Origin of the sequence: Mesomycoplasma ovipneumoniae (assembly GCF_035918255.1) — a bacterium.
In the GTDB taxonomy this organism is placed as follows: Bacteria; Bacillota_I; Bacilli_A; order Mycoplasmatales; family Metamycoplasmataceae; genus Mesomycoplasma; species Mesomycoplasma ovipneumoniae_A.
In genome coordinates, this window is record NZ_CP142136.1 from 288,357 (window position 1) to 1,040,000 (window position 751,644).

At 28.7% G+C, this 751,644-nt stretch carries 496 protein-coding genes, 14 tRNA genes, 7 pseudogenes, 1 CRISPR repeat array and 1 riboswitch (1 of these 519 cut by a window edge); of the genes and pseudogenes, 215 read left to right on the forward strand and 302 right to left on the reverse strand.

The features are described from left to right. From U3G01_RS01145 to U3G01_RS01170, 6 genes are all read left to right on the forward strand, one after another. Nucleotides 1-269 carry the 3' portion of a DUF31 family putative serine protease gene (locus U3G01_RS01145; protein WP_326564854.1) on the forward strand. Its footprint begins 2,569 nt before the window's first position, so 269 of the gene's 2,838 nt are visible here — the last part of the coding sequence; the start codon falls outside the window, past its left edge; its stop codon occupies nucleotides 267-269. Nucleotides 270-335: 66 nt separating this feature from the next. Beyond that, on the forward strand, nucleotides 336-1,421 hold the full coding sequence (prfA, locus tag U3G01_RS01150; RefSeq protein ID WP_255030565.1) for a peptide chain release factor 1: 1,086 nt from the start codon (nucleotides 336-338) through the stop codon (nucleotides 1,419-1,421). Continuing rightward, nucleotides 1,408-2,136 carry a peptide chain release factor N(5)-glutamine methyltransferase gene (locus U3G01_RS01155; protein WP_255030563.1) on the forward strand — a complete coding sequence of 243 codons (729 nt, stop codon included), beginning with the start codon at nucleotides 1,408-1,410 and terminating at the stop codon, nucleotides 2,134-2,136. Before prfA ends, U3G01_RS01155 begins: the two co-directional genes overlap by 14 nt. Before the next feature lie 40 nt (nucleotides 2,137-2,176). Beyond that, nucleotides 2,177-3,580, forward strand: a complete 1,404-nt coding sequence (gene gltX, locus U3G01_RS01160) for a glutamate--tRNA ligase (RefSeq protein ID WP_255030561.1) — start codon at nucleotides 2,177-2,179, stop codon at nucleotides 3,578-3,580. Next, nucleotides 3,571-3,975 carry a hypothetical protein gene (locus tag U3G01_RS01165; protein WP_255030560.1) on the forward strand — a complete coding sequence of 135 codons (405 nt, stop codon included), beginning with the start codon at nucleotides 3,571-3,573 and terminating at the stop codon, nucleotides 3,973-3,975. The genes gltX and U3G01_RS01165 overlap by 10 nt, the downstream gene beginning before the upstream one ends. Next, nucleotides 3,968-4,486, forward strand: a complete 519-nt coding sequence (locus U3G01_RS01170) for a tRNA (cytidine(34)-2'-O)-methyltransferase (RefSeq protein WP_010321095.1) — start codon at nucleotides 3,968-3,970, stop codon at nucleotides 4,484-4,486. The genes U3G01_RS01165 and U3G01_RS01170 overlap by 8 nt, the downstream gene beginning before the upstream one ends. Nucleotides 4,487-5,124: 638 nt before the next feature. Here the strand turns inward: U3G01_RS01170 and U3G01_RS01175 are convergent. Next, a tRNA-Trp gene (locus tag U3G01_RS01175) sits at nucleotides 5,125-5,199 on the reverse strand. Nucleotides 5,200-5,358: 159 nt separating this feature from the next. Between U3G01_RS01175 and U3G01_RS01180 the strand changes: the two genes are divergently transcribed. From U3G01_RS01180 to U3G01_RS01205, 6 genes are all read left to right on the forward strand, one after another. Further along, on the forward strand, nucleotides 5,359-5,859 hold the full coding sequence (locus U3G01_RS01180) for a chromate transporter (protein ID WP_326564855.1): 501 nt from the start codon (nucleotides 5,359-5,361) through the stop codon (nucleotides 5,857-5,859). Continuing rightward, a complete protein-coding gene (locus U3G01_RS01185; protein WP_255030558.1) occupies nucleotides 5,843-6,493 on the forward strand; it encodes a chromate transporter in 651 nt (216 codons plus the stop codon). Before U3G01_RS01180 ends, U3G01_RS01185 begins: the two co-directional genes overlap by 17 nt. Nucleotides 6,494-6,500: 7 nt before the next feature. Beyond that, nucleotides 6,501-7,334, forward strand: coding sequence for an MAGa7180 family putative nuclease (locus U3G01_RS01190; RefSeq protein WP_069098139.1), 834 nt, complete (start codon nucleotides 6,501-6,503; stop codon nucleotides 7,332-7,334). Between the two features lie 2 nt (nucleotides 7,335-7,336). After that, nucleotides 7,337-8,575 (forward strand): Hsp33 family molecular chaperone HslO, encoded by a 1,239-nt coding sequence (locus U3G01_RS01195; protein WP_255030557.1) that lies wholly within the window; start codon nucleotides 7,337-7,339, stop codon nucleotides 8,573-8,575. 215 nt (nucleotides 8,576-8,790) lie between these two features. After that, nucleotides 8,791-10,188, forward strand: a complete 1,398-nt coding sequence (gene tig, locus U3G01_RS01200) for a trigger factor (protein ID WP_255030556.1) — start codon at nucleotides 8,791-8,793, stop codon at nucleotides 10,186-10,188. A 48-nt stretch (nucleotides 10,189-10,236) separates the two neighbouring features. Then, a complete protein-coding gene (locus U3G01_RS01205) occupies nucleotides 10,237-10,689 on the forward strand; it encodes a hypothetical protein (RefSeq protein WP_255030555.1) in 453 nt (150 codons plus the stop codon). An 893-nt stretch (nucleotides 10,690-11,582) separates the two neighbouring features. Here the strand turns inward: U3G01_RS01205 and fusA are convergent. The 8 genes from fusA to U3G01_RS01245 form a co-directional block, all read right to left on the reverse strand. Then, nucleotides 11,583-13,667: an elongation factor G gene (gene fusA, locus U3G01_RS01210; RefSeq protein ID WP_255030553.1), complete on the reverse strand. Its 2,085-nt coding sequence runs from the start codon at nucleotides 13,665-13,667 to the stop codon at nucleotides 11,583-11,585. 12 nt (nucleotides 13,668-13,679) lie between these two features. Next, the gene (gene rpsG / locus U3G01_RS01215; protein ID WP_010321103.1) at nucleotides 13,680-14,150 is read right to left on the reverse strand and encodes a 30S ribosomal protein S7; all 471 of its coding nucleotides are present in this window, start codon (nucleotides 14,148-14,150) and stop codon (nucleotides 13,680-13,682) included. 48 nt (nucleotides 14,151-14,198) lie between these two features. Then, nucleotides 14,199-14,618, reverse strand: coding sequence for a 30S ribosomal protein S12 (rpsL, locus tag U3G01_RS01220; RefSeq protein WP_010321104.1), 420 nt, complete (start codon nucleotides 14,616-14,618; stop codon nucleotides 14,199-14,201). Between the two features lie 127 nt (nucleotides 14,619-14,745). Further along, nucleotides 14,746-15,126: a DUF4231 domain-containing protein gene (locus U3G01_RS01225; RefSeq protein ID WP_069097286.1), complete on the reverse strand. Its 381-nt coding sequence runs from the start codon at nucleotides 15,124-15,126 to the stop codon at nucleotides 14,746-14,748. Then, nucleotides 15,119-15,655, reverse strand: a complete 537-nt coding sequence (locus tag U3G01_RS01230) for a DUF4231 domain-containing protein (RefSeq protein WP_069097287.1) — start codon at nucleotides 15,653-15,655, stop codon at nucleotides 15,119-15,121. Before U3G01_RS01230 ends, U3G01_RS01225 begins: the two co-directional genes overlap by 8 nt. Then, entirely contained in the window at nucleotides 15,646-16,146 is a 501-nt protein-coding gene (locus tag U3G01_RS01235; protein WP_255030549.1) for a hypothetical protein, read from the reverse strand. Before U3G01_RS01235 ends, U3G01_RS01230 begins: the two co-directional genes overlap by 10 nt. Nucleotides 16,147-16,382: 236 nt before the next feature. After that, nucleotides 16,383-18,050 (reverse strand): amino acid transporter, encoded by a 1,668-nt coding sequence (locus U3G01_RS01240; protein ID WP_255030548.1) that lies wholly within the window; start codon nucleotides 18,048-18,050, stop codon nucleotides 16,383-16,385. A gap of 25 nt (nucleotides 18,051-18,075) precedes the next feature. Beyond that, nucleotides 18,076-19,428 carry a C10 family peptidase gene (locus U3G01_RS01245; RefSeq protein ID WP_255030547.1) on the reverse strand — a complete coding sequence of 451 codons (1,353 nt, stop codon included), beginning with the start codon at nucleotides 19,426-19,428 and terminating at the stop codon, nucleotides 18,076-18,078. A gap of 361 nt (nucleotides 19,429-19,789) precedes the next feature. Between U3G01_RS01245 and U3G01_RS01250 the strand changes: the two genes are divergently transcribed. Both U3G01_RS01250 and U3G01_RS01255 read left to right on the forward strand, forming a co-directional pair. Further along, nucleotides 19,790-19,865: transfer RNA gene (locus tag U3G01_RS01250), tRNA-Thr, on the forward strand. Between the two features lie 86 nt (nucleotides 19,866-19,951). Then, a complete protein-coding gene (locus tag U3G01_RS01255) occupies nucleotides 19,952-20,749 on the forward strand; it encodes a TIGR00282 family metallophosphoesterase (protein WP_255030546.1) in 798 nt (265 codons plus the stop codon). Between the two features lie 46 nt (nucleotides 20,750-20,795). Here U3G01_RS01255 and ychF read toward each other — a convergent pair whose 3' ends face one another. The 17 genes from ychF to secA form a co-directional block, all read right to left on the reverse strand. Continuing rightward, a complete protein-coding gene (ychF, locus tag U3G01_RS01260; protein ID WP_255030544.1) occupies nucleotides 20,796-21,899 on the reverse strand; it encodes a redox-regulated ATPase YchF in 1,104 nt (367 codons plus the stop codon). Nucleotides 21,900-21,914: 15 nt separating this feature from the next. Continuing rightward, entirely contained in the window at nucleotides 21,915-22,178 is a 264-nt protein-coding gene (rpsR, locus tag U3G01_RS01265; protein WP_010321115.1) for a 30S ribosomal protein S18, read from the reverse strand. Nucleotides 22,179-22,191: 13 nt separating this feature from the next. Then, nucleotides 22,192-22,746 (reverse strand): single-stranded DNA-binding protein, encoded by a 555-nt coding sequence (locus tag U3G01_RS01270; RefSeq protein ID WP_255030542.1) that lies wholly within the window; start codon nucleotides 22,744-22,746, stop codon nucleotides 22,192-22,194. A 53-nt stretch (nucleotides 22,747-22,799) separates the two neighbouring features. After that, nucleotides 22,800-23,399 (reverse strand): 30S ribosomal protein S6, encoded by a 600-nt coding sequence (gene rpsF, locus U3G01_RS01275; protein ID WP_255030540.1) that lies wholly within the window; start codon nucleotides 23,397-23,399, stop codon nucleotides 22,800-22,802. 156 nt (nucleotides 23,400-23,555) lie between these two features. Then, nucleotides 23,556-23,632, reverse strand: a tRNA-Arg gene (locus U3G01_RS01280). Nucleotides 23,633-23,641: 9 nt separating this feature from the next. Next, nucleotides 23,642-23,716 (reverse strand) — tRNA-Cys (locus U3G01_RS01285). 102 nt (nucleotides 23,717-23,818) lie between these two features. Then, nucleotides 23,819-24,640 carry a Rho termination factor N-terminal domain-containing protein gene (locus U3G01_RS01290; protein ID WP_255030539.1) on the reverse strand — a complete coding sequence of 274 codons (822 nt, stop codon included), beginning with the start codon at nucleotides 24,638-24,640 and terminating at the stop codon, nucleotides 23,819-23,821. Between the two features lie 79 nt (nucleotides 24,641-24,719). Beyond that, complete coding sequence (locus U3G01_RS01295) at nucleotides 24,720-25,346, reverse strand: hypothetical protein (RefSeq protein WP_255030537.1); 627 nt, start codon at nucleotides 25,344-25,346, stop codon at nucleotides 24,720-24,722. A 111-nt stretch (nucleotides 25,347-25,457) separates the two neighbouring features. Next, on the reverse strand, nucleotides 25,458-27,623 hold the full coding sequence (locus U3G01_RS01300; protein WP_255030535.1) for a putative immunoglobulin-blocking virulence protein: 2,166 nt from the start codon (nucleotides 27,621-27,623) through the stop codon (nucleotides 25,458-25,460). A 1,129-nt stretch (nucleotides 27,624-28,752) separates the two neighbouring features. Continuing rightward, a complete protein-coding gene (gene tuf, locus U3G01_RS01305; protein ID WP_010321121.1) occupies nucleotides 28,753-29,961 on the reverse strand; it encodes an elongation factor Tu in 1,209 nt (402 codons plus the stop codon). Nucleotides 29,962-30,210: 249 nt separating this feature from the next. Beyond that, a complete protein-coding gene (gene lon / locus U3G01_RS01310; RefSeq protein WP_255030533.1) occupies nucleotides 30,211-32,838 on the reverse strand; it encodes an endopeptidase La in 2,628 nt (875 codons plus the stop codon). Nucleotides 32,839-32,991: 153 nt separating this feature from the next. Then, nucleotides 32,992-33,690 carry an MPN527 family putative ECF transporter permease subunit gene (locus tag U3G01_RS01315; RefSeq protein WP_069097298.1) on the reverse strand — a complete coding sequence of 233 codons (699 nt, stop codon included), beginning with the start codon at nucleotides 33,688-33,690 and terminating at the stop codon, nucleotides 32,992-32,994. Between the two features lie 2 nt (nucleotides 33,691-33,692). Continuing rightward, entirely contained in the window at nucleotides 33,693-34,307 is a 615-nt protein-coding gene (gene upp / locus U3G01_RS01320; RefSeq protein WP_255030531.1) for a uracil phosphoribosyltransferase, read from the reverse strand. Nucleotides 34,308-34,383: 76 nt separating this feature from the next. Beyond that, a complete protein-coding gene (gene deoC, locus U3G01_RS01325; protein WP_010321125.1) occupies nucleotides 34,384-35,049 on the reverse strand; it encodes a deoxyribose-phosphate aldolase in 666 nt (221 codons plus the stop codon). A 40-nt stretch (nucleotides 35,050-35,089) separates the two neighbouring features. Further along, entirely contained in the window at nucleotides 35,090-36,373 is a 1,284-nt protein-coding gene (locus tag U3G01_RS01330; protein ID WP_010321126.1) for a thymidine phosphorylase, read from the reverse strand. A gap of 2 nt (nucleotides 36,374-36,375) precedes the next feature. After that, on the reverse strand, nucleotides 36,376-37,074 hold the full coding sequence (gene deoD / locus U3G01_RS01335; protein WP_255030529.1) for a purine-nucleoside phosphorylase: 699 nt from the start codon (nucleotides 37,072-37,074) through the stop codon (nucleotides 36,376-36,378). A gap of 1,284 nt (nucleotides 37,075-38,358) precedes the next feature. Further along, entirely contained in the window at nucleotides 38,359-41,313 is a 2,955-nt protein-coding gene (secA, locus tag U3G01_RS01340) for a preprotein translocase subunit SecA (protein WP_255030527.1), read from the reverse strand. A gap of 406 nt (nucleotides 41,314-41,719) precedes the next feature. On the opposite strand from secA, the gene U3G01_RS01345 reads away from it, so the two are divergent. From U3G01_RS01345 to U3G01_RS01355, 3 genes are all read left to right on the forward strand, one after another. After that, the gene (locus U3G01_RS01345; RefSeq protein WP_255030525.1) at nucleotides 41,720-45,964 is read left to right on the forward strand and encodes a P110/LppT family adhesin N-terminal domain; all 4,245 of its coding nucleotides are present in this window, start codon (nucleotides 41,720-41,722) and stop codon (nucleotides 45,962-45,964) included. Between the two features lie 137 nt (nucleotides 45,965-46,101). Beyond that, nucleotides 46,102-51,579 (forward strand): P97 family adhesin, encoded by a 5,478-nt coding sequence (locus U3G01_RS01350; protein ID WP_326564856.1) that lies wholly within the window; start codon nucleotides 46,102-46,104, stop codon nucleotides 51,577-51,579. A 252-nt stretch (nucleotides 51,580-51,831) separates the two neighbouring features. Next, nucleotides 51,832-57,390 carry a P97 family adhesin gene (locus U3G01_RS01355; protein WP_255030521.1) on the forward strand — a complete coding sequence of 1,853 codons (5,559 nt, stop codon included), beginning with the start codon at nucleotides 51,832-51,834 and terminating at the stop codon, nucleotides 57,388-57,390. A gap of 1,214 nt (nucleotides 57,391-58,604) precedes the next feature. Here U3G01_RS01355 and U3G01_RS01360 read toward each other — a convergent pair. The 4 genes from U3G01_RS01360 to U3G01_RS01375 all read right to left on the reverse strand — a co-directional run bounded on the left by U3G01_RS01360 (nucleotide 58,605) and on the right by U3G01_RS01375 (nucleotide 71,916). Then, nucleotides 58,605-59,855: a restriction endonuclease gene (locus tag U3G01_RS01360; protein ID WP_326564857.1), complete on the reverse strand. Its 1,251-nt coding sequence runs from the start codon at nucleotides 59,853-59,855 to the stop codon at nucleotides 58,605-58,607. A gap of 2 nt (nucleotides 59,856-59,857) precedes the next feature. Further along, nucleotides 59,858-62,365, reverse strand: coding sequence for a DNA cytosine methyltransferase (locus U3G01_RS01365; protein ID WP_255030517.1), 2,508 nt, complete (start codon nucleotides 62,363-62,365; stop codon nucleotides 59,858-59,860). A gap of 239 nt (nucleotides 62,366-62,604) precedes the next feature. Further along, nucleotides 62,605-62,871, reverse strand: coding sequence for an Mbov_0400 family ICE element protein (locus tag U3G01_RS01370; protein ID WP_255030515.1), 267 nt, complete (start codon nucleotides 62,869-62,871; stop codon nucleotides 62,605-62,607). A 1,116-nt stretch (nucleotides 62,872-63,987) separates the two neighbouring features. Further along, nucleotides 63,988-71,916, reverse strand: a complete 7,929-nt coding sequence (locus U3G01_RS01375; RefSeq protein ID WP_255030513.1) for an ABC transporter permease — start codon at nucleotides 71,914-71,916, stop codon at nucleotides 63,988-63,990. 348 nt (nucleotides 71,917-72,264) lie between these two features. Between U3G01_RS01375 and U3G01_RS01380 the strand changes: the two genes are divergently transcribed. The 6 genes from U3G01_RS01380 (at nucleotide 72,265) to U3G01_RS01405 (ending at nucleotide 84,946) form a co-directional block, all read left to right on the forward strand. Next, nucleotides 72,265-78,249, forward strand: coding sequence for an SGNH/GDSL hydrolase family protein (locus tag U3G01_RS01380; protein WP_255030512.1), 5,985 nt, complete (start codon nucleotides 72,265-72,267; stop codon nucleotides 78,247-78,249). Nucleotides 78,250-78,693: 444 nt separating this feature from the next. Next, on the forward strand, nucleotides 78,694-80,412 hold the full coding sequence (locus U3G01_RS01385) for a hypothetical protein (protein WP_255030510.1): 1,719 nt from the start codon (nucleotides 78,694-78,696) through the stop codon (nucleotides 80,410-80,412). Nucleotides 80,413-80,596: 184 nt separating this feature from the next. Beyond that, on the forward strand, nucleotides 80,597-81,796 hold the full coding sequence (locus U3G01_RS01390) for an Mbov_0400 family ICE element protein (RefSeq protein ID WP_255030508.1): 1,200 nt from the start codon (nucleotides 80,597-80,599) through the stop codon (nucleotides 81,794-81,796). 128 nt (nucleotides 81,797-81,924) lie between these two features. Next, the gene (locus U3G01_RS01395; RefSeq protein ID WP_255030506.1) at nucleotides 81,925-82,080 is read left to right on the forward strand and encodes a hypothetical protein; all 156 of its coding nucleotides are present in this window, start codon (nucleotides 81,925-81,927) and stop codon (nucleotides 82,078-82,080) included. A 184-nt stretch (nucleotides 82,081-82,264) separates the two neighbouring features. After that, entirely contained in the window at nucleotides 82,265-83,506 is a 1,242-nt protein-coding gene (locus U3G01_RS01400; RefSeq protein ID WP_255030504.1) for an Mbov_0400 family ICE element protein, read from the forward strand. A 249-nt stretch (nucleotides 83,507-83,755) separates the two neighbouring features. Further along, on the forward strand, nucleotides 83,756-84,946 hold the full coding sequence (locus U3G01_RS01405) for an Mbov_0400 family ICE element protein (RefSeq protein ID WP_255030502.1): 1,191 nt from the start codon (nucleotides 83,756-83,758) through the stop codon (nucleotides 84,944-84,946). Nucleotides 84,947-85,922: 976 nt separating this feature from the next. Here U3G01_RS01405 and U3G01_RS01410 read toward each other — a convergent pair. Next, the gene (locus tag U3G01_RS01410) at nucleotides 85,923-89,912 is read right to left on the reverse strand and encodes a ZmpA/ZmpB/ZmpC family metallo-endopeptidase (RefSeq protein WP_255030500.1); all 3,990 of its coding nucleotides are present in this window, start codon (nucleotides 89,910-89,912) and stop codon (nucleotides 85,923-85,925) included. Between the two features lie 340 nt (nucleotides 89,913-90,252). Between U3G01_RS01410 and U3G01_RS01415 the strand changes: the two genes are divergently transcribed. From U3G01_RS01415 to U3G01_RS01450, 8 genes are read left to right on the forward strand one after another with little or no spacing between them, the layout of a single operon-like run. Further along, nucleotides 90,253-90,909 (forward strand): ribulose phosphate epimerase, encoded by a 657-nt coding sequence (locus U3G01_RS01415; protein WP_255030499.1) that lies wholly within the window; start codon nucleotides 90,253-90,255, stop codon nucleotides 90,907-90,909. After that, nucleotides 90,896-91,519, forward strand: coding sequence for a hypothetical protein (locus U3G01_RS01420; protein WP_255030497.1), 624 nt, complete (start codon nucleotides 90,896-90,898; stop codon nucleotides 91,517-91,519). The genes U3G01_RS01415 and U3G01_RS01420 overlap by 14 nt, the downstream gene beginning before the upstream one ends. Next, nucleotides 91,512-92,180, forward strand: a complete 669-nt coding sequence (locus tag U3G01_RS01425; RefSeq protein WP_255030494.1) for a hypothetical protein — start codon at nucleotides 91,512-91,514, stop codon at nucleotides 92,178-92,180. Before U3G01_RS01420 ends, U3G01_RS01425 begins: the two co-directional genes overlap by 8 nt. Then, on the forward strand, nucleotides 92,181-92,495 hold the full coding sequence (locus tag U3G01_RS01430) for a hypothetical protein (protein WP_255030492.1): 315 nt from the start codon (nucleotides 92,181-92,183) through the stop codon (nucleotides 92,493-92,495). Then, the gene (locus U3G01_RS01435; protein ID WP_255030491.1) at nucleotides 92,482-92,937 is read left to right on the forward strand and encodes a PTS sugar transporter subunit IIA; all 456 of its coding nucleotides are present in this window, start codon (nucleotides 92,482-92,484) and stop codon (nucleotides 92,935-92,937) included. Before U3G01_RS01430 ends, U3G01_RS01435 begins: the two co-directional genes overlap by 14 nt. Beyond that, on the forward strand, nucleotides 92,927-93,202 hold the full coding sequence (locus U3G01_RS01440; RefSeq protein WP_069098614.1) for a PTS galactitol transporter subunit IIB: 276 nt from the start codon (nucleotides 92,927-92,929) through the stop codon (nucleotides 93,200-93,202). The genes U3G01_RS01435 and U3G01_RS01440 overlap by 11 nt, the downstream gene beginning before the upstream one ends. A 16-nt stretch (nucleotides 93,203-93,218) precedes the next feature. After that, nucleotides 93,219-94,739, forward strand: a complete 1,521-nt coding sequence (locus U3G01_RS01445) for a PTS ascorbate transporter subunit IIC (protein ID WP_255030489.1) — start codon at nucleotides 93,219-93,221, stop codon at nucleotides 94,737-94,739. After that, the gene (locus U3G01_RS01450) at nucleotides 94,714-96,657 is read left to right on the forward strand and encodes a transketolase family protein (protein ID WP_255030487.1); all 1,944 of its coding nucleotides are present in this window, start codon (nucleotides 94,714-94,716) and stop codon (nucleotides 96,655-96,657) included. Before U3G01_RS01445 ends, U3G01_RS01450 begins: the two co-directional genes overlap by 26 nt. A gap of 799 nt (nucleotides 96,658-97,456) precedes the next feature. Here U3G01_RS01450 and U3G01_RS01455 read toward each other — a convergent pair. After that, entirely contained in the window at nucleotides 97,457-97,576 is a 120-nt protein-coding gene (locus U3G01_RS01455) for a hypothetical protein (protein ID WP_255030485.1), read from the reverse strand. Between the two features lie 139 nt (nucleotides 97,577-97,715). On the opposite strand from U3G01_RS01455, the gene U3G01_RS01460 reads away from it, so the two are divergent. Beyond that, the gene (locus U3G01_RS01460) at nucleotides 97,716-98,183 is read left to right on the forward strand and encodes a hypothetical protein (protein WP_069097475.1); all 468 of its coding nucleotides are present in this window, start codon (nucleotides 97,716-97,718) and stop codon (nucleotides 98,181-98,183) included. Nucleotides 98,184-98,371: 188 nt separating this feature from the next. Here U3G01_RS01460 and U3G01_RS01465 read toward each other — a convergent pair whose 3' ends face one another. Continuing rightward, nucleotides 98,372-98,899 (reverse strand): hypothetical protein, encoded by a 528-nt coding sequence (locus U3G01_RS01465; protein ID WP_326564858.1) that lies wholly within the window; start codon nucleotides 98,897-98,899, stop codon nucleotides 98,372-98,374. A 109-nt stretch (nucleotides 98,900-99,008) separates the two neighbouring features. Between U3G01_RS01465 and U3G01_RS01470 the strand changes: the two genes are divergently transcribed. Further along, nucleotides 99,009-99,413, forward strand: a complete 405-nt coding sequence (locus U3G01_RS01470; protein WP_326564859.1) for a hypothetical protein — start codon at nucleotides 99,009-99,011, stop codon at nucleotides 99,411-99,413. Nucleotides 99,414-99,748: 335 nt separating this feature from the next. Here U3G01_RS01470 and U3G01_RS01475 read toward each other — a convergent pair. Beyond that, nucleotides 99,749-99,928 (reverse strand): annotated as a pseudogene (locus U3G01_RS01475) (IS3 family transposase); the annotation flags it as partial. A gap of 105 nt (nucleotides 99,929-100,033) precedes the next feature. After that, entirely contained in the window at nucleotides 100,034-100,861 is an 828-nt protein-coding gene (locus tag U3G01_RS01480; RefSeq protein ID WP_255030482.1) for a hypothetical protein, read from the reverse strand. Nucleotides 100,862-101,317: 456 nt separating this feature from the next. On the opposite strand from U3G01_RS01480, the gene U3G01_RS01485 reads away from it, so the two are divergent. Next, nucleotides 101,318-101,683 carry a hypothetical protein gene (locus U3G01_RS01485; protein ID WP_255030481.1) on the forward strand — a complete coding sequence of 122 codons (366 nt, stop codon included), beginning with the start codon at nucleotides 101,318-101,320 and terminating at the stop codon, nucleotides 101,681-101,683. A gap of 246 nt (nucleotides 101,684-101,929) precedes the next feature. Here the strand turns inward: U3G01_RS01485 and U3G01_RS01490 are convergent, their stop codons facing one another. Then, the gene (locus tag U3G01_RS01490; protein WP_255030480.1) at nucleotides 101,930-103,048 is read right to left on the reverse strand and encodes a hypothetical protein; all 1,119 of its coding nucleotides are present in this window, start codon (nucleotides 103,046-103,048) and stop codon (nucleotides 101,930-101,932) included. A gap of 201 nt (nucleotides 103,049-103,249) precedes the next feature. Between U3G01_RS01490 and U3G01_RS01495 the strand changes: the two genes are divergently transcribed. From U3G01_RS01495 to U3G01_RS01505, 3 genes are all read left to right on the forward strand, one after another. Beyond that, nucleotides 103,250-103,516 carry a hypothetical protein gene (locus U3G01_RS01495; RefSeq protein ID WP_255030478.1) on the forward strand — a complete coding sequence of 89 codons (267 nt, stop codon included), beginning with the start codon at nucleotides 103,250-103,252 and terminating at the stop codon, nucleotides 103,514-103,516. Between the two features lie 173 nt (nucleotides 103,517-103,689). Beyond that, nucleotides 103,690-104,883 (forward strand): DNA cytosine methyltransferase, encoded by a 1,194-nt coding sequence (locus tag U3G01_RS01500; protein ID WP_255030477.1) that lies wholly within the window; start codon nucleotides 103,690-103,692, stop codon nucleotides 104,881-104,883. A gap of 17 nt (nucleotides 104,884-104,900) precedes the next feature. Continuing rightward, nucleotides 104,901-107,948 carry a DUF262 domain-containing protein gene (locus U3G01_RS01505; RefSeq protein ID WP_255030475.1) on the forward strand — a complete coding sequence of 1,016 codons (3,048 nt, stop codon included), beginning with the start codon at nucleotides 104,901-104,903 and terminating at the stop codon, nucleotides 107,946-107,948. Nucleotides 107,949-108,094: 146 nt separating this feature from the next. Here U3G01_RS01505 and U3G01_RS01510 read toward each other — a convergent pair whose 3' ends face one another. From U3G01_RS01510 to U3G01_RS01540, 7 genes are all read right to left on the reverse strand, one after another. Further along, nucleotides 108,095-109,468 (reverse strand): M17 family metallopeptidase, encoded by a 1,374-nt coding sequence (locus U3G01_RS01510; protein ID WP_010321190.1) that lies wholly within the window; start codon nucleotides 109,466-109,468, stop codon nucleotides 108,095-108,097. Between the two features lie 174 nt (nucleotides 109,469-109,642). Beyond that, complete coding sequence (trmB, locus tag U3G01_RS01515; RefSeq protein ID WP_010321189.1) at nucleotides 109,643-110,248, reverse strand: tRNA (guanosine(46)-N7)-methyltransferase TrmB; 606 nt, start codon at nucleotides 110,246-110,248, stop codon at nucleotides 109,643-109,645. A gap of 32 nt (nucleotides 110,249-110,280) precedes the next feature. Continuing rightward, complete coding sequence (locus U3G01_RS01520) at nucleotides 110,281-111,153, reverse strand: hypothetical protein (RefSeq protein WP_255030474.1); 873 nt, start codon at nucleotides 111,151-111,153, stop codon at nucleotides 110,281-110,283. Nucleotides 111,154-111,293: 140 nt separating this feature from the next. After that, a complete protein-coding gene (locus U3G01_RS01525) occupies nucleotides 111,294-112,235 on the reverse strand; it encodes an aromatic motif membrane protein (protein ID WP_255030473.1) in 942 nt (313 codons plus the stop codon). Further along, nucleotides 112,222-114,276: an aromatic motif membrane protein gene (locus tag U3G01_RS01530; protein WP_255030472.1), complete on the reverse strand. Its 2,055-nt coding sequence runs from the start codon at nucleotides 114,274-114,276 to the stop codon at nucleotides 112,222-112,224. The genes U3G01_RS01525 and U3G01_RS01530 overlap by 14 nt, the downstream gene beginning before the upstream one ends. Then, nucleotides 114,276-114,992, reverse strand: a complete 717-nt coding sequence (locus U3G01_RS01535) for an ABC transporter ATP-binding protein (protein ID WP_010321185.1) — start codon at nucleotides 114,990-114,992, stop codon at nucleotides 114,276-114,278. Before U3G01_RS01535 ends, U3G01_RS01530 begins: the two co-directional genes overlap by 1 nt. Continuing rightward, nucleotides 114,992-116,539: an ABC transporter permease gene (locus U3G01_RS01540; protein WP_255030471.1), complete on the reverse strand. Its 1,548-nt coding sequence runs from the start codon at nucleotides 116,537-116,539 to the stop codon at nucleotides 114,992-114,994. Before U3G01_RS01540 ends, U3G01_RS01535 begins: the two co-directional genes overlap by 1 nt. 370 nt (nucleotides 116,540-116,909) lie before the next feature. On the opposite strand from U3G01_RS01540, the gene U3G01_RS01545 reads away from it, so the two are divergent. Both U3G01_RS01545 and ptsP read left to right on the forward strand, forming a co-directional pair. Beyond that, nucleotides 116,910-117,824, forward strand: a complete 915-nt coding sequence (locus U3G01_RS01545; RefSeq protein ID WP_255030469.1) for a lactate dehydrogenase — start codon at nucleotides 116,910-116,912, stop codon at nucleotides 117,822-117,824. Nucleotides 117,825-117,895: 71 nt separating this feature from the next. Beyond that, entirely contained in the window at nucleotides 117,896-119,632 is a 1,737-nt protein-coding gene (ptsP, locus tag U3G01_RS01550) for a phosphoenolpyruvate--protein phosphotransferase (protein ID WP_255030467.1), read from the forward strand. Nucleotides 119,633-120,493: 861 nt separating this feature from the next. Here the strand turns inward: ptsP and U3G01_RS01555 are convergent. After that, nucleotides 120,494-120,964 carry a hypothetical protein gene (locus U3G01_RS01555; RefSeq protein ID WP_255030465.1) on the reverse strand — a complete coding sequence of 157 codons (471 nt, stop codon included), beginning with the start codon at nucleotides 120,962-120,964 and terminating at the stop codon, nucleotides 120,494-120,496. A gap of 93 nt (nucleotides 120,965-121,057) precedes the next feature. Here U3G01_RS01555 and nadE point away from each other — a divergent pair, with 93 nt between their 5' ends. From nadE to U3G01_RS01570, 3 genes are all read left to right on the forward strand, one after another. Beyond that, entirely contained in the window at nucleotides 121,058-121,798 is a 741-nt protein-coding gene (nadE, locus tag U3G01_RS01560; RefSeq protein WP_255030463.1) for an NAD(+) synthase, read from the forward strand. Beyond that, a complete protein-coding gene (locus U3G01_RS01565; protein ID WP_069097499.1) occupies nucleotides 121,799-122,527 on the forward strand; it encodes a YebC/PmpR family DNA-binding transcriptional regulator in 729 nt (242 codons plus the stop codon). It abuts the gene before it with no gap. A 119-nt stretch (nucleotides 122,528-122,646) separates the two neighbouring features. Beyond that, nucleotides 122,647-123,642 carry an IS30 family transposase gene (locus U3G01_RS01570; RefSeq protein ID WP_255030461.1) on the forward strand — a complete coding sequence of 332 codons (996 nt, stop codon included), beginning with the start codon at nucleotides 122,647-122,649 and terminating at the stop codon, nucleotides 123,640-123,642. 92 nt (nucleotides 123,643-123,734) lie between these two features. On the opposite strand, the gene U3G01_RS01575 is transcribed toward U3G01_RS01570, so the two are convergent. Together U3G01_RS01575 and U3G01_RS01580 are read right to left on the reverse strand one after the other, a co-directional pair. Beyond that, nucleotides 123,735-125,612: an Mhp366/Mhp367 family surface (lipo)protein gene (locus U3G01_RS01575; RefSeq protein ID WP_255030459.1), complete on the reverse strand. Its 1,878-nt coding sequence runs from the start codon at nucleotides 125,610-125,612 to the stop codon at nucleotides 123,735-123,737. Nucleotides 125,613-125,766: 154 nt separating this feature from the next. Next, the gene (locus U3G01_RS01580; protein ID WP_258841389.1) at nucleotides 125,767-126,084 is read right to left on the reverse strand and encodes a DUF3899 domain-containing protein; all 318 of its coding nucleotides are present in this window, start codon (nucleotides 126,082-126,084) and stop codon (nucleotides 125,767-125,769) included. Between the two features lie 410 nt (nucleotides 126,085-126,494). On the opposite strand from U3G01_RS01580, the gene U3G01_RS01585 reads away from it, so the two are divergent. The 3 genes from U3G01_RS01585 to U3G01_RS01595 all read left to right on the forward strand — a co-directional run bounded on the left by U3G01_RS01585 (nucleotide 126,495) and on the right by U3G01_RS01595 (nucleotide 130,311). Next, nucleotides 126,495-127,367: an MAGa3780 family membrane protein gene (locus tag U3G01_RS01585; protein WP_255030453.1), complete on the forward strand. Its 873-nt coding sequence runs from the start codon at nucleotides 126,495-126,497 to the stop codon at nucleotides 127,365-127,367. A 17-nt stretch (nucleotides 127,368-127,384) separates the two neighbouring features. Continuing rightward, nucleotides 127,385-128,500 (forward strand): tRNA 2-thiouridine(34) synthase MnmA, encoded by a 1,116-nt coding sequence (mnmA, locus tag U3G01_RS01590; RefSeq protein ID WP_255030452.1) that lies wholly within the window; start codon nucleotides 127,385-127,387, stop codon nucleotides 128,498-128,500. Nucleotides 128,501-129,129: 629 nt separating this feature from the next. Then, nucleotides 129,130-130,311, forward strand: coding sequence for an IS3 family transposase (locus tag U3G01_RS01595; RefSeq protein ID WP_326564828.1), 1,182 nt, complete (start codon nucleotides 129,130-129,132; stop codon nucleotides 130,309-130,311). A 134-nt stretch (nucleotides 130,312-130,445) separates the two neighbouring features. On the opposite strand, the gene U3G01_RS01600 is transcribed toward U3G01_RS01595, so the two are convergent. The 7 genes from U3G01_RS01600 to U3G01_RS01630 form a co-directional block, all read right to left on the reverse strand. Beyond that, the gene (locus U3G01_RS01600; RefSeq protein ID WP_255030968.1) at nucleotides 130,446-131,672 is read right to left on the reverse strand and encodes a YbhB/YbcL family Raf kinase inhibitor-like protein; all 1,227 of its coding nucleotides are present in this window, start codon (nucleotides 131,670-131,672) and stop codon (nucleotides 130,446-130,448) included. A 5-nt stretch (nucleotides 131,673-131,677) separates the two neighbouring features. After that, nucleotides 131,678-133,228: a hypothetical protein gene (locus tag U3G01_RS01605; RefSeq protein ID WP_255030970.1), complete on the reverse strand. Its 1,551-nt coding sequence runs from the start codon at nucleotides 133,226-133,228 to the stop codon at nucleotides 131,678-131,680. Nucleotides 133,229-133,327: 99 nt separating this feature from the next. After that, nucleotides 133,328-133,852, reverse strand: coding sequence for an MPN499 family protein (locus U3G01_RS01610; protein ID WP_069097448.1), 525 nt, complete (start codon nucleotides 133,850-133,852; stop codon nucleotides 133,328-133,330). Then, complete coding sequence (locus tag U3G01_RS01615; RefSeq protein WP_255030972.1) at nucleotides 133,845-134,723, reverse strand: HAD family hydrolase; 879 nt, start codon at nucleotides 134,721-134,723, stop codon at nucleotides 133,845-133,847. The genes U3G01_RS01610 and U3G01_RS01615 overlap by 8 nt, the downstream gene beginning before the upstream one ends. Further along, a complete protein-coding gene (locus U3G01_RS01620; RefSeq protein ID WP_255030975.1) occupies nucleotides 134,707-135,429 on the reverse strand; it encodes an L-ribulose-5-phosphate 4-epimerase in 723 nt (240 codons plus the stop codon). Before U3G01_RS01620 ends, U3G01_RS01615 begins: the two co-directional genes overlap by 17 nt. Next, complete coding sequence (locus U3G01_RS01625; RefSeq protein WP_255030977.1) at nucleotides 135,413-136,309, reverse strand: L-ribulose-5-phosphate 3-epimerase; 897 nt, start codon at nucleotides 136,307-136,309, stop codon at nucleotides 135,413-135,415. The genes U3G01_RS01620 and U3G01_RS01625 overlap by 17 nt, the downstream gene beginning before the upstream one ends. Further along, entirely contained in the window at nucleotides 136,284-136,952 is a 669-nt protein-coding gene (locus tag U3G01_RS01630) for a 3-keto-L-gulonate-6-phosphate decarboxylase UlaD (protein WP_069097442.1), read from the reverse strand. The genes U3G01_RS01625 and U3G01_RS01630 overlap by 26 nt, the downstream gene beginning before the upstream one ends. A 1,357-nt stretch (nucleotides 136,953-138,309) precedes the next feature. Here U3G01_RS01630 and U3G01_RS01635 point away from each other — a divergent pair. The 14 genes from U3G01_RS01635 (at nucleotide 138,310) to U3G01_RS01700 (ending at nucleotide 163,945) form a co-directional block, all read left to right on the forward strand. After that, the gene (locus tag U3G01_RS01635; protein ID WP_255030978.1) at nucleotides 138,310-141,123 is read left to right on the forward strand and encodes an OppA family ABC transporter substrate-binding lipoprotein; all 2,814 of its coding nucleotides are present in this window, start codon (nucleotides 138,310-138,312) and stop codon (nucleotides 141,121-141,123) included. A 2-nt stretch (nucleotides 141,124-141,125) separates the two neighbouring features. Then, a complete protein-coding gene (locus tag U3G01_RS01640; protein WP_255030980.1) occupies nucleotides 141,126-142,172 on the forward strand; it encodes an ABC transporter permease in 1,047 nt (348 codons plus the stop codon). Beyond that, on the forward strand, nucleotides 142,159-143,316 hold the full coding sequence (locus U3G01_RS01645) for an ABC transporter permease (RefSeq protein ID WP_255030982.1): 1,158 nt from the start codon (nucleotides 142,159-142,161) through the stop codon (nucleotides 143,314-143,316). Before U3G01_RS01640 ends, U3G01_RS01645 begins: the two co-directional genes overlap by 14 nt. Beyond that, a complete protein-coding gene (locus tag U3G01_RS01650) occupies nucleotides 143,316-144,356 on the forward strand; it encodes an ABC transporter ATP-binding protein (protein WP_069097827.1) in 1,041 nt (346 codons plus the stop codon). Before U3G01_RS01645 ends, U3G01_RS01650 begins: the two co-directional genes overlap by 1 nt. Next, nucleotides 144,356-146,686 carry an ATP-binding cassette domain-containing protein gene (locus tag U3G01_RS01655; protein ID WP_308700461.1) on the forward strand — a complete coding sequence of 777 codons (2,331 nt, stop codon included), beginning with the start codon at nucleotides 144,356-144,358 and terminating at the stop codon, nucleotides 146,684-146,686. Before U3G01_RS01650 ends, U3G01_RS01655 begins: the two co-directional genes overlap by 1 nt. Nucleotides 146,687-148,038: 1,352 nt before the next feature. Continuing rightward, nucleotides 148,039-148,968: a 2-oxo acid dehydrogenase subunit E2 gene (locus tag U3G01_RS01660; protein WP_255030984.1), complete on the forward strand. Its 930-nt coding sequence runs from the start codon at nucleotides 148,039-148,041 to the stop codon at nucleotides 148,966-148,968. Continuing rightward, nucleotides 148,968-150,803 (forward strand): dihydrolipoyl dehydrogenase, encoded by a 1,836-nt coding sequence (gene lpdA, locus U3G01_RS01665; protein WP_255030985.1) that lies wholly within the window; start codon nucleotides 148,968-148,970, stop codon nucleotides 150,801-150,803. Before U3G01_RS01660 ends, lpdA begins: the two co-directional genes overlap by 1 nt. A 504-nt stretch (nucleotides 150,804-151,307) precedes the next feature. Further along, nucleotides 151,308-157,277: an SGNH/GDSL hydrolase family protein gene (locus tag U3G01_RS01670; protein WP_255030987.1), complete on the forward strand. Its 5,970-nt coding sequence runs from the start codon at nucleotides 151,308-151,310 to the stop codon at nucleotides 157,275-157,277. A gap of 544 nt (nucleotides 157,278-157,821) precedes the next feature. Next, nucleotides 157,822-158,742, forward strand: coding sequence for a Cof-type HAD-IIB family hydrolase (locus U3G01_RS01675; protein ID WP_255030988.1), 921 nt, complete (start codon nucleotides 157,822-157,824; stop codon nucleotides 158,740-158,742). Between the two features lie 3 nt (nucleotides 158,743-158,745). After that, entirely contained in the window at nucleotides 158,746-159,831 is a 1,086-nt protein-coding gene (locus U3G01_RS01680) for a nicotinate-nucleotide adenylyltransferase (protein ID WP_255030989.1), read from the forward strand. Next, complete coding sequence (locus tag U3G01_RS01685; RefSeq protein WP_255030990.1) at nucleotides 159,812-160,471, forward strand: 5'-methylthioadenosine nucleosidase; 660 nt, start codon at nucleotides 159,812-159,814, stop codon at nucleotides 160,469-160,471. Before U3G01_RS01680 ends, U3G01_RS01685 begins: the two co-directional genes overlap by 20 nt. A 576-nt stretch (nucleotides 160,472-161,047) precedes the next feature. After that, a complete protein-coding gene (locus tag U3G01_RS01690) occupies nucleotides 161,048-161,431 on the forward strand; it encodes a hypothetical protein (RefSeq protein ID WP_255030991.1) in 384 nt (127 codons plus the stop codon). A 121-nt stretch (nucleotides 161,432-161,552) separates the two neighbouring features. Beyond that, nucleotides 161,553-162,482 (forward strand): hypothetical protein, encoded by a 930-nt coding sequence (locus U3G01_RS01695; protein WP_255030992.1) that lies wholly within the window; start codon nucleotides 161,553-161,555, stop codon nucleotides 162,480-162,482. A 2-nt stretch (nucleotides 162,483-162,484) separates the two neighbouring features. After that, entirely contained in the window at nucleotides 162,485-163,945 is a 1,461-nt protein-coding gene (locus U3G01_RS01700) for a hypothetical protein (RefSeq protein ID WP_255030993.1), read from the forward strand. A 937-nt stretch (nucleotides 163,946-164,882) separates the two neighbouring features. Here the strand turns inward: U3G01_RS01700 and U3G01_RS01705 are convergent. The 16 genes from U3G01_RS01705 to U3G01_RS01780 form a co-directional block, all read right to left on the reverse strand. Beyond that, nucleotides 164,883-165,050: a hypothetical protein gene (locus U3G01_RS01705; RefSeq protein WP_010321151.1), complete on the reverse strand. Its 168-nt coding sequence runs from the start codon at nucleotides 165,048-165,050 to the stop codon at nucleotides 164,883-164,885. Nucleotides 165,051-165,053: 3 nt separating this feature from the next. Continuing rightward, complete coding sequence (locus U3G01_RS01710; RefSeq protein ID WP_069096659.1) at nucleotides 165,054-166,019, reverse strand: carbohydrate ABC transporter permease; 966 nt, start codon at nucleotides 166,017-166,019, stop codon at nucleotides 165,054-165,056. Further along, nucleotides 165,982-166,992 carry a carbohydrate ABC transporter permease gene (locus U3G01_RS01715; protein WP_010321149.1) on the reverse strand — a complete coding sequence of 337 codons (1,011 nt, stop codon included), beginning with the start codon at nucleotides 166,990-166,992 and terminating at the stop codon, nucleotides 165,982-165,984. Before U3G01_RS01715 ends, U3G01_RS01710 begins: the two co-directional genes overlap by 38 nt. Next, complete coding sequence (locus U3G01_RS01720) at nucleotides 166,983-169,169, reverse strand: ATP-binding cassette domain-containing protein (protein WP_255030994.1); 2,187 nt, start codon at nucleotides 169,167-169,169, stop codon at nucleotides 166,983-166,985. The genes U3G01_RS01715 and U3G01_RS01720 overlap by 10 nt, the downstream gene beginning before the upstream one ends. Before the next feature lies 1 nt (nucleotide 169,170). After that, entirely contained in the window at nucleotides 169,171-170,118 is a 948-nt protein-coding gene (locus U3G01_RS01725) for a thermonuclease family protein (RefSeq protein WP_255030995.1), read from the reverse strand. Between the two features lie 17 nt (nucleotides 170,119-170,135). Then, the gene (locus U3G01_RS01730) at nucleotides 170,136-172,256 is read right to left on the reverse strand and encodes a P68 family surface lipoprotein (RefSeq protein WP_255030996.1); all 2,121 of its coding nucleotides are present in this window, start codon (nucleotides 172,254-172,256) and stop codon (nucleotides 170,136-170,138) included. Nucleotides 172,257-172,274: 18 nt separating this feature from the next. Continuing rightward, the gene (locus U3G01_RS01735) at nucleotides 172,275-174,467 is read right to left on the reverse strand and encodes a P68 family surface lipoprotein (RefSeq protein WP_255030998.1); all 2,193 of its coding nucleotides are present in this window, start codon (nucleotides 174,465-174,467) and stop codon (nucleotides 172,275-172,277) included. Nucleotides 174,468-174,815: 348 nt separating this feature from the next. Further along, nucleotides 174,816-176,966, reverse strand: coding sequence for a P68 family surface lipoprotein (locus U3G01_RS01740; protein ID WP_255030999.1), 2,151 nt, complete (start codon nucleotides 176,964-176,966; stop codon nucleotides 174,816-174,818). 245 nt (nucleotides 176,967-177,211) lie between these two features. Beyond that, complete coding sequence (gene holA, locus U3G01_RS01745; protein ID WP_255031000.1) at nucleotides 177,212-178,144, reverse strand: DNA polymerase III subunit delta; 933 nt, start codon at nucleotides 178,142-178,144, stop codon at nucleotides 177,212-177,214. After that, complete coding sequence (locus tag U3G01_RS01750; protein WP_255031002.1) at nucleotides 178,063-179,199, reverse strand: ComEC/Rec2 family competence protein; 1,137 nt, start codon at nucleotides 179,197-179,199, stop codon at nucleotides 178,063-178,065. Before U3G01_RS01750 ends, holA begins: the two co-directional genes overlap by 82 nt. Before the next feature lie 167 nt (nucleotides 179,200-179,366). Continuing rightward, a complete protein-coding gene (locus tag U3G01_RS01755; RefSeq protein WP_255031004.1) occupies nucleotides 179,367-179,843 on the reverse strand; it encodes an MAG0490 family ComEA-like DNA-binding protein in 477 nt (158 codons plus the stop codon). A gap of 742 nt (nucleotides 179,844-180,585) precedes the next feature. Beyond that, a complete protein-coding gene (locus tag U3G01_RS01760; RefSeq protein WP_326564860.1) occupies nucleotides 180,586-182,289 on the reverse strand; it encodes an ABC transporter permease subunit in 1,704 nt (567 codons plus the stop codon). Then, nucleotides 182,276-183,061 carry an ATP-binding cassette domain-containing protein gene (locus tag U3G01_RS01765; RefSeq protein WP_069099800.1) on the reverse strand — a complete coding sequence of 262 codons (786 nt, stop codon included), beginning with the start codon at nucleotides 183,059-183,061 and terminating at the stop codon, nucleotides 182,276-182,278. The genes U3G01_RS01760 and U3G01_RS01765 overlap by 14 nt, the downstream gene beginning before the upstream one ends. After that, complete coding sequence (cypl, locus tag U3G01_RS01770; protein WP_069098379.1) at nucleotides 183,039-184,304, reverse strand: ABC transporter thiamine pyrophosphate-binding lipoprotein p37/Cypl; 1,266 nt, start codon at nucleotides 184,302-184,304, stop codon at nucleotides 183,039-183,041. The genes U3G01_RS01765 and cypl overlap by 23 nt, the downstream gene beginning before the upstream one ends. Nucleotides 184,305-184,371: 67 nt before the next feature. Continuing rightward, nucleotides 184,372-184,463: riboswitch (TPP riboswitch) on the reverse strand. 126 nt (nucleotides 184,464-184,589) lie between these two features. Next, nucleotides 184,590-185,015, reverse strand: coding sequence for a restriction endonuclease subunit S (locus U3G01_RS01775; RefSeq protein ID WP_308700463.1), 426 nt, complete (start codon nucleotides 185,013-185,015; stop codon nucleotides 184,590-184,592). Then, on the reverse strand, nucleotides 184,988-185,764 hold the full coding sequence (locus tag U3G01_RS01780) for a restriction endonuclease subunit S (RefSeq protein WP_326564861.1): 777 nt from the start codon (nucleotides 185,762-185,764) through the stop codon (nucleotides 184,988-184,990). Before U3G01_RS01780 ends, U3G01_RS01775 begins: the two co-directional genes overlap by 28 nt. A 314-nt stretch (nucleotides 185,765-186,078) precedes the next feature. Here U3G01_RS01780 and glpK point away from each other — a divergent pair, with 314 nt between their 5' ends. From glpK to U3G01_RS01795, 3 genes are all read left to right on the forward strand, one after another. Further along, on the forward strand, nucleotides 186,079-187,611 hold the full coding sequence (glpK, locus tag U3G01_RS01785) for a glycerol kinase GlpK (RefSeq protein ID WP_255031013.1): 1,533 nt from the start codon (nucleotides 186,079-186,081) through the stop codon (nucleotides 187,609-187,611). Between the two features lie 13 nt (nucleotides 187,612-187,624). Beyond that, on the forward strand, nucleotides 187,625-188,362 hold the full coding sequence (locus U3G01_RS01790; RefSeq protein WP_255031014.1) for an MIP/aquaporin family protein: 738 nt from the start codon (nucleotides 187,625-187,627) through the stop codon (nucleotides 188,360-188,362). 94 nt (nucleotides 188,363-188,456) lie between these two features. Beyond that, entirely contained in the window at nucleotides 188,457-190,481 is a 2,025-nt protein-coding gene (locus U3G01_RS01795) for a leucine-rich repeat protein (RefSeq protein WP_255031015.1), read from the forward strand. Between the two features lie 59 nt (nucleotides 190,482-190,540). Here the strand turns inward: U3G01_RS01795 and glpO are convergent, their stop codons facing one another. The 4 genes from glpO to trpS are packed head-to-tail and all read right to left on the reverse strand — an operon-like array spanning nucleotide 190,541 to nucleotide 194,863. Further along, complete coding sequence (gene glpO / locus U3G01_RS01800; protein ID WP_255031016.1) at nucleotides 190,541-191,674, reverse strand: type 2 glycerol-3-phosphate oxidase; 1,134 nt, start codon at nucleotides 191,672-191,674, stop codon at nucleotides 190,541-190,543. A 56-nt stretch (nucleotides 191,675-191,730) separates the two neighbouring features. Beyond that, nucleotides 191,731-192,144 (reverse strand): MAG3450 family membrane protein, encoded by a 414-nt coding sequence (locus U3G01_RS01805; RefSeq protein WP_255031018.1) that lies wholly within the window; start codon nucleotides 192,142-192,144, stop codon nucleotides 191,731-191,733. Beyond that, on the reverse strand, nucleotides 192,137-193,876 hold the full coding sequence (thrS, locus tag U3G01_RS01810) for a threonine--tRNA ligase (RefSeq protein WP_255031019.1): 1,740 nt from the start codon (nucleotides 193,874-193,876) through the stop codon (nucleotides 192,137-192,139). Before thrS ends, U3G01_RS01805 begins: the two co-directional genes overlap by 8 nt. Nucleotides 193,877-193,879: 3 nt before the next feature. Continuing rightward, nucleotides 193,880-194,863 carry a tryptophan--tRNA ligase gene (trpS, locus tag U3G01_RS01815; RefSeq protein ID WP_255031020.1) on the reverse strand — a complete coding sequence of 328 codons (984 nt, stop codon included), beginning with the start codon at nucleotides 194,861-194,863 and terminating at the stop codon, nucleotides 193,880-193,882. A 65-nt stretch (nucleotides 194,864-194,928) separates the two neighbouring features. Here trpS and U3G01_RS01820 point away from each other — a divergent pair, with 65 nt between their 5' ends. From U3G01_RS01820 to U3G01_RS01850, 7 genes are all read left to right on the forward strand, one after another. Continuing rightward, entirely contained in the window at nucleotides 194,929-195,285 is a 357-nt protein-coding gene (locus U3G01_RS01820; protein WP_010321416.1) for a PTS transporter subunit EIIB, read from the forward strand. A 44-nt stretch (nucleotides 195,286-195,329) separates the two neighbouring features. Further along, nucleotides 195,330-198,524 carry a DEAD/DEAH box helicase gene (locus U3G01_RS01825; RefSeq protein WP_069098370.1) on the forward strand — a complete coding sequence of 1,065 codons (3,195 nt, stop codon included), beginning with the start codon at nucleotides 195,330-195,332 and terminating at the stop codon, nucleotides 198,522-198,524. Then, nucleotides 198,511-199,251 (forward strand): ribonuclease HIII, encoded by a 741-nt coding sequence (locus U3G01_RS01830; RefSeq protein ID WP_255031021.1) that lies wholly within the window; start codon nucleotides 198,511-198,513, stop codon nucleotides 199,249-199,251. Before U3G01_RS01825 ends, U3G01_RS01830 begins: the two co-directional genes overlap by 14 nt. Then, nucleotides 199,235-199,537 (forward strand): YneF family protein, encoded by a 303-nt coding sequence (locus U3G01_RS01835; RefSeq protein ID WP_255031022.1) that lies wholly within the window; start codon nucleotides 199,235-199,237, stop codon nucleotides 199,535-199,537. Before U3G01_RS01830 ends, U3G01_RS01835 begins: the two co-directional genes overlap by 17 nt. Before the next feature lie 6 nt (nucleotides 199,538-199,543). Continuing rightward, entirely contained in the window at nucleotides 199,544-201,061 is a 1,518-nt protein-coding gene (gpmI, locus tag U3G01_RS01840; RefSeq protein WP_255031023.1) for a 2,3-bisphosphoglycerate-independent phosphoglycerate mutase, read from the forward strand. A 269-nt stretch (nucleotides 201,062-201,330) separates the two neighbouring features. Further along, on the forward strand, nucleotides 201,331-202,989 hold the full coding sequence (locus U3G01_RS01845) for an IS1634 family transposase (protein WP_326564830.1): 1,659 nt from the start codon (nucleotides 201,331-201,333) through the stop codon (nucleotides 202,987-202,989). Between the two features lie 690 nt (nucleotides 202,990-203,679). Then, entirely contained in the window at nucleotides 203,680-205,041 is a 1,362-nt protein-coding gene (locus U3G01_RS01850; RefSeq protein ID WP_255031237.1) for a hypothetical protein, read from the forward strand. 75 nt (nucleotides 205,042-205,116) lie between these two features. On the opposite strand, the gene U3G01_RS01855 is transcribed toward U3G01_RS01850, so the two are convergent. The 5 genes from U3G01_RS01855 to U3G01_RS01875 all read right to left on the reverse strand — a co-directional run bounded on the left by U3G01_RS01855 (nucleotide 205,117) and on the right by U3G01_RS01875 (nucleotide 208,612). Next, complete coding sequence (locus U3G01_RS01855) at nucleotides 205,117-205,446, reverse strand: thioredoxin family protein (protein ID WP_255031239.1); 330 nt, start codon at nucleotides 205,444-205,446, stop codon at nucleotides 205,117-205,119. 67 nt (nucleotides 205,447-205,513) lie between these two features. After that, entirely contained in the window at nucleotides 205,514-206,953 is a 1,440-nt protein-coding gene (gene proS / locus U3G01_RS01860; RefSeq protein ID WP_255031244.1) for a proline--tRNA ligase, read from the reverse strand. A gap of 35 nt (nucleotides 206,954-206,988) precedes the next feature. Beyond that, a tRNA-Gln gene (locus tag U3G01_RS01865) sits at nucleotides 206,989-207,063 on the reverse strand. A 3-nt stretch (nucleotides 207,064-207,066) separates the two neighbouring features. Continuing rightward, nucleotides 207,067-207,150, reverse strand: a tRNA-Tyr gene (locus U3G01_RS01870). Nucleotides 207,151-207,229: 79 nt separating this feature from the next. Then, nucleotides 207,230-208,612 carry a hypothetical protein gene (locus U3G01_RS01875; protein WP_255031246.1) on the reverse strand — a complete coding sequence of 461 codons (1,383 nt, stop codon included), beginning with the start codon at nucleotides 208,610-208,612 and terminating at the stop codon, nucleotides 207,230-207,232. A gap of 707 nt (nucleotides 208,613-209,319) precedes the next feature. On the opposite strand from U3G01_RS01875, the gene mraZ reads away from it, so the two are divergent. From mraZ to metG, 6 genes are all read left to right on the forward strand, one after another. Continuing rightward, nucleotides 209,320-209,760 (forward strand): division/cell wall cluster transcriptional repressor MraZ, encoded by a 441-nt coding sequence (gene mraZ / locus U3G01_RS01880; protein WP_255031248.1) that lies wholly within the window; start codon nucleotides 209,320-209,322, stop codon nucleotides 209,758-209,760. Nucleotide 209,761: 1 nt separating this feature from the next. Beyond that, nucleotides 209,762-210,652 (forward strand): 16S rRNA (cytosine(1402)-N(4))-methyltransferase RsmH, encoded by an 891-nt coding sequence (gene rsmH, locus U3G01_RS01885; RefSeq protein ID WP_069098414.1) that lies wholly within the window; start codon nucleotides 209,762-209,764, stop codon nucleotides 210,650-210,652. 33 nt (nucleotides 210,653-210,685) lie between these two features. Further along, nucleotides 210,686-211,666 (forward strand): cell division protein FtsZ, encoded by a 981-nt coding sequence (locus U3G01_RS01890; protein ID WP_255031250.1) that lies wholly within the window; start codon nucleotides 210,686-210,688, stop codon nucleotides 211,664-211,666. 202 nt (nucleotides 211,667-211,868) lie between these two features. After that, nucleotides 211,869-212,876 (forward strand): nicotinate phosphoribosyltransferase, encoded by a 1,008-nt coding sequence (locus tag U3G01_RS01895; RefSeq protein WP_326564862.1) that lies wholly within the window; start codon nucleotides 211,869-211,871, stop codon nucleotides 212,874-212,876. Continuing rightward, nucleotides 212,866-213,636, forward strand: a complete 771-nt coding sequence (locus U3G01_RS01900; RefSeq protein ID WP_255031254.1) for a tRNA1(Val) (adenine(37)-N6)-methyltransferase — start codon at nucleotides 212,866-212,868, stop codon at nucleotides 213,634-213,636. The genes U3G01_RS01895 and U3G01_RS01900 overlap by 11 nt, the downstream gene beginning before the upstream one ends. Beyond that, a complete protein-coding gene (gene metG, locus U3G01_RS01905; RefSeq protein ID WP_255031255.1) occupies nucleotides 213,629-215,170 on the forward strand; it encodes a methionine--tRNA ligase in 1,542 nt (513 codons plus the stop codon). The genes U3G01_RS01900 and metG overlap by 8 nt, the downstream gene beginning before the upstream one ends. Here metG and U3G01_RS01910 read toward each other — a convergent pair. Further along, nucleotides 215,167-215,922: an ECF transporter S component gene (locus U3G01_RS01910; protein WP_326564863.1), complete on the reverse strand. Its 756-nt coding sequence runs from the start codon at nucleotides 215,920-215,922 to the stop codon at nucleotides 215,167-215,169. The genes metG and U3G01_RS01910 overlap by 4 nt on opposite strands. Before the next feature lie 185 nt (nucleotides 215,923-216,107). On the opposite strand from U3G01_RS01910, the gene U3G01_RS01915 reads away from it, so the two are divergent. Beyond that, nucleotides 216,108-216,674: a DUF402 domain-containing protein gene (locus tag U3G01_RS01915; RefSeq protein WP_010321400.1), complete on the forward strand. Its 567-nt coding sequence runs from the start codon at nucleotides 216,108-216,110 to the stop codon at nucleotides 216,672-216,674. Here the strand turns inward: U3G01_RS01915 and U3G01_RS01920 are convergent. Together U3G01_RS01920 and U3G01_RS01925 are read right to left on the reverse strand one after the other, a co-directional pair. Further along, nucleotides 216,634-217,317, reverse strand: coding sequence for a ribonuclease III family protein (locus U3G01_RS01920; RefSeq protein ID WP_255031261.1), 684 nt, complete (start codon nucleotides 217,315-217,317; stop codon nucleotides 216,634-216,636). The two genes, U3G01_RS01915 and U3G01_RS01920, sit on opposite strands and share 41 nt — an antisense overlap. Nucleotides 217,318-217,351: 34 nt before the next feature. Further along, the gene (locus U3G01_RS01925) at nucleotides 217,352-217,870 is read right to left on the reverse strand and encodes a hypothetical protein (RefSeq protein WP_255031263.1); all 519 of its coding nucleotides are present in this window, start codon (nucleotides 217,868-217,870) and stop codon (nucleotides 217,352-217,354) included. 142 nt (nucleotides 217,871-218,012) lie between these two features. On the opposite strand from U3G01_RS01925, the gene U3G01_RS01930 reads away from it, so the two are divergent. From U3G01_RS01930 to U3G01_RS01945, 4 genes are all read left to right on the forward strand, one after another. Continuing rightward, a complete protein-coding gene (locus U3G01_RS01930) occupies nucleotides 218,013-219,677 on the forward strand; it encodes an Mhp366/Mhp367 family surface (lipo)protein (RefSeq protein ID WP_255031264.1) in 1,665 nt (554 codons plus the stop codon). Nucleotides 219,678-220,326: 649 nt separating this feature from the next. Continuing rightward, on the forward strand, nucleotides 220,327-223,008 hold the full coding sequence (locus U3G01_RS01935; protein ID WP_255031266.1) for a type I restriction-modification system subunit M: 2,682 nt from the start codon (nucleotides 220,327-220,329) through the stop codon (nucleotides 223,006-223,008). Next, nucleotides 223,008-224,195 carry a restriction endonuclease subunit S gene (locus U3G01_RS01940; protein ID WP_255031268.1) on the forward strand — a complete coding sequence of 396 codons (1,188 nt, stop codon included), beginning with the start codon at nucleotides 223,008-223,010 and terminating at the stop codon, nucleotides 224,193-224,195. Before U3G01_RS01935 ends, U3G01_RS01940 begins: the two co-directional genes overlap by 1 nt. Before the next feature lie 6 nt (nucleotides 224,196-224,201). Next, nucleotides 224,202-227,342: an HsdR family type I site-specific deoxyribonuclease gene (locus U3G01_RS01945; RefSeq protein ID WP_255031269.1), complete on the forward strand. Its 3,141-nt coding sequence runs from the start codon at nucleotides 224,202-224,204 to the stop codon at nucleotides 227,340-227,342. A gap of 291 nt (nucleotides 227,343-227,633) precedes the next feature. Here the strand turns inward: U3G01_RS01945 and U3G01_RS01950 are convergent, their stop codons facing one another. Continuing rightward, the gene (locus U3G01_RS01950; protein ID WP_326564864.1) at nucleotides 227,634-228,047 is read right to left on the reverse strand and encodes an IS3 family transposase; all 414 of its coding nucleotides are present in this window, start codon (nucleotides 228,045-228,047) and stop codon (nucleotides 227,634-227,636) included. Between the two features lie 71 nt (nucleotides 228,048-228,118). After that, nucleotides 228,119-228,811: an IS3 family transposase gene (locus U3G01_RS01955; protein ID WP_326564865.1), complete on the reverse strand. Its 693-nt coding sequence runs from the start codon at nucleotides 228,809-228,811 to the stop codon at nucleotides 228,119-228,121. Nucleotides 228,812-229,027: 216 nt separating this feature from the next. Between U3G01_RS01955 and U3G01_RS01960 the strand changes: the two genes are divergently transcribed. Continuing rightward, nucleotides 229,028-229,162, forward strand: a complete 135-nt coding sequence (locus U3G01_RS01960; RefSeq protein ID WP_282861175.1) for a hypothetical protein — start codon at nucleotides 229,028-229,030, stop codon at nucleotides 229,160-229,162. Nucleotides 229,163-229,723: 561 nt separating this feature from the next. On the opposite strand, the gene U3G01_RS01965 is transcribed toward U3G01_RS01960, so the two are convergent. The 7 genes and pseudogenes from U3G01_RS01965 to U3G01_RS01995 all read right to left on the reverse strand — a co-directional run bounded on the left by U3G01_RS01965 (nucleotide 229,724) and on the right by U3G01_RS01995 (nucleotide 242,723). Further along, nucleotides 229,724-232,666 carry a P110/LppT family adhesin N-terminal domain gene (locus U3G01_RS01965; RefSeq protein ID WP_255031301.1) on the reverse strand — a complete coding sequence of 981 codons (2,943 nt, stop codon included), beginning with the start codon at nucleotides 232,664-232,666 and terminating at the stop codon, nucleotides 229,724-229,726. A 14-nt stretch (nucleotides 232,667-232,680) separates the two neighbouring features. Beyond that, entirely contained in the window at nucleotides 232,681-236,460 is a 3,780-nt protein-coding gene (locus U3G01_RS01970; protein WP_255031302.1) for a P97 family adhesin, read from the reverse strand. A gap of 490 nt (nucleotides 236,461-236,950) precedes the next feature. Continuing rightward, nucleotides 236,951-238,758: pseudogene (locus U3G01_RS01975) on the reverse strand (hypothetical protein). 200 nt (nucleotides 238,759-238,958) lie between these two features. Next, entirely contained in the window at nucleotides 238,959-239,294 is a 336-nt protein-coding gene (locus tag U3G01_RS01980; RefSeq protein ID WP_255031304.1) for a hypothetical protein, read from the reverse strand. Between the two features lie 239 nt (nucleotides 239,295-239,533). After that, nucleotides 239,534-241,339 (reverse strand): hypothetical protein, encoded by a 1,806-nt coding sequence (locus U3G01_RS01985; RefSeq protein ID WP_326564866.1) that lies wholly within the window; start codon nucleotides 241,337-241,339, stop codon nucleotides 239,534-239,536. Then, complete coding sequence (locus tag U3G01_RS01990; protein ID WP_326564867.1) at nucleotides 241,311-241,709, reverse strand: hypothetical protein; 399 nt, start codon at nucleotides 241,707-241,709, stop codon at nucleotides 241,311-241,313. The genes U3G01_RS01985 and U3G01_RS01990 overlap by 29 nt, the downstream gene beginning before the upstream one ends. A 72-nt stretch (nucleotides 241,710-241,781) precedes the next feature. Then, nucleotides 241,782-242,723, reverse strand: coding sequence for a hypothetical protein (locus U3G01_RS01995; RefSeq protein WP_255031335.1), 942 nt, complete (start codon nucleotides 242,721-242,723; stop codon nucleotides 241,782-241,784). 459 nt (nucleotides 242,724-243,182) lie between these two features. On the opposite strand from U3G01_RS01995, the gene U3G01_RS02000 reads away from it, so the two are divergent. Continuing rightward, nucleotides 243,183-244,430: an IS3 family transposase gene (locus tag U3G01_RS02000; protein WP_255031337.1), complete on the forward strand. Its 1,248-nt coding sequence runs from the start codon at nucleotides 243,183-243,185 to the stop codon at nucleotides 244,428-244,430. A 251-nt stretch (nucleotides 244,431-244,681) separates the two neighbouring features. Here U3G01_RS02000 and pgmB read toward each other — a convergent pair whose 3' ends face one another. The 4 genes from pgmB to U3G01_RS02020 are packed head-to-tail and all read right to left on the reverse strand — an operon-like array spanning nucleotide 244,682 to nucleotide 251,353. After that, nucleotides 244,682-245,344: a beta-phosphoglucomutase gene (gene pgmB / locus U3G01_RS02005; RefSeq protein WP_255031217.1), complete on the reverse strand. Its 663-nt coding sequence runs from the start codon at nucleotides 245,342-245,344 to the stop codon at nucleotides 244,682-244,684. Then, a complete protein-coding gene (locus U3G01_RS02010) occupies nucleotides 245,334-247,706 on the reverse strand; it encodes a glycosyl hydrolase family 65 protein (protein WP_255031215.1) in 2,373 nt (790 codons plus the stop codon). Before U3G01_RS02010 ends, pgmB begins: the two co-directional genes overlap by 11 nt. 1 nt (nucleotide 247,707) lies before the next feature. Beyond that, nucleotides 247,708-249,342, reverse strand: a complete 1,635-nt coding sequence (locus U3G01_RS02015) for an alpha-amylase family glycosyl hydrolase (RefSeq protein ID WP_255031213.1) — start codon at nucleotides 249,340-249,342, stop codon at nucleotides 247,708-247,710. A 1-nt stretch (nucleotide 249,343) separates the two neighbouring features. After that, nucleotides 249,344-251,353, reverse strand: coding sequence for an alpha-amylase family glycosyl hydrolase (locus U3G01_RS02020; protein ID WP_255031211.1), 2,010 nt, complete (start codon nucleotides 251,351-251,353; stop codon nucleotides 249,344-249,346). Nucleotides 251,354-252,253: 900 nt separating this feature from the next. Here U3G01_RS02020 and U3G01_RS02025 point away from each other — a divergent pair. From U3G01_RS02025 to U3G01_RS02050, 6 genes are all read left to right on the forward strand, one after another. Then, entirely contained in the window at nucleotides 252,254-254,719 is a 2,466-nt protein-coding gene (locus U3G01_RS02025; protein ID WP_255031209.1) for a hypothetical protein, read from the forward strand. 77 nt (nucleotides 254,720-254,796) lie between these two features. Then, nucleotides 254,797-255,228 (forward strand): hypothetical protein, encoded by a 432-nt coding sequence (locus U3G01_RS02030; RefSeq protein WP_143825417.1) that lies wholly within the window; start codon nucleotides 254,797-254,799, stop codon nucleotides 255,226-255,228. After that, nucleotides 255,221-258,271, forward strand: coding sequence for an ABC transporter permease subunit (locus U3G01_RS02035; RefSeq protein ID WP_255031207.1), 3,051 nt, complete (start codon nucleotides 255,221-255,223; stop codon nucleotides 258,269-258,271). Before U3G01_RS02030 ends, U3G01_RS02035 begins: the two co-directional genes overlap by 8 nt. Nucleotides 258,272-258,275: 4 nt before the next feature. Continuing rightward, entirely contained in the window at nucleotides 258,276-259,211 is a 936-nt protein-coding gene (locus U3G01_RS02040) for a sugar ABC transporter permease (protein ID WP_255031205.1), read from the forward strand. A 2-nt stretch (nucleotides 259,212-259,213) separates the two neighbouring features. After that, nucleotides 259,214-260,413 (forward strand): ABC transporter ATP-binding protein, encoded by a 1,200-nt coding sequence (locus tag U3G01_RS02045; protein WP_255031203.1) that lies wholly within the window; start codon nucleotides 259,214-259,216, stop codon nucleotides 260,411-260,413. Beyond that, nucleotides 260,403-261,095, forward strand: coding sequence for a hypothetical protein (locus tag U3G01_RS02050; RefSeq protein WP_255031201.1), 693 nt, complete (start codon nucleotides 260,403-260,405; stop codon nucleotides 261,093-261,095). Before U3G01_RS02045 ends, U3G01_RS02050 begins: the two co-directional genes overlap by 11 nt. 588 nt (nucleotides 261,096-261,683) lie before the next feature. Here the strand turns inward: U3G01_RS02050 and U3G01_RS02055 are convergent. The 6 genes from U3G01_RS02055 to U3G01_RS02080 all read right to left on the reverse strand — a co-directional run bounded on the left by U3G01_RS02055 (nucleotide 261,684) and on the right by U3G01_RS02080 (nucleotide 270,556). After that, entirely contained in the window at nucleotides 261,684-262,715 is a 1,032-nt protein-coding gene (locus U3G01_RS02055) for a restriction endonuclease subunit S (protein WP_326564868.1), read from the reverse strand. Beyond that, nucleotides 262,670-262,903 (reverse strand): hypothetical protein, encoded by a 234-nt coding sequence (locus U3G01_RS02060; RefSeq protein ID WP_255031199.1) that lies wholly within the window; start codon nucleotides 262,901-262,903, stop codon nucleotides 262,670-262,672. The genes U3G01_RS02055 and U3G01_RS02060 overlap by 46 nt, the downstream gene beginning before the upstream one ends. 98 nt (nucleotides 262,904-263,001) lie before the next feature. After that, on the reverse strand, nucleotides 263,002-265,260 hold the full coding sequence (locus U3G01_RS02065; RefSeq protein WP_255031197.1) for a putative immunoglobulin-blocking virulence protein: 2,259 nt from the start codon (nucleotides 265,258-265,260) through the stop codon (nucleotides 263,002-263,004). Nucleotides 265,261-266,163: 903 nt separating this feature from the next. Continuing rightward, entirely contained in the window at nucleotides 266,164-268,371 is a 2,208-nt protein-coding gene (locus U3G01_RS02070; RefSeq protein ID WP_255031195.1) for a putative immunoglobulin-blocking virulence protein, read from the reverse strand. A gap of 110 nt (nucleotides 268,372-268,481) precedes the next feature. Next, entirely contained in the window at nucleotides 268,482-269,633 is a 1,152-nt protein-coding gene (metK, locus tag U3G01_RS02075) for a methionine adenosyltransferase (RefSeq protein WP_255031193.1), read from the reverse strand. A gap of 26 nt (nucleotides 269,634-269,659) precedes the next feature. Next, nucleotides 269,660-270,556, reverse strand: a complete 897-nt coding sequence (locus U3G01_RS02080) for an ABC transporter ATP-binding protein (RefSeq protein WP_255031191.1) — start codon at nucleotides 270,554-270,556, stop codon at nucleotides 269,660-269,662. A gap of 373 nt (nucleotides 270,557-270,929) precedes the next feature. Between U3G01_RS02080 and U3G01_RS02085 the strand changes: the two genes are divergently transcribed. From U3G01_RS02085 to U3G01_RS02115, 7 genes are all read left to right on the forward strand, one after another. Next, nucleotides 270,930-271,514: an FMN-dependent NADH-azoreductase gene (locus tag U3G01_RS02085; RefSeq protein WP_255031190.1), complete on the forward strand. Its 585-nt coding sequence runs from the start codon at nucleotides 270,930-270,932 to the stop codon at nucleotides 271,512-271,514. 22 nt (nucleotides 271,515-271,536) lie between these two features. Next, the gene (locus U3G01_RS02090) at nucleotides 271,537-272,142 is read left to right on the forward strand and encodes an FMN-dependent NADH-azoreductase (protein WP_255031189.1); all 606 of its coding nucleotides are present in this window, start codon (nucleotides 271,537-271,539) and stop codon (nucleotides 272,140-272,142) included. 58 nt (nucleotides 272,143-272,200) lie between these two features. Continuing rightward, a complete protein-coding gene (gene rpmE, locus U3G01_RS02095) occupies nucleotides 272,201-272,425 on the forward strand; it encodes a 50S ribosomal protein L31 (RefSeq protein ID WP_010321473.1) in 225 nt (74 codons plus the stop codon). A 15-nt stretch (nucleotides 272,426-272,440) separates the two neighbouring features. Then, a complete protein-coding gene (locus U3G01_RS02100) occupies nucleotides 272,441-272,878 on the forward strand; it encodes a Dps family protein (RefSeq protein ID WP_010321472.1) in 438 nt (145 codons plus the stop codon). Continuing rightward, the gene (locus U3G01_RS02105; RefSeq protein ID WP_010321471.1) at nucleotides 272,856-273,770 is read left to right on the forward strand and encodes an RluA family pseudouridine synthase; all 915 of its coding nucleotides are present in this window, start codon (nucleotides 272,856-272,858) and stop codon (nucleotides 273,768-273,770) included. Before U3G01_RS02100 ends, U3G01_RS02105 begins: the two co-directional genes overlap by 23 nt. Before the next feature lie 488 nt (nucleotides 273,771-274,258). After that, nucleotides 274,259-275,506, forward strand: a complete 1,248-nt coding sequence (locus tag U3G01_RS02110) for an IS3 family transposase (protein ID WP_255031337.1) — start codon at nucleotides 274,259-274,261, stop codon at nucleotides 275,504-275,506. 357 nt (nucleotides 275,507-275,863) lie between these two features. After that, the gene (locus U3G01_RS02115; RefSeq protein WP_255031329.1) at nucleotides 275,864-276,880 is read left to right on the forward strand and encodes a hypothetical protein; all 1,017 of its coding nucleotides are present in this window, start codon (nucleotides 275,864-275,866) and stop codon (nucleotides 276,878-276,880) included. Nucleotides 276,881-276,970: 90 nt separating this feature from the next. Here U3G01_RS02115 and U3G01_RS02120 read toward each other — a convergent pair. The 3 genes from U3G01_RS02120 to U3G01_RS02130 form a co-directional block, all read right to left on the reverse strand. After that, nucleotides 276,971-277,055, reverse strand: a tRNA-Leu gene (locus tag U3G01_RS02120). 5 nt (nucleotides 277,056-277,060) lie between these two features. Next, a tRNA-Ser gene (locus U3G01_RS02125) sits at nucleotides 277,061-277,153 on the reverse strand. A 362-nt stretch (nucleotides 277,154-277,515) separates the two neighbouring features. After that, nucleotides 277,516-278,280, reverse strand: a complete 765-nt coding sequence (locus tag U3G01_RS02130) for a MurR/RpiR family transcriptional regulator (protein ID WP_240533411.1) — start codon at nucleotides 278,278-278,280, stop codon at nucleotides 277,516-277,518. Nucleotides 278,281-279,257: 977 nt separating this feature from the next. On the opposite strand from U3G01_RS02130, the gene U3G01_RS02135 reads away from it, so the two are divergent. From U3G01_RS02135 to U3G01_RS02145, 3 genes are read left to right on the forward strand one after another with little or no spacing between them, the layout of a single operon-like run. Next, nucleotides 279,258-280,727, forward strand: a complete 1,470-nt coding sequence (locus U3G01_RS02135; RefSeq protein WP_255031327.1) for a PTS mannitol transporter subunit IICB — start codon at nucleotides 279,258-279,260, stop codon at nucleotides 280,725-280,727. Then, the gene (locus U3G01_RS02140) at nucleotides 280,727-281,827 is read left to right on the forward strand and encodes a mannitol-1-phosphate 5-dehydrogenase (RefSeq protein WP_255031325.1); all 1,101 of its coding nucleotides are present in this window, start codon (nucleotides 280,727-280,729) and stop codon (nucleotides 281,825-281,827) included. Before U3G01_RS02135 ends, U3G01_RS02140 begins: the two co-directional genes overlap by 1 nt. Continuing rightward, nucleotides 281,818-282,246: a PTS sugar transporter subunit IIA gene (locus tag U3G01_RS02145; protein WP_255031323.1), complete on the forward strand. Its 429-nt coding sequence runs from the start codon at nucleotides 281,818-281,820 to the stop codon at nucleotides 282,244-282,246. The genes U3G01_RS02140 and U3G01_RS02145 overlap by 10 nt, the downstream gene beginning before the upstream one ends. A gap of 79 nt (nucleotides 282,247-282,325) precedes the next feature. Here the strand turns inward: U3G01_RS02145 and U3G01_RS02150 are convergent, their stop codons facing one another. Beyond that, on the reverse strand, nucleotides 282,326-283,507 hold the full coding sequence (locus U3G01_RS02150) for an IS3 family transposase (protein ID WP_326564819.1): 1,182 nt from the start codon (nucleotides 283,505-283,507) through the stop codon (nucleotides 282,326-282,328). Between the two features lie 574 nt (nucleotides 283,508-284,081). Between U3G01_RS02150 and U3G01_RS02155 the strand changes: the two genes are divergently transcribed. The 13 genes from U3G01_RS02155 (at nucleotide 284,082) to U3G01_RS02210 (ending at nucleotide 323,402) form a co-directional block, all read left to right on the forward strand. Beyond that, nucleotides 284,082-285,317 carry an IS256 family transposase gene (locus U3G01_RS02155; protein ID WP_326564820.1) on the forward strand — a complete coding sequence of 412 codons (1,236 nt, stop codon included), beginning with the start codon at nucleotides 284,082-284,084 and terminating at the stop codon, nucleotides 285,315-285,317. 753 nt (nucleotides 285,318-286,070) lie between these two features. Beyond that, nucleotides 286,071-289,298, forward strand: a complete 3,228-nt coding sequence (locus tag U3G01_RS02160; RefSeq protein ID WP_255031095.1) for a P97 family adhesin — start codon at nucleotides 286,071-286,073, stop codon at nucleotides 289,296-289,298. Between the two features lie 27 nt (nucleotides 289,299-289,325). Continuing rightward, nucleotides 289,326-292,724 (forward strand): P110/LppT family adhesin N-terminal domain, encoded by a 3,399-nt coding sequence (locus tag U3G01_RS02165; RefSeq protein WP_255031096.1) that lies wholly within the window; start codon nucleotides 289,326-289,328, stop codon nucleotides 292,722-292,724. Between the two features lie 998 nt (nucleotides 292,725-293,722). Continuing rightward, a complete protein-coding gene (locus tag U3G01_RS02170; RefSeq protein ID WP_255031097.1) occupies nucleotides 293,723-295,849 on the forward strand; it encodes a DUF1410 domain-containing protein in 2,127 nt (708 codons plus the stop codon). After that, on the forward strand, nucleotides 295,782-305,795 hold the full coding sequence (locus tag U3G01_RS02175; RefSeq protein ID WP_255031099.1) for a hypothetical protein: 10,014 nt from the start codon (nucleotides 295,782-295,784) through the stop codon (nucleotides 305,793-305,795). Before U3G01_RS02170 ends, U3G01_RS02175 begins: the two co-directional genes overlap by 68 nt. 36 nt (nucleotides 305,796-305,831) lie before the next feature. Further along, nucleotides 305,832-317,591, forward strand: coding sequence for a DUF1410 domain-containing protein (locus U3G01_RS02180; RefSeq protein WP_255031101.1), 11,760 nt, complete (start codon nucleotides 305,832-305,834; stop codon nucleotides 317,589-317,591). Nucleotides 317,592-317,996: 405 nt separating this feature from the next. Then, nucleotides 317,997-318,206 carry a hypothetical protein gene (locus U3G01_RS02185; protein WP_255031103.1) on the forward strand — a complete coding sequence of 70 codons (210 nt, stop codon included), beginning with the start codon at nucleotides 317,997-317,999 and terminating at the stop codon, nucleotides 318,204-318,206. Continuing rightward, nucleotides 318,145-318,339, forward strand: a complete 195-nt coding sequence (locus U3G01_RS03785; RefSeq protein ID WP_419776287.1) for a transposase — start codon at nucleotides 318,145-318,147, stop codon at nucleotides 318,337-318,339. The genes U3G01_RS02185 and U3G01_RS03785 overlap by 62 nt, the downstream gene beginning before the upstream one ends. Nucleotides 318,340-318,524: 185 nt before the next feature. After that, nucleotides 318,525-319,253, forward strand: coding sequence for an IS256 family transposase (locus tag U3G01_RS02190; RefSeq protein WP_326564821.1), 729 nt, complete (start codon nucleotides 318,525-318,527; stop codon nucleotides 319,251-319,253). Between the two features lie 75 nt (nucleotides 319,254-319,328). Continuing rightward, the gene (locus tag U3G01_RS02195) at nucleotides 319,329-319,772 is read left to right on the forward strand and encodes a ribonuclease HII (protein ID WP_308700464.1); all 444 of its coding nucleotides are present in this window, start codon (nucleotides 319,329-319,331) and stop codon (nucleotides 319,770-319,772) included. 454 nt (nucleotides 319,773-320,226) lie between these two features. After that, the gene (locus tag U3G01_RS02200) at nucleotides 320,227-320,940 is read left to right on the forward strand and encodes a DNA-methyltransferase (protein WP_255031104.1); all 714 of its coding nucleotides are present in this window, start codon (nucleotides 320,227-320,229) and stop codon (nucleotides 320,938-320,940) included. Beyond that, entirely contained in the window at nucleotides 320,933-321,808 is an 876-nt protein-coding gene (locus tag U3G01_RS02205; RefSeq protein ID WP_010321450.1) for a Dam family site-specific DNA-(adenine-N6)-methyltransferase, read from the forward strand. The genes U3G01_RS02200 and U3G01_RS02205 overlap by 8 nt, the downstream gene beginning before the upstream one ends. Next, nucleotides 321,801-323,402 (forward strand): hypothetical protein, encoded by a 1,602-nt coding sequence (locus U3G01_RS02210; RefSeq protein ID WP_255031105.1) that lies wholly within the window; start codon nucleotides 321,801-321,803, stop codon nucleotides 323,400-323,402. The genes U3G01_RS02205 and U3G01_RS02210 overlap by 8 nt, the downstream gene beginning before the upstream one ends. Before the next feature lie 22 nt (nucleotides 323,403-323,424). On the opposite strand, the gene U3G01_RS02215 is transcribed toward U3G01_RS02210, so the two are convergent. After that, nucleotides 323,425-323,559 carry a hypothetical protein gene (locus U3G01_RS02215; RefSeq protein ID WP_282861175.1) on the reverse strand — a complete coding sequence of 45 codons (135 nt, stop codon included), beginning with the start codon at nucleotides 323,557-323,559 and terminating at the stop codon, nucleotides 323,425-323,427. A gap of 683 nt (nucleotides 323,560-324,242) precedes the next feature. Here U3G01_RS02215 and U3G01_RS02220 point away from each other — a divergent pair. After that, a pseudogene (locus U3G01_RS02220) lies at nucleotides 324,243-324,416 on the forward strand (transposase); the annotation flags it as partial. A 250-nt stretch (nucleotides 324,417-324,666) separates the two neighbouring features. Here U3G01_RS02220 and U3G01_RS02225 read toward each other — a convergent pair. The 5 genes from U3G01_RS02225 to U3G01_RS02245 all read right to left on the reverse strand — a co-directional run bounded on the left by U3G01_RS02225 (nucleotide 324,667) and on the right by U3G01_RS02245 (nucleotide 353,419). Next, entirely contained in the window at nucleotides 324,667-336,477 is an 11,811-nt protein-coding gene (locus U3G01_RS02225; protein WP_255031106.1) for a DUF1410 domain-containing protein, read from the reverse strand. Between the two features lie 54 nt (nucleotides 336,478-336,531). Further along, complete coding sequence (locus U3G01_RS02230; RefSeq protein WP_255031107.1) at nucleotides 336,532-348,642, reverse strand: DUF1410 domain-containing protein; 12,111 nt, start codon at nucleotides 348,640-348,642, stop codon at nucleotides 336,532-336,534. Between the two features lie 957 nt (nucleotides 348,643-349,599). Continuing rightward, the gene (locus tag U3G01_RS02235) at nucleotides 349,600-350,805 is read right to left on the reverse strand and encodes an acetate/propionate family kinase (protein WP_255031108.1); all 1,206 of its coding nucleotides are present in this window, start codon (nucleotides 350,803-350,805) and stop codon (nucleotides 349,600-349,602) included. After that, on the reverse strand, nucleotides 350,805-351,758 hold the full coding sequence (locus U3G01_RS02240; protein ID WP_069097694.1) for a phosphate acetyltransferase: 954 nt from the start codon (nucleotides 351,756-351,758) through the stop codon (nucleotides 350,805-350,807). Before U3G01_RS02240 ends, U3G01_RS02235 begins: the two co-directional genes overlap by 1 nt. 227 nt (nucleotides 351,759-351,985) lie before the next feature. Then, nucleotides 351,986-353,419 carry a hypothetical protein gene (locus U3G01_RS02245; protein WP_303622462.1) on the reverse strand — a complete coding sequence of 478 codons (1,434 nt, stop codon included), beginning with the start codon at nucleotides 353,417-353,419 and terminating at the stop codon, nucleotides 351,986-351,988. Nucleotides 353,420-353,530: 111 nt separating this feature from the next. On the opposite strand from U3G01_RS02245, the gene U3G01_RS02250 reads away from it, so the two are divergent. Further along, a complete protein-coding gene (locus U3G01_RS02250; RefSeq protein WP_326564822.1) occupies nucleotides 353,531-354,712 on the forward strand; it encodes an IS3 family transposase in 1,182 nt (393 codons plus the stop codon). A 25-nt stretch (nucleotides 354,713-354,737) separates the two neighbouring features. Here U3G01_RS02250 and U3G01_RS02255 read toward each other — a convergent pair whose 3' ends face one another. From U3G01_RS02255 to U3G01_RS02265, 3 genes are all read right to left on the reverse strand, one after another. Continuing rightward, nucleotides 354,738-355,097, reverse strand: a complete 360-nt coding sequence (locus tag U3G01_RS02255) for a hypothetical protein (protein WP_318034408.1) — start codon at nucleotides 355,095-355,097, stop codon at nucleotides 354,738-354,740. A 369-nt stretch (nucleotides 355,098-355,466) separates the two neighbouring features. Continuing rightward, a complete protein-coding gene (locus U3G01_RS02260; RefSeq protein ID WP_255031290.1) occupies nucleotides 355,467-355,634 on the reverse strand; it encodes a hypothetical protein in 168 nt (55 codons plus the stop codon). 986 nt (nucleotides 355,635-356,620) lie between these two features. Then, entirely contained in the window at nucleotides 356,621-358,162 is a 1,542-nt protein-coding gene (locus tag U3G01_RS02265; RefSeq protein ID WP_255031291.1) for an APC family permease, read from the reverse strand. A gap of 142 nt (nucleotides 358,163-358,304) precedes the next feature. On the opposite strand from U3G01_RS02265, the gene U3G01_RS02270 reads away from it, so the two are divergent. Next, on the forward strand, nucleotides 358,305-360,095 hold the full coding sequence (locus U3G01_RS02270) for an Mhp366/Mhp367 family surface (lipo)protein (protein WP_255031293.1): 1,791 nt from the start codon (nucleotides 358,305-358,307) through the stop codon (nucleotides 360,093-360,095). A gap of 825 nt (nucleotides 360,096-360,920) precedes the next feature. Here U3G01_RS02270 and hinT read toward each other — a convergent pair. From hinT to U3G01_RS02285, 3 genes are read right to left on the reverse strand one after another with little or no spacing between them, the layout of a single operon-like run. After that, nucleotides 360,921-361,256, reverse strand: a complete 336-nt coding sequence (hinT, locus tag U3G01_RS02275; RefSeq protein ID WP_010321431.1) for a histidine triad protein HinT — start codon at nucleotides 361,254-361,256, stop codon at nucleotides 360,921-360,923. 24 nt (nucleotides 361,257-361,280) lie between these two features. Then, nucleotides 361,281-362,882, reverse strand: a complete 1,602-nt coding sequence (locus U3G01_RS02280) for a HinT-interacting membrane complex lipoprotein P60 (protein ID WP_255031294.1) — start codon at nucleotides 362,880-362,882, stop codon at nucleotides 361,281-361,283. Between the two features lie 15 nt (nucleotides 362,883-362,897). Further along, nucleotides 362,898-365,006 (reverse strand): HinT-interacting membrane complex protein P80, encoded by a 2,109-nt coding sequence (locus U3G01_RS02285; protein WP_255031295.1) that lies wholly within the window; start codon nucleotides 365,004-365,006, stop codon nucleotides 362,898-362,900. A gap of 158 nt (nucleotides 365,007-365,164) precedes the next feature. Between U3G01_RS02285 and U3G01_RS02290 the strand changes: the two genes are divergently transcribed. From U3G01_RS02290 to U3G01_RS02310, 5 genes are all read left to right on the forward strand, one after another. Further along, nucleotides 365,165-366,508: an HAD-IIB family hydrolase gene (locus U3G01_RS02290; RefSeq protein WP_255031296.1), complete on the forward strand. Its 1,344-nt coding sequence runs from the start codon at nucleotides 365,165-365,167 to the stop codon at nucleotides 366,506-366,508. Nucleotides 366,509-366,528: 20 nt separating this feature from the next. Further along, nucleotides 366,529-367,494, forward strand: a complete 966-nt coding sequence (locus U3G01_RS02295) for a DnaD domain protein (RefSeq protein WP_255031299.1) — start codon at nucleotides 366,529-366,531, stop codon at nucleotides 367,492-367,494. Nucleotides 367,495-367,508: 14 nt separating this feature from the next. Then, nucleotides 367,509-368,471, forward strand: a complete 963-nt coding sequence (locus tag U3G01_RS02300) for a hypothetical protein (RefSeq protein WP_255031300.1) — start codon at nucleotides 367,509-367,511, stop codon at nucleotides 368,469-368,471. 305 nt (nucleotides 368,472-368,776) lie between these two features. Next, complete coding sequence (locus tag U3G01_RS02305; RefSeq protein ID WP_326564823.1) at nucleotides 368,777-370,435, forward strand: IS1634 family transposase; 1,659 nt, start codon at nucleotides 368,777-368,779, stop codon at nucleotides 370,433-370,435. Between the two features lie 174 nt (nucleotides 370,436-370,609). Continuing rightward, a complete protein-coding gene (locus U3G01_RS02310; protein WP_326564822.1) occupies nucleotides 370,610-371,791 on the forward strand; it encodes an IS3 family transposase in 1,182 nt (393 codons plus the stop codon). 764 nt (nucleotides 371,792-372,555) lie between these two features. Here U3G01_RS02310 and pepF read toward each other — a convergent pair. Then, nucleotides 372,556-374,379 (reverse strand): oligoendopeptidase F, encoded by a 1,824-nt coding sequence (gene pepF, locus U3G01_RS02315; protein WP_255031164.1) that lies wholly within the window; start codon nucleotides 374,377-374,379, stop codon nucleotides 372,556-372,558. Nucleotides 374,380-374,558: 179 nt separating this feature from the next. Between pepF and U3G01_RS02320 the strand changes: the two genes are divergently transcribed. From U3G01_RS02320 to U3G01_RS02345, 6 genes are all read left to right on the forward strand, one after another. Beyond that, nucleotides 374,559-376,673: a putative immunoglobulin-blocking virulence protein gene (locus U3G01_RS02320; protein WP_255031165.1), complete on the forward strand. Its 2,115-nt coding sequence runs from the start codon at nucleotides 374,559-374,561 to the stop codon at nucleotides 376,671-376,673. Then, nucleotides 376,657-379,134: an Ig-specific serine endopeptidase MIP gene (gene mip / locus U3G01_RS02325; RefSeq protein WP_308700466.1), complete on the forward strand. Its 2,478-nt coding sequence runs from the start codon at nucleotides 376,657-376,659 to the stop codon at nucleotides 379,132-379,134. Before U3G01_RS02320 ends, mip (U3G01_RS02325) begins: the two co-directional genes overlap by 17 nt. A 73-nt stretch (nucleotides 379,135-379,207) precedes the next feature. Further along, a complete protein-coding gene (locus tag U3G01_RS02330; RefSeq protein ID WP_255031167.1) occupies nucleotides 379,208-380,521 on the forward strand; it encodes a hypothetical protein in 1,314 nt (437 codons plus the stop codon). Then, nucleotides 380,511-380,864, forward strand: coding sequence for a hypothetical protein (locus tag U3G01_RS02335; protein WP_255031168.1), 354 nt, complete (start codon nucleotides 380,511-380,513; stop codon nucleotides 380,862-380,864). Before U3G01_RS02330 ends, U3G01_RS02335 begins: the two co-directional genes overlap by 11 nt. Before the next feature lie 166 nt (nucleotides 380,865-381,030). Next, complete coding sequence (locus tag U3G01_RS02340) at nucleotides 381,031-381,501, forward strand: helix-turn-helix domain-containing protein (RefSeq protein ID WP_255031170.1); 471 nt, start codon at nucleotides 381,031-381,033, stop codon at nucleotides 381,499-381,501. Nucleotides 381,502-382,186: 685 nt separating this feature from the next. Then, nucleotides 382,187-383,233 carry a zinc-dependent alcohol dehydrogenase family protein gene (locus U3G01_RS02345; RefSeq protein WP_255031172.1) on the forward strand — a complete coding sequence of 349 codons (1,047 nt, stop codon included), beginning with the start codon at nucleotides 382,187-382,189 and terminating at the stop codon, nucleotides 383,231-383,233. 1,156 nt (nucleotides 383,234-384,389) lie between these two features. Here the strand turns inward: U3G01_RS02345 and U3G01_RS02350 are convergent. From U3G01_RS02350 to U3G01_RS02380, 7 genes are read right to left on the reverse strand one after another with little or no spacing between them, the layout of a single operon-like run. Beyond that, nucleotides 384,390-385,763 (reverse strand): MSC_0618 family F1-like ATPase beta subunit, encoded by a 1,374-nt coding sequence (locus U3G01_RS02350; RefSeq protein ID WP_326564824.1) that lies wholly within the window; start codon nucleotides 385,761-385,763, stop codon nucleotides 384,390-384,392. Between the two features lie 2 nt (nucleotides 385,764-385,765). Further along, entirely contained in the window at nucleotides 385,766-387,292 is a 1,527-nt protein-coding gene (locus U3G01_RS02355; protein ID WP_069096811.1) for an MSC_0619 family F1-like ATPase alpha subunit, read from the reverse strand. Next, nucleotides 387,292-389,550 carry an MSC_0620 family F1-like ATPase-associated subunit gene (locus U3G01_RS02360; RefSeq protein ID WP_255031174.1) on the reverse strand — a complete coding sequence of 753 codons (2,259 nt, stop codon included), beginning with the start codon at nucleotides 389,548-389,550 and terminating at the stop codon, nucleotides 387,292-387,294. The genes U3G01_RS02355 and U3G01_RS02360 overlap by 1 nt, the downstream gene beginning before the upstream one ends. Beyond that, the gene (locus tag U3G01_RS02365) at nucleotides 389,543-390,013 is read right to left on the reverse strand and encodes an MSC_0621 family F1-like ATPase epsilon subunit (protein WP_255031175.1); all 471 of its coding nucleotides are present in this window, start codon (nucleotides 390,011-390,013) and stop codon (nucleotides 389,543-389,545) included. The genes U3G01_RS02360 and U3G01_RS02365 overlap by 8 nt, the downstream gene beginning before the upstream one ends. Then, nucleotides 390,014-390,880, reverse strand: coding sequence for an MSC_0622 family F1-like ATPase gamma subunit (locus U3G01_RS02370; RefSeq protein ID WP_010320787.1), 867 nt, complete (start codon nucleotides 390,878-390,880; stop codon nucleotides 390,014-390,016). A 27-nt stretch (nucleotides 390,881-390,907) separates the two neighbouring features. Beyond that, the gene (locus tag U3G01_RS02375) at nucleotides 390,908-391,453 is read right to left on the reverse strand and encodes a DUF2714 domain-containing protein (RefSeq protein WP_010320788.1); all 546 of its coding nucleotides are present in this window, start codon (nucleotides 391,451-391,453) and stop codon (nucleotides 390,908-390,910) included. Nucleotides 391,454-391,499: 46 nt separating this feature from the next. Then, nucleotides 391,500-393,041, reverse strand: coding sequence for an MSC_0624 family F1-like ATPase-associated membrane protein (locus U3G01_RS02380; RefSeq protein WP_255031176.1), 1,542 nt, complete (start codon nucleotides 393,039-393,041; stop codon nucleotides 391,500-391,502). 145 nt (nucleotides 393,042-393,186) lie between these two features. On the opposite strand from U3G01_RS02380, the gene U3G01_RS02385 reads away from it, so the two are divergent. Then, on the forward strand, nucleotides 393,187-393,990 hold the full coding sequence (locus tag U3G01_RS02385; protein WP_010320790.1) for a Cof-type HAD-IIB family hydrolase: 804 nt from the start codon (nucleotides 393,187-393,189) through the stop codon (nucleotides 393,988-393,990). Between the two features lie 49 nt (nucleotides 393,991-394,039). Here U3G01_RS02385 and U3G01_RS02390 read toward each other — a convergent pair whose 3' ends face one another. The 4 genes from U3G01_RS02390 to U3G01_RS02405 form a co-directional block, all read right to left on the reverse strand. Then, nucleotides 394,040-394,723 carry a hypothetical protein gene (locus tag U3G01_RS02390; RefSeq protein ID WP_255031177.1) on the reverse strand — a complete coding sequence of 228 codons (684 nt, stop codon included), beginning with the start codon at nucleotides 394,721-394,723 and terminating at the stop codon, nucleotides 394,040-394,042. Between the two features lie 28 nt (nucleotides 394,724-394,751). Next, on the reverse strand, nucleotides 394,752-396,215 hold the full coding sequence (mgtE, locus tag U3G01_RS02395) for a magnesium transporter (protein WP_069097266.1): 1,464 nt from the start codon (nucleotides 396,213-396,215) through the stop codon (nucleotides 394,752-394,754). A gap of 6 nt (nucleotides 396,216-396,221) precedes the next feature. Next, nucleotides 396,222-396,833 carry a diadenylate cyclase gene (locus tag U3G01_RS02400; RefSeq protein ID WP_069096803.1) on the reverse strand — a complete coding sequence of 204 codons (612 nt, stop codon included), beginning with the start codon at nucleotides 396,831-396,833 and terminating at the stop codon, nucleotides 396,222-396,224. A 192-nt stretch (nucleotides 396,834-397,025) separates the two neighbouring features. Then, nucleotides 397,026-400,043 carry a hypothetical protein gene (locus U3G01_RS02405; RefSeq protein WP_255031178.1) on the reverse strand — a complete coding sequence of 1,006 codons (3,018 nt, stop codon included), beginning with the start codon at nucleotides 400,041-400,043 and terminating at the stop codon, nucleotides 397,026-397,028. Nucleotides 400,044-401,201: 1,158 nt separating this feature from the next. On the opposite strand from U3G01_RS02405, the gene U3G01_RS02410 reads away from it, so the two are divergent. From U3G01_RS02410 to U3G01_RS02435, 6 genes are all read left to right on the forward strand, one after another. Then, a complete protein-coding gene (locus U3G01_RS02410) occupies nucleotides 401,202-402,416 on the forward strand; it encodes a phosphoglycerate kinase (RefSeq protein ID WP_255031180.1) in 1,215 nt (404 codons plus the stop codon). Between the two features lie 109 nt (nucleotides 402,417-402,525). After that, entirely contained in the window at nucleotides 402,526-403,359 is an 834-nt protein-coding gene (locus U3G01_RS02415) for a MurR/RpiR family transcriptional regulator (protein ID WP_255031182.1), read from the forward strand. A 114-nt stretch (nucleotides 403,360-403,473) separates the two neighbouring features. Beyond that, a complete protein-coding gene (locus U3G01_RS02420; protein ID WP_255031184.1) occupies nucleotides 403,474-405,462 on the forward strand; it encodes a PTS fructose transporter subunit IIABC in 1,989 nt (662 codons plus the stop codon). Next, nucleotides 405,462-405,731, forward strand: a complete 270-nt coding sequence (locus U3G01_RS02425) for a hypothetical protein (protein ID WP_010320798.1) — start codon at nucleotides 405,462-405,464, stop codon at nucleotides 405,729-405,731. Before U3G01_RS02420 ends, U3G01_RS02425 begins: the two co-directional genes overlap by 1 nt. Then, on the forward strand, nucleotides 405,732-406,637 hold the full coding sequence (locus U3G01_RS02430) for a type I phosphomannose isomerase catalytic subunit (RefSeq protein ID WP_255031186.1): 906 nt from the start codon (nucleotides 405,732-405,734) through the stop codon (nucleotides 406,635-406,637). A 184-nt stretch (nucleotides 406,638-406,821) separates the two neighbouring features. Next, nucleotides 406,822-408,003, forward strand: a complete 1,182-nt coding sequence (locus tag U3G01_RS02435) for an IS3 family transposase (protein ID WP_326564822.1) — start codon at nucleotides 406,822-406,824, stop codon at nucleotides 408,001-408,003. Between the two features lie 637 nt (nucleotides 408,004-408,640). Here the strand turns inward: U3G01_RS02435 and U3G01_RS02440 are convergent. Next, nucleotides 408,641-409,270, reverse strand: coding sequence for a hypothetical protein (locus U3G01_RS02440; protein WP_069099059.1), 630 nt, complete (start codon nucleotides 409,268-409,270; stop codon nucleotides 408,641-408,643). Nucleotides 409,271-409,684: 414 nt separating this feature from the next. On the opposite strand from U3G01_RS02440, the gene U3G01_RS02445 reads away from it, so the two are divergent. The 8 genes from U3G01_RS02445 to U3G01_RS02480 all read left to right on the forward strand — a co-directional run bounded on the left by U3G01_RS02445 (nucleotide 409,685) and on the right by U3G01_RS02480 (nucleotide 421,319). Beyond that, nucleotides 409,685-410,749, forward strand: coding sequence for a DUF3137 domain-containing protein (locus U3G01_RS02445; RefSeq protein WP_255030731.1), 1,065 nt, complete (start codon nucleotides 409,685-409,687; stop codon nucleotides 410,747-410,749). Between the two features lie 68 nt (nucleotides 410,750-410,817). Beyond that, nucleotides 410,818-411,465, forward strand: a complete 648-nt coding sequence (locus U3G01_RS02450; RefSeq protein WP_069096855.1) for a LemA family protein — start codon at nucleotides 410,818-410,820, stop codon at nucleotides 411,463-411,465. Nucleotides 411,466-411,873: 408 nt separating this feature from the next. Then, the gene (locus tag U3G01_RS02455) at nucleotides 411,874-412,938 is read left to right on the forward strand and encodes a DUF3137 domain-containing protein (protein ID WP_255030730.1); all 1,065 of its coding nucleotides are present in this window, start codon (nucleotides 411,874-411,876) and stop codon (nucleotides 412,936-412,938) included. A gap of 1,013 nt (nucleotides 412,939-413,951) precedes the next feature. Next, a complete protein-coding gene (gene efp, locus U3G01_RS02460; RefSeq protein ID WP_010320807.1) occupies nucleotides 413,952-414,515 on the forward strand; it encodes an elongation factor P in 564 nt (187 codons plus the stop codon). A gap of 1 nt (nucleotide 414,516) precedes the next feature. Beyond that, the gene (locus tag U3G01_RS02465) at nucleotides 414,517-416,436 is read left to right on the forward strand and encodes a transketolase (protein WP_255030728.1); all 1,920 of its coding nucleotides are present in this window, start codon (nucleotides 414,517-414,519) and stop codon (nucleotides 416,434-416,436) included. A gap of 592 nt (nucleotides 416,437-417,028) precedes the next feature. Beyond that, nucleotides 417,029-417,568: a hypothetical protein gene (locus tag U3G01_RS02470; RefSeq protein WP_255030726.1), complete on the forward strand. Its 540-nt coding sequence runs from the start codon at nucleotides 417,029-417,031 to the stop codon at nucleotides 417,566-417,568. A 112-nt stretch (nucleotides 417,569-417,680) separates the two neighbouring features. Further along, nucleotides 417,681-418,595 (forward strand): hypothetical protein, encoded by a 915-nt coding sequence (locus U3G01_RS02475; protein ID WP_255030725.1) that lies wholly within the window; start codon nucleotides 417,681-417,683, stop codon nucleotides 418,593-418,595. 591 nt (nucleotides 418,596-419,186) lie between these two features. Next, nucleotides 419,187-421,319, forward strand: a complete 2,133-nt coding sequence (locus U3G01_RS02480) for a hypothetical protein (protein ID WP_255030724.1) — start codon at nucleotides 419,187-419,189, stop codon at nucleotides 421,317-421,319. Nucleotides 421,320-421,441: 122 nt separating this feature from the next. Here U3G01_RS02480 and U3G01_RS02485 read toward each other — a convergent pair whose 3' ends face one another. From U3G01_RS02485 to U3G01_RS02500, 4 genes are all read right to left on the reverse strand, one after another. Then, on the reverse strand, nucleotides 421,442-424,321 hold the full coding sequence (locus U3G01_RS02485; RefSeq protein WP_255030723.1) for a P110/LppT family adhesin N-terminal domain: 2,880 nt from the start codon (nucleotides 424,319-424,321) through the stop codon (nucleotides 421,442-421,444). Nucleotides 424,322-424,343: 22 nt separating this feature from the next. After that, entirely contained in the window at nucleotides 424,344-427,235 is a 2,892-nt protein-coding gene (locus U3G01_RS02490; protein ID WP_255030722.1) for a P97 family adhesin, read from the reverse strand. Between the two features lie 407 nt (nucleotides 427,236-427,642). Further along, the gene (locus tag U3G01_RS02495; protein ID WP_255030721.1) at nucleotides 427,643-433,660 is read right to left on the reverse strand and encodes an SGNH/GDSL hydrolase family protein; all 6,018 of its coding nucleotides are present in this window, start codon (nucleotides 433,658-433,660) and stop codon (nucleotides 427,643-427,645) included. A 1,212-nt stretch (nucleotides 433,661-434,872) separates the two neighbouring features. After that, the gene (locus U3G01_RS02500) at nucleotides 434,873-436,255 is read right to left on the reverse strand and encodes a DUF2130 domain-containing protein (protein ID WP_255030720.1); all 1,383 of its coding nucleotides are present in this window, start codon (nucleotides 436,253-436,255) and stop codon (nucleotides 434,873-434,875) included. Nucleotides 436,256-436,395: 140 nt separating this feature from the next. On the opposite strand from U3G01_RS02500, the gene U3G01_RS02505 reads away from it, so the two are divergent. The 6 genes from U3G01_RS02505 (at nucleotide 436,396) to U3G01_RS02530 (ending at nucleotide 446,810) form a co-directional block, all read left to right on the forward strand. Next, entirely contained in the window at nucleotides 436,396-436,731 is a 336-nt protein-coding gene (locus U3G01_RS02505) for a hypothetical protein (protein ID WP_010320822.1), read from the forward strand. Nucleotides 436,732-436,933: 202 nt separating this feature from the next. Beyond that, nucleotides 436,934-439,450: a ribonuclease J gene (locus U3G01_RS02510; protein WP_255030719.1), complete on the forward strand. Its 2,517-nt coding sequence runs from the start codon at nucleotides 436,934-436,936 to the stop codon at nucleotides 439,448-439,450. A gap of 3 nt (nucleotides 439,451-439,453) precedes the next feature. Further along, nucleotides 439,454-442,297 carry an excinuclease ABC subunit UvrA gene (gene uvrA, locus U3G01_RS02515; protein WP_255030718.1) on the forward strand — a complete coding sequence of 948 codons (2,844 nt, stop codon included), beginning with the start codon at nucleotides 439,454-439,456 and terminating at the stop codon, nucleotides 442,295-442,297. Nucleotides 442,298-442,980: 683 nt separating this feature from the next. Next, a complete protein-coding gene (locus U3G01_RS02520) occupies nucleotides 442,981-443,556 on the forward strand; it encodes a hypothetical protein (RefSeq protein WP_255030717.1) in 576 nt (191 codons plus the stop codon). A 75-nt stretch (nucleotides 443,557-443,631) separates the two neighbouring features. Next, nucleotides 443,632-444,444, forward strand: a complete 813-nt coding sequence (locus U3G01_RS02525; protein ID WP_255030715.1) for an MAG4940 family membrane protein — start codon at nucleotides 443,632-443,634, stop codon at nucleotides 444,442-444,444. A gap of 20 nt (nucleotides 444,445-444,464) precedes the next feature. Continuing rightward, entirely contained in the window at nucleotides 444,465-446,810 is a 2,346-nt protein-coding gene (locus U3G01_RS02530) for an MSC_0775 family lipoprotein (protein WP_255030714.1), read from the forward strand. Between the two features lie 703 nt (nucleotides 446,811-447,513). Here U3G01_RS02530 and U3G01_RS02535 read toward each other — a convergent pair. From U3G01_RS02535 to U3G01_RS02555, 5 genes are all read right to left on the reverse strand, one after another. Then, nucleotides 447,514-447,993 (reverse strand): PTS sugar transporter subunit IIA, encoded by a 480-nt coding sequence (locus tag U3G01_RS02535; RefSeq protein ID WP_010320831.1) that lies wholly within the window; start codon nucleotides 447,991-447,993, stop codon nucleotides 447,514-447,516. Between the two features lie 34 nt (nucleotides 447,994-448,027). Further along, nucleotides 448,028-448,318 (reverse strand): PTS sugar transporter subunit IIB, encoded by a 291-nt coding sequence (locus U3G01_RS02540; RefSeq protein WP_010320832.1) that lies wholly within the window; start codon nucleotides 448,316-448,318, stop codon nucleotides 448,028-448,030. 156 nt (nucleotides 448,319-448,474) lie between these two features. Further along, the gene (locus U3G01_RS02545; protein WP_255030713.1) at nucleotides 448,475-450,214 is read right to left on the reverse strand and encodes a PTS ascorbate transporter subunit IIC; all 1,740 of its coding nucleotides are present in this window, start codon (nucleotides 450,212-450,214) and stop codon (nucleotides 448,475-448,477) included. Between the two features lie 65 nt (nucleotides 450,215-450,279). Beyond that, nucleotides 450,280-451,341, reverse strand: a complete 1,062-nt coding sequence (locus U3G01_RS02550; protein ID WP_069097356.1) for a phospho-furanose lactonase — start codon at nucleotides 451,339-451,341, stop codon at nucleotides 450,280-450,282. A gap of 953 nt (nucleotides 451,342-452,294) precedes the next feature. Beyond that, nucleotides 452,295-454,127, reverse strand: coding sequence for a P68 family surface lipoprotein (locus U3G01_RS02555; RefSeq protein WP_255030712.1), 1,833 nt, complete (start codon nucleotides 454,125-454,127; stop codon nucleotides 452,295-452,297). A 138-nt stretch (nucleotides 454,128-454,265) separates the two neighbouring features. Here U3G01_RS02555 and U3G01_RS02560 point away from each other — a divergent pair, with 138 nt between their 5' ends. From U3G01_RS02560 to U3G01_RS02580, 5 genes are all read left to right on the forward strand, one after another. Next, complete coding sequence (locus U3G01_RS02560; protein WP_255030711.1) at nucleotides 454,266-455,426, forward strand: ABC transporter ATP-binding protein; 1,161 nt, start codon at nucleotides 454,266-454,268, stop codon at nucleotides 455,424-455,426. Further along, nucleotides 455,413-456,342 (forward strand): carbohydrate ABC transporter permease, encoded by a 930-nt coding sequence (locus U3G01_RS02565; protein WP_255030710.1) that lies wholly within the window; start codon nucleotides 455,413-455,415, stop codon nucleotides 456,340-456,342. The genes U3G01_RS02560 and U3G01_RS02565 overlap by 14 nt, the downstream gene beginning before the upstream one ends. Further along, entirely contained in the window at nucleotides 456,326-457,165 is an 840-nt protein-coding gene (locus U3G01_RS02570; protein ID WP_255030708.1) for an ABC transporter permease subunit, read from the forward strand. Before U3G01_RS02565 ends, U3G01_RS02570 begins: the two co-directional genes overlap by 17 nt. A 9-nt stretch (nucleotides 457,166-457,174) precedes the next feature. After that, nucleotides 457,175-457,741 carry a YigZ family protein gene (locus U3G01_RS02575; RefSeq protein WP_255030706.1) on the forward strand — a complete coding sequence of 189 codons (567 nt, stop codon included), beginning with the start codon at nucleotides 457,175-457,177 and terminating at the stop codon, nucleotides 457,739-457,741. Between the two features lie 901 nt (nucleotides 457,742-458,642). Beyond that, nucleotides 458,643-460,949: an ABC transporter ATP-binding protein gene (locus U3G01_RS02580; protein ID WP_255030704.1), complete on the forward strand. Its 2,307-nt coding sequence runs from the start codon at nucleotides 458,643-458,645 to the stop codon at nucleotides 460,947-460,949. Nucleotides 460,950-460,976: 27 nt separating this feature from the next. Here the strand turns inward: U3G01_RS02580 and U3G01_RS02585 are convergent, their stop codons facing one another. Together U3G01_RS02585 and smpB are read right to left on the reverse strand one after the other, a co-directional pair. Next, a complete protein-coding gene (locus U3G01_RS02585) occupies nucleotides 460,977-461,594 on the reverse strand; it encodes a thermonuclease family protein (RefSeq protein WP_179850780.1) in 618 nt (205 codons plus the stop codon). Between the two features lie 11 nt (nucleotides 461,595-461,605). Then, nucleotides 461,606-462,043 carry an SsrA-binding protein SmpB gene (smpB, locus tag U3G01_RS02590; RefSeq protein ID WP_069096629.1) on the reverse strand — a complete coding sequence of 146 codons (438 nt, stop codon included), beginning with the start codon at nucleotides 462,041-462,043 and terminating at the stop codon, nucleotides 461,606-461,608. A gap of 62 nt (nucleotides 462,044-462,105) precedes the next feature. Here smpB and U3G01_RS02595 point away from each other — a divergent pair, with 62 nt between their 5' ends. Then, nucleotides 462,106-464,721: a cation-translocating P-type ATPase gene (locus U3G01_RS02595; RefSeq protein ID WP_255030702.1), complete on the forward strand. Its 2,616-nt coding sequence runs from the start codon at nucleotides 462,106-462,108 to the stop codon at nucleotides 464,719-464,721. Here the strand turns inward: U3G01_RS02595 and U3G01_RS02600 are convergent, their stop codons facing one another. The 4 genes from U3G01_RS02600 to U3G01_RS02615 form a co-directional block, all read right to left on the reverse strand. After that, nucleotides 464,722-465,672 (reverse strand): nucleotidyltransferase, encoded by a 951-nt coding sequence (locus U3G01_RS02600; protein ID WP_255030699.1) that lies wholly within the window; start codon nucleotides 465,670-465,672, stop codon nucleotides 464,722-464,724. A gap of 61 nt (nucleotides 465,673-465,733) precedes the next feature. Then, complete coding sequence (yihA, locus tag U3G01_RS02605) at nucleotides 465,734-466,276, reverse strand: ribosome biogenesis GTP-binding protein YihA/YsxC (protein WP_255030697.1); 543 nt, start codon at nucleotides 466,274-466,276, stop codon at nucleotides 465,734-465,736. A 36-nt stretch (nucleotides 466,277-466,312) separates the two neighbouring features. Continuing rightward, nucleotides 466,313-467,668 carry a hypothetical protein gene (locus tag U3G01_RS02610; protein ID WP_255030691.1) on the reverse strand — a complete coding sequence of 452 codons (1,356 nt, stop codon included), beginning with the start codon at nucleotides 467,666-467,668 and terminating at the stop codon, nucleotides 466,313-466,315. An 18-nt stretch (nucleotides 467,669-467,686) separates the two neighbouring features. Further along, nucleotides 467,687-468,940 carry a hypothetical protein gene (locus tag U3G01_RS02615; protein ID WP_255030686.1) on the reverse strand — a complete coding sequence of 418 codons (1,254 nt, stop codon included), beginning with the start codon at nucleotides 468,938-468,940 and terminating at the stop codon, nucleotides 467,687-467,689. A 411-nt stretch (nucleotides 468,941-469,351) separates the two neighbouring features. On the opposite strand from U3G01_RS02615, the gene U3G01_RS02620 reads away from it, so the two are divergent. Next, a complete protein-coding gene (locus U3G01_RS02620; protein WP_419776288.1) occupies nucleotides 469,352-471,133 on the forward strand; it encodes a surface lipoprotein in 1,782 nt (593 codons plus the stop codon). Nucleotides 471,134-471,576: 443 nt separating this feature from the next. On the opposite strand, the gene U3G01_RS02625 is transcribed toward U3G01_RS02620, so the two are convergent. Both U3G01_RS02625 and U3G01_RS02630 read right to left on the reverse strand, forming a co-directional pair. Continuing rightward, complete coding sequence (locus U3G01_RS02625; protein WP_326564825.1) at nucleotides 471,577-474,606, reverse strand: P110/LppT family adhesin N-terminal domain; 3,030 nt, start codon at nucleotides 474,604-474,606, stop codon at nucleotides 471,577-471,579. 10 nt (nucleotides 474,607-474,616) lie between these two features. Then, complete coding sequence (locus tag U3G01_RS02630; protein WP_255030681.1) at nucleotides 474,617-477,718, reverse strand: P97 family adhesin; 3,102 nt, start codon at nucleotides 477,716-477,718, stop codon at nucleotides 474,617-474,619. 263 nt (nucleotides 477,719-477,981) lie between these two features. On the opposite strand from U3G01_RS02630, the gene U3G01_RS02635 reads away from it, so the two are divergent. From U3G01_RS02635 to U3G01_RS02685, 11 genes are all read left to right on the forward strand, one after another. Then, nucleotides 477,982-478,662, forward strand: coding sequence for a hypothetical protein (locus tag U3G01_RS02635; protein WP_255030680.1), 681 nt, complete (start codon nucleotides 477,982-477,984; stop codon nucleotides 478,660-478,662). Nucleotides 478,663-478,670: 8 nt separating this feature from the next. Beyond that, nucleotides 478,671-480,827, forward strand: a complete 2,157-nt coding sequence (locus U3G01_RS02640) for a phenylalanine--tRNA ligase subunit beta (RefSeq protein WP_255030679.1) — start codon at nucleotides 478,671-478,673, stop codon at nucleotides 480,825-480,827. Nucleotides 480,828-480,852: 25 nt separating this feature from the next. Beyond that, a complete protein-coding gene (gene rpmF, locus U3G01_RS02645) occupies nucleotides 480,853-481,050 on the forward strand; it encodes a 50S ribosomal protein L32 (protein ID WP_010320856.1) in 198 nt (65 codons plus the stop codon). A gap of 70 nt (nucleotides 481,051-481,120) precedes the next feature. Then, nucleotides 481,121-481,195, forward strand: a tRNA-Asn gene (locus U3G01_RS02650). 2 nt (nucleotides 481,196-481,197) lie between these two features. Next, nucleotides 481,198-481,273: transfer RNA gene (locus tag U3G01_RS02655), tRNA-Glu, on the forward strand. 6 nt (nucleotides 481,274-481,279) lie between these two features. After that, a tRNA-Val gene (locus U3G01_RS02660) sits at nucleotides 481,280-481,355 on the forward strand. A gap of 3 nt (nucleotides 481,356-481,358) precedes the next feature. After that, nucleotides 481,359-481,434, forward strand: a tRNA-Thr gene (locus tag U3G01_RS02665). A gap of 29 nt (nucleotides 481,435-481,463) precedes the next feature. Then, nucleotides 481,464-481,547: transfer RNA gene (locus U3G01_RS02670), tRNA-Leu, on the forward strand. Between the two features lie 42 nt (nucleotides 481,548-481,589). Then, nucleotides 481,590-482,432 carry a tRNA pseudouridine(55) synthase TruB gene (gene truB, locus U3G01_RS02675; RefSeq protein ID WP_255030678.1) on the forward strand — a complete coding sequence of 281 codons (843 nt, stop codon included), beginning with the start codon at nucleotides 481,590-481,592 and terminating at the stop codon, nucleotides 482,430-482,432. Nucleotides 482,433-482,439: 7 nt separating this feature from the next. Continuing rightward, nucleotides 482,440-483,252, forward strand: a complete 813-nt coding sequence (locus U3G01_RS02680; RefSeq protein ID WP_255030677.1) for a YcsE-related riboflavin metabolism phosphatase — start codon at nucleotides 482,440-482,442, stop codon at nucleotides 483,250-483,252. 1 nt (nucleotide 483,253) lies between these two features. Further along, nucleotides 483,254-484,099, forward strand: coding sequence for an FAD synthase (locus U3G01_RS02685; RefSeq protein ID WP_255030676.1), 846 nt, complete (start codon nucleotides 483,254-483,256; stop codon nucleotides 484,097-484,099). On the opposite strand, the gene U3G01_RS02690 is transcribed toward U3G01_RS02685, so the two are convergent. From U3G01_RS02690 to U3G01_RS02710, 5 genes and pseudogenes are all read right to left on the reverse strand, one after another. Further along, on the reverse strand, nucleotides 484,086-484,901 hold the full coding sequence (locus U3G01_RS02690; RefSeq protein WP_255030675.1) for a MurR/RpiR family transcriptional regulator: 816 nt from the start codon (nucleotides 484,899-484,901) through the stop codon (nucleotides 484,086-484,088). The two genes, U3G01_RS02685 and U3G01_RS02690, sit on opposite strands and share 14 nt — an antisense overlap. Nucleotides 484,902-485,192: 291 nt before the next feature. Next, on the reverse strand, nucleotides 485,193-485,693 hold the full coding sequence (locus U3G01_RS02695) for a hypothetical protein (RefSeq protein WP_255030674.1): 501 nt from the start codon (nucleotides 485,691-485,693) through the stop codon (nucleotides 485,193-485,195). 810 nt (nucleotides 485,694-486,503) lie between these two features. Then, a pseudogene (locus tag U3G01_RS02700) lies at nucleotides 486,504-487,688 on the reverse strand (IS256 family transposase). A 144-nt stretch (nucleotides 487,689-487,832) separates the two neighbouring features. After that, on the reverse strand, nucleotides 487,833-489,410 hold the full coding sequence (locus U3G01_RS02705) for an ABC transporter ATP-binding protein (protein ID WP_255030673.1): 1,578 nt from the start codon (nucleotides 489,408-489,410) through the stop codon (nucleotides 487,833-487,835). Beyond that, nucleotides 489,394-491,001, reverse strand: a complete 1,608-nt coding sequence (locus U3G01_RS02710; RefSeq protein ID WP_255030671.1) for an ABC transporter ATP-binding protein — start codon at nucleotides 490,999-491,001, stop codon at nucleotides 489,394-489,396. Before U3G01_RS02710 ends, U3G01_RS02705 begins: the two co-directional genes overlap by 17 nt. A 758-nt stretch (nucleotides 491,002-491,759) precedes the next feature. Between U3G01_RS02710 and U3G01_RS02715 the strand changes: the two genes are divergently transcribed. Next, nucleotides 491,760-493,364 (forward strand): CTP synthase, encoded by a 1,605-nt coding sequence (locus U3G01_RS02715; RefSeq protein WP_255030670.1) that lies wholly within the window; start codon nucleotides 491,760-491,762, stop codon nucleotides 493,362-493,364. Nucleotides 493,365-493,528: 164 nt separating this feature from the next. Beyond that, complete coding sequence (locus tag U3G01_RS02720; RefSeq protein ID WP_255030669.1) at nucleotides 493,529-495,187, forward strand: IS1634 family transposase; 1,659 nt, start codon at nucleotides 493,529-493,531, stop codon at nucleotides 495,185-495,187. A gap of 170 nt (nucleotides 495,188-495,357) precedes the next feature. Here U3G01_RS02720 and pgsA read toward each other — a convergent pair whose 3' ends face one another. From pgsA to rpsP, 6 genes are read right to left on the reverse strand one after another with little or no spacing between them, the layout of a single operon-like run. Beyond that, the gene (pgsA, locus tag U3G01_RS02725; RefSeq protein WP_255030668.1) at nucleotides 495,358-495,942 is read right to left on the reverse strand and encodes a CDP-diacylglycerol--glycerol-3-phosphate 3-phosphatidyltransferase; all 585 of its coding nucleotides are present in this window, start codon (nucleotides 495,940-495,942) and stop codon (nucleotides 495,358-495,360) included. Next, nucleotides 495,927-496,571, reverse strand: coding sequence for an MHJ_0274 family protein (locus U3G01_RS02730; RefSeq protein WP_255030667.1), 645 nt, complete (start codon nucleotides 496,569-496,571; stop codon nucleotides 495,927-495,929). Before U3G01_RS02730 ends, pgsA begins: the two co-directional genes overlap by 16 nt. Nucleotides 496,572-496,597: 26 nt before the next feature. Beyond that, a complete protein-coding gene (topA, locus tag U3G01_RS02735; RefSeq protein WP_255030666.1) occupies nucleotides 496,598-498,502 on the reverse strand; it encodes a type I DNA topoisomerase in 1,905 nt (634 codons plus the stop codon). A gap of 15 nt (nucleotides 498,503-498,517) precedes the next feature. After that, nucleotides 498,518-498,880, reverse strand: coding sequence for a 50S ribosomal protein L19 (gene rplS, locus U3G01_RS02740; protein ID WP_010320873.1), 363 nt, complete (start codon nucleotides 498,878-498,880; stop codon nucleotides 498,518-498,520). Nucleotides 498,881-498,936: 56 nt separating this feature from the next. Then, nucleotides 498,937-499,623: a tRNA (guanosine(37)-N1)-methyltransferase TrmD gene (trmD, locus tag U3G01_RS02745; RefSeq protein WP_010320874.1), complete on the reverse strand. Its 687-nt coding sequence runs from the start codon at nucleotides 499,621-499,623 to the stop codon at nucleotides 498,937-498,939. A gap of 21 nt (nucleotides 499,624-499,644) precedes the next feature. Continuing rightward, the gene (gene rpsP / locus U3G01_RS02750) at nucleotides 499,645-499,908 is read right to left on the reverse strand and encodes a 30S ribosomal protein S16 (RefSeq protein ID WP_010320875.1); all 264 of its coding nucleotides are present in this window, start codon (nucleotides 499,906-499,908) and stop codon (nucleotides 499,645-499,647) included. Between the two features lie 1,277 nt (nucleotides 499,909-501,185). Between rpsP and rpsD the strand changes: the two genes are divergently transcribed. The 3 genes from rpsD (at nucleotide 501,186) to mutM (ending at nucleotide 503,152) form a co-directional block, all read left to right on the forward strand. Further along, complete coding sequence (gene rpsD / locus U3G01_RS02755) at nucleotides 501,186-501,803, forward strand: 30S ribosomal protein S4 (RefSeq protein ID WP_010320876.1); 618 nt, start codon at nucleotides 501,186-501,188, stop codon at nucleotides 501,801-501,803. A 94-nt stretch (nucleotides 501,804-501,897) separates the two neighbouring features. Continuing rightward, nucleotides 501,898-502,332: a ribose 5-phosphate isomerase B gene (gene rpiB, locus U3G01_RS02760; protein ID WP_044283990.1), complete on the forward strand. Its 435-nt coding sequence runs from the start codon at nucleotides 501,898-501,900 to the stop codon at nucleotides 502,330-502,332. Nucleotide 502,333: 1 nt separating this feature from the next. After that, complete coding sequence (mutM, locus tag U3G01_RS02765; RefSeq protein ID WP_255030665.1) at nucleotides 502,334-503,152, forward strand: DNA-formamidopyrimidine glycosylase; 819 nt, start codon at nucleotides 502,334-502,336, stop codon at nucleotides 503,150-503,152. Between the two features lie 644 nt (nucleotides 503,153-503,796). Here the strand turns inward: mutM and ligA are convergent. From ligA to dnaX, 11 genes are read right to left on the reverse strand one after another with little or no spacing between them, the layout of a single operon-like run. Continuing rightward, nucleotides 503,797-505,842 carry an NAD-dependent DNA ligase LigA gene (ligA, locus tag U3G01_RS02770; protein ID WP_255030664.1) on the reverse strand — a complete coding sequence of 682 codons (2,046 nt, stop codon included), beginning with the start codon at nucleotides 505,840-505,842 and terminating at the stop codon, nucleotides 503,797-503,799. Between the two features lie 2 nt (nucleotides 505,843-505,844). Beyond that, the gene (locus U3G01_RS02775; RefSeq protein ID WP_010320880.1) at nucleotides 505,845-506,807 is read right to left on the reverse strand and encodes an energy-coupling factor transporter transmembrane component T family protein; all 963 of its coding nucleotides are present in this window, start codon (nucleotides 506,805-506,807) and stop codon (nucleotides 505,845-505,847) included. Further along, complete coding sequence (locus U3G01_RS02780; protein WP_069096512.1) at nucleotides 506,797-507,702, reverse strand: ATP-binding cassette domain-containing protein; 906 nt, start codon at nucleotides 507,700-507,702, stop codon at nucleotides 506,797-506,799. Before U3G01_RS02780 ends, U3G01_RS02775 begins: the two co-directional genes overlap by 11 nt. Next, entirely contained in the window at nucleotides 507,675-508,493 is an 819-nt protein-coding gene (locus U3G01_RS02785) for an energy-coupling factor transporter ATPase (RefSeq protein WP_069097218.1), read from the reverse strand. The genes U3G01_RS02780 and U3G01_RS02785 overlap by 28 nt, the downstream gene beginning before the upstream one ends. A gap of 9 nt (nucleotides 508,494-508,502) precedes the next feature. After that, nucleotides 508,503-509,045 carry a hypoxanthine phosphoribosyltransferase gene (gene hpt / locus U3G01_RS02790; RefSeq protein WP_069097219.1) on the reverse strand — a complete coding sequence of 181 codons (543 nt, stop codon included), beginning with the start codon at nucleotides 509,043-509,045 and terminating at the stop codon, nucleotides 508,503-508,505. 29 nt (nucleotides 509,046-509,074) lie between these two features. After that, nucleotides 509,075-509,806 (reverse strand): 16S rRNA (cytidine(1402)-2'-O)-methyltransferase, encoded by a 732-nt coding sequence (gene rsmI / locus U3G01_RS02795; protein ID WP_255030663.1) that lies wholly within the window; start codon nucleotides 509,804-509,806, stop codon nucleotides 509,075-509,077. Between the two features lie 4 nt (nucleotides 509,807-509,810). After that, complete coding sequence (locus U3G01_RS02800; protein ID WP_255030662.1) at nucleotides 509,811-510,686, reverse strand: DNA polymerase III subunit delta'; 876 nt, start codon at nucleotides 510,684-510,686, stop codon at nucleotides 509,811-509,813. After that, on the reverse strand, nucleotides 510,646-511,305 hold the full coding sequence (tmk, locus tag U3G01_RS02805) for a dTMP kinase (protein ID WP_255030661.1): 660 nt from the start codon (nucleotides 511,303-511,305) through the stop codon (nucleotides 510,646-510,648). The genes U3G01_RS02800 and tmk overlap by 41 nt, the downstream gene beginning before the upstream one ends. Nucleotide 511,306: 1 nt before the next feature. Then, nucleotides 511,307-511,891 (reverse strand): toprim domain-containing protein, encoded by a 585-nt coding sequence (locus tag U3G01_RS02810; RefSeq protein ID WP_255030660.1) that lies wholly within the window; start codon nucleotides 511,889-511,891, stop codon nucleotides 511,307-511,309. 9 nt (nucleotides 511,892-511,900) lie between these two features. Beyond that, on the reverse strand, nucleotides 511,901-512,179 hold the full coding sequence (locus tag U3G01_RS02815; RefSeq protein ID WP_255030659.1) for a YbaB/EbfC family nucleoid-associated protein: 279 nt from the start codon (nucleotides 512,177-512,179) through the stop codon (nucleotides 511,901-511,903). Nucleotides 512,180-512,239: 60 nt separating this feature from the next. Continuing rightward, nucleotides 512,240-514,474 carry a DNA polymerase III subunit gamma/tau gene (gene dnaX / locus U3G01_RS02820; RefSeq protein ID WP_255030658.1) on the reverse strand — a complete coding sequence of 745 codons (2,235 nt, stop codon included), beginning with the start codon at nucleotides 514,472-514,474 and terminating at the stop codon, nucleotides 512,240-512,242. 143 nt (nucleotides 514,475-514,617) lie between these two features. Between dnaX and U3G01_RS02825 the strand changes: the two genes are divergently transcribed. The 3 genes from U3G01_RS02825 to U3G01_RS02835 are packed head-to-tail and all read left to right on the forward strand — an operon-like array spanning nucleotide 514,618 to nucleotide 516,779. Next, a complete protein-coding gene (locus tag U3G01_RS02825) occupies nucleotides 514,618-514,953 on the forward strand; it encodes a hypothetical protein (RefSeq protein WP_255030656.1) in 336 nt (111 codons plus the stop codon). A 14-nt stretch (nucleotides 514,954-514,967) separates the two neighbouring features. Beyond that, complete coding sequence (locus U3G01_RS02830; RefSeq protein WP_255030655.1) at nucleotides 514,968-515,966, forward strand: lipoate--protein ligase; 999 nt, start codon at nucleotides 514,968-514,970, stop codon at nucleotides 515,964-515,966. A gap of 6 nt (nucleotides 515,967-515,972) precedes the next feature. Next, the gene (locus tag U3G01_RS02835) at nucleotides 515,973-516,779 is read left to right on the forward strand and encodes an alpha/beta fold hydrolase (RefSeq protein ID WP_255030654.1); all 807 of its coding nucleotides are present in this window, start codon (nucleotides 515,973-515,975) and stop codon (nucleotides 516,777-516,779) included. A gap of 627 nt (nucleotides 516,780-517,406) precedes the next feature. On the opposite strand, the gene U3G01_RS02840 is transcribed toward U3G01_RS02835, so the two are convergent. From U3G01_RS02840 to recO, 8 genes are all read right to left on the reverse strand, one after another. Beyond that, nucleotides 517,407-517,943, reverse strand: a complete 537-nt coding sequence (locus U3G01_RS02840) for a DJ-1/PfpI family protein (protein WP_010320893.1) — start codon at nucleotides 517,941-517,943, stop codon at nucleotides 517,407-517,409. A 93-nt stretch (nucleotides 517,944-518,036) separates the two neighbouring features. Beyond that, entirely contained in the window at nucleotides 518,037-519,278 is a 1,242-nt protein-coding gene (gene serS, locus U3G01_RS02845) for a serine--tRNA ligase (RefSeq protein ID WP_255030653.1), read from the reverse strand. Between the two features lie 13 nt (nucleotides 519,279-519,291). Next, on the reverse strand, nucleotides 519,292-520,641 hold the full coding sequence (gene eno, locus U3G01_RS02850) for a phosphopyruvate hydratase (protein ID WP_255030651.1): 1,350 nt from the start codon (nucleotides 520,639-520,641) through the stop codon (nucleotides 519,292-519,294). A gap of 151 nt (nucleotides 520,642-520,792) precedes the next feature. Continuing rightward, nucleotides 520,793-521,443 carry a ribulose-phosphate 3-epimerase gene (locus U3G01_RS02855; RefSeq protein WP_255030649.1) on the reverse strand — a complete coding sequence of 217 codons (651 nt, stop codon included), beginning with the start codon at nucleotides 521,441-521,443 and terminating at the stop codon, nucleotides 520,793-520,795. Then, nucleotides 521,424-522,281 carry a ribosome small subunit-dependent GTPase A gene (gene rsgA / locus U3G01_RS02860; RefSeq protein ID WP_255030648.1) on the reverse strand — a complete coding sequence of 286 codons (858 nt, stop codon included), beginning with the start codon at nucleotides 522,279-522,281 and terminating at the stop codon, nucleotides 521,424-521,426. The genes U3G01_RS02855 and rsgA overlap by 20 nt, the downstream gene beginning before the upstream one ends. Continuing rightward, complete coding sequence (gene gmk, locus U3G01_RS02865; RefSeq protein ID WP_029513061.1) at nucleotides 522,282-522,875, reverse strand: guanylate kinase; 594 nt, start codon at nucleotides 522,873-522,875, stop codon at nucleotides 522,282-522,284. Continuing rightward, the gene (gene rsmD, locus U3G01_RS02870; RefSeq protein ID WP_069098349.1) at nucleotides 522,856-523,416 is read right to left on the reverse strand and encodes a 16S rRNA (guanine(966)-N(2))-methyltransferase RsmD; all 561 of its coding nucleotides are present in this window, start codon (nucleotides 523,414-523,416) and stop codon (nucleotides 522,856-522,858) included. The genes gmk and rsmD overlap by 20 nt, the downstream gene beginning before the upstream one ends. A gap of 28 nt (nucleotides 523,417-523,444) precedes the next feature. Then, nucleotides 523,445-524,125, reverse strand: a complete 681-nt coding sequence (gene recO / locus U3G01_RS02875) for a DNA repair protein RecO (RefSeq protein ID WP_255030646.1) — start codon at nucleotides 524,123-524,125, stop codon at nucleotides 523,445-523,447. A gap of 324 nt (nucleotides 524,126-524,449) precedes the next feature. Between recO and U3G01_RS02880 the strand changes: the two genes are divergently transcribed. The 11 genes from U3G01_RS02880 (at nucleotide 524,450) to U3G01_RS02930 (ending at nucleotide 542,937) form a co-directional block, all read left to right on the forward strand. Next, nucleotides 524,450-527,047 carry an MAG2960 family serine endopeptidase lipoprotein gene (locus U3G01_RS02880; RefSeq protein ID WP_255030644.1) on the forward strand — a complete coding sequence of 866 codons (2,598 nt, stop codon included), beginning with the start codon at nucleotides 524,450-524,452 and terminating at the stop codon, nucleotides 527,045-527,047. A 958-nt stretch (nucleotides 527,048-528,005) separates the two neighbouring features. Further along, nucleotides 528,006-528,437: a peptide-methionine (R)-S-oxide reductase MsrB gene (msrB, locus tag U3G01_RS02885; protein WP_255030643.1), complete on the forward strand. Its 432-nt coding sequence runs from the start codon at nucleotides 528,006-528,008 to the stop codon at nucleotides 528,435-528,437. 67 nt (nucleotides 528,438-528,504) lie between these two features. After that, complete coding sequence (locus tag U3G01_RS02890; protein WP_255030642.1) at nucleotides 528,505-530,151, forward strand: LppA-related lipoprotein; 1,647 nt, start codon at nucleotides 528,505-528,507, stop codon at nucleotides 530,149-530,151. Between the two features lie 81 nt (nucleotides 530,152-530,232). Further along, complete coding sequence (locus U3G01_RS02895; RefSeq protein WP_308700460.1) at nucleotides 530,233-531,591, forward strand: APC family permease; 1,359 nt, start codon at nucleotides 530,233-530,235, stop codon at nucleotides 531,589-531,591. A 227-nt stretch (nucleotides 531,592-531,818) separates the two neighbouring features. Continuing rightward, entirely contained in the window at nucleotides 531,819-532,598 is a 780-nt protein-coding gene (locus tag U3G01_RS02900) for a DNA-processing protein DprA (protein ID WP_255030640.1), read from the forward strand. Beyond that, a complete protein-coding gene (locus U3G01_RS02905) occupies nucleotides 532,598-532,909 on the forward strand; it encodes an Mbov_0395 family pilin-like conjugal transfer protein (protein WP_069098429.1) in 312 nt (103 codons plus the stop codon). Before U3G01_RS02900 ends, U3G01_RS02905 begins: the two co-directional genes overlap by 1 nt. Further along, nucleotides 532,909-534,045, forward strand: coding sequence for an Mbov_0396 family ICE element transmembrane protein (locus tag U3G01_RS02910; RefSeq protein ID WP_326564826.1), 1,137 nt, complete (start codon nucleotides 532,909-532,911; stop codon nucleotides 534,043-534,045). The genes U3G01_RS02905 and U3G01_RS02910 overlap by 1 nt, the downstream gene beginning before the upstream one ends. Continuing rightward, the gene (locus U3G01_RS02915) at nucleotides 533,999-535,225 is read left to right on the forward strand and encodes a hypothetical protein (protein WP_326564827.1); all 1,227 of its coding nucleotides are present in this window, start codon (nucleotides 533,999-534,001) and stop codon (nucleotides 535,223-535,225) included. The genes U3G01_RS02910 and U3G01_RS02915 overlap by 47 nt, the downstream gene beginning before the upstream one ends. A gap of 41 nt (nucleotides 535,226-535,266) precedes the next feature. Next, on the forward strand, nucleotides 535,267-537,909 hold the full coding sequence (locus U3G01_RS02920; RefSeq protein ID WP_255030631.1) for an Mbov_0397 family ICE element conjugal transfer ATPase: 2,643 nt from the start codon (nucleotides 535,267-535,269) through the stop codon (nucleotides 537,907-537,909). Next, on the forward strand, nucleotides 537,909-541,541 hold the full coding sequence (locus tag U3G01_RS02925) for an Mbov_0399 family ICE element protein (protein ID WP_255030626.1): 3,633 nt from the start codon (nucleotides 537,909-537,911) through the stop codon (nucleotides 541,539-541,541). The genes U3G01_RS02920 and U3G01_RS02925 overlap by 1 nt, the downstream gene beginning before the upstream one ends. 214 nt (nucleotides 541,542-541,755) lie before the next feature. Continuing rightward, entirely contained in the window at nucleotides 541,756-542,937 is a 1,182-nt protein-coding gene (locus tag U3G01_RS02930; RefSeq protein ID WP_326564828.1) for an IS3 family transposase, read from the forward strand. Between the two features lie 845 nt (nucleotides 542,938-543,782). Here the strand turns inward: U3G01_RS02930 and nusG are convergent. From nusG to cas9, 13 genes are all read right to left on the reverse strand, one after another. After that, nucleotides 543,783-544,358, reverse strand: a complete 576-nt coding sequence (nusG, locus tag U3G01_RS02935; RefSeq protein ID WP_255031112.1) for a transcription termination/antitermination protein NusG — start codon at nucleotides 544,356-544,358, stop codon at nucleotides 543,783-543,785. 18 nt (nucleotides 544,359-544,376) lie between these two features. Continuing rightward, nucleotides 544,377-544,613 (reverse strand): preprotein translocase subunit SecE, encoded by a 237-nt coding sequence (gene secE / locus U3G01_RS02940; protein WP_010320911.1) that lies wholly within the window; start codon nucleotides 544,611-544,613, stop codon nucleotides 544,377-544,379. Continuing rightward, nucleotides 544,613-544,753 (reverse strand): 50S ribosomal protein L33, encoded by a 141-nt coding sequence (gene rpmG / locus U3G01_RS02945; RefSeq protein ID WP_010320912.1) that lies wholly within the window; start codon nucleotides 544,751-544,753, stop codon nucleotides 544,613-544,615. The genes secE and rpmG overlap by 1 nt, the downstream gene beginning before the upstream one ends. A gap of 41 nt (nucleotides 544,754-544,794) precedes the next feature. Continuing rightward, on the reverse strand, nucleotides 544,795-545,346 hold the full coding sequence (locus U3G01_RS02950) for a sigma-70 family RNA polymerase sigma factor (RefSeq protein ID WP_010320913.1): 552 nt from the start codon (nucleotides 545,344-545,346) through the stop codon (nucleotides 544,795-544,797). Nucleotides 545,347-545,372: 26 nt separating this feature from the next. Further along, nucleotides 545,373-546,062 carry a 23S rRNA (guanosine(2251)-2'-O)-methyltransferase RlmB gene (gene rlmB / locus U3G01_RS02955; protein WP_255031116.1) on the reverse strand — a complete coding sequence of 230 codons (690 nt, stop codon included), beginning with the start codon at nucleotides 546,060-546,062 and terminating at the stop codon, nucleotides 545,373-545,375. Between the two features lie 33 nt (nucleotides 546,063-546,095). Next, complete coding sequence (cysS, locus tag U3G01_RS02960) at nucleotides 546,096-547,304, reverse strand: cysteine--tRNA ligase (protein ID WP_255031117.1); 1,209 nt, start codon at nucleotides 547,302-547,304, stop codon at nucleotides 546,096-546,098. Further along, entirely contained in the window at nucleotides 547,291-547,986 is a 696-nt protein-coding gene (locus tag U3G01_RS02965; RefSeq protein WP_069098734.1) for a YgjP-like metallopeptidase domain-containing protein, read from the reverse strand. The genes cysS and U3G01_RS02965 overlap by 14 nt, the downstream gene beginning before the upstream one ends. Then, complete coding sequence (locus U3G01_RS02970; protein WP_255031119.1) at nucleotides 547,964-549,202, reverse strand: CNNM domain-containing protein; 1,239 nt, start codon at nucleotides 549,200-549,202, stop codon at nucleotides 547,964-547,966. The genes U3G01_RS02965 and U3G01_RS02970 overlap by 23 nt, the downstream gene beginning before the upstream one ends. Further along, complete coding sequence (dnaB, locus tag U3G01_RS02975) at nucleotides 549,202-550,599, reverse strand: replicative DNA helicase (protein WP_069098632.1); 1,398 nt, start codon at nucleotides 550,597-550,599, stop codon at nucleotides 549,202-549,204. Before dnaB ends, U3G01_RS02970 begins: the two co-directional genes overlap by 1 nt. Continuing rightward, on the reverse strand, nucleotides 550,592-551,029 hold the full coding sequence (gene rplI, locus U3G01_RS02980; protein ID WP_069096481.1) for a 50S ribosomal protein L9: 438 nt from the start codon (nucleotides 551,027-551,029) through the stop codon (nucleotides 550,592-550,594). Before rplI ends, dnaB begins: the two co-directional genes overlap by 8 nt. Continuing rightward, nucleotides 551,010-553,004 carry a DHH family phosphoesterase gene (locus tag U3G01_RS02985; protein ID WP_255031120.1) on the reverse strand — a complete coding sequence of 665 codons (1,995 nt, stop codon included), beginning with the start codon at nucleotides 553,002-553,004 and terminating at the stop codon, nucleotides 551,010-551,012. Before U3G01_RS02985 ends, rplI begins: the two co-directional genes overlap by 20 nt. 6 nt (nucleotides 553,005-553,010) lie before the next feature. Then, nucleotides 553,011-555,383 carry a leucine--tRNA ligase gene (leuS, locus tag U3G01_RS02990; protein ID WP_255031121.1) on the reverse strand — a complete coding sequence of 791 codons (2,373 nt, stop codon included), beginning with the start codon at nucleotides 555,381-555,383 and terminating at the stop codon, nucleotides 553,011-553,013. 371 nt (nucleotides 555,384-555,754) lie between these two features. Next, on the reverse strand, nucleotides 555,755-559,558 hold the full coding sequence (gene cas9, locus U3G01_RS02995) for a type II CRISPR RNA-guided endonuclease Cas9 (RefSeq protein ID WP_255031122.1): 3,804 nt from the start codon (nucleotides 559,556-559,558) through the stop codon (nucleotides 555,755-555,757). 296 nt (nucleotides 559,559-559,854) lie between these two features. On the opposite strand from cas9, the gene cas1 reads away from it, so the two are divergent. From cas1 to U3G01_RS03010, 3 genes are read left to right on the forward strand one after another with little or no spacing between them, the layout of a single operon-like run. Then, a complete protein-coding gene (cas1, locus tag U3G01_RS03000; protein ID WP_255031123.1) occupies nucleotides 559,855-560,736 on the forward strand; it encodes a type II CRISPR-associated endonuclease Cas1 in 882 nt (293 codons plus the stop codon). 25 nt (nucleotides 560,737-560,761) lie between these two features. Continuing rightward, on the forward strand, nucleotides 560,762-561,055 hold the full coding sequence (gene cas2 / locus U3G01_RS03005) for a CRISPR-associated endonuclease Cas2 (RefSeq protein WP_179850655.1): 294 nt from the start codon (nucleotides 560,762-560,764) through the stop codon (nucleotides 561,053-561,055). After that, nucleotides 561,055-561,828, forward strand: coding sequence for a hypothetical protein (locus U3G01_RS03010; protein WP_255031125.1), 774 nt, complete (start codon nucleotides 561,055-561,057; stop codon nucleotides 561,826-561,828). The genes cas2 and U3G01_RS03010 overlap by 1 nt, the downstream gene beginning before the upstream one ends. Nucleotides 561,829-561,896: 68 nt before the next feature. Further along, nucleotides 561,897-567,815: a CRISPR direct-repeat array (repeat unit 36 nt; unit sequence GTTTTTGTGCTGTACAATTTCTTACTAGAGTAAAAC). Between the two features lie 355 nt (nucleotides 567,816-568,170). On the opposite strand, the gene U3G01_RS03015 is transcribed toward U3G01_RS03010, so the two are convergent. From U3G01_RS03015 to U3G01_RS03170, 32 genes and pseudogenes are all read right to left on the reverse strand, one after another. Beyond that, nucleotides 568,171-568,833, reverse strand: coding sequence for a S1C family serine protease (locus tag U3G01_RS03015; protein WP_255031127.1), 663 nt, complete (start codon nucleotides 568,831-568,833; stop codon nucleotides 568,171-568,173). Between the two features lie 294 nt (nucleotides 568,834-569,127). Then, nucleotides 569,128-569,490, reverse strand: coding sequence for a 50S ribosomal protein L17 (gene rplQ / locus U3G01_RS03020; protein WP_010321375.1), 363 nt, complete (start codon nucleotides 569,488-569,490; stop codon nucleotides 569,128-569,130). Nucleotides 569,491-569,492: 2 nt separating this feature from the next. After that, on the reverse strand, nucleotides 569,493-570,491 hold the full coding sequence (locus tag U3G01_RS03025; protein WP_255031129.1) for a DNA-directed RNA polymerase subunit alpha: 999 nt from the start codon (nucleotides 570,489-570,491) through the stop codon (nucleotides 569,493-569,495). A gap of 6 nt (nucleotides 570,492-570,497) precedes the next feature. Continuing rightward, entirely contained in the window at nucleotides 570,498-570,902 is a 405-nt protein-coding gene (gene rpsK / locus U3G01_RS03030; RefSeq protein ID WP_010321373.1) for a 30S ribosomal protein S11, read from the reverse strand. Between the two features lie 6 nt (nucleotides 570,903-570,908). Next, nucleotides 570,909-571,325 (reverse strand): 30S ribosomal protein S13, encoded by a 417-nt coding sequence (gene rpsM / locus U3G01_RS03035; protein ID WP_010321372.1) that lies wholly within the window; start codon nucleotides 571,323-571,325, stop codon nucleotides 570,909-570,911. Between the two features lie 109 nt (nucleotides 571,326-571,434). Next, on the reverse strand, nucleotides 571,435-571,548 hold the full coding sequence (gene rpmJ / locus U3G01_RS03040; RefSeq protein ID WP_010321371.1) for a 50S ribosomal protein L36: 114 nt from the start codon (nucleotides 571,546-571,548) through the stop codon (nucleotides 571,435-571,437). 37 nt (nucleotides 571,549-571,585) lie between these two features. After that, the gene (infA, locus tag U3G01_RS03045; RefSeq protein ID WP_010321370.1) at nucleotides 571,586-571,813 is read right to left on the reverse strand and encodes a translation initiation factor IF-1; all 228 of its coding nucleotides are present in this window, start codon (nucleotides 571,811-571,813) and stop codon (nucleotides 571,586-571,588) included. Next, complete coding sequence (gene map, locus U3G01_RS03050; RefSeq protein WP_255031130.1) at nucleotides 571,814-572,566, reverse strand: type I methionyl aminopeptidase; 753 nt, start codon at nucleotides 572,564-572,566, stop codon at nucleotides 571,814-571,816. Next, entirely contained in the window at nucleotides 572,557-573,198 is a 642-nt protein-coding gene (locus U3G01_RS03055) for an adenylate kinase family protein (RefSeq protein ID WP_255031132.1), read from the reverse strand. The genes map and U3G01_RS03055 overlap by 10 nt, the downstream gene beginning before the upstream one ends. Before the next feature lie 29 nt (nucleotides 573,199-573,227). Then, nucleotides 573,228-574,649: a preprotein translocase subunit SecY gene (gene secY, locus U3G01_RS03060; RefSeq protein ID WP_255031133.1), complete on the reverse strand. Its 1,422-nt coding sequence runs from the start codon at nucleotides 574,647-574,649 to the stop codon at nucleotides 573,228-573,230. Further along, nucleotides 574,649-575,095, reverse strand: coding sequence for a 50S ribosomal protein L15 (gene rplO, locus U3G01_RS03065; RefSeq protein ID WP_255031134.1), 447 nt, complete (start codon nucleotides 575,093-575,095; stop codon nucleotides 574,649-574,651). Before rplO ends, secY begins: the two co-directional genes overlap by 1 nt. A 183-nt stretch (nucleotides 575,096-575,278) precedes the next feature. Continuing rightward, entirely contained in the window at nucleotides 575,279-575,908 is a 630-nt protein-coding gene (gene rpsE / locus U3G01_RS03070; protein ID WP_255031136.1) for a 30S ribosomal protein S5, read from the reverse strand. A gap of 1 nt (nucleotide 575,909) precedes the next feature. After that, entirely contained in the window at nucleotides 575,910-576,275 is a 366-nt protein-coding gene (gene rplR / locus U3G01_RS03075; RefSeq protein ID WP_069096606.1) for a 50S ribosomal protein L18, read from the reverse strand. Between the two features lie 2 nt (nucleotides 576,276-576,277). Then, nucleotides 576,278-576,817 (reverse strand): 50S ribosomal protein L6, encoded by a 540-nt coding sequence (gene rplF, locus U3G01_RS03080; RefSeq protein ID WP_255031140.1) that lies wholly within the window; start codon nucleotides 576,815-576,817, stop codon nucleotides 576,278-576,280. Between the two features lie 5 nt (nucleotides 576,818-576,822). After that, on the reverse strand, nucleotides 576,823-577,218 hold the full coding sequence (rpsH, locus tag U3G01_RS03085; RefSeq protein WP_069096608.1) for a 30S ribosomal protein S8: 396 nt from the start codon (nucleotides 577,216-577,218) through the stop codon (nucleotides 576,823-576,825). Nucleotides 577,219-577,222: 4 nt separating this feature from the next. Then, nucleotides 577,223-577,408: a type Z 30S ribosomal protein S14 gene (locus tag U3G01_RS03090; protein ID WP_010321361.1), complete on the reverse strand. Its 186-nt coding sequence runs from the start codon at nucleotides 577,406-577,408 to the stop codon at nucleotides 577,223-577,225. Nucleotides 577,409-577,456: 48 nt separating this feature from the next. Then, a complete protein-coding gene (rplE, locus tag U3G01_RS03095) occupies nucleotides 577,457-578,002 on the reverse strand; it encodes a 50S ribosomal protein L5 (RefSeq protein WP_010321360.1) in 546 nt (181 codons plus the stop codon). Between the two features lies 1 nt (nucleotide 578,003). Continuing rightward, nucleotides 578,004-578,327 (reverse strand): 50S ribosomal protein L24, encoded by a 324-nt coding sequence (rplX, locus tag U3G01_RS03100; protein ID WP_255031141.1) that lies wholly within the window; start codon nucleotides 578,325-578,327, stop codon nucleotides 578,004-578,006. Nucleotides 578,328-578,330: 3 nt separating this feature from the next. Further along, entirely contained in the window at nucleotides 578,331-578,699 is a 369-nt protein-coding gene (gene rplN, locus U3G01_RS03105) for a 50S ribosomal protein L14 (protein WP_010321358.1), read from the reverse strand. Nucleotide 578,700: 1 nt separating this feature from the next. Further along, a complete protein-coding gene (gene rpsQ, locus U3G01_RS03110) occupies nucleotides 578,701-578,985 on the reverse strand; it encodes a 30S ribosomal protein S17 (RefSeq protein WP_010321357.1) in 285 nt (94 codons plus the stop codon). Further along, the gene (rpmC, locus tag U3G01_RS03115; protein WP_255031142.1) at nucleotides 578,975-579,334 is read right to left on the reverse strand and encodes a 50S ribosomal protein L29; all 360 of its coding nucleotides are present in this window, start codon (nucleotides 579,332-579,334) and stop codon (nucleotides 578,975-578,977) included. Before rpmC ends, rpsQ begins: the two co-directional genes overlap by 11 nt. Nucleotides 579,335-579,341: 7 nt before the next feature. Beyond that, a complete protein-coding gene (gene rplP, locus U3G01_RS03120; protein WP_010321355.1) occupies nucleotides 579,342-579,752 on the reverse strand; it encodes a 50S ribosomal protein L16 in 411 nt (136 codons plus the stop codon). Between the two features lie 2 nt (nucleotides 579,753-579,754). Then, nucleotides 579,755-580,438, reverse strand: a complete 684-nt coding sequence (gene rpsC / locus U3G01_RS03125; RefSeq protein ID WP_069096611.1) for a 30S ribosomal protein S3 — start codon at nucleotides 580,436-580,438, stop codon at nucleotides 579,755-579,757. A gap of 92 nt (nucleotides 580,439-580,530) precedes the next feature. Continuing rightward, nucleotides 580,531-580,899 (reverse strand): annotated as a pseudogene (rplV, locus tag U3G01_RS03130) (50S ribosomal protein L22); the annotation flags it as partial. A gap of 13 nt (nucleotides 580,900-580,912) precedes the next feature. Next, entirely contained in the window at nucleotides 580,913-581,188 is a 276-nt protein-coding gene (gene rpsS / locus U3G01_RS03135; RefSeq protein ID WP_010321352.1) for a 30S ribosomal protein S19, read from the reverse strand. Beyond that, nucleotides 581,188-582,036, reverse strand: a complete 849-nt coding sequence (gene rplB, locus U3G01_RS03140; RefSeq protein WP_255031144.1) for a 50S ribosomal protein L2 — start codon at nucleotides 582,034-582,036, stop codon at nucleotides 581,188-581,190. The genes rpsS and rplB overlap by 1 nt, the downstream gene beginning before the upstream one ends. Continuing rightward, entirely contained in the window at nucleotides 582,036-582,530 is a 495-nt protein-coding gene (gene rplW / locus U3G01_RS03145; RefSeq protein WP_255031145.1) for a 50S ribosomal protein L23, read from the reverse strand. The genes rplB and rplW overlap by 1 nt, the downstream gene beginning before the upstream one ends. Continuing rightward, complete coding sequence (gene rplD / locus U3G01_RS03150) at nucleotides 582,517-583,176, reverse strand: 50S ribosomal protein L4 (protein WP_010321349.1); 660 nt, start codon at nucleotides 583,174-583,176, stop codon at nucleotides 582,517-582,519. Before rplD ends, rplW begins: the two co-directional genes overlap by 14 nt. Next, on the reverse strand, nucleotides 583,169-583,864 hold the full coding sequence (rplC, locus tag U3G01_RS03155) for a 50S ribosomal protein L3 (protein WP_010321348.1): 696 nt from the start codon (nucleotides 583,862-583,864) through the stop codon (nucleotides 583,169-583,171). Before rplC ends, rplD begins: the two co-directional genes overlap by 8 nt. A 1-nt stretch (nucleotide 583,865) precedes the next feature. Next, nucleotides 583,866-584,186 carry a 30S ribosomal protein S10 gene (rpsJ, locus tag U3G01_RS03160; protein WP_029513109.1) on the reverse strand — a complete coding sequence of 107 codons (321 nt, stop codon included), beginning with the start codon at nucleotides 584,184-584,186 and terminating at the stop codon, nucleotides 583,866-583,868. A 309-nt stretch (nucleotides 584,187-584,495) separates the two neighbouring features. Next, the gene (locus tag U3G01_RS03165; protein WP_255031146.1) at nucleotides 584,496-585,779 is read right to left on the reverse strand and encodes an MFS transporter; all 1,284 of its coding nucleotides are present in this window, start codon (nucleotides 585,777-585,779) and stop codon (nucleotides 584,496-584,498) included. Beyond that, a complete protein-coding gene (locus U3G01_RS03170) occupies nucleotides 585,763-587,388 on the reverse strand; it encodes a M28 family peptidase (RefSeq protein WP_255031148.1) in 1,626 nt (541 codons plus the stop codon). The genes U3G01_RS03165 and U3G01_RS03170 overlap by 17 nt, the downstream gene beginning before the upstream one ends. Nucleotides 587,389-588,267: 879 nt before the next feature. Here U3G01_RS03170 and U3G01_RS03175 point away from each other — a divergent pair. From U3G01_RS03175 to U3G01_RS03205, 8 genes and pseudogenes are all read left to right on the forward strand, one after another. Continuing rightward, nucleotides 588,268-590,160, forward strand: a complete 1,893-nt coding sequence (locus U3G01_RS03175) for a hypothetical protein (protein ID WP_255031150.1) — start codon at nucleotides 588,268-588,270, stop codon at nucleotides 590,158-590,160. Next, a complete protein-coding gene (locus tag U3G01_RS03180; protein ID WP_255031152.1) occupies nucleotides 590,147-592,528 on the forward strand; it encodes an ATP-binding cassette domain-containing protein in 2,382 nt (793 codons plus the stop codon). The genes U3G01_RS03175 and U3G01_RS03180 overlap by 14 nt, the downstream gene beginning before the upstream one ends. Nucleotides 592,529-592,607: 79 nt before the next feature. Continuing rightward, complete coding sequence (locus tag U3G01_RS03185) at nucleotides 592,608-593,345, forward strand: hypothetical protein (protein ID WP_255031153.1); 738 nt, start codon at nucleotides 592,608-592,610, stop codon at nucleotides 593,343-593,345. 287 nt (nucleotides 593,346-593,632) lie between these two features. After that, entirely contained in the window at nucleotides 593,633-594,364 is a 732-nt protein-coding gene (locus U3G01_RS03190) for a hypothetical protein (RefSeq protein WP_255031155.1), read from the forward strand. Nucleotides 594,365-594,777: 413 nt separating this feature from the next. Beyond that, nucleotides 594,778-594,876, forward strand: a pseudogene (locus tag U3G01_RS03790) (transposase); the annotation flags it as partial. 286 nt (nucleotides 594,877-595,162) lie between these two features. Beyond that, nucleotides 595,163-595,894, forward strand: a complete 732-nt coding sequence (locus U3G01_RS03195) for a hypothetical protein (protein ID WP_255031157.1) — start codon at nucleotides 595,163-595,165, stop codon at nucleotides 595,892-595,894. A gap of 515 nt (nucleotides 595,895-596,409) precedes the next feature. Further along, nucleotides 596,410-597,141 carry a hypothetical protein gene (locus U3G01_RS03200; RefSeq protein ID WP_255031159.1) on the forward strand — a complete coding sequence of 244 codons (732 nt, stop codon included), beginning with the start codon at nucleotides 596,410-596,412 and terminating at the stop codon, nucleotides 597,139-597,141. Nucleotides 597,142-597,656: 515 nt separating this feature from the next. Next, nucleotides 597,657-598,412, forward strand: coding sequence for a hypothetical protein (locus U3G01_RS03205; protein WP_255031161.1), 756 nt, complete (start codon nucleotides 597,657-597,659; stop codon nucleotides 598,410-598,412). A gap of 65 nt (nucleotides 598,413-598,477) precedes the next feature. Here the strand turns inward: U3G01_RS03205 and U3G01_RS03210 are convergent, their stop codons facing one another. Continuing rightward, entirely contained in the window at nucleotides 598,478-599,713 is a 1,236-nt protein-coding gene (locus tag U3G01_RS03210) for an IS256 family transposase (RefSeq protein WP_326564820.1), read from the reverse strand. A 2,460-nt stretch (nucleotides 599,714-602,173) separates the two neighbouring features. On the opposite strand from U3G01_RS03210, the gene U3G01_RS03215 reads away from it, so the two are divergent. From U3G01_RS03215 to U3G01_RS03230, 4 genes are all read left to right on the forward strand, one after another. Further along, nucleotides 602,174-603,595, forward strand: a complete 1,422-nt coding sequence (locus U3G01_RS03215; protein ID WP_255031221.1) for an Eco57I restriction-modification methylase domain-containing protein — start codon at nucleotides 602,174-602,176, stop codon at nucleotides 603,593-603,595. Then, entirely contained in the window at nucleotides 603,596-604,384 is a 789-nt protein-coding gene (locus tag U3G01_RS03220; protein WP_255031222.1) for a hypothetical protein, read from the forward strand. Between the two features lie 276 nt (nucleotides 604,385-604,660). Continuing rightward, on the forward strand, nucleotides 604,661-607,888 hold the full coding sequence (locus tag U3G01_RS03225; RefSeq protein WP_255031223.1) for a P97 family adhesin: 3,228 nt from the start codon (nucleotides 604,661-604,663) through the stop codon (nucleotides 607,886-607,888). 29 nt (nucleotides 607,889-607,917) lie between these two features. Beyond that, entirely contained in the window at nucleotides 607,918-611,253 is a 3,336-nt protein-coding gene (locus U3G01_RS03230; RefSeq protein WP_255031224.1) for a P110/LppT family adhesin N-terminal domain, read from the forward strand. Between the two features lie 839 nt (nucleotides 611,254-612,092). On the opposite strand, the gene U3G01_RS03235 is transcribed toward U3G01_RS03230, so the two are convergent. From U3G01_RS03235 to U3G01_RS03275, 9 genes are all read right to left on the reverse strand, one after another. Then, entirely contained in the window at nucleotides 612,093-613,049 is a 957-nt protein-coding gene (locus U3G01_RS03235; RefSeq protein WP_255031225.1) for an MSC_0882 family membrane protein, read from the reverse strand. A 68-nt stretch (nucleotides 613,050-613,117) separates the two neighbouring features. Continuing rightward, nucleotides 613,118-614,914 carry a translation elongation factor 4 gene (gene lepA / locus U3G01_RS03240; protein ID WP_255031226.1) on the reverse strand — a complete coding sequence of 599 codons (1,797 nt, stop codon included), beginning with the start codon at nucleotides 614,912-614,914 and terminating at the stop codon, nucleotides 613,118-613,120. Beyond that, nucleotides 614,915-615,145: a hypothetical protein gene (locus tag U3G01_RS03245; protein ID WP_010321325.1), complete on the reverse strand. Its 231-nt coding sequence runs from the start codon at nucleotides 615,143-615,145 to the stop codon at nucleotides 614,915-614,917. Between the two features lie 11 nt (nucleotides 615,146-615,156). Continuing rightward, nucleotides 615,157-615,429, reverse strand: a complete 273-nt coding sequence (locus U3G01_RS03250; RefSeq protein WP_010321324.1) for an HU family DNA-binding protein — start codon at nucleotides 615,427-615,429, stop codon at nucleotides 615,157-615,159. A 35-nt stretch (nucleotides 615,430-615,464) separates the two neighbouring features. Next, nucleotides 615,465-616,778, reverse strand: coding sequence for a ribosome biogenesis GTPase Der (der, locus tag U3G01_RS03255; protein WP_255031228.1), 1,314 nt, complete (start codon nucleotides 616,776-616,778; stop codon nucleotides 615,465-615,467). A 19-nt stretch (nucleotides 616,779-616,797) separates the two neighbouring features. After that, nucleotides 616,798-617,481: a (d)CMP kinase gene (gene cmk, locus U3G01_RS03260; protein ID WP_255031230.1), complete on the reverse strand. Its 684-nt coding sequence runs from the start codon at nucleotides 617,479-617,481 to the stop codon at nucleotides 616,798-616,800. Between the two features lie 52 nt (nucleotides 617,482-617,533). Then, the gene (locus tag U3G01_RS03265; protein WP_255031231.1) at nucleotides 617,534-618,670 is read right to left on the reverse strand and encodes a DnaJ C-terminal domain-containing protein; all 1,137 of its coding nucleotides are present in this window, start codon (nucleotides 618,668-618,670) and stop codon (nucleotides 617,534-617,536) included. Between the two features lie 156 nt (nucleotides 618,671-618,826). Next, complete coding sequence (dnaK, locus tag U3G01_RS03270; RefSeq protein ID WP_069097463.1) at nucleotides 618,827-620,626, reverse strand: molecular chaperone DnaK; 1,800 nt, start codon at nucleotides 620,624-620,626, stop codon at nucleotides 618,827-618,829. A 173-nt stretch (nucleotides 620,627-620,799) separates the two neighbouring features. Continuing rightward, entirely contained in the window at nucleotides 620,800-621,111 is a 312-nt protein-coding gene (locus tag U3G01_RS03275; RefSeq protein WP_255031232.1) for a hypothetical protein, read from the reverse strand. A 110-nt stretch (nucleotides 621,112-621,221) separates the two neighbouring features. Here U3G01_RS03275 and U3G01_RS03280 point away from each other — a divergent pair, with 110 nt between their 5' ends. Further along, a complete protein-coding gene (locus U3G01_RS03280; RefSeq protein ID WP_255031233.1) occupies nucleotides 621,222-622,802 on the forward strand; it encodes a GIY-YIG nuclease family protein in 1,581 nt (526 codons plus the stop codon). Nucleotides 622,803-623,307: 505 nt separating this feature from the next. Here U3G01_RS03280 and U3G01_RS03285 read toward each other — a convergent pair. The 27 genes from U3G01_RS03285 to U3G01_RS03415 form a co-directional block, all read right to left on the reverse strand. Continuing rightward, entirely contained in the window at nucleotides 623,308-626,163 is a 2,856-nt protein-coding gene (locus U3G01_RS03285; RefSeq protein ID WP_255031235.1) for an SGNH/GDSL hydrolase family protein, read from the reverse strand. A gap of 655 nt (nucleotides 626,164-626,818) precedes the next feature. Then, on the reverse strand, nucleotides 626,819-628,477 hold the full coding sequence (locus U3G01_RS03290; protein WP_326564830.1) for an IS1634 family transposase: 1,659 nt from the start codon (nucleotides 628,475-628,477) through the stop codon (nucleotides 626,819-626,821). Nucleotides 628,478-629,171: 694 nt separating this feature from the next. Next, nucleotides 629,172-633,923 carry a DUF4011 domain-containing protein gene (locus U3G01_RS03295; protein WP_255030910.1) on the reverse strand — a complete coding sequence of 1,584 codons (4,752 nt, stop codon included), beginning with the start codon at nucleotides 633,921-633,923 and terminating at the stop codon, nucleotides 629,172-629,174. Between the two features lie 59 nt (nucleotides 633,924-633,982). Further along, on the reverse strand, nucleotides 633,983-635,227 hold the full coding sequence (gene tyrS, locus U3G01_RS03300) for a tyrosine--tRNA ligase (protein ID WP_255030911.1): 1,245 nt from the start codon (nucleotides 635,225-635,227) through the stop codon (nucleotides 633,983-633,985). 23 nt (nucleotides 635,228-635,250) lie between these two features. Beyond that, nucleotides 635,251-636,078: a deoxyribonuclease IV gene (locus tag U3G01_RS03305; protein WP_255030912.1), complete on the reverse strand. Its 828-nt coding sequence runs from the start codon at nucleotides 636,076-636,078 to the stop codon at nucleotides 635,251-635,253. Further along, nucleotides 636,072-636,845, reverse strand: a complete 774-nt coding sequence (locus U3G01_RS03310) for a Nif3-like dinuclear metal center hexameric protein (RefSeq protein WP_255030913.1) — start codon at nucleotides 636,843-636,845, stop codon at nucleotides 636,072-636,074. Before U3G01_RS03310 ends, U3G01_RS03305 begins: the two co-directional genes overlap by 7 nt. 7 nt (nucleotides 636,846-636,852) lie before the next feature. Beyond that, a complete protein-coding gene (locus U3G01_RS03315; RefSeq protein WP_419776294.1) occupies nucleotides 636,853-638,226 on the reverse strand; it encodes an RNA polymerase sigma factor in 1,374 nt (457 codons plus the stop codon). A 637-nt stretch (nucleotides 638,227-638,863) separates the two neighbouring features. Beyond that, nucleotides 638,864-640,669 (reverse strand): DNA primase, encoded by a 1,806-nt coding sequence (gene dnaG, locus U3G01_RS03320; protein ID WP_255030915.1) that lies wholly within the window; start codon nucleotides 640,667-640,669, stop codon nucleotides 638,864-638,866. Beyond that, the gene (locus U3G01_RS03325) at nucleotides 640,662-642,029 is read right to left on the reverse strand and encodes a glycine--tRNA ligase (RefSeq protein ID WP_255030916.1); all 1,368 of its coding nucleotides are present in this window, start codon (nucleotides 642,027-642,029) and stop codon (nucleotides 640,662-640,664) included. The genes dnaG and U3G01_RS03325 overlap by 8 nt, the downstream gene beginning before the upstream one ends. Before the next feature lie 24 nt (nucleotides 642,030-642,053). After that, complete coding sequence (gene ffh, locus U3G01_RS03330; RefSeq protein WP_255030917.1) at nucleotides 642,054-643,379, reverse strand: signal recognition particle protein; 1,326 nt, start codon at nucleotides 643,377-643,379, stop codon at nucleotides 642,054-642,056. An 80-nt stretch (nucleotides 643,380-643,459) separates the two neighbouring features. Beyond that, nucleotides 643,460-644,362 carry a translation elongation factor Ts gene (gene tsf, locus U3G01_RS03335; protein ID WP_069097796.1) on the reverse strand — a complete coding sequence of 301 codons (903 nt, stop codon included), beginning with the start codon at nucleotides 644,360-644,362 and terminating at the stop codon, nucleotides 643,460-643,462. 21 nt (nucleotides 644,363-644,383) lie between these two features. Beyond that, nucleotides 644,384-645,304: a 30S ribosomal protein S2 gene (gene rpsB, locus U3G01_RS03340; RefSeq protein WP_255030965.1), complete on the reverse strand. Its 921-nt coding sequence runs from the start codon at nucleotides 645,302-645,304 to the stop codon at nucleotides 644,384-644,386. 207 nt (nucleotides 645,305-645,511) lie between these two features. Beyond that, nucleotides 645,512-645,997 carry a Holliday junction resolvase RecU gene (gene recU, locus U3G01_RS03345; protein WP_069096695.1) on the reverse strand — a complete coding sequence of 162 codons (486 nt, stop codon included), beginning with the start codon at nucleotides 645,995-645,997 and terminating at the stop codon, nucleotides 645,512-645,514. A gap of 105 nt (nucleotides 645,998-646,102) precedes the next feature. Beyond that, a complete protein-coding gene (locus U3G01_RS03350) occupies nucleotides 646,103-646,363 on the reverse strand; it encodes a hypothetical protein (RefSeq protein ID WP_069097203.1) in 261 nt (86 codons plus the stop codon). Beyond that, nucleotides 646,350-647,765, reverse strand: a complete 1,416-nt coding sequence (atpD, locus tag U3G01_RS03355) for a F0F1 ATP synthase subunit beta (RefSeq protein WP_069097798.1) — start codon at nucleotides 647,763-647,765, stop codon at nucleotides 646,350-646,352. Before atpD ends, U3G01_RS03350 begins: the two co-directional genes overlap by 14 nt. 17 nt (nucleotides 647,766-647,782) lie before the next feature. Next, nucleotides 647,783-648,613: an ATP synthase F1 subunit gamma gene (gene atpG, locus U3G01_RS03360; RefSeq protein WP_069097799.1), complete on the reverse strand. Its 831-nt coding sequence runs from the start codon at nucleotides 648,611-648,613 to the stop codon at nucleotides 647,783-647,785. Nucleotides 648,614-648,639: 26 nt separating this feature from the next. Then, nucleotides 648,640-650,163 (reverse strand): F0F1 ATP synthase subunit alpha, encoded by a 1,524-nt coding sequence (atpA, locus tag U3G01_RS03365; protein ID WP_255030918.1) that lies wholly within the window; start codon nucleotides 650,161-650,163, stop codon nucleotides 648,640-648,642. Between the two features lie 18 nt (nucleotides 650,164-650,181). Further along, a complete protein-coding gene (locus U3G01_RS03370) occupies nucleotides 650,182-650,727 on the reverse strand; it encodes a F0F1 ATP synthase subunit delta (RefSeq protein ID WP_069096700.1) in 546 nt (181 codons plus the stop codon). 2 nt (nucleotides 650,728-650,729) lie between these two features. Further along, nucleotides 650,730-651,275 (reverse strand): ATP synthase F0 subunit B, encoded by a 546-nt coding sequence (locus tag U3G01_RS03375; protein ID WP_255030919.1) that lies wholly within the window; start codon nucleotides 651,273-651,275, stop codon nucleotides 650,730-650,732. A 17-nt stretch (nucleotides 651,276-651,292) separates the two neighbouring features. After that, entirely contained in the window at nucleotides 651,293-651,601 is a 309-nt protein-coding gene (locus U3G01_RS03380) for a F0F1 ATP synthase subunit C (RefSeq protein WP_010320944.1), read from the reverse strand. Nucleotides 651,602-651,660: 59 nt separating this feature from the next. Continuing rightward, complete coding sequence (locus U3G01_RS03385; RefSeq protein ID WP_010320945.1) at nucleotides 651,661-652,389, reverse strand: F0F1 ATP synthase subunit A; 729 nt, start codon at nucleotides 652,387-652,389, stop codon at nucleotides 651,661-651,663. A 434-nt stretch (nucleotides 652,390-652,823) separates the two neighbouring features. Continuing rightward, entirely contained in the window at nucleotides 652,824-653,978 is a 1,155-nt protein-coding gene (locus U3G01_RS03390; protein ID WP_255030920.1) for a Y-family DNA polymerase, read from the reverse strand. Between the two features lie 47 nt (nucleotides 653,979-654,025). After that, complete coding sequence (locus U3G01_RS03395; protein WP_010320948.1) at nucleotides 654,026-654,451, reverse strand: MHO_1590 family protein; 426 nt, start codon at nucleotides 654,449-654,451, stop codon at nucleotides 654,026-654,028. Then, entirely contained in the window at nucleotides 654,452-655,657 is a 1,206-nt protein-coding gene (locus U3G01_RS03400) for an MHO_1580 family protein (RefSeq protein ID WP_255030921.1), read from the reverse strand. 3 nt (nucleotides 655,658-655,660) lie between these two features. Then, a complete protein-coding gene (locus tag U3G01_RS03405) occupies nucleotides 655,661-656,023 on the reverse strand; it encodes an MG284/MPN403 family protein (RefSeq protein WP_010320950.1) in 363 nt (120 codons plus the stop codon). A 64-nt stretch (nucleotides 656,024-656,087) separates the two neighbouring features. Continuing rightward, entirely contained in the window at nucleotides 656,088-657,353 is a 1,266-nt protein-coding gene (gene obgE / locus U3G01_RS03410) for a GTPase ObgE (protein WP_255030922.1), read from the reverse strand. Between the two features lies 1 nt (nucleotide 657,354). Next, nucleotides 657,355-658,077 (reverse strand): phosphotransferase, encoded by a 723-nt coding sequence (locus U3G01_RS03415; RefSeq protein ID WP_255030924.1) that lies wholly within the window; start codon nucleotides 658,075-658,077, stop codon nucleotides 657,355-657,357. A gap of 234 nt (nucleotides 658,078-658,311) precedes the next feature. Here U3G01_RS03415 and recA point away from each other — a divergent pair, with 234 nt between their 5' ends. From recA to rnr, 4 genes are read left to right on the forward strand one after another with little or no spacing between them, the layout of a single operon-like run. Then, the gene (recA, locus tag U3G01_RS03420; RefSeq protein WP_069096710.1) at nucleotides 658,312-659,325 is read left to right on the forward strand and encodes a recombinase RecA; all 1,014 of its coding nucleotides are present in this window, start codon (nucleotides 658,312-658,314) and stop codon (nucleotides 659,323-659,325) included. 15 nt (nucleotides 659,326-659,340) lie between these two features. Next, nucleotides 659,341-660,873, forward strand: a complete 1,533-nt coding sequence (locus U3G01_RS03425; RefSeq protein ID WP_069097213.1) for a phospholipase D-like domain-containing protein — start codon at nucleotides 659,341-659,343, stop codon at nucleotides 660,871-660,873. A gap of 48 nt (nucleotides 660,874-660,921) precedes the next feature. Beyond that, nucleotides 660,922-661,155 carry a preprotein translocase subunit SecG gene (gene secG, locus U3G01_RS03430; RefSeq protein WP_010320955.1) on the forward strand — a complete coding sequence of 78 codons (234 nt, stop codon included), beginning with the start codon at nucleotides 660,922-660,924 and terminating at the stop codon, nucleotides 661,153-661,155. 5 nt (nucleotides 661,156-661,160) lie between these two features. Continuing rightward, nucleotides 661,161-663,251, forward strand: a complete 2,091-nt coding sequence (rnr, locus tag U3G01_RS03435; protein WP_255030925.1) for a ribonuclease R — start codon at nucleotides 661,161-661,163, stop codon at nucleotides 663,249-663,251. A gap of 824 nt (nucleotides 663,252-664,075) precedes the next feature. Here the strand turns inward: rnr and U3G01_RS03440 are convergent. Genes U3G01_RS03440 through U3G01_RS03455 form a run of 4 tightly spaced genes read right to left on the reverse strand, consistent with a single transcriptional unit; the run spans nucleotide 664,076 to nucleotide 671,739 of the window. Next, nucleotides 664,076-664,678, reverse strand: a complete 603-nt coding sequence (locus tag U3G01_RS03440; protein WP_010320957.1) for a signal peptidase II — start codon at nucleotides 664,676-664,678, stop codon at nucleotides 664,076-664,078. Then, nucleotides 664,662-667,310: an isoleucine--tRNA ligase gene (gene ileS, locus U3G01_RS03445; RefSeq protein WP_255030926.1), complete on the reverse strand. Its 2,649-nt coding sequence runs from the start codon at nucleotides 667,308-667,310 to the stop codon at nucleotides 664,662-664,664. Before ileS ends, U3G01_RS03440 begins: the two co-directional genes overlap by 17 nt. 3 nt (nucleotides 667,311-667,313) lie before the next feature. Continuing rightward, entirely contained in the window at nucleotides 667,314-669,818 is a 2,505-nt protein-coding gene (locus tag U3G01_RS03450) for a DNA topoisomerase (ATP-hydrolyzing) (protein WP_255030927.1), read from the reverse strand. Next, nucleotides 669,811-671,739: a DNA gyrase/topoisomerase IV subunit B gene (locus U3G01_RS03455; RefSeq protein WP_255030928.1), complete on the reverse strand. Its 1,929-nt coding sequence runs from the start codon at nucleotides 671,737-671,739 to the stop codon at nucleotides 669,811-669,813. Before U3G01_RS03455 ends, U3G01_RS03450 begins: the two co-directional genes overlap by 8 nt. A gap of 165 nt (nucleotides 671,740-671,904) precedes the next feature. Between U3G01_RS03455 and gap the strand changes: the two genes are divergently transcribed. Then, nucleotides 671,905-672,915 (forward strand): type I glyceraldehyde-3-phosphate dehydrogenase, encoded by a 1,011-nt coding sequence (gene gap, locus U3G01_RS03460; RefSeq protein ID WP_069098444.1) that lies wholly within the window; start codon nucleotides 671,905-671,907, stop codon nucleotides 672,913-672,915. 1,142 nt (nucleotides 672,916-674,057) lie between these two features. Here the strand turns inward: gap and U3G01_RS03465 are convergent. Next, nucleotides 674,058-674,148, reverse strand: a tRNA-Ser gene (locus U3G01_RS03465). 63 nt (nucleotides 674,149-674,211) lie between these two features. Here U3G01_RS03465 and tsaD point away from each other — a divergent pair. Continuing rightward, nucleotides 674,212-675,198 (forward strand): tRNA (adenosine(37)-N6)-threonylcarbamoyltransferase complex transferase subunit TsaD, encoded by a 987-nt coding sequence (gene tsaD / locus U3G01_RS03470; RefSeq protein ID WP_255030929.1) that lies wholly within the window; start codon nucleotides 674,212-674,214, stop codon nucleotides 675,196-675,198. On the opposite strand, the gene U3G01_RS03475 is transcribed toward tsaD, so the two are convergent. The 4 genes from U3G01_RS03475 to U3G01_RS03490 are packed head-to-tail and all read right to left on the reverse strand — an operon-like array spanning nucleotide 675,164 to nucleotide 680,056. Further along, the gene (locus U3G01_RS03475) at nucleotides 675,164-678,001 is read right to left on the reverse strand and encodes a lysylphosphatidylglycerol synthase transmembrane domain-containing protein (RefSeq protein ID WP_255030930.1); all 2,838 of its coding nucleotides are present in this window, start codon (nucleotides 677,999-678,001) and stop codon (nucleotides 675,164-675,166) included. The two genes, tsaD and U3G01_RS03475, sit on opposite strands and share 35 nt — an antisense overlap. 6 nt (nucleotides 678,002-678,007) lie before the next feature. Further along, nucleotides 678,008-678,592: an SMC-Scp complex subunit ScpB gene (gene scpB / locus U3G01_RS03480; protein ID WP_010320964.1), complete on the reverse strand. Its 585-nt coding sequence runs from the start codon at nucleotides 678,590-678,592 to the stop codon at nucleotides 678,008-678,010. Then, nucleotides 678,582-679,319: a segregation/condensation protein A gene (locus tag U3G01_RS03485; RefSeq protein WP_255030936.1), complete on the reverse strand. Its 738-nt coding sequence runs from the start codon at nucleotides 679,317-679,319 to the stop codon at nucleotides 678,582-678,584. Before U3G01_RS03485 ends, scpB begins: the two co-directional genes overlap by 11 nt. Further along, nucleotides 679,319-680,056: a 1-acyl-sn-glycerol-3-phosphate acyltransferase gene (locus tag U3G01_RS03490; RefSeq protein WP_255030937.1), complete on the reverse strand. Its 738-nt coding sequence runs from the start codon at nucleotides 680,054-680,056 to the stop codon at nucleotides 679,319-679,321. The genes U3G01_RS03485 and U3G01_RS03490 overlap by 1 nt, the downstream gene beginning before the upstream one ends. 140 nt (nucleotides 680,057-680,196) lie before the next feature. Between U3G01_RS03490 and U3G01_RS03495 the strand changes: the two genes are divergently transcribed. Continuing rightward, nucleotides 680,197-681,234: a YwaF family protein gene (locus tag U3G01_RS03495; RefSeq protein ID WP_255030938.1), complete on the forward strand. Its 1,038-nt coding sequence runs from the start codon at nucleotides 680,197-680,199 to the stop codon at nucleotides 681,232-681,234. 607 nt (nucleotides 681,235-681,841) lie between these two features. Here the strand turns inward: U3G01_RS03495 and tsaE are convergent. The 6 genes from tsaE to U3G01_RS03525 form a co-directional block, all read right to left on the reverse strand. Further along, on the reverse strand, nucleotides 681,842-682,261 hold the full coding sequence (gene tsaE / locus U3G01_RS03500; protein WP_010320968.1) for a tRNA (adenosine(37)-N6)-threonylcarbamoyltransferase complex ATPase subunit type 1 TsaE: 420 nt from the start codon (nucleotides 682,259-682,261) through the stop codon (nucleotides 681,842-681,844). 6 nt (nucleotides 682,262-682,267) lie between these two features. Beyond that, nucleotides 682,268-686,503 carry a DNA-directed RNA polymerase subunit beta' gene (locus tag U3G01_RS03505; protein ID WP_255030943.1) on the reverse strand — a complete coding sequence of 1,412 codons (4,236 nt, stop codon included), beginning with the start codon at nucleotides 686,501-686,503 and terminating at the stop codon, nucleotides 682,268-682,270. A gap of 66 nt (nucleotides 686,504-686,569) precedes the next feature. Next, the gene (locus U3G01_RS03510) at nucleotides 686,570-690,232 is read right to left on the reverse strand and encodes a DNA-directed RNA polymerase subunit beta (protein ID WP_255030946.1); all 3,663 of its coding nucleotides are present in this window, start codon (nucleotides 690,230-690,232) and stop codon (nucleotides 686,570-686,572) included. A 195-nt stretch (nucleotides 690,233-690,427) separates the two neighbouring features. Beyond that, nucleotides 690,428-690,793 carry a 50S ribosomal protein L7/L12 gene (gene rplL / locus U3G01_RS03515; RefSeq protein ID WP_010320971.1) on the reverse strand — a complete coding sequence of 122 codons (366 nt, stop codon included), beginning with the start codon at nucleotides 690,791-690,793 and terminating at the stop codon, nucleotides 690,428-690,430. Between the two features lie 12 nt (nucleotides 690,794-690,805). Continuing rightward, nucleotides 690,806-691,303, reverse strand: a complete 498-nt coding sequence (gene rplJ / locus U3G01_RS03520; RefSeq protein WP_255030966.1) for a 50S ribosomal protein L10 — start codon at nucleotides 691,301-691,303, stop codon at nucleotides 690,806-690,808. Nucleotides 691,304-691,590: 287 nt separating this feature from the next. After that, the gene (locus U3G01_RS03525; protein WP_326564831.1) at nucleotides 691,591-692,010 is read right to left on the reverse strand and encodes a hypothetical protein; all 420 of its coding nucleotides are present in this window, start codon (nucleotides 692,008-692,010) and stop codon (nucleotides 691,591-691,593) included. Between the two features lie 314 nt (nucleotides 692,011-692,324). Between U3G01_RS03525 and U3G01_RS03530 the strand changes: the two genes are divergently transcribed. Beyond that, nucleotides 692,325-693,158, forward strand: coding sequence for a hypothetical protein (locus U3G01_RS03530; RefSeq protein ID WP_255030949.1), 834 nt, complete (start codon nucleotides 692,325-692,327; stop codon nucleotides 693,156-693,158). A 449-nt stretch (nucleotides 693,159-693,607) separates the two neighbouring features. Here U3G01_RS03530 and U3G01_RS03535 read toward each other — a convergent pair whose 3' ends face one another. The 7 genes and pseudogenes from U3G01_RS03535 to U3G01_RS03565 all read right to left on the reverse strand — a co-directional run bounded on the left by U3G01_RS03535 (nucleotide 693,608) and on the right by U3G01_RS03565 (nucleotide 702,109). Next, complete coding sequence (locus U3G01_RS03535) at nucleotides 693,608-693,820, reverse strand: hypothetical protein (RefSeq protein WP_255030950.1); 213 nt, start codon at nucleotides 693,818-693,820, stop codon at nucleotides 693,608-693,610. Between the two features lie 101 nt (nucleotides 693,821-693,921). After that, nucleotides 693,922-694,299, reverse strand: a complete 378-nt coding sequence (locus tag U3G01_RS03540; RefSeq protein ID WP_255030952.1) for a hypothetical protein — start codon at nucleotides 694,297-694,299, stop codon at nucleotides 693,922-693,924. Nucleotides 694,300-694,312: 13 nt separating this feature from the next. After that, nucleotides 694,313-696,166, reverse strand: a complete 1,854-nt coding sequence (locus U3G01_RS03545) for an AAA family ATPase (protein ID WP_255030953.1) — start codon at nucleotides 696,164-696,166, stop codon at nucleotides 694,313-694,315. 820 nt (nucleotides 696,167-696,986) lie between these two features. Beyond that, a complete protein-coding gene (locus tag U3G01_RS03550) occupies nucleotides 696,987-697,121 on the reverse strand; it encodes a hypothetical protein (protein WP_282861175.1) in 135 nt (44 codons plus the stop codon). 331 nt (nucleotides 697,122-697,452) lie between these two features. Further along, on the reverse strand, nucleotides 697,453-699,924 hold the full coding sequence (mip, locus tag U3G01_RS03555) for an Ig-specific serine endopeptidase MIP (RefSeq protein WP_255030957.1): 2,472 nt from the start codon (nucleotides 699,922-699,924) through the stop codon (nucleotides 697,453-697,455). Nucleotides 699,925-699,947: 23 nt separating this feature from the next. Then, a pseudogene (locus tag U3G01_RS03560) lies at nucleotides 699,948-701,723 on the reverse strand (putative immunoglobulin-blocking virulence protein); the annotation flags it as partial. Further along, nucleotides 701,660-702,109, reverse strand: coding sequence for a hypothetical protein (locus U3G01_RS03565; protein ID WP_255030958.1), 450 nt, complete (start codon nucleotides 702,107-702,109; stop codon nucleotides 701,660-701,662). The gene U3G01_RS03565 and the pseudogene U3G01_RS03560, both read right to left, overlap by 64 nt. 788 nt (nucleotides 702,110-702,897) lie before the next feature. Here U3G01_RS03565 and dcm_N point away from each other — a divergent pair. The 3 genes from dcm_N (at nucleotide 702,898) to U3G01_RS03580 (ending at nucleotide 705,361) form a co-directional block, all read left to right on the forward strand. Continuing rightward, entirely contained in the window at nucleotides 702,898-703,272 is a 375-nt protein-coding gene (gene dcm_N / locus U3G01_RS03570) for a DNA (cytosine-5-)-methyltransferase N-terminal subunit (protein WP_326564832.1), read from the forward strand. Between the two features lie 67 nt (nucleotides 703,273-703,339). Beyond that, the gene (gene dcm, locus U3G01_RS03575; protein ID WP_255030967.1) at nucleotides 703,340-704,119 is read left to right on the forward strand and encodes a DNA (cytosine-5-)-methyltransferase; all 780 of its coding nucleotides are present in this window, start codon (nucleotides 703,340-703,342) and stop codon (nucleotides 704,117-704,119) included. Between the two features lie 3 nt (nucleotides 704,120-704,122). Beyond that, nucleotides 704,123-705,361: an MAG4270 family putative restriction endonuclease gene (locus U3G01_RS03580; protein WP_419776289.1), complete on the forward strand. Its 1,239-nt coding sequence runs from the start codon at nucleotides 704,123-704,125 to the stop codon at nucleotides 705,359-705,361. 198 nt (nucleotides 705,362-705,559) lie between these two features. Here U3G01_RS03580 and U3G01_RS03585 read toward each other — a convergent pair whose 3' ends face one another. From U3G01_RS03585 to U3G01_RS03605, 5 genes are all read right to left on the reverse strand, one after another. After that, complete coding sequence (locus U3G01_RS03585; protein WP_255030961.1) at nucleotides 705,560-707,038, reverse strand: hypothetical protein; 1,479 nt, start codon at nucleotides 707,036-707,038, stop codon at nucleotides 705,560-705,562. After that, entirely contained in the window at nucleotides 707,023-708,447 is a 1,425-nt protein-coding gene (locus U3G01_RS03590; protein WP_255030962.1) for a hypothetical protein, read from the reverse strand. Before U3G01_RS03590 ends, U3G01_RS03585 begins: the two co-directional genes overlap by 16 nt. Next, nucleotides 708,437-710,416, reverse strand: a complete 1,980-nt coding sequence (locus tag U3G01_RS03595) for a S8 family serine peptidase (RefSeq protein WP_255030963.1) — start codon at nucleotides 710,414-710,416, stop codon at nucleotides 708,437-708,439. The genes U3G01_RS03590 and U3G01_RS03595 overlap by 11 nt, the downstream gene beginning before the upstream one ends. A gap of 386 nt (nucleotides 710,417-710,802) precedes the next feature. Beyond that, complete coding sequence (locus tag U3G01_RS03600) at nucleotides 710,803-711,216, reverse strand: IS3 family transposase (protein WP_326564833.1); 414 nt, start codon at nucleotides 711,214-711,216, stop codon at nucleotides 710,803-710,805. Nucleotides 711,217-711,287: 71 nt separating this feature from the next. Next, a complete protein-coding gene (locus U3G01_RS03605) occupies nucleotides 711,288-711,980 on the reverse strand; it encodes an IS3 family transposase (protein ID WP_326564834.1) in 693 nt (230 codons plus the stop codon). Between the two features lie 430 nt (nucleotides 711,981-712,410). Here U3G01_RS03605 and U3G01_RS03610 point away from each other — a divergent pair, with 430 nt between their 5' ends. Next, on the forward strand, nucleotides 712,411-713,706 hold the full coding sequence (locus U3G01_RS03610) for an ATP-binding protein (protein ID WP_255031287.1): 1,296 nt from the start codon (nucleotides 712,411-712,413) through the stop codon (nucleotides 713,704-713,706). 1,065 nt (nucleotides 713,707-714,771) lie between these two features. On the opposite strand, the gene U3G01_RS03615 is transcribed toward U3G01_RS03610, so the two are convergent. From U3G01_RS03615 to U3G01_RS03630, 4 genes are all read right to left on the reverse strand, one after another. Beyond that, on the reverse strand, nucleotides 714,772-715,593 hold the full coding sequence (locus U3G01_RS03615; RefSeq protein ID WP_255031285.1) for a TdeIII family type II restriction endonuclease: 822 nt from the start codon (nucleotides 715,591-715,593) through the stop codon (nucleotides 714,772-714,774). Nucleotides 715,594-715,606: 13 nt separating this feature from the next. Next, the gene (locus tag U3G01_RS03620) at nucleotides 715,607-716,737 is read right to left on the reverse strand and encodes a DNA adenine methylase (protein WP_255031283.1); all 1,131 of its coding nucleotides are present in this window, start codon (nucleotides 716,735-716,737) and stop codon (nucleotides 715,607-715,609) included. A gap of 1,400 nt (nucleotides 716,738-718,137) precedes the next feature. Continuing rightward, nucleotides 718,138-719,907 (reverse strand): hypothetical protein, encoded by a 1,770-nt coding sequence (locus U3G01_RS03625; RefSeq protein WP_255031279.1) that lies wholly within the window; start codon nucleotides 719,905-719,907, stop codon nucleotides 718,138-718,140. After that, nucleotides 719,858-721,312 (reverse strand): hypothetical protein, encoded by a 1,455-nt coding sequence (locus U3G01_RS03630; RefSeq protein WP_255031277.1) that lies wholly within the window; start codon nucleotides 721,310-721,312, stop codon nucleotides 719,858-719,860. The genes U3G01_RS03625 and U3G01_RS03630 overlap by 50 nt, the downstream gene beginning before the upstream one ends. Nucleotides 721,313-722,732: 1,420 nt before the next feature. Between U3G01_RS03630 and U3G01_RS03635 the strand changes: the two genes are divergently transcribed. Together U3G01_RS03635 and U3G01_RS03640 are read left to right on the forward strand one after the other, a co-directional pair. Then, a complete protein-coding gene (locus U3G01_RS03635) occupies nucleotides 722,733-725,909 on the forward strand; it encodes a hypothetical protein (protein WP_326564835.1) in 3,177 nt (1,058 codons plus the stop codon). Nucleotides 725,910-725,914: 5 nt separating this feature from the next. Then, complete coding sequence (locus tag U3G01_RS03640) at nucleotides 725,915-727,255, forward strand: MGA_1079 family surface serine endopeptidase (RefSeq protein WP_326564836.1); 1,341 nt, start codon at nucleotides 725,915-725,917, stop codon at nucleotides 727,253-727,255. Nucleotides 727,256-727,558: 303 nt separating this feature from the next. Here U3G01_RS03640 and U3G01_RS03645 read toward each other — a convergent pair whose 3' ends face one another. Then, on the reverse strand, nucleotides 727,559-728,149 hold the full coding sequence (locus U3G01_RS03645; protein ID WP_326564837.1) for a hypothetical protein: 591 nt from the start codon (nucleotides 728,147-728,149) through the stop codon (nucleotides 727,559-727,561). Nucleotides 728,150-728,313: 164 nt separating this feature from the next. Between U3G01_RS03645 and xerA the strand changes: the two genes are divergently transcribed. Both xerA and U3G01_RS03655 read left to right on the forward strand, forming a co-directional pair. Next, the gene (gene xerA, locus U3G01_RS03650; protein ID WP_255031333.1) at nucleotides 728,314-729,294 is read left to right on the forward strand and encodes a site-specific tyrosine recombinase/integron integrase; all 981 of its coding nucleotides are present in this window, start codon (nucleotides 728,314-728,316) and stop codon (nucleotides 729,292-729,294) included. Between the two features lie 90 nt (nucleotides 729,295-729,384). After that, on the forward strand, nucleotides 729,385-729,843 hold the full coding sequence (locus tag U3G01_RS03655) for a restriction endonuclease subunit S (RefSeq protein ID WP_255031331.1): 459 nt from the start codon (nucleotides 729,385-729,387) through the stop codon (nucleotides 729,841-729,843). On the opposite strand, the gene U3G01_RS03660 is transcribed toward U3G01_RS03655, so the two are convergent. From U3G01_RS03660 to U3G01_RS03715, 12 genes are all read right to left on the reverse strand, one after another. Next, nucleotides 729,840-730,892, reverse strand: coding sequence for a restriction endonuclease subunit S (locus tag U3G01_RS03660; protein ID WP_326564838.1), 1,053 nt, complete (start codon nucleotides 730,890-730,892; stop codon nucleotides 729,840-729,842). The two genes, U3G01_RS03655 and U3G01_RS03660, sit on opposite strands and share 4 nt — an antisense overlap. A gap of 286 nt (nucleotides 730,893-731,178) precedes the next feature. Continuing rightward, nucleotides 731,179-732,819, reverse strand: coding sequence for an N-6 DNA methylase (locus tag U3G01_RS03665; RefSeq protein WP_255031310.1), 1,641 nt, complete (start codon nucleotides 732,817-732,819; stop codon nucleotides 731,179-731,181). 23 nt (nucleotides 732,820-732,842) lie between these two features. Continuing rightward, nucleotides 732,843-735,968, reverse strand: a complete 3,126-nt coding sequence (locus U3G01_RS03670) for a type I restriction endonuclease (RefSeq protein ID WP_255031313.1) — start codon at nucleotides 735,966-735,968, stop codon at nucleotides 732,843-732,845. A 1,159-nt stretch (nucleotides 735,969-737,127) separates the two neighbouring features. Beyond that, complete coding sequence (locus tag U3G01_RS03675) at nucleotides 737,128-738,897, reverse strand: hypothetical protein (protein ID WP_255031314.1); 1,770 nt, start codon at nucleotides 738,895-738,897, stop codon at nucleotides 737,128-737,130. 723 nt (nucleotides 738,898-739,620) lie between these two features. Beyond that, on the reverse strand, nucleotides 739,621-741,426 hold the full coding sequence (locus U3G01_RS03680; RefSeq protein ID WP_081310789.1) for a hypothetical protein: 1,806 nt from the start codon (nucleotides 741,424-741,426) through the stop codon (nucleotides 739,621-739,623). Continuing rightward, nucleotides 741,398-741,922 (reverse strand): hypothetical protein, encoded by a 525-nt coding sequence (locus tag U3G01_RS03685; protein WP_326564839.1) that lies wholly within the window; start codon nucleotides 741,920-741,922, stop codon nucleotides 741,398-741,400. Before U3G01_RS03685 ends, U3G01_RS03680 begins: the two co-directional genes overlap by 29 nt. Nucleotides 741,923-742,053: 131 nt before the next feature. Then, on the reverse strand, nucleotides 742,054-743,829 hold the full coding sequence (locus tag U3G01_RS03690; RefSeq protein WP_255031093.1) for a hypothetical protein: 1,776 nt from the start codon (nucleotides 743,827-743,829) through the stop codon (nucleotides 742,054-742,056). Then, complete coding sequence (locus tag U3G01_RS03695; protein ID WP_255031091.1) at nucleotides 743,801-745,282, reverse strand: hypothetical protein; 1,482 nt, start codon at nucleotides 745,280-745,282, stop codon at nucleotides 743,801-743,803. The genes U3G01_RS03690 and U3G01_RS03695 overlap by 29 nt, the downstream gene beginning before the upstream one ends. A 214-nt stretch (nucleotides 745,283-745,496) precedes the next feature. Beyond that, nucleotides 745,497-747,302 (reverse strand): hypothetical protein, encoded by a 1,806-nt coding sequence (locus tag U3G01_RS03700; protein ID WP_255031089.1) that lies wholly within the window; start codon nucleotides 747,300-747,302, stop codon nucleotides 745,497-745,499. A 57-nt stretch (nucleotides 747,303-747,359) separates the two neighbouring features. Further along, nucleotides 747,360-747,836 (reverse strand): hypothetical protein, encoded by a 477-nt coding sequence (locus tag U3G01_RS03705; protein WP_255031088.1) that lies wholly within the window; start codon nucleotides 747,834-747,836, stop codon nucleotides 747,360-747,362. A gap of 101 nt (nucleotides 747,837-747,937) precedes the next feature. Beyond that, entirely contained in the window at nucleotides 747,938-749,710 is a 1,773-nt protein-coding gene (locus tag U3G01_RS03710) for a hypothetical protein (protein WP_255031086.1), read from the reverse strand. Continuing rightward, entirely contained in the window at nucleotides 749,676-751,118 is a 1,443-nt protein-coding gene (locus tag U3G01_RS03715) for a hypothetical protein (RefSeq protein WP_255031084.1), read from the reverse strand. The genes U3G01_RS03710 and U3G01_RS03715 overlap by 35 nt, the downstream gene beginning before the upstream one ends. Between the last annotated feature and the right edge of the window lie 526 nt (nucleotides 751,119-751,644).

Consider the following 751,644-nt stretch of genomic DNA (forward strand, 5'->3'; position numbering starts at 1 on the left):
GTGGATATTTCCCGCAAACCGTGCCAGGAAGAAATCCACTTGTTAAAGGAATTGGCCAATTTGACCCAATTGGTGTAAAAATTGACAACAATCCAACAGTTTTAGCCAAATGACTTGCCCAAACAAAAGATGTTCAAACTGATTTGGATAAAACTTCAGAAAAAGTTTTTTCCCTTGAAGATCCAACTCAAATTGAAAGACTTGCTCATTCAGCGCGTTGGCTTAAATTTTCTAACGGGCAAAATTCCCAAACAACCGCCGATGTTTAACTTTTATTTTTAAAATTTATAAAAAAATTTAAAATTTTAAAAATAAAAACGTAGGTTGAAGTAACAATGAAAAAAAAATTTTTAGACTCTTTAGAAAAAATTCATAAAAAATATCAAGATTTAAGTCAACTTTTGTTAACTGATGAGATAATTAATAATCAAAAAAAATATTTAGAAATAGCAAAAGAAATTTCTTCAATTGAAGAAATTTCTTTGACATTTGATTTACTTTTAAAAAATCAGCAAACACTTGAAGAAGCAAAAACACTTCTTAGTCAAGAAAAAGACCCAGAATTACAACATTTAGCAAAATCAGAAATTGCAAGTGCTAATAAAAATATTGAAGCACTCGAAGAAAAACTCTTAATTTTAATGCTTCCAAAAGATGAAAATGATGATAAAGACGTAATTGTTGAAATCCGCGGCGCTGCTGGGGGTGACGAGGCTAACATTTTTGTTGGCGATCTTTTTCGAATGTACCAAAAATGAGCTGATTCCCAAAGGGCAAAAGTTAAAATTCTTAGCTCATCACTTGCACTTGCTGGCGGTTTTTCACAGATTTTTTTCCAAATTTCTGGTCAAAATATATACTCAAAACTTAAATTTGAATCAGGTGTCCACCGTGTTCAACGGGTTCCTGAAACCGAAACAATGGGCAGAATTCACACCTCAACTGCCACAGTTACCGTGATGCCAAAAATTGACAACAAAATTGAAGTCGAAATTAATCCTTCAGATCTTAAAATTGATACTTATCGATCCTCAGGAGCTGGGGGTCAGTCTGTAAATACGACCGATTCGGCAGTTAGAATTACCCATATTCCCACCGGAATTGTTGTAACTTCTCAAGATGAAAGATCCCAAATTGGTAACAAAGAAATAGCCATGGGAATTCTGAGGTCAAAAATTTATAACTTGGAAGTTCAAAAAAGACTTGAAACACAAGCTAATTTTCGTAAACTTGCCGGATCAGGGGCACGTTCTGAAAAAATTAGAACTTATAACTACCCTCAAGACAGGCTCACCGACCATCGAATAGGATTTTCTTGTTCTTTAAAACCGGTAATCCAAGGAAGTCTAAATCCAATAATTGAAGCCTTATTATCTCAAGAAAGAGCTGAGTTAATCTTGCAAAGTTATGGAGATAAATAGGAGAAAATTGGAACTTTTAAAGGAAAAACAACGCTATAATTTACCCTTAGAAGTTTCCAAACTTGAACTTTTAAAGTTAGAAATGAACTATCCAGTCCAAAAAATCATTGGATTTATTGAAATGGAAAATGTTCGAATTTTTTTGGATCAAAAAGTTTTTATTCCCCGTTATGAAACGCAAGAATTACTGCAAAAAGTCAAAAAAGTAATCAAAAAAGATAGTTTTGTTCTTGATTTATGTTGTGGTTCAGGGTTTATTGGTCTTGCTCTTGCCAAATTTAGTGGCGCAAAAATTACTCTGGCCGATATTAGTGATGAGGCGATTTTGCAAACAAAATTAAATGCAAAATACAACAATTTAGATGTAAAAGTTGTAAAATCTGACCTTTTTAGCAATATTATTGGCCAAAAATTTGATATTATTGTCTCAAATCCTCCTTACCTCAAAAGGCAAAAACTTGATGAGTCAGTTATGAATTTTGAACCTGAAGCTGCATTATTTTCTGAACCTGAGTCTTTTTCATTTTATCAAAAAATAATGGAACAAATCGATAATTTTCTTAATGACAAAGGTTGAATTTTTTTTGAAATTGACAAAGATAGTGTCAATTTTTTCAAAAAAAATTTTCCTGAATTCAAAATTGAAAATGATATAAACCAAAAACCAAGATTTGCTTATTGGCAAAAAAACTCAAATTATCCTATAAATTTATAGGATAATTTGAGTTTTGTACTCTAAAAATTGAAAGGAAAAAATGAAAATTAGAACACGCTATGCCCCTTCGCCGACTGGATTTTTGCATATTGGTGGAGCTCGGACTGCGCTTATTAATTATCTTTTTGCAAAACATCACGGCGGTGATTTTATTTTACGAATCGAAGACACTGATACCCAAAGAAATATCCAAGATGGTGAGCGTTCCCAAATTGAAAATTTAGAATGACTTGGAATTTTTCCAGACGAAAAACCTGGCACAATTTCAGAATATGGTCCATACCGTCAGTCAGAAAAAATCGCGCGCTATCAAAAATTAGCCCAAGAATTGGTTCAAAAAGGTTTTGCATATTATGCTTTTGACAACGGGCACGAACTTGAACTGCAAAAAAAAGAGCAAGAAAAACAAGGTATTTTTAGTTTTCGCTATGACAGAAACTGACTAAAAATTTCTGAGCAAGAAAAGCAAAAACGTCTAGAAAATAACGAGTTTGTTATTAGGTTTGCTGTTGACAAAAACAAAAATTATTGCTGAAATGATTTAGTTCGCGGGAAAATTTGCTTTGAAGGTTCGGCCATTAGTGATTGAGTTATTATAAAATCTGACGGATTTCCGACATACAATTTTGCTGTTGTTGTTGATGATTATGATATGAAAATCACTCATATTTTCCGTGGAGAAGAGCATATTTCAAATACTCCAAAACAAATTGCGCTTTATGAAGCCTTTTCATTTGAACAACCAGAATTTGGTCACCTTACAATAATTACTGATAAAAATGGTAAAAAACTGTCAAAAAGAGACTCATCACTTTTCCAATTTATTGAGGACTATAAAAATCAAGGTTATCATAGCCATGCTGTTTTTAATTTTTTAGCACTTTTAGGTTGAACTAGCGCTGATTCTCGCGAATTTTTTGAGCACGATGAATTAATTAAAGCATTTGATTTTAAAAGACTTTCAAAAGCACCTTCATATTTTGATACTGAAAAATTAAACTGGTTTTCAAAATCTTACATTTCAAAAATGGAGATAGACCAAATTTTACCGCATTTAAATCTTGGAACAGACTCTGAATGAAACCGGTTTTTTGTTCAAACATTTCAAAAAAGCGCTGTAAAATACAGCGACTTTTTTGAAAATCTCGATTTTTTCACAAAACCCCAAAACTCAATTAGCCAAAAAATAATCGATTTACTAGAGCAATCAAATCAGCAACCAATTCAACTTTTTTCACAAAAAATTGACTATGATGATTGGCAATTTTCAAAAATTGAAAATTTAATCAAGGAAATTGGCCAAACCTTAAAAATAAAAGGTAAAAATTTATTGTTACCTTTACGACTGGCAACAACATGAGCTGAATCAGGTCCTGAATTAGCAAGAGCAATTTGACTTTTAGGTCCGCAAATAATTCAAAAAAGGCTTAAAAAATGAAAGTAAGATTTTCTCTTAGAACTATTATTGACGCCCAAAACAAAAAAATGGTGGAATTTATCAACACAATTTACATTTCAAAGCAAATAATTAATAACACTGAAACTGATGTTTATGAAACGCAAAATCCTGAAAATAACACGATGATAAGATTGGAAATTTTTGACAAAAATTTAACAGTATTTTCTGGCGAAAACACTTTATTTTTTGAATTAGATAATTATGTTGAAAATCTATTTATTAATAATGAAGTAGAATTTATTGTCAATACTCTTTTAACAAAATTAGAAATAACTCCAGAATTTATTAAGATTGAATATGACCTTTTTCTCAAAAATAACGGACCGGAAAACTCAAAAATTTCAACATATCTTACCACTTTGGAGTTTATAAATGATTAACATTGTGCTATTTCAGCCCGAAATAGGTCCAAATACAGGCAATATTATCCGTTCTTGTTTTGTTTTAAATATGAAACTGCATATAATAAAGCCTATCGCATTTGACCTAGATCCAAAACACTTAAAAAGGCCGGCAGCTGGAATTCTTTTGTCAGAAATTCAACATGAAATTCACAGTGATTGACAAAATTTTGCAAAAAAATATAGCGCAAAAAATCTTTATTTTATAACCCGTTATGGCCAAAAAGTTTATTCGCAAATCGATTTTAAAAGCGAATTAAATAATAATAACGAGATTTTCCTCATTTTTGGCAGGGAATCAACCGGAATTCCAATTGAAATTCTAAAATCAAATAAGGAAAAATGCTTGCGAATTCCAATGTCGCCTCATGCTAGATCACTTAATTTAGCAAATTCTGTTGTTATTATGGCATACGAAATTTATCGCCAACTTGATTTTAGTGGACTGTCTTGCTTTGAGGTTCAAAAAGGTAAAAATTATCTTGATTAATTGCTTTTCTTATTTCTTTTAAAAAATTCTAAATCTTTTAGCAAAAGTTTAGAATTTCTTGTCATTTTTTTCCGAGTTTCCTAGTTTGATGGCAAAATTCACTTTTTAGTGAATGTACACATGCAAAAATACCGGGAAATCCGTGTTTTTTGAGGCTAAAATCTTAATTTTTATTATTTTGAAATTACCCTTTTGCAAAAAAAAAAAAAAAAATGCTTGGTCTAAGAAAAAAATATGTTATAATAAACCTCACTTAAGAATAAATTAATAAATTTGGATATTAGAATTAAGGGGGATTGATTATGTTTTTTGTCTAATGCGCTCTGATAGTGCGAATTTTCCATTATATTTTTAAATATGATGGAGTGCCTTAAATTTAACCGTTTAGAAATCTACAAATTTATGGCTTTTAATTATTATTGTTCTTTCAAAACTTCACATGTTTTTTTAGGCTCAATGTAAATAAAAACGAGTTTTCTTTTTACATTGAGTTTAAATAGTAGTTGTTTTTTATGATTTTTGTTGTTTTATCCATAAATTGATTTTTGCCAGCGTTTTAAAATAGGTAATTAACTTTTGCCAAAAATTTAGAATTTATTGCCATTTTTTTTATTTCTTAAATTAAAAAATAAAAAAAATGGCAGAGGTGACAGGAGTCGAACCCGCAACATACGGGGTTGAAGCCCGTTGTTCTACCATTGAACTACACCTCTAGGCCGATTTAATTATACCACATTTTTAAAAAATAATATATTATTTTATTAAGTATGAATACAAAAAATATTAAAAATATGAAAATGAGAGATTTTTTAACACTTTTATGGTTTGTGGTAAAAATTTCTTTAATTTCTTTTGGCGGAGGAAATTCTTTAATGCCTATTATTTTTAGTCAGGCAGTTGTCAAAAAAGGATGAATTTCAAAAAGTGATTTTGATCAAGGTTTAATTTTGACCAATTTACTCCCTGGACCTTCATCACTTCAAATGATGGCATTAGTTTGTATTAAAAAATTAGGCGCTTTTTGGGGTGTTATAGCAACAGTTTTGGGAATTTTCCCGCATATTTTATTATTTTTTACTTTATTTATTTTAGTAAAAAATTTACCTTCAAGATATTTAGTCACTTTTAATTTAGCAATTTTTTCAACAATTATCGGAATTTTACTTGGATTTTGTTATATTTATTGAAAAAAAGACAAGAATTCAATGAATAAATTAGTTTATTACATCGTTTTATTATTAAGTTTTGCATATTCTTTGTTTGTTCCAAGCCCGTATAATTTAGCGATTGTCCCGATTTTAGTAATTATATTTATATATTCAATTTTATTTTTGTTTAAAAAATGAAAGAAAAACCGTGATTTTACTAATTAGTTTAACAATTTTGGGGATAGCGGTTATTAGTTTAATTGTCTTTGGTGGCGGGCAAGTTTTTATGCCTGTTTTTAATTGGTTTTGATTGCAACTTGGAGAGCTGGGGCTTGAAATTGATCAAGAGAAAATTAATCAAATTTTCACTGTCGCAAATTCAACACCAGGTGTTTTCTCAATTAAATTGGCCGCAGTTACTGGATTTTTAATTGCAGATTTTGGAGTTTTAGGTTGATTTCTTTCATTTATTTTTTTAATGGCATTTATACTACCGGCAATTTTTTTAGTTGTAATTTGATTAAAGGCTTTAAATAGAGTTTCGCAAAAAAATGGTTCAAATTTTATAAAAAAAGCACAAATTTTTCGACCAGCAATTATTGGAATTATTTTAGCGCTTGCTTTTCAACTTTTTATCAATTTAGTGCTTGTAAATTATGCTTTTAATTCTAATAATGGATATTTTGTCACAAAAGAAGTAAGTGATTTTATAAGTGGTTGAAGACTTTGAGTTTTTATTTTATTTGCAATTTTTTGATCTATAACAGTTTTTATTTTGTATTTGCGGAAGGTAAATGTTTTTCTGTTAATTATTATCGGAATTTCACTTTCACTTATTAGTTTACAACCTTGACTTTAGGACAAATATGTATACAAATCGTAAATTTTATAATAAAAAAGAATATTTTATTGACCATGAAAAACGGGTTTTAATTCTTGATCCTGCTTTTCATGAAAAATTACTTAACAAAAAGTTTGGTTTTAACACCGGTTTTAAAAAAATTGGTGGAACTTTAATTGGAGAAGTACTTGGACTTGATAGTTTTAGTTCGCCTTTTCGAGCTTTTGTCAAAATTTCAAAATTGGATATGCCAATTTTAGACACTAAATATATTGATGCCGGAGTTGCAATTGAACCTCTTGTCATTAAAGCCATTTCTGAAAAATTAGATCTAGAAATTGAAACTTTTCCTCCCGAAAAATATAATTATGATTATTTTAGTAATGATCCAATTATTGGCGGAATTCCTGATGGTTTTATCAAAAAAACTAATATAATAATCGAAATTAAAACAACCGGCCTGAAAAATTTTGAAAGATGGGGTAAAAAAGGGGAAAATTTACCGCAAAAATACATAAAACAAGCCCAATTATATGCATTTTTAAAAAATGCCGAAAAATATTCAATTGTAGCAACATTTTTAGAGCAAGATGACTATGAAAATCCCAAAGAATTTCCTATAAAAAAAAGACATATAAAATCTTATACTTTTGATGTTAATAAATCTCAGGTTATGGATGATATAGAAAAAATTAAAAAATGGTATAATTTTTATACAAAGTTAGGCGTTTCACCAATTTTTGATCCTATAGTTGATGCTCAAATTCTTGAGTATTTAAGTTGTGAAAATGAGCAAGAGTGAAAACAACTTTGAGAAAAATGAACAAATTCAATATCTAAACAAAATAAAAAAATATAGTCATGTCATCATATTCTAAAATTTATTTGCACAAAAATATTCTAATAGTTGTCTCAGAAATGACTGAAATTGTTAATAAAGCGATTAATATTCACAAGTTAAAGAATATTAGTTCGCTTATTTTAGCAAGTTTTATTAATGTTTTTGGTCCACTTCCAACTTTGATTAAGGAAAAAACAGCTGGATTTTCTGTTAAAATTAATTCTGAAACTGTTGAATCTTTAGTTCTTGAAACAAATAAGCAAGGCCAAATTCGTGCTAGTTTTTCAGCAAATAATTTTGAAATTCCGGCTAATGTTTTCAAAAATTACAACACAAACCAACTTGTAAGTTCATATATTGGAACTTCTGGTTTTTTAAAAATTAACCAATTTACAAAAAAAACTAATTATTCAGGTCAGATCAAACTTCAAAAAGGTGATTTTATAACAGATTTAGCGTTTTATTTTCACCAATCTCAACAAATTAATTCAGTAGTAAAAAATTTAATCGAACTTGATGAAAAAACAAAAATAACAAAAGCCCAATCCTTAATTATTCAGCTTTTGCCTAATCATTCTCAAGAAGAACTACAAGAGGTAGAAGTTTGACTAGAAAATGAAAAAATGACGGATTTCATGACCTTTTTTTCAAATTTTAATCAGGTTGATTTCCAAAAATGAGATTATATTTGTAATTGTAAAAAGGCAAATTTTGAGGCAAATTTGAAACTTTTAAGTCAAGAAGATGTTGATTTTTTAATTGAAAAATATAAAAAAATTGAATTTAAATGTAATTTTTGTTCAAATAGTAAAAAATTTGATAAAAAGGACTGATTAATGGCCAATAAACCATTTAGCATTGCTACGGTTGAATCTTTAACGGGAGGCGCCCTTGCTGCTGAAATTGTAAAAAAGCCGGGTGCAAGTAAATTTTTTGCCGGCGGACTTGTTTGTTACCAAAACGAAATTAAGGAAAAAATTGGTATTGATACAAAAAATGGTGTAACTAATGCCAAAACCGCCCTAAAAATGGCCAAATACGGTCTTGATTTTTTTCAAACAAAATATGCAATTGCCTTAACCGGAAATGCCGGCCCTACAGTTCAAGATGGCAAGCTTGGTCAAGTATTTATTGCGATTAATGATGAAGTCTGAGAGCTGAATTTTACCGGAAGTAGATCTGAAATTATACAAGCAAGTTTAGATTTTGCCATTGAAAAAATAAAAGAAATTTCAAAAAACAGCATAAAAATTTTCTAAATTTTACAATAATAAATTATAATTTAAGTAAAAATAAAAACCTAGATAATAATAAGTTATTAGCCTTAGTTTTTAAATAAATACATCTACTTAAAAAACTAAGAGAAAAAGCTAAATTTTTTATTATTTTTTTTAAATTTTAAACAAATTTATCATAATTTAAATTATAATTAGTTTTATTTTACTTTTATATAACAATTTAAGGATTATTATTAATGATAACACGTGAATTTTTACCTAATAGTGCCGAACTTAAAATTAAGTTAGTAGCTGATCCGCAAAAATGAGTTGAATTTTACGAAAAAGCTGAAAAAAGACAAGCTGCAAAAGTTTCATTACGCGGTTTTAGAAAAGGGAAAGTGCCATTAGAAAAAGCGCGCCCATATTTAAATCCACAGTCAGTTTTTGAATTAGCGCTTAGAATGTACTTACCTGAACTTGAAAAACAAGCTTTTTCTAATGTAATTGATAGTGACAATGTTATTGAATCACCAGTCTTTAATATTGTTCAAATGGACAAAAATACCTTAGAAATCGAGTTTCTTTATCCTGTTTATCCTGAAATTAAGCTTCCTGATTATCAAAATCTTAAGACAAAATATGTTGTAAAACAAGTGACAAAAGAAGATATTGAAATTCAAAAGCAAAAACTTTTAGAATCAAAAGGAAAATTTGTTAATGTAAACCGTCCTGTAAAAATGGGAGATATTATTAATTTTGATTTTAAAGGCTTTATTGATGATGAACCTTTTGAAGGTGGAGAAGCGCAAGACTTTGAACTTCGAATTGGTTCAAATAGCTTTATTTCTGGTTTTGAAGAACAATTAGTTGGGTTAGAAATTGAAAAAGAAGCCGATATTCATGTGGTTTTCCCTGAAGATTACCATGTACCAGCTTATGCAAGTAAAAAGGCAAGATTTCATGTAAAAATCAACAGAATCAAAGAAAGTCAACCTGCTAAATTGACTAATGATTTTGTTGCTTCATTAAAAATTCCAAATGTTGAAACAATTAGCCAACTTGAGGTTTATCTAGAAGACCTTACAAAACGTGAAAATATTGAAAAAGCACGAATTGAGTTTCAAAAAAATGCACTTGTAGAAATTGTTGAGCAAGTTGAAATTCCACTTGCAACTAAATTAGTTAATGCTGAAGTTAATCGTTTAAATGAAACTTTTAATTCAACTTTAAAACAACAAGGCTTTACTCTTGAGGAATATTGCCGAATTACAAAATTCACTGAACAAGATATTTATAATCAACTTGAGGCTGAAGCAAGAAAATTGCTTAAAAATTCCTTTATTTTTGCTGAAATTGCAAAACTAGAAGGATTAGTTCCAACCCAGCAAGATTATGACGAACAAATTGCCATGTTGTCAAGATTTACCGGTAAATCTGTCGAAGAATTAAACGAAACAATTCCTCACAGCGAAATTCAAATTAACATAACAAACAAAAAAGTTGTTGACAAGTTAATTGAATATAATAGCGAAAAAACTGAAGAAAAAGTCGAAGAAAAAACTGAAGAAAAAGCTGAAACAACAGAGAAACAAAATGAAACTAATGAAGAACCAAATAAAGAAGTAAATGAAAATAAGGGTGGTGAATCATAAAAAAAGAACAAAAATTAAAATTTAATTTACAAATTTATGGAGGCGTAAGTGAGTAAAATCGGAAGATTTATATCGACAGTCTTGGCTGTTATTATCGGGAATATTCTCTTATTTGCAATAATAATTGCTACTTTATATTTTTTATTTAAAAAGCAAATTGAAAGTTTCGAAATTGATAAAATCAAGGCGTCATTTGAAGAATTTCAAAAAACTTTTTCCAAATTGGACTCTGCGCAAATTAAAAAATTTCAAGAAGGTTTTGATAAGCTTGCGAATTTAGATCTAGATTCGCTTAAAACACAAGTTGATGCATTAAAAGATATGCCAGAAAAATTACAAAAAGCGCTACAATCTGTTGAAGAACTTTCAAAAGCATTAAAAAATATAAGAGCTACACAAGGAACTGGTACTACCGCTGCTGTTTCCCAAGCGGTAATGGATCTAGGATCAAGTACAAGTTTATTTAATTTTTTAAATGTTGCTCCTTTTATTAAAGTTTAATTTAAAAATTTTTTATTCAATTAAATTTTAAAATCAATAAGAAAACTACCGATTGGTAGTTTTTTATTACAAGTTTTTTAATAATTTTTCCTGAACTTCCCAGTTTGATCCCAAAAATTCACTTTTTAGTGAATATAAATACGTAAAAATACCCGTAAATCTGTGTTTTTTGACGTCAAAATCTTAATCTTTATTATTTTAAAATTAACCTTTTGCAAAAAAAAAAAAAAAAATGTTTGGTCTAGAAAAAAAATTATGTTATAATAACCCTCACTAAGAATGAATTAATAAATTTTGATATTGAATTAAGGGGGAATTAGTTATGTTTTTGCTATAAAAAAATAAGAAAATGCGAATTTTCCATTGTGTTTTTAGTCATGATGGTGTGCCTTAAATTTGACCGTTTAGAAATCTACAAATTTATGGCTTTTGATTATTGTTCTTTCAAAACTTCATATATTTTTTTAGGCTCAATGTAAGTAAAAACGAGTTTTCTATTTGCATTGAGTTTAAATAGTAGTTGCATTTTTTTATGATTTTTGCCAGTGTTTTAAACTAAAAAAGTAGTTTAAAAATTTCATAATTTTGCTTTTCAAGTTAAAATTTTAGCTTTTTTAGTTTGCCTTATTTGATTAATAAGTAGATTTTTCTTTCATGAGTGTTAGGTTTAAAATTCAGTGTTTTGTGTGTTGATAGTTATTTTTCCTGAGTTTGCCAGTTTGATAGCATTCCTGGTGATCCAAATATTTGAAATAGTTATGATTTTTACTTTGATTTCTTAATAAATCAGTAAAAAAATAGGTAATTAACTTTTGTCAAAAAAGTTAAAAAGTGCCCAAAACTGGACACTTTTTAAGATTATTTCATCAAACTGGGAAACTCGGAAATAACTTTTAGTCGTCAGATTTGATTGCCCGTTGTTTAACAATTACATCAGAAATATTTTTTGGAACAACTTCATAATGATCAAATTGCATTTGGTAAGTTCCTCGTCCTGATGTCATTGAACGTAATTGGGTTGAATATCCAAACATTTCTGCTAAAGGAACATGTCCACGAATAACATTTGCTCCATCAGATCTAGTTTCTTGTTCACGAACAAGTCCACGACGACGTGATAAATCACCCATAACGTCTCCGGCATATTCAGCAGGGGCAAAAACAGAAACATCCATAATTGGCTCAAGTAAAACAGTTCCAACGGCATCACGAGCACGTGAAAGGGCTTTTGAAGCTGCAATTTTAAAGGCCATTTCTGAAGAGTCGACCTCGTGGAAAGAACCGTCAAATAAGGTTGCTCTTACATTAATTAAAGGATATCCGGCCAAAATTCCGACTTGCATTTTTTCTTCAAGACCTTTTTGAATTGATTTTATATACTCTTTTGGAATTTTTCCACCGACAATTTTGTCAATAAAATCAAAGCCTTCTTCTGGATTAGGTTCAAATTTAATTCAAACATGACCATATTGTCCACGTCCACCGGATTGTTTGATGTATTTTCCTTCGACTTCAGCGGATTTTGTAATTGTTTCACGGTAAGAAACTTGTGGTTTTCCAACACGCGCTTGTACGTTAAATTCACGTTTTAGTCGATCAACAATAATATCAAGGTGCAATTCTCCCATTCCGGCAATAATTGTCTGTCCAGTTTCGGTGTCGGTTCAAGTTTTAAAAGTTGGATCTTCGTTTGCGAGTTTTTGGAGGGCATTAGCTAGTTTTTCAACTTCAGCTTTTGAAAAAGGTTCAAGTGACTGGGAAATAACAGGTTCAGGAAAACTCATTTTTTCAAGTACAAAACTTTTGGACTTTTCAGAAATTAGTGTATCACCTGTTGTTGTGTCTTTGAGTCCAACAAAAGCACCAATATCACCAGTACGAACTTCGTTAATTTCTTCACGAGAATTAGCATGCATTGCTAAAATACGGCCAACACGTTCTTTTTTTCCTTTAGTTGAGTTAATTATGTAAGTTCCTTTTGTCAGGCTTCCCGAATAAACACGGAAGAAAGTTAGTGATCCAACAAAAGGGTCGTTCATAATTTTGAAAGCTAAGGCAGAAAATTCCTCATTATCATCAGCTTGAATTGTAATTTCTTGATCATCACGAAAAGCTTTAACTGGCGGAACATCAAGTGGTGAAGGTAAATAATCAATGACAGCATCGATCATTTTCTTTACACCTTTGTTTTTAAAAGATGAACCACAAACAACCGGGAAAAAATCACCACTAATTGTTGCTTTACGAATTGCTGCTTTTAGTTGTTCAACTGAAATTTCTTTTTCTTCAAGAAGATCATTAAATAAATTTTCATCATAGTCAGCAACAGCTTCAGCAAGAGCAAGTCGCATTATTGCTGCTTTGTCTTGTAATTCACTAGGAATTGGAATTTCGTATTCAACTTCTTCTTTTTGACCATCGTAGTTATAAGCTTTCATTTCAACAAGGTCAATAATTCCGCTAAAATCAGACTCAGCACCAATATTAAGTTGAATTGCCACGGCATTACCGTTTAATTTAGTGCGCACAGATTCAATTGAAGCCTCAAAATTAGCTCCAGCTTTATCCATTTTATTAACATAAACAACGCGGGGAACACCATAATTTGTTGCTTGTCTTCAAACAGTTTCAGTTTGGGGCTCAACACCTGATTGGGCATCAAGAACAGCAACTGCTCCATCAAGAACCCGAAGTGAACGTTCAACCTCAACGGTAAAATCAACGTGTCCTGGGGTGTCAATTATGTTAATTCTTTTACCTTTTCAAAAAGCGGTTGTTGCCGCAGAAGTTATTGTAATTCCGCGCTCTTTTTCTTGTTCCATTCAGTCCATTTGGCTAACTCCATCATGAGTTTCACCAATTTTGTGAATTTTACCAGTGTGGAATAAAATTCTTTCGGTTGTTGTTGTTTTTCCGGCATCAATATGGGCCATAATTCCGATATTACGGTAATCTTTTAGTTCAAATTTTCGTGACATATTTCTAAATTCCTACCATTTAAAGTGTGCAAAAGCGCGGTTTGCTTCGGCCATTTTGTGAGTATCTTCTTTTTTCTTGAAGGCCCCGCCTGTTTTATTATAAGCATCAATTATTTCATTTGCAAGACGAACAACCATTGTTTTTTCGTTACGTTTTCTGGCAAAAAGAATTAATCAACGCAAGGCAAGAGTTTGTTGACGTTTTAGACGAACTTCCATTGGAACTTGATAGTTTGTTCCCCCGATTCGACGTGAACGAACTTCGGTTAGTGGAGTTACATTTTTTACAGCTTGTTGAAAAACTTCAAGAGCATCTTTTTGAGTTTTTTCTTCAACTAATTTAAATGATGAATAAAGAATGTTTTGGGCAGTAGTTTTTTTTCCCTCTAACATAACGCAATTTATTGCTTTTGTAATCAGTTTTGAGTTAAAAACTGGATCAGCAAGCACGTCGCGCACTGGGGCTTGTTTTTTTCGTGACATGTGTGTCTCCTTTTAAAAAATATCGTATTTTATAGCTTTTTTAGATTTTTACTTTGAAGTCTTAGGTTTTTTTGCTCCGTATTTGGAACGACCTTGGGCTCTTTTTGCAACACCAGTTGTATCTTGAGTTCCACGTACAATGTGATAACGAATACCAGGTAAGTCTTTAACTTTTCCACCACGAATTAAAACAATTGAGTGTTCTTGTAAATTGTGGCCTTCACCGGGAATATAGGCATTAACTTCAATTCCATTTGAAAGTTTTACCCTTGCAAATTTACGTAATGCTGAGTTAGGTTTTTTAGGAGTCATAGTTGCAACTCTTGTGCAAACTCCACGTTTAAAGGGCGAGCTAATTTTTAGTTCTTTTTTGTGCAATGAATTATATAACATATTCAATGCAGGAACTTTTGACTTTCAAGTTTTCTTAACTCGGCAACCTTTTGCTAATTGAGAAATTGTTGGCATTTTTTCCTTTAAATGAATGTTTTTTTTAGGGTTATAACAACGGTATCAGTGTTATAAAAAAAATTGTTAAAATAAAATTTAAGTTAAATTATAGATACATTTTAACATTTTTTAAAAATATTACAAACTAATTTTCAATTTTTATATTCCCTAATTGTTTTGCAATCTCATCAATGTTTGCATCTTGAGATAAAAGCTCATTTTTCTTTTCTTCATAAAAATTAATTTTTTCTGTTGACTTTTTATAAACATTTTCAAAAACAAAAAAAGAAGAAAGTGAGCTAACAAAACTAATAATCGCATTAATAAAAGCAATTGCAACAAATAACTTAACCGCGGTTGGATTAGGATTTTTAGTAATTGCGTACGCAGATAAAATACCATTAAAAGCTGACATTAAAATTAAGGCAATGCTGCAAAACAAAAAAATACCCTTAGAAACACGTGCTTTTGCCGTTAATTTTATAACATCAAGTTCAATTTTTGAAAGTAATTTTTCTTTATTCATTAGTTTGTTCCTTTTTATTAATGTTAGTTTTTTGCTCTTTTTGTTTATTTTCAAGGGCTTTAAGAATTCCTAAAAATTTGCAAATTGAATTAAAAAGTTCAATTTGTGCATTTTCAGATTTTGCATATTTTCCTGTTTTGGTTTCAAATAAAATTATTTCAATTTTTAAAAAGTCATTAATTTCTTGGTTACGAATTCAACGTGGTTTTACTAGAAAAAGTGCAAAAAGACCGTTAATAATTGAAATTGACAGGTTAATTCATAAGACAAAAATTGGTCATTGGTCAACTTTTGCACCATTTTCGTCAGTTGAAATAAAAAAATTTGCAAAAGGTTCAAATTCATTTAATTTTGGCGAAGCTAATTTAAAAATACCCATTAAGGTCGAAAAAAATCCAAAAAAAATACTAAAAATGGAAACTGTTCAAAATAAAAATTGAAAAAACCTTGCTTTTACAAGCGTTTTTCTGTATAAAAATTTGGCAAATTCATAAGAATCTGAATCAAGTCGAACATTTTTTATAACCATTTTTTACCTCCAAAAACTATTTTTTTAAGAATTTTTATTTTTGAAACATCTTTTTTTTGAAAATAAAAATCAGAGATCGATTGATAGTCCTGTTCAAATTTTTCAAGAGTATAATTAGGATCATTTTGAATTTGAAAATACAAATAACTTAGTTCTCTTTGCGCTTTTTTATATTCCTTATACTTCATAACTTCACGAAAAACAGCAAGAAATAAATTAATAAAAAAAGTAAGACAAATAAAACTAGCCAAAACAATAGTTAGTCCAAGGTCATTAATAACTGATTTATTTTTAGATTCAATTAACTGATAACGATTAATTTCAGTTATAATTACCCAAATTGCCAAGGAAATTACTATAATATTTGCGAAAAAAGTTATTCATTTAACAGCATTAGCACCATAATAAGCAATTTTTTGGTTTCTTTTTAGTCCAGCTTGTTTTATTTGAATAAATTTTATAAGTTGTTCAACTGCTTCATTTTTATTCATTTTATTCTCACTAAGTTAATGTTTTTATTAATTACAAAATATAAAAATTATATCACTTAATCCATTTATATTTTGAAAAAGGTGCCAAAAAGTTAAAAAATGACTGGAAATTAAACAAAGTTAGCATAAAAACGCTAACTTTGTTTAATATGTCCGATGTTAATTATTGAGACAAAATCACAAATTTTATTTAGCTACTAGCTAGTTAAATAAAAAGCTGAAATTTTTCAAGTAAATTAATTTACTAATTTATTTTCAATTGGTTTATATTTTTTTTCTTTTCTTATTTTTAAAAAATGAGTAGCGACTTTAAAAATAATAGTAGAAAATACAATATATAATAATGAGATTCAAATAAGATCTAAACTAATGCGACCAACTATGTAATTTGCTGATCTACCGGCAAGAAAATCGCTAAAAAATGGCAATTTAATTGAAATAAAAAACAATGAAAAGCTAACAATAAGAATAAATAATGATATAAAAATTCAATATAAATTTTCTTTTTTAAGGAATATTTTTTTGCTTGTATCAACATGAGAACTTTGAATAGTTCCATTGTTTATTTTGAAATTTCTTAAAGCAAAAACAAAAACAATAACAGTAGTTAAAAGTAAGATTACAATTACTGTAATTGATGCAATTATTAGTCAAATATCAGCAACGCCTCTATTAATTGGATAACCAATTCTTGGTGCTAATTCAAATCCTTTTTCTTTGAGATTTGACAATAAATTTTGCTCGCTTTGATCATAAAAAACACTTAGTCTTAAAGGTTTGTTTTCATTTATTGAATCAGCAAAAAGTTGGACTACATTTTGGTTAAATTCTATTTTATTTGCTTGATCAGATTCAAAGATTCCACTAATTTTAAAAGTAAAACGATGATCTTTGAAAAATAAAAAATTAATATCTTTTATTTTAAAAGTTATTTCATCACCTACATTTAAATTTAAATTGGAATTTTTACTTAAATGATTAATTAGACCTTGACTAACAAGAATTTCGTTTTTATTTTCAGTAAAACGACCTGTTTTAAGCTTTTTATCTTTTTTATCAAGATTAAAATTTTCATTAAAATATAAATCAGAAAATAAATCAGAAAATGTAGAAAAAACTTTAGAACCAACAGCATTTTCTGTATTTGAAGTTTTTACATTATAATATACTAAATTTTTAAATAAAGATTTAAAAAACCCATTTTGACCTTGGATTTGATTGAGAAATATTTTTGACTTATCAAAAATATTTTCAGCTAAATTTTTATAGCCTTTATCGGATATTAAAATAAAATCATCTCGATAACTATTAGCAAATCCTACTGTTCCTACAATTTTAAATTTTTTAGTATAAATTAATACATTTTCATTAGTTGAAGGATATTTTATTCAATATTTATAATCAATATAATCGCCAATTTTAACTTCTTTTAAATTAGCATAATCTTGTGAAACTATTATTTCATCATTATTTTCTAAAAATTTACCTTGAAAATTAGTATAGTTTTTCATATCATTTTTAAAAAAATCATTGATTTCAACTGGCAAAATTTTAGTTGATAAGTCAGAACTAAATGAGTCTTTATTACTAAAATCGCCAAATTCTAATTCTGATTCACCATTTGAAATATATTTAACAGATTTTAAGTTTTTTATTTCTGAAATTTCGTTATTTCCAAACTCTTCGCCATTTTTTTTGACAATAGTTATTCGTTGATTTTGCGAATTATAAATGGGTAAATCAAAATTTTTATCAGCTTCTCATAAAAATAAAAAAAGTAAAATTGAAAAAATTGAAAAAATTATAAAGAAAAATAATAAAAATCAATTCTTTCGAAGATTAGTTTTTAAATATTTTGAAAAAATTAATGGACTTGTGAATTTTTTTTCTTTTGTTTCTTTCATTTAAAAACACCTTAATTTAGCTGCATTAATAAAAGTCGTAATTTCTAATTAGATTACCATTTTTATCAATTGCTTGTCCTTCTTCAAAAATTTCTGGATATGAATAAATCTCACCATTTGCACTTAATAATTTTTGTTTAGGTGGATGGTTTTTTATATAATCATCATCTATTTTAAATCCTCATCAATAACCCATTGATCAAAAACTTCAAATATCTCATTTAGAAATAAGTAAATTAGAATAACCTGACCATCCAAAATTTACAAGATATTTTTCTGTATCTGGATCATACCCATATAAAACAATGTTGTGGCCACCACCAATATTAGCAAAAGATACCATAACTGGCATTCTATTTTTAAGTAAAAAAGTTTCAGGGTTGCTCGAATGCATTCAATTGGCAGAATAATCAGTTGTTATGTGGTTTTTTATTTCTTTTCCTTTTAGAAATTTTTCTAATGTGCTAGTGAAATAAGAAGCATATTTAACATCTTGGTATCACCCATTGAGTTCAAACAATTGATATGGAAGTGAATTATATGTAGTAGTTTTATCTTTAGATTTTTTATATTTATAATATTTATGTTCTGCAACACCATCACTTAAGTTATGAGAATAATTATTTTTTATATCAAAATATCTATCAATTTCTGCATCAGTAAATATTCCAGATGCAATGAATGTTTCGGCATATTCTAACATTAAAGACATAGCAATATATTCACAAAGCCCGCCTTTCCCAGGACCCCTTTGATGTTCAATATAGCCAAGTTTTGAATATGAATCTTTTGCCTTAAATCATCAGGAATTGTCAAGACCGATATTAAAAGAATAAAGATTTTTAACCTGTACAGCATTATCTGCTATATCGCCAGGATCTGCAGATCCACGTTTTGCACGAAATTTATAATTAAAATATTCTTCTTTTTTAGCCTTGTTTTTTTCTGTATTTAGTCTAGTTACACTTAAATATATATGTTTTTGATTCTTAATAAGTTCAACTATTTTTTCATCTAATTTCTGTTTAGAAACTAACCCAAAATAGTCGCCATCAACTTGATAATGTAATGAAAATCCGGGTATATAAACGACATTATTTTTATCAAATAATTCCTTATCAAAACTAGCATTTGCAATTTCATTAGTTTCATAATTTTCAAGAGTTATTATTAGATAATGATTAGTAAATTGTAAAAATAACAATGGTTGATCGAAAATGTTTTTTAGAACTCTATGATATAAAAAATCCTGAGTTGTATTAGTTTTTTTAAATAATTCTGCTTTTGATGCTTTAATAAAAAAATCTAATTGTTGTTGATTTAAAATAGTTTTATTTTGATCTGCTTTTATGACAATGTTTTCAAATAAGCCTATCATTTTTAATTTTCCTATTTTGTAGTATTAATTTTTAAAAGAACAATTAACAATTTAAAACAGATAGTGTATAAAAATATTTTTTTGGGAGTGCTCACAATTTGTGAGTCAATTTTTTTTTCGTTATTTTACAAAATAAATTATACATCAAGTTTTTTATAAATACAAAAAAAACTTGGTTTTTAAAATTTTTGTGGTATAATACTAAGACAAATAAGAATTAATAATTTTGCTCTTTCAAAACTTAATATTTGCTTGCATTCGAAAGTATTTTTTTGTTTTTGTCTTTAAATTTGCTTGACTTTTTAATAATTTTTTTGATTAAAAATATTAAAAAAAGTGCTATAATTTTAAAGCAATAAGCGCCATCATAGCTCAGTCGGTAGAGCACATCCATGGTAAGGATGGGGTCGCAGGTTCGATTCCTGTTGTTGGCACCATATCTTTTTGACCAATGATGCTAAAATAAAAGCATCTTTTTTAATTTTTTTTCAAATAAAATATTTGAAAAATTTAAAGGAATTGAATGAAATCTGCTACTGTCTTATTTGTTGGTGATATTTTTGGCGCGCCTGGTATAGAAATGTTTAAAAATCAACTTAATATTTTGAGAAAAAACTATAATTTTGACTTAATAATAGTTCAGGCTGAAAATATTACTGGCAGAAAAGGACTAAATAAAAGGGATTATTTATATTTAAAAGAGCTTGGTGTTGATATTTTTACTATTGGCAATCATGTTTGATCTAATCCTGAAATTGCTCTAATTATTGATAATCCAGATATTGTTAGACCACTGAACATTGACAAAGAATATAGTGGCAAAGGTACTACTAAAATTTTAAAAAATGGTAAAACATTCAGAATAACTTCACTTTTAGGTGTAGCATTTAATAAGTTAGTCAAACCTTGAAATCACCAATTTGCTGATAATTTTTTTGATGCAATTGACAAAGTTATTGCCGAAGACGATGCTGATTTTCATATAGTTGATTTTCATGCTGAGACAACAAGTGAAAAAAATGTACTTGGAATTTATCTCAATGGTAAAATTAATGCGCTTTTAGGAACTCACACCCACGTTCAGACTTCTGATGCTAGAGAATTATCGCTTGGGACACTTTTTATAACTGATGTTGGAATGACAGGTCCTGCAAATGATGCAATTGGTGTAAAATTCCTTGATGTTTATAATAGAATTCGCTATAATAAAAGTACAAAATTTCAAACTTCTGACAATGATTGCCAATTTAATGCTGTTATTTTAGAAATAAGTGATAATTTAAAAAACCAAAAAATTATACCAATCAATATTTATAAATAAATTTTTTGATGTATAATTTTTTGGTTTTTTAAAAATTTTATTTGAACTAATTACTTATTCGGAAATGGCATATTTCTGCGTCTTTTATCAAGTATTCTTTTCCCTCAAGACGAATTTTACCTTTTTCTTTAAGTGCTTTTTCGCTTTTGAACTCAATAAAATCCTCATATGCGATAATTTCAACTCTTATGAATTTTTTGACAAAATCAGAGTGAATAATCCCACTGCAATCAACTGCACTTGTGTTTTTCCTAAATATTCATGAGCGAACTTCTTTTTTTCCAACAGTAAAAAAAGTTGCTAGCCCAAGAAGTTTAAAACTATTAAGAACAAGAAAATCAAGAGATGACTTCTCTAGTCCAAATTCTTGTAAAAAGAGTTGTTTTTCATCTTGATCAAGTTGGGAAATTTCGTGTTCTAAGGCAACACAAATTGGGATTAAAATTGCATTTTCCTTTTCAAGATATGTTTTAAGCTCAGAAAAATATGAATTTTTCAAGGGATCACTAACAGATTTTTGGTCAATGTTAGCAACATATAAAATTGGCTTTATACTTAAAAGTTGTCAATTTTTGATTATTTGGCGCTCATCATTGTCTAAAGCCAAATCGCGTAAAGATTTATCTTTTTGTAAATGATCTTTTGCTTTTTTAGCAAGTTCAAATTCAACTTTTGCTTGTTTGTCGTTTGTATTGTTGATTTTTTTACTAAGTCGCAAAATAATGGACTCAATTGAACTTAAATCGGCAAGAATGAGCTCTAAATTTATTGTTTGGATGTCAAAAATAGGATTTACTTGGTTATTAACGTGAATTATTTTTGAATCATCAAAACAACGCACAACATGAACTAGACAATCAACATTGCGAATATTTTCGAGAAATTTATTACCTAATCCCTCGCCTAATGAAGCTCCTTTTATTAAACCAGCAATATCGACAAAAGAGTAAGTCGAAAATACAATTTTATTTGGTTTAACAATATCGGCTAAATTCATTAGTCTTGGATCACGTATTTCAACAGTTGCAATGTTTGAGTCTATTGTTGCAAAGGGATAATTAGCAATTTCAACATTCATTTTTGTTAATGCTGAAAAAAGCGATGATTTTCCGACATTAGGAAGTCCAATAAGACCTGCTTTTAGATTCATATTATATTTTTATGACTAAACTCGAGTTTTATCGTAACTTCCCCGGATTCTATCACCAACAAACGGAAGTAAAGCGACAAAACGTGCTCTTTTAATTGCTAGTGATAATTTACGTTGGTGTTTTGCACAATTTCCTGTAATTCTTGAAGGTTGAATTTTTCCAAAAGAGTTAATATAACGTTGAAGCACTTCAATTGATTTATAGTCAATGTAAGAAAGTTTAGCTTCACAAAATTGGCACACTTTTTTTTTGAATTTTTTAGCGTATTTTTTGTTCATTTTTCATTCCTTTTTAATTTAATTTGTTAGGATCAAGATCATCAATTTCTCATTCAGCAAATGGATCTCTATCATCATCGCTAATTTCAATATTAGTTTCATCAAAATTCATTGGCGGTTCTGTCTGAAAAATATTATCCTCGTGAAACGATCTTTTATTATTTTGGGGAAGTTGAAAATCATCAAATATTGGTTCAAAAGTTGGTTCACTAACTTTTTGAGCTAATTTTTGACGACGCATTTCTAATTGTTCTTTAGTTTCTAATAAACGAAAGTAGTCAACATTTACTTCATAATTAGTAAGATAATTTGTTGTATTTGACATAACACGATTAGCTTGTAAAGAACCTTCGATTGCTATCAAACTTCCTACGGTAATTAGTTTGTCTAGCAATGTTGCATTTTGTCGTCAAGCAACTACGGGAATAAAATCAGTAATTGTAGGCGAATTTTGATTATATTTTCGTCTATCAATTGCTAAATTAAATCGAATAAAATTAACATTTGACTTTGTTGTCATAAATACAGGTTTAGAAGAAACGCGTCCAATTAAAATAATTCGATTCATAATTTTTTTATAGTTTTTATCTATTTTTATTTATTGACTAAAATAGATAAAGACTATTGGGATTCCTGTATTTTTTTAGCACTATCAGCACTAGTTTCTGGCTGGTTTGCTGAAGAAGATGAATTTGAAGTTTTTCCGCGTTGGGATAAGTTAGTCTTATCTGATGACTGTTGGGCTAAACCTTGTTTTCCTGCACCTTGGGCATTAGGTCTAAAATTTCGACGTTGAAAAGGTTTATCAGTTTTTTCTGTTTGGTTAGGTGAGTTTTGGTCTTGACGAGTTCGTGGCGCTGATTTGAAATTAGGTCTATCTGAATGATCACGTCTTGCATTTGTTCTTTTATGGCGATCGGCATTTTTTGGTTTTTGGTTAAAACCTTTTTCAGAGTCAAGATTAATTATCAAGTATCGTCAAATTGATTTGGTAATATTCGCACGGCGAACAAATTCTTCAATTAAATTAGCTGGCGAATCAAGATTAATTAAAAAATATTGTGCTGTTTTTGATTTTTTAATAGGGTAAGCAAGACTTGAATTTTCAAGCTTAACAAGTTTGTATGACGAATTTTGACTAAAAGTAGTAGAGAGCAAATTTTCTAATATTGTTGCTTCTGCTTTTGGGTCTAAAATTGTCATTATTTCATATTTTGGCATATTAATTCTCCTTATGGGCTTGTGGGTTATAAAAATAACCAAGGATGTTTTACTAAATTTAAAACTAGTTTGAAATTATAACATGAAAAACTAAAAAAATAAAAAAATTAACTAAATTATTTTAGTTAATTTTCATTGGTCTAATTATATTATATATGGCGCGCCCGGAAGGAGTCGAACCCTCAACCTCTTGGGCCGTAACCAAACACTCTGTCCAATTGAGCTACGGGCGCATTACATTTTGGAGGCACCAACCGGACTCGAACCGGTACATCAAGGTGTTGCAGACCTATGCCTTACCATTTGGCTATGGTGCCATTGCCTAAAAACCATCAAATATAATTATAGCAGATTTTAATTTAAAACAAAGAAATTTTTCATTTGTTTTTCTAGAAAGTAGTTCACCTTAAAATATCAAACTATTTTCCGGAATCTTGTTGTGCAAGTATTTGAGTTAAAAGCTTAATTAATTCTTGTTTTTTTAACTGTTCAAAACCAGAAATTTCTAATTTTTGGGCAATTTCGTGTAATTGTGCTAAATCTAATTTTTCAAGTGCAATTTTTATTTTTTCTTCTTTTGTTTGAGGTTTGTTTTGAGCTTCTTGAGTTTGTGTGTTTTCAGGGTTATTTGCTTGTTGTGAATTCATTGGATTTTGGTGACCTAAGTCAAAAATATTCATAAATTCAGAAAATGCTTTTGGATCTTTTTTCATTTCATCAATACGTTTTTCAATAATGACTAATGTTCGAGAAAGTTTGAATATTGACTTAATTCTAAGCACTTTTGTGTAGAAAAATGGGATTAAAACAAAAATTAACGCAATAAGAATTATTTGAATAGCCAAAATTACGGCAAAATTTTGATTATTAAGACTTAAATTTCCAATTATTACTACTGTTGAATTTATAATTGAAAGAGCTGCACTTGAAAATGAAACGAACGAGAAAAAAAAGGAACGATCGCCAATAGGTGCAAAATCTTTTGCTTTATATGATGTAAAGATAGAATATACATAAAAAAATAAATTTGCAGCAGTAAATAAAATTGATAAAATCGAAAAAGCTCGACCAATATTTTTAATATCTAAGTCTAAAAAGAGTTGTACACTTAAAAAAACACTTAGTAAAAGGAGTAACACCGGATAAGAAAAAATTCAAATTCGGTATTGCTTTTTTTCATTTTTTCACAACTCAGCCACTGATGGAACTTTATTTTTTCCAAATGGATTTTCTCAAACCATACACCCTCCAATATAAATTAGTATAATATAATTATAAAATAATTTAGAATAATGTTATAAAAAAAGATGAATATTTAACCTAAAGTTTGGAAAATTGATTTATTTCCTTGTTTTGATAATTGTACCAAATTCGGTCAATTTTGGAAATTTTATCAATTTTTTTTGCAATATCACTAAATTCTTTTGATGTTAAAAGCGCGGTAAAAAACGAGCAAAAGTCAGTGGCATATTTTTTATTTCCCTGAAATTTATTAAGACCAACTATCATTGTGTAATTTTCGTTTTTTCAAAGTAGCCCGCGAAAAAAATATAAATTTTTAGTGTATGAAACTTCTTCAATAATTCAAGTTTCACAATAATTTCCTTCAAGAAATGATAAATAATAGTCCCAAACTAATAATTTAGCTTTGATTTGATTAAATAAGCTCCGATTTGTATGAATATTTCATTTTTGAAAATTAGTGAATTTTTCTATTAATTTTCCGTTGTTAATAAGACTTATTATTTTTCTTGTTGGTCAGTCTTTTAAAAATGGTATTTTTTTAAGGCCAATTCCGTGTGGAAAATCAAGTAAATTTGGCTTAATTGCAAAAACTTTTTCAATTTTATTGCACCAAATTGCTATTGTTCGATATTGTTCAACAACCTTTTGGTATCTTAGCAGATTTTCTTGAATTTTATCAACTCAATGATTAATTGAATCCATTTTACCCTTTTATTAAAATTTTTAATTGTGCTTTTTTCAATAAAATTAAGTAAAAAAGATATTTTTGGCATAAAAAGTAAAAAATAATTATTTTTTTTACTTTTTATTAGCTTAGTCTACTGTTGTAATTGTTTTTGTTTCAACAGGCAATCCTAAACCTGAAAGTTGACTTTGAAGTGATGCGTCTTCGACATAAATTTTGTTAAAAGTGGCACTTTTCCTTGCAACATCAACAAATTTGGACAATTGACTAAAAGCATCACCAGAAAATGAATTACCTGTTATATAAAGCGGAATATTTGAAAGGGTTTTTCCATTTTCATCTTTTATATAAATTCCCGGTTGTTGGATAGGACCATTAACAAGTCTTGTAGTAAATTGGGAATTTTCAAAGTCGCTTGCTTGAACTTTATATACATAATTTGAGCTTGTTGAGCTAGAATCATTTACTTTTGAGCCGCCAAAATATAAATATTGGAAAAGTAAATTAACATGCCCAGGATTTTTTTGTGATTCAGCTTCAACTTCTCAACTTTGGAGTTTTTCGTTAAAAAGTTTCTCTGTTTTAGCAAAGTCAATGTCTTTTAGTGTCTTAATTTTTTTAGATGAAGAAAAATCAAGATGTAATGGATATCCTCCTCGACCACCAAAAGTTCCTTGGAAAACACGCTGATTAATTTTTGAACTAAAAGCAATTTCAAGTCCCTCATTAACTTTGGCAACATCATCCCCTTGGTCTCAACGGAGAGTATCAAAAATAATTGATCCAGGAATTTTTTCTCCAGGTTGGACTAACTTAATATCACCTTTATTTATATAATCGAAAGAAATAAAGTCCACATTTTTTAAGGCATTAGGATTAATTGCCCAATTGCTTTCGTTGGTGCGTGAATTTGTATAGAGTTCTAGTTCGCTTAGTTTGGTGAATTTTTCAAGTCCACGAAGACCATTAACTGCTTGGTGGTCATCTAAAAAGAGGGAAACTTTTTGCATTTGTGGTGGCAATAGCTCTAAAATTTCTTTTATATTTTGGGTTTTATGTTTTGCCCCGACATTTTTAAGAACAATTGCCTTGATTGAATTATCTTTATTAGCCGCATTTTTCATAATCTCGGCAAAAGCTTTAAAAGCAACATCATCATCGGCATTTAGAACTAAAGTTTTAAATTCTGAAAGACTACCAGCGGTATTTCCAGGAGCACGAGTGTATTTTATAAGTGAAATGCTACCGTTAGAAATTCCCTTACCATTGGTAAGATCACTAATTTCTGAACTTACATTAGTGTCATTTCATCCTTCATATTTTAGCGAACCAATTTGAGTTGCATCATATCTTGTTCATTTTGAATCAACAGCATTTAATCTTCTTTTATTATCTGCTCTAATTCCATTTACGACAACATTGACTTTTGGTTCTCATCCATCGGTTGTAGGATCAGGAGTATAACCATCTTTTATCAATTGTAATTCTTGTTCTGTAAAAGGTTGCTCAAGTTGTCTGCGTTGTTCAATTACTTTTAAGTAATTTTGTTCGCGCTCAAGATAATTATTTGCAACTCAGCGAGAGTATTTATACCCCTCAAGATAGGATTCAAGAGTAACTTTTGGCTTACCATCTTCTCCAACTGGCGCATATTTTTTATAGTGCTCGTCAATAATTGAAATAACACGGTCTGCTTCAGCGACTTCGGCTTGGTATTTATCTCTTTCGCGTCTAACTTCAGCAATTTTTCGGTCTTGCTGTTGTCTTCACAAACCAAGCGCGCGTTGATAAGCTGAATCACCAAAATTAACAGCAGGTGAGTTATTTCTATTTTGAACTTGTGGTTGACTTACTGTTCTTGAAGTTGAAATTGTTGGCCGAGAAGATATAGTTCTAGTCGGACTTTGACGCGCAGGTGTTGTTCGAATAGGGATAGTCGATTCAATAGCTTGAATTCTTTTTACAGGTTTAGGTGTTATTTTTTCAGGTAAGGGCTCTATTTTTTCTATTTTTGGTGTTACTATTTGTGGTTTAATCGGATTTTCAATTTTTTCTTTAGGTGTTTCTATTTTTGGTGGGACAAAAACAGTATTTGCTACTGGCGAATTAAATGCAGTATCATTTGGCTGATTTTTTGAAATTATTGAAGGCGCTTGAGTTGAATAACTAACTTCATTGGACAAAAAATCAAAATTAACTAATGATTGATTAATTGAAAACAAACTTAAAGATAACAATGCTGTTGACATTGCAATAATTACAACTTTTCGACGACGGGAAAAATATAGTTTCATACTTGCCTCCAAATTTTCTTATTTATTAAAAATGTTTGATTTTAATAATGCTTATAATAAATTTTACCAACTAAGTCTGACTTTAGCTGTAAATTTATATTTTTAGCAACAAAAAATCATATTAGCCACCTTTGAAAACTTTTTAAAATTAAAAATTATACACTAAAAAAACTAAAGTCCAAATTATTTAGATAAATTAGTTTAAAAAATTCGCCCAGCTCGTTTTTATTCCCGAGTTTTCCAGTTTGATGAGATAATCTTAAAAAGTGTCCTGGTTTAGGTTTTGGGCAATTTTTTAACTTTTTTGCCAAACTCAGAAAAAACACTATCAAAGCAAAAACACTAAATTTTAAATATAAAACTCATGAATGCAAAATCTACTTATTAATCAAATAAACCAAACTAAAAAAGCTAAAATTTTGACTTAAAAAGCAATATATGAAATATTTAAACTACTTTTTTAGCTTAAAAACACTGGCAAAAATCAATTCAAGGATAAAACAACAAAAATCATAAAAAATACAACTACTATTTAAACTCAATGCAAAAAGAAAACTCATTTTTATTTACATTGAGCCTAAAAAAATATATGAAGTTTTGAAAGAACAATAAAAAAAAGACATAAATTTGTAGATTTCTAAACGGTTAAATTTAAGGCATTCCATTATATTTAAAGCCATAATGGAAAAAATGCATTATCTGAGTTTATTGTGCCAAAAACATAACTAATTCCTCCTTAATTCAATATCAAAATTTATTAATTTATTCTTAGTGAAGTTAATTATAACACAATTTTATTTTAGACCAAACATTTTTTTTTTTTTTTTATTTTTGCAACAGGTTAATTTCAAAATAATAAAGATTAAGATTTTAGGTCAAAAAACCCGGATTTACGGGTATTTTTTCATATTATATTCAATAAAAAGTGAATTTTTACCATTAAGCTAGAAAACTCAGGAAAATTTAAATAAATAATTTAGTCCGCCTAAAAAACTTAATCTTTATTTGACACTTAACACTCATTTTTGTAAACTTTAGTCTCAATGCTGATTAATTTTGTCTGCAAAATAAAAAAAAAAAAACAAACTTTAGGGCCGCGCCCTAAAGTTTGTATTAAGATAAAAGATTTTTATTTAATAATTTCAGTTACTGTTCCGGCTCCAACAGTTCTTCCACCTTCGCGAATTGAGAATTTTGTTCCTTGCTCAACAGCGATAGGGGCGATAAGTTCAACAGTAAGGTCAACATTATCACCAGGAATTACCATTTCACGGCCAGCTTCAAATTCAATTCCACCAGTAACATCGGTTGTACGGAAATAAAATTGAGGTTTATAATTTTTGAAAAATGGAGTATGTCTTCCACCTTCTTCTTTTTTGAGCGCATAAATTGCTGCTTTAAATTTAGTGTGGGGAATAATTGTTTTTGGTTTTGCAATAACTTGCCCACGCTCGATATCTTTACGGTCAACACCACGAAGAAGAACACCAGCATTATCTCCGGCCATTGCAGATTGAAGGTTTTTGTTAAACATTTCAATTCCGGTTACAACTGTTTTTTTCGGTTCTGGACGGTAACCGACAATTTCAACCTCTTCATTTAGTTTAACTTGTCCTCTTTCAACTTTACCAGTAGCAACAGTTCCACGACCTGTAATGGTAAAGACGTCCTCAACCGCCATTAAGAATGGTTTATCCATTTCACGAACTGGGGAGTCAATATATGAATCAACTGCATCCATTAGTTCAAGAACTTTAGCTTCTCATTCAGGTTTTCCTTCAAGAGCACCACGAGCTGAACCACGGATTATTGGGGTGTTGTCTCCGTCAAAGTCGTATGAAGAAAGAAGTTCACGAATTTCAACCTCAACAAGGTCAACCATTTCTTCTTCACCTTCAAGTAAGTCGATTTTGTTTAGGAAAACAACCATTTTTGGCACACCAACTTGTTTTGAAAGAAGAATGTGCTCACGAGTTTGGGGCATTGGACCATCTGTTGCGGCAACAACAAGAATGGCACCATCCATTTGCGCTGCTCCTGTGATCATATTTTTAATATAATCGGCGTGACCAGGGCAATCAACATGGGCATAGTGACGCTTATCTGTGCTATATTCGATGTGGGCTGTATTTATTGTAATTCCACGCGCTTTTTCTTCAGGGGCTGCGTCAATAGAAGCATAATCCTTTGCTTCAGCTAGACCTTTTTTTGATAATACAGTTGAAATTGCCGCTGTTAGAGTGGTTTTTCCGTGGTCAACATGACCAATTGTCCCAATATTGATATGCTCTTTTGAACGGTCAAAATCTTTTTTTGCACCAGTTTTAACAACTGCCATATTTTTCCTTTCTTTTACTTGTTTTAAAACAAACTAAAAACCACCATTGAATAGCCTTGCAACTATTTCCTATCCTATTTAGTTAGTTTTAAGTGCTAGAAATTTTCAAAAATTCTCAATTTAATTTTCAAGGTTAATTATACCAAAAAAATCGAAAATTATTTTGAGAATTTTTTATGTTTTTCATTTTATACCTTTTTTAACAAATAATAAGCTCAGCTACAAGATAATTATATAACAAAAGTCCAATTATTTGAAAATAAAGTCATAAATTTGTTGGTAAGTCTCAACCGGAATAAATTTGATTGAGTTTTTAACCTCATCAGGTAAGTCAACAAGATTTTTTTCGTTTGACTGGGGAATAAAAATTGTTTTAATTCCGCTTTTGTAGGCGCCAAGTGATTTTTCCTTTAGGCCGCCAATTCCAAGCACTTTTCCACGCAGAGTGATTTCACCAGTCATTGCAATATCGTGTGAAACGGGTTTTTGGCTAAGGGCTGAAATTATTGCGGTTGTAAAGGTTATTCCTGCTGAAGGCCCATCTTTTGGAACAGCACCTTCAGGGACGTGAATGTGAATCAAAGTGTTTTCAAAATCAAAGTCAATTCCAAAATCTTTTGCTTTAGACTGAACATACGAAAGGGCGATTCGGGCTGATTCTTGCATTACATCTTTGAGTGAACCAGTTAGTTTAATATCACCTCGCCCAGGAATTGTGCTAACTTCAATTTGGAGAGTTGAACCGCCAAGTGGCGAGTATCCTAGTCCATTTACAGTTCCAATTTGCGGACTTGCATCAACAGGATCGGGGTCAAATTTTTCAATTCCTAAAAGTTCGCGGGCAAATTCAACATCAATTTTAAAGTTCTCAGGAAGTGTGTTTTCAAGCAGTCTGACAATAATTTTTCTTGCAATTTTGTCAAAAACCCGTTTTAGTCCCCGGACACCAGCTTCACGAGTATAGTAGCGAATTAGGTAGTCGATAGTCTGATCATCAATTGGGAAATATTTTGGGTCAAGTGCATTTTCTTTTAGAACTGCAGGAATTAAATGTGATTTTGCAATTTGCAGTTTTTCAAGAAAAGTGTAAGATGACAGCTCAATTATTTCCACCCGGTCAAGTAAAGGCTCAGGAATATCGTGAATTTCATTAGCTGTGGCAACAAAGAGAATTTGAGATAAGTCATATTCAAGTTCTAAATAATGATCTTGGAAAAAACGGTTTTGTTCTGGATCTAGAACCTCAAGCATTGCAGCAGCTGGATCACCTTTGAAATCTGAACCCATTTTGTCAATTTCATCAAGTAAAATCAACGGGTTTGAAACGCCAGCTTTTTTTAGAGCTTGAATAATTTTTCCAGGAAGCGCACCAACATATGTCCGACGGTGTCCTCTTATTTCAGCCTCGTCCCGAACACCTCCAAGTGAAATTTTAACAAATTCTTTGCCAATTGATTCAGCAATTGCCATTGCAATTGAAGTTTTTCCGGTTCCTGGAGGACCAACAAGAGTTAAAATTGGAATTGAGTTAGTTCTTCCTTTATGCACTTTAGAGCTAAGAAATAGATTTGAATCACAATAATCACCATCGATTTTCTCAAGAGTTGGCTCTTGATTTGACTGTGAACGCCGGTGAATTAGAGCAGCAAGATATTCAATTATTCGCTTTTTAATTTCTTCAAGTCCATAATGGGCTTCTTCAAGTTTTTGGCGAACATTTTGAATATCTAAAATGTCTTTTCTTACACGTCTTCAAGGTAGCGCAACTAGTAAATCAAGGTAATTTTTGGTAATATTAGATTCAGGTGAAGTGGCCATCATTGATTTTAAACGGTTAGCTTCACGTTTTATTGTTTTTGCAACTTCTTTCGGGAAAATTAATTTTCCAATTTCTGAGTGTAAAAGCTCTTCAATTTCATCTTCATAGCGCGAATCTTCGCCTAATTTTTTACGGATTGCCTTAATTTTTTCTTTTAGGATAAATTCTGTTTGTTGTTTGTCAAGGTTAGATTTAAGAATAACATTAATTTCATCTTCTAGACGAATTTGTTCATTAAAGGCATGAACATGCTCGTATAGTTTTTTAATTTTAGAAGCATAAGAATTTAGCGCAAATAAATGGTATTTTTGTTGATAACTAAGACTAACTGATGAAGATAATGTATTTGTTACACCTTTGATGAATTCATTTTTTTCAACTTCGGTGTTACTATTTTGAAATTTATCAACAACCAAAAGAAGTTCACCTGGCATCTTAAAGTTCTTTGTTTTTCGCCCGAATTCAAGTAAATCATTAATTAAACTTACATGAATTTCCCGATTTTTTATAATTTCGCGAGTTGATTTAATACTTATTTGGTCAGCTTTTACATTATTTGGGTCAGTTATTAAATCTACAACTTGGACTTTTTCAAGAACAGTAAAATCCAAAATTACGGTTTGCCAATCGCTTTTATCAGGTCTAGTTTTTGCGCGATAACTTTGAACTCTAATCAGAGAAGCATATTTAGAAAGTTCATCAATGTCAACAATTCTTGGTAAAAAGTCGTTTTCAATTTTGGGATCTACAGTTAGCTTTTCGTTTTCTGAAGCTTTAGCTTTAGAAGCATCAGTAGTTCCTGATTTGTTTTGCTCAGCGCCTTTTTTGTTAAGTTGTTCATCAATAATTTCTTCTTCAAATAAATCTACTTCTTCATTTTCTTTACGGTAAACAATCAACAATTCCTTGTTTGTTAAAGTTGTCCGTGAAGTTGAATGGTAAATTTCCCTGAGAATCTTAATTGATTCAGGGTCACTAAAACTAATAGTTTGTTGAGCAGTGTTTGGAAAATAAATATCATCTGATGCAACTAAAAATCGGTATGAATGAACTGGCATAATAATAAAAACTCCTCAAATGTCCTTTGATTGTTTATTTGAATTTTTCTAGATAATTATATCACAAAAACTAAAAAAATTTTAACAACTCAAAAAAATTAGCAAAATTACAAATAAATATTTATTATAAACAAGTTGTGGTTTATAAATTGCTTAGTTTAGCGTCTTATTTTTGTGAAAATGTTCAATAATCATGTAAATAGGAAAGGCTAAAATTGACTGGAAAGCAAAATTTGCAAGATTAAAAGGAATAAAAACACTAAAAATAAAAGACCAATACGAAAAATTTTCGGTTCCTAAAAACTTTTTTTGAATATCATCCCACCCCTTATAAACTAAGTCAAGAGATACTGAACTTATTGCTTTAAAAAGTTTTAAATAAACTGGAAGAATTAAAACTCCGTTTAAAAAAGTCATCATTAAACTGGTTGTAAGCGTTGAGACAATTAGTGATAAAATAATAAACCTTTTTATTTTGGCGAAATTTTTAAAAATTTTGATAAAAAGATAACGAAAACCTAAAAATGAAAAAATGTATATTACTGAAGCTAAAAATAGTACAAAATGACCAAAATAGATAATGTCAATCCCGCCAAAATGGTTAAAAATAAGTCAAGGACCTATTGCAAACCTAACCAAAAGGCATCAAAAACCTAAATAAAAATTGCCCAATAAGAATATTGGTACTAAAAAAAGGGTAGATAAGTCAAATTTTAGCCCAAGACTTTGAAAAAACGGCCAGGAAAAATAATTGTGTGAAAAAATAAAAAAAAGTAACGAAAGACTAAATAAAATTCCAGTAATTGCTATTTTGAAATTATAGTTAGAATTTCACGAAATTGAAGTTTTCAACTTTAATCCCCAAAGAAACGATCACCGGCATCACCAATTCCAGGAATAATGTAACCTTTTTCATTAAGTTTTTCATCTTTTTGGCTAAAAAAAATACTAACTTGCGGATATTTTTTGGCAATTTTATCAAGACCTTCTTGAACAGTTAAAATTGTGGCAATAATTATTTTGTCAAACCCTTTTTCAATAAGGTAGTCAATCGTGCTAATTATCGAATTGCCCGTTGCTAAAATAGGATCTAAAATAATTGCAACTGAATTTGGACTAGCCTTAGGTAAGTTCAGATAGTAAGTTGTATTTGAAAGATCTAAATTCCGTTTCATTCCCACGGGTGCAACTTTTGCATCAGGAACTAAATTCAAAAAAGGATCTAACATTGCAAATCCAGCACGTAAAATTGGTACAAAAACAACAGAGTCACTAATTTTTGTTCCTGAAAAAGGCTCTTGAAGAACAGATGTGCCATTAAAATATGTTGAATTAAGTTTGGCTAAAACGGGAAAGGCAAGTAAATAGGAAATTTTCTCAATTGCAGCCCGGAAATCGACTAAAGAAACATTTTGTCTTATTTTAGCAATTTCACTAGCAATTATAGGATGACTAACATTTACTTGCATAATTCTTCCTTTAAATTAAAATTAACTTTGAAATTAGAATTTTTAAAATTATAACATAATTTTAAAAATTCTAAGACTAATATTCAGATTTTTTATCGTCCAAATTTTCAATAATACTTACAGATTTAGAAGTCCCAAAACGAGTAGCACCTAATTTATAATATGTTTTAATATCTTCAATTGTGGAAATCCCGCCTGCTGCTTTTATTTGTAAGTTTTTACTTTTATTAGCACTCATTATTTCAATGTCTTGAATAGTTGCCCCGCGGTAAGAAAATCCTGTTGATGTTTTAATAAAATCTGCATTTGATTTGCTTACAATTTTGGTAGCTTCGGCAATTTCATTTGCTGATAAAAGTGCAGTTTCAACTATAACTTTAAGAATTTTTGTTCCAATTTCTTTTTTTATTTGGTTAATTTCATTGATAACAAAGTCAAATTCTTTTTCCTTAAATTTGCCGATATTCATTACCATATCAATTTCATCTGCCCCGTGCATTATGGCAAGATTGGCTTCTTTTTGTTTCACAGCGCTAACTTGATTTCCAAGCGGGAATCCAATTACAGTGACAATTTTAATATCAGTGTCTTTTAGTTCTTGTTTTGCTAATTTAACTCAAGTAGGTGCGATGCAAATAGCGCCAAAATTATATTTTTTTGCTTCAGCAATTAGGTTTTTGATATCTTGAGAAGTTGTTTGGGCTTTTAAAATTGTGTGATCGATTAATTTATTGAAATTCATAAATCTCCTTTTAAAATAAAAAATATGTTTTTAAATTAGCCTAATTTAAAAACATATTTTCAACTTCTGGCTCAGGTTTTATTGAGAAAGTTTTTGCAATTAAATCCTGAATTTTGCTCAAATCAATCGGATTAGAGGAATAAAGGCTAAAAATTAACTGATCGTCTTGAACATATGTTCCAGATTCAACTTCTAGACAAATTCCGGCTTCATAGTCGATTTTTTGGTTTAATTTAGTACGACCTCCGCCTAAAAATGCAACAATTTTTCCAAAATTTATTGCATTTTCCCATTTTATATATCCACTTTGAGGGGCAAAAATTTGTTCCTTATATGCTGGAATTCAAAAGTTTGAAGACTGAATTGTCGCTGGATTTCCACCTTGGGCTGCAACCATTTTTAAGAAAATTTCATTTGGAAGTTCAGATTCAATAATTTTAGTAACTTTTTCACGGGCTTTTTCTATTTTTAGCTTTTCAATTTCAGAAAGTGTTTGGGCTACTAATTCTTTTGCAAAGTCAGCAAGTTGGGACTGTTGGCCTTGAAGAATCGCTAATGATTCAATAATTTCGTTTTTATTTCCAATCATTCTTCCAAGCGGGGCGTCCATATTGGTAATTTTAACAATTGTTTTTTTCCCAAATCTTTTCCCGAGCATTTTGATTTTACTTGCTAATTTTTTTGCCTGACCAAGATCAGTCATAAAAGCGCCACTACCACATTTTACATCAATTAAAATAACATCTGTGTCAGTAGCAATTTTTTTTGACATTATCGAACTTGCAATTAACGGAATTGACGAAACTGTTCCACTAACATCACGAAGTGCGTAAATTTTTTTATCAGCAGGAACAATTGCATTTGACTGTGCAGTAATTGCTATTCCGATTTTTTGAACTTGATCCAAAAAACTAGCTTCTGTCAGTTGAGTTTGAAATCCTGGAATTGACTCAAGTTTGTCGATTGTGCCACCAGTAAATCCAAGACCTCTTCCAGACATTTTGGCCACTTTGTAGCCAAGGGCAGCAAAAATTGGTCCTATTATTAGTGATATTTTATCACCAACACCGCCTGTTGAGTGCTTGTCAATTTTAACTCCGTTAATTTTTCTGAGATTTATTGTTTTACCTGATGCAATAATTTCACGAGTAAAGAAATAAAGCTCATCATCATCAAGGCCATTAATTAAAATTGCCATTAAAAAAGAAGAAAATTGGTAGTCGGCAATTAGGCCAGTTAGAAATCCATTAATCATGAAATGAATTTCTTCTTCGCTTAAATGTTCTTTTTTGACTTTTTTTTCAATAATTTCAAATAAATTCATATTTAAATAGCTCCAAGGGCAATTTCAATCATTTCTTCAAATTTTTCTTGTCTTGCTAAAGGATCAAGTGAAGTTTTGGTAATCAAGCTATCAGAAATTGTAAGAATCGAAGCTGCTTTTTTTTGCAAATGATTTGCTACTGTAAAAAGTGCAAAAGACTCCATTTCTACTGCTTGTGCTCTTGAAAGTTGGATTGTTTTCGATAAATCACGGTTAGAGTAAAAAACATCAGTTGAGTGAATATTTGTATAAGTCGGACTCAAACCTAATTTTTCAGCACTATGAAATAAATTAGCTACAAGTTCCAAATCTGGATAACTTAAATGAGATTGACCCTGACCTAAAAGTGCCGGAAATGAACAAGAATCTGACCAAGCTGATTTTGCAATAACAAGGTCAAAAATTTCAAGATCTTTATCATAAGAACCAGCTGAGCCAATCCGAATTATTTTCTCAACATCATAAAATTTAAACAGTTCATAGGCATAAATACCAATAGAACCAGAACCCATTCCTGAGGCAGCGATAGTTACTTCTTTGTCTTTATATTTGCCGGTAAAAATTAAGTTATTACGGACTTTTGAAACAAGTTTGGCGTCTGTTAAGAAATTTTTAGCAATAAATTCTGCGCGAAGTGGATCTCCGGGCATTAATACAACTGGCGCAATCTGGTGTTTTTTAGCTTCAATATGTGGTGTCATGTTTCTCCTTTTAGGCATATTATAATATAAAAAAATTTTTTAGCCATTAAATTTTTGCAAATGTTAAAAATGATTTCTAAACAGCATAACATTTTGCGCAAATTCGAAATTTAATCCGAAAGAGAGAAAAGCAGGAACCAAAAATAAGCGAAAAACTATAAAAACAATCCCGCACAACAATCCCGAGTTTCCCAGTTTGATAAGATAATCTTAAAAAAGTGTCTGGTTTTAGGGACTTTTTTAACTTTTTTGGCAAACTAAGGAAAAAATAACTATCAAGAAAAAACACTAAATTTTAAATCTAACACTCATGAAAGAAAAATTCAACTACTATTTAAACTCAATGTAAATAGAAAACTCGTTTTTATTTAAATTGAGCCTAAAAAAATATATGAAGTTTTGAAAGAGCCATAATTAAAAGCCATAAATTTGTAGATTTCTAAACGGTCAAATTTAAGGCATTCCATCATATTTAAAAATATAATGGAAAATTCGCAATATCTGATTTTTAGCCAACAAACATAACTAATTCCTCCCTAATTCAATATCAAAATTTATTAATTTATTCTTAAGTGAGACTAATTATAACCTAAAATTTTTTTAAACCAAGCATTTTTTTTTTTTTTTTTGCAAAAAGTTAAATTTAAAATAATAAAAATTAAAGATTTTACCATCAAACTGGCAAACTCAGGAAAATCATTTCTAAACGGCATAACATTTTGCACAAATTCGGAATTTAATCCAAAAGAGACAAAAGCAAGAACCAAAAACAAGAGAAAAACTATAATAAATAATTCCGTACAACAATAAATTAACCAAATTGAAAATAATTAAAAAAGAAAAACATAAAGAAACTGCAATTAAAAAGAATTTACTATTTTTCTGTCAAAAATTGCACAAATCTTTTTGAAATCTTTTATCATTAAATAAACTATTTTTTCAATAAAGTGGAGCAATTTTTGGCAAAAACAGCAAAAAAATCAACAAAACAGCAAAAAAACTAGCAAGACCAATAAGACCAATAAAAATTGCAAAGGTGAAGTTTTCAAAGAACCAGTAGTAGAAAAAATTTTCTACAATAGAAAAGATAAAACCTAACACTGACACAAAATAGCTAATTTTCGCCAATAAAAGCAAAATATTAGTGTTTTTTAGCATCCTTTGATTTTAACCTTTCTGCCAATTTTAGCGCTTTTTAATGAAAAACAAGGAAAAAAGTAAAAACAAGCAAGTTTTCTTATTTTCTTTGCATTCTAAAGTTTTTCCTTAATTTTAGGGGGGTCCTTAGTCGCCTGAATTTTGAGAATTAGAAATCTGATCTTCGTCGGGTTTTTCTGGATTTTCCAAGTTTTGTTGCTTGCTTTGCTCAGCTCTGGCCATTTCTTTTTGTCTGTCCAGTTCTAACATTTTCATGAGCGCATCAGGGTCGTCTTTTACATCAAAAAAGAAGTTTGAAGGTAAAAAGTCATCTTGGTTGGCTTGTTTGTTTTGGTTTTGCTCATTTGTCTCAAAAGGGTTTTGAGTATTTTGTCCTTGGTCAGAAATTTCAGAGTCAATTTGGAGTTCTTTTTGGGCCAAAAGTTCAAGTTGTTCTTGATTCATTCTTAGTAAAATATTGCGTTTTTCCTCAAGGGGCATATCTTCTTTGAGATTAACAAGTTTATTATTTGCAATTTGTCAGAGTTCAAATCCACCGCTAGCATCCAGTCTTTGAATGTTATTATTTTTGAGTTGTTCATAAATAAATTCAGGCTGAGACTCTTTTTCAATTTGTTTTGCATAAGCAATTCGGTCTTCATTAGTTGCAATCAGTTGGGCAACAATATGCTCGGGAGTATTAGCTGGATAAGAAATTGCACTTCCATCAGAAAGAATTGCCTGGACATATTCAATTTTTTCAGCATTAGAGTTATTAAATAAGGCAACAATTGCCTGGTAGGCAGATTCAGAAATTAAAATATTAAATTTTGAAGTGGCTTGTTCGGTAAAAATTTGGTAAGGATTTTTTTGTGAGTATTGGACTAAATTTGCTGAAGAGCGAAGTTTGTCAATTGTGTCAATATGGTTTTGCCAGTGATTATCAAGCACAGATAAAATTATGTGCCGCTCGGATTGGAAATAGTTTTGGCCAATATTTTCTTTTAAGGTTGGCTGCAGAGTTTCAAAATAAATTTTATTTAGTTCTTGGACTAAAAAGTTGCTGAGCTCTTCAAAAGGGTATTTTTCAATTCCGCTTTGGCCAAAATCATAGCGAGTTATTCTTGAAAGGTTGTCATTAAGAAAATTGATTAAATTTTTATAGTGAATTTCTTGGTTTGGTAGCAAAATAAAGTCATATCCTAAAATAACTTCAACAGCTCTAATGATCATCTTTTTAATATAATGGTCAAAATTTTCAATCTGGAGCAAAATATCACGTTGAGTATAAATTAAATCACGTTGCTGGCGTATAACATCATCATAGCTCAAGACGGTTTTTCGCATATCAAAGTTAAAGCCTTCAATTTTTTTCTGGGCTGCCAGTAAAACCGAGTGAATATATTTTCCTTTGATTGCCCCTGCTGTTTGGCCGTAGCTATCAAAAATTTGTTCAAAATTGGAAAAACGGCGCAATAATTGGTCTTGAAGGGAAATAAAAAACCTTGAGACACCAATATCACCTTGGCGACCTGACCGCCCACGAAGTTGGTTGTCAATTCTTCTTGATTCAGCCTTATCTGTCCCTAAAATATAAAGTCCGCCAAGATCAATAACTCCAGGTTCAAGAATAATATCTGTTCCCCGGCCGGCCATATTAGTTGCGATTGTTATTGCATTTTTACGGCCTGCTTTTGCGATAATTTCAGCCTCAAGTTGGTTTTGTTTTGCATTTAAAACTGTGTGAAACAGACCTTTTTGGTTAAGCATTTCTGATAGAGTCTCTGAGTCAACAACTTGGGAGGTTCCAATTAAGATTGGCTGGCCAGTTTTATGAACTCGTTGGACTTCGGCAATAATTGCTTTATTTTTTTGTTCAATTGTGGCAAAAATTTCATCTTTTTCATCGCGGCGCGCCAGTGGTTTGTTTGTTGGAATGACATTTACACGCATATTATAAACATCGATGAACTCTTGTTCTTCGGTTTTTGCAGTTCCGGTCATTCCTGAGAGTTTTTTAAAAAGACGAAAAAAGTTTTGGTAAGTAATTGTTGCTAAGGTTTTAGTTTCAGGTTCAATTTCGATTCCTTCTTTTGCCTGAAGGGCTTGTTGTAGACCTTCAGAATAAGATCTTCCGGCCATAATTCGCCCGGTAAATTGGTCAACAAGCTCGATTTTACCGTCTTGGACAATATATTCAACGTCTTTTTTCATCACCTTATTGGCACGAAGGGCATTTTGAATTCGGTGAACAAGTTCAGAGTTTTCAATTTCATAAAGGTTGCGCAAACCAAAAAAAGCATTAGCTTTGTCAATACCTTTGTCGTTTAATTTAATACCTTTTGTTTCTTGGTCAATATAAAAATCTTCATTTACAAGTGTATTTACAAATTGGTTGGCAGATAAATATTGAGCCGGAAGGTTGGATTTTCCACCACTAATAATCAAAGGGGTTTTAGCCTCGTCAATTAAAATTGAATCAATTTCATCAATAAGACAAAAATTTAGCCCTCTTTGAACTTTTTCAGCAGCACTATAGACCATGTTGTCCCGCAAATAGTCAAATCCTAATTCTGAATGAACTGAGTAGGTAATATCAGCGCCATACATCATTCTTTTAGTTTCAGGATCCATTTCAGCTTTGTTAATTCCAACAGAAAGACCTAAAAAATTATAAACCTTACCATTATCTTCAGCGTCCCGTTCAGATAGATATTCATTTACAGTGGAGACAATAACTCCTTGACCTGAAAGTGCATTAAGATAAACTGGCGCAATTGAGGCAATTGTTTTACCTTCTCCAGTTTTCATCTCAGCAACCGAACCCATGTCAAGAATTAGTCCACCAAGAATTTGGACATCATATGGCGTTTTTCCAAGGATTCTTTTTGTTGCCTCACGAGCCACGGCAAAGGCATCAACCCTAATATCTTTAAGTTTTTCACCATTAGCCAGGCGCTTTTTTAGAACATTTGTTTGATTTGAAAGATCCTGATCGGTCATTGAACCATAATAACCGCGTTTTTGGTTAATCTGCTTTAAAAGACGGTATGCAAGCCGTAGTTCTGAAGAAGTCTTAAAAAAATTGATAACATTTTTCATTAGATCGCTTTGCCCCCTTAATTTATTAACTCATTCTTTTCTTGCATTAATTAACCGCTTAGAATTATACCATTTTTTTAAAATAATATATAATTTATTTTTATTTTATTTATTAGGATAGTTTTTGGCTTATTTGTTTTGGCTTTGGTCTTACTATGAGCACAGAAAATGCCTTAATTTTAGCATATTTTTAATAAAAAGGAAAAAATAATTTTCTTTTTGGTATAATTTTACTATTTATGAAAATTATAATTTAAAAAAATAGGAGAAAATCATTCATTAAGTCAAAAAAATAATTTATAATATGTTTCGAAATTCAAACAACCTGCAAAAAAAAAAAAAAAAGGATAATTAAGTATTTCAAAAATAAAAAAAATTAATTTTTTTTGGTATAATTTTTTACATTATGAAAAAAGAAATTCGCAACAAAGTATTAATAGTTTTAGCGGGACTTAGTTTCATCGGAATTACAGCCGGAGTTGGTATTGGTCTTCAACGATCAGCACTTAACTCGTCTTATCAACAATTATTTGATAATGACAAGTCCGAAACGAAATTAAACCCGCCAATAAACGATGCTGATTTGGTCGCTGCCATCAGCAATTTTAGTCTAAAACCTGAATGAAGCAAAATTTCAGCTTCTCAGGCATTTAAATTACACACAGATCCATTATATGCTTTTAAATTAAGTCAAGCAGTTGATTTTTCAAAAGTTGATAATAAATTTTCTGATTTATTTTTTGACATTCAAGTAACTGAAGAAACAAAGGTTGAGTCAAATTCAATTAAGAACTTAACCGTTTTTGTTTTTGATAAAAAAACAAAAAAAGAAGTAGCAAGTCGTGCTTTTAGTGCTAGTCTTTCTGGATTTAGTGCTATTGCTAATCAAGATTTTCTTGAAAATTTCATTGCCGAGTCTTCAAAATACAATCTTGATAAGTCTCAATTAACTAAAAAGTTTGCTTCAGATTCAATTTTTCCTTCAGCTTTTGCCCTTAAATTTCAAGATCAATTACTAACTAACCTTCGTAAAATTTCTCCTGAAATTTTTAGTGGAGCTAATGTAGCAACTGCGACCCAAGTTAGTGCTCTTTCTGGAATAGCAAGTCAGTTTCAACAGCAAGGTAGCGGTGGCGGAGGAACAGGTGGTTCAGCTGGTTCAGGAACATCAACTGAAGGATCAAGTGGAGCATCAACTGGAGGAACAGGCCAAGCATCAGGCGGTGGTTCAACAGATGGAGCAACTGGATCAAATGGTGATACTGGTTCAACCGGGGCAGCAGCTGGAACTCAAAATGGCTCAAATCAACCAAGCGTAAGCACTCCTGCTCCTGAGGCACCTAAAGCTCCTGAAGTTCCTTTAGTTTCTAAACTAAAACCAACAAATTCTAATCTTGAACTTGCATTTAAACAAACTTTAGAATCATTTGGTGGACTTGAATTAATTGCTGCTTCTGGACTTCAGAGTTTAATTCCAAATGAGTATACTTTATTACCAGTTACTTCTGAAAAATCACTAGTTAAAATTGATATTGATGATACAAAAGGTACTGCAAAAATTTGACTAAAATTATTGGATCAATCCAACAAAGAAAAATTAATTGGGCTAGACATTACTGGTCTTAGTTCAGTTGAATCAGTTCAAAATAAAATATTTGCAAAAATAAATAAAAATCAAAATAAATATATTAGTCTAAAACCACAAGTTGCGGAATATTTTAGAAAAAATCCAGGACAAAGTCTTGCTAAATTAATTTCTGATTATCAAAAACAAAGTTCAGCTGCAGGCTCAAAGGTGGCTGAGGTTTTTGATGCATATCAAAAAGATAATGATAAAATCAAAAAAGCAATCATGGGTGAGCCGTCAGGTACAGCTACACCAGCACAACCTGAGTCTGCAGGACAAGGCAGTGGAGAAACTCAAAGCGAATTTGAAAAACAATTAACAGAACTTAGCAAAAAAGATTCAAAAACAACCGACGCAATTAAAAAATATCTAAAAGACGAATATAATATCGATCTTCCGACAGAAACCCAACAACCTACCGCTGTTCAGGCAAGTGTTGCTGCACTTTCGTCTACCGAAGTTCAAGGACAAGAACAGCAACAACAGCCTCAGCAACAGCAACCGCAGCAACAACAGCCTCAACAACAACAGCCGCAGCAACAACAACCTCAACAAGAAACTCAGACTCAGACTCCAGAACAACCTAAACAAGACACTCCTGAAGACATAGCTAAAAAAGATAAAGCCTTTTACGCCCCTTATTTTGAAATTTATAATTACCAATTACCAACTATGCAGTCTGAAGGTAAATCTGTTGTAGTTACCCCAGATAAATTAGATTTTTGATTTGAAACTAATAGTAATCTTAAAGTTGGTGATTATAATTTTGATTTTTCAATAGATCAAAAACAGGACGAGTCAAGCACAGCTAAAACTTTAAAACTTAATGTTAATTTTCAAGCTGATTCTAATTTCAAATTAGAAGTAAGTCCTGAAAATGTTCCATATTTAGAAATTTATGAGGGTATTGAAAAACCTAAAGTTCAAAGTACCGAGTCTCAAACAGTAAATGTTGCTGTTGCAACAACTACAGCACCAGAATCATTTAAATTTACAGGTTGAACATTCCCAATCACAATTGATTTTAAAGGTTCTAAAACTCAACAAGAACTCGAAAAATTAGTTGGTAATAATCACAAAGTAGATTTCAATAATTCACTTCCTTATTTATTATTCCAATCAGATTTAGATAATATTTTCAAAACTGCAAAACTTGATTCATGATTTAGTCTTTCAGATAGTGAAAAAAATCAAGCCAAAGCTTATTTAAAATCAACACTAAATCCAATTAGTGTTCCAATAAGTTTGCAAAAACCTAAAGTTGAAGCTACCCCAGCTCCAGCAACACCGGCTAATCCGCCGGCTCCAGCAAATCCACCGGCAACTCCAGCTACTCCAGCTCCAAATTCAGGCGCTTCAGGTGCATCTTCTGGCTCAAGTTCATCTTCTAGTTCAAGTACAGATTCATCTTCATCTTCAACCTCAAGCTCAAGTTCTTCTTCTAGCTCAAGTTCTTCTAGTTCAAGCTCAAGTTCAGGTGCTGCAGCAACTTCTACTTCTTCGGTAGCAAATAATGCAACACCTTTCCAAGATACAGCAACTCCTCCAGCTCAAGAAGAAACATTTGCTTTTGGTGATTATTTAATTAATTATCTTGATAAGTTTGGAACATTTACATTAGCTCAAGGTCAAAAATTAGCAATATCAAGTCAATATGACGAGAAAAATCGTTCATATAATTTTGTTTTTGAAGTTCGTGATAGTGATAATGATGCAATTGCCTCATCAGTCTTTGGTTTTGTTGGTATTAATAAAAATAATGGTGCTCTTAGAAAATCACTTGCTTATGGACCAGATGTTTTCATTGACGGAAGTTCAGGACTTGAATATCATGCTCATGAAGGTACTCCATCTAAGCCAATTTTAACTAATATTAGCTCAGCAAATAGTACAGCATTCCAATTTAAAGTAAATAATTTTACTGACAATAGTGCACTTGATAATTTACTTCAAGACAATGGCTTTTATAACCAAAGAGCTACTAACGGAAAAGGTTTAGCTATTAAACAACCGCTTCTTTATGAATTTGACGGTGAAGGTAAACGAATTATTAAAACATTCGGACGCCAAGTTGAAAAATCAACAATGGATAAAGGGGTTTTATATTTCACCTTTAAACTTAGCGATGTTTTAGCAAAACCAGAAACACTCCTAAATCAATCATATAAATTATTATCAACCGCTCCAGATGCAAGAGAAGGTTCATTTGGTGCGACTCATCTTGAATTATTCCGTACTTTTGATATAAAAGGCGAAACTGGAATTTTTACAACACTAAATTTAGGTTGAAGAACTGAAAAAGCCCGTTCATTAGCAATTGATAAAAGTCAAGTACCAACAACTGAACATGATTGGCAAACAAAAGGATTAATTGTTTTCCGTGATGCTGATCCAACAGGCACAGAAGATTCATCTAAACTTTACGATTATAAAGATGGAATGGATGATTTTGAAGTTGGACAAGGTCAAAAAATTACTCCTACAGATCCATCAAAAACCATTACAGCTACTGACGTAAATGATGTAAATGAAATTTTTAGAAAATATTTCCCTGAACCTCACAATACTGACCTCTTCGCCCAAGGACAAGGACAAATTTACAAAGAAGATGGTATTTGGTTTAATCACACAAGACCAAACGGAAATGTTGCACTTGAGTCATTTTTAGATAAAACCTTAATTTTAGAAGTTCGTATTGATGATTCTTCAGTTACATTTAGTTTGATTGCCCAAAGAGAACCAAACCAAGATCCATATGTTTGAACAAGTCAACTAAAATCAATTTATAAAGATGCTAAACGCAATATTAATCCAGATACCCCAATTGGTGTATTGTTTGGACGTGGAATTGATTATTCCCAAATTGGTGATCGAATAATTAATAGTCTTGATGATTCTTCAGCTAAAGAACGTGATGGAATCACATTCAAATCTCTTGCTGTCTTTAAAGGTGAGAGACTACTTAAAGATGACAAAGCTCGTCTTGAGGTACGTAAAGCATTTATTGATCAATATTTTAAATAACAAAGACTTAACAAAATATTAAAAAAACAATATTATGTTAAATAATAATTAATATTAATAAATTTAAATTAAGTATTTAGTTATTTAAAAAATAACTAAATTAAAAGAATAATATAGTAAAAAACCCGGAGGTTTTTATGCAAAAGAATAAGGCAAAAATATTGATCGGTAGTGCCGCTGCAATTGTACTAATGTCGACGGTCTTTGGAACTGTTGCTGGCCTTGCTGCTAAAACTAAATATCGCGGAGTTAATCCTACCCAAGGTGTTGTTAGTCAACTTGGACTAATTGATTCAGTAAGCTTTAAACCAAGTGTTGCTCACTTTACTAGTGATTATAAAACTGTTAAACAAGCACTTTTGGGGGGTAAAGTATTTAATGCCCAAAGTAGCGAGTTTAGCGATTTTGCAAGCAAATTCAATTTTTTAACTAATAATGGTCGTAGTGTTTTAGCAATTCCAAATAAATATAAAGTAATTATTGAAAAATTTGAAGCCCAAGACGAACAACAACGTTTTTTCCTTTCCTTTCATTTAGAAGAAACTCTTGAAGACAAAAATGTTGCCCGCTCGGCAACAAAATCAATTTACCTTTCGGTAGTTGATGCTCCGCGAGCAGCTTTGGCTCAATTTAGTGATATTGTTGACTCTAATTTTGCTAATTTAGTTCCTAGTCCTCTTTCTCATTTTTCATCAAGCTCAGTTAGACCTTTAGGACTAACTCGTGCTGATGATTTTGCAAAAACATTAAATCAACTTGAGTCATTAGAGGATTTTGAGTCTCATTTAAGCAAATTTTTTGATATCCAGGCAATTAAAGCAAAAATTCGTCTTGAGTCCCAAGGTTTTGGTTTTGCCAAAGGTGACTTAGAAGAGCCTTTTGAGTTTAGTTTTGTTAAAAATCCACAAAACCCAAATGAGTGAGCAACAAGTCTCAACCAAGAAGTTCCAGCGGTTCGTTTATATTTAAAAACTGAATTTACTAGTCAGGCAAAAGCAACTCTGGCTAATTATAAAAATAAAGACGAGTCATTTTTAACTTCAATTGACTTAATTGCCAAAGATAAGTCTACTTGATTTGCTAATACCAAAGATCTAAGCGATCAACTCGATGTTAATTTACTTGATGCTTCTGATTATTATCTTGATCCTGATAAGCCTCAGACTGATGCGCTGCAAGAACCTGAGACTTTACTTCCTTCATCACTTAGTCTTTTTCAACGTGATTCATTAAGACAGTCTGGCTCAATTGGTAAATTTTCATTGTTTCGTTATGATGCAATTAATTTTTATAAACAACTTCAAGAACTTGTAAGTAAGCCAGCAGCAATTAAAGATATAGTTGATGCTAGTCTAAGTCGCGGTCTAACATTTTCTTTTGGTAAATACGATTTACTTTTTGATAATTTACGCCAACATCTTGATTATGACTTTTTAGTTTCAAATGCTAAAATTCGTCAAAACTCAGTTTCAAAAAAATTATTTATTGAACTGCCAATTAAAATCAAACTAAAATCTTCAATTTTTGGCGACAGCGGTCAAGACATCAAAACTGTTTTAGAAAAAACTGTAAGTTTTAAACTTGATAATTTCCGTGATCAAGATATCGAAGATGCCTTAGCAAGCCTTTATCCTGAACTTAGTCAGCAACTAAAAGCATTAAAAAGCGCTCAAAGCCAAAACGCTCAACAACTAGCTGATACTTCGCCAATTCAGTCTCAGTGAGAAGGCAAAACCCTTGGGGCAACCAAAGCAAATCCTTATGACATCAGTCAAGGTGCACCTGAGTCTTATTTACTTTCAAAATTCGAAATTCAACAATTAATTAACCAAAAAGACTATAAAAAACTAATTGAACTTTTAAGTGATACAAATAGTTATAATATTGACTTTAAATTAGGTTCAACTTTAGCAAACCAAAGTATTCAAGTTCCTAGTGAGACAGAAATTGCTAATTTAAATGTAACAATTGACTCAGCTCAGGCATTAAAAAATGCTGATATTTATTCAGTTTCAACTTCGGCATTTAAAAATCGTGCTTCTTTATTTGCTTACTTTCGTCATCTTTTATCATTAGATCCCAAAGAGGCAGTTAAAAAACTTGTTGATATAGGTACCCAAATCGGCCTTGAATTTGAAGGCTACCAAGACTTACCGCTAAATCCAACTCTGGCTGATTTAGCAAAAGTAAAAATTCATACTCAATTTGATAACTACCAACACACCCAAGCTTTTGTTAACCAACAAGAAACAGACTTTAACGTAACAACATTTGGTCTCAAACTTCTTGATTTTAACGGTTATTTTGCTAATGATATTACAAGCCCAAATCAAGGAATGGCTTTATTTTTACCTGCAAGTCTAAGCCGTGATTCAGTTCAGTCAACTGCAGGTACTAATTCAACCCAAACTCCTGATTGAAAAGCTGAAATTGCTAATAAACTTGGTGATAAAAACCAGTTAGCCCAATTACCTTTTGCAATTTGAGATAAAATTATCGGTCAAGAAAAAGCAGCAAACGATAGCCAAAAACTAACATCTAAAATTCTTAATAATTATCAAGAAGCAATTAAAATCGCTAAACAACCAGCTTTTTGAAATACTCTTGATGGTAATTCATCTCAAGTTCCTTTTAAAGATAATAAATTTAGTAAAATTGCTACCCTAAGTGATTTAGTTTTTGCCTTTTATACCCAAGCTGCTTTAACTAATAATTGAAATGAATATCAAGACTCAGGAGCACGTCCTTCAATTAAATTTGAAATTCAAGAAGATAGCCAAACTTCTAACACTCAAGATTCAAACATAATTGGTCTAAGTATCAAATATGTTGTTGGCTTTGATGACAATGCTGGTAATTTTGTTGATGATGTTATTTCATCAACACCACAAACAATTTTTATTCGGACATCAGGACAATCTGAGGCACAAGTAAAACAAAGAAATAATTTAAACCAAATGGTTGAAGATGCTCCACTTTCAAGTCAGTCATTAATTCTTGATGCTGAAAAATTTGGTCATTTACAAATTCTTGCTAATTCAATTTATGACAAGAAAAAACCAGCACCAGAAGTAGTTCCTCCACGAGATTCAAAATTCCGTTGAATTGATGACAAAGTTCCTGTTGAGCCTCGTCCAGAAGTTCAAAGTACCGCCCCAAATCAAGATGAATTTTTTAAAGATAAATTAAAACCAGTTGCTGTTGAGGTCTCAACTTTTGCTAGCCTTGAAGAGAGTCCTTATTTTGCTAGTCCATTCCAAGACGATAGCCAAAATAATCAAAATTCAGATTCAACAAGTCAAGAACAAAACGAAGATTTACAAACACTAAAACAAAAATTGGAAATTCTTTTAGGTCAAGAATTTAGTTCTTATTTTAGTCAACTTGATCCAAGTCTTACTTTTGAAATCGATTCAGTCAAAGAAGTCTCACCACAAGTCTATAGTGTTAGTCTTTCATTAGTAAAAACTATTAATGATGGCAATAAAACAACCAAAGTTAAATCAGATAAAAGTCTAACACTACTAGTACACAAACAACAAACTAATATTCCTGAATTAGCTAAATCTCCGCAAGTTTCAAATACTTCTTGGGCTAAACAATACAATCCTGACCAGCCTTTGGCAAATTCAACAACAATAACTCTTGAATTTAAAAACCCAATACCAGTTGATGCCAATGGTCGGCCAACAAGTCAGTGATTATCTTCAGTGCCGGTGACAATTCACCCAGTATTATTAACTCAAGTAGAACGAGCACTTGATATTCCCTGAGAGCGTACTAATGCAGAGTTAGCAAAAAAAACAAACCAAGATACATGAGCGGGTAGGTTTAATAGCACTAAAAGAGAAGAAGTACTAAAACAAAGAGATGAAAAGGAAAAACAACTCCAAGAAGCTGCAAAAAAACTAACCGACACACCAAAACCCACTAACGAACCCGATCTCCCGCCATCTGCGTTTCAACCAAAAATACATTTATCTTTAAATCAACAAATTAATACTTCAACTCAAGTTAAGGTCGAAAATCTTCGACGTGTTAGTGAAAAGGTTTTAAGTTTTGATTTAGATAGTACCAACATAAAAAGGCTAATCAATGCTCCGATTGAAATAGCTTCTAGTCTTACCGCCGATGAAGTCTATAATCAATTAATTCTAAACGATAAACAACATTCAAACTTTGCCTTTATAAAACCTAAGTTTATAGTAGAAAAAACTGTTGGAATACCATGGCAAACAATTAAGAAGCCAGAATTAAAATCTAAAGATTTAAATAGAGACCCCGAATGGTATAAAAAAGCAATAAATAGTAAAATCTCAGAGGTCCAGAAACTCGCCGAGTCCACCAAGGACAAAGATCAGATTACGTTCCGCGGCAATTCCACCTCCGCCCCCAATGGTGCAACATACGCGATATTGAAACACAATCATGACCCTCTAACTAGTTTATTCGACGGTGACCCAGCTGACAACCTCCAAGCTTTATCATTCCAAGTATATGATCCAAGTAATTTCATTTCTAAATATGCAAGCTCCAAAAATACCCAACAAGTTAGTGTCTCTACTACTAATTCTAGTTCAACCAGCCCTAAATCACAATTAGATTTGTATTCTTATCGTCTAAATAAAACACTTGAGACTAATGAAAGAAAAGGATGAACTAACGTTCATCCAAGCCAAAGTCTTAATGTACGTAGTAATTTAAGACTTCCTAATAATTATTTAAATATTATTTTAAATCAACCAACTAAAGTTACTTTTTATAATTCAAGTGATTTTATAAGAGATCTTTTTAGTGATCCTAATTCAAAAGATGAAGACATTAAAAAATATTCTTGAGCCGTTAAAGAAAAAGTTGGATCAAATGCCGTTGATTGAGGAACATCTTATTTTAATCTTTGGTATCCAAAAGAAATAATTGAAAAACAACCAAATATAATAACAGCTAATTTAACTGATTTATTATTTGTTGATCCTGATGAACTTGAAAAAAACCAAAAAATGATTGCACCAAATTTAGTTCAATGATGACCAAATTTCCGTAATTCTGAAACTGCGGTTATTCAGACAACTGAAAATGCAGAAGCAAAAGGCAAAGTTCTTCAAAACCCAATTGGATGGACAAAAATTCAAGATGGTGGATATAATCTCCGGGTAAGAAAAACTTCATTTAATCGTGAGACCCGTACTTTTACCTTGACAACAAATATACCAGTACCAACTCAAGACTATTCACAAGTAGTTAAAGACACTGACGACTGACGTTTTGTTTTCCAAAATGATGATGGTCAAATTGCAATGCTTAAGGCAACACTAGTAAATAAAAACTCTAATAACCCTGATTTTAGAGAAAATGGTGCACTTCAATTTGAAACAGTTATTCCTGATCATTTCTTTTCTTCAAATGTAAGATTTGCAGGTATATTCAAACAAGAAGATAAAAAACTAAAATGACTGCCAATTATTGATACTGAATTTATCATTGATGATCGTTATTTTAATAACATCACCACTGATACGTTAGACTTGAAAAATGCAAATGCACGAGGTCTTACTAACAATGCTTTTGGTAATGTCTTTAAAGAATTTAACATTCATAAGCCAAAAAACAATTAACTAAAATAATTTAGAATTATCTTAATTTAAAATCTAAACATAAAAAATAATTCAACACTACATTAAATCTTCTAAGAGTAATTATTAACAACAATAAATTAATACTTAAAACTATCATAAACATTTATTGATTGACTTTTAACTAATTAAAAAAAATTTAAAATTAAGTAAAAATAAATTTTAAATTTAGTATAATTCTTTTTGTTCAAAATAACAAAAATAATGAAAAAAGGAAAAAACCTGGAGGGTTTTATGCAAAAGAATAAGGCAAAAATATTAATTGGTAGTGCCGCTGCAGTTGTACTAATGTCGAGCGTCTTTGGAACTGTTGCTGGCCTTGCTGCTAAAACTAAATATCGCGGAGTTAATCCTACCCAAGGTGTTGTTAGTCAGCTTGGACTAATTGATTCAGTAAGCTTTAAGCCAAGTGTTGCTCACTTTACAAGCGATTATAAAACTGTTAAACAAGCACTTTTAGGTGGTAAAGTATTTAGTCCTCAAAGCACTGAATTTAGCGATTTTGCAAGTAAATTCAATTTTTTAACTAACAATGGCCGTAGTGTTTTAGCAATTCCAAACAAATATAAAGTTGTCATTGAAAAATTTGAAGCCCAAGACGAACAACAACGTTTTTTCCTTTCATTTCACCTTGAAGAAACTCTTGAAGACAAAAATGTTGCCCGCTCGGCAACAAAATCAATTTACCTTTCGGTAGTTGATGCTCCGCGAGCAGCTTTGGCTCAATTTAGTGATATTGTTGACTCAAACTTTGCTAATTTAGTTCCTAGTCCTCTTTCTCATTTTTCATCAAGCTCAGTTAGACCTCTTGGCTTAACTCGCGCTGATGATTTTGCTGCGACATTAAATCAACTTGAGTCACTAGAGGATTTTGAGTCTCATTTAAGCAAATTTTTTGATATTCAGGCAATTAAAGCAAAAATTCGTCTTGAGTCCCAAGGTTTTGGTTTTGCCAAAGGTGACTTAGAAGAGCCTTTTGAATTTAGTTTTGTTAAAAATCCACAAAACCCAAATGAGTGAGCAACAAGTCTCAACCAAGAAGTCCCAAGTGTTCGTTTATATTTAAAAACTGAATTTACTAGTCAAGCAAAAGCAAGTTTAGCTAATTATAAAAATAAAGACGAGTCATTTTTAACTTCAATTGACTTAGTTGGCAAAGATAAGTCTACTTGATTTGCTAATACCAAAGATCTAAGCGATCAACTCGATGTTAATTTACTTGATGCTTCTGATTATTATCTTGATCCTGATAAACCTCAGACTGATGCATTACAAGAACCTGAGACTTTACTTCCTTCATCACTTAGTCTTTTCCAACGTGATTCATTAAGACAGTCTGGCTTAGTTGGTAAATTTTCTTTGTTTCGTTATGATGCAATTAATTTTTATAAACAACTTCAAGAGCTTGTAAGTAAGCCAGCAGCAATTAAAGATATAGTTGATGCTAGTCTAAATCGCGGTCTAACTTTTTCTTTTGGTAAATACGATTTACTTTTTGATAATTTACGCCAACATCTTGATTATGACTTTTTAGTTTCAAATGCTAAAATTCGTCAAAACTCAGTTTCAAAAAAATTATTTATTGAACTGCCAATCAAAATTAAACTTAAATCTTCAATTTTTGGCGACACAGGTCAAAACATCAAAACTGTTTTAGAAAAAACTGTAAGTTTTAAACTTGATAATTTCCGTGATCAAGACATCGAAGATGCCCTTGCTAGCCTTTATCCTGAACTTAGTCAGCAACTCAAAGAATTAAAAAATGCTCAAAATACTCAACAAGCCCAACAACTTGCTGATACTTCACCAATTCAGTCTCAGTGAGCAGGCCAAACCCTTGGTGCAACCAAAGAAAATCCTTACGACATCAGTCAAGGTGCACCTGAGTCTTATTTACTTTCAAAATTCGAAATTCAACAATTAATTAACCAAAAAGACTATAAAAAACTAATTGAGCTCTTAAGTGATACAAATAGTTATAATATTGACTTTAAATTAGGTTCAACTTTAGCAAACCAAAGCATTCAAGTTCCTAGTGAGACAGAAATTGCTAATTTAAATGTAACAATTGACTCAGCTCAGGCATTAAAAAATGCTGATATTTATTCAGTTTCAACTTCAGCATTTAAAAATCGTGCTTCTTTATTTGCTTATTTTCGTCATCTTTTATCATTAGATCCCAAAGATGCAGTCAAAAAACTTGTTGATATAGGTACCCAAATGGGTCTTGAGTTTGAAGGCTACCAAGACTTACCGCTAAATCCAACTCTGGCAGATTTAGCTAACGTAAAAATTCGTACTCAATTTGATAATTACCAACACACCCAAGCTTTTGTTAACCAACAAGAAGCTGACGGCGTTAATGTAACAAAATTTGGTCTCAAACTTCTTGATTTCAATGGTTATTTTGCTAATGATATTACAAGCCCAAATCAAGGAATGGCTTTATTTTTACCTGCAAGTTTAAATCCTGATTCAACTCAGTCAACTTCAACTCAACCAGCTTCAGACCAGTCAACAACCACTCCAGACTGAAAAGACGAAATTACTAATAAACTTGTTGGTGACCAGTTATCCCAATTACCTTTTGCAATTTGGGATAAAATTATTGGCCAAGAAAAAGCCCAAGACAATAATCAAAAACTAACATACAAAATTCTTAATAATTATCAAGAAGCAATTAAAATCGCTAAACAACCAGCTTTTTGAAATACTCTTGATGGTAATTCATCTCAAGTTCCATTTAAAGACACTCAGTTTAGTAAAATTGCTACCCTAAGAGATTTAGTTTTTGCCTTTTATACCCAAGCTGCTTTAACTAATAATTGAAATGAATATCAAGACTCAGGAGCACGTCCTTCAATTAAATTTGAAATTCAAGAAGATAGCCAAACTTCTAATAATCAAGATTCAAACATAATTGGTCTAAGTATCAAATATGTTGTTGGCTTTGATGACAATGCTGGTAATTTTGTTGATGATGTTATTTCATCAACACCACAAACAATTTTTATTCGGACATCAGGACAATCTGAGGCACAAGTAAAACAAAGAAATAATTTAAACCAAATGGTTGAAGATGCTCCACTTTCAAGTCAGTCATTAATTCTTGATGCTGAAAAATTTGGTCATTTACAAATTCTTGCTAATTCAATTTATGACAAGAAAAAACCACAACCAGAAGTAGTTCCTCCAAGAGATTCAAAATTCCGTTGAATTGACGATAAAGTTCCTGTTGAGCCTCGTCCAGAAGTTCAAAGTACCGCCCCAAATCAAGACGAATTTTTCAAAGATAAATTAAAACCAGTTGCAGTTGAAGTATCAACTTTCGCCAGCCTCCAAGAGAGTCCTTATTTTGCTAGTCCATTCCAAGACGATAGCCAAAATAATCAAACTTCAGACTCAACAAGTCAGACCCAAAACGAAGATTTACAAACACTAAAACAAAAGCTTGAAATTCTTTTAGGTCAAGAATTTAGTTCTTATTTTAGTCAACTTGATCCAAGTCTTACTTTTGAAATTGATTCAGTCAAAGAAGTCTCACCACAAGTCTATAGTGTAAGTCTTTCATTAGTAAAAACTATTACTGAAGGAAATAAAACAACCAAAGTTAAATCAGATAACAGCTTAAGTCTAATAGTACACAAACAACAAACTAATATCCCTGAATTAGCTAAATCTCCTGAAGTTTCAAATACTTCCTGAGCAAAACAATATAATCCTGACCAACCACTAGCAAATACAACAACAATAACTCTTGAATTTAAAAACCCAATACCAGTTGATGCCAGTGGTCGACCAACAAGCCAGTGGTTGTCTTCAGTGCCTTTAATAGTTCACCCGGCGTTGATTAATGTTACTCCCCGAATTGATGACCTAACTCCAGCTTTATTTAACCAAATTCTTTCAGGATTAGATATTACTGCCCTCATCCAGAATCCCAAACCTGAAGTTTTAAATAAAGCTTTAGAGGGACTCTTCCAACAACAACAACAACAACAACAACAACAACAACCGCCAGAAGCCAGTGCAACGATCGAAAAATTTAAAGATAAAGTCCGAGAATGAGTCTCAGAGTTAATAGACCCAAATGCTAAAGCATTTCATCGAGGCACAACTGAAAAGTCTCACATTTTTTCCCTTGGTCATATCCAAAATCAAAACCATTCGGCAATTAAATTATCACTAAATGCTTTAACAAATTCAAGTCAAGAAGTTAAGGTTGAAAATATCCAACTTGTTAACGGAAACACTATTAGCTTTGATTTACAAAGTTCAAATATTAAAAGACTAATTAACGCTCCAATTGAAATAGCCTCAGAACTTTCTGACGAGGATTTTGATCGTGAATCAAGTAAAGTTCATAATACCCAAAGTGAAGAAGACCCAAAATTAGAAGAAAAAACAACTTCAACAATTACTTTTATTAAACCAAAATTCATTGTTGAGCGAACTGTTGGAACTCCATGAAGTACATCAGAGGTGGTTTTTGATTCTAAAACTAAAAAAAATTTACAAGATCCAACAAATTTTGATACTTCTAGTAGTGGCGATTCGTCAGCTTTTGTCTATAAATGACGTTCTATTACCCTAGATGCATCAGGTAAAAAGTGAGAAATCCCCTACCTCCAAGTCCAACCGCGTTTTGACCCACTTGTTGACATGTTTCCCATACCTCAGGTTCAGAGTCTAACTAGTTTGTCTTTTAAAGTTTTTGATCCTGATGGTTATTTATACCAAAAATTATATTCTAAATCAGGAACTGATGTTGATCTTTATTCTTATCGTCTTAATAAGACAAAAGAAGAATCAACTCGTAAAGGTTGAACTAACCAACATCCAAACCAGTCAACCATTATTGGTGATAATTTTGCCTTACCTGATGACTATTTAAATATTATTTCCAATCAACCAACAAAAGTTACTTTTTATAATGCTTCTGATTTTATCACCGATTTATTTAATGATCCTGATCAAAAAGAAGAAGATATTAAAGATAAATACACTGATAATATTAAAGAAAAAGTAGGTGCTAATGCCGCAGATTGGGGAAGTGCTTATTTTAACCTTTGGTATCCAAGAGAAGTCATTCAAGAACAATCAAATATAATCACTGCTAATTTAACTGATTTATTATTTGTTGATCCTGATGAGTTAGAGAAAAACCGTAAAATGATTGCCCCGAATTTTGTAAATTGGTGGCCTAATTTCCAAAATTCAGAAGTTGCCGAAATTCGCACAAAACATAATGAAGAAGCCTACAAAAAAGTCAACCTTCTACCCCAAGGTTGAACCCAAATTCATGATGGTGGCTATCCACTCAAAGTACAAAAAACCGCATTTAACCGTGATACACGTACTTTTACATTAACAACCAATTTACCAATTCCTACTCAGGACTACTATCAAGATGTTAAGCCCACCGATGACTGACGTTTTGTTTTCCAAAACGACAATAATCAAATAGCAATGCTTAAAGCTAATATGCTAAAAGTTGGGTCAAATAATCCCCACTACAAGGACAAGGGTTGAATTCAATTTGAAACAGTAATTCCTGATCATTTTTTCTCAACAAATGTTAGATTTACTGGAATATTCAAACAAGAAGATAAAAAACTAAAATGACTACCAATTATTGACACTGAATATGTAGTTGATGACCGTTATTTTGGTAATATTATCTCTGATCCTTTAGATCTTAAAAAAGCTCGCGGCCGTGGATTTACTAATAATGCTTTTGCTAACATTTTTAAAGAATTTAATATTCACCGTCCGGATAAACGAAAAAACTAATTAATTTTTAAATAAATCAAACAAAACCCCTATTGGTCTCAATAGGGGTTTTTCTTTAATTTTAAAAATATTTTAGATTTTTGCTTTAGCTCCCAAAAAATTAAGTTATAATAAAACTCCCGTTAAGAATACAAAAATAAATTTTAACCTTAGAACTAAGAAATCTGTGGCGAGCAAATTAAATTTTAACCGTTTGCAAAAAAAAAAAAAAAATGCTTGGTTTAAAAAAATTTTAAGTTATAATAAAACTCACGCTAAGAATAAAAGAATAAATTTATTAGAATTAAGGAGGATTAGTTATGTTTTTTTGGCACAATAAACTCAGGTAGCACCAATTTTTGCACTGTGTTTTTAAGTACGCTAGAAAGCCTTAAATTTACCCGTTTGCAAAAAAAAAAAAAAAATGCTTGGTTTAAAAAAATTTTGAGTTATAATAAAACTCACGCTAAGAATACAAGAATAAATTTTGATGTTGAATTAAGGAGGAATTAGTTATGTTTTTGGCACAATAAACTCAGATAATGCCATTTTTCCATTATGGCTTTAAATTTAATGGAATGCCTTAAATTTGACCGTTTAGAAATCTCCAAATTTAAGGATTTTAATTATGGCTCTTTCAAAACTTCATATATTTTTTTAGGCTCAATGTAAGTAAAAAACGAGTTTTCTATTTACATTGAGTTTAAATAGTAGTTGTATTTTTTTATGATTTTTGTTAGTGTTTTAAACTAAAAAAGCTAGTTTAGATATTTTATAATTTTGCTTTTTAAGTTAAAATTATGGCTTTTTTAGTTTGTTTTATTTGATTAATAAGTAGATTTTTTCTTTCGCGGGCGTTAGATTTAAAATTCAGTCTTTTTGCCTTGATAAATAATAAAAGGCGCTTTGACTTGCTTGTTTTAGGTGATGTACAATTATTTTTGGTTATAAATAATAAAAATCTGATTCAAACCTTTACCTGTTTTTAAAACTTTAAATATCAAGTTTAGCCAAATTTTGATAGAAATTAAAAAATATTGAGTTGTTTCTTGTCTAGAATTTGTAAAATATTAGTTTAAAAATTCAGGTAACTAGTTTTTATGTATGATTTTCCCGAGTTTCCCAGTTTTAAACCAAAAATTCACTTTTTAGTGAATATAAATTTGAAAAAACACCCGTAAATTAAACCAGGACAAAAAAAATTAACACTAAGGTGTTGGCCTTTTTGTCCGAGTTTATTTGTTATCATTAATTATTGAAATATATTTATTATTATCAATGTAGTCGCTATAAAAATAGTCTATTTTGTTAATTATTGTAGGAAAATCCAAATATTCAACTTCACTAAACTCTTCAGTATCAAGACCTGTATTCAAAACATACATATAATCATAAAAATCATAAAGTTTAGGTAATGAATCTGAAACCAAATTATCCATTATCTTATTAGATTTTTTTAATAAACAAATATACTGAAAATCCTTATCGATATATTGAGTATTATTATTTGGATGAGCCATAATAAAATGCTGATCAGGGGTAAGCATTATTAAATTTTCTATATAGCCAGCAATTTGCGGATAATCTGATTGTGGGAAAATATGATGAGCTTGTGTTGCAATAACTGTTTCTGTTTCTTGCTCAATTTCAGATTTAGAACTGTAATATGTAGCATTATATTCTCTTAAAACTTTTTTAGCTTTATTTACAGTATATTTAGCATAAGCTTTAGACTTAGTTTGATCCAATGTGTCTTCGTATTCTTCTCTTGTTACCGATTTATCCTTGCCACTTAACTCATCTCTCCAATTAGCTTTATTATACAGCATGTCATTCATAGTAATAATTTTTGATGACATTCTACCTTTTTCAGTGCCTAGTTTCTTAAGTTTAAATGCTAATGGATTTATTATTTTTGCGAATATCCTCCCACATTCTGTTTCTTTATTAATTGCAGTATTTTCAATAGTAAAATCAATAAAGTCTTGCCTTACATCTTTATATGAATCATTAGTTTGAATTTCAAAGAATTTTTCAAAGCTTTTATATAAATCACTATCCTTTAAAACTTTTACTATATACTCATAAAGAAAATTTAATGCATTTGTTTGCCTTAAAGCTATATTTTCCAATAGCTCTTGGTTATTAATCTTATAAAAATATCTATTATTTTCCTTTCTTGTTGACAATATTTTGCTATAAGACAATAATTTTATTGGTTGACCAAAATATTTATCATACTCATTACTTGCTTTTAATTCGGGATCAGGTTTTGAAAAAATTTCAATAACATTGTTTCTAGAATATTCACTATGCCATATATCTGACACTGTAAATTCTTCATTTTCATTTTTCACATATTCTATAATACAATCCGCTATAATTCACACAACATCAAAAGTACATTTTTGATCTATCCATCTAGCATTGTTACTTTTTCTTAGATCATAATCAAATTGATTTAAAAAATCAGAGTAAATGCTCATTATTAGACCTCCTTGTTTATTCCAAACCAATACACACTTGTATTGTCAATATTCAATGAGCGAGTTTGATAGTTTCTTGCCAATGAATAAAATTCTCTAAATTCCAGACTAGAAATATATAATCTTTGCTTTTCTGATATTTCAAAGTCATATTTTTTTTGAAGTATTGCAACAGAACCGTTAGTAATATAGCCTTTTTCTTTTCTTAATAGTCTTGGTTTGTAAGTCAGGTTGGGCGCTAAATAAACAACATCGCTGTTAATGAATTTATATACACTTAATTTTTTGGCTTTACATAAATCCATATATGAATCATAATCCTCAATATTAACTATTTGACTTCCATCATCAGAAATATTTCTAGATTTTATAACACGTATAGAATCACCATTATAAGAGTTATTAAGCATTTTAGATGTGATTTGTCTATCTCTAAATACAGAAAACACGTCAAATATCAATTTATTCGAAACTTTATCAAAAAAATCATTTCTATAAATCACCCAATAAGGTAAATCATCAGAAAATATATATTTTTTAGGTTGCATAATTTTAACATTTTTGGTTAGTGATTTAACCAATATTTTTGAATTTTTTTTATTATTTATTGTTAAGTTTATAGTTTCGATTAAAACACCTTTAAATCCTAGTTCTCCAAAATCTAATATAGATTCAACATTGTATTCTTTGAGTATATTTCTAGTTCCTATATACTCAACGTTGCTTAATAAATTTTTTGGCAATATTAATGATACATTGTCAGAATCTAACAATGATTTTTCCAAGAATAATCCTGCCAAATTAGTTAAATTCTTACTAAAGTCACTATTTTTAATGTATTTCAAAATATCTTTTGAACTTAATTTAGTAAATGGTGGATTCCCAATAATAAGGTCAAATTTAAAATTAAACTTTGTGTCCATATAGTCTGCGTTAATAAAATTAATATTAAAATTCTCAGGAATTGATTTACTATCGAATAGGATTTTTAATATATCTAACATTTCTGGGTCAATATCTATTACTGTGAGTGATACTTTTTTTATATAATCATATTTTTTAAATATAAGGGGAATAAAGCTCCCGATTCCAACAGAAGGTTCTAAAATATGAACCTCATCCTTTTCAAAGTCAGGTAATACTGAAACTATTTCATTTAATATTTTTTTTGGAGTATAAAATGCAGAATGAGAATATCTTTTAGCATTCGACAGTTCTATAATTCGAGCTAAGCTTTCAAAACAGACACTATCCTTGTTATTCAAAACGTATTTTTTCAAATTACTAATATCAGCAAGTTTTTCCTCATCAATTATTTTATTAATATCAACCCCTCTAATTTTTTTTTGACTAAGATGCTTTTTTATATTATTAGCAATTTGTCTAAATACTTCAGTGGGAACAGCTTCTCCAATACTCTGCCTAATGTTCATTTCTTCCTTTTTTGAGAGGGCTTTCTTTTCTTTATAGGATTTAGAATTTAAATCATCTAAAGATAACTCGGATCACTTAAAACTATCTGGTATAGACATCATCTTCATTAATTCTCGTATTGAAAATACTCTGTCTTGATTAGGGTGAATGGTATTTTGACTTGCCATTTGATCATTTCTTGTATGAAAACATGGAGCAACTTTATCAAAAACTTGTCTTTTATATTTATCCCCATTCTTAAATTTATTGATTACTATTTCTCCGTTAATAATCTTGTGAGGCTTTTTAACATCATCTATATTATCAAATGCACTTTCACCCTCTTTGAGATTAGAAATCCAATCCCTCATATGAATAGGATATTCCCTAAAACTATGATAAAAATCTGTATTGTCATATTCACCCCATGATAATTCAGGCATACTTCCAATAACTTCTCTTAATGTTTTCTCTTCTCTATAGTTAGGGAATAATTCTAGTGGCAATATAAAATCACTTTCTGACTTATGAACGCCTATTACCAATGTCCTAGTTCTAGAGGAATTTGAGCCATAATTTTTAAAATTTAATATTCTGTTTTCTATAACATATTCTGAAGACAATTCTGAAGTAATCATATTTCCAATTGAAACTACCTCAGAATTATATGTGCATCCAGTTTTCCAAAATGCTGCCACATTTTCAAAGACAAAAAATCTTGGCAAAACCTTTTTTACTATCTTTACGCTTTCGACAATTAAACTATTTCTTTCAATTTCATCATCTTTCTTTTTATGGTTGGCAACACTCATTCCTTGACATGGCGGGGTAGCTACAACAACATCAACTCTATCATTACCCATTTTGTTTCATAATTTTATTTCATCATAAATTTTATTTTGTATATTTTTATCTCTGATATCTCCGCTAATATACCCACTATTAAAACTACATTTATTATTAATTTTTTGGATGTTAAGTCTTCTTTCAATTAGTTCATTAGTAGCAATACATTCAAAATTTTCAACTTTAAATCCATAACAACCTACCCCAGCAGATGAAAACAAAGAAATATATGTCAATTTATTATTAATCATTTTATCCTCCACACTTTCCATAATTTTTGAAGTATCCAATTCAATGCATTGCACATTTTGAACAAGATATCTATGTTTATATTCTTCTTAGTTTTTAATTTCTGAAATGTACTTTTACTTATGCTAGTAATACCTATCAAATCTTCATAAATTCTTAAAGTAAAATGCTCAATTTTGTAAATACTGTTAAAATGATAACAAATTTAAGAATCAAGTTTAAATAATAGTCAGAAATCAATTTAAAGGGAGCAGTCAAGATATGAGTCTTTTCTAAATAATGTTTTTGGTTTGTTTGATTTGGGTATCTCAATCTCACTTTTTAATTTTTTTCTAATTTCACCGTTTTTTTTATGCTTCGAACTAGCTTTAACATAGTAATATAAATCAGTGTTTGAGTCATAAAAAATAACAACAGGATGCGCTTCTATCGTTTCTTCAAGACTAGTAAAAATAAGAGAGTCGTTAAAACTAGTAGGTCTAATTTTTTTTACTAGTTTTTCAGTCATCTCAATTCCCCCTTTGGATAAAAATTTATTCTTATAAAATTAAATTATAAAGGAAAAGAAGTTAAATTTTCCTAAAATCTTTCTCTTTTTAAAAGAAATTTCTAATATAAAATAAAAAATTATGTTTTATACATCTGAAGAAAAAACAACTTTAATTAATAATTTAATCGAGAAAATTAAAGCTGATGGTGCGAGGTTTTTTAGAAAAAGTTAGGCAAATCAACGGGCAATGTTTTCATTCAAAAATTAAAAGACTGAATAATCAAAATCGCTAGTTTTTAAGGATTTTAAGTTTGTAAATCTAAACTAAAAATAATAAAAAAAGCTAATTTATCGCCTTGTTTTTAGAATCACGTGAGTTTGACAGTTTGATGGCAAAAACTCAATTTTTATTGAATAGAAATATGCAAAAACAGCCGTAAATCCGTGTTTTTTGGCGATAAAATCTTAATTTTTATTATTTAAAAATCAACCTTTTGAAAAAAAAAAAAAAAAAATGTTTGGTCAAAAATAAAATTATGTTATAATAACCTACACTAAGAATGAATTAATAAATTTTGATATTGAATTAAGGGGGATTAGTTATGTTTTTGTCATAAAAAAATCAGAAAATGCGACTTTTCCATTATGTTTTTAAATATAATGGTATGCCTTAAATTTAACCGTTTAGAAACCTACAAATTTAAGGCTTTTAATTATGGCTCTTTCAAAACTTCACATATTTTTTTAGGCTCAATGTAAGTAAAAACGAGTTTTCTATTTACATTGAGTTTAAATAGTAGTAGTAGTAGTAGTAGTAGTAGTAGTAGTAGTAGTATTTTTTTATGATTTTTGTCAGTGTTTTAAACTAAAAAAGCAGTTTAGAAATTTTATAATTTTGCTTTTAAGGTAAAATTATACCTTTTTTAGTTTGATTTATTTGATTAATAAGTAGGTTTTTCTTTCGTGAGTGTTAGATTTAAAATTCAGTGCTTTTTCCTTGATAGTTATTTTAAGCGGAAAAATTACAAATTAACTATCAAAAAAGAGTAAATAAAAAACTTGGGTAGACCCCCAAGTTTTTAGATTGTTTTTGAATTAAGTTTTAATTAAAACAAATCAGTAAATAAATGAGAATTAAGTTTTTTCTTTAATTACATAAACAGATTTACGGTTTGTTAAGAAACGTCAAAGAATTGCAAGCACACTAAAGAAAATTACACTAATTATTAACAGCGCGCCAAAGAAGACAGGAACTGATATTGCCAAAGCAAGGAAAATTGAATTTGAAGCAAGAATATACGAACTAAATATTCCCATTCCGAGCATTGCAAAAGGAACGCTTATTAGAGTTGCTAAAATTAAAATTGGGAGATAAATGCTATAGAAAAGTCGTAATTTTGTTCGATTTGAATATCCGAGAACGTCTAGAATCGCAATGTTTTCTTGGTTTTCATTAATGATTGAAGAAGCGATAATAATTAAAATAATTAATGAAACGGCTAGGAAAACAATGACAACAATATTAATTCCAGCTCCAAAGAGATTAGCGAAATTAGAAATAAAGTTTGTTTCAATATTTTTAGCCTCAACACCTTGGGTGGCAATTTGGTAAATTGTATTACCATAAATTTCGTTGAAATTTTTTAGCGACTGTTTAATTGAAGAAAGGTTTTGGTTGACAAAAGTCGGATCAGTGAGTGAACTAAAATCTAAGTTTGAATTTTGGTTGACTCAGGTTGCATTTTGTTGCTGATTTTTGAGGTTAATAATTTTTAAAATTTCGTCTTTTGAGTAACCAGCAAGTTGTAAGGCACCTTTTTGGCCTTGTTCGTCTTGACTAAAAGCAAAAATGTTAGCAAAATAACCAATTGTATCATCATTATTTAGCGAGTCAACATTAATCTCTGAACTACCTGCCCAGTATCCAGAAGGTGAGTACAAAGTAAAGGAATTAGTAATTTGCTCAATATCAGGTGAAGCCAAAATTAATCCGTTAAATGGTTTTAAATTATAAAATTCTAGGACTGAATCATAAATATCTAGACCAAGAAGTTTATTTGCCACGTCTTGTGAGGTAATTAATTCTGAATTTATATAAGTATCAGAAATACCAATTATTTTAAATTTAGCTGTTTTTTGTGGAATATCACGAATTTTTGCTAAATAACGATCAATAGTGTTAATAATTGGCATTTCAATTAGTGAATCTATCCCTAAATTGTGCTTTTTGGCAAAAACGTGGTTGACAACCAAAGGATAGATATCATTTTCAATTTTGAAATCATTAATAACTTTGAGTAAATCTTGGTTTGATTCATCTTTGATTTCAATTATTGGGTTATTTTGGCTTTGGGTATTATAACCGTAAATTTTAAGACCATTTTCAATTGATGATCCGTTATTATAGGAAGTGTCAATGTAAGTATAGACTTGATTTTGCGGAGCGTTTTTATCAGCATTAGGGCTTAGCGAAATTCCCGCAAAGGAAACAGTAAAGTCTTTTTCAACATTTGCATTCAAATATGACTCGACTAAAAATTTCCGGTATTCATCACGATTTTTGACTTGGCCAAAAATTGATACCTCATGAGCTAAGTAATCATTCTTGACAGGGTCAAACTTGAAGTACCAAAATCTACCTAAATTAATATTCCCCGGGTCGGCTAAATATTTAAAATATGGTTGTTTGTTAGCGATTCTTTCTTCAATATTTTGTGATTGTTCCATTTGGAGAACAACTTTGTTGGAAATTGAAAAAATATTATTTCGCAATGATTCAGGAAGGTTTGAAAGAACAATATCAAAAATTGAAAGGTTATTTGATTCACTAATTTTAATATTTAGTCCTGATCGTGAAAGAACAACCGGATTTTTTGAGTTAGTATTTATTTCGCCATTTTGGTTAGTATCACCAAAAACTGAAGGATTTCCTGGGCGGAAGTAATTTGGTGAATTAGTGTTAATCTCAGAACCTGATCCAATTGGAACATATAAGTTTTTCTCAAGATTTTTTGGATTATAAACAACTAACGGTCCACCTTCACGCGATGGACTAAAAAGATTTAATTTGTATGTATAATGACGATTTAGGTAAGTTTTTGTAATTGTGTTTTGGAAAATATTATGTGAAGACAGTGAGAAAATTAGTGCAAATTGGACAATAATAATTGCAATTATTAGTGAGATAATTTTTCAAGTTGAATTAATAACAAGTGAAATTGAAAATTTGTTGACAATTTTGGTTTTTCGAAATAGCCTTGCCACGCCTTGGGCGAATTTTGAAGTGTTAATTTCACTAATTCCTGATAATAATTGGTTTGGTTTTTGTTTTAAATTTCAAAGAATTACTAAATAAATTAAGGCACTAATTGCAATAAATGGAACTACAAAGGAAAATACAAATGAAATTGGCTCAAAACTATAAAGATTTACATCAAATTCTCAAAACTGTGAAATTAAGCCAACAAGCGGAATTTTGACAAAAAATCCAACTAAATAACCAAGTAGTCCACCAATAAATGAAATCATTAAACCAATTGAGAGAAATGAAGAAGCAATTTCAAAGAGTGTATATCCTTGAGCCCGAAGAATTCCAAGAACTTTATTGTTTGTTGAAATGTAACGTTTGATAATAAAGGCAACAGCAAAAAGTACTAGAAGTGATAAAAATAAGGTTATATAAATATTTATTGATGAAAAAGTAGAAATTATATTTGTCCCAACTGAAATTCTCAGTGACCTTTCGGGATTTAAAAAGTCAATTTCATCAGCGCTAAATGTTCGCTGGAGGCGATTTAGGGAAAAATTCTTGGCAATTAAGTCGTCAGTATCTTGCTTGAATTGTTCTAAATTACCTTGGGGTTTTAATTTAATCAATAAGTAATTTTTTACTGGATTTGAACGATATGAAAAGCGAGCCTTATCAAAACCGAATTTATTTACATAGGCCAAAGCTTGATTTGAAGGATCGAGTTGAATATTTTTTTCGTCAATAACCGGATATAAATAATCAACACTAAAATCAGAGCCAACAATTATATATTTAAGACCTGCGGCATTTAAAATGTATTTATCATCTAATTGATCAATTAATTTTTCAATATCACTGGCATTGTCAGGAATTTGTCCTTGGTAGATTTCTTTTTGATTTTTTTCTAAATAGGAATTATTAACTTTGATAACATATGCGCGATTATCATCAATATTAATTGAGTTGCTTGCAATACGGGTAACAATAATTTTTTCGAAGAATTTTTCATAAAATTTGTAAATATTAATACCAAAAAATTCGGGATTATCTTTTGATTTTTCAAAAATTAAAGCAGATATGTCTTTTAGTTTGTAATAATCAAGCGAAACAGAGCTTGCCAAATTGCTATGAATAAAAGGAGGAATTTCTTCGTTATTTTTTATTTGTGATGATAAAAGATCAATTAGTTGTGATTGCTGTGTTGAAGGGTCGCCTTGAACTTGTCTTATAGATGGTATTCGTGATTGTAAAATAAAGGCAAGATTAAAATTGTTTGCTTCAGTTTCGATTTGTGCATCAGGATTTGTTGAAAATCATAACGGAATTTGTGGCAATTGTGCTGAAAAAAATTGTCCAAGTCCAAGAGATTCTAAATTTAGTCCAACAAGTAAAGGATTTAAAGTGGCATATTGGCTAACAAGTGTTGATAGAAAGCGTTTTTTGAAAGGTGAGTCAGAAAATTTATTTTCTAGCAAAAAATTATCCATTATATATTTAACAGATTTATTAAAGTTGGCTTCAAAAGGATAATTTTGTGAATAATAAGCTAAATATCCTAAATTTTCAACTAATTCAGTTTGATTTTCAATTAGTCAAGTTTTAATAGTTTTTGTATTACCATGTTGGTCGGTATATTGTTTGTCAAAAACTGGGTCATTCAAAAGGTTTCTAAATTCAGTGTTGTTGTTTAAATGTAGACTTGTAAGATAAGGTTGTAAAATTGATCTTGATGCAGCAGGCAGACCGGCAAAAAGTCCTTCTTGGTTTTGGAGATTTTTAATTCCACCAAAAAGTTGTGTATCATTTAAAATTGCATTTGTTGATGAAGAATTGGCAAAAGAATATAATTTATTAAATGCCTGTTGGAGTTCTAAATTTGGAAGGTTGTTTTCAGCAACAAAACGAATTCAAAAACGATAATTACGAACTGCAAGACCGATAATTGAACTAGGATCACTAGTAATTGAGTCTTGTAATTTATCAATTAGATCTGCTGAGGCTGAAATATAAATTGGTCTTAGTTTTAGTGGAGTTGCAGCCGAAGCATTGCCATCTTCAACTTGAGAAGCGGGAATTTTGATTGAATTTGTTAAAAAGTAAAGAATGTCACCAATAGATTCATAATTTGCAAAAATATTTGTATCATCAAGACTTGGCGGTTTAATATTTGTGATAATATTACCGGTTTTTGTATAATTTTTAAAATTAAAGATTTCAAAAATGTCTTTGATTTCTTGAAGTCTATTTTTAATATCTTCAACATTATCAAGATTCACGATTCTTAAATATCTATTTAGAAAAATTCGCTCATTTAATGTTAAATTTGTAATTTTTATTTCAGGATTTTCGCTGAGTTTTGTCAAAACAGAACTTGCTAAGACATCAATTTGCTTACTTTTTTGTAAATTATCAGTATTTGCAACTGAATTTCAGTTAGAGCTAATAAATTGTAAGTCATAAATATCAATTTTTTGATCATCAACTCCAGGAAGGAAATAACGAAGACCAATTTGTCCACTTCCTGAATCTTGTCCTTTTGAAGATGCATTAATTATTTTAATTAATGAATTTATTGTGCTTTGTCTTGTTTTTTCATCTTTAAGAAAAGTTCCAACAAGCGCAATTAAATAATCATTAACTTGTAGTTCGGTTCGTTTAAAAAATTCTTTGTCTGCTTGTGCTTTTTTCAAATTTTCTGGTAAATTTAAATATTTATCATAACCATCGGAAAAAACATTTTTTGTTAAGTAATCAAGATTTTTTACAAAAGTTGGGATGTCAAAATTAGTAATTAATTCAATTAGACCTTCGTTAATGTTTGAATAAGGGTTGTTTTCACCTTTGCCGTTTAATTTTGTAAGAATTTTAATAATTTCAGCTTGTTTATTTTTTGCAAATCTTTCAACAATTGGTCTTGTTAAAAATCCAAAAAAGCCTTTAGTTTTTTCATCAACAACAGTTGAAAACATTGCATTAAAATCAATTTCATTAACAATATCAATTAAACCTGCTTTTATTCTTTGTTGGTCAATTGAGGCTAAAAATTCTTTAATAAAATCTACACCTGAAAAAAGACTAATTAAGTTTGATTTATTTTTGTTATTTTCTTCAAATCAAGCGTTTAATTTATCAAGGAGTTTTTCAAAGTCAATTGAATAAATGACTTTTTGAAATCCATTTAATAGATTTATTGGATTTTTAATTGCCTTAGCGAGTGCCTCAATACCACCAAGTCGTTGAATTTGATCAAAAATATCAACACCAAAAGCAGATAAAATTGAGTTTAATGAAAAAATTTGTCTAACAAGATAAAGACTTCGCTCTGAATTAGTAGTAGCTGATTGCTCAGTTTTATGAATTATTTGGTCAACAAAATTAGCAAGAACATCATTAATAATTGTTGGGCGGTTATTTTTAGTTAAAATATGACCGGCTTTTACAAGTAATTCAGAAAGTAAATTATAGTTTTTAATTCGAAAAGCAAGAATATCAACTAATTTAATTTCATCAGCAGCAAGAGCAAGTGCATTAAAAATCGCATCTACATCAGGTTTTAAGAAAAAGCCATTATCGACTAAAACAGAATTATTCAGTGCATCTGCGGCTTGTAAAAATAATGAGCGGGCTGATTTTTGTGTGTCAATTTCATTTTGAACATTAGTTGAAAAGTAATAGTAAATTAACGGAATTGTTGCTGTATTTGAATAATTATCTACCCGTTTAAATCAACCACTGTCAGAAATTTTTGCATCAATTTCAAAGTTTTTATTTTCCAAGAAATTTGCCAGTAAAGCTTGTGTTCTCTGCTCACGACTTCCAGGATTTGTATTGTCAGTTTTTATAATATTTTCAGGTAGCAGAGTTCATTTAATCTCACCAAGATTTTTAAAAACATAACCAAATTGGTAATTTGGCAACAAAATTATTCCGTGAAAATCAAGGTTTGCCGAAGTGTTTGTAGTAGCAATTGGATTTTCGTCTTGAACTTTTTTAAGTAAAACAATTTTTGTATTTAAAATGTTTTGGTAAAGCAATTTTTGATCATCTTGAAATTCAACATTACCAAAAGTTACTTTTAAATCAATTAGGTTTGGATCAATTCCGTAACTTTCATGAGCAGCAGCAATTACTTTAGCTTGAAAAATTGCCGGAATTTTTGTATTTGAATTATCTAAAATTTTCCCAACTTGAGGAAATAGTTTAGTTTCTCTATTTGATTTATAATCTTGAATTTCGTTAAATAGCCGTCCAAGTTGTTGCTGTTGGTCTAAATTTTGATTTTGAAAACTGATTTTATTAAAAATCTCGGGGCTAATTCCGGAATTAATAAAATGAATTACTTGGTTTGTTGTTGAATCTTGACCTTTTTGTTGAACGTCAATTGTAAAGGTTTGTCTTGTTCCAATTGAATCAACTACTTTTACATCTCTTCCGTTAACTTTTTGTGAGTAATTTTGCAAATAATTATAAAAGTAAATATTTGCATATTCTTGAACATTTTGGGAAAGTTTTAAAAAGGTTGCGTTTTTAATATTTGAATTTGATAAGTTATTTAATTCTTCATTTGTAACAAGCGCTAAATTGTTATTATTTAATTTTTCAATTTGGGCAATTGTACTTACAAAAGAAGGCTCACCTTTTTTTTGAAATTCAACGGTTAAATCTGAAATTGAAAGATCAGCAGAAACGATAGTTTCATGATCACCTTCAGTAGTTATTATCCGTTTTTCTCAGTAGTTAATATTTTGTAATTCTTGAAATTGTTTTGGTTCATTATTTTTTAAATAAAGTAAATATTCTTTAATAAACCCAGTGAAATTTTGACTATTTTCATCAATTTCTTTAAGTTTGTATTTGTGATTAATATACTCAATTCTAGATCTTAGATCACGAACTCAGTTTGGCAATAATTGGTAGTTTTGACCTGGATCTAAAATTTTAAACTCATTAGAGCTTCAATTTATATCTTTTGTTAAATTAAAAGTTTTAGTATTAAATCGCGCATTGATAGAATTAGCGTTCTGAGTAAAAGTAACAAACGACGAGCTAGTATTTTCAATCTCAAAATCACCTTCAACTTTTTGCTTAATTTTTAAAAGTGAATATAAATCCGGCCCTTTTAATTCAAAGCCAATTCCTTGTCTTTGTCAACTTGAGCCTAAAATAGGATCAAAAGTAGCTTGTTTTGTAATACCGTTAATGACAAGTGGATTAGCAAAATTGATAATAATTTTATCACCTTGTTTGTAATAAACAAGAATGTCATTAGCTTTGTAATTTGTTCTGTCTAAGGTTATTGTATCTGCAGTTGTAACAGAATATGATTTTACCTTTTTTTGAAAATTTTTACCATCATTTGTTATATAAACCGGCAAAAATGCTTGTTTTGATAACGAAAATGTGTTGTCATCATTTAATGTTGCATTAAAGTAAAATTCGCGACTAAATTCGGTCGAAAGAACATATTCATCATTACTTAAATGAGGCGAAATTGAACCTAAACTAATAAAATTATCTTTTATTATTAGTTGTTTTTTACTTTTTTCGTTCTCAAGTGGTTGATAGACTTCTGGTTTGAGTTCATCATATCCTTCGTTTTGGGCGTTTCCAAAATAATTAAACTCAGTATTGATCGTTGCATCATGAAGGCCAGAAAAATTTTTATACTCATCTAACCGGTCCCCATAGGCCCGGTTTGTCGTAAATAAAGTAGTAAAAATTACGGCGGTAAAGAAAACTAAAGTTATTAGCCCAACAAAAATAACTTTAGTTTTTAAAAACATTGCAAATATGTGTTTAAAAATTTTCTTCATAGGCTACCTACCTTAAAACTTAAAATTATAGTTTAAAAAATAAAAATAGCAACAAAAAAATAAATTAAAATTAAAAATCAACTCTGACAAATCTGCCATATATATAAATAATAAACTATAATATATAGTTAAAAAGCTCAATTTAAATTTTTTTAAAGTGACAGTTGCAATTAACCTTAAAAAGGGATTTTAAATTATCAAATTTTTAAAAAAAGTTTTTTTGTTTAAAAATGTTGTATAATTTAATTTTTATTTTATTTTTCTAGTTTGCTCCTTATCTAATTGGACCAATCTAATCGATTTGTATTAAAAAAAATCTGGAATAACAAAAAGAAGCGGGGTAAAATAATGAAAAAAAATATCTCCAAACCTGATTTTTCTAAAGCATTCAAAATCTTTTTAAGTTTCGGTACTTTATCTCTGGCCGTCTCTGGAATTACTTTGATTGGTATAAAAAATCGCGATAAAACCGAGCACTTTGATATACCAGTAACCCATTCAGCTCAGGAAACTGAAAAACTTTTAGACCAAATTAACTATTTATCAATTGGCGATTCAATTTCTGCAGGTTTTAATTGGGATTATTCACTCGATCTCCGTGGAAAAATTGACACAAATAACAAAATTAATGGACTCTCATATCCAGCCTTTTTTGCTAGTTTTATTCAAAAAATAAAACCAAATGCACTTAAATCCTTTGATAATTTGGCTCTTTCTTGAACAACAGTTAGTGATTGACTTTACTTGCTTAATCCCGAAAATGAAGTCTATAAAAATTCTGACAAGACCCATTTTCATTTTAATTATTATTTAGACCAAAAATTAGACTCACCATATGGCGAGCAAATTCGCGATGTTTTTGGCGATTTTAATTCAAATAGCTACCCAAAACTTCATCAAAAAATTAAAGATTCTAACTTGCTAACTCTTTCATTAGGCGCAAATGATTTAATCGAAGCTATTGATTTTCGCACAATCGCAAAGCCAATGCAAAAACTTGCAACAAAAGCTGAGGCAAATTTTGAATTTACCCAAAATATTGAAATTGCAAGCCAAAAAATCTACAGAAATTTACAACTGCTAATTCAAAGTTTGCGAAAAATCAACCCTGATTTACAAATAGTTTTAGTTGGCTATAATTCTTTGTCTTCAAAAATTATTAAATTTTTTGAAAAAATGCTCACAAACGAAATTGGCGTTCCAGAAAATTATGCTGATTTAATAATACGGCATTTGAATTCAACAATCCAAAAAGCCGCAAAAAGTCAAAAAGTAAACTATGTTGATTTATACAATGAATCAATTTGACAAAATAAAACGTCTGAATTTGCTACAAACGACTTAGATATTCACCCATCAACTAAGGGCTATAAAAAAATGGCTCAAGATTTGCTGTTTAAATTAGCCTTTGAACAAGACCTAGAATTCAAACAAGAAGCAAATACTAAATTACAATGGGACGAAAATTATGTCCAAAAAGACATTAACTCTTACCGCCGAATTCTAAATTTAGGTACAAATACAGAAATTTTTGACGCCTTAACAGTCGAGAATTCACCGGAAAAGTTTATTTCAGAAAATTCTGAAATTGAAGAGTTAACCATTCAAAATGTTAAAAAAGCTGAAAACTCGCCGATAGAAAATTTTATAAATGTGATACTAAATAATAATTTTGGCGCGTTTTTAAACCGTTTTATCCAATTAGCCGTTCAAAATAATCCAAGTGTGGAAAAAATTTTAACTGATTTTTGACAAGAAAACCAACAAGCTGGCGCTTCTTTTACCGAAATTTTGCAAAAAATTTTCTCAAGTGGCTTTTTTAGTAAAATTATTGACCGCTTTCAGTCTTATGTCCAAGATGTAACTAATAACAAAACTTGAGAAAAAGCAACAATTTCTGGCCTTGTTAGCTATATTTTTGCTGATTTTGACGAAAAACAAATAATTGATGTTTTAAATACCGTTGTAACTTCCGAATTTGCAGATAAAAATCCTGAAAAAATTAAAGATTTAATTTTTGCATCCATTTTTGGCCAGACAATAGTCCAAGATTTGCTAATAAATAACATTATCAAAATCGACCTTAAAAATAAAGAAGATTTAAAAATTGTTTTTACTTTTGATTCGATAAGAAAATTATTTTCTAAAATAATTACTGACTACCATCTTCGGTCAAAAGACTATAAAAATTCACAGAATTTTCACGAAATAATTCGTACTTATTTAGAAAATCCTGACAATGACAATGATAATGTTGTTTTTATTCGAAATTTTATCTCTGAAACACTAAAACATCATGAATCTGTTCAGTTATTAGTAACAATTATTAACGATAATTTTGAGTTTAATTTGAATGAGGAAGATCAGACTTCGATTGTTAGTCTTTTAGTTTCACTTGCCGATGCTGTTGTTCGCACTAATGTTTGGGCTAAATTAAATGATCAAGCAGCAAAAAATTTCCTAAGCGCAATCAAACAAATCAAAACTACTGATATCGCTGAAAATATTGCTTCAATTTTTTCAGAGCAAATTTATACAAATTACTCAACTTTTTTTAAAGATTCAAAAAATTTACTTGATTTATTTCACGAACTTCTAAGTTTTGACCTGAGCCAAAACCAAATTGATTCACTAAAAAAATTACTTAATAAATTCTACCCAATTTTAACAAAATTTGACCTAAGTAATTTTATTGATACTTCAACCCCAAATTTTGCTAGTTTTTCATTCTTTTTTGACTCACTTAAAGATTTTTTGTCTTCAAATTCATTTAAGCCACTTGCTGACATTGTAAATCAAGCGATTAACGATTTTTTAGTAAATAAAAACAAATACCAACAAATTGACAACTTAAATCGTTTTGGTTTTCAGTTTTTAGCCAACAATTTGCCAAAACTTGAGGAAAATATTTACGAATTTATCGCTATAAATGTAGAAAAAGAGCAATTTTTAACTAATCTTACTAGTTTAATTTCAAGTTCATTAAGCTCACAAGGATTAAATGAACAATCAATTAAGACTTTTACATCAATAATAGAACTAATTTTTCAAGATTTTCGAGTTAAATATCATTTTTGAAAACAAGATAGATCAGCTCCAACTGATAATTTAATTTTTGCCTTTGTAAAGGCTGCCTTAGAAAATTTTGAAGCTTTTTATAAAGAAAATTCTGACCGGCATAACTCAGAAAAATTACTTTTAGAAGAGGCTAAAAAACAACAAAATGCACTAGAAATTGAGCAACATTCGCAAAAAATTGCTTTAACTGATCAACAATTAACCTTTCAAAATTTTTCTTCATACTTTTTAAATAATTTCTTTACTGAAGATACAATTTATAAATTCTTAAAAAATCTTGCAAGTCTTGATTTTCAAAGTAAAATTTCAAATCAAGACTTAGTTTTATTTTTCAAAAACCTTTTTGGCCAGTCTTTTTTACAAAATCAACTTCTTGGCAAATTAGACCAAAATAGTTTTTTTGGTAAGCCTAAAATTCAAAATTCACTTTTAAATATTTTAACAACCTTTTTTGAATCACAGCAAGTTGAACAATTACTTTCAGAACTTATTGACTATTTTTTTGACAAAAAACAATTTGAAGCACATCCAAATTTTGATTCACTAGTTAAAAATTTTATCAAGCAAAATACTTCCCTAATTGAGCAAGTTTTTACTCTTTTCTTAGGAGATTCTTCAACTTGAGATTCAATTTCTGAATTTTTAAAAATAATTTTGGAAGAATATAAACTAAATTTAACTGAAGCTTCAGTTCAGACAACTTTGGATTTAGTTCGTGATATTTTTTCAAAATTAAAAGACTCAACTTTAGATTTTGATCAGCAGCCAAAAACTCATTCGCCACTAATAATAAAAGCCTTAATTTCAATTATATTTGATGCAATTTCAGGTAATTCTACTCCTAAAAAACCGGTTCTTGAGACTTTATTTGACAGTTTTAGCGTTGATATTGCTAATAATTATTATTCAGCAGAAGCAACAAATACCCAAGGCCAAGCTAAAATTTCCCAAGATAGTATTGCAACTTTGATTTCCGAAGTTGTTAGAAGCGAACCTATTTCTGAACAGATTCGGGCAGGTTTAGCAAATATTCCAAAAGAATATCTCGACAGTGTTATGCCAATTTTTGATTGATTTTTAAAATCACCGGCATTAAAAAATCTGTTTAATTCATATTTTAAAATAGTTGCAAAAACTCAAATTAAACAACCACTGAATAACCTTTCATTAATTAAATCACTATTTGAAAAGCAATATTTTAACAAAATTATTGGTGAATTTATTGTTGAATTAGACGAAAAAAGCAACACTTTGAGCGATAATTTTTCAACACTAGTTGGAAAAATGCTTGATACTCAATTTGAAAACGCTGAATTTCAGCCGTTTTTTAAACTAATAAAAGAAATAATAAAAAATAATCTTGAAAATTTTTACAAAGAAGAAATTGATCCAAAAGGACTTTTTCCAGACGAACCTTTCACTGTTAATGTAAGTCAGGATTTATCCCAAGTATTAGTCAATGCTCAACCTTTTAGTGATGCTGAGCAAGGTCAAAACCAAAACCAAAACCAAAACTCTTCATCGCAAGAAACCCCTCAAGAAACAAAATCACCTCAAATTCCGGCAAATTATTCTAAAGAAAATGCCTTATTAACAAAATTTATATTAGTTTTAAGCAAATTCACAAGCGGTGAGGTTTCTTTTTCAAATGTTCAAACACTTTTAGAATCCGAAATTGCAAACGAAGGGTTTATCATTGACCTTATCAAACAAATTGCAACAGTTTATAATCTAATTTCTGCAACTGAAAGGGATGAACTTTGAAATATCATCGTTAAAATTTTTAATTCATCATTTTTCAAAGACAAAATTAATTTGTTAAGCATTGGCGATGTGTCCACTTTTTCACTATTTAGTGGTTTACCAGCAGACAAAAAGCAAAAAGTCGAACCATTACTTAAAAGGGTGCTCATAAATTTTTTACCTGATTCAATTAATAAAATTTTAATTTTTCGTCTTTTAGATTATATGAATAAAAATTCTGCTTTATTCAAAGAAGTAAAAACATTTTCCGGGCTTTTAACTAAATTTTTAAGTGATCAACCCAACAAAAACGCCAATAATACCCATACAAATTCCCAAAATGAATCAAATTCTGCATTTTTAAAATCATATCTATGATCTGTGGTTAATTTTTTAATAAAAGATGCTGAATTTGCTGATTTAGCAGCCGACATAATTGCTGTATATTTAAAATTAAATTTAGATAATAACCAAAATCTTACTAAGGTTAAAATAGAAAAACCAAGAGAAATAATAACTAAATTTCTCAATGATTTTGTAAATCTAGGACTAGAAAATCCGTTACTTTCAGGAATTTTAGATCAAATTGTACAATCGATCAAAACTTTAAATCCAAACCAAGAAGCCACAAGCTTTTTTGGTGCTATTTTTAGCAAATTAGATTTAGCAAAATTAATTAATCTTGATTTAGTTGTCAAAATTGAACCAAAAATTGGCGGAAATGACTCAACTAGCCAAAGTCCAGTCGATCAAAAAAATCTAATTGATGAAAAAAATTTAACAATAAAAACCCCAACTAATCAAAAAATTTCAACTAAATCAATTGCTGACTTTTTTGATTTAATATTTTTAGCCTCACCAAACTGAGATAAGACAAAGGAAAATGAAGCTTCGCCAATTTTAAAAGAATTAAATCATATAAAATACACCGGAATTTCATTTGAATCAATTTTTAAATCAAATCAAAAAGACCCTCAACTTGAGGCAATTTCAAAATTATTCCATAGAATTTGGTTCTCTGAGAACAATGGAACTAATAAAATTACCATCAAAAATTTTAAAAACTCATCAAAAGGTAGAATCCTTTATAGATTAGTTTTAATCCTTCTTTTTTATACATACGAATCGAGAATTTCGCAATACTGACTAAGAAGTTCAATATTTTATGGCGGTCTAATTTCCTCTTGAAATGCATCTGAAATAATCCGTGCTTCATTACAAAGCGGACAACAGTCTAACAAAAATAATACAAGCAATAAGGATTACAATTCTTTTATTAATGATGTAATAGGCAACCCAGCAAAACCTAAAACTAGTTGATGGCAAATTTTTACGTCTTATTATTCAGCTTCCGATGTTAAATTAAACGATATGCTAACAATGATTTATTATAATCAAGATAACAATCGTTTTTCTAAAGACACTGGTCAACCTAAATTAAGAGACCAAGTTTTGCAGCAAATTCATGATGGAACCTATCCTGATAAATATGATAATCCAGCTAAAAGATAGTAAATGATTACAAATTTAAATTAATGGTAATATTTTTACCGCTAATTAATTTTATATCCTTTTTATAACAGAGTTTTGCTTATATATTTAATCACAAAAAACTTCTAAAGGCGTTTAGAAGTTTTTTGTGTTCTAATAACAAATATTAGGCAGTGATCACAAACTTCGCTAGTTTACAATTTTAGGAAAATTTAGCCATTTTTTGCTATAATTTAACTTTAATAAAAATAAATTAAATCAAAGGAATGAATCATAGCAATTAAAGATTGATTAAAACTAAAATGATTTAGCCCAATTAAAAGTCTAAATTAGTGTACTAACTTAGAAATTTATATTAAAAAAGTTAAGCAAACAAACAAAATAAAAGCATTTATTTTTTAAAACAACAACGGCAAAGCAAATTTAACTTTTTAATAATAGCCCGTTTAATTTGTGGAGTATTTTATGTTACATTTAATCTATAAAAAATTAAAAAAACAAAAAATTTTATTATTAACTACTAGTTTTTTAGCACTACCTACTTTGTTAGTTTCTTGCTCCGATCCTCTTCAAGAACATCTTCAAGAACTTGAAAAAATCTCAAAATCAATTGCTTCTGATATCTCAAAATCAATTGCTGATGCTGAAAAAACAATTCCAATTTCAGAACAAAATCCTGAAATAATTTCTAATTCGGTTCTAGGATTTAATGGTCAAAAGAAAAACCCCAAAGTAGCAAAAAACCGTTTTGATGTTGCCAAACATTATACCGAAGAAATTCCGAACGCAAGTTTTGTTTCTGGCAAATTCGGTACTGGAAAATACGGATTATTACCCTATTGATATTTTTTACAATCAATTCCTAAATATTTAGAAAATAAAGGCTTTGGTACTCGCCAATATAATAAAGAAGAATATTTAAAACGACTTGATTATTTTGATAAAAGACTTAGTGGTTATTTTATCCGTAATTTTAATTACTCTCATACCACTGGGGAGGGGGGCGAAGTTGAATTTTGGAAGCAAGGGCTGCGCAGTCAATTTAAAAAAGTCGCTGAGCAAATGAAGGCAAATCTAGATTATGATAAATTCGAAGATTTGATTGATAAGGATAAAGCGGTTAAACCTGATGAAATAAAAGCAAAAAAAATTTTGCCAATAATTAAGCCTGAACTTGATCGTTATAATGCCCAAATTCCTAAGGACAAGTCAATACAATACGTAATTGTTTTTGATTTTTTACTAGCTAATGAAAGAATTTTGCCTTCAGATGTTGACGTAACCCCATTATCTAATAAAGAATTAAAACATGATATAGCCCGTTATTTCCGTGATGATTATTACATTGAAAAAGGCTATAAACCTAGCAGTCCTGAAAAATTGTGATATGAACTTGGCTGATCTATGCTTCGCGTTCAGCGAATTATAAATTCTGTTAATAATGCAAGATGGATTTTACGAGATATGCACAATATTGAAAAACTACTTTTTGAATTAACAGATAAGGATAAAGAAATTGATGATCAATTAGATTCAATATTATATCAAGTTCATGGCGCTGTAGGTTCACATGAAGTTGAAGGTTTTGTAGGTGCGCTTGAACAATTTTTAGACCCTAAAGGTCATTTAAACTTGCGGAAAGATTTGGTATTTAATATCGACATTTCAAATAACCAAGATGATCAGTCACTAATTAGTGATTTTATTGACTATTACAACCAAAAAATTGCGCCATTAATTTGAAGAATTAATTTAAAACGAGAAGCTAATAAGAAAATAAAAACTCTAACAAAACTTCTCAAAATTCGCAAAGATGACTATTATTTCAACACCTATCTAGCTCCGCTTTTGCCAGAAATTAAAGATCTACCTGACGAAGAAGATGTCAAAATTTATAAGTCACATTCGGAAGATCTTCAAGAAAAAGGGGTTGAAGGAGCTAGAAAGGTTGGCGTAAAAGAATGAGGTATTTGACTAAAAAACTATCAAGATAAATATGGAATTAAGTTCAAACCCGTGGATGGAATTGACAATGATTTTGTTGATCATTCAAGTTTATCTTCTGTTCCAACACCAGAATCAATTGAAAAAACCAGTCCAAGTAGTACCCTAAATAATACCCAACAAATACCCGAACAAACCGAAGTAATCCACGGGGAAAGCGAACCTCAGGGGCTAAACTAATTTTATTTTTAAAATATAAAAACCACCTAAAAGTGTAAATTAACAAAAGTGTACAATCAGAATTCCTGATAACAAACTAGTTATCAGGAATTTTTTTTATTAAATTAAAATTTTAAAAAAATTTATCCATTTTTTGCTATAATATATCTTTAATAAGAATAAATTTGAATTAAAGGAATAAATCATGGCAATTAAAGATTGAATAAAAAATAGTAAATGAGCAAAATTCACACCTTATATGCCAAAACATAACATACTTTTCAATGTTTATGGCCAGCCAATTAAAGGACATCCCGTTGTTATTTGATATAGCGATAACACGGATATGTATTATTTTGCCAAAGCACGAAGTGCTTCTAAAAATGGAATACTAATGGATAAATTACCAACAGAAATTCTTATTCCTGCAAGTGCGACAAAATCTAATTCTTTATTTTTTAATGATAGTCTACTTGATTGCTGGCAAATTTTTAGAATGCGGGAAAAAGATTTTAAAGTTGCTTATGGAAGAAGCAACTTTCCAGAAATCGACCAACTCCCTTTTAATTATGCAATGCAAATTATTAATCAAGTAGAGAAAAACTTTAAAAATGACCACATTTCATTAATGAATGTAAGTATTTCAGGATATAATGATAGACAAGAACCTATTATTAAACCAGAATTGCTATATGCAAGCAATGCTAGTTTTAACCAAGAAAAAGTATGATGAAGAGAATTATCAAAAAATAGAGATTCTGAAACAATGAGAAAAGCCAATGCTTTTGTTGTAAATTATCATCGCAAAGAACACACATCAGTAGAATTAAATCCAGTTAAAGATGGAATAGACATAACAAAAGAAGAATTAATGGTTGATAGAGTTTATACTCCAATTTATCATTATATATATGATAATGAACTATTAGATAAAGGCACTAATGTTGCTCAAATTATCGATTTAGTTAAAAAAGATATTTTTAACACCGAAGAATTTAAAGACTATAAAGTATCAGATGCTGATGTCTGAGGTAGTCTCACTCTTCCTTGGGAGCAAAGAAGAGTGAGTTTAAATAGTGTTGATGAATATCGCATAAATTCAGACAAATTAACTAAAATTCAACAAAACTATTTTTTCTATAATACAGAAGATAACAAACTTTTAGAATTCAAATCAGCTTATGAAAACCAAAAATTAGCTGAATGAATTGATAATAGTTGTTTTTATGATGAGTTTAGAGATTATATTGAACAAGGATTTGAAGGTTATGATTGGTCAAAGGAAGTGATAGCTACTTGATTTATTAAAGAAAGATTTTGTATTGAAAATACATCAATCATTGATGAAGAATTAAAAAATAGAAATCTTTTAGTCCAACAAGAACATCAAAAAGATAAAGAATAACAAACTCAAAAACCTACTAAAGGAAGGAAAATGTAATTCTTAAATGTAAGTACCATTTATGGTACTTTTTTGCTGCTTTAGTCTATATTATAAATAATTAAGCATTAATTTTAAGGCTGGGCCTGAAATTGACAGTCAATTTTTGATGAATCAAGTTTATCTTCTGTTTCAAAGCTAGAGTCATTCAAAACATTAGTTCAAATAATACTGAAGATAATACTCACCAAAAAACCGAAGAAATTGAAGAAGCCCAAGAACCGCTTAAACCTCAGAGTCAAAACTAATTCTATTTTTAAAATAAAAAACCACCTAAAAGTGTAAATTAACAAAAGTGGCACAATCAGAATTACTGACAAATAACTAGTTGTCAGAATTTTTTCTATTAATTTAAAATTTTTAGAAAAAATTTAGCATTTTTTGGTATAATATTTCTTTAATAAGAATAAATTTGAATTAAAGGAATAAACCATGGCAATTAAGGATTGATTAAAACTAAAAAAATTTAACCCATTTAAAGGTTTTGTTTTTAATAGTTTTGCCCAAGAAATAAAAGCAAGACCAGTAATTATTTTTTACGATAGCGAAGATGATACTTACTATTATGCTAAGTGGCGTGATGCACGTTTAGACGATGGTAAGTTAAAAGACCCTTTTAAGGGTGAAATTTTGATTCCAAAATCAAACAAGCCTAACACTTTATTTACAAAAGACTTTTATTTAGATTGTTCGCAAGTTTTTTATATTTGCGACAGACAGCTAGAAGAATTAATCAAAAACCGCCTAAAGATAGAAATGCCTGACGCAAGAGAATTAGAATTTGATCAGGTGGAAAAAATTTTTAGCAAGATTTATGAAACTGTGACATCTAAATCACCTTATATTGTAATTTCCGAAGTTTCTTATGATTCAAAAAGAAAAAAAACTAAGCCAAAAGTTTGATATGCTAGTGACGAGCATTTAAATAATGATTATAAAACCATTTGATTTAAGACTAGAAAAATTAAAAAATTAAAAGATAAATTGCACGAGCATGAAGATGATGTTGAATTGGAAAATCTTAAACTCAGCTTAAATGAAGTTTGAGGAGAATATTGACAAGAAAAAGTGTATGACCCTTTATTTAAATGAATAAAAGAAAACCAATTTATTCAAAAAGGATTAAATTCAATTGAAATTATTCATGAATATAATAAGTTATCAAGTCCATTAGTTCCAGTAACAATTAATGGCGAAAGAATTCATACTTGTTTAGTTAATAACAGATGACACGATAGATGAGATTTTAGTTTGTCTAAAAAATTAGAGGCAACTGATTTTAAATTTATGATTGACTGATTTGAAAAAAATGAATTAAAGATTAATATGGAATCTTTTGGGCAATTTTGCAAAGTTATGAAAAAAGAATGGCCACAAACTCATGTTTTTGATTTCCTAGAACTCGAATTTGAACTTAAACGACAATTATCCAAACTAGAAGAAAAACAACAGAAAATACAAAATCAAGAGACACTTACAGTTAAACTTACTTATCAAAATGCAAGATTACTAGCTGAAAAATGAGTCCAAGATGAGCAAGAAGTAAGATTAAAAAATGAAGAAAAATGAAGAAAAAAAGGTGTTTCAAAATTCGAAACGGATGAATTTATTTATCATGATGCAAGATTACTAGCTGAAAAATTAATCTACGAACAAGAAGAAAAATTTAAATAAGACGCTAAAATTCAAAATGAGAATGTAGAAAGCAACACAAATACAAAACCATACACTTAATTGTTGTAATTTTTTTGCTAGTTTTTGACCATGCGGGCTTAAATCATTAACTAATGTTTTTTCCTTAGAAGATAAAAATTTATTTTATATTAAAGAATTTTATAAAAAAAGAAAAATTTTAGAAAATTTAGCATTTTTTTGGTATAATATATCTTTAATAAGAATAAATTTGAATTAAAGGAATAAATCATGAGAATTAAAGATTGAATAAAAAATAGTAAATTAGCAAAATTCATTCCTTTTAAATTAAAAAGGACACTAGTGTTTGATAGTTTTGGTCAAAGAATCGATTCAAAACCAGTAATTATTTTTCATGACACTGAACAAAATTATTACTATTATATTAAAACTCGTGATGCTCGTTTAGACAACGGTTGACTAACAAAATATATAAATGCCGAAATTTTGTTTCCAAAATTAAACAAACCTAACACATTATTTACAAAAGATTTTTATTTAGACTGTTCGCAAATTTTTTATATCCACGACAGTCAACTTAATGAATTAATTAAAAATTACCCAGAGACAAAAATACTTGACTTAAAGGAATTAGAATTTGAGCAAATAGAAGAATTGTTTAACAGGATTTATCAATGCCTAAAATTATACACACAACCTTTTATTGTAATTTCCAAAGTTTCTTATGATTCAAAAACAAAAATAACTAAGTCTGAAGTTCAGTATGCTAGTGATTGGAATTTAGAACATGACTATTCTAACGCGATAAAAAAAACCAATAACACCAAGAAAATTAAAAAACTCGAAGAACTAAAAGATAAATTAAAAAAAGATAAAGATATTGTTTATGTAGAAAATTTTGAAATCGCCTTTAGAAAAGCTTGAAGAGAATATAACGAAGAAAAAATATATAATCTTTTATTTGATTGAATTAGTGAAAAAAGATTTATACAAAGAGGATTAAATTCATTAGAAATTATTCAGAAATATAAAGCACGTTTAAATCCAATAGTGCCTATTAATGTAGATGCTGTAATTATTTTTGCTTCAATGTTTAAAAAACGTGATTTAGCTTATGAATTACTAGCCACTGATTATAAATTTATGCTTGATTGATTTAAAAAAAATGATTTGGATATAAGTATAGAATCATTTAAGCAATTTCGTAAATCAATACAACACGCACAAGACTTAACTGAAGTTTTTTATTATGATAAATTGGAGAACCAACTTAAACAAGATTTATCTAAACCAAAAGAAAAACAACAGCAAACCCAAAATCAAAAGATAATTAGAGTTGAATTAACTTATCAAAATGCAAGACTACTAGCTGAAAAATTAATCCAAGATGAAGATGATGAAGAAGAATGACTAAAAAGTGAAGTAGAAGAATTTAAAAAATTTGTTGCAGAATTAAAATAAGAATGTAAAACGAGAAAAATATGGAACTTGGACACTTAATCGGAGCGATTTTTTCACTAGTTTTTTGATCTAGTTTTGGAATTTTTATTAAAAAGTTAAGCAAACAACAAAATAAAAGCTTTTATTCACTAATCCTGGGTTTGTCAGTTTGATGGCAAAAATTCACTTTTTAGGGAATATAAATACGCAAAAATACCCGTAAATTCGGGTTTTTTGCCGCTAAAACCTTAATTTTTATAATTTTGAAATTAACCTTTTGCAAAAAAAAAAAAAAAATGCTTGGTTTAAAAAAAATTTGAGTTATAATAAAACCCACGCTAAAAATAAAAGAATAAATTTTTGATATTGAATTAAGGAGGACTTGATTATGTTTTTGGCACAATAAACTTAGATAATGCCATTTTTCCATTATGGCTTTAAATTTAATGGAATGCCTTAAATTTAACCGTTTAGAAATCTACAAATTTAAGGCTTTTAATTATGGCTCTTTCAAAACTTCATATGTTTTTTTTAGGCTCAATGTAAATAAAATGAGTTTTCTATTTACATTGAGTTTAAATAGTAGTTGTATTTTTTTGTGATTTTTGTTAGTGTTTTAAACTAAAAAAGTAGTTTAAAAATTTCATAATTTTGCTTTTTAAGTCAAAATTTTAGCTTTTTTAGTTTGTTTTATTTGATTAATAAATAGATTTTGCATTCATGAGTGTTAGATTTAAAATTCAGTGTTTTTGCTTTAATAGTTATTTTTCTGAGTTTGGCAGTTTGATGGCGTTCCTAGTGATCTAAATATTTGAAATAGGTATGATTTTTACTTTGATATCTTAATAAATCAGTAAAAAAATAGGTAATTAACTTTTGCCAAAAAAGTCGAAAAAGTGCCTAAAAACCGTAACTTTTTTAAGATTATCTCGTCAAACTCGAGAACTCGGGAAAAGCTTTTATTCACTAATTTATTAAAAATATTTTAATTTTCTAATTAGTCATTAAATATTGAGTTGCGATACTCGTCGGTTTGCTTATTTATGGCAACATGAATTCTAACTCTTATTGTGGTTATTAGATCAAAATTTTCTATAAAAACTTTTTTTAAGTCTTCAAAAGATTTTATTTCGTAATCTTTACTATTATAGCTGAAACTAAATGGCTTTAGTTTATTGAGTTTATCTTTTCTTTGTTTATACATATCTTTTTTAAAATCACTAAAAGATTTGTATTTATCACCGAAAATCATTTTTAAAACATGAGTATCACTACCTTTAACAATGCCTTCTGGCACATTAGTTTGTTTATTTGATTTGGCAGAAATATAAGGAATCATTCCACCATAATAACCTTTTTCGGCAAGAAGTTCAAATGCAACCCTTCTAAAATTGAGTCCACCAGAGACCCCTTCTGTATTTTCAAGTATTCCAAAATATGGGTTAAAGAAATTTACTGTATAGTAATTATTATGCCCAAATGATGTAACCGAGTCTCCTGAAACATTTGAACCAACAATATTTTTGTCAACTAAATCATCAATTGAATTTATCGAGTTAAATTCAGAACTTTGAACTCTAGATAAAATATCATTTTTTGTAAAACCGCCACTTCCGAGTTGGATTTTTCTGTAATCATTAGTGTTTGATGACTTTTTGGCAATTATTGCCTCAGCTTGCGCTAAATCTAAAAGATAAATTATGTCAAACAAATTTTTATAGTATTTTTCCAAATCAGCTAAATTACTAAATCTTTCTGGACTTGAATTACGGACTAGTTGCTGACCACCTCCGTATTTTTCAATAAAATTAAAGGCTAAATCTCCACCTTCGTCACTGTAAGGTGCCTGAAACATTCCTCGCGCAAAAGATTCAGCTCGATGACCAAATCGTTTTCCATATCCGTCAAGCAAAATATCATTATCAAAAGCATGAGTACTTTCATGTGAAAATATCGATTTTGCGTATTTTGTTAATATTTTTGTGCCATCAAAATATATAAGTTTTTTATTTCCACTCGGAACAAAAGCAGCATAATTCTTATTTCCTAATGATAATCAATGACCAACAGGCAAAGAATAAGCTTTAACGCCAGGTTCATTTTTTGGACCAAAAGTATCATAAACATCAACTATATGATTTTGCATAGTTTTTTTTGATTTTTCATTTAAAATTCGGTATAAAACATCATAGTAACCTTGAGCCGCCTCAGCAAATTCTCTGATTTGTGGTTTTAATGATTCGCTTGAAGAAAAATATTTGGAAAATAATCCCGAAATATTGCTATTTGTTGTAAAAATAAATCAAAGAGTATTTGGGTCTTTTACAGTCAAAAGTGGCAAAAGTTTATTAGCTTGTTCTTCTTGTTTGAATCTTTCGATCATTGGCTTATTTACTGATGTATCGGATTTACTTTCGACTTTTATAATATAAGCTTTTGTCAGTGAATCAAAATATTTGTCGATAGTTTGGCCTTCTTGCTTAAATAAATTATAATTATATTCAATAAAATCACCAACTGAATTTGGTTTTAAATATTTTGTAAAAACATCGCGATAACCATTTGCAGTTTTGTCAGCTTTTAGATTAATAAAGTCCAATTTTCCAATGTCTTTTAACAATGATAGGCTATCATTTGATTTTCCATAAATTCCTAGAGAGTACAATAATTTATCTTTAAAATCCCAAATTGAGTATCAACGATACAAATAATTTAAACCAATATAGATAGAATTTTTTTCTTTTTCTAATTCTTTTTTATAAAATTCAGTAAATTTAGAGTCATTTAAATCAAAAATATCAATATTATTTGAAACTGAATTAATTATATTTTCCAAGTCATTTTTAACTTCAGTCTCATGTTGGTCAATAAAAAGTTGTTCTTTTATCGGACTGCTATCAACAAAATTATTTTGTGTATCAAAAATTGAATTATCAGATAAATTAATATTTTTTAAAAGACTTATCAATCCAGAAACTAATTCAGTTTTTTTATCAGATATTAAAATATTTGGGTGAACAATAAATTTAACGCCGTTATTTTCAAAAGAAAAGTCAATGATTCCGCTAGGGCTTTGGTTAAAACTGTCTATTTTGAATTCTTCTTTTTGGCCATCGCCAAAGTAAATTATTAGTTTGTTGACATTTGATTTTTCACGGGCAAGATTTTTTACTAAATTTTGATTTTCATAAAATTCAAATCCAAGTAAATTTTTTCTGTAAAGGTTAGAATTTTTACCAACCTTATGAGCATAATTCATAATTGTATAACGATCATAAAACGGCAAAAGCTTTGCAAAATTTGAATAAGCAATGCTAAAATCAGACTGATATCCTTTTAAATAGGAAAAATTTAAAGTTTTTAGCTTAATATTTTGATTACTTAAATGTTCCCATTTTTTTGCAGCTTCATTAAAAGTATTTTCATCAATTATATTGAGTCAAGGAAAATTTTCAACACCAGAATTATTAACAAAGTTTATATTTTTAAACATTTTTTCATAGTCAAAAAAACTTGATTTATAAAAGTTACCAAAAATTGGTTTTGCGTTGAAAAAATTTATATTTGCATAAATATTTTCGACTATTCCAGTATCAGGGCTATCCTTAGTTCCGTTTGTGGAAACTAAACCGATTAGACCGCCAGACTCAGGAAATTCATCACGGCCATTATTTAAAACATTTCCTTCAATTACAATGTTTTTTAATGAGGAATTTTGACCTAGATCACCAACAATCCCGCCAAGTTTATCAGAATTTATTAATTTAGATGTGACATTTATATTTGCATAAGAATTCTCAATCGAACTTCCTCTTGTTACTACTCCGCCAAGTCCGCCGGCAGATTGGGAAGAATAAACATTTCCATGAAAACTTGAGTTTTTAATAACAGAATTATTGTCCATTGCACCGATAATTCCGCCTACCATTTTTAGACCTATAACATCGCCAAAAAGATGAACGTTATTAACTGTTGAACTCGATGAAATGTTCGCTATGGCGCCAATTTCGCTTTGCGAATTATTTAATGACTTAATTTTGAGATTTTTAAAATTAATATTTTGTATTATGGCGTTATTTAAATTGTCAAAAAGTGGCTTTTTTAAATCGTAAATAGTAAAATTTTTGCCTTCTAGACTTTCTAAACTTCCAGAAAAATAAACATTTTCTAAATAGGATTTGGAATTGAAGCCTATTTCTGTATTTTCTGCTGAAATATCATTTGCTAATTTAAATTTTCCAGAGGGTTTTGCACGAATTTCGCTAATTAATTGTTCAAAAGTCGTGATTAAACCTGCTTCATTTCTAGTTTTAGGTAAATAAATGTCAAAAGTAGAACTAACTGTTCCATTATTTAAAATATTTATGAAATTTTCATTAAATTCACCAGCAAATTTATAATAATTGCCTTCATCTTCAACAGATTTTACATTCAATCACACATTTTTTAGCAAATCTTCTGAATCTAATTTGATTTTATAGTTTTTTAAATCAGAATCTAAATTACCAACTGAAAGAAGCTTTTCATACTTGCCTTGATTGTTCAAATGATATAAATTTGCAGAATTTATATTTTTAAATTCAATTTTTGATCCATTTATTTTTGAAGAAACATTATCAATTTTAGCTTGTTTGTTTACTAAAAAGGTTTTATCCTCAAAAACAGAAGAGACATTAATAATTTGTCCTGTGCCTTCTTGATTTGAATTATTTTCTTGGTTTGGAAAAACTTGTTCTTGATTATCTACATCATTTTTAGTATCATGATTCTTAGGGGCTTCATTTTTAGGATCATTCTTAGCTTCATCATTTTTAGAAGCATCATTTTTAAAACCTTCATTTTTAGCTTCATCATTTTTAGTATCATTCTTAGAAGTAGTAGGTTTTTTATCCACTTCGCTTTTACAAGCTGTGATAATAAATATTGGTGATAATGATAGGAAAACTAAACTAGCACTAATTTTCTTTAGTAAAAGAAATTGTTTCATAATTTTCCCCCAAAAAAATTAAATAATTATACATAATTGTAACATAGAAATATAAGAATTACACAAATATGAAAAGTCAAAAAAATCCTTATTTTTACAGCTATTTTGCATTATAAGCCTTTAGTTTTTGGCTGTAAATTTGTTTTCTTTCATTTTGTCACGCCTTTTTTGAAAGTGCCAAAAATTAATATACTAATTTAAACATTATTTCCTGTTTTTTGTAGAAAACAAATGATTTTTTAATTTTTTTTGGTTAGAATGAAAAAAATTTTAAAAATGCTAACAAAAAAAAAAAAAAAAGTAAAATTTAATTAACTACAAAAATCGTGAATGGGGTTTAATGTTGGAATACTCACAAAGCATTAGCGCACTTAACATTTTTAAAGTGATTAAAATTTTAACAAAACTGCAAAATAACGGCCTAAAATACAGCCATATTGATTTTGTTGATCAAATTTATGCTCCAAATTTTGGTCTAAACTACCAAATTGCAAGTTATTTAATAAAATTATTCCCTAATATTGAATTTGATGCGCATTTAATGTGTAAAAATTCACTTGAAAAAGTTGAAAAATTAGTTCAAATAGGCTTTAAAACAATTTTTTTACCAGCTGAACAAATTTCAAAAACTGATTTTGAAAGGCTAAATCAGCTTTACTCGAATATAAATTTTGGCTTAATGATTCAAGCCAATCAAAAAATTCAAGACTTTAGTGAAATAATTTCTTGTTCAAATGTTATTTTATTAATGACAATAGATAAAATTGGTGGAGTTGGCGAGCCCTTAAATCAGCAACTTTTTTCAAAAATTGCCGAAATTCGCTCGATAAATAAAAAAAATAAAATTTACACTGATGGAGGATTGCGCAAGGAAAATTGAATTGAGTTTGAAAAATGAAAAGTTGATGTCGCAATTGGCGGTAGCATAATTTTTTCATATCCAAATTTTTCTGAATTCTCTAGACTTTGAGGAAATCAAAAAAATGCCCTTAATTAATATTGTTTTATATTCAACGGTTGGGTTGCTATTTCTTATTTTGATTTTTTTCATTTTCAAAAGATTATTTGAAAAAACACCAGAAAAAATATCACAACAAAAACTAATTTCGGTAGAAAAATTCACAATTGATGCTCTTGAAATTATAAATGCCTCTGCAGATGTTAAAGTTATGACAAATTTACTCTTAAAAAATCGTTTTTCAAAACTAAATTATTCAGTTTTGCCTGGTCTTATTGTCAATGAGTCAAACCTTTTTTTCGTTTCAAATATCATCAATTATCAAGTGGGGATTGATAAAATAATAATAGATGAAAACATTAGTTTTTTGAAAAAAGGTAAGATTTTAAAGCAAAATTACTTTTCCAAAAGCCAATTTGAGTCACTTTTTAAATTATTAGATAAGAAATTTTCTAATTCAAAAATTGTTATTTTAGTTGATGATCGGATTGATTTTAGTCAAATTGACAACAAAACTAGATTTGAAATTTGAAGTCAAGGCGAGATTATAAAAAAACTAAGACAAAATAGTCAAAAAATTTATGTTCCCAAAAAAATAATTGATTATTTTAGCTCAATTAACAAGTTTAACAAGGAGAAAAATGCTTAAAAATTTGTTTTGATACATTTTAGCTGCTTGAATTATTTTTTTCCTTGTTCAACTTTTTATCTTTTTTATCTACAGAGTCAATCTAAAAATTAAATATTCTAAGCTAAAAATTCCAATTAAACTTGATCTTGAGTCGATAAAACAAAGTTTTATTAATAAATATAAACAAAAATTCACAATTTTATTAATTAAAGATTTTTTCTTAAAACCTATTTGAATCAGCCAAAAAATAATAAAAATTCCTAATTTTTATTTAGAAAATAACATTTATGGCGTAGTTAATTTGCTTTATTTCTATAATTTTTATCTCTTAAAGAGCAAAAAATCATTGCAAATTGATATGTTTCTTTTTTCCAGTTTTCTTATAAGTTTTCATTTGAGTTTTTTATTTGCATTTTTAAGCTATTTAATTGTTAGTTTGTGCTTTTTGATTTTAACTGTTTTTGTGGTATTTTTGGATTTTTTTCTAAACCAAAAAGTTTATTCACAATCTTATAAAGAATCAAAGCAAATTTTATTGACAAAATTGGAAAAGGACGAATTTAAAATGGCTAATTCATATTTTAAATATAAAAAACTGGCGTTTTTGAAGAAGTATTTTTTGTTTTATCCGTTTTTATTACAGAATTTTATTAATAAATTTAATGCTTTGGGGAAATAAATGAGAAAAAAAGAATTAAAAAAACAACTTGTTGAATTATATGACTTTGAAATGAGCGAGCTTGAAAATAAAAGTGAAATTGAACTAGAAAAATTACTTCAAAAGTCCAAAAATGAAGCCATTATTTTAAAGAACAATCCAAATAAATTTTTCTATATAAAGTCAATGCCAAAACCAAAAGAAATTCAAACAAAAACATCAACAAAAGCAGGCTGAATCGTCTTTTTTGCCTTTATTGGCGTTCTTTTACTTGCATTTATATTGTTTATGACACTTGCTTTTATTAATACAGGAGGAAATAATGGAACTTTTTAATGAAAAAATGACTAAATTTTGCAAAATTCAAAACTGAAAGCAGGCAGTTCATGAGGGCGTAAGGATCTTAGTTGAAAATAAAAAAGCAACTTTTGATCTTGAAAAAGCAATCATGGAACAAACAGCAAAATACGGTGCCTATTATGTACTTGAAGAAGGTGTGGCACTTTTGCATGCGCCTGTTGGCGATTATTGTCTAGAAGTTGGAACTTCAATTTTAGTTTTAGATCAAATGATTACCTTTAATAACCAAAAAGATAAAAAAGCAAAAATTATTATCACTTTGTCTGCACCAAATTCTGATGATCATATTGAATTAATTCAAGAATTTGGGCTCTTTTTTGGTAATTCAGATTTCAAAAAAGAAATTTATGCTTCTAGAACAATTAAAGAATTTTATCAAATTATTAATAAATACCGAGGTATAAAAAATGAACATTAAATGCGTTTGTGGTTCAGGTCTAGGTTCATCTTTATTATTAGAGATGAATGTAAAATTTGTGCTTGATAAATTAAATGTCAATTATGATTCAGTTGAACATACTAATATTTCCAGTTTTAATTCCCGCGGGGTTGATTTAGTAGTTATTGGCGCTGATGTTGCCCCAAGTCTTGATTTTGACAGAGAAAAAATGGTAATTTTAACGAACATTTTATCAAAAGAAGAACTTGAATCTAAATTAAAAATAGCTTTAAAACTAAACTAATATGAAAGGATAACTGATGAATTTCGGTCTTTGACTTTTAGGTTTTTTAAAGGATTTTGTCGGCACACCAGCTCTGCTAGTTGGACTTTTTACGCTAATTGGTGCTGTTGCAATGCGCAAAAAAGTCTCACAAATTATTGTTAGTTCTTTTAAAGTAAGTGTTGGTTTTATTATTTTAGGTGGCGGTGCTGGTGTTTTAGTTAGCTCGCTAAATTCATTCCAACCACTTTTTCAAAGAGTTTATAATCTAAGCGGAGTTATTCCAAATAATGATGCTTTTGCAGGCGCGCTAGCCCAGAGTTTGCCAAGTATTGCAACTTTAGGATCGCTAATTATGGTTATTGCGATGATTTTAAATATTATTCTTGCAACTTTTTCAAGACTAAAATATGTCTATCTTTCCGGCCATGTTCTTTATTATTCTTCTTTAATGCTGGCCGCTGTTATGTACACTTCTGGCTTTGATTTTCAAAATAGTTCAGCAGATTTTGCAATGGCACTAATTGCCGGAGCAAGTATTTTAGCACTTTATATGGTAATTTCGCCTGCAGCTCAACAAAGATATATGCGCCAAATTACCGGAACAAACGAAATTGCCCTAGGCCACACCGGCGGATTTGGTTATGCCCTTTCTGGTCTAATTGGCGAGTCAATTGCTAAAATTTCCAAAAAAACACTGCTCTCAACAGAAGAAATTAAATTTCCCCAATCACTTTATTTTTTTCGAAACACCTTAGTTTCAATTTCGCTAACTGTTTTTCTTTTTTACATTTTTGCCTTTTTACCAGCTGGAATTCTTTATGAATTAGGCCGGTTTGACACAGTTGCTGATGCTAATGTAATTGAAATTTTATCCTCAAAAAACTGAGTTGTAAGTATGATAATTTCGGCCTTTACTTTTACTGCCGGAGTTGAAATTATTCTTGCCGGAGTTAGACTATTTGTTGGCGAATTAGTACCAATGTTTAAAGGTTTTTCGGACAAATTGATTAAAAATGCAAAAGTCGCTGTTGACTGTCCGGTAGTTTTTCCCTATGCACCAAATGCAATTATTATTGGCTTTATTTCCTCTTTTTTAGCAGGAATAATTGGACTTTTTATTACACTTGGACTTGGCTATGCAGCACTAATTCCGGCAATAATTCTTCCAGGACTAGTTCCACATTTCTTTTTAGGGGCAACTTCTGGAGTTTTTGGCAACGTAAAAGGTGGAATTTGGGGCGCTATTATCGGGCCTTTTGTTGGCGGGCTGATTATTACATTTATTCCGGTATTTTTTGCGCTTGGAAATTGAACACCGCTTGAGACAAACTCACTTGGTGATTTAATTACCGCTGGCGGAGCCACAAAACAATCGCTAATTAGTCTTAACTGAGGCGATACAGACTATTTTATTGGCTATATTCCCGGAATTCTTGGCTTTATTCCCAAAGTTGGAAAATATGTAATTTTAGCTTTTAGCATTTTAGTTTATTTGATTTTTATTATCGACGGAGTTATCAAAAAATACCATGGAAAACGAGCAAAAACTGCCTAATTTAAAGCTTTTTTTAGCAACAATGCGCGCAATTGCCCTTGACGGAATTAATAATGCTGGCGGCGGTCATATTGGTATGGCCCTTGGGGCGAGCGAGATTTTTTATAGCCTAATTGGTCAAAATTTAAATTTTAGTCCGCTAAATCCAAAGTGAATTAATCGCGATCGCTTTGTTTTATCAGCCGGCCATGGTTCAATGGGGCTCTATTCTCTGTATCATTTAATGGGTTTAATTTCGCTTGAAGATATTAAAAATCATAAACAACTTGACTCAAAAACACCCTCTCACCCCGAGATTGACAAATTAGAATACATTGATGCCTCAACTGGACCGCTAGGCCAAGGAGTCGCAATGGCTGTCGGAATGGCCTTAGCCGAAAAAAGACTGGGACAAAAATTTAACCAACCTGACTTAAAAATTATTGACCATTTTACTTATGTCTTATGTGGCGATGGTGATTTTCAAGAAGGTGTTGCCTTAGAAGCCCTAGCTTTTGCTGGCACAAATAAACTGTCAAAATTAATACTTATCCACGATTTTAATAACATTCAAATTGATACAAGTGCTAGTTTTGTCAATAATCTTGATTTTGCTAATTTTTTTAAATCAATCGGCTTTGATGCAATTATTTTAAAAGATAATCAAGTTGAAAATATCAATTTAGCCCTTGAAAAAGCAAGAAAATCTGACAGACCTGTTTATATTCAAGTTCCAACTATTATTGCCTTTGGAACAGAATTTGCCAATTCAACCAAAGGACATCATGGCTCAGTCAGTGCTAAAAAAAGCTATGAATTTAAGGCTAATTTGGGACTACAAAAGCTTGAACCTTTTGATTACGAGCAAAAAGCCTATGAAATAGGCGCTGATTTATTAGAGCCAAAAAATCAAAAATACTTAGACTGAGAAAAAAATTTTACCATTTATAAGCAAAAGTACCCACTTCTTGGGCAAGGATTTGAAAACTTCCTTAAAAACAAAGAACTTTTTAGTCTAGAAGGGCTGACTTTTGCTAAAACCAACCAGGCAATTCGCGATTATGTTGAACAAATTATCCAAAAAATTGACAACACTGACTTACTTGTTTTAGGTGGATCTGCTGATCTTGGGGTTGCAACTAAAACTAAATTTAGCGGCCAAAAACTAATTGACTACGGAATTCGTGAGTTTGCAATGGTGGCAATTAACAACGGAATTTCCCTTTATGCTAATTTTTATACAATTTGTTCGACTTTTTTAGTTTTTAGTGACTATGCAAAAGCGGCATTGCGTCTTGCTGGTTTAATGAATCTTTGCCCAATTTACATTTTTTCCCATGATTCATATCAAGTTGGCGGCGATGGACCAACCCACCAGCCGGTTGAGCAACTGGCAATGCTAAGATCAATTCCAAATTTTTTAGTAATTCGGCCTTGTGATGAATTTGAAACAATTTTTGCCTTTAATTATGCGCTAAATTCAAAAAAACAACCAACTGCAATTATCTCAACACGACAACCCTTAGAATCTTGCAACAAAAATCTTGAAAAAATTGACTCAGCCTACTATATTCAAAAAACTGAATCAGCTAAAATAAATATACTCGCATCTGGCTCTGAGGTTCAGCTAGCCAAAAAACTAATTGATAAATTAGGGCAAAATCAAATTTTTGCTAATTTGATTTCAGTTCCAATTTTACAAAATTTAGTTGAAAATCCACTACTGATTAAAAAATTAGAATTAGAAAAGTTGCCTATTTTTGCCCTTGAGGCTTCAAATGATCCTTTGTGATTTAAATTAGCTACTGTCCAAAAATTTTCCGGACATTTTGCTAGTGGCTTTGGCGAGTCAGCACCAGGAGACATTGTTTATGAATTAAAAGGTTTTAATGTTGATTATTTATTTGAAAAAGTTTTAAAATTTTTAGAAAATAAGTAAATTTAAAATCAACATAAAAAACTTGTTTCTTAAAACTCTGAAGTTAAATTAATATTAGAAATTCAGACAGGCCTTAGTTAGCCTGTCTGAATTTTATTCAACGAATTAAAACAAAAAAATACTAAAATTTAAACTAAAATAGTCTTGTTTTGTCTATATTTTATTAGGTTACAAATTGAAACTGTAGCACAAAAATGTCTCCTGGGTTTGCCGGCTTGATGGAGAAATTCACTTTTTAGTGAGTAAAAATATTCAAAAATACCCGTAAATCCGGGTTTTTTGACGTTAAAATCTTAATTTTTATTATTTTAAAATAAACTTTTGCAAAAAAAAAAAAAAAATGCTTGGTCTAAAAAAAATTTTCTGTTATAATAACTTTCACTAAGAATAAATTAATAAATTTTGATATTGAATTAAGGGGGAATTAATTATGTTTTTTGCATGATAAAATCAGAAAATGCAAATTATCCATTATATTATTAAATATGATGGAATGCCTTAAATTTACCCGTTTAGAAATCTATATAAATTTAGGGCTTTTGGTTATTGTTCTTTCAAAACTTCATATGTTTTTTTAGGCTCAATGCAAATTAAAACGAGTTTTCTTTTTGCGTTGAGTTTAAATAGCAGTTGTATTTTTTTTATGATTTTTCCCAGTTGGTTTTTAAGACTAAACAAGTCTTTTAAGTTTTGTAAAGTTGAACTTAAGTTAATTTCCTTAGTGTAAATTTCAAATTTTTTGACTAATTGGTCAATATTAGTTTTTCGCCGCTCATATCACGAATAGGCATAATAAGACCTAAATGCGAATTAGGGAAAGCTTTTTTCCTAAAAATGAAACAAGTGCAGAGTCAACTCCACCAGAAATACCAAAAATCACTCCTTTTTTATTTGTTTTTATTAGTGTTGCCGAATTCATTTTATAATATAATATATATAATTATTTATTTGTACATTATTTTTCATAATTAGAATAATTTCTTGTATGATTATAGTGCAAAAATAATTTTTTAGTATAAATTTCATATATAATATACAATTTTTCCAGGAGGATATAGATGGCTTATCAAAATAATACCGCTCAATTATTAAAATCAACTAAATCATGAGCAAATATATTATTAATTATTCGTATAGTTAAATTTGCTTTAGGTGTTATAACACTTATTGCACTTTTTGCTGGAGGTGCTATTGGTGCAGGTCAGAGCACCACCGGTCCAGAAGATGCTAAAAAAGTTTTCTCAGCAATTTTAGAAGCAGCTACGTTTGTACTTGTAATGTTTGGTTTTTGGTGTATATTAGCATTTGTTTATTGAATTTTATTAATTATTTCCCCTTTTAAATTAAATGATCTACCAATGCGAATGAACCTAAAAAATCCTCACTTTATTTCAAAGTTTAAGCTAATTTTCGGACTTTCTATTGTTGCAATTTTTATTCCTTTAATTAGTATAATTTATCTTATTATGCTTAGATCATTTATTTCAAAGTCAGAAAAAGAAATTATTGAAGATTCTCTTGATTAATTTTTGTAATACATAGGACAAAAAATTTTTTTAAAATTAAAATAAAAAGGGTGAATAAACTAAACCAGGACGCTTTTTAAGATTGCATCATCAAACTAGGAAACTCAGAATATTAGAAATTCAGACAGGCTAACTAAAGCCTGTCTGAATTTTATTCTAATGAATTAAAACAAAAAAAATACTAAAATTTAAACTAAAATACTCTTGTTTTGCTTATATTTTATTAGGTTATAAATTGAAACTATAGGCACAAAAATGTCTAAGATATACAAAATTATATAAAAACCATTTTTTGTTAGACTTGAAAAATTTGCAATATAACGCGGAACTATGTAAAAAAAATAAACCGAAAATGCAATACTAAATAAACCAAACAAAACGCCAATACTCACTTTTTGGCCAATAAGTTGATCAGTAGGTACAACTAGTAAAACTATTGCTGCTATCATAAAAAGGATAATAAAAATAAAATGAAATATATTTTTGATAATTGAGAATTTGTAAAATTCTAAACTATTTTTGGTTTTGGATTCTTCTGTGATTATTTCTTCTTTTGTTTTTAATTCTTTCTCTATAAGCGATATGTTCCAATCAAACCTTAAATTTTTGTAAAACAACCGACCGTAGCGTCCCAAAAAACTCGCAAAAAAAGCTAAAATAGTAGATGTTTGATTCGCCTCTTCAGTTTTATCAATTGATTTATATATTTTGAACAAATAAGAAGCTAATGAAAAAAATAAAATTCAGGCAAACCAAAATGTAAAAACAAATATTGGCCGTAGAACATCTGCAAAATCTCTAATAAAATTATTATCGATTGTCCTAATGCCACTAGAAGATAACCCATATGTAAAAATTAAAGCCAACAATACAACAAAAAATAGAGTCAATAAAATAAAACGATTAATAATTTTCCATTTAGTTATTAGTTGTCTGGTGGTTCAATGATTGGCAATTGTATTTTTTGAACTAAACGAGTTATTAATTAATAAAATCGACACAGTTAAAGGGAAAAGTAAAAAAGCGTTTGAAAATTGTTTAAGATTTATACCAGATTGTTTAAGAATTTCATCATCCCTTAAATTTCAAGCTAAAGAAATCCGAAAAAATAATGAAATGAAAAATAAAAAAATAACTATTAAAAGTATTGTCATCAATACTTTTCCAATTAAAGAGTCTAGGTCAATATTACTTTCTCTATGTGAACTCAGTCTAGGACTAAGTCTATAACTAAACCTAGGAGTATGCTCATATGAACTACTATGTAAAACAACTAGCGAAAGAAAAAACATTGTTTTAATTATTGACAAAACAAACAAAATTCAAAATTTTCTAGAATTTTTATCATTTAATTTTTTTTCTTTTATTAGATTAATTAAATTGGTCATATTTGAATTATTTTTTAATTTACCGCTAGGTAATTTGATATTTTTTAGTTAGTTAGTATAATTTTTCTAAATTCTAAGTTTATAAAACCAGAATATGTAAAAAAGTATTTTAAAATAAACTAGCACAAAAAAAATTAACACTAAATAAAACAGGACAAAAAAATTAACAGTTTAATATTATTTTAACATCATAGCATATTGCTGTGGTGTTTTTCAATTTAAAATCGATTGAATTCTATAGTTGTTGTATCAAAATATATAATTTGCAATTATGTTTTTCAGATCTTCTAAAGTTATTTTACTGTAGTTTAACTCGTTTAAGCATTAACTTTTTATAATTGAAAATCAGTATTCAGCTTAAACTCAAACAAAAGAGTCAACACCTTAGTGTTAGTTTTTTTCTCCTGGTTTAATTTACCCTTTTTTAATATACACTTATGAATATTACTTAATTTACCCTATTTACCCTCAATATAATTTGTAATAATAAATGTATTTTGCTCAAATTTTAACTTTTTGAAAGTTAATTCCTTCCCTAAGTTGTCTAATACCTTTTTGTATTGATGGGTTAATATAATTATCAACTATAATAATAGCCATATTTTTAAGATAATTTTCAAACATTGCCGCTGGGTCCTTCTTTATTATAAAATCACCAATAGAATCAATAACTGTATCAGTAATTAATTTACTAATAATATCTTTTTCGTTCATATACATCGAGGATAGTAATTTAGTTATTAGAAGAAAAGTTTTTATAGCTGCTGCGTCATACTTACCGGAAAATGTATTTCAAGCAATTTCAGCCATATCTATAATGGTAGGCAGTTTATTGAATAATTCGCCTAGCAAAGATAATCCAGCGTTAGAACCAATAGTAAGTGTATAAGCGGTATATCAAAACACCATTGGAAATCAATGATATCAGGCTTCTTCGAGAACTTCTTTATCATTAAAATGATCTTTAGTAAAAGAAATTAAATTTTCAGCAAATTTATTTAGATCATTTTCTGAAAGATCATCGAGTTCATTTGATTTTACGAGTTTATTTAGTTCAAATTTGATAGAATCAATGTTTTTTTTATCATTTTCAAAAACATATTCAATAACATTATTTTTTAAAATCTCGGTGTTTGAAAATTCATTGCTTTGAATTTTGATTTCTGGAGCAATTTGTTTTTGTTGTATTGGCGCGATTGAAGTAAATAACAATGGACTGGTCAACGTTGTTAACATTAATCCTGATGAAAAAATTTTAAATTTACTTGATTTTATAAATGAGTATTTCATAATTTCCCTCCAATATTTTGTATAATTTATTATACCATAAATATGTAGGATTATACAATATGAAATACTTTAAAAAAATCCTTATTTTTACTAGATATTTTAGTATTATAAGTCCTTTGTTTTTGGCTGTTTCTTGCACGACATTATAATCAGCAAATCTGAATTATCAAAAATAGAAAGTAATGTTTTTAATTTTATAATAAATGAAAATGAAAAAAATTTAACTAGATTTACTGCAACTTTAGTTAAAAAAACTAATAATAACTTGACTTTTGTCAGTACTTTTCATTCGTTAAATTCAATAAAAAATAGTATACAAGAACAATTTTTGATATTTTTTTACAGCAATTTAGTGTAAAAAATTTAGAAACTAAATTAAAATCAAAAATTAGAGTTGAATATGAAAATAAAGAAAAAGATATCGTAGTTTTTTCACTAGATGCAAAAGAACCCTTATTGTTAAAAATTTCGGATTCTATTGATTTTCAGGTTCTCGAGGATTTTACAAACACAAAAAATAGCCTATTCAGCTTGGGTTTTCTCACGCTCTTAAATGAAGATTTTAAACCTAAAACATTAAAAACATTATTTTATGCAAATGACAAAGTAGCTGAATTGGATAAAGAAAATGTTTTTGTCCAAGATATCAGCTACACGCAAGGCTCGTCAGGTTCTCCTCTATTTTACAAAAACAAAATTGTGGGCTTGTATAGAGGTAAAAAATTAAAAAACGGCAAATTAACCCCGTTTTTTAGACTTATTGATTTAGATACTTATCAAGAAATTGAATCTCTAGTTTCAAAAATTAAAAGATTAGAATAAAAATGTTAATTATTTACTAAATCAGTATATTAATTTGTTAATTTCTTAGTTTTATTGAATAGATTTGATCCAAATAATTTTAGTTCATAAAAAAATATTTGATATTAGGCTATTTTTCCAAAAAAGTTAAATATACTATGTATAATTTGCTAATATTATAAATATTTTTAATTTGGGATTCAGACAGGATTTAGCTAGCCTGTCTGAATTTTGTTATAATTAATTAAAACAAAAAAATATTAAAATTTAAACTAAAATAGTCTTGTTTTGCTTATATTTTATTAGGTTATAAATTGAAACTGTAGGCACAAAAACGTCTAAAATATATAAAATTAGTGAAGCTCGTTTGGAATGCATGTTAACAGAATCTGCTAAATAACGAGGCCCAATGTATATAAGGTAGGTCATAGTCGAAATATTAAATAAATTATAGAAAATTAAACTAACACCAGTGTTACGAAGAATTTCATTTTTAGTTATAACTAGCCACATTGTCGTTGTAAAAACTATAAGAAAAATTAAATAGAATATATTTTTTAGCATTGTAAATTGTCAAAATTGTCGACTAATTTTGTTATTAATTACTTGCATTTCTACTTCGTTTTGGCTTGTTAGTTTATTTTCTGCAATTTTTAATTTTTTAGAAAGTCTCAAAACATTTTTTCATGAATTGAAGTAAAAAAATGGCATGAAAAAAATGTAACTAGCTGATTCCCAATAAGTTTTTTCTCTTTTGTTGATTAATCTGTATATTTTAAGAGAATAGGAAGCCAAAAAATAAAATGGAATTAAAAAATAGAAAATCCCAACAAAGATTGTTATAATTACAACATCATTAAATTCTTCAAACATTGTATTATTTGTGCCAGAGCGAAGAATTAACGAAACAACAGCAAGTACAATTGAGGAAAACCAAAGAAGAACAACCAAATCCTTAATAAAGTTAATAATTTTTCATTTAAGTATTAATTGCCTTGTAGTTCAATCATTGCCAATTGAAATTTTGTCTCTAAGTGACTTAGTAATTAATAAAATTGAAGTAATTAAAGGAATAAGCGCAAAACCAATCGAATATTGCTTGACATCTAGCCCAGTTTGTTTAAATACTTCATCATTCCTTAAATTTCAGGCAAAAAAGATACGCAAACCCAATGAGGCAAGAAACAATAATCCAAATATACCACTTATTGTAGTTTTTAATTTTCCAATTGGTGTTGTCGAATCTGATCCAATTGTTTGCTCGCCATCAACACCGCTAATACTATTTAAAATAACAGCTACAACCAAAATTATTGTTTTAAAAATTGACAATAAAAAAACTAATATAAATTTTATGGAATTATCATAATTAAATTTTCTGTTCATTTTTAAATTAATCAAATAATGAATATTTAGCGTTTTTTAATATACGCTTATGAATATTAATTAAATAACCCTATTTACCTCCATTATATAAAATTGTATAATTTATTATACCATAAATATAAAAGAATTATACAAGCATCAAATGCTTAAAAAAATCCTTATTTTACTGATATTTTAGTATAATAAGCCCTAGGTTTTCTCGTGGTCTTAAACGAAGATTTTAAACCTAAAACATTAAAAACATTATTTTATGTAAATGACAAAGTTGCTGAATTGAATAAAGAAAATGTTTTTGTTCAAGATATCAGCTACACACAAGGTTCGTCAGGTTCTCCTCTATTTTACAAAAACAAAATTGTTGGCTTGTATAGGGGTAAAAAATTAAAAAACGGCAAATTAACCCCGTTTTTTAGACTTATTGATTTAGATACTTATCAAGAAATTAAATCTGTAGTTTCAAAATTATAAACACTCCCAGTTTTAGTTCATAATAAAAAAATATTTGATATTAGGCTATTTTTCCAAAAAAGTTCAATATACTGTGTATAATTTACTAATATGATAAAAATTGTTAATTTTGGAACTATATATATATATATATATAGTTAGTATTAATAAAACCCAAACAAAAAGGATTTCTAATGTCTAGGATTAAGGTGTTAGAAACCTTTTCTGGAATTGGGGCGCAAGCAAAAGCTATTGCTAATTTTCAAAAAGATAAGCAAAAATTTTTTGAAATTGTTGCCACCATTGATTGAGATGCCCGGTCAATTATTACATATGCTCAAATCCATCATAATGTTTTATTTGAAGTTGAAAAAATTTTAGAAAAAAATCAACTTAGTTCGCCAGAAAAAATAAATTTTTTTTTAAAAAATTTTGAACTGTCTCTAGATTCAAAAAGACCTTCACAAATAACAAGAAAAGATTTAACTTTTAAAAAAATTCTTGTGGCTTCAATTATAAAAAGTAATAATTTAGGTTCAATTACAAATTTAAATGTTGAAGAAATTAATCGCTTAGCGCCTGATTTTGTCACTTATTCTTTCCCTTGCCAAGGTCTTTCGATTGCTAATATGGGCCGGGCTAACGGTATTTTTGATAAAAATTCAACAAGTTCTCTTATTTGAAATGTTTATTCACTAATTAAGGGATTGAGTGTTAAGCCAAAGTATCTTTTAATGGAAAATGTGCCTAATTTAATATCAAAAAAATTTATTAATCAATATAAAAGGTGAAAAGAGGCTTTGGAAAACGAAGGTTATAAAACCTTTACTGCAACATTAAATGGCCTCAATTTTGGATCTATTCAAAAAAGAAATCGGGTTTTTGCTGTTAGTTTTCTAAAAGAAATAAAAACACCTTTTGCCAGCGACTTAGAATTTAAAAAATATATCTTAAATTTAGGCCAAGATATTTCGCCCGATTTGGATAAAAGGAAACAAATTTTTCAATCAATTTTTAACTTTGATGAAAAAAATAGTGAAAATGCTGGCTTTTTAATTAACGCTACTCCGTCACGAATTAGGATGGTTGAAAAGGTTGAAAAAATTAATGAGTCAAAAAATTTTATTATTAGAACCTTGACAACCAAGCAAGATAGAAATCCAAATACCGGGATTATTAAATTTGAAAATAATTTAGAAAAAAAACTTAACTATCGATTTATTTCAAATCGTGAAGCTTTTAGATTAATGGGTTTTGAAAATAGTGACTTTGAAAAGTTAGAGCCTTTAATTTCAAAAAATATATTAACAAAAGAATCATTATATCGCCAAGCCAGGAAATTCTATTATAGTAACAATTTTAGAAGCGCTAATAAATTTAATTTATAAGATTGACAAGGAGAATTATGGCGAAGAAAAAAGCTAATCAAAATGGAAATATTGCAAAAAATAATAACTTAATTCCATGAAGCATTGGTACTGCTATATTCGCATATATCAAACCTTTTATAGAAGATTTAGGTCCAATAATCAACAAAAGGTATTTAGATTATAAAGTAGAAGATAATAATAAAATAGTTGCTTGTTCAAAATTTGCACACGAAAAAATTACTACTAAAGATATCCAAGTAAAAAAACAAATATCCTGGACAACACTTCGTCAACGTGTTGTCATACTTGAAAGTCTTCAAATTATATCTATGAATGAAAAAGATAATTCTCTTATTAGGCTTAAGATTACCAAGGATTTAGCCAATTTTTATAAACAGAATCGTGATGAATGAGATGGAAATTCAACTTTTAGGCATGATCATATTAAAAATATTGCTTTAGATTTATTTGAAAAATTTATATCTTCATTCAAAAAAGCGAGCAAAGCGATTGATAAAAAATTAAATTCAATTTGTTTTAATTTACTTTTATCTTTTGATGTTTTGTATCTTAATAGCAAATATAAAGAAATTTTAGTAAAAAATAGTGGTAAAAATGATGCTGTTATAAAAGGTGCTATTGAAAGTTTCGGTAGCTTTTGAAAACCAATAATGGAAGATATAAAAAATGATCAAGAAAGAAACAACCTCATAAGTAAAATAGAAAATTATCTACAAAAAACAATAGAAATTTTAGAAAATGGTGAAATTCAAAATTCCCAAAATTTAGTAGTTAACAGTAAAATAAAAAATAATGAGTCTAAATTCATTAACACAGAAGATTTAGTAATAAAAGATGAAAAACTAAATAAAAATAATAGCGAAGTTCTTGATATGAAAGATGAATTTGAAGCTATTGATGTGAAAGATGAAGACGAACATGAAGACGAAGATGAAGATGTAGGCGAAGATGATGAACCAACAAAAAGTAAAACTTCTATAAATAAAAGCTGGATTAATGAAATAATGAAGGCTGAAATAAAAGAAGATTACAAAAAAAATGATAATAATATTAATTTAGTCAGAGAAAAAAGCAAAAATGTGTCTTCAGAAACAATAACAGTACAAGAATATTTACAAAAATTTCATGAATACAAAATCTATTTACCTTTTTTTCAAAGAAATTATACTTGAGATCCTGGTCTAATAGCGAATTTTTTTGACCTAATTTTCAAAGAGTTTGATACTAAAGAAGATTTTTTGTTTTTAAACACGATTATTTTTGCAGAAAAAAAAGCAAGCGAAGGGTTTTGAATTGTTGATGGGCAGCAAAGAACTGTTTCTATTATCTTAATTTTGATCAGTATACTAAAGATGGCAAGCCATCCTGACGAAAATATATTTTTAGAACAGCCTAGCATTTATCAAACAATAAGCAAAATATTAGAAAACTTTTCTAAAAACAATAGCCAATATACCCCTTTGCTAAATTTTTTTAAAAATAATGAAAAAATGGACAACACTATTTTTTCCAAAAATATACAAAAAATTTTAGAAAAATTATGAGAAATTAAAACTAATAAAAACTCAGTAGACTGAATAAATGATTTTACAAATTTTATTCTGAAAAAGATTTTATTAACATTAATTAGAATTTCGGAAATTAAAGATGAGCAATTTGCAAAACTTTTTATTAGTATAAATGTTCAATCAAAACCAATTGATGTGGTTGATTTAATTGCCTCAAGGGTAAATGAAGAATCCCAACAAGAACAAATTCCATATGTCAAACTGATACAAAAATATTTTGGTGGAGAAAAAGAAAATAAAAACAAACTAGGGGCATTTTTACAAAATCAACAATATTTAATTAAAGATGAATTCAATACCCAAAATACAGAGAATAATTTATTTTCCTTATACCAACAACTTGATAATTTATTAAATAAATGAACAAATAACAAGGCATTAACTAAAGAAACGCTAGAAGAATTTGTTAAAAAGATATTAGTTTTTGAATATGCATATGTTGGAAATATAAATGTTTTATCAAGTAAAAAAGATATAACTGACAACGACGGTATAAAAGTTTTAATCCAAAAATTTAAAGACACAATTCATACAAATGAACTAGCTTTTATAAATTTACAAATCAATATGATTTCAAAAAAAGGTGCCAACAACCCATATTCATTAATAATTGAAAGGGCGATAGAAGAATTTGAGATTTTTGACGGTAACCTAAACTTGACCGAGAAAAAAGAAAATTTAGAGTTATTTAGTTCTGTTTTATTTCAAATTGAAAAGTCTAAAATTATTTATTACAGCAATTTTCGCAGCAAATCATTAAGAAAACCAATCTATACGATGTTGTCGCAGCAAAAAAATAATCCAAGTTTTTTAAAAAATGACAAAGAACTTTATCACAAATTAGTAGAATCGCCGATAAATGCAAGTGATGATGTTAATTCTGAAAAATTTATAGCCTTCATAGAAAATGAAGACAAAAATGATAAAAATTTGAAAAAAAATGTTATTTTGAGAGTGCGAATTAGCCTTAGAAAAAATGGAGAAATTCATGCAAAATATAAAAAGAATAAGCATTTTGAGACTGAATTTACAAGTCAATTAATGAATTTATACAATAATACAAACGATCCTATTTCAGTTGATCACTTTTTTCCGCAAAATCCTAGAAAAGATTATAATATAGGTTTTTTGATAAATAAAGACAAAAGTTACGAAGAAAAGTACAATAAAATAGTACAAAAAGTCGGAAACTTAATACTTCTTCATAAAGATACTAATTCAAGAAAGCAAAATAAAAATCCTGAACCAATCTGCCAAAATGTACAGGATGTTTTGATTCAAGGAGCAGTTGATAAAGACGAAAATTCTAAATTAGAAAGTCTTTGCAATAAAGGTTTTTATTATAAAATCGACCCCTCTGATAGGGATCCTAATAAACTTGAAAAATATAAAGAGGATTTTAAAAAAATTGAACAACTAATTGATAAAAGAACTGACCAAATATTCGATATTTATTTTGAAATTTTCTTTGGCAAAAAGAAAAAAACTAAATAAATTAAAGCGTTTTTTTATGTTTTGAAATTCTATTTTGGAGTGGAGCTGTTAGCTTGTAAGTAGGAACAATTCTAACTAAAAACAGTTAAAAAATAATAAAAAAAATAGCAATCGCTATTTTTTTTAATGAGACTAATTTAGACTTTTTATTTTGTTAAAATGTATTCAACAAGAGTTTTAACCATTACGCCAGTTGGAAGGTTGTGAACAAAGGCGGTTGCGGCAATATCTAAATGAAGAAATGGTTTGTCTTCGACAAATTCAGCAATAAACATTGCAGCAGATGATGAACCAGCTTTACCTGAAAAATCAGTGTTTTTTAGATCTGCCACTTTTGAGTCACGAATATTTTGGGCAAAATCTAGATGTAGTGGCATTCTTCAAATTAATTCACCAGCTTCTTTTGATGCTTCGTTAAAACTTTTTCAAAGTTTGTCATCATTAGCAAAGGCGCCAGTAAAAGTTTCGCCAAGAGCAACGCGAATTGCTCCTGTTAGAGTTGCCACTGAAATAATTTCGGTTGCATTTTCTTCACGAATTGCATATGTAATTGCATCTGCTAAAATCAAACGACCTTCGGCATCAGTATTGTTAATTTCAACAGTTTTACCGTTTTTTGATTTTCAAACAGAATCAGGGGTATTTGCATCACCATTTAGGCGGTTGTCTGTTAGTGGTAAAACGGCAACAACATTAGCTAGCGGATTAAATTTTGAAAGCGCATCAATAGCAGCAGCACAAATTATTGCCCCAGACATGTCGTATTTCATGTCATTCATATACATACCAGTTTTTATATTATATCCACCAGAGTCAAAAGTTATCCCTTTTCCAACAAAGGCGGTTTTATATTGACTTCCTGGCAGTCCTTCATAAGAAATAACAACAAGTTTTGCATCATAAGTTGAGCCACGATTTACAGCCAAAAGTAAATTCATCCCTAATTTACGAATTTCTGACTCACCAAGAACCTTTACAGTTAATTTAGGGTTCTGTGAAATTTTTTTCTGTATTTCAGCTGCTAAAAACTCAGAAGAGGCAATGTTTGGCGGGATATTTTGGTAATATCGAGCATAATTTACGGCATTATTTATTATTTGGTATTTATTAATTATTGGTTTTAATTCTTCTAAATAGCTTGAGACAACTAAAATATCACGATATTTTGCTCGCTGTTTATCATATTCTGCTCTTAGCGAAAAAATATCAGAACGAACAAAAGCAACAACTTCAATTAAATAACGAAGGAAGCTATTTGGAAATTTATCAAAATCAATTTGGATATCTCGTGGGTAATTAGCTAGTTTTTGTGCGATTTTTCGAAATCTTGAAGGTGTAAATTCTTTTGTGCGCGAACCTAAATTAATATATGCTTTATTTTGGCCAAGATATTCAGTGATTGCAAGATCTTCTTTTAATAGCATTGGGATTTGTGAGTCAAAAAAGACAGGTTCAATTGTTATCCTATTTGATTCGAATTTATTGGAATATTTGACAAAAATTTCTGAAAATTTTTTCATTATAAATATGTGAACCTTACTAAATTAATTATATATAGCTTAAAAGATTTAATATAGGAAATTATAGCCTAAAAACTATATTTTTTTGAAAAAAATAAATATAAAAAAGTTATCTTAAAATAATGCACTAATTTAATAAAAAGTAATCTAAAAAATATTACTAAAAATATTGATTTAATTAAAAGTGGCTTCTAAATACTGTATTTTATAACCTAATCTAACTCATTTTTCTTCATAAGAAGTCAAAACATTTTCGCTATGGCGGGAAGAATTTAACAAATCATTAGTTTGGTAAATTATTTTTCAACCATTTTGTTCTAAAGATTCTAAAGAGTATTGGAAAAATTTTTGATTATCTGTTTTTAACTTTAAAAGACCGTTTTTTGTTAGTATTTCCTTATAAATATCAAGAAAAAGTTTGTAAGTAAGTCTACGCTTATAGTGTTTTTTCTTTGGTCAAGGATCAGGAAAGGTAAGCCATAGCTGGCTTACCTTTCCGTTTAACATTGACAATAAATTTTTTGCATCACATATAATGATAAAAAAATTTTTTAAATTATAAGTATCAACATATTTTAAAGATTTAACAGCAGCTGAGGGAAATTTTTCAACACCTAAAAACTTTTTAGAAGGATTATCAAAGGCAAGCTTTGTGATCATTTGTCCCTTGCCCATTCCGACTTCTATTATTCAAGAATCATCAACAAATATTGGATTTTCAACTAGTAAATTATGTTTTTGAATTCTTTCAAGTGCATCTGGAATATTTCTTAGTCGCATATTAAAATAGAAAACTATTTTTAATTATTTTTCTATGAATGGCAATTGATATCATGTTGTCCACGAAGTTCAAAATGCTCATCAACAATTCCACTCTCAATTTCTTCAATTGTAAATGTAGTATGGTGAATGTGTTTTAAATTGTGTAAATCAACAGGAATTTCCATTTCATGAACAATGTTTAATTGACTTGCATGAACTTGTTCGGCATTAATCATTTCAATTTGTCTTGCAATATCAAGATTTTGCTCTAAATTAACAACAGGTTCTGGTTGCATTTCTATTTGTGGCTCAACATAAACTGGTTCAGCAGGTGCTTCGTAGTAAGTTGGCTCAAAAGCAGGTTCTTCAAAAACAGGCTCTGGCTCAACATAAATTTCAGGCTCTTCAAAAACAGGTTCTGGTTCTACATATTCCTCAGTTGTTTGAACTTGTAAGTCTAATGGTTCTTCAAAAACAGGCTCTGCTTCAATTGGTGCAACGGCCACTGGTTGGGGTTGTTCAACAGGGGGATTGTCAAATTCGTTTTCTAATTCAGGGTTATCTTCAACTTCTGTTCCTCAATGGAAAATTTTAACACCTTTTCCATCTCTAAGATCAGCGGTGAAAATCATAATTAAAGTAATTATGTTTCAAAGTGCAGAAACACCAAGAATTACACCACCTGTGATTGTTAAAATTTGGACATCTCTTGCGATTTCGTCTTGGGCTGTTGATCCTAAATACATCATTTGGGAAATGAAAATCATTAAAAGACCAACAAGGGTAAATGTAAATCTAATAATTGCTAGACTTATTCTACCCAAATACCAAAAACCAAATCCAAACAAACCAAGAAAGAGCTCATTGTAAAATGCGTCGCTTTGCAATAAGCCATCTTTCCTTTTTTTGTCTAAATATGCCATTTTTACTCCTTTTTTTTAAAAAATTAGGTATTTTTATATTTCTTGAAAGAATCTAAAAATTAATTTTATCTATCGATTTAAAATTATACACAAAAATAAAAAAAAGCAATAAAAAAATAAAATTTTTTTAATAAACTATCTTATTTTTTTTGAAAATCGACCAAAGTATAATATAAAACATTTCCACCAAGATTTTCTTCAAAAATTAGTTTTTCAACAAGTGGCACGCTAACACCTTCAACACCGCTTCGGTAGTTTGAAATAATTCTAGCGTATTCTTGTAGTGGGAATTTTTCAGTTTTTTGGCCTATAAATTTAGGGTAAATTTGAATTCACGGACTTAAAGTGGTTTCTAAATTAAGTATTTTTTGGTTTTTAAACTCTTTTTTAATACTTAAGTTAAAAATAAAATTATCCTGATTTAGAAGAAAAACTTGATAATTTTTAGTTTCAATATTTGTCTCTGGATCAATTTCAGTAGGCGATTTTACAATTGCAATGTCAATAAATTTATTTGAACTAGGTTGATAAAAACTATTTTTTAAAGCTTCATTTCTTAGACCGATATTTAGTTCATCATTTTGTTGTTGAAATTGGTCAATGTTTGCTAGACCGCGAACAAAAACAGCAGAATTCAAATTTTTTAAAAGCCAAAGTCAATTGTTTTCAAACAATTCATTAACACTAAATTTAGCTTTTTCAAACAAAACAGGGTTGGAAGAACCCCTTCCAAAACCGCCAATTATTGTATCACTTGGTGAGTTGTTTATTGAATTATAAAAGCTTAAATTAAAGATTAAATCATTCAAATAGTTCTCAGAATTAATTGTTAAAATTCGGTTTATTAGTTGGTCTTTTGAATCACTATCTTCATAAATTTTATCTAAAAGCTGATTAATGATACTGTTTTCTAGAAAAGGTTGGGCTTTTTCTGGGCTAGGGATATCATTTGTTGCAAATTTTTCGTATTTAGTTTGATAATTAGTTACCTGTTGAGATGCTTGAGTGCAACTAGCTAAAAAACCAGCTGATAAAAATGTTAATAAATTAACAGAAAATACTAATTTTTTATTTTTTTTCATCTTTTTCCTTAAAAAACATTTGCGCAGGCAAATTATAACGGAATTTTTTTACAAAATCATTTTCAAAATCACGATAAGCTTCTTCGGAGGCATGATAAAGTGCTTGGTGGAAAATTTCGGTAAGAACTTTGACAGAAATTTTATTTTTTGTTTTAGGAAAATGATATACAAAAGGATTTAGACTTACCTTTGGTTCTGAAGTTGAATAATCAACTCTTAAATTTATTAATGTGTTTTGTTTTAATATATAAAGATCTTTATAATTGCTTACAAATCTTGATGTGTCTCCTTCAGAAATTGACTCAAGAAATTTATTTGCATAATAAAAAGGTTCTGTAAGATCTTCTTGGTCTTTAACAAGTTGTTTAAATTCGTCACTATGAGCAACTTTTATATTACCGTTTTCATCAAATTGATCAGGAAATGAGTATCATTTATAAAAATCAAGTCTAAGTTTGTCAAGTCTTTCGAGAATAAAAAGTCAATTTGTTTCAACAAAACTGTTATATTCTTGAATTGCGCTCTCAAAATCTGGATTAGTATTAGTTAATTTTTCTTGAATATTTTTTCATTGAGCTTCTAATTTTTCAATGTTTTCTTTTGCATAGTAAGAATTGAAAAATTGAACTTTTTTGCTTTCGTTGTTTTGCCAAATAGTTTGAAAAATATATTCAAAAACACGGCGATTATTGAATTCCTCAGGCGTTTCATTTTTTATCTTAATATCAAGTTTTTCGTCAATGAATTTAGAATAATCACCTAAAAAAGGCGAATCTTTTTCGGGCAATTGTTCAGATTTAGTGATAATATCACTACCTTTTTCCAAATCTATTGAATATAAACTATATTTATGAAATTTATAAGGAGAGTTAAAAGTAGAAATATCAGTGGTGATGTTTGAGAAAAAATTAGCCGCAGTTAGATCATTTTTTTCATTAAATATTTGATTTTTTACAGTGTTTTCGAGATTTGAAAGATCTTGGTTATATTTTTTTTCAAGTTTAGCAAGTTCTAAATTAGGATCTTGATTTTGATCCGTTACGTCTTGGAAATTTGTGACTCTAATGTCTTGAAAATTTGTGGCACTAACGTTTCGTCGGGTTCTTCTAAATGCTTGACGATTTCGATTTTCTAGGAAAGCTCTCGCCTCAGGTGAACATGCATCTAAATTTTCGGGACTACAAAAACTTCCTTCGTCCTCTTCGTCTTCAGAACCAAGATCTGATTGTTGGCTTTGACTTTTAAATCTAGCAATTTGTTCTTCTAATTCGGCCTTTTTTTCTTCAAAAGCATCGGTTAGATTTTCGCGTGCGCTTTCGAGTTTATCTTTAAAATACTTTTGTTCTTCAGTTTTTACTCAATTTTCGATGGCATTAGCAAAAGAAAAATTGTCAGCAATTTGATCTTCAAGCACAAACATATTAAAGTCAAGTTTTGTTTTTAATTCATTATTAGTTTCAAAAGCAGTAAATCTGATAAATTTATTTTTGTCAAAAATCAAATAATAAACACTATTTTTATCAAATTGATCAGCTTCTCTATCAATTTTAACAAAATCAAAATTTTTATTTGAAATTCTGATTTTGTTGTCTTTTAGCAAATTTATTTTTTCTTCATCGGCATTTTTAACAAAGCGACCTGTATAAGGATTGAAAATAAAAGATAATTTGTCTATATTTTCAAGTAAAAATAGTCAATTTTTTGATAAATATGAATGAATTGTAAATCGGGAATTTTGGCGTGTTTCTCTGTATTCATCTCTTGACATATTAAAATAAGGTCTTGAAAAAATAAGAGAATATTTTAATTCGCTAGTTAATGTTGGTAAATTTAGATTAACTTGGTTTGAAATATAGTCTTGTTTTTGAAGTTCGTTAGTAGAAAAAACTGAGTTGACAAATTCTTGAAATTTGGCATTTGTAAGCAAGGATTTGTTCTCGGGTTTTGGCTGAGATTCATAAAAATTATAAATTCCGCTGCAAGAAATAAAGAAAAAAGACGTTGGTAATGTAGCTAAAATTAGTAATTTTTTCTTTAACATTATGTAGTAGTCCCCGTTTTTAATATATATTTTTGGTACATTTTTTGCAAATTTTCCGTTTTTTGACCACAATAGTAAATTTGTCCCTTATTTATTAGTGTTAAACTATCAATCAAAGAATCAATTTCTTGCAAATTATGACTTGAAAGGAAAATTGTTTTTCCTTGTTTGTGTAAAATTTTAATAATTGCTAAAAATTCAGCCCGTGCTGAGGGATCTAAGTTTGAAAAAGGTTCGTCAAATATTATTAGTTCTGGATCATGAATTAAAGATTGAACAAGCATAATTTTTCGCTTTTGACCTGAAGAAAAGTTAAAAGGTTTTAATTTTGCTAAATCTTCAATTTTTAACAGCTTTAAATAATAATCAATTTTTTCCTTTACTAACTTAGAGTTCATTTTTGACATTAGTCCAAATTCATACAAAAATTCGTATGAATTTAGCTCAGGCGGAAAAATTGAATTTTCCGGAACATAACCAATAAATTTTTTTGCTTCTGGCAATTTATTTGAAAAGTTATTAATAAGAATTGTTCCTGAAAAATTTTGGTAGGCATCGACAATACACTTAATAACAGTTGTTTTTCCCGCTCCATTTTCGCCAATAAAGGCATGAATTGTGTTTTTTTTGACCTTAAAAGTGACATTTTTTGCACCTTTTTCGGATTTAGGATAAATTTTTGTTAAATTTCTAACATCCAAAGCTCAATTTGACATTATTTATAATCCTTTCTAGTATAAATTCGAAAGATAAAATAAACTAAAATTATTGAAATAAATGCTCAAATTAGCGGGTAAAAATTTTTGATTACAACGTGATGATTAGATTTTATTTCCATAATTTGTAAAACTGGTTGGAATAAAAAGTTGTTGCTTTTTGCTAAATTAAATCTTTTTATCACTTTGTTATCAACTAGTCTTTGTTCGGCGCTAAATGAAGAAAATCCACCGATTTGATAATTTTGTTGGTCAATTTTGACAAAAAATGGAGCTGGATCAAAATTATTTTTGTCATTTTTTAATAAATTATCAAGAACAAAGCTATTTTGTTTATTAAAATAAAGCCAATAAATCAATGAGGCAGCCAAATATATTTTTCTTTGAACTTGGTTTTCAATTTGTGTTATGTCAGGATTTTTTGCAAGAACAACAGTTTGTTCATCAACTAAATCTAAAAGTTCTTTATCAGTTGAAATTGCCGCAGAAATTTTTTCAAGAATATCTTTTTGGGTATTTTCTTCTGTAAAGCTTTCAAAAAATGCACGCGCGTATTTGTCAAAAACCTTAGATGAAACAACTTCTTTTATTAAATTTCACTTTAATTTACCAACAAGATCAGATGTAAGCCCAAAAGTTTGTGAGTCTTGTGGAAGTATTTTTTCAAAATTGGAAGCATCTTCATTAGCATAAATTATTTCTCTATTTTCAAGATCTTCAAAATGCGAATCATTTTTAAGAGCCCCAGGAACTAAAATTACCTCTTGGTTATTTGAAAGTTTATATCTTTGAAGACTTGGGACTGTTGAGAGAAGATAATTTTTTTCTTTTGATTCTAAATTGTTTGAATAAATGTAATTTTTAAGAAAACTATCCTGATTTCCGGCAGCATTTTCGATTGCATCACGGTCTTTTGGTTCAAAGATATTAATTAATTGATAAGGAATTAATAAATAAGAAGCTACTTGCCAGATTTGTGCTGCAGCTGAAGAATCATTTCATGCTTGTTGAATATAATTTATTTGTCGATCGGTAAAATTAGGGTTGTCAACTTGTTTTGGAATTATAAAAAAACGATCTTGTTTATCATTTAGGTAAAATTTTTCGACATCAGCAATTGTATTTGAATCATAACCTTTATGTTCTAAATTAAGAATTTCAGCAAATCTGTTAATGCTTGAAGTTGAATTAAAAGCTGTTGTTGAACCAATTAAAATAAAAGGTGAAAACGAAAAAATAGCGATAGCAAGCGATGATTTTGAACTAAATTTGTGACTAACAATTACTGTAATTCCACCAAAAATAATAAATGAAAAAAATGGCGATAAAAAACCAAATAATAAAGGAGAGTTAACTTGGTCAAAAAATGAATAATTAATTAAATAAAATCCTATTAATAAAAAATCAATAAAAACTGACCAAATAAGTCCAAAAAATATTAAAAACAAGATTTTTGTCGCAATAAAATATTGACGAGAATATGGTTTTGTGAAAGTTATTATATCAAGACTTTGAGTTGCTAAATCTTTAAAAATAGATAAAAACATATAGGATGATATAATTATTGTTAAAGAAAGATTTATGAAAAGGGTTATAAATGAAAAAAGACTAAAATTTGTTTCAGTTGCGTAAAATTTTGTAATTAAGGACAACATTACTGTTGTTAAAAAAGAAAGAATTATAAAAACATATACTGCTTTCTTTTTAAAACTTAATTTAAATAAAAATTTAAAATATTGATTTGATCTAAAAATGTTTGTTCTGACTTGTAGCAAAACCAACCTCTTCTACTTTTCTACTAATTTAGTATAATAAATATAGTGAAAATTTAAAATTAGAGCCTAAGCTCAACTGTGTTAAATACTAAGTAATTATACCACAAACTAATAAAAAATATTTTTTACAAAAGGATAAAATATGATTATAGCACTTATCGGAGTGACAAACACTAGCATAAATTTAATTTATAACTTGATTTTGGCAAAAACAAATGTTGATTTTTTACTCATTGACGAAAATTTTATAAAGACAAACCAAATTATTAAGGAATTAAATCTAATAATAAAACAAGGCGGATACAAAAATAAAATATTTTTGGAAGATTATGCGTCCTTGGAAAAAGCCAATATTTTGATAATTGATCCAAATCAAAATTTAGTTCCTGGAATGAGTCTGGTTGATCTTGCACTTGAAAATTCAGAAAAAATTTATAAAATTGGTTATTTAGTTCGACACTCTAATTTTAACGGAATTGCTTTTGTCTTAGGTTATAACAATTCAATTTTATGTAAAATTTTTAGTTTTGCTAGCGGACTTATTGGCAAAAAAGTATTTGGAATTGGTCCTAATTTAGAAAACATGCATTTAAATTTATTTCTTAATGATTTAAATTTAAACATTGCAAAAGATAATGATTTTTTAGTATTAGGCGATCATGGCCATTCATTTTTGATTGACTCAAATATTGAAAAAAACGACACTACCATTGATAAAATCGTCAAAATTGATGATTATGTCAGCCAAATAAATGCTGAAATAATTGAAAATTTAATAAGAAAGACGCCACATAGCCGACTTCTAGGACTAATTATGTCCAAAATTTTACTTGATATTTTAAATCAGAGCCAAAATTTTCACCTTTTAAATTGCTGAGTTGAATCTTTTTATAATATTAGAGATGATTTTTTTTCTCTGCCTGTAAAAATCGATATTTTTGGACAAGTTAAAACAAAAGATATCAAATTAACTCAAGCTGACCGTGAAAAATTAGTTAAATTTATTTGGGAAAAAAATAAACTTTTAGACTTAACTAATAAGTTTTTGAGTCAATAACATTTATTTATTTGCATTTTAGTCAAAATATTTTATAATTTAATTAACTTTTTTAAAACTGGGGGTCTATAATGTCAAAATTTCACTCATATAAATTTAAAGGAATTGGCGCTTCTAGCGGAATATCAATAGCAAAAGTTTTTAAACTTACTGAACAAAAAATTGAAATTAGCGATGCAAAAATAACAGATATTGATGCTGAAATCAAAATTTTTCAAGACGGAGTGCAAAAATCTGTCGAACAAATCGAAAAAATTAAAAAATTAGCAACTAAACTTGCTCAAGATGAACTTGAAATTCTTGATGCTCATATTTTAATTGCAACTGATCCGGTTTTGGAAGATGATACAATAAATATGATAAAAAGCGGATATTCAGCCGCATATTCCTTAAAAGAAACAGCAAAAAATCATACTAATTTTTTACTTGAAACTGGTGATGAATATTTAATGGGTAGAGCCATTGATATTAAAGATGCTTCACAAAGAATAATAAAAAACATCCTAAATTTGGAAATAATTGATCTTAGCGCAATTGATGAAGATGTAATTATTGTTGCTGATGATTTAAAACCTTCTGACACCGCACAATTAAATGAGTATGTTAAAGGTTTTGCGACAAATATTGGTTCAAAAACATCACACTCTGCAATAATGGCGCGAAGCTTGGAAATTCCGGCAATTTTAGGAATTGGTGATATTCTTGAAAAAGTTGAGTCTGGTGATATTTTAGCAATTAACGGTGATCTTGGCCAAGGAATTCTTAATCCAAGTGAAACTGAAATTAAAGAATTTGAAATTTTAAAACAAGAATACGAAAATGAAAAAGCAAAACTTCAAGACTATTTAAATAAAGAATCAAAAAGTGCTGACGGAAAAAAGGTTGTAATTGCTGCAAATATTGGTTCAGTTGATGATTCATATGCTGCAAAAAAAGTAAATGCTGATGAAATTGGTCTTTTCCGCTCTGAATTTTTATATATGGACAACCAAAATTGGCCAACTGAGGATGAGCAGTTTTTTAGCTATAAAGCAGTACTTGAAACGCAAAATCCTAAAAAAGTTGTTGTTAGAACGCTTGATATTGGTGGTGATAAAACCTTAAAATACTTTGATTTTGCAAAAGAAATGAATCCTTTTTTAGGATACCGTGCAATTCGTTTGTCACTTGATAAAACCGATATTTTTAAAACTCAACTTCGGGCATTAGTTCGGGCATCTGAATTTGGAAATTTAGCAATTATGTTTCCAATGGTAGCAACTCTTGATGAATTTTTTGCCGCAAAAGCTATTTTTGAGCAAGTTTATCAAGAAGTGAGCCAAGAAAATCCGAAAGTTGCAAAACGTGAAGATATAAAAATTGGTATTATGATTGAAATTCCAATTTCAGCAATTCATGCTGATCAATTTGCAAAATATGTTGACTTTTTCTCAATTGGAACTAACGATTTAATCCAATATTCCTTTGCAGCTGATCGAATGAATGAAAAAGTTGCCTATTTATACCAAACTTTAAATCCTGGACTTTTAAAATTAATCAAAATGGCAATTGATGCAGCTCATAAACACGGAAAATGAATTGGAATGTGCGGTGAAATGGCTGGTGATATCAATGCTGTTCCACTTTTATTAGGTCTTGGTCTTGATGAATTTTCAGTTTCAACAAGTAGTGTTTTAAAAGTAAAGAAACTAATTTCTGAACTAAATTACGAACAAATGGTTAAAATTGCAAATGAAGCATTGCAATTTGATACTGAAAGTGAAGTAGTAAAATATCTTGAATCTCTGAATTTAATAAGACATAAATAATTTCTAATATTATTCAATTAAAATAAAAAGGTGAAATTTCACCTTTTTATTTTACCAAGTTTACCAGTTTGATGAGATAATCTTAAAAAGTGTCGGGTTTTCCGCCCTTTTTAACTTTTTGGCAAACCCAGGAAAAATAACTACCAAAGAAAAAACACTAAATTTTAAATCTAAACACCACGAAAGAAAATCTACTTATTAATCAAATAAAGCAAACTAAAAAAGCTAAATTTTGACTTAAAAAGCAAAATTATGAAATATTTAAACACTTTTTTAGTTTAAAACACTGATAAAAACAATAAAAAAATACAACTACTATTTAAACTCAATGTAAATAGAAAACTCGTTTTTACTTACATTGAGCCTAAAAAAATATATGAAGTTTTGAAAGAGCCATAATTAAAAGCCATAAATTTGTAGATTTCTAAACGGTTAAATTTAAGGCATTCCATTAAATTTAAAGCCATAATGGAAAAATGGCATTATCTGAATTTATTGTGCAAAAAACATAATCAAGTCCTCCCTAATTCAATATCAAAATTTATTAATTCATTCTTAGTGAGTCTAATTATAACAGAATTTTTTCTTAGACCAAACATTTTTTTTTTTTTTTTTGCAAAAGGTTAATTTTAAAATAATAAAAAATAAAATTTTAGCCTCAAAAACACGGATTTACCGGTATTTTCGCCATCAAACTGCCAAACTCAGGATACCAAAACTGAAGTAGTAAAATATCTTGAATATTTAGATTTAATAAGACATAAATAATTTTCAATATTATTTAATTAAAATAAAAAGGTGAAATTTCACCTTTTTATTTTAATTTTAAAAAAAATTTTTTGTCTTATGTATTACAAAAAATTAGTCAAGAGAATCTTCAATAATTTCTTTTTCTGACTTTGAAATAAATGATCTAAGCATAATAAGATAAATTATATTAATTCAACCAAGAAAAATTGCGATAATAGAAAGTACGAAAATTCCCTGAAACTTTGAAACAAGGTGAGGATTTTTTAGGTTCATTCGTCTTGGTAGATCATGTAATTTAAAAGGGGAAATAATTAATAAAATTCAGTAAGCAAGTGATAATAAAAGATAAAAAACACTCGTTACAGTTCCAATCGTGGTTGGTACAAAAAGTGCTGAAAAGATAGCTTTTCTAGTATCTCCTGGGTTGAGGGCAATATCACTTACAGCACCAGTAAATCCAGCAATAAATACAATAATTACTATAGTACCTAAAATAAATTTAACTAAACGAGCAATCAATAATTTATTTGCTCATGATTTAGTTGATTTTAATAATTGAGCGGCATCGTATTGATACGGCATCTATATCCTCCTGGAAAAATTGTATATTTTATATGAAATTTTATATTAAAAAATTATTTTTGTGCTATAATTATACAAGAAATTATTCTAATTATGAAAAATAAAGAACAAATAAATAATTATATAAATTATATTATAGAATGAATTCGCCAAGAAGTAAAAAAAGCAAATAAAAAAGGCGTGATTTTTGGCATTTCTGGTGGAGTTGACTCTGCACTTGTTGCGTTTTTAGGGAAAAAAGCTTTCCCTAATTCGCACTTAGGTCTTATTATGCCAATTCGTGATATGAGCAGTGATAAAACTGATATTGAGCAATTAGTCAAAAAATTTGAAATTTCCACTAAGGAAATTAACTTAAGTTCAACTTTTGAGAACTTAAAAGACTTATTTAGTCTTAAAAACCAATTGGCAAATTACAATATTCAACCTCGCCTTCGCATGATTAGTTTATATGCTTTTGCCCAAGAATTGGACTATTTAGTTCTTGGAACTGATAATTTTTCCGAAATGTATCTTGGCTATTTTACAAAATATGGTGATGGTGGCGTGGATTTATTGCCAATTGTTAATTTAACAAAAATGCAAGTTTATCAAATTAGTGCACAAATTGGAATTCCAGAATCAATAATTCAAAAATCCCCAAGCGCAAATCTTTGAGATAACCAAAAAGATGAAGATGAATTAGGTTTTACTTATAAAGATTTAGATCTATTTTTTACAGATCCAAATTTAGTTAGTGTTCAAGTAAGAGCAAAAATTGAAAAATTACACAATTTAAGCGCCCACAAACGCAATCCAGTGCCAAGACCTGCAAAAAAATTAGGAGATTTTTAAATGGCTGGTCATTCAAAATGAGCTAATATAAAGCACCGAAAAGGTGCCCAAGACGCCCTAAAAGCAAAAATTTTTAACAAATTTTCGAAAGAAATTATGGTCTCAGTAGCAAAAGGTGGACCTGATCCTAATTCTAATCCAGCTTTAAGACTTATTATTTCTAAAGCACGCGCAAAATCAATGCCAAAAGCAAACATTGAAAAAGCAATCGCCAAAGGCCAAGGGGCAACAGGCGAAGGTCAAACTTTTAAAGAAATAATTTATTCTGGAACTTTATCAAATGGAATTAGTGTAATTGTCACAATTTTGACTGATAATGTTAATCGATCAGTTTCATCACTTCAAGCACTTTTCCGCCGTGCAAATGGACAAATTGGAAAACAAAATTCAATTCCTTATTTATTTGAACAAAAAGGTTATCTTGAAATTGACAAAACTGATCAATTAAATGGCGATGACCTTATGATGTTTGTTCTTGAAAATGGTGGCGATGATTTTCAAGAAGATGAAGAAAGTTACTTGATTTATTGCGAACCGCGCGCAATTCAGGACTTAAAATCAGCAATTGAAAACAATTTTAGTGTAAATTTTAGTGCTGTTGAAATTAGTTATTTCCCTAATTCTTGAGTTGAACTTAATCAAGAAAGTACTGAAAAAATACTAAATCAAATTGATAATTTTCTTGAAGATGATGATATTCAAAATATTTATCACAATTTAAAAGTTTAGAAAAAATTTTTTAAGCACAAAAATAGGAAGCACATACATGCTTCCTCCTAAATCGAAGATAAAAATGCAACGTATAGTATAATAATATTATAGTTGCATTTTTTTATTTTTGGAGTATCATGGAAAAAAGAAAATTTAAACATTTTAGTTTTGAAGATTTAGTAAAAATTGAGTTTTTATTGCAACAGAACAAAAGTATTAGATTTATTGCTAGGCAACTTAATGTTGCACCCTCAACTGTCTCAAGAGAAATTAAAAGAAATCTAAATGAATATGGAATTTATGAAGCTAATTTGGCAATAACAAAAAGACGAAAAAGATACTATCATAGGTATTATTTTAGATTTGTGGAACTAGGAAAATATGAGGAATTTAGCAAAATTTTTGCAATAAAATATGACAAAAAAGTCCATGGAGTTAAGGCGACATATTTTTATATAGCAGAAAATTTTCCCGATATTGAAAGACCATCTTTAAAGACTGTTTTTAACTGAATTAAAACTAATAAATGGGTAATAGTTAGGAGTGACAGACTCAGAAAGTATTACAAAAAAGGCGGAAAAAGAACAAGAAATGCCGTGCAAAGATTAGTTCCAGAAGGTTATGTAAAACCCATATGAGCACGTGATAAATCCATAGATTCTAGGCAAGATTTTGGACATTGAGAGCTAGATTTAGTAGTTGGCAAAAAGGCTAGCGGGCATGATAATATCCTAACTTTAGTAGAAAGAAAAACTAGAAAATTATTTGCTAAAAAAGTGAGAAATAAAAATCCCAAAACCATCAATAAAGCCATCAAAGATCTTGCAAATGAAAATAATTTACATATCAAAACTATCACTTGCGACAATGGAATTGAATTTGAGGAAATTGCAATATTAGCATATTGATTAAAAGTAATAATTTATAAAGCAGAACCATATGCTTCATTTCAAAGAGGTTCTAATGAGCATGCCAACGGATTAATTAGAAGGTTTTATCCAAAAGGTTTTGATTTCAACCTAATCAGCGATGATGATTTGCAAAATACAATCAGTAAAATTAACTCAATGCCTAGGGAAATTTTTAATTGAAAATCCGCTTTAGAGGTCTTTAATGATAACTTGGTGATTTAAGATTTAAAAAAATCGCCGTTTGGCGATTTTAAAAATATCTATGTGTTGCATTTATATTTTTAATTTGGGAATAGGAAGCACATACATGCTTCCTATTTTTTTAAATTTTTATTTTTATTATAATAAAATTTTTTAATTTCTGATACTAAATCGATTTTATCATTGCGGAATAAAATTCCTGTAGTCATATGCGATGTTAAATTGTTTTGATCATAGTAAAGACTTTTTTGATTTTTTGTTACGGTAATCAATTGATTCATGAAAATTAATTCGCCGTTTGTGTTATAAACACCAGAACCAGAAGCCCCAGGTCCGTTTGTTACAAAAAAATTAGGGGCACCGTTTTTAATATAAACGCCTTTAAACATATTTTTTGAAAATGCAAACTGAGGTCAAAAGCCACCAATTTTAGTTGTATAGTCAATTTCGCCGTCTTTTCATGATTTTTCACTAATTTTTAGCGGTGGAAACTGTTGAACATGATCTCAGAAATTAGAAAATATTTTAAATTGACTATCAAATCTAGTGATATCGTTTTCAATAGTTTCGCCATTTGAATAACGAAATGATGATAAAAGTCATTCTTTATGTTTTTGGTAAAAATTGAATAGATCTTGAATATCATCTCTAAATTTAGCATGGTTAAAGTAAAATATTGCTACATCTTTGCCAAAATTGTTAAAATTTTTTTCTTCTCTAAAATATCTTTTGTGCAAATCAATGTTAAATTTGGTTAATTTTTCTTGCGTAATTGGGTCAATATAAATTAACTGGCTTCTTGGAATTGGATCATGTCTTGCCCTTAACTCTTGAACTTGTCTATCATATTCAGCTTTTATTCAAAATAAACTTAATATTCCAGAACTAGCTAAAGAACCAAGACTGTTAACCTTATCATTATAATAAAAACGCATCAAAGGAAAGGCCATTGTTTCTCAAAATGGCTTTTGTCTAATATATAGAACATGATGATTTGTTAAAAAAGCACTTTCACCTTCGTGAGAATCAAGCAATATAGCTGTTCCGGTTGAAAATCTTACATTTCTCTGGAAAATATCTTTGTATCTTTGATCTGAGTAGTCAAGTGATCTAAAACCAAAATAATCTGGTTTAAAATAGTTTCATCGGAAACGAGGATTTAAGTAACCGAAATTAGTTTGCTTTACATTTTCGTTTTCAGAAACACTACCTGTATTTATTTTATCAAGTAGATAAATATTCAAGTTTTCATTTTTTTCGCCAAGAAAATGATTGTCATTTTCTTGTTTTATCACATTTGATTTTATGACAAAAGGTTGATATGAAAAAGTATTAGCTGGAACTCTATAATTTAAATCAAATCCGATTTGTTGTGCGGACTTGTTGTCATAATCACTTAGTTTCGAAATATCTAACTTATCATTTATTATCGGTATTTTTTTAATAGGTAAATCTTCAACAACTTGGTTTATTTCTGATCTTACCACCGGATTTTGTTCAAGTATAGGCTCAAGTTTAGGTTCAATTTTGGGCTCAGGTTTTGGTTTAGGCTTTGGCTTTGGTTGATTTGATTTGACTAAAGATTTTAAAGAAAAAAGATTCAAATTTTCAATTTGAGCTTTATCTAAAAACGGGTTTTGAATTGTTGATATTGATGAATTTGCTAAATTATGATTATTTTTAGGAGCAGAATTTTCAACGACATCATTATTATTTTCATTGGTTAATGACAAATCATTATTTAAATCATTTATAGTTTTGATATTTCCAATTAGGCTCAAATTTTCATCAATTTGCACCAAATCATTGTTTGGAGTTCCTAATTTTGGTAAAATTTGATTTTTTGAGTCATTTTTTTCAGTAATGACTTGATTTTTAGCACTTTCATCATTATTTTTTCTATGCTGCAAAGGTATAACATTAGCGCATGAAACTATAAAAAAATTAACAAAAAGCAAAGGAGCTAAAGATTTGAAAAATTTAGATTTCATAACTAAACCACCCTTCTCCTTTTCTGATAATTAATTTTATAATATATAAATTATACCAAAAAAAATATTCAAAAAATAAATATTACTATATTTGATGCTAAAGGCAAGATTATTCAATATTTAGTTAAAAATGATTAAAAAATATTTTAAGTTTTTAAGAGTTAATAATTAGAAACGGTAAACTGATAATTAAAAGCACAAAACCAACAACAAATCCCAGAAAAATTGGCAGAATAGATAGTTCTTTTTGTTTTTGCTTAACAAAATTATAATCAATTTTTGGACTAACAGGTTTAAATCCTCGTTTTTCCAACATCCTATTTTGGGATTGAATTCGCCATTTATGGTAGGAAACTGAAAAACTACTAAATAAACCAAGCCTTAACACCGTTGCAAGAACTGAAATTGAAATTGATAAAAGTCCCAAAATTGAAACTATGTCATATCAAACTTTTTTTTGAACAAAGGCCATGACAAAACCAATGGCAGCTAAAAATAAGGCTCAAAGAATCAAAGCCAAAATTGAACGTTTCTGGATTTGCCGTCTGAAAATAGCGCTGAAAAAAAACGAGAAAATAAACTTCATAATAAACCGTTGAATTAATGTAAAATAATTTTAAATATATTATATACTAAAAATTGATTTTTTTATTTTTAAACGGTTAATAGATAAATTATTTTTTTGCCATGGTTTATTAGAACGACTCAATCATTTTGGTTTTAGCAGTCAGTCTTTTAGAAAATGCTAGATAAAATTTTATATTTTATACATTTTTAATTTAAACAATAACAAATTTTATAATTTCATAATATACTAAAAAATTATAAAAACTTTTAACTATTTTTTATTAATTATAATATAATTTTATATATTATTCACCCATGATAGAAAATAACGATACTTACTTAGCGTCAAAATTCGACCATTTTTCCAATTGAAAAAAAGAACGAAAGATTTCGTTGATTTTTTCTTTACTTATTCTTTCAATTACAATTTCGCTAATTGCATATTCAATGATTGAAAACCGTAGAGAATTTGTTCTTGACAAATATTATTTTATAAGTTTTACTAATTATTTTCAAAATTTTAGCGCCTTTTTTTACTTAACTTACCAGTCAAACTTAATTTATGGAATTACCTTATTTACTTTTGTCCTTAATGCAACTCAACGCAAATTTCAAATTTTATTTGTTTTTACAGTAATTTTAACGATTGTTTTAATCGTTTTTTGGACTGTATTGGCTTGAAATTTAAATATGACTTGATCAGTTTTGGCAACAACATCAACTGTCCATTTTTTTCATCCAGTGTTTGCAATATTTGTACTTTTTTGGTATCGAAAACAGTTTTCGGTTAGCAAATTAGGTTTAGGTTTTGGAGTTATTTATTCAGTTTGTTATTATATTTTTTGTGTGCTTTTGTATTTTTTCACACTTAGACAATGAGTTGCGCCCGAAATTAAAAAAGTCGGAGCTCAAGAGATAAAAAATATGGTATTTTTTTACACAGGTTTAACTATTTATCCATTTATAAATTTTTTACACCCATTTTTTTATTCAGGAAATAACCAATCAATCGTAATTTTGTTAAACTTGTTAATGGCTTCTTCGGTTGTTTTTCTTCCATATATGATTTCGCTTTTTTATATTAATATTTTTGGAATTAAAGCAACAAATTGGCGTTTAACTCGAGAAATAAAATCGATTTCTAATCGTTTAAAAGCATTTTTTTGAGTATCCAAACCAAAAAATTAGGAGTAATTTGTTAAAAAGTGGCTAAAATTGTTGTTGGTCTTTCAGGCGGCGTTGATTCTGCAGTTAGTGCATACCTTCTAAAAAAACAAGGACATGAAGTTATTTGTGTCTTTATGAGAAATTGAGATTCTGACCTTAACAATGATTTTTTAGGTCAGAAAAATTTAGGTGACAATCATATTTGCCCTCAAGAACAAGATTGGCACGATGCAAAAAAAGTGGCAGAGCAACTAAATTTGCCAATTTTCCGTGTCGATTTTGTAAAACAATATTGAGACGAAGTTTTTAGCGATCTAATTCAAAAATACAAATCCGGTTTAACTCCAAATCCTGACATTTTGTGTAACAAAAACATAAAATTCAAACATTTTCTTGATTATGCAATTAATGTTCATCAAGCCGATTTTATTGCAATGGGTCACTATGCAAAAACAAAAAACGGAAAATTATTTACTCCTAAAGACAAAAATAAGGATCAAACCTATTTTTTAGGACAACTTTCAAAAGATCAGCTAAAAAAAACAATTTTCCCGCTTGGTGATTATTTAAAAACTGAGGTTAGAGAAATTGCCAAAAATTTAGAGCTAATGAATGCAACAAAAAAAGACTCAACCGGAATTTGCTTCATTGGTGAGCGAAAATTTACTGATTTTCTCCAAAATTATATTCCTGCTCAACCTGGCCCAATTGTCGATATTTACACAAATGAAATTATCGGAAAACATATTGGAATTATGTATTTTACAATTGGTCAGCGAAAAGGTTTTGGCCTAAGCGGAATGAATGAACCTTATTTTGTTGTTGGTCACAATCTTCAAGAAAAAATTTTGTATGTGGCTCCATCAAGTCAAAAAATTTGACTTGAATCAAACCAGCTTTTAGCAATTAATGCTAATTTTTTGACAGAAAATTTTCCACTCGAAAATTTAAAAGCCAAATTTCGCTACCGTCAAGAATTTGTCGAGGTTAATATTAAAATAATTGACCAAAATTCTTTTTATGTTTATTATCAAAATTATACTGCAGTAACGCCTGGCCAACAAGTTGTGATTTATTCTCAAGATCAAGTTGTTTTAGCTGGTGAAATATCACTTATTTTCCGTGATGACAAAAAACTTGATTATTTAAGTTAAGAAATCCCGAGTTTTCCAGTTTGATGAGATAATCTTAAAAAAGTGTCTGGTTTTTCACACTCTTTTAACTAAAAAAGCAAAATTATAAAATATTTAAACTACTTTTTTAGTTAAAAAACTGACAAAAATCATAAAAAAATACAACTACTATTTAAACTCAATGCAAATAGAAAACTCGTTTTTATTTACAGCGAGCCTAAAAAAATATATGAAGTTTTGAAAGAACAATAATTAAAAGCCATAAATTTATAGATTTCTAAACGGTTAAATTTAAGGCATTCCATTATTTAAAAATATAATGGATAATTCGTATTTTCAGATTTTTTTATGACAAAAACATAACTAATTCCCCCTTAATTCAATATCAAAATTTATTAATTTATTCTTAGTGAAGCTAATTATAACACAATTTTATTTTAGACCAAACATTTTTTTTTTTTTTTTTGCAATAGGTTAATTTCAAAAAAATAAAAATTAAGATTTTAGCGTAAAAAAACCCGGATTTTAAACTAGGACAAAAAAAATTAACACTAAGGTGTTGGCTTTTTTGTTCGAGTTTAAGGAGAAAGCTAACACCCAAAGTGTTAGCTTTTTTTAAATTTTCAAATGCGATAAAAAGGAGAATACTAATGTCAAGACACTTTAAAAAAGACGAGTTTGATATGATTTATAAAATTTACAATGAATTTGGATTAAAAAAAACAATAAATTATATAAATGATATTTCGCCAGAAACAAATTTTATAACCAGAACACAACTACTTCGAAGAATCAAAAAAATTATTCGGTATTATAATAATGGTATGCAAGATCAATTATTAGATAAAAAAGGTGCGAACAGAAAGCCAGGGAGTGGCAAAAAACCTAAAAAACCAATTGAACCTGATTGAAACGAATTTACAAAAGAAGAATTAATAGTAATAGCTAAGAGATATTACGAAATCAATAAAAATAAATTAAAATCAGGAAAAATTAGTGAAGCCAAAACGCTAAGTATTCCCTATAGCAAATCTGCAAAAATTTTTAATGTATGCAGACAATCAGTGGCAAAATCTAAAACTAAAGTTATAAAAGTAAGGGAACACAAAAATGATGCAATAATTAAAAAATCCTTTCTTGATAACAAAGGTAGATATGGTCGCATAAGGTTGAGTGCTTATATTTCTATGAAATATAATATTGACATTAACGCTCGAAGTCTTGGAAGACATTTAAAAAGATTGAATTTAGTATGCAAAATTAGGAAAAAAAGAAGAAAGAGCGAAATTAAGAACACCAAATTCGCACTGCCGGATATTGTTAAACGCGATTACAATGATAAATTAAATAGAAATATTTTTGCTACTGATATTACATATATAAAAGCTCCCAGAGATGTTAAGGAAAACCATGTATTTTTGTCTGTAATAATTGAGCATAAAACTAAAAAAATCAGAGATTTTAAATTATCTGTAAGCAATGATCTTAATTTAGTTATGGATAATATAAAGACATTTAGGTCTATTGATAAAAATTTTGTTATTCATTCAGACCATGGATTTCAATACACTTCAAAAACCTATATTGACAAAATAAATAAAATGGGAGGAACTGTTTCATTGTCTCGCATAGGAAATTCTTTGGATAATAGGGAGGCTGAATACTGATTTTCGATTATAAAAAGTGAATGCTTAAACGAGTTAAACTACAGTAAAATAACTTTTGAAGATCTGAAAAAAATAATTGCAGATTATATATTTTGATACAACAACGATAGAATTCAATCGATTTTAAATTGAAAAACACCACAGCAATATGCTATGATGTTATAATAATATTAAACTGTTAATTTTTTTTGTCCTAGTTTATTTACGGGTATTTTTTAATATTTATATTCGCTAAAAAGTTAATTTTTGCCATCAAACTAGGAAACTCAGGAAAAAATTGATTATTTAGTCTAAAAAAATTAAATTAATTTAAAAAAAGTACGATTATAACCAATAACTTTTCCTTTTATTGCGCTAAGAACCTCAAATGATGTCAAAGGTTTAGTTAAATTTCGCGCAATTTGACTTCAGTCAATTACTTGATCAAGACCAAAAATTTCAAGTTGATATTTTCCTTGGCCATTTGTAAGACCAGGAAGATAAATAACGCCGTATTTTGCCTTAATAAATTCAAATTTTTCTGAAGAATCTAAATTAATTTTTTTAGCAATTGAATCAGCGCAAAAGGAACCAAAACTATTATAAACAGGAATTTCACTATCAAAAAGATCAAAACTATTTTTTCCAGCATTTAAAATAGTTTTATATTCATTAGTTTGTTTGATAATTCCAACCCGATTTCAGACATTTAGCCCAACGCCAAGCGAGAAATTTTCGGCAAAACTAGTTACCATTATTACATATTCTTTAATTTTATCAGAATCAGAATAAATTTCAATGTCAAAATTACGAGCACTAAAAAATGGACTAGCTCCTTGTTTGCCTAAAAATTCAATATCTAAAAGATGATAATCATTTTCTCTGGCAATTAGTGCTGATGAGCTAAAATTTATCGGTAAAAAATCAAGAAAAAAATTTTCTTGCTCTTTGGGCAACGGTGCATTTAATTCACTTTTGGAAATCTGTTTTTTTACAAGTAAATTATTTTCAACTTTTCCATGTGAACGGTATAAAAACGAAGTAATTCCAAAGTCAATAACGTGATTTTTAATTAAATCAAGAAAATCATCGTAAAATAAAGGTTTATTTTTCAAATCTTCTGGAATTATATTGTCAATATCAAGGGCAAAAACTTCAAGTCGATAGTTATGATCTTGAGCTGGCGGCAGTGGTCCAAAATAAACTCCATCTGGATGAGGTCGATAAAATGAATCAAGCAAATAATTATTTGCATGGCGGGTCATTGAATTTTCAAATTGATACATTTTATCTTGTCGCGAAAAAGAATCATCTCATTTTAGCTTGTTTTTTTTAATATTGGCCGCAACTCAATGAATAAAAACAAAACCTAATTCAGCAGTTGCTTCATAGTCAATTAAAGTAAGGGCATATGATTTTGCGCCTTTAACTTTGTCTCATTTTATAGGAAAACTTACCGAATTAGGGTATTTTTTACCTAAATTACCATTACCAAATTGGGTGTCTAAAACGCCGTTTTTAACGTCAGGAATATAAATTTTTATCATATTTTTTAGTCTTTATCAATATTTTTTGGATTAACTATTATAAAATTTTTATTTCTTTGATTATAATATTGGGCATATTTGTCTGGTAGGGACAGTTTTTTTAAATTTTGCTCAAGATCAATAGGTTGGAAAGGCAAAAGGTTACCACTTTTAAGAAAACCACTAATATTTATTCGTCTCTCAACGTAAAATATTTTTGGATTTTTAGGGTCTTGTTTTTTAATTTCATCTTCAAGCTGCGGTAAACTTGCACTATAAAGTCCGCCTCGATGGAAATTATTAGAATTTGTAAAAGGATATTTTTGGATTTTGTCAGTTAATTTATATTTATCAAAATCATGAATCATACCAATTTGTTGCGCTTCTGCTTCTTCTCTAGTTGGAGGACCTTGAACTGGCAAAGGCGAATTTTGTTGGAAAGTTGCGACTTTTTGGGATGAATTTTGTGAAAAAAGGCTTGGTTTTTGATCTATCAGGTTTTTTTGGCTTGTAGATTTAGGTTCATTTTGACTTTGACTTTGATTTTCAGATTGACTTTCAGCCTCAGGAGTATCAGGATTTTGGTCAATTATTCAATAAATACGATAAATTGCATCTTTTATTGTATTAGTTGACTCATCTACATGAGTTTTTTGGTCATTAAGAAAAAAAGCACGCGGTTGAACTTTATATTTTCGGCCATCTTTTGCTGTTATTGAATATTTTTCTAATTTCTCAGTTAGTTCTACTTTTTTTTGGTAATCTTTATCATTAAGAATCGGAAGATCCAAATTAGTTTTTAAATTATTTTCGATAATTTTACTAAGTGTATCCAAGATTTTATAATTATAATTTCATCAAAACAAATTTGAAACAGGTTGTCTGGTTGCTGCTTCTATCCCGTTAAGGATGAATTCAATCGTTGCAGGCCCGATTACAATTTGCTCATCTTCTTGTGTTTTGTTTTGATCTTTTTGGCCTGAATTTTCTTGAGCTTGCTGGTTTTGGGATTTAGCTTTTTCCTCTTTGTTCATTTTGACAATTAGTTTAGCAAGCTCTTTGACTATTTTATAGTATAAATATTCTTCTCTTAATTCCAAATTATTTACAGCAATACCTGATCCAAAATTTTCGGGTAAAAATTCAGGATATACCTTAAAATCTGTGGATTTTAAGTATTTTTCTTGCGATTGTTTTCATCGTTGTAAAAATTCAGAAGCTGTTAAATAAGAGGTGCCTTGATAATATTTTTTAACAATTTCAGGAAAATTAGGAGTTTTAGCAAGTTTTTCCAGTTTCTTTTTAATTACATCATCAGGTTCATTTTGAATAAAATTTTGAAAATCTAACCTTGAGCTAAATGCGTGAATTACATCCGCAAGGGCAGTATTTGCAATTTCTTGAGTTTCAATTGACAGGGGCACATTCAAAATTTCGGTTAATAAATTATATTTTTCTGGGCTAACGCTATTTGAAAAATTTTTAACATCTGAGCCTTGATTTTCGATGCATGAAACAACAATAAGCGGGAAAGACAAAGGAACTAAAGCCAAAGATTTTTTAAATTTTCATTTCATTTTTACACCTACTTCTAAGCCTTAAATAAAAAACTAAAAGAACCAAAGATTATTCTTTTAGTTTTTTCACATTTGTAAAATGATACCATATTTTTCAATTTATGAGTCACTTTTTACATAAATTTCTTCAAAACCATTGCGCCTTCAAAAAAATCCCCTAAACACATCATTATTTTGTAGTTTTGCGGAATTTTCGCGCTGATAAAAAGCTAAATTTGAATAGTATTCTTTTGAAAAAAATGGGATAATTCCGTCGTAAATTAGCTTCAGTGATTGTTTGTCTAAAACTATTTTGCAATTTTGGACAGGAAAAAAGATAAAAATAGCATCATCTGGTTTTTTTAAAACAGCTTTTATATCAAGACGAAAATCAATTTGGCGTAATTTCATTAGGATATTGAAATTATAAAAATTATGATCACCGTTAAAATTAAAAATTATTTCTTTTTTTTGAAAATCATTAAAATTAACAAGTTCTTCAAGAGTTTTTGCTTTTTTTATAACATATCCAGTTAATTTTGGCGAAAAAATCTTGAAAAAACTAGGAACAAGTCAATATCCATCTGATAGATGGTTGACTTTAACTTTATTAAAATTAGAAATTTTTTGACGCAAATTATTCATAATATTTTTCAAAAAAGTTTGCTATTCCATCATTGTCATTTGAGTCGGTAACCAAATTAGCTTTATCTTGGACTTCTTGACTAGCTTGACCCATTGCAATTGCTAATTTAACTTGTTCAAACATAGAAATATCGTTTCGAGCATCACCAAAAGCTAAACTTCTTTTGAGATCTAAATGATAATTTTCTTTTAGAAATTTAAGTCCTTGACCTTTATTTGAGCCAGAAATCATAATATCAATTACCGATGATTGGGATTGAACTAGATAAATTTGTTCAACATTTTGAAGTTGACTAATGGCTTTCTCAAAAAGGACAGGATCGCTATCACGTTTTATAAGTAAAAATTTTACTACATCAAGATTGAAAATTTGATCATCATTCAAACTTTGATAGTCATAAAATTTTAGCGGTAACTGTTCGGCTTCTGAAAAAATTTCATTTTGATTTTTAAGATAATCAAATCAAGGGCAAGTTGTATCTTTTTGGCTAAAAGCAAGCATATTTTTAGTTGTGTAAATTAAGAAAAATACTTGGTTTTGGGCTAAAATTTGAAAAATTTGTGAGACTTGATCTCCAGAGAAAACCTTGCTAAAAACAACATTTTCCTTTTTGTAATCATAAATTAATGAACCATTGCAACTTATTATCGGAAAATCAGGCTTTAGTGCAAAATAATATTTTTTTATAAAATATCAAGGGCGACCTGAACAAAAAATTATTTTTTTATTTTTTTCACGTAACTTTTTTATTGCTTCAACAGATTTTGGGCTAATTTCGTGATCAGATTTTAGCAATGTTCCGTCAAGATCAAAAATAAAATTATCAATATCTTTTAAAATAACTTTAATTTCATTAGTCTTTTTGTCCATAATATGCGTTTTTACCATGCTTTCGGTTATAGTGTTTTTTTTGTAGTGTTAAATTAGCTTGACTTTGATCAGGGTTTATTATTTTTGTATAAAGAGCCATTTTGGCAACTTCTTCAAAAGTCATTGCTAATTTAACAGCGTCGTCAGCAGATTTATTAGATCAGCAAAAAGGCCCGTGTTCTTTGACTAAAACAGCAGGAGTGGCTATAAAATCGAGATTATTTTTTTTGAAATGATCAACTATAACAACGCCAGTGTTATGTTCGTATTGACCATTAATTTGCTCATCACTTAAGGAATTAGTGCAGGGAATTGAACCATAAAAATTATCAGCATGCGTTGTTCCAAGGGCAGGGATTTCTTTGCCTGCTTGGGCTCAAGCAACCGCAAAAGGAGAATGGGTATGCACAATAGCCTTAATTCTTGGGTCGGCTTTATAAAGAAGTGAATGAGTTGGCGTGTCGCTTGATGGGTTTAAATTTGTCTCAAGAACATTGTTTTCAAGATCAACTGGAACCATATCTGAATATTTCATTTTTTCATAGGAAATTCCACTAGGTTTAATGACATAATAAGATCGATCTGAACTTATTGCTGAGACATTTCCTCAAGTATGAAGTGCTAATTTTGAATTATATAATAAAAGATTTGCTTCTAAAACTTGCTTTTGTAGTAAAATTAGTTCGTCTCTATCTTTGATTTTCATAAGCAATCCTTAAATTTTCTATAAAAAAATCACGTGCTTTTGCGATAATTTGGCTTTGTTTTGCCAAATTATCAGAAAGTGGCAAACTTTGGTCAAAATTTTCTTCTTTGTGCCACATTTCAATTACAAAAGGCACACTAATTTGTGCTTTTAAAATGTAGCTAAAAGCAGAAACAAAATCCACATCGCCTTGTCCGAATTCAAGATTTTTAAAAATTCCAGGGAGAGTATCTTTGAAATGAAAGGCGATAATTTCTGATTTTCCTAGTTTGATTTCTGCTTCTAAATCATTAGAAAAACGGGATAAATTACCTAAATCCGGGTATAAAAGCACACCTGAGCCAATTTGTTTTTGAAGATAAAGCAGTCTTGAGATTGTTCCGGCAAATTTTGTATCCATTGATTCAAAAGCGATTGTGATGCTGTATTTTTTTGCTAATTTAACAATTTTTTTCATTGTCTCAATGAAAAAAATCTCAGAATCAGGATGAGGTTGCTCATAATAAATATCATATGCAGCAAGTTGAATAATTCTAATTCCGAGATTTTTAGATAAAATTAGCGCTTTTTCCATAATTTCAAGCGCTTTCTGGCGGACATTTTCATCTTTTGCGCCAAAAGGAAATTTTCGGTGTAAAGACAAACACATTGAATTTATATAAAAATCATTTTCATATAAAGCATCACGAATTTCTTTAATTTGATTTTTAGAAAAATCAAGACGAGCAGCAAATTCATCGCTTTCATCAACAGACATTTCGATAAAATTAAATCCGGCTTTTTTTGCCACTTTAATTTTATCGACAAAAGTCAAACGTTTATCAATTGCTTTTTCGTAAATTCCTAAAGGAAAATTAATGTCAGTATTTTTTAAATTCATCCTTAAATTCCTTTGCTTTTTCTTCAGGATTTTCAGCATCACGAATTGAACGGCCGGCAATAAAAATGTAAATTGGGATATCTTTAAATAATTTAATATCCTCAACTTCAACTCCGCCAGTGATTGTAACTTTAAAGCCTAAATCAGCGAGTTTTTTTACAATATCAATATCTTTTTGGGCTCATTTAACCCCTGCTGCTTGTGAATCCCTAGCTCGATGCCAAACTACTTGTGGCACTCCAACTTTTTTTCAGTCTTGAACTTGATCTCAAGTAAAATTATTTGTCATTTCAACTTGAATTTCAGTACTTTTTCCATTTTTTTCAGAATAAACGTGCGAAAGATCAACTAAATCTTTAATTGTCGGAGTTTCAGCTGCGCAAATTGCAGTTGTAAAATCAGCCCCTGATTCAAAGAACATTTTTCCAAAAACTTTCCCGGCATCAGCTATTTTACCGTCAGCTACAATTATTTTATCGGGAAAACTTTTCCGAAGTTCAGAAATAGCTTTTTTACCTTCAGCAGCTAGTAAAATTGTTCCAACTTCGATAACATCAATATATTTTTCTGCTTTTTTAGCAGCTAATATTGCTTCTTCGATAGTTTGATTATCGAGTGCAATTTGTAAAAGTGGGAGTGCCATGTTTGTTCCTTTCCTTATAAATTTATATATAAATTATACAATTTTTTAGGATTTTTAGATCATTTTTGGCAAAATTATCGGTCATGATTTAAATTTTTGAATATTAGATCATTTTTTTATTAATCATTAAAAATGCTAATTAGTTTTTTGGCTAAAGTATTTTTTTAAACTAATTTCACGAGTTCCCCAGTTTGATGAGATACCTTAAAAAAGTGTCCTAGTTTATTAGTTTTGGGCGCTTTTTTAACTTTTTTGGCAAACTCAGAAAAAATAACTATCAACTCAAAAACACTGAATTTTAAATCTAACCATCACGAATGAAAAATCTACTTATTAATCAAATAAGGCAAACTAAAAAAGCTAAAATTTTGACTTAAAAAGCAAAATTATGAAATTTTTAAACTACTTTTTTAGCTTAAAAACACTGGCAAAAATCAATTGATGAATAAACAACAAAAATCATAAAAAAATACAACTACTATTTAAACTCAATGCAAATAGAAAACTCATTTTATTTACATTGAGCCTAAAAAAACATATGAAGTTTTGAAAGAACAATAATTAAAAGCCTTAAATTTGTAGATTTCTAAACGGTTAAATTTAAGGCATTCCATTATATTTAAAGCCATAATGGAAAAAATGGCATTATCTGAGTTTATTGCGCAAAAAACATAATCAAGCCCCCCTAATTCAATATCAAAATTTATTAATTTATTCTTAAGTGAGTTTTATTATAACATAATTTTATTTTACACCAAGCATTTTTTTTTTTTTTTTGCAAAAGGTTAATTTCAAAATTATAAAAATTAGGATTTTAGCGTCAAAAAACACGGATTTAGCGGTATTTTTGCCTATTTATATTCGCTAAAAAGTGAATTTTTGCCATCAAACTGTCAAACTCAGGAAAATAATCGATCATGATTGAAATTTTTGAAATATTAGATCATTTTTTATCAATTATTAAAAATGCTAATTAGTTTTTTGGCTAAAGTGTTTTTTTAAACTAATTTTTTACAGGAAGATTTACTAAACAATAAAGTAAAAATATCATATATATAATTTATATTTATTATATATGTACCTAAATTTTATGCTTGACAAAAATAAATTTTTTTTGTTTCTTTATTTTTAAAAAAAGTGTATAATTTCATACAGGTAAAAAATGATGCAATCAAAAAACTCTATTAAAAAAGCAAAACAAATTAACATTATGAACTCCAATGTTAATTTTAAGTTTGCCATTTTTTAAAATAGTAGTTTTTGACTCAATTTGTTCATAACATTAAGTTATATAGGATAAAAAACAAAAGCTACTATCAAAAAAAGATAGTAGCTTTTGTTTTAAAAAAGGAGGGAAATGAAAAAACTTTTTATCGGTTCAGTACTTAGCGTTTTTTCAGCAGGTGTTTTTGTTTCGTGTTCAATTCAGCCTGCTTGAGAAAGACAGGAATGAATTACGACTGTTAATTCTGCCACTTCGGCTCCTGGTGCATTTAAAACTTGAACTAACACTTTTACCTCGCCTTCAATCGCTAGTTCGTATTATACGGCTTCTTATTTAGTCCAAACTGTTTATGAAAATAGCGTTGAAATCAAACAAGATGGAATTAGCGAAGAATCCAAAGAAAAACTTGATAAAAGTTTTAATTATTCGATTGCAAAGCCAACATATAGTTATGAGTCTTTTGTTAATGCCGCTGCAATTGTAGTACGAAAAAAAGACGGTACTGAGCTAGTTTTTGACAGTGATGCTCATGAAAAAGGCTATCTTGAACCTGGTCAGACAACCAATTCGCTTGTTATTAAATTAACATCAGACCAAAAAAATTCAATTAATTCTGACTTTTTTGTCCAAGCGCTTGATGAGGCTGAATCAATTCATTTTTTCTTAAAAAATGACGTAAAATGGGTAGATTATCAAGGCAATCCAAGCCAATATACTCTAAAACCTGAGGATTATTACTACGGATTTAAAGCCCAAAGACTTTCAGATCCACAATATCGGGCAAATGTTGGCGGCAGCAAGCAAATTGACGAAGAAGCCCAGAAAAAAATCCCTAATTTTGATCCAAAGTCAACATATTTTACAAATACGATTATTAACTGGTATTTATTAGATCTTTTTGGACTAGATTTGGCTGATTTGGATGATGAAAATAAATATATTGAACAATACAAAGGTACAAACGCTAATTTTCAAGGGCAAAAATCGGTAAGTTTTTATAAAGGTGCTTCAAAAGACAAAGTATTTTTTAACGGATTTTACCAAAAGTCAATACTTGGTGGGATGCTTTTCCCGGCGCCTTCTGGATTTATCGACAAACGAAATAGTGATACTCAAACTATAAAAGATGGAAAACCAACAGGTCGTTTTGGCGAAACTGGCGAGGCCTTGAAATACGGAGCCTATTGGTATGGCGAAGATTTTAAAAAAGATCAACTTTTTGTCTCACCATATACCCAACTTAGTCAGGAAACTAATCGTGAAACTTGAAAAATCAATAAATATTACCCACGAACTGGCTGAAAAGATCAATTACCTTATGTTTTTAACAAAATTACTACTCTTTATTCTCAATACGCTAGTGCTTCTGCTTTTGAAAATGCCAAATTCAATTCTTATCGTGAACAGACAGTATTGGCTATCGGTTTTGATTCGCTAAATGATTCAATTAAAAATTTAGTCTCAAGTGATCAAGAAAGATACGGTTGAAGACTCAAAAAAGCCGAAGATAAAGACCAATTACACAAATGGTATTATTCTGCACTTGTCCCAGGTTCGCTAAAGCAAAATTTTAGGGCCGAAGTTGGGGTGACTTTCGATGAAAAATACTATGGATTTAACGATAATTTTGCAAAATTAAATTTTGGCGCTTCGCTTGCTGATATTGCAAAAGGAAATGCCAAAGTTGTTGAAAATCTTGTCTCAGGACCAAGTCTTGAATTTCGGCTAATAATTGCAAATGCCTGAAATTTATACACAACAGCCCAATCAATTTCTAACTCAAGTTTACCTTGATACAATTTTGTTGCCCCTGATAACAAAATCACTTCAAAACCTGATTCAAAAACGCCGCGAGATTTTTACCAAGAAGCAAACACAATTAAACTTGTTGACCAAACAGGGGAGATATATTATACCAAAAACCCTGAAGATGAAAAGAAAAAAAATTTTGAAAATGTCAGTGATGCAACTAAACAATTCCAGGCACCCCAATTTGAGATGTTAAAAGCGCGAATGAAAGCTTTGCTTGATGATTTTTATGCCAAAAATAACATTCCTGCTGACCAAAAAGTTGAATGAACAAACCACAGTTTTTTTGTAAACTCTGGAAACAAAGAAATTGCCGCAATTACTAACGGCGCAAAAGCGATAATGGATCTTGATCGACGACTAAAAATTAACGTAATTTGGCCAATAACAGACAGAACTCGCCGGGCAAATTATTTACTAACTCGAACTGGCGGGGTTGATTTTGGTGGTTGAGGCTATGATTATGACGGAATTGGATCGGTTTTAGATGGTAAAATTCAGCGAAATGGGGTGGGTTATGCAATGCTTTCAGCTATTTATGCCCTAGGTCCTGAGTCAAAAATAGCAAAATCCTATCCGCACGTGTATCGTTATGCTCTTGGAGTTAAAGATTTTTTTGATAAATTTGCCCAAAAAGGTTATATAAGAGAGTTTAAAGATTGAAAAGATGGCACAAATTCACCTGATTTTGGCGCCCATGACCAACACTTAGCCCCAGATCTTACTCATTTTTTTACTGGTGAAGTCAAAGAAGTCCCTGATCCAAATGATGCAACTAAAAAAATTATGGCATACAAAACTTTTGTCGATACAATTAATGAAAACCAAAAAAGTGACCAAGAAAAAGTGTCTTTTGACTTTCATGCCCAATCAGCAATTTTCAATTTAACTTATCAAGAAGAACATACCGATGAAGAACTAATTAAATTAACTGCTGAACTAAGCTCACTTTTAGGTTTTGGACTTAATGATCTTTTGAATGTGCCATCTTCAACTCCTTATGCATTTTTAGAAAATACAAATATTTCAATTCCCTATGCAAACAACACTTATTCAGGTTATGTTCCGCCTGACATGATTTCGATTATTCCACTAAAAGAAAAACACCAAAACTTAACTAAAAAAGGAACAAATTAGCAATGATTTTAAAATATACTCTTAAACGATTAGGACTTGCGCTTTTAACTTTTGTGGCAATTTATATTTTAGTTTTTGTTTTACTTGCTAATTTTTCACCTGATCCTTTTGGCGATGTTATCGACAGAGGGGGACAAGGATCAGACCAGGCCAAAAAAATCGCTGATTTACACGCAAAATATTATTTTGACCAGCCAACCTTGACAAGACTGGCTTATTATACAGCCGATATTTTTCAAGGAAATTTTGGCGCACGGTTTAAAACCGGTGAAGATGGCAAAATTCCTGAATTATTTTTCATGCCTTTGCGCTATACAATTTTAGTTTCCTTGCCTTCATTTTTAATAAGTAGCACTCTTGGATTAATTCTTGGAACAATTGCTGCTTATCGGCGTGATCGACTTGAAGATGCAGCAATTTCGGGAATTTCAACTTTTTTTGTTGCAATTCCTTCGTTTGTGCTAGCGCCTTTTGTTGTTTTAATTGCAATTCAAATTGGACTTCCTTTTGAGTTTAAAGATGCCGAAACTTACGGTAGTCTAACTTCTTTTGCCTCACTTTTGCCGCCAATTTTTGTCTTTAGTATTACTTCGGTTGCTGGTTATGTTTTTTTAGTTCGAAACCAAGTTATTAGTGTTTTGTCGTCTGAATACATTTTGATCGCAAAAGCAAAAGGGCTTTCAAAATTAGACATTTTTGTCAAATATGTCTTAAAAAACGCCGCAATTCCGCTTGTAAGATCACTGATTTTTTCTTATATTATTCTCCTTTCGGGTTCAATTGTTCTTGAGCAATTCTTCAGAATTCCCGGTTCTTCAACCGTTTTAGTTAATGCTGCTTTTGATGGCGAAATTAATATTTCAATGTTTTCAATTATTTTCTTTACTTCACTGTCATTAGTTGTTGATATTATTGGTGATTTAAGTTATGTTTTTATGGATCCGCGAATTTCTTTTGGTCAAGACTCGCCAATAAGTTACTGAGCACGAATTAAAAATTGAAAAGCACGTAATTATCGCGCCGGGGAGGAAAAAAATGCTCGATCCTAAAGAATTTAACCAAAAATATAATCTCAAAGAAAACCAGACAAAACTGTTAAAATTAGCTAGTTTTTCCGAAAAAAACTACCAAGTAACGGGAAAAATTGTTGAACTCTGAAAAGATACAGTCCAAAAATTTTTCAAGTCAAAAATCTCACTTATTTCCACCCTTTTATTTCTTAGTGTTTTAATTATTGCGATTTTTACAATAATTTTTAGCCCATATAGTGTCGATAAACCAATTTCAAATGCTGATCCTTCGCTTGTCTATGAACAGCTTCCCAGCACTTTAGGGACAATAAAAACAACAATTTCAACCGATATTCTTGAAAAAATTCGGGCAATCGAGGTTGAAAAAAATATTAGTCTAATTCAAGGTTCAACAAAAGAATTATTTCCAAATCGTTGAGAAATTAACGTCAATCCTTATCAAGTTATGAGCGCACTTGAAAATGGTAAGAATTTTATTTCGCTAGTTGGAACTGACCAATTTGGCCGTGATATTTGACTTAGAACTTGACAAGGGACTCTAAATGCACTTGGAATTTCAGTGCTTATTGCTTTAATTCAATTTTTAATCGGAATTACGCTCGGAACTTATCTTGGTTATCATATCGGAAGCTGAATTGACAATATTGTTCTTAGAATTATTGACATTTTTGGCTCAATTCCTTGAATTATAATCTTTATTATTTTTATTGCAATTTGAGGACCTCATACAATCACAATTATTATTCTTTTATCACTTACAGGCTGAACAGTTCCAACTTATCAAGCGCGATCTTATACTGTTATTGTCAAAGATGAAGAATATATTTATGCAGCAAAAGTAATTGGGGCTTCAAAATTCAGACAAATTTATTCACACATTTTACCAAATATTCTCGGAAAATTACTCTCAACTTTTATTGCAAGTATTTTTTCATCAATTTCAACAATAGCCTCACTTGCTTTTCTTGGATTTTTAAAAGAAGGTCCTGATTCAGCAGCAAATTTAGGACTAATTATTAATTCATCAGTTCCTCTGGCCGACAAAAATCCAATTGCTCTACTTTTACCTTCAATGGTTTTAGTTGCCTTAGCTGTTACAAGTCGATTTATTGCCAACGGAATTCATGATGCGCTTGATCCTCGTGTTGGAGGCAGAAAATAATGGAAAAAAAACGAATTTTAGACGTAAAAAATCTTCGTGTTAGTTTCAAAACCGGTAAAAAAGAATATCTTGAAGTTATAAGAGGTATTGATCTTAGTGTTTATTCGGGCCAAATTGTTGCTTTTGTTGGCGAGTCAGGTTCGGGAAAATCTGTCTGTTCAAGATCGCTTTTAGGAATCAATAATTTTGCAAAAACAAGTTCAACAAAAATGGAAATTGACGGCATTGATGTCTCAAATTTCAAAAAAGACTATCAGTGACGGCAAATTCGTGGTCAAAAAATTGGCTATATTCCTCAGGACCCTTTGGTTGCCCTAAATCCAACCCGGACAATTGGCAAACAATTGCTCGATGGCCTCAAAAACGACAAACGCTTTAAGTCAAAGCAAGAAAAAATTGACTTTTTAGTTAAGCTGCTTGAATCTTTTGGACTTGAAAATGCCAAAAATCGCTTTTATTCTTATCCACATACCTTATCTGGGGGAATGAAACAACGGGTAGTAATTGCAATGGTAGTAGCCGCTCAACCTTCAATTATTATTGCCGATGAGCCCACCACCGCCCTTGATCCGACAGTTCAGTCTTCTGTTTTGGCACTTTTAGATAAAATTCGCCATCAATATAAAGTTTCAATTATTTTTATTTCCCATAATATTTCAATAGTTGCTAAATTTTGTGACTATATTTATGTAATGTATGCTGGCCGGGTTGTTGAAAAAGGAACTCGCCAAGATATTTTTACAAACCCAAAACACCCTTATACTTGAGCACTAATTTCGGCAATTCCGGAGGGTTCAAAAAAAGAAGAACTCTATACAATTAGTGGTTCACCGCCTGATTTAAGAAATCTAACAGCTGGCGATCCTTTTGCGCCAAGAAATGAATATGCTCTTGAACTTGATTTTGAAAAAGAACCGCCACTTATTAAAATTTCAGAGAGCCATTATGCTGCAACTTGACTTTTACATCCTTCTGCGCCAAAAGTTGAACTAAATCCTGAATTAAAAATGAGAATAAAATTATTTAAAGAAGTATTATAATGGAAATTGCATTACAGACAAAAAAATTAGAAAAATATTTTATAAACAAATTTGCAACCGTCAAAGCTGTTGATGGAATTAATTTATTGCTAAAAAAAGGACAAATTTTAGGCATTATTGGTGAGTCAGGTTCAGGAAAAACCACAATTGGTCGCTGCCTTGTTCGTCTTTATGAAAATTTTGGTGGTCAAGTTCAACTTTTAGGTCAAATTATTTCGGGTAAAAAACTCTCACGCAAACAAAACCTATTTTTACGAAAAAACATGCAAATGATTTTTCAAGATCCTTTTTCTTCACTTAATCAGCAAAAAAATATTTACTCAATTTTAAAAGAAACACTCGTAATTAACGGCGTAATTAAAGCCAAAATCAAAGATATTTTTCTTGACTGAAATGATCTAATTTTTCATTTTAAACGCACTCTTGAAAAAAAATATCTTGAAATTGAACTTTTAATGCTTCAAGGTCAAAATCACGAACTTGAGCAATTTTTTGACTACTGACAAGAGCAAATTAAAATAATTGAAGATGAACTTGAAAAATTTAGTCCACAAACTGATAATCAAAATTTAAATAATGAATTTTTTAGTCAATATTTACTTTATTTTGAACGCAAACAAAAACTTTTTGGCAGTATTTATAATTTAGCTTATGAAAATGTGGCAAAATTACACGATTATTTTTACGAAATTCAAAAAATTTACCGTAAAAAAGAGCAAGCAAAAGTTGAGGCCGAATATCGTCAAGCACTCAAAGATGTCGAAGATCTAAGATCGCTAATTAAAGCCCAAAAATCATTTTTCAAAAAAACACTCAATGAATCAGGGATTAATTTAAAAAAACAAGCAAGTCAAGAACTATCTAAATTCACAGATCAAAACAATTTAGTTTCATCTTATATTGCTGAATTTTTTTACGAGTACAAAATTGCAAATAATAATGCTCTAACTTCAACTGATCTTAAAAAATATTCCTTTTTTAAAAAACAGGCAATAATAAATTGCCAAATTAGTAAATTTTTGCGCCATCACAGTCGAAAAATCTGGGAGAAAAATCTATTTTCCTTTTTGGAAATTAACCAAATCGAGCAAATCATTGAAACTTTGAATACTTTCAAAAAAACAATGTCAGAAAATTATAAAGACGTAATTTTTGACAAAACTAACGTAAAAAATTACATCAGCACAAAAGACTTTCGTGCTAAAATTTCTAGTCATCTTTTAAAAATTGAATTAAATACTTATCTTGAGACTGCAAAGAAAAATAAGCAAATTTTTGCTCAAAAAGTCAACTTTAAGACAAAATATCTCCAATTTAAAAATATTTATACTATTAATAAAGAAAGAGGAAATTCTAACGCTGACAATATTAAAAAACTTGCTGAGTTAGAAGAAATTTTGGCAAAAAAACAAGCTGAATATGATATAATTAAAAACGAATTTATTCAAAATTACAACAATTGACACAGCGAGCAAATGAAAGAAATTAGTTTTCAAAGACAAGCCCAAACTGATTTTTTTAGCAAAATTTCGCTCTTAGAGAAAAAAGTTCATGCAATTCACCAAAAATTTATTGCAAAAATTAAATCTGTCGGCCAATTTAGCGACCAAATTGGCAATATAAGTACCCGTTTTAACGAAAAAATCGCAATAATTAAGACGCTTAATGTTGAAAAAGTCAACATTAAAAATGTTTATAAAAACATTCAACTTTTTTATGGAATCAAAAAAGCGCCTTCATTTTTCTTGCTAAAGCGTTCAATTAAGAAATTTATTCTCAGCGAACTAATTTATGAAGCACTTGAAAATGTTGGACTTTTACGCTCATTTGCCTACCGTTATCCTCATGAGTTTTCTGGTGGTCAGCGTCAACGGATTGCTATTGCCCGAGCTTTAATTGTTGAGCCAAAAGTTATAATTGCTGATGAGCCAATTGCTTCACTTGATATTTCAATTCAGGCACAAATTATTAACTTGTTAAAAAAATTAGTTAAAGAAAAAAATCTTTCCTTAATTTTTATAGCCCACGATCTTTCTGTTGTTGAATATCTTGCTGATGAAGTTTTAATTATGCATGCTGGCAAAATTGTCGAAAAAGGTAAAACTGACGAAATTTTCCAAAATCCAACTCATCCTTATACAATTAATTTATTAAATTCAATCCCGAAAATTTCAAATGCTCACATTCCTTTTAGTCCAATTTTATTTAATAATGTTTATCTTGAAGAACAAAAATTTCCTAATGTTATTGAAGAATTAAAATTAACCCAAAACCATTTTGTCTATGGTACTAAAAAACAACTTGATTCTTGAACTTTAAAAAAAAGTTAAAACTGGCCAAAAATAAGTAATTTTTAGTCTAAAAACTTAAAATACTAAAGTTTACTAATATTATTTTTGATCATTTAGATCTTAAAAAAGCCCGCGACCGTGGATTTACTAGCAGTGCTTTTGGTCAAATCTTCAAAGAATTCAACATTCACAAAAAAGAACCTTAAATAAACTTCAATAAACAAATAAATTACCCCTTGAGTTTTAGCCAAGGGGATTTTATTATTTTAAAATTAACTCATTGCAAAAAAAAAAAAAAAATGTTTGGACTAAGAAAAAAATATGTTATAATAAGCAACACTAAGAATGAATTAATAAATTGATATTGAATTAGGGAGGATTTGATTATGTTTTTAGTTTGAAAAAATTAGATATTGCGAATCCCGAGTTTCCCAGTTTTAAGGCAAAAATTCACTTTTTAGTGAGTATAAAAATGAAAAAACACCCGTAAATCAATGTTTTTTTGAACGTAAAACCTTAATTTATATTAATGCATTTAATTGCATTTTAAGTAATTTTATGGTATAATTATAAATTATGAAAAAACAAAATAAAGATGGTTTTATTGAAGTAAACAAATTGTTTGGCAAAAAACCTAAATATTTTAAGGAAATTTCAAACATGAAATTTTAAACAAGTTATTTGGAAACAATCAATACTTTGATATCTTAATAAATTACTAATAAAATTGTAATTAACTTTTACCAAAAAACTTAAAAAATTGCCTAAAACCGGATGCTTTTTTGAAATTACCTTGTCAAACTGGGAAACTCAGGAATAAGCAACACTAAGAATGAATTAATAAATTGATATTGAATTAGGGAGGATTTGATTATGTTTTTAGTTTGAAAAAATTAGATATTGCGAATTATCCATTATATTTTTAAATATGATGGAATGCCTTAAATTTACCCGTTTAGAAATCTATAAATTTATGGCTTTTGATTATTGTTCTTTCAAAACTTCATATGTTTTTTTAGGCTCAATGCAAATAAAAATGAGTTTTCTATTTGCATTGAGTTTAAATAGTAGTTGTATTTTTTCGTGATTTTGTTATTTTGTCCTTAAATTAATTTTTGCCGGGGCGGTTTAACTAAAAAAGTAGTTTAAATATTTCATAATTTTGCTTTTTAAGTTAAGACTGGCCAAAATAACTAATTTTTAGTCTAAAAATTTAAAATACTAAACTTTTTTGTTGATAAAAACTTTTATGCTGGAAAATTTGAAAAAATTCTTTTTTTTGCCAATTTTTAATGTATAATTAATTGTTGTATTTTTAATTAAGTATCTTTATTTTTTTATCTAAACAACCCGAAAATCTTTATATTTTAAATTATTAGTTTGGAAATTATATGTCAAAAATTTTAGCAACCCCAAAAGCAAGAGCGATGGCTAAGCAAGCAAATATCGATCTTGCTGATCTTAAAATTGAAGGACGAAAAATTGAGTCATCCGATGTTGAGAAATATCTAAATTCTCTAAAATCTTCGCCCGCTCCTGCAGTCGAAGCTCCAAAAGTTGAGGTTCCTACTCCAAAAACCCAACCAGCCTCAACAACCATAGTAAGTCCAACATCAAAACTAGATGGAAGACGTGAAAAAATTGCACCAATCCGTAAAGCGATTGCAAGAGCAATGACAAATTCATGAAATTCTGTGGCTTACGTTAATTTAGTAAATCAAATTGACGTAACAGATCTTTGAAAACTTCGTAAATCTGTTTTAGAATCAGTGCAAAAAACAACTGGGATAAAACTAACATTTTTAGCTTTTATTGCAAAAGCAATTTTAATTGCACTTAGTGAATTCCCAATTATTGCTGCAAAATACGACGAAGCTGCAAATGAAATTGTCTATCCTGATACTATAAACCTAGGTTTGGCCGTTGATACTGAAGCTGGTCTTATGGTTCCAGTAATAAAAAATGCCCAAACTCTTTCAATCGTTGAAATTGCCAGTGAAATTGTTCGACTAGCCAAAGCAGCTCGTGAGCGTAAAATCAAACCAAGCGAAATGCAAGGTGGATCATTCACTATTACTAATTATGGATCTGTTGGTTCTCTTTATGGTGTTCCGGTAATTAATTATCCAGAATTAGCAATTGCTGGAGTTGGTGCAATTATTGATTCAGCCGAAGTTAAAGACGGACAAATTGTTGCAGCCAAAATTATGCATCTAACAGTTGCAGCCGATCACCGTTGAATTGACGGAGCAACAATTGGTCGTTTTGCCGCAAGAGTTAAAGAATTATTAGAAAAACCAGAAATTTTAGGAATTTTATAATGTATAAATTTAAATTTGCTGACATTGGTGAAGGGCTCCACGAAGGAGTTGTCGCCCAAATTTACAAAAAAGAAGGTGACCAAGTAAATGAAGGTGATTCGTTATTTTCAGTTGAAACTGACAAAATTACCGCCGACATACCTTCCCCAAAATCCGGAAAAATTGTTAAAGTTTTAATGTCTGAAGGTGATACAATTCACGTTGGCCAAGAAATTTATTATATTGATGATGGATCAGGTGATAGTGATGTTGCCGAAGTTAAAACTGAAGAGAAAAAGGAAGAAGAAGCAAGCGGAGCAAGTGTTGTTGGTGAAGTAAAAGTAAGCAATGATCTTTTAAGTTTTGATTTTGGTCCAAAAAAATCAACACCAAAACCAGCTAAAACTCCTGCCCCAAAAGCTGAAAAAGCACCTGAAAAACCTACCTCTTCTGTAAATACTGGCAAAGTTTACCAAGGTAAAATTGACCAAGAATTTGATGTAATTGTTATTGGTTCAGGCCCTGGTGGTTATCTTGCAGCTGCCGAGGCTGGTAAAAGCGGTTTATCAACTTTAATTGTTGAAAAAGAATACTGAGGTGGTGTTTGTTTAAATGTTGGTTGCATTCCAACAAAAGCAATGTTAAAAACTGCCGAAGTTCTTGATTATGTAACTCACTTTAGTGACTATGGTCTTGAAGGAAAAACTGATGTAAAAATTTCCTGAGAAAAAATGCACCAACGAAAAACTGAAGTTGTTAACAAATTAGTTGGTGGAGTTAAGGCAATTGTAAAATCAGCAAGAGCTACAAGCATTTTTGGTGAGGCCAAATTCCTTGGTGCACACGAAATTTCAGTTGAAGATAAAGTTTATCGTGGAAAACATATTATTCTTGCAACTGGATCACGTGACCGTAAATTGAATTTACCTGGTTTTGAACAAGGTTACCAATCTGGAAAAATTTTAACTTCAAAAGAAGCAATTAATCTTGAAGAAAAAGTTAGTTCAATTGTAATAATTGGTGGCGGTGTTATTGGTGTTGAATTTGCCCAAATTTTTGTCGCTGCTGGTGTTAAGGTAACAATTTTACAAAATCTTCCAAGACTTTTGGCAAATCTTGATAGCGAAATTTCACAAATTATTACAAAAAATTTAACTGACCGTGGTGTTAATGTTGTCCTAAATTCTAATATTATTAGCTATGAAAATGATAATATTATTTACGAGCTTGACGGAAAAAGACAACAAATTAGCGCTGATAAAATTTTAGTAAGCATCGGTCGTGAGCCAAATTCTGAAGGTCTTAGCGAAGTTGGAATTGAACTTGATTCTCGCAAAAGTGTTATTGTTGATGATCAATGCAGAACAAACGTAAACGGAGTTTATGCAATTGGTGATCTTACTGCAAAAGCAATGCTAGCCCATGTTGCTTACCGTCATGCCGTTGTTGCAGTAAGCACAATAACCGGAAAAGGTGAAAAATATAACGATAAAACCGTTCCAGCTTGCGTTTATACTCATCCTGAAATTGCTTCAGTTGGTCTAACTGAAGAACAAGCAAAAGAACAAGGTTATGATTTTGTTGTTGGAAAAGCTAGTTTTGCTCACATTGGTAAAGCAATTGCTGCCGGAGATGCCCACGGATTTGCTAAATTAATTGTTGATAAAAAATATGGCGAAATTCTTGGTGCTCACTTTATCGGCCCAGTAGCTACTGATATGATTTCAGAAATTGTCGTTTCAATGGACGCAGAAGTAACAATTCATGAACTTGCAGCAGCAATTCACCCACACCCTACTTATAGCGAAGTAATTTGAGAAGCGGCTCGTGCTGCACAAGCAAAACTAAAAAGATAAAATCAAAAAATTAACTAAGTCAATTGATTTTTTCAATGCATCAAAAAAAGGAAATTATTTATTTAATTTCCTTTTTTCATTTTAATACAAAAAATAACCACAGATAAATTTACTTATCAAAATTCAAATTTATCACCAGAAAAATTAGTTCCAAATCAAACCAAAAAACTAAAAAAGTAACCAAAAAAAAGACGCAAAAATTCAAAATTAGGATGTAAAAAGCAAAAAATAAGAACCTGAAGACTTAATTGACACAATTTCTCACTAGTTTTTTGATTAGGTTTTGGAATTTATACTGCCAAAGTTAGCCAAATAACCAACACAAAAGCTTTTGTTTTTAAGCATCAAAAAAAATAATCAGAAAAAAATAATTATCTGAGTTTTTTATAGTTATTTAGTGTATAATTTAAATTTTATTTTCTAGTTTGCTCCTTAACTAATTGGACCAATCTAATCGATTTTTATCAAAAAATCTGGAATAACAAAAAGAAGCGGGGTAAAATAATGAAAAAAAATATCTCAAAACCTGATTTTTCTAAAGCATTCAAAATATTTTTAAGTTTTAGCACCTTATCTTTAACAATTTCTGGAATTACTTTGATTGGTATAAAAAATCGCGATAAAACAGATCAAATTAACATACCAATTACCCACTCGGTCCAAGAAACAGAAGAGCTTTTGGATAAAATTAATTATTTATCATTAGGCGATTCGATTTCTGCTGGTTTTAACTGAGATTATTCTTTTGATGTTAGAGGTATGCTTGATGAAAATAATCAAGTAAAAGGACTTTCGTATCCTGCCTTTTTTGCTAATTTTATTCAGAAAGTTAACCCAAATGCCCTTAAATCATTCGATAATTTGGCCCTTTCTTGAACAACAATCACAGATTGACTATATTTACTTAATCCAGAAAATGAAAAATACAAAAATTCAGACAAAACACATTTTCGTTTCAATTATCATCTAGACAAAAAATTAAATTCGCCATATGGGCAGCAAATTCGTGAAGTTTTTGATGACTTTTCGGCAACAAGTTTTCCAAAACTCCACAAAAAAATTCAAGAATCAAATTTAATAACACTTTCATTAGGGGCAAATGATTTAATTGAATCTATTGATTTTCGTGTAATTGCAAAACCACTCCAAAAACTTGCTACAAAAGCTGAAGCAAGTTTTGAATTTATGCAAAATATTGAACTAACCTACCAAAAAATTTATCGAAATTTGCTAACTTTAGTTGAAAATTTGCGTAAAATTAATCCTAATGTTCGAATTGTTCTAGTCGGATATAATTCTTTGACATCCAATATTGTTAAATTTTTTGAAAAATTACTAACAAATGAAATAGGTTTACCGGAAAATTACGCTAATTTAGCAATAAAACGTTTAAATTCAACAATTAGACAAGTTGCCAGAGTTCAAAAAGTTCAGTATGTTGACTTGTATAATGAAAAAATTTGACAAGAAAATCCAAGCGAATTTGCAACAAAAGAATTGGATATTCACCCTTCAACAAAAGGTTATAAAAAAATGGCTCAAGACCTCTTGTTCAAACTTGCTTTTGATCAAGATATTCCATTTAGAAATGAAGCAGACCAAAAATTAGGTTGAGATAAAGATTATGTCGAAAAAGATTTAAATAATTACCGTCGTATTTTAAATATAGCGCCAAATTCACAAATTCTTGAGGCCTTAAGTCTTGAAGGCTCAACTGATAAGTTTATTTCTAAGACCTCTCAAATTGAAACAAGAACGACTGCAGATATTCAAAAAACTGAAAAATCACCACTTGAAAATTTTGTAAATGTGATATTAAATAATAATTTTGGTGATTTTTTAAGCCGTTTTGTCCAGTTAGGACTCCAAAATAATCCAGGCGTGCAAAAAACTTTAACTGATTTTTGAAAGGAAAACCAAAAAGCTGGCGCTTCATTTGCCCAAATTTTGCAAAAAATTTTCTCAAGTGGCTTTTTTAGTCAAATAATTGCGCGTTTTCAGACTTATGTTCAAAATATTATTAACACTCAAAACTGAGAAAAAGCAACAATTTCTGATTTAGTTAATCAAATTTTTGCCGACTTTGATGAAAAACAGATAATTGATGTTTTAAATACTGTTGTAACTTCTGAATTTGCCAGTGAAAATCCTGAAAAAACTAAAGAACTAATTTTTGCTTCTATTTTTGGTCAAAGTTTAGTTCAGGATCTTATAATTAACAATATTATCCAAGTTGATGTTGCATATAAAGATAATTTGAAGGTAGTTTTTACTTTTGATTCTATTAGAAAACTATTTACAAAAATAATTACTGATTTTCAGCTTCGCGCTGATGAATATAAAAATTCTGGCAGTTTTCAGCAAATAATCCAAACTTACCTTGAAAATCCAGAAAATGACGCTGATAATGTTAGTTTTATCCGCAATTTTATCTCAGAAACACTAAAGCATCATGACTCTGTTCAGGTTCTAGTTGGAATTATTAACGACAATTTTAACTTTAATTTGCCAAAAGATGATCAAGATTCGCTCACTGATCTTTTAGTTTCGCTCGCTGATGTTATTGTGCGAACAAATGTTTGGACCAAATTGAATGATCTTGCTGCTAAAAACTTTTTAGATGTTATTAAGCAAAGTGATTATAAAAATGTTACTGAGAACATTTCATCAATTTTTTCTGACCAAATTTATACAAATTACACAACTTTTTTTAAAGATTCCAAAAATTTAATTGATTTATTTCATGAACTTTTAAGTTTTGAATTAAGCAATAATCAAATTGAATCACTTAAAAAATTACTTAATAAATTTTACCCAATTTTAACAAAATTTGACCTAAGCAACTTTATCGATAGTTCTTCACCAAATTTTGCTAGTTTTTCCTTCCTTTTTGATTCAGCCAAAGATTTTTTAGTTTCAAATTCATTCAAACCTTTATCAGATATCGTAAATTCTGCAATTAATGATTTTTTAGTAAATAAAAGCCAATATCAGCGAATTGATGATTTAAACCGTTTTGGTTTTCAATTTTTAGCTAATAATTTACCAAAACTTGAAGAAAATATTTACGCTTTTATTGCAAAAAATGTCCAAGACGAAAAGTTCTTAACTAACCTAATTAACTTAATTAGCAATTCACTGACTGATCAAGGTCTAACACCTAAGTCAATTGAAACTTTTTCGCAAATTATTAGACTAATTTTTGAAGACTTTTATACTAAATATCAAATTTGAAAAAATGATAAAACAAGTCCGACTAACAATTTAATTTTTGATTTTGTTAAAGGCGCAATAAATACTTTCGAAGCCTTTACAAAATCAAATTTTGACGAGTATGATTTTCTCAAAAATAACCTTGAATCGGCAAGAAAAGCAAATAATGAACCACAAATTCAAGAATATTCAGCAAAAATCGCACTTTTGGACCAACAACTTTCATTTCAAAATTTTTCTAGTTATTTTTTAAACAATTTTTTTAGTCAAGAACAAATTTATTCACTTTTAAAAAGTCTTGCCGGCCTTAATTTTCAAAGCAAAATTTCCAATCAAGATTTGGTTTTATTTTTCAAAAACCTTTTTGATCAAACATTTTTACATAAGCAATTAATCGGAAAATTAGACCAAAATAGTTTTTTTAGCAATAAAACAATTCAAGAACCCCTTTTAAATATTTTATCTAACTTCTTTGAATCTTCAGAAGTTGACAAATTACTTTCAAGCCTTATTGATTATTTTTTTGACAATAAAAAGTTTGAAGAACACTCTAATTTTAATTCGTTAATTGAGAATTTTCTTAAAGAAAATGCTCAATTAATTGAAGAAGTTTTTACACTTTTTTTAGGCAACACAGCAACTTGAGAGTCAATTTCCCAATTTTTACAGGCAGTTTTGGATGCATATCAACTAAATTTATCACAAGAATCTGTTAATACAATCTTAGGACTAGTTCATGATATTTTGACAAAACTAAGGGATTCAATTCTAAGTATTCAAAGCGAAACAACAATTCAACCGCCGTTAATAATAAAATCATTAATTACCATTATTTTTGATGCAATTTCTAATAATCCAACCCCTAAAAAGTCTGTTATTGAGACTTTATTTGACAGTTTTAGCGTTGATATTGCAAATAATTACTATTCTTCTCCAGAGCCAACAAGTACCCAAGATCCAACCAAAATTACTCCAGATAAAATTTCTTCATTAATTGCTGAAGTAATAAAAACTCAGCCTATTTCAGAGCAAATTCGATCAAGTTTTTCAAGCATTCCAGATGAATATCGTGAAGATATTGTTCCAATTTTTGATTCATTTTTAAAATCTGATGGACTTAAAGATTTATTTAATTCCTATTTTAAAATAGTTGCAAAAGCAAATATTAATAAGCCATTGGATAATTTTTCATTAATTAAGTCTTTATTTGAAAGGCAACATTTTAATAAAATTATTGGTGAATTTATTGTTAAATTAGACGAAAAAAAGAATAATCTAACAACTAATTTTGCAAAACTATCACAAAAAATTTTTAATACTCAATTTGAAGAAACAGAATTTGAATCTTTTTTCAAGCTAATTAAGAAAATAATTCAAAATAATATTGAAAGTCATTACACCGATGAGCCAGAATTAATAGATATTTTTTCAGACCAAGCTCAAGCAATAAATGTGAGTCAAGATGTTGGTGATTTTCAAATTCAAGCTCAACCATTTAGCGATTCTGGTACTGAACAAGAATCGCCAAATTCATCTCCAACAGAAACACAAAATCAAATCCCAGTCAAAAAGACTGCGAATTATTCAAAACAAAATGCTTTTTTAACAAAAATTATTACTGTTTTGACTAAATTAACCAGCGGTCAGTTTTCTACTTCAAATTTGAACTCATTACTAGAAACTGAGATTGCAAATGAAGAGTTTATCGTTGAACTAATCAAGCAAATTGGAACAGTTTATAACCAAATTGATCAATCAGAAAAAGATAATATTTGAAAAATACTGACAAAAATTTTTAAATCTGATTTTTTCAAAGAAAAAATTGAACTATTAAGTGTTGGAAATATTGCTAGTTTTTCAATCTTTAGCGGCCTATCAGAACAAACCAAAGAAAAAATTGAGCCAACATTTAAAAGTTTGTTGCTAGAATTTTTACCAAATTCTGCAAATAAACTTTTTATTTTTCGAATTTTAGATCATATAAATAAAAATCAAGAATCATTTAAAGAAGTAAAAACTTTTTCAGCAATCTTAACTAATTTTTTAACTAATGATAATACTAATAAAACTACCGACCAAAGCCAGAGTTCGCAAACTCAAACTAATAACCAATTTCTGAAGGCATATTTGTGACATGTGCTTAATTTTTTAGTAAAACATGATGGATTTTTAGATATAGCCGTTGATATAATTGCCTCATATTTAAACTTAAATTTAGACAGCAGCAACCCAAATTTAACCACTAAAGTTCAAAATCCAAGAGAGATTCCTAAAACTTTCTTAAAAGAATTTATTGGTCTTGGCTTTGATAATCCATTAATTTCTGATATTTTAGATCAAATGTTAGGAGCGGTTAAAACTTTAGATTCAAGTAAAGAAGCATCTACTTTTTTCAGTGCCATTTTTAGTAAATTAGATTTTGCAAAATTAATTAATCTTGATTTAGTTGTTAAAATTGAACCAAAAATTAGTGTAGATGACTCAACAGGTCAAACTCCAAGCGATCAAAAACAACTAATTGATGAACAAAATTTATCATTAAACACACCAATTGGACAAAAAATATCAACTAAAACACTCGCTGATTTCTTTGATTTAATATTTTTAGCCTCACCAAACTGAGATAATAAAAAACAAAATGAAGCTTCGCCAATTTTAAAAGAATTAAATCATATAAAATACACCGGAATTCAATTAGAATCAATTTTTAAATCAGGTCAAAAAGACCCTCAACTTGAAGCAATTTCAAAATTATTTTATAGAATTTGGCACTCTGAGGGCACAGGTTCTAACAGAATATCAATCAGTAATTTCAAAAATTCATCAAAAGGAAGACTACTTTATAGATTGGTGTTAATTCTTCTTTTTTATACATATGAATCAAGAATTTCTAATGCTACTTATTTAATTCGAACTTGAGGGTTCTATGGAGGTGCTTTGTCTTCCTATACTGCATCTGAAATAATCCGTACTTCATTGCAAAGCGGTGAGCAATCAAATAAAAGTAAAACTACTGATAATAATTATAAAACCTTTATTAACAATGTAATTGGCGACCCTGTAAAAAGTAAAGGTTGGTTTTCAAACACCTATTATAAATCTCATGACGTAAAATTAAACGATATGCTAACAATGATTTATTACAATAAAGAAAAAAATCGTTTTTCTAGAGACACAAACCAATCTAACTTAAAAGACCAAATTTTACAACAAATCCATGATGGAACTTATCCTGTTGATTATACAAACCCTAAAAAATAATAACTAGTTGAATAAAACTTTTATTAACAAATTTTTTTCTATCAAAAAGCTTAGAAATATTTTTGTATCATCAAGTCGTTTCTACTATAATCACCATGAAAGTCTACTACTTGAATTTTTTCATCAAAATCTTGTCAAAATTAGAAGAATCCTTTCAAAATTGATTGTTTTTCCCGCTATGTTTATAATTTTCTGGAAAAAATTTATTTTGAAATCGAAAAATTCAGTAAGCAATCGGCTTGCTTTAAGGTTAGGCACAGATAAAAATCAATTAATTTAGTACATTATTTTACTTTTTAGGAAATCTTAAAAATTTCCTAAAAAGTAAAATAATTCTAGTAAACCTAAAAATTTAAGTAAAAAAGTGCCTAAATTATAGCTAAAATCACAAATATTTTAAGAATTTATGACAAAATTTTATATTAAAACTTAAGGCCAATAATAAAAGCTAATTTGCTAATAAGAAAAAATTATTTTGATATTTTAAAAAATGAATCGGTATAAAATAATAATATCGACTAAATTTATGGTATAATTTCACAAAATGAAAACCTCAAAAAATCGCTATCTTTTTGTTCTTGATCTTGATGGCACAGTGCTTTCTGATAGTGCAAATTCTGAAATTCATCCCGATACTGAATCAGAAATTAAACGCGCTGTTGAATTAGGGCATGTTGTTTGCATTCTGACAGGAAGACCCTGAAGATCAACAAAACCAATATACGAAAAATTAGGTCTAAAAACAATTGTTGCTAATTTTAACGGCGCTTATATTCATAACCCAACTGACTCTGAATTTATTCCAACAATTAATTACATAAATTTGAACGACATTTTATATATAATGGGTGACAAACGAGTAAAAGCTGAAACCTCAAATGTTGCAATTGAAGGGCCTGGATGAGCTAAAATCAAAAAACGCGATAAACAATTAGAGCAAGTTTTTGGATTTGACCATATTAAAAATCTAAAGCCTGGTCTAAATTACAATAAAATACCCTTAAAACCGACTTGTTTAATTCTTGATACAAAACCAACTACAAACATAAACGATTTTAAATCATATTTAGAGCGACGCTATGGTGATCTAGGCGAATTTTCGGCTTGATCAAAAGGAGAAAATCACACATACGTTTTTGATATGACAGCAATTGGGGTTAATAAATCTAAAGCAGTTTCAATGCTTTCGCGCTATTATAAAATTGACTTAGAAAATATAATTTCAATTGGTGATAGTTACAATGATATTGGTATGTTTGAAATTGCAACAATTTCTGTTGCAATGGCAAATTCGCCTCAGCAAGTAAAAAGGAATGCAACCGTTATTCTTAAAAAAACAAATAAAGAAGGTGGCGTTGGCGATTATATTCGCCGTTTTTTAAAAAATCCTACAAAAGAAATTGAAAAATCAAAAAAACGTAAAGAAACGCGTTCATCAGTTACATTTGAAGCAACCGAGTATTAAAAAATGAAATTAGAAAAAATTGCAATTTATGGCGGTTCATTTAATCCCGTTCATAAAGCTCATATACAAATTGCAAAAAAAGCAATCGATTTTTTAAATTTAGATATGCTTTTTTTTGTCCCAAATTACATAAATCCGTTAAAAAATACTAAAGAAAACAACATTGATCCGTCATTTCGTTTTGAAATGCTAAAATTAGTGCAAATTGAAAAAACACAAGTTTGTGATTATGAAATTAAAGCCAAAAAAATTAGCTATACAATTGAAACAGTAAATTATTTTAGACAAAAATATCCTGATGCAAAACTTTTTTTAATAATAGGTTCTGATAATCTTGCCAGTTTTAAAAAGTGGAAAAATTACAAGGAAATTCTTCAAAAAGTCCAACTTGTTGTTTTTAATCGTAAAAATTATCCTGATTTAGGAAATATTAAACGTTATAATGCCTTAATTTTGCCAACCCAGCTGCCCAATTTTAGCTCGTCACAAATAAGAAGTGGAAACTTTTTTGGCCTTGATCCAAAAGTAAATGCTTTTATTGGCGCTAATTTTTTATATGCTAATTCAATTCTTAAAGCTTTTCTTGGTAATTCAGACCGATTTATCCATTCAAAAAATACTGCCGAACTTTCAAACGAGTATGCTAAAATTTACGGTTTGGATTCAAAACAAGCTTATTATGCTGGCTTATTTCATGATTTAACCAAAAAATGAACCAGACAAGAACATATTGATTTTCTTAAATCCCAAAAAATTGATGCCAGCGATCTTCAAGACTACGAACTTCACCAACTTACAGCTTCAATTTGACTAAAAAATGTTTATTTATTACCTTTTGAGCAAATAATCCGTGCTATTTCTTGTCATACAACCCTTTGTTTTGAAATGTCATTATTTGACAAGGCAATTTATGTCGCCGATAAATTAGCTCGTGGGCGTCGATTTTCAGGTATTCAAAAATTACGCGCCTTGGCAAAACAAGATTTAAATAAAGTCTTTAGCCAACTTGTAAGAATGTCCAAAATTAAGCATGAAAATATGATAAACTCAAGCAATCAAATGAAACTATATGAAAAACATCAAAATTAAAACCGCTATTTTTTATGCTGATAAGCAAGAACAAGTAAATTTAGAGTTACTTGGTGCAAAATTTATAGAAAATGTTAGTGTTTTAGACCTAAATTTTCCAGTTTATGAATATAAAAATATTTATTTTTTTTATATTCATTCACAAATTGGCTTAATTAATTCGGCAATTTTTGCCCAAACAGTTGCAGTAAAATTTTTAATTACTAATATAATAAATTATGGCGCTTGTGGTGGAAGTTCATCAATTGATTTTTCAAAAATGAAAAATCAATTGATATTTCCCAAACGTTTTTATCTACTTGATGCAAAAACACCTTGATATCAGCCAGGTCAACTACCATTTGAACCTAAATTTTACGAGAATAATTTAATAGCTGATCAAAATTTTAATTTAGGTTCATCAAATAGTTTTATTTTTGAAGAAAATCAAGTAAAAGATTTTCAATTTGTTGATTTTTTTGATATGGAAGCATTTTCTTTTGCTCAAATAAGCGCCAAAAATAAGTTGAATTTTTATTGCATTAAATATCTGAGCGATAAAATTGGCCAAAATCTTGATATTTCCCAAGTTAATTTGAACATAAAACAAGGCGCTCAAAATGCCGCTAGATATGCCTTAGCTCTTCTTGAGAAAATATAAAAAATATTTGTTCACTATTATAAATTTGTAAAAACAGTTTGAAAATTAAATTATTAGTTTTCAAACTGTTTTTATTTTAAAGTGTGGTTTAAAAACTGACAATTATTCAGTTTTTTACGCAAACTTTTTTAAAAAAGTTAGTAAAAATTGCTAAAAATTTTTCAAGCAAATCGTAAATAAAAAATTTATTATCTGAATTTTTTATACTAATTTATGTTATAATAAAAATATAAAATAAGGTTTATCATATTTAGTTGATAAAGTCGGAGAATTAGGACATAATAAAAATTTATAGTTAAAATTTGAAGAACAATATCAGTCTAAAATATCATATGGAGATTAAATAGAAAAACTCTCTTTAATAAGTAAAACAAAATATTATTTAGTGATTAGACCTCATATTGCAAAATAAGGAGGAAATTATTGAAAAACATCAATTTAAATTTTGGTTCCTTAGCATCTTCAAACTTGAGTTAATAAGATATTCACAGAAGAATCGGGAATATACCGAATCCTAGTAAAGAAATATAAGTATTTGCTTTTTGAAATTGGTAGATGATAATTTGGCGGTTTTATATGTTTTTAAACAAAAATAAATTATTTTTTACAGCAGCTATGCTAGCAACTCCTTGGTTACTTCCTATAATTATTCTTGCAGTTCAAAATTTTTCTTTTGGACATAAAGCAAATTTTTCTAGTCAACATCCACAAAAACCTATTATTTGAGTCGATGATAGTGATGATCTAATTAAATCAAATATTTTTTCATATAATCATTTACTAAATATTGACAGCAAAAAAGCACCTTGAATTCAAAACTCTAAATGAAAAATGACTTTTCTACAAAATCCTGAAGAAATTCAAGAAATAGTAAAAAAATATTTATATTTTCAAGAACAAAATTTTGTCAATAATTGAAATGATAAAACAACTAAAAATTTAGCAACTTTTTTTTGGTAATCAATATAATAATAAAAAGAATGAATTTAGTTTTAAAGAATTAAAATTAGGAGAGTTTTCTGATAGATTTGACAATTTATTTTCTAATAATTTTTTAATCATTGAAAATTTTGACGATTATTTGGATTTTTTTAAAGAATTTGAAGACAAGCAAGAATTTGAAAGAAAGAATTTAAATAAAGATTTCTTTGATAATAACCTATTTCTAGTTTATGTAAAAGACGAGTCAAATGTTGTTCCTATTTTTAACAAAACAAGCCTAGAAACCAATTTATCACCAATAGATCTAATTACCTATAAAAATCAGAATTTAATTATTTCAATTGATCAAAAATTTTCAAATTATTTAAAAGAAAATTCTTCTTCTACTAGTAGAACACGCGAAAGGTTCCAAATTTTCTATAAATCAATTCCTAAAAATTCTTATAATAAATCATATCCGCTATCCTCAATAAAAATTACCGATATAGAAGATTTAGTTTTGTATAATTCACTAGACAAAACATCAGCAGAGTTTAGTAATTTTTTGGATTTTATTAATAAAAAAAACACAATTTTGTCAAGAAAAAACTTGAAAAAGAATAGATTTTATGCATCACAAATTGATAAAAACATATCTAATTTAAGTGAAAATAAAATATTTTCAAAGTTTAGCGAAGTAAAAGACTTGATAAATAACAAAAATTTATTGAAAAATGAGCACTGAAAAAGCGAATTTCACCTATCAAATTTATTTATACCCATAAAAACACAGGACAAAACACATAAATTTAATAGCTTCATCTTGCAAAAACAACAATTAAAAGAGATTTTCCAAGATGAAATTATTTATTGAGAATTTGATAAAAATTCCAAAAAAGTTTTAATTTATACTTTAAATTACAAAGACATTTTCCATCAAGTTGCAAAACAACCTGAAAACCTTAATTTTGATAACTTGTTACAATTTGAAAAAATTGATATTGGTGATATTGATGTTCAAGAAATTGAAATAAAAAAATTAAATTCCATCGAAGATTTCAATAATTTATACAATAAAACAGTGGTGTAAGTATGAAACAAAAGGTAAAGCAAATTTTTTATAGTTCTTTGTTATTAGCAAACTTTGTAGCCGCTGGGGTTGTTTCTACAATTTTGATCATTAATTATATAAGTCCTAAAAAATCAGAAACACTTAGTTTTCAGGATGTGTCTGATGCTGAAAATAAATTTTTTACTAGTAACACTAAGTCTGTGGGTTTTTCTAATCCGGCAGACAATCATTGATTTACTTCGCAATTTTGATCAGATTTGCTTCAAAAAAATCCACAAAGAGCTAACCAATTACGGCAAAAATATCCATCTTTTGAAAATAACTTGTTCAAAAACTCCGATAAGAATTCGCCCCTTATTAAATTAAGTAGCTTTTTTCGCTCTGAATTTAAGAAAAATAATGACACATTAGAATTTGACCAAATAACTGATCAAGGTGTATGAAAAGATAAAAAAATTATTAATAATTTTGTAATTTTAAAAAACTATAATGACTTTTTCTCATTTTTTTCAAAGATAAAAAACGATAATTTTTACAAAAGAGTACTACAAACACCTGATTTTTTTGAAAAAAAGTCAATTATTGCTTATGTTCGACCGATCTGAAATTATCAAGATTTAGCCTTTACATCAAAAGCTAAAAAACCATTTTTCAATCCAAATCATACTTTTTTTGATCCAAATAATCCCGATAATGTTGGGATTATGTCATTTGACTCAAAATTGGAAAAATTTTTTACTACCGGTCTTAAATATAACGAAATTATTGATCCTTTAATAGTTAATAATCCGGTTGTTTCGATTATTGTTTCAGATTTTTATACTAAAAAATTTAATATTTATTACAAAATTATAGACAAATCTATTGAAAATAGTTTTAGTCCTAAATTTGATATTCATATTAGCAAAATCGAAGATCTTGTTCTTTATAATAATATTGTTCGTGATAATGATTCTTCAAAATTCAAAGAATTTCTTTTAAAAAAACAGGAAATTTTAGATAAAAATAACCTAAAAAGCACAAGATTATATGCAAGAACAAATAAAAATCAACTAGAAGACCTAAAATTTTTTTCAACCTTAGAAGAAACAAAAAACCTAATTGTATCAATGAAAGATTCAATAAATTCAGAATGAGGTGGTGCATTTGTTCCTTCAAAACTTTTTATTCCAACAGAAGATAATTCCGAAGTTTTTAATAAATTTATTTTAAAAAAACAAGATGCAAAAAAAATTTTTGATGACGAAATTTTGTATTGAAAAGTTGATGAACAAGCTAAAAAAATAAAAATTTACACGTTTAATTATAAGGATTTATTCCCTAATTTTGCAATAGAGCCTCAAAATTTTAAAATTGAAAATTTAGAAAAACTTGAAAAAATTGATATCGGAAATACAACAATAACACAAATTGAATTTTCTAAAATTAAAACACTAGATCAATTCAATAATTTATATAATCAAATAATAACTAAGAAATAATATTAAAACCTTAACTAGTAGAAAAAATTCAAACAACTATTTTCTATTTATGATTTTGATTTTTGTTAATTTTTTCTAACATTTTATTTTGAAAAATCTGAAAAGATAATTGATCTCAAATAAAAATCTGGACTTTTATTTGCCAAGCAATAGTTGCATTTTCAAAATTTTGACCTTCTGAGTTTACCAGTTGATGGTAAAAATTCACTTTTTAGTGAATAAAAATATGCAAAAACACCGGTAAATCGGTGTTTTTTAACCGCAAACCTTAATTTTTATTATTTTAGAATTAACCTTTTGCAAAAAAAAAAAAAAAAATGCTTGGCCCAAGAAAAAATTATGTTATAATAAGTATCACTAAGAATAAGTTAATAAATTTTGATATTGAATTAAGGGGGAATTAGTTATGTTTTTTGCACAATAAACTCAGATAATGCCATTTTTCCATTATGGCTTTAAATTTAATGGAATGCCTTAAATTTAACCGTTTAGAAATCTATAAATTTAAGGCTTTTAATTATGGCTCTTTCAAAACTTCATATATTTTTTTAGGCTCAATGTAAGTAAAAACGAGTTTTATATTTGCATTGAGTTTAAATAGTAGTTGTTTTTTTATGATTTTTGTTAGTGTTTAGAACTAAAAAAGTAGTTTAAAAATTCCATAATTTTGCTTTTTAAGTTAAAATTTTAGCTTTTTTAGTTTGATTAATAAGCAGATTTTTCTTTCATGAGTGTTAGATTTAAAATTCGGCGTTTTTGCCTTGATAGTTATTTTCCCTGAGTTTTTAGGCATTTTTTTAGATCTTATAAAATTAAATGTTTATAGTTTTTATAAAATCCTGAATAATAAGGCTAATTTTTACTATTTAATAAAAGTAAAAATAAAAAAAATTCCAAACAATAAATGTTTGGAATTGTTGTTTAAAATTGTACTTTTTTACAAAAAGCCGTCTAAAAATGCTTGCTGGAAAAAATAGATAATTGCTCAAAAAGTTAAAGCAGTAAAACCCAAACCAACAATAACTGATACCCAAATAAATGATGATTGTAATTTAAGTCCGATTTTTTCTTTATTTTTTTTAAAAAAACTTGTCAATTTAGTCATATTTTATCCTTTTACCGTTGATCCTTGGCGTGAGACTGCGTTCATTATTCGTTTACGAAAGACAAAATAAGCAATGAACATTGGTAAAATTGTTAAAATCGCACCGGCCATTCTGATGTTTTTAAAATAGCCTCCGGGAATTTGGGCTGTTTCATCAGCAACCCCAACTTTTTGTAATAATCAAGTATTTAAAGTTGTTAAATCAGCCGAATTAGACTGTAATATTAAAAGTGGTCAAAGGGTTGAATTTCAAGCTGAAAAAGCAGTTAAAATTCCTACAGTTCAAATTGTTGGAGATATCATTGGTGTTGCAACGCGGAAGAAATATCTAATACCAGAACAACCATCAACCATTGAGGCTTCTTTAATTCGATCAGGAATTTCCTCAAAAGCATTTCGAAACATAAATCCGGAAAAAACTGAGGCAACAAATGGACTTGTTAGGGCAAAAATTGACTGAAAACCGTCATTTCAACCAAGCATTACCATAATTCGGTATTGTCCAATCAAAAGCGCAGTTTCGGGAAGAACTAAAATTGAAAGGAAAACAACTCAAGAAGCTTGTTTAAATTTTCACTTTCTTAGTGAAAAAGCATAGCCAAAAGTCATTGAGAAAAAAACTTTTGCAACCACAGAAATTAAAGTAACTAAAACCGTGATTCCTAAAGCGGCAAAATAACCAGACTGGGCAGCTTTGACAAAATTATCCCAAGCAAAATGATTAGGTCAATAAACCGGAATACGCGTGTCAAGAATTTGCTCTTCAGGTGAAAGTGAATAAACTAACATAAAATAAAAAGGAAAAACTATTAAAATTCCAAAAAAGAAAAGCACGATGAACTTGAGCAAAAAGCTTGAAATTGCACTTGTAATATTTCTGTTGCGAACTTGAGAATTAATTGACTCAGTTACTCTAGCGGTTTTTTTATCGCTAATATATTTTAGAATTTTTAATTTTATAATGAACATTTTTCTCCGTAATTTTGTCAGCTACTAAAAATATTGTGCTTAAAAACTTTTTGACAACAACTGAAAGGGCAATTCCAAAAACAAAAAGATAAATAGTCAGTGCACCTGCTTGGGCAAAGTTAGGTGTTCCGCGCACATTTTTGTAAATATATATCAATAAAGTTGCGCCCCCGTTACTAATTGCTTCAGTTTCGTTTGCAAAAATACCGATTGGAAAAACTTTAATTCCGCCGATAATTCCGATTGTAATTAAAAAGTTAATCGTTCTTGAAACTGAAGGTAAAGTAATTTTGAAAAATTGACGAACCGGACTAGCTCCATCAATTGCCGCTGCTTTATAAAGTGTCGGATTAACTGAAAGCATTGCGGTTGTTAAAATTAAAACTTCAAAAGCAAGACTTCTTCAAACTCCAGACATTAAAACAACTAAAAGTGCATTAAAAGATGAGGGATTTCCGGAATTTAGTCATCTTGTTGAAATACCAAAAAGACGGTTAATAAAACCAGTTTCACTATCAAAAATATAGGCAAAAGCAACTGAAACGGCAATACCTGAGGTTACATAAGGTAAAAAAAAGACAGTCTGTCAAAATCCACGGGCATATTTTCGATGTAGCGAGGCAATTGTCGAGGCAATAATTAAACTAATTATTAAGCCAAGTGGTAGCGCTGCTATTGAATAAATGACAGAATTTCGAATTGCAATATGAAAATTAGTATCAAGGGTAATTAAATCAACAAAATTATCAAAACCAAGTCGAGTATTACCGGCAATATTAGGATTAATTTCGATACTTAAAGACTTAGAAATTGAGTATAAAAATGGTAAAAAAGTAAAAATAAAAATAACTAAAATTGAAGGCAAAAGTATTAAAAAAGGCTTTCAAAAAGGTTGTTTTTGGTCCAAAATTCCTAGTTCAAGATTAGTTTTTTTAATTCGCTGTTTTAGGAAATATCTATTAATTAAATTCATTGGATTCGCTCCCTTGTTTGATAATCAAATAGATGTAATTTTCCTGATTTAATATTAAATTTGACAATTTCATCGATTTCATAGGTCGGTTTTTTACGCAAGATTATTGAAATTTGACCGATATTTTCAACATCAATTTTGGCAAGAATATCTTTTCCCAAATATTCAATCACGCTAATTTTGCCTTGAAAATTACCAGCTTCATTTTCAACTAAATCTTCAGCTCTAATTCCGACTCTTATTTTTTCATGATCATAATCTTTTAATAATTCAAAAATTATTTGATTATCAACAATGACACTTTTAGTTTCTTTGTCATAAAAAGCATCAAAAATATTCATCTCTGGAACACCTAAAAATGAGGCAACAAATTCATTTTTAGGGTTATGATACAACTCAGTTGGAGTTCCAATTTGCTGAACATATCCAGTTGACATACAAATAATTCGATCCGAAATTGACATTGCCTCTTCTTGGTCGTGAGTAACAAAAACAGTTGTTATTCCGATTTCAGTTTGAATTTTTCGAATTCACTGACGAGTTTGGACTCTTAGTTTGGCATCTAAATTTGAAAGCGGCTCGTCCATTAGTAAAATATCAGGATGTCGAACAATTCCACGGGCAATTGCAACTCTTTGTTGTTGCCCACCAGAAAGTTTTGTTGGTTTTTTAGCTAAATTTTTAGTTATTTCAACTTTTTCAGCTGTTCGTAAAACAGCACGATTTATTGCTTCTTTTATTGAAATATTATCATTTTGATACTCTTGATATTGCTTTAATTCTTGCTCGTTTAGTTTTGAAGTATTAAGCGAAAACTTATTAATCAAGTTTCTTTCATATTCTAAAAACAGTTTTAAAGTTTCCTTTTTGTAAGTTTTTGATTTAGTTTTAAGCGATTTTAAAAGCAACAAATTCGGTGAATGACGAGTATTTGTTTCAAGAAATTTCTTTTTTGTCTCAAGGTAAGTCTGCTCAAGATTTGCAAGTTTTCCTGAATTTTTAATTTGATTTTTTTCGTTTTCAATTTCAGTTTTAAATCAAAGCTCTTTTTCTTTTTTCTTTTGATTGAAAGCTTCAATTTGTTCTTGATAATCTAATTTGAGTGATTCAGCATCTTTTAGACTTGTTTTATTGCTAAAATTTTTATAACCTTGTTGAATTTTAGCAAATTCTATTTTTGAATTAGTAAGAAATTGTGCTTGCAATTTCTCAAGTTTTTCTAATTTTTCATATAAAAGTGCTTTTTGTTCTAAAAAGTTTTGTCTGGCGCGAACTAGTTCAGGAGCATTTTTTATTGCGTATTTTTCTTCCTGAATTTTGTTTTTATGAGCTTTTTTGTCAATTTTGGCTTGTTTTTTAATTTTTTCAACTTTTAATTTATAAGCTTTTCGAAAGGTAATTGCTTGTTGGATTGGGCAAATTTCCCCTTCTTTTTTACCAAAAATTTTTTTCCAAAAAGCTCAAAAAATTGACGCAGACTTGCCTAATTTTAAGAAATCAATAGTTAAATTTTTTATTTCAGCTTGCTTGTGTGCCTCAATTAAGAAATAATCGGTCTGAAGTTGATTTAAATTATGATAAATTTGTGTTTTAAGTTCGTTATAATCATGTTCTAATTGACGGTAAATATCAAAATAATCAAATAGTTTATTTTTGTAAATTTCCAAATCTTCAAGTGAAGCGCCATTTTTAGCCAAAACAATTGAATTAGCATTTACGCGCGCAAGCATCGATTTTTCAATTGCTTTTTGCTTTCATCTTGGGTCATTATGTAAAGCAAAAGCAATGTTCCCAAAAACATTTAAATGCGGATATAGGGCATAATTTTGAAAAACAAGACCAATTTTACGTTGCTGAGGTGACTTTCGAGTTACATCATCGCCATTGAAAATAATTTGACCTGAAGTTGGATTCAAAAGACCAGCAATTGCATTTAAAATTGTAGTTTTTCCCGAACCTGAAGGTCCTAAAAGTGTAACAAGTTCACCTTTGTAAATTTTAATATTTGCACTGTCAACAGCAAGTGTTTCACCAAAGTCAATTGTTAGGTCCTTAATTTCAATTGCAGGTATTGAAAATTTCGACTTATAACGACTATTTGAAGCCTGCCGAATTTTTTTAATCTCGGCTTCAAAATTATTTTTTTCGATTTTTTTATTATCATCTGTTTTTTTCATGTTAGTTATTATTTCCACTTTTTGTATCTTTTGAACTTTCTAACCTAAATTTATACCAGTCAACAACATTTCTATCTTTATTTCCTTCACCCAGAACTAAAAAATCAGAAATTTTTGCAAGACCTCGTGTTTTATAGATAGATTCAAGATTTTCATTAAGCGAAGATATATTTGAATCTTTTATTTTTTCGTAAATTCCGAACTTTTTATTAATGGAATTCTCAACTGCTGCTGCTTGTTTGATTGAATTATAATAATAAATTGTAGTCTGGTTAGTTATTCCCGAAAATCCTGATTGCAAAGTTGGAACCGCAAGTCCTGCTTTTGTTATTTCAACTCCATAAGATTTATGAAATCCATTATGACCAAAAAATAAACTTCCAACATAACGATTAAAAGAGCGCGCTGGACCTGTTTTTGGATAAACAAAATAAACTTCAGTGCCTACGGGCAACATTTTTTCGGCAAACTGAGTTGCTCGTGCGGCATATTCGGCCTCAAGTCCTTCGGTTTTTTTATAAGTTCCAGATATGGACGTACCTACCTCTGGAGTGTCAATACCTTCAATTCTGACATTAAAAACAGGTTCAATTAGGACTTCGCCAACAGATTTTAAGGTTGCAGTATCGCCATCAGTCCATTTTTGAATTTGAACTTTTTGGAGGTTAAAAAATTTTGAATCAGGCAAAATATCATCTTTAAATTTGAGTTTATCTTCTTCAGTTCAAGAATAATTTGGATTAAGAAATTTTGCAATGTCTTTGGCATATTGACTATCTTGGTTTTGCAAATCAAGCTCAGGATTTTGCGAAAAATCCTCTATTTTATAGTATTTTTGGGCCTGAAAGTAACCTTGGGGGCCTTGATTTGTTGTACAAGAAGCAATAAAAAAAGGGATAAAAGTAAAATTTATACTAGCAAAAAACAGCTTTAAAAAGTTTCTTTTCATAAGACAAATTTATCAGTTTATTTTTTTTCTCTAGCAAATTCAGGTCCTAAATTTTGACTCAAAGTATTTAAAAAACTGTTAAAATCAGGAACAGTGCCATTGGCTGCCTTAAGTGATTGCATTTGTGCAACGGTTGAGTCTAAATTTGAACGAAATACAGAGGATCTAGCATCAGCATTATCATAAACAAGTGAATATTTAGCTTTAGCTTGTTCATTATTAAAGCGACTAAATTGTTCAAGTGCTAACTTTTGACCTTTGTTTTCTGGCTTAGAAACATCGGTACTTAGTGTTGATTTTAGTGGTAATAAATATGAAGTTGCTTTTGAAAAATACTCAACAGGAGTTATTTTTCCGTATTGTCCGCCAAAGTCAACTTTTTCAGTTAGGATTCAATTTACAAAAGCCTTAACAGCACGGTCTTCTTTTTCATTTGCGTGAATAAAAATCAAATCAGGACCTTGGGCAGTAACAGCAGTAATTTTTGAATTATTGTCAAATTTGTGTGGTGCTGCTAAAATATCCATTTCCTCTTCGTTAAGTGAGCTAGAAGCCGATGTCTCTTCAATTCCATTATATCCGGTAATTACAATTGGCTTAAATTTTTCTGTTGCATCAAGAACTTTGTATGATCCTTCGATGATTCCAGAAGGAGTTTCATCTCGTGAAGTAAAATAAAACAACTCTTTTTGAGGGTTTTGTTCTAAAAGACTTTTAATTTCAGCTAAAATTGGTTGCTTAATTTTAACGTTGCTTTTTTTATCAATTGCTTTAACTGTAATTTCTTTTGAGATGTCTGCTAAATCTGATGCTTTAATTACTGCAGCAAATCTTGGTGAAGTTGGGGAGTAAATATGTCCAGCATCTTTGAAAGTAAAACTTACTTTGTAATTTTTAGAGTTTGCTCTTATATAATTGTGGTGAAATCCAGCTGTTGATCCAATTGAAAAAAGTTGTTGATGATTACGGAAATAAGTTGAATTATATTCACCAGGAGCTGTAAAATAAATTGACTTATCAGCCATTCCTTTGGAAAGTAGATCATAAATTTGCTTTAAATTTTTGTATCTGTCTGTCTCAGGTTTGTTGAAAAATGATGTATAACTAATAAGATTTTCTTTTCGATTTAAAACGGTAACTTCTTTAGATTTATCATTTTCTGACAAAGAACGTGAAAGCCCATAAATTAAAGTAGCTGCATTGTCAATCCCTAAAACTGATTTTGCCGCAGTTAGACTTGAACCTTCAAGTGCTTTTGGAAATGCTTTAACAATTCTTGAAGATAATTTCTGCAAATCACTAAAGTTTTCAATATCAGATTTTTTAAATTCATAACCAGAAAGACCATCTGTGCTTGGCACGTATTCTTTTCAAAGTTTTTTAATTTCGCTAACATCGTCAGTCTTTTGACCCGCTAATTTGGTAAATTCTTCAAAAAAAGCTTTGTCTTCAGCTTTAATTTTTGCTGGATTTTGGTCTTTCATTGCCTGCTGAATAATTCAGCCAAATAAAACTTTATTTACATATAAACCTTCAGAGGATTTTCCAAATGGAAGAGTATAGACTCCTTTTTCATCAAGAAACGGAATTTCTGAGTTAATTTGTAAAAAGTCTTCAATTCCTTGCTCTTTTAGGAAATTTTTGGTATTTTTTTCACTTTCATCAGTTGGATCTTGATCTGATTTTAAATCAGAAACAATCGGAATTGCCATTCTATATTTATTTACAATTGCTAATAAAGATGAATAATTTGTAACAATATTAGGTAATTTAAGCCGATCTTTTGTTTCTAAAAAAGTGTTAATTGAATTAGATGCTCCTGAATATCCCCCTTGAAAGGATTGTTCTTTCATTTTTATAAAATCAGACTTATCTTTTGCAGTTGTATTTCAAAGTTCGATAATTTTATTTAATGCTTTAATTTCATTTCCACTTGAAGAAAAATTGTGACCAAAAACTAACTCACCATCATCTTCAGTGTCAAATCTAGCTCCATCTGAACCGGAAAAAACACCACAAGAAGCAATAAGTCCAACTGGTGCTAAAACTGATAAAGAAGATAAGAAAATTCGACTAATTTTCTTTGCTATGTTATTTTTATGCCTTAATTTTGTACCTTTTTTAGTATGTGTGTTCATTTTTTTCTCCTTAGAATTTTATTTTTGTGTATTTTTTTCTGTTTTTTCTTTGTTTAACTTAACTGATGCGCCGATATTCTGCTTTAAAATTTTAAGAAAAGTATCAAACTCAAGATTTAAATTCGGGTTGGCTAAAAACTGATTGTAAAGTTGAGAAATACTTCCTAAAGTTGCTTTTCGGAAAACATTTGAGTCAATTCCTGCAGGTTCGGTAAAAACTCGATATTTTTCAGGGTTTTTTAACTGATTTTGGAATTGTTCATAAGCAACTTTGAAAGCATTATTCGCTGCAAACGCTGGATTTTCATCAAAATTTGATTCCAAATTTGCCTTAGTTGGATTTATGTTTGAAGCTGAAAATGCTAAAAAATCGCTCGGAGTTACAACCATTTTTTTGTTATTTGCTCCGTTAAATTCAATTTTTTCCGAAATAAATCATTTAACAAAGTTAAGTGTGGCTTCATTTTCGGTTGGATTATTGTAAAATCCAATCAAAGATGGTCCTTGGGATGTAACGATATTAAATTTATTTGATTCTTGTGTTTTTGAAGGTTCGTTGAGAAACTCTAACTCGTCTTCATTAAGTTTTTTAGGTGAACCTGAAAAAATAAAAGCATTTTCAGGTTGGTTAATGAGTTTAACTTTGTTTTTTTCTGATTCAACATAAAGTGAAGAGGTATTTGATTCCTCTTTGAGTCTATCATTAATTCACTTGTCAAAATCAGAATCAATTGCTAAAAAATTAAAACGGTTTAAATTAGGCTTTGATTTTATAGCTTCTTTTATTTTCTGAATTAAATCTGCATCATCAGTTTTGCTTAAAAAAATCTCATTCCCTGTTACAGAAAATGAATTTCCTTCATAAACATAACCGGTTGAATTATCTAAAATTTGGTGAACTTTTGCAATTGCATTTGCAGGCATATTTTCTTCACTTACTATTTTTCAAATTTTAGATTTTGAGCCAACCGGGTAGTCAAAAGTTTTTGTATTAACTTTTAGACGTAAAAAATTTTGTCCTTGTTTTTCAAAGTTACGTGAATAATCACTTGTTGAAGTAATTGCAAAAACTAATTGGTGATTTTTTAAAAATTCACTAGCCTTAGTTGTGCCGCTTGTTGGACCAAGTAATTTATTTTTTACTAAATCTACTAATATTTCATAGGCTTTTTTTGCATTTTGGTGATTTGTGCTTGTCTCATCAAAAAGATTTGTGTAGTTTAGTGAGCTACCATCAAGATTTTTAAAATAACTTGAATTTTCATATTCACCATCTGCTTGGGCAAATGCTACAAAAAAGAACAATGCGGCTGTGTCATTTAGTCCGAGTAAAAAGTTAACTTTTTCGGTTTGACTGCCTTTTTCGGCATCTGGGAATGATTTTCTAACTCGACTTAAAAAATCAATAAGGTCTTTATAATTATTGAATTTTTCAAAACTAAAAGTATAACCGTCAAAACCGCCTTGATCTGAAGGAAAACTTTTGTATTGACCTCAGACTTTTTTGATGTATTCAAGATCAGTTTTTTTTGGATCTAAATTTTCAACTCGTGTTTTATCAGATTCGCTAATTTTAAAATTAGTACTTGTTTTTGCTGATTCTAGTATGTATGATAAAACCGGTTTGTCAAGCAAAAGTGCCTTTGAAGTTTTTAGTATTGGTAAAAAAGGTAGTGTATTTTGGTCAATTTCCGGTAAATTTTTTGTTTCAGCCAGAAATCTTTCATCATAACTATTTTTAATTGTTTGGGCTAAATCACTTTGGGAATTTAGATCCAAAATCATACCGTGTTTATTCAAATTAGCCGCCAGAGCTGGGTAATTTAGTGTTAAATTTGGTAGTTTTTTTGTATCTTTAACTTCTAAGAGTGTTATTAAATTAGTTTGATCATTGATGTAATTTGCCGCGATATTTTCTAATTTTACCGGTAAAAATCCTGCCTGTTTGTCTTTAACTTCGGATTTTTCATTTCATTTTTCAAAAATTGCTTTTAGAGCTTTAGTTCGATTATCTGTAGGCCCAAAAATTACGCGAAAATCGATTGTATTATCATTTTCGGTTTCAAAATGAAGTGGATTGTCTTTTTGTGATTTTAATTCAGTGTGATTTGAATTTGAAAAACAGGACGTTAAAATAGCCAAAGAAGAAACCGGTCCTAAGCTAATTGCTGTTTTTAAAAATATTGACTTAAATTTGTTAATTTTTTTCATTGTTAAATTTCTTTTTTAATAAGAAGATTTGCAGTATCTGTAATTTATGTGCTTATGTGTTTTTTAAAAGTGACTTGAATTTTCTAATTTTGTTTTTCCAAATAGCTCTCCTGTTAGTTTTTAAAATAAAAAAGCACAACGATAAATTATCTTAATTTACTTAGTCAAAAATTTAACAATTTAGACCAACTAACAATAAATAATTTCCAGTTGTGCTTAACATTTACGATTATTATATAACTTTTTAATAAAAAATTAACAAAAATTACATTTTTTTCATAAAGTTGTTGAATTTCTTCTAAATTAATTAAACTTTAATTTAAAAAGTTAAGCTTTTTTACCCAAAAATTAACTCACATTTGCTGAATTTAATTTTGTTTGCAATGCTGTTAAAAATTTTTCAAAACTAGCTTGATTTTGGGATCCATTAACAACAAGACGACCCATTTGGTTTAGTGTTGTTTTTACTTCTTGACGGATTAGCGCACTTCTTGAATCAACTGGATCCATATAAAATGAATTGTGCTGAGGGTCATCATTAACGGTTTTAAAATTTTTAAATGCGGTTCTAAAAGAATTATTTTGTTGAAATTTTTCAGTATTAGCCAAACTTTCACCAAAAACTTGTCTTGTTGGTGCTAGATAATTACCACGAAATGCAACATATTCGCTCGGACTACCATGATATTTTGCCTCACCAGATTGATCTTGGTATGTAAAGTCTTGTTTGTGAGTTAGCATTCATTTTAGGAAATTTTTTGTCGCAATATCTTCTTCCTCATTTGAGTGAAAAGCGATTAAATCTGGACCTTGGTAAGTAAAAATACTTTTTGGATCAGTGCTTGAATTTTTAATTGGCTCTTGGAGGAAAACAACTTCATTTTGATTTAAATGTTTATCACCCCCTGGATTTTCAATGCTGGCATTTTTTAGTAAAAAAATGTCGTTTTTGTCATTTTTATTTGTAAGATTAATTATTTCTGAGTCAGTGTTTTTAATTTTTTCTTGATAAAACTTATAAAAATCATCGCCAAAAACTAAATAAGATTGACCTGAATCTTTATTAGAATCAACAAATTCTTTTACTTTTTTAGCTTGACTGGCGTCATTAGGATCTAAATAAACATTTGAATCAGCATAAGTTGAACTTTTAGTCTCATTTATTAAATGACTGATTTGATTTGTTAAGACATTTTTTAACTCATAAATTGCTTTTTGGGAATCTGTTTGGCTTGGATCGAGTTCGCGAATTTGGTATGCTTGGACATTTGAAGAAAATGGAATTTTTTCACTTTTTCCGTTTACTTGGAAAACAAAATTAGATTTTGACCTTGAAAAACGGCGTTGATAATTACTTGTTGAGGAAATTGCCATGGCAAGTTGGTGATTATTCATCAAATTGTTTGCAAAACTTTCTTGTGAAAATCTTCCTGGATAAAAAATAGCGTCTGTTTTAAAAAGATCTAAAATTTGTTCATAGTTTTTCTTTGTGTTTTGATAACTTTGAGAATTTTTATTAAATAATTTATCAAAACTAACTCGTTCTAATTCTTTTGATTTTTCCCTTGTTACCTCGAACATAAAATTAGAATAATCCCCGCTAGCTGATGCAAAAATTTTGGAAAAAGCTAAATTTTCAATGTCATCAGTTCCAAAAGGAAAATCTCCTGTACCAATGTCAGCAGGTTTTAATACAAATCCTTGTTTAATTCTTTTAGAAAAATCAAAAACTTTATCATAATATTCGAATGTCTCATGCGAAAGTTCAAAATTCTGTCAAGGATTAGGGTTTTTATCATCAAAACTTCGCGGTGTTCATAGCTTTTTAATATGTTCCATGTCTGATTCTGGCAAAGAAAACTGCTCAAAAAAACGCTTATCTGCAGGAGAATCTGCAATTTTAGCGCCATTTTTCTTTGCATTTTCAATAATTCAAGCCATAATAGGTCCGTTTACAACTAAAGTTTGTGAAGATTTAACAAATGGAATTGTATAAATTCCTTTTTCATCAAGAGTTGCTATTTGAGTATTAGACTCGAGAAATTTTGGATGATAAGTATCTTTTATAGCTTGGGCTAAATCTGGGAACTTGTTTAGATCTAAAAGCATTTTATATTTAGCCGCATTTGCTGCAACAGATGGATAATTTATTACGAGATTTAGGGCTTGATTTCTGTCTTTTGCCGAGAAAATTTGAGTGAATTTACCTGTCATTTCGGTATAATCTTTGTCATAATTTGGAGTTAATTTAATTGGTAAATATTCACGATTATTTTGATCTTTAACTTCAGGTTTGCTATTTCAAAGTTTAACAACTTGATCTAAAGCCTGAAATCTTGGTTGATTTTCATTTCAACTTGTTACAAATTGAAGCTCTCCATCTTTATTTCCGTCAAATCCAAATTCCTTACCATTCGTAGTGCCTACTGTACAAGAAACTAAGGCTAATCCTGAGATAAAAAGTGGTGAGAATAAAATTGGTTTTGCTAGTTTTTTCATAGTATTTTGATCCTCTTTGTTTAGTTTTTTTTTTAAAATAAAAAATCATCTCAAAAAATAAATTGTTTAAATTAAAACATGTTAATAAAAACAAACGGTAATTTTTTGAGATGATTTTAAATTTGTAATAATTATAGCACAAATTTTAAAAAAACAAAAAAATTTAAAAATTTATTTTTAACGGCTTTTTAACTAATAATTTACTTAAAAAGCGCATCTTTTTTGCAATTTTGCTGTTAAATCAACTATCTTAAGACTTGGAGCAAGTATAATTCAAAAGCTATTTTGTTATTAATTTGCGAAGTTTTGATTTCTGTATCTAATTTTGCAAGATTAATTATTAATTTTTCAATTTTTTTAATTCCATTTTTATTATATAGTTCGACTGCTTTTCTAAGTTGGAAATCAGAAATATTAAGATTCTTAGTGATATATGAATCTTTTTTACCTGCTTTTTTATGCAAAAAAACAACAAAACTAAGCAATAATTTTGAGTTTATTTGACCTAATAACAAGCCAATTGTATGCCCTTCTAATAATTTTTGTCGGTAAAATTTTAGAACTTTTTTTAAATCAAAATCAACAAATGATTCAATAAAACCTCAAGTAGAATATGATGAATAGTCGCTTATATATTGGCGAATTATTGCTGAATTTATAGGTTTATTTAGAGTTTTTAGCTTTGCAACTTCATTATAAATAATTGAACCATTTAGTGGTAAGCGTGATTCAAGCTCAAAAATTTTGGTTGATTCTAATTCAACTTTAAATTTTTTGAGCATTTGAGCAATAAATTGGCCAACATTTTGTTTTGTAATTTGTGGTACTTCAATAATTTTAGCGGCTTGGGGAGTAAAATGCTTATAAATTCATGAATTTTTAAGAGCAAAATTGGTTAAATTTTCATCAAAAACATATTTAAATATGATTGTGTGTTTTGTTTTTATAATTTTAGAAGCTAATAGATTATTTAATTTTTCATTTTTTGAAAAAAGCAAAAAATTATTAAAAATTAATACTTTTTTTTCGTCAAAAAGCGATGAACCTTCAAGGTTTTCCTGTATAAAATCTAGTGAATCATTTGTAAAAAAATTTATTAACAATGAGTTTTTAATTTCTGGGAGTCTAGAAATTTTTTCTTGGACAAGGAAATTGTCGCTTCCAATGATGAAAAACATACTAATGAAATTATACATGAAATAATTAAAAAAACTAAACTGGATTGAATATTTAAAGTTAAAATTTGAAATTCTTGGATATAGCCAACACTCTGGATGAAAAACTTGCTAATTCATTCAACAATTTGCGGGTTAAAAATGAATATGAGCAAACTTGTGTATAAAAAAGTAAAAAAACCGGTAAAAACAATCGTATTTATTGGCGCCATAAAGTTGTAATAGGAATTTAAAAAAGTTGAAAAAATACTGCTAAAAAAATTTACAAATAAGAAATTAACAACAACTTTGTGCCAATTTTTTGGAAATTTTATCTCATTTATTATTGTTATTATAAAACTAATTGTAAAAGTTAAAACAAATCCTAATGAGTAAAAAATTAAAGGATTTATAGATAAAATTAAAATTCCACTCATTGATAGAAGTTCTATTTTATTAAATTTTTTATTTAAAAATAACTTATTAATTTCAATGAGACCTCAGAATAAAAGACCTCTTAGGAATGAAATTGAAAAATTGAACAAAAATAGTTGAAAAATCAAAAAACAAAAAAACAAAGGCTTGTATATAAATTGCCGTATTTTCAACATTTTCGAAAATCAAAAAAATAATTGTTTAAAAAGATTAATATGAAATCCTGAAATGACAAAAATTTGATAGACTCCAAGATTTACTAATATTTTTCGAAATTCACTAGCATCCACGGGAGTTTCACCAAGAAAAATCATTGGAATTAGTTTTTTTGAATAATTTTCTTGAATTGAGAAAAATTTTCTAACTTTTGAAAAAATAGTATTGCTTTCTTCTAAAAAAGTAATTTTTGCATCTTCTAAAACTAAAAATGAACCTTTTGATTTTAAATACGAAATAAAGTCAAAATTTGATGTGTTTTTAGGTCTAACAAGTTTGCCGCTAAGTTTTAATAGTGTTCCAATTTCGTATTGATTGCCGCGGATAAAAATTTTATCATCGCCAAATTTTACAAAATTCCCAAAACTAACTTTATCAACAACTTTACTTTCAAAACTAATACTTGAATTTGGAATTTTTGGAAACATTAGTCAATAAGATACTAAAAAAAATAACACTAACAACAGCAAAAAAATAATTTTTTTAAATTCACCAACAAAAATTAAAAATGAAACTGATAAAAATAACAATACAACTCAGGTAATTCTAAAATTATCCACTAATAAAATTGTAAAAATACAACTTAAAAAAATTGCTAATCAAGAATAAAATTTTCTTGAAGAATTTTTAAAGTTGCCGAATCAAGATGCAAAGCTCATTCGATTTCTTTTCAAGTTATTTGTTTGTTTTTTGCTTCTTTTAAAAAAGTATGTAATTTTGTTGCTATTTTTTTGTTAGTGATAATTTTTTCTAATGCTTTTAGAGTTATTTTATTTAATTTGGATTTTTTCTCTACAGGTTTTAGTGAAATTTTTTGGTCACTTGTAACTTCTAGTTCGGACTCATATTGGCTAGTGTCATATCCGCGAATTACATCAAAATGAGCAAAAATTTGCCGTCATTTTGTTCCATAGTCAAAAATTTTTGTGCCAGGATTGTGAACTCCGTGTAAAATTGTTATAGAAATCTGTTTCTTTGACCTGACATGAGATTGAAGTTTGTATGCCAAAAACGAGAATCCAGCAAGAGATCCAACCAAAACAATTAAACTGATAACTTGTATTTTTTTCATGTACTTAGTTTAATTTTTTAGCTAGTTTTTCCCTAAAAAAGAAAAAAAACATGAAAAAAGGTTTGTTTTTCATGTTTGCATTTATATTGATAAAAGAAATTTAATTTTAAGGATAAACATTATAATAAATATCCCGAGTTTCCCAGTTTGATGGCAGAAATTCACTTTTTAGTGAATATAAATATGCAAAAATACCGGTAAATCTGTGTTTTTTGACCTAAAATCTTAATTTTTATTATTTTAAAATTAACCTTTTGCAAAAAAAAAAAAAAAATGCTTGGTCAAAAATAAAGTTATGTTATAATTAGCATCACTTAAGAATGAATTAATAAATTTGATATTGAATTAGGGAGGAATAGTTATGTTTTTTGTCTAAAAAATCAGAAAATGCGAATTTTCCATTATGTTTTTAAATATGATGGAATGCCTTAAATTTGACCGTTTAGAAATCTTTAAATTTAAGGCTTTTGGTTATTGTTCTTTCAAAACTTCATATATTTTTTTAGGCTCAATGTAAGTAAAAACGAGTTTTCTATTTACATTGAGTTTAAATAGTAGTTGTATTTTTTTATGATTTTTGTTGTTTTGTTCATAAATTGATTTTTGCCAGTGTTTTAAAATAGGTAATTAACTTTTGCAAAAAAGTTAAAAAAGTGCCCAAAACTAATAAACCAGGACACTTTTTTAAGATGGTTTCATCAAACTGGTAAACTCGGGAGAAATTTAATTTTAAGGATAAAAGTTATAATAAATATTTTTTTGACCCAATATTAAAAATCATATTTTTGAATTTGGCCATGATCACGAGCATTTTTTTAAAATAATTGTTTTGAATAGATATAATAACAACTTCGATAGATAAAATTAAAAACCATGTTACTCACGAAAAAGTAAAAAACGCAGTTCTATCACCGGCAATACCTGTCTGGGAAAGAGTTGAGAGCTTTTGCCCTAATAAAGATCCTCCGAAAATTCCAAAAAGAAGCAAATCATGAATTGAATCTGAAATTTGAACCGATAAATATTTAAAATATTCCTTAAAAATTAACGGGAAAATATAATGAGTTATTGTCTTAAATTTGCTTCATTGGCGAAGTCTTAACAATTTGTATTTTTGCCAGTCGATCGAATTAAGAGTTTCATTTAGTTTTTTTGCCATTCCAAGGCCGTTTTTAATTCCAACAAGAAATGTTACTCATAAAATTGGTTGAACAGCAAAGCTCAAGAAAAGATAAAAAATAACAAGTGACGGGATTATCCTAAAAAAGTTAAGTAAAAATTTAAAGAATGATCATTTAATTCAATGGTTTAATTTTTCATTTGCAGCCAGTAGTCATAAAATTGAAACTACACCAATAATTCCGAGACAGACAATAACTTGAGCTAAAAGTGTTCAAACCATGTAAATTGGATTGTCTAATTTTCCTTGTGAAAAAACACTTCAGTCAAAAACAAAAAGTGATCCAAAAAAACGATTAATTTGATGTTGATTAACTCTTCATGATTCGATATCTAAAATACTAATAATTAATAAGGTCAATATAATAAGTCCAAAAAAAATCCGTAAAATTCAATTGTAATTTACTTTTAGTCATAAAATATATTTATTTTTTTGGTTTATATTAATAGATCTTTTGTGTAATATAAATTTATTAAAGAAAATTATTAAAAATTCCAAAAAAGTAGCAAAAACTAATAAAACTGTAAGTGGAATTCCGACAATTTTTCAACCTAATGCAGGATTTTGAACTCCATCATTAATTAAAATTCCAATACCAATAACACCAGTTGCTGAAATAATCGTTGTTCAGCGAATATTTGCTTCAAAACTGAATAAAAATAATCCAAGAAATTTATTAATTACAAAAGGTCAAATTTCATTTTTAAATGCAAAAAAGCGATTTTTTCCTTTAATTATCGCTTTTTGATACCCACTTAAATCAAGCGAGTTTAAAAAGGAATAAAAATACCGATGTAACCAAATTCAAGAAAATCAAGTCACAATTAAAATTGCCGCTAATTTTGGAGCAAAAATAAGTTTTAAGGGATCAATTATAAACGGAATTGGGAAAGATTTAAGAATTATAATAATTCATCAAATTACACTTTTTAAATATTTATTTTTAATAAATTGTGAGCTAAAAAGTGCAGAAAAAAAAGCAAGAGTTGCACCGATAAAAGTGCCAAGGAATGTGTATTTAATTGTGATTCATAAAAATCTCATACTTAAAGAAAAAACTGAATCACTATAATAAGGATGTTTGTTGGAAAAAGCAAACAAGTCAGTTAAATTTTTTTTAAAAAGTGTCCAACCATTATAATTAATTTCTGAAAAAATTGAATAAAAAGATACAATAAACAAGACTAAAAAAATAAATGCAAAAAAAACTTTTGTTTTTTTAAATCTTTGGTAAGGCTTATTTTTAAATGCACTAATGATCGTCATCTTCATTGTCATCCTTGCCAAATATTGAATCTATTTGTTCTTGGTCAATATCTGAAAATGAATTAAAAAAGTTAGCAGTTCCATTGTTTATTAGTAAAATTCTGCCATCATATTTTTTCACTAAATTAATATTATGAGAAATAATAATTGTGATTGAATTATTTAATTTCCCAAAATTAATAATTAAATCAATAATTTTTGCAGCTGTTTTTGGATCAAGGGCTGAAGTTGGCTCGTCAGCAAGAATTATTTTTGGGTGGTGTAACATGAGCTTTGCAATTTCAACTCGTTGTTGCTGACCTCCTGATAAGTCCTGAAAAATAGAATAAATTTTTTCTTCCAAACCAAGTTGGCTCATAATTTTAATTATTTGTTCTCGTTGATTTTTGGTTGGAATCGCAAATAAACTATAAAAAATATTTTTATACTTAGGTAAATTTTTTGCTAAATTTAAATAAACACTTTGAAAATTTATTGAAGTTGGCGTTTGAGTAAGATAACCAACTGTTTTTAAAAATTTTTTTTTATTTTTTTTGTTTTGATCTAATAAATTTTGTTCTTGCCAAATTAGCTTGCCTGAAACAAAAATATTTTGTAAAATTGACAAAAAAAACGAAGATTTACCTTGACCACTTGGACCAATTACAAATAAAAGTTCTGCATTGCATAACTTAAAATTAAGAGGATTTATTAAATTTTTTCCGTTTTTATCATGTCTAAATGAAAAATCTTCAAAAATTAGACAGTTTTTAGTTTGATTTTGATTGGGCATAAATCTTACGGAATTCAGGGTCTTGTTGATTTACTTTTCTATAACCATTGTACCCAACATTTGGACCATATTCATCTTTTCCGTTTTTTGCCAGGTTAATAAATGCTTGAGAAATTAAATCAGCTTGAATTTTATTAAAACGAGGACGGAATGAACCAATATCATATGAAGCTGGGTTTGTTAGCATAAAAATTTCAACTTTAGAGTCTGGTTTAGAGTCTGTTTCGCTTGAAGTATATTGTTTTGAATCTTTTTTATTTTCAGTTCAAGCAAAAGAAGCCTCATCATCAAAAGCGATTCTAAAATTTGGATCTTGACCAATTGTATAGCCATCTCCTTGAATATATTTATCTGAATGCTCTAGTCGATCTTCATTTAAACTAGCTGATCTAAAACTTGAACCAAAATGTTTTTTTAGAATAAAATTCTGCATTTTAAATTTTCCAGCAGAAGTTAGTTTTCCATGAATTATTCCATAATTTCTAAATTTACGTCAGTCTTTATCATGTCAACTTTTTTTAATTTCAGCTCTTGTTTTTTCATCACCATAAATCATAATCATACCACGGTAATATGAAATTATTTTTCGTGGGTTTGAATCATCATATAAAAATCGATAGGCAATTGTGTCTCATTTTTGCGCATCGTTTTCGTTACTTGACCATTCATTATAAGGAGTTTTATTAAATAGTTCATCTAATTGTTTTGCGCCTTTATATAATGGGTCATTTTCTGTTCCATCGGTGTAAAAAACCGCCGATTCAGGGCTATTTTTAAAAGCTCATGTTAAAGTTTGAAGACCATTATAAAGTTGTTTGTCTTGGTCATCCTCGATAGTTGTAGTTGCATCGGCAATTGCAAAATCAAGCGCACCATCTGAGTTATTTGATGATTTTAATTGCAAAATTTTTGCTTTTGCATCATCAATTCCAACAAAATCAAAACTCACATCAGGCAAGTCTTTAGTTTCTGGATTTGCCTCTTTTAGTTTTTTAAATTCTTCTGTTAAATTGGTAAGAAATTTATTAACACGATCAGGTTCTTTAGATTTAAGTTGAAATCAACTTTGACCTAAACCAAGGTTAACTTTTGTATCTCATGTTTGAGCTAGTTGCTCTGGATTTTGATCAGCAGTATTGATACATGCAGAAAGTACTAATGGTACTGTTAAAAAAGAAGAAAGAAAAGACAATTTTTTTAAAAAAGTTCTTTTTTTAGATTGAAATTTATTTTTTTTCGTCATTACAAACAATTTTCCTTTTGTGTTTTAGTAAACAAGGTGTTTTATGACGATTTTAGCATTCGCTTTAAAAGAAAAAGGACAAACTCGTTACGCTAGTATTACCTAGATCAACTTTTAAGAGTTTTTCTCAGCCCAAAATGGACACCTCTGTTTACCTAGTTAAAATTATAGCATAATCATTTAAAAAATTTGACAAAAAATAGTATGAAAAATCTAACTTTTTTTTCAAAAAAAATTCATTTTTTAATTAAATTTAAGGATTTTTTAACAAAAAGCAAAAATTTTTTATATAAACATTTTAGTGATAAAACTTGTTTTTAAATTTTTTAAATATTCAACTTTTTGCTCATAAGCGAGAATTAGTGAGTCAAAAGTCTCAAAAAGTTGAGAAATTTTTTGTTGTTCAATAATATCTGGGGTGAATTTTAGCTCAATTTTGAGTACATTTGAGCTAATTAAATGTGGGATCGTCCCTTGAGAAATGAATTTTTTGGAGTTTTTTTCGAACTGAATTGCAAAAAGTGTACTTTCAGGATATTTTTTTGAAGTCAAAATTCCACAATTAGAGGTAGCAAAAAATTTTTCTTGAATAAATTTAGCCGATCCAGGATTTCCATGAGTTGAAAAAATTATCTTTTTTTGCGCCAAATATTCGTTATAATAACCAAATATTCCGTGATTTTTTATTTGTGATGAATAAACCGGGTAGATGTATCCGCGGTCTCTCTCTCTCTCTCTCTCTCTCTCTCTCTCTCTACAGGTCTAGTTTTTATTTGGTTTTTGGTTAACGTTTGACCTCGGGAAATCTCAAATAAATTTTTAACTTGGTCAGTAATTCAGGCTGATTTGAAACCTTTAAATCTAATTGAAGGAAAATTTGAACTTAAATTAGCAAACATTTTATTACTGAAATGATTTTTAAGATTTTTCAGGAGGCTTATTTTTTCTTCAAATTTATAAGCTAAGTTTTCAAGTGTCTCAAAAAGTTGGGAAATTTTCCCTTGTTCACTGATATTAGGAGTAAATTTTAACTCAACTTGAGCCATATCCTCGTTTTTTAGAGAAGGAACAATACTTCTTGAGACTCATTTTTTGGTTTGCAATCCTATTCCAATAGCAAAAAATTCGTTTTCAGGATATTTTTTTGAAGTCAATATGCCACAATGACCAGTTGCAAAAAATTTTCCTTTTCGAAAATTAACAATTCCGGCATTCCCGTCGGCTGTGTATGTTATTACATTTTCAACCAAAAATTCTTTATAATAGCCCAAAATACCGTGATTTTCTATTTGCGAAGAATAAACTGGGTAAATATATTTTCCTGAAACAAATGTCCGAAAATCTTTTTTGGTTAAATTTTCACCGCGAGTTATTAAAAATAAGTCCCCTACTTTTTTTGTTAGTCATGCTGAGTCAAATTGTTTAAATCTAATTTGTGGGTAACATATTTTTTTTAACATTAGATATCCTTAAATTAAAACAAAAAAATAATTTGAATATTTTACTACAAATTCACCAAATCTAGTTTAAACAATGTAAATTTGACTATTTTTAAATAAAAGTTAATGTCTTAATTAAAAAAATCGCCTTGAATTTAAAAGCCTGTCAAGACAAAAAATATTGCAAAAAATGTAATTTTGTGACCTAAATTTTAATTTTGACAAAATCTAGACAAAATTAAAATTTATTATTAGATTTTACACTTTTATAAATAAAAAAATCTTATCTAAATGGTATAATTAAATTAAAAAAACAGAAAAAAGGGGGGCTAAAAATGGACAACACCATTAAACAAAAATATATAATGACACTTGATTCAGGAACAACATCATGCCGTAGTTTGGTTTTTGACAAAAATGGCGATGTAATTTCCCTTTCTCAAAAAGAATTTCAACAATATTACCCACAATCAGGTTGGGTTGAACATGATGCAAATGAAATTTGAAACACTCAACTTTATACAATGCAAAGCGCAAAAACTCGCGCTAATTTAAAATCAGATGACTTTATCGCACTTGGTGTTACAAACCAACGTGAAACTGTGGTTTTGTGAGACAAAACAACCGGTGAGCCGGTTTATAATGCGATCGTTTGGCAAGATCGCCGCACAAGTGACTTTTGTGGTGAACTAATTTCACAAGGTCACCAAGATTATATAAGACAAAAAACTGGACTTTTAATTAATCCGTATTTTAGTGCAACAAAAATACGTTGAATTTTAAAAAATGTCCAAAAAGCTAAAGATGTTTTAGCCCAAGGTAACCTTTTGGCCGGAACAATTGACACTTGACTTATTTGAAAATTAACTCAAGGAAAAACTCACGCAACCGATGTCTCAAATGCTTCAAGAACAATGATGTTTGACATCAAAGAGAGAAAATGAGACCAAAAAATACTTGATTTATTAGAAATACCGGTCGAAATTTTGCCAAAAGTTTTACCTTCTGCGGCCGATTATGGAATCGTTGAACCTAGTTTGTGATCAATTAATGCAAAAGGAAAAGTACCAATTTATGGAGTTATTGGTGACCAACAATCTGCTTTGTTTGGACAACTTTGTACTGAAGTTGGAATGGTAAAAAATACCTATGGAACTGGATGTTTTACTTTAGCAAATACAGGCCAAAAAATTGTTGAATCAAAAAATAACCTTTTAACAACAATTGCCTGACAAATTGGTGATAGTCCGGTTGAGTATGCCCTTGAAGGTTCAGTTTTTATTGCTGGTGCAACAATTCAGTGACTTCGTGATGGACTTGGTATAATCGAAAATGCTGCTGATACTGATTATTTTATTTCCAAAACTGATAAAGATGACCACCGGACAATTTTAGTTCCATCTTTTACCGGACTTGGAGCTCCTTATTGAGATTCTTATTCTCGGGGGGCGATTTTTGGACTTGAAAGAGGAACAAGAAAAGAACATATTATTAAAGCTGCCCTTGAGTCAATTGCTTTTCAGTCAAACGATTTAATTAAAGCGATGAAATCTGACTTAGGCCAAGAAATTACTCTAATGAAAGTTGATGGTGGTGTTTCTAAAAGTGACTTTTTAATGCAATTCCAATCATCAATTTCTCAACTTGAGATTTCAAGACCAAAAAACACCGAAACAACAGCAATGGGTGCGGCTTTTCTTGCAGGATTGCATTCTAAATTCTGAAAATCAATTGACGAATTAAAACAAATTTCGCAAATTGACAAAACATTTAAACCACAACTTGAGCAAAATCAGGTTGAAAAATTAGTTGCAAATTGAGATCTTGCTGTTAAAAAAACTCTAAATTGAGTAAAAGACATTAAATAAAAGGAAATTTTACATGGAAAATATCATTTTTTTATCTGAATTTCTTGGAACGGCAACACTAATTTTACTTGGAAATGGTGTTAATTATTCTGTAAGTGCAACAAAAATGTTTGCAAATCAATCAGGAAAATGGATTGTTATTGCTCTTGGTTGGGCTCTTGGTGTGCTTTTAGGAATTATTGTTGCAAACGGGGTAGCTCCTAGCACTTCTGTTGCCCATTTAAATCCGGCAGTTTCAATTTTTTTTGCTATTAGCCAAAAAAATGCCGAGCTTTTAGTACTTATTCCTTTCCAATTTTTAGGAGCAATTTTTGGCCAGATAATTCTAAATACAATTAACTGAAGTCATATTAAAGAAACAAAAGCGGAAGTTATTGCTTCATGTCACCACACCGGGCCAGCATTTAAAAAATCTTATGTAGGTAACTTTTTATACGAATTTATCGGAACTATTGTCTTAATTAGTACAATTGCATTTTTAGGTAACTCCTTTAAAACAATGGGGCCAGTAATTGTTGCATTGATTGTGCTTTCAATTGGATTATCACTTGGTTCTTCAACTGGTTATGCTATAAATCCAGCGCGTGATTTTGGTCCAAGATTTATGTTTTTTCTTACTTCATTTGTCTTAAAAAAACATAATAATTTCTTAAATGTTGATAACTGAAAAGAAATTTACGGATTTGATTATTCATGAAATCCAATTATTGCCCCTAGTTTAGCTGCGGTTTTACTTGGTTTTGCGATTTAGTTTGCCCGTTTTACTAGGTTTTTTGAATTTATTTCTTGGAAATTTTTATGTAATTTGCTATAATTTAAATTTAATATTTTGCTTAGAGGTGTTTATGATAAGGCGTAAAAAATCGTTATTTTTCTTGTTAATAAGTTCAGGAAGTTTGCTCTTGACTTCTTGTGGGATTGCTACATCTCGAATTGAATTACAAAATAATAGTGATAAAAATTCCCAAGTTCTGTTTGAAAAAAATGATTCAGTTCAAAAAGAGACTCTTGCACCTCAAACAACTAGCGATTTGTTAGATAATTCAAAAATCCAGCCTACCGAAAAAAACACTTTTAAACAAGAAACCAATCAAAAATTGAATCAAATCACAACCACAACTACAAATAATAACAAACCAAAAACAGTCAAAAAACAAATTTTAAAAAATTTTAACCAACAACCACAACAGCAACCTTCAAGCTCTACAAGTAACAAAAAAACTGAAATCATCCCTAAAAAACAGGCAAAACCGGTTGTTTCTACAAATTTTTCACAAAAATATTGGCAACTAGAAGCCGATGTCAAGAATTTTATTAATACTGAATTAAAAGAGCTCAAGCACGAATTTTTTAGGGATAAATTAAATCAAGCAATTGATGAGGTTGAATACAAAACAATTTATGACCAAAAAAATCAAAATGAAGCCTTTTTCAAAAATAGCATTGAAAAACTAACAAAAGTTTTTGACGAAGTTAAGGTTAATTACAAAAATTCAACTAATTTTTTGCAAATAATTCAGCCAAAAATTCAAGGCGAAAAACCAAAAGAAAAAGACGAAAATTCTTATCCTTTGGGGATTGAAAAATACCAAGATTATCAAGGTAATTTAAATTCCAATAATTCTGCCAAAAGTTTTATGAATTTAATTGATCCAAAAGATGTAAGAGATTTTGAATATCAAGGTTATGACGAAAAAAATCGCAAAAAAGTTGCTGATTTTACTAAAAAATTAATCGAAGATGCTAAGCCAAAAACTGACGAAGAAAAAATAAAAATTATTTTTGACTGAATAGTTAAAAATGTAAAATATGCTTGAAATCTAAGTCGGACTCCCGCAGTTGAACCTTCGGCTGTTTTAGAAGAATTATACGCTGTTTGTGGTGGTTATTCTAATTTATATAAGGCGATGCTTGATTCGATTGGTGTTAAAAATTCAATTGTCATTGGTTGATCAAAATTTGGTCCACACCAGTGAAATTTAGTTTTTGATTCAAAAACTAAAGATTTTTTTCACTCAGATCCAACTTGAGGGCAATTTAGAAGAAATGATGCTGAATTTGCAAAAGATCATAAAGCCTTCAAAATTCTTGACTCATATTATTTAGAAAACGACCAAACTTATGAATATAATTTAGGTGTTTCGCTTGTTTCTGCTAACACTAGCGATGTTAGACCTGCCACTGAAATTAAAAATAAGTCTAAAGTAGTCGGTATTTCTAACGATTTTCTAAAAAAAGCAAGCAAATTATATATTGGTCCAAATGTTAGGCGAATTGATTATCAAAGTGGAACTTTTAACGTTAAAAGTATTGAAGTTGATCCCCAAAATCCTTATTTTGCCTCAAAAGAGGGCGTTTTATATAATAAAAACTTGACAAAATTAATTATAATGCCTGAAAAATACGATTTTTCTTCGTTTGTTTTGCCAAAAACAGTACAAGAAATCGAGGATTACAAATTTTCTCTGAATGCAAAAAATTTAGAAAAAATCACTGTTGAGCCGGGAAATTACTATTTTAGAGATTATGGCGGAATTTTATACAACAACGATTTAAGCAAAATTATTGTTATACCTAAAAATTATAAAGGCAAAATTATTACTGCTAAAAATGTTAAATTAGATGCTCATACTTTTGCAAATAATCCAAAAATAACTGAAATTGAAATTAGCCAAGGCGTAAAAGAAATTCCTGATTTTACTTTTAATTCGCTAAGTTCGCTTTTAATTATTAAAATACCACAAAGCCTTGAAAAATTTTCTGAAAATGCTTTTGTAGGAATGGATCCAAAAAAACTAAAAATAATTCACCCGCCAAACATTGATAAAAATGTTGCCAATGTTCTAAACAAATTAAAAAAGATGCAATAAATCATTGCATCTTTTTTAATTTGGAAAAATGTATGAATATTAGCTAGATTGATCTAAAATTACTTTTTTATTAAGTTTATTTGATTTTCAACCAATTTTACAATTTCTAAAGCAATTGCAGGAGCTGCTGATAAACCTGGCGACTGCATTCCGGCAGCAAAAATAAAATTAGGATCTTTATAAGAAGCCCGAATAACAAAATCGCTATCCTGAATTTCGATCGGCCTTGAGCCTGCAAGTGCAAAAATTGTTTCCTGATAATCTAAAGTAGGAATAATTTTATGACCAATTTTTTGAATTTGCTCAACAAGATTAAAATCAAGACAATTTACCTTTGATTTATCGATATTTTCTTCTGCTGTTGGTCCAACTAAAATATTACCATCAGGACGAGGCGCAACAATCACACCTTTTCCATATTTTTGCGGCACTAGAAAATAAACATCTTTTATATCAGGGTGATTTTTAAGAATTAAATATTGACCTCTTCTTTGTTTTTGGCTAAATTCGGAAAATCCAGCTAATTTTCCAATTTCATCAGCATAATGACCGGCGCCGTTAATAATAATTTTAGTTTGAAAAAATTTATTTTCATCATTATTTGTTTCAATTTCAAATAAATTTTGATCATTTTTTGAAATTGAAACAACTTTTGTATTAGTATAAGAATCAACACCATTTTTAAGGGCAATTTCTAAAAAAGCAAGACTAGATTTGACCGGATCAATAACTCAAGAATTATCACACTCAAGTGCTAAAGATGCTTGTTTTGAAACTAAAGGATGTTGAGTTTCTAGCTCTTTTTTCGATAAAACTCTTAAATGTGACTGACTAAGTCCGTTGATAATTCCGCGCTCATAAAGATCATGAATAATTTTTTCTTCTTCAGAATCAAAGGCAAGAACAACGCTTTTTGCTTGTTGACGAGGAAAATCTACTTTTGGAAATATGTTTTCAATTCACAATTTATGTCCTAAAACATTAAATTTTGCTTTTAATTTATGCGGTTTTGCGTCAAAACCACAGTGAATTATTCCTGAATTTCCTGTTGTAGTTTCTGATGCAGCATATTTTTTTGCTTCAAGAATTGCAATTTTTAGTTTAAATTTACTCAATTCATAAGCAATATTTGTGCCGATTATCCCTGCACCAATAATAACTACATCATATTGTTGCAATTTTTTAGTTTCCATATGCGACTAATTCCTTTTAATAATTTTATAATTTAATAATTATATCAAAATAATCGCTATTTATTGGTTGATTTTAGTTTGTTTTTATATAAACGGTTGGCAATTTTCTTTTTGATAATCAAAGATGGAATAATTAAAAAAATTGAAATTAAAACTAAAACAACACGTAAAATTAGCAAAATTCTTGTTGAATTAAGCGGATAAGTAAGCAGTAAAAAAGTTAATGAAAATAAAATAACAGAATAATAAAAAATAAAAGAAAAATCGACAACTTTTAGTCTAGTTAAAATTAATGAAGCAAAAAAACAAACAAAAAAATTTAAAATTCCAATAATGGCTAAAATTCAATATGAAATTATCTCTTTTTGTCAAAAATCAGGCGAAAAAAATATATAAATTAAGCTAATAGGAATGAAAATTAGAAGTAAGGCAAAAACAAAATCCGGAATTTTTGTTATTTTTTTATACATTTTTTTCGCGGTTTTTTAGCAATTCAATAAAGTCAACTAAAGAAATTTTAAAAGATTCTTGGGAACCAAATTCGCGATAAGTAATTTCGTTTTTTGCTATTTCTTCATCACCCACAATTATCTGAAAAGCAGTTTTTTGTAAATTTGCTTCACGAATTTTACGTGTAATTCGTTCAGATCTTAAATCAATTTCGGAATTATAACCTAAATTAAAAAGTATTTCGTGGATTTTTTTACTATATTCATAATGTTTTTCACCAACAGGTATCACGATAATTTGCTTTGGTGAGAGTCAAAACGGTAATTTTCCTTTAGTTTGTTCTAATAAAATTGCAATAAATCGCTCATAAGTTCCAATCAGACCACGGTGAATCAATATTGGAGTTTCTTTTTGATTAAATTCGTTAGTAAAACTAATTCCAAATTTTTGTGGCAAAAGAAAATCTAGCTGCAAAGTCGAAATTGTAACTTCTTTATTTAATGCTGTCTTAATTTGAAAGTCGATTTTTGGACCATAAAAAGCAGCTTCACCGATTTTTTCAACATATTTTACGTTATTTTGATCAAGAAATTGCTTTAAATCATTCTCGGCCTGACTTCACATTAAATCATCTTGGAAAAATTTTTCTTTATTTTCTGGGTCTCTTTTTGAAAAAGAAATATAAAAAACTTTTATTTTAAAAAAATCAAGCACTTCTTGAATCATCTTAAAAAGGTGGCTAATTTCGCTAAAAATTTGCTTTTTTGTGACAAAAATATGCCCTTCGGTTAAATCCATAGCTCGAACTCGTTCTAAACCTGAAAGTGCACCCGATTTTTCATAACGATATAACCTAGATTGCTCTGAAATTCTAAAAGGCAAATTCCGATAACTAAAATGTTGCTCAGAAAATAAAATTATATGGTGTGGGCAAGTCATTGGGCGCGGAATAAGTGATTCATTTTCAACTTTAATTGGTGAAAACATGTCATCTTTATAATGTTGTAAGTGTCCTGAAATTTCATAAAGGCTTTGGTGACCAAAATGAGGGGTTAAAACTTCCCTAAAACCATAATTTCTGTCAAATTCTAGTATTTTTTGCCTAATTTTGTTATGAATTTTCATCCCATTTTCAAGTCAAACTGGGAAACCAAGTCCAAAATAATGGCTAAAACTAAAAAGTTTTAGTTTTGAACCAATCCGGCGATGATCTCTTTCTTGTCTTTCTTGTAAAATTTGAAGAAATTTTTCAAGATTTTCCTTTGAATCTCAACTTGTACCATAAATTCTTGTGAGCTGCTTATTTTTTGAATTTCCACGTCAATAGGCGCCTGCAATTTTTAGGAGTTTAAAATTTTTTATTTGATTCAAACTCTCAAGATGTCTTCCAGCACAAAGATCCTCAAAAAGTATATTGTTTTGCTGGTCAACAATTGAAAAATAGGTCACTTTTTCAGATTTGTTTTCAAGATCAGATTTTAGCTCTTGTTTGTAAATTTGACTTTGAAAATCAAGATTTTTACCTTCTGTTTGAACAATTCTTAAATTTTTTGAAACTAATTTTTTCATTAGTTTTTCAATTTTTGCAAAATCTGATTCAGAAAGTGGACTTTCTAGATCAAAATCATAATAAAAACCATCTTCAAAAACAGGACCAATTCCTAATTTTACATTTGGGAAAAGTGTTTTTATTGCAAGCGCTAAAAGATGAGAGGTAGAATGATTGAGTTCATAATCAATTTTTAATTCCATGAGTTAAAGCCCCATTTTTTGTTTTATTATTTTTAAATTTGAATTTGCTATTTGATTTGCTTTTGATGCCCCTTTTTTTGCAAAATCGTCAACAAATTGTAGCATTTTTTGTTGCTTTTTCTGTAAATCTTCTAGAAAATTAGCAACAATTGTTCCAACCGTTTCCTTTAAAAACTTATAGGATTGATCTTGAAAAAAATTAAGCGTTTCTTCTTGAGTTTTATCAGTAAAACCCATAAAAATATTCAAAAGATTATTGATCCCGGGCTTTTCTTGACTAAAATAAATTTTATTTTCAGAATCAGTTTTTGCTCTTTGAATTTTATTATAGGCCTCTTGGGGCGAATCGCTTAAAAAAATTGCCGAGTTTTTTTGGCTTGTTGATTTAGACATTTTTTTGGTTGGATCAGTAAGTGACATTATTTTTTGCGTATTTTGGGAAATTATAGCTTTTGGAATAACAAAATCTGTTTTATAAATTTTGTTAAAACGGTGAGCAATTTTTCGTGTAAGTTCTAAATGCTGTAATTGATCAGCGCCAACCGTTACAAAATCAGGATTATATAAAAGAATATCAGCAGCCATTAAAATTGGATAAGTTAGCAAGCCTGTTGGAACTTTTTCGGTATTATTTTCCTGTTTTTGACGAGATTTATCTTTAAATTGTGTCATTCTTGAGAGCTCGCCAATTGTTGTTTGGGATTGTAAAAGTCAAAAAAGTTCACTGTGAGCACTAATATCAGATTGAAAAAATAACACGGTTTTTTCAGGATCAAAACCACATGCAAGATAAAATGCAAAAATACTAGCCCGGTTTTGGGTTAATTTTTCTGGTTGGATCGGCAAAGTAAGGGCATGAAGATCAGCGACAAAAATAAAATTTTCGTATTGATCTTGAAACGAAAGGCTCGGTTTTATTGAACCAAGAAAATTTCCTATCGTTAAGTTTCCAGTTGCAGTTATTCCACTTACTAATCTTTTTTTCATAGCAAAAAAATTTTAGCATAATTATACAATTTTTTTAGAAAATGAGTATAATTTAAAAAGATATTATGAAGCTAATTTCCAAAATCATTTATTTTCTTTTGCAAATTTTTAGCTTTGGTTTGTTTGCTAAACATATTAAAAAAAAACATAATAAAACAAAGTCTGAACTCACTTTTGATGATAAAATCGGTTTCAAAGTCGATGATCTAGTTAAATTTTTAGGCGGGATTAAAAATATTGACTCATGTGATTTTACAGTTTCGAGATTAAAAATTAAATTAAAATCAACTGAAGGTATCAATGTTGATGAAATTGGAAAATTAAAAGGGATTTCAGGAGTTGTTGTCGGTTTAAACGAAATTAATTTAATAGTTGGCAATAAATCTAAGGCTATTTGAAAAGCTATAAATAATTTTGAATAAGTTTAAAAACAGTTTAAAAAATCCTAAGGAAATTACATAAAAAAATGCAAAAATTTGGAACCCATACCCGTGAAACCCAAAATTCAACTGGTACAAATCAAAATTTAAGCTACGAGCGTTTACTAGCAAATTTAATCACAATTGAACGTGCAGATTCAGCACTTTTTACAAGAATTGACAACGAAAATTATATTGATTTATTTTCTGCTTTAAAAACTAGCGATCTTAGAAAATTAATCTCTTCACCAATTTCTTCTGTGTCATTAACAACAAGTGAATTTGATGATTTTATTGAAAAAATAGAATCAATTCAAGACAAAGATGAATTAATTGAATACTTAAAAAATTCAGACTACAAACTAAACCCGCTTACACAAAGAGCGCTTAATTCTGATTTTCAGTCAGCAAAAAAAGACATATTAAATAAAATATCATATAAAAAACAAACAAGTCTAGCAAAATGAAAACGTTTGATCAAAAAAGCTTATGATATTCTTAGAGATCGAAATGTTTGACCTTTGCACATTGGATTTTGCTATATTTCTTTGTCAATTGAAGATCGAAGTTTTTTTGGACCTTTATTTGTTAAAGAATGTGAAGTTACAATTGTAAATTCAGTGCCAAGACTTAATGCTGATGGGCATATAAAACTAAATAATAAACTGCTTGCATTTTTAAAGAAACTTGACATTGATTTTAATTTTGATTTTGATTTTTCAGAATTTTCAATTGAAGAAGTAATTGAAAATGTTAAAAAATTTTATAATGATAAGTTTGAAATTCCTAACATTGAAGGAAAAATTGCAAAAGATGTCTCAACTCCAGAAGATACAATACATTTTCACCCCGGAGTTGTTCTAGGATTTTTCAACATTGGTGGATCACATCAACGTCAAATCATGGAAAAAATGATTAAAACTGGTGAAATTCACAACTTAATTGATGTTGATATTAACAAAACCACATACAGAAACAATGTTGAAAAATCAATTTTTTCACCTAAATTTACAGGATTTTTTAAAATTCAGCCCACTAATTTTACCCAAGATTGTGCTCATATTTCGGCAATTTTACAAAACACAATTATCTGAGGGCCTCCAGGAACAGGGAAATCTCAAACAATTGCAAACATTATTTCAAATGTTATTGCCCTAAATCGAACCGCACTTGTTAGCTCACAGAAAAAAATTGCCCTTGTTGTTTTAAGAAAAAGACTAAAAATGATGTCATTTTTTTGTCTTTTTGTTATTAATGAAAAACTGGAAAATTATAAAGATTTTTACAAGCCAATTGAAGAATATATTGAAAATATCGAAAATTTCAATATGGAATCAAAGCTTAAAGAAATTAAAGTTTTTTCCGATGATGATCGCCAATATTTAGAACTCTTAGAAAAAATTTTCCCTAAAATTGAAACTTTAACAAATACACTTGATGCCTATAAAACAATTGAAAAAGCAAACAATTTTTTTAAACTAAGTATTGCCGAAACTCTTTTTAAACTAAATAAATCAATTAATATCAATCCAAAAAGATCACCACATTCAAGAACTAGTCTAAAATTGCACATTATTGAGTCCAAACTCAAACGTAAATTAAAAATTTATGAAAAAGCAGTGCATGCAGCTTCTAATGAACTTCGCCAAGACGTTGACTTAATTCTTGAAAATCTAGTTAATTATGATGACAATTTGGAAAACATTTATAACAAAATTTCAAAATTAGAAATTTCTAATTTTGAAAATCTCGAAAAGTTTCTCAATTTTGTAAGAAAACCAAAAGTTGAAGTTCTTGATGATAAGGCTTTATTTATTCACCATGCAAAAAAAGTCTTTGAAATCTTGGCAAAATTAAATAATGACCCTGAATTTCAACAGCTCTATACTCGCTTCAGACTTAGCGTTAAACAAAAAAAGAAAATGTCTCCTTACAAGTTTTTACTAAAACATGCTGAAGTTATTAAGATTTTGTTCCCAGTTATTATTACAACTCCTGACATTGAACTTGTAATGTTCGAAAAACGTTATTTTGATTATATTATTATCGATGAAGCTTCACAAATGTTTTTAGAAGAAGCGCTCCCACTTTTATTTTACGGAAAAATTAAAGTTCTTGTTGGTGATCACCAACAAATGCAACCAATTCGTTGGTTTGCTTCAAAAATGAATGATGAATCAGAAGATGATGCCTTTGCAAATATTGAGTCAATTTTGGAATATGCCCATTCCAAAGGTGTTTTTAACATTATGTTAGATAAAAATTACCGTTCACATCATGCCTCACTAATGTCTTTTAATTCACGTCATTTTTATGATTCAGAGCTTAAAATTGCTAATAATCATAATTTTGAAGGCAATGATGTAATTGAAGTTCATAATGTTAATGGTCAGTGAGACGGTCAGCAAAATATTGTTGAGGCAAAAGCAGTTGTTGATATTGCCCAAAAAAATATTAACAAGTTTGCGACAATGATAATTTTGGCTTTTAACAAAAATCAGCAAAATGCAATAGAAAAAATAATTTTTGAATCCTATCCAGAAATTGAAAAATTAATCTATACTGATAAAATTATTGTAAATAGTCTTGAAAATATTCAAGGAGATGAGGCTGATTTAGTAATTGTCTCAGTTGCCTATGATCAAAGTGCAAAATTTGGTTCAACTTATATAGCGCGAAAAGGTGGAAAAAACGCCCTAAATGTTGCAACATCGCGTGCACGTCAAAAAATGATAATTTGCAAGTCAATAAATGCTGATGAAATTCAAAATACTTCTAACTCTGATGATCTAGAAATTTTTAAATCATGAATTAATTTCCTTGACCTTGATGTTCAATCACAAATAAATTATTCACGTAAAAATAAAACCCAACTTTCACTTTCAGAGTTAAAAAATGTTGCAAAATCAAGCTTTTTTGCTGACTTTCAGCAAGAATTTGCCGAAGAATTTTTTGCACTTTTTCCAAGTTTAGAACTAAAAACTAACTATATTGTCGGAACCGAGCAAATTGATGTTGCTATTTTTGATCAAGGCAAATTTTTACTTGGAATTTATTTAGATTCACTTGAATATCGCAAACCTAAAGAGTATATTGAATATTTTGATGCAATCAAATTCATTCAACAAAAAAAATATCCAATTATTATAATTAATTTTGTTGAATGAAAACTCAATAGAAATAAGGTAACCGAAAAACTCAAAAAAGAAATTATCAATTTGAAGGAAGATGATCTTGTTTAAACCGGAATTATATCAGGTTGATGATTTAGTAATTGGCTGTGATGAGGTTGGTGTTGGTGAGTATTTTACAAATTTAACTGTTTGTTGCGCTGTTTTTCGCCAGTCAGAAATTGAAGGGCAACTTATTGAAAAAATTGTTGATTCAAAACTTTTAAATGAAAAAAAGATTAGTGAACTTTTTGAAATTTTGGACCAAAAAATTACTTATAAATTTATCTCTTTAGAGATGAAAGACTATAATGATCTAATCCAAAAAGGATTAAACTCACATGAAATCAAAGCTTTTCTATATTTTAAAGTGCTCAGCGAGCTAATTTTAATTTTTAAAAATGTCCAAATTGATAAAATTTTCATTGATGGTTTTGTCTCGGCGCAAAAATTTAGTCAATATTTTGCTAAAATAAGTAAATTTTTCAACATTGAGCAATGAAATTTTGAAAAATATCCCTTAATTTTAGAAAAAAAAGCCGACACAAAAATTAAACAAGTAGGAGCCGCTTCAATAATTGCAAAACATGCCTTAAGTCAAAAATTCAATAAACGGCAAGAAAAATGAAAAGCAATTTTTCCGGCCGGTTCAAATCAAATTGAAAAAATTGTTAATTTTTGCCTCGAGCAAATTCAGAAACACGGGACAATTTTCCTTGAAGAAAATGTAAAATTACATTTTAGCATTACTGATAAAGTCTATACAAAACTAAAGGAAAAAAATGGAAAAAATAGCTAAATTGTTTCAACAAAATTCAGAACAAATTATCGCAAATGTCGGTACAGCTGGCGGAGTTGGTCTTGGTGGCTGAATTGGCATAACTATTGGTGTTGGAATTATTTTATTTATTATTGGCGGTGTGATTGCCTTAATAGTCTCAAAAAAAATGTTTGAAAAACAAATCCGTGAAAATCCACCAATAACTGAAGGCATGATTCGCGCAATGTACATGCAAATGGGTCGAAAACCATCTGAGGCACAAATTAGAGCGGTTATGCGATCAGTAAAAAACGCTAAAAAGTAGGAAATAATGAAAAAGAAAGTTATTTTAATTATTATTGACGGCCTTGGATTGCGTCCTGAAACTCAAGGGAATGGTTTTGCACTTGCAAAAACACCAGTTTTTGATCACCTTTTTGAGAATTATCCAAATAGTTTGATTGCCGCTTCAGGTCAAGAAGTTGGACTCCCTGAAGGACAAATGGGAAATTCAGAAGTTGGCCATTTAAATATTGGGGCTGGATTTATTGTCTATACAGGAATTTCAATTATAAATAATGCTTTAAAAACCGGCGAGTTTTTCAAAAATGAAAAATTTATTAAGGTTTTTGAGCATAGTGTCAAAACTGATACACCTGTGCAAGTTATGGGGCTTTTTTCACCCGGAGGCGTTCACTCACATCAAGATCACCTTTTTGCTCTAATTGATTTCGCCGCCGAATTTGGGGTTAAAAAACTTAATTTACACCTTTTTGGTGACGGGCGAGATGTTGCGCCTGAATCAATTAAGCCAAATCTTAATTTATTAATAAAGAAATTGAAAAATTTTGAAAATTACAAAATTGCTTCAATTTCTGGTCGTTTTTACTCAATGGATCGTGATAAAATGTTTGACCGCGTTGAATTAGGATATAATTCTATTCGTGGAAAAGCCGAAAATACCTTCACAAATCCAATTGATTATGTCGATTCTCAATATGAAAAAGGAATTAGTGACGAATTTTTACAACCGGCAATAAATTTGCAAGTTAATAAAAATGATTTTCTTAATGACAATCATGGCGTTATTTTTTTCAATTTTCGCCCTGATCGTGCAAGACAACTTTCGCATTTAATTTTGCAAACAGATTTATATACTTTTAAACCAAAATATCCTGTAAAAATCGACACTTTTGTGTCAATGATGAAATATGAAGGAATAAATTGCGATATTGCTTTTGAGGAAATGAAAGTCAAAAATCCACTTGGAAAAGTAGCAGATGAGGCAGGATTAAAACAACTTCGACTCGCTGAAACGCAAAAATATGCTCATGTAACTTTCTTTGTTGACGGTGGTGTAGAACTTGAATTAAAAAATTCTGACCGAATTCTTGTTGATTCATTAAAAGTTGAGTCATATGCTGATTATCCGCAAATGTCAGCTGCCGAAATTACTGATAAATTAATCCAAGTTGGCCAAAATTATGACCTTATTATTGTCAATTTTGCAAATCCAGATATGGTTGGACATACTGGAAACTTAAAAGCAACTATAAAAGCAGTTGAAATTCTAGATTCACAAATTGGTCGAATTCACAGCTGAGCAAAAGAAAATAATTTTCATTTTTTCATTACCGCCGACCATGGTAATGCCGAACTTACCGAGGATGAAAATAATAAGCCCTCAACAAAACATACCGTATTTCCCGTTATGTTAATTTCAAGTGATAAAAGTTTGAAATTAAAAAACGGAAGATTGGCAAATATTGCCCCAACAGTGCTTGATTACTTAAATATCAAAAAACATCCTGACATGGATCATGAATCTTTAATAATTAAGCAAAACTAAACTTTTACAGACTAATTTTTCTTCTTTAAAACCAAAATCATTTTCCTTTTGATTTTGGTTTTTTTTAAAAAAGTCAATTAGTTAGTTCAAAACACTGACAAAAATCAATTTCCTGAGTTTCCCAGTTTGAAGGCAAAAATTCACTTTTTAGTGAATACAAATATGAAAAAATAACGGTAAATCAGTATTTTTTTATCGTAAAACCTTATTTTTTATTAATTCCGTTTAATTACATTTTTAAATTAATTTTTATGGTATAATTATAAATTATGAAAAAACAAAATTTGGTTTTATTTAATGTTTGAGGAAACTCGAAAGATAAACTATATAAATATGTTGGCTGAACACAAGGTTACGGTAAAGCTCCAAAACGGTGATTTAGTTTAGGAAATGTGCAAAATTTGGAAAAAATTAATCCAAATGCTATTCAAATTATCAAAGAAAAGTTGAAATTGTTTTCAAATTTAGATGACATGAATAAAGTCAAGATTGCTTTGCTTGATTCTATTAAAAATTCCAACATAATCGAAGGTTCGGTTTTTGTTGGCGGGGAATTAATTGAAAAACTTATTGAAAAGCACAATATTTTTGAATCACTTCCTAAAAGTAGACATAAAAATATGAAAGAAATTTTTAACTACTTAATTTCAAAACGGATCACTGATCCTGGTAGCATTATTAATGCTTTTGATAAAAAAGATGACTACTCAAATCAAATAAATACTTCCAAAAATAGTTTTTATAGACTCCTAGATCTTGTCTTTGAGTCACAAAATCAACTTTTAAATAGTGTCAACAAAATGGTAACAAGTGAACTTGGAAAAAGGGACAGTGAATTTTATTTTGACTCATCAACAGTCTATTTTGAGACATTTGAAAGAAATGGATTAAGAATTCCTGGTTATTCTAAAGATGCTAAATTCAAAGAAGACCAAATTGTCATTGGCTTAGCGTGTGATAAAAATGGTATTCCTTTTCATATTAAAGTTTTTAAAGGAAATACCGGCGATTCTAGTACATTAATCCCTTTTATTTTAGATGTTGAATCCAAATATAATATCAAAAATATGACAATAATCGCTGATCGCGGCATGTCAACAGCCGCAAATATTCGATTTCTTGAATCAAGAAACTATAATTTCATTATTTCTTATCGTGCAAAGGTAGGGACTCAAAAATTTAAAAATTATTTACTAGATCCAAGCGATTATGTTAATGTAAGTGCGGATTTTAAGTATAAAAAAGAAGAATTTTATTCATCATATAAAAATAAAAGATACACTGAAAATATTAGAAGAAGAATTATTACTTACAGTACAAAAAGAGCGATAAAAGACAGAAAAGCTCGTGAAGAGCAAATCGAAAGTTTTATTAAAAAACAAAATAAAGACGGTTTTATCGAGGTAAACAAATTGTTTGGTAAAAAACCTAAATATTTTAAGGAAATTTCAAACATGAAATTTGAATTAGATCAAAGTAAAATTGACAAAGACAAACAATTTGATGGCTACTATGTTTATGAAACAAATATACTGAATTCGAATGTCTTAGATATAGTTGAAAAATACCAAAAACAGTGGAATATTGAAGCTAATTTTAGAAGTCTAAAAGGTTTGTTGAATATTCGGCCCGTATTTTTAAGAATTGACGAGCACATTCTAGCTCATACACTTTTGTGTTTTATCTCACTAGTTATTTTAAAAACTATAATATTTAAAATCAACAAACATATTAGTGATAACAAGTTATTTGAAAACAATCAATTAACTGAAGTTGGTTTAGTAACGATGTTGCAAAAATTAAGGCAAAGGGTTGAATTTAACACTTTAGATCAGCAAATAACATTTAAAAATCGAGATGGTGTCCCTAGTGATCCGAATATTTGAAATAGGTACGATTTTTACTTTAATATCTTAATAAATAGGTAAAAAAAATTGTAATTAACTTTTAACAAAAAATTTAAAAAAGCCCCTAAAACCGGATACTTTTTTAAAATTACCTTATGAAACTGGGAAACTCAGGAAAACACTGACAAAAATCAATTTATGATAAAACAACTACTATTTAAACTCAATGCAAATACAAAACTCGTTTTTATTTGCAGCGAGCCTAAAAAAATATATGAAGTTTTGAAAGAACAATAACCAAAAGCCCTGAATTTATAGATTTCTAAACGGTTAAATTTAAGGCATTCCATTAATATTTAAAGCCATAATGGAAAAAATGGCATTATCTGAGTTTATTGTGCCAAAAACATAACTTATTCCCCCTAATTCAATATCAAATTTATTAATTTATTCTTAAGTGATGTTCATTATAACATAATTTTATTTTAGACCAAGCATTTTTTTTTTTTTTTTTTCAAAAGGTTAATTTTAAAATAATAAAAATTAATATTTTAGGTCAAAAAACACGGATTTAACGGTATTTTTGCATATTTGTATTCACTAAAAAGTGAATTTTTTGCCATCAAACTGGGAAACTCAGGTGGTTTTTTTAGAAAATTAAAAATTTATAATTTTTTGTAAATTTTTAATATTTTTGTCAAATTCCTAGAAAATATTAAGAAAAATGGTATAATTTGCATTATTAAAATATGAACAAATTAAGAGGTGTAAATGGCAAGCAAGCTAACAAAATTTAGAAATTTATTTATCCTTTCGACCCCTATTGTTTTTTTAGTAGCAACAAGTTGTGGCGTTAGTCAACAGACGAGCAGCGCAAAAATCGCCGACACATTAGGGTCAAGTGTAAGCTTTGATGTAAATGGTAATTATGTTTTTACTATTAAAAATGATAAATTCAAAGATGCAACAGAAGTAGTGGCACATTTTGAAGGCAAAAGTGATAATCCAGCTATTACTAAACTAATGACTCCTGAAGTTAATGGAAACATAAATAATTCAACCGTAACCTTTAACACAGCCGGAAAATTATTAAACGACTATAAGTGATCGCTCAAAAAAATTAAAGTTGTTAAGGCTGGCAGTTCTGAAGAAATTTCACAAGATCAATTCCCTGATGATTTAAAAGGTGACCTTTGGTTTGAGAAAAAAATTGCGATAGTTAAACAAGATTCTGCGCTTTGAATTGATCCTCAAATCCAACTTTTAAAAAATTGAATAAACACTGATACAAATGTCGAGTTAAAAGCTGAATTTATTAAAACTGATGACGCAACAAAGAAAAAAGTTGTAGATACCACTTTCAATAGTTCGTTAAATAAGTTTCGAGCTGACTTACAAGATGGTTATAAATTCAATAGAATTCTAATTCAATCTAAAAATAACTCCTTTGCAACAATTAGTTTACCTTATAAACCTTTTGAGCAAAAAGAAAACACACCGCAACAGATGAGCGCAAAAATCGCTGACAAATTAGGGTCAAGTCTAAGTTTCGACGTAAATGGTAATCATGTTTTTACTATTAAAAATGACAAATTCAAAGGTGCAACAGAAGTAGTGGCACATTTTGAAGGCAAAAGTGATGATCCAGCTATTACTAAACTAATGACTCCTGAAGTTAGTGGAAACATAAATAATTCAACCGTAACTTTTAACACAGCCGGAAAATGACAATACGACTATAAGTGATCGCTCAAAAAAATTAAAGTTGTTAAAAATGGTAGCTCTGAGGAAATTTTGCAAGATCAATTCCCTGATGATTTAAAAGGTGACCTTTGGTTTGAGAAAAAAATTGCGATAGTTAAGCAAGATGCTGCGCTTTGAATTGATCCTCAAACCCAACTTTTAAAAAATTGAATAAACACTAATGCAAATGTCGAGTTAAAAGCTGAATTTATTAAAAATGACAGCACAAAAGCGAGAAAAGTTGTAGATACCACTTTCAATAGTTCGTTAAATAAGTTTCGAGCTGACTTACAAGATGGTTATAAATTCAATAGAATTCTAATTCAATCTAAAAATAACTCCTTTGCAACAATAAGTTTACCTTATAAACCTTTTCAACAAAATATCTAAAATAATAAAAAAAGCAATTTCATTCACGAAATTGCTTTTTTTTATATTTAAAATAACGAAAATTAAATTAAGATATTAGATTAATCCAAGGTGTTTTAATTGTGATTCTAATACATCAGCAGGAACATAACCTTCAAGACGATGCACAAGTTTGTGATCTTTATAAAATAATGTTGTTGGAGTTCCTTGGATTTGGTTATCACGCGCAAATAAAATGTTTTCACGTACGTTAGTTCTAATGATAACTAGACCATTTACTCCGTATTTATCGTTCATTTGATCTATTGAAGGTTCATAAAGAACACAAGCTCCGCATCCAGGTTGGTGAAATACGAGAATTGCAGATTTGCTTGTTAAAATTTTTTGATTAATGTCATCAGTTGAGTGAATATCAAAGATTGGCATAATATCTCCTTTTTTATATAAATGATACCACATTCTTGCTTTTTTCCAATATATAAATAGAAAAAAATTAATAAGATTTTGCAAATAAGACAAATCTAGTAGTTTTTTTACCGCTAAAAATTGAATTAGCACTTTGTGGTATATTAAATATTGAATTTTTTGGCAAAATACAACGAGCTGTTGCGGTAGTTTCGTCTTGAATTTGCTGCTCTTTTGCTGAAGACTCACTAAAAGGAGCGATAACAAATTTCCCTTTTTGTATTTCAGTTTGAAGATCCTGATATGAAGTTACAAAAACTGTATTTTCAATTATGCGTGCTTTAGCTTTTTCAAACAAGTTTTTTTGAATTTTATCAAGAATTTTAGGACATTTGTCTTTTAATTCATCAAGATTAAAATAAATTTTTTGACGATTATCACGCCGAACAAGACAAATTTGATTTTTCTTTACATCATTTGGCCCAATTTCAATTCGAACTGGCGAACCAGAAACTTCAGACCTATTTATTTTAAAGCCAATTTGGTCATCTGATTCATCTACTTGATAGCTAATTTTTCTTTGTTTAAGAATTCTAGCTACTTTTTTTGAAAAATCTTTAACTTCGGGATGTTTTTTTGCAAAAAATTCAAGAATATCTACCTTATATGGGGCAATTTTTGGAGGCAAAACTAAACCACTATCATCGCTGTGAACCATTACAAGAGCGCCTATTAGACGGGTTGAAATCCCTCAAGATGTTTGATATGGCGTATCAAATTCGTTTTTGTTATTTTTAAACTGAATTCCAAAATTTTTAGCAAAATTTTGGCCTAAAAAATGCGATGTGGCCGATTGAAGCGCGCGGAAATTTTGCATCATTGACTCGATAGTGTAAGTTGTAACAGCGCCGGCAAACTTCTCACGATTAGTTTTTTTACCAAATATTGTTGGTATAGCAAGATAATTTTCTAAAAAGTATTTATAATATTTAGCTATTTTTTTAGTAAAATTTTGAGCCTCTAATTTATCTGAATGAATTGTGTGCCCTTCTTGCCAAAGAAATTCAGTATTACGCAAAAATGGATTAGTAGTTTTTTCTCATCTCAAAACTTGAGTTCACTGATTTAATTTTAACGGTAAAATGTTATTTGCAGCAATTTCATTTCGAAAATAATCAGCAAAAAGGAGCTCGCTAGTTGGTCTTATATAAATATTTTCAGATAATTTTTTTTGGCCAACATGAGTTATTGTTAATAATTCTGGCGCAAAACCTTTAATATGTTGTTTCTCTTTTTCTATAAAACTTTCAGGTATAAGAAGCGGAAAATAAACATTTTTTACGCCTTGGGAAGCAAAAAATGCATCAACTATTTTAGTTATATTAGTTCATATTGAATAACCAAAAGGTTTAAAGTAAAGCGTTCCTTTGATTGGACCGTAACTCATTAAATTCGCCTGAGTTATAACGTCAACATATCATTTTGCAAAATCTTCGCTACTTGGCGTTATCTTTTCGGGACGTTTCATAAAATTAATAATTAAAAAAATGGTGAATTAACATTTGGCTGCCCCAGTTAGATTCGAACTAACGAATGACGGTACCAAAAACCGTTGCCTTACCGCTTGGCTATGGGGCAAAATGGTGGGGGGTGAGGGATTCGAACCCCCGAATCCGAAGAAAGTGGGTTACAGCCACCCGCATTTGGCCGCTCTGCAAACCCCCCGGTGCGTTGCAGCTTTTTAATTATAACATATTTTTTTTGATTTGATAATTTTTTTTAATTTTTTTTTTTTTTTTTTAGACTAGCGATATTTTGCAACATCCTCAGTTACTATATTGAGAACATCATTTACTAGTTTTTCTTGCTCTTCAATCGGAAGATTTGGGTCTATTTTAATTTGTTTATAAGCAAAAATAAAAGAAGGATGTAAAAAATTACCTAAAGGACGTCCAATTTTGTACAATTCAATCCATTTATCTTTTAATTTTTTAGCAAGTCTTTCATCATCATGTCTTATTTTATATTCATTTGCTAATTTTTGATAAGATAAAATTTTAAAAATAGCAAAGGTAAATCAAAAATTCTTAACAAATTCAGATCACTTAATAACAATAAAAAACCCTAGACCAAAAAAGTAACTTAGTGCTGGAAACCAAAAAATATAATATAAAATTTGACTATAAGGATTTAATTGCGCTAAATTTTGACCAATTAATTCAGAATTAACATTTAAAACTATCAATTTATGACTAAAAATCGGGCTAAGTAAAAATACTAATCTTACAATATAATTTAATAGCAAAAAAATCGAATCGGCAATATAATAAAAAATTAATTTTCTTGGTCTTTTTCGGTTTTTTAAATTATTAAAATAAACCAAAGTTTGAATAATTACTAAAAATAGAACAAATGATCCAACAAATGCTAAATACTGTCAGAATTGAAAATTACTAATTCCGGCAAAAAATAATCAAAAAATAAGCATCAACATCGAAACTAGTAAGGTTGAAATTGAATAATAAATTGACTTTGCAGTAAAAGAGATATTATTTCAAAGTTTTTCGACGGGATTTATTTTAGTTTTGGTTCTTTTTTCATGCTTTTGAAAAATATCTGAATTAAGTTGGTAAAAACTTGAGGTTCAAGTCGAATGCTTTTCGCGATATTGCATTTTTTTATTTAAATCGCTAATTTCAGCTACAGCTCTAGAATCAGAAAGGAAGTAAAAAAACTGATTTTCATCATCATGCAAAAGTCATGAAAAATTAATTTGGCTAGATTTTTTTGATTTTGTAACTTTTTGAAGTAAATTTTTTGACTCCTTTTTTTGCTCTTGAGTTGTTTCTAAATTTTGTTGTGATTTTAGATAATTAGGCTGATAAGTAACGTATTGTTCCGATTGTTGATCATATTGAGGGCTATTTTGGGCTTGAATTTCAATATCTTTTTGATCTACAAGTTTCTGACTATCATCTCCTTGAAATGGATTAGTAGTGTTAGTTTTTAAATCTTGACTATAACTTGGTTTTTGAAAATTACCATAATGTTGATATTTGCGATCACGGGAAGCAAAATTCGAATTATGAGATTTGTTAGCACTATAATTTTTTGAATTATAAAAATTAGACTGATTTTGGTCGTTTATTTTTTGATTATTTTTTTCTTGGTCATGATTTTGATTCATTAAATTCTCCTGTGTAACTATTTAACCTATTTATTTTACAAATTTAATTTAAATCTAAAAAGTTAATTTAATATTAGCACCTTTTTCAATTTCTTCATTAAATTTTACCAATTTATAACTAATATTAATTATTTTTTTCTATTTAATTAAATAAGATAAAAAAACGCATGTTTTTAATGATTCGGCATTTTCATGTTTATAAAAACTTATATTAATAAATTTTAAAATTTTACAATACAAAACTCTGACATCAAAAACAACACTAATTATATAATATATAATAAGCAAAACAGTTAAGCTTAATTTTCTTCATTTAAATTCGGTAAAATTGCAATTTTTTGAAGAAACTGTAATTTAATTTAAATTTTTAAAAATAAATCATTATTTTAAAATTTTTTTCAAAATATCAATTTTTTTAAGAATTTACCTTAATAACTGAAATAATTTCTAAAATCACCATAAAAATACCCTTTTTAACCCAAAAAAATAAACTTTTGATCATAAAATTTTGATATTTTTAAATTTTTTGCTGATTTTAATAAAAATCACTCCCACTTCACTCCACTAATAAAATCCAAAAAATTTAAAAAATACCCCCTAAAATCCGTCATTTTTCTCAAATAAAAAATGAGAAATAAAAAAAATTAATTTTTTTTGCTTTGAAATGGGTTTTAGTGTATAATTGTGGTTGACAGTGGAGATAAAAAATGTTTGGAACTGTTTTCAGAATATTAGATGAAAAAAATAGAATTGTGCTACCTCCTGCTTTTCGTGATGAACTTGAAGGTGACTTCTATATTTCAGCTAATTTGGAAAAAATTCTCGAGATCAGAAGCCAAACCGAATTTGATATTATTGCCCAAAAAATTGGAAAAGCAAACTCATTAGATCCACGACTTCGTGATTTTGCAAGATATTTTTTTGGAAATACCGTCAAAGTTTCTGTCGATAAGCAAGGTAGGTTTTTAATTCCCAAAAATTTACTTGACTTGGCCGCTGTCAAAAAAAGAATCTATTTACTAGGGGTTAATAACAAAATTGAAATTTGGCCTGAAGAAAGATACGAACAATTTTTTGCAAAGTTTTCTGACAGTGATGTTACCGCTGATTTAGAAAAAGAATTGCTAAAATCGGGAGTTGAATTATAAAATGCACATTCCAGTTTTGTTAGAAGAAGTTATCTTAGCTCTTGAAATTAATCCCGAAGGATTTTATGTTGATTTAACTTTAGGGCGTGGCGGACATTCCAAGGCGATTCTTGAAAAATTAACAACGGGAAAACTGATTGTTTTTGATAAAGATATCCAAGCCATAGACGAAACTAAATCTAAATTAACTGCAATTAGTCAAAATGTTGATTTTATTTGTTCAGATTTTGTAAATTTTGATTATCACTTAGAAAAATTGGGAATTGATTATATAGATGGATTTATCGTTGATTTAGGTGTTTCTTCACCTCAAATTGATAATCCTGAGCGTGGCTTTTCTTACTCTAAAGATGGCAATTTAGATATGAGAATGGACACAAGTCAATCTCTTGATGCTTCTTGAGTTTTAAATCAATATTCTGAAGAAAAACTAACTCAGATTTTTTTCAAATATGGACAAGTAAAATTTGCGCGGCAAATTGCAAAAGCAATCATTGAAAATAGACCTTTGAAAACTACTTTTGATCTTAGTAAAATTGTCAAAAAAGTTATTCCAGCACTGGCGTTATCTAAAAAAAACTTTGTAAAAAATGTTTTCCAGGCTGTTCGAATTGAAGTAAATAACGAACTTGAATCCTTGCAAATGTTGTTAAAAAAGTTACCAAAATTCTTAAAGCACGGTTCAAAAGTTTTAATTATTAGCTTCCATTCGCTAGAGGATCGAATTGTCAAAGATGCATTTTTAAATTTAGTTAGTAAATCTAAGCAAGATTTTTTTAAAAAAGGCGATCCAGAATTCTCAACGAAAGTTTTTCGACCATCACCAGAAGAAGTTTTGCTAAATCCAAGAGCAAAATCAGCTAAATTACGAGTTTTAATTAAAAATTCATAAAAAAAGAAAAATTGAAAAATAGGTAAAAATACTATGGAAAGATGTAGTAAAATTATGCTAATGGGATTAGGTGATTTTGGATCTAAAATTGTTCAAAGTCTCAATTTAGATCAAGCTAACTTTCCAAAATTTTTTATAAATTCACGAGATGAATATTCTAATTTCAATTTTAGCGATCAAAATTCACTAATTCTTAGTCAATCAAATTTTGGATATGACTGAAAAAAAGCAAACCAAGCAGTAAAAGATAAAAGTTTAGAAATTCAATCAATTCTTGCTGGGGTCAAAATTCTCTTTTTGATTGTCGGATTAGGCGGATCAACTGGATCAGGAGCGGTTTTAGAAGTAGCTGAAATTGCTCAAAAAATGAATATAATTATAATAGTTTTAGCAACAAATCCTTCTGAAAATGAGTCGAAATTTAGACGCGAAACAAGTTTTGACGTGCTTCAAAATTTGAAAAAAATTGTTGATTCATTAATTTTAATTTCACCAGAAGAAATAAGTTCAACATTTCCGAGTCTTATAGTTGAAAATGTTCTTCAATTAATAGCAGTGACTATTCAAAAGAAAATTTCAATTCTAACAAAAGCTATTTGTCAACAAAATGCATTAATTCATGTTAACAGTTCAATCATCGAGTCAATTTTATCCAACAATAATTTTGTTTTTGTCGGATATGCAAGTGCAGCTGGTTCAAATAGGGCAATAGTTGCAACTGAAAATGCCTTTAAAAACCATTTTGTCGAATTTGATCTCTCATCTTCCGAGGAAATGTTAATAACAATTAGCGCTAACAATTCAATTTTACAAACCGAAATTAACGATGTTCTTAACACAATTAGAAAAAATTTCAAACCAGACTTAAAATTTTCTTATGGCGTGTATACAAACACAAAATTAGATAAACAAATTGAAATTGGTATAATTGCAAGTCAGAAAAAGCATAGTTATGAAAGCAAAAAAGCAGCAAAATTAAATCTTGCCTTCGATAACAAATTTAGTATTTTCTAAGCAAATTGATTTTGATTTAACTTTTATTAAAAGCTTATAAAACACCTTTAAAAATTATAAAATTTTAGTACGCAAACAAAATTTTATAACAAAAAGGTGTTTTTGTATTATTTTTTTTAAAAAATTTTTTTTGTGGGCAAATCGACGGAAATATAGTATAATAATATTGTAGTTTTACTATTATTTTATCAACTCAATTATTATGTCAAAATTCAATAAATATATATCTGACTATTTTCTTGATAGTCAAAAAATACTTGCAAAATTTAATCCGAAAAATATTGTTATTTTACAGTTTTTCCAACGTAGAGATTTTGCCGTTATTGGCGGAATGGATGAAGTTTTAAAATTTTTAGTAGATAATACTGATTATAAAAAATATAAAATTCGTTATTTACAAGATGGAACTCGTGTAAAAAAACGTGAAATAGTTCTTGAATTAGAGGGCCCTTTACATCTTTTTGGTCATGTTGAAGGAATTATTGACGGAATTTTAAGCCGCTCAACTTCAATAGCAACAAATGCTTATTTATGCAAAAAAGCAGCAAATAATAAAGAAATAATCTTTATGGCCGATCGTTCTGATCACTATTTGATGCACCATATTGACGGAAAAGCAGCAAAAATAGGTGGTATTTCAATATTTAGCAATTTAGCTCAATCTGGAAAAACCGAAACTAAAAATTTTGGTTCAATGCCTCACTCCTTAATTCAAAATTTCAACGGCGATCTTATTAAAGCTTCTCAAGCTTACCGTAAAATTTTCCCAGACCAACCATTAGTAGCCTTAGTGGATTTTAACAACAATGTAATTGAAGAATCCTTAGCTGTTTTGGCTGAATTTGGTCAAAATTTAGCTGGAGTTAGAATTGATACTTCTTCAAATATTCCCGATCAAATGTTCGAAGATCCTAAAAAAGACGAATTTGGAATTAATTCAAAATTAATAAAAAAACTACGAGAAGAGCTAGACAAAAATAACGGTCAACACGTAAAAATTGTAGTCTCATCAGGATTAAACCCTATGAAAATTAGAGAATTAGAAGAACAAAACGCCCCTGTAGACTTCTACGGTGTTGGCGAGTATATGCTTCAAATTCGAAATCATTTTAGCGCCGATGCAACAGTGTTAAATGGCAAAAAATTAGCTAAATTTGGTCGTTTTTATCGTAAAAATCCAAAATTAATAACTTTTGAATATGAAAAATAATCTTGAATTGAATAATTTGGGTTATAATGATGACCTCAAAATTTGACAAGACAAGACAAGTTTTAATTATTCAGTTGATACTATTTTGCTAGGAAATTTCATCACCTTAACTAAAAAAGTAAAACTAGCACTTGAAATAGGAACAAATAACGCAGCACTAGCAATTTTTGTTGCTCACAGAAAAAAAGATCTAACTATCGATGCAATTGAAATTAATGAAAAAGCCATTAATTTAGCTAGAAAAAACGTTGAAATTAACAAAAAAGAAAGTCAAATTAATCTAATTTGTGCTGATTTTAATCAGTTTTGAGTTGAACATAATAAAAAACAGTCACGAAAATACGACTTAATTTTTGCTAATCCTCCTTATTTTAAAGTCGGAACAAAAAAAATCCGAAATGTTAGCCCTGAGTTTAAAAATGCAATTTATGAATTTAGCCTTAATTTATCACAATTAATTCTTGGGGCAAGCAAAATTATTCAACACAAAGGAAGATTATCGCTGGTTTTACCAATCGAGAGATTTATTGATGTGATAGAATTTTTGCGTCAGGGTCGATTTGAGCCAAAGCGTGTTCAATTTGTAATGGCAAGAGTGGGATCTAGTCCCAAATTTGTTTTGGTTGAATCAGATTTTAATGCTCAGTGGGGAACCCAATTCCTACATAATCTATATTTACACCCTAATAATAAAAATAAACATGTTTATCGCAAAGAAATCCAGAAACTTTATGTAGCCCGAAAGGTTAAAAATGGCTAAAAAATTTTACATCACAACTCCTATTTATTATGCTAGTGGTAATCTCCATATTGGTCATCTTTATAGTTCAACTTTGGCATGAGTGCTCAGAAATTTTAAAAAAATGCAAGGTTTTGACGCACTAATGCTAACAGGATCTGATGAACACGGCCACAAAATAAGTCGTCTAGCCCATCAGTCAGGTTTAGATCCCCAAACTTTTGTTGATAAAAACGTGGAAAAATTTAAAATTTTATGGCAAAAATTTGGCATTGATTATGATTATTTTTTAAGAACAACTAGTCAAAATCATAAAAATTTTGTTAAAAAAATTTTTTACAAAATGTACGAAAATAACGATATTTTTCAAGGTCAATATCAAGGACTTTATTCTGTAAGTGACGAAGAATTTTTATCACAAGTTCAATGTATCGAAAAAAACAACGAATTTTTTCACCCAGTTAGCGGTGCAAAAATGGAATTAGTCGAAGAAAATTCCTATTTTTTTGTAATTAGTAAATTCCAAAAATGACTAGAAAATTATTTAGACGCTAATCCTAATTTCATTTCTGACAAAAAAATCGCAAATGAGTTAAGACAAAATTTTTTCCAAAAAGGTTTAGAGGATTTATCCGTTAGCCGAAAAAATTTAAAATGAGGAATAAATCTTGAAAAATTTCAAGATCAAACTATCTATGTTTGACTTGATGCTCTTTTTAGCTATTTATCAATTTTTGACGACCAAATTAATATTGACTCACCACAGAGTCAAAATTTTTGAAACCAGGCCGAAGAAATTGTTCATGTTGTTGGAAAAGAAATAGCTCGTTTTCACTGTATTTATTGGCCAATTTTTTTAAAATCATTAAACTTCAGATTGCCATCAACAATTTTGACTCACGGATGGCTCATAACTCCTGAAGGAAAAATGTCAAAATCAAAAGGAAATGTAATTAATCCTCTTGAATTACTTGATGAATTTGATGCTGAAATTATAAAATTTTATTTTGTAAGTCAAATAAGTACCGAAAATGATAGTATTTTTGACAAAAAATTATTAGAAAGTCTATATAATTCATTTTTTGTTAACACATATGGAAATTTAATTAGTCGAACAATTGCACTTGTTTTGAAATATTTTAATAACGGTTTGAAATTTAAAATTGAAGATTTAGATTGAACAGATATTAGTTATTATGAAAAAATTTTGTTAACTTTTGACTTATTTTCTAAAAATTTGTCAAATTTTCAGCTTGAAAAAGGCTTTAAACTAATAATTGATCTAGCAAAAAATTTAAACGGTTATTTTGATATCAAACAATTATGAAATGAAAAAAACTTAGATAAATTAAGCGCAAGTTTACTTTTAGTTTTAAATGGAATTTACACGATTTCAGCATGCCTAAACTCTGTTATGCCTAAAACCATTGAAAAAATTATTGATTTTTTAGGAATAAAAACCACAAGTTTTGAATTAATTACAAAATTAGATAAATTTGACAAAATTATTTTTGAAAAACTGGAAAAACCTTTTTTTCCAAGAAAAAAATCTTAATAACCAAATTTTCAGCGAAAATTATGTTTATCGTTTAAAAATTGAATTAATGGCACTATGTTTATCAAAAAAAGCGAATAAATTGGAAATGAAATTGTTGATTTTAAAATTATTGGTGTTAAATAAAAGAAAAAATATTCTTCAATAAGTCTATCCCTTCCGGTTCGATTCAAGAAACGATTATAATATTGCACAAATGCAAACGGATGTCATAATCAACGAAAAACGAGAAAGCAAAAACTAAGGACAAAAAGTGTTATTAAAGCATTTTTAAATTTCTGAGTCGGTTTTTTTCAATATAAAATTACTAAAAATGTTGTAAATGCTAATAAAATAACTCCAAAAATCCCTATTAATAAAAGAACTAGATTTTTACTAAAAAACCTTCTTCAACCTTTTGCAACTCTTTGAATTTCAGACTCACTCGTAAAAAAATAAAAAATAAACACTGAAAAAGTTATTAGATAAGTTAAAATTAACATAAAAATTAATACTTTTTTATTTTTACTTGCAAAATTAAAAGCCAGCGAGGAAAAAATTGCAACTAAAATCGGGATAATTCCATATTCTGGGGTTCAGAAAACAATGCGACTTGTAAGCAAAAGTTTTCCAAAATCAAATGTAAAAGCAACTATTGCACCTTTGAATCAACTTAAAATTATTCCTATCAAAACGTAAAATGGAAGTTCAAATGCTAAGTTAAATCTGCTTGGAAGACTAGTTTTAAGTATAAAAGCAATAATTAAAAACATTCCCATTAAATATCCTGAAATTACCAGTTCAAAACTTGTAAATCGAAATATTTTATGGTTCGCTCTAAAAAAATGTTTAATGTTTGCTCTAAATGTTGTTAAATTCATTGTTTTAATGGTAAATTATAATAAAAATTTAGTATAAAATATTATAATTTAAAAATAAAAAAAAGGATTAAAAAAAAATGATAGAAAAAAACTCGTTTCAAGAACTTTATCCAGAAAGAATAATTAACATTCAAGCCTATAAATATAATGGTTTTTTGTATCGCCAGTGATCAAATGCAAGAGTAATTTCAAATTCACTTACTCATGTTGTCGTTAGTTTAAATGGCAGCATTGTAAAAAAATATGGCACAAAATCATGACGTTTTTCTGAACCGACTATTTTTGTTTTTCCAAAAAAAACAATGCATAATGCAATTATTACTTTTAAACCGGGACAACATTTTAGTTATCATTACTATATAAATTTAGCTTCAGATTTTATTTTTGAAGAAAATACAATCAAATTTGTTGATTATGATATAGATATTAAAATTTATAACAAAAAAAGTTTTGATATTGTTGATCGCGAAGAATTCCTTGAAAATAAGGAAATTATGAACTATCCCGCAAAATTAGAAGGCATACTTTCAAATGAAATTAGCAAAATATTTCTGCTATTTTTGCAAAAAAAATCATTCTTTAGTAACGAGTATCTTCAAGTTTTTATTGATCTGTGTCAACGGCAAAAATGTTGAGTGCGTTAGTTGCGGCATTAAATTCTGCTTCTTTAATAGATTTTCCATAGCCAATACCGTATTTTTTTTCTTCCCAAATTAAGTCAACACGAAAAGTTCCATCAGCAAGTCTAGTTGGTAAATAATTGATTTTGCTAAGCGAAGAAAAAGACTGAATTTTTTCTTGAAAAATTGATTTTGGGTCTTTGTACTCTTTTTCGCATGCAAAATTTACACCATTATACAAATATTTTGCCAAAAATTCATTAAGCTTATCAAAACCTTGATCAAGTAAAATTGCTGCTGAAAATGCTTCAAAAACATCAGCTTTCAATTTGTTATTTTCACGAATTTCTGATGCACCTTTACCTAAAAATACAAGCTCAATTAGTCCTAAATCTTGGCAGACTTTGGCTAAATAATTTGTGGAGGTAAGAACCGCACGAAGTTGAGTTGAATTACCTTCTTTTTTATAAAAATTATCATAAATTGCCCGAGTTACAGCATAATGAATTGCTGAATCTCCCAAAAATTCTAACATTTCATAATGCGGTGTTGACGGATTTGTAAAGTTGTAACTTTTATGTGTTAATGATTGAACATAAATGTCTATTGAATTTGGTTTAATATCTAATTTTTGCAAAAATTCGTGAATTTTTTTATTGGATTGCATTATTCTCCTTTTAAAATTAGGGATAATTTAATATTTATTTTTTAAAGGTTAATGTAAAATTTTGATCTTGAATTATGTGTGGTTGACTTGAATGATAGTGGCCAAATTCTAGGTGCAAAGTAAGTTTTTTATCCTGATCAAAAAATTTTGACAGCATTGAAATAAAACTAACCTGTATTTCAGGGATGTTTTCAGGCAAAGGCAAATCAGCAATAGGGCTAAAATTAAGAATTTTTTCTTTTACTAATTGTTTTACAACAAGATAATTAATTTCTTGGTCTTTTAAACAATTTTTTGCACCATTATCACAAGCAAAAGGGAATTCATCAACATTTTTGCTTTTAATTTGATTAAAAATTTGCTGATATTTTGCTTTAAAGTTTGAATAAGAATAATTTTCATCAACAAGTTCAAGAAGATACGGGTTTTTTTTGGGATTAACTTCATCTTGAAAACCTGGATTAGAATTAATAGGACTAAATTCTATTTTAGTATCCCCGCAAGAAACTAAAAAACCTAAAGCCATAAAAGTCAAAAAAATGCTTTTTTTCATTAAAATACTTTCTTTTAATAATATATTAATAAAATAAAAATTAACTAAATTTTACCATATTTTGGATTTTGCTGTTTTATTTTTGTATTTTAGCATTTTTATATATAATTTATTAAATTATCCATTAATATAAAAGGGACCTATGACAAGGAAAAAAAAGATTTTATTTTCAATTTTTACGTTATTTTTTCTAAGCGCAGCTTCAGTTACTGCTTTTTTTACCTACAATTATTTAAATCATTCGGCCCCTGCAAAAAAAATTAGTGGTATTGATTTACTACTTGAATCAGATAAAGGCGAAAAAGTTGACAGTGAAAACAAATTTAGCAAAGATTACTTAGCTGAAATTGACCAATTTAATGATTTTTTTAGTGACCAAAATCAAGATCTAGCCGAAGAATATGGACAAAGAGAAAGTTTTTTTGAGCAACTTTCGCTTTTAGATCTTGAAAAAATAACAAAAAATGACGTTAGTTTTCCTGAAGGTTATGAGCGGTTTAATTTTAATACCGAAAATAACTTTGTCACAAAAGAAAGTGATGAAAATTTTCTTGGCCCAACAAATAATAATTTATTAATTTATGACTTAAATTATCCTTTAATTGATAATTTAATTGAAGAAAATAATACCTTTAAATCTAATATTTTGAATCAAAAATTTACAATTTTTGATTCAAAAGCGCGCAATCAAATATTTAAACTTGATAAAATTGGCGCGTATGCCCAACCTTTAAATTCCGATGAATATGATTGAATTTACCAAAAAAACGTAAAATTTAAGACCGGAACTGCCGCAATATTAGATTCTAATAATGAAAAAACATTATTAATTACAAATAATCACGTTTTACGACCTTTGGAAAGCTATAAATACAACGATGAAAACTTCGAAATCAAAACCCAAAAAATAAGATTCTGAAATACTTTAGGTGGAAATTTTCTTGAATGATATCAAGATGGAAAAATTTATAGCCTCGACAGGGATAATATAGCATTACTTTTTTATGTAAAAGAAATTTACGAAAAAAAAATTACCACCTTTGATCAAGTTAAAATTTTAGAATTTCTTATTAATTTTTACAATGATTATTTTGAAATTCCTTCTGATTTTGATAATCAAAAATTTGATGTCGGAGTTTTTTATTTTAAATACAAAAAGTTTATTGATGATTTAAGAGAATTAGCTAAATTTTATACAGAAAATAAAACCGATATCTTAGCAAAAATTCAACAAAATCAAACAATAACTGACGCTAATAATGCTAGAAGTAATTCAATTGAATCAAAATTTGAAAATTTTCTAGCAACTTATCAAAATTTTATTGATTTCTGAGAAAAAATGGTCAAAGAAAAACCTGTTCAAATTTCAGAAAAAGTTTGAAAAAAAGGTGATTCAACCTATGATTTTAATGTAGGCCTTTTTTGACCAAAGTCAAAACCTATGAAAAATAATTTCAAAGGCGTTTATGCCTCAGATCCCCAGCAAAATTTTTCACGCTTATCATTGTATTTTTATACAAACAACGGACCAGGCGCTTCTGGTTCAGGAGTTTTTAACGAAAAAGGTGAACTCCAATTTATTAACGGATTTGGCTTAATTAACAATTTTTACGATAATAATTCACGAATAGAAAAAAATTATTACGACAAATTAAACACAAATATTTCATTATCAGGTGGAATTCCTCTTGTTACTGAGGATTTTAATTTAACAAAATTAATAAAAGATTTTTACCCTTCTAATCAAAAGAAGGGATTTACTTCAATTCAAAATGAGCAAATTGTTGTAACAAATAAAAAAGCGTAAGTTTTTAAATTAAACTTACGCTTGGTTTCATACCGGCGCACCGGTTGCTAGAATTATTATGAGATGGGAATTAAACCAATATTTTTAAAATATTTTTACTTATCTTAAAAATCTCATAATATATATGAAATCGATATTAATTATACCACAACTTTTTTAAAAAGAATAAAAAAAAAAAAAAAATGACTTGCACAGGAAAAGCAAGTTAGTTTATTTTTACTATGTTTCTTTTTTAAAAATGAGCAAATCATTCTAATAAATAAAAAAGCGTAAGTTTTTAAATTAAACTTACGCTTGGTTTCATACCGGCGCACCGGTTGCTAGAATTATTATGAGATGGGAATTAAACCAATATTTTTAAAATATTTTTACTTATCTTAAAAATCTCATAATATATATGAAATCAATATTAATTATACCACAACTTTTTTAAAAAGAATAAAAAAAAAAAAAAAAATAAAAAAAAATAAAAATCACTTGCACAGGTAACAGTAAATTAGTATTTTTTTACTATGTTTCTTTTTTTATTTTTGGGCTAAATTAAAGGAAAAAATGAGAATTTGCAAAATGACATTTATAAACTTTATGCGAAAAAAGTAACGAAAATTCCTTAATATGATATAATTTTTTTAATTTACAGGTGGTTTCTATGAGCAAAATAACTAAACAGCAACTTGGCGCAAAAATTTGACATGGTGTCAATAGGTTGCGAAAAAATCTTGAGGCCTATGAATATAAGGACTATATTTTAGGGTTACTTTTATACAAATTTTTATGTCAAAAACAGACAGAATATTTAATTAGTCAGGAATTTGATAAGGATGATCTCTATCTTTTGGATGATCAATTGGACCGTAGTGGTATTGACCTTGGAAATACTGGGGTACTAAGTTGGGGAGTGGTTGATAGAAAGATAGAGTCATTGAAAGACAAAAATGGATTTTTTATCCAGCATCGGAATTTATTTGATTCTTGAGTCAAAAATAAACAAAAATTTGACATTAAAGCTTTTCAAGGTGCATTTAAGGATTTTAGTGATGGAGTTAATGAAATAGTTAATAAATCTAAAAAGTCTTCGCATGCTTCATTGTTTAAAGGTTTATTTTCTAAATTTGAAACTGATTTGGGGAAACTTGCACCAAATGCCAAAGAACAAACTGAAGTCATTTCTCAACTTATTGATACTATCAATGAAATTCCAACTACTAGACAACAATATGATGTTCTAGGCTTTATTTATGAGTATTTAATTGCTCAATTTGCCTCAACCGCTGGAAAAAAAGCTGGCGAATTTTATACACCTCATGAGGTAAGTGACTTAATCTCGCGAATAGTTGCATTTTATTTAAAAGATCGCAAAGATATTAGCATTTATGATCCAACAAGTGGTTCAGGTGGTTTGCTGTTAAACATAGGTCAAGAATTTAAAAAATATAGCGAAAGTTCAATCACTTATTATGCTCAAGAGATTAAAAACGAAACTTATAATTTAACAAGAATGAACTTAATTATGTCAAACATAAATTCCGATCAAATCCATGTTCGTAGAGGAGATACTTTGGAAGATGATTGGCCTTTATTTGAAAATGAAGACACTAGCACATATCGATTGTTAACTGTCGATGCTGTTGTGTCAAATCCACCATATTCTCAAAGATGAGAACCAAAAAATGCAGGTCATACAGAAAGATTTGAAGAATATGGAGAGCCGCCTGAAAACAAAGCAGACTATGCTTTTTTATTACACGACTTATATCACATAAAAAATGATGGAATTGGTGCGGTTATTTTGCCCCACGGAGTTTTATTTCGCGGAGGTCGTGAAGGCCAAATTAGAAAAAAACTAGTTGAAAAAGGGCAAATCGACGCTATAATTGGACTTCCAGCCAATATGTTTTATGGAACTGGAATTGAAACAGTTATTATCATTTTAAGAAAAGATCGTTTTAAGAATGATATTCTTTTTGTTGATGCCTCAAATTTATTTGTTAAAGATGGTAAAAATAACCGCTTCGCTAAATCACATATCAAAAAAATTGCTGATATTGTTAACTACCGCCTTGAAACTGAAATTTCAAAAATAATCAGTTTTGAAGAAATAGAAAAAAATAATTTTAATTTAAATATTTCACGATATGTTGAACTAACTGGGAAAAAAGAAGAACAACACGACCTATTTTCATTAGTTTTTGGCTCAATTAGTAAAAAAGAACTAAAGCGTTTTGATAACTTTTTCCTCAATTTTCCTAAAATCAAGGAAAAAATGTTTAAAGAAAACCAACAAAACAGCGATTATTACGATTTGCTTTCGCAAGACTATATAAATATTATTTATAATGATAGTGATTTTCAAAATTATTTGGAATCATTCGAATCTAAAGTGGTTAACTTTATTGATTTTTTCAAAAGTAAGGTATCTGATATCAATTCAATTAAGAACATTAAGTTAATTGAGCTAGAAAAAGATATAACTGAGTATATTTTTTCATCTTTAAAGTTTCCATTAATTGATACTTATGATGTTTACCAAATTATAATTGATAATTTTGAAAATGTTAAGGAAGATTTAGAACTTTTACGGGAAAATTTTTCTGATTCTGGCAGTCTAGATATCAAAGAATTTTTAAATGATCAAATTGAATCAGTTGATAGCATTAATCAGAAAGAGAAAGATTTTCGTAGAATTAAGTCGTGAAAATCTAAATTTTTTAGCAATGATTTAATTGAGCAAAAATTTTTTCCAAATGAATTTGCTCAATTAAATAAGGTTCAAGATCAAATTGACCAATTTGAATCTGAAATAAAAGAACTATGCCAGATAATTAGTGATGAAGATAAAACTAATGAAATTTATAACGATGAAAAAAACTCTTGAATTCAAAGTGGTATTAAAAAATTAGCTAAAACATTTAAAGATTCAAAAGAATCATGAGAAAAAGATTCTTTTGAATCTTTAATAATTCAAATTAATGAAAAATATTTAGATATCGATAAAGTAAAAAAAGATTTAACTAATCTAAAAAATGATTTAACTAATAATTCCTACAATCAATATTTGAATTTGAATGAAAAAGATTTTTATGATTTGTTAATTTCAAAATGATGAGAAAAGTTTATTCAAAACTTTAAGGAAAAAAGTGAAGAATTCGTTGATGAGCAAATCTCAGGAATATCCGAAATATTAAACAAATATAAACACACTTTTGTTGATATTCAAAAAAAAGTTTCTGATTTGGAAACAAAAATGTCTACTTTTTTGGATGAACTTGAGGGAAATCCCGCGGACATGGAAGCCATTAAAAAATTATCTAATATTTTGAAGGCAAATTAATGTCCAAAAATAAAAACATTCCTGAAATTAGAATAGAAGGATTTAATCCTGCCTGAGTTAAAAAAAGATTGGCCGATGCTTTAAAACACGAACAATCATGAAAATATATTGAGTCATCAACTAAATATTTTAATCATGGAATTCCCGTTTTAACTCCGGGAAAAACTTTTGTGCTTGGTTATGCAAAAGACACAAAAAATATTAAAAAAGCATCAGAAAATTCACCAATAATTTTATTTGATGATTTTACAACTCAATCTCGCTTTATCAATTTTGATTTCAAAGTTAGAAGTTCTGCGCTTAAATTGTTAATCAATAAAAATCCGAAAGATAATCTTTACTTTCATTATTTAATTTTACAAAAAATTAAATACACTGTAAGACATCATGGCCGCCATTGACTTCCTCTTTTTGTTAATTTTACATTTTTTCAACCAGGCTGACCTGAACAGCAAAAAATTTCGCGACTTTTTGAGACACTTGAAAACTTAGTTAATAAACTTGAAGAAAAAATGAGCCTTCTGAAAAATATTAAAAATGGTTTTACTAATAAAATGTTTGCTAATTTTAGTTCAAATCTTCCTTCAATTAGATTCAAAGGTTTCAAATCAGCCTGAATTACTGATCAAGTCAAAAATTTATTCGAGATTTCCCGAGGCCAATCATTAACCAAAAACCAAATAAAAACTAGACCTGTAGAGAGAGAGAGAGAGAGAGAGAGAGAGAGAGAGAGAGAGAGAGAGAGAAACCGCGGCTACATCTATCCGGTTTATTCATCACAAACAGAAAATCAGGGGATTTTAGGCTATTATAACGAGTTTTTAGCTGAAAATGTAATAACTTGGACTACCGCTGGTGTAAATGCTGGCGCTGTTAATTTTCGAAAAGGAAAATTTTTTGCAACAGGTTCTTGTGGAATATTAACTTCAAAAAAATATCCTGAAAACGAATTTTTTGCCATTGCAATTGGATTTAAAACGAGAAAAAATGTCACAAATGGTATTATTCCTTCTCTAAAAATTATTGATATGGCTCAAATTGAACTAAAATTCACTCCTGATATTAGTGAACAGCAAAAAATTTCGGAACTTTTTGAGACTTTTGACTCACTAATTCTTGCATATGAGCAAAAAGTTGCCTATTTTCAAAAAATTAAAAAAACTTTATTAAATGAAATGTTTATTTAGGTGAATATGAAAAATTTTAAAAGTGAACAAGAATTTGAACAAGCAATAGTTGATAGATTAACAAGCCCAAAAAATGGATGGCAAGGTTTTAGAGATGAATCTGGCCATAAAAATGGGTATAGTATCATTTTGGAAAATGTCACAGAAGAAGTTTTAATAAAAAATTGGAAAGATATTTTGCTTCATAACAACAAAGACGTACTTAATAATGTTAGTCTTAGTGATGAAGAAATGGAACAAGTTATTGAAAAAATTCATAGTTGCCCAAACTTTGTTGAAACAAATATATTACTAACTAACGAGTATATTTTCATTAAAAGATCAAATCCAGCGCTAGAGCCGGAAAAAATTGGCAAAGAAGTACAACTAAAAATATTTTCAAAAAAAGATATTGGCATAGGAAATAACATTTACCAAATTGCACGTCAAGTAACATTTAAGACAACAAAAAATGATGAAATGCGTGCTGATTTAATGCTTTTATTTAACGGGATGCCTTTAATTCATATCGAATTAAAAAACCAATCTGAAAAAATTCAAAGCGCTATAACCCAAATTAAAAATTATGCCAAAAGTGGACTTTATAATAGAATCTTCAAATTAGTGCAAATTGTTGTCGCAATGAAACCTAATGAAATGTTGTACTTGCCAAATACAAATTATATTGAAAATATTAATGAAAAAAATTTTTTAAAATGAACTGACAAAAATAATCGTCCTATAAATGATTATTTAGAATTAATTGACAAATTTTTCAGTATTCCAATGGCTCATAAAATGATTGGCGACTATATAATCGCGGATAACAAGGAAAAAAATCTTAAGGTTTTAAGAAGTTATCAAGTTCATGCGGTTGAAGAAATAATTGGCAGGCGATTGAAAAAGGACCTAAATTTTTCTAATAATTTGCATGAGTGCCAAAAAGGCGGGTATGTTTGGCACTCGACAGGATCAGGAAAAACGCTAACTAGTTTTAAATTGGCTACTCTCATTTTGGAAAAAGAGCTTAGTGATATTGTAATTTTTGTTGCTGATCGAATTGAACTCGTCACACAGACATTAAAATCGTTTAATAACTTTAATTCTTCTGGAAAAATCGATGTTATTGAAGCAGAATCAACAGAAAATTTAATTGATCATCTTTCTACTGATTCTATAAGACAAAAATTAATTATAACTTCAATTCATAAGCAATCACGGATAACAAATGAAAATTTCAGTAAAAAGTTAAACAAAATTACAAAAAAGAAAAAAATATTCATTTTTGACGAAGCACACCGAACAACATTTGGCGATATGTTTACTAATATTCTCAAAAACATGACAAATTCAGTTATTTTTGGCTTCACAGGTACACCAATAATTGAAATAAACGCTAAAAATAGGGTAGGTTCTGATGATCTGGGGGTAACTACCGAAGATAATTTTGGTCCAAGATTGCACAAATACACAATGGAAAATGCTATGGAAGACAAAAAAGTCCTAGCATTTAGTTCAGAATACAGTTTTATGGAGCACTTGACTTCTACAACGCTAGATTTAGTTCAAGAAAACGTTAAAAATAAAATCGGAATTACTGAGTATCATTCTAAATTTGGGAAAAATGATAAACAAATTATTGATCTCGAAGAGAAAATTTTCGAGAGATACGGTACAACTCATGAAAAACAATATAAAGAAGAGGTTGTCAAAGATATTTTGAGATTATGACCTAATCGAAGTAATAAATATTTTTACTCAGCAATCCTAACTGTTGAATCAATCGAAAGTGCTATTAAATATTTTGAAATTTTTAGGAAACAAATTGATGAACAAAAGCTAAATTTAAAAGTCACAGCGCTTTTTGATCCTTCAATTGATTCATCTGTTGATTCGTCAAATAAATCGAGAGGATTGGACAAAAAAGAGGATATTGAAAAAATTTTACAACAATACAACAAAGATTTTCGTCAGTCTTTTGATTATAATACCCATAAAAAGTTTAAAAAAGATATTCAAGACAGATTAAAGAGGGATAATTTAACTAAGTTAGAAAATGGCAGTTTCGAAGGTCAATTAGATTTGTTAATTGTTGTTGACCAACTTTTAACAGGTTATGACTCAAAATACATAAACACGGTTTATTTTGATCGACTTCTTAAATACGAACATTTAATTCAGGCAATTTCAAGAACAAACCGCATTGAAAACAATGAAAATAAACCTTTTGGAAATATTGTTTTTTATCACAGGCCAATTTTTTTATATGAAAAGCTTACTGAAGCTTTAAAAGCTTATGCTTATGCCGATCCAAAAATGGCAGATCCAAAGAAAATTGAAATATTTTACGACGAAATTAACAAGAATTTTAGAAATTTACAAGAACTTTTTAGCGGATGAGGCTATCCGGATTTTGAGAATGTACGCGAATCTATCGACCCAAATGAAGCTAAAAAGTTTATAGAATGTTTTATAAAAATCAAAAAAAGTTTAATTTGTGCCGAAATTCTCGGATTTAGTTGGGAAAAAAATAAAGAAAATGAGAAAATCTGATTAAATGAAGAGCAGTGAAAAAAGTTAAACGTGAGAATTGAGGATGTTCGAATTGAATATAGCAACACTAATCCAAACAAAGAATATGATGAAGTTTTTAATGAATTAGACAATCTTCAACCAAGTGTTTTAAGAGAAAAAATCGATTCTTCATATATTCAAAGTTTGTTTTATGACTCCAATAAAAAAGTAACTTTAGAGGAATTTTTAGTGCAAGTTCAAAGCGAAATTACAAAATTTCTTAAAGTTGACCAGCCATTTGCTAGAGATTGTTTTATTGAAATGTATAAAGATAATCGAGGCATTGATATTAATATTTGCGTTGATGAAAAACGGAGTGAAAATTCTGATAATGAAATAAATAAATTCGCTGAACAAATGAATATTGATAGTAAAAAACTTAAAAATTATATTAATGATAATAACGCTGTTGATTTCAACGACCGAATCGAGAGGTTAGTCGAAGGCAGGCTAAATGAAAATGTTAAAGAAAATATTATCAAAATAAAAAAATGAGCTAATACTGATGAAAACAAAAATAAAATCAAAAAATTCTATCATTATGACCTAGTTTTGGAATTTATCGAAGCCCAAAGAGATAAACTTAAACAATAAAAAACACTTAAATTTATTGTCCTATTAGCTTAACAAAAACTATTTTGGCCACTTTTTTAACTAAAAAAGCAAAATTATAAAATATTTAAACTACTTTTTTAACTTAAAAACACTGGCAAAAATCAATTCAAGGATAAAATAACAAAAATCATAAAAAATACAACTACTATTTAAACTCAATGCAAACCTGAGTTTCCCAGTTTGAAGGCAAAAATTCACTTTTTAGTGAATACAAATATGAAAAAATAACGGTAATAAACTAGGACAAAAAAAATTAACAGTTTAATATTATTATAACATCATAACATATTGCTGTGGTGTTTTTCAATTTAAAATCGATTGAATTCTATAGTTGTTGTATCAATATATATAATCTGCAATTATTTTTTTGAGATCTTCAAAAGTTATTTTACTGTAGTTTAACTCGTTTAAGCATTCACTTTTTATAATTGAAAATCAGTATTCAGCCTCCCTATTATCCAAAGAATTTCCTATGCGAGACAATGAAACAGTTCCTCCCATTTTATTTATTTTGTCAATATAGGTTTTTGAAGTGTATTGAAATCCATGGTCTGAATGAATAACAAAATTTTTATCAATAGACCTAAATGTCTTTATATTATCCATAACTAAATTAAGATCATTGCTTACAGATAATTTAAAATCTCTGATTTTTTTAGTTTTATGCTCAATTATTACAGACAAAAATACATGGCTTTCCTTAACATCTCTGGGAGCTTTTATATATGTAATATCAGTAGCAAAAATATTTCTATTTAATTTATCATTGTAGTCGCGTTTAACAATATCCGGCAGTGCGAATTTGGTGTTCTTAATTTCGTCTTTCTTCTTTTTTTTCTAATTTTGCATACTAAATTCAATCTTTTTAAATGTCTTCCAAGACTTCGAGCGTTAATGTCAATATTATATTTCATAGAAATATAAGCACTCAACCTTATGCGACCATATCTACCTTTGTTATCAAGAAAGGATTGTTTAATTATTGCATCATTTTTGTGCTCCCTTACTTTTATAACTCTAGTTTTAGATTTTGCCACTGATTGTCTGCATACATTAAAAATTTTTGCTGATTTGCTGTAGGGAATATTTAGCGTTTTGGCTTCACTAATTTTTCCTGATTTTAATTTATCTTTATTGATTTCGTAATATCTCTTAGCTATTTCTATTAATTCTTCTTTTGTAAATTCGTTTCAATCAGGTTCAATTGGTTTTTTACGTTTGCCACTTCCTGGCTTTCTGTTCGCACCTTTTTTATCTAATAATTGATCTTGCATACCATTATTATAATACCGAATAATTTTTTTGATTCTTCGAAGTAGTTGTGTTCTGGTTATAAAATTTGTATCTGGCGAAATATCATTTATATAATTTATTGTTTGTTTCAATCCAAATTCATTGTAAATTTTATAAATCATATCAAACTCATCTTTTTTAAAGTGTCTTGACATTAGTATTCTCCTTTTTGTCGCATTTGAAAATTTAAAAAAGCTAACACTTTGGGTGTTAGCTTTCTCCTTAAACTCGAACAAAAAAGCCAACACCTTTAGTGTTAATTTTTTTTGTCCTGGTTTATAAATCAGTATTTTTTTATCGTAAAACCTTATTTTTTATTAATTCCGTTTAATTACATTTTTAAATTAATTTTTATGGTATAATTATAAATTATGAAAAAACAAAATAAAGATGGTTTTATTGAAGTAAACAAATTGTTTGGCAAAAAACCTAAATATTTTAAGGAAATTTCAAACATGAAATTTGAAACAAGTTATTTGGAAACAATCAATACTTTGATATCTTAATAAATTACTAATAAAATTGTAATTAACTTTTACCAAAAAACTTAAAAAATTGCCTAAAACCGGATGCTTTTTTGAAATTACCTTATCAAACTGGGAAACTCAGGAAAATCAATTCAAGGATAAAATAACAAAAATCATAAAAAATACAACTACTATTTAAACTCAATGCAAATAGAAAACTCGTTTTTATTTAAATTGAGCCTAAAAAAAATATGAAGTTTTGAAAGAACAATAATTAAAAGCCATAAATTTATAGATTTCTAAACGGTTAAATTTAAGGCAGTCCATCATATTTAAAAATATAATGGAAAATTCGCATTTTCGATTTTTTTATGACAAAAACATAACTAATTCCCCCCCTTAATTCAATATCAAAATTTATTAATTTATTCTTAGTAACTCTATTATAACAGAATTTTTTCCTAGACCAAGCATTTTTTTTTTTTTTTTTCAAAGGGTTAAATTTACAATAATAAAATCCCCCTTTGGTTAAAATTCAAAGGGGTTATTTATTTATTTAATTAATTATAATTAGGATTTTTTCAAAATTATTTAAATTTACTAGTTTAAATAAGCATCTACAAAAGATTCTAATGTTTTTTCACGAGCAATTTTGGCAGCATTTTCATCATCGCCAAAATCAGAATTTTTTACAACTGCAAAAGCCTTAATTAAAACTTTTGCTTTTGAATCTGGGAAAACTGGTTTTGGAAGATCTGAATCGCTAGGTTGAGTTTCAATCACTTCAGGATTAGGCCCAATTTGGAAATAATCAAGATTGTAGGTATTAAATTTGTGTTGTGAAGGTTGTCCTTGTTCATCTTTGTTAAATATAGTTTTTGAATAAACCTTATCAAATTTAGGTCTTTGGCTTGAAGATGAAAATCCATTTACCTCTAAAGTTCCAGATCCATCGGCTTCTTTGTTTATGGAAATTTCAACAACAATTGTTGATCCATCTTGAATAAACTGGGTGTCTGATTCAAAGTTGTTTTTTTGGTTAAATTTTTTATAAACAAGTGTTCGATTTTGCAAAGTAATTGTTGTCTCGTCATTGCCTTGTCTTGTTAGTTCGGCAAACTGATCAGGTTTAATTTCTTTTAAAACTTCAGGTGGCAAAATTAGAGCTTGTTGATTTGTAACGGGTTTGCCTTGTTGATTTTCAGTGTCAAAATTAAATTTAAAGTCAAAATCAGTTCCTAAAATATATGCAAATTGTGGGTTGGCATTTTTAATTTCTTGAGCTTCAGAAACAGTTGGAGGGGTTGTTGCGCTATCAGATCCAGTAGTGCTTGGTCTTAAAAAAGATCCTCTTGCCTGAGTGTTTTTTACTCTTTGGACAAAAATTCCTTTGCCTTCTTTTGAAGAAACTAGGTAATGTTTGTTAAAATCGTTAATTCCACTAATTTTAAAAGCCAAAAAGAATGAACCTTTGTCAATATTAGTTGGATTTTGTGGTGTTGTTTGTGAACCTGTTGAACCTGAAGGTCCTTGAGCACCTGAAGATCCTGCTGATCCCGAATCCGGAGTCGCACTAGATTGAGTTGGTTGGAATTTTATTGTTCTAGTAATTGAATATCCGTCATTTTCTTTAGTTATTTTCCCTTTAAATTTAAGTTCGGGACGACCAAAATCACTAAGAATTGACTCACCATCTTCTTGAAGAACAACATCATTTTTACCATCAATAAAAACTAAAGGATTAAATTCGCGCGCAATATCATAGGCAGTTTTTTCACTAAAAATATTAGAAATAACTATTTTTGAATCAGCAAGGTTTTGACCGGTTGTTTTATCAACAAGGCTAAAATTTAACTCTAATGCTTTTGATAAGGGAGTTGAATTTAGTTTTAATTCAACATTTTGGGCATTGCTTTTTGCTAAAAGTAAAGTTTTTAGAATTGAAACCCCTAGTCCAAAAGTTTTTTGTGTGCTTTGGGTATCAGGTTGTTGACTGTTTTGAGATTCAGAATTTTGGGGCTTGACTTCGGTGTCTTTTTTGATGTGCTCCTGCAAATCTTTGGTAAATTGCTGGATTTCTTCAGGAGTTCCTGTTTTTCCATTTTCTAGAAAAAAAGTATTAGCAGCAACTTTTTCAATAATTTGATTGTCTTCAGCTTCAGAATTATTTTTAATTATATCAAAAATTTCACTAACATATAAATTAATTTGACTGGCTGTTATTGTTGGACTATTTTCAGGTTTTTGAAATGAAAAATTAGTTGACTTTGCAATACTTCCTTGGGCTTTTGCAATTTGTCGCTCCAGAGGTCTTAAATCAGGTTGAAAGTCTATTTCTAAGTCAAAATTTGGGACTTTTAGTGCTAAATTTTGATTTTTTGTTGGGCTAACATTAACTAAAAAGCGAACTTGTTGGCTCTTTAAAAGTTCATCTTTTTCGGAGTCTTGAACTTTTTTCAAAGAAGGTATGATTTCTAGATCCCAAATATCATTATCATTTGCGCGGAATTTAAAGGATTTTAGGAAATTAGATTCAAAAAATGAACTAAAATTAAAGTCTGTATTTGATTTTTGGTATAAAACTTCTGCTAAGGATTGATCTTTATTAATTAAATCAGCTTGAACTTGAGCTTTTAGTTTGAAAATATCTTGACCACTTTGGCTAATAAAACCAGATAAATCGCTAAAAATTTGGGACAAATTGGTGAGTCCTTGAATTGGAAGTTCAAAATTTGTTTTTGTTTTAGTGTCTAAATTTTGAATTTCTAAATTTAGACTTAAAGTTGCTTTTTGATCATCAAGTGAAGAAAAACTAAGATTTTTGTCTTTTAAAACAGGACTGATAATTTGTTTTGAATTTAAAAAAGTAGGCAAATTTTGGGCATTAATTAGGTTAAGACCGATATTATTTTCAATAAAAGCACGCTCAAGTGCGCGAGCAGGACTTAAATTTTTCAAGAATTTTGAATAGGAGTCTTGAATTTTTGCTTTTAGTTCACTTGGATTAACTAATTTTCTGGATTTTAATATTAGCGAAGATCTTTTTGTGTCAATATCAAAATTTTCGAGCTGATTTGAGTCAGATTTTGTGCTAAATCCGGTTAAATTAATTTTTTTACTAATTGTTGCATTAGTTTTAGGATCGCTGACAAAAACTAAAACATCATTAATTGCGCTGTTTTCAACTTTTACATCTTTTAAGTCAAAACTAATTTCAAAACCGTTATTTTTTAGCTCACCAAAGTTAAAAACTGTCGCTAAATCCAATCTATATAAAGGATTTGTCGCTAATTCAAGTGCTGATTTTGCTGATAAATCACTAAAATTAGTTTGAATTTTGACCTTATCTAATAGTCCAAAAACTTGTTGTTTATCAATTCCGGCATTGGAATCAAGTTTGAAATCATTAGGTTTTTCAACAACCTTTTGAAAATATGATTTATTATAACTATTAAATCCAAGGGCAATTCCGACAACTGCTGAGGCAAAAATTGTCGTTCCTAAGCCAATTGTAATTATTTTCATATGCTTTTTTGCATTCATTTTAATTCCTTATTTTAACTTTGCTCTGTATTTTCTGGTGTTGATTCAGTTGTAGTTTGACTTTGACTAACTTGTTTAATTACAGTAATATTGAATCTTTTTGAATAACGATATTTTTCTTGTTTTTGTTGTTCAGGGATCTCGGCGGGCGCTGGGGCTGCTGGCGTAGGGGAAGCTGGAGTTGCTGGAGGCGCCGCAGGAGCCGGTGCGGCGGCTGGGGCAGGGGTTGGAGTTTCTGAAGCTAAAACTTGTTTTGCTTCAACAGCTTCACCTTCGGTTGATTCACTATTTGGTTGTTGTCCAGTTTCGCCTTGATCTGAAGTGCTTTCATTATTTTCTTGTCCTTGATCGGTTTGGGTTTGATCTGAACTTGTTTCATCATTTTTTTCTTTTTGATCTGTTTTTTGTTCAGCGGTAAGTTTTTCTAGATAAGATTCTGGAATTCCAACTTGAATTGTGATAAGTTTTTTATTTGGATTCTTTAAAATATCATCCTTAATTTCGATGTTAATTTTTAATTTAGGAGTATCTTTTTCTGTTGAAGTAAATAAACTAGTAAAACTTTTGTTAAGAATTTGGCTAATTTCTGCACCAAATTTTGGTAATTTTTTTGTAAGTTCGTCTTGTTCTTGTTCAGTCTCAACAGGGGTTTGAGTTTCGCCACCATTTTCTGTTGTCACGGCTTCTTCAGTTTGTTGTTCTTCAACAGCTTCTTGAGTTTCTTGCTCAGTTTCCGCTTCTTGAACTTGTTGTTCAACCTCAGCTTGTTCACCTTGAGCTTGTTGAACTTCTTCTTCAGCTTGAACTTCTTGCTCAGTTTGCTGAGTTTCTTGAGTTCCCTCAGCATCACTAAACGGTTTTACAAGTACTTTTGGTTCTAAAATTTGTGAGGAAAGACTAGAAACCAAAGCTGTTTGAACCGTTGTACCACCACCTGTCCCGGTTGTTGTCGCACTATTTGCGCCAGTTAATTTATTAAAATCTTCCTCACTTAGGTGAATTGTTTGGTAAGAAACAGGAATTGCATCAATTATTTGGTCGAGTTTTTTAGTAATTTCGTTAATTTTTGCAGTTTTTTCGTCAATTGTTTTGAGTATTAGTGTGGTTTTTGGACTTTCAAAAAGTGGAGCACTAATTTTTCCAGATTCATCTTTTATTCCTAATTTGTAATAATAGTTAATTGCTTTATAATTTTTTGAAGCATCTTGACTTTGGCCAGAAGAAGGGTTTTGTTTTTTAATTTCCTCGAGTTCGCTTAGTGAAATTTCATCGTTTGGTTCAAAAATAATTTCTGAATCTAGAAGGGCAATTTCTGACCAATTTTGATAATTATTTAGAAGACCTGCTTTGAAATAAAAGGCACTAATTACATCTGCTAAAGTTTCAAAATTAGCGATATTTTCGTCAATTTTTTCAAATTTTGCAATTTCGTCACTATTTAGGGCAAAAAGGTTTAGACTTGTTAATGATTCAAGAATTTTTCCATCATCTTTTAAAGTTAAAATTTTGCTTTTAACATCTTTAGGTAAAAATAATGTTGATAAAAATCCTGAACTTTCAAGGTTGGTATATTGATTGTTAAAACTAAATTTGTTAAAATTGCTTGAATTAAGTCTAACTTGTCTTGCGCTTTCAAAAATTTTATTTCAATCAAAATTATAATCTTTATCAAGGTCAACAAAATTAAAAATTAAACCTGATGTTTTTAAAAAATCAACAAATGCTTGAACTACAATTCTAGGATTTTGTTTTGCTAAAAATGAATAAAAAGCACCAGTTTCATTAGCATTTTGTAAAAACTGAGTGGAATTTAATGAAATTGTGCCGGTTTTTTGCGCCTGTAGTGAAGTATCCCTTACAAAACTATTTGCATAGTCAAATGGGAAAATTAATGTTCCAGTTCAAGCTTTAATTAGACTTTCGTGATCTGAAAAATTATAATTATAACCGCTTAGACTTTGAAGATGACGACTTAATTTTTCAAAGTCATTATCTTGAATTAGTTGATCAATTTCTTTTTTACTATAAGGATTATTAGAATCTAGTAAAAAGTATTTGTATTTTGGTTGTTTTTTGGTCTGAGTATTACCTTCAGCTTGGGTAGTAGATTCGGTTTGGGCTGTTGTGTCTGTTGGTGTGGTTGTTTCAGTTGTGTCACTTGCTGTAGGTGTTGTAGCAGTTGTAGATTCAGTGGAAACACCTTCTTGTACAGCAACTTGTTCTGGCTTTGATTCTTCGGTTTTTTCGCTATCCTTAACTTCAGGGAGCTCTTGTTTATCCTTAGCAGCATCATCTTTTTTGAACATTTTTAAATCAAAATTTGGATTTAAAAAAAGAAAATAGCGCCCATCGTCAATTTTTTGGTCACTATTTTCATCAATAATGCTAAAGTTTTCTAGGTTAAGAACGCCTAATTTTTCTTCAACTATTTCCGATGATTCATTACCATAAAATTTCTCAGAAATTTGAATTTTATAAGGTAATTTTAAGTCAAATTTACTGTCATTTTTAGAAATTTCAACATTAAAAGGATCAAAAACTAAATTAACACCCTCATTAGGTAATTTATTTGATGAATTTTTTAATCCAATATTCAAAGGTTTTTCTAAAACTTGATTGATTATTTGAACGATTTCTTTATTTATTTTTTCGTTTTTTATGTCAAAGTTCGATAAGGTGAATTTTGTCTGTAATAAATTTAGAAAATCTAGAACACTAATATTGACTAATTTTTTCGATGAAATATTTGATAACTCAATGCTTTCTATTAAAGATTTTGAAGTTGTAAATAATGATTTTCCTTCATTGTCAACAATTCTAACTGGTTCAATTCAACTTTTAACTTCAGGAAAATCAAGTAGTTTTTGAGCTTCTAAACTAAATTCAGCTTTTAAAAATAAATTTAAAAAACCACTACCATCAACAAAGGCATATTCATTTGTTAACTGATTTTTTTCAAACGAAAAATTAAAGATTTTATTATTAGAATCAGGAATTAAATTTTCCTCACTATTATATAGATCAAACAAAATATGCTTGATTTGCGGTAATAATTTACTTATTTTATTTTCAAGCTCCTTTGAAGTACGAGCTAAATTGAAAAAACTTGATATATCCTCAGCTCGACTTAGAAAAATGTTGTCCTTTAAATTCGCTTGGGTATTTTCCAAATCAGTTGAGAATTGTTTGGTTGAGTTTTTATCTTTTAGACTAGAAAATTTAGTCTGAAAAAGTTTAATAATTTTTTGTAATTTAGAGCTAAAATTTGAACGTAAAAACTGTGATTTTTGCAAAAAACTAATTTCCTGAGAATAAATATCTGAGTATACAAAACTTTGGTCAGGCAACTTTTGTTTAACTTGATATTTAATTTCAAAACTTCGACTATTATCATTTGCTGTAATATCAACAAATTTTAAGTGTGGTTTATGAAGATCAACTTCATCAGTAAGATCAATTTTCTGGTTTAGATCATTTATTTTTTGAAAAACATCAACAAGACGACTAAGATTAAGGTCATTTTGTTTGTTTCCATTTTCATCAAAAATTATGTTTTTTATACTATAATAATCATCATTAGCAGATAAATCACCTAATTTAAATGAGACTAAGTTAATTTTTTTGGCAAAATTTTGAACATTTTCACGCGGATTACCCGAATAAGAAATCCGAGTAGTTAAAACGGCGGTAGCCGTGAAAACCCCAATTCCAAAAAGACTAACTACTATTCCCGTTTTTGACAAAATATTTTTTCTCAAAACATTAAATAGTGATTTTTGTTTAGGTTTACTCATAATTATATAATTATACTCTAAAGTAAAATTAAATTGCCTATTAATTTAAAAAATTAAGCCCAATTTTTGGATTCAAATCATGATACAAAATTTGCTGGCCGTAAATTTTCTAATTTTTTAAAATAAAAAAGCATCCAATAATCAATGTAGCCAAATAAAGTCTTAAAAACCACTCAATTCAATTTTTTTATGCGATTTTGCAAGTGGAATTGATTAATATTTAAAGCAAAAATTTTGAAAATAAAATATTACTTATCAAAAAAATAAGTTCATTTATTCATCGCTATGACAAATTAAAACTTCAGAGTTGCCTATCATATAAATGACCAAGTTTTTATATCAGCTAAATTATTTCTCAGCTCTTAAAAAAATAAATAGGCAGAAAAAATTCAGGCAACTTTTGCAAATAAACAAAATTTTTCTAGCAAAATATTTATTTTTGAATAACCAAAAATAAAAAAGCTAAAAATTTAAGAAAGAGTTTAAAATTTTAGCTTCGAAGTTTTTCGCCATCGAAAAGATCAGCAAACATTTTCTCATCATCACGAGCTTTCTCGCTATATTCACCGCGAAAATCTGTTTTTGCAATCTCATCAAAAAAGTTATTTTTGTCTCTAGAAATTAAAGAAAAATCAAAATGCTCTTCTAAAATCAATTTCTTTTGTTGTTGGGTATATAAATCTGAATTCTCTATAAAATCATCAAAATAGTTAAATTCATGAGTTGTGTCTTCTTGATATTTTTTAATTGCATCACGATATAAAATTAGTTCTTCCATAGATGAATCAATTACATTTTTATTTAAATAATTTGATTTTGGTGGAGAAGCAAAAACAAACTGCGGATCTTGGTTATTTCGTAGAAAAATTTCTTGTTCAAGTTTGACTAATTTTTCCTTAAAATAATATTTTAAAATTTTATATTTGCCTTGATAAATATCATCATATAAATTTGAATGGCCAAGTCAGTAGTAAATTTTTTGCCCGTCAACATACAATAAAATGAAATTTTTTAAGGAAATTGGCGAAATTCAGCCAGTGTTGGTGCTATAAGCGGAACGATAATACGGTTTAAATCAAAAAACTGGCTTTTTTGAGTCAAATTGTTCAATTATTTCATCAAAAAGTCCATATTCTTGCCCACCAAAGTAAAAAATTTGGAAATTTTCTGGTTTTAGTTTAGCTCAACTTGGTAAAATAAAATAATCAGGTTCATCAACGTCAACATTCTCAGTGGGAAAATAATATCTGGGACCAAATAAAATTTGCAACAAATAGATAAATTCAATTTTATTTGTTCATTTATTCAAATTATCATAGTAAAATTGACCTTTTTTACCGAAAAGGTCGATGCAAAATTTTCGATATTCAGGACCGAATTTATCAAATCAACTAAGAATAAATTTATCCCGGTTTTCAATGTTTAAATCGAGTTTTTTAATCCCGTATTTTTCAAATTTTTTAAGCAAATTTTCATAAGTTTCAAAAGTAAATACATTTTGAATTGGTTGAATTTGGGTTTTTTTGCCAAAATTATAATTCTCTTTTAACAACGAATTATAGATATTTTCTACATTTTGTCCTAAATATGGTTTGTTTGTATCTACAAATTTTGAATTATATTCGTATCTTTTTGATAAAAAATCAAAGATTTTTTCCCGATAATTTCATAAATTTTTTGGTTTTGCATAAGGAACACCTTCTTTGATTTCCTTAATTATCAGATTTTCAATTTTTTTTAGTTCATCTTTTGATTTGAACATTTTTTGAAAAACCGCAGGAAAGGAAATTGAAAATTCACATTTTTCTTTGTCACCAAAATTTTCAAAAGCGACGATTAGTACTCTAAAATCTTTAGTCTCATAGGGAGTGTCCGAAAAATAGGGTTCTCATTTACATTCATCACTTAGATTTTCTTTTTTTCGACAATAATCTTTATCAGTTCATCTACGCGACAAACACCTAATTTCATCGTAAAAATCAAAGTCTTTTAATTTTTTTAAAAAAAGACTGTTTTTGGAATATCTTCTAGTCTTAAATTATAAACATAATCATCACGTTTGTAATCTAAACCAATAATAGTTTCAATTGGATTGTCTACAACAGCGCAAAAATCCATGACATAGACTCATCGAAAGTGTGGAATTCGTCGATATTTTTCATAGGGATCACAGGGTAAATCATTATCATCGGAAAATATTTGTTCAACTGAGCAATAAGTTTGAAAATCAATTTGTAAATATTTTAGTTTTTTTAATTGTTTTCTTGTTTTAGACATCAAATCTAATTGGTTTTTCATATAAAAATCCACCTTTTCAACATTTAACATTTTTATTATTAGTATACTGATTTATAAAAAAGAAGGTTTTTCAACCCAAGTTTGATTTTGAAATTCTCTAAAGTCAACAACATGAACTTTAAATTTTAGTTTTGGTACACCCTTTTCAAAATAGAGCTCAGCTTTCTTGTTAATAAATTCAAGTGAATAACTATTTAAAATTAGCTGACAATATTGATTAATTTGAATTTCAATATCATCTGATTAGGAGGGGATGAATTAGCGCTTGTTTTGTTTAGATATGTTTGGGATTTTTTAATATTCGCATTAATAACAAGCGAATTTTCTTGGTTTTTGGTTGAAAAAATTTTGGCTAAATCATCAAAATTTAGCGGTTTTTTTGGATTTAATAAATCTAAATAACGGGCTGTGAGTTTAAAATCTAAATAACTTTTTGTACTTTGAAAATGTAAAAGTATGCTAAAAACACTTAGACTTAATAATGAAAAAGTAATAATATTAACAATGAACTTAAAAAGTTTCAGTTTTTTATTCATGTTTTCTCCCTTTTTATATACTATATTCAAATTCTTTACTCATTAAAATTATAGCATACACCAAAACTTTTTAGGGAAAATTTCATTAAAAATTCAGCGTCTTAAAAAAATTGATAAAAATTCAAGCAATTTTTGCAAATAAACAAAATTTTTCTAACAAAATTTTTCTAACAAAATTTTTATTTTTGAATAAACAAAAATAAAAAACCTAAAAATTTTAAAAAAAGAATTTAAAATTTTTAGTCTCGAAGTTTTTCGCCGTCGAAAAGATCAGCGAACATTTTCTCATCATCAAGAGCTTTCTCGCTATAATCACCGCGAAAATCTGTTTTTGAAATTTCTTCAAAATAGTAATTTTCGTCTCTAGAATTTCAAGAAAAATCAAAGTGTCTTTCTAAAATCAATTTCTTTTCTTGTTGGCTATATAAATCCGAATTTTCTATAAAATCATCAAAATACTTAAATTGATGAGTTGTTTCTTCATGAAATTTTTTAATTGCATCACGATATAAAATTAGTTCTTTCATAGAAGATTCAATTACATTTTTATTTAAATAATTTGATTTTGGTAGAGAAGCAAAAACAAACTGCGGATCTTGGTTATTTCGCAGAAAAATATCTTGCTCAAGTTTGACTAATTTTTGTTTGAAATAATATTTTAAAATTTCATATTTACCTTGATAAATATCATCATATAAATTTGAATGGCCAATTCAGTAATAAATTTTTTGACCGTCGACGTACAATAGAATAAAATTTTTTAAGGAAATGGGCGAAATTCAACCAGTGTTGGTACTATAAGCAGAACGATAATACGGTTTAAATCAAAAAACTGGCTTTTTTGAGTCAAATTGGGAAATTATTTCATCAAAAAGTCCGTATTCTTGGTCGCCAAAGTAAAAAATTTGGAAATTTTCTAGTTTAAGTTTGGCTCAACTTGGTAAAATAAAATAATCAGGTTCAGCAAGGTCAACATTCTCAGTGTTAAAATGATATCTAGGACCAAATAAAATTTGCAACAAATAGATAAATTCGATTTTATTTGTTCATTTATTCAAATTATCATAATAAAATTGACCATTTTTACCAAAAAGGTTGATGCAATATTTTCGATATTCAGTACCGAATTTATCAAATCAACTAAGAATAAATTTATCCCGGTTTTCAATGTTTAAATCAAGCTTTTTAATCCCGTATTTTTCAAATTTTTTAAGCAAATTTTCATAAGTTTCAAAAGTAAATACATTTTGAATGGGGTTAATTTTGGTTTTTTTACTAAAATTATAATTCTCTTTTAATAACAAATTGTATATATTTTCTACTTTTTTGCCTAAATATGCTTTATTTATATCTAGAAACTTTGAATTATATTCATATCTATTCGATAAAAAATCAAAGATTTTTTCGCGATAATTTCATAAATTTTTTGGTTTTGCATAAGGAACGCTTTCTTTGATTTCCTTAATTATCAAATTTTCAATTTTTTTTAGTTCATCTTTTGATTTGAACATTTTTTGAAAAACTGCAGGAAAGGAAATTGAAAATTCACATTTTTCTGTGTCACCAAAATTTTCAAAAGCGACGATTAGTACTCTAAAATCTTTAGTCTCATAGGGACTGTCCGAAAAATAGGGTTCTCATTTGCATTTATCACTTAGATTTTCTTTTTTTTGACAATAATCTTTATCAGTTCATCTACGTGACAAACACCTAATTTCATCATAAAAATCAAAGTCTTTCAGTTTTTTCAAAAAGAAGACTGTTTTTGGGATATCTTCTAGTCTTAAATTATAAACATAATCATCACGTTTGTAATCTAAGCCAATAATAGTTTCAATTGGATTGTCTACAACCGCGCAAGAATCCATGACATAAACTCATAAAAAGTCTGGAATTGTTCGATATTCATTATTACAATCATTGTGAAAATCTTCATCAGAAAATATCCGTTCAATTAAGCAATGACTTTTAATATCAATTTCTAAATATTTTAGTTCTTTTAATTGTTTTTTTGCTTTAGACTTCAAATCTAATTGGACTTCCATATAAAAAATGTACCTTTTCTACATTTAACATTTTATCCCTATCTACACGTTTCTTTTTAAGTCTTACTCTTCTTACATGATAACTTGGGAAAAAAACTTTTGTATATGATTTTGGATTAGATTGTTTATCAGGAATCTCAAAAGCGTTTTTAGGATCGGTTCAATCAATAGAATCATGAGCAAGTCCGCTCCCGGTAACAAAAGGGCCTTTAGTAAAACTGGGATCTTTATTTAAATTATTATTTGGATCAATTGACCATCTATTTCCCACTATCAAATTTGCTGTATCTCTTGTTTTTTCAGCCAAATTTCACATAACTCATCGATTATTCGAATAAAAATCAATAGGGGACTTTAATTTTTCCTCCATATTTTTACGGTCTCATTCATTTTTATTGATTTCAGCTTTTACTGAACTAGGCGGGAAAGTATCAATAACAATTTAAGTTAATTTTGACTGCATTGTCAAATTTGAAACGGCTCAAAGTCAAGCTGCAGTTTCTGGAATTGCTTGTTCACTAATAACAAAATATGATTTTAAGCCTTCAGTGTGAAAATTAAAAAATCAAGCTGGATGAATTCCAGTGTATTGTCTTAATTTTGTCTCATCTTTTACAACAGAAAGTCTTAAAATCTTTATATTTGCCATTGCTTTAATTCTAGACTTACTTTTTCCTTTTGTCAATTTATCTAAATCAACTTCAATTGAGTCAGTATCTCTTCAAACAATAGGGCTATCATCAGCTGGCGCACTGTAACTTCCACTGCGTTCAAATCATCTACCTACACCATCAACAACACTTGGAAAAGTTTCCACAGCTACCGCAGCAGCAGTGGAAACTGCTACTGCGGTAATGGCAGCTGCGACAGCATTTGAAATAAATGGAATAAAAGGTAAAAGGAAAAAGAAGGTTTTTTCAACCCGAGTTTGATTCTGAAGCTCTCTAAAGTCAAAAACATAGCCTTCTAATTTTAGTTTTGGAACACCTTCTTCAAAATAGAGTTCAGCTTTTTTGTTAACAAATTCAAGTGAAGCACTATTTAAAATTACCTCACCTTCTTGATTAATTTGAATTTCGATATCATCTAGATTAGGAGAGTCTGAATTAGTACTTGTTTTGTTTAGTCGTGTTTGGGCTTTTTTAATATTTGCATTGATGACAAGCGAATTTTGTTGGTTTTTGGTTGAAACAATTTGCACTAAATCATCAAAATTTACCGGTTTTTTTGAATTTGATAAATCTATATCACGAGTTTCAAGTTTAAAGTCTGAATAGCTTTTTGTATTTTGAAAGTGTCAAAGCGGCCCAAAAACACTTAGTGTCAGTGAAGTGAAAGCGAGAATATTAGTGAGAAACTTAAAAAGTTTCAATTTTTTCTTCATTTTTTCTCCTAATTAATAAAATTCTTAATTTAAAATTATAACATGTCTTTAAGAATTTTTCTGAAAATTTCATTTAAAAATATTGCGTTTAAAAAGAATAAATTAATACAAATTAGCGCGCTAATTTTAGGAGCCTCTAAGAAGATGTGTTAAAATGAAACAATACAGATTCGCAGTTGAAGACAAATTTAAGAACATTAAAATTGGCAAATCTAAAGGTTAAAAATCGCAATTTTGTATTTTTAGGAAGGATTTAGACAAATTTATAAAAAAGAAAAATGCAAAATTGACACAAAGAGTCAATTTTGCATGTACACGAAACAATTTAATAAGAAATTGCCAAAAAAGTTTGATAAATCTATGAAAAATAAATCTCTGCTAACTCAAAAAAGAAATAGAAAATTAAGGGTCTAAGTTAGTATATTAATTTCAGGCACATTCAAAAAAAGATGTGTCAAAATGAAACAATACAAATTCACAATTGAAGACAAATTTAAATACATCAAAATTGCCGAATCTAAAGGATTGAAAAACGCAATTTTGCAATTTGCAGAAGAATTTAGAGAAATTTATAAAAGCAAATCAAAAAGTAAAAAAGCACATAAAGAATGAATGTTGCATATATATGCTAATAATTTGATAAGAAATTGACAAAAAAAGTTTTATAATAATGATATGAAAAGTTTGATAAGTGTTCGTGGGAAAATCAAATCACCGCGTAAACCAAAAAGGAAATATACAATTAACGATCTTTCTGAAAACGATCGTGAAATTTATCAAGAAATAATGGAGAATGTTCTTAGAAGATACGGGGTTGACCCCGCAATTGTTCTTGAGGAGCTCAAAAAGCGAAAGCAAGAACAAGAAAAAGATAAAAACAAAATCGAAAATTCCACTAGAATTTGTAGTGTTTTCAATATTAATCGCAGTTCGATTTATGAGAAAATAAGGGTAAAAAAACCACCAAAGAAAATGATTTATGATGAAAAATTACTTGAGTGAATTCGTGAAAATTTCATTTTAAATTGAAAAGTTAAAGGGCGCGACGTCCTATATAATATTTACAAAAATCAGGGAAATTATGTATCCACGTACGTGTTTCAAAAACACTACGAATTTTTAGGATTAAAATCACTAGCTTATAAAAGGCAAGGAAAAACAGCGCCAAAAGAGAAAAAGTTTACGCGAATTTGGACTGAAGATCATATCAAAGGTGAATTTAGCTCAGAAAATTTTGGTGAAAAATGGTTTGCTGATATTAAATTTATCAAAATTAACAACGAATGATTTTACCTACACTCAATTATTGAAACAAAATCCAATTACCTGCTAAATTTTTCAATTTCTAAAACTAGATTTTCAGAAGAAACTATAAACTTAGTAAAAGAAACGATCAAAAAGTATAATATTAAACCAAAATTTTTCCATTCAGATCATGGTGTGGAATATGCGAACTACAAATTTGCTAATTTTTTAAAGCAAAATGGTATCCAACAATCAATGTCACCAAAAGGAAATGCCCTTGCAAACCGCCCTATTGAATATTTTTACGCAGTTTTTCAACGCGAATTGCTTAATATTGAGGGCCAAAATTTTGAAAATGTGGCTACCGCTTATCAAAAAATAAGTTCATTTATTGATTGGTATAACAATGAAAGGCCTCAAAGTTGCTTATCATATAAAAGTCCAAGCTCTTATATAAGGTAAATTATTTGTCCAAAATTTTTAAAATGAACATGCTAGAAAAAATTAACAAAAGTGGTGCAATCAAAATCATAGGTAAAAAACTAATTGTCTGAGATTTTTCTACTAATTTAGAAAATTAAGGGTCTTTCTGAAAAATGATAGTGGAATTTATCAAGAAAAATGGAAAATGTTCTTAGAAGGACGAGGTTGATGCTCAATTATTTGTGTCTGAATTTGTTTAGTAATTTGTTATTTAAAAAAGATTTTTTTGATTAGTTGTTTAAAACTGTTAAAATATGGTCAATTTTAAGCTGATCTGTTGATGAAAATCAAAAATCAGCTTGATTAAATTCACTAAATTGATCCAAAGAAACAACAACTGATCTCATTTTTGCGCTTTTTATTGATAAAAACCCTGAAAGAGAATCCTCAAAGCCAATGCAATTTTCGGGATTTAGAGACAATCCTTCTGAAGCCAATAGAAAAATATCCGGCGCTGGCTTAGGTTTTTTGATTTTCTTAGGATCAGCAATATAGTCAAAAAAAGCAATAATTCCAAGTTTTTCTAAAATTAAAGGGGCATTAAGACTACTTGAGGCTAGTGCAATTTTCAATTTTTTACTTTTTGCCTTTGTTAATAAATCTAATATTCCTGGCAAGAGATGGTCTTTATTTAGATTTTCAAGTAATTCTAAGTAAATTTCATTTTTTTTAAAACAGACATCATCAATTTTTTGTTCATCTCAGGTCAGTTTTTTTAGTTCTAAAATTGCTTTTAGCGTTTCTTTTCTTGAGAGTCCTTTTAATTGGGCATTTTCAGACTCACAAAAGTCAATATTTTCTGCTAAAAGTGATTGTTTTCAGGCTAAAAAATGTAATTGGGCAGTGTCTGTTATTATTCCATCCAGATCAAATATCAGTCCTTTAATTTTCATGGTTTATTGCAAAAAAATGCACGCTTTCTATAAGTTCTTCTTGATTATTTATTCAAATTTTTACAGGTTTTTTATTAAAATTTTCAACCCTAAAAGTTGAGTGATCAATTCTTACTTGTAAATTTGCACCTTGAAAACTAAAGTTATAAATTAATGAATTTCACTGTTTTGGTAAATTAGGTTTTAAATGAATTTTATGGTCAAAATAAGTTAGACCACCAAAGCCAAAAACAACCATTTGCCAAATTGCAGCAAGCGATCCGGCATGAATTCCAGCATCAGAACTTTTCATGTTTTGGCCTAAATCAATGTTAATTCCGTATTTAAAAAGTTGATAAGCTTTGTCAATTTTGTTAAGTCTTATTGCTTCAATTGCATAAGTTGCCGCCGAAAGTGAAGAGTCATGTGTTGTAATTTCCTCATAAAAATCAAAGTTTTTTGCTCTAACTTCTTCAGAATAGCACTCAGGAAAAAGGTATAAAAGTAAAACAACATCAGCTTGTTTAACTAGTTGGGATGCAAGAATTTTTTGTCCTTTTACAAGTGAAAAAAGTTTTTTTCCTGCATCACCAAGCATTTTAAATTCGCTAATATCGTTTCGTTCTAGCTCTAAAAAGCTGTCATTTTCGGCGATAATTAGCTCTGAATTTTGCTTTTGTTGGACTAAATTTTGAGCAACATTTTTGATTTTTTCAAAATCAATTTTATAAGGAATTTTTCTAAGAACCTCAGCAAATACTGGAGTATTTTTTATTTTTTCAAAATAAAAAAGTGCTAAATCAAGGTTATATTTTGCCATTGCGTTAATATAGGCTGAATTGTTAATATTTCCTTTGTATTCATTTGGACCCATTACATCATTAATTTCAAATTTTCCGTTAATGTTTTTCTCAGCCCGATTAGTGTAAAATCAAGCAGTATCAAAAATTATTTCATAGCCGTATTTTTCCATGAAATCTTGATCCAAAGTAACAACAAAATATTGTTGAATTGCATATGCAATATCAGCTGAGACATGTATTTCTTGACGGGCAGAGGCAATTGGGACTTGTTTTCCAGAAATTATATCAACTTGACCTCAAATTGGACAAACCTCACCATCTTTAGGCAGGGCCATCTCTCAGGGAAATTGGGCTCCTTCAAGGTTAGATTCTTGAGGTCTAAGTTTAACAGAAGCAGCTTTTTTTCGGGCAGCCTCTAAGCCTTTATAACGATAAATTAATAAATTTCTGACAACATTAGGTTCAACAAAAAGATAATTAGGATTAATAAAAAATTCTGAATCTCAATAAGTATGACCTTGATATCCTTCGCCAGTTAAACCTTTGGCTCCTGCGTTAATTTCGGTCGAATTTTTGCGAAAAAGTCCATTTAGATGATAAAGTCCAAAATCAAGTCCAAGCTGGTCAAATTGGGAATTTGAGTCAATTTTGACAAGAAATTTTTGTCATAAATTTTTGTCTAAGGCTTGGCTTGATTCTAAAAAAGACTCATGAAAATCGGCGTTTAGTAAAGTTTTTAGTGTTAAATTTGCTTGTTTTTCAAGCTCTAAATCTTCAATTAAATTTTCTGAATCATCAATGGAAGTATGAACTGACATTAATTTTATCAGACTTATTTTTGTTCCTTTTTTGAATTTTCCTTTGATTCGAAACAGTATTAGTCGTCTTGAGGCATCAACTTGAAAATTGTCATCTCCAGGTTTTATTCTTTGACCATTGACTTCAAAGTGGCAAACTAAATTGTGAATAACTAACAAATTTGAGCTAGTTGAACGTTGTTTTAACTGCAGAGCGTTTTCAAAAGGGCGAAATTTTTCACCTTCGGCAAAATGTTGAGTTCCTGTGTTTGTGTTTTGGGCATTAATTTGCGGGCGAAATTCAATTTGAACATATTCATTTTCAGGACTAACTTCAAGAATTTCAACATCAATTTTTTGGGCATAAAAATTGAGGTTCTGATGTGAGACAAAACGAAAAGTGTCGATTTTTATAGTGTTTTTTTGGCGAGTAAGTCTAACAAAGCGCGATAGTGATCCATTTTTTATATCAAAAACTTTTTGATATTGGTCCTCAGAATCAAGAATTAAGGGTTGTTCATTTATAAAAATTGGGGTTGTAATTGAGTCAGCTAAATTACAAATTTCCGGAACTTCATGTTCAACATCTTTGTTAAAAACTCCACTTACAAAAAATCCTGGTTTATTATAATAATCAGGTTCTTCATCACTGCTTCTCAGACCTAAATATCCATTTGTTAAGGCAAAAATTGATTCAGTTTTTCCTGTAAATCTTCGGTCAAAGCCATTTTGAATAACTAGTTTTTTTAAATTATCATACGCTAAAAATTGATTAGTTTTCATTTTATTCCTTAATTAAAATTGACTCAAATGGGCGTAAAAAATCCTCAGGTTTTTTGAGATCTTGATATGAAGAAAGCAGCGGTTTTTGCTGAATTTTTTCGGCAAAAGGTAATTCTTTTTTTGTTAAATTTAAGTAAAAAATTAATTTTTCACCTTTAAATTCACGGCTAATTTTACAAATTCCGTCTTTAGTTATTTCTAATTTTGCTTTTGCATCAACAAGCAAATCTTTTAAGTCATTTTTATAAAGAAAAATTAATTTTTTATAAAAATTTAAAATTGAATTTTTGTCTAAAGTTTGACTCTCAACATTCATTCGCGGGTCATCAAGGCTTGTGTTAATTCAGGCTTTTTGGCTTGAAAATCCGTTGTTTTTATCTAAATTTCAGCGCAAAGGACCTCTTCCTGAATCGCGACTGTTAATATTTGCATAAATTAACATTTCTGATTCAGAATAAATTTTTTCTCTGTCAACAAGTGAAGCAAAAGCATTTTTCATATCAATGTCAACAAAATCTTGTCTATTTTCAAAGTAAGAATTTGTCATTCCAATTTCTTCACCGTAGTAAATTATCGGAATTCCACGCATTGAAAAAAGTAAAAGAGCTAGTGATTTTGCTGATTCTTTTCAAAAAAATGGATAGTCTCCTCAACGAGAAATTGCCCTGGAAGTATCATGATTTGAAAGAAAATTGCTCATTAAACTCGGACTAATTTCATCATTGTGTTGAAAAGGGATTTGGGCGTTAATAAAATCTTGATAGTCTCAATTTGCATTAAATCCGTTTCTTCCAGTTTTGTTTGACCAGCCGATTCATCATCATGAAAAGTTAAAAAAATTGTTAGCCAAAGGTGATTTTCCAGCCCCGTATTTTATTAATTCTTCAACAGTTATTCCGCTAGCTTCGCCAAAAGTGTAGGCATCGGGCTTATTTTTAAAGGCAAGTTCGTTAAATTTTTCAAGATATTCTTGGGCACCTTTGCATCAGGAAAAATACGGATTTTGTTCAACATTTTCAAAATTTTTAGCAACATGTTTGATCGCATCAAGACGAAAACCGCGAACTCCAAGGTCATACCAAAAATTAATAATGTCAACAAAAGCGGCTTGTGTATCTGGGTGGGCTCAATTTAAATCAACTTGGTCAGTGCTAAAAAGGTGAAAATAATATTTTTGAACGTCTGGCTGTCATTCTCAGGCTGAACCGCCAAAAATTGAAATTGCTTTTTGTTCTTCAGGGCTTAATTTTTCTCTTCAAATAAAATAATTATGCTCTTTGTTTTCAGGCCATTCAATTGCCTTTTGAAACCAGGAATGCTGACTTGAGACATGATTTAAAACCACATCAATTATTATATCTATATTTAACTCACGGGCTTTTTTTGTCAGTTTAGCAAAGTCATTAAGACTACCAAATTTAGACCAAATTGACTTATAATCAAGAACATCATAACCGGCATCAACAAAATTAGTCTCATAAAATGGGGTTAATCAAATTGCGTCAATTCCTAAATCACTAAGATATTCAAGTTTATTGTAAATTCCAAGAATATCGCCATTTCCGTCATTATTTGCATCATAAAATGATCTGACAAAAATTTGGTATACTACTTTATCTTTTAAATTTGTTTTCATTTTAGTAAAAATTAATCCTTTTTGTTAGCAAAATAGACTGATGAGGTTGAATTAAATTGTTAATATTATTCAATTTTGAATTAAAAAGTATCTCAAAGTCATCAAAATTATACTCATACTGATTATTTGAAAAATTGTGAATAATTTTAACACTCTGACCTTCTAAGTCAATTTGATAAATAATTAATCCTTTGTTTTTGTCAACAGTTTCAAAATTTAGACAATCTTTAATTTGCTGATTAGATTTTAGTCTAAAAAACTTGGTTTTTTGCCGAAATTCATTAATTTTGGCAAAAAAATTAAAAATTTGTTCTTCAATTTGCTTAATTTTTAAAATATCAAATTTTAAACCGTTAGTAAAATCTGTTGTCTTATAAGAATTAAAATCAAAAAAATCAGCATTTAAAAACTCAAAAGGTGGATTTTTTTGATTTAAATTTGGATGGCAAGCTTGATAAGTTGCTCCAGAAAAATCACAAACTTTTGAAAAGCAAAACTCACTTCCGGAACTAAAAAGCACTTTTCCTTGGACAAAAGAAACTAACATCAAGGCTTGTCGGTAAGTTTCAATAAATTGTTTTTTTGTGATTTTTGGAGATGATGACAAAATTTTATCTGCCAAAGTCGGCCCATCATGACAAGTTAAATATGACAAATTTAGACTAATTTCATTAGCAAAAAGATCATAGCGTTTTTTAGAATGGTAAAAATCTTTAAAATCATAATCAGCAATATTTCCTGGAATTGAAGACACATAAGCGCCGAATTTTACAGCATTTTTTGATAAAATAAGACCTTTATCTGTTGGTTCATCACTGCCACGAACTGCGTTTCGAATTGTGTCATTAAAATATCCAAAATTAAAATTATTGCCTTCTTTTCCTTTTGTTAGTCTTTTAGAAAAAGGTAAATCACTAAAATCCCAAGCTTCTCCGTATAATAAAATGTTAGGATTAATTTTTCTTAGCTCTGTATCGATAATTTGAAGTGATTTTTTATCTAAAAATGAAGCTAAGTCAAAGCGAAATCCATCAACTTTATAATATTTAACAAAAAAAATGAGTGAGTCTAAAATTAGCCTAAAAGCCATCGGTTTTTGGGAGTCTAAGGGCGCAAAACCAACTGGAAAAATTTCAGCATTTTCACGATAAAAATGACCTGGGGCAACATTGTCAAAAACTGAATTTTCAAAAGTGTGATTATAAACAACATCAAGAATTATTCCAATGTTGTTTTTGTGAGCTTGATCAACAAAATTACGGAATTCAACAATTTTTGCATAAGGGTCTTGTGGATTTGTTGAATAACTGGAATTAAGTGAAAAAAAACCAATTGGGTCATAACCCCAATTATAAACACTATAATGACCTTTTCCGTCGCCTTGGTGGAGAATAGGAACATTTTTTTGGGCAAAAGTATAGCAAGAATGGAGTGGAAGTAATTGTAAAAAGTTTAAATTCAGCTTATTTAAATAAGAAAAAATACCATTATCAATTGCTCCAATAAAAGTTCCAGGATATTGGACTTTTTTTGAAAGCGAACTAAAATCACGAACATGGAGCTCGTAAATCTGGGCATCAATTTTGGGATCAGCTTCAAATAAGTTAATATCTGAAGGCATTTGGCCAGCTTTTTCTGAAAAAATATCAATTAAAAAGGCTTTAGGAGTTTCATTTTTAGTTCAATCAAAAGGAGCAAGGCTGAATGCATATGGATCAAGGGCGAAAGTTGCTGTCGAATTAGGGTGTTCAACCTTCAAATTATATGAATATGATTCAAAATTTTTGCTAATTTTGCAAAACCAGGCTCCTTTTGTTTTTTTCATTTTTATTGTTTTAAAAGGGGTTGAATCTTCAAAGTGTTTATAAATTAAAAATTGAACTGAAATTGCATCAGGAGATCAAAAATAAAAATGAAACTTTTCATCTTTCAAAAACAAGCCAAGCGGTCCTAGGTATATTTTTCCGCGCGAATGTTTGCGAATTAGACTTTTTTCATAGTCAAAAAGCATGTTTACACCTAAATAATAAAAAAATTTGGCAAATTATTGGCAAAATTTAATAATTTAGTATAACTTGCCGAAAAATAAATGCAAAATTTAAATTTCTATATTTAAATAATAAAAAAATTGCATTCTTGTATTTTAACATAAAAAAATTTTTTTTATTTTTTTTTATTATTTTTTCAAGCTTTGGCTAACCAATAATTGCTTGAGATATTTTTTTACTCAGTTTCGAAGTTGGGCTAGAAAATACCATTTTTTAGTTAATCAAAAACTGGTTTTAATAGTTGGAATAATTATACATTAATTTTGCAAAAAATAAAGAAAAATATTGATTTTTCACAAAAAAATAATTTTATGAGACTTTTTTTACATTTTTTGAATTTTTCAATAAAAAATTATTTTTTTTGATAAAATTAGAAAAGAGTACGTATAGACATATGACAAATTCAAAACCAACGTTAAAAACAAGGTTTCGGTATATTTTTTTAGGAAAACTGCCTCTTGAACGAAAGTACCGTCCTAAAATCATCGAATACTTTTATTTATTTATTGGAAATTTTGTAATTTCTACTTTTTGAGTATTAGTTTTATTAGCTTTTGGAAAATATGAATGGAAAATTAGCGAAAATTGAAGTCTAATTTTATCTAACGAATTTAACAGTTATTTTTGAAAATTCATAATATCTATTAGCATAACAGCTTGAGTTGTCAATATTTTCTTATGTATTCACTTGATTTACATTCTTTCAAAAACTGAAAATTATAAATGGGTAACTTTTTTGTCAATTTTTACTAATTTTTTTCCATTTTTTAGCTTTTTTAACTTAATTATTTCAGTTTTTGGCTTTTTTAAACACAAAATTGTTTTTAAATAGATGTAAAAGTGTTTTTTTGAAAGGAATTATCATGAAGAAAATAACAAAATCAATTTTTGGAGTGGTTTCTTTTAGCCCGCTTGCCTTAATAGCTTGTGGTGGTCCTGTAAACGAATTTGCACATAATAAAGAAATTATTGTCGCCGTTGACCCGGCCCAGACAAATTATTGAAAACAAAATATTGAAGAATTTAATAAAACTGATTCAGCAACAAAAAACGGCTTTAAAATTAGAACTATTTCCAAAAATGTCTTTGCAGCACTAGATTTTTCAACAGTCGGACACACAGACACAAATAATACGCCTGATATTTTTTATGCACCTCAAGACAGAATTACCGACCTAGTTCAAGGTGGTGCAGTTTCTTATCTGAATGATTTTTTGCCTAATTTATTTGATGAAATTACATCTCAAATTGGTGCTACATCAACAGAAAAAGAAAATATGAAAAATTTTGGGACTGTTTTTGGCCTAAAAAACAACAGAGTCCATTCAGAATTTGTTGGAATTCAACATAACAAAGAAGGAATTGTTCTAGCTTCAACAGAAAATGAAGACCAAACTCGGAAAATTTTGCAAAATGCAGACACAGACTCACTTGCCGAACTTGTTGAAAAAGGCGAAGGTTTATTTAGAATCCAAGACTTTTGGTACGGAAATGGTGTTCTTGCTGGTGCACTTGAAAAAATTGCTCAGCGCGAAAACTTAAAAGACGAAGACGGTAAACCATTAAATTTAATGTCAAAATTATTATATACTAAAAATAATCAATTTACTTCTGGTCTTCTTCATAGTGATATTGATCCAGTTGTTGATGCAAATTTGAAACCTGAAAACAATGAATACCAACAGTATTTCCGTGAAGCTTTTAAATCAGTGGCAAAAATTTACTACCCAGTTTTTAAGGCCGCTTATGGAAGTGAAGCTGATTACAAAAATTCAATTTGGTCTAAAAAGGGAATTTCACAAGCAGATTTAGCACAAATTATTAAATCTGATATGAATGTTACCCAAAATACAATTTTTCGCCTAATGAAAGAAAAGAAACTAAAATTTGCAATTATTGGAACTTGAGATGTGCAAAACTCAGAAAAATCTGCAGATGCCAAGTCTTTTTTTAACATTACCAAAGCAACTAATGAAACTGATTTTAAACAAGCCTTAGGTTCATGATCTTTTTTGATCAATTCACGAAATAATTCATCTTCTCCTGAACGAAAACAAGCGCTTAATGATCTTTTTAAAATAATGTTTTCTGCTAAAACAAACACTGCTTATTTCCAAGATGATTCAAAAATTCCGTTTGTAAAATCGCTAACAAATCAAATTAAACAGGAAGTCGAAAGAATTAATCAACCACTTAATGTCAAATTTGAAACACTTAAAAAAGACTTACAATATACAGATGATAACGAAATTGAAAATGCAATAAATGCACAAATTCAAAAAACCGCAAATCCAAAATATATTAATCAAACAGTTGAATCAAATTGAGACAAAACAACAAACCAAGATGCTAGTTCAGAAGAAAATTATCTCACTTTTGGGCCAAGAATTGAGACAGAAAATCTTGACTCAAGTCTAGTTGAAAGTGCTAATAAAATTAACAGTTTAATTGAAAAATACCAAAAATTTGCCGCAATTCGTAATACTTTAGCAACAATTTTTGGGCAAACAGATTTATCTAAATTCACCGGAAATGGTGAGAGTTGACAAATTGACCAGAGTTTTTTCAAAGTTGGAATTAAAGATGCAAAAGCAGGAAAATACGATCTTGATATTTCCCAAAGTGATACTACCGCACACGTTCGTAAAGTTGAGGCTTTCCTTTTTGGCGCAAATGGTGATGAGCAATCTGAAAAAGACCAAAAAATTGAAAAATACAGTAAGCTAATTCTTGACAATAATCACGATCTTGCAAAACTTGAGACAAGTATTGCAGCTGAAATTAAAGAAATTCAAGAAAAAGCAAAATTAATTGCCAAAAATCCAGCCGATGATGCAACAATTGAAAAAATTTCGCGTGCTTATTTAAATAATTATGTTAGCGCTGCCCTAATTCGCTCATTTGTTAGTCCTGAGACAATTAAGCAAACAAAAGCACAAAAAACTACCACAAAATCAGGGCAAACTGTTGACAAATACACACTAGGTGATGCTGAAGAAATTATTAACGAATACTTAAAATCAAAAAGTTTTGACAAAATTCTTAACGTAATTGACTCAGATAAGACAATTGAAAATCAAGGTGTTGGAATTCTTAATACTGATAATTCCCGTTTTGATCGATCAAATCCGCAATTTAGTTCAACAGTTTGAAGCGCTTGAAATGATCAAACTTTTGGCTCAGAAGTTTTCCACAAAAGTGTTTTGAGCAAAATTAAAAGCGATGAAGATTTTGCCAAAATATTTTTTGACAAAGTTGCAATTGAATACTACAAAAAAATTCTTCTTGCAAACCAAGGAACTAGCAGGGTTATTGTAAATTTTAGTTAAAAATGGGACCTTTTTTTAAATTTAAGATCAACATACCAAAGTCACATTTTTATCTGCTAATTTGTTTAAGTGCTTTTTTGTCTGTTGCGCTTATTAGTTGAATTTTAATCCCTTTTGTTTTTGGGACACATTTAGACCAAATAAGTAAAACAAATCAGGAAAATCAACGTGAAATTTTAGCCTCAAATTTAGCAGCCGGAAAATTAAGTGCTTATATTGGGACAAATTTATTTGTGATTTTCTTTGGAATTTACCTTTTTTTAGCTTATTCAAAAGTAAAAATCGGCTATTTCTTCTACTTTTTTTGGATTTTTGTCTTTTGTTCAATGGCTGCTTATCCTTATTTTCAAGGAGCAGAAAAATTAAATAATGCAGAACTAATAAGCGGAATTTTTATCTCTATTTTTTCTGGGTTGATTGTTGTTTTGCTCATTTATTCAACTTACATTTACCGACTTAAACGAATTATTACAAAATACAAATTAGCTAATGGCGGTTTTAATGCATAAATTACAACTCTATAATTATTATGGCAAGAAATTTGACACGATTATTGATATTGAGGCTAAAACACTAAAATCTTATTATCATAGTGCAAAAATTACTCACTCAAGATTTTTAGATAAGATCAAAATTCAAGAAAACATTGAAAAAGAGCTATTTTTACGGGCCCGACAAACAATTCGCGATAATCTAAAGCGCGAATTACATAGTCAAAAAATTGCTTTTAAAAATGAACTTAAAGTTCTCAAAGACGCTTATATTAAACTTAATTTTGCCGTTTCAGTTGAAAAATTGCTCAGTTTTGAAATTAAAAAAATTGAAAAAGAACTTAAAAATCTTCGCAATTGATTTAAAGATTTTTCAAAATCACTCAACCAAACAGAAGATAGTCCTCAGGTTAAAGTTGAATTATTTGAAAAAACAAAAAAATCAACCTTAGAATCTGAAGTTGACTTAATAAAAAAGCACTTCATTTTTCAAGTCTGTCTAAATTATGTTAGAAAATACCAAGATTTTGACTTTGATCTAAACAAAATTAGCCAATTTCTTGATGAAGACGGAAAAAAATTCCTAGCCCAATCAAAACTAAAAAGCGATTTTTTTGTCAATTTTTATCAAAAAATCAAACAAAAACAAGACGAACTGTTAAAAAAATCAGCTTTGGCTAAAAAAAATTACACTGAAACCAAACAATTACAAACTGACTTATATAAAAAAAGAAAGTCAAATTTAGAACTCAAAGCAAAACAAAAAATAATTTCTTTGGAATATAGTTATAAAAATGCAATTGATTTCCTAAAACAACAAGCAAATCAACAAAATGCGGCCCAAAAAGAATTAATTAACGAAAAAAAGCAGGAAATTATCACTTTTGAGTCACAAAATATTAACAAGCTAAATCAATTTAAGCACGAAATTAATTCACAAATTAACAAAATTAGTGCTCAAAAACAAAAATATCTTGCCTTTAGTTTGTCGCAGACAAAAATAAATTTCCTTGATCAGGCGATTAAATTATTTTACAACATTCAAAAAAATCAAAATTTTGAAATTCCAGATTTAGATATTTCCCTAGAAAATCACAGTCAAATTTTAAAAGATAAACTAGATTTTTTCCATAAGTTAAAAGATAAAAATCAACAACTTTTTGATTTAATTAAAAGTCACTATTTTGGTTTTTATGGTAGCTTTTTAATAAAAAAATTGGCAAAATCAAGTCTAAAATGGCAAATTTTGCTCCAAAAAGCTAAATATTTAAAACAATATTCATACAAAGGCCATTATCTTCAGGATCTCGGTTGGGCAACTAGAGAAAAAACAATCGAAGACTTTAAGACACGGATAAAATTTATAAATGAAAAAATTCTTGCAAAATACGAGCTAAAAGTTTTAAAATCAAGTCCAGATTTTAAAACCCAACAAGAAGAAATTAAAACAAAAATTAGCCAAATCAAGCAAAATTATCTTGAGAGTGTTGCAAAAAACAAAAAGCGACTTCAGCAAAACGAAATTGCCAAAACAGCGTTTAAAAATTTGCAAAAACAAGCCAAAATTGCAAAAACTGACCAAAAAAGAACGCTGTTTTTGAGCTCAAAAATAACAAAATTCAAACAAATTCTCAAAACAAATAATTACCGTTATTTTAATGAGTTAAAAGTTAACAAAAAAATTTATGAATCAAAAGCAAACGAAGCACTAAAGTCTTATCCTGTTGAGACAATAAAAAACGTCCGTTTTATTAGCTTTTTTTTGAATTTAATCTTCCCGGGACTTGCTGAATTATTTGTATTTCGTCAGTTTATCAAAGGATCTTTACTTTCAATTGTTAGCCTAATTTGTTATACTTTAATAATTCCCTTTTCATTTGGAGCTTACTGGTCAAAAATGGGCGGAATTCCGGGCTTTGCTGACTTAGGAGCAAATTTACACTCGCCTCGGGATGGTATTTTTACTGATGCTCGTTTTTACCTTTTTGGTGGCGTCTTATCGGTAATTTTAATGGCTTTTGTGCTAATTTACTTTATAATTGGGGCAATTTCAGCCTGAAGAATTGCAAAAGCAATGGAAGCTGGAGTTGTTCCGGGAAAATGACTCTATTCCAAACAGTGAATCCAAACTACCGGATTTCCGTGAATGATTTCACTAATTGGCCATGCTTTAATGATTTTTATCGTTGCTGCGCCAATAATTACTTCAGTTTTAATTTCTTTTACTGATTATGGTTACAATCATGCTGCGCCAGGTCAGACTGTTAACTGAGTTGGACTAAAACAATGAGGAAAATGGTGAGATTATCGCCAACTTGGACTGTTTCAATCACTAGCTTCAGTTCTTGGTTGAACAGCAATTTGGACAGTTTTATCAACACTATTTCCGATTGGTTTAGGAATTTTAATTGCAATTTTAACAAATTCGTCCCGAATTAAAGGTAAAAAGATTTTTCGGCTAATATTTATTTTACCTTGAGCAGTGCCTGCGTTTGTTTCTTTGTCTTTTATTCGTTCAATGTTTGCTGCTGATTCAAAAGGTTATATTAATTTAATTTTAATTAATTTAGGACTTATTAAAGACGGAATTTCTTGACTAAACCAAATTGGTACGGCCCGAGTTTTATTAATTGTTGTCCAGACTTGAATTAGTTATGCCTTTATTTTTATGCTTGTTACTGGAAATCTGCAGGCAATTTCGGGCGAAATTTACGAAGCTGGCGCCGTTGATGGGGCCTCAAAATCCCAAATTTTCTGAAAACTAACGCTTCCCCAATTGCTTCTGGGAATTGCGCCGATGTTAATTGGGCAATTTGTCGGCGCCTTTAATAACTTTACAACAATTTCAATTTTTACTGGCGGTGGTCCTGCTTATGCAAATGCCTCCCCATTTGGTGAGGCCTCAACTGACATTATTATTTCTTGGGTATTCAAGCTAACAACTCAAGGAATAAAAATTGATGGACACCAAGCTTTTGCCGCCGCACTTTCAACACTGGCAGCGCTAATTAGTATTAGTTTTGCCCTTCGTGGTTTTATAAAATCAATGCAAAGGAGATAAAATTATGAACTTATTAGTGTCAAAAATTGCTAGTTTTGAGTTTGTTGCCAAAAATTCTAGTCCAAAAAAACGTCTAAATTTAAGTGATGAACGGGATATTAAACCAATTGAATTACTTTGAATTTTTCTTAATTATTTAATTTTAATTTCTTGGTCGGTTGTTGTTTTATTTCCAATAGTTTCGCTAGTTATTGCTACTTTTAATGTTGCTAATACTCGACTTATTACAATTACGCCGTTTGTTTTTGGTTTTGATAATTTCACTTATTTATTTACTTCTGAACGGTCTTATTTTTTCTCTTGATACGGAAATACGCTAACAATTGCACTTTTAACAATGATTATTTCAACTACCGCAGTTGCTTTAAATAGTTATGCTTATTCGCGTTTTCGCTTTAAAGGTTCAAAACATTCTTTGACAATAATTATGCTATTGCAAATGATTCCGGCAACTTCTTCGTTAATTTTTCTCTATATTTTAGTCCAAATTGGCCAAATTGGCGGAATTTCACCAATATTTATGTTAGTAATTATTTACTCAGGTGGGGCCGTTTCTGGAAATACTTTCATGCTTAAGGCTTATTTAGATAGTATTTCGCGCGAACTTGATGATTCAGCAAAAATTGATGGCTGTTCAAATTTTGGTGTTTTTTTCAAAATTTTATTACCGGTTTTACGACCTGCAATAATTATGGTTGCACTTTGATCTTTTTTAACACCATTTACCGATGTTATTTTACCAAGATTTGTGCTTTTCAATATTCAAGACTTAACTCTTGCTGTCGGGCTTGAAACTTTTATTAATGTCGAGCCAAAACATGTTAATGCTGGTGCTTATGCAGCTGGGGCTCTACTTGCGGCTCTTCCTGCGCTTGGTTTATTTATGTATTTACAAAAATACATAATTGGTGGACTTTCTGAAGGAGCGGTTAAAGGTTAATTATGGAAAAAAATAAAAAACTTTTTGAACTTGAAGATCTTAATTTAGATTTAAATCAAATTGATTTAAATAAAATGGTTGCAAAAATTGGCCAGCAACAAGAAGAAACAAAAGGTGCCAAAATTGTTCTTAATAATGTCTCAAAAAAATATGAAGGTAATGACAAATATACACTCGAGGCAATCGATCTTATAATTGAAAGTGGTAATTTTTGCATCTTTTTAGGACCTTCAGGTTCAGGAAAAACAACGCTTTTAAGAATGATTGCCGGACTAAATTCAATTACTCAAGGCGATTTAATTTTTAATGGCAAACGGTATAATAACCTACCACCCCATCAGCGAAATATTGCAATGGTTTTCCAGTCTTATGCCCTTTATCCGCATTTGAATGTTTATGATAATATTTCTTTTGGACTCAAAATTGCAAAAGAAAGACGCGACATTATTGACTCAAAAGTAAAAAATGTGGCTCAAATTTTAAAAATCAGTGACTATTTATACTCAAAACCGCGTGATCTTTCTGGTGGTCAACGTCAAAGGGTTGCAATTGGACGGGCAATCGCTCGTGCACCGCAAGTTTTTTTAATGGACGAACCACTTTCAAATTTAGATGCAAAATTGCGTGAATCAATGCGCCGTGAAATTGTAAATATTCACCGAATGCTCAAAACTACAAGTATTTATGTAACTCATGATCAACTCGAGGCAATGACGATGGGAAACCAAATTGTAGTTTTTAATGACGGTAAAATTCAGCAAAATGGAACCGGAAAAGAATTATATTTTAAGCCTAAAAACACTTTTGTTGCCACATTTATCGGTTCGCCAACAATGAATTTATTTGATTGTGTTGTTGAGAATAACCAAATAAAGGCAAAAAAAGCACCAATTTGATTTGAAGTTGACCAAAAATTGGCAAATTTATTAAGTCAAAATCAAGAATTACAAGTCGGCTTTCGTTCTGAAGATATTTATCTAAACCAAAATCAAGCCCTATTTGACGGTATTATTACTAATGTTGAGCTAATTGGTAAAGATCAACTTGTTGCAATTAAAGTTGGCGATCAACTTGAATTAATTTCCAACCAGAACAATATTTTTGAATACTTTTTAGATCAAAAAGTTAAAGTTAGCTTTAATTTAGAACGAATTCACATTTTTGATGCAATAACAAAGGAGCGAATTGATCTTGATAACTAATTTAGAATCACGAAGTGCCAAAATTTACTTTTTTATTGCACCCTATTTTACTCGTAAAGTTTTACAATTAATAAGTAAAATTTTACTTTTAATAATTATAATTTTCTCTTTTGTCCAAATTTGACAGTTTCTTGAACGAATTGATTGGGAAATTGATTTTGTTTCAAAAGGTAGTTTTTCTAATTTAACTACTCAAGAAATTACTGAAATTGCTAGAAGCAAATCAACTTCATTGCCACTTTGACCAATTTTTATTAGTCTAATTTCACTTGTTATTGTTTTTGGTTTTATTCTGTTCTTTTTAATTTTAGCTCAACATATTTATTTATGAAAACAATTTGGCGATCTCAAAAGATTTTATAAATTTATTTTTACTTTATCTATAATTATTTTTATTTTAAGTTTCTTTATTGTCGCCCTTCAACCGGCTCGAGTTGAGCAAAATGTTAGTGTAAAAATTGGGGAAAACACCGTCACAGATTCAATTTTTTCTGATTTTCCTAATTATACAAAAATGTGAATAAGCCTAATTTTTAGCTTTTTAATTTTGATTTTACAAATAAGTGCAAAATCAAAATTTGGAGCTCTTGAAAAAGACAAAACTTTAGCAAAAAAACCTTTTGAAACAAAAAGTCTTGAAGCAAAAATAAATAAAATTATCCAAAAAAATTCCAACAGCTAATTGTATTTAGACGTTTTTCTGAGTTTGCCAGTTTGATAAGATAATCTTAAAAAGTGTCCTAGTTTATTAGTTTTGGGCACTTTTTTAACTTTTTTGGCAAACTCAGGAATAATAACTATCAAAGCAAAAACACTGAATTTTGAATCTAACACTCACGAATGAAAAATCAACTTATTAATCAAATAAAGCAAACTAAAAAAGCTATAATTTTAACTTAAAAAGCAAAATTATGAATTTTTAAACTACTTTTTTAGTTAAAAACCTAACAAAAATCATAAAAAAATACAACTACTATTTAAACTCAATGTAAATAGAAAACTCGTTTTTATTTACATTGAGCCTAAAAAAATATATGAAGTTTTGAAAGAACAATAATTAAAAGCCATAAATTTGTAGATTTCTAAACGGTTAAATTTAAGGCATACCATCATATTTAAAAATATAACGGAAAATTCGCACTACCAGAACACATTAGACAAAAAACATAACTAATTCCCCCTTAATTCAATACAAAATTTATTAATTATTCCTAATTGAATGTAATTATAACAGAAATTTTTTTTAGACCAAGCATTTTTTTTTTTTTTTTTAGATAAACATTTTTGTAATAAGACTTGTTTTTAAATTTTTAAAATATTCAGCTTTTTGTTCATAAGCAACAATTAGTGAGTCAAAAGTTTCAAAAAGTTGCCAAATTTTTTCTTGTTCAATAGTATCAGCAACTTTTATAAAATATTTTTCAATTTCATTAAGCCGAAAAATATGTCTAACAGATTTATTTGTACTTTTTAGCATCAATTTTTTAAAAATTTCGGTCTTAAATCAAATTAAAAAATAATCAGAATTATAGTCTTTTTTGAGCCTAAAAACTTCATACATCGGACTGATTAATCCAGGCATAGAATTTTTATATAAAGCAAGAGAGCCGACTTGAATTCTTGAAGGATTAAAAGCAAAAGAATTTTTTGTAATTATTTGTGAATTGTCTTTATTTGCAAAAATTGCTTTTCCACCTTTTTTAAAAAGTTGTTTTTGACTGACAAATCCAAGTTTATTTGAAACTGAATAGCTTATAAGCTTTAAATTATTTGAATTTTTGTTTTTATAAGTTTGAAAAAGATCGCTAATTTGCTCAGTTTTTCAGGGCTGACTAAAGCCTTTAAATCTAATTAAAGGAAAATCTGAACTTAGATCAGTAAACATTTTTTTAGTTAAATTATTTTTAAGATCTTTTAAAAGGTGGATTTTTTCTTCAAGTTGGTTAAGCAAGTTTTCAAAAGTCTCAAAAAGTTGGGAAATTTTTTGCTGCTCAGTGATATCAGGAGTGAATTTTAGTTCAATTTGCGCCATATCGATAATTTTTAGCGAAGGAATAATGCCATTTGTGACATTTTTTTTGGTTTTAAGTCCAATTGCAATAGCAAAAAATTCATTTTCAGGATACTTTTTTGAAGTTAATATTCCACAAGAACCTGTTGCAAAAAATTTTCCTTTTCGGAAATTAACAGCGCCAGCATTTACACCGGCGGTAGTCCAAGTTATTACATTTTCAGCCAAAAACTCGTTATAATAGCCTAAAATCCCTTGATTTTCTGTTTGTGATGAATAAACCGGATAGATGTAGCCGCGGTCTCTCTCTCTCTCTCTCTCTCTCTCTCTCTCTCTCTCTCTACAGGTCTAGATTTTATTTGGTTTTTGGTTAGTGATTGGCCTCGGGAAATCTCGAATAAATTTTTAACTTGATCACTAATTCAAACTGAATTGAAGTTTTTGAATTTAACTAGCGGTATATTTGGCTTTCTATTCATTAATTAATCCTTTAAATATTCTAAATTATAATAAAAAATCCACCTTTAAATAGCAAAAGTTGGATTTTTTTATATTTAAAAATTTTTAGTAGTCTAAATTAAGATGAAGAGGCTGAAGAGGATTTAACACTTATTTCACGCAAGGCAAATTTGCCTATTGATGCTTGTTTTTGTTTTGGATCTTTAGTTTTTTCTTGATAGAACTTAATTAGATCTTGTTTAATTTCTTCAGAATCAACAACAATTTTACTAAAAGGATAAGCATTATTTACTGCTTCAACAAAGGCTTTGAGTTGTTCTTTGGAATCTTCGGTTGGAGTTCCACTTATATTAAATGTAACATTTTGTTGATTTTGGCCAGTTTGATCACGAAAATAAATTCGCCCAGAAGGATTATCATAACGCTGAGAAATTCCACTTAATCTATCAGTATATTTTGAGCCATCAAAATCTGAAACATTAGCTGAAAAACTTGGGACTGAATTAGTATTAGATCCAGAATTACTATCAGCGGCAAAATAAATATCAGTAAATCTTAGTTTTTTAAAGCCTTCATAATCTTGAGATGCATATTTATCTTCTTTTCAATTTTTAATGTTATCATTAAAAATTTTATCAATTTCGTCAAATTTAAGGTTTTTAATTGTTTTAATATTTGTTTCAGAAAAATCTAGTTTTGGAGGATAGCCACCTTTACCACCGTGGCGACCTTGGAATGGTCGTTGGTAAATTTTGGAGCCAAAAGCTAATTTTAAACCTTCGGTGATTTTAGTTTCATTATCCCCTTTATCCCAACGGAGCGTGTCAAATAAAATTGATCCTGGAATTTGCTCATCAGGTGTGTTTTTGTGAAAATCAGCGGCATTATTATAATCAAAACTAATGAAATCAACATCAGCAACGGCATTTGGATTAATTGCTCAGTTATCATCAATTGCTTTTTGATTAGAATAGAGCTCTAATTCTTTAAGTTTTTTGCCTCGAAGTGCGTGTAGGCCATTTATTGCTTTTTGTTCATCTAAAAATAAAGTTAGTTTTTGGACATTATTTGGCAAAGCTTTCAAAATTTTATCAATATTTTGGCCTTTATTTTTTGTTCCGACATTTTTAAGAACAACAGCATCAATTTTATTACCAACATTAGATTTTAGAAATTCTTGGAATTTTTCAAAGGCATCTTTATCATTTGCATCAATTGAAACGGCGATAATTTTGTCCTTGAAAGCCTTATGTTTGTTTTGGGCATTTTGAGTGTATTGGTAAACTTTTATTGATCCAGAACCTGAGCCAGCAACTTTGTCAATTTCGTTTTTTCACTCACTATTAGAAGAAATATCGGCTTTATCTCAACCTTCATAGTTTTGATTAGCAATTCCCTGTGGATTACGTTGAACTCAACCTTCATTACTTAAAAGACGATTTTGGTTTCGTTGACGGTAAAGTCCATTTTTACCTGTAACTGGATTGTCATCAGGATTTACAAAAACTCAACCGTGATGGTCGTTAGTATCAACAGTCATTCCGCGGGCAATTCATTTGTATTCAATATCAGAGAATTGTGGACCTTCTATTTCTTGTTGTTTTAAAAATTTTAAGTAATTGTCTTCTCTTGTTTTGTAATTATTTGCTACCCAAATTTGGTATCTTAGACTTTCTTCAAATAGTTTTTTTTCATGTTCTCCACCATTAGGGTAATAGCGCTTAAATTCATGTTTTAACTGGCGCTCTAGTTCGGCAATTTCAGCTGCTCGTGAGGCAATATTTGCTTCAGTTCTTCGTTTTGAAGCAGCAAGACCTAAACGCCAATTGGCTTTTGCTTTCTCAATTGCTCCGGCTGGAACATTAACTGATTCAGATTGTCTTGGCGAAGTTTGGACTCTTTGGGTGGTAGTTGCTGTGCTTTGAACTGGTGAACTAGCGGTTCTTGAAACACTTGGAGCTGGAATTGGGATGGTTGATTCGATTCGAGTAATTGGTCTACGTGTTATTGTTGGGGTAGGCTCGGGTTTAGGGGTGGCAATAGCAATTTTTTTTACTTGTTTTGGAATTTCAACTTTTGGCGGGATTTTTTCAACTTTTTGGGGTTGGGTTTCTGGAGCGGGCGATTCAATTTTTTTAGGTTCTGGTTTTTTGACTGGTATATATTCAGAATTTGTAACTGGTGAATTAAAAGCGGTGTCATTTGGTATATTTTTAAGAATTATTGATGGTGCTTGCGGTGAATAGGCAACCAAAGAAGATTCTCAACTAAAATTATTTATTACATCATTTAATGCAAAAGAAACACCAACAGCAATAGCGCTTGCTGCTGCTCCTATTAAATATTTTTTGCGCTTTGAGACATAAAAAACTTGCATTTCAACCTCCCTAAAAACAAAAAAACAAAATTAGGTAAATTTTTGAATTTAAATTTTAGCTAATTTTGTTTTTAAGATACTTTTAGAAATTATTATAAATGATTTTTTTAAAAAAACAAACTTTTTGCAATAAAAAATTTTTAAGGATTTTTAGGATGTTTTAGTTTCAGCAGGTAATCCTTCAAGTGACATGCTAAGTTGCCAAACTCAGGAAAAAATAACTATCAAAGCAAAAACACTAAATTTTAAATCTAAGCATCACGAAAGAAAAATCTACTTATTAATCAAATAAAGCAAACTAAAAAAGCTAAAATTTTAATTTAAAAAGCAAAATATGAAGTTTTTGAACTACTTTTTTAGTTTAAAACACTGACAAAAACCATAAAAAATACAACTACTATTTAAACTCAATGTAAATAGAAAACTCGTTTTTATTTAAATTGAGCCTAAAAAAATATATGAAGTTTTGAAAGAACAGTAATTAAAAGCCTTAAATTTATAGATTTCTAAACGGTTAAATTTAAGGCATTCCATCATATTTAAAAATATAATGGAAAAGTCGCATTTTCTGATTTTTTTATGACAAAAACATAATAAGTCCCCCTTAATTCAATATCAAAATTTATTAATTCTTCTTAGTGACTGTAATTATAACAGATTTTTTTCTTAGACCAAACATTTTTTTTTTTTTTTTGCAAAAGGTTAATTTTAAAATAATAAAAATTAAGATTTTAGCGACTAAAAAACCCGAATTTACGGGTATTTTTTCATATTTGTATTTAATAAAAAGTGAATTTTTGCCATCAAACTGGGAAACTCAGAAATATTCTAAATTATAATAAAAAATCCACCTTTAAATAGCAAAAGTTGGATTTTTTTATATTTGAAAATTTTTAAGAATTTTTAGGATGTTTTGGTTTCAATAGGCAATCCTTCAAGTGATCCGCTAAGTTGGGAAGCCAAAGAAGCATCAACTTGAATTTTACTAAAAGCATTTGTTCGTTTTGCGGCCTTTAGGAAGTATTCTAAATCAGTTTTGGCGTTTGCAGAAAAAGTTCCATTAAGAACTAAAGTTGCGCCCTGAACTTGTTTTCCATCTTTATCTTTAATATAAATGTTTGAAAATTCATAAGGACCAAAATTGAGTCTTTTTTGGAATTGGCCATCAAATTCTTCAAGCTTAACGGTATATGTTTTTTGTCCAGAAGAATTACTATTAGAGTCAATTCCAAAGGAAATGTCGCTAAATCTTAGGAAAAAGTTAGCAGTTTCTTTAATACCGGTGTCGGTTTCTCATGTTGAAATTTGGCGATTAAATTCGTTGTTAGCCTCGTCAAATTTAATGCCACTAAAAGTTTTTATTTCAGTTTTAGAAAAATCAAGATTTGGTGGATAACCGCCACGGCCACCAAAAACTCCCTGGAATACCCGCTGATTAATTTTAGAACCAAAAGCAATTTTTAGTCCTTCATTAATTTTTTCAGTACTTCCTAGATCTTTTGTTCAACTTAAAGTATCAAAACGAATTGAACCAGGTAATTTTGCCCCTGGATTATAAAGATTTATGTTTGCTTTATCAACAAAGTCTCATTTAATAAAGTCAACATTTTTAAGACCATTAGGATTAATAGCCCAAGTTCCAGTTTCTTTTTGGGCATTTGAATAAAGTGATAATTCAGTAAGTTTATGATTTTCTAATTTTGAAAGAGCCTCAAGCCCTTTGTTGTCTTCAACAAAAAGACGTAAAGAAGTAATTGAAGAAGGAAGTTTAGAAATAATTTGTTCAATTGTTGAGGTGTATTCACCTTTAACATTTTGAAGCACAACTTCTTTTAAATCAGTTTGAGATTTAGCTAAAGATTGAAGAATGGTATCAAATTTTGATAAAGCAGTTGGATCAGATGAGTCTAAATAAAGCGATTTAAATTGTCTTATATCGTTTTTTCCAGCGTTGTTCCCGTCATTTTTCTTGTATTGAATAAGTCTAATTGACCTAGAACCTTCAGGAATTCCGGCTTCTTTTAGACTTGAAGTAAAGCTTGGATCGCTTACATGTGAACTAGGAACATTTAGTCCACCAGATCAACCTGGGCGAGATAAACTACTTAAAACTGTTGAATCTTGATTTGGTCATGGACTATCATAAGGCGCAATTCCTTTTGCATTATCAGCTTTAATTGCTTTTTTAACAATATTATTTCTAGGTTCCCATCCGTCAGTGTCTTTGTCTGGAGTATAACCTTTTTCAAGTAGGGAAATTTCTTCTTGGTTTAAACGGCCAGCACTAAAACGGGCTACACGTTCAGAATGGTATTTTAAATCGTATTTTTGGCGCTCAAGTTCATATTTTTTGTTGTTAATTTGTCAAGTGTAACTTTCGTTTCAAGATTTCAAATATTCATCGTGTGATCTACCGCGAGGGCGTCAATAAACTGATTTGTCGGCTTCATTCATTTGTCTTTCTAATTCTTTAATTTCAGCAGTTATTCTTTCAATATTTGAATTAGCTGTACTAACATTAGTTGAAGCACGAAACTTAAGGTTTTGAAGCGCTTGACCTCATTTACCGTTTGTATCAACTTGTTGATATGAAGGCGAAGGAGCAGGAGCTGGCGGGGCAAAAGTAGGAGTTGCCGGTCGGGCTTGAACTGTTGGAGTGGTTACTGTTTGAATTGTTGTAACTCTTTGGACTGGTCTGGGAGTTGGAGCGGCGATAGTGCGAATTGGGCTAACAATTGGCGAGGTTGGTTTTGGTTTTGCTTTTGGTGTTGTCTGCGGGATTGGATTTTCAATTTTTTTAACAGTTGGCGGTTGGACGGTTTGAATTGGTTTTTCAACAACTATTTTTGGACCTGGACTTGGAACAGGCGCTTCAGGTAAGTTTTGTTTTTTAGGCGGATCAATAAATTCAGTATTTGCTACAGGAGAAAAATTATCATCATTTGGTTTGTTTTTTAAAACTGTTGAAGGAGTTGCTGTTGAGTAAGAAATTTCTAAAGGACTAAAAATATTAGCCGAAAAAACACTTGGAATATAAGTTGCAGCAGCAACCGAAAGTCCAAGTAATGCAACGCTAATTATTTTTTTTCTTTTTGATAAATAAAGTACCATGATATCTCCTTTTGCAAATTACTTTGTTTTACTTATTCAAGTTAAATTATAGCATAAATTATAATATAAATTGTAAAAATAGGTACTAAAAAAATCTTAAAAAAAATAGACTAATTTTTTCAGTTTTGTTTTGATAAATATTGGTGAATTTTTTCAACATAATCAGTCTTTTCAAAACTAAGATTAAGATCATCGCGGCCAAAATGTCCATAAACAGCAAGATTTTGGTAAATCGGCTTTGATAATCCAAGTTGACTAACTAAATTAGCAAGGCGAAGATCAAAAACATCTCTAATAATTTGACTAATTTGATCTATGCTAAATTTAGGGTTTTTAACATAAGTAATATTAACTAAATCAGGAAATTCAGAGCCAATTTGGTATGAGAGTTGAATTTCAATTTCATCTGCTAAATTAGAGGCAACTAGATTTTTTGCAATATAACGAGCAATATAAGCCCCACTTCGATCAACTTTTGTATAGTCTTTTCCACTAAAGGCTCCACCGCCATGGTGAGCTGCATCTCCGTAGGAATCAATAATTATTTTTCGCCCAGTAAGACCACTATCACCAATTGGGCCTCCGATTGTAAATTCACCCGCTTGATTAATGTAAGTTTTAAAATCAGAGTTTAGTCCATAGTCATTGGCAGTTGGTATCATAATTTTATTTAATACAAAATCACGAAAGCGGTTTTGGTCATAGTTTTTTAAATGCTGAATTGACATTAACATTTTAGTTATTTTTGGCTGGTTGTTTTGATCATAAACAACTTCAACTTGAGATTTCATGTCGGCAAGAGCTTCTAAAAACTGGCCGTTTTTACGGTAAAATTCAGCTTTTTGAACCAAAGAGTGCGCAAGACTTTGACCAAGAGGCATAAAATTTTTAGTCTCATTAGTGGCAAAACCATAAACAATCGACTGATCGCCAGCGCCAAGGCTATTTTGAGAACGGTTTACAAGACTAGAAATTTCTTTTGACTGGTTATTTACATTAGAAATTATTGTAAAATCATTTTCGGTATAGCCAATTTCAAACAAAATTTCCCAAGCAGTTTTGATAAAATCAACATAGCCAGTTGTCGAAATTTCACCGCCGATAATAATAAGTCGATTTGAAGCCATCACTTCAATTGCCACCCGCGAGTTTTCATCTTGATCTAAAAGTTTGTCAAGAATTGAGTCAGCAATTTGGTCACAAATTTTATCAGGATGGCCTTTTCCAACAGATTCGGCGACTGAAATTTTTGATATTTTCATTTTTTCCCTTTGTTAATAGCTAAAAATTAGGCAGCTTTTTGTTTTGCTTGGAGAAATTCTTCAAATGAGAGTGATTTTTGGCGTTTTGTTGTCAGTTTTCCGTTATTTATTTTGATAATTAAATCGGCCAAAGGTTCCATTTGGGGATCGTGAGAAACCATGACAATTGTTGTTTTATATTTTTTATTGATATATTTAAGAATTCTTAAAACAATATTTGTGTTATTTTCATCAAGAGCACCAGTTGGCTCGTCGGCAAAAATTATTTTTGCGTTTTTCACAAGCGCTCTTAATATTGAAATTCGCTGTTGTTGACCACCGGACATTTGTGATGGAAATTTAAATTTTATATCATCTAGTTCAAATTCAGAAAATAAATCCTGGATGTCTAAAAGTTTTGTTTTATCACCTTGAAGATAAGCGCCAACTTGAACATTATCATATCCATTTATATTTCCTAGAAGATTATATGATTGAAAAATAAATGAAACTTTTTGACGACGGAATTTTGTAAGCTCTGAATTTTTAAGATAGGCTAAATTAACAGAATCAACAATTATATCACCTTCAGTTGCCCTATCAAGACCTGACATTAAATTCAATATTGTTGACTTTCCTGATCCGGATTTACCATTTAAAATAGCAAAATCACCCTCGGCGATACTAAAACTAATATCTGCAAAAACTTTTGTAACAACAGAGCCAAAAAGATAATATTTTGATACGTTTTTAAAATCTATTATCGAACCAGGTAAGTTAGCATCTTGAATTTTACCAACTTTAACTCGTGGAGTATCATTTGCTCAGCGAATTAATTTTAATTGCTTTGCTGATAAATTTTCTGACTCAGTTTCTTTAATTATTTTTAAGGCTTTTGTTTGTCTTTCGACTTTTTTTGCCTTTGAAAAAAAACTTAATGACATATTTACTCCTGTATTGCTAGTTCAACTAGTTTTTATAATATAATTTAATGTAATTTAACTTTTACATTAAAGGCTAAATTATAATACAAAAGTTAAATTTTAAAATATTTTTTAAAATTTAATGCAAAAAAATAACTGCTATTGAACTAAAATAAAAAAAGAATTTTACAAAAGTAAAAAACAAGGCATGCCAGGAATAAAACTAATTTCAATTCTTAATCTGTTTAATTCTTAATCTGGCAGGATAATTAAATGTAGTTGTTATATCAGAACATTTAAAATTTACTAATAATTTTTTTTTCTTTTTTTAATTGTTTTTTAAGGTAAAATTTACTTAATTAAAATAAGAAATAAAAACAAAATGGAGGCAAAAATGGCAGAGGTCTTATATATAAAGTCACATTTAAATCAAAATTCAACTTCTAATAATGTTGCAAAACTTTTTATTGAACATTATAAAGAGCAAAATCCTAATGCAACTATTAATGAATTTGATCTTAACGATTATAAAGTCGGACAAGTTTCCCTAAATTCAGAAAATTTTTCAAGCTTTTGAAAAGAAGTTGATGCTGATTTTTGAATTGAAAAACTAAAACAAGCCAAAAAAGTAATTATTTCATCACCGATAATAAATTGAGGCTATTCAGCCCAAATTAAAAATTTTTTCGATGCAGTTTGTCTTGCTGATCGTACATTTTCTTATAAATATTCAAAAAAAGGTGGAGCAATTGGTCTTCTTGATAATATTGAAAATGTCCAAATTATATTAAGTTCACATTCAAAACAAGAAGAACTACCAAGTCCAAATCCAGCTGAGACAATCATTGGTACTTTTAATTTTCTTGGTGCTAAAAAAATTAATAATCCGCTTATTATTGAACAGTCTTATAAATATAAAGAAAATGGTTTTGATGAGAGTCTCGTAAAACAAATCAAAGAAACAGCTAAAAGTTTTTAAAAAAAATAAAAATAGGAAAATTATGAATATTCTAGTTTTAAAGTCATCAGTTAATGAAAAAAAAGGATCATATTCTTCAACTCTTTCAGATCTTTTTGTTAAATTTTACCGTGAATTTAATCCTCAGGATCAAATTGAAGTTCTTGATCTAAATAAATTCGATATCGCTAACATTAATTTAACAGAAAAAAATTTTGAAGATGGTAGTTTTTACCAAAATGCACAAACAGAGTTTTGAATTGATAAATTAAAAAAAGTAGATAAAGTTGTTTTTTCAACTTCAATGACAAATTTTAACTATTCAGCCACAACCAAAAACTTTTTTGATGCAATTACAATCCCAAATCAAACCTTTAGTCTTAACAAAGAAACTGGCGAATATCACGGATTATTAGATAATATCAAAAATGTACAAATTCTTACAGCCCAAGGAGCCCCAATTGGTTGATATCCATTTGGAAATCATACTGCCTTAATTAAACAAATTTTTGAATTTTTAGGCGCTAAAATTGTCTCAAGCCCTTTTGTTCTTGCGGGAACAAAAGTAGCGCCGGCAAATCAACTATCAATTAGCGATTTTGTTGAACAGCATCGCGATGAAATTAAAAAATTAGCGCAAAATTTTTAAAATATAGAAAAACAAGTATAATTTTATAATTGATTTAAAAAAAATTATAAGGACTAACATGAAAAAAAATATCCATCCTGTTCAACACGATTTAGCTCTAACTTGTTCAACTTGTAATTCAGAATTTACTATCAAAACAGTAGTTGATAAATTTACAATTGATATTTGTTCTGGTTGTCATCCTCAGTTTACTGGTGATAGATCACTTAGTCGAACCACCGGAAGAATTGAAAGATTTCGTCGAATGGCGGCAAAAGCGCAAAAAAATCCTACAAAAAAATAGTTAATAATTTTAAATATGATTACAAAATTAAATAAATTACAAGCAAATCTGACTGTTTTGTATACTAATTTGAAAAATTTTCATTGAAACCTACAAGATGTAGATTTTTTAGTTATTCATAAATATACAGACAAATTAGCACAAAAAACAATTGAATTTATTGACCAAGTAGCTGAAAAAATCCGTTCATTAGGTCAAGTTGCAATTTCAAGTTTTGATGAAATTAGTCAAAATTCAGATTTAGAAATATTTAATTCAAAAATTTGAACTTCTGATATAGTTCTTGAAAAAATTGGCAAACAAATCAAGCTAATTCTTGAAGTTTGCAAAAATATCCAACAAGACGAGTCAAATTTTGAAATTCAACATTTAATTTTCCCATTAATTGATGAACTTGTTCTTTACTATCATAAAGAACTTTGAATAATTCATGCACAAAAATCAAATAATTAATCTTATTTATGATTCAGAACCGATAAGAATTGATGTTTTAGTTGCTAAATTAACTAATTCTTCACGGGCTATTGCTCAAAATTTAATTTTAAATAAAAAAGTATTAATTGATAATATTGCAACTTCTAAAAAAAATTTACTTGTAAAATCAGGACAATCTATTATGATCATAAATGATTATATAAGTCCACAACCATCATTAAAAGCTGCTAAAATTGATTTTGAAATTATTTTTGAAGATGAAGATATTCTTTTAATCAATAAACCAAAAAATTTGGTGGTTCATCCTGGCGTTGGCAATTGAGACGGAACACTTGTAAATGGAGTTATTAATTTTTTAAAAAATAATCTCAGTGATCTTGATAAAGTTCGACCAGGAATTATACATCGACTTGATAAAGATACAAGCGGTCTTATTTTAGTAGCTAAAAATGCAAAATCACATTCATATTTTGCCGATCAATTGGCAAAAAGAGAAATTCAAAGATTTTATAAAGCAATAGTAGTAGGAAAAATACCTCATAAATTTATTAAAATAAATTTGCCAATTGCTCGTGATTCTAAAAACCCCTTAAAAAAGGCAGTTAGTTATTTTAATTCCAAACAAGCAATAACTAATGTTGAATTAATTAAGCATTTTGTTTACAAAAACCAAAATTTTAGCCTAATAAAATGCCAACTTGAGACTGGTAGAACTCACCAAATTCGCTTACATCTTGCTCATATAGGTTTTCCAGTTTATGGTGATCCAATTTATGGAACTAAAGTTGATAATTTAGGCCAAAGATTACATGCATACAAATTAATTTTTAGACATATTGACGGAAAAGAACTTGAATTTAGCACTGATCTACCAAAGGAATTTATGATCGCCTTTAATCAAAAAATCTAAAATTTTATTGTTTTAGATTTTTTGATTAAAAAAGAAACAAAGAAAAAATTTTTCCCGAGTTTCCCAGTTTGATGAGATAATCTTAAAAAAGTGTCCTGGTTTATTTAGGCACTTTTTTTACTTAAAAAGCAAAATTATAAAAAAATACAACTACTATTTAAACTCAATGCAAATAGAAAACTCATTTTTATTTACATTGAGCCTAAAAAAACATATGAAGTTTTGAAAGAACAATAATTAAAAGCCATAAATTTGTAGATTTCTAAACGGTCAAATTTAAGGCATTCCATTATATTTAAAAACATAATGGAAAATTCGCATTTTCTGATTTTTTTATGGTAAAAACATAACTAATTCCTCCCTAATTCAATATCAAAATTTATTAATTCATTCTTAGTGAAGATTATTATAACATAGTTTTTTCTTAGACCAAATATTTTTAAGTTAGTATATTAATTTCAGGCACATTCAAAAAAAGATGTGTCAAAATGAAACAATACAAATTCACAATTGAAGACAAATTTAAATACATCAAAATTGCCGAATCTAAAGGATTGAAAAACGCAATTTTGCAATTTGCAGAAGAATTTAGAGAAATTTATAAAAGCAAATCAAAAAGTAAAAAAGCACATAAAGAATGAATGTTGCATATATATGCTAATAATTTGATAAGAAATTGACAAAAAAAGTTTTATAATAATGATATGAAAAGTTTGATAAGTGTTCGTGGGAAAATCAAATCACCGCGTAAACCAAAAAGGAAATATACAATTAACGATCTTTCTGAAAACGATCGTGAAATTTATCAAGAAATAATGGAGAATGTTCTTAGAAGATACGGGGTTGACCCCGCAATTGTTCTTGAGGAGCTCAAAAAGCGAAAGCAAGAACAAGAAAAAGATAAAAACAAAATCGAAAATTCCACTAGAATTTGTAGTGTTTTCAATATTAATCGCAGTTCGATTTATGAGAAAATAAGGGTAAAAAAACCACCAAAGAAAATGATTTATGATGAAAAATTACTTGAGTGAATTCGTGAAAATTTCATTTTAAATTGAAAAGTTAAAGGGCGCGACGTCCTATATAATATTTACAAAAATCAGGGAAATTATGTATCCACGTACGTGTTTCAAAAACACTACGAATTTTTAGGATTAAAATCACTAGCTTATAAAAGGCAAGGAAAAACAGCGCCAAAAGAGAAAAAGTTTACGCGAATTTGGACTGAAGATCATATCAAAGGTGAATTTAGCTCAGAAAATTTTGGTGAAAAATGGTTTGCTGATATTAAATTTATCAAAATTAACAACGAATGATTTTACCTACACTCAATTATTGAAACAAAATCCAATTACCTGCTAAATTTTTCAATTTCTAAAACTAGATTTTCAGAAGAAACTATAAACTTAGTAAAAGAAACGATCAAAAAGTATAATATTAAACCAAAATTTTTCCATTCAGATCATGGTGTGGAATATGCGAACTACAAATTTGCTAATTTTTTAAAGCAAAATGGTATCCAACAATCAATGTCACCAAAAGGAAATGCCCTTGCAAACCGCCCTATTGAATATTTTTACGCAGTTTTTCAACGCGAATTGCTTAATATTGAGGGCCAAAATTTTGAAAATGTGGCTACCGCTTATCAAAAAATAAGTTCATTTATTGATTGGTATAACAATGAAAGGCCTCAAAGTTGCTTATCATATAAAAGTCCAAGCTCTTATATAAGGTAAATTATTTGTCCAAAATTTTTAAAATGAACATGCTAGAAAAAATTAACAAAAGTGGTGCAATCAAAATCATAGGTAAAAAACTAATTGTCTGAGATTTTTCTACTAATTTAAGACCAAATATTTTTTTTTTTTTTTTTACAAAAGGTTAATTTTAAAATAATAAAAATTAAGAGTTTAGGTCAAAAAACATGGATTTACCGGTATTTTTTCATATTTATATTCATTAAAAAGTGAATTTTTGGCATCAAACTGGGAAACTCAGAAAAAAAGAAACAAAGAAAAAAATTTATAGCAAAAATTTACTATATAATAAGAGTATATAGTAAATTTTTTTACTTCAAACAAACGAGGTGATTTATGAAAATAAATAACAAAAAAATTAAAAAAATTTTTGGACTAAGGCCATGAACCAATTTAATTTTTGCTAGTTTATTAATTAGTGTTCCGGTAATTTCAGTTATTTCCCAGAAAAATTGGTTTCAAAAAGATTCAACAAGTTTGAGTTATAATGAAGAATTTAACAATTTTTTAGATTCAGAAGCTAATAACGTTATCAGCCAATTAGAACAAAATTCTACCGTGAATTTTTTAAATGTTCAAGATGTTGAACAAGAAGCTCGAAAAATTCGTAATCTAGGTAGATTTAAAAAAGATTTCAATAATTTTATTAATAAAGTAAAAGCAAATCCAAGAGCAGATCTTGAAAGACTTGCAAAAGACACTTTAGCTAAAAAAGGTATTAATTTTGACAAATTAAAAAAACAATATCAACATAAAGTGAAAATGCCATCAGTATCATTTGAATACAAATACAAACCACAATTTCGAAGAGCAATGGGCAATGTTCCATTCCCTTGAGATCCTAGACAAATAAGTTTTCGTAGAGTTCCAACATCAGGAATTCCACAAAACGATGAATCATATAATAGATATTCAGCTGGAGTTTGGAGATCACATGTTAAAACTGCTTCATTTGCAGCAATAAATTTCGGACTTGCTGTGGCTTACGGTTTTGCACTTAATTTTGTAGCAGCTGTTTCTGCAGGTGCAGCAGGGTCAATGCTTAGCTATCTTTCAGCAAAATACAAAGAACTTTATGATCAACTACAAAAAGCTCCTTTTGATATTAGAGATAAAATCAAAGGGCAAATGGCAAGTCAGGCAAATGCAATCGGTATTGCAGGAAGCGTTAACAAATGACTTCGAGGAGTTTTGACGCTAGCAAATAGTGTTAGAAAAGCACAAACAACTGTTAGACCAGCGCTTTTAGCTTCAAGCGTACTTTCAAATGCTGGCGCTATTATTTCATTAATCGATCTAACTCAAGGACTCATTAGCGAACTTATAGACCGTCTAGTGATTATTGATAGTTAATTTGAAATTTTTAGAAAATAGTAAGTAAAAAATCTATTTAAATTTAAAAAACCACTTTTTTAAGTGGTTTTTTAAATTTAAATTAATATATGGTGCTCTCGACAAGACTTGAACTTGCACCCGTTTCCGGATTAGAACCTCAATCTAACGTGTATACCAATTTCACCACGAGAGCTTATATGGCGGATCAGACAGGATTTGAACCTGCGCGGGTTTTTTTGAACCCCTAATACGTTTCCAACATATCCTCTTAAGCCTCTTGAGTACTGATCCAAAGTAAAATAAGATTTAACACTATAATTATACAACAAAAAAGGATTATTATTAATTTAGATTTAAATTTTTAAACTTCTAAATTAACGCAAAAAAGTTCTAAAGAATGGCTCCCAAGAATAAATGATTAGCAAAGGGTTAAGTTTTGAAAGAACTAAAATTAAAAATTCATTAATGATTTTTTCTTATTAATGATAATTATAGCACAAAAAACTTTTTTAGTGAAAAATTTTGAAGTCTAATAAAATTTGTGAACTATGTTGATTTTCATTATCATAAAACTAAAGAATAAATAAAAACTAATTGTCTGAGTTTTTTTTGCTATTTAAGTTTTATAGAAGTTTGGTATAGTAAAACATTGACTAATTTTTAAGTAAATTAATAATTTGCATTATTAAATAAATAAAAGCAATCCGGGCTGATGTATGCTTTTCAAGAACGTCCTCATTTTTGAAAGTTAAGAAACTAATTGAGGATTGCTTGAATAAATTACTTTCATAATTTGAAGTAAAGGAAATAATATTACAGTTTTTAGATTTCATTTTTTGGACCAATCGATCTATCTCTAAATGCATACCAGAAAAACTAAAAAAAATGCAAACACTAGAATCAGCAGATTTTTCTACTCATTTCTCCTGAACTTCAAAGTCATAATGATAATCAACATAATATTGTAATTTTGATAAATAATTAGCAAAAATCTGAATTATTTCTAAATTTGATCCTTTACCAAAAAACATAATATGCCGCACCTTCTTTAGTAAAGCAACAAAATTTATAATAGAATCATGGTTTATCTTATAAAGATTATCGAGATTTTTGCTAATAAGAGAATGATATAGGCTAACTGTTGTATTTTTGTTGGCAATTTTGTTGTTTGAAAAACGGTTTTTTTGAATTTGCATATAAGAATAATTACGATCAAGCGCTGGTAATAAATCTTTTAGACCTTTAAAACCCAACTTTTTACAAAACTTTATCACAGAAGCTGTTGAGCAATTAGCATTTTCAGCAATTATACTTAATTTTAAAGTCATAATTTTGGTGATATTTGAAATCAAAAATTTAGCAATTTCCTTATCAATAAAATTATGATTTTGCTTAGAAAACCACAATAAATCATTCATCAAATTACTATCCATTTTATAAAATTATACAATATAACAATTTATTATAGTAACATAAAATAGTATTAACGCGTAAAGCGATAACCTATAAAATTTGTGTTCAAAGACTTTTTAAAAAAGTAATTTTGATTACAAATTTTGCTAGTATACGTTTTTTGATAGTTTTTGTAGAATTTTTCATACCATTAATATAGATTTTTAGTGTAGAGCAAAATGTTAGATATTTTTACACTACTATCGAATTTAGCAAAAAATATGAAATATTTAAACGACCTTTTTTAGTTAAAACACAGGCAAAAATCAATTTATGGATAAAATAATAGAAATCATAAAAAAATACAACTACTATTTAAACTCAATGTAAATAGAAAACTCGTTTTTATTTACATTGAGCCTAAAAAAATATGTGAAGTTTTGAAAGAGCCATAACTAAAAGCCATAAATTTATAGATTTCTAAACGGTTAAATTTATGGCATTCCATCATATTGAAAAATATAATGGATAATTCGCATTTTCTGATTTTTTTAGACAAAAAACATAACTAATTCCCCCTTAATTCAATATCAAAATTTATTAATTATTCTTAATTGATATTAATTATAACACAACTTTATTTTAAACCAAACATTTTTTTTTTTTTTTTGTAAAAGGTTAATTTCAAAACTATAAAAATTAAGGTTTTAGCGTCAAAAAACACGGATTTACCGGTATTTTTGCGTATTTATATTCGCTAAAAAGTGAATTTTTGCCATAAGCGGGGAAAGTCAGGAGTTTTTTATATTTAAAAGCAACAGTAATTTTTGTTTTAATTTGTAAACTTAATTTTAAAGTACTGAAAAATTGGCAGGCTAATTTTAAAATTAGGTTTGGTATAGAAAATACCAACTAATTTTGGAGAATATTAAATATTCCCTTTTTGAAGGTTAATCAAATTATTAATCAAATTGACATATACTCTAAATATTAAGGAGATTTTATGGCTAATTTAGTCAAAATTATTAAAACTAAAATTCAGTCATTTGGCGGACTTTTAGGACAAATGATAATGCCAATTATCGGCATTTTTATTGCCTGAGGTCTACTTACATCTTTTTTTATTCCCACAGGCTGAACACCCAATAAAGATCTTGCAGCCATGGTAGGTGTTGGAATTACTTATATAATTCCAATTTTAATTTGTTTTCTTGGCGGTTATAAAATTTATAAAATTCGCGGTGGTGCAATTGCTGGGGTTGTAGCAATTGGCGCGGTAGCTGCTGGTCAGTCAGCAATTTTTATAAAAATTACTGGCGGTACAGCGCCAATGCTAGTTGCAGTTATGTTATTTGGCCCAATTTCAGCGCTTATTTTGAAACACACAGAAAAATTTTGAATTAATAAAATTCCAAGTGGGTATCAAATGTTAGCAAATAATTTCTATCTTGGAATTCTCGGATTTGTGCTTTTATTCCCCACTTATTATTTATCAATTTATTTTATTGGTTATTTTATTAAATCGCTCGGATTTTTGACCCAAAAAATGGGAGAGTGAAAGTTATATCCTTTAATTGCACTAATTGTTGAACCTGCAAAAATACTTTTTCTAAATAATGCAATAAATCATGGTGTTTTTACAACTTTAGGAACAATCCAAGTAACTGAAACTGGCAAGTCAATTTTATTTTTATTAGAATCAAATCCTGGACCAGGATTAGGACTTTTATTATTCTATCTAATTTTTTCAAAAGAAAAAAATATCAAAGGTCAAACTGCTTCCTCAATTCCAATCCATTTTTTAGGCGGGATTCACGAGGTTTATTTTCCTTTTGCTATTTTAAGACCAGTCTTAATTTTATCACTAATTGCTGGAGGTATTTTTGGAAATTCAATCTTACAAATTTTTAATGTTGGTGCAGTTGCTCCTGTCTCACCAGGTTCGATTATTGCCCAATATATCCAAGTAGAAAAATCGACAAATTCATTAGTTGGTATTACAATTGCCATTTTTGGATCTGCTATAGTGACTTTGATAAGTGCCTGGACTATCAATTTTTTAGCAAAGTTACTAAATAAGAAAAAGCAAAAAAACGAAAATTTAGACATTAGTAGTGCAAAAAAATTGATTGAAAGTGAAAAATCAAAAATAAAGAATACTCAAGAATTAAATTCAAAAAAGATTGTTTTTGCTTGTGATGCTGGTATGGGTTCTTCTGTAATGGCTGCTTCAATTTTAAGGAAGGTTTTAAAAGATAATAATATTGTTGACATTGAAGTTTATAATTTAGCCATTGCCGATTTAACAGGCCAAGAAGAGCTTATTATCACAATTGAAAGTTTAGAAGATCGTGTTAGATCCAAAAATTCAAGAGCTACAATTATTTCTTTAAGTCAATTTTTAGATAAAAAAGACTACGAAAATATAGCCGAACAACTTAAAAATAACCAAGAAAATAAGGAAGATCTCTAATGAAAGTTGTTCATTTTGGAGCCGGAAATATTGGTCGCGGATTAATTGCAAAATTATACCAAGAAAATCAATTTGAAATTATTTTCGTTGATGTTAATGATAAATTAATTAACGAGTTAAATCAAAGAGGATTTTATTATGTTATTAACTTTGAAAATGGGCAAAAATATAAAGTCAGAAATTATTTTGCAATTAATCTAAGTGATGAAAAAAAATTATTAAATCATTTAAAAGACGCCGATCTGATTTCAACTTCTGTTGGATCCGAAAATTTAATTCATTTGAGGTCAATTTTTGCAAAATTAGCAAAAATTGAGAAAAAAAGCAAACAAATTATCTGTTTTGAAAATGGATTTCGAGTTAGCAATAACTTTAAAAAAGGCCTTGAAAACTGTAAATTTTGGCAATTTGTTGACACAACAATTGATCAAATCGCCCCGACTTCGACAGATTTAAATGTTTATACCGAAACCTACTCAGAAATTATTCTAAAGGAAGAAAACCAAAAAATTAAACTAAAAGGAGTAAAATATCTGGAAAATTTAGACTATTTTATTTTGCGAAAATTATTTTTTGTAAACACTTTGCACTCGGGAATTGCGTATTTGGCATATATTTTAAAATATAATTACATTCATGAAGCTTTAAATTCGCCAGTAATTCAAAAATACATTAGTCAACTAAAAATTGTTTTAATTAAAGTGCTTTCATTCCAAAATACCTTAATTAAGCAGAACGAACTTGAGGTATATTTTGAAAAAACGATTAAAAGATTTGAAAATCCAATTTTGCAAGACTCAATTATACGCGTTGCTCGGAATCCAATCACTAAAATAGGAAAAAATGAAAGATTTAATTTGCTATTGAAATATGCCAAAAATGCAAAATTAGAACCAGAAGAATTAGAGATAATTTATAAAACTTTTGCAAATATTTTAAATTATGACTCAAAACAGGATACCCAAGCAATAAAAATGCAAGAAAATCTTGCAAAAAATGCCGAAAATTTTTTAAAAACACAAACAAATTTAGAAGATTTTGAAATCAAAACAGTTCTTAAATTTTATGATAATATAAAAGGATCAAAGAAATGGATTTAAAAATAGAAAATATCCAATTAAATCAAACTATTGAGTCAAAAAAAGAAGCATTTACAAAATTAATTGAAATTTTCCAAGCAAAAAATTGCTGTAAATATCAATATTTACAATCAATGGAAAAACGTGATTTAGAATCATCAGTTGCTCTTGGGAACTATCTTGTCCTAGCGCACGGAAATTATGAAAGTAATGATTTAATTTTTAAAAATTGTATCGAAATTATTCACTTAAAAAATACGCTATATTGAGATAATCAACCAGTTAGATTTATTATTGGGTTAGCTGTAAAAAATACTGACCAGATTAATTATATACAAAAAATAGGGCTTGCATTTATTGAAATTGAGAAAGTTGAAGAAATTTTAAATAGTCAAAATTTAACTAAGGAAAAAATCCTTAACTGAATAAATCAAGGTTAGACCCGAGTTTCCAATTTGATAGATAATCTTTAAAAAGTGTCCGGTTTAAACTAGGACAAAAAAAATTAACAGTTTAATATTATTGTAACATCATAGCATATTGCTGTGGTGTTTTTCAATTTAAAATCGATTGAATTCTATAGTTGTTGTATCAATATATATAATCTGCAATTATTTTTTTCAGATCTTCTAAAGTTATTTTACTGTAGTTTAACTCGTTTAAGCATTCACTTTTTATAATTGAAAATCAGTATTCAGCCTCCCTATTATCTAATGAATTTCCTATACGAGACAACGAAACAGTTCCTCCCATTTTATTTATTTTGTCAATATAGGTTTTTGAAGTGTATTGAAATCCATGGTCTGAATGAATAACAAAATTTTTATCAATAGACCTAAATGTCTTTATATTATCCATAACTAAATTAAGATCATTGCTTACAGATAATTTAAAATCTCTGATTTTTTTAGTTTTATGCTCAATTATTACAGACAAAAATACATGGCTTTCCTTAACATCTCTGGGAGCTTTTATATATGTAATATCAGTAGCAAAAATATTTCTATTTAATTTATCATTGTAGTCGCGTTTAACAATATCCGGCAGTGCGAATTTGGTGTTCTTAATTTCGCTCTTTCTTCTTTTTTTTCTAATTTTGCATACTAAATTCAATCTTTTTAAATGTCTTCCAAGACTTCGAGCGTTAATGTCAATATTATATTTCATAGAAATATAAGCACTCAACCTTATGCGACCATATCTACCTTTGTTATCAAGAAAGGATTGTTTAATTATTGCGTCATTTTTGTGCTCCCTTACTTTTATAACTCTAGTTTTAGATTTTGCCACTGATTGCCTGCATACATTAAAAATTTTTGCAGATTTGCTATAAGGAATATTTAGTGTTTTGGCTTCACTAAGTTTTCCTGATTTTAATTTATCTTTATTTATTTCGTAATATCTCTTAGCTATTTCTATTAATTCTTCTTTTGTAAATTCGTTTCAATCGGGTTCAATTGGTTTTTTACGTTTGCCACTTCCTGGCTTTCTGTTCACGCCTTTTTTATCTAATAATTGATCTTGCATACCATTATTATAATACCGAATAATTTTTTTGATTCTTCGAAGTAGTTGTCTTCTGGTTATAAAATTTGTTTCTGGCGAAATATCATTTATATAATTTATTGTTTGTTTTAATCCAAATTCATTGTAAATTTTATAAATCATATCAAACTCGTCTTTTATAAAGTGCCTTGACATTAGTATTCTCCGTTTTGTTGCATTTGAAAATTTAAAAAAGCTAACACTTTGGGTGTTAGCTTTCTCCTAAACTCGAACAAAAAAGCCAACACCTTTAGTGTTAATTTTTTTTGTCCTGGTTTAGTTTTGGCCACTTTTTTAACTTTTTTGGCAAAAGTTAATTACCTATTTTTTTACTGATTTATTAAGATATCAAAGTAAAAATCATACCTATTCGAATATTCAGGTCACTAGCAATGCCATTAAACTGACAAACCCAGAAAAATAACTATCAAAGCAAAAACACTAAATTTTAAATCTAACACTCATGAATGCAAAATCTACTTATTAATAAAATAAGACAAACTAAAAAAGCTAAAATTTTTAACTTAAGAAGCAAAATTATGAAATATTTAAACTGCCTTTTTTAGTAAAAACACTGACAAAAACCATGAAAAATACAACTACTATTTAAACTCAATGTAAATAGAAAACTCATTTTTACTTACATTGAGCCTAAAAAAATGGTAATGTTAAATATTTTGTGTTTTATAGTAAGTCTATTTTGATAAAATTTATTATGAAGGACAAAAATATGAAAAAACAGAAAAAAACATTATCCCCATTTGAGTTAGAAGCTGAAAAACTTGTTGACAAATACGCTGATTATAAAAAATTAAAAAAAGAAGATTTTCACAACGAAATTTCGCATATGTTTAAAACTTTTACTGAGGCGCTCTTAAGGGCGGAATTAAGCCAACATTTAGGCTATGAAAAAAGTAACCGAAGCAAAAAAGGAGTGCATAGACCGAATAAGCGAAACGGATTTTCGGGCAAAACTGTGAATTATGATAGTAATAATTTTCATCTAAAAATACCAAGAGATCGAAATGGCACTTTTGAGAACAAATTACTTGGTAAATACGAAACAAATTTAGGCGATATTGAAGAGCAAGTGTTTTCACTTTTTGCATCAGGAATGTCATATGAAAATATTACTAATACAATAAAAAGTATCTATAAAAAAGAAATAAGTAATGCCTGAATTTCTTCAGTTACTGACAAATTATTGCCTGAAATTGAAAAGTGAAAATCGCGAAAAATTCAGAATTCCTATCCAATTTTGTACATTGATGGCATGTTTTTTAATGTTAAAGAAAACGGTATTTTTGTCAAAAAATCACTTCATCTTATTCTTGCAATTGATTGGGACGGAAATAAAAAAGCACTGGGGTTTTGGATTAAAAATACCGAATCAGCAAGTAATTGACTTGATGTTTTTAACGAACTAAAAACTCGCGGGCTGGAAGATGTTCTAATAATTTCTTGCGATAATCTAAGTGGAATTACTCAAGCAATTGAAGCGGTTTTCCCGCAAGCAGATGTTCAAAAATGTGTTGTTCACCAAATTAGAAACTCGCTTTTAAAAGTTACTAACAAAGACAAAAAAGAGTTTGTCCTTGATATGAAAAAGATTTATCAAGCGGCTAATCAAGAATTTGCAATGCAAAATCTTGATAAATTTGCAGAAAAATGAGGCCAAAAATATCCTTCAATTATCAAGTCTTGATATACAAATTTCGTTGAACTAACGACATTTTTTAAATATCCATTTGAATTGAGGCAAGCAATTTATACGACAAATTTAATTGAATCAATGAATAGATTAATTAGGAAAAATACAAAAACAAAAGGCGGAATTCAAAGTGTAAATTACCTTTCAAAAATAACTTATTTAACTCTCCAAAACGCATCTATAAAATGACAAAAGGTAAGAAATTGATTCATGATTAAAAAACAATTAGAAATTATTTTCCCTAATCGGTTATAAATAATGTAAAATTAAATTAGATTGCATTTCTATTTGAAAAATCGATAAAAATTTAAAACACAAAATTATGAACACTCCCAAAAAAATATATGAAGTTTTGAAAGAACAATAATTAAAAGCCATAAATTTATAGATTTCTAAACGGTTAAATTTAAGGCATTCCATCATATTTAAAAATATAATGGAAAATTCGCACTATCAGTGCACATTAGACAAAAAACATAACTAATTCCTCCTTAATTCAATATCAAAATTTATTAATTATTCTTAAGTGAATATAATTATAACATAATTTTATTTTAGACCAAACATTTTTTTTTTTTTTTTCGCAAAGGGTTAATTTTAAAATAATAAAAATTAAGATTTTAGCGTCAAAAAACACGGATTTACCGGTATTTTTGCATATTTGTATTCAATAAAAAGTGAAGTTTTTCCATCAAACTGGCAAACTCAGGAGAAAGTCGAAGAAATTTTAAATGTCAAAATTTAACTAAGGAAAAAATCCTTAATTGAATAAATCAAGGTTAGAGTTTTAGTTTTACTAAAATTAATTGGTTTTTTGATTCATTAGCACTTTTGCCAAAAAACAATCTGATTAATATACTAACTTATTTAATTCGGTTTTTTACTTTTTTTTTTTTTTTGTTTTGGTAAAATTAAAAATATATATTAGCAAAAACATTATTCTAGAACTAACCATGCAAAGATAGCATGCTCTAATTTATATTTTATAAATTCCAAATGGAGGTGAAAATGAATCAAGAACATGGGAAGGCAAATGCCGCATTACGGAAAAAAAGATTGATTTTAACAATCGGCTTAAGTCTTATTGCTTCAGGTCTAATTATTGGAATTCCAGTTGGACTTGTTTCAAATCTTTCTGTAACCAAGGATCCTTTATTTGATGTTCAAAAACAAGCTAATTCGATTAGTTCTATAAGTCTAAAAAGTGATATTGTTGAAAATAATGCAGATTATTTTAGTCTAAAAAGTAAATTATTTGAATCTGATGGCACAAAAAAATCGGGGATTAATTTCACCGATTTTTTTGATTTTTATGCAGAAAACTCTAATTCCAATTTTGAAATTGTTGATTTTCAAAATGATTTTCAATGACAAAAATTCAAATTAAATATTACAGATATCGAAGCGCTTGATCAAGAACAGTCATTTAAAATTTATTGGCGGGTTTTACAAAACTTAGACGATGGCAAAGTTGCAAATTCCGATCTTCACTCGGCAACAGTTGCTTATAATCGTCTCTCAAGTTTGTCTAATTCTTCGCTAAGCAATTTTACAAGTTTAGCAAAAGCCGAACTTTCAAAATTAAGACCTTATCTTATCGCTGAATTTGATAAGTCACCAACAAGACAAATTGCAAAACTAACCACAGTTAGCGAATTTTTAACTAAGGTAAACTCGGCAAAATCAGCTCTTGAAGCCTCTAAAATTATTAGCCAATATTTTAATCTTGAGTCAACAATCACAAATTTATTAAGAAATAAAATTAATAAATTTGTCGATGATGATAATTTTCCCAAAAACAAATATTCAATCGAACTTATCCAAGAACCAGTTCTCAAAAATGCTTATCTTAGCAAAACCCCTTTAAAAAACATTTATCGCGCTTATTTTTTAGCAAAATTTTCAGACGATTTTGCTAAACATAACAATCAAGATATAAAATCAAGCCCTAACTTCAATTTTGCAGTAGATCTTGATTTTTCAGATACATTTTTAGATGGCAGTCTTGGAAATGATATTGAATTATCACCTTTTTCTGACAGTGATTTCACTAATTTTAGTGATATTCATGAGCAAAGCAGTCAAAAAATTACAAGTTGAGAATTACTAAACTATCTAAAAAATCAAGTTTTTCCTTCATATGAAGAAAAACAAACATTTTACAAAAACTTATTGAACCAAATTTCTAATGTTCCTTTACTGTCAAAAATAAAATTAAAAAATTACATTTCTCGTCTAAGAAATTCTGATCTTTTTTCTAAAATAAAAATTGATTTTAATGTTAATCCTGAAATGACCCAATTTGCCTATCAAAACAATAAGGTTGTAACTCAATTTCATGGTAATATTGAAATTTATAATGAAAAAGACGAAATAATTGCTCAAAAACCGTTTGTTCAAAATGTTGGTGACTATTCAGTTTTAGTTAAAAATATTCCTGATTTAAGTTCAAAAGTTAAAGCTGTGAATTTTGAATTCAACCAAAAAGATGCCCAAATTTCTGAGCGAAATCCGGTTCCAAAAGAAGAAATTCAAAAACTTGTAACTTCAGGCGACTTTGGAAAACTAAAAAGTATTTTAGAAAATCCGCATTATTATGGGGTTAAATTTGACGAAGAAAAATTAAAACTTTTAGTGCAAAAATATGATCTTATTCCAGTTGATGAATTAATTAGTCGTTCAAGATGAACCTTTACATACCCAGAAGAAGTTGCCGGAATTGTTAATATTTTATCGCCAGTTTTCCCATCTCAAGAAGAAATGTTAAGGTTTTATGCAACTTTAGCTAAAAACGATACTGCTTTTGTTGCAAAATATTTTTTTGGCTGACTAAAAGGACTAAAATTAATTGACCCAGCCCAGTCTTGACCTGAAAATCTTGACAGTCTAAATTTATTTAAAGAGTTGGCAAACATTAAAATTGAAAACAAAACAGGGTTTAATAATTTCTTACAAGAAAAAGATCAAAAAGAAAAAAAAGACATTTGGTTAATTTCAATTAATAACAATTATTGAGCTGAAAAAGGTAGAATGCCTTATAGTTTTTATCTTCACCCAAGACTTAAAAATATTATTGATTTAATGGTTCAAAATCAACAAAACACCATTAATATTGATTATTATGTTGACCAGATAAAATCTGAATCAAGTCAAATTCAAGAAATTGACCCAACTATTGGGGACAAATATCGTTCACCAATTAAAACACTAACAGATTTTATTGTTGCTTTTTACCAAAATGTTTATTCTAATAAAACCGGTCTTTTATCTGAACCTTTAGGTGATAATTTTGACTACAAAATTAATTTTGAAATTACTAGTCCAATAGCAACAGCAACTCAATTTGATGATGAAGATGTTGTTTCTCCGCGAAGCGGTTCTTTTTCAATTTTTAATCACGCAGCAGCTCAAAATCAACCAGTAAGCACTTCTCAAGCTAGGGGTTCTGAGTCTGAAGTTGCAGAAAAAGTTGAGCAAGATCCAAAAGTAAATCTTAAATATTGATATGAAGTTGGCCCAGTTGATCGAAACGGAAAAATTATTTCAGTAATTTATAAAACCCAACCAAAAGAAATTAACATTTCAACTGATAAAAACGGAATAATTATTCCTGAAGAAATTGAAAAACTAAATAACTTTGTTGATAATTTCCGCACTACAACTCTTCCAACTTATTTAGATAAGGATTATTTTAATGATCTTTGGTCAAATATTAATCGACTTGTTGGTGATAAAGAAGATTATGTTGATATAACAGATCTAATTAAAAAATTCCCGATGTATTCTTATTTTAGTTTACACTATCCAGAATTTGGGTTGGCTGTTAAAAAAGATGCTGTTAAAAAACCGGCAGAATCAATGCCAACAGAACAGGCAGAACCAGCAGAATCACCAGCAGCGTCGTCAGAACCATCATCAACAGAATCAGAAACGCCAGTAATAACACCGACAACAGAACCGGTTGCAGAATCACCCGCACCAGCACCAGCGGAAGCGGCGGCAGAAACAGGAGCGCCCGCACCAGGGTCAGAACCAACGCCAAAAGCAACAGAAACAGCAAAGCAAACCCCAAATTCTACTGGTGAACTTGCGGGTGTTTATGAAAATTATCCAGGCACAGATACAATTAAAGTTCTTCATTTTTATGTATATAACAAGAAAAACCCGAATGAATTTTCAACTAAGAAATTGAAGTTTTTTGTATACAAAACTGATAAATCATTGCTAAATTCATAAAATTATTCTTAAAATGGAAGGTTTATTTTGAAAAATATTAAACAAAAAAATTTACTTATTGCATCTTCGGTTATTTTTCTAAGCGCAGTTATTAGTGTTGGAATTGCCGTTCCAATTGGAAAAAATGCCTATTACAAAAATCAATCTGAACAACTTTTAAAATATTCTGATCAAAAATCAGAAGCAAAATCTTTTGTTTTTAATAGCCAAAATCAGCAAGAAATTTTGCAATCCGTTAGTCAATTAAATTTAAAAGCACAATTTGCTGATACTCTAACAGCAAAAAACGCAGTTGATCTATATTTTGATAAAACTTATAGTTTTGATCTAAACTCTTTAGTTGATTTTAAACCTTTAGAAGATAAATTCCCTGGATTTAGTTTTAAATTGCTTGTTCCTAAAGATAAAAAAGATTTAAAAATTGAAAACAATACACTATCTAATTTAGCAATTAATGTCCAAAATCAGCAACAAAATATTAATTATAACGTTAAATTTGACTTAAAATTTAGCGCTGATGTTAAAAATTCCGAAGTTGACCCTGATAATGTAAATGTTGTTCTTGAACTTGTTAATGATGAATTAATTAAAGACAAAACTGCAAGTGAAATTGCAATTTTGTTTAATTCTAAATTTATTCAAAATAAAAAATCTAGCTCAGATCAACAAGCATTATTAAAAACTATCGCTGAATTTGGGAGTGTATCCTTTTTTAATAAGCAAACAAATGATTTGATTTTGCCTTTAGCCTTTGATTTAGAACCTAATTTAAAAGATAGCAAACTATTTTTTTCAAAAGTTGATGATGCAACCGGACAAACAAATTTAGATCTTTCTTTAGTTGAAAAATATTCTAAAAAGAAATCAAAAGTTGCTTTGGAATTCAAAAATTTATCAACTATTAACGAAAGTTATGCTTCTAAATTTGCCCAAATTTTTAAAGATAACTACATTTTTAACAATGAAATTGCTAAATTTTTAGCTTCTTCCAATTTAACTCCACTAGATTTAATTTCAAAACCTTTGCCTGATTTAGCAAAAAACCAATTAATTTTCAAAGACCACCAACCATCTAGTCTTGATTTTTGATTTAAACAACCTGAATCCCTAAGTCAAGTTGCTCCTGAAACTCCGGCTCCTGATTCTGCGACTTCTGAAAGTTCAAGTGCTGATTCTATAGCTTCAACTCCTGACTCATCAAGTTCTGATTCTGGAGCTTCTGATGCTTCTGCTTCATCGTCAGCTGCCCCAGCTGCAGCTCAACCTGTAAGTGTTTCAACTTTAGCTGACAGCCCAAAAACCCCTCAGCAACAAGATGACGCATCATCTGAAAGTGGCGAAGGTACTGCTAATAATTCTGAAAATTCAACAACAACTCAACCTACAAACACAGAATCAACTAACGAAGAAGCTTCAAAAACAGAAAGTCAAGAATCTAAAACCGAAGAAACTCCAAGTCAAGAACCTCCAAAAGTTGAAACTCGCGAAGAAAAATTAAAAAAATCTTTTTCAGAAATTTTACATAATTTCCAAATTTCTGAATTTAAAATTCAACCAGTAAAAATTGAATTATCCAAAGAAGATCAAGCAGATCCGATTAAAAAGCAAGCAATTCCACTTAGATTAACTCTTAATGGAAATTTTATATCAAGCAAGTCTTTCCCTGGCGGTCTAAATTTTAATTCTAATAATGAATTAGAATATAGTTTTAATTTTAATTATGATATTAGCGATGAAGTCTATAGGGCTTATTTCCAAAATGCGCTTGATTCGGCTACAAAAACAGAGCAGGGTGGCTCAAGTAGTCTAAAAATTGAAAATTTAGAGTTTGAAATCAAAAGTGATCAAAAAATATCAGTTTTTGCACAAACCATTGATCAAACAATTGAACATATTAAAAATAAAAAAATTCAACTAACAAATCTAAAGGTAGAAACTAAACAACTTTTTGACCTTCTTGACTTTGTAGCTCAGACAAAACCTCAACCAATAACAAATACAAATCAATCTACGACTGAAGAGATTCAACCCGTTGAAGTAAAAGTAGCTTCTGTTGATTCTGTAGATCCTTCTGAACAACAAAAGAGAAAAAGAAGGAAAAAGAAAAAATCCAAAAAACAAACCCCAGTTAAAAAAGTGGCTAACGAAGTAAAAGCTAATGAAGATGCTCAGAACATTGAACAAGTTCAACAAATTCAGGTTAGAGAAATTTTAAGTCCTGGAAAATTACTCACGCAAGTTTTTGACAATCTTCTTGAATCTAATCTTCCAAAAACCACAGCTGTAATTCTTGATTCTAAATTTGAAAAAAATACTTATCAATTATTAATTGGAATTTGGCTTGGAGATGAAAAATTAAAAGAAATAAAAATTCCAATTGCCAATGTATTAAAAGATAATAAACCTTTTGAATTTTTACAGGATGAAACAAATTTACACTTTTTTATTGATGGTCAATCCTTACTACAACAAGTAAACGAAGAACTTAATAGTGATAAAGAAGATCCAAATAAAATTAAAATTTCTTCACTCAAATCAATAGACCATCGAAATATTGAGTTTAAAGATTACGATGATAAAAACAATCCTGTTCAAAGTGGTTTTAGAAGTAAAATTAAGCCATACTTTGACAAAACTCAAGACGGAATCTTTTTAACTCATGACGGTCTTTTGCTTGATTTTACTTCCGAACAAAGTAAAAATCCGCTAAATAACCCGACATTTGTTATGACTTTTAAGTCAGCTACTAATTTTTCAACTGAACTAAATCCTTTTTTCTTGATTCAAGGTTTAAAAGAAAACAAAAGTGATAAAGAACTATCATACGGCGAGAATCAAGATATTGATTTTAGTATTAAAATCAGAAGATATGATTATGAACATGAAAAAATTAATAATTTAGAAGTACAAATTGGTGATAAAACCGCTGAAGGTCCGGACAAACCAAGAATTAATCACCATACAGCTGATATTGAAAAGGTAAACGAACGTGAGAATCCATCTAGAATCGCGCTAGCAAGAAAAATTGTTGATAGTATTGTTCCTTCCGAAGAGAATAAATATCTTAAAGTCTCTGACTTTCTAGATAATAAACAGGCAACTAGTTATGTTGTATTTCGTGTTTTAGATTCACCTGAAAACAATAAAAAACAACTAGAATTTGGTTTTTACTCATCAATGGCAAGGAATCCTTATGAGCCAGTTTTTTATGAGAAAAAAACTGTAACCTTAGAAAATAATTTCAAATTTTCAGATTTAAAACACTTTATTTTAGGTAAGTTATCTACAATTAGTTTTGGTAGCGGTTCAACAGGTGCTATTCTTCTCAAATCTGCGGCAATTTTTGAATCAGTTGAAAATGAGGACAAATCTAAATTAATTGATAAATTATTTATTGACAGATATTTTGATCTTGATGAATCTTAATTAATTTTCCCGAGTTTCCCAGTTTGATGAGATAATCTTAAAAAGTGTCCGGTTTTGGGCACTTTTTAACTTTTTTGGGAAAAGTTAATTACCTATTTTTTTACTGATTTATTAAGATATAAAAGTAGAAATCATACCTATTCAAATTTTTCGAACACTAGGAACACCATCCGATTTTTAAATATCATTCGCTGATTTGAAGTGTTAAATTCAACCCTTTGTCTTAATTTTGGTCATCAAACTGCCAAACTTAGGAAAAATAACTATCAAGGCAAAAAAAACTGAATTTTAAATCTAATCACACGAAAGAAAAATCTACTTATTAATCAAATAAAGTAAACTAAAAAAGCTAAAATTTTAACTTAAAAAGCAAAATTATGAAATATTTAAACTACCTTTTTAGTTAAAACACTGACAAAAATCATAAAAAAATACAACTACTATTTAAACTCAATGTAAATAGAAAACTCGTTTTTACTTACATTGAGCCTAAAAAAATATATGAAGTTTTGAAAGAACAATAATTAAAAGCCATAAATTTGTAGATATCTAAACGGTCAAATTTATGGCATTCCATCATATCTAAAAACATAATGGAAAATTCGCATTTTCCAATTTTATTAGACAAAAAACATAATTAATTCCCCCTTAATTCAATAGCAAAATTTATTAATTATTCTTAGTGAACTTAATTATAACTTAAAATTTTTTTAGACCAAGCATTTTTTTAAAAATTTTTGTGCGTAGTAATTTTTTGGCTAAAATGTTTAATTACTAAAAATATTTTTTTATTTCTTTTGATTTTAAAGTATTTTAGTATAATTAAGACATACTATTGAAATATCTAGTAAAGTCTAAATTTTATTTTGGCTATTTATTTTATTTAATTTAAAAAAACAAAGTTGGAGCGATTTCAGACTTTGTTTTTTGTTTTAATTAAAACAAAAAAACTGGTAAAATTAGAACAAGATCTATATTATATATAAAGAGGAGTAATTATGGCTGAAAATCTAACAAAAAAAGAGAAAAAATTAATGAAAGCAACCAAAAAACGTGCAATCATACTTTCATTACTTGCCTTTGGTGGTCTTAGTATTGGTTCACTCAGTTTTCTTCCTTTCCTTTTAAAGTCTTGAAATACACTTCAATATAATATTGTTGATTTTAAACATATTAATCGTGATAATATTGGTTATGAACTTGAATTTGCCCTTAGCGATTTAGATTCATATAAACTAAATTATCAAGATTTAAACGTTGACTTTACAGCTGATGAGCAAGGCAATGATGTAATTGCTTCACACAAAGCCGTTTATGATGAATTTAGTCGAACTTGAAGGCTATCTTCAAATTATAATGGTCTTAGTTTTGGTAAAAGATACTATCTAAAAGTTTATCTTGATGATAAAAAGCAAAAAAGATTTTCAGCCAAAAAGGTAATTGCCTTTGGTCAGAATGTTAGCAATTTTGTTGACACTCCGCCAGCAGTTTCAACAATTAATTTTCAAACAAAAACTCCTTCTAGTGCTTCAGTTTCGCTAAAATTTGCTGATGAGGCTGCCAACCTTGAGGGCAAAAAAGTTGCCTTAGAGTATTATTTTATTCTAAAAAATCAAGCAGGCAACACTGATCCACTTAGCAGTTCTCAGGAAATTCACACTTCTTATGTAGATTCAGCTACCGTTAAAAACGGAGTGGCTGAATTTAGTCTTGAAAATCTCCATCCGGGAATGGATTATAAAATTAGTGCAATTCGTTATGTTGATAGTTCTGATTCAAGCAGTGAAATTCCGCTTGTGCCAATGCAAAAAATTGCCCTTGATCCTTCAATTGACTATGAAAAAGATGCTAATAAAACAGCTTTATTTGAAGCAACAACAGCAAAATATAAACTTATTGCTAGTTCGTTAATTGACCAAAATTTAACTTATGACTCAAAAAGACTAACCCTAAATTTTGCAAACTCAGACAAGTTCGCAATTTTGAACAATATTCCAATTAAGTTAAATTATCTTAATCTCTTAAATGGTCAAAAATTAAGTGCTAGTTCAATTTTTAATGCTAATTTAGCATCTTTTGATCTTTTTGATCTTGAGCCAGGTTCATCTTATCAAATTGAAAGTATTGAACTTGATTCTGCCCAAATTGAATTTAGTCCCACTTTTGTTAAAAACTTTTATTCTCCAAGCGCAATTGTTGAGTCCAAAATTACTCGCGGAGCAACTTTTGCAAAAGTAGATCTTAGTGTTGCTTCGGTTGAAAATCTTCAAGGTCAAAAAGCACGTTTGTATCTTGATGATACTTCAATTATCCCTGTTGTTGGTACTTTTTTAGCTACTTCAGTTCCAAATCAATACAAAATTAGTTTTGAGCCAAAAGGGCTTACTAACGATACAAAATATACTCTTGACAAAGTTGTTTTTGACTCATTAAGTCCAAATTCAGTTTTTGCTAAAAATAAAGATGCCTATGATTATTTTAGTTTGCCTTGAGTTGCAAGCTTACCTAGTGCATCAGAAAGTCGTAATTTTATAACTACAATTTCAGACTTAAAAACTTTTATTAAAATTGAGCCAAAAATTCTTGCTTCAAAAGTTGAATATACTTTTGGTTTTGGACTTGAGTCAACTTATTTAAATGATAAAAGTCTTTATTTATATTATTATAAAAAGAATGATCGTTCAAAAATTTACAAGTCAAAAGTTGCTTTTGCCCAAGGTTCTGAAATTAAATTTGAACTAAATGAATTTGAAACATCAACAACATATAAACTTGACCGAATCGAAATTGAAGAAAATCCTAATGTTGCCGTTGCAATTAATTTTGATCAAAACAAAAAAACACCGCAAGATTTACCTCTTGATGAATTTTTCATTAGATATCATGTTTCAAACATCAGTTTTGAAAATGTTGGCGAAACTCAAGCAAGCGCAAAAGTAGAAATTGCTGGTGATTTTAGCGCTTATACAGCTGGAGCTTCAAATTCAAATTTTAAGTCAAAAATAACATTTGGTCAACCAGGTTTTGCTAATTTAACAAAAACAGTTGACTTAAATCTTGCAAATTTATCAGCACTTAGCGGCGCAACACACACACACACACACACACACACTAACCGATGATAAACTTACCATCCATTTTGATCTTGAAAATTTAGATCCTAAAACTGAATACCAAGTTGCAGATGTTGAAATGATCGGAAAAACCGATTTTTTCAGCTCAGAAGGAATTCTTGATTTAAATGCAAGATTTACAACAAGTTTCCAAAAAGTTAAAATAATTGGTGCAAATTTTGAAAAAATAAGCCAAACAGAAGCTCAGGCTAGTCTTTATTTTGATCCAAATTTTAATAGATATTTAAATGATAAAAAATTTAATGCTATTTTTACTTCTGAAGATGACCCTAGTGAACAAATAAAATCTGTCCCAATTAGTCCAACCTCAGATCAACAAGAATATTCAACCGTTTTGAATAATTCAATTCAGTTCAAACTAGAAAATCTTAAATCTGGTAAAAAATACATTTTTTCTAAACTTGAACCTGCCCCAGAACAAGACTCAATTCTTGAACAACTAGTTTATAAAAATATTGAACTAAATCAAGAAAGTGATAATCTTCCGTATTTTTACACTACTACTGATATTGCCTCAATTTTAGCCCAGCCAACCCAAGACTCAGCAAAAGTGGTTGTTAATTTTACCACAAAAGACCCAAATTTTAAATCAAGAACTAATTTATCTAATAAAAGTGCAACTATTTTCCTAAAAAATAATGCAACCGGCGCTTTTGCAAGTGCACAAGCAAATGAAATAAAATTCGAAAACGGCACAAACAAAGTCGAATTTGATATTAAAAATCTTGATAAATTAAGCCACTATACAATCACAGAAATTCTTGTTGACTCTGAAAAAATAAATTTTTCTGAGTCTCTAAAAGAAGAACAAGCCCAAGGGCGAAATTTCTGAACAGTAGCCCAAACTGCCAGCGTAATTAAGGCAATTCAAACCGAGAAAAAACATAATAAAATCGGTCTTGAATTATCTTTTGATCCAATTAAAGACACCTTTTTAAAAGGCGATACAATTAAAGTTGTCCTTTTAAATACAGCAAATCAAAAAACTATTGAAGCAAGCGCAACTGTTGATCAAAATTTAGTCCTAAAACTAAATTTTGATTCAAACCTTGAAGCAGGTTCGGAGTATTCAATTCAGTCAATTACTAACACAACAAAAGACAAAGACATCCAAACTTTAGTTGGCTTTTTACTCGAGAAAAAAGTTGATAATTACAGTCCAAATCTCGAAAAAACAAGTATTGACTCTGAAAAATTTTACTCATCTCCTGAGCTAAAATCTTTTGAAGTTACTTCAAACAAAGACGAAACTGTCAAAATTAAACTAACTTTTGCCGATGCCCAAAAATTACTTTTAGGCCAAGTCTCAGGCCAGCAAAAACAATTAACACTTTTATTAAAAAACACAGCTAGCCAAGCAATTGTAGCTGCCCAGGCAAAAGCTTCTGAAAAAAATAGTCAAATTGAGGCTGAATTTACTTTTTCTAATCTTGATCGGGCAACAAAATATGAGCTAGTTTCAGTAAATGACTATTCTCGTCCTAATTATCAAATTTACAAAGATAACAATAATTTTAAAGACGACAATTCTAAGTCTTTTGTTGTCAATGTTGACAGTATTGAGGTTAAAAATCTTGTTTATTCAGATATTAAACAAGATTCAGTTAAGGCCGAAATTTATTTTGACCCAATTAGAGATCCTTATTTAGCTAATAAAGAAATTGAAATCCAAATCCAAAAAGATAATGACCCTGTTGCTCAACTCGTTAGCGTTCAAGCTCTTGATTCAGTTCAGAGTGATAATTCTACCAAACAAAAAGTTAGCATCCAAAAACTTGACGACGGGCGACTCAAAGCTGAAGTTATTTTTAACAATCTAAGCGAGGGTAGTGATTTTAAAATTTCTCTTTTAAGTTTGGCGAATAAGGAAGATGTAAAAACTAATGATGTAAATGCTCAAACCGGACCTAAATTTAAAATAGTTAATGACTTTTTAAACCAAGCCCAAGGTCAATCTCGTGCAGCAGAAATTAGTGCTAATTCAAACCAAAAAACTTTAAAATTTGCTACCGATGTTGTTGTTTCAAAAATTGAATTTAATCCTGATGGTTCAAATGTTGTTGACAAACAACAATCAGCAAAAATTAAAATTGAATTTTCTAACTCAAATAATGAAATACTAAAACTAAAAAATGACCAACTTGCAACATTAACTCTAATTAACAAACAAACAGGAAAATTAGTATTAGCATCGGCAAGAATTAAAGCTACCGAGTCTAGGGCAGGCCAAGCTCCTCAGACTTCGGCTTCAGTTGAATTTGACTTTAACAACAATTTAGAAAAACTATCAAAATACGAAGTTAGTTCAATTTCTGTTGTTCGGCCAAATGGTATTTACTCTATTCCTTTTTCAACAAATATTCAAGAAGAACAAAAATCATTCATTACCCAATTAAATACAATTAGTGTTAAAAATATTTCTTATGTTGATGTCTCAAATACATCTGTGGAAATTACAACTTTTTTTGACTCAATTAATGACAATATTTTAAATGATCAATTTGAAGCTGAGCTTGAATATGTTCTAAAAACTAAAGACACTGAGCTAAAAAAATCAAGTAAAGTTACTGTTTCTAACAACCAAGCAATTTTTTCAATTGATGGTCTTGATGAGGCGAGCACATACGAAATTAAAGATTTAAAATTAACAAAAAAGACACAAACTCGTACAACTCGTTCACTTCGGGCTCGGCGTTCAGTCCCTCAGGTAAGTCAAGTTGCAAACAATATTAGTGTCCAATTTGACAAAGCCGAAGTTGAAGACAAACAAAAAAAACTATTTTCAACAAAGTCTTTAATTTCTGAAATTACAATTGACAAAACTTTGCTTGAAGAAAAACTAACAGCGACACAACCCGCTTTAACTCTAGACCAGACTAATTTAACCGATACACAAGCTGGAATTGAACTTAAAGTTAAAGATCCAAAACAATTTTTCAAAGACTATAATATTAACGGAACTAAAGCCGCTGATGCAGCTTCAGATATAAAATTAGTTGTAAAATCAAATCGTACTGGCGCGGTTGCCCAAGCAGGAGCCCAAATTACTTTTGATGAGACAAAAAATGAGGCTACTGTTAAATTTTTATTAGAAGATTTGGAAAAATATACAGTTTATTCAATTGTTGATATTTTTGTAAACGGCGTTCGTCTTGGATTTTTAAATAGTCTAACCGAAGAACAAAAGAAATTTGCAACAACTGCCCGCGATGTTACTCCTGATTATATTGCACAAACCGAATTTAAACGTCACGGCGCGGTTTTAAGAATGGTTTTTGATATTAACAAAAACTGGTTTTTAGTTAATAATAAAGTTAGACTAACATTTAAAAAATTCCAAGATGCAGCTCCGGATGATCCTGATCTTAGTGCTGAGGCAATTGTTGACAAAGATGGTCTTGCTGTTTTTCAAATTAAAAAAGATGAAATTGCTGACAAAGTTCCAGTTGGAACACGATTTGAAATTTCTAAATTGGAATTTGATCCTGAAGTAAATTCAAACCAAAAAATAGTTCAATATTTCCCGCTAAAAACAATAACTCCAACAGATACAACTAGAACACATTCAGCTATTCAAGGTTCAAGTCTTGTCCCTTTGGCTCGTTCTCGTCGAAGTGTTAGCGTTTTTGATGATTCTCAAGCTTCAGATTCAGCCTCTCCAGGTTCTCCTGACTCTGCAACCTCTCCAGCCCCTGCTGCTTCCCCTGCTGATTCTCAAGTTGCAACTTTAGCTAATACTAACTTTTTGGATGTAAGAATTTCAACAACTCCACTACAAGATTTAACAACAGCTTCTCTGCCAAGCCAAGGAGTTAAATCCACTTTTGATACAGCCTCATTTATTAGCGCAGTTGAAAAAGTTAATCTTTCAGGAACTAATGCAGAACTAAAAATTACCCTAAATTCAACTTTATTATTGGACGTTCAATCACCGACAATTAAATTAAAATATATTGACATCACCGATGGTCAAGAACATATAGCGGATTTAATCGGAAATCCAACTCAAAACCAAACAACTTCAGAATATACTTTTAGTGCATCAAATTTAAAAACACTAAATTATTACCAAATTGTTTCAGTTATTTACCAAGATGCTCAAGGAGCCCAACAAAGTCTTGCTTTTGATGATCAATTAGTCAAATACGAAGACAAACTATTTCGAACAACTCCAACAAGTTTTAGTGTCAAAAAAATTGACTCAACTTATAATTCCAAAAACAAAACAGCGAATGTTAAAATTACACTTGATGAACAAGTTGCCCAATATTTAGAAAATTACACCGTTAAAGTTTCTTACCAACGAATTGACAAAACAAATGCAAATGTAACAACCTCCTCTGTTAACGGAATTATTAATTCTGATTCAACTGTTAGCGTTGTTTTTGATGATAACTATACTGACTTAAATCAAAAAATCTTAAGTTTTCCAAATGCAAATACAACTTCTAATTCAATTGATCAAGAAACTAATACAATTAGTTCTGAAATCCAAAATCCAGAAACTACTATTACAAATGAATCAAAAACAATTGATAATTCTAAACTTTTTGAAACTTACAACTACAAAATTACTAAGGTTGAGCTAATCCAAAAACCAACCCAGACAGGCCAAAGACGTACTCGGCGTGCTTTAACAACCACTGATTTAGTTGACTTTAACAAATCTTTTGCCCAAAGTGCAACTTTTGAAACAACCCAGTCTGGGGGCGCTCAAGCCAGCCCAATTAATGAAACACAAATTATTAAAACTATCCCAATTAGTTTGTATGATCAATTAATTTATGTTGAAGAAAAAGATAAGTCTTCAGGAATTGATACTAAAATTTATGCTTATTTTGTCTCTTCTGAAGAGCTAAGTGATCAAAATACAGACAAACAAAACTTTAAGGTTCAATTATATAATAAATCTCTAAAAAAATACGAGTTTATAACAAGAGCTGAATCAATTAAAAAAATATCAGCCCAACAAGATAAGTCACATTTTTATGTTGTTACTTTTTCAACTAACTTAAATAAAGCTTCGCTTTATAATATTGAGTTTTTTGCTTATAAAGACCAAAAAATAGAACTTTCTGAGTACAAAAATGCCCGGGTAGAAAAAACTGAATTTACAACTCCAGGTCAAAAAGCTTGACTTACTAATTTCTCTCAAGTTGGCGCTTATCAAGATGAGGCAGCTAATGTTATTATCCAATTTGACGAAAAAGACGAGTATCTCTGGAGAAACAAACACAAAATTGAACTTGAAATTACCGAAAAAGTAGATACAACACTAAACCAAATAGCAGCCGCTGGCGCGGCCGCTGTAGGAGCTCAAGCCCAAACTCCACAAACAAGTAAATTTACATTTATTCCTAGCGGGCCAATTTCGCGGGTAAGAATTGACAATTCTAGTTCAAAAGGTCAAACAAACGAAGCTAATTTAGCCCCAAATAAGACTTATGAAATTACTAAATTTACAATTAAAGAAGGTGAAAATTCACCTCAAGGAATTCAAACTTTAGTTTCAAGTCTTTCTACTTTACAACCTAGTTTAAAAATTAAAACTGTTGATGCGCAAAATACTGTAAATCCAACAACTTTAGGAACAGGACACATGGAAGTTCCAAAAGTTGATTTAGCTGAGGTAGAAAATTCACCTAAAGATCAAAAAATTCCATTTTTTGAAACAAAAGCACAATTTAGTTATACAGAAAAAGCTAATTTTATTCAAGACGATGATAAAGATGCAAACGGAAAATCTGCAAATCTCAAATTTAAATTTAACAAACATTTTTTACAAATTCCTAATAGTTTTGCAACAATAACAATTGCTCCAACTGCTTCTACTCTTGCTGCTACTAGCACTCCTGCGCCTGCACCTGGTACTGGCGCTTCAAGTTCTTCTAATACCAATAAAGAAATTAGTTTTACTTCTGATAGTAAATATGATCCAACTACCGGAGAAGTCGAATTTAGACTAACTAATTTAGATAGATTCCATACTTACCAAATTAAAAATTTTGAAATTGGTGGAGTTAAAATTAGCAATCTTGCAACTTTAACTAATTTAGAATTCACTCCTGTTGTCCAAAAAATCTTCTTATCTGATATTGAAGTCGAAGATCTTCGAACCGGAACAAATGAGGCTCCTGCTAGCCCTCCTACTCCTGCAACCGCCGCTGCCCCAGCAGGAGGGGCGGCTCCAGCAACAGCGCCAACCCTGCCACAAAAAGAAGATGGTTCAAAAGTTTTTGGAAAAGTAAAACTTTATTTTGATAAAGACGATTCATGACTAAAAGATTCTAAATTTGAAGTTACAGTTAAAGACAAAAATAAAGGCACTGAATTAGTTAAAATTAGTAACTTACAAGTAACTGAAGAAACTTCAAAGCTTTCAACACCTTATCAAATTGAAATTGACTTAAATAAAAAAGGTCAAAATAGAATTGAACCAGGGCAAAAAATTGCTTTTGAATTTAAAATTCAAGAAGTTAATAAAGATATTAATTTAAAATCACAACTTCCAGGAAATATTGTAATTGAAGTTCCTGAAAGACAATATAATTTAGAATATGCTCCTAAATTAGAAAGTGATATTATTATCCCGCCTGTTATTGAATCTTTTGTTGTTTCTGAACTCACAGATACTTCCGCTCGACTAAAAATTAAATTAAAAGGTGATCCAGCAAACTTTGAGCGTGTTGTTAATAATCCAATTGTTTTGTCTATCCAACCAGATCCAAAAAAAGAAACAACCGGCAAAATTCCAATTAGTTTAATTAACCAATCACAAGTTACAAATTTTAAAGATAAAAATATTTTTGAAATTGAATATGAGCTTGAGAATTTAATTCCTAATGTTGAATACAAAATTCTTAAACTTCAAGGTCAAGACCTTGAAATCCCTTTTGGTGAACAAAATTACAAACTTAGATTAGAGCAAAGCCCACCAACTGGAACGGCTCAAACTGAAGCTAGTACAACCGAAAAAACATTTAAAACTCCTTTCACTGAACTTTCACCTGAAAGAATTATTTTAACTCAAGCTGACCGAGTTTCAAGAACTTCTAGTCTTGGACAAGAATATTCTCCTGAAAATTTAACCTTGAATTTAGACCCAGTTTCAATGTGGTCACTAAATGATAAAAATATTAAAGTTAAATTTAAACCAGTTGGTCCTGATGGCAAAGATCTAACTGATGGCGAAAACAGTCGCGAAAAAGAATACGACTTTAGAGTAACATTTGATGCATCCAAAAAAGCTTTGGTTGCCCAACTAAACAACAAACTAGTAACTGATAATGCTGATGGCAATCTTTTTCCTTCAACAACTTATAAAATTACTCAGATTAAAACCCAAGATAATCAAGTTCCAAATATTACTCTAAATTTAGATCAAAATACTACTGACGCTAATAATCTTCAATTTACAACTCAACTTGCTCAACCTCCTTTAGAAAAAGTATGAATTACTAATTTTTATAATCACTCAGGAAAAGAAGATACTTTTGAACAAACTATTTATTTTGCCTTTGATGATCCTTATCGGGCAATTGATGAATCATCAATTAAAGATTGAAAATTGATTCTTGAAGGAACGACTTCTGATACTACTAGTCCTACAAATTGAGAACAAGTAGTAAAATATGAACCTGAAAGTGCATCTTCAAATGGAATTGTACTTTTTGATCCTCGTGAACTTGCAGCTCCTGATATTGAATATACCGAAAAACCTGAACTTCAACGACTTTTAATTGAACAAAATAATCTTGAAAAACAAATTGCTCTAATAGATGACAGAATTAAAAATTTTGATGAACATGATCAACGTCGAATAGATTTAATTAAAAAACTTGCAGACGATCAATTTAAAACAGAGTATGTAGAAATTCTCCGAAGAGAAGGAGAAGAAATCAAAAAAGAAATCGAGTCTCAAAAAACTGAGCTTGAGAAACTCAAAGATCGATTGAAGCAAATTAAGGTTTATTCAGCTTACGAAAAAGAGGTTGAAAAACTAAATGAACAAAACCAAAATTTAACTACCGACCATCCTTATCGTCGTTATTTTGCTTTCAATCTTAAAGGTGATGCATCTTGGCTAAAATATTACAAAATGAGAGTTGCTATTCAGTATAAATATTTTAAAGACAACGATAATCGTAAGCAATCTGATTTTTCAAAACTGATAACTGCAACTAATGTAAAACAGTCAGCTAATAGAAATAGTTCAGCCGAGGCATATTCTTCACAAGGCAATCAAAATAGCAGCAGAGTTTCAAGTATTCAAAAAATAGAACTTACTGATTTTGCTAAATATACAAACCGAGTAATTTTAAAAAAATCAGAAATTAAACCGCTAAACCAAATTGGTGCATACATCGAAATGGAATTTGATGATCCAAAAGGATTGCTAGCGCCTTTAAAAGGTCAATTTACGAATGCAAATTTCAAGTCTGATGATGATATTAACAATTGAATTGAATTATCATCTAATATTAGATTTGATATTCAAACAGAGGCAATAAAAAATCCTGGTTCGTCAAATATTAAATCAATATACAAAGTAGATGCGACAAATGATGATGGATCAAGTACTTGAAGTAAACCATCAAATCAGTGAAAAGCAAATAATTCAACTTTTTATAATCTTGATTTTGGCGTAAAAGTCTATGATTATAATCTTAATAATCCTTTTTCATCACTTTTAAATAACGCTAGCCAAGAATATATTGATTTAGTCAAAACAGTCCCTAAAATTTTGTATCCAGGAACCACATTAAGGGAAAATGAAATGGGTAAAAAGCTTTATGCACTTAGACTTGCAAAATTTGAGGTGAATGATTCTCCTGGTTCTAATAATAAGACTGTAAAAGTTGGTTTAATACTTACATATCACCATTCTGCTCCCGAAGATTTTACTAAGAAAATTATTTCAATTTATCCAAAAATTTTAGCAAATCTTCTTACTAACGCTGAGGATGTTAAAAATTTCGAACCTTTAGTTCCTTCCTTATCAAAAAATATAAATTTAACATTTATGACTTCACCAATTATAAAAAAAGAAGATCCATATTGAGGTAATTTTTGGGCAAATCCTAATTCTGATGTTTGGTATAGTTCTGAAATTCGTCAATTCGATACAACAAAACAGTCACGCGAAATTATTAATGCTTTTAATAACTCTCTCGCTCAAAAAATAAGAAATAATTTTAGAAATGATAGAGACTTCAAAGAAGAAGAAACTTTATTTATTGGCCCAACAGGCCCAATCAAAGAACTTGGTCCTAGTCCTAAAAAAGCTGACAACAACGACCCGATACAACAAAATGTTCGAATGGGTGGCCAAACAATCAAGCAGATTGTTGAAGGACCTTTCTTTAACGGCAGAAAACAGAGAAGTCCATTTGGAGTTAAATCAACAAAATACGAAAAATCTACAAAAACTTTTACAGTAACCTTTGAAAATCCTTATAATAACTCAATTAATCGAATTCAAGAAATTATGCCAACAGTTTCTTATGCAGTTTTTATCGATCAAGGCGGAAAAATTTATTTATTTGGTAATAAAAATGGTAATCCAATTAGACTTCAAGATGATATAAATATAGATTCTGCAAATTCTACGAAGAATTTAACCTTAGATATAAATCTTTCCCCCTCAACTTGAGATGAAAATGATCTTCCTGCTGAAAATACAAATCTAAACTTTATGGGTATACTCGTTTTCCCTTATTTGCCAACAAATTTTCTTCAAAATAAATTTTTAAGCAAAAACATTGGCGAAAGTCATTATGTAAAAGGACAGCAATATACTGATATTGAATGAAATGGCACAACCCGCCAATATCTTTTACCAGTAAAAGGATATCAAGGGCTTCGAGTTGATGCTCAAAACCCTTATTTTATACCATGAACCAAACATGATAATGCTTGGGAAAGACTTGTTTATTAAAATTTAATTCTAAACTAACCAATTAAGGAGATAATTATGAAAAAAGCAAATCTAGAAAACCAAAACAATAAAACAATTAATAGTCATCTTACTAAAAAATTACTCGCCAGCAGCGGTTTTTTAACTGGTGCAATTGTTTCGCTCTCACCTTATCTTGCCAAAGTAATTACTCCAAAAACAATATATGTCCAAAATTTTGTTGCTGACAATGTAAGTCCTAATTCAGGTGATTTTAGTTTTAAACTTCAAGGAAAAACAAAACAAGACACAGACTGGGCTAAAAAAGCTGATTTAGAACTTGTTTATATTAGTCAAAAATCACGTTATAGTGTTAAAACTAAAGTTGAGTATGATCCAAAAACTGACACTTTTCATACTTATGCCGATAATTTACTTGGTGGTTCAATTTATGAATTACAACTTGTAGCTCCAAATAATCCGCGTTATTATTTTAGTTTTTCTAAAACTTCACAGTTTTTTTCTACAAAAAACCAAGTTGAAAAATTTAGTCATTATGATATTGAAAATGATACAATTTTGGATCTTGATCTATTTGATTCACAAAACTTACTCGATTCGGCTAATTTAATTTTGTACTATAAAGAAATTGGTTCAAATAAAATTCTTGAAGCAAAAGGTCAATTTGTTGCCAAAAATGACCAAAAACAAGCTAGTTTTGTGCTAAGAAATTTAGATCGCAACCAAAAATACGAAATTCTTGCCACCAAATATTATTTTGATGATCCTGATCAACTTTTTGATTTGGCAATTTCGCCTTTGGCTAATCGTTATTTTGCCCCAAGTCCAATTGCCGGTAAAATTTTAAATCTTAACCAAAAAGCCTACGGTCTAAATTCGGCTTTACTTGAGATTTCCCTAGCTTTTGAAAACAAAAATATTAAAATTAATCCAAATGAAAAAATTAATTTAGAATATTATTACAAAGACGAATTAGATAATTTCCAATTTGGAGTTGCAAATGATGTTGGCTTAATAGTCCAAAACAATAAAGTTTTTGCTAATTTAGATTTAAAACAAATTCCTGGAGGAACCAAATTCTGAATTTCACGAATTTGGAATAATTCTGGCTCTTTAGCAATTTCAACAAATAATAATCTTTCATTTATTTCAGCACCCGAAATTGCCCGAATTAGAACTTTTGTTGATGCAAATAACACCTCAAGTTTTGATATTAAATTTAATGACCAATCATTAATGCTAAACGGCAAAGAAGTAAAAATTAATTTCTTTGCTGATGATCAACCAACAAAAATGCTCTCAAGTTCAGCCCAAGTTGTTGGAAACAAACTATTTTCATTAGCAAAAAATTTACCAAAAGAAAAACACTTTACAATTTCATCACTTGAAATTGTCGAAAACGCCACAAATTTTGATGAAAGTGCTCAAGCACAAACTAGTCAAATTTTCTTTGCCCAAAATTTTGACCAAAAACAGAAAAAGTTCTTTACTAATGCAACAAGCGCAATGGTTGAATCAGTTGTTGTTGACCGAATCACCGAAGATCTTAGTCGTGTTAGTATGATTCTTGATTCAGTTGATGATTTTATCAAAGATAAAATTGCAACTTTATACTTTAAAGTCGCTGGATCAAGTAATTTAATTAAATCTGAAGCCCAAGCTTTTAAAATTAATGGCGACAAATTAGTTCTTAGTTGGGATTTAATTAACCTTGAACCTGGGACTAACTACTTAATTGACTCAGTTGGAATTGCTGATTCAACAAATGAATTTGTTAATAAATTATATTTAAATTTTGGGCCTAATATTAGTGCTAATAAGCTCAATTGAACTACCCGTCCGGCTGTTAGTTCAATTACTTATATTTCAAAATCTGACTCTGCAGTTGAGCTTAATATTGCTTTTAAAAATATTCTTGAATCTTTAAAAACAGTCAAAATTACTTATTCAGAATTAAAACCTGGTGGAGTTGCAAAAACTATTGGCGCAATTATTGAAAATAACTCAATAATTGCAAATTTAGAAGTAAATTCACTTGCAAAAGGGCAAGACTATTTAATTGAAAAAATTGAAATTGATGGCTATCAATCTTCAAAAGGTGATTCAGATATTCTAAAAGTTTCCAAAACAATTAGTCAAGCCCAAAAAATATTTGGAGTTCATGCGCCTTTAGTTTTAACTAAAATTGAAAATATTCAAGAACAACAAACAAGCGCTAAATTAAAAGTAACTTTTAGTCCTGAGACAATTAAGGCAATTGGTAAAGACAAAGTAAAAATTTACTATTCACTTGCTGGTTCTTCAAAACTTTTATCTGCTGTTGCTGAGGCAAATCAGCAAAATGCTGATAATTCCTTAACTTTTGACCTCAGCGATCTCGAAATTGGTTCAAAATACAACATTAATTCTGTTGTTTTAGTAAAAGAAATCGAAACCTTCCAACAAGGTCAAAACACACTAGTTTCTGAAAGAAACATTTTATTTGGCGATACAAATAGTGCTGTTGACTCAAATCAGACATCATTTTTTACCCAGAGCGCAATTGTTGAAGTTGGTTATGATAATTCTTATGAGCAACGTGTAATTGCTACTTTCATTTTAGCTGATGCAAAAGGTGTCTTTAATGGTAAAACTGCAACACTTAAATATAAATTAAAAGCAAAAAATGGGTCTGAAGAAGAAGCGAAACAAGCTAAATTCAAAGAAGGAAAAATTTCTACAAAAGTAAATTCTAACCGAATTTCATTTGACATTACCAACCTGTACAAACAAGGTCTTTACCAAATTGATAAAAATTCAATCGAAATTGGCGATTCCAGCCCTCAGACCGTAACAGCTCAAACTTTTGCCCGTACAAGAAGATCGGTTTCACTATTTGATGCAAGTCAAACTACAAACACAATTCCATTTAAAGATAATTTACTTGATTTACCAGAAAAATCAGAATTTTCTACTATTCCAAAAACAGCAAATGTAACAAAACTTGAACTAACAGATCGAACAAAAAACACTGCTAAATTTGAAATTGAATTTGGTAAAGAATTTAGCCAAATTCAAAACAACCCTGGCCAGTCTGAAAAACTTGATGATTTTCTTAATAAAAATAAATTAAAAGTTCGCTATAAAAAATATGGTGGCCAAGAAGAAGAACAAATCGTTGAAGCAAAAACTGATGTAGATAGCCAAAAAACTTCTTTTGAACTAACAGGTCTTGAAAACGGTCAACAATATGTAATTCTTGGCTTTGAACAAGTTCAAATTGAAGGTGAAGACAACAAAACACCAAAAGTTGATATTTATTTAGATGATCTTGATTTTTATAAGGATCAAATAATTGCAACTTCTGCTGTAATTTCAAAAATCGAAATTGACACAGAAGTTGAAACCCAAGCTCGACTCAGACTTGAACTCAAAGATGGCGGAAGATACACGGCAGGTAAAAAATTAATTGTTGAACTCGAAAAAATAGAATCAAGCCCTGGTCAATCTACAGGACTAACAGGAGTAAGCCAATCAAATTTAGTTCTTAGCGGCTCAAGTCTTAATGGAATTTACGATTTTACCTTTTTAAACTTAGAAAAAGCAACAAAATATAAAATCAAATCAGTTAAATTTGAAAACCCAGTTACTCCAACTAGCGATCCTGGTGTTGCGACTTTTGCTTCAAGACGTTCAAAACGAAGTTTAGATCCAGTTTTAGTTAATGTTGACTCTCAAAATATAGTCGAAGAAGAAATTGGGCTTCTTGAGACTGATACAAGTCTTGAGGATAAAAAATCATTTATAACAAGTGCTAAAAGCGCAATGATTGTCAAAATTGAAACTGAGTCAGTCACAACAACATCACTAAAAATTAAACTTACTCTTGATAATATTGATGATTATTTAGGCAAAAAACAAATTGAGCTTAGCTATAAAAATTTATCAACCCAAACTAGCCAAACTAAACAAGTTGAAGCAACTGTTGATCAGGCGGCCAAAACAATTAGTTTTGATCTAACCGGTTTGACTCCTGGAGACAAATACGAAATTGAAAACATTAAATTAAAAGAAGAAACTACCCAAGTACGAAATGAACTTGATCTAAAAAAACAAGAATTTAAATTTGAATTTGACAGATCACCTGATACTCAGGCCGGTTTTGAAAAACAATTTTTCTCACCAACACCAAATCTAGCCCAAATTAAGCCGGTTTCAACTTCAGAGACTTCTGTTCAAATTAATATTAAACTTAATGACAATGGCGCTAATTGAAATAATAAATTTTTACAAATTAAAATTAAATCAAAAGGAAACACGCCTGCTCAGAGCCAAACTCCAACTGTTTATAGCGCTGAAATAATTAACGGAAATGCGATTTTTGACATTAGTGGTTTAGAAAAAGCGGGTCAATACGAAATTGAGGAACTAAAAGTTCTTGATAGTTTGCCAAGTCAACCCTCAACAACTTCAATTCAAGGCGGAGCTGCCGTTGATGGTTTTGATAGTACTACTGCCCAACCAAATCCAAAAATAACTAAAGAATTTATCCTTGATGCTGAATCAGCAACAATTACTGATATTAGATATAAATCTGATAATACAAGTGCTGATATTAGTGTTAGTTTTGCCCAAGATGAGCAATTTTTATACCAAAGTGGCGCTAATACAAAAAGAAAACTTCAATTTACTTTCCAAGATAGTCAAACTGGCCACCAAGTTAGTGCCCAAAAAGAATTTGACTCTCCAGTTCAAAATACAAATCCAAAACTTGATTTTAGCCTTGATTCAGTTAGTCCAGGAAGTTTGTATGTACTGACAAAAGTTGAAGATATTACCCCAGAAGTTGATGGTGCCCCAAAAAGACTAAAAACTTTCAAATTCAATGACAATCAAGCCCAACCAGCCCAACAAACCACAACTCCAGAGGTTTTATCAAAACTTTATTTTGCCACCAAGCCAGAAGTAATTTCTTATTCAATTGATAAAATTTCTGAAACAAAATATTTGGCTAATTTTACAATTAGAGACCCACTTGCCGGAAGAAATATTACCCAAGGTGGTTTTGAAGGCCGTGATGTTAAAGTAAATTTACAAAAACTAGTTAATCCAGAAGGAACAGACCTAAGTACCCAGACAGGCCAAAATGTTGAAAAACAAGCAAAAATTCAAAATTCCAAAGTTAGTTTTGAACTTGAAAATCTAGAAAAAAATGCAATTTACAAACTCCTTAGTCTAACTTGAGCTGATATAGAAGAAACACAGCAAAGAATTTCTGGTACTGTTGCAACTCAGTACCAAGTTGATCCAACTACAAAAACTAATCCAAGAACAAATCAAAAATTTTCAGATTTTGCAATTAAAGTTAGTGATCCAGGGACAAATTCTAAAATTGAAGGAAGTGTTTCAGGAAATGGTCAAGTTGAATTTGGAAATCAATTTATTATCCAACCTGAATCAGCAAAAATTGTCAAAATTGAAATTGATGACAAAAAGGTTGATAGTGCAACAATCACTCTAACTTTTGATAATTCAGATCAGTATTTAAAACACGCAGACTATCAAGACAAATTAGAACTAGTTTATTACCAAACAGGTTCAATTGATGAAAAAACAGCCCCATTAAGTCTCGATAATGGAACTGCAGACGAAGTTAAATTTAAAGCTGAGCTTAGCAGTCTTGAAAAAGGAACCGGATTTCGTGTTTTAGGTATTAGACAAAAAGGTTCTAGTGGTGGTGGCTCAAGGCGTCGCCGAAGTACAACTTCAAGTCCAAATCTAAATTTTGTTTTTGACTCTACATTAACTGAAGACAGCAAAAAATTTGCAACTCTACCAATTGTTAATTCAATTTTACAATTTCGTAATGATAGAAACCCTGAAGATTATGATTTTCTCTTAAGTCTTAAAGATACTGGTGAGGTGTTTAAACAAATTCAAACAAGCCAGTCTAAATCAATAAAAGCAAAAATTCAGTACAAAAAGGTTGTCCAAGGTAATGAGGCAAAAGAAACAATCCAAGAAGTTATTGCCACTTTAGGAAGTGCCCAAGGGCCAGAGAAAGAATCAAATGATTCAACCGAACAAAACACAACATTTAAATTTACTCTTACTAAACTTGAACCTTTTGCCCAATATTATATTACTAAAATTGCTTATGATACAAATGATCAATTAAGCAATGTTTTAACTACTAAAAATCAAAATGATGGCGATGAAAATTCAGGACTCTTTAATTTTTCACCTCAGGCTGAAGAAAAACGGGCATTTTTAACTTATCCAGCTAAAGTTGAAGTAAAGTCAATTGAAATTCAACCTGACTTTAGTCAAAACAATGCAAAACTAACAATTAAATTTGACGAAAAATACAAAGCTTTTCTTGATACATACAATAAACTCAAAGTTAACTATACAAGTCCAAAAGGTTTAGGCCAAAGTGTTGAAATTGACAAAACTAACTTTGATTCAATAAGAAATGCAACCTCTCAAGAACCAATGGTTGAAGTAACAATTAATAATATTAATGAACCAGGAAAATATGTTGTTGAATCACTTGAATTTGCCGATGAAAAATCGACTTCAACTTTACTTTCTAGTTTAGAATTGCCACCTGTTGAAATTAAAGAATCAGTAACAATTGCAAAACGTAGTTTTTATACAAATACAAAAGTAGTTGCAATTCGTAAAAAGGCAATTTCAGAAACAACTGCAACAATTGAATTAGTAATTGAAGACCCAAATGGTTCATTTATTGGTAAAAAAGTAAAAGGAACTTTTACTTACCAGGCTAATCAAGCTAGTCAAACAAAAGAAGAAAGTGAAACAATTATTGCTGATGAAATTGAAAAAACTTCAAAAGTAGTTTTCCAATTAAAAGGTCTGTCTAAAAATACTGACTACAGCATTACTTCTTTAGTTTTTGATCAAAGTCAAACCCCTCAAGGACAAAATGCTGGCGGAGATACTAGCCAATTTAATAATCAACAAAACATTGAATTTAATGACGAACAAATTAAAATAAATGCTAACGCAGACTCAAGCCAGCCCCAAGAAGTTGCTGAAATTAAACAATTTAAAACAACTTTTGAATCAGCAACAGCTCTAGGAATTACTTACCAATTAGATCAAACCCAGGATGGTAAGCCTTGGCAAAAAGCAAAAGTTAGAGTGTTTTTCTCAAGTCAGGACAAACCACTTGAAGAAAAGTTGACAAAACTTAAATTAGTTTATAAATCTTCAAAACAAGGAATTTCAAAAACATCAACAACTTTTGTTAATGCTAAATTATTGTCAACTCAGACTCAACAAGGTCAGCCACAACAAAATTGATTAAATAACCAACCAGATGAGGCTCATTATTATTATGAATTTGATCTTGATAATTTAGATGCGGGAGCCCAATATACAATAATTGGTCTTGAAGATGAAGCTGAAAAAATTAAAATAATTATTCCTGACCCTAATGCACCAATTGCAGTTAATTTTTCATCCCAAGCAAGTCCTCAGTCTTCATTTAGTTTTAATACTGCGCCATTAATTACAAAAATGACTTATGTTCCTAGTGAAAAAAGTATTAAATTAATTTTAGCTGTTGAAAACTCACAAAAATTAGACTTTTCTAATCATAGAGCCACTATTAAATACAAAAAACTTGAAAATAATCCAAGTTCTTATGGCTGGCAAGATCCAACAAGCAAAGGTAGCGGCAATGATTTAAGTGATACGGTTGAGACAATCACAGTTAGAGTACCTCAAAGACAACAAGACCCAACTAACCAGGCTAGTCAACAACAAAATGAAGAAAATTTTGGAATTACCTTTTTGGAATTTGAACTAGGAAACCTTGAAAAAGGTTCTTGGTATTTAATTGAAGAAATTAGTCTTTCAACTAGAGGGGCAAACCCGACGCCCTTAAGTCTTTATCTTGACAAAGAAAAAATGGAACCTCAAGATAAAAAAACGGAAACATCTGAATTAGAAAAATGACAAACAATTGTTAATACAACAATTGAATCAACAACAATTCAAAATGTAACCACTTCAACGACAACTGGTTCAAATATAAGTGTTGATAACAAACCAAAAAATACTGCCCAATTAACTTCTGGACATTTCCAAATTGATCTTGATAGTACTGATCTAGTTTTCCTAAAAGATAAATATAATATTCAACTTGAGCTTGAATCAGTTGAAAAGAAAATCTTTTATACTGAATCTAAAGAAATAACTGACACAAATACAAGCGCTGGTGCTGGACAAAATACACAAATTATTCTTGAAGCTAAAGGTCTTATTCCTGGAGATAAATATACAATTAAAAATTATATATTTAATTTAAAAGAAGGAGACCAAGAGAATTTTGCCGTTCGCTTACCACAAAAATTAAAAGTAACTCCACCTGATAATAATGATAGCATTGATTTAAAAACTCAAAATGCAATTAAAGCAATTAAATATGATGCTGTCTCAGAAGGAACAACTAATATCGATGTTGAGTTTTACAATAATAATGGTGAGCTGAATAATAAACAATTAGAGTTATCAGCTGAAATTGACGAACATTTTGGAAATAAATATCTCCCTAAAAGTTGAGGAGACGCTGATAAAAAAGTAACTAAATCAAGCACTTTAACTCCAATAGACGGACAAATTGTTTCAACATTAAGATTTGAAATTACTTCTGGACTTAAAAAAGCGAAACAATATATTATTAAGTCAATTAAACAAAAAGATGCAACTCAGGGTGGCATAGGAGCTCAAGCTTCATCTGGTGGTGCTGGCGGAACAGCAATTACTTTTGATACCCCAATTAAAGAAGAAACAGCATTACAACGTAAGTTTTATTCAAAAGCTGAAAAAACTAAATTAATTAATACTACAATTAGTGATGTTACAACCGATTCAGCAACAATTACGCTAGAATTTGACAAAGATGATGCTTTCTTAAAAGATGATCTTGTTACTTTGTATTTAGAAAAAGGTGATAAATCCCAATCAATTGGTGCTACAACCTTAATTACCACCCCTACTAACTCATCAGGCGGTGGCGCTGCCGGGACTGGGACTGGTCAAGATAAATTACATGCTACTTTTAAATTTTTAAATATCCTTGAGCCTGGAATAAAATACAAAATTAATGCTCTAACATCAAAAACTGTCGATCTTAAAGTTGATGATGCTTCAAAAGTTCAAAATCCTAATTTAGTTGCTGGATGGAAATTTGGTTCTACTCCAGCCGCTTCAACTTCTTCAACTACTTCAAGCACCTCAGGAAACCAAGTTATTCTTGATTTTATTACTCAGCCTTTAATTACAAATATTATAAAAGAAACAATTGAAGACGATCATGCTAAAATTAAACTTGAAGGTTGAACTCAAGATCTCCAAGATGCTGGCTTTAACCCTAAATTTACTGTAACTAAAAAACAATCAACCCAGCAGCCTCAGCCTCAGCCTCAACCTCAACAATCTCCTGGATCTGGTACTAGTGCCGATACCAAAACAGGAACCAAGGAATCTTCTACTCCGCCAGAAACAAATTCAATCACCTTCAAAGTTGAAGGTCTTGAACAATTTACCGAGTATAATAATATAACTCTAAAATTAGAAAAATCCCAAACTCCCGGATCAGGATCAGGAACTTCAAACAATCAACAAAACCAACTTAGTCAAGATTTTACAGTTCCATTTGCTCCCGAAATTGCCTCAGGTGCAAAGCAATCTCTACGAGAGTTTCGTACTACGGCTAAAACATTGAATTTAACGACTTCAAATCCCGTTAGTTTAGATCCAATTTCAACTTCTGCTGTCAATATTTCAATTAAACTAAAAGATGATAAGCAAGCAAACTCGGTTGCTGATGTCCCATTTGTCCTAAGATACAAAAAGATTTTTCCAACTTATGAAGCTGATGTTATTGATTCAACTACTAATCCGGTTTTAATTAATGTTCAAGAGCAAAAATTCACATTTAATGTTCTAAATCTTGAGCCTGGAGCTATTTACGAAGTTAAAGAAATTGTTCCTTTTTATGAGGATAAACACCTAAAAGAAAATCACAATATTGTTGATCTTAAACCTAGTGAGCAACTTTTAAAATATTTAAAAGATGTTGAATCCTTACCAATTAAATCTAATGCTAATCCCGAAAAAATATACTTTTCACCGCTAAATGTTCCTGTTAAATTAGAGCGTGCTTGATCACATCCACTCAGATATGATTATTATGAAGGCGAACAAGTTTATATTAAATTTAACAAGGAAGCAGGTACTGCAATTACACTTGATTGACTAAAACAAAATCTCAAACTGGAATTAATTCCCCACCGTACTCATATAGGGCAACGCACACATGGCCAACAAGATGTTACAAAAGAACTAAGTGAGGCAGGCACCTATCAAGAGAAAACTAAAGGTGAGTTTAACACTAATGTTACTTTGTCGAATTTAAAATGAGATCCAGAAAAAACTACCGCTACCTTAAAAGTCCAACCAAGATCATTAAAGTCCATTGTCGCTGCGACAATTAAAATCACAATTAAGGATGTGGATAATTATCACCTTAACCCAACACAAGAACTTTCCGCTCCTACTACTACTCCCGCACCTGCCCCTGCTACGCCTGCTACTACAGCTACCCCTTCTACTACACCAGATAATTCTCAGTCTATAAGTTTTAGACTCCAATCAAGTGCTGTAATGGTTACCCCTACTAATGTTGATTATATGAATCCAGGACTAATTGGATTTAGTTATGCAATTTATGATCCTCTTGATTTAATTCAAAAAACGGGAAAAGATTACAATCCTTTTGGCGAGTTCCCACATTTAACTCCTTATAAAGAACAAGATTGACTAAAAGTCATTATTAATAAACAATTTAATACTACTAAATCCGAAGCCGCGCTCCAAGTCCCTGATAAAGCAATTTTTAATAACATTAAAGGGAAAACAAATGCGAAAAAAAGTTGAGAAAATCCTACCGTTTTAGATATTCCTGAAGAGCCGGTTGCAATTAGAACAAAAACTGATAATAAATATAATATAAAATATTTAACACTTTATTGGCGAATTAATTCTAATACTGGAACATTTGAAGTTCCTGAAAAATTTAGAGATGCAAAAAAACTTTGGTATCCTGCCGGAAAACTCGTTCATTTGCCAATTTCACTTCAATTTAAAAATGATTCTTTATCATCTTTATCTTCTTCTTATTCCTTTGTTCTTAATTCCCCTTATGCTAATCCAGGACATATAATGCCTTGGGCTTCTACCGCTGATCCGCATGATGCAGACTCAATTATTGGCTCAGGAGTAAATTATCGACAATTATGAAATCAAGGTTGAACAAAACACAAAGATACATCTCAGCTAATACCGCGAATTAATCTTTTTGAAAAACATATTTCTAAAGTTTTTTGGTCTTCGCCTTCATTTGAATGGACAACCAACGATAAGGATCTTAATACTTTCTTTTATCTAAACCGTAAAGTTCCGGTATTTACTGATTACGCAAAAACAAAAAATTATAAAATTAATACTGGAATACCTCGAAATGACTTGCGCAACAGAACCGATTTTCAAAATGGTAAAACCTGAGACATTATGTATGTTCATCATAGAGAAAACCACGTAAAAAATCCACCAAATCTTGTACACACTCAAATGAAATGAGATCATTTTTGACAAACCAATTCTGCGCCAGATTTAGAAAACAAACCACATAAATCTTCTTGAATAATATCTATAACTAGCCCTTCAGGCAAACCTTTATTATACGATCCAATTAATTATTATGCAATGTTAGGTCCTTTTGAACCACCTGAACTGCCAGAATAATTTTAAAATATAAATAATAAAGAAAAGAACAGCGTGTTTGCTGTTCTTTTTCAAATTAAAAATAAAAATACAACAATCTTGAGTCCCGAGTTTCCCAGTTTGAAGGCAAAAATTCACTTTTTAGTGAATATAAATATGAAAAAACACCCGTAAATCAGTGTTTTTTGACGCTAAAACCTTAATTCTTTATTATTTTAAAATTAACCTTTTGTAAAAAAATGCTTGGTTTAAATTAGTAGAAAAAATTCAGACAACTAGTTTTTTATTTATTCTTTAGAGTTAAAACAATAAAAATCAACATAGTCACAAATTTTATTAGACTTCAAAATTTTTACAGGAATATTAAGTATTTTGTGTTTTTAAGGTAAATCTGTTTTGATAAAATTTATCATAAAGGACCAAAATATGAAAAAGCAGCAACAAAATTTATTGCCATATGACTTAGTAGCTAAAGAAATTGTTAGCAAATACGATGATTATAAAAAATTAATAAAAGAAGACTTTCACAACCAAATTTCTCATATATTTAAAAATTTGCTAGCCGATCTTAAACGTGGAATTAAACCAACATTTAGGCTATGAAAAAAGCAACCGAAGCAAAAATGGTGCGCATAGACCCAATAAGCGAAACGGGTTTTCGCGAAAAACTGTGAATTATAATAGTAAAAATATGCATCTAAAAATACCAAGAGATCGAAATGGCACTTTTGAGAACAAATTCATCGGTAAATACGAAACAAAAATTTAGTCAATATCGAAGAGCCAGTGTTTTCGCTTTTTGCATCAGGGATGTCATATGAAAATATCGCTAATACAATAAAAAATATCTATAAAAAGGAAATAAGTAACGCCTGAATTTCTTCAGTTACTGACAAATTATTACCTGAAATTGAAAAGTGAAAATCGTAAAAAATTGAGAATTCCTATCCAATTTTGTACATTGATTGGAAGTTTTTTAATGTTAAAGAAAACGGTGTTTTTGTCAAAAAATCACTTTATCTTATTCTTGCAATTGATTGGCAAGGCAATAAAAAAGTACTGGGATTTTGGATTAAAAATAGCGAATCAGCAAGTAATTGACTTGATGTTTTTAGCGAACTAAAAACTCGTGGGCTGCAAGATGTTCTAATAATTTCTTGCGATAATCTAAGCGGAATTAGTCAAGCAATTAAAGCGATTTTCCCGCAAACAGATGTTCAAAAATGTGTTGTTCAGCAAATTAGAAACTCGCTTTTAAAAGTTTCTTACAAGGACAAAAAAGACTTTGCCTATGATATGAAAAGTATTTATCAAGCAATTAATCAAGAATCTGCAATGCAAAATCTTGATAAATTTGCCAAAAAATGAGGTCAAAAATATCCTTCAATTATCAAGTCTTGGTATACAAACTTCGTTGGATTAACGACATTTTTTAAATATCCATATGAATTGAGGCGAGCAATTTATACTACAAATACAATTGAATCAGTAAATAGATTAATTAGGAAAAATACAAAAGCAAAAGGCGGAATTCAAAGTGTAAATTACCTTTCAAAAATAACTTATTTAACGCTCCAAGACGCATCTATAAAATGACAAAGACAGGTAAGGGATTGAGATACAATTAAAAAACAATTAGAAATTATTTTCCCTAATCGATTAAATAATGTAAAATTAAATTAGATTTCTATCAGAAAAAAATCCATTAAATTTAAAACACAAAATTATGAACACTCCCACAATTTGTATAAGGAAAATATGTTTAAATTAAATATTGAAGACACACTTACTCAATATAACAAGATTTTAGGAATTGATGAAGCAGGTCGTGATTGCTGCGTCGGACCACTTGTTGTTGCTGGAGTAGTTTTACCTAAAAACTTTAAAAGCGATTTGATAAATGACTCTAAAAAACTTTTAGAATCAAAAAGAGAAAAGGCTTATGAATTAATAATCCAAAACGCTATTGAATATAAAATTGAATTTGCAAGTGCAGAATATGTTGACGAATTCAATCCAAAACAAGCTACTCGCAACTTAATGAATAAAATTGTTAAAGAATTCAACGATATCGATTTAATCATTACTGATTTTGAGCCAGTCACTAGCACAAATATTAAACAGTTAAATTTAATTAAGGGCGATTCACAATCATTAAATGTTGCTGCTGCCTCAATATTGGCTAAAGTAGCAAGAGATTAATATATGCTCAAAATCGATAAACTATATCCGCAATATCAATTTGCAAAACATAAGAGGTATTGTGCTAAATTACATCAAGAAGCAATAGTAAAGCATGGAATTTGCCTAGAACATAGACTTAGTTATAAGAATATTAAATCAGTAATTAATTAACACATAAATGAAAAGAGACAATTAGAATCGATTTCCTTACTTTGTATGTATACTAGTTATATATTGATACAAACTTGATATACTTTAATGATAAATAGTTTAGTCTTAATTTTAGCTAGCTTTTGATCTATTTAAAAAGCATTTTTTAAAATTTGTTATCATTAGAATATACTCGCAAATACAAAACATTTTGCATAAGAGTTTATATTTTTTATAAAAAGTAAAAATATTAGTTCTAGGTTGTTTATAAAATAGAATTTACATTTTTTATTTAATAAATTTTGTTTATTTTTGGAGGATTATGTCAGGAAAAATTGATTTTGTATTAAATGATGACTATAAAATTCTTTTACAATATTTGCGAGATAATAAAATAAAAGTTGATGCAGTTATAACCGACCCTCCTTACAATATAAGCAGAAAAAATAATTTCAAATCTATTGGTCGAAACGGAATTGATTTTGGGCAGTGGGATAAAAATTTTGACCAATCAGAATGAATAAATTTAACATCCCCATTTATTAAGAATGGGGGTTCAATAATTATTTTCAATGATTGAAAAAATTTAGGTGAAATCGCACGAACACTTGAACTCAATGGCTTCCTTGTTAAGGACCTTATTAGATGGGTTAAAAAAAATCCAATGCCAAGAAATACAAAAAGACGATACGTTTCAGATTTTGAATTTGCTCTATGAGCTGTCAAACCAGGAAAAAAATGAACTTTTAACTTTGAGTTAAAAAAAGATAAGGCTTATATAAAACCAGAATATGTTTACTCGAGTGAACTTGGAAGTGGTAAGAGATTCCACCCTACTCAAAAACCGCTTAATTTGATTATTGATTTAATCAAATTACATACCAACCCCAATGATTTAATTTTGGATCTGTTTATGGGCAGCGGAACTACAGCAGTAGCTGCTTTGAAAACCAAAAGAAGATTTATCGGATCTGAAATAGATGAAGATTATTATAAAAAAATAATGGAAAGGCTTAAAAATTTTAAAAATGAGTAATTTAGTTAGGTCACCTTTAAATCACATAGGCAATAAGTTTAGAATATTACCCGAATTATTAGATATTATCCCAAGCCCAGAAGTATGCGATGATTATTTCTTTATCGATGTTTTTGGCGGTAGTTTTAATGTTGGAATTAACTCGGGTTTTAAAAATATTATTTTTAATGAAAAAGACAAAGAATTATTCAACATAATAAATTTTTTTATAAAAAATGAATTTAAACATATAGATAATTTAATTAAAGAAAAAGTTAATAAATATTCCTTGATTACACAAAAAGACTATAAAAAAAATAATATTGGATATAAAAAACTTCGCGATGATTACAATCACTATAATAGAGACATTGTTTCCTTAATAGTATTAGTTTTCTTTAGCTTTAACTCTGAGATAAGATTTAATTCAAAAGGACAATTTAATGTTCCGATTGGTAAAAGTGGTTATTCGAACTATCGCCGAAAAAATTTGGAACTATTTAGTCAATTAGCTAAAGATAGAAATATAAAACTTTATAATGAGGATTTTGAGGATTTTGTTTTAAAAATAATAAAAAAACTTGACCCCGAAAAAATTATTTTTTATTTTGACCCCCCTTACCTTGTATCTCAAGCACCATATAATTCAACATGATCAATAACTGACGAAAATAGACTTATTTCAATTTTCAAAATTTTAGATGATAAAGGAATTAAATTTGTTGCGTCTAATTTTTTAAAAAATGGAAATAATATAAATACCGTATTAAAGAAATTTATAGAAGACCGGTCAATTAATGTCAAAAAGTTAAACATTAGTTATAAAAATTCTAATTACCATAGAAAAAACAAAGAAGTAGAGGAAATTATTTTTTGGAATTATGAGTAATAATAAAACAAATTGAAAACTTGGAGACACTGCTTGAAGAGTTAATAATCAATTAGCTCTTTACACTTTTGCTATGAAATTTATTGCAAATTATAATAGTGGTGAAATTAGTGAAAAGTCAGAAATAAGTGATTTTGAGTATTTTTGAGAAAAATGTGTCAAAGAAGGATATAAAAGAAACAAAACGCCAGGCGAGCACATTAAAAAAGACATAAATTTATTATTGAAAACATTAAAATGATTGGGATTAATTGAACATAAATCAACCAAATCATTTAAAGGTATTCTAACTGACGACGGATATTTTTTTAATCAACTAATCGATTCTGATAAATATGAAAAAATAGAAAAGATATTAAGAGAAAAATTTCAAACAACTATTTATGAAATTTTTTGATTGACTATCGTTCTTCGTTTTAATTTATCTAATACTGAGGTTAAAAGTGATATTCAACCGTTTTTAGAGTTAATTAAAGCAATTTTGAATAATGGCTCAATGGACAAAAATGGTTGAAAAGAATGAAACATAGTTAATAGTAGTATCAAGGGCGATAAAATTCAAAATCAATTATCTTCATTCAGAAAACCACCGAAAAATATAGAGATTTTAACTCAATTTGTTGATCTTTTTAAAATTAAAAACTCAGATTACGAGGGAGTTAAAGAGTTTCTTCTTGCTTTTTCTTCTATTGTAAGCAAGGGTAGCAAGCGTATGGTTGTTTCAAAAATCATTCTTAAATATTTATCGCAAGAGATAGAAGAATTTGACAAGAAAAAAATCACTACATATGTAGAAGAATTGTCATATTTAATAAAAACAACAAGTACCCATAAGCTTTTATCCTCAATTGATTCTATTAGAAAGTCGATAACCGCTGAGGATGAATATTCAAGCATAAATTTATATTGGTTACAGTCTTTAAATATCTTTAAAATTGATAAAAATTCTGAAACCTCATTTATTAAATTAAAGAATGAAAATATTGTCAATTTACTTGAAAAATTGCTAGAACAAGGGGATTTTTTCTCTCAAAAAACAAGTTTGAAACAAACTATGGAAAATATTTTTAAATTAATTGAATCATTTTCAACAAATGTTGACTCTATAAATGAAAATATTCCAATACCATTTACACTTGATGAGGTAAACCTAATTTTAAGGAGCGATTGCAACCTTGATCTTGCTCTTAAAGAGCGCAATAAGATTAAAAATTTAGACAACATCAAATCATTGGTGGGTATACCAATATATCTATTATATGAGTACCTAATAAATTTACACGTTTGGTTATCTATTCAACATAAACAACCTTCTATTCACGTAGATTCATTTATTAACATTTGCAAAACTAAACTAAACTCAAAACTAATGCCTACTTCTCAAGCCCCGGGAGGTGGATCAGATGGTTTTATAGAGACAAACAACAAAAATATTCTGATTGAAACAACTACTTTAAAACATCTTTCTGCTTTAATCAAAAATGAAGTTGAGCCAATAAAAAGACATGCTTCCTGAGTTTCCCAGTTTGATAAGGTAATTTCAAAAAAGCATCCGGTTTTAGGCAATTTTTTAAGTTTTTTTGGTAAAAGTTAATTACAATTTTATTAGTAATTTATTAAGATATCAAAGTATTGATTGTTTCCAAATAACTTGTTTCAAATTTCATGTTTGAAATTTCCTTAAAATATTTAGGTTTTTTGCCAAACAATTTGTTTACTTCAATAAAACCATCTTTATTTTGTTTTTTCATAATTTATAATTATACCATAAAATTACTTAAAATGCAATTAAATGACATTAATATAAATTAAGGTTTTACGTTCAAAAAACACTGATTTACGGGTGTTTTTTCATATTTATATTCACTAAAAAGTGAATTTTTGCCTTAAAACTGGGAAACTCGGGAAAGACATGCTTTTAGTGCGTGAGAAAAAAATAGCAAAGAAACAATTGTCTTATTTTTTACTAAATACCTGCACAAATCTTTATTGCAATATCTTTATTTTGCATTTGATAATTTAAAAGAATTTTCAAAAATGCAGAAAAAATGAATATCAACAGATAATTTAATTTTTTTGAATCCAATATTAATCAAATCTTATATTAACAGTTTTGAATTTTTAGAAAGTTATAATCTAGATAAGAATTGAATAAATAAAAACAATGAAAAAATGAAAAAAACTATAATAAATGATGTTTTTTTCGATAGTAATATGTTTGATAATTTAGAAAAAATTGATGAATACTATTAAAATGGGAATATTAAGTATTTTGTGTTTTTAAGGCAAATCTGTTTTGATAAAATTTATCATAAAGGTCCAAAATATGAAAAAGCAGCAACAAAATTTATCCCCATATGACTTAGTAGCTAAAGAAATTGTTAGCAAATACGATGATTATAAAAAATTAATAAAATAAGGCTTTCACAACCAAATTTCGTATAGGTTTAAAAATTTAGTCGAAGCGATCTTAAACGCGGAATTAAGCCAACATTTAGGCTATGAAAAAGGCAACCGAAGCAAAAATGGTGCGCATAGACCGAATAAGCGAAACGGGTTTTCGCGAAAAACTGTGAATTATAATAGTAAAAATATGCATCTAAAAATAAACTAGGACAAAAAAACCAACACCTTAGTGTTAATTTTTTTGTCCTAGTTTAAATTCGGATACTTTTTTAAAATTACCTTATCAAACTGGGAAACTCGGGAAATGCTTAAATTTTCTTTTTTCCATGATGCTCCGTAAATAAAAAAATGCAACAATAATAATATTATTATACTATATGTTGCATTCTTATTTTCGATTTGGGAAGCAGTGTTTTCACTGCTTTTTTAATAATACTATTTATAATTATAATCTATTCTGGTAATTCAGGCGGTTTAAATGGCCCAAGCATTGCATAATAATTAATCGGATCGTATAGCAATGGGTTACCTCTAGGGTTGGTTATTGATATTATTCAAGAGGATTTATTATTCTTATTTTCAAAGCTTTGAGCTTCCGATGATTGCCACCAATAATCTCATTTAAGATCGGAAGTTGACAAATTAGGTTTTGTTTGGTTTCATTCCCGATTTTTAACATACATAATATCTCAAGTATAACCATTTTGGAAACGCGTACCTTGATTACCACTTTGAATATAATAAGTTCTTTCGTTATTTCATTTTAATGTTGGAACTGCTCTGTTTAAGTAAAAAATATCATTTAGGACTTTATCATTCGTTGTTCATTCAAATGTAGGAGAAGATCAAAATACTTTTGAAATATGTTTTGGAAATTTATTAATTCTAGGAATTAAATCAGAGTTATTTGGGGTTTGGCCTCATCTTGGTTGTCATAAATTCCTATAATTTCTTCCGGATTGCATAATTGATACAGCATCATGGGGGTCTTTGAATTTAGCAAAGGGCATTATATGCCCAGGAGTAGCATAAGGTGAATTTAATACAAAAGAATAAGTTGAGGATAATGAATCCAAAGATTGGTTTTTAAACTGTAATGAAATTGGTAAATGAACAAGTTTTCCGGCAGGATATCAAAGTCTTTTTGCAGTTTGAAATTTTTCAGGTAATTCAAATGTTCCAGTGCTAGAGTAAACCGCCCAATAAAGAGTTAAATATTTTATTCCTGAACCAACATCAGTTTTTGTTCTAATTGCAACAGGCTCTTGGGGAACGTTTAATTCCACAGGATTTTCTCATACATCAGTAGCCTTATTACCTTTAACCTTATTAAAAATTGTTGCATCAGGAACTTCAAGTTGAGTATTAGATTTAGAAGTATCAAGCTCTTTATTAACAATAACTTTTAGCCAATCTTGTTCTTTATAAGGTGTTAAATGCGGGAATTCACCAAAAGGATTATAATCTTTTCCGGTTTTTTGAATTAAATCAAGCGGATCATAAATTGCATAACTAAAACCAATTAGGCCTGGATTCATATAATCAACATTAGTTGGAGTAACAATAACCGCACTAGATTGGAGTCTAAATGCTATTGACTGACTATTATCTACTGGTGCTGGTGTGCTAACAAGCGCTGGTACTGGCGAAGAACTAGGAACGCTAGTAGTGGTGGTAGCAGCGGTAGCGGTATCACTAGGTTTTGAAGGATCAAGATGATATTTAGTTTTGTCTTTAATTGTAATTTGAATCTGGGCACCAACAATTGATTTTAAAGATTTTGGTTGAACTTTTAAAGTTGCTGTTACTTTTTGGGGATCTCATTGTAAATCTGATAGAACTAAATCGGTATTAAATTGTCCTTTATCTTTTTGTTCGTAATTAGTTGAGGTGCTTAATTTTTTTTCAACCTCTATTTGGTTTGGGCTTTGTCTACCGCTATGAGTACGGTGTGGAATTAATTTCAGTTTGAGGTTTTCTTTTAGTCAATCTATATTTATTGCTGTTCCAGCTTCTTTATTAAATCTAATATAAACTTGTTCGCCCTCATAATAATCATATCTAAGTGGATGCGATCAAGCTGATTCAAGACTAACAGGCACATTTAATGGAGCAAAATAAATTTTTTGTTGTTTACTAGGGGGATTTGAAGTAGATGTTGTAAAAGGTAGACCTTCAACATTTTTAAGAAATTCTAACAAAGGAGAATCATGGTCATAATTTTGGATTTTATGGTTTTCTTTTGATGCCAGATGTGGTTCAATGCTGAGTACCTCATAAATTGATCCAGGCTCAAGATTTGAAATATTAAAAGTTAATTTTTTAGTTCTAACATCAATTAAAACTGGGTTAGAGTGTGAACTAATAATACGTTCCCTTCCATATTCAGGAAATACTTTTTTGTAATATAACATAAAAGGAACATCAGCAATTGAATTAGTTTGTTTTTCATCTTTAAGTTCAACACTAATATTTACATTTGTTGTTGAAATTGGAGTTAGAATCAATGGATTTGAAGCCGCTAAATTTAATTTTTTAGCAGTGGTACGAAACTCACGTAGAGATTGCTTTGCACCTGAGGCAATTTCGGGAGCAAATGGAATTGTAAAATCTTGACTAAGTTGGTTTTGTTGAGTGCTTGAATTTCCTGATCCTGATCCGGGAGTTTGGGATTGTTCTAATTTTAGAGTTATATTATTATACTCGGTAAATTGTTCAAGACCTTCAACTTTGAAGGTGATTGAATTTGTTTCTGGCGGAGTAGAAGATTCCTTGGTTCCTGTTTTGGTATCTGTGTTAGTACCAGATCCGGAAGGTTGTTGCTGAGGTTGAGGTTGAGGTTGACCCGGCTGGGTTGATTGTTTTTTAGTTACAGTGAATTTAGGTTCAAAGCCAGCATTTTGGAGATCTTGAGTTCAACCTTCAAGTTTAATTTTAGCATGATCGTCTTCAATTGTTTCTTTTATAATATTTGTAATTAAAGGTTGGGTAATAAAATCAAGAATAACCTGGTTTTGTCCTTGCACACCTAGCGAACTTGAAGAACTTGAAGAACTTGAAGAACTTGAAGAACTTGAAGAACTTGAAGAACTTGAAGAACTTGAAGAACTTGAAGAACTTGAAGAACTTGAAGAACTTGAAGAACTTGAAGAACTTGAAGAACTTGAAGAAGAATCAAATTTCCAGCCAGCAACTAAATTAGGATTTTGAACTTTTGAAGCATCATCAACTTTAAGATCGACTGTTTTTGATGTTAAGGCATTGATTTTGTATTTTATTCCAGGCTCAAGAATATTTAAAAATTTAAAAGTAGCTTGTAATTTATCTTGATCAGTCCCAGTTCCGGCAACACCGCCTGATGAACTACCAGAGTTAGTAATTAAAGTTGTTGCACCAATTGATTGGGATTTATCACCTTTTTCTAAATACAAAGTAACAAGATCATCTTTTAAGAAAGCATCATCTTTGTCAAATTCTAGCGTAATTGTTGCTGAATCGGTTGTTACATCTTGAATTTCGGTTTTAATTAGTTTAGTTTTTTCAGCTTTTGAGTAAAACTTACGTTGTAATGCACTTTCTTGACTAATTGGAGTATCAAAAGTAATATCACCCAGGTCACCAGAGCTTGTTTTATCTTTTATTGATTTAATAATATATTGTTTTGCTTTTTTGAGTCCATTATTAACGACAAATTGAACACTTGAAGTAATTTGCCCGCCCAATGGAGTTAAAGTTTTTGAACTAGTTACTTTTTTATCATTTTCTTTCCAATGATTAGGGAGATATTTATTTCCAAATTCTTGATCAATTTCGGCTGATAACTCTAATTCTTTATTATTTAGCTCACCATTATTATTGTAAAACTCAACATCAATATTAGTTGTCCCTTCTGAGACAGCTTCATATTTAATTGCCTTAATTGCATTTTTAGTTTTTAAATCAACAGATGAATGATTTGCAGGATTAGTAACTTTTAATTTTTGAGGTAGACGAACTGCAAATTTATCTTGAGCATCATTTCTAAGAGTAAAAATGTAATTTTTAATTGTGTATTTGTCACCTGGAATAAGACCTTTGGCTTCAAGAATAATTTGTTTATTTTGACCAGATCCACCGCCAATACCATCGCTTGTATTTGCGTCAGTTATCTCTTTAGATTCAGTATAAAAGATTTTCTTTTCAACTGATTCAAGCTCAAGTTGAATATTATACTTATCTTTTAGGAAAACTAGATCGCTACTATCAAGCTCAACTTGGAAATGTCCGTTTCTAAGTTCGGGATCGCTTTTTCGTTGACCTTGAACAGTTATATTTGAACCAGGCATGGTTGAAGTGGTCGCATTTTTAATTGTTGTTGATTCAATTGTTGTATTAACAATTGTTTGTCATTTTTCTGACTCAGAAGTTGATGTTTTTTTATCATCAGGTTCCATTTTTTCTTTGTCAAGATAAAGACTTAAGGATGTAGAACTTCCGTCTTTAGTTGAAAGACTAATTTCTTCGATTAAATACCAAGAACCTTTCTCTAAAGAAGTTAAATCAAATTCTAAATTAGTAATTCCAAAATTCTCTTCATTATTGCTTTGTTGGTTATTATTTTGGGGTTGACTTACTTGAATTGTTTCTATTGTCGCGCTTGTATCACTATTAGCTCCAGAATTACTTGTTGGATCTTCCCATCCATAAGCATCAGATTTATTTTGCAGTTTTTTATATTTAACGGTCGCGCGTTGGTTAGAAAAGTCTAATTTTTGTGAGTTTTCAACAGCTAAAATTAGTCTAACTTTGTCTTGACTTGGAATGTAAGTCATTTTTGTAATTAATGGTGCAGTATTAAAACTAAATGAAGGGCCTTGGCTAATTTGACTTGCAACATTTACAACAACTGGCGCATTAGGATCAGGAACAATAACTTTTACCTTATTTGCCTCATCTTCAAGACCAATTATTGTATATTCAGCTCCGGCATCAAGTTGATCAAGATCAAATTCATAATAATAATGAGCCTGATCTGGTTGAATATTTAGTCAAGTTTGTGAATCTTGAGACTGACCTGAAACTAAACTAGCACTAGCAAAAGTTTTACTTATAGTTGAAACACCTTGTTTTGAAGATTTATAAACTAATTTAAGTTTTGTTGACTTTTCTTCAAGTGGTTTGTCTTGACTTGAGAAAAACACTCTAACTTTAGCTTTTTGCCAAGGCTTACCAGTTTGGCTATTTTGGTCCTGATCTAATTGGTAAGTAATTCCTAGAGCGGTGGCAGATTCAAAAGTTGTTTTAAATTGTTTTTTCTGGTCAGCTGTTAGTTGTTGACCTGTTGAATCTGGCAAAGCATTTTCCTGGATTTTTTGGTTGTCAAATTCAATTTTTTGTTGAGTATTAAATTGAGGCTGATCACCACCAAGGGTTGGTTGGTTTTGGGCTTGGTCAAAAACTAATGAAGTAATATTATATTCAGTATTTTTTGATAAATCTTTCAAATTAAAGACTGCCTTAGAAGTTTTATTAACCTCATCAGCAATGATAGTTGTTGATTCTTCCTTAGTTTGATTTGAATTATAACTAAAAGTAGTTTTTACTTTTTTACCAATAAATGAACCATTAGGATCGTCAATTACTAATTCGATTGTTGCGCTTGTTTCAGAAATTAATTTTTTTCTAATTGCTATTATTTTAGTGTTTGTATAAAAAGTTCTTTTATTAATAGTTACTGATTCTTGAATTTCAACAGGTGGAAACTCAAGGTTTTGCAATAAAGGTGATTGTTCTTTGTCACCAGCAAATTCAAGTGATTGAACAACATATTTACCAGGCTCGTTAATATTTTCAATTGTTACTTCAACGCTCGGTTCAGCGCTAGAATCATTTGCATTAAATTGGAAATTAGATTTATCAATTTCGACACTTTGACCTAAACTTTTTGGATTAATATAATTAACTTTTAATTTATTATAAACACTTAAAAATGGTTTGTATTTAGGATCAAATTTAATTGTTAGTTTTGCATTATTTCGATTAAAATCAGGTTGAATTTCAATTGATTTAGCCTCAACTTTTGCTGGATAAGTTAAAAATGCTCGTTTTTCTTCAGCTTGAGAAGAAAAATTAAAAAGTCCTGAATTTTCATCACCATCATTTTGATTTTTAGTGTCTAAAACATTATCAGTATTATCATTTGTATCATAAGCAATTTTAGTTATGTAATATTGAGCAAAGGGATCTAATCCAGTTAGCGTAAATTTGAAAGTTGTACTGTGTTCAATTTGGTCATCTTCGGATTTTTTAACTTGACTAACACCAAGCTGTCCGTTAGCTCTTGTAAGTTCGGCTTGAACTTCGGCAATTGTTTCTTTTGCTTGATCACCATCGACAATTTTTTTATATTGAATTTTAGCCTTTACGGTTTTGTTCTTTTCTTCGAGCTCTCTAAAAACACCACCAGTATCTTTTAGAGTTAAGAGAAAATCATAGTCATCGGGATTTTTATCATTACGGAATTTCAAAATTGAATCTACTATTGGCAAAGTTGCGAATTTTTTATTTGTATCATCAACTGTTGAATCAAAAAAGAAATCAATTTTTCTACCATTATTTTGTGCACTTCGACGGCGGCGAGACGGCGTCGCGGTTGATTTTTGTCTAATACCCAGAATTCTAAATCCGGTTCCTTTTTCGAGTTTTGACAATTGCGCCTTAAATTTAACATCATTTTGATTGGTATCATCAATAGTTAAATCTGCGGTTTTTTCATCAATTGAACCAGTTTGATAATAAACTAACTCTAAATTAGATTTGTAGTCTGAATGTTTTAAATACTTATCAGAATTATCAAATGTAATTGTGATAGTAGCGCTATCAACCTTTTTGTCATCAATTTCAATTTGACTTATTTTAGCTGAATCAGGTTTGATAATAAAGTTTTGTCCAAATTCGACTGATCCATTTCCTGAAACATTACCTTCGATTTTGGTTTTTGTTCCTGGTTCACTAATTTTAATTGCAAAATCTGAATAACTATCAACAGTTTGACTTTGAGTTTTTACACTTTGGTCTTGATCAGATTTATTTGCTCAAGTTACTTCTTGAAGTTGGTAAGTGGCATTTTTTTCTAAATTATCAAGTTCAAAACTAATTTTTGAGTTTTTGACGCTCGCTGTTTTTTCAACAACTGTGTTCGTCTGAGAATTTTCGCCTTTTGCATCAATAACTTTTAATAATTTAATTTTAACATCTCGAGCTTCAAAACCACCTTGGTCAATTTGGCGACCAGCAAGAGGATCTTTAATTGTAAAATTAGCTAAATATTTTGTTTCTGAAACTTTATTAATTGAATAAGAAATAATTTCGGGCTTAGTGGCAAAATAAAGTTTTGTTAAAACCTGAGGCGGTGTAGCAGCTTGGGCTTGAGTTTGTTGGATAGATTGATCGTCGTTAAATTTGAATGTTTTGAGTCGTTTCGGAGCACCTTGAATTTCATCAGTAACATCTTCAACTTTTACAAGCACATACAAACTTCCAGGCTTTACATCGTTTAATGTAATATCCAATTCCGGGTTAGGCTGAGTAATTTGACTATTTTCAAATTCTTTTTGGGCACTTACTTGTTCAAGACTTTGAGTATTTTGGAAAGTAAATTTAAGAGTTCGTTTTGTATTAGCGCCTTGGTCATATAAAAATTGCTCGTCACTAGCAAACTTAATTTTTACATCGGCACTATTATTATCAGATTTATAACTAATGTCAGTAATTGTCGCTGATTCAGCCTCAAGACGAAATTCTTTAGTAATTTCAGAATTTTGATTTGTAGTGTTTTCAAATCCTTCAACTTGGTCTCCGCCTTGAATTTGGTCAGGTTGAGGTTGAGTTGGCAAACTATCGAGAACTTGTAGCTCTTCAATTTCGTATTGGCCAGCTTTTTGAAGACCATTAATTTCAAAAACGGCATTACCATTAATTATTTCAGCACTATAAACACTTGGTGAGTTTGCGGCAGGCGGGTTAGGTTTTGATTTAACTTTAATTTGCAAAAATTTATTATTTCAATTAGCGGCTTTGTCATTAAGACTAACATCAATTCGAACTGATGTTTCTGAAGTTGAAATTGGTCTAATTTGGGCTAAACTTGGTGTTGGTGAGAAAAATTGTTTTTCAAAACCGGCCTCAGTATCAGGTGATCTGTCAAATTCAAATTTAAATTCTTGTTTTTTTAGATCAAGTGCATTTCGTACTTGAGTGGTTTCTTCTTTTAATTCAATATTTTCAATTTCGTATTTGTCTCCAGGTGATAAATTAGTTAAATTAAAAGTAATTGTTTTGGCTGTCTTATCAACAGTTGCCTGAACTTCTTGAGAAGTGCTTGCATTAGTTGATAAATTTTTGTAAGTTAATTCAAGTGTTTTTTGGCCTAAATAATCATCAACATTATCAAGAGTTAATTCAATATTTAAACTAGTTGTTTGAATTGACTTAGTTGTAATTCTAGTAATTTTTGCAGTTTTGGCGCTTGTGATAAATGATTTTTTGGTTTCTAAATCTTTATCGGTTTCAAGTAGTTCAATTTCTTCATCATTAGTTTGGATTTCTGACTGAACATTAACTAAAACAGCATCAAGACTACGCCGAGAACGAACGTGAGCAAAATTTGTTGCTTGGCTAGCGGCTTGCGCAACAGGATTTTCAAATTTAACTGACTTGATTTTATATTTGGTTGCTTTTTCTAAGTTTAAAAAGGTAAAATCATAAATTCCGTTAAGACTTGTTGCACTAAGAACTAAATTGGATTGAGTTGCACCTGCTGGTGTTGTAGATAGAGCTTGACTTGATTCTATTTTTTCGAGCTCAACAGTTAATTTTTTGCCAGCAGTATATCTTCCATCATCTTTGAGTTCAAGTCTGAGCCTAGCTTGGGTTTCAACTTCAGTATCAAATTCAATTTTTTTAATTACTGCTGCAGTTGCAATTATTTGATCTTTATAAAAATCAAGATCATCTAAATAAATATCAACTTTTGGTGTGCTTTGTGGACTAGTATCATCTTGAACTTGTTCAAAGCCAAGAATTACATATTGTTGACCGTTTTCAAGACCTGTAAGTTCAAAAGAAGTTTTTTGGCTATCAACATCGGTTTTTGCTTCAACAATTTGTTCTTGTTGCTCACCGCCGTATTTTTTAAAGCGAACTTTTAATTTATTTTTATTAAGAAAATCATCAAGTTTTTCAGCGCTGGCAGCTTGAGCATTTGCTTGATTTGGGATAAAATCTTTACCAAATTCAATTTCAAATCTAGCTGTGTTTTTAGTTCGATTTGTTAGTTGAATTTTTGTAACATTAGCGGTTTTTGGAATAGTTTGAAATTGACTTTTTTCGGTTGAATCAAGCAAATTATCTTTAAAAGGAATTAAAACAGCGCTAGTATTAGTGTCGGCAAATTGAGCAAGGGAACGACGAACTCGAGCACTTGCCTGGACAGGAGCAATAGTTGGAGAATTTGTTGTATCAGCAAGTTCAAGTGAGTTTTTGTCAATTTCATAAAGACCTTGTTTGTATAGGTCGGTAATATCAAATAAAATACGTGCACTATTTACTTTTGCACTAATTTTTCCTTCTTTGAATTGAGCAGTTGTCGCTAATGCCTCATCACCATTTTTAGCTTTTAGGCGGTATTTAAGTGTTGCTGTTTTACCATTATAAACACCTTTGGCATCAGCTAAAATGAAAGTTGCAATTACACGCTGTTCATAAGAATTATCATAACCAACTTCAATAATTGCACTCTGGGTGAAAAATGAAGACTGACTTGAGTCGAATTTGTGTTGAGCATCGCCAAATAAAATGTTTCTTTCGGTAAGTATTTTATTTGTATCTTGATTATTTAGATCAACTTCTTTTGCAAGAACAACAGAATTAATGTTGTATTTTGAACCAATTTCGAGATCTTTTAGCTCAAAAGTTAAAGAATTATCAGCATTTTGCCCAACATTATTAGTTAGACTTGCAACAGCAAATAAAAGTTTTGATGAACCTGCAAGCGAATAGTAAATTTTTACTTTGTCCTTACCAATTGCCTTAATTGTCTCAGGACTAAAGGTTACTTTTAATTTAGCGCTTGTTTGTTGTTCGTCAATATTTTCAATTTTAGTTAAAACTAAAGGTGCATGAACTCCAAATATTTTTTGGGCTTGACTAATTGTCTTGGAAACTTTTAGAATATCTGAATCGCCTTTTGAAGATTGATAGCCATCAATTTCAATTTTTTCAATTAAATAGTCTTGCCCTTTTGCAAGCGAATTTACTTCTAAATTTGCAATTATTGAATTATTTTCAATAATTGCATCAATAGTTTTTGCAGCTCCGCCAGGTTTTAATTCTGAATAAGTAATTTTGGCTGTTTTTAATGACTCAAGAATATTTTTAAAAGCAATATTAAGTTCAACAGCAGTGTCAGATTTTGAAATATAAGTAATTGAGCTAACAGCTGGACGGGTAGTCCAAGTAAGTTTATTAGCACTAATATTAGGCCCAAAATTTAAATATAATTTATTAACAAATTCATTTGTTGAATCAGCAATTCCAACTGAGTCAATTAAATAGTTAGTTCCAGGTTCAAGATTAATTAAATCCCAACTAAGAACCAATTTATCCCCATTAATTTTAAAAGCTTGGGCCTCAGATTTAATTAAATTACTTGATCCAGCGACTTTAAAATATAAAGTTGCAATTTTATCTTTGATAAAATCATCAACTGAATCAAGAATCATACTAACACGACTAAGATCTTCGGTGATTCGGTCAACAACAACTGATTCAACCATTGCGCTTGTTGCATTAGTAAAGAACTTTTTCTGTTTTTGGTCAAAATTTTGGGCAAAGAAAATTTGACTAGTCTGCGGCTGACCGCTTTCATCAAAATTTGTAGCATTTTCGACAATTTCAAGTGATGAAATTGTAAAGTGTTTTTCTTTTGGTAAATTTTTTGCCAAAGAAAATAGTTTGTTTCCAACAACTTGTGCTGAACTTGAGAGCATTTTTGTAGGTTGATCATCAGCAAAGAAATTAATTTTTACTTCTTTACCGTTTAGCATTAATGATTGATCATTAAATTTAATATCAAAACTTGAGGTATTATTTGCATCAACAAAAGTTCTAATTCGGGCAATTTCGGGCGCGGAAATAAATGAAAGATTATTGTTTGTTGAAATTGCTAAAGAGCCAGAATTATTCCAAATTCGTGAAATTCAGAATTTGGTTCCTCCAGGAATTTGTTTTAAATCCAAATTAGCAAAAACTTTATTGTTTTGGACTATTAAACTAACATCATTTGCAACGCCAAATTGGAAATTATCTAATTCGTCTTTGTAATAATATTCTAAATTAATTTTTTCATTTGGATTAATTTTAATATTTTTGTTTTCAAAAGCTAGGGAAATCTCAAGTAAAGCCGAATTTAGACCATAATGTTTTTGATTAAGATTTAAAATTTTACCGGCAATTGGACTTGGTGCAAAATAACGATTAGCCAAAGGTGAGATTGCCAAATCAAAAAGTTGATCAGGATCATCAAAATAATATTTTGTGGCAACAATTTCGTATTTTTGACTGCGATCTAAATTTCTTAGCACAAAACTAGCTTGTTTTTGGTCATTTTTGGCAACAAGTTGACCTTTTGCTTCAAGAATTTTATTTGAACCAATTTCTTTATAGTACAAAATTAAATTAGCTGAATCAAGTAAGTTTTGCGAATCAAATAGATCAAGATCCAAAATTGTATCATTTTCAATATCATAATGACTGAACTTTTCAACTTGGTTTTTAGTTGAAAAAAACTGCGAAGTTTTAGAAAAACTAAAATAATAACGCGGATTATTTGGGGCTACAAGTTGTAATTCATAAATTGAACCACCAAGTAAATTATCGGCATAAGTATGAAAAGTGTCAGTTTTTGGATCATATTCGACTTTAGTTTTAACACTATAACGTGATTTTTGACTAATATAAACAAGTTCTAAATCAGCTTTTTTGGCTCAGTCTGTATCTTGTTTTGTTTTTCCTTGGAGTTTAAAACTAAAATCACCTGAATTAGGACTTACATTGTCAGCAACAAAATTTTGGACATATATTGTTTTTGGAGTAATTACTTTGGCAAGATAAGGTGAGAGCGAAACAATAGCACCAGTTAAAAAACCGCTGCTAGCGAGTAATTTTTTAGTAAGATGACTATTAATTGTTTTATTGTTTTGGTTTTCTAAATTTGCTTTTTTCATAATTATCTCCTTGTTAATTAAATAAAATTCGTTGTTCTAATTTGGTTGAATTTATTAATAGATGATTCTACCTCAAGCATTTTCATGTTTGGTTCATGGGATAAAATAAGGGTTTTGGGCATCAACCTGAAGTCCTTGATATCCTTTTACTGGCAAAAGGTATTGGCGAGTTTTATTGTTATGGGTAGATTCTTGGTACTGTTGGCCTTTAACATATGTATTTTGACCAACATCATCCCTTAAAAATCTATTTTCAACAAAATTTGGGGGTAAATATGGAAAAACAAGCAATCCCATAAAGTTTAAATTTGTATTTTCAGAAGGAAGATCTTGTTCAGATCATGTTGCTGGTGCAAGGTTTATTTCTAAACTTAAATTTCTAGTAGATATATCATCTTGAAGTCTAATCGGATTACCATTTTTGTTTCCAAACAAGTAAATTTTTCCCGTTTGATCAATAAATGCTGCATATGAAACCGTTGGCATAATTTCTTGAACTCTTTCAATTGATCCGTAAGGATTTTGGAATTCTATTGTAAAAATTTTACTAGATTTATTATATTCTGTTGATTTAATTCCAAAAGGCTCTCTCTTTTTTCTGCCGTGAAAGAAACTTTGTTCAACAACCTGCTTGATGAATCGATTTCCTTGTCTTGGGTGTTTGACATATTGTTGCATTGGGTCGTTATTGTCAGCCCTTGTTGGATTATCACCTAGTGTTTTAATCGGACCAGTTGGGCCAATGAATAAGGTTTTTTCTTCTTTAAAGTCTTTATCATCGCGAAAATTATTTCGTACTTTCTGCGCGAGAGAGTTATCAAAAGCACTAATAATTTGGGATTGCTGTGTATCTCTATCGTACTGACGAATTTCAGAGCTATACCAAACATTTCCAGATGGATTTGATCAAAAATTACCTCAATATGGATCTTCCTTTTGAATTATTGGTGAAGTCATAAAAGTTAAATTTATGTTTTCTGACAATGTAGGGACTAATGGTTTGTAGTCTGTAATATTGATATTATTATGGTTTGTTAAACTACTCAAAAATTTTGGATAAATTGAAATAATTTTCTTAGCGAATGATTCTGGAGAAGTTCAATGATATGTAATTATTAATCCAATTTTTACAGTTTTAATTGGTTGCTGATCATCAACCTCAAACTTTGCAAGTCTAAGTGTATAAAACTTATTACGAGCTTGATTTTCTCTTAATTGAGTTTGCGGATATACAACTTTAGGGATTTCTCTAACTAAATCAATATATTCTTTAGTAGGAGAAGTTAAAAGTGATGAAAAAGGATTTTTAAGATTATAATCATAAACTTTTACATCAAAATCTAAATTATAATCACTTGAATTATTAGATGTTCATTGGTTTGTTGGGCGATTATAAATACTTGATCCATCGTCATTTGTCGCATCAACTTTATATGTTGAATGTAGATTTTGTGAGCCAGGGTTTTGTATTATTGCTTTTTGATTATCAAAACGAACGTCAGAAGATAATTCAACTCATTTATTAATATCATCAATATTCTCAAATTTAGCCTTATCAAATTGATCTTTTAATGAACTTAACAAATTTTTAGGATCTTCAAATTCCATTTCGACGTATGCACCAATTTGGTTTAGCGGTTTAATTTCAGATTTTTTGAGCAAAATTCTGTTTGTATATTTAGCAAAATCAGCAAGCTCAAATTTTAAAATACTTGAATTAGCTTTAGTAGTAGCGTTAGTGTTATTTGTCTGATTAGTTGAAAGCTGCCCTATAAATTTAGATTGTGTTGATTCTTTTCGATTATCATTATCCTTGAAATATTTATACTGAATAGCAACTCGCATTTTATAATACTTTAGTCAAGACGCATCACCTCTAAGACTAAAGGCAAAGTAGCGACGATAAGGATTGAAATCTGAATCAGGAGCACCTAGATTGCGTCTATTATAATCTATCGAAGTTTGAATTTCATCAAGTCGTCCTCTTTCTCTTTCTAAGTCTTCTCGACGTTTATTTATTGCCTTAAGGATTTCAACACCTTCAGCTCTTAGAATTGTCTCATATTGAGACCTAAAACTATCGGTCGCTAACTTTTTAAGCAAACCTATACGAATTTCGTCTTGTTTTTGGAAGTTTTTAATATCTTCGGTAATTACTTCAATTTTTTGGTCAATAATATCTTTTTGAATTAAAAGTCTTTGTAATTCGGGACTTTCGCTATATTCACTTGGTGGACCAGCTAATTCGCGCGGATTATATAATTCAATTTTTGAACCTATTGCACCTGGCTCATATTTTGCAACTTTTTCTCAACTTGCTGAATCTGTAGTGCTATTGTTTTTGTTTTTATCTGTAACACCTTGAAGAATCAATTTTCAATCTTTAATTGATGATTCATCAATTGCAAAATAAGGATCATCAAAAGCAAAGTAAATAGTTTGCTCAAAAGTATCTTCTTTTCCTGAATGATTATAAAAATTAGTTATACCAGCTTGAACTAAAGGTGGTTGGGTTAATTGGGTTGTAAATTGAAGATTATTTCTTCTAGCAACAACACCACTCGCATCAGGAGTTGGACTAGTCTGATCAAGAGATAAAGTGAGTTGATTTGCTTGATCAGCTTCAACTGTTTGAATTTGACTAATTTTATAAGTTGTTGATGGATAAAGATTTTGGTCTTTAGCATCGGTTACTTCTTTATTTTTTAGTTCGGCAACAAGTGCTTTTTCATTTTCTTTATATTTAACGGTAAATTCGTATTCTTTTTCTTCTTTGTTATCACCAGTTGTTAATTCTTTACCATCAGGACCAAGAGCTTTAAATTTAACTTTAATTTTTTTATCATTTAGCGACCACATTGAAACTGGATCAAGATTTAAATTTAAATTTTCTGGAAGATATTCTTTTGTAGGTGTTCTAGGTTGGGATGGCGACTCAACGCGTGGCTGTTGAACTAAAATAATTTTTTCTGGTGAGAGCACGGTAAATGGTGTTTTGAAAGTTTTAGGTTCAACACTAGCCTCAGTTTGGGTAGTTACTAATCCAGCTGCTCCATTTTCTAATTTAAGTTTGTAATCTTTTTCACCAAAAGGTATTTCAAGATCTTGACCTTGAAGTTTTAAAATTTTGTACTCAACATTTGGAATTAAATTTTCTAAATCATATTCAATCTCAAATTTAGATTCATCTTTGAATGTTGTAACTTGTGAAGTTGTAATTAAACTAATTGGAATTTTTGATTTAGTTTCTTGTTTTGGATCGGGTTGAATTAATAAAACAATTGGATTTTTAACAATTCGATCAAAGTTAGTTGGATCGCCTTTAAGTTTAATTTTTAGTTTTGCACTTGTATCTGTAAGTTCAGAAACAACAAAAGACTCAATTACTGGAGGAATAACAATTTCAGATTCTAATTTAGGTGCATATTCTAAATTATATTGACGCTCTGGAACGGCAATTACAATATCTTCAGGATTTGCACCTTTAAGATCAGTGCTTTCAGAAACTTTTTTGAGCTTAAATTCAAAGCCAATTTTGGCTCCAGGTTTGATTTTACCTTCTGCTTTGGCATTTAAGTCAATCTCAACTTTATATGGTGTTGCTTTTTTAGTTTGATCTTCAGTTACTTCTAGATCAGAAATTGTAGCTATTTCAGAACCATCGTTTTTGTTTCTAATTGTAACTTCAAATGTAGCACCTTTTAAAAATGAATTATCATTGTCAAAGTAAAGGCTTACAGTTCCAAATACTTTTGATCCATCTTCTTTTGTAGGCGCTAATTCTTTGGCAGCAGGATCATGATCAGCATCAGGAGAACTAGTTGGCGAAGGAATAGCTGCCGGTACTGGCGCGGTTGTTGTTGTTGCTGAAGTATTATCAGTCCCAGTTTTTAGATCTTTAACTTCTATATCAGATAAAAATATTTTCTGAACTACCGGTGTGAATTTTAAATTTGTTGAGGTTTTTAAATTATCGATTTTAACTCCGGCAATTTCAAAATTCTTAATTTCATAAGTATGATATCTATCAAGATTATTCAATTTAAAAGTAATTTTCCCGGTTTTTGGATCGTATTTTGATTCTGATATAAAACTAATTTCCTTTTTATCTGAAGAATCTACGGTTGGTGAAGTTGCTGGAGTTGGAGAGCTATTAGCTGGAGCTGATGTGGCAGCTGGGGCAATAGTAATTGTGGCAAAACTTTCTGGAATTTGTAAAAAGTGCTTGTTAAAATGAAATTCTAAAGTTGCTGATCTACCATCGGCATCTTTATCATCATCCTGAATAAAATTGACACTTTCAGTATATTCAAATTGAGCTTTAGTTTCAAAAAATGGAATTTTTTGGTCTAAAGGCGAATTTTCAACCTCAGTAGAGTTGAATTTAGCTACTTCCATTTTATTTTGACCCAATTCAATTGGGATAGCATGATTTTGAGCATCAACAGTTTTAATTTTTAAATTAGGATTTGAATTAGACAATGAAGAACTTTGAGAAGTGCTTTGCTCAGCTTCTTTGATTGTGAATTTAGTAATTTCGTAAGTTTTATTTGGAGCTAAATTAGCTTGATTTAGTTGATCTTTAGAAGTTTTATTATCAATTGTTACTCGTGAAATTGGACCATCAGGAATAAATGTAAATTTGGTTGTTTGAGGGCTTTGGGCTTGGTCACCAACACCTCCTGCGCCAGCAGTTGCTCCTTGGGTTGGTGTTTGGTCAAGTTTTTCGGTAATTTCAAGTTCAATTTTGTGTTTATTTCTTCAAAGATATTCATCTTTTTCGTCAAATTGGATAATTACATTTGCAGCCTCATCTTGATAAGAACCAACTTGGGAAAAATTAGTAAGTCAAGCTTTTTTAGCTGGAGTTGTAAATTGTTTTTTATCAACTCGAGCATTTTTATACTCAGAAAGTTCAATTTTTTGATCTTTATAAATAAAATGTTCAATATTGTAAAGCGAAGCTTTGTTTAAATTAGATTCAAAGGTAACAACATAAAAATGTGATTTATCATTTTGAGCTGATAATTTTTTAATTGAACTAGCTTGTCTTATTTGTTCATATTTTTTAAGAGATTCATTATATAATTGCACTCGAAAATTACTTTTGTGCTCATCTTCATCAGATAAATCTTCGGAGGAAACAAAATAGGCATAAATTGTTGTTGTAATTCCTGAAGTTTTATCTTGTTCTTCGGTATAAATTAACTGATCATACAAAGCAATTGGAATTGTTTTAATAATTGATTTTTCATTAACTTTTCCTGAACCAGAAGGCTGATTTTCAAAAGTAGCTTCAAGAGAATAAGCTGAGTTAAAATCAACAAGATTTGAAGCTGTACCTGTTTGTGTATCAAGCGAAGAAGCTGAAGCTGGTTTTCTAACTAATTCAACTTTTGTAATTTTATAATTATAAGTTTCAAATAATTTGTTTTGATCAATATTTTTAGTGCTGCTAGTAATATTAGTTTCAATATTTGAAGGCTTAGAATTAACTGTATTAGTTTCTGCATCAATAGAAATTGAAGTTGCTGCTTCTGGAAGACTAATTGTTTTTTGACTTTGGGCACTATTTTCGTAGTTGTCTTGAAGAACAACACTAATTGTTCCATCAGAGTTAATTATTCCCTCAACAGTTGAAATTGGAACGCTAGAATTAACTTTATCAATTCGTTGATATGAAATTTTTGCAGTGTAATTTTCCAAATATTGGGCTGTTTTATCATCAAGCGTAATTTTAACATTAGCGGTTTTATTAGTTGAATTAAAACTTGAGTCAATTTTGGTAACACTAAAACTATTTGGTGTTGTCCGAAATAGTTTGTCTTCGTATTTGACTAATTGATCATCAAAAGCAAGACTTTGCTGAATTCCTTGATCATCTTGGTAAATAACTGAAACAATTTGGTAATAATTTAGTGTTTTTAAATCATTTGCACTAAAAGTATATTCAGAAGTTGTTTGGTTTTGAGTTGGATTTCCGGCTAAATCTGCTATATGTTCTTGACCATCAGTAATGTCAATATATTTTAATTTAATAGTTGGGGAGGCAACATCAAGTAATAATGTTGAATTCAAAGTAATTTTAATTTTAGCGTTAGTTTCGGCTAAATTAATTTTTTGGACCCTAGTAATAAATGAAGCTGTATCAAAAGTTGCTCTTAAAGCCGGACTAGAATTACCAATAGATTGATTTGAATCTGGATTTTGCAATGGAGTTGTTGAAATTTTTACATTAGCAAAATTAGTACCTTCCAAGGCTTGATTTGACGATGAATCACTGTCGGCAGTTGGGCTAGTAGGACTTGGACTAGCAGAATCTAAACTAGCAGTTGCGTCTTGGAAAGTTGTAACTTTTGATGAGCTTGAATCGTCAAAAACACTTGCTAGGCTACGACGAGTTCGACTTAAAGGAGCTAGATCAACGCTAGCTGAGTGAACTTTTGTCGAGTTAGAAGAAGTAATTGAATTCAATGGGAAATATTTAACAATTTCTTGGTTAGAATCTACCTGTGGAACAAACTCCAATTTAGAAATTTCAAAACGTGAACCTGCTGGAACTTTGCTAGCAAAATTATCTTTGTTAATTTCAAAAACGGCAAGACCGTTTTTGTCAACAACTGCCTCAGCGCTAAGATCTGGGTCATCAGGATCTGCATCTTGGAATTTTTTAAATGTAAGTCTAACTTTATTATTGATTAAAAATCAGTTTTTGTTAATATCAAAAACCATTCGCACAACTGCCCCATGACGTTTAAATTCAGTTTGAGCAATATATTCTGGAACAACATCACGAGCGGTAGTGTGGAATTTTTTTTGATCTTCAGTAAGTGTGTTAATAAATCCAACAGCAATTCCGTTAACATAAATATCAATAATTTGGTAAATAGTATATTTCTCTAAATTTTCAAGTAAAAATTTAGCCTTTGCAGTTGAGCTGTTTTCATCATATTCAATTGAAGCACCAACTTCGGCAATTGCACCAGTACGAGTTGATCTTACTAACAATTTTATATCATGATTAGAATTAAGAGATTTAGTTCCGTTAGCATTATAATCTTTGAAAAATTGTTTTGGATCTTTAATACTTAATTCAATTCCGGCGGATGTATCGGTTAAATTAGTATCATCTAAAGTTAATTGCCCTAGTCCTTGGCCAGGTTGGCTAGGGACTTGATTTTGTTGGCTAAGTTGATTAAGTTTGTTTTCAAGTAAAGTTTTATCAATTTTTATTTCAGAAATTAATGATTTAGTTGAGAATAATTTTTTGCTTGAATCAAGACTAGTTGTATCAAAATTAACATTTATATTTTGGGCTGTTGCATCTAAACTTGGAGCAGAACGTCTTGTTCTTATTGAACGAGTATTGCGAATTTGTGTTTTTTTTGATAGTTTTAAATCTTTGACTTCATAAGTGCTTGCTTCATCAAGATTTTCGATTAAAAATACAGCTTGATTATTTGAAATTGTTACTTTTGATGATTTTTTAATTTCATTTTCTTTAGTTTTGAGAACATATTCAAGTTCAGCTTCAAATTGATCATTTAAAATATCATCATTAACTGAGTCAAAAAAGACTGTAAGTTCAACACTAGTTTTTGAAACATCAACATAAGTAATATTTTTAACACTAACAGTGGTTAATTGAGTTACAAATGTTTTAGGTTGATCAGCCAAAGTTGTTGAAAAAGGAATTGAATAAATACCATTTGGCCGAACAACTTGAATTGAACTAACTTCATATTTTGTTAGTTTTTCTAAATTGTTATTAAATTCAAATTCAACTGAAGCTGAAGTTTTAGGACTTTGGCCAGCAACTGAAGTTTCAGCTTTAATTTTTGCTGAAGCTAATACTAATTTTCCAGTTTGTTTGTTAATTAGTGTTAATGTAGCAACTTGGTCTTTTTTTAGTTTTAGTATTTCATTATTTGAATTAGAAAACTCAACTTTAATTTTTGCTGATTGTTGTTTGTCAATTGTTTGTGTTGAATCTGTTGGGTTAAATTCAATTCTTGAAGCAACAACATCTGTTGCAAATTTAAGAGTTTTTTGTTTTGAACTAGCGCTAATTTCAGCTGCAAGATTTTGGTCTCTTGTTTCAAGAAAATCATTAACTATTTTAAATTTAGGTCCATTTTGAGCATTTTCAGCATTAGTTTTTACATCAGACTTGTTGGCTAAAGTTAAAGTGGCAATTTTAAAGTCAGTTCCTTCACGAAGATTGTCAAAAACAACATCAGCTCGTAGACGACCATCAGATAATCTTGTAATTTGAACTGTTTTTTTAGTATTAGAAGTTTGAACTCCGGCAGTAGCATCAACATTAACAAATGTAGCTACTGGGTCACTATCTTGTTTAATTTCCACTTCAATTTGTTTGCCTGCTAAATAAGCATCTCTAATTGGGTCAAAATAAATTTCGGCCTTTACTGAGTTTTGTTTTATATCTGAATAAACAAGGTTTCTAATCTCAATACTATCAACATTTACAACAAAAGACTTAGAATTATCTTCAGTAAAATTTTTCTCATCTTTAAAAATTAAATGATCAGGACGAGAATAATCATTTACTGAAACTAATTCATACTTTGCTGCCCGATCAAGATTAGAAAAAGTAAATTCAGCTTCAATTTGACTGTTTTTTTCTTCTGCTCTAGCACTTGAAGCCACAATTGCGCCAGTTTGGGTGTTTTTTAATAAAAGGGTTAATTGTTTTTGTTGGTTAGCGACTTGTTGTAAAAGTAGTTTTTGGGCATCAGCAAAAGCTAGCTTTACTTTAACAGTTTCGTCTTGGTTTGAAACAACGCTAAAAGATTTTAGCTCAGGAGATGAGTAAAATTTTTGGGAGTCAATACTTGCTTTTTCAAGATCTGGGCTGTAATTATTAACTGTTTTTTCAAATAAAAAGCCAACAGAAGTTTGAATATCTTTATTTTTTGTCTCGTTAGTAATACTTAAAATAGAATATTCTGAACCAGCATCAACTGAGTCAAAATTTAGTTTTAATACTAAATTTGAGTCTACAATCGCACTTGCTTCAACAGTTTTTTGATCTCTTGAGTTTTGAAGAACAACTTTGATACTGTCGCCACTTAAAAAAGTATCACTAACTGGGTCAAAAGATAATTCAATTGCGATTTTATTATGAGTCTGCTGAGTTTGGACTACTTTTATAACTTTTGCCGTAGTTGCAACCGTAGCAAAATTACGCTGGCTTGCTGATTCATCTTTTAGCGCATCAGAAAATTCGATTTTTTGGGCATCAACTAAAATTTCACTAACTGTATAGTGACTTAATTTATCAAGATTTTGAACATCAAATTCAACTTTGTTAATTCCGTCTTCAAATTTTATCTCATTAGCTTGGGCTGAGGCCATTGTTCCGGTTGCGTTATTTTTTAAGAAAATAACTGCTTTTTTCAGTGAAGAATTTGCTCTTTTTTTATATTCTGGATCTTTTGTGGTAAAATTAACAGTCAATTTTGCGCTGTCTTGAGTAGGCTGAGCTGAAATTGAAGCAATATCACTAAGAGTATAAAAATAAGGTAAATTATCAGTTTCTTGTTGGTTCAAGTCAATAAATTTATACTCTAAATTATCAAAAAGCTCGTCTTGGTTTGGCGCTGGTTCTAATTTGAAAAAAGTATATTTTTTCCCAGCACTTAGACCTTCTAATTTAACTGAAAGTAAATTATTTGCAAGAACTGAGTATGAATCAGTATTTGCACTTAAATCTAAAGGTAAAGATTTAACTTCTTGGTTGTCTTCGGATTTAAAAATTGCATTAAATTTTTTGCCATTTAAATAACGATTGAAATTTGGGTCAAAATAAATTAAAGCATTAGCGCTTGTTAAGTTAATTGATTCAAAGTTTGCACCAATTATTTTAACTTTTTGGAAACTTGTTGTAAATCTTGCATTTAAATCAAGAACACCTTCGGAACTAAAAAAATCAGTTTTTCCCAGTATTTCAACATCAGCAACTTGATATTCAGTTTTAGGATCTAAATTTTCAAGATCAAAATGGACAATAAGTTTATCATCAGCTAATGTGTAGTGTGTATTTTGGACTGAATTTTGGGTTGAAACACTAATGGTTGATAAATTTGATAGATTTAAGTTAAGAGTTTTTGTTAAATTAGCAAAACCGGGTTGACCAAATGTTATTTTTGCATTTAAGTCTAAATTTGTCTTTGAAATATTTTTAAAATCACCAAGAATTGTTACATTTGCCCGCGCACTTGTTTGGTTGATATTCTCAAAACTAATGTCTGAGACATAATATTTGACAAAAAATTCGTCCAAAGGTAAATTTTGTTGGGTGTTTTTGTTTTGATCAAAATTGATTGCAACTGCAACTTCTGGATAGTCAGAAATGACAATTTTATCAAGTTTATATGTTGTTGAACTTTCAAAGTTTTCAAGTTCAAATTTAATTTCTGAACTCTGAGGGAAACTTGCTTTTGATTTATAAAGTTTTTGGGGCTCATCTTTTTTGTGATAGTATAAATAAAGTTCTTTGTCGTTTAAAAATGATGAATCAAGCCCAAAACCAAAAGTGTATTCAACTTTTGAGGCAAGAATTTTTGGCTCTAATTTAATAAAAGTTTTAAGATCAGAAATTGAAGTAATAAAATTACGACTTGCTGAGCCAGACTCAAGACTGTTGTCTCAAGCTAGACTTAAATAGTCATAGGCATCTTTGTTTTTGGCAAAAACTGAATTTGGATTTAGCCCACCAAAAACAACTCTATCAAGGCTGTACTTTGTTTTATTTGTGAGTCCTTTTGGCTCAAAACTAATTTGGTAAGAATTTATCCCATCAGTTTTTTTAAAAACACCACTAACTGGAAGAATTGAATTATCATCTAAATATAAATGTGCCTGTCTTCCTTCTAAATTATCAACTGAGACAACAGATAAGTCGATTTTGGCAAAAGTTGCGCCTGTTGCAATTTTGGAGTCAACAATTGCCGCAGGTGTATAAAAGTTTTTAATAAAAGTTTTGCCAAATTCAACTTTTGATGACTCAAGTTCAAAACTTTCGATTTGATAAGAAGAACCTGGGGCTAAATTGTTAAGATCAAAGCTCGCTAAATTAGCAGCAAAAACTGAACTGACACTAAATTTTTGACCTGTTTGAATATTTGTATAGTTTAGTTTTATTGGTTTGTTTTCCAAATTAGGACTAGTATCTAGAGTTGAAAAATTAACAGTAAGTCTTTTTGAGTCAAAAGTTAAATTTTGGTCAATTAATGAATCAGCACGATAATTATATTTGTCTGTTGTTGCCTCAAAAAGTTTTTCTTTTTGGGCATCTTGTTCGTAATTAATTTGTGGGGCAAGGGCAATTTTTTGCATTGGCACAAGCGGAATGTCACTGTTTGTCTCAGAACTGTCAACATAACGAATTGCACTAATTTTATAATCCATTCCCGGATGGAGATTTTCAAGGCTAAATTCAGCCACTCCGTTTTTAACGGTAGCTGAATCTACATAAGAAGTGTGAATTTCCTGAGAACTGCTAAGCGGATCAGTGTTGCCTGCTTGATTTTTTAGAATAAAATAATACTCAAGAGCAACTTTTTTGCCCTCAAGGTTGGCAGCCTCATCGGCAAATTTTAGCGAAACTGAGGCACTAGAAGGAGTTTTTGTTTGAAAATTAATTGTTGAAACTGCTGGCGGAGTGTCAACAAAATTGCTAACATTTTGACCAAAGGCAATTACCTTTTTGGCTGAAAATCTTTTTTGTTTTTTATCATCAAGATAAACTTTTAGATAGTATCTTTTACCAAAACTAAGACCATTATAATTTGAAGATAGCCTTCAAGTTCGACTAAATTCATCATAAACGGCCTTATGTGAAGCAATTACATCATTGCCTTGTTCATCGGCTGTAAAGTCAACGTTTAAATCTTGATAATTTAGTTTGTATGAATCTAAATCGCTAAGGGCAAATTCAAGTTCATAGCCAATATTATCACGATTAATATGTTTAAAATCAACAATATTATATTGAAGTGTATTTCAAGACTTTAAAAGGAAAGGAAGAAAACTGAGTGAACCAATGCTAAGTCCACCAAAGGCAAGTAATGAAAGTATGATTGCACGTTTTTTGCTTGCTTTCATTAATTTTTTCTCTTTTTTTGTTAGATTTTCAGCCATAATTACTCCTCTTTATATATAATACAGATTTTGTTCTAATTTTACCAGTTTTTTGCTTAATAATAACAAAAAACAAAGTTTGAAATTATTTCAACTTTGTTTCTTTAAATAAAAGTAGATAGGTAAAATAAATTTTAGACTTTACTAGATATTTCAATAGTATGTTCTAATTATACTAAAATACTTTAAAATCAAAAGAAAATAAAAAAATATTTTTAGTAATTAACCATTTTGGCCAAAAATTACTATGCACAAAAAATTTTTAAAAAAATGCTTGGCCTATGAAAAAATTCTGTTATAATAAAACTCGCTAAGAATAATTAATAAATTTTGATATTGAATTAAGGGGGATTTAACTATGTTTTTTGTCTAAAAAATCAGACAGCGCGAATTTTCCATTATATTTTTAAATATGATGGAGTGCCATAAATTTGACCGTTTAGAAATCTACAAATTTATGGCTTTTAATTATTGTTCTTTCAAAACTTCATATATTTTTTTAAACTCAATGTAAGTAAAAAAGAGTTTTCTATTTACATTGAGTTTAAATAGTAGTTGTATTTTTTATGGTTTTGTTATTTTATCCATAAATTGATTTTTTGCAGTATTTTAGCTAAAAAAGGTAGTTTAGACATTTTATAATTTTGCTTTTAGGTTAAAATTTTAGCTTTTTTAGTTTGCCTTATTTTATTAATAAGTAGATTTTGCATTCCTGAGTGTTAGATTTAAAATTTAGTGTTTTTTCCTTGATAGTTATTTTTTCTGAGTTTGCCAAAAAAGTTAAAAAAGTGCCGAAAACTAAACCAGGACACTTTTTTAAGATTATTTATCAAACCGGGAAACTAGCCAAAATTAATCCGCACAAAATTTTTAAAAAAATGCTTGGATCAAAATAAAAATATTGTACAATATCAATACTTTGGTTTTATTATGGGTTCTTTCAAAACTTAATAAAGGTTAGTTTCAAACTTTGAGCGCGTTTTTTGCTATTAACAGTTCTTCGTTTGTTTTGATTACGAAAATGTCAAGATCTGATTCTGGTGCTGAAATTTTTTCAATAGCACCAAATTCTGGAATTGGTCTTGAATTTAGTTCTTGATCAAGAACTAAATTCAACTTTGGTAATTGAATTTTTGCAATTACCAAAGCGCGAATTAGTGCTGAATTTTCGCCTACTCCACCGGTAAAAACTAAAGCTTTAATGTTTTTACCAACCTTATTAATATAATTAATTAGATAGTCGACAATTTTCTGCACATAAACTTCAAGGGCAAAACTTGCATCTTGATTACCGTTGTCTGCAGCAGAAATGACATCCCGAAGGTCAGAAGAAACGTTTGAAAGTCCTAAAAGTCCTGATTGTTTGTTTAAAAGTGTGTCTAAATCAGTAAAGGAAAAATTAGCTGTTGTGCCTAGGTAGGTTAAAATTGAGGGGTCTACATCGCCGCTTCGGGTTCCCATGGCAACACCTGCAAGTGGTGTCATTCCCATTGAAGTATCAACTGAAGCCGAATCTTTAACAGCGCACAAAGAAATCCCATTCCCAATGTGCATGTTTACAAAATTAACTGAATCAGAATTATAGATTTTTTCAACTTGTGTTGTTATATATTTGTGAGAAATGCCGTGAAATCCGTATTTTCTTATTCCGTACTTGTTTGCTATTTGGGTATTAATTGGATATGTGTAATTAACTTTAGGGATACTTGCGTGAAAAGCGGTGTCAAAACTTGCTGATAATTTTGCTCAAGGAAGTAATTTTTTAATAGCGCTAATAGTTGCAAGCGCCCCTGGATTGTGCAAAGGTGCAAATTTTGCTGCTTCTTCAATTTTTGCTATTGCTGAATCATCAAGGCGAGCTGGAGCATTAAAACTTGCACCTCCGTGAACAATTCGAAATCCGACAAGCTCAAATTCTTCTAGGTTTTGGACTAAATTATTGTCTTTTCAAAGTTGAATTTGACTTTCTAAGGCATCAGAATGAGTTGGAAAATCCTTGCTCAAGTTGTAGCTTTTTTCGTCAAATGTCATTTTGATTTTGCCTTCTTGAAGTCCAATTCTTTCGATTAGACCAACTCCGAGCAAATCTAATGTATCTTTTTCAAAAATTTGTCATTTAATTGAGGATGAACCAGCGTTTATAACTAAAATTTTACTCTTCATTATTTATCCTTTTCAACTTGAAGTGCGCTAATTAGTGCGGTGTAGAAAACATCTTCAACCGTTGCTCCACGTGATAAGTCATTAATAGGAGCGGCGATTCCGGTGATTATTGGTCCTATTGCTCCAAAGCCCCCAAGCCTTTGAGCAATTTTGTAGCCAATATTTCCAGCATCAAGATTTGGAAAAATTAAAACATTCGCATTTGTAGCAACATTTTCACCATATTTTTGGCGACGTACTTTATAGTCAAGAGCTGCATCTAATTGAATTTCACCATAAGCTTCAATTGGTGAGGTTGCATTGAACATTTTTACAGCTCTAGATACGGCATCAGATTGAGGTGATTTGGCTGATCCTTTTGTTGAAAATGATAAAAAAGCCGGTTTAGGGTCAAATCCAAGTTGAATTGCAAAGTCAAGTGCGTTTTTAGCAATATCTGCTAATTGAGTTTCGTTTGGTAAAATATTTACCGAAATATCACTAAATAAGTATTTTTCATCACCTCGATGCATTATCATTACGGAAGAAATAGTTTTAATATCTGGTTTTGGTCCGATAATTTTGAATGCAGCTCGAAGAATTTCTGCAGTTGGATAATTAAGCCCGCCTATTACAGCGTCAACTTTTTTGTTTCGAAGGAGCATTGTCCCGTAAAATGCATTAGAATCAAATTGGGCGACAGCTGATTCTAATGTTTCTTTGTTTTTGCGGATTTTTAAAAATTGTTGTATAAAAGTTTGTTTTTCTTCTTCGTCAACTAAATACTGGTCGATTTCAAGATTCTCATATAATTGGTCAACAAGTAAAATTGGTCTAACTAAATTTTTAGCTTTTAATTGCTGAGCGGCTTGAATTGCCCGTTCATCATGTCCGTCAATAATTAAAACTGAACGTAGACTTTTAGTTTCATTTTGTTGTTTTAGTCGTAATTCAAGATAATTTTGGTATGTCATTTTTTCCTTTCAAAGGTCAGTTTTGATCAACTAGATTTAATTTTACAAAATTTTTTTTATTTTGCTAAAAAAAAGATCAATAAATTACTAGAAAATAACTAGTTATTTGAATTTTTTATTAGTCTGGTAAAAAAAATATATTTCAAGAACATATATTTCAAATAAATAAGAATTTAAAAAATAAACTTAAATCTTTTATCTTTAAATTCATTAATTAACAAAAAGATCTACGATTCACCTTCTATCTCAAGAAATTTTTTACTTTTATTACCGCGAAAATCTACTCTTGCAAGTTCTTCATAATATTCAGTTCTATCATCATTATCTCAAGTAAAGGGGCCGTGTACTTCTAAAATTAATTTTTTTTCTTGTTGACTATATAAATTAGTATTTTTTAGAAAGTGTCTAAAAAAGCCAAATTCATGATCTATTTCTTTTAGATATTTATTCAGCGCATCCCGATATAAAATTAATTCTTCCATAGATGATTCAATCACATTTTTATCTAAATCATTTTGCCTTGGCAATCTAGAAACAAAGAAGGCCGGATCCATGCCATCACGCAAAAAAATATCTTGTTCAAGTTTGACCAATTTTTGTTTGAAATAATATTTTAAAATTTTGTATTTACCTTGATAAATATCATCATATAAATTTGAATGTCCAAATCAGTAGTAAATTTTTTCACCATCAACATACAATAAAATGAAATTTTTTAATGCAATTGGCATAATCCATGCTTCGCCCGCACAAAAGGCGGACTTGTAATATGGTTTGAATCAAAAAACTGGGTTTTTTGAGTCAAATTGGGAAATTATTTCATCAAAAAGTCCATATTCTTGTCCACCAAAGTAAAAAATTTCGAAATTTTCAGGTTTTAGTTTTGCCCAACTTGGCAGAATAAAATAATCAGGTACATCGAGGGAAAAATATAAATCTTCAAATTCATATTTAGGGCCAAATAAAATTTGCAACAAATAGATTAATTCGATTTTATTTGTTCAGTTATTCACATTATCATAATAAGTTTGGCCGTCTTTACCAAAAAGGTTGATGCAATATTCGCGATACTCTGGACCAAATTTATCAAATCAACTAAGAATAAATTTATCACGATTTTCAATGTTTAAGTTAAGTTTTTTAATCCCGTATCTTTCAAATTTTTTGAGCAAATTTTCATAAGTTTCAAAAGTAAATACGTTTTGAATTGGTTGAATTTGGGTTTCTTCGTCAAAATTATAATTCTCTTTTAATAACAAATTGTAGATACTTTCTACATTTTCTCCTAAATATGCTTTATTTATATCTACAAACTCTGAATTATATTCATATCTATTTGATAAAAAATCAAAGATTTTCTCGTGATAATTTGCTAAATTTTTTGGCTTTGCATAAGGAACACTTTCCTTAATTTCCTTAATAATTAAATCTTCAATTTCTCTTAATCTACTTTTTCGTTTAAATATTTTTCAAAAATAAGCCGGATAAGAGATTGAAAATTCACATTTTTCAATATCATCAAAGTTTTCAAATACAACAGCAACTCTTTTAAAATCTTTACCATCGTGTAAACCATATGCAAAATAAAGTTCAGAGTAAGAAGCGGCAGTTTCTTCTTCGTTTATTTCGCAATTTTCAACGTGCTGACTAAACCAGGACAAAAAAAATTAACACTAAAGGTGTTGGCTTTTTTTGTCCGAGTTTAGGAGAAAGCTAACACCCAATGTGTTAGCTTTTTTAAATTTTCAAATGCAACAAAACGGAGAATACTAATGTCAAGGCACTTTATAAAAGACGAGTTTGATATGATTTATAAAATTTACAATGAATTTGGATTAAAACAAACAATAAATTATATAAATGATATTTCGCCAGAAACAAATTTTATAACCAGAACACAACTACTTCGAAGAATCAAAAAAATTATTCGGTATTATAATAATGGTATGCAAGATCAATTATTAGATAAAAAAGGCGCGAACAGAAAGCCAGGGAGTGGCAAACGTAAAAAACCAATTGAACCTGATTGAAACGAATTTACAAAAGAAGAATTAATAGAAATAGCTAAGAGATATTACGAAATCAATAAAGATAAATTAAAATCAGGAAAAATTAGTGAAGCCAAAACACTAAATATTCCTTATAGCAAATCTGCAAAAATTTTTAATGTATGCAGGCAATCAGTGGCAAAATCTAAAACTAGAGTTATAAAAGTAAGGGAACACAAAAATGATGCAATAATTAAAAAATCCTTTCTTGATAACAAAGGTAGATATGGTCGCATAAGGTTGAGTGCTTATATTTCTATGAAATATAATATTGACATTCACCCTCGAAGTCTTGGCAGACATTTAAAAAGATTGAATTTAGTATGCAAAATTAGAAAAAAAAGAAGAAAGAGCGAAATTAAGAACACCAAATTCGCACTGCCGGATATTGTTAAACGCGACTACAATGATAAATTAAATAGAAATATTTTTGCTACTGATATTACATATATAAAAGCTCCCAGAGATGTTAAGGAAAGCCATGTATTTTTGTCTGTAATAATTGAGCATAAAACTAAAAAAATCAGAGATTTTAAATTATCTGTAAGCAATGATCTTAATTTAGTTATGGATAATATAAAGACATTTAGGTCTATTGATAAAAATTTTGTTATTCATTCAGACCATGGATTTCAATACACTTCAAAAACCTATATTGACAAAATAAATAAAATGGGAGGAACTGTTTCATTGTCTCGCATAGGAAATTCTTTGGATAATAGGGAGGCTGAATATTGATTTTCAATTATAAAAAGTGAATGCTTAAACGAGTTAAACTACAGTAAAATAACTTTTGAAGATCTGAAAAAAATAATTGCAGATTATATATATTGATACAACAACTATAGAATTCAATCAATTTTAAATTGAAAAACACCACAGCAATATGCTATGATGTTACAATAATATTAAACTGTTAATTTTTTTTGTCCTAGTTTAGACAGTCACCAATTAAACACTTAATATCATTATGAAAATGGAAATCTTTGAGTTTTTTGGAAAAAAACGTACTTTTTGGGATATCTTCTAGTTTTAAATTATAAACATAATCTTCTTGTTTATAATTTAAACTAATAATTCTTTCAATTGGATTAGGATTGTATGAGTCTGTAAAGTAACTATATAAAAAATCTGGAATTTGATAATGCTTATAATAACAATTAGAAGTTAAATCAATATCATACTCATTCATGTTACCAATTGAACAATGATTTTTAATATTAACTTCTAAATATTTTAGTTTTTTTAACTGTTTTTTTGCCTTAGATACTAAATTTACTTGGTTTTCCATATGAAACACTCACTTTAGATATTTAACATTTTTTATTATTAATATAGTAATTTATAAAAAAGAAGATTTTTCAACACAAATTTGGTTTTGAAGTTCTCTAAATTAAACAACATACCCTTCAAATTTTAGTTTTAGTACACCTTTTCAAAATGTAGTTCACTTTTTTGTTAAGAAATTCAAGTAAAGAGCTATTTAAAATTAGAAGGGTATCTTGATTAATTTGTATTTTAATATCATCTAAATTAGGGGTTAAATTATTGCTTGTTTTGTTTAGATGTGTTTGGGTTTTTTTAATATTTGGATTGACAACAAGCGACTTTTGTTGTTTTTTGCTAAAAAAAAAAAAAAAAATGGACTAAATCACCAAAATTAGTAGTTTTTTGACTTTAATAAATCTAAATCGCGGACTTTGACTTTAAAATCTAAATTGCTTTTTCTATTTCGAAAATGCCGAAGCGACCCAAAAACACTTAGGTTTAATAAAGAAAAAGCGACAATATTAGTGATAAACTTAAAAAACTTTAACTTATTCTTCATGTTTTTTCCTTTTTTTATATACAATATTAATTCTTTATTATTATAATTATACTATATATTAAAAATTTTTTAGGAAAAAATACCTAAAAAATTGTTTTTTAAAAGAATAAGTTATTATGTTAATCAATCGCTAAAAATAAACTGCACTAAAATTCAGACATATTTTCCTGAGTTTCCAAGTTTGATGGCAAAATTCACTTTTTATTGAATACAAATATGAAAAAATACCCGTAAATCCGGGTTTTTTGACGCTAAAGTCTTAATCTTTATTGTTTTAAAATTAACCTTTTGCAAAAAAAAAAAAAAAATGCTTGGTCTAAAATAAAATTATGTTATAATAACCCTCACTAAGAATGAATTAATAAATTTTGATATTGAATTAAGGGGGAATTAGTTATGTTTTTTGTCTAATGTGCTTTGATAGCGCGAATTTTCCATTATATTTTAAATATGATGGAATGCCATAAATTTAACCGTTTAGAAATCTATAAATTTATGGCTTTTGATTATTGTTCTTTCAAAACTTCATATATTTTTTTAGGCTCAATGTAAATAAAAACGAGTTTTCTTTTTGCATTGAGTTTAAATAGTAGTTGTATTTTTTTATGATTTTTGTTGTTTTATCCATAAATTGATTTTTGCTAGTGTTTTGAACTAAAAAAGGCAGTTTAGACATTTTATAATTTTACTTTTTTAGTTAAAATTTTAGCTTTTTAGTTTGCCTTATTTTATTAATAAGTAGATTTTGTATTCTTGATGTTTAGATTTAAAATTTAGTGTTTTTGCTTTAATAGTTATTTTTCGTGAGTTTGCCAAAAAAGTTTAAAAAGCGTCAACCGGACGCTTTTTAAAGATTATTTCATCAAACTGGGAAACTCGGGAGGCGTATTTTTGCAAGCAAACATAAATTTAACTAACAAAATTACTATTTTTAAATAAATAAAAATGAAAAACTGGTTAAATAAATTTCTTAATAGATTTGATTTTTATTCAGATTTTTCAATTTTAGCTGAGTCAAAATTATCAAACAAATCAAATTTATCAACTTTAGAAATTAAGAAGTAATTAATATAAGGGAAAGAAACAAATATTAATATTTGTGTAATAAAAATTAGAAAACTACCGATATTTGTAAGCATTAAACCATTAGCAGCAAAAACTCCAGCACCAGAAGAAGAATTAGCATGCGTTGCAACGGCATAAATTTGTGAATAAATAAAGGCAACAATGGCAATTAGAATTAAACCTGAAGAAATTATTGCCGAAATTCAATATAATTTTGGGTTAATTTTACGCTCAATTGAATTAGGATACTTTATTTTTTTGCGTGAATAGGCGACAATAATTGCCATATATACACCAAAGAAAATTAGTGAAGGGAAATTGGACATCGAATCAACAATAACATCGCTACCATACCCGATTCCTGATCCATCTTTTTTTGGAAGTTTAATTGCTAGCGAAGGGATATAAATAACAAGCGCCCAAAACACTAATGTAATAAAAAGATAAAAAATTGTAACTTTTTCGTTAGAATATTTCTTTTTTAAACTATAAACTCCAACAATTGCATTTAATTTTACAAGATCTCTAACTTGATTTACAAATGCAGCATTTAAAGAATTAGTTACACCGTATGTTGAAATCAAAAGGAAAAATGCCACAAAAATATTGATACCACGGGCTGCATCAACCGGGAAAACGTCGCTAATTAGACCTGAAATTGTTCCTTTGTTATGCAGTGCTGATGATAAACCAATAAGAGTATAAACACTAACAATCAAAATCATTCCCGCTGTAATAATCAAAGGGACTCTTTTAGTTGCTTTTTGAACCTTATTATGAATTGAACCAACCGAAAGAAATGAATCATAAGCAAACAAAACCGCTGGAAGTGCAAGAATTAATTTTGAAAAATCAAAACTATTTTTTTCAGTTACTTCAAAAGCACTAGAACCACCGGCATTATGAGTTGTCGGGAAGAAAATTCCAGCAAAGACGGCAACAATTAATGGAACAAATTTTAAAACTGTTGAAACAAGGGCAATATATCCGGAAAATTTAACAGAAATATAATTTGTTATTACAAACAAAATAGTAAAAAAAGTACCTAATAATATGTGTGCCCAAAATGGAAATGAGAAAGCCGAATCGCTAGCTGTCTCAATAAACCAAATTGTAATTTCAGACGAATATATTCCTAAAATTAGGCTTAGCATTCCTAAATAATAAAATCCATAACTAAATAAGACAAAATAACCGCTTTTTTTGCCACCAATTTGGTAGGACCAGTTTGCTAGCCCATTTAGTTTGGTTTGTTTTAAAAAGCTAATTTCAGAAAAACTAATTGCAGCAAAAAGCGAAATTATTCCTCCAATAATTCAAGCAAAAAGTCAAGCATAGCCATTGTTATTAGTGGTTGCTGCGATGCTATTATTTTTGAAAAAAATTCCGATTCCAACAACTGAGCCAACAAGCATTGATAAGGCTGCAAAAAAACCAAGTTTTCGGGCGCTTTGAATTTTCATGAGATTTCCTTTTTTAATTAAATTGTAAGTTGATAAAATTTTGAATATTTTAAAATTATATTGTATAATTTACAAAATCCAAGTAATTTTTTGAATTTTAAATCTAAAAATTGCTAATTTATAACTAATAGAGAGATATATTATGAAAAACTTATCAAAATATCTGTTTTATTTAGGTTTTCTAAGTCCTTTTGCAGTTATAAGTTGCACTTCGCAAATCGAGTTAGTAAGAACTAATCCGTCCAAAGTTGAAAAAAATTTGCCAGAAGTTGAAACTAAACCGCCCAAAGTTGAAACTAATCCATCAAAAGTTGAAACTAAACCGCCCAAAGTTAAAACTGATCCATCAAAAGTTGAATCTAATTTACCTAAAGTTGAAACTAATCCACCCAAAGTTGAAAAAAATTTGCCAGAAGTTGAAACTAAACCGCCAGAAATTGAAATTAATCCACCCAAAGTTGAAACTAATGAAGATGACCAAAAACAACCAGAAAAAATCGATTCATTAAAACCGAATTCTGAAGAAACAAAAGAAACAACTGAAAAAACAACAGAAAAAATACAAACTGACACGGCAGTTAAACCTGAAATCAAAGATGATTTTGAATCAGTTGAACAAACTCAACCTATTTTTGATTTTGTTCAAGTAAACAATAAATCGGTACGAAATTTCCGCACAGATTTATTATCAGATCTTAAACAAAATGATTTTAAAGCCCCAAACAATCTAGTTTCAAATTATAGCCGCTATTTTCTTAGAAATTGGGAAAATGTTGTTAAAAAAGAAAACCAAAACACCTTTCTTGGACAGAAAAATGATAATTTAAAAGTTTATTTACTTGATAGAATGAACCCAAATTTAGTTGGTGATATTAATGCTAAGCAAAATCATTTTGCTTATTTTAACCGCCCCGCTTTAGGAAATTATTATAATTTACCTTGATTTGGGTTTAATTCTGATAGTCTTGAGCAAAAAAGATTTTCCAATATTTTTACAAGAAACATTCGCTTTGCGACCGGAACAGGTATTTTTTTAAACGCAAATTCCGAAAAAGCTGCTTTTTTAACTAATGCTCACGTTATTCATCCACAAGGAACCAAAATTCCTTTTTGAAAACTAATGAATAAAAAAGTTGGCCACAACCAACTAAATGCAAGACTAATCAAGTTTTTACAATATTATGATGATTTTAAGATAAAAGAACTAGATAATCGCATTTTATTTCGCCTTTTTGAACAAGAAGAAAAATTAAAAAAAGGAATACCTAACTTACCGCCTAGTTTCCAAAGTAATGTAAAAATTGATGAGTATATGGAAAATTTGTATCAAAATTATTTTGAGCTGGCAGAATGAGACAATTACGACTTTGACATTGCCGTTTTTTATTTTAATTACTCAAAATTTATAAACGATGTTGATAAACTTATAAAATATTTTAGCGAACACCAACAAGGTTTTATAAATTCAACTTATTCGCTTCAAAACGGTAAATTCCAAAATTTTGTCAACAGTTTTGCTGAATTTAAAAAATATTGACAAAAAATTTCAAAATTTCCGCCGCTGAAAATTTCAGACCGAATTTGAGACGATGGTGATTTTGACTATACAACAAAAATAGGGATGTTTTGGGCAAATAATTTATTTTCAAAAAATGTTTTTAAAGGGGTAAATTTTCGCCGAGATAATGGTGACCCACGTTTAATTGCCGCTAATTTTTTTGCAACAAACGGACCTGGAGCATCAGGAAGTGGAATTTTTAATGCAGATGGAAGTCTTGCTTTTATTAATCGTTCAATTTTAACTGTAAATGGCAATGTCAATTCACTTTTTTATGATCAATTCGGGCTTACTTCCCACTTGACTTCCGGAATCGCCCTAAGAGCAAAAAATTATAATTTAGTTGAAAGAATTTTGAAACTTTATGTAAAATAAAATTCCCGTTTTTAGGAATAATTCAAACCTGAGTTTCCAGTTTGATGCAAAAAATTCACATTTAGTGAATATAAATATGCAAAAATACCGGTAAATCCGTATTTTTTGACGCTAAAATCTTAATTTTTATTATTTTAAAATTAACCCTTTGCAAAAAAAAAAAAAAAAATGTTTGGTCTAAAATAAAATTATGTTATAATAACACTCACTAAGAATGAATTAATAAATTTTGATATTAGAATTAAGGGGGACTTAGTTATGTTTTTGCCATAAAAACTCAGATAATGCGAATTTTCCATTATATTTTTAGATATGATGGAAAGCCTTAAATTTAACCGTTTAGAAATCTGCAAATTTAAGGCTTTTAATTATTGCTCTTTCAAAACTTCATATATTTTTTTAGGCTCAATGTAAGTAAAAACGAGTTTTCTATTTACATTGAGTTTAAATAGTAGTTGTATTTTTTTATGATTTTTGTCAGTGTTTTAACTAAAAAAGGTAGTTTAAATATTTCATAATTTTGCTTTTTAAGTTAAAAATTTTAGCTTTTTTTAGTTTGCTTTATTTGATTAATAAGTAGATTTTGCATTCATGAGTGTTAGATTTAAAATTTAGTGTTTTGCTTTGATAGTAATTTTTCCTAAGTTTGCCAAAAAAGTTAAAAAGTGACCAAAACTAAACCAAGACACTTTTTTAAGATTTTCTCATCAAACTGGGAAACTCGGGAAAAATTATAATTTAGTTGAAAAAATTTTGAAACTTTATGTAAAAATAAAATTCCCCTTTTTTTGAGATTTAATTCAAAAAAAGGGGAATTAGTTATAATTATTCTTCTTTTTTATAAAACGGAATAATGTGAATGTGCGTGTGAAAAATTGTTTGTTTTGCATCTTTTTCGTTATTAACTTGAAGTCTAAAACCGGTTGCGCCAAGCTGCTTAACTTGGTCTAATGCTAATTTTCTTGCAATTTTTACTAAATAAGTAAGATCTTCATCGGAAATGTGAAATAAATTTCGTGAATATTTTTTAGGCACAACTAAAAAATGGCCAGGTGAAACCGGAAACTTGTCAAGAAAAGCGATAACTTGATCATCTTCAAAAATAATTTTTGCTGGTGATTTTTTTGCAATAATATCTAAAAATAATGTTGTATTTTCCATTTTTCCCCTAAAGTTTTCTAACAATTAACTAATTTTTACAATTGGGTCTTTAGTTTCGATTTTATATCCAATTGATTCAAAAAAGTCTTTAGCATCACGGAAAATTCCGCCTTGATCAGCAAGATATAATGAATAAGCTAGTTTTGTTTTTTCTTGTTGGGTATTTCAAGGTGTATTTTCAAGCGAAAAGTAGACTTGTTTTGTGTTATTTTCTTGAACAATTTTATCATACAGAGGAGCTAATTTGTTATAATATTTGACCGATATTTTTGACAAGTCAGAGCTAACCGCCGGAATTCCACTATCAATTTTTGGTAAATCTTGACCTTCAGCATTTATCTGAGGATTATAAAAAGTTCTATTTTCATCCCAACTAACATCAACATTGTAATAAAATTTTGATGAATTTATACTAATTTCGACAATAACACCAACAGCAAATTTATTAGCATCATTATCTTTTGTCGGAATTACGTTTTTAATTTTATATGATATTCCTGAAATCTGGGTAGGAATTTTGATCTCAAAGTCAGAAATTTGAACTTGATCTTTAGTTTTTTTGCGGTCAAAATTTGGACTTAGCTCAACAGGAAACATTTTTGCTTGATTAATTAAGTTAAAATTCTGGAAATCTTTAGCTGACCAAAGAAGATTTGAAGTTGGATCTAAAAAACCAGATTTAGTTTGACCTTGAACTCTAAGATCGTTAAATTGGAAAGATAAGTCACCTAAAGAAGCATTTTGACGGTACAAAATTCCAGCATATCCAAGCAATAATGTTGTATCAATGTCATCATTTTTTCCGAGTTTTTCAAATTCTTGCTCTTTGCGAGTTAATCTAGAATTAATATTTTCGCTACGTAAAAGTGTGTTAAAAGTATTAGTATCTTTAATTTTTAGTTGCGAAAAAGTACTTATACTATTTGGGTCGTTTGATTCAAATTGCCAAACTTGAACCGGATTTTTTGTTAACATTAAGTGAATTAGAAAAAAATCTGGTGAATTTGGATCAATATTTTGAAAAATTTGCCGTGATGTAAAGGATGTTCTCGCTGAAATACCATCTTTATAAATTTGCGAATCCTTAATTAAATTTGGTTGATCAAGTTGAGTTAAATAAGCCTTAACTAGCAACATTTTATTTATTTCACGCGCAATTCCGGTTGAAAAATTATTGTATAAAACAATAAATGCTTGATCATTAAAAGTCTTATTATAACCAACCTGAGGTGATAAAAGTGCAAAATCACTGGCTGAAATTGCATTAGTACTTTGTAATTGGGCAATGAATTTTAAACTATAAGTTGGATCCAAACTAATTTGGTAGTTTTGGTAAAAATCAAAAGCCGCTTTTGCTTCTGCAAAAAATTGCGAATTTGTATTTCTAAATTCGCTAGCAAGTGAATTTGAGCCGGTTTTGAAAATGTTTTGAGCTAAAATATTTTCAACATAGGCATTTTCAACAAAATCCTTAACATCATTTGAACTTATTCTTCGGTCTTCTTCAATCCTTTCGGACGAATCAACATTAACAGCGCAAGAAACTAAAGCACTAAAAGATGTGCCTACAACTAAGAAAAACGGTAATTTTTTTAAAAATTTGTTTTTTTTGGGGTGATTTTTCACAAATTTTCCTTTCAACTAATGACTAAATCGAAAAAGACTTTCAAGTTTGTCAATTATCGCCTGGCGCAACTCTTTTGATGGATCGGCTTTCAATTCCCAACGTTCTTTTTGATTATTATACCAAAAATCTGCGCTTAAATCATTTAAAGTTGCGTTAGAAATATAATCTTGTAACTTTTGGTTAATATTTAAAACCTGAGAAAGAACGTAAAAATTCAAAAAATTTTCAGACGATTGTAAAACTGAATTTAAAAAATCGGTTTTTTCTTGCTCAACTGTCGTTTTCTTTGACTCTAAAAGTTGTTTTTGATAATTTGCATCACGAACTAAAAGTGATTGAATAAAATTATTATTCGAAATATCGGCAAAAAGTTGACTCATGTTTATTGTTGAATTTTGTTTTGAGTCAACTTGATTATTAGCACTTAATTGCAATTGGTGAGAAATTATTTTGTTAAATTCCTCAAGACTACTAATTTTATTTAAACTCAAAACTTTCATCCCTTTAGAATCAAGCACTAATTTTAAATTATCACCTAAATTATAAACTAAATGAGTACGATAATCATTTTCATCTGCACCAAAAGTTTCTAAAAAAGCTTTCCCTGCCTGAGTAAGTTCATTATCAGAAAGTCCTTGAATATATGAATGAAGCCGTTGATTTAAACTTCTAATTTCACTAATTGGCTTAGAATTTAACTCAGATGGGTCAACAAGCAAACTTGGGGCATTTTTAAAGAGTAAATCTTTAAGTTTTTCCATTAAAGTTTTACTAAATAGTTTTTGTTTTGGCACGCTTGAGCTTGCATTTTCTAAAAAAGCAAAAATATAGCCAGCTTCATTATTTATTAAAGTTTGACTAAGTGAGGCAATCGGAAGTTGACCTAAAATTTCAGCACTTCTTTTATTATTTTCATAATCTAAAGTAGAAAGTAGAATTTTGTCTTGATTATTTTGGGTCGGATCAGTAGAATTTCCACCTTTAAAATTTTCAATTAGTTCCAAATTATTGCTAACTTGCTCAGCAAGTGATGATTCAGAACTTGTTTTTAAAACTTTATAAGTTAAAAGTTCTTGGAGAGTTTTTTTATCAACACTTCAAGGAGATTTTGCATCTCTTGCATTTGGTTTTGCATTAATTGAAATTTGAGAAATTTCAAAAAAGTTGAAATTTCCGGCCAAAGGTGCTTTTGGATCAAAATAAATTTCGTTAATTATTTTAGTCGGATTTACATATTCCTTAATAAAAGAGTTAGTAATAAAAGCGGAAATTTTAGGATCATTTGAGGCTGAAGTCGGATTTGGACTAGCAATATTTGGACCAAAGCCATTTTTGCCGATCTCGATTAAGCCGGCAAATAATTTTTCGCCTTTCTTATAAACTATTTGTCCTTTTTCGTCTTTAATATCATCTTTCAAAATTCGATCTTCAATATCACTTTTAGTAAAATTTTTATTAATTCCCAATTTAAACCGGGCAAAAGCGACATCTTGTGCCGCATTAATTGAAAGAGCTTCAACTGCTTGGTTAATATTAACAGCATTATTAAAACGCGGATCTGAATTTAAATACTTATTGAATTCAGTCTCTCAATTATTAAAGCCAAAAGTGGTTTGGTATCTACTACGCTCATCATGAAGAAAATTTCGTTGGGATTGACGTATTTCTTCAAAGGACTGCAATGTAAACCGGCGGGAATTTCCTTGAGTTTTGTCAGTGTTTGTATTTTCCCAGGCTGCTTGAAAGACTTTGGATGCTTCATATTCTTGATTATATAAAAATTCAATTAAATATTTTTGAGCTTCACGAAGATCATCGCGCTGTTTTGAATTGTCAGATTTAAAAACACTCAATAATTCTTCAACTTTGATATTTTTGTCTGAAATAGGGGACTTAAGAATTACTATATCGGATTTAGGATCGCGGATTTCTAGATGATTTGTACCACCACTTGAATAAGACAAAGGAATTCCAACCCCAAGGCCAATTACAGTTAAAAAACCGGCAGTCAAAGTAATTGGAATTCAAATTTTTTTGGCTTTAGCTGGCGCTTTTTCTTGTGGTTTTTTCCTTGAATCTGAATTCAAATTGGCGATCTTTTGAAATATATTTTGCTTTTTCATAAATAAATCCTTAATTTGTACTAAAACTCAAAATTATATTATAATTTAGTAATATTAAAAAACATTTTTTCAACTAGAAAAAACACTTATTAAAATATTATATAATTTTAGCATTTTTTATATAATTTTGCTGAAAATATTGCAAATTTGGTTTAAATATGTTTTATAAAATTGCTTTTATCGATCTTGATGGTACCCTTTTAGACATTGGAAAGGGGAAAAACGCCCAAATTTCAGATACAAATTTGCATTCAGTAAGAAAATTAGCAAAAGAATGTAAAATTGTAATTTCAACAGGAAGAAAATTTTCGACTGATATTGTTAATATTGGTAAAAAAATTTCTGCAAATTTTTATGTTTGTCAAAATGGCGCCGAAATTTATGACCAAAATTTAAATTTAATCTTTGAATCCACCATTAATCAAAATATTGTAGAACAAATTCTCTCTTTTGCAAAAAAATGAAATGTTTCAATTTCATTTGATTCAAAAATTGTTTTTTCTACTCCAAAAAGTTTTTTGTATCTTTTTTCAAAACTTTTTTCAAATCTTCAAGTAAAAAACATTAACAAAATTGACTTACCAAAAAGTGTCAAAAAAATTTTGCTTTTTTCACCTAATATTTTTAAAATAAGTAAATTTAGAAAATTTCTTGAGGAATTTTTTTCTGAAAAAATTCAAATTTATACTATTGAAAAAGGATTTGTTATTGAAATTACCGATTTTAATGCCTCAAAAGGTCAAGCCGCCGTTTTTATCTCAAAAGTTGCTAATATCTCATTAAATTATTCATTTCATATTGGCGATTCTGAAAATGACATTTCAACAAAAAATATTGTCCAAACGTTAATTTTGATGAAAAATTCGCCCAGAAAACTAAAAAAACATGCTCATATTATCGGCTATAAAAGAAAATTCGGGGTAGCAAAAGCGCTTGAAAATTTCATTTTCAACCCAAAATCTATCGCAATAGTTGGGTTTTACGCAAGTGGGAAAACAACTTTTTTAAAAGCAGTTGAAAAATTTGGATATTCTATTTTGTATACAGATGAATTTTATTTTAATTGTTTTTCAGAAAATAAGCCATGTTTTGAAATAGTTAAAAAGTTTAAACCTGATTTTATTCATAATAATGTCCTAGATAAAAATAAACTTCGCGATTTTATGGTTGAAAGCCAACAAAATCGTGATTTTATTGAACAGAAAATCTATCCAATTTTAGAAGAGCATTTAAGAAACAATTATTACCATTTTGTCGAAATACCTAATTTATGGACAAAAAATGCCGATTTTCAGGCATTTTTTTGAAAAACAGTCTGAATTAGCGCATCAAGGAAACAATTACTTTTAAACATTAAAGCCAAAAAGGTCAAAAAAGAAGTTTGACAAAAAAACCAGGCATTAAATGGCAATAAAATAAAATTTTATAATGTCAAAATCTCAAATTCAAGGTGAAAAAGACCATCATTTTTCCCAAAATTTTTCACAAAAATTTTTAAATAGGGCTACAATTTCACTTTGCTATGCATTCCTACTTTGTAATTTCAAATTCTGATTTTGATCAAAATGATTTAAATAATTTGTTATATTTTTATTTTCCCGTTGTTAAATTTCAAGGTTATCTTTTGTTCCAATATTTTTTAACTATCAAAAACACAAACGAGCCAATTAACTTTGATTTTTTGGACAAAATTTACAGTATTAGCCTTGATAATTTTAATAAAACTCGTGAAATTTTGGAATGTTTAAATTTAATTCAAACCTTTTATGATTCACAAAAAGAAAAATATTTAATTGAAATAAAAAAACCTTTAAATTCTGAGCAAATTGACAAAAATCCTTATTTAAAACCACTAATCACTGAAAAAATTACTGATAAAAGATACTTAAGTTTAATATCAAAATTTAAAAATAATTTTGAAAAATTTGAGTTTAGACAAATTGAGACTGATAAATTCCATAATCTTTCAAAAAAATTTTATGAAATTTTTGGACAGAATAACCAAAACATTTCAACTATTTTTAGTTGTGTTAAAAATATCGACAAAAATGAAGCAAAAAAAGAGTTAAACTTTGAAAAATACCACTTATTTTTAACTGGAAATTCAATGAGACCGCGACTTCGAAATGCATTATTGAAATATGTCGAAGAAAGAAGTTTTTCTAATTGAGCGATTAATAATGTTATTGAATATTGTTTTAAAGTTGGCAATCAAGTAAAATTTAATTATATTAAAAAGATTCTTGATAATTTGTGAGATGATCAAATTATTAGTGGTTCTGATGTTGAACTTGAACTTGAAGAGATTTTTAGAACAAAAATAAATAATAAAAATAAATTTGAAAGTGCAAAAACTAAAAAAATAATTGACCTTGAATCAAGTGCTAAAAAAATCTCTAAAACAAAAAGTCCTAAAAAATCAAAAGTTGAAACACCTGAAATGATAAATACAATTTCCTGATTTATTGATGAAAATGAAATTAATTAAAAACTAAGTAAAATATGACAGAAATGCACCCAAAAACTAAAAAAACAACTAGCAGTAATTCAAACAACAAAGAGATAGCAAAATCACTTATTAACGTTTTAGAGAAAATTTTAAGTAACGATGATCATGATAGTCTTAAAAATAATCAAGTTATTAAAAATGATAAAAATAACCTTAAAAATTATCAAATATCAGCGAATTTAGATAATAAATTTTTAGACTTAGATTATGAATCTGCTCTTAAAAATCCAAAATTTGCCAGTTGAATTAAACAACTCAAAATTGATAAAAATGAGTATTACGAAAATTTAGACCTTTTTTGGCGAGCAACTGAATGGGAAAAGTTTCCTAATTACAAATTTGAAATAATAAGGGCACCTGAAACAAGAAAACTTGAAGGAAAATGTATTTTTCTCTGATCAGAAGACAATAAAAAATGAGCTGAATTTTTACTTTTGCCAGAAATAAGTTTTCCTAAATTTAAAGATTTTGTCAAAATTATGAAACAACTTAATATTGGAAAATTCGGGCAAATTTTACCTTTATTAGAAAAATTTAAAATTTATTTAAATAAAAACAAAATGAACCAAAGTTTAGTTTACTGAACTAATTGAGATAGTGTTTCACAAACCTTACTTTTGAAATGTTTTACTGTTTTTTTTGCAATTCGAAAAATTAATGTTGGCTACTTTAACTTGTCTGAAATTTGTCAATTTATTACCGAAAACAAGACAAAATTAACGCAAAAACTAAAAAATGTGGATGTTCTAATTGTTGAACTAGATATAATTAATAATTATACAACTTGATTTTTGGCTGAATTAGAAAAAATTATTGCCGAAAGAATAATCACAAATAAACTTACAATTTTAAGTTTTGATTTTGATTTTTATAACAAAAGTGGCAACCAAAAAATCCCTAACCTTATTAAATATCACGGAATAAACGGCTTTGACTGACTAAATGAAAATAATTAATTGTTTTTTTAATTTTGGATAAATATTTAAAATTTGACTAAAAATCGATATTGAATATTTTTTTACCCTGAGTTTGCCAGTTTGATGGCAAAAATTCACTTTTTAGTGAATATAAATACACAAAAATACCGGTAAATCCGGGTTTTTCCTGAGTTTCCCAGTTTGAAGGCAAAAATTCACTTTTTAGTGAATACAAATATGAAAAAATAACTGTAAATCAGTATTTTTTTATCGTAAAACCTTATTTTTTATTAATTCCGTTTAATTACATTTTTAAATTAATTTTTATGGTATAATTATAAATTATGAAAAAACAAAATTTGGTTTTATTTAATGTTTGAGGAAACTCGAAAGATAAACTATATAAATATGTTGGCTGAACACAAGGTTACGGTAAAGCTCCAAAACGGTGATTTAGTTTAGGAAATGTGCAAAATTTGGAAAAAATTAATCCAAATGCTATTCAAATTATCAAAGAAAAGTTGAAATTGTTTTCAAATTTAGATGACATGAATAAAGTCAAGATTGCTTTGCTTGATTCTATTAAAAATTCCACCATAATCGAAGGTTCGGTTTTTGTTGGTGGGGAATTAATTGAAAAACTTATTGAAAAGCACAATATTTTTGAATCACTTCCTAAAAGTAGACATAAAAATATGAAAGAAATTTTTAACTACTTAATTTCAAAACGGATCACTGATCCTGGTAGCATTATTAATGCTTTTGATAAAAAAGATGACTACTCAAATCAAATAAATACTTCCAAAAATAGCTTTTATAGACTCCTAGATCTTGTCTTTGAGTCACAAAATCAACTTTTAAATAGTGTCAACAAAATGGTAACAAGTGAACTTGGAAAAAGGGACAGTGAATTTTATTTTGACTCATCAACAGTCTATTTTGAGACATTTGAAAGAAATGGATTAAGAATTCCTGGTTATTCTAAAGATGCTAAATTCAAAGAAGACCAAATTGTCATTGGCTTAGCGTGTGATAAAAATGGTATTCCTTTTCATATTAAAGTTTTTAAAGGAAATACCGGTGATTCTAGTACATTAATCCCTTTTATTTTAGATGTTGAATCCAAATATAATATCAAAAATATGACAATAATTGCTGACCGTGGGATGTCAACTGCGGCAAATATTCGGTTTCTTGAATCAAGAAACTATAATTTCATTATTTCTTATCGTGCAAAGGTAGGAACTCAAAAATTTAAAAATTATTTACTAGATCCAAGCGATTATGTTGATGTAAGTGCGGATTTTAAGTATAAAAAAGAAGAATTTTATTCATCTTATAAGAATAAAAGGTACACCGAAAATATCAGAAGAAGAATTATTACTTACAGTAAAAAAAGAGCGATAAAAGACAGAAAAGCTCGTGAAGAGCAAATCGAAAGTTTTATTAAAAAACAAAATAAAGACGGTTTTATCGAGGTAAACAAATTGTTTGGTAAAAAACCTAAATATTTTAAGGAAATTTCAAACATGAAATTTGAATTAGATCAAAGTAAAATTGACAAAGACAAACAATTTGATGGCTACTATGTTTATGAAACAAATATACTGAATTCGAATGTCTTAGATATAGTTGAAAAATACCAAAAACAGTGGAATATTGAAGCTAATTTTAGAAGTCTAAAAGGTTTGTTGAATATTCGGCCCGTATTTTTAAGAATTGACGAGCACATTCTAGCTCATACACTTTTGTGTTTTATCTCACTAGTTATTTTAAAAACTATAATATTTAAAATCAACAAACATATTAGTGACAACAAGTTATTTGAAAACAATCAATTAACTGAAGTTGGTTTAGTAACGATGTTGCAAAAATTAAGGCAAAGGGTTGAATTTAACACTTTAGATCAGCAAATAACATTTAAAAATCGAGATGGTGTCCCTAGTGATCCGAATATTTGAAATAGGTACGATTTTTACTTTAATATCTTAATAAATAGGTAAAAAAAATTGTAATTAACTTTTAACAAAAAATTTAAAAAAGCCCCTAAAACTAAACCAGGACAAAAAAAATTAACACTAAAGGTGTTGGCTTTTTTTGTCCGAGTTTAGGAGAAAGCTAACACCCAATGTGTTAGCTTTTTTAAATTTTCAAATGCAACAAAACGGAGAATACTAATGTCAAGGCACTTTATAAAAGACGAGTTTGATATGATTTATAAAATTTACAATGAATTTGGATTAAAACAAACAATAAATTATATAAATGATATTTCGCCAGAAACAAATTTTATAACCAGAACACAACTACTTCGAAGAATCAAAAAAATTATTCGGTATTATAATAATGGTATGCAAGATCAATTATTAGATAAAAAAGGCGCGAACAGAAAGCCAGGGAGTGGCAAACGTAAAAAACCAATTGAACCTGATTGAAACGAATTTACAAAAGAAGAATTAATAGAAATAGCTAAGAGATATTACGAAATCAATAAAGATAAATTAAAATCAGGAAAAATTAGTGAAGCCAAAACACTAAATATTCCTTATAGCAAATCTGCAAAAATTTTTAATGTATGCAGGCAATCAGTGGCAAAATCTAAAACTAGAGTTATAAAAGTAAGGGAACACAAAAATGATGCAATAATTAAAAAATCCTTTCTTGATAACAAAGGTAGATATGGTCGCATAAGGTTGAGTGCTTATATTTCTATGAAATATAATATTGACATTCACCCTCGAAGTCTTGGCAGACATTTAAAAAGATTGAATTTAGTATGCAAAATTAGAAAAAAAAGAAGAAAGAGCGAAATTAAGAACACCAAATTCGCACTGCCGGATATTGTTAAACGCGACTACAATGATAAATTAAATAGAAATATTTTTGCTACTGATATTACATATATAAAAGCTCCCAGAGATGTTAAGGAAAGCCATGTATTTTTGTCTGTAATAATTGAGCATAAAACTAAAAAAATCAGAGATTTTAAATTATCTGTAAGCAATGATCTTAATTTAGTTATGGATAATATAAAGACATTTAGGTCTATTGATAAAAATTTTGTTATTCATTCAGACCATGGATTTCAATACACTTCAAAAACCTATATTGACAAAATAAATAAAATGGGAGGAACTGTTTCATTGTCTCGCATAGGAAATTCTTTGGATAATAGGGAGGCTGAATATTGATTTTCAATTATAAAAAGTGAATGCTTAAACGAGTTAAACTACAGTAAAATAACTTTTGAAGATCTGAAAAAAATAATTGCAGATTATATATATTGATACAACAACTATAGAATTCAATCAATTTTAAATTGAAAAACACCACAGCAATATGCTATGATGTTACAATAATATTAAACTGTTAATTTTTTTTGTCCTAGTTTAAACCGGATACTTTTTTAAAATTACCTTATGAAACTGGGAAACTCAGGTTCACTTTTTAGTGAATATAAATACACAAAAATACCGGTAAATCCGGGTTTTTTGACCTAAAATCTTAATTTTTATTATTTTAAAATTAACCCCTTTGCAAAAAAAAAAAAAAAAATGCTTGGTTTAAAAAAATTTTGAGTTATAATTAGACTAACTTAAGAATAAATTAATAAATTTTGATATTGAATTATGGAGGAATAAGTTATGTTTTTGGCACAATAAACTTAGATAATGCCATTTTTTCCATTATGGCTTTAAATATAATGGAATGCCTTAAATTTAACCGTTTAGAAATCTACAAATTTATGGCTCTTAATTATTGTTCTTTCAAAACTTCATATATTTTTTTAGGCTCATTGTAAGTAAAAACGAGCTTTCTATTTACATTGAGTTTAAATAGTAGTTGTATTTTTTTATGATTTTTGTTGTTTTATCCATAAATTGATTTTTGCCAGTGCTTTAAAATAGGTAATTGACTTTTGCCAAAAAAATTAAAAAAGTGCCAAAACTAGAGACTTTTTTAAGATTGTCTTATCAAACTGGGAAACTCGGGATATCACGGAATAAACGGCTTTGACTGACTAAATGAACATAATTAATTGTTTTTTTGTTTAAAAAACAAAAAAACATGTGAAAAATAATCACATGCTTTTTTAATTTTGGATGAAATATTTAAAATTTGACTAAAAATCAATATTAAATATTTTTTTACCTAGACGAATATACTCATCAACTTGACTTTCAAGAAGTGAAAAGGCTTGACGGTACATTTCTGGATCACTAAGATCAACTCCAGCTTCTTTGAGAATTTCGCTTGGCCAGTCAGAACCACCTTTTGAAAGGAAATTTTCGATGTAATTTTTTATTGCTGTTTTTCCTTCTTTTTTGTATTTTTGGAAGAAAACATTAGCAGCAAGATAACCAATTGCATATTTATAAACATAATATCCATAATAATAATGAGGAACAATTACGCTATAAATAAAGGATTTTTCGTCAATTTCATCATCATTTGGTTTATATTTTTTAATTATTTGACGGTAAATTTCAACAAAATCATCATATGATCCAGTTAGTTCGCCACTGTCCATTTTTTTATATAAAACAGCCTCATAATCAGCTCAAATAACTTGGCGCTGAACTGTAGAAATAAAGGTTGAAATTTTTTGTAAAACAATATCAAATTTGAGGTTATCATCATCTTGATTTTTCAAAAGATAATCATCAACCATTAATTCGTTAAAGATTGAAGCTATTTCGGCAAGAAAAATTGGGTATGAACTGTTGTGATAATTTTGGTGTAAATCAGAATAATAAGAATGAAGTGAGTGTCCTAATTCGTGAGCTAAAGTATGAACTGAATTAATTGTAAAATCAAAGTTCATAAGAATATATTTTTTTTCAAGACCGTAAGATCCACCAATTGAATATGCCCCAGAACGCTTAGAAGGCACGTAGTGATAGTCAATTCAACGATCTGAAAAAGAGTTTTTTACAATTTCTACATATTCTTGACCCATTGGTTCTAAAGATTTAAGGACAATTTCTTGGGCATCTTCGACAGAATAATTATCTTTAATCTCAACAAGTGGAACTAAACGGTCTCAATGATTCATTTTTGTTCCAAATTTTGCTTTATAAAATTGTTTTTGGGCATGAAAAAATTTATCAAAAATTGGAAATGCTGCAGCAACATTATTAAATAAGTTTTGCAAATTATCTTCTAAAAACCGATCAGAAGACAAGCAAGCTTGAATTAATGAATCATAATTTCTTGTCTTTGCATCAACTGAGGCAGATTTAATATGTTGATAAAATAAATTTGCAAAAGTATTTTTATGTTCCAAATAAGCTGAATAATAATTTTGATAGGCTAACTGACGAACATGAGGGCTTCCGGTTTTTAAATAATTAAAATAATTTGTCGAATTAAGTGGTAATTTATCGCCTTTTTCGTCGATAATATCAGCAAATTTAGTTTCTGAATTTGAAAGAATTGAAAAAATTTTATAAACTGAAACTTCACCAAAAGATGTTTTTGTAAGATATTCTTCAACCTGATCATCAAGTTTGTGTTTTTTATTATCAAGTCGATAATTTAAATCTTTTAAATAAGGTTTTACGCGTTCATCATTTATTCAGCTGAGAATTTTTTCTTCATTTTTATAAAAAATAACATCAAGTGAACCTAATTTAGCCTCAAATTCTGACATTAAGAAAGAAAATTTTTCATTAAGTTGGCTAAAAACAGGGCTAACAACATTTGTGCTTATGTTGTTTGAAATGTAATTATAAATTTTGTTGTATTTGATCCCAAAGTCTTCTTCAAGTTTTTTAAAATGAAGAAAATTTTCAACATTGTCAAATTGTTGATCCTTTGTTTGAATTAATTTTTGCGAAATTTGGACTATTTCGGCAAAATTCTCCTCAATTGTTTTTCCTTCAAGTAAGACTTCTAGATCAAAACGGTGCTTTTCGGGAATTTCTGAATATTTTTTAAATTGCATTTTTTCTCCTTTATTTTTGTAAAATTTCGCCCTTAATTTCCGATATTACATAAATAATATAATTTAAGGAAAAATTAAATTTAGAATATAATTTTACCTTATTTTTTCAAAATTACTATCCTAAAAAAAAAAAAAAAGATGTTATAATTTAAGTAAAACAGACAACTTGGAGGTGGATAATGACTTTTTTGACCAAAAGAGGCAAAATTGTTCTTTTGGTTGCTACGCCTATAATTATTATTCCGGTCGCTAGTGCTCTTAATCAATATTTAACATCGCTGAATTTTCCAGCTTTTGAAAACACATATTCAAACTCAAGCCCATCAACAATTGCCAAAAACGAAGTTGATAATGATCTAAAATTCAATTCACCAGTTACAAATGCAATTTTTAAGGAAAAAGAAGAGCAAAAACCTAACCAGACTCAAAAAATTGAAGATACAAAGCAACCAATTATAATAAAAAACACCGAAAAAGTTGAAGAAAAAAAGCCAGAAATTGCCGCTCCACAACAAGCGCCAACTTTAAAACCAAAATTTGCACCTCAAAGTGCAACTTCGGGTCCAAATTTAATAGTTGGTACTGAATTAAGTCGGCTAACTCAGCTTGCTTTACAACGAAAAGCATCTGGAATTAGCGCTGAAATTAAAAAACTCGAAACACGTATTGTTAATATTGAAGCACAAGTAAAAGAAATAAATCGCTTTTATGACGAAGAATATAATAAAAGAAATGGTGATGACGCCCCAGGTTCGCGAAGAAGTTGAGAAGAAGGGCGTCGACTTAGTTTGTATTCTTGCGAACCTTCAATTGATTGTCCAGCAATTCGGCTTGAGCAAAATAAAGCTGAATTAGAGCGTCTAAGACGCGAAGCAGCTAATCCAAAACCCTTAACAGCCGAGGAAATTAAACTTTTAAAACAAGGTTTATTACCTGATGCTGACAATCCTTATGCTTGAGGTTATGATGATGAAGCTAAAAATCCAACACTAAATCGACTAAAAGCTGAAAATCTTAGCCGAGTTTTTAACACTCCAAGTTATTATTCTCGAGTTTCAAGTTCAATTTCGAGCCTTGAATATACCGGTTGGACAAAAACTGATGTTTCAAAAGATTTTCAAAATATTTTTACAGAAAACGGTGTCACAAGCAATTCAATCCAAATTTACCAGTACACTCCAAATGAACAAAACGAAGACCGTGCTAACCGAAGTCCAATAAAAGCAATTGTTCTAAATGCAGATGATTCTAATGCTTTTGATAAATTTCAAAAAATTATGAACCAAGCAATCCAGCAAGATAATAAAATTCAAGCTGTTGTTCTTAAAAATGTTGGGTCGCTTAATTCATTACAAAATATTGATCCAATTCTAAAAGCAATTCCTGATTCAGTTATCAAATTGACTTTATTTTTAAATAATCCAGCTGCAACTCGCGGATTAAGAGGGCTTGAAAATGTCAAATTAAAAGAATTAGAACTCTATTCAGATTCAAATGCCGTTTCACAACATTGATCAATTAATCCAAATGCATTGAAAAACGTTGATTTTATTAGTTTTGACTATCAAAGTCAGTTTCACGTTACAAGAAATGCGGGCGAAAAACTTCCTTCTTCAATAATTTTTAACACACTTCGGTTTGACAAAGGCGATGATGTTGCTAAAATTAACGAAGGTCTTGAAATTGTTTTTAATTCCAAAATTAACCAACGTGTTTTTCAAGGTAATTTTGGCGGCAAAGGCGGTTGACCGACTTTTTTAGATTTTTCTGATACTAATATCAAAACTCTAAAAGGAATTTGGTTTGACGAACTTAACCGTGTTTATAATATAAATGTTGAAAACTGACCTGAACCTTTTGCAAAAGAAAATTTTGAAGGTGGTCGAACCTTAAAATTCAAGCGAATGATTTTTCAAGCCGACCTTGTTGGTGGCGCAGATGCTTATGTTGTTGATATTTCCGATTTTGATGGCGCCCAATTTAGCCAGCGGTTAGCTTTTGGCGATCCGCCTCCGCCACCAACTGAAATTCAATTTAGGCGAAATGGTCAGGAAATTTACGGAATTCCTCTTTATTTAAAAGGTCAAAATTTAACTGGTGATGCAAAAAGCCAACTTGAGTCATTCATTAGGGCGGCAAATGCCAATGGCCAAAGACGAATTACACAAATTTATGTCGAAAGTGATGGGCTAAAATCACAACTTGGTGGACAAATTGGAAATGTTTTAATCCAAACTAAAATTGCTAACCAAAACAGTCAACAAGAAGGAGCTAGCGATGAAATTGAGGTCTAAAATTTTATTTTTATTGCCAACCATTTTGCCAATTATCACTATTTCATGTGCTAATATTAATTCTGATTTAAAAAGTATTAGTGATGTTGAAAAATCTTTAACTGATCTAAAAAATAAATTTGACTCACCGCAAAATAATAGTTCAGAAAACATAAATAATTTACTTACAAAAATTAACGAAGAAATTCAGAATTTAAAAAAAATTTTAAATTCTGATAAACTAGGTAAATTCAACCAAGAATCAGAAAAAATCCTATCAAAACTAAGCACTTTTTCTGATGATGACTTACAAAATCAAGACAAAAAAGCAGAATTTCAAAAGACTTTTTCCGAACTTGTTAGTCTAGTTCAAAATCAAAAAGACACTCCAAATCCTCAAAATCCAAGCCCAAGTCCAGCTCCAGGCCCTAATCCTAATCCAATTCCTGATCCAAATCCAGGCACTAATCCTAATCCAGGTCCTATTCCAAACCCAAATCAGCCTCGACCTGAGCCAGTTTCACCTGAAAAAACTGCATCTTTAGCACCTGGAGGCCAAACTTTTTCAATCTGAAGAGATAACAAACGTATTGTTGAAGACCAATATAAATATGATGACCCTAAAAAAGAACTAGAATACCATCGAAGTTTGAACAATATTCCTAGTCAAAGTGGATTTACTACCGCAAGTGTTTTAAAACCTTTTCCTGAAAGTTTTAATCTTCCAAGTTCAACTGTCCTTGAAAAATTAAACCAACAAGCAAAAGACGCTAATCAACCTTATTATCAAAATGCGCAATTACGTGGTTTTTCTCTACCTGAAATTGGGACTGATGGTGAGATCAAAGGTATTTTAATTAATAATTTTGTACAACCTCCAGCAGTTCCGGCTTATTGGGGTAATGAAAAACTAACTGGTGGATCAAATCGCAACGGTTTACCGCGAGTTTTACCAAATGATACTTATCGAAAAATAGCCAAAAATTCGTTTTCTTTTGGAATAAGAAACGGTCGACAACGCGATCCTAATGACAATATTGTAAATCCTGATGCAGTAAAAAGGGTAATTCGTTCAGATATGTCATTTGGAACAGCGGCAATTCTTGACTTTGAAAAAACAGAAAATGGTTCTTATCCTCTAAAGTGATTTTTCATAACAAATGCTCACGTTGCCGCAAGTTTGCGACTTGCAAATGACACCCCAAGTGACAAAACTCAAGTCTGAGGCCGTGATGAGTCAAATTATAGTGAGGAATTTCGCCAATACAATACTTGAACAATTACTCTAACTAAACTAAAAAATACAACACCAATTCATTCAAAATTGCCAACATCAATTGGCGAAGGATTTGCGACTTATTATGACAGTGAAGAAGTTCGCGTTAAAGAATTAGAGGGAACTTTATATAATAACGGTCGGGACGGCCAATATGAACGTGACTCACTACTTGTCAACGAAACACCAAAAAAACCTTTAAATGTACGTACAATTGTAATTGGAACAAACGCGCTAAAGTCTTCGCCAAAAGACTTTTCTTCACAAAAGGTGTACCAAAATATTGAAGAAGTTCTTGATTTTGCCGTTGTTGAAGTTAATTTTGACAATGAAACTCAAGCAAGAAAAATGACTCAAGACTATTATAATGAAGCCCAGCAACAAAATCATTATCAAGGCCGTGAAGAAAACTTCCTTGACCCTAAAGTTTATGAAAAAATTCCGCCAATTGATTTTTATGGTTTTGGTTGGCCTTCAACACAAAATGAAAGTCAAAGAACGCTTGATCGTTATGAAAATCCAACCGATTTTGCCAACAGACGCTTCCAAGTTTCACCTTGATTTAATAAACCTGAAGCTCTTTATTTTAATAATAATCCAGAAGATAATCGCTGAAAAAATGGTGGCGAATTTGCATGAACTCGCTCTTACCGTTCTTTTGTAAATTTACCCGGAATAACTGACTATTTTATTACAAATCCAACACTTACAAGTTCATATTTTGAAGTTTATCACGCGCCTAATGAAAAAGGTGAAATTTCAAGTCCTTATTTGATTTCAGGTCAAGGCTTTTTAATTGATAATTTTGCCTCTGGTGGCGGAGTTAGTGGAACTTCAATTCGTGATAGCAATGAAAAAATTTACGGACTCCAATTCGCTTCTGATAATGCTGCCTCAGCGGCTTTTGTTCTAGCTTTACGTTCTTATGGATATGACTATAAAGGTTATTATGGAAAATATAATTTACCTTCTTATGATATAATTTATGGCTCAAAAAACCAATTTAAATCCTATTTTGATGCAATGTTACAACTTTATGGCGATAAATCTGACAAAAAATTAAAAACTAACTTATTTCCAGAAGGCTTTAGTGAATCAACACGAAAAGACGTTTTTGCCTCAAAGTCTGATGTTGTTAATTTGCCAGAAGAGATTCAAAAACGTACATATTCACGTGTTGTATCAAAAATTAACGAGGACAACTAAGTTTTTAAACTAAAAAAATTTTATCAGCCTAAATTAGGTCTGATATTATTAATTTTTTATAAAGATGGATTTCATGAAAATAACAAAACATTCTGTCATTTTGAACAATTACATTAAATTTTCAAACTCTTATTTTATTAGAAAGGACCAAAAAGGACAGCAAATTCTTATACTTTTAATAATTTCATTTGTTTTTCTTATCATTTTTGCAATTGGGGCTGGCTTACTTTGAGACAAAAATATATGATGAGTAGGCCCTGCAGCATTTTGGCCCTTACCCTTTGTTTGAGTTTATTTTCTTTTAGGTCTTTTTCTTAGGAAAAAATTTGTTGATTATTTTGATAATAATTCCATTGCTAAATCTATAAAATTTTTAAAATTGTTTTTAATAAGCCGCTTAAGTTTTGGACTTTTGCATAAATTAAAAGATGAAAATTTTGACAAATATTATAAAAAAGCCAATGAATTAGCAAAAATTAACCCTTTAATTGTTTTTTGCGGACCTTTTGCCGAAAGTATGACTTTTTTAAAATCAGTTGAAATTAACGATCTAGATTTTTGCTCAAGTTCTAATTTACGTTATGATTTAGGGATTAAAAAAACAACAATTCTTGATGATAAACAAATCACTGATCTTTATGATATATCAATTAAAAGTGAAGAATTTAGTTTTATTTTTGTACCAAAAAAATATCAAACAACTCTTGAAAATTTAACAATAACTTCGCCAGTTTACCAAATTGCAAATAAAATTAACAAATTTGTATTACTTTCAAATATAAAGAATTTAGGTCAAAATTATGAAATTGAATTCAAAAATACTATAAATGATTTAAAAGAAATTTCCAAATTTAATTTGCCTTTTACAAAAGCTAAACTTTCTCAATGCTATTTTGATGCAATTTTGCAAAAAAGCCAATATATTTGTGTTTTAAATCAAGACAAAATATTGAATAATATTCAAAAAATTGATTTAAATTTTTTCACTGAAAATTTCACTGAAAATGTCGAGTTAACCTTGGAAAATCCGTTTTCAAACTATGGAAAAGCTTTGAAAATTTCAGTTTTGGAACTAATAAAAGAATTTGAGAATGACACTAAAATTAAAAATTTACGGGTTGCATTTGATAATGATTTTCATAAATTTTTTAACGATATAATTTTACCTGATCCTCATTATAAATCTGACTCGCCGCTGCTCGAATTTAGCTCAAAAGACGAGTTTAATACTTTCAAAGAAAAGCTCGGAATAAGCAATTTATCATTAAATTACTTAAGTCCAAATTTAGTATTTTCATACAAAAATGATCATAGCATTGATATTAGACATATTTTTGCAATTTTTATTGCTAAGAAATTTAAGGAATTAGAAGAAAATGAAAAATAATTATAAAAAAATTTCCTTATATTATAAATCAACATCTCACTTTACATACATCATTTTTCGTTGATTTATTTTAGCAATAGTTGTGGGATTAATAGCGGCTGGAATTTTGTTTTGGGATCTTTATGACCTTCCGGTTCCGCCATATATTTATGTTTTTATTCCCCTTTGTATTTTGGTAGTGCCTTTGTTTTTACAAACATTAATAAATTCTGTTTATTTTTTTGTTAGTCCAAAAATTCTTGGCAAGCTATTAGAAAAAAATTGGTTTTTGTGACTAAGTAGAAAATTAATGAAAAAATCTTGGAAAAATATGACAGAAATTCTATTACAATACGTTGACTAAAAAATTTTTAAATAGCTGAGTTTGACAGTTTGATGTTAAAAATTCACTTTTTATTGAATATAAATATGCAAAAAACCCGTAAATCCGGGTTTTCCTAAATAAAAGATAAAAATGCAACATATAGTATAATAATATTATTGTTGCATTTTTTTATTTATGGAGTATCATGGAAAAAAGAAAATTTAAACATTTTAGTTTCGAAGATTTAGTAAAAATTGAGTTTTTATTGCAGAACAACAAAAGTATTAGATATATTGCTAAGCAGCTTAATGTTTCACCCTCAACTGTCTCAAGAGAAATTAAAAGAAATCTAAATGAATATGGAATTTATGAAGCTAATTTAGCAATAAGAAAAAGACAAAAAAGATATTATCATAGGTATTATTTCAAATTTGTTGAGTTAGGGAAATATGAGGAATTCAGCAGAATTTTTGTACTAAAATATGACAAAAAAGTCCATGGAGTTAAGCCGACATATTTTTATATAGCAGAAAATTACCCGAACATCGAAAGACCGTCTTTGAAGACTGTTTTTAATTGAATCAAAACTAATAAATGGGTAATAGTTGAAACGACAAACTCAGAAAATATTACAAAAAAAGCGGAAAAAGAACTAGAAATGCCATGCAAAGATTAGTTCCAGAAGGTTCGCGGATTTACGGGTTTTTTGGCCTAAAATCTTAATTTTATTATTTTAAAATTACCTTTTGTAAAAAAGAAAAAAATGCTTGGTCTAAGAAAAAATTAAGGTATAATTACATTCACTTAAGAATAATTAATAAATTTTGATATTGAATTAAGGGGGAATCAGTTATGTTTTTTGTCTAAAAAATCAGAAAATGCGAATTTTCCATTATGTTTTTAAATATAATGGAGTGCCTTAAATTTACCCGTTTAGAAATCTACAAATTTAAGGCTTTTAATTATTGTTCTTTCAAAACTTCACATATTTTTTTAGGCTCGATGTAAGTAAAAACGAGTTTTCTATTTACATTGAGTTTAAATAGTAGTTGTATTTTTTAGGATTTTTGTCAGTGTTTTAGCTAAAAAAGTTAGTTTAAAAATTTCATAATTTTGCTTTTTAAGTTAAAAACTCCGAAAAACCGGACACTTTTTTAAGATTATCTCATCAAACTGGGAAGCTCGGGGAAAAAATTGGTTTTTGTGACTAAGTAGAAAATTAATGTCAAAACATTGGGTAAATAAGGCAGAAATTTTACACTACGTTGACTAAAAAAATTTTCAATAAAATACTTATTTATTATAAAAAAAGTTATATAATTATTTATGCAAATAATTATATACGAGGTCATTATATAAAAATGAAAGCATTAGTTTATCGTGGCGATCACAGTATCGCCCTCGAAGATGTTGACAAACCAGTTATACAAAAACCAACAGATGCAATTGTTAGAGTTACCAAAACAACTATTTGCGGTACAGATTTGGGAATTTTTAAAGGTAAAAATCCTGAAGTTGCCTCAGGTAGAATTTTAGGCCACGAAGGTATTGGTATTGTTGAAGAAATAGGTTCAAGTGTTTCTAATGTTAAAGTAGGTGACAAAGTTTTAATTGGCTGCATAACTCCATGTGGTAAGTGTGACAACTGTCGTGTACAGTTATATTCTCACTGCCGTGAAGCAGAAGGTGGTTGAAAATTCGGTTACATGATCAACGGAACCCAAGCCGAATATGTAAGAGTTCCTTTTGCCGATAATAGTTTATATAAATATCCTGATACAATTTCTGATGAAGTAGCTGTTATGTTATCAGACGCCCTACCAACTGGACACGAAATTGGTGTTCAATATGGTCAAGTTTCACCTGGAAAAACAGTAGCAATTCTTGGTGCAGGTCCAGTTGGAATGGGAGCACTTTTAACTGCCCAACTATACTCACCAGCTAAATTAATCGTGATTGATTTTGACAAAAACCGTTTAGAAAAAGCTAAAGAATTAGGAGCAACTCACACATTAGTTCCTGATGAAACACTATTAGACAAACTCCACGAAATTGTTGGTCCTGATGGTGTTGATGTGGCAATTGAAGCTGTTGGAGTTCCACAGTCATGAGACACATGCCAAAAAATTGTTAAACCAGGTGGAAACATTTCTGTTGTTGGTGTTCACGGTAAAAAAGTCGACTTTAACCTTCAAAATCTCTGAATTAAAAACCTCACCGTTACAACCGGACTAGTAAATACAAACACACTACCAATGCTAATTAACGCTGTTTCAACCGGAAAACTACCAGTTCAAGGTCTAATTACCCACCGCTTTAACCTTTCTGATATCATGAAAGCTTATGATACCTTCTTAAATGCATCTGACAATAAAGCAATGAAAATTTTCATTGACGCGACAAAATAAAGTTTATTATTTTCGTTTTATTATTTGTAAATTGATTTGTAAGACTTGTACTTTTAAAAGTGCGAGTCTTATTTTTTTATTTTCAATTTTTAAAATAAAAAAATTCAGTTATATTAACCTTGCTAAGAAAAAATTAATAAATTTTTAGATATTAGAATTAAGGGGGACTTAATTATGTTTTTTTGGCTAAAAAACTCAGATAAAGCAAATTTTAAACTATGTTTTAAAGATAGTGTAATGGCTTAAAATTAACCGTTTGCAAAAAAAAAAAAAAATGCTTGGTCTAAAAAAAATTTCTGTTATAATTAAACTCACTAAGAATGAATTAATAAATTTTGATATTGAATTAGGGGGAATTAGTTATGTTTTTTGTCTAAAAAATCAGAAAATGCGAATTTTCCGTTATGTTTTTAAATATAATGGAATGCCATAAATTTAACCGTTTAGAAATCTATAAATTTATGGCTTTTAATTATTGTTCTTTCAAAACTTCATATATTTTTTTAGGCTCAATGTAAGTAAAAACGAGCTTTCTATTTGCATTGAGTTTAAATAGTAGTTATATTTTTTTATGATTTTTGTTAGTGTTTTAAACTAAAAAAACAGTTTAAAAATTTCATAATTTTGCTTTTTAGGGTAAAATTTTAGCTTTTTTAGTTTGCTTTATTCCTGAGTTTCCCAGTTTGATAAGGTAATTTCAAAAAAGCATCCGTTTTTAGGCAATTTTTTAAGTTTTTTGGTAAAAGTTAATTACAATTTTATTAGTAATTTATTAAGATATCAAAGTATTGATTGTTTCCAAATAACTTGTTTAAAATTTCATGTTTGAAATTTCCTTAAAATATTTAGGTTTTTTGCCAAACAATTTGTTTACTTCAATAAAACCATCTTTATTTTGTTTTTTCATAATTTATAATTATACCATAAAATTACTTAAAATGCAATTAAATGCATTAATATAAATTAAGGTTTTACGTTCAAAAAACATTGATTTACGGGTGTTTTTTCATTTTTATACTCACTAAAAAGTGAATTTTTGCCTTAAAACTGGGAAACTCGGGATTTTAGCTTTTTTAGTTTGCTTTATTTGATTAATAAGTAAATAAAAAATTTCACCTAAATTTAAGGTGAAATTTTACTTTGTTATTTCAAGTTTTTAGGCTTCTTTTTTAGCAAGATCATCAACTGAGCCGATAAAGGCAAATTCTGATGGGGAAATATCTAAAAATTCGCCATCAATAATTCGAATTACTGAATCAATTGTTTTTTCAAGTGGAACATAAACTCCAGGTTCTTTAGTAAAGGCAGCGGCCATAAAGAAATTCTGGGTGAAAAAGTTTTCAAGTTGAAGCGCTTTACGGACAATTATTTTACTTTCAGCATCAAGTTCATCAAATCCAAGAATCAAAATAACATCTTCTAAGTCTTTGTATTTTTTCATAATTGACTTAGCGGCGATAATTGCATTAAAATGTCTTTCACCAATAACGTTTACCGAAACTGAGTTCGAGGTTGAAACTAAAGGATCAAAAGCTGGGAAAATATTTCTTGACATTTTATCACGTGAGAGCACAAATGAAGAATCAAGGTGAGTAAAGAGCGAAATAGCCGCTGGATCAGAAAGATCATCCATTGGCAAGAAAACGGTTTGGAATGAAGTAATTGAACCATTTTCATTTTTATAAAGACGATCTTCAATAAAAGAAACATCAGAGTCCATTGTCGCATGGTAACCACCGATTGAAACATTTTTTTCAAGCGCACTTGAGACTTCATTAGTAGCTTGAATAAAACGGTAAATGTTGTCAATAAATAAAAGCACATCTTGTTTTTCGTAGTCACGAGCATATTCAGCAGCTGTAACTCCCATTGGCACAATCATTGAACGTGCGCCAGGAGTTTCGTTCATTTGGGCAACAAACATTGTTGATTTAGACATTAAATTTGACTCTTGAAGTTCTAAAAATAACTCAAGACCTTCACGGGAACGCTCACCTGAACCAACAAAAATTGATGAAACTTTTTGTCTTTGTTTGGAAACGTTAAAAATTATTTCTTTCATCAAAACAGTTTTACCAACTCCGGCACCACCAAAAATTCCAATTTTATAACCTTCAAAAATAGGTACAAAAAAATCAAGCGCTTTAATTCCGGTTTCAAGCAATTTATGACGAACATTAAAATTTTCTTTTGTAACATTAACTGTTGAATTAATCGGAATTGTTTTTGGCTTGTATTGGGCATTATTTTGCGATTGAGCCAAAATGTTAAAAACTTGATTTTTAGCACTAGCACCAACAGGAACTTGTAAAAAAGTGAGTGTATTAACAACTTGATGACCAACGGCAATTGGCTGAGATTTGGCAATCACAATTGCACGAACTGTATTTGCATCTAAAATTTTTTTAATAACCAAAACTGTTGTGTTTTGGTGCATTGTTAGAGCTTGTTCAAGTTGAATTTTATCAAGATCAGTCTGAAATTTGATTTCAGCAACATTAGTTCAAATTTGGGAAACAAAACCAATCATTTTTATCTACCTCCGATATTTTGGGCTTTTTGTGTTATTGAATCAAGTAATGACTGATCCATTTTTGGGAATGCAAGTGGAACTTCGAGTTGAGTATTTGTTGATTTTTCCAAAAATTGGTTAACTACTGTTGCAAAATATGAACCAGCGAGCTGATCGTCAATAAATTCATTATTTGTGTATTTGGCAAAAATTTGTTTGGCAAACGGATCAGTTTCAATTAAGGCCTGAACAAAATTCACGACTTTTGTAGGGTCAGCCACATCTTTTAAAAGACCTCAAGAAATTATTTTTATTCCCATTAAAACACTTGTTGGTGAATAATAAGAATAACCTTTTTGAACTAAAAACTGCTCAACTTGTGACCCTTTAAAAAGTAAATCTGAAGTTTCTTTATTAAGATCATAATCTAATTTTGCCAATTTAATTTGCTTTTGATAGTTATAATATAATGATGAAATTTCTTTTGAAATTGCACGAATATTCTTTGCTTGAACTGATGAGCCTGTCCGCGAAACACTAAGTCCAATATTTACCGCAGGAATTTTTCCTTCGGCAAAAAGTGCTGAAGAAGTAATAATTTGACCGTCAGTAATTGAAATTACATTCGAAGAAACAAGTGCGGTAATATCATTATCAACAGTTTGAAGAATTGGCAAGGCTGTAATTGATTTTCGTCCAATAAAACGACCTGAACGCTCTAAAAGTTTTGAGTGGGCAAAGAAAATATCAGCCGGAAAAGCTTCTTTTCCAATTGGCTGATTAGTTAAAAGAGCAACCTCACGCCAAACACTAGCATGTTTTGACAGATCATCAAAAACAATAACAACATCGTAATTATAACTAAGATTTTCAGCATGTGCCATTGCAAAATAAGGGGCTAAATATTGATCAAATGGGCTTGTTGAAGCTGCATGAAGAACGATTGTGTTATTCATTGCCCCATTTTTTAATAGATCATGGTATAAAGAGACTAAATTTTGGCGTTTTTGACCAATTGAGACATAAATACATTTTGTTGTTGGCGAATTTTTTTGGTTAATAATTGTGTTAATTCCAATATGTGTTTTTCCAGTTTGACGATCACCGACAATAAGTTCACGCTGACCAAATCCAATTGGGTTAAAAAGATCGATTGACAAAATTCCGGTATAAACTTGGCGATCAAGCAATTGACGTTGTAAAACACCTGCGGCAGTTGCAAAAGCTGAATGGCGATAAGTTAAAAAAGTTTGTGGTCTTGCTGATTTTGGTTCGATTATATTACCAGAAAGATCGATAATTTTCCCAAAAAATTCCATCGAAGTGGCCACACGATCAAAATCAGGTAATTCAACAAGTTCGTCATTAATTTCAACTTTACCTTTTTGGTTGTTAAAAAGTAAATAAGCTTGCATATAAGAGGCTTGAATTACTACCGCTTTAATTTCGGGTTTATTTTTGATTTGAAAAAATTGCTGTTCTTTTCAGTTGTATTGTCCTTTAACTAAAATAACATAGTCTAAAACTGAGGCGACACGTAATGACATTATTTTTCTCCTTGTTGTTGATTTTCAGAATTATTTTCAACTTTTTTTAATTGATTTTTTTTATAAACTAACAATCTTGAAATTACAGCAATTGAGACTAAAATTACCGAAAGTGTCCCGACTATTATATAAGCAAGATTATTTGATAACCATTGACCTTGCTGTTCGTTATTGAATTTTTCAATAAGTGCTGAAAAATTCTGAATTGGATCAGAGTTTTGTTGGTTGTTATTTATTGAAGAAGATCCTTGATTTGTTTGTGGTTCATCAAAATAAGCAACATGTCCTAATATTTGGTTTAAAAGATTGATTTGGCGTCCAAGTTGGGTCATTGCCAAAAATTGATTAACTAAATTAGAACTTAATTTGTAAGACTCATTGTGAAAAAGAGCAACTTTTTCGTGTGCCTGGGCAAAATAACGGTTAATATCTTCGCGAGTTAAATTCAATTTTTTGAGATTTTCGTCAAATTGTTTTTCTTTTTGAGCCGCTGCTTCTTTGTCAACTGCATTTGGTTTTGCCAAATATTGGAAAAATTTATCTTGAAGAACAATTAGATTTAAGAAATAAATTAAATAATAATGAGATCAAGCTTTATTATTGTCAATTTCTGATTTTTTTAGATAAGATAAAAACTGAAATTGTGAAGCTGAAAAAACTGTTCCGTGAGAAGAATTGATATAATCTTGGGCCAATTTTTTCTGAGCATCAAGAAAATCTTGGTTATAAAAAACTTTTGTTAATAAATAAAAGAAATTATAAATTGTTGTTTGTGAACCAGGAGAATAATAACGAATTTGGTCAAAACTAAATTGGTCTTGAATATTCAATGTTGAAAAAAACTGGTCAATTACAGCAGTTACACCTAGATTTGAATGGTATAAATTTGTTGTTATTGCTTGTTTTTGAGCTGGAGTTGCGCCTTCAGGAAAATCAGTATAATGGGGAGTATCATAGACTTTTTCGGCTTTTGACTTATCCGCAGGATCACGAACTTGATTAACAAAGTCAACAATTTTTACTTTTGCATTAATTTTATTTCCAGCCGCATCAAATGAAACTGATTCAATAAAATATTTAAAACGTGAATTTAAGGGGTTTAAGAAGAAAAAAATGTTATTTTTTTCTTCCTGTGATGCTGAATTATAGAGGTTAACTACTTGTTGAGGTGTCATAGCTGCATACTGAGGAGCAATAATTGGCGGCAAATCAGGAGCAATTCGCACTTCAAATTCAGGTTTTTCGGCCACATCAGGCGGATTTTGGTTAGTAATTTTTTTAATTGCAAAATTAATTTGTTCTTGGGCTGATTGAGATGAACTTGGATTTGGCAATTGATTTAAAGTAAAATCAAGTAAAAGTGACTGTTTTTCAAAATAGTTTTTAATTCAGTCATTTCAAGAAGTTATTCCTTCTTTGCCAATTGGCTTACTTGCTAATAAAAGGTTTTCTTCAGTATCAGATTTGTCTGCGAATTTGTCAAGGTTAAAATTCTTTTTATAAACAGGAAATTCTTCTTCTTTAAAAAGATATTGTTTATATTGGGATGTAAGTCCTTGGAAATAAGTCTTAATTCGATTTTCAAATTCTTTGCCTTTGAGTGTGTTTGGGACTTCTGTTACTTTTGAGGTTTTAACATTATTTATTTTTTCATAATTATCATCATTGTTAGTTCCTCATTCAAGACCTTGGTAGTTTTCTTTGTCAAAACTAACATCACCACGTTTTAGTTTTAGATTATTGGCAAAAGCAAAAGGGCTAATAATATTAAGGCCAAATTGACTTGGATTCTTTTTTAGACCTTCACGGTTTCGCTTAAAGTAATCACGAAGTTGTATTCAGAAAAAACTTTGCTGTAGTTTTTCTTCAAGATTATCACGAGTTTTTGAAGCAATATCAGCAAGTTTAATTTTAATATCTTCATCAACTTTATCAATAAATTGGTCAATTAATGATTCTTTTTGGGCTTCTCAGTATGCTTTATTTTGCCTTAGATCTTCTTCAGTAATTGGCTCAGCCTTTTTTTCACTTGTGCTTGGTTGAGCTTGTCCGCCAGGATTTTGGCCAGGATTTTGCCCAGGATTTGCTGGTTGAATTGTAGGGGGCTGGCTTGGGCTTGAAGGAGCTGGGGCAGTTTGTTGAAATTCAACAGCAGGAGGACTAAAAGTTGAAGCTGATGAAAGAAAAAATAAAGATGAAATTGAAAAGACTGATAAAATAGGCGCAAAAACTAGTTTATTTTTTAATTTTTTAGACATAATTCACCTCGGTTTGAACTAAAAAAAACAGTTGCATCAAACGGTTTTGTTCATTTTCTTGTTTGGCAAGCATATAATTATTATACAATTCTAAATTTGAACTTAGCTCTAAATTTGCTTGCATTTGCAACTTGTGTAAAAGTGTTTTTTTGCTTTTTTGATTTGATTTTTTCTGAATATAATATTCTTTTTTATCAGTTTTGTAAAAAATCAAATCATCATGAAGCCGAATAGAAGCGCTGTTTTCTAAAGAAAAAAGTAATGATTTGTGGGCAAAAAAATAAAAAACCCCTGAAGAAATTTCGATTTTTATGAGCGAAAAATCAAGATTTGAGACAATAAATGGTTCAAGTGGTGCAAAATATTTTTCCTGTTCAATGTTAATATATATTTTGCAATCTTTAAAATTTATAGTTTTATTTTCAGGGGTCAAAATTCGGAAATTTCAAAGTTGTGATTCCATTTAAAAAATTCCTTTCGGTTTGCTCTTAATCAAGTTTAGTTCCTCAATTTCTAGCTCACGTTCAATTTTTAAAATTGTTGTTTTAAGACGTAAAATTTTTTCCTCAATTTCCTTTAAAAGTGTATTTTCGTGAATAAGTTTATTTTTATAGACGATAAATTGCGACTCAAGTAGTAAAACCTGCACGGATGTAGCAAAATATGTTTGAATTTGAGTTTGGTAAAATTCTTCAAAATTAGGGAAAAAACGGACTTTATCAAGGCTAGCTTTGAATTTATCAATTGTTTCTTGACTTGTTTCCATTTTAAATTCAAATTGGTTTAATGGGAAAATTGTTGCAATAAAATTTGGGATTTTATTTGAATAAACGGCCATTTTTACTGATGAAAACTGACGAGTTTTAAGTCCATATTCAATAACTTGACCAATTTTTACTGAATTTTCAAAGGAATTGTCTAAATTTTCAAAACTAGTTATGATTTTCATATTGTTTTTCTTTGCAAAATTAATTGCCCGAACACCAAGAGGAACAATAAAATCTTTTTCGGTATAATTTTCTAAAATTTTAGTTTCAATTTGATCAAAAAAGTTTTGGGTATATTTTTCATTTGATGAAGGATAAATTCAAAGATTAATATTTTGACGGGCAAAAGCTTTTTTTGTCAGTAGTGATAATTTTGTGCTAAATGGTCTTTTTGGACTAAATTGAGCAAGTAAAAACTGTCCAATTAAGAAAAATTCATAAACATTTCTTATTGTTCTTAAAAGAAGGTTAATTTGGATTAGAGAAATATTTCGATTTAACGAAACTAAATCATAAATTTTGATAAAATTGTCTCTTTTTTCCTTTTTTTCATTTATGTTCATAATCTAAAACTCTCAGAATTAAAGTATTTATGCTTTTTTATTTGGATCCTTTTGATCTTCTAAACTTGATGCTAAAGAAACTTCGCTGAAAATAACTTTAAGTGTTTTTGTTTGCGGATCTAGAAAAACAATGCATCCTTCGACAACTTCAACAAAACGGCTTTTGTTGGCAATAAAATCTCAAGCAAGCGTGTTTAAATTGGAAAGTAGTGCTGAAAATCTTGAATCAGAACTATCTGAGTAAAAATTACTTGCTCTAACATTTGAAGATTCAACTTGAGCAATTATAGGAACAAGCCCTTTTGAGCCAAAACGACTTGAGCGTTGTCAAGAAATTACGAAATTTTTAAATACTAATTCTGTGGTTGACTTATAAGAGTCAATAACTTTTTTTTGGTATTTTTCTTTCATCGAGGATTTTGCTTTTTGCGAGGATACAAGTAGAGTTAAATTCATTAGTGCATCAAAACTAATAAAATTGGGATGATTAATTAAATCATAATAGTCGCGAAACTCTGTTTTTGTATCAAGTTGGTTTGGATTTGCTTGCTTTTTCTTTCCTAAAATTTTCATGATTTGTTCCTTATTTTTTAACTTTTAGATTTGGAAGTTTTTAGATCTAAGACGAACCTATTTTTTCATTTTCAACGTTTTCTTTTTGATCTTGAGATGGTTTGTTTTTTGTTGTTAGAATTAAAGTATTTTTACCAATTGCAACAAATAAATTTGCCAAAACAAAAATTGCTAGTAAAACAGTTAAAATCCCAAGAAAATAGAAACTATAGTCAATATAAAAAACTGATACTAAATCTCTTTGGTAGTCTTCTGGCTTAACTTGGGAAACAGTAGATGTATAAATATCAATATTCAATAAATAAATGAAATTAAAAATTGTATATAAGACAATAAAAAAACTTACCATTAATTTCATCCAAAGCGGAAATTCGGGCTTAATTCTGACTAGAGCAAAATAAATGGTAAGGAAAAATACTAGCTGAGTTGAGTTTATCCAAATTGTTTCATGAACTGAATAACTTAAATATGAGACAACAAAGCTTGCAATAAAAGATAGAAGAATAAAAATGAATGGAAGCGTATTTAATTGATAATCTTTAATTTTATTTTTTAACCGTGTAAGATTTAAAACAAAATAAAGAATTAGTAAAACAACATGAACCGAAATACCAATTATTGTTGGCAAATAATTTGGTTCAATATTGTTTCCAAAAGGAAGAAACTGAACAAAATTAGTTATGGAATAAATAGTTATATAAACACTATATGCAAAAATTCCAATAGCAATAAAAATTAAGGCCGAAAGCGCTGGAGTATATTTTTTAAGCCGAATAAGACTTTGACGGTAAAAATAAATTTGAGGACTATAATATAATAAAACTAATACTAAAGCTCCCATTAAAAGTGCAATTAAAATTAACGAATTAGTTATTTTTGCTACTTCAGTAATAAAAGTATAAATTCAATCTGCAATTGGATTGTCATAAGTTACGCTCGGAATTGATGATTTTTCAGGGGTAGAAAACACCATTGAAGCAAAAATTCCAAATAAAGTACCTGATGTAACAATAGCAGAAGCTAAACTTATATGCTTAAAAATGAAAAGCTTCTTATAATCATAGTTGATTTTGTCATCTGTTCGCCCTAGTCAAAGTCAAAGGGAATAATCAAGTAAAATATAAATAAAAATTTGGGCAGAAATGCCAAGAATATGGCTCCATTCTATCGTTAGTCAAGCAAAATAAACAACTAGATTGACTAACGAAAGGAAAAAATATACTGATAAAATTATGTATTTATGCGTTTTATTTTTCAGGTGTAAAAATTTTAAACCTTTAAATAAAAAGATAATACTAAAAAATAACAGGAAAATTGATCTTGCAACTCTTGGAGCAATAAATTCGCGAATTTCATCATCAATAGGATTAAAAATTAGCGAAATACTTGAAATCCTTGAAATTGGCGCATTTTGGTCAATATTTACTATGTTCAGGAATGACCGACGGGCATCAAAGAAAATTGCCGCGCTTAAACCAAGTAAAAGCAGAATAAATAATACGCGAAGAAAAATACTCGCTAAATTCTTCTTGTCTTTTTTAGCTGGTTTTGCATTTAACCTATAAGCTTCAGGACTAACCGCATTCATTTTTACCTCCTTTTTTAGTTTTGAAATGCTAACATTATAACCTTTTTTTTTTTTTTTTATGACAAAAATGCAAAAAAAATTAGTTAAAAAATATCTAATTTAAAATAATTTATTGTTTTTGGCGTTTTACCTTATAATTTTAGAAATGATTAAAAAATTAATATTTAGTGATATTGACGGAACTCTTTATTGCGGTGATTTTTCCGTTGATAAGGAAACAATTGATTTTCTAAAAAATAATAAAGATAACTTTACCTTAATTTTAAATACAGGCAATCCTTTGGGTTCAAGAATTTTGCAAATAGCAAAACTCTTGGAAATTCGTTACCTTTTAACATCTAATGGCTCTTTATTTAGTGATTTAAAAGAGGACAGACATACTTTAATTAATGGACCAATTTCGCAAAAATCACAAGATTTTGTTTTTAAAATTGCCAAAGATTTAGATATGCAACTAAATTTTTGAACAAGCCAAAAATATTTTAGCTTTAATTTTAAAGAGCAAAATTATTCCTATTTTAACTACCCACTTTTGGATCCTGAAAATGAGGTAATTTTTGTTGATGGCCCACAAAAAGATGTAATAAAATTAGAACTAATTGGCCCAAGCCAAAATTTAGAAAAGGCTTATAAATTATTACAAGAAGATGGTGATCTTGAAGCAGTTTTAATTAATAATATAAGCATTGAAATTAGTAAAAAAGGAACAAATAAAGGAAATGCTGTTGAATTTGTAGCAAAAACTTTTGGAATTGATGTCCAAAAAACAATGACAATTGGCGATAGTCCTAATGATATTTCAATGCTTGAAAAAACTAATTTTTCTTATGCAATGGCAAATGGCTATGAAATTGTTAAAAAAACAGCAAAACTTCATACAAGCGCTTGCGATCAACAAGGGCTAGTTTATGCAATTAAAGACTTTTTATATCGGACAAAATTTGACTAAAAAAATCTTTTAGTCAAATTTTTGTCAATTTTTTTGTAATTAAAAAAGTTTAAATTCAATTAATTTTAAATGGTTTTTTCTGTTGTTTGATTTGATAAAAATAAACAACAAGTTGGATTATTGAAATCAAAAACCCAATAATTTGAAAAATGAATGACGAAAGATAAGCGCCATTTTTTTCAATAACAAATTGCAAGAAAAAGTAGATTAATCAAGCAAAGTTTAAGAGAAATAAATTTAGCAAAAAAGTAAGTGGAATAAATTTAATTGTTTTGTTTTTAATGCCTAACAAAGTTTGTGGTAAAAATGCAATATTTACGAACAATCCGGCAAAAATTCCGAGATAATTAGCATAAGAAGCAAGATTACCTAAAGAAATTTTGGCCCAAAAGAAAATTCCAAGTAGTAAAATCAGTAGAAAAACTGTTAATCCCAAAGACAAAAAAGTGAAATTTATTATTTGTCTTCTTGTTGTTTTTGCTTTAAAAATATAAACTTGAGCTAAAAAGATGAAAGTTGAAAGTCCACTAAATACTTGGGGAATAAAAAGTTGCAAATCACGGATTGCAAAGCCTAAAATTGCAAATCCAAAAATTCCCAAATAGTAAATTCATCAACTTAGTAGTGAAACTTTTGGTGGTTTTTTTGCTAAAAAAGTATTTATTACTAAAGGTAAACCGATTATCGAAGTTAAAAAAGCCGCAATTCAACCAATTATTGTTATATAAGACATATTTCCCGCTTAAAAAAAATATATTATACTACAATAATAAAAAAATAATAATTGTTACACCAAAAAATATTAAAGTAGAAATGGAATCTGTTACTGTCGCTAAAATTGGCGCTGACATAACGGCAGGATCTCTTTTTGTTGCTTTTGCAATCATCGGAATTATTGAGCCAAGAATTTTTGAGAAAATAATTACTGTTAAAAGTGAAAATGATGAGGCAAAAGAAATAATTAAAACATAATCGCGGATTGTTAGATTTGAGATTGAATTTTCGGGAATTTGCGAGTTTTTGATCTCGCCTGAAAGAGTAAAATAAATTACTAACCGCAAAAAATTCAGAATCATCAAAACTGTGCCAACAACAGCTCCAACGCCAATTTCTTTTAAAAGAACTTTGGAAAAAAAGTTAGAACGATTAATTTCTTTTAGTGAAATTGAGCGGACAATTGTTGTTGCTGATTGGGAGCCAGCATTTCCGGCTGATCCAGAAATGACCGGGATCATTGAGACAATTGTAGTAATAAAAGATGAAAGCCCGATTGATTTAATTGCATCATTTTCGGTAATTGCATCAGTGAATTTTTGAATAATAAATTGGGACAAAGTTGAGCCAAACATTAAAATTATTAGTCAAAAAACACGGGATTTAACAATTTGAATTATTGTGGTTTTAAGATAAGAATCCTCAACTTCTTGTGGTAAAATTCCGGCTAATTTATAAATATCACTTGTTGCTTCTTCTTTAACAATGTCAATAATATCATCACTTGTAACCATCCCAATTAATCTTTGGGCAGTATTTACAACCGGTAAAACCGAAAAATCATTTTTAGCAAAAACTTCAGCGGCATCTTCTTTTTTGTCAGTTGTTACTAAAAAAGGAACTTGAAACACTATTTTTTCAATATTTAAATTAGGATCAGAAAAAACTATATCCTCAAGTGTGGTCGCACCGATAATTTTTTTTTGCGAATCAACAACATAGTAATAATGCACAAGTTCAGAAATATCTTTATATTTACGGATTTTTTCAAGCGCTTGGGCACAAGTTAATTCATTTGAAAGATAAACAATATCAACCGACATAAAAGAGCCAATTTGATTTGAATTATATTGTAAAAGTTGGTTAACTCTTTTTCTTGTATCTGGATCAATATTGCGCAAAATTCGTTTGGCAACATTATCAGGAACTTCATCTAAAAGCTCGACAATTTCATCAGCATAAAGTTCATCAAGAAGTTGATTCATCATCTCGTTTGGCAAACTTATAACTAATTCTGATTGAATTTCGGGCGAAAAAAAGGTAAAAATTTCTCCGGCTGTGGCAGTGTCTAACATTCTAAAAAATAAAAGACGCTGAAATTGACTAAATTTAGATACTTCTTCTGCTACTTCTGAAAGTGGTTTTTGGTTTGTGTATTCACGGACTTGATTAATTTTTTTATTGTTTACTAAATCAATTAACAAAGAACTTTTTGTCTCAAAATTTTGCATTAAATACTATTTTTTAGCAGTATTTGTTTGACTTGAATTTAGTTCTTTTGTTAAAACTTCAGTAAAAGTTTCAAGATTTGTAACCTTAAAAAAATTTGCATCACGAACAATCACAACCTCACCACTTTGTTCTGAAACAACAACCGTTATTGAATCAGAAACCTCAGAAATACCTAAAGCAGCCCGGTGTCGGGCGCCATATCGGTCTTCAAGTGTTGATTCAGAAACCGAAAAATATGTCGAGGCATACAAAATTCGGTCATCAACAATAATAACTGCCCCATCATGCAATGGTGAACTTTTTTGAAAAATAGCAATTAAAAGCGAGGAATTGATTAAAGAATCAATTTTTACCCCGTCAGTGCGGAGACTATCAAGAAGAATATTACGTTGCAAAGTGATAATTGCCCCGACTTTATTTTTTGACAAATATTTAACTGCAAAATAAAGTTCATAAACTATTTTTCTTTGTGTAGATATACCTAAATCAACAAAACTCCGGTTAACCTTGTTTTTGTGCAATGTTTTTATATGATTGTAAATAAAAAAAACTGCAAAAAAAAGACCTAAAACTAGGGTTAATGCTGAAATTATCAAAACTACAATATCTAAGTTCATGACATCACCTTTTTACTTTATTTAACTTAAATATTATATATTAATTTTTTATTTTTGACAAACAATTATTTTTAATTATTTTTAATTATTTTTTAACTGATTTTTACCTTTTAAAAAAATATAAACTCCTTTTTCCTAAAAATTTTTTAAGAAAAAAGGAGTTTATATAAAAGGTCAAACAAAATAAAAATTTTAAATAATACCAGCGCCGTATAAAATAAACATAATTACAACAACAAGAATTACAGCAATCAAGGCAAAAACGATAAATCATAAAACATAAGAAGGAAGACCTCAAATTGTTGATTTCTCGGTTGCAACGATAATTATTTCTTCATCCTCATCCACGCTTGAAGATGAAGCGGCAATTACACGGGTAGCCTCGTCAACACTTAAATCACCTAGACCAACAGAAACTCCGCCAGATTGAACATTATAACCACCAAAGCCACGTTTTGTGTTAAATAATTCATCATCAACGATTGAATTATGTTCATTACGGTTGAGATCTAGAAAGGCTTGATAAACAATTCCGCGGAATAATGGGATAATTGTTGGAAATTTATTTAGTTCAAAAGTCCCAATTTGTGGATAATAAGGGTGAATTTTGACTCAAGAATAATCAAGAACTGGCTCAACTATTTGCGGGATCTCGACTATTTGCGGAATTTCAACTATTTCAACCTGTGGGGGTTCAACTATTTCAATTTTAGGAATATCAACTATTTCAACAATTTTTTCATGAACAATTGGACGACCATGCCTTAAAACTGGAAGTGGATCAGGGTGATTGAAACTATCAGGGTGGTTTCAGAAATTAATTACTTTTAATAAATAGTCAATTGAAATTCCTTTTTTGGCAAAAAGGTATTTACATGCTGGACAATTTTTGGCCTCAAGTAAAAAAGCGCGATACTTTTGACAAAAACGGCAAGAATAAACATGTAAACAAGAGGCACAATTTTGATTAAAAAGTGAGTCTGAAAGGGTCAAATTGTATCTTAAAAGTGCTCGTGATTCATAATAAGGATAAAATGAAAGTTCAGCAATTTTTTTCTCAATATCGATATTTTTGCTTTTAAGAATTACCTGACATGCTTGACATTTTCGGGCTTCACGATAAAAAGCAGCGAGTTTGCGGCACTTAGGGCAGAAGAAATTATGATTGCAAGCTAGACAAGGTGAATTATAAGTTTGCTGTCAAATTAGTGAGGTTAAATTTTGGAGATCATTTGTTCTAAGTTCATTTAATTTTTTCTCAAGGTCAAAATTTGACGCTTTAAATTTAGCAAGGCAAGCTGGACAATTTTTGGCCTCAAGTAAATAAGTTGCATATCTTTGGCATCACTGACAAGATGCATTATGAAAGCAAGCTTTACATTTAATGTTATTTGCTAAATTATTATAATATGAATTACTTCGGAGTAAATTTATTTTAGCATCAAGGTCAAAATTTTGTTCCTTAAATTTAGCAAGGCAGGCTGGACAATTTTTGGCCTCAAGTAAATAGGTACGATATTTTTGACATCAAGGACAAGTTGCATTATGGTTGCAGGCTTTGCAATTTATAGTTGATTTTAATGAAGCTAAATGACTAAAATATGAATTATCACGAAGTAAATTTAGTTTAGCATCAATGTCAAAATTTTGTTGTTTAAATTTAGCAAGGCAAGCTGGACAATTTTTGGCCTCAAGTAAATAGGTGCGATATCTTTGGCATCAAGGACAAGTTGCATTGTGGTTGCAAGCAACACAATTACTAAAATAAGGGTTTTTTAATAAATAAGAGGGATAGCTAGGATGCGCAAGTTCACGAATTTTTTGGCTAATATTAATATTTTTAGCTTCAAAAATCGCCTTACATCTAGGACAATTTTGAGCCTCATTTAAATAAGTGCGATATCTTTGACACCAAGAACAAAGGGCATTATGAACACAAGTTTTGCAAATTTTTGGCTCTTTTTTTGAAAAACTAAGACCTGTTTGGACAGGGAGTCTTAATTGGGCGAGTTTTTCAAGATAGTTAAAATTTTTTTTCTTAAACAAATCAAGACAAGCTGGACAATTTTGAGCTTCAATTAAATAAGTGCGATATCTTTGGCATCAAGAGCAATTTTTATTATGCCCGCAGGACTGACAAGAACGAGTCGAGTCTGAATTTTCAGGAGAAAAGTCGCAATATTCTGAATGAATTTGGTAATTTTCTTCTAGATCAAAATTATTGTCTGTATTTCTAGACGAATAAATTTGATCTTCGGACTGATGATGATCAGAATGATTATCTTTTTGAGGCAGATCATCTTCAAATTCATGACCACTGACTTTTTCAACTAATGCTTGACTTACTGAGTCAACTTTTTCAAGCAATTTATTGTCAAATTCATCAGAAATATCTTTATTAAAAACTAAATTTGGCGAAGTTTTAGGTAAATTTTCCTCATTTTCTACTGATGAATTCAAGTCATCTTTTTCGTCATGGTCTTGGTCAAATTCTTCTAAAGTTTCAAAATCTTCTGAAGAATCTAAATTAGATTTATCACTCTTTTGTGATGAAATTTCTGAGTTTTCTAAATCTAAAGAAGAATTTGTGCCATCTTTTTGGTCTAAGTCATCTGCTGATTCAACAATTTCAAGTTCAACTAAATGACAAGGACATTCACTATTAATTTCTTCGAGATGATTTTGATCGTCACAAACTGGACACTCAATTGGGTGATCAGTATCATTTTGTTTTAATGCATAGAGAATTTCTTCAATAGTTTTCTCGTTTTCAGTAATTAAAATTTCGGTTTTTTGTTTTTCTTTGTTTGTTTTAGATTTTAAACTTTGTAAATCAAAATGTTTTGATTGGTCCGAAGTTAAATTTTTAGGTTGGCTAGTTTTTTGATTTGGCTGAGTTGATTCATTTAGGTTGAAATTTGGGTCATCAGCCAAAATTTTAGCTATAAATTGTTCTTTTTTTTCTTGACTAAGTGACCTAAAATTAATCGCTAAAGGAAAGGAAATTACAGATCCAAATTTCTTATTACGTAAAACTCAAAGTCGAACTGGTGTTTTAAGACTTTCAATTTTTAGAAAAACATCAACTAGAGAGTTAAAAAGACCGACGGTTTCCTTTGCGAATTTTAGCCTATAATAACAGTCTTTTTCATTGTGAAACTCATCACAAATCTCTGTGAGATAAAATCTTAAAGTTTTGGTTTTGTTCATTTTTCTAGCGACTTCTTTTTGATCTTTATATTTAAAGTAATGTAAATTATAGAGTAAAATTTGTAGTTATACTAATAAAAAATAAATTTTGCTTTTGAACAAACGCAAAATCTATTTCAATTTTAACATAAAACGAATAAATTTTAATGTTATTTTTCACAAATTTTTCTGTTTTTACATTTTAGTTTTGATTTTTTGCCTTTTTGAAAATTATACTATAATTTTAAAGCATATTTTAATTTTTTACATATTATTTTTTGCATTTTTTTTCATTTAACAAAAAAAATTGCAAAAATAAAAATTAAAGGGCTTATAAGACAAAAAAAGCTATAAATTCATAGCACAAAATTTATTTTTAGTTTTTTTAGATATATTAATTTATTAGTTTATCTCGAGTTTCCCAGTTTGATGAGAAAATCTTAAAAAATTATCCGGTTTTGGAGCTTTTTTAACTTTTTTGGAAAAAGTTAATTACCATTTTTTTACTGATTTATTAAGATATCAAAGTAAAAATCATACCTATTTCAAATATTTGGATCACTAGCAACGCCATCAAACTGTCAAACTCAGGAAAAATAACTATCAAGGAAAAAACACTAAATTTTAAATCCAACACTCATGAATGCAAAATCTACTTATTAATAAAATAAGGCAAACTAAAAAAGCTAAAATTTTAACTTAAAAAGCAAAACCATAAAAAATACAACTACTATTTAAGCTCAATGTAAATAGAAAACTCGTTTTTATTTACATCGAGCCTAAAAAAATATGTGAAGTTTTGAAAGAACAATAATTAAAAGCCTTAAATTTGTAGATTTCTAAACGGGTAAATTTAAGGCATTCCATCATATTTAAAAATATAATGGAAAATTCGCGCTGTCTGAATTTTTTAGACAAAAAACATAACTAATTCCCCCTTAATTCATATCAAAATTTATTAATTCATTCTTAAGTGAGATTAATTATACCTTAATTTTTTCCTAGACCAAGCATTTTTTTTTTTTTTTTTTGCGGGAAAATTAAATAAAACCGTTATGAGACAAAAGAAGCTATAAATTCATAAGACAAAATTTATTTTCAGTTTTTTTAGATATATTAATTTATTAGTTTATAATTCTAAGCGTAACATTAATTTTTTTTAAAGGAAAATAATAAAGAATGATACCAACCTATAAAACTAAAAAATTTATTGATGAAATTAAATTTTTTAATAAAAAAGTTCTTTTACGTGTTGATTTTAATGTTCCTATTCTTGAAGGGAAAATTACTTCAACCAAAAGAATTACCGCGAGTTTAAAAACCATTGAGAAAATTGTTACTGAAGGTGGTAAACTTATAATTTTATCACACCTTGGTAGGGTTAAAACGCCCGAAGATTTGAAAAAGAAATCACTACGAATTGTCGCCGAGGAATTAGCTAAAATTTCACAAAAAGAAGTCAAATTTGTTCCTCAAAACCGTGGCAAAGAAGTTGAAGAAGCAATTGATCAACTTGAAAACGGACAAATTTTAGTGCTTGAAAATACAAGATTTCAAGATCTTGAAAACAAAGCTGAATCAAAAAATGATCCAGAACTTGGAAAATACTGAGCTTCATTAGGTGATGTTTTTATAAATGACGCCTTTGGAACACTCCACCGCGCTCATGCATCTAATGTTGGAATTGCAACTTACATCAAAGAATCAGCAATCGGTTATCTTGTAAAAGAAGAGCTTGATGCGTTGTCAAAAATTATTTTTGAACCGCAAAAACCTTTTTATGCAATTATTGGCGGGGCAAAAATTTCTGACAAAATCGGGATAATTTCAACTCTACTTGAAAAAGCTGACAAAGTTTTAATTGGTGGAGGAATGGGTTATACATTCAAAAAAGCTCTTGGACTCAAAATTGGAAAGTCAATTGTTGAAGAAGACAAAATTGATTTAGCTCTAAGTTTAATTAATAAATACTCTGATAAATTAATTTTACCGCTTGATGCTGCTTTGTCTGATAAATTTGAAGATGTAACCCCAATTTATAACGAAAAAAATCCACTTGAAATTCCAGATGACCTTGAAGGTTTAGATATTGGCCCAATGACTATAAAATTATTTGAATCACATTTAAAAGATGCAAAAACTATTTTGTGAAATGGAACTCTTGGTGTTGCTGAGTTTTCTAATTTTGCCACCGGAACTCGTGAAATTGCAAAAGTAATTTCAAAACTTGAAAATTGCTATAGCGTAATTGGTGGTGGTGATTCAGTTGCCGCAATTGAAGCTGAAAAATTAGGTGATGCTTTTAGTCATGTTTCAACTGGTGGTGGTGCTTCAATTAGTTTTATTGAAAAAGGCGATCTAATCGGTCTAGGCCCAATTCAGGAAAAAGCATAAGAATTTATAGTATTTTTTTAATTTTCACACTTAACAAGTCCTGTTTTTTAAATCAAAAAAAGCAGGACTTGTTCGTTTTTTATTTTATAAGTAAAGTAGATTAATTTTTATGAAAAGTGTATTTTTTGACGAAAAAATTGTTGAATCACTAACTAAAACTGAAAAAATTATTGTTAAATTGGCACAGGATAATCCCCAATTTTTTTATCAATCCAATCTAAAATCATTAGCAAATAAAACCCAATCTTCAATAACGCTCATTTCAAATTTAGCAAAAAAATTAAGTTTTTCTAGCTTTAAAGAAATGCAGTTTCATGTTTATTATTTATTCCTTAATTCAGCACAAATTTCAAATAAAGTAAAAAACCAGCAAAAAACCGATAAAAACAAGCTAATTATCGAACAACTTTATAAATATTATCATAATTCTTTAGTTCAAACATTAGAGCTTGTTGATCTTGAAAAAATCCAAGATTTTGCCCGTAAAATTATTCAAAGCAAAAAAATTTTTATCTACGGGGCTGGTTCTTCTTCAATCGGAGCGAGCGAACTAGCGATTAATTTGCAAAAATTAGGGCTAAATTCAGTTAGTTTTCGTGATTTTCATAATTTTTTATTAGTTAGTGTTCAATCTCAAGCCTTAAAAATTTTGTTTTCAAAATCTTGTAAAACAAAAGAAATTAATTTTGTTCTTAAAAAGTTTATTGAAAATAACGACAATTTTATTGTAATAACGGCAAAAAAACAAATCAATATACCCAATAAAAATTTAATTTTTTACCAAACACTCGAGCAAAAAAACCGTTTTATTTCGATCTCATCGAAAATAAACCAACAATTTATTTCTGATGTTATTTTTTTTAGTGTTGCTAATTTAATTTCTGAACAATATGAAGAAAATTACAAGAAAAATCTTGAAATTCTCAAAGAATGAAATGAATAATTGAAAAATATTCATAAAAAACTTCAAATTTGTAAAAATTTTTTTATTTTTCTTTTATTTTTGACTAAATAATCCATTATTTAAGTATATAAAATAAAAGAAAGGAAGGTTTTTATGAGTATTTTTTCAAAAGATTTTATTTTTTTAGACCAAGATCTTAATTCAAAAGAAGAAGTTTTTGAATTTATTGCTCAAAAAGCAGTCAGTCTTGGAATTGGAACTGAAAAAAATAAAATCTTTGATGATCTTTTGGCTCGTGAAAATGAAATTTCTACCGGACTTGAGTCAAATTTTGCAATCCCTCATGCTCAAAGTAGTGCTATTGAAAAGCCGGCACTACTGTTTTTAAGTCTAAAATCTGGGCTTGATTGACAAAATTTTGATGATTCTAAGGCAAAATTTATTTTCTGTATTTTGTTGCCAAAGTCTGGTTTTGAACAAAATCAAGTCGAAATTCTGGAAAAAGTTGCCCGAATTATTCTTAATCCCGAAATTAAAGAAATAATTTTATCTAAAGACGAAAATGTTATTTTTGATAACATTTCAAAGTTTATTTTTGAAAAAGACCAGGTGGAAAATCACGAGACAAATTCCCAAAAAATTCCCATAAATGCAAAAAAAGTTGTTGGAATCACATCTTGTACTGTTGGAATTGCTCACACTTATTTAGCCGCTGAAAAATTAGAAATGGGACTAAAACAAAATGGTTATATTCCCAAAATTGAAACTCGCGGATCAGTTGGGCCTAAAAATGTTTTAACAAAAGAAGATATTGATCAAGCCGAATTTGTTATAGTTGCCAGCGATCTTGAAATTGACAGTTCAATTTTTGACCAAAAAAAGGTCTATTTTACAAGCACTAAAGCCGCAATCCATGAAACTGAAAGTGTAATTCAAAAAGCAAAAAAAGCACCAATTTTGCATAATAAACAAAAAAAACAAACCCAAAATCAAGAAAATCGAACTAGCGTTGTTAAACATATTATCACCGGAATTTCCTACATGATTCCTTATGTTGTTTTTGGTGGAATTATGATCGCCCTTTCGTTAGGAATTGGAAAAGCCATTTATGGTAATGCCGAAGCAGCGCCAAAAGGTGATTTTCTATGATGAATGCTCGAAATTGGGGTAATTGCCTTTAAATTAATGATCGGTGTTTTAGGAGGCTACATTGCCTACTCAATTGCCGGACGGGCCGCACTTGCACCTGGATTTATTGTTGCAACTGTCGGTAATTCGGCCGATTTATTCTATGGAATTGGTGGAATTTCTGTTCAGACACCGATGGGATTTATTGGCGCAGTAATTTTTGGAATTCTTGTTGGTTACAGTGTTAAATTCATTAACTCACTAAAAATCCAAAAATCTTTAAGTGCAATTTTACCAATTTTTGTAATTCCAATTGGAGTCAGTTTATTTTGATCTTTAGTCGTAATTTTCTTAATTGGCGCTCCTATTGGTTGAGTGCTTGACAAATTAATCGCTGGATTAAAACATGTTTTTGAAAATAAAGACGGAATTGGTGTTGGTGTTGCCTTTCTTCTAGGTCTTTTACTTGGTGGAATGGCCGGATTTGACATGGGTGGTCCAGTAAATAAGGTTGCTTTTTTAACTTCAACAGCACTTGTTTCAACTCAAGTTTATGAACCAATGGGGATGATGGCAGCTGCAATACCAGTTGCACCAATTGGAATGGGAATTACAACCTTAATTTGACGTAGAAAATTTACAAAAGAAGAAAAATCACTCGGACTTTCAGCTATAATTATGGGATTTATTGGAATTTCTGAAGGTGCTATTCCTTTTGCAATTGCTGATCCAAAACGGGTAATTAGTGCTAATGTTATCGGTTCAGCAGTTGCTGGTGGACTTGCTGGAGTTCTTGCAGTTACAAATCAAGCCGGACATGGGGGACCAATTGTTGCAATTCTTGGTGCTGTTGGTTCAATAAAACACGGAATTGGTCTTGGAATTGCCTTTTTCTTCTTGTCAGTTATTGTCGGAAGTTTTACTACAGCTCTAATTTATGGATTTTGAAAAGATCGCAATTTTAATATTTTTAGCAATTTAGCACGAAAAAATCACAAAAAAGGAGTTAAATAATGAAAATTAAGAAAATAGATAATAAAAAACTGTTTTATATTGTGATTTTTTTGGCCTTAGCTGTACTTATTTTTGGAATTATCCTTATTAGTTTAAATATTTCGGCACACCAAGAATTTATTAGCGCAACAATTGCCAAAAAAGAAGCGCTACCAAGTCAAGGTTTTGTTTATGGCGTATTTTTACTAGTTATGGGAATTTTAGGACTTATTTTATCAGCATTTATCGGAAATGATGTTTTTAACAAAAAATTAGGTCAGTCTAATTAAATGAAAGATTATTTTGTTTTTGTTGAACCATACCAAAAAAATACTTTATGAGCTGGGCAAAATTTACAAAATCAGCTAAAATCTAGCCAAAAAATTGGCGAACTTTGACTAATTTCAGCTCAAAAACACGGTCTTTCACGCGTCAGTGGGCAAAATTTAGACGAATTTTTTGCCCAAAACCCCCAATTTTTTGGTTTTTATCCACATAAAACTTACCCAAATCTTCATAAAATTATTGATGCTGGCCAAAAACTGAGTCTGCAAGTTCATCCTGATAATAAAATAGCTAAAAAATTAAATTCTTTTGGCAAAGATGAGGCTTGATTTGTGCTAAACAAAGGCGATGATCCTTTTATAATTGGTGCAAAATCAAACGATTTTGCTGAGAAAATTACAGAAATTAACAACGAAAATATCGACAAACACTGTAATTTTTCTAATCTTGAAAAAAATGATTTTGCCTATATTAGCGCCGGACTTGTTCATTCTATTCCTCAAGGCGCCCTTGTTTATGAAATTCAGCAAAATTCAGACTTAACTTTTCGAATTTTTGACTTTGATCGACTTGACTCTAACGGGCAAAAAAGAGAACTTCATTTTGAACTTGCAAAAGTTGCAATAAAACCAAAATTAAGTCCAAAAATTATTCATGACAACAAAAAAACCCAACAATCCTTAGTTAAAAATAAATTTTTTAACCTTGAAAAAGTAAAAATTAGCCAAAAATTTTTACTTTTGCCCCAAAATGATGTTTTTTGGTATGAAATTATTATAATTTCTGGTCATGGAAAAATTAATGATGCTCTTTTTAAACCATTTGATGCCATATTAATATCAGGACAAATTGAAAAACCAATTGAATTTCAAGCCGAAAATGCGCTAATTTTAATAAACAAAATAATTTAATTTTCTTTGTTTTACCCGAGTTTGCCAGTTTGATGAGATTATCTTAAAAAGTGTCCGGTTTAAACCAGGACAAAAAAAATTAACACTAAAGGTGTTGGCTTTTTTTGTCCGAGTTTAGGAGAAAGCTAACACCCAATGTGTTAGCTTTTTTAAATTTTCAAATGCAACAAAACGGAGAATACTAATGTCAAGGCACTTTATAAAAGACGAGTTTGATATGATTTATAAAATTTACAATGAATTTGGATTAAAACAAACAATAAATTATATAAATGATATTTCGCCAGAAACAAATTTTATAACCAGAACACAACTACTTCGAAGAATCAAAAAAATTATTCGGTATTATAATAATGGTATGCAAGATCAATTATTAGATAAAAAAGGCGCGAACAGAAAGCCAGGGAGTGGCAAACGTAAAAAACCAATTGAACCTGATTGAAACGAATTTACAAAAGAAGAATTAATAGAAATAGCTAAGAGATATTACGAAATCAATAAAGATAAATTAAAATCAGGAAAAATTAGTGAAGCCAAAACACTAAATATTCCTTATAGCAAATCTGCAAAAATTTTTAATGTATGCAGGCAATCAGTGGCAAAATCTAAAACTAGAGTTATAAAAGTAAGGGAACACAAAAATGATGCAATAATTAAAAAATCCTTTCTTGATAACAAAGGTAGATATGGTCGCATAAGGTTGAGTGCTTATATTTCTATGAAATATAATATTGACATTCACCCTCGAAGTCTTGGCAGACATTTAAAAAGATTGAATTTAGTATGCAAAATTAGAAAAAAAAGAAGAAAGAGCGAAATTAAGAACACCAAATTCGCACTGCCGGATATTGTTAAACGCGACTACAATGATAAATTAAATAGAAATATTTTTGCTACTGATATTACATATATAAAAGCTCCCAGAGATGTTAAGGAAAGCCATGTATTTTTGTCTGTAATAATTGAGCATAAAACTAAAAAAATCAGAGATTTTAAATTATCTGTAAGCAATGATCTTAATTTAGTTATGGATAATATAAAGACATTTAGGTCTATTGATAAAAATTTTGTTATTCATTCAGACCATGGATTTCAATACACTTCAAAAACCTATATTGACAAAATAAATAAAATGGGAGGAACTGTTTCATTGTCTCGCATAGGAAATTCTTTGGATAATAGGGAGGCTGAATATTGATTTTCAATTATAAAAAGTGAATGCTTAAACGAGTTAAACTACAGTAAAATAACTTTTGAAGATCTGAAAAAAATAATTGCAGATTATATATATTGATACAACAACTATAGAATTCAATCAATTTTAAATTGAAAAACACCACAGCAATATGCTATGATGTTACAATAATATTAAACTGTTAATTTTTTTTGTCCTAGTTTAGTTTTGGGCACTTTTTAACTTTTTTGGCAAAAGTTAATTACCTATTTTAAAACACTGCAAAATCAATTTATGGATAAAACAGCAAAAATCATAAAAAATACAACTACTATTTAAACTCAATGTAAATAGAAAACTCATTTTTACTTACATTGAGCCTAAAAAAATATATGAAGTTTTGAAAGAACCAATAATTAAAAGCCTTAAATTTGTAGATTTCTAAACGGTTAAATTTAAGGCATTCCATTAAATTTAAAGCCATAATGGAAAAATGGCATTATCTGAGTTTATTGTGAAAAAACATTCTTAATTCCTCCTTAATTCAATATCAAAAATTTATTAATTATTCTTAAGTGAGCTTTATTATAACAGAATTTTTTCTTAGAGCAAGCATTTTTTTTTTTTTTTTGCAAAATCTTAATTTTAAAATTATAAAAATTAAGGTTTTAGGTCAAAAACCACTGATTTACAGGTATTTTTGCATATTTGTATTCATAAAAAGTGAATTTTTACCATCAAACTGTCAAACTCAGGATTTAATTTTCCTTGTTTTTTGCAAAAATAAAAACCGCTAAATGCGGTCTTTATTTTGAAAATCTTTGAAATTTTACTCAATTGCTTGAAAAGTATCTCTACTATTTTCAACATGTTCTGGTTTAAAAACAATTTTTTCTGAACCATCATCTTTTCAGAAAATAAATGTGTAAAATTTACCTTTTTCTAGTTTTTGATCTTGCTCATCTCATCGAAAAACTAAAGGAAATTCAATATTATCACCTTCAATTGCGGTTGTACGAGCGACCTTAACTTTCAAAGGATCAACTAAAGTATTATCAGTTAATGATTTTACCTCACTAGCATAGGCACTTCATTTTCCTGTTACACCTTTTACCGGTGAGTGATGCAATTGGAAACGGAAAACACCTTCACTATTTAGCCTATTTTCACTTCTTGCAGCTGAAAATAATAAGGTTCGAATTTTGACATTATCTTTTTTTGGAATATTAAATGGAGCAGAATGAAAGTCGATTGTTTGGTTGGTTTTTCTAGTTGTTGTTTCTTTTTGAGTGTCCATTTTTACGGGTTTATTTTTATCTTCTTGACTAGATTGGGAACCTTTTTTAGTTTCAGGAGCTGTTTGATTTGTATGTTGGCATGATAAGACAATAAAAACTGGCAGTACAGAAGCTATTGGAAGAAGCCTTAATTTTGCAATTTTTTTTATATTTTTGAACATTTTTTTCCTTTTTTGGTCTGTTTTTTATTTTTTTACTTTGAAAAACAAAGAATTTAAATAAAGCAATAATGTTTTACAGACACTTTAACTTAAATTTAAAAATACTATATTATACTATTAATTTTTAAATTATTAATGCTAAAGTGCAAAAAAATTTTATAATTTTGAATTTTAAAAATTTACATGTATATTTTATTGTAAAATCAAAGGAAAAAGTGCAATAATTACTAATAAATTACTAAAAAAAATTGATAAAAGTGGTAAAATCAAAACTATAGATAAAAAACTAGCTGTCTGAATTTTTCACTAAATTAGCCACTTTTTTAGCTATTTTTATTGGAAAATAACTAAAAAGTGGATTAAAAAAAAGTATTTTTATAATAATTCCTTTTAAAATTGAACCAAGGAGTAAAAATGAAAATAATAAATGATTATTTTAAATTTGAAGACTATAAAATCAAGGCAAAAGAGGAATTTCGTCCTAAATTAGACGAAATTATCAAGAAAAAACATTCAAAGACTCTTGAAAAACTTGCTGGAATACAAAGTATGACAAAAACACTTAATATTGTCTCGGTAATTTCAGTTTTTTTAACTGGACTTGTTTTTTTTGTTACTATGAATTACCATCTAGGGATTGGTGGCATCATTTTTTTAATTATTCTCGGAATAATTGCAGTTGCTTCTACTTTTTACTTAGGAGTCAAAAAAAGGGAAATTAGGAAAATCACCAATGAAGTTTCAAAAGATGTCCTAGAAGATTTTAAACCAGAAGTTGCTTACAAAGCTGCCTTTTCGATTTTAGATAAAGGAATGGATTATTTAGGTTTTAATGGCCAACCTAGTAACAGCATTCAAATTTCAAAAAATGAAATTAGCAGTCTTACTCCTGCGGAAATAATTGGGTCATCAAAGGCTAAAATTAGTGAAGTTAGACCTCTGAAGGAATTATTAATTGATGAAAAATTCCACGTTAGTTTTACAAATGTCCGCTGACAATGAAAAGAATGAAGAAAAAATGAAACTGTAACAAGGGAAAGTTTTACTGGAATTTTAAAGATTGATACTTCAATTTTAGGTGAAAAGGCATTTGACTTTAAACTTTTAAAACCAAGCGGCTGATTTTCTCAAAAAGACAAAATCAAACTTGAAAACGAGGAATTTAACAAGGTTTTTAATCCAGAATCAAATGATAGATTTAAAATCAGAAAAATGTATACACCACTTGCGATGGAACTTTCACTAAAAAGATATTTTGACCGTGAAGGTGTTAAAGTTATGGATGTTACCATTGAATCTTCAGGTGATGCTATCTATTTTACTTACAAATGCGACTGAAATTTTATGTATGTTGATTTTCCAACATCAATAAAAACCCCTGATGACTTTATTAATCACATTTTCAAGGATTTTTTGCTTGACACTTACAGTTTATATTATCTTTTGTGTCTTATTTACGTTACTTTGTATTTGGATTAGTAAAAACATCATATTTTTGAAAAAAATATGGTATAATTTGTAATTTAATTAGTATTTAAAGGAAAAAAATGTCAAATTTATACAACCCTAAAAATGCTGGAAATATCGAAGGATTTGAGCCTCGAATTGATAATGACTCTAAAAAACCGACTGTTTCAACAGCAGCTAAAGTTGCATTTTGAACTTTGGGGACTTTATTTTTATTTATTGCTCCAATTTATTACATTTCGCAAAAAAATAATTTTATGCGCCAACAGAATTTAATCAATGAATCAGCTGGTACAATCGAGGTTCAACTTGAGCAACGTAGCGCAACTTTATTGAAATTAGCTGACCAAGTTCGTTCCTATCGTGAATATGAAAAATCAATTTTAAGCGATATTACAAGATTGCGAAGTTTAAAATCAAACATAGAAAATGCTCAAGAAATTGAAAATTTAAACAACTCATTATTTGGTAGACTAATTGCAGTAAGTGAAAATTACCCAGAATTGCAAGCATCAAAAATTTATCAAGAATTAATTGAGCAAACCTCCTATTTAGAAAGAGAATTAGCGGCTGCAAGACGACTTTATAATAGTAATGTTAATTCTTTTAACACCGAAATTTTTGTCTTTCCTTCTTCAATTGTTGCATCTTCGATGAATTTAACAACCTACCCAATGTTTAGCACAAGTAACCAAAATCGTCAAGATGTATCATTTAAAGATTTTTAATTTCTTATTAAAAATCAACCACTGCAAAAAAACTCCTATAAACAGACATAATTTCTCAATAGATTTACAATTCAAACAATAAAAATTTAAAAAATACACTTTTAGACAAATAATATCCTTTTAAATCTAAGAAATATTTGCTTAAATTAATTCTTCAGATTTTTTGAGATTATTTGTCTTATTTTTTTATTATTAATATAAGTTAGATTAGTCCACTAATTTTGAGTTAGACAAACTGATAATAAACCGCATTTGAAAAGTCTAAAAAAACTTTGACTTTATAAGCAAAAAATAAAAAAACCTTGTAGTTTATAGCACTTTTTAGCTATTTTTATTGAAAAATAATTAAAAAGTGAAAAAAAAGAGTATTTTTATATAATTCCTTTTAAAATTGACCAAGGAGTAAAAATGAAAATAATAAGTGATTATTTTAAATTTGAAGACTATAAAAACAAGGCAAAAGAGGAATTTCACCCCAAATTAGACGAAATTATCAAGAAAAAACATTCAAAGACTGTTGAAAAGCTTGCTGGATTACAAAGTGTGGCAAAAACACTTAATATTGTCTTGTCAATTTCATCCGTTTTAACTACGATTGCTATTATTGTTCATCTCATTTACCATAAAAATTTTACTGGCGTCATTTTAGTAGCTATTCCCGGAATAATTGCAATTGCTTCTACTTCTTACTTACGAGTCAAAAAAAAGCAAATTAGGTCAATCACCGATGAAATTTCAAAAGACCTCGTAGATAGTTTTAAGCCAGAAGTTGCTTACAAAGCTGCCTTTTCAATTTTAGATAAAGGAATGGATTATTTAGGTTTTAATGACCAAATTAACAACAACATTCTAATTTCAAGAAATGAAATTAGCAATCTTACTCCTGTTCAAATCATTGGCTCATCAAAGGCTTGAATTAGTGAAATTAGACCTCTGAAAGAATTATTAATTGATGAAAAATTCCATGTTAGTTTTACAAATGTCCACTGACAATGAGAAGAAAAAAGAAACAAAGAAACTGTGACAAAGGAAAGTTTTACTGGAATTTTAAAAATTGATACTTCAATTTTAGGTGAAAAGGCATTTGATTTTAAACTTCTAAAACCAAGGGGTTGATTTTCTCAAAAAGACAAAATCAAACTTGAAAACGAAGAATTTAACCAGATTTTTAATCCAGAATCAAATGACAGATTGAAAATCAGAAAAATGTATACACCTCTTGCAATGGAACTTTCATTAAAAAGATATTTTGACCGTGATGGCGTTAAAGTTTTGGATGTTACCATTGAGTCCTCGGGAAATGCGATCTATTTTACTTACAAATGTGACTGAAATTTTATGTATGTTGATTTTCCAACATACATAAAAACCCCTGATGACTTTATTAATCACATTTTCAACGATTTTTTGCTTGACACTTACAGTTTGTATTATCTTTTGTCTCTTATTTACGCTACTTTGTATTTGGAGTAGTTAAAAACATAATATTCTCAAAAAACCTTGTAATTTATAGAATTTTTTCAATTTTTTTAATTGATTTTTTAATTGAAAATATCATTAAAAAATCAATTAAGAAGGTTAAACAGACAAATTTTTTCCCGCTTTTCTAGTCAGGTTTATATTCAACCAAATTTTGAAAAAACACACTTAAAAAGCAAAATTATAAAATATCTAAACACTGGCAAAAATCAATTTATGATAAAACAACAAAAATCATAAAAAAATACAACTACTATTTAAACTCAATGTAAATAGAAAACTCGTTTTTATTTAAATTGAGCCTAAAAAAATATATGAAGTTTTGAAAGAACAATAACTAAAAGCCATAAATTTATAGATTTCTAAACGGTTAAATTTAAGGCATTCCATTATATTAAAAACATAATGGAAAATTCGCATTTTCTGATTTTTTTATGGCAAAAACATAACTAATTCCCCCTTAATTCTAAAATCCAAATTTATTAATTATTCTTAAGTGAGATTCATTATAGCATAATTTAATTTTAAACCAAGTATTTTTTTTTTTTTTTGAAAAGGTTAATTTTAAAATAATAAAAATTAAGATTTTAGACTAAAAAACCCGGATTTACAGGTATTTTTGCATATTTGTATTCATCAAAAAGTGAATTTTTGCCATCAAACTGGGAAACTCAAGAAGAAAACTTTGACTTTATAAGCAAAAAGTAAAAAACCTTGTAATTTACAGCATTTTTTCAATTTTTTTAATTGATTTTTAATTTAAAATATCATTAAAAATCAATTAAAAAGACTAAACAGACAAATTTTTCCCCGCTTTTCTAGTCAGGTTTATATTCAACCAAATTTTGAAAAAACACACTTAAAAAGCACATAAATTACTAAACTTGATTTTATAGTGTTTTTTGCTGTTTTAAATTTAACATACTTTATATTTTTAAATTTAATCACTTTCTAAAATGCAATTTTATGGTATAATTGCTATTATTTCAAGTTTAGGAGGCGGTAAGATGATTAATGTTAATGAATTTCGACCTGGAATCACCTTTGAATTTGAAGGTGAAATTTTTGTCGTAATTTCAGCTCAACATTCAAAACAAGGTCGCGGACAAGCGAACGTAAAAGCAAAAGTTAAAAATCTTCGCTCAGGATCTACCACTATCAAAACATTTTCAGGTGGTGAAAGAGTTCAAAAAGCTCGTATTGACAAAATTACAATGGTTTTTCTTTATAATGAAGGTCAAAATAGTGTTTTGATGGATGATTCAACTTATGAGCAAATTAGTATTGATAATGAAAAAATAGCCTGAGAACTCAATTTTTTATCTGAAGGTGTTAAGGTAAAATTGCGTAAATTTAATGATGAAATTTTAGATATTGAACTTCCGCCAAAAATTGAATTAAAAGTTGCCTCAACATTTGATGCCGTAAAAGGTAACACAACAACAAATCCGACAAAAAGAGCAACATTAGAAACTGGTTTTGAAATTGATGTTCCTTTATTTATTAAAGAAGACGAAATTATAGTTGTCTCAACTGAAGAAGGAAAATATGTTTCAAGAGGAGGACAATAAAATGATTAAAGACACTAAAATAACTAACGCAGCAGAATTGGAAACAAAAGAAAAAGTTAAGAAATTCAACAAAAAGTTTAAATATCTTGAAGAATTAGGTGTAAATTCCTTAAGAATTCACAGTAACGAAGCAATAAATAAGGCAAATTCTGGTCACCCTGGTGTTGCAATTAGTGCTTCAAAAATGGTTTATGCACTTTTTCGTGATCATATAAATTTTGACATCAGTGATCCAAACTGAATTAATCGCGACCGTTTTGTTTTGTCTGCAGGTCATGCATCTTCGCTTTATTATTCACTTTTATATAGTTTAGGTTTATTAAAAAAAGAAGATCTTGAGAATTTTCGGCAAAAAAATTCAAAAACACCTGGACATCCAGAATACGGTCACACTGTTGGAATTGAGGCAACAACTGGTCCGCTTGGTCAAGGAATTGCAATGGCCGTTGGAATTGCCCTTGCTCAGTCGCATTTAAATGCAAAATTCAAAGAAATTAACCACTACACATATGTAATTTGCGGCGATGGCGATCTTCAGGAGGGAATTTCCTATGAGTCACTTTCACTAGCTGGACACTTAAAACTTAAAAATTTCATTGTTTTGTATGACTCAAATGATATTCAACTTGACTCGCCAGTAAGCGTTGTTTTTAGCGAAAATATGAAACAACGAATTGAATCTCAAGGTTTATTTTACCAATTGGTGCCAAAAGATGATGTAAAATTGATTTCCAGGGCAATTTCCAAAGCAAAAGCTTCCCGAAGACCAAGTTTTATTGAAATCAAAACTGTTATTGGTCAAGGTTCAACTAAACAAAACACTACCGAAGTTCACGGTGCCCCGCTAGGAAATGACATTGTTAATTTAAAGAAAAATCTTAAATGAAAACACGAAGAAAATTTTTATCTTGACCCAGAAATTAGTGCTCATTGGCAAAAAACACTTGTAAAAAGAACTCAAGCTAAAAAAGAAGCCTTTAAAATTTCTCCAGAACTTGAAGAATTTTTACAAAAAGGTCAAAATATTAATTTGGAAATTGATTTAGACCTTCCTAAAAACCAGGCAACCCGTGCAACATCAGCATTAGTTCTTGATTATATTTCCAAAAATGTTCCTTATTGAATCGGTGGATCAGCTGATTTATCAGTTTCAACAAAAGCAAAAGGTTCAGATGGTTATTTTAGTGACCAAAATTATCAAGGTCGAAACTTAATGTTTGGAGTTCGTGAATTTGCAATGAGTGCAATTGCAAACGGAATTGCCCTTCATTCAGTTTTACGTCCTTTTGTTTCAACATTTTTTGTGTTTGCTGACTATTTAAAACCTGCCTTAAGACTCTCATCATTAATGAAATTGCCAGTAACTTACATTTTTACTCACGACTCGTTAATGGTTGGCGAAGATGGACCGACCCACCAGCCAATTGAACAACTTGCAATGCTTAGATCAGTTCCTAATTTTGCTGTCTATCGTCCTGGTGATGAAAATGAACTAAAAGGAGCTTACGAACTTGCTCTTGAAAGCAAAGATAAACCTTGTGCAATAATTTTAACTCGCCAAAATATCAAATCATTTACTGAATCAAAAGATAATTTCAAATTTGGAGCCTACTTAGCTCAAAAAAGCAAATCCAAATGAGCAATTATTGCCACCGGTAGTGAGTTAGGGCTGGCAAAAGAAGTCGCTCAAGAATTAGACCTCAATTTAATATCATTATCAAATTGACAAAACACACCAATTTGAGATCCAAATTTTGCAATTTCACTCGAGTTAGCTTCTACTTTTGGTTGAAAAGCACATGCAAAATACAATTTTGGTCATGATACCTTTGGAATGTCAGCGCCAGCAGAACACATTCTTGATGAGATTGGATTTCGAAGTAAAGATCTTGTTGAAAAAATTAAAAAAATTATTGCCTAATTTTTTTAATTAGTATATTAATTTACCAGCAATCTCGTTTTTATTTTGTTTGAATTTTGAAAAATTCTAATAAAAAATTAGTTTTTTAGACTTGAAAAATAATTTTAAATAACAATTTAATAAGAAAAACAAACCTGATGGTAAAAAAAATTGCATTATCTACAATAGATTTTTTCCAAACAATTATTTCCTTAGGTTAATTAATAAAATGAACTTTTGGTCAAGAACTGAAAAATTTCTAAATCTTAAAATACCAAAAAAATTTTCAATAATCCCGATTTTATCAAATCTTGTGTATTTTTGACTTTTTTATTATTTAGTTTATCGGTTGAACCCCAACAAGAAAAGAAGGCATTATTTTTTTCTTGTTTTACTTTACTTAATAAGCTACCCGTTTCCTTTTTTTGTGCTTGTTTCGGTACTGAGTTTAAGTCATAATGGTGATTTTTTAAGATTTTTTTATTTGAAAATTTTTAACAAGTATTTTTTAATGCATTTGTTTGAAATAATTACTTACTTAATTTTTTATTTCCCTTATTCATATGTTTGTAGTTTTTTACAAAAAATGTTCAGTTTTTATTTAACAAAAAAAGTGAAACAAAAATTAGGCGGGCTAAATCCAGAAAATAAATTCGACTTTTTAGCTAACTTTGATTATGATAAATATTATAAATTTGCATGTAAAAGAGAACTTTATTCACGTTATTTTGAACAGCAAAATTGATATAAGCCTGATCAAAATGTTGAAAATATTATTAAGTCAATAAAGAATAGCAACTGATACACCGAAGGCTATGTAGCCAGATATTATTCTCATATAATCTTGCAAATTTTTTTGTTTAATTCTGAAAATTCAGAATTAAAAATAAATCAAAAAAAGTGAAAATATTTTTTAATAATCTATTTTATTTTTACAACACTACATTTTATATTTTCATGATACTCTATATGACTGTTTTTTGGATATGGTCTTTGAAGCAAGTCAAATACTGAGGATCTTTATAAAGAACTTTTTGAAAGTGGAGTCGTTTTTGTTATAGCATTAATGTTTGCTGGGATGGGGTTTACTTTTATTCCTAGACTTCTTTATCATCCAAAGACGTGAGTAACATATTGACTATTTGAAAGTTAAAAATTACTTTAATTGAGTTTTAAGCGACTTAAAAAAGGCAAATTATAAGTAAGTCAATATAGTTTTTAGACTTTTTATATAAATTACGCTACTTTATTCAAGGAAATTTAAAATGCATTTTTGATCAACAGTTGAAAAATTTCTAAATCTTAAAATACCAAAAGAATTTTCAAAAATGCCGTTTTTGACTAATGCTTTGTATTTTAGACTTTTTTCTTTTTTAGTTTTTAAATTTAATCCTAATAAGCAAAAAAAGCATTATTTTTTACTTGCATTACTTTACTTAATAAGTTTTTCGCTACCTTTTTTTGTAGTTGTTTTAACATTAATTTTAAGTCCTAATATTGATTTTTTAAGGGCACCATATCTTAAAATTTTTAATAATTATTTGATTACACTGGCTTTTGAAATAAGCACTTATTTAATTTTTTATATTCCATACACGTATTTTTGTGGGTTTTTGCAAAAAGTATTCCATTTTTATTTAGCAAAAAAAGTAAAACAAAAATTAGGTAGGCTAAACCCGCAAAATAAATTTGATTTTTTAACTGACCTTGATTATAATAAATATTATGAATTTGCTTTAGGGCGTGTAACTTACTTTAGATCTGGGGTAAGTAAAACTGATAAAAAAGATCCTAACAAAATAATACAAAATATTCTCGCAACATTTGAAAGTAGAGTTGACATATTTATTCCTGGTAGAATTTTTTCTAGATATTATGCCCAAATAGTTTTGCAAGTTTTTTTATTTAATAGTCAACACCAAACATTAAAAATTGATGAAAAATACTGAAAAGTTTTTCTTTTTATCCATTTTATATACTTTGTTATTGATTATGGTTTACTTTTATTCATATTTTGATTAGGCGTTGAATTTTTTAGAGCCACTATAATAGTTGATCTTGAATTTAAAAGATTTTTATTGTTTGCTTCATTCCCCCATATTGTTCAACTTGCTTTTTTTATAATTGTATATTCTATAAAACCTTTGGGCTATGATGCCATTTTTAAAAGTATGAACTAATGATTCTAAAAATAAGGCGATAAATTAGCCTTTTTTTGTTTTTAGTTTAGATTTATTTTATCTTTATAAATAATTCTTGGACAATTCAAAAAAGTAAAAAATTAAGCTAGAAATGCTAAAAAAGTTAAAAAAATAACCGTAAATAATGTATAATAAATAAAATAATCGAATTATCTCTATAATTTATTTGATTTATCGAAAAAATTGCAACTCTAATTAAAAAAATAATCTAAATGATGTAATAGATGATCACAATTAATGGTCTTGAAACATTTCATTTTTTTAATATTAAAAAATAAAAAAACATATTTATAATCAAGGAACTTATGGAAAATACTAAAGACATTTTAACACACACACACACACACAGAGAGAGAGAGAGAGAGAGAGAGAGAGAGAGAGCAAGGTGAACTTGCTCTTCAATTAGAATTTTATAACACATATCTTCCAAGAGTTGATAAAAATCTTTCAATTGATCAAATCCAAAATTATTATACAGACGGAATTATTAATGGAAATATTTTAGAATTTAAGGTAAAAATTAATAGTTTAAATGCCGTTTTGTTTCAGACAATAAAATATTTATCAAGAATGAGAATTAAAGGAATCCCAGTTCCTAAGAATATTCTTTTAATTTCATTTAGTAAATTTAGTAAAAGGCAAGCATATATTTATAATTCCAGTGACTTTTTAGAACACATTGAAAAAGTTTATATTGGTGCTGCGAGTACTAATAATAATGAATTCCATACAGATAAAAAACCAAAAGAATTAGATCTAAATTCAGGCGCTGATCAAGAAAAATTAATAGCTCTGCTCAAAGAAAAACACTACACCAAAATAAATATCGATGAAAACTGTATTGTCGGCTGAGCTAATAAATTTTTTAGCGAAAATCCTGGAAAAACTAAACAAGATTTTATCGGCGATAATACAGGAAAAACTAGAACTCTAGGCGAAATTCGTGATCCTAATATTTTTGCTAAATATATAAATCCTTATAAAAAAGATTCCAATGTTCGCTTTGAGTATTTAATGGATCAGTTAAATACAAAAATCCAGCAAAAAAATTTAGGAGCCTTTTATACGCCAAAACCTTATGTAATTAAAGCTTATGAATTACTTCGAGCAGCAATTTCAGAAGTTCCTGAAGGGAACGACTATATAATTTTAGACCGCTGTGCTGGTACAGGAAATTTAGAAAAATGGCTAACAAAGGAAGAATTAAGGCATGTTGTTGTCTCGACTTACGAGTACTATGAGTATAAAGTTTTGGTTGAGCTATTAGGAGACAAAGTAAGACATATTATCCCGCCAATTGAATATGATAACACTTTTCAGCAAGGTTTTGTAAACGGAGCTAATGCACTCAGCAAAGAATATATTAAAAATGAAATACTAATTCAATATATTAATAATCCTAAATGTTCAATAATTGTTTTTGAAAATCCGCCTTATGTTGAGCCAACCTCAATGGAACAGCAAAAACTTAAAACAGCAAAAGAATCGCGCGAAAGTTGACAAAACTATTATGTGGTTCAACAAATAAAAAAAGATAATGACCTCAAAGCTAGTCAATTGAATGAATTAGCTAATTATTTTATTTTATCCGCGTTTAAATATTATATTCGCCAAAAAGGCGATGCTCTGATCGTTTTTAGTCCGGTAAAATATTTTAAATGACAACATATTGTCAATCGCAAAATTGGTGGCGGTTTTGGATTTAACAGAAAACATTTTCACGCAGGCCAAGATTTTGTCTCTTGTATTTGGTGAAAATTTGAAAAAAAAGAATTTAATCAAATCGAAGTTGAAGTATTTGACATTGATACAATAACTGACGAGCTTATTTTTATCAACAAAGTAAAAATAAAAAAAGTTCATGCCTTACTTAGCCAAAGTATTTATAAATACAAAAAAGCAGATCCCCAAAGAGTAGATTCAGATTTGGCCCTTGCATGTGATTATAACGGACTTTTTACAAAAAAATCAGGAAAAAGTTTAAGAGGATTACCAAGAAATTTAGATGATCCAAATTTTATCGGGTATATTCAAACAAAAAGTTTTTCACTTCATTTTGGATCAAGCGCTTTAATACGAGCTAAAAGTTACGATGAAAATGGGTTTTGAATTAACAAAAATAATTTTCTTGTTGGTTTAATTGCTTTTAGCAGTGCTATTTATAAAACAATTGATAACGATTGAGCAAAAAATTATTTAGCAAAAACCGGCGATGGGTTTGATCGTTTTTTATTAGATCTAAAAACCCAAACAAGACTAAAACAATTTTTACTTAAAAATTTATTTTTTGTTTCCTTAACAAATTTAAATCATATTCGAAGTCTTGAGGATCCCAAAAATAAAGACAAAATTTATTTAAACGACTTATGCCTTGATAATTTAAATCAAAAGCCAACATTAGCGCTAAATACATTAAAAAATTATAATCGCAGCCCTGAAGAATTAGAAATTGAAAATTTATGATTTAGCATTCTTAAACAGGCAAGCAAAACTAGAAATTACCGCCCTGATTTTAAATATGGTTTGTACCAAATTATTGAAGAACTAAACACAAAAACACTAATAGGCAGCACAAAATCAAATAAATATCTTTACGACTATCCAGAATTAAACGGTAATATTGAGGTTATCAAACAAATGCTTAAAAAATATTATCTTGAAGAAATTGCTCCTATTTTATTTGAATATGAATTTTTAAAATAGTTATTTCTTTAAAAATAAGTATTAATTTTTTAGTACCTCAAAAATTTAAGGAATTTTATTTTGAGGTAAAATTATAAAAAAACCCCGTTTTTACGAAGTTTTTTTATAACACAAATTTGTGACTAGACATACTCAGATCTAAATTGTTCAAAAAGTTCTTTATATTTTTTATCACTTTCTGGTTTGTCAAATAAAACAAAACCTTTAAAGGTGATTCCAGTTTCAGATCTTGAAAATTGTTTGTCAATAGCTTTTTGATTTTCGGATTTAGTGGTTCCGAAAGTAAAACCTTTGCCAAAATTCAATTTTGCACCAGTTGGTATTTCGCGACTTCAGGTGAAAATCGGTTCTTTAGCATCATCAGATTCGCTAGAATAAAGCTTCATATTCATAACTGATTTGTTATCTTTTTTTTCAATATCCACACCTAAAATAATAGTAGATGTAGAATTATTAAGAAAATCATGAAGTAATGAGTGAGGATTTTTTGGCTCAATTTCCAAACTAGGCTGAAGTCCTCCATCCATTACAATTAATTCAGATTTAAATTTACCGTTATATGTTGTTTGAAATCCTTGTTTTTCGTCATCAAAATTTATACCATGGCTTGGCTTGGGTTTAGGTTTAGGAACAAAATCAGCACCAATTTTAAAAACATCCTCGACAAATAGTTCCTTCTCAATAAGTAAGTTAAAATTATTTTCATCTTCGCCTGTTTTTAACAAAAAGTATTGGAGAACGTCTAGCTTTGGTAATTTATTTGGTTTAAAAGCGTAAAAGAAGGAAATACCGTTATCCAATTTTAAATCGGCATTATTATTTGCACTTTCCAAGGAAATTCCACCTTCGGCTAGATAAATACCTTGTTCTTGGTTATCTACATGAACTTTTTCTTTTGATTTATCTGATGGGGCTTCGTTTGCATTAAATTTAAAATTTGGATTATTAACAGCTGAAATTGATTTTAAAACTTGCTGATTCTGACCATTTAAAGATTGGTCTTCTGTTACAACGTTAGTTTTTCAATCTAAAAATAGGTGAGTTTTTACGCTATCAGAAAAAGATCGATAAAGTTTATTATCTTTATTTACATTATCAAGTCCAATTTTTAAATTTTTTTCAATTCCGCTAGGGGTTTTAATCTTAAGATTTATTCCATAGGTCTCATCTTGAAAAGCTGCGGAAATATACAAAGAAGTATCTTCAGGAAAATCAGCTTTTTCAAGATTTTCAAAAAGTTTTCTTAGATAATCACCTAAAGATTGTTGACTTGGAGGAGTAGTTGTATCTAGAGTTGGATCTGGGCTTGGAGAAGGAGTTGCGCTTGGGGATGAAGAATCATTTGTATCAGTTGATGTATCTTGAAATAATACGGGTAAAGCGCTAACATTTGTAGCAACAGCTGAAGGTGTGGTTGAACCTTCAGTGGTCTGATCAGTGCTTGAAGTTATTGGAGTTTGATTAATTTTATTATTTTTTGTTGCAAAAAAATTAAGAACATCGAAAAAAGGGCTTAGCTCACTTGTTATATTTTTTATATTGTAAGCTCGATTTAAAAAAGGTTTGATTCTATCATCAATTGTTGAAGCAAAAACTGTAATTGGCAAATCTTTCTTGATTTTAAAACTTAAATTGTCAATATTTTCTGATCCTTGTTGATCAAAACTCTCAATTGCATTTTTAAAATATGCACCATAAATTTCTTCAGCTGCATCAAATTCTAGTTCAAAATTAAAGGTATAATTGTTATTTTCATCAAGTTTTAAACCTAAAGGAAGTGATATTTCATCACTAAAATTACCTTCAAGATTTAGTCCAATATTGACAATATTAGAATTTTTAGGGTTATTTTTGTTTTCTTTTACTAAAAAAGCGACACTTTTTGGAGTAAAATTAGGAATTAAATTTTTAATTTCTTCTAGAAATGTTTCATTTTCACTTGTATTTGAACTTGAATTTGCAGTAAATCAAGAATTAAACTGCTCAAGATTTAAATTTTGAGGGTTTTGAGCAAAATATTCCGATAAATTAAGGTTGTTTTGTGCTAAATATTTAGAAATAGCTGTGTTAAATTTATAATTTTTTTTAAAAATTTCTAAAAATTCAGAAGATTTTTTTTGGTCGGTCTTCTTAGGTATATCAACAAAGTTAAGTGTTAATTTGCTACTTTTTTGTGTTTTTTTATCAAATAAACTTAATGATAAATCGATTTTATTATTAACATCATCAATATTTGTAAAAATTAATTTTTCTTGTTGCAAATCAGGTTTTATTTCAAAATTGGAAGGAAAAACAAAAATTGGTTCAGAATTTATGTTAAAAGAAATTCCGCCAAATTTAGAAAATGTCGCAAATAATGCTGAACTTGAATTTTTTGTTTGTTTAAAATTTTTACTAAATTCATTATAAAACAAAATCGCAATTTCAGTTGCGGTTTTTCCTTCTAAAAAATCTTGATTTAGAAGACTAATTGATGCGCTCAAATTTTCAGCTGAAAAATTAAAGGTTTTATCATGATCTGAAAAATCTAAGTCAAAACTTGCAGTATAATTTATACTTTTGCTAGAATTTGAAACAGTAACAGCAAGATTTTTTATTTTATTTGACTCGATTTTTATTTCAGATTGACTCCTAGGAATAACCAATCTGAAATTTAGGTCTGGATATTTTTGACTAATTTGACTAAAATCAATCGCGTTATTTAGGTCAAAATTGTATGCATTATCAAAATGCAAATTCAGTGCATCAAAAGCGCTTAATTTTTTAGCAAATTTTGACTTAAGTTTTAAATTAGCAACTAGATTGTCAAATTCAGACGAGTTAAATTCTGAATTAACATTTAGATTTTTAGCATTAGCTAGTTTCTCGTCAAATTCCGATAATTTTGAATTATAATTTTTTGACTTTAAGGAGATTAAATAAGGAACGCTTGCAGAAATACTAACAACCGTGCTAATTCCAATAATTGCAAAAATTATATGATTTATTCTAATCTTTTTCATAATAATTTCCTTTATAAATTTATTATTTTTCTAATAGAGAGCTTGTATGCTCAATGATAATAACGCGGATAGGTTGACTTGAGAAATTTTGAGGATTATTTTTATCATAAATATATAAAAATAAATTATATTGAACTTGGTTTCCCAGCTTAGAATCAATTTTCTCAATTACGCCGCTAATGTCACTGTCGGTAGTTTGGGATGTTGTATCTGTTGCATCTGTTTGACTCTGTTTTGCTTGTTTTATTGCATAAAAGCCTAAATCTTTATGTTCTGAGGCAAAATAACTGCTAAAAGGTAGTTTTTTTACTTCATTATCAACAGATACTGGCTGGTTTTCCTTTATTGAGGTAGCAACTTTGATTTGAGATTCAAAATCCTTAAAATCTTGATTGGATAAGAAAACTATTTGTGAAATTGATGGAAAAGTTGAGGCAATTTCATCTAATTTATCAACTTCATCACTTAAAAGTTTATTTTCAGGATTGATTTTTAGATCAATTTCTGATTTTTTGGTTTGATAAATAACGCTAACTAGATCGCCGTTTTTATCAACTGGACCAATATTATATCAATATTTAATTTTTAAATTTTGGTCATTTGACTTTTCTAAACCATCGACATTTGTTAAATTAGGTTCCAGGCTAAATTGAATTTTGTAATCAAAATCATTACCAAAATTACCAGTAAAAAGTTTTTGGTTCTTTTGTTTTGAATAAGCTAATGAATAAAAAGTTACAAGAAAATCGGTGAGATTTTCAATATTATTTTTATTATTTGGCTGTGAAAAATTAGGTTTACTGATTTGTTTTGATTGTAATTCGATCTGTTTTATAAAATATTCAAGACTAATGGATGAATTTGTTTTCATCAAATTAAGAGTATTTTTAAACTCATTACTAATGTAAAAACCATTTTCAAGAGGTTTATTAGAATCTAAAAAACCATAGTTAAATGAAAAAAGTCAAACTGTTGGCTCAGAATTATCACCAATTTGACCACGCGGTTTTGCTGTAGGTTTAATTTTAATTTCACTTAATTTTTTAAATAATTCATTAATATTAAAATTTTCTGGCCAGTTTGTTGCAGAATCTATTAATTTAAAATGTTTAAGAAAATCAAACCAATATTTTGCGACAAAACTAATGTCTTGTTTTGATAAAGATGACAAAAATTGTGAAATTTTCTCGTCAGTATTAAAATAATTAGAAAAAATTGATGTTATACCTTTAGAAGCTGCATCATCAACATTTGAGTTTTTAATTAAATCTTCAACAGTTGGTAAATTATAGCTATCAACCATTGATTTTAGTTGGGTTTCGTCAAATTTAAAACCATAATAACGAGAATTTTCAAGAACTTTCTTTAATTTATCGAAATTATTTGCCCCAATTAGCGCCAATATTTCATCTTTTGGAATTCCTTTTTGACTATTTTTTGGAACAGATTCTTGGGCCTGTGGTTGAATAACCAAATTATTCTTGTTAATTGAAGCTGCAAAATCAGGATCATTTTGAACTAATATCTCAAAATTTTTAATACTTTGAGAAAATCTTTTTGTAGCGATAATTTTATCGTTTCTTTTATCTTTTATAACAATATCGCCATTAATTTGTGCAACAACATTGTTATCTTTAAAATCTAAATTGACTTGTTCAGAATCTAGTTTTATTTGAAGATCTAAAAATTTTGAAATTTGGTTAAAATTTAAATTTGCTAGTTTATTTTGGAATCTAATTTTTGATATTAGTGGTGTTTTGACAATTTTTTCAATAAGTGAATTAAGAAAATCTGCGCGCTTTTCCTTGGTTGCAAAAATTTCATTATTATAGTAATTTAGAAAATGTCATCCTGTAATTGAAGTCAAATTATTTTGACTAAAATTATTTATTGCATAATAATCATTATCAGAAAATTCACTTAAGACAATATCATCACTAATTGAATTATCAAGAAAAGAATTGTCTAAATTGAGTTGAGTAGTGAGGAAAAATTTGGAATCCTTGTTAAAATCAGCGCTAATTTCCTTTGAAAAATCAGAAGAAAACTGGGCAACAAAGGTCAGTTTATAAACGCCTGGGGTGGCTGTTTTTACTAAATATTGATCAGCAATAATTTGATCTTTTACCAAATTTATATTATAGCGAGGCTTTTTAATACCACTTTCAGATTCAAAATAAAAGCTTTTATTTCTAAAAATTTGCGAAATTGTTTCATCAAGGTTAAAATATTTGTTAATAATTTGTCTAGCCTGATTGTCATCTTTTGCGCTATTAACTTCTTTTTGAAAATCTTCAACTGAAATTAACTTTGTCAATTCTTTTTTAAATGAAAAATTAAACTCACTATTTGTGTAAGGTCTTAATTTCTTGAGTTGGTCTTCTGAGAAAGTTGAAAAATTAGAAAGTGAATAATCTGGAACATAATTATAAGCAACTTTTTGTTTAAATAAGTCAGAATTAGCTGTTTTATCATCGTCTAATTTTTGTAAAACTCGCCAATAAACCTCGAATGATTGGTCATTATCATCAGGTTTAATATCAAAAATTTCCAGTTTGAAGGGTTTTCAATTATAATCGTTTGAAAAATCAATGGGAATGCTGGCATTATTAATTTGATAAAAATCAAAAAAATCTGTTAAATCAATGTTAGATTTTTTGGTGTTATCATCATTTAAAAGTTTCTTTTTTAGATCTAAATAGTCTGAATTAGCATTTAAATATTTATCCTTTATACTAATGAAAGAAATTGATTTTGCTTGGTTTTGCACATCAATTCGGGGGTTTTTTAATTCTAAATTTGCAAAAACAACTAGCGGAGCACCAATAATTACCCCTCCAGCAATAGTGCTTAGCCCTAAAAGAAAAATATTTTTTTTAGTTAGTAGTTTTTTAGTGATTGTACTTTTCGACACACTTTCCTCCTAAGTATTGTATAAAAAATTTTAACAAAAAAAAAAAAAAGGAAATACATTCATAAAATAAGTTAATAAATAAGCATTTTAGTGGTAAAACTTTTTCTAAATTTTTAAAATAATCGTTTTATTATAGGTAAGAATTTGCGAGCCGATAGCTTCAAAAGTGCAAAAAAATTCCTACAACAATAAGAATTTTTTTTGATAAATTAAAAACAATACCACCACAAAGATAAATTTCTAACCATTTGATTTTTGCAAAACACAGGCGGTAAAAGTCTTGATTAATTAGGAATCTCAATTTTTATGAGATAATCTAAAATAAGTTTTAAGGAGCAAATTCATCTAGGATTGGCTAAAGGATGAATTATTTATTGTACTAAAATTAACTATAAATTAAATAAAACTTATCTTGTTGTAGTTGGATTTTCAAATTTATCAGGATAAGTTCCATCATGAATTTGTTGAAAAATTTGGTCTCTTAATTTAGGCTGACCGGTATCATGAGAAAATCGATTATTTTCAGAATTATAATAAATCATTGTTAACATATCATTTAATTTTAAATCTGAAGATTTGTAATAGGTGTTTCAAACCCAACCTGGAATTTTTACAGGATTACCTATTACTTTATCAATAAAGTTTTTATAATCAGCATCGGTATTTTTAGTTTTATTTGATTGTTCGCCATTTTGTAACGATGTACGAATTATTTCGGATGCAGTATAAGAAGACAAAGCACCACCGTAAAATGCCCAAGTTTTAACTGCAAGCTTAGAAATTCTTGACTCATATGTATAAAAAAGAAGGATTAACACTAATCTATAAAGAAATCTTCCCTTCGCGGTGTCTTTAAAGTTATCAATTGAAATTTTTGCCTTTGTTTTTTCAGAATACCATATTTTGTGAAATAACTTTGAAATTGCGTCTAATTGAGAATCTTTTCCACCGGCGCCGGATCCATTATTTCCACCGGATCCACTATTTCCGCCGGACCCAAAAACTTCCTTTAATGAAATTCCGGTGTATTGTATGTTATTTAATTCATTTAGAATCGGAGAGTTGTTATCTTTATTTGCAGAATCTCATTTTGGTGAGGTGAGAAAAAGTGTATCAAAAAATTCGGCAAACAACTGTGTCGATATTTTTTGTCCTTTTGGTGTGTTTATTGATAAATTTGTCTCATTTATCAAGTTTTGGGTTTCTGTTTGTGAAGTTGGTTGAACAGAATCATCAATTTTTGGTTCAATTTTGATTACTAAATCAAGATTGAGAACTTTTGAAAGGTCTAATTTATTAAATAAGGTTTCAAAAAAACTTTTTGCTTGTTGGGTAGTATCTGAATTTTTAATTGAATCAACTATTTGATCCAAAATACCAGAAATAAGGGGATTTTCAAGACCAAGGCCAATAAATTCTCTTAAAAATTTTTTTAGTATTTCTCTTGGTTTTTCAATTTTAAAACTAGAATAATCCTTATTGTCATCTAAATTTAGCTTTAAATATGAGGCAATCACATCAATCACTAAATCAGAAAATTTATCATTTTTTACTAAAAAATGCACCACATATCATAAATATGATTTTAAAAATTCACTATTATTTTGTAGATCAGATTGTTGCTGACTTTGGTTGGTTTGAGTTGCTGATTCATCCTTTAAGAAACTAGCCAAAAGGGAAGAGAAGGTTTTTACATCTTTAAAAGCCATTAAATTTTTATTTATATAGCTAAAAACTCTAAAAATTAAAACTTTGTTTGCAGAATCTGGTAAAAATTGCAATAACAAATCTTTGAGTAATGGCTCAATTTGCTGTTTTTTTTCTTGTGACAAATTGCTAAACAGTGAAAAACTACTTACATCACCAATAGCTAAGGAATTAATTTTTTCTTTAAAAAACTTAGATTGGAAAATTCTAGTTATAACTTTTCAAAGATTATCTTTTTCAGGTTGTTCAATTTTATTATAAACTGATGCAACTTGTTTAATAAGTTCAACAATAAATTCTTCATTTGCAATTTCAGATTCTAAAAGCAAATTAAAATTTGAAAGTGAAAAATCTCCGCTAGTTAATCTGCTTAAAACTGAAATAAACTTTGTAAGTAATGCATTTTCTTTTGTATAATTTGCTTCGGCTTGGGGCGAGGTTATTTCGCTAGAAGTTGCTGTTAATGAAGAATTTTGGGATTCTTCAGTATTACTAGTATCATTAAAAAGTTGAGTATTTGCTGGTGCTTCAGAAAAATCCTGGCTTACATTAACAGTGGCGGCTTCAGGTGAAAAAAGTCCTTTTGGATCAATTTCTTCCTTGTAAAAATTATCAAGATTGTTTTGTATTATTTCTTTGACTAATTTAAACAACGGTTGGAATTCAGTTTTTTCAAATTGAGTTTCAAATAGTTTTCCTGCTAGTGTTCCAAAATTATCAATTAAAGTGTCATTTTTCTCATCTAATTTAACAATAAATTCACCAATAATTTTATTAAAATATTGTTTTTCAAATAATGTTTTAATTAATGAAAGGTTATTTAGTGGTTTTTGGATTTCTGCTTTTGCAACTATTTTAAAATAGGAATTAAACAAATCTTTTAGTGCCGGCGATTGTAAAAATCAGTCAAAAATTGGCATAACACTTTCAAGATATTCTTGTGGAATATTTGCTAAACCTGCCCGAATCTGTTCAGAAATAGGGTTACTTCTAACAACTTCGGAAATCAAAGTTGCAATACTATCTTGAGAAATTGTGCTTTGATTTTCGCTATTATCTAAAGTATTTGTTTGCTCTGTTGAATAATAATTATTTGCAATATCGACGCTAAAACTGTCAAATAAAGTCTCAAGAACTGGTTTTTTAGGGGTTGAATTACCTGAAATTGCATCAAATATGATTGAAATTAAAGCTTTTATTATTAATGGTGAATGAGTTTTTGATTGATCACTAAAATCAAAAGTTGATTCTTTTAATTTTGAAAAAATATCACGCACTAAATCCAAAATTGTCTTAACTGAATTTTCTGACAAATTTAATTTATATTCTTGCAAAATTACTTTTAAAAATTCAGAAATTGAATTTCAAGTTGAAGAATCTCCTAAAAAAAGGGTAAAAACTTGCTCAATTAATTGAGTATTTTGTTTGAGAAAATTTTCAACTAGTGAATTAAAATTTGGATGTAATTCAAATGCCTTTTTGTCAAAAAAATACTCAATAAGTTTTGAAAGTAATTGTTCAACTTGTTTTGATTCGAAAAAGTTAGTTAAAACATTTAAAAGTGAATTTTGAATTTTAGGGTTGCTAAAAAAACTATTTTGGTTTAATTTTTCAAGAAGTTGTTTGTGTAAAAATGACTGTCCAAAAAGGTTTTTGAAAAATAAAACTAAATTCTCATCTGAGATTTTAGTTTTGAAATCAAGACTTGCAAGATTTTTTAAGAGTGTATAAATTGTATCTTGAGTAAAAAAATTATTTAAAAAGTATGAAGAAAAATTTTGAAAAGATAATGCTTCATCAAGTGAAGCGATTTTACGAGAATATTGTTCAATTTCTAGTGGATTTTGTTTTTTCTCGGCCTCATTAAGACGAAATTTTACTGAATTATATTCGTCAGAATTTTCTTTATAAAAAGCTTCAAAATTTTCTAAGGCTACCTTTACAAAACCAAAAATTAAATTATCAGTCGAAGCTGATCTATCTTGTTTTCAAAGTTGATATTTAACTTGAAAATCTTGAAAAATTAGTTCTATTATTGATGTAAAAGTTGCAATTGATTTTTCATTTAATCCTTGTGAGCCTAATGAATTTGAAATTAAACTAGTAAGGTTGGTTAAAAATTGACCATTTTCTACATTTCTAGCAATAAATTCGTAAATATTTTCCTCAAGTTTTGGCAAATTATTAGCTAAAAACTGAAAGCCAAAACGATTTAAGTTGTCAATTTGTCGATATGTGCTTTTATTTATTAAAAAATCGTTAATCGCTTGATTTACAATGTCAGCAAGTGGTTTAAATGAATTTGAAGACAAAAAATCTTTGAGTGAGTCAAAAAAGAATGAAAAACTAGCAAAATTAGGGTTTGAATCATCGATAAAATTACTTAGGTCAAATTTTGTTAAAATTGGGTAGAATTTATTAAGTAATTTTTTTAGTGAATCAATTTGGTTTTGACTTAAGTCAAAACTTAGAAGTTCGTGAAATAAATCAAGTAAATTTTTTGAATCTTTAAAAAAAGTTGAGTAATTTGTATAAATTTGCTCTGAAAAAATTGAAGTAATATTTTCAGCGATATCAGTAGTTTTGATTTGTTTGATCACGCCTAAGAAATTTTTTGCTGCTTGGTCATTTAATTTAGCCCAAACATTAGTGCGAACAACAACATCGGCAATTGAAACTAAAAGATCAACAATTGAAGTCTGATCTGCCTCATTCAAATTAAATTCAAAATTATCGTTAATAATTGTTACTAATAATTGAACAGATTCATGATGTTTTAGTGTTTCAGAGATAAAATTTCGGATAAAAGCAACATTATCATTGTCATTGTCAGGATTTTCTAAATAAGTACGGATTATTTCCTGAAAATTCTGTGAATTTTTATAGTCTTTTGACCGAAGATGATAATCAGTAATTATTTTAGAAAATAATTTTCTTATCGAATCAAAAGTAAAAACAATTTTTAAATCTTCCTTATTTTTAAGGTCGATTTTAATAATGTTATTTATTAATAAATCTTGGACAATTGTTTGGCCAAAAATGGATGCAAAAATTAAATCTTTAATTTTTTCAGGATTGTTATCTGCAAATTCAGAAGTTACAACGGTATTTAGAACATCAATTATTTGTTTTTCGTTAAAATCAGCAAAAATATGACTAACAAGGCCAGAAATTGTTGCTTTTTCTCAATTTTTGTTATTAGTTACATCTTGGACATAGGACTGAAAACGGTCAATTATTTGACTAAAAAAGCCACTTGAGAAAATTTTTTGCAAAATTTCGGTAAAAGAAGCACCGGTTTTTTGGTTTTCTTGTCAAAAATTAGTTAAAATTTTTTGCACACTTGAATTATTTTGAACAGCTAATTGGATAAAACGGTTTAAAAACGCGCCAAAATTATTATTTAGTATCACGTTTACAAAATTTTGTATCGGCGAGTTTTCAGCTTTTTTAATATTTTGAATAGTTAATTTTTCAATTTCAGAATTTTCTGAAATAAATTTTTCAGGTGAATTGTCGACCGTTAAAGCCTTAAAAATCTCTGAATTTTGACCTAAATTTAGAATTCGACGGTAAGAATTAATGTCTTTTTGGACATATTTTTCGTCTCATTGTAATTTAGTATTTGCCTTGTTTTTGAATTCTAGGTCTTGTTCAAAGGCTAATTTAAACAGCAAATCTTGGGCCATTTTTTTATAGCCCTTAGTTGATGGGTGAATGTCTAAGTCGTTTGTAGCAAATTCGGAGTGTTTATCTTGCCAAATTGATTCATTGTATAAATCAACATAATTTACTTTTTGGCTTTTTGCGGCTTTTTGGATTGTTGAATTCAAGCCTTGTATTATTAAATCAGCATAATTTTCTGGAACGCCAATTTCGTTTGTGAGCATTTTTTCAAAAAATTTAATAATTTTTGAAGACAAAGAATTATATCCAACTAAAACTATTTGTAAATCAGGGTTGATTTTTCGCAAACTTTGAATTAATAGTTGTAAATTTCTGTAAATTTTTTGATTTGCAATTTCAATGTTTTGGTCAAATTCAAAATTTACCTCAGCTTTTGTTGCAAGTTTTTGCATTGGCTTGGCGATTGTGCGAAAATCAATAGCTTCGATTAAATCATTTGCACCTAATGAAAGGGTTAGCAAATTAGAATTTTGAATTTTTTTATGTAGTTTTGGGTAGCTATTTGAATTAAAATCACCAAAAACTTCACGAATTTGCTCGCCATATGGTGAGTCTAATTTTTTGTCTAAATGATAATTAAAATGAAAATGTGTCTTATCAGAATGTTTATAAAATTCATTTTCGGGATTAAGTAAATAAAGTCAATCAGTGACTGTTGTTCAAGAAAGAGCCAAATTATCAAAGGATTTAAGCGCATTTGGTTTTATTTTTTGAATAAAACTAGCAAAAAAGGCTGGATATGAGAGTCCATTAATTTTGTTATTTCCGTCAATTTTTCCACGGAGATCAAGTGAATAATCCCAATTAAAACCGGCAGAAATTGAATCACCTATTGATAAATAGTTAATTTGATCTAAAAGTTTTTCAGTTTGTTGGTCTGAATGGGTTACTGGTATATTAAAGTGCTCGGTTTTATCGCGATTTTTTATACCAATCAAAGTAATTCCAGAGATGGCCAAAGATAAAGTACCAAAACTTAAAAAGATTTTGAATGCTTTTGAAAAATCAGGTTTGGAGATATTTTTTTTCAATATTTTACCCCACTTCTTTTTGTTATTCCAGATTTTTTTAATACAAATCGATATTAGATTGGTCCAATTAGATTAGGAGCAAACTAGAAAAATTAAATTAAATTATACACTAAATTAATGTAAAAACGCAGATAATTATCATTTTTCTATATTTTATTTTAAATTCCTCTGTTATTTTTTCATAATATGTTAATTTTTTTCAGAAAGATGCTTAATTGTGTATTTTTTTGTTTGCACGGAGATTTATTTTTCCACAGGCGCTTGTCAAACTTTTTAGCCATTTTATAAGGTTTTTTTGTCAATTTCTTATTAAATTATTATCATATACATGTTAAATTCGTCTAAATTCCATGCAAAATGCAAAAATTGGATTTTTATCCCTTTAAATTCAGCAATTTTGATCTATTTAGTTTTTTAACTGTCAATTTCTATTATTTGATTTTAACACAGCTTTTTGATTGTGTCTGAAATTAATATATTAATTTATCAAATATTTTAATTATTATTTTATATGAAAAAACTCCGCGGTTAACGGAGTTTTTTCATATGGTGGAGGTGCGGGGATTCGAACCCCGATCCAATTAAAATAATTTATTGGAGTCGACAGTTTAAATTTCATTATAAAAAGGTATTTATAAAGGTATAAAAATATAATAATTTATAAAAAAGAATAAGAATATGTTAATAAAAAAGAATAAGAATAATAAGAATTAAGAATAAAGAATAAGTTAAGAATAAGAATTAAGAATTAATAAATCAAAGGAGTTAAATAGTCCTGTATTTTAAAAATGTATTTGAAAACCAAAAACATATATTTACTAACTATTTTAGTACTTACAGGGAAAACTTAATATATTGAATTAAGGAAGATATATTATCGAAATAAAAAACTTATAGGTTTTATTATGAATTAAAGTGTTGCAAAATTTAATTGGGTATTCATTAATGAGTGATTAAATGTTGCATCATCATTAGCTTTAATTGAATCTTTTGCGTTTAGATTTACATTAGTATTATGGTCTACCAAACCACTGCATCCAAAAAATTTTTTTAATTGTCAAAACCAGAGTCACCCCCATTTATGCTATAGCTATTTCAAAGTATTTATAGAAATAGCTATAACACATTATAACATATTTTTTAATTGGTATTAAAAAAAAAAAAAAATTAACTACATGGATTCGAAATTAATATCAATAATCGGTTTTTAAATTATAAATTGGGATTATTTTTATTAATTTTGTCAATTTTTTCAGTTATTTTAGTAATTTTAAATGCATCAATTTTTTGTGTTAAATTATTTAAATAGCCTTCGACAATTTTATTAAGGTTCTCTTGAATTTCGCCAGCATCCTTGATAATTCTTTCTGCTAATGATCTACTTTTTTCTGCTTTAGTGTTAATTTTGTTTATTAATGCTTTTAGTGTTTTTTCTTTTCAGTCATCAAACTTTTGAATGATTTTACTTGCATCTTCAAGACTTTGACTTTGAATCTCTAATTTATTTTCTTTTAGAATTATTGATTTTAAAAGCATTAAAAGCGCTAAATAAAAATGTGGACGGCAAATGAAAATTTTTTCATAATTAGGGGCGACATCAATTGTAAAGTATTTTTCAGGTTCAAGTTCTGTTACTAAAATAGCATAGCTAGCATTTTTCTTTTTACGGTCTTCCTCAATTTTTTTGAAGAAATCTTTGTTTTTTTGTTTTCCAGATTTTTCTTTTGATTCAGATTTTGCTTCTAAAATGATTTTTGTTTCAACATTTCGACTTTGATCATTAATTGTAAAAATAAAGTCGGATTTTGTTGCTTTTTCCCCTGGTTCACCCTTAATATTTACGGTATCTTTTTTTAGTTCAACAACAACTGAATCATTGTCATCTTTACCAAAAGGAAAAACATCTCTATACCTTTCTAAAATTCAGTTTTCTAGATTTTCTCCTATTTGTTTTGAACTAATATTTTTATATTTATATTTATTTAATTCCTCTTCTAGGTCATTTATTTTGGTATCTTTTTCGTTAAGGGAATGTTCAAATCCTGCTTTTACATCAACGGTTGTTTTTTCACGCACTTCAGCTATTTGTTCCAGCCATTTTTTCTCGGTATCTTGCTTAAATTGCTCGTATTCTTTAGATTGAACAGATAAAAATTTCGCTTCCTTTTCTTTAATAGCGCTATTAATTGTGCTATCTTGGTATTTTTCCATACCATTAATTTTTTCTTGCAGTTCTTTAATTGTTCCTTGCATTTCAGCGATTGTAATATCTTTTTGACCAATTTCTTCCGAATGTTTTAAACTTAAGTCTGCTTTTACCTTATCATTTTGGCCTTTTAATTTTCCAATTTCCTCTCTAAGATTTTTATTTTCCTCTTTTATTTTTTTAATTTCAACATCATTTGCATAAATATCGTTGCGAATTTGGACAGTATATTCACTTAATTTATTTTTTGTTTGATCGTCTATATAATTTTGTACTTCACTTACAAGGGAAAATCAATCACCTTTCTTGGCATCCTCTAGAAGTTGGTATGTTAGTGTTTCTTTATTAATTAATTTGACTTTTATTTCATTGTTTTTCTTTATTTCCATAGCACAATTAATTTTAACACATATTTAAAAATAGGCAAATTTTTCAAATTAGATAAAAAAAATTAAAAATGCGGTATAATTAAATCTTAGTTAATTTAAGAACGACCTTAAATTAAAACAGTCAAGCTAATTATCTTAAAATGAAAAATAAAAAGAAATCAAAAGAAATTCACTTTGGTGAATGAGATCAAATATTAAATTTAACTCAGAGTCAAAAAAATAATATTTTTTCAAATTTTGATTTTGATGATAAAATAAGTTTTGACTTTCACGGTTTAGACACTCAAAAAACAGTAGCAATTGTTGAAAATTTAATGTTTGAGTTTAGAAAATCCAATAAAAAATGTATAAATCTAATTTCTGGTGTTGGTTTAGGACATGTTCGTGAGCAAATTTTGGATAGTTTATCATTTTATTCTAACGAATTTGTAATTGGGTTTGAAAATCAAGGTCTAATTCGTGTTTGCAAAAAGTAAATTTTAGAAAAAACTAAAATTTTGTTAAAATTTGTTTTTATTTAAATTCAAATGAAAGCAATCTAATTTTTAGTCTAACGGTTGTGACTAAAAATTATTGTTAGTTTGAAAATCATTTTTATAATAAATAATTCATTTTTATAAATTTAGAATTTATTATCCCTTGAAAAATATAATATTTGATAATTATGACAGGAAAAATATGTCACTAACTACTAACCCAACCCGTTTTTTTGGTCTTGGCGGAATGCAAGAAATTGGGAAATCAACGCTTATAATTGAAGATAATTATGATATTGTAATTATTGATGCTGGTATTAAGTTTGCTAACCTTTTTTCGACAGGAATCAAAGGAATGGTTCCAAATTACCAATATCTTTTAAAAAATCAAGCAAAAATTCGCGGTATTTTTATCACCCATGGTCATGAAGATCATATTGGCGGAATTGTTTATCTTGTTCAAGAAGTTCAAATTAAAAAAATTTTTGCCCCAAAAATTGCAATTGAATATTTAAAAGCCAAATTTGTTGACCATAAAATTAAAAAGGAAATTGAGTTTGTTGAAATAAAAAAGGACGATGTCTATTATTTTGAAAGTTTTAAAGTCGACTTTTGAACTGCTCAGCACTCAATTCCTGATGCCTTTGGTGTTCGAGTAACTTCAAAACATGGTTCAATTATGTGTACTGGTGATTTTCGTTTTGATTATACTCCAATTGGAAATTACACTGATTTTGATAAGTTAAAGCAAATCGGGAAAAACAATCTGACAGTACTTTTTTCAGATTCAACAAATGCAATGCGGCCAAACCACTCACCCTCTGAGCGTGACATTCTTGCTGATATTGAAATGCATATGCGTGCGGCAACAAGAAAAATTATCATTACCGCATTTGCCTCAAATTTAACAAGAATTAAGGCGCTAATTGAAATTGGAATTAAATTAGATAAGAAAATTCTTGTCTTTGGGAGATCAATGGTAAATGGGATTAATATTGGTCGGCGTTCTGGCTATATTAATGCTCCTGATGAGGCTTTTCTTGGTAAAAATTTATCAGGTGTTGAAGAAAATCAAATGCTAATTTTAACAACCGGATCTCAAGGTGAACAACTAGCTGCTCTTGATCGAATGTCAAACAAAAAACACCCTAAAATCAGCATCGAACCTCGTGATATGGTTATTTTTTCTTCATCGCCAATTCCAGGAAACAAAATTAAAATTGAGCATTTAATTAACCGACTTTATAAATTAGGCGCAATTATTAAAGAAAACGGGCCTGATGGTTATCTTCATACTTCAGGGCATGCTTATAAATCTGAACATGAAAAAATTTTCCAACTAACAAAGCCAAAATATTTTTTCCCTTATCATGGCGAATACCGAATGGCTCTTGCTCACTCTCAAACGGCAATTGAATCTGGAGTTAATCCAAAAAATGTGATAATTCCGGATAATGGTGAAGTTTTTGAAATTGTTAACCAAGAAGTTCGTAAAACCAAGAGAAAAATTCCGTGCGAGCCTATTTACATTGATGGAGATACAATTTCACGTGATAATTCGCGGATTATAAACGAACGTCAATACATGCGTGAAAACGGTGTTGTTTTTATTTTTGTCCCTTTTGATAAAAAAAATAATGAAATTAAAGGTAGAATCTCGATTATTACAAAAGGTGTCTTTTCAATTCGAACAGGAAGCCCAATTATTGCCGACATTAGGCGAATTAGCTATTCATCAATTCGTTTTTTTGTGCAAAAAGATCCAAACTGATCAATGCCACAATTAAAACAACTTTTAAAAAATAGATTGGGTTCATATTTTCATCGGTCAAAACGCTGAAATCCGGTTGTTTTGTCAAAATTCATTTTTGTTGATGAAAAATTTGATTTTTTAGCCAACTATGAACAAAAAGAAGCGGAAAAATTTGTTGATTATAAAACAGTGCAGACAAAATTAGCAAACCCAGTTAATAAAAAAGTTGTCAAACCAAGTTCAAATAATAAATCTTCTAGCACAAATCAGCAAAAAAATGGCAATTCAAGCGAAAATGTAGCTGTTAAGCCGAATAATTTAGGCAAAAAAAATCTAAATTATTATAATAAGCAAGAAAGTACAAATGAAAAATTAGCCAAATCAAGTAAAAAAAATATTCCAAATAAAATAGCAAAAAAATCACTAAATTCGCAAAATATTCTAAAAAATGAGGCTCAAGCTAACTCAAACCACGAAATAACTTTTGTTAATAGCGAGTCTTCTCTAAATAAAAAAACACGGATTCAATCAAAAAAACCTGACTATTTGACAACAAATTCAAGCAATTCTGGGGATAATTTAAATAGTAAAAATATTCATCCAAAATCTAGAAAAAATCAAAATACAGCAAATTTTAAACAACTTTTTCCAAAAAATATAAAGCAAAATCCTGTTACTTTTTCAAAAAATGCTGATAATGATAATTTTGAAAACTTAAATTATCGTAATAAAAAATATAATAAAAACAGTAAAAATTTAAATCCAAATTTTGTTAAAAAGCAAGCGTCTCACCTTAAAAACACTAAAATATGCCCGGTTTTTTACCCTAAAAGCCCTGATTCTACGCAAGTAACTTTTCATAAAAAGCCAATAACAAGCAAAAAAAATTATAAAAGCCAAAATTTGAATGATAAAATTGGCAAATCTGAAAATTCAAAACCTAAACAAACAACAGAAAGCAATTAAGAAATGTTCAAAAATAAAGACACGCATAATTTTATTTACATCAAAGGTGCAAGTGAGAACAATTTAAAGAATTTTGACCTTGTAATTCCTAAAAATAAATTAGTTGTCTTTACTGGGGTTTCAGGATCAGGAAAGTCATCTTTAGCCTTTAATACAATTTATGAAGAAGGAAAACGACGTTATATAGACTCTTTGAGTTCATATGCCCGACAATTTTTAGGCGGAACTAAGAAACCAAAAGTTGAAGCTATTTACGGACTTTTGCCAACAATTTCTGTTGAGCAAAAGACAAGTCATAACAATCCCCGCTCAACTGTTGGAACAATTACCGAAATTTATGACTATTTTCGGCTTTTATTTGCCAAAATTGGTAAACCTTTTTGCCCTAATCATAAAGCTGAAATTGTTCCTCAAAAAATTGTTAACATTTTGAATTCAATTTTGTCACGGCCAAAAGGTACTAGAATTGTGATTATGGCTCCTGTTGTTCAATCTGAGCGCGGATCTCACCGAAATTTAATTGAAAATCTTAAAAATCAAGGTTTTTTGCGGCTTAAAATTAATGATGTTACATATTATCTTGCAGATGAGATTAACCTTGATCCAAAGCAAAGACACACAATTTCTGTTATTATTGATAGATTTATTCTTGATGATGATGAAGAAACTAGACTTCAATCTTCACTTGAATTAGCATTTCAAATGGGAAAAGGAATTGCTCTTTGCGAGTTTGATGATTCTGAAGTAGTTAGATTTTCAAAATTACAGGCTTGTCCTTTTGGTGATTTTGAAATGCCAAGTCTAGAAAATCGACTTTTTTCATTTAATTCACCTTATGGAATGTGCAAAACTTGCAAAGGATTAGGGACAAATTTAGAGGCTGATTTTGATCTTGTTGTTCCTGATAAAAATTTGTCTATTAACCAAGGTGCCATTAAATACTTTGGAAAATCAATAAATACAAAATCATTAGAATGGCAAGAGCTGCAAATTTTGCTTGAGTATTTTGAAATTTCACCTGATAAAAAAATCAACGAACTTACTAAAAAAGAGCTTGAAATTATCAATTATGGCTCAAAAGAATCAATTAATTACTCGTTAGTTTCCGAAAGTGGAAAAAGATATGATTATTTTCGGCCAATTGAAGGTATTTTAAGTCGAATCCAGCGTAAATTTTGGGACACAACTAGCGAAGATCTTCGTCTTTGATTTAAAAAAATGATGTCTGAATTTTTGTGTAGCACATGTCAAGGTGCTAGACTAAATAATTATGCTCTTGCAGTAAAAATTGAAAATTATAATATTTTTGAATTATCGCAGCTATCTATTAAAAATCTTATTGAGTTTTTTAAGAATTTAAATTTATCTGACTTTGATCAACAAGTTTCAAAATTGATTCTTTCAGAAATTCGCGATCGACTTTCTTTTTTAGATAATGTTGGACTTTCATATTTAAATTTAAGCAGATCAGCAGCAACACTTTCTGGAGGAGAATCGCAAAGAATTCGGCTTGCAAGTCAAGTAGGATCGCAATTAACTGGGGTACTTTATGTTCTTGATGAACCTTCAATTGGATTACATCAAAAGGATAATGACAGATTAATTGCGACTTTGAAAAAAATGGTTGAAATTGGCAACAGTTTAATAGTTGTAGAGCATGATCTTGAGACTATTTTAGCTGCTGATTATTTAGTTGATATAGGCGCTAATGCTGGTGAAAACGGTGGGTATTTAGTTGCTGCCGGAAAACTTGAGGACATTGAAAACGAACCAAAATCGATTACAGGACAATTTTTAACTAATAAATTAGCAATTCCAGTTCCTAAAAAACGTCGCAGTGGTAACGGAAAATTTATAATTATCGAAAAAGCAAGAGAAAATAATTTAAAAAAAATCAGTATAAACATTCCTTTAGGTAAATTTGTCGTTATAACAGGGGTATCAGGTTCAGGTAAATCAACATTGGTAAATCAAATTTTGGTTAATGGGATTGCAAAACACCTGGGCGGAACAAATATTCGTGTTGGAAAATGTGATGAAATTAGGGGACTTTTTAATATTGACAAATTAGTTGCGGTCAATCAAAGCCCAATTGGAAGGACGCCTCGCTCAAATCCAGCGACATATACATCTGTTTTTGACGATATTCGCGAGATTTTTGCAAACACCGAGCAAGCAAGATCGCTTGGATTTTCTAAGTCAAAATTTTCTTTTAACTTGCAATCCGGAAGATGCGATAAATGCCAAGGCGATGGGCAAATAAAAATTGAAATGCATTTTATGCCCGATATATATGTTTTATGCGATAACTGTCAAGGAAAAAGGTATAAGCCTGATGTTCTACAAATTCGTTTTCACGGTAAAAATATCGCAGATATTCTCGAATTAACAGTCTCAGCGGCACTTGAATTTTTTCATAACTGGCCAAAAATTGTTACAAAATTGCAAACTTTGGTTGACGTTGGTCTTGGATATATAAAATTAGGTCAATCAGCCACAACACTTTCAGGTGGAGAAGCTCAAAGAATTAAATTAGCAACATTTTTACAGAAAAAACCAACAGGAAAGTCACTTTTTGTTCTTGATGAGCCAACAACAGGGCTGCATAATTATGACGTTGCAAATTTAATTAAAGTACTTGATAGAATAGTGGATAATGGCGATAGTGTCGTGATTATAGAGCACAACTTGGATGTAATTAAAGTTGCAGATTATATTATTGACCTAGGACCTGAAGGCGGACAAGAGGGGGGAAATATTGTTGCAAAAGGAACTCCGGAGGCTGTTGCAAAGGTAGAAAAATCCTACACTGGCGCTTATTTGAAAAAGATTCTAAACGTTAAATAAGCCCCTTAATAGAAAAACCACCAAAAAAAGTTTTGGTGGTACAGTTTTTTGCTTTAACTACAACTGCAAAGTCAAAGAAGTTCATTTGAGCGGTTTGAACATAACCAAAGCATAACATACCTAAAAGGTAGCTCAAAGATAATTATACAGTATTTTTAAATTTTCAAAAATATTTTTTTTTTTTTTTTTTACAGCAATTTTACGGGTCAATGAATAAAGGCTTCTAAAACAAATAAAAACCCGCAAATTTGTGGGTTTTTTAAATAGAAAATAATCAAATTGAACTGCAAATTTGTAAAAAATAATGCTCATGATTTGGCAAAAATTCAAATTTTTGCAACATACAGCAACATTTTTGCAAACCTTGAATAGTAAAAGCCAGTCAAAATTCCTTAAGTAATCTTTATTGATTGAGCGGTTTTTTCTTTAATTGTAATTAAAAGAAATTATGCTCAAATTAATAAAGCAACTATCAAATTTTTATCGTGGATTTAGATAGAGAAGATTCTTGCAGGTGATAAAAAAATCTCTACTTGAGAGTATATAATATTAAAAAGTGATTATTTTTTACTTTTTGGTTAACAAAATGAAATTTTAATAGAAAAATATAGTAATACTTGCATAATTATTTTGCTATAATTTTATTTGCTTACTACTTACTCTAATAAAAAATAGGAGAATATTTGAAAGTAAAATTAAAAATTTTCATAGGCTCTAGGATGAGACTAGCTCCTATGTCTTTTTTGGTTGACTGTGGATTTCAAAGTAATGATGATGAAATCCTTTTTAGAACTTCTCAAGGTTTGCCAGGAGCACTTATGCAAGCTTTGACGGGAGAAAATCAATTGGTAGCATATTATAATAAAATCTTGAAAAATAATCAAGATTTTGTTCTACTTAAATCTCAAGTTAACCAAGAAAATCTTAACAAACTAAAACAATTAGAGCAAAAATACTTGCAAGAAATTAATCATCAAGAAAACAAAAAAGGAATCAGTGTAAAACAAACAGACAGTAGTAAGATTCACTGAGATCCTTATTTAAAAGCGCTGAATTTAGTAAATTCAGTAATTATTTGGTTGAAATCAATGTTGAATTTTCTTAAATCACAAAATACTAGGCTTGTCTGGAAAACTAAAAACAAAAGTATAGCACAAATTTCTAAAAAAATTAAAGATGTATTAGTTCAAAATACTGCTCTTAAAAATCCAATGATTACTGAAGCCAATAAAATTCTAGAACAATTGACGGTAGCATAAAATCTACTAATTAGTCAAAAAAGTCTATAAAAATAGACACTTTTTATAAAAATGATTAACTTATAAGGTTGGCTAATGACAAAATTTGAAATGCTTTCTGTCTTTTGGAATACTAGAGTTGCCTTTATTGAGTTTTTAGGATCGCTGCTTTTAATTTTTTTCTTTTTGACATCAAAACATATTGTATATCAACTAAAGGCAAATATTTTTGTTTCAAGTTTTCTCTATACTCTTTCATTTTTTTCAGCACTTTTTATTGCTCAGGCAGCTTCTGGATTTTTATCAAATTCAGATATCAAACCGTTTTTAATACCACAAATTGTCATATTTGAATCAATTATCAAAGGTCTGACAAATTCTTTTACAGGAACATTGCTTTATCAAGGTTATTTTTACATTTTTGCCAGTCAAATTTTAGGTGTTATTTTTGGTTATTTGGCCTTCTTTTTATATACAAAAATGGTAAAAAATATCGCAAAATATAAAGAAGATTTTCACAAAATAGTTATGGTTGAAAAGGCACCTAAAATTAGCACTTATTTACAAAAAGAGATCTTTTTTGGTTCATTATTTGTCTTTATTTTAATGAGTATTCCAAGAATTCCGTTTAGTGCCAATTTAACTTTATTTGATCATCAGATTGTTTTATTTATCTTGTTGCTATTTTTCTTTATTATTAACACCAATACCGGTTTTATCAATTTTAATTTATGGTCAACTTTAGTGATCATACCTTACTTAGCAATAAGAAAAATTAATAATTTTAGTATTAGACTTTATTTATGACAAATCATTATTAACATACTGACAACTATTTTAATACCTGCAATTTTAAGTCTAATATTTTTAGGTATTGCCAGTTCTTCAAACTTAAGTTTTAATTTATAAAATCTAACAAAGGAAAGAAAATGTTTAGAAAAAAATACAAAAAACTATTTTTAGGTGTGCTAACTTCTGCTTTGTCCGTATCTGTTGTTGTTTCTTGTGGCATAACTAATAACGCTAATTTATTTACAAGTTCTACTAATTTAGAATTAAATAAAAACCACCCTTACTATTCAATTTATGAACCACAATTTAATATTGATTTGTTTAAAACTAATAATTTAGAACAATTTTTAACAGCAGAGTTTGCTAAAGTACCTTATCAAGTCCAAAATTCTAACTCCAAATTAATTAACATTAATCAAGACTTTCAAGTATCACATATTTCAGACTTACAGCAAATTAATTCTAACAATCAAATAGTTCAACCAACAGTTGAGAATAATACTTTAACTTTAGATCAACCTAAAGTGGAAATCAAAAATTTCAAGCAAAACAAATTGGCAAATAGGTTTATCAAATTAAATTTAGATTTACAAGGCTTAGAATCCAAAACTAAACAAATGAACATAGACTTAAATAATTTCTATTATGAAATAAACTATAATCAAATTCAAGAAAATAATGATGACACAACAATTTTAGATGTTCCAATTACTATTAGATATTATAATGCTGATGACAAACAAAACCCTTACAAGCGAGAAAATTTTATTACAATTTATAAACAAATTAGCGGTTTTGCCCCAAATAAAGCAAAGCAAGATAATATTAACAAAACCAAAATGATTAGCAAAATTGACTATAAAAATAAAGCTAATGTTTCTGTTTATAGCGCTCTAGAAAATTTAAATTCTAAAGAAGAAATCAAAGGTGAGACTGATACTTTAATTAGAACTAAATATCTTGATAAACAACTAAAAGATATTGGTCTGTTTACTGTAGAAATTCCTCAAGATAGCAAAAGTCAATATTATCTAAAAGATGTTAGACTAGGGGAAGATCTAAAATCTATTTTAGTGTCTGTTGTCACAACTACAGACAGTGGACAAAATGCTTATAGTACGGAAAAAGTCTATAAAATTGAAGGCTTTAAACAACTAGATCAACAGGAAGTCCAGCAACTATTTAAAAAATATTTAAAAGTTCAAGTCAAAGGTGGAATTAGTTTTTTTAACTATGATTTTGCCAATGTCAATAAAGATGATTTTGTAACTAACTTTGATCAAAATAGCTTTTTTGATATTAAAATTAATATTTCAGAAAAAACTAACGATACTAGTTTAGCTCCATACACAACTAAGGCTAAAATTAGCTTTAAATCAAAAAGTTCTATTTTTAAGGATTTTGAAATTGAGGATTTTAATATTGGAGTACCAAAATTTGTTTCTTTATTTGATTCTTCAACCTCATTATTAAATAAAAACCAAATTTTTTCACCTTATAATGCTTCAGTTTATATACCAGAATTAGAAAGAAGAAATATTGGTGAAATTAGCAATAGTATTAATGAAGAGAGCAAATCTTTTGTGACTTCTGGTGGTTACAAAGAATTTCGTACTTTCTACACTGATAATAAATTAACTCAGGCCGTTCACTATGGTGAAGATGTTTTAGTGCCAAGTGGTCTATCGCTAAAAACTTTTTCTAAATCAAAATTACTAGGGGCTTACTACTTGCCAAATCAAGGAGCTGCTGAAGGAATTGGAACTACCGTTGCATTACAAGTTGATGTTAAGGACTTAGAAATTAGCCAAGAAACTAAAGACAAATATTTGCGTAATGTAGATGCTGTTGTTTTCTTTTTTATCCACCTAGACAATAATACACTTTCACTTTTAGGCCAAACAGCACAAGTTGAACAAGGTAATAAAAATACCTCAAGAATAGCAACCTATCTAAAAGATGCTAGTCCGATTAGTCCAAAGGAATTAGAAAAAAATACTACTTTTGGTACAATTGGACAGATAACTAACAATGGTGGTTGATCACCGCACGTTCACATCGAAGCTTATCCAATTCGATATGAAATCAAAAATGGTAAAAAAGTATTTGCTGAAAAATTTTTAAATCAGAAATATTTGCTTGAACCACAAAGAAATATTAGAATAGCACCAAACCGTATTAATAAATATATCAGTGTAGATGAGCAAAATAAGCAAATTATTAACTTAACCAGTCTTAAAGCTGCGGGCGTACAAATTGATCAAAGCAAAGACATTAACTTAGTTGATAATAGCGGGGAAGATACTAAAAAGATTGACACACAATTTAAGGGTTATAAAAACCGAGATTACACTAAATCAATCGAGGATTTATTTATTAGAAATCAGGCATTAGACCCAAATATATTTTTCCAATTTCGTGATGATAAATCCTCGCGAGTAAGACTGGATAACTTATTTAAAAAGGCTAAACAAAATAGTTAAAAACTAAAAGATAAAAAATACAAAGTTGGCTGTTGATTTTTAGCCCGGCTTTCCCAGTTTGATGAGAAAATCTTAAAAAGTGTCCGGTTTTTGGGCACTTTTTAAACTTTTTTGGCAAACTCAGAAAAAATAACTATCAAAGCAAAAACACTGAATTTTAAATCTAAGACTCACCAACGCAAAACCTAGCTATTAATAAAATAAAGCAAACTAAAAAAGCTAAAATTTTAACTTAAAAAGCAAAATTACAAATTTTTAAACTGCTTTTTTAGTTCAAAACACTGACAAAAATCATAAAAAAATACAACTACTATTTAAACTCAATGCAAATAGAAAACTCATTTTTATTTAAATTGAGCCTAAAAAAATATATGAAGTTTTGAAAGAACAATAACCAACAGCCATAAATTTGTAGATTTCTAAACGGTTAAATTTAAGGCATTCCACTATATTAAAAATATAATGGAAAACTCGCATTTTCTGATTTTTTTATGGCGAAAACATAACCAATTCCCCTTAATTCTAATCTCAAAATTTATTAATTTATTCTTAGTGAGACTTATTATAACATAATTTTTTCTTGAGCCAAGCATTTTTTTTTTTTTTTTTTAGAGAAAATTTTGTGGGCTAGTGAATATAGCTGCTAAAACAACAAAAAACCCACGAATTTGTGGGTTTTTAGATTGAAATTTTAAAGAAAAAATTATGAATTAAGGTATTTTGAAAAATCAACTTTTTCCAAAACGGCGATTATTTCTTCTTTTGATGTAGCTTTAATAATTTTGTCAATATTTTCAGAATTTTCAAAAGCGGCAACTATTTGGGGCAAGGCAACTGCGGTGTGAATATCTGCACTTGTTGCACCAAGAGTTATTAAAATTTGAACTGGACGGCTATCTTGGTCAAAATAAAAAGGTTTATCAAAGACAACAAGTGAAAAACAGTCTTTAAATACGTCTTTTCCAGCTTCAGCATGAGGCATTGCAAGAAAAGGACCAAGTATATAATAAGGTCCGTGTTCAATTGTTGAGTTGATTATCGAGTCAATGTAATTTGGGCTTATTAATTTTTTTTCAACAAGCGGTTTACATGAGACTTCAATTGCTTCTTGCCAGGTTTGGGCTCTTTGATTAATTAAAATTGAGTCATTTTCAATTAAATTTGTGAGTAAATTAACTGACATAAGATTTTCTCCTAAATCAAAAAAAAAGATAAATCTAAACAAGTTGCTCAAGAACTGGACTTAATGCAGTTTTAATTTCATTTTCGTCCATTAAATTAGTTACGCCAACAATTTTAGCTTTTTGGTTTTGATTAAACTCGCTAACAAGATGTTTTGAGGCGATAATTATATCTACTGAATTTGTAAGTCCTTTTGACTGACCCATTGAAAGGGCTTCTACAGAAGCATCAACCCCTAATTCTTTTACTATTTTTTGAACTTTCAACTTAATTATCATTGAAGTTCCCATTCCATTTCCACATGCAGCGACAATTTTTAATGACATAATTACTCCTTTATTTAATGCAGCAAACAAAAATAATTTTTACTATAATTTTAAAATTATATAACATTTTTGTAAAAAGCAAATAAAAAATCTTGGTTTTTGCAATAACCAAGATTTTTTATACTAAAAATATAAAAATTTGAAAAACTTAATAAATTAGGCTTCTTTTTCGACTAAATCAACATTAACTTTGAGTAATTTTTGTAGTCATGTTTTTTTAGTTTGTTTTGTTGAATCAACTCCTTGACCTAAAAGAATTAGACCAATCATTCCAACAAAAATAATGATTCATCCTAAAATATAGTGGAATTGACCAATAATTAGGCTAAGTCCAAAGAAGAGGTTTCAGTCACCCATTCCTAAAAATCCGGTTGTAACTGGATTTTGACCAGCAGGAATTCCAACATCACCAATATTTTGGATTAATTTTAGACCAAATGAAATTACAATAATTTCAAAGAATCCAATTATTGCCGGAACAATAAATGCAGCTTTTCAACCTCCTGAGGCATTAGCATAAACTCCCATTGCTCCTGAGTTGAAAAAGAGTGTAATAAAGAGTGGAATTGCGACCAAAGAATAATTGTTTCCAGGGATTGCAGCAAGTCCAACTGCAATAAAGACAGCCAAAAATTGCCCGAAAACTCCACCAAGGAATCCGTAAGTAACGGCATTAATTGAAAATCCATAAGTTGCGGCAATGTCAACAGCAACAACAGCACCAGGAATTACTTTTTCAGAAATTCCGTGGAATGACTGTTGTAATTCGGTAACAAACATTCTAACACCAGTCATAATTGCAATTAAGGAAGCAATTATTTGGAGTACTCCACCTAAAATTATGAGAACAAAGTTTGCGCCACTATATGATCCATTTCAAGCAGCGCCGATTTTTGCAGCTTCTCCGGTAAATCCACTGTATGTATCATTAACAGTTTTTTCTAATCCATGGTAACCAATAATTATCGCAAATAAAATTGCAAAGAGAAATAGCATAATTATTGTTTGGGTAAAAATGTTGTCCTCAAAAATTTTGAGTGATTGAGGTAATTTACGATTTTCAGCACTATGTTCTTTATTTCCAAAAAAGCGACCCATTTTGTAGCTAGTAAATAAAGTAAGCATTTGTTGGTGCCCAACAGCAAAACCAGCATTTTGGGTAACAAGGTTAGTTATTTTTAGTGTTGCAACCGATGAAGTTGCTCAGTAAATTCCTAAAAATAGACCAGAAATAATTACAAGTCCAACTTGAGATCCAGCAGAAATTGCTCCACCATCAAGCAATGGAATTGAACGGAATAAAATTACATATAAAAGTGCGGTAACAACTGTTGATTGCTGAAGCATAATATGTCCAGTAATCACAATTGAATTTGTGTTAGTGAACCTTTTTGCCAAAACCATTAAAATATTAACAATAAAGGCGGCAATAAAGGTGAAAGATGCTAAAGACAGAAAGTTATTTGCTTGTCCAAAGCTTTTCTCAAGAAAATTGCTAGCAGAAGTTCACCCTAAATAAGGATCAAGCGGAACAACACCACCGGATTTAATATCTCCAATTGCTCCAAAAACTGGAGCAGCTAGTCGAACTAGAGCAGCTGCTCCAATTCCTAAAAGAAAAACTCCGATAGCTGTCTTGAGTGCGCCAAGAATTGCTTCTCGACCACCCCGACCTAAAACAAGATAACCAACAAGAACTAACGATCCAAGCAAAAGTGGATTTTGTCTTAAATAGTTATCAAGATAAACTACTCGAACAAGAAAAACAAGGGCAGTTGAAAAATCCTCGCCATTATGACCCATTCGCACACCGAGTGTGATCCCGATAATTAAAAGGTTAACTAACAAGAAAATAAGTAGGCCAAAAAGTAATTTGTTTTTTTTACTAAGCGACATTTTATTTCCTTTCTTAAAATTTTTTTAAAGTTAGGCTAATAAATAGCTCTTTGAATTTAAAATCGTTAGATTTTAAAAGTTTTTTTGAGTTCTAGTACGTACTCAGGAAGAATTGACGGGTCAAATTTTCGCGGCTCATCAAAGGTTAATATTTCAGCAGGATTGTTAACTAGAATATCATCAATTGCTTCTTGACTAACACCAACTTGCTTTAAAAGTGGGATAAACCGATCAAAAAGATAGGTAAATCCAAAGCTCATTTTCCCTTTTAGCATTCCGTAGTTTCTCTGGTATAAAACCCGGCCTGCATCAAGTGATAAAGTAATATGTTTTTGGAGCCCAAGATCAACTAGATATTTAATGTTTTCTGCTAAGGTTGCATCAGTATAATATTTAACACGATCAGGGCCATCAAAACATAAAGTTACACCTAATTCCTTAATTATTTTTGCATAATAATATTTATCAGGATTTTTATTTAAGTGTGAAAGTTGAATTTTTCGAGGATTAGCGCCAAAATCAATTAAATATTTAGCAGCCTCATAAGCCATTGTTCCTAGTTGGGTGTGAACCAAAATTGGCGCACCGGTTTCAATTGAGGCTCTTGCGGCAACTTCCAAAGATTTTAATTCCAGGCGATCAATTGCACCATAACCTGTTCCGGCTTTAATTATTCCCGCTTTTGCCTTTGAACGTTTAACAACTGGGCCAGAATAATTATACTCATCCATTCCTTGGGTTATTTCAGCAACGACCATTTTCGTAATTTCATCAGTTGGAACAAGCGCAAGTCAAGAAGCACCTTTGTCATAAAAAGCGGCCTTGTGGAAACCGGTGGACATAATAATATGAACTTTACCAGCTAATTCCTGGGCGATTTCGAGCATGCGATAAACATCTCTACCAACATTTGGCGGATCCATTGTTACCAATGTTTTTCCGCCACGAGCTGCAAATTCGAGCGATTCAGCAATTGCAGCTTCGTTTGAAAGCATCACAAAATCAGGGTGTTCATGAGCTTCAGGACCATAATTTTTAATTAAATGATCATGACAATCAACAATACCTAACTCTGAGGGGTGAATATCACCTAAGACAGTTCTTGAAAATTTTTCCGTTTTTTGCATTAAAAATTTTTTTTCCTTTCTTTAGTTTTAAAGTCAAACACTTAACAAATAAAATTTGTTTTTAATATTATTTAATTATGTTTTTAATTATACCATTTTTTTAATTGAATGTTAAAAAAGCAAAACAAAAAATGTTTTGCAATTATAAATAACTATATTAAGCTTTGTTAAGCTTCTTTGAAAAGATATAAATTCCGTATTATTTTAACAAAAAATAAAAAATAAAAAATAAAAATTTTTGGAATTTTTCTAAGTTCCCCAGTTTGATGGCAAAAATTCACTTTTTATTGAGTATGAATACACAAAAATACCCGTAAATCCGTGTTTTTTGACGACCAAACCTTAATCTTTATTATTTTGAAATTAACCTTTTGTAAAAAAAAAAAAAAAATGCTTGGTCTAGGAAAAAATTATGTTATAATAAATCTCACTTAAGAATAATTAATAAATTTTTGACATTGAATTAAGGGGGAATTAATTATGTTTTTTGTCATACCAAAATCAAATAGTGCGAATTATCCATTATATTTTTAAATATGATGGAATGCCTTAAATTTACCTGTTTAGAAATCTACAAATTTAAGGCTTTTTTATTGTTCTTTCAAAACTTCATATATTTTTTTAGGCTCGCTGCAAATAAAAACGAGTTTTCTATTTGCATTGAGTTTAAACAGTAGTTGTATTTTTTTTATGATTTTTGTGATTTTATCCATAAATTGATTTTTGCCAGTGTTTGAAAATAGGTAATTAACTTTTGCCAAAAAAGTTAAAAAGTACGAAAAAACCGGGCACTTTTTTAAGATTATCTCATCAAATTGGGAAACTCGGGAAACTATATAAAATGCGTATTATTTTAACAAAAAAATAAAAATAAAAACTAAAAATTTTGGGAATTTTTAGTTTTTACAAACAGCAGATTTTTTATTTTTTTAAAATTACCGCTAATTTAAGTTTTATTCATTAATTAATGTTAGTAATCTATCAGAACTTTCGGTTTTACTATTTTCAAATTTTGTTGATTCAATTAGTGAATCTGTAATTGTTGTTGAGATTTTTGCTTCTTTGAAATTACCATTATCACTTAAAATTTTAACTTTGGATGAATCTTCTTTAAAAGCATTAAGCATTGATTCCATTGAAATTATAACTGATCTGAGGTTTGCCATTTTTTCATACAAACTTCAGTCGATTTTTTTGGCATCTTCACCAACTAGTTCAATACTTTTTTTGTTATTAGATTCAAATTCGACAATTTTATCATAGTATTCTTGATATTTTTTCTTTACTTGTTCCAATTTTTCTGGAGTTACAACCGCTTTTGTAGGAAGAAAATAACCAGTATTTTCCATTAAATAATCAACATTATCGACCATTTTTCCGGGTGTGTCAATATCATTTTGACCAGTAAAGAGTCATTCTAAAAATTTAACTGCCGCTTTATTAATTTTTTCTGTATCAGTTTTAATTGGAATTAATGAAGATCCACCTGAGTTATAGACAAAAAATGGTGAATTTTTGTGTGATTTTAATGGTTGGCTTGTTGTAAAGACATCGTTAAATGTTGCAAAACCTTTGGCAAGTTTAGGGTTTTTATCTGCAAATAAATTACGGGTTGTTGCTGTGTCAATTGATTGCTTAATTCCAACTCCAGGAACGTAGCCAAAAACGGTACGATATTTAAGAATATCATGACTTCCTCATTCACCAATGCTGTTTTCTGCTTTAAAGTTTTTAAACTGAAATGCCTGCAAAATTTTGGTTGCTTGACCTACTTTTTGTTCGATTTTTTTATTAGTTTTTGTAAATTTATCGTAAGTTTTTTTAAATTCCTCTTGTAAAGATTTATCTGTAGCAATATTAAAAGTTAAATCACTACCTTTTGGCTCTCAGAATTTTTTACCTGATTTTGAAATAATATTTTTGTGGAAAACTAGTCCTGAATAGTCAATATCAAAAATAGACGCATTTTCTGTATTTGCATCAAGTTTTGCATCAGCTTTTAATTTGACACCGTCAATAAATTTAGTTGAAAACTCAAGTGCCTCTTCAATATTTGAAAAAGTATCATAATTTACGCTTAAATCTTTGAAAACATCGGCAGATTTTACTTCAAGATTGCTAAAAAAACTGTTTTCAGGAGTCGAGTTTCCTTTTTGGGCTGATTCTTGTGCTTTTTTGTAAATTTCGGCGTTCTCGTCAACTTTTCCGCCACCTTTTTTTACTAAATCAAAAATAATTCGTAAATTATCAAGGTTAAATCCAAGCGCATCAACATCATTTATGTTAAAAGGGATGTTATAAAACTTATTTTCACCAAAATTAAATGAATTGTATTTTCCTACAATTTGATCAGTGAATATTCCTGGATTTAATTTATCGCTTTTTACTTCTAAAAGGCGATTACGTTCTTGTAAAACACTTGCTGTTGAAGAATCACCTAAAACAATTGAAGGAAGTTGATCTGAATTTGTGTCCAGTAATTTTTTAATGTTATCGGTTGTTTCTTTTTGAGTGTTTGCTTTTGACTCATCACTCAAAACAAGTCTAACTGGCGCGAAATCAGGATCATCTTTAAACTTTTGGTTGTAATAAGGGATTAATCCTTTTTGATTTTTACCATAAACATTAAGTCCAAAAATTAATGGTCAAAAAGGACCTTGACTTGTTGTCATAACAACTTGAGTTTTTGGATCAATTGTATTCTCACTTACTCCACAAGCAGTAGCAATTAAGAAAACGCTTGGTGAGAGAACTAAAAAAGGTTTAAAAAATTTTTTAAAATTCATATATTTCTCACTTTTTCTAATTTTATGAAATTTTTTTCAGAAATATTAATATTTAAATATTAGTTATTTATAATTTTAATAAAAATAACTATACATCATTTAGAAAAAAATTTTTAAAAAAAGGTAAAATTTTTTAATATGAACCACTTAACAATTGCTATAAGTATTAAAAACCTAGTATTTTCGTATGACAAAAAGGCTTTTCTTAAAATTGATGACCTCGAAATACCAGCAAATAATATTATTACAATTTTGGGACCCTCAGGTGCAGGAAAGTCCACTTTCCTTAATATTTTAGCCGGTTTTTTACCAATAAAGACAGGTATTGAATACCATGAAAACTTCAAAAACTTTGGCTATATAATGCAAAAAAACAACTTATATGAAGAAATTTCGGTAAAGAAAAATCTTTGGATTAGTGCTAAAAATTCGCCTGAATGAACCTCAAAAGTATGAAAATTGAGCTGGGAAAATTTCAAAAAAGACAAAAATAGTCAAGATTTTAGCGACTCTATTGAAAATTTACCTTCAAACAAATCTAATTTAGGAATAGAGAAGGTTATAAAAAAATTCAAATTTTACTTTTATATATTGAAAAATATAAAATTTTATATTTTTTTCCTAAAATTTAGAAAAAAATATTTCGGAAAAGAAGTCCTAAATGTGTTAAAAGCCTTAGAAATTGAGGATATTTTCTTAAAAAAAGCCAAAAATATTAGTGGAGGCCAACAACAACGCGTAGCTTTTGCAAAATCAATTATAAAAGGGGATAATTTAGTTTTAATGGACGAACCTTTTTCATCACTTGATGCAAAAATTAAGGAATCAACTATTAAATTATTACTTAAAATCAAACAAGAATTTAACATGACAATCGTTTTAGTAACTCACGACCAAACTGATGCAATGAAAATTAGTGACAAAATTATTCTTTTAAATAAAGGGGAAATTTTGCAATATTCTAATCCAGAGGAACTTTTTGAAAACCCTCAGTCTATTTTTGCCGCAAAATTTATCGGAATGCCAGAAATCAATTTTATTGAAAAACAAGGAGAAATTGAATATTATATCCGTTCTAAATACATTAAAATTTCATCAACACCTGAACCAACAAATGGAAAAGTTTTTTATAAAAAAAATATTGCAGATAATTTTTATTACCAAATTCGTGATACTGAAAAAAATATTGACCTTGAAATTATAAGTCCTATTGATATTCAAGGTGAAAATGTAAAAATAGAATATAATAAAGATAAAATTTTTGCTTTTGATAAAGGCGGAAATCGTGTTAAAGGTTAATAAAGAATCCATAAAAACAGTGTTTTTTCACAGAAATACAAAAGCAATCTTACTTATAGGTCCACTATTTATTTTTCTTTTTATTTTTTCAGTCTACCCAATTCTGGATTCATTATTTAACTCTTTTAATGTTGGGGCTGGCCAAAACAAACATTTAGGATTTGAGAATTTTAGGGAATTATTTGCAAAATCAAATTTTAATGACGCATTAAGAAACAGCACTTTATTATTTTTTATTAGCTCACCAATTGCACTTTTTCTAGGATTTGTTATTGCAATTTTGCTCTCAAAACTTAAGAGTAAATTTCTTCGAATGTTAATAATAAGTGGACTTTATTCCCAGTTTTTTATTTCATCTTTTGCAATTGGAACTGCTTTTTCTTTCCTTTTTGGTAATAAAAATGTTTTTGCAAAAATGCTTAATCTCAATTTTTCATTTGTCGGTGGAGACAATAAAATTGATTTAATTTGACTATATTTAATTTATCAACTTTGAAGGGCAATCCCTTTTAATTCAGTGCTTTTCTTTTTTGCGATTTCGAGCATTCATACAAAATATAAAAAAAATTTACAAATTGACAGAATTAACCTAAAAGATAAGATTTTTAACCTTTATTTTAAAGAAATTGGTAATCAATTTTTAGTTATTTCATACACAAACTTCATTTTTGCAACAATGCTATACCCAAATGTTATTACAGGCGACATAAATTTAGATCTAAATAAAGGCCACACTCTTGCTTCATATATTTTATCTTCAAGTGATAATTCAGGACTCCAATCTGCCGTGAGTTTAATTACTTTCTTTTATCTTTCAGCGGTTTTTTCAACCTTTATTATTTTTAGACCAAAAACATGGAAAAAAATATCAAAACTTATTAAAAATAAAAGGGGTAAAAATGTCATTAAAATTTAATTTAAATAGTTTTTTTCTACAATTTTTGCTATTTTCCTTTTTAATAATAGTACTTATTTTTTTCCTGTTTCCTTTATATTATTTAATTGTAAATGCTTCCTTGCCTAATGAATTACAAGATAATCCTAATTTGACTTTGAAAATAGGCTCAAATTTACTTGAAAACTTTCAAAATTCCATTAATGATAATTTTTGAATTGGAATTTCCACTTCAATTTTAGTAATTATGCTCATTAATTTTTTTAGAATTATCCTGTATTCACTAGCATCTTTTGGACTTTGAATGGCAAAAAAAAGACTGAAATTAACGTTTATTTCTCTTTTTGTGGCAATTTCTTTTATTCCAGAAATTAGCATTTATATTCCACTTGCAAGAATTTTAAATAACAATCAATTAATAACAAATTCGCCGGTTTTTGCCCTCACAGTTAACCAAATTTTTTCCTTTTTTAACTTTTTCTATCTTTATAAAAGTATTAACAAAATTGATAAAAAGCAACTTTTACTTGCAAGAATTGATAATTTATCAACTTTTTCAAAGATTAAATTGATAATTTTTCCAAAAATAAAAATTTCCTATTATTTATTAATTATTTTTACAACAATTCAAGCTTGAAACGACTTTTTATGACCAAATTACATTTTTTCAAATCGATCATACCAGACAATTTCAACTTGATTTCAGTATTCAGGCCAAACTAGTCTTGGATTTTTGCAAAACATTCAAGCTGCAGGCTCACTTTTTACAATAGCTGTTCCATTGTTTTTTTACATAATTTTTTCCAAATTTATTAATAATGCAACGGCAAACAATATTAAATAATTTTGAAAAATGCAAAAAATTATCACAAAAGAAGCTGTTTTTGAATTAGAAATCAAAAAATCTAAATTTATTTCTTATAGTTTCATAATAAAATCAAAGGAACATTCAGAAGCGCTACTGACAAAAATTCAACAAGAAAACAAGCATGCAAGTCATATTGTTTATGCCGTTTGTTTTGATTTATATAATTGTAAATTCAGTGATGCAAATGAGCCAAAAGGTTCAGCGGGATGGCAAATTTTTAACATTTTGCGAACAAAAAAAATTACTAATTCATTAATTATTGTTGTCAGGCACATGTACGGATCCAAATTAGGGCTAGGTTTATTGCAAAATAGTTACAAAAAAGCAGCAATTGAAGTGTTAAATTTTAGTTTGGTTAGTGATTTTAAAATTTCTTATCGTTATTTATGTGAAATTGACTTGGAAAAAATGAACTGGGTACTTCAATTAATAAAGAAAAATGGATGTACAATTGAAAAAAAAGAATTTGGGCTAAAATTAAAAATTGAATTTAAGTGTCCTTTAAAATTAGAAGAAAATTTTGAGCTAAATTTTAAGGAAATAATAAAATAATTTAGTTGAAAAAAATTATTTCCTGATTTTACCAGTTCGATGGCAAAAATTCACTTTTTTGTGAATATAAATATGCAAAAATACCGGTAAATCCGTGTTTTTTGACTTAAAGTCTTAATTTTAATTGTTTTAAAATTAACTTTTTACAAAAAAAAAAAAAAAATGCTTGGCTTGAAATAAAATTGTGTTATAATAAGACTCACTTAAGAATAATTAATAAATTTTGATATTGAATTAAGGGGGAATTAAAAATGTTTTTGTCATAAAAAAATCAGAAAATGCGAATTATCCATTATATTTTTAAATATGATGGAATGCCTTAAATTTAACCGTTTAGAAATCTACAAATTTAAGGCTTTTAATTATGGCTCTTTCAAAACTTCATATATTTTTTTAGGCTCAATTTAAATCAAAATGAGTTTTCTATTTGCATTGAGTTTAAATAGTAGTTGTATTTTTATGATTTTTGTTGTTTTACCATAAATTGATTTTCGCCAGTGTTTTAACTAAAAAAGGTTGTTTAAATATTTTATAATTTTACTTTTTAAGTTAAAATTTTAGCTTTTTTAGTTTGCTTTATTTGATTGATAAGTAGATTTTTCTTTCGGAGTGTTAGATTTAAAATTTAGTGTTTTTGGTTTGATAGTTATTTCTCCTGAGTTTACCAAAAAAGTTAAAAAAGTACCTAAAACCCGACGCTTTGTTAGGATTATCTCATCAAACTGCAAAACTCGGAAAAAAAGGGAATTTGGACTAAAATTAAAAATTGAATTCAACTGTACTTTAAAATTAGAAGAAAATTTTGAACTAAATTTTAAGAAAATAGTAAAATAATTTGATTGAAAAAAAATATTTTATATTAAAATATACACAATATTAAAAAAGCTATTTAGGTGCAAAAATGATTCAAATTCGTAACATCACAAAAAGGCTCGGAACAAAAATAATTTTAAATAACATTAGTTTTGATATTCCAACTAATAAATTAACGTTTATTTCTGGTCAATCAGGTGTTGGAAAAACGACACTTTTGCATATAATTGCCAAAATTGCCAAAGCTGACAGCGGGCAAATTTCCTTTTTTGATAAAAAACAACAAGTCTTAAAAAACCCAAATGTTGATATTTTTTTTCAAGATGTGAATCTTATTGAAAATATTTCAGCTATTGATAATGTTCGAATTGGGACAAGCATTTTAGGTTATAAATTTAAGCAAGATGAATTTAGTAAAAATGCAAATTTTTTAAATCTTGATCAAAGTGTTTTTAAAACAAAAATGGAAAATCTCTCTGGTGGTGAGAAACAAAGAATTGCAATTCTTCGTTCTCTAAATCGGGGTTCAGAATTTATTTTGTTTGATGAGCCAACTGCCGCCCTTGATAAAGAAAATGAGCAAATTATCTTTGAAAAAATTAAGCAAATGTCAAAAAATCACACAGTTGTGGTCATTAGCCATAATACTGAAATGGTTCACAAATATGCTGATCAAATAATTTTTTTACAAAAAGACAAACCACCAATTATTAAAATTAATGATACTAATATATTAGAAGACAAAAATTCTGAACAAACTAGCGAAACTAAACATAAAAAAGTTGCAAAAGTAGTTCAATTTAAGAACAAATTAAATATTTCACCGATTTTCGTCATTGCTGATATTAGTAAAAAATTAACCCTTACTATTTTAATTATAATTGCTTTTTTAGCGGCCGTATTTTCAATCAGTTTTGCTTTTGAATTAAATCTTGGAACAGCAAAAGTCGAACGGCAGCAAAAATATACGCTCTCACTCGATAGAAATTCAATTGAAAAAAAATCAAAAGTAGCTTTTAACCAAGATGAAATTAAAAAAATTAGTGAGTTTGAATCAATCAACTCGCTTGTTGCAAACAGACCAACCACAAATATAAACTTGCACTATGAAAATCGAAAAATTAATCTTAGTCAAGTTGATGTTGATCAAATTGAAATTAATACCTTTTTCAAAGACAGAATCGAAAATGATCTTGTTAATTTTGAAGGAAAATTCATTGAAAATCCTCAGGAAATTATTCTTTCAAAATCAACAATTGAAAAACTTAAAATTGAAAATCCATTAGACAAGACAATTTATCTTGCTTATGATTCTAATAAAGAAATTGAAAAAAATCAAAATAAAATTCCGCTAAAAATTGTCGGAATTAATAATGGAATTAAAAGTTCTGTTACCAGATTAGATACTTTTAATTTAATTGATTTTCCATCATTTATTAGCACACAATCAATTAAAGATCTTGAAAATTTAGTTAAGCAAAATTCTGTTGATAAAACAAAAGACAAGAACTTTCAACTGTTCAAGGAAATTAATTCTTATATTCCTAGCGAAAATCCTCAAAGCTCCGCGCTTGAACCATTTAAAATTCCGCTAAAAAATACAAAAGTTTTCCCGCGAAACAATTTAGAATTAATAACTGGAACATTTCCAAGAAAAGTCGATGAAATTCTACTTTCAACAACAGCAATTGATTTAAATGCTAAATATAAATTAAAAGTAGGCGATATAATTCAAACAAACTCGCCTTTAAATCAAAAATTCAATTTACTTGTTGTTGGAATTTTTGACTCACCAGATTCAGAATTATTTTATCACGAAGATGCCCAAGAATTTTATACCAACTTCCAGCCAACCAAACTTACTGCTTATTTAACAACAACTGACGAACAAAACAATCTTGATTTAGATGCAAAAAATGCTAAATTTGATCTCAAAATAACTCCGCCTTCAAGCTTAATTCGTGTAGTAACTAGCCAATCTTTAGCGATCATTTCGATAGTTAACAAGGTTACTTTTGCAGTGTTTATAATTTTTGTTATTATATTGATTTCGTTCATTTTAGTTTATGCCAAAACTATTTCTGAATCAAAACAGAGAATGATTGGAATTCTAAAATCGCTTGGTGGTTCGACTTTATTAACGCTTTTTTATCATACTTTAAATATTGTTTTGATATCAATTGTTGTTCTAATTTTAAGTTTTGTAATTATTTTCCCGTCAATGGAATCGATTCATATTTTAATAGTTGGCAATGAATTTCCTGCCGCATCTCAAGAAAATTTAGCCCTAATTTTATTATCATCCTGAGCCGGACTTTCAGCTGCATTTATTCTAATTTATGTTTTAATGTCCTTAATTACGTACAAGAAAACCACTCAACAGTTGTTAAAATAAAAATGAAAGGTGAACTACCTTTCATTTTTATTTCTTCCTTAAGTTTTTAAGGCCATAAATTGTTGAAATATCTTCTTCTCAAAGCATAAATTTACTTTTTTTAGCAGTTTCTTGGGCTTTTAAAATTTGGTCAATTAAATTTTTATATTCAGGATAATAATAAGTTTTTTTAGGATTTTGATATTGGGCATAACGATGAATTGCAAGACCTTCGCTAACCATTTTAATATTAATTATCTCACCCATTTCATTTTTTAGAACAACAATAATCCGTTCATACGGGTCATGGCCGACAATTTCAAATGAAATTCAGCGATTTAAAATTAGCTGTTCTAGACGTTTTTTAGCTCTTAAACCGTGAAATTTCATAGTTTTTACGTTAATTAAACGATTTGGACGGCTAAGTTCAAGTTCAGGAGTGTCAATACCAAAAATCCGAAAACGCATACCGTTTTTATCAGTAAAAGTGTCGCCATCATAGACACTTTTTATAAATGTTGTATAAGTTAAACCTTGTTTAATCCGTGAATTTTTAACAAAAATAGGTAGTTTTTCTATTGGATTTAAGCCATCAGTTGGAACTATTTTTTCTGAAATAATTTCTGAAAGATAATCATAACAACTTGTCAGTGAAAAAAGTGGCAAAAATCCAGGAACTAATAGTAATTTTTTAAAAATTTTTGTGCCTCCCTTTTTTGATCTCGTTCTTTTATTGCATTTCTTTTATCAACTTTAGTTTTCCCTTTTGCAAGAGCGATTTCTATTTTGATTCTACGATTTTTCAAACCAACAAAAAGTGGAATAATTGTTAATTTTTTTGTAACTTTTTCTTTAAAAATTTTTTTTAACTCATGTTTATGTAATAAAAGTTTTCTTGAGCGATCAATTTGACCGCGGGATCCTTTATAGGCGCTAATTGTTGCATTTGACAAATAAAGTTCTAAACCCTTAAAATAACAAAACGAACCTACAAGCGATATATTTTTTGCCTGAACAGATTTAACTTCTCATCCTTCTAAGACAATTCCTGCTGTAAATTTGCTAATTATTTCATAGTCAAAATAAGCTCTTTTATTTTCAATTAAAATTTTCATTTTTGAACCTAAAAAATTATATAATTATATTCAAAAATAATTTTATATAAAAAAGGGCAAAAATGTTCAAAAAAGAAAAAAAAGAGAAAAATGACTATAAAAATACCGATAAAATTACATTTTTAGAGGAAATTGACAAAGAAAAGGGTCTTAATCAAGAACAGATTGAAAAATCAAAAAATTTTTTTGGCGAAAATAGACTACCAAAAATTCCGGAAAAATCAATATTTTTCCGTATTTTGTTGCAACTAAAAGAACCGCTTACCTTAGTTTTAATTTTTGTTATTATTATTTCGGTTATCATTAGTTCGGTTTTTGAACATGATTTGCCTTTTTGAGCTAAATTAATTTCGTATCTTGAGCCAGTAGTTATTGCTTTAATTATTGCAATTAATGTTTTTTTCTCTTTGGTCCAAGAAACTAAATCAAAAAAAGCAATAGATGCAATTTCAGATCTTAACTCGCCAGTTTCAACACTAATTCGTGATGGAAAAAAAATAAGCCTAAAATCTGATGAGATTTTAGTAGGAGATATTCTTGAAGTTAGTTCTGGCGATTTAATTAGCGCCGATGGATTTGTCATTGAAAATAAAGAATTATCCGTATCTGAAGCAATTCTTACTGGTGAGTCAACATCAATTTTTAAAGATGAATTTAAAAATTGGGACGATAAAGCTTCAAAAGTTTACAGCGGAACAAGTGTCTTAAATGGACAGGCAAAAATTTTGGTCTCAGATGTTGGTCAAAATACTGAACTTGGAAAAATTGCTTCGCTTGTAACAAAAACAGCCGAATTAGAATCCCCGCTTCAGAAAAAAATTGCTAAATTTTCAAAAATTATCACTTTTATTGCCGCATTTTTAGCAATTTTTTTCTTTTTTATTTATATATTTTTGGTTGAAAATGGCGATTTTAACCAATCAAAACACGCTGTTATAATATCACTTTCACTAGCAATTGGCTTTATTCCCGAGGGTTTGATTCCGCTTGTTACTATAAATTTAATTATTGGTGTTAAAAAATTAGCAAAAAATAATGCAATTGTAAAAGATTTAAAAACAATTGAAACTCTTGGAGCAGTTTCAATTGTATGTTCAGATAAAACTGGGACAATAACTGAAAATAAAATGCAAATTAAGGAAATTTATTATCACCAAATTGAATCAAAAAATTTCTGGACACAAGCTGTTTTAAATACAACCGCATATAGTTTTTTTGATAAGTCAGTTGAAAAATATTACGGTGATCCTGAGGAAATTTTAATTTTACAAAAGGCAAAAACTTTTGAAATTCAAAAAGAAGTAGTTGAAAAACAACACAAATTTTTAGACAAAATTGTGTTTAATTCCAAACTCAAATTTTCAGCAACTTTTTATGAAATTGATAACAAAAAGTTTCTTTTTATCAAAGGGGCACCTGAAATTATTTTTAAAAAGGCGGATAATTTAGACCCTATTTTAGAAGAAAAATTAACCCAAATGCAAAATTTAGGATATCGTATTTTTGCATTTGGATATCGTGAAATTGAAAATGAACTTCAACCTAATGAAAATCTAGAAAATTATGTAAAAAACATAATGATTTCAGGACTTGTATGTTTTCAAGACCCACCACGAAAAGAAATTAAACCGATTGTTAAAGATCTTTTAGATGCAGAAATCAAAACAATAATGATAACAGGAGACAATTTTCACACTGCCTCATCAATTGCAAAAAATGTTGAAATTTTAGGCCCAGAATCACTTGCAACAGGCAACCCTGATTGAAAAAAAGATGACTTTTGACGTGAAAATGTTGAAAAATTCCACCTTTATTCACGTGTTCAACCTGAAGATAAATTAGAAATTGTCGGCGCACTACAATCAAAAAAACATGTTGTTGCTATGTTAGGTGACGGAGTTAACGATGCTCCATCATTAAAAAAAGCCGATGTTGGTTTTGCAATGGGAATAACTGGTTCACAAGTTTCAAAACAAGTTGCTAATGTTGTTTTAGCTGATGATAATTTTAAAACTCTTTATCAAGCAATACAAATTGGCCGTAATATTGTTGCAAATATTAAAAAACTGTTTGTTTTTTTACTTGTTGCTAATTTTTCAATGCTTATATCAGTTATTTTTGCAACCTTACTTTTTAAGGAACAAATTTTTACATCACTACAAATACTTTGAATAAATGTTGTTTCTGAAACTTTCGGCGGGATCGCCCTTGGTCTTACAAATATTTCAAAAAATGTTATGAATAAAGGCTTTTTAAACGAAAATAAATCACTTTTTAATAAAAAACTGATTTTTAGCATAATGTTTTGAGCAATTTTCATCTCATTTTTAGCACTGCTAAGTTTTTGAATCACAAATTCACAAACATTTTCATTTTTAATTATCAGCATTAGTCTTTCAAGTCTTTCTTATATACTTGCGGCCGATGAGAATATTTTTAAATATAAATTTGCAGATTTAAAATTTTTACATCTTGGCTTCTTAGCTAGTTTTGTTTCAATTCTAATTGTTTCCTTTATTCCGGGAATAAATTTTGTTTTTTCACAAAATGATTTTAGTAATTCAAACTTTCTAATTTTAAAGAATAATTATAATTATTTGCTACTTTTAACAATTTTTGCTCCTTTTGTATTAGACCAAATTTTAAAATTTTTTAAAACATACTTTAAAAAATTTTAATTAATTTTGGTTTTTTCAACAATCAAGGTCAACTGTAGTTTCATCAAATTCAGATGGATTTTCAATATTAAACAAAATATACAACATTGTTCGTTTTATGCGTGAATTAGTATAACGTTTTGAATTAGTGGCGCTCAAAAAACTATCTAAGTCAGGTTGATCGATATGTTTTTTGAATAAATTTTCAATTCCTTCTTTTACTAGTCAAATTTTTCTTAGTGATTCAGGCGACTTTTGTCGAATAATTTCCTGAAATTTTGGATATAACGAGGCTAACGAGCAAACTGGTTGGCTAAATTGCATTGGTGAAAACTGAGAAATGGACTTATTTTGGCTAATTAATTTTCGCAAGTATGTTGCTGAAGCAAACTTTCCAGTTGGTGTTGTTTCATTATAATCAATAGTTCTTTTAAGACTATATGCCTGAATTGGATAATTATTTAGCACAATTTGTTTAACATATTCAAATCCAAGAATATCATTAGGGTAAATAATTTTTTGCGAGCTAATTTTTTCAAGGGCAATGGCTGCTGCATTTGGAAAAGAATTGCCTAATTTTAATGCTTTTTTAAGATGAATATTATATTCATCAATGTTATTTTTTCACAAGTTTGCTAAATTATATAGATTTTGAACATCATTTGATTCTGATCCAAAAATGATTTTGTCTATTTTATGGTCAAAAATTAGTTTTAGTGCGCCTTGGGCAAAAATATGAGCAGCTTGACTTGTATATTCAAAAGGCAACCTAATTACAAAATCAGCTCCATATTTTAGTGCTATTTTCTTTTTTGTTTCAAAATTAGTAAGACTAATCTCACCTCGTTGGGTGAAATTTCCGCCTAAAATTATGTAAATTTTGTCGTTAGGAAAGTTTTTTTTAACATATTCAAGCTGATAAATATGACCATTATGAAAAGGATTATACTCAGCGATAATTGCAATTGCCATTTTTCCTCTTTTTTAAAAATAGTATTACTTTTAAATTTAAAAAAACCTATGAATTTATAGGTTAATTTTTTTCTTGATTAATTATTTGGTGAATTTTATCTAAATTTGTACCAGTTTTTGCCGAAACATTTAAACACTCAAGTGATAAATTTTTACACACTTTTAACAGTTTTGAGCGCTGGGATTGATTTGTTTTATCGATTTTATTAGCTAAAATTTGCACCTTTATATTTAATGAAACTAAAAACTCAATCATACTAAAATCAAGATCAGTAAAACCGATTTGACTATCAATTAGCAAAAAAACTAGTAAAATATTGCTATTTTTACTGAAATAATTAAAAATCATCGATTCTATTTGATCTTTCTTTGCATGAGAAAGGCGCGCATAGCCATAACCTGGAAGATCAACAATTAATTTATTTTGGCTAGTTTGGTAATAATTTAAAAGCTGAGTTTTTCCAGGAGTTGACGAAATACGGGCAATTTTTTGCCTTGCTAGCGCATTAATAAGTGAGGACTTACCGACATTTGAACGACCAATAAAAGCAAATTGATCTTCAAAATAACATTGTTCCGGGCATGATTTAAGAAATTTTCACATTGTAAAACTCTAAAAATTAAAAATTGTTATAAAATTTTATCCAAAACGACCGCCAGTTTGAGTGATAACACTGATATTTTGATTATTTCCCGTTGTTTGTAACTGTAATTTTTTAATTATCTCATTTCTTCACATCTGGCGAACAGAAGGTACCGTAGCTTCATTTGGATAAAAAGAAGCATAAGATTCAGTTCAAAAGGTTATTAAATTTGCAACTGCTTGATTATTTTTAACTACTGGCAATTTTTCTAAAAATAGTGCCATTTGTGTTCGTTTTGTAAATTTGTATTTATCAATAATCTTATAAACGAAACTGTGATTCAAGTCAGGATCCTTGAACATAGATGTTACCATTTGATCAACTATTTCTGCATCAGTTAAGGCATTAATATTGGAGGAATTTTGACTTGAAGAATTAGAATTTTGGGTATTTTCCTGCGTTTTGGTTTCTGGTTTTGGAGATTCTTGTTGTTTTATTTCTGTTTCCTGAGTTAACTCTGGCTCTTCAACTGTTTCTTGAATTAACTCTGACTCTTGAAGTGTTTCCTGAGTTGGCTCCGGATGTTGAACTGCTTTTTGAGTTTGAATAGGGTCAATTTCTTCTACTTCTTGATTTTTTGGTTGTTTAATTTGTTCCTCAGGTAAATTCTGGTTGCTATTTTGAGCTGAAATTAATGGTAATTTCTCCTGAATTTCCTCGTTTTTTTTAATTTCAGAGTTAATAATTAGAGGAGCGATAGGTGAATTTTCTGCTTTTTTTTCTTCGTTTGAATCTAATGTTGCAGGTAAAACTGGAGCATTTACTTTAGGATTATTTTGTTCAACTTTTGGTTCAGTTGGAGCAAAATTTGTTGGTTTTTTGGGCGGGGTTTGAACTCTTGGATTTGTATATTTAGGAATTAGAACACTAGTTTTTGGAGGAAGTTGTTGGATTTTTTCTTCTTTTACTTCGGTTTTTGGTAAGGAAATAGCGCTTTTAGGCAAAATTATTATATTTTTTGGAGTAGGTTTTGGTTTGAGAATTACTGGTGAAGTCGAAGGAGTTTGTATTGATTTATTAGGTATAATTTGAATAGGTGGGGTTAATTGTGAGTCTTTTTGCTCTAGTTTTTGTTCTTTTTTTTTAATATTTAAATCACTATCTTTAAAATTTTCATTTGATTTTTTATCATTTTCTAAATTTTGTAAAATTAGTGTTTCAGAAATTTCCTTGTCAGATTTTTCCGAATTTACAAGCGAAGGAGCAAAAGTGTTAGCCTTGATATTTTTTTGGCTACCCTCAGTTTGATTTAAAGATAAGGTAGAATTATGCGAACTAAAATAAACCCCTACCCCAATAGAACCGGCGGCGATAGGAACAAGACTTAGAACTACTTTGAAAGATTTTTTCATTATTTTGCCTAGATAAACTTAAGATTTTTTAGGAGCTGGGCTATTGGGTTGAGCCTCAATTCACTCATCGCTATTTATGTTTGTCTCATCGATAATAAACACATGGCCACCTGTTGTTCTATTAAAAGCGCCTATTTCTGGAGTTTTAGTAATTGTTAAAACTTTTTGAAGTTCTTTTCTTCAATTTTGGCGAGCAGTATGGGATCTTGCACGCGATGGATAAAAATGAGCGTAATTATTTTCCCAAAAGATATATAAAAATCCTGCTTCTTCTTCAGTTATTGGTGTTTTTGGGAATCTTTCTTTAAAAAGTCTCATTTGGTAGTTCTTTTTAAAAACATATTTATAAAGATTCTTTTTTGCTTCACGATATTTCTGAGCATTATCGCCTACTGAAGATTTCAATAATATTTTTAAATCTTCTTGTAATTTATTAATGATTTCATCAACTTCACGCTCTGATTCGGTTGTTGCAGGAGAAATTGAACCGGATGATGTTGGCTTGGAAATATCACTTTGGATTTGGGTTTTAGGTTTAGGAGTATCTTCTTTGTGCTCAACTTTTGGAGTTTCACTAATAACGATAACTTCAGGAGTTTCTACAATTTTTGGTGCTAAAACTGGTTTTACATCTTCATTAGAAACTACAGGAGAAACTAATGGGGTTGAATCTTGAATTTTCTCTTCAGTCTGAGTTGGTTTTTGCTTAATTATGACAACTTTTTCAACAATTTCAGAAGATTTTGATGGGGACTTTTCTAAATTTGTTTCCTTTTGGGGTTCTAAAACTGAAATAGAGGAATCTTTACTTTCACTAGTTTGAATTTTACTAACTGAAACAGCTTTTTTTGTTTCATCAACTGGTTTTTTGACGGGTTGGGGAAATAGGATTTTTGGTTGTGTGTCTGATGAATTTTTTGGTAGTTCAGTTTTATTATTAGAAAAAATTATTTTTGGTGTTTTGGTTTTTTTAGTAACTTTAATAGGCTCAGATTTTTGAGAATCTTCTAAGACTTCCGGACTTTTTAGAACAATAGTTTCATCATTTTTTACAATTTCCTGGGTTGATAATTCTTCAGAATTTTGGTTTAATTCAATATTTTGTGAGTCAGAAAGTGGCGAAAAACGGGTTTCAACTTGAAGTGTTTGACGCGCTAAAGTTGTATCATCCAAATTAGAAATAGCATTATTAGAAGTCAAATAAATAGCTGTTCCTGCTGAGCCTGCAACAACTGGAACTAATCCAAAAACCAATTTTAAAGATCTTCTCATATTTCGCCCCTAAAAATTAAAACCAACGCCAATAATTTATAATAATACCACGAATATAAAATTATTTGAAAAAATAAAACAGGAATGATCTAGCTCATCCTGTTTATTTGATTTACTATACTTATTAATTATAAACAAAAAATTTAAAAAGGCAAGCAAAACCTGAAAATTTATTTATATCAGTTCTTCAAAGTATTAAAATATTTCTAACTTGAAAAATAAAACACAATTATAATAATGCAATATTTTAACTTCTTTTAGTCTACAACTTAAGGATATTTTGGTATTTTTCAGATATAACTTATTTGTTAGTGAAAAAAATTTTTTTACCATAGACGGCAATAATTTTAGCCATATTAAAAAAATTGGCTATTTTTGTGTTATAATTTAATATAACTTGTGAGGTGAATTATGAAAAAAATATATCCAAAGAAATGGTTTTTAGGAGTTTCTTTGAGTTTAATGCCGATTATTTTTTTTATTGCAGCTGCTTGTGGGCAAAATGACGGTAGCAAAAACATTGATTCAAATGAAGATAATGATTCAGGGTCAATAATTAAACAAAACCCTAATCCGCCAGAAGAATTAGGTGGAAATAAAACTAAAGGGCAGGGTGATTCTACGCCTTTTCTTGAAACACAAAAAGGCAAAATTGAATCAGATACTTTTAAATTAATCCAAGAAACAGAAGAACAAAAAGAAAAAATCAAAGAAACAGAAGAACAAGCAAAACAAATTGAGGAAAAACAAACAGAAATAAACAAAGAACTTGATAAAATTGAACAAAATCAACCTTCAACTGATGAACAAGAAAGTGCTAAAATTTCAGAAAATATCAAGAAAGAAAAAGAAAAACTAGAAATTGAAAAGGAAAAATTAGAAAAACAAAAAAAGGAACAAGAAGAAAAACTACTTAAAGAAAAAGAGCGCCTTTCAAAACTTGAGGAAGAAAAAAGACAAAAAGAACTAGAAAAACAAAAAATAATACTTGAAGAAAATAAACTTCGTATTCAAACAGTCAATGATTTAAATGCTGTTTTAGCAAAAATTCCAAATTCTTTAGAAATAGCCGAACTGGAAAAAAAGTCGTCAAATAATGTTGCAACTGTACTTTATCGTTATAAGCAAAAATCTTCAACTTTTCATTATGAAAATTTTGTAAAAAAAATTGATAACTTTGACGACCAAAATTATACAATTAGCTTTAGTTTTCCTTTTGATGTTAAAACTGTTGAAAATAACAGCGATAATAATAAAGGAAGGCTAGAAAATGTTGAACTTTCAGTATCCAAAAAGGGTTCAAACACAAAAGTAACAAAGCGAGTGAACCTTTTTTGAAATTTAGAACAATCAAAACAAATTCAACAAAATGAAGAGCCAGAATTATACCAAAAAGAATTACGACCTGTTTTTAGCAAAATAAGTCCTTCAATTTTGGCATACGGCTTAGTCAATGCTGATAATGAAGCAGTTTTAAATTCAGTACTTTTTGGTGATTTTAATGCTGCATTTAGCGAAGTTTCACTTTCAGTTGGCCTTAAAGATGAATTTTTAGGGATAAAATCACTAAATGATGAGGAAAAATTTTCCTTTGATATTATAAGCGCAACCCCTGACGATGAAAATGGGACTTTAAAAATTCAAGTCAAAAAAACAAAATTTAAAGAGCAAAAAGAACAAATTGGTGATCTTCAAGAATTTACTTTTTCCAATTTAAAGAAAAATAATAAAAATATGGCTGAATTTGAATTTGAGATTGACAAACATAAAGTTTGGCCTCAAATAAGAGAAAAAGGAATTTTCAAGGACAATAGACATAATAAAGACCAACTATCAGAGGTTCAAAAAGGACGAATAGCTAAAATAATTTTTGAGAGCCTCTATTTTAAAATAAAAAACCCCGATCCTGAGGTTCTTTTAAAGGAATTTTTAGTCAAAGATCATATTAAAAACAACAACTTTTTCCCTTATCCACAAATTATTGCCCTAGAATGAGATGACATGATAAATGATGGCCATAAAAAAATTGCACTCAAACTAGAAGATAAAAAGTTAATTTACAGTTTTAAACTAAAATATGCTAATCTTTTACCAAATTCAACGATTACTCCTCAAGATCAAACACTCCAATTTTCAGATTACAAAAGCACTGAAATTAAAGGCGAAATTCCCCTTGATCAATTTTTAATTTAAATAAAATTTTATGATTTTAGCAACAAAATTATCCTATTATTTTAGAACAACAACTAATAAACTAGATGTTAAAACCCTTTGATTTAGATGATAATTTGTATTCTAGGCACATTTTTTAATAATTTTGGCAAAAAACCAGCTGAGTTTGCCAGTTTGATGAGATAATCTTAAAAAAGTGTCCTGGTTTAGTTTTTAACTTTTTTGGCGAAAAGTTAATTACCTATTTTTTCCCTGAGTTTACAAGTTTGTGGCAAAAAACCAACGTTGGATTTAATTAAAAAAAAACTTAATTTTTTAGATAATTAAGGTTTACAAAAGTTCGAATTTATTCGAATTTTTTAACATTATTTGGTCTAAATAGATTAAAAATTTTAATTTTTGCTAAAAATAATTAGTCTAAAACATGAATAAAATCTTTGCATTTTTAAACTAGTGCAAAGATTTTATCTTAAATATGCATTAATAAAGGAGCGTTTGATTTCTTCACGAGCTGGTTTTCCTAAAGGGCTAGTCAATTGAGAATTGTTATAAACAGCAAGACCTTTAAGAATTATAGAAGCATTTGACTTTTGACTTTGAGTTGAAACTGATTCGCCTGAGCTATTATCGGTTGTCATTTTTTCAGGATTAGGCCCGATTTGAGATCAATCAAGATTGAAAAAATTAGGAAATGGGGTTCACACTTGAGTTAAATGATTTATATTATAAATTGTTTTGGCATTTAAACTAACTGAGGATGGCGAATTTAGTTGATTATTTGACGAAGAATAAGCTGTAATTTCAAAAGATCAAGGGGTTTTAATAATTTCAAGGAGAATATCTTGGTCTTGCTCAATTATTGGAATAATGTTTTGACCAACAATTGGTGAGGAATTTTGAAGTTCCTGTGAAAAAAAACGGCTTTCATCGGTACGATTTGCAATTTCCATTAATGGGCGATATTCAGAATTAGGCGGAAAACCAGTAGAATTTTCGTTTATATCTGCCGAAAAAAACCTATTTTTTATATTTCAAGAATTAGGACCAAGAACAACAGCTTGTTTTTCTTTTAAAGAAGTTAAAAATGATTCTAATCCTAAATGTAGCGAATTTTGACCTTGGCGAGAATGATTATTATACGATTTAAAATTTTCAACTTGTTGAAAATCAAAACCAATAACATATTCATCAATTTTTGCATCAACCTGTTTGGCATCTATTGAAGGACTGGAATTAATTTCTACTTTATTACCTACAATTTTTCCTTCAATTGATTTTGATTTTTCAACATATTTAGATCTTGCAACTTTTTGAATGAAAAGTCCACTGCCATTTGAATCTGAAAGTAAATAATGCTTTTTATAATCGTTAATATTTTTTGGTCTAAAGGCAAAATAAACAACGCCTGAATTAACTCGCGAAAACGGGGCGGGGTTTGTTTTTGGCGCTTCAGATGAACTAGAAGTATTCTCGGTTTTTAGCGAATTATCTATAAATTTAAAGGCTTTTTTGATTTCAAAACCATTGTGGGTTGACTTATTTTCTATATAATTACTATTCTCGAAATTAATGTCATTATCAGATAAGTCTTGAATTTTTAGTGTTTCGGTTGGTGAAGTTTGTGAAAAACTAGCTTTTCCATCAAGGAAAAAGGTTGGATAAAATTTGGAAGCAACATCAAAGGCGCTCTGTTGTGAACTTAAAACATTATTAATCTGGATTTTTGAGGAGGCTAATTTTTCGTTGTTTTTAGTAGAAACCAGCGAAAATTCAATAACAAAATTATCACTTTGTTTTTCAAAATTTATTTCTGGTTTGACATCAAGTGAAATAAAATTACGCTGTAAATTTAAAGCTTTTCAGATAGACTTTCCTAAAGTTAATGGTTGATTTTTATTTTCATTTTCACTTTTGCCATCACCTGAATCTGAAAAAGTTTGGGCTTGAATGGCTTGAGATTTTGAAATTTCTATTAACTCATTTTTATACTTTTCAAGCGAATCTTTGGTTGGATTTTTACCAAAATCAAGCAAATAAAGCTGACTAACTAATTTTGCATCAGGATTTTTGGTGTCAATTTGATTAGATGATTGCTTAATTTCATTAAATATTTGAACTAATCTATCCGAACTAAGTGCTGGCGTATTTGAAGCTTTTGGCAGAGAAAAATCTTGTAATTGAGTTTGAGGTAAATTCTTTGCAAAAATACGTGAAAATTCGTTTAGATCAGGTTTGATATCAGTGTCAAATTTAAAATCTAAGACTTTTATAAATTTTTGTTGGTCTCTTTTTGTTAAGGTTCCGCTTAAATTTAAACGAACTTTCCCGTCTTTAATTAAATTTAGGCGATCTTGCTCACTGATTTCAGACAAATCCTTAAGAATAACATCTATATTTACGATATAATTTTTTAATTTATTAGTATTTAGACTAAACTCGTTGCTAGTGTAATTAAATAATTTTGAAAAATTTTTTGGAAGTGAGGTGTTTGTTTTATCATCTTGAGTTGAATATAAATATGATCCAAGTGACAAATTTTTGCTAACAAGATTTTGCTGGATTTCAGGTTTTAATTCTATTTCAGGAATTAACTCATCATTTAGTCAAGATTTTACTTCAGCTTCAATTTCTTGATCAGTAGCAATCCCTTTTATTTCCAGTTGAATTGGAGTTTTTTTATCACCGTCAATTAAATCAAAATTAAGATAATTTTTCCGATTTTCAGAAAAAAAACTAAGATTATTGTCAACAATTGTTGGTTCAAGAGTAAGACCATCGCGAATAAAGGACGGATTTCCTAAATTATTTATAAAATTATAACTTCCCTTAAGGGCTAAAAGCGCTTTTTCAAATGCAATAAATTTTTGGCTTTCTGTCTCTTGAAACGCGCTAAAATTAGCTTGAATTTTAGTTTTAAATTCAGCAAAGCTAATTAAATTTTTTGAATCTATATTAATTGATGACTTTTCTTCATCAATTTCAAATTTAGAAAAATCAGCAGCAACTTTATTTTCCTCAGCAAAATTTTTGATATCAACTGCTTTTGAAAAAATTTGGTTGTCACTTTTTGACTTTAAAAATAAAACAATATTTTTTATCGAATTTCCACTAACTTGCGCATTTATCAAATCATAACTAATTTGAAATTCATTTTCATATAATTTGTCAAGATCTATTAATGATAAAAGGTCAAAATTATAAATTTTGCTTTTTGCCAAATTTAGTGCAGTAAATGCGGTTAAATTTTTAAAATTATCTTTAACTGTCAAATTATCAAACAAACCGGCTAGCCCATTTTTAAAAGGATTTTGTTCTTGATCTAAACTCAATGTTTGAATTTCTTCATTTAATTGTTGATAGTAGGAACGATTATAAGAATAAATTCCTAAGGGAATTGAAATAGCAAGCCCACTAACTAATGTTAAAGATGAAATTCCGATAACTATATTTGATGTTTTATTTGTAAAATTTTTAAAATTGAAAAACTTTTTCATTTTGACCTCGTTAGTTTGTTTGTTGATTTTGAGCGGAAGACTGTGAATTAATTGATTTTTTTACTGAAATTTTTAAACTGCGTGAGGCTAAAACTTCGGCTTGATTTGTATTATTTTGGCCAGAAGTTTGGGACTGAGAATTTTTATCAAGAATAGAAACTGTTAGTAAAAAATTTATTGTATCTGTTTTTATTGAATTTTCAAAGCTGGGGAATATATCAAATTTTAGTTCGACATTTTGTAATGATTTTGAAAAATAATCTTTAATATTTTTCAAATTATTAAGATTGATCTCCAATGATGAAGTTTGTGAATTTTGTGAATTTTGATCAGCAGCCTGTCCAGTTGTACTAGTTTGAGCCTGACTAATTTTGTTAAATGTTTCATTATTTACTTCAAAATTCAATAATTGAGAAGGAATTGAGTCTGCTAGTGAATTAAGTTTTTCTTGATTTGAAACTTTTGGATCAATTTTTTCAGTAGAAAGATTAATTAAAATTTTTCTAACAGGTGTTTGAAGGGAAAATTTATTAGTCCTTTCGTCCCCAATGTTGTAGTAAAAATTTAGGGTTAAATATTCATAATTTTTACTATTTGTTAAATTTTGTGGAGCATCTGCGGGTTGTTGAGATGGTTGAGATGGTTGAGATGGTTCAGTAGTTTGTTCAGTCTGTCCTTCACTTTGTTGTTCAGATTTAGGCTGCTCTGTTATTTTATTAATTTCTTGATCAAGAGTGTGCTTTGAAATTTCATTACCTTTTCTAAAAACTATTTCATAATATAGATTTGAATCTATTTTTTCTCATGCCAAAAAATTACTCAACTGGGCTGATTTTAAATAAAAAGCTAATAAAACATCAGCAAGTGTAAAAAACTTAACACTTTGTTTGTAATTTTCCTTTATTTGATTAAGATCAAAATTAGTCTTAGATTCGTTAAAAATTTCTTGATCTTTCAATGCGGCTAAAACTTCTGATGCTGATTTATCTTTCAAATCACCGATTTTATTTTTTATCGATTGGGGTAAAAATAATGTTGAAAAAAAGCCTTGATTAAAAACATCTTCAAAATGACTGTTAAAACTTAAAACTTGAATGTTTTTGTTATCAAGATTAATTTTTGCAGCTTTTTTAAAGATATCTTCTTGCAAATCATCATCAAAAAGTTGCAAAGAAGAACGATTTTGATTAAGAAGTCCAAAAGATTTAGCTAATTCAAAAAATGTTTTAGCAATTTTATTAGGATCTTGCTGAATATTGTTAGCAAAAAAAGCAGCTACATCAGATGGATTTTTAAAAAAAGTATTTGAAACTAATGAACTAACTGCTAAATTTTGAGATGAATTTGAGGAATTTATACTAGTTGTTGTTTGCAAGTTTTTAAAATGGAAAATATCGTCTAAAGTAGGAAGTAAAGTTTTACCTGATCAAGATTTAACTTTTGCCTCAAAATTATCAAAATTATAATTATAAGATGAAGGTAAACTCAATTTATCGGCCAAGGCTTTATAATCCTGTTTTAATATTAAATTGTCTAATTCTTCTTTATTTAGTGGTACTTTTGCAAAAACAGGTTCACCAAAAGTTGAGATAAATTGTGATAAATTGGCGCTTTTATTGTCAAAAAGTTGATTTTGTTGATAAATTATCCCTTTTTGTGTTCCAGGGATAAAAAAATTACCAAAACCACTAGAAGCAAAATTAGAATTTATAGGCAAACCAAAGCCTTCAATTCTTAAAATTAATTCCTTTTGATTAATAATTTCGTTTGAATTATCATTAAAAAAAGACTCATATAAGACAATTTTATAAGGTAATTCAACGATATATTTTCCGTTGTCATTTATTAGTTTTGCATTTGGTGTGTCAAAAATAAAATCAATACCTTGCTTATCTGAAGGGATTGATTTATTAAAATTAGCAAAATCTAAAGATAAATCTTGAACTAACAGCGAATTTATCAAGTCTTTAATACCTGAATTTTTCAAAAAAGGGTTGGATTCAAATTTTATTTTTGCAAAAAAATCAAAAGGATTTTGCTTGCTTATAGCAAGTTTTGTATCTTTTTCCTCTGTATTATAAATTAATGGTTTTAATTTGACATTTGCAAAAAACTCATTAACATCCAAAAATATTGATTTTTTATCTTTGGATTCTAGGTTTATATTGATAATTTTATTTCCATTAATTTCAAAATTATCGCCTAATTGATCAAGTGCCGATTGAGTCAAATTGGTCTGCAAAAACATTGTCGCAATATTGTTTTGAACACTAACAAATTGATTGGTTGCGGCATCTTTTGCAAAATTTATATCGAAAATTCGCTCATTTTTATTAGGAATTAAATTTTCTTTTGAATTTCTAACAGAAGAAATTAAATCAGTAAATTTTGGAAAAATTTGAGCTAAATTTTCTTCAACTTGCGAAGAATTTTCACTAGAATTAATTTTAGCGGCAAAATCTAAAGCTCGATATAAATGATTTTTAACTAAATCCGAATTTTCCTCAGAAAAATTTGATACTATCGTATTAAAATTAGAGATTGCTTCTTCTATTTTTTCTGTAATTTTTTGTAATGCAAAGTTAAAATCTGCTTTCAAAAACTTTCTAGAATCATAAAAAGAAACAGGAGATAAAACAAAATCTGAATATGCAGATTCTTGGTCAGTTATTTGCTGTCTTGCTCTAAATTTAATAATAAAATTTTGATTTAAATCATCAAAATTTAAATCAACAAAGTCAAAAACTGGCGAACTAGTTTTTTGATTTTGCTGTGCAAATTTAACAAGTTGTTTTGAGTCTTGGCTAAAATAATAAGGAATCAAGTAATCATCAAGTTTAATAGTATTTTTAAGAGTATTTCCGTCAAATAATAAACTTTTGATTGCTAAAAAATCGCTATTTTCGCTTATTTTTTCAGGATTAAATGCAACATATTTTACTTTCTTTACAAATTGTTGGACTTCTTCGCGTGGATGTTTTCCGTTATATTTAAATGTAAAGCTAATTCCGGCTGCTATTCCAACAAAAGCTAATCCTGTGAGAAAAGAAGACAAAATTAATACTTTTCTTTTATTTTTTTTAACTTGGGCTACAAAACTTGATGAATTCATACACCACTCCTAAATTTTAATAAATTATAGCATATTTTGCCTTTTTGGCTAGAACTGCTGCTATTATTAATTTTATGATTAAAAATAAAAACAAATTTATTTTTCAAACATAAAATAAGAAAATTAGCAACTTTTTTGGTTAATTTGCTAAAAAAGTAAATAAAATTTTGCTTTTGCTTTAGTAAGTTATGCTATAATTTTACCTTATTTAATTTAAATCTCTTTTTTATTTTAATATTTTAAAACATAAAAACTCTTAGATCATGCCAAACTCACTTAATTTAATATCACTTTTAACTAAAAGAATTACTGATTTTTTATCTATCTACGGTTTTGAACACATTAAATCTGATGAACTGACAACTTTTGAGAAAAATTTTGTAAAGCTAAATATTGACAAATCACACCCTGCTTTTGACCCAACACAAAGTCTTGTTTTTGATAGTCAAAATTTGTTGGCCACTCATAAAACTGGCGTTTCAATTGAAGCAATTGCAAAATATCCTAATCAAGAGCGAGCTTTTTTTTCTTTTGGAAAAGTTTTTCGAAACGACGAAGAAGACTCAACTCATTCTCATCAGTTTAATCAATTAGATTTAGTTGCGACCGGAAAATACACTGTCTCACATCTCAAAGGATTGCTTAGTGATTTGCTTGAATTTGTTTTTGAAACAAAATTAGAAACCCGTTTTCGCCCATCATATTTTCCATTTACACAACCTTCTTTTGAAGTAGATATTTTTTATCAAGGGCGTTGAATTGAGGTTTTAGGATGTGGACTTTTACACCCAAAAGTTATGAAAAATGCTGGATTTACTGATAAAAATATTTGCGGAATTGCCGCTGGAATTGGAATTGAAAGACTAGCGGCTATTAAATTCGGAATAAGTGATATTCGTGAATTTTACAAAAATGATTTACGTTTTTTAAAACAATTTTGATAGGTAAAAAAATGCTTTTTTCATTAAGAAGATTAAAAAAAATAGCTAATATTGATCATATTAGCGACGAAAAAGTGATTGATGCTTTGATTAGTCTTAGTTTTGAAGTTGATAAAATTTCAAAACTAAACGAAATTTCCGGCATAAAATTCGGAAATATTCTTGAAGTTAAAAAAAATGAAAATGCTGACAATTTACTAATTTGTCAAGTTGAGTTTGACGACAAAATAAGACAAATTCAAACTGCAGCAAAAAATGTCCAAAAAGACAAGCAAGTTTTAGCTTTTGTTCCTGGTTCGACAAACGGAAAAATGACTTTTGAAGCTAAAAAATTACGCGGTCACATTTCTGAAGGAATGCTAGTTTCGGCTAGTGAATTAGGTTTTAGTTCTAAACTTTTAAGTCCAGAACTAGACCAAGGAGTTCTGGTTTTTGATCCAATTTTTGATCTAAAACAAAATCCACTTGAAATTTTAGAATTATCTGACCTAATTTTAGATATCAAACTTTTATGAAACCGGCCTGATGCAAATTCTTATTTAGTAATAGCAATTGAACTTGCTGCTTTTTTTGGAACAAAATTGGATTTGGTATTTGATAAACTAAATTTTGACAGCAAAAGCAAATCAAATTTAGAAATTTTTACTGAAAAATCTGAGTCAAAAGTTGCTGCTATTGAAATTGAAAAAGTTCCAAATCTTGGCTTAGTTGATATTTTTTTACTTTTAAAATCAGGGGTTAAAATTACTGATTTAAGCCAAAATTTTGCTAATTTTGTCTTAATTTACACTGGTCAGCCATCTTATTTTTTACAAACAAACAAAGATCAAAACCAGATTAAATTAATTTATCAAGATACAAAATTACCTGAAATTCAAAATTCATTTGCTACTTTTCAATTTTGAAATAATGATGAACTAATATTAATTCCTGAAATATTTCAAAAACCAATTGACAAAGATCAAAATTTATACTTAATAATGCCTAAATTTGACTCAGCAAAAATTAGGCAAATTAATCATAATTTTAATTTAAGCAGTCCCTCAGCAAGACAATTGGCAAAAAATTACAGTCAAGGAACAACACTTTTAAGCTTGATTTTTTTAGAATTTTTCCTTGAAAAACACGGAATTAATTTTTCTGCGCCAATTAATTTTGACAAAAATCAATTTAGCCAAACACCTAGCATTAATTTTGGACTTCAAGAGGTTCAGAATATTTTAGGAATCGAACTTGAGCAAAAAGATTTTGAAAAAATTAACCTAATTCTCAAAAAAATCTATTATAATTTTAATTCTGACAGTTTTTTAGCACCGTTTTATCGTGTTGACATTGAATTTTTTGCCGATTATGCTGCCGATTTTCTTAGATTTTATGGACTTGAAAAATTAGGAAACAAAAAATTAGCTAAAGTAGAACAATCAATTTCTGTTATTGATCCAAAACCAATTCAGCTAAAAACTTTAGGTTATTTTGAAGCTAATTCATTCCTTTTAATTTCCCAATCAGAAAATTTTAATCCATTAAATTTAAAAACTCAAACCTTATCAACTTATACATCCCAAGAACATACAACAATTAGATATTCACTTGCTTGACAATTAGCAAAAATTGTAAAATATAATGTTAAGCGAAAAATGAATGATATTAGTCTTTATGAAACAGGCTCTGTCTCTGAGAAATATCAAGTTTTTGCCATGGCTTCGACAGTTTATAATCTTGAAACTCTAAAAGATCATTTAAAAATTTTATACAGTGATAAGTTTAGTTTTAAGCCTGCCCAATCTGAGTTTCTAAATCCATCAATGTCCCAATTTATTTATTGAAATAATATTTTAGTTGGCTGAGTTGGGCAAATAAGTGAAAAATATGATTACCAAAACATCAATTTTCTTGAAATAATTGTTTCAAAAATTGATTTTGAACATAAAAATAAACCTGTTAAGTTCGAACCATACGATAATTCGCAACTTAAATATCGAGATATTACGCTATCTTTAGAAAAAAATGATATTCCTGACACTTATTTAGATGTTATTAAAAAAATTCCAGAAATTTTTTCAATAAAATTAAAAGATTATGTTATAATTAATAATCGCCAGAAAATTACTTACAGAGTAACTGGAACTGACAAGGTTTGTCAGGAAATAGATAAATTTTATAAATAATTTCTTCTATTTTTAAAGGAAAAAAATGGCTATAGTTCCGAAGCGAAAAACCTCAAAACAAAGAAAACATAAACGAAATTCTCATTCAGCATTAACATTGCCAAACCTTGTGAATTGCAGCAATTGTTCTAATAAACAATTACAACATCATGTTTGTCAATTTTGTGGATTTTATAAGAATCGTAAAGTTATAAATTTCCGCGCAATCAATGATAAACATTAACAAGAAAATTTTTAAAAAATTTTCTTGTTAAAATAAAATTTTATAGTATAATTACTTTTGGTTTTATTTTGCCGATTTAGCTCAGCGGTAGAGCAGCTGGCTGTTAACCAGTTGGTCGCAGGTTCGATCCCCGCAATCGGCGCCATTGGCCCGTTGGTGAAGCGGTTAACACACATGGTTTTCATCCATGGATTCACGGGTTCGAGTCCCGTACGGGTCACCAAAGTTTGGAAGATTAGCTCAGCTGGGAGAGCAACGCCCTTACAAGGCGAAGGTCAGGGGTTCAAGTCCCTTATCTTCCACCATTAGCCACTTTAGCTCAGCAGGCAGAGCAGTCGCCTTGTAAGCGAAAGGTCGTAGGTTCGATTCCTATAAGTGGCACCAACTTTTTAGATAGAGTTTCTAAGTTATGCGCGCAAGTGGTGAAATGGCAGACACGCTAGATTTAGGCTCTAGTGCCTTCGGGCGTAAGGGTTCAAGTCCCTTCTTGCGCACCAACTTAAGATCAACTTTTAGTTGATTTTTTTATTTTTATAGTAATGGTTACATTCCTTTATAAGCCAAAAAATATTAGTTCTGCGACTTTTTTAAGAAAATGAGCAAAAATAAACTCAATTAAAAAAGCAGGTCACTCAGGAACTCTAGATCCTTTTGCATCTGGTTTGTTATTAGTCGCTACTGATGATGATACAAAATTATTACCTTATTTAGATCAAAAAAACAAAACTTACATTGCGCAAGTTAATTTCGGTTTTTATTCAACAACTTTTGATATAGATGGGGAAATTTTTGCCTGTAAATCCACAACTTGAGTCACAAAAACAGCGCTCGAGTCCAAATTGCTAGAATTAGAGCAACAAGAATTACAGGTTCCGCCAATTTATTCAAGTAAAAAAATTAGCGGCAAACGTGCTTATGAATATGCGCGAAATGGTAAAGATATAGAATTAGCGCCTATTAAAATAAAAATATCTAAAACCATTTTATTAGAATTTAATGAAAAAAAACAAATCGCAACAATACTCTGAGAAGTTTCAAAAGGTTGTTATATTCGTTCACTGGCTAACGATTTAGGTAAAATGCTAAAAACCGGTGGATATTTGTCCGAATTAGAACGTGTTAAAATCGGTAATTTTGATTTTTCATTTGTTAATTTGCCTTTGAAAATACAGAATTTTCTTGATTTTCCGCAAATTTTGCTTAATTCAGATCAACTTATTGAACTTTTTCAAGGTAAAAAAATTAATTATTTTACCAAAGACAGCGAATTTATTCAGCTTGTTTTTGATGAACATTTGGTTGGTTTTGGCAAAATAATTAACAATGAACTAATACCAACAAAAATTTTTGGTAACAAAGTTAAAAACTTAATAAAAATTTAGGCTTATAATGAATAAATTTAAAATTTTTGCAACAGATATTGATGATACAATTGTGCCCCATGGTGGTCAAGAAATTCCCGAAAAAATAAACCTGCTTTTTTCAAAATTAAAAGAAAAAAATATTATCACAACTTTTGTAACCGGGCGTGATTTTGTCACAATTGGGCAATTAATTAATGCAAAAAATGTTGATTACTTCATTGGAGCCAACGGTGCTTTCATTTTTGATTTCAAAAAAAAGCAAATGATTTATGAAAATCCTATTAGAATCAGTGATTTTTTAAAAATTGTTGAGTTTTTCGATCAGCACAAAATTCGCTACATAATTATGGACTCTGAGTGAATTTATACCTCAAACTACTTTCCCAAACATTCTTCAAAGTTTTTAAGTCCGTATTTTGATCGAATGAAGCCGTTAAAAATGTGTAATTTTAAGAATAATTTCCACATTTTTACAGTTGTTGATGATCAGGATACAACTTCTGAAATACAGTTAAAATTTGAAGAATTTGCCGAAAAAAATAATCTAAATGTTAGCGTTAGTTCGAGGTGATCATGAGGATTTTTCATTGGTGCAAAAAACGTTGACAAAATGCAGACTTTGGAAATTCTTGCAAAAATGAATAATGTTGAAATTCACGAAATTATTGCCTTTGGTGATTCACGAAATGACACTAAAATGTTAAAAAATGTCGGCTTTGGTGTTGCAATGGAAAACTCAACAGTTCCAGAGGTAAAAGAAGCTGCAAAAGATATTGCCCCACCTGTCGATTCTTTTGGTGTTTATCTTAAAGCAATAGAATTAAACATAATTGATTAAAATGACAAAAGTCTTTTATTATCCAAGCTCAAAATTTGATTTTGCTGATCCTGTTTTTGTTCTAGGTGGATTTGAATCATTTCATTTAGGTCATCTTGAACTTCTTAAAAATGCAACAATTTTAGGGCAAAATGTTATCTTAATGCTGATTAGAGATCCATCGAAACTACCAAAAAATACAGGCAAAAATTTCACTGACCTTAATGCTCGCATTCAAATGATGGCTAATTCAGGAGTTGAAAATATTTTAATTTTTGACTTTGATTCCAAAATGCAAGAACTTGAGGGGCAAGAATTTATTGAAATTTTTTTAAATTATGGCACTAAATTTTTTGTTGTTGGAAAAAATTTTAGTTTTGGCAAAAACGCTAGTTGAAATTCGAAGAAATTGCAAAATTTCTTCCCCAAAACTAAAATTATTGATCATTTAGCCGAAAACAATAAAAAAATTTCAACAAAAAATTTAAAACTTTTTCTTGAATTTGGTGACTTTGAAAATTTAAATAAGTTTTTGCCTTCAAATTTTTTAGTTAGCACTTCAATTAGCCCAGAAGGAAAATTTACTTGAAACTCAGGATTAATTTGTCCTGCTTCAGGTATTTATCTCGGCTATTTTGTTAATGTAAATGAAAATATAAAATTTCCGGTCATTATTCATATAGAATTTGATAGTACAACCGGAAAAGTTCATTTTTTTGAACACCCAAATACACATTCAGGTTTTCTTGAGATTATCAAGCAAATTCGCCTTATTTATTCACGAAAAAACAATGTCTTGAAAGACCAAGACATTGAAAATGCAAAACACTTATTTAAAGAACATCATACAAAAATTAGTCAAATTTAGTTTTTTTATGTCAAACACGCATAAATTCGGTATATAAATCTGAGCGGTTAACATTTAGTTCTCTTTGAAGTTTTGTAATTAATAAGTCTGCCACAAAAAGTTGGGATATTTTTGCACCAATTGAAAAAAGACTATTATTTTGCTCTAAATTATCAACATAAACAACTTCTGAATATTGAGTTGGCTCAATTGAAATATTAGAAGTAATAAAAGTAGTATAAATTTGTTGTTGTTTTAATAATTTAGAAATCGTAAGTGCACTTTTTGAGGTCATAGAAGTTGAAAAAATAAATAAACAGGTATTCATAGGCGAATCAACTCAGGCAGCTATATCAGTGATTGAATTAGCCCTAAAAGCGTTTAAGTGTAAATTTCTTAAATTATGTGCAAATTCAGTTGCAGCAACTACGGATGCACCAGCGCCAAAAACAATAATTTTATCCATTTTTAACATCATATTAGCAATTCGATTAATTTGATTAACATCTAAAATTGCCAAAGTTTTTTCAATACTGTGAGCATAAAGAAGGTTTATGTTCTCAATTTCATCATTTTCATTATATAAATTGTTATCTTTATCGATTTTTAGTCATTCAATTACGAATTTTTTTAGTTCTTTAAAGTTATTAAAGCCAAGTTTTTTAGTTAATTGAGTAATTGTTCCGACGCTAATAAACAAAATTGCAGCAAGTTCGTTAATTGTCAGTTCCACAAACTTTTGTGGTTTTGTTTCTATGAAACGAATTATTAGTTTTTCAATATGTGTTAATTTAAAATTTTTCGAAATAGTAAGTACACTCATAATAATTTAATTATACTAAAAAAATAAAAAAAATTATATAAATTTTATAAATTTTTATACTATTAAAAAAATTTATAAAATCAAGGGATAAAACTCCGAAAAAATTATTTTCAAACACAATTATAAAGTAAATTTAGCACAATTTTTTATATTTCATTAAAAAGTTTGTCTCACATTTTATGCTTCAACCTTAATTTTTATAAATTTAATATCAGCAAACCATTTTTTCACAAAATTTTCTAAGCTAAATTCACTTTTGGTATGATCTTCAGACTAAATTCACCAAAACCTTTACTCTTTTGGTATTCCTTTGCCTTTCTTTTTATAGGCAATTGATTTTATTCCTAAAAATTCGTAGTGTTTTTGAAATACGTACGTGGATACAAAATTTCCCTCATTTTTGTAAATCTTATATAGGGCGTCGCGGCCTTTTGCTTTTCGATTTAAAATGAAAGTTTTACGAATTCACTCAAGTAGTTTTTCATCATAAACTATTTCCTTTGGTGGTTTTTTCACCCTTATTTTTTCATAAATCGAAGTGCGATTAACATTTAAAATACTAGAAATTCTAGTGCTATTTTCGATTTTATCTTTATCTTTTTCTTGTTCTTGTTTTCGTTTTTTAAGCTCCTCAACAACAATTGCGTGCTTAATCCCTGATCTTCTAAGAACATTTTCCACTATTTCTTGATAAATTACACGATCATTTTCAGAAAGATCGTTAATTGTATATTTCTTTTTTGGTTTGCGTGGAGATTTGTTTTTACCACCAGTACTTATTGGACTCTTCATACCATTATTATAATACTTTTTTGCCAATTTGCTATCAAATTATTACCATATATATGCAAATTTCATTCTTTATTCACATTTTTACTTTTTCATTTATTTTGTAAATTTGTCTAAATTTTTCTTAAAAAGGTAAAATTCAATTTTTAATTCTTTAGTTTCAGCAATTTTAATGTATTTAAACTTCTCTTCAACTGCGAATTTGTATTGTTTCATTTTGACACACCTTTTTTTCGAATGCGTCTAAAATTAGTATTCTAACTTAAACAATTGAGAAGATCAATTTAAAAATAAGGACCTAGAACTTTGAACTTTCCCAAATACACCAGAGAAATTTTACAAATCAGTATTTAACGACAAACAAGAACCCTACTGAAAAAAAGGTTTTAGGGTTAGGGAAGTCAAATTCTAACAAGTTAATTATTGCATGCAATTTTGAAACCCAGGCTATAATAAATAATAAGCAATAAGTAGGAAAAAAGTTATTTAATAGACGTTGCATGTAAAGAGCATATAAGCAAAGTCGAACTGACAAAATAGAAATAGACCGCATCCATCCACCTATTAATAACAAAATATTTACTTTAATAGTACTAATTTTGACCTAAGTACTATTAAAGTATGTTTTGACTATCTAGTTAATTTAAGAGCTACACAAAAATAAATATATTTTTTTCATAATTTAAAGAATTTTAATGATTTTTCGTGAGTGTTTATAATTTTGTGTTTTAAATTTTTATGGATTTTTCAAATAGAAATCTAATTTAATTTTAAATTGTTTAACAGACTACGGAAAATAATTTCTAATTGTTTTTAATTATGCGGCAATTTCTTACCTGCCTTTGTCATTTTAGATGCGTTTTGGAGTGTTAAATAAGTTATTTTTGAAAGGTAATTTACACTTTGAATTCCGGCTTTTATTTTTGTATTTTTCCTAATTAATTTATTCACTAATTCAATTGAATTTGTCGTATAAATTGCTTGCCTCAATTCATATGGATATTTAAAAAATATCGTTAATTCAACGAAATTTGCATACCAAGACTCGATAATTGAAGGATATTTTTGTCCTCATTTTTTCGCAAATTAATCAAGATTTTGCATAGCAGATTCTTGATAAATCTTTTTCATATCAAAGGCAAACTGTTTTTTGACCTTGTTAGAAACTTTTAAAGTGAGTTTCTAATTTGGTGAACAACACATTTTAACATCTGCTTGTGGGAAAACCGCTTCAATTGCTTGACTAATTCCGCTTAGATTATCACAAGAAATTATTAGAACATTTTGCAGCCCGCGAGTTTTTAGTTCGCTAAAAACATCAAGTCAATTACTTGCTGATTCGCTATTTTTAATCCAAAATCCCAGTACTTTTTTATTGCCTTGCCGATCAATTGCGAGAATAAAATAAAGTGATTTTTCGACAAAAACGCCGTTTTCTTTGACATTAAAAAACATCTCATCAATGGACAAAATTGGATAGGAATTCTCAATTTTTTGCGATTTTCACTTTTCAATTTCAGGTAATAATTTGTCAGTAATTGAAGAAATTCAGTCGTTACTTATTTCTTTTTTATAGATATTTTTTATTGTGTCAACTATATTTTCATATGACATCCCTGATGCAAAAAGTGAAAAGACTTGCTCTTCGATATCACCTAAATTTTTTTCGTATTTACCGATGAATTTGTTCTCAAAAGTGCCATTTCGATCTCTTGGTATTTTTAGACGAATATTATTACTATTATAATTCACAGTTTTGACCGAAAACCCGTTTCGCTTATTCGGTTTATGTACGCCTTTTTTACTTCGGTTGCGTGTTTCATAGCCTAAATGTTGGCTTAATTCCGCCCTTAAGAGCGTCTCAACAAAAGTTTTAAACATATGCGAAATTTCGTTGTTAAAATCTTCTTTTTTTAATTTTTTATAGTCAGCATATTTGCTAGCAATTTTTTTAGCTTCTAACTCAAACGGGGATAAATTTTGTTGCTGTTTTTTCATATTTTGCTCCTTTAGATAAATTTTATCAAAAAAAATTTACATTAGAACACAAAATACTTAATATTCCCGAAATTGATGGGCAAAAAGCTTCTTTTTTTGCTTGATAAGGTAAAAAATTTTTTCTATTTTTGTGCACTGTCATTTTTAAAATTTTAGACAAAAATCGAATTTTTCAACTAAATTTTGGTCTAAATTATGCAAAACTAACAAGAGTGTAATATCCTGCTCAAGCAGTCAATTTATAAGATTATTAATATTTGATTTGTCAAGATTTGAAAAACCTTCATCGATAATTAATATTTTTTTTGTTTCAAAAACATGACTTGCAAAATTAATTAACTGTTTTTGCCCAACTGATAGATCTGTTTTTTCTTGGTAATTAATTAAATTTTTGTCTTTTAGGTCATTTAAATTAACTAAATTAATTAAATCATTGATTTTTTCAAGATTAGTTTTTGAATAAAAACTAATATTTTCGGCTAAATTACCCTCAATTAAGGTCGGACTATTATCAATAAAACTTATATTTTGAATAATATTTTTATCAGAAATTGTTTTTAAATTAGTTGAATTGAAAAGAATCTCACCTTTATAATCACGCTCGATACCCATTAAAATCTTTAAAAACGTCGATTTTCCAGAGCCATTATCGCCTTGAAGCAAATATTTTTTGCCACCGATAATTTCAAAATTAATATTTTCTAACACCTTTTTGTCTTCATAGTCAAAATTCAAGTTTTTAACGCTAATTTTATGAATTTTTTCTGTAAAATCATCAAAATTCAAGTTTGTTTTAGGCTTATTTTCATTTAATTTAGAATCTTTAAATTGCTTTTTTAGTGATAAATATTGAACACTCACAACAATAAAGGTGTTAAAATTACTGATAAATAACTGATTGGCACTATTGATAGTTACCAAAGCAATAATTGTTGATGCTGGATTTTCATAATAAATTCCTAAAAAAATGATTACTAAATCCGTTAAAATTAAAAATAATTTGCGAATTGTTAAATTTATATTTGTATTAAATTGATCCCACAATCTATATTTTCTTTGCATAAAACTTGCGTTTTTTGATGTTGGTGTTAGGATTTTTTTTAGTAAATGAATTTTACCAAAAAATAAAAATGCCTCAAATTTATTTAATTTTTCGCTAAATTCGCTGTTTAAATTTTCAAGCGAATCTAGTTGTTGTCTAATTTTTTCACTAAAAAATTTTCTAAAAAAAACGGGAAAACTAATTCAAGCCAAAGTCAAACCAAAAACTATTGATCCAATTATTGGATTTATATAAAAAATAGTTGCCAAAATTGCAATAATTGGAAAAATTAAAGAAATAATATAAAAGAAAAACGAAAAAAGTGTTTCACCCTTTATGAAAGCCTCATTAAAAAACAATGAAAAATAGTTTCCAGGCGTATTTTTAACATATTCTTTATATGATAAATTGTTAAATATACTCAATTTTTCTTTAATTAATTTTACCGCACTTAATTGTCCAAAAATTCTTGAAAAAAGCGAATTATAAATAACGGATAAAAGAGAACTAATTATAATTGCAAACATATCTAAGCCTAACCAAATTCACATTTGAACTTGGTTATTATCTAATAAAGCCTGGTATAAAAATCTTTTTGTAACTACCGAAAGACCAGTAAGACAAAATATAAAAAGTGAGTAAAAAATATTAAAAATATGCAATTTAGATATTTTTTTCATGATTATTTTTCTCCAGGTTAATTATTTCATCAAAGCCTAATTTTTGCAAATCACTTATATGATGACTAACAAAAATAATAGTTAATTCAGGATTTTTTAACAATTGACCAATTAAAATATTTGAATAATCCTTCTGAATATTATCAAAAGCTTCATCAATTAATCAAAATTTAATAGAAGAATATTGGAGTCGTGCAAAAACAATTTTTTGTTTTTGACCTTCTGAAAGATTATTAGAACTAATTTGGTCTTCGAAGTCAAAGTCAATTTCTAGTGATTTCAGAATTGAATTTAGCTTTTGATAATCTGGATTTTCTGCAAATAAAGTAATGTTGTTTTTGAGACTTGTATTAAAAATCAAATTTTGGTTATCAATAAGTCCAATTTGATCTCTTAGATATTTTTGATCCAATTCTTTCTGCTCATAGTTATTATTTATTAAGATTTTGCCTTCGTAAGTGTCATAAACTCCGGAAATTATTTTAATTAGGGTGGATTTGCCAGCACCATTTGGCGCTGAAATCAAGTATTTTTTATTTTTTTCGAAAGTAAAATTGAAATTATCAACGATAGTTTTATCCTCAAATTTAAAATTAACATTTTGAAATTTAATACTATTGATAGGTTGTTCAATCATCATTTTCTGTTCTGACAAATTATTATCTTCAACAATTTTGTCATACAAAAATGACGATTGTTTGAATGAAAATAATCCGAGGACGATTTCTCCAATATCAGAATGCAATTGATTTGAGTATAAAAGTAGTGATAGAAAAATCGTCAAACTATAAAAATTATAAAATGTTAAAACTGATATTTCCATTATAATAAATGCTATTGAAATACTAAATAAAACATTTAATCAAACATTTAACTTTGTCAGTTTTTTATACTCTTTTATTTGTTTTTTGGAAAAATTTTTATAACTTGTGTAAAATAATTGTTTAAATTTTTCTATTTTGTTGTGAAAATAGAATGATTTAAATGAATTAAGAAGTCCTAAATTATACTGTGAAAAAATTTCGCTATCTCTTGATAGATTCATGACAGGTTCTGATGCAAAATTGTTAATTTTTTGTTGAAAAAATAGCAAAACTAGACTTAAAATCATGGTCGATAAAATTAAAATTCAACTTCAATTTAATGACAAAACTATCATTAATGAGATTCCACCAAAAATTGATATAAGTGGAGTTATTATGTTTAAAAAGTTACCAATTATTTCTAAAGCAAGTCTAAGATCATAATTAAACCACGAAATCATAGAATTTCTGTTAAATTTCAAGTGAAAATAGGAGCTGTTTTGAATTTTTTTAATAATAATATCGCTTAATTTATTTCTAATATCCATTTCTAAAAGACTGAAAATCCAACCTTTTAGAAATGAAAAAATGATAAAAATTCCAAGCGGTCCTATTAACATAACCAAGGTCAAACCTAAATTAAGAGTAGGTTTTTCTTCGGAAAAAAATTCAATAACAAATTTATAACTAAAAATGTGAACTAAAAGACCTGCTTCTTTTATAAATATTATAAAAATTATTAGTATGAATTTTACTCTTGCTAAGTTGAATAATTTGAAAACGTTCATTTTTTTCTCCACAATTATTCTAATTAAGATAGTATAAACATTTAGGGAAAGTAATTAAGCGAATAGTTCTGAAATTGTTATTATAGAGGCGTAAATTTGGCTTATAATTATTAATTTTTAAATTTTTTGGGGAATATTAACTAAAAAAGCAGAGGTTTTATTAAAAAACTTGTCATTAAATAATGAAATTTTTCTTAATATTTTTCTGCTTTATAACTTAAACATATGAAGTTTCTAAAAAGTTTGTCTAACATGCTCAAAAAATGTAGTTTTGTCTGATTATGGTAATTAATTTAAATCTAGTAATTTCATCACAGGCTCGCAATATTTTTTTCATAATTTTAACATTTTAATAAAATTTTAAGAAGAAAAACTAATAAAATTTTTTATGTTTTTTTATTGGTTATAGGCATTAAATAAAACTAGCTAAATCAAAAAAACTATAAATCTCTTGCATGTAATTAATCTTTCAGTATTTCAAATTAAAACTAAAAAATAGTAAATAATATCTCATTTATTTAAAAAAATCAAGACATTTTTTCTTGGCTTTAATAGTAATTATGTTTTTTTAATCTTTAATAGTGTGAAGAAAATCACCTTTTGTTTAAAAATTAAAAAGTTGAATTTTCTGTGCTAATTCAACATAGAATTTTAGTATTAACTTAAAAATGTTTTCTTGCAAATTATTATGCTAATTTTTTAGCAATTTGTAGGAAAAAATGGAATTTATGGTATAATTTGTTATTAAAGGAAAAATTATGCCAAAATATATTTTTGTCAGCGGTGGAGTTTTATCCGGGATTGGCAAAGGTGTTTCAGTTGCTTCAGTTGCTAATTTATTAAAAAATTGCGGCTATTCGGTTTATATTTTGAAACTGGATCCATATTTAAATGTTGATCCAGGAGTTTTATCACCTTATGAACATGGTGAAGTTTTTGTAACCGCCGATGGTGGTGAAACTGACTTAGATTTAGGTCATTACGAGCGATTTGTTGGTCAAAATTTTTCAAAAGATTCAAATCACACAAGTGGTAAAATTTTACTTTCAATTATTAAAAAAGAAAGAAAAGGTTTTTATCAAGGAAAAACTGTCCAAATAATTCCACATGTAATTGATGAAATTATCTCACGAATCAAAAGTGTTGGTAATAAATACCAAACTGATTTTATTTTAGTCGAAATTGGTGGGACTGTTGGTGATATGGAATCAAATCCGTTTTTCTTTGCAGCCTCACAAATGGCCGCTGAGTCAAATTTTAAAAATGTGTTTTTTATTCACACAACTTACATTCCTTTTTTAAATGCTTCTAATGAATTTAAAACTAAACCGGCTCAGTTTTCTATATCCGAATTAAATTCACGCGGAATTCGGGCAAATTCCATTTTTTTACGTCTTGAACATGATCAAATCGATGATCATGTTGCAAAAAAAGTTGCAAAAAGTGCATTTTTGCCATTAGAAAATGTTATTGTAATTCCGAATCTTAAAAATATTTACCAACTTCCGTTGTTATTAGAAAAAAGCAACCTATTAAATGCTATTTTTTCCCATTTTGAATTAGAACATAGGCAACCTAAATTAGACAAATGGCGAGATTTTACTAATTTATTATTAAAAAAATGAGATAAAACAATAAAAATAGGTGCACTTGGAAAATACACACAATTTTTAGATGCTTATAAGTCAATTTTAGAAGCACTAAAAATAACAGCCGCCTACCAAAAGATAAATTTAGAATTAGAATTTATTAATACCGCTGATCTAAATTTTTCAACTAGTCAATTAAAAAATTTTGATGGTATAATAATTTTGCCAGGTTTTGGTTTTCGTGGATTTGAAAATAAAGTAGAATCTGCTATTTTTACATATCAAAATAATATTCCAACAATTGGAATTTGCCTTGGAATGCAAGCAATGACAGTTGCAATCGCGCGACTAAATGGGATTAAAAACGCACATTCAGCTGAATTTTTAGCAGAAAAACCTAATCAAACAAGCGTTCTTGATTACAACAAAATTGATGGATCTAAACTTCAAATTGGTGGAACTCTTAGACTTGGTGAGTATAAGGTTGTTTTTGCGCAAAATTCCAAAATTGCCCAGATTTATGGAGCTTCTTTTGCATACGAAAGACACCGTCATCGATTTGAAGTGGTTCAAAAATATGTTGACCAACTTGAGAATTCTGACTTTAGTTTTACTGGTCGAGATTCAGTTTCTAATTTAATTGAAGTTTGTGAGTCTAAATCTCATATTTTTTACATTGGTGTCCAATATCATCCTGAATTTGTAACAAGACCGCTAGAATCTCACCCACTTTTTAATAGCTTTTTTGAAACAATTATTAAAAATAAGTACTAAATTATTATTTTCCTGAGTCACTAGTTTGATGGCAAAAATTCACTTTTCAGTGAATATAAAAATGGAAAATACCCGTAAATCAGTGTTTTTTGAATGTAAAACCTTAATTTATATTAATGTCATTTACTAGCATTTTAAGTAATTTTATGGTATAATTATACATTATGAAAAAACAAAATTTGTTTTTATTTAATGTTTGAGGATCTTCAAAAGATAAACCATATAAATATGTTGGCTGAACACAAGGTTATGGCAAAGGTGCAAAACGTTGATTTAGTTTAGGAAATGAGCGGAATTTGGAAAAAATTAATCCAAATGCTGTTCAAATTATCAAAGAAAAATTGAAATTGTTTTCAAATTTAGATGACAAGGAAAAAGTCAAGACTGCTTTACTTGATTCTATTAAAAATTCCACTATAATCGAAGGTTCAGTTCCTGTTGGTGCGGAATTAATTGAAAAATTTATTGAAAAGCACAATATTTTTGAATCACTTCCTAAAAGTAGACATAAAAATATGAAAGAAATTTTTAACTACTGAATTTCAAAGCAGATCACTGATCCAGGCAGCATTATTAATGCTTTTGATAAAAAAGATGACTACTCAAATCAAATAAATACTTCCAAAAATAGCTTTTATAGACTCTTAGATCTTGTCTTTGAGTCACAAAATCAACTTTTAAATAGCGTCAACAAAATGGTTATAAGCGAACTTGGACAAAGGGGCAATGAATTTTATTTTGATTCATCAACAATCTATTTTGAGACATTTGAAAGAAATGGATTAAGAATTCCTGGTTATTCTAAAGGTGCTAAATTCAAAGAAGACCAAATTATCATTGCCTTAGCGTGTGATAAAAATGGAATTCCTTTTCATATTAAAGTTTTTGAAAGAAATACAGCCGATTCTAGTACATTAATCCCTTTTGTATTAGATGTTGAATCCAAATATAAAATCAAAAATATGACAATAATTGCTGACCGTGGGATGTTGACTGCTGCAAATATTCGATTTCTTGAGTCAAAAGAATATAATTTCATTATTTCTTATCATGCAAAGCTAGGTAGCCAAAAATTCAAAAATTATTTACTAGATCCTAGTGATTATGTTGATGTAAATGCCGATTTTAAGTATAAAAAAGAAGAATTTTATTCATCTTATAAGAATAAAAGATACACTGAAAATATTAGAAGAAGAATTATTACTTACAGTAAAAAAAGAGCAAAAAAAGATAGTGAACTTCGCGAAGAGCAAATCCAAAATTTTATTAAAAAACAAAATAAAGATGGTTTTATTGAAGTAAACAAATTGTTTGGTAGAAAACCTAAATATTTTAGGGAAATTTCAAACATGAAATTTGAATTGGATCAAAGTAAAATTGACAAAGACAAACAATTTGATGGTTACTATGTTTATGAAACAAATATACTAAATTTAAATGTGTTAGACATAGTTGAAAAATACCAAAAACAGCAGAATATTGAAGATAATTTTAGAAGTCTAAAAGGTTTATTGAATATTCGCCCTGTATTTTTAAGAATTGACGAGCATGTCCTAGCTCACACTCTTTTGTGTTTTATTTCGCTAGTTATTTTAAAAACTATAATTTTTAAAATCAACAAACATATTAGTGATAACAAGTTATTTCAAAACAGTCAATTAACTGAAGTTGGCTTAGTAACGATGTTGCAAAAATTAAGACAAAGGGTTGAATTTAACACTTTAGATCAGCAAATGATATTTAAAAATCGCGAAGGCGTTCCTAATGACCCGGATATTTGAAATAGGTATGATTTCTACTTTGATATCTTAATAAATCACTAATAAAATTGTAATTAACCTTTGCCAAAAAATTTACAAAAGTGCCTAAAACACGACACTTTTGTAAATTTATCTCATCAAACTGGGAAATTCGGGATTTCTAACAAGACCCCTAGAATCTCAACCACTTTTTAATAGCTTTTTTGAAACTATTATTAAAAATAAGTACTAAATTATTGTTTTTTTACTAATTTAAAGACTGGGGCAACATAATAAATCCCAGAAATTACTGATATAATTGCTGCAAAAATAGTTGTCAAATTAAATAAATAATAGTGTTTTATAAAAATTTCGACACTAATTGAGTATCCAAGGAAAATAATAACAATCGCTAAAATTTGTAAAACTGTCTTTAATTTTCCTAAAAAATTAGCAGCTACGCTAATATTTTTTTTGGCAAGGAAAATACGAAAGCCATCAACAATAATGTCGCGTAAAACAAAAACCAAAACAAGAAATCATGGAGTTAATTCTAAATAAGATAAGAGAAAAAAGGTTGTTGTTGTTAGTATTTTATCAGTTATTGGGTCAAAAATTTTGCCTAATTCTGATTCAAGACTAAATTTTCGGGCAAGGTAACCATCAAGAAAATCGGTGAAACTTGAAGCAACAAAAAAGAAAAACGCTATATAAAATAGCGAAAAATAATTATATTTGGAAAAAAGATAAAGTAAAATAAAAATTATCAAGCTGCCAAGAAGGCGAAAAAAAGTTAAAAAATTAATAAAATAAAATAAAATATCTATTTTTTTCTTCATTTTTTTCAAAAAGGTAGCTTAATCGGTTTTGTCGGGATGCGATTTTGATCAAAATATTGCTGACTTAATGTTGAGAGCTCGTCAATTTGAACTTTTTTTTGTTTTAAATCAGCAATTAAATGACTATAATATTTCAAAAAACGGATTTTTTCGTCATTATATAATCCAAGAATAGTTTTGTCATATTTTTTCAAATAACTTGCAAAATCTGTAAAATAATTAAGTTCCTTAGAATTATGTTTTGTTCATAAATTTGATTTACTTTTGGACAAAATATTTATATTATTGAAAAAAATTTTTTCAGTTTCATATCCTGTTTGAATAATTTGAGAAACAACTTGATCATTTTGGAGAACTTCAAGGTGAACGCGCGCCAAATTGTTTACATCTGACATTTTTAGATTAGCACCAACAACAAAATTTGATACTAAATCAATATTTTTTTCAATTATTACAATAATTCGCGCTAAAAAAATTGCTAAAGTTTTGTTACTTAATTCCTTAAGTTCAGCTTTTTCTATTTTTAGCCGTCTTAATTTAAGACGATTTGAAATAAAACCATAGGCTAAAAATCCGATGATTAGTGTTGTGAGCAATGCAATTACGACTATTAAATTAGTATCAACCATAAATAAAAATTAAAAAATATAGCTATTTATTTTGTTTTTTTCTTAAATTTTGCTTTAAAATTATAGGTATTTTTGCTTTCAGGGTCAGGTTTTAGAAAGCGACATTTAGGAAAACCACTACATGCAATAAAACGCTGTGAAGTTTTTCGATTGTAACGGTAAACCAAATCCAAACTGCATTCAGGACATTTTTCACCAGTTGTTTCAATTTCCATAACTATTTTTTCAAGCGGTTTTGATGAATCTGTAATTTTCTCTATTTGTGTTCAAAAATTATCAAGAAATTCTTTATAATCTTGTTTTCCTTGAGCAATCAAATCAAGTTCTTCTTCAATTTTAGCAGTAAAATTAGTATTAATAATATCTGGTGAAATTTTTAAAAGATTTTCAAGAACTACTCGCCCAAATTCACTCGGAATTAACGCTTTTGACTCACTTTGAACATATAAATGATCTTTAAGTTTTTTAACCGAGATTGCAAACGTTGATGGACGGCCAACTTTGATATCATCTAACTTCTCGATTAAAGTACCATCATTAAATCTTGCCGGTGGTTGGGTTTCGTGTCTGGATTCTTTAATAGTTTTTTCAAAATTTGATTCAACTTCAAATTTTGAGTCAACTAAATTCTCTAATGATTCAAATTCAGGTTTAAATTTTAATTCTGGAAGTTCAGTTGCCTTGAAGTATCCATCAAATACAAATTCTGAAAATGAATAAGTAAAATTGTGTTTTTTTGAGGATGTTTTAAATAATAGGCGAGTAATTTTGCGAACTGGAACTTCCATCATTGCTGAAAGTGTTGTATTATAAACTAATTGATAAATTTGGAAATCTAGTTGACTTAAAGGATATTTTTCTTTTGCTTGTTCAGGGCTAAGTTCTAAATCTGTTGGTCTAATGGCTTCGTGGGCATCTTGATCACCAGCAAATCCCTTAATTGATTTAGCTATATAATTTTGACCAAAATTTTTTGAAATAAAGTCGCGACCCCTTTCAAGAAATGTTTCACTAAGACGAGTTGAATCAGTTCTTGGATAGGAAATTAAACCATGATCACCAAAACCTTCATAAAGTTTTTGGAGAGATAATGAAACAGAAGAAGACGAATATTGCGACATTTTTTTAAAAACAGTCGCTTGTTTTAAAGGTGAAATTTTAGGATCTTTTTTTTGAGAAATCTTAAATTCATCAAGAATTAAAAACGGATTAGCTTTAATTTCATCAGTGATTTCTGCCAGAGATTCTTGGGAAAGAATTCAATCAGATTTTTTGGACTCATTTTCAGGATTAAAGTAATTAACCTCAAAAGAATTGCGTTTTTCGTCTTTTAATAGAACAGAAAGATTAAAATAAACCTCGGGAATAAAAGCTTTAATTTCTTCTTCCCTTTCAACAACTAACTTTAGGCCAATAGATTGAACACGGCCGGCAGCAGGAATTTTAGGCGCATTTTGAATTTTAGTTTTTAACAACGAAGAAAGGCGAAAGCCAATAATTCGATCAAGCATTCGTCTGGTTTGCTGCGAATTTACCAAATTTTGATTGATAAGACCCGGATTTTCAAGAGCAGAAATAATTGCTGGTTTTGTAATTTCGTTATATTTTATCCGTTGATATTTATCAGCAACATTAAGATATTCAACAAGTGAAGCACCAATCGCCTCACCTTCGCGATCAGCATCGGTTGCTATAATGACTGTTTTAGCTTTTTTTGCTAATTTTTTTATTTCAGTTACTGTTTTTCTCTTAGTTTTATCAATTACATAAGAAGGTGTTCAGGTTTTTAAATTAATTCCAAGACCAAATTCACCTGTTTTAGCCAAATTTGTAATGTGGCCAACACAAGATGTTACTGTATAAGATGAATCTAGATAAGATGAAATTGTATTGATTTTATTTGGAGATTCAACAATTATTAGCTTTTCCACGATTTAAGGACAATTTTAACTTTTCAATTCTTTTCTTTTTATTTCTTTAAGACGTGCAGATTTTCCAGAACGTTCCTTCATATAATATAATTTTGCACGACGAACTTTATTTGAACGGACAACCTCAATTTTATCAACAAGTGGAGAATGAAGTAAAAATGTTCTCTCAACACCAACGCCGTGGGAAATTTTACGAACTACAAAGCTTGAAGATAGCCCATTTTTCTTAAATTTAATTACTAAACCTTCAAAAATTTGAATTCTACTTTTATTACCTTCTTGAATTTTAACGTGAACACGAACGTTATCACCTGGCTGAAAAGTTTGGAAATCACGTATTTGGGTTGCTTCAACAATTTCCATTAATCTTGTTTGCATGTCTTACTCCTTAAAATTTTTTTATAGATTTATAAATTATAATAAAAAAAATTTATTTAGCTATTTTTTTCTTTAAATTTTATATACTTTTCTCATAAATCAGGGCGTTTTTTTTGGGTATTAATTTCTCTTTGCTTTTGACGCCAGGATTCAATTTCTTTATGATTGCCTGAAATTAAAACTTCAGGAACTAATAACCCACGAAAATTTGCTGGTCGAGAATATTGAGGATAATCTAATAGAAAATTATTAAAAGTCTCATTATCTAAAGAATTTGGGTTTATTACGTTTGGCTGTAAACGCGAAATTGCATCTATTATTGCCATTGCTGCTATTTCGCCGCCAGTTAAAACAAAATCACCTAAAGACAATTCAAAATCAATGAAATTATCAATAATTCTTTGATCAAAACCTTCATAATGACCACATAAAAGAGTTATTTCTGACTCTTTTGCTAGTTTTTTTGCAATATTTTGGTCAAATTTTTTACCTTGAGGGCTCAAGGCTATTTTTATGCCTCCAACCTTTTCAAGAGCATCAACAACTGGCTGAATTTGCAAAAGCAAGCCAGGACCACCGCCATAAACATAATCATCTACTTTTTGATGCTTATTTTGACTAAAATCGCGAAAATTAATAATATTAACAGATATATCTCCTCTCTGAATTGCCTTTCCAATGATTGATTCAGAAGTAAAGGCTTCAAAATAGCGGGGAAACAATGTTAAAACATTAATTTTCATCTTTTAAGTTTTGAAAGAACTTTATGCTGAGTGTTTTTGTTCTAAAAAAGTTTCAAAAATACCTTTTTTAGAAAAAATAGTTCGCACAGTGTTTGTTGTTTGAGCACCTATATGTAATCAACGATATGTTTTTTCTAAATTAACCCTTGCAACTTTTTTTTGAGGATCATAAAATCCAAGTGATTCAATAAAACGACCATCACGAGGTGCACGCGCATCTGCGACAACTATTTTATAAATTGGATTAAATTTAGAGCCCATTCTTTGAAGACGAATTTTTACCATTTTAGTTCCTTTACTAGCTTTTTGGGTTATTTTCCTTAAGCAATTAAATAATTATATCATAAAATAATAAAAAACAAATTTTTAAATAATTTTTGAGCATGAAAAATCTAAAAAAATTAGGAAACACAGTTAATTTTATTGTTTCTTGAAATATCTCAATATATTGTCTAAGAAACGCGGTTCTAATTTTTTTAACAGCCAATTGTTGCCTATAATATAATGATAAATTTTGTTTTTTTATCGTTTTTATATTTTCTAAAACAATGGAACTTTTTTCAAACCTTTTCATTATAGGATTGATGAGACTAGTTGTGCCAAAATCTTTATTGATAAAATTATTTAAATCTAAATTGTTTCATAAATTTGCAAATTAAAATTGAATAAGGATAGTTTACCATAAATTCTAAATTTTTTAAATTTTTTAAATTTTAACACAAAATTTTAACTTAAAAAGCAAAATTATAAAATATTTAAACAACCTTTTTTAGTTAAAACACGACAAAAATCATAAAAAATACAACTACTATTTAAACTGAATGCAAATAGAAAACTCGTTTTTATTTACATTGAGCCTAAAAAAATATATGAAGTTTTGAAAGAACAATAATTAAAAGCCATAAATTTATAGATTTCTAAACGGGTAAATTTAAGGCATTCCATCATATTCAAAAATATAATGGATAATCCGCATTTTCTGATTTTTTTACGGCAAAAACATAACCAATTCCCCCTTAATTCAATATCAAAATTTATTAATTATTCTTAAGTTTTGCTAATTATAACATAACTTTATTTTTAACCAAGCATTTTTTTTTTTTTTTTTTTGCAAAACCTTAATTTTAAAACTATAAAAATTAAGGTTTTAGCGTCAAAAAACCCGGATTTACGGGTATTTTCTCATATTTATATTCACTTTTTAGTGAATTTTTGCCATCAAACTGGCAAACTCAGGAATTTTGTTAATTATTTTTTTATGGTTAAATATTAACAAAAGGTTTGTGATAATTTCAAGACGGTAAATTTCCTATTAAATAAAATTTAGTCCTCAATGAAATTAAAAATTCGGAAAAATATTGCAAAAATTTTAAACTGTGCTATAATTATTTTGCATTTTTAAATTAACAGCATTAAATATTATTAAAAAAAATTCAAAATTTGTCTAGATTTGTGAGTATCCTGCTGTTGGTGAAAACATTAGATTTTGAATTCATTTAGTAAATATTTAGTTTTCTCTTTTTAGTCTAAAAATGCAAATTAAATTAGTAAAAGGAGAAAAAATGTCACGCTATACAGGCCCAATTTTTAAAAAATCACGTCGTGTTGGCTTTTCTATTCTTGAAACTGGAAAAGAATTTGCAAAAGGTAAACAACGAAAATACGCACCAGGGCAACACGGTCAAAGACGTTCAAAACTTTCAGACTACGGAGTTCACCTTCGTGAAAAACAAAAAGTCCGTTTTATGTACGGTTTATCAGAAAAACAGTTTAGAAATACATATAAAAAAGCAACTAAAAAAACTGGTATTGCCGGAACTTTATTCTTACAGGCACTCGAATCTCGTCTTGATAATTCCGTATATCGCGCAGGGTTTGCCGAAACTCGTCGTCAAGCTCGTCAATTAGTTAGCCACGGTCATTTTTTGGTTAATGGAAAAAAAGTTAATATTCCATCATATCAATTAAGACAAGGTGATACATTTGAATTAACTAAATTAAAAAATGAAAAAATCCGTAAAAACGAGCAAATTTTAACAGCATTAGAAACAAAAACAGCCGCTCCTTGACTTGAAGTTGATAAACAAAATTTCAAAGTTGTTTTTTCTCGTCGTCCGGAACGTTCTGAGTTAAATCAGGAAATTAAAGAATCACTAATTGTTGAGTTCTACAGTAAATAATCTAATATTCTATATAATTGAAAAATCCAAACCTTGATTAGTTTGGATTTTTTTTGTTAAAAAAATGGTATAATTTAACAAAAAAGGGGGAAAAATGCCAAAAAAATTTGCTATATCTTCAGATCATGCCGGTTTTGAGAGAAAAAAAGAAATAATTCAATATCTTGAATCTTTAGGTCATCAAGTAACCGACCTAGGGCCTTATAATGATGAGTCAAGTTCTTATGCAATTTATGGAAAAAAGTTAGCTAATTTTTTGCTTGAAAACGAAAATCAGATTGGAATTGGAATTTGCGGAACTGGACTTGGTATGTCTTATGCACTAAATCGTTTTAAAGGAATTCGCGCGGCAAGAGTAACGAATGAAAATGATGCTTTTTTAGCCAAATTGCATAATAACGCAAATGCTCTAGCTCTTTCAGGTAGATTTAATTCCCTTGAAGAATCTAAAAAAATTATTGATAAATTTTTAGAAGCAGAATACGAAGCGGGGCGTCACCAATCTCGAATTGACGAATTGGACAAATAAAATGCCTGAATTGCCAGAAGTTGTAACCGTTGTAAATGCCTTAAAAAACGAGATTATTGGTAAAAAAATAGTTAATGTTTTGGCTAAAGATGAGAGTTTTATAAAAGAAATTTCATTTGTTGAATTTAAAAAAATACTGAAAAATTCAACTATAATAGATGTTCAAAATAGGGCTAAACATATTTTATTTTTTTTAGATAACCAAAAAGTTTTACTCTCACATTTGCGAATGAATGGGAAATATTTTACTTATAAGTATCCAAAATGAAATAAATTTGATTACATTTCCTTTATCTTTTCGGATAATTCAGTTTTAAATTATAATGATAGTCGAAAATTCGGGACTTTTGTTATTAGAGATCATTTTAATTTATTCAAAGTTAAACCCTTAGTCGATTTAGGACCGGAACCTTTTTATATAAATGTTGAGGATTTTTACCAAAAAATCAAAAAATCAACTCGCTCAATCAAATCGATTTTACTTGATCAGAAAATAATGAGCGGGTTAGGAAATATTTATGCTGATGAGGTTTGTTTTGCAGCTAAAATTTCTCCAGACAAAATCGCTAACCAAATAACCTTAGAACAAGCCAAAATAATCGTTGAAAAGAGCAAGGAAATTTTGCAAAAATCAATTGAATTAGGCGGTTCAAGTATAAATTCATATACTTCTTTGAATGCTAAAGAGGGTAAATTTCAAAATTTTTTAAAAGTTCACACTAAAAAAAATTTACCTTGCACTAAGTGCAATGAAAAAATTTTAAAAGTTGTTGTTGCTGGCAGAGGAACTTATTTTTGCCCAAATTGCCAAATTGAATAAAAAAACCTATAAATTCGTAGGTTTTTTTATTCAATTTTACTTTTTATTCGCGAGTTTACCAGTTTGATGAGATAATCTTAAAAAGCAAAATTATGAAATTTTTAAACTGCTTTTTTAGTCTAAAACACTGACAAAAATCATAAAAAAATACAACTACTACTTAAACTAAATGTAAATAGAAAACTCGTTTTTACTTACATTGAGCCTAAAAAAATATATGAAGTTTTGAAAGAACAATAATTAATAGCCATAAATTTGTAGATTTCTAAACGGTCAAATTTAAGGCATTCCATCATATTTAAAAATATAATGGAAAATTCGCATTTTCTGATTTTATTATGACAAAAAACATAATCAAGCCCTCACTAATTCAATACCAAAATTTATTAATTATTCTTAAGTGAGTTTAATTATAACCTAAATTTTTTTTAGACCAAGCATTTTTTTTTTTTTTTTTGCAAAAGTTAATTTTAAATAATAAAAATTAAGGTTTTACGCTCGAAAAACACGGATTTACGGGTATCCTTGCATATTTGTATTCAATAAAAGTTAATTTTAGCCATAAAACTGTAAAACTCAGGAGGTACTTATTTTTGTCCAAATTGCCAAGTTGAATAAAAAAACCTATGAATTTATAGGTTTTTTTATTCAACTTTACTTTTTATTAGCTCTCAAAATTCTTCTTCGGAGATTCTTTTAACACCTAATTTAATTGCTTTTTCTATTTTCGATCCGGTCGATTCGCCCGTTACCAAATAAGCGGTTTGTTTTGTTATTGATGTGTGAAAATATGCGCCTGTTTGTTCGATAATTTTAACAAATTCGTGTCTTGGTTTGGATAATTTTCCCGAAATTGCAAACGATGTTCAACCAATTGAAGACGGCGAAATAGTTGGATTTTTAAAATTAAAATTCACCTTTTCAAGACAGTCAAGTAGTTTTTGATTTTCCTGATTATTAAAATAATCAGTCAGTGAACTAATTATAACAGGACCAAAATCATTTTGATTTTTTAGTATTTCAAAATCTAATTTTCTTAATTCAGAAATATTTTTGGCATATCTTGCAAGAATTTTAGCGGCTTTTATTCCAACATTTTTTATTCCTAAACCAAAAATTAACCTATGAAAATCGATGTTTTTTGCTTTTTCAATCTCATTAAGCAATTTAATTATTGACTTAATTTGCAAGGATGGAGCGCGTTTATTTTCTGAATTTATTTGACTAGGTTTAAATTCAGAATAAATTTTTTCAAGGTTATTTTTAAGGTCAAAAATGTCACAAATATTAGAAATAATTTTTTTATCTAATAGTGTTTGAATTCTTTTTTCGGCTAAAGTTTCGATATTTAGAGCGGCTTTTGATGAAAAGTGAACGATTTTTTGGAGAATTATGCCAGGACAATTTTTGTTTTGGCAAAATTGATCAATTCCTGATTCACTATAAATTAGTTCAGACTGACATTTGGGACAGTTTTTTGCAATTAAAAAATTAGTTTTTTCGTGTTGTTCAACACTTCCGATAATTTGCGGGATAATTTCGCCCGCTTTTTTAACAAAAACATCAGACATTAAATTTAATTTTAGATTTTCAATATAAGAATAATTAGGCAAAACAGCCGAAGAAATAAGACTACCACCAAGATTTACGGGTTCAATTTTGGCATTATATGTAACTTTTCCGGTTCTGCCAATTGTGGGAAAAATTTCTAGTAGTTTGGTTTTTGCAACATCATCTTCAAATTTAAAGGCAATAATACTATGAGGAAATTTTGACGTATAACCTAACTGATCATAGAGTAAAAACTCATTAATTTTGATAACAACGCCGTCAATATTGTAATTTAGTTGTTCTCTTTTTTGCTTAATTTGGCCAATAAAGTCAAAAACTTCATTTAAATTATTACATTTTTTTTGAAAATCATTAGTTTTAAAACCTAATTTCTTTAGAAAAGAGATTGCTTCTGACTGTCTAAAAATTTTATGTTTTTCTGGTTCAACAAGTGTATAAAAAAACCCGCTTAAAAATGAAAAATCATCGCTGGATGAGTCTTTTTGGTTTTTTTTATATCGTCTAAGAATTCCACTTGCGGCATTACGAGGATTTTTAAACACATTTGTCTCAGTTTGTAAACTATCAAATGCAGAATTATCTATGTAAATTTCCCCTCTTATTTCAAGGTCATCAAAATAATCAATTGTTTTAGGGATAAATTCATCTTTAATTTTAAGGACATTAACTAAAACATCTTCGCCAAAAACGCCATCGCCACGAGTTAGTGCTTGAATAAGTTGGCCGTTTTTATAAATTAGTGAAAGTGAAATTCCATCAATTTTTGGCTCGACAAAAAAAGTTACATTTTCTAAAATTGCCATTGCTTTTTGGGCTCATTTTTCAAGTTCAGATTTTGTATGAGCCTTATTGAGCGATAACATCGGAACTGAGTGTTTAATTTTGACAAATTTAGAAGTAATTTTGCTACCAACTTGTTGACTTGGTGATGAATTAAGTTCATCTAAAGTAAAAAGATAGTAATATTTTTGCTCCAAATTTATTAATTCTCTCAGCTTTTTGTCGTAAATTAAATCATCAACAAGCGGATTTTGTAATTGATAGTAATGATGATTTCAAATTTCAATTTGCTTTCTTAGCTCAAGAATTTCATTGCGTATTTTAGAATTATTTTCCATGATTAAATTTTTTGATTAGTGTAGAGTCATCAAAGTGGCAAGCGCGAAATTGGGATAATATTCATTTCCATTAAAACTGTTAAAGTAATAAGACCAATAAAAATAAGGGCAAAAAGATAATCGAGCTTGTTAAAAACTAGACGGCGATAACGGCTTCTTTTTGCATAAACATCATAACCGCGAACGTCCATAGCATTAGAAAGATCTTCAGCCCGTGAAAAAGCAAGCACAAAAAGTGGAATTACTAAAGTTATTAATGATTTAACTTTATCCTTAATTTTTCCGTGTTTAAAATCAACGCCACGGGAAGATTGAGCTTTCATAATTCGGGTCGCCTCAAGTAACAAAGTCGGAATAAAACGAATCGCGATTGAAATAATCATTGCAATTATATGGGTTGGAATGAATAAAAGTTTTAAGGGCAAAATTAAATCTTCAATTGCGCGGGTTAGTAAAAATGGTTTTGTTGAATAAGTTAAAATTGTAGTTGAAATTATCATTCCATAAATTCGAATCGCTAAAACTAGTGAGCGAATTATGCTAACAGTTCCAATTGAAAATTTTATACTTCCAAATAAAGCGGTTGGCTTGACTAAATATCAAGAAATAAAATGCGTTGTTTCTTCAGGATTTAGACCTAAAACTTTATATTTAGGCAATTCATTATCAGATGAAATGCCTAAAATTATATTAATATTTTGGTGATCAATAATAAATCCGTAAATTATTAACATAATTATGAAAATGATTATTGGCATTTTCATTAAAGTAAAAATTTGCTTAACTCTTTTTGTTGTTATATAGAAAAAAACAAGTGAAAGCAAAAGCAGAATTGAAATTGTCGCTAAATGGGTAGTGACAAAAAAAAGCACTGCAAAAAGAATGTTAAAAGCTATTTTTAGTCGGGGGTCCATTTTATGAATTATTGTGTTTCTTGGGACATATTTAGCAACACTAATTTGCATTTTTTTCCTTTTTTATTAATAGATTAATTTGACTAATTAATTCGTCAATTGACTTGACTTTGGAAATTGGATATCCTATTTTTGCTAATTTTTCACGGAAATTCAGCAAATTTGTAGGTAACATTTCATTTTCAATAAGAAATTGATTATTATCTAAAATAGGATAAGTTTCACCATCGTATATAATTTTACCATCTTTAAAAAAAATACAACGTTTTGTTCACTCTAAAACACTATCAAGATCATGAGTTGCTAAAATGATTGTTTTGCCTTTTTTATGAAGAGTGTCCAATATTTCAAGCATTTTTACTGAACCTTGAGGGTCAAGACCTGCCGTTGGTTCGTCAAAAAAAATTATATCTGGATCCATGGCTAAAATTCCGGCAATTGCAACTCTTCGTTTTTGGCCACCTGAAAGTTCAAAAGGTGATTTGTCTAAAAAAGTCTCATCAAGGCCGACTAGTTTTATCATTTCAGCTGCTTTTTTCTTGGCCTCTTCTTTGTTTACTCCCATTGAAACTGCGCCAAAAATAATATCTTTTTCAATAGTTTGTTCAAAAAGTTGGTATTCAGCAAATTGAAAAACCACTCCAACTCTACGGCGAATTTGGTTTATAAATTTAAACTTTGATTTTAAAAATCTTGGTCTTTCAACAACTAATTTTTTTTCAGTTTTGGACTCTTGATCAAAATAAAAATACTCAACTTGACCTTTATCAGGGAGCAAAAGCGCATTCATATGTTGGATAAAAGTTGTTTTTCCTGAGCCAGTTTGACCTATTATTGCGATAAATTCACCTTGATTAATTTCAACAGATACATTATCGAGCGCTCTTATTTCAATTGGTAATTTTTGGTCATAAATTTTTACAATGTTTTTTGCTTTAATTTTCATAGTTGTTCCAGCAATTCATTTTCATCATAGGTCGGACTAATAAAATCAAGGTTTTTCGAAATTTTATAAATAAAAGGCGAGTCAATTTTGGCTTTTTCGATTATTTCCTCATTATTTAAAATTAATTTTGGATCACCTTTTGCAATAATTTGGCCTTTGGCAAAGACAACAACTTCATCGGCCAAAATCGCTTCGTTCATATTGTGCGTTATTGAAATCAAAGTTTTGGTTTTATCTTTACGGAGGTCATCTAAAATTTTAACAACATCACTTTTTCCTTTTGGATCAAGCATTGAGGTTATTTCGTCAAAAATTATTATTTGTGGATTTAGGGCTAAAACTGAAGCAATGGCGACTCTTTGCTTTTGACCACCAGATAAAAATTGTGGCTCTCGCTCAAGATACGATTGCATTTGTACTTTTTGGGCCAATTCTGCAATAATTTTTGGCATTTTTTTTGGATCTTCGTTAATATTTTCCAAACTAAAGGCAATATCGTCCTCAACTGTTGCCCCAACAAATTGATTATCTGGGTTTTGAAAAATAATGCCGATTTTCTTTCTAATTTTAGGTAGACTTTCTTTATTTAATAAAATTGAATCAACTTCAACTGTGCCTTTTTGCGGTCTAGCGATTCCGGAAATAATTTTAGAAAATGTCGACTTTCCTGATCCATTGTGGCCTAAAATTGCATAATATTTGCCTTTTTCAAAAGTTAGACTAACATCTTTGAGCACTAATTGGTTCATATCATTAGTGTAACTAAAGCAAACATTTGTAACTTTTATCATTTTTTTATTTTATTCCTTTTTGTTTGGATCAAAAATAGCAACAAAAGGTCAATTTCGATATTTTTCCTGATAATCAAGTCCATAACCAACAAGAAAAGCATCGGGAACTTCAAAGCCAAAATAATCTGGTTCAATATCAGTTTTTCTTTTTTCTCTTTTATAAAATAAAGTAATTATTTTCAGTGATTTTGGTTTTTTTAATTTCAAATGTTCACTAATTTTTGTTAAAGTTATACCTGAATCAAAAATATCATCAATTAAAATAACATCTTTATTTTCAATTTTTAGGTCAATATCGGTGATAACTTTCAATTCACCAGCTGATTGTGTACCTCCAAAATAGGATTTGGCAATTATGCAATCCACCATTGAATCAACTTCGATTTGCTGAATTAAATCAGTAAGAAAAATTAATGAACCTTTAAGAACAGCAACAAAAACAATTTCTTGCGAATTCTTATAATTTAAATTTATTCACTTTGCAATCTCATCAATTCTAGTTTTAATTTGTTTATTGTCAAACAAAATTTTTACAATATGTTTGTTAATCATTTTAACCCATCTTTTTAAAATATTTTAATCTAAAATTTTACACTATTTTTAGAAAAATTTTCATATTTATTTGCTTTTAACTTCGGCTTTTCATCGTTTTTTAGCCTTAAAACCATTGTGAATTCACCTTTGGTAGAATTTTGAAGTTCAGCTAAAATTTTTAAAGGAGAACCAATAAAATATTTTTGATAAATTTTTGTCATTTCCTTAACAAGAAAAATTTCAACTTTCTCGCCATAAAATTCATTAATTACTTCAAGAATATAAATTAATTTATATGGCGAAACGTAAAAAATATAACTATAATTTAGTATAAAATGCTCAATTTGTTTAATTATTTGCTGCTTTTTTGAATTAAAAAAACCCATAAAAACTAACGGTAAATCAAAACCAGAAAGAACAAAAGCGCCAACAAAAGCACATGCGCCAGGTAAAAAATCAACTTCGACATTGTTTTCATGGGCTCATTTTATCAAAATTTGACCCGGGTCGCTAATTGAAGGGGTACCTGCATCGGACATTAGAATAATGTTTTGGTTAGTTAAAAATATGTCAGATTTTTTGGCGATAGTTGATTTTTCATTAAATTTGTGATAGGAAATTAACTTTTTATCTTTAATTTCCAAAAAATTTAATATTTTTTTGGAAGTTCGGGTGTCCTCACACAAAATTAAATCAGCTGATTTTAGTGCTTGAATTGCACGCAGAGTTATATCTTGTAAATTTCCAATTGGAGTTGCTATAACAGTGATTTTTGCCATAATTTTAAGTTAAAATATTATTTAGACGAACTAAAAAGCCCGATTTTTGAATATTAAAGTTTGCATTTGTTTCAAGTGATGAAAGAAATTTTTTAAATGTTTGATTAATACTCACCATTTTTTCAGAATTTAAATCAAAAGAATTCGCTTTTTTAGCATGTTTTTTGTTAGCGCCGGAGTTGTTTAAAAAAAATTGCTTAAAATGAGCGATTATTATCTGAACAAAAATAAATGAGTTTTCTTTTGTTAAAACTTGATTTAAAAATAGTAAAAAATCAAATTTTGTTTTAGTTAAATTATTTAGTAATGATTTTAATTTATCCAAATCCGAATCACTAATAGCCTTAATAGCTAAAGTTGCTTGATCAAAATTGGTGAAAATATTTGCATATATAGCATTATAAGGCGTTTTTTTTCATGTATCTAACTTTTTTTTAAGTTCGTTTTTTCTATTTAAATCATTGAAAAAAAATATTTGACAACGAGAAACAATAGTCGGAATAATTAAATCAGAGGAAAAAGAAGTTAGTAAAAAATAAGTATTCAAAGGAGGATCTTCTAAAATTTTTAGAAATGAATTTAGTACAGAAATATGGGCATTTTCAATGTTTTTTACTAGGAAAATCTTTGAATTATCGCCATAAAGAGAGGAAAAATACAACTTGTTTACCTCTTCTAAAAATTCTGTTTTTGAAAGACGATTATCTGAAAAATCATGTTGAAAAATTTGTGGTTTTTGACTAAATATCTCTAAAAAATCAGCTATTTTCTCATCTAGAAAATCTGAGTAACTCGATACAAGTAAAATTGCATGTGGAATTGTTTTAGTTTTTGACAAATTATCGAGAAAATGGCGCCAATTTGTCGTAATTTGCTTCATAATAGCTCTCAAAAAAATTAATTATATCTGCTAAAACATGATCATAATCGCCGTTACCGTCAATTTTAAAGAAATTTTTCCTTGTTTTTAATAAATATTCATATCCTTTAATAACTTGTCTATAAAAATCCTCACCGCGATTTTCAAGTCGGTCTCGCTTTTCGTTTCGATAAATGGTCATTCGTTCGCGTGATTTTGAAATTTTAACATCAAGGAAAATTGTAAAATCTGGAAAAGTGTTTTCAGAAATTAAACTATTTAAATTAAAAACTAAATCTGGGCTTAAATTATTTCCAAACCCTTGATATGCAATCGAAGAATCAATATAGCGATCACAAAGAACAATTTTTCCAGATTTTAAGGCTGGCCAAATTACTTGTTCAAGATGAATTCTTCTCGAAGTTGCAAATAAAAGCATCTCAACATATGGGCTAATTTGATTTTTTTTATTAAGTAAAAACTCGCGGATTTGTTGTGCTTCTTGCGAATCTCTGCCGCTATATGGTTCAAAAGTTATAACAATTTCCTTTTCTGGAAATTTAATTCTTAAATACTTTGCAAACAAATTCATAACGGTTGATTTTCCGCTTGCGTCGATACCTTCAAAACTTATAAACATATTATTTTTCCATTTCTTGCCGATTTTCGAGCGCTTGATTTAAAGTTATATTATCAATATAATCAATTGCCGCCCCAAAAGGAATACCAGTGGCTAACCTAGTAATTTTTGCTGACGATAAAAACTTGTGTTTTGCAAGATAATTTGCAAAAATTCAGCCTTCCATTGTTGAAGAAAGAGCGATAATAATTTCACTTTTTTCATTAGCAAGGTCAGCAAGTTTTTTTATTTGTAAGTCATGATTTTCGAGCTTTTTGATATCATATTTGCCAAAAACAAAATACTTGCCATCATATTTTCCTAATTTTTCAAATTTTGTGACCATTTCAGAATTTTCAACCACTAATATTTTAAAAGAACGCTGAAAATCAAGGCATATTTGGCAAACTGAATTAGCATTTAGATATCCGCATCTCTCACAATATTGAAGATTTCGTTTTAAATTATAAATTTGCTCGACAAATGTCTCAATTTGACTAAGGGGCGTATCGATTAGAGAAAATAAAATATTAGTGGCTTGTTTTTTTGTGATTCCGGGAACTTTTCTTAATTGATCAACTAGTTTTTCAAAATTTTCATCTACCATGATTCAAAATTACTGTGACTGATTTGGAGCGATTTTTTCATTTTCTTCTCTAATTTTCAGCAAAGCTTGATTTAAAGTAATCGAAATTAAATCTTCTAGTGTTTCAATATCGTCTTTGTCGACTAAAAATGGGGCAATTTTTAACTTTTTTAACTCAAAACCTCCTGAAATAGTCAGCGAAATTCCTTGATTTTCAAAGTCAAAATCTGTTTTTTCTAACAAATCTTTTTTTACTTTATGATCTTTTTGCATTTTTTGTGCTTCTTTTAATAGTTTTTGAAGATTCATGTTTTTCCTTTCTCTTATTTAAATAAATTATATAAACTATTTTAAAAAGTTTAAAAATTTTTATTCATCAAAGAATAGTTTTTGTAAATCTGTCTTAGAAATAGTGCGTTTTTTCGGTTTTTCAAAAGGTTTTAGTACAAATTTTTCACCGCGCGCTCTCATTTCACTTGCCATTTTCTTTGTTTCTTCAACAAGATTATTACTTAAAGCAAGGCCGTAGATATCCTGGCCAAAAATTGTTTTTAATAAGTCGTTGACTTTATCACCTTCTTTTTCCATTTTCTCAATTAATAATTCTTCATATTCTGGATTTTTAGTGATAAAACATACAAAATTAGATCCTAATGAAAGAATTTCTGCATGTTTTAATACTCCAACAGTATCTATGAATCCCAAAGTATACTGAAAATCTAACAAATTTTTGCTCCATTTTTTACGTAAATCCAAATAAATTTCACGGTTTGTGTCATAAAATTTTTTTCCTAAAAGAATAAGATTTAGCGCCTCGTCAACGGATAAATAATCATTTGACAGATTCTTTTTTAAAAATTTATTTACGTATGAATTTCTGTCAAATGAAAAATTATCGTCTTTTTCTTCATTTTTATTAAAAAATGATGTTTGATTATTTGTTTTTGTGCTTGAATCAATAATGGGCTTATCATTTTTTTTGGCAATATCATCAGTTTTTTTATCATTAGAATTTAAAAATGAGTTGGAAAAATCGATGTTTTCAGCCGAATTCAAATGTGAACTTTCGGTTTTATTTAAAAAATTACTTTGATAACTAGCGCCCTCGGGATCTAACAAAGGATTAAAAGCATTGTCCCTGTTTTTAAAATTATCGCCTGTTTTAGAGCTTTTTTGACTTTTTAAGATTTTTGTCTCTAAATTATTTTTTATTTTGCGGTTAAAAATTGATTCCCAAGCCAAATCATCGCTACCATGCAAATCTAAATCGGCATCATCATCGTCATCAAGAATTGGATCATCATAATTAAATAAATTTTGGGTATTTGTTTTTTGACTCAAATTATAATTTGGGCCAAAATTTTTATCACGGACAGTAACAAACTCTAATTTTTTTGGAGGTTTTTCCTCTTTTTTGATGTTTTGCTCACTTTCTTGAACAGCGATTTTTGTCTCTTCTTTTGGTTTTTCAACAAATTTGGCTGAATTTTCTAAAACAGTTTGGCTTTTTTCTTGCAAGCTTTCCTTTTTAAAAGCAAGAATTTTCATGACAAAAATTTCAAGGGCTAAACTTTGAAACTTATCATGATTAATGTCTTTTAAAGTTGAAAAGCCAATATCTAAAAATTTAAAAGCAAAATCGTGACTAATTTTTAAATTCGCCAAATCAGAAGTTGAATAAATTTCAATTAAGTCTTCTTCTTGAGTTTTTTCTCATATAATTCACTCTTTGACTAAATTTATTAATGACTCAACTAAAATTTGGAAATTTTTGCTTTGCAATAAAAGTTTATCTAGTAAATCAAAGGCTTTTTGGGACTGTGCCAAAAAAAGAACATTTATAAATTCAACAAGTTTTTCACTTGAAACTAGCCCAAAAAGTTCTTCGACACTTGTTTTACTCAAAAAGTTGTTACCAAAAATTACCGCCTGCTCAAGAATTGAAATTGCATCCCGCAGACTATTGTGGCTTAATAAACACACGGATTTTAGGGCATCTTCTTCATATTTTACGCCTTCATATTCTAAAATTTGTGAAAGTCGTTGTGAAATTTGCTCTTTGTTTAGGCCAAGAAAATTATATCTCTGCACTCTCGAGAGAATTGTCAAAGGGATTTTATGAACTTCAGTTGTTGCTAAAATGAAAATAATATGACTTGGTGGTTCTTCCAGAGTTTTCAAAAATGCATTAAAAGCTGAAGTTGAAAGCATATGAACCTCATCTAAAATATAAATTTTATATGGGCTAACCTGAGGTAAATTAATAGAGTTTTCAACAATTTCACGGATTTCTTTAACACCATTGTGTGAAGCAGCGTCCATTTCAACTATATCAATAGAGTTATTTATATTTTTAAGGCAATTTTGACACGGGTCGATAGAATTTTGCTCTTTGTGGGTGCAATTTATTGCATTTGCAAATATTTTTGCAAGTGAAGTTTTTCCAGTACCTCTTGGTCCTGAAAAAAGATAAGCGTGAAAAAACTTTTTTGATTTAACGATATTTTTTAAACTTTCAACTAAATATTGTTGGCCAACAACATCAGCAAATTTAGTAGGTCGATATTTTCGATATCAAGCTACATATTCATTTGTATTTTTCATATTTCTCCAAGATTTTCAAAAAAAATCCTTTAAAATTTTTAAATTTAATATTTAAAAATAAAAGTATACTTAAATAGTTTATAATTATAAATTATAATAAAATAAAATTAAAAATAGACTTTATATAATTTAAGGATTTTTAGATGTCAGTCGCATTCAGCAAGGAACAAAATTCAGCTCAAAAAAAATGTGCTATAAGCGAAAGATTTGTATTTAATTTTCGAATTTTAAGCTACTCCTTTCGGAAATTAGAAATTTCAGTTGAAGGTCTTAGTAAAACAATCGATTATAATTCAGAATATTTTTTTTGGTTTGTGGAAAATTTAATCTACTTTTTATCAAAAAACAAGTATGCGCTCCGTTGAGATTATGAAAAAATAACACTTTTTAATTTAGAAAATTTACAATTAGCAGAAAATCTTGATGATTTTAAATCAAAATTCAAATTAATTACAACTTTTGATTTAGAACATAACTAAAATATGGAGGAAACATGAAGATTTATACTACTAAAAAAACAAGCCCATTTTACACATTAGTTTGCGAGGAAATGATTCTAAAAGATGACCAGAATCAAGAAGATATTTTATATTTCTACCAGCATAATAATGCAATAATTATCGGAAAAAATCAAAATATTTACGAGGAAATTAAGCTTGAGGAAGTTGAAAAACAAAGAATTGAAATTTATCGTCGACTTTCTGGGGGCGGTGCTGTTTATCACGATTTAGGAAACATTAATTTTTCATTTATAACTAAAAAACAGAATCACAGTTATCAAAAATTCTTGACACCAATTATAGAATTTTTTAAATCTTTTGGTTTAGATGCTGAATTCAAAGGTAGAAATGATCTAATAGTTAATGGGGCAAAAGTTTCGGGAAATGCTCAAATAATTTACAAAGATAGAATTGTTCACCATGGAACAATTCTATTTAATGCTAATTTGGCAAAATTAGGACAAGTATTAAAACCAAATCGATTAAAAATTGAGTCCAAAGGAATAAAATCTATACGTCAACGGGTAACAAATATTTTGCATGAAATTGAAGAACAAATCGAAGATTCTGAGTTTATTTCAAGATTAATCACATTTTTTGAAAATAAATATCAAACAAAAGCACAAGATGTTGAAACTTATTTTCAAGATGGGAGGATATCTGAAAAAGATTTTCAAGAAGTTCAAGACCTAAGACGATCTAGAGAATGAGTTTTTGGTTCAAATCCTTATTTTAGCTATGAAAATATAGCCCGAACTAGTGGCGGGGTTTTAAAAGTGCTTGCAAATATTGAGAAAAATCACATTGTTAAAATAAAATTTGAAGGTGATTTCTTATCTCAAAGATCAATTGAGGAAATTCAAGAAATTTTAGAAAATAAGGAATTTACTAGATCAATTCTAGAATCAGAGCTTCTTCAAATTACAAATCTTGATGAATATTTTGGCGCAATTCCTCTTAATGAAATTTTGGATACAATTTTTGGAAGTTAATTATTAATGATGGTTCATTCAAAAATTACTGTTGAAAATGAGGATATTTTTTATTTTTTAGAAGAAACTGGAAAGCAAAAAGTATTATTTTTACACGGTTTTAATTCAAGTCATAATTTCATTTTTCAACTTAAAAAGAAACAAAATCGTAACTATGACATTGTTTCATTTGATTTTCCCGGTTGTGGTCAAGGCACTAATAATAATGAAATTAATGTTAAAAATTACCAAAAAATTGCGACTAGTTTCATTAAAAAGCTCAATCTAAATATCCAAATTGTAATCGGTCACTCACTTGGCGGAGCTATTGCTCTGTATATTTTAAATGAAAATTTGGCAAAAAAAGCGATTTTAGTTGCTCCACTCAATCCTTTTATTTTAGAGAAAAATTCGCAAAGTGAAGCTGAAAAATTAGCAAATTGACTCTTGCCTCAAGACATTGAGTCTGCAAAAGATAGTCTTGAACATTTAGTTTTTACTGATAATTTTAGTTATAAGAAAAATTTAGCAAAAAATGCTATTAATTTTCTTGAAAATGTCACAAAAAAAAGAGAAATTTTTAAAAAGATTGTTTTTGATGAAATCTTTAATTTAGAATGGCTTAAAACCGAATTGTTGCCACTTTACCAACAAAATAATAATTATTTTTTAATTGCTGGTGTTGAAGATCATTTTGTGCCATTAGAAAGTCTTCAAAAAGTTTGTTCAAATTTTAATAAAAATCTTATAAAATTTGAACAAACTGGTCATGCAGTTTTTTTCGAAAGAAGTGATGAAATTAATACTGAAATTGAAAAAATTCTAGAAATTTAAGCCTGTAATCCGGCTCTTATTTTTTCAGCAATTTCTTTTGCTGAGCTTCCCTATTTGTTGGCAGAAATTCACTTTTTAGTGAATATAAATACGAAAAATAACGGTAAATCCGTGTTTTTTGACCTAAAATCTTAATTTTTATTATTTTAAAATTAATCTTCTCCAAAAAAAAAAAAAAAATGCTTTGCCCAAGAAAAAAATATGTTATAATAAATCCTACTTAAGAATAATTAATAAATTTTGATATTGAATTAAGGGGGACTTAGTTATGTTTTTTGTCTAAAAAAATCAGACACTGCGAATTATCCATTATATTTTTAAATATGATGGAATGCCTTAAATTTACCCGTTTAGAAATCTACAAATTTATGGCTTTTAATTGTTGTTCTTTCAAAACTTCACATGTTTTTTTAGGCTCAATTTAAATAAAAATGAGTTTTTTATTTGCATTGAGTTTAAATAGTAGTTGTATTTTTTATGATTTTTGTTATTTTATCCATAAATTGATTTTGCCAGTGTTTTAAAATAGGTAATTAACTTTTGCGAAAAAAGTTAAGAAAGTGCCCAAAATAATAAACTAGGACACTTTCTTAAGATTATCTCATCAAACTGGAAAATTCTAGAAATTTAAGCTTGAAATCCGTCTCTTATTTTTTCAGCAATTTCTTTTGAAGCTAATTTTTCAATGACTTTAAATGCAAATTCAGCTGAAGATGAGGCATTTCTAGCTGAAATATAATTTCGATCAACTGTAACTAAATCGTTTTTTCTTGTTGGTGTGTTTGAATTTGTTTCATCAGGGTATGAACTAAATTCATAATTTGGGGCTAAATTACGCTCAAAAATAGCATTTGGCGCATCACAAATTGCAAAAATATCCTTATTTTGTGCAAAAAATTCACTAATTAATTTGAGTGCTGGCTCACAAGTTCGAAGATGTTGTGCCGCAACTCCGCCTGGTATAAAAATTGCATCAAATTCATTAGATTTTCAATTGCTTTTGGCTTCAATTTGAACAACCCCGAATTGCCCTGTTACAATTTTGTTTTCAGGGTTATAAAATTCAATTTTATCGTATAAATTGGCCTTTTTTATTAACGAAACAAAAGTTGTAAACTCTATATCCTGAAATTTATCAAGCAAAACTACCAATAATTTTTTCATTATTACTCCTCATTAAATAAAATAAAATAAAATAAAATTGTACCATAAATTTTTATGGCACAATTTTATTCGTTAAAAATTTATATATAAAATCTAATTAAAATAAGGTTTTAAAACTTCTGGAACTGTTCAACTACCATCAGGGTTTTGATTTTGCTCGAGTAAAATCGCGACAATTCTATCAATTGCAAGCCCAGATCCGTTAATTGTGTGTGCATAAATGTTATTTTTTTCATCACGATAGCGAATTTTTGCTCTTCTAGCTTGAAAATCGCCACAATAACTAATTGATGAAACTTCACGATATGTCTGTTCTGATGGAAGTCATGCTTCTAAATCAATAGTTTTTTTACTTGAAAATCCAAGATCACCAGTACACAAAAGCACAGCACGATAAGGAATGTTTAGTAATTTCAAAATTTTAGCAGCATCTTGAACAACATTGTCAAATTCTTTTATTCCATTAACTTCATTTGTTATTTTAACAAGTTCAACTTTATGAAATTCATGAAGTCGAATCAAACCTCTTGTGTCTTTACCACCACTTCCAGCCTCGGAACGATAACATTTACTATAGCCAACAAGCGAAATTGGTTTTTCTAGGTCAATAATTTCGTCTTGGTAATAATTTGTCAAAGGAACTTCGGCTGTCGGAATTAATCAAAGATCAGAATTTTTTAAAGAATACAAATCTTCTGAAAATTTCGGAAGTTGACCTGTTCCATATAGCGAATTTTCGAGAACTAAAGTATTTGGAATAATTTCCTCATAACCTGAGTTTACATGAGTATCGATCATAAAATTTATCAAAGCTCGAACTAATTTTGCGGCTAAATTTTTATAAATTACAAAGCGATTTCCTGAAATTTTTACAGCTCGTTTAAAATCTAAAATATCTTTAGATTTACCAAATTCATAGTGAGGTTTGATTTTAGGATCGATTTTTTTTGGTTGTCCCCAGTGATAAATTACTTGATTATCAAGTTCAGAATTTCCAAAAGGAACTGAATCATCAGGAAGATTTGGCACTTCAAGAATTTTTTGACTAACTCAGACATCAAGTTTTTGTCACTCTGTTTCTAAATTTGCAAGTTTATCTTTAATTTGACTTACTTGGTCTTTCAAATCTTCAGAGTTTTTATTTTCACGGACATAAAGGCCGATTTGTTTGCTAGTTTTATTTTTTTGTGCTAATAATTCATCAATGTCCTGACGCAAAAGGTTACGTTTTTGGGCTTTTTGATATAATTCCGCAATTAGAGAAATATCAAAACCACGGTCTGATAATTTTTTTTCAACAAAAGCTTTATTGTTTAAAATTAAACGAATATCCATATTTTAAATTAAATTATTTTTTTAGATTATAAAAAACTTCTCTTCCAGTATATTCGCTTTTTGAATATGTGTCTAAAAACTCTTCAATTACTAGAAGTCGATTATATTTGGCAATTCGGTCAGTTCTTGAAAGTGATCCTGTTTTGATTTGCCCAGATGAAACTGCGATTGCAAGATCAGAAATTGTAGTATCTTCAGATTCACCAGAACGGTGTGAAATAACTGCGGTCAATCCTGATTTTTGTGCAAGTTGAATTGCATCAAGTGTTTCAGTTAAAGTTCCAATTTGATTTAATTTAATTAAAATGGAATTAATTGCCTTTGTTTTGATAGCTTCTTTTAAAATTTCTACATTTGTAACAGTTAAATCATCACCGACAATTTGGTGTGTTTGCCCAAATCTTTTGGTAAAAGCAATAAATCCGTCTCAATCTGATTCAGCAAAACCATCCTCAACTGAAATTATTGGATATTTATCAAAAAGTTGCCCATAATAATCAAGCAATTCTTCTGATGTAAATTCATATTTTTGGTGATCTTCTTGATCAACAGAAGCTGCTTTTAATTTTTTAAAGACATATTTTTGGCCATCATAAAATTCACTAGCAGCAGCATCAATTGAAATTGCAATGGCATTTTCACCATCAACAGCGGGATTAAATCCTGCTTCCTTAATTGCTTCAACTAAAAAATCAAGTGCATGTTCGTGAGAACTTAAATTAGGAGCAAATCCACCTTCATCACCAACTTGAGTTCCAAATCCTGATTTTTTAAGAAGTTTTGCTAAAGTGTGAAATACTTTATTTGATGCTTGCAAAGCTTTTCTAAATGTTGGAAAACCGAGTGGCATAATCATAAACTCTTGAAAATCAAGCGTATTTGAAGCATGCTCACCTCCGTTTATCACATTAAGCATTGGAACTGGCATTAAAGTTGGGTTTGGACCACCTAAATAACGAAAAAGTGGAAGTCTCAACTCACTTGCGGCCGCTTTTGCAACTGCTAAAGAAACACCTAAAATAGCATTTGCACCAAGTCTTTCTTTATTTGGAGTTCCGTCTAAATCGATCATTTTTTGATCAATTAGTCTTTGGTTTTTAACACAAAGTCCAATAATTTCAGGACCAATAATATTATTTACATTATTAACTGCGGTCATTACACCTTTTTGACCAAATCAGTTATAAGCATACTCTGTATTTGAATCACGTAATTCAAGCGCTTCTCTTGATCCAGTTGAAGCTCCTGATGGAACAATTGCACACCCAAAACCGCCAGCTTGGGTGTGAACCTCAACTTGAATTGTAGGATTTCCCCGTGAATCAAGAATTTCTCTTGCAAAAATTCTTGTAATTTTTGACATAAAACACCTCGAATTTGTTATTTATAGTTTAAATTTATTGAATGTATTATTTGCTAAGTAAAAATCAAAAATAATAACATGCTAAAAATTATATCATAAACTATGAATTTAACAAATTCTTAAATAGTAATTTTTGCTTCTTATTTTAGTGTTAATTTAATAACTTTTGGATTTTAGTTTTATTGGGTTTTTGGGCCAAAAAAGTGCCTACAACAATTACGTCAGCTCCTGATTCAAAGACTTTTTTTGCATTATAATCTTTAATTCCACCATCAACCTGGATTAAAATGTTGTAATTTGACTCACGAATTATTTTTGATAAGTTGCTAATTTTTTGGTATGTTTCTTGGATAAAATCCTGCCCGCCTTTTCCAGGTTCAACTGACATTACCAAAATCAGATCAATTTTGGGTAATAAGTCTAAAATTTCTTCAATTTTTGTAGAAGGTTTTATTGCAAGACCTATTTTAATTTTTTCAGAATATTTTAAAATTATCCTATGAATTTCGTCATAATTTTTGCTTTCAAAGTGAATTGTGACAAAATCAACATAGCCAATTAGTTCTTCAATTTGATTTTCAGGATCACTCGACATTAAATGAGCATCAGAAATAAATTTTTTGGATTTAGTCACAATTTTTTTAATTTCTAAAAGAGAAATTGCTGTATTTTCAACAAATTTTCCATCCATAAAATCAAAATGAAATCATTTTATTCCAAGATTCAAAAAAGTTCTAACTAATTTTAGACGGTTATTTTTACTAACATTCAAAAGTGAGGGGCTAATAATCTTTTTTTTCATATTTTTCTAAAAGATAGAGATAATTTTTATACCTAGTTTCTGAAATTATGCCGTGTTTTACAGCATTTTTTACTGCACAGTTTTCTATTGGCTCATGAAAATGAAAGCATGTTCTAAATTTGCATTTAGGCAAAAACTGGCGAAAAATTTCAAATGAACTTTTAATTTGATCCTTGGGAATTTCATCATAATTAAAGCTAGAAAATCCAGGCGTATCTACTATCTGAAAGTCTCCTTTTCTTATAATTTGAACAACTCGCGTGGTGTGTTTTCCGCGATTTAATGAAAAAGAAATTTGCTGAACCTGGAATTGTGTGCCAAACAAATTATTGATAAAACTTGTTTTTCCAACTCCGCTTTGTCCAATAACAAAATTAAGTTTATTTTTAATTTTTTCTTGCAAATCGCTAGGAATTTTTTTTTCATTATTATTAATAAAAAAAATAGAATATCCCATTTTTTGATAATCAAGCAACAAATTTTTATAATCTGGTTCAAGGTCAACTTTGGTAACTATCAAAATTGGACTAATATTTTTAAATTCAATCATTAACAAAAAAGTGTCAAGTAATAAAGGCGAAAAATTTGGTTCCTTGAGGGAAACAAAAATAAGTGCCTGGTCTATATTAGCAACTTTTGGACGCTTTAGTCAGTTTTTTCTTGGAAAAATTTCTTTAATAAATCCACTAGGATCAAACTCAACAAAATCTCCAACTAAAGGAGCTATTTGTTTTTGTCTAAGTGATCCAGATCCTCTCAAAAGTGGATAGAGTTTTTGGGTTGATGGTTCAAAAACATCATAAAAACCCGCTATAACTCTAACAATTTGTCCCTTCATCTACAGCTCTTTTATTTCTGTTGTTATAATTTTTTCAATTTCATCGACACATTGTTTTAAATTGTCATTTACAACTTGAAACTTGAATAAATCCTTAATTTTAATTTCGGATTCAGCCTTTTTAAGTCGAAGATCGATTTGGCTTGATGTCTCAGTGAGTCTATTTTCAATTCTTTTTTTCAGAACTTCAAGCGAGGGGGGTAAAATAAAAATAGTCAAAATTTTATCTAATTGGTTATTTTTTTTATAGTTTTCAATAATATTTTTAGCGCCATTTGTATCAATTTCTAATAAGGGAATGAAATTTTGATCTTGAATATATTGAATTTGTGACTCTAGAGTTCCATAGTAGTTATCAAGATGACAACTTCACTCAATAAATTCATTATTTTTGATTTTTTCTTTAAAAGTTGCATGGTCTAAAAAAAAATAACTCACTCCGTCAATTTCATTAACGCGTTTTGGCCTGGTTGTTGCCGAAATTGCAAGTTTTATAGGCAATTTGTTATTTTTTAATAAAATCGACTCAATAGTCCCTTTGCCAACACCTGAAGGACCGGAAATTACAATTAGTTTATTCATCTTTTGCTTCATTATTAAATCTTAGGAAAAAAACAGTATTTTTAGCATATTTTTTTGTTTTTTCAATTGAAAAAAATTTGGGAATTAATTTAGAACCTAAATTAGTTTTATAAATTATAATTCCAGATTCTTCTAATAAATTATTTTTTGCAATTTTTAAAAAACATTTCTTGGTAATTTCTTCTTCAGCATGTGGCGGATCTAAAAAAATAAAGTCAAACTTTTGTCCAATAAGATCGTTAAGCAAAAATATTGCGTTTTTATTAAATATTTCGTATTTTTTTACGTTATATTTTTTACAAAAATCAACAATATTTTTGTATGCCTGCTGATTTAATTCTGAAGCTACAACTTTTTTTGCGCCACGAGAAGAGGCTTCAAGACCGATTGCACCTGTTCCAGCAAACAGATCTAAAACTTTTGAATTTGGAATTTCAAATTGTAACTGTGAAAAAATCGACTCACGACAACGATCAGACATAGGTCTAACTACTGAAAATTCAGGATTTTTTATTACAGCACGCCTATAATTACCAGAAATTATTCTAATCATAAATATTTATAAAATTATACCAAAAAATTTAAAAAATAATATATGAATTTTTTTTTAAAAACATCTTTAAAATTTCAAAAATAGAATAAACATGGTCAAAATTGATTTTTTCCAAATATTCATCAAGTGTAAAATTGGCTCAATACAAAATTTCCAATTCCTTGACATTAAATCTAAAAAAAGGTTTTAAAGTGCGATGATAAACACATTCCATTCCGCCATAAAAATCAAAATTTACAAGTCTTTGATTGGTTTTGCAAACTTTACAACTAGTTAAATTGCCGATTCAACCGTTAATTTTAATTCAGTTGATAATTACATAGACTATTATTGCGTTTACATTTTTATCGTTTATTTTGGAAAAGGCACTTTGAAAAATATTGAAAATTTTAGAATCATAGTTATTTTCATCACTAAATTGATAAATTACTTTTCAAAACTTATAAATATTTTCGTTAGTTAAATCCAAGCGAACAAGGGATTCACCCTTTTTTAGTTTAGATAATTTATTAGGATTTTTGGCCAAAAAAATCTCAAACTCACCAAGGCAGCCGGGATTTAATATATAAATATTTTTGCTAGTTGGGCGACGTACACCAAGGGCAACCATCTTAAGAATCCCAAAATTTGTTACTAATTTAACTATTAAATCAAAGTCCCTAAAGTTAAATCTTTCGACAACTATCCCTTTAATGATTTTTTCAGCCATTTTTTCATTAAAACTTATTATATGGTATTTAGGTTTAAAGATCTAAAATTAGTTAATTCTATTAAGATGAAATTTATTTTAAGGTAAAAAATTAATTTCTAAAATATTTTAGTTATAAAATATAATTATACCACAAATTAATTTTTTTTATTGATTTGTCATTTTTTTTATTCATTTTTTTCAATAATGCTTCAAAATTAGCAATTACATAAATGGTTTAGCTTAAAATTTAGCCTTTTTTTATGCTATAATTTGGTTAACAAAACTTAATAAAAATGTTTAGGATTTAAATTAAGCTTTGTAAAAAGCGAAATGGTTTGGTTTATGAAAAAACTTAGTAAACTTATTTTTTCTAATCTGTTTTTAGGGTCATTATCCATAATTTTATTTTCAGCATGCAATGTAAATAGCGATAAATTGGTTTCTAAAGAACAAATTAGTCCAAAAGTTCATGCAAAAATTGAAAACCAACAACAAACCAGTCTTGATGATGTGGATTGGAAAAACATTAACTTTGAATATGACAGCAAAAAATACAATTTGGAAAAATTGAATTTAAATAAAAATTTTGAACTAAATTTGTTAAGAGTTAGCGTTTTGCTCGTTGATCCTGAAAAGCAACTTTCAATACCAAAAGAGTTTGTTTTTACTTCGTTTTTAAAAGTAAAAGACAAAGTACAAGACCCAAATTTAGATAAACCTGAAGAACCAATTAAAGAAGAAGAACCAAAAAAAGTTGAAAAAAGCCCTAATCCTCAACCTAATATTTCTAAGATTAAAAGAGAGAGAATTTTAAAACCACCTAGTACTAGTAAACCTGAAATCACAAGAATTATTAGGCCTCAAGAAAAACCAAAATCACAAATTGTAAATAATCCTAGTCCAAACATCAATAATATTCCAATTAATAATTCGCCTATTAATAGAATAAATTCAAACCAATTTCAAAGTGTAAATTACAATACAAAAGCTTATAATCCACTTTTTGAAACAACTCCAAAGTTAAAATATACAAATAGAATTTACAGTGAATCACAAAATCCTGAATATTTTAAAGACGATCATTATTTTGACCAAAATTTTTTACTAAATCATTCAGTGATGCAAATTATTCAAAATACACCAAAATATCAAACTGGAGTGCATAATTTATACACTTTTTTGTACAACGGCGATAATAATCAACCAATTAATTTTCTTGATCCAAATGATCCAAATAGAAATAAAAGATTTTGAGAATTAGCAAAAAATGTCGGTCATTACGGCGATTTTGGTAGAAACAATGAAGAAAAATTAATGTTTTATAATCGTGGTATTTCTTATAATGGAATGGCTGAACAAGTATATCTTCCAAGGTTTTCTGAGAATGAATCTTTTGGAGCTTCAAGTAATTCTGAGAACTTAACAGAAATTGTAAAGAAAAATCCTTTTGGTTTTTTGCCATCTAATTTAAGTCAGTTATTTTATTACATGAAAATCGATGAAATTGGCAAAATTTTTAAAATCGCTAATTTAAAAAAAGTTAGCGCTAATTTTGATGACAAAAAAGGTGAAATTAGTATTTTGTTTGAAAGTGGTTATGGCAAAAAACAAATTTGAAAATCAAGTTCAACTAATTCTAATTTAAAAAAAGATATTGACTATGAAAAGTTCATTTATGATCGCTCATTTAGTCTTGGAATTTACGGATATAAATATTATCAAGATGATTATTTTCGAGATAGATACGGCACTGAGGCTTTTAAAGAATACGGTACCGCCTGAGTTTTAGATAGAATAACAAACAATGACGCTAATTCTGATAGTTATGAACTTTTAGTTGGAACAAACATTCATGTTTGGAATATGCCACAAATTTTTGACAAAAGCATGTATTTTTTTAATTTAGATAACAAAAGTGAAAAATCAAAAAAATGAAATGCTGGCTTTGTTAACCAAAAATATGAATTTATTTCTGAGCAGGATACAAAAAAGGACAATAAATTAAGACCTTTTTTTACCGCGGCTCGTTCAGCCAATTTAATTTCTGACAATAAATACGAAAATACATACGAAAAAATTAAAGAATACCCAGTTTTTGATGCCTATGATAGCTATTTAAGCGCTCCATATTACACTCCGCGCTACAAAGTTGATGGAATAATGGGCCATGACGTCGATGTTGGCTATAAATATTTAGATAATTATAATGAAGCAACCCGAGTTGGAACAACCAAAAACGGTGGTTCAGACTTTGTTATTCTACGACTTAAAATTAAAAAAACTGATTTAGGACATATTTTACCTGAATTAAAAAAAGTTATTGATTTTGGTAATGAAAAAGATTGACATATTGGTCTAGGTCGCAATGAAAAATTTAGTCCAATAAAAACACAATTTTATGGCGGATATCCAGTTGCTACTAAAGACAATGAAAATGGTGATTGAGACAAAGGTGTAAATTTTAAATCTAATAAATCAACAGGCGGAATAATTAACACCAGATCACGTGTAATTAATGATAGTCTTTTTCATGGCCTTTGAGTTCCTTATAATGATGCTGAAAATAAAGACTGAAATGCTAAACATGAAAAGTGAAAAAACTACCAAAAACCATTTCTTGACAATTTAAAACACGGAATGATAAAAAGGGTTTTAAATCAGCATTCAAATTTGTATACAAAAGTAAAATCTGAAAATAAATTAGACGCTCTTGGTCCTGGATCTTCAGGATCGATGGCTATTGATTCAAGTTTTAATTTAATTGGTATAAATTATTCCTATTCAACTGACCCAGAAAGCAACACTTTTTCAAATGCAATTTCATTAATGGAGGGTCAGTCTACCTATTTTGATGGATTTAACGGCAATATTCGCGAGGATTTTAAGAAAAAATTACAAAAAGATGGCTTATATACAATTAAGATTAATCCAAAATCCTAAAAATTATCTTAGCTAATTTTTTGATTTAGTAGTTTTTTGCAATTTTTTAGATATTTTATTTTGAATTTTTGGCAAAATTCACGGGTAATTTGGCAAATTTGGTCTAGTATTTTGAGCAAAAACACTAAATTTTAAATCTGACCATCATGAAAGAAAAATCTACTTTTTAATTAAATAAAACAAACTAAAAAAGGTAAAATTTTAACTTAAAAAGCAAAACCATAAAAAATACAACTACTATTTAAACTCAATGTAAAAAGAAAACTCGTTTTTACTTACATTGAGCCTAAAAAAATATATGAAGTTTTGAAAGAACAATAATCAAAAGCCATAAATTTGTAGATTTCTAAACAGGTAAATTTAAGGCATTCCATCATATTTAAAAATATAATGGAAAATTTGCGCTGTCTTATTTTATTATGACAAAAAACATAACTAATTCCCCCTTAATTCATATCAAAATTTATTAATTCATTCTTAAGTGAGATTAATTATACCTTAATTTTTTCCTAGATCAAGCATTTTTTTTTTTTTTTTACAAATGCTCATTTTAAAATAATAAAAATTAAGATTTTAGGCCAAAAAACACAGATTTATGGGTATTTTTGCATATTTGTATTCAATAAAAAGTGATTTTTTGCAATCAAACTGGCAAACTCAGGAGCTGTAAATCCAAATTTTTTTACAACATTTCTTAGCAAAATTTGACAGTTAGGTTAAATGACCTATTTTTGACACTTAATAAGGTTAGATGTTTGAATCTGGTTTTTGATAAATTTTTAGTATTGCAATAAAATTTTTTGCTGATAAAGTCTTTGGATTTTTGCTAATTTGGTTTAAAATAGTAATTTTTTAAAATTTTAATAAAAAGTACTATTTTTTATATTTTAAATATATTTTTAAAAAATAATTTTAAAAATGGTATAATTTGTAAATTAAAATTTATTTTGGAGAAAACATGGAAAACAACAAGAAAAAACTTGATCATTTGAACGAATTGCAATACAAAGTTACCCAAGAAAATTTTACAGAACCACCTTTTGATAATCTTTATAACGATAATTACGAAGAAGGTGTTTATGTTGATATTATCGACGGAACTCCGCTTTTTTTATCTTCAACTAAGTATAATTCAGGATCTGGTTGACCATCTTTTTGAAAACCTTTAAACGAGGACTCGATTGTTGAAGTTCTTGATTTTAGCCACTCAATGACTAGAGTTGAGGTTCGCTCAAAAAATGCTGATTCCCATTTAGGTCACGTTTTTAATGATGGGCCTAAAGATCAGGGAGGAAGACGTTATTGCATTAATTCGGCTGCCCTTAAATTTATTCCTAAAAATGAATTAAAAAGCAATAATCTAGAACACCTTTTAAAATACTTTGACTAAATTTTATTTAAAACAAAAATAAGAAAAAGTATTATTTTTAATAATAAATATTGTAAAATTTTAAATCATGAAATTACTAAGAAAATCAAAATTAAACTTTTTATTTTTTTCAGTAATTTTTTTATTTTTATCAAGTTGTTCAGTTAAGTCAAATGTACCTGAAATAAAAAATCCTGCTGGTAAAATAAATAAAAATATTGATAATTCGCCAAAAATTGAACCACCAACTCAACCATCAAATCCGTCTCAACCATCAAATCCGTCTCAACCACCTCAACCATCAAATCCAGATCAAAATCCATCAACTCCTGAAATTAAAAAAGATGATACCCAAATTGATAACGATAAAAACCACGAAAAAAATAAGACTTCAGTGATTAGTCAAAAACCTGATTTGCCTCCCACTATTATAAAAATAAAAAAGTCTGATGAAGGTAAAGAAAAATCCAGTATAATTAAAAAAATAGATGATAAAAAAGACCCAGAACAACCAAAAATTCCATCTTTTACACCGCAAAAGCCAAGCGATGAAGAGCAAATAGTTGTTCAGCCTTTTGAGCCAAAAAAGCATGAAAAAGAAACTGATGTCCAATTAGCTCAATTAAAAGGTTATCTTTCAACTTTAGCTAATTCATTTCAAATTACAAAAAACATGCAAAGTTCAAACCCCCTAACAATAATTCACGGTGGTAAAACTGATTATAAAAATTTTTCTTATGTAAATTTTGTTGACCCAATCCATGATTTGAAAAATGAGTATGATATTAAATTAGATTTTTCCAGCGCTGTTGTTGCTTCTATAGGCGCATCAAACGAAAAAAAACCTATAAATAACGTGCTTTTAGTTTTATATCGTAAAGATAATTCCTCGATTAAATCCTCAAAAACAGTCAGTCTTTTTTATGAACAAGAACAAACATCGCAAATAAGTTTAGTAGCTAAACAATTACCTGATGATTTTAAAAACATTTTTCCTTCATTTTTAGCTTTTTCCTTGATAAACTCAAACAATGATGTTATATCCAACCCATTTTTTAATCAAATTGGTCATGTTTTAAATAATCGAAATTTTGGGGTTGGACTTAAAGATACTTTTGCCAAATTTAGCCCTGAAATTAGCGATGATGAAAAGGAAAAATATGGATTTGATGTTGTTAGTGCTCAACCCGATGATGAAAATGGAAAATTAAAACTTAATTTACAAATTTGAAAAATAGAACAAAATACTGAGATAAAAACGTTTTTACCAGATAATAAAAGTCTTGAATTTTCAGGTTTAGCTAAAAATTCAGACAATATTTACCAAATCGAATTAGCAGAAAATACTTTAGAAATTGATGTTTTAAAAAGCAATATTAAAAAAACATTATTAGAAGGAGATTTAAAATCTAACTTTAGAAAACATGAATTTTTAAAATATTTACTAGAACACTTATATATAAGAGTTAATGCTGAAATTAATAATAAGTGGATTAAATTATCTGAAGTTCAACATAATAAATGATTGTTTTTCCCGCAAATTCAATTTGCAAATTTAATTCCCACTCAATTAATAAATGATTTGACTTTGGAAAGAAATGATAAAAAAATTACTTGAACCTTAGATTTAAAAACAGTTTTACTAAATAACAATCAAATTTTGACCCCTAATGGCGAATTTTTGCTAGGTAAGGAAAAAATTCACAAAATTAGTGGTGTTCTTGAAATTAATTAAAAAAATTTCAAGTAAATTTTTTTAATTAATTATTTTTTCTAGTGGTACAATTTAATACAATTTTGAAAATTAAAGGCCAAAATAATGAAAACAAAATCAAAAAACTCACTTACAGAACGACAATTTATTTTTTATGGGCTAAATTATGTTGTAGGATTTGGCTTCATAGCCACTATTTCGAGAGTAATTAATCAAGGAATTTGGGGTGTTTTTGTCTTTATTCTAACATCTTTAATTACTTTAGCGGTTATTTTTGCTTTTGCTCGAGCTGGGCAGAAATACCAAAATGAAGTTGGTGGTTCATATGCATATGCTAAAAAAACCTTTAAAAATGGACTTGTTTTCTTCTTAGGTTGAAATCAAGTTGCCCGAATTATGCTTTTCTCGGCAACAAGTCCGCTATTTTTTTCAACACTACTAACAGAATTTGATCCCGATCGCCAATGACTTTATGTTGCAATTTCATTAGTAGTTTATATAATTTTAATTCTTGCCGGTAGCTTTGGATTTAAACTCTCAAAACGAATAATTTTATTTACTGCTATTTTTAAATGAGCAACACTTTTTATTGGTTTTGGTTTAATCATTTATTTAATTATTCAATCAAATACATATGGACATAGTTTTAGCCAAATCCAACCTTTTAGTGTTACATTATTCGCTGGAACAATTTTATCATTTATTTATTCTTATGGTGGTTTTGAGTCATTAGCGACAATTTCACAAAATGTCGAAACAAAACGATTTAAAAAAGTAATAATTCTAATGTTTCTTATAGTAATTTCCGCCTATTTTTTATTTTATATAATTTTTTTAGGACTTGGTAGCGAATATCTTTCAAACTTTGGACTTGAAAAAGTCTACGAAACTCTTTGAGGTGCCTCAGGAGTATCACTTTTTACAATCGGATTATTCTTTAATCGAATGTCAGCAACAATGGGATCAGTCCAACCTTATGCAAGATATATTGCCCCGCTTGCTGAAGACGGTTTTTTACCTTCGGTTTTTGCCAAAAAAAATAAGCACAACGAATATCAACATGCTATTTATCTTTCAGTTTCGCTGGCAATTACTTCAAGTATAATTTTTACAATTATTCCTCGAATTGCAGGTGTTACAGACACTTTTGGTACAATTTTAAAGGCGGGAAATATCTCGTTTTTAATTCAGTATTTTCTCACACTTTTTACAGTTTTACTTTGAAAATGACGAAAAAATGAGCAAATTCCAATTTGAGAAATTGTAATTTATATTTTAGGTATGATTGTTATTTTATTTACACTTATTGTTTCTCAGTTACCTTTTATTAGTTCTGAAGAAGTAGCTTTTGAGCAGTTTATACCTTTGATAAGTTATGTTGGCGCAATTTTAATTGGATATATTGTTAAATTTTTAACTTCTTGACTAAAAAAGAGAAAATTGAGAAAAGTAGTTAGTTAATATTGTTTTAAAGCCCATCAAAACATAAAAAAAGCTATGAATTCATAGCTTTTTTTATGTTTTAGCTTTTATAATTCTAAAAATTTTCCCAAAAAAATAAAGACAATAAGTTAAGCCAGATTTAAGTTTATTGACTAAAAAAGGACAATAAAAAGACTTTTTAGCTAAAAAGTTTTTTTTAACGTTTTCTTGGGCTTTTTTCTTAATTTAGAGCAGAAGGAGGACGTATGAATAAAAAATTAATTCACTATGCAATCAAATATAAAGGGGATTATTTTTCAATCCAAAAGGCAATTCAACAAAATGAAGAGGTAACAGATGAGCAAATAGAAAAAATTGAACAATTAATTAATTCAGAAGAGATTAGGGCAATTACAATTACAGATAAAAATTACCCTGAATCCTTACGGATTCTTAAAAACCCACCATATGTGATATTTTATAGTGGCAATATCGAAGTTTTAAATGACTTACAACCAAAAGCTTCACTAATTGGTGAAAATTATATTCCTCAAATTCAAAATTTTTTTAATCGCTCACTTGATCAAATAATAAAAAGACACGTTTTAGTGACAAATGGATATAAAGGAGTAGAACAAAAAGTAATGGAATTTTTCCGTTTACATGAAATACCAATTATTGGCGTTTCAGTAAATGGAGTTGAAAATCCTTGAATGTTTGAAAATTTTAAAGATTACGATAAATTATTAATAATTTCTGAATACCCTAAGGGGGTTAACATTAATAAAAAACGGCTAGTCCAACGGAATCGATTAGTCGCTGCCCTTAGTAATTTTTTAGTGGTTTATTCACTTCGCCAAAAAGGTGGATCACAAAATCTAGTTAATTTTTTTCTCGATCTTGGTAAGGAAATTTATTGCTTTTATGATGATGATTATGAGAATCTAATTGATTTTAAAGGCTCTTTTGATTTAATTTATCAAGGAGCAAATTGGATAACTGAAATCAAAGATGTGCATTACAAAATAGGAATGGGTGAAAAATAATGTATTTTTTAAGTTTATTTCAAGACACCAAAGTTGGAGGCGAGTTATCGACTCTTGCAACTACGCTGCAAAATTGAATAAAATATCTGACTCAAATAGGAATGCCCGTTGTTGGTGGAATTTTAGTTGCCGCAATTGTTTTTTTCGCGACAATGCTTGCAATTACCCACGATGTTGAAAAGCGGGATAAGTGAAAAAAAGCATTAATTTGGTCCTCAATTGGATTTGTAATCATTCTAGTTGCCCTTGGATTATCAACAGTAATAATCTCTGTTGCAAGTTCAGCAGCAACTGGCGGAGCTAAAGGGTAATGTTTGGTTGACTTTTTAGTGGTTTAATCAATATTATTACTTACCCATTTTTTACTTTGGGATGGTATTTACTTGTTTATTTACCTTTTTCAGTTATTGCCTTTTTTAATTATATTTTCGAAAAAATTGGCATAAACATTATTGTCCATGCAATTTTTCATAGACAAACATTTTCGTTTGAAAGTCTTCCAATCGGTTTTTGAATTTTTGCAATTGCCTCGATTTCAATGGGTTTTATTGTTCTTATTTTACGATATGTCAAATTTTTAATTATTCGTCGTAATTCTGCAGATACAGAAATTGCGGCGATGTCTAAAGTTAGTGTTGGCTCTTTTATTTTTATTTTTGCTTTTCCAGTTATTTTTTTTGCTTTACTAATTGCAATTCAGTCAACCTTAACAATAATAAATAATTATATTAGTGGCGACCAAAATTTAATTGAATTAATGTTAAAATCGGCATCAAACAAAATTCCTGACAGCGAAATTCAAACAATTAGTCAAGATTTTAGTGTTCCTTCTTATTCAACTTTTACTTCAATGGAATCCGGTGAGGGAATAATTTTAATTATAACACTTTCGGCATCTTCAATTGTTGTTGCCTATATTTTAGGAATTAGTTTTATTTCATTATTCACGGCATCAGCACAACTTTTTATGAATTTTATAACCATGCCACTTTGAGCAGTAAGTAGCATTTGGGACGATGGTAGAAAACTAAAAACTTGAACAAGAACATTTTTTGGCCAATTTGCAGTAATTATTATTTACCAAGTCAGTTTTAATTTGTTCTTAATTTGAGTAGCTTCGACCTATAAAATTGCAGACTCAATTGATTTTGAAGGAGCAAAAGGGATATTTATCTTCCGTTTTTTGCTAAAAATATCTTTTATAATCGGCGGCGGACTGGCAATTTCTACCTTTACTCGCCAAATTGCGGCTAATTATGGACAGGCCGGAGCTGTTGAACATCACCAAAGATTAGCTTCTTCTACTCTAAAAGTTGGTGGGGTTGCTCTTGCTGGAGCGGCCGGGACAATGTTTAAATTAAACCAAAATAATCACAAAAAATGCTACCGATTTAACAGGTTTGCCTTCAAAATGAAATCAAAAAAAACCATTTGATATTGTTGATAATTCAATTCTTCCTAACCAAAAACAAAGTCCTTGAAGAAATGCAATGAACCTAGTGGGAATTGGGACTGGAGTTGCTTTTGCTGCGACACAAGCTAAACCTTTGATTCGAAAATGACGAAATTACAGAGCTAATCGGGCTTTAAATGGGGAGCAAAAAGGATTAAAAAATTTTTTTAACAAAAAAATTAATAGTTTATTCTCGAAATTTAAAAGAGGCGATTCAAGTCAAAATTTAAAACAAAAGCCAAAAAATACACGCTCAACTATTGAAAAAACATCAGAAAATCCGTCATCTCAAAATAAAATCGATGAAGCGCCAATAATAAATCAAAATGATTCATTATTGACTGAAAAAAGTGCAACTTCTGAAGATAAATTAGAACAAACTGATTCATTAAGCCAATCTAAAAATGAATCTAGTGATGAAAAACAACTAAAAATGGAAAAAAATGATGTTGAAATTAGACCAAATTCAGATCAACAAGAGAATTCTGAAAATAAAACTGATGAAAAAAATCAAACTGAAAATCCAGAAATAGTAGAAAAACCTGCAAAAAAACAAGGTTTTTGGGCTAGATTTTGAGGTGAGTGACCTGAAGAAGAGACTAAAAAAACGCGAAGAAAATCTTCTAAAGCAAAAGATACAACTGCTGAAAAAGAAACTAAAAAAGTTAAAAAAGCAGTAAAAAAGAAGGAAACTAAAGCAGAAAAAGCAAGTGAACCTAAAGAAAAAAAGGTAAAAATTGACAAGTCTGATTCAAAATTAGATGAAAAAACTACTGACAAAAAAGAAAAAACAAGAAAAATAAAAACTAGTGAAAAAAGTAGCGGCGACTCTGTAACATCAGATGAAAAATCATCCATAGCTAAAGAAGAAAACGCAAAAACCGTTGAAAAAGTTAGCCCACAAATTGAACAAAATGATGAAAAAATTGACAATATAGAGTCCAAAAAAACACGAACTAGAAAGAAAAAAGCCGAAATTAATGTTGACAGTCAAGCCCAAAATAATACTGAAATAATTTTAAATTCTGAATTAAAAACTGCTGAATCTAAACTAAATTTAAAACCAGTTAAAGATGAATTAAACGAAAATAAGACTAAAAAAGATGAACAAATTGAGGGTCAATCAGATAAACCAAACACTAATAGCGCTGAAAAACAAGAAAAAGATAAGTAAAACAATTAATACAAACATTTTGTATTTTGGATAGGTAAATTATGAAATTACAAAATAAACGAATTAAAAATGTTCAAATCCAAATTTTTCGACACATTACACTAATTGACATTCCAATAATTATTGTTTTGTTTTTAGTTTCTGCCTCTATTAGTTTTGCACTTCCTGAAAATTTATTTATTTTGCTAAAAATGTTAATTTCTACTGCCTTTTTTTTAGTTTGAACAGTTCCATTAATAAAATACTACAAAAATTGGGGGCTAAAGGGTTATAAAATTATCTGGTATATCGCTCTTTATATTACAAGACCTAAAGTTTATAGCAAAATTTCCTCTACAAGCGCAAATACACGAAATTTATTACCATATAGCCGTGCTAAACAGGATTTTATTAAAATTTCAGGCGGATTTATAGCTGGAGTTGAAATTTATGGTCAGGATATTTTTAGCATTGGAAGTCAAAAAATTGAACAAATTCTTGAACAATTTACAACAAGTCTTAATGCTGTTAATAGTCGAATTTCGATTGTAAAAATTGCTCATCCTAATGATTTAACAAAAAATAAACTATTTTTTTTACAAAATCAGGAAGAATGTAAAGCCAATTTGAACGAAAATTTTTGTCAATTTTACAAAAATGATATTGCAAATTTTGACACTTATCTACATCATCGTTATTTTATTATTATTTATGAAAAAAATGATGTTAGTTTGCTTCAGCAACTTAATTTGCTTAGATCGAACATTTCATCAACAGGTTTTCGCGCTAAAACTTGTACACTTAGAGATTTACTTGATTTAAATTTGAAAATAATTAATTTTAGTGATTTTTTAAGTGATCAAGAATATAAAAAAATTCAAGAAGGTGATGATATTAGCAAATATTTGGCACAAGACCGAATTGAATGACATCCAGAATATTTTAAAATTAATGACATTTATTTTTCAGTCCAAACAATTAATGAATATCCATTCAATCTTCCTCTTGGGTGAGCAGCACAACTTTTTTCAACAAATAGCAGCGTTGTTTGGCATTTGAATCGACTAACAAGCGCCGAAAAAGAAACAAGTTTTAACCGAGGTGCAAAAAATTTAGAATCTAATTTGAATGACCAAAAAAATGTTGTCCAAAAATCTAAAACCGCTACTGAGCGAGCAGCTCTTGAAGAAATAATTAACATCGCTGGCTCTTCAAATGAAGAAATATTTTATTCGACATTCATTTTTTTGAATTGAGGGGAAACAAAGTCTCAACTTAAAGAAATTGAAAGTAAAAATCGAAATAATTTAAGGAATATTGGCGGAACAATAAATCCACTAAAATACCGTCAATTACAGGGTTTTGCTTCACTTTTTTTCCGTTTTAGCAACCTTTTAAAGGAAGAAATTGAAATGCAAGCAAGTAATGTTGCATTTGGAATTCCTTTTACATCTCGAAATTTTAATGACGGAAATTATAATATAATTGGGATTAGTAAAACTGATTATACCCCTATTTTTTTCGATCTTTTTTTGCAAAATCAAGATCGAAAAAATTCAAATTGTTTCATTTTAGGAACTTCTGGCGCCGGTAAGTCAACATTGACAAAAAAATTGCTAACTTATAATAAAGCTGTCGGAAATTCAGTGATTATTTTAGATCCACAAAACGAATATTGGAGAATAGGCGAAGAACTAAAAGCAAATACAATTAATTTTGCCAGTGGATCATCAACAATTTTTAACCCTTTACAAATTCAAAAAGTTTTTAATCCTCAGTCAAAAATTATTGATGAAACTATTTATAACAACGCCGAAACTATTTCACTTCACCTACAAAATTTAGAGCGCTTTTTCGGTATTTTGCTTCCAAATTTAGATCACAAAATGCTAATGTCTATCATTGAATGTGTTAATGAAATTTATAAAAATAAGAACTTTTATACACTTTTTAATGATGTTAGCCTTCTAGAACCCCGTGAATTTCCAACTATTGATGACTTAATTGCTAATTACAAATTAATGAATTTTTCTTACATTAGTCAGCATGAAAAAATGATTGTCTCATCAACTTTGGAGTACGAATTTAGTAAATACGGGAAACTTAATAGACTTTTTAATGGTCAAAACTCGAATTTTAATATTGAAAATGGTCTTGTAATATTTAATGTTTCAACATTGATGCATCTGGAAAAACGTATTTACCAAGCAGCATTTTTTTTAATTCTGTCATTTATAGAAGGAAAAATTGCTACAAATTTTTACAAAAATAAAAAAATTACTCTAATTGTCGACGAAGCGCACCGATTTATTGATGAATCAAACACAATCGCGCTAGATTTTTTGTTTAAAATTGCCAAAACTATTCGTAAATACAATGGTGGTTTGATAATAACAACACAAAATCCGGGCGATTTTGCAATTAGTGGGGAAGCTGCTCGAAAAAGTGAAGCTATTATTGAAAACTGCCAATATGCTTTCTTTTTTAATTTAAAAAGTAACGATATAAATAAAGTAGACAAACTTTTTTCATCTTCAGGCGGACTTACTGATGAAGAAAAAAAATTTATTGCACTGGCCCAAATAGGTGAGTTCATTTTTTCTGCAAATTTAAATGATCGATATATTTGTTCAGGTTATTTTAACAATGCCGAAAAAAAATTATTTTTCGATAAAGGCGATAAACTAATTAACAAAGGAGATTAATGAGCAAAAAAATACCATTTTTTTTAATTTCTGGCCTTATTCCTGCGCTTTTTTTGTCGGCAGGTTACCAAAACACAACTTATTTTAAATTAAATAATTATGATAATTATGAAACAAAATCTGAATTTGCAAATTTTAGTGCTCAATTTGACTTAGAAATTGAAAGACAACTTGATTCATTTAGTTTTGAATGAATAAAAGATAAAAACATTAACTCAAAAGGTGAAATAAGGAAACTAAATTCATATTGATTTGATCGAGAGATCAAAGAAAAATTTTACCAACCAGGCTCAAGACCTGAAATAAAAAGTGAAAATTTTGCACCTGAATATTGCAGTCAACTTGAAAATTGTCGAAATTGACAATTTTATTTGAATGAATCCAAATTCAGAAATTGGAAAGAAGAAACAATTTTTAGCATTTATGGCGAATATGATAAGTCAATTTTTGACCGAAATTCATTATCAATAACATCAAAAAAACATAATAAAATCAACATTTCAGACATTTTAAATGAGTATGCCAAAAATAAAATTGGCGAACTTGAAAAGAATTTTAACCTTAAAAACATAAAAATAAATCATTTAATTTACAGAGTTGGATTTGAATTACAAAGAGATAAAATTAAAAAATTTACTGTAAATTTGCAATATCGATATTCATACCAAAAAAGAGTTCTAAATAAGGATCTAGAGCTTGAAAAATATTTGTCTGATTTAAGGCAAAATTTTAATAACTCAATTATCAAGAATAACCAAATTTCGATAAGTATTGAAACAAATCAACAAAAAAATGATGAAATTCAAAGTTTTTCGCTGACCTCATCTCAAAAAGGTCTAAAAGAAATTGAAAAAAAAGTTGCTGAATTTTCAAATGAACTTTTTAAAAAAGGAAAAAAATACAACGAAGATCTACATTTTAACATTGTTGCCGACAGGCAAATTGAATTTTTTATAAGATTTAAGCACCCTCAGGACAAAAATTTTTACAATTTCCAGTTAAATAACAAGGTGAATGTAAACTTATTTTTTGAAGATAAAGACAAATTTTGAAAAAGGCTAACAATTATACCAGGTAATATTTATGATCCTAAAACTTATCAGTCAAAAATTGACGAACCAGTGCAAATTTATGAACCAAAAACTCAAACAAATGAGGGTGGAGTTCGGAGAATATACGGGGGAAAATGAGAATATCATAATAAAATAAAGTTAAATTTCATTACAAATCCAGATGAAAATGAAATTTTATATGTCAACGGAAATCCTGTCGATGTTTTGGATCTTAATTTTGATTATGATCTTGAGGACTTGAGACTTGAACAAAAAAACCAGCAAAATTCAACAAACAGTTATAAAGTTGAAATTAAAAAATTTCAAAAAGACAATAAAATACAGGATAATTCAGAATTAGTGGCCATTTATGAAATTGAATTTGTAATTAAAGCCGCAAATTCAATTATGGATATAAAGTGGTTTGCTTGAGATCCAAAAAATAACAAGGATCAGCAAAAATTAATTGAACCTTACTTAAAAGACAAAAATGGGCAAATAATTTATGATCAATTTGGAGTTAAGGTTAAAAATCCTGAATATGATCCATTAATTGATGTAAAAACTGGAACTAAAAAGCAAATTGTTTGAATATCAACCGGTAAAAATCCTGATTCTATTCCTGAAAACAGTAATTTTGCTCAACTTCCAAGCGAAATTTCGCGTTTTAATTTAGGTCTTGAATCAGAATTTGGATTCATTGCAGAAGCAAGTGTTAGTGGAAAAGGCGCCAATATAGTGCTAAATTCAAATCCTGAGAATGATAAAGTTTCGTCTTTTAGATATTTAGTTGACTCAGATAATAGTGAAAATTTTGAAATTTTAAGCAAAAACGGTCAAAAATCAGAAAAATTTGACATTACAAATAGTGCAAATAAATATTTTTCGATTGGGGGAGTTTGACTTTTTTCATCTAAATTTGACAAAGGACTTTCATCATATAAAATTGTTTCCATTGGTGAAAATTCAAGTTCTCAACTTTTTAATGATGTTTTTCCAAATAAATCAATTATCCCTTTTTGGGAATCAAAAGCAGGTCAAATTTTAGAACAATACTTACTTTTAGAAAAAATAACAAATGAAAATATCAAAAAATTAACTTATGAACAAATTCTATTATATTGAAGAAATTTTATAGATAATGTTGTAAAAAAACAGCAAATTAACAGAATTAATCAAAAATTAGACCAAAACATCGAAATTAAAAACAAAATTGTTTTATTAGTTCAAAAAAATTTGACTTTTGAAAATTTAGAACAGGCAATTAACGAAAACACAGGTTCAAATCACGATTTTGAAAGCACAACAGGCCGCAAAGCTCTCCAAATTAACCCAGAAATGATTTCTGAAGTATCTAAATTTTTTATAGATAACAATGAAAATTCTGGTAATATTGATATAAAAATTGAAAATATTGTTCAGAGTCAGGATAATAAATTTGATTTTGATATTAAGATACTTAAAAAAGATAATAAAAATGCAGAAAATTTTGATGAAGTTTTAGGTATCTTGAGTTTTTCTGATATTGAAATTAAAGATTCAGAACAAAATGAAAATAAAACTAAAATTAAATTTAATTTGAAAAACGACAAACACACAGTAAGTCAAAATTTGCAAAATTCATCTCAGATAATGGATTACTTTTCAAATCAAGAAAATTTTGATAAAGTGAATCTGTTTTTAGAAGAAAATGACGAAAATATAATTGCAAATTTTAATCTAAAGCCTGAGTATAACGAGCTTTTTGATTTACAAACTCCCTTTATCGTTGTGAAAAAAAGCACAAAAAATAGTGATATTTTTCAAGATTCAAGAAATATTTTTGATGAACTTTTGTTAGAGCGAATTAATCTTACTGGTATAGAAAATTTGCAAAATGCCAAAAATTTTATTTTGGAGCAAATCCAGGCGAGTTGAAAAGACATAAAATACAACTATAATTCTGACTTTATAATTGAAAATTTTGATAATGTTGTTGAAAAAGCGATAAAAAATATCGAAGAAAGTGAACAAATACCTCATAAAATTTGAAATTTGACTCTAAAAGTTAAGGAAAATCAAATTAATAAATTTTATGGATCAAAAACTATTAAACTCGTTAATATTATAGGAAGTCTAAATAACCCTAAAATTAACAATTTAAGTCAAATTAAAGCCAATGAATTTAGTCTTTCTATCTCAAAAAATAGTGAAAATTTGGAAAATGCCATTAAAGATCACGTCTATAATCTTCTTTTACCTGAGGAAATTGATTCAAAAAAATATTTGTACCTACAGAATATTTCACAAATTGTAGATAATTTTCGAACTAATCCAAAATTGGAAAAAGCAACCCTTGTTTTAAAACCTGGAACCCCACAACTAAATGGAAAAAAAGAACTCACTATTTTTAATTCGGATTTTTCAACTTTAGGTGATTTAAATTTTGTAGGTTTAGAAAAAAATTCTGACACTACTGAGTCCAATATTGAAAAATCCACAGCTTATTGAGTAATTCCGTTAATTATTTTTTCAATAATAGGACTACTCTTTTTTGGTTTTTGGGTTTACAACAAATTTATTGCAAAGTTTAAAAATTAGTAGCCCAGAAAAATAAATAAATCAAAATCACAAATATTAAATTCTCGAGTTTCACAGTTTGATGAGGTAATCTTAAAAAAGTGTCTGGTTTAAACTAGGACAAAAAAAATTAACACTAAGGTGTTGGCTTTTTTGTTCGAGTTTAAGGAGAAAGCTAACACCCAAAGTGTTAGCTTTTTTTAAATTTTCAAATGCGATAAAAAGGAGAATACTAATGTCAAGACACTTTAAAAAAGACGAGTTTGATATGATTTATAAAATTTACAATGAATTTGGATTAAAAAAAACAATAAATTATATAAATGATATTTCGCCAGAAACAAATTTTATAACCAGAACACAACTACTTCGAAGAATCAAAAAAATTATTCGGTATTATAATAATGGTATGCAAGATCAATTATTAGATAAAAAAGGTGCGAACAGAAAGCCAGGGAGTGGCAAAAAACCTAAAAAACCAATTGAACCTGATTGAAACGAATTTACAAAAGAAGAATTAATAGTAATAGCTAAGAGATATTACGAAATCAATAAAAATAAATTAAAATCAGGAAAAATTAGTGAAGCCAAAACGCTAAGTATTCCCTATAGCAAATCTGCAAAAATTTTTAATGTATGCAGACAATCAGTGGCAAAATCTAAAACTAAAGTTATAAAAGTAAGGGAACACAAAAATGATGCAATAATTAAAAAATCCTTTCTTGATAACAAAGGTAGATATGGTCGCATAAGGTTGAGTGCTTATATTTCTATGAAATATAATATTGACATTAACGCTCGAAGTCTTGGAAGACATTTAAAAAGATTGAATTTAGTATGCAAAATTAGGAAAAAAAGAAGAAAGAGCGAAATTAAGAACACCAAATTCGCACTGCCGGATATTGTTAAACGCGATTACAATGATAAATTAAATAGAAATATTTTTGCTACTGATATTACATATATAAAAGCTCCCAGAGATGTTAAGGAAAACCATGTATTTTTGTCTGTAATAATTGAGCATAAAACTAAAAAAATCAGAGATTTTAAATTATCTGTAAGCAATGATCTTAATTTAGTTATGGATAATATAAAGACATTTAGGTCTATTGATAAAAATTTTGTTATTCATTCAGACCATGGATTTCAATACACTTCAAAAACCTATATTGACAAAATAAATAAAATGGGAGGAACTGTTTCATTGTCTCGCATAGGAAATTCTTTGGATAATAGGGAGGCTGAATACTGATTTTCGATTATAAAAAGTGAATGCTTAAACGAGTTAAACTACAGTAAAATAACTTTTGAAGATCTGAAAAAAATAATTGCAGATTATATATTTTGATACAACAACGATAGAATTCAATCGATTTTAAATTGAAAAACACCACAGCAATATGCTATGATGTTATAATAATATTAAACTGTTAATTTTTTTTGTCCTAGTTTAGTTTTTGGACACTTTTTTAACTTTTTTGGCAAAAATTAATTACCTATTTTAAAACACTGGCAAAAATCAGTTTATAGATAAAACAACAAAAATCATAAAAAAATACAACTACTATTTAAACTCAATGTAAATAGAAAACTCGTTTTTACTTAAATTGAGCCTAAAAAAAATATGTGAAGTTTTGAAAGAGCCATAATTAAAAGCCTTAAATTTAAAGATTTCTAAACGGGTAATTTTAAGGCATTCCATCATATTTAAAAATATAATGGAAAAGTCGCATTTTCTGATTTTTTTATGACAAAAACATAACTAATCCCCCTTAATTCAATATCAAAATTTATTAATTTATTCTTAGTGAAACTTATTATAACATAATTTTTTCTTAGACCAAGCATTTTTTTTTTTTTTAAAAACAAAATCTTAATTTTAAAATAATAAAATTAAGATTTTAGCATCAAAAAACCAGGATTTACCGGTATTTTTGCATATTTGTACTCAATAAGAAGTGAATTTTTACCATCAAACTACTAAACTCGGGAAAACCACAAAAATTAAATAAAAAAGTCTTTTACCCAAATAAAAGACTTTTTTTAATAAATTTTAATTAATTTGTTGACTACAATAGTTATAACTATTTTTTATTAAACTTTGTTTCAGAAAGGAGTTTTTCAGATTTTTGAAAATTTTTCAAAAAACAAAATAATAGTTGTTTTAGATAAACTTTATCAACTAAGAAGAAAAATTTTAGCCTTGATAGATAGAGTCAAATTTAAAAAAATATTTAAAATTCAACCACTAAAATTTAAATTTTACTGATTGACCTTTTTTAAATTTTTATATTCAAAGGTCGCAGGAGCTTTACGCCCAAAAACATTTTCAAGTTCAACTGTTATTAAGGTTTTAGTCTCATTCATCTCGATAACTTTGCCAATATCGCCGGTAAAAGGCCCTTGAGTCACTTTTGCCCAATCACCAATTTGCCAACTTATTGCAGTAGTATCATTAGTTTCTTGAAAACTAAGAATTTTTTGATTTCAATTTTCTTTCATTCGCTCAAATTGGCGTATTGAAATTGGCGTTGGTTTAGTTCCTCTACCATGAGAACCTACAAGTCCTGTTACATATTGAGTATTTCTAACAACAAATCAGGCTTTATCAACCATATTCATCTTGATAAAAAAGTAGCCTTTATATAAATTACGATATTTGAGTTTTTTTTCAGCTTTTCCGTTTGCGCTTTCCTCATAATAAGGGACATCAAATTTTATTATTTCCTGAAAGTGCTCCTCTAAATTTTCGTATTTTATTCGGTTTTTAAGTAAAGTAATTGCAACATCTTCTTTTGATGAAATAGTTGAAATCATATATCACTTATATATTTTCATAATATTTTTTGCTCCTTTCTAAATTCCTACTCCGGCTTGATTTCAAATATAGGCAGCAATAATTGTAATTGTGAAAAAAACAGCCATAAAAATAAGTGAAAAAATTATTGTTTGCCCAAAACTTTGAAAAGCGACTCGACTTGTTGGTCATTTTACCCTTTTCATCTCTTTAATAAAAAGGCGAAAGAAAAATTTTTTTTTCCTTTTTTTTATTCCATCGGGAATTTTAATATTTTTTGCTTGTTTTTTTCACATTATTTTTCCTCTTGGTGTAAAGTAGATTTGCGACATATTTTGCAAAATTTATTAATCTGAAGGCGAGTTTGAAGGGATTTATTTGTTTTATAGTTCCGATTTTTACAAACAAAGCAGCTTAGACTAATTTTTTTCTTCATATAAATCCTAAAAATTTAACATTACAGTCTATAATTATATATTAATTTAGGAAAAAACTTCTTAATTTATTACTTGTAGCTCGAATAAAATCATTAACCTTTTGTGTGGTGATGCCAATTTTTTTAGCAATAACATTAGTTGGAATGTCCTGAATAAAAAACATTTCAAACATTTCCATCTCAAGTTCATCAAAAGATTCGGTAATTCGGTTGTAAATATCTTGAATTTCTAATTTGTGAAGCTCGCTTTCGACAGCAAATTCAATATTTTCAGGTAATTCATCAAGTGAAACCGAAAAATTTGCTATTTGATAGTTTTTTGTGGTAAAAGAAGTTGCATATCCCAACATAAATAATTTAATTTTGTGAACAAGATAATTTTCAAGCGGGATACCTAAACTTGGGTCAAATTCTTCATATAACTGTACAAATTTATCAATTGAAGCATTAAATAGATCATGATAAGTTATCGGTGTGAGGGCGAAAGTTTTCATTACTTGTTTTGAACAAGCTAATAAAATATGTGAATATTTGTTTAAAACGGTAAAATATCTCTTATTTTTAGCTATTTTTTTCTTACGATCTAATCACATTTTGTAAATATTAACCTCATAGTTCTTTATTTTTGTTTGTTTTTTAGATAAAAAAGTATAATTCCCGTTGCAACTGTAACGTTTAAAGAATCAATTTTACCTTCCATCGGAATAAAAAATGAATCATCGCTAGCATACAAACTACTTTTTTTAATTCCGGTAGACTCATTGCCAACTATAACTGCACAGGGAAAATTAAACTGAATTTCATTAATTTTTTTGCTTTTTTCACTTAAATTAGTGGCATAAATTCAAAAACCTATTTTTTTTAATTTATTAATTGCAGCTACAATTGAATTTACAAGAATAAACTTAATACCTATAAAACCGCCTGATGCAACTTTGAATGTGGTTTCATTTAGTTTAGCTGCTCGCTTTTTGGGCAAAATTATATGCTTAATTCCAAAACAATTTGCTGTTCTAATGATGTTGCCAAGATTATTTTGATCATGAATATGATCAAGAACTAAAACAATTTCAGGTTTATCCTTGTTTAAAACATCAATTTCAAAAAATTTAAAGTTTTCAACAACGCCAACAAAACCTTGGTGGTTTGCTAAAACTAATTTATCTAAAAAATCTTTATTAACTATTTGTACTTTTTGGTTCGAAAAAATTGGACTATCGGGCTGTTTTAAACAATAAATTTGTTTAAAAACAAACCCATTTTTAATTGCTTCTATCACCGAATTCTTGCCACAGATATATTTAATCATATTTTTTCACTTTCGTATGAAACGCGGAAAAAATTATGAAAAAATGAACCTTTTTCATAATTTTTCGCGATATTTATCAGCTTCTTCATATTTTTTTTGTTCAAGAAGTTTTTTTCAGATTTGAATATTTTCTTGATCTTCAGAGTTAATTTCTTTTTTTGTAAAGCTAAATCTTAGTAATTTGAATATAAAAACAATTTCTGAATTCTTTTTTTGTTTTGCTAAATTAGAGATTAAAAAAACAGCATTAGAAAATTTTTGTTCATCAATGAGTGATAAAATTTGCTCAACAGCGCTTTTTTCAATTTCTTTAGGGTCAAGAATTCAGTCAAAATAAATTTTTTTGTATTTTGTTATCAATTTTTGGTGATTTTGGATTAATTCATCTGTTAAATTAATTGGGACACTAGGATTTATTGATAAAAAAATGCTACGAAGAACATCTGGATCATATTTTTTGGCAAATTCTTTTGCAAAAATTATATTTCCTATTGATTTAGACATTTTTTTACCATTAAAGTTTACAAAACCAACACGAATTCATTTTTTTGAAATTGGTTCATTTGTTAAAGCAAAATGTTGGGCATTTTCATTTTCATGATGCGGAAAAATCAAATCAACACCACCTCCGTGAATATCCACTGAATTTTTCTCAAAATGATTATAAATAATTGCTGAACACTCAGTATGCCACCCAGGTCTGCCTGGGCCAAAAGGCGAGTCAAAAAGTACGCCTTTTTTTGTTTTTTTTCACAAAACAAAATCATTTATAGATTTAGTTTGACGATTGTTTTGATACAAATTGTGGACTTTTTGTTGAGAAATTACACCGTAATTTGCAATTTTACTTGCCTCAAAAACAAGGTCACCGTTTTGATTAAAATAAGTAAAATTTTTATCTTTTAACTTGACAATATAGTCGATAATTTTGTCAAGAATTTCAGTGACTTTTATTATTTTATCTGGTTTTTTAACGTTAAATGTTTCAAGAACACTAAAATATTCCAAAATGTATTTTTGGCTTAATTCAGCTTCAGTTAGCCCTAATTCCATTGCTTTTTCGATAATTTTGTCGTCAATATCAGTGATATTTTGGACAAAATTAACTTTTTTGCCAAAATATTTTCATACTGAAACTAAAAAATCAAACACAATTACCGATCTTAAATTGCCGATATGAACGTGATTATAAACCGTAGGACCGCAAAGATAAACATTCAAATTACTTTTAGTTGAGCTCATAATTCGTTAATTTTTTAACTAAATCAGTGTAATTAGGTATAATTTTACCAATTTTTTCCCAAAAAAGCTTACCGTGGTTGCGAAAAAAATGGTGAACAACCTCATGAACAATTACATAATCGATAATTTCCTTTGAAAATGCAAATAAATATTTGCTATAATGGATTTTTTGACGATAATAATTGGTGCCTCATGATGTGTTTTTTCGTGATAGTTTGACTATATAATCAGGGACTTCTAAGGTTTTGGTTCAAAAATTTGTTCGCTGTATTAGGTAGTCTTCAAAATGTTTCATTAATAGTTTTTCGATTTTAGCCTCAATATTTTTTGGTCGACCTAAGGAAAAAATAGCAAACTGACTTTGCAAATAGAGCTTATTTTTTGTTTTTATTAAGCTAAAATAGTTTTTTTTACCAAAAAGGTAAAAAAAAGATTCAGAAAAGTGTAATACTTGCCTTAGGGGCAAAATATTTATAATTTTATTAAAATATTTTGAATTTCTGACGCTTCTAATTAAAACTTCATCGCTTAAAACAAGTCCAGTCTGAACCAGAATATAGTCATCAACTAATTTAACTATTAAACGCGAACTTTTAGGCCTGAATTCAACAAAAATAGGATATTTTTGACCATTTAAATCAATTTTTAGTTCGCGAAACTTAGCTTTTTTGTTGGAATTCATTTTTGGTTATTTTTAGCTCGATTGTATTTGCGCTTTTGTCAATAATTTCAAATTCAAGTTGATATGTTGGACCGTGAAAATAGAATTTTGCCCCTAAAACCAGCTTTTTTTTCGAACTTTGGGATAAAAGTCACTGATTTAAATTTTTAAAATTAACAGGAAGATCAACCGCTAAAATTTTGTTAATTGTCAAAATAGTAGTTTCAGCTTTTGTTGTGATCTGATTTGGACTAATTTGATAAAAATCAAGGTCATCGCGATAATCATACTCATCATAAATTGGACCCAAAAGACACTCAAGTATATCTTCAAATGTAAGAATTCCAACAATTTTTTGTGATTTTTTTGACTCAACTACAAACCCTAAATGAGATTTTGATTTTTTCAAAATCTCATAATTTGTTTTAATTAAAGATGTCGCAAGAAGAAGAGGAGTTTTTATTATATGATCATTAATATCAAATTTATCAAGATGTAAAATGTCTTTTGAAAGTAAAATTCCAACAAAATTGTCGTCTTTTCAAACAGGAATTCGAGAAAAATTTGAGTCAATTATTACTTCTTTTATGGATTCAAGACTATCTTCATATTTTACAAAGACAACATCCTCGAGTTTGGTAAAATGTTTGGCGGTTTTAAAAGAGTCAAATTCAAGCGCTCTAATTGCCAAATCAGATTCATCTTTTTCAAGAACATCTTCTTGGTGAGCTTGTAAAATTATTTTTTTTAGTTCATTTTCAGTATTTGTTACATTGATTTTTTTGACAAATTTAGTCATTAGTGCGGCTAAAGGAAGTAAAAAATAGTAAAAAAAACTAATAAAAATCCAAAAAGACTTTAAAAATAAAATTGGTTTTTTTCGACCAAAAATTTTAGGGTAAATTTCACCAAAAATTATTAAAGGTGGCGTTGTTGCTGCTATTGAAATTAAAATTTGCAAAGATTCATTAATTGCTAAATTAGAAAAAAGCGCCGAAATTATGATAGAAATTCCGATATTTACAATATTATTTCAAATCAAAATGATTGTTAAAGTTTTTTCATAATTATCATAATATTTAAGAATTTGTTTTTTTCCTCAAAAAGTATCAGAAATATTTTCATCAACTTTAGCCCGACTTGTGGCGGTAAAAACGGTTTCACTTGCTGAAAAAATGGCCGAAATCAAAAATAAAAATAATAAAACAATTCCTAAAGCAATAAAATAACCCGGCATTAGTCCTCTAATCCTAAATTTATTTCATTTTTATTTTTATTTGAAACATTAAAATCAAGGGCGGCAACAAATTGACCAATTTCAGGTAAAAAATTAAAAAATAGCGTTCCAGTTGGGCCATTTCTGTGTTTTGCGATAATTAATTTTGTATTTGGTCCACTGTCAAAATTAGACTGATCATCTTCTTTTTTATTATAATAATTGTCACGATGCAAAAAAGCAACAAGGTCAGCATCTTGTTCAATAGCTCCAGATTCACGTAAATCTGAAAGTAAAGGAGTTTTATCTTCTCTTCGTTCAACATTTCTTGAGAGTTGCGACAGAGCAATAATTGGCGTATTAACTGCGCGAGCTAGTTGTTTTAATTTTCGGGAAATAATTGAAACCTCGACTTGACGGTTGTAATTTTGATTATTTGCGCTTGAATTTATTAGTTGTAAATAGTCAAAAATAATCAAATCATATTTGATATTGTTACGATAGTGTTTTTGAACTTGTCAAAAAATGTCGTCAATATTGATAGAACCTGAATCATTTATAGTCAATTTTGCCTCTTTTAGTCGTTTTGAAATTGCTTTTTCAATTTTTATTAAATCTTCAGGCCGTAAATTTTTAGGCGTTTTGAATTTATTTGATTCAATTCCTGAGACAAGTGATAAAAGCCGAGTTCCTAAATCTGTGTTGGACATTTCAAGGGCAAAAAATAGCACAGATTTTCCACTTTTGCAAACATTTCAAGCTAAATTAAGGGCAAAAGCTGTTTTTCCAACTGACGGACGAGCTGCTAAAATTACAAGTTCACCCCTTTGAAAACCAGAGGTAACAACATCTAAATTATCATAACCAGTCGAAATTCCTTTAATAACATTTTGACTTGTGCGAAGTTCAGTAATAAATTGAAAAATTTCTTGGGCAATTTCGTAAATTGAATAAAAAGACTGCTTGGCACTATCTAAAGTAAGTAGATTAATTTTGTCAACAATTTGACTTGTAATTTCTAGTGATGTTTTTTTACCAAAATCTAGTTCGTGACTTGATTCTTCGATAATTTTTTTGAGCTGACGCAAAGTTTTTTTCTCGCTGACAATCCGTAAGTGCGAAGTAATTTCTGAAGGTAAAGAAAAATTATTATTATAAAGTCAAATTATAAATGACTTGCCGCCAATTTTTTCGAGTTTTTGGTTTTTTTGCAGTTCTTCAATTATTAAATTAACTTCAGGATCAGGAACACTGGCAACAACATTTTTAATTGCTTTGGCAATTTCAACTAGTCTGAGATCGCTAAAATCATTTGGGTCAATTGCATCAATATAATTAATAATTTTTCTGGGATTTGAAAGCAAAAAAGAAATTATAAATGACTCAATATCAGGGGAAGTATAGCGCGAATTATTCATCTTTTACAACATTTATTTTTAAAGTAGCACTAATTTCAGGGCTTAATTTAATAGTAACATAACTTGTTCCAAAATTAGAAATTCCTGGCGTTTGAATTAAGTGCTTATCAATAAAAATATCTTTGGTCTCAAGTTCTTTTTTTATTTTTTTAGCCGAAATTGCCCCGTGGACTGAATCAAGTGTCCCTTTTAATTTAAATCACAAAACAGTATTTTCAATTTGAGACTTTAGTTGAATTGCTTGATTTTTTTTGTTTTCCTTTTCAGCTTCAATTTTTTTTAGCCTTTCTTTTAAAAGTTTTTCAGTTCTTGGATTAAAAGGTTCTGCCAAATTATTTTTAAACAAATAATTGCTAGCATAACCAGCTGAAACCTCAACAACAGTGTTTGCACGACCATCTTTTGTATCTTTAAGTAGAATTACTTTCATATTCTCTCCTTTGAATTGCAAGTTTAATATTTTCAACAAATTCAGAAAAAGTCTCAACTGTTGAATAAGCAGCTGCTGAAGTTACATTTCCGCCTCCACCAACTTGCTCTGCTATATATTGAACATTAACATTTTCAACACCTCGAGCTGACATTTTATAATTTTTTTGTTGCGGTAATTTTGCCACAACAAAGGCAGCTTGACGATTTTTAACTAACAAAATTTGCTCGCAAGCAATCGAGACTAAATCAGTTTCAATTTCACGGTCAAGACTTGCAAGGAAAAAACCTGGCTTAACTTCGGTGACATTTTCAAGAATTTCTTTAATAATTTTTGACTCATTTTCATTAAGTTTGAGAAATTCACCAGTTTTTGCAGTTTTTGCTCCTCAACGAACAAGGGCTGAAACGGCCGCAAAAGTTGAAGCGCTAGCGGTTTTTTTAAACTGGGCCGAGTCAACATATAAACCATTAAGCAAAATTTGGGCCCATTCTTGATCAATACTTATATCTGAATGAATTGTTAGCAAAATTAAATGGGTAATAATTTCACATGTTGATGAAGATGAGACATCAATATAGTCATGAATTAATTCCAAAATCCCTTGCATTTTGGAATTAATTCCGTGATGGTCAAAGACAAAAACATTTTCCAAATTAATTTGATCAAGCGCTTTTTTGTTTTCAATTCGCTCAACGTCAGAAACATCAACTAAAATGGCAAGGCAAGTATCATTATTTTTTGAAGCCATTGTAATTTTTGAGGCAACTGAACGGGATATAAAAATATTTTTCTTGATAAAATCAGCTTGAGATAAAAATCTTGTCGTTGTGGTATCAAAAGTCTGGTTTTGAATATAAAAATTAATTTTTCTTTTATAAATAACTTCAGCATATCTTTTTAAAAAATTACCCAAAACATAACCAGAACCAAATGAATCTAAGTCAGAATTAATGTGCCCATAAATTATTATATTATCAATTTTTTCGAGTTTTTCAACTAAAAGGCGCGCAATTCTTCTAAGTCTAACAAGCGAATGAAGGCTGAGAGATTCACTATATGAACCATAAGAAAAAGGTCTTTTTCCATAAGGATAAATTGAAACTTGATTTCCACCACGGGTTTTTGAAAAAATTAAAGCCTCATTTGCTAGTCTTTTTACTTCCACTAAATTTGTTGTGCCAATTCCAAAACCTACTGAAAATCAAACTTCGGTTGTATCATCGATTTTAGTGCTCTCATCACGAAAAATGTAAAAATGATTTTTTTGTCAAAGTACAAATGTCTCATAATGTAAAACTAACATAATCCGGCCATCTGCATATTCTTTGTACAAAAATTTATATTTTTGTGACAATTTCTCAAAAAAATCATTAATAAAAATTTTAATTTTAGGGTAGTCTTGATCGCTACTGCGGAAATTAGTTGAGACAAAATTATCCACCTCAACCTCTGCAAAAACAAGCGAGTTATTTTCATAACCTTGCGAAATTGACTTAAAAAGTGTGATATCACGATAAGAAATTCAATATGCAAATTTATTATAATTAATTTCAAACCAGTTATTTCCCCTTTTTATCTCAAATTTTGGTGGAATATCTTCAACCTTTTTATATTGGGGAAAAAGGTAAAAAATATCACGATTTACTAGTCTTTCTGGGTATAAATCTTTAACATATTTTGAAACTTTTGTAATTTTATATGTTGATGATAAATTAACAATTCCAATATTATTTTCCTCGTTAATAAGGTCGAATTTTTGGTAATAAAAGTGATTTTGCTTAATTATAAATTGGTAAAAAACAACAATTCCAACTATTAGCGAGATAATAAAAATTATGAAAATTCCGACAGCTAACGTGAAAAAAAGGTAAAAATCAAAAGCGTCATTAAAAATAACTTTTAATAATAAAGTCGTAATTTCAAGTAAAAAACTTATAAATGAAATTGAAAAGGGGAAAAGAAATTTTTTCATGAGTGCTTATTTTTTTACAATGAAATTTAAAATTTTTTTAGGTACAAAAATTGTCTTAAGTATTAACTGATTTTCTAAAAAATGCTGTATTTTATAGTGTTTTTTGGCAATTTCGATAATTTCATCTTGGCTTTGGTCGTCATTTAATTCCAAAATTGCTCTAGTTTTACCGTTTATTGAAATAGGCAAATTATAAGTATTTTTTACAATTTTAGCCTTGTCAAATTGGGGTCAGGCGTGAAAATGAACCGGTTTTTGCTCTAATTTTTCTAATAATTCCTCTGAAATATGAGGGGCAAAAATCGATAGAATTACTAAAAAATCAACAAGATATTTTTTTGACGGTATTGTTTCAAGTTTACTTAAAAAATTAATATAGACCATTAATTTCGAAATAGCCACATTAAATTTAAAATCCTGGACTAAATTAGTAATTTCAAAGACAAAATTATTATAAAAGTAGCTAAAATCAGAATCTTTTTCGACTTCAGGATCAATTTTGTAATCTTTTAAAATAATTCTAATAACCCTTTGAATTCAAGCATAAATTGAATTTGCACCTTTTTCATCCCAGGCTCGATTTTCATTAATTGGCCCCATAAACATTAGAAAAATTCGAACGCTATCAGCGCCATATTTGTCTAAAACTGTATAAGGATTTATAATATTTCCTTTGGATTTAGACATTTTTTGTCCGTCGGGTCCAAGTAACATTCCTTGGTGAATAACTCTGTCAAAAGGCTCAAAATTTGGAACAATTCCAGCTTCAAATAAAACTTTATGCCAAAAACGTGAATAAAGCAAATGGCCAACTGCATGTTCTTGTCCGCCGATATAAATGTCAACTGGAAGTCATTTTTGCAGTTTTTTATAAGCTTCTTTTGAGTCTAATTTTAAATATGAACCATCATTTTGTTTTAAAATAAAAGCAAGATAATACCACGAACTTCCGGCTCATTGGGGCATTGTGTTAGTCTCGCGGCGGTAGATTTTGCCGTTTTTCTCAAAAAAAACTCAATCTTTTTGTAAAGCAAGCGGGGACTGGCCATCACCTGAGGGAACAATTTTTTCTAAATGTGGGAGTACAACAATTTTTTCTTCAAGATAAATTTTGCCATCTTGATCAAAATAAACAGGAAAAGGCTCTCCTCAATATCTTTGTCTTGAAAAAACTCAGTCCTTAATTTTATAAGAAATACTTTTTTTTGCTAGATCTAATTTTTCTAATTTTTCAAAGATTAATTTTGAAGCACTTTGGACATCAAAATTGTTAAATTCTGCTGAATTTATCAGGATTTTTTTGTCATTTATTACTTCTAAATAGTCAATTGCAAAAATTTTAGCAAATTCTAAGTCATTTAAATTATGAGCTGGAACTCCCATAATTGCCGAAGTTCCGTAGTCATTTAGCACATAATTTGCAATATAAAGTGGAATTTTTTGAGAATTTAACGGGTGAATCATGTATAAATTAGTAAATATACCAGAAATTTGACTTTGAAGTTTGGGGCTAGAAAAACTGTTTTTTTCAATGTAGTCGCTAATCTCAACATCTTTTTTTGCAAGATTTGTTGCAAAATCATGCAAAGGCGAAATAGCTAAAAAACTAACACCATAAATAGTCTCAATTTTTGTTGTAAATATTTCAATAAAATCTTGACTATTTTCAAAGTAAAACTTAAGAATAACGCCGTCAGACTTGCCGATTCATTTTTTTTGGAGCAACTTTAATGAGTCAGGGAAATTTATATTTTCAAGACCATCAAGCAATTTTTGGGCATACTGAGTGATTTTTAGCACCCACTGATCCATTTTTTTGATTTCAACAGGAAAACTACCCCGCTCACTTACTAAATTTCCGTCTTTGTCACGACTTATTTCTTCATTTGCTAAAACTGTGCCTAATTTTGGACATCAATTTACTTGTGTCTGACGAATTTCAGCTAGACCGACCTTATACAAAAGTTTAAAGATTCACTGGGTTTGTTCATAAAATTTTGGATCACTTGTGTTAATTTCTTTACTTCAGTCATATGAAAAACCAAAGGAATTTATTTGTTCTTTAAAGTTTTCAATATTTTTTTTAGTAAAATCTGCAGGGTGGTTGCCTGTTTGAATTGCATATTGTTCAGCCGGAAGACCAAAAGCATCTCAACCCATCGGGTGAAGAACATCAAAACCATTAAGGCGTTTAAATCTTGCAATTATATCTGATGCTGTATATCCAATTGGATGCCCTAAATGCAATCCGGCTGCCGAAGGATAAGGGAACATATCTAAAATATAGATTTTTTTGTCCGAAGATTCACTCGTTTGAAAAACGTTATTTTTTTGCCAATAGTTTTGTCATTTTTTTTCTATTAATTTATGGTCATACATGATACTAATTATTAAATTATAATATAAAAAGGCTAAAATGAGTATAAAGTTATACAAAATTAGTGGTTTTGTGATAAATCCAAAGCTCTAAATAGAAAAACTAATAAAATAAAGGTAAACTAGTATATTAGTTTCTGAAGTATTAAAAAGGCGAGTTAAAATAAACAATTGAAATTGACAATTGTAGACAAAATAAATACATTAAAATTGCTGAATTTAGAGGTTTTAAAAGTCAAAATTTTACATTTTAGACAAGATTTTGGGCAAATTTACAAAAACGGAACAAGAAAAGGATAAACAAAAAACCAAAAACGGGAATATTAAATATTTAGTATTTTGTGTAAACTTTTACTAATAAAATAGGCAAATAGTTATTTAATTGTGCACATTAGCTTCTCATCATCTGTGTGCTCTTTTATTTTTACAGGATATTCGTTTCCTAATTCATCAAGATGTATAGGAATATATTGTTTAAAAATTGGATTTGTTGTATGTGGAATGGCTCTTTCAACTTTAAAGTTAAGTGGTCTTAATCCATAGATTGTATCAACATTATCACTTTTGGTCATTGATGAAATAAAATAATAATTTTCGTTTTTCGTATCTTTTGTTTGCTTGAAATCATCTATATCTAAACTTTTTTTCTTTAAAATTAACCCTTTTTTAAGCACAAAAATTGGCTTGCAATTAACAGGTATCGGTTTTTCGAAATCAGATTTGTAAATATCGAGTTTTTCCTTATTGTACAAATTTTCATCAAGAAAATCAAATTCACTAATTCCAAAATTTCTCATTTGTGAAGTAACTGGAATAGATTTATAGATTGCCTTCCCATTTTCGTAAACTTTATAAACTAGTGAGTAAAGAGAAAATAGCTTATCCTTGAAAGATTTCCCGCCATCATGCTTGCTTACAATTTTGAATTTTATCGGAATAGATTTGTACTCAATAATTTTGATGTTTTTGTAGAATCGCTTAAAATTTTTGTTGTCAATATTATCGTAACAAGTTAACTCATCAGAGGGCTTGTAATTATAATATAGCAATTTTTCAACTGCTCTTGCTGATTCAATTTCATCTTTTAAAGTTGGTTCCTTCGACGCCAAATCATTCATATATTCAACGAAAGCTTTTCCAGAGTCCTTGCTAAAGCCGTTATACTTTTCAAAAATTTCCTTTAATTTATTAAATTCCGACAAATGTGATTGCGCCATTAAAACAGTATATTCACTTTTTCCATCAGCTTTTTTGCCAAAAGGATTTTCAAAATATTTTCTTAAATCTTTGTTTTCGGTTGTAACAAGATTTTTCTTAATAAATTTAAAATATTTATCTTGCTTTTCATCATATTTAAATCCATATAATGTCTCATCTGATAGACCTCCATTTATAATATTGCGAATTTTTCGCGAAAATTTTATAGGAGTGTGTTTTTTTGCTTCTTCATATTTTTCTCGAATTATTTTCTTTAAATCTTCAACTTTTTTAAGCTTATCGACTTCAAACTTTGGAATTTTAACTAACTCACCAGTTTCAATGTTTTCTTTATGGTTTTCATCATGAAGAAAATATTTTTTATCATTTTTATTATCTGCAAGTGTTAAAAGATTAGCGATTTGAGGGTTTTGGCTACCAATAATCGCAACAATTGCTGCATCAACAGCATGATGCTCGTTATTTTCACGATTTTTTTCAATTTCTTTCTTATTATCGTTGTCCGGCTTTATTCTAAAATATCTGGTAACATGACCTTTAATTGTTGATATTTTTACTTTGTGCTTGCTAGAATTTTCATCAATGTATGTAAAAAACTCATTATTTTCAAAATGCTCTATAAGTGCATGATAGAATAATTTTGTTGAATACCTTGTGTCATTTAAGTTTCTGGCTAAAAATTCAACTTGAAATTCATCATAATCTTCTAGCGTTAAAAATCGAAATCTATTTTTTGCAGAATTTTCATCCAAATATACAAAAGAATCTACTAAAGCAGCTATTTTTTTAGACTTTTTATTTGTTTTATTTGTTTTATTTGTTTTATTTGTTTTATCGAATAATTCTTTTGCTTTTTCATAGTATTCGTTATAAAATTTTTGCCCCTTTGATTTTATATATTCACTAGCGATTAATTTTCCTTTTTGTTGGTTTTCTGCTTTTGTTGTTAATATTTTGTTTGCTTGCGAATTATCATAAGACATTGAATATGGGATTATATGATCAATTTCATATTCTCGGCTTTTCTTAATCAATTCATGTATGTCAATGTTTTTCAATCTATAAAGATCTATGCCATCTTGTTGATGGTAAAATCTTAATTTATCTGTAAGACTATTAGGCTTTGTTTTTAAATCAGAAAGTTCATAACCTTTACTTTTTAAATTCAAAATTTGAAATAATTTTTCAAGACTTTTTGCTTTACCATTGTTCTTATTTCACTCTTTTAATTCTTCAATTCCTTTTTTATCATTTTTTTCGCGAGGGCTCTCGATAACAATTGCGTCAATTATATTTTCTTTTGAATATTTTTTGATAATTCGGTTTAAAACTAAAACTGCTTGTTCGAATGTGTTTTTTGTTCCAAGTGAAATAATTTCGTCCTGAAAAATTCTCGGATTTAAATATTTAGTTTTTTTATCACTCTTTGCTAATTTAGATTTTTGTATTTCCCATTCTTTTCTTATTTCTTCATCTTTTCACTTTAAAAATTCTGAGTTCTTATTTTGTTCGAACATTTTTGGCAAAAATAACCTTATTGCTTCAAGTGAAAAATTACCAATTTTCTTAAAATTAAAATTTGTATTACTAAAGATGGATTTAACAAAATCTAATTGTTTTTCACTATCAATATTTAATTCTTTAAAAATATTTTTCTCAGTTAATTTTTTTAAAACTTCGTCTTGCCCACGACTTTTTTCATGGTCAAGAATTATGCAAATTTCATCTAAAAATGGCAAAAATTTCAATATATTATTAATATTTATTCAATTATAACCAGAAGAATGGGAATAAATTGTTGCCAATAAATGTTTTGTTACTTCTAATTTTGTAGTTGGTTCTTCTTTAATTATTTTTCTACCTTGAATTGTATCTTGATCATCAATATCTGATTTTTGAAACCCAAAATCTTTAAGAATTATTTTTTTAATTTCATTTTTTTTGAGTGAAATTGATATAATTTTTGCATTTTCTTTTACTTTTAATAATTCATCAAGAAGTTCGTTTCTATCATTAGAACTTAATTGTCATATTTTTTTATGTTCAGTTTTTAACTCGGAACTTAAATTAATTAATTGGTTTAACAGGTTGAAAATTTCATAAGATGGGTAATTAACTGGAGATCTATTCTCTTCAACAAAAAATGAGCATTTTCCTATAGTTTTATCTCAAATATTATCGTATTTTTTAGTAACTTTTCCGTTTTCATCTTTTTGAAAAATTCCATATTCACTAGCACTGTGTTCAGATCCTGGACCTTTCGCATAATCTCTAACCGAACTAAAAAGATTTAAAAATTTTTCACTAAATTCTGGGTTAATTTCTTGGACTTCAAAAAGTTTTTTAATTTCATTAACCCATTGCAAATTAGAAAAACTATAACCGCCCAAATCTTTTGGGATAGAACTGTTTGATTTAAAAAAACCATTTTTTTTGAAAAAATCATACAATAAAATGCTAGGATGTTCTATTCCTTCATACTTATCAGCAACATTTTCTTCTTGTAAATCATAAAAAAAGCCACGATTTTCAAGGTAATCATGCAATATTCAGATTAAATCTAATTTTTCAATCTTAGAATCAAGAGCTTTAACTTTTACTTCTAAAATATTTGAATGTTTTGCCGCACATTTTTTATATATTTCTGTGAAAAATGAAATTATTTTTTCGTAATTTTCCGTATCTTTTTTATTAGCGCGTTGAATATCACTAATATTTTTAAGTTCAAATAAATCTTTATATTTTAATATTAGGTTAATAAATCTTTGATTTCGATATACTTTTCGACGAATATTCCTTCTAGTTGAACGAAAAGCACGTCTTTCATTGGCGGTTTTTCTTTCTTCAAAAGTTCGTGTACCTCAATCAAGTATTTTGCTTGTGGTACTATCAATAATTGCTCATCCAACAGATGCAATCCCGAGGTCAAAGCCAATAGTAATATTTTTTTTATTATGCATATTTTTAACCTTTCTGCTCAAAATATTAATTTTTGCATTTTTTATTATTGATTATTAAATAATTATAATTCGCCATTTATTAAATTTTACCAAAAATTTAAGCATTAACCTTTACTAAAAAATAAAAAAACCCCACTAGGTGGGGAAATTCGACAGCATAATGCGTCTTATTTTTGTGCGACAATTTCTTACTAGAGTAAAATTTTATGCGCATACTTATGTATGCAAAATTAATTATACACCATTTTTTATTTTTTTATTTATTTTTTTTATTCATATAAAAAACGAGTATTACTATGAAAAAAATCATTGAAATTAGCGAATCAGAATACGTTTATCTTTTTCTAAACAACATTGTGATCAAAAAAGACAGTGAAAAATTTGTTTTTCCCATTGATACAGTTGATGTCTTAATTTTTGAAAACGACAGAGCAACTATATCAATTCCAGTCATCAATGAACTTGTTGAAAAAAAGGTAAACATTATTATTTGCAAAAATCATTTACCGCAATCGTTAATAATTCCTTACAGCGGCTACTATAATAATAAGATCTTTCAAGAGCAAATAAAATGAGATATTCCGTACAAAACTAAAACTTGACAAGAAATTATCAAACTAAAAATTCAAAGATCCATAAGTGTTTTAAAGTCAATTCAGAAAATTAATTCAGAAGATGAAGCCAAAATGTGAGACTATTTTCACGATGTTCAACCTTATGATACTAACAATCGCGAAGGCCATGCGGCAAAGTTATATTTTAAACTTTTATTTGGTAAAGGTTTTATTCGCGACCAAGATGGTGATGACAATATTAACATCTTATTAAATTACGGTTATATTGTCTTACTTAGTTATGTTGCCCGGATTATTTGCGGCAAAGGTCTTGACAATCGACTTGGAATTTACCATAAGAGTTTTAATAACAATTTTCCGCTTGCTTGTGATTTAATGGAACCTTATCGCTATTGAGTTGACCAGATTGTTTATAGTCATATCAATGCTGAATTTCTTAATTTTCAGGATTTTAAAGAAGCACTTTTTAAATCCTTTAGCCAGCATATTGAATATAAAGGCAAACATATTAAATTTAGCAAATATATGGAATTTGAAATTATGGACATTCTTAATTTAAAAGAAAATTATAGGGAAATTACTACAGAAAGTGATCAAAGTTAATACTAGAGAGATGCGTATTTTATTAATGTATGACATTTATTATATTAATGAAGATGATAATAAACTTTATAACAAATTCATTAAGGAACTTTATAAACTTGGCTATGTCAGGTTGCAATACTCAATTTATTCTAAAATAATTCCAACTCACCTTCAATATAATAGTGAGAAAAAGAAACTTTTAAGAATTATTCCCAAAAATTCAAATATTAGAATTGCGATGTTAACTGAAAAACAATATCAAAACATCGAAATTCTTAATGGCACAAAGTCCAAAAATGAAATCTATAATCTAGAGGAGGATTATATCAAACTATAATGCTAAAATTTTTTAATAACCTTAACAATACAGTCCAACTTAAAACTAACGTAAAAATCATTGAAACTGAAAATACAGATCTATTTTTGAGTCATCTTTTTAATTATGAATATGAAAGTGAATCAAAGGTCTTTGAACTTATGTCAAGAAAAATATCGCTAAAAGATTCAGTTTTAATTACTAATTTGACAAAATTTTCAGAATTTTTAAGTCTAAGTGCTAAAAACTGACTTGGTGATTCTATAATTAACGATGAATATTGAAGCGAAAGTATCTTTTTTCGTAATGAAAAAATCGATGGAATTGTTGATAAAATCAATCAAAAGCTAGGATTTGAATTTTTAAACTATGAAATTGATAATGTAAAACTAATTAAAGCAATTTTTAACATCGAAAATGATATATTAATAAATAAGGAAAACTTTGAGAATCTCGCCGAAATTATTTTTAGTACAATGAAACAGACACTTGTAATTCTAAAAGATCTTGATTATATAAAATTGGAAAAACTTTTTAAATATCATAATGTAACTTTCCTAATTTTGACAAATGATTTTACAAAATATATTTCCAAATTTAGTGAACTTGAATTAGTTGCTTTTTATTCACAGAAAACTGTAATTGATGTAATTGATAATTTACCGATTATTCGTTATTTTGAAAATCTCAAAAATCGGCCTATTGATGAAGATGAGTTAATATACACTTCTGAAGAAGAGAAAATGGAAGCAAAAATACATTTTTACAAAATAAAAACAAGTTTTTTAAACTAAAAACGTTTTTATAATTGATTTTTTAGTTTAAAAATTAAAAAAAAATACCTTTTTTTCTTGGAAATGAGGTTTTTGTGCTGTACAATTTCTTACTAGAGTAAAACAACTTAAAGATCAACACAAACTAAAACAACGTTTTTGTGCTGTACAATTTCTTACTAGAGTAAAACCAGTTTTTGCACTCAATTCACGATTCTGTTGTTTTTGTGCTGTACAATTTCTTACTAGAGTAAAACTGATATATCAACTAACTACTTATATTATAGGTTTTTGTGCTGTACAATTTCTTACTAGAGTAAAACCATTTTCTGAGTCATAAAAACTGACTGTGAGTTTTTGTGCTGTACAATTTCTTACTAGAGTAAAACACAAAGCCAATTGCTGATATTTTCTGAGAAGTTTTTGTGCTGTACAATTTCTTACTAGAGTAAAACAACCTGTTGGAAATTATCCAGTAAATAGGGGTTTTTGTGCTGTACAATTTCTTACTAGAGTAAAACTGACTTTTTCAACCTTATATAATAATTATATGTTTTTGTGCTGTACAATTTCTTACTAGAGTAAAACGTCTAAAAATTGGATTGTCTGCAAATTTTGGTTTTTGTGCTGTACAATTTCTTACTAGAGTAAAACGCAAAAACAGTTGCCAAAGAATGAAACGCCGTTTTTGTGCTGTACAATTTCTTACTAGAGTAAAACGTAATCTTCTTTTGAGTGAAACTTAAAATTGTTTTTGTGCTGTACAATTTCTTACTAGAGTAAAACGAACAATATACTCTTGATATAGATCTAGTTGTTTTTGTGCTGTACAATTTCTTACTAGAGTAAAACGACTTGTCTGAGGAAAAAAAGAGAGACTGTGTTTTTGTGCTGTACAATTTCTTACTAGAGTAAAACTTCAAGGCATGAAAAACTGCCGTTTATCTTGTTTTTGTGCTGTACAATTTCTTACTAGAGTAAAACGTTACAGCAAAAGTAAGGGTTGAATTATACGTTTTTGTGCTGTACAATTTCTTACTAGAGTAAAACGCAAAAGACTTTAATTTCTTTTTTGCTCCGCTGTTTTTGTGCTGTACAATTTCTTACTAGAGTAAAACATGTTGATTCAGGTGATGGTGACAAAATGGGTTTTTGTGCTGTACAATTTCTTACTAGAGTAAAACCTTACAAACACGGACTATATGTTCCATAAAAGTTTTTGTGCTGTACAATTTCTTACTAGAGTAAAACCAATTAACAATAAAGTTTTTTATTTTGACTGTTTTTGTGCTGTACAATTTCTTACTAGAGTAAAACATAAGGTTGCTTTTTTGTTTTGCTTCCTTAGTTTTTGTGCTGTACAATTTCTTACTAGAGTAAAACATCCGCCTGGCAAATTTGTATAAAGAATTAGTTTTTGTGCTGTACAATTTCTTACTAGAGTAAAACAAAATGGATAAGATAACAAACTATAACCAGGTTTTTGTGCTGTACAATTTCTTACTAGAGTAAAACACAAAGAGAATTTAAAAACCTGACCTTTATGTTTTTGTGCTGTACAATTTCTTACTAGAGTAAAACTTTGCTAAATTGTTTAGGATTAGTTTAGACGTTTTTGTGCTGTACAATTTCTTACTAGAGTAAAACTACTGCTTCAAAAAATAAAGGTTATAGTTTGTTTTTGTGCTGTACAATTTCTTACTAGAGTAAAACATCGAAAATTATTGCGAATGATATTTTTTTGTTTTTGTGCTGTACAATTTCTTACTAGAGTAAAACTATAATATAGTTAAGTAGTTGATTGATAACGTTTTTGTGCTGTACAATTTCTTACTAGAGTAAAACAAAAAAATGCTCGATAACATTTTCCGCGCTGTTTTTGTGCTGTACAATTTCTTACTAGAGTAAAACTGACTTATCAACCTTATACTCTAATTATATGTTTTTGTGCTGTACAATTTCTTACTAGAGTAAAACAAGGCAATTGACCTTATTAATTCGTTATTTGTTTTTGTGCTGTACAATTTCTTACTAGAGTAAAACTATTAGAGGAACCTATGCTAATATTTACAGGTTTTTGTGCTGTACAATTTCTTACTAGAGTAAAACCCTAAAAATATAAAAATAAGGAGTCTACACAGTTTTTGTGCTGTACAATTTCTTACTAGAGTAAAACAAGGCAATTGACCTTATTAATTCTTTGTTCGTTTTTGTGCTGTACAATTTCTTACTAGAGTAAAACAAAGAACAGTATGCTGAGCAATCTTCTGATGTTTTTGTGCTGTACAATTTCTTACTAGAGTAAAACGGTGAGAATGTTTGCTGCATCCGCCGACTTAGTTTTTGTGCTGTACAATTTCTTACTAGAGTAAAACTCAAAAAACGGAGAAATCTGCAGTGCCCTGCGTTTTTGTGCTGTACAATTTCTTACTAGAGTAAAACAAAGAACAATACAACCAAGAGAGCAGTGACGTTTTTGTGCTGTACAATTTCTTACTAGAGTAAAACAAAAAAATATGTTATAATTATATTAGAGCAGTTTTTGTGCTGTACAATTTCTTACTAGAGTAAAACATTTATGTCCCAGAGTTTTGTCATGACCTTGTTTTTGTGCTGTACAATTTCTTACTAGAGTAAAACTTATTATATCTGAGACTTTGAACTAGCATTGTTTTTGTGCTGTACAATTTCTTACTAGAGTAAAACCTGGAGAAAGAGGACAACAAGGAGAACCCGGTTTTTGTGCTGTACAATTTCTTACTAGAGTAAAACAATTTTATTAGATTTATAATTGACGTCCAGCGTTTTTGTGCTGTACAATTTCTTACTAGAGTAAAACTCAATTATAAATCTAATAAAATTACGTGCTGTTTTTGTGCTGTACAATTTCTTACTAGAGTAAAACTAGTTATCTTTTCTAGATCTGGTCTTATCTGTTTTTGTGCTGTACAATTTCTTACTAGAGTAAAACTTTTCTTTAAGACAATACTGTTTGTATCGTGTTTTTGTGCTGTACAATTTCTTACTAGAGTAAAACTCGTATTAAATAGTTTATACGGCAAGTTCGGTTTTTGTGCTGTACAATTTCTTACTAGAGTAAAACCTAACAACCCGTTATTTTGTAATTACATATGTTTTTGTGCTGTACAATTTCTTACTAGAGTAAAACGAAAAGGAAAAAATTGAAAAAATGAACCCAGTTTTTGTGCTGTACAATTTCTTACTAGAGTAAAACCACCAACTCATTTTACAAAAGGTAAAAGTGGTTTTTGTGCTGTACAATTTCTTACTAGAGTAAAACAAATGTTATTGTTTGTTAGACCCAAAAAGTGTTTTTGTGCTGTACAATTTCTTACTAGAGTAAAACAAAACTTTATATGAGGTAGTAAAATTGATTGTTTTTGTGCTGTACAATTTCTTACTAGAGTAAAACTTTGTGTCTTAATCATTGGGGGTTACCACCGTTTTTGTGCTGTACAATTTCTTACTAGAGTAAAACAAACGGCAAAAAATATTTTAGATCTTTCAAGTTTTTGTGCTGTACAATTTCTTACTAGAGTAAAACTTGAATTTGCCTGCATTCAAACAGTGCCACGTTTTTGTGCTGTACAATTTCTTACTAGAGTAAAACTAAAAATGATACTATACTATCTAATAGTCAGTTTTTGTGCTGTACAATTTCTTACTAGAGTAAAACAATACTAATGGTCTTCACCACCAAAAATGTGTTTTTGTGCTGTACAATTTCTTACTAGAGTAAAACGTATAATTATAGTATAAGGTTGAAAAGTCAGTTTTTGTGCTGTACAATTTCTTACTAGAGTAAAACTTTAAGGCATAAAGGTGCTCTCCAAGAGTAGTTTTTGTGCTGTACAATTTCTTACTAGAGTAAAACATCCGCCTATCGAAATTATATAAAGAACTAGTTTTTGTGCTGTACAATTTCTTACTAGAGTAAAACAATACAAGAGTTATTACTAAACAACAGTATGTTTTTGTGCTGTACAATTTCTTACTAGAGTAAAACCCGAAAAATAAAAAAATAAGGAGTCTATACAGTTTTTGTGCTGTACAATTTCTTACTAGAGTAAAACCAAAAAGAGCAGGATCATAGAAAAAACGGAGTTTTTGTGCTGTACAATTTCTTACTAGAGTAAAACTATCAACAAGAACAAGAACAACTAGACTTAGTTTTTGTGCTGTACAATTTCTTACTAAAGTAAAACCTAATTTGCTGACTTGTGGTGTTAATGTTAGTTTTTGTGCTGTACAATTTCTTACTAGAGTAAAACAATTTATATACTAACATGTTACCACTTTTTGTTTTTGTGCTGTACAATTTCTTACTAGAGTAAAACATTTTTATATAATAATTAAGTTGTTTATTTGTTTTTGTGCTGTACAATTTCTTACTAGAGTAAAACAATAAAAATGCAGTTCCCTTTGGAATGTCTGTTTTTGTGCTGTACAATTTCTTACTAGAGTAAAACAATTCTTTCGAACGCCTTTTTGGTAGAACTGTTTTTGTGCTTTACAATTTCTTACTAGAGTAAAACATGTTGATTCAGGAGACGGGGATAAAATGGGTTTTTGTGCTGTACAATTTCTTACTAGAGTAAAACTCGCCAACCCATTTTTTAAACTACTTATATGTTTTTGTGCTGTACAATTTCTTGCTAGAGTAAAACTTATTGAGATTGAACTTTTACTGATATTGTGTTTTTGTGCTGTACAATTTCTTACTAGAGTAAAACCGATTGTTTTTTGCAGTCAATTTGAAGCTAGTTTTTGTGCTGTACAATTTCTTGCTAGAGTAAAACTTATTGAGATTGAACTTTTACTGATATTGTGTTTTTGTGCTGTACAATTTCTTACTAGAGTAAAACAAAACTGATCAAAAAACAGTGGTGTATTATGTTTTTGTGCTGTACAATTTCTTACTAGAGTAAAACTATTCGGTAATTCTTCTTTTATTTGTGATAGTTTTTGTGCTGTACAATTTCTTACTAGAGTAAAACAGACTGGGTCTTGATAAAAACTTGACCATTGTTTTTGTGCTGTACAATTTCTTACTAGAGTAAAACACAATAAAATTAATTTCAAAAAACGACTTAGTTTTTGTGCTGTACAATTTCTTACTAGAGTAAAACTATTTTCTTTTTGCTCTTCCAAAACGTTCTGTTTTTGTGCTGTACAATTTCTTGCTAGAGTAAAACTCGCCAACCCATTTTTTAAACTACTTATATGTTTTTGTGCTGTACAATTTCTTACTAGAGTAAAACAACGAACTAGCTAACAGAAAAGTGGAATTAGTTTTTGTGCTGTACAATTTCTTACTAGAGTAAAACTCAATTTTGTTCTCTTTTCTTAATTCTTTCGTTTTTGTGCTGTACAATTTCTTACTAGAGTAAAACTTTTTTTAATAATACAACCAAATTTGCGGTCGTTTTTGTGCTGTACAATTTCTTACTAGAGTAAAACCTTTTTGGACATTTTTGAGAGCCTCTTCAAGTTTTTGTGCTGTACAATTTCTTACTAGAGTAAAACAATTATACACCAAAAGGATTTAGTGCTGAGGTTTTTGTGCTGTACAATTTCTTACTAGAGTAAAACAAACTAATTACAGACGCTTTTGGTAAAAGTGTTTTTGTGCTGTACAATTTCTTACTAGAGTAAAACTGTAAGTATGTTTGCAGCATCGGCGCTTTTGTTTTTGTGCTGTACAATTTCTTACTAGAGTAAAACGCAAACATTATACGAAGTATTAAAATTAATGTTTTTGTGCTGTACAATTTCTTACTAGAGTAAAACTAAAATATGAGTCAAATTTTGTGTATGTTCGTTTTTGTGCTGTACAATTTCTTACTAGAGTAAAACGGCATTTTTATTGCCTTACTTATATTATACGTTTTTGTGCTGTACAATTTCTTACTAGAGTAAAACATTTTTTGGATTTGTATGAAGCTCTCTAAGTTTTTGTGCTGTACAATTTCTTACTAGAGTAAAACCGAAGGCATCGAGGAGGCCTATGAGAAAAACATGTGTGTATGTAATAAAATTGCATTTTAGAGTAAAAGATGAATACCGCAAGGCAAGACGCAAGAGCAAGTATACTTATTGTCTTGTAGAATATTTTATTAAAATAAAACAGCATTTAGACAAAGGAGCCTTAAAATGCCGTTGTTCTGGCGCTGTACAATTCATTAATTGAACAAAATGGCTCTACCAACATGTTACCACTTATGGCATATTATTTCAGTGCTGCGAAATTTCTTATTAGAGTAAAACCTAATCACAAATTTTAATAGCTTTGCTATATTTATTTAACGGACTTAATAGTGAATTATTTAGAAAATTAAAAATTTAATTTGAATTTAAAAACTCTTTTATTTGATTTGAAGGGACAAAAAAAGAAATACCTTGAACTGGTTTTTCATTTATAAGCCGAAAAGTCATAATACCAATTACTTTGTTTTTAGTATTTAAAACAGGACCGCCACTATTTCCTGGCTCAATTGTGATACTAGTTCGAACAAAATTTTGATTAACTACTTTATTAGTTCCTGAAACTATTCCTTTGCTGATTGTTAAGCCAAGATTATGTGGATTTCCGATTGTAAAAATTTCATCGCCATAACCAAAATTTTCTTCTATTTCAAGGTTTTTAACTTTTGTGTTTAGTTCCAAACTTAATATGTCATAGTTTGGTGAAATTTTTATAATTTTAGTTTTTTTGTAGTCTTTTTCATTTGCAAAGCGGTAAAAAATATCAATTTCATCGCTATTTTCAAGAATGTGTTTATTAGTGATAATTTTATTATTTATAACAAAACCGGTCGCAAAAGAAACTTCCTCATTTTTTTGAATCTTAATTTCAACAATTGACTTTAAAAGGGCTTCATGGTTAATTTTTGGATTTAGTTTTATTCAATTATTTGTTAGTAAAGTAACGTTTGCTAACAAAATTCCAAGATTTAGAGCCAAAAATAAACCAATAAACCCGTATTTTTTAGTGAATTTTTTCATTTTTATCTAAAAGTGTCTTATTCTTAAGTGATTCTAATTATACCTTAATTTTTTCTCAGACCAAGCATTTTTTTTTTTTTTTTTACAAAAGATTAAATTTAAAATAATAAAAATTAAGACTTTAGGTCAAAAAACAGGATTTACCGGTATTTTTGCATATTTATACTCACTAGAAAGCAAATTTTTGCAATCAACCCGGGAAACTCGGGATTCAGGAACAATTTTTGATCTAAAAGCATAAAAAAACCTATGAATTCATAGGCTTTTTTTAGATTTTGGTCTTTAAATTACTAACTAAACTAATTCAATAATTGCCATTTTTGAATTATCGCCATTTCGGCTAGGAATTTTAACTATTCGAGTATAGCCACCTTGTCTTTCTTGGTAACGAGGTGCTATTTTGGTAAATAAATAAGGCATAACTTTCATTCCGTCTTTGGTTTTTTGGTTATATAAATAACTAAGAACTTGACGGCGAGCTGCTAGATCGTTTTTTTTGGCTTTGGTAATTAATTTTTCAACAACAGAACGAAGACGCTTTGCACGTGCAAGTGTGGTTTTTAGATGACCATGTAAAATTAAAGAAGTTGCAAGTGAGCGGAAAACTTGGCGATCTCAGGCAGCATCACGGGAATAAATTTGGTGCGGATTAGCCATAATTAGTTTTCTCCTTTTTGTTCGTTTTTATATATTTCAAGTTTTTCAATTATTTCCTGAACTGATTTACGGCCAAGATTTTTAATATTTTCAAAGTCATCTTGTGTTAGGTTTTCAATGTCAGAAATTTTATAATAATGAGCGCGTCTAAGTGCATTTATTGAGCGCACGGAAAGGTCTAAAGACTCAATTGCATCCGAAAAGCGACGGGATGGCTCTTCTTTGACGACTGAGGGTTCAAAAAATTCCTCGGAAAATTTGTTAAGATTTTCGACATTTGCCAAAATATTAAGGTGGGCTAGTAAAATTTTTGAACCTTCAGAGACAGCATCTTTAGCCTTAATTGAGCCGTCAGTTTTAATTGAAAAGCTTAGTTTTTCTTCAACAATCGGGCTGGCTGAATTAATTTCAACAGATTGATAATTAGCACTTAAAACCGGTGAAAAATCACTATCAACAGCCAAAACTGTGCCATCAAGGTTGGATTCAAGACTTAGTAAAACTTCGTTGACATATTTTTTGTTAGTTTCAAAATCGCTAAAACCTTTACCTGAAGTTATAAAAAGTTCAAATTTAAGTGAATTAACTCTTGAGACATCGGCAATATACAAATCGGGATTGACAATTTTTAGTCCACTATCAGAAACAATGTCGCGAGCATAAATTTGTCCAGCTTTTTGGCCATTAAAACTTGCCCGGTGAATTTGATTTTGTCCAAAAAGAGCAGGATCATAGAAAAAACGGACTCTTTTTAGGTTGTTTAGAATTGTAACAACATCTTCAATTACATCATCAAGAATACTAAATTCATGAGTTACGCCGGCAATTTTTACCCCAAAAACTGCACAAGAAGTAATTGAAGACAGAACTACACGACGAAGAGCATTTCCGATTGTATTTCCAAGTCCGCGCTCGAGCGGTTTTAGTTCAAAACTTGTTTCAAATTCACTAATTTGGTCAGTTAAGTTTTCAGAATAGTAAACATTTGCATGTTTTTTCATAAAATCCTACCTTTTTTCCTGACGTTTAAATCATTTACGCGGAGGACGAGTTCCGTTGTGGGGAATTGGCGTAACGTCTTGGGTAAGTAAAATATTAATTCCTGAAGTTATAATTTGCTTACGCGCAGCTTCTTTTCCTTGCCCGGTTCCTTTAAGGTGAACAACAACTTCACGCATTCCGTGTTCACGAGCTTTTTGGGCAGCAGCAGCGGTTGCTAGGGTAGCAGCATATGCGGTTTTTTTCTTTGTTCCTTTAAAGCCAATTGATCCTGAACTAGCTCAAGAAATTACATTTCCTTGTTTGTCAGTAAAAGAAATTATCGTGTTTTGGTGTGAAGAGTGAATGTGGGCAATTCCGGCTGTTACATTTTTTGGTCTGATTTTTTTAACTTTACGAGTATTAGTTGCCATGATTAACTATTTTTTACCTTTGTCTTTTTTTGCCATAATTGCTTTTCTTGGACCTTTTCGAGTACGCGCGTTTTTCTGAGTTACTTGACCACGAACTGGAAGACCTTTACGATGACGGATTCCACGATAACATTTAATTTCAATTAGTCTTTTAATATTTGATTGAACTTCACGGTGCAGGTCACCTTCGGTTTTATAAGTTTTTGCAATATCACGAATGATTTGCAAAACATCTTCCTGAATTTCTTTAACTTTTGTATCTTGGGTTAAAACAGGATATTTTTTCCCAAATTTTTCTTGCTGAATTGCAGCAGTTTTGTCAATTATTTCTGCAGCAAGCGATTTTCCAATTCCATAAATACTTGTAAGAGCAATTACAATTCTTTTATGATTGGGGATTTCAACATTAAGAATACGTGCCATATTTTAAACTTATTTAAATAAATATATTTTCCTTTTTATAAAATTTTATTTTTCACCTCTAAAAATTTAAAAGTGAAAAATACTAACAAAATAGAACAAAAATCAAAAACTATCCTTGTCTTTGTTTGTGTTTTTTTAAAACACAAATTACACGGTTCACCGAACGACGCTTAATTATTTTGCAATCTTTGCAAATTTTTTTAATACTTGCTCGAACTTTCATTTTTTTCCTTTAAATTCAGGTAATAATTTCAAAAAAATTATTTAAAGCGGTAAACAATTCTTCCTTTTGAAAGATCATAAGGTGACATTTCAACCTTAACGCTGTCGCCTAAAATAATTTTAATGTGGTGAAGTTTCATTTTCCCAGCAACATGACAATTTAATTTTACTCCGTTTTCAAGAGTTACTTCATATTCTTGGGAGTTAAAAACGTGTGATATTTTACCTTGAAATAATAATTTTTGTTCTTTTGAAGAATTTTGCATCTATTTTTGATCCATTTCTGTTAGTATTATTCCCTTCCCGTCTTGAATTAAAATTGTCTGTTCATAGTGGGAAGTTTTTTTACCATCATTTGATTGTACCGATCATCCGTCTTTTAAAATTTTTATTCGCGGAGAACTTTGGACGATCATTGGTTCAATACAAATTACCATATTATTTTTTATTTTTTTTCCAGTGCCCGGGACACCAAAATTGAAAATATTAGGATTTTCGTGCAATTTTTTGCCAATACCATGGCCACAAAATTCAACAGGAGTAAAAAATCCATAAGACCTTATGACTTGATTGATAGCAAAACCAATGTCACCTGTTGTTGCGCCAGGTTTGATTGCCTTGAAGCCGGCAAAAAAAGCTTCCTCGGCGCATTTTATTAGTTTTTCATTTTCAGCATTTGGGCCAAGTGATTTACTAAAAGCACTGTCGGCAAAAAAACCATTATAAGATAGTCCTAAATCAACTGAAACCAAATCACCTTCTTGAAGAATGTAGTCATTTGGAATACCATGAATAAGGATTTCATTAACACTTATACAAATAGTTGCCGGAAAACCGTGATAATTTAAAAATGCTGGTTTGGCGCCTCTGGCAATAATCTCATCAAAAGCGATGGCATCAATTTCTTTTAAAGAGATCCCTGGTCTTACAAAGTCATAAATTTTTTTCTTGACTTCTGCCAGGAGTTTAGCGGCAATTTTTAGTTGTTCAATTTCAAATTCTGTTTTAATTAGAGACATTTTTCAATTTCACTAACAATTTCGTCCAAACTTCTTTCAACATTTAAATAATGAATTTTACCATGTTTTATATAATAATCGACAATTGGCGTTACAGATTCATTAAATTTTTCAATTCGAAGCTTAACAATTTCAGGACGATCGTCTGGACGAGTAAATAAAGGTTCACTATCAATGTCGCATGTATTTTCTACTTTTGGTTTTGCTAGTAATAAATTATATGATTTTTGACATTTACTGCAAAACAAACGTTGAGAAAGACGGCTAACTATTGTCTCTGGTTTGATTTCAAGGTAAAAAACTTTGTCAACATCAATTTTATTTTCGTTCATAAAATTGAGTTGATTTAATGTTCGTGGGTAGCCATCAAGAATATAACCTGTCTGCGGTGAGAGTTGACTGATAAAATTTGACAATAAATCGTTAGTAATTTCATCAGGAACATATAGACCATTTTTAACATAGTTTTGAATTTTCTCGGCAAAATCACGATCTTTTTTGATTTTTTCACGGAAAAGATTACCAGTAGAAATATGAACTAATTTAAACTTGTCAACTAGAATTTTTGAAATACTACCTTTTCCAGAACCAGGGGCGCCAATTAGAAGAATTTTTGAATTAGATAATGACATTGTTAAATTTTGAGACCTTTTTTAATTTTTTACCATAATAAATCACGACTTGACTTCGCTGAGGAAGAATCTTGTTTATATGTAAGATTTTTGCGGATTTTTTTGGTTTGTTTTAATACTTTTTGTGCTCCATAACGTGCTTTAATTTGCGATATAGTTTCAAGAGCAGTTGTTCCTAAAATTATTATTGAAGTTCCTGAAAAAGTTATTGCCGAAGGTAGACCTAACATTATCGCAACTGGCTGGAAAATTCCAAGAAAAGTCAAATAAATAGCACTAAATACTGAAATTCTAAGAATAACGCCAATTAAATAATCTTCAGTTTGCTCACCAGGACGAATACCGGGGATAAAAGTTGAATTTTTGGCAAAATCCTGGGAAATTTTATCAATCCGCGATTGCTGAAGCGACATAATAATGCTAAAAATAATATTACATACAATAAATATACTAAGACCAATTGGATGATGAATTTGCAAATTATTATCGATTCAATTACGGGCAGCTGAAGTGTTTCGGTCAAAAAATCCAGTCAAAAGTGAAGGGATTGAAACAACAATTAAAGCAAAAATTATTGGCATAATTCCGGCTGGATTTAGTTTTAAAGGCAAAACCGATATTTCTTTAATGTTTTTGGACATCCCTGAACCAGTTTGTTGAATTGGGATTTTTCTCTCAGCCAAATAAACATAAACTGATATAAATAAAATAGCCAAAAATGCAACAATATAAAGGATAAAACTAAGAACTTGTGTTATTAGTGATGAAGGCGAAGAAAGATCGACTAAATACTCAAAAGCATGACGAAAACGTTGTGGAAGACCAACAACTATTCCCGAAAAAATTAATAACGAAGTCCCGTTTCCTACACCTTTATCGGTTATCTGTTCGGCTAAAAACAAGGAAAAAAGCGAACCAGCAACTAAAATTAAGGGTAAAATAAACCAAATATATGCAGCGCTAGTAATTTCTAAACGAACAAAGCCAAAACTTTCATTAAGAATAACGGTTCGAATTAAAACAATTGCCTGAATAAGCGCAACAAGAAGAGTCAAAAATCTTGTAATTATATTGATTTTTCTTCTTCCGGCAGGACCAGACTGGGAAAGTCGATGAATTGGAGGGAAAATCTTTGTCTGAGCAATAAGCATGAACAAAGACGACGTAATAAAAGGGCTGATGCCTAAGGCAACAACTGAAAAATTAAGTAAACCGCCACCACCGACGGTATTAATGATACCTAAAAATGAGTTGGTATCAATTTGGAATTGCAACAACCTGAGCCCAGGAATAGTAATTGTACCACAAACAATAAAAATTACCAATAAAAAAAATGTAAAAATTATTTTGCGGGCAAGAACTTTTTCTTTATAAACAAGAAGGATATAATTTTTAAGACTTATATATCCAGAGTTTGTTTTTTCTCAAAGTTTAGCAAAAAGTTTGCTCACTAGTTTACCTCAGTAATTGAACCGCCGAGCTCTTCAATTTTAGCTAGTGCCGCTGCAGAATAAGCATTTGTTGTTACAAAAAGTTTTTTTGTTAATTCACCTTTTGCAAGTAATTTTGCTGGCAAATTACGTTTTTTAAGCACACCTTTAAGATAAAGTGACTCAAGACTAACTTTATCCCCATCTTGATAACGGCTTTCAAGATCTGATAAATTAAAGATTTCATATTGTTTTGAGTTAAAATTGCGGAAACCAATTTTTGGCACACGACGAAATCAAGGGTTTTGACCACCTTCAAAGCCAAGACGAACAGTTGAACGTTTTTTTTGTCCAGATTGACCTCTACCGGCTTGTTTACCTTTTCCAGCAGCATGCCCACGCCCTTTACGGTGTTTTTTTGTTCTTGCACCAGGGGTATAAGTTAAATTTTCAAGTCTTATTGCCATATTTGTTCCTATTTTTTTAAGTTTTATAATTATACTTTATTTTAAAACTTTTTTTTCAAAAAACATAAAAAAAGTTTTAAGTAATTTTTAGTGCCTAAATTTTACCCTAAGGCACTAAAAATTTAAAGATTTTTTGCTATTTTTTAAATAAAGGGAAAAATTTATGAATTTGAGAAGCAAAAGTTATTTTTTTTGGGCTAAAACTTGTGAAGGATTAAGATCACGAAGTTCAGCTATTTGATTAATAGTTTTAAGTCCTAAAAGCGCTTTCAGAGTTGCACGCACAACGTTAATTTTTGTTCTTGATCCGTAAGTTTTTGTATAAATATCAGTATACCCAGCAAGTTCAACAACAGCACGCACGGTATTTGAAGCAACAATTCCTTTACCTCTTGGGGCTGGTTTGATGAGAATTTTTGAGGCTGAATATTTAGCATTTATCTCATGTGGAACGGTTGATCTTCGGTAAATTGGCACAGACACAAGCCGGTTTTGTGCATCTTTTACGGCTTTCCGAATTGAGTCTTGCACTTCGTTAGCTTTTCCGTGACCTAGGCCAACTTTTCCTTTTTTATTACCAACAACGGCAAAAGCGCTAAAAGAAAAACGGCGACCACCTTTTACAACTTTGGTTACACGGGCAACTGAAATTATTCTCTCTTCAAACTCAGGGCGAAAATTTTTTTCTTTTGGTTTTTGACGCTGACCACGTGGACGTTGACGGCCTGCTTCTTTTGGACTGAATTGTTTTTGATTTTGACTGTTTTGATTTGTTTTTTGCTGATTTGGTTTATTGTGAAGATTTGTATCCATTTTAGAATTTTACTCCTTGGGCTCTTAATGATTCGGCAAAAGCTTTAATGCGACCATGATATAAATAACCGCTTCGGTCAAAAACAAAAGGATTTTCTTCCAATTTAAGCTCTTTTAATTTAGCGTATAATTCAGGGGCTAAATTACTTGCAGCTTGGATATTTCCGCTATATTTATCAGTCTTGTCAAGTGTTGAAACCGAAAGGATAACTTGATTTTTTCAAGGATCAAAAATATAAGCATAAAAATGACGTAAAGATTTATATACGCCAATCCGGTATTTTTTTTGGTCTTGGTGCGAAGGACTAAGTTTTGCTAAAATACGGACATGTTTTGCTTTTCGGTGAAAATTACGTGATTTTTGCATAATTATTTAGAAGCTTTTTTCCCTTCTTTGAGTTTAAGAATTTCGTTACTATAAGAAATTCCTTTGCCTGAATAAGGATTTGGCCGGCGAACTTGACGAATTTGGGCGCTAAATTGGCCAACTTTTTGTTTGTCAATACCTTTAATTACAATAGTTGTTGCATTTGGTACTAAAACATCAAGTTCATTTGGCACTTTGAGTTCAACTGGATGAGAATAACCAACTAAAAGTTCGATAACTTTTTCTTTTAGTGTTGCCTTATACCCAACCCCTTTAATTTTGAGTTCTTTTTGAAAACCTTTTGAGACACCAGTCAACATTCCACTAAGGTGAGAATTTGTTGTTCCATGAAGTTGTTTTACTTGTTTATCTTCAGATTTTCTGATTGTTTTTAGTGTACTGTTTTCTTCAATAATTGTAATTAAATCAGAAAATTGGCGCTCTAAAATACCCAACGGACCTTGAATTTTAACATTTGAGCCATTAATTTCAACACTAACTTTTTCAGGAATAATTAAAACACGATTACCGACACGTGACATATTTTTTACCAAATGTAGGCGATAATTTCACCGCCGACATTTTCCTTTCTTGCTTGTGAATCAGTTAAGAGCCCTTTTGAAGTTGATAAAATTGCAATTCCGTAGCCAGATTGGACAAAAGGAATTTTTTGGGCAGGGGCATAAACGCGAAGCGAAGGTTTAGAAATTCTTTTAAGTCCAGAAATTGATGAAGTATTTCCTTTGTATTTGAGCTCAACAGTTATTGTTTTTTTAAGCTCGCCTTCAATTTGGAAATCTTTAATATATCCAGCTTCTTTAATAATTTCTAACATTTTTGCTTTAATTTTTGAATGTTGAAATGATACTTGTTTGTGTTTTCTGATTGTTGCATTCCGAATTCGGGTTAGCATATCAGCAATTGGATCTGTTATAAAAGCCATAATTTTACCAACTCGCTTTCTTAATTCCAGGAATTCGTCCTTGGTGAGCCAAAGTACGAAAACAAATACGGCAAATACGGAATTTTCTTAAAACTGAATGAGAACGGCCACACAACTGACAACGAGTATAGGCGCGAACTTTGAATTTAGGAGCCCGATTTGCTTTGACTTTTCACGACATTTTTGCCATAGATTTATCCTTTAACCTAAAAAATTTTTAAAATTTTTTGCGAAAAAATTAACTTTTTTTCGCAAAAGGAAAGCCTAATAATTCAAGAAGTTTTAAGGCTTGCTCATTATTTTTTGCACTTGTTACTATTATTACATCAAGTCCGCGAATTTTTGTGATTTTATCAAAAGTTATCTCAGGAAAAACGATTGATTCTTTAAATCCAAGGGCAAAATTTCCTTTGCCATCAAAAGATTTAGGGGAAAGACCACGAAAATCACGAATACGAGGAATTGCAATATTGAGAACTTTTGAAAGAAAATTTCACATTTGTTCACGACGGAGAGTAACTTTTCCACCAACTGGCATTCCTTGACGAAGTTTTCAAGTTGCAAGTGATTTTTTTGCCACTGTTTTATACGGTTTTTGACCGGTAATGTTTGCAAGATCATCAAGAACAGCTTCAATTGCTTTTGCATTTGTTACTTGATTTCCGGCAGTCATATTAACGACAACTTTTACAATTTTGGGAACTTCAGAAGGGGATTTGAAATTAAAATGGTCTTTTAGTTGGCCAAAAACATTATCACGATAGTGCTCTTGAAGCTTTGTCATACTAAATAGCCTTTCCTGTTTTTTTTGCAATTCGGGTTTTTTTACCATTTTCTACTTTAAAACCAACACGAGTTGGAACAGCTGGCTTATCTTTTCCAGCTTTTTTGGCAACCAAAGCTAGTTTTGAAAGTAAAATTGGCGCTTCAAAAGTGACAACTTCACCTTTTGTATTTTGATTTGAAGGTTTACGGTGTTTTGTTTTAATATTAACATCTTTAACAATTGCCGCATTTTTTGCAGGAATTATTTCAAGGACAGATGAGACTTTACCTTTGTCATCGCCAGATAAAACTACAACTGAATCATTTTTACGAATTTTTTGCATTTTTTAGAGAACCTCCTGCGCCAGTGAAGCGATTTTTAGGTAACCTTTTTCACGGATTTCTCTGGCAATTGGCCCAAAAACACGTGTTCCTCTTGGAGTTCCATCCTCTTTGATAATTACAACTGCATTGTCATCAAATTTTATATGTGAACCATTTGGACGACGAAGACCGTATGTTGAACGAACAATTAGTGCCTTAACAACTTGTCCTTCTTTAAGCATTCCGTTTGGAATTGCTTTTTTAACAGAAACTACAACAATGTCACCAATATTTGAAGTTTTTTTAACAGATCCACCTAAATTTCGGATTACACCAACAATTTTTGCGCCCGAATTGTCAGCAACATTTAAACGAGATTGTTCTTGAACCATTTTAGACTTCTCCTTTTTTTTGTAAAACCTCAACTAGACGGAAATGTTTTGTTTTTGAAATTGGACGGCATTCTGCTATTTTAACAAAATCACCAACATTTGCTGTTCCTGCTTGGTCATGAGTTGCAAATTTTTTTGTCTTTTTGAACCGTTTTCCATAAAGTTTATGTTTATAAGCTGTCTCAACAGAAACCATTATTGTCTTATCAGAAGTTCGAATCACTTTTCCTTGCAGTGTTTTACGAAGATTACGCTTTTGGGGAATTTTTTCTAAATTATTGTTCATTTTGGCTACTCATTTCTGCTGGTTTTGTTTGAATTTTTGGGGCTAAAAGCGGCTTGATATGCGCATTAAAATGGGCTTTTATTGATTTTGGCGATTTTGCAAATACGACTTTTTGCGCTTTTTTTTGCTTTTTGGTGAGTTTTTTTGGCTTTGGATTTTGGCTTAATTTTTGCTCAGAAAGAATTGTTAAAATTCGGGCAATTATTTTACGAATCTGGCTGATTTTGTGAGTTTGATCTAAATTTGAACTTTGATTTTTAAATCTTAAAATAAATAATTCAGAACGGTATTCAAGAAGAAGTGCATTAAGTTCGCTTGGTGTTTTTTTTAAAAGTTCTTTATATTCCATTGTTTTCCTAAGATATAGTTACTATTTTTCATTTTAGTGGTAATTTATGTCCACCAAGTCGAAGTGCATCACGAGCAACATCGTCTTTTACACCTTTAATTTCAAACATCATTGTATTTTTTTTAACAACAGCGACTCAACGATCAACTGAACCTTTTCCAGATCCCATCCGCACTCCAATTGGCTTAGAAGTTAAAGACAAATGTGGAAAAATTCGAATAATAACTTGACCTTCACGTCCCATTCTTCTTGTAATTGCAATACGGGCAGCTTCGATTTGGGCCGCAGAAATTCAGGCAGAACCAACGGCTTGAAGTCCATAGTCACCAAAGGCTAAAAAATTTCCTGAGTGTGCTTCCCGTTTATCGTGATAAAGACGGAAAGTTTTACGGTGCTTAGTTTTTTTTGGTTGCAACATTTTTATCTCCTTTTATCACTTCTTATTACAGATTCAATATCAATTTTTTGTCTTGACTCACCAAGTGAGACTCAAACTTTAACGCCCAAAATTCCGTAAGTTGTTTTTGCAATTGCGGTTGCATATTCAACATTTTGACGCAAAGTGTGCAATTTCATTTCACCTTCGGCATAACCTTCAGAACGAGCCATTTCAACACCATTAAGACGACCAGAGACAAGTGTTTTTACCCCTTTTGCGCCCGCTTTTAGTGCGGTTCGAATTGCAAATTTTTGGGCAATTCGGTATGAGCCACGTTGTTCAAGTTTTTGGGCGATTGTTTCAGCCATTAATTTTGCATTTAATTCAGGATTTGTGATTTCAATTGCATCAATGTGTAAAACAATTTTCCGGTTTTTAAGAGTTTTTTTAAGTTGTTCAACAATTTTTTTCAGATTTTCGCCTGAAGATCCAAGAAATGAACCAAGTCTTGCTGTATATACTAAAACAGTAATTGCATTGTTGCGATCACGACGAATTATTGTGTTTCCAATTTGGTATTCACGGGTTAATTTTTCAAAAAAACGGTGAATTTTAACATCTTCTAACAAATTAGCGGCAAATTTATTTTTCTCTGCATACCAAATTGCATTATGAGCTCTTGTTATTCCAAAACGGAAACCATTTGGATTTACCTTTTGTCCCATTATTTTTCTCCTTGTTTTGGATTTAAGTCTTGATTGTTAGTTTCTGGTAAAACTTCAGCAGAAGTTGTTGCCGGTTCAAAAGACTCAAAAGTACTTGAATCTTCAGTGTCGCCTAGAGCTGCAAGAACAACCTTAAAATGAGAAGTTCTTTTAAGAATTTGACTTGCTGATCCTTTTGCCCGTGGACGAAAACGTTTTAGCGTTGGACCTTCATTAACAATCGCTGATTTTACAACTAAATTTGCTTGTTCAAGACCATGATTATTAATTGCATTGGCAATGGCAGAATTAATTAGTTTTCTAAAAATTGGTGATGCTTTTTTATTAGTATGGGCCAAAATTGAAAGGGCTTCAAAGACAGGTTTATTTTTAACTAAATTAGCAACAAGGCGTGCTTTTGAGGCAGAAATTCTTTGGGTTTTTAAAGAAGCAACTGCATAATTATTGTTTTCGAAATTCATTTATATTGTCCTTTTATTTCTTTTTAGCCTTGTCTTTTCCGTGTCCATAATAAGTTCTTGTTGGCGAAAACTCACCTAATTTGTGACCTACCATATCATCAGTAACATAAACTTCGTTAAAAATTTTGCCATTGTGGACCAAAAAAGTTAGACCAACAAACTGGGGAAAAATAGTTGACCGGCGTGATCAAGTCTTAATTGGTTTGCGTGAATTTTTCATAATTGCATCATCAACTTTTTTAAGAAGATGCTCATCAGCAAATGGACCTTTTTTAAGTGAACGAGCCATTATTTTTTAGATTCCTTTCTTGAACGGATTATCAATTTAGTTGAAGCTTTTTTAGGATTTCTTGTCTTAACTCCAAGTGCTTTTTTACCTCAAGGAGTAAGTGGAGATTTACGTCCAATTGGTTGTTTACCTTCTCCACCTCCATGTGGGTGATCATTTGGATTCATTACTGATCCACGAACGGTTGGTCTAATTCCTTTGTGACGATTTCGCCCTGCTTTTCCGATGTTAACAAGTGAATTTTCTTCATTTCCAACTACACCAACAGTTGCCCGGCAGGTAGATAAAATTCGACGGTATTCTCCTGATTTTAGTTTAAGAATAACGTACTTTCCGTTTTCATCACGACCTTGAATTTGGGCTCAAGTTCCCGCTGAACGGATTAGTTGCCCCCCTGCGCCTGGATGGAGTTCGAGATTGTGAACAAAAGTACCTTCAGGAATATTTTTAAGCGGCAGGCAGTTTCCAACAAGAATATCAGCCTCAGGACCTGAGGCAATTTTTTGACCTACTTTTAGATTTTTAGGTGCTAAAATATAACGTTTTTCGCCGTCAATATAAGAAATAAGGGCAATATTTGCTGAACGATTTGGGTCATATTCAATTGTTTTTACAATTGCCGGAATATTGTCTTTATTTCTTTTAAAATCAATTAGACGGTATTTTCTTTTGTGCCGTCCACCTTGGTGTCTAACGGTAATTTTACCTTGAGAATTACGACCTGAATGTTTTTTTAAAGTTACAAGCAAAGACTTTTCTGGTCTGTTTGTTGTTAAATTTGCGCCAAAATCAAGTGAAGACATATGGCGACGGCCGTTTGTTGTTGGTTTATAATATTTAAGCGCCATTAGTTTGTCTCTCCTTGTTCGTTAGTTTGGTTTTCAGGCTGGTTTTCAGGCTGATTTTCCTCAGTTTTTTGACTTTCGGCGGCCTGTTTTTTTGCAAGTTTTTGGGCTATTTCCTGATTTTTTTGCTCTAGTTGGGCTCTTTTTTCTTCAATTTGTTGACTGAATTCTTGTTGGTCTTTATTGGTTTGGTCAAGATTTTCCTGTGCTGGAGCTTCGTCTTCAAAAAGATTAATTGTGTATCCTGGTTTTAATTTTACAAATGCTTTTTTGTATTTTGTACTAAAACCACGTGATTTCCCTAGTTTTTTTTCTTTTTTTGGAACAGTGAAAATATTAACTTTTTCAACTTTTACATTAAAAATGTATTCAACAGCTTTTTTTGTCTCAGAACGATTTGTTGTTGGACTTACTTTAAAAGAATAAACTCCTTGAGACATTAACTGGTAGGATTTTTCAGTTAAAATTGGACCTTTAATAATATTATTTACGTTCATCTTCAATCCTTTTTTTAAGACTTGCAATATCATTTTCGGAAATGATTAGCAAATCAGTTTTTACTAGTGATTCAACTGTTATTGAATTAGGTTTTACTAACTCGACATTTGGTAAATTTCTTGCTGATAAAAATAAATTTGTATCAGTTGAGGCGATTAAAATGTGACGAAGTTTATCAATTTTAAAGGTTTTTAACTGTTCTACCAGAAGTTTAGTTGAAATTTTGTCCATTGAAAAATCATTTACTAAAACTTGGTGGTTTTGCGCTAGTTGGGAAAGGGCACCAACAAAAGCTAGTTTTTTTACTTTTTTGTTTACTTTTAGAGTGTAATTTCTTAAAGTTGTCGGTCCAAAAGCGCGACCCCCACCAACAAAAATTGGTGATCTTCTTGATCCAGCACGGGCTTTCCCAGTTGATTTTTGTTTTCAAGGTTTTTTACCTGTCCCTGAAACTTCACCACGGTTTTTAACTTTGTGAGTTGAAAAACGACGGGAGGCTCTTTCGGCCAAAATTGAGTCAAAAATAGCTTGAGTTTTTAGTTCTCTTTGCTCAAATAAAACTTCTGGAAGAGCTTTATCAGGGTTAAATTTAACAATATTTTCGTATTTTGCGCTCTGAATTGAAATTGGTGTGTTTTTATTCATGTTTTAACTCCTGATCTTTGGGACTAACTTCAAAGAGATTAATGGGAGTTTTAGAAGTTGATTTTTTAATTGCGGTTCTTATCATAACAAATGATTTTTTTGGACCAGGAATTGAACCTTTTACTATTAATAAATTATTTTCCTGATCAACTTTAACAATTTCAAGTGACTGTTTAGTTACGCGAGAATGTCCAAGACGTCCTGGCATTGTCATCCCTTTAACAACTTTGTTTCCGGAAATATCTCCAAGTGAACCAGTCTGACGAATTGGTTTTGAACCACCCCCACCACCGTGAGATCTAGGTCCAATTGCTTGATTGTGACGTTTAATTGGACCAGCAAAACCTTTTCCTTTGGAAGTTCCAATTACATCAACAAATTCACCTGCGCTAAATATTGAAACATTAATGCTTTGACCTAATTTTAAACCTGGAAAATCACGGAATTCACGAACAAATTTTTTCGGTTTAGTATCAGCTTTTGCAAAATGACCTAATTCAGGTTTTTTGTGAGCTGATTGTTTTTTATCAAAAACACCGAGCTGAATTGCTTCATAGTTATCTTTTTCTTTGGTAAGAATTTTTGTAACTATGTTTTCAGGAACTTCAATTACGCTAACAGGAATCGAAATACCATCAACTGTAAAAAGTTGCGTCATTCCAATTTTTCTACCTAGAATTCCTTTCATTTTAATTTACCTCGATTTCTAATCAAACGCCAGCTGGCAATTGTGTTCGTGAAATTTTTTCTGTAACTGCTTTTTGATTGTTTGGTGAAACTTTTAAAATTACTAGCCGTTTGTGAGTGCGACTTTCAAATTGTTCACGAGATTTTTTATTAACGTGGACAGATCTCAAAATTGTATAAATCGCTCTTGAAGTTGGCAGCGGTACCGGGCCACATGTCTCGACATTAAGTTCACGCGCTAAAAGAATAACTTTTTTAGCAGCAGCATCAATTTGACGGTGGTCAAACGATTTGAACTTAATTTTTATTGATGTTGTGCTCATAAAAAAATAAGTGAGTTGCTCCTGTTCATATTTTTGAACGGACTCAACATAAAAACCAATACACAAAAACAACTCCTTCTCGTGTATTGCAACCTTATGTTTCATAGTCCTTACAATGTAAAGATTAATTATAACAAAAAAACAAAAAATTTTCTTATCTTTGTAAATATTTTTTAGACAAATTTTAGCAAAGCAAAAAATAAGAAAACTTTTCTTCGAATAAATGCTTATTTATTATACATGCAAATCCACTAATACAAAAGAGAAAAAATGATTTTTTCTAAATTAATATAATAATTTAAAGGTTTTCTAACTTTTTGTAGTCTTGATTTTAACTTTTTTAATAGTTAATTTTTTAATTTTCCAATAGCTAAAAATGACTATCAAGCTTAAAACTGAAATCAGAACCATAAATATTAAAAATGAAAAGTAAAATGAAAGATAAATAAAAGTTGCGGTCGTAGCGATTGTAACTAACGTGTAAAAAATCGCTCTAGTTACCAGTGAAATTCCGTTTTGGACATGGAATTTTTCTTTGCTAAAAAATAAATATGACAAACTGGAAAAAGCTGGAAAAAACAACGAAAATATAAACTGATTAAAACTAGTAATTATCATATATGAATAAAATTGAACATTTAAATTTTTGATAAAAGCAACAAAAGGCCAAATTCAACCCAATATTAGCAGGCCAACCAAAAGTCAAATAATGCTAATTTTTTTCTTTGTTTTATTTAGTATTAAAAAACTGACGATTGTTCCTAAAACTGAAGCAAACGAAAAACCAATATTGAGTCATGTTGCTAATTGTTGGTAGTTAAAAATCTCGACTTGACTTTGAGAATTAATATATTCAAAAACCGGTGGAAATAAAGTTGTTCTTGGCAAAAAGAAAATTGCAACAATAAAATGGCCGGCTAAGACAAAAACTCATTTATAAGTCGAAATTTTTTTGTCATTTTCCTTAAAATTTTCTTGCTGGCTAAGAGCAAAATCAAATTTTTTTGGATTTAATTTTAGTAAAAAATAAAGCAGTCCTGAGATTGAATAGGTAATCATATTAAATAAAACCATTCAATAAAAATCAAGTCTTGAGTAAATAACTAAGGCAAATACTGCCGAAATTAAAAAACCCATTGCCGTTGCAAAAGAGGAAAAAACATTAATATTTTGCATCTGTTTTTCATTGTTCGCTAGATAATAAACAATATTTTTCAAATAAATAAATCGAAAAGCATGGATAAAACCAAGCAATGTATTAACTAAAATTAATATTATTGAAAAGGTAAAAATTTGACTATTAGCCAGACTAAAAAAAATAATTAGCAAAAAAGCTAAACAAAAAACACTCAAAATATCTGAAACTAATAGGATAATTTTATCATTTTTTCATTTTTGGACAATCTTGCTACTAAATAAATAAACTACCAAATTAGGTATTTGGATTAACAAATATAAAATTGTAACAAGCCAAAAATCACCTGTAATTTTAAATATGTATAAAGACGAACTAAACTTAAAAGCTTCCGAACCTATAAGCGAAGTGCTAAGTGAACTAGTAAATTTGATTGAATTTTTAAAAAATATTGTCATTTATTTCCTTACAAATTCAAAGCAAAAAGAAAAAATTTTTTATTAGTGACATCGAGGAATTAGAATGTATTTTTGACACCGGAATTGATAAAGTTATGGCGTTTTGATTTTGAAAATTAGTGATATCAGTTCAACCTGAACCAAAATAAGGTTCAAATGGAATGCTATTTTTTTGAAAAATTTCGACAATTTTGTTATAAAAAACAATATTATGGGCCGTGAAAGTGTCAGCCACTCTTATTTTTATACCTTCATTATCTCAATTTTGGTCCTCACAGACATCAATATTGACCAAAAATTTGTATTTTTTAATTTGATTAGTAACAAAAAAATCTTTTGTTCCTTGTAGTTGAAGTTCCTCTTTTGTTGTCAGAAGAATATCAAAATTTTTGTCAATATGCAAAAGAATTCTGGCTAATATGTTAGAAATTTTATTATCTTGATTTCGCGAAAAGATAGTAAATCCGGAAATTTTTACCTTACTTTTGGGTAAAACTTGGTAAGTTCCATTTTCAGGGATTCCAAGGCACTTTAAATTAGGTCGATTTATTTTTCTGCTTTCTTCTTCAGAAAAAACTAAATTGTCAACTTTGACACAAGAAATTTCATTAATTTTTTCTGAATTCTGGTCAAATATTTCAAAAACACCTGAGTCAAAATAAGTTGTTCCCTGATTAAAAACCTCGCCAGCTATTGCAATACCACCTACTTCATCGCTATGATTTACGAATAAAACATTGTTATTTTTATTATTTTTTGATAAATAACCACCGTTTGTTTTTTTATGAATTTTATCGCCAAATAGTTTTTCAATATACTTTTTTTCAAAACCCGGGATTGATGGAAAATTCAAAAAATTTACCATCATATTTGTATAAATTTGCTTGTTTTTTAGTATTTTGTCAAAAAAATCTAAATTGCTTTTAAATTGTTCTTTCATAAAAGTTAAAAAATTATAGATATAATTTTTTAACGATTGATCAAAATAATTATTGTAGCTTTGTAATTTTAGAAAATCAAAATATTTATCAAGCATTTTGTCATAATTATAAAACCAATAAATAAAGAAGCTATTTCATAGACTATTTTGAAAGAAATTTTTTTCGCTTTGATAATTAATATTGTCTGGGTTTTTACTTAGTATATTTCAAGAAATGTTCAAATCATCAATTATACTTAGCATTTTTTTATTTGAATCATGTGGAAAAACTGGACTTAGAACATAACCCATCATCGCAATTTTTTGAAAAAAAGCATACTTAATCTTTAATTCATAAAGATTTTTGTATTGGGATTCTTTTAAAAATTGTTTGTTTATCGTTTCTAATACTATAAATTCAATAATAAAACCATTAATTCTAAGTATTTGTAAATTGTCGTCTTTTTTTATTAATTCAGCATTTTTTTCCTGCAAAATAAAATTAATAAATTCTTGACGTTGTCTAAAGGAACAATTTACAAAACCTAAATCCAAATCGTTGGGCTTTCGGGTTATAAAATTTTCCTTTCAAAATAGATAGCTTCCTTTTAGAAAAATTTGCAAATTCAAATTATTTTCTTTATTAAATTTACAAATTAACGATGCTATTTGGCTAATAATTTCTTGCATTTTTATGGTAAAATTTCCGAACTTACTTCTCTAGGGGATTGGTTGAACCTTGCGGATATCAGATTCATTTATTATAAATAGCGGTAATGTTTCATGGTCGATACTAAAACCGGAAGTTTTTAAAGGCATATTTTTTATCATTTCTGAATATGGCTCGTATTTTTAGGATCCTTTTTTATGATATTATAATAAATTTAACGTTTCATTGCGATTTTATTTATACTTTTTTTGGTAAAATGGCACTATTATTGAGGGAAAATTATTTAATCAAATAATTTTTTGTAATCATCAAAATTCATGTTTTTGCCTTTTGTTGTTGATCTTTAAAAAAGTAAAAACTAACTTAACTCTTAAAATATAATTGTAATTTTGCTGAATTAGTAATTGAAATTGCCAAAATTGTAACATAAAAAACATAAATGAGTAGAAAAAGTAGCGGAATATTAAAATTTTGTTTTATATTTATATAATTTATAGTTTGTAAAATTAGCTATGAATAAAAATATAATTTTTATCATTTTTTAACAAAAATTATATTTTTGTGTTTTTCTTATTTTGTTTTTTATTATTTGCTTTAGTATGATAAAATTATAACTAACACTAATTTATAAATAAAAATTTATTAAGGATAATTTATGATAATTACAAAAAAAAAAGAAAAAATTCACTAGACCTAAATAAAATTTGATGGTGGATTTTCGGATAAGACAGTGCAAATGTGGATGTTTTAATTATATTAGGGTTAAAAATACAAAATAACAACATTCAGAAACTGAATCTCTGCAAGAACTGAATGCAATGAAGGAAAAGTTACGAATATATTGCTAATTCTTCTTTTTATAAAGTTTCAAAATTATCTCAAAATTTAGAGGAATAGTCATGATACCTAAAATTTTTACAAAAAAATGAGTTATTTTTTCAATTATTGGTGGTAGTTTGGGATCAATTGCTATAAGTGTCCCTTTAATTTATTATGCTCTTACTAGGCCCGTTGAAGTTGAAATAAATAGATTTGAACCTAAAACATTAACTAGTAATTCAAAATCGGCTTCTATTTTTTCCAATTCTGATCTAGAAAAAATAAACAGTTTTATTTTAGAAAGGGAGTTAAAAAAAGGTATACAAAAAAGTGACTATGCTCTAAAAAGTGAAGTTCAGGTAGAGTATAATTACGAAACTGCAAACCAAATTTTAGCAATTTTAAAAATGTCGAATAACATTAATCAATTTGACAAACTTAAATTACTATTAAAAGATGCGCCTGCTTATTTGAGAAGACCGCGATCTAGTTTGAGAGATGAATACGAAATAAGCAATATTCATTTTAATATTAACCCAATTGATAATGTTCCTAAACTTATTAATTTTATTTCAATATATTATGATAAAAATAAAAAACAGTTTATTGATACCAAAGATAACTTTTGAGATTTAGCATGAACTATTTTGTATTTTAAATTAAATGGTCATGATTTTCAAAAATATTTCGATATTAAAGATTGAATTAGGGACGAATTCAAGAAAATGAATTTTGAAAGTGAAGAAGTATCGATAAACGGGAGTGAAAATCCAAAATCATTAAGTGATAAACGTTGACTACTCATTAAAAAATATATCTTAATTTTATCAATAATAAATAATTTAGGAAACAACCATTTTTCTGATATTATAAAAGAAAAGCAAAAATCAATAAATATTTTAATTGAAAAATGAGAGAAACATTTTAGACAAATTATTGAAAATCAGAATGCAGAAGAAAATATAAGAAATTTTGATGATTCGCCTCTAACAATATTTGGTTTTTACTACATTAGCAAGAATTTTTATGAGTATTCGCCAGAGTATTTGTCAAAAATAAATGAATACACTAAAAACTGATTAATAAATTTTAAAACAAACACCGATCCTACGGATTATGATGGCGCACTCCTTCTTTATTATTTTGGAAATAATAAAGAATTAGAACCCGAATTACTTAGAAAAAGCGAAGAAATTGTAGATTATGTTATTGAAAATAGATTGTTTCGTCAAGAACCTGATATCACAAAAACTATTTTTGTAAAACACATTTTAGAATTGAGTGAGAAAAAAGAAAATCAAGTGCAAAAAATAAATCAAACAATAGAAACATTATTTAAGCAAACAACGAAAAAACCGGAAGATAATCCTGATTTTTTTGAGGACTTATATAATTATGTATTTTTTTCAATTAAGACTTATCCCGATTTTTTTAAGAGTCAAAAAGATTTTTTAAATACAATAATTGATCATAGCAAATTTGTAAAAAAACCAATTGATTTTTTTTATTTGTCTAAAACAATTGCGCTGTTAAATAGTTTTTATAATACAAACAAGCCGGCAAAAATTAATGTTTCCAAGCGAATTTTTGACAATATTATGAATGCAAAACTAGAAAAAAATGCTCCATTTTTTTTAAAATTTATTAACTTATTTATTAAGCTTATTTTTAAAAATGAATTAGATGACAACAAGGAAATTGTCGAATTTATAAACCAAAATCTTGATGAAAAAAATATAAATAACGCTGAATTTTTAGAACATCTTTTTTGGTATATTGAATTTCAAAGTGCAATTAAATCAAAATTGGAGCACCAAATATACTCTGCTAAATTAGAAAAATTTATTTCATTATTAAAAAAAGATATTTTAGGTAAAATTGATAGAAAAGTAGGTAAAACACACTTTTTGAATATTAAAACTATTTATATGACTTATCAAATAGATTGGCTACTTAAAAATGATAAAAATTAAAAATCTAACTAAAAATTTTAACCGAAGAGCTATTTTTAAAAATTTTAGCCTGGAAATCCCATCTAATGAGTTGGTCTTTGTCGTTGGTCCTTCCGGGATTGGGAAAACTACTCTTATTAACCTGATTGCTAATTTTAGTCAAAAAGATAAAGGTGAAATTCTTTTTTATAAAGATAACAAAGTTGTTAAAAACCCTTTAATTGACGTTGTTTTTCAAGATTTTAACTTAATTGAATCTGCTACTGGTATGGAAAATATTAAAATTGGCGCAAATGCAATAAATTTTAATATTAATGAAAAGAATATTGAAGAAAATGCAAGTTTTGTTAATATTTCAAAAGAAAATTTAGCAAATAGAGTGAGTGATTTATCAGGCGGTCAAAAACAACGAATCGCAATTTTGCGATCATTAGCACGTGAATCTGACTTTATTTTGTTAGATGAACCTACTGGAAATCTTGATGTGGAAAATGCTGAAATTCTTTTTGAAAAAATACAAATATTAAGGAAAAATAAAACTATTTTGATAGTTAGTCACAATTTAGATCTTGCTAAAAAATACGGCGATAGAATAATTTATCTAAAAAATGAATCTGTATTAGAAATTGAAAAAATCGAAGAAATAAATAAGGGTGTATCTTTAAATAAAACTGATTATGATTTTAAATTTGAAAAAAAACCTTTAAAAATAAGTGACAAATTAAAATCAATTATTTTATTTTTGAAGCTAGATTTTAAAAATAAAATAATTATTACAGCTTTACTAATTATCACATTTCTAATTAGCATTTTAAGTCTAAATTTATTTGCTACACTTGATACGCAAGCAAATGCCGTTAACTCGCAACGAATTCTTCAATACAATTTAGATTCTTTTGAGGTTCAAAAAAAGGGAATATCACCGCTTTTTGACGAAGAAATCGAGAAATTCAATGCTAAAAAAGACATTGTTAATAAAATTATCCCTGTTTATTTAACTCGAAACTTTGTTTTTGCTTATAATAATAACGACAAAGAATTAGTTTCTGAGAATAATGATATAGAATTAATCGACCAATCTGATTTTTTTAAAAATAGGTTTAAATTTGACGACAAAAACCTTCAAGGTAATCTTATACAAAATGAAAATGAGATAATTATTTCAAGTTCAGTTGTCACAAAATTAAAAATTACCGATCCTATTGGCAAAAAAATTAAAATTAAAGGCATATTTAATCCGAATGTTGATGAAATTCCAACAATTTTTGAAGTTACTATTGTCGGAGTAAACCATTCAATTGATGTATTCAACACAATACCTTCTTTTTTACATTATAATTTAGCAAAAAAAATTAATGAAGCTTTTTTAAAAAACACAAAGGGTGTTTCGTCTTTCCGCGGCTCAATCAGTCTTTTAAATGTAAGAAATTTTCAATCATTTTTCGTTGGCAAAAAACATTTTTTAAAAGATTTAAAGGTAGAAAATTTAAAAATTAGTAATGGTGAGCTTCCTAAAAATAAAGATGAAATTGTTGTTTCAGTTGACGCTATTGATGAAATAAATAATCTTATAGATGATTTTAACAATAGAGCTACTGAATTAAACAAAAACAATAATTTTAAAATCGACAAATACGAGAAACTAAAAATAGGGTCTAAAGTTGAATTATCAAATAGAAATGGAGAAGATATTCCTTTTAAAATAGTCGGAACTTTTGATCTAAAGGAAAACCATCATTTGCAGGAACAAAAATCTGAAGTTGACACTCGCGAAGAACAAAGACGTGAATTTAAGAACCATATCATAATGCATAATGATGGTGATGAATATAGAAACGAAATAAGACCACGAGGTGCAAAAATATTCTTAAAATCTGAAAATATCAATGAAAATTTAGACTCATTTAAAAAGGATTTTCCAAATTATTGATATTCAAAAGATCTTGACTCAATAAAAATTTTACTTTTAAGCTCCACTTTTTTAGTAAAAGCAGTACTACTTGCTATCCAAGTGATTCTTATAGTTTTATTGGTAGTTTTTTCAGTTCTTTATGCAAAAAATCTAACACAATCAAAATTAAAATCAATTGGAATTCTTAAATCACTAGGCGAAAAAACTAAAAAAATCTTTTTCTTACACATATTAAATATTTTTGCAATTTCTTTCTTAATTTTAATATCAGGTCTAATAATAAGTTTGCCTAGCATGCCATATTTTTATAGTTTGATAACAACCGCTGATTTTATCAGTCCAACTTATACACAAATTTTTATCAATTTCATTGTAATTTGATTCTCAATTAGTTTGCTTATTTTTCTTATCTATTTCTTCATATCATTAAGATATTACAAAAAACCTGTTACTGAACTTCTTAAAAATAGTTTATAATTTTTAGATCATTTTATATCTAAATTAGTATACTAATTTAGACTTGATTTAGGAAAAATTATCACAGGTGTTTATTCAAATGAAATCAATATTACTATTTTATAAGCTATTATTTTTTAAGCCCCTTTATATTGTTTCAAACGTTTTTTTATCGTTGAGTTTTCTAATAAGCACACCTCTTCAATTAGCATTTCCTGAACATATAGTTATTTTAAGAATATTTGTTTTTGGTTCGCTTTCTTTGCTTATTTTTATTAACCTTTCAAGATACATTTGATTTATTTCCAAATACAAAAAAGAGGCTTTAAATTTGTCAAATGAAAAACTTAAAGAAAAGTATCCTCAACTTTTAAGAGTTGAAAAAAATTTACCTCTATATGCAACGCCCGTTTTAAATTATGAATTTTGACTAAGAACTAGATTACCTTTTATTGCTTCTGAATTTAATGAACAAGATCCTGACTATGAAGAAAAACAAAAATTTCTATACAAGATGCATTTAAGATTATACATTGTTGAATCATTTTTAGTTGTTTTTGTAATTGCATGCCTTACTTTATCTTTCTATTTTATATTACCAAGAACATTTTCAGTTAATCCAAGAACTAATAATCTTTATTTTAATTATAATCTTGTATTTTCGATAGTAACTAGTATTACACTTTATAGTATTGGTATTTTTACCACAGTGTGAATAATTCAATCAAAAACCAAAATAATACAAATTTCTAAAAATCTTTTGACTATTTCTGTTGAGGAATGTAAAAAAGCCTATAAAAGTACTTTTTTTAGATTTTATCTTCCTAAAAAAATTTAAGACTCATAAATTTTTTTAGGAAATCAAAGTTAAAACACAAAATTACGAACACTCCCTGATTTTATAAGTACAACTTATACACAAATTTTTATCAATTTCATTTAGATTTGATTCTCAACTAGCTTCCTTATTTTTCTTATCTATTTTTTTAAATCATTAAGATATTACAAAAAATCTGTTAGTGAACTTCTTAAAAATAGTTTATAATTTTTTAGGTCATTTTATATCTAAATTAGTATACTAATTTAGGTTTGATTTAGAAAAAATTATCGCAGGTGTTTATTAAAATGAAATCAATTTTACTACTTAATAGACTAGTATTTCTTAAACCCATTTATGTTGTTTCAAGCTTTTTTTTATCGTTGGTTTTTATAATAAGCACACATTTTCAACCCTTATTTCCTGAACATATACTTATTTTAAGAATACTTATTTTTGGTTCGATTTTTTTGTTTGCTTTTCTTACCATTTCAAGATACATTTGATTTATTCGCAAATATAAAAAAGAGGCTTTGAATTTGTCAAATGAAGAACTTGAAAAAAAGTTTCCCAAACTTTTAAAAATTGAAAAAAATGCAGCTTGATTTGCAAAAAAAGTTTCAAATTATAATACTTGGTTAAAATTTCAATTACCTGTAATTGCTTCTAAATTTAATGAACAAGATCCCGACTATGAAGAAAAACAAAAATTTCTATACAAGATTACTTTAAAATTGCAAATTGTTGAATTATTTTTTGCTCCTATTTTAATGGCATGCCTTGCTTTATCTTACTATTTTATGGCTACAGCATTTATTTCAACAAAAGGTAATAATTTATCTGTTATTCCTAATTTTACATATTCGGTGATAACTGGTATTATATTTTTTGTTATTGTTAGTGTTGCCTCAGCGTGATTAAATCAATCACTAATCAAATTAATACAAGTTTTTAGAAATCTTTTGACTGTATCTGTTGAAGAATCTAAAAAAGCCTTTAAAAGCATTTTTATCAGATTTTATCTTCCTAAAGACATTTAAGATTGGGTAAATTTTTTAGAAAATCAAAGCACAAATAAATTAATACTTTCAAAAAATAACCGCCACAAACTCACCAATAATTTTTTACACTATTTTGTACCGCAATTAATATTGAAGGTCAAAATTTTGAAAATGCAACTATTGCTTATCAACAAATAAGTTGATTTATTGATCGGTATAACAATTCAAAGCTTGAAAGAAAATCCCGCCAAAGTGACGGGATTTTTGTTATTGTACTAAAACAAGCCTTTTTTTGTGTGTGAATTTCTTATTAAAATAAAGGCACAAGTTAATTTTGCATAAATAATTTACACTAAAATTTAGAGTTTTATTACCTATAAAAAATATTAATCAGCTGCAAAAGCAACAAAAATTTTTAACCATCGATCAAATTGTTTTTTTGGTAAAAGCCATCTATAAAATGACAAAGGCAGGTAAGAAATTGAAACATAATTAAAAAACAATTAGAAATTTTTTTCCATAATTGGTTAAATAATGTAAAATTAAATTAGATTTGTATTTGAAAAATCCATAAAAATTTAAAACACAAAATTATGAACACTCGCTGATTTTATAAGTCCAACTTATACACAAATTTTTATCAATTTCATTGCAATTCGATTCTCAACTAGCTTAACTTATTTTTCTTATCTATTTTTTTATATCATTAAAATATTCCAAAAAAGCTGTTATTGAACTTGTTAAAAATAGTTTATAATATTTTAGGTTCTATCATATCTAAATTAGTATACTTATTTAGACTTGATTTAGAAAAAATTATCGCAGGTGTTTATTAAAATGAAATCAATTTTACTACATTATAGGCTAGTATTTTTTAAACCTATTTATATTGTCTCAAGCGTTTTTTTATTAATTATTATTCTATTAGGCACACCTTTTCAATACTTATTTCCCGAACATATACTTATTTTAAGAATATTTATTTTTAGTTCGATTTTTTTGTTTGCTTTTCTTACCATTTCAAGATACATTTGATTTATTCGTAAATATAAAAAAGAGGCTTTGAATTTATCAAATGAAGAACTTGAAAAAAAGTTTCCCGAACTTTTAAAAATTGAAAAAAATACAGCTCGATTTGCAAAAAGAATTTCAAATTATAATACTTGGTTAAAATTTCAATTACCTGTAATTGCTTCTAAATTTAATGAACAAGATCCCGACTATGAAGAAAAACGAAAATTTGTATACAAGATTACTTTAAAATTTCACATTGCTGAATCATTTTTACTTACTATTTCAATTGCATTCGGTACTTTATCTTACTATTTTATAATTACAATAGCGGTTTCAACAAAAGATAATAATTTATCTGTTATTCCTAATTTTACATATGCGTTCATAACTGGTATTATATTTCTTGTTGTTGGTTTTGCTGCCTGAGTATGATTAAATCAATCAACAATCAAATTAATACAAGTTATTAGAAATCTTTTGACTGTTTCTGTTGAAGAATCTAAAAAAGACTTTAAAAGTATTTTTATCAGATTTTATCTTCCTAAAGAAAATTAAGATTGCATAAATTTTTTAGAAAATCAAAGCACAAATAAATTTATACTTTCAAAAAATAACCACCACAAACTAACCAATGATTTTTTAAGCTATTTTGTAGTGACAATTAATTTTGAATTTCAAAATTTTGAAAATGTGACCCTTGCTTATCAAAAAATAAGTTGATTTATTGACTAGTATAACAATTCAAAACTTGAAGGAAACTCCCGCCAAAGTGGCGGGAGTTTTGGTATTCTACTAAAACAAGTCTTATTTTTGACCGTGAATTTCTTATTATAATAAAGGCACAAGTTAATTGTACATAAATAATTTAAACTAAAATTTAGAATTTTAGGGAGTGTTCGTAATTTTCTGTTTTAAATTTTTATGGATTTTTTCAAATAGAAATCTAATTTAATTTCACATTATTTAGGCAATTAGGGAAAATAATTTCTAATTTTTTAGGTTATATAATGCCTAAATTAGTATATAATTTAGATTTGATTTAGAAAAAATCATCCCAGGCAGTTATTAAAATGAAATCAATTTTAGTATTTTATAAACTACTATTTTTTAAACCCCTTTATGTTGTTTCAAACGCTTTTTTATTCCTTATTTTTGTGTCAAGCACACTTTTTCAATTATTTTTTCCCGAACATATAGTCATTTTAAGAATATTTATTTTTAGTTCGATTTTTTTGCTTGTTTTTCTCAACTTTTCAAGATACATTTGGTTTATTTCCAAATACAAAAAAGAGGCTTTGAATTTATCAAATGAAGAACTTGAAAAAAAGTTTCCCGAACTTTTAAAAATTGAAAAAAATACAGCTCGATTTGCAAAAAGAATTTCAAATTATAATACTTGGTTAAAATTTCAATTACCTGTAATTGCTTCTAAATTTAATGAACAAGATCCCGACTATGAAGAAAAACGAAAATTTGTATACAAGATTACTTTAAAATTTCACATTGCTGAATCATTTTTACTTACTATTTCAATTGCATTCGGTACTTTATCTTACTATTTTATAATTACAATAGCGGTTTCAACAAAAGATAATAATTTATCTGTTATTCCTAATTTTACATATGCGTTCATAACTGGTATTATATTTCTTGTTGTTGGTTTTGCTGCCTGAGTATGATTAAATCAATCAACAATCAAATTAATACAAGTTATTAGAAATCTTTTGACTGTTTCTGTTGAAGAATCTAAAAAAGACTTTAAAAGTATTTTTATCAGATTTTATCTTCCTAAAGAAAATTAAGATTGCATAAATTTTTTAGAAAATCAAAGCACAAATAAATTTATACTTTCAAAAAATAACCACCACAAACTAACCAATGATTTTTTAAGCTATTTTGTAGTGACAATTAATTTTGAATTTCAAAATTTTGAAAATGTGACCCTTGCTTATCAAAAAATAAGTTGATTTATTGACTAGTATAACAATTCAAAACTTGAAGGAAACTCCCGCCAAAGTGGCGGGAGTTTTGGTATTCTACTAAAACAAGTCTTATTTTTGACCGTGAATTTCTTATTATAATAAAGGCACAAGTTAATTGTACATAAATAATTTAAACTAAAATTTAGAATTTTAGGGAGTGTTCGTAATTTTCTGTTTTAAATTTTTATGGATTTTTTCAAATAGAAATCTAATTTAATTTCACATTATTTAGGCAATTAGGGAAAATAATTTCTAATTTTTTAGGTTATATAATGCCTAAATTAGTATATAATTTAGATTTGATTTAGAAAAAATCATCCCAGGCAGTTATTAAAATGAAATCAATTTTAGTATTTTATAAACTACTATTTTTTAAACCCCTTTATGTTGTTTCAAACGCTTTTTTATTCCTTATTTTTGTGTCAAGCACACTTTTTCAATTATTTTTTCCCGAACATATAGTCATTTTAAGAATATTTATTTTTAGTTCGATTTTTTTGCTTGTTTTTCTCAACTTTTCAAGATACATTTGGTTTATTTCCAAATACAAAAAAGAGGCTTTGAATTTATCAAATGAAAAACTTAAAGAAAAGTATCCTCAGCTTTTAAGAATTGAAAAAAATGTACCTCAAGTTAAAAGAAAAAGTATTTTCACTTATGGTATTTGGTTAAGAAGTCAAATGCCTTTAACTGCTTCAAAATTTAATGAGCAAGATCTCGACTATGAAGAAAAACAAAAATTTTTATACAAGATTTATTTAAGATATTATATTGTTGAATCATTTTTAGTCGCTATTTTAATTGCATGCCTTACTTTATTTTACTATTTTATGTTTACAACGATATATTCAGTTGCTGCAACAAGAGATAATAATTTATCTATTATTCCTGATATTGCATATTCGGTAATAACTGGTTTCATATTTTTTGTTATTGCTCTTACTGCCGCAGCATGAATAAATCAATCGCAATTCCAATTATTGCAAATTTCTAATAATCTTTTGACTGTTTCTGTTGAAGAATCTAAAAAAACCTATAAAAGTACTTTTTTCAAATTATATATTCCTAAAGGAAATTGGGAGTGTTCATAATTTTGTGTTTTAAATTTTTATCGATTTTTCAAATAGAAATGCAATCTAATTTAATTTTACATTATTTATAACCGATTAGGGAAAATAATTTCTAATTGTTTTTTAATCATGAATCAATTTCTTACCTTTTGTCATTTTATAGATGCGTTTTGGAGAGTTAAATAAGTTATTTTTGAAAGGTAATTTACACTTTGAATTCCGCCTTTTGTTTTTGTATTTTTCCTAATTAATCTATTCATTGATTCAATTAAATTTGTCGTATAAATTGCTTGCCTCAATTCAAATGGATATTTAAAAAATGTCGTTAGTTCAACGAAATTTGTATATCAAGACTTGATAATTGAAGGATATTTTTGGCCTCATTTTTCTGCAAATTTATCAAGATTTTGCATTGCAAATTCTTGATTAGCCGCTTGATAAATCTTTTTCATATCAAGGACAAACTCTTTTTTGTCTTTGTTAGTAACTTTTAAAAGCGAGTTTCTAATTTGGTGAACAACACATTTTTGAACATCTGCTTGCGGGAAAACCGCTTCAATTGCTTGAGTAATTCCACTTAGATTATCGCAAGAAATTATTAGAACATCTTCCAGCCCGCGAGTTTTTAGTTCGTTAAAAACATCAAGTCAATTACTTGCTGATTCGGTATTTTTAATCCAAAACCCCAGTGCTTTTTTATTTCCGTCCCAATCAATTGCAAGAATAAGATGAAGTGATTTTTTGACAAAAATACCGTTTTCTTTAACATTAAAAAACATGCCATCAATGTACAAAATTGGATAGGAATTCTGAATTTTTCGCGATTTTCACTTTTCAATTTCAGGCAATAATTTGTCAGTAACTGAAGAAATTCAGGCATTACTTATTTCTTTTTTATAGATACTTTTTATTGTATTAGTAATATTTTCATATGACATTCCTGATGCAAAAAGTGAAAACACTTGCTCTTCAATATCGCCTAAATTTGTTTCGTATTTACCAAGTAATTTGTTCTCAAAAGTGCCATTTCGATCTCTTGGTATTTTTAGATGAAAATTATTACTATCATAATTCACAGTTTTGCCCGAAAATCCGTTTCGCTTATTCGGTCTATGCACTCCTTTTTTGCTTCGGTTACTTTTTTCATAGCCTAAATGTTGGCTTAATTCCGCCCTTAAGAGCGCCTCAGTAAAAGTTTTAAACATATGCGAAATTTCGTTGTGAAAATCTTCTTTTTTTAATTTTTTATAATCAGCGTATTTGTCAACAAGTTTTTCAGCTTCTAACTCAAATGGGGATAATGTTTTTTTCTGTTTTTTCATATTTTTGTCCTTCATAATAAATTTTATCAAAATAGACTTACTATAAAACACAAAATATTTAACATTACCAAGAAATTTAAGATTGGATAAATTTTTTAGGAAATCAAAGCACAAATAAATTAATACTTTCAAAAATAACCACCATAAACTAACCAATAAATTTTTATCTGTTTTGTAGCCACAATTAATTTTGAATTTCAAAATTTTGAAAATGTTACCATTCTTATCAAAAAATAAGTTGATTTATTGACTAGTATAACATTTAAAAACTTGAAAGAAAACTCCCGCTAAAGTGGTGGGATCCTAAATTTAAAATGTCGGTGTGTTGCATTTATATTTTTAATATGGGATGGAATCTATACCTTAAAATGAATTTTTGATTAACAGTTGAAAAATTTATAAACCTTCAAATACCGAAAAAATTTTTAAAAATTCCTATTTTAGGTAATACTCTGTATTTTAAACTATTTTCATTTTTAGTTTTTAAATTTAACCCTGATAAAAAAACAATAAAACATTACTTTTTGTTTGTAGTACTTTCTTTAATAAGCTATCCAGCCCCTCTTTTTTTAGTTATAATAACATTGTTAATTACTGGTAATGCTGATTTTCTAAGGAATTTAGATTTAAAGTTTTTTAATAATTATTTTATTCGGCATTTGATTGAGATAATTGTCTACTCACTTTTAATTGTGCCTTATTCGTATTTTTCAGGTTTTCTTCAAAAAATTTTTCATTTATATTTGGTAAAACAAGTTAAAAAAAATCTTGGCAAATTAGACACAAATAATAAATTCCCATTTTTAAACAATTTTAATTATACTAAACATTATGAATTTCTATGTCAACGAAAATTTTATGCGGGTGTTGAAAAAAAGCATTGGTATAACCCAGAAAAAATAATTGAAAATATTTTTATTATTATCCAAAGTTGATGGCTAAAAGTTAATTGAAATTTGCCAAAATATTTTGCACATATAATTTTGGAAGTTTTTTTGTTCAACGCTACTGAATTTACAAATTCAAATATTTCTAAAAAAAACTGAAAAATCTTTTTATACATTTATTTTACTTTTGTTTTTATACAGCTTATATTAACTTGATATCCATTTTGAATAATATATTATTTTATAATGGGACATGTATCTGAAATAAATGTCAATTTAAATGATACTAATGACAAAGCAATCCGATTATTACTCTCTGGTTTTTTTACTATAATTTTTGGTTTTCTCATGCTACCCACGCCGGCTTATTATCCTAAATTATGAATAACTTTTTGACTATTTGAGAAATAAATTTTTATTTTTTGATAGTATTATTAAAGGCAAAATGGTTGATTCTTAGGCTAGTTTAACTAGTTTATTAATTTAATTTAAGGAAATTTGTTTTGTAAAAATGTATTTCTGATTGACTGTTGAAAAATTTATTAATTTGAAAATTCCTAGAGAATTTTCAAAAGTACCTATTTTAGGTAATATTTTGTATTTTAGGTTGTTCTTCTTTCTTGTATTTAAATTTAATCCTGATAAAAAAACAATCAAACACTTTGTTTTACTATTCACACTGTTTTTAATAAGTTATCCAGTACCACTTTTTTTAGTTATTTTAGTACTAATTTTTACGCTTAAATTTGATTTTTTAATTCATTTTAATACAAAAATTTTTGATAATTACTTTTTTCGCCATTTTATCGAAGCAATTTTTTACTCGCTCCTGTTGTTGCCTTATTCATATTTGTGTAGTTTTTTCCAAAAAATTTTTAATTTTTACCTAGTGAAGAAATGTAAAAAAAATTTAGGTAAATTAGATACAAATAAACAATTTGATTTCTTAGCAAATTTTGATTTTGAAAAAAATTATAATCTTATAAAGAAAAAAACGCTTATATTTGAATCAACGTAAGAAAAAAAGATAGATATAACCCTGATAAAATCATTGAAAATATTTTTGTTGTGATTGATGGTTTGTGATTAACTACTAGAGTATATTTGCCTTCCTATTATTTTAATATATTTTTACACGTCTTCTCATTTAATACAAGAAGCGCTGATTTAAATCCTATTATTAAAAAACGGCAAGTTCGTTTCTTAATTATTTATCTATTTTCAGTTTTTATAAATTTTATTATGTTTTGATACTCCTTTTGAGTATTAACTTATTCTTTTAGTGTTACGATTTCAGCATTTGATGATTCTCGCTTAATCATCAACCATATTGTTCTAGTTTTGGCTGCTATTTTTATAGTGCCGTTTATTCTAGACCGGCTAATTAAATTTTTTGTATTTAAAATTTAATTTTTTTAAGGTTTTAAGAATGTTTTAATTTTAACTTTAAATTAGTAGAAAAATCTAGACAACTAGTTTTTATCAATGATTTTGAATGCAATACTTCTGTTAATTTTTGGTATAATTTTAAATTAATTTTGTAATTTAAAAAAGTAAGAAATAAAAGTTTATTATGCATGAGAATGTTAGTCAAAAATTAAATGGGCAAGTTTTTACACCAGATTTATTGGTTGAGCTTATTTTAGACCAAGCTGGTTACAAAGAAAACATACTTAAAAAACATATTATCGATAATAGTTGCGGTAATGGTCAATTTTTAGTTAAAATTATTGAACGTTATTGCAAAGCTTTTTTTAGAGAAAATTCGAATTTAAAATCACTTAAGCATCAATTAGAAACTTATATTCATGGCATTGATATTGATGAAAAACATGTTAAAAATGCCATTTTCCGTGCCAATTTAGTCGTTCAAAATTATAAAATTGAAGGAGTAAACTGAGATTTTAAAGCTAAAAATACCCTTGAAATTGAACATTTTAACGGAAAAATGGATTTTGTTGTCGGAAATCCACCTTATATTCGCATTCATAATTTAAATAATAATAAATCGTTGAAAAATTTTAATTTTTCAACGATTGGCATGACAGATATTTACCTTGCTTTTTACGAAATTGGCATTAAAATGTTAAGTAAAAATGGAATTTTATCTTATGTTAGTCCATCTTCATTTTTTACATCCAAAGCAGGCTTAATTTTTCGGGAATTTTTATACAAAAATAAAATCATAAAATCAGTTGTCGATCATAAACATCACCAATTTTTTAGAGCAACAACTTATACAACGATTTTCACAATTGATAAATCGGCAAGAAATCAAAAGGTCGATTATTATAATTTTGACAATAAAACAAATTCAATTTTTCTTGTTTCTAAATTAGAATATGAACAATTTTATTTAGATAATAAGTTTTACTTTTCAACACCAGAAAAGCTAAGTTTTCTAAAGAAAATTATTTACGACAAGAAAAAAACTGATATTAGTGTCAAAAATGGTTTAGCAACTTTGGCTGATTCAGTTTTTATTGGTGATTTTAACTTTAATTCTGAATATATTTTGCCCGTTTTAAAAGCATCAAATGGAAAATGGGCAAAAATCATTTTTCCGTATAATACCAAAAATTTCCAAATTATTTCAGATTCTGAACTAAAACAGCAGTTAGAAATTTTTGAACATCTTAGTTTTTTTAAGGAAAAACTTCAAAAACGTAGCTTTGACCATCCAAATAAGAATTTTTGGTATAGTTTTGGACGAAGACAAGCTATTTCAGACACTGATAAGGAAAGGTTAGTTTTAAATTCATTAGTCAAAGAAAACAAACCCTTAAAAATAAGTTTAATTCAAAAAAACACCTGTATTTATAGTGGTTTTTACATTATAAGCGAGAAAATTGACTATAAATCAATAGCTGAAAAATTGCAAAGTGAAGTTTTTCTTAACTTTGTAAAATTATTAGGAAAGTACAAAAATGGTGGTTATTATACTTTTTCAACAAAAGATGTTAAAAAATATTTAGACTTTATGTTCGGGACGTAAATGAAAAAATTAAATAATGATTTTTTAGAAATAATTAAAGAAAGTTTTATAACTTATCTTCATAAAGGTTCGTCAAGATCAACTGAAAAAATAAAGATAATTCATAGTTTTGTTGCTAATTCAATGTTGCAAAACTTAGGTCAAGATTTTAAAATATATTCATTAGGTTTTGATAGTGGAAATCAATTTCAAAAAGAAGCTAAAATGATCGGCCGGTATTATGATAAAAAAGTAGATATCGGAATTGAATATAAAAACGAAATAATTGCTGGTATAGGTCTTAAGTTTGTTGTGCAAAATTATTTACAAAATTCAATAAATTATTTTGAAAATATGCTTGGAGAAACAGCTAATATTCGTAGTCAAAATGATAAATTATATTTTCAGATCTTAATTATTTTTGAACAGATTCCTTATTTTTCTAAAAATAGAATTAACAAAAAATGGGAAAAATTAAATTATAAGAACTTTCTTAAATATGCAAAACTTTCAACTGAAAATCAATCAGATTTTAGACATATACCTAATAAAGTTTTAATTATAATTATCAATTTTGCTTGCTTAAATTTAGAAAATAAATCTAAGCACAATAATGTATATGAAATTGAAAATTTTGAAGATTATAAAACGGTCGCTAATTTTCACCTTGACAATTGCTCCAATGCTTTTGAATTTTCAAATATACTAAAACCGATAGAAACTCAAATTCAAAATTCAGTAATAATAAATGATTATGATGATTTTATCAATAGAATCAGTTATTTAATTAAAGGTTCTGTAAAAAATTAAATTTTTGAATATTTTTAAATTGAGAATTTTCCTATTAAATAAAAGTAAAAACATAACTATTTTATATAAAATATAAGTAGAAATTCTTGAAAATTAGTAGAAAAAATTCACACAATTGGTTTTTATACCAACTTATTATTTAGGTTTTTTACTTTTTTTTTTTTTTTGTTTTGGTAAAATTAAAAATATATGCTAGCAAAACTATTATTCTAGAAATAACCATGCAAAGATGGCATGGTGTAATTTATTTTATACAAATTCCAAATGGAGGTGAAAATGAATCAAGAAAATAGGAAGGCAAATGCCGCATTACGGAAAAAAAGATTGATTTTAACAATCGGCTTAAGTCTTATTGCTTCAGGTCTAATTATTGGAATTCCAGTTGGACTTGTTTCAAATCTTTCTGTAACCAAAGATCCTTTATTTGATGTTCAAAAACAAGCTAATTCGATTAGTTCTATAAGTCTAAAAAGTGATATTGTTGAAAATAATGCAGATTATTTTAGTCTAAAAAGTAAATTATTTGAATCTGATGGCACAAAAAAATCGGGGATTAATTTCACCGATTTTTTTGATTTTTATGCAGAAAACTCTAACTCCAATTTTGAAATTGTTGATTTCCAAAATGATTTTCAATGACAAAAATTCAAATTAAATATTACAGATATCGAAGCGCTTGATCAAGAGCAGTCATTTAAAATTTATTGGCGGGTTTTACAAAACTTAGACGATGGAAAAGTTGCAAATTCCGATCTTCATTCAGCAACAGTTGCTTATAATCGTCTCTCAAGTCTGTCTAATTCCTCACTAAGCAATTTTACAAGTTTAGCAAAAACCGAACTTTCAAAATTAAGACCTTATCTTATCTCTGAATTTGATAAATCACCAACAAGACAAATTGCAAAACTAACCACAGTTAGCGAATTTTTAACTAAAGTAAACTCGGCCAAATCAGCTCCTGAAGCCTCAAAAATTATTAGCCAATATTTTAATCTTGAGTCAACAATCACAAATTTATTAAGAAATAAAATTAATAAATTTGTCGATGATGATAATTTTCCCAAAAACAAATATTCAATCGAACTTATCCAAGAACCAGTTCTCAAAAATGCTTATCTTAGCAAAACTCCTTTAAAAAACATTTATCGCGCTTATTTTTTAGCAAAATTTTCAGACGATTTTGCTAAACATAACAATCAAGATATAAAATCAAGTCCTAACTTCAATTTTGCAGTAGATCTTGATTTTTCAGATACATTTTTAGATGGAAGTCTTGCAAATGACATTGAATTATCGCCTTTTTCTGACAGTGACTTCACTAATTTTAGCGATATTCATGAGCAAAGCAGTCAAAAAATCACGAGTTGAGAACTTCTAAACTATCTAAAAAATCAAGTTTTTCCTTCTTATGAAGAAAAACAAACATTTTACAAAAACTTATTGAACCAAATTTCTAATGTTCCATTATTATCAAAAATAAAATTAAAAAATTACATTTCTCGTCTAAGAAATTCTGATCTTTTTTCTAAAATAAAAATTGATTTTAATGTTAATCCTGAAATGACCCAATTTGCGCTTGAAAACAATAAGGTTGTAACTCAGTTTCATGGTAATATTGAAATTTATAATGAAAAAAATGAAATAATTGCCCAAAAACCATTTGTTCAAAATGTTGGTGACTATTCAGTTTTAGTTAAAAATATTCCTGATTTAAGTTCAAAAGTTAAAGCTGTGAATTTTGAGTTCAACCAAAAAGATGCCCAAATTTCCGAGCGAAATCCGATTCCAAAAGAAGAAATTCAAAAACTTGTAAATTCAGGCGACTTTACAAAACTAAAAAGTATTTTAGAAAATCCGCATTATTATGGGGCTAAATTTGACGAAGAAAAATTAAAGCTTTTAGTTCAAAAATATGATCTTATTCCAGTTGATGAATTAATTAGTCGTTCAAGATGAACTTTTACATATCCAGAAGAAGTTGCTGGAATTGTTAATATTTTATCGCCTGTTTTTCCATCTCAAGAAGAAATGTTAAGGTTTTATACAACTTTAGCTAAAAACGATACTGCTTTTGTTGCAAAATATTTTTTTGACTGACTAAAAGGTTTAAAATTAATTGATCCAAGCCAGTCTTGACCTGACAATCTTGATAATTTAAATTTATTTAAAGAATTGGAAAAAATTAAAATTGAAAACAAAACAGGTTTTGACAATTTCTTACAAGAAAAAGACAAACAAGCTAAAAAAGACATTTGGTTAATTTCAATTAATAACAATTATTGAGCTGAAAAAGGTCGAATGCCTTATAGTTTTTATCTTCACCCAAGACTCAAAAATATTATTGATTTAATGGTTCAAAATCAACAAAACACCATTAATATTGATTATTATGTTGACCAGATAAAATCTGAATCAAGTAAAATTCAAGAAATTGACCCAACTATTGGCGATCAATATCGTTCACCAATTAAAACACTAACAGATTTTATTGTTGCTTTTTACCAAAATGTTTATTCTAATAAAACCGGTCTTTTATCTGAACCTTTAGGTGATAATTTTGACTACAAAATTAATTTTGAAATTACTAGCCCAATAGCAACAGCAACTCAATTTGAAGATGATGACAGTTCTCCGCGAACCGCTTTTTCAAGTTTTAATCATACACGCCAAAGTCAATCAGTAAGTTCTACTCAAGCTAGTGATTCTAAATCTGAACCTACAGAAAAAGTTGAGCAGGATCCAAAAGTAAATCTTAAATATTGATATGAAGTTGGCCCAGTTGATCGAAACGGAAAAATTATTTCAGTAATTTATAAAACCCAGCCAAAACAAATTGAAATTTCAACTAACAAAGACGGAATAATTATTCCTGAAGAAGTTGAAAAACTAAATAACTTTGTTGATAATTTCCGTACTACAACTCTTCCAACTTATTTAGATAATAATGATTTTAATGATCTTTGGACAAATATTAATCGTCTTGTCGGTGAAAAAGAAGATTATGTTGATATCACAGAATTGATTAAAAAATTCCCGATGTATTCTTATTTTAGTTTGCACTATCCAGAATTTGGGTTGGCAATTAAAAAAGATGTTGTTAAAAAACCGGTAGAACAAGCACTGGCAGAAGCAACAGAACCAGCAGAACCATCAGAAACAGTAGCAACGTCAGAACCAGCAGCACAATCCACAGCGTCAGCAGAAACATCAACACCCGCTCCAGCACCTGCGTCAGAACCAGCGCCAGCGCCTTCACCAGCACCCACACCAGCAGTGCCAGCACCTGCAGAACCAGCTCCAAAAACAACAGAACCAGCAGAACCAGCAGCACAAACCCCAAATTCTACTGGTCAACTTGCGGGTATTTATGAAAATTATCCAGGTATAAATACAATTAAAGTTCTTCATTTTTATGTATATAACAAGAAAAACCCGAATGAATTTTCAACTAAGCAATTGAAGTTTTTTGTATACCAAACTGATAAATCATTGCTAAATTCATAAAATTATTTACTAAAAATAGAAGGTCTATTATGAAAAATATTAAACGAAAAAATTTACTTATTGCCTCTTCGATTGTTTTTCTAAGCGCAGTTATTAGTGTTGGAATTGCCGTTCCAATTGGAAAAAATGCTTATTACAAAAATCAATCTGAACAACTTTTAAAATATTCTGATCAAAAATCAGAAGCAAAATCTTTTGTTTTAAATAGCCAAAATCAACAAGAAATTTTGCAATCCGTTAGTCAATTAAATTTAAAAGCCCAATTTGCTGATACTTTAACAGCAAAAAACGCAGTTGATTTATATTTTGATAAAACTTATAGTTTTGATCTAAACTCTTTAATTGATTTTAAACCTTTGGAAGATAAATTCCCTGGATTTAGTTTTAAATTGCTTGTACCTAAAGATAAAAAAGATTTAAAAATTGAAAATAATACACTATCTAATTTAGCGATTAATGTCCAAAACCAGCAGCAAAATATTAATTATAATGTTAAATTTGACCTAAAATTTAGCTCTCATGTTAAAAATTCTCAAATTGATCCTGATAATGTAAATGTTGTTCTTGAACTTGTTAATGATGAACTAATTAAGGACAAAACTGCAAGTGAAATTGCAATTTTGTTTAATTCTAAATTTATTCAAAACAAAAAATCTAGCTCAGATCAACAAGCACTATTAAAAACTATTGCAGAATTTGGAAGTGTTTCCTTTTTTAATAAGCAAACAAATGATTTGATTTTGCCTTTAGCTTTTGATTTAGAACCTAATTTAAAAGATAGCAAACTATTTTTTTCAAAAGTTGATGATGCAACTGGCCAAACAAATTTAGATCTTTTTTTAGTTGAAAAATATTCTAAAAAGAAATCTAAAATTGCTTTAGAATTTAAAAATTTATCAACCATTAACGAAAGTTATGCTTCTAAATTTGCACAAATTTTCAAAGATAACTACATTTTTAACGATGAAATTGCTAAATTTTTAGCTTCCTCAAATCTAACTCCACTAGATTTAATTTCAAAACCTTTGCCAGAATCAGCAAAAAACCAATCAATTTTCAAAGAACACCAACCATCTAGTCTTGATTTTTGATTTAAGCAACCTGAATCTCCAAATCAAGTTGTTCCTAAAACATCAACTCCTGATTCTGTAACCTCTGAAAGTTCAAGCGCTGATAATGCAGCTTCAACTCCTGACGCCTCAACTTCTGATTCTGGAGCTTCTAATGGTTCTGCTTCATCATCAGGCGCTGCCACATCCTCCGCGGCTCCAGCTCAACCTGTGAGTGTTTCAACTTTAATTGACAGCCCAAAAACCCCTCAGCAACAAGAAGAATCATCTGAAGGTGACGGACAAACTACTGGAAATTCTGAAAATTCAACAGCAACTCAACCTGCACAAACAGCTAACGAAGAAGCTTCAACAGCAGAAAATAAAGAACCTGAAATAGTGCAACCTCAAACCGAAGAAGTTCCAAAAGTTGAAACTCGTGAAGAAAAATTGAAAAAATCTTTTTCAGAAATTTTACATAATTTCCAAATTTCTGAATTTAAAATTCAACCAGTAAAAATTGAATTATCTAAAGAAGACCAAGCAGATCCAATTAAAAAACAAGCAATTCCGCTTAGATTAACTCTTAATGGAAATTTTGTATCAAGCGAATCTTTCCCTGGTGGTCTAAATTTTAATCCTAATAATGAATTAGAATATAGTTTCAATTTTAATTATGATATTAGCGATGAAGTTTATGGAGCTTATTTCCAAAATGCGCTTGATAATATTACAAAAACAAATCAAGATGGTTCAAGTAGTCTAAAAATTGAAAATTTAGAATTTGAAATCAAAGATACCCAGCAAATATCAGTTTTTGCAAAAACCATTGACCAAACAATTGAGCATATTAAAAATAAAAAAATTGAGCTTTCAAAAATTAAAGCAGAAACTAAACAACTTTTTGATTTACTTGACTTTGTAGCTCAAACAAAACCACAAACTAACCCAGAACCAGCTAAAATTAGCGTATCTTCTTTAGCAACTACAACTTCTTTCCAAGAAACAGAGACAACAGAGACTGAACAAAAAGAGCAAACAGAGACTGAAAAAGAAGCACAAAAACAGCCAAATCCAACTCCAAATCAAGCACCTGGACAACTACTTTCTGAACTTTTTGACAACCTACTTGCATCTAATTTACCAGATTCAAGTTCTATAATTCTTGATACAGGGTTTGAAAATGAAAAATTTGCTCTTTCTATTAGCATTTGGCTTGGAGATGAAAAATTAAAAGAAATAAAAATTCCAATTGTCAATGTATTAAAAGACAATAAACCTTTTGAATTTTTAAAAGAAGAAACTAAACTACATTTCTTTATTGATGCTGAGTCATTAATTACAGAAAATAGTGGACCAGCTACTATCGCAGCAGGTCAAACTTCAAGTCCAAACGAAAATCAAATTCCAATTAGCTCAATTAAGTCAATTGATTCCCAAAAACTTGAATTTAAAGACTATGATGATAAAAATAATCCTCTCCAAAGCGGGCACAGTTCGAAATTAAAACCTTATTTAGACTTATCGCAAGGTGGAATTTTCCTTTCGCATGATGGCCTTAAAGTTGATTTGTCTTCAAAAAAAGATGATATTAAAAATCCAACATTCGCTCTTGCTTTTAAATCTGCCCAAAACTTTTCAACCAGTCAATCACCTTTTTATTTAGTGCAGGGTTGAAAAGTAGATAAATCTGGTACACGCACTTCTTACGGTGAAGAGCAAAAAATTGATTTTGGTATCAAAATTAGACGTTATGATTATGAAAATGACAAAATTAATAATTTAGAAGTCCAAATTGGTGATGATAGTGCTGCAAATTCTAGTAAAGTACAAAAAATCGATCACCATACAGCTTTAGTTGATACTGTAACTGAAAAACAAGAAAAAGTTAACCGCTTTACTACTAGAACTATTGTTGATGAAGTTAGTGAATCTAAAAATAAATTTACTCCTGGTGTTCCTGATTTTCTTGACAACAAACAAGCAACTTCATTTGTTGTTTTTCGACTATTAGACGCAGGTGAAACAACTAAAAAAGTAATGGAATTAACTCTTTATTCTTCAATGAATAGCGATCCATATGAACCTGTTTTTAGTGTTAAAAAAACAGTAGATCTTGATTCTTCATTTAAATTTTCAGATATTCAACATTATATTTTAGGTAAACTATCAACCCAAGGAATTGGTTTCTCCGGAACTAGCGGTGCTATCCTTCTTAAATCGGCTGCAGTTTTTGAATCAGTTGAAAATGAAGACAAATCTAAATTAATTAATAAATTATTTATTGATAGATATTTTGGTCTTGATCAAAGCTAAAAACTAATATAAATATTAGTTTAAATAAAAAACATCCTACCGAGTTTCTCTGTTTGATGAATGATCTTAAAAAGTGTCCGGTTTTTTGGGCGCTTTTTTAACTTTTTATGGCAAATCCAGGAAAAATAACTATCAAGGCAAAAACACTAAATTTTAAATCTAACACTTATGAATGCAAAATCTACTTATTAATCAAATAAAGCGAACTAAAAAAGCTAAAATTTTAATTTAAAAGGCAAAATTATAAAATATTTAAACTACCTTTTTTAGTTTAAAACACTGGCAAAAATCAATTTATGGATAAAATAACAAAAACCATAAAAAATACAACTACTATTTAAACTCAATGCAAAAAGAAAACTCGTTTTTATTTGCATTGAGCCTAAAAAAATATATGAAGTTTTGAAAGAACAATAACCAACAGCCATAAATTTGTAGATTTCTAAACGGGTAAATTTAAGGCATTCCATCATATTTAAAAATATAATGGAAAATTCGCGATGTTTGATTTTTTAGACAAAAAACATAATCAAGTCCCCCTTAATTCAATATCAAAATTTATTAATTTATTCTTAGTGAGGTTTATTGTAACATAATTTTATTTTTGACCAAACATTTTTTTTTTTTTTTTTTTTACAAACGGTTAAATTTAAAATAAGAAAAATTAAGATTCTAGCGTCAAAAAAACACGGATTTACGGTTATTTTTGCGTATTTATACTCAATAGAAAGTGAATTTTTGCTATCAAACTGGGAAACTCAGGAAAAACTAATATTCATATTAGTTTAAACAAAAAACATCCTCAAAAGGGATGTTTTTTGTTTTGGTTACTTAATTAATTAAGTAATTATTTTTCTTTTTTTGGCAATTTTTCTTAAAATTAGGAAAATAACTATTGTAAAAATTGCCCAAAGCATATGACGGCGAAAACGGATTGATTCAATATTAATATTTTTACGGTAAACATGGCCAAAAATTGCTTCAATATTTGATAAACGCCGGCGAAGTGATAGGTCATAAATAAGCATTAAAATAAAAAATCCGCCAGTTGAGACCATACTTATAATAAATTCAGTTGAAAATTGAATATTTTTTTCTGGATAATATTTTAAAGTAATTCAATAAACTAAACCTAAAATCGCTGTTCCAAGCAAACTAAAAGCACCTAGTCAAATTGCATTTACCTCTTTTTGATTCAATTTTTTAACTAATCAAGGAATCATTGGTGGCATTTCGAGTCTGTGAGAATTATTTCTGAGCTGTGAACGGAAATATTGAACTGATTTTTTAATTGCCCGATAGTCTAACAAGGTTTTTACAAATAAAAATATTATAATTGCGCCGATAATTCCGGGAATTATCAAAAGTGGTAAATATTTTTGCTCATAATTTCAACTTGGAATATACTCATAAACTCAAAGTAATGAAACAATTAGTATTGCTAAAAAAGCTAAGAATCAAAAAAGCGCCTTTAGTGGTAAAAAAAATAATTCTAGTCCAAAAATTTTTCTAACCTCTTTTGAAATAAAAGCATTTGCCTCTTGTTGAAGCGTTTTTTGCTCCATTGCTTGATAATAATTCTCTTCAATTAAATGGTTTGAGTAACTTTGAGGACTTTTATGTTCAGGGCGATAATATTTTTTTTGGGCAAAATATTCATCTGAATCATCAAAATTTTCTTGACTATCAGGATGATTTTGCACGTTTTTATAGTACCTAGGCTCACGGTAGGCTGAATTTGTAAAACTAGGTCGTTTATGGTAATTGTTGTTATTAAAGTTCTGTCTTTTTTTCATAATTTCACAAAAGTAGGAAAAACAAGTATATTTTTCCTAAATTTTTCCCCTTTTGTAGAAATTATACACTATTTTTCGTTAATGTTAGTTTTTAAAATTGCTAAAAATGCTTCTTGAGGAACATCGACAACCCCAAATGACTTCATTCGTTTTTTTCCGGCTTTTTGTTTTTCTAAAAGTTTTTTTCTTCTTGTAACATCGCCACCATATAATTTGGCAGTAACATCTTTGCGATAAGCCTTAATTGTCTCACGAGCAATAACTTTTGAGCCAATAACGGCCTGAACTGGCACCTCAAATGAATGTCTTGGAATTATTTCTTTTAATTTTTGTGTTAAATCGCGCGCTTTTGGATAAGAAAAGTCTTTATGAACTATCATTGAAAGGGCGTCAATTTTTTGACCGTTAAGTAAAATATCTAACTTAACTAATTTTGAAGGTTGCAATCCAATTAGCTCATATTCAAAAGAAGCATATCCTTTTGAAAGTGATTTTAGCCGATCAAAAAAGTCAAAAATCACTTCAACTAACGGTAATTTGTAAATTAAACGGCGACGAAAATCATCAATATATTCAAGATCAACGTAAATTCCACGGCGATCCTGACAAAGTCCCATAATTGCCCCTAAAAATTCATCAGGAAGAAAAATTTTAGCTAAAATAAAAGGTTCCCTAATTTCACTAATAAAATTAGGTTCAGGAAACAAACTTGGATTGGAAATTTTTTGAATCTCACCGTTAGTTCGAGTTATTTCAAATTCTACAGAAGGTGCTGTTGCAATAATTCCGACATTAAATTCTCTTTCAAGCCGTTCTTGCAATATTTCCATATGTAAAAGGCCTAAAAACCCAATGCGAAAACCAAAACCAAGCGCTTTTGATGACTCTGGCTCATAAATTATTGACGAATCTGAAAGCGAAATTTTTTCAAGCGAGTCTTTTAAAAGATTATATTGTTGTGAATCAATAGGATAAAATCCTGTATACATCACCGGCACCATTTTTTTATAACCTGGAAGCGGTGAACTGGCCGGATTGTCAAGCAAAGTTATTGTATCGCCAACATTTACATCTTTTGCATTACGGATTGAGGCAGCAATTCAGCCAACTTCGCCGGCAACTAGGTCATTTTTTTTGACCTGATTAGGATTAGAAATCCCTAACTCAATTACGGAAAATTTTAAATTATTAGCCATAAATTTAAAAGTATTTCCGACACTAATTTTTCCAGTTACAACACGAACAAAAATTACAACACCACGATAAATATCAAAATAAGAATCAAAAACCAAAGCTTTTAAAGGGTCTTTTTCGCTTGAATATTTAGGAGGTGGGATATATTTTACAATTGCCTCAAGAACATTTTCAATCCCGATGCCGTTTTTTGCCGAAATGAGAATTGCATTTTGAGCTGAAATTCCAATTGTTGATTCAATTTCTTGCTTAACTTTTTCAACATTTGCCGAAGGCAAGTCAATTTTATTGATAATTGGAATTATTTCTAAATTATTTTCAAGCGCTAAATAAACGTTTGCTAAAGTTTGGGCTTGAATTCCTTGACTTGCATCAACTAAAAGTAAAGCACCTTCGGTTGCAGCAAGTGATCGAGAAACTTCATAAGTAAAATCGACATGTCCTGGGGTGTCAATTAGGTGAAAAATATAAGAATTATAACGAATTTGAACAGCATTTAGTTTGATTGTGATCCCTCGTTCTTTTTCAAGATCCATCGAATCAAGATGCTGATCTTTTAATTCACGCTTTGAAACTGTGTTTGTAAACTCAAGAATTCGGTCGGCTAGTGTGGATTTTCCGTGATCAATATGGGCAATTATTGCAAAATTGCGAATTTTTGTATTTTCCATTTAGTTTCGCGAAATGACTTCCTGGATATTATTCCCACTTCCAGCAAATTGAAAAACAATAAAAATAATTATTAAAATTAGACCAACAACCGCAAAAAAGAGAAGTAAAAATAAGGCTATTCTTTTACCGTATCTAATTTCTTTTAGTTTTTGTAAAACAACATTGCCATATATTACTTGATTTGCAGTTTTGTACTTAACATTACCTTTTTTTTGTTTTTTTTTGAACATTTACAACCTTTTTAGGCAATATAATCTTTTAAAACTTTTGAAGGTTTAAATCTTATTGTTGTTTTAGCTTCGACTGTAATCTGACTTTTAGTGAGCGGATTAAAAGATGAAGAGGCAGGTTTAAAAACTCCTTGGAATGTTCCAAAAGAATTTATCACTAATTTTCCTTGTTTTTTTACAACATCAGCTGTTATTCCAAAAAATTGATTTAAAACAAGCTCAACATTTTTCACAGGCAAATTTGTTTCGTTAGCTATTTGTTCAATTAGTTCTTTTTTGTTCATTTTTTGTGCTCCATTCTTATTAAATCGCTTTAATTTTAACTTATTTTACCACTTTTTTTTATATTTTTATAAATAATTTTTATTGGACAGCCAAAAAAATCAAAATATTTTCGAATTTGGTTATCAATATAGCGCTGATATGAAAAATGAACCAAATTTTTGTCAGTTACAAAAAAAACAAAACTCGGAATTTTAGCGCTAATTTGACTAATAAAATTAAAAAATACCTTTTTGCCATTGACATTCGGGTGGGGTTGAATTAGCTGAATTTCCATTAAAAATTGATTTAAGTGGTTTGTTGGTATTTTTTTTGATAAATTTTTTTTAGTTTCTAAAATTTGCTCGGCAAGTTTATGAATTTTTTCACCGGTTTTTGCTGAAATAAAAATTACTGGGGCTCAATCGAGAAATTTAAATTTTTCACGTACTTTTTTAACGTATTGCTGTTGAGTTAAAGTATTTTTCTCGATCAAGTCTCATTTATTAACAACAATTATAATCGGCTTGTTTCTTTCTCAAGCATATCCGGCAATTCTAAGGTCAAAATGATGAAGATCTTGTGTAGCATCAATTAAAATTAAACTAAGATCAGCATCATCAAGAGACCGAAAAGCACGTAAAAGTGCATAAAAATCAACAGATTCTACTAGTTTAGATTTTTTTTTGATTCCAGCAGTATCAATTATTTCAAAAGTTTGGCCTTCTATTTTTCACATTCCCGAAATCGAATCACGCGTGGTTCCGGGAATGTCAGAAATTATTGAACGATTTTGGCCTAAAATTCGATTTAAAAGGCTAGACTTACCGGCATTAGGTCTACCAATGATTGCTAATTTAAAAAAAGATTGCTGGTTTTTGGCAGTTTTTTCAAAATTACTAACTAAAAAATCAAGAAGATCACCAACACCTTGACCATGTAGAGCTGAAATTCCAAAAATTTTTTCAAATCCAAGTTCATAAATACTTGGATCAAAATTTTTGGAATTATCAAGTTTATTTGCCACTAAAATTATCTTTTTTTGCGATTTTCGCAATAAATTCAGGACAAAATGATCTTCAGAATCAATTCCCGCTGTTCCATCAAGAACTCAAATTAAAATTTGTGCCTCTTCAATTGCGATTTGAAGTTGAATTCTGATTAGTTCTTGAAAATTTTTAGTTTCAATTTGAATTCCACCTGTGTCAATTAAGGTAAAATCCTTGCTATTTCAGCGCGCATTTTCGTAAATTCGGTCTCTTGTAACACCAGGGGTTGGATCGGTAATTGAAATTTTTTTTCCAACTATTCGATTAAAAAGTGTTGATTTTCCGACATTTGCTTTGCCAACAAGGGCGACTAAATTTTTCATAATAAAGTAAAAAAAGAAATTAATTTTCCATTTGCGAAATTTTTCTTAAGACTAATTTTGAAATTTGCTCGACAATTTCATCTTGATTAAAATTGGTTGTGTCAATAAAAACTGAATCAATAGTTTTTTTTAGTGGATTTATTTTCCGTGACATATCAAGATAATCGCGACGCTCAATAGATTTTAGAACCTCAGGAAAATTTGTTTCCAAATTTAAACAAGCATTTTGCTTTAAGCGCCTTTTTGCGCGCGTTTGGGCATCGCCTCATAGAAAAATTTTTAAATCTGCATCTGGCATAATATTATAAGTTGTATCGCGACCTTCAACGACAAGTCCTTTGTTATTTCTTTGAAAATCGTGTAAAAGTTGGGTAATATCAGCGCGAATTTTGCCATACTGAGCGATTATTGCCGCATTTTTTGAAATTAAATCATCACGTAGCAATTCAGTTACATTTTGATTTTCAAGCCAAACATCACCGTTTGCATCAAGTAACAAAAAATTAGGATCTCATTTTTTTGTTACTTGACTTTCTTTTTCAGCATTAATTTTGTGATTTTGACAAAATAAGGCAACTGCACGATAAAGTGCGCCTGTATTTATAAATAAATAATTAAATTTAAGTGCTATTTGTTTGGCAATACTAGATTTTCCAACCCCTGAAGGTCCGTCAATTGCAATATTTATTTTTTTAAAAGACATATAAAATTGATTCCCTAAACAATTTATTTGAAATTATAAATTGTTTTTTAAATTATTGAAACTCTTTTAGCCATTTTGATTTGACTTTGTCTTTTATTTGGCTAAAAACTTGGTTGAGTTCGTTTTTTTGTCGACTATTAAATTCAGGAACATAAAAAACTAATTTTACCCGTAAATCCCCAATTATTCTTTGATTTTGGGGATCAGGCGCACCTGCGCGGGCGAGAATTACAGTTTGGCCTGACTTATAATGACTATAAAGTTGCAAACTTTTCATTCCAGTTGGACTTGGAACCTCAACTTTATTTTCATTAATAATATCAATTATTGAAACTGGCATCTCAACATGAATGTCATTTCCCGATCTTGAAAAGTATTTATGCGCGCGAACATTAATTTCAATATTAAGATCGCCAGACGGTCCACCTTTATGACCAGGGCCACCAAATCCTGCAACCCGAATGAACATTCCGTCTCTAATTCCGGCAGGAATTGAAATTTCAATTTCTTCTTTGGTTTCAATTATTGTTTTTCCACGGCACTTTTTGCAACTTTTTGTAACAGTTTTTCCACTACCTGAACACACCGAGCAAGTTGTTTGGTTTTGCATACGACCAAATCCAGGAATGTTAATAATTTCGTTTTGAACTCCTTGTCCATGACAGTTGGAGCAAGTTTTTATGTCTGAGTCAGAATTTGCGCCTGTGCCATTACACTGGTCACACTGGGAATATTTAGTAAGTTTTTGGCTAACTTTTGTGCCTAAAATTGACTCAATAAAGCTAATATAAATTCGGGCAGTTAAATTTTCACCTTTTAAAGGGCCGCTATATTTTTGACTTCGTCGCGAACCGCCAAAACCAAAACCAGAAGTAAAACTTGAAAAAATATCAGAAAAATCAAAACCTGAAAACCCAGAAAACCCAGAAAAACCACCGCCACCTTGTTGATCAAAAGCTGAATGGCCGTAACGGTCATACTGACTTCTTTTTGAATCATCAGAAAGAATTTCGTATGCTTCTTGAATTTCTTTGAATTTTTCTTCAGCTTGTTTTTGTTCTTCAGCTGATTTTTTTGTGTTTTTATCAGGGTGGTAAATATTAACTAAGTTTCGATAGGCTTTTTTAATATCGGATAATGTTGCGTTTTTGTCAATTCCTAAAGTTTTATAGTAATCTTGTTTTGCCATAAAATTGACATTTCCTTTTTTTTAAATTTAAAAACTTTTTTATTATTTTGGGAAAAATAATAAAAATTTAAGACTTTTTAAAACAAAAGTCTTAAATAATAATATAAAAAAGACACACTGCCAAAAAGCAAGTGTGTTTTTCATAAATTTTAGGTATTAGTTTTGTTTGATTTCAGCATCAATTGTGTTTGAATCTTGAGAATCAGTTTCACTTGCATTATTAGCTTGTTGAGCGCTTGCTTGGGCAAAAGCTTGGGCTGCTTGCTCAATTTGGTCTAATTTTGTTTTTAGTTCGTCAATTTTTTCTTCTTTTACAAGATCTTTGAGTTCTTGAATTTGTTTTTCAAGAAGTTCTTTTTGTTTAGGATCAATTTTTTCACCTTGATCAGTTATTGATTTTTCAAGTTGATTAATAAGACCTTCGGCACGAACTGTTGTTTCAATTTTATCTTTTTTGATTGCATCAGCTTCACGGTTTTCTTCGGCTTCTTGAATCATTCTGTTAATTTCTTCTTCAGATAAAGTTGAAGTATTTTTAATTGTTATTGTTTGTTCTTTTCCAGTTTTTTTATCTTTTGCTGAAACAGTTGTAATTCCGTTAACATCAATTGAAAAACTAACTTCAATTTGTGGAAGACCACGAGGAGCAGGCTCGATTCCTGAAAGATTAAAGCGACCTAACATTTTATTGTCAGCAGCAAGTTGTCTTTCACCTTGAACTACAGAAATTGTAACTTCGGTTTGATTGTCCTCAGCTGTTGAGAAAATTTGTGATTTTGTTACCGGAATTGTTGTATTTCTTGGAATTAATGGGGTTGAAACTCCACCTAAGGTTTCAATTCCTAAAGTTAAAGGAGTAACGTCTAATAATAAAACATCACTAATGTCACCAGCAAGAACTCCACCTTGAATTGCAGCACCAATTGCCACAACTTCATCAGGATTTATTGAACGGTTTGGCTTTTTATTTAAAGTGTGTTCAATCATTGTCTGAACAGCTGGCATACGTGTGGATCCACCAACAAGAAGAACTTCGTCAAGCTCACTTGCCTCAATTTTAGCTTGTTTTAGGGCGTCAACAATTGGTTTTCTTGTCCGGTCAATTAGGTGAGCTGTCATTTTTTCAAATTCTGATCTTTTTAGTTCAAGTTCAACGTTAATTGGACCATTTTTCCCTAGACCTAAAAATGGTAAGGAAATTGTTGAAACACTTTGATTTGATAGGTTAATTTTGGTTTTTTCAGCTTCTTCTTTTAGACGAGTAAGTGCCATTTTGTCGCTTTTTGCATCAAAATCGTACTCTTCTTTAATTCTTTTAATCATTCAGTCAACAATTTGATTATCTCAGTCATCACCACCTAAATGGTTATCACCACTTGTTGATAAAACTTCAAAAGTTCCGTTAGATAATTCAAGCACTGAAACGTCGAAAGTTCCACCACCTAAGTCATAAACAAGCACTTTCATTTCTTTTTCTGTTTTATCAAGACCAAATGCAAGTGCAGCTGCTGTTGGCTCGTTAATTATTCTTGCAACTTCTAATCCTGCAATTTTTCCGGCATTTTTTGTTGCTTCACGTTGAGCATTATCAAAATAAGCAGGAACTGTGATAACAGCTTTTGAAACTTTGTGACCAATCTTTTTTTCAGCATATTCTTTTAAATATGCAAGAATTTTTGCTGAAATTTCTTCAGGTTTATAGTCTCTATCGTTAGCGCGAACGGTTTTATCGCTACCCATTAATCTTTTAATAGATGCAATTGCTTCAGGATTTGTTTCTAATTGACGTTTTGCCGCATCACCAACAATTTCCTCACCATTTTTAAAGGCAACAACAGAAGGAGTTGTTCTTTTTCCGTTTGGATTTTCAAGAACAATTGGTTTTTGATTTTCGATAATTGAAACAACTGAGTTTGTTGTTCCTAGGTCAATACCTAAAATTATTTCTTTTGCCATATTATGTTTTCCTTTCATTTAAAAAAATAATAAATAAAAATTTGTCTTTTCTTTTATGACAACAAATAGTATATCATATTTTTTGGCACTCACAAGCAAAAAGTGCCATTTTTTTTAAAAAAAATAAAAAAGACTATAAATTCAAGGGTTTTTTGAACTTAAATTAAAAATTTTTAAAGTTCTTTTAGTTGACTTTCGATGTTTTTCTCAACTTTTTTCATCGCTTTTATTTTATAAATTCCGATCAAAAAAGAAACTAAAAAAACTGTTGCAATTACAGCCGAAAGTAATGCGATCGCAAGCCAAGTTGCCTCGACAAATTCGGTCCGAAACCCTTCTTCGCTATTAAGTTGAACTATATAATAAGTCAACAAACCTATAAAAACAAGAAAAAAGGCGAAAAAAAGCGCTAAAAAAATTTTGCTAACTTTTTTGATTTGTTTTATTTTAGGTTCTGCCGTTCTTTTGTAGGATTCAAAATCCATATTCTTCCTCCCAACTAATCCAATAGTTTAAATTATAATTATATCAAATTTTTACTAAATCATAACAGTATTTAAAAAATTAATTATAATTTTATTATTAGAGGACCTTTATGGAAAATTTTGACCAACTAATTAAGAGTACAAATCTACCTAAAAAAACAGGTGTTTATCGTTTTTATGATGAAAATAATTCACTTTTATATGTTGGTAAAGCAAAAAATTTGCACTCAAGAGTCAATCAATATGCAAAAGGATCAACAAATTCTTATAAAACTTTTTTGTTAATACAAAAAATTAGGAAAATTGAATATGATATTGTTGCCAACGAAAAAGAAGCACTAATCCTTGAAAAAGAATATATTAGCAAATATCAGCCAATTTATAATATCAAACTAAAAGATGACTCTGGATATCCTTATATAAAATTAGAATTAATTAAACAATTAAAAATTTCCCTTGTTTATAAAGTTCCTAGAACAAAAAATGATGTAAATGTCTTTTATTATGGACCTTTTCCAAGTAAAAAATACGCCTTTGCCTTAAAAAAATTTCTTGAAAGTGAAACCTTATATGAAAAAGGTGAAAAATACTCTAATCAAGATGTAGAATTTTTTCGACAAAAGTTCCTTTTTTGCAAAAATTTGCTGCAAAAAAGGAACGAAATCGCACTTCTTGAGGAAAAATTAGAAGCTGCCAAACAAAATCATCACTATGAACTGGCAAAAGAATATTTTAATGCTATTAATGGACTTAAAAACGCAAGAAGTCAAGAACAAAATATCGACCTAAATAACGCAGAAAATCTTGATTTTCTTTGCTTTTCTAGTCCTGAATCTAACTTTTTGGTTGTCAGTTTTGCCTTTTACAGAAATGGTATTTTTTTATCAAACAAGCATTTTCATCTCGAAATTGTTCTAAATACTTATGAAACTTTAGTTAATTTTCTAAATTCGTACTATAAAAATAATATTTCTCCTGATAAATTGATAGTTGATTTTAGCTTTGATAAATATTTTGATTTTTTTGACAGCAAAATCAAGCTAAAAATTGCAAAAAACAAACAACATAGACAAATTTTGGACAATTTAAAAGAAAATCACTTTGATTTTATCGCTAGTCAAGGCAAAAATCAAAATAAAGTCCAAAATTTTGAAATTTTGGAATTAATTAAGCAAAACCTTAAAATAAAAAGTGCCAACAAAATAATGGCTATAGACAATTCTTTTTTAACATTTGTGCAAAATGTCGAAAAAACTACGCAAAAAACAGAAAAACTTTTCCCAACAACAGGAATTATTTTCTACATTGATGGATCATATGAGCCTAGTTATAGTCGTTTTTTTAATTTTACTGGGTCTAAAAAGGGCGACACGAACTATATGAGGCAAGGGTTTGAAAAGTATTTTAAAATTAAAAACTCCCTTAAACCCGATCTAATTTTGGTTGACGGCGCAAGTAATCAAGTGAACGTGATTGCAAGTGTTTTAAAAAACATCGGAATTCAGGCGCCTATTTTCGGACTTGTTAAAAATAGAAAGCACAAAACTAGCCATATAATTGACCAAAAAGGAAAAATCGTTAAACTTGACGAAAAAGTATTTAATTTTTTTCAAAATGTACAAGAAAAAGTTGATATGTTTGTAAAATCAAAAATGACAAAAAATAAACTAAAAAGTCTCTTTCATGAATAAAATAATTTAAAATTTTTTGAAATTAAAAAATTTTAAATTTATGACTTTTTACTTTTAAGTTTGTCTTGAGTTTCCCAGTTTGATGGCAAAAATTCACTTTTTGTTGAATATAAACATGCAAAAATACCCGTAAATACGGGTTTTTTGACATTAAAATCTTAATTTTTATTATTTTAAAATTAAGATTTTGCAAAAAAAAAAAAAAAATGCTTGGTATAAAAAAATTTTAGGTTATAATTAAACTCACTTAAGAATAATTAATAAATTTGGATTTTAGAATTAAGGGGGAATTAGTGATGTTTTTTGTCTAAAAAAATCAGACAGTGCGAATTTTCCATTATATTTTTAAATATGATGGGATGCCTTAAATTTGACCGTTTAGAAATCTACAAATTTATGGCTTTTAATTATTGTTCTTTCAAAACTTCAAATCTTTGTTTTTTAAACTCAATTTAAATAAAAACGAGTTTACTATTTACATTGAGTTTAAATAGTAGTTGTTTTTTTATGACTTTTTGCTTTTAAGTTTGTCTAATAAGTGATTAAAATCTAAATTATTTTCTGATTTTTTATCAGTTTCTTCGATAAAACCATTATTTTTCGTTAGTTCAAGTTTGGTGTTATATTCGATAGTTAATTCAGAAATAACCGCAAAAATAGAGTCAATTAGGTTTTTAAAGTAATTTGTCTGATTGGTTTGGTCGAGTTTCTCAAGAACTTCGTGTGGCAAAATTTTAGCAAAAACAGACTTAAGTGCATTTAAAACTTTGGTGTTGTTATGGTTTTTGTCAATAAACTTATACAAAATTGGTTTTAATTTTTGGGAATTATTAGACAATAAATTAAAAATTATGGCGTATAAATCGGGACTATTTTGATATTTATAATTATTAATCAAGAAAAAATCATCCATAATTGTGCTAATTAAATCACTTAATTCTTTAAAATTATCTTGTGCTAAGAAATCTGAAAAAGACTCAAAAATTAAATTTAAAGACTGATAATTTTCAGAATTTTTGTCAAGAATAAAGCTTAAATTAATTTTTGAAATAAATGGTAAAAATTTACCAAGTAAAGACTTAACAGAATCTATTTGTCTAGCTGAAGGAGAAAAAGAGATAATATCTTGGAAAAAATTATAAATATTGTCTTTATCTTTGATAAAATCACTAACTTTATTGGTTAAATTAGAAATAATATTAAAAAAGAAAGAAAAATCAGATGGATTATTGCTTATTCCGCTTTTTATTCCATAAATAACTTCGTTAGATAGCAAATTAATTAAATTATTAAAAGTTTTAGTATTAACTATTATATCGCTAGTACTTGTAATCAAAGTTATAAGTGAATTTATGTCTTCTTTTTCAATATTAAAGCCAAATTGACTTGATAGGGCGTCAAAAATAGTACTCAAAAAATTAGGTCTTTTAAGTGCTTCTATTACAAAACTTTTAATAAAAGCTACTGATTTATTGTAATTATTTGAATTTTGGAGAAATAAATACAAAATTTGACCAAAAGATTTAGCTGATATATAATCTTGATTATTTTGTATTAGTTCTGTAAAAATAAAAGTGACAAATTTTTGAACTGAATTAAATTGAAGTACTTCTTTTATTACTTGCTGAATATTTTCTTGACTTGAAATTGAGCTAACTAATAATTTAGAAATTGCCGGTTGGTTAAATAGTAAATTATAAAATAAATTAATCGATTTAGTGCTGTGGTTCTGAACATATTCGCTAGACAAAATTTCGTTTAAAAGTGCGAGAATATTTTCCTGAGAAAGGGCTTTTTCCTTCAAAAAACTTATTAAATCAGGGGATGTTTGTGTTTTATCCGACTCAGACAACTCAGAACTATCTTGTTCTGAGTTGTCGTCAGACTCAATTTGTTCAACATTTTGGATGGAAGAATTCGCAATAAATTCTTGTGCATATTGTGTTATATTTGTGAAAAATTCACTTTTTAAAATTACTTCAACAATGTTATTAAATGCCTCAAAATTTGGTTCAGATTTATTACCAAAAGTGTTAATTAAACCTTTAAATAAGTCGGCAAAATCGCTCTGTTCAGAACCAAAAAACCCGACAAATTGATTCAAAGCGCTAGCGTAATTTGCTGATTCTGGTTGCTGAAATGAAATTGTATGTAGATCCTTAATGCTTTTTTCTTCAAAACTAGAATTTTCACTAATAAAATTTTGAAGCGAACCATTAATAGTAATTTTTTCTAAAATTTCATTGCTAGAGCCAAAATCTATTTGCTGAGACTCTAAATTATTAGCGGAAAAATTAGTTTGTAAAAGTTCATCATTTTCATTGAGTTTTTTAGATTTATTAAGGTCTGTAGGGGATAAAGCTAATGAAATAATTAAATTTTGCGCTATTTGTTTGTTGGCTTTTATTTGAGGTCTGAAATCTAAATCTGTATCAAAAAATGGACCTGATTTTTCATCTCAAGATTTTTCAAAAAATGGGTTTATGAAATTAATGCCCATTTGTTGTGAAACTTCTTTTATTTCATCGTTTAGACGACTTACTGAAAGTAAATTAGGTTCAAATTCTGACAAATAATTTTTAAGCAAATCGTTTAAAAATTTATCAATTTTTGGATGCTCATTATAATATCCAATTAGATTTATGTAGGTTTCAGGATTAATATTTTTAATTAAAGTTATTAACTTTTTCAAGTTATGTTTAATTTTTATAAATGCGTAATTAATATTTGTTGTTATTGAATCGTATAAATTTCGGGGTGTATTGCTTGAAAGAATATTGTCAAAAAAATTACTATTAAATTCATTAAGAAAGTCTTTGAAACCAATTGAAATTGTAATTAAATTAGCGTTTCGAATTTCTTGTCTTAAGTTTGAAAAATCGCCGGTAAAATTTTCAAATACTGAACGAATTGTTTCGGCAAAATTTGAAGAATTGTATGTTTGAACCCTTAAATTAGAAAGATTTTTATCACTTATAATATTATTTTTTGGATCTAGAAGATATATTCAATCTAGAATTGAGGAATTATTTAGCGCTAAATTTTTAAAAGATTTTACAGAATTGGGTTGAATAGTTTGAGCAAAATTGGCAAAAAAAGCAGGAAAAGAGATCCCGCTAATTGAACCGTTAGTCATTTTACCGCGCCCGTCAAGATTATTTTCTCAATCAAAACCTGAGCTAAGGGAATCACCTAAAGCTAAATAGTTTAATTCTTTTAACAACGCAGTCTCTGATTTTTTTAACAAATTTGATCCTAAATGAGTTTGTTTTGCACTAAAAAAAACTGCGCCTGAAATAATTCCAACGTTTAAGAGAATTGGCGTGGATGTTTGAAAGAGAATTTTTAAAGCTTTTTTCATTAAACCAAACCTCAATATTTAAAAGTAAATTATACTACATAACCGCTAAAAATGTATGTTTTTTATTTGATTATAAGAATTTTAATGATTTTTTTGAAAAAAGGGAAAAATTAAGGAATTGCTAGGGAAAAGGTTTCTCCTTTGTTTTCAAAAATTATTTTATCATCAAGTAATTTTTAAAACATTGATCTCCTGAGTTGCCCAGTTTGATGGCAAAAATTCACTTTTTATTGGATACAAATATGCAAAAATAGCCATAAATACGGGCGTTTTGAGGGTAAAATCTTAATTTTTATTATTTTAAAATTTACCCTTTGCAAAAAAAAAAAAAAATGCTTGGTCTAAGAAAAAATTCTGCTATAATAACACTAACTAAGAATAAATTAATAAATTTTGATATTGAATTAGGGAGGAATCAGTTATGTTTTTTGCTATAAAAAAATCAGAAAATGCGAATTTTCCATTATTTTTTTAAATATAATGGAATGCCTTGGAATGCCTTGGAATGCCTTGGAATGCCTTAAATTTAACCGTTTAGAAATCTACAAATTTATGGCTTTTCCTGAGTTTCCCAGTTTCATAAGGTAATTTTAAAAAAGTATCCGGTTTTAGGGGCTTTTTTAAATTTTTTGTTAAAAGTTAATTACAATTTTTTTTACCTATTTATTAAGATATTAAAGTAAAAATCGTACCTATTTCAAATATTCGGATCACTAGGGACACCATCTCGATTTTTAAATGTTATTTGCTGATCTAAAGTGTTAAATTCAACCCTTTGCCTTAATTTTTGCAACATCGTTACTAAACCAACTTCAGTTAATTGATTGTTTTCAAATAACTTGTTATCACTAATATGTTTGTTGATTTTAAATATTATAGTTTTTAAAATAACTAGTGAGATAAAACACAAAAGTGTATGAGCTAGAATGTGCTCGTCAATTCTTAAAAATACGGGCCGAATATTCAACAAACCTTTTAGACTTCTAAAATTAGCTTCAATATTCCACTGTTTTTGGTATTTTTCAACTATATCTAAGACATTCGAATTCAGTATATTTGTTTCATAAACATAGTAGCCATCAAATTGTTTGTCTTTGTCAATTTTACTTTGATCTAATTCAAATTTCATGTTTGAAATTTCCTTAAAATATTTAGGTTTTTTACCAAACAATTTGTTTACCTCGATAAAACCGTCTTTATTTTGTTTTTTAATAAAACTTTCGATTTGCTCTTCACGAGCTTTTCTGTCTTTTATCGCTCTTTTTGTACTGTAAGTAATAATTCTTCTTCTAATATTTTCAGTGTATCTTTTATTTTTATATGATGAATAAAATTCTTCTTTTTTATACTTAAAATCCGCACTTACATTAACATAATCGCTTGGATCTAGTAAATAATTTTTAAATTTTTGAGTCCCTACCTTTGCACGATAAGAAATAATGAAATTATAGTTTCTTGATTCAAGAAATCGAATATTTGCGGCTGTTGACATGCCGCGATCAGCGATTATTGTCATATTTTTGATATTATATTTGGATTCAACATCTAAAATAAAAGGGATTAATGTACTAGAATCGCCGGTATTTCCTTTAAAAACTTTAATATGAAAAGGAATACCATTTTTATCACACGCTAAGCCAATGACAATTTGGTCTTCTTTGAATTTAGCATCTTTAGAATAACCAGGAATTCTTAATCCATTTCTTTCAAATGTCTCAAAATAGACTGTTGATGAGTCAAAATAAAATTCACTGTCCCTTTTTCCAAGTTCACTTGTTACCATTTTGTTGACACTATTTAAAAGTTGATTTTGTGACTCAAAGACAAGATCTAGGAGTCTATAAAAACTATTTTTGGAAGTATTTATTTGATTTGAGTAGTCATCTTTTTTATCAAAAGCATTAATAATGCTACCAGGATCAGTGATCCGTTTTGAAATTAAGTAGTTAAAAATTTCTTTCATATTTTTATGTCTACTTTTAGGAAGTGATTCAAAAATATTGTGCTTTTCAATAAGTTTTTCAATTAATTCCCCGCCAACAAAAACCGAACCTTCGATTATGTTGGAATTTTTAATAGAATCAAGCAAAGCAATCTTGACTTTATTCATGTCATCTAAATTTGAAAACAATTTCAACTTTTCTTTGATAATTTGAATAGCATTTGGATTAATTTTTTCCAAATTTTGCACATTTCCTAAACTAAATCACCGTTTTGGAGCTTTACCGTAACCTTGTGTTCAGCCAACATATTTATATAGTTTATCTTTCGAGTTTCCTCAAACATTAAATAAAACCAAATTTTGTTTTTTCATAATTTATAATTATACCATAAAAATTAATTTAAAAATGTAATTAAACGGAATTAATAAAAAATAAGGTTTTACGATAAAAAAATACTGATTTACCGTTATTTTTTCATATTTGTATTCACTAAAAAGTGAATTTTTGCCTTCAAACTGGGAAACTCAGGATGCTTGGTCTAAGAAAAAATTCTGCTATAATAACACTAACTAAGAATAAATTAATAAATTTTGATATTGAATTAGGGAGGAATCAGTTATGTTTTTTGCTATAAAAAAATCAGAAAATGCGAATTTTCCATTATTTTTTTAAATATAATGGAATGCCTTGGAATGCCTTGGAATGCCTTAAATTTAACCGTTTAGAAATCTACAAATTTATGGCTTTTAATTATTGTTCTTTCAAAACTTCATATATTTTTTTAGGCTCAATGTAAGTAAAAACGAGTTTTCTATTTACATTGAGTTTAAATAGTAGTTGTATTTTTTTATGATTTTTGTTGTTTTACCCATAAATGATTTTTGCCAGTGTTTTAAAATAGGTAATTAATTTTTGCCAAAAAAGTTAAAAAAGTGTCCAAAACTAAACCAGGACACTTTTTTAGGATTATCTTATCAAACTAGGAAACTCGGGATAAGCACTAAAAACGTACGCTTTTCATTTGATAATTGGAATTTTAATAGTTTTTTTGAAAAAAAGGAAAAATTAAGTAATTGATAAGGAAAAAGTTTCTCCTTTGTTTTCAAAAATTATTTTATCATCAAGTAATTTTTGAAAACATTGGTCTAAATAGTCGCGAGTCTTTTTCTTTAAGAATGAAAAATCTGTTATTTCGAGAATTAATGAATATATATCCTCTTTTGAAATTGATTTAGTTTTTTCAATTATTGTTATAATCAAATCCTTAATTTCAAAATAATGTATGTCTCTTATTGGTCTTTTTGGTTCAAGGAAAAAATTGTATTTTGTCACATTTTTTAAAAAATAATGCGACGGACTTTCGAAAATAATGTTATTTTCTATAAAATTATGTGCAATTTTCACACTTTTTGCTTTTATAGAGTTGGTAATTTTTGAATTTCCAGATAATCAAAGGACAATTTTTTGGTGTTCTTGCTTGCTGAGAATTTTAACTCTATTAAAAATTTCCTCAAAAAAAGAATATTCAGTTTTAGTTTGATTTCATAAGTCAGTCAAATTTTCATCCGTAAATAAAAATCTTTTTTCAAAAAAGGATTTAAAATCAATTGGCTGTCTTTTTTTAATAATAGCTAATGGAGCGCTAAATTGTTCAGCTGTTTTTGGCGGTAAATCAGAAGGATTTTCTTCAACACCCAGCGGTTTTTCTTCTTGAGATTTAAGTTTTTTTATTATTTCTTTTATTTTTTTAAGTTGACTGCCTCTATTTTGGAATCAATCTAGCGACCAAATTCTAAGGATATTTCAACCTCGCGACATTAGGACATTTTTTCACAAAATTTCACGATCACGGGCATTTTTATGCTTTAAATAACCAGATCCATCACATTGAATACCTAGTAAATAACTATTTTCGTTTTGTGGATTTAAAACTGCTAAATCGATTTTGTAATCTGAATATCCAACGTTTTTTACAACTTTTAGACCCATATTTGTTAATTCTTTGTAGACAGAATCTTCAAAACTTACTTGTGAATCTGAAGTATTATCAGGTTTATTTTCTACAAACAAATTATGTTTAGCAATTTCTAGATATTTTTTAAGAAAACTTGCCCCGCGTGTGCGGACTTTTTCTAAATCAATTTGCTCAGGATCAAGTGATGTAACCATTATTGTTGAATATTTTGCCCGAGTAAAGGCAACATTTAGACGTCTGTAACCATTTTTTTGGTTAATCGCTCCAAAATGAAGTGAAACTTTGTTTTGCTCATTAGGACCAAAATTTAATGAAAAAATGATTATATCGCGCTCGTCGCCTTGAACTGATTCAATATTTTTGACAAAAATTTCGGTAGATGATTCATCGCTAAAAAACTGGGAAAAATAAGGCTTATTTGCTTTAAATTTTTCTAATTTTGATTGAATAAGATTTCGCTGTACTGAATTAGTTGTAACAATTCCTATCGAAAATTTGTTTTGATATTTTGTAAGAATTTGGTCTAGTATTTCAATAACAGTATCTGCTTCTTTTTCATTTTTTCGCTCTTTATAAAGCGCATTTTCAACTTTTACAAGCTTAATACCTTGTAAATCATGAGGTTTTTGACTTGTTGGAAAAGTGACTAAATCATTATTATAAATTTCAATGTTAGAAGGTTGAATCAATTCTTCAAACTTTGAGCGATAATGTCATGTTAGTCTGTAAGATTTTAAAAATGTTTGACTGACATCAAGAATTGAGAGATAATCTGAAACATTGAAGTCGGTAAAATCAGATTCTTCATCCTCGCTTTCAGGAATTGTGTCAAAAAAATTTGTTGGGGGCATTTGTTCTTTGTCACCAGCAATTATATATTGTTTTGCGCGGACAATTGCCCCAATTGCGCTTTCAGGCTTTACTTGTGAAGCCTCATCAAAAATAACAAGATCAAATTCCATATCACTATTTTTAATGTAGGAACTTACTGAGAGTGGCGACATCATCAAACAAGGCTTTAATTTTCTTAATAAATTCGGAATTCTGACAAAAAGTTCGTGAAACGGCATTAAACGTCGAGATTTATTAGCTTCTTGTCTTAAAATTCTAATTTCTGGAGTATATTCAGAAACTGAGTCAATTTGGGGAATTTTTTCAAGAAGAATGGCATCAACTCTTTTTGCCGACAGTAAATCTAATTTTTCTTGGGCAAGCTCAAATTTGTTTTGATTTGAACTTAGTGTTTGTCAATCATAATTATTAAATTCGGCGCTAACTATTTGATCTATTAAAATTTTGTAAAATTTTTTTGCAAAAGTTTTATAAAAATCAATTTCTAAGTTTGCCTCAATTGCTTTATTTATAAAATCGTCAATTCCAAAATCAGATAAAAGGGAAATATTGGCATTAATTTGGGCAATTTCATGAATTTTGTCGATTTTATATAGCTTTGTTTGAAGATTATTTTCGAATCTTTTCTTTTCTAAAAAGTTAAAATTAACCACTTTTGAATCAAATTCAAGCGAAAATTCTCGTCAAATATCAACAAATTGACTAACAGGCTCAAACAATTTTTTATTCAAAAGCTCTCTTGTATACTTTGAATCAAGAAAAAAATCAACAAATTGCTTGTCTTGAACTTTTACTTTTGTTGAATCATTCAAGATTTTTAACTTTTTATAAAACTTTAATTGATAAAAATTTGCCTGGATTTGGCTAGGATTTGTTTCACCAGCTTTGAATAAAAGGGTTGAAAGCCATTTTTCAAGCGAGATTTTTTTGTTTTTTAAGGTAATAATTTCTGATGAGTTTTCAAGAAAAGTTGTGTCAGAAAAATCTTTGTTAAAATACGGAGTTAATTTTTGTTTGATTTTTTTGTATCTAAAGTCTAAAAATTTAAGTTTTTTATTAAGATGATCTTCAATAATTTGACAACACTCTTTGATAGGAACATCTAAAGGAATTTGCTTAAAATGAACGTAAAGTTTTTTTTCTAAGGTAGAAATTTCTGACTGAATTTGTAAAATTTGTGAATATTTTTGAATTTCTTGGGACAAATTTTGTAACTTTTCCAGTTCAGGTAAATCAATTTTTTCCAGATTATTTAAAATTTTTAAAAAATCAAACAAATAAAGAATATTATTTAAATGTTGATCTGGATGCATCAAGAAAAAATTAAACTCTTTGATGTTATTGAAAATAGTATGACTTAAATTTGTCAAAGTTAAAATTCAAGTTCTAAATTTGTCTTTTTTGAATTCATCAATAGTTTTTTGACTAAAACCATATCAAGGGTGTTTTTTTAAATTAAAGTTAATAGTTTTTATTTTTTGAAATAAATCACTAAGTCCTCATTCAATTTTTTGAAGGGCAAAATAGTCAATTTTTTTTAGTTTTTCTTCTGGAATTGAAAATTCAAAATTTGGAATATCAACCAAATTTTGATATTCAGCAATTAAGTCATACACACTTTTTTGTAACGGAGGACGAATTTGAGTAAGTTTTTCACCGTAATTATTCAGTTTTTGACGCAATTCAATATAATTATTTTCAATTAAAGCAGACTCTGAAGCATTCAGTAATATTGAATTAGCCCCTTTTTCGAGCGTGGCTAAAAGATTATCAACTACATCTTTTTTGTTAATATTTTCGTTGTGAATTGCTATAACTGAGTCAGATAGTCCAATTTTTTTAAGGTTTGAATAAACAACATTAAGTGCGGCTAACTTTTCTGAAACAAATAAAACTGTTTTATTTCTTGCTAAAAATTCATTAATTATATTAGTGATTGTTTGAGACTTTCCAGTTCCGGGAGGACCATCAAGAATGAAATTTTCACCACGAATTGCGGCCTGAATTGCTTTTTCCTGAGATGAATCGGCTGGCAAAATATGGAAATAATCTGATGGGGAAAGATCATTATTAGAGCTAGAGCCGACGACATTATCTTGATTATTTTCACCGATAGGGGCGACAGAATTATTTGGTTTTGGGGTAGAATTGCCAATTATTTCATTATAAAAAGGATTGTTAATTATTTTTTCTTCATTTTCAACTAAATCAGTGTAAATTTCAATTTTACTATAATCAAAAAGACTCAATTGAATTGAGCGAATTATTTCTCAATTTGAATTAGTGTTATTTTTTTGAAATAATTTTTCAAAATTTAGAAAATTTTCCCTAATTGAGATTGATGTATCAATTTTAAATTTAGATAATTGACTGTCTAAGTTTAAAATTTGCAATTTTTTAAGAAGAGTTAAATTTATGCTTAATGATGAATTATCAAGAAATTCAAGTCAATATTTCTCTTTTCCTTGCTCTAACATTCGACTAAGTTGGGCAGGAAATAAAAAAATAGGACTATAATAAGGGGTTTTTTCATCATCTTTTTCAAATCATTTCAAAAATCCAATACCAAGATAAAGAATATTTATCGCTTTTTCTTCTTTAAAATTTTTGAATTTTGAGTATAAATTTTTGATAATTAAATTCTCTTGCTCAACGGGGAAGTCTGATATTATCAAATTTGAGATGTTTTTAGTACTTATTAATTGTTCTTGAATTTCTTCTAGTGTTAGTGGCGTAAAATTTTTAGGCTTTGATTTTGAAGTTGACTGCTTTTTAGCATTTTTTTCGGGATAACGAAAAAATATTTTTGCTTTAACCTCTACAACATTATCAAGAAAATCATTAAAATTAGGCAATAAAATTCCGAGTTTTATTGGCCTTGTTTTCGTTGGGATGTTTAAATTAAAATTGATTAATCGATTTCTTTTAGAAACATCAAGCAATTTATTTTGTCATTTTTTTAGATCTTCACGAACATTATCAACTTCCATATTTCCCTTATTAAATCAAGTTTTATTATAATATTATAAAATATTTTTTGTAATTTTATTTAAATTAGCTCGAAAATAAAGAATTGTTTCTTGCCTTTTTTAATTAAAAAGAGGTTGTTTTGATCAGCTAGACTAGTATTAATTTCAGAAGAAAATTCAATTTTTATACCGTTAATTTCGAGAGCTTTATGTGAAATAAATTCATTCAATTCACGTTTTGAGCTAAAAATACCAGATTCAATTAGACTATTTTGGTCAAAAAATTTTGCACTAAAATAGGGCAAAATTTTTTTTAGTTCTAATTTATCATCGAAAGTTATTTCAAAATAATTTATTTTATTAAATAAAATTTGGGTTATTTTTTCTGCAATTTCAAGTCCTTTTTGGCCGTGAATATTAAAAACAACCTCTTTTGCCAATTCTTTTTGTAAAATTCGGTCTTTTTTATTTTGATTGTGCAAAGAAATTAATTGCCTAATTGAATCTAGATCTAAAAACGACAGCCAGAGCATAATTTTTTCGGCCTGAGAATCGCTTTGATTCAACAAAAATTGATATAAATTAAAAGGTGAATACATATTTTTATCAAGCCAAATCGGTTTTCCAAGACTTTTGCCAAATTTTTCATTATTTTCATCAGTAAGTAAATTTGTTGTAAAAACAAAAGTCTTGTCCTTATTTTTTAGGTTTGATTTTTTAATAAAATCAAGGCCAGTCACCATGTTGCCTCATTGATCAGACCCCCCTGATTGGGCAATTATGTTGTGATTTTGGGCTAAAAATGTAAAATCTCACCCTTGAATTAGTTGATAAGAAAATTCTGTATATGAAAGTCCAGATTCAATACGCGAAGAAACAGAATCTTTTGTCAACAAATAAGCAATATTAATATTTTTACCAATATCACGCAAAAAGGTTAAAATATTCATATCTTTGTAAATTTCAAAATTATCAAAAACAGGTAAATTAAACGATTTTAGTTGGTTTTTGATTTTTTCAGTGTTATTTTTAACACTTTCAAAGTCAAGTAACTTTCGCTCATTAGGTTTAAATGACGGATCGCCAATCATTCCAGTCGCCCCGCCGACAACGGCAAGAACTTTAATCCCAAAATTTTGAAGGCGTTGTAAAAGATTTATTGAAATGTAATTACCTAAATGAAGCGAGGGCGCTGTTGGATCAAAGCCGATATAAATTCCATTTTCAGAAGAAAGATTTGAAAATCTATCGGAATTAGTGATATCTTTTAAAATTCCTCTTTCCTTTAGCTCATCAAGAAAATCAATTTTATTTTTGTTAGACATAGAAAAATTCTCCAAAATTAGTGCTATTTTTTCAATAAAAGGGCGATTTCTTGATCATAAATTGGCTTATTATCAACATAAGGTGTTTCTAAAATTATTGGAATATTATCAAAAAGTGGGTCATGAACAATTTTTTGAAGAGTTTCAAGACCAATAAAACCTTTGTCAATATTAGCATGACGATCTTTTTTTGAACCAAGCGGATTTGCTGAATCATTTAGATGAATAACTTTTATGTGATTTATTATTTTAGTTTTTATTAATTCTTGTTGAAATTCAGCATAATTTTTGAGATCATAACCAGCATCTCAGACATGACAAGTATCAAGACAAACCCCAATTCTTTCTGAATTTAAGTCTTGAATTATATCGACTATTTCCTCAAAACTTGAGCACATTTCAGTACCTTTTCCGGCCATAGTCTCAAGTAAAATTTCGACATTTTTTGTTTTTTCAAGTATAACTTTAAGTGACTTTACAAGCTGATTTTTTGCTTCTAATCTTGTATAGGTTGTGAAAAAACCTGGGTGCAAAACTAAGAATTTTGCGCCAATAAAGTTCATTTTTTCAATCTCTTTTACCAAAAAATCAATAGAAAAATTAGCTTTTAATGGATTAGCCAAATTTAAAATATAAGGAGCATGAACAACTATATCAACAGGCGGAATTTGCTTGGAAAATTCAGCGACATACTCGTCAAATTTATAATTTTCAGGCTGAGTTCTCATTGTTGACTGGGGTGGACCTAAAAAAATCATTGCTGTATTTGCTTTATTTTTTAGAGAAATATCGATTGCACCAAAAAGGTAATCTGGTTTTTTAAAAGGTACATGTGATCCAATTTTTATCATTTAATTTTAACCTCGCTTAAAATTTCAGGTAATTTAAAACTGTGAATTTCGATGTTTTTAAATTTTTCTTGTAATATTTGGGCAATTTTATCAGTAAAAACTTGCTCAATAAGGTGGGGAATTTCTAAAACTTTGATTTTATGATGCTTGATCGTAAGTTGATCTGATCATTTGAGATCGGAAGTTATAACAAGATTGGCTTTTTGTTTTTTTGCTAAAAGACATGCTAAAATTCCACCTGAACCTGGAAGAATTGCCACTTTTTTTGGCAGAAAATCTTGTGAAAAATTAGCTCGAAAAGTCACTAAATTGCTTTTTAGTGAAATTCTTTTTAAAATTTCTGAAGCCCTTAAATTATTATCAATTAAAATGTTAAAATCATCAATTTTTATAGCGGTACTTGCATCTAGACCTCACTGGTTGGCAATTGAAAATGCGGTTTGGTTGTTTGTTGAGTCAAAATTCGTGTGGAGCGCAAGCACGCTAATTGAGTGTTTTTTTAGAAGGCTGGAAATTTTTTTCTTGTAGGGCGAATTTTGAAATTCTTCCTTTTTTGTAGGATAAAAAAAGAAAGGATGATGTGAAATTATTAAATTATAATTATTTTTAATAGCAAAATCTAAAACACTTTTTGTAAGATCAATGCAAATAAGAACTTTGAAAATTTCAGAATCAAAAAAGAGATTTCAACCGCAATTATCTCAGGCTTGACAGTTTTCTAAGGGAAATTTTTCAAGCAAAAAATCGCCAATTACTTTTGTTTTCATACTTTTTTTAGTTAAAATCACGTAGTGACCATCTTTTTTGAGGGGTTCTTAATTTTTTAAGAATTTTACCCTCTATTTGACGTACTCGCTCCTTTGTAACACGACGCATGGCCGCTAATTCTTCAAAACTATGAGCTTGATATGGAACGCCATTTTCATCAACGCCAACTCCGTAACGGCGTTTGATAAAATCTTTTTCATCATAGTCAAGCGTTGCCTCGATTATTTCAAGTAAAACTTTAGCTTTTTCCTCGCGCTCGGCATATTCAGCTGGCGAAATTATATTTTCATCCTTAATAAAATCAGAAAAAGAGCTATCTTCTTCTTTACCAATTGCTTTATCTAGCGAAATCGGGTCGACATTTATTTTTTTAATATAACGGACTTTTTCAGCTGTAAATTCAGGTCCAAGACGCTGAGCAATTTCTTCGGCTGTTGGATTTAGCCCTTTTTCTTGCTGTAATTCTCGTTCAGCTTTATTAATTTTATTAATAGTTTCGACCATATGAACTGGAATTCTAATTAGTCTTGCCTGATCAGCCACAGCTCTTGTGATTGCCTGACGAATTCATCAAGTTGCATAAGTTGAAAATTTAAATCCTTTAGTGTGGTCGTATTTTGAAACGGCTTTGATAATTCCTAAATTACCTTCAGAAATTAGGTCGATAAAATTTAGACCACGGTTTTTATAGCGTTTTGCGCTGTTTACAACCAGTCGTAAATTACGTTTTATTAGTGTATCACGAGCTTTTTTACCAATTCGACCTTTAATTTGCATTTTACGGGCAAGTTCTTGTTCTTCTTCTTGGCTTAATAATTTTCCGTATTTCCCAATTCAACGCATGTACCATTTGATCATGTCATTTGTGTCGGTGAGTTTATTTCGGTAAACGTCATCACTGTAAACTTTAGGTTTACGAAATTGACTTGAATTTTCATCATTGATATAATCAAGATCGTCAATATCTTGAATTCTTAGTGATTCATCAACTGAGTGGCCAAATTCAATTTCGCCACTGTCATCTTGAGACAAGTCATCAAAATCTTCTTGGTCATCAAGTCTGTCTAGGCTCAAATCTTTATCATCATCTAGATTGTCAACATTTTTCTTTGTTTTATTTTTAGAATTTTTTTGACTAATTTGATCAGCAAAATCTGAACTTGAGACATCTTCGAGATCTTCTTTGTCTAATTCACCACTGATTATTTTTTTCTGCATTAAAATTTGAAAAAACTCGTCTAATTCGTCCTCTGAAACTGAAAGACTTAATTTTTCGATATATTTATAAACTTCTTCATGACTTAAAAATACATTTTCAGCAGTTTTTTTAGAACTTTTTTTGCCAGTTTGTTTTTGTTTTTCTTCTAATTGTTTTTGTAATTTTTCAATAACAAACTGATAACGTGACTCGGGACTATTAGCTGATTCTGAAAAACTATCAGAATTTTCTAGCTTGTGGTTATCTTCAAAAAGTTCTTTGTTTTTGGAGGTTTTTTGCTCTTTTGCTGTTGTTTTTGTTTGTTTTGTCTTTTTTTTGGGTTTTTCTAATTTTTCTTGTTCTAATTCTAAATCCTCATTTTTTGCGGTTTTAGATTTTGTGGTTGAAGCCACTTTAGCTTTTGCTTTTAGAGTTTTATTAGTTGAGTTAATGTTTTTTGATAATTGATTTAAAGTTTTAGTTCGAAATGCCTCGATACTTTTTAGAAAATCAGATTGATGCTTGGTTGTTTTAATAACATTAAAAAAATTCTCAATTTGTTCATATGAGTTTTTTCTTTTTTCATTAACAATAATTTTTTTTGAATTTTTAGTGTCCAAACTGTCAGAATCAACATTCAAATTTAAATTAGAATTTACTTGGACTTGCTGCTTTGTTTTTTTACGTGAAGTTTTTAACTTTTTTTCAGCGGTTTTAGTTGCTGACTTTGTAGATTTTCCAGAAAAACTATAAGTTTTTTGGGAATTTTTAGGTTCTTGTATTGCCAATTTATTTCCAATTTTCATTATTCCCGCCCCCTTAAATTTCCTCGTTATACAAATCAATTACAAAATTATTTTTATTATTTTTTGAAAACTGACGTAAATTTTCGTTATTTATTCATCTTCTTGATTCATTAATATTTTTAACATAGTTTTCAACGTCGTCTAATGTTCTTTCATGTACATTATAATTTTTAAAGTCATATTCTGGTATTTTTAAGTGTTCATTTAATGAAGTGGTTACTTCATCAATCTTTTGTATAGTTTGCTTGTAAATTTCGGGATTTTTTCTATCGCTAGAATATAATTTTTCAACAAACTTATTATTAAGTGAATTTAAAAATTTAAAATTTAAACTTTTAAAATAAGAAAATTTTTGCTGATCACCTTCAAGAAAATCCTTCAAAACAATTAAAAATAATTTTGCCTCAATATATTCAAATTGATATGGCCGGTTTTCATAGCTATTCCTTTTATTTAGTTGTTTATTTTCAAAAAAATCCCCATATTTTTCAAGTTCCCGATGAGGTTTGGGTGGTGACTGAATTGGTTTTATTCAGCGAAAAGCGCTTTTTTCAATACCTAAGTCCTCTTTAATTTTTTTCAAAAAAACACCTAGTAATGGGCTATTTTGAGCATGCAAACTTTGCAAAAACGGCGTAAATTTGTTAACAAATTCGGTAATTTCATCGCTAGAATTTTCTTTGATTTGATTTTTGTAAAAACTGTAGGCAAAATCAAAGCAATTTTTGCGGTCTGAAAGTTTTTCTAAAAAACTCTCAGCCCCAAAATTATTTAAATATTCATCAGGATCTTTTCCGTCAAAACCTGATATAATGTAAGTTTTAATTTTGTTTTGCGAAAGTGTGAGTGCCGATTTTAAGGTAGCCTCAAGACCAGCCCGATCACCGTCAAGGGCAATGACAACTGTAAAATTATTCAATAATTCACAGTGTTTTTTAGTCAAAGAAGTGCCCATAAGGGCAATTACATTTTTAATATTGACCTTGTAAAATGCAATAACGTCAAAAAAACCTTCTGTAATAAAAATTTCTTTGGGATTGTCAGCGATTGCATTTTTATAATTATAGAAAATTTCAGATTTAGAAAATAACTTACTTGATGGCGAGTTTAAATATTTTGGTTCACATTTAGCGTTAGGCAAACAACGACCTGAAAATCCAACAACTTTTCCTTCTAAATTTTCAATAGGGAAAACAATTCGATTTTGAAAAAAATCAAAACCTTGTTGATTTAAAAGTGAGTAATCCTTTAAAGTTTCCTCATTAAATAATTTTGAATCAACAAGTCGAGGTTTTAAAAATGAACTTGGCGCAAAGCCGATTTTAAATTTTTCAATAATTTCGCGACTTAGCCCTCGCGAATTTATAAAGTTGTAAATTTCCAATTCTTGTCGGTTTTTAGGGCTTTTTTTGGCTCTTGATGTAATTGTAAGTAGCTCTAAAAGATAAAGTGAGACCGAATTTTCAAAAGCACGCAATGCTTGAAGTTCAATTTGAGAATAAACTTTTTCAGGGGCCAAATTATTTGCTAATTTAAGATTTAAATTGTATTCCTTGTTAAGATATTCGACAGCTTGAAAAAAGTTTAAATTTTTTCAAAGCATTACAAAGCTAACAATATTTCCGCCTTTTTGACAAGAAAAACACTTAAAAATTTGCTTAGAAATTGAAACTGACAGTGATGGATTTGTGTCCTCATGAAATGGACAAAGTCCAACAAATGTGTTTCTTCCATTGGGCGAAAGCTGGATTGCTTGTGAAATTAACCCGTAAATATCGGTGTTTTTTAAAATATGAGCTAAAATTTGCTGCTTATTCATTTGAAGAATTTTCCTCTATAAATTGGATAATTTCGGTGATTTTTATTCTTTTTTGTTCACAAGTATCGCGAAATCTGATTGTTACACTTTGATTTTGAATTCCGTCTTCATCGACTGTAATGCAAAAAAAAGTTCCAATTGAATCTTGATAATAATATCTTTTGCCAATAGTTCCTGTATTTACAAAAGTTGCAGCAATTCCATGACTAACAAGCATTTTTCATATTTCTTCTGCTTGAGGTGAAAATTTTTTTAAAAGCGGTAAAACCGCAACTTTATATGGACTTAAAATAAAAGGAAATTTAAGAAAATAACGGTCTTTTTCGATGTCATGAACAAAATTTTGCTCTAAAATCGCTAACATAAGTCTGTCTAAGCCAATTGATGGTTCAATTATGTATGGTAAAATTTTTTGACCGGTTGCAGAATCGACAAATTCAAGATTTTCACCACTTTTAGCCATATGATTTTTAAGATCAAAATTTCCACGGTTAGAAATTCCAATTAGTTCACCTCAGCCAAAATTAAAAAAATACTCAAAATCAGTGGTTGCTTTTGCATAATGAGCCAATTTTTCGGGTTGATGATTGCTAATTCGGATTGAATCTGACGAAAAACCTAATTTTGATAGAAAAAGTTGAACTTTTTCTATTTCAGAGTGAAAAATTTCATCTGCTTGTTCAGGTCTGACAAAAATTTCCTGTTCTAGTTGAGTAAATTCGCGGGTTCGAAAAATGAAATTTCCAGGTGAAATTTCGTTTCGAAACGATTTTCCTACTTGGGCAATTCGAAGAGGTAAGGTGTTTTTAGTAAATCTTAAAAGTGATTTAAAATTTATAAAAATTCCCTGTGCTGTTTCAGGTCGCAAATACAATGTTGTTTTTTCATTTTCAACAACACCTTGTTCGGTTTGGAATAAAAGATTGAAATTTTTGGGAATAGATCAGTCAGTTTTTGATCCATCATAATTTTCAATTTTAGCCAAATATTGCTGAATTTCTTGTTGATTTAATTTTTCAAAAATTAAATTTGGAAAATTATTTTCAAACAAATGGTCAACACGATAACGTTTTTTATTAATTTTATTTTCAACTAGTAAGTCGCTGAAATTTTCAAGATGACCTGAGGCCTGTCAAACTTTTGGGTTAAGCAAAATTTTTGTGTCAATAAAAAAGGCATTAAGATCTTTATTTATAAAAAAATCAGCCCAAAAATTTTCAATATTTTTAGCTAAAAGAACACCAAGGTGGCCATAATCATAAGAATTTGCTAAACCTCCATAAATTTGTGAACTAGGAAAAATAAATCCTAAATTCTTTAGATAATTAATAAAAAATTGGTAGTTTTCAAATTTGGCCATAATTTATCCTTTTAATTTTCTTTTTTATTTAAAAAATGAATCAAAATTAATATTTTTTGATGAAAATTCAGACATTTTTTTGGACATTGATTCAAACTCACTAATTAAACGGTTAAATTCAGCACCTGTTCGACCTGAACCGCGAATAATTCGATTCCTGCGAGATGGATTTTTTAAAAGTTTTGGTTTTTTGCGCTCTTCAAGTGTCATTGATGAGATTAAAATTTTATAAAGTTTCATTTTTTGCTCGACATCATCAATCTGACTTGCATTAATTTTGCCCGATAATCCAGGAATCATTTTTATTATTTTCGAAAATTTTCCAATTTTTTGAATTTGAGCAAGACTATTTAGAAGGTCATCTAAATTAAATTGACCAGAAAACATACGGTGAGACAGTTTTTTAACGGTTTGTTTGTCAATATTTTCTTCGGCTTGTTCTAAAAGTGACATCACATCGCCCATTCCTAAAATTCGATCAGCGATTCTGTTTGGATGAAATAGTTCTAAGGCAGAAATTTTTTCGCCTGAACCAATAAATAAAATTGGAATTTTAAGCAAATGTGTAATTGAAAGAGCCGCCCCTGCACGTGCATTTGAGTCTAATTTTGTAATAATTGACCCTGTTAAATTAATTTCTTTATGAAAAGTTTCGGCAACATTTATTATATCTTGACCAGAAAGGGCATCAAGAACAAAAAGAATTTGATCAGGTTTTACAGCTTTTTTAATTTCAACTAACTCGGTCATCAGTTCAGAATTAATTGAAAGACGACCGGCTGTATCAAAAATAACAAGGTCATAATTGTTATTTTTGCTATAAATTAGGGCATCTTTTGCGATTTCAACAGGAGTTTTTTCAATATAAAAAACATCAATTGAAACTTGTTTACCTAATTGTTTCAATTGATCAATCGCTGCAGGACGGTAAGTATCACAAGCTACTAGTAAAATTTTTTTTGAAAAATTTTTCTGACGAGCATAAACTGCAAGTTTTGCAGTAGTTGTAGTTTTTCCTGAACCTTGAAGACCAACTAGCATTATTGTTGTTGTTGGTTTTTTAGCAAAATTAATAGACTTTGCACTAACTCCAAGAACTGAAACTAAATTTTGGTGTAATATTTTCAAAAATTCTTGCTGGGGATTAAGTTTGGAAGTCAGCCCGTTTGTTAAAACTTGATTTTTAACCTGAGCAATAAAATTTTTAACAACTAATAAATTAACGTCAGCCTCAAGTAAAGCAAGACGAATTTCACGAATAATTTCTGCTAAATCTTGCTCATTAATGGTTACAGATTTTTGAATTTTTTTTAAAGATGACTGAATTCTATTGGTCAAAAAATCTAACATTTTAAAAATAGAAAATTTTTCCTAAAAAAACAGGAAAAATTTTATACCTTTCTTTATATTTTTTGATTTAAGTTTAATAATTATTTAGCTTCTTTTATTTGTGAATTAACTTCTGTATAAAAATCCACAGCTTGTTTTTCGATGCCTTCTCCAACTTCAAAGCGAACAGCTTGGACTAATTTAGCAGAATTTTGTTCTAAATACTTACCAACAGAAATGGCACTATCCGTTGCTAAAGGTTGAAATTCAAGAACGAATTCTGATAATTCTTTTTCAATCTTACCACGTTTAATTTTTTGCTTGATTTCTTCAGGTTTCTTTTCAAAATTCTTATCTAAGGCAAGTGAATCTTCAACTTTTTGAGTGATTTCTGCAAGTCTTTCTTGAGTCACATCGGACTCAAAATTAAATTCTGGATTTAGAGCTGAAACATGCATAGAAATATCTTTTGCAACAGTGCAATTTCCACCATCTATAACAACAACAGAAGCGATTTGTCCGTTAGAATGTGTATAGAGTCCAACTTTTTGTCCTTCTAAAATTTTGGTTTTCAGCACACGACGCAAAGTTATTTTTTCACCCATTGTTGCTGTAGATTCGATTAACATTTCTGCAATTGTACGGGAATCAGGGTTTTTAATAGTCAAAGCAGTTTCTAAATTATCAAAGTCATTTTCTAGAAGTAATTTGGCAATTTCACCTTGAAGTTTGACAAAATTTTGATTTTTAGCAACAAAATCTGTTTCAGAATTAAGTTCAAAAATTAAAGCATGTTTTTCACATTTAGTTGCTAAAACTAAACCTTCTGCAGCAATACGGTCAGCTTTTTTTAGTGCTTTTGACTTACCATTTTCGTGAAGTCATTTAATAGCCGCTTTTATTTCATAATCAGAGTTTTCAAGAGCTGTTTTGCAATCAACAAAAGGAGCATCCGTAATTTCTCTTAATTCTTTAATTTTTGCTAATTTATCTATTTTTAACATTTTTTACTCCTTTTTTATTAATTATGCAATTTTAGATTCACTAGACTGGCTAGGGTTTTGTGCTTTTTTATCGCCTGGTTTGTTTTTAGATTTATCAAACTTTTCGAATTTATCAAATGAATTACGGCGAAATCTTAGTTGTTTTTGCTCTTTATCAGGATCTTCTGGCAAAATAATTTGCTCATCAGGCTGATATGCAAAAAGTTTTTTACCACCTTTTGCTGATGAAATTGCATCAGCTAAAATAGTAAAAATTAATGTGATTGACTTAGTTGAGTCATCATTAGCCGGAATTCCAAAATCAACCAAAGATGGATCGACATTTGAATCTGTTATTCCGATAATTTTAATTCCTTTTTTACGGGCTTCCTTAACTGCGATTATATCTTTTAAAGGATCGGCAACTAACATTATTAATGAAAAAAGTGGAACGTCTTTTAACCCTTTAATTCCGTTAAGATTTTTTTGTAATTTAGCTAATTGTTTTTGTTTTGAAAGTATTTCTTTTTTTGTATAACCTTCAAAATTTTCTGCTGTTTGTTTTTCAAGTTCTTCCATTGCTTTGAGACGCGACAAAATTGTACGACTGTTTGTCAAAGTTCCGCCTAATCAACGACCAGAAACGTATATTGAATTTGTACGGATTGCTTGTTCTTCAATGGCTTTTTTTGCTTGTTTTTTTGTACCTACAAAAATAAATTTAGCACCTTTTTGGGCAAATTTTTCAACTAATTTATAAGCAATTTCTAACATTTTTTGAGTCTTTAAAACGTCAATAATGTGAGTTTCATTACGCTTTCTTTTTAGTAAAAATTGTGCCATTTTAGGGTGTCATTGCGATGATTTATGACCAAAATAAACACCCGCTTCTAATAGTTTTTGCTTTGAAACGATAGGAATTTCCGCTGAGTTTTCAGTAGAAATTTCGCCAATGTTCAACATTTGATTATCTTTTTGTTCGATATTTTGGTTTTGTTTAGCTGTTGTTGCCTTATCCATGTAATATTTCCTTTTGTTTGTTGTTTCTACTTAAAATTTCTAACAGACAGAACTTAAAAAAGCACATCTATCTGAATCCATTTTAATGATATTTGAGCTAATATAAATTAAGAATTTAATTATACCATAAAATAAAAAATAAACAATAATTTAAACCATTTGATCAATATAAGTAATAAAATCAATGATTCCAGGGTATGTAAGTGTAATTTCTATCCCTTCTTTTTCTAAAAAATGAGCAGAAATTGACTTTTTTGAAAAATCTATTTTGTCGACACTTAAAATGTAAAATTTTTCAAGCTGTTTGAAAAAAATGATGAAAAATGCGCAACCAAAATGTTTTCTAATTTTATGCAGATAATTGATTTGATGGTCTGGAATTTGCTTTAAATTTAAAACGTTTTCATTGGTACTTTTGGCTTCAAAAGCAACAAAAATTCCTTTATAAATTCCATAATAGTCAACGGTTGACTTTTTTAACACAAAAGCATCATTTAAGGTCAAATCTTTTTGAACAGCTTTAAAACCAATATCTAGATTTTTTTTGTGAAAAATCGCAATGTCGTTTTGATAATAAAATTCAATTGTGTTATTAATAATTTTTTCAAGAAACATTCCGCGGTTTTTATGATTCATATTTTTATTTAAATTTTTAAGCTTTTTTTTGCCAAAAAAGGAAAAAAATGGGAAAAACAAGCACTTTTTCTCATTTTTAGCTTAAAATTTAAAAATTTATTAATATTAAGCGGGATGCAGTTCCCCCTGGGTAAAAATTAAAACCTCAGATTTAGAAGCATATATAACACCGTCGGTAATTCTAAATTTGACTTCTTCTTTTTCGTTTAAAACATACAATACCGATGGTGCAATTATTCCGCAAAAAGGTGTTATACCGTATTGGGCAACACGGTATCCTAGTTGTGTTTTTGCAGTAACTGAAACTGGTTGGGATTCTAAAATGATTCCTTTTTGACTAAAGATTTTAAGATTAATTGTTTTCACTTCATCCCATCTTTTTTGCCTTTTCTAATGCTTGATTAATTGTCCCAACGTATAAAAATGCTTCTTCAGGGACATTATCAAATTTGCCAGATAAAAGTTCGCTAAAATTATTAACTGTGTCTTCGATTTTAATAAACTGGCCTTCAATTCCTGAAAATTTTTGAGCTACAAAAAACGGTTGGGATAAAAAATTCCTAATTCGGCGGGCTCTTGCAACAACTTGTTTATCTGACTCACTAAGCTCGTCAACACCCAAAATTGCGATAATATCTTGTAATTCCTTGAATCTTTGTAAAATTTGGACTACTTTTTTAGCTACTTCATAATGCTGTTTTCCAACAACACTAGGATCTAAAGCTCTTGAGGATGACGCTAAAGGATCAACCGCTGGATAAATACCCAAAGCAGCAATCCCACGGTCTAAAACTGTTTTGGCATCAAGGTGCGAAAATGTAGTTGCAGGGGCAGGATCTGTGATATCATCAGCAGGAACATAAACGGCCTGAACTGAAGTTATTGATCCTCTAATTGTTGATGTAATTCGCTCTTGAAGCTGACCCATTTCAGTTGAAAGTGTCGGTTGATAGCCAACAGTTGATGGAATTCTACCTAAAAGTGTTGAAACTTCTGAACCAGCTTGAGTAAATCTAAAAATGTTATCAATAAAAAGTAGAACGTCCTGATTGTCTTGATCACGAAAATGTTCGGCCATTGTCAAAGCAGAAAGAGCAACTCTCATTCGCGCACCAGGAGGTTCGTTCATTTGACCAAAAACTAAAGCAGTTTTGTCTAAAACACCACTGGCTTTCATTTCAAAATAAAGGTCATTTCCTTCACGTGAACGCTCACCTACTCCAGCAAAAACTGAAAGTCCACCGTGTTTAGTTGCTATATTATTAATAAGTTCTTGAACTAAAACGGTTTTCCCAACTCCCGCTCCTCCAAAAAGACCGATTTTTCCACCTTTTACAAACGGAATTAATAAATCGATGACTTTAATTCCTGTAACTAAAATTTCACTTACAGCTTTTTGTTCTAAATATGTTGGGGCAGGTGAGTGAATGGGTTTTTTTTCGACTGAATCAAGAGACGGGCCACTATCAATTGGATTTCCTAAAACATTGAACATTCGTGATAAGACTTGATTTCCAACCGGGACTGAAATTTGCGAACCTGTGTCTTTTACTTCTAAACCTTTTGATAAATTATAAGTCATTGACATTGCAATTGCGCGGACAATTCCTTCACCTAAATGTTGGGCAACTTCAAAAACGATTTTTTGATTGTCAACTTCAACTTCAAGGGCTGAAAGAATTGCAGGCATATGATCGTTTGGGAATTGAACATCAATAACTGGGCCAAAAATTTGAACTATATGACCTATATTAATCTTTTTTTTCATTGTTTTACCTACTTTTGCTACATTTTTCCGCTGATAATTTCGATAATTTCTTGGGTAATCATCGACTGGCGGCTTGAGTTTATTTCAAGTTCTAATTTTTGAAGAATATCTTGGGCGTTTTCTGTTGCACTTTCCATTGAAGTTCGACGAGCAGATGTCTCAACTAATTTAGATTCGATAAATATTTTTTCCAAAAGGGATTTAATATAAAAAGGAATTAGTTTTTTGAGTACTTCAACTGCATTAGGTTCAAATTCAATTCCATAACCCTCTTGTTTTGTTTTGTTTTTTGCAAAATCAAATAAGTTAATAATATTTGGCTTTGATTGAATTATATTTATAAATTTATTATAACAAATGAAAATTTTTTTATACTTTTTATCAGAAATTGCCTTATTTATTAAGTTTGTGACTTCAATAATTGGTTCAGAAAAATTCGTCTCTTCAACTCCGGGAAAATACTTGATAATATTTTTAGGGTACCTTAATGATATGTAATTATAAATTTTCTTGCCAAAAATAATAATGTCATCATTTTTTGTTAAATCAGGAGTAATTTTTTTTAAAATTTGATTATTGAGGGCACCGCAAAAACCTAAATTTGAACCAAAAACAATGTAAAGATTTTTTTCAGAGTTTGTTGTTGTTAGCTCCTCGGGTGTTTTGCATAAATTTGCCAAAATATTTTGCATAATATAGTCTAAATTCTCAAAATATTCTTGAGATGACTTAAATTGACGTTTAATTTTGGGAATTTTTGAATTAGCTATCATTTCCATAACGCCAGTAATTTTTTTTATATTTTGAATTTGGGTAAATCTTGCGCGAATTCTGTTTAATTTAGGCATCTTTACTCTCTTTTATAAAAAACCGATTAAAAACTTCGACCTGAATTAAATTTTTCAATCAAATTTGTTACTGAATTTAAAATTAAATTTAGATCATCATCTTTTAAAACAAGATTATGATCAATTTTTTCTAAAATTGACTTAATTTTAGAATCTGTATCTAAATATTTAAGAAAAACAGATTTAAACGATTGCATAGATTCAAGTTGCAAGCGATCAATTAGATGTTCTTTAATCAAAATTAACATCATTACTTGTTGAATTTGAGAAAAATGTTGTTGATTTTCTTGTTTTAAAAGTTCATAAATTTTGTTCCCGCGATCAAGAATTAACTGCGAACTTGGTCCTAAATCAGATCCAAATTGTGCAAAAGCCTTAAGTTCATTATATTGTGCCAGTTCTAATTTTAATGATGAAGAAGCTCATTTCATTAATTTAGATTGGGCCGCTGAACCTACCCGCGAAACTGACAGACCTATATCGATTGCCGGTTTTTGCCCTGAATTAAAAAGATTGTCACGAACAAAAATTTGGCCGTCGGTGATAGATATGACATTTGTAGGAATATAAGCTGAAATATCTCCGGCTTGAGTTTCAATTATTGGCAAAGCAGTAATCGAACCGCCACTTTTTTCATCGGATAACTGTGATGAGCGTTCCAAAAGGTATGAGTGCTGGTAAAAAATATCTCCAGGAAAAGCTTCTCTTCCCGGCGGCCTTCTTAATAAAAGTGAGAGCGTTCTGTATGCAATAGCATGTTTTGATAAATCATCATAAATTATCAAAACATCTTTACCTTTATGCATTCAATATTCGGCAATTGAGGTTCCAGAATATGGCGCTAAATATTGTAAAGGTGATAATTCACTAGCTCCTGAAACAACAACTGTTGTATAATCAAGCGCGCCTTTTTTTTCAAGAAGAGCGACAATTTGTGCTACACTTGAATTTTTTTGACCAATTGCAACATAAACACAATAAACATTTTTACCTTTTTGGTTTAAAATTGTGTCAATAGCGATTGTTGTTTTTCCAGTTTGACGGTCGCCAATTATTAACTCACGTTGTCCTTTTCCAATTGGAACTAGTGAGTCAATTGCTAAAATTCCGGTCTGAAGTCCGCGATCAACACTTTTTCTATCCATTATCGAAGGCGCGTTTGTAAAAATTTCAGATTTTATACTATTGTCAAATTCACCTTTGCCATCAATTGGAAGACCAAGGGCATTAACAACACGACCTAAAAGTTGATCACCAACTGTAATTGAAATGACAGACTTTGTTCTTCTGACGGTTGAGCCTTGAAAAACAGAGTTTTCATTTCCCATAATAACAACACCAATTAAATCTTGTTCAAGATTAAGTGCAATTCCAAAAACACTATTTTCAAATTGAACAAGTTCACCAAATTTTACTTTTTCAATCCCGGAAACAAGCGCAACTCCATCTCCAACAACAATAACTTTTCCAATATCATCATGTTGAATTTTGGATTCGAAATTTTTAATTTCATTTTTAATTATTGCGGTTAAATTTATATCTTTGTTCATGTTAAAAACCTTTAAAATCTATATATTTTTTATGAGTTTTTGTTTGAGTGAGCGCAACTGTGATGAGAGTGAATGTTCAAAAACATGGTTATCAATGGTTATTTTGATTCCAGAAATTAATTTTGGATTTATTTTTGGTCGCAAAACTATTTTTTTGTTTAATTTTTGGGAAATTAAGTCTTCAAACTTAGCAATTTCTGATGGTGATAATGGAAATGCGCTTTGGATTTGACCCCAACTTTGGCCTAAATAAGCATTTGCAAGCTTTATATATTTAATTAAAATTTGATTATAATGCGAAAAAAGATTGTTTTTGCATATTACTTTAAGAAAATTTATCATATAAGTGTCAATTTTAGATTCAAAAATTTTCTCTATCAAAGTATATTTTTCACTTTTTGAAATAAAATGTGAAGCGAAAATCGAAATTAAAGAAGGATTGGCGCTAACTAAATCAATTATATAAAAACTATCATTTATAAATTGATCCACTTTTTTTTCAGATATTGAAATTTCTAAAAGTGACTCAGAATATCCATAAATATTTTTTACCTGTGGGTGCATTTTTATTCTCTAATATTTTTCTCAGATTTTAGCAAATTTTCTAGATCTAAAACCAATTTTTCGTGTAAGTCTTTATTGTTTTGCTCTTGATTTACCAAAAATTTCTTGCTTATATCAGTAGCAACATTAATAATATTTTCCTGATATTTTTTTACAATTTCTTTTTCGTATTCAGTTAAAACTTTTTGACCTTCAGAAATAAGGCGACGAGCTTCTTCGGTGGCTACTTTTTTAGAGTCTTCGATAAGCTTATTTGCCTCAAGTTGAGATTGATGTTTTAAATCAATGCAGTATTGCTTTGTTTCTTCTAAATGATTTTGCGATTGTTTTGCTAATTCTTTAGCTTCATTATTTGACTGAACTGTTGAGTCGATGTGATTTTGGAGAAAAGCCTTACGTTCTTTGATATATTTTTTAAGTGGACGATAGACAAAATAAGTCAAAACCAAAAATAAAATTAAGAAACTAGTAAGTGTTGCAGCAACTACATAAACATTAGGGATTATCCCTTTAAACAATTCACTTAATGATTGATTAATACTTTCCATTTTTTACAAATTTGGGATTAACCTTGTACGAAAATTAGGATAAAGGCAATTAAAAGCGCGTAAATTGATGATGTTTCTGAGATAGCTGTTCCAATTATTAACACACGAAAAACTTTTTTTTGCGCTTCAGGATTTCTTGCAATAGCATCACAAGCTTTCCCAACAGCATAACCTTGACCGGCACCAACGCCAATAACTCCGATCATTGCAAGTCCGGCACCTAAATATGCAAATGCAGACGCATTTAGTCCTGAATTAGTGGTATTGACAGCAGTTTCTTGAAAATTTTGAACAATTTGTTGCGAGAAATTTATAACAGATTCCATTTTTTTCCTTTTTTTTAGAATAAATTTATAATAAATTAATTATTTTGTTTAAATAATAATTAAGTTTGAACAATGTTCAATGCGTTTTGTTCAATTTTTTGTTTATTTGGTGGGTGATTTACTTCCATTCCTCAATATGAAACAGTTAGAATTACAAAAATAAATGATTGTATCAACGAGCCGATAATATCAAAATAAATAAGAAACGGTGGGAAAATTAATACAACCGGTAAATTAAAATTACCAAAAACACCTAACGGGATTTTTTGGTAAAGTCAAAGAATTCCTGAATAAATAATCAAAAAGAAAACGGAACCTGAAATTATGTTCCCATACATTCTGAAAGAAAGTGAAATTAGTGGAGCCGGTACTCCTATTATTTTGAGTGGATTTTTTCCAAATTCAAGTAAATAATGTCATTTTGCATAAATTGTTCCAACAACAAAAATCCCTAGTCAACTAATTACGGCCAAACTTAGGGTTACCGAAATTGAGGTAGAAATTGGCTCAAGACCTGCGAGTGATAATAAATTACCTAATAAAAAAAATGTAAAAAGAGAAAAAATGTAAGGTTTTGCTTTATTTACATAACCTTCACCAGCAGATTCAACAAGATCATCAATAAATAAAAAGTATGATTCTGCAAATAAAACTATTGCTGAGGGAGCTTTATCAACTTTTGCTTTTTTTATGTGAAAAAAGATAATAATGGATAAAATTATTACAAAAACTACTAAGATAAAAAGAGTAAATAATTGCGGTTGATTTCAATCTGAAAAAAAATTCATTTTTACTCCTTTATTTTTTATGCTTTAACATTAAATAGTAAATTATAGCACTAATTGGAAAAATTGTATAACCAAAAATAAAAGAAATTATATTTATTGGTGTAAGTAAAAAGTCCAAACTATTTTTATCGACTGTTTGGAATGATTTATTAATGAGAAAAATAGCTAACAAAATTGTAGTTTGAAACAAAATTAATATAATATAAACAAAAAAAGCAAAAAATGAAGAGGTTTTTTCTTTATTTTTTGCTTTTTTTGTTATGATGCTAAAAAATAAGTTTTTTGAAAGCAAAAAGGATGTAACACTAAAAAAAGAAAACAATCACCCTAAAATTAGTGTGTAATTTCAAATTGCAACCAAAGATAAAATTAATGCAATTACTAAAAAAATCTTAAAATAAAAGTAATAAAAATATTTCATTGCTTTAAATAGCCTAATTTTTAAATGATTTTAGCACAACTAATTTTTTTAAACCTATTTTTTTATTTACGCTTGCGATAATATTCTTAACTTTTTGACTAGTATTTAACATACTTTTATCATAATCAGAAATTTTTGACAAACAAATTCCAAACCCTAATAATAATGAAAAATCATCAATTTTGTTTGCAAGTGCAACTAAATTATTGTACAGCAAATCATAATTATTTGAAGGTTGAGATAAATCTGTAAAAAAACGGTTTTGTTCTTTGTTTTTTAACTTAAAATATATTTCAACACGGTTTGCCCCTTTGTTAAACTGGTCTAGTTTGGCGACTAAACTTGGTAAAAATTCTGAAATTAAAAGTAGTGTTTCTGTTTTTGTAAGTGTGTCACAATGAGAAAAAGTGCGAAAATGTGAGACACTTTTGAAATTTTCTGGCTTGTTTGAAACAATGTTGTCTCCTGTTGAAGTCAAAGATTGAAATAGCTCATGACGCTGAACACCTAAAACTTGAATAATTTTTTCATTATCAACTCCTGCTTTTACTAGATCATTAATGGTAAAAATTCCAATATTTTTTAGTTTTTGAGCTGTAACCATTCCTATTCCAAAAAGCTTTTCGATTTTTTGGGAATAAATAAGTGGTTTGATTTTATTTCTTGGAATAACAGTGATTTTTTCTGGTGTATGTTTTGCTAAATTAGTGGCCATTTTTGCCAATAATTTATTATGAGAAACACCTATTGAAATTGGTAATTTAAGTTCTTTTTGTAACTTTTTCTTAATATAGTACAACATTTGGTAAATTGTATTAAATTTGTTAAGATAATCACTCAAATCCAAAAAGCACTCGTCAATCGAGTAAATTTCAATTTTTTTTGTAAAATTTTTAGTGATAAAATCAAAAAATTGCCTTGACAAAAACCGATAATAAGCCAAATTTGGTTCAATTACAACCAAATTTGGGATCTTTTTTTTAATATTTATCGTTTTATCGGTAATTTTGAAACCTTTTTCTTTGACCTCTTTAGAAATAGAAACAGCCATTGCAAAATCCTCTTTTCGAGAAATTGCAATTGGCTGCCCTTGTAATGTTGGATCAAGTCTAATTTCTGATGAGACAAAAAAAGTATCAATATCAATGTGGGCAATTATTTTTGGCATATGACAAAAATAATTATACTATTATTTTATTTTTTTACAATTTAGCGCTAAATATCTTGGTACAAGCTAATTTTATAATTTCTATTTAATTTATTCTTTTTATATTTTCAGAGAATTTCAATATAAATTGTTTGCTGATTTTCATCAATTTTGTACCGAAAATTCAAAGATCCAAATGATACTTTAACTTTTGAAATAATTTCCTTGATAACATTTTCAACTAATCACTCATCAATATAAACTTTTCCTTGTTTTACTTTTATTGTATCGTAAAAATCATTAGCATAAATATTGGGAAAAACATCGTTATCTTTGTATTCTGATTCATTTTTGACTTCAAAATCTAGTTGTTTTTTTAAAGGTGATAGTGATTTTTCAACTCTAGAATTATACAAATACCAACCTAGGATTCCACCGCCGACAATAATCCCTGTTGCAAGAAGGCCTGATAAAATTTTAGCAGTGATTTGCATCTATTCTTCTAACTGATTTTCTTCATCTTCTTTAAAATTAGTAAAAGAAAGATCTCTTAGCTGCTCAATTGTTAAAAAATTAGTTGCAACATATTTAAAATCTTGATTAGAAATTTTAATTTCGTCAGATTTTATAAAAGGAGTTAGGTAATTTGTTATTTTCAGACGGTAAATTCCTTTTTTCTTTTCATAGTCAATCAATTTTTTGTGTATTTGTTGAGAAAAACCAACACTAATTTTCTCAAAATCAGAATTAATAGACATTTCAACTTTTGGATTTAAGGATCCTGAAAAATTATAAGGAATAATGAATCCTTGTTGGGAAATTTGTGAATTTCCACTAAAAACAACCCGTTCTTTTGAATCATAAAAAGTACTTGAAGTTATAAAAATATCCCCAATTATGTATTTTCCTTCAACAATTTCAGGTTTTGTGTTTTTATTATAGATATCTGGGCGAAATTGGAAGGATAAATTTAAAAAATTTTTTGCTGCTGTGGCTGATTTTATTGGCAGATTTGTCAGTTTTAAATCAGAAATATTGATTTGGCGATCGATATTTCCGGCATGAAAAGTCTCAGGATCAACCCCAACTTTGAAAATATTTATATTGTGTTTTTCTTGAATAAATTTAACAGGGAAAAAATAAACTGTTTGTTCGTCGATTTTTTCATAAGTTTTAGAAAATTCACGTGAGGCGTCAGCTCCTAAATTTGCCATTTTTATTGATTTTAAGAGCTTAAAACCAATTCCTTGATTTTGGATAGAATATTCTTTGCGTACATCTGAAAAATTGCGGATTTTTACCACATTATCAAGCATCATTTTTTGCTCGTTATCTTTTGTCAAATACACTAAAATATTATCTATTTTTTGAAATTTGTCAGTATTATCTTTGCTTTTTTGGCCATCAAGACCACCAAAAGTAAAAATTGCTTGATTAAATCGCTCGGGTAATAATTCTAAAACTTTTGGACCTGCAGGAATTGAATTATTTACTTGAACATAAGCATTCACTTTTCCCGGTATTTTTGAAAAAACAGTGACAATTACTGTATATCTGTTTGAAACAATATCGCGTTCGATTTTTACAAATTGTCTAATTCCATTAGGTGATGAATTTGATGCATAGTTAAAAGAAATTTGGCCATAGCTTCTTGCAATTTGAATTTCAGGGCTTTGGCTTGGAATAAGATCTAAATTCATAAACTAAAGATTCAAAATTATAATAAATTGGTCGATTGCTTTGTGCATATTTTTATAATATGTAGATTTTGACCAGTATTTTTTAATTCAATTACGGTCATTATCGATAAATTCTTTGATTAAAAGTTTAGTGTATCTAGGCTCTAAGAGTGAAAGTGCTCTTTCGATTGCTGAAATTGGTAAATCATCATTTTTATTTGCAATTCCTAAAGTTTCATAAACTTTTTCTTTTTGTGAGTGGAGTTTATTAGTTTTATGATATAGGAATAAAAAAGAAACTAGTGATTTTTTTTGAACAAATGTCCATTCTGATGGATCTTTTAATTTTTTACGCAATGATCTTGCAGGTTTACGGAAATTATCCATTTTTGTAACTCCTATTAAGAAAAATATTTAAACTCAAAAGAAATTAATAAATGGTCAAAATATTTTAACTTCATTGAAATTCAAAATTATAAATTTTAACAGTGTCACCTGATTTTATTCCTAGTTTTAAAAGTTCATTTCACAAGCCTATATTTTTAATTTTCGAGTTAAATCTAAAAATATTTTCCTGAGAATTTAATGGTATTTTATTAACTATTTTTTTAATTAACTCACCAGTAACTTCGTAAAATCCTGGAAATTTATTAGTAATTAAAAATGGTGCCTCAAGATTATATTCAACAAAATCTTCCTTTTTTTCTGTTTCCTCGATATTTTCAGTTTGATTTGCTTGCAAAATAAGTTCAAACATTTTTCTCTTTATATTCTGAATTTCAGCGCTATTATTTGAAATCAAACTAGCTTCAATTACGGGAATTTCGGGAAATTCTTGTTGAAAAAGGTGAAAATTTTTTTTAAAACTGGGTAAATCAGATTTATTTGCTATTATTATTTGGCTTAGTTTTAGCAATTTTTGGCTAAAATTACCTAGTTCGGCATTAATACTTTTAAAATCATCAATCGGGTTTTTTTCTTGGCTGCCAAAGTCAATCACATGAGCAATTGCACGGCAACGTTCGATATGCTTTAAAAAAACAATTCCCATTCCTTTTCCCAAACTTGCTCCTGAAATTAAACCAGGTAAATCTGCGACAACAAATGAATCATTGTAAGATTTTACCATGCCCAATTGCGGAACAATAGTTGTAAATTCATAATTAGCAATTTTGGGTTTAGAGTTAGAAATTAATGATAAAAGTGTGGATTTTCCGGCATTTGGTTTACCAACCAGGCCGATATCAGCCATGACTTTGAGTTCAAGTTGAAGAACTAATTTTTGACCTTCTTCACCGTTTTCAGATATTCGAGGTGCTTTATTTCTTGAATTCTTAAAACGGGCATTGCCCTGACCGCCTTTGCCGCCACGGGCAATTAAATATTTTTTTTGAGTAACTACATCACAAATCAAAGTGTTTTTTGAAAACACTTGTGTTCCAAGGGGGACTTTTATAAAAATATCCTTACCATTAGCTCCGGTCCTATTTTTTGATCTACCATTTTCACCGTTATTTCCAAAAATTTTTTTAGTTTGATAAAACGGAAATAACGAATTTAGACCAGAATCTCCAATAAAATAAATAGAACCTCCATTACCACCGTCTCCGCCATCTGGCCCACCTTTATCAACATGAGCCTCTCTGCGAAACGATATTACCCCATCTCCGCCCCTACCTGCCTGAATTTCTATTGAAACTTGATCAATAAATCTCATTTTATTCCTTTCATAATTTATATTGTTCGTATAAATTATCTAATTTTTCCATGTAAGGGGTATCGTCAAAGTATTTAGTTTCTTGAGCATTGACTCATAAAATTATAAGGTAAAGAACGAAAATTCTATGCAATAATATTAGTTTATAATTTAGTTTTCCATAGAAATTAAGAAAAGTTTTTTCCTGATCATTATCTAACCTTGCAGATTCTATAAAATATGCAAGATCAAAATGTATGTCGCCTTTTGATGCATATTCTCAATCTAAAAAATAAATTTTTTTGTTTCTTTCAACCATATTCATTAATCACAAGTCATTATGAAGTGGTTTAGTTTTATCCATATTTACCAAAATTTCATTGATAAATGGGTTATATTTTTCAATTGTAGGGTTTTTTATCCCTTTTTCAGATAGAGTTTTTAAATATTGTTCTACTCGAAATGCATGATTAGACGGTGGGAAAACTAAATTTGAATTATGAATTTGTCTTAATTGAAAAGCAATTTTTTCAAGCGATTCAGTGGTAATTTCAACATCAGATCCTTCAATTCATTCTCAAATAATTTGTTCTTTTGAATTAGATATTAATTTCGGAACAAAATCAAAATTTGATAAAATTGAATAATCGATTTGATGATTCATTCCGTTATAAACTTTTTCTTGAATAAATTGTGAATCCTTGCGAAAAGATTTATTAGTAAAACCAATTGAAATTTTTTTCATACTATAAATTTTATTAGATTTTTAGGATTTTAAGCTAATAATTCTTGCTAGGACAAAAATAAATGTATCTTTTTTCCGCCCTAGCGTTATATTTTAAGAAAAACTGCTAATTTTTTCTTAAAATAGGAAAAATGGTTGATTTTTCCCACTTTTCATGTTTTTTTACAAAAAAAATTAATTTAAAATAAGAAAAAACAAAAAAATTATTTAACCTAATATTTAAAAAGGACAAAAATGACTGAAATAAACGATAAATCACTATTAAAACAAGCTTTAAGTGACATTAAGAAAAAATTTGGAAACGAATCTATCATGGTTTTAGGCGAAAAACCTCCGATTGACACTGAAGTTTTTTCCTCTGGAAGTATGGCCATTGATATGGCTCTGGGAATTGGTGGATTCCCAAAAGGTAGAATTATTGAAATTTATGGTCCTGAATCATCAGGAAAAACAACTATTACCTTGCACGCGATTGCCGAAGTTCAAAAGCGCGGTGGAATTGCGGCATTTATTGACGCTGAACACTCGATTGATTCTCAATATGCAAAAAATTTAGGAATTGATATTGATAATTTAATTCTTTCTCAGCCAGATTCGGGTGAACAAGCCCTTGATATTGTCGACACATTAGCAAAAACAAAAGCTATTGACTTGATTGTTGTAGATTCGGTTGCCGCTTTAGTACCAATGGCCGAACTCCAAGGCGAAATGAAAGATCAAGTAATTGGGGCACAAGCACGACTTATGTCAAAAGCACTTCGAAAAATAACTGCATCATTAAATAAAAACGGTACAACGGTTATTTTTATCAATCAAATTCGTGAAAAAGTAGGAGTAATTTTTGGAAACCCAGAAACAACACCAGGTGGAAGAGGACTAAAATTTTATGCTTCAATTCGACTTGATGTTAGAAAAGTCCAACAAATTTCAACAGGAAATGATATAACAGGGCATAGCGTAAAAATAAAAGTTGTTAAAAATAAGCTTGCAATCCCATTTAAAACAGCATTAGTTGAAATTGTTTTTGCAAAAGGTATTTCAAAATCTGCCGAACTTATTCATTTAGGTGAGGAATTAGGTATTCTTACCAGAAAAGGATCATGATTTGCATATAAAGGCGAAAATATTGCACAAGGAAAAATGAATTTGAAGCTATTACTTGAAAACAATGAGAAATTATTTAATGAAATAAAGGAGGAAATTACTGAAAAACTAAACGAAAATCAAAAGGAAAATACAGAAATATAGTAAAATTATACCATAATGTTCAAAAGAGCAAAGTGGATTTTTTACTATTTTTTTTTATTAATTTTCCTTGCGGGTTTTAGCGGAACTATTTACATAATTTATGTTTATCTGTCTAGAAATATTGATTGAATCGCGATTTTAGCATTTGTTTCAGTTTATAGTTCTACTTCCCTCTTTAATTTATTTATTTTGCTACAAAGAAGAAGACATGAAGCAAAAATTTCATGGCTTATTGCTTGTTCTATTTTGCCAATAATTGGTCCAATTGCTTATATTTTTTTAGGGCGTAAATACTCAAATCACCAAGATATTAAGCATTATTTTTCACAATATCAGTATTTTATTAGCCCAAATAAAACTGATGAAAAGTTATTAGAAAAAATCCCTAAAACTGACCGAGATTTATTGGTTTATTCAAGTGAATATTTTTTATCACCTGTTCAAAAATTTACCGGCGATTTACTTGTTGATGGTCATAGTTTTTTTGAAAAACTTTTTAACGACATTCAAAAGGCGAAAAAATTCATTTTTATTGATATTTATATAGTAAAAAACGACTTTATTTGAAAAAAATTAAAAAAAATGCTAATTAATAAACGCAAACAAGGTGTAAAAATTAAGATTTTGGTTGATTCTTTTGGGGCTTATTACATAAAAACACGGCAATGACTTGAATTAAGAAGTCAAAAAATTGAAATTCTTTTGTTTAATGCGCTCAAATTACCTTTTATTTCAGGTCAAAGTTTTTATAGAAACCACCGAAAAGTATTTCTAATTGATGGAAAAATTGTATATACTGGTGGAAATAATATTTCTGAAGAATACTCAGGTTTTGACAAAAATTATGGCTATTGAATGGATTTAAATCTTCGACTTGAAGGTGAAATTGTAGAAACTTATTGCCGAAACTTCCTATTTCATTGGTCAAAATGAGGTAAAAAAAATATTTCTAAATCTGAAATTAATAATTTTTGTAAATTTGAAGAAAACAGCATCCAATCTACCAAAATTAAAAATTTAGGGGTTGTTATTCAAAATGGGCCAAATTTACCTGACTCATTAATTGAGGGTTTTATTTTAAAAAGTATTTATTCGGCCAAAAAAAATATTAAAATTTTTACACCATATTTTGTACCAACACAAAAAATTATCGACGCGCTCAAGGATGTTTTACTTGCAAAAATAGAAGTAGAAATTTTCATACCTGGCAGAAACGACATTATAATGATTAAAAGTTTTAATCATTATTTTGCATACAAATTGTTAAAAAAAGGCGCTAAAATTTATTTTTTTAAGGAAATCTTTTTTCACGGGAAATCAATAATTATTGACGATAATATTGGAATGATTGGGACAGCAAATTTAGATGCTAGATCCTTATTTTTCCAGTATGAAACCAATTTATTTTTTAAAGGTAAAATTTTAAACAAGTTCTTAAATCACATTGACTTACTTAAAAAACAAAATATTATTGATGAAATAAAAGCATTTAATAAAATTTCTAATATTTTTAAGTTTTTAATTTTCTTTTTGAAAACTTTGGTTTAGAAATTAGCTTTTTTATAGTATAATTGAACTTACTTTTGGTTATTAGTCATGTTAAAAACGGTTTTAATTATTTTTATTGCGATTTTTGGTTTCCTGATTGTTTTAGTTTCGCTAATTATGTCGCCACATTCAAACTCATTCTCAGGAGCACTAATCGGATCGAGTGATTTGGATTTATTCCAAGTTTCAAAAGAGCGTGGTATCAAAAAGTTCACAAAATGATCAATGTTTATATTGGGCTTTATTTTTTTAGCTCTGTCGTTAGTAATTAGGTTGTTATAAAATTCATGGAAATTATATCTCAAGAAAAGCTCAAAAATTTTCTTCAAAATGAAAAGACTTTTATTGAAATTGTTAGAAAATTTAACGTGCCTTTTGACTTAAATCAACATTTGACACACCAAATAAGTAATTTAATTGAAAATTTTCAGATTTTCAAAACTCTAGAAGGCAAATATTATTGGCCTAAATTTATAGAAACAAGGGTTGGTATTTTTCGCGCTACACAATCCTCATTTGGTTTTGTTGAAAATAAACAAAATCCGACCCAAAAAAATAATGTTTTTATACCTGGAAGATTTACTGCAAATGCTCTTGAAGGCGATGAGGTCAAAATTAATATTTATGTTGATAGATTCAAAAGCGATCAATTTTTCGGTGTTGTTACTAAAATTATTCAGCGAAACACTAAATTTTTAATTGGAAAAGTTGTTAAAAATGATAAATTTTGAGATTTTGAGCCAATTAATTTTAAGGGTAATTTTTTCTTTCGTTGAAATTCAACTGAAGATTTAGAAATCAACAATTTTTACAAAGTAAAAATTGTTGATTATCAAAAAAATGTGCTAAAATTGGCTGTTATTCAAAAAATCGGACACAAATCAGAGCCTTTTTTACATGTAAAAATTCCTATAATTGAATCAGAAATCACCGATACATTTAGCCCAGAAGTTCTGGCTGAATCTTCAAAAATCGAACAAGAAGTAAAAAATATCGACAAAAATAGGGTAGATTTGCGAAATCAACTTGTGATAACAATTGATGGTGATGATACAAAAGATTTCGATGATGCCATTTCAATTGAGCAAACAAAAGAGGGAAATTTTCTCTTAAAAGTTCATATTGCAGACGTAGCCCATTATGTAAAACAGGATTCAGCAATCGATATTGAAGCCCAAAAAAGGGGAACTTCAATTTATTTGCCTCACATGGTAATTCCTATGCTGCCTGAAGAATTATCAAACGGAATTTGCTCTTTGATGCCTAATGTCGATAGATTTACTATCACAATGGAATCTCTTATAAATAAAAAAGGTGAAAATTTATACATTAAAATTTACCCTTCTGTAATTAATTCAAAATGGCGTCTAACTTATGAAAAAGTAAATAATTTTTTTGCTGGTTCATTTTCATTTGGTGATACAGATTTAGAGAATATGTTAAAAAAGTGTTTAAATTTAAACACTATTTTGTCAAATTTCAAGAAAAAACAAGGGTATATTGACCTTGCGCTTGATGAAGTTAAAATTATTTTAGACCAAGAAGGATATACACAATCCCTAAAACTAAAACGAAGAGGAATTTCTGAAGAATTAATTGAAAATTTTATGATTAGGGCAAATGAAAATGTTTCGGAATTTTTAACCAAGAAAAAAATTCCGATTTTATACAGAATTCATGCGAATCCTGATCCTGAAAAAATAACAATTTTCAATCAAGTTATTAAATCTTTGGGCATACAACACAGCTTAAAATTGAATCCTAATTCTAAAGAGTTTGCAAATAAAATTAATCGAATAAAGTTAGAAAATAATGATAATTTTCTTAAATATTCAATTTTAAGAACAATGCAAAAAGCAATTTATAGCACTGAAAACGAAGGTCATTTTGGTCTTGCAGCTAGTTTTTATAGTCATTTTACTAGCCCTATCCGTCGTTATCCTGATTTATTATTGCATAGAGTTATTCATAACTTTTTGTTTCAAAAAAATGATGACATTGAAACTTATAAGGAAATTTTGGAAAAAAATTCCTATACAACAACCGAATTAGAACAAAAAGCATTTAATTTAGAGAGAAAAATTATAAATATAAAAAAAGCTGAATATGTACAAAATTTGATTGGAAAATCCTTTAAAGCACAAATAACTTCTATTATTAAATCTGGATTTTTTGTTGAAATTGACGGAATGTTTGACGCCTTAATAATTAATAAAAGTCTTCCTGATAGCGAAAATGACCCTTATGTATTAGCAGAAGATAATTTTTGTTTATACAATAAAAAACACCGATTTAAATTAGGTGAATTTATCGATGTTAAAATTGAAAGCGCCAATATTTGAGACGGAAAAATTAGTGCTGTTTTAACAAATTATTAGTCTTATTTGTAAAAAATGTTGTAATTTACAGCGCTTTTTTAATTTTCCGAGTTTGGAAGTTTGATGAGATAATTTTAAAAAAGTATCCTGGTTTAGTTTTGGGAACTTTTTTAACTTTTTTGCAAACTCAGGAAAAAATAACTATCAAAGCAAAAACACTAAATTTTAAATCCAACACTCACGAATGAAAAATCAACTTATTAATCAAATAAAGCAAACTAAAAAAGCTAAAATTTTAACTAAAAAGCAAAATTATAAAATATTTAAACTACTTTTTAGTTAAAACACTGGTAAAAATCAATTTATGATAAAACAACAAAAATCATAAAAAAATACAACTACTATTTAAACTCAATGCAAATAGAAAACTCGTTTTTATTTACATCGAGCCTAAAAAAATATATGAAGTTTTGAAAGAACAATAATCAAAAGCCATAAATTTGTAGATTTCTAAACGGTCAAATTTAAGGCATTCCATCATATCTAAAAATATAATGGATAATTCGCATTTCCTGATTTTTTTTATGGAAAAAACATAACTAATTCCCCCTTAATTCAATATCAAAATTTATTAATTTATTCTTAGTGAGATTTATTATAACATAATTTTATTTTAGACCAAACATTTTTTTCTTTTTTTGCAAAAGGTTATTTTCAAAACTATAAAAATTAAGATTTTAACGTAAAAAACCCGGATTTACGGGTATTTTTTCATATTTATATTCGCTAAAAAGTTAATTTTGCCGTCAAACTGACAAACTCAGGTGTTTTAACAAATTATTAGTCTTATTTATTAAAAAATGCTGTAATTTACAGCGCTTTTTTTAATTTTTATTTTTTTTCTTAAAGATTTTATTTTTTAGTCTTTTTAAAATTCAAGGCCCGGCTTGATCATAAAGAGAGATAATAAAAATTCCAATGGGGCCAACAAAAATAAAAATATCTGCAAAATTAAATGTCCCACTTGAGCTTACAAATGGCAGAAAAAGCAAGTCTTTTACGTGATTATCGTCCAAAATTCGGTCAATTTCGTTACCTCAATTCCCACCTAATAATATGGCCATAAAAATTGTCAAGGAGTATTTTCTTGAAAAAGGAATCAAAATCAAAAGTATTAAGCTTAATAAAAAGGCAAAAATATGAATACCTGTAAAGCCAATAATGTTATTAATTCCCGAAGTTACACCTCGATGCAAAAGTGGGCGAAAACCAATAAAACCTCATGAAATACTTTTGACAAAGCCTTTATCGGTTGATTCTCGATACTCTTCTCAGGTAAAAACTAAATTTTTTGATAGTTGATCAATTAATAGAGTAATGAGAATAACCAAAAAAGCAATCAAAATGTTTATTATTAAACGTTTTTTGCCGATTTTAATATATTTTGAATTAATATATTTAATAATGGCATTATTTTTTGTTTTCATTCAAAACCTCAAAACAACGGTCACAAACATCCTGAATTTTTTCAAAATGATTTCAACATCTTGGACATTTAGGTCAATTAAGATTATAAATGCTTATTTCATCCTTAAATTCGACTTTTGCAACCATTAATAATTTCACAAGATCAAGTGATTTTAGAAAATTTGAGGAATTAGAATCTAAAACAACTGCAATTTCATTTGAACGATTTATTTCTTTTGATTGAATTTTTTGCTCAATTAGTTGATAAACAGAATTTTTAACATCAAAAAATTCAGTTCATTTTTCATCTAATTTTGAATCAAAATTAGACTTTTTAAAGAAATTTTCCAGGTGGATTGATGTTTGTTTGTCACTTTTTTGAACAAATTGATAAATTTCTTCGGCTGTTGTTGGCATAATTGGCGCAATTGCAATATTTAAAACCAATAAAAATTCATAAAAAACGTATTGAATTGAGCGTCTTTTTACTGAATTTTTTGAATCTGCATACAAAATATCCTTAACAATTGACAGATAAAAATTAGAAAATTCAATTATAAAATTATTAATTATTTTTACAACACGGACAAAGCGATATTCATCATAATACTGAATTATTTCATTTTTTAGCTTTTGAATTTTATTATATATAAATAGGTCAACTTCCTCTAATTCATATTGTTTTGGTTCAAAATCTGCTAAATTTGTAATTAAAAATCGAACTGTGTTGCGAATTTTACGATAAATTTCAACATTTTGTTCAAAAATTGACTCTGAATAAACAATGTCGTTGTAATATTCGCTATTTGCAACTCAAAGTCGAAAAATATCACAACCGTACTTGTTCAAAATTACAAGCGGGTCAACTCCATTTCCCTTTGATTTTGACATTTTGTTCCCTTTTGAATCAACAACAAAACCATGAGACAGTAATTTTTTATAAGGTGAAAAACCAAAATATATCACCGAATTTATTAAAGATGAATTAAATCAGCCGCGATATTGGTCAGATCCTTCTAAATAAATATCAAAAGGAGGTTTTTCGTTGTTAATATTTGCGGCAAGAAAACTAACGCCCGAATCAAATCAGACATCCAAAATATCGTTTTCTTTTGTTCAACCTAAATTTTGATATTTAGGAGGCAAAAGTTCGTCAGCTGTTTTTTGGTATCATATTGAAGAACCAAATTCCTGAACTTGTGAAATTATATGGTCAAAAATTTCTGGCTTATCTAAGACGGGATTTTTATTTTGATCATAAAAAATAATTAACGGGATTCCTCAACTTCTCTGGCGTGAAATTAGTCAGTCCTTTCTGTCAATTATCATTTTTGTTAAGCGGTTTTTGAGCCATTTTTCAGGAAATTCAATTTCATTTATCGCTGTTTCAAGCTCTTTTTTAATTTTTTCAACAGAAACAAATCACTGAGGTGTGCCGCGATAAATTACGGGTTTTAATGTTCGTCAATCATGAGGGAATGAGTGGGTGATAAAATTTAATTTTAAAAGTGATTGTTTTTCTTTGAGATATTCGCTTATTGATTTATTTGCTGAATCATAAAATTGACCAGAAAATTGTCCTGCTTTTTCATTAAATTTTCCATCATCTTCAACGTGCATAACCATTTCAAGATCATTTTCTCGACCAATCCAGTAGTCATCCTCACCAAAAAGTGGCGCAAGATGAACAAGACCCGAACCAGCATCCAAAGTAACATGGTGACCTGAAACTATAGGGCAAACCTTGTTAAAAATAGGGTGAAAATACTGGAGATTTACAAGGTTTTTTCCTAAAAATGTGTCAATAATTTCATAAGAATTTCAGTCAAAACTTGAGGCTAATGTTTGTAATAATTTTTCTGCTAAAATGTAAAAATTTGATCCAACTTTTACTCTAACATAGTCAAAATTTAAACCAACAGCAACCCCTGAATTTGCAATTAGTGTCCAAGGGGTTGTTGTTCAAATAATAATTTTATCGCCACTTTTTACAAAATTGTTGCCATTTTTAACATAAAAAGCAACAAAAATAGAAGGAGACCGGTGATTCATATATTCAATTTCGGCTTCAGCTAGGGCACTTTGACTTGAAGGAGACCAATAAATTGGCTTTAAAGCGCGATAAATTAGACCTTTTTCAGCGATTTTTTTAAATAATTTGAGTTGCTTTGCTTCATAAGCTGGGTCATTTGTTTGATAAATTTGGCTAAAATCTGTTAATAAATTTAGTTTTTCAAACTGTTTTTTTTGAACTAAAATTTGCGAATTAGCAAAATCATTAGCTTTTTGGCGAATTTCTAATGTCGATTTTGACTCAATTTGGTTAATAATTTTATTTTCAATTGGAAGACCGTGAGTATCTCAGCCTGGGACAAAAGGTGAATAAAAACCAGACATTGATTTATATCGAACTATTATATCTTTTAAAACCTTATTAAGAGCATGGCCGATATGAATGTCGCCATTTGCATAAGGTGGCCCATCATGAAGAATAAATCTTGGATTATTAATATTTTTCTTTAAAAGATTTTGGTAAATGTCTTCTTTTTTTCAAAATTCAGTAAAAAATTTGTCCTTCTGAGGCAAATTAGCTTTCATTGAAAAATCTGTGGTAAATATATTGAGCGAATTTTTATAGAAATTTTTATCCATTGTTTATTCCTTTTCAATCTTTTCAAGAATGGAATTTATGTCAATTTCACTTATTTCTTGAAGTTTAGTCTTTAAAATCTTACTAGAATTTGCTTGATTTTGATCAATAAAATTTGGTGAATTTTCATTTTTCTTATCACTTGTTAAAAATAATTTATAATTTTTTTTAGGATTAGGGGCAAAATTGATAAATTTTTGGACTGGAACAATTTTTAAAGTGGTGTCAAAATCAAAAACTTGCAAATTTTCACTATAAATTTCGACACTTTTTGGAATTATAGAAAAATCCAGTTTTGTTTCAAAGCTTTTGGGAGCAATTGATCTATTACCAAAATGTAGACTTTCTGTCGAAATTTTTTCAAAACGCGAATAATTATCAATAACCGCAATTTCTTCAGAAGAATTAATTAAAACAGATGCAACAATTTTTTCATTTTTTTGAAGTTTTAAAATTTTTACTCCTGAGGAAATACGCCCATAAATCGGAACATCTGAAGCGCTTATTTTTAGTGCGCGATTTTGTGATGTGATTAAAACGATATTTTTTAATTTATCTTCTAAAAAAATGCTAATTAATTCATCGCCTTCCTTGGGTTTAAAGCAATTTATCATATTATTTGGTCTAATTTTTGCTATTTCTTTTAGTTGCATTCTTTTTGCATAACCAAATTTAGTTATAAAAAGCAAAAAATGATTAGAATCTAGGTCATCAAGAAAAAAAGAATTAATTAATTCGTGATCATTTTTAAGACCAAGAGAAATTTTTAAGTTATTTGGGTTATTTTTTAGCGTTAATTCTTCAAGTTGATGAGCTAACAACATGCCAACATCACCTTTATTTGTTAAAAAAAGTCCTTTTTGACGTTGATTTATTTTACCTTGAAAAATAAAAAAATCTTCTGAAGGTAATTGAATTTTTTCAATTTCCTCAACTGCATGATTTTTTATATTCATTTTTTTAAAAAGGCCGTTCTTAGAAACTCAAAAATAAAACTGTTCATCCTTAATTAAATCTTGATGGTTGATTTTTACTTGCAATTCTTTGTCAACTATTTTAGTTTTTCGTGGAGAACCATAAATCTTAGCAAAATTTTCTAGCATAGAAATTAAATGAAGATCAAATTCTTCTTTATTTTCAATAAGTTTTTTAAATTCTTCAATGTTTTGGGCTAAAGTTTTAGACTCATTTAAAAATGACTGTTGTTCAATTTTAGATAATCTATACAAACGCATTGAAGCAATTGCTTCAGCTTGAACTTCGGTAAAATTTAAATATTTAACTAAATCAGCAATTACACCCGCTTTTGAATTATCAGATTTACGGATAATTTCAATTACTTCGTTAGTTATATCGGCAACTTTTAAAAAACCTTCTATAATTTCAAGTCTTTTTTTGCTTTTAAAAAGTTCGTAATTAAATTCGCCTAGTTTAACTTTTCTTAAATGATCAAGAAAATAACCAATCATTTCTTTAATTGACAGTAATTTTGGCGAATTATTACAAATTGCTACGGAATTATAGGAATAATAGATTTGCATATCTGTTTTTTGCAGCAAATAATTAAGAATTAATTCGGCGTTTGCATCTTTTTCAAGTTCAACAAAAATAAGCACACCATTTTGATCAGATTGATCAATTACCTCTTTAATTCCGCTAATTTTTTCTTCAAATCGGATTGTGTCGATTTGCTGAATCAAGCTAGCTTTTGAAATTCCAAAAGGAATAGAAGAAATTTCGATCACTTTTTGCTTGTTTTTTTCAGAAATTTTGTATGATGATGAAATTTGAATTTTTCCTTTTCCGGTTTCAAAAGCATCTAAAATTCCGGCTTTTCCATAAACTATTCCGCCTGTGGGAAAATCAGGACCTAAAATAACTTTAGAAATTTGACCGTTTGTAATTAAAGGATTTTTGATCATTAAAATTACAGCTTGGATTACTTCAACTAAATTATGAGGAGGTATTTCTGTTGCAAAACCACTTGCAATTCCGATTGCACCGTTAATTAGCAAGTTAGGAAAAATTGCTGGCAAAATTGTGGGCTCTTTTTCACTGTCATCAAAATTAGGGCAGAAATTTACGACATTTTTTGATAATAATTCAAGCAAATGTTCACTAATTTGGGCTAGTCTAACTTCGGTATACCTCATTGCAGCAGGAGGATCATCATCAATTGAGCCTTTATTTCCGTGCATTTCTACAAGTGGAATGTTAATTTTTCACTCTTGAGACAGCCGAACTAGCGCATCATAAATCGATGAATCTCCATGAGGGTGAAATTTACCGATTACATCTCCAACAACTCTGGCTGATTTTTTGTAATTTTTAGTATTTTTTAGACCAAGCTGCCACATTGAATAGAGAATTCTTCTCTGAACAGGTTTTAGTCCGTCGCGAACATCTGGAATTGCTCTGTTTTGAATTATATATTTTGAGTAGCGCGTAAATTTTTCAGCCAAAATTTGATCTAACTTGGAGTTAATGATTAAATCTAAATTTTTACTCATAGACTGGCTCCTTTAAATTGTCAATAAAACTGTCTTCAAGTGAAAAGTCAACATTTTCTTGAATTCAATTTTTACGCAAATCAGCTCTTTCTCCCATTAAAATGCGGAAATTTTCCTCAACTTTTTCAAGGTTTTCGATTAAAACTTTTTCTAAAATTCGTTTTTCAGGATCCATTGTTGTCTGTCAAAGTTGAGAAGCATTCATTTCACCAAGACCTTTATAACGTTGAATTTGAGCATTAGGGTGTTTTTTTACATATTCATGGAATTCTTTTTCATCTCAAATATAAATGTCTTTTTTATTTTTTTCACTAATTCGGTACAAAGGCGGTTGGGCAATATAAACAAAACCATTTTCAATCAAGGGACGCATATGATAAAACAAAAAGGTCAAAATTAAAATTTGAATGTGAGCACCGTCATTATCAGCATCAGTCATAATAATTATTTTGCCATAATTTAAGTTTTTAAGGTTAAAATTCTGACCAATTCCAGTTCCTAAAGCGCTAATAATGGCAATAATTTCTTCATTTTTTAAAACCTCGATCAAACGGGTTTTTTGAGAATTTACAATTTTACCTTTGAGCGGTAAAATTGCTTGAAATTCACGATTTCGCGCAAGTTTTGCTGAGCCACCGGCTGATTCACCTTCAACTAAAAAAAGCTCGCGATTCATAGCTTTTTTTGAATTAGCGGGAGTTAATTTTCCTGATAATATCCTTTTTTCTTTTGCCACTGACTTAGAAATTTTTGTTTCTGTTAGACTTAATTTTAACTTTTCTTTTTGCTGATAAACATTTAGTAAAAAAGTAATAATTTTTTGAGTTGTTTCTTTATTTTGAATAAAAAAGGGCATTAAATTTCTAAAAACAACCTCTTCAGTGACTGTTTTTGCCAAGACTGTTGCTAATTTATTTTTAGTTTGTCCGACAAATTCCAAAATTGGCTCAGGAATTCGCAGCGATAAAATTAAGGAAAGTCCAACTTTTACATCATTAAAGTCAAAAATTTGCTTATTTTTCAGCAAATTATTTTGTTGACCATAAGTATTAATTGCTTTTACGATACCAGCTTTTAGGCCATTTTCATGACTTCCTCCCAAATTTGTTTTTACATTATTAACAAATGAGATAATATTTTCCTGTTGGGAATCAACATATTGAAATGCAAATTCTACTATGATATCTTGACTTTTTTCTTTAAAAGCGATAATTTTGTCATGAATTTTTTGGCTGTCCTTGTTTAAAAATTCAACAAAATTTTCAATCCCCTTACTAAATTGAAAAGTTTTTTCAATACCGTTTTTTAGATCAACAAACTCGATTCTTAAATTTTTAACTAAAAAACAAGTTTCCTGCAACCTTGAAATTATCATGTCAGGATCATATTCCTTGTGAGAAAAAAATGAAAAATCAGGCAAAAATACTATTTTTGTGCCACTAATTTTGCTAGGACCTAATTCATGGGTTCTATTTTCAATTTTTCCACCATTAATAAAAGATGTATAAAACATTTTTTGGTTACGACAAACAAAAACTTCCATTTTTTTAGATAATGCATTCACGACTGATGAGCCAACTCCGTGGAGTCCGCCGGCAGTTTTATAAATTTCATCAGAAAATTTAGCTCCTGAATGAAGTTCTGTAAAAACTAATTCAACACCAGTTTTACCGGTCTTTTTATGAATTTCAGTCGGAATTCCGCGACCATTATCGCTAATTTCAACTGAATTATCAGCATTTATTACCACTTTAATTTCATTTGCAAAACCAGCAATTACTTCATCAACTGCATTATCAAAAATTTCTCAGATTAATTGATGAAGTCCGTTAATGTCCGTAGAACCTATATACATTCCAGGTCGTTTTTTTACAGCTTCAAGTCCTTTTAAAAGTTTAAGTTTCTCAACTGAATAAGTCATATAAGCCTTTCTGGGTTTTATACTAAAAATTTTATACAAAAATAAAATAATAATTGAAATTTTAAAGTAAACTGCTAATAAAGTGGTAAAATTTACTATAAAAAAAATTTTAGTCAATTTTTTTAGAAAAATTAGACTAAAAAAATCAATGAAATGAGGAATATAATGAAAAAAATTGCAATTAACGGCTTTGGAAGAATCGGTAGATTAGCACTTCGCCAACTTCTAGATGTTAAAGATGAAAATTTAGAGGTTGTTGCAATTAATGATCTAACTGATGCATCTGTTTTAGCTCACCTTTTTAAATACGACTCTGCCCAAGGAAGATTTCCTGGAAGTGTTACCTTTTTAAAAGAAGATGACAAAAATTATCTTGTAATCAATGACAAAAAAATTCGGGTTTTTTCAGAAAGAGACCCTAAAATGTTGCCTTGAGGACAACTAGAAATTGATTTAGTTCTTGAATGTACAGGACTTTTTGCATCAAAAGCAGGGGCTACTTTACACCTTGATGCTGGTGCAAAAAAAGTCCTAGTTTCTGCTCCTGCTGGAAATGATGTAAAAACTATCGTTCATAACGTTAACTGCCACACTGTTGATGAAAATGATAAAATTTTATCTTCAGCATCATGTACAACAAATGCGCTTGCTCCGCTTGTAAATGCGCTTGATAAAGAATTTGGAATAAGCCATGGATTTATGACAACAGTTCATGCTTATACTGCCGACCAAAGACTTCAAGATGCTCCACATAGAGACTTAAGAAGAGCACGTGCTGCTGCTGTTAATTTAGTACCTTCTTCAACTGGTGCTGCAAAAGCTATCGGTCTTGTTGTGCCTTCCTTAACTGGAAAATTAGACGGAATTGCCATAAGAGTGCCGGTAATTACAGGTTCTTTTGTTGATTTAAGTGTTGAATTAAAAGCATCCCCTTCAATTGAAGAACTTAATAAAGCAATTAAAAAATATGAAAGCGAATCTTTTGCTTATTGTGACGAACCTATTGTTTCTAGTGACATTATTGGAGACACACATGGTTCAGTTTTTGATGCAACCTTAACAAAATTTGTTGAAGTTGATGGTAAAAGATTATATAAACTATACACTTGATACGATAATGAATCTTCATTTGTTGCACAATTCGTTAGAGTTATCAGATACTTTATTCAAAAATAGATAATTATTTTATTCAAACAATTGAAAAAGGCAAATGAGAATTTGCCTTTTTTTTATTGAGATTTTTTTATACAGAGTTTGGCAGTTTGATGAGATAATTTTAAAAAAGTTTTAGGTGCTTTTTTAATTTTTTTGGCAAACTCAGAAAAAATAATATCAAGGCAAAAACACTGAATTTTAAATCTAACACTCAGGAAAGAAAAATCTACTTATTAATCAAACTAAAAAAGCTAAAATTTTGACTTAAAAACCAAAATTATGAAATTTTAAACTACTTTTTTAGTTCAAAACACTAACAAAAATCATAAGAAAATACAACTACTATTTAAACTCAATGCAAATAGAAAACTCGTTTTTACTTACATCGAGCCTAAAAAAATATATGAAGTTTTGAAAGAACAATAATTAAAAGCCATAAATTTGTAGATTTCTAAACGGTCAAATTTAAGGCATTCCATTACATTAAAAAATATAATGGAAAATTCGCATTTTCTGATTTTTTTATGACAAAAACATAACTAATTCCTCCTTAATTCAATATCAAAATTTATTAATTTATTCTTAAGTGAGACTAATTATAACCTAAAATTTTTTTAAACCAAGCATTTTTTTTTTTTTTTTTACAAAAGGCTAATTTCAAAATAATAAAAATTAAGATTTTAGTGTCAAAAAACACGGGTTTAGCCGTATTTTTGCATATTTGTATTCAGTAAAAAGTGAATTTTCGCCATCAAACTGGAAACTTAGGAAAATAGATAATTATTTTATTTCAAATAATTAAAAAAGGCAAATGAGAATTTGCCTTTTTTTTATAGAGATTTTTTATTGAGATTTACGACGAGAGACTAAAATAATGAATTTTGCTTTTACGCAAAAATAAATGTAATTTACAAATAACAATAAAGAAAGGAGATTTTAAACATGCATTAAAAACATAAAATTATGAATTTTGCTTTTACACAAAAATAAATATAACTTATAAAATAAAATTTAGAAAGGAGGGTTAAACACGATTGAAGACATAAAAAAATAATTTAATATATAAATTTAGAAGACAAAATATAAGAGCAAGAACAAAAAAGGAGGCAATAAAAATAAAGTATTTTTTAATGTATCATGGTTTAAAACAAACGAAAGTATATTGGCGGGCCAGACAGGATTTGAACCTGCGCGGGATTTCACTCCCCTAACGCGTTAGCAGTGCGTCCTCTTCAGCCTCTTGAGTACTGGCCCATATTTTTATAATTATACCACAAAATATTATATAATAAAATAAAAAAAATAAAAGGCAGAAAAATGAAAATTTTAGGTATTGAAACCTCTCATGATGATGCATCTGTTGCTCTTTTATGTGATGAAAAAGTTGAAATAATTTTAACAATTAGCCAAATTGAATTTCACCAAAAATTTGGTGGTACAATTCCAGAACTTGCTGCTCGCGAGCATTCGCGAAATTTGGCAATAATTTTAGAAAAATTATTGCAAAAAGGCGTTGATTTTTCCTCGATTGATGCTATTGCCTACACAAATAATCCCGGATTATTAGGACCTTTGAAAATAGGATTTTTATTTGCTAGTGCGTTAAGTCTTTATTTTAATAAGCCTTTGATTCCAATCAACCACCTTTTAGGACATTTTTGGTCGGCAAATATTGATGATGAAATTGTTTTTCCAGCACTTTCACTATTAATTTCTGGGGGTCATAGTCAATGAATTTTGGCTAAAAACGAGAGTGAACTTGAAATTATTGGCTCAACAGTTGATGATGCTCTGGGTGAAATTTATGATAAAATTGGCAGAAATTTAGGCTTAGGATTACCAGGCGGGCCTAAAATTGACCAAATTTGACAACAAAATCGACAAAATATTGGCGAGTTAATTAATTTCAGTTTGCCAAAAAGGCTTGTAAATCCTTTGGATTTTTCTTTTAGCGGACTAAAAACTCAAGTTATAAATTTTACTAACCAAATAAAGCAACAAAATGAACTTGATTTAAAAAATGTCCAAAAAATTGCTATTTCTTTTCAAGAAACAATAATAAAATATTTAAAAAGACAGCTTGATTTTGTTTTAAATAACAATAAAAATATAAAAACCCTAACTTTAGTTGGCGGCGTTGCAGCTAATTCTGGAATCAGAGCATTATTTAAAGAATATGAAAAAAATTATAAAATTGTTATTCCAAAAAGGGAATTTTGCACTGATAATGGGGCCATGATAGCAAAAGCTGCACAAATTGAGCTAAAACTTAAATCGCAAAAACAAAAATTACAATCCCGATAGAAACAAATGCTCAAAAAAATAAAGCATAAAAAAAGAAATGACTATCCTGTTTTTTTAGTTTGTAATTCAAAACTAAGTTTTCTTGCATCGTGTTTTGGATTTCTTTGTAGCGATCAACTCTTTTTTCACCTACTCAAACAGTCAAAATTCCAATCGCCGATAATAAATAAGGTAAAAATCAAGTATAAATTCTATTAGTAAAGTTAAAAATATCTAAATTTAAAGAGTTTGCTTCATCAAAGAAACTTCTGAAAATTAATTTTGTTATTAAATCAGCCGAACCTACCCCACCTGGAGAAGGCGAGAGGTTGTTTGAAATTTGTAAAAGTGTAAATCCTGATATAAATTTGAGATAATCGTGAAAATTAATAGTACTTAGATCTAAACCTTGTTCTTTTAAAGTGATAATTAAAATTACAAAAGAGAAATTTATGAAAAAAACTGGGAATTTGTAAAATAAAAGTATTTTTGTAAGCAGTTTTTTATTAGACAAAACTTGCATAAAATGGTTTTTGAAATTATCAATTAGAAATTGAAAGCGATATTCTAATCGCTGTCTGTCCTCAATTTTTTTTAAAAAATTGAGATTTAAAAGTGAAACAAATAATTTAATCAACAAATATTGCAATTTTTTTCAAACAGAAATAATTATAATTATTAATAAAACTAGGACATTTAAAAAAATATTAGCAACAAGTCAAGCAAAGAAGATGATTTTTTCCCAAGAATCTAGAATAAAAAGATCACGATAGTAAATAAAGCCAACTGGAATTAAAATCAAACTCACAAATAAATTAAAAACCTGATGAATTAGGGCATTATATGTCAGGGTTGCGCTGATATTTTTCAATGGATATTTCTTTTTTTGCAAATATCAATAATAACTTATTTCACCACCAAATGAAAAAGGTGTAGAAAATTGCATAAAAGTGGCAATAAAACTAGCAACAAAAAGGTGTCTAAATCTCGTTTCTACCTTTTGATGTTTAAAAATTCGTCGTAATTGTAAGGTTGAGGTTAAATTTCAAAATAAAAAATGAGCAATTGCACCAATAAGAACTAATCTGTTTACCCGAGATTCGAAAAAAAATTGATAAAATTTAACAAAAATTTTTGTAGGCGAGCCGTCTGCAAAACTAGAGTTGTAGAAATTATAAAATAAAATAACTAAAATTACGACAATAGTTGTTATAAAAATCCCAAATTTAAGAAAATTTTTCGTTTTATTGTTTTTTGATGACACTAGATTTTTATTTGCAAGTTTAATTTTATCAATAAGAAGGTTTTCCAAAAAAACTGCTTCTTTTTCGGTGTGATTTTTTGATAAAAAATTTGTGTAGAGTGTTAATTCTTGTTTTGGTTTAAAGTAAATTAATGTGTAAAAATCGTTATTTTGCAAATTAACTTTTAATTTTATTGAATGTTTTCCTGAATCTGAATTTGAAATATTGTATCCTTGTGGACGAAATTGAGCATCACTTTCATTTACAAGCAAGTTTACAATTTTATCAAAAGTTGATGGAGTTGCCTTCATTCGGTACTTATATTGGAAAACAAAATTCAACTCATTTTTCATCTTTTGGATAATTTCAAATATATTTAAATTTTTTTGGGTGTAAAATTCAAAAATTTTGACATACCAAAGAATAGAAAATTGAGTGCTGATTCCGTATTTAATTGAATTTTCAGAAACTTTAGGGACAAAATGAACGCTTTTTGATGTTATAACAACAACTTCATCACTAGTTTTTTCTCGAATTTTAAGTAATTCAGTTTCTGAATTCTCATTATATTCACAAAATTTTGCGATTTTAGCACCAAATTTCTGCTCAATAAACTCAGAGATGTAATTATTAGCTTGATGGCTTATCAAAAAATATTTGCCATTTTTTCAATTTCTTTCAAGAAAATCAAGTACTAACAACTGAAAATCATTATCTTTTATAATATTAAAGTTAAAATTTTTGCGCACAGCAGCTATAATTTTGTTTTTTTTGAGTCAGAAAATTACATTTGTCTTAATTTTAGCGCTTGTTGTGATTTTTTTTCAAATTATTGAATTATCACTAACTTGCCTTGTAATTTTTTCAATCGGAAAACTCTTTTTTATTGGTAAAAATTTACTTTTTTCAGTATCAAAATGATCTTTTAAAAAATTAGTTAAAAAAATTGACTCTGAATCATAAAACTGGTAGAAATTTTCTAATTTGTAAAAATTTAAATCAAAATAATTGTAAAATTTCAAAATATGATCTGAATTAATTTGAAATTTTGGCGTTAAATAAATTTGCGAATTTCTATAAAAAAATGGTTTTTGCTCAGTTTTGTTTATTTTTCTTTCTTCTTCAGGTGTTAAAAGTGTTAAGTTTTTTTTATAAAAGCTTAAAACTGTTAGATTTAAATTTTTATTTGACAAATTAACTTCAATATTTATGAAAAAATCAAAATCATTATTTATAAAATAATGACGGGCTAAACTTTGGGAATATCCAAATTTTTCCTCAAAAATTAAGATTTCTTTGTTAGAATCGGAGGCTAAAGCGTTGTAAAAAATTGATGCAAAAGCTATCCCAAAGTTGTTGGAACTACTATTAATTAAAATTTTCTTATAGTTTTTTTCTTTAACAAGATCAGAAATAGTTGATGCTAAACTAAAAATATAGTTTTCATTTATTGAATTAGGTTTATTTCCAACAAAGCCGATAATTTTAGAATTACTTAATTCAAGAGGAGAATCATAGTTAAAAAAAATCAACTTTTGGTTTTCTAGGTCAACATCGCGATTAATTGCTAAATATTTCATAAAATTTTATTCAGTTTCTCGTTGAGAAGAAAAAAGATCAAAATTTTCACTTTGGCCTGGGTCTTCAATAATGTCTAATAAATCAAATTCTTTAAACTTAGGTAAATCTTTGGCCGATCTTAGTTTGAAATAGTCAAAAAACCTCGAAGTTACACCATAAAGTGTAGGATTTCCGGGGCTTGGAGCTGTTCCCAACTCCTCAATTATTCCTTTTGCTAACAGCGAACCTACAATATAATCAGAATTAATTCCACCACGAATTTGGGCAATAACACTTCTTGTAACAGGTTGTTTATAGGCAATTATAGCAGCAACCTCGATTGCTGCATTACTAAGACGATATTTTTTTTCATTTCCAACAAAGTCAATAATAAAAGGTTTTAAATCTTTTGCGGTAACAAATTTGAAAATATCAGCAAATTCAACAACAATTATACCTCTTTTTTGACGGTTAAATTCGACTGAAAAATCTTTTAAAAGTTTGCGAGCCTCGTTAATTTTTGATAATTTAAGTGCGCTTTGAAGTTGTTGAGAAGAAACTCCTTTTTCGCCCTGAAGATACAAAATTGCCTCAATAATTCTAGTTTTCATCATAACCCCCACGGAAAATTGATATTTTTGAGAACTGTTGTTCCTGTTTTAAATGTAGAAGTTGTTTTTTTGCCATTTCGAGCATTGAAATCATGGTGATAACAAAATGTTTCATTGTCGGAAGTGAAAATAAGTATTCAAAATCAATTTCATTTTCATTTTTTAACAGATTTTTTAATCATAAACTTTGCTCATCAGCTGTCACTTGGACTTGTTGGGTTTTAATTTTAATAAGATTTTTAGCTTTTGTTCTGTCAAACATTAATTTTAACACTTTATATAAATTATGCACTGACGAGTGTCCATCAAGCTGACTTGGATCCGGAGGTCTGCGAAAATCACTATAATCTGAGGTATTTTTTTCAAAATAATCATTACGGTGCTCTTGCTGTTCTTTTAACATATTTGCAATATTTTTGATTTGTTGATAGTCATATAATAAAGCTAAAAATTCAAGTCGATCTTTTTCATCTTCAGGTTTTAATTTTTCTTCCTTACTTGGCAAAAGTAAAATTTTTGATTTTAAATGAACCAAAGTAGAAGCAATAACTAAATATTCACCTACAATTTGAATATTTTTTTCTTTTAAAATTTGAATTATTTTTACATATTGAGTTGCTAAATCAACAAGGTCAATATCTAAAATATTAATGTTTTTTGATTTTACTAAATCTAAAAGTAATTCTAAAGGTCCCGAAAAATTAGCTAGTTTTATATCGTAATCCATTATTTTCCACCTTTGTAGAAATCAATAATAGTTTTTTTTGTGGCTAAACTCAAGGATTTACTTGTTTGCGAAATAACAGCACCCGGTTTTATTGGCTTATGAAAGAAAATTTCGATATTTTTAAATTTTTTAGTCTGATTTTTGTCTATATTTTTTTTAACTACCTTAATTGAAACAGGAACAATTGCAAGACCTGATTCTTTTATAGTTTCAAAAATTTCAATTGGAAAATTTAACTCTGTGTCGTGCAAGTTCTCTTTTGCAAAAATAACTCCATAAGCACGTTTTTCACGGATTGATTTTAAAAAATTTTGAAACTTTTTTAAATTTTCTTGCTCATTTTCAGCTAAAAACTGTGAGTCAAGTGAGCCAAAAATTCATTTATTTTTACGGGAATAACGCTTTTTTTCAAGAAAAAAACTAACAATTGGGTTAAAATCTTCTTCAGCTTTTGATGGGTTTTCAAGTGCTGAAAATAATGCAAAATGGTCAGAAAACTGATTTTGATTAGAAATTAAGATCGATGCATTTTTGGATAAATTTTCGTAACCAAAAACTTTAATTTTTATGCCAAATAATTTTAAAATAAACTTTGAGTAACTTAAAACCAAATCGCTTCTATATTGAGGAGAAAGTTCGACTTTTTTTTTATAATATTTTTTCCAAACAGAGCGTATTTTACGTATTTTAAATAGTCAGATTATTGAAAAAATAGCAATTCGCAATTTTATTATCATTTCATTTTTGCTTTTTCTTTTTAAATTTAGTTAATTAAAATTTATAGAAATTTAATTATAATTATATAATTATACCAAAAAATCTAAAATTTTAATTAAAAACAGTTAAAATCTATTTTAATGGAAATTAAAAAAATAAAATGTTTTATTTTGATTGAAGAAAAAGTGATTTAGATGCAAATTCATATTTTTTTATAGTTTATATTGGGCTAATTTTAGGTCTTCTAAGCGTTCTTGTATTGTATTTTTTCCGTAAAAATTTGGAAACATGGTACGTTCACAAGAACGAAATTCAATTTAAGGTTAGTTTATTTTATAGAGTAAAAAATTGGTTTGTTTTCATTGGTGTTTTGATTTGATTTTTTTCATATATTAGTCGAACAATTTTACTGGAAATTAATGATTATATCTATAAATGAGAATATCTGCCGCTACATTTGTGTCGACTTATTGTTTTAATTTGTGCCTCTTTAATGATTTTTAATAGGACAAATTGGGCAAAATACATAGTAATTCCCGGTTTTTTGGGCTCAATTTTAGCTTTATCTTTTCCACAAATTGGCTTTGATGCGGGAATTGTTATCGATGACATTGAATTTCAAGGAATAAAAGTTGACCAAAATGTTACTGAATCTGAACTAATGAATTTGGCAAAAACTAAAAATTTAGGTATAAATTGAGCGCCTGATAATTACTTTTTTTGAGAGTTTATTTTTAGCCATCTTTTAAGTTTGGTTTTACCATTTTTTTTAGCATTTATTAATGGTAAAAATTCAAAATTAGATATAAAAAGTTTCTGAAAATCGATATTATTTACTTTTTTAATGGCAAGTTTTACTTTTTTTCTAAGTTGAATAATTGAAAAAGTAATTGAAAACCAAGGCGATAATCGACTAAAAATAGCCTGAAACGGAAATTGATTTTATATGGGGAAAGATGGACAACCAACCATTGGCGAACTAGGAAAATGACCTTGAAATTTCCCATTTTTAACAATTATTTTTCTTTTTGCATTTTTTATTGTCTTTTTGACAAAAATGTTCCTTGAAAAATTAAATTTTTATCTTTTAATTGTTAATTCAAAAATTGAAATTAAGCTCAAACCTAAAAGTTGAAAACAAGTTTTAAGCCAAAATAACCTCAGCCAAAAGTGAATTAAATTATTAACAAAAAGCTAAAATTTTAACTAAAAAAGCAAAATTATAAAATATTTAAACGACCTTTTTTAGCTAAAACATTGCAAAAATCAATTTATGGATAAAATAAGAAAAATCATAAAAAAATACAACTACTATTTAAACTCAATGCAAATAGAAAACTCGTTTTTATTTGCATCGAGCCTAAAAAAACATATGAAGTTTTGAAAGAGCAATAACCAAAAGCCCTAAATTTAAAGATTTCTAAACGGGTAAATTTAAGGCATCCCATCATATTTAAAAATATAATGGATAATTCGCACTATCTGATTTTTTTATGACAAAAACATAACCAATTCCTCCTTAATTCTAATATCAAATTTATTAATTTATTCTTAGGTGAAGTTTATTATAACATAATTTTATTTTTGAGCAAACATTTTTTTTTTTTTTTTTTGCAAATTCTTAATTTCAAAATAATAAAAATTAAGAATTTAGCGTCAAAAAACGTTGGATTTAGCGGTATTTTTGCATATTTAATTCACTAAAAAGTGAATTTTTGCCATCAAACTGTCAAATTTAGGAAAAGTGAGTTAAATTATTGACAAAAAATTAAAAAAAAACCTATAAATTTATAGGCTTTTTTGTTTTAGTTTCAGCAAAATTTGATTTTTCTTGAATCTGCGTCAATTATCTCAAAATTAATTAAAATTGAGTTTTGAGAAAATTCCTCAAGTTTGTTTGCTCATTCAATTACAACAAAATTTTGCTCAAAATAATCCTGAAATTCATCCAATTTTGACGAGAAATTATCAAGATCAATATGAACTAAATTCTCGTAGGCAAACATAAAATTAAATGACGGGGAAATAATTTTGTCTTTTATTCCAATTTTTCGTGCAAATTTTTTTGTAAAATCAGTTTTTCCTGAGCCATACGGACCAACTAAATAAATAAATTGAATTTTTTTACTAATAATTAAATTAAAAATAATCTCCAAATCAGAGCAAGTTTTGGAGATTATTTGTTGGCAAAAGTGGTAATTTTTAGCTATATCTTCAGTGTTCATAAACTTTTAACGTGAAGTTTTCATGAAAAAACTGAATGGATCACGAATATCAAATTTGGACTTAGGTTCATAATTTGAATTAGTACCAGCAGGAATTTTGTGGCCGACAATTATGTTTTCTTTAAGTCCTTCTAATTTGTCAGCTTGTGATGAGATGACTGAATGAACAAGAATTTTGGATGTTTCTTGATAACTGGCTGCGGCTAAAAATGAGTTTGAAAGTAACGGAATTTGTTTAGCACCTTTAACTATTATGTTTCCAAAAGCAGGATTTTTTCCTTCAGAAATTAATTGACCATTAACATCTTGATAGTCACAAATATCAACAATTGATCCAATAAAGAAATTTGAGTCTCCACTGTCAGTAATTTGAATTTTTGACAACATTTGGCGAATAATAATTTCAATATATTTATCAGAAATAGTTATTCCTTGCATACGGTAAATTCTTTGAATTTCTTTTAGCAGATAATTTTGTAGTGTTCTAGCATCAGAAATTGCCAATAATTCTTTTAGAATAATTGGTCCTTCAACTAGTTTTTGACCTGGAATAACTTTGTCACCAACTTGAACTCGAAGTTTCTGATTTTGCTCAACACGGACCATATGTTCGGCTTTTTCACCTTGAGCATTTTTATAGTCAATTGTAATTAAAAGTCCTTTGCTTGTGGCGTTTTTTTCTGACAGATCAGAAATTTTGGTGATTGTTCCATAATAAGGTGAAATTTTTGCTGGCCGTCCTCAAGGATGCTCGTGAGAGTCGATTAACTCAATTAGACGAGTAAATCCACCTGTAATATCTTCAACGTTAGCAACCCCTCCGGTGTGGAAAGTTCTCATCGTTAATTGAGTTCCCGGTTCACCGATTGACTGAGCAGCAATAATTCCGACAGCCTCACCAATTGAAACTAAACGGTTTGTTGCCAAATCTTTTCCGTAACATTTTTTGCAGACACTATTTTTGATATGACAGGACAAAATTGAACGAATTTCCACTTTTTTAACACCAGCATTTGCGATTTGTTTTGCAATTTGGAGATTAACAAGTTGTCCGCCGCTAGCAATTTTATTTCCTTTTGAATCATAGACATCTTTATTTAAAAAGCGACCTTCGATTCTTTCAATTAAAGGAACTATTATTGTATTAGTTTTAGTGTCAATTATATCTTTGACAACAAAGCCAAAATCTGAAAAACAGTCATCCGCTGCAACAACAATGTTTTGGGCAACATCGACGAGTCTTCGGGTTAGGTAACCTGATTTTGCAGTGTTAAGCGCTGTATCGGTTAGACCTTTTCTAGCTCCGTGAGTTGAAGAGTAAAATTCAAATGAAGTTAGACCTTCAACAAATGATGATTTAACTGGAACTTCAACAATTGAACGAACAACACGTTCATTTTCAGCATCGACCTTTAGTGCTTTAACGTTGTTAGCCATCAAACCACGCATTCCGGCAAGTTGAACGAAGTTAGAAATATTACCTCTAGCTCCAGATTTCATCATCATTACCAGCGAGTTGTGTGCTTCATTTACGATTGACTCATTAAGGTCGTCTTGAATTTCGTTCTTAATTTGGGTTCATTTTGCAATCGCTAGAACATATCTTTCATCATCAGTGATTAGTCCTTGATTGAAAAAATTATTAAGTTGACTAATATATTTTTCACCTTCAGCAATAAATTCGTGTTTTTTAGGTGCGACTTTAATGTCACTAATTGCAATTGAGGTTCCTGAAATGGTTGAATAATGAAATCCAAGATCTTTAATTTTATCAAGAATTGAAGAAACCATGTTGTTGTATTTAAATCAAATTTTTTCGAGAAGGTCAACTTTTTCGTGATCTTCAAAAACACGGTAAATTTCGGCTCTTCCAGCTTGTTGTTGACGTTTAAATAACTGACTAAACTCAAAAATTGTAAATTCAGAAAGTTTTGCAAGGTGAGAAATTGGTAATTTTTCCCCTTTGTAATCACGAAGTTTTTCGTAAATTAAAATACAGTCATGATAATTTTCAAAGTCTAACTGGTCAATAACATTGGCAATATCTTCTTTTGCAAGAACTCCGTCATATGTGTCAAAAATTTGTCTTACAATTTTAGCAATTGCCTTTTTGTTTAAAGGTTCATTAATTTCTAAATTTTGAATGTAATCACGGAAATTTGTACCATAAGGCAAGACATATTTTTTAATTTGACGAGGATAATTTAGTTCTAATTCATCAACATTGTGGTCAAAAATAAATGGGAAATTTTCGGGGAAAATATTATTTAAAATAAATTTACCAACTGTTGAAATTATGTGTCCGCGTGAATTTTTTCCAACCAAAGGTTTGACTGACTCAAAAGGTAAAACAACTCTTGCATGAAGTTCTACAGATCGAAATTCATAGGCTTTTAGCATTTCATCATAAGATGAAAAGAATGATCCTTCACCTTTTGCGCCAGCTTTTTCTTGAGATAAATAATAAAGTCCAAGCACCATGTCTTGCGAAGGATTAACGATTGGCTCACCATCTTTTGGACCTAAAATGTTTTTATCAGCAAACATTAATTCTCTAGTTTCACGAACAGCTTCAGGTGAAATTGGAATGTGTACGGCCATTTGGTCACCGTCAAAGTCAGCATTAAATCCGGCAGTAACTAAGGGATGAAGTTGGATTGCTTTTGCTCGAACTAAAACTGGTTCAAAAGCTTGAATTGAAAGTCGGTGCAAGGTTGGGGCACGGTTAAGAATTATCGGTCTAGTTTTAATAACTTTTGCAACATGAGGCCAAATAATTGGATTTTCTTCTTCAATCATTTTACGCGCTGACTTAATTGAACCAACTTTTTTTTCTTGAATTAAATTACGGATAATTCAAGGTTCAAAAAGAACAGCGGCCATTTTTCGAGGCAGACCAGCTTGGTGCATTTTTAGTTTTGGACCAACAACAATAACAGAACGACCTGAATAGTCAACACGTTTTCCAAGTAAGTTTTGACGAAATCTTCCTTTTTTTCCAGTAAGTGAATCAGAAATTGACTTAAGCGGACGGTTTTCTTTTGTTGTTACTTGGTTAGTTGTTTTTTTCTGATTGTCAATCAAAGCATCAATTGCTTCTTGAAGCATTCTCATCTCATTTTGAATGATAATTACAGGTGCTTCGGCTTCTTTTCATCTTTTTAGACGGTTGTTTCGAATTATAATTCGACGATAAAGTTCATTGCAATCACTTGTTGAATGACGAGAACCATCAAGTTGAACCAGTGGTCTTAAATCAGCCGGAATTACCGGAAGATTTTTAATAATCATTGATTTAGGATCTTGGCCTGAATTAATAAAAGCGTTAATTACTTGCAATCTTTTATAGAGTTTGTCGCGCTTTTGGTTTTTTATAACAACTTTTTTGTTTTGGTGAGATTGTTTTTGTAAAACTGCAAGTTCAGCTTCAACTTGTTTTTTTTCAGCTTGTAAGTCTAATTTGTCTAACAAGTACTCAATTGCTTCAGTTCCGGTTGCAATTCGGGCATCTGAAAATTCTTGAATTACTTCATTAAGTTCGTAATAATCTATCCCGTATTCACGACCTATTTTGCTTGAGGCAAGATCGGTTAATTCAGAAAGAGCTTCGGCGACTGCTTCATATTCATCAGTACCAGGCTGATAAGTTTCAAGAATTTCTACAAGTGCATTTTTGTAAATTAAACCAGCTTCTGAAATGTCAATTATTTTATTTTTTTGCAATGATTTTAGACCACCAGTTTCAAGAACAATGTGAGACTTATAATAAATAAGTTGTTCTAAGGCTGTTTTTGAAATATTGGAAGTTAATTTATCACCTTCATAAACTTTTAGTCCTAAAAGTTTTGCAACAATCGAGTGATCGATTTTGAAAAATCAAAAGTGCAAAATCGGTGTATTAAGCGCAATATGACCCATTGCATAACGACGGGATAATTTGGACATTATTTGTGATTTTGAAATTTGGCACTCTTTTGTGGCAATACATAGTTGATTTTCGTTAGCTTTACGGTATTTTCGCCCACAAATTGAACATTTAAAATCAACAAGTGGACCAAAAATTAGCTCATCAAAAAGTCCGCCTCTTTCTGGTTTGAAAGTTTTATAATTTATTGTCTCAGGACGGGTTACTTCACCGCGAGATCAGTCAAGGACATCTTGAGGGGTTGCAAGTGCAAGGGAAATTTTTTCGATTGAATTTTCGTAAATTTTTGCATACTGGCGAGAAACCTTTGTGTTCATTTTTTAAATTCTCCTTTAAAAATAGGCATAATTTGCTTTTAGTTAAAAAGTTAATTATTCCCTCAATTAGTCAAAATCGATGTTTTCTTCATCAAAGTCATACTGATCGTCGTTGTAGTCAATTTGACGACGTCCTTCACCAGGAAATTCATCATTATATTCGTCAATAATTTCAGATGGAATTTCGGCAAATTCAAGATTATTTGTTGTCTCAACTTCTGGTTCATCAAATAGATCTCGTTTGTGAACTTCCAATTTAATTAAAAGTCCACGAAGTTCGTAAGCCAAAACATTGAATGACTCAGGTGTTCCTGGGCGCGGAATTTGTCCACCGGAAATTATATTATTATAAAGTAAATTTCGACCTTGAATATTATCAGATTTATAGGTTAAAAGTTCTGATAAAACAGAGGCAGCTCCAAATGATTCAAGAGCTCAAGTTTCCATTTCCCCGAATCTTTGTCCACCGTTTTGTGATTTTCCACCTAAGGGCTGTTGAGTTGTTAAAGAATAAGGACCAATTGATCTTGCATGCATTTTATCATCAACCATATGTTGCAATTTAAGCATGTACATGTAGCCAACTGAAACTGGATTTTCAAAAGGTTGACCTGTAATTCCGTCAATTAATTTAAATTTTCCTGACTGAGGAATGTTAGCTTCTTTGAATAAATCTTGAATGGTGTCAATTTTGATACCATCAAAAACTGGGGTAACAAATTTTGTATCAAGTTTTTTGGCCGCCATACCAAGATGAAGTTCTAAAACTTGACCGATATTCATACGTGATGGCACACCTTGGGGATTTAAAACAATGTCAATTGGTGTTCCGTCTTCTAAAAATGGCATGTCTTCAACTGGAAGAACAACAGAAACAACACCTTTATTTCCGTGGCGTCCAGCCATTTTGTCGCCCACTTTTATTTTTCTTTTTTGGGCGATCAAAATTTTGACCAGCATTCCAACACCTTCTTCAAGATTATCACCTTGATCACGTGAAAGAATTTGGACATCAATTACAGTTCCACCTTCGCCGTTTTTTACTCGGAGTGAAGTATCTTTTTGTGCTAATGCTTTTTTACCTCAAATTGCAGCCATTAATTTTTCTTCGGCTGTTGGGTTGTCTTCTCCTTTTGGCGAGGTTCTTCCGACTAAAATATCACCAGTATCAACTTCTGAACCAACAATTACAATCCCGTTTGCATCAAGATGAGCACGTGATCTGGCCGAAGCATTTGGCACTTCAGCGGTTAGAATGTCATTTCCTGCCTTAGATGAACGAAACTTTATTGTCTGTTCTTGAATGTGAATTGAAGTAAAAACGTCGTCTTTTACGAGCTTTTCACTAATTATGATCGCATCTTCGTAGTTGTAGCCATATCAAGTACTAAAAGCAACAAGCACATTTTTACCAAGTGCCAATTCGCCATTTTCGGTGGACGGACCATCGCAAATTAGTTGACCTTTTTTAACAAAGTCACCGACTTTTACAGTTGGTTTTTGTAAAATTAATGTTTCTTGGTTTGATTTTTCAAAAGCCCGTAAAAAATAGGTTTTTGTTGAATTTTCGGAATTAACAACGATTTTTTTTGCATCAACAAAAATAACTTTTCCATCTTCAAGGGCGCGAATATTTGTTGCTGAAAAACGGGCAATATCTGCCTCAATTCCTGTTGCAACTAGTGGTGCCTCTGGTTTGATTAATGGAACGGCTTGACGTTGCATGTTTGAACCCATAAGTGCACGGTTAGCATCGTTATTTTCCAAGAAAGGAATTGCTGAAGCCGAAATTGATGTCATTTGCATTGAAGAAACGTCGATATAATCGACTTGATTTGCATCAAGAACAAGATATGTCTGATTTTTACGAACAGTTAATTTGTCAGCAATAATTTTGTTATTTTCATCAATTTCGATTGAAGACTGAGCAAAACTAAGACCAAATTCTTCAGCTGCAGTTAGTCAGTGAACTTTGCTAAAATCAACAACACGGTTTGTGACTTTATAATAAGGAGTCATTATAAAACCGTATTTATTTGTGCGTGAAAAAACTGAAAAGTTAAGAATTAGACCGATATTTTGCCCTTCAGGAGTCTCAACAGGACAAATACGACCATAATGAGTTGCATGAACATCCCGAACCTCAAATTGGGCGGTATCACGATTTAAACCACCTGGACCAAGTGAAGTTACCCGTCTTTTGTTGGCTGTTTCTCCTAAAGGATTAATTTGATCCATAAATTGTGATAACTTTGAGGAGTTAAAGAAATTTTTAAACTGATTATAAATTGGTTTGTTATTGATAATTGATTTTACAGTTAGCTGTGATAAATCAGATTTTGAAGAAATTCTCTCCTTACTGTTTTTTTCAATTTTAGTAAGGGCAATTAAAAACTGATTTTGTAAAAGTTCACCAACACTAACGATTCTTTTATTAATTAATGAATCAGGATCGTCATTTTTCCCTAAATTGTGTAGTAAATTAAAGTAATATGAAACAATTGCGATTATATCTGATAAAACTAAAGTGGTTTCGGTCAAACTTGGATCTGTTGCAATTACGCTTACAGGTTCAGTTTCTTGAATCATCGCTTTTTTGTTTGGTCAAACTTTTACAATGGCAACATAAATTCTTTCGCCTAGACGTTCATTACGGCTAATTTGTAATTGGCGAGCATAAATAGTTGAATCTACACCTTCAATTGTGGACAGTTCAAACTCAGAGTTATTAAATTTTTCCTGAATTTCAATAGCAATTGAACGACTAATGTAAAGTCCTTTTTGGTATAAAATTTCGCCTTCTTTATTTACTAAATCTTCTGCAAGATAAGTCTGAGAAATTCGATCAATTAAATTCAACTTTGAATTTAACATGTAACGACCTGTTGCTGAAAGATTATAACGTCTTTCATTGAAAATAATTGAAGGAATTAGGTTTTTTAGACCATCTTCAGTAACACGGTCATCTTTACGAATAATGCGATAAATTGACTCAAGATTTTCATCAATTGAGTCGATTTTGTGACGGCGAATTGATTCTTGTAATTCTGGTGAATTTCCAAAATACTTACGAATTGTTTCGTTTGTAAAACCAAGACTTTTTAAAAACGCCATTAAAGGGATGTTTTTATGTTTATCAACACGAAACTTAACTGTGTCAACTTGGTTTCCAGTAACTTTGTGGAAAATTTCCATTCATGAACCAAGTTGCGGAATAATTTCGACCTTATTAAAAAGGTCATCAGCTTGACGATTTCGAACATTTTCACGAAAACAAACACCAGGTGAACGAATTAATTGTGAAACAATAACTTTTTCAAAGCCATTTATAATAAAAGTTCCGCCTTGGGTCATAAATGGAAATTCAGAAAGTAAAATTTCTTGTTCTTCCATTTCACCATCTTCAACTTGAATTTTAACTAAAGTAACATAAACTCTAGCAGCATAAGTTTTACCTTTAATTTTAGCTTCACGAATTGCTAAATATTCATTTTCAGGTTTTTCAACTCTAATTGAATCAGGACGAAATTTAATTTCCAATTTACCGTTTGACGAAACAATTGGAAAAATTTTATCAAATGCTTGTGCAATTCCAGTGCTTAAAAACCAGTCAAAAGATTCACGCAAAGAATCTAAGAAATCTGGTGTTTCTAGTGTATTATTTGTTTTTCCGTAAAAACGGCGCTGGGTTCCTATGCCATAAGATTTTAATTTAAATAATTGGTTCATGACTCACCCCTTTTTCCCCTTTTTTGTTTAGGTTATATATTATATTTAAAAAGCAAAAAATTCAAAGCGTTTTTATACTTAATTTCAAAAAAATTAATAAAATATTAAAAAAATATTTTATTTTAGTAAAGTAAAAATAACAAAAAAGGCGTTTAGAACACCATTTTTGCTTTTTAAAATTAATTTTTTGAAATATTAATCAATAGAAACTTCAGCTCCGGCTTCTACTAATTTAGCTTTGTATTCCTCAGCTTCTTCAGGTTTGATTGCTTCTTTTATGACAGAAGGTGCTGCATCAACAAGTTTTTTAGCATCCATCAAACTTAATCCAAGCATATCTTTAATAACTTTTATAACAGCAACTTTTTGTTGTCCGGCTGCTTTTAGAGTTAATTTAACTTCAGATTTTACTTCAGCGGCAGCTTCTGGAGCAGCTGCAACAGCAACAGCAGAAGGGTCTACCCCAAATTCTTCTTTAAGAGCATCAACAAATTCCATTACTTCTTTAATTGTCATTTCTTTCAATGACTCGATGAATTGTTCTTTAGTAATTTTAGCCATTTTTTTCCTTTTTTATGCAGTTATTTTTTGTTCGTCTATTAATAATTTAAGTCCAAAAGCCAATTGTTTCAGTGGGCTTTGAAGAGAAGAAGCAAGCATTGTAATTGCTTCAGTGTAATTTGGAAGTGAAGCAATAGCGGTATTTTCTTGCGGTGTAACAACACTTTTTTCATAAATCCCACCTTTTAATATTAATAAAGGTTGATCTTTTGCGACTTTTGTAATAATTTTAGCGGGTGCAATTGGGTCTTCTAGACCAAAAGCAAATAAATTTGGTCCCACTAATTCTGATTTTAGATTAGAAAAACCGAGTTCATCTGCTGCAATTTTGAAAAGTCGATTTTTATAAATTCTAGTAAAAACACCTGATTTCTTTAGTTCCTGACGCAAACTTTCTAATTCTGCGACTGAAAGTCCGCGATATTCAGCAATTGCTAAAGAAGAAGATTTCTCGAGCAAATCTCTAATTTCAGTAATTATTTCTGCCTTTTTTTGGCGAAAAGCGTTCAAATCTAGACTCCTTTCTGTTTTAGGAGCAATACTTTGAAAATACATTCAAACAACAAATTAAGTCATTCTGACAGTTATTATCTCTATGTATTGCCTTTAAAATTATACCAGAAAGAAAAAAATTTCCAAATAAATTAGTAAAAAAATTAATAATGGGTTTTTTGACTTTAAGAAAATCGCTATTTCAAACTAATACCAAACACTAAAGCCGCCATAAAAACGTTTTAATGTTTGGTATTTTTTTCTTAAAGAAGTGTAATTTCTAATTTTTAAAACTTTATTGTGACTTATGCAATTTTTGGTGTCAAACTGTCTATTGATTCTTTTTTGTGATTGTGGGCGAAAACTAAAAACATTACCATTGAAAATACATCAAACAATGGTATGAAAAAGCCAATAATTGCTGTAACTTTAATTACTGAAAGTTTTAGTGATTTTGGCGAATTTGGTTCTATATTCATAAAAATTTTGTCAGGGAAACTTACTTTTATGATATAAGCAATCGTTAAAACTCGACTTACAATAGTAACAAAAATTCAAGCAAACATAGCTACTATAAGTTCAGAACCAACAATAAATGAGTCGCGAGTTGAAAATCATGCGCTAATGGAAGGGATAACAAATAAGAAAAATAAAGTAGTACCCAATACAAATTTAGTAAGGCGCATTGCTAGTGACAAAAAAACTAAATTTTTCAAATTGTCCACAGGTTTTCTTGTTTTACTAATTTTCATAATATAATAAATTATAATTTATTCTTGTTTAAAACCTAGGAATTATTTTTAAATATTTAAGTTCTTGTTGTTTTGTAATTTAGACTTTAAAAAATATTGTAAATTTTAAGGCGCAAATGTTTGTTACCCAAATAAAACATAAAATAAAAATTCAAAAAGTGCAATTTTTTAAATTTTTTGATATAAAAGTACATTTTTTTTGTAAATTCCCGTTTATTTTATAAGTAATGTTATAATTAATTATGGATTCATAAAATAAAAACAATTTCCTGAGGTGGTTATAACTTATGTCAAAAAATAATAAGAAAAATTTTTGAACTTTTCTCTCACTTGGAACCTGATTTTGAATTCAAAGCTCAATTTTAGTTGCTGTCGGTGGATACTTGATTTATCTTTATGATCTACAAAATCAACAACAGTTGGCAAAAATAAGTACATATCAATTTTGAAATGATAAAAAGAATGTTTTAACATTTGAAGGTGACTATCCTCGTTTTTTTATAGATAATATCAATAAATTAACTGATGAAGAATGAAGAATAAAAAATGAAGAATGAAGAATAAAAACAGGCTCTAAAAAATCATTGAGTTTTAATGATTTTAGAGATGAGTATGTATTTATTTATAAAGATCGGCTTAATAAAAATCAGTTTTTGTTTAAAAAGGAAAAACAGGAAAGCGAAAATAATAAGCAATTATATAACACTCATTTAATTAAAAATACGCAAGATCTTGTTGACTTAATTATACCTGATAAGCAAAAATTATTCTCAACAACTAATAGACATAATTTGGACATTCTTGATGAAAAAGAGATTAATGATCTAAGTAAAACAATTGATTTATCAAATAAAGATGCAATCATTTTAAATAATTATGTTAGTGAACTTTTTGGTTCTTGAGGTGATCGAAGAGCAAAAGGGCTAAATCTTGTTGATTTTAATTTTAATGAAAATACAAAAACAATAGAACTAAAATGGAAATTCGAAGACTACCGCAAAAGATCTGCAATTGTTCAAGCAATTGGTTACTATGATTGGTTTAAAAGTTATGTTCTTTTAATTGACAAAAATAAAATTGATAGTCTTGATAATATAAAGTTTACATCTACCTTTTCTTAAAATTTTGGATAAGTTTTTTAAATCTTTATCTTTTTAACTTGGAAATTTTGATCAAAAAGTCTCTAATATTTGCAACTTTGCTTCATTAGATTTAACTCTTATTTTCCTGAGTTTCCCAGTTTGATGGCTAATCTTAAAAAGTGCCCGGTTTTTTAGGGCACTTTTTTAATTTTTTTGGCAAAAGTTAATTACCTATTTTTTTACTTATTTATTAAAATATCAAAGTAAAAATCATCTTATTTCAAATATTTGGCTCACTAGCGACGCCATCAAACTGGGAAACTCAGGAAAAATTTTTGCAAAAGTGTTTTATTTATATTAAGTTTCGTTGCCACAAATGTTTTTTAAAAAAATCCTTTTGTTTTAGAAAAAGCTAGAATAATTTGAATATTAGGTATGTTTTTTTGTGCGGTGAAAAAAATCAGGAAACCAACAAACCAACAAGTGGATTAAATTTTTACTTTTTTTACTTTTGAAATTGTTTTTTTGTTTATACTTGTTTTTGACAAATTATCTTTTTTTGGGCTTGCTGTTTTTTTATTTTTATTTAAATTTATAAATGTTTCAATACCTACGTTTAATGATTCCATAATTCGTAATTCATCAATTGCATCAAACAAAGCATTATGTGTTTCTAAATAATTCTCATTATTGGTTACCATTCTGTATATATTTTCTACACCTCATTCTCTTTTTAAATTGCCGTTTTTAGTTGTTTCTGCATTTAATGGAATATATTTGTTAAATTTCTTGTTTTTAGCAACTATAGAAATATGTTATATTCGAATGATTCGTGCAATTCAGGCAAATGTCTAAAATCATAATTTGTATATGAAAACCAATTTTTTACTTCATAAGATTTCAAGAACTTAATTAGTCGAACAATCATTTCTTTACGTGTTTGAACAAGAATAGTTTCTTGTTCAAATTCAAGGGGGAGTCAAGCATTAGGGGCATACTTTCCACCTACTTTTCAATTATTTTCTATTATTCAATATTTTTTATCAATTAATTTAAAATTAGTGCTACCAGCAATTACAACTCCAACGGAAAAAATTTCACTATCGTAGTTTGTTTCTACATCAATTACAGCAATATTTTTATTCACGTTAGTAATTTTTTGTTTTTTAATTGCTTCCATCTGATTCCTTAGATTATTTTTGACTTTTAGGTTTATAAACTCCTTTTGAAATAGTTTGTGCAAGTTTTTCGCTGAATTCTTCTCGATTTTTGATTCTAATTTCGTGCATTTCGTTATTTCGAATATTCCACAATATGCCTTTTTCTTTTTTTAAGGCTAACATATATGAAGCAGTTTGTAAAAAATGAGCAGTTGTTAAATCGCTAACAAATTTAAGCTCATAAACTATATCATTTTTGATAACATCGGCAATTCCTTCAGCTCTTATTGTAAGATCATCATCACTAAATTTCAATCAGCATTTTTGTTGAATTATCTCGTCTTTTTCAAGCACTTTTGATAATCTTTTATGCATTTGATCAACAGCATTATCATCGACAAAATCGGGCTGCGTTTGTTTAATGTATCTTTCTTGGTCTGTTTGCAAATAAACAAGAAAGAGTGTTAAATCTTTCATTGAATTTCTTTCTTTGATGTAATTTTCATACTCTTTTAACTGTTGTTTTTGTTGTTTTTCTGAATGGTCATATTTGAGTTCAATAAAATGCCTAATTTCTTTATCTATTTGTCAATCGTTGAAATAAGATGCTTCAAGAAAAATACCAACGCATGGTGTAAGATCAATTAATGCATCTTGTGTTTTCACTTTTATTTCACTTTTATCTTCCGTATTAATTTTCTTTATATCAAGCATTTGCAACATATACTCAATATCTTCCTCATACTTGTGATCAAACATTGTAGACATTGCAAATGAATCTTCGGATCATTTCTCTAAATATTTAGATTGTTTGATAATTACCTCATTTAATGGTAGGTTTGGAAATTCTGGTTTAAAAAAGATGATTTTTTCTTTTCCTCTACTTGCCGCTACGCAAAATATGTTTTTTACAATTTCATAATTTGCTGTAATTTGTTGTAAGCGGATTTTTCAATATAGTAAGTCAAAATCAAAAACAACACAAATAGGTTTTTCCAATCCTTTTGAGCTATCATATGTTGTAAAAATAGCTGAATTTTTTTTGGGAGACAAATTTGCGTCTTTTTCTCTTATAGAAGCATAAACGGTTTTTTTATTGAAAATATCACTATGATTTTCTTCAAGATAATTTAATAGTTCTGTCATTTTGCCTGAACGGTAACCCAAACATAAGATATCAGCAGGTTTTTGTTTAGCCAAAAATTCTTGAATTTCTTCCATTCCCATATATTCGATTTGACAATTTTCGTTTACTCCGTTAATTGTTTTATCTCAAATTCTACCCAACATATTAGCATGCTCTTTTGGCATTCTGAAGGAAAATGTTAAGCTAATTTTTTCATATGATCCTAAAAATTTATCAATAAAATCAGTAACATTTAATTTTGTTTTATCGTAAATTTTCTGATTAATATCTCCAACAGCAACAATTTGTATATTAGGATTTTTTTCTTTTATTTTTCCCAATAACAAAGATATTTCTTCAGTAATATCTTGGTATTCATCAATTAGTAGAACATCATAAGTGGCAACAGAAATGTTGTTTTTTAAAAATATTTTAATTGAATCTGCTGAAGAAGAATTAATACCTTTTTCTCACAAAAATCGATATGCAAATCCGTGATAATTTTGTACCAGAACATTTTTGTTTTTGATCTTGTTTTTAGCTTCAACTTTTAATAGTTTATTGTAAGTTAAGTACAAAATTTTTTTATCAATAGGAAATTTGTCACAGAGAACCTGAATTACTGATGTTTTTCCACTTCCAATACAAGCGTCAACTAGGATATTTTCACCTTTTAATGCTAAATTAACAACATTTTGTTGCTCTTCTGTGAGTTTTTCTGCAATATTTTCAGTTTTTCGTTTTTCTGTTTTTCTAGCCATAATTCTCTTAGTTATTAAATCTAATTATTAATGATATTAATTTAGTTTTTTTATAAATTAAAACAATAGAAAAAACAAGGCAACTAGTTTTTTCTATTGTTTTGCGATTCTAGGCAACCCTATAAATTTTAGGGTTGTTTGAAAAATTAACCTAAGAAAATTATAGCATAAATTTTTAACAATTAAAACTGACAATAAATGATTTTTATATTATTTTTAACTATCTTAGTCGCAAACCTGAGTTTGGCAGTTTGATGGCAAAAATTCACTTTTAATGAATATAAATAGGCAAAAATACCGTTAAATCCGTGTTTTTTTGAGGCTAAAACCTTAATTTTTATTATTTTAAAATTAACAATTTACAAAAAAAAAAAAAAATGTTTGCTCAAAAATAAAGTTATGTTATAATTAGCATCACTTAAGAATGAATTAATAAATTTTGATATTGAATTAAGGGGAATCAGTTATGTTTTTGTCATAAAAAAATCAGATAGTGCGAATTATCCATTATATTTTTAAATATGATGGGATGCCTTAAATTTACCCGTTTAGAAATCTTTAAATTTAGGACTTTTAATTATTGTTCTTTCAAAACTTCATATGTTTTTTTAGGCTCGATGCAAATAAAAACGAGTTTTCTATTTGCATCGAGTTTAAATAGTAGTTGTATTTTTATCCATAAATTGATTTTTGTTAGTATTTTAAAGTAGGTAATCCTGAGTTTCCCAGTTTGATAAGGTAATTTCAAAAAAGCATCCGGTTTTAGGCAATTTTTTAAGTTTTTTTGGTAAAAGTTAATTACAATTTTATTAGTAATTTATTAAGATATCAAAGTATTGATTGTTTCCAAATAACTTGTTTCAAATTTCATGTTTGAAATTTCCTTAAAATATTTAGGTTTTTTGCCAAACAATTTGTTTACTTCAATAAAACCATCTTTATTTTGTTTTTTCATAATTTATAATTATACCATAAAATTACTTAAAATGCAATTAAATGACATTAATATAAATTAAGGTTTTACGTTCAAAAAACACTGATTTACGGGTGTTTTTTCATATTTATATTCACTAAAAAGTGAATTTTTGCCTTAAAACTGGGAAACTCGGGTTTATCCATAAATTGATTTTTGTTAGTATTTTAAAGTAGGTAATTAACTTTTGCCAAAAAAGTTAAAAAGCACGAAAAACTAAACCGGACAATTTTTTAAGATTATCTTATCAGACTAGGAAACTCGGGTTTAACAATTAAAACTGTGAATAAATGATTTTTTTATATTATTTTAACTAATTTCAGTCGCCAAAAACATCAACTTTTTGTGAGTCATCAAATCCATTTGGAAAGAGATAAGTTTTAATTCCTTTATCTTTATAAAGTTGCTGCATTGCTTGAAAATATGATTTTCGCTGATGTTTTGAACCATAAATTAGGTCATATTTTGGTAAATTATAGCTTCCATAATAACCTTTATAGTCATTACCATATGATCTTAAATTTAAACTAACAGCCGTTGAAGCTCGTGGGTCAGTTGCAAAAACTAATGAATATAGTTTATTATCTTTATATATTCCAGTTCCTGACATTCCTCCCCCACCGGTGAAATTATCAAGTAAAGTACCTAAACCTCAAAATAAATAAGGAGTATGACTAAATACATTTTTTGCTGAATCAAATTTAGTAATTTTAATAAAACCGTTACTTACATAAGGCATAGCAATAAAAATATCAGTGAGACCTGGCTTATTCATAAATGAGCGATAAGATCTTGACCAAGAAAGATCACCACCATTTTGTAATTGTTGATTAGATGGATCTTGATTAAAATAAAGAGCATTATCTTTATTTACATAAGGACTAACGCTATGTTTTCTTGTTTCTCAAGCATTTTTATTTTTGAATTCATTTAAAGTTTGACTTGTTTCTGCTTCTGTAAGTGGAAAACCTAGACCATAAAACTGGTTTGCTGGCAGTTTTTCATATTGTTCATCTTTTAAAAAGTCAGCATCAGAAGTAATTGCTGTTGATTTGTCGGTGCTTTTTTGGTCTTGGTGTTCATCATACCAGTCTTTTGTAATTGTTTTTGCTTGCTCTTCGTTGTCAAAGGTAACTTCCATAATTGCAAAATCAAGCAATTCTTCCATATTTTTGTATTTTTCTTGATTTGTAAAGTCACTTAGTTTTTTGTCAAAAACATTTGAACCAAAGACAATTGTTCTAACATTTAGTTCAGCATTTTCTGGAATTGCCTGGTTATTGTTAAGTTTTTCATCATTTACAGCAAAATTATTTGAACTATCAAGTGTTTTTCCCGCATTATGAATGTTTGTATCTTTTGTTCGAACGGTAAGATTAACTGTGTCATAGTAATTTTGGTAGCGAGGTTCGCCAGTTGTTGTCATTATATTATTTAGACTAACAGAATCTTTAATTTTTGTAAAAACCAAACTTCATGTATTATATTGACGGTTATGAGTGTTATAAGCATCATCATCACGGCCATAAATTTTACCTTCATGATAATCATTTGCAACTTGAAGTCGATTTAAAACGTGTGCATTTGTAATAAAATACCAAGTTAAGGGATATTTATTGTTATCTTCTTTTTTATAGTCAATAATATTTAGAGTCCCTCTATGCAAATTATTAAAATGAACTATTTCATTAGGGGGTAAATAATCAGGTTCACCCTCTTTTCCGTTGTGAGTTCTTAAAAATTGACCATTTCTGAAAGCAACAGAAATTGCACTTTTTGTCAATTTTTTATATTCTTGGTTTGGCAAAATCCGTGGCAAACCAACTCTTCCAGGCCCACCTCTTAAAACCTGTCCAGTTTGAGGATCAAGATGAATTGCCGGGGATGTATCACCTTTGTGATGTTCGGGAATATCAATCCCTGTTATTTGTCCAGAACTGTCATATTTTGGCAAGACAAAAGTTCGCTGCGAAGCATTATCATATAAAGGTTGATTTGCATCTTTAGCTTTTTGATCTAAAGATGATTTTAAATTTGAAGCGACTTTTTTAGTATTACCAAGCGGATAATCACTAAGTCCATCAGGGTCATCAAGACCAAGAACTTTAGCACCGCCGCCACCGTATTTTTCAAGGTAATATCTTCATTCATTATCGGGAAAATCATATTGATATTGATCTTCAACAGTTCGTTTTCCGTCTTTTACAATTGCTCAATTTTGACCTTTTGGGGCAACAGCATTTAGTTGTTGATAATATTTATTAACTCGATCTTCGGGGATTTCGGGCTGACTTGGTCGGGGCAGTTCTCTTGATTTTTCAACTGGTTTTAGAATATCTAAAAAAGATCCAATTATTAATTTAGTTAAATTATCAGTTTGGTAGTTAGTTTTTTCGAGCTGAAAATCCAAAGTTTTTTTGGCACTATCTCAGTCAATTTGCTTCTTTTCTAAATCTTCATTTTGAAACAATTGAGATAATGAAGTCTTAACTTCATCAAGAGTTTTTGCAAGATTTTGGTAAGAAGTCTGAGACGCACTAGATTCAAAAGTTGAATAAGCAGCATTTATTTTGTCTTCAAAACTTTTTTGGGTGTTTTGATCAAATTTGGGTTGCTTATTTTCGGTACTTGATTGACCGCTGCCTCCTGGTTTTGGGTCGGTTTTTGGCTGCTCGACTTTAATTTCGTTGTTAGTTGTACATGAATAAAAAACAAAACTACTTAAACCAAGACCAAAAAGTAAGAAAAGTGCTTTGTTTTTTACTAAAAAATTACTTTTTTTCATATTTCACCACCAAAAAAATTAAATTAGACAAGTCCAGAAGAACTTGAGTTACTTTGCCTACCAACAAGAACTTGAGCTGTTCCAATTGTTGAGCCAATTTGTCTTTTTGCTTCTTCAGTTTCTACAAAAATTTGGCTTATATTATTTCCTGATCCATTTGCAACACTAATGAATTTACGTAGTTGTTCAATTGAGTCGCCTGTTGGTGATCCAGAAATATAAACAGGGTAAGAATTAATTTGTTGTCCATTAATTTTTACATCAACTCTTGGACTACTTCCAGGGACAGATTCTGAAAATCTTTCAGTAAATTGGGCGCCATCAAGATCAGAAAATTTAAAGTTTAGACTATTTGATCCGCTAGAATTTGAACCTTTTATTATTAATTTGGTGAACTTTAATTTTCTAAAGCCAGTATAATTTTCTTGAGCATACGGATCATCTTCCCAATTTTTAACTTTTTCGTTAAAAGTTTTATCAAAGTCAGCAAATTTTATCCCTTTAAAAGTATTTACATCTGTTTCTGAAAAATCAAGTCTGGTTGGCCAGCCACCTTTTCCACCAAAATTTCCTTGGAAAACTCGTTGATTAATTTTTGAGTCAAAAACTATCGAGAGACCCTCGTTAATTTTGTCAACAGTGTCACCTTTTTCTCATCTTAGACCTGAAAAAACTATTGAACCGCCAATTTTGCCTTGAGATTGATCAAAAGTTGCTTGATTATTATAGTCAAAACTAATAAAATCAACATTTTTTAGGCCATTAGGATTAATACTTCACTCATCACTTACTGAATTAATTTCTGTATAAATTGACAGTTCTTTTAATTTTTTACTTTCAAGTCCGCGTAAGGATTTAGTTGCATTTATATTATTTAAAAATACTGAAACCGTATTAATTTGACTAGGGATAGCTTCAAGAATGCTTGAAGCATTTTGTAAAGAATTAGCCTCACCAATATTTTTTATTCTTATAGCTTGAACTTTGCCGTCCTTTTGTGAAATTTTTGACATAATTTCTTGAAATTTCTCAAAGGCATTATTATCATTAGCATCAAGTTGAATTAATTTTAAAGGTTGGCGACTTTTATCTTCATTTTCTGAATTAGGTTTGTATTCATAAACCTTAATTGAATTAGTAAAGCTGCCAATTTCTGAAGAAAAAGTTGAACTTACATCTGATTTTGTCCAACCGGGAAATTCGCCATTAGAAATGTTCCATGGACTTAAAGAATACCAACTTGGAGTATTAAAAGTACGACTTTGGTTATGTTTTTTTAATCTATTTAAAGTTGGATTTTTGCTTTCATCTTCATATTCTCAAGCATTAATCGTATCAAGTGAAGGAACCAAACCCTGTCTAAGTGATTTTAATTCTTCTAAAGTAAGGGAAGTTTTTTCTGGAAGATTTTTTAAATATTCTAAATATTGTTTTTCACGATTTAAATTATATCTAGGAAGATCAATTCTTCTTTGGTAGGCTTCTTTTCAAAGGTCACGTCCTGCATCAGTTTTAGGAATTTTACCACGAATGTGATCTTTATCAAAATCTTCTTTATAGGAACGCTCAATTTCATTAACTTCAGCTTGCAGGTTTGCAACTCGAGACTCAATAGTTTTAATTTCGTTAGCAAGACCTTTTCTATATCTTTCAAGAGCGTACTGAATTCTTGACTGAGAAACTCCAGGGGTTGGGTTTTGACGAGTTGTTGGAACCGGGGATGAATTTTGAACAATTACTGGTGATCTAGTTTGAGTATTTGGGGTTGAAACCTCTGCAGGTTTCCTAGGAGAGAGAGAGAGAGAGAGCGACGTGGAGTCGAAGGTCTTTGAACTGGAGTTTCTATTTTGGTTATAACTACTGGCTCTTTTATTTTTGTTTGAACTTTAGGAGTTTCTTGTTTAATTACCTCTTTGGGTGTTTCTTCTTTTGGTTTAACTAAATCCACTTTAGGTTGGTTATTTTCTTGAGGTTTAAAATCGGAATTCACCACCGGTGAGACATGAGTTAAATCATTTGGATTATTTTTAATTACAATTGAAGGGGATGAAGAACTATAGTGAATTTCATTACTGGAGCTAATAAAATTATTAGCTAAGGAACTAGCAAAAGAACCGCCAACTAAAACCATAGCGGCTGAGGCTAAAATTATTAATTTTCTTCTTCTTGGAACATAAATTTGCATATTTCCTCCTTATTACTTTTCATATAGGATATAATAATTATACAAATTTTTTATTTTTTAAAATAAAAAAGATACAACAAATTTTGAATTTGTTAGTTTATGTAGTTTTAATCGCCTTTTTATTATTAATTTAATTATTTTTGCCAAAAACAGTCAAATTAATAATTTTCTCTATATTTTTTTGAATTTAAGAAACACCTCTTAGTGAAATTTTAAAATGGAAAATTTTAAAAAAGTGGGGGCTTAGTATAAATCAATATGCCAACTTGCTTTTTTAAAATGTGATTTTTTATAGAAAGTTCAAATATATATTAAAAATTTTAAACTAATAATAATTTTTTTCAAGTAAAAAAATGAATATTTTGTACAAAAGGAATCCTCAAAGGATTTAAATTTTCTGAATTTTGGTAGTTTTTTTACTTGTTGTTTAGCCATTTTAAGTGTTTTTTAAAATATTTTTCTGAGTTTTATAGCGATCTAAATATTTAAAATAGATATGATTTTTTCTTTGATTTTTTAGTAAAACAGTAAAAAAATTGTAATTAACTTTTGCAAAAAAATTAAAAAAACTAACACTTTTGGTGTTAGCCTCCTCCTAAACTCTGACAAAAAAGCCAACACCTTAGTTATAACTTTTTTTGCCCTGGTTTATTTTGGCTGGTTTTTTTAAAAATTTGCTATAAATTTATACACTTTTTGTAAAATTTACGATTTCTATAGTCTTTGAATTTACTTTAAGTTTTTATTACGCGTTATAATATAAAGTAATTTTTGAAGAAAGATTATTTATGAAAAAAATAACTATTTTTGAAGCTTTTGCTGGTCTAGGATCACAATTGCGTGCGCTCAAATTGGTAGGAAAAACTCTAAATTTTGAAGTTGAATCATTAGGAATTATTGAGTGATATATTCACGCTATTATTTCTTATCAAATTATTAATTATAAAGTCTTACCACCAAATACAAAAACGCCAATAGAAGTAATTATTGATCAACTTTCTTCATTAAGACTTTCAATAGATAGCAAAAATTTAGTGTCTAAAAATTATTTTCAAAAAATGAAGGAAGATAAATTGCGTAAAATTTATCCTTATTTTTTAAAAATGCTCAAAAATCCAGCTCTCTCTCTCTCTCTCTCTCTCTCTCTCTCTCTCCAAGAATAATAAAAATAATTATTATTCTTGATATTCAGATATTAATCAAGTTAATCAAATACCTAAAAATATAGATATTTTTACTTATTCTTTCCCTTGCCAAGACTTATCGACACAAGGATTACAAAAAGGCCTTAATCCTTCAACAAGAAGCGGGCTACTTTGGCAAATTAAAAGAATTTTAGAAAATAATTTAGATAATTTACCTAAAGTTTTGTTGATGGAAAATGTAAAAAATTTAGCTAGTCAAAAATTTCGAGCTGAATTTAATAATTGAATTAATTTTTTAAAAACTTTAGGCTACAAAAGTAAATGAAAAATTTTAAACTCTGCTGATTTTGGATCATCTCAAAATAGACAAAGAGTTTTCATGGTTTCTTGGTTGACTAATAAAAAATTTGAATGACCAACCCCAATAAAACATAACAATAATTTAAAGAAGATTTTAGATTTTACTCATCAACCAAATGAAGAAAATCTTGCTAGCAAAATTTTTAAATATCAACTAACAAACCCTAGAATAACAAACTCAAGAATTAAGAAAAGGGAAATTATTAATTTTACTAAATTTAATTCTGAAAACTATATTTATTATCCTGACTTTTTCGGACCAACACTTACAGCATCAGGGGCTAACTCTAGACTTAAATTTTTGATTCAAGAAAACTACATAAGAGAAATAAATTTTTATGAGTCCTTTAAATATATGGGTTTTACAAAACATGATGCTCATAAAATTTATAAAACAAATTTAGTTCAACCAAAATCTATAATATTTTTAGCTGGTAATTCAATATCTATTGAAGTTCTAAAAGCACTATTTGAAAAAATTGTTTTGCTTTTAGAAAAGGAGTAAAAGATGAGTGTAACTTTGAGATGGAATAAATTAAAAATTAAAAGCAAACACTTTTCAAGAAACAAAGATAAACCACAATTTAAAGGGGAAATATTTTTTGTTTATGATATTGAAAGTTTAGTAATTCATCATTTTTATATTGAAATTAGTAGTTGTGTCATGTCTAAATTAGTAACTAAAAGTCATAGAGAAGCCCATGAACAATGCGATATTAATAAAACAAGATGTTGCTATTATAAAAAAAGGGAAGAGTTTTTTAATAGTCTTAAGCAAAAAGTTGTTCAAAAAGATAGAAAATTTAGATCTAAAACTTACAATCAAGATGATTTACAAACCTTAAATGATGATGAAATTGTACAGTTAAATCAACTATTACGAGAACCAAATTTTTTAACCTCAATTAAAAATTTTTATAAATTTATCTATGGTTCCAACCCAAGTGGAGAATTATATAAACCTAAAAATGCTCCTATTATTTTAGATGATGAGGGAAATTTTGATAAAAATACCAGTTATTTTGCACTCTTTTTCAAACATTATTCTGATTTTAATAATAAAAATAATAATAATGAATATGATGGTATTTATAAGAATATTTATAAGGATAATGATTTATTAGATGATAAAAATTATTTTGATAGATTTAAAGATGCTCCTAATAATTCAAAACTTTACAATGTTTATCAATTATTTGTAAAACTCACTAGCAATAAATTAAGTATAGAAAGTGGCAAGAAAGTTTTAGCAGATATTGAAGAGTATTTATCATTAGGTCAAATTAATTCTTTAGTAAAAAAAGAAAGAGAAAAAATGAAAAATATTAAGATAGATTCTATTAATATTCTTGATTTGGATAAACAAATGTATTTAGACAGGGCACATATTTTCCCAGTTGAAAGAATTAAAGATAAAATAGTAAAACTAGTAAATAGGGAAAACCATAATCTTACCACTAGCGATAAAGTAAAATACTTTCTTAAAAAAATCACAGAAGCTCATAATTTAATAGCTTTAGATAAAACTTCACATAGTCAGTTTGATAGAAATAAATTTACATGAGATTCCAATAATGGAAAATTGGTGATTAACTGTTGCAACTCACCACAACCATGCAACCATATATCTAATGAAATTACCGATCTTCCAAAAGAAAAAATTACTCGTGATATTTTAGATAATCTCTATTTAAGAAATTCTATAGTAAAGAATAAATCAGGACAAAAAAAATTAACACTTTTTTAAGATTAGCTCATCAAACTAGGAAACTCGCATAATTTAGGAATTTATGTTATTTGTTATATAAAGAGTCAAGTTCCCACACAACCTAAATTAATTTCTCCAAATCCTTTAAAATGAACATGATATAAAAAATTAACAAAAGTGTACAATCAAAACTATAAATGAAAAACTTTTTGTCTGATTTTTTCCACTAATTTAAACTTATACGTAGTTTTTTGCTATTTGTTTGTCTTTTTCTTCATATTTATCTAAATAATTGTTTTTTAAATCCTTAATTAGTTCAAGACGGCTAACATTTTTATCAAAAATGATATTCTTATCTTTAGGAAAAGGCAAGATTTGGAAAGCAACTTTCTCAAAACTAGATTCAGGGATTGTATTAAAATTTAGTGTTAAATCCGTTTTAAAAATTGTTGTCAAAAAAATATTATTATTTTCTGTTTTTCTAAGAACTAATTTTTCTCACTCCGCCCTTTTTGAAAAATTAGGAGGAGGTGAAATAGGGCGGAGAAACCGTCCTCAAAATGGTTCATAACCAATTCGTTCCCAAGTTTCGTAGATAAAAATATTATTATTTTTTAGAAATTCATCAAGTTTTTCGCCGCTTAGAAATTTTTGCTCAAAATCAGAAATTAAATCATTTTGGTCAATTTTTAATTCCGGATCTAATTTTAAAATTCGGTCAATAATTGTTGTCTTAAATTCGTCAATATTTTTAATAATAGCATGTTTTTTTGGTAAAAAACTATTAGATCAAGAATTAATTTTATTTGTGATTAAATCAAGAATTTTTGGCTTTGAAGTTTTAATATCATTAATTTTTTGGCTAAAATTGATAATATCAGACGTAAAAGAGGGGGAAGAAGTACTAATCTTGTTTTTTGGCAAATTGTACTTTTTTGCGAGTTTATTATAAATTTTTCTAGCTTCTGTTTCAATTAATATTTTCTTCTTTTCATAATCTATAATTTTATCATTATCACCAGCATAAATTTTTTGACCAATGCCCCTAAAGGTGATTGTTTTATTTTTAGGGTAGACTATAACATTAAAAAAAGGCGAATCATCAAAAACTACATCGGGTTCAATTAATTTTGAATCTATAACATAATCTGGTACAAATCTTGTGGCTATAATGTTTGAAAAACCTTTTTCTTCAAAATAATAGTAGGTAACACGAGTTGTCGTTGAATATCTGCCACGTTCGCGTATTATAATATTATTTTTTTCTAAGACTTTTTCAAGAAGTTCTCCTTTTAGAAATTTGTCTTCAAATTCTGACTTGAGTTCAGAAGTATTAACATTGGCAAAATTAGGATTATTTTTTATAATTTCTTCAGTTCTATCAACAATATTTTTTTGAAATTGTTCTAGGTTTTCAATTATTAGATCATCAGGTTCGTGAAGGAATCAAATGTTATCCCGTTGTTTTTCGGGTTGATTATAAAACAGATTTAAGGCCGAAAAAGTACCATTTTTTGCATTAAATTCTTCATAATGTTTTGCTAGTAAATTTAAAAAATAGTAAGAATTGTAATTTTTTGGATTGTTAATTTCCTCATCTATGTTAAAAATCTGTTTATTAATAAAAGAAATTAAATTTCCGCAGGAAGTTAAAAAAAACGCCGAAATTAAAAGGGTTGTTCCCAAAAATTTAGTAAGAATTAGTTTAGTTTTCATTGTGGTAAATAATTTTTTATTACTGATTCGAGTGTTTTAAGGCGATTAATGTTTTTATTAAAAACAATATTTTTTTCTTTTGGAACTACCAAAATTTGAAAAGCAACTTTATTAAATTTTGAAAACGGGAAAAAACGCGAAAAAGCATCAAAACTATAATCTGAATTGCTAATAGGTTCTAAAAAAATATTGTTATTTTCTTCATTTGTAATGATTATATTTTCAAATTCTACTGTTGTTGATTTATTACCAGAATTTAAATAATAAGATTGCGGAGAACCATATACAAATTTTTCTCATGTTTCATATATAAAAATATTTGAATTTTTAAAGATATCTTCTAGCTTTTTCCCGCTAAATACTTTTGTTTCAAAATCATTTATAAATTCTTTTTCATCTATCTTTAAATTTGGGTCTAATTTTGAAATACGACTAATTATTTTATCTTTAAATTCTTCTAAATTTTTAATTATTGCATGTTTATTTTCAAAAAAATTATTGACTCAAGGGTCGAGTTTTTCAGCAACTTTGTCGTAGGGTTGCTTTAATTTAAAAAATTGAATTTTATTTTTCTTTTGGATAGACTTAATTTCATCGAAAATATCATAAAATGCTTTATTTTTTAAATAATTCGGAAGTAAATACCTTTTTTCAAGCTCATGATAAATTTTTCTAGTTTTATTTACTAAAGTTTCTGCATCAGCTTTATTAAAATCATAGTGAAAATAAATTTTTTGTTTTTTGGGATATAAAACAACGGTAAAATATGGGTTAAACACTGGCTCAATCCCCAAATTCGTATACTGAATAAAATGAATATCATCTGCTCGAAAAGGAGTCATATTTTTATAGCGCTCGACTTTATCATCGAAATAATAATGTCTAGCTGATAATAGGCTTTTTTCACCAAAATGCTCCATAATTAAAATATTATTGTTCTTAAGCGTTTCTTCTATTGTTGTACTATTTAGAAATTTTTCTTCAAATTCTTTTTTTATTGAATCAACACTAACAAAACGATCTATATTGGCCTCTTTTGTAATTTCTTGCGATTTTTCAATTATATTTTTTTGAAATTCTCCAAGAGTAAAAATATCAATTGAGTTTTTATTACCAAGAAAATAATTTCGAGTACTATTTTGGGCTACTTTGCTATCTTTATTTTCTTTTTGCAAGGAATAAAAATAATTTAATGGCGAAAATGTCGCCCTTTTTACATTATTTTCTTCATAATGTTTATCTAATAGATTTAAAAAATAATCTCCACTATATTTATGATTATCTTCATCTAGGCTTGGTTTAGGTCTAGTAGTGGTGAAATTAAAAAACGGACCACATGAACTCAAAAAAAATGGTAAGGTTAAGGAACTTATAACTATAAATTTACTAAAAAAATGTTTAATTTTCATTATGCACCAAATAAGAAGCAACTATTCTGTCATCCTCCGAATTTTCAAAAACAGAAGATTTATAATTTTTAACATAAATACGATAATAGGCAGATTCGTTTGACTTAAAATCTATTAATTCATCGTTGCTCAGGATGCTATTAGATCTTGCAACATCAACTCAATCGCCATTTGAATTTAATTTTTGTAAGTAAAGATCATAATCTGAAACAAAAGTACCACCTTGTCGTTTTTTTGTTGCCTCTAAGGGTAATCAATCGTGGCTAACACCCCTGCTAATTGCTGGTAAAAATCACCATCAGCCAGATTTATTTTGGCTTGTTTCGTTATTTTTTAGCAAACCAGCGTTAAAGTTTCAAGACAAAGAGGCTTTAATTGTCTCATTTGAATTAACTCAGAACCTATTGCCAGTAAAAATAACTTCACCCTCATTTTCTTTATTGCCGAAAATATAACTAGTATTTTCTACTGCTTCTTTCATTTTTTCAAAATCAGGGGTTCCAGCCCCATATTTTTCATAATAACCACTATCTTTTTTATCCAAATCAATATGATTTGGACTTATTGCAGAAACAGAAAGAAGGGATTTTATTGCCGGAACTCTAAAATCATCACGAACAAAAACTATTTCTCTTAAAAGTGTTGATATTAGTCCGGTTACAATAGGGGCTGCATAACTAGTTCCACTTACATATTTTTTGGCTTTGCTAGATTGATTTTTATCATCAAGAACATTATAAATCTGACCTGGAGCTGCTACTAAGGGCTTAGCAAATTGCAAGTACTGATCACCAATTTTAAAATTAGAATAAGGGGCTATTTCATTTTTTGCTATATTAGAATTACTAGAATTATCTTCAAGCGATCCAACCACTATTGAATTTAGTGACAAGCTTCTATCATCAATTCATGGATTATCCTTAGCTTTATTTTTGCCAAATTCATCTTCGTCAATTTTATCAGCACCATTACCAGCAGCAAAGACATTAATTACGCCGTATTTTCTTGCTAAAAAATCAAGTAAATATGCATTTTCGTTGTAGTCTTTAAAGTCTACAAATTTATTTCCATAACTGTGATTTATTACCCTTACATTATTAGTAGCCATTCATTCGATTGCTTTATGTCATTCAGCATCTGTTTGAAATATTGATAAATACAAATCCGACTTTTTATCAACGCCTGTCTTGCCGCCTAAAATTAATGAAACTAGCGTTGAATGATATGGTTTTTCTGCTTGCTTGGGTCTATTTGAGACTAGATCGTTTATATTTAATTGATTTTCATTAAAATATATATTAAAATTTTGGTCAAATTTGTCTAAAAATTCTATAGCGCCAACCTTTGAGGTGGCTTTATCTTGATTTTCATTGCCTTTTGCTGCTTGTTTTTGAAAATTTACTATTGAAATATTTTTATTTAACGACTCGCTAAAAAGTGAATGATAATCATCATTATTATTTAACTGATAATTATCATCAAACGTTTCAACATGTCCTGTTTGTTTGTCTTTTTCTTCATTTTTATAAACAATAAATCGGCTGATAGTAGAATTTTTTAAGGAATTTTTAACAAAAAATTCTCGATCGTTTTCAGTATCAAAATAAAACCAAACAATTGGCAACATTTGGCTGTATTTTGCTTCTTTATATTTTAAGTTTAACTTTTTGATTTTTTCTAAAAAATCAATATTAAAAGAAGTTATTTTTTTAGGATCAGTATCTAAAAAGTCAGGATTTAATAGTAATTTTAATTCAAAATTATTGTCTAGATTTTCAACCTTTGACGATTTATTTAATTTTTTAATAAAAGGGTCTCTTACATCGATTTTATTACTAAAGTTTGTAGAATACCAATATTGCTTATTATTATTTCAATTTATAAAGAGCGAACTGTATATTAATGGAATTGAAGCAAAACCAAACAAATATAAGGTAAACTTTTTAAATTTTTTAAACTTTTTAGCCATAAAACCAAACCTTATTATGTATTAATTCAATTTTGTTTTCTATCTAGCTCATATCAACTAAGAAATTTCTAATTCATCTTTTTATTCATAATTAATTATACCAAAAAAATAGTTGTGATTCAATAAAAGTTGTTATAAAAACTAAATAAAAATTAGTAGAAAAAAATCAAGGAACTAGTTTTTTGTCAAGATTTTGAGTGCAGTGCTTTTGTTAATTTTTCCGCGGCAGTGTTCATAATTTTGTGATCTAAATATTTAAAATAGGTATGATTTTTGCTTTGATATTTTAGTAAATCAGTAAAAAAATTGTAATTAAGTTTTGCCAAAAAAATTAAAAAAGCACGAAAAAACTAAACTAGGACAAAAAAATTAACAGTTTAATATTATTATAACATCATAGCATATTGCTGTGGTGTTTTTCAATTTAAAATCGATTGAATTCTATAGTTGTTGTATCAATATATATAATCTGCAATTATTTTTTTGAGATCTTCAAAAGTTATTTTACTGTAGTTTAACTCGTTTAAGCATTCACTTTTTATAATTGAAAATCAGTATTCAGCCTCCCTATTATCCAAAGAATTTCCTATGCGAGACAATGAAACAGTTCCTCCCATTTTATTTATTTTGTCAATATAGGTTTTTGAAGTGTATTGAAATCCATGGTCTGAATGAATAACAAAATTTTTATCAATAGACCTAAATGTCTTTATATTATCCATAACTAAATTAAGATCATTGCTTACAGATAATTTAAAATCTCTGATTTTTTTAGTTTTATGCTCAATTATTACAGACAAAAATACATGGCTTTCCTTAACATCTCTGGGAGCTTTTATATATGTAATATCAGTAGCAAAAATATTTCTATTTAATTTATCATTGTAGTCGCGTTTAACAATATCCGGCAGTGCGAATTTGGTGTTCTTAATTTCGTCTTTCTTCTTTTTTTTCTAATTTTGCATACTAAATTCAATCTTTTTAAATGTCTTCCAAGACTTCGAGCGTTAATGTCAATATTATATTTCATAGAAATATAAGCACTCAACCTTATGCGACCATATCTACCTTTGTTATCAAGAAAGGATTGTTTAATTATTGCATCATTTTTGTGCTCCCTTACTTTTATAACTCTAGTTTTAGATTTTGCCACTGATTGTCTGCATACATTAAAAATTTTTGCTGATTTGCTGTAGGGAATATTTAGCGTTTTGGCTTCACTAATTTTTCCTGATTTTAATTTATCTTTATTGATTTCGTAATATCTCTTAGCTATTTCTATTAATTCTTCTTTTGTAAATTCGTTTCAATCAGGTTCAATTGGTTTTTTACGTTTGCCACTTCCTGGCTTTCTGTTCGCACCTTTTTTATCTAATAATTGATCTTGCATACCATTATTATAATACCGAATAATTTTTTTGATTCTTCGAAGTAGTTGTGTTCTGGTTATAAAATTTGTACCTGGCGAAATATCATTTATATAATTTATTGTTTGTTTCAATCCAAATTCATTGTAAATTTTATAAATCATATCAAACTCATCTTTTTTAAAGTGTCTTGACATTAGTATTCTCCTTTTTGTCGCATTTGAAAATTTAAAAAAGCTAACACTTTGGGTGTTAGCTTTCTCCTTAAACTCGAACAAAAAAGCCAACACCTTTAGTGTTAATTTTTTTTGTCCTGGTTTAAACCAATGCTTTTTAAAAATTATCTCCTCAAACTGAGAAACTCCAAATTAGACAGGAACTTAATATTAATTATAGCATTAAAAAATATAACTATATAACAAAAAGTGATAGACAAGCATTTATAAATAGATAATGTTTTAAGTATTTTCACAAATTTAAATTAAATATATTGGATACATTGAAATAAAAAGGTGGAAATCCACCTAAATTCTTCAAACTATTACTAAACATAAGTTTATTTATGTTAAAATTATTTTGAAATAAAAAGGTGGAAATCCACCTAAATTCTTCAAGTGAGGTAGCAAAATGATAATAAAACGCGATTTTTATCTTAACCAAATAATTGATAAAAAAGAGAATGACAGAATCAAGATTATTACTGGCATAAGAAGATGCGGAAAATCATATTTATTATTCAATTTATATCGTGATTACCTACTTAGCAGTGGAATTAAAGAAAATCAAATTATAACAATTGCTCTTGACGAAATTGATAATATTGAATACCGAAATCCATTTAGATTAAATGAATATATTAAGAAAAAAACAAAAAATATAAACAAAATGTACTACATTTTCATTGACGAAATTCAATTATCTGAAAATGTATCAAATCCCTATGTTGAGAATAAAGAAAAAAATATAACCTTTGTAGATGTGCTTTTAAGTCTTATGAAACATAGTAACTTAGACATTTATATCACTGGCAGTAACTCTAAAATGCTTTCATCAGATTTATTAACTCAATTCAGAGACCGCGGAGACCAAGTACATGTGAATCCTTTATCTTTTGCTGAAATTTATGAATTATTTAATGACAAATCAGAAGCTTTTGAGCATTATTTTGTATATGGTGGTATGCCACATATTTATAAATTGCAAAATGATGAACAAAAAAGTCATTATTTAAAGCAGTTATTCAAGCAAACGTATATTAAAGACATTCTTGAGCGCAACCAAATACATAATGAGCAACAAATACTTGAAATCCTACTTGACTTTACATCTTCAAATATTGGTTCTTTAACCAATCCCTCTAAGCTCGCAAATCGTTTTTTGTCAGAAAAACAAATACGCATATCATCAAATACAATTTTTAAGTATCTTAAATTTTTTGAAGAATCTTATATTATTCAATGTGCTTATCGCTACGATGTAAAGGGTTCTAAATATTTTTCAACCCCACTTAAATATTATTTTTCGGATATTGGCCTAAGAAATGCAAGATTAAATTTTCGTCAAATAGAAAACACACATATAATGGAAAATATAATCTACAACGATTTACTTCGAAGAGGATACAATATTGACATTGGTGTTGTAGAACATGAATTGAAAAATGGTTCAACAAGAAAAAAAATTCAGCTTGAAATAGATTTTGTTATAAATAAAGGCCACAAAAGATACTATATTCAATCAGCGCTTAATATTGACAATTTAGAGAAAAAAGAACAAGAAATAGCCTCGCTTAAAAAAATAAATGATTCATTTAAAAAAATAGTTATAGTAAGAAACAAAATAATTCCAAAACACGATGAAAATGGTATTTTATACATTGGTTTAGAAGATTTTTTACTTAATGAATCAATAATAGACTTATAATTTTTAAATAACAACTTATTTTCGAGTTTGCCAGTTTGATGAGATAATCTTAAAACAGCGTCTGGTTTTAGGGGTTTTTTTAACTTTTTTGGCAAAAATTAATTACATATTTTAAAACTGTGGTAAAAATCAATTTATGGATAAAACAACAAAAATCATAAAAAACTACTATTTAAACTCAATGCAAATAGAAAACTCGTTTTTATTTGCAGCGAGCGTAAAAAAACATATGAAGTTTTGAAAGAACAATAACCAAAAGCCCTAAATTTATAGATTTCTAAACGGTTAGATTTAAGGCATTCCATCATATTTAAAAATATAATGGATAATTCGCATTTTCTGATTTTTTTATAGCAAAAAACATAACTAATTCCCCCTTAATTCAATATCAACAATTTATTAATTTATTCTTAGTGATGTTTATTATAACACAATTTTATTTTTGACCAAACATTTTTTTTATTTTTTACAAAAGGTTAATTTTAAAATAATAAAAATTAAGGTTTTACCGTCAAAAAACACGGATTTACCGGTATTTTTGCATATTTGTATTCCTAAAAAGTGAATTTTCCATCAAACTGGGAAACTCAGGGGTGTGATTTTTACTTTGAAATAAAAAGGTGGAAATCCACCTAAATTTTTCAAGTGAGGTAGCAAAATGATAATAAAACGCGATTTTTATCTAAACCAAATAATTGATAAAAAAGAGAATGGGAGCAGTTAAATAATCTTGAATTTAACCCCTTCGAATTCGAGTGGTTTTTGAAAAAGGCTGGCAGTAATGCATTTACCTTGTGAACTCAAAAATGGATTAATACAACAAATGCAAAAGGGATATATGCAAAACTCGAAGATGTCGAGGGACTCTTCCACATAAAGATGTTGCATTTAAATTTGCTTCTTGGTGACTATTAACAATCCTAATTCTAAAGGAGTCGAATTCAACTCCTTTAAAAAGAAGGCAGGTAGCAATATAAACTGGACAAAAAAAAGCCAACACCTTTAGTGTTAATTTTTTTTGTCCTGGTTTAACTTAGATTTTTATCTAATCGTCTTTTTTATGTGCTATTTTTTATCATTAAAATACAATTTTTTTATCCTTTCAAGTGATAATTTTATATGCTGACAGCTTTTTTGATATTGTTTAAATACAATATCAAATCCATCCTTATCATCACAAACAAAATTCCAATAATCCCTACCAATAAGTAATTCATCTTCTGCAAAAAACTGCTTCACTCTATCTTGTTTCCAAATATTTCCTTCACCAAATGAATTATATGCAGTAGCTAAAAATATTTTTATTGTATCTTGGCTATTTTCTTCAAGTGAATTTTTAAGAATGAAATACTCTTGAAGTAAAGCTATTTTTTCTGTTTTAGCTTTTTTATTATCCAAATCTCCGCCTGCTTTTAATTCAATTAAAAAATGTTCTTTTGTATCTTTTTTATAAAAATAATGATCTGTTACATGGTCTTTTTCGAAACTTCTTGTATCCTGTGGAATCACACAGTTATAAGAATTGTAATCAGTAACTTTAGGTTTAGTATGTTTTTCATAATCTGATATCATATAGTCAATATGTTGAGATTGCTGTGGTAATAAATATGATTTGACATTTTTTCTTACATCATAAGATAATTTAGCAATGTTATTTCCGATATTTTCTAATATTTTTCCAAATGAGCTGTCAAAACTTCTAACAAAAGCACTATAAAATATAAATTCTTCACCTAATTCAGCTATAAAGTAATTGTTTTTTTTCCTATTAATAACTCCATTTGGGTCATCTACCTCTTTTGTATATCTTTCTTCTAATGCAATAGAAAAACTTAAAATAGAACTTTCAACTATAGCTTCTATAGATTTTTGTTTTGATTTATCCATTGTTTATTGTCCTTTATTGTAAGTTATTGTAAATATCGTAATTTGTTATTAACAAATGCTCTGCTGTCTTATCGTTTCTATTCTGAAAACTTACAACATATTTTTTATCAAAAGTTTTGATATTAAATTCTTTATATAGATTAAAAACGAAATCTGTATTTTTTATAACTAACATAAACTTAGCACTAGTATTTTTACAAAAATTAGCTAATCTTATATGATCGTCACTTGAAAATTCATTATTAGCATAAGTTGAAAACGAAGTATCATACGGTGGGTCTAAAAATATAAAATCATTCTCATCTAATTCTACTTTATCAAAAAAATCTTCAAAATCTAGGGAATAAATTTCAGTTTTGCCTAACTTATTTTGGATTTCAAAACTCTCTATATATTCAATTTTATTTGTTAAATATTTGTTATTATAACTACTCCCACCATATGGAACATTGAATCCGCCATTCTTATTGTATCTGAACATAGATGAATAACAATATTCTCTAATAAAATAATAAATTGAACTATTAAAATGTTCGTTCAACTTTAACTTATCAAAATTATTGTACAAAAATCTAAAATGACTATACATTCCAGTTTTAAATCCCGTTTCGATGTTCAATTTAATATCATCTTTTGAAAGTTCGCCTTTGTCCTTTTCGATTTTTTTCATTCTCTTTAATTTTTTAAAAAGGCTATTTCCTAACTCTAATAATATTCTTTTTTTATCGATAATAATTTCATTATTTAATATACCATTAAATTTTTCCGTATTGTTTATAATAAATCTTGCTATTTTTATTTTAAGCTGTATATCTGAAATTCTACTAAATTTATATTCATTATATAAATCTGATAATTCATATATATAATCTTCACTGATTTTTTCTAAAATTTTCCAACATTTATCTATCTCTTTTATTGCGTAAAAGAATATATTGTTTTTTGATTGAATTGATTTATATAAATTTATTAACTCATTAGACTTATCATTTATATAATATTGTTTTATATTATCAACGGCAAAATAAACTGCACCACCCCCGACAAAAGGTTCATAAAATCTATTAATATTTGTCGGGAGATTCTCTAAAATTATTTTTAGTTCTTCGGTTTTACCACCCGGTCATTTTATAAAAGGCTTCATACTAATTATTCTCCTTATAAATCTCTACTACATCTTCAACTACCCAAAGATAAATCGGTAGTTACTAAGTTTCCCAGTTTGGCGAGATAATCTTAGAAAGTGTCCGGTTTTGGGTACTTTTTAAAGATTTTTGACAAAAGTTAATTACCTATTTTAAAACAATGGCAAAAATCAATTTATAACTAAAATACCAAAAATCATAAAAAAATACAACTATTATTTAAACTCAATGCAAATAGAAAACTCGTTTTTATTTGCATTGAGCCTAAAAAAACATATGAAGTTTTGAAAGAACAATAACTAAAAGCCCTAAATTTGTAGATTTCTAAACGGTTAAATTTAAGGCATTCCATCATATTTAAAAATATAATGGATAATTCGCATTTTCTGATTTTTTTATAGCAAAAAACATAACTAATTCCCCCTTAATTCAATATCGACAATTTATTAATTTATTCTTAGTGATGTTTATTATAACACAATTTTATTTTTGACCAAACATTTTTTTTTTTTTTTTTTGCAAAAGGTTAATTTCAAAATAATAAAAATTAAGGTTTTAGCGTCAAAAAACACGGATTTACCGGTATTTTTGCATATTTATATTCACTAAAAAGCGAATTTTTGCTATCAAACTGCCAAACTAAGGGGTGTGATTTTTACTTTGATATTTTAGTAAATCAGTAAAAAATTGTAATTAACTTTTGCCAAAAAAATTAAAAAAGCTCCTAAAAACAGACGCTTTTTTAAAGTTATCTTATCAAACTGGGAAACTCAGGGGTGTGATTTTTACTTTGAAATAAAAAGGTGGAAATCCACCTAAATTTTTCAAGCGAGGTAGCAAAATGATAATAAAAGCGATTTTTATCTTAACCAAATAATTGATAAAAAAGAGAATGGGAGCAGTTAAATAATCTTGAATTTAACCCCTTCGAATTCGAGGGGTTTTTGAAAAAGGCTGGCAGTAATACATTTACCTTATCACCTCAAAAATGGATTAATACAACAAATGCAAAAGGGATTTATGTGAAACTAGGAAGATATGGTGGGACTTTTGCACATAAGGATATTGCATTTAAATTTGCATCTTGGAGACTATTAACAATCCTAATTTTAAAGGGGTCGAATTCGACCCCTTTAAAAAGAAAGCAGGTAGCAATGCAAACTCGAACAAAAAGCCAACGTCTTAGTGTTAATTTTTTTTTGCCCTGGTTTATTAAACCCGACATTTTTTTAAGATATGTCATCAAACCGGGAAACTCGGGAAGCACATTTTTGTAAATAAACATAAATTCAACTATCAAAGTTACTATTTTTAAATAGATAAAAAAGAAAAACAAGTTAAGAATTTTAAAAATAAACTTAAATTTTTTGTCTTTAAATTTATTAATTAACAAAAAGACCTACGATTTTCCTTCTATCTCAATAAATTTTTTGCTTTTATAACCACGAAAATCTACTCTTGCAATTTCATCATAATATTCAGTTCAATCATTAGAATCTCAAGAAAAGAGAAGATGTTGTTGTAAAATTAATTCTTTTTCTTGCTGACTGTATAAATTAGTATTTTCTAGAAAGTCTGTAAAATACCCAAATTCATGGCCTGTTTCTTTTAGAAATTTATTTAACGCATCGCGATATAAAATTAATTCTTCCATAGATGATCCAATCACATTTTTAGTTAAATTATTTTGCCTTGGCGATCTAGAAACATAGAACTCCGGATCCTTGCCATCACGCAGAAAAATGTCTTGTTCAAGTTTGACTAATTTTTGTTTAAAATAATACTTTAAAATTTCGTATTTACCTTGATAAATATTATTATATAAATTTGAATGGCAAAATCAGTAATAAATTTTTTGACCATCGACATTCAATAAAATGAAATTTTTTAGTGCAATTGGCAAAATTCATGTATCGCCTGCTCCATAGGCGGAGTAGTAATATGGTTTAAATCAAAAAACTGGCTTTTCTGAGTCAAATTGGGAAATTATCTCATCAAGAAGTCCATATTCTTGTCCACCAAAGTAAAAAATTTCGAAATTTTCAAGTTTTAATTTGGCCCAACTTGGCAGAATAAGAAAATCAGGCTCATCGGGATAAAAATCTACTTCTTCAATTCAATATTTAGGACCAAATAAAATTTGCAACAAATAGATTAATTCGATTTTATTTGTCCAATTATTCACATTATCATAATAAGTTTGGCCTCTTTCACCAAAAAGTTCGATGCAATATTTTCGATACTTTAGACCAAATTTATCAAATCAACTAAGAATAAATTTATCGCGATTTTCAATGTTTAAATTAAGCTTTTTAATCCCGTATTTTTCAAATTTTTTGAGCAAATTTTCATAAGTTTCAAAGGTAAATACATTTTGAATTGGTTCAATTTGGGTTTCTTCGCCAAAATTATAATTTTCTTTTAATAACAAATTATAGATATTTTCTACATTTTGTCCTAAATATGGTTTATTTATATCTACAAACTTTGAGTTATATTCATATCTATTTGATAAAAAATCAAAGATTTTTTCATGGTAATTTGCTAAATTTTTTGGTTTTGCATAAGGAACACTTTCCTGAATTTCCTTAATAATTAAATCTTCAATTTCTCTTAATTTGGTTTTTGATTTAAATATTTTTGAAAATACAGCCGGATAAGAGATTGAAAATTCGCATTTTTCAATATTATCAAAGTTTTCAAAGACAACAACAACCTCTTCAAAACTTTTGCCATCGTGCAAACCATACGAAGGATAAAGTTCAGAGATAAGACCAAGATTTTCTTTTCCATTTTTATCACAATATTCACTGTTTGCTCAACCGCCAATTAAACACCTAATATCATTATAAAAACCAAATTTATTGAGTTTTTTACAAAAAAACGCACTTTTTGGGATATCTTCTAGTTTTAAATTATAAACATAATCTTCTTGTTTATAATTTAAACTAATAATTCTTTCAATTGGATTAGGATCAAAGAAGTAGCTAAGGTAATTGGATAAAAAATTTGGAATTCTATAATACTCATAATTACAATCAAACGATAAATCAACATCGTCCTCAATCATGTTTTGAATTGAACAACGACTTTTAATATTAATTTCTATATATTTTAGTTTAATTAATTGTTTTTTTGCCTTGGTTACTAAATCTAGTTGCTTCTCCATATAAAAAATGCACCTTTTCAACATTTAACATTTTTTCTCTTTCTATAAATTCCTTCTTGTCGAATTTTCCCTTTATCATTCTTGCTCTCCTTACGTGATAACTGGGAAAATATATTTTTACGTATGGTGGTATATTTTCATCTTTACTTTTATCAATATCAAACGCATTTTTAGGGTCGGTTCAATCAATAGCATCACTAGCTAGTCCTTCTCCAACAACAAAGCGATCATTAGTAAAACCGATATCTTTATTTAAATTATAATTTGGGTTTCTTGGTCCTTTATTTCCTACCATCAAATTTGCTGTATATTTTGTTTTTATAGCCAAATTTTCCATAACTGATCTATTATATGAATAAAAATCAATAGGTGATTTTAGCTTCTTATCCATATTTTTACGGTCATAAACATTTTTATTGTTTTTTACCGAACTAGGCAGCAAGTTATTAATAATAATTTTGGTTAATTCTGATTGGGCTAGCAAACTTCCAACCGCTAAAAGTCAAGCTGCAGGTTCTGGAATTGCTTGTCTACTAATAACAAAATAAGGTTCTAAGTCTTTATTGTGAAAATTAAAAAATCAAGCAGGGTGAATTCCCGTGTAGTTTACTAATTTTTCCTTATCTTTTGCTTTTATAATAGAAAGTTCTAAAATCGCTGTATTTGCTATTGATTTAATGCTAGGCTCACCTTTTGCTTTTGGTAATTTATCTAAGTCAACCACAATTGAGCTTTCAGTTCTTTCAGTAATAGGGTTATTATTAGCTGGCGCACTGTAACTTCCACTGCGCTCAAATCATCTACCTACGCCATCAACAACTTTTGGAAAAGTTTCCACAGCTACTGCAGCAGCTGTGGAAACTGCTACTGCAGTAATGGCAGCTGCGATAGCATTTGAAATAAATGGAATAAAAGGTAAAAGGAAAAAGAATGTTTTTTCAATCCGAGTTTGATTTTGAAGCTCTCTAAAGTCAAAAACATGCCCTTCTAATTTTAGTTTTGGTATACCTTCTTCAAAATAGAGTTCAGCTTTTTCGTTAACAAATTCAAGTGAAGCACTATTTAAAATTACCTGACCATCTTCATTAATTTGAATTTCAATATCATCTAAATTAGGAGAGTGTGAATTAGTACTTGTTTTGTTTAGACGTGTTTGGGCATTTTTAATATTTGCATTGATGACAAGCGAATTTTGTTGGTTTTTGGTCGAAACAATTTGGACTAAATCATCAAAATTTACCGGTTTTTTTGAATTTGATAAATCTATATCACGAGTTTCAAGTTTGAAATCTGAATAGTTTTTTGTATTTTGAAAATGTCAAAGCGGACCAAAAACGCTTAGTGTCAGTGAAGTGAAAGCGAGAATATTAGTGGCAAACTTAAAAAACTTTAACTTTTTCTTCATGTTTTTTCCTTTTTTTAATTAAATTTATTAGTTTTAAAATTTTAACATATATTAAAAACTTTTTAGGAAAAATGCCTAATAAAATTGTGTTTTAAAAGAATAAGTTATTATGTTAATCAATTGCTAAAAGAAATTACACTAGAATTCAAGCGCATTTCCTGAGTTTGCCAATTTAATAGTAAAAATTCGCTTTTTATTAAATACAAATATGCAAAAATGCCCGTAAATCCGGGTTTTTTTACGCTAAAATCTTAATTTTTATTTTTTTGAAATTAACCTTTTGCAAAAAAATCTTTAGTCTAAGAAAAAATTCTGTTATAATAAAACTCACTTAAGAATAATTAATAAATTTTGATATTGAATTAAGGGGGACTTAGTTATGCTTTTTGTCTAAAAAATCAGACACTGCGAATTATCCATTATATTTTTAAATATGATGGAGTGCCTTAAATTTACCCGTTTAGAAATCTACAAATTTATGGCTTTTGATTACTGTTCTTTCAAAATTTCACATGTTTTTTAGGCTCAATTTAAATAAAAATGAGTTTTCTTTTTACATTGAGTTTAAATAGTAGTTGTATTTTTTATGATTTTTGTTATTTTATCCATAAATTGACTTTGCCAGTGTTTTAAAATAGGTAATTAACTTTTGTCAAAAATCTTAAAAAGTTCCCAAAACTAAACTAGGAAACTCGGGATAACAAAAAGTCATAGACAAGCATTTATAAATAGATAATGTTTTAAGTATTTTCACAAATTTAAATTAAATATATTGCATACATTGAAATAAAAAGGTGGAAATCCACCTAAATTTTTCAAACTATTACTAAACATAAGTTTATTTATATTAAAATTATTTTGAAATTTAAAGTTTAAATAATTCTAAACAGTACGCAGAATAAAAGAAAGGGGATATATTTTGTCAAAAACAAAAAAAGAAACCTAGAGGCAAAGGGTTTTGAAATACAAATTTATACAGAAGATTTTAAAAATGATTATATAAGTTTAACAGATATTGCAAGGTATAAAAATATTCATGAACCTAAAGATGTTGTTAAAAACTGACTAAGGGTAAGAGATACAATTAAATTCCTTGGTCTATGGGAAACTATCAACAACCCTAATTTTAAAGGGGTCAAATTCGACTCCTTTAAAAAAAGCGGGTAAACCAGGACAAAGAAAGTTAACACTAAGGGTTTTCTTTTTTTGTTCTGGTTTAGTTATGGTTACATTTTTTATATCCAAATTATTATAAAGAAGATCTTATTTTAAATATTTAGAAAAACCTAAACTGTGTTGCAAAACCATGAACAATTTTAGTTTTATTACCAAAAAACCTAAAGTTTATTTTTCACCTTTTTACAAAAAAGTAAAATGTGTTATATAATAAAAAAATATTGAATTCAATAAAAGGGTAATTATGAAATCTAAAATTACTAAATCTATCTTACTTTTATCTTCTTTTGTAACAGTTTTTAGTGTTGCAATTGCTTGTGGAACTACCCCTGAAATTAAAGCACCAGCTAAACAAAACGAAAATGCAAAACCACTACCTAAGAAACCAAATTTAGATAACCAAAATAATTTATCTTCAGACAAAAAAGAAGAGCAAAATAATTCAACCTCAAAAACAGATAATGAACAAATCAAAACAAAGACAGAAGATAAAACAGAAGAGGAAAATCAAAAATCAGAAAAAGATATAAAAAATACATCAAATTCTGCTAAAAAAACAGATGAATCTTCCAAAATTGATAGTAATATTGATTCAGATTCTCTAAAAAATACTACAAGTGCTACTGAAAATAATGCCTGCCAAACTAATAACACCTCTTCTTCAGAAAATAATACAAATTCTAAAACATCTAAAAAAATTCCACTAACTTTATTTGAACAGCAACAACAAGACAGTATTGAAAAAATTAGTAAACTTAGTACAATTTCTTCTAGTTTTAAACACTTTTTTGCACAACAAGTAAGTGAGCAAAAAAGTGCTGAAGATCTTAAAAAACTAGAAGGAAAATTTAACAAAATTTCAAATTTATCAGTAAAATTAAAGCAAACAATTGAATCAGCAAACTCTGTAAAAACAACTTCGAAATATACTTCTACCACAAATAATGTTGATAAATTATTAGATATAACACTTTTAAAAGCACAATCATTTTTTCACAATAACCAACTAGCTTTTTCTGATAATATAGGTAATTTAGAAGTACAAATTAATGGTGTACAAAATGAAATAATAAGACATCAAAATGAATTGAATGGCAGCACATCAGAAGAAAATATTAAAAATATTGAGCAAGCAATTAATGATGTAAATCCTTCTTTTGATGATGAAAAAATAAGTACTTATGAACTACAGGACAAATTAAATCCTGCAGCTTTTGATGTTGAAACTACAAAATTATTAACTAAAATTGAAAAAGAAGGCTACACTTTTGAAATAAAAGATACTAATATTAGTGAATTAGACAATAACAAATTAGAAATCACATATCAAGTTAAAGATAAAAATAATCATCGAGCTCGTGTTACAAAAACTCTTGATTTTCACAACAAAGGCAAGTTTAATATAGAAAGCAAAATTAAAGAATTAGGCAAAAAATTTAACTCACTTGATGATTTATATGAATTTGATAAAATTAAATTATCACAAATTCAAGAGACGTATGTTGATAATTTACAAGATTTTATTAAACAAAATTTTAGATCTAAAGGTAATAGAATTGATCAAATTTTTAAACATAATTTAGGCCAAATAAGCTATAAAAATAAACACTTTAGTGCACAAGTGCATTTTTTAATGCTCAACAAAGTTGTTAAAACTTTAGAGCTAAAATCCAATCTCGAGATTGAACTGCGAACAAAAGATTTAATAGGAAGCAAAAAGGATCGAGCTGATCTAGAACTTTTAATTTCTAGTTACCTTACAAATAAAGAATGATCTTACAATAGTCTTGAGGCTAGCCAACCAATTTTAAAAGATCTACAACCTATTAAGCAAGATGTTGATCATCACGGAATTACTTCAATGTTAGCGCTACAAAAATTGAATGAAATCTATAAGTGACCACAAATTGGTAAGTACTCACTTTTTGTTAAGGAAGTACTTGATCATTCAAATATTTATGATTCTAATCGCGGTGGGACAGCGAAATTAATTTTTGGAATCAAAAAAAATAATCAAGAACTACCTTTTCAAGATTGAGATTTAAAGATAACTGAAAGTGATTATAAAACTAAATATGCTAAAAATATGTGATATTTCCGACCACTTCGTCTTAGTGATATTGAATTACCTTCTAATTGAGTAAGTAGTAATTTTGATAATAGTCATAAAAAATTAATTGATGGAATTAACGCCTCTAATTTCGATTTAAGAAAAACTCCAGGCGCTAAAGTGAACGGAAAAGAAACACTTTTTAGTGTTTTAAACCCTCAACACTTAGTTAGCCAATTTCGAAAACAAGATGCTGGTAGTGCCTTACAATATTTATTAAAACTTAAAAATAATCATAATAAAAACACTCAAAATGATTCATCAGAGTTTAAAGGAACATTAGATGAATCAAAAGAAGCTACTGGAGGAGATGAATTTGATAAACAAAGTATTCAAGCTAAAATAGATAATTCAGCAAATGTTTTTGTAGTAAATACAAATAGCATAATTCCTAGTGGAGTAACAACTAATCCAAATAATATTTCTGATATTATTAATCACTATTTTATTGTATATTATGATGTAAAATCAGAAAGAACAGGCGAGCTAAAATTCAAAATTGGCTTTATTAATAAAAGTGATCCTAGCAAAGTTTATTCAAAATCAGAAGAAATTACACTTGTGAATTTATCAAATGATTTTCAAAACAATATATATCCAGAATTGCTTATAAACAAAGTGAGTCTACAAGATTTTCAATATAATAATCAACAATTAACTTGAAATAAACAAACTTTGACACTAAATAACTATTCAATTGAGACTAAAGATATTACAATTCATGAAAAAGTTGAGTATAAAAACAATACTTATATTAATTTAAAATATACTTACCCTAACCAAAAAAAAGAAACAGAAAAAATAGTTGTTGGTAATAATTGATACAAGGTTGCTGGTTCAAATTCTGTTTTGCTTGATGATATCAAAAATTCAAGCTTCAAATGAAGACATTCAGGTCTTAATACTTTAATAGTAGAAAATTATCAAGTTATTCGAAATCGACAAATTGAATTTAATGCTAAAGATGCAATTTGGTCACAAGATGGAAAAGGTGCATCCTGAGTTTTAAAAGAAAAGTACCTTGAAAAAATGTTAGAAAATGCTCGAGATGTAAAACTAGATTTAACAATTTATGGAAATGTTTTAATTCAAGATGATAATCGCTATAATAGATTCACTAAACCAGGCGATCCTACAATTGGCAATGAAGCTAAAAATAAGTTTCCTTCATTTACTATAGACTATTCAGAACTAAAAAGAATGTCAAAACTAAATATTGAACTTGCACTACCAGAAAGATATAATAATACTAGCACTGGCTCTACACCACTTCCCAAATTAACATTATTATTAAATGTTACAAAAAAATAGATGGATTGCACTTTAAATTAAGTTTGAAAGGTGAAGAATATAGCATTATTGTTGGTAATCCTATCAATTATGTAAATACCACTAAAGGTTACAATCCTTTTACAAATAATGATAAATTTGACAAAAATAAAGCTTTTATCTTGTGAGATAGAGGTGCTGGTGTAAATGTTATTTATGAGAATTATGAACAATATGAAGAGCATACCAGACGAACTAATTTATTTGATTATAAACAGATTTCTTACACTCAAGATAATGCACCAATTCCTTTTTATACCGATCCTAATGTTCGAAAAAATGTTTATTTTCCAAACCAAAACGTTCCCTATGAGTTACATAATGGTTATTTACAAAACAATGATTATATAAATTATTCCACTATCAAATCAAATCCTCAATTTGAAAATAATTTCCAACGTGCACTTGCTTTTAGTTTTGGTTCTGCAACGATGATTGGAAAAGTAAATAATGATGAAAATGACTGAAAATTCTACTTTATAACTAATAATCACGTAGAAAATGTCAAAAATTTTGACCAGCTAAATAACTCAACAACTGGCTTGCCAAACACTTATCGAAGATATAGTTACATTGTAAAACCTTCACTTAATTTTGGAAATAATGTTGATGCTGGATTTAGTTACTGAGGTGGCCTATTAAAAGGTCCAAATTCTTCATCAAAGCCTAGAGACAAAGAAGAAGACCCAAATTCTGGATTTCTACTTTCTCAAATTTGATCTGGATCAGATCAACAAAGTCGGGATGGAAAGGAACATAAAGGCCGCAATATTGATGCTACTATTTTTGTGGTCGATGTTAAGCCACTTTATGATGAAGCGCTTGCACAAGGAAAATATGAGTATGCCAACTGATTAAAATCATGACTAGCGCTTGAAAATATGAAATTTAATTTCAATGGTATGGATTATAATATAAACCACCAGTCATTAATTTATGACTTTTCAATTGTTGGTTTTCCTTATGGAAAACAATCTGCATATGTTATTCACCGACCAGGTCTAAGTAATTATAATGTAATGTTAAGACATCAAAATGGCTATGTGCCTACATATTTTGATGCCGGAAATTCAGGAACTGGAATTTTAAGCGCTGATAACAATTACATTTCATTAATTAACTCCGGAACACCTCGCAACAGTTTGCAAGGTTGAAATTATGCAACTCGCGGTTTTAACTATTTTGGTGTGAACTTCAATGGTGAACATCCATTGGATTTAAAAAATACTAAATCATTTGCTGCTCAAATTTTAAGATGGCATCTACTTGCACCCGCCAGTGCAAATTCACCATGATTTTTTAATCCATTTAAAACAAACACAAAATAAATCAAAATGTCAAAAAAGTGTATAAATTTATATACTTTTTTAAACTATTTAATATAAAAATGCAGTTCAATCTGCATAAGTTAGTACACCAATTTCAGACGTATTCAAAAAAGGTGTGTAAAAATGAAACAATACAAATTCACAATTGAAGACAAATTTAAATACATTAAAATTGTAAGTTAGTAGAAAAAAATCAGGCAACTAGTTTTTTGTCAAGATTTTGAGTGCTGTACTTTTGTTAATTTTTTTACGGGAGTGTTCATAATAAAAAATATTTTTTTAACTAAACGATAATTTATTTGTCTAGTCTTCAATAGCGACTTGACCATTTAAAAGAAGCGGTAGTAGATAATCGCGAAGAGTTGTTAAGTAGATTATTTGCTGTGAGTTTTTCGCAATTATATTTTTTATATTTAAAATGTTGAATTTCTTTGAAATTTCTTTATTATACGGAAATTTGTATGATAGTATGGATTGCCAACTAACAATAGGCATTTTTGTTCCTTGAGATTGACTAATGGCATACTTGAAAAATGAATCACTAGATATGGTTATAAGTGCGAAATTATAATCGTATTGAAATTTGGGTATAAATGAATATATTGTCCCCGCAACCACTCCATTGAAAGGTGCTATACCCGCTTTACGAAGATAAGGTCTAATCGACCCAAAAAGAATATCTCCTTCATTCATTGTAAATAAATTAGTTGAAAAATTACTACTTGTATTAGCGGTTGTTAAAGATATAGAATTTTGAGGCATAACACTTAAATCTATTGTAGGCTCAGTACTTTTAAAATTAAATGGATTAGATTTTTTCAATATAATATCAGACATTTTTTTAACACTTCAACCTTTAGGAATATATCTCTTTAATTCTTCATTAAATACCATTTCTCCACCTGATGATTTGTATGGGTTTCCATTTTCATCAGGAAAGTCAAATTGAGTAAACCAATAATCATAAAGCAGTTTGGTTTGCTTCTCTAAATTATCGTTTAGTTGAATATATAATTAAACTCAACTGTTTTAAACCCAGTTTTTATTAAGGAGATTATATGAATGATAAATATATTAAAAATATTTTGCAGAAAATGCAACACTGCTTAAATAACAAGCAAATGAATGAACTTAAAAACGTTCTAAAACAGGAATTAATATTAGCGCAAAATAACTCAGATAACAACGATGATGTATCTAATGAAAAAATAGTTGAATTATTTATAGGGTCAAAAACATTAGAAGGTTGTTCCGACAATACAATAAAATACTATATTTCTACTATTGATTCAATGTTTAAATCCATAAATAAACAAATTAATGAAATTGAGACAAATGATTTGAGAAATTATTTATCAAATTATCAATACAAAAATAATTCAAGTAAGGTAACAATAGATAATATAAGGAGAATATTATCAAGTTTCTTTTCCTGACTAGAGGATGAAAACTACATCCTAAAAAGTCCAGTTAGAAGAATTAAAAAAGTTAAAGCACCAATAACTCTTAAGGAAACATATTCAGATGAAGAACTTGAAATAATGAGAGATAATGTCAATAATTACCGAGATTTAGCGTTGATTGACATTCTAGCTTCCACAGGAATGAGGGTTGGGGAGTTAGTAAAGCTAAATATTGAAGATGTAGATTTTAATGAACGGGAGTGTATAGTAGTAGGAAAAGGAAATAAGGAACGAATTGTATATTTTGATGCTAGAACAAAAATTCATTTAAAAAAATATTTAGATTCAAGAGTGGATAAAAACAAATCTTTGTTTGTTTCATTAAAACGGCCATATGATAGAATTAGTATAAATGGAGTAGAATCAAGACTCAGAAAAATTGGTAAAGATCTTAATATTAAAAAAGTTCATCCTCACAAATTCAGACGAACATTGGCAACAATTGCGATAGATAAAGGAATGCCAATTGAACAAGTTCAAAGGCTATTGGGTCATGAAAAAGTGGATACAACATTAAAATATGCAATGGTAAAGCAAAGTAATGTGAAGAAAGCGCATCAAAAATATATAGGGTAGAAAAAATGAATGAATGAAAAAAAGTTAAAATTAGTGAAATTGGTAAAATAGTTACTGGCAAAACGCCAAAAACATCAAATAGTTCATTTTATGGCGGAAAAACACCTTTTTTCACGCCATCTGATGATTGATCAACGAAATATATTAAAAATACGAATAAATAAATATTTAACGGAAGATGGTAAAAACTCAGTAAAAGGATCAATTATACCTAAAAATGCAATATGCGTAAGTTGTATAGGCACTATTGGTAAAGTTGCAATAACTTCCTCAGAAACAGTTACAAATCAACAAATAAACTCAATCATTGTCAATGAAACAAAATATCACGTAGATTTCATTTACTATGCGATGCTTGAATTGGGCAAAGTATTAAATTTACATAGCGTAAGTTCAACCGTTGTGCCAATTATTAGTAAAAATACTTTTTCTGAATACAAGATAACTTGCCCAAAATTGGACGAGCAGAAAAAAATTGCTAATGTTTTATCGATTATTGATAAAAAAATCGAAATAAATAAACAAATAAACGATAATTTATTTGTCTAGTCTTCAATAGCGACTTGACCATTTAAAAGAAGTGGTAGTAAATAATCACGAAGAGATGCTAAATATTCATTTTCGTTAGATTTTTTATCTTTCAAAGATAGTAATTGATTTAATATATTTAAAATATTCTTGTCTCAAGGGATAAATACTGGGATACTTTCTATATCATTTTTGGTTATGAATTTTATGATTGATCCTGTAGATCTTAATTTAAGTGCATTAATTCTTTCTACAGATGATAGATACAATAAAGCATAGTAATCTTTTTGAGGGGTTAATACATATGTCCTTTGATAGGCATTAAATTTCCCTGTATAATGTTTAACATTAAAATCACCATTACCGGCTATCAAAACAGACGAACTATTAAACCTATATTCATTACATTTTAATGCTTCATTTGAACAAGTAAAAAATTTATATTTTCCGTTTTCGTCAGAAAAATTTGCGTCTTCTTTACCAGTTACAACTTGGGTAAGATTTTTAACTGAAACATATTCACCCTTAATTTTATTATTCATTGCCTTAGACATCATATTTTTAAAAATAAAGTTCATTTGCTTCTCTAAATTATCGTTTATTTTATTATTTAGTTCAATTTTTTTATTAATGAAGTATATAAAATCACCTATCTTTTCCTTATTTTTAACATCGGGTATTGAATAGTTCATAATATGACTTTTATCACAACGAGGCAATATTGAACCTTTTACTCCAAGCATTGCATATTGAAAAAAACTATCATTTAAAAGGTTGGCATAAATATATTTTCCAAATCTAGATTCTAATGGTTTTATAACCAAAACGTCAGGACTTGCTAACCCACTTTTATCTGCTAGTCAAATCTTCTTTAAATAAGGCCCAATATTACCTAGCAAAATATCATTTTTGTCAAATTTAGTATATTTCCCAGTTTTTGGCACAAACGAGGAAGGTTTAATACCCTTTTTATTTGGTAAAATGTTTTCAACACCAACATAAAAAACATCAAGACCATCAATACTTAATTTTTCATTTGAATAAATTGCATAATTCATTAATTTTTTCATTCCGCCACCTTAAAATCATTGTTATGGGTAATATTTAATGTACATATTAGTGTTATTTTTTCTTTGTTAAAACGTAGTTTTAGAGTTTTTTAATACTTTAATACGAGGCATTTTATTTATTATAACTTTATAACACCGCAATTCAGTGTCTGTATCTTGCTTAGTATCATCTTTAACTTGGAATATTAAATAAGCACATTAGTTTTGTGCATTGTTGCAATCAATATCAACTTCAATTTATGATTTACTGCATCATATTCATTTGTCTAGGCCACAAATAAAAATGTTATGAAATATTATTTTTAGATAATTTTAAATTTTGCAGTTGTCCCATTATTTCTTTTTGAAGCTTATCTCCCTCTTCAAAATATTTTTGAAGTTCACTTTGATATTTATTCATTTTAGCTTCAAATTCTTCTTCGGTTATTTCAACATAATCGATTTTAATATCAAAATACTGACCGGCTGACAGTGAGTAGTTTTTTTCTTTTATATCATCATATGAAACCGCTATTGAAAAGTCGTCAATTGATTCTTTATTGTTAAATGTGTTTATTATTAACTCAATATCTTTTTCAGTTAATCTTCTTTTTTTGTTTTTTCCATCTTTATAATCTTCGCCTAGTTTTGAAGCATCAATCAAAATTACTTTATCGTGGTTTCTAGCATTATCAAAGAATAGTACTGTAACATTAGTGCCAGTATTTGCAAACACATTAGATGGCATACTTACACAACCATAAACTATTTTCTCATCAACAATTCTTTTTAAAATTTTACTTTCAACACCCGATTTAGATGTGATAAAACCGGTTGGAATAACAATTGCCCCTTTACCTGTTTCATTCTTTAATGAATTAATAACATGTTGAATAAATAAAGTATAAATTGCCATACTATCTTTTTTTGTTCGCGGAACATTAGGTACGCCAGCTCAAAAACGCTCAGGCATAGTAGATAATTTTTCTCTAGTTTCTGAAAAATCTAATTTAAAAGGCGGGTTAGAAACAACAAAATCAAATTGTCTTAATGATTTGTTGTCATCACTTCTGTGATATGGAGAGGTCAAGGTATCTCCTTGAATAGCATTTTGTAATGAAGAAACTAATCCATTCAAGATCAAATTAAACTTAAGCATCTTATTACTTTTTTGTGAAATATCTTGAGTGTAAATAGTGCATCTATCAATACCTATGCTGTGTGATAATGCCATTACAAGTGTTCCTGTCCCAGCAGAAGGGTCATAAATTTCAATGCTATTAAACTCTTTTTGTTCACCAATAAGTAATTTTGCCATTATTTTTGCAATTGATTGAGGGGTGTAATACTCTGCGTATTTTCCACCTCCATTTGTGTTGTAGTCCTTTAGAAGATATTCAAACATATCTGCAAAAAAATCATAGTGTTCACCAAAAGCTTCTTCAAAAGAAAAATTAACCAATTTGTCAACTAATGCGCTGGCAAAATCTGACCTTTTGATATCGTCAGTAACATAAACTGTAAGTTTTTCAAAAATAGGGATTCTTGTCTTATTAACAGTTTCTGTTGCGAAAATTGCTTCATTTTTAGCAGCTATTTCTTCCATTGTTGAATCGAAAATTTGTGCAAAATTTTTCTTTTTTTGCTGATTTCAAAGGCTAGAAATTAAATGCTGGGGCTCAAGAAGCGGGACATCTGCTTTAAGTCTATTAAGTAATGATTTTCTTTTTCCTTCGGGCATATTAGCATAAGATTCATCTCATTTGTCTGCGACTTTTAATTCAGGACTAATTTTTTTAATTTCATATCCAAACTTATCATTTATGAATTTATAAAGAAAAACCTGCGTAATTACCTTATATTCGTTACCATCATTTCCAATTCCATATGCTGAACAAGTGGCTTTTAATTCATCAATTAAACTAATTGTCTTTTCTTTTAAGTTCATGTGTTATTTCCTTATTCTGTAAATTATTGTTTGATTTGACTAGTGTATTCCTCTTCAATATTATTAATAATGAATTCAATATCTTCAATATCTTCAATTTCTTCTTCTTCAAAAATGTTATGTATTATGCTACTAATTGTTTTTTTAAAGAAACCTTGATGATTTAAAATAGAATTCTTTTTATAAATTTCATTATCTATATTGTCTTTTATCATTTTTAACACATTCATTATTTCCTTGTCTGAAAGAATTAATTCGTATTTTTCATCAGCATGTTTTTTGTTTCACTCCAAAATCCGTTTATGTATACGAACAAATTTTTGGTCATTGTCATACTTGGCTAGTAACTTGTTATTATCTTTATTAATTTTTTTTATATTAGATAATGTTTCATCCAGAAATGTGGAATATTCATCGAATTCATCCATATTATCAATATTGAAACCTCTTTTAGCAAATTTCTCTCTCATTATTGAGATTAAAGATGAGTACTCTGGATCTTTTTTATCAATATTTGCTTTAATTTCTCTTGATAGTTGAACCCATTTTTCATTTAATATATCTGTAGAAACAATTTTTAATTCATCTTTAACTGAAGTTTTTTTAAATGTGAATTCAATATTACTCATAATTTCGTTTATAGATGATTGAAATGATTCATTATCTTTTAATGCAAGTTTTTTGTTTACTATATCTATTCTCTTTGTAAGTAGACTAATCAAAATTGGTAGATTTTCAATTTTGATTACATTAAATTTTTCCTTCAAAACTTCATCGCCTCAAGTTCTAACCAAATTAAATGAATCTCTTGCACTAATTAATACATTTCTTAAGTCGATTAAAAGTTTTTTATCGTCAATTTCAGATATTTCTGAATCAAAAATTTCCAAGTTGTTAATTGTGTATTTAAATAATTTGTTCGATGCATTTTTTACATTTTCAATTAATTTGTCTTTATCTTCAATAATACTATTTAACAAATTATGTGATTCTACTTCACTTGGTTCACTTATTTTTTGTAATTCTTGAAGATATGCCTTGTTTGTATCATCAAAATTTTTCTTAATATCAGCAAAATCAATAATATAACCGTATGCATTTTGTTCATATGGTCTATTAACGCGAGTTAGAGCTTGTAGCAATGTATGGTCTGTTAATTTTCGACCAAAATATAATTTTTTTAGTCTAGGTGAATCAAAACCAGTTAAAAGCATGTTAAAAACAATTAAAATATCAATATTTTTCCCTTTTTTAAAGTCATTGATATAGTTCATTCTGGTGGCCTTATCATCAATGTCATGTAAAATTAGAGCAGCTTTTAAATTGGTTTTTCCAAACTCATTATCGTCTGCATTGCTTTGGATCTTGTTGAAAAATTTATATATTTTTCTCGCTTGGTTGCTTGTTTCACAAATAACCATACCTCCTAATGAATTGCTCCCGCGAGAAATTTGAAATTGTTTAAAATCTTTGATTATGAATTTTGTAAGTTCTTCAACATATGAATCATGCTCAATAATATTAGATATTTTTACATCTTTTTTTTGCGCCAATTCTTGTAGATGTAGACTGTCATATATTTTTTCTAGTTTAAATTTACATGAAGTTTCAACGTCTTCTCTGATAATTTTTAGTGTATAGCCATCTTTTATAGATTTATCATAATAATATGTATGAATATAATTGCCAAATATAGACCATGATTCTTTATCTTTTTTTAAAAGCGGTGTGCCAGTTAGCGCAATTTTTATTGACTCACTATCAGCATTAAATAAATTTGCTAAAAATCTACCGCCCTTTTTATAACTTCTGTGCGCTTCATCTATTATAAAAATTCTTTGTAAATTTACTGGGTAATAAGCGATTTTGATCTTATCTTTTTCATCAAATTCATCAAATCGTTGGATATTAACTACGGTTATTTCCATTTTTCCATCAATGCCTTCGGTAGCATTTGTTGTTTGGAATTGTGCCATTAATTCTTCTTTATTGCGATGCGTTTTAACTGACAAACCACGATATTCGAATTCTTGTTTAGCTTGTTCTAGTAAATCCAATCTGTCGACAATAAAGTAAAATTTAGCAACTTTGTTTTGGGCAGAAAAATAGTCAGTCAAATATTTTATTAAATAATATGACAATGCAGTTTTTCCGCTCCCTTGAGTGTGTCAAATAATTCCTGACTTTTTACCTTGATTAAGGGTATCGCCAACCGCTAATGTAGCTAGCAATTGTTGATATCGCATTATGTGTTTTAGGTTGAATTCCTGGATATTACCATCTACTTCTTTTTTATAGTTTAAATAGGCAATACCGTATTTAATGATGAAAAGCAATCTTTCTGGAGAACATAAAGATGTGATAATTCTATTTGTGGGGGTATTAAAATCTAAATTTATTTTGTATTCTGGAGTCTCAAGTAATGTATGTGCATTAAAATCGCCAATGATTTGTTTTTCTTTATCTTTATCTATAGTTTCATAAGGATAGTCGTTGATAAACTTATCTGAATCTTCTCTAAAACAATTGAAAAACGCTTTTTCCTTTGCTGCAGTGCTGTAAAACGCACCCTCAACTGGTGCAATACCATCAACATTATCGTATTCCATATTATTTGAAAAAATCATTAATTGGCTAATGTTTATATATCTTCTAAATTTGGTATTTGGTAATCTTTTGGTATTCATCCTTTCGGCTTCAGCAACGACACCTCCAGGATTATTAGGTGTTTTAACCTCGATAAAAACTAAGGGTAAACCATTAATAAATAAGGTTATATCAGGTCTTAGTTCATCGCCTTCGTTACGGTAAGAAAATTCTCCAGTGAAATGAAAAGAGTTGTTTTTGATATTATCAAAATCTATTAATTTTTGGTTATATGAGATTAAACGGTTATAAAAACTCATTCCTAAATCATCATTGTTTAGGTCGTGTTTTATTTCACGTAAGACCTCGTTAAAATCACCATTAAAAGTCGGATTTAATTGAAAAAATTTTTCTTTAAAAATGTCGACAGCAATATTAGTAGTAGCATCATATTCAAATGATTTTTTACTATCAGAATTTCTTCCAAGATATTTATATCCAAGTCTTAACAAATGCACTAATGCAGGTATTTGAACTCTTGTTTTTTCATTAAATTCAGCCATAATTTATATTATCCTTAATAATTTATATATAAAATATAAATTAGATTTTAATGGAGAGTCGTTAAAACTAGTGGGTGTAAATTTTTTTATTAGTTTTCCAGTCATCTCAATTCCCCCACTTGGACAAAAAATTATTCTTACTAAACTTAAATTATAAAGGAAAAGAAGTTAAATTTTCCTAAAATTTTCCCTTTTTTTAAAAAAATTTCTAATATAAAATAAAAAATTATGTTTTACACCTCTGAAGAAAAAACAACTTTAATTAACAATTTAATAGAAAAAGTCAAAGCAGAAGATGAAAATCTTTTAGAAAAATGCTACGCAAACAAAATCTGACCTTATTAGTAAAAAAATAAGAAAACCTTCTAAATTTGTCAAGAGTAAATCATAATTTTAATAAATAAAATCAGCTCGCTAATTTTTTTAAGAATTTTTAAGTTCTGAGTTTCAAGTTTGATGACAAAAATTGACTTTTTAGTGGATCTAAACATGAAAAAATAGCGGTAAATCCGTGTTTTTTTGACATAAAATCTTAATTTTTATTATTTTAAAATTAACCTTTTGCAAAAAATTTTTAAAAAAATGTTTGGCTTAAACAAATTTTAAGCTATAATTAGACACACTAAGAATAAATTAATAAATTTTGATATTGAATTAAGGAGGAATAAGCTATGTTTTTGGCACAATAAATTCAGATAATGCCATTTTTTCCATTATGGCTTTAAATATAATGGAATGCCTTAAATTTAACCGTTTAGAAATCTGCAAATTTAAGGATTTTAATTATTGCTCTTTCAAAACTTCATATATTTTTTTAGGCTCAATGTAAGTAAAAACGAGTTTTCTATTTACATTGAGTTTAAATAGTAGTTGTATTTTTTATGGTTTTTGTTATTTTGTCCATAAATTGATTTTTGCTAGTGTTTTAAAATTGTAATTAACTTTTGCCAAAAAAATTAAAAAGCGCCCAAAACACGGACACTTTTTTAAGATTATCTCATCAAACTGGGAAAGTCGGGAAGCACATTTTTGCAAATAAACAAAATTTTTCTAACAAAATTCCTATTTTTAAATAAATAAGAATGTAAAAAAACAAGTTAAAAATTTTAAAAATAAACTTAAATCTTTTGTCATTAAATTTATTAATTAACAAAAAGATCTACAATTCTCCTTCTATCTCAATAAATTTTTTGCTTTTATAACCGCGAAAATCTACTCTTGCAATTTCATTATAATATTCAGTTCTATCATTAGAATCTCGAGAAAAGGGATCATGTTCTTCTAAAATTAATTCTTTTTCTTGCTGGCTATATAAATTAGTATTTTCTAGAAAGTCTGTAAAATACTCAAATTCATGGTCTGTTTCTTTTAGAAATTTATTCAAGGCTTCTCGATATAAAATTAATTCTTCCATAGATGATCCAATCACATTTTTATATAAATTATTTACCCTTGGTAATCTAGAAATAAAGAACTCTGGATCCTTGCCATCACGCAAAAAAATATCTTGTTCAAGTTTGACTAATTTTTGTTTAAAATAATATTTTAAAATTTCGTATTTACCTTGATAAATATTATTATATAAATTTGAATGTCCAAATCAGTAATAAATTTTTTCACCATCAACATTCAATAAAATAAAATTTTTCAATGCAATTGGCAAAATTCATGCATCACCCGCTCCATAGGCGGAGTAGTAATATGGTTTAAATCAAAAAACTGGCTTTTTTGAATCAAATTGAGAAATTATTTCATCAAAAAGGCCGTATTCATGTCCGCCAAAGTAAAAAATTTCGAAATTTTCGAGTTTTAATTTTGCTCAGCTTGGCAGAATAAGGAAATCGGGATCATCGGGATAAAAATCTAGATCTTCAACTCAATATTTAGGACCAAATAAAATTTGCAACAAATAGATTAATTCGATTTTATTTGTCCAATTATTCACATTATCATAATAAGTTTGGCCTCTTTCACCAAAAAGTTCAATGCAATACTTTCGATATTCCGGCCCAAATTTATCAAATCAACTAAGAATAAATTTATCACGATTTTCAATGTTTAAATTAAGCTTTTTAATCCCGTATTTTTCAAATTTTTTAAGTAAATTTTCGTAAGTTTCAAAAGTAAATACATTTTGAATTGGTTCGATTTGCGTTTTTTCGCCAAAATTATAATTCTCTTTTAATAACAAATTGTAGATATTTTCTACATTTTGTCCTAAATATGCTTTATTTATATCTACAAATTCTGAATTATACTCATATCTATTTGATAAAAAATCAAAGATCTTTTCATGATAGTTTGCTAAATTTTTTGGCTTTGCATAAGGAACGCTTTCCTGAATTTCCTTAATAATTAAAGCTTCAATTTCTCTCAATCTGCTTTTTAATTTAAATATTTTTCAAAAATAAGCAGGATAAGAAATTGAAAATTCACATTTTTCAATATCATCAAAGTTTTCAAATACAACAGCAACTCTTTTAAAATCTTTACCATCGCGTAAAGCAGATGCAGAATAAAGATCAGATTCATAAACAACATTTTCTTCTTCGTTTATTTCACAATATTCAACGTGGTGACAGTCGCCAATTAAACACTTAATATCGTTATGAAAATGGAAATCTTCGAGTTTTTTGGAAAAAAACGAACTTTTTGGGATATCTTCCAGTTTTAAATTATAAATATAATCTTCTTGTTTATAATTTAAACTTATAATTCTTTCAATTGGATTAGGATTGTAGGTTTCATTAAGGTAATTGTATAAAAAATTTGGAAATGGATAATTCTTATAATAACAATCAGACGTTGAATCTACATCATCATCAGTCATATTGCCAATTGAACAACGACTTTTAATATTAATTTCTATATATTTTAGTTTAATTAATTGTTTTTTTGCGTTAGTTACTAAATCTAATTGCCTTTCCATATAAAAAATGCACCTTTTCAACATTTAACATTTTATTATTAATAATATAGTAATTTATAAAAAAGAAGGTTTTTCAACCCAAATTTGATTTTGAATTTCTCTAAAGTCAACAACATAAGCTTCAAATTTTAGTTTTGGTATTCCCTTTTCAAAATAAAGTTCTGGTTTTTTGTTAGCGAATTCGAGTGAAAAACTATTTAAAATTAGCCGATCATCTTGATCGCTTGTTTTGTTTAGATATGTTTGGGCTTTTTTAATATTTGTATTAATAACAAGCGAATTTTCTTTGTTTTTGGTTGAAAAAATTTGGACTAAATCATGAAAATTTAGGGTTTTTTTGAATTTAATAAATCAAAATCACAGTTGTGAGTTTAAAATCTGAATAGCTTTTTGTACTTTGAAAATGTAAAAGTAGGCTAAAAATACTTAGACTAATAATCAAAAAGTAATAATATTAGCAATAAACTTAAAAAGTTACAGTCTTTTATTCATGTTTTCTCCCTTTTTATATACTATATTCAAATTCTTTACTCATTAAAATTATAGCATACATTAAAACTTTTTAGGGAAAATTTCGTTAAAAATTCAGATCTAAAAAAATAAATTAGCAGAAAAATTCAAGCAACTTTTGCAAATAAACAAAATTTTTCTAACAAAATTTTTATTTTTGAATTAGCAAAAATAAAAAAAAGCTAAAAATTTAAAAAAAAGAATTTAAAATTTTTAGTCCCGGAGTTTTTCACCATCGAAAAGATCAGCAAACGTTTTCTCATCATCACGAGCTTTCTCGCTATAATCACCGCGAAAATCTGTTTTTGAAATTTCTTCAAAATAGTAATTTTTGTCTCTAGAATTTCAAGAAAAATCAAAGTGTCTTTCTAAAATCAATTTCTTTTCTTGTTGGTTATATAAACTCGAATTTTCTACAAAATCATCAAAATACTTAAATTCACGAGTTGTTTTTTCTTGAAATTTTTTAATTGCATCACGATATAAAATTAGTTCTTCCATAGAAGATTCGATTACATTTTTATTTAAATAATTCGATTTTGATGGAGAAGAAAAAACAAACTGCGGATCTTGGTTATTTCGCAGAAAAATATCTTGTTCGAGTTTGACTAATTTTTGTTTGAAATAATATTTTAAAATTTCGTATTTACCTTGGAAAATATCGTCATATAAATTCGAATGGCCAAATCAGTAATAAATTTTTTGCCCGTCAACATACAGTAAAATGAAATTTTTTAATGCAATTGGGGAAATTCAGCCGGTGTTGGTACTATAAGCAGAACGATAATACGGTTTAAACCAAAAAACTGGTGTTTTTGAGTCTAATTGTGCAATTATTTCATCAAAAAGTCCATATTCTTGGCCGCCAAAATAAAAAATTTGGAAATTTTCCAGCTTAAGCTTGGATCAACTTGGTAAAATAAAATAATCCGGTTCGTCAATGTCGACATTCTCGGTGGGAAAATAATATCTAGGACCAAATAAAATTTGCAACAAATAGATAAATTCGATTTTATTTGTTCATTTATTCAAATTATCATAATAAAATTGACCATTTTTACCAAAAAGGTTGATGCAATATTTTCGATATTCAGGACCGAATTTATCAAATCAACTAAGAATAAATTTATCCCGGTTTTCAATGTTTAAATCAAGCTTTTTAATCCCGTATTTTTCAAATTTTTTAAGCAAATTTTCATAAGTTTCAAAAGTAAATACATTTTGAATGGGGTTAATTTTGGTTTTTTTACTAAAATTATAATTCTCTTTTAATAACAAATTGTAGATATTTTCTACTTTTTTGCCTAAATATGCTTTATTTATATCTAGAAACTCTGAATTATATTCATATCTATTCGATAAAAAATCAAAGATTTTTTCGCGATAATTTCATAAATTTTTTGTTTTTGCATAAGGAACGCTTTCTTTGATTTCCTTAATTATCAAATTTTCAATTTTTTTTAGTTCATCTTTTGATTTGAACATTTTTTGAAAAACTGCAGGAAACGAAATTGAAAATTCACATTTTTCTGTGTCACCAAAATTTTCAAAAGCGACGATTAGTACTCTAAAATCTTTAGTCTCATAGGGAGTGTCCGAAAAATAGGGTTCTCATTTGCATTTATCACTTAGATTTTCTTTTTTTCGACAATAATCTTTATCAGTTCATCTACGTGACAAACACCTAATTTCATCATAAAAATCAAAGTCTTTCAGTTTTTTCAAAAAGAAGACTGTTTTTGGGATATCTTCTAGTCTTAAATTATAAACATAATCATCACGTTTGTAATCTAAGCCAATAATAGTTTCAATTGGATTGTCTACAACCACGCAAGAATCCATGACATAAACTCATAAAAAGTCTGGAATTGTTCGATATTCATTATTACAATCATTGTGAAAATCTTCATCAGAAAATATCCGTTCAATTAAGCAATGACTTTTAATATCAATTTCTAAATATTTTAGTTCTTTTAATTGTTTTTTTGCTTTAGACTTCAAATCTAATTGGACTTCCATATAAAAAATGTACCTTTTCTACATTTAACATTTTATCCCTATCTACACGTTTCTTTTTAAGTCTTACTCTTCTTACATGATAACTTGGGAAAAAAACTTTTGTATATGATTTTGGATTAGATTGTTTATCAGGAATCTCAAAAGCGTTTTTAGGATCGGTTCAATCAATAGAATCATAAGCAAGTCCGCTCCCGGTAACAAAAGGGCCTTTAGTAAAACTGGGATCTTTATTTAAATTATTATTTGGATCAATTGACCATCTATTTCCCACTATCAAATTTGCTGTATCTCTTGTTTTTTCAGCCAAAGTTCACATAACTGGCTCATTAAATGAATAAAAATCAATAGGAGAATTTAATTTTTCCTTCATATTATCACGGTCTCTTTTATTTTTATTGATTTTAGCTTTTACTGAACTAGGCAGGAAAGTATCAATAATAATTTGGGTTAATTCTGATTGAGCTAGCAAACTTCCAACCGCTAAAATTCGACACATTTTTCAAATAAAAATAAATTTAACTAACAAAATTGCTATTTTTAAATAAATAAGAATGTAAAAAACAAGTTAAGAATTTTAAAAATAAACTTAAATCTTTTATCTTTAAATTCATTAATTAACAAAAAGATCTACGATTCCCCTTCTATCTCAATAAATTTTTTGCTTTTATAACCGCGGAAATCTACTCTTGCAATTTCATTATAATATTCAGTTCTATCATCATTATCTCAAGAAAAGAGAAGGTGTTGTTGTAAAATTAATTCTTTTTCTTGCTGGCTATATAAATTAGTATTTTCTAGAAAGTCTGTAAAATACCCAAATTCATGGTCTATTTCTTTTAGATATTTATTCAATGCATCCCGATATAAAATTAATTCTTCCATAGATGATTCAATCACATTTTTATCTAAATCAATTTTCCTTGGTGATCTAGAAACATAGAAGGCTGGATCCATGCCATCACGCAGAAAAATATCTTGTTCAAGTTTAACCAATTTTTGTTTGAAATAATATTTTAAAATTTTGTATTTACCTTGATAAATATTATTATATAAATTTGAATGACCAAATCAGTAATAAATTTTTTCACCATCAACATTCAATAAAATAAAATTTTTCAATGCAATTGGCAAAATTCATGCATCACCAGCCCCATAGGCGGAGTAGTAATATGGTTGAAATCAAAAAACTGGCTTTTTTGAGTCAAATTGTTCAATTATTTCATCAAAAAGGCCATATTCTTGTCCACCAAAGTAAAAAATTTCGAAATTTTCAAGTTTTAATTTTGCTCAGCTTGGTAGAATAAGAAAATCAGGTTCATCAGGATAATAAAAATCTAGATCTTCAACTCAATATTTAGGACCAAATAAAATTTGCAACAAATAGATTAATTCGATTTTATTTGTCCAATTATTCGCATGATCATAATAATTTTTGCCGTCTTCACCAAAAAGTTCAATGCAATACTTTCGATATTCCGGTCCAAATTTATCAAATCAACTAAGAATAAATTTATCGCGATTTTCAATGTTTAAATTAAGCTTTTTAATCCCGTATTTTTCAAATTTTTTAAGCAAATTTTCATAAGTTTCAAAAGTAAATACATTTTGAATTGGTTCAATTTGCGTTTTTTCACCAAAATTATAATTCTCTTTTAATAACAAATTGTAGATATTTTCTACATTTTGTCCTAAATATGCTTTATTTATGTCTAGAAATTCTGAGTTATATTCATATCTATTTGATAAAAAATCAAAGATTTTTTCGTGGTAATTTGTTAAATTTTTTGGCTTTGCATAAGGAACACTTTCCTGAATTTCCTTAATAATTAAATCTTCAATTTCTCTTAATCTGCTTTTTGATTTAAATATTTTTCAAAAATAAGCCGGATAAGAAATTGAAAATTCGCATTTTCCAATATCATCAAAGTTTTCAAATACAACAACAACTTTTTTAAAAGCTTTACCATCGCGTAAAGCAAATGCGGAATAAAGATCAGATTTATAAACAACATTTTCTTCTTCGTTTATTTCACAATATTCAATGTGGTGACAGTCGCCAATTAAACACTTAATATTGTTATGAAAATGAAAATCTTTGAGTTTTTTGGAAAAAAACACACTTTTTGGGATATTTTCCAGTTTTAAATTATAAACATAATCTTCTTGTTTATAATTTAAACTAATAATTCTTTCAATTGGATTAGGATCGAAGATGTTATCATAAAGATAATTGGATAAAAAATTTGTAAATGGATAATTATTATAATAACAATCAGAAGTTAAATCAACATCATCCTTAGTCATATTGCCAACTGAACAACGACTTTTAATATCAATTTCTATATATTTTAGTTTAATTAACTGTTTTTTTGCCTTAGTTACTAAATCTAATTGCTTCTCCATATAAAAAATGCACCTTTTCAACATTTAACATTTTTTCTCTTCGTATAAATTCCCTCTTTCCGAATTTTCCCTTTATCATTCTTGCTCTCCTTACATGATAACTGGGAAAATATATTTTTACGTATGATGGTATATTTTTATTTTCATTTCCATTTTCATTTCCATTTTTACTTGTATCATAAATATCAAACGCATTTTTAGGGTTAGTTCAATCAATAGCATCATTAGCTAGACCTTCTCCAACAACAAAGTGATCTTTAGTAAAACCGATATCCTTATTTAAATTATTAGTTGGATCTCATGACCATCTATTTTTCACTATCGAATTTGCTGTATATTTTGTTTTTTCAGCCAAACTTTTCATAACTGGTTCATTATATGAATAAAAATCAATAGGTGAATTTAGTTTTTTATCCATAATTTTAAGGTCGTCAACATTTTTATTATTTTTTACTGAACTAGGTAGCAAGTTATTAATAATAATTTTGGTTAATTCTGATTGGGCTAGCAAGCTTCCAACTGCTAAAAGTCAGGCTGCAGGTTCTGGAATTGCTTGTTTACTAATAACAAAATGAGGTTCTAACTTTTCATTATGAAAATTAAAAAATCATGCAGGATGGATTCCAGTGTATTGTTTTAATTTTTTCCTATCTTTTACAATAGAAAGTTCTAAAGTCTTTGTATTTGCTATTGATTTAATGCTAGGTTCACCTTTTGCTTTTGGTAATTTATCTAAGTCAACCACAATTGAGCTTTCAGTTCTTTCAGTAATAGGATTATTATCAGCTGGCGCAGGAACAGGGTTATAATCAGCTGACGGATAGTAACTTTCACGGGTACCAAATCATCTACCTACATCATCAACAACCTTTGGAAAAGTTTCCACAGCTACCGCAGCAGCTGTGGAAACTGCTACTGCGGTAATGGCAGCTGCGACAGCATTTGAAATAAATGGAATAAAAGGTAAAAGGAAAAAGAAGGTTTTTTCAACCCGAGTTTGATTTTGAAGCTCTCTAAAGTCAAAAACATAACCTTCTAATTTTAGTTTTGGCACACCTTCTTCAAAATAGAGTTCAGCTTTTTTGTTAGCAAATTCAAGTGAAGCACTATTTAAAATTACCTCACCTTCTTGATTAATTTGAATCTGAATATCATCTAGATTAGGAGAGTCTGAATTAGTACTTGTTTTGTTTAGATGTGTTTTGGCTTTTTTAATATTTGCATTGATGACAAGCGAATTTTGTTGGTTTTTGGTCGAAACGATTTGGACTAAATCATCAAAATTTACCGGTTTTTTTGAATTTGATAGTTCTATATCACGAGTTTCAAGTTTAAAATCTGAATAGCTTTTTGTATTTTGAAAGTGTCAAAGCGGACCAAAAACACTTAGACTTAATGATGAAAAAGCAATAATATTAGTGATAAACTTAAAAAGTTTCAGTTTTTTCTTCATGTTTTCTCCTTATTTATGTACTATATTCAAATTCCTAGTGTTTAAATTATAGCATACATTAAAACTTTTTAGGGAAAATTTCGTTAAAAATTCAGCGTCTTAAAAAATAAATTAATAGAAAAATTCAGGTAACCTTTGCAAATAAACAAAATTTTTATTTTTGAATAACCAAAAATAAAAAAAGCTAAAAATTTTAAAAAAGAATTTAAAATTTTTAGCTTCGAAGTTTTTTACCATCGAAAAGATCAGCAAACATTTTTTTATCATCACGAGCTTTCTCACCATAGTCACCGCGAAAATCTGTCTTTTTAATCTCTTCAAAATAGTAATTTTTTTCTCGATAATTTAAAGAAAAATCAAAGTGCTCTTCTAAAATCAATTTCTTTTCTTGTTGGATATGTAAACTCGAATTTTCTATAAAATCTTGAAAATACTCAAATTCATGAGTTGTTTCTTCTTGATATTTTTTAATTGCATCACGATATAAAATTAGTTCTTCCAAAGAAGATTCAATTACATTTTTATTTAAATAATTTGATTTTGGTGGAGAATAAAAAAGAAACTGCGGATCTTGGTTGTTTCGCAAGAAAATATCTTGTTCAAGTTTGACTAATTTTTGTTTAAAATAATATTTTAAAATTTTATATTTGCCTTGATAAATATCATCATATAAATTCGAATGTCCAAATCAGTAATAAATTTTTTGCCCATCAACATATAATAAAATAAAATTTTTTAAGGAAATTGGTGAAATTCAGCCAGTCTCGGTACTATAAGCCGAACGATAATACGGTTTAAATCAAAAAACAGGTTTTTTTGAGTCAAATTGGGAAATTATTTCATCAAAAAGGCCATATTCTTGGTCACCAAAGTAAAAAATTTGGAAATTTTCTAGTTTAAGTTTGGCTCAACTTGGTAAAATAAAATAATCAGGTTCAGCAAGGTCAACATTTTCAGTGTTAAAATGATATCTAGGGCCAAATAAAATTTGCAACAAGTAGATAAATTCAATTTTATTTGTTCATTTATTTAAATTATCATAGTAAAATTGGCCTTTTTTACCAAAAAGGTTGATGCAAAATTTTCGATATTCCGGACCGAATTTATCAAATCAACTAAGAATAAATTTATCCCGGTTTTCAATGTTTAGATCAAGCTTTTTAATTCCGTATTTTTCAAATTTTTTAAGCAAATTTTCATAAGTTTCAAAAGTAAATACATTTTGAATTGGTTGAATTTGGGTTTTTTCGCCAAAATTATAATTCTCTTTTAACAACAAATTGTAGATATTTTCTACGTTTTGTCCTAAATATGGTTTGTTTATATCTACATACTCTGAGTTATATTCATATCTTTTTGATAAAAAATCAAAGATTTTTTCGTGATAATTTGATAAATTTTTTGGCTTTGCATAAGGAACACTTTCTTTGATTTCCTTAATTATTAAGGATTCAATTTCTTTTAATTTTTCTACTGATTTAAATATTTTTCTAAAAACGGTAGGATAAGAAATTGAAAATTCACATTTTTCAGTATCATTAAAGTTTTCAAAGGCAACAACAACCTTTTTCAAACCTTTAGTGTAGTACCAAGTATTTGAAAAATAAACTCGAGGAACAGACTCACCACTCTGATTTTTATTTTTTTGACAATATTCTTGATCTTCATAAGTACGACTACCAATCAAGCACCTAATTTCATTATAAAAATGGAAATTTTCAAGATCCTTAGAAAAAAACACAGTTTTTGGAATATCTGCTAATTTTAAGTTATAGATATAGTCGTCCTGCTTATAGTCAATACCAATAATTGTCTCAATCGGGTTAATTACCTCAGCGCAAAAATCCATACCATAAACTCATAAAAAATCAGGTATTCGCGCAAACCTATCTTCACACTCAGGATCATAATCTTGAATTATATTTTCAACTGAACAAGGACTTTTAATATTAATTTCTAAATATTTTAGTTTTTTTAATTGTTTTTTTGCCTTAGACATCAAATCTAATTGGTGTTCCATATAAAAAATGTACCTTTTCAACATTTAGCATTTCATCTCTATCTAGATGCTCGCGTCTTAATCTTGCTCTCTTACATGATAACCGGGGAAAAAGACTTTTATGTACGGTTTTTCATCTGGGTCTTTATCCTTGTGAGTAGTTCTAAAGAAGTTGTCGGGGTCGATTCAATCAATAGAATCATGAGCAAGTCCGCTTCCGGTAACAAAAGGACCTTTAGTAAAACTGGGATCTTTATTTAAATTATTATTTGATCATCCTCGTAGCCATTCGTTTCCTACAATCAAATTTGCTGTATCTCTTGTTTTTTCAGCCAGATTTTTCATAACTCATCAATTATTCGAATAAAAATCAATAGGGGACTTTAGTTTGTTATTCATATTTTTACGGTCTTTTTCTTTTTCATTCCTTTTATCTTTTACTAAACTAGGTACCAAGTTATTAATAATAATTTTGGTTAATTCTGATTGGACTAACAAATTTTCAACCGGTCAAAGTCAAGCACATTTTTGCAAATAAACAAAATTTTCTAACAAAATTGCTATTTTTAAATAAATAAAAATGTAAAAAACAAGTTAAGAATTTTAAGAATAAAGTTAAATCTTTTATGATTAAATCTATTAATTAACAAAAAGATCTACAATTCTCCTTCTATTTCAAGAAATTTTTTACTTTTGTGACCGCGAAAATCTACTCTTGCAATTTCATCATAATATTCAGTTCTATCATCATTATCTCAAGAAAAGGGAGCATGTTCTTCTAAAATTAATTCTTTTTCTTGTTGGCTATATAAATTAGTATTTTCTAGAAACTCTGTAAAATACTCAAATTCATGGTCTGTTTCTTTTAGAAATTTATTCAAGGCATCCCGATATAAAATTAATTCTTCCATAGATGATCTAATCACATTTTTAGATAAATTATTTACCCTTGGTAATCTAGAAGCAAAGAAGGCCGGATCATTACCATCACGCAGGAAAATATCTTGTTCAAGTTTGACTAATTTTTGCTTAAAATAATATTTTAAAATTTCATATTTTCCTTGATAAATATTATCATATAAATTTGAATGGCCAAATCAGTAATAAATTTTTTCACCGTCAACATTCAATAAAATGAAATTTTTTAACGCAATTGGCAAAATCCGTGCTTCACCAGCTCCATAGGCGGAGTAGTAATACGGTTTGAATCAAAAAACTGGGTTTTTTGAGTCAAATTGGGAAATTATTTCATCAAAAAGTCCATATTCTTGCCCGCCAAAGTAAAAAATTTCGAAATTTTCAAGTTTTAATTTTGTCCATCTTGGCAGAATTAAATAATCAGGTTCATCAAGGTAAAAATATTGACGTTCAACTTCATATTTAGGACCAAATAAAATTTGCAACAAATAGATTAATTCGATTTTATTTGTCCAATTATTCACATTATCATAATAAGTTTGGCCGTCTTTACCAAAAAGTTCAATGCAATACTTTCGATATTCTGGACCAAATTTATCAAACCAACTAAGAATAAATTTATCCCGGTTTTCAATATTTAAGTTAAGCTTTTTAACCCCGTATTTTTCAAATTTTTTAAGCAAATTTTCATAAGTTTCAAAAGTAAATACATTTTGAATTGGTTGAATTTGGGTTTTTTCGCCAAAATTATAATTCTCTTTTAATAACAAGTTGTAGATATTTTCTACATTTTGTCCTAAATATGCTTTATTTATGTCTACAAACTCTGAATTATATTCGTATCTTTTTGATAAAAAATCAAAAATTTTTTCGTGGTAATTTGCTAAATTTTTTGGTTTTGCATAAGGAACACTTTCTAGAATTTCCTTAATAATTAAAGCTTCAATTTCTCTTAATTCGGTCTTTGATTTAAATATTTTTGAAAACACAGCCGGATAAGAAATTGAAAATTCGCATTTTTCAATATTATTGAAGTTTTCAAAGACAACAACAACTTTTTTAAAACCTTTACCATCGTATAAACCATACGAAGGAGAAAGTTTAGAGATAGAATCAATATTTTTTTTCCCGTTTTTTTCACAATATTCATCGTCGTCTCAGTCACCAATTAAACACCTAATATCATTATAAAAATGGAAATCCTTGAGTTTTTTGGAAAAAAATGCGCTTTTTGGGATATCTTCTAGTTTTAAATTATAAACATAATCTTCTTGTTTATAATTTAAGCTAATAATTCTTTCAATTGGATTAGGATTGAAGACGTCATAATAAAGGTAATTGTATAAAAAATTTGGAAATGGATAATTATTATAATAACAATCAGGCGTTAAATCGATATCATCCTCAGTCATGTTACTAATTGAACAACGATTTTTAATATTTATTTCTATATATTTTAGTTTAATTAACTGTTTTTTAGCCTTCAATAATGAATTTATCAGGTTTTCCATATAAAAAATGCACCTTTTCAATATTTAACATTTTTTCTCTTGGTATAAATTCCGACTTTATGCCCTTTTGCTTATCCCCTATCATTCTTAATCTCCTTACATGATAACCGGGAAAATATATTTTTATGTATGGTCTGTAATTTTTCTCTGGACTTGGTTCGACATCAAACTCATTTTTAGGGTCAGTTCAATCAATAGCATCACTAGCTAGGCCTTCTCCAACAACAAAGCTATCTTTAGTAAAACCGGAATCTTTATTTAAATTATTATTTGGGTCTGCTAGCCTTTCATTTCTCACAATTAAATTTGCTGTATCTTTTGTTTTTTGAGCCAAAGTTCACATAACTAATCGATTATTTGAATAAAAATCAATAGGGGAATTTAATTTTTCCCTGATATAATTACGGTCTGCTATATCCATTTTATCTTTTATCAAACTAGGCAGCAAATTATCAATAACAATTTGAGTTAATTTTGATTGGGCTAGCAAACTTCCAACGGCTAAAACTCAGGCTTGATTTTCTGATATTTCTTCTTCACTAATAATAAAATAAGGTTTTAAGCCCTTAGTGCGAAAATTAAAAAATCAAGCGAGATGGATTCCCGTGTATCTTCTTAATCTTTCTTTGTCTCTTATAATAGAAAGTGTTACAACCTTTGCTTTTGTTTTTGTTTTAATACTAGGCTCAGCTTTTGCTTTTGGCAATTTATCTAAGTCAACCACAATTGAGCTTTCAGTTCTTTCAGTAATAGGATTATTATGAGCTGGCGCACTGTAACTTCTACTGCGCTCAAATCATCTACCTACACCATCAACAACCTTTGGAAAAGTTTCCACAGCTATCGCAGCAGCTGTGGAAACTGCTACTGCGGTAATAGCAGCTGCGACAGCATTTGAAATAAATGGAATAAAAGGCAAAAGGAAAAAGAAGGTTTTTTCAACCCGAGTTTGATTTTGAAGCTGTCTAAAGTCAAAAACATGTCCTTCAAATTTTAGTTTTGGCACACCTTCTTCAAAATAGAGTTCAGCTTTTTTGTTAACTAATTCAAGTGAAGAACTATTTAAAATCACCTCACCTTCTTGATTAATTTGAATTTCAATATCATCTAGATTAGGAGAGGAGTCTGAATTAGTACTTGTTTTGTTTAGATGTGTTTTGGCATTTTTGATATTTGCATTGATGACAAGCGAATTTTCTTGGTTTTTCGTCGAAACAATTTGAACTAAATCATCAAAATTTACCGGTTTTTTTGAATTTGATAGATCTATATCACGAGTTTCAAGTTTAAAATCTGAATAGCTTTTTGTATTTTGGAAATGTCAAAGCGGACCAAAAACACTTAGTGTAAGTGAAGTGAAAGCAATAACATTAGTGATAAACTTAAAAAACTTTAACTTTTTTTTCATGTTTTTTCCTTTTTTTATATACAACATTAATTCTTTATTTTTATGATTATACTATATATTAAAAATTTTTTAGGAAAAATACCTAAAAATTGTGTTTTAAAAGAATAAGTTATTATGCTAATCAATGGCTAAAAGAAATTACACTAGAATTCAAGCGCATTTCCTGAGTTTGCCAATTTAATAGTAAAAATTCGCTTTTTATTAAATACAAATATGAAAAAAATACCGGTAAATCCGGGTTTTTTGACGCTAAAACCTTAATTTTTATAGTTTTAAAATTAAGATTTTGCAAAAAAAAAAAAAAATGCTTGGTCAAAAATAAAGTTATGTTATAATTAGCATCACTTAAGAATAATTAATAAATTTTGATATTGAATTGAGGGGGAATTGGTTATGTTTTTGCCGTAAAAAAAATCAGAAAATGCGGATTATCCATTATATTTTTGAATATGATGGAATGCCTTAAATTTACCTGTTTAGAAATCTTTAAATTTAAGGCTTTTGGTTATTGTTCTTTCAAAACTTC